This is a genomic window from Lacibacter sediminis (assembly GCF_014168535.1).
Classification (GTDB): Bacteria; Bacteroidota; Bacteroidia; order Chitinophagales; family Chitinophagaceae; genus Lacibacter; species Lacibacter sediminis.
The window spans coordinates 980,418-1,903,163 of the sequence record NZ_CP060007.1; the positions used below are offsets into that span (position 1 = coordinate 980,418).

The window sequence follows — 922,746 nt, forward strand, 5'->3', positions numbered from 1 at the left end:
CAACTTGTTTTTATTGATCAAAAGAAATGGCGATGTCTTGCTTCCGTAATTTATTGTGCCCCATGCTTTGTTGAGTTCATTTGCATAGTAGGGTTCTTCCTGCGGTGAACGTTCCTCTGGCTTTGAGAATAAATTGATTATTCCAAAAAGTAACGACTTTCCGTGTCTTACAACATTCACATCATGCTTATAGTTAACAATACAAGAATCAATATCATTGTCAATTTTCAACCTGCTTTCATAGGTGGTTTTCTCCGTACTCTTTGATGGCAGGATGAGTCCCAATCTGTTGTATTTCTCGGATGTTGTTATGACCGTATCATACAAAACAGTTAGCCGAGTGTCAAATAAAAATGAAACAGCAGAATCCCAAAATCTTAATTTAATAATATCTGAGCGAAATGAACGCATCATATCTTCTCCCAGAAATATCGTTCTGTCGTATTGAGCTGCTGTTGTAAGTATCAGATGAAGGAAGAATAGTAAAAAAAGGAAGTGTTTCATGTCGATTATTTTCGAATATGAACCTACGCATATTCGGGCAGGAGCGCAATAGCAATAATTACTGATGGCTTGAAATGTTTTGCAAATAATCCCGAGCTTGAATTTTAAAAACGGACTTTTTTTACCTATCCGGAACTCCGGCTTTTATTTTTGCAAGAATTAATTATCGAATAGAAAATGTAGTGAACGAACACCCTCATTTTTATATATTCTCTAACGTATACGGGTACTGTATTTGCGGCTTTTCAGGAAACTATATCTATGCAATCAAAACTTTACTCATTTTCTTTTATCGCTCTTCTCTTTCTTACACTCAGCTCCTGTAAAAAATGGTTGCCCGAAAACCGTATTGAAGGTTCGTGGCGTTTAACCGAAGTAGAAAAGCGACGGGCTTTTGGTAATGAAAACATCAATTCGGGTTACGAATCCGGAGTGTTCCGGTTCAATGAGAACGGCACAGCTTCTTATACCGATGCAACCGACACCATGCAAGGCAACTGGCAGATGCGTACACAAAACGGCCCCGGTTATTATGATAGTGATGGCAACTGGCAAACCGATAGCAGACAGGTGCTGATCATTAAACTGTACGACTTCAACAGTAACCGTGTGATCGATTGGTATTTCGCTCATTTCGATTTCCGCTCTTCCGGTCGCAGGTTATTTGCCTTTATTGAAAGCCCGAGTTATAACTACCGTTATTGTTTCAGTAAGCAGTGAGGAAGAAAATACTTACGGATTTATTGTTGGGAAGGCGATAAACAAAAGTGAGGAGGAAAAAGGATATTCTTCCTCTAATGCTTGCAACTAATTATTTTCAAGCTGCTTTATCATGTCTATATTAAAGCTGTATTGTTCTTCAACTGGAATTTGTTTGCGAGAGTTTTTGTCAATATTTTTTCCTTCTTTGGTCCATAAAAATGGATAAAAATTATAAACTTTATTTCCGTCAAGTGTTGAAACATCTTCCTGCCAATTCTTCCATCTAAGCCCTTCGTAATATTTATTTAAATCATGATTAAAACAGAAAAGAAGAAATTCGGTATATGTTAGTTCCAATGGTTTCCAGTTTAAATTATCTGGCGACAAATAGTAAACCTTCCCCAGATCTTTCCCCAATTCACCACCATTAATTGCAAAAAAACCACCAACAGCATCATCGGCAATTAACAGAAATGATGGGGCTTCCCCATATTCATTAAAAGTTTTTCCTTTATTCCAGTCGGGAAGTGTTCGGTCTAACTTGGAATTGCCTGAGCCGAGAATACGTATCCAGCCATTATCTATTAATAAGCCGCCAGTAGAATATATGATTGCTCCCATAGGAGAGCGAGTGGTTATTTGCGTCTTGTATAATGCGTCCTTTGCTTTTGCTGAATCACAAGTGAGTATTTCAACTTTATTTTTTGCTGAGCTAATCCACTCTGAAACCAAAGTCCAGCCTGGCTCTGTTTTATTGATTAATTCATCAACATTTTTCATTTTATTTTGACCATTACCAGTTAATATTGAAAGAGACAAAATGAATATTAAAAAGAAGAATCTCATGTTTTCTTGGGAATATAATAGTTTAATGAAGAAAAAAATTTTTCACCTCACCACCTCAAATCCCTCAAACTTCTGCAACTCTTTATCTTCAACCGTAACAGAAGTAACCTTACTCTTTGGTGAGCCCATCCAGCACCATTCAATAAAATCGGCTAACTGATCTTCGGTGCCGGTGGCAACGACTGCCACATCACCATCAGGGGTATTGCGTACAGTGCCGGTAAGTAACAGTTGTTGTGCTTTCTCAAGTGTGTACCTGCGAAACCAAACGCCCTGCACTTTTCCTCTAACGGTTATGGCGACAGTTTTTTGCATCAGGTAATATCGGCTACGGTTTTGCTCTCGAGGATCTTAAGATTTGCATCACGCACTTTTATCATCATATCGTGAAGTCCGCAATGTTTTTCGTCGCAGTTTTTACAGCGTTCGTAAAAGTGGAGGCTAACGCAGGAGAGGGGAGCAATCGGTCCATCCAACAAACGGATCACTCTTGCCAGTGTGATCTGCGATGGTTTCAGTTTGAAATAATAGCCACCACCTTTTCCTTTCTTGCTTTCAAGAATACCATCTTTCCGCATCAGTAAAAGAATATTCTCCAAAAACTTCAAGGGTATCTTTTTCTTTTTGGCAATATCCGCTATCAGAAGCGGCTCGTTATTTTTTTGCTGTGCCATATAGCTCAGCGCCTGGAATGCATATTGGGTTTTTTTCGACAGCATTTGTAAGAAATTAAAATTTCAGTGGGAAAAGTTCAATTCTCCACTTGCAAAGTAGAATATTTTTATTGGAAACGAAAATGAGCGCTGACAGCGCCGTGAATTTGTTAAATAAATGGGAATGCCCGGGGTGATTTTGCTTTTGGTACAATATTGGAAAATGTAGCTGTAAACAGATGTTATGAAGAGCAAAATTTTATCCATTATTATAGCAGTTATTGGGTTCACAAGTGCTTCGTATGCACAAAAAGCCAATACCATTTTTGGTGGTAACGTTATTGTTGGCGCACCGCTTGGCGATTTCCGAAACAATTACAAAAGTGTATTTGGTATTGAGGGGTTTGGCGGTTTTGGATTGGGACAGAAAGCTTTTATCACAGGTACTATCGGTTTTCAATCGTATGCACCCGACCCGAGCAGTTATGATGGTGTTTACTATGGCAAGATTACGATGATACCATTAAAAGCAGGTGTTCGCTTTTACCCCGTAAATAATTTCTTTCTTACGGGTAATGCAGGAATAGGGTTAGTACGTGATGAAACAATAGAGGCAAGGGAAAGCCGCTTTGCGTATGATGTTGGCGCCGGGTTAAATTTTTCGATCTTTAATGCCAGCGTTCATTACGATGCAATTAAAAGAGTGAACGCTCCAGGTTCATCAAATGCAGTGTTACTGAAGCTTGGTATTGCTATACGTTAAATGATTTTGTGCTCGTAAGCATATTTAATTAACCCGATCACCGAATTGGTTTTCGTTTTGCGGAAGATGTTTTTCCTGTGTGTTTCAACTGTACGTTCGCTCAGGAATAACTCTTCCGCAATTTTTTTATTGCTGTATTCCTTTTCAATAAGCCGTACAATTTCAATTTCACGGTTGGTGAGTTTGTTCTCGTCGCTCACTTGTTTTCGTTCACTTGCCTTTAGCATTTCCTGCAATACCTCATCACTAAAATAGATACCGCCTTCTGCAATTTTATTCAGGGCATTTATAAATTCTGTTTGACCAATGTTTTTCAACAGGTAACCGCTGATATCACTTTCTTCGATCATCTGGTTTACCAAACTGCCTTCGCCGTTCATGGATAATGCAATGATCCTGATAGCAGGGAATTCTTTTTTCACCTGCTTCGCCAGTTCAACACCTGTTAATACCGGCATCATTACATCTGTAAGCAGAATATCAATCTGCTGTTTTTTTAATAAAGGCAAAATGGTTTCAGGATGATTCGATTCAATAACGATCTCAAATTGGTTATAGCCTTTTAGCAGGGAATGCAACCCGTCGATAACGATCTGGTGATCGTCAACAATCGCAATTTTGTAATGAGGTAAGGGCATACAATGGTGGGTTGAACCGAAGATATTAAAAAAATGTCGCTCAAATTGTATGATATGCATCATGCAACAGGAAGATGAATAGCAACTAACGTTCCTTTGCCGGGGGCTGTATCAAAATCGATACTTCCGTTGAGATAGTCGATCCTTGCTTTCATATTCTTTAAACCAATGCCGCTTTCTTCATCCAGTTGTTGCAGATCGAATCCCTTTCCGTTATCTTCAATGGTAGCGCTGATGCCATCTTTGTCTTTAATGATGGCAATATCTAAATGTGATGCACCGGAATGTTTAATTACATTGTTCACACACTCCTGCAGCACACGGTACAAAACGATCTCCACATCTTCGTTCAACCTTTCCTGTAAACCTTCAACATGCAGGTTTACTTTAATCACTTTCTGATCGATCTTATCAAGAAACTCAGCAACAGCTTTACCCAATCCTGATTTCAGTAACATGTTCGGCATCATCTGGTGACTCACCGTTCTTACTTCTTTACAACTTTCATCAACCAAACCAATGATGCGTTCAAACGAAAGTTTCTGATCAGCGTTACTGAACTGTATCTCGTTCTCAAAAGCAGACAAATTCATTTTGGCAGCACTCATCATTTGCCCTACACCATCATGGAGGTCTTTGGCAATACGCTGCCGTTCTTTTTCTTCGGCTTTCATTACAGCGCTGGCCGCCAGTTGCTGTTGCTCAAAAACTGTTTGTTGCAGTTTCGCTTTTTGTTTTAATTGATTGCGGTTGTAGAATAACCAGGCTAATGCCAAGCCGAATAACAGTGCCAACGAAATGCCGGTGATGAGGTAGTTTTTCCTTGTAAGATTAAATTGTTGCTCCTGTATGACCTTTTCCTTTTTCTCTGTTTCGTATTTTGTTTTCATTTCAGCCAATGCTTCTTCAGATGCATGAGTGTAAATACTATCCTTAAGGTCATTCATTTTTTTGTACAGCTCACTGGCAGCAGCATAGTTGCCTGCTTTTTCATGATTCAGTGCAATGGCTTTGTAGATCATGGGAAATTTTGCCTGCAGGTTTTTCTCCTGCGCAATACGCAACGCTTCGTTACCTGTACGTAAACCTTCTGTTGTATTGTTCATAAGTGCATACAACTCTGACAGCACAGCAAGGTCTGATACAATAAAAAAAGCATCACCTGTTTTTTCACGAATGGGTTTTGCTTTTAAGAAACAATCAAGAGCTTCACGGTATTTACGTTCAGCCGTATAAGCAGTACCCATAATATTCCAGCCATTTGCTTCGGCTTCAATGTTCTTTTGTTGCTGTGCAATACGGATGCCTTGCTTTACAAATTTGTAAACCGAATCGTATTGTTTAAGTGCACCATAGCAGGATGCAAGATTATTATAGCTCACCGCAAAGCGAACCGGTAGTTTAATTTCTTCAGCAAGATCAATGGAAGAACGAAAATGCTCGATTGCTTCTTTGAATTGATTCAGCTCCATATAGGCCCAGCCGATATTGTGTAATGATTTTACCATTACAACTTTCTCGTTTCCCTTCTCTGCTTTTTTAAGTGCCATATAAAATTGCTCCATGGCTTCTTTCTGCCGGTTCATACGCATGAGCGCAAGACCAGCAGCGGAATAGTACTGCGATTGCAAAGAATCGGTTCCTTGTACTTTGTTAAGCAGACGAATATTTTTTGATGAAAGCAGCAGACCTGAATCAGGTTTCGACATGCTCATGTAATAATACACTTTGTTTACTTCAGCCCGTAACTGCATTGTTTCGTTGTGTTGTTTGCCGGCTAGTTTCACCAATTCGTCAGTCACTTTTGCTGACGAGTCGGGGTTGCGCATCCTGAATTCATTGGAGAGCAGGAGCAGCAGATCCATTTTACGGTCAATATCTTTTTCGCTGCTGATGAGTTTACGCAGGCTGTCGGTCTTTGGCGATTGTGCATACGAAGCAGTGCAGCCGTATGTTGCTAAGAAGAATAACAAATATGTAATGAATGGTCTCATTTTACAGCGTGCTGTTGAGTGGGTACATGAATTGCTACCAATGTTCCGTTGCCTAGTGAACTGTCAATGTCAACGGTGCCTTTTAAGAATTGAATACGGCTCCGGATATTTGAAAGACCCATGCCATCCTCTTTTTGCTGCAGATCGTTTGAAAAACCTTTGCCGTTATCTTCAATGGTTACACTGATGCCATCGTTATCATGAATGAGTGATATGTCGAGTGTGCTTGCTTCTGCATGTTTAATACAGTTGTTGATGCATTCCTGTATTACACGAAATAAAATGGTCTCAGTTGTTGTGTTCAACCGTTCGGTAAAACCTTCACTGTAGAAACTAACCTGCAGTTCTTTGTTGCTGATCTTGGCGGTTAACTCTTCAACAGCATCGGGCAAACCTTTGTTGAGCAGGGCAGCGGGCATCATGCTATGGCTCACCGCTCTTACTTCTTTACAACTGTCATCTACCAGCTGAATAATATTCACCAATGATCTACTTTGATCGCTATCCTCAATTTTTGCTGTATTGTAAAACGAAGAAAGGTTCATACGTGCAGCACTCATCATTTGTCCCACACCATCGTGCAGGTCTTTGGCAATGCGGGTGCGTTCTTTTTCTTCAGCTTCCAGTATTGATTGCGCAGCAAGTTCCTGTTGCTTTAAAATTTCTGTTTGCAGTTTTACCTGTTGTTTCCAACGGTAACGGTTGTAAAGTAAAAAACTGATGACAGCTGTAAAAGCAACAAAGCAAAGGATCAGGAATATTTGTGTGTTTTGTTTTTTGATCGTGAATTGCTGAACCTGTATCTGCTGTTCTTTTTTATTGGTTTCATATAAGGTACTTAGTTCCTCGATCTGTCTTGTTTTCTGTGCAGTGAATAATGAATCTTTAAGTTGTGTGTGCCAGGTGTAATAGTCCAATGCTTTTTTGTAGTCACCGTTTACATTGGCAATGCGGCTTAGTTCTGCATAGTTATTTGAAAGCAGTTCTTTGTATTGCATTTTCTCAGCTACTTTATTACTTTCTTCAAGATAATATGCTGCACGTTCGTACTTGCTCCATGCGCCATACATAATACCAAGGTCGGAGTAGCTTAATGTAATTGCAAAAGTATCCTTCAGTTTTTGCCTTATGCCGAGTGCCTGAAGGTTAAAATCTTCTGCTTCTGTGAACTTACTTTGAAGACCATATACACCGGCAAGAAAACTCAATGACCATGCCCGGCCGGCTTCGTCTTTTAAGAGCGTAGACATTTGCAGCGATGCCCGGTAACGACGGATAGCTTCATCATAATTTCCCTGGTATTCATACACAACACCACTTTCATTCATGATCATTTGCATACCACTTGAATCGTTAAGTGAACGGAATAAATCATATGCCCGATCGTAGAAAACAGAAGCCCGCTTTAAATCTCTTGTTTTGCGATAGAGTTTCGCAATATCATTTATAACGTAACCAAGTTCCTTCTGTTTGTTTCTGCGTTCTAAAATTCCTGCAGCAAGAAAATAATAGGATGCAGATTTTTCATAGTCACCTTTAAAATAATTAGCCATCCCGAGATAACGGGTTAACTCAGCGTAGGAAACAGAATCTTTGAGTTTGGATGCAACAAGTAAACCTTCTTCGCCAACCTTGATCGTTTCGTTAAAACTGATCAGACTTAGTTTGCCGGTGAGCAGCATATAAGCTTTCAATCTTACTTTGTCATTGGTTGTTTTGCCAATAGTAGCACGCAAGCTGTCAATTGTTGTGTCTTGTGCAAACACAGCCAATTGAAGAAAAACAAATAGTAATGTGGGTAATGCAGTTTTGGGTTTGGGCCACATGGTGCTTACAAGTTAAGCACTTCTTTCATTCCGAAGAAACCGGTTTTATCTTTTAAAAATTCGGCTGCGAGTACGGCACCCAATGCAAAGCCGGTGCGGTTATGTGCCGTGTGTATGATCTCAATATCATCAATGGCAGAACTGTATTTTACATGATGCGTGCCGGGCGCAGGATCGATCCGTTCACTAATGATCGACAGATCGCCGGGATGTGCAGAAACTTCGTTCACCCATTTTTCTTTACGGCCCAACTGCTCAAGCACTTGCTCGGCCAATGAAATGGCAGTGCCGCTTGGTGCATCTTTTTTTGCGGTGTGGTGGATCTCCTTGAGTGTTACTTCGTAATTACTTTGCGGTGCCATCAATTGCGCCAGACGCTTATTCACTTCAAAGAAAATGTTTACACCCACGCTGAAGTTGCTCGCAACAATTAATCCTGTGCGTGCCGCTTCGGCAATGGCTTTTGCTTCATCCAGTTTTTCTAACCAACCGGTAGAACCACAAACTACAGGCACAGCTTGTTGCAAACAGAAAGTTACATTCTTAAAGGCAGTATGCGGACTTGTAAACTCGATCACCACATCTGCTTTCTTTATATTTTCAGGAGTAAGATCGTGCAGGTTATCTGCATCAATGATCAATACAGCTTCGTGGCCACGTTCTTTTGCAATTTCATGGATGGCTTTTCCCATTTTCCCATAACCGATCAGCGCTATGTTCATCTAAATAGTTGGTTTGATTTTTTATAACGATGACCGTTGTGGAAACAATCATCTTGCTGAATTATTCTTTCCAAAGGTAAAGACTAATCCAACTGACGCCTGTTTGGTTACAGGATTTATAGTAGGGTTCACCCGCATCGACAGATCATCTGATACTTCAAACGCTTTCAAATGACCATCAACTGTAGCATCCACCACATTCAATCCCCACAAAAGAATAAAGATCAATACAGAATAATCAACATACTGTCTTACACCAATACGGTATTGCCGCACTGATTCGGCATCAACAGGTTGAAATTTTGGCTTAATGAGATAGTCGTTCGATGCAATGGTATCAACCTTATAACGGTAGGCATCTCTTGCATCAATATATTCTTTGCGGTTGTAAATAAAGAAACCTGCTGCAGTGCCTAATGCACCATACACAATGGGAATCTTCCAGTATTTTTTATTGTAGGCTTGTCCCCAGCCCGGAATAATTGCAGAACGGATGGTTGCTTTGCGTGGCGAGTGTTCTGCTTTCTTTTTGATTGTGTCAACAGCCGGGTTTTTTATGGTATCTGTTTGCACAGAAGCCACAACCGGTTTAACTGCAGCAGTATCCTGTGCATTAACAGCGTGCAGTAAACCAAACGAGATGAGTATAAGAAAAAATAAATGCCTCATGTGTTATTCAACATCGGTGCCCAGCGTTTTCAGTATCTGGTTGAATTGTTCAAGCGAATAATATTCGATCAAGATACTGCCATTGCCTTTTTTGCTATGGTTCACTTTTACTTTAGTACCGAATTGCGATGCTAAGTTATCTTCAATTCGCTGAAAGGCCTGCGGCAAACTGCCCTTTACAGCAGTTTTAACAGGTGCCGATTTATATAATTGACGAACCAATGCTTCGGTTTGTCGAACGGATAATTCTTTTTGTTTTACCTGGTGATAAACATATAACTGCTTATCAATTGTATCTACATTGATCAATGCTCTTGCATGCCCCATGCTCAACGCACCTGTGCGAACAGCCAGTTGAATATCCGGCGGCAGTTTCAATAAACGGATATAGTTGGTAACAGTGGTACGGTCTTTCCCCATACGTTCTGCCACTTGCTCCTGCGTGTAATCCAGTTCTTCCATCAGTCGTTTGTAGCTGAGTGCGATCTCTACTGCATTCAGGTTTTCACGTTGCAGGTTTTCGAGCAATGCCAGTTCCAGCAATTCCTGGTCATTTGCCTGGCGGATGTAAGCCGGGATATCTTTTAACCCTGCAATTTTGGAAGCACGCCATCTGCGTTCACCCGAAATAAGACGGTATTTACCCGCACTTGTTTTTGATACGGTGATAGGCTGAATGATGTCGTGCATTTTGATGCTGTCGGCCAGTTCCTTCAGCGCCTGCTCGTCGAAATCACGACGGGGCTGTTTGGGGTTAACATCAATATCGCTGATGGGAATGCGAAGCATGCTTGTAACAGCCTCAGTTACAGCTGGTTTCAGCTGGCCGGCTGTGGTTTTCAGATCTTCATCAATACTTTGCAGCAGGGAACGGATTCCCTTTCCTAACGCATCTTTTTTTCCGGGGGTAGACATAATATCGTGTTGTTACAGTCTGCGAAGTACCTGAAAAAAAACCAAAAAACAAGAATGGGAGTAAAGGGTGTCAATAGCAACTGGCAGAGCAGCGAAGAGTATTATTAAATAAATTAATCGCCACCTCCACATCCGCTACTGCAACTCGATCCGCAACTGGAGCTTCCGCTGTCTCCGCTATCGCTGGCATCACTAAAATCGCCACCAGCACCTCCACCGCCAAAATCACCGCCATTGAAATCCGAAAAGTGAGGATCGTCGAAATAACTAAAGAGTGGGGCTTCATCCCCATAACTTGAATTGCCACCGTTACTGTAAACGATAGTTGATTGACGTTGATAAGCTTTTTTAGCTGCGTTTAGCTGAGCATCACTGAACTTTGGCAAGTCCCATATTGCTGCAGGTGCGTCAAAACCAAATTCGGTACGGTAGAGTAGTAATGTTTTGATGTATTGTTCAGCATACGCCTCCGTTTGATCATCAAATGGGATAAGTTCAGGATGATGATCGAAATTGTATTGAATCACTTCATCGCAAAACTGACGATAGGGTTTTGTGAAAAGCAAATGCTCATGCCAAACAATGTCTATAATCTTGGAGGGAGTTACTTGAAAATTGCTGATAATACCTAAGTAAACAAATTTTTTGTATTCATGGATTGCATGCAGAGCAAAATTGGTATTCCAGTTATGCTTTCTTTTTATTTTATCAGCAAATGCTTTTGTGGAAGCGTCTTCTCCGCCAAATAATTCTGTTATCTTATTCCAAACATTCGGAGGAACAATATGGTTAAAATGATAAGAATCCAATTGTGACCATAATTTTTTTTTGTCGATTTCAGGCATTATCAAAGAATTAGTATGTAATTATTTAAGTAAACTATACCCCAACCAGGTTGCAGCTAAACCCAGCAACAAACTTCCAATCGCATAGAAGAAAAACATCCCGATACGTTGCTGCTGCAACATGACCAGACTTTCGAGTGAGAAAGCAGAAAAAGTTGTAAACCCACCACATATTCCTGCTGCAAGAAACAATCGCCAGTTGGTTGCAAAGTTTTCGCTTCTTAAAGCATAGGCAAACACAAGACCGATAATAAAACTGCCAATAATGTTCACCAGAAAAGTTGCAAGCGGGAATGTTGCATGTTTAAACCAAACTGCAAATGCATAACGCAACATGCTGCCTGCCGCACCACCAAGACCAACGAGGAGAATATTTTTCAGCATAAGGAAGAAGTTAGTAGATAGAATACAGAATTTAGAATAAAACAGATAATGGGTTTGTTTTTTCTTCTATCTTCTCTATTCTGAATTCTTTACAGGTTCCCGGTAAACGTATAGTTGAAATCAACCTGCCATAAACCATTACGCTTGATCACCTTCACCGGCATTTGTTTCTTTTTGTAAGAGTTGGAATAGTTTACGATCACGACAGTGTCGCTTACATTATCAACTGAATGAATAATGATGGATGAGCCTTTATAACCTTCCTTATCTTTCTTGCTCATTTCATCTTTGTATTTTTTTTCGATGAGATCGAGCTCATATAAATTCAAACTGTCTTTGATCATCAGTTGTCTTGCCCAATCGTAATCACCATCCAGTGAGCTGCGGATAAATTCACGGGCTGTATCCAATGCTTCAGTTGGGCGTTCACGTTCCTGCTGGCAGGAAACGATGGTTACAATAACAGCGAATAAAAAAAGAATTCTCTTCATGTGCCCAAATGTACAAAAGGGATTGATTTGAGGAACAGTTTTAACAAGGACATAGATTCACAGATGACACTGATGCGGCAGTTAGTACAGATTTTCTTGGCCAATCTGCGAAAATCTTTTCAATCCGTGTTATCTATGACTACATAAAAAAAATCCCGTCTCATTGCTGAAACGGGATGCGGTTGTACTACTACGCTTATTCAGGGTTGTTAAAATGATCAATTCTAATAAATAAGCTTCGTAGCACTTGTATATGCTGCGGTGTAAGTACGCTCTTTTAACGACGGTGGTAGCTGTTTGGCTGCTCCTGGTCGATCTTATGATCTTTGTCGTAAGCCCTGATGATGGCTTTCACCAAACGGTGACGAACCACATCTTCTTCATCGAGCTCAATATGACTGATCCCATCGATGTTCTTTAAAATGCGGATACCTTTTTCCAAACCACTGCGTTGGTTCTTTGGCAGATCCACCTGCGTCATATCACCTGTAATGATGGCCTTTGCATTGGCACCAATACGTGTGAGGAACATTTTCAACTGAAGGTCAGTTGTATTCTGTGCCTCATCCAAAATGATGAACGCATTATCCAACGTACGGCCACGCATATAAGCCAGTGGTGCAATTTCAATTACACGTGTACTCATATAGTAACCAAGTTTATCCGCAGGGATCATATCGTCCAATGCATCATATAACGGACGCAGATATGGATCGATCTTTTCTTTGAGATCACCGGGAAGGAAACCAAGACTTTCACCAGCTTCAACAGCAGGACGTGTGAGAATGATCTTCTTTACCAGCTTGTTCTTTAATGCACGTACTGCAAGTGCAACAGCAGTATAGGTTTTACCTGTACCTGCAGGGCCAATGGCGAATACGATATCATTTTTGTCAATTGCACCCACCATCCGTTTCTGGTTTTGTGTGCGTGCACGAACAGTTTTACCATTGGGACCAAAAACAAGAACTTCGCTTGGGTTTCGTTCCACAAAGGCATCAACTGTTTCCTGGTCGTCGCCGCCGAGGATCTGTTCAAGATAATTTTCGCTGAGCTGTCCGTTACGTTCTAAGTATGCAATGAGGAGATCAATTTTTTCTTTTGCCTGATCTACCTGTTCGGGGCTGCCACTTAATTTGATTTGTGTGCCACGTGATAAAATTTTTAAGAGTGGAAACTTTTTCTTGAGGATGTCTAATTTACCGTTGTTAACGCCAAAAAATTCAATCGGGTTAACGGTTTCGAGGTTAATGATCGTTTCAGTCAAAGTTTTTTCAGTTTAGCGGCCGGTACCGGAATTAGTGTACTACGTTGCGCAGGCGTAGTAAAGATTTCAGCACCAAACCATGTTCACAATAAGTATCATTTGGGCAACGATACTTCTAACCCTTCCATCTGTTACCAATATTAATCATTGAAAACAGATTTTCATAAAGGTACTTATTCACAGGATGTGGAAACGTTAACAGTTGATGAAAACTATTTTTCGATAAGTAAGATGAAGCGTTGCTGCAACTCCACAGATCTTTTTTTCGTAAGTAATCAGTGGCCGAAACACAAGCAGAATAGAAAAAAACCGATCGCTTTCTGTTTACGGTACTATTTATGTTCTTATAATTTTGATTAATAGGTACTACGGGTTTTATTGAGTAAATTCAGTGATTAGCAACGTATGAAATTAATGCCAGCCATAGTAATCACAGTATCTGTACTTGTTATACTCACAGGTTGCCGAGGCTGTATGAATCAAAAGGGAGCACCGGCTCCATTGGCTGTAACAGATAGTGTAAAGGTTGAACTTCCTTCATCGGTATTTAATATTCCTGTAAAATATGAATTGAAAAATTTTGAGCTATGGATCAACCAGGTGATCAAAGGAAAGTTTCTTGAAACAGTGATCAATCCGTTGAACGATGAACGAGATGAAGCAAAGCTGATCATGACGAAAACAGGAACGATCCAGATAAGTTCAAATGGAAAAGAACTCATTTGCATTGTTCCGCTCAGGTTAGAAGCGGTGTTGCTGAAAAGCAGGATGGGGAAGGGCCTTACCAAGTCAGCCGACACAATGGTGACCGTAGTTAATATTCAGTTATCCACTCCTGTTGCACTTGATAAAAACTGGAATCTTGTTACAAACTTTACGATCGATAAATTAAAATGGATCAAAGAACCGGTGTTCCAGGTTGGACCATTCAAAAAAAATCTGAAGAAAAAAATCAATGATTGGTTGAAAGAAAATGAAGGCACACTCACTAACATCATTGACAGGGAAATTAACAAAACGGTATCAATGGAATCTGCCTTATCAAAAGTGTGGATGGATTTACAAAAGCCCATTATCATCCGGAAAAAATTGCCGAATGTGTGGATCAATTTTGTGTGCACATCAATTGAAGGAAGAATATTACTCAGCCCTTCTACCATTACCTGTCAAACAAGGGTGCTGGCAACAACAAAGATGATCACTGATACAACATTGTTGCCGGCAAGAAATCCATTTCCTGCATACAGACTATTAAAGGAAACTGAAACTGCATCGGATATTCATTTGTATGCGTTTACATCTTTCGAAGAAATTAACGAAGAACTAAACAGCCAGTTGAAAGGGAAAACATTTAATGCAGAAGGTTATTCGCTCAATATTAAATCGGTCAATGCCTATGCATCTGAAGCTGGTATTTCAGTTGAGATTGAAACAAGCAAGGATATTAAAGGGAAGCTGGTTGCCAGTGGAAAACTGGAGTTTGATTCAGAGGAACAGGCATTGGTGATCAGGAATTTTGATTATGCTGTAAGCAGCAACAATACACTTGTAAATGCAGGCGATATGTTGCTGCATCAACAATTGAAAGATACCATTGCTTCTAAACTCGTACTGGAAATGCGAAATTTAATTGACACAGTACCGCAATTAGTGGAGAATGCAATTGCAAAAGGAAAATCCAGCGATAAAATTGACCTGGAATTTGATCATCTTGAAATTCACCGTTGCGAAATTTCAATGGGCGCAACAGGTATACATTTTATTATTCATGCAGAAGCAACTGCAGGAATAAGATTGAAAAAATTAAAGCCGGGTAAACGCCTGCGTATCAGAAAAGCACAAAAGGAAAAATAGAAGTTTCATAACGCAAAATCTCTCTTCCGATCCCTTATTTTTACAGTCTATGGCTGTGTATTTCTCTTCATTGAATTCAGGCAGTAATGCCAATTGCTATTACGTTAGTAATGGAGACGCCGCCATTTTGGTTGATGCCGGGTTATCATGCAGGGAAACAGAAAAACGCATGAAACGTCTTGGGCTGGAGATGGAACAGGTGAAAGCGATTTTTATTTCGCATGAACACAGCGATCATATCAACGGTCTTGAAGTATTGAGCCGCAAACACAAACTCCCTGTTTATATTTCACAGAAAACATTCGCCAACAGCAATCTTTCAATTGATCCATCCCTCGTTCGATATTTCAGAAAAGATGAAACCGTTGAGGTTGATCAGCTACAGATCAAATGTTTCAGCAAATCGCATGATGCCGCCGACCCATTCAGTTTTATGATCAGCTCGCAGAATATTAATGTGGCAGTGATCACCGATATTGGTTACGCCTGCAAACAGGTGCTGCATTATTTTCAGCAAAGTCATGTGGTGTTTCTTGAAAGTAATTACTGTGAAACGATGTTGGCCAATGGCGATTATCCTTATCATCTCAAACGCCGTATCAGCAGCGATGAAGGTCATCTTTCCAATACACAGGCACTTGAGTTGTTTTTGCAATACAGAACGCCGCAGTTGAGCCATCTCATACTTTCGCATCTCTCAAAAAATAATAACACACCCGAAACAGTGAATGCGTTGTTTCAGCCGCATGCGGGTAACACCAAGGTAATTGTGGCATCACGTTACGAAGAATCAGCATTATTTTCTATTGACGCTGTTCCTGTTGCCGTAAGACGCTCACTTATGTCAACAAAAAAGAAACCCAGTAACGAATTACAATTGTCTTTATTCTGACAGTCGGTGAGATTTTCTGAATTCTTTACTTCAATTGCCGTTTGGAAAAATAATATCTTCCATTACCAAAATCATCTTTATGTACCAGATCATGTGGCCCGGAAAATCAAACTGGCCGTTGTGGCAACGGTTACTGTTTCGTTTTTTCTTTGTCTATTTTGTATTGTATGTAAGTCCGTGGCAATGGCTTGAAATAATTCCGGGTGTAAACTATGTAACGGATTATTATTCGAAGTTTATGGATTGGCTGGTGAATGCCGCTAATAAAAACCTGTTTCATGTTTATAAAAGTCTTGTGCCGTTAAATGGCAGTGGCGATACTTCATGGGCATTTATTCAGCTTCGTTTGTTTTTATTGATCGCAGCTATATTAGTGATTATTTGGTCGTTGCTCGACAGTAAACGCAAACAGCATAACCGTCTTGCTTACTGGTTCAGGATCATGCTGCGGTATTTTATCATCATCAATTGTTTTGGTTATGGTTTTGCAAAAGTGTTTTTATCGCAGATGCCTTTTCCCAATAACAGTTTAATGGCTACATCACTGGGCGATCTGCTGCCCATGCGTTTATCATGGGCTTTTATGGGCGCATCACCAACCTATGAATTCTTTTCAGGATTAATGGAAGTGATCGCAGGTGTTCTCTTACTCTTCCGACGAACAGCCACTTTTGGAACCTTACTGGCCGCAGGTGTTTTTGCCAATGTATTTGTGATGAATCTTGGTTACGACATACCTGTAAAATTATTCTCGGCGCATTTAATGATTGCATGTCTTGTGTTGTTATCATTTGAATACAGACGTGTTTTAAACTTTCTTGTTTCAAACCGATATGCAGAGCAAGGCAATCTCTATTACATCCGCTATCCAAAAAAGTGGATGCGTATTGCAACTGTTACTGCAAAGCTGTTGTTTATAGTTTTCTTTGTGATACTGGGTGGTTATGAATCTTATCAATCGTTTGTACAAAGAAGTAAAACTCCTGAATCAAAACCAATCCGATCCGGTTTGTATGATGTAACCGTATTTGTAAAAAATGGCGATACCATTCCGCCGTTGTTGTACGATACAATTCGCTGGAGAGATATTGTGTTTGAGAAAAGCGGTGCAGGTAGTGTAGGCACCACTGATACATTGTTCTGGCAGCGGTACAGGCGTGGTTACTTCCGCAGCAAAGTTGATACAGTAAAAAAAGAAATTGAGTTCAGTAAAAATAACCCTGCTTTTGAAACCTTTAAGCTCTTTACCTTGCAGTATGAAATACCGGATAGCAACAGGATCATTTTAAAAGGTAAAATCAGGAACGATTCTGTTTACACAGTGTTGCAACGAAGCAAGCGGCATTTTCAGTTAGCAGAAAAACAGTTTCATTGGTTAAGTGAATACAACAGGTAAATAAGTTCAACTTTGTACATCAACATTCATACACATCATACCAAACCTGTTGAAGGAATCATCAGTATTGGTAACCTGTACAAGGATTTTGATTCTATTGAAACTAATAGTTTTTATTCTGTTGGATTACATCCGTGGTATCTGATTAATGAAACTTGGGAAGAACAATTCGAAGTTGTAAACGAAAAATGCCTTTTGCAAAATGTAGTGGCAATTGGTGAAGCAGGGTTGGATAAAGTAACTGAAACTGGTTTTGAATTGCAACAAACTGTTTTTTCAAAACATATTCAACTGGCCAATGAAGTACAAAAGCCGTTAATCGTACATTGTGTACGTGCACATGCTGAAGTGATTGGTTTGTTGAAGCAAACTCCTGTGCATGTCCCGGTCATTTTTCATGGATTTAATAAGAGCAAAGAACTGGCACAGCAACTGATCGCCTTGGGTTATTATCTTTCTTTTGGCAAAGGATTGGAGAAACAGGGGTTACAGGAAGTAATGGGCGCTTTACCTCGTGCAAAGATCTTTCTCGAAACAGATAACAGCACCGCATCCATCGAAGAAATTTATGCTCATGCAGCTGCCGCTTTTCAAATTGACGAAGAATCGCTTAGTTTGCAGCTCCAAAAAAATGCAGCAACTGTTTTTGGCGCTGCTCTTACAAGAATATGATGAATGATATCTCCTGGCTTTCACGCACCAGTTTGTTAATAGGTGAAGAAACCGTTCGTGCATTTACACAAAAACATGTCATGATCGTGGGTATGGGCGGCGTTGGCTCCTTTGCTGCCGAATTCATTGCACGCAGCGGCATTGGTAAAATGACGATCATTGATGGCGATGTGGTGGATCCTACTAACCGCAATCGTCAGTTACCTGCATTGGCAACCAATCATGGTGAATCAAAAGCATTGATCATGGCCGAACGATTAAAAGCCATCAACCCTGAATTGGAGTTGAACGTGGTGAAGGAATTTGTAAACCCGGAAACAGTGTTGCAGCAGTTTGCTTTTAAACCGGATTACCTTATTGATGCGATTGACAGTATTACCCCCAAGATCACCTTTATCCGCATGGCATATGAAAGTGGTTTGCCCCTGGTAAGCAGTATGGGCGCAGGTGCAAAACTTGATGCCACACAATTGAAAGTGGTTGATATTTCTAAAACGTATAACTGTCCCTTTGCACAACAGATACGGAAAAATTTAAAAGGTCATGGTATTCGCAGGGGTGTGAAAGTTGTTTTCTCACCCGAACAACCCATCAAAGAAAGTTTGATGTTGACTGATGGAAGGAATTATAAGAAATCGGCTTATGGTACGATCTCTTATTTACCTGCTGTGTTTGGTGCAGTAACAGCTTCGGTAGTGATAAGGGATTTGATGAAGGAGATAACAACTAAATCTTAGCTACTACAAACATTTTGTTGGCATTGCTGCAATGTTTTGAAACGAGTTTGAGTTGGACATCTTTCAAACGACCCGTCAGGTTTTTGAACCATACAATAGTAGAACTGACCAAACTTTACACATACACATCCTATAGAAGCAGGAGCCGGAGCAGCGGGTGCAGAAGCAGTTCGAGCAGATGATGCAGAACGTGATGCTGTTCTTTTTAATGCTTTTTTCTTTTTAGGAGCGGCTTTCTTTTTACTGATCTTTTTGGGCTTTGCCATTTTTTACAATTTAGAATTTTCGAAGAAAAATAAAGTTTAGAGCTTCAGGATCTTCAAATACAGAAGCAATATTATAAACCAGAGGTTTTTTACCACCAAACCGATTATCGCTCAATTGTAAAATATTGGTGATATTGAACTGATTGAGGTCAGAGATATCAGTAGTGTCGATAGTTTGAAATAGAACATTGAATTTTGTTTTAGAATCATCAAATGGATCAAAAATATCCCCACTCTTAAACTCACTTGATTTTCTATCGTATACCCAGCCTATATGCCCAGCTTTCTTTTTTGAATAGAACTTTGCCTTTTTATAAAAGGCCAACTCGCCAGGCCCAAACTTTCCAATTAATGCAGGACCAAGGCCAATACATTTATCCATTCCCTGGAAAATTGCGGGGATGAAAATTGCTTCCCTCGAATCAGTGCCTTCTGTTGTAATAATAAAAAGTTTGTATTTTTTATCAATTAAAGGGAGATCAAGACGTTGCTTGGTACTGTTCTGATTAATAATCGTTTTTTCTGCTATACCGTCACGACTAATAAAATTTTCATACAGGTCTGCAATAAATATTTTGCCACCGGTAATCTTATGAGCGGTGTCTTCTTTTACTAAATGAAGAATGTTTGCTACATAGTCTTTAGTAATACTTGTTTCATTAAATGCAACCTGTGTTGGTTTACATCCAACTATTGTCAACAGTAATATTGCAAATAAAATATTTCTCACCATTTAATGTTTTGCAGGTTATTGTATGATCCGCCAATAAAGAAGCGTGTATAATCTTTATTCGGGTGGAACGGATAATTGCCTTTCAAATGAATCCAGTCTTGCACGCCCCAAAAACGACCTTTACGATCGATCATGGAACCGGCGAAGCCCACATCAAAACTTGTATAAGGCCCTGTGCCGATCTTTAACTGGTAGACTGATGTGTTGTAATTATTGGGTGTTTCTTTTTTCTTCTGAACGGAATCGCCATATAATGGAACGCTGATGCCAATGATATTCGCCAGTTCATAAAGCAATGGTTTGTAACCTGTGTATTGATCATAGCCAAATTCAACACGATTAAAACGTAACGGATGATGAACAAACATGGTACCACCTCCGGTCCAGTAACGATCGAATCCATCAGACAAGCCTAACAGATTAAACGGAACAGCATCATTGTTATAAGTAACACTTACATCGCCAATAGTTGCAGTGGCCGCACCAAACACCTGGTGCCGACGGTGATTGTTCAACAAATAATTAGTGCTTAAGAAAAGTGCATAACGTTGGTTGGTGATGAGATTATAAAAATCACCATTGTGTAATGTGCGTAATTGCTTCACATATTGCATGGGTTTGTCAAAACCATATCCAATGGAAAAAGTATTCGTGAAATCGATCTGGTAGTCGCCCACTAAAGGATTAAGACTTGCTCCTACAGTTTTTGTGTAGATACTTAATGATGGTCCGTAGTGGATCATATAATGTTGATCATAGGTGCCCATGATGCTCATGGAACCGTAGATACGCAGACCGGGAAATTTTTGTTGCTTACTGCGGTAGAGCCAGATATTACAGCCAACATTCCCATACACATCTGTCACCCATTTTGATTGGCTGATAACATTGCTTGTTACTACAAGAACAAGCACACATGCAAGCAGATAGTTAAGGTTCTTTCTTAAAGGCATGAGGTGTAGGTTGCAGTGATTAATACACACAAGTAAAAACATTTTCTGGAAAAATGAAAGGGTTAAAACACGCAAGTTTTACACAGTTATTTTACTTGTAAATAAGTTAATCGTAGAATTACGGGGCGATTTCTAAATGAGTGTACGCTGAAATCAATTGAATAAATCTCAGAGGAAAGGTTGTATTTATTTAACCATCGTGTTTTCTTACTTTCACAGCATGCAAAGGAAAAAAGCAGATGTAGATGTGGTGCGGGATGTGTTACAACAAATGGTTTTGGCACGACCTGATTCAACATTTATCAAAAGTCTCGCCTTTCAATACGAGGAACGTGGCGGACTGAGCAAAAAACAACTGGAAGGCTTGTTACAAAAAGCAATGAAGGTTGCTGAAATACCTGAACATAAATTAGCCACACTCGAAGCCATCATTTTAAAGAAGCCAACCCGTGAACGGGCAGCAGCATCGGCACCAACAGCTTTTTTTACGAAGGACGAAGCGATAGGAGCGATCATTAATGCCATTCTTGAAAAATATCCTCAACATAAGCAAGTGTTGTTCCTCAAAGCTAAATATGAGAACAACGAAATTTTATCTCCGGCTGAGATCACCGATCTGAAACGCCTGGAAAAAGTACTGAAGAAATAACTGCTATTGCTGCAATACATAAACCGAGCAGGTAACAGCAGGTGTTACGTTTGTAATTGTTTGCTCTTCCCATAGTTTGATGTAGGGCAGCAACCGGTCGATAAATGGTTTTGCCATCAGCCGTTGTGGTGTTGAAAGTAGAATGGTTGTTCCTTTTTCCAAAAATGAAATGATAACGTTGAATAAAGTTTCGAAAGCCTTTGGTTCATAATTAATATCGCTCAACAGCAAAACATCAACCGATAGATCATTGGGAAGATGATTCCAATCGATCATCATTGCTTTGCTGTTTTCCAGTTTGTTTTCTTGAATTGATTCCTGCATGAACTCTACTGCTTCAGGAACATAATCGCTGCAAGTAACTTTTGTTGCATGCTGTGCCGCAAGAAGCGAAGGCAAACCCAAGCCTGCAGCTAATTCAAGTACTGTTTTGTTTTGCAACCAATGAGGTTGAGTTGCGATGAATTCGCAAAGAGCATAGGCCGATGGCCAAACCTGTGCCCAATAGGGTGCAGGCGTTGATGGATCTGTTTGAAGTTGTTTGGTGAATGCCTGCTGAAGTGCCGATGAGTCTGGTACAAACGCATTGAACCGGTAATCACCAAAATGAAATGTTTTAAGAGATGGTTGCAATTCCATTGCGGCAAAGTAACGGCAACATTTATTCCCAGATCACTTTTCCTTTTTCCAGAAACCAATGCGGATAAAACTGCTGATGAATTTTTTCTACCTGATTTCGTTTCACTTTCAACGTTGGTGTAAGTAATCCGTTTTCAATGGTCCAGTTTTCTTTCATCACAACTGCTTTTTCCAAATACTCATATTTTTCTAAAGAAGGATTAATAGCAGCCAGTGATGCCAGTAAACTTTCCTCCACATCTTCTTTTGTTTTCTGTTTGCCAATATCTGATAACGTGATCAATGCAATAGGCTGCGGAATACCCATGCCCACCACACAGCATTGTTCAATATCGGCATTGGCCAACAGTTTTGTTTCAATGGGTGATGGAGAAATGTATTTTCCTTTATCTGTTTTGAACTGGTCTTTTAATCGTCCGGTTACAAACAAATAACCATCGTGATCATATTCGCAGATGTCGCCTGTTTTTAAATAACCATCTTCATCAAACAATTCAGCAGTGAGTTCTGGTTCTTTGTAATAGCCTTTGGTATTGCTTACGCTTTTCACCCTTAACTCGCCTTCTTCTGTAATCTTTACCTGCAGTCCTTTAAATGGTTTTCCCACTGACCCATGCCTGTAATCGTATGGCCGTTCGAAATGTGCATACACACAATCTTCACTCATGCCCAGTGCCTGTGTAATTTTTACATCAAGTCTCGCAAACCATTTGAGCAGGTCAACAGAAATAGGAGCGGAGGCACTGTAAATATGCGTAGCTCTAGACAGACCTAATTTCTGTTTGATGCTTTTCTTTACAATGCCGCTGATGATTGGAATTGATAAAAGCAGGTTGAGTTTTTTCTGTGGAATTTTTTTAAGAATGCCTTCCCTGAATTTCCCCCAGAGTCTTGGCACGGCAAAGAAAATATGCGGCTGCACTTCAGCTACATTCTTTGCAAATGTTTCAACCGATTCAGCAAATGAAATGACACATACATTATAGATCGAATTCATTTCAATAGCTATCCGTTCGGCAATATGACTGAGAGGCAGGTATGATAGTAAAGCTCTGTGTTTTTCTAAACGAAGTTCTTCAATAGCTGCATGCATCACCCTGTTGAAATTACCTGCAGTGTGCATCACACCCTTTGGCCGGCCGGTTGTGCCCGATGTATAAATGATCGTCATCAATTCATCTTCGTGCCATTGATGTGTGTGTTGAAGTGGTTGATGTTCCTCTATTAATTCACTCCAGTTGTAACGTTCATTTCGTTCGTATGCATCAAAACCAATACGGATCAGTTCAGGTGGTATGCCATGTTCCTGCGACTTAAAATCATCCAGTTTACCAATGAAAACTGCTTTTGCATCGCTGTGTTCAAGAATCGGTTGAATGGACGATGCTGTTAATGTCGGATAGATGGGGATGGAAATACAGCCGGCCATCATGATCGCTATGTCCGCCATCATCCAATGCGCACAGTTCTTCGAAAGAATGGCAATATGTGATCCCTTTGGAAGTTGGAGTGAATGCAATGCTGCAGCAATACGCCTGCTTTCATCAGCTGCCTGTTGCCATGTCCAGGTTGTCCATTCGCCACGAAAAGGTTGACGCAAAAAAATATCGTTGGGATGGTTTTCTACGTTTAGCAGAAACTGTTGCAGGGGTGTGGATATGGTCATGACAATCGTTTTGAGTAATCTAATCTACTGAAAATTATTCAGCAGTAACAGAACGATGTATATTAAACCTGTTGACTTGCGTCAGTTATCTTACGCAAAGTTCGCAGAGAAAAGAAGACGCAAAGGAGGGCCGTTTTATTGTTTGAGAAAACGCAGCTGTTGCTGTTCGCCTTTGCTGTTGCTTGCCTGTAATACGTACTGACCGGATGGTAAACTTTGAAGGTTTAATTGCACTTGATTGGTGCCTGCTGATAACTGTTCTTGTCGAACAGTATAACGTTTGCCGCTGATATCCGTAACTGTAAGTTGTAACCTGTCTGTTTCTGCTGATGAAATACTAAGCACAGCTGTTGAACGTACAAGAGATGGTAACAACGCATTCAATGCAAATCCTTTGCTGCCGTTGAGTACAGCAACTATGAACGAGTTAACAGAAGTATTGGCGGGAGTAGTAAGTTTAATGCGGTAATAATTGGTTCCTTCACGTCGTTGCAGATCGGTATAATCAAAAGGTTCAGCACAACGGATCTGGTCGGCAGTAAAACTATGCAGTACGCTGAAGGTTTTATTATCAGCAGAATGCTGTACTTCAAATGCTGCAAAATCTGATGTGCAGGGGGCCAGCCAACGCAACACATTGTACTGGTTTGTTTTTTGTGCCTGGAAAAATTTCAGTTCGATGGGGAAAGTAAGAAACGGATCATTCGCCTGCGAAAAGCCGGTGAAAGCTGTAAAAAAGAATACGATGGCGGTGATGGATGTTTTCATGCTTCTCAATTTACGAGATAAAGATAGGCAGGGATTCTCGGGAAAGAAAGTCATGTTAATGACATTAATAATTTTAAACCCACCCCTTTAAACAGTTTCCTGTGTAACATTCTGCTGCCCCTCCCGAGAGGGGATAAACAGTTTGAACGATGCACTAAGGTGATTTAAATTTTACTTTTTGGCATTCACCATTCTACCACCTCGCCACAATCTTAAAATTGATCAGCCTTGGCGTTAAACGATTGGGAATAGAAAAGATGGTGTTGCTGAAATCTTTAATGAGCAAATAGGAAATGGTATTGGGGCGGTCGATCACATTAAAGATCTCGAGACTTGCCCAGATATTATTGAACTCACGGAAAGGATTGCGGCTGCGGCGTTTGCTTTTTTCGCCATCGAGCAACAATGCACTGAAACCAAAATCAACACGGATGTATGGATCGATCGTTAACGCATTTCTGTACTTGGCGCTATTGGGAATATTGTAAGGAAGATTGGTGCCGTACAAAAAGTTCATGGAGAATTTGAAGTTCTTATTGGTGGAAAGATAATCCTGGTAGAACATACCAACGCTGAGGAAGCGGTCAGTTGGTCTTCTGATCCAGCCGCCTTGCACTAAGGTGCTGTCGATTGGTTTATTCAGCGAATCGAGTTTATAATTATACCACTGATCATTATCTAAATTTTCACGTGTACGCATGATACCAATGCTTACCCAGCTTTCTGCATCTTTCACCAGCTCGCCAAACAAGCGTGCTTCAATACCTGTTGCATATGCTTTGGCACTGTTGCTGCCGAAATAACGGATACGCACATTGTCTACATCATACGGCACAATATCAGTCATGTGTTTATAGTAGGCTTCAGCTTGTAATTTAAACGGACGGTTGCCCCATCCTTTAAAATTATAATCGATACCTGCCACTACCTGCCAACTCTTTTGTGCTTTTACTGATTCATTTACGGTACCATCATAACGACGTAACTCTCTATAAAATGGTGGTTGATGATAGGCACCTGCAGCAGCACGAAACACAATATCTTTTTTACCAAGAGGCTGCATCGCAAATTGCACACGTGGTTGAATCAATACTTCATTATTGAGTGTATTGTAATTGTAACGAACACCCACCTGCAAGGTCATGTTCAATGAATCATTCAGAATAATATTATCCTGCACATAACCTGACGTGCGGTAGAAAACAAGATCAGCTTTTGACTTAATAACTTTTGTTAACTGCAATTGATCAGGATTGAACGGCAACGTATAACCGGCGCTGTCCGTCAATTCCCATTCGTTCAACTTATCAGAAATACTTTGGCGTTCGAGACTGTGTCCCCATTGAATGAAATGTTTGTCTTTCGACAGGCTACCTTTGTGCGTAGCATTTTGTGTGGAGATGTTTAAACGGTTGCGTGCAAAATTCTGGAATACACCCGCCCCCAATGGATTTACTATTAAACCAAAGGTTGTGCGACTGCGATCGAAGTCACGCTCACCAAATAAGTAGGCACCTTGTATGTCAAATGATTCTTCTTCTTTGTTATTGAAATGACTAAGCATCCATTTCAACTTCAGATTCTTTCTTGGTTGATAGGTGGTTGCTATACCAGCCATGGCTGTACTGTAACGGTCACGCTCAGCACCAGCGAAATAAATATCCAACCCAAGATTTGCTGTAAAGAAAGGAGAGAACACAGAAGCTGTCTGGCTGCTAAATTCAGGATTTAGTTTGAATTGCGTGCGTGAGTAATTGCCCATTGCTTCAAACAACCATTTGGTATTTGGTTGCCACGTAATATATCCCTGCACATCATTGCTCGAAGGAACATAATTACCTTTTGTCTGCTGACTGCTCAACAGGTTTTGATTGCTGCGGTTTCTTGCACCAACAACAAAACTTACTTTTTCATTTCTTGTTGCTCCCTCAAAATTTAAACCTTGTTCCAGCAATGAAACATAAGCAGAACCGCCAAACTTCTTTGGTTGTTTGTATTGAATATCGAGCACACTGCTCATCTTATCACCATACTTCGATTGAAAGCCACCATTGTAAAACGTAAGGTTGCGTACCATCTCAGCATTGATAAAACTTAATCCTTCCTGTTGACCTTGACGAACAAGGTAAGGTCGGTACACTTCAAAGTCATTTACATAGATCAGGTTCTCGTCATAGTTTCCGCCACGCACGGAGTATTGCGACGAAAGTTCGTTGTTGGAGTTGGTAAATATTTTGATCAGTCCTTCTACACCACCAACAGCCGATGGAAGCAGCAAAGCATTTTTTGGATTGAGGCGCATCGCCGACGCTTCGGTACGTATGCGGTTGTCGGTAACTGTTACTTCCTGCAGTTCTTTGCCACCACGTTCAAGACGGAGAACAATGCGTTCCTGTTCATCATCATTTAAAAAGAAATTCCGTTGCTCATCACGGTAGGAAGTATAACTGAAAACAAGGGCAAATGCCTTGCCTGCAGGTACTTTAATGCTGAAATAGCCGGAATCGTTGGTGGTTACACCGTTGCTGCGACCAAGAATGATCACCGATACCTTCGCAAGCGGGTTTTCATTTTCGTCCAATACCTTACCGGTAACTGTTGCCGATTTCTTTTGGGCGTAGGAAACAGAGGTTGCAAGGAGGAGCAGGAACAGGAAGCAGGTTTTGGTTGCCTTCATGGAAGATAAAACTAAGCCTTTCTGCTAAAACGCAAAGCGAAGCAAGTTATTTTTTCAGGAAGAGGTCTTCGTTAGAAATTGTTACCGTATTGCCGTTAACCTTGCAGGAAACAATCTGGTTCATACAATAGACTTTCTGTCCATTCTTAATTCCCGTTTCCTGAGGTTCTCTAAGGTCGGTAATGTTGTAGGTTATATTGGTTGATGGAATGAAAACCTTATAGTCGAAGCCGGATGGAAGCAATGCATCATTACTGAAATAAGCATAGCGGATGGTATCGCCGCTTTGACGTAAACCAACAATAGAAGAATCAAAACTGTTTGAACTGATGAGATTGTTGAAGTTGCTTCCCTTTTCGTAACGGCTGATGCTGAAACCATGGATCTCAGCTTTTGTGTAGGAAACAAAATTGAGATGCAGGCCGGAAGAGTTGCCACAAGGATAGCTGCAACTGCCGAGCAGCAGCGATAGGAAAAGTATAAATGACAGCGGTTTCATAGAAGGTTGACCTTTTGATCGATCAAAGCGTTGCATTAAAACCAGAATGCCGGGAAGACTGAAAGGCTGTAAACCTTTCAGTCTTCCCGGCATTCATTATATCTTCTTCAACAAGGAAATCATTTCAGTTGGGTTAGGTGCTTTAAACACTGTGTTACCGGCAACCAACACATTTGCACCTGCGTCGACAATACTTTTTGCGTTAGCCAGCGTAACGCCACCATCAATTTCAATCTCCACCTTCAATCCTTTTTCATCGATCATGTTGCGGAGTTCTTTGATCTTGTTAAGGGTTTGCGGAATAAATGCCTGTCCGCCAAAACCCGGATTCACACTCATCAAACAAACCATATCTATATCAGCCAATACATCTTTCAATAATGACACAGGTGTGTGCGGATTCAATGCAATGCCGGCTTTCATGCCCAGACCTTTGATCTGTTGAATATTTCGGTGCAGATGTGTACATGCTTCGTAATGCACGGTGAGAATATCGGCACCGGCTTTTTGAAAAGCTTCTGCATATTTTTCCGGTTCTTCAATCATCAAGTGCACATCACACACTTTTGTGGTGGCTTTGCGGAAAAATTCAATGATCATTGGTCCAAAGCTGATGTTGGGTACAAAACGGCCATCCATTACATCGAGGTGATACCAATCGGCTTCACTGGCATTGAGCATATCACAATCGGCCTGGAGATTAATATAATTGGCGCTTAATAAAGAAGGAGCTACAATCGGCATAGAAAAGTTTATGGTTTGTTTTTATTAGTTTATAGTTGTTTGTATTCTACTCATCACTCATTATTAATCATTCATCAGCCATCATTTTACGACTCCCAATCTCTTCAACGCATCTTTTGCTTCAGCAATACTTTGATCGAGTGCGAGGGAACGTTTATAATTATCTATGGCTTCAGTTGTGCGGTTGAGTTTCTCTTCTGCCTTCGCCATCCAGAAATAACCATCTGCAAATTTGTTACTCACATTGGTGCTTTGCGCAAATACTTTATGTGCATCTTCAAATTTTTGCTGATCATAATAGATCAATCCTTTTTCAATGTAAGCATCCAAGTAAGTATAATCTTCACGGATGATCTGGTTGTAAACAGTCAATGCCTTTGGTGCTTGTTTGATCTTATTATAGTAAGCCGCTTTCACAAAAAGAATATCACTACGGAATTGTACAGCAGTTGCATCTTTCAATAAGGCATCACACAAAATTTCTGCTTTTTTATTTCCGGTTTCTGCATAAAGCGAGGCAAGTCGTAACTCGGCTTCGGTAAATAAACCTGCTGCTGCAATTGATTGCTCGTAAGATGCAATGGCATTGGCCGTATCGCCTTTACGCTCCAACGCATCGGCTTTCATAAAAAGATAAGCCGGGTTGTTGGGTTGTTTTTGCAAAAGCGTTTCAACCTGCGCCAATGCTTTATCGTATTGGTTATTTTGTACTAACTGTTCTACAAATTGTTCACGGATACTGTCGACCTGTGGTTCCTGTTGCAGCTTATTTTCAAGTTCAGCAATTTTGGAATTGGCAGGAGGATTATTGGTAGCGTCCTGTCCGTTTTCGGCAGGTTTATCGTTGGTACAGGCGAACAGGCAAAGGCTGGTAAATCCAGTCATCAAAAAGGCTTTCAACTGCATGGCGCAAAGCTAAATTATTTTGCTGTGCTGGTTCTTACATTTTCCTGACATTTGCGGGCATTCCAAAATCTACATTTGCACCAAATCAGCTTTATGAATAAGTCCGCTCTGTTGCTTGCTTTACCTCTTATTGTGGTTGTTATGCTGTCGTTTAATGCTGTGAATAAGGAAACTGAAAAGAAAACAGCAACCAGCAATGATACCATATTGTATCCCGACGAAAAGCATTTTAAAAATATTCAACAGCTCACTTTTGGTGGCGATAATGCGGAAGCATATTTCAGTTTCGATGGCAAATGGCTCATCTTCCAAAAAACGTATGCAAAAGAAGGTATTCCCTGCGACCAGATGTATATCGCAAAAATTCCAACAAAAGCGGGCGAAAAATTTACACCTAAACTGGTGAGCACCGGCAAAGGAAGAACAACCTGCGGTGCTTTTATGAAAGATGGCAAACACGTTATTTATGCATCTACTCATTTGGGCAGCAGCGATTGCCCACCAATTCCTGACCGTAGTAAATACGGCAATAAATACATCTGGCCTTTGTACGACAGCTATGATATTTTCATGGCCGATCTGAATGGAAAAATTGTAAAGCAGTTAACAAACAGTAAGGGGTATGATGCAGAAGCAACGCTTTCACCGGATGGAAAGAAAATGTTGTACACCAGTACCAAAGATGGTGATATAGATATGTATGTGATGGACTTGAAAACGGGTAAAGAAATAAAAGTCACTAATTTGTTGGGTTATGATGGTGGTGGATGGTTTAGCCCTGATGGGAAAAAACTCATCTGGCGTGCAAGCCGTCCGAAAACAGAAGCAGAGATCAAAGAATACAAGGAATTATTAGCACAGGGATTAGTAGCACCTACCAATATGGAAGTATGGGTGGCAAATGCTGATGGCACAAATGCTAAACAGGTTTCTTCATTTGGACAAGCCAACTGGGCACCTGCATACATGCCCGATAACAAACGCATCATCTTTGCCAGCAATCATGAATACAAGCGTGGCTTTCCGTTCAATTTATATACCATGAATGAAGATGGAAGTAATCTCACCAAGATCAGCAGAGATAAAGGCTTTGATGCATTCCCCATGTTTAGTCCTGATGGAAAGAAGATTGTTTTCTGCAGCAACCGCAACAACAGCGGCACAAGAGATACCAATATATTTATTGCTGATTGGGAGGAATGAGGAAGGTGAGTGGTGAGTAGTGAATTGTGAGTAGTATGTCCGTCTGACGCCTTTCTGACGAATAAAAGAAATTACAACATCACTCACCGTTCAATCTTATTTTTTATCTCAGGCCTTTGTTTATACTGATACATATTTGGTGTTGACGGAAATTTCTTTATTTCCGGTTTGCCGGGATAATAAGGATTTGGTATTTGCAAACCAGGTGTTTCAGTTTTTAACCTGTTCGGCATGTTCGATGTAATTGAACTGTCTGGCACCAGTACAGGCATATTATCTTGCGGCAACGCATAAACAGTTCCCTTCTCAGTTTTGCCAATGATCCTGTTTTGAAATAATAATTGTTGTTGAATGATGGGTCTGCTTGAATCGCTCACAAAAACTTTTGGAGATTGTGCAAGCAATGATTGTATGCTGCAAAAAGCAACAACGGTAAAAAATAATTTCTTCATAGCAGGTGTTTGATAGTCCAAGATACTTCGTTTCTGCAAAAAAACAGTTTTTGAATAATCCCTTTCTGCACCTTACTTTGTGGCGGAATTTCACATTAAATCATCTTAAATTTCCAAATCATTATGTATACCGGATTGCTTCACTTGCACAATGTCCTCCGCTGGGTAATTCTTATCCTGTTGATCATTGCCTTGTTCCAGGCTTTTACTAAAAAAGGCGGCTTACAAAAAACAAGTTTGTTCCTGCTCATTGCTGCACACATTACGTTGTTGCTGGGCTTATTTCAATATTTCAACAATGAAGCAGTTGGCTTTCACATGATCGAACGACTGGGCGGTTTCGGAAATGTAATGAAAGACAGTTTCGCCCGTTTCTGGGTGGTTGAACATATTTCTGCTATGATCCTCGCAATTGTGATGATCACCATGGCAAGAGGCAGAGCAAAAAAACAAAACTATGGTGCCGCTTCCTGGATGTATGTGGTAGCGCTTATCTTAATTCTTGCGGCAGTACCATGGCCTTTCCGTGAAGGAATTGCAAGGCCGTGGTTCCCCGGCATGTAACTTATAAAATAGAAGGCCTCCAAACGGAGGCCTTTTTTATTTCTTCTTGTCTTCCCTGTAAAATATTTTCGTTACTATTTTCCACCCGTCCTTTGTTTTCAATAAACTCATCATATCATGATAGTAAAACGTTGGATACTCGATTGTCAATTTGGCTGTGGCAGCATTACCAAATACTTCAATACGATCGATGCTTGTTTTGCGATCTTGCTTTACGCCACCGTTGCGCATGCGGGCTGCAAAATCTTTTAGTGATACATTCATTACTGTATCGTTTTGCATATAGCGCAAATGACCTTCCGGTAGAAATGCTTTACTATACATCACACTATCACGATTGGTTCCGCCAATGAGATAGTAGTTACAAACAGTTTCAATGTCTTTGATGGTTTGTGCGTCGGCCTGTGCTCGCACTAATGAATGCATAAAGAAAATGCCGATGATGAGAAGGATTGGTTTCATATTTTTTTGTTTGGCGAAAAATAGAAAGATCAATTGCAATCGATTCGTTAAAAATCAATGAAAGGAAAAAGACGGGAGGTGAAAGGCACAAGGAACAAGAAACAAGGCACAAGGAAAAAGGCACAAGTGCCGGAGTAATTATAAACAAAAAACTACAAACTAACTTAACAAAGCCGCCGCCGCTTTTTTCATTTCATCCTGTGTACCCACACTGATGCGTAACCACTTGGTGCCTTCTTCAAAAGTGCGTGCACCAACAATGCCTTTCGCTTCAAGCATTGCTTTCACATCTTTTCCAAAATTGCTGGTATCGAAATAAATAAAACTTGTTTCTGATGGTATATATGGAATGCCTGCTTTATCCAATGCTTTGCAGAAGATAGAACGGGCCAATGCATTTTCTTTTTTACAAAAGTCGATGAACGTTTTGTCTTTTAATGCAGCTAATGCTCCGGCTAATGAAACGGCACTTGCACCTGCATTCGCCCACGGCTGCAATTCATTGAGTTGTTTGATGGTAGTTGGATGTGCCAATGCATAACCAACACGTGCACCTGCCATACCGTATATCTTCGAAAAAGTTTTTGCAATAACAAGATTAGGATAATCATTCACCAGGTGTGCCATGCTGGGCTCGCTGCTGAATTCAGTATATGCTTCATCTAATAAAATAATTGCTTTGGGTGCAATGTCTTTAATAAATGCTTCAAGCTCTTTTGCCGGCAATACCGTGCCTGTTGGATTGTTTGGATTGCAGATATAAACAAGTTTTGTTTGATCGTTCATTGCTTCTTTCATCCGCTGCAGATCGGTCATTTTTTTATCGGTGAGCGGAACGAGTTTTATATCAAGACCTGTTTTACGTGCAGCAGGCATCCATAAACGGAACGTAGGGTCGGGTGCAACAGCATTTCCTTTTTTCAATGCGGCCCATACCGCCACAAGCCCCAGCAGTTCAGATGAACCGGCGCCCATTACAATATGTTCTTTTGTGTGCCCTGTTAAAGCAGCAATTTCTTCTCTCAGTTTTGTGGTAACATCCCATGGATAGCGATTGCTGCCATTCACAGCTTCCATCATTTGTTTGCGGGCCATGGGTGATGGACCGTGAGGATTTTCGTTTGAACTTAGTTTGATGATCTTGTCAACATCGGGGAGCTGTGCAAATTTTTCTGCTTCGGCGGCAAAAAGATCCCTGCTTAATGTAAATGCGGCAAGGGTAAGAGCGGTTTGCTTCAGTAGATCACGACGTTGCATAGCTGTTAATTTTGTTCCTGTAAGTTACTGTAAAAAGACGTTGTATAAAAGGCAATTCTGTTAACGCTTTCCGAGTTCGATCACTTCACAATCTTTCATATTATTTCCATCGATCACAAAACGGATCAGTGTGCGTACTTTATGCCAGCCTTGTTTACCTGCTGCGCCGGGGTTCATGTGCAGGCAATTCATCTTATCATCATACATCACTTTTAAAATATGTGAATGTCCGCTGATGAAAAGATTTGGTTGATGCAGTTGCAATTCCTTTCTCGTTTCGGGATTGTATTTTGGCGGAGCACCACCAATATGCCGCATCATCACTTTCACATCTTCGCAATGGAAAACCAGTTGCTCGGGGTAAACGGATCGAACATCTTGTCCATCAATATTACCATAAACGCCTTTTACAGTCAGGCCGCTCAAAGCAGACAGACGCTTAGCTAATTCAATAGTTCCAAAATCACCCGCATGCCATATTTCATCACAGTTTGAAAAATGATCAAACACGGGGTCATCTAAAAATCCATGTGTGTCGGAGATAAGTCCTATTCGTGTCAAACCAATTTGTTTAGAGATAAGAAGTTCGTTGTCCTGTTGCAAGATCGATCACATCAAAACGGCGTGAGCAGTTGAATGAACCAACATCGCTGTCACTGTTGATGAGAATGGCGCCCATCAATATCACATACTTGCAATTATATTTGGTTGCTGCCACCAATTCGTTAATGCGTTTATCAATGGCTTCATAGATCACTTCTGTTGCTTCTTTTAATGGAATGGAGGCTGTAGCAATTCTGTTTCGCTCTTTCAGTAGGATCTGTTCAATCGTATTCATCTGGTAATCGAGCTCAGTTATTTTTCCATCTTCGATCGTGTTCGTTAAAAGTTTATTCAACGCTCCTTTTGCTGCGCCGCAACAACCTGAATGGTTATGCTGACCAATACGATGTATTTCGCCCACCGCACCATTTTTTGAAATACCAATATGCGGACCATAATAGACAATAACTGCTCCCTCATCGGGTACATGACTTGCAAAAGCGCCCATACCAGTTAAACCGGTGAACGGATAACCATCAAGTCCACCCATTTTAAAAGGACCAAGAAATTCATGTGCCCTTGCCGGGTATTGAATACTGTTCACATCATCACTGCAAATACTATCGGCCAACATGATCTGCGCAGGTTCCAGATCCAGTTTGGCTTCTACAAAATCGATAAGCCTGTTAACGCTGTCGATAGTAGTAATGGCAGTGGGGTAGTGTTGCCGTACGATAGCAAGTTTTTCTCTCTTCTTCATGAGGTTCTGTTAAGCGGTGATTGATTGATTGTTTTTATTGCGGAATGCAATAAAAAGGGAAGATAAATCTATTTGTAAATTTTTCAAACAAGCGTTGAAGTGCCGTTCGTAAGCCGCACAGATTACTTAGCTTTGAATATGCCATTTTTCAGAAACTTCACTTACTGGATCGATAAACGGAAGTGGAAGTACATTTTTCTGCTTGCCACACTGGAGCTTTCAAGAAGCTGACATACGCTATTTTCTATTCAAGAAATAAGCAAACGCATTTTCAAATTTTCAAATCAACTCATTTTCAAATTTAATCATGGCTCACTATTACACATTGGGAAAGATCCCGCATAAACGTCATACACAGTTCCGCAAGCCCGATGGTGGTTTGTACAGCGAACAATTATTTTCAACCGAAGGATTCAGTGATGATTATTCGTTGCTGTATCATTGTCATCCTCCAACACAGATCATTAAGACAGAACCGCAGATAGATGTATCGCCCATTATTGCAGAAGAAAAAATGTTGCAGCACCGTTGTTTTGAAGGCTTTAATCTTAAACCCGGCGGTGAATTTTTAGAAAGCCGTGTACCTGTTTTGGTGAATAACGATTGTCATATTGTATTGGCCGCACCAACAAGTGGTACAAGCGGTTACTTCTACAAGAATACTGATGCTGATGAAATGATCTTTGTACACGAGGGAAGTGGCACAGTGAAAACGCAATACGGTGAATTGCCATTTGGTTATGGTGATTATATCATTTTGCCTAGGGGAACGATCTACCAGATAGAGTTCAATGATGATAAAAACAGGTTGTTCATTGTTGAATCGTTTACACCACTCCGTTACCCTAAACGTTACATGAGTAAGTACGGTCAGTTGATGGAGCATGCGCCTTATTGCGAACGGGATATCCGCAAGCCACAGGATCTGAAAACATATGATGAACATGGCGATTTTCTCATAAGGGCAAAGAAGAAGGGAATGTTATACGGTTTGCATTACGGTACACATCCGTTTGATGTGGTGGGTTGGGATGGTTGCTGCTATCCGTATATTTTTTCCATTCATGATTTTGAACCCATCACCGGTCGGGTACATCAGCCACCACCTGTGCATCAAACATTTGAAACGAATGCCTTTGTGGTTTGTTCGTTTGTGCCGAGGTTGTACGATTATCATCCCAACGCTATTCCAGCGCCCTATAATCACAGTAATATTGATAGCGATGAAGTGATCTATTATGTTGATGGTGATTTTATGAGTCGTAAGAATGTAACAAGAGGAATGATCACCTTGCATCCTGCAGGTATTCCTCATGGACCACACCCAGGTGCAGTTGAAAAAAGTATTGGTGCAAAAGAAACGAAGGAGTTAGCGGTGATGGTTGATACATTTCGTCCGCTGATGTTAACCAAACAGGCATTGGACATTGAAAATGGAAATTATGTAATGAGCTGGGCTGAATAGATGAGAGATCAGAAGAAAGAAAAGAGTTTGAAGAAAGCTCTTTTCTTTTTTTATGTCCGATATTTTACTCCCTCACCTTTATTTCAAACTTCGCAGGTATCACAAATACATTGGTAAAATGAGTTTTTACTTTTTTCTGATAGCTCAAAGCTTCAGTTTGTGTTAAAAAATTTCCAAACCGTATTTTATAATAGGGGCTTTGATACATCAGGAAGGTTTTCTGCTGCGGGTATTTTGTGAGCAGCAATGATTTTGCATTTAGAGCTTCAGTCCTATCGGTGGTATTCAGTACCTGAAGTTGGTAACCATTCACCATTTTTTTGGTAACCGTTTTTTCTTTTGGCGGCGCTGAAGTAGTTGTCTTTGGTCCTGTGCAGGCCGCAAGGACAACAGGAAGTAAGATGGTATAAATGATTTTTTTGATCTGCATTACGTCGGGATATACTGAACAGGCAAAAGACGAGCCAGAATCATATTTGCCGCTTTATTTTAGTGAATCGGCAATATATAACGGCGGACAATTTGAAAACATGGCGAAAAAAAGTTGCAGATAAAAAACATTTTTTTACTTTTGTTAACCATTTGGTTAAAAATATGGCAAAGCGGATAAAAGATCAAAGTACGGAAGAAGTGATTCTGCAGGCAGCACGGAATGTGTTTATTAAGAAAGGCATGTATGGGGCACGTATGCAGGATATTGCCGATGAAGCAGGTATTAACAAAGCATTGCTCCATTATTATTTTGACAGCAAGGATAAACTGTTTGAAAAGATCTTTATGGAAGCGGCCAATCATTTATTCCCGAAAGTAAATGAGGTGTTGAACTCAGACGCCGGCCTGTTTGAAAAGATCGAAAAGTTTTGTGATGAATATATTACCGTAGTGATTGAAAACCCTTACCTGCCCTTGTTTGTAATGAATGAAGTGAACCAGGATCCGGTGTATTTTATGAAGAAAGTGTGGGGGGCAAAAAATAAACCTGACCCGTCAAAATTCCTTTTGCAGATTGAAGCTGAGGTGAAAAAAGGAACCATCAAACCCATCAGCCCACTACAGCTAATGATGAACCTGCTTTCGATGACGATTTTTCCGTTTGTGGCCAAACCCATCTTCCAGATGAATTTGGGACTTGATGAATTTCAGTTCCGGCATGCAATGGAGCAAAGGAAGAAGGAGATTCCGAAGTTTATCATTGATTCGATTCGGAAATAATTTTTTTTGAACAGAAATTAACTACTTGGTTAATTAAATTGAATATTATGAAGAAACTGCTTTTTTTGTTTCTTGTCTTATCTAAGCTGTCGTTTGCACAAACGGTCACGCTGGAGCAAGTTCAGGCCAAGGCAAGGCAACAATACCCACTTCTCAAACAAAAAGACCTCATTCGCCAAACGAAGGATATAACTATTGAAAACCTCAACAAAGGTTTTTTGCCGCAGCTTACTGTAAGCGGACAAGCTACTTACCAGTCGGAAGTAACAACGGTGAAGATTCCTCTGCCGGGTGTATCGATTGATCCATTGAGTAAGGATCAATATAAAATTGTGGCGGACATCAACCAGATGATCTACGATGGTGGTATGCTCAAGCAGCAACGAAGTATTCAGCAACTGAATGCTGATGTGGAAGAACAGAGAGTTGAAGTGGAACTGTATAAACTGGAAGAACGCATCAGTCAAATATACCTCAGCGTTCTTTACATCGATGAGCAGTTGAAGCAAACGCAACTGATCCGTGATGATCTGTCAACCGGCATGAAAAAAATGGAAGCCCAGGTTGCAAATGGTGTTGCATTCAAATCAAACCTCAACTTACTAAAAGCAGAACTACTCAAAGTTGATCAACGTGTAATTGAACTCACAGCAACAAAAACAGGCTTGCTTGATGTGTTGAGTTTATTTACCGGAGAGACTTATACAGCAAGCATGGTGTTTACAAAGCCGGTTATCAATACAGCAAATGATCAAACCATTCTTCGTCCTGAACTGAACCTGTTTCAAAAGCAACAACAATTGCTCGGCGGACAAAGCAATATGATCAAAGCAAAGAATCTTCCCAAGACCAGTTTCTTTTTTCAAGGTGGTTACGGAAGACCAGGTTTGAATTTTCTCGAAAACAAATTTGCTACTTATTATGTAACCGGTATCCGTTTTAACTGGGCTTTTGGTGGATTATATACTTCAAAAAAAGAAAGAGAGTTGATCGGCATCAATCAACAGATCGTTGCTGTGCAGAAAGATGTATTTCTGCTCAACACCAATACGCAATTGAAACAGCAGCAGGCGGAGATCGATAAGATCAATCAACTGATCGCAAAAGATAGCGAGATCGTAGAGCTGCGGTTAAAAGTAAAAGATGCAGCAAAAGCACAATTGGAAAATGGTGTGATCACCGCCAACGATTATTTACGTGAAGTAAATGCAGAAGATCAGGCACGACAAACACTCATTGTACACCAATTACAATTAATACAGGCACAAATCAATTATCAAGCCACCAAGGGAAAATAAAGGACTATGCGTAACATTTTTATAAGTATGCTGGCAACTGTTTTTATAACAGCCTGCAGTAGTAATGGAAACAAATTTGATGCGTCGGGAACATTTGAAGCAACCGAAGTCATCGTATCATCTGAATTAAGCGGAAAGATATTGTCGCTTACCGTGAACGAAGGCGATACTGTTTCGGCGAGTCGTGTGGTAGGAACTGTGGATGCAGAAGGTATTGAATTGCAAAAAGAGCAAGTGGAAGCCAGCATCAGTTCATTAAATGATAAAACTGCAGATGTTGGTCCGCAAGTGGCCCTGTTGCAGAATCAATTGGCTGTTCAGCAATCACAACTCAACAACCTGTTGCATGAAAAACAACGTATTGAAAATCTGATCAAACAAGATGCAGCAACGGGAAAGCAACTGGATGATATCAATGCACAGATCGATGTTGTGCGAAAGCAGATGGGTGTTACACAACAACAGATCAATGTGCAGCGTAACAATACATCCACACAAAACAAAAGTATCCTTAGCGAATCAAAACCTCTGCAGAAAAGAGTAGAACAGTTGAATGATCAGTTGAAACGTGCTGATATTGTAAATCCCATTAATGGAACTGTGCTGACCAAGTATGCAGAAGCAGGTGAGTTAACATCAACCGGTAAAGCTTTGTATAAAATTGCCGATCTGGGTGCAATGAAGTTGAGGGCTTATGTAACAGGCGATCAACTGTCGCAAATAAAATTAGGGCAGCAGGTGAAAGTATTGGTTGATGATGGAAAAGATAAGTACAAAGAACTTGTTGGAACCATCAGCTGGATATCTGATAAAGCAGAGTTCACACCCAAAACAATTCAAACAAAGGAAGAGCGGGCCAATCTTGTGTATGCGGTTAAGATCAACGTGAAGAATGATGGTTATCTCAAGATCGGTATGTATGGTGAAGTGGTATTCAAATAAGGAACATGCAGTCAGTATCGGTACAACATATTATTAAGACCTACGGCGATAAAAAGCAAAAGACCACTGCCTTAAATGATCTTTCATTTGATGTGGCTAAGGGTGAGTTGTTTGGTATCATTGGCCCGGATGGAGCAGGTAAAACTTCACTCTTCCGTATTCTTACAACACTCTTACTTGCTGATAGCGGAACGGCAACTGTTGAAGGTTTGGATGTGGTGAAGGATTACAAAGCGATCAGAAAACAGGTCGGTTATATGCCGGGTCGTTTTTCATTGTACCAGGATCTTTCCGTAAAAGAGAATCTTGATTTTTTTGCAACTATTTTCAATACCTCTGTTGAAGAGAACTACGATCTCATCAAAGATATTTATTCGCAGATAGAACCATTCAAAGATCGCAAGGCAGGAAAACTTTCAGGTGGTATGAAGCAAAAGCTGGCGTTGAGTTGTGCACTCATTCATCGGCCAACTGTTTTGTTTTTAGATGAACCAACTACCGGTGTTGATGCTGTATCAAGAAAAGAATTTTGGGAAATGCTGAAACGCCTGAAAGAGCAAGGCATCACTATACTTGTTTCAACGCCTTATATGGATGAAGCGAGTATGTGCGACAGGGTAGCATTGGTACAATCAGGTTCTATTCTCAGCATTGATACACCGCAACAGATCGTTGCCTCATTCGGCCGATCCATGTTTGCAGTACGTGCCAAGAACATGTTGCATCTATTGAATGATTTGAAAACATTTGATGCAGTTGCCAATGCTTATCCCTCAGGCATCTATCATCATGTGGTGATGAAAAATGGTGGAGGAGCTGATCTGTTGCATCAATTTCTTTCAAGCAAGCGACACGCAGAACTGGAAATTGTGCAAGGCAAACCAACGATTGAAGATTGTTTCATGCAACTGATGCGTAATTAATATGGCAAACGATAAAATCATAACAGCACAGGAACTCAGTAAACGCTTCGGACATTTTACTGCAGTAGATGCCATTACGTTTGATGTGCACAAAGGAGAAATCTTCGGTTTTCTTGGTGCGAACGGTGCAGGTAAAACAACAGCCATGCGTATGTTATGTGGTTTATCAAAACCAACAGGGGGTAAAGCAACTGTTGCAGGCTTTGATGTGTACACGCAGAATGAGCAGATCAAAAAGAATATTGGTTATATGAGCCAGAAGTTTTCGTTGTATGAAGACTTAACTGTGAATGAGAACATGCAGTTGTATGGTGGTATTTATGGAAAGAGCAATGCATTCATTAAAGAGAAAACAGCTTTTATTCTTGATCACTTGCACCTGGAGAAAGAAGCAAACAAACTGGTTGGCGCATTGCCCCTCGGCTGGAAACAGAAGCTGGCATTTTCAGTCGCCATTTTTCATGAACCGGAAATTGTTTTTTTAGATGAACCAACGGGTGGAGTTGATCCTGTTACCCGTCGTGAATTCTGGAATATGATTTACCAGGCAGCAGATAATGGCATCACCATTTTTGTAACAACGCACTACATGGATGAAGCAGAATACTGTAACCGTGTAAGTATTATGGTTGATGGAAAAATTGAAGCATTGGATACGCCGGCAGTGTTGAAAAAAATATATCATTCAGATTCAATGGACGATGTGTTTCTGAAGTTGGCAAGAAAAGCAGTAAGGGCAGGCGATTGATTAAAAAGCAAAACATGAAACAATTCTTCGCATTTGTAAAAAAGGAATTCTTCCATATCTGGCGGGATAAACGTACCATGTTTATCCTGTTGGGAATGCCGGTGGTACAGATCGTCATCTTTGGTTTTGCATTAACGAATGAAGTAAAGAATTCAAAGATCGCTGTGCTTGATCAGTCGAAAGATGCTGCAACAGCATCGCTCATCAGCGAATTAAATTCAAGCCGTTATTTTGATGTTGAACGCAATCTAATTTCTGCAGATGAAATTGAACCCGCATTTCGCAGTGGTAAGATCAAGTTGGCAGTTATACTTCCTAATCAGTTTGGTGAAGATTTGCAGCATGTAAACAACGCAACAATTCAATTAATAGCTGATGCATCTGATCCTAATGTTGCCAATACGTTAACGAATTATGCAGCAGCAGTTGTAATGGACTACCAAAACCGTATCACCAATAATCAAAAACTGCCTTATACCATCAATGTAGAGACAAGAATGCTGTATAACCCACAGTTGAAAGGAGCGTATAACTTTGTGCCGGGTGTTATGGCAATGGTGTTGTTACTTGTTTGTACAATGATGACGGCTATTACGATTGTGCGTGAAAAAGAAATGGGTACCATGGAGATCATGCTGGTATCTCCAATGAAACCACAATTGGTGGTATTTGCAAAAGCTGTTCCCTACTTATTATTATCAACCATCAATATTGCCAGTATTCTTTTATTAAGTGTGTATGTGCTGGAGGTGCCCATTAATGGAAGTCTTGCATTACTGGTTGCAGAAAGTATACTGTTTACATTGGTGTCATTATCGCTTGGCTTGTTAATTTCTTCCGGAGCAGAGTCACAACAAACAGCTATGTTTATTTCGTTGGTTGCTCTGTTTTTACCCACCGTTATGTTGAGTGGATTTATGTTTCCCATTGAAAATATGCCATTCCCGTTGCGTACTGTTTCAAACATTGTTCCTGCGAAATGGTATTACATCATAGTAAAATCAGTAATGATCAAAGGAGTTGGAATAACAGCTGTGTGGAAAGAAACGCTGATCCTTACAGGAATGATGCTGTTCTTTTTAGTGCTCGCAATAAAACGTTTTAAAATCAGGTTGCAATGAGGACACTTCGGTTTTTATTACAAAAGGAGTTCAGGCAGATCTTTCGGGATCCTGCTATCCTGCGTATAATTTTTATCATGCCGGTTATTCAATTGATGATTCTTCCATGGGCAGCAGATTACGAGATCAAGAATGTTAAATTATCGGTTACAGATCTTGATCATTCATCATATTCCCGTCAACTCATTTCAAAGATTATCGCATCTGGTTATTTTCAACTCACCCATTATTCGGGTTCGTTTGAAGAATCATTTGAAGAAATAGAAAAAGACAATGCTGACATTGTCTTAGAAATACCGGCTTCATTTGAAAAACAACTGGTGAAGGAAAGTGAAGCAAAACTGTTTATTGCAAGTAATGCCATCAATGGAGTGAAGGGGAGTCTCGGCAATGCATACCTACGCAGCATTCTGCAGGACTTCAATCGTGAAGTTCGATTGGAATGGATACAGATGCCAAGGCCTAGTACGCAAACACAAATAGAAGTCACTTCATCGAATTGGTTCAATCCATTGATGAACTACAAATTCTTTATGGTGCCTGGTATATTGGTCTTGCTCTTAACCATGGTAGGAGCAAACCTTACCGCAATCAATATTGTAAAAGAAAAAGAAATCGGTACCATTGAACAGATGAATGTAACACCGGTTAAAAAGGTTCATTTCATTTTAGGAAAACTGATTCCATTTTGGATATTGGGGATGATCGTATTGACGCTGGGCTTATTGATCTCCCGTTTATTATATGGCATTATTCCGCTCGGTGGATTCTTTACCATTTATGTTTTTGCCGCCATTTATTTATTAGCTGTACTTGGACTTGGTTTATTGATCTCAACTTATTCATCAACTCAGCAACAGGCCATGCTTATTTCTTTTTTCCTGATGATGATCTTTGTTTTGTTAGGAGGTCTTTATACTTCTATCGACAGTATGCCTGAGTGGGCGCAATGGATCACCAGGTTCAACCCGGTATCTTATTTTATTGATGTAATGCGGATGGTTGTATTAAAAGGAAGCGGATTGTCTGATATAAAAAATCATTTACTTATCATGACGGGTTTTGCTGTTGTTTTAAATAGTTGGGCAATTTTCAACTATCGTAAACGTAACTGATATTAATTTCTGTTAAAGAAAAACAATCCGAGGTTAAGCGAAATAGTTTGTAGGTTTTTTACATCGTTATACCTGAAGGCCGTGTAGTCATAACGCAAACTAAGATCAACGCCACCGAGTGAGTATTTGTTAAACGAAATACGTGTGCCTATTTCAGGTGCTATCGTAAAACGAAAACCGCTTTTTTCGTCCACCAAAGTACCAAACCATTCTTCATAATTGATAAGGCTGCCACCCGCTGCTATACCTGCATAAGGCTGAAACACTGATCCTTCTTTTATGTTGCTATAACTCCCTTTCAGCATTAATGGTATTATTTGCAGTGAATGCGATTTTACTGCTGATATATACGTTTCTGAAAAAGAATAAGTCTGACGGTCTTTCTTTTGATAGAGATCGCTGTAGCCACTGGCAAATCCCAGTGAAAAATTATTGTTGATGAAGTAACTGTAATCGGCAGAAAATCCTCTTGGAGAAATGTTATCAACAAAACCACGTACACTTCCAATTGGTACATGAGTAGAATGCTGAATGCTGATCTTCGATAAGCCTTGTTGTGCTGTGGCAACTGCACCAAAGCTGACGGTTATTAATAGTATGATTACTTGTTTCATCTGCTAATATTTTGTTCGTTCAATTAATTTCTTTTGATATAAGGTGCGATTTCAAACAAACCTTTCACGATCAAAGGCACAGCTTGTGAATTAAATATTTCTTCACCACGAATGGTGCCGCTCCATAATATCTGCAGCGAATTGCCACTCGTATTTTTTAGATCGATAATATCAATTGCCCATGCTGATTCAGTTGTATTATAAAAAACAAATTGAGTTGGAGCCCAACCAAAGCCGGGATAGCCCCAGAACGTTGGATCCCAGTAGCCATAATATGGATCCCACCAGCCATTAAAGGCCGCAACATTCGTGTAACTGTTATCTATCCGTGCAATACTGATACCCAGGTCTGGATTGTTATTTTTACCTGTCAGCGTGTAACCCCGAGACTGCATTGTTGCTTTCACCTCATTGATCATAGACTGTGCAAGCGCATTTGTTTCATAGTTATTGCTCCCTTGCCTGTTACTGATAAGGATAATAGAATCGGGGATGGTGACACTTGAAAAATTGTAAAAGTTAATGCCGTTATTACCACTGCTGATATAAACCCAGCTTTCTTCAACAGTCAGGTTCTTTATTGGATTTTTCTTACATGAGGCCAGCAAGAAAAGGGTCAGTAACGGTAAAAATGCAATGCTCAATCGTTTCATATCCTTTTAATTTATACTGGTATAAACAAAAAAGAGGCCAGTTGAGTTATCAATTAGCTGTTAAGAATCATTTAAGGCTTGGTTTCAGGTTAGCTGCTTTTTTGTCATTATTTGTTTAAATTAGAGCAAACAAAAGCGCTTGCGTTATGATTAAAATCTCTGATCTCAAAGAAGGTGATCTCGTAATGGTAGATTTCGAAGGCACACTCATGGAAGGAGAGGTGCTTGAAGTAAACAACGGTCAAAAACTGGCAAAGGTGCTCACCAACGGCCAAAACGAATTCTGGTACGCCGGGGACGTTTTGAAACCAATACCCCTCAGTGATGCCGCTCTCAAAAAAATTAATTTTTCACGTGAAGACCAGCCCGACGGTTCGGTTAAGTACATGAAAGGAGCATTCAGGGTTCATTTAGACAGGCCCGATGATTTTAGTAACATAAGCTTCTGGTATAGGGAAGATAAACGTCATGTAAATCAATCAATTGCATTACATGAGTTGCAGAACTATTATCTTAATATGACTAAGGTACATCTTACCGCTGCTGCGATTTAAAAAGCAGAAAATTCTATATTTGGCCTCGGCCCGGAATTTTTTTTTTGAAAATGCCCGCCGGGGCTGATTTTTTTGTATTCTTTTCCAGAAATCCTCCTATCTTTGCGACCCCAAAAAGTATGGCGAAACAAGCACTTATTAAACAGGACGGCAAAATTTTAGAAGCATTGAGCAATGCTATGTTTCGGGTGCAGCTTGAAAACGGGCATGAAATTTTGGCCACTATCTCAGGAAAAATGAGGATGCATTACATCCGTATTCTCCCTGGAGATAAAGTTGGGGTTGAAATGAGTCCTTACGATTTGAGCAGGGGCCGTATTATTTTCAGGTATAAGTAAGCTTAGGCTTATTAATATAAATAAAGTAAACAATAGCTCGCAGCGAACAGCTTGCAGCACAAAGCTTAAGAAAATGAAAGTAAGAGCATCCATTAAGAAGCGTAGCGCCGACTGCAAGATCGTTCGCAGAAAAGGTAAGCTTTATGTGATCAACAAAAAGAATCCTCGCTTTAAGCAGCGTCAGGGATAATCTGTTGCTGATTCAAAACAAACAAGAACAAAAAAAGTAAAATAAGTTATGGCTCGTATTGCCGGTGTTGATTTACCAAAAAACAAAAGAGGAGAAATTGGCCTTACCTATATCTATGGTATTGGTCCTTCTACTGCTAAATACATCCTTGAGAAATCAGGTATTGATGTAAATAAAAAAGTGAACCAATGGAACGATGACGAATTGAATTCAATTCGTAACGTTATTACCAACGAGTTCAAAGTAGAAGGTCAGTTGCGTAGTGAAGTGCAAATGAGCATCAAGCGTTTGCTTGATATTGCTTGCTACCGTGGCTTACGTCACCGTAAAGGATTACCGGTTCGTGGACAGCGTACGAAAACAAACAGTCGCACACGTAAAGGTAAACGTAAGACAGTTGCAGGTAAGAAGAAAGCAGCTAAGAAATAAGCTTAACGGCACAAGAAACAAGGTACAAGTCTTAAGCTTGTACCTTATGTTTTGGAACTTGGGCCTTAAACGATATACACCAGTTCTTACAGGTTAACAGCAGATATCACGGTGTAGATGGAGCGTTGATCTGGTCCCGAATAAATTCGGGATAATTTTTAAACAAATAGATTACCTCGGTTTTCAATTATGGCAAAAGCACAACAGGTGAGCGCTAAGGCAGCCGCCAAAAAAAGAGTTGTAAAGATTGATTCGCATGGTGACGCACATATCAGTGCGACTTTCAACAACATCATCATCAGCTTAACAAACAAACAAGGACAAGTTATTTCCTGGAGCAGCGCCGGTAAAATGGGCTTTAAAGGTTCTAAGAAAAACACTCCTTATGCTGCACAGGTAGCATCTGCAGAAGCTGCAAAAGTAGCTTTCGATGCTGGTGTTAAGCGTGTTGACGTATATGTAAAAGGACCCGGTTCTGGTCGTGAAAGCGCTATCCGTGCTTTATCACAATCAGGTATTGAAGTAGCAATGATCAAAGACGTTACTCCTTTACCACACAACGGTTGTCGTCCTCCTAAAAAGAGAAGAGTTTAATTGACTGGTGCGTTCTGCGCATCTGTCCAGACATATTTGAATCGCCAAGATTCATTCATTTTATTAAAAGGGTGGCTGATTAATTTTTAACGCTTTTACGGATCAGTTCACCGGTTTCTAAAAAGCGTAAATGAATAAAAACTATGGCACGTTACACTGGTCCCAAGACCAAGATCTCCCGTATTTTCGGTGAGCCAATTCTCGGCAATGGCAAATGGTTGGGTAAAAACAGCAACCCTCCCGGCCAACACGGCGCACAACGTAAACGTAAAACTTTAGGTGAATACGCTTTACAGCTGCGTGAAAAACAAAAAGCTAAGTACACTTATGGTGTATTAGAGAAGCAATTCCGTAAAACATTTGAAGAAGCTGCACGCTTGAAAGGTGTAACTGGTGAAAATCTGATCCGCCTCCTTGAAGCACGTTTGGATAACACGATCTATCGTTTAGGTATTGCTCCAAGCCGCCCTGCTGCACGCCAGTTGGTGAGCCACAAGCACGTTACTGTAAATGGTTATGTTGTGAATGTTCCTTCTTACCAACTGAAACCAGGTGATATCATTAGCTTGAAAGATAAGAGCAAGGATAACGCCTCTGTAACAGGCCCGGCAAAAGGAAAGAATCCTAAGTTTAACTGGATCGATTACAACGAAGCTGAAATGAAGGGTACATTCATTGCCTACCCTGAGCGTGAAAGTGTTCCTGAGAATATCAAGGAACAACTGATCGTGGAATTGTACAGCAAGTAATAAGTCTTGAGCCATTAGCTTTTAGCCGATAGCTCAATGCAATTACCGAACGTACAAGAGTGCGACGCAACAGCAGATTAATCAAGGCTTAACAGCCGATTACAAAATGTAAAACAGAAACTTCAATATGGCTATTTTGAATTTCGTAAAACCCGACAAAATTGTTCTTCAGAAAGCAAGTGATTTTGAAGCACAGTTTGAATTTCGTCCGCTTGAACCCGGTTATGGTGTTACAATTGGTAACGCATTACGCCGTGTATTGCTGAATTCATTGGAAGGTTACGCTATTACCGGTATTAAAATAGAAGGTGCCGACCACGAATTTGCTACTGTAAAAGGTATCAGCGAAGACGTTGTGGAAATCATCCTCAATTTGAAACAGGTTCGTTTTAAAAAGAAAGTTGATCATGACATTGCTCATGAGAAAGTTACTTTGAGCCTGAAAAACAAAACAGAATTTACTGCTGCAAATATTGGTGAAGCTACTCAGAGCTTTGAAGTAATGAACCCTGAGTTGCTCATCTGCACAATGGATCCAAGTGCAAAGCTTGATATTGAAATCAACATTGCAAAGGGCCGTGGTTATGTTCCTGCAGAGGATAACAAACCGAAAGATGCTCCGTTTGGTTACATTGCTACTGATTCGATCTTTACGCCAATTAAAAACGTAAAGTATCTGATTGAAAATACACGTGTGGAACAACGTACTGATTTCGAAAAATTAGTTATGGACGTTGTTACTGACGGTACTATTCATCCGGAAGAAGCAGTAAAACAAGCAAGCCGTATTCTTATTCAGCACCTGATGATCATTACTGATGAGAACATCACATTTGATAATAAGGAAGAGAAGAAAGAAGATGTGGTTGATGAGCAAATGCTGCAACTGCGTAAAGTATTGAAGACTCCATTGGAAGATCTCGATCTTTCAGTACGTGCCTTCAACTGCCTGAAAGCTGCGAAGATCAACTCATTGAGTGAGTTGGTTCAGTACGAACAGGAAGATTTGATGAAGTTCCGCAACTTCGGCCAGAAATCTTTGGCTGAAATTGAGCAGGTGTTAGGCGAAAGAGGCTTACACTTCGGTATGGATCTTCACAAAATGGGATTAGATAACATCGATTAATATTTTTACTCAGCTGCAGTATTGCAGCTGAGTATTTTTTTAAACTTAGTCTTGTAATTCCTGACACGGTACAAGACTCTAAAATTCAAATGTCATGCGTCACGGAGACAAAATCAAAAATTTGGGACGTACCGCTTCTCACAGAAAAGCGTTACTGACCAACCTCGCAATTGAGCTGATTCAGCACAAGCGTATTGTTACAACCTTAACTAAGGCGAAGGCTTTACGTACCTGGATCGAGCCATTGATCACTAAGGCAAAAGATAACTCAACTCACAGCCGTCGTGTTGTGTTCAGCTACCTGCAAAACAAAGAAGCAGTAACTGAACTGTTCAGCACGGTTGCTGAAAAAGTTGCAAGTCGCCCGGGTGGTTACACACGTGTACTGAAATTGGGCATTCGTGTAGGTGATAATGCAGAAAAAGCCATGATTGAACTGGTTGATTTCAACGAGATCTACGGTAAAGGAAAAGGCGAAGCTGCTGCTCCTGCTAAGAAAACCCGTCGTGCCGGTGGTGCGAAGAAGAAGGCTGATGCTGCAGCGGAAGCTGTTGCGCCTGCTGCTGAAGAAAAAACAGAAGAAAAATCAGCTGAGTAAATTAAATGTTGAAAATTTTCTGATACAGAGGCAGGCCATTTGGTTCTGCCTCTTTTATTTTGCACTTAATTATGACACAACCACATAAGCCAACAGGAACTCAAACCGCTATCTTGATGTTGGAAGATGGCAATGTATTTTACGGTAAAGCATTTGGTAAGATTGGTACTACTACCGGTGAGATCTGTTTCAACACAGGAATGACGGGTTATCAGGAAGTATTTACTGATCCAAGTTACTCCGGCCAGATCATTATTATGAACAATGTGCATACCGGTAACTACGGCACATTTGAAAAAGATGTAGAAAGCAGTAGTGTAAAAATTAAAGGTCTTATTGGCCGAAACCTAGAGGATCGTTTCTCAAGGTATTCTGCTGACAAATCCCTGCAGCAATATCTTGAAGAACAGAACATTGTTTCTATTGAAGATATTGACACAAGAGCAATTGTAACGCATGTACGTACAAAAGGTGCCATGAACTGCATTATCTCTTCTGAAATATTAGATGAAGCAAAACTGAAAGAAGAGTTAGCAAAAGTTCCGTCAATGGAGGGCCTTGAACTTGCGAGCACCGTAAGCACAACTAAAGCTTATAATATGGGTGATGAAAAATCGCCGATCCGTATTGCTGTGATGGACTTTGGTACAAAACTCAACATTCTGCAATGCATGGTTGATCGTGGAGCTTACCTGAAAGTATTCCCTGCAAAAACAAAGATCGAAGAGTTGAAAGCATTTAACCCTGCAGGTTACTTTATATCAAATGGTCCGGGCGATCCTGCAAGTATGGATTATGCAATTGAAACAGTGAAGGCCATCATCAATGAGAAGAAGCCAACCTTTGGTATTTGTCTCGGCCATCAGTTATTGGCTTTGGCAAATGATATTTCTACATTCAAAATGCATCACGGTCATCGTGGATTAAATCACCCGGTGAAAAACCTGGTAACAGGTTTGTGTGAGATCACGACGCAGAACCATGGTTTTGGTGTTGATCCGGAAGCGGTGCGTAAAGCAGCGAATGTTGAGATCACACATGTGAACCTGAATGATGAATCGATTGAAGGTATTCGATTGAAAGATCGTCCTGCATTCTCTGTGCAATATCATCCGGAAAGCACACCTGGTCCGCACGACAGCCGCTACCTGTTTGATGATTTCATCAACATGATCAAAAGCAGTTTAAATTAATACCAAGCCCCGATTCAACATCGGGGCTTTTTTATTTTATATTTATGCCATGAAGAAGATCGCCATCATTAATGGACCTAATCTCAATCTGCTCGGTAAACGTGAGCCTGGTGTGTATGGCAACCAATCGTTTGATGAATATTTCGAAGAACTGAAAGCGAAATTTCCTGCAGTTGAATTTCATTACTACCAAAGCAATGTAGAAGGCGAGTTGATCAATGAATTGCAGCGTGTTGGTTTTTCCTACGATGGTATCGTCATGAATCCCGGGGGTTACACGCATACTTCTGTTGCCATTGGTGATGCCATTGCTGCTATTACAACACCTGTTGTTGAAGTGCATATTTCAAATGTACATGCACGGGAAGAGTTTCGTAAACTATCTCATGTAAGTGCAAAAGCAGCAGGCAGTATTATTGGTTTGGGGTTGAAGGGGTATGAGTTGGCGATCACATGGCTATTAAAGGAGAGTAATAGTTAACGAGGAGTAAATTGGCATGAAAAAAATTGTAATTGACGCACTAGTAACAATTTTTATTTGTGCAGGGTTGTTTTTTTTACTTCAGTTCTTTGCTGAAAAGACTGGTTTGTTTCTTCCATTGAATACCAGGCATATTTATCAATTACTACAGGCGTTCATTATTCTTTTTTGTCTTTATGCTTTTTTCTACAAAAGACTTTGGAATTCCGGATTATTTCGAAGCCCATTAAAAATTTCACTTTTTCTTTTTTCAATTGTCACTCTGCTTTTTATTATCTATCACTCTCTTTCCTTAAATAAAAGTATTCTTGCATACTATAGATATTTTTCTTCTGATAATTTTATATCATGGAAGGGCAGGATGTACGAGCGGGATAGTTTATTAGGTTACAGGATGCGTCCGGATAATTTCAGTTCTCTTGTTTACGATCTGAAGCAACCTGTTCCTGTTAAAACTGACAGTAATGGTTTTAGAGTTGCACACACCAGAGAACAATTTAGTGATGTAAATAAACCTGTTGATCTCTTATTTCTCGGTTGCTCATTTACCTTTGGATCTGCATGTAAAGCTGAAGAAACATTTCCATACATAGTTGCCCGGGAATCGGGAATGAATTATATCAATGCTGCTGTTGGGGGCTATGGCTTGGCACAGATGCTGATACAGGCAAACCAACTTCTTCCAAAATATAAACCTCGTTACATAATTATTCAACGGAGTCCATGGCTCATTGAGCGATCGCTTATAGAATTTGCTCCAAGCAGGGGCGGTTACTTACTTCCTACACCTTACTTTATTGAAAAGGAAAATGAATTTGCTATTGATCCGCCGGTTTATCAATCACCGATAAATGAATTATTACCTGAGGAAGATCGAAAAATATATAAGGGTAATTTTTTGCGTTATTATTTCAAGAAGGGGATCAGTTATTTTGGGAACCAACAAATACAAATCATCAAAACAAGAATGAGAAATATTCTTGGACATAAAAAAAGACCTACACCTAAGCGACATGAAGCTGAACTGTTTGCATATTCAGAAATTATAAAACTGGCCAGAGCGCATGATGTAGAGGTGATTTTGTTACATCTGAATAATGGACCGATCACATTTAAAGGGAAACTTCCTGTTGGTAATTATTCATATCGTATTGCAAATGCCGATTCTGCTCTGCGCCAAAGAATGAGTAGCAGTGATGAGCAGGAATATGTAAGATTGTTTGGGCATTGGGGAATGAGAGGGAATGATTCAGTTTTTATCGATGGGCACCCCAATCCACTTGCTCATAAGTTGATTGCAACTTCAATTCTTATGCAGCTCCCCGGGAAATAGGTTCACCTGGAATTTATTTTCTCTTTATTCTTGATTGTCTCTTTTTGCACAGTGACAAGAATACTACTGTCTTTTAAGATTGGCAAATTACTTCCGAATGATTTATTAAGTACGATGCGAAATGTATTGACAGGCGAAACAGAATCATATAGTTTCGCATAGTCTTTATCTGGAAAATAGAAGGCATTAAAGTTCTCAAAGTTGTAACCGGCTTTTTCCGATTCGCTGCTGCGGTAACCATGATCCCCGGCTACGATGATAATAGTATTCTTTTTATTGTTTGTCTGTATATATGCGACTAACTCCCTGATAACATTTCCTGCATAAACAAGCTGACTATAATATGCATCGGCGTCATCTTCTTTACGTTTTATAATTGTTTGTTCAGGGGCTTTTACATTTCCTGTACTATCGAATGTGTAAGGGTCATGTGGTATCATGAAATGGCCGTAAATAAATTTCTGCTTCCCTGAGGTTGAACAACTTTGTTTTATTAAATCTATTGTTGTATCCAAATAAGCTTTCTTCTCATTGTTGCGATTTGAGATGATCTTAAATTGTCTTTCTTTTATAAAATCGACATCGATCCGGTTGTAATTCCAAAAGACATCACGGTAAATCCTTCCGGGTAATGTTTTAAAACTATAATGATACTTTTTAAAACTTGAAAAATATGAATTGCCAGGCCAGTCTTTGTTATCAAAAGAGATAGGCTGGTAGCTATTAATAGAATATCCTTCCTGTTTTAGAATTCGGAATAATGAATTGTTTAGTATTGATGCTGAACCCCAGAAATAAGCTTTCCCGTCGTTCATTACAGGAGCAATCCATGGTGGGAGGTACTCCATATTAAAGGTTGTGCTTAATGAATGAATGGTCCAATTATAATTTGCTTTTCCCTTCGGGATCACATAAAACCCTTTTTGCTTTAAAAATGTATCCAGTTGGTAATTATTCCGGCCAAAATTTTGTAAAATACTTTTTGATGAAGCCATTGCATCAAACAACAGAAAATAGATGTCTGGCTTTAAAGAATCAGGAAGAGCTTTTGTTGGCTGATAATCGTTGTATGCATTAAAGCGAAAATCAATAAGGTTGTCAACACTTTTATCCAGTTGGTAACGTTTTACGCTGTTAGGTATTTCGGAGAGAAGCAAAACGATGAACAGTAGATTCAGGAAAAGAAACAATTCTGTAAAAGGCTTTTTTCTTTTTTTTAATACAATCAATGCAATCAGGAATAAACTAAAGAATGCAGGAATCACGAAAGTGAATTTTACAAAAAAACTTTGCGGAAACAACTGCTTTAAACTGTCGTGCAGATAGCCGAATACGAGGCAATATAAGCTAATGATAAAAGTAAATACGGATGCCTTTGTAAAATCACGAAGTAGTTTATAAAAAAGCAGAAGACAAGTAAATATGCATACAAGAATAACTGCCAGGTTCGATAAAATAAACTTGATAGAAAGAAACCCAAACAGCTCATTATAACCACTGTATATAAAAAATAAAGGCAGCAGCAAAAGGAAAAGAGGTTGCTTACCAAGAAATAGTTTTGCTTTTTGAAAGAGTTTTTGCATGCTTATTCCTTTTCTCCGGGTAATGTATAGGGAATGAAAATACTGCTATCTTTTAAAAGTGGAAGCTTTGTTTCAAAAAAGTTATTCAACACTACTCTGAAACTGTTAACAGGACTAATAGTTGGATAAAGATCTTTGTAATTCCTGTCAGGAAAATAGAATGCTGAGAAATTGTCGTAGATCATATAGCCTTTCTTCCCGTATATATTCCTGAAGCCGTGATCTCCTTCAATTATAATGACTGTGTTTGGCTTGTTTGTTTGCTTAATATGCGTTACAAGTTGCTGAATTATTTTATTGGCAAATTTAACTTGCTCAATAAAAGCTGCCGGTTGCTCCTCTTCTTTGTATGTGATTGTTTTTTCTACCGGTTTTAAATTGCCTGAACTATCATAGATGTAGGGATCGTGTGGCAATTGATAGTGCGCATAAACAAACTGCGGTTTCGGTTTATTCATTGCGCAGGAGTTTTTTATCAGCAATGTTGTTTGCAAAAGATCATTTCTATGATCATTGTTTCTTTTTTCGTAGGAGGCGAAGTCTTGTTTTTTGATGAATTTTGTTTTTAGTTGGGAAAAATTCCACCCAAGATCACGGTAAACTCTTCCTGGTAATGTTTGATAGAAATAGTTCATGTACAGCATGTCGGGAAAAAACAGATCTCCATTCCAGTCCTTATTTACAAATGAAACAGGTTGATATTGTTTGGTGTCGTAACCTGACTCCTTTAAGTAACGTAGTATTGAATTGTTAAGAAGTGAGGCAGATGCTTTAAAATACATCTTAGTTTCATCCTGGTATAGATCTACGGGTGGAGTGTAATCCATATTAAGCGAACTGCTTACAGATAATACCGTGAGGTTATAATTACTTTTTGAGCGAGGAACAACGTAAAAATTCTCATTCTGCAGGAAGCTGTCTAAAGTATTGTTATTGAAATTCCACGCTTCCTGCATTGCTGCTGTAGAAGGTAATGCATCAAATACGAGAAAATAGATATCTGGTTTTGTTGTGTCAGGCTGTTTGATATTTTTCTCAGCTTGATAATAAGCACTGAAGCGATTGTCAAGCAAGTGCTCATTCTTCTTGTAGGCAAGAAAATTAGTTATGCTGTTAAACAACTCATATCCAATGAACAAAGACAGCAAGATATTAATGAATAAGAAAAGCCGCTTAAATGTACTATTACTTTTCTTGATAAATAGCCATATGGCAATGAGTAGAGTAAAAATCAGCGGCAGAATAATTTTATAGCTGCTGAAAAAATTGACACCCACTATTTTCTTTAAAGAGTCATGCAGAAAGCCATAGGATAAAAGAAACAGTAATATCCAGAAAGAGAAGATGGCCGCTTTTCTTTTATTTTTTAGTAACCAATAACTTAATAAATAAAGTAGTGCCGTTGTAAGCAAAGTGATTACCAGATTCAGCAAAACAAATTGAAGAGGAAAGAAGCTAAAAAAAGCGTTATAGCCATGAAAAATAAAGAATAGTGGCAAAAGTAAAAGGAAATATGTTTTCTCCTGAAGGAGTGCATTCAGCTTTTCTTTCATGGTGGTTATGAAGAGAGTTACTTTTTCCTGTAAACATACATTGTGCGTTCGCTTCCCTGCGCATTCATTTTCTTTTCTAATTCAAACAACTTTGCAAATGCTTCTTCGAATGTTTCCTCATCATAGTTGTTGAATATATCTTTCCGCCACTGTAACATCACCGCAACTTTCGGATCACTTTTCGGCACAAATTCAATAATGAGCACTTTACAAACAGAAGCAAGAAAAGCAGCCAGTTGTTCAAATGTAATATTCTTCGCAATGGCTAAGTGATGGATCAATGCCAGAGCCATACATACGTCAACTTTTGTGCGGCTAAAGAAGGCCGGACGTTCTTCATTCATCCAACCCATTGAAGGCGAAGGATAGGTGAGGTCAATTACTGAAGGATAGATATTTGTCCGCTTTTCTTCTTTAATGCGCTTATAAAATCTGTTGATGCAATCACTGTCAAAATCGGTTGAGATCACCATCGCTTCATTTTTACACAGCAAAGAGAATTCACCTTCATTTGCACCGAGGTCAAGAACTGAGCTGTACTCTATACTTCCCAAAATCGAACTTACAAGCTTCTTCTTCTCCAAAAAGTAAGACTCGCTCAATATTGTTTCCGAATAATAATTGTTCCAGGTCGTAGATTGTGAAGGCAGCAACAGATTGCTGATGCAGCTGTGCAGGTTTTCTAATATCTGCTCAATGTTTTTCTTTGTGATCTTTCTGGTCGTTTGCTTTTGTTCGGTTGATTGTTTCCCGGCCATCTTTGCCTGCAAATGCACATGCAGGTAAACCGAAGCATTCAGTTTTGTTTTGAATGGAAGTAGTTTTGATGTTACTGCAGCAGGCACACCATCGGGATAGCTGAGTATGAGTTTATGCACTTCCATCCCTGTGTAAACAGCTATCAGCAATGGATTCAAAAAGCATTCGCAAAACTGCCGGTATGCGATCCAAGATTCACCTTCTATGTATGTTTCAAACGAAAGTGTATCGATCAACTTATACTTGCCGTCAACCAATTGAATATTACTTGGCGTCGCATCTTTCAGGATCATGCCTTTATGTAAAGCTTGCCTGCAGATATTGAGCGTAGTTAATGCAGCATCTTTCAACTGTTCAAAACTCCATTCCCATGCATACGAAAGAAACGGGAGTTGTTGTGGCTGTAATGTTTTATACCAATCTGATCTTCCTGTATGGTTTTCGGAAAGATCAGTAAAAGGGAGTAGTAATTTTTTTTTGAGAAGATCATCTGCAAGACCACTCTTCATCAAAAGATCATAGTCCTGACTGTAATTATCGGAAACGAAGCGATAGATCGTTCCATCCTTTTCATAAATAAAACCGGAAGGATCACGAAAAGAAGCAGGATGATGATTAATCAGTTGACTCATTCTTTTCCTCTTCTGTTTTGGGTGGTGTTTTTACAAAGAAGCTTTTGATCCAGTTCCAGCCACTCTTGAAATAAAAGATCACACCCAACACAGCAGCTATAATTACCTGTATCAGGTAACTGCCGCTTCCCGGATCGAGGTATAACAATTGCATCATAAATAGCGGAGATTGGTTTTTGGAGTTAACGCCAGCAACGTTTCATACATCAGATGAATAGTGTTTTCAATATCACTCTTGTGCAGCATTTCAACTGTTGTATGCATATAACGTAACGGAATGCTGATGAGTACTGAAGGGCATCCATCATTCGCATAAGCAAATGAATCAGTATCGGTACCTGTGCTGCGGCTTAATGAACGCCATTGCACCGGGATTTTTTTCTTATCAGCAACATCAGTAACAAAGTCGAGCAGTTTATTGTGAATAGCTGGTCCGGTTGCCAATGAAGGTCCTTTGCTGCAACTGATATCACCTTCAACGATCTTACTGATCATAGGAGTTGTAGTATCATGTGTTACATCAGTTACAATGGCAATATCCGGTTTAATACGGCGAGCGATCATTTCAGCTCCACGCAAACCAATTTCTTCCTGCACAGCATTTACAATGTACAAACCATAAGGAAGTTTCTTTTTATTTTCTTTCAGCAAACGTGCGACTTCAGCGATCATAAAACCACCAATGCGGTTGTCAAATGCACGGGCTATGTAATAATCATGTGCCAGCTCATCAAAACCTTCTTCATAAGTAACTACGCAACCTACTTTTACACCAAGGGCCTCAACCTCTTTTCTGTTACGTGCTCCGCAATCGAGCCAAAGATTATCGACACGTGGTTGTGGTTCTTTTGCTTCAGGATTACCAAGGCGGGTATGAATGGCAGGCCATCCAAACACAGCTTTTACAATTCCCTTTTTTCCATGGATCAGCACACGCTTGGCTGGGGCGATCTGGTGATCAACGCCACCATTACGCTTCAGATAGATTAAACCTTCAGGTGTGATATAATTCACAAACCAACTGATCTCATCTGCATGCGCTTCTATCACTACTTTGAATGAATGTTCAGGGTTAAGCACTCCAACAACGGTACCATATGAATCACTGAAATGTGTATCGATATATGGTTTCAGATATTCTAACCATACTTTCTGTCCGCTGGTTTCAAAACCAACAGGCGAATGCGTATTATGATAGTTCTTCAAAAACTCAAGAGACGTGTTTGTAAGAATTGATTTTTTCTTTGCTGCTTTTGCCATCGTTTTAGTGCTTTCAGCAAATGTACGGGTTCGCTTCTTTTAAAAAGCGGGGCATCAGCACTTTTTACCAACGGGTAAAGCAGGTTGTTTAGAACAGCAGGAATAAGCTTAGCAGGGAAGAAAGAATCAATAGCCCATCAACCCAACCAAGATAAAAGTAATCGCTGTTTTGTCTTTTTGAAATACGCAGCAGGTAAACGGCAACAACACCTGGTATTAACTGGAGCAAATGAAGATAAGTTTCGAAGCGAATGGCTAAGAATACAACCGAGAACGAGTACAGAATAACATTGATAAGAAAGAAAACCTGGAACTGCTGTTCATTCATGATATTGGCCGGCGTATGAACGCCCATTTCAAAATCTCTGAGGCGGTCTCGGTAATCGAAGATCATGGTAGCAAGCGCCACCAATAAAAGCCGGCTGACAAAAAGAAATACTTCGTTTACGTCGGGTTCCACTTCAAAAAAAGCAAGCGGCAATACAACAGTTGCATAGGCCCAAACAAAGCCAATAAAATAACTTTTGATAAAGGTGAGTATCGATGGAAGCTTGATAGGTTTTTTCAATAACAAAGGAGCTGTATATGCCGCATTGAAAAGAATAGCCAATATGATATGTGTATTGATGCTTCGGATCTTCCACCAAAACCAAAGCGTTGCAAGAAGTGATAAAATATTTAAGATTACCGTCGCATTCTTTGCTTCCCGAAACCATTGAAGTTGTTCCGATGAGGTGCTCTTTGTAGCTGCAAAACTGAAATGAAGGTTATAACTGAGAAGGGTTGCAAAAAATACAAATGCTATAAGCGTTAGGGGGTATTCAAAAAGAGAATAGAATAACTTGGTTTGCACGCAAAGCGTAGCGGCACTTACAGCAATAACAATATGGTAAAAAAGAAGGAACCTTATAAAACGTGGCATTACAACCGGTGCTTAAAAAGGCAGTGTGATAACTTCCGATTCAACAGGCTGGCTTCTGTTACCTGCTTTGTCCCTTACTGTGAAACGGAATTTTACAACATGTGGATTTGATGGACAATCATTACCGGACAAAAGTGCATATCCAACCGCACTGATATTGGAATACCGAACACGTACGTTTACTTTTTGGTTAGGTTCACCCGGGAATTCCGGCATTTTATAATCATCGTCCAGAAGACTGTTGCCGGGACAGGCTGGAGTGCCTGCATCTATTTTGTCAATAATGATGCTATCCTGCACGTCCCCTTCTTTATCTGTAACAGTTAAATTTAGTTCAACAAATTTTCCTGAATTGCCAAAGGCATCAACGAGATCTCCCACTTTTACAGACTTTATTTCAACCTGCGGCTCTGTTGTAAATTTCGACTTTTTGCAGCCAGCTAATACAGCGGCTAATACAAAAAGAAATAATAGTTTTGCTTTCATTCGGAAATGTTCTTATTTCAAATTTAAGCATTAATACCCCACTAAAAAATTGATTCCTTCTTTTGTTAACAATCTTTTTGAGTTAAGCAGGACTTCGTTCAACGAAGTGGTGCAGCAGTCGTTTCAATTTCAGTACTGCAATAACTCTGTTTACCGATCTTTTTGTGAGGCTTTGCATATTGCACCCCCGGGAGTATCAGGAATTGAGACCGTTCCCTTTCTGCCCATTAGTTTTTTTAAAACACACCGGATCAAAAGCACAGAGTTCACTCCGGAAACATTATTTGAAAGCAGTGGCACATCTCAAACCATCCAAAGCAAGCATTATGTAAAAAGCCTTGCTTTGTATGAAGAAGCTTTTACAAGGGGTTTTTTGCAGCAATATGATTTGCCGGAGAACTATTGTTTTCTTGGTCTCTTGCCATCTTACCTTGAGCGTGGCCATTCATCGCTGGTGTACATGGTGCAAAAACTGATTGAGAAAAGTAACCATCCTATGAATGGTTTTTACCTCAATAATTTTCAGGAGCTGTATAACAGATTACAGCTGCTGGAAAAAGAAGGTCAGCCAACTATTCTCATTGGTGTTACATTCGGGTTGCTCGATTTTGCTGAGCAATACCAGTTACCATTGATGAATACCATCATCATGGAAACGGGTGGCATGAAAGGAAGGAGGGAAGAGATGACAAGAGAACAGGTGCATCTTCAGCTAAAAAAAAGTTTTTCGGCTGAAACAATTCATTCTGAATATGGGATGACGGAATTACTCAGCCAGGCTTATTCAAAAGGTAATGGCATTTTTCATTGCCCGCCCTGGATGAAAGTTTTGGTGAGGGATGAAGATGATCCTTTGCACATCAGCACAACAGGGAAAGGCGCCATTAATATTATTGATCTGGCGAATGTGTATTCAGTCAGTTTTATTGCAACCGACGATGTGGGCGAAGTATTTGAAGATGGCAGCTTTCGTATATTGGGCCGAATGGATAACAGCGATATCAGGGGGTGCAGCTTGCTCGCATTGTAGATAAAACCCCAAAAGAAAAACCCAAGTCCAATATAAAAACCATAAGATTCAAGACTCATCACTCATCTTTCATTACTCATCATTATGCTCTCCGATAAATTACAAATGTTTCAGAACCGACTTACGAAAGTGTACAAACACCGCAGTAAGCAAGCAAAGAGGATGGGCATCAGCTGCTACCGTTTATATGATAAAGATTTGCCGGAGTTTCCGGTGAGTATTGATGTGTATGATACAAGAGTTTGTGTGAGTGAATACAAAGCCAAGCATAATCTTACGGAAGAAGAGCATCTCGATTGGTTGGAGGGAACAGTGGATATAATTGCAGATGTGTTACAGATGGATGAAGAACTTATCTACACCAAAGAACGTCGCAGGAAAAGTAATCGCCAGGCTCAGTACCAAAAGACGGCTGAAGAAAAAGAGTTTTTTGAAGTGCAGGAAAATGGATTGAAATTCTTAGTGAACCTTTCTGATTATTTAGATACAGGTTTATTTCTCGATCATCGTACAACACGTAAGATGGTAATGGAAGAAGCAAAAGATAAAAAGGTATTGAACCTGTTTGCATATACCGGTTCATTCAGTGTATATGCTGCTGCCGGTGGGGCAGAAGAAGTAGTAACCGTTGATCTGTCGAACACCTATATCGATTGGGCGAAGAAGAATTTCGAAGCAAATTTTTTTATTGATCATAAGAAATACAAGTTTGTTGTGGCAGATGTGAAGCAATACCTTGAGACGCTTACACCTAATACCTTTGATATCGTAGTGATGGACCCGCCCACTTTCAGCAACAGTAAAAAGATGAAAGACTTCCTCGATATTCAGCTCGATCATGTGGAACTCATCAATCAAACATTAAAGGCAATGAAACCGGGTGCTGTTTTATACTTCAGCAATAATGCACGGAAATTTGAACTGCATGAAAGTGAAATACAGGCTTCCGTTATAAAAGACATCACAAAAGCAACCACTCCATTCGATTTTGAAGGCAAACTGCAACGTTGGTGTTGGCGAATGATACGGTAATCGTATTTACACTAGTAGTTTTACTTATGCTGTATAGGGATAAAACATCCACGCATGATTGGATTTGAAATGGAATAGACGTAATTTTTCAGTCTGTTATTCCTCAAAATCCAGTACTATGAAACCAACTCTTCTCCTGCTACGGGATCATCCCCGTTTAAAAAAGGTTCTCGCATTCGCATTTGTTGCTCTTATATTGCTTATTGGCATTGCTGCAAATTATGCAATAGAATCGGGCGTGTTGCAATCAGTACAGGAACATTCTGCACAAAGCGATTCCGTCATCAAGCATCAGCAGTATCAGCAAGTCGTTGAAAAAACGATGTTTCTCATTACACAAAGTGACCACAACCTGGAAGATTATGTGCAAACAGGCGATCTTCATAAGAAAGAAGCTTTTTCAAAAAACAGTATTACAATAGAAAAAAACCTTGGGGAAGTAAAAAGCACATACGGAGGTTATATTCCTAAATATTTAGTAAACATTTTTGTACATAAAGCTGCCAACCGCATTCAATTAAACCGTGATATAATTTCTGTTTACGATACAGAAGGTCAGGCAAAAGCACTTGAAATGGTGAATAGTGTTGCCTACAGATCATCCTTTAAGGAAATTACGTTTGGGGAACAGGAACTGATCAGTGCATTGGGAATAAAGATCGAACAGCTTAATAAGAAGATCACGATTGAAAAAGCAGAAATGCTTAGCCTTGACCGTAAGTGGAATATCGTTTCGCTCATTTTTATGTCGCTGATTGCCTTGCTGGTTGTTTATAAAATGATTGAAACAAATCGCCTGAACAATACACTGTCAATTGCAATTCAAAAAGGGCAGCAGGCGCAAATGGTGAAAGATCAGTTTATTTCAAACGTAACACATGAGTTACGTACACCATTGAACTCTATTATTGGTTATACAAATCTTTTGTTGAAGAAAGAGCATGCTCCTGAAACAAAGCAATGGATTCAGTCGATGAAGATTTCAGGTAACCTGTTGATGGAAGTGATCAATGATGTGCTCGATTATTCTAAACTCGAATCCGGGCATTTCCAGTTTTCGAATGAAGCATTTGATGTAAAGCAAGTGATCAGTAATCTCAATAACGTATTGCAAAACCGTGCAGAAGCAAAAAATATTTCACTGCATATTCAGATGGATGAACAATTACCTGAGTATGTTTCAGGCGATGCAAAAAAGCTGATGCAGATACTGGTGAATCTTACAGGTAACTCTATCAAGTTTACCGAGCAGGGTTCAGTTTCTGTTGCAGCAAAAATGGTAAAGCAATCGGGCGAAAAGGCGTGGATCCAATTCACAGTTGAAGATACCGGTATCGGTATTGAAAAGGACAAGCTGCCGTATGTATTTGAACGGTTTTACCAGATTGAAAGCAAAACAGCGAAAAAATATTACGGAACAGGGTTGGGGCTTCCCATTGTAAAGCAACTGGTAGAAATGCAGGGTGGTGAAATTGAAGTATTTTCTACACCGGGAGAAGGCACTCAATTTGTTTTGTTGATGCCTTTCACAATTGCAACAGCAATAGAAAAGGAAATTGAAACAGAGTTGATCATTAATAAAGAAAAACTAATTCAGAAACGTATTTTAATTGTTGATGATAATGAGATGAACCGTGATCTGATGGGTTATCTTCTTGCAGAACATCAATTCTTATTCGATAAGGCAGATAGCGGTATAGCCGCTCTTCAGCTATTGAAGCAAAAGAACTACGATTTTATTTTGATGGATATCCAGATGCCCGGCCTAAGCGGTATTGATACCACTAAAAAGATCAGGGCTGAGTTGCATATGCAAACGCCCATTATTGGGCTGAGCGCATTTTGTCAAAGCCTTGAACAGCAGAATGCGATCAACGCAGGTATGAATGCTTATCTCACCAAACCTGTTGATGAACGCAAGTTGTTGGAATTACTCAATCACTACAGCGATTGGGATACAGAACCTGCTACTCCTCAACATTCACAATTGAAGCTTGTGAATATCGATTATCTGCATCGCTTAACGGGTGGTAACAAAGAAAATATCCAGGATCTGTTGAACAAGGCATTTGATTTTTTACCAAATGAAGTTGAGAAACTGAAAGAGTCATTTGCAGCTGAAGATCCCGCCATGTTGAAAGCAACGGCGCATAATATGAAATCAACCTTACGCATACTGGGAGTAGCTGAAGAGCTTTCAGGCAAAGTGATACTGATTGAGAAAGCAGATATTTCGCAGTACAAAGAAAAAGAGCAAACAAAAAATCTTATTGCTGAGCTTGATAGTTCTGTACAGGTAGTGTTACAGGAACTGAGAGAATATCTCGCAGCAGCTGCTTAATGTTTTAAAGGTGCGTAACCCGCATGTATTACCAGGTGGCTCACCCGCTTTATATGTTCATTTGTAGTTCTTCGCTTATCTTGCAATCAAATACGATTGCAATGAATAAAATTGTTTCCAATGCCGATGAAGCAATAAAAGATATTCCCGATGGAGCAACCCTTATGCTCGGTGGTTTTGGTTTGTGCGGCATTCCCGAAAACTGTATTTCCGCTTTAGTAAAAAAAGGAACAAAGAATCTTACATGCATCTCCAACAATGCAGGTGTGGATGATTTTGGCATTGGGTTAATGCTCAAGCAAAAGCAGGTGAAGAAAATGATCTCTTCCTATGTTGGCGAGAATGCAGAATTTGAACGCCAATTGTTAAGCGGCGAATTGGAAGTTGAACTCATACCACAAGGAACATTGGCTACCCGTTGTATGGCTGCCGGTTATGGTATGCCTGCAATTTATACACCTGCCGGTGTAGGAACAGAAGTAGCAGAAGGAAAAGAAGTCCGCAATTTCAACGGGAAAGATTATTTACTTGAATATGCATTTGATGCAGACTATGCCATTGTAAAAGCCTGGAAAGGCGATACAATGGGGAATTTGATTTTCAAGGATACTGCAAGAAATTTCAATCCACTCATGGCAATGGCAGGTAAAATAACCATCGCAGAAGTGGAAGAATTGGTTGAACCGGGGGAATTAAATGCAAACGAAATTCATACACCGGGGATTTATGTTCATCGCATTTTCAAAGGAGCGAATTATGAAAAGCGGATTGAACAGAAGACAGTAAGAAAGCGAATTTGAGAATGTTGCAATTTGAAAATGAAGTTTACTTTTTTCAAGTTGCATAAATAATCAGTCTATCTCATTTTCAAATTTTAAATCAACTAATTTTCAAATTATGGCTCTTTCGAAAGAACAAATAGCACAACGCATCGCCAAAGAATTAAAAGATGGGTACTATGTCAACCTCGGCATTGGTATTCCAACCTTGGTGGCGAATTATATTCCTGCAGGTATTCATGTGGAACTGCAAAGCGAAAATGGATTATTGGGCATGGGGCCTTTTCCATTTGAAGGTGAAGAAGATCCTGATCTCATCAATGCCGGTAAACAAACCATCACCACATTACCCGGCTCGGCATTCTTTGATAGTGCTATGAGTTTTGGAATGATCCGTGCAGGAAAAGTTGATCTTACTGTGCTTGGTGCAATGGAGGTAAGTGAACAAGGTGATATTGCTAATTGGAAAATTCCCGGCAAGATGGTGAAAGGAATGGGTGGTGCAATGGATCTGGTTGCCAGCGCAAAAAATATTATTGTAGCTATGATGCACACCAATCCGAAAGGTGAGAGTAAACTGTTGCCGCAATGTGCACTACCGTTAACAGGTTTAAAGTGTGTAAAGAAAATTGTATCCGACCTGGCTGTGCTTGATGTTACTGCTGATGGATTTAAATTACTGGAACGAGCACCCGGTATATCTGTAGAAGAAATTGTTTCAAAGACAGCAGGTAAACTAATCGTAGAAGGTGAAATACCTGAGATGGTATTCTGAAAATAAAAATCGACATAAAAAGAAAACCCACGTTACGCCAACGTGGATTCTCTTTTTGTGTTTGCACTTAAACCAATTCAGCTTCCAGTTCCAGTTCATCTTTTGGTAATGGTTTCATACAGAAGAACCAATCCTTGCAATACACATCTTTCTCTTTACCGGCCATGCGTTCTGATGCAACACCACAACTGTTTGCCGGCGGAACAATCACATCTTCACCCGGAATCCAATCGGCAGGAAGTGCTACGGCATGCTTATCGGCTGTTTGCAATCCTATCAATACACGTTTCAATTCTTTAAAGTTGCGACCTAATGAAAGTGGATAATAGATGATCGCCCTGATGATGCCCTTCGGATCAATAAAGAATACGGCTCTTACAGCTTTGGTAGAACTTTCTCCCGGTTGTATCATGCCATACATTTTTGCAATTTCCATTGTAATATCTTCTATCAACGGAAATTTCACTTCTACATCTTTCCATCCTCGAAATTCAATTTTATCCTTAATTGTACGCAACCATGCAATATGACTGTACAACCCATCCACACTCAATCCCACCAATTTGGTATTGAGTTTTGCAAACTCGGGTTCCATTTTCGCAAAGGTCATAAATTCAGATGTGCATACTGGCGTAAAATCAGCCGGATGACTGAACAAAACGATCCATTTGCCTTGATAGTCGTTGGGAAAATGAATATTGCCTTGCGTGGTTACTGCTGTGAAAGATGGAGCAGGATCGCCGATGCGTGGCATACTTATTTTGTTTTGGAGATCTATTTCGTTGAACATAAGGAATAGTTTTAATTGAAGAAACGGTTAACAGTTAAAGGTACTGGTAAGCAAGGCCGGTTTCCAGTGAGCGGAGTCATGCATATATGTGATTGTGGGAAGGAAATTCAGCTGTAAGGGGTGCTAATTTGTAGCAAGTGTTGAGTGGTTGGTTCAGTTGACAAGTGAAAATAGAGGAACTGATTTTGACGATTTGTATTTTTTATCGGTACTCTTAAAAGTTTGGCAAGGTTTTTATCCTTCATTGAGCAACACAGCAATTATAATTGCTGCATCTGTTTGTACAGGCGCATGAATAATCTCCGGTAAATGTATGTTGATGCATTTTCGTCAGATGGATTATTTATGTAGTTACGCTTGTATGCCTGAAAAAAGCATCTGCATTATTCATTTAGTAAAAAAGAATGTTATGAAACTGAATTATCTGGTTGCAGTCGTCTGCACCGCATTGTTATTGACATCTTGTGTAAGTAGTAAAAAATTTAAAAAGTCGCAAGCCGATTATGCGCAACTGCAAACCCGTTATGTTACATTGGAAGGAACGCTTGCTGATTGCAATAATCAAAAAGCAGGACTGGAACGGGAAAAAGCTGATCTCAACAAACGCATTACCGATCTTAATAAAGAGATCGAAAACATCAAGCAGAATTATACACAGGCTGTAATGCAATTGGAAAACCTTTCAGTGATCTCCAAACAACAAGCCGAAAGCATCAAACAGTCATTACAGAACATTGGTGCAAAGGATGCGTACATTCAAACATTGCAACAACAGATGGCGTATAAAGATTCATTGAATATGGTATTGGTGATGAACCTCAAAGGAGCCATTGGAAATATTGAAGATGAAGACATCAATATTAAAGTGGATAAAGGTGTAGTGTACATCGATATCTCTGATAAACTGTTGTTCAAGAGCGGCAGCTATACAATCACCGATCGTGCAAAAGAAGTATTAGGCAAAGTTGCCTTGGTATTGAAGAATCAGCCAGACATTGAATTTATGGTAGAAGGGCATACCGATAATGTTCCTTTCCGTGGTAATGCTATGTTGGTTGACAACTGGGATTTAAGTGTGAAACGTGCTACTACCGTTGTGCGTTTGTTGCAGAAAGAATATGGATTGGACCCAGCGAAAATGGCAGCAGCAGGTCGTAGTGAATACCATCCATTGGGTTCAAACGATACGAATGAAGGGAAAGCAGTGAACAGGAGAACAAGAATAGTGATCCTTCCTGAATTGGATCAGTTCTTTAAATTATTAGAGCCACAGAAATAAAAATGTATTTTGTAGAAAGCAATAAGCCCTGCCGAGAAATCAGCAGGGCTTTCTTGTAAATTATCAGGAACGATTATTTCGTTGTATAAATTTTTACAAAGCCATCTGTTTCGCTGCTGGCAATAAATAAACTTTTACCATTTGGGCTTTTATCGGCTGATACAAATAAAACACCTTCAGGTCCAACACCTGTGTTGAGCCATTGACTGAATACTGGTTTAGTTGGGTTTGTAATGTCGTAGATCATTACAGCATTGGCTCTTTCCAAACCAACAAACAACAGGCTCTTGTTTCCAACACGACCTGTGGTAATGCCTTCCGGTTCACAACCTTTATCATCACTACGGCCATCAGGATATTTGCCAAGTTCATTTGCTTTCAGATCGATCTGGTTTTTGCTATCATAAACTAATTGACCAGTTAAACCATTCCAGATACTGAATGAACGTGCACCATAAGAATACAGTTCATCATAATCACCATCGCCATCTGTATCTCCCAATGTAGTTGTGATATTTAAACGACCAAGTTGTGGATTTGTTTTTAACGCTGCAGCATCAGGAAATGCAAGTGCATCCAATAGAATAGGTGGTAAATTAGGTTCGTTGATGCGTCTTATTTCTGAAAAGCCTGCATATTCTCTGGCATCTCCTTCATTGGCAGAGTAAATAAACGGAACACCATTGTGACTGTTTACAGCAATCGCATCGGGTAAAAACATTCCCTTTACCGGCCAGCTTCCGAAAATTATACCACCATCTCTGTCACTTGGGTCAATTGTATTCATCGGGTTGTTGTAATCTTTAAACCCTAATGGAAAAATATCCGTAATGGTTTTTGTAATGAGATCAATTTTAGCAATACCATTGTTCTCCTGCAATGTAACCCATGCAGTTTGGCTGTTGCTCGCAACAGCGATGTACTCAGGTTCTACATCCTGTTCAAAACTTGCATTCTTGCCAAACAAACGAAACCCTTTTGTTTTTAATTCTGCTGCTCTTGAAGCAAAGTTGCTGAAGTCAAGAGTAGTAACAGCGTAGTTATTGTTCACATCAATAATAGAAACTGTACCAAGCGGATCAATGGTGTAAGCTTCATTTGGTTCACCTTCATTTGCTGTAAGAATAAAATTTCCATCGGGTGTAAAGGTGATCATATCCGGTAGCGAGCCAACTGTTATAACTGCAATGGCGTCATGAGTTGTTGTATTAAACACAACCACTTTCCCATTATTTGTTTTAGGAACTGCTTCAATTGCTGCAGCAAGTTTGCCGTTGCTTACACTCACACTATTTACCAATCCGCCATATACTGCAATGTTGATGTTACCAATTATAGTTGGTGATGCAGGATTACTAAGATCAACAACCTCAATCCGGTTATTGCCGGCGCTGTTATTTACCACAAATAATTTTTTTGTGTCGGCATCGTAGGTGCTGATCTCTGCAGCACCAAGTCCGCCACCAATGGCAAGACTGCCTATTTCTGAAAAGCTGGTTGACTCCTGGCGTGCGGCAAAGCCAGTATTCTGTTTCGAATTTTCCTGTTCTGTACTGAGTTTTGTACAGGCATTCAGTAATACAATGCTGCTGATGAGTAAAAGGGATTTTCTCATTGTGTAAGTTTATTAGTTGAGCGGCAATGGTAGAGGTGGATTGTTAAGGGAATATGACGGGAAGGTTATGAAAAGATGAAGGAAGCGTTTTAAAATCAGCTGATAATTTGTAAGTGCTCGCTTGCAAAACATAGTTTTTCCTGCTATTTTACTTTTCCAAAAACACCTGCTTATGCAAATCATCGTAAGTATTCAAAACCGCATTTATGAAATTCGGGGTGAACGTGTCATGCTTGACTTTGACCTTGCTGCTCTTTACGAAGTTCCAACCAAAGTGCTTAATCAGGCTGTAAAACGGAATGTCAAACGATTTCCCGCTGATTTTATGTTTCGCTTGACTGCTGCTGAATGGAAGACTATCCGGTCACAAATTGTGACTCCATCGGAAAGTGACGGAGTTTTGAGGTCACAAATTGTGACCGCATCCCAGAGTAAACGAAATACTACGGTTGCACCCTATGCTTTCACCGAACAAGGTGTTGCCATGCTAAGCGGCATCCTCAACAGCGATAAAGCTATTCAAATGAACATTGCCATTATGAGGGCATTTGTAGAAATCAGGAAAATATTACTGAAAGAAAATGACTTGAAAGAGCAGATGAAAGAAATCAAGGATCGAATAGGTGAACATGATGTTCAGCTCAATCAGATATATGATGCGATGGAAAATTTATTGGATGAGAAAGCTGCTGAACGGAAATGGGATGAAAGGGAAAGGATTGGCTTCAAGAGAAAATAGATAGTGATGAAATACTTTTTGCTCAACGGCTGCCGGATTGCAGCGGCACCGCAGCGTAGCGCAGGTACAGCGAAAAGTCAGACGCTTTGGTCTGACCGAGACCGCAAGCGTCTCGGCAGAGACTGGGTAAAATCAAGGATCAAAAGCCCACAGCCCGAACTCCCAAGTACAAATTCCCAGTCTCCAATTCCCCAAAGTTTCAGGCCCCCCAGCGTCCCGACCCAGCTACAAACTTCCCCACATCCATTCCCCAAACAGGCAATTTTTCCGCTTTTCGAACATTATCTATACTTTTTCGTATAGATTAATCTGTACTTTTGTGTATAGATAGTAATTGTTCAAGATTTTAGATAAACAGATTAAACAAAGCGAATCATGAGTGAGATGCTCAATACACTGGAGCAAACGGCCCTGAGTGAGTACAAATATGGTTGGGTAACCGACATTGAAGCCGACGAGGCGCCTCCCGGACTTAGTGAAGACATTGTGCGTTTCATCAGCGCCAAAAAGAAAGAGCCCGAATGGATGCTGGAATGGCGACTCAAAGCCTACCGTCATTGGTTAAAAATGACCGAGCCGGAGTGGGCCAATGTGAAGTACCCCAAGGTAGATTACAACTCCATTAAATACTATAGTGCCCCCAAACAGAAGAAAACCCTCAACAGCCTCGACGAAGTAGATCCTGAATTAAGGGCTACGTTTGAGAAACTGGGTATTTCTTTGGATGAGCAAAAGCGTTTGAGCAATGTGGCGGTGGATGCCGTGATCGATTCGGTTTCTATTGCGACGACATTTAAAAAAGAATTGGCTGAGCTCGGTATTATTTTCTGCAGCATGAGCGAAGCGGTTCAGGAACATCCGGAGCTGATCAAAAAATGGTTGGGTTCGGTGGTGCCGATGACCGATAATTATTTTTCTGCATTAAATAGTGCGGTGTTTAGCGATGGTAGTTTCTGCTACATTCCAAAAGGTGTAAAAAGCCCGATGGAGTTGAGTACTTACTTCCGAATCAACGCAGAAAACACCGGTCAATTTGAACGTACACTCATTGTTGCCGAAGAAGGCAGCTATGTAAGTTATCTCGAAGGTTGTACTGCTCCTATGCGTGATGAAAATCAATTGCACGCTGCGGTAGTGGAAATTGTTGCACTCGATAATGCAGAAGTTAAATATTCAACTGTACAAAACTGGTACCCCGGTGATAAAGATGGCAAGGGTGGTATCTACAACTTCGTAACCAAGCGTGGTATTTGTGCAGGTGTTAATTCAAAGATCAGCTGGACGCAGGTTGAAACCGGTTCTGCAGTTACATGGAAATATCCTTCTGTAATTTTAAAAGGCGATAACAGCCAGGGTGAATTTTATTCTGTTGCTGTTACCAACAATCATCAGCAGGCCGATACCGGTACCAAGATGATGCACATTGGTAAGAACACAAGAAGCCGAATTGTATCGAAAGGTATTTCTGCGGGCTTTAGTCAAAACTCTTATCGTGGTTTGGTGCAGGTTGGTAAAAATGCCACCAATGCAAGAAACTTTTCACAGTGTGATAGTTTGTTACTCGGTGACAAATGTGGTGCACACACCTTCCCATACATTGAAGTAAAGAACAGCACCGCACAGGTAGAGCATGAAGCCACTACTTCTAAAATTGGTGAAGACCAGATATTCTATTGCAACCAACGTGGTCTCGATACGGAAACGGCCGTTGCATTGATCATTAATGGTTTTGCTAAAGAAGTCATGAATCAATTACCAATGGAGTTTGCTGTGGAAGCACAGAAACTGTTGGCGATTTCATTAGAAGGAAGTGTAGGATAAACAAAATTTCAAATTCACAATTTTCAAAGTATATGTTATCAATCAAAAATTTACAGGCAAGGATTGAAGAGAAGGAAATCTTAAAAGGCATCAACCTCGATATTAAAGCAGGCGAAGTGCATGCGATCATGGGACCAAACGGAAGTGGTAAGTCTACATTGGCTTCTGTATTAGCTGGTCGTTCTGATTATGAAGTAACTGCCGGGAGTGTTGATTTCTTAGGTAAAGATCTGTTAGAGCTTTCTCCTGAAGATCGTGCACGTGAAGGTGTGTTTCTTGCGTTTCAATACCCGATTGAAATTCCTGGTGTAAGCACTACCAACTTTGTAAAGACAGCAGTGAATGAGATCCGCAAGTATCGTGGTGAAGAACCAATGGATGCAGTGGCTTTTTTGAAGTTGATGAAAGAAAGAATGAAGCTCGTGAATATTGATCAGGCTTTGTTAAGCCGTTCATTGAACGAAGGTTTCAGTGGTGGTGAAAAGAAACGTAATGAAATTTTTCAGATGGCGATGCTTGAACCAAAGCTGGCTATTCTGGATGAAACAGATAGTGGTTTGGATATTGACGCCCTGCGTATTGTAGCAGAAGGTGTAAACAAACTTAAATCAAAAGACAACGCTACATTGGTGATTACGCACTATCAGCGTTTGCTCGATTATATTGTTCCTGATTATGTACACATCCTCTATAAAGGACGCATCGTAAAAACAGGTGGTAAAGAATTGGCAGTCGAACTGGAAGAAAAAGGATACGATTTCATTAAAGAAGAATTGGGAGAAGAAGTAGAAGCGTAAACCCCCAACCCCTAAAGGGGAGTTCAGTAGCACTCTGATTAATAATGAAGTGTTTCTTGAACAAGGAATATGCGATGAAGAGTTACTACAATTGATAACTTATAAAATAAAGCCCGGCCTCCCTCTCTTTTAGGAGAGGGAACGAGGGTGAGGTCAAGATGTCAGAATTAAAAAGTTTAATACAGGATAAGCTCAGCAAAGAATCATTCAGCGGCAATGGTTCGTTAAAAGCATTGAGTCAAAGAGGATTGGAGCTCTTTAACGAGCAGGGTATCCCTACAGTAAAGCATGAGGAGTGGAAGTACACACGCATCAGTGCAGTGCTCAATAAAGATTTCTCTTATGCAGAAGGCGCTACGGCAATCACTGCAAAAGATGTGGATGAGTTTCGTTTGCCGGGCTATGAAGATGCGAATGAGTTGGTTTTTGTGAACGGGATTTATCACGCTGAACTTTCGAACATCCGTTCATCAGTTGATGAGTTGGTGATTATTCCCTTGAGCGAAGCAGTAAAAGGAGAATACAAATCGATCGTTGACAGCAATCTTGGTCACAGTGCCAACTACCATAAAGATGGTATCAACGCATTGAACAATGCATTTGCATATCAAGGTTTGTTTATTTCTGTAAAGAAAAATAAATCAGTAGAACATCCACTGTATTGCTATTATATCAACGATGCAAGAACAGAGAATGTGTTGTCGCAACCACGCACATTGATTCATGTGGCGGTGAATGCAGAAGTAAAGATCGTGGAGGAAGAAGTAACCATCGGCACAAGCGATTCTTTTATCAACAAGATATCTGAGATCGTTGTGGAAGAAAATGCACAGGTGCATTTATATAAAATTCAGAACGAAGACAGCCACAGCAGTTGTGTAAAAACAACGCATGTGCGCCAGGTAGGAGTGAGCAAGGTGAATTCGGTAACCATTACACTCAATGGTGGTGTTATCCGTAACAACCTCAACTTTATTTTAGAAGCGCCGGGTTGCGAAAGCAATATGTACGGTTTGTATTGTGTGAAGGGCGATACGCATGTTGATAATCACACCATCGTTGATAATAAGATGCCAAACAGTTTAAGTAATGAACTGTATAAAGGCATTATTGATGAAAATGCAACAGCCGTATTTAATGGTAAGATTTTTGTTCGTCAGGATGCACAAAAGACAAACGCCTATCAAAGCAATAAAAATATTTTATTGAGTGATACTGCAACAGTGAATACCAAACCACAGCTCGAGATTTTTGCTGATGATGTAAAATGTTCACATGGTTGTACCATTGGCCGTCTTGATGAAGATGCTTTGTTTTATTTGCAGGCAAGAGGTATTGGTGATAAGGCTGCAAAAGCTTTACTGCTCCATGCATTTGCCATTGAAATATTAGAGAAGATTGAACTGGAGCCGATCCGTCAATATGTTGATCAGATCATTTCTGAGCGTTTGGATTTTGAAATATAATTATCAGCGGTGACCCACCCAAATTAGAAATATATGTCAACAACAGCTTTACATATAGCATTTGATGTAGACCAGGTAAGAAGGCATTTCCCGATTTTGAATCGTGAAGTAAAGGGAAAGCCTTTGGTTTATTTTGATAATGCAGCTACTACACAGAAACCTGTGGAAGTGATTGATGCGTTAACAAGCTACTATCAATATTTTAATGCAAATATTCACCGCGGTATTCATTCGTTAGCTGAAGAAGCAACCGCTGCTTACGAAGCCACAAGAGATACGGTGCAGCAATTCATCAATGCCAAGCAGCGTGAAGAAATTATTTTCACACGTGGTGTTACCGAAAGCATCAACCTCGTTGCCTATACTTGGGCACGCACCAATCTCAAGGCAGGTGATGAGATCATCATCAGCGGCATGGAGCACCACAGCAATATTGTTCCCTGGCAATTGATCACTGAAATGACCGGTGCAACGTTGAAAGTAATTCCGGTTGATGATAACGGTGAATTGTTAATGGATGAATTTCACAAACTGCTGACTGAAAAAGTGAAGCTGGTTTCTGTGGTACATGCGTCCAATTCATTAGGGACCATCAACCCGGTAAAAGAAATCATTGATGCTGCCCATAAGGTTGGAGCCATCGTCATGCTCGATGGCGCACAATCAACTGTTCACTTAGATATCGATGTACAGGAACTCGATTGCGATTTTTTTGCCATCAGTTCACACAAAGTATATGGTCCCACAGGTATTGGTGTGTTGTATGGTAAAAGAGCTTTGCTCGAAGCCATGCCCCCGTTCATGGGTGGTGGAGAAATGATCAAGGATGTAACATTTGAAAAAACAACCTGGAACGAATTGCCTTACAAATTCGAAGCAGGTACACCCAATATTGCAGATACTGTTGCTTTAAAAGCAGCGATTGATTTTGTACAACGTATCGGCAAGAAACAGATCCGTATGCACGAAGAACAGCTTCTGCAATATGCAACAGAAGAATTACAAAGTATCAACGGTATACGTTTGATTGGTACAGCAAAACAGAAAGTGAGTGTTGCATCATTTGTGGTGGAAGGCGTTCATCCGCAGGACTTAGGTATTCTTTTGGATAATCAAGGTGTAGCTGTGCGTACAGGTCATCATTGTACACAACCTTTGATGAACCGTTTTGATATTCCCGGTACAACAAGAGCAAGTTTTGCGATGTACAATACCAAAGATGAAATTGATGTGATGATTGCGGGCTTACATAAAGCAATTAAGTTATTAAGATGAGCGAAGTAAAATCGATAGCAGAAATAGAAGAAGAGATTGTTGAGGATTTCTCCCTCTTCGATACATGGGATGAAAAGTATGAATACATCATCGACATGGGAAAGAAACTGAAGCCTTTGGAAGACGAACATAAGAAAGATGAGAATAAGATCAAGGGTTGTCAGAGCACAGTATGGATGGTGAGCGAATTGAAAGATGGCAAAGTGTTCTACCGTGCAGAAAGCGATGCAGTAATTGTGAAAGGTTTGGTGAGCATGCTCATTCGTGTATTGAGCGGACATGCACCAAGCGAGATCATTAACGCAAAGCTCGATTTTATTGATAAGATCGGTATGAAACAACACCTGGCACAAACCAGAAGCAATGGTTTGCTGAGCATGGTGAAACAAATGAAATTGGATGCAACAGTTTATTTAGCACAACAAGCAACTAAAAACTGATGAGTTTAAATAAAGACGATATCAAAGAAAGGATCATCGAGAAACTGCAAACGGTATTTGATCCGGAGTTGCCGGTGAATATCTATGATCTTGGATTGATCTATAAGATTGATGTGAATGATAAGGGGTATGCAAATATCACGATGACATTAACAGCGCCGAGTTGTCCGGCAGCACAATCATTACCCGTGGAAGTAGATCAAAAGACAAGAGAAGTAGAAGGTGTGACAGATGCAAATGTGATGATAACCTGGACACCCAAGTGGGAAAAGAGTATGATGAGCGAAGTGGCAGCATTAGAATTAGGATTTATGTAATGATTTGCTCCAGCCTTCAGGCAGGAGAATAAAATAATAGATTATGGCAATGATTTCTTTAGATAGTTTAATGGGCAACCAAGGTCCCAGCTATCCCGAACAAATAGCAGCACCTTACCGGAAAGAGTTGGTAGATGCAGGTTTTGAACAAATGATGAGCGTGGAAGATGTGGAGAACGTATTGAGCGGTAATCCTGGCAAAACAATATTGGTTGTATTGAACAGTGTATGCGGTTGTAGCGCAAGAGTTAGTAGACCGGGTGCATTGCTCAGCTTCTTTAATCATGTAGTGCCCGATGTAAAAGCAACACTGTTTGCAGGTATGGAAAAGGAAGCGGTTGTACATTTCCGTGAGAAATATCTCAGCGGTGTTACACCTTCCTCACCCAATGTACTGTTGTTGAAAGATGGTAAGGTATTGTTGCATTTACAGCGTCACCAGATCGAAACAACTGATGCAGGCACTATCGCTGATTCATTGATCACTGCTTACAATGAGCATTGTACAAAACAAACGACAGATGAAGAGCGTGAAGAGTTGAGAACTTATTTCAAAAATTTATACCAGGTAGATCCATTAGCAACACAAGCCTAAAACGATTGTATGAAAATTACTTCATCAGAAGAGTACGGTATCAGAATCCTCATCCGCATTGCATCGGCTAATCCCGTTGAAGGGTTGAGTATTCCCCAGTTGAGTGAAGCTGAAAAACTCACCGAGCCGCATGTCGCTAAGATCTGTCGCACCTTGCGTATGGAAGGTTTTATCAACAGCACACCCGGTTACAAAGGTGGTTATGTGTTGGCGAAACCTGCAGAGCTGATCATCATCAACGATGTGCTGAAAGCATTGGGTGGAACATTGTTCGATCAACAGTTTTGTGAAGCACATACAGGTCTTGGTCGCTTGTGTACCAACTCGGTTGATTGCAGTACCCGTTCATTATGGAAAATGATCCAGTACACACTCGATAATCTCCTGAATAAATTAACGCTGAAAGATCTGATGGTGAATGAAAAGGAAGTAGAGCTGAAGCTGGAAGCGATATTGCAGAGGAATGTTGAAGAATTAATGAAGTAAGAGTAGTTGAGGACTTATGAAAATGTTCTTCAAAATCTTTGTGGTAATTATTTTTATTGGTTGTAATTCAAAGCCAAAATCAAGATTTGAATTTTTAAAAGGAGTTTCTACTACTGTTAATAAGATGTGTCCTATACAGGTTGATAGTATTATGAGGCTTGAGAATACTCTCGCTTTACCTCCCTCAACTTTTCGATATAATTTTACTCTAAAGTACGACACTGTAAAATATGATATTCGTGAATTTGAAAAGTCATTACGTATGACGACTTTAAATATGGCTAAAACTAATCCTGACGGGAAAATGTTTAGAGATATGAATGCAACTCTCGAATATAATTTTAGCGATACCTTAGGTAACTATTTGTTTAGGATGGTATTTAAACCAGAAGAGTATAAATAGACTGGAGAGTTCTTATATCTTCCAATCCACTATCTCATTCACCCATTCTTTCTTCTCCGGCGCAGTGATCTTAATATAGTTATCGGTATAACCTTCCATCATGCCGTTCTTGCTATGTCCTTCAAACAATACCGGTCTTGTTTCTCCTGCATGTTGCTGGGTGAAGTATTGCATCTTCATGTAAGAAAGATTGCGGAGTGTTTTATTACGTTCATAACGTACGGTCATCGGCACAACAGGCCCAAGCGTTAAGGCATGTGTGTTGTCACGTTCAGAATAAGTGAATACATGCAGGTAAGAGATATCGAGTGCATGTAAGAAGTCGAATGTTTCCTGAAAGAGTTCATCCGTTTCGCCGGGGAAACCAACGATCACATCTACACCAATACAGCAATACGGCATCAGTTCTTTAATGAGTGCCACACGTTCAGCATACAATTCACGTTTGTAGCGGCGACGCATCATACCCAACACCGCATTACTTCCACTCTGTAAGGGAATATGAAAATGCGGCATAAACTTTTTACTTCTGCTTACAAATTCAATGATCTCATTGGTGAGCAGGTTTGGCTCAATCGAAGAGATGCGGTAACGTTCGATACCTTCCACTTCATCTAACTGCTGAATGAGATCAAAGAAATTTTCTTCACGGTTATAAATTGAAGGCGAACCATTACCATCGGCACCTTTACCAAAATCACCAAGGTTCACACCCGTCAACACAATTTCTTTACTGCCACCTGCTGCAATTTCTTTTGCATTGGCAATCACATTCGCCACATTATCACTTCTGCTTTTACCACGTGCCTGCGGAATGGTGCAGAACGAACAGGTATAATCGCAACCGTCCTGTACTTTTAAAAATGTACGTGTACGGTCGTTGATGGAATAGGATGCATTGAAACCACTCACTTCTTCAATTTCGCAACTGCTGATCTTTGCACTATCGCCTTTCGCCAGTTCACGGATGTGCGAAGCAATGTTGAATTTTTCTGCAGCACCCAACACCAGATCAACACCGGGTATCTCTGCAATTTCTTTTGGTTTCAATTGAGCATAGCAACCGGTGATCACCACTAAACTTTCCGGTGACTTGCGTTGGATGCGACGCACCAGCTGCCTGCATTCTTTATCGGCATTATCAGTAACAGAACAGGTATTGATCACATACACATCGGCCAGGTCTTCAAACTCTTTCTTCTCAAAACCTTCATTCTCCAGCTGTCGGCTGAGTGTGGAAGTTTCGGAGTAGTTGAGTTTACAACCGAGTGTGTGAAATGCGACTGATTTTGCTGCTGCCATAAAGGGCAGCAAAGGTAAGAAAGAACGGAGAAAGACGAGTAAAGAAGAGTGTGGATAGATTTATATGGTTGCCAACCTTTTAAAGGTTGGCAACCATTGGCCAACCCCTTATTTTTGCCCCCTTCTTTTCTATGGACAACCGCAATACCAAAACATATTTACTCTTTCAGCCGAAACATCTGTTTACTAAACGACCGATGCTGGAAATCAGGCAACTGATCAAGACGCCGTCCGGAGTTACTCCTGGTGAACAACCGCTGAACCGTGCACAGCTAAAAGTTTTCTTTCCCAACTTAACCGATGAAGGAATGAAAACTTTGCTGAGTTTTTCAAAATGGGAATGGCAGAAAACAGAAGCTGATATTGTCGGTCAATCGCAATACATCAAAGATGAGAGAGAACGATCGATGATGCAGAAAAAAGCGATGACACGTAAACTGCAATCAATGATGAGTGCAGTGCGGCAATTGCAGGGTGTTGAGTTTTATCATCCCGCAGCACAAACGGTGAAATGTGTTTTTTATTCATACCCAGTCGAACTCGCTTTTCATGCAACAGCAGAAGAGGATCGCTATCATCTTGAAGTATATGTGGTGAAAGGAAAAGAACGCATGCCGTTGACTGAATTCAAACGTTATCATTTTTTAGTAGAAACAGAATCCTGTTATTATCAACTCACTTCAAAAAGTCATGATGCCATTGAATGGTTACAGCAACAGGATGCAACAACGTGGACGACGAATGATCCTGCTGCATTTGAACAGGTACTCAATAAACTAAGAGAGTGGGAATTGAAAGTGGATGCATCGGTGATTGCAAAAGGTGAAGAGCTGATTGCAGAACCGCAGCCGCAAGTAATGCTAAGCGAACTCAATAATACATTCTTAAAACTCGAACCACGTTTTGTGTATGACGGTTACGTGGTGGATGGTCCGTTTGAAGAAATAACAAAACAACAATCGGCTGATAAAGTTATTTCGATTGTTCGTCATAAACAGAAAGAAGAAGAGTTGGTGGAGTTTCTTCGTTCGCTGCATGAAAAGTTTGCGAATCAAAGCAATGGATTTTTCTATCTCAATTTTGCCGAGGCGCAAAAGAAAGGTTGGTTTCTGAAAGTATATCACAAGTTGCTTGAGATGAATATCGATTTGCTCGGTATTGATCTGATGAAGCATTTCCGTTACTCGCCGCATATTGCAGAAACAGTCATCAGTAAACAGGAAGTGGAAGGCAACTGGATCGTTGTTTCAATGACGGTGCAGTTTGGAAAAGAAGCCATACCATTAAACTACCTGCAGAAAAGTTTAATGAACGGACAGAAAGCCGTGATGTTGAAAGACGGAAGTTTGGGTGTGTTGGGTGAAGAATGGTTGAAGCAATACGGCATGATGATCCGCCATGGTAAAGTGCGCAAAGTAGAATTGCTGGTACCGAAGTGGTTACTGATGAGTGAAGCAACAGGTGAAACAAATGCGGACGCATCCATTAAAACAGACATCAGTGCAACCTGGTACAGTAAATGGAAACAATGGGAAAAGCAGGAAGATGCATTGTATGCATTGCCCAAAGGATTAACCGTTGAACAATTACGACCGTATCAGCAAAAAGGGTATGAGTGGTTACGTTTGTTATCGGAGATCGGTGGCAGCGGTTGCCTTGCTGATGATATGGGTTTGGGTAAAACATTACAAACGATCACATTTCTCTTACATAAAATTGAAGAGCAACCAACCGATCAGCATCTGGTTGTTGCTCCTGCAAGTTTGTTATACAATTGGCAAAAGGAATTGGAAAAATTTGCGCCCGATGTAAAGGCTGTTGTGTTTCATGGTGCAGGAAGAGATGAAGAAGAATTGAAAGATGAAAGTAACCGCATCATTATTACCAGCTATGGAACGTTGCGGCAGGATGTTGAACTGCTGCAAACCATTCCGTGGAATACAGTGGTGGTGGATGAAAGTCAGAATATCAAAAATCCATCTGCACAAATAACAAAAGCAACCTGGCAACTTGTTGCAAAAACAAAAATTGCATTGAGTGGTACGCCAGTGATGAATGGTACTGGCGATCTTTTCAGCCAGATGCATTTTCTGTTGCCGGGCTTATTGGGCAGTAATGAATTTTTCAGAAGAGAATATGCAATACCAATCGAACAAAAAGGCGATGCTGAAAAAGCAGCTGCTTTGCAGAAACTGATTCGTCCGTTTGTATTGCGCCGTACAAAAGAACAGGCAGCGCCCGATCTGCCTGCAAAAACAGAATCGATCCTTTGGTGCGAAATGGAAGCCGATCAGCGTGCTGCATATGAAAGCATCAAGGAAAATGTACGTGGCAATATCTTAATGGACATCAGCGAAAATGGATTGAACAAAGGCAAAATGAGTGTGCTGGCAGGATTAACAAAACTGCGGCAGATCTGCAACAGTTGCGAACTGGTGAATGATGAAGATGTGTTTGCGTACGACAGTATTAAAACCAAAGTGCTCATTGATGAATTGAAGACGATCATTCCGCAACACCGTGCATTGGTGTTCAGTCAATTTACTTCTATGCTCGATTTGCTGGAACGTGATCTGCAGAAAGAAGGCATCAAATACATTCGCTTAGATGGACAAACGAAAATTTCCGAACGGCAGGAATTGGTTTCAGAATTTCAAAACGATGAAAGTGATGTGGCTGTGTTCCTGTTGAGTTTGAAAGCAGGTAATGCCGGTCTTACATTAACCGCTGCAGATTATGTATTCCTCTTTGATCCATGGTGGAATACAGCGGTAGAAAACCAGGCGATTGATCGTACACATCGTATCGGTCAGCAATCGCAGGTGTTTGCTTATCGTATGATCTGTAAAGACAGTATTGAAGAAAAGATCATGAAGATGGCAGCAGGTAAAAAGAAATTAGCCGAAGATCTGATAACAGCTGAAGAAGGGTTTGTAAAAAGTTTAACGCTGGATGATATAAAGTATTTGTTGGAGTAATTGTCTGAACCATGATTGATAGGATTTTTAGGATGCTGAAGATTTCTATTTGAATTCTTTTTTTAATCTTGTCAATCAATGTAATCTGGATCATACATTTTGCAAAGCAGTTGATCAGGGCGTTATCCCCTCCCGGGAGGGGTTGGGGTGGGTTTCATCAAAAAACAATATTATTGTACAGCAAATACAAAAATGAAAAAATCACTTCCTTATCTCTTCCTCATCATATTACTGCTGGCAGCAGTCATGATCCGTCGTTGCAACAACACAGACAATGCAAGCGACAATCAAAAAACAAAAAACCGCACAGAAGATACCAAACGTGAAGAGGCGAAAACGGATAATCAGAAATCAAATCTTGATGTGTTTCGTGATCCGTCATCAGAGTTCTATTTCACGAAGCATGCCCGCTGTCGCATGAAATGTCGCCACATCACACAGGAAGAAGTAAAAGAAATTGTGCGGAAAGCAGAAGTGAATTACAAGAAGAGTGAATTGGATGCGGCGCAAGGTCCTAAGTATGCGTTGGAAGGAATTACATCAAGAGATAATCAACATGTACGTATCATTGTTGCACCGAAGCAGCGGCATTTGACAATTGTAACAGTGATCGATCTGGAAGAAGAATGGGATTGCCCGAGTTGTAAGTAATGAGCTGTCATCCCGACGAAGGAGGGATCTGACGATCATTGTACATAGTCAAACAGATGTCTCCTTCGTCGACATGACAGATTCTGAATATGAAATTATTACTCAAACCACTACAAGTCATCTACGTCATTTACGCCATCATCCTTTTTTTGGTCATGATGGTGATTGTAATACCATTTGTACTCATTGCATCTTTGTTTGGAAAGATCAAAGGCGGTAATGCCGTGATGCGTATTGTACATTGGTGGGCAGATGTATGGTTGTTCATGATTGGCATCTTTCATATCCGCATCGTTGAAGAAGAAATAAAACAACATCAGCCCTACATTTTTGTAAGCAATCATAACTCGTACATGGATATACCGCAGATGCTGAAAGCCATTCGCAGTCCATTGCGCATTTTAGGAAAAGCAGAAACAGGCAAGATACCGCTCTTCGGAATTATTTATAATGCAGCAGTTGTGACTGTATTACGTGGAAGTGCGCAGAACAGGGCAAAAAGTGTAAAGACATTGAAGAGTGTGTTGAGCCATGAGATATCGATCTATATTGCTCCTGAAGGAACATTTAATATGACGGACAAACCATTGATCGATTTTTATGATGGTGCTTTTCGACTGGCAATTGAGACGGAAACACCCATTAAGCCGATGTTGTTTTTAGATTCAGTTGATCGTTTACACTGGAGCAGCGTTTTTTCATTGACACCGGGTAAATTAAGAACTGTTTACCTGGAAGAAATTTCCCCTGAAGGTTATAGTCCATTTGAGGTAGATCAACTGAAGCAAAAAGTTTATGATTTAATGGAAGCCAAACTGAAAGAATATAAAGCGAGTTGGATAGCGAGTGGTGAATAGGGAATAGTGAGTAGGCCATTCAGCACTTCGATAATTTTACAGTTACATTCAGGCATACTCTTTAAATTGCATATTCACTATTCACTATTGACCATTCACCCGTGTACGCCGAAATTATCATACCACTTGCTCTTCCAAAAAATTATACCTGGAGCATTCCTGAGCGTTTGCAGGAACAGGTGCGTGTGGGCGTTAGAGTGGAAGTGGAGCTGCGGAAGAAACGATATGCCGGTGTCATCAAAACTATTCATAACAATAAGCCTGCAGCGTTTGATCCGAAATATATTTTGAATGTGCTCGATGTAGAACCCATCATTCATGAAGAACAGTTGAAGTTGTGGCAATGGATTGCAGATTACTATTTATGTACCGAAGGTGAAGTGATGGCCGCAGCTTTACCTGCGCATTTTAAACTCAGCAGTGAGACCATTCTTGTTTATAATGATGAGATCGGTGAAGATTTTTCTACTCTTGATCATGATGAATACTTAGTGGCAGAAGCTTTGCTTATTCGAAAAGAATTGAAGTTGCCCGAAGTGCAATTGATACTTGATACATCGCATGTATATCCCGTGGTGAAACGGTTGATCGAAAAGCGGGTTTGTTTTGTGTGGGAATCGTTGAAGGAAACTTACTCGGCTAAGAAAGAAACATTCGTCTTACTCAATCCGCAATACGATAATGAAGAGCAGTTGAGTGAATTGCTCAACAACTGGAGCCGTGCACCCAAACAAATGGAATTGTTATTAAGCTATCTGCACCTTATGAAAACGGAAGGTGAAGTGAGTAAAACTGCCTTGTTGAAAAAAAGCAGTGCAAGTGATGCGCAATTGAAAGGATTGGTCGAAAAGAATATTTTATTTTTGGAAAAACGTGCTGTTGATCGTTTGCAGAACCTGCCGAGAAATGTATCAATCGATTTCGAATTAACCACTGCACAGCAAGCAGCATTGGATGAAATACGCACATCTTTTGAAGCAAAACATGTTTGTCTGCTTCATGGTGTAACCGGCAGTGGTAAAACATTACTCTACATTAAACTCATTGAAGAGTATATCAAAAAAGGAAAGCAGGTATTGTACCTGTTGCCTGAGATCGCATTGACTGCACAGATCATTCGTCGATTGCAAAAACATTTCGGTGGCTATATTGGAATCTATCACAGCAAGTTTAACCAGAACGAACGCATTGAAATCTGGAACAAGATCAAGAGCGGTGAAATGAAAGTGGTGTTGGGTGCAAGAAGTTCTTTGTTTCTTCCCTTTGCAGATTTGGGTTTAGTTGTTTGTGACGAAGAGCACGACAGCAGTTACAAACAACAGCAACCTGCTCCACGTTACAACTCACGTGACGCTGCCGTTTATTATGCAACGGTGTTTGGTGCCAAAGTATTACTGGGCAGCGGTACACCTTCCATTGAAACTTATTACAACACGCAAACAGAAAAATACAGCTTAGTTGAATTGAATGAGCGTTACGGAGAAGGTGAATTACCTGTCATCGAATTGATCGATACCAAACCACTCTTCAAACAAACGAAAGAAAAAGTGATGATTGCACCGGTGCTGCAAAAAGCCATCGAAGAATCATTGCAACAAAATAAACAAGTCATACTTTTTCAAAACAGGAGAGGCTACACTCCTCACCAGGTTTGTAAAGCCTGCGGCTGGATTCCGCATTGCCGTTATTGCGATGTGAGTTTAACCTTTCATAAATTCAAAAACAAACTACAATGTCATTACTGCGGAACGGTGTATCCAACTGCGGTTACATGCGAAGCCTGCGGCAGTCATGATTTTATGCAGTTGAATTTCGGCACAGAGAAAGTGGAAGAACAATTGCAGGAACTGATTCCGCATGCAAAGATTGCACGGATGGATTATGATACGGTGAGTGGCAAAACAGCACATGATCAGTTGATCCAGAATTTCGAACAGCATCGCATTGATGTATTGGTAGGCACACAAATGGTGGTGAAGGGTTTGGATTTTGAACATGTGAATCTTGTGGGCATACTTGATGCAGACAGTTTATTAAGCTTCGCTGATTTTCGTGTAAACGAACGTGGCTTTCAGTTGATGGAGCAGGTGAGTGGTCGTGCCGGGCGCAAAGATGCACATGGCAAAGTGTTGATACAGGTAGCCAACACGAATCACCCGGTGTTGAAGTTTGTAAAGGCGCATGATTACAAATCGTTTTATGCAGAAGAGATACAAGGCAGGCGACAGTTTTTTTATCCGCCGTTTTCACGCATCATTCAACTGACATTTAAGCATAAGCAAAAAGAAGTGGTGGAAGCTGCTGCACAACTGGTGGCAGAAAATATGAAACCACTGTTTGCAAATTATATGGTTGGTCCTGCAGAGCCGGTGGTGAACCGCATCCGCAATCAATACATCATGGAGCTGATTTTTAAATTGCCGAAGGATGCACAGCTGATGCATCAATGCAAAGAAATGATCTTAGCACAGGAAGTTCATTTGCATAACCATCCGGGCTTTAAAAGTGTGGTGGTGATACCGGATGTAGATAAGATATGATAGCTGATTATTTCTGAGCAGTATTCAAATAATCAATTGGGTTCAAATAAAACATCTTCTTCCATCCCTGAATTGAATTATCCTTTCGCCATGGCAATGGAATAATTGAACGAATGGTATAATGCAGATGCGGCGCCTTACCAGCAGCATTACCCGTTGTTCCAACAGTGCCAATTACTTCTCTGCGATTTGTCCATGCAAATGTGGATGTTTTGATCTCTCTCAGATGAGCATAGTAATGCAATCTCCATTTTGGACCAAGTATCAATACAACGTTTCCACCTTTTTTAATTTTACCTGTATAAAGCACTAATCCTCCCGTTGAAGAAACGACATCTGTTCCTTCTTTCGAAAATATATCTACGCCTTTATGTGTCACTGAAGTTCCCCATGGATAAGCCCAGAATGATTGTTGATGATAGCTTTGTCTCGTGGATCCTTTAACTGGTGAGATAAAGTGTTGTGGCAGCAGAAATCCCAATGCAATGAGGAGAAGTAGGCCAACTGCAAGTCGTTTAAAATATTTCATGTGTTCACAAAACGGCCCTAGCTGGAAGATATTTTTTTGACACACTTATTTTACAATGCTTTTGCATTTAGCAATTCGGAATTGCCGCAAAAAGCAAATCCCCCCGTTTTAGCGGAGGGACGTGCAGGAATTTTGTTCCATCAATTCGGTAAATGTGTCTCTTGTTTACGTTTTTAATAGGGTTGATGGATCATCGGTTTTAAGGATACGAATTCATTTTAGTTTTCAAAGGATTTAAATTTCTGTCAGTTCTTAATAGAGTACGGATTTTTTCTATTGGTATTGGATTATTAATTTCTGATGTAAATCTCTGAATAGTTTTTTATAGTTGCCCGGGTACATTTGACCGATTTTTTTGCGGAAAATCTCATCGTGGTTTTACGACATATTATTTTTATTAATCAAGCCTCCACCAGCTAACAGCAATAAAAAATCCCTCTTACAAAGAGGGATCTGAAAATCGTATTCGTTCTGTATAGCTTAGTAACGTCGGCCACCGCCTCCGCCACCACTATAACCACCGCCACCGCCGCCATAGCCTCCGCCACCACCTGGACGTCCGCCACCATAACCACCACCGCCGCCTGGTCTGCCACCACCATAGCCGCCTCCACCTCTGTTTCCACCACCGCCACCTGGGCGATCTTCTGCCTGCTTCACCACTAATGGTTTTCTGCTGCGTCCGAGTGTAATATCATTGAGCAATTCAATTGCATCTTTACCATCTTGTTCTTCCTGCATGGTTACAAAACCAAAGCCACGGCTTTTTCCGGTTTCACGATCGATCGAAACTTTAGCTGAAACCACTTTGCCAAACTTTTCGAAAATTTCTTCCAATTCGGCATCGTCTACATCATAGGGTAAGCCGGCTACAAATAAATTCATTGTTTTAATTTTTGTAAAGCTAATTAATACTGTTGATTCCGTCCTCAAGATAGTCAGTTTAAGTCATATTTCAGCCTGTTTCGCTTGATTTAGGTCATGGCATTGTCGATTTTCAGCGTTCATTTCCGGATTCATAACGAACAATTCATATCAACAGAAAAAGCCAATTCGGAATTTACGATACAACTGTCCTTACTTAGTTCTTTGCAGTTATTGAGCGTGGATAATTATGCTATAAAAAAGAAGCGCAGTTGTTGATGCTGCGCTTCCTGCTTATTTTTTATTTTGCTTGCGTTACCGCAACGTCTTTCTTCTTTTTCAATGCTTCAATTTCTGATTTCAATTGATCGATCTGCTTTTGCTGTTCAACAATTGAAGCAACCAATACCGGAATTAAGCTTGTTTCATTAATGCTTGCAATACTTGCATTTTTATAGTTGTTCTTACCCTGCATGTATGACACTCGCTTTTCTTTTACCAGTTCAGGAAACACTGCCTGGATATTGTCTGATAAGAAACCGTACTGTTTGCCGGTTTGCAGGTTGAGGAACTTGTACTGTTTCGTGTTGTATTCAAAACTGATTGGTTTAAGTTGCGACAGTCTTTCAACCGGGTTACTGATGCTTGCAACATTCAGTTTTGTTTGCTCGTCGTTAATAGTTTGAGCGATTGTATTTGTTGAAATAAAAAAACTTACTGTAATGAATGCGATATATTTAATAGAAGTGAACATGAGAATATTAATTAAATGATTTGTAATACGATCTTTGTGCAATATCCGGGAGGATAGTACATCAGATCATGAAACGATAGAACGGGATAATTATGCCTGTTCGGGCGGGGGAGTTGGGTTCTTAATATTCACCTCTTCTATAAAGGCAGAGTTGGAGAATGCTGTTTTATTTTTTCGTCCGTTTGTATCTAAGACGATATTATTCATTAAAATGGAGTAGGACTGAAATTTTTCCTTCGATTCAGGATCGGTCTTTTCTTCTTTTTGTTCTTGCTCCGGATTGATGGAAACTTCAAAATCAGCGTATAAATCAGTGAATGGAAGTATAACCGAAACGCTATTTAAGGCAAACAGAAGAATAAAAAATATGGAAAGAAAATACTTCATCAATCGTTCACAATTTTCAATGTGCAAATGTAAAGAAAAGCACGGTTTAATGTTTAATTAATATGAACGAATTTAGAAAGTTTAATAAAATTTAACGGTTGTTTTGATAGCAACAATCTATGCGATCATTTCATTGTAATAGTAAACACTTAGTCCTTCTTTTTCTTCTTTCGCAGCCTTCAGCATGGCCCTTGCAACAGTGGCTCCACGAATTGCCTTGTATTTTGAAGGGATTAAAAATGAAAAGATATTGAACAGTGTGGTGAGCACAGTCTCACCTGTGCGTTCGTTCAATTTTCTTCCTGCTAAAAATGATGGCCGGAACACATGAAAACTTTTGAATTTGTAGCCGGCGATCATTTCTTCCACTTCGCCCTTTAACCTGGAATAAAAAATGCGTGAACGGGCATCGGCACCAATAGCCGATACAAGTAGAAACTGTTTGAACCCGGCTTCCTTGCCAAAACGTGCAGCATTAACCGGAATATCAAAATCAATGGATCGGTACAACAATTTATTGCCTTTCACATTTGCATTGGTGGTGCCAATACAGGAAAAAATACAATCGCCTGTACCAAGATTTTTTCTATACATCTCATAATCCGAAAAGTCGGTGATAAAGACCTCAAGCTTGGGATGTTGAATTGGAATTGGTTTACGCACCAATACTCTCACTGTTGAAAAAGCATCGTCAGCAAGTAGCTGTTCTACCAGTGATGAGCCAATTAATCCGGTGGCTCCTAATACAACTGCTGTTTGTCCGTTCATAAATTCTTTATTTTGCACCTAGATGCAAATTCACGAAAATCTTTCACTCCGGCAATACAATACATTTGGGATTGATGTAAAAGCAAAACACTTTGCCGATTTCTCCTCAGCTGCACAGTTACAGGAAATACTGGCTTACATGCATCAGCTTTCACCACGAATCAATAAACTGATACTTGGCGGTGGCAGCAATATTCTTTTTACAGCCGACGTAAATGCATTGGTACTGAAGAATGAAGTTTCCGGGATCAATGTTATAAAGCAGGACGATGAATTTGTATATGTGCAGGTGGGGGCCGGAGTTAACTGGCACAGCTTTGTGCAGCATTGCGTGCAACAGGGTTGGGGAGGCGTTGAGAATTTAAGTTTGATACCGGGCAATGCAGGTGCAAGTCCGATGCAGAATATTGGCGCTTATGGTGTAGAGATCAAAGATGTGTTTGAAGAACTGGAAGCCTATCATCTGCACGACAAAACCATCGTCAAATTTTCTGCAGTTGATTGTGCGTTTGGCTATCGTGAAAGTGTGTTCAAACGGAAGTACAAAGATCAGTTTGTCATTATCTCGGTTACCTATAAGCTCAGAAAGAATCCATTGTTCAATACCAGTTATGGAGCTATTAACCAGGAACTGGAAAAGATGGGTGTGAAGGAATTAAGTATTGCAGCCATTTCACAGGCAGTGATCAATATCCGTTCATCGAAGTTGCCTGATCCGAAAGTGATTGGTAATGCAGGAAGTTTTTTTAAGAATCCATCTATCAGTAAAGAACAATACGATCAGTTGAAGAATGAGTTCCCGTCATTGATAGCTTTTACAAATCCTGATGGAACAATGAAACTTGCTGCAGGTTGGTTAATTGAACAATGTGGCTGGAAGGGATATCGCAAGGGCGATGCGGGCTGTCATGCAAAGCAGGCATTGGTATTGGTGAATTATGGTGCTGCAACCGGCAAAGAAATTTATGATCTGAGTGAAGAGATCATGCAGAGCGTGAAGCAGAAATTTGGCGTGGAGTTGGAGAGAGAAGTGAATATTTTTTAAAGCTGTAAGCTGCCAGACACTAGCTGCAAGTAAATACAACAACACGCAAAGCTTGAAGCTTGCAGCGAATAGCTAGCAGCTTTCTTAGCTAACCACCCAACTCATCACCAACTCTTTCATAAAACGGTAATGCACAGTTAACGGCAACGGATCATATTTTTGAAAACTGCAAATGAGTTTTCCTTCTTCGTCATTGCCTTCAATGTTTTCAATACGCATATGCTCACGAAAATCAACACCACCATCGCCAAACCATTTAAACATCGATTCTTTGGTGCTCCACAGCAAAGTAGCTAATTGCAGAAGTTGGGCAGCGCTCATCTGCTCATCAAGAAACATCTTTTCCTGCAGCGTTAAAAATTTATGACTGATGCGTAAAATCTTATCGCTTGGCTGCTCAATATCAACACCCACCCGTTGTTTACTGCTAACGATGGCTGCGGCATAATTGCCACAATGCGAAATAGAGAAATGGTACTTCTCATCGGGCAGGAATGGTTTACGTGTATCGGCAATTAAGATTTCTTCGAGTGGAAAATCTTCAAATAATGTTGGCAGCAGGTAGCGGCCGGCCAGGTGTTGTAACCGTTTGTGCGGATGTGATACATCCCTTTTCAATGGCACCTTTGCAAGGAAAAAATCTTCAGGTTCTTTAATAAGCCAAAGACCTGCTTTTGTATTGCTGTTGATAGTATGTTGATAAACGAGCGGCAAATTAAGATTTAAGATTTTAGATTGCAGGTTTCAGAGTTATACTTTCGCACAAAGCTAAAGAGAACAAAATGATTTTAAGTGATAGGCGTATTTTAGAAGAAATAGATAAAGGAACGATTAAAGTTGAACCATACGATCGTGAGTGTTTGGGCAGTAACAGCTACGATGTACATCTCGGAGGTACATTGGCTATTTACAAAGATCATATGATCGATGCCAAAAAGCATAACGAGATCGAATACATCGAAATTCCTGACGAGGGCTTTGTGTTATATCCGCACATTTTTTATTTAGGTGTAACATTGGAATACACCGAAACACATGCGCATGTTCCTTTCCTTGAAGGTAAATCATCAACCGGTCGATTAGGTATCGACATACATGCAACTGCCGGTAAAGGTGATGTTGGTTTTTGTGGTAACTGGACATTGGAGATTTCTGTAAAGCAACCTGTAAAGATTTACAAAGGCATGCCCATTGGTCAATTGATTTATTTCCCAGTGGATGGAGAGATTGAAGTGAAATACAATCAAAAGAAAAATGCGAAGTACAGCGGTCAGCACAACAAGCCGGTGGAAAGTATGATGTGGAAGAATAAGTTTTGATAAAAGTTATCAGTAAATAAGTAAAAAGTTGATAGGGAATACTTATCAACTTTTTACTTATTATACTTTTTCCTGTACGCAATCAACCAACCCGTTACCTCACCATAACTTTCGATTCCTTTTCGCTGGCGGTTTTGTTTGAGATAATAATCATATAAAAAATCGGTCCAGTCGCTGACGAACGTACGATGATCCTCAACATATTTCCGGTATGTTTTCAAGTCTCTTTTAACGCCCTCGTGCAATTTCGTACCAAACTCTTTTGCAGCTGTTGAATCAACTGCTCTTAAGTTTCCCCATGCATACATGAACATATCGAGATAAGAGGAGTATTGCATGAGTGTATCGCTTGAATGGGTAGCTGCCAGAAAGCCTACAAAGTTTGCTTCGCTTTCACTGGCATAACCGATCTGGTGCGCCATTTCATGACAGGTAACATATGGTTGTAAAAAATTCGGAATGGCTGTGTTTACCTGTCCCTCGCCGGTAAATGGATTATAATATCCCTGGAAGCCGATGTAGTTACCAACTCTCCCAAACATGGAAGGTTTTAAGGAAGAATAACGGTAACGCATATAAGGAAACTGCTGTTCCAGTTGACTGTAGCCATCCCTTGCCGATTGAAACATACGTTCACGACTCATGATGGTATCTTTTTTCTTCAGGCAGATCTCTTTTCGGTTATTGAGTTCCGTAAGCAGGAACATATTCAGCCCGATCAATTGCTCTTTTGCAAACTTCGCATTCTTTAAACCAAGCTGATGTTCTATGCCTTTGCGGTAATAGTTTAATCCCCAGAACAGGTAGAAATAAACATAAACGGCAAGCAGAATGATGCCGGCTGTAAGCAGGGGTGTGAGTTTTTTTCGCCAGCTATCGGTTTTGTGAAACAATCGAACGACAAACTTGCCGATTTGCCAAAGCACACTAATGGTGACAATTGAGTAAATAATATCGCCGAGGCTGAAAGGAAACCAGCCAAAGATCAACCGGAGCGTAGAAGCCAGTTTTGGGTAAAAAGCGGTGGCATAGTTCTTCTCGATCCATTCATGATTGCCTGAAATGAAAAAGATAACTAGGGCAAAGATGGACAATGTGCTGATGATTGCAATGCGTATGAGTCGTCCGTAGGTCATTCGGCTCAAATTTACGGGCAAAAGCGAATAATCAATAGCAATAGACAATGGGCAGTAGTGGACAGACAATTACCGGTACGGAGGAGAAATTGAAATTGGGAATTTGGATTTTAGGTTTTGAATATTGATTATTGTCAATGGTCTGTTGCCCCGAAGGCTTTGCAAATCAGCGGACTAATTGCACTTAAGCTTAGCTTTGCAGTTCCGATTACTGTAAATCAACGGCGGAGCAGGAACAAAGGGCGGGAAACCGCAGCCCGACAAGGGAAGGAACGCTGCCGCTCCTGAAAATAAACCTGCTTTTCCTTTTGGCTTGAAACTGTATTTCGGTTACCTTTGCAAACTCTTTAAAATAGGGGTGATATGGCAAGCCGCCGGGAATACGAAATAGCATTTGTGGGTTTAAAGCCCGGCATTCATCAATTTGATTATGAAATTGATGACAGGTTCTTTGAAGAATTCGAAAAACAGGACTTTAAAAACTGTAAGGCAAACGTAAAGCTGCAACTCGAAAAGAATACCGGCTTTATGTTGCTGAAGTTTGAGGTGGTTGGTACCGTTGGCGTTCTTTGCGACCGTTGTGGTAACGATCTTCCTTTAGAACTGTGGGACGAATTTGAGATGCTGGTAAAAATGACCGATGAGCCGGAGAAAATGAATGATGAAGAAGAAAGTCCGGATGTGTTTTACATATCCCGAACTGAAAGTCATCTTCATGTGAAGAGCTGGATCTACGAGTTCATTGTACTGAGCATCCCCATGCAAAAGATGTGCAGGGAAAGTGAAATGGGCGGACCGCATTGCAACAAAGAAGTGCTTGCACGCCTGGCTCAACTGAACCCGCAAACAAACGAAAACAAATCAATCTGGAAAGGATTGGATAAATTCAGAAACGACTAAAATTTAAAGATATGCCGAATCCAAAGCGCAGACATTCACAGCAACGCAGCGCAAAGCGTCGTACACACTACACAGCAGTGACTGTTACTTTAACAAAGGATAGCACAACGGGTGAAATTCATCCACGTCACCGTGCACACGTGAGTGAAGGTAAGCTGTACTACAAAGGAAAATTAGTAGCTGAGAAAGCTCCTTTAAAAGCGTAAGCTTTTTATAATTAACTTACCTGCATGGTCATAGGTATTGACATGATGGGTGGCGACTACGCCCCTCAGCAGCCGCTGTTGGGCGTAGATTTGTTTTTAGCCGATGCTGCCCCCGGAATAGAATTGCTTCTGCTTGGTGATGAAACCATCATGCGCAGGCATTTTGTTACTGTACCTCCAACTATTTCGTTTGTGCACACGACTGAAGTGGTGGATATGCACGAACCTCCAACCAAAGCTTTAAGGGATAAGCCCAACTCATCCATGAACAAAGGATTGCAGTTGCTGGCCGAAGGAAAAATAGATGCCTTCATCAGTGCAGGCAACACCGGTGCGATGATGGTGGGTGTGTTTTATACAATTCGAGCTATTGAAGGTGTACAGCGGCCAACCATTTCAACTGTTATTCCAAAAGTGGAAGGTGGTTATGGGTTGATCCTCGATGTAGGTATGCAGGCCGATTGTAAACCGGAGAACCTTTTGCAGAATGCCATCCTCGGCAGTATCTATGCACAAAATATTCTTGAGATCGAGAATCCGGCTGTGGCGTTGATTAATATTGGTGAGGAAGAAGGAAAAGGCAACTTGTTGGCACAGGCTGCTTATCCATTATTGAAAGAAAGTAAACTCATCAACTTTATTGGCAATATTGAAGGCCGTGAAGTATTGACTGGCAGGGCAGATGTGATGGTGTGTGATGGATTTACCGGTAATGTTATTCTGAAGTTGGGTGAATCGATCTTTGATATTGCGAAATCACGCAGTCTTGATGAGGACGATTACTTCAAGCGCTTCAATTTTGAAACCTACGGTGGCACACCCATTCTTGGTATTGATAAACCGGTGATCGTTGGTCACGGTATTTCAACATCAAAAGCATTTTTGAATATGATCCATCTTGCCAGCAAGATGATCGAAACTAAACTGCTGGAGAAAATGAAGGCCAAGTTTGTGAGTGAAGAAGAAGTAGAGTAAAACAGCGATGGGATGAACAAACTGTTTAAACAGAATTGTTTATTTCAGGGAAAATAAAAACATTTTGTTTGAAAAGTTGGGAGCGAATTCTAATTCTCCTATTTTTGCACTCCCAAAAAAACGGAAACGTTTTGAGATTCCGTAGCTCAGTTGGTAGAGCACGACACTTTTAATGTTGGGGTCCTGGGTTCGAGTCCCAGCGGGATCACAGAAACAAAAGCCTCCACACGGAGGCTTTTCTGTTTATATTACTTTTGCAAATAAATCAACAGGCATGGATTTTCAGAATAAGGTTGTTGTTATCACAGGCGGAAGCGATGGCATTGGTAAAGCATTAGTTCAACTTTTTTTAAGCAAAGGTGCAAAGGTTGCTACCTGTGGCAGAAATGCTGACAGGTTGTATTCATTACAACAGGAGTTTGCAGGCAGAGCCTTGCATACGTTTGTAGCCGATGTGAGCAATGAAGACGATTGCACCCGGTTTATTGAAACAACGGTGAAAGCATTTGGAGGTATTGATGTACTCATCAATAATGCCGGCTTATCCATGCGTGCATTAATTATTGAATCGGAAACAAGTGCCTATAAACGATTGATGGATGTAAATTTCTGGGGCACTGTTTATACAACCAAAGCTGCACTTCCTTACATTATTCAACGCAAAGGAACAGTAGCAGGTATTTCATCCATCGTTGGTAACAGGGGCATACCGGGCCGCAGTGCTTATTCAGCCTCAAAATTTGCGATGCAGGGTTGGCTTGAAGCGTTACGTGTAGAAATGTTTGATCATGGCGTCAATGTATTGTGGGTGTCGCCGGGCTTTATTGCTACAAATATCCGTTCAGTTGCACTGAATGGTGAAGGCAACCCAATTGGTGAAACGCCAATGGACGAATCAAAATTGATGAGTGCCGAAGAATGTGCACAGCATATTTTTAATGCCATCGCAAAACGCAAGCGTTCAGTAGTGCTTACTGTAACAGGTAAAGCAACAGTGTGGATGGGTAAACTGTTACCACGTGTTGCTGATAAGTATATCCATAAGTTTTTCTTTAAAGATGGAAAGCTCATTAAATAATACAACCGCTCTTTAACAGCGCTTGTTTCTTCCACTGATTATTCTTTATCTTTCGTTCCAATTTTTCTACGCATCAATGGCTTTACTAACCCTCACATCAGACATCGGAGAACAGGATTACCTGGCCGGGGCAGTGAAAGCTGTGTTGTTACGTCAAAACCCATCGTTCCAATTAATAGATATCACGCACCAGCTATCACCGTTTAATGATCCGCAGGCGGCGTATATTATCCGCAATGCAACCAAACAATTTCCGGCAGGCACCTTTCACATCATTCTTGTAAATCTTTTTCAATACAAGCCCGATCATTTATTGCTGGTGAAACATAATGAGCAGTATTATCTGTTGGCCGATAACGGTCTTATCACCATGATATTGGAAGAAACACCGCAAGAGTTGGTGGCGTTGCCGATGGATAAATCCATTGCTCGTAATACCATTGCCTGTGCAGATGTATTTGCAAAGGCGATTGATGAGCTTGCAAATGGTAAATCGTTGAAAGAGCTGGGCGATGCTTCTATTTCGATACAGGTACGCAACCCGTTACGACCAATTACCACCAGCCAATACATCGAAGGACAGATCATTTCCATTGATCATTTTGAAAATGTGATCGTGAATATTACGCATGAAGAATTTGAAGCGCAACGCAAAGGCCGCCGCTTTAAAATTGTATTTAAACGTGATGAAATGATCGACCGCATCAGCGAAACTTATGCTGATGTGAATGAAGGGGAGAAGCTGGCGTTGTTCAATGCGGGAGGTTATCTTGAAATTGCGATCAACAAAGGCAATGCCGCAGGTTTATTCGGCCTGCAGGGGTTTTCGGAAAAGAGCACCAGCCAGTACACACAAAGCCGTTTATTTTACCAGACAGTGAGGGTTTATTTTGAATAAATACTACCCGTCAAATTATCCTGTTAAAAGAAAGTTGAAATACTTGTTTATACCCTCATCTCCTTATTTTTGCCTGCCTCCCGTTAGGGTGGGCTATTTCTAAACCAAAGCTTCATATGAATTTTCAAAAGCTCAACAACATTACAGGCTGGATCATTGGTCTTGTATCCTGCGCTGTGTACGTGTTAACGATGGAACCAACCGGTAGTTTGTGGGACACAGGCGAATTTATTTCCTGTGCTTACAAATTAGGCATCCCTCACCCTCCGGGCGCACCTTTGTTTATTATGCTGGGTCGTTTGTTTACGCTCTTTACACCCGGCGATGCCGCTATTGGTGTAAACCTGCTGTCAGCATTATCAAGTGGTTTCACCATCATGTTCCTGTTCTGGACCATCACACACTTTGGTCGCAGATTGGTACAAAAAGATAATGAAGAATTACAGGGCAACCAGTTGTTTACAGTAATGGCTGCAGGTGTTATTGGTGGATTAGCCTACACATTCAGCGATTCATTCTGGTACAGTGCTGTTGAAGGCGAAGTATATGCGTTGTCATCTTTCTTTACAGCGGTTGTATTCTGGATGATCCTGAAATGGGAACATGAAGATGCAAAAGCAGGTGACGATGACCGTAAGCGTACGTTTGCTGAACGCTGGATCGTACTCATTTTCTTCATCATGGGTTTGAGTATCGGTGTTCACTTGTTGAACCTTCTTACACTTCCTGCTATTGTGATGGTGTATTATTTCCGCAGGTATAAACCAACATGGACAGGTGGTATCGTTGCCTTCCTGATTGGTTGTGCTATCACAGGTGTTGTACAAAAAGCGGTGATCCAGTGGAGTATTTCAAGTGCGGGCTGGTTCGATCGTTTGTTTGTGAATAGCTTTGGTTTGCCTTTCTTCTCCGGATTTATTTTCTTCTTTGTATTAATAGCAGTGCTCATCTGGTTCGGTTTGCGTTATGCAAAACAAAATCAATGGCGCTTCTTGCGTTTAGGTTTGTGGAGCTTTGCATTTATGCTCATTGGTTTTTCTACTTATGTTACAACCATGATCCGTGCAAATGCAAATCCCGGCATTGATATGAATGATGTAAACAACCCGATGGCTTTGGTTAGTTACCTGAGCCGTGAGCAATATGGTGATGTGCCATTATTGAAGGGACAGAAGTTTACAGCAGAAGCAGAAGAGTATGCTGATGAAGGCGATTCTTACCAACGTGTGGGCGATCGTTATGAAGTAACCGGACAAAAAAGAAAACCTGTTTACCCTGCAGATCAAACAATGATGTTCCCCCGTGTATGGGATGCAAGTAACGACCAGGGACATGCTGATTACTATGCACAGTTCCTCGGTATTGGTAAATACCAGGATCGCCAAACGGGAAAAATTTCTTACGAACGTGATCCTGATATGGCCGATAACTTTAAATTCTTCTTCGGTTACCAGGTAAACATTATGTATTTCCGCTATTTCATGTGGAATTTTGCAGGAAAGCAAAATGATGTACAGGGTTTAGGTGAGCGCAGAAATGGTAACTGGATAACAGGTATTTCAATGGCAGATGATTCAAGATTGGGTAATCAGAAACTGATGCCTGATAGTTTGAAGAATAGTCCCGCTCATAATAAGTATTATTTACTGCCACTTATACTCGGGATTTTTGGATTGGTATTTCAGTTTACACGGAAAAGCAAAGATGGATTGATTGTAGGCTTGTTATTTTTCTTTACAGGTCTAGCGATTGTCTTGTACCTCAATCAGGCAGGTCCTCAGCCACGTGAGCGTGATTATGCTTATGTTGGAAGCTTCTATGCATTTGCTATTTGGATCGGTCTTTCAGTTATTGGGTTTGTTGATACAGTAAAAAGAGATAAGCAAACATTGCTTACAATGTTAGGCTCTGGAGCTGCATTAACCTTAATCACAATGTTGATTAGTAGCTTATCAGGGTCTGTTTCAGGTGCATTTTCATCTGCAGTCATTTCAACTGCGCTTTTTGCAGGTGTTGCAGCTTTGATTTATTTCTTATTAAAAGCAATTTCTTCGAATGGCAATAATGAGAAAGTAGTTTCAATTGGTGCTGCCGTTATTTGTGCGGCTGTTCCAATACTCATGGCTTCTCAAAACTGGGATGATCATGACCGTAGCAAAAAAACAATTGCACCAGATCTTGCTACCAACTATCTCGAAAGCTGTGCGCCAAATGCTATCCTGTTTACGGTTGGTGATAACGATACCTATCCTTTATGGTATGCACAGGAAGTAAAAGGTGTTCGTCCTGATATTCGTGTGATCAACACAAGCTTACTTGGCACCGATTGGTATATCAACCAGCTTCGTTACAAAGTAAACAACAGTGATCCGATAGATGTGATCTGGAGCGAAGAACAGATTGCCGGTGAAAAACGTAATGTGGCTTATCATATTCCTCTTTCACAAACAGATACTGCATACTATGATCTTTACACGATGATGAAAGACCAGGTGGGTAGTGATGCGGATAATAAAATGTATCGTTCGCAAGGTGGTGAAATGCTCAACTATTTCTACAGTCAGCGTTTTAAAGTGCCGGTTGATGGAAATGTTGTTCGCCAGAACGGAACTGTTACTGCAAAAGACAGCGTGCTGAATGAACTTCGTTTCCAGGTAGGTAAAAGTTACCTGTTTAAAAACGATGCAGCTATTCTCAACATCATTGCTGCTAATAACTGGAAGCGTCCGATCTATTTCACACAACCCTATCAATTAGGTTTTGATGATTACCTTCGCCAGGATGGTTTAACATATCGTCTTGTTCCTGTTGCCAACGCAAGAGGTACAGCCAATATGGATTGGATGTTTGATAAGATCATGAACAAATTCAAATATGGCGGTGCAGATAAGAATGAGGTTTATTTTGATGAAGAGAACCGCAGGCACATGGTGAACATCCGCAATGCACATACCATGCTTGCAATGAACCTGATTGCAGCAGGCCGTAAAGAAGATGCAAAGAAAGTGTTGCAACGTGCCGATCAGATGATCAAAGACAAGAATGTGCCATATGCGCTTGCATCACGTTATGGCAATGATCATAATGAAAAGAGTTTCTACTTTGCGATGACTGCTTTCCAGGCAGGCGATATTGAACTCGGCAAACGTATCATGGAAAGTGTGAAGAAAGATTTGCAGCAGCAGATGGCATTTTACGAATCGTATGTAGGTGCTGAAGGCACATCGCCTTCAGAATATGAATACCAGGTAGCTAAACAACTGGTGGATGGAATTGATAATGCACTGAAACAATATGTGCAGGGAATAAAGCCGGGCTCTGATACATTGCAGAGCAAGGAAGTTCCGCAGATAATTAATAACAAGACAGATACACCGAAATAAAAAAATAAACCCCGGCTAATTGCCGGGGTTTGTCTTTTGTCTCTCTTTTACTGGCTCTGGTAAATTTTTATTCTTCCTGTATTCTTTCTCCACACTTTGCACCACCGATACAACATACTTCACAACTTTTGTGCTTTGCTTGTCGATCTGTTTGTCTAACGAACGATACATTCCCGTTGAATTAATTGAAACACGTTGAAACGTTGGAAGATCGCTGATGTCGCTACTTAATCCCGGTTGTAAACTTGTTTTTGCACTGGGGATATGTATCCAGCCAACAGGTACGGGAAATCCTGTAGCAATTAAAGTGGCAGCTGTGCCAAGCCCCACCACACTTATGGCAGTGCCAATCAAATTTTCTTTACGGCCAATAAATTTCACCCGCACAACTTTAATGTTGCAGTTGCTGGTTGTTGCGCCGGTATTAAGCGCCAGTTTAAACGGATGATCTTCGGTGTTATATACCTCGGTGAACTTTTTCATCTTTTGCAGCAAAGCCTGTTTGTATTCGTATTGCTGAACAATGCTCAGATCAAGTTCAAGATGCAGCGTGTCGAACGTGGCTGCAGGTTTCAACAGCAATTTTGGCTGGCTGCAGGAGCTGGTTAGTAACAAAATGAGACAGAAAAAGATGACAAAACTGGTAAGCCTTTGCATGAATCATGTGTTTTCAGACGGTAAAATAAGAAAACAGCGGAAAAACTGTCAAGAACTTTTCAGGTTCAGTTTTTGTTATCTTTTTGTCTTCCCTCCCCGCATGAAAAACAGTATTGGATTTTGAAGTAAATTGTATAGTTATGATTGGACACTTTTTTTCGAAATATGATCCATCTGAAAACAGTAAGTCGAAGTTTGAACAGTTGCTTGATCTGTTCACACAATTGCTTACTTATACCAGTGGTGATGTAACTGAAGCAATGGATTGGTTGAATCAGCTCGACCGCAAATTCCAACTCACGAATGATGAGTATGGCATGGGTGATTTTATTGAGGAACTGAAAGAAAAAGGTTATCTCGATGAAAATCCTGTAACCGGTCAGTTTAACATCACCTCAAAAACGGAACAGACCATTCGCAAACAATCGCTTGAAGAAATATTCGGTAAGCTCAAGAAAACCAAACAGGGCAATCATCAAACATTTAAACCGGGTATGGGTGATGAGATCAATCCTGAAACAAGACCATTCCAGTTTGGTGATACGTTGGAACAGATCGATTTTACCAATTCCATCCGTAATGCGCAAATCAATCATGGCATCGATAGTTTTATGATGCGTGAAGATGATCTGGAGATACGTGAAACCGATTTCAAAACACAAACATCCACGGTGTTGATGATCGATATTTCACACTCCATGATCTTGTATGGTGAAGACCGTATTACACCTGCAAAGAAAGTGGCGATGGCATTGAGTGAACTCATTCAAACAAAATACCCGAAGGATACGTTAGATATTGTGGTGTTTGGTAATGATGCATGGACGATTGAGGTAAAAGATCTTCCGTACTTACAAGTTGGTCCTTATCACACCAATACTGTTGCAGGTTTGGAACTGGCGATGGAAATTTTGCGCAGAAGAAAAAATCCCAACAAGCAGATCTTCATGATCACAGATGGTAAACCCACTTGTTTGAAGATCGGTAAGAAATATTACAAGAACAGTTTTGGCTTAGATCGGAAAGTGGTGAACCGTTGTATCAATCTTGCAGCGCAATGTAAAAAACTCAAGATACCCATCACTACGTTTATGATTGCGACCGATCCTTATCTGCAACGCTTTGTGCAGGAGTTTACCGAAACCAATCATGGTAAAGCGTTCTTTGCATCATTAGATAAATTGGGTGCGTTTATTTTTAAGGATTTTGAAAGCGGCAAGAGAAAGACAGTGTATTAAAATCAGCAAATCATTCTAAAATAGTATAACAAATCATGGTTCAGACTTTAGGCGAATTAAAGAAAAGTGGCTATCAATCGAAAAGCATCAAAGAAGAAGTACGTCAAAACTTAATTTCAAAGCTTCAGCAAAACGAAAATGTATTTCACGGCATATTGGGCTATGAAGATTCAGTGATTCCTGATGTGGAGCGTGCGTTATTATCACGTCACAACATTTTGTTTCTTGGTTTACGTGGACAAGCGAAAACAAGAATGGCACGTTTAATGACTGAGCTACTCGATGAACATATCCCGGTTGTTGCAGGCAGTGAAGTAAATGATGATCCCTTCAATCCTATTTCACATTATGCAAAAGAATTGATTGCAGAAAAGGGAGATGCTACACCAATTGAGTGGATTCATCGTTCACAACGTTATGGTGAAAAACTGGCAACACCTGATGTAAGTGTGGCCGATCTTATTGGCGATATTGATCCAATCAAAGCAGCCAATCTGAAATTAAGTTTCGCTGATGAACGTGTGATCCACTACGGCATCATTCCCCGCAGTAACCGTTCAGTGTTTGTGATCAATGAAATTCCTGATCTGCAGGCACGCATCCAGGTATCATTGTTCAATATTTTAGAAGAAGGTGATGTACAGATACGTGGTTTCAAATTGCGTCTGCCGCTTGATATATTATTTGTGTTTACAGCAAATCCGGAAGATTATACCAACCGTGGTTCAATTGTAACGCCGTTGAAAGATCGTATCGAAAGCCAGATACTTACGCACTATCCCAAAACAATTGAAACGGCGTTGGCTATTACTGAACAGGAAGCAGCTGTGCATCCGGAACAGGCAAAGAAAGTGGACATCAGCGATCTGATGAAACGTATCATTGAACAGGTAGCGTTTGAAGCAAGAGGAAGCGAGTATGTTGACAAGAAGAGCGGCGTAAGCGCAAGGCTTACCATTTCTGCCTATGAAAATGCGGTGAGTACGGCTGAGTTGCGTGCAATTCAGAATAAAGAAAAAAATACACAAGTGTGGATGAGTGATCTCATTGGTGTTATTCCATCTATCACCGGGAAAATTGAATTGGTATACGAAGGTGAGCAGGAAGGTCCATATCAGGTAGCATTTCATTTATTGGACAAAGCAATCCGTACACAGTTTCTTCAATACTTTCCTAACCCTGAACAACTGAAGAAACGTAAACAGGAGGCGACAACAGACAATCCATATAAATCCATCAGTAATTGGTTCGATAAAGGAAACCAGTTAACGTTGTTGATGAATACGAAAGATGAAGAAAAGATCCAACAGTTGTATAGTGTTGATGGTTTGTATCCATTGGTAAAAAAATATTTCAAAGGTGCCAATGAAAAGCAAACAGCATTATTGATGGAGTTTGTTTTGCATGGGTTGTCAGCTTATTCTGTCATCAGTAAAAAAGTAGTGGAAGGAAAAATTGAATTCAGTGATCTGATGGGCAGCATCATCAACCTTAATACAAACAGGGGAGATGAGGAAGAAGATTTTGATGGTGAAGATTTTAATTAATGCTCCAAAAGAACATGATACGGGGAAGTTGAGTATTGCTCAACTTCCCCGTATTTATTCAATCATTTAAAACTTATACCCTGCACTTATACCGCCGAACATAACCCAACCGCCGCCTTCACCTAAGCCAATAAGCGGCGAAAGAATAACCCTTCCTGTAAATCCCTTTTTAGAAGGCTGAAATCTATACCCAACGCTTGGTACAAGTATTGATCCGCTCCCCTCAATAAAATCATCGCTTGAAGTAAAACTGGCATATGTGTATCCTAACCCAACTTCAAAATAACTTGGTGCTTTACCTGCAAGATAATTCAATCCAACCGGCACAGTTATAAGGCCCCCACCACTTCCACCAAAAAAACCAAGGCCTGCACGCATACCAAAGCCCTTATCACTTTTTAAAAATCGAACATCATAATTGGCTGAAAATAATAAGCCGTTGCCTCCAAGTTCTCCATAAACACTCTGTGCACGTTTTGGAGCATCATTCTCGTTTTGCGCAAAGACCGAGCTTTGTAAGCATAAGCAGCAACACAGGAAGATAAAGAAGAGTTTCATAATACTTGATTTTGGTTTTAAAATTAGTAATTCTAAATATAGCTTCGACAATATCTTACCTTTTTTTCGAATTTACAATAGCCCACTTTAGCAAATGCTGAATAGCCCGGCAATTGAAAAATCAAACATGTGTGAATAATTTTCATTCGTTTCGGATGTAGCTTAATGGTTAGCCTTTTTTATTATTCAGAGAAAACAACCGGTTTACATAGCAGCCGTATCCTGGTTAAGTACAATCCGTAAACTTTCGTAGAGATCGGGGTATTGTGTTTTTAATTCAATTGGTTTTTCAAAGAACAATTCTACTGATGTTGCCCAGAATTCATTTTTATTCCGCAATGCATTTTCATCGAACAGACGTTTACCACTTGTTTTTTCTGCATTCAATACATCGTCATCAATGCGATCGTAATGTTCATAATCTTCTTTGAACGTATTGCTTCGTTTGGGATTGCGGAATAAATACTGTACCTGTAAGGCATGCGCCATTTCATGCAAACCAACATTTTTTCCGTCAGTTGGGTTTTGATAATCCTGCAGGAAATGTTTCCAGGAAAGTGAAATTGAATGCCCCTGTACATTGCCAACCAGTATACGGAAAGGATCATAGGCAAAGTACTCTTCCGGATGGATAATGATATTTGAGAAATGCGGAAGCAGAAAATCTTTTAACCCAAATGTGATCTGTACAGCTGATGCAGATATAAGGATCGGCATTTCTTTATATCCCTTTGGTGAGCAGATGTAAAAATCTTTACTGCGAATAAATTCCTGCACACGCTCAACAAAAACAGGCTGTTTATCAGCATTTAGTTTTTGATAGTACGGATTATATTTTTTGCATACTGTATGCACTTCATCATCACTAAATTTCAATTCATCTCCTTTGTAGATAAGATAACGCACTGCAGGTTCTGGTTCATTTCCTTCATCAGTCTCAAACGTTGCTGCATCAGCAGGATTGTTTTGCTCTTTGATCAGCTGGCGTATTAAACGGTAAATATTAAATGCAATAATGCCGAATACAACGATCATCACAATTGAGAACCCTGAATCCTGCGAACCGTCATCTTCTTTAACTGCGGCAGGGGTATTGATATACTGTAATACATTGTAAACCGAATCAACATAGTATTGTTGTTCCACACTGCCTTTTAATGAATCGGGCAATTGACTGTATTCTTCCAGCGAATAAACGGTGAAAGCGGAATCTTTATAGTGTAATATGATTGGTACGGAATCCCTGGGCATAATTAATTATTCGTCAGTTAACAGATCTGGTGAATCTTCGAGTAATGCAATGTTAACATCAGTACCTGCAATACCCTCTACTGATCCTCTTATATGTGCTGCATTCAACAATACTTTCTCTAATTGCTTTTCCCGTTGTTTCCATAATTTTTCCATTGCATCACGTTCCTTTTGAATAGAAATTTTCATACTCATAAAACCTTCACGAATGGCTTTCCATTGTTCGGCGAACTCATTTCCTGTAAGGTAATCGTACAGCATGTGCATTTTTTCACCTTTGTTTTCCTGTCCCGTTGTAGCCTGCGCAATACGAACAATGCTATCTCTCAATACATGCGTTAACGCTTTTACTTCAGCAAAGCTGCACACCCACACGCCATCTTTTTCGCCAAACCGGTCCAGCCCTTTCGGCATGGCCTGCGTAACTATGACAGCAATATCGGCCGCCTGGCTGCGCATATCAGCTTTTAATTTTTCGATCCATTGCTCGGAAAAATCTTTGGTGCGTTTACTTTCAAAAATGATCTTGCCACATTCCTGCCCGAATTTATTGCGAACCAACAACATACAATCGGCACCTTTTACGCCTTTGCCTACTTCTTCAATAGAATCGTAAGGAAACGACTGACGTAACAGATCTTCCAGCAGCAACTCCTGCGCCTCGCCTTGCATCTGCATAGAGCCTTGTTCCGATTTCCGTTTCATTTCATCTACCAGCTTTTTTTGTGCTTCCAGTTTTTCTTCCAGCTCTTTATTCTTCAGTAAGTATTCGGTTTCTTTCAATGAAATTTTTTCTGCTTCTTCTTTTCGTATTACTTCAGAGAGTTTATTGCGTTCTTCCAGCAACATTTTTTGCAGTTGCAGATCAAGTTCCTGTTCTTTCGAAAGCAGCGCCTGTTCTTTTTTCAGAAACTCAATTTCTTTTTCACGGGCCAGCTTTAATTTCTCCTGACTCTCTTTGTTATTCTCTTCCAGTAAACGAAGTTTATTTTCAAAATCGCTTACAATGTTTTTGCGTAAGGATTCTTCTGTTTCTTTTTGTGTTCTCTTTTTTTCTTCAAGCAATTGGGCATCAAATTTTTGCTGTTGCTGTTTTTGCCATTCGCTCATTTTTGCACGCAGTTCTTTCTGCACTTCTTCACGGATGCTGTCGGTTGGTTCAAATTCGTGACCACAATTCGGGCATTTTATTTCGGTTGACATACTTTCTCTTCTTTTTTGCAAGTTTACGTTATCGGCTCAATGATTTTATCAATGTAAAGTCTTTTTGTGTGGTGAGCAGGTACATGCCTGCATCAGCAACAGTTTTTAAAACAAGAAATAAAACACTCGCAGTTATGCCAAGAAACGATGGAACCAATATCATCAGGTGCATTGGAACGATGCGCAGGTAAGGTGTAAAAAACATCTTGCCCACATTTACTTTCTCCAGTTGCAAGCTGTTTCGTTTGCGGATAAACTGTATAGTGCTTTCAATAACAAATATACCGGCTGTGATCAATAAGAGTTTACCATTTACTCCACTGTGTTTGCCAACGAGGAGAAAAATTGCATAAACAAAATGAAAAAAGCCATAATGAAGGAGAAAGAACCAGGCAGCACAACCCATGCTGCCTTTCGTAACCGGTTGGCTGTTCAGTGACATGCTTGTGCTGTCAGGATTTTTGACTGACATCAGATCAAAAAAATTAAACAAGCCTATCAATACACTTTGGAGCCAATAGATCCAGATAATGGTATTAAACTCTCCCGGCTGTTGCTGGTAATAATAGATAAGATAGCCATTCATCAGTAGAAGAAACCAAAAGCCTGGGTCTTTGACAATGCGTTGTAACAAGTTGATGATTTTCTTCTAAATTACTCATCTCCCGTTAGAAAGAAAATAGGAATATCCCTTATTTTACCGAAGCATAAATCGTAACTTTACAGCCGTCAGGAATAATTTCTTACAGATTGGCTAAAAGCATACTTATTTTCTTTAACCCATGCAGTCTACAGCAGATTCCAAACTATTTCAAACACTTTTTGATCACGCCAGCATTGGGATCATAGTTGTCAACTCTTCAGCTGAAATTATTACCATCAATAAGTTTGCCCTGCAACAGTTTGGTTATGATGAAGGGGATGATGTATTGGGTAAAAAAATCGAATTGTTCATTCCCTCCCGTTTTCATCATCGCCATGAAAGTCATCGGAACGGATATATGCATGATCCAAAGAGCAGACCGATGGGCATCGGGCTGGATTTGTATGCCGTGAAAAAAGACGGCTCAGAGTTTCCAGTGGAGATCAGCCTTGGTAACTACCATGTTGATGAAAATAAGTTTGTAGTGGCTTTTGTGAATGATATTACACTGCGGAAACAGGCAGAACAGGCATTGGTAAAGTTGAATGAAGAACTGGAGAAAAAAGTGGAGGACAGGACTGTTACCTTGCGGGAAACAGTTGAAAAGCTGAATGAACAGATTCAGGAAACCGAGGAGAAGGACAGGGAGCTGATGGCTGCCCTCAGTAAAGAAAAGGAATTAGGTGAATTGAAATCGAGGTTTGTTTCAGTAGCATCACATGAGTTTCGTACACCGCTGAGTACAGTACTATCATCAGTTTATCTTCTGCAGAAGTACACAAATACAGATGAGCAACCCAAACGGGAAAAACATATTCAACGTATTATTTCATCTGTTAATCTGCTTACAGATATCCTCAACGACTTCCTGAATGTGGGAAAGATCGAAGAAGGAAAAATACAGGCACGTTTCAGCATATTTGATATTGAGAAGAACACAACAGAAACGATAGCCGAAATGCAGAATATTTGTAAGAAAGGGCAGCAGATCGGATACAAGCATGAAGGTGATACGCAGGTTGAACTTGATCCCGGTATGTTTAAACATATCAGCTTAAATTTATTGTCGAATGCCATCAAGTTCTCGCCGGAAAACTCGGTGATTCAACTCAATACAAAAGTGTCTGAAAATGAAATTGAGTTCAGGATAAAAGACAGTGGTATTGGCATTTCAAAAGAAGACCAAGAACATTTGTTCGAACGTTTTTTCAGGGCTGCCAATGCGATCAATATACAAGGAACGGGGTTGGGCCTGCACATTGTGTCGAAATACGCTGAGTTGATGAATGGACACATTTCCTGCAAAAGTGAAACCGATAACGGAACCGAATTTACCGTTACCTTTCAAAAACAACACTAACTTCATACTATATCAAGTTTAACCTTTAATAAAAGTGATCAGATGAAAAAAATTCTGCTAATAGAAGATAATGATGATATACGGGAGAATACTGCCGAGATTCTGGAACTGGCCAACTACAAAGTTGTAACCGCTGCCAACGGTAAACTCGGTATTGAAACAGCATTGGCTGAACAACCCGACCTGATCGTTTGTGATATTATGATGCCTGTTCTTGATGGGTATGGTGTGTTACACACGTTGCATAAGAACGAAACGGTAAAAAATATTCCTTTTATTTTTCTAACGGCCAAGACAGAACGAAGCGATCTGCGTCGTGGTATGGAACTTGGTGCCGATGACTACATCACCAAACCATTCAGTGGAACAGAATTGCTCAATGCCATTGAAGGACGGTTGAAAAAAGCTGATCTGTTAAAAGAAGAATATACATCGGGGCTCGATGGTGTAAACAAACTCCTTGCAGCTACCGGATCAAAAGATGCGCTGGAATCACTTACCGCCGACAGGGATATCAATAAATACAAAAAGAAGCAGACAGTTTATAATGAAGGCAATCGTGCCGCACGTTTGTTTTACATCGTAAAGGGGAAAGTAAAAACGTTTAAAACAAATGATGACGGCAAGGAACTGGTAGTAGGGTTATATAACGAGGGCGACTTTTTAGGTTATGTAGCATTACTCGAAGGTGGTTCTTACAAAGAAACTGCTGAAGCAATGGAAGACAGTGAGCTGGCTATTATACCCAAGGCAGATTTTGATGAACTGATGCACAGCAACAGCCAGGTGTCAGAAAAGTTTATTCAATTGCTGGCAAGAAATGTAGCTGAGAAAGAAGATCATTTACTAGGACTTGCCTACAACTCATTACGCAAAAAAGTTGCTGATGCTTTGATCAGTCTTCAGAAAAAATACCAAACAGGCGAGGGACATTTTTCTATTAACATCAGTCGTGAGAACCTTGCGAGTATTGCAGGCACTGCAACCGAATCACTCATCCGTACGCTGGGCGATTTCCGTTCAGAAAAATTAATTGAGATCAAGGAAGGAAATATTGTGATCCTCAACGAGAAAAAATTAGAAAACCTGATCAATTAAGATTCAGGATTGGTATAAAACGAAACAGCATCTGTTTGCATAATGCAGCAGATGCTGTTTTTGTTTTTTGTTGCCTGCTATAAACTTTCAGTAAGGTAAAGATTGAAATCTGATTTCAGTTTGTTGAACTGGCGTTCGACAATTTCCATATCCTTATGCATCTTCTTTAATCTCTTTTGCAATTCTTTGATGGTGTTTGCATCTTCAGGCATTTCTTTTGTGAGCATGTTATCCAGCTCATGAATATCCTGGCGCAACATATTCACGGTATCATCTTCGGCAATGAACTTGCTCTGGAAATATTCTGCACGTTCCAGGAACTGTTCATCCGTATCATGTTGAAGCACCTGCGAAAGGCGGGTCTTTAAATGATTGTTTTCCTGCTGTATAAATTGCAGGTATCGTTTCCACGTATCACTTTCGTGCCGGAACTGGGTAAATTTTTTATTATGCGTCATAACGATTGTGATCATTGTATTTCAAAGTGAACAATAGAGTTACACTGTTTAGCAAAGCTAATTTTTGCCGCTGCCGTTGTAAATAACTGCTATCAATAGCCCTGCTGATACTAATCATACGGTTCAGCATTAGTGACAAGGTATTGCTGCAGCTGGTTCGCTTGCCATTACCGGGCTTATGAACGGAATGCCAAGGTTCATGCCACGCAGTATTAACAATACAGCCATCATGGTCATTAAATAAGGAACAACTCTTTTAATACGTCCACGTATTGAAAAAGAAAAACTGCTCCCTGCTATGCTTAACAATAACATTAACGGAATAGTACCGGCACCAAAGGCACTCATGAACAAGACGCTCTGCTGCACTTCACGAAAATTTAACGCTGCTGCAAGCGCCACATACACCATGCCGCAGGGAAGTAATCCATTGATCATACCCAGCAACACGTATGCTTCTTTCCGATCGGTACGCAGCGTTTTGATCATGAGTTGTTGTACTGCTGTATGCAACTTCAACGTCCATTTTGGTTGCCAGGCTTTTTTCAAAAAATAATAATTGATGATGAACACAAGAATAACAGCTCCGTTGATAATAGATAACCATTGCTGGAAACCTGCCATGTATAAACCACGACCAGCAAGACCAAATAATAAACCAAACAATGTATAGGTAACAATGCGGCCGGCGTTATACATTAACGCTGCAACACGTTGTTGCCACAACGGTAAATGCTGCACAGGCAGTGCTAATGCCAGCGGTCCGCACATGCCAACGCAGTGCAGGCTGCTGAACGCACCCAGGATCAAACCGCCTGTAATTGCTTCTGTTATCATTTTAATGTTATGCGTTGTTCATTATAGTAATTCAACTCACCTGCTTTCCATGAAACCTTTAATAAATAGTTTGCAGGCAACATGTTTTTACTGCTGATCACCTGCCTGCCATTTTCATCAACCGCCAGTTCAAGTCTGTGATCCTTCTTGTCATCAGAAGAGCAATAGAGCCAAATGTTGCCGCTGATTGTTTTGCCTTTCATCTCTGTTGGCAGTTGAATAATAAGCTCATTATTCAATTGTGTTGCCTGCACAGCGGTACTGAGATTGTTTGCACGGTTCGTGCCATCGATCACCTGTTGATAAGCCAGTTCATCTTTATAATATTCTTTGGTCACCAACTGGAAATCTGTTTTCATGCTTTTGTAAACCATTACAAACATGAACACAACAAATGCCGAAAACGCCAGTGTGATCTTATGTCCCCAATTCAGTGTCATTGCATTTAATTTAGTTGTTTGAATAAAGTGGCCCGAGAAAACTTGTTTTTACAACCACGATCCGTTTATCTCCCTGGTATAATCCAACGTTCAATACTGTTTTCCGTTGCTGAATACGTTTCTTCGGAATAGTAATAAAGAATGATCCTGAACCTTGTCCTTCTTTTTGAACATTGATATTCTTACCTACTACCTGCACATTGCCATCACCATCTTCTAATTTCACAGTAAGCGGAATATCATTCATTGTTTTATTTACCACCTTAATGTTGTACAGGTTTGAAACACTGTCTTGTCCTTTTTCCTGGTACAGTAAACCCGGTGTACGCATCACAGTTGCCTTCACATCTTTTTGCGACAGCAATAATGTGGTGAGCAAAATGAGTAACACAGCCAGCAAGCCTGTGTACATTTTCATACGACGTGTGTAATGCAGTTTTTCATGATTGGCAATGCCGTTCTCACTTGCATAACGGATCAATCCTTTTTTAAAACCTACACTTTCCATCATATGATCGCAGGCATCAATACAGGCTGTGCAACCCACACATTCCATTTGGGTACCATTGCGGATATCAATACCTGTAGGACAAACCTTCACACATTGAAAACAATCGATACAATCACCAGCCGTACGTTCTTCTTTCTTATCGATCTTTTTCCGTTCTTCGCCACGTTTGTAATCATATGCTACTACCATTGAGTTTTTATCGAGCAATACACCTTGTAATCGTCCGTAAGGACAAACAACTGTGCAGGCCTGCTCACGGAAAAATGCATACACTGCATAAAACACCGATGAAAAAACCAAGAGCGCTGCAATGGTGCCAACGTTAGCAGCAGGCTGCTTGATCATGGCCCACAATTCCTCAACACCAATGATATAAGCAAGAAATAAATTAGCAATAATGAACGCCAGCAAATAAAACACAACGTGTTTAATTGTTTTGCGAACGATCTTTTCGGTTGTCCACGGACCTGCAGCCATTAACTTTTGCTTGGCTGCACTGCCTTCAATTGCATATTCCAGTTTGCGGAAGAGCATTTCCATGAAGATGGTTTGTGGACAGATCCAGCCACAGAACAAACGACCGAACGCAGATGTAAACAAAACAATGAACACAATGAAGGTGATCATGATGATACCGAAGATGAAAAAATCCTGTGGCCAGAAAACTTTTCCAAACAGAATAAATTTCGCCTGCGGAATATTGAACATGAACAATGGCCGTCCGTTCATTTGAATAAACGGAAGTGTTACAAACAGCAGGAAGAAAAAGAAACTTACATAAGTACGTATGTTATAGAATTTCCCCTTTGGTTTTTGCGCAAAGATCCATTTCCGTTTTCCCTGTGCATCTATTGTTGCAAGCGTATCACGGAACGATTCTTTGTTTGATTGTGTTTGTATGTTACCGTCTGTGTTCATTTATGTATTCCTCAGTTGCTGACTACGTCTTTTTTTGCAGTTGCTGAATCCTGTGCAGGAGCCGCATTTTCTTTGTACAGGTCGCCTTGTTTGTCTTTTGCGTTTGGTGGATTAGTGCCATGTAATGATTTAATAAAACTTGCCAGTTGTGCAATTTGCACAGGCGAATAATCATCCTGCCAGCTCTTCATTCCTTTTTCAGGCCGGCCGTATTTAATGGTTTTGAAAATATCTTTTATACTGCCACCATTCAACCAGTAATCATCAGTTAAGTTTGGTCCAACAATACCTTCCCCGGATTTACCATGACAGGCTGCACACATTTGTACAAAATTATTTTTACCAGCATCGATGGCAGCTTTATCGGTAATGAGTGTAACCGTGTTCTCATCAATATTATTTGCTGCTTTTGCGAGGTAAGCTGCTTTCTCTTCTTCAGCATGTTTCATGGCAATTTCAAATTCCTGTTTGCTGAGAGGAGCTGTTTCAGCAATATGATAACGCCAGATGTAGATCCCTGCAACAATAATGGTTAAATAAAAACCATAGATCCACCACGGTGGCATTCGATTATCAAGCTCACGGATGCCATCATAATCATGACCTAGATCAATATCAGCTTCCTGTTCCATTGGTTTAAAGCTGTTGAGCTTATCCCACCATACTTTAAAAGACGAAGGTTTTGCAGCAGCTGTTTCTTCGACAACAGCAAGTGTCACTTTTTCTTTAGCAAGAAAACTTTTTACAAATAATCCCATCACAATAATTACCAGGAACTCTACTGCAATTACTGTTGAGAGTAGCCAGAAGGTGGTAGCTGATAAACCGCCAATAGAAGTGGGGCCTGCAGGAGCAGCAGCTTCTGCTGTTTCCTGAGCCGATGCCATCATTGGTAAAAGAAATAATGCAATAGCTGTGATCGTTTGTGCGGCATTATTTTTTTTCTTCTGTTTATCGAAATGAAGACGGGCTGTTCCCAACACAACATTTGCCAGCAGTGCGATCACCAGTAACAAAACAAAGATGATGGCCAGCATAGTAAGTGCAAGTGGGTTGTCCCAAATGGAGGGAGCAGGAGCACCGGATGTTGTTTGAGCTGTAGCTACAGTGCCGGCGATTAACAGCGGCAGCATAATCAACAGCTTCCGTAAAAATGGTTGCAGATAATTTGATCTGTATGTGAACATGGCTTTAAGTTTATTATTTAGTCTAATGGAATACGGCTGCATTCATTCATTTCTTTTTTACTTGCACGCAGTACATAAATGAACACGGCACAGAAGAAAATGAAGAAGATGAGAAAAGAAGTCAATCCGTAAAAACTTACATTGCTGATCTTTTCGAGATAGTTGATAAATTTCATATTACTGTCTTTACGTGATTGAATTAATTTGCTGATGCTGTTTCTGTTTTTTTCTCAGCTTTAATGTCTTTACCTAATCGTTGCAGATAAGCGATCAGTGCCACGATCTCTTTGTTTGCAGGCGTTTCGATCTTATCCATTTTTAAACTGATGCGGATGCTGTTGGCCTGTGTCATCAGATCTTTATTGGCCTGTTGATCGTAACCTTTTGCATAAGGCACACCCAATGTTTGCATGGCTCTTATCTTGGCGGGTGTTGAAGCTGTGTCAAGATTATTATCTAACAACCAACCATAACGTGGCATAATAGAACCCGGCGACATGAGTGATGGCTCCATCATATGATTGTAATGCCAGCTGTCGGGATATTTTCCGCCGACACGGGCAAGATCAGGTCCTGTACGTTTACTTCCCCATTGGAATGGATGATCGTACACAAACTCACCTGCTTTTGAATATTCGCCATAACGGGCTACTTCATCACGGAACGGACGGATCATTTGTGAGTGACAGGTATAACAACCTTCACGTATATAAATATCCCGACCTTGTAATTCCAATGCAGTGTAAGGCTTTACACTCGTAATAGTTGGTACGTTTGATTTAATGAGGAAAGTGGGTACAATTTCAAGAATACCACCAATAGCAACCACGATCAAACTGAAGACTAATAATGTAGCTGGTCTTCTTTCGATCCAGCGATGCCAATGTTCTTTTACATGCGATTCAGGTTTGAGCAATGGTGCAGCTTCTGCTTCTTCATTTGCAATGAACGTACCTTGCTTCGCAGTTTTAATTAAGTTGTACACCATCATGAACGCACCAATGAGGTAAAGTGTTCCACCTACACTACGTGTAATGTACATGGGGATGATGTTGGTAACAGTTTCTAAGAACTGGAATTTCAATTGACCTGATTCTGTAAACGTCTTCCACATTTCTGCCTGTGCAAAGCCGGCCCAGTATAAAGGCACTGCATAAATAACAATACCAATGGTGCCTAACCAGAAATGGTTGTTGGCTAATTTTTTTGAATAAAGACTGGTGCCCCACATTTTTGGTATAAGCCAGTACAACATACCAAAGGCCATAAAACCATTCCAGCCTAAACCACCAATGTGTACGTGTCCAACGATCCAGTCAGTAAAGTGCGCAATAGCGTTTACACTTTTTAAACTCAGCATTGGTCCTTCGAATGTGGCCATACCATAACAGGTAACAGCAACAACAAAGAATTTCAACACGGGCTCTTCACGCACTTTATCCCAGGCACCACGCAGTGTAAACAAACCATTGAGCATACCGCCCCAGCTTGGTGCAATCAACATAACGCTAAACACAACACCTAATGATTGCGCCCAATCTGGCAGGGCGGTATACAGCAAATGGTGAGGGCCTGCCCATATATAAATAAAGATGAGCGCCCAGAAGTGGATGATGGATAAACGATACGAGTAAACGGGTCTGTTAGCAGCTTTTGGTAAGAAGTAATACATCAAACCCAGAATGGGTGTAGTTAAAAAGAACGCTACAGCGTTGTGGCCATACCACCATTGTACCAAAGCATCCTGTACACCTGCATACCAGCTGTAACTTTTAAAAAGTGAAACAGGAATTTCGAATGAGTTTACAATGTGCAGCATTGCAACAGTGATCCAGGTTGCGATGTAGAACCAGATAGCTACATATAAATGACTTTCTCTTCTTTTGAAAATTGTACCGAACATATTTACGCCAAACACAACCCAAACCAATGTGATCATGATATCAACAGGCCATTCAAGCTCTGCATATTCTTTACCTGTTGTGTAACCAAGGAATAAGGTAATGGCAGCAACAACAATAATGGATTGCCATCCCCAGAAATGGATCCAGCTTAATTTATCGCTGAACATTCTTGCTTTACACAAGCGTTGAAGCGAATAATAAATACCGGTAAACATACAGTTACCAACGAAGGCAAAGATGACAGCGTTGGTATGAATGGGACGAAGACGGCCAAACGTAGTGCCTGCATAATCGAGCGATGCTGCAGGATAATAGATCTGGATGGCAGCCCATAAACCTGCAAGCATACCTACCAGTCCCCAGATGGCCGTTGCATTGGCGAAGTACTTTACGATCTTATTGTCGTAGTAAAATTTTTCTAGTTGCATAATGTCAGTTTATCGATGGTTTTGAGTTGTTCGTTGTTTGCGTTGGCTTGGATTCAGTTGTTGCCGGGCCATTGTTATCGAATAAAATGCGCATCGGCGGCGAAGTTTCATCGTCGTACTGCCCGCTTTTAACGCTCCACAAAAAAGCGCAGAGAAAAAGGGCTGCTACCGATATACTGGCGATGAGTAATAAAAAGATGACACTCATATGTTCTTATTTCGGGTGTAAAACTATTTTTAGTGCAGGGGACAAGGACTGACTATGATCAGACAAATGATTGACTCTGATCAAATCAGCTATGATCGTAATCAGTTTTTTTCTAATTCAGCCTCAGAAATCGGGCATACAGTGAAGAAGCACCAAACGTTAGGAGGATAATGCTGATGGAACTTGAGGGCATGAGAATGGCTGCGACGAGTGGAGATAAAATTCCCTGCAAGGCAAAGGTCAGCCCGATAATATTATAAACGATCGATAGCACGAAACTGGCGATCACCACCTGTTTGTTGGCTTTGGTAAATAGCAGGTACGATGAAAGACGGCTCAAACGATCGGCTTCAAGAATGCCATCACTTGCGGGAGTAAAATTGTTGGTGCTTTCAGTAACAGCAATACCTGCGTCACTCTGTTTTAAGGCACCGGCATCGTTCAATCCATCGCCGATCATAATTACTTTCTGGCCTTTCTCTTGCAGTTGCTTAATATAATTGAGCTTGTCGTGTGGTTGCTGGTTGAAGAATAATTTCACATCCATTCCAAGCTCCTGCTGTAGTTTCAATCGTTCGCTCTCATTATCACCTGAAAGGATGGAAATGCGGTATTGTTTCCGCAGCTCACCGATCTGTTGAAAGATGGAAGGCCGGTAATGATTACGTATACAAAAATGACCGAATAAAATGCCATCAACTGAAACATACACGGAGCTGCCGTTGAACACCGTTACTTCTTCACCGGTAACAAATTCTGCAGAGCCAAGTGTAATGATGCGATGGTTAACGATACCACTGATGCCACGGCCGGTGGTTTCACTAAACTGTCTTACTTCATACGTTTCGTTGGTACGTAATTCTTTTGCCAACAACTTGCTCAACGGGTGTGTACTTTGTGCAGCCACTGCGGCAACACTTCCTGCAATTTCATCATTGAAAGGTTCACCTGTATAAGCGATTTCCTGTTCTTCTGTTGTGGTGAGTGTGCCTGTTTTATCGAACACCAAATGTATTGCCTTTGCCATTTCTTCAATGGTTTGTGCATTGCGCAGGTAGAGTTTGTTTTTGCTGAGTATGCGTAATACATTTCCATTGGTGAAACTGTTGCTGAGTAACAATGCACAAGGACATGCAACAATTAAGATAGTGGTTACTACATTCCATGCTTTGCCTCCATCGTAAAAACTCCAGTACAATGCACCAATTGCAGCTAATGCGAACACGATCCAGGTGAAATAACGGCTGAGTCCGTCAACGAATGAGATCTTCTCAGGTTTTGCCTTTTCGCCATTATTCCACAAACGGGTAAGATAACTTTGGGAGACTTCTTTCATCACCAGCATTTCAATATTGCCGCCGGTTTGTTTACCGCCTGCATACAGTAATTCACCCATTTCTTTTAACACAGGTAACGATTCGCCTGTAACAAAACTGTAATCAATAAATGCTTTGCCTTTGGTGAGTAAACCATCAACCGGAATTAATTCTTCATTGTGGAGGAGAATGGTATCACCTGCTTTAATATCGGGCAAAGCTGTGGGGATTTCTTTTTTATCTTTTAAAACAGTAACCGCAATCGGGAAGTAAGAAGTGTAATCACGTTCGAACGATAATTGCTGATAGGTTTTTTCCTGCAAAACACGACCAACGAGCATAAAAAATACAATACCACTCATTGAATCGAAATAACCACCACCTGTATTGCTCAACACTTCATATAAACTTCTGCCGAAAGTCATAATGATAGCAAGAGCAATCGGCGCATCGATGTTGAGATATTTATGCTTTAAACTTCCCCAAGCACTTTGATAAAATGGGAGAGAGCTGTAAAGAAAAACAGGGATCGCTAAAATGAGATTGAAATACCTGAAAAGCGACTGCATACTTTTTTCTGCTTCCTCTAAACCCAGGTATTCAGGAAAACTCATGAGCATAATGTTAGCAAAACAAAAACCTGCCACACCCAATTGATAAATGAGGCTGCGCTGAATTCTTGGCTTTGCCTGCTGCAGATTCTGCAGGCTGATATAAGGTTCGTAACCGATACTGGTGAGTAGTTCTGCAACGCTGCGTAAAGATGTGCTGCGGTGATCAAAAACGATCGCTACTTCTTTCCTCGTAAAATTTACACGGGAAGAAATAACGGCTGCGTTCAGCCGGTGCAGGTTTTCCAATAGCCACAAACAGGAGCTGCAGTGGATCTGTGGTAAATAAAAAGTAATATGCGTTTGCTCAGTATTGCGGAAAGAGATGAGTTGCTGTTCGATTTTCTCATCATCTAAAAAAGAGAACTTGTCTTTACGAACGCTGATGCGTTGGCTGGTGCCGGGGTTTTGATTTAACTCATAATAATCGCAGAGATCACTCTGGTTGAGCACCTGGTACACGGTTTTACAACCCTGGCAACAAAAATTTTTGTCGGCGAGTTGAATTGTTTCATTGATGCATTCTTCACCACAATGATAGCATTTCACTGTTGGCTTTACAGACATGTTCATAACAGGCTGCAAATTAAAACGGGGCAGTTGGCTGCTTTCTGACCAATATCAGAAAATAAACTGATCATCCTCATCCACAAAAAAGCCCTGCCACAAATCAATTGCGACAGGGCCCGGGTTACAATCCCACCATCGGTGAGACTATTTTACAGCGATATGTTTGCCCGCTGCGAGCTTTTTGGCTTCCTCTCTTTTTGGAAGCATGAGTTTCAACACACCTTCTTCATATTTAGCTTCAATTTTTTCTTTGTTCACCTCTTCTGGTAAAGTAAAGCTGCGGCTGAAAGAAGAATAATTGTATTCTTTGCGAGTGTACTGATGTTCTTTTTCCTCTCTGTTTTCTTCCCTTTCACAGCTAATGGTGAGCATATTGCCTTCCACATCAATGTTGAAGTCTTCTTTTTTCATACCGGGTACAGCTAAAGAAACTTTGTATTCTTCTTTAGTTTCAACAATGTTTACTGCAGGCATGGTCATTGTGTTGCCTGAGAATGCACCTCCATTATCAAACCATTCGTTCCATGGTTTGAAGAAATCATTAAATACTGTAGGCAGCATACCGGGTTTTGAAATTGCTCTTGTTGACATATACACCTCCTTGTTTTATGATGAGTGAATAATTTTAACTTGCTTAAAGATAGCTTTCTGAGTAGCGGATTTCAAGGACCTGCGTCAAACGCAGCAGTGAGAGTTGTCAGTGAAAAATGAGTTTTATTTATTCGTTTTAACAGGGATAAAATAAACTCAGTAATTCACTTTTGGCAGAAATGATTTCGTATTATACTTTTTGAAGTGGTAACGATTATCATAAACAAATGATCTCTGCAAATAAACAGATCCTGATCTTTTTCTGCCAAACGCTGCTCACTCAGTAATTATTTGCTTCGATAAAAGAAGCACAATTTTTATGCTACTTTTTATGCTTCATCCATTCTGCCACTTTTTCTTCGGCTTTTTCCACACCAATTTTTGTGAGTACAGCGGCCAATTGCGACAATGTATTGGCTAAGGATGAATCGCCATTCTGTTGTTCTTTTTCGAAGATGTGTGCAAACACCTGGCCCGCAACATTTTTTGGTTTCATACTATCTTTCACATCCAGCCAATCGTAACGGATAGCTTTTTCCAATTCCGTTTTTCGTTGCTCCAGTTTTTTTTGCCGGGCTTTTAATTGCTTTATGGATCTGATCTTATTCATCATCGTCGTCTTCATCATCAGTAAATAGTTGCCGCAGTAAAGCATTCATTATAGGCAGTTGCAGAATACGTTCTCTCAACACCCAAACCACTGCACCAAGCAACAGGTAAATACCTCCCACAATTAAAAATCCCAACCATAGTTCACCGGTGAGTCGTGAAAAAACAAATGCCAAAGCAGTACTGGCAAAAAACAGAAAAGTGATAAAGAACATTGCTACAACAACAGACGCAATCACAGTTGCTGCAAGTTTTGAACTTTTTTCTGCTGTATTCAATTTCACCGCATCCATGCGGTTATTGATGTACTCTTTTACGTGTTCGGCCAGGTCTTCTGCTTTGGCAAATGTATCTTCCATGCTCCGCTGTTTCGGGGTTATGCAAATTCTTCCATTCCTTCTTTCACAGCTTCAGTTTTGCCCCTGATGTTTACTTTCAGGTTGCCCATTTTTTCTTTTACAGTGTCTGTGAGTTTTTTTCCACTGTCAGTAATTTTTTTGCGTGTGTTTTCACCTTTGTCAGGTGCAAACAAAACTCCTAATACGCCTCCGGCAACTAAACCTGCTCCGGCTGCAATAGCGATTTTAGCTAAAGTGTTCATGTGAAAAATTTATAGGTGAACAATAATTGATCTAACGTTTCTAAGGTAGTATTTCCACAAAGCCATTACAATGATGGCCATCATGGTTTACAATGAGAGTGGGCTATTCTTTTTCGTAGCGACCTGTTTTTTCTGAAAGTATAATTCGGTAGATCACTGGCTTCACACTTCCATGTGAACCATGCAAACGTTCAGGTTGTAATTCAGGCGGATGTGCAGTTGTGCTCACTTTTAGTTTGAGCATTTTGTCTACAAATAATTTCATGGCATCGTAGCGTTCACGCTCACCAATTATTTCCTGGTAAGTGCCTTGAGTGATCACACTCTTCCAGTTTTTATTGTTCTGCACTTCATCCACTTCAAAACAAACAGAAGGGTTGCTCCGCATCATGCGGATCTTCAACCCTTCAACTGAATGTGCGATTACAGACCTGCCGTCATAGATATAATTAACCGGCACCACATAAATTTTCCCGTGGTAGCTGCACCCAATGCGGCCAAGATTGCATTGGTAAAGCAGGTCTTCAATTTCAGATGTACTTAATGAACCAAGCATGGCAAACCCATTAACGGCGCATCAAATGTAGTTGAAGAGTTCAGGAAGAACGATGATGCTTGTCAGCACTTGTTTTGATGCTGCTCACATCTAACGGATAAAGCCGGGCAGTTCTTCAAAAGCAGCAGCCTCTTTTTCAGGAAGTAATAGATCCTTTACAGCAAGGATCAACGATTTATAAGCGGTGTACAATTCCCGGTTGTAATTAATGATGGTGGATATCTCCGTTTCATTCAGGTGATCGATGGTGCCTTGTTTGTACAGATGACTTAGCTCCTCGGTATAACCTTTGATGATCTCACGATATAGTGCAATCAGTGAATCAGCATTTGACTGCGCCTGTTCTTTTGCAGTAAGTAACTTGCCGATGGTTGTAATGAAATGATCGGTGCGTTTGCGGCTTTCTTCGTAATAAGCAAACTTTTTATCGTTCGATGAGTTTTTGAGAAGAACTGCATCATGCCAGGCATCTTTCAAACTTTTGGCTGCATACATGCCATTACGTACAGAAGAGATGAGCAGTTGAAACCTTGCAGCTTCTTCAGGCTGCAGATGATTTGATTGCATCTTTACATAAAACGAAAGTATATCGCCATGCAGGTGTTTAATGAACTCGTATTTTTCTTCCGGTGTTTTCTTGTAAAACTCATTGCCATTCTTTTGTTCAGGCTTCAGTTCAAAAATATGTTTGCAATAGGCAAGAATGAGTTGCAGAAAATGATCCGTTTCTTTTTGCATGGCCTGCAGTGCCAGTTCGGTTTCTGCTGGTTTTATTTTGTGGATGAATAATGTTTCATCGCTGTTTTGTGTAAACCTGGCAGATAAGAATTTCCCGAACGGATTAAGAAATGGGTAGAAGAGAACAATGCTGATGATGTTCACCAGTGTTTGAAACACCACCAGTGCCAGTACTTGATTTTTTACGCCAAGCGTTTCATGAATAAAAAAGGTAAGAGGTTGGAGAAAGAATACAAGCAACAGGGAAATGATCATGTTCATTAAAAAGTTTCCCAACGCCACCTGCTTTTTTGCAGGGATCCCTTTTGCTGAAGCAAGTAACAGTTTAATCGTTGTGCCAACTTCGGCGCCGAGTACAATTGCCATCGCAGGTTCAAGATCAATGGCATGGGCGTGCAATGCAGCAAGCACCAGTGCAATAGTTGCTGAGCTTGCCTGTATAAGCGCAGTAATTATAATGCCGATCAATAAAAATAATAGTACCGGGTATTCATTAAAGCGACTCAGATCGGTTTGTTGCACCATGGCTTCAACAGCCGTCTTCATAAAATTCAATCCCACAAACAAAAAACTAAAACCAAAAAAGAATTTACTCAGTTGAAACCATTTGCTGTGTTTGTTGAGCAGTATCATTAAAATACCCGCAATTCCTGTTACAGGTAATGCAAAACTTTCGATGTTAAATTCAAAACCAATGGTAGCAACGATCCAGCTTGTGAAAGTTGTACCGATATTGCTACCCAACATCATGGCCAGGCCGTTTTGCATTTGAATAATACCACTACCTACAAATGCCAGCAACATCAGGTTTACAATACTACTGCTTTGCAATAATGCAGTAACAACAGCACCTGCACCTATTGCTTTTAATTTGTGCTGTGTATGTTTTCGCAGAAATAATTTAAACGGCCGGCCTGCCAGTTGCTGCAAGGCTTCTTCCAGCATATTCATTCCTAAAAGAAATATGGCAACTCCTGCAAGTATCTTCCAGATATCGAATGATCCTTCCATGAACAATCAAGGTAATAAATATTAACTGTAAAAAAAGCCGGGCACGAAGCCCGGCAAGCACAACTTGGTTCGAAAGTCATTCAGCTCATCACCGTATTCAGGTACTGTAGAATTTCATGGGCAGGAACCACACCGCTTTTTCGCCAGATGACCTGGCCATCTTTAAAGATGATAAGAGTTGGTACTGCCTGTACACTGTAGCGATGAGTAAAACCCGGATTCTTGTCGATATCCATTTTCAAAACCGTCACACGGTCGCCCGCAGCTTCTTTTACCTGCTGCAGCACCGGCGTCATTAATTTGCATGGTCCGCACCATTCTGCAAAAAAATCAACAACCACCGGCTTACTTCCGTATATATGTGACTCGAAGTTGCTCATAGAACCAAAGCTACTTTTTTATACCAGTGATTACTATGAGAACAGTCAACAATGCAGTTGATGTTCATCAGCAACCTTGCCTGCAGGCATCAGTAGTTTTAAATAACGTTTTCACATTTTAACGATCTGCCATGCTTGGACAATTGAACGAACAACAAATGAACAACCTGCTTGGAAGTCAGGTTGTGGGGCGACTTGCCTGTACTGATTCAACGCAGCCATATCTTGTTCCCGTTACGTATGCGTTTGACGGCAACTTTATTTATGGACAAACAAATGAAGGTATGAAGTTGAACTTGCTGCGCAACAATCCCAATGTTTGTTTTGAGGTTGATACAATGACCAACATGGCTAACTGGCAAAGTGTGATCATACGTGGAAGGTTTGAAGAATTAAAAGACACAGAAGCTGAAAATGCCCGTGCTATTTTGAAGAACCGTGTGTTTCCTATGATGACAAGTGCCACAATTGATGGCGAACAACACGAAGTGGAAACAAAACTCGACGACAGCAACCGTTTGAAGCCTGTGATGTACCGTATTTTGATTGAAGAAAAAACAGGGAGGTTTGAAAAAAGATAAATAGTAATTTGGCATGCATGTCGCCAGGCAAACAATTTCCCGTTTCAGCAGCTTACAGTACACATAACCAGGTACAGTTGGTTAGAGGTGGGCGTGATTTTTTTACCATTCTCTTCCGCTTATTGGAGCAGGCCGAACACAGTGTTCATTTACAGATCTATATTTTTGAAGATGATGAAACCGGTACTGAAGTAGCGGCGGCATTAATGAAGGCTGCACAACGTGGCGTGAAAGTATATTTGTTGCTCGATGGATATGCATCGCAACATTTACCGGATGAGTTTATTACGCAGTTAAAAGCAAGCGGTGTTCAATTCCGTTGGTTTGAACCGGTTTTCAGAAGCCGGTATTTTTATTTTGGGCGGAGGATGCATCATAAAATTGTTGTGATCGATGCATTGCATAGTTTGGTAGGTGGTGTAAATATTTCAAACCGGTATAATGATATGCCCGATCAACCGGCCTGGCTCGATTGGGCATTATACAGCAAAGGCGAAGTAAGTGCCGAGCTCTACAATCTTTGCGTGGAGGTATGGAATAAATCGGGCTGGGGTAAAAAGAAAAATCAACTTCTTAAAACAGAAGCATCACTTCACTTGCATGGAGAAGAATGTTTGGTGAGAGTACGTCGTAATGATTGGGTACGGCGTAAGAATCAGATCAGCCGCAGTTATATCGAAATGTTTCGGAAAGCAAATTCGCACATCAGCATCATGTCGAGTTATTTTTTACCAGGTCGTGCTTTTCGCAGGAACATGACCTTTGCTGCAAAACGTGGAATCAAAATTAAGGTGATCGCTGCAGGCATCAGTGACATATCGATGGTGAAACATGCTGAGCGTTATCTCTACCGCTGGATGTTTAAAAACGGAATTGAGCTGTACGAGTATCAACCCAATGTATTGCACGGCAAACTGAGTACTTACGATGGGAAATTTGTAACCGTTGGTTCTTACAATGTAAACAACATCAGTGCCTATGCCAGTATAGAGTTGAATATTGATATTCAAAACAACCGTTTTGTTGAAGATGTGGAACGAACATTGGAAAAGATCATGCAAAACGATTGCATCCGTATAACGGAAAAAGAATTTGAGCGCCACAACACATTCATCAAACGAATATGGCAGCGGCTTTGTTACGAAATCATCAGGCTTATCTTTTTCCTCTTTACCTTTTATTTTAAACAAAGGGATTAATCGCCCCGCATTCGCCTGAGAAGGATCTTTATTTCTTCTTTGTTCCAGCCGGTGAAGCGCCCACGCTGCACCACTAGTTTATTTTCGTTGGGATATTGCAGAAAATAATGGAACACAAATTTTTCTTTTGGATTATGCCAGCCCAGTATTTGTCCAAAACGAAGATCATTAAATACCAAGGTGTCACCCCATTTTTCTAACGTGTAGAATTGCTGCGAAAAGCGAACAAGTTTTTGCATATCCTCAAATTGATCAACCGGATTCAATAAAGAATCGTTACGTGGGAAGAAATTAAAATCCATTCCGGGTTTTTTGTCAAAGACAGAACGATAGCCGATATAGTAGCCACTGTCGTTACCTGCAACCACATACCAAAGCCAGTTATTAAGTGGCGTTGGTGTAGTGAAATAACGTTGATGGGGAATATTCTGTGCAACCATTATTTGTTTTACTTCCCGATCGATACTGAATTTGTTGTAGCTGCAATAAGTGAGATACAGAAAGGGAATGAAAATGCCGATCCTCCACCACAACGTACGAAGCGGGTGAAAACGATCCAGGATCAGCAGTGCAACAAATGCGATACCCGGCCATATAGAAAAGAAAATATCGGCCACATACAATGTATTAAATGAAAACCGGTGATCGTTGAAAGGAATCAACCAGCCAATACCGTAATTATTAAATGCGTCAAGAAACAGGTGCATCAATACTTCCACCAAAAAAAATAATGTCCACTTTTTAAACGAGATGTCATGCGGTCGGTGAACTCTTTCAGCAACCATTGCCATTATCGGGACAATCAGTACTGCAAACAAAAGTGAATGTGTAAAGCCACGATGTGCCAACAGATCATCGGCAGTACCCATCCAGAAGGAAGCAACAAAATCAATATCAGGAATACTTTGCGCCAGTGCACCCCAAAGCATTGCTTTTTTACCAAAACCTTTTTCAAAAAATGCTTCACCAATGCAGGCGCCCAGTGCAATGTGTGTAATTGAATCCATACTGCTGATTATGGAGTGAAAGTAAACTGAATGTTGGTAATTTCAAGTTCAAGCCACTTAAAATCTCCATCTTTCAATTTCCATGTTACATTATTCTTCACCGGTATGCGGATGCCATTAATGGTTTTGTGATCAATGCAAGTAACCTGCCATTTTTCGAGTGAAGAACGTTTGTTGTTGATATAATAACGGTCGGCTTCAAATTTTTCAAGATCGCCATTTGCGTTGAAATAGAAAATTCCTGATGCAGTTGTGCCGCCGTAGCTCATGGTTGCTTTTGCAGTTTTATCATCAATGGCTTCCCATTTTATATACTCACTGATTGCTGCTGCAGGAAACCAAGAGGTCTCAGCAAGGTAGCGTAGCAACGTTCCCTGGTCTGTTTGCGGACCTTTGCTGTCAGCAATAGTAAAAAGTCCGTAGGCTTTAATGAGCATGTTTCCCTTTCCTTGTTCATACTTGTCTTTTCCGTTAATGAATAAAAAGTCGGAAGGGCTGATCTTTGTTTTCCATGAAAAGGAGGGGGGATCAGTTGTAAAATATTGTTCTGCTTCAAATGGTATCCATTTCCCATCGGGTTTGTTTTTCATTTCGCCGCGTTGTTGGAGGTAAACACGTTGAATTGCCGGACGGTTAATGACACCGCTTGCCTGTAACCATTTTTGAACTGCGGTTGGCAATAGCCGAACCTGTTCATTTATAATTGTACTTGTTGATTTATTGATCGGTTGCGTAATCATCCGCTGTACTTCTTTTTTATACATGCGGTTGAATTGCCATTCGCCCAATGCAGGCACAGCAACCAGCAGGATAATGAAGTTGGCTGCTGTTCCCATCTTCGCATCTTTCCAGTACCAAATAATGAGTAATTGCGAAATCACCACCGCCGCAAGAGCAAACAGCGGCCAGTTTTCTTTTTTCAGCAAGTAATAAACAGCAGCGGCTGTAAACAGCATTGCTGCAAAAAGCCATAATACACCAGTTGGTTTAGAAATATATTTTGTTAGTGCAGGCAGTTTGCTGAAACCAAATCCATTGGCAAACCCCATCAGGTGAATAAGACCATGTACAAACAGGAGGAAAGAAAAAAGATATTTCATGCAGATGCTGTTTTTTTCTTTCTCTTTTTTATTTCTTCTTTTATCTTTTCAGGCATTTCTCTGCAACTGCAATATTTTGCATGTTCAATATGCCAGGCAATACGTTCTTCTAATGTTGCATTCACAGGCATGGCGTGTTGTAAATGCCACTCTTTATTCAGTTTCATATACAAATGAGTTTAACATCCGCCTTTATAAAGCGGATGTTTCGTTTTCGGAAAATTTACCGGAAGTGATGCCTGTTATTGCACCTGTTTTTTGGGCGTGCTTTTGATGCCAAACATAGCATACAACGGACACCAGCTTACAAAACTCGTTAATACAAACACCGCAGCAACTGCAAGTGCTACAATTCCCCATGTACCTGTGATGATGTTTTGAAACCAAAGCAGAGCAAGTACACCTGCTATGCAAAGCCTGATGATGCGATCTGCATTGCCTAAATTCTTTTTCATATATTTTATTTAATGTTGATTGATGTAAGAAACAGAGCACAAGGTTTAAAAACAATCCGGTTTCCTGAATGATATTGAAAGCCGCAGCAAATGATGTTCATCATAAAAAAGAGAGGGGCCGATTGACATCGGCCCCGAAACAATCACCAACCAAATTGCTATCTATCTGTGTGCGATAAATACGGGTAACTTATGTTCTGCGATCACATCTTTCACAAGGCTTTTGCGAATGAGCTGTGAAATGGCAGAACGTCCAAATGCACCGGATACCACTAAAGCACTTTCACGATTATTGATCCAGGTGCTGAAATACTTCTCAGGACTCATATCCAGCTTCATCAATGTGAGATCGCTGAAATGTCTTGATACGAGTTCTTCAATATTTACCTGTTGTGGGAATTCATTCTTCCCGTCTTCATGGATGTACACCAGTAAAGTGGGTTGTTTTGTTAATTCAGGAAACAGGTAAGCGAATTGTTTGATGGCATATACTGATGATTCGCTGCCATCGTAACAAAGAATGTTTGTTTTTGGAAAATTATACTTCTCCGGCACAACTACAACCGGGCACTCTGATCTGTGTAATATGTCCTGTAAATATTCATTCAATTTTCCACCAAGATTTTCATAAAACACTTCACTGCCTATCACCAATACATCAGCAAATCTTGTTTCGGCTTTCAGTTCAGGTAATGCAAAATCGTACAGGTCTTCATGCACACGGTATTCCATGCCGTTTCTACGACAAAGTGTTTCAAACTTTGTCATGTTCTCCTTCATCACTTCCGTATTACGTTCTTCTACTAAAGGAACAAACATAGGACCGCTCATGCCATCGGCATAGCTCCATAGGTTGGCGGCCTGTGCTTGTGGCAAAAAGGCGCCGGTTACTAAAGCAGGTTCCAACTCATTCAGTTCACGGGCAAATTGGAAAGCTCCGTTTGAAAAATGAGTTCCGTCGAATGCCAGCAGAATCTTTTTCATGATGAATGATTTTGAAGGTTAAAGATCAATTAGAAGCGCTCTATAAAGAATGACTCGCAATAGCCGGGGGGCTGATTCGGATCATAAATGTTTTTTTTTTAATATTTCAACAGGTCTTTTGCGCATGGCCTGTTCAATTTCGCCTTTGTTGAGCCGCTTTTCCGGCGGGATGTAGTTCATGCCTAAAAACCGATACATCTCTTCTTCCGTTTCTCCGGCCAGCCACTCATCCTGCTCATTAAAAATGCCGTATTCGTTTATTTTGAAACCACGTTCTTTTGCAATGCTGCGGAGTTTAATGTTATGTTCTTTTGAACCGGTGAAATATAGCATGGCAGCTCCGAATTCATGATCGCTTACAATGCGCACATCCACCTGCACCTGTTGCTCTTTTAATACAATGCTTGCTTTGGTTCGCCCTGCTGCTATTACCTTATCAACACCCTGCATATTAGTGAGTTTGGTAATGATCTTTTTCCTGTCTTTTTCATTGGCTGTAATGATCAGGTCAATATCACCAATCGTTTCCTTTTTTCTCCTCAAACTGCCTGCCAGTTCTGCACGCTTTACACCAGGAAATGTTTTCACCAATGACAGTAGTTTATTTCCAATCTTTTCTGCTTCAGCAAGTGCCAGTCGTTTTTTGTTTTCTTTTTCCAGTTTCAAAGCCTGCATCATGTTACTGATCTTCGTAGGCCCAAACCCTTTCAGCTTGCTCAACCGGTTATGTTGCAAAGCATCAACCAAATCCTGTTTTGAGTTTATATGCAGTTGTTTGTGCAAAGTTCGTAAGGTTGCCGGACCAAAACCAGTGATATTCATCAGCTCCAATAATTCAAATGGTACTTTCTGTTTGAGTTGTTCATAGGCTTTTATCTTGCCTGTGCGGAGATATTCAATAATTTTCATGGCAATGCTTTCACCAATGCCGCCCAGCGCATCCAACGCTTTCACATCTTTATACATCGAAATATCTTCATTCATATTGAACAGAATCTTTGCTGCATTTTCATAAGCAATGCTGCGAAAACGTTCAGTTGGTCCCAGGTAACTGTAACAATCAGCCATGCTGTGAAAGATGTTTGAAAGTCTGGTATTATTTGCCGGATGTTTCATGTGCTGTACAAAGGACCGCCATCTTCGTTTAGTCTTATATGAGTAGCATCAAAGATTGGCGTGATGATTGTCATATGTTTTCATGTTGAATTGAAATAGCTTACATCTCTAAAATCAAACGATATGAACGCAAACATTGCACCTGAAATACGTGAAGTAATGGGAGCACTGCATTACAGGCCTTCCGTTTCAATCATTCTTCCGTTTGAACCGAAAATGAATTTAAAGACTGAGTTGATGTATTCATTGAAGATTGCGGTGAAAAAAGTGGAAGATGAGTTGCTGGCAGAATATCCGGGTGAAATGTCGTCGCTGGTAATGGCTAAGCTCAATGCGCTTATTAAAAATCTTAATTTCAATACGTACAAGAAAAGTATTGCGTTGTATGTATCGCCTGTATTTGAAAAAGTGTTGTACCTGGATGTGCCGGTTGAAGAAAAGATCATTATTGATGAATCATTCGAGATCAGGGATCTTGTTTACAGCAAAAAGGAATTGCATAAATATCTTGTTCTGCTGCTTAGCGGAAGAGAAAGCAGGATGTACTTAGGTAACAGTGGTGATCTTGTGCGGATAATTTCTGACAGACCGGAGCAAATTGATGCTTATGTAAATGAAGCGCCCGAAAGGGTTGCTAATTTCTCCGACGTATCAGACCGAAAGGAAATAATGATGAAGAAATTTCTTTATCACATCGATCATTCACTCGATATTGTTTTGAATGCCTATCATCTTCCTTTGTTTGTAATGGGTACTGACAGAATACTGGGGCATTTCAAACAAATTACCCGGCATGAAAAAGCTATTGTACAGATCATACATGGTAATTATGAAGAGAGTTCACTTGTGGAGTTGAAAGAATTATTGCAGCCTTACATTGATGATTGGAAAAAAGTAAAAGAAAAGGACCTGCTTAACCAGATAGAAGAGGCCGCTGGAAAAAAGAAGCTGGCAGTGGGTATGACAGCTGTATGGCGTGATGCCTCACATAAAAAAGGGCAGTTGCTGGTGGTAGAAAAGAATTATATGTTCCCTGCACAACATAGTTCTTCGGCCGATGTAATTGAAAAACTTGAAGAACCTTATAACCGTTTCTCTTACATTAAAGATGCAGTGGATGATGTAATCGAACGTGTGCTGGATAACGGAGGAGATGTGGAGTTTGTGGATGAAGGGTTGCTGCAGCCTTATGAGCATATTGTGCTGATCAATTTTTACTGATGAACATTATTGTACATCGAAAGTTTAGGTGGAAGCAGATGCCGTTATTATTATGGTTTCTGCTTCCATTTTTCCTTTTTGGGCAAACCGCAAAGGAAATTGTACAAAAGGCCGATGCCAAGATGAGAGGCAATACTTCAATTGTGGAGATTACTATAAAAACAGTACGTCCATCCTGGAGCAGAAGTATGGATGTAAAGGCATGGACAAAGGGAGCAGATTATTCACTGATCCTTGTACAGTCGCCGGCAAAAGATAAAGGCATTGTTTTTCTGAAACGGAAAAAAGAAGTGTGGAACTGGATGCCTTCGCTGGAACGCATCATTAAACTTCCACCTTCTATGATGAGCCAAAGTTGGATGGGCACAGATTTTACCAACGATGACCTGGTAAAAGAATCTTCTGTATTAAAGGATTATGATCATTCACTTGTTGGTGATACAGTGATTGGCAGCCGCAATTGTTATATTATTCAAATGATACCTAAAGCAGAAGCAGCTGTGGTATGGGGAAAGCTGATCGTATGTATTGATAAAACGGATTTCATCGAACTGCATACACGCTTTTATGATGAAGATGGTGTACTCATCAACAGTATGAATGGCTACGATATAAAAATGATGGACGGAAGGTTGATACCTACAAGGTTTGAAATGATTCCTGCAGATAAGCGAAACCATAAAACCGAAATGATCTATCGTTCTGTGCAATACGATCGACCTATAAACGATGGATTTTTTACAATTGAAAAAATGAAAGCCCTTCGTTAATGCAAGCTGTTAAATTAGTTGAACATGACATGGTTGTTAAAACTGGCATGGAAGAATATGTGGCGAAACAGAAGCCGCACCCTGATTACAATGGCTTCTGTTTTGTTTGCTGTTGTTTTATCTGTATTAGCAAGCAGTTTAAAGGAAGGGATATTTGACAACCTGGTAAAGAATGTCGTGAGTTTCTATACAGGCTATCTGCAGGTGCACAAAGCAGGTTATTGGGATGAACAGATACTTGATAATAGTTTTGAAGCTTCATCATCAACTCAAGAAAAAATTTTCAGGAATAACAATGTAAAAGGAGTTGCAGCAAGGCTGGAGTCGTTCGCATTGGCTTCATCGAACGATATTACAAAAGGTTGTCTTGTTGTTGGTATCGACCCCGAAAATGAAGATCGTATTACTGCACTAAAACAAAAATTAATAGGGGGTGATTATTTATCTGCAAATGACCGGTCGGTACTTATAGCCGAAGGATTGTCCAATCGGTTACAGTTACATCTGCACGATACAATTGTATTGATTGGTCAAGGGTATCATGGTGCAACAGCTGCAGGTAAATTTTCCGTTAAAGGCATTTTGAAATTCGGTTCGCCTGATCTTAATGATAAAGCGTTGTTTATGTCGCTGGCAACAGCGCAGGATTTTTACAGTGCAGAGGGTATGGTAACATCGTATGTGCTTTCGCTGTACAATACAAAAGCATTACAGTTAACAGCAACATCTATCCGTTCAAACTTAGATAAGGAATTTGAAGTGATGACATGGGAAGAAATGATTCCCGATATCAAGCAGCATATCCAAACCGATTCAAACAATATGAAGTATGTGTTGGGGGTACTGTATATGCTTATTTGTTTTGGAGTGTTCAGCACCTTGCTGATGATGATGGTGGAACGAAAGTATGAAATGGGTATGCTGGTGGCAATTGGAATGCGAAAAGAAAAGATGATGTTACTGTTGCTGATTGAATCGCTGCTAACTGTGTTGGCCGGTTGTGTACTTGGTTTGCTGTCGAGTATACCTGTTGTCTACATGCTCAACAAACATCCTATCCGCATGGGTGGAGAAGCAGCAAAAGCATACGAACGGTTTGGATTCGAGGCCATCTTTCCCACATCTACCGATGCATCTATTTTTATCAGCCAGGGTTTCATCGTATTGATCATCGGTTCGGTGTTATCATTATATCCGTTGTATAAAGTAATGCGGCTGAATCCGGTTACAGCAATGAAACGATAAATTGTTGCTTATGATTTTTGTAATGGCATGGAGGAATATCTGGCGTAATAAAATGCGCAGCCTGGTAATTATGTTTTCAATTGCCACCGGGCTTTTTGCGGGTATTGCCGTACTGGCTTTATACAAAGGAATGATGAAGAGCAGGGTGCGTACAGTTATTTATTCCGAAGTAGCACATCTTCAACTGCACGACAGTGATTTTAAAAAGGACTACGATCCATCTTATACTATTCGTAATGGTAATGCAGTTGTAAACAGTATCCGTCAGTTGCCTGAAGTGAAACTTGCTGCAATACGAACTGTAACCAATGGGATGCTTGCAACTGCTACCGGTAGTGCGGGTGTAATCATTAACGGTATTGTGCCCGAACAGGAGTATGAACTTTCGCAGTTGCGGAAAAAAATAGTTGACGGTAAATTATTCGATGAAAAAAAGAAGAACCAGGTAATGATTGGTAAGAAGCTGGCGAAGAAAATGAAACTGAAAACAGGATCGAAGCTGGTGTTAACATTTACAGATACTTCCGGTGCAATTGTGTCTTCTGCTTTTCGGGTGGCAGCTATTTATCAAAGTGAAAATGCACCACTGGATGAACGGAATGTGTATGTGCAGATGAGCGATTTAAATGAATTGTTACTGAATGAACAATCGTTTCATGAAATAGCTGTACTGCTTACGAAAGATGAAGATGTAAAACATGTACAGTTGTTATTGCAACAACTGTTTCCGTCGCTACAGGTAGAATCCTGGAAAGAAATTTCACCTGAAACAGATCTGATGGTTGATACAGTTGATCTGTATTCTTATATCATCATGGTTATTATCATGATTGCGCTGGCCTTTGGCATTATAAATACCATGCTTATGGCAATACTTGAACGTACACGGGAAATAGGCATGATGATCGCTCTCGGTACAAACCGGATGAAAGTTTTTTTACTTGTGATGCTTGAAACACTCATGCTCACATTTGCCGGCACACCTATAGGTGTATTCATCGGATGGATCGTGATGAGCTATTATAATAAAAACGGTCTTGATTTTTCGGGGATGGGCGAAGAGATGATGAGCAGTTTTGGATTCAGTACAATAATCTACCCTGAGTTTCCTGCAGAAAAACTAGCAGGTGTAATGTTGATTGTGATGGGTACGGCTCTTATATCCTGTTTATTTCCTGCCATAAAAGCATTAAAACTGCAACCCGTTGAAGCATTAAGACGATAAACTATTCAACATGAACAATACAGTCATCGATGTGCATAACATCAGCAGGGTATACAATCCTGAAACCATACCTGTGTATGCTGTGAATAATGTGCATCTGCACCTTGAGCGTGGCGAGTTTACAGCATTGGTTGGTCCGTCGGGTTCCGGTAAAACAACATTACTTAACATGATTGGTGGATTGGATAAACCCGACCAGGGAAATATCATGATCAATGGTGTGGATATAACCAGGCTTTCTGCAAGACAACTGATTGAGTTTCGTTTGCAGAATATTGGTTTCGTTTTTCAATCGTATAATTTAATTCCGGTATTAACGGCAAAAGAAAATGTTGAATTTATTATGCTGTTGCAGGGAGTGAAGAAAAAAGAACGGGATGAGCGGGTGAAACAATTGTTCAAACAGATTTCGATGGATGAGAAACTGGATGTGCGACCTGCGCAATTATCCGGCGGGCAACAACAACGGGTAGCTGTTGCAAGAGCTTTGGCATCAAAACCACAATTTATTTTAGCTGATGAACCAACTGCAAACCTTGATTCAAAGTCGGCAGCTAACCTCCTCGATATTATGGCAGACCTGAATATAAAAGAAAATATCACCTTTCTTTTTTCTACACATGATCAACGTGTCATCAGCAGAGCAAGAAGGGTGATCACATTGGTTGATGGCAAGATCGCCTCCGATACCGCTGCTGTTGATATTACTCAACCTCATACTTTAGAAACAGCATAGATGAAAAACTTTCTGTTGATAGGACTGATTCTGTTTCGCCAGCTTACGTTGGCGCAGGATAGCAGTGAATCAAAAGAAAAATGGGAAGTGAATGGCTACCTCAAAAATATGGAGAACCTTACGTTCGATCATTTGAACAGGCAGGTTACATCAGGCAATTTGCTGCACAACCGCATCAATATAAAATGGATGCCCTCATCAACGTTTACGGCTGTGGCACAAATACGCAACCGTTTATTTTGGGGCGAAGAAATAAAAGTTACACCATCTTTTTCGTCGCTGTTGAAAAATGAAAATGAAAAAATGAATCTGCAGGTGCAATGGATCAACTCACCGTCTGTTGTTCTGCATACAAATACGGAGCGATTGTATGTTGATTACCGGACGGAAAAATGGAATGCAAGAGTTGGGCGGCAGCGAATCAATTGGGGCGTATCAACTACCTGGAATCCAAACGATGTATTCAACTCTTATAATTTTCTTGATTTTGATTATGAAGAACGGGCAGGGGTTGATGCTGCCAAACTGCAGTACCGGTTCAATGATTTCGGAAATATCGAACTTGCTTATGCAGCTACCGGTGATAACAAAGCTGATATTGCTGCTGCCCGTTTCTCATTCAACAAATGGAATTATGATTTTCATGTTGTAACAGGTTGGGTAAATAGACAGGCTTCAACAGGCGCAGCATGGGCAGGCAGTATTAAAGAGAGTGGTATAAAAGGAGAGCTTCAATATTACTTCAACAGTAAATATGCAGATGATCGGTTGAATGTTGTGCTGGAATGGAATCATATGTTTAAGAAAGGCTGGTATGCAAATTTCAGCTCGCTTTACAACAGCGGGGGTATTGATACGGTGGTGAATAACTTTGGCACTATTAATCTGAAATTGTCGCCGCAAAACCTGATGCCCACTAAATGGAATTTAATTGCAACTGCATCAAAAGAAATTACTCCGTTATTATCAGCTAATATGAGTGTGCTCTTTACACCCGGCACCAACCTGCTCATTCTGCTCCCTTCTCTACGGTATAATCTTGCAACCAATCTCGATGTGGATCTTGTTGGGCAGAGTTTCTTTTCTGAACTCAATAGCTCATTTCGTGCAGTGAGTACACGAGCCTTTTTACGAATGAAGTGGAGTTTTTAAAGTTTTAGTTCAGAATTTATTTCATGAAGTACAGATATTGAAAAGGCCGGTAATAGTTTCAAAAGTTAAATTGAAAATACTGCCGGCCTTTATTTACGCAGAATTGTTCCCGTAAGACTATTTCTGACGCAGGATATTATTTTTTACCATCTCGTTAATGATCAGTTTTCCATACTCATGTCCTAAACTTTCTGAGTTAGCAGGGTCAAATGATTTTGTTTGTACAGAATAGATCAGGGATTGTGTACTCATATCATACATATTACTTTCCCAGAAATACTCAGTGTCAGTAACATAGTATCCTTGTTCATAGATCCGGTAATTGAGTGTGCCATAATATCCCCAGAAGCGATTGTAATACATACCATAGGGCGAATAGTAAAGGCGTCCGGGTACATAGTTGCGTTCTTTTTGTTTATCGAGCAGCACAATAGTGATCACTGCATCAACAGCACTTGCTTTTAATTTGTTAACCGCTTCGGTCTCGGTCATATTACTGAAAGCCTTTGGTCCGTATTCGCTTAATGAACCTACCGCATTGTAGCCTTTGTCTTTTAAATCGCCTACCAGGTGTGCCTCCATTTTCTCCTGCAGACTTCTGTCTGTATCACGGATCAATCCGAGTACAAGTATTTTACTGTATTGTTTTGCTTCAACGTTTTGCGCCTTCCAGCTGCTCGTAATTTTTGTAGAGGTACATCCTGTGAGCAAAATAACAAGAAGTACTGCCAGCCATTTTATCTTTTTCATAATTACCTGTTTTATTGTTTACAGATAATAATAGCAGGTGGTGAAAAAGAGATCAGTAAACAACAATTCGTAGTGCTTCTGTTTTTACCGGAGCTGATTCTTTCGGAATATAAATATGCAGAAGACCTTCTTTATACGAAGCCGATGCCAATTCGGGGTTTACATTCTCAGGTAAAAGTATATGCCTGTCGAAACAATCATAATTGAACTCGTGCAAATGAAAGTTTTCAGTAATACAATCAACACTGCTTTTTACAAACAACGCAATAGATAAAACATGATCTTTCACTGCAATTAAAAAATTCTCCCGTTTTACGCCGGGTATGGCTACCTCAATTGTAAAACTTTCCGTTCTGTCACGCACATTCACTAATGGCTGTACAACGGTTCCTTCCCGGTGTAACTTCAGTTCTTCAGCCAAACGTTCAAGTTCAGGTAAAGGAGTATACTCTCCGGGATAGATGTAGTGTACGCTGCTTTTTGAAGAATAATGTTCCATAACTAAGATTTACAGGTTTGGTAATCGATTTTTTTCGCACCATCTTGTTTTCATAACGCAGGGAAAAGTTTCTTCAACAAGGGAGAGGTTATTGATTAATTTCTGGAATACTTACGTTGTTCAATAGAATTCTTCTTTTTGATGCAGGTTGTTGATATAGGTTTTCACGTCGTCATCCGTTACCTGTTTAAAATCGTCGTAAAAAGCACCTACGCCATAGAACTCTTCTGCTATCAGTAAACAAATGAATTCATCTGCTTCTTTTGCTAGTTTTTTATACGCTTCTGCAGAAGTAACCGGAACGGCTATAATTATTTTTTCGGGCTCTTCTTTACGTATCACCTTCACAGTGGCAAGCATGGTGTTACCTGTGGCAATACCATCGTCCACAATAATGACTGTTTTGCCTTTCAATGGAAGAACAGGGCGGTCGCCCATAAATTTCTGCTGCATGTCTTTTAATTTTTCCTGTACACGCTTTACTTCCTTTTGAATATATACTTCTGTTACATCATCATGTGGTATTATAAAGTAATCTGTAAGACTGGCAGCACCAATGGCATATTCTCTATTGATGGGATGGCCGATCTTTTTCGTGAGCACCAGTTGCATGGGGAAATTTAATTCACTGGCAACTGTATATGCAACAGGCACACCACCTCTTGGAACGGCAAGTACTACGCATGGGTCTATCACATACTTCTTCAGTTTGAATGCTAACTGCAAACCCGCATCAATTCTGTCTTTGAATGTCATGGTTCTTTCATTTAACTGTTTATGCATTCACAGGCTGCAGATATTTCTGAAACCATTTTGCTGCAAGCTTTTCTACAATTTCCATTTTACCTTCTTCTTCAAACAAATGCGTGGCGCCTTCTACAATATCGAGGCGTTTAACACAAGTAAGCTGTTCGAATGCCTGGCGGTTCAGCTCTAGTACAACAACATCCTCTCCACCTACAAGAAGTAAAGTAGGGGCAGTTACTTTATGTAATTCATCATTTGCCAGATCTGGCCTGCCACCTCTCGATACCACTGCTGCTATTTCAGGTAAGTGTGCTGCAGCCTGCAATGCAGAGGCAGCACCTGTACTTGCACCAAAATAGCCAATGCTGCAACCCAATGCAGCCGGATGTTTTTCCAGCCATTTTGTAACGTTATACAGGCGCTGTGTAAGCAGGCGTATATCGAAACGGTTTTGGTAACGCCTGTCTTCTTCAATGGTAAGTAAATCGAACAGCAAGGTTCCGAAATTCTGTTCGTGCAGGTAGGCAGCCACCCTACGGTTACGTGGGCTGTGACGGCTGCTTCCGCTGCCATGTGAAAAAATGACAATGCCCTCTGCATTTAACGGAACAATCAACTCGCCCTGCAGCACAACGGTGCCAAGTGGTATATCTGTTTCACTGTTAAACCGGAAATTCATCATTGCTTTGTTTTTCTTATGGTATAAGAATCGGCGCTTTTGCTCTGATGTTGATTTCGTACTCAGCCAATTGAGTTAAGCGGTCATCAATTTGTTTTTCATGCACTTCAGCTTCGTGGAAAAACGCAGCAGCTTTTTCCATACCCAATACATTGGCAAAGGCAGCCGCAGTTCCATATGCACTGATTTTGAAATGATTGATCATCTGTATGCTGGCAAGCAAACAGGCGTCTGTTACTTCTGTATCAGTACACATCACCAGCGTTTCATTTGTGTCATCAATATATGCTTTCATAATGCGGTTTGTCAGGCTCAATGAAATAAGCCGTTCTGCATTTACAAACTCTTCGAGGTTAGCAAGGTGTAACCCAATATCATCCCGGTACTTTTGCAAAACCGTTTTCAGTTTAACCGAACCGGCCTTATTGATCCATTGCGGTAACGCATTATTCAACTGAACTTCGGCACTTGAAAATTTGCTTGCTTCATAGTCAAGCAGGTTGTGTAGTGTTGTAATACTTGTAAGTTCCTGTTTCATAACATACTATTTTGGTTATCGAATGTATTGTTTTACAAAGGCGTTTCCTATGATGCCTGTCATACATCTGCTGCTTGTAACTCATTGGTTTTTGTATAGAATTGAACTTCATTTGGAATGAAGATTGCAGTTATGTGTAACAGGAAACTATATAGCAGCTGCAGCAAAAACCGTACTGCTGTTTTGCTCACATAAAACATATGTCATGAAACTGTTTTTATTTCTGCTCACAGCATTTGTGGCTCTTACAGCTATCGTGTGCGGTGCATTACTTATGAGTTATCCCGATGGTTCGCTGTTCAGTATGTCAACCTTGTTGCTCAAGGGCACACCGTTCAGTAATTTCTTTGTGCCGGGTTTTATCCTTTGCATTGTAGTAGGCGGCACAAATCTCGTAGCTGTTTTTCTTAATATGCAAACGCATCCGCAACGTTACAATTGGAGTATTGGCGGTGCTGTTATGCTTATTGGTTGGGTGGTTGTGCAAATGCTGCTCATTTCGGTGTTGCATTGGTTACAGTTTGTATATCTCGGTATTGGCGGCATGATGCTGTTGCTGAGCTGGCAACTGAAAGGGAAATGGGCGGTGTGAAAAATTCATGCATCCAGTCGTCAATTCTTCTTCTCCAACTCCTTCTTCTGCTTCTCCAATCTCCTGAAATAACCCCTGAACAGGAAATTACTTTTCAACGCCTCCATATTTTGGTTAAATCCATCGGTTCCTTTTTCAATATTCTGCAAGCTGTTGTTCAGCTTTTGTACCAGCAACGAATCTCTGAGTAAACTATGGATGGTGCCGGTGCCATTGTTCACATCGTTTTTAACAGAAAGGGTAAATGCATGCAAATCGGTTGCCAGTGAATCGGCATTACTGCCCACCAGTTTTATTTTTTCAATGGCTTCATTCAAGTTGTAAGCAATGGCTGTATCGGTAATGATTTTTCCCAACGATCCTTTTCCTTGTTTTACATCTGCAATAATAGTTTGCAGATCTTTCACCATCAGATCGGCTTTTACCGTTGCTGAACGAATGTTGTTGACTGATGCAAGAATGTTTTTCGGCAACGTTTGGTTATCGAGTACCTGCCACAAGACTTTACTGTTGTTGATGCGTTGCACGGTAGTTTTCAGATCTTCTGAAATGACAGCTACGTTCTGGTTGGTGCGGTTCAAAAGCTCCAGCATCTCATCGGTGCTTATGATTTTTTTTGTGCGTAATATATCGCCACTTACGGCAAAGGCTGATCCGTCTTTCGAAGGTGTGATCTGCAGTAATTTATTTCCCATCAATCCATCGGTTGATATACTCACAAGGTCATTCGCCCGTATAAATTGTTTCATCTCTTCTTCAATTAACATGGTTACTTCAATGGATGTATCATTGATGATGGCTACTTTTTTAACTGTACCTACCTGTATGCCTGCATAACGGATATTGTTGCCGGGTGTTAAACCCTGCACATGTTCAAACCTTGCCTTCAATACATAGTTTTTGCTGAAGAGATTACTGTCTTTGCCGATCATATACAAACCCAGGATAAGCAAGAACAACCCGGCAAACATGAAAATGCCCAGTTTGATGTTATTTATTGTTTGCTTTGCCATTGTTCAAAAAAATGTTTTACTTGTGGATCATTATTTTGTTCCAGTTCCCGATAAGTTCCTTGTACATAACATTTGCCATCAATCAACATTACTATGCGGTCGGCTGTCATGCGGATGCAATTCATGTCGTGCGAAATAATGATAGCCGATGTATTATATTTCTCGCCCATCTCCAGCATCAATTCGCTTATTTCTTTGGCAGTGATGGGATCAAGTCCTGTTGTAGGTTCATCGTACAACATGATCTCCGGATCAAGAATCAACGTTCTTGCCAGTGCAATGCGTTTACGCATACCACCCGAAAGTTCCGAGGGCATCATATCAACAGTATGTGCAAGACCAACATTGGTTAATACATCCATTACTTTATCATTTGTTTCAGCTGCTGTTAGTTTGATCCAATGTCTTCGTAACGGGAACTCCAGATTTTCACGTACCGTCATTGAATCATACAATGCATTGCTTTGAAACAGGAAGCCCACTTTTGCACGCAGCACATCCAGTTCTTTGCTGTTGAGTGAAATCACATCGTCATTCAATACGGTTATTTCACCTGCATCCTGTTCCAGCAAACCAATAATACATTTAATAAGTACCGATTTTCCGGAACCGGATTTACCCAGCACCACTACGTTTTCACCTTTGTACACTTCCAGGTTAAAATCTTTTAATACTTCATTGCTGCCAAATGATTTATACAAATGCCTCACGGAAATAACCGGATCATGATTTTCTTTCGTTGAAACATCCTGTTGTATCGTTTGCTCCTGTAACATTGTTTCTTCAGTTTAAACCAAACAGATCGGTGATTTGCACAGCCAGCAGATCAATGATAAATACCGCTACTGAGCTTACCACCACTGCCGAGTTAGCAGCCCGTCCTACACCTTCGGTTCCTTTTTGTGCATGATAACCTTTGTAGCAACCGATCATGCCAATGGCAAATCCAAAAAAGTACGATTTAATAAAAGCAGGCATCACATCACTGAAAGCCAATCCATCAAACACCATTTTAAAAAACAATTGAAAACTGGTGACGCCTTTAATGTTTACACCAATGTAAGAACCGTATAATGCAATGGCATCACCTGCAATAACAAGTAATGGTAACATGAAGGTTGATGCAAGCACTCTTGTAACAACTAAATATTTGTAAGGATTGGTGCCGCTTACTTCCATCGCATCTATTTGTTCAGTTACTTTCATGCTGCCCAGCTCGGCACCAATGCTACTGCCGATCTTGCCTGCAAAAATCAATGCAGTAATAACAGGTCCGATTTCTCTCACAATTGCAATACCCACCATTTCCGGCAGTTCTGTTGCAACGCCATAATCGAGCAGGGCAGGACGAAGTTGCATGGTAAGTACAAGCCCCATAATAAAACCTGTAAGACCAACAAGTGGAAATGATTTGTACCCGATCATGTAACACTGGCGAACAAATTCACTGAATTCGAAACGGGCTTGCATAGTTTGCCCGATAAACCGAAAGGAAAAGCGGCCAAGCAGACCGGTTTCGACGAGTATTTTTTTGATGCTGGCAAACATGACTGATTGAAATCAATACCAAATGTTGATAATAATCAGTTGCTGCGAAATGAAGACAGTCAGCCTTACCTGTGATGCATATCAGAAGTAAAGCTGATTTAGAACGATCACTAGATAGAAAGAATTTTATTCCGTGCTATTAAACAACTACCCATTACACCGGCTTTTTCACCAAGCTTTGAAAGTTTTAATTGTGTATCGCTATTCACCAGGCTCAAGGAATATTTATTTAAAGCACTTCGGATGGGTAAGCGGAGATAATCGCCTGTTTCAGATAACGTACCACCAAGAATCAGTAACTCAGGATTAAAGATGTTTATGAGCATGGCTAAACCTCGTCCGATTTTTTCACCAATATCGGCCAGCAGTTCAATGCTCAGCATATCTTCATGGTTTGCTGCGTGAATGATATCAAGTAATGTAATATCATCGATCTGTTTATTTTTACGTAACGCATTTGAAGTAGAACCTTGTGCAATCTTTTCTTTGAAGTTGCGTATCAATGAAGCGCCCGATGCTTCTGTTTCGAGGCAACCTTTTTTCCCGCAATAGCAAATGATCTGGTTATCAAAAAAAGGGATGTGTCCAAACTCACCACTAAAGCCCGACTTACCGTAATACACTTTTCCATCAATTAAAATACCAAGACCAATACCGTAATCCATATTTACAAACAGTACATTTTTTTCATTGTGTACTTCCCCGCAACAAAATTCACCATAGGCCATTGCTTTGGAATCATTTTCAAGAAATGTTTGTATGCCGATCTCCCGTTGAATAATAATGGAGAGCGGTTCCTCCTGGAAATGAAAGTAACTGTAGCTGTAACCGGTAGTATTGCTGATGCGGCCTGAAAGGTTAATACCAATACTCAGCACCTTTGTTTCATCAACCGGTAAATCTGCAATGAATCCTTTTATTATTTCAAGCAGTTGATTTAGCGATTCCTGTGTATTCTCTAATTTATACGGAACCTTCTCCGTCATAGTTACCAATTGCTTCTTAAAATCGAGCAAGCCCAAATTGATATAATACCGTTTCACATCAACCCCAACAAAAAAACAGGCGTCAGATACTAGTCCATACATGCTGGCCCTTCGTCCGCCGGTTGAATCAACTTTACCATAATCTTTCACCAGCCCATCTTCAATTAATTCGTTCACCAGGCTGGTGGTTTTGGGCACGCTGATATTTAGTTCCCTGCTTAATTCGGTGATAGTAGTATTGCCGCCCTGATCGAGAAAGTTGATCAACGAGCGTTTGAGTGCTTTGTTTTTATATGCAACCCCTGAGGCATTTTCATCGCTGAAAACCTCAAAAATCTGATGCTGTTCCGCCATTCAAGTAGTTTATTTCAAAAAAGTGTAAGCTAATGTAGGAGCTTTTAAAGAGATAGGGCTGGAAATTTCTTAGTAAATAAAAAAATTAATTAAGTTTGCGCTAATAAGTAAATAAATTTCCTAAATTCGGTTTTCAAACAACTAAATCCTTACAAACTAAGGACGAACTATGCAACCAAAACCAGCTGCCATACTTCCATTAGCCACTGCTTATTATTCCTACTTATACAGGAAAGAGCTTGTGTCGAATATTCTACCTTTTTGGCAAAACCACAGTAAAGACGAAGTGAATGGTGGCTTCTTCACCTGTCTCGATCGTGCAGGAAATGTGTACGACACGGATAAGTTTATGTGGCTGCAGGGACGAGAAGTGTGGTGTTTCAGCTATATGTACCGGCATGTTGAGCAAAAAGAGGAATGGCTGGATATGGCATTGCACGGTGCCCGTTTTATGCAGCAGCACGGCAGAGATGAACAGGGTAATTGGTATTTTTCAACCACGGCCGATGGCAAACCGTTGGTGCAGCCATACAATATTTTCAGTGATTGTTTTGCAACGATGGCCTTTGCTGCGTTAGATAAAATCAATCCCAATGATGAATGGAAGAAAATTGCCGTTGATACGTTTGAAAATATCATTCGTCGACGAAACAACTGGAAAGGGCATTACAGCAAAGCTTATCCCGGCACAAGACCATTGAAAAATTTCAGCTTGCCGATGATTCTTTGCAATCTTTCATTAGAGCTTGAACATATTCTTGGCAGTGATCGGGTAAATGAATTTGTTCCGGAAGTGATTCATGAGGTAATGGAAGTATTTTATCAGCCGGAGCACGGATTGATTTTGGAAAATGTAAATCCCGATGGCAGTTTCAATGACAGCTTTGAAGGTCGTTTACTCAACCCGGGCCATGCTATTGAATCCACCTGGTTCATTATGGATCTTGCCAAACGCATGAACGATCCTGTATTGATCGATAAAGCGGTTACTATTTTATTAAACACACTTGAATACGGATGGGATAAAGAATACGAAGGCATTTTTTATTTCATGGACATAAAAGGTGCACCACCTCAACAACTAGAATGGGATCAGAAATTATGGTGGGTGCATGTGGAGGCGTTGGTGGCTCTTGCAAAAGCTTATGCGTTAACAGGCAATGAACGATGTGCCGCATGGTTCGAAAAAGTACACGATTACACGTGGAAACATTTCAGAGATGATGAGTACGGTGAATGGTTTGGTTATTTAAACCGGAGAGGAGAAGTGTTGTTATCCTTAAAAGGAGGAAAGTGGAAAGGATGTTTTCATATTCCACGGGCACTCTATCAGGTAGCTGCCACTTTCGAAGCCATATAAAAAGTGTACGTAACGATTGCCAATAATTGCTGATGAAGTTTTCATACATATATCATTGTTTTCTTTTTGTAGTCCTGTTTATCAGCAGCTGTACATCTGATGTACAAAAAACATACAGCACAGATGTGTTAGTTGTGGGTGGTGGTACTGCAGGTACTGCTGCCGGGATACAAAGTGCAAGACTTGGCGTGCAAACAATTATCGCAGAAGAAACAAACTGGCTGGGCGGTATGATCTCTTCCGCCGGTGTTTCTGCATTTGATGGTAACCACAATATGCCATCCGGTATATGGGCAGAGTTCCGAGAAAAAATTTACCAGGTATATGGCGGACCAAAAGCGGTTGAAACAGGCTGGGTGAGTAATACCTTGTTTGAACCGCATGTAGCTGACAGCATTTTTAAACAAATGACTGCAGCAGAAAAGGAACTTACTGTCATGCATCAATTACGTTTTGTAAAAGCACTCACCAACGGAACAACTATTACCGGAGCGGAATTTATCAATACAAAAACAGAAGAGTCCATTACCATTCATGCAAAACAAATCATTGATGCAACTGAGTTAGGTGATGTGATGGCAAGTGCAAATGTACCTTTCGATATGGGAATGGAAGCAGACAGTACAACCGGTGAGAATATTGGAGTTCCTGCAACCAATGATATTATTCAGGATATTACCTACACAGCTCTTCTGAAAGATTATGGTGTCGGCGCAGATTGTACATTGGTAAAACCGGCGAATTATAATCCGATGGAATTTGATGGTTGCTGTAATGAGTTTTGCAGTGATTCAACCAAACTCGCATCAAATGTTACAGCGGCTCAACTGCTCGATTATGGGAAATTACCGAATGGTAAATACATGATTAACTGGCCGGGTAAAGGAAATGATATTTATCTCAATCTTATTCCACTTACATACGAGCAACGTCAACAGGAAATAAAAAAGGCAAAAGAAAAAACAATCCGCTTTGTTTATTTTCTGCAAACACAATTTGGATTTAAGCATCTCGATTTTGCAGCAAATGAATTTCCAACTGCTGATCAACTTCCATTAATTCCTTATCATCGTGAAGGCAGACGATTGCAAGGTGTGGTACGTTTTAAAGTGCAGCATATTGCAGAACCTTTTAAACAGAGCCAGGCATTATACCGTACAGGTATTTCTGTTGGCGATTATCCAATTGATCATCATCACCGGGAAAATACAAATGCACCACAGCATTTAAATTTTTATCCTGTTCCATCATACAATATTCCATTGGGGGCACTCATTCCCAAGCAGCATAACGGTTTAATCGTTGCAGAAAAAGGAATCAGCGTCAGTAACATTGTAAATGGTACCACCCGTTTGCAACCTGTTGTATTATTGACGGGGCAGGCGGCAGGTGCATTGGCGGCAGTAAGTGTGCAACAAAACAAACAGCCAAGAGAAATTTCTGTGCGAACTGTACAGGAAGTATTGCTGAAAGCAAATGCTTACATCATGCCTTACTTTGATGTACGTTCAGATCATAAACATTTCGATGCAGTGCAACGCATTGGTGCCACCGGCATTTTAAAAGGGAAAGGCGAGCCATATAAGTGGGCCAACCGTACCTGGTTTTATCCTGACTCAATCATTGCATCTGCAACATTTACGAATGACTATAAAGAATTTGTTGGGATGAATCTTACATCCTCAACTGTAACGATTGCAGATGCTGTAACAACACTTACTGAAACTGCCAAACAGTATCCTGTACTTCAGAAAAACAACAAATGGAATTTTTTAAACAGGAGTGAATTACAAAGACAGATTTCTGACGAGTGGGCAAACTGGGGATTTGCAAATTTTGATCCGCAACGAAGTATTACACGCCTTGAACTGGCTGTGTTGCTCGATACTGTCATCAATCCATTTCAATTAAAAGAAGTTGACCACGAGGGTCATTATAAATGATAGACAATCATCACTAACAAACTAAAACTTGATTATGAAAAAGCGAATGCTAATGCTGTTGATGATTCTTTCTTCGGTTCTGTATGTTTCAGCACAGGAATTAAAAGTAACAGGTACTGTTACGAATGCTGCTACTGGTGCGGGCGCCGAGGGGGTTTCAGTTACAGTAAAAGGAAGCAAACGAGGTACAGTTACCGGATCGAACGGTGATTTTTCGATTACTGCAAACAAAGGAGATGCATTGGTTTTCTCCGGAATTGGTTTTGTTGCAAAAGAAGTAACAGTGGATGATGCAACAATGAGTGTATCACTCGAAGCGGCTGCCGGCAACTTAGGAGAAGTTGTGGTGGTTGGTTATGGCACGCAACGCCGTTCAAACATTACCAGTGCTGTTGCAACTGTGAAAGGTGATCAGTTGATCAAGCGTCCTATTGCTTCTACATCAATGGCATTACAAGGTTTTGCTCCGGGTGTTGTTATACAGCAAGGTTCGGGTCAGCCTGGTGCTGACGGAGGTGCTATCAATATTCGTGGTATTGGATCTATTACCGGCAGTAGTAGTCCATTGATTATTGTTGACGGTGTGGAGGGAGTTAGTCTGAATGATGTTGATCCGAATATCATTGAAAATGTATCGATTTTAAAAGATGCCGCTTCTACTGCTGTTTATGGTGTGCGTGGAACAAACGGTGTAATACTGATCAAAACAAAAAGAGGACAATCAGGTAAAACCTCTATTTCATACAACGGCTTTGTAAGCCAGCAAACGCCTACTAATTTTCCGAATCTGTTATCAAGTGTTGATCATATGATTTTGGAAAATGAATACAGTACAAATGCAGGCGGTCCGGTCATTCATAACGACGCAAAAATTAATACTTATCGTACAACTTCTGCCGATAATATGAATGTGTTCAATACCGATTGGAAGGACCTTATTTTTCAGAATAGTGGTTTAATGCAAAATCATAACATCATCATCAACGGTGGTTCAGATAAAGCAAGTTTCCTGGTATCTGGTACTTATTTAAATCAACAAGGGTTGGTTGTAAACAACAGCTTTAAAAAATATGATCTTCGGATGAACGGTGATATTAATCTTACCAAGAAGATCAAATTTACTACCGATCTGTTTTATACAAAGTCAACTAGTGTGCAACCTGGGGGTATGTCGCCCAATGAAATTATTCAGCGTGGCATATCTATGGCAAGATTATGGCCAGGAAAATTTGATAATGAAAAATATGGTGATGCAGGCCAATCAAACAGAATCAATCCTGTCGGCGCAGCTGAATCTTCAGGCTTTAACCATGCAGAAACGCCAACGTTATCTGTACGATTTGGTTTGAGTGCAGAAGTGTTTAGAAACTTTGTGATTGATGCATCGTATAATGCCAGAACTTCTAATACAGAAGCATATGTTGCAAGAGGATCTTATGATGTGTACAATCCAAACCCTGCTACAAATACTTATTTGCTGGCACAGGTTATTGGCGATTCAGCTCTTAATTATACCAACAGACGTAACATCACAAACCAATACAATATTTCAGGAACCTATTCTTACAATCTGAAACAAGATCATCAGTTCAAATTGCAGGGAGGTTTCCAGGCATTGGATAATCGGGTAACTGCGGTTACTGCCGGCCGTCAGGGTTTGCCTGATCCCAACCGTCCTTATTTAAATCTTGCGTCACCAACGCAGCAAACATCTGGCGGGTCTGCAACTGATTATTCACTGGTTGGTTTCTTTGGCAGATTTAATTATAATTATGCTCAGAAGTATCTCTTAGAAGTAACAGGCCGTTATGATGGTTCATCAAGGTTTAGCCAGATATTAAATAAACAGTGGGGCTTCTTCCCGGGTGTATCTGCAGGTTGGGTTATTTCGAGAGAGAACTTTATGCAGGACGTATCTTTTATTGATTTTGCAAAACTTCGTGTATCATATGGCGAAACTGGTAACCAGGAGGTTGGCGAAAACTATCCGTTTGTATCAACTATTAACGCAGGAACGGCCTATTATTTTAATAATGTGTTGACAGGCGGATCTTCATTGGGTAATATTCCTAATGAAGCTATTTCCTGGGAAACTTCCAAACAAAGTAACATTGGTATAGATCTTACTGTATTAAAAAACAGGTTGAATGTTACGTTTGATATTTATCAAAAGAAAGTGGAAGATAACCTGATTGACTTCCCGATTTCACTTGCGCAGGGTTATACGAGTTCATCCACCATTCCACGAAATGCAGCATCTTTTGTAAATAATGGATGGGAGTTTTCAGCAACCTATCGTGACAAGATCGGTAAGTTCAATTACAGTATTACAGGTAATCTGTCAGATGTAAGAACAAAAACACTCGATACAAAAGGCCGTGATATTGTCAGTGGAAATCAATTAACACGGGAAGGTTATCCGCTGTTCTCCTACTTTGTTTTTTTAACTGATGGCCTGTATCAGCAGGGAGATAATTTTACCGTTCCTTCAAACAGCACAAGAACAACAGGTGCGGGTGACATCAAGTTTGTTGATGTAAACAAAGATGGCATCATTAACGCAAGTGACCGGGTGTTGATCGGTAACAACTTTCCACGTTACGATTATAGTTTAAATCTGAATGCAGATTACAAAGGGTTTGATCTCAATATTTTCCTCTTTGGTGTTGGTAAAAGAGATAACTACATTTCAGGTGTAGCAGTGCAACCGTTTAATGCAGGCAACTGGTTTGCTTCAGGGCTTGAATCTGCTTTAGACAGATGGACACCTACTAACACCGATGCAAAATATCCACGTTTGTACAGTGGTGGTAACGGAAACTATGTGTCGAGTGATTACTGGTTACGTAACGGTGCATTTATGAGGGTAAAGCATATTACACTCGGTTATACATTAGCAAGAAATATTTCCGAGAAATTACGCATTCAGCAATTACGTGTTTATGTAAATACGGTGAATCCGTTCACATTCTCGAATTACGAACCTGGTTTCGATCCTGAAGTAAGTAATACCAATGGTTCTTTTTATCCAATTATGCGTACAACAACAGTTGGTATAAACCTGAAATTCTAATTCTGAAAAAAATATTTATATGAAACATATTAAGATAAACAGAGTTGCCCTGCTTTTATTTTTTGCAGTTGCTCTTGGTTCCTGCAAAAAGTATCTCGACAGGAATCCGCTCTCAGCCAATTCACAGGCAGATTTTTATAACGATGCTGCACAGGTGCAACAGGCACTTACAGGTGTTTATAATGCTATTGGTGCACGCTCTATTAGCCCGGGATATTCCAACCCCACCAGCTATTACTCGAAACTTGATCTCTTTACTGAGATTGGGATGGAGCGTGGGCTTTCCGGTACAATTGCTTCGGGAGCGTATGATGCAACCAATGGTACGGTAGCTGAATTATGGGGTGGTTTTTTCCAGGTGATACAAAGAGCCAATAACCTGTTACTGTATATGACAAAAGCAGAATCAGTTATGGATCCTGCTGAATACAAAAGAGTAATTGCAGAAGCGAAAGTATTACGTGCAATGGCTTACTGGCACCTTATTTCGTTATATGGAGATGTTCCTTTCTTTACAAAGCCGCCATCAAATCAGCAGGAATTATTTGAGTTTACAAGAACAGATAAGAAAGTGATTATCGATTTTCTTCTTAAAGATCTTGAGTCTGCTGCAAATGATCTCGATTGGAACCCAGCACAGGCTGGCAGAGTTAGTAAAGGTGTAGCAAAAGGCATCGGTGCACGACTGGCGATGTTAGATAAAAATTATACATATGCTGCAGCCATTACCGATGATATTATTGCAAATGGTGGTTATGGATTGAATCCTGTGTTTCAAAACCTGTTTCGCAAAGCCGGGCAAACCGCAAATGTTAATAAGGAGATCATGTTTTATTATCCATATGGAGATGCTGATGCCGGTTCATTTAACTACTTAAACCTTGTGCAGGGTTCTCGTAATAATGGCGGACAATCAAGTCATTTCCCCACGCAGTTCCTTGTTGATTTGTTTGAGTGCAGAGATGGAAAGAATATTGCAGAATCACCATTATACAATCCTGCAAAACCAAATGCAAACAGAGATCCACGTATGGCACAAACAGTGATTGTTCCCGGCGATACAGTAGTGGTCCAGGGTTTTACCAGTATTATTTTTGATTTCTACAGCCGCTATATCACCCGTTACAATCCTACTACGCAAGTGGTGGATTTCCCAACAATTGTTAACCAGGACAGCGCTAATATTTTTGGCCCACGTGTAAATGGTTTGGGAAATTTATGGCGGAAGTATTGCCAGGATCGGGATATCAATGGAACTGCCGGAAACTTTTACAAAGTTGGTTGGGTGTATATGCGCTTTGCAGAAATATTATTGATCAATGCAGAAGCACATCTTGAAAAAGGATCTCCTGCAATAACGGTGGCTACCTCTGTTAACAGAGTAAGAGCAAGAGCAGGTATGCCGAATATTGCGCCTGATGTGTTAGCAGATGCAAATAAATTAAAACAACTGGTACGCAGAGAAAAAACAGTGGAGCTGGCAAATGAAGGCTTGCATCTTGCTGATATGCGCAGATGGGATAATGGTGCTTATGCAGCCAAAGTGATGCCACTGCAAATGTATGGTGAGTCGAACTCGCCGGTGAAATTCACCGCAGGTGTTGGTTTGGAATTTATTAATCCTGCACCAGTTCCAACATTTGATCCTGTATATCTTGTACCTATCGCATGGCCTAATGGTGATGCAACACGTCTGAAAAGAGAATTACGTGTGTTCAGAACTCCACAACATTTATTATGCCCGATACCTTTGGGAGAAAGAGATAAAGTGCCGGCATTAACACAGAATGCCGATTGGTAGTCAGTTTTAGTTTAGGGTTGGGCGCTGCTGCAGAGCAGCGCCCTTTTTTATAACTTGATTTTTTTCGTAACAGTAAAATCCTGTTCATGCTACAACGAAACGAAAGCCTGGATGCACTTCGTGGCTTTGCCATATTAACGATGGTGTTAAGTGGTGCAATTGCATACGGGAATGTATTGCCTGCATGGATGTTTCATGCACAGGTGCCACCACCGCTGCATAAGTTCGATCCATCTATTCCCGGTATTACATGGGTTGATCTTGTATTTCCTTTTTTTCTGTTTAGTATGGGGGCAGCTATTCCGTTGTCATTAAAAAAATACATTGAACAAGAGAAAGGTTTCTTGCCTGTTTTGTGGATGGCATTCAAACGTTTTTTATTACTTACATTCTTTGCATTATTTACGCAGCACATGAAAGCGTGGGTGATTGCTGAGCAGCCAACTGCTGCTGAACATTTGTTATCGATGTTGGCATTTGTGTTATTGTTTTTCCAATTCTATGAAAATAAAAATGAGAGGCTGAAAAAAGTTTTTCTGATTGTAAGAATGATTGCATTTGCTATTGCAATCATTCTTCTGTGGAAATTGCCTTTCTGGAGTGGAAAAGGGTTTGATTTTTATAAAAGTGATATCATTATTTTAGTATTGGCAAACATGGCCTTATTCGGAACGATCATTTATTACGTTACGGCTGATAAGCCATTGTTACGGATCGGTATGCTTCCTTTTTTAATGGCGGTGTTTCTTGCTGCAAAAGAACCTTCACACAGTTGGGCAAAGGAACTATTTGAATTTTCTGCAATTGGTAATTGGAAGTTTGACTGGCTGTACAAATTCTATTTTTTGAAATACCTGTTTATAATTGTACCCGGAACCTTTGCAGGAGAAATGCTGCTTGCTAAAATGAAACAGAATGGTGAGAGCAAAAATGGGGAAACGGATAGATCCTCCGAAAATGTATTGGCTCTTCTTAGTCTAGTATTATTGTTAATGAATTTGTATGGATTGTATATCAGGCTCCTTTTACTAAATGTAATTGCTACTGCTTCGTTTTGCATGATGGCGTTTTATCTTTTGCGAAGTGTAGCAGGCACGAATTTCTATAAACAATTAGTACAGGCCGGTACCTATTTATTATTCCTGGGTTTGTTTTTTGAAGCATATGAAGGCGGCATTAAAAAAGATCCCTCCACCTACAGTTACTATTTTGTAACAAGTGGTTTGGCTTTTTTTGGCTTGATCATTTTTTCCGTGATGTCAAAACGAAGATTCTTTTCTGGAATCGCTACTTATTTTTCTTTGAATGGAAAGAATCCGATGGTGGCTTATGTTGCTGGAAATCTACTGCTGTTACCTTTATTGCAGCTAACTCACACAAAGCAATACTGGGACGCTATGAATCAGAATTTCTTTATGGGATTGATGAAGGGAGTGTTGTTTACAGCTGTCGTATCGATTATTACCATCTTCTTTGTAAAACGGAAATGGTTCTGGAAAACGTAACCACATCTAATCATTCACTACTAATTCAAGTACACCACCATTCATCAACTGCTGATGTGTAATAGATCGAACCGGCAGTTCTTTACCATTCAGCTTTACCTGTCCAATACCACTTGCCTTATTTTTTTTCTCCCGGGTTACGTTGATCTGTAATTCTTTTTTATTGGGCAATTGAATCGTTGCTTTGTTGATAAGCGGATAGCCAAACACATACTCGCCGCTTGCAGGGTTCATTGGATACATACCAAGACTTGTCCAGATATACCATGCGCTCATCTGTCCGCAATCATCATTGCCAATCAAGCCATCAGGTCCGGTTTTGTACATACTGTCTGCCACAATTTTGATCCATTTTGCTGCTTTCGTTGGCTGGCCCAGTGCTGTATACATGTAAATAATATGATGACTCGGTTCGTTGCCATGTGCATACTGACCGATCAAACCTGTAACATCAGCTGAAGTATTCTCTCCATGTAATTCAGATGGAGCAGTAAACAGCTGATCAAGTTTTGCAATGAGTTTTTCTTTTCCACCAAACAGATCTGCAAATCCATTTAGATCATGTGGTACAAAAAAACTATGCTGCCAGGCGGTTCCTTCAATATACTGTCCTTCAAAACCATGTTCGCTTAGGAGCGGATCGAATGGTTCAATAAATTTTCCTTTACTATCCTTGCTGCGCATGAATCCTGTTTGTGCATCAAAGAGTTTTTTATAACTCAGTGCACGTTTCATAAACAGATTATGATCATTTGTTTTGCCGAGCTTCTTGGCTACCTGCGCAATACACCAGTCATCAAACGCATATTCTAATGTAATGGTTACACTCCAGCCATGTTTATCCTGTGGTAGATAACCGTATTTAATATAGTCAGGCGTTCCTCGTTGATTTTGAAAAGCACTCTTGCGCATGGCTTCGTATGCAAGATTGTAATCAAATCCTTTGATGTCTTTTAAAATTGCATCTGCAATAATAGGTACACTGTGATAGCCGGTCATAGTGTTTGCTTCCCATGTACTCAGATCCCACACAGGTAACAGTCCATTATCTTCATACAATTGCAACATACTGTTGATCATATCGGGCAGGCGCTCCTGTTGTGTAACCGTGAACAACGGATTCAGTGCACGGAATACATCCCATTGTGAGAAAACGGTGTACTTTTTTTTCCCTTTTGTGAATTTGAGTTGTTTGTTATCGTGTGTTTGATAAGCACCGTCTGCATCACTATGTATCACCGGCGCCATGCAGGTACGGTAAAGCGATGAATAAAATTTTGTTGCCAGTTCTTGATCATCGGTATTGATGCGGATCTTCTGTAATTCTTTTTCCCATAATTCATCAGCTGATTTACTTACTGCGTCAAATGTTTGCGTGCCTACTTTTGTTACTTCAACCAATGCTTTTTCTGTGCTTACTGAGCTGATGGATACTTTTACCAGCAACGGTTCATTGGTTGCAAACTGCAATGCCAGTTTCACCAATCTGCCTTCAGCTATTTGATTATTTCTGATTGAATCATCAATAAATAAATGATGTTTGATAGGCGAGGAGAAGGTAGCGGCGAAATAAACTTTTTGTCCTTTGGCCCATCCCGTGCTGTAACGATAGCCTGCTATGGTAGAATCATTCAACAGTTGCAGCATGCCTGCTGTACTTGCATCCCAATTGATACGGAAGCCCATGTCGAACCGCAACCAACCTTCTTTATTTGGAAATGTGTAACGGTGAAAACCGGTACGTTCTGTTGCGGTTAATTCAGCATTGATACCATTATCTAATTGTATACGGTAATAACCGGGCTTTGCTGTTTCGTTTGAGTGCGAAAACGGAAGTTTTATTTTTTCAGATCGGATGGTGTTTGTATCGGTTAACGGCAGTACAGAAATATCGCACCAGTCGCCAATGCCGGTTCCACTTAAATGTGTATGGCTAAACCCTGCAATTGTTTTACTGCTGTAATGATAACCGGCACACCAATCCCACCCTTCATCTCCGTTATCCGGACTCAGTTGCACCATGCCAAATGGAACTGTTGCACCGGGATATACATGCCCATGCCCACCGGTACCAAGAAACGGATCTACAAAAGATGTTAATTGTTGGGAAGTTTGATTACATGATAAACCAAGCAACGCTATTGCAACTGATACGTATCTCATTCAGCAGTATTGAAAAAGTTATAGTAAAGGCTTAGTGTGTGAACCGTTATTTGATATACGGATATTGTTGCTGAAACCAGCCAGCCTGATCTTTTATTCCTTCATAAAAGAAGAAGCATTCGCCTTTAAACCCATTGTTACGATTTGTCTGGATCATTTGATTCAACAGCGAAACAGAAGTTACATAATTACCCACCTTTAATAATACACCTGGATAAAATGCAACTGCAGGATTTTTATAATATCCTTTCTGTTGTGCAATGGTTGCATTGTACGCAGGTATATCGTAGCGGTAACATTGTGGCAGAATCGCATCAACCCATCCACTGTCAACCCATGTTGGCCAATCCTGCAAGTATTCATCTCTGCCCCACGGAAAAGGACTGGGCGACATCGTCAACATTACATTTGGTTTTACGGCTTTCACTTCATTACGAAGTTTTTTCATGAATGCATTTAATTTCTTTGCTCTCCAATCAAGCCAAAATGCATCTCTGTAATTCGTGGGCGGATCAAATCCATTTTCTGTTTTAAACATGTTTACCGTGTAAGCATCGTAACCTCCGGTTGATGGAAGAGCAGGCAAACGATCATCACCCTGCACACCATCGATTTCATAATTCGTCACCACTTCTTTAAACAGGCTGATCATAAAGTTTTGTACTTCCGGATCAAATGCATTTAACCAATCGAAACCATTCTTCACTAATAACTTTCCATCAATATCACGACCGGCCCAGTTTGGTTTTGCGGCAATGATATCGCCGCCATTTGCAGAATAGGAAGAAGAGAAGCCGTATTCAAACCATGCATGCACTTTAATACCTTCCAGTTTTGCCTCTTCAATCATTTCCTTTAATGGATCTCTACCCGCAAACCGTTCCATAATAGGTTTGCCGATGAGGTTGTTCATGACAGCGCTTGGATAAATGGTGCGTCCATTATTATAGGTAACAATAAAGATGTTGTTAATGCCCGCTTTCTTGCAATTCTGAACAGTTAGTTTTATGTTGTCTCTTGAATCCAATGCCGTACTTGCTACATTGGTTACCCAAACACCACGCAACGCATTTGGATCCCACACCGGAGGCTGGGGATTAACCGGTGTACCCGGATTGGTTGGAGTATTCCCGCTTGTTCCTTTTTTTGAACAGGCATTAACGAATGTCAATAGCAATACACACAAAATGACGTGAACAGGAAACCGCAATCGCAACAAAACCGCAAGCATGAAAAATTATTTTAGATTTATTTATCGAACTTAATTAAAAAATATTATAAATTCACAAAAAGTTATTAAAAAAATTTAATTAAGCCTGTTTTCTGATAGGGCTTTCCTAAACCAACCGATTGTGCCGCAACAAACGACCAAGCAACGCCACCCCGCCACCTGGATTCCAAGTACCTGGTTTGCAATGGGATTACCATTTGTGGCACTGGCTACGGCTACATCTATCATGTATAAGAATATGGGTGTTTCAGATGGTACGATTGCTTTCTGGACTTCACTTATCATGTTGCCATGGACGATCAAGCCACTTTGGGGACCTTTCCTGGAGATGTTTAAAACGAAAAAGTTTTTCGTCTATACTACACAAATCATCACAGGTGCACTATTTGGCTTAGCAGCACTGTCGTTACATTCCGATTATTTTTTCAGCATATCCATCACTGTTTTTTTCATTATTGCCATTAGCGGATCTACACATGATACCGCTGCTGACGGTGTTTATTTAAATGAGCTTACACGCAAAGTGCAGGCACAGTTTGTTGGTTGGCAGGGTGCGTTTTATAATATTGCCAAAGTTTTCTCCGGTGGATTATTGGTTTATCTCGCAGGTGAATTAGAAAAATCAAATGGCGTTGTAAACGCATGGACAGTTGTATTGCTGATGTATGGAGTTGTGATGATCCTGTTAGGTATATATAATAAAGCGATGTTGCCACAGGGAGGCAAGTCAGCCGAAGTACATTCTGTAAAGGAAGGGTTTGCTACGTTGAAAGATGTGATCATTACTTTTTTTCAAAAGAAAAATATCTGGTACAGCTTATGTTTTATTGTGCTGTATCGTTTTGCAGAAGGACAGGCGATTAAGATTACGCCGTTATTTTTTAAAGCTGCACGTGCAGATGGAGGTTTAGGTTTATCAACTTCACAAGTGGGTGTATTATATGGTGTGTTTGGTGCCATTGCATTTGTTTTAGGATCCATTGCGGCAGGTTATTTTGTTTCGAATAAAGGATTGACACGTCGCACACTGCTTATACTCTGTGCTTTTTTCAATATTCCATTTGCGGCTTATGCCTACCTAGCAATCACTGTACCGGTGAATGTGTACATTATTGGCTCGGCAGTAGCAATTGAATATTTTGGATACGGGTTTGGTTTTGTTGGGTTGATTTTATTCATCATGCAACAGATCGCTCCGGGAAAATATAAAATGGCGCATTATGCATTTGGCAGTGGCTTAATGAGTCTTGGCTTTTTATTGCCATCGATGGTGAGCGGTTATGTTAGTGACTGGTTGGGCTATAAAGAATTTTTTATCTGGGTGTTGATCTCTACTATACCGGCTTTTCTTGTTACGTGGCTTGTGCCGTTACAACAGTTTGAAGAAGCGAAAACCGATACTGAACAATTGACAACATAATTAAAAAATGATGTACATGCGAAGTATATGGCTGCTTTTATTTGTTGTAAGTTTTCATTTTTTGAAAGCACAGGCATCTTATGATTCGTCTTTCCGATTTTATTACTATGATCAGAAGCTGAGCATGTTTGAACAGATGCCGACACCCAAAAAAGCAATTGTTTGGCTGGGCGATAGTATTACTGATGGCGGCGAATGGAGCGAATTATTTCCTGAGTATAATACAATGAACCGTGGCATCAGTTCCGATAATACGTTTGGTGTATTGAACAGATTGTATGAAGTGGTAAAGCGAAAACCTCGCAGAATATTTATCCTTATAGGTATTAACGATATTGCCAGAAGTATTCCCGATGAAGTCATTCTTCGTAACTACCGGAAGATGATTGACACGATGCAACTGCAATCGCCTGCCACCAAAATATATGTGCAGAGTTTATTGCCAACCAATAACAACTTCACACAATTTAAAAATCATCAGAACAAAACAGAACATGTGTTGAATGTGAATGAAGGATTGAAAAAGCTTTGTGCTGAAAAGAAAATCACTTACATCAATCTGTATGATGCATTTTTAAATGCTGATGGTAAACTCAATGAAAAATATACCAATGATGGATTGCATTTAACGGGTGACGGATATCGTCATTGGAAAAAATTATTGATCAACGGAAATTATCTCAACTAAAATGCTACTGACAGGAACATTTATCGACGAAATCAGCCATGATATCCCACATCAGAATTGGGGTGCTGCTGAATGGGAAAAGGACTTTCTGCATATGAAAGCTGCGGGTATCGATACCGTCATTCTTATTCGCAGCGGCTACCGTCGTTTTCTCACCTATCCATCAACTTATCTCATACAAAAGCATGGTTGCTTTACACCACCGGTTGATCTTGTGGAATTGTATTTATCGTTAGCAGATAAATACAACATGCAGTTCTATTTTGGTTTGTATGATAGCGGCATTTATTGGGATACTGGTGACCTCACTCATGAAATAGATGATAACAAATTTGTGATTGAGGAAGTATGGAAAAAGTATGGTCATCATCCTTCGTTTAAGGGATGGTATTTAAGTATGGAGATCAGCCGGAAAACAAAAGGGGCAACAGAAGCATTCCGCACATTGGGTTTGCAATGTAAGCAGGTGAGTGGTGGATTACCTACGTTTATTTCTCCGTGGATCGATGGTAAGAAAGCCGTGATGGCTGCAAACAGTTCCATTACCAAAGAAGATGCTGTTTCATTACAGGAACATGAAACAGAATGGAATGAAATTTTTGAAGGGATCAAAGGCGCTGTTGATGCTGTTGCTTTTCAGGATGGTCATATTGATTACAGTGAGTTGGAAGATTTCTTTCGCATCAATAAAAAATTAGCAGATAAGCATGGGATGCAATGCTGGACCAATGCTGAAACATTCGACCGTGATATGCCTATCAAATTTTTACCTATCAAATTTGAAAAACTGAAATTAAAATTAGATGCGGCCAGACGAGCAGGATATGATAAAGCCATTACGTTTGAGTTTTCGCATTTCATGAGTCCGCAGTCAGCGTATATCCAGGCGCATCATTTATACAATCGTTATTTAGAATACAAGTCAACTTTTTAATTCTCTTTCGGTAGGTCCGTTACTGTAAACTACGGGTGACCAACTTGTTATTATCAAATAAAAGACAAATGAAACAGATTACTTTTTTACTTTTTACTTTTTGTTTTCTTACAGCATGCGCACAAAAGGAAGCAGAAGAACCAATACGTGGTACATGGATCACCAATGTTGCCAGCCAGGCGTTGTCATCAAGAGAAAAAGTAAAAGAAACCGTAGCACTTTGCAAAGAAAATGGGCTCAACAATATTTTCATTGTTGTTTGGAACAGAGGTATGACCATGTATCCCAGTAATGTGGTGAATGAATACATCGGTATAAAACAGGATCCAAAGTTTAACGGTCGTGATCCAATCAAAGAAATGATTGAAGAAGGACATAAAGCAGGATTGAAAGTTCATGCCTGGTTTGAATTTGGATTTTCTTATTCGTATAAAGATAGCACTGCATTGTGGTTACAGAAATATCCGCAATGGGCGGGGAGAGATAGTAAAGGAAATCTGCTTCAAAAAAACGGGTTCTATTGGTGGAGCGCCATCAATCCCGATGTACAACAGTTTATGCGAAAACTTGTGGCGGAGTTTGTAAAAAACTATGATGTGGATGGTATACAGGGAGATGATCGTATGCCTGCTATGCCGGGTGAAGGTGGATATGATGCAGCTACGTTGAAACTATATGCAGCGCAGCACAATGGCGCAGCACCACCTGCAGATGCGAAAGAAGAAAAGTGGCTGCAATGGAAAGCTGATCAGTTGAGTTTGTTTGGAAAAACATTGTATGAGGATGTAAAGAAGATAAAACCAAACTGTTTGGTTACATGGGCTCCCAGTATTTATCCATGGAGCAAAGAACAATATTTACAGGACTGGCCCAAGTGGCTGAAAGAAGGTTATGCCGATTATATTATTCCACAACTATACCGTTACAAGCTCGATGCATATGAAAATGTATTGAAAGAATTAGATACACAGGTTCCTGCCGAATTAAAACACAGGGTTTTTCCGGGCATACTTACTTCTTTGGGTTATGGTTATCAATCAACACGTGAGTTAACTGATCAAATGATTGAACTAAACCGCAAACATGGTTACAATGGGGAAGTGTTTTTTTACTTCGAGACATTGAACCGATTGAAAGGATCATTTTATTCAAACAAAAAATAATTGAAGATGATGCGTTTGAAAACAATTGGATTATTGCTGCTAACAGCTTTAATGTTCTCCTGCTCAAAAAAATCAAACCCGGGTGGTAATGCAGGCGGGCCGGTAAATCCACCTGTTGTTGTTCCTGTTACACCTTTAATTAGCTTGCCACAGGGTTGGAAAATATCAACAACGCTTGCAGCAAATTTTCCAACAGGCATTCAGGTATTTACATTCGACAGTTTATACAGCGGAAAAAAAGTAAAAGCGTTTTGTGTGGCGTATGATAGTAAGAATACACAATTCGAATTCAAGCCTGTTTTATCGGCTACTGCAAAAAAGCCGAGTGAATTTTATGCACAGGAAACAGGTATTGTATATGCCTGTATCAATGGAGGATTTTTTGGCGGCAATCAATCCTTCAGTATAGTGAAATATAATAACACTGTTTCATCAGCCAACATTAAAGTATTGAACAGAACATATAACGGAACATCCACTCCCTATTATCCAACACGTGCTGCGTTTGGTGTTACAAACACAGGTGTACCATCTGTTGCATGGGTGTATAGTATTGGAACGGGTAATAATAATATTTACAGTTATCCAACTGTAAGTCCAAATGCAGAAGGGGCAGCGCCACAACCGGTACCGGATGAAAATTTTCCTGTAGGCGGAAGTGCTTGGAACACCGTTAGTGCAATTGGTGGTTCACCTATGTTGCTGAAGGCGGGTAATGTAACAATCACTGATGTGCAGGAACTCATCAGTATCAACAATACAACATCACGACCACGCTCAGCTATTGGTTACAATGCAAACAGCATTGTGCTGTTGCTTGCAATTGAAGGTGATAATACAGCAGGTGGTTATACCGGTTTAAATCTGAATGAGCTGGCAAATCTGCTGAAAGATCTCAGTTGCACAGATGCAGTAAATTTGGATGGTGGTGGTTCCACTTCATTGGTGATCGGCAATCAACTGACGGTAAGACCCGGTGATGGAACTGAACGTGCCGTTGTAAGTGCTGTATTGATCAAGCGCAAATAAAATGAAGCTGATTGTTTTTGTATTGAGTTTATATTGTTGCCAATTCGTTTCTGCGCAAATGGCAGAGACACGTTTTTTCTTTGCTTCAAAGCAATGTCGTGATTCTGTCTCATGGCAATTGCAACAGCAGGTTGAACGAACAGTACAACTTCCCTTAAACAATGACACGTATGATAACTGGATGGGCGCTTTCTGGGCAATGGAATTAATGTTATACAAGCCTGCAGTTTATACATCCAGCATTCCAAAACAGATTGAACAATTACCAACACTTGGTCCTGGATTTCAACGATCTTTTTTTGAAATGCTGTACACGCTTTATCCGGGCGAGTTTAATGAAGATGTAAAACGTATCTGGCAAAAGCTACGATCAGATAAAGTGAAAGCAATGGCGTTGGAATACCTCGCATTGTCGAATGTGTTGATTGATGTGAAAGCGGATGATGCATTTACAAAGTCGGCTTATTTTTCTCCTTATACTTATGTGAGAAGTAAATCATCGCTAACACTTCCTGCGAAGAATTTATTTCTGGATACATCTTTTCTAAAAGGACAAACTGTGTTGTGCAGCTTTCAATCAACCGATCGAAACAAACCCGGTTATCTGATGATCCACACAGCAGATGGTAAATGGCTCACTGACGATAAAGGAAATGAACTTCGTTTTCCGCAGTTGGCACGTGCTATTAACAATCTTCCTTTTTATTTAACCAATGGTAATACACCACAAGGGTTGTACCGTATCAACGGATTTGATACTTCGGATAATAACTGGATAGGCCCTACCACCAACCTTCAAATGTGTTTGCCGTTTGAAAAAGCAAAGATTCCTTTTTTTGAAAAGGACACAGCTTATCAAACGGTCTACGAGAATCTATTAGGTGTATCGTTGAATCAATACAAATCGTTGTGGGAAAGTTTCACAGCAGGTAAGCTTGGGCGCACTGAAATTATTGCACATGGTACGACCATTGATCCTGTGTATTACAGGCAACAAACTTATTTTCCCAACACACCATCTATGGGTTGTTTGTGCAGCCCTGAACAGTGGAATGAAAACGGAGAACGCATCTACAGTTCACAAGCCGAATGGATAAATCTTGTGATGCAGTTAAAGCAACTGCCTCAATACTTAATTGTTGCTGAGGTAAATGATCTTTGAACTTAATCTTCTTTATGCAACTGGATCAAATAATCAAACAGATTTGTTTCAGTACCAATGCCTAATTTTTTCCGTAACCGGTAGCGGCTGATCTCCACACCACGCACCGAGATATTCATCAGCTGTGCAATTTCTTTGGTGCTTAAATTCATACGCAGGTAAGCACAAAGTTTTATTTCGTTATTGGTAATGTTGGGGTGTGTTTCTTTTAAGCTTACAATAAAATCGCTGTGTACTTTGTCGAAGTGTTTGGTGAAGTTTTCCCACTCTTTATCCATGTTGTCATCCTCACCTAACGACTTCATCATCTTTTTCAATTCACTGATGGCTTGTGGATTATCTGATACTTTCATCACATGCGCCAGCTCTGCTTTGATCTTTGTAAGCAGTTCTCCTTTTTTTACAAGGTGCATAGCCGAAGAAGCCAGTTCCGAATTTTTAAAGTTGATCTCTACTTCCAGTTTTTCATTACGAAGTGTTACCAGTTCGCTTTCAGTTTTACTTCGTTCGAGGTCGTAGATATATTGCAAACGTTTTTGTTCTTCATCATGTTTGGCTTGCTGTTCTTCAAATTTCTTTTGCTGCCATTTAAATAATGCATAAATACCTGTGCCAAACAATAACAGGTAAAACAGATAAGCCCATGTTGTTTGATACCAGGGCGGCAGCATTTTAAATGCATACACTGCTGCTGCCGACTCGTTACCCAGGTTATTGCGCACTTTTACTTCAAAACTGTAATTGCCTGCTGGCAGATTTGTGTATTCTTTTTCCGTACGCTTGCTCCATTCGCTCCAGTTATTGTCAAAACCATTCAGCCTGTAACTGTATTCAAGATTTGATTGTAAACCAAACAATGGTGATGCGAAATCGAATCGGATCGTTTTCCAACTGTTACCAATACTATGTACATCAGCTTTCTCCTGCAACTGTTTTTCATTTACTGCTTTAAAGTAACCTCCAAATAAAAGACTGTCGGTTTTGTTGATAATTCTCACGGCACGTATCTGAACCTGCAGGTTGGGCGAAGTTTGCTTATACTTACTGTAATTGATATGATAAAATCCTTTTTCACCACCAAGAAAAATGTTCTGTTCATTTACTGCGTATAAAAATTCAAACCCACTCAGCATTTTTGTGTTCAGTTCGGGCAAATAAATGACAGCAGGTTCTTTCCCTGAAAAATCAATTACACCCAACGTTTTTTCGTGAATGAACCAGACATTTCCCGAGGCATCTTCTTTTAGATAACGTACACTTTGATTGCCAATGATCTTTTGATAAAAAGAAGAGGGCAGGAACTTTTTTGATTTTTGATCAAACACATACACACCTTTTTCAGTTGCAACAACTACCTCATTTTTCACTTTGTAAACATGATTATTCAAAATAGAAGGCAGACCATGTTGATTAGTGTAAGTAGTTACGGTAAATTTTCCATCTGCTGATTCAACAACCTCGTACACGCCATGGTAAGGATGCGAAATCCAGATATGATCATTCTCATCGATGGTTACAAATCTTGACGATTCTACAAAGGCAGGCACTGCACCTGCAGGAGTAAACTGATTATTGTTGTAATTAAAGAATTGAAGATTCTTATACGTGCCGGACACAATTTTCTGCGCAGGAAAAGTAGAAGAAAGCGGAACAAAATTCCAGAATCCTGCATCGGATGAAAAAGGTACTGCGGTATTATCCCTGATGAGAAATGCCCCTTCATGATGACCGAGCAAAAGTTGATTATTGATCTCTGCCAGTCCCCAGGTTTGACCTTTGGTATTATTTACGGGTTGAAAATATCCTTTGCTGAAACTGAGATCGCTCATTTGTTGCAGTCCAACACTAAATAATCCATTTGATGTGCCTGTGTAAAGCCTGTTGTTATAAATAATGGCAGTATAGCCGGAGCCATCCTGCCCAAAAGGAGTAATGTGTTTAATGGCACTGTTGTATGCAATGAAATCAACACCATTATCAAGTCCCAGCCAGAGATTGCGTTGGTTGTCGAGAAAAATGCTCAGTACATTGTTGTTCTGCAACCCTTCGTTCTTCGAAAAGGTTTGAATAATATTTCCTTTCAGATCAATGATGTAAACGCCGCTGTTGTTTGTTGCCAATGCCATCCACTCCTTATTAATAGGAGTAGTTGAATAAATACGCTCACTTTGAAACAAATTATTATTCGGTGAAATGAGCTTTGAAAGCGAATTACCTGTAAAATGGAAGATGCCGTTCTTAAGCGTGGTGATCAAGATACTGTCTTTACCTCCAGGCAGAATGCCTGTAACGGGATCGTTCGGAAGCTGGCCACCCGTTACAGGTATTTTTGACATGACGTTATTTTCAAATTGAAGCAATCCATTTACAAAATCGTGTGCAAAGAGCCGGTTGTTACAAACACCCATATACGACCATTCGGAGACAGCCCGGAACGTGGCTACGGCCTGATTGCTGAACTTAAAAATTTTGGTGGAAGTACGGAAGAACACATCCTTTCTGTATGCCACGATATCCCACACATCGCCAAAGGACTGGTCCTTTGCCGGAATAAACTCGGTCAGCGGATAATAGATCAGCCGGCCATTTGATGCAGGTGCGAAATATCCCAGCTCGTCTTGCCCACCCACATATATTTTATTATCACTTCCAATTTCCACCGACCTAACGATAGTGCGATTGGGAAGCGGATAAAGTGTCCAGTACCTGCCATCGAAACTTAGTAAACCTTCATTGTTGGCAATATAGATAATGCCATTCTTATCCTGTTTAATATCCCAGTTCTGCAGCCCGGCAGCATACGATTGTTTGGAGTAATTGATGACATCAGGCAGGCCAATTGTGTTTTGGCCAATGCATGTTAAAGGAAAAAGTAGGAAGAGCAGCAATTTCTTCATCAGCAGGCATCGTAATTGAAAAGTGAATGTAGGAAATTTTTTATGATGTAGTATTGATGTAGTACAAATCTATTGTAAATCAATCTATTGAATTTATTGATGTAGTAATGATGAGGCACTATATTTCTTTGCTGTAGAGGTTAGCAATAATTTTATCCTGTTGATTTCCCCTTTTGATTAATTAATAACTAAAACGATTGCTTTATGAAATGTAAGTACACAATTCTGTGTCTTGTAGTTTTCCTCGGCATTTTTCTCCAGCAGTCTTTCGCACAGAGTTTATCTGTAACCGGAAGCGTAAAAAACAAAGAAACGGGTGAAGCCCTTGTGGGTGCAACCGTTCAGGTAGAGGGCACAACCACTTCTACTTTAACCGATGCTGCTGGACGTTTCACCATCTCAGCGTCACGTGGTGCAGTATTACTGGTATCTTATACCGGTCTTGCCGATTTCCGTTACACCGTAACCGGTTCGGGTGCAGCTGACATTCAGTTAGAAGAAGGTTCTGCTGCTAACCTTGGTGAGGTGGTGGTGGTAGGTTACGGTACCCAGCGGGTTACAAAAGTATCCGGCGCCATTTCAACCGTTAAGGCCGCTGATATTGACAAACTGAAACCGGTACGTACCGAAGAAGCATTACAAGGCCGTGCATCAGGTGTAAATGTAATTCAGGGTGGTTCACCCGGTTCAAGACCTACAGTTCTCATCCGTGGAATTCCGTCATTCTCAGGTACGGATCCTATTGTTGTAATTGACGGTGTGCCGCAAACTTTAACTGATTTCAATGCCATTAATCCGGCTGATATCGAATCAGTAAGTGTATTAAAAGATGCTTCTGCCACGGCTATTTATGGTGTAAAAGGTGGAAATGGAGTTATTGTGGTTACAACAAAATCAGGTCGTAAAAACAAAAAGGCCGATATAACAATTAGCGCCAACTATGGTGTTCAGGAAGTAGCCAATACAATTGGTGTGTTGAATGCTGCCGAGTACGGTGCTATTATTAATGAAGGTAGTGTTACAGCAGGTGGCAATCCTATCTTCCCAAATCTTTCATTATTGGGTGCAGGTACAAATTGGCAAAACGAGATATTTAAAAATGCCACGTTTCAAACACATAGTATCTCTGCACGTGGTGGTAGCGATAAAATGACTTATTTCTTATCAGCTGGTTTTCTAAACCAGGGTGGTATTGTTGGGGGTAATGAAAAGTCAAGGTTTAACCGGGGCAACTTTACTGCTAACCTTTCATTTGATATTACTTCAAAACTGAAATTCATTTTAAATACCACTGGAGTTCTGCTTGATGGAAGAGGTATACAGGAGAACTCTTTTAATAGTGTACTCGGCAGTGCTTTGAATTTTGATCCTACTGTTCCGGTATTAAACAATGTACCAAATACTGTGGGTAAGTACGGTTTCAGCAATCTTTTGTTATCTGAAATATTCAATCCGCTTACAAAGCTTGACAATACTTTTAATAAGAATGTAGGTAATAAGCTTTACGGAAAGTTTGAAATGCAGTACACTGTGATTAAGGGACTCATACTTAACAGTCGCTTTGGTTACACAAAGTATGACGGTAATGCAAAGAGCTTTACACCACTTGTGTTTTATGGCCCGTTGAATGTTGAGAACAGTATGAATGCTGATGGCTCACAGGTAACCGGCCGTTTCAATAGTGTATCGCACGAAAAAACCAGCAACTTTAATTACACCTGGGAAACATTCGGTAATTACAATTTTAATATAGGTAGCGATCATAATTTTGAAACTGTATTAGGTTTCTCTCTCGCAAAAACTTCAGGTAATGCTGCAGGCGCAAGCCGCCAGGATGTGCCATTTAACTCATGGGAATTTGCTGACTTTACAGCGGCAACAGGTAATAACACAGCCACAAACAGTAATGCCGTTAACGGATATTATTACCAGTATTTCCGCAGGAACCTTTCTTATTTCACACGGATTAATTACGATTATCAAAATAAATATTTAGCATCTTTTACAGGACGTAGAGATGGTTCGTATGCTTTTGGTATCGATAATAAATTTGCCAACTTCCTGTCAGGTTCTTTGGGTTGGGTTGTATCAAATGAAGACTTCTTTAAATCTTCTTTTATCGATTATTTGAAACTCAGAGGAAGTTATGGCTCAGTTGGTAATGAAAATGTAAGTCCTCAGTTTGTTGGTATTGTAACAGGTGGCCCGAGCTACGGACCAACTGCAAACAGCAATGGATATACTTTTGGAGATGTGTTTTACCCAGGTTCAACAGTGGGTTCTGCAGCCAACAATGCATTACGTTGGGAAAAACAGTTGCAGATGAATGTTGGTTTTGATATCACATTCTTCAAAAAGAAATTCAATCTCTCTGCTGATTATTTTGAGAAGAAAGTTGATGGTTTATTGTTTACTCCATCTGCTTCATTATATCTTGGTACTGTTCCTATTCCTACAGCCAATATCGGTTCTACTTCAAGTAAAGGCTTAGATATTACGCTTGGTTATAACGAAACAATTGGTAAAGATTTTCGTCTTACTACGTCACTCACTTTCACTACTTCAAAAAATGAAGTAACTGCTACAAACAGTGATGGTACAGCTAAAATTGTTGGCGGTGGTTATTTTAACGGACAGTCGCAAACGGTAACAGTGTTTGAAAAAGGATATACGCCCGGTTATTTCTATGGTTACAAAACAAATGGTTTGTTTCAAACCTTTGATGAAATTACCAAGGCACCTACACAAGCTGGAGCACAACCTGGTGACATCCGTTTTGTGGATGTAAATGGTGATGGAGCAATTACAGCAGCAGATCAAACAAAGATCGGCGATCCTTTCCCTGATTTCACCATGGGTTGGAATCTTGGATTTGAATATAAAAATTTCGACTTCAATATGTTTACATATGCCTCTGTTGGTAATGATGTATACAAGGCATTTGAACGTAACGCTAACTTTTCAAATAAATCAAGAGAAGTGTTAGGTCGTTGGACAGGCGCAGGCACAACCAATGATGCACGCACACCACGTTATTCGTTTACCGATGCAAACAGCAACATTCGTGTATCTGAAAGATACGTGGAAGATGGATCATTTGTAAAAATCAAAAACCTTCAATTGGGTTACACATTCCCTGAACAAATGACGAAGAAAGTATTCAGCCGTCTTCGTTTGTATGTACAGGTGCGTAATGCATTCACCTTTACCAAGTACACCGGTTTCGATCCTGAGATCGCAGGTGGAATTCTTGATACTGGTGTAGATCGTGGTGCTTATCCACAAGCAAGAACCTATTCGTTTGGTCTTGATATCAAATTATAATCTTCAATTAAAAAAAAGTAACAATGAAGAAGATCACAATTCATATAGCAAGTTTGTTTCTCTTGATGCTGATGCTTGCCTCCTGCAAAAAGTGGGTTGATTATAATCCACGTGAGGATTTCAGAATTACAGAACTTGATTACCTGAAATCGGAATCAGACTACCGCACCATGGTGGTGAGTGTTTACACACCGCTGCAATGGATAAACCAGGTAGTACCTATCGGCGATATTGCATCAGATAATGCAGTAAGCGGTGGTGAAAACGCATCAGACGTCTTGGCATTGCAACAGATCGACGATTATACACACACATCAGTTAACTCTGCGCTTGAAGAGATTTGGAAGTCTGCGTACGAAGGTGTTAATCGGGCCAATTACATGACACAATACAAAGACAAAAACCTTGCTGGCAACACTGTTGACTTTGCAGGGAAAGAAGCGTTGTATGGTGAAGTATATTTTATTCGTGCTTATTATTATTTCACGTTGGTGAAAATGTTTGGCGATGTGCCTTTATTTGTTGATAAGCGTTTAAGCCTTAGCGATAGCCGGTCATTACAACGTACGGCAAAAGCAGATGTGTATAAGCAAATTGAAAAAGATCTTACAGCAGCAGCTGCAGTATTACCTGCAGTTCAACAGCAAAAAGGTCGTATTACAAAATATGCAGCACAGGCATTGCTTGGTAAAGTGCTGATCTATCAAGGCAAGTTTGATGCGGCTGCTCCTGTATTGGAAAGCATCATTACATCAAATGCTTTTTCACTGGTAACAAATTTCGCATCGATGTATTTGTCAAGTGGTGAAAACGGACCTGAGTCAGTGTTTGAAATTCAATATTCAAACACATCACCGTATTACAATTGGGGTGGTTACAACAGAGGTCAGGGTAACTATGCCGTTCAACAATGCGGAGTGCGTGGATTGAATGGAACAAACGCCATGCCTTATGCTGCCGGCTGGAGTACAAATCTTCCAACACAAAATCTGGCGAATGCTTATGCAGCAGGCGATCAACGTAAAGCTGTAACAATACTGGATATAGAAGCCTATAAAAATGCAAATCCTTCTTTTAATATTACTTACCAGGTAGCACCATACAAGAATACCGGTTTGTACAATCAGAAGTATTTACCACGTAAAGGCGAAACAAGTGGTCAGTTGGAATTAAACTACACAAATAATTTCCGTATCATCCGTTATGCAGAAGTATTGTTGCTGGCAGCTGAAGCGTTCAATCGCTCTTCAACCCCCAATGATACCAAAGCACAAACTTATCTCAACCTTGTTCGTCAGCGTGCATTTAACGATAACCTGCACAATATCACATCAACCGGTACTGCATTGCGCCAGGCTATCTGGGATGAACGCAGATTGGAGTTAGGTATGGAAGGCGATCGCTTCTTTGATCTTGTTCGCACAGGACAGGCTGCATCAAAGATCACCGGGTTTGTTGCAAATAAACATGAAGTGTTTCCAATTCCACAAACAGAAGTGCTCATTTCAGGATTAACCCAAAACAACGGTTATTAATTCCCACACATTAAAAACTGAAAATTATGCGTACAATAAAAAATATAATTCAGTTTGCGGTTTTACTGCTCGTTGTTACGGGTTGTAAGCCGGAATTGAATGATGATATATCATTTCTTAACAGTGCTGCTACAGCAGGAAAGCTGTCGGCACTGTTTGAAATTACACAGGACAATACCGGTAATGTAACCATTACACCCAACGGTGAAGGTGCCGTTTCGTTTGATGTATATTATGGCGATGCTACTACTGCACCAGCTAAAGTACAGGCGGGAAAAAACACCACACATAAATATGCGGAAGGTGTGTACAACGTAAAAATAGTAGGTTACAATATCACGGGTAAAGCAACAGAGGCAACACAGCAACTTACTGTTTCGTTCCGTGCACCGGAAAACTTAGAAGTTACAGCTGACGTGGATGTTGCGAATAACTTTAAAGTGAATGTTACTGCAAAAGCACTTTACGAAACAATGTTCCGTGTTTATTTTGGTGATGTGCCAAATGAAGTGCCAGTTTCGTTTATGGAAGGTGAAACCATCAGCCATACCTATGCAGCGGTTGGTACTTATACAGTAAGAGTTGTTGCTTTGAGTGGTGGTGCAGCAACAACACAGTTTACAAAAACGATTACAATTGTTGATCCGGTATTACTGCCATTAACATTTGAATCTTCAACATTGCAATACAACTTCATCAATTTTGGTGGTGGTAATGTTACCATCATCGACAACCCTAATAAGACCGGTATTAATACAACCAATAAAGTTGGTCGTATGGTGAAGAGTGCACCGGAAGTATGGGGTGGTAGTGTTATTACCCTTGGTGCGCCTATTGATTTTTCTGCGAACAAAGTATTCCGCATGAAAGTATATTCACCAAGAGTGGGTGCTAAAGTATTGTTGAAAGTGGAGAACGCAACAAATGGAGGCGTCTTTTTTGAAAAAGAAACAGCAACTACTGTAGCCAATGCATGGGAAGACCTTGTGTTTGATTACAACGCAATCAATACCGCCAATTCTTATCAAAAAATTGTACTCATATTTGATTTAGGAACTGTGGGTGATGGTTCGGCTAATTTTACATTTCTGTTTGATGATATCCGTTTAACAAATCAGATTCCTACAGTACCATTAACACTGCCTGTAACGTTTGATAATGCTGCTTTAAATTATGCCGTAACAGATTTTGGCGGTGCAGTAACTGTAAATGATGTTGATCCTGCAAATGCAGCTAATAAAGTAAAGAAGACTACCAAGCCAACCGGAGCTGCATCATGGGCCGGAACAACGATTGGTGCATACTTTACTTCAAAGATTCCTTTTACAGCAACTGAAACACAAATGAGCATCAGAGTTTATTCTCCTGCTGCGGGTTTGCGTGTAAGGTTAAAAGTAGAAGATCATACGAATAATACAAGATCAGTTGAAACAGAAGCAATGACGACGGCGGCCGACACCTGGGAAACCTTGGTGTTTGATTTTGCTAATCAATCTGCAGGTACTGCAGCTATGAATCTTTCTTACAATTACGATATGGCGAGTGTGTTCTTTAATTTTAATGTAGATGGAGATGGCAAAGTGTTTTATTGGGATGATGTGCAGTTCCTTCCTACAAACGTAACGCCTAATTATGTTGCATTGCCGCTCGATTTCCAGTCAACTACATTCGGGTACAATATCATTGATTTTGCAGGTGGAAATCTTACTGTAATCAATAATCCGTTTGTGAACGCCGGTAACCCAAGTTCTAAAGTTGCAAGAATGATTAAGAACGCCGGCGAAGTATATGCAGGCAGTTTGATCGGTTTGGTAAACCCGATTAATTTTTCTGTAAAGAAGACGTTTAAAATGAAAGTGTATTCGCCCAGAATTGGTGCCGATGTTCTGTTAAAGGTTGAAGGACCCGGAGGAGCAGCATTCGAAATAAGAAAGCTTACAACAGTTGCAAATGCGTGGGAGGAAATGACATTTGATTTTAGTGCAATTGATGCAGGCCGGTCATATCAAAGCATCGTTTTGATATTTGATCTGGGTATAATGGGTGATGGTTCAGCAAACTATACCTTTTACGTTGATGACATTTCGCTTAACTAATTTCATAAATCATACATCATGATAAAGAAAATAAAATCATTCGCACTTGTTTTCCTTGCAGCTGTTGCTTTCCTGGCTGGTTGCGAAAAAAAGGAATACAGCTTTGGCGATTTTAAAACGCCATCAGATCTTACACTAACCGCTGTAGTTGCAGGTGTAGATGCAAGCAATCCTAACGGAAACGGCACAGGCGCTGTTGCCATTACGGCAACTGCCAAAAATGCAATCAGTTATAAAGTTGATTTTGGCGATGGCAAATCACAGATTGTTCCATCGGGCATCATCAATTATAAATACACAAACCCAGGTACTGATGAATATGTGATCACAGTAAATGCAATTGGCACAGGTGGTGTGGTTTCAACGATCAGTAAGAAAGTGACTGTGTTCGTTGCATTTGAAATTCCTGCAACCATTTTACAGAATATGACAGGAGGAACTTCTAAAATTTGGGTTTCAGATAAAGAAGCACCCGGTCATTTTGGTGTAGGGCCTAATGATCAATTTTCACCAATCTGGTATGAAGCAGGACCAAATTCAAGAGATGCCTGTTCATATGATGATGAGATCACTTTTACAAAAGATGCGAATAATAATATCCTGATGACCATTGATAACAAAGGACAGTCATTTTCTATTGGTGCATCAACGGCGTTTTATGGGTTTGGTGGTGGTGATGCTTGTCTTGGCGTAACAGCAGCCGGTACAAAAAAATTAGCATTCATGGATGCAACTTCTGCATCAACACCGTCTAATTCAACAAGAATACAGTTTGATGTGCCTGGTAATGGACTGATCATTTTTGGTACCGGCGCAACAACGTATGAGATATTATCTCTTACAGCAACAACTATGCACTTGCGCAATATTGGAATTGATGGTAATGCGTGGTATCAGAAATTAAAAGTGAAATCATAATATATGATACGAATGAGTTTGCTAGTGTTGTTATCTGTGCTGTCTTTTTTCGCATGTTCGAAAAAAGGCAGCCCGGGTAACGCCGATGTGGCGCCAACCAATCTTACGCTTAATGCAGTGGTAAGTACTGATAACAGCGGTAATGTTGAGTTTACAGCCACAGCTACGAATGCGGCTACATATGAATATGGATACGGCAACGGTGTGTTTGCATTGGTGCCAACTGGTAAAGTAACATACAAGTATGCTGCATCAGGAACCTACAGCGTAACCGTTACTGCAAAAAGTGCAAGTGGTAAAACAGCATCTAAAACAATACAGGTTACTGTTGCAGTTGGCTTGTCATTGATTTTTAGTGATGAGTTTGAGGTAAATGGTGCACCTGATCCTGCGAAGTGGGGTTATGATATTGGCACAGGATCGAACGGTTGGGGTAATAATGAACAACAGTATTACACCAACAGGAGCGATAATGTAATTGTGCAGAACGGTGTTTTAAAAATTACTTTGAAGAAAGAAAATTTTAATGGCAGTGCGTATACATCAACACGTATGCTCACAGCAAATAAATTTTCTTTCAAGTATGGTATTGTGGAAGCACGTGCCAAACTTCCCGCGGGTGGGGGCACATGGCCCGCCATCTGGATGTTGGGTGCTAATATTAATACTGCCGGTTGGCCTGCTTGTGGTGAGATCGATATTATGGAGCATAAGGGAAATGATCTCAACCGCATTTTTGGAACATTGCATTATCCCGGCCGGTCAGGAGGAAGTGCCGATGGCAGTTCACGAATTATCAGTAACGCATCCACTGAGTTTCACATTTATAAAGTGGAATGGACAGCTGCGGCGATTAAAATTTATGTAGACGATGTATTGTTCCATACGGTTGCCAATTCAACAGCTATTCCATTCAATCATAATTTTTTCATTATCATGAATGTGGCTATGGGAGGCTCTTTTGGCGGTGCCGTTGATCCAAATTTCAACAGCGCTGCAATGGAGGTCGATTATATTCGGGTTTATCAATAATGATCATATGGCAGAAGAGGAACAGAGCGTATTCCTCATAATCAATAGCGAAAGTGGATCATGTTTTTTTATTGAATTAAATGTCTTTCACTTTTCTTCTCTTTATCCTTACACATTAATAAGTTATTATGAAAACATACATAGTACGCTTGGCTGCAATGTTGATGTTTATCGGTTCAACAACAACATCTTGCGGGCAAAAGAAACAGAAATTGGTTTGGGCTGATGAGTTTAATACAAACGGGTTGCCAGATACTGCAAAGTGGAGTTACGATCTTGGCCGAGGCTGCCCGAATAACTGCGGATGGGGTAATAACGAACTTCAGTATTACACAGCAAATCGAAAAGAGAATGCACGAGTGGAAAATGGCAAACTCATTATTGAAGCACATAAAGAAAAATTTCAAGATGCAAATTATACCTCAGCACGCCTGGTATCAAGAAACAAAGGCGATTGGAAGTACGGACGTATTGAAGTGAAAGCAAAACTACCAGCTGGCCGTGGAATGTGGCCTGCAATCTGGATGCTTCCTACAAAATGGGAATATGGTGGCTGGCCGCATAGCGGTGAAATTGATATCATGGAGAATGTTGGTTATTGGCCCGATTCATTATTTGCCACCGTGCATACCGGGGCTTATAATCACGGACAAGGAACACAAGTGGGTAAAGCAATTTCCGTAAAAGATCTTTCCTCCTCATTTCATATTTATTCAATTGAATGGATGGCCGATAAAATTATTTTTATGCTCGATGGAAAAGAATATCATCGGTTCAATAATAAAAATTCAGGCAGTGAGGTGTGGCCATTCGATAAACAATTTCATTTGCTGCTGAATGTGGCAGTTGGTGGTAACTGGGGCGGCAAATTTGGTGTTGATGACAGCATCTTTTCCCAACGCATGGAAATAGATTACGTTCGGGTATATCAATAAAAGTAAACGATAGTTTTAACTCTTAATCAACACAAGATCATGAAACGTGTTGCACTCTTACTCTGCTTTTCGTTCAGCACAGCAGTTTTATTTGCACAGGTAACGAATGAAGTAAAAATGAATCGTTTTCTCGATTCACTGATACGCTTAATGACAATCGACGAAAAGATCGGGCAAATGAATCAATACAGCAGCGATTTTGCTGCGACCGGTCCAATTACACAAGATGGAGATAAGCAAACGCAGGTAAGGAAAGGAATGATCGGTTCTTACCTCAACGTTACAGGTGCAGAACGTACACGTTCGTTGCAGGAAATTGCGATGCAGTCACGTTTAAAAATTCCGTTATTGTTTGGACAGGATGTGATTCATGGTTACAGAACAATTTTTCCGTTACCATTAGCTGAAGCTGCAAGTTGGGATATGGAAGCAATTGAACGCAGTGCACGCATTGCAGCTATTGAAGCAAGTGCAGCAGGTATTCACTGGACGTTTGCGCCAATGGTTGATATTGGTCGTGACCCCCGTTGGGGCCGTGTAATGGAAGGTGCAGGTGAAGATCCTTTTTTAGGTTCGCTCATTGCGAAAGCAAGAGTAAATGGTTTCCAGGGAAAAGGTTTTGGAAATACAGATGCGGTGTTGGCTTGTGTGAAACATTTTGCAGCTTATGGCGCAGCAGTTGGCGGTCGTGATTATAATTCAGTTGATATGAGCCCACGTATGTTGTATGAAACTTATCTGCCGCCATTTAAAGCAGCGGCCGATGCAGGTGCAGCAACATTCATGAATTCATTTAACGATCTCAATGGTATACCGGCAACGGGTAACCGTTTTTTACAACGTGATATTTTAAAAGGTCAATGGAAATTCAAAGGTTTTGTGGTGAGCGATTGGGGAAGTATTGGGGAAATGGTGAATCATGGCTATGCAAAAGATAATTATGAAGCAGCTATGCTGGCAGCAAATGCCGGTAGCGATATGGATATGGAAAGCCGTGCCTACATTCAGCATCTTGCACGCTTAGTGAAAGAAGGAAAAGTGAAGATGACTGTGATTGATGAAGCTGTAAGGCGCATTCTTCGTAAAAAATATGAACTGGGCTTATTTGCTGATCCATACAAGTTCAGCAATATCCAAAGAGAGAAACAGCAATGGAACAATCCGCAACATCTTGTTGCAGCAAAAGAAATTGCAGCAAAGAGTATTGTGCTGCTGAAAAATGATCCCCTCCCGGGAGGGGCAGGGGTGGGTACATTACCTCTTTCAAAACAAACAAAAAAGATAGCACTTGTTGGTCCGTTGGTAAAAGCAATAAAAGAACATCTTGGCTTCTGGAGTTACGATTGGGATGATGATTCTGCACGTGTGCCGAGTCTTTATCAATCTGTTCAAAATAAAATTGGCAGCAACACACAGTTGCTTTATGCAAAAGGTTGTGAGTTGACAGATAGCAGTCGTGCAGGTTTTGCAGCAGCAATAGATGCAGCCAGTCAATCAGATGTGGTAGTGATCTATGTGGGTGAAACAAGAAATATGAGCGGTGAAGCAAAGAGCCGTAGCAATATTCATTTGCCAGGTGTGCAGGAAGAATTAATAAAGGCCGTTGCGGCAACAGGCAAGCCAGTAGTTGTATTAGTTGCAGCCGGTCGTCCATTGGTGTTTAACTGGACAGCAGAACATGTGTCTGCTATTCTTTACACCTGGTGGTTAGGTACAAAAGGTGCTGATGCAATTGCTGATGTATTGTTTGGTGATTATAATCCTTCCGGTAAATTACCAATGACGTTTCCACGCAGCGAAGGACAAATTCCGATCTACTATAATCATTATAACACCGGCAGGCCTGCAAAAACAGAAACCGATTTCAACTATGTATCAGCCTATACTGATCTGCGCAATAGTCCTCAGTATCCGTTTGGTTTTGGATTGAGTTATACAAGATTTCAGTACAGCGATATTCAATTGAATAAATCATCTCTTAAGCCTGGCGAAACATTAACAGCAACTGTTACAGTTACCAATAATGGTAATTATGATGGGGAAGAAGTAGTGCAATTGTATATCCGTGACATCACAGGGTCTGTCGTTCGTCCGGTAAAAGAGTTGAAAGGATTTAAAAAAATTAAGGTCGGTAGGGGAGAGAGTAAACAAGTACAGTTTACACTTACAGCTAATGATCTGCGATTCTATAACGACAAGCTGCAATACATTTATGAACCGGGAGATTTTACGTTGTTCATTGGCGGTAACAGTCGTGATGTAAAGGAAGCAAAATTTGAGTTGAAAAAATGAGTTGAGCAATCGTTATTATAGCAGCAAAACAAAACCCTTTCAATCTTGAAAGGGTTTATTGTTTTTAGCGTTTTGCTAAGTCGGCTTTTTTAAAGATGGATCTTACTGCGGCCTCAATTTCTTTTGAACTGATATTACGGTTGTTCACCTCATCGGTAGCCCAACCCTGCCATACTGTTTTACCACTGGCTGCATCGATCATGTTCACCGTTATTGTTCCTTCCTTAATAGTTCGTTCGCTACGGTCGTAGCCAATAAACTGAGAAGGATAGTTTACAATAAAGTAACGTCTGTAATACGGGCTATAGAATGTTCTGTAGAAAGGCTGCGAATAAACCGGGTCGTTATTTTGTACAGTAGAACGTTCTACCAACAGATCATAACTCAATAAAATATCGGGACGACGTTTTGTTTCGCTCCATCCAGCTTTTGTTAATTCTTTACTTACTGCTGCACGGATATTTGTTTCTGCAATGTCGTTATTCTTGTTACGGTCATTACGTCCGGCACCATCTTGGTCAACCCATGCAAACGTTTTGTAATTGGAAAAATTAAAAGCCTGATCTTTTTCAATATGTGCTGCCGGGCCGCAACCTGCCAGTAAGAGTAATAAAGCCGGTAAAAACATCCATCTGCTCAAACGCTTTTTCATAGTACCTCCATTGTTTTAATAGTATGTTCAATTAACGTACCACAGACGGTCGCAGATGTTTGAGGTTTATTAAAGCATTGTGAAAACACAGAGAGATTGTTATGTTTTTTAACAATTTGAAGAATTGATAAGTTCATTTGAAAGCAAGTATAGCTTCATTAAGATGTATTTTTTATTTCCGTTGGTGTAAAGTCATTCTGCCCATAATCTTTTCCATGATCTTTATCTTAGCCCATCTTGGTGCGGTTCGTAACGAATACACCAATAGTTTTGATAAAGCTCCCGGCACTACATGGTTGCTTCGCCCAAGAGCTTTGAGAATGGGTGCAGCAATTTGCTGTGGTTGTAACGACATGTACATTTGCATGTTTGCCCGTTTACCAAATCCACTTTCAACCGGGCCGGGTGCTGCTGACAAAACATCAACACCTGATGGTTTTAGTTCAACAGCCAACCCCTCAGCCAATGTCTGGATATATGCTTTGGTTGCAGCGTAATGTGCAGCATAGGGTACCCCTTGAAATGCAACAATAGAGCTAAGCAAGATAATGCCTCCACGTTTGCGCTGTACAAACTGTTGGCTGTAATGATGTGTTAATGCCAGCACTGCTTCACAATTAATCCGAAGCATATTGATCTCTTTATGTAACGATGCATCAATGAATAAGCCTGATGTGCCGTAACCTGCTGATGCAACTAACAAGCCAATTGAAAGTTGCTGTGTTTCCCGAATAAGTGTATCAATTCCATCTGCAGTTGAAATATCAGCAGCAATAATTTTTACTTCTGCTCTATGGCGTTGTTCCAGTTCTTTTTTTACAAGAAATAGCTGTTCTTTATTTCTTGCGTTTAATACAAGATGAATACCAGCTGCTGCCAGTTCTTCTGCAATGGCCAAACCAATACCGGATGATGCGCCTGTAACAAGTGCCCATGTGCCGTATTGCGCTTTGATTCTTCTTTGTTCGTTTAATGAAAGCATTTCTCTGTCATTTTTGTTCGTGATAAATAATCGATACAAAAATGAATAGTCGGCTTTTCGAAAACGATAACAAATGTTTAGATTTCTATTTCTGCTTTTTCAATCGACTGAGATGTACAGGTGTAACACCAAGGTAAGATGCGATCATGTGTTGAGGTACCCGGTTATGAATATCGGGAAATATGTCGGTAATGGAATCGTAACGTTCTTTAGCAGTGCGGGCGTAGAGATTTTTAATACGGTCATCCTGGTACACAAAATAAAATTCAGCAATGAGCCGGCCAAGTTTATTGCCTTCTTTCAAATTTTGGTAACCCCATTCAACAGCAGTGCGTTGCAGTATGGTTACTTCGGTTTCTTCAACAGCTTGTATACTGTAAAATGATGATTGTTTTAACAGGAAACACGAATAGTCAGCAATGAACTGATTTTCCAGTCCAAAATGCAGGGTATGATCAATGCCGTCGTTATCAGTAATAATTACACGAACGATGCCTTTGTTGATGAAGAATATTTCATTTGGAATTGCTCCTGGTCTGCTCAGCAGCTCCTGCCTGCTGAATGTTTTGGTAAAAGTGCGGCAAAGAAAATCATCCAGCTCAGTATCGCTGATATTGATCATTTGCCTGATGACATTGCTGATTTGCTGCATGTTTTGTGAAGCTGCCTGGCATTTCATAGCCGCACTTCATTCGTAAATTAACCAATTATCCGTTTGTCTTTCGCTACAAATTTTGCAAAGCCAAGTAAGGCGGCCATTACCATGATGTTGCGGAATACATTCAACATTTCCAGTTCCTGTTCACGGGCTGCATCAGCCATCATCATTGCGGCGGAAAGGTTATGCCCCGATGCTCTTGGCAAATGCACAATCAACGCCATCAACAAAACATACAATGCCATTAGCGAGTAAGCCAGTTTATCGTATTTGCCAATAAGGGCACTAAGGATAAAAGCAATGATACATGCCAACGTGAAATAATTCCAGAAATAAGGGAATGGTAAATAATCGGGCACGAATGATGCGCCCACATCAGGCTTTCCCAAATGCAAACCAACATAGAGCAGAAAGCTTAGCGGAAATAACCAGCGGCCAATGGATAAAACTTTTTCCATGTGTTTTGTTTAATTAGTTGGGAATGGAATCAACGAACGTATTTCAACAGTTCCGTAAGGGTATTTCAACATGGGACAGTTTTTACTCCACGCCTGCACTTCTTCATCGCTTTCAGCTTTGCAAAGCAGGTAACCCGTAACTAATATATTGTTGCCTCCTTTATCTGGCCCGTTACTGATGCCTTCGTTTGAAACGATCGTACCATTGTAAGCAATGGGTTGTGTGGCAATTAATTTTCCCTGTTTCGCAATGTTACCGATCCATACTTGCCATGCGGGCATATCTTCGGTCATGTCCTGTGCAGTAGTGATGTAATCGTTATTGCCACTTACGTTGCGGAATAAAAGCAGATACTCTTTCATTGTTTATTTTTTTGGTGATGAACAATGAAACAAAATAAATACAGGGTAAGTCCGCCACCATTGACAAATGTCAATGTTTCAGAGTTTGGCTTTTAACCGGCTGAACGTTTCCTGTGTTATGCCGAGATAGGAAGCAATGAGTTTGCTTGATAAACGTGTCATTAGTTGCGGGCGGTAATCCATTAACCATTTTATACGTTCCAATGCTGAAAGTGATACAAACGTATTGATACGATAAACCGAATTTGCGTACGACGCTTCAAGAATTTGTTTATACACTTTATCAAATTGTGGTATTGTTTCCATCAGTTGTTGAAAACCCTCCCTGTCAATTGCACAGAGTTCACAATGTTCAACTGCACGTATGTTTTCATTGGCAGGCTGTTGACTTCCAAAACTTATAAGATCGCTGCACCAGTTGTTTTCGGTTACAAGATCTCTCGTTGTTTCGTTAGCTTCCTGGTCATACACAAACACTTGCAGGCAGCCTTTACTGAGAAAATAAACATAGCGGCAAACATCGCCCTGTCGCAACAAAAGCTCATTTCGTTTTACTGAAATGCTTTTGAAATGAGCGAGCACTTCATCCAAATGATCAACATCATTTCCCAAACGGCTGACAATATGTTCCTTTAATTTTAAAACCATAGAACAGGAATTTTCAAATTTATAGGGAAGCAGATCATTGAAATATTAATTTTTTAATTAAGACAGGATCCTGTTATTAAGTTCATTATACTTCTGGCTTATGCCTGTTGCCAGTGAATAATTTACTACCCTTTTACATTGATGGATTGTCTTGTTGAAGAAAGAGGATTAAAAGTTGAAATATTCTTATGCCTTTGATGGTCGCCTCACCAACCAATATTACATCCTGTAGCGAATTGTTTATGCTTTCATTTTAGCTGTTTGGAATGGAGATGCAACCAGGCGTGTTTCTTTGGCAATATACCAACAGTGGCTGTAGATCGAAGAATGTATCGTGCCATTAGCTTTTGGAATGAATAGATGATCCGGCAGTAAAACACGAGTGTTTATTTCTGCTTCACCGTCTTCATTTGTATCACATCAACCAAAAAAGCAAAGGCCATGGAGAAATAAATGTAGCCCTTGGGTATTTTAAACTGCAGCCCTTCAGCAATAAGCGATACGCCGATCATCATCAGAAAGCAAAGTGCAAGTATTTTAAACGAAGGGTGTTTATGAATAAAATTACTGATAGGTTTTGATGCCACAAGCATGATCAACACAGTGACCACAACAGCTGTATACATGATCCATAATTCGTTTACCATACCAACTGCTGTAATAATGGAGTCAATCGAAAAAACAAGATCAAGTAAGATCACTTCACCCAGCAGTTGGCCAAAGCTGGCCTTTACCGGCATACGTGGCGTTTCTTCTGCCGCAATTTCACTCTTATGATAAATTTCTTTTGTGCTTTTGTACAAAAGAAATAAGCCACCAATAATAAGTATGAGTGATTTACCGGAGAACCCGATATCGAATAAAGTAAATAACGTTTGGTCAAGTTTCAGGATCCAGGAAAGTAAAGCCAATAGCACTAGCCGCATGATCATGGCCAGACCAATTCCCCAGAAGCGGAGTTTGTTCCGTTGGTTTTCGGGTAGCTTATCGGCGAGTATAGAAATGAAAATAATATTATCAATTCCAAGAATTACTTCCAGTGCAATAAGCGAAACAAGTGCGATAATAACTTCGGACATGTAACTGATGAATTAATGTTTTAAGATAAGTTTTTTATGCTTGTGGTTACTTCCTTATAAAGTTTATTGTTGTGTTCAACTATTTCATCACCGGCTTACTTCCTCAACGCCTCTCTCACTTTCGGAGCGATCTTCGTTCCAAAGATCTCAATCGATTTCATCAATGATGCATGCGATGGCCCGCCTACATCCATGTGCGCAGAGAAACGGGTGAGGCCAAACAGTTCCTGCATCTGTAAAATTTTATCAATGGCTTCGTTTGCATCGCCAACGATCAATGCACCATCTTTACCTCTTCCAAAATCAAATTGATTGCGTTGGTAAGCAGGCCATCCACGGCTGCTGCCAACACGGATCATTTGTGCAGCGTATAATGGGTAATATTCATCAGCTACCTGTTTGCTGTTTTCACCAAATAAACAATGCATGTGAACACCCACTTCAAACTTAGTCATATCATGTTCAAAATGCTGATACACTTTTTTATAATAGTCGAACAACGGTTGAAACTGCACCGGGCTTCCTCCAATAATAGCAAAGATCACCGGCAAGCCGGCTTTACCTGCACGCAACACAGATTCAGGTGTGCCGCCAACAGCCACCCAAATATTAAGATGATCATTCACTGCACGTGGCAGTATTTCCTGGTTGTTTAATGCAGCACGGTATTTTCCTTTCCAGGTAAGAGGGTTTTGATGATTTATTTTTTGAAGCAAGTCTAACTTTTCTTCGAACAAGCCATCATAATCGCTCAGGTTATAACCATACAACGGAAACGATTCAATAAAACTGCCACGGCCGGCAACGATCTCCGCACGGCCATTACTCAACTGATCGATGGTGGCAAACTGCTGATAAACTCTCACCGGATCGGCCGAACTTAAAACTGTTACTGCACTGCCGAGTTTGATGTTTTTTGTAACAGTAGCGGCAGCAGCTAAAATAATTTCAGGTGTTGATACTGCATAATCAGGACGGTGATGCTCGCCAATGCCATAGAAATCGAGACCCACTTCATCCATCAGTTTGATCTCTTCAATTAATTCACGCAGCCGTTCTCCGGCAGGTAAAGGTTTGCCGGTTGCATCGTAATGATTATCGCCAAACATGCCCACGCCTAATTCCATAGAAGTTTATTTTGTTTGCAAAGATAAGCGAGGAATGAAGAGTAGTGCAGGTATGGTGATTGATCGGTTGTTTGCCAATCCCGGAATATTAAGCTCTGCAATTTCGGCTTATTAATTCGGGATAGAAACTTCCAGCGTGCAACCTTTACCAGGCGCAGAGGCAAGTTGCATTTTACCTGAATAAAAATTAACACGACTGTTGATGTTTTTTAATCCAATGCCGTTGCCTTGCTGCTGAATATCAAAGCCAACCCCGTTATCACGTATAAAGAGAATAAGATTGTCGTCCTGTTGTTGCAGACGTATTGTTACCTCGGTTGCCTTTGCATATTTAAGAATATTGTTGAGTTGTTCCTGCACAATACGGTAGAGCATCAGTTCTTTATTTTTATCTACCTGCAATGCATTGTAGTCTTGATCAACAAACAGTTGCACCATTAACTTGTTTGGCTCCTGTACACTTTCCACAAGATCTTCCAGTGCTTCTTTTAATCCATCATGACCAAGTGATGGCGCAACAAGCGTGTGCGACAGTTTGCGGATATCCTGCATCGCTTCTTCAAGATGCAGGTAACTCCGTTCAATGATCTCTTCGTTAAATGTTTTTTCTGTTTTGGCAACACCCAGGTAGAGTTTCACTACACTTAATAACTGGTTGATATTATCGTGCAGCTCAAGCCCCAGTTCATTACGTTCTTTCTCCTGTGCAAGAATCGTTATTTCAGTAATAAGTTTTTGTTGGGAAAGTTCTTTTTCCATCAACTCTTTTTCCATTTGTTTCTGCTCAGTGATATCAACCATAATACCACTCAGCCTTGCTGCTTTGCCATCTTCCATGATCACCGCTACAATATCACGCAACCACAGAATGCGCCCATCTGCAGCGATCATCCTGTATTCAAACTGGTGCGATTTTCCTTCTGCCGTTGATTGTGCACAATAATTAACTGCCCATGTGCGGTCTTCTTCAAAAATATGTTCGGCCCAAAAACCAGGTTCCTTGATCCATCTTTCAACAGGATAACCCAGCATACGTTCTGCCTGCTCACTTACAAATGTAAATACAAGGGTTTGTGCATCGGCTTCCCACACAATACCATCCACACTGTTCATGAGTGTATAATAACGTTCCTGCGATTGTTTGAATTTATATTCAACCAATTGCCTCCGTTGCTCTTCTGCAATGCGTTTCTCATCTAATCTTTTTGTTTCAGATCGGTTGATGATATAAGCCGTTACCCACACCAGTACACCAAACATAAAAATTACGGCACATACAAACAGTGCTACCCACACGACAACTGAAAAACGTTCTCTGAGTACACCGGTTAAAACATAGTAACCAAGAATAGTGGGAATGATCACTAATGCAGGTAACAATAAACGGGCAGCTTTACCACCTGCATGCATGTTGGTTATTTCAGCAACAAATCCACGCCTGCTTTTCGCTAACAGAAGTGCCATTGAAAAGAGCATGAAACAAATGCCTCCATGAAAAGCCATGGGTGTAAACGAAGTGATCAGGTAATTTGAACTGAGATGATAGGTATAACCGATGACAGAAAGAACACCCAGACCGTTAACAGGTAAGGCAAACCATTGCGATGCAACGATGTGTCCGCTAAGCAACAACAGAAGAGAAATACCTGCGAGTAAAAAACCGGCTGCTGCATGTGGCACCATGGCATTGGCCGTTCCATTGTATAATGTTGTTTGTACCTGTTCGGTAAAAAGTAAACGATCGATGCCTGCATCATACAAGCCACTAACAGCAAGTATGCGTAACACTGCAATCAGTATGACTAATAATGCAAGGATTTTTGCAATAAGAAGTTTATAGCCTTTTTGCTGAGAAAGCAGTAGCGAAGAACCACAAAAAATAAATGCAATAGCAGTCATCGGGTTCATGGCAGGCATTTCAGGTAAGATACGTTTCAGGAAAACAATATCCTGCTGCCAGCCCAACAGCACCAATACAGCGATCGCAATCACAACGATCGCAGAAGTTCTTGTCAGGTAAAATGAAATACGGTTCAAAGGATGGATGTAAGTTTTTTTGGATAAAAGGACAAGCAATATTAACAGATTTGAATGATTTCAGTCGGGGATTTTTTTGCAAATCAAATAATTACTCTGCTTCGACCTTGTAAATACCTTCATCTCTTGCAATGCCGCAAATCCTTCAGAATCGGGGTTCACACAATTTCTTTTTCTTTGCACTTATGCATCCCTCGCAACTTCAAATAAAAGATTATACATACGAGTTACCCGATGAGCGAATTGCCCGTTACCCGTTGGCCGAACGTGACCTCAGTAAGCTCCTCATTTACAAAGAAGGCAACATCAGCGAAGATGTGTACCGAAATCTTCCTGAACATTTACCAGCTGATTGCATGTTGGTGTTCAACAATACCAAAGTAATTGAAGCACGTATTCTTTTTCATAAATCAACCGGCAGCATTATTGAAATCTTTTGTTTAGAACCTGCGGCAGGTGTTGAACTTACGCAAGCGATGATGAGCCAGGGATCGGTTTGTTGGACTTGTTTGGTTGGTGGTGCAGGCAAATGGAAACAGCAGTTTTTAGAAAAACAACTCAGCACGCCAAAAGGCGACGTGTTGTTGAAAGCAGAAAAACGAAAGCAGGAACAAGGCAGTTTTGAAATTGAATTCAGCTGGGATAATGATCATTTCACTTTTGCTGAACTCTTGCATTTTGCAGGCGTATTGCCATTGCCGCCTTACCTGCAACGACAAACCGAAGCAGCTGATTATGACCGTTATCAAACCGTTTATGCAAGGCAGGAGGGTAGTGTAGCAGCACCAACAGCTGGTTTACATTTTACTCCTTTATTGTTACAGCAGTTACAGGAGCGGGGCATCAAAACGCAGTTTGTTACACTGCATGTGGGTGCCGGTACGTTTCAACCGGTGAAGAGTGAAACCATGGAGCAACACAATATGCACCGTGAATGGATCGAAATAACAACCGATACGATTGAAGATCTGTTGAAACAATTACCTAACAACATCATTGCGGTTGGCACTACTTCATTGCGCAGTATTGAAAGTTTGTACTGGATGGGAGTAAAAGCCATCATCAACCCCAATGCAGGCATCGAGGAACTGGAAGTGCAGCAGTGGGATGCATATGATCTGCCAAATCAAAAAACTTCTGCCAAAGAAGCCCTGCAGGCATTACTCGATTGGATGAAGCGAAACCAACTCAACCAACTAATCTGCCATACACAAGTATTAATAGCACCAGGTTACAAAGCACGCATTGCTTCGGCCATCATCACCAATTTTCATCAACCCAATTCTACCTTGTTATTATTGGTAGCTGCTTTAATTGGTAACGACTGGAAGAAGGTTTATGATCATGCAATGGCCAATAACTTCCGCTTTTTAAGTTATGGCGATGGGAGTTTGTTGTGGGTGAGGGAGAGTAGTGTTTAGCCGATAGTATTAAGCCGGTAGCGGTTAGGTAATAAGATTTCTGACTAACTACTTAGTACTGCCGGATATCGGCTTCTTCGTTTACTAACGTCTAATAGCTTGCCGTTCGTAGCTTTCTCCGATTTTTCTTGCTCATATGTATCCTTCTATTACCTTTGATTTCAGTTCGGGAAAACCAATCAACCAAATTGGTTCGTATCCTCACTTAAATATTATTTGTGGGAAAGCACACATCAAAAGTAACAGCGGCCGGCTTGTTAATTGCGTTAGGCATTATTTATGGCGACATCGGAACTTCTCCCCTGTACGTTTACAATGCTATCATTGGTAACCGGGTAATTTCAGAAACACTCATTGTTGGTACGTTGTCCTGTATTATCTGGACGCTGACGTTGCAAACTACCATTAAGTATGTGATCATGATCCTGCGGGCCGATAACCGTGGGGAAGGTGGCACTTTTGCTTTGTACGCTTTGGTGCGGCGCAGGCGCAAATGGTTGGTAATCCCGGCTATGATCGGTGGTGCGTCGTTGCTGGCAGATGGTATCATTACGCCGCCCATTTCTATTACATCTGCTATCGAGGGTTTGAAAGTGTTGCCCCAAATGCGTGATATGCCTGTGAATACAGTGGTAACTATTGTATTGATCATTTTATCGCTGTTCTTTTTTATGCAGCAGTTTGGTACTGGTTCAATTGGCAAACTGTTTGGTCCGGTAATGACGGTTTGGTTTACCATGCTTGCTATACTTGGAGCTGTTCACGTGTTTGATGATCTCGCCATTTTCAAAGCATTGAATCCATACTATGCATACGATTTCCTGGCCACCTATCCGGAAGGTTTCTGGTTATTGGGTGCGGTGTTTCTCTGTACCACAGGTGCAGAAGCTTTGTACAGCGATCTTGGTCATTGCGGAAAAGAGAACATCCGTATTTCATGGATCTATGTAAAAATTTGTTTGCTCATTAACTATTTCGGACAAGGTGCATCTCTTCTTGCAAACTATAACGGTAAGCTCATTGATAGTACGTTCAAAGCTGAATCCGGCATTCATGCATTTTATGATCTCATGCCGCATTGGTTCATTATAATTGGAGTTGCCATCGCAACTTCGGCCGCTATTATTGCCAGCCAGGCTATGATCTCCGGCGCATTTACCCTCATTAGTGAAGCCATGCGTTTGAACCTGTGGCCACGTTTGAAAATCGTTTATCCAAGTGAAGAGAGAGGACAGTTGTTCATTCCGGGCATGAATCTGTTTATGTTCCTCGGTTGTACGTTCGTAGTGTTGTATTTCCAGGAATCTTCGAAAATGGAAGCAGCCTATGGATTGGCGATTATTGTTACCATGATCATGACCACCATGTTGTTTGCTAACTTCCTCGTGTTACACCGTATCAAACCAATCTACATCTGGATATTCCTGGTAGGTTATCTTACTATAGAATTTGCTTACCTGGTAGCATTGATGGATAAATTTTTACATGGCGGTTACATTACACTCATCATCGGGTTGGTGATGTTTATAGTGATGTATGTTTGGTACCGTGCACGTAAAATCAAAAACCGTTACGTGGAGTTTGTGCGGTTAGATCATTATCTGCCGATGCTGCAGGAATTAAGTAATGATATGACGGTAACCAAACATGCAACCCATCTTGTTTACCTCACAAGTGCAAACAATCCCAAAGAGATCGAGCATAAGATCATTTATTCTATCCTTAACCGTAAACCAAAACGTGCCGATATTTATTGGTTTGTGCATGTGGATACATTGGATGATCCCTATACCTGCGAGTATGAAGTAAGCACCATTATCCCCAATGAGGTGATAAGGGTTGAATTCCGTTTAGGTTTCCGTATGCAGCCACGTATTAACCTCATGTTCCGTAAAGTGGTGGAAGACATGGTGAGCAATAAAGAAGTGAACATTACCAGCCGTTACGAAAGTCTGCAACGTAATAACGTTGTGGGCGATTTTCAGTTTGTGGTGATGGAAAAATTCCTGAGTCAGGATAATGAGTTGCCATTCTTTGAACGGATCATTATGCGTTTCTACTTTATGGTGAAGAAACTTGGACTGAGCGAAGAGAAAGGCTTTGGCCTCGATCAAAGCAATGTTGCGGTTGAGAAATTCCCATTGATCGTGGCGCCTATCAGTAGTCTTAAACTCAAGCGTATCTACAACGAAGAGGACGAAGAATAGCCGGTAGTTTGTAATTGATAGTTTGTAGTTATTTTAATTCGGTTTTTCTGAGTAATTTGATTGAGACTCCGACTGATAACAACAAACTATAAACTAATTATTTGTCTCCAACCATTCTCTATATTATTATCGGTTATGTCCTGTTGATGGTGATCGCTTATTTCATCCAGGAAAAATTTATTTTCAAGCCGGAGAAGCTGGCTGCCGATTTTGAATTCAAATACGATGCACCTTTCAAAGAAGTAAGTTTTAATCCTGAGCCTGGTGTTACCATTAGTGGTATTCATTTCAATGTAAAAAAACCGCACGGACTCATCATCTATTTTCATGGCAACACCCGCAGCATTAAAGGCTGGGGTAAATATGCACGTGATTTTTTTCGGTTTGGGTATGATGTGTTGCTGGTTGATTATCGTGGATTCGGAAAAAGTATTGGTAAGCGTAGTGAAGCAGCCATGTTGCGTGATATGCAGTTTGTGTATGATCAGTTGTGCCTGCAGTTTCCTGAAGATCATATTTTGGTTTATGGACGAAGCATGGGCAGTGGTTTTGCAAGTAAGCTTGCAGCAGATAATCATCCACGTTATTTAATTCTTGATGCACCTTATTACAGCTTCCGAAAAGTAGTGGAACGCTTTCTTCCTTTTTTGCCGATACGTTTAGTATTGCGGTTTCATTTACGAACCGATAAGTGGATCAAAGAAGTGAAATGCCACACCTACATAATACATGGAACGAAAGACTGGCTCATTCCAATTCGGCACAGTGAACGATTACAAGCTATTAATCCACGTCGTATCACCTTGATCCGTATTCATGGTGGTGGCCATAATAATCTGCCAACTTACCCGGAGTATCATAATTTTATCCGTGATATATTGAAAGTATAAGTATGCAGTTGAAAACAAAACGAAGATTAAAGAATACACTGAAGATAATCGTTGCGCTTTACCTGGTGGGTGGCGTTGCATTGTGGTACCTGCAGGAAACGATCTTCTTTCATCCAAAAAAAATACGTGCAGGTGAGCCTTTTCGTTATAAAGGACCACACGAAGAAGTGAATATTCCAGTTGATGCGTCATCCGTACTCAACTTTGTAAAATTCTTTCCGGCAGATACTGCATCCACAAAAGGAATTGTGTTGTACTTCCATGGCAACAGGGAGAATATTAACCGCTATGCAGCAGCTTCAGTTTATTTCACCAAACATGGTTATGAAGTTTGGATGCCGGACTATCCGGGCTTTGGAAAAACAACAGGCAAGTTCAACGAAGAACGATTGTATGATGATGCACATGCCATTTATAAACTGGCGACCAAACGATTTTCCGCTGATTCAATGATCATCTATGGCCGATCATTAGGTACAGGTGTTGCAACTGAACTGGCAAGTAATCAACCTTGCAAAAGATTGATCCTTGAAACACCTTACTATAGTTTGAGGGAGTTAGCAGGCGCACATTTCCCAATGTACCCTGTAGGTTTTCTTGTACGGTATCAATTTCCATTGTACGAATATTTACAAACAGTGATGGTTCCGGTTACAGTTTTTCATGGTACTAAAGATGCGGTGATACCTTACAAACACAGCAGCCGTTTAAAACCTCTGATGAAAAAAGGGGATGAGTTTATTACCATTGAAAAAGGCGGTCATAATAACCTCGCAAGCTATGATCTGTTTCAGCAAAAACTGGATAGTTTGCTGAGATGATTTTCCCGTCTCTGATTTCGTGCACAGCAACCTGTTTCATTTCATCAATCTCTTTAACCGTCATGTCGAGGAACGAGACATCTCCACGACGAAAGACGGTTTCAAACAAATATTACAGATAAAAGTTTAGGCTAATAATTCATTGCAAGGTGCCCGATTGTTTAGAGATGTCTCGTTCCTCGACATGACGAATCGGTCTGAATGATTATTTGCAGCAACTAAAATATTCTGGAGTAAAGGACGGGGCTGTCTTATTTACCTGCAGTTACCAGCATTTCAAAGTGAATGGTAATGATATCATCGATCTTGATGATGTTGAAGGGAGTCCGTGGGTGGATATCATAATCGCTCATAAGAATATCTTTACTGGCAGTGAGTTTGTAAAGATTGTCTTTGGTGCGTAAGAACTTTACCTGCATCAATTGTGGTTTGCTGATGCCGGCAATATGCATAACGGTGTTCACATTATAACTGTACACTTTGCCGGGCTGCATTTCTTTTTCGTTATGCAGTGGCTGTGCATTCAACAGGTCAACAGTAATAAAAGGGAACTCTTCGGCTTTTAAAGCTTTGTGCATATCCCTGTTCATCACATTATTTCTGCAGCTCAGTAATTTTGTTTTGATGCGGAGCTTAGCATTTTTGAACTGAATAAGCCTTGTTGATGGATTGATCTCGCCTTCGAGAATAGCAGGTTGAAACTTGTCTTTGCAATCGCATTTGAAGGTATTTACATTAGTGGAACCGAGGAGGTAGAGTTGGCTTTTTTCATCAATATGATACGCCAGTCTGATGGGAGTAAGCTTATCAGCAGAAAGCATGAAGAGAGATAATATGAATAACAGACGTAACATGATTGGTAAAATGAACAAAGCCCCGTTTGTTCAACAGGGCTTTGTTAGTTTGTGCAATTAGAATCCTACCACTGCTTCAACAACCACTCCTTTGAAGTTGCCTCCGTTCAGTATATTTCCTGTTGCATATCCTTTATAGTTCTGATTAACATATTCGCCTTTCAGAAGTACATTTTTAGTTAAGAACCAGCCTGCACCAAATGCTACACGATCAACAGTTTGTTCAGTAGTTGCATTTACCAGTTCACCTTTCACCTGGTTGTAACGTACACCAAGGAACACATTTTCTTTTGCACCAATTCTGTAAATACCATCTACTGCGAACTGGTTTACTTTACGTTTTGGAGTACCTGCTACTTTTTCATTGATAGTGCGGCCCTGTGCATTTTCGAATGTGCCGAAGAACTCAAAACCGTAAGCTCTTACCAACGCATTGAATTGTAATGCAGTGATCTGATTGGTAAAGTTTGGACTGATACGGCCTGATGTAAAGTTGTCTTTTGCAGTTGCATTTGCAGCTTCCATTGCAAACCAATAGTTGCTACCGGTACGGTCGCCTGCATACAATGTGCTGCGGCCAGAGCTGCTGTTGTGGAATACTGAACCTGCTACTCTTAATCTTAAGTTTTCATCAAACTTTTTATCATAAGCAAGTTTTGCAATGAGTGATGGGTTGCGTTTGTAGGTTTCAGTAGTGCTGCCTGGTTCCAATGGAGCCTGTACACCACCATTGATCAATCCGTTAGATGCACTTAAAACACCGGTAATATCACCTTTACGTAAGATCACTTCAGCACCAACTTCTGTTGCAAAAGCATCCATGATATAGTTTTCAATAAAGGGATTGTAAAGTGTTTGTCCACCATCAGAACGACGGAAGTGTTGATCACCATAGTTTAATTGATAGTGACCGATTTTGAGAGTTACTACTTTCATGATATCCTCCCAAACTTTTCCTTTGAATGGAACTTTATCAAATTGAATGTAACCACCTTTTACCCAAGCTTCGTTGTGGTGACGTGCAGAAAGATAAGTAACGAGGTTCAAAGCGATACCATCTGCCAGTTGCACATCAATGTTCAAGTTGGCTTGTGCCAAGTTGAAACCGGATTTTAAACGGGGGTATAATAGAGGGCTTCCTGCGGTGTTAGAATGTTTTAAACCCTGGAACTGTTGTGTAAAACCTGCACCGATACGAACTTTTAAACCATCAAAAGAAGTAGCGCTGTCTTTTGGAGATTCAAATACATTGATACCACTTTGATCATAAGGACGCCAGTTTTGAATTTTTGCCTGCTGACCTTGCATTGCTAAAGGTGACAGAAGAAGTGCGATTGCAGCACATTTTCTCAGACAGTTTGTAAGGAAAGGTTTCATATTTGTTTGTTTAATTGTTATTGTAATAAAATTGTTTGATTATGCTTTTTTGAGAATTACATCATAAGTAAGTGTTACTTCATCGCCAACTTTCATAGCGCCCAGCATAAAGCTTGGAGGTTTAATACCGTGGTTGCTCATGAGTATTTTGCGTGTACCTTTTACTTCAAGATCTCCACCAGGTAATGTTTTAATGCGCAGTGTGAGATCAGTTGGTTTGGTAACACCGCCTAATGTTAAGTTGCCGGTGATATTCATGATAGTTTCTGCACCACTTTGCTGCACACTTAACACTTTTGTAAATACATAAGTGATCTCTGGATATTTGTCAGCTTTTAATGTACTGTGAGTACGGCCATCCATCAGATCAGACTCTTTTGTACTTTTCAATGATGTTGTTTTTACTTTTACGGATGCAGCATTGATCTTTTCAAGACTTGTGCTGTTTAGACCAAAGTCGCCGGTTACAACAACGTTCGTTGCTTTTGAACTCCAGTCGTGAACATTAGATGTACCGTTTATGGTTAATTGAAAAGATTTGGTGCTGAATTTGCTTTGCGCACTTACTGTTCCTGCCAGCAGCAGTGTGGTGAGAAACAGGAGGATTGATTGGCGTATCATGATTTGTTGTTTAATTGTTTCGTGTTCAAATTGACTCCACAAATATTGCACGGGTACGCTAGCCCCAGAATGATCTAATGCAGGGTTTTGAGTGACTTGTGTCACAAGTTCAAGTGACGGGGGTCAGGCAGGGAAGGATGAAATGGCTGAAAGGCTTTGCAGCAAAGGGTTTCAGCCATCAGGGTTTAAAATGCTTTAAAGCAGAAAAGCCTGTAGAACATCTTCTACAGGCTTTTTTTTGATGAGAAATGAATTATTGTTCTTTTAACTGAACTGTTTGTTTGCTTACAGTTAATTGATAAGAAGCACCCACTTTCAACGCAAGATTTTCTTTGTCATGACTTACAGGGAAACCAAAACAAACAGGATACTTGTATTCATTGATTAGTTCATGAATAATGTTGTATACTTTTTTCCCGAATGGCCGTTCTGTATCCTGCATGTCCGTAAAGCCACCGATTATCAATCCTGCAAGATCATTCAGTTTGCCGCTGCGTTTTAACTGATGCAGCATACGATCAATATTGTAATGTTGTTCACCTATATCTTCTATGAACAGAATTTTTCCTTTGGTTTGATAATCGCTTTTGGTTCCGATAAGATGAGTGATCAAGGCCAGGTTACCACCTACAAGTTCAGCAGTTGCTTTTCCAGTTTGATTAAGACGATGTGTTTTGCAACTGTAGTTTGCTTTCTTACCTCCTAATGCTGCTTTGATTGATTGCACATATTTGTTTTTATAACCACCATCGTTAAACGCAGATGCCATGGATGAATGCAGTGTGGCAATTTTAAAATTACGGTTGATGTGTGCATGAAAGATGGTGATGTCACTAAAGCCAATGATCCACTTTGGATTTTTTTTGAATGCAGTAAAATCCAATTGATCAATAATGCGGCCAACACCATAACCACCACGTCCGCAAAGAATAGCTTTTACTTCAGGCGCATCAAGCATGGCCTGAAATTCATTCAAACGTTCTTCATCTGTTCCGCTGAAATAGGTTTTTGATTTGCTGCCGAGCGTTTTGCCCACCAGTACTTCATACCCCCATTGTTGTAACACGGTGATACAGGTTTGTGCTTTTTCAAGCTTCATATATCCTGCAGGGCAGGTAATGGCAATGGTATCGCCTTTTTTTAAATAGGAAGGAGTCTTCATCGTATTTCAGTTAAAGTGCTGCCGTTTGTTGTTACCTGCAATTTATGTTTCATGCCGCATTTCAATGCATAATTATTTTTCTGATGACCAACAGGAAAATCAAAACAAACAGGATACGTGCAATCAGGAATTTTTTCCATCACAATTTCATACAGGTTTTTACCAAATTCTTCAGCTGCGTCTTCACTTGCCTTGATCTTAAAACCACCGATGATCAATCCGGCTAAATGATCAAGCTTATCACTACGTTTTAAATTCCAGAACATACGATCAATGCTGTAGAGATATTCGCCGGTATCTTCTACAAACAAAATTTTATTCGTTGTGCGGAGATCACTTTTACTGCCCGCAAGTGATTCAAGCGTTTTTAAATTGCCCCCAACCAATGTTCCTGTTGCTTCACCCAACCGGTTCTTTTCATTGGCAGGAGCTGTGTATTTCATCTGCACTCCTTTTAATGCATCACGGATGGAAAGAATGGTTTCGATCTGTATCGGTTCTGCTTTGCTCCAGTCATCAGGAAAACTGTTGCACATTTTTGAATGAATGGAGGCAATACCAAAGTTGCGGTTGAGATGGCTATGCAGTACAGTAATATCGCTGAAGCCGATCATCCATTTGGGGTGCGCTTTCATTTTTGAGAAATCGAGCTGATCGATAATACGAACAAATCCATAGCCACCTCTTGCACAAAGAATGGCTTTTACCTTCGGGTCATCAATGAGTTGCTGAAAATCTGCCCGGCGTTCTTCATCAGTTCCGCCAAATGTGAAATCACGTTTACCAATGCTGCTGCCGATCTTTACGTTGAAGCCCCAGCTTTCAATTTGCTGAATGGCCGGTTGTATTTCCTTCTCCGTAATATAGCCAGCCGGTGAAGTAATACCAATTGTATCGCCGTCCTTTAAATAAGGAGGATGATAAGGTTCAGCCAGCCACTGTTCATCTGTACCGGCATGCAGTCCATCTGTCAGCAAAAGACCTGCTGGTAACATAGATTGTAAGAAATGCTTTCGCTTCATACGTTCAAATTATTTAAAAAAAGCCATATAGCGTTTTGTTAAGTCTTGCGTGTCTCATTTTTAATGGCATCTTTGCACGAGGTATTGCTTAAGTTATGCGGAAACTATTTTACTCATTCCTGTTTTTTGTTCTTTTCTGGATACTGTATTTTTCTCTTTGCAGATTGATCTTTATCCTGTTCTTCATGTCAAAAGTGCAGGAAGCTGGTACGGCCGATGTACTGAAATCATTCCTGTTTGGTTTGCCGATGGATATTGCAACCACGGCTTATATTGCCACACTGCCAATGCTTGCATGGGCTGTTTTGTTTCTTGCAGGGAAAGTGCCGGCCCGTTCAAACATTTACCGCTTGTACATGATCATCATGATCGTTTTGATCGGGTTTCTCACCATTGTTGATGTAAATACCTACCGTGAGTGGGGAACAAAATTAAACTACCGTGCTTTCCATGTTTTTTTTACTAAACCATCACTTGCATTAGCCAGTTCAATGATTCCGCCGGTTTTCATTTCGTTCATCATCGGTGTAATTCTGATCGTTATCGGTTTGCTTTTTTATTTCCGCTCAAAACCTGTTGTGCATATTCAGGAATATCCGCACATGATCAAACGTATTGTTATTGTGCTGGCCACCTTTGTTCTGTATGTGGTTGCTCTGCGGGGTGGAATTTCTACATCACCTTTGTCAATTTCATCAGCCTATTATTCAAACAATCAATCACTCAATCATGCTGCCGTTAATACGGAGTGGAATTTAGTGCGTGATATTATCGATCATCGATCGGCTCCTTTCAATCCTTATCTGTTTATGGATATGAAAGAAGCAAATGCAGTTTGTGATAGTTTGCTTGCAGCACCTGATTCAACAGTTTTGTTTTTGGATACCAGTAAACCAAACGTTGTGTTGGTTATTCTCGAAAGTTTTACTGCCGATCTGATGGCATCTCTCAATGGCGAAAAAAACGTAACCCCTTTTCTGGACAGTCTTGCAGCAAAAAGTTTATTGTTTACGGATATCTATTCATCCGGGTCACGGACTGATATTGGTTTCTTAACCATTCACAGCGGATTTCCTTCGCAGGCCATCAGCAGTTTGTTGACGATACCTGAAAAGGCGAAGAAAGTGCCATCGATTTCTTCGTCTTTGTTTCAAAATGGATATCATACTTCTTTTTATTACGGAGGCGAATCTGACTTCTTTAATTTCCGCTCGTTTATTTTGAATAAAGATTACAAAAGGCTTGTTGATATTCGTGATTTTGAGAAAAAAGATATTAACTCAAAATGGGGGGCGCATGATGGTGTAGTGTTGAACAGGGTACTTGCTGATTTGAAAAACGAACCGCAACCATTCTTTTCAACTGTATTAACATTAAGCAATCATGAACCGTTTGAAATACCGGTGAAAGCCCGGTTTCCGGGTAACGATCTTGCTGATAAATTTAAAAGTACAGCCCATTACACCGATCAGAGTTTGAAAGAGTTCTTTACAGCAGCGGCTAAAGAAGAATGGTATAAGAACACCTTGTTTGTATTGGTTGCAGATCATGGTCATCGGTTACCGGCAAAAAAACATGAGATCTATATGCCAAGGCGTTCGCAGATACCTCTCTTGTTTGCCGGTGAAGTATTGAAAGATGAGTATAAAGGAAAGCGTATAAATGTGTTGGGTTCACAAGGTGATCTGCCTGCTACGTTGCTTGCTCAAATGGGATTAGATCATAAAGCATTTTACTGGAGCAAGAATTTGATGAACCCCAACATAAGGCAGTTTGCTTTTAATTCGTTTGACAATGGTTTTCTCTGGATAGAAAAAGATGGCCAGGTTGCGTTTGATAACAATAACCGGAAAGTGATCAATGCTGCGGCTGCGCCGGCATCAGAAAAGTTAATGGTTAGAAGAGGTCAGGCTGTTTTACAGAAAGTATACCAGGAGTTTATCACTTATTAATTAAGCTGTCACAGTTGACAGAAAGGGTTTAAATTCATAGGGTAAAAAATATACTATGCGTTTATTGCTTGTATTCATTGCCTTCCTGTTTGCCGGATTAACTTCTGCACAAACTCCGGTTTTCCAAACAAAACAATACAATTTTGCCGAAGGGAAAGTGCTTCCTTATCGCATTCTTTATCCTGAGAATTATGATAAAACAAAAAAGTATCCGCTTGTTTTGTTTCTGCATGGGGCAGGAGAAAGAGGCGATGATAATCAAAAGCAATTAGTGCATGGTTCAAAATTGTTTCTTGAAGCTGAGAACCGAAAAAAGTTTCCGGCAATTGTCATCTTCCCGCAATGCCCTCTCAATTCTTTTTGGGCATCAATAAAAGTAGATACAACCGTACGGCCCCGTGTACTTTCATTTGATTATACAGGAGAAGCTAATTGGCCGTTGACTGCTGCCAATGAATTAGTGCAAAAAGTGACAAGTGAAGAAGCTGTTGATCTGAAACGCATTTATGTAGCAGGATTGTCGATGGGTGGTATGGGCACGTTTGAAGCTGTTTATCGTTATCCGAAATTATATGCTGCTGCATTACCTATTTGTGGTGGTGCCGATTTGAAAAGCTACAGTAACTGGACAGGCAAAACTCCTTTCTGGATATTTCATGGCGATGCCGATCCTGTAGTGAACGTAAAGCTGTCGAGAGATGCAAATGAAAAACTGAAGTCGATCAAAGCAAAAGTGAAATACACTGAATATCCCGGCGTAAATCATAACAGTTGGGACAGCGCTTTTGCCGAAACTGATTTTTTAAAGTGGATGTTTCAGCAGAAAAAGAAAAAATAGCAGTGCCAGACTTTTCAGATGCCAGCCCAACGGCTGGCATCTGCATTTTACGGGTTTGGGTAATGGAGGCGTTTATGGTACTTTTGCAATCCCCTGCTGCGTAGGGTTGCTATCTGTACAAGAGTGCGACGCAACAGGCGATGAACAGAAATTCTAAAGACGATTACAAAATGAGTTTACCAAAACGATATTTAATTACAAGTGCGCTTCCTTACGCCAATGGGTTGAAACATGTTGGTCATTTGGCCGGTGCTTATATTCCGGCAGATATTTATGCCCGTTACCTGCGTGCGCAGAAAAGAGATGTTGTGTTTGTATGTGGTAGTGATGAACATGGAACCGCTATCCCCATTCAGGCAACAAAAGAAGGCACAACGCCAAGAGCCATTATTGACAAGTATCATGAAGCGATGAAACAGGATTTTGAAGACCTGAACATGAGCTTTGATATTTATCACCGCACCAGCGAACCGATTCATCATGAAACAGCACAGGAGTTTTTTACTTATCTGCACGAACGTGGTGAACTGGAAACAAAAGAAACTGAACAGTATTTTGATGAAGAGGCAAAGACGTTCTTAGCTGATCGTTATATTAAAGGTACATGCCCCAACTGCGGCAGCGACCGTGCATTTGGTGATCAGTGTGAAAACTGCGGACGCACATTAAGTCCTGATGAGTTGATCAACCCGGTGAGCACACTCAGCGGTAAAGCGCCCATCAAAAAGAAAACATCGCATTGGTATTTGCCATTGGGTAAGCACGAAGAATTTTTGCGTGAATGGATATTGAAAGAACACAAGGATGATTGGCGTGCAACGGTAGTGGGACAATGTAAAAGCTGGATAGAAGGTGGTTTGCAATCACGTGCAGTAACAAGAGATCTTGATTGGGGAATTAAAGTTCCTTTGAAAGATGCGGAAGGAAAAGTATTGTATGTGTGGTTTGATGCACCAATTGGTTATGTAAGTGCAACCAAACAATGGGCACTTGATAACAACAAAGATTGGGAACCGTATTGGTACAGTGAGGATACAAAGCTTGTGCACTTCATTGGGAAAGATAACATCGTTTTCCATTGCATCATATTCCCGATCATGCTGAAGCTGCATGGAAACATTTTGCCAACCAATGTTCCTGCCAACGAGTTTTTAAATCTTGAAGGCGATAAAATGAGTACCAGCCGCAACTGGAAGCTCGACATGCGTGATTACATCAATGACTTTGTGAAAAAAGAAAATGGTGGTGGTCAAGCAGTTGATATGCTCCGTTATTACTTAACGCAGATCGCTCCTGAAACAAAAGACAGCGAATTTATGTGGAAGGGTTTCCAGGATGCAGTGAACAGCGAGCTGGGAAATATCTTCGGCAATTTTGTGAATCGTACATGGGTGTTGATGCATAAACTATGTGGCAGCAAAGTACCGAAGCTGCATGAAGATGTGTTGACAGACGATGACAAATGGATCATAACGGAAATCGAAAATGCAAAAGCGAAAGTTGAAAATCTTTTAGAAGAATATAAGTTCCGTGAAGCACTGTTTGAAGTAATTGATCTCAGCCGCAAGGGCAATCAGTACATGCAGAAAAAGGAACCATGGATCGTTGCAAAGAAACTCGCCGGCGATCCCGAAGCACAAAAAAGTATTGACAACACGATGCACTTGTGTTTGCAGTTGAGTGCAAACCTTGCGATCCTCATCAATCCATTCTTACCAAACACAGCGAAGAAAATGTTGGGTATGATGAAGGTGGTGGAGAAAATGCTCGATTGGGAAAATGCAGGCAAACTAAAATTGTTGAGTGTAGGTTATGCCATGCGTGCACCTGAACTGCTGTTCAGAAAAATTGAAGATGACGAAATTAAGTATCAAGTAGAAAAATTAAAGTCTGGACTGGTGAAACCCGAAACAACAACTGTAAAAGTGGAAGAAACAAAATCTGAAACCGTCAATCTGAAATCGGAGATCCAGTTCGATGATTTCGCTAAGATCGATCTTAAAGTAGGAACGATTATTACTGCTGAGAAAGTAGAGAAAGCAGATAAGTTGTTGAAGCTGTCAGTTGATCTCGGTTTTGAAACAAGAACTATCGTGAGTGGTATTGCGTTGCATTTTGCACCCGAAGATATTGTTGGAAAGCAGGTAGTAGTGGTTGCGAACCTTGCCCCACGTAAAATGCGTGGTATTGAAAGCAACGGCATGATCTTAATGGCAGAAGATAAAGAAGGGAAGCTGCATTTTGTAAAGCCTGAAGCAGCGATCAATCCTGGAGCCGGCGTAAGTTAATCTTGCTTAATTCAAAAAAAAGTGACATTATTGTTGCTGGAATGTAAATGAACGTTGAACAATTAGTACCATAATGTGTTCTTCAAATTGAACGCAACATTGTTTGTTGAATCATTTTCAGTTTTTTGTTAAACAACTATATTTTTTGTTCACTACTGCAACATATAATGAAACAGATCTGGTAGCCCGTTTGAATAACGGCGATCAGCAGGCGATGTCTGAACTCTATGATCGTTTTTCGGGTGCCATCCTTGGTGTCATCATGAAAATCATCACAGATCAGGCTACGGCTGAAGATGTCTTGCAGGAAGCCATGCTTAAAATATGGAACAACATCGGCAGTTTCGATACATCCAAGGGAAGATTGTTTACCTGGATGATCAACATTGCACGGAACCAGGCTATCGACAAAACACGGTCGAAAAACTTTAAGAACAGTTCGCAAAACTCTTCTTTAGAAGATTCCGTATATGTTAGCGAAACCGTTCCTTCAGCAGGAGCAAGTGTTGATACAATGGATGTTCAAAACTGGCTATTACATCTGCCCGAAGAAAACCGACAGTTAATGCGATTAGCTTATTTCATGGGTTACACCCAGGAAGAGATAAGCAAAGAATTAAATATGCCGTTGGGGACAGTCAAAACCAAAATCAGGAATAGTTTAATTGTATTACGTAAAAAACTAAATGTAACCTGACGTGGATTTAAGTTGTATCATACAATCCGGTGACCTGGAACTTTATGTTCTTGGTATGCTTCCTCCCGAAGAGGCGAGCAAAGTGGAAACACTTGCCCAATTGTTCCCCGAAATTCAGCAAGAACTGGATGCCATTGCTTCAACATTTGAAGCAGGCGCTATGCAAATGGCCGTTACCCCATCTTCTTCTGTTAAAGACAAATTAATGGCTTCGCTTCCTGCAAAATCAGGAGTTGTTGCCACACCTGAAGCAAACGGTTCACCCGCCAAAGTGGTGGAGATGAAACCTGTTGCTGAACAACGTTCTTCTTTCAGCAAATTGGCTATCGCAGCTTCATGGGGTTTGTTCCTGTTGGCTGGTGCTTTTGCAATTTACCTGTACAATGGTAACCAGCAATTGAAAACCGATGTGGCAACGTTGCAACAAAATGCAACCACCTCTGAACAACAGGTTGCTGAACTCAATAAAAAAGTTTCTTCTTACGAATTATACCGCCAGTTAAAATCAGATCCTTCGTTGACTTCTGTTGCATTAGCTTCTGTGAAGCCTGACGTAAAACAGCAAGCAGAAGTGTTCTGGAATAAAACTACCGGTGAGTTATTCATTGATCCTTCTTCGTTACCGCCTGCACCAAAAGGTAAGCAGTACCAACTCTGGTTCCTCATTGATGGACAACCAACAGATGCGGGTATGATCAGTTTAACCGATGTGGCTTCTATTCAAAAAATGAAGCAGGCAAAGCCCGGAGCTCAAATGTTCGCCATTACACTTGAAGACGAAGGTGGTAAACCTACTCCTGACCTGAATGCATTGGTTGTGGCCGGCAAAGTGAGCTGATCTTTCTCTGCAAAAATTTAGCTGTTAATTTCATTTCAAGTCTTTTGTGAAATAGCTTTTAATGCTATCTTCGATGTAAATAGTTAGTTATGCAACTATTTTTTAAAAGCTTGAAATATGAAAAGAACAATTAAGAAAGTTGCTGTATTAGGTAGCGGCGTTATGGGTTCACGTATTGCCTGTCATTTTGCAGGAGTTGGTTTACAAACAATTTTATTGGATATGGTGCCGAAGGGTTTTGAAGAAAGCACCAAACCTGCTGAACGAAATAAATTAGTGAATGATGCATTGGCTGCGGCTATCAAAAGCAATCCATCGCCTGTCTATACCAAGGACGTCATCAAAAAAATTACTACGGGCAACTTCACCGATAACATGAAAGATATTGCTTCCTGCGATTGGGTGATAGAAGTTGTAGTGGAGCGTCTTGATATCAAACAACTCATTTTTGAACAGGTAGAAAAATTCCGAAAGCCTGGAACATTGATCACTTCCAATACTTCCGGTATTCCCATCAGTATGATGGCGGAAGGAAGAAGCGATGATTTCAAAAAACATTTCTGCGGTACCCATTTTTTTAATCCGCCACGCTATCTGCGTTTACTGGAAATTATTCCAACAAAATATACTGATCAGTCGGTAGTTGATTTCTTAATGAACTACGGTGATCTCTATCTGGGTAAAACAACTGTGTTATGTAAAGACACACCTGCATTCATCGCTAATCGTGTTGGTGTATTTGGGATGATGGCCATCATGAATGCAATGGAGAAAATGAAGTTGACCATTGATGAGATTGAAGCATTGACAGGTCCGATCATTGGCCGACCAAAATCTGCCACCTTCCGCACAGGTGATGTAGTTGGTTTGGATACATTGGTGAAAGTAGCGAAAGGAGTTGCAGAGAATTGTCCCGATGATGAAGCAAAAGAAATTTTTGCCATTCCTTCCTGGTTAAATAAAATGATTGAAAACAACTGGCTGGGTGATAAAGCCGGTCAGGGTTTCTTTAAGAAAAATAAAAGTGCCGGTGGTGAGAAAGAAATTCTCACACTCAACCTGCAGACCATGGAATATGGTCCACGTGTAAAACCAAAGTTTGCAAGTGTTGAAGCTGCAAAACCCATCGACGATCTCAAAACAAGATTGAAGATGTTGTTTAACAGTACCGATAAAGCCGGTGAGTTCTATAAACAGTTTCATTATAGTTTGTTCTCGTATATCTCACATCGTATTCCGGAGATCAGCGATGAAGTCTATCGTGTTGATGATGCAATGATGGCCGGTTTTGGCTGGGAAATCGGTGCATTTGAAAGCTGGGATGTATTGGGCGTTGCCAAAACAGTTGATGCCATGAAAGCTGCCGGTTATAAAGTAGCTGCGTGGGTGGATGAAATGATTGCAAGTGGTGCAACCAGTTTCTATAAAGTAGAAAATAACAAACGAGTTTGCTACGATCCTGCAAGTAAAACGTACAAAGTAATTCCGGGCGGCGATGCATTTATTGTGATGAAGAATTTCGAGAACCAGACTATTTGGAAAAATGCAGCCTGCAGAACTTATCATTTAGGTGATGATGTGTTGGGATTAGAGTGGAGTACAAAAATGGGCAGCATTGGCGGTGAAGTGCTGGAAGGTATTCAAAAAACAATTGCACTAGCAGAAGAGAAATATAAAGGAGTAGTGATTGCGAATGATGCAGCACAGTTCAGTGCAGGAGCCAATGTGGGTATGATCTTTATGCTCGCCATTGAACAGGAGTACGACGAACTTGATATGGCCATCCGTATGTTCCAGAATACGATGATGCGTGCACGCTATTCATCAATACCTGTTGTTGTTGCTCCACACGGTTTAACATTGGGTGGTGCATGCGAATTGAGTTTGCACAGTGATAAAGTTTGTGCAGCAGCAGAAACTTATATTGGACTTGTTGAACTTGGTGTTGGGTTGATTCCCGGTGGCGGTGGCACCAAAGAATTTGTATTACGTGCAGCCGATGAGATGCATGAAGATGAACCGGAAACCATCACGCTCAAAAACCGTTTCTTGTCAATAGCTACAGCAAAAGTTGCCACATCAGCAAAAGAGGGGTTTGAGATGGGTGTATTCCGCAAAGGACTGGACGAAGTAGTAATGAACCAAGGTCGCCGTATCAGCGAAGCAAAAAAATCCGTCATCGAATTATTCGATAGTGGTTATGTAGCTCCTGTACAACGCAGCGATGTAAAAGTCTTAGGTCGTTCTGCTCTTGGTGCATTGCTTGCCGGTATCAACGGAATGAAAACAGCAGGTTATGCAACAGAACATGATTCTGTTGTTGCAAAAAAACTGGCGTATGTGATGTGCGGTGGTGACTTAAGTGAACCCACATTGGTTACCGAACAATACTTACTCGATCTGGAAAGAGAAGCTTTCTTATCACTTTGTGGTGAAAAGAAATCGTTGGAAAGAATACAGAGTGTGTTGAAGGGTGGTAAGCCGGTGAGGAATTAAATAATTATTCATTCGAAATAGAAAGCGTTGGTTAATTTTAATCAACGCTTTTTTTATGCAATACAAGGTCGCTGTTTTTATTTTCAACGAAGTAGAGGTATTGGATTTTGCTGGTCCGTTTGAAGTTTTTAGTGTCGCTGGTTTGCGAACACTGCCAGAAGCGCCGTTTGATGTGTTTACTGTTGCACAGTTTGAAACCATTCAAGCAAGAAATCATTTAACCATTAAGCCAAAGTATACATTAGCAACAGCACCTAACGCTGATATCATTCTCATTCCCGGTGGTGGTGGTCGCCATGCAGACGGAACTCCGTTCGGCAGCAGAAGAGAAATGAACAACCCGATTGTACTCAACTGGGTAAAAGAACAGGCTGCACATGCGAAGTTGGTCTTGAGTGTTTGTACCGGATCACTCATTTTGGGTAAAGCCGGGTTGCTTGACGGATTGGAAGCAACTACTCATTTCAAAGCGATTGATGGATTAAAAGAAATTTCCGATCAGATTCATGTAAAAGAAAATGTACGGTTTGTTGATAACGGAACAGTTATTACTTCAGCTGGGATCTCTGCAGGTCTCGATATGAGTTTGTATACGGTTGGTAAGTTGTTTGGTAAAGAAACAGCAGACGAAACAGCGAAGTATATGCAGTATGATTACTGGAAGGGATAAGTTTATTAATAATGATTGACTATAAGTTCATTTGAAAATACAGAATATGAAACACCTTGTTATTATTGTAATTCCATTATTGTTTCAGCAGCAACTTTTCTCGCAACAAGATTATTCGGGAGTTTATGGAGAAAAAATTCCTTTATCTAAAGAGATGAGGGAAGTATACAAAGAACTAAGCCCTGATAAAGATGATTTTGGTTATGATGCCAAACTTATTCTTAAAAAAGTAAGTGGTAATAAGTATAAGTTCTGGCTCTACGTATGTAAAGGATTTCCAAGTTATAATAGCGGGCAGATTGATGGGTTTATTGAATTTAATAGCATGAAATCTAAATTCAGGCTAGTTGATGATATTGTCGGTAGTTGTAAGCTCGATTTCAGTGTCAATGGTAAGACTATTTTGATTGATCATGATTATGAAAATGGTTATTGCGGATTTGGTGCAAATGTGACAGCACAAGGTGTTTATCCTTTAAAGCGAAAACAGGTCAGAACAGAGGATATTGAAGAGACTTTTCAATACGACGTCGAAGAGGTTACAATTGCGAAGGCAAAAGCATACATCTACAAAAATCAAAATGATATGAATCCGTCTATGCAATACTTTGTAAAGGGTGATCGAATTCTTTTATTAAAGGATGAAATAAATCGTGTCTACACAGAATTTATTTCGGCGTCAGGGAAATTTGTATTTGGATGGGTGAATAAAACTGATTTAAAGAATTAAAATGGCGCTCGCTCAACTTATACAATCTTCTAATCAACTTATCATTCATTCCCATTTTTATATTTATGGAGATGCAGCGACTGAGACATTAGCCAAACAGATCGGCAATGATATTGCACAGCATTGGAATGAACCGCAGGCAAACATTCTTTATAAACACGATTGGTATAAATTGATTTTCGAAGTTAAAGCTGTATATGAACCACAACTGAAACCGGAAGATGTTTGGTATAATACCGATCCCAAGTTATTCTTTTTCCGCATTGAAGAGTATTCACCATTGGATATCTCGTTTGTGGATGGCATTGGCAGCAACACCGGTTTTTTTAAACTCGCCAACCTGTTACAAACATCAACAACTGCTGCACATGAGTATGGGCATATGATCGGTCTCCATCATCCCAAAGATTTGGACATTCGTGGTGCAGGAACGCCGGGCATCATGTATCCACGTGGTACGTTGTGCGATCCACATTTTCAATACGATGCTTCTGCAATGGCGGGACAAAAAGGCGGTACGCTGGATCCTAAACATCGCAAAGTATTAACAGAGGATATTCAACAACTCAAGCTCCACAAACTGGATTATGATGAAGCCGGTTTCGCCGTTCTTGGAGATTTTACAAGTATTTATCATGCACGTTACCTGCCAAAAGAATAATCAGTTACATTTAATCTTCATTTTATCATCACAAACAAATCTATGAGCGTATTACAGGTTCAGGATCTCAAAAAAACTTACGGAAAAATACAGGCACTGAAAGGTGTATCATTCGAAATACCGCAAGGTGCTGTGTTTGGTATTCTCGGCCCGAACGGAAGTGGTAAAACAACCATGCTCAGCATTATCCTCGATGTGCTGAATGCAGACAGTGGTACTTACTCCTGGTTTGGCGAACCCGCTTCACCCGATTTGCGCAAGCGCATCGGTTCTTTATTGGAGACACCCAACTTTTATCATTATCTCTCCGCTGTAAATAATTTAAAGATCACGAACAGCATCAGTGGCCGTGGCGATGCAGCAGCAATTGATGCTGTATTGCAGAAAGTAAAATTGTATGAACGTCGCAACAGTAAGTTCAGCAGTTTCAGTTTGGGTATGAAACAACGGTTAGCCATAGCTGCAGCATTACTCGGTGATCCGCAGATATTGGTACTGGATGAACCAACAAACGGGCTTGATCCTGTTGGTATCATGGAAATACGTGAACTGATCATTGAACTCAGCAAAAAAGGACATACGATTATCATGGCGAGTCACCTGCTCGATGAAGTGGAAAAAGTTTGTACACATGTGGCGATTTTGAAATTGGGAACATTGGTTACTTCAGGATCGGTTGAAGACGTTTTGGTAGATGAAGATGTAGTTGAAATTGGAGCTGCAGATATGGTGCAATTGCAAAATGTACTCAGCAATTATCCCGGCAAAACAACAGTAACCATCAATGCGCAAACCATACAATTGCATTTTCCAAAAGGTACTGCCAGTGCAGAAGAGGTGAATCGTTATTGTTTTAATCATGGTATTGCGTTGCAATATCTCTCCATCAAGAAAAAGAGGTTGGAAGAGAGATTCTTTGAACTTACTAACAACTAACCTTATCAATTCAAATTTATATGCTTCACTTATTACGAACAGAGTGGCTGAAACTCAAAAATTATCCCGGCTTTTGGTGGATCATGGGTATAACAGTGTTGTCTTATCCCAGTATCAACTTCATGTTTTACAACATTTACAAGCAAAATACAGCCAATTCAAAAACTGCAGCACAAATGCTGAAGATGCTGATCGGCAATCCATTTGAATTTCCTGAAGTATTCCGAACGACAGCTTTTGCATCTTCATTGTTTGTAATAATTCCGGCTATTCTGGTGATCATGCTTATCACCAACGAGTATACCTACAAAACAAACCGGCAAAATGTAATTGATGGCTGGAGCAGGAATGAGTTTCTGGTTGCCAAGTTTTTAAATGTCGTGATCATTTCATTGATCGTAATTGCCCTTTATGTGATCGTTACACTCTCTATAGGATTTAGTACAACTGGTTCCGATGTAAAAGATAAATTTCAACTGGTTCATTATATTGGACTCTTTAGTTTACAGACATTTGCTCAATTATCGTTTGCTTTTTTGTTGGGTCTTCTTATTAAGCGAGCTTTCATTGCCTTAGGCGCATTCATCTTTTATAAAATCATTGTTGAAAATATTGGCGCTGAATTACTGAACAGATATGTGCATGCCGATACCGGTCGTTTTTTGCCGACTGAATCTTCTGATCTGTTAACACCTGTGCCAGCGTTTCTGGGAAGGCTCGACCCAAAAGTATATGATCATGCCCTAAGCCTCATCAATCAGCAAGTGTTTGTTACAATCGGATATGTGTTAATTTTCTGGGCATTGGTTTTCTGGATCTATAAAAAGCGTGACCTTTGATAACGATGAAAAAACTTACGATCATACTTTTTGCGTTAGTGATTTGTAGAGCATCGCTTTCTGCACAAAATATAAATACCGTTATTAAAACGGAAGCGTTGAAAATGGCGAAGGCACTTTCTGCAATGGATATGGAATCTTATGCTGCATTTATGTATCCCACATTGGTAAGTGATAAAGCTTCAAAGGAAAAAATAAAGCAGGGCATTGATTCGGTTAATAAATACCGTGAGCAGTTTGGCCTGAAAGTAAAACAGATATTGATCGGTAATCCATCTGCCGTGCAAACACACAAAGGCATTATGCAATGCACATTGCCGCAAACAACAACTGTTGAAGCAATGATGGGAACACTCAGTCTTGAAACAACATTGATCGGTTTGTCAGACAACGGAACCAAATGGTATTTTGTTGATGCAATGCTGTACAGGCAAAAAGAATCAAAAGAAAAATTACCTGAGCTGAGCCCCGCTATTGTTATCCCGCCCATGAAACCACCTGTGATGACAGGTGCGGATGGCAAGAAAATAAATTAAGCGATCAATTCATTCAATGCAGCATCAAGTGAGGGATACAGAAATTGAAAACCACTGTTCCTGATCTTTGCTGCACTCACTGTTGCACTTTTCAATACTTCAATACTCATTTCGCCAAGCACTACTTTCAATGCAAAAGATGGAACCGGCATTGTAATAAATGCTCGGCCTTTCATTTTTGTTGCAAGCGCCAGTGTAAGATCTTTATTTGAAACAGGATTTGGTGACACCGCATTGAACGCACCGTTTAACTGATCATTCTCCAGTGCATATTCATACATGCGCACAAGATCATTGATGTGTATCCAGCTCACTATTTGTTTGCCACTTCCGAGCACCGCAGCTAAACCAAAACGAAGTGGTTTTTTAAATTCAACTAATGCTCCGCCATCATTACTCAACACAATTCCTGTGCGGAGTTTTACCAAACGTTTACCAAGTTTTGTAACAGGTTCAATACTTTGTTCCCATTCTTCGCAGGTAATGCCTAGGAAATCCTGGTAAGCAGGATCGGTTTCTGCAAAAGCATTTTTTTTATCAGGACCATACCAACCAATGCCCGATGCACTTACCACCGCCTTTACTTTGTTGGGAATTTCATTTAATGCTTTTACAATTAGGGCGCTGCCATCTACCCGACTTTTCCTGATCTCTTCTTTTCGTTTATTTGTCCAGCGTTTATCTGCCACACCAGCACCTGCCAGGTGAATAATGTAATCTGTTTCTGCAATGGCTTTCTCATCAATGGTTCCGTTTTCAGGGTTCCATTGCCGATAACTGACAAGCGGCTGATTACTGTTTTTTGCGGAACGGCTAAGAATAATAATGGCATGACCTTTGGCCGATAAATAGTGCGTAAGCGCCTTGCCGATTAAACCTGTTCCTCCTGTGATACAAATTGTTGCCATGAAAAGTTTATTGTTTTTTGTTAATCGTATGTAATATAATTTTTAACGGCATCTTTATACGAAATGTTCGCTTTCAACGTAATTTTAAAGAAGTAATCAATGAGAGATATGAAGATCTTAAAAACGATAGTACCAGCCATAATACTTTTGCTTGCTGTTTTTTCTGCAAAGGCACAACGCATTTATTACTCTGAGCCCGACCGTGATGATCTGCGTCAGCTCAAGTTTGAAGTTATGGGTAAATATGGCAGCAATTATCTTGTGTATAAGAGCATACGCAGCCGCCACTTTATTGCTGTTTACGATGCAGAGATGAAACAGAAGGATAAAATAGAGCTTGATTTTATTCCCGACAGGGCTATTAATGTTGATGTTTTCTCGAATCCTGAACATTCAATGGTCATCTATCAATACCAAAAGAAAAATGTTGTTTACTGCATGGGTGTGCAAATTGATGGTAACGGGAAAAAAATCGGCGAACCTCTTGAACTGGATACAACACAACTGAGCATTTTCAGCGATAATAAAATTTACAGTACCATCATGAGTGATGATAAACAAAAACTCATGGTGTTTAAAATGAAGAACAGGCAACGTGATGATTTCAGCATTCAAACAGTTTTGCTTAGCCATAACCTGATGCCGTTACGTAAATCATCGTTCAACTACCACCTTGAAAATTCAAGAGAAGCCATTGCAGATTTTTATCTTGACAACGATGGCAATTTCCTTTTCAGTCATGTAACACGCCCTGCATCGAGAGATTATATCAATGAAGCCAAGCTGGTGGTGTTGCCTGTGTATGCCGATTCGATCAAATCATTTAAACTCACATTGGATAAAGTGTTGCTTGATGAACTAAGAATTAAGGTTGATAATCTCAATGGCCGTTATATCCTTACTTCGCTCTACTCTAAATCAAAACGGGGTAATATTGACGGGTTGTTTACAGCTATTATTAACAAAGATCTTACGGGAACTGATATTGAAAAAACAATTGAGTTTGATGATGAGTTTCGTGCGTTGGCGAAGGGAGATAATTCAGCAAAATTGGCCTTTAATGATTATTTCCTGAAACATCTTGTTGTGAAAAAAGATGGAGGGTTACTGATCACAGGTGAAAATACGTATGGTAACTCAAGAGGCGGCGGCTTTAACCGTTGGGATAATCCATGGATGTGGGGCAACAGTTTTTATCCGGGAAATTATTGGGGCTGGAACCCTTATAACAACTGGGGCTGGGGTGGTTATGGTGGCTGGAACTCTCCTTATGGGTTTAACAACAGTCAGCAAACAAGATATTATGCTGATAACATCATGGTGATCTCGCTCGATAAAGATGCCAATATGCAATGGAACAATGTGATCGCAAAAGCGCAGTTTGATGATAACACAGACAATATGATCAGCTACCAGTTGATGAACAGCGGTGCTGAATTGTTGTTCCTGTATAATGAGTGGAGCAGACGTTCGCCTTTGCTGAATGCACAATCACTCGATCCTAACGGAAGAGTAAACAAAGAACCGCCATTAAAAAGTCTTGATAAAGGATATGAATTTATGATCCGCTTTGGCAAGCAAGTGAGTGCAAGGGAAATGATCGTTCCTTGTTTGTATCGCAACTCATTCAGCTTTGCACGTATCGAATTTTAGCCTTGTAAATTTTTATATTGTAAATACCGGGACCATGTTCCGGTATTTTTTTTGGTGAAGTGAATTTCTTTCGGAATGTTTGTGCCGCAAATCAATTAGCACTGTGATTCGTTTTTTCTCCGGCAATAATCCGCTGAATGTTATTATTCTGTTTTTCTTAGGGCTTCTTATTAAGTTGCCTTACTTCATTACGCCGGTTATCCCAAAACCGGAAGTAACGGATGGCTTCCTCTATATTGAATTACTGAAGACATTACAGCAAAGCGGTGCAGTTTTTCCTGTGCTTTACAGCATTCTTGCATTTGTGCTGTTGTTTACACAGGCAATTACTTTTAATGGCCTGGTGAACGATCAGAAACTGTTTTCAACACCCAATTACCTTCTGGCTCTATCTTATCTCGTAATTACCAGTGTGGTTCCTGAGTGGAATGTATTATCACCGGCACTCATCATTAACACAATTCTTGTGTGGGCATGGCCACGCATGGTGGGCTTGTATAATCATCAAAAACCTAAAACTGTCTTGTTTAATATCGGGTTTGGGTTTGGTCTTTGTTCTTTCTTTTATTTTCCTTCAGCCTACTTATTGCTCTTGCTGATTGTGGCGCTCATTCTTTTCCGCCCGTTTTATTTAACCGAGTGGTTGATCGCTATCCTTGGCATTCTTACTCCGTTTTACTTTTTACTCGTTTACTTTTTTGTGTGGGATAAATGGGCAATGGTGAAAGGAGTAGTTCCAGCTCAATACCTGCGTTTGCCCGATGTATCGTTTAACTGGGAGTTTTGGGTGAAGTTTTCACTCGTGGTGTTCCCGTTGATCGTGGGCTTGCTGATGAGCCGTACTTATTCAACCCGCCTGCTGGTTCAAACCCGCAAGAGTTGGAATTTCATGATCTTTTACCTCATTATTTCGCTGTTCATTCCATTTGTGAATAGTTTTCAGGGACTTACCCATTGGGTGCTGGCAGTAGTGCCCATCAGTCTTTTTCATGCGGCTTTTTATTTCTATCCTAAAAAGAAAACCTTCCCTGAACTTATTTTCTGGCTTAGCCTTATCTGGATCGTGGCAAATTATGCGATCCTGAACAGCTAAATCGGCCTCAATCCTTACCTTTGCGTTTTCCCTATATAATATGAAATTTGGTATCGTTGTATTCCCCGGCAGTAATTGCGACAGAGACATGCAGGACTCCCTGCAAAATGATATGAACCAGGAAGTGGTGATGCTCTGGCATAAAGACAAAGACCTCAGCATGTTTTCAACCGACGACTGTATTGTATTGCCCGGCGGATTTTCCTACGGCGATTACCTGCGTTGCGGCGCTATTGCCCGTTTCAGCCCCATGATGGAAAGTGTGATCGCTTTTGCCAATAAAGGTGGTAAGGTGCTGGGTGTTTGTAATGGTTTCCAGATCTTGTGCGAAAGCCACCTGCTCCCCGGTGCTTTGTTGCGCAATGCCAATCAAAAATTCATTTGTAAGAATATTTACCTCGATGGAATAGGCGGTACAGCTCTAAAAATTCCGATCGCTCATGGTGAGGGCCGCTATTTTGCTGATGAAAAAACTTTGGATGAATTGGAAGCCAACGGCCAGGTGATCTACCGTTATTGCGATGAAAACGGACTTATTACACCTGAAGCCAATCCAAATGGAGCCATCCGCAATATTGCCGGTATTTCCAATAAAGAAGGCAATGTCTTCGGTATGATGCCTCACCCTGAACGTGCTACAAGCACTATTTTAGGCAATACCGATGGGCGTAAAATACTCAATGCTTTGTTAATCAATGCTGCTGTTGCAATCTGATAGAGCCAGTTGAATCGTAAATGATTTGATAAAGTTTTTATTTGTGACAAAGCTGACATTTCCGTAAACGATTTGGGGTCATCTTTGTAATAGAAACAGAAAGTACAAATCCATGGAAAAATTTATTACAACTATTGGTTTATTGTTCATTTCAGTTGCCTTGTTTGCACAAAGCGGCAGCAAGGTGAAATGGGACTATACGGTAAAGAAACTTGCTGATAAGAAATACGAGGTGCGTATGGTGGCGAATATTCAGCCGGGCTGGCATTTATACAGTCAAACGCAAGGCGCTGATGCTATTGCATTGCCAACCACGATTACATTCGCTAAAAATCCACTCCTGGTGGTGAGTGGCAAACCGAAAGAAGTTGGTAAAGTAACCGATGCTTTTGATAAAGCCACACAATCCCGTTCACGCTTTTATTCCAACAAAGTGGAATTTGTACAGGTTGTTACAGTGAAATCAAATGTAAAAACTTCGCTTACAGGTGATGTAGAATTTATGGTGTGTGATGATAAGCAATGCCTTCCTCCCGATAAATCAAAATTCAGCGTCAAGTTAGAAGGATAAAAAAATTGATCCCGCTTTCTACAAAGCGGGATTTTTAAACTCTGTTTATCATGAGGTTATTTCTACGCTCTGCTTTTGTTATAATCAGCTCCCTTTTTTTCAGCAATATTTCAAGCGCACAGGATTCAAGCTTTGTGCAGTGGGAGGTGAGCAGTAAAAAAATAAGTAGTACTGAATACGAATTAGTATTTAAGGGCAAGCTGAAGCCGGGTAAATTTTTATACCTGTTTGCAAAAGATGCTGAAGGACTCGATCCAATTATTGTAAAGTTTACTGATAGCGCTATTTTGAATGATGGCTCGATGCAAATTCAGCAAGGCAGCAGTTCTTATGCTGATCCCATTTTTGATAACAAGAACGTGCTTATAGCAAAACAGGATGTTTCTCTTTTACAAAAAATAAAGATCAATGGCACTGTTCCTGCTCAATTAAAAGGAACACTGATTTATGCAACAGGTGCTGCTGAAGAATTTTTGCCTGCACAGGAATTTGTATTTGATGTAAAGCTGGAGGGTGGTGTAGCGCAAACAGCACGTATCAAGATCAACTCTATTGATTTGAATAATACCGCAAGTGATTGTGGTGATGAAGGAACCGAAGGGAAAAGTTTATGGGGCATTTTTCTATTGGGATTAATTGGAGGTTTCATCGCCTTACTTACACCTTGTGTGTTTCCGTTAATACCATTAACTGTTTCGTTCTTTACGAAACGTAGTGGAAGCAGGGCAAAGGGCATTCGTAATGCATTGCTGTATGGCTTCTTTATTTTCATCATCTACATTTTATTAAGTCTGCCGTTTCATTTGCTCGATCAAACTGATCCGGAGATACTCAATAATATTTCAACCAACGTTTGGCTCAACATTATCTTCTTCGTCATTTTTGTAGTGTTTGCTATTTCCTTCTTTGGTTATTTTGAAATCACACTGCCAGGCAATTTTGCCAACACTGCCGATTCAAAAGCAAGTGTGGGCAGCACATTAGGGATATTCTTCATGGCATTAACGCTGGCTATTGTTTCATTCTCTTGCACCGGTCCAATTCTTGGTTCATTACTGGCAGGTGCATTAACAAAAGATGGTGGTGCTATTCAGTTAAGTTTCGGCATGGGTGGTTTTGGTTTGGGTTTGGCATTGCCATTTGCTTTGTTTGCGATGTTTCCTAACTGGCTGCAGTCATTGCCAAAGAGTGGTGGCTGGTTAAACACCGTGAAAGTGGTGCTGGGCTTTTTAGAACTGGCCATGGCAGTGAAATTCCTGAGCAATGCTGATCTGGTGAAACAATGGCACCTGTTACCACGTGAAGTGTTCATTGGTATTTGGGTGATCATTGGTGTGTTGCTGGTGATGTATTTGTTAGGACTTATCCGCTTTCCGCATGATGATAAGAAGATCAAGATCGGCGGCATTCGCTGGACCTTCATTGCGTTGTTTGCAGCCGCAACGATCTATTTAATACCCGGCATTACCAATACGAAATGGGCCAACCTGAAATTGATCAGTGGGTTTCCTCCGCCATTGTGCTACAGTGTGTATTCGCATCCGGTGAATTGTGAAACTTCATTAGAACCATTGCGTGATTATGAAGAAGCATTGGCCTTGGCCAGACAGCAGAATAAACCTTTGCTTATCGACTTTACAGGTTGGGCATGTGTAAACTGCCGCAGGATGGAAGAAAATGTATGGACCAATCCTGATGTGCTGGAACTGATGCAGAATAAGTTTGTGGTTGTGTCATTGTATGTTGATGAACGTAAAGTGTTGCCTGCTGCTCAACAGCAAACTTTCACTACAAAAACCGGAGTGAAGAAAGAAATTGTAACTGTAGGTGATAAATGGGCAACTTTTCAGAGCGAAAATTTCAACGCCGTTGCTCAGCCCCAATATGCAATTATCGGGCTGGATGAAACAGCTCTCACAAGAACAAAAGCTTATACGCCAAGCGCAGCTGAGTTTAAGTTATGGCTTGAGTGTGGGTTGGATGCTTTTGCGAAAAAAGCGAAATAGTTTTCCGAACGATGAAAGGATTGCGTCGCAACAGTCGTCGCTAAGAAAATATACAGCTGGTACAAAAATAAAAACCCTCCGCTAAACGGAGGGTTTCCTGGTTTTGTCAGGTTCTCTTACAGGAAATGATTTTTACAGAGCGATTTGCTTTTCTGTCATCATCTTACGCATGTTGATGAGCCCGTAACGCATACGACCTAAGGCAGTGTTGATGCTGCAGTTAGTGAGCGATGCAATTTCTTTAAAGCTCAGATCAGCGTAATGACGCAGAATGATCACTTCACGTTGTTCTTCAGGTAACAGATCCAGCATCCTGCGGATGCGGTCATAACTCTGGTTTTTCATCATCTTTTCTTCAGCATTTTCACTGCTGAAATTCAGTACTTCGAAAATATCGTGATTATCACTTGTCTTAATTGTTGGTGTACGCTTAACCCTGCGGAAATGATCTACACAAAGGTTGTGTGCAATACGCATGGCCCATGGAAGAAATTTTCCTTCTTCCGTATAACGGTTGCCACGTATGGTATCAATTACTTTGATGAACATATCCTGGAAAAGATCTTCGGCCAGGTATTTGTCCTTCACAAGTAAGAATATGGAAGTGTAGAGCTTGTCTTTATGACGCAGCACTAATGTTTCCATGGCCTCGCCTTCACCATCTTTAAAGAGGTGAACGAGTTGTTGATCGGTAAATTGTTGATACAGATGCATACACTTCTACGGTTGATGGTTTTCAAAAAAGGGATTCAGCTAATAAGCAAAACTGAAATTGTTGTGTAGAAGTTTGATGCTATAGGCAGAAGAAATTTGGGTTTCTGATTTGAATATTGAATTTCAGAATAAAAATAACAGAAATAGTTCAACTTTCCAACATTCAGAATTATTTAACGTATTACCCCGCAGCGTTCTAATAGTATTTTTCCCACATTGTAGTTAAAGGCAGGACAAGAGGTCTTTAGGTTTTTGTAGAAACATTCCCGGCTACCTGCACAACTTTCCTATATCTTTCTTCTTACGATTTGTTTATCAGCTAAATTTGTTTTTCTATGGCTACAGCGGTAAAAAAGAAGCAGATCGATCTTTCGGCTCCCTTAAAGAAAGATGATATTTATATAAAAGGCGCAAGGGTTCACAATCTCAGGAATGTTTCAGTAAAGATCCCACGTAATAAATTAATTGTGGTAACGGGAGTATCGGGCAGTGGCAAATCGTCACTAACCATTGATACACTTTATGCCGAAGGTCAACGCCGGTATGCTGAAAGTTTAAGTGCTTATGCCCGGCAGTTCCTCAACCGGATGAACAAACCTGATGTGGATTATATCAAAGGATTGTGTCCCGCCATTGCCATTGAACAAAAAGTGATCACCCGCACACCGAGAAGTACGGTGGGTAGCATGACGGAGATATATGATTATCTGCGGTTGCTGTTTGCCAGAGCCGGTAAAACTATTTCGCCGGTTAGTGGTAGAGAAGTAAAGAAAGATGATGTGGCCGATGTGGTAAAAGCTATTCAAAATTGTAAAGAAGGAGCGAAGATTTTATTGCTGGTTAAATTTCCGATGCATGCCAAACGCAGCATCAAAGAAGAATTGAACATTCTCTTGCAAAAAGGCTTTACGAGAATTTATAAGAAAAATGAAACCGGCAAAGCAAAAGCGGAAACAGGTGAAACACTTTCCATAGAAGATCTGCTGGAGCAAACGGAGAAAGATTTGAATGCACAGTTTGTGACCACAAAGTCAAAGACTGTTATTTATGTATTGGTCGATCGTTTAGTTGCAAAAGAGTTTGATGAAGATGAAGTGCATCGTATTGGTGATAGCGCAAACACAGCTTTTTTTGAAGGTGAAGGAGAAGTATATGTTGAGATAGATGGAAAAGAGTTGCTGCATTTTTCAAACAGGTTTGAATTAGATGGGATCAAGTTTGAAGAACCTGTACCTAATTTATTCTCCTTCAACAATCCTTATGGTGCTTGCCCTGTGTGTGAAGGGTTCAGCCAGGTGCTGGGTATTGATGAAGACCTGGTGATACCGGATAAAAGCTTAAGTGTGTACGAAGGTGCCGTTGCTCCCTGGAAAGGAGAAAAACTGGGTTGGTGGAGAGAACAGTTCATTAAAGCAACTGCAAAAACAGGATTTCCTGTTCATAAGCCAATCATCGATCTAACAAAGCAGCAATACGATCAACTGTGGAAAGGTGTTGGTACGGCTTTGGGCATTGATGATTTCTTTAAAGAAGTAGAACAGAACTTATACAAGGTACAATACCGTGTGTTATTGAGTCGCTATCGTGGGCGTACACAATGTACTGATTGTGGAGGCTATCGTTTGCGCAAAGAAGCATTGTACATTAAAGTGGGAGACAAACATATTGGTGAGTTGTGTGAAATGCCAACGAAAGAATTAAAAGTTTGGTTTGATGAATTGAAGTTGAGCGAGTATGATCAAAGCGTTGCAAAACGTATACTCATTGAGATCAATAACCGCATACAAACTTTGTTGCAGGTTGGGCTCGGTTATCTTACATTAAATCGTTTGGCGAATAGTTTAAGCGGTGGAGAAAGTCAACGTATTCAATTGACTCGATCTTTGGGTAGTAATCTCACAGATTCGTTATACATTCTGGATGAGCCTTCTATTGGTTTGCATCCCAGAGATACTGCCAATCTGATTACCGTATTGAAGGAATTACGCAACCTTGGTAATACTGTTGTGGTAGTTGAGCATGATGAGATGATAATGCGAGAAGCAGATCATATTATTGATATGGGGCCATTTGCAAGTCACTTAGGTGGCGAAGTAATTGCTGAAGGCGATTATGATGCTGTCGTCAGCAATAAAAAAAGCTTGACGGGAAAATATCTGAGCGGTGCAATGGAGATTCAGGATTTTGGCAAGCCTCGCAAATGGAACAGAAGTATTAAAGTGGAAGGTGCACGGCAACACAATCTCAAAAATATTACTGTTGAATTTCCATTGAATGTCTTGTGCGTAGTAAGTGGTGTGAGCGGTAGTGGTAAAACAACTTTGGTAAAAAACATTCTCTATCCTGCATTAAGTAAACTGAAAGGAGAATTTGGCGACAGACCCGGTATGCACAAACAACTGAGTGGTGATATTGATTCTATTGCACAAATTGAAATGGTTGATCAGAACCCAATTGGTAAAAGCAGTCGTAGTAATCCTGTTACATACATTAAAGCATACGATGAAATAAGAGATCTGTATTCAAATCAACCATTGAGTAAGATCCGAGGATTTCAGCCAAAACATTTTTCGTTTAATGTTGATGGTGGAAGATGCGATGCCTGCAAAGGTGAAGGTGAGCAGGTAGTTGAAATGCAGTTCCTTGCTGATGTGCATTTAACATGCGAAGTGTGTGGCGGCAAACGTTTTAAAGAAGAAGTACTTGATGTGAAGTATAACGATAAAAATATTTACGATGTGCTGGAGATGAGTGTGGATGAAGCCATTGACTTCTTTCGTGCAGAAAAAGATCTTGTACGCAAGTTAATGCCGTTGAGCGATGTTGGCTTAGGTTACGTAAAGCTGGGACAAAGTAGTGATACATTGAGTGGCGGTGAAGCACAACGTGTAAAACTTGCTTCTTTTTTAGGCCGTGGTAACAGTCAGGGAAATATTCTTTTCATCTTTGATGAGCCAACAACCGGTTTGCATTTTCATGATATCAATAAACTACTGAAGAGTTTTCATGCATTGATCGAGAAAGGACATTCTGTTCTGGTGATTGAACACAATACCGATGTGATCAAACGTGCAGATTGGGTAATTGATCTTGGTCCTGAAGCAGGCGATGGTGGCGGCGAAGTAGTGTACACCGGTTTGCCATCAGGAATGAGCAAAGCAAAAAACAGCAGAACCTCAAAGTATATTGTTTAGTAAATAATCACTGTTTGATCCTGTCTTGTTCCTTTTGTGTCAGTAAGAACAACCCTGTAGGTTCCTTTTGCAAGGTGGCTGATATTCATTTCAAGATTACCTGATGAGGTTTTTTCAAAATGAAATTGTTCAGTGCGGATTGCATTTGAATTGTATAGTGTAACTGTAACAGCTCCGAGCAATTGGGTTGGGTCTATCTGCAAACTCAATCGTGAAGAAACAGGGTTGGGATATATCGTAAACCCTTTTGCTGAATGATCTTCAATCTTTTCAGTATTCGAGTAGAATAATTCTCCGTTATTGCCTTCTGCTTTTACACGATAATATGAAATGCCGAGGGTTAAAAAGCTATCTGTTTCGTAATAAGTATTCACCTGCAGCTGGGATATTGCAGCAGGTTGTTTTCTAATAGTTTTCCAACTACGGTTGTCGGTACTTTTCTCTAACGTATAAGATGCTATCTGGCTCTCATCACTAACAGTCCAGTTGAATTTTGCCTGTTTCTGATTGTTTGTTTTTGCGATGAATGATTGAAATTTTACCGGCAGAATACTTAGGGAGAATCCGGCTGGCGATGCGCCTGAATGTGTGTCGGAATAAGCCGGGCCAACGATTGTTCCATCGGTGTTTCCCTTGTACTTCGACACGCCATTTATTTTTATTACTTCGGAAGGGCCTGAACCCGAAATAGAACCGCCGATATAGACAATGACTTTTGCCGCATTGCCCAATTCAAGCTTGCCACCCGAATTAAAATCAAGTGTTCCATAAATTTTAATAACAATATCAGGTAATGTGTTATAGATATTTGTCTTTACTGAAATTGTTACACCGGCGGGAATAATGACTGTATCGCCACTTTGAGGAATCCCGGAAGGTGACCAGTTACCGGCAACATTCCATCCCTGACCGCTATTGCTAATGGCTGTTTTAGTGGTTGCATTTACCCGAAGAAGGCATGCAAAAAACATGAAGATTATGAAAATGGATTTCATAAGGATGTGGATTTGATGAGTCAAAATTAAGGGTAAGCACTTATTTAAACAATAGGATATACCCTGCTTTTTAAATAAGGGTAATAGTGCTTTTGAATCAGTAGAAATACGTTTTTTTAGGCTGTTGTTTAAATTGTATTAAATAAAAAGCCCAACTGTTCAAACAGTTGGGCTATACTTATTAGCAAGGAAACTAATCGGTTTACCGAAGTCGGTCCATACTTTTAATGAGCTTTTCGTCTTTACGAATACCCAGCCACGCCAGAATAAAAAAGATCGGTATTACGAAGCTGATTACAGAAGTGAGTGTGAAACTACCCTGTACATAGGTTTTGGTTTGCTGAAAATAAACCGCCAGCGCCACGAGTTGCAATACAATTCCCAGCAGGCTTAGTCGTATTTGAAGCTTACGGTTTTTATACAGGAAAATAGTGATCAGGGCCAGTAAGCCAACTGCTACACTCAGGATCATTAACAGGAAATGAGAACTGCCGGTTAACTCTTCAAAAAGGTTATTGTCTTTATTGCCGCTGTAAAATGAAAGCTTCAGCGTGGCAAACGATGCTGCCGCCGCCAATAATAACCAAATTGTTTGTATTCGTTGTATCATAGCAACTGTTTCAATGGTTTAAATTAACCCAATTCAGGATATAACGGGAATTGTTCCATAAAAGCATTTACTTCTTTGCGGATGCCGGCAAGAATTGCTTCATCATCTGCATTCATCAAACTACGGTCAATTACATCAACTACAAAATCCATATGCTCTTCTTTCATACCACGTGATGTAATAGCAGCCACACCTGTGCGGATGCCGCTTGTTACAAACGCACTCTTATCATCGAAAGGAACCATGTTCTTATTGGTGGTGATCTCAGCTTTACCTAATACAGCCTCCGCCTTTTTACCGCTGATGTTTTTGTTACGCAGATCGATCAACATTAAATGATTATCTGTGCCGTTTGAGATCAATTGGTATTCTCTTTTTACAAACGATGCTGCCATAGCTTGTGCATTTACCTGCACTTGCTTTGCATATACAGTAAAGTCATCGCTTAAAATTTCACCAAAAGCAACTGCTTTTGCTGCAATTACATGTTCTAATGGTCCGCCTTGCTGACCAGGGAATACAGCCATATCAAGCAGGTTACTCATCATGCGCACATTACCTTTCACATCCTTCAATCCAAATGGATTTTCAAAATCTTTGTGCATGAGGATGATACCACCACGTGGGCCACGTAATGTTTTATGAGTAGTAGAAGTTACAAAGTGACAATGTTCAAACGGAGAACTCAATAATCCTTTGGCAATTAAACCTGCAGGGTGTGCCATATCGCACAGTACAAATGCACCAACCTCATCGGCTACCTTGCGAATGCGTGCATAATCCCAATCACGGCTGTAAGCACTGGCGCCGCAATAAATTAATTTTGGTTTGAGCGTGCGTGCTTTTTCTTCCAGTGTTTCATAATCAATCAAACCTGTTTCTTTCACCACACCATAAGAATGTGCTTCGTATAATTTACCGCTGTAGTTAACTGGTGAACCATGGGTAAGGTGTCCGCCCATGCTCAGATCAAGACCCAATGTAATATCGCCGGGTTTCAAAATAGCGCTTGTAACAGCAGCATTTGCCTGTGCGCCACTATGCGGCTGCACGTTAGCATATTCGCAATTGAAAATTTCTTTTAAACGATCGATGGCTAATTGTTCTGTTTGATCAACAATTTCGCAACCGCCATAGTAACGGCGGCCAGGGTAACCTTCTGCATATTTATTGGTGAGCACGCTGCCCATTGCCTGCATTACCTGTAAAGAGGTAAAGTTTTCAGAGGCAATAAGTTCGATACCGTGGCGCTGACGTTGTAATTCCTGGTTGATGAGATTGAAGATGGTTGTGTCCCTTTGCATGAGTCGTTTTGTTCGTTTTATTGAAGGATTGCTGCTACATGAACAGAACGTAGAAGCGAGCGTGGCAACAAATGCTGCAAAAAGTTACAGTTGCCGGTAACATAACACTCAACTAGTTCTGTTTGGCGGGGCAAAAATAAGCCCGTAGCAGTTGTATAAAGAACTTTGCCGATGTTTTTTATGAACAGAATTTAAAGATGTGCTGTGATCGATTAATTCAAAATGTGCTACTTTAGCCGCTTCGATTTGAGACCAGGCTTACGATAGTTTGCTTTCTCCAATGAGAAAAGCGGGCTTACTTGGCAAATGAGACAATAGAAACGAACAAATGAAAGCAATCATTCCGGTGGCAGGTGCAGGTACTAAGCTGCGGCCACATACATATACGCAACCCAAAGCGCTCATACCCATTGCAGGCAAAACCGTTTTGAGCATTATTGTGGAGCAATTACAAGACGCTGGGGTAAGCGAATTCATATTTATTACAGGCTACTTGGGGGAAAAGATCCAGGATTATGTAAAAGAAACTTTTCCAACTATCAGCAGCACATTTGTAAACCAAAGCGAAAGACAAGGGCTTGGCCATGCTATTTTGCTTACAAAAGACGTGGTGCAGAATGATGAAGTGATCATTGTGCTGGGAGATACGATCTGTGAGTATAACATTAAAGAAGTGTTGCAAACCAATGCTTCAATGCTGGCAATAAAAAAAGTAGATGATCCCCGCAACTTTGGTGTGGCAGAAGTTGATGAAGAAGGTAAGATCATGAAAGTGGTTGAGAAACCACAGATACCAAAAAGTAATATGGCGCTTGTTGGTATTTATAAGATCAGCAATTCAGCTATGATGTATGATTGCCTGGAAGTAAACTTTCGTGATGGAGTAAAGAACAGAGATGAATACAGCTTAACCGATGCATTGCAATGCATGATCGAAAAAGGAGAGCCTTTTCAATCGTTCAGAGTGTTGAACTGGTTCGATTGCGGACATAAAGATTCATTGCTTGAATCAAACGCCACGTTGCTGAAGAAATTCGGCACTTCTATTTCACCCGATCATCGTTTTGAGAATGTGATTTTGGTAGAACCCGTGAGCATTGGTAAAAACTGTGAAGTGCGTAATTCGATTATTGGTCCCAATGTTTCTGTTGGAGATAATACAACCATTAACTATTCCATCATCAAAGAATCGATCATTGGTTCTTATGCAGACTTGTTTGATATTGTATTGGAAGAAAGCCTCATTGGCAGCGATACAGAAGTGAAAGGCGAAACAAGAAGTTTAAATATTGGTGATAATACAGAGATCGATCTGGGATAAAATGCACTTAGCTGATTAGCTAATTGGCAAATTTGCTGATTATGTTTTCCAACCGCATCACACAACTCTTCAACATAGAAAAGCCCATCATCCAGGCAGGAATGATCTGGGCAAGCGGCTGGCGTTTAGCCAGTGCCGTAAGTAATGCCGGTGGCTTGGGTATTATTGGCAGCGGCAGCATGTATCCTGATGTATTGCGTGAACATATTCAAAAATGCAAAGCAGCAACTGCCAAACCTTTTGCTGTAAATGTGCCTTTGCTTTATCCTGATATTGATCAACTCATCAGCATTATTATCGAAGAGGGTGTGAAGATCGTTTTTACCAGTGCAGGTAATCCCAAAACCTGGACGGCAATTTTAAAAGAAAAAGGTATCACGGTTGTTCATGTGGTAAGCAGCAGCAAGTTTGCATTAAAAGCACAGGAGGCAGGATGTGATGCAGTGGTAGCTGAAGGTTTTGAAGCAGGTGGGCATAACGGGCGTGAAGAAACAACAAGCATGGTATTGATACCTGCCGTAAAAAAAGCTGTGCATATTCCGGTAATTGCAGCAGGCGGGATTGCAACAGGCAGACAAATGCTTGCGACAATGGTGCTTGGAGCAGAAGCAGTGCAGATCGGCAGCCGTTTTGTAGCGAGTGAAGAAGCAAGCAGTCATCTCAATTTTAAACAAGCTGTTATTAATAGTAGTGAAGGTGATACCGTTCTTACATTGAAACAACTGGCACCAGTTCGACTCATCAAAAATGATTTTTACAACCAAGTGCAGGAAGCTGAGCAAAGAGGTGCATCAAAAGAAGAACTCATTCAATTGCTTGGCCGTGCAAGGGCAAAGCGAGGCATGTTCGAAGGCAACCTTGATGAAGGTGAACTGGAGATAGGACAGGTGAGTGCTTTACTTGATGATATTTTACCCGCCGCCACAATTACCGAAAACATCTGGATGGAATTCAATAAAGCCCTGGCCAATCCACTTGGTTCAGCTTAATCGGTTTTTATCCTGTCGGTTTTTTCCTTCAATTCTTTCATTAGTTTTTCCTGAAGTTCCAGTTGCTGCTCCATTAATTCCCGGGGTTGAGTCAAGAGCAATTCCTCTTCCTGCGGAAAATCAGGGATATTCGGAACATCGGGTATCATTGGCAATGGGCCAAATTCAACCATAGCATCGGTGTTTGTGAAATTTGATGACCAGGTTTGTTGTAGCAGCATGTCCTTTTTTGCCCAAAAAAAGCAACCGCCAAGGAATAGCACAATTGCAAACCTTCTAAAGTTAGAGTGATGATAAGGCATAATAAATAATTTTGGCTAATTTACGATTGAATTCGTAGATTTGAAACGGAAGAAAGATTTTCAGAACAATTTAACAGGCTCAATTGTCATAAAATTGATAAAAGTAATGTTATAAGTTCTGTAACTTTAAACTCTTATCATCGTAAAACTATTGTTATGAAGAAACTACTCCTCGCATCGATCCTCATGACAGGCGTTTCAATTAGTGCACAAGCATCTGCAGATAAAGGAAATGAAACCGGCTCTGTACAAGGCGTTGTTATCGATGCCGAAACAAAAAAACCTGTTGCGAATGCTTCGTTTACTGCTTCAATTCGTAAAGCTTCTTTCCAGAAAGAAGTTACTACCGATGCAAACGGTAAATTTAATTTAAGTAATGTGCCTGTCGGTGAGCATACCATAGTAATCGATAAGGTTGGCTATCGTGCAACTAAAAAGGAGGCAATTCTTGTGAAGGAAGGATTGCTGTTGAAAATTGAATTTGAAGTGATACCGGCAGAAGAAGAAATACATCAGCCGTTTATGGCACCCATTACCATTCATTCTTTTTAAGTTTAAATAAAAAATCCCCCGATGTTTATCGGGGGATTTTTATTTCCGGTCGTTCCTGATTTTATTAAGCTTTGCGGAAAGCCCATTTGGCCATTTCTTTCAGTGTTACTTTCTTTCCATACAACAAGATTCCTGTGCGATAAATTTTTGCACTGAGCCATGTTGTGAATAAAAAGCCGAGTATGAGCGAACCCATTGATATAGCCAATTGCCACCAGGGAACTCCAAACGGTATACGTGCCATCATTACAATCGGTGATGTAAATGGAATAATGCTTCCCCAAACTGCTAATGAACCTGAAGGATTCTGAATGGCATTTACCATGATGAAGATGCCCAACACAATTGGCAACGTAATTGGTAACATTAATGATTGTGCTTCCTGCGGATCTTCATTCACCACACTGCCAACTGCAGCAAACAGTGAAGCATAGAATAAGTAACCAAATAAGAAGAAGAAAATAAAACAAGGAATAATTAATGCCCAGTTAGCACTTAATACCGTTGTTTTTGCTTCCAGTATTTTTAATGCCATTGTATTATTCTGCGCCATGGATGGCATCGACTCATTCATCTGTTTTGCCTGCTCTAACACTTCAGGTGAAATAAACAAACTGCTAAGCGATGAAAGCACAAAAACAAGGATGATCCATAGGAATAACTGTGTTAAGCCAACGGCAGCAATACCAATGATCTTTCCAAGCATAAGTTGAAATGGTTTTACACTGCTCACCATTACTTCTGCAATACGGTTTGTTTTCTCTTCCATTACGCCACGCATAACAGCCGTGCCGTAAATAAACAATACAATATAAATGATGAAGCCGCTTGCATAGCCTATGGCCAATGCCAGCATCTTGTTATCTTCTTTTATCTCTTCGCCTTTTACCTGGTATGAACGATAGTTGAGTGATGATGCACTTTCGCTTTGCTGTTTAATAGAATCGAGGATGCTGCGTGTTACGCCACGCTCCATCAACATCCTGTTCTCATTTATTTTCTGTAGCTGATTCTTGATAGCCTCATCCGTTGCAAGACCTAATTGTTTTTCTGTATACAAACGAACAGAATCGGCTTTTTGCGGAGTTGATGAATAAACGATCAACAAGCCTTCATAGCCTTTGTCCTGGTAATTGTTTTTTGTAACAGCATCAGGATAGCCAAACGAAACGGCTGAGCCATCTTTAAAGTTATTCTTGTAAATGCCGCTTTGATCATCCACAGCTATTTTACGTTGTTCAGTACTGTTTGCACCAATGAAAGCGCCACCGAAGATGAGTGCAAACATCAGCAAAGGAAACAGGAAAGTAGAGAGCAGGAAGGTTTTGTTGCGTACCCTTGTAATGTACTCCCGTTTTATAATGATCCAGATCTTATTCATATACTAATATATTAAGCAGTAACAGTTTCAAATTGTCTTGCAGTTGGTGTGCCTTCAATCAGCCTGATGAAAATTTCATTCAGTGAAGGAAGTATTTCATGATAAGCCACGATCATGCTTTGCTGGTTGATGAAGTGCAGCAAAATGTCGTTCGATTGATAACCTTCATTGATCTTGAGTGTAAGATCAGTCCCATTCTGCTTTACAATACTGAAGGAAGGATGTTGCAGTGTTGCAGGTAAACGATCAACTTCGGCTGTGAAAATATGCTGCTTGAATTGCTGTTTGATTTCTTTTACACTTCCATCAAGGATCTTTTGTCCTTTATTCACCAATACAATATGATCGCAGATCTCTTCCACCTGTTCCATACGATGTGTACTGAAGATGATTGTTGTTCCTTTTTTTGCAAGGTTGAATATCTCATCTTTTATCAGGTTGCTGTTCACCGGATCTAAACCACTGAATGGTTCATCAAGGATCACCAGTTTTGGTTCGTGCAAAACCGTGGTAACAAACTGCAGTTTTTGTCCCATCCCTTTTGAGAGATCTTCCACCTTTTTGTTCCACCAGCTTTGCATTTCAAACTTCTCAAACCATTCTTTTACGTTTGCAAACGCATCCTGTTTACTCATTCCTTTCAGTTGTGCAAGGTACATGGCTTGTTCGCCTACTTTCATTTTTTTATACAGGCCTCTTTCTTCAGGCATGTAACCAATATTGATCACATCATTAACTGGGTCGAACTTTTTCCCGTTGAGTAAGATGTTGCCTGCATCAGGATAAAATATTCCCGTGATCATGCGAATGAGCGTTGTTTTACCGGCACCGTTAGGGCCGAGCAAACCAAAAATTGATCCTTGACTGATGGTGAAGCTGATATCGTCCACCGCCTTTTGAGAAGAAAAGTATTTCTTCAGGTTTTGAACTTCTAAGATGGTACTCATATTGCAGTATTAGAGTGCAGGTTGCACAATTTGTTACAAGGTAGGGTAGAAAAAATTGCAGAAACCTTTTAATCTGATGATTGGTTACTCTGCAAGGCAATCATATTGGCAATGCGCTCTCCATCCATTGCCGCACTCACAATGCCGCCTGCATAACCGGCTCCTTCGCCACAAGGATAAAGTCCCTTGATTTGCGGATGTTGCAACGTTTCATTGTCTCTCGGAATGCGAACAGGTGAAGATGTTCTTGACTCAGTTGCCACCACCACAGCTTCGTTGGTAAAATAGCCACGCATTTTCTGACCGAAAGCTTTAAAACCAAGCCGAAGATCATCAAACACAAATGGAGGAAGAACCTGACGAAGATCAGTACTATTCAACCCGGGTAAATAAGAACAATCGGGGAGTGAAGCAGATGTTTTCTTATCAAACATATCGGCCATTCGTTGAGCAGGTGCCACAAACTTTCCGCCGCCGGCAACAAATGCCTTTTGCTCAATGGCCTGCTGAAATTTCATCAACAACAACGGATCGTCCTCACTTATTTGGATTTTGTTTTTTGTATTTTGGACTTTGAAAAATTCAACAGCATCTTTCACTTCAATTGTTACAACCATACCGCTATTGGCAAAGGCGTTATTTCGTTTTGATGGGCTCCAGCCATTTACTACTAATTCGCCGGGTGATGTGGCTGCCGGTGCAATAATACCACCGGGGCACATGCAAAAACTGAATACACCTTTTCCCTGCACCTGCTCAACCAAACTGTAAGAGGCTGGCGGAAGAAATTCATCACGAACAGGGCAACGGTACTGAATAGAGTCGATTAATGATTGCGGGTGTTCAACACGCACACCCAACGCAAAAGGTTTTGCTTCAATTAAAATATTGTTTTGATGCAGTAGTTCAAAAATATCCCTGGCACTATGTCCTGTTGCAAGGATTACAGCATCAGCATGTATTGTTGAATTGTGATTAATTTCAACGCCTTTTAGCATATCCCTGTCGAGACTAAAATTTGTCAGTTTGGTTTCAAAATGAATTTCACCTCCACAACTCAAAATAAATTCCCTCATAGCGGTGATGATATGCGGTAGTTTATTCGTGCCAATATGTGGGTGACTTTGGTAAAGAATTTTTTCTTCGGCACCAAAGCGCACAAACAGTTGAAGAATGCGATCAATACTTCCACGTTTGCTGCTGCGTGTGTAAAGCTTTCCATCGCTGTAAGTACCTGCACCGCCTTCGCCAAAGCAATAATTACTTTCGGGATTTACTTCGCCTTGCTTATTTAATGCAGCAAGATCTCTTCTTCTTGCTCTCACATCTTTTCCTCGTTCAATTACAATCGGTTTAATACCCAATTCAATTAAACGTAATGCGGCAAATAAACCTGCAGGTCCGGCTCCAACAACAATTACCTGTTTGCTTGATTTATGTACATCCTTGAAATTAAATTCAAAGACATCTCTTTGCTGCACCGGTTCATTGATAAAAGTTTTGACAGTAAGATTTACCCAGGCTTGTTTGCTTCTTGCGTCAATCGATTGCTTGAGAATATGAAATCCATTTACGGAAGCCAATTGAACGTTTGCAGAAACTGCAATTTGTTCTTTTATAGACGAACTGTCAGCAGCTTGTGAAGGCAGTAAACGAAGCGAAATTTGTTGTTGCATGTGTGTCAGGCAGTTAACCTAAAAACAATAATTGCGGCAAAGATAGTTGTATTTATAAAGCATATAATATTATGCATTTCATCAAGAAAAAACATTTTTTTTGTGGCTTTAAAAACAGTTATCTTTCATTAGTTACAGCAAGTACATGAGAAAGCTTACAACCCTCTATTGTCTTATCATTATATTGTTTATTTCTTACTCCTGCAACCCGGTTTACAGGGCATCTTCTGTTCAGTATAAAGATTACCAGGTACAGAATGAGCGCAAAGACGCATCGGTACAAAATTTTCTTCAACCTTATGCTGATAGTGTGAACAGCAGCATGAATCTGGTGATCGGTCAATTAGCTGTTGATCTTGACAAGCGTCAACCGGAAGGAACACTCGGTAATTTTATGGCCGATGCGATGAAAGCAATGGCTGAAAAATATTACAAAACAACAGTTGATGGTGCTTTTATCAATTACGGAGGCATGCGTTTAACTGGTATGAAAGCAGGTGCAATTACAAGAGGCAAGATTTTTGAATTGATGCCGTTTGATAATATTATTATCCTGCAAAAATTAAAAGGAACAGTATTGCAGGAATTTCTTGATCATATTATAGGAAGAGGTGCCTGGCCTGTGGCTGGTATTACGATGCAAATGAAAGATAAAAAAGCAGTAAATGTGATGGTTGGAGGAAAACCACTCGATCCAAATATGATCTATACAATAGCTAATTCAGATTATGTGGCAAATGGTGGCGATAATTGTGAAATGCTCAAGGTTATTCCACAGATCAATAATGGTTCACTTTTAAGAGATGGTTTGATTGATTATGTTCAATCGTTAACACAAAAAGGACAACCCGTTACTGCCACTATCCAAAACAGAGTTACGAATGCTCAGTAGAAGAAAATTTATACAGCAAACATCGTTTACCACAGCGGCCTTGTTGGCGGGCAAATTTGCAGGTGCAGAAGAAGTAACAACGCAACGCCTGGTTATTCTTCATACAAATGATGTACACAGCAGGCTCGATCCTTTTCCTATGGATGGCAGCCGCAACCAGGGACTTGGTGGTGTCGCTGCAAGGGCAAACCTTATTAATGAGATACGTGCAAAGGAAGAACATGTACTGTTGCTTGATGCCGGTGACATTTTCCAAGGAACACCTTATTTTAATTTGTACAAAGGTGAGCCAGAAATAATAGCGATGCAGAAGATGGGTTACGATGCCTGCACAATGGGTAATCATGACTTTGATGCAGGGCTCGAGAATTTTGCATTGCAGCTTCAGCATGCAACATTTCCTGTATTATTATGCAACTACGATTTTACAGCAACGCCCATGGAAAATAAATCACTACCTTATAAAATATTTAAGAAAGGAAAATTGAAAATCGGCGTTACCGGTGTGGGAATTGAAATGAAAGGATTGGTACCGGATAACTTAATAGGAAACACCAAGTATCTCGATCCTGTGTATAAGTTAAATGAAACAGCTTCGATGCTAAAGCGTGAAAAAGATTGTGACATGGTGATCTGTTTGTCGCATTTGGGATACCAGTACCGTGAAAATGCAAATAAGATCTGTGATATGATTCTTGCAAAAGAAACAGAACATGTTGATCTGATCATTGGTGGTCATACACATACGTTCTTAAGTGAACCTGTGTTAGTAAAGAATAAAAAAGCAGAAGATGTTTTGGTGAACCAGGTAGGTTGGGGAGGTATTCAGTTAGGCCGATTGGATTATGAATTTTTTAAATATAAAAAGAAAAATATGACAGCAGCAAAATCATTATCAATAGGTAAAAAAACAGGTGAATAAAAAATTTTTTTTTCCACAAAAAGTGTTGATATTCGCCTTCCCCCTTAAGTTTTTTCATAATACTTTCATTATGAAAAATTGCCAAAGAGAATAAACAGGAACATTATTAACTCATTATATAAACTGCTTTTGGAACAATGACGAAAACGGCTGATCAAGTTTGGAAAAGTTGTTTAACCATTATTAAGGATATAGTAGAGTGGCAACATTTCAAAACATGGTTTGAACCAATCAAACCGGTTGAATTAAAAAATAAGATCCTTACCATCCAGGTGCCCAGCCAGTTCTTTTTTGAATACCTGGAAGAGCATTATGTAACGTTACTTGCCAAAACATTGAAACGTGAATTAGGTAAAGATGCTAATCTTGAATATCGCATCATGATGGATAGTGGTAATAATAATAACCAACCCATCACAATGGATGTTCCCGGTCATGGTTATAAAACATATACAAATAACGAAATGGATTTTCCGCTTGTGATAAGTAACCCCGTCAAGAACCCGTTTGTAATACCGGGCTTGAAAAAGGTGCAGATTGATCCGCAGCTGAATCCAAACTATACGTTCGATTCTTTTATTGAAGGCGATTGTAACCGTGTTGCACGCAGAGCCGGTAAAACAGTTGCTGATAAACCCGGCGCTACTTCATTTAATCCATTGGTGATCTATGGTGGTGTAGGTTTGGGTAAAACTCACCTTGCACAAGCTGTAGGTAACGAAGTGAAACGTCAGCACCCAAATAAAGTGGTGTTGTATGTAAGCTCTGAGAAATTCATCAACCAGTTTGTTGATCACAGCCGTAACAATGCCATCAACGATTTCATCCATTTTTATCAGTTGGTTGATGTGTTGATCATTGATGATGTGCAGTTCTTCAACCGTGCTGAAAAATCACAGGATGCTTTCTTTGCTATTTTCAATCATCTTCATCAAAGTGGTAAGCAGTTGATCTTGTCATCAGACAAACCACCAAAAGACCTTGAAGGTGTTCAGGAACGTTTACTTAGCCGCTTCCGTTGGGGACTAAGTGCCGATCTTCAGATGCCCGATTACGAAACACGTATCGAGATACTGGAGAAGAAGATGAAGAACGATGGCTTGGAAATGCATAAAGATGTGGTAAAGTATATCGCTTATAACATTAATACCAATATTCGTGAGCTTGAAGGTGCCCTTATTTCATTATTGGCACAATCCTCGCTGAATAAAAAGGAGATCGATCTTGATCTTGCTAAAAAAGTGCTGAAAAACTTCGTTAAAACATCATCTAAAGAAATAACAATCGATGCCATTCAGAAAATGGTGTGCGATTACTTTGATGTGCCTTACGAAAAACTGTTACAGAAAACACGTAAACGTGAAATTGTACAGGCCCGTCAGATCACAATGTACCTGGCAAAGACATTTACAAAGAATTCTCTCAAGACCATCGGCGAGCATTTTGGAGGAAGAGACCACACAACGGTTATACACTCCTGCCAAACTGTAAAAGACCTGATGGATACGGACAGCATGTTTAAAGAAAGTGTACTGGAATTGCAGCAGAAAGTTCAGTTGGCTGCGATGTAATAAAACCCAAAACCTAACACAACTCATTTGATCCCGGATTTCTTTAAGAATCCGGGATTTCTTTTGGCACTTTAACAGAGGACAACTATTTTTGCAACCCCTTAGGGGAGTTCATCCTCGATGAACACGGCGGGAGGTAGTTCAGCCCGGTAGAATACCTGGTTTGGGACCAGGGGGTCGCAGGTTCGAATCCTGTCCTCCCGACTACTTAAAAAGGCAATCAAAAAATTGATTGCCTTTTTTATTCATTCGATTCGTGGATCTTTTGTGGGAGAAGCCTGTATGAGTTAATAATAATTGATCAATAGCTCATTTTGATTTATCATCATCTTCAGATCTGTTCGTTTGTTTATTTTTCTGGTATTCAGTTGGTGTCATCCCGAACTGCTTCAGAAAGATCCTTCCAAAGTTTGTTTGCGATCCAAAGCCTACCATATCAGATACCTCATAGATCTTATACTCACCACTGGAAAGTAACTCGGCGGCTTTTTTTAACCGGGTAATATTAATCAGTTCGTTTGGTGTAAGATCAGTCACAGATTTGATCTTGCGGAACAAGCTGGTGCGGCCCATATTCATGAGCTTCGCAAGTTTGTCAACATCCAGTGCATGATCTTCAATGTTTGCTTGAATAAGATGATTGAGTTTTTCGAAGAAAAGTTCATCTGATTTATTATGTGCAACAGATTTAAGATGTGCAAACGGAGTATTTACAAAATAGTCTTTTAACTTCTTCCGGTTGTTGAGTAAGCTTGCAACATGCGCCTGCAGATATTCCGTTTCAAACGGCTTTTCAATATAAGCATCAGCTCCAAGGCTCAGTCCTTCTATTTTTGCCTGAAGTGTATTTTTTGCAGTAAGTAAAATAACAGGGATGTGGCTGTATTCAAAATTTGATTTGATCTCTCTGCATAATTCAAATCCATCCATCACAGGCATCATTACATCACTGATCACTAGTTGAACTGCTTCCGTTGAAAGAAGTTTTAACGCCTGTAAACCATCAGTTGTTTTCAGCACTTCATAATGTTCATGTAGTTCTTCAGCAATTACTTCCAGTAGCTCTTTGTTATCTTCCACTAAAAGAATTCTTGGTTTCATTGTTATTGATTTGGTGATTGATTTATAAACTATTTACGCTGAAGTTTGTGAAGTGGTTATTTCATTATTGAGCGGTAAAGTGAGTGAAAAACAATTCATATTATCTGTTTGTGAATCCAGGATAAGTGAACCTCCATGCAGCTGTGTGAGCGACAGAGCCAAAGCTAAACCTATTCCTGAGCCTGTCTGCGCTTCTGTTTCACTGATGCGGTAAAAAGGTTCAAATATTTTTTCCTTTAGTTCAACAGGAATTAAATAACCATCGTTTTTAACACGGATAGTGAATGATTGTTCATCCTTATAGAAAGGGAGTAATTCGATCATCACTTTTTTGTCTGCAAATTTGATAGCATTACTAATAAGATTGTTGATGATCTTATTAAAAGCATCCACATCAATATTCGCAAACAATGCTTCTGCGGGTATGTCAGTTGAAAATGAAAGACCATACTCTTCTGCCAGATCAGAAAAGTCGTTACAGGCATCTTCAACCAGCTGTGTAACATTTGTGTGTACAAATGAGAGATGGAATTTATCTATTTCTGTTTGTCTGAAATCCAATAATTGATTAGTGAGTTCGATCAACCGGTTGGTATTTCGATTCATTATTTTCAGGCTACGTTCCAACTCAGGTAGAGCTTCAGCTTTTCTTGTAATTCTTGAAAGCGGTACTTTAATAAGTGTAAGCGGTGTTTTAATTTCATGTGCCACGTTGGTGAAGAAATCGATTTTAGCATCCAGCAATTCTTTATTCTTCACCAATCTCATCTCCAGCATTTCTCTTTCCTTCGCCACTTCCAGCTTTTCAAATTTCTGTTTATTCTTTTCTTCCATCCGTTGATGATAATAACGAATGATGAAATAAATCAATAGCAGGAGAAGAAGGGAATAAATAAGGTAGGCATATGTGCTCAGCCACCAAGGTGGTAAAATGCGGATGATCAGTTTTTTTTCGTTTGGGCTTGCAATGCCGTAACTGTTCATTGCCCGTAATCTGAAATGATAAGTTCCGGCAGGCAGTTCTGCAAAATCAACTCTACGGTTTTTTTTCAGGTTCACCCAGTTGTTCGAGAGTTCTTCCATTTGGTAAGCATACTGAATAGTTTCAGTTGCCGTATACCCAAGCGCTGCAAAATCAATACTGAATGTTGATTGATCATGTGTAAGTACGATCGTATCTGTATATGTGATAGATGCTTTCAATGGAGAACCTTTCTTGCCAATACCAGTTTCTTGATTTGCAATTTCAAAATGAGTGATGTAAACAGGAGGGGCGAAGGCTGATTGCCTGAATTCTTTTGGGTGAAAACTGATAAGCCCCTTTGTGCTGCCAAAGTACATACGCCCATCCGCATCTTTAAATGCAGAGCTGTAGTTAAACTGATCAGTGATCAATCCATTCGCTGTGGTGAAAACATCTACTTTCCCTGTTGTTGGAATAAAACGTACTAGTCCTTTGGTGGTGCTGATCCAAAATTCACCACTGCTTGATTCCAAAATGGAAAACATGAAATTGCTGGGAAATCCATTTGCTGTTCCATAGCGTGTGAAGTTCTTGGTTTGCTCATTCCATTTGCATAATCCTTCTTCTGTTGTAAACCACAGGTTATTGCGGCTGTCTTTGAAAACAGAATTTACACGGTCGCTGCTTAAACTGGTTAAATCGTTTTCATTGTGCAAAATAGTTCCGCCTTTACCGGTCGCAGGATTGTAAAAGTGAATACCTCGTCCGAATGTTGTTGCCCAGATAGTTCCTTTATCATCTTTTACTATCCCGGTGTACCAATCCCATTCAGGAAAACCTTCCAGCCGGGCCAATCGATCGTTTTTTCGATCGTATCTGTAAATACCAAGTGTTGTTCCTATTAAAATATTGTCGTGATCGATGGCATTAATACAATAAATAAAGTTGCTTGACAAAACGCTGCCGGCACCAACCTGGAAATGTTTGAAAACCTTTCCCGTTCGGATATCCATTACATCTAACCCATGTTCAAACGTACCGATCCAAACTTCGTTTCGGGATACTTCCAGTCCATGTAAATTAAAAAAGGAAAGACTTCCAGGCTTCCCTGTTGCTTCATAAGGTGTAAACATTCCTGTGACCGGATTGTATTTGTTAAGCCCTGCATCTTCAGTACCTATCCAGAAACTGCCATCACTATCTTTTTTTATTTCTCTTACAACATTGCCACTGAGTGAATTTTCATTCTTTGCAGGAATGAATTTTGTAAAAGGCGTAACCTGTTTCGGAAAATAATTGATACCGCCAAAATAAGTGCCCACCCAAACACCTCCTTCATTATCTGCGCACATTGTTTCAACTGCATTATCAGAAAGTGAGAAGGGGTTGCTGTAGTTTTTTTCTAACTGTATGCCTTTACCCGTTTGCAGATTGTAAACAAAAATGCCTGATGCAGTACCCAGCCAGAATTCATTCGGTGAAACCTGGAGAATCCGTTTTACATAAAAATTTGTTTCCCGTTTTAAAGTAAGTGGCAGGTCAACGTACGTTTCTTTTACCGGATCAATTAATTTAACATCTGCATTGTTCGTGCCTGCTAATAGTTGTCCGGTATTGGTTTGCACAATGGTTTCAATGTATTTGTATTTTGTATCGTCGGTATTTTTAAACAGAGGAATGCTGGTGAATGTACGGTTGGCGGCCTGATATTTTTTCAGTTCTCCGTTTGCAGTGCCTACCCATACATTTCCGTCAGATGTTGGGCAAACAGCACTTGCAATAAAGAAAGTTGGATGATCAAAATAATCAAGTGTGTTATTTTTCAATGAATATTTGCAAACAGCAAAACCTGATATGAACCATAAGTTACCCTTCGTATCACCGGTAAGTTTAAATATGCTGTGTTCTTTCGTTGAAGGTAAAAGCCTGAACTCTTCTGTTTTATCAATGTATTCATACAAACCTTTGTCGGTACCTACATACATCGTTCCCTGTTTATCCTCGTATAGTGATTGAATAAAGTTGTTACCAATGCTGTTACTGTCAGAAAAATCTTTTCTGAATGTTTTAAACGAATAACCATCGAAACGGTTTAAACCATCTTTTGTTCCAAACCACATAAAGCCTCTCTTATCCTGCATTGCACAGATCACACTGTTGTGCGAAAGTCCGTTCTCAACCTGGTAACGTCTGAAATAATACGACTGTCCAAATAGCGAACAATGAAGCATTAACAGCATGCTCAAAACACATATGGCTCTTGAAAAACGCAATTGTTTGGTTTGTTGAATGTTAGAAAAATATCAATCGAACACCTGGGTGCTTTTGTAAAAATTGGTACTTTTTGTTGAAATATCGGAATTTTTAGTCGAACTGAATAAATTAATATTTGTCAAATTTACACTTATTAATTCTTAACGACTAAAACGACTTGCTATGACCTCTACTAATCTCTCTTTTATTTCAACCTGATGTTCTGAACTGTCTGTATTATTTTCTTACTGAAAAGTTTGCAAGGATGACATTTTCTGAAACAGCTTCTTTTCATTGAAATATTACTTCGTTCACAACTTCCCGCAACAATCTGTATGCTGCACAAAAAAAATGTGAAGCAAATGGGTTAATGCCTACCTGTGTTTAATCATAAAGCGTATAAACTGCTTATTAACCAAAACGTACACGATTCATTTATTTTTTAATTAAACAAGTATTGATTGCTTATGAAAGAATTAGTAACCATTAAAGCCGGCAAAAGAGCCATCGCTTTATTAGGATTGTTGCTCTGCCTTTCTGTTACGCTCTTTGCGCAGGATAATGACATTACTGTAAAAGGTAATATAAAGTCAGATTCTGCGGTGCTGCAAGGTGTAACTGTTCAGTTAAAGACTGATACCAAGAGAGCTACACAAACAGATGAGAAAGGAAATTTCTCTATTCGTGTTCCTGCAAAAGGAACCCTTGTTATTTCAAGTGTTGGTTTTGAAACGCAGGAGATAGCAGTGAATGGCCGCAGTATAATTGATGTGGTGCTCAAAAATGCAAGCGGAAGTCTCGGTGATGTTGTCGTAATTGGGTTTGGTGGTACCAGGAAGAAAGAAAGTATGGTAAGCTCTATCACCACGGTTGATGTAAAAACATTAAAAGGGCCAACTGGTAACCTTACTAATGCCATTGCCGGCCGAATACCGGGTGTGATCTCTTTTCAACGAAGTGGTGAACCTGGTCTTGGTACTGATAACTCTGCATTTTATATCAGGGGGCTGTCAACATTTGGTACAGGTAAACAGGATCCGCTTATTTTAATTGATGGTGTTGAGTCGTCACCAACAGATCTTGCACGTTTGCAGCCCGATGATATCTCTGATTTCTCTGTATTAAAAGATGCGGCCGCAGCTTCAGTATACGGAGCACGTGGTGCAAACGGGGTAGTATTGGTGAACACACGCACAGGTAAAGAAGGTGTTGCAAGGTTTTCGTTTCGTGCTGAGAATCGTGTGTCGTCCAACACAAAGAATTTCAACATGGCTGATAATATTACATACATGCAGTTGGCAAACGAAGCAGCGCTTACACGTTCGCCACTTGCTGTTCAACCATATTCACAAAACAAAATTGAACATACAAAAGCCGGAGACGATCCTTATCTCTATCCCAACAATAACTGGATCGATCAGCTGATCAAAAAATATACGGTTAACCAGAGTTACAACCTCAACGTCAGCGGTGGAACCAACAGAACACGTTACTATGTTGCCGGTACTTATAATCAGGATAACGGCTTGTTGAAACTTGATCCTATTAATAATTTCAACAGTAACATTAAACTGAAGAATTATTCGATTCGTTCAAACGTTAACCTCAATCTTTCCGCAAATACAGAGTTGATCATTCGCATGTATGGCCAGTTTGATGATTATAACGGGCCAATTGGTGGAGGTTCTGCTACATTCAACAATGCGCTCTGGTCAAACCAGGTCATGTTTCCTGCTGTTTATCCGCAGTCGAAACTGCCTTACATCACGCACCCATTATTTGGCTCTGCAAGAACAGTTGATGCAAACGGATTGACTTCTACTTTATATGTAAATCCATATGCACAAATGGTGCGTGGCTATTCAGTTTATAAAACATCGAACCTTCAGCCGCAGGTTGAGTTGAAACAGGATCTTGGTTTTGTAACACCGGGATTGAGTTTTCGTACCATGGGTTATTTGAGAAGATATTCTTTTTATTCTGTTGACAGAAGTTATAATCCTTTCTATTATTCGGCGATTGTTGATCCAACAACACAAGACTATAATCTTACTGTGTTAAATGATGGTAGTGCAACTTCTATCGGAACTGTTGGTACAGAATACTTAGGCTATGCAGAAGGTAATAAAGTAGTCGACTCACGTTTTTGGTTGGAAGGATCTGTTACCTATAACCGTACATTCAAAAAACATACTGTTGGCGGTAATGTGATTGCAGTGATCTCGAATTATGAAACCGGTAATGCAGGAAGTGTTACTGCATCGTTGCCGCAACGTAACCAAACACTTTCAGGACGTTTTACTTATGGTTTTGATAACCGTTACCTTGCTGAGTTCAACTTTGGTTATAACGGTTCTGAACGTTTTGCAAAAAATAATCGTTTTGGTTTCTTCCCGTCAGCAGGTGTTGCTTACCGCATTTCAAACGAGAAGTTTTTTAACCCGCTGAAAAAGGTTATTACTGATCTTAAATTCCGTGCTACGTATGGGTTGGTGGGTAATGATCAGATCGGTAATATCAATGATCGTTTCTTCTACTTGTCAAATGTAAATCTGAATGATGGTGGCTTTGGTGCATCATTTGGTCGTAATGATGGTGCAGGAACTTATGGCCGTCCCGGTGTTTCTATTTCAAGATATGCAAACGAAGGTATCACATGGGAGCAATCACGTTCCATGAACCTTGGTATGGACATGAAGTTGTTTTATGATCTCACACTTACTGTTGATGTATACAAGCAATGGCGTTCACAGATATTACAAGCGAAGTCTACTGTTGAATCTGCTGCAGGGTTCTCTGCTATTCCTTCTTCTAACTATGGTAAAGCAGAAACACAGGGTATTGACGTTGCATTGAACTATCAACGTTCGTTGAATAAAAATATGTGGATCAATGTAAGGGGTACGTTCACTTATGCAACAAGCAAAGTAAAAGTAACTGATGAAATTGTTTTCCCTGCTAACATTGCTTACCTCTCAAGAGCAAACCATTCCATCAGTCAAACATGGGGATTAATTGCTGAGCGTTTATTCATCGATCAGAAAGAGGTAGCCAACTCACCTGTACAATATGGTGATATTGGTTTGCTGGCAGGTGATATCAAATACAAAGATGTAAATGGTGACGGAGTGATCAATAATGATGACATGGTCCCTATCGGTTTCCCGCAACAACCTGAGATCATTTATGGCTTTGGTGCATCGTTTGGTTATAAGCGCTTCGATTTTAGTTTTTATTTCCAGGGTGCGGCACGCAGTTCATTCTTCATTAACCCATGGAACATTCAACCTTTCTATTTGAATGGTGGTTATCAAAATAACCTGTTGAAAGTAATTGCCGATAATCATTGGTCAGAAGATAATCAGAATCCATACGCATTCTGGCCACGCCTCAGCACATGGAGAGTGAATTCAAATAATCAAACCTCTACATGGTGGCTACGTAATGGTGCTTTCTTACGCCTGAAAAGCGTAGATATGGGTTATACATTACCTGATTTCAAAGCTTTGAAATTAAAAGGCACACGTGTTTATTTCTCTGCAACCAATCTCTTTATCCTCAGCGGCTTTAAGCTGTGGGATGTGGAAATGGGCGGCAATGGATTAAACTATCCCATTCAATCTGTTTACAGCATGGGTGTGCAGCTGAACTTTTAATTTAAAACATTCAACAGTTTTTAAACATGAATACAAGAATCAAATATAAAGTTGCAAACAAAAGCCTGCTTTTTGCAGCAGTGCTCTTTGTGTTTACAACTACGCTAAATTCCTGCCGCAAGTATCTTGATGTGGTACCGGATAATATTTCTACTATCGACAATGCATTTAAACTGCGTGTTGAAGCAGAGAAATTTTTGTTCACCTGTTATTCTTACCTGCCAAAGAATGGTGATGGCTGGTACAATGCGGCAATGGCATCAGCTGATGAGATTTGGTTACCGCAAGATGATCAAACACATTGGCATGCTGCTTTCCGTATTGCACAGGGTCAACAAAATGTTGCTGATCCCTATTTTAATGAATGGGCAGGCTGGAGAAAAGGAGGTACCGGCAATACACGTTTTGATCATCAGAAAATATGGAACGGTATCCGCAACTGCAATATCTTTTTAGAGAACATGGCAGATATGACGAAAGTGCCTGATATCAATCCTGCAGAACGTTCACGCTGGATCGGTGAAGTATTGTTTTTGAAAGCCTATTATCACTATTACATGTTACGCATGTATGGTCCTATTCCGCTCATCAAAGAAAATGTTGCTGTGGAAGCAGATCCTGCAAGCTCTTATGTAAAACGTGCGCCGGTTGATGAATGTGTAGAGACAATTGCATCATGGCTCGACAGTTCAATTACATTATTACCGGAGCGTATTCAAAATGAAAATACGGAGTTGGGAAGAATTACACAGCCTATTGCATTAGCCGTAAAAGCGAAATTATTGGTAATGGCTGCAAGCCCGCTGTTTAATGGCAATCCTGATTTTGCAAACTTTAAAGACAAAGATGGTGTGGCGTTGTTCAACCCAACTGTTGATCCGGACAAATGGGAAGCAGCAAGAGATGCAGCGAAAGAAGCAATTGATGCAGCAGAAGCAAATGGGTTTACGCTTTACTATTACAAGAATGATATTCATAATCTGAATACAGCAACAAAAACACAATTAAATATTCGCAATGCTGTAACTGAAAGATGGGGTTCTGAAACAGTATGGGGTAATGCTCAAATGTATTTTCCGAATGAAGCATTGTGCATGCCGCCAATGACAAGAGGAAGCAATACAAACCGCTTTCAACTGCAAGGTGTGTGGGCACCGCCAATCAAAATTGCGAAGATGTTTTACACTTCTAATGGTGTACCTATAGAAGAAGATAAAACATTCAACTTTACAAACTATGATCAGTTGCGCACAGCTACAGCTGCAGAGAAATATTATATAGAGCCAGGGTTTGTAACTGCACGCCTGAACTTCGACAGAGAACCACGCTTCTATGCCAACTTAGGTTTTGATGGTGGAATCTGGTATATGAAAGACGGAAATGCAACAGGTAGTGATAATGGAACTTACTATGTAAAAGCAAAGAATGTAGAAAGTGCAGGCTTTGGTCATTTTACCAACTGGAGTGAAACAGGTTATTTCGTTAAGAAACTCGTTAGCTGGCAATCTACAACTGCAGGTACTGCAGCGCCGGTATGGCGTTCATATCCCTGGCCTGAAGTTCGACTTGCTGATTTATATCTTCTTTATGCTGAAGCAGAAAATGAAGTAAACCCTGCATCGGCCACAGCAATTTTATATGTTGATAAAATAAGGGAACGTGCCGGATTAAAAGGTGTTGTTGAATCATGGACAAACTTCTCCAGTACACCTGGTAAATATGCTACACAAGCAGGCTTGCGTTCAATCATTCATCGTGAACGTACACTTGAATTGATGTTTGAAGGGCAACGTTTCTGGGATCTGCGTCGTTGGAAAGAAGCGCCGGATGAGTTGAACAAAGACATTACCGGCTGGAGCGTACAGGGTAAAACAGACGGTACTTACTACAAAGAGAAATTTATTTTCAGTCAACGTTTTGTTGCACCACGTGATTATTTCTGGCCCATCGGCAATTATGATACACGTCGCAATCCTTACCTGGTAGAAAATCCGGGTTGGTAATCTGATTCTAAAAATTCTCAAAAATTTTACAATGAAACTGATTAAACTAATAGTTCCCTCTTTGCTTCTTACAACATTCATCGTTGCATCGTGCAGCAAAGAATTGGAAACACACACACCAATAAGTAACGACCCCACTGTGCCGGCACAGATCACTGATGTGACTGTTTTGAACGGCAGTGGCAAGGCAACCATCTCGTATAAGTTGCCAAACGATCCGAACCTGCTTTATGTGAAAGCTGTTTATACCATCACTACCGGAAAGCAATACGAGACAAAAGCATCGTATTACAACAATTCATTGGTGGTGGAGGGATTTGCAGATACACTGGAACATGAAGTGAAATTATATTCTGTCAGCCGTTCAGAAAAACAGTCGCCTGCTGTTACGGTAAAAATAAAGCCACTCACTGCACCTATCTGGGATGTATACCGCAGTATAAAAATTGAAGATGCATTTGGTGGCTATAATCTTACAGGCGTAAATGCATCGAAGGCAAACATCTCAATTATTGTTACAAAACCAAACGTATTTAACGAATATGAAATCGATAACAATAAAAGTGTGTACACAAATATAGACAGCATACTGTCGAAAATTCGTGGACTCGATACAGGTAATTACCGTTTTGGATTTTTGGTAATAGACAGATGGGGGAATAAAACTGATACAATGTACAAAGTTGTAAAACCGATTTTTGAAACCCAACTCGACCCAACTAAATTCTCCAGCCTTGTATTACCCGGCGATGCACCGCAGGTTACCAATGGAGCTGCGCTGCAATATGCGTGGGATGGAAGACTTGGCTGGCCGTATACAAGTTTCACCAACCAGGTTCCCGGTGGAAGTGGTCCGCACATGATCACGTTTAATACAGGCGCACTGGCAAAACTCAGCCGTATATGGATCAGACCTTTCCCTGAGGGAACACGCTATTATTATCTCACCACCATGAAGCGTTTTGAAATCTACGGTTCAGATAATCCAAACTTAAATGGAGCATTGGATAATACCTGGAAATTGTTGGGAAGCTATACAGTGAAGAAACCTTCAGGCTTACCTTATGGTACAGATGATGCCAATGATCAAACGACAGCAGCTGCTGGATTTAGTTGGGAAATTGATCTGTCTGCACCGAAAGTAAAATACATCCGTATCCGCTGTCTTGAAAATTTTGCAGGTGGTACGGCGCAAAGTATTAATGAACTGAAAGTGTATGGAGATCCCCGATAATAACTAAAGTTAATGTTTGATCAATTCCATTGCTGCTTCAGAAAACAGATGCAGTTGCGGATAAAACTTAAACAAATGAAAAAAAATACGAGTAAACTTTCGTTGATCATCATGCTGATGTTTGTATTGGCAGCCTGCTCTAAGTGGGATGATTACAAAAAATATACCGAGGCAGGTGAAACGATCTATAGTGGGAAAATAGATTCAGTAAAAACTTATCCCGGCAATCAACGTATAAAAATTACTGGCTTGTTGCCTGCTGATCCAAAGATCGCAAAAGCTAAGATCAGCTGGAATGATGGCAAAGATTCCATTATCTATGCAATTACAAAAGGACCGGGCATTGATACCTTTAGTAAAATTGTACCTGTGCCTGAAGGCATTTACAATTTCACCATTCAAACATTTGATGCTGTTGGAAACAGTTCAATGAAAGTAAATGCATCCGGTACTGCTTACGGACCTAAGTATGAAAGTGGTTTGACCAACAGAGCCGTAAACCGTGCAGAGTTAATGACAACCGGAAAAGCTGAATTGGCGTGGGATAATTTGGATGCAGCTTCAGGTGCATTGGGTACATGGGTTCGTTACACAAAAGTGGGTGATGTTGTTGATTCGGTTTTTGTTCCGCTTACGCAAAGCCTTACTTCGCTGGATAATTTCAAACCCGGAACATCTGTAAGACTTCGTACACTATATCTGCCGAAGCCAAATTGCATTGATACATTCAGCAGTGCTTTGCAAACTGTTGGTGTAATGTATGATGTTACGGCACAGTATATTTTAAATGCAGGTATCAACTTTGCCAATTCCGATGGCGGAACAGGCAGATGGCAAACACCTGCACAATGGATCACTACTCCTGATGTAAGAAATGGCGGTGGCGATGTTGGTGGTTTAGACAATGGAGGTTGGTTGCCATCGAAAGCGCTTTCTCTTGAAGCATGGTGGGGCATGCCGGAAATACCAAACGGTAAAATATATCAAAGCTTTACGTTGCCTGCCGGTAAATACACATTGGTAATGACAGCAGGCGATTGCTCCGATGGTGGTACAAAATACATCACGGTTGCAGCAGGCACTGTATTACCCGATATAAATAATGTGCAAACCAGTTCAATTGTGTTCAAGAACATTACTAAGTGGGCTGATAACAAACTCAACTTCACCCTTGCAAATGCTACGCAGGTAGCAATGGGTTTACAAGCTGGTATGAAAGCGGAAGGAAACTTTATGAAAGTGTTTAAGGTACGTTTATACCTTACGCCATAAATCATTTGCTCAGATGTTTGCGAATGGATCATCCATCGCAGCAACATGCATCAGAACAATAAATTTTGTTTAGGGGCATATTTAAAACAAAGGCTCCCTGTATCAACAAGGGGCCTTGTTTTTTAAGACATTTTATAGAATTTGGTTGAAGTTTGAATGAGAATTTGATCAGCTTCATTTGCAATTCCTGTAATCAAAGAAAATTATGATGAAGATGAAATTTAGTGCATTAGTAGTGGTCATGTTTGTAATGAACTACAATGTTTGTGCGCAGAAGAAGATTCCGGTGACGAGTGATTCAGTTCCGTTCAATCCAATTATTCGTGACAAGTTTACGGCCGATCCTGCGGCATTGGTGCATAATGATACGGTTTATCTGTACACAGGTCGGGATGAAGCTCCAAAAGGACAGGCACGTTATGTCATGAACGAATGGCTTTGTTATTCTTCCACTGATATGCTCAACTGGAGAGAGCATCCTTCTCCATTGAATGTAAAAGATTTCTCCTGGGCTAAAGCTGATGCCTGGGCATCGCAGGTAATTCATCGCAACGGAAAATTTTATTGGTATGTAGCAGTTGAACATAAAACCATCGGCGGTAAAGCCATTGGTATTGCAGTATCAGATAAACCAACCGGCCCGTTTACAGATGCATTGGGCAAAGCAATTGTAACAAACGATATGACCAAAGCAACCGGTATATCGTGGGATGATATTGATCCATCAGTGATCATTGATAATGATGGGCAAGCGTACTTATTCTGGGGCAACACCAAATGTTATTATGCCAAACTAAAAGAAAATATGATCGAGTTGGATGGGCCGATCCAGGTTGTAGAAGGATTAGAGAAATTTACAGAAGCACCATGGATACACAAACGTAAGGATTGGTATTATCTTTCATATGCTTACCAGTTTCCGGAGAAGATTGCTTATGCCATGAGTAAAAATATTAACGGTCCCTGGCAATACAAAGGCATTTTAAATGAAGTGGCAGGTAACAGTAACACCAATCATCAGGCAATAATTGAATTTAAAGGCAAATGGTATTTTATTTATCACAATGGTGTGTTGGCCGATCATGGTGGTTTTCACCGTTCGGTTTGTATTGATCGTTTGTATTACAACAAAGACGGAACGATGAAACGGATTGTTATGACGAGTGAAGGGTTGTTGAAAAAATAAATATATCCAATCGTATTGTTTGTTTGACGTTGATATTTCGGGTGATCGCTTGATGATGGGCAAAAGATTTATTCCTTAAGTATTTTGCAGTTAATTTTCCTGAATGAATAAAAAGCTAGTTGGTTTTGTGTTTTTTGCTGCAGTGCAGTTTTGTTTTGAGGCAACTGCACAATCAATAATATGTACCATCGATCTGAAACGAAAAGCACAAACCATTGAAAATATTGGTGCTTCCGGTGCATGGTATTCTGAAGTCGTTGGAAAAAATTGGTCTGCAGAAAAGAAAGAGCGAATGGCGGAGTTGCTCTTCAGCAAATCGTTTGATTCATCAGGTAATCCGTTAGGCATAGGGCTTTCAGCGTGGCGTTTCAATATTGGTGGCGGAACATTTGAACAGGGCGACAGCAGCGGAATCCGTAATCAACTTCGCAGAGTCGAATCTTTTCTTTCGCCTGATGGCAGTTACGATTGGAATAAACAGCAGGGTTATGTGTGGTTCACCAAAAAAGCAGCAGAGTATGGTGTGAAAGATCTCATTGCTTTTTCTAATACAGCACCGGTTCAATTCAATAAAAACGGATTAGGATTTAAAACATCGAAAGATTTTGTTACCAACTTAAGAGATGATAAGTACAGCGACTATGCCGGTTTCTTAGCAACAGTACTCAGGCATTTTGATGAAGAAGGAATTCATTTTAATTATATCAGTCCTGTCAATGAACCACAGTGGGATTGGTCGGCGAAATTTGGCAATATGAACCAGGAAGGTTCGCCCTGGCATGACAAAGACATTTATAAAATTGCAGTAACACTCGACAGTGCATTAGCCGCACATCAACTCAAAACAAAAATACTTGTTACAGAAGCCGGGGATCTTACTTACTTATACGGCCGTAATAATTATGCATCGAAACAGCTTCAACAGTTTTATGCAAAAGACAGTAAGTTTTACCTCGGTCATCTGCAGCATCTGCACAAAGCAATAGAAGGACATAGCTATTTTACCGATATGGGCGATAGCATGATCATTAATGTGCGAAAGCGATTGAATGATACTGCATCTAAATACAATGTTCCGTTCTGGCAATCGGAGTACAGTATGCTGGGCGATGGTTACAAAGAAGGATCGAAGGAACGTAGATCAACCATGGATTGTGCATTGTTCCTCGCAAAGATCATTCATCACGATTTTACGGTAGCCAATGCAACTGCCTGGCATTTCTGGAATGCATGGGAACCCGGCCGTGCGGATATGGAAACACGTTACAATTTGATTGCACTGCGAAATGTTGCTGATCCAAGCAAAGCAGATTATACTGTTACAAAAAATTTGTGGGCACTTGGGCATTACAGTCGGTTTGTTCAGCCTGGTATGCAGCGTATCATCACAGAACGAAATGATGGATTGAGTTTGGAGGAGCAGGCGCAAGGTGTGATGCTTTCTGCATTTGCAGACGAAAAAAAAATAACTGTGGTGATCATCAACTATACTTCTTCAGCAACAACAATTGGGTTAAAAATTCCCGGCATAAAAAAAATAAAACAACTGAAACGATATACTACATCTGCTGAAAAGGGCGAGGACATGAAAGCTTCTTTAATCGAATCAATCAATAAAGTTGATTTGCTTCCCCGCTCACTGACAACACTGGTCATTGATCTTTAGTGATCAACAGAAATCGAAGTTTTTTCACTGCTTACACAGGTTCATTAACTACAGTATCGGCCGCTTTTTCCGCCTGGTGGGAAAATAATCCATCAAATCAGTAAAACCTTCCATTGAACGCCCCGACGGGCTGTTATACCTTGAACTTCGGATAAAACGGATGATTTTGCCATTTTTGAAACCAACCTGTTGGTATAAAAACTGATTGCAGCCAGCTATGTTTATACAGAAGTATTTCGAGGAATTTAAACTCAACGATGTTCGCCAAACGAAGGGCAGAACTATTACCGAAACGGATATTGTGATCCATGCCGGACAATCAGGCGATTTTTTCCCCCATCATATGGACGAAGAATGGTGCAAGAGCCAGCCGTTTAAGAAACGCATTGCACATGGTACGCTCATCTTCACCGTGGCCATTGGTCTCACCGCAGATTTTGTGAACGAAGTAAGCATGACCTATGGTTATGAGCGCCTCCGTTTTATCAAACCGGTATTTATAAACGATACGATTAAAGTAACAGTAACCATTAAAGATTTGAAAGATCATAAGAAACCTGAATACGGTTTAGTCACTGAATTGGTGGAATGTTTCAATCAGCAAAACGAATTGGTGATGCTGTGCGAACATATTCTCATGGTTAAAAAAGCAAACAGTTAAGCATGCAAAAGATTGTATTGAATGGTATAACGTGGGGGCATAGCCGTGGAATTACACCGTTGCTTGCTGTTTCGCAACGTTATTCTGAATTACATCCTGATGTGGAGATACGTTGGAAGAAAAGAACCTTACAGGAGTTTGCAGATTTTCCCATTGAAGAACTCACCAAGGAATATGATCTGCTCATCATCGATCATCCATGGGTAGGTTGTGCGGATGCAACAAGATGTGTGTTGCCATTGAATGAATATTTATCGGCCGACTATTTAAGAGATCAGCAAACGAACTCAGTTGGTCTTTCGCATATCAGCTATAACTATAACAACAATCAATGGGCATTGGCCATTGATGCAGCTACACCTGCTGCCAGCTATCGTAAAGATCTGTTGAGTGATGTACCACAGACATGGGATGATGTGATCACATTAGCGAAGCAAGGTAAAGTTGCCGTGCCTGCTATCCCAATAGATATACTTATGAACTTCTATACTTTTTGTATTGCGAATGGTGCAGAACCTTTTCAAAACGAAGATGAAGTGATTGATGAAGTAACCGGCATCAAGGCGATAGAAACAATGAAAGAATTGTATAGTGTAGTTGATAAAAAGATGTTCAGCCGCAACCCGATTGCTGTGGCTGAGTTAATGACCACAACTGACGATTATCTCTATTGTCCGTTTGCATACGGTTATTCTAATTATGCACGCAAAGGCTACGCAGAACATTTATTGCATTATACAGATGTGGTTTCTTTCAACGGAAAAAGATTAAGAACAACGATTGGCGGAACAGGTATTTCTGTTTCTGCTTTCAGTAAACATAAAGAAGTGGCGGTTGATTTTGCAGCGATGGTAACATCGGGCGAATGTCAAAGCACCATGTATGTGCAACACGGCGGTCAACCGGGCCATCGCAGTGCATGGACGGATACTGCAGCCAATCATTTAACCAATTACTTTTTTACGCAGGTGCTGCCTGTTATGGATAATGGATATATGCGTCCACGTTACAATGGCTACCTGCATTTCCAGGATCATGCAGGCGATCCGTTACAGGATTGTTTGGAATATGATGGTGATCCTTCAAAAGCATTACAGGAAATGAATAAACTATATCAGCAAAGTCTTTCAAAACAAACAGCCGTTACAGCATGAGTGCATTGCCATTAAACGGAGTTGTGGTGCTGGAGTTCAGTCAGTATCTATCAGGCCCATCGGCTGCTTTGCGTTTGGCCGATCTTGGTGCAAGAGTCATTAAGATCGAACGTCCGAACACAGGAGATGCTGGTCGGAAATTGGCGATTAAAGATTTGTGGGTTGATGATAATTCGTTGTTGTTTCATACTATCAACCGCAACAAAGAAAGTTTTACTGCTGATCTGAAGAATCCTGAAGATATTTCGATCATCAAAAAACTCATTGCAAAAAGCGATGTGTTGATCCATAATTTTCGTCCTGATGTAATGGGTAAGAATGGACTTGATTACAAAACCGTGCAACAGATAAATCCTCGATTGATCTACGCAGAAATTTCAGGTTATGGCAAGAATGGTCCATGGAAAAATAAACCAGGCCAGGATCTATTACTACAATCAATAACAGGCCTGGCTTACACAACAGGCAACGGCACAAACGGTCCCGTACCATTCGGAATTTCTATTGCTGATATTCTTGCGGGATCACAATTGGTGCAAGGGATTTTAGGTGGATTGATCCGTCGTTCAAAAACAGGTAAAGGTGCCTTGATTGAAGTGAGCCTGATGGAATCGTTACTCGATTTTCAATTTGAATTACTCACCACTTATTTTGCCAACAATGAACAACCACTGCGCAGCAAAGTTGCAAACGGTCAACCGTTGCTAAGTGCACCTTACGGTATTTATCAAACAAAAGACAGTTACATCGCTTTGGCGATGATGGATATACATGTGCTTGCCGACACGATTCATTGTGGTGCCTTGAAACATTTTCCGAAAGAAAATGCTTTTGCATTACGTGACGAAATAAAGACAGTGTTGGTGGAGCATTTGCAAACAGAAACAACTGCATATTGGTTGGCTGCGTTACAGGAAGCCGGGCTGTGGGCAATGGAAGTGTTGAACTGGGATGAGATGACCGATCATCCTGGATACAATGCGTTGGAGATGGAACAAACCATACATGCAGGTGGTAAAACAATTGTTACCACAAGATGCCCGATTCGCATTAACGGACAACGGTTGACTGCTGATAAAGCAGCACCACAGTTGGGTGAACAGAATGAGAAGATCAGGAAAGAGTTGGAAGTTATAAGTTAAGTGTTATGTGTTACGGGTGAATTTATGAAATGATATTCACCATTGATCATTGACCATTCACAATTAAACAATGAAACTTTTAGAAGACGTATTAGTGATCGATTTCAGCCAGTTTTTGTCGGGGCCTTCAGCGGCTTTGCGATTGGCAGATATGGGTGCACAAGTGATCAAGATCGAGCGACCGGGCGTCGGTGATATTTGTCGTGAGCTGTATGTGAGCGATGTGATGATCGAAGGTGAATCAACTATTTTTCATGCCATCAACCGTAACAAACAAAGCTACGCTGCCGATTTAAAAGATCCGAATGACCTGGGAAAAGTAAAGCAACTCATTGCCAAAGCCGATGTGGTGATGCACAATTTTCGTCCCGGCGTCATGGAGCGTATTGGTTTGGATTATGCATCGGTGAAAAAAATAAAACCCGATGTGGTATATGCAGAGATCAGTGGTTATGGTGTGGAAGGTCCGTGGAAAGATTTACCGGGGCAGGATCTATTGTTGCAATCTGTTTCAGGTTTAACCTGGCTCAGCAATAATATCGACGAAAGTCCAACACCAATGGGTGTGGCCGTGGTGGATATCATGGCAGGCACACACATTGCGCAGGGAATATTAGCAGCATTATATCAAAAAGGAACAACAGGCGAAGGCGCATTGGTGCAGGTGAGTATGCTGGAAAGTATCCTGGATTTTCAGTTTGAAGTATTGACCTGTTATTACAATGATGGCCGGCAGTTACCTGTACGTGGAGCAGTGAATAGTGCGCATGCTTATATTGCGGCGCCTTATGGTATTTATAAAACAAATGATGATTACATTGCATTAGCAATGACCAATATTCCAACTTTGGCAACACTGCTGGAATGTGAACCATTGAAAGAGTTTGTTAACAGTAATGATTGGTTCGCAAAACGGGATGAAATAAAATCGATACTGGCTGGCCATTTAACAACAAGACCATCTGCTGAATGGCTCGGTATTTTAGAGAAAGCAGATATATGGTGTGCAGCGGTAATGGATTACGATCGGTTGGTGAAACAGGAAGGTTACCGTTCGTTAGAAATGGAAGTAACGGTGAAGACGAGCAACGGCATTTCAGTAACCACCACACGTTGTCCTATTAAAGTTGATGGAGAAATATTAGCAGCAGGCAAGGGCGCTCCATTGTTGGGTGAGCATAACAAAGAAATTGACTATCGATTCGGCATAACAGAACAATTGCAGACCGTTACTAAATGATCATTTGAAAAGAATGAGGCTTGCTGATACACATGTACATATTTGGGATTTTAACCGTGCAGAATATGCATGGTTAGAAGGCAACACATCTATACTCAACCGCACATACAGCATTGAAGAACTGGAATCTGAACGAAATATAAGCGGCGTAAAAAAAGGTATTCTTGTACAGGCCGCCAATAATTTTGAAGATACTGACTGGATGTTGCATGTAGCAGTAAACACTGATTGGATCGCCGGTATTGTTGGTTGGTTACCGTTGATCAATCCGGATGCAACATTAAAAGCATTACAAAAGAAATACGGGAAAGAAAATTATTTCAAAGGCGTTCGTCATTTGATACACGATGAACCTGACCCGGAATGGTTACTGCAACCTGAAGTGATCAACAGTCTGCAGATATTGGCCGATCATAATATTCCTTACGATGTCGTGGGAGTTTTGCCTGCACATATTGAAACTGCTTTGAAGGTAGCAGCAAAAGTTCCTGAGTTAAGAATGGTGTTCGATCATCTCAATCAACCACCTATTGCAACAAAAGCGAAGTTTGGAAAGTGGGGTGAGCTGATGAAAGAAGCAGCACAGCATAAAAATTTTTATGCAAAAATTTCCGGACTTGGATTAACTGCACAAAAAGGTGATCAATGGACCGCCGATGATATTAAGCCCTATGTTGGCTTTGCAATTGAACAGTTTGGAACCGACCGCTGTTTCATGGGAGGCGATTGGCCCGTTTCATTATTGGCCGGTTCTTACAGCAACACCTGGAAAAACTTCAAAGAAGTCATTCACGATTTGGTTGATGATAACACAGCGGATAGAATATTTTATTCCAACGCTGCAAACTTTTATTCCTTTTAACCCATCTGCATAAGAATATGGAAGTAATTAACGGAGTTTTATTTCATGCTGTCGGCGCTTCAAGCGCATCGCTCTGTTATACACCACAGCGAAAAGTAAAAGGATGGAGCTGGCAAACCTATTGGCTGGCGCAGGCCGCTGTGTGTTGGTTATTGTTGCCATTAATTGTTGCCTATATTACCATTCCTGAAATCGCTACCGTACTAAAAGAAGCGCCTGCTTCGGCTATGCAACGTTCATTCCTGTTGGGCATCGCTTACGGTGTTGGCGGAACTGCATTTGGTATTGCCATTCGTTATGTTGGTTTTTCATTAACGTATGCTATTTCAGTTGGTATCAGTTGTGTACTCGGTACATTATTACCGCCATTGGTTGCCGGCACATTAGGAACTATTCTTTCAGGAACAGGTGCCGGTTATTTGATCAGTGGAGTAACCATGGGAGCAATAGGTATTGCTGTATGTGGCTTGGCTGGTCGCAGTAAAGAAAAAGATATTGAAAGGCAATCAAAAACTGAATCTGCTTTCTCGTTGGCGAAAGGATTACCGCTTTGTTTACTCGCAGGTGTGCTATCTGCATTGTATGGGTTTTCTTTGAATCAAGGTCAACCAATAGCTGATGTGGCAGCGAAATATGGTGCGGGCAATTTTCAAGGAAATATCATCTATATTTTTTCGAATTCAGGTGCATTTATCAGTACCTTATTATACTGTTTGTATTTGCATCGAAAAGAAAAAACATTTGCTGAGTACAGATCAACAGGTGAGAGTGGATTGGGAATGAATTATCTTATGTCGATCTTAACCGGCTTCTTATGGTACGGACAGTTTTTCTTTTATGGACTTGGTCATGTACGTATGGGCAAATACGAGTTCAGCAGTTGGGCCATTCATATGATCTTGCTGGTGTTGTTAAGTGCAGTAACAGGGTTGATGCTGAAAGAATGGAAAAACAGCAGTGGCAAAACGATTCGTTTACTGGCCGTTGCTATTGTTATACTCATCACTGCTGTTCTATTATTAACACAGGGAAACAAGCTGGGAGCAGTTGAATAAAAATTCAGATGTTGAAATGACGAATCATCAAAGAGATATCGCTTCTGCACAATTACCAATTTATATTATTGGTGCAGGCGGTATTGTAAATACGGCACACTTGCCGGCGTATATGCTGGGTGGTTTTTATGTGCGGGGTATTTGTGATATCGATCCGGATAAAGCACAAGCAACAGCAGAACGTTTTGCTATTAAAGAAGTGTTTGCAAGTCCTGAAGAATTATTGAAACAATTACCGGCAAATGCGATCATTGATATTGCAGTGCCCGGTCCTGCATTGATTCCTTTATTAGAACAAATGCCGGATGGCTCTGCTGTATTATTACAAAAACCAATGGGTGAAGATCTCGATGCAGCAAAGAAAATTTTATCGATCTGCAAAGAGAAGAAGTTAAATGCTGCCGTTAATTTTCAATTGCGTTATGCGCCTTACATTCTTGAAATGAAACGGATGATGGCGGAAGGTTCACTTGGCGAGATCAATGATATTGAAGTAAATGTAAATGTGTACACGCCCTGGCATTTGTGGGATTTCTTAATGGCATCACCAAGAGTAGAAATTCTGTATCACAGTATTCACTATATCGATCTGGTACGTCATATACTCGGTAATCCAAAATCGGTTTATGCCAAATCAACCAAACATCCATCCATGCCGGCATTGGCATCGGTACGCAGCAACATCATCATGGATTATGGCGATATGACAAGAGCAAACATTCTCACCAATCATTGTCATAACTACGGTACACCCAAACAACAATCTTATATCAAGTTCGAAGGAACAAAAGGTGCGGTGTTGATCAACTTTGGTGCACTCATCAATTATCCACGAGGCGAAGCAGATAATTTTGAATATGTGTTTTTAGAAGAAGGCAAAGAACCACAATGGCAGGAAAAGAAAATTGAAGGTAGTTGGTTCCCGCATGCATTCATTGGAAGCATGGAGCAATTAATGCTATCAGTAGCAGGTATAATAGAAAAGCCTGATAATACAGTGGAAGATTGTATTCATACAATGGCATGCATGGAAGCTGCTTATGTGAGTTGTGAAAAGGGAGGAGTGAAGCCCGATGAACTTTTTAATTTTTAAGAACGAATTGTAATGAAGAAACTTTCAGTGATCATACTTGCATCTTTATTTTTTGTTCAATATTTAGGCGCACAGCAATTGGCATTTCCCGGTGCTGAAGGTTTTGGAAAATATGCAACAGGTGGAAGAGGGGGGAAAGTAATTGCTGTTACAAATCTCAATGATAGCGGCGAAGGAAGTTTTCGCTGGGCATTGGAACAATTTCCAGGCGAACCATTGACAGTGATCTTTCGTGTATCAGGCATCATCGAACTGCAATCAAAAATTCAGATCAAGCGTTCTAATCTTACTATTGCCGGACAAACAGCTACCGGCGATGGCATTTGTTTAAAAAATCAATCACTCATTTTAAATGGAGCTTCTTCAAAAGGCAATCATGGAAATATCATTATACGTTATATCCGTTCACGCCCCGGTGGTACATTGAAAACGGGATTGTATGGTTTTGATATGGAGAACTGTCATGATGTAATTGTTGATCATTGCAGTTTCAGTTGGGCAAATGAAGAATGTGCAGCCATGTATGATACAAAAAACACAACGGTGCAATGGTGTATTGTAAGCGAAGGTTTGTACGAAGCTGGCCATATGAAAGGACATCGTTCTTATGGTGGTGTGTGGGGTGGACAATATGCATCTTATCATCACAACTTAATTGCGCATCTCAACAACCGTGCAATCCGTTTCAATGGTGCACGTGCACATGATACGTTTGCATTGATCGACTATCGAAACAATATTATTTACAACTGGGGCAATGCGAATGCTGCTTATGGTGGCGAAGTAAATATTACAGGTGGCGTTTCACAAGTGAATATTGTCAACAATTATTACAAGCCAGGTCCTGCTGCACCAGCTGAATTGAAATTTGTACATGCTTCTTATCAAAAAGAAAACAGCAAAGGAACAGGTCAGTGGTTTGTAGATGGTAATATCATGGAAGGCGATAAAGCCTTAACCAAAAAGAATAAGAACGGCGTTGATCTGAAAGAAGCTGGTTATCCTTCAGGTGCTATTTCAGATAAAGCATTTCCTGTTTCTGTTGCATTGCCTGTTGAAACAGCAAAAGAATCTTATGAGAAAGTGTTGAAATATGCAGGCGCTATTTTTCCCAAACGTGATGCAACAGATGAGCGTGTGGTGAATGAAACAAGAACAGGCACAGCGGTTGGCAAAGGATCTTTTGGAAAGCCGGGTATTATTGATAACGTATTTGCAGTGGGCGGTTGGGCCGAATATAAATCTATTCCTGCGCCTGCTGATACAGATAATGATGGTATGCCCGATGCTTGGGAAACAAAGAAGGGCTTGAATCCGAATGATGCAAGCGATGGGAACAAAAAAGATGCAAGCGGTTTTACGATGCTGGAAATATATTTAAATGAATTAGTGGAAGTGAAATAATATGAAGCAGATTTTTTTCGTCATATCATTAGTAGTTTGTTCAGTGCTTTCGGCGCAGGTGAAGATCGAGAACAAACAACCTTCTCCCCGAACCACATTTGCAGAACAGCGATTAAAAGCAACGATCAATCTACTAAAACTGAACACGACAAAACACAGCATCATTCTTATTAAACAGGCAGGTGGTAAGAAAGAAGGATTTACCATTGAAACAAAAAATAATCGAACTGTAATTACCGGTAATGATGAGTCCGGAATTTTGTATGGTTGCTTGGCATTTTCTGATCAGTTAAAAGCTACAAAGAAATTTCCTGCTACATTTTCATTGACTGATGCACCTGAAATGGTCTTGCGTGGTGCATGTATTGGTGTACAGAAACCTTACTATCTACCCGGCAGAAATGTATACGAGTATCCTTATTCTCCTGAAACCTTTCCCTGGTTCTACGATAAAAAATTATGGATACAGTATCTCGATTCAATGGTAACAAACCGGATGAATTCGTTGTATCTCTGGAACGGTCATCCGTTTGCTTCATTGGTGAAGCTGAAAGATTATCCTTATGCAGTAGAGGTAGATGATGCAACCTTTAAAAAGAATGAAGAGATCTATCGTTTCTTAACAACCGAAGCCGATAAGCGTGGTATCTGGGTGATACAAATGTTTTATAATATCATCGTCTCCAAACCATTTGCTGAATACCACAAGATCAAAACACAGGAACGTGAGCGTCCTATTATTCCTTTGATCGCTGATTATACACAGAAATCCATTGCAGCCTTTGTTGAAAAATATCCCAATGTTGGGTTGATGGTTTGTCTGGGTGAAGCGATGGAAGGAGTTGGCAATGATGATATTGAATGGTTCACGAAAACGATCATTCCCGGTGTGAAAGATGGGTTGAAAGCATTGAATAAAACGGAAGAGCCGCCAATTGTTTTAAGAGCGCATGATACCGATGCACCCGGAGTAATGCGGGCTGCGTTACCGCTCTATAAAAATTTATATACCGAAGCAAAGTTCAACGGCGAAGCATTGACCTATGCACGACCAAGAGGAACATGGGCGGAATTACATCAAACATTAAGTAAGCTCGGCAGTGTGCAAATCGAGAACGTACACATTCTTGCCAACCTTGAACCTTTCCGTTATGGCTCACCTGATTTTATCCAGCAGAGTGTAATTGGTATGCACGAAGTAATGGGTGGTAACGGTTTGCATCTCTATCCGCAAGCTTCTTACTGGGACTGGCCTTACAGTGCGGATAGTGTAAAAGGAAAACGTTTGTTGCAAATTGAACGTGACTGGATCTGGTACAGTGCATGGAGCCGTTATGCATGGAAAGCAAAACGGAACCGTGAAGACGAGATCGTTTACTGGAGCAAGCAACTTGCATCGAAGTTTGGTTGTAGTGAAGCTGATGGAAGAAGAATACTAACTGCATATGAAGAGAGCGGTGAGATCGCTCCGAAATTATTACGTCGTTTTGGAATAACCGATGGCAACAGGCAAACATTAACGTTGGGTATGTTAATGACACAACTCATCAATCCGTTCCGCTACGGTTTATTCACCTTGTTATATGATGCCGAAGCACCGGAAGGTGAAATGATCGTTGATTATGCCGATAAAGAAAATAAAGGCATCAGACACATTGGTGAAACACCACCGCAGGTAGCAAGAGAAGTTGTTGTACACGGTAACAAGGCTGTCACATCTATCATGGAAATTTCAAGAAGAGTGACAAAAAACAAAGAAGAATTCAACCGTATTGTAAACGATATGTATTGCTATAAAGCAATGGCCGATCATTTTAGCAGTAAAGTGCAGGCAGCAGTGCAGTTGCTTAAATACAAATACAGCGGCAACATTGCTGATCTTGAACTTGCGGTGCCTATGCTGGAAAAAAGTGTAAATGATTATAAAGAGCTGGCAGCATTCACAGCAGATACTTATCTCTATGCGAATAGTATGCAAACACAGCAACGAAAAATTCCGATGCGTGGTGTGAATGCCACATTTAAGCATTGGGTAGAAATGGTGCCGGTGTTTGAAACTGAACTGAAAACGTTTAAATACAAAATTGATTCGCTGAAAAACAGATCAAACATCAAAACGCAGGAACGTAAATCATTTTTACAGGTTGATGCAAAATTGAATCATGTTCCGGTGATTTTGAATGAAGGCGTACAGATATTCAGCGATACAAGTCTACGTATCAAGCAACTCGCTCCTGAATTGAAGGGTGTAAAAGCGGTCCAGCTTTCATTTTGGCAACAGTTAAGAGAACCTACAGAGATCAATTTCTTCACAGACAAACCGGTGAAAGTATTAGTAGGCTATTTTAAAACACAACGTGCGGCATTTACTACCGATACAGTTTTTGCAAAAGCTCCGGAGCTGGAAACTAATGCCAGTGCCGATGACTATGGCCAGGCAGAAATTAAAATTTCGAACGCCATTGCAATTGAAGGAATGCCACCTGTGAATATTCATACCTATACTTTCAAAGCAGGAGCACATACACTCAAATTGCCTAAAGGTGTTTGTTTAGTATTAGGATTTGTTGATGGCACACAGATTATTCCTGTGTACGATGCCATGTTGATGAGTGATGCAAAGAATAAAAATTTAGATTGGCTATTCGATTAAGATCAAGCAGAATTAAACGATGAAAAAAACGATTCTCATACTTGCAGTTTCATTTATTTGCTTTGCAGCAACAGCACAACGTTTTTACGATGTTACCAAATACGGCGCAAAGAACGACAGCAGCAAAATTGCAACAAAGTCGATTGCCAATGCCATTGCCGCTGCATCAAAAGCTGGTGGCGGTACAGTGTATTTTCCAGCAGGGAAATATTTAACCGGGCCTATTCATCTCAAAAGCAATATCACCATCTTTATTGATGCAGGCGCCGAGCTTCATTTCTCTGACAATTTTGACGATTATCTTCCAATGGTACAAAGCCGGTACGAAGGTGTGGATGTGATGAGTTTTTCGCCGCTGTTCTATGCATATAAAGCAGAGAATATTTCTATCATCGGTCGTGGGTTGATCAATGGGAATGGGAAGAAGTGGTGGAATTATGCATTGACGTTTTATAAAAACCAAACTGAACGGAATAAGTATCAACTCTTGTTCGATAGTTTGAATAAGGATATCCTGTTGCCCGATGATCCAACACAAATGAAACGTGGATTTCTGCGTCCGCCATTTATACAGCCATTATATTGCAAGAATGTGTTGATCGAAGGAATCACCATCACCAATTCTCCTTTCTGGACAGTAACGCCTGAGTTCTGCGAAAATGTAACCATCAAAGGGGTAACGATCAACAACCCTCCTTCACCAAATACAGATGGCATCAATCCATCGAGTTGCAGGTATGTGCATATTTCCGATTGCCATATCAGTGTGGGTGATGATTGTATCACTATCAAATCAGGAAAAGATATTCCCGGAAGAGCAAAAGCAACACCGGCAGAAAATTATACGATTACGAACTGTACAATGTTAAGTGGACATGGAGGTGTAGTGATCGGTAGTGAAATGAGTGGTGATGTAAAGAAGATCACCATTAGTAATTGTGTGTTTGATGGAACAGACAGGGGCATACGTATTAAAACAGCAAGAGGTAGAGGTGGAGTAGTGGAAGATATTCGTGTAGATAATATCATCATGAAGAATATCAAAGCACAGGCGATCGTACTGGATATGGAGTATTCAAAAGTACCACCCGAACCGGTGAGTGAACGTACGCCGCAGTTCCGCAATATCCGTTTCAGCAATATCACCGCTTACACCAAACAGGCAATGTACATAAACGGACTGGATGAAATGCCTGTAAGTGAGATCAGCTTAAATGATGTGGTGTTTGAAGCTGAAACAGGAATTACTATCCGCAATGGAAAAGATATTGAACTTCACAATGTACGGGTGAATGTAAAGACAGGACCTTCTTTATTAGTTGAGAAGACAGAACGATTGGTCGTTGATGGGTTTGTTTCTGCTAAACCATTGACCACTGCTCCGCTCATTCGTTTCACAAATGTGCAGGATGTGTTGTTGCAAAACAACTGGCCTTTCGCTGGAACAAAAACATTTGTTGAAATAAAAGGAGCGAATACGAAAAATATCATTTTTAAGAACAATGTATTAGGCGAAGCAACGGCGATCGTTGCTGATGATGTAAATAAAGAAGAGGTGAAACAGTGATGAATAGAATTGTTGCAGTACAAGTGTGCGACGCAACAGAAGCTAAATAGAAATCAAGAAGATGGCTTACAAAAAAATATACTTGGCTCTTGCAATAACATTCTGTTGTTTGCAGATGTTGCAGGCACAGGATTTAAAACTCTGGTATAACAAACCTGCTGTTAAATGGACAGAAGCATTACCACTTGGTAATGGCCGAATTGGTGCGATGTTGTTTGGCGGCATTGAGAACGATCGCATTCAGTTCAACGAAGAAACTTTATGGACAGGTGAGCCGAGAGAATATAGTCGTCCTGGTGCGTATAAATATTTAGACAGCATTCGCCAGTTATTATTTCAAGGCAAACAAAAAGAAGCCGAAGCATTAGCGGAAAAAGAGTTCATGGGTTTGAAAAGTTATGATGGTGAAAAAGCAGGTTGGATAACAAAAGTAACGACCGATAAAAAATATGCTGCAGTAGATTTTGATGACAGCAAATGGGCAACGATGACGGTGCCGAGTTGGGATGGTTGGGAAACTGTTGGACATGAAGGGTTGGATGGTGCCGTGTGGCTGCGAAAAGATTTTGTTTTGCCCAATGATTGGAAAGAAGAGGATATGGTTTTTGATTTCAATCGTATTCGTGATTGGGATTATACGTATGTGAACGGACAGTTAGTGGGAAGTCAGCAAAATACAGAAGGAAGAAAATATACTGTTGCAAAAAATATTCTGCACAAAGGAAAAAATACAATTGCCATTTTGGTGCTCAACTTTTCTGATAAGGGCGGCATTTATGGTTATAAGGATACGGTAAAACATATTGGCGTTTATCCGGTAAATAATGATGCAGCAGCAATCTCCTTAAAGGGTCAATGGAAATATTTTGTTGCGAGTGATAATCCGCCGCCGGTTGGTGCCTACCAGGCATCGTACCAGCCGTTTGGCGATTTGAATTTGAAATTCAGTAATACAAGTAGTGCAACCAATTACAGAAGAGAACTGGATATTGCCAATGCAATTGCCGCAACTTCGTATCGAGCAAACGGTATAAATTATACAAGAGAGTATTTTGTAAGTCAGCCCAGCCAGGCAATTGTTATTCACCTCACCGCTTCTCAAAAGTCGAGTATTAGTTTTACAGCTGAGTTAAGCAGTCCGCACAAAAACTATACTGTTACAAAAGTCAATAATGATCTTGTGTTGTCGGTTAAAGTAAGAACAGGGGCATTGCGTGGCGAAAGTTATTTGCGTGTTATTGCAAAAGCAGGGACGGTTAAAATTGAGAATGGACAGCTGATTGTAGCAAATGCTGACGAAGCAACCATTTACTTAACAGCAGGAACCAATTATAAAAATTATAAAGACATTACTGCAGACCCCAAATTGCCTTGTGTAAATGCATTAGCATCTGTTACAGGAAAAACCTATCAGCAGATCAAAGCAGCACATACTGCTGAATACAAAAAATGGTTCAATACATTTTCAATTGTAATGGGTGATAATAAGAAAGCTTCATTATCAACCGATGAACGTTTAAACAATTTTTCGAATGGCAATGATCCATCTTTTGCTGCATTATATGTGCAGTATGGAAGATATTTATTGATCTCATCTTCACGTCCGGGTACAAGACCTGCTAACCTGCAAGGTATCTGGAACGATTTAACGAATCCACCATGGGGAAGTAAGTACACAACGAATATCAATGCTGAGATGAATTACTGGCCTGCAGAGTTGTTGAATTTATCAGCAATGCACGAGCCTTTGTTTGATATGATCAGTGAATTGGCGAAAACAGGAAAACAAACAGCGAAAGATCATTACAATGCACCGGGTTGGGTATTGCATCACAACACCGATTTGTGGAGAGGTACTGCGCCAATCAATGCAGCCAATCATGGTATATGGCAAACAGGCGGTGCATGGTTGTGTCAGCATTTGTGGGAACGTTATTTGTTTACGCAGGATAAAAACTTTTTACGGAACAGAGCATATCCTGTAATGAAAGAAGCAGCCTTGTTCTTTAACACTGTTCTTGTGAAAGATCCGGTAACAGGTTATCTCATCAGTACACCATCCAACTCACCGGAGCAAGGTGGTTTGGTAGCCGGACCAACAATGGATCACCAGATCATTCGTGCATTGTTGCAACATGTAATCGAAGCGAGTGAAATTTTAAATGTAGATGTTGCATTACGAAATACATTAAAAGAAAAATACAAACAGATCGCTCCGAACATGATCGGTAAACATGGCCAGTTGCAGGAGTGGATGCAGGACAAAGATGATCCAAACAACAAGCATCGTCATATTTCGCATTTGTGGGGCATGTATCCGGGTAGTGAAATTAATTATGATGAATCACCTGCCATGATGAATGCAGCAAAACAATCCTTACTCTTCCGTGGCGATGAAGCAACTGGCTGGAGTCTTGGCTGGAAGATCAATTGCTGGGCACGCTTCAAAGATGGAGAACATGCATTCACGATGGTGAAAATGTTGTTGAGTCCGGTGAAAGGCGGCGCAGGAAGTTATCCGAATTTATTTGATGCACATCCGCCATTCCAGATCGATGGAAACTTTGGTGGTGCTGCCGGTATTGGTGAAATGCTGGTACAAAGTCATACGAAGTATGTTGATCTGTTACCTGCTTTGCCTGCTGCTTTTGCTGATGGAGAAGTGAAAGGTATTTGTGTGAGAGGTGGTTTTGTGATGGATATGAAATGGAATGCAGGTAAGTTGGTGAAACTGGCAGTTCGATCAAAAACAGGAAATGATCTGCTTCTTCGATATAACGGGAAAGTTGTTACAGTAAAAACAAAAGCAAATACAGTTTATAATTTTGATGCGGCGCTTAAACAATTGTAAAAGCATTTTTTTTCTACGCAAAGACGCAAAGGCACAAAGTATAATGCATAAGATTCTTTGCGCCGTTGCTCCTTTGCGCCTTTGCGTGAAATTCTTCGTGTTGCTTTGTGTTTTTGTGTCTCTGTGGTTCACTGTATTTTCTCAACGTCGGGATATTTCATTAAATGATAACTGGCACACTATTGCAACCAACAACGACCAGGTACTTCCTTCCAATACTTATCAATCTGCAATCACAAATAATTGGAAGAAAGTAAACATTCCACACAACTGGGATCAGTACGAAGGTTACAGAAGATTATTGCATGGTAACCGACATGGCGACTCCTGGTATCGTAAAACATTTCAGAGCACACAATCAAAAACAAGTAAACGTTTCTTTTTGTTTTTTGAAGGAGTGGGATCGTACGCCACCGTTTATCTCAACAATAAAAAAGTAGGCGAGCATAATGGGGGACGAACAACTTTTACCATTGATGTAACCGATGTGATTAAAACAGATGGCAGCACCAATCAATTGGCAGTAAGGGCTCATCATCCTTCCAATATAAAAGATCAGCCCTGGGTTTGCGGCGGATGTAGTGATGAACGTGGTTTCTCGGAAGGTTCACAACCAATGGGAATTTTTCGTCCCGTGCATTTGATGGTTACAAATGATGTGCGTATTGAACCGTTTGGTGTGCATGCATGGGCAGATATGTCAGCGAAAGAAATAAAACTGAATATTGCAACCACTCTTAAGAACTATTCACAGCAAAATAGAAATGTCATTATTGAACATAGATTAGTTGATAAGAACGGAAAAGAAATAAATAAGGTTGTTGAACAAAGTATACATGTAGAAAAGGGAACTGCTGTTGAACGTAAATCCGACATCAGAAATCCGACATCAGCCATCAACCTCTGGTCAGTTGAAAATCCATATCTATATAAAATCATTACTACAGTTAAGGAGAATAATGCTGTTCTCGATAAAACCGAAACAGAATTTGGTTTCCGCACCATCAACTGGAAAAATCCAACCAATCAATTTTTCTTAAACGGCAAACCTGCTTTCATTAATGGCATTGCTGAGTATGAACATTTGCTCGGACAAAGTCATGCATTCAGCAAAGAACAAATTATTTCAAGGATGAAATGGTTGCAGTCAGCAGGCTTCAATGCATTTCGTGACGGCCATCAACCGCATAATTTATTGTACGGACAGTTATGTGATGAGAAAGGCATTCTCTGGTGGACACAATTATCAGCGCATGTATGGTATGATTCACCTGAGTTCAGAAAGAATTTCAAACAACTGTTGAAAGAGTGGGTGATCGAGCGGCGCAACAGTCCTTCGGTTGTGTTATGGGGTTTGCAGAATGAAAGTAAACTGCCGGAAGATTTTGCTAAAGAATGTACAGAACTGATCCGTTCACTTGATCCAACTGCATCAACCCAACGTTTGGTTACAACATGTAATGGTGGCAGCGGTACCGATTGGGATGTGCCGCAAAACTGGACGGGCACTTATGGTGGTAATCCTGATACTTATGATGAAGATGTAAAGAAACAAGTGTTGATTGGTGAATACGGTGCATGGCGAACGATTGATTTACATACTGAAGGTAGTTTTGTGCAGAATGGAATATTAAGTGAAGACCGTATGGTGCAGTTGATGGAGCAGAAAGTTCGTTTAGCTGAATCGGTGAGAGACATCAGTGCGGGGCAATTCTTTTGGTTGCTCACATCGCATGATAATCCCGGTCGTGTACAAGGAGGTGAAGGTTTGCGTGAACTGGATCGTATTGGTCCGGTGAATTATAAAGGCTTGCTCACGCCATGGGAAGAACCGACAGATGCGTATTATATGTTCCGTAGCAACTATGCTGACAAGAACAAGGAGCCAATGGTTTACATTGTTTCGCATACATGGCCCAACCGCTGGATGAAACCCGGCATCAAGGACAGCATTTATGTGTACAGCAATTGCGACGAAGTAGAATTGTTTAATGATATAAATGGGTCATCGTTAGGTAAACAAAAGAAGAATGGTATCGGCACACATTTTCAATGGGACAAGGTGAACATTCAATACAATGTGTTCTATGCAATTGGTTATGTAAATGGGAAAGCAGTTGCAAAAGATGTGATCGTATTGAATCATTTACCTGCATCACCGAATTTTAAACAGCTGTATGCAAATGCAAAACCTGTAACGAAGCCAGCAACAGGTTATAACTTTCTCTATCGTATTAATTGTGGAGGATCGGAGTATAAAGATGAAAACGGTAATATATGGCTTGCTGATAAAGGTTTTGCCAAATCATGGACGAAAGATTTCCCTGGAGTGTCCAACAACTTTGCAAGTCAACGAAGAACATTTAGCCCGATAAAAGGAACCAATGATTGGAAATTATTCCAGGATTTTCGTTACGGAAAAGACAAACTCAGTTATGAATTTGCATTACCTGATGGTGAATATTTAGTTGAACTCTATTTTATAGAACCATGGTTGGGAATTGGCGGCGGGATCAACGCCACTGCTATGCGTTTGTTTGATATATCGATCAATGATAAAATTGTATTGAACGATCTTGATATTTGGAAAGAAGCAGGTAAAAATGCAGCTTTAAAGAAAACAGTGAAAGCAAAGATCAGCGGTGGAAAGATGGTTATTTCGTTTCCGGAAAGTAAATCAGGACAGGCTGTTATTTCGGCTATTGCCATTGCTTCTCTTAATAAAGGCATCACACGAAAATCAACTTCATCTTTCGTTAGTGGTCTTTCCTGCGAAAATTGTAAAGAACAAAGCTGGCTGGACATCGGCGATAAACAATTTGCAAGTGGAGCTATTCAGTTTAATTCACTTCCTTCTAATTTATATGGTGCTGACTGGATTCAACTCAATACTGCACAAAACCAAACAATAACATTTGTGCCAACAATGGAGTTAGATGTTTTTCTTGCAGTAAAAAAGTCAGCAGCCCAACCTCCCGCAGGCGAGTTGACCAAAACTGAATTGATCACAGATGAAGGAGGCGGTACTGTTTACAATGTTTACCGTAAGCGTTATGCAAAAAATGAGAAAGTAAGTTTGTCGATTGATCAGAATGCTGTGCTTGCTTTTCTGCCCGTGAATAAAATGCAACCGGCTTATGATCTGAAACCTATTACTCCATATCGCACAAATGTTGCGATCATTAGTGAAGGTGTGGCAAAGGATTCGGTGAATGGAAGATTATGTACGGTCATCAAGTCAAATGCAGCAACAACGATCCAATGGCCGGTACAAACAGGTGTGGGTGATATTTATTCCATCACCATGAAATATTATTATCCGAAAGAACAAACGGTGAAAGGCAGATTACAATTGTTTGATGCAGGTGGCAACAGGATGATGGATGAAGCTGTTCAGTTTACATTTACACGTGAGGGGAAATGGAACCAGTTTACGGTGAATACGGGATCGCAGATCAATGCGGGGAATTATGTAGTGAAACTAGTAGCAGAGAACGGAACTGAACTGGCCATTTCAGGAATTGAGATACAATAATTGTCAATGGTGAATTGTGAATGGTCAATGTTAAACGATAGATAATAATGAAACGTTGCTTGTTGATAATGCTGATGTCTTGTATGAGCTTTTTAGTAAATGCTCAGCAAATAACTGTTGCCAATCTTCGCTGTGAGAGTCGCAGCAATCCTTTGGGTGTAGATGCAACACAACCAAAACTCAGCTGGCAGTTACAATCAAAGGAACAGAACGTATTACAAACGGCTTATCGCATTTTGGTAGCTGATGATGAAGCATTGCTGAAAAAAAACATTGGTAATGTGTGGGATTCAAAACAAATCAAATCATCTGCATCAATACAAGTCGCTTACTCAGGTAAAGCTTTGCAATCTGCAAAAAAATATTTCTGGAAAGTACAGGTATGGGATAATAAGGGCAATGTATCAGCATTGAGTGCTACAGCATTTTGGCAAATGGGTTTGTTACAAATGAAAGACTGGAGCAATGCGAATTGGATCGGCTATGAAGAGATCAACGATACTGCCATCATTGCGCCGCATGTGCACCAGAGTGGAAAGAAAGCATGGGGACCAAGAAAAGATATTCTGCCAATTCTCCGCAAAGAATTTGCAGTTGCAAAAAAGATCAAACAGGCAACGGTGTTTATTTGCGGTCTCGGTCATTTTGAATTAAGCATCAACGGCAAAAAGATCGGCGATCATTTTCTTGCTCCCGGCTGGACGAATTACAGCAAGCATGCACAGTACGTAACATTTGATGTAACAGAAAATCTGCAACAGGGAAAGAATGCTATTGGTGTAATGCTCGGCAATGGGTTTTATTATATTCCTTCTGAACGTTATCGTAAAATGACGGGTGCTTATGGTTATCCAAAACTGATTGCAAAAACATTGATTGAATTTACTGATGGAACAACACAACAGATCATCAGTGATGAAAGCTGGAAGGCAGATAAGTCTCCCATCATCTACTCAAGTATATTCGGTGGTGAAGATTATGATGCGAATCTGTTTCAACAGGGATGGAACCAAGCCGGCTTTAATGATGCAGGTTGGAAACATGTCACCATCACAAAGGGTCCTGCCTTACTTGAGTCGCAAATGAATGAACCAGTGAAAGTGATGCAGCAACTGCAAACACAAACCAAGCGAGAATTAAAAGCAGGTGTTACGTTGTATGATCTTGGACAAAATTTTTCTGGCGTTCCATCCATTACTGTAAAAGGTAATAAAGGTGATACGGTGAAATTGATTTGTGGCGAACTGATCAACGAAGATGGAACAGCTAATCAAAAAGCAACCGGCAGTCCTTCTTTCTTCACCTATATTTTAAAAGGTGATGCTGAAGAAAGTTGGCATCCTTTGTTTACTTATACCGGCTTTCGCTATGTGGAAGTGCATTGCAAGCCGAAAGAAAATAATCAAGCGTTACCGCAGGTGGTAAAGCTCGAAGGTTTGCATATCCGCAATGCGGCTGCCACCGTTGGTTCGTTCAGTTGTTCAAATGATTTGTTTAATCGTACGCATACATTAATTGATTGGGCTATTAAAAGTAACATGGTGAGTGTGTTTACTGATTGTCCGCACAGGGAGAAGCTTGGCTGGCTGGAAGAAACACATTTGGTTGGAGCTTCAGTTCATTATAATTACGATATAGCTGCGTTGAATAAGAAAGTGATCAGGGATATGAAGAATGCACAATATGCAAACGGAAAAATTCCGGAGATCGCTCCTGAGTTTACAGTGTTTACGCCGCCGTTTGACGAATCGCCTGAGTGGGGTAGTGCATCGATCATTTATCCCTGGTATAACTATCAATGGTATGGCGATAAAGAAACTTTGCTGCAATCATATGATATGATGAAGGCCTATGTGCTCTATCTGAAAAGCAAAGCGAATAATAATATCTTGTCGCATGGGTTGGGCGACTGGTTTGATATCGGGCCGAATAAATCCGGCTTTGCACAAATGACAAAGATGGGCATAACCGGAACTGCTACTTTTTATTATGATCTCAACATCATGATCAAAGTAGCAACGATGTTGAAGAAGAATGATGATGTAAAATTCTATCAGCAATTGGCAGCCGATGTTAAGACTGCTTTCAACAAAACATTTTTTGATCCAATCAAAATGCAATACGATTCTTCCAGTCAAACCGCCAATGCAATGGCCTTGTATATGGGATTGGTGGAAGAGAAAAACAGAGCAGCGGTGGTTGATGCGTTGATCCGTGAAATCAAAAGCAGGAACAATGCTTTAACAGCTGGGGATATTGGTTACCGTTATGTATTGAAAGCATTGGAGCAGGCCGGAAGAAGTGATGTGATCTTTGATATGAACTATCGTGATGATGTGCCGGGTTATGGCTATCAACTCAAACATGGAGCTACTGCTTTAACAGAAAGCTGGCAGGCATATGAATCAGTATCAAACAATCATTTTATGCTAGGGCATTTAATGGAATGGTTTTATGCCGGTCTTGCAGGTATCAAGCAAACAGAAAATTCTGTAGCGTATAAAGAAATTATGATCAAGCCGGAAGTAGTGGGGGATGTAACAAATGCAAAAGCAAGTTTTGAATCACCGTATGGTTTAATTAAAACTGAGTGGACAAAAACAACTTCATCATTTAACTTGCAGGTGGAAATTCCTGCTAATAGTACAGCAGTTGTGTATGTGCCTGCAAACCCGGGGCAAACTGTATTGCTGAATGGAAAGAAAGCAACAGCAGTTTATGCTGATGGAAGAGCCGTTGTGAAGATTGGTTCAGGTAATTATCAATTTAGTGTAGTAAATAACGAATAAAAGATTTTATGAAAGCATTAGTGTGTCAGCAACCGGGTTCGTTTGAATATTTAGAAAAAGAATCACCCGCAATTCAACCCGGTCGTGCTATTTTAAAAGTAAAACGTATCGGCATTTGCGGAACTGATCTGCATGCCTTTGAAGGAACACAACCTTTCTTTGCTTATCCACGTGTACTCGGTCATGAGCTGGGTTGTGAAATTGTACAGCTAGATGCAGATGCAGGTTTTGAAGTAGGCGAACGTGTAACACTCATTCCATATTTCAATTGTGGTGAATGTATTGCCTGCAGAAATGCATTGCCCAACTGTTGCGCTGCCATTAATGTATTTGGTGTGCATGTAGATGGTGGCATGATGGAATTTATTTCTGTTCCAACATCTGCATTGCTTCATGGCGGCGATATGAGTTTCGATGAACTGGCCTTGGTTGAACCATTGGCAATTGGTGCGCATGGTATTCGTCGTGCAGGAGTACGTTCAGGAGAATTTGTGTTGGTGATTGGTGCAGGGCCAATTGGTTTGGGTATTATGGAGTTTGGTCGCATTGCAGGTGGACAGGTGATTGCGATGGATGTAAATGATACACGTTTGAATTTCTGTCAGGATAAACTGAAAGTGCAGCATACCATCAATCCGTTGAATGAAGATGTGATGCAGCGTTTAAAAGAAATTACCAATGGCGATATGCCAACGGTAGTGATTGATGCAACAGGCAATCAAAAGGCGATCAACAGTGCATTTCTCTACATGGCGCATGGCGCAAGATATGTGCTCGTTGGTTTGCAGAAAGGTGAGTTGATCGTCAGTCATCCTGAATTTCACAAGCGGGAAGCGACATTGATGAGCAGCCGTAATGCCACGCAGGAAGATTTTGATCATGTGATGATGTGCATGCGCAACAAGCTGGTTGATCCGGCCACTTATATTACACATCGTGTACAGTTTGATGAAGTGAAAGACAAGTTCAAAAGCTGGCTCGATCCGAAGAATGGTGTGATCAAAGCGATGGTGGAACTGTAATTTTGCCGCAATTATTCAAAGAACAACAACAATTATGCAATACAGAACATTAGGCAAAACAGGATTCAATATTTCAGCGATCAGTCTTGGTACATGGCAGGTAGGTGGTAAATGGGGCAGCGCATTTGATGAGATAAATGCAGATGCTATTTTAAATACAGCCGTAGATAACGGTGTCAACTTTATTGATACAGCCGATGTGTACAGTGATGGCGAAAGCGAAAAAGCTATTGGACGTTTTCTCAAAACAAGAAAAGAAAAATTATTCGTCGCTACAAAATGCGGACGACAAATTCAGCCGCATGTGAACAAAGGCTACACGCCTGCTGTGTTGAGAAAATATGTGGAGGATAGTTTGAAACGTTTGCAGGTTGAAACCATTGATTTGATTCAGCTGCATTGTCCGCCAACAGCGGTATATTATCGTCCGGAAATTTTCGGGTTGTTTGATGACTTGAAAAAGGAAGGAAAGATTCAGCATCTTGGAGTAAGCGTAGAGAAAGTGGAAGAAGCATTAAAGGCGATTGAGTTTGATAATGTAACAACTGTGCAAATCATCTTCAATATGTTCCGTCAGCGCCCAGCTGAATTATTTTTTGAACAGGCGAAGAAGAAAAATATTGGTGTCATCGTACGTGTGCCGTTGGCAAGTGGCTTGTTAACCGGTCATTACACAGAGCAAACTGTTTTTGAAAGTGGCGATCATCGTCAATTCAATCGAAATGGTGAATCATTTGACAAAGGCGAAACATTTTCCGGTATTGATTATGCAACGGGTTTGCAGGCGGTAGAAGAATTGAAACAAATCGTTCCTGTTGGTAAAAATTTAGCAGCACTGGCGTTGAAATGGATACTCGATTTTGATGCGGTCAGCACAGTTATTCCCGGCGCTTCAAAACCGGAGCAGGTAACACGTAACCTGGAAGCATTGAATGAAGGATCACTGAGCAAAGAACAAATCCAACAAGTGCAAGCGGTGTATGAAAAGTATATCAAAGCATCGGTGCATCATTTGTGGTAAATTTTTTAACCACGAAGACGCAAAGGCAGAAAGATGCACAAAGAAACTTACCGCCTTCCCGTCTTCCCGGCAGAAAACAAAATGAAGTTGATTAAAAATATATTACTCGTTGTTGCTTTGTTGCTGAGTTTAATTTCATCAGCACAGGTTCGTTCAATTGTTGATTTCAACAACGGCTGGAAATTCTTTTTAGGTAACGATAGTCTTGCAAGCAATGCAAACTATAACGATTCCAAATGGAGAAGCTTAAACTTACCACATGACTGGAGTATTGAAAGCAATTTTTCTTCTTCCTTTCCTGCAACCAATCAAGGTGGAGCATTGCCTGGTGGTACTGGCTGGTATCGTAAAACATTTACTGTTCCTCTCTCATTCAAAAACAGAATTACAAGAATTGAGTTTGATGGTGTTTATAAAAACAGTGAAGTATGGATCAACGGTCATTATCTAGGCAAGCGGCCTTACGGTTATATTAATTTCTCATACGACCTCACGCCGCATTTAAACTACGGCAAGCCGAATGTGATTGCAGTGAAAGTGGATAACAGTCTCCAACCCGATTCTAGATGGTACAGTGGCAGCGGTATTTACCGGGATTTGAAATTGGTGTCAACAAATAATATAGCTCTTGCAGAAGCTGGCGTCTTCATCACAACACCCGTCATCAATAAAAACAAAGCAACTGTTTCTGTTAAATACAACGTATCAAATACAGGTAATCAAAAAGAAATCGTAAAGCTCTACACCGATGTGTATGATGCAACAGGAAAGAAGGTTGCTACATCAAAACATATTGTGCTTCGTTCAATACCAGTTGGTGGATATTCCTATGCTGATGAATTGCAAATCAACACACCGCTACTTTGGTCAACAGCAAAACCATATTTGTACAAAGCCGTTACAAGAATTGAACGTAATGGTCAATTGATTGACGAGGTAAAAACAACCTTCGGTATCCGTTCATTCCACTTCGATGCAGCCAATGGTTTCTTCCTCAACAATCAACCCTTGAAAATCCAAGGTGTTTGTATGCATCACGATCTCGGTGCATTAGGTGCGGCTTATAATCATGCAGCAGCAAAACGCCAATTGAAAATATTGAAAGAGATGGGCGTGAATGCTATCCGTTTCTCACATAATCCACCCGCAGCAGCGCTTCTTGATCTCTGCGATGAAATGGGTTTTCTGGTACAGGTAGAAGCATTCGACATGTGGAAGAAAAAGAAAAACAAATTTGATTACAATCTTTACTTCGATGAATGGCACGAACGTGATGTACAGGCAATGGTGCTGCGAGATCGTAATCATCCTTCTGTTTTTATGTGGAGCATTGGTAACGAAATACGGGAACAGTTTGACAGCACCGGTACAACCATTGCCAAACGTTTGGTTGATCTTATCAAAGCAATCGACACAACTCGACCTGTTACCTGTGCACTCACAGAAAATTTTCCGGAGAAAAATTTCATCTGGAAATCGGGCGCATTAGATGTGCTGGGCTTTAACTATAAGTTGTACGATTATGCAGAGTTGCCGAATCGTTTTCCCGGTCAATCATTTGTAGCAACAGAAACAGCATCTGCATTATCATCAAGAGGCTCATATGATATGCCGAGCGACAGTAATCGTCTCTGGCCACCCGATGGTAAAACGCCAACTGTAAAAGGTAATGCAGACATGAGCGTATCCGCTTATGATCATGTGTATGCTTATTGGGGATCTTCCCACGAAGCTGCATTGCTTGCAGTGAACAAATACAAGTTCATGTCGGGCATGTTTGTGTGGAGCGGGTTCGATTTTATTGGTGAACCGGTTCCTTATGCATGGCCTGCACGCAGTTCTTATTATGGAATTGTTGATCTGGCAGGTTTTCCGAAAGATGTTTACTATCTCTATCAAAGTGAATGGACAACAAAACCGGTGCTTTATCTTTTTCCGCATTGGAATCACAATAATGGCGATACGGTTGATGTGTGGTCATATTACAACAATGCCGATGAAGTGGAATTATTCCTCAACGGTAAATCGTTAGGCAGCAAATCGAAACCAAACGATGTCTTACATGTTAAGTGGCGTGTACCTTACCAACCGGGCGTAATAAAAGCGATATCAAAAAAGAACGGGAAAGCGATACTTACTAAAGAGATCAGAACATCAGGCACACCTGCAAAAATTCAACTCGTTGCAGACAGAACGAAAATCAAAGCCAATGGAACTGATCTGTCATTCATTACTGTAAAACTGTTAGATAAAGACGGAAATCCTGTTCCAGATGCCGACCAACTTATTGAATTCTCTGTCACGGGCCCTGGCTTTTTAGCCGGTACAGATAACGGCTTTCCGGCCGACAGCACCTCTCTCAAAAACCACAAAAGAAAAACCTGGAAAGGAATGGCATTGGCGATTATACAATCGCAGCAAAAAAAGGGAAATATTACAGTTACTGCAAAATCAGCCGGATTAGGAATGTCTGTTATTTCATTGAAAAGCGAGTAATAACAGGAGCATATGGGTTACGGGAACGATTGCGTAGTTTTTGGGTGAATAGTAAAATGTTCCATCTTAATAGCAAAACCTTACATTTTTAAGGCTGACAGCAAATGTACCTTTAGTTCGTGAATGACATGATTGGATCTGGTCCGAAAAACATTCACCTAAAACGATTAAATGCTGTAGAATGAAAAGATATTTGCTTGCATATAATTCTTGTGTTTCAAACAAACTGATCAGTAGCGTTTCTTCATCGCTCCGGTTGTTTTCTGCATGCAAAGCCCTTCATTTATTTATTGCTTTTTTATCCGTGGCAGTTGTTCATGCGCAGGCAAACAAAACTGCTGACTCTGCCTATTTAAAAGTGATCACAGAACGTTCAGCAAAGATCGTCAATACACTTTCAATCAAAGATTCTGCACAATACAAACGTGTAGTAAGTCTACTTGCACAACAGTATAACAGTATTAATAATATACACGAAGAAACTAAACTCGCTTTAGCAGCAATCAAACAGCAATCGATCACCGCTCAGGAATCTGCTCTTCAGGTACAAAAGCAAGAAGAAAAAAAAGTGGCGCAGCTTCAGCAACTGCACAACTCTTTTCTTGCCGGGTTACAAAAGGTTATTTCTGAAGAGCAGATTGAGCTGGTGAAAAATGGAATGACTTACAATGTGCTGAATGTGACGTATACTGCGTATCTCGACATGATCCCCACCCTAAAAGAAGACCAGAAAAAGAAAATCTATGAATGGCTGATAGAAGCAAGAGAGCTTGCAATGGACGGCGAATCATCAGATAAAAAGCACGCCATCTTCGGAAAGTATAAAGGCCGCATCAACAACTATCTGTCTGCTGCCGGTTACGATCTTACCAAAGAAAGAGAAGAGTGGCAAAAACGATTGAAAGCAAAAAAAGAGTCTTCTAAATAAACAACTACTGATCATTATCATTCAACCCCAAAAGCAAAATGCCATATAACATGAAGTATTTGCGACAACCAAAACTGCTGTTACTCACTGTCTTCTCATTTTTGACAGTTACCCTGTTTGCACAGGAAGTTACGATTACAGGTACAGTAACAAATAAAGAAAACGGCCAACCACTCGAAGGTGTATCTGTTCGTGTTAAAAACTCAACTACAGGTACAACCACGAACAATCTTGGTAAGTTTACAATTAAAGCTCCGTCTTCAGAATCTATTCTTACGTTTTCGTATGTTGGGTTTGGTATTTTTGAGCGTAAAGCCGGTGCAACAGGAGCAATAACAATTGATCTGGAAAGGAAAGAAGACCGCATGGAAGAAGTGGTTGTTATTGGTTATGGAACTAAAAAGAGAGTAAATGTACAAGGATCTGTTGCCACCATTAAAGCAGCAGACATTGAAGATTTGCCGGTAGCAAACATTCAATCGGCATTGATCAATCGTTTACCGGGTGTAGGGGTAAACTTCAGTTCTGGTAAACCCGGTTCTACAACAACACTTAACATTCGTAACTCTACCACATTCCCCGGAGCGCCTACTGGTGTTACCAACCAGCCATTAATAGTAATTGATGGTATTATTGCCAATCCAACACAATGGGCACAGGCGCCAAATGCAGATTGGATGGAGAATATTGATGCCAGCCAGATCGAAGACATTACCTTTTTGAAGGACGCCTCAGCTGCTATTTACGGTGCTGCAGGTGCAAAAGGTGTTGTATTGATCACTACTAAAAAGGGTAAGGCAGGTAAACCAAAAATTTCGTACTCTGGTTATTTTGGTGTGTCAACAGAAGCAGTAAAAACAAAAACACTTACTGCTTATGAACATGCACAATTTCTCAATGATGGTTTTGAATTAAACGCAAGACCATTAACTGAGCGTTTTTCACAAGCTGATCTCGACTCATTAAAAGGTATTCCTGACAGATCATGGTACGACTATTTCTGGAAAAATGGTAAAGTGCAGCGCCATACAATTAACGTATCGGGCGGTACAGATAAAGTAACCTTATTTGCTGGTGGTAGTTATTATAATGAAACGGGCAATTTTGGTATTACACAAAATAATAAATACAGTTTCCGTACCGGTATGAACGCCACAATTGTGGATGGTCTCAGTGCACAGGTAAACTTTGCTTCAGACTTTAACAGGGAAAGAAGTAATAACTGGAAAAATGCAAGCTCTGAAACAGATGACGCAACTATACGTGCAATGTATCTTACACCTAAATGGATACCTGTTGAGATCAACGGCCTGCCGGTAGGTTTTGGCGGTAATGCAGCACCGAATAACCAAACAGGTAATCCCTGGAGTATGTTGGGTGTGCACAATGCAGGTACTTACAGAGATGCAAAATCACAAGGCCTTTCTGTAAACGCATCGTTAGAATGGAAGCCGAAGTTTGTTAAAGGGCTTTCTGCAAGAGTACAATACGGAAATAACAATCGTACAAATAATGCATTAGGATATTATCCAACTTATTTGGTTTACCTCTTTCAACCAAGAGGGCAAAACGGTTTGCTCCTGTCTGATCAACTTGCTGCTACACCAACAAGAAGAGTTACCAGCCAGTCAGATCAGATCGAAGAGGGTATCACAACTTCTAAAAACTACCAGTTTATTACACAACTTGCTTATGGTCGCAAATTTGGCGAACATGATGTAGATGTGATGGTAGCATTCGATCAGGGTGAAGCAGAAAGTAAAAACTACCTGTTATCAAAAACAGGTCAGATCGTTGCAGGTGTTGATGAATTCTGGGCGTTCAGTAACGATCCTTCAACTTTAGGAAGTATTCAGGATGCCTTGCGTAACCCTCAATTCTTTAAAAGCTCAAAGCGTTCTTATCTCAGCAGGGCTAACTATTCATTTAAGAACAGATATTTCTTTGAATTCATTGGCCGTGCCGATGCGTCTGTAAACTTTTTACCAACACGGAGATGGGGCTTTTTCCCAACTGTAGGTCTTGGCTGGAAGATCAGTGATGAAAACTTTTTCAGAGATGTAATGTTTGTGAACTCGTTAAAGCTCCGTGCCAACCTTGGTATAGTGGGTGAAGACAGGGTAGGTAACCGTCTTTGGGAATCAAGGTTTACGCAAACAACCGGCGTGGTAATTGGCAATTCAGTTACTGGCGGTTTAGATCCAAACGTTTATCCTAACCCGGACATCACATGGGAAAAAGCAAGGTCTCTCAACGTAGGTATTGATGCAACTGTGTGGGATAACAAAATCAATTTCACTGCTGATTTTTATCACCGTTATAATTACGATGGTTTTGATACGTATTCAACAAACGTATTTCCTCCAACAGCAGGTATTCCTCCTCCTGTTGTAAACTATGGTCAGGCAATAAGCTGGGGTTCTGAATTCTCTGTTGGCTACCGCACAAGATTTGGTAAAGACTGGGGCTTTAATGCAGATGTAAACTTTGGTTGGAGCAACAGTCAGTTGTTACAGTCATTCTATAACGAAGCTTTGCTCGGAACTTATGGACCTGATCAGATTGGTATTGCGATAGGCAGAGATCCACGCAGATACAATGGTACCAACACAGGCTACATCGCAAAAGGAATTTTGCGTACACAGGCAGATGTGGATGCTATATTATCAAAAAATCCAAACTACTTAATTGGTGGTGCTAAACCACAGGTTGGTTTCATGGATTTTGAAGATATCAATGGTGATGGACAAATCAATGATCTTGACATCACAACCATGTACGACAAAACAAGTCCTGCTGCTTCATTTGGTATTACGTTAGGAGCAACTTACAAAGAGTTTAAACTGCAAATGAATATGAACCTGCGTATTGGTGGTAAAGTAGCGTATGACAGTGAAGCAAGAAAAGTACCTACTACAACACAAAATGCGCCTGCTTTCTGGGCCAACCATTGGACACCAACTAATCCCAACGGAAAATATCCGAGGGCAGATGCTCCGCTTGCAAGAGAGAACTCTACTTTCTGGCTTGTTGATGGTACACAAAGCCGTATTAACAATGCTGTGTTATCATATCAAATGCCAAAGAGAATTGCAGCTAAACTTAGAATTCCGGATTTAAGAGTTATGGTTACAGGTACAAACCTGTTTACTCTCATCAATCCGTTTAAATATAAAGATCCATACACTTCAAATTTTGCAAACTATCCTACACTCAGAACTATTTCATTGGGTGTTAACGCAAGTTTATAATGTTGAATCTTAAAACAACAAAACGAAAAAACATGAAGCAGATAAAATATACAGGTTCTTTTATACTGGCAGCCATCTTACTGCTGTCAGCTACCTTGTCGTCTTGTAAGAAAGATTCGGAGTTTTTTGATATTGAAGATCCACAGGGTATTGATTCAAGAATTTGGAATGATCCGGGAGCAATTGGATTGTATTTAAACAGGGCATATGGTCTTATTATTCCGCAATGGCCTGCACCGGGAACAGCACCGGGAAATATTCATATTACCTCCGATGAAATGAATGGTGGCAATACAGCATTCTTATATGGTACATTACTGGAAAATAACGTAACTGATATAGGTACTGCAAGTAATAACGTTACAGCAAACCGTTACTTCGATGCAAGGAGATGTAATCTTGCACTGGAAGGAATTGATACCAGCTCTACATTGACTCCTGACGTAAAAAAAGTATTAAAAGGTCAGTTCTTTTTCCTCCGTGCATTTGTTTACTTCCGTATGGTAAATCTTTATGGTGGTGTTCCGCTGGTACTAAACGTACAGCAACTCTCTAATGACGGCGTACCCGCTGTGCCACGTTCAAAAACAAGTGAGTGTATTGCGGCAATTGTAAAAGATCTGGATTCTGCTGCTGCAAATTTGCCAGCCAGTTGGCCAACTGCTGAAGCTGGTCGTGTAACTAGAGGTGCAGCTGCAGCAATGAAGGGTAAAGTATTGATGTATTGGGCAAGCCCGCAATTTAACCCAACCAATATTATGAGCCGTTGGGAAGATGCTTATCTTGCTAATAAAGCAGCGTATGAGCAATGTGTTGCAGATGGCTACATCCTTATTCCAAGATATTCAGATATCTTCTTAACTGAAGATCATAAAGAAGTATTGATCGTTAGAAAATATACTACCACAAGAGATTGGGGTACTAACATTGAAGCTATTACAAGACCTATCTCAGAAGCACCGGGCGCAAGCGGGTCATTCCAGCCAACATGGAATCTTGTTCAATCTTATCCAATGAGTAATGGATTACCAACTTCTCATGCATCATCAGGTTATAATGCCGTTCAGTTTTGGCAAAGCCGTGATCCGAGATTTGATGCAACCATTGCATACAATGGAGTATTATGGGCTTTAAGTGGAAAGACAACACGCCGTCAATGGCAATATAATAGTGTAATTGATGAAACAGCAGGTTCAATTGTTACAGGTTTTTATAACAGACGCTATTGCAACACTACACTTACACCTACGCAGGCGGCTTACGCCTCAGGTACTGGTGGTGGCAACGGAATGGATTGGATAGAAATGCGTTTTGCTGAAGTTGTATTGAACCTGGCCGAATGTGCGAATGAAACAGGTCGTTTAGCAGAAGCAAAAACTTATACAAGACAAACAAGACAAAGAGCGGGTATTGTTGCAGGTGCTTTTGATTACGGATTAGATGTTGCAACAGATATCGCATCGATGCGCACGCTTATTTTAAATGAGCGCCAGGTTGAGTTTGCCATGGAAGGTAAACGCTACCACGATTTAAGAAGAACAAGAAACCTGCATCTTTTATCTAACAGGCTCTCTTATAAACTTGCAGTAAAACTTCCGTATGTAGCAGGTCCGCTTCCTTCAGGGGGTCCTGTTGCCGGCAGAACATATATTGATGTGCCGAATGCGCTAGGCCAAAGACCAAGAGATACCATCAATATCAATAACCTTGCGTCTTACACAGCCGTGTTTACAACTCCGGGAACTGTTGCTACTATTGAAGGCTCAAATGTTGTAAGTGTTCCGAGTAAATATTATTTCTATCCATTGCCTAATTTTTTCACCCAAAATTTCTTTATTGAGCAAACAATTGGTTGGGTAAATGGCACATTCGATCCTTTGCAATAGTTCTTAACTCAAAATTATTATGACAATGAAAAAATATTTAACAGGAGTTCTTGCAGCAGGTTTGTTATTGACGGCATGCGAGAAGAAGGTAGACCCGGTTGATACATTTTATGTAACGGTTGATTATAAACAAACATCTCCCAAAGACATAACAGGAAACATTGAATTAAATCCCAAAGACAGTATTTATCTGAACTTTACTATTTCGTCTCCTACCGATATGTCTTATATCGAAATACAACGAAATGGTGTTCGGATAGATACATTTCAGTTACAGAATTTAGCAAACAAAAAGAGTTTTTCTGCCATCAAAGGTTATATGGTAGATAGCTCTGCAGGGGATTATGTTTACAGAGTGCTGGCAAGAAATAACAAGGCTGTATTTATGGGCGATGGCGGAAAACAACTGAAAGTAACAGTAAAACCGGATTTTGATTTTTGGTCATACCGCATCCTGCAGGTTCCTGATTCTGTAAGCAAAACCAATAACTGCTATTATTCATCGGTTGATGGCAAACTTTACAGTTATACAACCGGTGCGGCAGCTTCTGCATCTATTGATTTTGGTTACTATTGGGATACAACAGGAAGAGGTACCACAGCAACAGGTGATGATTTAAAACATTGCATTTATGCATTAAGTGCACCACAAAATCAACTTGATTATTACGACATTTCTTCATGGACAAAAAATGCAACTGTCTTAAAGAAAATGCCCACTTCTGTTAATTTTATAACAGGCTTAAGGTCGGCAGGTGCTATTAATACACTGATCAAAAATAATATGACTTCAGGTACTTCATCTAAGATAACATTGGTGAGTACAGCCGGAGGAAGTAATGTTATCGGGTTCCGCACAGTATCGGGTAAATTCGGAGCAATATCCATACGTTATGTAAATGGAGATTCTCCAAATAAAACAACATATATTGAAGTGGATGTAAAAGTGCAGAAATAATTTTTGTATAACACAAATAAGAAAAGAGAAAGTGTTATCACTTTCTCTTTTCATTAGAGCAAGATTGAGTGTAAGAAATCGTCATAAAAGATATAAATCAGAATCATGAATTTACTTCGTAAAAGAATTTGCACAGTTGCAGTTTGGTTAGCAGCAGCAGGAAGTGCATTTGCACAATATCCTGATATTCCAAAAGATGTTCAGCAGGCATCTGATTCATTAATGCGTGCTGCCAACAAACATTCCGATTCTGCATGGCAGGTTGCATGGCCAATTATTCAGAAAGAAGCAAAAGAAGGCCGGCCTTATATTCCATGGGCTTCACGTGTGGATGAATTACCACAATCAGACATACTTGCATTTCCAGGTGCAGAAGGTGGTGGCCGGTTCAGCTTTGGTGGCCGGGGTGGTAAAGTATATGTTGTTACAAATTTAAATGATGATGGTCCCGGCAGTTTACGTTGGGCTTGTGAACAAGGCGGTGCAAGAACGGTTGTGTTTAATGTTGCGGGCATCATTCGTTTGAAAACACCATTGATGATCCGTGCGCCTTATATCACTATTGCAGGACAAACAGCTCCCGGTGATGGTGTATGTATTGCAGGTGAAAGTGTTTGGATCAACACACATGATGTGATCATTCGTTATATGCGTTTCCGCAGAGGTGAAACATGGGTTGGCAGAAGAGATGATGCAATTGGTGGTAATCCCATAGGAAATATCATCATCGATCACGTTAGTGCAACATGGGGTTTGGATGAGAACATGAGTATGTATCGTCACATGTACAACGACAGTACAGGAAAAATTGAAGATAAATTCGGTACAGTAAATATTACGATTCAGAATTCTATTTTTGGAGAAGCTCTTGATACATGGAACCATGCATTTGGCAGCACCTTAGGTGGTGAGAATTGCACCTTCATGCGTAACCTTTGGGCCAACAATGCAGGCCGTAATCCTTCCGTTGGTTGGAATGGTATTTTCAACTTCGCTAACAATGTTATTTTTAATTGGGTACATAGAAGTATTGATGGTGGAGATTACAGAGCACAATATAATATCATCAACAATTATTTTAAACCAGGTCCTGCTACCCCAAAGAATAATGTAGGTCATCGTATTTTAAAACCTGAAAGCGGAAGAAGCAAACTCAAAGACAAATTTTATGGTCGTGCATATGTGCATGGCAATATCATGGAAGGTTATCCTGCAATTACCAAAGACAACTGGAATGGTGGTGTGCAGGTAGAAGAAGAAGGCGATGCAGGTGAATATCTTGCAAGTATCAAATGGCCCAAACCTTTACCAATGGCACCAATCACGATCTTATCTGCCGAAGAAGCAAAAGTATATGTGCTTACAAACGCAGGTGCAACATTACCAAAGCGTGATGCAGTTGATGCAAGAATTGTAAAACAGGTTACAACCGGAAAAATTGAAATTGCTCCGAATGTAAAATTGCCTGAATCTCAGTTCAAGCATCGTCGGATGCCGATTGATTCTTACAAGATCGGTATCATCACAGATCCTTCACAGGTAGGTGGTTATCCTGAATACAAAGGAACGCCTTATCTCGATAGTGATAATGATGGCATACCTGATGCATATGAAGCAAAGAACGGGTTGAATGCGAAAGATGCTTCTGATGCAGGTAAAATTGCAAAGAATGGCTACAGTAATATTGAAAATTACCTGAACAGTGTGGTGAATGTGAAAAATGTAAAACCAACGCCAGCGGTGAAAAAATAATCAACACCGGTTATAGAGTTCTGTTTTGTATCTTTTAGTAAGCAAAAGGCCGACAGTAACTTTAGCGTGTATTTAAAATCAACCGGCAAACAGTGAATAAAAAAATCGCATACAGGGTTCTGATTCTATTCAGCTTATTTATACAACAGGCTTTACTTGCGCAAAAGCAGGTAAAGCCTGTTCCTCCTTTATATAGTGAGAAAGGTAAGTTGATGTACACTGCGGATGCGCAGGGGAATCGTATTCCTGATTTTTCATACTGTGGTTACAAAGCTTCTGAACAACCAATCCCGAATATTGATGTGAAAGTTGTTGTGCCTGTGAAAGCAGGCGATGCAACGCTGCGTATTCAGTCGGCGTTGGATTATGTAGCTTCATTGCCTGCAGATGCAAACGGATTTCGTGGTGCGGTGTTATTGCAGAAAGGAACATACGAAGTGTTTGGACAGTTACGTATTACAGCATCAGGTGTGGTGTTGCGTGGCAGTGGCACCAATGCAACAACGATTATCGGCGCAGGAACAGGACGTTTAGCACTGATTAAAATTGTTGGGAAGAATACAATTTCCAAAGAACTCACCGGCTTAAAGATCACCGATGCATATGTGCCGGTAAATGCAATGAGTTTTCATGTAGATCAATCGATCAACATAAAAGATCATTCCAATAAAATTATTATCCGTCGTCCATCAACAGCCAACTGGATAACTCTATTAGGCACTGATCATTTTGGTGGTGGTATTACAGCATTGGGTTGGAAGCCCGGTGAACGGGATCTGTTTATCGATCGTACGATTACAAAGATCGAAGGCAATACTGTTTACATTGATGCGCCAATTACAACTGCATTGGATACTACGTATGGTGGAGCTACTATGTATTTTTATAATAATGGTGGTCGTGTTGCCAACTGCGGAGTTGAAAACATAAAACTCATTTCCACTTTCGACAAAACAAACCTCAAAGACGAAGATCATCGCTGGAATGCCATCAATATTGAGAATGCAGAAGACTGCTGGGTACGTCAAATTACATTTCAGCATTTTGCAGGCAGTGCAGTAAGTGTATTAGAAACATCGAAACGTATTACTATTGAAGATTGTATTTCATTAGCTCCCGTTTCTGAAATTGGTGGACAACGTCGGTATACATTTCTAACTACTGGTCAGCAAACGTTATTTCAACGTTGTTATGCAGAGAACGGTTATCATGATTTTGCTGTAGGATTTTGTGCACCTGGCCCCAATGCATTTGTACAATGCGAATCAATCCTGGCTTATAGCTTCAGCGGAACAATTGACAGTTGGGCAAGCGGTGTTTTGTTTGATGTGGTGACTGTTGATGGCAATGCATTACGTTTTGGTAACCGTTGGCAGGATGCTAACGGTGCAGGCTGGACGGCGGCCAACAGTTTATTCTGGAATTGTAGTGCAGCACGTATCGATTGTTACAAACCACCAACTGCACAAAACTGGGCATTTGGCAGCTGGAGCCAGTTTGCAGGCGATGGTTACTGGAACGAATCAAACAATACTATCACACCAAGAAGTTTATACTATGCACAGTTGCGTGAGCGACTCAATAAAAATATTGATCAACAGGCACAGATCATGGATGTGCCAACAGAAGCAAGCAGCAGTCCTTCGGTTGAAGTGGCGCAGGAATTAACGAAGGAAGCATCAAAGCCAAGATTGCAACTAAAAGAATTTATTGCACAGGCATCTGTTCGAAATAAAATTCCTGTTGATGCAGGAAGCAGAAAGACAATCGATCAGATAGGCATTAAAAAAATAAGCACTCCAACACTCGGCCCGTCATTGCAAATTAAAAACGGCGTTTTGGTAAGAGGAGATGAATTACTTACAGGCAAACGTTCAAATGTTCAATGGTGGAGTGGTGGTGTGCAGGACAGAGATATTCAACAATCGAAATGGCATATCACACGGTTTGTTCCCGGACGATCAGGCAAAGGTTTAACGGATGATCTTAACGAAGTTGTGGATGAAATGAAAACTTCAAACACTATTGCTATTGAACACAACTATGGTTTATGGTACGACAGAAGAAGAGATGATCATCAACGTGTTCGCAGGATGGATGGAGAAGTATGGCCACCGTTTTATGAACTGCCTTATGCAAGAAGTGGTAAAGAAACTGCATGGGATGGTTTGAGTAAATATGATCTCACAAAATTCAATCTCTTTTACTGGAGTCGCTTGAAACAGTTTGCTGATCTGGCTGATCAGAATGGATTATTACTCGTTCATCAAAATTATTTTCAACATAACATTATTGAAGCCGGTGCACACTATGCCGATTTCCCGTGGCGTACAGCAAATAATATCAACGCCACTGGCTTTGTTGAGCCCGTGAATTACGCAGGTGATAAACGCATTTTCTACGCCGAACAGTTTTATGATCTTTCAAATCCTGTTCGCAGAGAGTTGCATAAGAAATATATCCGTCAGTGTTTAAACAATTTCAACGATAACAACGGGGTGATACAATTGATTGGTGAAGAATTTACAGGTCCAACACATTTTGTAAAGTTCTGGCTCGATGTTATTCGTGAATGGGAAAAAGAAACGGGCAAGCATCCGATCATTGGATTGAGTGTAACGAAAGATGTGCAGGATTCTATTCTGGCAATACCTGCATATGCAGCCGTTGTTGATCTCATCGACATCCGTTACTGGCATTACCAGGCTGACGGTACAACGTATGCACCAAAGGGTGGAGAGAATCTTGCTCCACGTCAACATGCCCGTTTGTTGAAACCAAAGAAAACAAGTTTCGAACAGGTGTATCGTGCAGTAAAAGAGTATCGATCAAAATATCCAACGAAGGCCGTTGTTTACAGCGGAGATAATTATCCGGAGTTTGGGATAGCGGCATTCATTGCTGGTGGAAGTTTACCTGTATTGCCTGAAAATATTGACGCATCAATAATAAAAGCAGCAGTTGGCATGAAGCCTGTTGCTTCCGCCAATGCCAATGAATATGTATTGAGCAATGGCAAGAACAGTATTATTTATAACACAGGTACAAGAAAATTCGAAAGACGATAATTAATGAAGAACAGATTAACGATATTATTTGCTTTACTGTCATTGTTTGCAAATGCACAAATGCAGCAATTGAAAGTATCCGCCAACAAGCGATTCTTTCAAACTGCAGATGGAAAACCATTTTTCTGGATCGGTGATACGGGCTGGTTGTTATTTGTAAAATGCAGTCGTGAAGATGCTATCCATTATCTCGAAACAAGAAAGCAGCAAGGCTTTAACGTAGTGCAGGTAATGGTGCTGCATGATATGAACAATACGAAGAATGTGTATGGTGATTACGCCTTGATCAATGAAGATGCATCAAAACCAAATGTTACGTCGGGGAATAATTTCGCAGATACTGCAGCTTACGATTATTGGGATCATGTTGATTTTGTGGTGAATGAAGCGGCAAAGCGGGGTATCTATATGGCAATGGTTCCTGTGTGGGGCAGCAATGTAAAAGGCGGAAAAGTTAATGCACAACAAGGTGAAGCTTATGCAAAGTTTTTGGCAACACGTTATAGAAACAGAACAAACATAATCTGGCTCAATGGTGGTGATGTAAAAGGAACAGAAGGAATGGATGTGTGGAAAGTGATTGGCCCGACCTTGAAGAAATATGATCCAAAGCATTTGGTTACTTATCATCCTCGTGGAAGAACATCTTCAAGCGATTGGTTTCACAATGAAGCATGGTTAGATTTTAATATGTTTCAAAGCGGACATAAAGATTATGCACAGGATACCAGCAGTAATGAAACAAATCACTACGGCGAAGACAACTGGAAGTTTGTTGATGTAGATTATAAATTGAAACCGGTGAAGCCGACTTTTGATGCGGAACCTTCTTACGAAAATATTCCGCATGGCTTGCATGATAGTTTGCAACCACGCTGGACAGATGCTGATCTGCGTCGTTACGCCTACTGGAGTGTGTTTGCGGGTGGTGCTGGTTTTACGTATGGTGAAAATTCAACCATGCAGTTTAACAAAATGGGCGACTGGACAGCTAATTATGGTGTAAGAATGAATTGGAGAGAAGCGTTACAGTCACCCGGTGCAACACAAATGATTCATTTGAAAAAACTCATGTTGAGCAAAACCTATTTTGACCGTGTGCCTGCACAGGAGCTGGTGGTTGATAGTGGCGAACGTTACAACCGTGTTGCTGCAACAAGAGGAAGTAACTATGCAATGCTCTATGTGTACAATGGAAGAGATTTTAAAATTGATGTATCGAAGTTGAAGTTCGTGCCGTCGAAAGCAAATTGGTTTAATCCTGCAACCGGCAAACAACAACCGGTGAAAGGGTACAAGAAAGGTATCAGCAGTTTTGATCCGCCTGGTGAACAGAAAGATGGAAATGATTGGGTATTGATCCTTGAAAAATTGTAAGCATGCGTTTGAAGTCAGTTATCATTTATTGCTCATTACTCATCTTTCTTGCTTCCTGTTCAAGTAAAGCATACCTGTTCACTTCCTTTCACGAGCCGGCGAATGAAGGTTTGCGGATGTTGTACAGTTATGATGGCAGAAACTGGAACGATTTGGATACAGTTCTTTTACAACCGAAAGTGGGCAACCAGAAAGTGATGCGTGACCCATCCATGGTGCAGGGTCCTGATGGAACTTTTCATTTGGTTTGGACGAGTAGCTGGCGTGGTGATCTTGGTTTTGGGTATGCTTCATCAAATGATCTTTTCAACTGGAGTGAACAACAGTTTGTTCCTGTTATGAAGCATGAACGAACTACCGTGAATACATGGGCGCCTGAATTGTTTTATGATGATGAGCAAAAGCAGTACATCATTATCTGGGCAAGTTGCATACCGGGTAGATTTGAACGTGGTATTGAAGAAGATAGTAACAATCATCGCATGTATGTAACCACAACACCTGATTTTAGAACGTTCAGTGATACGAAATTATTTATCGATCCAAAATTCAGTGTTATTGATGCAGTGATCGTTAAACGGAAGAAAGATGATTATGTGCTGGTGTTGAAAGATAATACACGACCGGAGCGAAATATTAAAGTTGCGTTTGGCAACTCCCCGCTTGGTCCATGGAAGAATATTTCAAAACCCTTCTCTGATAATTTTACAGAAGGGCCAGCTATTGTAAAACTAAAAGATGAATGGTTGATCTATTTTGATTCGTATCGGAAGAAAATTTATGAAGCAGTTGCAACAAAGGATTTTATCAGTTTCCAAAATGTAACTACGACAGTAAGAGTGCCGGAAGGGCATAAGCATGGAACAATTGTTCCGGTGAAGAAAAAAGTCGTAAAGAAGTTATTAAAGAATAAGCAGTGAACATGAAATTGATTGTAAAGAATATTTTGATTAGTAGTGTTATTTTCTTCACCACTTTAGGTGATGGGGGCTTGATTGCTCAAGACACTGTTCGCTACACAGGTACAACTTTGTCGAACGTTGATTACCATCATGGACAATTATCGCCGGCCGTTGGTGTGCACAATATTCAAACCATGCGTGCCAACCGTGCAGATACAGGTGCTACATCATGGACCTACAATCATGCGCCCATGCTGGCTTACTGGAACAATACATTTTATCTTGAATATTTAAGTGATCCGGTTGGCGAACATATTCCTCCGGGACAAACATTGTTACAAAGTTCGAAAGATGGTTACAACTGGAGCTATCCCGTTGTGATTTTTCCTCCTTATAAAATACCGGATGGATTTGTCAAACAAGGCAAAACAGATACGGCGAAGAACAGCTATGCAGTAATGCATCAACGTTTTGGTTTTTATACATCCAAATCAAAGCGATTATTTGCATTGGCATTTTACGGTATTGCTTTGGGACAAAAGGATGATCCGAACGATGGGAATGGCGTTGGCCGTGTGATCAGGGAAATAAAAGCTGATGGTACATTCGGTCCTATTCATTTTCTGCGCTATAATCATTCCTTCAGCGAAAAGAATACAAACTACCCCTTTTATAAATCATCAAAAGACAAAGGCTTTGTTGCAGCATGCGATGAAATTCTGAACACACCATTGTTAATGATGCAAACAGTTGAAGAAGGCGATCGTAACGACCCATTGATCCCTCTACAAAAAGATTTTAAAGCATTCAACTATTATCATCTGACAAATGGCAATGTAGTGGGGCTTTGGAAGTCCGCATTAACAAGTATTTCTAAAGATGAAGGGAAAACTTGGCAATACAATCCGACAAGGGCACCGGGCTTTGTCAACTCCAATGCGAAGATCTGGGGACAAAGAACAAGCGATGGGAAGTATGCAACAGTGTACAACCCTTCTGAATTTCGCTGGCCTTTGGCTGTTAGTGTAAGTGATGATGGATTGAAGTATAAAAACCTACTGCTGGTAAATGGCGAGATCACATCCATGCGTTACGGTGGTGCTTATAAAAGTTATGGCCCGCAGTATGTACGTGGTATACAGGAAATGGATGGTAAACCTGCCGATAATAATATGTGGGTTACCTATAGCATGAACAAAGAAGATATGTGGGTGAGCCGTGTTCCTGTTCCAGTAAAAAATAAAGTAACAACGCATGTAAATGATGTATTCAATAACATGGCTGCAGGCAAAGAATTAAATGAATGGAATATTTACAGCCCACTCTGGTGCAGAGTGAATGTGGAAACAGTGAACAATCAAAAAGTAATAGCCTTGCACGACAGCGATCCATTCGATTATGCAAAAGCCGAACGCATTTTTCCTGAATCGAAGAACTTAGTAGTTGAGTTTATAGTATCGGCACAACAAACAAATACTGGAAATCTTGAAATTGAATTGCTCGATAAAAAAGGAACAGCTACGCTTCGTATAATACTCGATTCAACCGGAAGTATCTTAACCAAGCAAGGTTATCGGAATAAGAGCATTGGTAAGTATAATGCCGGCGAACAACTCCATATCAAAATTGAACTGAACACAACAACCCGTTTCTATACTGTAACGATCAATAATGGTAAACCGAATCTCAATCTGTTTTTTCAGCCGGTTGAATCGGTAGAACGTTTGTTGTTCCGTACAGGTGTTACACGTCGCTTTCCTGATGCTGATACACCCACCGACCAGGATTATGATTTGCCGGGTGCAAATTCAAGATCGAAGGAAGCGGTTTATTTTATTCATTCAGTTAAAACAAAATCTTTATAAATATTATGTCAATTAAAACAAACAGTACGCTCGGCATTATCATTGGCAACCGTGATTTCTTTCCTGATAAATTAGTAGCCGAAGCAAGAACTGAAATACTCGACCTGTTTAAGCAGTTAAATATCACACCGGTTTTATTAAGCGATGCTGATACAAAACTTGGTGGTGTAGAAACATTTGCAGAAGCACAAAAATGTGCGGTGCTGTTTAGAAAACATGCTGATACAATCGATGGCATCCTGGTAGTGCTGCCAAATTTCGGCGATGAAAAAGGAGTTGCAGAAACCATCAAGCTTTCCAGGTTGAATGTGCCGGTATTAATACAAGGCTATCCGGATGATTTGGGAAAGATGGATGTGGTGAACCGCCGTGATGCCTGGTGCGGAAAGATATCCGTGTGTAACAACTTATATCAATACGGAATAAAATATTCGCTTACAACAAAACATGTGGTAAGCCCCAAAGACGAATCGTTTATCACTGATCTGAAAAATTTTACAGCTACCTGCCGTGTGGTAAATGGTTTGCGCAAAGTTCGTATTGGCGCTGTAGGTGCAAGACCCACTGCTTTTAATACTGTTCGTTACAGCGAAAAATTATTACAACGAAATGGTATTTCAGTTACGACTGTTGATCTTTCTGAAATTTTGGGGAATGCCAATAAATTAACAGCTGATGATAAATCAGTAAAAGAAAAACTGGAGAAAATTCATGCATATACCAATACAGGCTTAACACCTCCGGATAAGTTAGTGCAGATAGCAAAGCTCGATGTGGTGCTGGCTGATTTTATGGAAGAGAATAGCCTGGATGCTACAGCTATTCAATGCTGGACATCTATTCAGAAAAATTATGGCTGCAATGTTTGTACAAGTATGAGTATGATGAGTGAAAACCTGTTGCCCTCTGCCTGCGAGGTGGATGTAACAGGAACACTCAGCATGTATGCCATGCAATTGGCAAGTGGTTCGCCTTCTGCATTGGTTGACTGGAATAATAACTATGCTGATGACGATAGTAAATGTGTTTTGTTTCATTGTGGTAACTGGGCTAAATCATTTTTGCCCGATATCATGATCAGTACAGCACCGATCTTAGGTACAAGTGTGGGCACTGAAAACACGTATGGAGCATTGGATGGCCGTACACCTGCTATGCCCTTAACCTATGGCCGTATCAGCACAGATGATTGTAATGGCGTTATCAAAGCATATGTTGGCGAAGGCGAATTAACAAACGATGCATTGAATACATTCGGCAACCGTGCTGTGGCGCAGATCAACAACCTGCAAGGCTTAATGAATTATGTATGCCGCAATGGTTTTGAACATCATGTGGTTATGAATGCCAGTAAGACAGCAGGTATTTTAAAAGAATCGTTTGAAAATTATTTAGGTTGGGAAACCTATAATCATGCATAGGATTTATGTATCTACACAATACCAATGATATAAAAAAAGGAAAGCAGTTTATTCTTGTTTCTTTGTTTTCTATGATTTCTATTATATCTATAGGACAAAGTAAGGCTTTCAATAGACTATGGGTAGGGGAGTTTGATAATTATGTCAAGATAGATACTAATGCTGTTTGGGTTAATTTTTCCTATAGTTATGAAGGGAAAAAGTATTATCATACCAGAGGCTATAATTATAAAATGAGTAATGATACTTTGAGAATTTTTGAAGGAGGCGTTTCTAATAATGCAACTTATGAGTACTTAATTAGGGAATGGTCTGATGAGAAACTCATTCTTAAAGTGCTAAACCAAAACTTTCGATTGTTAGCATCTGAGGATAGTATAGGCAGAACTTTGTATTTCACGTCACAAAGCCGAATTTTTACAGATACAATTCGCCTTGAAAAGCTATTATTTTCTACTACAAATTGTTATGGGAGTTGCCCTGCAATGACTTTTCAAATTGATAATACAGGCTTGTTGAAATTTAAGGGTGAGGTGGGGGCAGTTAAGCAAGGATATTATCAAGCTAAATTATCAAAAGAGGTATTGAATGAGCTACTGTTAACATTAGGCATATCCGACTTGGATAAAATAGTGGATCATGGTCAGTTCAATATTGATGCCTCTACTCATACTATTGAAATTCATTATAATAATAAAGTAATGTATATCAAAACGGCGTTTGAGCCATTAGTTTTGGAAAAACTCTTGAGTTATTTATTAGCATTGCCCGCAAGGGTTGATCTAATTGAAGCGGGCTCGTTTGAGTTTAATTTTTCTAAATGAATTAGATATGACAACTGAAGACTTGAAAATTAAATCGATCAACTACAGGAAAAATATCCTGAAGTATATCGTCGGCGCAAATGCTGGCCACACCGGGGGCAGCTTATCCTGCACTGATATTTTGAATGTGCTGTACAATCATGTATTGAATGTATCCCCACAAAATTTCTCATCCCCTGATCGGGATCGTTATGTGCAGAGTAAAGGTCATTGTGTGGAAGCATTGTTTGTGGTGTTGGCTGATAAAGGATTTTTTCCGGAAGAAGACCTCAACACATTGTGCAAATACAAATCGCACTATATCGGTCATCCGACTAAAAAAGTAAAAGGTGTTGAACAGAACACAGGCGCTTTGGGACATGGCTTACCAATTTGTGTAGGGACAGCCATTGCTGCTAAACTGGATGAAAAAGATTTTCGTGTGTTTACCTTAATGGGTGATGGCGAATTACCCGAAGGCAGTAATTGGGAAGCAGCATTAAGTGCATCGCATTACAAGCTCGATAATTTATGCGCCATTGTCGATAAGAACAGTTTACAGATCACGGCGCCAACTGCCGATGTGATGAATACTGATCCACTGGATAAAAAATGGGAAGCATTTGGTTGGGCCGTAAAAGAAGTAAACGGAAATGATATTGATGAACTGAAAGCTGCATTTGCTGCATTGCCTTTCGAAAAAGGAAAGCCTTCGGTCATTATTGCACACACTACAAAAGGCAAAGGTGTCAGCTTTATGGAAAATGAATTGAAGTGGCACCATGGTGTGCCAAATAAAGAGCAATATCAACAAGCGATCAACGAATTAGATAAAAGTCTAACAGAAGTCACAGCTTAATATCTGTGAAATCTGAAATAGAGAGAAAAAATACAACATGGCTGAACAAATTATTATACCGGCAGGAGGAGATAAACCAAACCAGGATGTTTTTTCTGAAACATTGCAGCGGTTGGCTGCAACAGATAAAAATATTATTGCTGTAACAAGCGATTCAAGAGGTTCGGGTAAACTTGTGCCGTTTGGAAAAAGTTTTCCAAAACAAATTGTAGAAGTAGGTATTGCTGAACAAAATCTTGTAGGTGTTGCAGCCGGGCTAGCTTCATGCGATAAAAAAGTATTTGCAGTGTCACCTGCCTGTTTTTTAACAGCACGTGCATTGGAGCAGATCAAGAATGATATCTGTTACAGTGATAATTCTGCAACCGTGGTGGGTATCAGTGCAGGTGTAAGTTATGGAGCATTGGGAAGTACGCATCATAGTCTGCATGATTTTGCGGTGTTGCGTGCCATCAACAATATTATCATTGTTGCACCAGCAGATAATTTCGAAACAGTAAAAGCAACTGAGCTGGCTGCAGAAAGCAAGCATCCTGTTTACCTGCGTTTCGGCAAGCGTGTAATGCCTTCTTTGAAAGAAGATAACAGTGATGGTTTTGAATTTGGTAAAGGACGTGTAATAACAGAAGGAAGTGATGTCGCCATTATTGCCAATGGTGAAACCGTTTATCCTGCTGTAAAAGCAGCGGAGAAATTAAAAGCAAATGGCATTGCCGCAACCGTGGTAAGCATGCATACCATTAAACCATTGGATACTGAGTTGTTGATGAAACTGGCTGCAACGTGTAAAGCAATTGTTACCGTGGAAGAGCATAGTGTGTATGGTGGATTGGGTGAAGCCTGTGCTTCATACCTGTTGCAACATGGTTATGCAAAACCATTTAAGATCATGGGTATACCGGATGAGTACACAATTACGGGTCCGCAACTGGATATATTCAAACATTATGGAATAAGTGAAGAAGGAATTGCGGATGAAGTAACGAAGTTGTTGAGATGATCTTTGAGCAGAACTTACAAGAGTCAAGATTGTAAGCGTCTTGACTCTTGTAGGTTCTGTAATTCTATTGAACAAAAACGTTCCGTGTTAATCCGTGAAATCTGTGCGACAAACAATGACGAAGAATAAATACATATTAGCAATTGACCAGGGAACAAGTTCAACCAAATCATTAATTTTTGATGAGAAGGGGCAGGCTGTTGCTAAAGGTTCAGAAAATTTGCATACACATTATCTTGACAATGGATTTGTAGAACAGGAACCCGAAATGATCTATCAGAATGTGTTAGCATCTGTAAAAAAATGTTTGGAGCAGTTTGCAGAAAAAGGATTTGATCAAAAAGATATTGCTGGCATTGGTATCTCCAATCAACGGGAAACTTTTGTAGTATGGGATAAAGACGGAAGACCCTTGTACAATGCAGTGGTGTGGCAATGCAAACGTTCTGTTCAAATTTGCGAAGACCTAAAACAAAAAAACTTATCACAAACAGTCAATGAAAAAACGGGGTTAGTGATCGATCCTTATTTTTCTGCAACAAAATTGATCTGGCTATTTCAAAATAATGCTGTTGTGAAAGAAGCCATTCAAAAAGGCGAAGCTTATTTTGGAACGGTTGATACCTGGTTGTTGTATAGATTCACCAACGGAAAACAATACGCTACAGATTATACGAATGCATCCAGGACATTATTATTTAACCTGCACACATTGCAGTGGGATGAGGAGCTGATAAATGAATTTGCATTAACAGGCATTAATCTTCCTGAAATAAAATCATCGTCTGCATTATTTGGCGAAACAGCGCTGGCTGGTTTATTTGAAAGCAATATTCCTGTTACTGCATTGATCGGCGATTCACATGCAGCAGCATTTGGTGAAGGTTGTTTTGAAAAAGGCACAGCCAAGGCAACACTTGGAACGGGTTGCAGTATTTTAATGAACATTGGCGACAAACCTGTGCAATCAAAAAACGGAATGGTTACAACTGTTTGCTGGAGTGCCGATAAAAGAATTGATTATGCATTTGAAGGAGTGATTGTGAGTTGCGGTGCTACGATTGAATGGCTGAAGAATGAAATGAATTTATTTACTGACAGTAAGGAAACGGAGGCAATGGCCAATGCAGTGGTTGATAATGGTGGAGTGTATCTTGTTCCTGCATTCAGCGGATTAGGATCGCCACATTGGGATATGGATCGCAGGGCATCGATTACAGGGATGAGTTTTGGCACAACGAAGAATCATGTGGTGAGGGCTGCGCTCGAGTCAATTCCTTACCAGATCAAAGATGTAATTGTGGCGATGGAAAAAGATGCCGATATTTCATTGAAGGAACTTAATGCTGATGGCGGCATTACATCCAATGCATTTGTCATTCAGTTTTTAACTGATCTGTTGAACAAAAACGTTGCAACCATTGGTATGCCGGATGTGTCTGCATTAGGTGCAGCTTATCTTGCAGGGTTACAGGCTGGAGTCTATGAAAGTATCGAAGCGTTGAAAAAATTAAATGCAGATAAAAAGAATCATTTGCCACAGGCTGATCTTTCAGAAGTGAATGAAGGATATTCAGGCTGGCAAAATGCAATTAACAAATAATGAAGAAGGGTATAAAATATATTGTATTTCTCTGTGTCCTTTGTGTCTCTGTGGTTCAGTCTTCGTTTGGGCAACAGAAAGCATTTGTGTTGAAACAGGAGCAATTCAAACACTACGTTGATTACTTCAACAGAATGGAAGAACCGAATATTGAACAGGCTATTCCCAATGCACAGAGTTGGGAGTGGATGAAGAAGAATATTCCGTTGTTTGAATGTCCGCAACAGAATTTTGAAGAGATCTTTTATTATCGTTGGTGGACTTTACGTAAGCATATCAAAAAAACCGAAAAAGGATTTGTGTTTACGGAGTTTTTAGTGCAACGCAGTTATGCTGATAAATACAATCTCATCTCCAGTGGGCTTGGTCATCATATTTATGAATCAAGATGGCTCCACGACAAAACTTACATGGATAACAACCTGCATGTATGGTATCGGGGTAATGATGGCAAACCATTGAAGCGGTTGCGTTTTTACAGCAGCTGGAATATTGATGCGATCTATAACCGTTACCTTGTAAATGCGGATAAGCAATTTTTGCTGAACATGCTTCCTGATCTGAAAGAAGATTATGCAGCATGGGAACAAGAAAAGAAAGCAGCCAATGGTTTGTTCTGGCAGTTTGATGTACGTGATGCCATGGAGGAAACGATCAGTGGAAGCAGAACAGAAAAAAATCCACGGCCTTCAATCAACGGGTATATGTTCGGTAATGCAAAAGCTTTGTCTGCAATTGCGCAATTAAATGGCGATCAAAGCACGGCGCAATTATACAATCGCAAAGCAGATTCTATTAAACAACTTTCACAACAACTGCTCTGGCATCCACAGCACCAGTTCTTCGAAGTAAAAAAAGAGAAAGGTGATACACTGTCGAATGTAAAAGAAGAGATCGGTTTTATTCCCTGGTATTTTAATATGCCTGATAATGCATACAATGTTGCATGGAGAAGTTTGATGGATACAAAAACATTTTGTGCACCATTCGGAATTACAACTGCAGATCGCAGTCATCCTGAATTTCGTACACATGGATGTTGCAAATGTGAGTGGGATGGTGCGGTGTGGCCTTTTGCCACTGCACAAACATTAACGGGCATGGCCAACCTGCTGAATAACTACAAACAGGATTATGTGGCCGACAGTAATTACTTCAGCTTGCTGAATACGTATGTTGAATCACAATACTATCGTGGTCGCCCCTACATTGGTGAATACCTTGATGAGAAGACGGGGTTTTGGTTAAAAGGCGATGAAGAACGCAGCCGTTATTACAATCACTCTACATTCAATGATCTCATCATCAGTGGACTGGTTGGTTTACGACCGAGAGCAGATAATACAATTGAAGTAAACCCCTTGCTTCCTGAAAATAAATGGAACTGGTTCTGCCTCGACAATGTATTGTATCATGGTAATATCTTGACTATCATTTGGGACAAAGACGGTTTAAAATACAAAAAAGGAAAAGGTTTGAGTGTGTGGGTGAATGGAAAGAAAGTGGCTTCATCGTTGAAGCTGGAAAAAATTACAGGTAAAATGTGAATGGTCAATGGTCAATTGTGAATTATATACAAGCAACTTTACAAGAAGCAAGATGTTTAAATACATTCTTGTTTTTGCGTTTTTCATTCACCATTCACTATTCAGCATTCACCTCTCTGCGCAAACAACAGAAAAACTTTATCTCTCCGGAACCGGCAGCGATCAAACTGTGCAATGGGATTTCTTTTGCACAGGTGGTATGAATGCAAATAAGTGGACAAAGATTGCTGTGCCGAGTTGCTGGGAGTTACAAGGCTTTGGTAAATACGATTATGGTTTTGCAAAAGACAGTGTTCGTGGAAAAGAAAAAGGCTTGTACAAACATCGTTTCAGTGTTCCAACCAATTGGAAAGGTAAAGTAATCAACATTGTGTTTGAAGGAGTAATGACTGACGCAGAAGTAAAAGTAAACGGCAAAGTTGCAGGTGCTGTTCATCAGGGTGCTTTTTATGCATTCAAATATGATATCAGCAAACTACTCAACTACGGAAAAGAAAATTTTCTTGAAGTAACAGTTGCTAAACATTCAACAAATCAATCAGTGAATGAAGCAGAACGTAAAGCAGACTTCTGGATCTTTGGTGGGATATTTAGACCAGTGTGGCTGGAAGTTTTGCCTGCTGTGCATATTGAAGATGTTCGTATTAAAGCTGACGCCAATGGAAATTTTACGGCTATTATTACTGGCCCATCACCTGATGATGCGAAAAGGGCAACTGTAAAAATTTTCGATCCAAATGGTGTTTTTTTTGGAAATGCATATCCAGCGGATGTTGCGGCGGATAAGAATATTTTTTTAGTATTGGGAAAATTTCAACAGCCAAAATTATGGACTCCTGAAACTCCTTATTTATACAAGGCTGTTTTTACAATTTATAAAAAAGGCAAGCCATTTCATGTAGTTGAAAAAAAATTCGGTTTCCGCACAGTTGAAGTAAAGCAGCGTGATGGTATTTATGTGAACGGTGTAAAAGTAAAAATGAAAGGCGTGAATCGTCATGCATTTCGTCCGGAGACAGGAAGAACCACGAGTAAACAAATAAGTATTGAAGATGTGTTGCTCATGAAAGAAATGAATATGAATGCAGTACGGATGAGTCATTATCCGCCTGACGATCATTTTCTCGATGTATGTGATTCAATTGGTTTGTTTGTGATGGATGAACTCGCAGGATGGCATGGTCATTACGATGAGCGAACTGGTAAGAAATTAGTAAAAGAAATGATCGATCATGATGTGAACCATCCTTCCATCATCATTTGGGCAAATGGCAATGAAGGCGGCCACAATTTGGATCTCGATAAATACTTTTCGGAGTTTGATATTCAAAAGCGTCCTGTTGTGCATCCCTGGCAATTGTTTGGCGGTTTTGATACACAGCATTACCGGGAATACAATTACGGCATCGGCAATTATGAAAATGGGAAAGAGATCGTTTTGCCAACAGAATTTTTACACGGACAATTTGATGGTGGTCATGGTGCAGGCATTGAAGATTATTGGGAGAAGATGTGGCACAACCCGTTAAGTGCAGGAGGTTTTTTGTGGGACTTTGCTGACAATGCAGTTGTACGAAAAGATAAGAATGATTCACTTGATACAGATAAGCATCGTGCAGCAGATGGTATCGTTGGTCCGCATCATGAAAAGGAAGCAAGCTTTTATACCATTAAGGAAGTGTGGAGCCCGGTGTATTTTGAACGCAGAGAAATTGCCGAAGGTTTTGATGGTAAACTGAATATTGAAAACCGTTATCATTATACCAATACAAAAGATTGCAGCTTCAGTTGGAAATTGAAACGTTTTGACATAACAACTTCAAAAGAAACAGAAGGCAAAGCATCTGCACCCGATATACAACCGGTTGCAAAAGGATTTGTGCAAATTCCCTTACCGGCCGACTGGAAAAATTATGATGTGTTGTATGTAACGGTGAAAGACCGTACTCAAAAAGAATTGTTTACCTGGAGTTTCCCCATCAGCAGTCCGGCAACAACAGGTGCAAGAATGATTGTGAAAGAAGGTAACAACATCATCAATACTTCGGAAGCAGATTCATTGCTGACAGTAACGGTGAAAGATATTATAGTTGTGCTGAATAAGAAAAATGGTTTACTTGTTTCAGTGAAGAATGCAAAAGGAGAATTACCTTTTAATAACGGTCCTGTGTTGCAGGAAGGCATCAACAATTTCAAAGGATTCAAACAATACAAAGAAGGAAATAACGTCATCATTGAATCAAGTTTGAATCAAAAAGAAAGTTACAACACGCTCAAATGGACGATTTATCCTTCAGGTTGGGTGCAGTTGCAGGTGAATTATTTTCCTGCGGCTTATTTTACCAACTTCGCCGGCATCAACTTTTCATTCCCGGAAAAAGAAATACAATCGGTAACTTATATGGGCGATGGGCCATACCGTGTCTGGAAAAACCGGTTGAAAGGAAACCAGTTTGGTGTGTGGAGTAAAACATACAACAATACCGAAACAGGTGAGGCGCCTTGGATCTATCCTGAGTTTAAAGGTTATCATTCCAATTTCTATGGCGGGTACTTCTTTACCAAAACAAATCGCTTCACCGTTGTAACAGAGAATGAGGGTTTGTTCCTTCGTTTGTTTACACCAGCGTGGAAAACCGATCAGTGGCATAATTATGAACCACTGTTTCCTTCAGGAGATATTTCTTTTATGCAAGGAATCAGCAGCATTGGCAGTAAAACACAACGCAACGAAACAACGGGCCCGATGGGTAGCAAGAATATATTCTACGATTACGAGAAAGATCCTGCGAGGGCGCTGCACATCAATTTATACTTTAACTTCTCTGCACAATAACAATGAAAAAAATAGTAACGATACTTGTTCTGCTCCTTTCTGTTCAACAAATTTCTGCACAGGTAACCGTGCAGAATCTTCGTTGTGAAATGCGGGTAAATCCACTTGGCATCGAAGCGAAGCAACCACGCCTCAGTTGGCAGTTGCAAAGCATTCTTCGGAATGTAGTGCAAACAAGTTACCAGGTCATCGTTAGCAGCAGTGTACAAAACCTGCAACAGAATAAAGGCGATGTATGGAAATCGGCTGTGATAAACAGAAATCAAAGCTTGCATGTGCAATACAATGGTGCAGCATTACAACCGGGCAAAAAATATTTCTGGAAAGTAATTGTGCAAACCAATAAAGGTGCAGCGCAAACAAATCAAACTGCATTCTTCTCAATCGGACTTGCTAAAGAACAGTGGAAAGCAAAATGGATTGGTTATGATCAGGCATCTGCATGGGATAGTGTTACGCAATGGAGCAGGTTAAGTGCAAGATACCTGCGCAAAGAATTTGCAGGCAAACCAGCGGTGAAACGGGCAACAGCTTATATCTCCGGTTTAGGAATGTATGAGTTGTATATTAATGGAACAAAGATCGGCGACCAGGTGCTGGCACCTAATCCAACTGACTATCGCAAAACTTATTTCTACAATACACATGATGTAACGGCACAGATCAAAGCAGGTAGTAACGCTATTGCTGCAGTGCTGGGTAACGGACGTTTCTTTACTATGCGTCAGAATTACAAAACACAAAAGCATAACACATTCGGTTTCCCAAAATTATTGTTACAGTTAGAAATCGAATACACAGATGGAACAACAAAAACAGTAGTAAGTGATGAAAGCTGGAAATTAAATGTAGATGGCCCTATCCGTACCAATAACGAATATGATGGTGAAGAATACGATGCAACAAAAGAATTCAATGGCTGGACGAAAGCTGGCTTTAACGACAGCAAATGGATGCAACCCGAATTAGTGGAAGCGCCTCCAGGAAAACTGGTGGCACAAACCAACGAGCCGATGAAAGTGATGCAGACCGTCAAACCCATCTCTATCAAAAAAACAGCAAGCGGAAAGTATATCCTTGATATGGGGCAGAATTTTGCAGGATGGATCAAACTGCAAAATATCAACGGAAAGAAAGGCAATAAAGTCACACTTCGTTTTGCAGAAAGTTTGCAACCTGATGGAGAAGTGTTTGTCAAAAACCTAAGAGATGCAAAGGTAACGAACATTTATACATTAAAAGGAACAGGTAACGAAAGCTGGCAACCATCTTTTGTATATAACGGTTTTCGTTATGTGGAAGTATCAGCTTTTCCTGGTACACCAACGCTCAACCAGTTTGAAGGAAAGCTGGTGTATGATGGCATTGAAACAACAGGATCGTTTCAAACATCAAACGACGTGTTGAATAGTATTTATAAAAATGCATGGTGGGGCATTGCTTCAAATTATAAAGGCATGCCGGTTGATTGTCCGCAACGCAACGAACGTCAGCCATGGTTAGGTGATCGAACAGTTGGATCACAAGGCGAGAGTTATATGTTCAACAATGCAAGCCTCTATGCAAAGTGGATGCAGGATATTGAAGATAGTCAGACAGATGAAGGAAGTATTCCTGATGTGGCACCTGCATTCTGGAACTACTACAGTGATGATGTGACTTGGCCTGCCGCTTATTTCTTCATCACGAATAATCTGTACAACCAGTTTGGTGATGTGACGCCTATTCAAAAACATTATCCATCCATGAAGAAATGGATGATGTATATGAAGAGTAAGTACATGAAGAATTATATTGTTACACGTGATAAATATGGCGATTGGTGTGTGCCGCCTGAGAGTCTGAATCTGATTCATGCAAAGGACAGCAACCGTTTAACGGATGGCAAATTGATTGCAACGGCTTATTATTACAAGTTGCTTTCGTATGTGCAACGGTTTGCCAACATCACAAATAATAAAGAAGATGCGAAGTATTATGGTTTATTGAGCGACAGTATCCGCACTGCATTTCAGCAGGAGTTTTACAATCCAAAACTGAAACAATACAGCAACAATACAGTTACTGCAAATCTGCTGCCGTTGTATTTTGGTATTTGCCCTGATTCATTACGCACAGCGGTGTTTGAAAAGATCCGCATTAAAGTGCATGTGGAAAATCACGGACATATCAGTACGGGTCTCATTGGTTCGCAATGGATCATGCGTGGATTAACAGAGTATGGTTATCCTGATCTGGCGTACATCATGGCTTCCAACAAAACCTATCCCAGCTGGGGTTATATGGCCGAGAATGGTGCAACTACTATTTGGGAATTATGGAATGGTAATACCGCTGATCCCGGTATGAACAGTCAGAATCATGTGATGTTGTTGGGCGACCTGCTTACCTGGTTCTATGAAAATCTTGCTGGCATTCGTACAAATAAAACAGATGTTGCTTTTAAGAAGATCATCATGAAACCAACATTGCCTGCGGGTTTGGATTTTGTAAAAGCATCGTACAACAGTTTTCATGGATTGATCAAAAGCGAATGGAACAATTCAACTGATAAATTCGAATGGAAGATCAGCATACCTGCCAATACATCAGCCACTGTTTATATTCCTGCCAACAGCATAGAAGAAATTTCAGAAGGAGGAACAGCGATTGCAAATAACAAAGACATCAAATTCGTAAAAGAAGATGATGGGTCTGTTATTCTCGAAGTGCCTTCGGGCAATTATACATTTGTTCGTAATAAGAAATGGAGAAAAGGAATTGTAAAAGATGAATTTATTTTCGACCGTGCATCGTTTCCTGAAAGTCATGCTGCTACGATTGCAGAAACAGCAGAAGGATTGATTGCTTCATGGTTTGGCGGTACAAAGGAAGGCAACAAAGATGTGTGTATCTGGACAAGTCATTTCAAAAATGGCCAATGGACTGCTCCGGCAAAAGTTGCTGATGGTGTAATGAATGATACATTGCGTTATTCAACCTATAATCCTGTTTTGTTTTATGCACCCAATGGTGAGTTGTTATTGTTCTATAAAATAGGACCCAACGTTGCTGGCTGGACAGGTTGGTTGATACGCAGCAAAGACAACGGACACACATGGAGTAAACGGGAAGCATTACCGGAAGGATTTTTAGGGCCGATCAAAAATAAACCTGAGTTTATCAATGGGGTATTGCTTTGCCCAAGCAGCACAGAAAAAACCGGGTGGAAAGCGCATATCGAATTCACAACAGATTTCGGTAAAACATGGACGAAGACTGAGGCCATCAACGATCCGAAAATTTTACAAGCCATTCAGCCAAGTATTTTGAAATATGCAGATGGTCGTTTGCAGATTCTTTGTCGCAGCCGTAACACAACACTCAACGAAAGCTGGAGCAGTGATGGCGGTAAAACATGGAGCGAAATGAAAGCATCTGCATTGCCAAATAATAATTCAGGAACAGATGCAGTAACATTAAAAGATGGAAGACAGTTGCTGGTGTACAATCATAATTTGCCAAACGCATCATGGGTGAATGGCAAAGGTCCACGTACGCCATTGAATGTTGCCATCAGCAAGGATGGAAAAGTGTGGAGTGCAGCATTGGTGCTGGAAGATTCACCCATCAGTCAGTATTCTTATCCATCTGTTATACAAACAAAAGACGGATTAGTACATATTGTTTACACATGGAGAAGAGAAAAGATCAAACATGTTGTGGTTGATCCGAACAAACTGGAGTTAAAAGAAATTGTAAACAAGCAATGGCCTGGTGTGAAAGAGACAGTTGGGAAAACAACGGATGATTGAGGAATGAGTGATGAGTAATGAATGATGATTAGGGTTACTGTAAGTTGAAGAGTGCGACGCAACCGCAAATGATAGTAGCAATGCAGACGGCTACATAAAATATTATTCCAGACGATGCACAATTTGCCATTTATTGATCTTGCGGTGATTGCCGTGTACATGCTTGCCATGATCGGGATCGGCATGTATTTTTCACGCAAGAATAAAAACAGCGACCAGTTTACAAAAGCATCGGGAAAAATTCCGGGTTGGGCCATTGGTCTTTCTATCTACGCAACATTCTTAAGCAGCAATACATTCTTAGGTGTGCCGGGCAAAGCATTCGGCAGTAACTGGAATGCATTTGTGTTCAGCATCTCCATGCCGTTAGCTGCATGGATCGCATCCAAATATTTTGTTCCATTCTACCGCAATACCGGTGAAATATCTGCTTACACACATTTGGAAAAACGTTTCGGGCCGTGGGCAAGAACATACGCAGTGATCTGTTTCTTGTTGACACAGTTTGCACGCATGGGTTCCATCTTTTTTGGTATTGCATTAAGTCTGCAGGCACTCACCGGTTTCAGTATGCAATCGATCATGATCGTCATGGGCATTTGTATCATTATCTATACAGTGCTCGGTGGTATTGAAGCGGTGATCTGGACAGAAGTGGCACAAGGCATCATTAAAACATTGGGTGCATTACTCATTTTATTTTTAGTGGTGAAAGAAATTCCTGGTGGTTTTGCTACGATAATTGATGTAGCAACCACTGATCATAAAACAAGCCTCGGCAGTTTCTCCCCCAATTTTACTGAATCAACTTTTTGGGTGGTGTTGTTTTATGGCTTCTTTATCAACCTGAATAATTTCGGGATGGATCAGAATTACATTCAACGTTATCATACAGCACAATCATCAAAGCAGGCGAGCAAATCAGTTTGGCTTTGTGTGTGGATCTATGTGCCGGCTTCTTTTTTATTCTTTGTGATCGGCACGGCATTGTATGCATTTTATCAAACGCAAGCGGGATTGATCGATCCGGTAAAGTTACAGGTAGCTGCAGAGCGGTTAGGTGCTGCCGTTACTTCACCCGAAGTAAAAGAACTGGCTGCTTCATTAACGGCTGCAGATTATGGTGATAAAGTGTTACCGTTTTTTATGGTGAATAATATACCAACAGGTTTGGTTGGTTTGATCGTATCTGCTTTGTTATCTGCCGCCATGAGCACCATCAGCAGCAATATGAATGCATCGGCAACAGTATTCACAGTCGATATTTATCAGAAATATATTAAACCGGATATCACAGATAAACGCAAACTGTATCTGTTGCATGTATCAACCATTGCATTTGGTGTAGTTGGTTTGTGTACGGGTTTGGCAATGATCGGTTCAAAAAGTCTGCTCGATATCTGGTGGGAGCTGAGCGGCATTTTTGCAGGAGGCATGCTCGGTTTGTTTTTGCTGGGGCTTATCAGTCGCCAGGCAAAAAATGCTGCAGCAATAACGGCCGTTATCATTGGTATTATCGTTATCTTATGGATGACGTTCTCCGGCAGACTTGATGAGAACTACGCTTTCCTGCGAAATCCATTGCATAAGAACATGATCATTGTGGTGGGAACGTTGAGTATTTTCCTTACAGGTTTGCTCGTTACTAAACTACGGCCTTCGAAACAGTAAAATTGTACAGCAGAATAGTTAAATGCAACATTTTATAAGGAGTTGAATGATTGCACATTTATGCACTCAAAAATTGGTTGTTATGCCTGATAAAAAGTTTGTTCCGGTTATGATCACTCCCTACAACCTCAAAGCCGAGGTCGACCTGGATGTGGTAAGTACATTGATCGAATTTTATTTAGCTGCCGGTGTAAAGGGCTTCTTTGCCAACTGTCTTAGCAGCGAAATGTTCAGCATTACGGAAGATGAGCGCTTGAACTTAACATCGCACATTGTAAAACAGGTAAGAGGTCGTGTACCTGTTGTTGCAACGGGATCGTTTGGGTATACCATTGCAGACAAATCTCAATTCATCAAGAAGATATATGATACAGGTATTGACGCTGCTATTATGATCACAGGTCATTTTGCAAAAGAAGAAGATAGTGATGATGTGTTGCTGCGCAATTTCGAACAGATGTTCCAGGCAACAGGAAATATTCCGTTGGGAATGTATGAATGTCCTGCACCTTACAAACGCATCATCAGTCCTGCTGTATTTAAACAATTACTTTCAGCTAATCGTTTGATCTATCATAAGGATACTTCTATCACACATGAAAATGTGCAGGCCAAGCTTGATGTGTTAAAAGATACACCGAATAATATGGAGTTCTATGATGCACATACACCCAATGCTGCATTCAGTTTGCAAGCAGATGCAAAAGGTATGTCATCGATCTCCGGTAATTTTTATCCCGAAGTGATGGTGTGGATGGTGAACAATGCAACCAACCCTGACAAACAGGAAGAAGTAAAATGGTTGCAGGAAGAGTTAACAAATGTTGATCCGCTTATTCATATTGCATATCCCATGAGTGCAAAATATTTTTTGCAGAAACGTGGATTGCCTGTGCGTACCATCAGCCGTGCCGTTGCTAATAAATTAACACCCGATCAACGCAATACACTTGATGATATTCATAATCGTTTTGAACATTGGTGTGAACGTTTAGGAATTCAGAAAGTAGATGTGCCATCAATTGCCGGTTCTGGTTTTAATGAAGAATCTGTGTTTTAATTAATCATGTATGTCTGTTCCTGTTTTTAAAATAATGTTTCCGGGTAAATTGGTAGTTGGTAACGGCACTCTGCCTCAATTGGCTGATGATGTTCTGGAAATGAAACCATCGAAAATATTCATTGCAACGATTGCCCCTTTACAGAAAACAATTGATGCATTTATAGCTCCCTTTAAAGAGAAATCCATTGAAGTGTTGATAGATACTTCCATTGTTGCCGAACCATCCTTCAGTGATTTTGAGACGTTGATGAAAAAGGTTACACCATTTAATCCGGATGTGGTGATAGGTATTGGTGGCGGCAGTGTATTGGATATTTCAAAACTTGTTGCAGCACAGTTAGGCAATAAACAACAGCTAAGAGATTATGTCGGTATCGGTTTGTTGAAGGGAAGAAAAAAGAAACTCATTTGTGTACCTGCAACATCAGGCACAGGCAGTGAAGTGTCACCCAATGCAATTTTGGTGGATGATACAGATAATCAGAAGAAAGGTATTATCAGTCCCTACCTCGTTCCTGATATTGTGTATGTTGATCCGCTGCTGACTGTTTCTGTTCCACCAGCAATTACGGCTGCAACAGGGATGGATGCACTCACACACTGTCTTGAAGCGTACACAAATAAATTTGCACAGCCGTTTATTGATCTGTTTGCATACGAAGGCATGCGTCTCATTGCAGCAAATATTGTTACTGCAGTAAAAGACGGCAGCAATATTGAAGCAAGAGAAAAAGTTGCAACGGGCAGTTTGTACGGCGGTTTTTGTCTCGGTCCTGTGAATACAGCAGGCGTGCATGCATTATCGTATCCGTTGGGAAGTATGTATCATTTGGCACATGGCTTATCGAATGCTGTGTTATTGCCTTATGTGATGGAGTATAATATTGTGGCTTCAGCAGATCGTTATGCTCATGTTGCAGTTGCATTGGGCTGCAAAAGAGAAGATGATGTATGGACTACAGCCAAAGCCGGTGTTGAGAAAATAAAAGAATTGAATAAAGCCTGCGGCATTCCAACTACATTAAGAGAAGTGGGTGTCAAAGAAGAAACCATTCCGCAAATGGCGAGTGAAGCAATGAAGATCCAACGATTGCTGAAAAATAATCCAAGAGAAATTACAGAACAGGATGCGGTGAGCATTTTTAAATCGGCGTTTTAATGAAGAAGAATAAAAAATTTAGTGGAGTAATTGTGCCGGCAGTAACACCGCTCACCAAAGCGTTGCAGATTGATGATGCAGCTGTTGGGAAATTATTTGATCAGTTTTATAAACATAACATCTCTCCGTTTATACTCGGTACAACAGGGGAGTCGGCTTCGTTGCCTGCTGATGTAAAAGAACAATATGTAAAATCAGCAGCGAAACATAAAAAGGCAGGCACAGTATTATACGCCGGTATTTCATCGAATGTAGTAGCTGAATCAATTGAATTTGCAGCGTTCTGTGCCGATCATGCGGTAGATGCAGTGGCAGCAACATTGCCATCGTACTATGCGTTGACAGAAACGCAGATGAAAAACTATTTTGAAACATTGGCTGATGCGTCACCGTTACCGGTGATCATTTATAATATTCCTGCAACCACGCACATGAGTATTCCGTTGCAGTTGATCGATGAGTTGAGTCATCACCCGAATATTATTGCAACAAAAGATTCAGAACGCAGTGATGAGCGATTAGTACAATCATTGGCTTTATGGAAAGACCGTGAAGACTTTGGTCATTTTCTTGGCTGGGCTGCAAAATCAGCAGACGCATTGACTGGCGGCAGCGATGGTTTAATTCCCAGTACAGGAAACTTAATGCCGGATATCTATGATGAAATGTTGAAAGCTGTTGAAGCAGGTGATCATGCAAAAGCGTACGACATGCAGAAACTGAGTGATGTCTACGGCAATCTTTACCAAAGTGGAAAAACATTAGGCGAAAGTTTATGGGCATTAAAAGCATTGATGCAGCAGAAAGGTTTGTGTGAAGATGTAGTGATGCCGCCGTTACACTCACTGAGTGAAGAAGAGAAACAAAGATTAATTCAATCGTACGAAGAAATAAAAAGATAAGTAATTATGAGTTCGTTACCTGTTTTAGCCATTACAATGGGCGATCCTGCCAGCATCGGGCCCGAGATTGCAGTAAAAGCATTGTTGCAAAAAGAGATCCATTCCATCTGCAAACCAGTACTGGTTGGAGATGCAGCAGTGTTTCAACAGATCATTGATTTATTAAAGCTGAATGCAAAAGTGAATGCCATTTCAAAAGTTGCTGATGCAAAATTTGAATTGGGAACGATCGATGTGTATGATCTTGGTATTACAGACATCAATAAACTGGAGTTTGGAAAGATCAACGCCATGTGTGGCGAAGCATCATTCCAGGCAGTGAAAAAGGCGATTGAACTTGCACTAGCAAAAGAAGTAGATGGAACAGTAACAGGCCCCATCAACAAAAAATCGATCAACGAAGCCGGTCATCATTATGCCGGTCATACAGAAATTTATGCGCATTATACCGGCACAAAGAAATATGCAATGTTGTTGGTAGAGGATCATATCAATGTGATTCATGTCAGCACACATGTATCATTACGACAAGCATGCGATTTGGTGAAGAAAGAACGCATTGTACAAGTGATTGAATTGATCGTTGACGGATTAAAACGTTTAGGCAAAACAAATTTGAAAATAGGAGTGGCAGGATTAAATCCGCATGCTGGCGACAGTGGTTTGTTTGGAACGGAGGATGATGAAGAAATTTTGCCGGCAGTACTCGAAGCAAAACGATTGGGTTATGATGTAGAAGGTCCTGTACCTCCTGATACCATGTTTGCAAAAGCAGCGACAGGTGCGTATGGTGGAGTAGTGGCCATGTACCACGACCAGGGACATATTCCGTTCAAACTTGCAGGTTTTAAATGGAATGCAGAAAAGCAACAGATGGATAGTGTGAAAGGCGTGAACATCACCTTGGGCTTGCCGATCATCCGTACATCGGTTGATCATGGTACTGCATTTGAAATTGCAGGAAAAGGAATTGCCAGTGCAGATGCAATGGTCTTGGCAATTGAAAGTGCGGTGCAGTTGAGTAAACACAAATAATGAATGATGAGTAATGAGTGGCCCACTCATCACTCATCACTGATCACTCATCATATGATTGCAGTAATAGCCGATGATTTTACAGGAGCAGCCGAATTAGCCGGGATCAGTCTGCGTTATGGATTGAATGTAGAATTGTATACAGGCGACGTTGCATCAACAAATGCGGATGTATTGATTGTTTCAACCGATAGCCGCTCTTTGAATAAGGCAGATGCATTAAAAAGAACTGAAGCAGCTCTTAAATCTGTGCTTCAATTGAATCCTTCTTTCATTTACAAGAAGATCGATTCGGTGCTGCGTGGTTATGTTGTCGATGAATTGAAATTGCAAATGCAGTTGATGCATAAATCAAATGCATTTATTCTACCTGCTAATCCATCATTGGGAAGAACCATCAGCAATGGCAACTATTATGTACAGGGAAAGCTCATCAGTGAAACAGGGTTTGCAGCTGATCCTGAATTTCCCATCAGCCATTCATCGGTGCAAGTGATACTAAATGATGATGAAGTGCAAGTGCTGAAACATACAGATGCATTGCCATCCAACGGAATGGTTGTTGGTGAAGCAGAAAATGAAACAGATGTACGAGTATGGGCAGAGAACCTGGATGAAAGGTTTGTGTTAGCTGGTGCAGGTGATTTTTACACTGCATTGCTGAACAAACAATTCAAACAGACAAATCAAAAGCAACATGAGTTGCAACTTCCGTTCCTGTATGTATGCGGTACGTCTTATGATCAATCGGTGAACTATATCAAACAGGTTGATGAAAACAACAAAACTGTTTTATATATCACAAAGCAGATGATTGAAAACGGAGCTAATGATGAAGCGTGGTTACAGCAATGCAAAAATGTACTGCAGCAAAAACAGAAAGCTATTATTGCTTTTAACAGTGAGGCAATACCGGCTGATGCATCAGCTTCTGATTTACGCAACATCATGGCAAGTGCAGTAAAAGCGGTGATTGAGCAAAATAGTATCCGTGAACTGTTTATCGAAGGTGGATCAACAGCAACTGCCATTTTGCAGGAGCTTGGGGTCAATCATCTTTCGCCGGTAAATGAATTAGCAAGAGGCGTGGTGCGAATGAAAGCAGGAGAACTTTTTATAACAGTTAAGCCCGGCAGTTACGAGCTCAGCAAAGAAATAAAACAACTGTTTGCGTAGTAATAAAACAAACAATCTGTGTTCATCAGTGAAATCTGTGAGCACCCACAACGATTCGCCATGGACCATTTACATTTTATAGATTACTTCATCATCCTTGTTGTGCTGGGCGTTACCTTATATCTCGGCTTCCGTTTTGCAAACCGTCAAAACACAACCGAGAAATTTTTTCTTTCAAAAGGAAATTTTCCATCATGGGCATTAGGTTTGTCGTTGCTTTCTACACTCATCAGCAGTGTCACATTTCTTGGTTATCCTGCTCAAGGTTATGCCAGCAACTGGATATTATTGGTGCAGGGCTTAATGGTGCCGATCGTTTTGTTAGGAACCATCTGGTTTATCGTTCCACTCTTCCGCAAAGTAATTGGCTTAAGTACGTACGAATATTTTGAAAAGCGTTTTGGCAGCTTTGCCCGTTATTATAGTTCTTCTTCTTTTATCATTCGCCAGTTTGCAGGCATGGGCACTGTGCTGTTTTTAATTGCAGTGGCCATTCATGAAATAACCAGCATCAGCCCCTTTCTTATTCTTGCAGTTGTTGGGTTTGTATTGGTGATGGTGAATTTAAAGGGAGGAATGCAGGCCGTTATCTGGCTCGATGTGTTCCAGGGCTTCATGTTATTTGCAAGTGGTATCATTTGTTTGGTGGTGATTTTATTATCCATCAAAGGTGGTATTCCCGAAGCAATAAAAGTAGCCACTGAAAATAACCGCACTGGTTTCGGACCTTATGATTTTAAATTTACAGAACTCACATTGGTGGTGATGATCATCAACGGATCATTCTATGCCATTCAGAAATACGGAACAGATCAAACAGTTGTGCAACGTTATCTCACAGCAAAAACAGATAAATCTGCTGAGAAAGCATCGCTGCTTGGTATCAGTTTAACCGTTCCCATCTGGACCATCTTTATGTTCATCGGCACAGCACTGTTTGTTTTTTATAAACAAAATCCATTACCCGATGGCATGAAAGCCGAAGCTGTGTTCCCGCATTTTATTATGACGCAGTTGCCAACAGGTGTTATTGGATTTATCGTTGCAGCGTTGATCTCTGCTGCAATCTGTAGTCTCAGTGCCGATCTCAATTCATTGGCTGCTGTTGGTATGGAAGATTATTATAAAAAATTTCGCCCCGGTAAAACGGACAAACAATATCTCTACACCAGTAAAGCCTTTGTTGTGTTTTCTGGTTTGTTGTCTATCGCCATCGGTGCGTTTTATTTGTTGGCAGGTAACGAAGGTGTGCTTGGTGTCATCTTCACCATCTATGCAATCTTCTCAGGTGGCATCGTTGGTATTTTTTTATTGGGGTTGTTTAGTGCAAGAGCTAATCGACAAGGTGTTAACATCGGCATCATCACCTGTATTTTGTTTACGGCATGGGCGTTCTTAACAAGTACACCCGTTGGTATAAAGAATCCCAAACTCTTACTCGATTTAGGTAATTTTAATTTCACACATCACAAACTCATGCTTGGTGTTTACAGTCATCTCGTCGTGATTGTGGTGGGTTATATCGCCAGTTTATTTTTTCCAAAACCTGTGTTACAACCAAACTTATTGTACAGCAGTTGGAAAGCAAACAGGCATCAATAAAAAACGAATTATGATACGAGCTTCAGTTTTTCATAGCATCCAGGTTGCGTCGCACTCTTGTACGGCATCTCGAATTGCATCTTTTTTTGCACGCAAAGTCGCAAAGAAAATAAGAACGCAAAGTTTTTCCTTTGCTCCTTTGCAGCTTTGCGTGAAACCCTTTCTTCTTCTCTGTGTCTTCCTGTCTCTGTGGTTCAACTCTTCAGCACAGCTCAACACCGATAACCAATACGCCAAACCGTTAAAGGAAGTACTGAACGATGTGCAAAAGAAATACGGTGTTATCGTCAAGTTTGTAGATAGCATGGTGAAGAATAAAATGGTGACGTATGCAGAATGGAAATATCGTCCCGATGTGGAAGTGACACTGGATAATATTCTGAAGCCGCTTGAACTAAAAGTGAAAAAAGAAAAAGACAAGCAATATAAGTTGAGTGTGTATGAATATTACCGCTGGCCGGTAGAAGAAGGTTGGGCAGAAATGGATCGCATTGCTGCACAATACAAAACAGTAGAAGAATGGGAAAAGCGAAAAGCAGAATTAAAACCTTGTTTAAAAGAAGCATTGCAGTTAGATCATCTTCCTGCATCACCAAACAGTAAACCAATCATTACAGCAAAGCGCATCTTCGATGGTTATACAGTTGAAAATATGGCGATCGAAATTCTACCCGGTGTATGGATCAACGGATCGTTATACAAACCATTAAAGTACAAAGGAAAAATTCCTGTCATCTTAAACCCGGATGGGCATTGGGAAAAACAACGTTATCGTGCCGATTGCCAGTATCGTTGTGCGGCAATGGCAAAAATGGGAGCTATGGCGTTCAGTTACGACCTGTTTGCATGGGGCGAATCCTTATTGCAATTTAAGATCGAAGATCATCGCCGGAGTTTAGCGATGACTATCCAAGCATTGGGCGCTATCCGCATTCTTGATTATTTATTGGCACAGAAAGATGCAGATACAAATCGTGTAGCTATCACTGGCGGCTCAGGCGGCGGCAGTCACACTGTGCTGATGACTGCATTGGATGATCGTATTAAAGTTTCTGCACCGGTTGTTTCATTATCTTCTTATTTCTATGGCGGTTGTCCTTGCGAAAGCGGTATGGATGTTCATGCATGTGGCGGCAGAACGAACAATGTAGAAATTGCAGCGATGGCAGCACCACGTCCGCAGTTGGTTGTAAGTGATGGCGGCGACTGGACAGATAAAATGCCCGAACATGATTTTCCTTATCTGCAAAAGATGTATAGCTGGTATAACAAGAAAGAAAATGTGGTGAATGTGCATTTGCCAAATGATAAACATGATTTCGGTATTACCAAGCGTACACCACTGTATGAGTTCATGGCAAAGCATCTTGGTTTGAATCTCAAAACCATTCAGGATGCCAACGGTAAAATTGATGAGTCAAAAATTACCATTGAGCCGGAGAAAAGTTTATTTGTGTTTGGCGATAACGGAGAAAAACTCCCTGCTCATGCAGTGAAAGGTTTCGAAAATTTAGAAAGAGTATTTGCAAATGAAATAGAAAAAGCAAAAACCAATCAGCGCTACAAAATAGGTTTGATCGATCTGATGTTATTGAAGCGTCAGAAACTTGGTGCCATCACTTTAACTGCACAACTCAAAGCCGATGGTGTGGAAGTGGACATGGGCGGATTGGGTAATCGTCCAACATTCGATAATCAATTATTGATCGATAGTGTTCGCAATCAATTCATACAAACAGCCAAAGAAAATAAAGTAGAGATCTTTTGTTTGGCTATGACGGGTTATTATGCTCAATCCTTTTGCGGCCGTGCAGAATATGTCCGCAGTATTGAAGACTGTATTAAGACCATGCAGCTCATGAATGTAAAGCATGCCTTTCTTCCATTGGGTGTACAGTGCGATATGAAAAAGAATCCTGCTGTTCGTGATTCTGTGATTGCAAGATTGAAAGTTGCAGGTAAACTTGCCGAGCAGGCAGGTGTGGTGATCGGCATTGAAACATCACTCACAGCAAAAGAAGAAGTGGAGTTGCTGAAACAGATTGGCTCACCGGCGATTAAAATTTATTTCAACTTTTCTAATCCTTTAAAAGAAGGAAGAGACCTCATCAGCGAAATAAAAATACTCGGCAAAGACCGCATCAGCATGATCCATGCTACCAACAAGGACAGTGTGTGGTTGGAAAATGATCCACAAATCGACATGTACAAAGTAAAAAAGACATTGGATGAAATTGGCTGGAGTGGATGGTTGGTGATTGAACGCAGTCGTGATGCAAAGAAACCTTCTGATACCAAATTTAATTACGGAGCGAATACAGCTTATTTGAAGAAGGTGTTTCAGAATCAGTAAGGAGCTTCTTCAGGGTTGCGACGATTATCCCAAATAGAAAGAATGATAATTGTATCCTTTGTTTCTTCGTAAAACAATAAATAATCACGTACCAATTTTACACGGACATTCTTTACATCTGTTTTGCGACCAATATGCGGATGTGCACTAATCAGTTGAATAGCTTTTTTGATAAGCTCGTTTAGTTTTTTGCTGTAGACAGTTGACTGGTTATGATTTTTCCAGTAAAGGAGAATTTCTTTACGTTCGTTATGTGCGTTTTCAGTCCAGACTATTCGCTTAACCATTCGTCTGATTCTTTGTCGGATTGCTCATTGTCAACAACACGGCCATCTTTTGCCTGTTGTTTCGCTTCCTCAATCGACTTTTTCTGAGCAGAGCTGGTTTTGTAAACAGTTTCCGGTTCCTGTAATTCAAACAGATTCGAGACTTCGGCCAGCAAAGCAGGGTCTTCAATTTCCCGAAGCTTATCAATGAGTTTATCTTTTAAAGAAGGAATGGGCATAACCTGTTTTTATAAAGTTACAATTTGTTGTGAACGAATTCGACCAGTAATGCCTCAAAACAGGAAAATCGTCCATCATTATAGCAAATACGCACATTTTTAAGGGCGGCAAACAAGGCTACATTTATCAACCTAAATGCCTGCTTTTGAGGCAGGTTCTGTAGCTTCAAGCTGAATAAAATGATGAAACGATTGCTGTCTTGCCAAATGCTTGTTTTTATCCTGTTTGCTCAACTGAGCATGGCAGCAGATGTTTATGTTTCCCCCACAGGTTCTGATTTCAATAATGGTTCAAAAGAAAAGCCTTTTGCCACACTCAACAGGGCTTTGCGTAAGGCAAGAGACTTGCGCCGATTGAATGATGCTTCTGTAAAAGAAGGCATTCATATTATTTTACGTGGCGGCAATTACCAGGTTTTAGAAACCATTGTTATAAAACCGGAAGATAACGGCACCCGTGAAAGCTCCACGTTTATTGAAGCTGCGCCAGATGAAAAACCTGTTTTAAGCGGCGGTGTGCAAATCAACAATTGGAAAAAAGTAACAACTGTTGTCTCTGGCTTGCAAAAAAATAGTCAGTCAAACATATGGGTAGCCGATGTGCCAATGGTGAACGGAAATGTTTTCAATTTTCGCCAATTGTGGGTGAATGATATGAAAGCAGTGAGAGCAAAATCATCCAACGGAGATGCGATGCTCCGCATTTTAAACTGGAACAAGGCAGAAGCTGCATGTGTGATACCAACTTTGCCCTTTAGCAATTTAGATAAGACAAGCGGATTGGAATTGTTTATTCATCAATGGTGGGAGATTGCCAACCTGCGTGTAAAGAAAGTGCAGGTAATGGGCGATAGTACAAAATTGTTTTTTCATCAACCGGAAAGTAAAATACAAAACGAACATCCATGGCCTGCTCCATGGATCAGTAAAGAAACCGGCAACTCCGCATTTTATTTAACCAATGCCATTCAATTTTTAGATGAGCCCGGTGAATGGTATTTGGATGCAGCCAACAAGAAAATTTATTACTGGCCACGAAGCAATGAAAATTTGGCAGCAGCAAAAGTGATTGCGCCATTTACCGAAACATTGATCAGTATGGAAGGAACGATTGATAACCCGGTTAAAAATCTGGTGATTGAAGGCATTTCTTTTCAGCATACCGGTTGGTTACGCCCATCTCGGCAAGGCCATGTGCCGCATCAGATAGGTTTGTTTATGACCGAGGCATATAAATTAAAACCTGCAGGTACAAAAGCAAAACCCGGTTTGGATAACCAGGCATGGGTTGGCAGACAAACTGCTGCTGTCGAAATGAGTTATGCTGTGAGAACAAGAGTTAAGAATTGTTCTTTTCTTCATTTAGCTGCAACAGGCATTGATTTGAAAAAAGGCGTGCAGGATAATATGACCAAGAATAATTTGTTTAGTGATATCGGCGGCACAGCAATATTGGCTGGTAATTATGGAGATGAAGGAAGAGAAATACATATGCCTTTTCATCCGAAAGACGAAAGAGAAAAGTGTGATGTGATTTTTATTGAAAATAATTTCATTACCAACGCCACGAATGAAGATTGGGGCACAGTTGGTATTGGCTGTGGTTTTGTCAGCCGAACAAGTATTCGTCATAATGAAATTGAAAACGTATCGTATAGTGGTATTAGTTTAGGCTGGGGTTGGAGTGCAGAAGAGAACATGATGAAGGGTAACAGGATCGTAGCCAACAAAATTCATCACTTTGGTAAATGGAATTATGATTGCGCCGGTATTTACACATTAAGTGCACAGCCCGGTTCTATCATTGAAGACAATTACATCGACAGTATTTATAAATCTCCGATTGCGCATTTGCCGTCGCATTGGTTTTATATTTACAATGATGAAGGTTCTTCCCATTTTTCCGTAAAAAACAACTGGACACCTTCACAAAAGTATTTACAGAATGCCAACGGCCCCGGCAATGTGTGGAGCAACAATGGTCCGCAGGTGCATGACAGTGTAAAACAAAATGCGGGGTTAGAAAAACGATTTCAATATTTAACAGCGAATAAAACTCCAAAGTCCGGTGTAATTAACGAAGAACACAGTGAAGTGATTGAACTTGTAGTGAAAGAAGGACAAGCATTGGATGTAGCAAAACTCAAACAGGTGCTTGCACAGAATAATATGGATAGCAACGCCATCTATCAATGGCAGAATCATTATGTGATCTTCGATAAAGTGCAGGACATTGGCGTCATGCAAGGACGTTTGCAAAATCGTTTCCCTGAAACAGAAGTGCGTGTATACCACGACATGTTTTATGAATACAGCAAGAAGAAACATTGTACCGATAAAACAGTAGCAAAGGAATGGGATCATATTCTGCTCACAGCCAATCTTGTTGCAGATGAAAAATTGCAGAAAGAATATCTTGCCTATCACGCCACTCAGTTTGAAAAATGGCCGGAGATAGCGAAAGGTTTTTGTAATGCAGATTTTCAACAATTGTTACTGTTCAGGAATGGAAGACAGTTGGTATTGGTGATCAGTATTCCAAAAGGGGAGAGCCTGGATAAACTCAACCCAAGAACAACAGCAAACAATCCACGGGTGGATGATTGGAATAAGATCATGAAAAAATACCAGGAAGGCATAAAAGGAACAAAGCCGGGAGAAACATGGGTGTTTCTCAAGCCAATGAATAATGAGTAATGAATGATGAATACAACCCTGACGGCGGTTGCAAACCCCGTCAGCGGTTTTGTTGAATTATATAAATAGAAAGAAACATGTTGACTATTGGAATTTTAGGTGTTGGTGAAGGTCGAAGTACCATGAGTGCAGCGTTGCAAAGTAAAAAGCTGCGACTCAAAACCATTTGCGACCGTAACGAAGAGTTGTGCAAACAACGTTGCAAAGAATTTGATTTCGACAACTATACAACCAATTATGAAGATCTGCTCAACGATACAGAGATCGATATCATTGCCATTTACACACCCGATCATTTACATGCCGATCATATCAAACAGGCATTGCTGCATGGTAAACATGTGGTGTGTACCAAGCCGTTTATTGATGACTTGAGCAGAGCAAAAGAATTATTGGATATTCAACAGCAAACAGGTAAGAAAGTATTTGTGGGACAAAGCTCACGCTTCTTCGAACCATACAAACGCCAGCGTAAAGATTTTGAAGCTGGCGAAATCGGCGAACTCATTACCATCGAAAGTCATTACAATGCTGATCATCGTTGGTTTCTCGAAAAGAAATGGGCATTGGAAGATTCATTCAAATGGTTGTATGGGGGTTTAAGTCATCCTGTTGATTTCATCCGTTGGTATTTACCCAATATTGAAGAAGTGATGGGCTATGGTATGATCAGTGCAAATGGAAAATCCGCTGGTTTGAAAAATGAAGATACGATGCACTTCATCTTCAAATCAGCTGATGGAAGAATTGCAAGAGTGAGCGGCACCTATACAAGTCCAACACAACCAACAAAACGTGACAGCGGCATGAGCTGTGTATTACGTGGCACAGAAGGGGCAAGCCAGGCCGATTATCATGAATTGCGTTATGCTATTACCGATAAAACAGGTGAAGAAAAAATTATTCATTGGGGCGATGCAAAGTTGAAATACTTTTTCCGATTTGAAGGACAAAGTCATCATGCAGGTGAATACCAGAATTATCTTGAATACTTTGTTGATTCAATAGAACAAGATTTTACTGCCTATCCAAATATGAAAGAAGGAATCGGCACAGTGGCATTGTTACAGGCAATGGATAAAAGTTTACAAATAGGGGTACCGGTGAAGATGAAAGAAATATATGCTATTTATGGCTTAACTGATTTATTTAACTAAGCTGATGAACGAAATCTATAATAAACTCACAACGCTTGATTTTGCCATCGTCGCAATTTATTTGATTGCGTTGCTGGTGATTGGTTATGTTGCCAGTTTCCGAAACAAGAAAAAAGATGAAACACTTTTTCTTGCAGGTAATTCGCTCAACTGGTATAACATTGGTTTCAACATGTGGGGAACAAATGTGGGGCCATCATCTTTACTCGCATTTGCAAGCATTGGATTTTCTGCAGGAATTGTAGGTGGAAACTTTGAATGGTATGCCTTTGTTTTTTTACTGTTACTCGCCATGGTATTTGCGCCAAGATACATTGCAAGCAAGGTTAGCACCATGCCCGAGTTCATGGGCAAACGTTATGGAAAAAGTTCGCAGGACATTTTAGCAGGCTATGCACTCATAAAAATTCTGATCAGTTGGTTGAGCCTTGGTTTATTCAGTGGCGGAATTTTGGTGCGACAGATCTTAGGTATACCCATGTGGCAATCAACAATAGTGCTGGTTGCTTTCTCTGGGTTGTTCACTTACATGGGAGGTTTAAAAGCAATTGCAAAAGTGAATGTATTCCAGATGATCTTGTTGATCATTGTTTCACTAGCATTAACATTTATCGGTTTGCAAAAGCTTGGAGGCATCACTGCCTTAGTCGCTAAAACACCCAGCCATTTCTGGAATTTAATACATCCTGCATCCGATCCGGGTTATCCATGGCATGCATTGTTGCTGGGTTATCCTGTATCGGCAGTTGCATTTTTTTGTACTGATCAAAGCATGGTGCAAAGTGTGTTAGGTGCAAAAAATTTAAAGCAGGGACAATTGGGTGTAAACTTTATTGGTTGGTTGAAAGTATTGGCATTGCCGATGTTTATCCTGCCGGGTATTTTGTGTTTTGCATTATACCCCGATCTCACCGATGATAAATTAGCATACATGACAATGGTGACGAATTTGTTTCCATCGGGTTTAAATGGTTTGGTTATTTGTGTGTTGATCGCTGTATTGGTCGCAACCATTGGTTCATCGTTAAATGCGTTGAGTACAGTTTTTACAAAAGATATTTATGTAAACAATATCAATCCGCAGGCAACAGTGAAACAACAGATCAATGTTGGACGCTATACCGTTATTGCAGGTTGCGTGCTGGCCGTATTAATGGCCATTGCGTTTGATAACATCAAAGGCAAAACCTTGTTTGATATTTTTCAATCGATCTTAGGTTACCTCGCACCGCCATTAGCAGTTACATTTTTGTTGAGTGTATTCTGGAAACGAACCACAAAACTGGCGGTGAACCTGATTTTATCAGTTGGCTCTGCATTCAGTTTGTTTGTAGGTATGCTTAATTTATGGATCATACCTCCAGATGCTGCAACAGGAGCAAACACCTGGTGGCCGCATTACTTTCTCATTTCGTTTTACATTTTTGCGATCTTGTTTGCAGCGGCTATCATCATTTCCTTACTCGATAAAAATAAAGTAACAGCAGCCATCGAGACAGCACCTATTCCAAAAACAAGTAAACAGGTAAAAATTCTTTTCGCATTATTAGGACTTGTTATACTAGCCCTCTACATCATTTTTAACGGACATTAAATACACATATGGAACTAAAAAAAGGAAGTTTAAAAAGTACGATTGCTGTATCGCTTACAAATTATCTCGATGCCGGCGCAATTGTAGCAGGTGCAAGCGGGTTAACGCTTTGGCAAAACTACCTTGGGCTTAACGAAGGGCATCTCGGTTGGCTGAATGCAATCAGCGCTAATGCCTTTGGTGCGGCTATCGGCGCAATTTTCGGAGGTTTCCTGGCCGACAAATACGGACGAAAAACCATTTACACTTACAATATGCTTGTGTATATGCTGGGGATTGCCATCATCATGTTCACGGTTAATTTTCCCATGCTGTTGATTGGTTTCCTGGTCACAGGGATTTCAGTGGGAGTGGGTGTTCCTGCCTCATGGACGTATATTTCAGAAAATTCAGAAGTGGGTAACCGTGGAAAGAATATGGGTATTTCACAGTTCGCTTGGGGAGTGGGTCCAATGATCATTTTAATTTTAGGAATGCTCCTTGCCCCTGGCAATGCAGATGCTTCGTCTGGTGTTTTATTTGGGTATGTACAAAAAATTGCTGCGGTATTTATTGGTAACGATGCAGGCGTTGATGCAATCAATGTATTTAGCAGCCGTATTATTTTTGGGTCTTTGTTTGTTGTGGCGTTAATCGCATGGACTTTGCAGCGCAAGCTCAATGAATCGAAAGATTGGGAAGAAGCACAAAAAATACAAACCAAGGAAAAACAACCAAGCGTTTTCGCATCGTTTGGTACTCTTTTTACCAACAAGGTAAATGTTCTGACCATGCTTTTTCTCGCAGGGATTTACATTAGCTGGAATATGGTGGCTTCAGTGATGGGGTTCTTTCAGCAACATATTTATGAAACTGCAGGCGGACTTTCCAATGGCGAGGCCAATATGATTACAGCAGTACAATGGATCGTGATTATTGCGGTAACGTATTTTGGTTTTGCCATGTTGGTTGATAAAGTCAATCAACGCTGGCTTTATGTTTTCGGAACATCAATAGGAATTATAGCCTGGGGCATACTTATTTTTATAGGAATAAAAAATCATGTAGCACTTTGGACGTTTACCATTCTTTGGGGCATACATGCTGGCATCAGTGTGCAGGCATTTTATGCGCTCTGGGCTTCGGAACTTTTTCCTGCTAAATACCGGGCAGCTGCGCAGGGTATAATGTTCTTTGCGGTTAGAAGCATTGCAGCGGTATGGGGATTTGGGTTTGTTAATATTTATGGCGAAAACGGAGAAGGATTTTATACCGCAGCGTATATTATGATCGGGCTGCTCATTGTGGCACTCATCATTGGAACAATCTGGACACCAAAAACCCAAGGCAAATCATTACAACAAATAACGAAAGAAAGATATGGGGAAGATATTTAGGTAGTGAATGCTGCGCTGAATAGCGCAAGCAAGTAACACGAAGTAGATTACAGCGAAGCAATTAACGTGAAGCGAATGAACAACTCTTTTTTACAGCATACTTCTTCTGCAGCAACCTGGATATGGTATCCCGGCGATTTTGAAATTGTACTGGCCAACAAAATGCAAAACCGTCGTACCGAACGTGGTACTTTCTTTCCGGTATTCTGGAAAATCGACAATCATTATGTGTTGATGGATTTTCATAAAGTGTTTGATGTGCCTGAACAGGAGACAGTAGACATATACGTAGAAGGTGAATACAATGTAAAGCTTGATGGGAAAGCATTTGAAGGTAGTCCGAAGCAGATTACAGTTCCTGCAGGTAAACATAAGATCAACATAAAAGTATTTAATCAGGCCAACGTGCCTGCCGTATATGTAAAAGGAAAAACAATTGTATCGGATGCTACATGGCTGGTAACATTTGAAGACAAGGAATGGATCGATGAAACAGGAAAAGCATCCGACATCTCTGCCACCAAATGGCTCAATGCAGGCAGCTCGAATTTTAATTCACCCACACAGTTGCCTTCTCAGTTTGCATTGCCTGTAAAAGAACAAACAGCAGTATCGACTGAAAAAGGAGAAAACTCCATGCTGGTTGATTTTGGAAAAGAAACATTTGGTTTCATCAAACTGCACGGATTAAAAGGCAAAGGCAATCTTTCTGTTTATTATGGTGAATCAAAGGAAGAAGCATTGTCAACCGAACATTGCGAAACATTGGATAGAGTAAAAGTAAACAGTACAGAAAAGAAAGATCAAACGATGGAACTGTCGAAAGCTTATCGTTTTGTAAATGTGCAATACGATGAAGCTGTAACACTCGATTCAGTTTCGATGCTGTATGAATATGCAGATGTAAAAGAACAGGGGAGTTTTACCTGTAACGATGAAGAGATCAACCGCATCTATGACGTAGCAAAATATACATTTGAATTAAACACAAGAGAATTTTTCATTGATGGCATTAAACGTGATCGCTGGATATGGAGTGGTGATGCTTACCAGAGCTATCTCATGAATTATTATCTGTACTTCGATAGCGAAACAGTAAAACGTACAACGTATGCATTGCGGGGTAAAGATCCGGTAACTGGTCACATCAACACCATTATGGATTATACCTTTTTCTGGTTCCTCGGCATTTATGATTATTATCTCTACACTGGTGATAAGCATTTTATTGCACAGAATTACGATCGCATGAAAACGCTGATGGACTATGTGTTGGCAAGAAGAAACAAAGATGGTTTAATGGAATGGATGTCCGGTGACTGGATCTTTATTGACTGGGCTGCTGGTCTCAGCAAAAAAGGTGAAGTGAGTTTTGAACAGTTACTGTTTGCACGCAGTCTTGAAACAATGGCTCTTTGTGCAAACATTGTTGATGATAAAGATGCAGCAACACAATACAACACACTGGCTGCTGATATACGCAAAAAACTTTTCGACATTTACTGGAACGATCAGAAGCAGGCGTTGGTGCACAGCCGTATTGATGGAAAGCAAACAGACAACGTTACACGTTACGCCAATATGTTTTCCATCTTCTTTGATTATTTCAATCAGCAGCAAAAAGAGGCCGTGAAGAAATCTGTATTGTTAAATGACCAGATTCAAAAAATCACCACACCCTACATGCGTTTCTATGAACTGGAAGCATTGTGTGCAATGGATGAACAATCCTATGTGCTAAAAGAAATGAAAGATTACTGGGGTGGCATGTTGAAACGGGGTGCAACGTCTTTCTGGGAAGAGTATAATCCAACTAAAACCGGAACAGAACATTATGAGATGTATGGCAGAGAGTTTGGAAAAAGTTTATGTCATGCATGGGGAGCAAGTCCTTTGTACCTTTTAGGTAAATATTACCTTGGGGTAAAACCAACAGCACCCGGATATGCAACGTACAGCGTTGAACCAAATCTTGGTGGCTTGCAATGGATGCAGGGTAAAGTGCCCACGCCGAATGGAAATATTGAGTTGCATGTAACCAAAGAACAAGTGAAGATAAAAGCAGCAGCCGGCGCAGGAACAGTTGTATTGAAAAGTAAAACTCAACCTACAGGTAATAATATTTCAACAGTTGCAAAAGAAAACGGTGTGTATGAAATTGCTGTGAACCCGGGATCAGAATATGTTATCAATTATAAAGCAGAGTAAAATGAAACGTGTAAGTGCATTTTTAATTGGAGCTGTTGCGTTTTTCAATCAGGCAAACGCACAAACAAGTCTTGTAAACACACAAGGCAGCAGCTATGCAAAACTCACCGGAGTCGGCATCAGTGATGTTAGCTGGACAAAAGGTTTCTGGGCCGAACGTTTTGCAGTTTGTCGTGATGCCATGTTGCCACAACTGTGGCAAACCTATACCAGTAAGGATATCTGTTATTCATTTCAGAATTTCAGAGTGGCTGCAGGTTTAGATACAGGTCGCTTTCGTGGCCCATCGTTTCATGATGGTGATTTTTACAAGACACTGGAAGCGGTAGCAGCAATGTATGCATCAACCAAAGACCCGAAATTAGAAAAGTGGATGGATGAAGCGATTGCTGTAATCGGCAAAGCACAGAAAGACGACGGCTATATTTATACCAAGAACATCATCGAACAAAAGAAAACAGGTAAAGACAAAATGTTTGATGATCAATTGAGTTTTGAAGCATACAATTTCGGTCACTTAATGACTGCGGCCTGTGTGCATTACCGTGCAACAGGCAAAACAACATTATTGAATATCGCAAAGAAAGCTGCCGACTTCCTGATCGGTTTTTATAAAGCAGCAACACCGGAACTGGCACGTAATGCCATTTGCCCTTCACACTATATGGGGTTGACAGAACTCTATCGCACAACAAACGATAAAAAATATTTGGATCTTGTTATTCATCTTATCAACATCCGTGGTACGGTTGAAGGAACAGATGATAACAGCGACCGTGCACCTTTTCGTGAAATGAATAAAGTGGTTGGTCATGCAGTGCGTGCCAACTATTTGTTTGCAGGTGTTGCTGATGTATATGCAGAAACAGGCGATGCAACCTTGATGAATACCTTAAATAAAATGTGGAGCAATGTCATCAATACAAAAATGTATATCACAGGCGGTTGCGGCGCCTTGTATGATGGAGTGAGTGTGGATGGTACAGCGTACAAACCTGATACGGTGCAGAAAGTGCATCAATCATACGGAAGAGATTATCAGTTGCCGAACTTCAGTGCACATAACGAAACCTGTGCGAACATTGGTAATGTGTTGTGGAACTGGCGCATGTTTTTGTTAACCGGCGAAACCAAGTATGCAGATATTGTAGAACTCACTTTGTACAACAGCGTGTTGAGTGGAGTAAGTATGGATGGTTCAAAATACTTCTATACAAATCCGCTTGCAGCAACTGCTGATTATCCTTATCATCTGCGTTGGGAAGGTGGACGTATTCCTTATATCAGCAAATCAAATTGTTGTCCGCCGAATGTGGTGCGTACGATAGCAGAAGTAAATAATTATATGTACAGTGTTGGCGAGAAGGGTTTGTACGTAAACATGTACGGAGGAAATGTATTGGCAACAGCGTTGCACGATGGAACAAAAATAAAACTGGAACAGACCACGAATTATCCATGGAGTGGAGCCGTTGCAATGAATGTAAAAGAACTGTCGAAGAAAAATACAAAACTGTTCCTGCGTATTCCGGGTTGGTGTAAGAATTATATCCTGAAACAAAATGGAAAGTTGGTTACTTCAAAAGCTGTGAATGGGTTTGTTGAAGTATCGATCAATGCAAATGATAAAATGGAACTGAACATGGATATGCCTGCGACATTGATTGAAAGCAATCCAATGGTGGAAGAAACAAGAAACCAGGTAACGGTGAAGCGTGGGCCTGTTGTGTATTGCCTTGAGTCAAGTGATCTGCCTCAACAAAAAGTATTTGATGTGGTCATTCCTGCAAACATTAAACTGCAACCCGTAGCAATGAAAATTGTTGACGGCAATGTGATGGCATTAACAGGTGAAGCAAGATTGCTTGATCAGAATCAATGGAACAACACATTATATAAAGAAGTGAATACAAAACTCAAACCGGTCACCATTAAACTCATTCCTTATTATGCATGGGCCAACCGTGGTAAATCGGATATGACAGTTTGGTTGCCGCTGATGAGATAGAGCCCCCTAAATCCCCCGAAGGGGGACTTATTAAAATCTTGAGTAAATGGAGAATAATAAAAATATCGGAGGCTTACAAAGCCCCTCCTTTGGAGGGGTTGGGGAGGCTATTACAGCAACATATTATATCGAAACACCGTATGCACCGGAAAAGGCCGCAGCGGTATTGGCAGGTGAGCAATCATCAGGCACATTTGTAGCAGTGCCCGGTGAAACAGAAGAATTGAAACAACGTTTTGCTGCAAGAGTGGAATCGGTTGAAGTATTGGAAACAGTGAATGAACCAGCGATTCCCGGTGCAACAAGTAAAGATGGAAAGTATCATCGTGCCATTGTGAAAGTATCCTGGAGCATTGAAAATTTTGGAACGAATCTTCCGGTGATGGTTTCAACCTTACAGGGAAATCTTTATGAGATCACACAATTCACCGGTTTAAAGTTGATGGATATTGAATTGCCTGCATCGTTCAGCGATCAATTCAAAGGGCCTGCATTTGGTATTGAAGGTTGCAGACAGTTAACAGGTGTGCAAGGTCGTCCTTTGATTGGCACCATCATCAAACCATCTATTGGTTTAACACCTGATCAAACTGCTGCAATGGTGAAAACATTGGCTGAAGCAGGAATTGATTTTGTAAAAGATGATGAATTGCTTTCGTCTTCAGGCAACTCCAGTTTCAATGATCGTGTGGATGCAGTGATGAAAGTGATCAATGCACATGCAGATAAAACGGGCAAGAAAGTGATGTATGCATTCAACATCAGTGGAGAGGTAGATGAAATGCTGCAACGTTATGAAAAGATCGTCAACAGTGGTGGCACCTGTGCCATGATCAGTATTAACAGTGTTGGATTGGCAGGTGCAAAAAGAATCATGGATCAACGACAGCTCGCCATTCATGCACATCGTAATGGTTGGGGTATGATGACAAGACATCCGTTGCTGGGTATCGATTACAAAGCCTATCAAAAAGTATGGCGATTGGCAGGTGCCGATCAAATGCATGTAAATGGCATACAAAATAAATTCTGGGAGAGTGATGATAGTGTTGTGGCGTCAATTGAAGCTTGCTTAACAAAGATGTTTGATCATAAGACCGTGTTGCCGGTTGTGTCGTCTGGGCAGTGGGGCGGACAGGCATTTGAAACATACCGCAGAACAAAAACAGTTGATCTGTTGTACATGGCAGGTGGCGGTATTATGGCACATCCCATGGGAGCAGCAGCAGGTGTGGTTGCATTGCAACAGGCATGGAAAGCAGCAGTTGATGGATTGACATTGGAAGAAGCAGCGAAGCAGTATAAAGAGTTTGCAGCAGCAGTTGAAAAATTTGGAAAGAAATAGTTGAACAAACCCCGTCAGCGGTTGAAAACCCTGACGGCGGTTGTTGATATAAGTTGAAGTGAATAAGAAACAAAACATATTACTCGCATTTTACGGTGATGATTTCACAGGCAGTACTGATGCACTTGAGTTTATTACAAGAGCCGGTGCAAAAGCTGTGTTGTTTATTGAACCGCCCACTGCGGAACAACTGCAACAGTTTCCGGATATTGATGTGATTGGTGTGGCTGGTAAAACAAGATCATTATCACCTGCACAAATGAAAGAGATATTAATTCCTGCATTTGAACAGTTGAAAGCAAGTGGCGCAAAGCAGGTTCATTATAAAGTGTGTTCAACGTTTGATTCATCGCCAGCTGTTGGCAGTATTGGTAAAGCCATTGATTGTGGAGCTGAGGTTTTTCAAAACAAACTGATTCCGGTGATTGGCGGTATGCCTGCATTGGGCAGGTACTGTTTGTTCGGCAATTTGTTTGCACGAATGGGTATTGGCAGTAGCGGAAAAATTTACCGGCTGGATCGTCATCCATCCATGAGTAAACATCCTGTTACACCTGCCGATGAAAGTGATCTGCGTTTGCATATTGGTAAACAAACGACAAAGAAGATCGGATTAATTGATATCACACAACTAGAACAACCTGTTGAACAATGGAATGAAGGGCTGATTGATGAAGAAGTGGTATTGGTTGATACCATGTATGAATCGCAGTTGATCAAGATCGGTGAGTGGATGGATGGATTGGAAGAAGACAAAACATTGTTCAGCGTAGGAGGTTCAGGTGTGGAAGCAGCATTGGGCAATTACTGGAATGAAAAGAAAATACTGAAGCCTGTCACAGAATGGAAACAGCCGGGCAAAGCAGAATCCTTATTGGTGATTTCAGGAAGTTGTTCGCCTGTTACAGCCTCACAGATCGAATGGGCGAAAGAAAATGATTTTGCAGAATTGGTGCTTGATGCAATGCGAATAGTGAATGAAGATGCTGTTGATACTGTAATCGGTGATCATGTTGCAACGTTGCTGCAGCAGAAGAAGAAAGTAATTGTTCATACGGGCGCAAAAAAAACGGAAAATCTTTCTTCTGAAAAATTAGGAACAGCGTTGGGCAGCATTGCAAAACAAGCAGTGATGAAATCGAATGTAAAACGTGTGGTGATTGCCGGTGGTGATACAAGCAGTTATGCTGCAAGAGCGATGGAGATTGATGCGGTGGAAATGATTGCTCCGCTGGTGAGTGGTGCGCCGTTGTGTAAAGCTTATTCAACAAATGAAAAAGTAAACGGACTGGAAGTGAACTTTAAAGGTGGACAGGTGGGGGCTGATGATTATTTTGGACTTTTTTGAATAGTTAGTATTTCACGCAAAGCTGCAAAGGAGCAAAGACGCAACGAAAACTTTGCGTCTTATGATCTTGGCGCCTTTGCGTGAAAAAGAAGAATAGAATTCAGAACCATGAAGAGTGCGACGCAACAGAAGATAAATAGTAGTAATGAAGCTGGTAACAAAAAATAAAACGTAATTAAATTATATGGCACAGAAAACATTAGGATTGATTCACACATCGGCAACATTAGTGCCCGTGTTTGCAGAATTGTGCAAGAAGTATTTGCCAAATGTAAAAGTATTCAACATTGTAGATGACAGTTTGATCAAGAATACCATTGCACGAGGAGCGTTGACACCCGATACATCACGCAGAGTGGTGAACTACGCAGGCTCAGCACAGGAAGCCGGTGCCGATTATATTTTATTTACCTGTTCATCGATTGGCCCCGCAGTGGAAGCAGCCGCTGCATTAACACAGGTGCCTGTGTTACGTGTTGATCAGCCAATGGCTGACAAAGCAGTACAGTTAGGAAAACGTATTGGTGTGGTAGCAACCTTGTCAACCACATTAAATCCAACAAGTGATTTAGTGAGAAGAAGAGCCGCCATTGCTGGGAAAGAAATTGAATTGAAGTCTGTTTTATGCGAAGGTGCATTTGAAGCGTTGATGAGTGGCGATGCCGCAACGCATGATAAAAAAGTAGGCGATGCATTAAAACAATTGGCCAATGAAGTGGATGTGATTTTGTTGGCGCAGGCAAGTATGGCAAGAGTGGTGGATACATTAACTGAAGCAGAAAAGAAAGTGCCGATATTGGCGAGCCCGCCGGTTGCAATGGAATATTTAGCATCGATCTTATAAGAACGCTGATTGTTTGTCATGAAGAAACCGAATAAACTTTTTTTGATTCTTAGCGCTGTTGCTGCAGTAGTACTGCTGGCAGGGATTGTGATGCAGAATGCTTCGTTATACAAACCCTTTGCCATTGCGACGGCTGTTTGTTTTGCAATTGGGTTGGGTTCGGTACCATCGCTAAAAGGTTATCAGTATACCGCATGGATCATTGCAGCAGTTGTTGCAGGAATGGTTTTTCCGGAAGCATTTAAAAATTGGGGCGGCGTTAATCTGCGTGATAAAACATTGATCCTTGTCATTATTCAACTGGTGATGTTTGGCATGGGCACACATATGAGTCTGAAAGATTTCAGCGGACTTGCATCAACAGGTAAAGGCGTATTGGTTGGTTTGTTTTGTCATTTCTCCATTATGCCATTGATGGGTTTATTACTTACAAAAGTATTTCAGTTTGAACCGGAGATAGCTGCAGGTATCATTCTCATTGGGAGTTGTAGCAGTGGTTTGGCAAGTAATGTAATGGTGTATTTAGCAAAAGCAAATTTGGTATTGAGTGTAATTGTAACAGCGATGGCTACATTGGTTGCTCCGTTGCTTACACCTTTATTAATGAAAACATTGGCAGGTACATTGATCGAAATAAAATTTATTGACATGATGATGGAGATCATCAAGATTGTGTTGGTGCCGATTGGTGCAGCATTGTTGCATGATTTTTTGAAACGGGCATCAGCAACGCAAAAGAAAAAAGTAAACATTATTGCAATCATTGCTGCAATATGGATCGCTGTGATCGTTTTGTTTTTGCAAAAAGTTATTACTGATCATGGGTTGATGCAAAGCATGAATCTCTCGGGCTTCTTTGCAGGAGCGATCATTGCCGGTTTAGTTTATCACTGGCTATCGCTGAAGTTTCCAAAGCTTGACAGTATGATGCCGTTGATCTCGATGTTTGGTATTATTTATTTTACAACAGTAACAACAGCGGCAGGCAGAGAGAACCTGATGAAAGTGGGAGTGCTGTTATTCATTGCATCGGTAATACATAATGCAGCAGGTTATTTCTTTGGTTACTGGCTCAGCCGTTTGTTTGGGATGGATAAAAATTCAAGTCGCACCATTGCGTTTGAAGTGGGATTGCAGAATGGTGGCATGGCGAGTGGCATTGCCGGAAGTATGGGTAAATTGGGAACGGTTGGTTTAGCTGCAGCCGTGTTTAGTCCGTGGATGAACATCAGTGGAAGTTTATTGGCGAATTATTGGAGAAGAAGACCTGTTGAGGAACCACAAAAACAAGAAGACAAAAATTAAAATCAAGCGATAATGAAAAAGATACTTGCTTTAATGCTGCTGGTTATTGCATTCAATGCAAATGCGCAGATTGAATATGCCAAACAAATGGCAGCAACAATCATGAAGCAATACAAAGATTCAATGGTAGTGAAAAAATATGCAAGCCACCTGGAGCAGGATAAATTACCGGAAGGTAATCGACCCGCCAACTGGAACTATGAAATTGGTGTAGTACTGATCGGCTTTGAACGTTTATGGAAGATGACCAACGATCAAACCTATATTGACTATACAAAACATATCGTTGATCATTTTATTACTGCCGATGGAAAGATACGCACCTATGTGATGGATGAATACAACAGTGATAATATTCCTCCCGGCAGACAGTTGTTGCGTTTGCATCAATTGTATAAAGACGATAAATATAAAATTGCTGCACAAACATTGCGTGACCAGATCAGTATTCAGCCACGTAACAAAGCCGGTGGTTTTTGGCATAAGTTGAAATATCCTTCGCAGATGTGGCTCGATGGTTTGTATATGATCGAACCATTCTACGCAGAGTATGCAGTTGTCAACAAACAATCGCAGGATTTCAATGATATCATCAACCAGTTTGTCTGGATGGAAAAATACAGTCGTGATTCAAAGACAGGTTTACTGTATCATGGTTGGGATGAAAGTAAACTGCAAGGCTGGGCGAATAAGCAAACCGGTGTATCGGCTGAATTCTGGAGCCGCAGCATGGGCTGGTATATGATGGCATTGGTAGATGTGCTTGATTTTATTCCAACAACTCATCCAAGAAGAAAAGAACTGATCACTATTTTAAATCGGCTATCATCTGCTATTGTAAAATTCCAGGATGCAAAGAGTGGCGTGTGGTGGCAGGTAACCGATAAAGCAAACAAGGAAAAGAATTATTTCGAATCATCCGGCACAGCCATGTTTGTGTTTGCTTTGGCAAAAGCTCTGCGATTGAATTATATACCTGCAACTTTCAATGCGCCGTTACAAAAAGCTTATAAAGGAATGATCAAAGAATTTGTAACAACAGATGCAAAAGGGCAGTATCATTTTATACAGGCGGTGGCCGGTGCAGGTTTGGGTGGCATCCCATATCGTGATGGTACCTATGAATATTACGTGAACGAACCGAGGAGAGATGATGATCTGAAAGCTATCGGGCCATTCTTACAAGCATGTATTGAAATGGAGTTGTTGAAAAAGAAAAAGTAAAATGAGTATGAAGAAGAATAGAACCACAAAGACACAGAGGCACAGAGGAACACGAAGAAAATTCTTTGTGCTTCTTAGTGTGCTCAGCGTCTTTGTGGTTCAAACAAAAGCACAGTTGGTTGATAAAACACCGGCTGCAGTTCCTGTAGAGCCATCGGTATACAACCGTGAACCGTATGAAGATCCTTATGTGAGCGGCATCAATCGTGATCAATCAAGAGTAACAGCTTATTCGTTTGCAACTGTTGCAGATGCTTTGACTGGCGACAGAAATAAAAGCGGACGCTATATTTCATTAAACGGTGATTGGGATTTTTCATTTGCGCTAAAACCCGGTGATGAACCCAAAGAATTTTACAAGAGCAAAGTAAGCGGGTGGAAAAAGATCAGCGTTCCTTCCAGTTGGGAAATGCAGGGATATGATAAACCCATTTACAAAAGTGCAGTGTATCCGTTCCGTCCTGTAAATCCTCCGCATGTACCGAAAGATTATAACGGAGTTGGTTGTTATCAAAAAACATTCACTGTTCCTGCTAACTGGAAAGGCATGAATATCACGCTGCATTTTGGCGGCGTAAGTTCTGCCTATAAATTATGGATCAACGGAAAGTTTGCCGGTTATGCAGAAGATAGTTTTCTGCCAAGTGAATTTAATATCACACCGTATTTACAGGATGGAGAGAATGTAATTTCTGTTTGGGTGATCCGTTGGAGTGATGGCAGTTTCCTCGAAGACCAGGATCAATGGCGCATGAGTGGTATTCATCGTGAAGTGTATTTGCAGGCAGAACCTTCGTTGCGGATAGCTGATTTCTTTTATCAAACAAAACTCGATAAAGAGTATAAAAATGCGTTGCTGAGCATTCGTCCGAGAATTGAGAATTTAACCGGTAAGGATATGCCGGGCTATGTGTTGAAGGCGCAAATATATGATGCAAACAATCAACCTGTATTGCAGCAATCACTTTCGAAAAAAACAGACGAGATCATTAATGAAATTCATCCACGTTTGGATCGGGTGAAATTTGGTCTGATGGAAACAACCATCAGCAATCCAAAAAAATGGAGTCCTGAAGAACCGAATTTATATAAGCTGGTGTTGACATTGGAAGACAGTACAGGTAAAGTGCTGGAAGTAAAAACATGCAAGCTTGGTTTTCGTTCTATTGAATTCAGAAAGGCTGATAGTAAATTACTCATCAATGGTAGGTTGACTTATCTGTATGGTGTCAATCGTCCCGATCATCATCCCACAAGAGGGAAGGCATTAACAAGAGAAGATATTCTGCAGGATATTAAGACCATCAAGCAATTCAATTTTAATTGCGTTCGTCTCAGTCATTATCCAAGCGATCCTTATCTGTTAGACTTGTGTGATGAGTTTGGTATCGTGGTGATTGATGAAGCAAATTTAGAAACGCATGGTTTGGGTGGAAAGCTGAGTCATGATGCAGCATGGGCCGGTGCTTATGTGGAGCGAATCAGTCGCATGGCTTTGCGTGATAAGAACCATCCCAGCATCATCATGTGGAGTTTGGGTAACGAAGCAGGTAGTGGCCCCAATCATGCTGCGATGGCCGCATGGATCAAAGATTTTGATATGACAAGACCATTGCATTACGAACCTGCAATGGGCAGTCCGAAAGAAGAAGGATATATCGATCCGAGTGATAGTCGTTATTTAAAAAGCAATGATCATTCACATCGTATTCAGAATCCTCTTGATCAATATTATGTAGATGTCATCAGCAGAATGTATCCATCTGATTACACAGCGCCGCTACTCGTCAATCAAAACAACGGCGATCATCGTCCTATTTTCTTTTGTGAGTATGCACATGCCATGGGCAACAGCGCAGGTAATTTAAAAGAGTTTTGGGATCAGTGGCGCAGCATACCACGAGTGATCGGTGGTGCCATCTGGGAATTTAAAGACCAGGGCTTGCTGAAAAAAGATTCAGCAGGTGTGGAGTTCTATGCATACGGTGGTGATTATGGTGAAGAGTATTTCGACAACTTCACCATCAAAGGCGTTGTAAATGCAGATGGAAAACCAAAGGGTGCGATGTATGAATGCAAGCGACTCTTTCAACCAATCCAGTGTGAATGGGCTGATTCAATAAAAGGCATCATTCGTATCATTAACAGAAGTGAAGTAAAGAATGTAAATGCATACACAGCTTATATTGTTGTGAAAGAAGATGGAAAGATCATTTCCAATCAACAGATCGGTGGTATTGATGTAGCGCCTGCAACAACAGTTGAATTTCCTGTTTCAAAATGGTTGCCGAAAACTAAGGCCGCTTCCGAATATCATGTGGAGTTGAAGTTTGTCTTGCAGAAATCGGAATCATGGGTGCCGGTTGGGTTTGAGGTAGCAAGTAATCAATTGGTATTAAAACCTGCTTCGGTTTTAGCAAGTCGTTTTACTCCGATTCCATATACAGAAACAGGCGAAGGATATACCATCAAACAATTTGACTATTCCATTTTCATCAGCAAGAAAACAGGCGCATTGGAGTCATACAAGCTGAAGGGAAAACAGCAAATTGCTGCACCTCTATTGCCGCATTTTACAAGACCACAAACTGATAATGACAAGCGTGGATTCAAGACTCACCGGGTATTGAAAGCGTGGTATGAGAATAAACCAGTGCTGAAGCATATTACTTTCACGCAAGACAAAGACAGAGTATTTGTTGCAAGTTTTTATTCAATTGCCAAGGATAGCGCTCATGCCCGAATCATCTATCAAATAAATAGAGAAGGTGTTGTTAGGATAAGCTATACTTTGAATGCTGCAATCAAGCCTGGCCTGCCGAATATTCCAAAGATTGGTATTCAGATGGGCATCAACAGAAGCTATGATCAAATCGAATGGTTCGGTCGTGGCCCGTTTGAAAATTATATTGATAAAAACTACGGAGCCGATGTTGGGATCTACAGTTTGCCCATCAATGATTTTATGGAGAACTATGTAGTGCCACAGGAAAACGGTAACCGCACCGATGTACGCTGGATGTATCTGCACAATCAACAATCAAAAGATGGGTTGTTAGTTGTAGCTGATAGTTTACTCAGCATGAGTGCATGGCCTTACACCGAAGAGAATATTCAGAATGCAAAGCATACCAACAAATTGAAAGATGCAGGCTTCATCACACTAAATATTGATCTCATTCAAATGGGAGTGGGTGGCAACGACAGTTGGAGCGAAGTGGCAGCGCCATTAGAACAATACCAGATTAAACCCAAAGCTTATTACGAATACAGTTTTTATTTAGTTCCGTTTAATTCAAAAAAGAAATCAGCAGGTGAAAGAGCAAAAGAAATTAAATAAGGAAGGCACAAGGAAACAAGGTGACAATGCACAAGGAAAAACAAACTTCTTCTTTGCGCTTTTTATAATCCGAAGCTTTAGCGTAGGATTACTTAGTGTCTTTGTGGCAAATGCACAAGTGCCGCAGGAAGTAATGCAGAAAGTATATGAAGAACTGAAAACTCCATTTAAATACGGTCTCGTTGTTACACCTGATAACGATACAAAGAAAATTGATTGCCCGTCTGTGTTTCGAAAAGGCAAGTATTGGTACATGACTTATATCCAGTTCGATGGTCGTGGTTATGAAACATGGATCGCAAAAAGCAAAGACTTATTAGAATGGAAAACATTGGGTAAGATCATGAGTTTTTCTGATACGACTGATTGGGATAATAATCAGAAAGCTGGTTATATCGCTTTGCAGAATACAAAATGGGCAGGTAATTACAAACTGGAGAAATTTCAGAACAAATACTGGATGAGTTATATCGGCGGAAAGGACAGAGGTTATGAATCAGGACCGTTGGCCATTGGTATCGCCAACACAACAAAGGATCCTACCAAACCGCATGAATGGAATAGGTCGCCGCAACCTGTTCTGGGTTCAACTGATAAAGATGTGCGTTGGTGGGAAAACCGCAAGCTATATAAGAGCACCATCATCCGTGATAAAAACAAAACACTCGGCAGCGAATTCATCATGTACTACAATGCCAATGGCGACAGCAGCGGCAACAAACCCAAATGGCGTTGGTTCGAGCGTATTGGTATGGCGGTGAGTGATGATATGGTCAACTGGAAACGTTACAATGCCGATCCGGTGATGGAACATGGTGTTGGTATTACCGGCGATGCAGTCATTCAAAAGATCAATGATGTGTGGGTGATGTTTTACTTTGGTGCATTCTGGGAGAGCAGGCCAAAAGAAACCTTCAACCGATTTGCCTGCAGTTACGATTTAGTGAACTGGACGGATTGGAAAGGAGATGATCTCATTAAGTCATCAGAACCTTATGATGCCAAATATGCGCACAAGAGTTTTGTGGTGAAATGGAAGGGAGTCGTTTATCATTTCTATTGCGCCGTTGATAACAAAGATCATCGTGGAATTGCGGTGGCCACTTCGATTGACAAAGGAAAGAGTAAATTGCAGTTTTAAATAGGCAATATGTTTTACTTTTTCAAATTGGAAATGGCATTAAAAGACGAGAATGATTCAAAAATTTATGCGTTCATAAATGTATCTCATATTCCAACAGAGAAATTGGTTGAAATCTTTAAGATTGACTTGGCTAAAGACCCGAAGATATTAGATGGATATTTTTTAAAGTCATCGTATTATAAGAAGCATAAAAAGTATATCGAAAAGGAAATAGGTCAGATAAATTTAAATTTGTTTGAATATTGCTTACGACAGTATTGTTCTGACAATAAAAAATCAATAAGAAAGCTTTATAAATTAAAAACGATGGAATAATTATCCATTTGATGTTTGCGAATGCGCTGTATAAATAAATATTTTTTGATCTTGGGCTTGATTGCTTTCGTTGCTGTCGATGTAGCGGCGCAATCAAAAAATCAGTTGAATACAATTGAACAGAATTTTCTCAATCCACCACAATCAGCCAAGCCCTGGGTATTCTGGTACTGGATGCATGCTGCGGTTTCTAAAGAAGGCATCACTGCCGATCTTGAAGCAATGAAAGAAGTGGGCATTGGTGGTGCTTATCTCATGCCAATCAAGGATACCGTTTCAAAAATTCCATTTCAGGCAACAGCAAGACAATTGTCTCCCGAATGGTGGAAGCTTGTAACGTTTGCCATGCAGGAAGCTAAACGTTTGGATCTACAGTTAGGCATGCATGTGAGTGATGGCTTTGCGTTGGCAGGTGGCCCGTGGATCACCCCTGAGATGAGTATGCAAAAACTGGTTTGGACGAAAACCTATGTTGCAGCAGGTTCAAATGAAAAGATCAATTTATCACAACCTGAAGGCAAGGAAAATTATTATAAAGACATTGCAGTGTATGCTTACCCAGCTGTAAGCAATGCTGCATTTTCCGAAGTAGTATTAGTGCCATCTGTTATTACAAGCAATGGCACAAGAGCATCTTTTCTTTCATTTGAAAGCAGCGGTAATCAAAGTTTTAAAAGCGACAGCAGTTGCTGGATACAGTATAAATATCCAAAACCGTTTACCTGTCGTTCGGTGCGCATTAAAACAGGCGGCAATTCTTACCAGGCACATCGTTTATCCGTTTACGTAAGTGATGATGGCGATGAGTTTAAAAAAGTGCACCAACTGCAGGCGCCACGTCATGGCTGGCAGGATGCTGATGAAGATGTAACACATACTATTCCTGAAACAACAGCTCAATATTTCCGATTTGTATATGAAAAGCAGGGAAGCGAACCTGGTTCAGAAGATCTTGATGCGGCTAAATGGAAACCATCGTTGAAAGTGATGGGAATTTATTTGAGTGATGAACCGGTGATAAATCAATATGAATCGAAGAATGGTTCTGTATGGCGTGTTAGTTCTGCAACAACAAAAGAGGAAGTGCCTGTTGGTTCCGCTGTTCAACTGAAGAACATCGTCAACTTAACAGGCAAGATGGATGCAGATGGTAATCTTAACTGGAAAGCACCTGCGGGTAATTGGGTGATCGTTCGTATTGGTCATACATCAACCGGTCATACAAATTATACAGGAGGTGCAGGTTTAGGTTTGGAAGTTGATAAATTCAATGCAAAAGCAGTGAAGCTGCAATTCGATAACTGGTTTGGAAAAGCATTTGCACAAGATCCTGCGCTGGCGAAACAAGTATTGAAAGTGTTTCATGTGGATAGTTGGGAGTGTGGCAGTCAGAACTGGGGAGCAAACTTTGCTACAGAGTTTAAGAAACGAAGAGGATACGATCTGACGCCTTACTTATTAGTGATGGCAGGCATACCAATAGTAAGCGCAGATAAGTCAGAAAAAGTATTGCATGATGTACGTACCACGATTGCTGAGTTGGTGAATGATGTGTTTTACTCCACGTTGAAAAAAGAAGCGCATGCATTGGGTTGCAGTGTAAGTGCAGAAGCGATTGCACCAACGATGGTGAGTGATGGTTTGATGCATTATAAACACAGTGATCTGCCGATGGGTGAATTTTGGTTAAACAGTCCTACACACGATAAACCAAATGATATGCGTGATGCCATAAGCGGTGCACATATCTACGGTAAGAAAATTATCCAGTCCGAATCGTTTACAACTGTGCGGATGGATTGGACCGAACATCCCGGCAGTTTAAAAGTAGTGGGCGACCGCAATTTTGCATTAGGCATTAATAAAATGGTGATGCATGTATTTGCACATAATCCATTTCTTGATCGCAAACCCGGAGTAACACTTGATGGTGTGGGTTTGTATTATCAACGTGATCAGACATGGTTCAAACAAAGCAAAGCATGGATCGAATACATTACAAGATGCCAATCGCTTTTGCAAATGGGCGATCCTGTTGTGGATGTGGCTGTGTTTACGGGAGAAGAAGTGCCGAGACGATCGATCTTACCTGATCGTTTGGTTAGCACATTACCCGGCATTTTCGGAAAAGAAAAAGTTGAAGCAGAGAAAAGAAGATTGGAGAATAAAGGTCAACCGTTAAGACAAATACCAGATGGTGTCAATCATTCAGCAAACATGGCCGATCCGGAAGATTGGATCGATCCTTTGAATGGATATACCTACGATTCATTTAATCCTGATGCATTGATGATGATGCAGGTGAAGAATGGAAGAGTAGTTCTACCGGGTGGAGCAAGCTATGGCGTGTTGGTGATACCGGGAAAAATGTTGATGAATCCAAACCCGACAATGAGTGCTGCTGTACAAAAGAAATTACAACAACTTGCTAAAGCCGGTGCAAAGATGGTGATCGATCAGCAATGGATAAAGTTGTTTGGCAATAAAAAGAATATTGTTGCTGCGCCGTATATGGACAGTACGTTTGAGAAATTGGGGGTGAAGAGAGATGTGGAAATATTGAAAGGACGTAATTCAATTGCGTGGACGCATCGGAGAACTGCGGAAGATGATATCTATTTTTTTTCGAACCAGACTTCTAAAGAAGTTATAGTTGAAACAGCAGTTAATCAAATGAATAAACAACCTTATCTATTTGATCCAAAACATGGAGCCTCATTCGAATTCCGATATGGTGAAATGAAAAATGACAGAACAAAATTGTTGCTGAAGTTGCCTCCGCATGGATCGACTTTTATTGTTTTTCAGAAAACAGATAAAAGAGTTTTGCTAAATAATGCGTTGCCCTGTGGAGTTTATCAATCAGACACATTGAAGACCGGGTGGCAAATTCAATTTGATAAAAAATACGTTGGCCTGGAAGCAAAAGTCAAAATCGATTCTTTAAAAAGCTGGACCAGTTTTGCAGATACATCGATAAAATATTATTCAGGGACTGCCATCTATTCTAATACATTTCAATGGGACAGAAATCAGGAGAATAGTTATGTAAATCTCCTAATCGATTCATTGTACAATTTGGCAACTGTAAAAGTAAATGGTATTGATTGTGGTACTATCTGGACATATCCCTATTCGGTTCAAATTTCAAAAGCACTTAAACAAGGAACAAATACAATTGAAATTGAAGTTACGAATACATGGCATAACCGTTTGATTGCCGATGATCTTGTCTCGCCTGAAAAACGAGTAACGTGGACGACAGCTCCGTTTCGTTTAAAAGGGAAACCTTTGCAACCGGCAGGAATTGTTGGCAACATTCAATTACAATATTGATGCGAAATTTTATTTTCTTCCTCTCTTTTTTAACTGTGGTTTCGCTCAAAGCCCAGCAACGGAACTATAATGTTGTTTGGACTTCGCAAAGCAATAATGCATCCGAATCAATGCCTTGCGGTGGCGGCGATATCGGCATGAATGTGTGGGTAGAGAAAGGCGAGTTATTTATCTATGTTGCACGTAGCGGCAACTTCGATGAGAACAATGCGTTGATGAAGAGCGGAAGAATCCGGGTGAAACTATTTCCGAATCCGTTAACCGGTAAAAACTTTAAACAACAGCTTCATCTCGATAAAGGTTATGTAAGTATTGAGGCACGAGATAATGGTGTTACCACAACTATAAAAATATGGGCCGATGTTTTTAAGCCTGTAGCTCATATTGATATCAGCAGTAAACAAATCATCATTGTTGAAGCTTCGTACGAAAGCTGGCGTTATCGTGATCGTGTAATAACTACACGTGAAAATTGGGGTAACTCATGGAAATGGGGAGCACCTAAAAATAATGTATACAAAAAAGATGCGATCGTCTTTGACCGCAACAATGTTTTGTTTTTTCATCACAACAGTAGTGAAACTATTTTTGATGCGGTGGTGAAGCAGCAGGGAATGGAATCGGTGAAAGAGCAGTTGTATAATCCAATCAAAAAACTGGCATTTGGTGGTTCGCTCAGCGGAAAGAATTTTATTCCTGTTGGAACTGATACAGGTTCGTATGCCCAAACAGATTTCAAAGCATGGACATTAAAAAGTAAATCGGCCGCAAAGTATCATGCATTACAACTTGTTTTACACAATGCACAGGTCGCCAACATTGATACATGGAAGCAAACACTTGATTCGCTGCAGCAAAATGTAAAAGCAGATAAAACTGCTTTTCAAAAATCGCAGCAATGGTGGAAACAATTCTGGAGCAGAAGTTTTATTGATGTTGATCCGGCAAAAAAAGAGCAACGTTCGTGGGAAGTTGGCCGCAACTATCAACTCTTTCGTTACATGCTGGCATGCAATGCAAAAGGAACGTGGCCCACAAAATTTAACGGGGGATTGTTAACAGTTGACCCCATCTATACCGATACCATCAACAAAGGATTGACGCCTGATTACCGCAACTGGGGAGGTGGCTTGCATACTGCACAAAATCAACGCCTGGTTTATTTTTCCATGATCAAGAGTGGTGATTGGGATCTGCTGCAACCGCAACTTGATTTTTATTTACGTCTTCAAAAAAATGCTGAGTTAAGAAGTAAAGTGTATTGGAATCATGCAGGTGCTTGTTTTACTGAACAGATGGAAAATTTTGGTCTTCCCAACTTTGCTGAGTATGGCACCAAGCGTCCTGATTATTTTGATAAAGGTGTAGAGTACAATGCATGGCTCGAATACGAATGGGATACAGTGTTTGAATTTTGCTTGATGATGTTACAGGAAGCTGAATACACAGGCAAAGATATGAGCGCTAAAATTACGTTCATCATCAGTTGTCTGCAATTCTTCGATGAGCATTATCAATGGCTCGCCAAACAAAGAGGAGCGAAGACATTAGATGGAAGCGGGAAATTGGTTCTATTCCCCGGTAGTGCTGCAGAAACATTTAAGATGACGAACAATTCGGTAACAACAGTTGCGGCATTGCAAACCATCATCAAACAATTGCTTTCGGCAAAAACTTCAAACCTAACTGCAGAGCAAAAACAATATGTTGAATCATTATTGAAACGTGTTCCCCCTCTCAGCTATCAACAATTCAACGGTTACACAACCATTGCTCCAGCGAAAACATGGGAGCGTATCAACAATACAGAATCACCACAGTTATACCCGGTGTTTCCTTGGGGAATATTTGGCGTTGGCAAACCCGGATTAGATACTGCTATCAACACCTGGAACTATGATACTTCCGTTATTAAATTTCGCAGTCATATTGGTTGGAAACAGGATAATATCTGGGCTGCACGATTAGGCTTGACCGAAGAAGCATGGCGATTAACTTCACTGAAACTGCAAAACAGCGAACGCCGTTTCCCTGCTTTCTGGGGACCAGGTTTCGACTGGGTGCCCGATCATAATTGGGGCGGCAGTGGTATGATTGGTTTGCAGGAAATGTTGTTGCAGACAGATGATCAACGCATTCTTTTGTTTCCCGCATGGCCGAAAGAAAAAGATGTACATTTTAAATTGCATGCACCAGCTAATACAACTGTTGAAGCAGAATTGAAGGATGGTAAATTGGTAAAGTTGATTGTATTGCCGGAAGAACGTAAGAAAGATGTAGAGGTTTTATTGAATTAGAATCTTTGAGTCCTCCGTGTATACTCTGCGTTCTTTGTGAAACAACTGGTAGCACAAAGAACACAAAGTTTTTCACAAAGAAAGTTTATCCTCTGCGTCTTCGTGCCTCCGTGGTTCAATCTCACCAATCATCACTTCTGAAACTCGACAGAGGAAACCCTTCTGTACTAAACAGATCACCCACACAAAAATCTTTAAACGCATAACGTACCGCAACCGGGTCTTTTACATCCGGTGCAGAAACAACAATCGTTCCTCCACTAATCAATGCTTTTGCCGGGCGGAAAATTTTATTGGCACCTGCAACTTCAAACAACGATAATGTTTTACCATACGCAGTTAAACCATTTGGTGCACCGCTGAATTTAATAGTCACTATATTGCCGCTAACGGTCATTGATTCAAACGCCGGACTTTCATAACCAAATCCTTTCAGTCCATAGGCTTTTGCCAATGCCATATAGGCTAATCGTTTGCTGCCTGTTGGCTTATCCATTGGGTGTATACTGAACTCTTCACCAATATCCATCAACACTGCCATGCCGCTGTTAGGAGTTTTTGCCAACGCCTTTCGTTGTGCATCACGTAAGTAAGCAGAATTATTATTTACCACATTCACTGCTGCATAGTTATTATAATTATAAGGAGCAATCTGGCAATAGTAAAAAGGAAAGTCGCCTTGTCCACTCTCGTCACGAATTTGTTTTACAAAAGCAGGAAATAACGTTTCGTATTGTTTTGGACGATCGTTGTTACTTTCTCCCTGGTACCAAAGACAACCTTTGATTGCATAACCAAGAAAAGGTTTCAGCATGCCGTTGTATAGAACTGTTGGCGTACGATTATTCAATCGGGCTGTATCAGTTGGCGATGGCACTTTTAATTCAGGAAATTGTTTCAATGTTTCTGCATCCATAAATGCTTCAACAGGTGAACCGCCATAGCTGATGTTGACCAAGCCAATGGGCACTTTTAGTTTTTCGTGCAGCATCTTTCCAAAATAGTAAGCCGTTGCACTGAAGTTGTTTACCGCTTCAGGTTCTGCCAATTTCCATGGCGAAGCTTTTGTTGTATCCTGTGCTGTACGCTGTACGGAACGTGGTACAGTATATAAACGTATCTGATCATTTGCTGAATTGAAAACAGCATCATTCGCTCCAAGAATAGGTTGATCTCGGAAACCCTTCATGGGCATTTCCATATTTGATTGTCCGCTGCAAAGCCATACTTCACCGATCAATACATTTTTCAACGTAACAGGAGTACCATCGCTGATGGTAATGATGTAAGGTCCGCCGGCTGCAGGCGTTTTCACTTTTAATTTCCATTTACCGTTTGCATCTGCTTTTGCAGAATATTTCGCTTTGTTCCAGGAAGTAGTCACTTGTATGTTACTTCCTGCGGTTGCCCATCCCCAGATGGCTGCATCGCTTTGCTGCTGCAACACCATGTTGTCACTAAAGAAATAGGGAAGTTTAATAGCGGCGCCAACGAATGATTGCTGAAGTAGCAGCACTGCAAAAATGAGGGCAAAACGCAAGAGATTCTTTATCATGGCAAATAATAAATTAGTCTAACGAATGTACAGTTTTCAGTTCTTTGCCCATCATGTACTTACATGATTACAGTTAGCTTTATAAACGGTTGATGCGGGAAATTTCTTTTTAGTAATTTTCAGCTTAGATTTACGATTGCACATGAAGGAGATCAAGGAAAATAAGGAAGGTTCGTATAAGAATATCTGGTATGGTCTTGGCCGCCAGAGGATTGAAATACCCAAAACCATTTTAAAGTCGAGGGTGATGGGTAATTCCTTGCTCAAACATTTACATGTTTGCTCCATTGGCTATTATCCAAAAGCAAAAGATCATTACACCTATAGGAAAAAGGGGTTGCCTGAAAACTTCCTTTTTTATTGCGTAGATGGACATGGCTTTTTCCAGATCGGGAAACAGCGACATGAAGTGGGGCCAAATGAATTTTTTATTCTTCCGCAGAATGTTGAGCATTCGTATGGAAGCAGCGCAGATCATCCATGGACCATTTACTGGATCCATTTTGGAGGAGATTCATTGCCGCAGTTTAACGAAGTACAAGAAGTGCAGAAACATTTCAAACCGGTGTATGTAAAAAACAATGGCGATATTCTTCCCATCTTCACCAAAATTTATAAAACACTTGAGTTAGGTTACAGTATCGATAACCTGTTGTTTGCAAATATGTGCTTATCACATTTTCTAACCTTGTTTGTTTACAATTCAAGACACTATGCAGGTACAAATACCGATAAGATCGATTGTGTAGACAGTGCCATCCTCTTCATGCAGGAGCATATCAACAATAATATTTCGCTCAACGATCTGAGTAAGCAGTACAATTACTCAGTATCGAGATTCTCAAACCTGTTCAAACAAAAAACCGGGTATGCGCCAATCGATTATTTTTTGCAGATGAAAATGCAGAAGGCTTGTCAGCAATTGGATTTCAGTGATCGTTCCATCAAGGATATTGCCTTCAGTATGGGTTTTGATGATCCGTATTATTTCTCGAAGCGTTTTCGTACCATCATTGGAATGTCGCCAAAGAAATATCGTACAAGAAGAATTGATGAAGCGAAAGCAGATATGCAGTAAGGTATATTTTATCCCATCACCATTTCTTTTGCTGTAACCAACGATGAGTCAGTTGGTTTCTCGCCACTTAGCATTTTTGCAACGGTTTCAATCTGCTCTTCCTTATTCAGCAAACGGATCTTTGTTTTGATCACTGATTTTTCTTCCTGCTTATAAACAAAATAATGAGCAGTTGCCTTGGCAGCAATTTGCGGCAGATGTGTAATGGTGATCACTTGCTGACGATCAGCTAACTCTTTTAACAGGATGCCTACCTGTTTGGCTGCTTCACCACTAATACCTGTATCAATTTCATCAAACAACATGGTTGATAAAGAAATTTTCTCTGCAACCAGTGATTTAATACAAAGCATTAACCGGCTTAACTCACCTCCACTTGCCACTTTACTGATCGGTTCAAAGCGGTTACTCTTATTCGCATCAAACAAAAAGTTGATGCTGTCTGTTCCGTATTGATAAAGCGAAGTTGTTGTAAGTTCAACTTTCAGTCTTGCATTGGGCATACCCACACGACTGAGCAATTCATTAACCTGGCGTGTAAACGGTTCAATATATTTTTTGCGCTGCTCATGAATAACAGCAGCTTCTTTGTTTAACTGTTGCTGCTGTGCAGCAGCTTCTTTTTCTCTTATAGCAATACTGTTACCAAGATCAGCAACTGATTGTTGTTGCTGTTGCAATTGTTCAAGTAATGCCAAAAGTTCATTGGTAGAATGCAAGCCATGTTTTTTCTGAAGCTTATAGCCAAGTTCAAGACGCTCATTCAATTGCTGCATTCTCGCTTCATCAACACTAATACTGTTCTGCAAATGATCGAGTTCAGATGCAATATCGCTCAGCTCAATTTGTGCTGATTGCAAACGATCGCTGATAGCTGAAAGATCAGCATGCATATCCTTATACTGCTGCAAGCGTTGCAATACAATTTTCAACTGCTGCACAACCGGTGTTTCACCTTCTTTTAAAAACTGTACCGATTCTGAAAGAACGGTTGCAATATTTTCTGCATTACTCAAGAGCTTCAACTCCTGATCCGCATCTTCCAGTTCATTTTCTTTGAACGATGCCTGTTCTAATTCATCTAATAAAAATTGACGATAGTCCTGTTCTTTCTGTTGCTGCTGTTGCTGTTCTTTCAGCTGTTGCAATTCACGCTGCAGTTTTGCATAGCGTACATATTGTTGACGATATTGCTCCACACGTGTGGTATTGCTTGCCAACGCATCCAATACTTCACGTTGAAAATCTTCTTCACCCAGTTCCAATGTATCAAACTGAAGATGAAGATCAACAAGTGCAGAGGTTAATGCTTTTAGTTGAGTTAAATTAACCGGTGTATCGTTAATAAATGCTCTTGATTTTCCGTTTGGTGAAATTTCCCGGCGCAGAATCAGTTCATCTTCTTCATCAATTTCGTTTTGCTGCAACCAATCTTTGATATGTTGGTTCGATAGTCCGAAAAAAGCCTCCACCACGCATTTCTTATCAGCAGTTCGCAATGCACTGCTGTCGGCACGGTTTCCCAACACTAATCCCAATGCGCCTAAAAGAATGGATTTACCGGCACCTGTTTCACCTGTAATAATATTCAGTCCCTGTTGAAATTCAACAGTCAATTGATCAATTATAGCAAAATTTTGTATGGAGAGTTTCATCAGCATATACGGTTTCAAAACTAAATGAATTAATGCAAACAAGGATGACCTGTTTATAGCTACAAAAACAACCGGGAATTGGATAAAAAATCAAGATAAAAGCGACAGGAGAGATCATCGATTTGCTTCACTTTTCCGGAAAACGAACCGGAACGGGTTGTTTTGATTTGAAATCAAAAAAATGAACAACCGTTTGCGCAGAGTTTTCAACCGTTTGCGCAGAATTTGTACAGTTGGGAGGTTTGGAGAGACAGGATCACAACTCTAAATTTGGTAACAACAAAGAATTAATAAAAACATCATAAATATTTTTTCAGAAAACGTTTGTGATGCAGTAGAAAAGAAAAACGATTAACGACGATTGCTTTTTTTCAGACGAATTAATACTAGATCCATTTCCTGTAATTAACAGCTATCCTTAAACACCTTGTATAGTTTATTGGCAACTGAAAAGAGAGTGTGCATTGAAGCTTGCCTGATTTTTCGAAAACTAACATAATATGATCTTTTGCATGATGAATGTAAAAAGATGGATTGAATGAGATAAATGGGATGATTGCCTGCAACACAGGTGATCATTCAACGGATATTAAACCTAACTAACTGTTTAATTATGAATAAGCGAGTGATTCTGGCTGCAAATGCCGGGAAGTGTATCCTTACTGTCCTTACTTTCCTTACTTCATTGGGCGCAATAGCCCAAACCGATACAGCTTCTGCGCCAAAAGATTCGATTGTAGTGGTTGTTACCAACGGAGTAAAACTACAGCACGAAGTAAATCATATACCTCTTACATATATTCACAAGCAACCCGTTCTTTCGCTGCAGCAAATGCTTAAAGGCAACGCAGCAGGGGTATATGTACAGGAGCCAAGCGGCGAACCGGGTACAGAACAGAACATTTTTGTACGTGGTATTTCATCACCACTTTTAAGTAAGCGTGAATTATTTGATCAGCAGGCTGCTGTATATCTCAATGGTATTCCACTTGTACAGGATAATCCATTTGCGTATGAAATTCAGAAGTATGATTTCAACCGCATTGGTCCTGCTACCAATTTGCTTGCAGCTATTAATTTAGATAATATTGAATCGATCGAAGTAATTAAAGATCCTGTTGTGCTTGCAAAGCTGGGGCCTGTAGCAACGAATGGTGCTATCTGGATCACAACTAAGAATGCACATTCCGGTTACAGGGAAATTTCGATCAACAGTTATTATGGTTTTGCACAAACTCCTTCGGTTACACCTGTAAACGCAGCATACGAAAATAATTTCCGTAAACCATTTTACGATCGCTTTGGCACACTGGTCGACAGACTTAATTATCCTCCTTACCTGCGTGATTCAACCAATGTGGATTATTACGGCCCTGCAAACTGGATCGATAACTATTATAAAAATACACCGCTGTACAATGTTGATCTGAGTTTAACCGGCGGATCGGAAAGAGCCAACTTCCGTTTCTTTGGCGGGGCTACAAAAAATGCATCAAGTGCCGATGAAACAGCCATCAACCGCTACACCGGTTCATTCTTCATCAATGCAGCACCTATCAAGTGGTTAATGGTTTCCAGTATGATCACTTATAACCGTATGGAACGTACACGTAACCGCAACATCCGTGATCGTTTGGCTGAGCAACGTTATAATCCTGATCTTACAAATCCACTTACACCCAATAAAAATCTTTACAGTTCTTACCTGAATGAATTTAACAAGGCCATTGACGAGAATATTTCAAATGTTATACAGGGATACTTTGCTTTATCGGCCAACCTTAACAAATTCAGTTATAACGGACGTATCGCATTCGATTATAATGAAGGTATCCGTGATGCATTCTGGCCAACTACATTGTTAGAGAAGAACAATTTTGTATCGAATTATTTCGGATACAATCAACGTGTGGTGATCAGCAACACGGTTTCGTATAAACTAAACGTGAATAAGAGACAGAAGTTATTGCTTGAGGCCGGACAAAATTTTATGGCCGATACCTATAAGTATGATTATGCATATGCGTACAATGGTCCTAACGATTTTGTAAAAATCAACGTTGTGAATGGCGACCCTAATGCGGCGGATTATCTATTGCCCACATCTTTCAGGGTTAATTATTTCCCGGGTAAAATGCGTTCGGCACTGGCATCTTTTTCAGGTAATGCTACCTATTCATTTAACGATGTGTTGAAGCTGCATGCGGTTGTAAGCAGAGATGGTTCATCGAACATGCAACCCGATAACCGCTGGACCACTAATTTCTCAGGAGGTGCAGAATGGGATATCAAAAAACAATTTGACACAAAACTGAAACGTATCAACGCATTTACTGTAACTGGATCATGGGCACGTTTGGGTAGATTGTTGAGCGACGACAGGTTTAATGCAGGTGCACAATATCGTGTAGATATGGGTTGGGGTAATGAACCTACGCTTGGTTCTTATGTGGGTATGCCCGGTATATCAAGGCCGTATACGAGTGGATGGATCGGTTATGGTATTCCCTGGGCTTACAGCGATCAGTTGAATATTGGTTTCCGTTTAGCAACACTCAACAGGCGTTTAAAATTTGCACTTGATATTTATAACAGAGAAGATAAGGAAATGCTGTTACCTGTTCCTGTGCCTGTTGAATGGGGTTATACCAGTGCTTACAAAAACGGTATGCATGTTCGCAACAATGGAGTTGATCTTACAGTAGCTGCTGATCTTTTGCCTGCTGAATCAAATACGGTAAGATGGAATTTTGCACTCAACCTTAACTACAACAATAATAAACTCATTGCATTGCCCGGTGGCTTACAGGAAGTGATCATTGGGAATAATAAACTGGAAGTAGGTAAACGTATTGATGCATTCTGGGTATTGTTAAACAACAGGGTTGGTTCAGCTTATCCACCATCAGGATTGGCAACAAACTACAGAGGCGTTCCTTTCAAAGCAGGCGATCCACGTTGGGTTGATGTTACAAACGATGATACCATCAATGATGAAGACAAAGTATTAAAGGGTAATTATATTCCGAAAGTAAGTGGTGGCTTCAGTAATTCCATCGGGTTTAAATCGTTTACACTTGATGCACAGTTTTATTTTGCAATTGGTCGCAAAGTATTAAACCAGTATGCATCATCACGTCTCAACTTTATCAATGTTGAAGCAAGCAACAACATCAACTCAGTAAAAGAAATTACGTTCTGGGAAAAGAAAATGGATCTGTCATCTTATCCCATGTATAATCCGTGGAGTGCAGTTGTTCCTTACCGTCTTGAACAGGATATGTTCCTTGATGATGCATCATTCTTAAAACTCCGTTCACTTTCGCTCAGCTATAATTTAAAAACAGGTAAAAAGAAAACATTCACAAGCTGTGTGTTTTATGTTACCGGAACAAACCTGTTAACCATCACGCCATTCAAAGGCGATGATCCCGAACTCGTAAACTATAACGGCATTTATACAGGCTATGGATTGCCGCTGTCACGCACATTCATTACAGGTGTAAGAGTGGGTTTATAACAAAACAGAAATCATTCAAAATAATCAGGAAACATGAAGATTATGTCAGTAACAACAAACAAGGTGATGGGCATTGGAAAAAAACTGGTGCTTGCAGCAGGGTTGGTGCTTTTCATGGGAGCTTGTAATAAACAACTGGACATTCAATCGTCCCGCCAGGCAGATGAAAAAGGACATTGGGATTCTTATGAAGATGCAAGAAGCGGTCTCATTGGTTTGTATGGATTGCTGCGTGCAGCAGTTGCAGATAATAATGCACATTGGATGTGGGGCGAATTAAGAAACGGCGATTTTCAATCAGTGTATCGTCCCGATCTGAAAGCAGTTATTGAAGGAAACCTCAACGCTTCTTTCCCAACAATAGAAGCTGTTACAAACTGGCGTCGTTTTTATGCAGTGATCAATGCAAGCAATTTGTTTATTGAACGTGTGGCTGGTTGTAAAGCAGATCAACGTTATACTGAATCGTATTATAAGCTTGATGTTGCACAGGCAAGAGCTATCCGTGCATTCACTTATTTCTATATGGCAAGGATCTGGGGCGATGTTCCGCTCATCATCAATACAAAAGAAGGAAGCTTTGATGAACTGCCACGCACAAGCCAGGCTACGGTTCTTTCTTTTGCTGAACAGGAGCTGATAGCTGTTGCGCCTAATCTTCCTTTCCTGTATTCAGGTATTGATCCCGCACAGATATTTCCTAATAATTATTACGGCTATAATTCTTCACAATGGTTAAATGCACCCATAACAAGATTGGCAGCTTATGCAATGCTTGCACATATTGCTGCATGGCAGGGTCGTTATATTGATGTGGCTGTTTATACTGAGTATGTGGTAAACAACGCAACAAAAAGTAATCTTTCACTGGTTACAACTATCAATCTTGTAACAACATTATTTAACAGTGGTGTAAATAATAACTATAACCAGCTTGTTGGTTTCAGCTTTAACCGTAACATGGGCGAAACAACTTCAGAAGGCCACATTGAGCAACTCACATTGGCAACGACAACGCTTTATCCCATGTCGAAGCAGTTGCCTGAAATATATGTTTCAAAAGATTCTATTGCTGCAGCATTTCCAAGGAGCAACGGTGGTACCGATCAGCGTTTTGGTGTTGATCCTGCTTCTGTGCAGCAAACAATTTATACCAATTACTTTGAAAACTATAGTGCAGCAGTTCCTGTGTTCAAGAAGATAAGAGTGGTGGATGGCAATGTGGGTAACGCAGGACAGTTTGCAGTATTCAATTCATCCATTGTATTTACACGCCTCGAAGAAATAAAATTACTGCGTGCAGAAGCATTGGCTGTATTAGGACAAACAGATGCTTCGTACCAGGAATTAAATGGTATCAGAAGTATAAGAGGACTTGCTTCCATTTCTCCGGGGCCATCAAGAGATCTGTTAACAGAAGTATTTGCAGAAAGAAGAAGAGAGTTAATGGGCGAAGGATGGAGATGGTACGACCTGGTGAGGTTTAACAGGTTAAGACGCACAAACCCCGCTTTTAATGAATTGATCGACAAGGGTGGTATTTACTGGCCAATAGCACAGGAAGTGTTGAACAGAAATTCGAAGATAACACAAAACAGTTATTGGCAATAAGCAGGTTGTTTAAGTAAAAAAAACTTTTTCAATAAAAGTAAAATCGCACAGAATGAGTTTTATCAAAAAAAATTATTTGTTGATCGCAGCAGGTGTGTTGATCGTAATAGCGTTAACAAGCTGCAGCAAGACCGACAAAACCTATTACGATTATAACAACACGGCGGGCACTTTCAAAGGCACAACGTATGAATACCTTACTGCACAAACAGGTTTGTATGATTCGCTTCTGTTTGTTGCAAACCGTTTAACCGGTTTATCTAATGCATTAAAGACAGGCAACATTACTTTGTTTGCTGCCAATAACAGAAGTTTTGAACTGGCATTGTTCAATATTAACCAGGCACGTAAAGATTCTATTCCTGCAATGGCACAGGTATCGCTGGCAACAATTGATTCTGCTTTGCTTGATACGTTTGTTTGCCGTTACATCATCCCCGGTTTACAACACACTGACAGTTTAAAAGGATTTACAGATGGCAAGCTGTATGCATCGTATCGTTATGATTACAACATGCAGTTGCAATATGTAGCTACCAATGCATCGGGTTATTTGGGCGGTGGTCCCAAGGCTATTACATTCAGCGATCCACGTAATTCCATCTTCACACGTAACTGGGTAAGAGTAAATACCATCACTGTTGATATTAAAACATCAAACGGTATGCTGCACCTGTTACCCGCAGGACACGACTTTGGTTTCGGAAACGATTTTATTAAACGGGTGAATAAACGATAAGGATTATCAATCTCTCATTTTCTATAAAAGAAGATAACGATGAATAAGAGCATTAAAAATTTAGTACATAGCCGCCGTTATTACCTGGTTGCAGTTGTAGTTGTGCTGGCAGTGAGTGCCTGCAAAAAATACCTGCCGAAAGAACGGGAAACGGTTGGTGCCGATTCGCAATACACCATTGATACTTACCAACCGGTTTTAGGACGCACTACATTCTTTACTGATAATTTTTACCAGGGCAGTACAACTTATCCATCAGATTTTAAGATCGTGAACCCACGCAGAAGAAACGGCGATCCTGCACCTGAACTCACCGATATTTTTCCGGTGATGGTTTGGAAACAGGCGTACGATGGCACTGAAAAATCAATTGCTGAAATTGAAGCAAAACGTGAAAAGCAATATCGTCCGTTATTTGAGATAGGACCACACTCAGGTGCATTCACCATGTGGACTGAAGCAAAGTCAGCTTTTATCAGATCACAACCCGATTCAGGTTATTTGTTTGATGTGGAGTTGTCGAATTCTGGTGGTCGCAGATTCTATCGCAACCTGAAACTGATGCCGTTGAAAGAACGTCCGTATGAGCCATCGAACTACAATGCATCAACCGGTCAGCCAACAACAAATGGTATATATGCTTCAGCAATTATAAATATAAAAGGAGCTAATACAAATCGCTATCTCTCTTACAACGATATTGATGTATACATACGTAAAGTGGTAAAAGTTGGCGTGCCTGCAACCAATACATTAACCTTCCGTTTCCTTGATACGCTGTATAATCCAATTAACCCGGCGAAATTCACTGAAACAGATTGGAACAACCTGGTACATGGTTTTGAAAAAGTAATGACAGCAACAGGTGTTACTTATAAAATGGCATATCCGATCCCTGCGGTTGAAATACCTACTCGCTTTACATCATCTGACGGGCGTCGTGCCAGAGTCCGCTTCGGTTATTCACGCCTTGGTTATAATGGTGCAAGAGAAGATGCATTGCTTGGTCTCGACTTTGCCATTTATGAACCCGGTGATTGGGAAATCGTGTTTGCATTCAAAAATGATAATCCAAAATTCACCAACGATTAACACAGGCACACATGTTTAGTATAAACACACAAAAATTAATGGCTATGAAATTGTTACCCTGTATCGGGATATTGGCACTTGCACTTCTTTTTGCTGTGAATGCCAAGGCGCAAAACAAGATAACAGTAAAAGGTGTTGTAAAAGATAATGCACAGCAAACAGCTATGCAGGGTGTAACGGTATCTACAGCCAAACCTTCTAAAACCATTGCAACAACTGATGCAAACGGTGCATTTACTGTAACCGTTGATGCCGGAACTGAACTTGTGTTTACACACTCAGGCTATGCGGCTATCCGTAAAACATTTCTTTCAAGTAACTCATCAGTAACAATATCGCTTTCGGTTAAGGACAATACCATGCAGGAAGTAGTGGTGCAGGGTTTCAGACAAAAAACAAAAGAAACAGCAACCGGATCAAGTACAGTTGTAAGTGGTAAAGCATTGCAGGATGTTCCTGTATCGAACGTGGTGGAACTGTTGCAGGGTAAAGTGGCAGGGTTGAACGTACAGAATAACTCCGGTTCTCCCGGTGGTATGGGCACGATTAATTTACGTGGTATATCAAGTATCAACATCAGCAGCGATGGTTTCTTAACACCAACATCTCCTTTGTTTGTGATCGATGGTGTGCCTGTTGATGTAAATACAAATTATGAATATGGATTTCAAAGCGGTGGTGCCGGTATTAATCCGTTGGCATTAATACCACCTGAAGATATTGAACAGATGGAAGTCTTGCGTGATGCAGCAGCAACATCGGTGTATGGTGCAAGGGCCGCTTATGGTGTGATCATTGTTACCACAAGAAGAGGCAAATCAAAAGTGCCCATTGTACAATATTCATCTAACTTCTTTGTAAAAGCTCCTCCACGTTTACGTGAAGTGCTCGGCGGTAAAGAAGAACGGTTGTTCCGTATTCGCACCATTCTTGATTATGACACCTCTGCTGCTGCAGCACAGGCGCTGATTAATCAAACCCCGTTTTTATCCGATAGCCTGAATCCTTTTTTCAATAACTCAACAAACTGGCAGGATTATTTTTTTCGCACAACCTACAATCAACAGCATAATGTAAGCATTCGTGGTGGTGATGACAGGTTCAATTATAAAACCAACCTCAACTATTACCAGGAAAATGGTATTGTACAGAACACCGGCTTTAAACGCTATTCGCTTAGTATGAATGCACAGTATGCACCTACCAACCAATTGCGGATGCTTGTGAGTCTTTCAAGTTCTCTTGGGCAAAAACAAAATGGTAGTGGTGTAGGTTTAATACAAACAGGTGTGGCAAGTGGCGGATCTTCTTCTTCGTTACTGCCTTCTCCGTCTTTGTTCTCTGAAAATAACAGCGCCCTTGCAGCCGCAAGAGTAACCAACAATAACAAGACAGCGAATATTTCTTCAAGCCTCGATCTTTCATATGAGCCATTAAAAGGATTACGTATCGGCAATCTGCTCAGTTACAATTTTAACTCGGGTACAGCCGATCGGTTTACACCTTCATTTCTCAGCAACGGCTCTTCAGAATCGTATAGCTATAACGACAGAACCTACACGTTATACAACCGTTCTATTATCAATTTCACAAAGACATTATACAACCTGCATAATTTTAATGCGTTTGTGTTTAACGAGATCAATTCTTACGGTTATCGTGCAAACGCTGTTCGTTTAGACCGTACTGCAAATGATCAGATTACGGGTCCCATCGGTTATGGATGGGGAAGTTCTCGTGGCGGCACATTGAATAATATCAGGGAAACAAGACAACATGGTTATGGCGGCTCTGTTTCATACAACTTCGACCGTAAATATGTAATTGATTTCAATATCCGTTTTGATGGATTATCAACTACCGGTTCAAAACAACCTTATTCACAAAATCCTTCTGTAAGTGCAAGATGGAATTTTAACCGTGAAAAATGGTTGGAGAAAATTACCTGGTTAAGCTATGGATCTGCGAGAGCATCATGGGGCCGTAATATTAAACCCACCGGAACTATATTCGATACATATGGTCGTTACATTGTTGGGTTGCCTTACAATAATAATCCAACCGTGACCATTGATTATGCAACGGTGCCAAATGAAAACTTCCTTCCTGAAACACAAACTTCAACAAATGCAGGTATTGAATTAGGTCTTTTTAATAACGCATTACAACTGACATATGAAACCTATTACAGGAGTATTGATAACCAGATCATGAAAATTAAACTGGCCAACACCAGTGGTTTTGCAGAATTGCAAACAAATGCTGTTAGTCTTGTGAACTATGGTATGGAATGGTCGGCAACGGTACGTATGTTTAAACAAAGCAAACCGTTCCAATGGACGCTGTCTGTAAACGGAGCATTTAACCGTGAAATACTCACAAAGCTTCCTGATAATCTTCGCCAATTAAGACAAGAAGTAAAGGATAACGGCAGCGATGTTCCGGTAATTTACAGGATAGGACGTAATGCGATATCAAACCTCATTTATCATACCCAGGGTGTTTATGCAAGTACATCGGATGTACCTGTGAATATGGCAACGGGCAGACGTCAACAGTTGGGCTCAGGTACAGGTTATTATTTCCAGGGTGGCGATCCACGTTGGACCGATGTGAATGGTGATTACATCATTGATGAAAAAGATCTGTTACCAATAGGTAATCCTATACCAAAAGTGAACGGAGGTATTCTTTCACAAATGCAGTTTAAAAACTTCCAGCTAAACATTAATGCATCATACACTTTGTTTCGTGATCTGTTGAATGCTTCATTGTCGAAGACCATGCAAAATTTTGGTAACCCCGCATCAGTTGGGTCCAACGGCCAACCTATACAGCCAGGTGCATTGGTACCTATTGATCAATACAATTACTGGAAGCCATCCGGTTCAGATAAAGGAAGCGGCACTGTAAATGCGCAATATCCAAATCCATTCGATTTCAGACGAGCAGGTGTAATGCAACCGTTCCGCAGCAACCAGACGTTGTTCCTTGAAGATGGTTCGTACTGGAAAATCAACAACATCGTGTTGGCATATAACATGGATAGGAAATTCATCAGCCGTTTTAAGATGACTTCATGCAGGCTTACGCTGACCGCTAACAATGTATTTACATTTTCAAATTACAGCGGCCCCGATCCTGAATTGGTTACACAGTTGGGAAGAGATAACTCTGGAGGGTATCCCAATGCAAGGAGCTATGCGGTTGGTTTAAATGTTCAGTTTTAATTGTAAAAGAAAAAACAAAAGTCAGATGAAACGTATTATCAGCATACTTGCAATTACCACAGTACTTCTGTTTGGCAGTGGTTGCAAAAAATATTTAAGTCTCGATCCGCCGAATGCGCTGTCGGGTAATAATTTCTGGAAAACAAAAACCGACCTGGAGAACTATACCAATGGCATGTATGAATTGCTGCGCAAATCGGTTGCAAGGCTTGATATGAAAGCAGATGCCAGTTCATTCAACTTTCCCTTCTTTGCTTTCTCCGGCGATTTGAGAGGTGGTATGGCAAAAGAAAATACGGAGATCGGTTGGGGACGTACTTATGTTGCCAACTTATCAAACAATAATATTAAAGCACTTTTTGTTGACGCACAAAGTGGTGGTAACAACTGGTACCGCATTTTTAATATGATCCGTTTTTCGCAATGGGATAATTTTTACAAAGTAATTGCGGCAGCTAACATTGCTGTTGATCGTGTTGATGGCGTACCTGATCCTTCATTAACTGAAGCAGAAAAAAAGCAATATAAAGCAGAAGCCATCTTTATCCGCAACATGGCTTATTTCCTGATGGTTCGCCAGTGGGGTGATGTTGCCTATTATACCGATGCTTATCATAGTGCTCCTTTGAAACGTATGCCAATGGTAGAGGTATTAAAAAATTGCCGTGAAGATATGATGGCGGTGAAAGATGATCTGCCATGGACTTATAAAGATCCTGTGTTTGTTGCTGTGCGTGGAATGAGGGGATCGGCCCTTGCATTATTAATGCACATCAACATGTGGCTTGCTGCTTTCGATACAGGGAATGAGAAAGGATATTATGAAGCGGTAGATAAATTAGGTGATGAGTTATATAACGACAACGAAGGTGCGTATGCGTTGTTGCCATTAGAACGTAATGGTGAGATTTTTAAAGGCCGTTCAAAAGAAGGTTTGTTTGAAGTGCCGCAGAATGCAAACTATGGCGAATCATTCGGTTGGTCTTACTACTATGATCTTGTTTACTACAATCGTCTTGCTCCTGATCCCACACATCCATACATCAGTTACGATACAAAATTTATGGAAACAATTTACCCCGTAGGACAGGCTGATAAAAGAACGGATTACTGGTTTGATGTATCAACCATGTATAGTGGTAACAGAAGTTTTAAAATGCTGAAGTTTTTTGTAAACCGTGATCCTAACTCCGTTGATGGTACTTCGTTTGATGCAAGCCAGATCATTTTCCGCTATACTGATGCGATCTTATTACATGCCGAAGCATTGGCCAATCTTGGTAACGATGCAAAAGCAAAAGAGAAAGTAAATATTGTGCGTGATAGGGCTGCTGCAGCTCCTTTAACAAGTACGGGTGCCGAATTAAAAACAGATATTTTTTATGAGCGTTGCAGGGAATTGTTGGGTGAAGGTCATTACTGGTTTGATGTGGTAAGAACAAAACGCATCATCGATCCGGCATACAAGTTCGGTTACCACTGCACAGTAGAGCAATTTAAAGCAGGGGCATGGACATGGCCTATTCATCAATCAGCATTGGTGAATAATCCGGGCATGACATTAAATACTTACTGGCAATAACAAACAAAAAACAAAGCAGATGAACAATATGAATCGTTCCATCATCATCGCTGTTCTCATAACAACCATTTTAGTTGGTTGTCAAAAAAAAGATTACTTCACCGATACAGGGAAGCACACACCCAATTACCAGGGTACTGTACTTGATTATTTAAAATCAAAACCGCAAATGTGGGATTCGCTGTTGAAAGTGATCCGTATTGCAGGTATGGAAGATGTTTTCAAAAATGAAAAGATCACCTTCTTTGCACCAGCCGATTCCTGTATTACACTTACAATCCGTGTGTTAAATCTGTACCTGGATAGTAAAGGAAAGCCACGTGTAACAAGGCTCGATCAAATTAAACCCGAGGTATGGAAAAAACAATTGAGTCGTTATCTGTTTAAAGATGCCCGTTCAATGAACGATTATCCGCAGCTCGATCCGGATAATTTATCAGCTTATCCCGGACAGATCTACAGTTCATATCTCGGCGATATCATGAACATTGGTGTGATCTATAATGATGCAGGTGGTGTAAAGTACGCAGGTTACAGACAGTTGATCATTTCATACATCCCGTCTGTTTCAGCACCAAGAGATTTTAACAGTTGGTTCCCCGCAATTGTAGCATCGGTGAATGTTGCACCCACAAACGGCTATGTGCATGTGTTGAATTATCAATATCACTTTTTCGGTTTTGGGGTAGGCCAGTTTGTTGAAGATGTAATTGACAAAGGCATTATTTACTGAATATAAAAATCTGACCGTTTTTCATGATAAAGCAAACGATTAAAAATTTTTCAGCAATGACAAGAAGGAGCAGACATATAACCTTTGGAGCAATCAGTTGTTTTTTGGTAGCTGTACTTTTAGGTTCATGCACAAAGCAGAAGGTAGAACCTGTAGATATTTATCCCGATCCTCCTGCTGTATTGGTAAAATTCCTTGAAGGCGGTCCTTATCCTGCTATTGGCAGTGAAGGTTCTGTTGTGAAGTTTAATGTAAGTGGTTTGAAAGGAAAGGAAGGACAGTTTAAGTTTTTTGTTCACCTTACTGAAGCCGAAATATTATCAGTTGAAGAAAACGCCATTACAGTGAAAGTTCCTTTAGGAGCAAGCACCGGTGCAGCAAACGTGCTTATTAACGGACAGTATTATTTCGGGCCAACGTTTACAATCAAAGGAAAGCTTTCTATTGATGCTTCATTTAATACAGATGCGTATGTTTCAAATGGTGAGATCAATGGCATCTTCCTGCGTTCTGATAATACGTCTTATTTTCTCTACGGTCGTTTCAGCAATTACCAGAACAGTGCTACTGCAGCCAATCCAATTACAAACATGGCAATTGTAGATCTCAACTGTGCGTACAAAGCTGTAGCAGATCAAATGAAGGTTGGTAAAACCGGTGTTTCAGGAAGTTTAACCAGTGTTATTCAGCAGTCCAGTGGTCAATACCTGCTTGCAGGTGCATTTGGCAGTTACGATACTACAAACGGTATCAATAATATTACCCGTTTAACTTCAGCAGGTGTGTTAGAAACACAGGTCGTTGATATCATTAATCCGGACCCGGTTAATTTTCCTAATGACGGGAAGGCAACAGTTCCATCATTAAACGGAGGAACAACCGGCGGTATTACAAAAATGTTTTTCAATTCAACAACCGGTGATATTACGTTAGTAGGAAATTTCTTAAGCCATGTGAGTACGTTTTATGAACGATCAACAAAGACAGGTCCTTTTGTTGATCTGGTGAAAGTGCGTCAGCTTATTCGCATGAAATCTACCGGTGCTTTTGATTCATCGTTCAATTTCAACTATGCAACCAAAGAAGGTTATGAAGGTGGCAATGGTTTTATTTATGATGCAGTGCAACTGAACGATGGTAAGATCATTGTAGTTGGAAACTTTACAACGTATAACGGAATAACCACAAACTATATCACACGTATTAATCCAGCCAACGGTTTAGTAGATGCGACGTTTAATCAAGGTGGGGTTGGAGCTGATGGCCCCATCAACAAGGTGAGATATAATGCAACGACCAATAAACTTTTACTTGTTGGTGATTTCAAGAAATATAACGGACAGGATGCCAACGGTGTTGTAATGATCAATCCCGATGGGTCAATCGACGCAACCTTCCGTTTTGGAAAAGCAACGGGCGGTATCACATCGTTTGCAGCACAATTAAACAATGGAAAAATTCTTGTAGCCGGCAGTTTTAGCCATTACAACTACAATTACATCACTACACCAGATAAGTCTGTTGTGCGTCCTGGATTTATGGTGCTTGAAAGTAACGGGGCATTGGCGCCCGGTTATAACAACACAGGTTTGTTCAGAGGCACCATTAATGATCTCGTACAAATTGTAATTAACGGAACACCTGGTGTAATTCTCGTTGGTGATTTCGACAGGTTCGATGGTAAAACAGTTGCAGATATTGTAAAAATCCGCATGGAAAACTAACAGGTTACTAAACAAATTAATTGATAAGATTATGATACGTCTGAAATATCTAAAAACTTTGTTCCTTGTTGCGGCGGTAGGGTTTATTGCAGCAAGCTGTAATAAATCATTTCCAAATCCATTGGAAGCAAATGCAGGCACCGGAAATTCTGCAACTGTTATCAATCCAAAAACATTGGTAATAGTTGTTGATGGTGCAGTAGGTACGCAGGTGCAGGTGTCGAACCCACCCGTGCTGAACAGCCTTGTAGATTATTCCATCTTTTCATGGGATGCTTTAAGCGATTATGACAATGTGAATGTTACGAATACATTAGGTTGGTCAAACTTATTTACAGGCGTAAAAGTGAATAAGCACAATGTTACCGGTGCAGATTTCGGTGGCAATCGTTTTGCAGATTATCCTTCTTTGTTTACACGCCTCAAACAGCAAAGGCCCGGTATGAGAACAACTGCGTTCTTCTCATCAAACAATATTGCTGCTGAGCTTGCTGCTGATGCAACAAAAACAGAATCGTTCAATGAAAATGATGCAGCGGTAAAAGAAGCCGTGAAAGCTGAATTGACTTCACAAAACCCAGGCCTGGTGCTGGCACAATTTCATGATGTTGATAAAGCAGGTGCAGCTTCATCTTACACAGTTGGTTCAACAGGTTATAAAAATGCGATCCTTCAAACTGATGCATACATTGGTGAAATATTAACTGCATTAAGAAGTCGCCCTTCCTTCAAAACAGAAAACTGGATGGTGATCATTACTTCAAACAAAGGAAGCAATACAATTTATAATCCGGCAGGTTCATGGTCGGCATTTGAAGATACACGACACAATACATTTTTCTTTTGTTTTAATCCACGGTTTAACAGCAAGTCTTTAACAAGGCCGGGTGCGCTTATTCCATATACAGGAACTGCTCCGCTTTACTCTGGTGCAGTTGCGCAAAACCGCAGAGCAAAAGTGTTGGGTGGCGGAACTGCGTTTGATATTGGATCAACCGGTGAGATGACAGTTTCGTGTAAAGTAAAAATTCCTGTTGGCAATTATTATTATCCACCTATTTTATCGAAGCGTGCTTCTTTTACAGGTGGCGTTGTTGGTTGGGTATTTTTTCTTGAGGCGAATTACTGGATGGTCAACTTCGGTCAAACAAGTTTAGGAAACCGCCAGATACGTGGGCATGTAATTGCCGATGGCCAGTGGCACACGCTTACTGTTGTTATAAGAAATGAAGGAGCTGCAAGGAATGTGTACACATATACCGATGGTGTTCTTTATAACACAGGTATTTCTGCTGCAACAAGAGATATTACCAGTTATGGAAATCTGAACAGCCCTCAACCACTTACTGTTGGTAATCTTCCTCCCGACAATGTAACAGGGCTCGCCAATTATTCACTTACTGATATCAAATACTTTAATGTGGCATTGCCCGATAGTTACATTGCTAATACCTATTGCACAACAAGCATCGAACCATCTAACCAGTATTACAATAACCTGGTTGGTTTCTGGCCGGGCTTTCCTGTTATAAATGATAATGGTGTATTTAAAATGCGTGATTTAAGTCCATTCGGTCGTGACTTCACACTTGAATCTTATTCGCCCGGAAGCTTTAATGATCTTAATGCAAATGTTTGCCCACCTGTTAGTGAACCTGTTTACAAAACAGTTCCTAATTCGGTAGATGTGACGGTGCAGATCTATGCATGGTTTGGTATTACTGTTCCTGCTTCATGGGGATTAGATGGTAAAAACTGGATACCTACCTACAGTGATGTAAGTGGAGGTTGATCAATAAAGAATGAATAATAAACTAGTTACAATAAAACGAATAAACATGAATTCTGTTATTCTTGTTAAACGCTTATCGGTTTGCCTGCTGCTGCTTTCAGTGGCAGTAACTGCATGCAGAAAAAAATATGCATACGATTTTGAAGATGGTACGCCGGGCAATGGTGCAAATGGAAGCAGTATTACCATTGATACGAGTATTAAAAATGTTGATGCAAGCAAGTATGCACAGGCAAGAGTATTCCCTGGTTTGGTTTGTGCATCGGAGCCAAGAACTAAGGTTGATCTTGCAATGAATTTAAGCTACAACCAGGTGCAGGATGAGTTGCGCATTTCTGTTCCGCCAAGTCCGCAATTCGGTACAGGTCTTTATGCTGCTCCTGGTGAGTTGGTGATCATTGATGTTCCGCAGAATGAATATTCACTCTCTGTACAAATAGGTGCATGGACAGATAATCTTTCTGTTATTCAAAATGCACCACGTGATCCCGTGATCTATTCACGTAGCCAGTTGAATCCCGGCAGAAACTATTTAAGGAATTTATATGGAGGTCATATTTATATTTTCGCCGGACGTTCAATAGCAACTCCGGTAAACCTTTCTTTCACAAATGTTGTGAAGTCACCTGATTTCGTATTGGGTGTTACGGATAAAACAGCATGGCAAGCAGAAATTCGTTCATCATGCGTACCATGGCTTGAATTAAGAAGCGCCAACATGATCTTTGTTGTGCCACGTCAATATTGTATCGACCGTCCTTTTGCTGATATTCAAAAAGCAATGCAGGATTGGGATGATATTGTAAATTTCGATTACTACCAATGGGAGGGATTAAGTGCAAACCCGGCAGAGGCTATTGATAAAGCTCCACTTCTTCCATGGCGGGTAGTGATGGATATTAAACCTGTTGTTGGTTATGGTCACTCAGGTTTTCCAATCGTAGTGCAAAATGATTACAGTTGGTTTGATGGTTTTGGAAATGTAAGTGCCATCAATGGCGGAGGTAACTGGGGGGTGTTTCACGAAGTGGGGCATAACAACCAACAAGGAACTTACTGGAGCTGGAGCACATTAGGTGAAACAACCTGTAACTTTTTTGCATTTAAAGTTGCAAATCGTTTGAGTGCTGTCACCCCATCATCATGGCCTCCCAAACATCCTGCATTGGCAACAGCAATACCCGCTGCTATCACATGGGCGTCTTCTGCAGTTGGTACAAGAAATTTTGATGGTACTGATGCTGCTATTAATGATCCGTTTGCACGGTTAACACCATTTGTTCAGATCATGAGTAAGATTCCTGCTGACTGGGGGTATCCCGGTCAGCAGGATGGATGGAGTTTTATTACAGAGCTATACAAGAAAGCAAGACGTTCAAACAGGATATCATTAACCGATCAGAACAAACGTGATTTTGTATATGAAACATTGTGTGAGTTTACTCGCAGAGATATGCGTGCTTTCTTCAGAGCGTGGGGTATTACTGTAAGTACGATTTCATTAAACAAAATGGGAGCGCTTTATCCATTGTCGTTCCAGGAAATATGGAAGTATAATCCATTAACAAAAACCGGTGGCGATACACAAGCTGATCCGAGAAGCGTTTGGTTGCCAATAGCAAGTTCCTGGTCAACAAGCGAAGGGACAAACGGAACAATTGGTAATGCGTTTGATGGTTCGTTTACTACGTATTGGCATAGCAATTATGGAACGGGTACAGGTCCAACAGCACCAACCCATACAATTACGGTTGATATGGCTACACCGACAACTATTAAAGGATTTTCTGCTGCACTAAGACAAAGCGGAACAGGTACGGCAACACGTGTTAAAAATATACGTGTACAGGTAAGCGATGATAACATCAACTGGACTCCTGTTGTTTTTGTAACTGGCGCAAGCACAATCACAGGAGCATTCACTTTAGTGAACATGCAGGGATTGCAAAGTTTTAATCTCACCAATAATATTACAGCAAGGTATTTTAGATATGTTATTTCCGCTGCTGCAGATAACGATCCTTCAGGAAATAACTCAGCACTTTCGGAAATAAACATTGTAAGACCTTGATTTTTTATTCGGATAAATGAATAATATGAAAAAGAACAAACTGCATATTGGTTTCTTACTTTCTTCAGTGGGAATTATGATCATACTGTTTGCATCCTGTAAACGTTATGTTGATCCGCCTCCTTATTTTGAAGAGCCTGGTGATACAACAAAACCGGCATCAAGAAAAGTTCTGCTTATAGGTATTGATGGGGCAGCAGCAGCTGAATACAAAAAAATGAGCTTGCCTATCCTGCAAAGCATGCTGGCAAAAAGTAAGTTTACATGGGAAGGTGTTTCCGATGAAGTAAGTACAGATGCTGCTTCGTGGAAAACACTCATGAGTGGTGTTTCTTATTCAAGACATAAAATAAAAGACAGCACGTTCATCTATACACAAAGTATTAATGATCCACAGCATTCATCTGCTCCAAATTTCCCATCAATCTTCTCTTATATTTTGTCATCGCCAAGAAATGATATGCGTACAGTAGTTATATCACCATGGCGTACAATGGTTGAAAAGTTGGTTCCAGAAGTGCTTGATCCGGTAGTTGCTGCAGATGATCTTGCTGTAAAAGATTCTGCACTCAAACGTATCAAAACAGGTAACCCTGATTTTATGGTAGTGAATTTTAATTCAGTAGCCATTGCAGGTAAGGCAGGTGCATTCCTCGCCGATAATGCAGGTTATAAAGACGCAGCACTAAGGATCGATGCATATATCGGTGAACTGTTAACAGCACTTAAAGCCCGTCCGGGATACGATAAAAATGAAGAGTGGCTGGTAATTGTTACAAGCACACATGGCGGTGTTGGTAATAGTTACGGAGGACCAACTGCAAGTGAAGTAAACAGCTTTTCTGTATTCTATCACGAAAAGTTTAAACCATTAGAATTTGTGCGTTCAGGTTTTTCAGGGGTTGCAATGAAAGGAACAGGAACTTCTGTAATTCGTGCAAGCATACCTGATGATGCCGGTTTGTACAATCCGGGTTTGGGGCAGCAAACAATCTCAGTTAAAATGAAGTCTCCCACAAAAACACAATACCCGCATTTCTTTTCAAAAATGGAAAGGTTTGCGAGTACTACAGGTTGGTCATTGTTTACCAACTCAAGCGGCATTTGGTGTTTAAGTGTAAGAGGAGCAGGTGAGTCACGTATTCAGGGAACAACGCCTGTTGTATTTGATGATAAATGGCATACCGTTACATTTAAGTTTATGGATAGTGCCAGTAAACGTTGGGCAGTACGGTATACAGATGGTTTGCGTATCGATCATACAGATATCACGGCCCGTGGAACTGTCACCAGCCCTTCGCCCCTTACGATGGGATGGGGAACAGATCCCGGTATGGGTGCTGTAACTGTAAGCTTTGCTGATTGTATGATCTTTAATACAGCTCTTTCCGATGCTGAAGTTGCATCATTGCAATGTTCAAAAGATATTACACAACATCCCCGGTACGCAAATCTTATTGGTTATTGGCCTTGTGGTGATGGATTTGGTGGTCGGTTTTTAAATAAAGCACCGGGTGCTGTTAATAAGGACTTTATTTTGCAAGGATCATTTACATGGGATAATTATGCTGAAGTGCCATGTAGCATAACTCCTTTCCAACCCACAGCAGGGAAAGCTGCGTTGTTTATGAAATCTGTTGATGTTACAGTAACCAGTTTGTATTGGTTAAAGATGAATATTCTGCCGGTATGGGGTTTAGAAGGAAGTAAGTGGCTTGAGAGTTATGAACAAGAGTTTGTAAAACTGTAAGCGACCTGATAAAAAATTATTGCAAGGCCTTTCGTAAGAAAGGTAGCAAAACAAAAAAGCAGCAATGAAACTCATTGCTGCTTTTACTTATTTTAATAAATCAATTATGGTTCAACTGAATCATTCAAGTCAGCATCTACGAGAATGCGACCGCAGTTTTCACACACAATGATCTTTTTGTGTTGTTTAATTTCACTCTGGCGTTGCGGAGGAATGGTATTGAAACAACCACCACAGCTTTCACGCTCAATAGGCACTACTGATAAACCATTACGGTAGCTGTTACGGATACGGTCGAAGCTGGCAATCAAACGGTCTTCAACCGCTTCTCTTGCACCATTTACCAAAGAGCGTAATTGGTCTTCTTCTTTTTGTGTATCGGCAACAATCTTATCCAATTCACCTTTCTTGTGTTCAAGATTCTTTTCTTTTACTGCGATTGCCTTCTTAGCTTTTTCAAGCACTTCACTCTTTTCGATCAACTCTTCATTTGCATCTCTGATGTGCTTTTCAGAAAGTTTGATCTCAAGCCCCTGCATCTCAATTTCTTTATTGATGGCTTCAAACTCACGATTATTCTTTACGTTCTCACTTTGCTTTTCGTATTTAACGAGCAAAGCCTGCGATTCAAGGATCGCATCTTTTTTGCTCTGTATAAATTCCTGGATACCGTTGATCTCTTCTTCAATGCGGTTCTTACGTGCATTCAAACCTTCAATTTCATCTTCAAGGTCTTTTACTTCCATTGGTAATTCACCTTTCAGGATCTGGATCTCATCCAGTTTGCTTTCGATCTTTTGCACACGAATGAGTGCCTTCAGTTTTTCTTCTACAGAATACTCTTTTGTAGTAGCCATATTTGTGTTTGAAGTTTTTTGTTTTTGGTACCGGCGGTAAGGCCTTGCTCATCTTTGGTTGTGTCACTCACTTGTACGTTCCTATTTCTATTCAACTGAAATACTCGACAGGATTCGTTTTCACACCAGTTTTGAGGACGGCAAAGGTAGGGAATTTCCCGCTCAAATGATCGGCCAGTAAATCGATTGTAAACTGTTCGCTTTCCCAATGCCCGATGTCAGCCAGCAGGAGCTTGCTTTCGGCATCAAAAAACTCGTGGTATTTCACATCACCGGTTACAAAAGCATGAGCCCCGGCGGCAAGTGCTGTTTTAGTCAAAAAGCTTCCGGCACCACCGCAAAGCGCCACTTTATGAATGGCGTGAGCAGGAGGAAGAGTATGCCTGATCACACTTATTTGAAATTGATTTTTAAGTAGTTGGAGGAAATCAGTCGGTGTCATGCTGTTGGGCAATTCACCTATTAGACCTGATCCGGCAGAAGTCCATTCATTCGAAAGCTGAATAATATCATAAGCAGGTTCTTCATATGGGTGATGTTTCAGCATCGACGAAACAATATTCTTCTCCAGCCAAGCCGGGAAGATCACTTCTATCTTCAATTCTTCTTCCTCATGTCGCTTGCCGGGTTCGCCCACAAATGGAGTTGTTCCGGGTGCCCCTTTAAAGGTTCCTTTTCCTAGAGCGTTAAAGCTGCATTCGCTGTAATCACCAATATGTCCGCCACCTGCTTCAAAAATGGCAGTGCGAACGATCTCGGCATGCGAAACAGGTACAAAGCTGAAGAGTTTGCGAAGCAAAGCAGTTTTTGGTTGAAGTATTTTACAGTTCACCAGGCCTAAGCGCTCAGCCATCTTTGCATTAACACCAGCAATAACGTTGTCAAGGTTGGTGTGTATGGCATAAACAGCAATATCATATTTAATGGAGGCGATCACTGCCCGTTCCACATATGTTTTGCCGTTGATCTTTTTTAATCCGCTGAACACAATGGGGTGATGTGCCACCACCATGTTAAGTCCTTTATCCTTTGCTTCGATGATCACTTCTTCGGTTGCATCAAGACTTACCAATATGCCCGTGCATTCCCATGCAGGTGAACCGGTAATAAGTCCTGCATTATCATAGCCTTCCTGTAAGGAAGGCGGGGCCAGTGTTTCCAGAAAACGAACGATATCTCCAATTTGCATACAGTAAAAATAAGATAATTCGGTACTGGGCGTTTAAGTAGAAAGTTAAGCGGTTGAAAACCCGATGGTTGGGTTTTGCGTACTTATACTGTTGACAAATCATCAAAACAAGTTGTATTTTTAATCTCCGTTAACTCGAAATCTATGAAGCAGTTATTGATTCTTTCTTTCAGCTTATTCCTGTTTGTTGGTTGTAAAAAGGCCATAAAACGTACCCAGGAACAAATCGCCGAAACATTAATTGTAAAAGCAATGACCGATGGTCGTTGGACAGTAACCGTATATACTGACGGTACAACCGATTTTAAACCGGAATTTGACGGTTATGAATTTCAGTTTAAAACCGACCGCACAGTCGATGCAATTAAAAATATGGCGACAGAATCAACAGGTAAATGGAATGAGGATCGGGTGAATATTACGATCTCTGCTGATTACCCTGACGCAGCAACCGCAACTTTACAACGCTTAGATGGCATTTGGAAAATGAAAGACAGTAACTGGACCTGGGTGAAAGCCGAACAAATGATCAATGGTAAGCTTGTAAAACTGGAATTGACGAAGAAATGAAATACTTAATTATAAAGAAAAGCGCTTCTATATTAGAAGCGCTTTTTGTTTGTGGGTTATGTATTGCTATCATTACTTCATTTGCTTCTTAATCATCTCAGTAAAAACCAGCGCCGCTTTTTTTCGATAGCTATCCTTTGGCCAGGTAATAGATGCCTGGCTGATAATATTCAAACCTTTAATAGGAATTGTTTTCAACGTCTGTCTTCCTTTGGCAGCAGCAACTGTCATGATCGTGCAAAAATTTCCTGTCTCCACTAATTGCAGTAATGTATTAATATCATTTAACTCCATTTTTATATTCGGCTTCACCTTATTTTTCGCAAGCTCTTCATTTAAAAAATGACGTGTATGAAAACCTTTTGCCGGAAGTACCAACGGAATATCTTTCAGGTCTTTGATGGATACCGATTTCTTATCAGCGATCGGGTTCGATGGATGCACCACCAATGTTAAAGGCGATTCATACAAGCGTTGCGAAATAAACATCTCGTTATCCTGCAACTCCAAAAACGAAAGAAGGAAATCAACTCTTGTCGATTTGAGTTTATCCAACAAGTCTTCTGATGTGCCGAATTCAACGATGATCTTCACATCGGGATATTGTGCCGAAAACTGGATAAGCACAGGAGTCAACAGCGCCGATAAACCATAGGTAACTCCAATCCGGAGCTCGCCGGTTTTAATTCCTTTTAAATCGTTGATTACAAAACGGCCACTTTCCGAATCGGCAAGGGTTTGCCTCGCATACGGTAAAAACAGGCTGCCAGCTTCTGTAATGCGCACCCTTTTCCCGATCCGGTCGAACAGCGGCATACCCAATTCGTCTTCCAACTGCTTGATTTGCTGACTCAATGTGCTCTGGCTGATGAACAAAGCATGTGCTGCCTCGGTAAAATTGAGCAGTTCTGCCGAACGGATAAAATAACGTAGTTGACGAAGCTCCATAATGATCGATCGGTTTTACCGATTGAAGTGATAGAAAAATACAGTTATACAAATTTAGGATTTAAAAATACATTTGGGCTGCTATAAGCGATCTATTCCAACGTATTGCTGTATTGATCGCAATTTTCATCCTTCTAACACAAAAGAATATGAGTCATACGCCAACAACTTTGTTCGATAAGGTTTGGGATTCCCATGTTGTACGCAGCATTCCGGATGGTCCTGATGTATTTTTTATTGATCGTCATTTTATTCATGAAGTAACAAGTCCTGTTGCATTCTTAGGTCTCGAAAATCGTGGACTGAAAGTGATGTTCTCTGAAAAAACATTTGCAACTGCCGATCACAACACGCCAACCATCAACCAGCATTTACCAGTGAAGGATCCGCTTTCTGCGAATCAATTGAAGGCATTGGAAACAAATTCAGCGAAGTATGGTATTTCGCATTGGGGGTTGGGTAATCCAAAGAATGGTATTGTGCATGTAGTAGGTCCTGAGAATGGAATCACACTCCCGGGTATGACGATTGTGTGTGGTGATTCGCATACCTCAACTCATGGTGCGTTCGGGGCAATTGCATTTGGTATTGGTACTTCAGAAGTTGAAATGGTTTTATCTTCTCAATGTATCATGCAGCCAAAGCCAAAGAAAATGCGCATCACCATCAACGGTAAATTAGGCAAAGGCGTTGTGCCGAAAGATGTGCCGTTGTTTATCTTATCGCAGATTTCTGCAAGTGGTGCAACCGGTTATTTCATTGAGTTTGCAGGTGAAGTGTTTGAGAATATGAGTATGGAAGGTCGTATGACGGTTTGTAACCTGTCGATTGAAATGGGCGCACGTGGTGGTATGGTTGCTCCAGATGAAACAACGTTCAATTATTTAAAAGGAAGAGACCTTACACCAAAAGGAGAAGCATGGGATAAAGGATTGGCTTATTGGAAAACATTAAAGACTGATGCGGATGCAAAGTTTGATTTGGAATTGAATTTCACGGCAGATCAAATTGAACCACAAATTACATACGGTACAAATCCTGGTTTGGGTACAGGTATCACACACAATATTCCTCTTGCTGCAGATGTAAAAGATGGCGAAGCTTCTTATAAAAAATCATTGGCTTACATGGGCTTTGCCGAAAATGAAAAGATCGTTGGCAAGCCGGTTGATTATGTGTTCTTGGGAAGTTGCACCAACGGACGTATTGAAGATTTCAGAGCGTTTGCAAGTATTGTAAAAGGAAGAAAGAAAGCTGATAACGTTACAGCATGGTTGGTGCCCGGTTCGCATATCGTGGAGCAACAGATCAAAGAAGAAGGAATACTTGATATTTTAACTGAAGCAGGTTTTCAGTTACGTCAGCCCGGCTGTTCTGCTTGCTTGGCAATGAATGACGATAAAATCCCTGCAGGTAAATATGCTGTAAGTACAAGTAACAGAAATTTCGAAGGTCGTCAAGGGCCCGGTGCAAGAACAATGTTAGCGAGTCCGTTAGTAGCTGCTGCTGCTGCTGTTACCGGCGTAGTAACTGATCCGAGAGAACTCATGAATTGAAGGAGTAAATCTGAAATCAAAAATCTAAAATCAGAAATTAAAAATGGCTTACGATAAATTTACAGTCCTCACCAGCACAGCGGTTCCAATGCCGATTGAGAATGTGGACACCGATCAAATTATTCCTGCACGTTTCTTAAAAGCAACAAAGCGTGAAGGTTTTGGTGATAATCTTTTCCGTGACTGGCGTTATAACGGTGACGATACCCCGAAACAGGATTTCGTATTGAACAATCCTATCTACTCCGGTAAAATTTTAGTGGGTGGTAAAAACTTTGGTAGCGGAAGCAGTCGTGAACATGCTGCCTGGGCTATTTACGATTACGGTTTCCGTTGCGTAATATCCAGCTTCTTTGCAGATATCTTCAAAGGAAATGCATTGAACATCGGCATCTTACCTGTAACGGTAAGCCCTGAGTTTTTAGATAAAATTTTCAAAGCAATAGAAGCAGATCCAAAAGCTGAACTGGAAGTAAATCTTCCTGCGCAAACGGTGACAATTGTTGCCACAGGTGAAAAAGAATCATTTGATATTAACGGTTATAAAAAACATAACATGATCAATGGCTTTGATGATATCGATTACCTGCAATCAATGAAGGAAGAGATCAAAAATTTTGCATCAAAGAGTTTATACTAAGCACCCAAAACTAACATGCCCCAAGCCAAGCGTTACATTGAAATAATGGATACCACACTGCGTGATGGTGAACAAACCAGTGGTGTATCCTTTTCTGCATCGGAGAAATTAACGATCGCACAACTGTTGTTAACGGAAGTGAAAGTAGATCGTATTGAAATAGCCTCTGCCCGTGTGTCTGAAGGAGAATTTGATGCGGTGAAAAAAATTACGAAGTGGGCGAAGGCAAACAATTTGTTGCACAAAGTTGAAGTGCTCACGTTTGTTGATGGAACGGTATCTGTTGATTGGATGATCAAAGCCGGTGCTAAAGTCGCAAATCTGTTAACCAAAGGTTCACTCAATCACTTGACACATCAGCTCAAGAAAAAACCTGAGCAACATTTTGCAGAAATTGCAGAGGTGATCAAGCTCGCAAAAAAGAAAGGCATTGAAAGCAATGTGTATCTGGAAGATTGGAGCAATGGTATGCGTCATTCAAAAGAATACGTTTTTCAATACCTTGATTTTATTGTGAAGCAACCGGTGAAGCGTGTGATGTTGCCTGATACACTCGGCATCTTAACACCATCGGAGGTGTTTGATTTTGTTTCTGAAATTGTACAGCGTTATCCTAAAATACATTTCGATTTTCATGGTCATAATGATTATGATCTTGGTACAGCCAATGTGCTGGAAGCGATGAAAGCAGGTGCACATGGTTTGCATCTTACAGTAAATGGTATGGGCGAACGTGCAGGTAATGCACCATTAGCCAGTGCAATTGCAGTGATGCATGATTTTATGCCTGATATCAAATCATCAGTGGTTGAAAAATCATTGTACGGTGTAAGCAAGTTGGTAGAAACATTTTCAGGTGTTCGTATTCCATCAAATAAGCCTGTTGTGGGAGAGAATGTGTTTACACAAACGGCAGGCATTCATGCAGACGGTGATAAAAAGAATAAACTTTATTTCAGTGATCTGATGCCGGAACGTTTCGGTCGCCAGCGTAAATATGCATTGGGCAAAACAAGTGGCAAGGCAAATATTGAAAATAATCTTGCACAGTTAGGTATTCAATTAGATGATGAAGATCTGAAGAAAGTAACACAGCGTATTATTGAGTTGGGCGATAAGAAAGAAGTGGTAACACCAGCCGATCTTCCTTACATCCTTTCAGATGTACTCGACAGTAATTCCATCCAGGATAAAGTACGGGTGGAAAATTATGTGCTTACTCATTCAAAAAATCTTCGTCCTTCAGTTACACTTCATCTGAACATTGATGGAGAAACATTTGAAGAAAATGCGCAGGGAGATGGGCAATATGATGCGTTCATGAATGCGTTGAAGAAAATTTACAAACAAAAGAAAAGAGAATTGCCGCAGTTAACTGATTATGCTGTGCGTATTCCTCCCGGTGGTAAAAGTGATGCATTGTGCGAAACGATCATTACCTGGAGCCAGAACAATAAAGAATTTAAAACGAGAGGTCTTGATAGTGATCAAACAGTTTCGGCTATTAAGGCAACGCAGAAAATGTTGAACATCATAGTGAGTGGTCAATAGTAAGTGTTGAGTGAACAACTGTCTTACGGATGGAAATCACACAACTCAAAAAGCAACAAACAAAACAAATTCAATCATAACAAGAATGGCAACAAAACACATTTTAATTGTTCCCGGTGATGGTATCGGACAGGAAGTAACAGCAGTAGGTAAAAAAGTATTGGATAAGATCGCTGCAAAGTTCGGCCACACATTTACATACGATGAAGCATTGATTGGTCATGTGGCCATAGAAGCAACAGGTGTGCCTTTACCTGATGAGTCGTTAGAAAAAATGCGTAATTCAGATGCAGTATTTTTTGGTGCTGTCGGTCATCCGAAATACGATAACGACCCTTCTGCAAAAGTTCGTCCTGAGCAAGGTTTGCTGAAGATGCGGAAGGAACTTGGGTTGTATGCCAATCTTCGTCCCATTAAATTGTTTGATGAGTTGTTAGGTGCATCAAGCATTAAACCGGAGATTTTAAAAGGTGCTGATATTTTATTCTTCCGTGAGTTGACAGGTGATATTTACTTTGGCGAAAAAGGACGTAAGAACAATGGTGATACAGCTTACGATATTGCTGAGTACAGCCGTTACGAAGTAGAGCGTATTGCACGCAAAGCATTTGAAGCGGCACGCACTCGTAAAAAGAAATTATGTTCTGTTGATAAAGCCAATGTAATTGAAACATCAAGATTGTGGAGAGAAGTGGTGCAGAAAGTGGCATTGGAATATCCTGATGTGGAAGTGGAACACCAGTTTGTTGATGCAACGGCCATGTTGTTGATCAAAGATCCACGCCGTTTTGATGTAGTGGTAACAGCCAACCTGTTTGGTGATATCCTTACCGATGAAGCTTCGCAAATTGCCGGTTCAATGGGTATGTTGGCAAGCGCTTCAATTGGTGATGGTACAGGTGTATATGAACCTATTCACGGTTCGGCACACGATATTACAGGTAAAGGTATAGCCAATCCATTAGCTTCTGTTCTGTCTGCAGCTTTATTGCTCGATATTTCTTTCGGCATGAAGGAAGAATCAGAGGCAGTAATCAGTGCGGTTGATAAAGTTTTGAAAGATGGTTTCCGCTCAAGAGATATTGCCGATGCTACAACGCCGGCCGATAAAATTCTTGGAACGGATGCAATGGGCGAGCAGGTCCTGCTACATATATAAACGTAAACTGAACACTAAAAAAGGGAAGCATTTTTACAATGCTTCCCTTTTTGTTTAACAAATTTGCAAAGTGGTTGTTATTCATAAGAATTTAAAACAAGAAATAAATATGACTATTCAAATTGGACAAAAAGCCCCTGATTTTTCGCTCTTCGATACCGAAAGGAAGAAAGTAAGTCTCGCCGATTTTAAAGGAAAGAATGTGCTGATCCTGTTTTACCCACAGGCATTCTCCAGCACTTGCACCGCTGAACTTTGTACCGTAAGGGACGATATTGCCCGTTACAATAATGCAAATGCCGAGGTGTTAGGCATTTCAGTTGACTCTGTGTTCACCCTGAAAAGATATAAAGAGGAGCAGGGCTATAACTTTCCGTTGCTCAGCGATTTCAATAAAGAAGTATCAGCAGCGTATGATTCTTTATATGAGAATTGGATTCTGGAAATGAAGGGCGTTTCAAAAAGGAGTGCTTTTATTGTTGACAAGGAAGGAATCATTCAATATGTTGAATTAGTGGAAACGAAAGACGGCGTGCCCGATTTCGAGGCCATTAATAAAAAACTTGAATCACTCAACTGATTCATTTTCTGTAGAATAAGAGGGCAAATCGGCTAAGGGTTTGCCCTTTCTTTTTTAAGAAATGTGAGAAAAAGCTTGTAAATTGCAGATAATAAAACTAAGTTTGTTTCGTTGAAACGGATTTTTACCATATTCGCCTGTATCCTTTTGATAACCACAGCAACCGCCCAGACGGACAGAACACCCGCTGGAAACGCTGAAAATGTGGTTAAGGTTGTTCGTTTCTATCCCAACCCCGCTTCTTCCTTTATCAATTTTGAATTTAAAGAAACCCGTCTTGCAGATTTTTCATTCAAGGTATTCAACTTTATTGGCAAGAAAGTTTTAGAGATCAATAACCTCACTCCACGTACAGTTGTAAACCTCAACGATTATTTCCGTGGCGTATATATCTTCCAGTTAACCGACCGCAGCGGTAAAGTTGTAGAGAGCGGTAAGTTCCAGGTGGTGAAATAATTTCTCTTATTTCTTGAAGTATAAAGTTAGGCTCTCAGATGAGTCTTTTTTATGCACTTTACTTACCCTTACTAGTCAACAAAATGCCTCAAAGTAAAAAACTCCATCAACATTGTAGCCGATAGAGTTCGTATCTTGTACTTCTTACTTCGTAATTTAAAACACCTGCACGATCAAAAACTTCAGGTAATGCGTATTCTCCCAACCCCAAATGATCGGGTGATCTGAACTCTGCGTTTGAAAAGTAACTTGTCTTAATTGTCTTCGTGCATCCTTTGCCGCCATTTGAATGATCTCTAAAAACAGGTCGGGCTGCACAAGATTGGTGCATGATGAAGTAACAAGAAATCCTCCCGGCTTTACCAGCTTCATACCACGAAGATTAATTTCTTTATAACCCGTGATCGCCTTTTGAATAGTTGCCCTTGATTTGGTGAAGGATGGTGGATCTAGCATCACCACATCATATTGTTTTCCCTCCTTCACCCATGTTTTCAACACATCAAATGCATTCACGCATTCAAATTTGCATTTATCAGCAACGCCGTTCAACTCTGCGTTTTTATTACACATAGCAATAGCATTTTCCGATATGTCAAGCCCAAGCACGCTTTTAGCTCCATATTTCGCTGCATGAATTTCAAATGTTCCTGTATATGTGAATGCGCCTAAAACCTCTGCATCTTTTACAATGTGCTCAATGTGTCGGCGGTTATCCTGTTGATCAAGGAAGTAACCTGTCTTTTGTCCATTAGCAATATCAACATGAAACTTTAATCCGTTTTCGTTGATGATGATATTGGTGTCGAACGGTTCACTTAAGAAACCTTTCTTCTGTTCCATGCCTTCCAGTTCACGGATAGGAACATCGTTACGTTCGTAAATTCCTTTTGGGTGAAAGATATGGTTGATCGCTTTTACAATCGCATCCTTCCACATATCAATACCCAACGCCAATGTTTGTATTACAAAATAATCGTTGAACTTATCAATGATCAGTTGCGGTAAACCATCTGCTTCACCAAAGATCAACCGACAGTTCTCGGTATATCCCATTTGCTGGCGTTGCTTCCATGCTTCGCTCAGTTTGCGTAAAAAGAAATCATCATTTACCTCTTCATTCTTTTTTCTGGTTAGGATACGAACAAGTATCTGCGACTTTGGATTGATATACCCTCTGCCTAAAAACTTGTCGTCATGTGTATGCACATCTACAATCGCACCGGCTTCTGCATTTCCATCAACCCGGTTTACCTCATTTGCAAAAACCCAGGGATGCCCGTTGGCTACACGTTGAGAGATCTTTCTGTTAAGCGTCACTTTTGTCATAGCCGGCAAAGGTATTTTTAAAATATGAGTTTCGTGCAACGAAATCAATTGTGCGTGGGTCAATCAAAAAAAAGCACTTATGAAACCTTATCATCTTTTATTAGTCTGTGCTCTGTTATTGATTGCAGCATGTAGTAAACTCTATCCACCTGAAGGAAATTTCAAAGCCAAATTGCTTGCATCGTTCTGTGCCTTTCATATTGTGCAGATCGAAGATGCTGACGGGAAAGGACGTGGTATGGATTGGACCGATCCTTCAGGTAAGGAGTATAAAAATGTATTTACCGTAAAGAATCATTGCGATTTTGGAAAAACGGGGATAAAGGTGGGCGATACATTCAAGGCAGTAATTATAGATAAGCCGGTTGAAACAAACTGTGCTGTATGTATGGGTTTTATGGAAACACCGCCTTTTCAATGGAACATAAGAGTAGTAGAATAAATTTTTCTGTTTTATGTTTAGGTAAGGCATCCGGAAACGGGTGCTTTTTGATTTACGTGGCTCGTTTAGGGATGAAATAAGTTGGTTTGCTTGGATTATTGAAAGCCAGGTAAATGCATGTCGGGCTATTGTATTAATCATTATTTTTAGTACCTATGAAAAAAATATTTACGGTTGTTTTCTTGGTATTTACACACAGCGTTTTGGCTCAAACAAAGACCTTACCCGGATATTATATTAATCTCTCTTCCGACACTGTCACTTGCCAGATTTCCTTTAAAGACTGGGCAATAAATCCAACGGAAATAAAAATTATTGACGGGAAGAGAACGATTACTTTGGGTCTTAGAGACATGCTGGGATTTGGTGTATCAGGCAAAACACACTATGTGAGGAAAACTGTTACCTATCATCTTAATCCGCTTTCAGGTTTACTTATTCCTGAACAGTTTTCAGACAGTGTAATTACAAAGGAGGTGATGTTAAAAATAGTTAGAAGGGGTAAATTCCAATTATATGAACTGGTGCTTCCTGAACGAGACTATTTTTTTATTGAAAACAAGAACAAAGAAATTGCAGAGCTTATATACAGAGTAAGAAAGTCAGATGTGGAATTAATAGAAGATGAGCAATTTAAGCAACAGTTGTACCGGTATCTTGTGGAGGAGGGTTTAGCAGATAGTTACATTTGGGAAAATAATAAAATAACCTATAGTGCAGAAAAGATTGGAAAGATTGTAAACTATATCAACGGTGCAAATTCATCCAACCAAATCCAGTACGAGACTGTTAAACCCGGATTATCGATAGAGCTAAAAACCGGAGCTTACATTAATTTCTTTCCAACACAATTACAAGACCCAAGAGCTACAATGGTGAAGCTTCCAGCTTCAATATCTCCATCCTTAGGACTTGATTTGATTTTTGCGTTGCCCGGTAAATTTCAAAGAGCAGGCCTAGGCTTAGGTGTAAGTTATAACCATATTAAAGTAAACTTCACTCAAAAAGACTCTTTTTTAACTACGGTTAGCCCAGCATATTATTTTACTACCAAATACAATTACACTTATTCCTCAAGCATACCCACGCTTTTTACAAACTTCTTCGGTTTTTTTGTTTTCAACCCAACTAAAAAAGTTAAGTTTTTTATGACAGCTGGTCTTTCTTATCACTTTACTTTAAAAAAGCAGAATGGAGTAGATGAGTCTTACCAATCTAAAGAAGAAGGCGTTCAAAACGGGAACATTCCTTTTATTCGGTATCAGGAATCGAAGAGAGAGCGGGTCGACATTGTAAATGGCTGGTTTAATTTTAATACAGGTTTGGGGTGTTCGTTCGGCCGACACAAATTGAATTTCACTTATGTCATTCCCAGTGAAGTCACTGCCCGAACAAATCAAAATAACAATTTTACAATCGGAAATGCTGGCCTTTTTTATCATTTCGAGATTCTGAAAAACCGATAAAGACTTTTCTATGTTTTCGGGTTAGTAAATGGTATTTCTAACAGGGCTGTAAGTACAATTCGGTTACTTCCACAAATAATCAGGACAATTTGTCCCAATTCAGCCATTGGCAATATTCTTGACCAGCTTACCTTTGCCGACAATTTTACCTTTTATGGAAGAAAAGACGAACGAAATGACAGAACAAAACGCAGCTGAACTGAACAATACTGCTTTCAGCGAAAATATTAATACGGATGAAAACATTGCAGGTGTGAACCACCTCAATGAGCAAATTGCTGAAGAAACAGAACTGGAAAAGTTGAAAGAAGCTGTGGAAGAAGAGAAGAAAAAATATCTCTACCTCATGGCCGAATTCGACAATTTCCGTCGCCGAACAGCAAAAGAGAGAGTGGAGCAAATGCAAACAGCCGGGAAGGAAGTAATTGTTTCCATGCTGGAAGTACTTGATGATACAGATCGTGCAGAAGCTGAACTGGCGAAAAATGGTGGTGTGGATGAAGGTGTGAAGCTGGTGTTTCATAAACTCCGCTCAACTTTACAAAACCGTGGTCTGAAGGCTATGGAAACAAAAGGACAGGATTTTGATGCCGATAAGCACGAAGCCATTACGGAAATTCCTGCACCCGAAGGGATGAAAGGGAAAGTGATCGATGAAATTGAAAAAGGATATTTACTTAACGATAAGATCATCCGCTTTGCAAAAGTGGTGGTAGGAAAATAAGCCACCAGCCGCAAGCCACTCGCTGCAAGCTGGTTTGCGTTTTACTAAAAGCTTGCAGCTAAAAGCTAGTAGCTATATATGTCAACAAAAAGAGATTTTTACGAAATACTGGGGGTAAGCAAATCTGCTTCAGCGGACGAGATCAAAAAGGCGTACCGCAAAGTTGCGATGCAATATCACCCCGACCGTAATCCCGGAAACAAAGAAGCCGAAGAGAAGTTTAAAGAAGCGGCCGAGGCTTACGAAATTTTAAGTGATGCTGAGAAGAAGTCACAATACGATCGTTACGGACATGCGGGCGTAAGTGGTAATGGCCGTGGTGGATTTGGTGGCGGTCAGAACATGAACATGGATGATATCTTCAGTCAGTTTGGAGATATTTTCGGTGATGATGTATTTGGTAGTTTCTTCGGCGGAGGCCAACGCAGAGGCGGTGGTGGCGGAAGAGCCAGAGGAGTGAGAGGAAGCAATCTTCGTGTTCGTATCAAATTGAATTATGAAGAGATCGCAAAAGGTGCCAGCAAAACGATCAAAGTAAAAAAATACGTTAGCTGTAATACCTGCGGCGGAACCGGTGCAAAAGATAAAAGCAGCATGCAAACCTGCGGTACCTGCGGTGGCAGCGGCCAGGTAAGACGTGTACAAAATACCTTCCTCGGGCAAATGCAGACGGTTACAACCTGTCCAACCTGTAATGGTGAAGGTTCAACCATTGCGCACAAGTGTACTTCTTGTAAAGGTGAAGGCCGGGTATATGGCGAAGAAAATATTACCATTGATATACCGGCAGGTGTACAGGAAGGCATGCAGCTGAATGTGAGTGGTAAGGGAAATATGGGCGAACGTGGTGGTGCTCCGGGTGATTTGATCGTGTTGATCGAAGAAGAAGCACATGCTCATTTGCACCGTGATGGTTTGAATGTGGCGTATGACCTGCACATCTCATTCCCTGATGCTGTGTTTGGTATACAGGCCGAAGTGCCAACCATTGATGGTCGGGCAAAAATAAAAATACCGCCTGGTACGCAAAGTGGTAAAGTGTTTCGTTTAAAAGGTAAAGGTTTCCCTGCTGTGCAGAGCTATGAAAAAGGTGATCAACTTATTTATGTAAATGTTTGGACGCCTCAGCATCTCACATCAGAAGAAAAAGCCATGTTGGAGAAATTACAACAAGGGCAAAACTTTCAACCCAAACCGGAAAAAGGGGAAAAGGGTTTCTTTGAACGGGTGAGGGAAATGTTTAGCTAAATCAGAAAGTGGAATATAGTTAGAGGCGAGTGGTGAAACTGCTCGCCTTTTTTGTGGGCGAACGACAAAGGGTGGGCACTCGCAGCATAAAGCTTACACACCCTTCAACACCATTCCTTATTTTTACGGCTTCCCAAATGCTTAGCAAACATGAGTAATAACCTGATCTATTCCATTCCGGCACGGTTTCGTCGTATTGAAAATCTGCACATCCTTTTCTGGCTTATTAAAGATGCATGTTGGGCACTGAACCTTCACATACCGGCGCTGATCATGATCGTTCCAACCATGTTGGCGGCATTGATTATTACCTGGCAAACAAGAAAGATATTCTCTGAACTGGTGCATAACCTGGCGGTGGTATTCTGGATCACAGCCAACTGTACCTGGATGATCGGTGAGTTTTATGGTTGGGACGAAGGGAAGTTCGGGCTTCGCAATATGTCGTTGATCCCATTCAGCATCGGCTTATTAATTCTTTTCGTGTATTACTTGCTGTATTTCGTAAACCGAAAATTCAGAGAAAAAGTAATTGTTCAAACCGAAGAAGCATTAAAGGAAGAGCTGAGCCATCAAACAGAACGAAAAACAGCCTGAATCTGCTTCGGAAGGTTACCGCTCAATAGTTATCTTTGCGCACCTTAGCAAACCGTTTATGTTGAGTGATGAAATCTTCAGGATGCTGAACTTTCAACTTTCAACTTTCAATTTTAAACTTTACTATGTATCGTTCTCATACCTGTGGCGAATTAAGAAGTAATCATGTTGGTAACTCTGTAACCCTGGCCGGCTGGGTGCAAACCGTTCGTAAGTTTGGCAGCATCACATTTGTTGACTTGCGTGACCGTTACGGCATCACGCAGTTGTTGTTTGGCGAAGAACTGAATAAAGTACTGGATGAAAATCCACTTGGCCGTGAGTTTGTATTGCAGGCAACCGGCACCGTTAGTGAGCGTAGTAACAAGAACCCGAACATTGCCACCGGCGATATTGAAATTCTCATTACTGAATTTAAGGTCCTGAATAAATCAGCCGTTCCTCCTTTTACTATCCAGGACGATACAGATGGTGGCGATGATCTGCGTATGAAATATCGTTTCCTTGATCTGCGTCGTAATGCAGTGAAACGGAATATTGAATTACGTTATGCGGTGAACCGTGCTGCAAGAAACTATTTGCATGGTAATGGTTTCATGGATATTGAAACACCATTCCTGATTAAATCTACTCCTGAAGGTGCAAGAGATTTTGTGGTGCCGAGCCGTATGAACCCCGGACAGTTTTATGCGTTACCACAAAGCCCGCAAACATTTAAGCAATTGTTGATGGTGAGCGGATACGATCGTTACTACCAGGTGGTGAAATGTTTTCGTGATGAGGATCTGCGTGCCGATCGTCAACCGGAATTTACACAGATCGATTGTGAAATGGCATTTGTAGAACAGGAAGATATTCTGAACATGTTTGAAGGGATGATCAAGTCGATCTTTAAAGATGTAAAGAACATCGACTACACCGAAGTTGTTGAGCGTATGACTTGGGAAGAAGCCATGTGGCAATACGGTAACGACAAGCCGGATATTCGTTTCGACATGAAGGTTTGCAATATCAAGTTCCCGGCACATACGTTCCCAACTAAACAGAGCCAATCGGTATTAATTGATGGCGCAGATTTTAAAGTGTTTGATGAAGCAGAAACGGTAGTTGCTATAGCAGTGCCTGGCTGCAGTGAATATACACGTAAGCAAACAGATGAATTAACGGAGTGGGTGAAACGTCCGCAAATTGGTATGAAGGGTTTGGTATTCATCAAATGCAATGCAGACGGAACATACAAAAGCAGTGTCGATAAATTTTACAGCGAAGAGAAATTAAAAGCCATTGCTGAAGCAAGCAATGCAAAAGCAGGTGACTTGATTCTCATACTTGCAGGAGCAGAAGAACGTACACGTAAAGCCATCAGCGATCTGCGTATGTACATGGCTGATAAGCTTGGCTTGCGTAAAGCTGATGATTTTAAATTATTGTGGGTGCTCGACTTTCCATTGTTTGAATTTGCATTGGAAGATCAGGATGGAGGCGGAGCCGGCCGTTGGGTAGCAAGGCATCATCCGTTTACTAGTCCAAAACCAGCACATATTGATATCATGATCAATAACAGTCCAAAGGTGGATGATCTTGATAAATACCTTGAGCATCCATATGCCGGCATCAAAGCCAATGCATATGATATGGTGTTGAACGGAAATGAAATTGGTGGTGGCTCTATCCGTATCTACCAACGTGAGCTGCAGGAAAAAATGTTTGCAGCATTGGGTATGGATGCAGAAGAACAGCAACACAAATTCGGTTTCTTATTGGGTGCGTTTGAATATGGTGCGCCGCCGCATGGTGGTATTGCGTTTGGGTTCGATCGTTTATGTGCAATCCTCGGCGGCAGCGAAAGCATCCGTGACTTTATCGCCTTCCCGAAAAACAATTCAGGAAGAGATGTGATGCTCGATGCGCCAAGTGAAATTGCTGCAAAGCAGTTTGATGAGTTGCAGATAAAATTGGATTTGAAATAGGATTGCAGATGTTAAAAGGCAAATGGAAAGCATTATTGATATTGAATTATGTAAATGCAGCATTCTGGTTGATAATGCTTCTTGTTGTTATATTGAAGCTTTATCAAGCTAATCAAGGCGGAGCGGAAGTGAAATCAAATATTGTAACAGTTGAGGCTGGCGGGGTGATTTTCTTGCTCTTTAATATTCTTTATATCTATGTTTTAAAAACGTACTTCCCTTTTCGTAAATTGACTGGGGCGATCAAAGTTATATATGTTTTAGGATTGGTGTTTGTTGGATTTGTAGCTCTGCTTTTTCTCATTACCCTTGTATTTACTTCTTTTGGTTTTTACTTAGGTAAAGGAGCCTCTAATTCCAATGGTACTGCTTTAATTTTGTGTTTAGTTGTTTTTTCAATTGTCAGTTTATTAATTTTCATCTGGCAAATTCAACTCATGAATGTGCTGAAAAGGAATCAGGAAAATAAATTGAATTCAATCTTAAATTCTATTGGTGTTGAAGAAAGCAATCCCAAAGAGTAACATGAGGCTATTATATAATATTTTATCTTTTTTCCTTTTGATAATTGGGATTTTGGCAGTGATATCGGTATTGTTGTCAATTTTAATAGCTTTGGCTAATCCTGAATTATTGATTGAGACTTTTATTCTTTTAACAGTCGTATTATACACGTTTGCAAGCTTTCTATTTCTACAAAAGGGCATTAAGGCTAACCAAACTTTTAAAGTGTCGTTTCGTGATTTTATAAGGGTTAATGCATTTGGGTCTATTATATACGTAGGGTATAATCTATGGAAGATGTATCAGATTTGGTTTGACCAATCAGGAGTCAAAAAAATGGCAAAAGACATAGCTGGCTTGCAACCATCAGGCTCTATGTTGTCTGAAACTTATATTCTTACCTTACTTAAAGCTGGGTTCTTATTTAGTCTCTTTTACATGCTTGCTCTTGTGGTGCATATTGTCATCACATTAATCCTAGTAAAAAAACATTCAAACTTATTTGTGAAAAATACAGAGAAGTAAGAGCTTAGAAAAGCTCGTTAGCAATACTTCCGCTTCTTCTTCGTTTCTTTATACAAACGAAACCTATGCGCATTCTTCTACTTAGTTTGGTTGCTGCCATCACTCTCTTTTCCTGTAAGAAAAAGGATAAAGATGCCAATGGCGCACAAACATTGCTCAACGTGAAATACGGAACAGATGCAAAGCAGGCAATGGATGTTTACCTGCCTTCGGGCAGAAGCACCACTGCAACTCCTGTACTGATTCTTATTCATGGAGGTGGCTGGACGGAAGGCAGTCGTGCCGACCTTAATGCTTATGTTGATACACTGAAACGCCGTGTTCCGCAATACGCCATCTTCAACATCAGCTATCGGTTGGCAGCAAATGGACAGAATCTTTTTCCTACTCAAGAGGAGGATGTAAAAGCGGCAGTAGAATTTATTTACAGCAAACGGGAAGAGTACAGAATAACTGATCGGTTTGGAGTCATCGGCGCAAGTGCCGGCGCACATCTTGCTTTGCTGCATGCATACAAATACTCAGCCCCGGTGAAAATGAAAGCTGTTGTTTCGTTTTTCGGTCCAACAGAATTGGTGCAGATGTATAACAATCCGCCTAATCCATTGGTGCCGGTGTTGCTCGCTTCAGTTACCGGTGCTACCCCAACTTCTAACCTTACTCTTTACCAGCAATCATCGCCATTCAATTTTGTTGTGAGCAGCAGTTCCCCAACATTGTTGCTGCACGGCAGCAACGATATTGTTGTTGCGCCTTCGCAATCAGAAATATTGAAAGACAAGTTGAATACAGTTAGCGTGCCCAATCAATATGTATTATATCCCGGAGGCGGTCATGGCGATTGGAGCCCATTGATTTACTTCGATGCTTTCAATAAAATCGATGCTTTTTTAAAACTTTATCACCCATAAAAGGGTGTTGCCATTTCTCATATCTGCTGTCTTAAATTTCCATAATTACTATAACTTGCCTGCATGCAGGCTCCATTGGCAGAACGGTTACGTCCAAAACAATTGACCGACCTTGTTGGTCAGCAACACCTCACGGGGCAAGGCGGTATTCTGCAAAAAGCAATTGCCAGCGGCAACATTCCCAGTATGATCTTGTGGGGCCCTCCGGGTGTTGGGAAGACAACTATTGCCAATATCATTGCACATAACGTAAGTGCTACGTATTACCAGTTAAGTGCCATCAGCAGTGGTGTAAAAGATGTGCGTGAAGTAATTGAGCAGGCGAAACAGGAAACAAAAGCCATTTTATTTATTGATGAGATCCATCGTTTCAATAAAGGTCAACAGGATGCATTGTTAGGTGCTGTTGAAAAAGGAATTATCACATTGATTGGTGCTACCACAGAAAATCCATCGTTCGAAGTGAATAGCGCCTTGCTCAGCCGTTGCCAGGTATTTGTATTGAAAGCATTGGATGAACATGATCTTGTTCAGTTGCTACAGAAAGCAATTACAGATGATGTTGTGTTGAAAGAAAAGAAGATCGAATTAAAAGAAACGGAAGCATTGATTCGGTTAAGTGGTGGTGATGCAAGGAAATTATTAAACCTGTTAGAAATTGTTACTGACAGTTCTGGTAATGAAATGCTGATTACAGATGAGTCGGTGTTACAAACTGTTCAGCAAAAAATGGCGTTGTACGATAAAAGCGGTGAGCAGCATTATGATATTATCTCTGCATTTATCAAATCCATTCGAGGCAGCGATCCCAATGCGGCTGTGTATTGGTTGGCAAGAATGATCGAAGGTGGAGAAGATGTAAAATTCATTGCACGTCGTTTATTAATACTTGCAAGTGAAGATATCGGTAATGCAAATCCCAATGCATTGTTACTCGCCAATGCTACGTTTGATGCGGTGAATAAGATCGGTTATCCTGAGTCGCAACTTATTTTATCGCAATGTGTCATTTATCTCGCTTCGAGTGCAAAAAGTAATACGGCTACTGTTGCCATAGGCAATGCGATGGCTGCTGTTAAACAATTTGGCGATTTGTCTGTTCCTCTGCATATCCGTAATGCGCCAACAAAGCTGATGAAGAATATGGACTACGGTAAAGGGTATCAGTATTCACACAGCTATGAAAACAATTTTTCATCACAGGAATATTTACCCGAGAAAATTGTTGGAACAAAATTTTATGAACCCGGTAAAAATATAAGAGAGGAGGAGCTGCGGAGATTTCTGAAACAGCTCTGGAAAGAAAAGTATAATTATTAATCAATCAACTTTATGAAGCAAGTTTCTTTGTTCGTTTTTGTTTGCCTGTTCCTGTTACAAGGAATCAATGCCCAAACCACTATTCAGCGTGATCCTGAAATTGAAAAGATGGTCACTGCTATTTCGCCTGATTCACTCAAAGCTTACATTCTGAAAATGGTGAGTTTCGGTACTCGCCATACCATGAGTACGGTTACTGATCCCAAACAAGGCATTGGTGCAGCACGTGAATGGGTGGTAGCAAAGTTTAAAGAGTTTGCCAAGCAATCAAATGGACGAATGACGGCCTTTGTTGATACAACAACTTTACAGCCCGACGGCAGACGCATCAGCAAACCGGTGAACCTTGGCAACGCTATGGCGATTTTGAAGGGAACCAATACTGCTGATCAACGCATCTTCGTTATCAGCGGTCATTTAGATAGTCGTGTTACAGATGTAATGAATACAACCAGCGAAGCACCCGGTGCAAATGATGACGCAAGTGGTGTGGCTGCAGTGCTTGAGTGTGCACGCATCATGAGTAAGTATGAGTTTTCTGCTACGATCATTTTTGTTGCTGTAAGTGGTGAAGAACAAGGCTTGTTAGGTGCGAATTTTATGGCAGGGAAAGCAAAAGATCAAAACTGGATCATAGAAGCGGTGTTGAACAATGATATTATGGGTTCAAACAACAGCAGTGAAACAAATATCATCAACAATACAAAAGTGCGTGTGTTCAGCGAAGGATTGCCTGCGTATGAATTAGATAAAGCTGCAGCAAACATCCGCAATCTTGGTTTGGAGAATGATGGAAAGTCAAGACAGTTGGCACGTTATGTAAAAGAAATCGGCGAGCGTTATGTAGATAATTTAGAAGTGGTGATGGTGTATCGTAACGATCGATTTTTACGTGGTGGTGATCACACACCGTTTATTCAAAAAGGATTTGCGGCAGTACGGATTACTGAGATGAATGAAAACTTCAATCATCAACACCAGGATTTACGCACGGACAAAGGAGTACAGTTTGGTGACTTACCCGAGTTTATGGATTTCGTTTATCTGGCAAAGAATACGGGAATCAATCTTGCATCATTAGCGAATCTTGCAAAAGCACCAGCAATGCCATTAGAAGTAAAGATTGAAACAAGAAGTTTAACCAATTATTCGCTCATCAGTTGGAAACAGCCTGCAGTGGGAAAAGTGAAGGGCTATTATGTGTTGCTGCGTGAAACAACAAGTGCTGTTTGGCAAAAGAAAATTTTTACAACTGAAACTAATGTGAAATTACCTTACTCAAAAGACAATTATTTTTTCGCAGTGCAATCCGTTAACGAAAACGGTAATGAAAGTTTGCCTGTAGTACCAACACCCGGACGATGATGAAACTAAATTGGAACTTGAAGAAATTTGAAGCATTAACGCCATACGAGTTATACAACATCATGTGGTTGCGTAATGAAGTATTTGTAGTAGAACAAAACTGCGTGTACCAGGATGCTGATTATAAAGATCAGAAAGGCTGGCATTTGATGGGCGTTGATGAAGAGGATAGGCTAATGGCCTATGTTCGATTGTTGCCGGTTGGTGTTTCTTATGAAAATGAACCTTCAATAGGCAGAGTAGTTACAAGCCCTGCTGCAAGAGGTACAGGAGTTGGCAGAGAGTTGATGCAGATTGCTATTCAGCAGTGCAAAGAGCTATTTGGAAATACAGATATCAAAATTGGAGCACAGTTTTACCTGTTTAAGTTTTATTCATCACTCGGTTTTGAGCAAACAAGTGAGATTTATCTGGAAGATAATATTGAGCATATAGAAATGATTCGGAATTGTGAAAAGGAATAGGTAATTTTACTTAACACCACAAGTAAAACTGCTTAAAAGCCTATGTCAGTAAGGGTTTCCACCGATAATGAGAAAGAAAAAATTTTGAACTTCAGAATTAGTTCTCTAATATTGCCTTGTCGTATCCAATACAAGAAAAACCAAACATCCGATTCTATGAAACTACGTACATTGTACATTTCCCTGTACGCATTACTGCTTATGCTAAGCAGCATTCAAGAACTGAATGCACAGATTGGATTATCTTCTGCAAATTCCCGTTTTGAAATTGGTTTAGATTTAGGCCCGATGAGTTTTCTTGGTGACCTTGGTGGTAACCGTGGAAGAGGAGGCTATGGCCCTAAAGACAACAATCTTCCTGTAACGAATGCGATCATTGGTATTTCTGCTTCTTATTATCCTGCAGAGTGGATTGGGTTCCGTTTGTCAGGTAACTATGGTAAAATGGAAGGTGATGATCGCCTGGTAAAACAAAAGCAACCGGCTGATACATGGGAAGGTTCAAGAAAATACAGGAACCTTACATTCCGCTCACCTTTATACGAAGCTTACGCCGCACTTGAAATTTATCCTACAGCATTTATCAGCTTAAAGAACGGATCAGGGTTACCACGTTTCCGTCCATATGGTATCGTTGGCTTCGGTGTGTTTAAATTTAAGCCACAGGGCTTGTATAAAGATCCTGCAGGTAATGAATCATGGATCGATCTGAAACCACTCCGTTTAGAAGGACAAGGAATGGTTGAAACAGGAATTCCTGAATACAGTCTAGTGAATTATGCTATTCCAATGGGCGTAGGCATCAAATATGATATTACTGAACGTGTAACATTTGCAGTTGAACTTATCCATCGCAAAACAGGTAGTGATTATATTGATGATGTAAGTAATAAATTTATTGATCCGGCCTTGTTCGATCAATACTTGACACCAACACAGGCAACGTATGCTAAATACCTGGCCAATCCAAGTTCATTTTATCCGAATTCAAATCCGGCTTATACTCCTTACCGCACCGGTAAGAAAAGAGGTAACCCATTAAAAAATGATTCTTATTTCTCCAGTACATTCAGACTTACGTGGAAGATCGGCGATGTTTATGCCGACTGGTTCCGAAATAAGAACTCAATGAAATGTCCGCAATACTTTTAGCGAATTATTTTTATCCATACCCATACCCAAATCCCTAAAAAATGAAAACTGAAATCCCCAAAACAAAAGCAAGAGCGCTATCTAACAATCCCGAGCTGACTATTTGGTTACTTCGTGTAGGATTAGTTACACTCTATGTAGTACTCTACATCTTTAAGAAAAAACTCTATCTATAACTTCTTAAGCAAAGTATGCAATAAACGTTAGTCCGTACCCTTCTCATAATGTTCCAATCCTGTGAAAATCCAGTGAGAACCAGCGACCGATATTTATTTCACCATGCTTTGCTTATTCTTTTAATTACATCAACTATCAATATGTAAACTCTTTGAACAAAGTATGCAATAAACGTTAATCCGTACCCCTTTTCTCAATTTTATCTAATCTTGAGAAAAAGAAAAAGAGAACCAGATCGATATTTATTTCACCATGCTTTGTTCATTTTTTTTCCAGTGTAAACCAAGACAATTTCCAATGATTTGGCAAAGTATGTAATAAACGTTAGTCCGAAACCCTTTCTCAAGTTTCCAATCCTGTGAAAATCTAAAGAGAGAACCCTGGACGGATATTTATTTCATCATGCTTTGCTTTGTTTCTCTTGGTCCGTACTCTATCCTGTTGCCCCCCATTGGTTCGGGGGGCTTTTTTTTACCTATAATTCAACCTTTAAAAATCTTGCGGTGTGACTTGCTTTACAGTTGAGTAATTCTTCGGGTGTTCCTTCAAACAAAATTTCACCACCACCATCACCACCTTCGGGTCCTAAATCAATTATATGATCAGCAACTTTTATTACATCCATATTGTGCTCAATTACTAATACTGTATTGCCTCTATCGGTTAATTTATTCAATACATCAAGCAAGTGTTGAATATCCTGGAAGTGTAAACCTGTAGTTGGCTCATCGAGAATATAAAATGTTTTGCCGGTATCTTTCTTTGCAAGTTCGGTTGATAGTTTTACACGTTGCGCTTCTCCACCACTTAACGTAACAGCACTTTGGCCGAGTGTGATGTAACCAAGTCCAACATCTTCCAATACTTTTATTTTGCGATAGAGGTATGGAACAGGTTGAAAGAATTCAACTGCTTCTTCAACTGTCATATCCAACACATCAGCAATTGATTTTCCTTTGTAACGGATTTCAAGTGTTTCACGATTGTAACGTTTGCCATTACATTTTTCACAATGCACATATACATCAGGTAAGAAATTCATTTCAATTACACGCATACCACCGCCTTCACATACGTCGCATCTTCCTGTTTTTACATTAAAAGAAAAACGACCTGCATTATAACCCCTGATCTTTGCTTCAGGCACTGCAGAAAATAATGTTCTGATCTCAGTAAAGAAACCGCAATAGGTGGCGGGATTACTTCTTGGTGTTCGTCCAATAGGCGACTGATCAATTTCAATCACCTTATCAATATGTTCCAATCCTTTAATGCTTTTGTAAGGCATTGGATTTGCTTTTGACTCATAGCAATATTTGCTGAGAATAGGATAGAGTGTTTCGTTGATGAGTGTACTCTTGCCACTGCCACTAACACCCGTAACAACAATCAGTTTGCCCAATGGAAATTTCGCACTCACGTTGTTGAGATTGTTACCACTTGCTCCTTTTAATTCGATGTGTTTGCCATTGCCTTTTCTTCGTTCTGTTGGAACGGCAATTGATTTGATCCCGTTTAAATATTTGGCAGTATCACTTTTTGATTCGAGCACATCTTTTGGTGATCCGGCAGATACAATTGTTCCACCATGTTTACCAGCTTGCGGACCAACATCAATCAAATGATCAGCCGCAAGCATGATGTCTTTATCATGTTCAACTACCAACACGCTGTTACCAACGTCACGAAGATTTTTTAATGCTTCGATCAACCGATGATTATCACGTTGATGCAAACCAATACTCGGTTCATCTAAAATATAAGTGATGCCCTGCAGTTGAGATCCGATCTGCGTTGCCAAACGTATACGCTGACTTTCGCCACCGCTTAGCGTTCTGCTCGAACGATTTAATGTTAGATAAGTTAAACCAACATTCAATAAAAACTGTAATCGTTCCCTGATCTCCTTCAACACATCTTTGGCGATTGCTGCCTGTTTATTACTGATGCGTAATTCCAGTCCGTCAAACCAGGCAGCAAGATTATCAAGATTGAGTTCACTTAACTCAGCAATATTGCGGTCTTCAATTTTAAACCAGAGACTTTCTTTTTTCAATCTGGCGCCATTGCAGCTGCCACATGTTTGTAATGTCATGAATTGTGTCACCCATTCACGCAAACCTTCTGTGCTTTGTGCAGAAACAAACCAACGCTTCAACATGGGGATGATGCCTTCGTAACTGCCAGTGTATTCATGCGGAACCGTTTCATCACTTGCATCAACTTCCAATGTTGCACTGATATTTTTATCACCGAATAATAACAGGTCCAGTTGCTCTTTTGGAAGATTCTTTACCGGCACATCTAATTTAATCTTATACTTTTTTGCAAAAGCGATCACTTGTTGAAACACACTCGCATCTCTTTCTTCACCCAGTGGAGCAATGCCACCTTCTTTTACAGTTAGTGTTTGATCAGGAAGTACTAACTCCATATCAATTGTGTAAACATTACCCAATCCTTTGCAGGTTGGGCATGCGCCATAAGGAGAGTTAAATGAGAATGCATTGGGTGATGGTTCTTCATAACTCAGCCCTGTATCCTCACACATCAATTGTTTTGAATAAGAAACAACGCCAGTCTTTTCTGTTTCAATGAACATCAGGTCTTTTCCGATCTTCAATGTTTGTTGTACACTTTGGCTGATGCGTACACGAAAATCGTCACTCACTTTTAAACGATCAACCACTACTTCAATATCGTGGATCTTATAACGATCGACCTGCATCTTTGGAGTAATATCCTGTATCTCACCATCAACCCTCACTTTTACATAACCTTTTTTACGGATGTCTTCAAATAATTCACGATAATGTCCTTTACGTCCACGAACCAACGGAGCAAGTAAAGAAACTTTCTGTCCATCAAAGCGATTAAAAATATTCTCTACAATTTCTTCTTCGCTCCACTTCACCATTTTCTTACCCGTGTTATACGAATAGGCATCACTTGCTCTTGCATAAAGAAGGCGAAGGAAATCATACACTTCAGTAATGGTGCCTACAGTTGAGCGTGGATTTTTATTAGTGGTCTTTTGTTCAATGGAAATAACAGGAGAGAGGCCCGTGATCTTATCAACATCAGGCCGCTCCATATCACCCACAAACTGCCGTGCATAAGCGCCAAATGTTTCCATGTAGCGGCGTTGGCCTTCGGCATAAATGGTATCGAATGCCAGCGATGATTTCCCACTTCCGCTGATACCGGTGATCACTACCAGTTTATTTTTAGGAATACTTACATCAATATTCTTGAGGTTGTGTACCCGTGCTCCCGATACTTCGATCTGATCATTAGTTGAGTCGCTCATAATTTTTCTCCTGCCGGTCGTTTACGACCGGACAGCGAATTTACCGTGAAATCCTTTACTAAAGTTATTAGGTTTTAGAATTGTCCTCCAATGGTTTTCAGAAGATTAGATGTTTAAACAAGCTAGGGACTTGAAGTAAGATACTTCAACGTAAATCGGTTAAGCCAATATTAATTAATTGTTATGTGGAAAACTAGGCTGTTTCGATATTTTGATTTGGCTCGCTTCATGCTAACTTAAACTTCAATTACGATCTGCCAATTATCAAAGCAAAAAACTTACACTATGGGTATAGCCGTTTACAACGCCGTTCCAATGATTCTTCACGACGGTCAGAGAGAACATCGCTTCACCTTAAAATTAAGCCCCGCCACCGAGAGCTTCCGCCTTGAAAGTGGAATGATCAAGCGCAGCATCTTCATTGGCAAACGCATGTTCAACCGTTTGTTCCAGTTTGTAAGAAACGAATATGGTTACACATTGGGACGCATTCAGTATGATGATGATCAAATGAAAAAAGGATCGGCAATTACGGAACAGCGTGACCAATTCAGGTTTACCATCAATGAACAGGATGGTATTGAAGTAATGCTGGAAAATGAAGCCGTACCACTAAAAAAGGTGTCAGCTACTATTCCGCTCCGTTACGAAAATGAGACAGAGAAAAAAGCGCACCTGCGTGCACTTATCCCGTCAGTACTTGCAGCATTGATTCTTACACGTGAAATACAACCGGCACTTTAACAACTGTTAGCCAAAGAAATTTTGCAGTTTGCAGTTTTTGCCGCTAACTTTGCAGCAGTTCTTTTAACACTGGTATTAAAATACCGGTTCGCTTATCAAGAAAGGCAGAGGGTAATGGCCCAATGAAGCCTTGGCAACCTCTCTCAATTGTTTTACAGTTGAAAGGAAGGTGCCAATTCCATCCTGAAAAGGGTAGATAAGTCAGATTTCAAGCTTAACAATGTTCAATTACATAGCAAAAGCTCATCTGATATTATCGGATGAGCTTTTTTGTTTTGAACAGGTTTGTTCTTACAACTGCTCTCCGTAAAATGTTTCTTAGATAGGTAAAAAAGAAAGGAGAAAAACAAAAAGCAGATGAAACAAACAAATGTTATTAAAAGCATTGACAAAACTTTTGCAAATGAGAATTTGCATAAATCAGTAAAGCCAACTACTTTTGTTAGCCATACATACTTCATGTACAACAGCAACAACAATACAAACATTTCTTTAACTGCAGCCATGCAGTGTTGTTGTATTTGTTGTATGCCGTAAGGCATACATATCTTTTCCGACCCTGCCTGTCAGGGAGGTACCACACACTTCTTCTTTTTTACTTAATTCTTCAATCATTAAATCTTAATTATGAGCAACACTCTTCGTTTTGAAACATTGCAATTGCATGCCGGTCAACAAATTGATCCAACAACAAAAGCACGTGCAGTGCCTATCTATCAAACAACTTCTTATGGTTTTGACAACAGCGAACACGCTGCTGATCTGTTTGGCTTAAGAGCATTTGGCAATATCTATACCCGTATCATGAACCCTACCACCGATGTGTTTGAACAACGCATTGCTGCACTTGAAGGTGGTGTAGCAGCATTGGCAGTTGGTAGCGGACAGGCTTCACAGTTTCTTGCACTCAATAATATTTTACAGGCAGGCGATAATTTTGTAACCACTACTTATTTATATGGTGGCACTTACAATCAGTTTAAGGTTGCATTCAAACGTTTAGGTATTGAAGCACGTTTTGCTGATGGTGATGATGCAGAAAGTTTTGTAAAGCATATTGATAAAAATACAAAAGCGATCTACCTGGAAACCATTGGTAATCCACGTCTGAATATTCCTGATTTCAAAAAATTTGCTGACTTAGCAAAAGAATATGATTTGCCATTGATCGTTGATAACACATTTGGTGCAGGTGGTTATTTATTCCGCCCCATTGAACATGGTGCCAACATTGTGGTTGAAAGTGCAACAAAATGGATCGGCGGACATGGTACTACTATCGGCGGTGTTATTGTTGACGGCGGTAACTACAATTGGGGCAACGGTAAGTTTCCTCAGTTTACTGAACCAAGTGAAGGCTATCATGGTTTAAAATTCTGGGATGTGTTTGGCGAAGGCAATCCACTTGGGTTACCAAACATCGCATTCATCATTCGTGCAAGAGTGGAAGGTTTGCGTGATTTTGGTTCTGCACAAAGCCCATTCAATTCATTTTTATTGTTGCAAGGGTTGGAGACATTGTCGCTTAGAGTACAAAGACATGTTGATAATGCACAGAAATTAGCAGAATGGCTGGAGCAACATCCATCTGTTGAATATGTATTATATCCAGGTTTGAAAAGTAATCCATATCATGAGCTGGCAAAAAAATATCTCACCAATGGATATGGTGGTGTATTACAGGTAGCGATTAAAGGTGGGAAAGAAAATGCTGCGAAGTTTATCAATTCATTGAAGCTGATCAGTCACTTAGCAAATGTGGGAGATGCAAAAACATTAGCGATTCATCCTGCAAGCACAACCCACGAGCAGTTAAGCGAAGCAGAACAAATTGCAAGTGGTGTTGCACCTAATCTCGTTCGTTTAAGCGTGGGTATTGAACATATTGATGATATTAAAGCAGACTTGGAACAGGCTTTTCAAAAAGTATTTGAAAAAGAATTGGTAGGATAGTTTTTTGTGACCAACGCAGGTGCTTCTGTGTGCCTGCGTTGTGTCATTCACTTATACGCTTTGCTCTTTTTTCAGCTGAATGACATACAGAACGATGCAGTGAGTGACACAACAACAGCTGATCCAATATTCAAAAAGATGATAAAATAGAAATGTCGACACAAATTTTTACATACAATAAACCATTCAGACTTGAGTCGGGAGCATTGCTCAATCAATATCATTTGGCCTATACAACGTTGGGTCAATTGAATGAAGCAAAAGACAATGCGGTATGGATCTTTCATGCATTAACTGCCAACAGCGATCCGTCAGAATGGTGGAGTGGATTAGTTGGTGAAGGAAAGTTGTTTGATCCTGCAAAGCATTTTATTGTATGTGTGAACATGCCCGGCAGTGCTTATGGCAGTATTGGTCCGTTGGATATTAATCCGTTAACAGATGAGCCATACTATCACGATTTTCCCTGGTTTACTACAAGGGATATGATCCGTGCATATGATCCGTTGCGCAAGTTTTTAGGTATTGAAAAAATATACATTGGTATTGGTGGCAGCATGGGCGGGCAACAATTATTGGAGTGGGCCATTGAAGAACCGCAGTTGTTCGAACATATTATTCCCATTGCAACCAATGCGTATCATTCAGCATGGGGCATTGCATTCAATGCATCACAACGTTTGGCCATTGAGGCAGATTCAACCTGGAAAAATAAAGCAGAAGATGCAGGTACTGAAGGTTTGAAAGCTGCCAGAAGTATTGCATTGCTTTCATATCGTCATTATGATGCATACGGCATCAGTCAAATCGAAGAAAGCAATGATGTGTTGGAATCATTTAAAAGTGAATCATACCAACGTTACCAGGGCGATAAATTAGTAAAGCGCTATAATGCGTTCAGTTATTATTTTCTCAGCAAAGGAATGGACTCACACAATGTTGGTCGGAGCCGCATTTCTATTGAAGGAGCGTTAAAAGAAATTACTGCAAGAACATTGGTGATCGGTATCAGTAATGATGTCTTGTTCCCGGTTAGTGAGCAACAGTTCCTGGCGAATACGATCAGCGGCGCAAGTTTTAAAAGTATTGAATCGTTTTATGGACATGATGGTTTCCTGTTGGAATACGATCAGATCAGCAAAGCCATCAATCAATTTTTACAGCAAACACAAAAAACAGATTTAAAGAAACAATTAATCAAATAATATGTCATCAGATAAACAATTGGTCATCGGACTGTTTGGATTTGGGGTAGTAGGAGAAGGTTTGTACAAAGTATTACAGCAAACACCATCATTGAATGCACGCATTAAAAAAGTGTGTATCAAGAATCCGAATAAAAAACGCAATGCTCCCGACGAGCTATTTACAACAGATAGAGATGTATTACTCAACGATCCTGAAATTAATGTGATCGTAGAAGTGATCAACGAAAGTGAACCGGCTTTTTACATTGTATCAACTGCATTAAAGAGTGGAAAAGAAGTGGTGAGTGCCAGCAAGAAAATGATCGCTGAGCATTTACCTGAGTTATTAAAACTGCAAACTGAAACGGGTATCTCATTTTTATATGAAGCTTCGGCATGTGCATCGATTCCTGTTATCCGAAACCTGGAAGAGTATTATGATAATGATCTTTTGCATGGCATTCGTGGTATTGTAAACGGTAGCACCAATTATATCCTCACAAAAATGTTTGAAGAGAAACTCGATTTCAAACAAGCGTTGTTACAGGCACAGCAATTAGGTTTTGCAGAAGCTGATCCAACTTTGGATGTGGATGGCTGGGATGCAGTTAATAAATGGGTGATCCTGTTGTTGCATGCATACGGTATTGTTTCTCATCCGGATGATGTATTGTTCACCGGTATTCAAAATATTCAAGGTTCTGATGCGTCTGTTGGCCGTGAGAAAAATTTAGAGATTCGTTTGGTGGGACAGGCAAAGAAATTACAGAATGGTAAAGTCGCAGCCTTTGTATTACCGCAGTTTGTAAAGCATGATGATCATTTGAGTTTTGTAAAGAACGAATACAATGGAGCAGTAGTAGAAAGCTCTTTTTCTGATAAACAATTCTTCTATGGAAAAGGTGCAGGTTCGTTCCCAACTGCATCTGCGGTGTTGAGCGATATCTCTGCCTTGCGTTACGATTATAAATACGAGTATAAGAAACTGTATTACCATCAGCCAAACGAACTTACCAACGATTACTATCTGAAAGTATACCTCAGTTTCGATGATTGGAATTATATTCCTAAAGATAAGTTTGAGTGGATCGAAGAATGGCATGCTGAAAGCGATCGTAAATATTTAGTCGGCGTGTTGCATGCAACAGAATTAAAAGAAAATAACTGGTGGAGAGAAAACGGTACATCACTCATTCTTTCTCCCGAACCGATCATTGAAGATGTTGAGGTTCGTAAGTTGAAAAAAAAGAGTCTTGAATTAGCAGGCTTAAACTTTAATTGATCATGAGTTTACAACAACAAATAACTGAACTGGAAAGTCTGCTGAAGGATAAAAATCCTGCACCAGCTTTGCAGTTGTTAAGCGAACGTTTTGAAGGCAATATCGTTTTTTCAACCAGCTTTGGTTTGGAAGATCAAGCCATCAGTCATTTGATCTTTTCCGAAAAATTGCCCATTGATGTGTTTACGCTTGACACCGGTCGTATGTTCACAGAAACATACAGCACCTGGCGCTCAACATTGGAAGCCTACAATCAACCAATTCATGCCTATTATCCCAATGCAGAAAAATTGCAGTCTTTTGTAACGGAAAAAGGGCCGAATTCTTTTTACGAATCAACTGATAACAGAAAAGAATGTTGCGGTATTCGTAAAGTGGAACCATTGAAGCGTGCATTAAAGGGCAAACAGCTTTGGATAACAGGTTTAAGGGCCGAACAAAGCCCTGATCGTCAATCAACCTCTCAACTTGAGTGGGACGAAGGCAACCAGATCATCAAGTTTCATCCAATACTTCATTGGACATGGGATGAGTTGAATCTCTTCATCCGTGAAAATCATGTTCCCTACAATTCTTTACACGATAAAGGCTTTGTAAGCATTGGTTGCGCTCCCTGTACAAGAGCCATCCGCCCCGGCGAAGATTTCCGTGCCGGCCGCTGGTGGTGGGAGGATAAAAGCAACAAGGAATGCGGGTTGCACGTACATACAGATGTAAGCCAAACGTCAAATTCCTGATTTACGCAAATGTTTGCGTAATTATAAACAACTGTTAGGCGTTTTGCGCCTTATATTTGCAATCATATAACCCTACTCAGTAGGTAGGATAATAAGCAGATCATGAGTCAATATCATTTAAATTATTTAGAGCAATTGGAAGCGGAGAGCATTCAGATCTTCCGTGAGGTGGCGGCACAGTTTGAAAAACCGGCCCTTTTATTCAGCGGTGGAAAAGATTCTATCGTGATGGTTCATTTGGCAAAGAAGGCGTTTGCTCCCGGCAAGATTCCTTTCCCTTTAGTGCATATTGATACGGGACATAATTTCCCTGAAGCGTTGGAGTTCCGTGATTGGTTAGCGAGCCAGGTTGGCGCTACATTGGTAGTGCGTAAAGTGGAAGATACCATTAAGCAACGCAGCTTAACTGAGCCAAAAGGAAAATTCCCCAGCCGTAACTGGTTACAAACTTATACGTTGCTCGATACCATTGAAGAGTTTGCATTTGATGCATGTATTGGTGGCGCCCGCAGAGATGAAGAAAAGGCCCGTGCAAAAGAGCGCATTTTTTCTGTGCGTGATGAGTTTGGTCAATGGAACCCCAAACTGCAACGTCCTGAATTGTGGAATATCTACAACGGTCGTATTCACAAAGGTGAAAACGTTCGTGTATTCCCGATCAGTAACTGGACAGAGTTAGATATCTGGAATTATATCCGCAGTGAAAAGATTGATCTGCCTTCTATTTATTTCGCACACGACCGTGAAGTGATTGAACATGAAGGACAATTGGTAGCGATGAGTGAGCATGTGCAAACAACTGCTGAAGATAAGATCATCACCAAGCGTGTGCGTTATCGTACTGTTGGTGATATGACCTGTACGGCAGCTGTTGAATCAACTGCTTCAAACTTAGATGAAGTAATTGAAGAGATCATTGCAACACGCATCAGCGAACGTGGTGAAACACGTATCGATGATAAGGTTACCGAAGCTGCAATGGAAGACAGGAAAAAGAATGGATATTTCTAAAAGCGAGAGGTGAGTAGGAAGTGGCAAGTATCTATTCACCATTGACCATACACAATTTTTGATTTAAACTTTTTTAAGATAACATGGACTTATTACGTTTTATAACCGCAGGTAGTGTAGATGATGGCAAAAGCACATTGATCGGTCGTTTGCTGTACGACAGCAAAAACATTCTCATCGATCAACTGGAAGCGTTGGAAAAATCAACCAAGAACCGCACAGATGGTTCAGTTGATCTGGCGTTGTTGACAGATGGTCTGCGTGCAGAAAGAGAACAAGGTATCACTATTGATGTGGCCTACCGTTATTTCACAACACCAAAGCGTAAGTTCATTATTGCTGATGCTCCGGGACATGTGCAATACACAAGAAACATGATCACGGGTGCAAGTAATGCCAACCTCATTATCATTTTGGTTGATGCAAGACAAGGTGTGGTTGAACAAACACGTCGTCATTCCATCATTGCTTCGTTGCTGAAGATCAAACATGTGGTGGTAGCGATCAACAAAATGGATCTGGTTGAATATTCGCAGGATGTGTACAACAACATTGTTATTGATTATGCCGATGTAGCACAGCAATTAGGATTGAAAGATGTCACTTATATTCCAATCAGTGCATTGAATGGCGATAACATCGTAGATAAATCGGAAACAATTACATGGTACGATGGTAAACCATTACTTGAGTTTCTTGAAGCCGTTGAAATTGATAACGACATCAATTTAACTGATCCACGTTTCCAGGTGCAGTTAGTGATTCGTCCGCAAACAGAAGAACTCCATGATTACCGTGGCTATGCCGGCCAGGTAACAAGTGGTATTTACAAAGTGGGCGATAAAGTAACTGTATTGCCTGCCGGTATTGAAACAACCATCAGTACGTTGGAAGTAGGTGGCAAATCAGTTGATGAAGTATTTGCACCGCAGAGCGTAACCATTCAATTGGCAGATGATATTGATATCAGCCGTGGCGATTCAATTGTAAAATCAGACAATCAACCACAAGTAAGCAATGAGCTTGAAGTGATCCTTTGCTGGATGGATGACAAGCCATTGATCCCCGGTAACAAGTATTACCTGCAGCATGGCAGCCGTTTGGTACGTTCTGTTGTAAAGCAGGTAGAATATAAATTGGATGTAAACAGTTTGCAGCAGCAACCCGTTGAAGGAAATGTGAAATTGAACGAAGTGGTAAAAGCTGTGATCAAAACGGCTTCACCGGTTGTGTTTGATTCTTACGGTAAGCTTAGTGAAAACGGAAACGCCGTCCTGATCGATGAAACAAGCAACAGCACTGTGGCGGCAGTTTTAATACAATAAAAAACCGAAAGGTTTTTTTATGATCAAAAACTCTACTCGCAGAGTAGAATAATAAAACAAAGAAACGACATGTCAAACCAACTTCATACAACAAGCGGCAAAGTGATCATTGCAGGAGCAGGTCCCGGAGATGCAGATCTCATTACCGTGAAACTGCAGCAACGTCTGGCAGAAGCAGATGTAATTATTGTTGATCGACTGGTAAATCCAGAGATCACTGATTTGTATGCACGGCCTGATGCGTTGGTATTGATGACCGGTAAGCAAGGTTATCATGACGGATCTGTTGCGCAGGAAGATATTAATAAGTTGTTGGTTGGTCATGCAAGGAATGGTAAGACAGTTTTGCGTTTGAAAGGTGGTGATGTGGCTTTCTTCAGCAATGTGCTGGATGAGTTACAAAGTCTACAGGAAGCGGAAATTCCGTTTGAAATTATTCCCGGCATCACGGCTGCTTCAGGTGCATCGGCTTATGCAGGTATTCCGTTAACAGCAAGAGGTTATGCCAAAGCGGTTCAGTTCATCACATTTAATCCTTGTAGTTTTTACAGCCGTGATCAATGGAAAGCATGGGCAACATCAACCGATACATTGGTGTTTTATATGGCTGCACGTAACCTCGAAGGTTTAACGGAGTTGCTGTTGCGTCATTCTAAAAAACCAAACACGCCGCTTGCGGTTATTGAGCAGGCCACAACAGAATTTCAACAAGTCCATATAACAACAGTTAGCAATTGCGCCATCGATTTTGCTGATAAGAAGTTCAGTTCACCTTCACTGGTCATTATTGGAGATGTGGTGAAGTTGCATGAACAATTCAATTGGTACGAGGCCAGCAAAGCTGGTTCTGTTTTTCACGAATTAGTGACTGTTAAATAAAGTATTCTATGATTGGCGATTTACGATTAAAGAAATTACACGAGTTTTTTGAAGGTTATTCCAAAGAAGAATTGATTTGGGTGAATGGTTATTTGTCAGGCCTTGTAAGCAATGGCAAGGTGAATGGGAATGCTGATACAAATGGCCAGGATCATAAAGCAGTGTCAACAAAAAAGATCACACTTGCTTTTGGCACTGAAACAGGCAATTCAAAAAAACTGGCTACACAACTTGCTGCAGCCGGTAAGAAACATGGTGTAATTGTAAAGCTTACTGATCTCAGCCAATACCGTGTTGCTGATCTTCCAAAAGAAGAATTCTTTTTTGTGGTGATCAGTACACAGGGCGAAGGTGAACCACCAATACCCGCCAAAAAGTTTTACGATTATATTCATGAAAATGAATTGTCGCTTCCAAATTTAAAATTCAGTGTGTTGGCATTGGGCGACACGTCTTACCCGATGTTTTGCAAAACAGGTGAAGATGTTGATGCACGCTTTAAAGCATTTGGCGCAAAAGAAGTAGTGCCTATTCAGAAATGTGATGTGGATTATGAAGAAGATGCACAAGCATGGTTCAATAAAGTATTACAGGTTGTAGAAAATCAAACCGCAGTTGCTACAGCTGTTGTTGAACCTGCGGCTGCTGTTAAAAAACCAACAGGAAAAAAACATTACCACGGTACTATTCTGACGAATATTAATTTAAACGATCGTGGTTCAAGAAAAGCAACCTATCATATTGAAATCGGAACGGATGAACCGATTGCATATGAACCAGGCGATACAATTGGCATTGTTCCAAATAACAGAGCCGATGTAGTAGATCGTATTTTATCACTCACAGGTATTGCTGCTGATAAAGTGATTGTAACCGCAAAATCAGAAGGAACAGTAAAAGAATTGTTGTTGCATAATCTGAATATCTGTTACCTGTTGACATCAACAATCAAAAAATACGCAACGCTTACTCAACAGGAAATTCCTGATACAAGAATGGATCTTGTTGATCTCTTGCGTATTTATCCTGTAAAAGATGCAGCTCAGTTTGAAGATGTGGTGAAAATATTAATGCCGATTGCACCACGTTTGTATTCGGTGTCTTCTTCACCAGCAGCGCATGGTGAAAATGAAATTCATATCACGGTAGCGAAGAATGCATTTTTATCACAGGATGAACAACGTTGGGGTTTGTGCAGCGAGTTTCTCGGTGATTTGCCGGTAGGTTCGCCAATTACATTCTATGTGCACAAGGATAAAAATTTCAAATTACCTGCTGCTGATAAAGATGTGATCATGATCGGCCCCGGTACTGGTGTAGCTCCTTTCCGATCGTTCCTTGCAGAAAGGGATGCAACCGGAGCAAACGGAAGAAACTGGTTCTTCTTTGGTGAGCAACATTTCACAACTGATTTTCTCTACCAAACAGAAATGCAGAATTATGTGGAGACAGGTGTGTTGACGAATATCAGTCTTGCTTTTTCAAGAGATCAGCAGGAGAAAGTATATGTGCAGCATCGCATCAAAGAAAAGGCTGCTGAGTTTTTTCAATGGATCGATGGTGGTGCCTCTGTTTACATCAGCGGTACAAAAGATCCGATGAGTAAAGATGTGGAGAAAACATTGTTGCAAGTGATCCAGGATCACGGAAAGAAAACAAGTGAAGAGGCACACCAATACCTGGAGCAATTGAAGAAAGAAGGAAGGTATGAAAAGGATGTATATTGATGATGATTAACGAACGGAACGCACAAGTGAGTGACACAACGATGTGGCCATGAAAAACAAAAGCTGACAACAAAATAATAATCGTATTAAGTTATACACTGAAATGGCGGATCAAGTAAAAAATAAAGAGAAGGTAGCATTGTCACCAGTTGAACGGATCAAAACTGCAAGTGAAGGTTTGAGAGGAACGTTGAAAGAAAGTTTAACGAACCAACTCACAGGGGCATTGTATGAAGATGATCAATCGCTCATCAAGTTTCATGGCATGTACCAACAGGATGATCGTGACAGGAGAGAAGAGCGGACTGCAAAAAAACTGGAATGGTTGTTTTCGTATATGATCCGTTTGCGTTTGCCCGGCGGTTTTTTATCACCTGAACAATGGGTGGCGCTGCATGAAGTGGCAGGTGAACATTCAACAGGAACGATCAAAATCACTACTCGTCAAACAGTGCAGTTGCATGGTATTTTAAAATCGCATATCAAACCAACTATTTCTGATTTCAATATTGCAAAGCTCGATTCTATTGCAGCTTGCGGTGATGTGAACCGTAACGTTACCTGCAGTGCACATCCGAACGAATCAGCAATTCATGAAGAGGTATTTGCTTTTGCTGATAAGATCAGTGTAATGGCATTGCCAAAAACAAGATCGTATTACGAAATATGGCTTGATGAAGAAAAGCTGGTGGAGAAAACAGAAGACGATCCATTATACCAGGATCGTTACTTGCCACGTAAGTTCAAGATCGGTATTGCTATTCCGCCAAATAATGATGTGGATGTGTTAACGAATGATGTTGGTCTTATTGCTGTGATAGAAAATAATAAACTCATTGGTTTCAATATTGCTGCAGGTGGTGGTTTAAGTTCAACACATGGTAACCCGAACACCTATGCTCGTTTGGCAACGGTATTGGGTTTTGTAACTGTTGAGCAAACATTGAAAGCAGTGTACGAAATGATCACGATTCAACGTGACTATGGAAATAGAAGTGATCGTAAGTTGGCCCGTTTGAAATATACCATCGATCGTTTAACGGTTGAAGGATTAAAAGAAGAATTGGAAAAACGTTGTGGCTTTGAACTGGGTGAAATAAAACCTTACAGCTTTACTTCACGTAAAGATCATTATGGTTGGAAAAAGAATCACCAGGGCAAATGGTATTTCACCTTGTTTGTAGAAAATGGTCGTGTGCTGGATGACGAACAGGTGGCAATGAAAACAGCTTTGCTTGAAATTGCAAAAACAGGAAAAGCAAATTTCCGTTTCACAGGTAACCAGAATGTGATCATTTCAGATGTGTTGGAAGCAGATAAACCAGCCATTGAAAAATTGTTGAAAGAATTTAAACTGGATGAACATACTGCTAATGCAGGAGCACTTCGTAAGAATGCAATGGCTTGTGTAGCTTTTAATACTTGTCCGTTGGCGCTAGCAGAAGCACAACGTTATTTACCAACGCTCATTGATAAGATCGAGCCACTGCTTTCCAAGCATGGCTTGCAGGATGATGAAATTATTCTGCGGATGACCGGTTGCCCTAATGGTTGCGGACGTTCACCCGCTGCAGAGATCGGGTTTGTGGGAACAGCTTATGGTCAGTACAATTTGCATATTGGCGGTGACAGGGAAGGAGAGCGCTTGAATACAAAATATAAAGACAGTTTGAACGAAGAAGAAATACTAACGACACTTGATGAGTTGTTTGAAGTATATTCAAAAGAACGCAACAGCGGCGAAACGTTTGGCGATTTTTCACAACGTAAATGGATACTGAATTAATCGCTTGAACAAATTGCTTACGATAGGATTAGTTGCGCTTTCAGCAAGAGCTTACACGCAAACGCCACCTGCTGAGTTGTGGGTGGGTGCAAATGTTACCGTTGCTTTTCAAAATCAGTGGCAATGGCATAATGATGCGGGCTACAGAACAAACGGTGTAAATCTTATTCCGCATCAATATCTTTATCGTACCGGTATCCGGAAAATATTTTCAACGAAATGGCATGCTGCGGCTGGTGCGGCTTTTTTTTCAACAAGGATATCGTATAACAAAGCCGATCATGAATTTGGAAATGAATACAGGGCATGGCAGGAAGTAAATCACCAGTATGAATGGAAAAATGGTTTCAGTCTCCAGAATCGGTTCAGAGCTGAAGAACGTTTTTTTGAAGAGGTAAGTACGAGGGATGCCTATAAAGCATTAAGATTGCGTTACCGTGTCGGTCTTACAAAACGGTTTGCAGAAAAATGGACGGTTCAGGTGGCAGATGAGTACATGCGCCAGTTACAGCAGAAGCAATTTTTATATAATCAAAACAGAACCTTGGTTTCGTTGGGGCATGATTTAAAAAAACACGTACAATTGCAGGCCGTTTATATCTGGCAGCAACGCCCGACAGGATCACAACATATTTTGGCACTCTTATTTCAAAAAACAATCACAGCAGATGGAAACAAGAACTGATGCAGATAAAAAGAACAGGCTCTATCCTGTTTTCCTGAAGCTGGAGGAATTGCGTATCCTGCTTGTTGGGGCTGGGAATGTAGGTTTAGAGAAACTGCATTCGTTGCTTGCAAATTCACCGGAAGCAAGCATTACGATCGTAGCTCCAATTGTAAAAGATGAAGTAAGGAAATTAGTATTTAAGCATCCGGCATCAGTTATCGTTCAACGTGAATTTGAAGCGGCTGATCTTGAAAATAAAGACATTGTTATTCTTGCAACAGATAATCGAAAACTGCATGAAGAAGTAAGAGTATTGGCAAAAGAAAAAGGTCTGTTAGTGAACGTTGCTGATACACCTGACCTATGCGATTTTTATTTAGGCAGCATTGTGCAAAAAGGAAATTTGAAGGTAGCCATATCCACAAACGGTAAATCACCAACGGTTGCCAAGCGGATTAAGGAAGTATTAAATGACGCATTGCCTGGTGAACTGGATGAGGTGATCGAGAATCTCCATCATGTAAGAAATAAGTTAAATGGCAATTTTGAATACAAGGTTAAGAAGCTGAATTCTATAACCAAAGTGCTGGTTGAAAAAGATCGTATCGGCACCGAGCGTCAGTGGAAAAAAATAGCCACTTATTCATTGATCGCCTTTGCGTTTATGTTGATCGGTCATTTTATTTTCTCCTACATTCCCTTCGGGCAAATTGCAACTGACACTGTTGCCTGGTACAAGACACTTGATAAGAATTTCCATTGGCTGGTGCTGGCAGGTTTCCTTGCACAGTTGGTTGATGGTGCATTGGGTATGGGTTATGGTGTTACGAGTGCAACGGTATTATTATCTGCGGGTGTTAGTCCGGCAACAATCAGCGGAGCTGTGCACACAGCAGAAGTATTTTCAAGTGCAGCATCAGGCTACAGTCACTACAAGTTTGGGAACGTAAATAAAAAATTATTTAAAGCCCTGGTAATACCGGGTGTCATCGGTGCAATCCTCGGTGCTATTTTGCTTACATGGCTGGGAAATGCAGATGCTGTCTGGTTAAGAGCTGTTCTTGCCTGCTATACCATGTTTCTTGGTATCAAGTTTTTGATCAATGCATTTCGTGAACAGCGTCAACAAAAAAAATTTAAACACTATAGCGCACTCGCAGGTGCCGGTGGTTTTCTCGATTCATTTGGCGGCGGAGGCTGGGGTCCTTTGGTAACTACTACACTCATCAATAAAGGACGTAGCCCGAAGTATGTTATTGGTTCTGTAAGTTTGACTGAATTCTTTGTTACACTTGCAAGTGCCTTTACGTTTTTTACATTATTGGGCGTAAGCCATTGGCAGGTAATTGCAGCATTATTGATCGGCGGTTTTGTTGCAGCTCCCATTGCGGCAAAGCTTACCGGTAAAATGCCAAAGAAAACGGCTTATATTCTTTTAGGTATCCTTGTTATTATCTGGAGTCTCCGGATTTTGGTAAAAGCCTTTTAGGCTTTTTTTTAAAATAAAAGTCTATCTTTTTGGTAGATTAATATTACCCTACTAAATTTGTAGGGTAAATGAAACAAATCAATCATCTCCACATTCATATGATCATGCGATTCGCATCTGCTACACGATGTTGTATGTGTACCTGTTGATCATTTGCTCCTCCATATAACTATTCATTCTTTTCGCCATACAGGCGATATAACTCTTTATTTCTAAAAACTAATCATGATGGGAAAGCGTTTTCTTTTTGTTTTATTGCTAACTGCACTGACGCAGGTTTCATTTGGTCAAACTGCATTAAAAGGAATTATAAAAGATGGTAAAGGACAGCCGGTGGAGGCTGCCAGTATTAAAGTAAAAGGAACAGTGATCAATGCTGTTGCTGATGGCAAAGGACAGTTTAGTATTCCTGCGCCAAAAGAATTGCCTTTTACGTTGCTTATTTCCTCAGCCGGGTATTACCCAAGCGAAGTTGAGATCACAGAGCTAAAGGAAGCTGAATTAAATATTGTTTTAATTGACAACAATCAATTGTCGGAGGTAGTGATTACTTCACGCCGTCGTATTGAGACAGCACAGAATGTTCCGATTGCTATTTCTGTAGTAGGTGGTGCACAAATTGAAAATGCAGGTGCATTTAACGTTAACCGCTTGAAAGAACTCATACCAAGTGTGCAGCTTTACACATCCAATCCACGTAACACTGGTATCAATATCCGTGGTCTTGGATCACCATTTGGTCTTACCAATGATGGTCTTGATCCTGGTGTTGGTTTTTATGTTGACGGTGTATATTTTGCAAGACCTGCAGCAGCAACACTTGATTTTATTGACATCGAGCAGATCGAAGTATTGCGTGGTCCACAGGGAACATTATTTGGAAAAAACACCACTTCCGGTGCATTCAACATCACAACACGTAAACCAAGTTTTAATCCCGGTGCAAATTTTGAAGTGAGCTATGGTAACTATGGTTATATACAAGCTAAAAGTTCTATTACAGGTGCATTAAGTAAAAAAATTGCAGGACGTCTTTCTTTCTCCGGTACGCAACGTAATGGATTAATTGAAAATGTACGCACAGGAAAGTACACGAACGATATTAATAACCTCGGTTTGCGTGGTCAATTATTATTCAAACCTTCAGTCAACACTTCCATCACAGTTGCGGGTGATTTATCCCGTCAGCGTCCTGATGGTTATGCGCAAGTAGTAGCAGGTGTGGTACAAACAAAGCGTGCAGCTTACCGTCAGTTCAATGCAATCATTGCTGATCTTAATTATACACTGCCAAGCACGAATGCGTTCGATCGTAAAATCGATCATGATGTTCCCTGGAATTCAGGTAACGATTTAGGCGGTGCATCATTGAATATTGAACAGAAATTAGGCCCCGGTACGCTTACTGCAACTACTGCATGGCGTTACTGGAATTGGGATCCCTCCAATGACAGAGACTTTACAGGTTTGCAGGCATTGGCGAAATCTCAAAACCCGGCCAAGCATCAAAACTGGTCGCAGGAAATTCGTTATGCAGGTCAGTTATCTTCACGCTTGAGTGGTGTTGTTGGTTTGTTTTATATTGATCAGGAAGTGAAGATCAATGGTACAGAAGAATCAGGAAAAGATCAATGGCGTTTTTCACAAAGCTCAACAAGTAATCTCTGGCAAACTCCCGGACTTTTTGAAGGTTTTGGAATTTATACAAAGGCTTCTATCAAATCGAAAAGTGCAGCAGCGTTCGCCAATATTGATTGGGAAGTTGCAGAAGGTTTTCACATTTTGCCGGGTTTACGTTATAACTACGATAAGAAAGATGTTGTTTACAATCGTGTAGCAGCAGGTGGACTTGATACTGCGAGCTATAATGGTACAACTGCTCAAAAAACAACCTTACAAGGATTTAAGAACGGCGTTTATACAAGTCAATCGTATGTTGCGAATGCCGATGAGAATAATCTCACCTATCAGCTTACATTATCTTACAGAGCGAATAAATATATCAATGCGTTTGCAACTTATTCAACGAGCTTTAAACCTGTTGGTGTTAACGTTGCTGGTTTACCAACGGTTAATGGTCAGGCAGCAACTGATCTGGCAGTAATAAAGCCAGAGGATGTAAGACATTATGAAGTGGGTGTGAAGACAAATCCAACTGACAATTTTATTTTCAATCTGATATACCATAACACCAACATTAAAAACTATCAAACGAATGTTCAATCGGCTGAGTTAGGTGTTAACCGTGGCTATATTGCCAATGCAGAAGAAGTAAATGTAAAAGGTGTTGAGGTTGATGCGAATTATAAAGTCAATAACCATTTCTTATTCTATGGAGCGTTGGCTTATACAGATGCAAAGTATGTGAAGTTTACAAATGCACCGCTTCCATTGGAAGAAACAGGGTTGACAGAAAATGGCGTGCAGAAAGCATTCAAAGATATTTCCGGCGGCGTGCTTCCCGGTATTTCAAAGTGGTCGGGATCATTAGGTGGTGAGTTTAGTACTGCATCAGCTTTCTTAAATAAACCGGCAAAATTCTTTATTGCATTGGAAAGCTTTTATCGCTCATCGTTTTCTTCAAGCCCGTCTCCATCGGCTTATTTGAATATTGATGGTTATACGCTGGTGAATGGAAGAGTAGGCTTTCGTGCAACGAATACCGGTTTTTCAGCTTTTATCTGGGGTAGAAATATTTTCAATAAAAACTATTACGAACAACTCTTGCCTGCAGGTGGTAATGCAGGACATTATGCAGGTGTTTTGGGAGATCAGGCTACATATGGTGTAACATTACGTTACTCACTTTAATAAAACCAAAAGCAAATGAAAAGAAAATACTTTCCATTACTGCTGATGTTGTTGAGTTCACACTCAATTATGGCTCAATCAAAAACTACAACTGATGTGAGGCAGATATGGACAGGTTATTTTAATCAAACACGTTTAACTGATAAATGGGGTTTGTGGGCTGATGTACATCTGCGTACAAAGGACAACTATTTTAATAATTTGTCACAAGGCATTGTTCGTTTGGGTTTAACCTATTATTTAAACGATGATGCAAAGCTGACAGCAGGGTACGCTTATATCAATCATTTTCCAGCTGAAAATCATAAGAACATTTCTCAGCCTGAACACAGGCCTTGGCAACAGATTCAATGGCATACAAAATATCCGAAATTAAAATTGATGCAGTGGTTCCGGTTAGAAGAACGTTACCGCAGGAAAATTAAGAATAATGATGAGCTGGCAGACGGGTATAATTTCAACTTCAGACTTCGATATAATATTCTGTCCCAATTCCCGCTCAGTAAAAAACGGTTTCAACCAAATACCTTTTCATTTGTGTTAAGCAATGAAGTGTTTGTAAATTTTGGAAAGCAGATTGTATATAATGTGTATGATCAAAATAGGTTTTTTGCAGGCTTTCATTATCATGTAAACAAACACGATAACCTTCAGTTTGGCTACATGAATATATATCAGCAACTGGCAGCAGGCAATCAATACAGAAGTACGCATGCAGCACGGGTCTTTTATTTCCACAATCTTGATTTAAGAAAAAGCACACAACACTGATATTTTTGAATGCTTCCATTCGTTCGTAAGAAAATGGTAAAACCGTTGCGTAGAATGCGATCTTTCTGATGTCTCAAAAAGGTTTCCCCGTAACTTCGCAGCTCATTCAGACGAACAATAAAGATATGAGTAAGTATCATCCACAAACGGACGCCATCCGGTTACAAATGAACCGTACCAACGAGAAGGAACACAGCACGCCTTTGTTTTTAACCAGCAGTTTTGTGTACGATAGTGCAGAGGATATGGCGGCTGCTTTTTCAAATGACAGCCTTGATGTAAATATCTATTCCCGTTTTTCAAATCCAACGGTTGACGAATTTATTGATAAGATAGCGGCGCTTGAAGGTGCGGAAGCTGGTATTGCAACAGGCACCGGTATGGCTGCAGTGTTTTCAACCTTCATGACATTCTTAAGTAAAGGTGATCATATCATTTCTGCATCCGCTGTGTTTGGTTCAACACATACGATCCTTACAAAGTATTTACCGAAATGGGGTTTTGAATCGAGTTACTTTGATATGAATGCACCGGAAACAATTGAAGCGTTGATCAAACCCAACACAAAGTTGTTGTATGTTGAAACGCCATCAAATCCCGGGCTTGATATTATCGATCTTGAATATGTAGCAGCAATTTGTAAAAAGCATAATATACTTTTCATTGTAGATAACTGCTTTGCAACACCAGCAGTTCAGCAACCTCTTAAGTTTGGTGCTGATCTTGTATTGCATTCGGCGACGAAATTTATTGATGGACAAGGAAGAGTGTTAGGCGGGGTAGTGGTTGGACGTAAAGAGCTGGTGCATGAAATGTATTTATTTGTACGTAATACTGGTCCTTCTCTCAGTCCATTTAATGCATGGGTGTTAACAAAGAGCCTGGAAACACTTTATATCCGTATGGATAAACATGCAGACAATGCATTAAAGCTTGCTCAACGCCTGGAAGGAAATCCAAAACTAAATTCCGTGAAGTATCCATTTCTTCCATCGCATCCACAATACGACATTGCAAAGAAGCAAATGAGCAATGGTGGTGGTATTGTTACGTTTGAATTGAAGGGTGGTATTGAAAGTGGTCGTAAGTTTTTGAATGCATTGGAAATGTTATCGATGACGAATAATCTTGGTGACAGCAGAAGCATTGCTTCTCATCCTGCATCAACCACGCATTCTAAATTATCAGTTGACGAAAAGAAGGCAGTTGGTATAACAGACGGTTTGGTGCGCATTTCAGTTGGCCTTGAATATATTGATGATATCATTGCAGATATTGAACAGGCATTGGAAAAATGCTGATGAAATAAATTCAAACGAAGAGAGCCACGCAATGCGTGGCTCTCTTCGTTTATGGATGCTTAAAGTAATTGGATATAACTTAAAATAAAAAGCCCCGCCACCTAAAGGACGGGACCGTTATTACCTGATAAAACCAAAACACTCTTTAGCGTGTGGGCATTGTTTCGTTACTGCCTTTTACTTTCTTCAGTAACAGAATATAACCGCAGCACTCTTTATTCTTTTTATTTACCTGCACCGGTTTGATCATGTGCCATTCACTGATCTTTGGCATATAACCATAGCTGATGATATTGCCATCCAGTTCAGGTTTTAATTTTTTGTAGAAGACTTGTTTCTCGTCGTAATCGTACATACGCACTTCCTGGATCTTGCTGCTGGGGTCGCCAATAAAAACAATATGATACCAGGCACCTTGTGTCATGGGAACAATTACCGGCATTTCAAATTCACTTTCCATGGTCATGCTGGCTTCTTTCAAAACCATAAACCCACTCTGTTCAAATGATTTCTTTAAACTATCGACTTGTAAACTGATTGATTGATTGCTGCAACTCCGTTGACGGATAACATCCTGTGCGGAAGCGAATGTGCACAGTAGCGCAAATATGCAGATGAAAAAATAGTTTTTCATACTAGTACGGATTATTAGGGTTTTAATGCTGTTTTTCAGCAGGATTTGGTACGATTTACAGTACAAGATACTGCATATAATATGATATTGTAGCCTTTTCAATGCTATGTTTTACTACTACGTAGTTCCCCTTATGTTGATTTATGATTTTTACCTGCTGAATATACCAATAATTGTGCCCCGATAAACCTTACGACCCCTTGTAGGTATAAAAAGAATTGGCCTGGGCGGTGCAGGTCAGAACAAGATCGTTGATACACACATGTGCCGGCAGGGTAGCTGCATAAAAAATTACATCAGCTACATCTTTTGCCGAGAGGGGAGTATAGCCTGCGTACACCGCAGCAGCCTTGTCTTCATCGCCCTTAAAACGAACCATCGAGAACTCAGTTTCTGCTGCTCCCGGGTGAATAGCAGTTACTTTGATCTTATGCTGCAGCAGATCGATCCGCATGCCTTTACTGATACTGTCGACCGCTGCTTTGCTGGCGCAATACACATTGCCGTTTTCATACGCTTCTTTACCTGCTGTTGAGCCAAGATTGATCACATGACCTCCATTTCGTTTGATCATGTACGGTAGTACCGCACGGCTCACATACAACAGCCCTTTCAGATTTGTGTCGATCATGATCTCCCAATCTTCCATATCGGCTACATCAAAATGATCCCGACCCAAGGCAAGCCCTGCATTGTTCACTAATACATCAATGCCTTGCCACTCTTCCGGCAAGCTGTTGATGGCAACAAACACTTCATCTTTCTGCTGCACATCAAATGGCAACAGGAAAATATTTACCCCATATTGTTCTTCTAACTGTGTTTTGATTTCCTGCAAGCGATCGAGCCTGCGACCATTTAAAATGATATTCCAGTTGTTGGCTGCAAATACTTCTGCACAGGCTTTTCCAAAACCTGAAGTGGCACCGGTAATAAAAACAAGCTTACTCATGCCGTGAATGTACAGAGAAACTGAATTGAGCGAACGGAGTGCGATTGATTTTTTAAAGCTTAATATCTTCGATCGTACGGTTCTGCCGACTGCGTTCGGCACCAAAAGCCATGAGATGACTTTCAACCGATACTTCAATGGAGGAACTTAACAAATCTTTATTCTGTTGATACACGGCCTGCACCCAATCTTTCACCAGGCGATGATCGCCACCGCCATGTGCATCAGTCTTCAGGCTCCAGGAGGTTTGCTTACGGGTTTTAAAATCAGTGAGTACAAAACTTTCCATATCGCCGATGATGTCACCCTTCGATCCCATGATGCGTGTCTTTCTTCCTTCATACGATACATGTGCTTCCATCGAAAAAGCAGCAGTGGTGCCGTTTTCAAACAACATATTTACAGTAAGATGATCGGGCTGATCATTATCCATTCGGTACACGCATCGACCATAGTCACTTGTTTTTAATTGCTCCAGAATAAACGAGCCCTGTTCATCCTCGTCCTCGGGCAAATCAAATACATATGTGCGCTTCCGATCACGGTAATAAATTTGTAATGCAGAGTATGCACAACTGTCTTCCACTTTACAACCATCCGTACAACGTTCGGTACTTCCTTCAGGTGCATTGGCATTTTTAAACCAGCGAAGATTACCAAAGCAATGCACATCATGCACAGGACTATTCACTAACCAACGAATAATATCTGTATCGTGTGATGATTTAGCAAGAATGATGGGAGCAGCCATTTTGCTGTTGCGCCATTTACCACGCACATACGAGTGACTCATATGCACATGCTCAATAGGTTCCATGTGTTGAACGCTGATGATCTCGCCAATCAATCCTGCATCGATCACTTCTTTTAATTCACGGAAATAAGGTGAGTAACGCAACACATGGCAAACACCCACAATGCGACCCGTCTCTTTTGCTCTTTTCAGGATCAATCTGCATTCTTCTTCACTAGGAGCAATTGGTTTTTCGAGCAATATATCATAACCTGCATCTAATGCTGCAAGACAAGGCGCTGTATGCAACTGATCAGGTGTGGCAATGATCACTGCATCTGCAAACTTCTCTTTAATGAAAACATCTTTCCAGTCTTTATAACAATGCTCGGGTATTATTTTATGTTTGCGTGCAGTACGTTTTCTACGTTCAGCATTATTGTCTGCAACGGCAACAATTTGTAATTCATCCGGATTTTCAGAAGCATAGTCGGCATAGATGGTACCACGATGACCGGCGCCAATAAGAATGGCCGTTACAGGCTTTTCAATTTTCTTGTGCTGCGGATTATAAAATACATCATCGTGCAAACCGAGCAAACCTGCTACCTCTTTCCAACCAAGTGTGGCAATGTTGGTAAGCGATTCAACATGACGTAGAAATTTGCGTGAAGCAATAAACTGGCGTAACGACATAGTTTAACAATTCTTCTTTAATGATTTATTCCTTTCTCACAACAACAGTTCATCTATTACGGCAGGCTAAAGTTAGAACAAGAATTTTTTATTCAGTCAATACAATTACAATATCCATCACATTTGTTTGCGTGGCTCCGGTTTTTAATAAACCATTCACTTTTTCAAAAAAAGGATAAGCATCATTATCATTGATCGCATCTTTGATCGATAGTTGTTGGTCATCTGCATCCTCTCGTAACGCATCATCTGCAAAAGCACCTGCTGCATCTGTAGGGCCATCAGTGCCATCGGTTCCGGCTGCAAGCAAGCTAATGTTGGGTTTGTTGTTCAATTGCTGTAGCGCACATAAGGCAAGATGTTGGTTTCGACCTCCTTTACCATTGCCGGTAACAGTAACAGTAGTTTCGCCACCAAAAAGAAAACAGGCAGGTTTTTTTGAATGATACTGTGTTGCTTTCTGCATAATGGCTGTTGCTGCATCTGCTGTTTCACCTGTTAACAGTTCTTCCTGTACAATAACTGTGTAACCCAGTTCTTCTGCTTTTTGTTTTGCAGCAGTAATGGCTGTTTTATTACTGCCGATGATCGTATTCGTTACTTGACCTGTTAGTTTATCGCCGGGTTTGATGGTATCTGCAAGTTTCCCCTTCAATCCTTTTTGCAGGTAGTGTAAAACGGAAGTTGGTAATTGCTGTTGCAGTTGATAGTTGTTGATGATGTGCATGGCATCAGCAAAGGTTGTTGCATCAGCACATGTTGGTCCGCTGGCAATATCCTGTAACTGATCGCCCGGTACATCTGAAATAATGAGTGTGAACCAATGCGCTTGTGGCGCATGTCGTAATAGTTGTCCGCCTTTTATTTGTGAGAGATGACGACGAACGCAATTCATTTCATCAATGGATGCGCCACTCTTCAATAACAGATCAAATGTTTGTTGTAATTCTTTTAAGCTGATGCCCGCTGGCGTATCGGCCCAAAGCGAAGAAGCACCACCACTGATCAAACAAATGATCACATCATCTGCTTTTGTTTGCTGGAGTAAGTTGATGGTTTGTTCAACAGCATCCACACTTTTTTCATCAGGTAACGGGTGTGCCGCTTCAATACAATTGATTTTTTCAAGAGGTAATGCATGCTCATACTTGGTTGTAACAATGCCTGCTTTGATCTGATCACCAAGAATTGATTCAACTGTTTGAGCCATGGCGGCGGCAGCTTTACCTGCCCCGATCACATAAAGATTTGTTGTTGCTAACGAAATTGATTGATTGCCGATTTGCAAAATATTTTTTTTCAGTTGCAGATGTTGTGGCAGCAATGCAGTCGGTTGAACCGCTGCTACGGCTGAACGATAAATAGCTTCTGAATGAATTCTTTTTTGCATGACTTGTATTGATAGATAAACTTACGTAATGATGTTGGAAGCGGACAAATGAAACCCCGATGCTCCCTTTGTTTATCAGGGGGCATCGGGGCAAATATTAACAACTATCATGCTTAGATATATGCTGCCTAGAGTTTTATTCCCCATTCATTAAGCATGGGTCTGCCTAACAGTGCATTTGCTTCTGCATCGTTTTTGAATTTTTCTTTTTTCGGATTCCATTTTAAGGGGCGTTTCAGTTGGTAAGCAATGTTAGCAATATTGCATACGGAGGCTGTACGATGCCCGATTTCAACATCACAGATTGGTTTTACACGAGTGCGCATGGCATTCAAAAAATCTTTGTAATGATTTTCACTTTTGTATACATGCTTTTGCGCATCACCAATGATTTGATTTTTTAATGATGCAGGTGTGGTTTCAAGTTTGCCACGTCCAATTCGCAGTTCACCTTCAGTGCCGGTAAACAACAACGCATTGTTCCATTCCCATTTTTCATGCGTCATGATAACACCGTTTTTATACTTAAACGTTAGAACCGGATGGTCAGCATCAGGAGCAAAAATTTCCACAGGGCCGCTGTTATCCATATCCAAAGCCCATTGAGCAATATCAAACATATGTGCACCAAAATCTGTTACCATGCCGCCACCAAATTCTTTGTAAAGTCTCCAGTTGGGATAAACATCTTTTGTAACGGGTGGAGCCAGCTCCGCATTAAAGGGTTTATATTCATTTGGACCAAGCCATTTCTGCCAATCTAAACCGGCAGGAGTAACTTCTTCCGGTAAATTATAAGCAACCGGCGGAGCACCAATATTTACTTTAATACTTTTTATTTCACCGATGTAACCGTTGCGGATCAATTCAACCGCCTGCCTGAATTCAGGCCATGAGCGTTGCATACTGCCTGTTTGAAAAATGCAATTGTGTTTGCGTGTAGCATTCACCATTGCTCTGCCTTCCTTTACTGTAAGTGACAATGGTTTTTCGCAGTAGATATCTTTTCCTGCTTCAGCGGCCTTTACAGCCATGGCAGCATGCCAATGATCAGGTGTGGCAATAACAACAGCATCAATATCTTTTCGGGAAAGCAATTCTCTGTAATCAGTATAAACTCCAATATCGTTCAGGTTCCCCGTTTGCTTATACTTCTCCTGGTTAGCTTTTACTGTTTTCAGCATCAGGTCGGTTTTGTCTTTATACACTTCACTCAATGCCAGTATTCTGATCTCGTTTGTTGCTAAAAAGTAGTTACTGAGGATACGTCCTTGTTTTCCGCAGCCAATAAAACCAAGTGAGATCATATCGCTTGGGGCGATGTATTTAGATCCATCGGGACGGTTACCACCTAATACATAGCGGGGTACAATGATAAACCCTGCAAGAGCGGTTGCTGAGTTTTTAATGAAATCCCTGCGGCTGTTGCTTGATGGGTTTTTGTTTTTCTTATCGATCATTGGTTGTAGATTTTTATTGGTAAGACAATCTGTATGCTTAATACGCAGCTGAAAATACGAAGAATCGGTTAACTGGAATTACATCAATTTTTGCTATAAATTATGCTTTTACTGGTACTAAGCCCCGACACAATCGGGGTTGATTTAAACGGTAGCAATTGATCTTGCGCACAATTGCGCCAGTTGTGTCTGTCAATTATTTTATCAGCTGTGTCAGCGGTAGTTGTCTGAAATTCTGAAACTGAAGGTTGCTTTATTATTATTCAGAAAGAAAGTAGCATTATCGCTGATTATAACAGTTTTTCGTTCTACTGATTCCGAAAGCAAAAAAGTCAAGATCACTGTTCTCGTTTTCGCTTTCATTTTAGTTAGATTAATTATTGGATTGCCATCAAGCACAAATCTATTTCGTGTTTTTTTATATCCATATGCTTTTAGTAGAGGCTGCATCCTTAGCAATTCATTTTTTGTTACTGCTACAGAAATATCAACAATAGTTTGGAAAAGCTTTTGTTCAGTTTCTTTCCCAATATAATCATGCATATATCTTTTTTGAGTTATTCCTTGTTCAAGATCAGCGGCACTGTACCCCCAACTTTGATAATCCTTTTTTGAATGATTCTGAAGAATTGGGATGAACTTCAATAATTTTTTTTCGTTGGTCAAGTTTTCATAAACATTAATATAATCAATGTTTAATTCGGGTGAAGAGTAGGGTCTGTTATAAAGTGAATCCCTTGTATAGAGTTGAAGATGCTGTAGTAGAGTGCTTGTTTCTTGCCATTTAAAACTATGATGGACTAATAAACAGGCGCCAATTCTGGTTGTAAAAAATCCTTTACCGGGTAACAAATGAACAAATGACTCTTTGCCTAATAAAAGTACTTCTATACCCGTAGAATCTGTAAACACTTTAATAAAAGCAAATGAGTCACAAAGAAACCTGTTACTTACTATTTGGCTTAATGATATACTGTCAATAGAAATATCAACATGATTAAGTTGAAATACAGGTTTTTCCTGGGACGTACCTGAAATGCCAAGCGTAATGATAAAAAGAAAAATGAAGAGAATCTTTTTCATATTGGAGGTATATGCTTAATCCTTGTTTCTTGCACGTTCATAATATGGTGTGTAACATTAAAGAATTTACGTGCCGTGCATTTTCAAATATTTATTCTTGCTTTTCTTTTAATCTGAGCACCAAACCAAATGCCAACCAAAAGCGCCGGTATAAATCCAAATATGGTCACCCAAAATAATGGCTTAAAAATATAATCTTCAAAAGGATCGTCATTTGTGCCAATATTGTCGAGCCCTTCCTGAAAGAAACCAGTCCAGCCGGCAAAAAAAGCTGTTGTCAATAAAACAGCCATACCACTTAAAAAACCAACAAGTATAAAATTTCTTTTTTTAATTAGTATTTGTGTTCCTGCAATTTGTCCATACAGGTGCCCGCAAATGAGCATAATTGCAGCACCTATAAAAATGTTGAGTTTGTAGTCAATAGTTGTAAACCAGAAAAATGCTTTGATAAACTCTTTGTCTGATGAAATGAGACCAGTCATAATAAGTTGTGCAATAATAAGCCCTATTATAACTGATAATAATCCTTGCCTGCTACCAATTTTTTTTGCTTCTGTTACTGTCATTTGTCGTTGAACTATCAACTGGTTCGGTTAAAAGTTTAGTGGTTCTCTATCGTATTAACACCACCGTTCCCTTCTTGCTGATCGTTCTTCCCAAATAATCAGTACCGCTCACCATCCAAACATAAGCGCCGGGATCTTGTTGTATACTTTTGAAAGTTCCATCCCAACCTTCATTGGTTTTGGTAGTAGCAAAAATTTCCTGTCCCCAACGGTTAAACACACGGAAGTAATGGAATTGTGCAATACCAACAGGATAGGGCGTTAATACATCATTGAGGTTATTGCCATCAGGAGTAAAACCGGTAGGCACTAATATGTCGGGTGAAATTTTAAAGATGCGGATATTGATGGTATCAAAAGCAAAACAACCTTCCGGTGTTTCAGTGCGCATGATGTAACTGAAGTTTTCTCTTGATGCATCAAACACAGCCACAGGATTAGGAATAAACTCATCTGTTAAATAATCAGGCGGTATCCATTGATAAATTGTTCCGCCACTTCCATTCAACTGCAATGGCTGACCAACAACAACGGCTGTATCATTTCCTGCGAAAGCAGGAACAGGTGGCACCACTCTTACCTGCACCGTATCAAACACAGGTTTGGGGCAACCTAAACTTGAAGTACCTCTGACAATATAATTCGTAGTTGTTAGCGGAAAGGCTGTGGTCACTGCACTCGTTGGTGAACCCAATGTTGCAGCAGGTGACCATAACCAATTCTCCGCATCACCAACGGCGGTGAGTGTTAATGTGTCATCATAACAAATCGCATCATCCGGTCCTGCATTTACCAAGGGATAAGGAACAGTGTTAACAGTTACCGTTCGTGTTTGGTTACACTTGCCAATGGTTGATACAACGGTGAACACAGTTGAAGGAGCAGTTGGTATAGCCACCGCATCACGCACATTCGGATCAATAAATAAATTTGACGGACTCCATGCATACTGTAAACCATCGGTACTTGGTTTCAATACAACTGTATCGCCACGACAAATGGTTGTATCATTTGGTGCACGCAGTGTTACAAAATCAACCACATTTACCAGCACTGAATCTGTATTAAAACAACCGGGCGCCAGTGTAAGTGTTACATAATATTTTGTCGGCACATCAGGACTCACCAATGGATTGGCAATGGTTTGATTGTTGATGTTGTAAGCAGGCGACCATTGAAATGTTCCTTGTCCGAATGCATTTAACTGCAAGGTATCAATCGAACAAATGAGTGTATCGTTTGTGAGTTGCAATGTTGGTTTGTCGGTAATATTGATCGGTTTCGTGATCGTATCTAAACAACCTTTAGTGCTTCCTGCTATGAGTTGCACATTATATGTTCCGTTTAGCGGATACGTGTATTGTGGATTTCGCAACCTTGATGTATCAGCTGTGGTTGCAGGATTTCCGAAATTCCATTTCCAGGAATTAGGTGAACCATAAACAGAGGTAGTATTATCGTTAAACTGTATCGGTACATTTTTACAGCCGTCGTATAAATTAAAATCAGGGAAGAAACCGGGAAATACGTAAATATCAGAATAAGAAGTATCGGTACAAACTTCATTACGGTTTACAATGAGCATTACTTTATATACGCCGGTATCAGCATACGTGAATGTGGGAACGCTTTGTGTTGATGTGTCGTTTGTTGATCCTGTTACACCAAAATCCCAAAACCAGTTTCGTATTTCGGTGCTGGGTGTAAGGTTTTGAAATGTTTGTGTAAAACCATCGCAGGTGCGGTTTTCCAATGGCAGTTCTGCATCAGCAAAGTCACAATCAGAAATACGGATGGTAAAATCTTTACGGTGTGTTGAAATGGGTACGCCTCTGCGCCATTCGGTAATACACACATTCACCACAAAGAAGGATGCACCACTTGGATTTACAACACCTGTTGGCGCAACGCCTGATATAACGCCTGTTACAGGATGAATAGTAACACCAGAACCGAGTGGTGATGCCCCGCTGTAACCACCGGTATAACCAACCGAATTATAAGGAGGGGGCAGTGGTTTACGATTGGTTGAATTAGGGAGACCATCAGTATCGTATGCTTCACAAAAACTATAGCTTAATGAATCGCCACGATCAGGATCAGTTGCACTGAAGGGTAATACAAAACGTTTGTTACGACAAACCAGTGCGGTATCTTTTGTATCGAATACCGGACTTGAATTTGTTTCACTACCTAATTGTGCAGTGCCGGGAATGTTGGCAACATATGTAGAACCGGTAGCAGCGCCACTTACATTCGATAAGCCATTAATACGGCAACAGGTTTCAAATGCAATGGTATAGCCCTGTGCAGTGTTGGGCAGTTCTATTGTTGTGGTAAATAATCCCACTTCGTAACAAACTGGCGGTGCATTAATGATACAGGAAAACGGACTTTGCAGACTGAGTGTTCTGAAATCAGTACGGTTGACAGAAATACTGTCAAGATAAGCTGTGTTACTGCCCCTGTTAAAAACACCTAATGTAACAACCGAAGGCAGTGGCGCAATTTGAGCACCACCCGTATTATTTAAAGGGTTGCAATCACGAAACAAACGCAGGGTAACACGGAAAATGCTGCCCCCATTTGGGCCGGGGCCAACATAAGCATAATACATTTCGCCTCCGGAAATATGACCGGCATAAGTGTCCTGCAAAAACAATAGGGTGAGTACAATCAGTATAATTCGTTTCATGTAGTAGTAGTGGTTACAGTAGTTAAGTCGTTTACTGTTGTACAAAATTCTCCAATGGTAAGGTTCAGTTCTGTTGTTGCTTCCAGCATGCCCATGTGTGCAATGCCGGGAATAAGTTTTGCCATGGACACTGTTGGCAAAGCTGTTTGTGCCAATGCATCGGCCGGGCTCACAGCTTTATCTTCTTCGCCAATAAAAAATAAAACAGGTACTGTTGTGTTCTGCAGTACATGAGAACGATTTGGCCGGTTGATCATTGCTGTATAATAAGCTATTAACGCTTCGGAAGTAAATTGATTGCCTTGTGCGATCAGTTCATCAACCTGATCTTTGTGTTCTTTAGTAAACCGTTGTGAAAATAAATTAGGAATGGTGGTTTTCATAAACTCTGCTGCACTGTGTTCTTTAATAAAGCTGATTGATTTTTGCCGTGCGGCTTTTTTCTCTTCACTATCAGCATATGCTGTTGAATGAATTAATCCAAATGCAGTTAAATGTTCTGGATACAGTTCAGCAAAAGCCAGTGTTACATAACCGCCCATTGAATGACCAAGCATGATGCATTGATCGATCTTTTCTGCATCCATCATTTGCTTGATCATCGCAGCCATTGATTCCATTGACAATTCACCTGTGCCAATTGCTGATTGTCCGGTGCCGGGCAGATCGGGGATGAATAAACGATAATCGTTTTGAAGGTAATCAACCTGGTATTTCCAGATGCGGCTGTCTTCGCCAAACCCATGAATCAATATGATTGATTGGTTGCCTTTTCCAGTAATGAAATAAGATAGCGAATGATTGCCCCCCAGCTTCTTTTGTAGCATGCGGGTAAATTACAAAAAATAACAGGCTGGCAAAACCGTTGTGTAACAATTGGCCGAATTTTACCAGATGTTTTACATCTTTTTCTTTTGTTTACCTGTAATGGTTTGGTAGATAGCAAACAGGATGAGGATGCCGGTCAATATCAGTGCAAGTTTGCTGAGCAGATCGCCATAACGAACAAAGAATGTTTGTTGGTTGTTGACGGGGATATGCATTTTGGTTGAAGCGGCTACCCACCAAGGTTGTGGTTGAAAAATTTCACCCATTGGATCAATAAAACAACTGATGCCCGTGTTGGCACTACGTAATACCCATTTTCTTGTTTCGATGGCACGCAGTTTTCCATATAACATATGATGTTTGTAGCCGGGGGTGTTGCCCCACCATCCATCGTTTGTGATCACGGCAATAATATTAGCACCGCTACGAACATACCTGCTCATGTATTCACCATAAATACTTTCGTAACAGATAGCAGGGGCAATTGTATAACCATTGGTTGTGTTGATGGGTGTACGCTCTTCCTGTTTGGCATAACCACCTGCTGTGCCACCAAATTCTTCAAACACGGGTGCAAGAAATTTGAGAAAGCCCGGCAATGTTTCTACACCTGGTACCAGCATTGATTTATGATAGAATTGTTTTGGACCTGTGCTGTCGAATAAAACACTGCCGTTATACACTTCGTAAAAATTTGAAGTGCCATCAATTGGTCTTGCATCGTTTGAAATACGTTCACTGAATACACGATAACTTTCAATGCCTGTAAATAAATTGATTTTAGGATGACGTTTTAAAAATGCAAACAACGGATTCAAAAAGAAATTCTGTTGCAGCGATGTTTCATCAAAACCGTTCGGTGCATACAAAGCTGTTTCGGGCCATACCAATAAAGTTGTATTACTGTCGATCTGCTGTTCACTCAAACGGATGAGTTGTTGCAGTTGTGCTTCAAACGTTCCCGTTGATAATTTTTCGTAAGGATCAATATTGGGTTGAACGATGACGATGTTGGAAGATGTTTGATTTGTGATGACTGATGTTGGATGTGAAGCGCTTCGATTGCTGTTGATGAGAAGCGATAAAATGATCGGTAATGCAAGTAATGCTGAAATAAGCAGGAGTGATGACATTCGTATTTCGTACTTCTTACCTCGTACTTCATGACTCATATCCCGCACTCCAAATAGCAATCTAAACAACAACACATTCACCAACAACACCCACAATGTTCCGCCGCTTGTGCCTGTGTATTCATACCATTGGATCCAGTTGGTTCTTCCGGCAAATACATTGCCCAATGTAAGCCATGGCCAGCTGAGTCCCCAATCCTGTAAGTGTAAATATTCAAAACTCATCCAGAACAAAACGAATGATGTATAGCCAATGAGTGAACCAAAACGTTTGTTCATAAAACGAAAGCCCATCAACGGAATGCACATCAATAAACTGTTTACGATAATGGCCAGCCATGCGCCCAGCATATCTGCATTCCAGATCCACCAGGTGGTGCTGATGTTCCAGGTAAAAAGTGCGAGGTACATCAACCCGAAAAACTTAATGCCTGAATAGTTTTTTTGTTCGATGATGAATAAAGGAATGAATGCAATGAAGATGGCAACAGTAATGTTGACCATGGGCCATGCAAGAAAGAACAATAAACCTGACAGGAGCGAAAGCAGAATGGGTTGGAACTTTTTCAAGTAACTGATTTTTGTAAAAATAGGAATGCCCAACAAGATTGTCGGGCATTCTTTCATTAAGAATTCAATTCTTTTGTATTTGTTAACTGGGTCTGACGACCATGGGCCGTACCGACCAGTCTTATCTTGAGTAGTTCGGGCTTTCTTTTGTAATGATCACATCATGCGCATGGCTTTCTTTCATACCGGCATTACTGATCTTGATGAATTGTGCACCTTGCAGATCTTTAATCGTTTTAGCACCGCAGTAACCCATCCCTGCACGAAGTCCGCCGGTGAACTGATGAACGATCTCAGCAACATTTCCTTTGAAGGGAACACGGCCTTCAATTCCTTCAGGTACTAATTTCTTGATACCATCTTCCACATCCTGGAAATAACGGTCGCCACTACCTTGCTGCATGGCACCGATCGAACCCATACCACGGTATTGTTTGAACTTTCTTCCTTCGTAGATAATGGTTTCACCAGGGCTTTCTTCAGTTCCTGCAAATACACTACCCATCATCACTGTTGATGCGCCGGCTGCCAATGCTTTTACCAGGTCGCCTGTATAACGGATACCACCATCTGCAATAACAGGAATGCCTTTTGTTTTCAATGCAAACGCAGCTTCCATAATCGCTGTCAATTGAGGAACACCTGTACCTGCAACAATACGTGTAGTACAGATAGAACCCGGGCCGATACCAATTTTCACTGCATCTGCACCAGCATCAGCTAATGCTTTTGCACCGGCACCGGTTCCTGCATTACCTGCAATGACTTGTAATTTTTTAAAATTCTTTTTCAGATTTTTCAATGCATCGATCACGCCTTTGCTGTGGCCATGCGCACTGTCGAGTGTTACAATATCAACACCCACATGTTGTAATGCAGCTGCACGATCGAGCATATCGCCTGTTATACCAAGTGCGGCACCAACTAGTAAACGACCATAAGAATCTTTTACTGCATTGGGGTGACTTTGCACCTGCAACATATCACGGTAAGTAATAAGACCTGCAAGTGTGCCGTCTTTCTTTACAACCGGGAGCTTTTCAATTTTATGATGACTGAGGATAGTTTGTGCTTTTTTGAGATCGGTTCCTTCAGGTGCAGTGATGAGGTTGGTTGAAGTCATTACTTCACTCACTTTTTTCTTGGTGTTTGTTTCGAACCTGAGATCACGGTTGGTGAGGATGCCCACCAGTTTGTTTTTCATGTCAACAATAGGAATACCACCGATCTTATTTTCTTTCATCAGCTTCAACGCATCAGCCAGGGTAGCATCAATATGTAAAGTGATAGGGTCGATGATGAGCCCGCTTTCACTACGTTTTACTTTGCGCACCTGTGCAGCTTGTTCTTCAATACTCATATTTTTATGCAGGATACCGATACCGCCTTCACGTGCCAGTGCAATGGCCAAGCCTGCTTCTGTAACCGTATCCATTGCTGCTGACAGCATGGGGATGTTAAGCCTTAATGATTTTGTGAGTTGACTGCTGATATTGGTTTCTCTCGGGAGAACCTGTGAATAGGCCGGCATGAGTAAAACATCATCAAATGTGTAACCTTCGCCGAAAAATTTGTTGAGAACCGCTTTGCTGAGAGGGGAATTATTTCTTGTTGCCATGTGCAAAGATAAGGGAGCGGATATATTGCTTCCAAATCGGGAAAAGATCAGCTCAATTTATAGATTTTTCCGGGCAGACTTTTTACCAATCCGTTCATCTCCATCATTAATAAAGCAGCAGATACCGAACTGCTGTTGATATTGCTTTGCAGGTTGATCTCATCAATATGCATCTGTTCCTTTACTTGTAATAATTGTGCAATGATCTTTTCATCGGCAGTAAGATCAACAAAGAGTTGTTTTTGTATTATTTTTTTCTTGTTCTTTTCTTCCCAGCCCATTTCTTTTATAACATCTTCACCGTTACGTATCAGTATGGCCTTATTACTTTGAATTAAATAATTGCATCCTTCGCTTTTACTGTCAGTTGTTTTGCCGGGTACAGCAAATACATCCCGATTATAACTGTAAGCAAGATTAGCGGTGATCATACTGCCGCCTTTTATTCCTGTTTCAATTACAATGGTAGCATCGCACATACCTGCTACTATTCTGTTTCGTTCAGGGAAATTATGACGATCGGGTTTGGTATCTTTTCTGAATTCGGTTAAGATGCCACCGCCTTCAGCAATCATTTCTTTGGCAAGTGCTGTGTGTTGCGACGGATAAATTTTATCTAAGCCATGTGCCAATACTGCAACTGTCGGCAATTGTTGTTTTAAACTTTGTTTATGTGCAATGGCATCAATGCCATAAGCAAGTCCGCTTACAACCAATGGCTGATGCGGCGCCAGTGATGCAAGAATTTTTTCCGTCATCATTTTTCCATAATCTGAATTGCTGCGTGTGCCGATGATGGAAATAATTTTTGATGTATTCAGGTTGGCATTACCCCGGTAAAATAAAAGAGTAGGAGGATCGTAACAATGCAATAAACGTTTTGGATAATCATCAGAAGTTAAGAATAGCGGTTTGATCTTGTACTTTTCAATAAACTTTATTTCATCTTCCTGTTCGTTGAACGCATCGAACTTCTTGATGCTACTGGCACGCACTTCGCCAATGCCTTCAATTTTTTCTAAGGTTGATTTCTTTGCTTTGAAAATAGCTTCAGCTGTGCCGAATTCTTCAGCCAGTATTTTTGCCTGTACATCGCCGATGTTTGGCACTTGTGTTAATGCAAGTTGGTAGAGCAGATCGGTGTTCATCTTATTTCTAAGATAACACAAAAATTATTTTGCGATCACCTTCAATTCCGTTCTCCTGTTTTTTGCACGGCCATCCTCGCTTTTGTTATCAGCCAATGGTTTTGTTTCACCAAATCCCTTGCTCGATAACCGATCGGGGGTAACGCCTTTGTACAGGAAATAATTGATCACCGCTTTTGCACGGTTGTTCGAGAGAGTCAGGTTGTCGGCAGGTTTACCCACATTATCGGTGTGGCCTTCGATCTCGATCTTTAACGTTGGATTTTCTTTCATCAGTTGCACCACTTTATCCAGCTCGATCATCGATTCCGGTTTTACGTCTGCTTTATTTACGTCAAAGAAAATATTCTTCAATACAATACTTGCATTTACTTCAATCGGTGTAAGTGGAATATCGATGGTATAAGTTGTATCGGTGCTTGATGCTTTCAGGAAAAAGTTTTCAGAGTAAAACAGATAACCTTTACGATTCACATTAAATGCATAGTCATTACCAACTGGTAAGGTGATAAGATAATTTCCTGTTTCATCTGTCTGCACTTTGCTGATGGTTTGTGCAGTAGAGAAATTGATCAACTCAACTGCTGATGGCAAACCTTGTTTTGTTTTTGCATCAAACACGTTTCCTTTTACCCATAATGTTTTGAACGGGCGCACATGATCGGGCATTTCAAAACTATAAATATCCAAACCTCCTCTGCTGTCGGCGCCATCGCTGGCGTAGTAAGCAGTTTTACCATCGCTGGTGATTACAAGTGAACCTTCTTCATCAATTGTATTGACGGGATAGCCAAGATTGATGGGCTTGCCCCAACTGCCATCCGCTTGTTTGCGACTCATAAACAAATCGGCTTCGCCATAACCGGGATGACCTTTTGATTTGAAGTAAAGTGTTTGATTGTCGGGATGAATAAACGGGCAACCTTCATCTGCACTGGTATTAATAACAGCACCAAGATTGCGTGCCGATCCCCATTGACCATTTGGTTGTAAGGTGCTGAAATAAATATCACTGCCACCTAAACCTGATGGATCACTCGCCGTAAAATACAAGGTGCGTTTATCCGGAGAAAGTGATGGTTGTGTTTCCCAATATTCAGTATTGATGGCACGACCAAGATTTATTTTTGGTCCCCAACCTGTTTTGTTGAGGTTCGACATGTAAAGATCAAAATTTCCTTCACCCTCATTGCCATAGTTGGCAGCAAAGAATAACAACTTGCCATCAATGGAAATATTCTGTGCGCCTTCGTTCGATTCTGTATTTAATTCACCGGGCAAAGCTGTTGCATTACCCCATGTTCCATTCTTACGTTCACTCACATAAAAATCTTCGTTCAAATGCGAACCACCTGTTTTTACTCTGCGGGTGAAGATGATCGTATTGGCATCAAGTGTTAACGATGGTAAATATTCTGATAAATTGGAGTTGATACTGTCGCCCATGTTTTGTGGCTTGAACACATAACTGCCGGCAGGGAATTGTTTTTTATAATTTACGGCGAACTCATAACAGCCTTTGCGGTATTGAGCCGATCTAGCAATACGTTCGTTGAGATTTGGTTTCTGTAAATAAACATTGATTGATGAAAGTGCTTCTTCAAATTCACCATTGCCTGCTAATGCAATAGAGTAGGGTAGCAAGAAATTGCTGAAATAAACCGAATCAAGATTTTTTCCGATGCGATATGTTTCAACAGATTGTTTGTATTTCTTTTGTTCGGAGAAGATGCCTGCTTTACTTAAATAGGCGTCAACAAATTTTGCATCAGTTTTAATGCATTCATCAAGCAGTTCGATTGCTTTTGGATAATTTCTGTATCGGGCTTCGTTTAAAGCCTCTGCATATTTATAACCAAGTTTTACTTCTACTTTTTGTGGATTGTACCATTGAGCCGAAACAACGGTATTGACGAGAAGGAGCGTAAAACAGATCAAAAGTTTTTTCACGTAATTGAATTTGAAGTTCAATATACAAACGAATTGCGTAAGCAACCGGTTGCACGCTGGTAAAATAGTCTTAAAGCCCCCGATTAGGGTACGTTGATGTATTTATGCAACTGAAGACTCAGTTCCCACTGTGGATTTGCTTTGATGTAGTCGATGATAAGCGGGGTCATTTGTGCAGCTTTGTCCCACTCAGGCTGTAAAAAAAGTTTGCATGTTGGTGAAACCAATGCCGCATATTCTTCTGCCCATGCAAAATCACTTTTGTTGAAGATTACAACCTTTAACTCGTTTGCATGTGGCACCACTTCAATCAATGGTGCTTTGAATTTCTTTGGCGATAAGCAGATCCAATCCCATTCACCACTCAACGGATGCGAACCAGATGTTTCAATATTGGTTTCGAAACCTGCTGCATGAATTGCTTTTGTGAGTTCTGTCAAATCATGCATCAGCGGTTCACCGCCCGTTATTACAACAATTGGTTTATTGCTTATTGTATGTTGCTTATTGCCTGTTTCGAAATCAAGTTTTTTGACTATTTCACTAATTCCAAACTTCGGATGTTTCTCTGCATCCCAACTTTCTTTCACATCACACCAAACACAACCTACATCACATCCGCCGAGGCGAATGAAATAGGCAGCACGACCTTGATGGTATCCTTCACCTTGTAGGGTGTAGAACGATTCCATTACAGGCAATACCTGTTGTGTTGTTTCAATTACTGTTTCAGTCATGAAATGCAAAGATAACGAAGGCTTATTGCTTCTTCATGTAAGCATTGTAGGTATTCATCAGCAAGCCTGCAATGGTCATGGGTCCAACACCACCGGGTACCGGTGTAATAGCACTGCTTTTTGGCGCCACTTCATCAAACTTTACATCGCCTTTCAACGCAAATCCGCTTTTCTTTGATGCATCTGCTACACGTGTAATACCTACGTCAACAATAACAGCACCTTCTTTCACCATATCGGCAGTTAAAAATTCCGCCTGACCCAATGCAGCTACAATAATGTCGCCTTGCAAACAGATTTCTTTGAGATTCGTCGTAGCGGAATGACAAATTGTAACAGTACAATTGCCGGGGTAAGCTTTACGGCTTAATAAAATGCTCATAGGTGTTCCAACAATATGACTACGGCCGATCACCACGGCATGTTTCCCTTTTGTTTCAACTTTGAAATGTTCCAGCAATAAAAGAATACCGTAAGGAGTGGCAGGAATAAAAGTTGGTGTTCCGCTCACCATATTGCCCACACTCACCGGGTGAAAACCATCCACATCTTTAGAAGGATCAATTGCGTTGATCACTTTATCATCACTGATATGCTTTGGCACTGGCAATTGCACAAGAATACCATCCACATCTGCATTGTTATTCAACTCTTCAATTTCACGCAACAGTTCCTCTTCGCTGATGGTGGAAGGGAAACGTTTTAAGGTTGATTCAAACCCGATCTCGGCACAGGTTTTCACTTTTGAAGCCACATAGGTTTCACTGGCACCATCGGTACCAACCAATATGGCTGCCAAATGGGGCGAACGTTTTCCCTGTTCCTGTAATGCTGAAGTTTTTTTCTTGAGATCTTCCTTAATGGCCTGGGCTGCCAATTTGCCGTCGAGTAGTTGCATGCCGCAAAAATAACGCAGCAGGCGATTGTTTGTGGCGCATTACAAAAAATTAAATCAAGAGGCTTTTATCCGAGCCTATAAAACACTATTTTTCTGATTCAAAACCTGCTGCTTGAGAACATCTATACTTCCTCTTCTACTACTGATTTGTGCCTATGTGTCTGCTCAAACGGTGCGGCAACCGTTGGTCAGCAGTTATCCCGGTTTAGGTGCTTACAGCAAGAATGCCGCTGATGCATTTTCATTCATGGTTAACCCGGCAGCATTAGCCAATCTGCAACAAACGGGGGCTGGCGTTTATAGTGAACGGCGTTTTCTGCTGAATGCCTTAAGTCAATATACAGCTGTTGCGGGTTTTCAAACCAACTCCGGAACATTTGGTTTGCAGGCGGATTATTTTGGATACTCAAATTATAATGAAACGCAGATCGGGCTAGGTTACGCAAGATCATTGGGAACGAAAATAGATGTTGGGGCTAAATTCAATTATTACAATTTGCGCATTCCAGCTTATACATCTGTTTCCACTTTTCATTTTGAAGCAGGTGTACTGATGCATTTGAGTGAGAAACTGCATGCTGGTTTTAGTGTATTCAATCCTGTTGGTGGCGAATTGAATAAGGCGGCTAATGAAAAGATAGCTTCTGTTTATCGTGGTGGTTTGGGATACGAAGTAAGTGATCGTTTCTTCATCAGTGCCGAATTGATCAAGGAAGAAAATAAAAATGCGGGGGTGAATGCGGTATTTCAATATGAACTGGTAAAGCAGTTGTTGATCCGTGCAGGAATCAATACAGTCAATACGCAGCCATTTCTTGGGGTTGGTTTAAAGTTTGGCGCATTCAGAGTTGATGTAGCAACAGCTTATCATCCGCAGTTAGGTATTTCTCCTGCGGTAATGATCTTATTCAATGGTAAAAAAAAAGAAGATAAAAGCGAGTGAGAAAGGGAATTATCATACTCGTCTTATGTTTTTGTTGTGCAAAAGGCATAGCACAGGAAACACAAACCACCGAACAGCAGATCGAAAATATTACCGAAGTAAATGAATCGGAAACAGAAGATGATTCTTATTTGCAAACGCTTCGTCATTATCAACGGAATAAACTAAATCTTAATAGTGCTTCCGAAACGGAATTAAAAGAGTTTACTTTTTTATCGCCTTTACAAATAGCTAATTTTCTCAGCTACCGGCGCCTGTTTGGAAAGTTCATCAGCATTTATGAATTGCAGTCAATACCAACATGGGACAATGAATTAATTCAAAAAATATTACCGTTTGTAATGGTTGGCCCCGCAATATCGATGAGAGAAGATGTTGGCCGAAGGTTGCGTGATGGGGAACATACAATTCTTTCAAGGATTACCTATGTGTTAGAAGAATCAAAAGGATTCAAACGAAGAAGAGATACTTCCGCAACAAGTTTTTATCCCGGCAGCCGTGAACGTTTTTTGTTGCGTTACAAATATGTGTACAGGAATCTGTTGCAGTATGGAATTACTGCTGAAAAAGATCCCGGCGAGCAATGGTTCAAAGGTGCGCAGCGAAATGGGTTTGATTATTATTCGGCGCATTTCTTTGTTCGCAATGTGGGCATCATAAAAAACCTTGCCATTGGAGATTATACCGTGAATATGGGTCAGGGATTAATTCAATGGCAATCGCTGGCATTCAAAAAAAATGTTGATGTGATCAATACAAAGCGACAGGCTTCCATTCTTCGTCCGTTTAATTCAACCAATGAATATTTCTTTAATCGTGGCGCGGCCATCACGTTAGAAAAAAATCGGTTTCAGGTAACGGGCTTTGCATCATTTCGAAAGGTGAGTGGCAATCTTACTGTCGATACATTGAATGCAGAAGATTATTTTTCTTCACTCGTTACTTCAGGCTTGCATCGCACACCAAATGAACAGGCTGATAAGAATGCTGTGCAAATGAATTCTTTTGGTGGAAATGTCAGCTATAACGATGGCAATCTGCACATCGGTGCCAATGCTGTGTATTTTCAATTTAATAAACCACTGCAACGAGATGATCAGCCTTACAACAATTTTGCCTTTAACGGAAAACAACTCACCAACATGAGTGTTGACTGGAGTTACACCTGGCGCAACATGCATTGGTATGGTGAATTGGCCAATCATAACAGAAGTAATTATGGAATGATGAGTGGCTTGCTCATCAGTGCCGATCCCAAAGTTGACCTCTCTTTTGTCTATCGGGATATTCAGAAAGGCTATCAATCAATATTTGGAAATGCATTCACCGAAGGCACTTTCCCAACCAATGAAAAAGGATTGTTTACAGGCGCATCCATCAAACCAAATGCAAAATGGAAGCTGGATGCTTATATGGATTTCTACCGCTTCCCTTATTTGCGTTTTCGCATTGATGCTCCTTCAAACGGGCAGGATTATCTTGTACAGTTAACCCATCGCCCAAACAAACAAATTGAAATTTATACCCGTTTCCGCCAGGAAAGCAAGGCGCTGAATTATACTGATGATGGTGAATTAGTAACAGCTTTGGTTGAACCGGTGATCCGAAGAAACTGGAGAACCCAAATCCAGTATAAAGTAAGTCCGTCTGTAACACTACGCCAACGGCTTGATGTTATGTGGTATGATGTGGGCGGCCCGTTGGAAAGCCGTGGTTTTCTTGCCTTTTTTGATGTGTTTTATAAACCTCAGATTAAACCTTTATCTGCCAATATACGGTTGCAGTACTTTGAAACCGATGATTTCAACAGCCGTATTTATGCATATGAGAATGATGTTCTTTACGGATTTTCCATTCCCCCATTTGCAGACAAGGGCTACCGCTATTACCTGAATGTGAATTACGACCTGTCAAAGAAGCTGACATTTTGGGTTCGCTGGGCACAATTTATTTACAGAAACAGGATGGTGATTGGCTCCGGCCTTGATGAAATTGCTGGCAATCAGCGAAGCGAAGTAAAGGTGCAGATTTTATGGAGGTTATGATTTTTATCTTGCCAAAGCAACCATCCGGAATATAGACTTGTCAAAGCATTAATATGCCTTTAATAAAAATTAACAATTTTTTGTTAGTTTAAAAGAAGCCTTATATTTGAAACGTCTTTTTAACTAAATCAATCAACATGAGAAAATTTGTAACAGTCTTAGTCCTGCTGTTAAGTTGTGGGCTGACCTTTGCCCAACAAAGGAGTGTAACTGGAAAAGTTACTTCTGAAGACGGTTCTCCACTTGCTGGAGCTACTGTCTCTGCGAAAGGTGGAAATGCTTCCACTACTACAGATGTAAGCGGTCGTTTTACCCTTTCTGTCGGTCCTAAAGTCAAAACTTTAATTTTCAGTTACGTAGGCTTAGCTACTACTGAAGTTGACATTGAGGGAGGGGAAGTGAATGTCTCCTTAAAAAACCAAAGTGCCGAGATCAGTGAAGTAATTGTTACGGGTGTTGCCGGCGCAACATCAAAAAAGAAGATGACAGTATCTGTAACCAAAGTAGGTGCAGAACAATTGCAAACTGTGCCTGCATCTTCTGCAGCCAATGCATTGGCTGGTAAAGTGGCGGGTTTAAAAACCTCATCAGTAAATGGTAACCCTGGACAGGGTGCTGATTTGTTATTAAGAGGTGATAATAACCTGGGTACGAGTTCGGCTCCGCTCATTCTTGTAGATGGAGTAATCTTATCGGGTAGCTTGGCCGACATTAATATTGACGACGTTGAATCAATGGAAGTGGTAAAGGGTGCTGCCGCAGCTGCAGCATATGGTTCCAGAGCTGGTAATGGTGTAATATCTGTTATTACGAAAAGAGGTAAAGGACTTGGCCTTAATAAGCCGGTTATTACTGTTAGAAATGAACTAGGTATGCAGGATCTGTCCCACTACCTGAAAACATCTGAGTCTCATTATTATAGGTTAGCAACTGATTGGCAAACAGCTCAGGGAAAATATACCAAGTATGCCGGTGTTACATATCCTGCTAATTACATTGGTGCAGGTTTCGATCCAGGAATCAGCGGTTCAAGAGGTATTGATGCTGATGGTTACATGGATAATCCATTTGGTGTTTATCGCAACCCTCAGGCTGAATTCTTCAGAACCGGGGTTAATTTGGTGAATTTTATTTCAGTAGCAAATCGTACAGAAAAGAACAACGTCTATCTTTCTTTTGAAAATAATAAACAGGAAGGTGTTGTTAAACTGACTGACGGTTATGAAAGACAAAACTTCCGGTTTAATATCGATCAGAACATTACTCCGTGGTTACGTTTCAGTGCATCTAACCTGTTTATCAACAGATCTTCAAGTACTGCAGGAGCAGCAAGTGGTTTGTTTTATAATATTGCCCGTATGGAAAAGGATGTTAATCTGGGTGCTCCAAACCCAGACGGACAGCCTTACTACTTACGCATCAATAACTTTAATGCGGAAGTAACAAATCCTTTATATCCTCTGTACAAGCAAAAAAACAGCTCAAAATCACGCAGATGGGTGGCTAATTATAATGTCAACATTCGTTTTACACCATGGGCTGATTTGGATGTAATCCAAACAATGGAGACTGAGAATTTCAGATCTTCAAGTATCAATCCTCAGGATACCTGGACAAGATCTGGCGGTACGGCTGCAACCATGGGTATGTCTTATACACAGGGTAGCATGTCTCAATCTACGAGCGAATCCAGAGTGAACAATACGCAAATCAATCTTAACCTCGCACATAAATTTGGCAACTTCTCTACCAGAGGTAAATTGTCTTATCTATACGAAAACAGAAATTACGAAAGCAATTTCATTAGTGCTTCTCAGTTCAGAATTTCCGGGATAGAAAATTTCGAAAACTTTTCAAGCATCAACGATGCGTCATCTTATGTTGAAAGCGAAAAAGCCCAAAACTATTTTGCAATCTTAGGCATGGATTGGAAAGACAAGATCCTTTTTGATGGTATGTTCCGTTACGATGGTTCTTCATTATTTGGTTCTGAAGCACGTTGGAATCCTTATTACAGAGCATCTGCTGGTTATCGTATCTCTGAAGATTTCAAAATCAAAGGAATTGACGAATTGAAAGTAAGAGTTGCGTACGGTACTGCTGGTATCCGTCCTGGTTTTGATTGGCAGTATGAAGTTTACAACCTTTCAAACGGTAATGCTGTAGCAAGCCAAAAAGGTAACAATTTGCTGAAGCCTTCAACAACTGAGGAAAAGGAAATTGGATTAAACGTTGATTTCTTAAAGAAATTCAGCTTAGAGGTAACTTATGCTGAGTCTGTAACAAGAGATCAGTTCCTGAATGTTCCTTTAATTCCTTTCCTGAATGATGGTTTTAACAGTCAATGGCAAAATGCCGGTACAGTAAAATCTAATACACTTGAGTTAACATTTGGAGCGAACTGGATAAAGAAGAAAGACTTCTCTTGGAAATCAACCGTTGTATTCTCAAGGGTGAAACAAAGAATTACAGAATTGCCAATTGCTCCATATTTAGCGAGTGGTCAGGATTTCAATGGTGATCAGAATATCTTCTACGTTAAAGGAGGAGAAGTATATGGTGCAATCTATGGATACAGAATGGTACGTACATTAGAAGAAATGGCTACTCAGCTCCCGGCTGGTAAAACAATTTCTGACTACGTTATAAACAGTGAAGGATATGTAATTCCAAAAGGAACTGAAGGAACAACTTCTGAATTACCGATTAAGAGATTGAATGCTGATGGCTCTTTGTGGTATGGTAAAATTGGAAATGGTAACCCTGATTTCGTTGCCGGTATTACTAATACATTAACTTACAAAGGTTTTCAGTTGTACATTTTGTTAGATTGGAAGCAAGGTGGTGACATTTACAATGGTAAGGAACAACGCTTAGTGTTTAACTACATCAGTCAAAAACAGGATATGACGAATGTGCCTGCCGGTCAAAAGAAAGCCGCTGCATACTGGGGTACTGGTATGTATGATGCTAACAACGCAAATGCATATTGGGTTGAAGATGGCACTTATTTAAAGGTTCGTGAAATTGCGTTAGGTTATTCTGTACCTACTAAAGCATTAAGTGGAATTTTTAATGGCTTTGTTAAGGGAATCAATGCGAAGGTAATTGGCCGCAACCTGTTAACTTTTTCTAAGTATTCAGGTTACGATCCTGAAGTTGGTACGATCAGATTTCCTGTTGATGGAATCAGCGCCAACCCGATTTATCGTAATATAGCATTTTCACTTCAGTTTAATTTTTAATAACATAAACGTTTTTATATGAAAAAGATTAACAGATACCTATTTTTTACAGCCTTGCTGACTGTAGGTCTGGCAGGATGTAAAAAAGATTTGTTGGATGTTCCCAATGGAAACGATCCTGACTTTTTGAAAGTATACGCAAAAGGAGAGGATGTTGAAAATGTTGCAGCAGGTCTTTTTAACGCAGTGTTTCATGGTGAACATGATTTTACCGGTGTGCAAATGATGATGGCTGTAGCAGCAGACCATGCTACATGTTCATGGGGTAATGCAGGGATGAGAGATATGTCATGGGAGCCACGTAACAATGGTTGGAATAATTCACCCAGCTATGGTAATGGTGCGGTATTAAAGGCGACTTATGATAAGATGTACTCAGCTATTTCAACTGCCAGCAAAGTAATAAAAGCAATCGATAACGGAGTTGATATTGGTGAAAACGGTGCTAATAATGCAAGGGCTATTGCTGCTGCACGTTTTGTTCAAGGGTTGGCTTACGGCAATTTGGCTTTGTTGTTCGATAAAGCCCATGTTGTTGATGAAGCGACATCTGTTGAAGGCGTTCTTGAAACGGCAATTACTTACAAACAAGTTGCAACAGCAGCGCTTGGATATCTTGACAAAGCAATTACAGAAGCCAATGCAAATTTCACAATACCTGCAAGTTGGTTTGGTACGCCAGCGGATATTTCAAGTGCAGATTTTAAGAAGATGTGTAACACCGCTGCCGCACGTATTCTTGCTTATCTTCCAAGGAATAAGACAGAATTAGCTGCTGTGGATTGGGCAAAAGTGAAGTCTTATGCAGACAATGGTATTACAGCAGATTGGAAAATTGTAATGGATGGCACAAGCACATGGTATTTTGAGGCTGGTGATTATCTTACATACCCAGGTTGGGGTCGTACGGATATGTATGTTGTAAACATGATGGATCCTACACAACCAAAACATTGGGACGATTCACCAACGTTCCCTCATCCGCCGGCATCAACCAACCCGGTTGACCAACGCTTGAATACAGATTTTGAATTTCTTGCTTCAAATGATTTTCTTGCTGCAAGGGGTTACTACCATTTCTCTAACTATAGAAATAAGCGTTACGACGCTATTTATGTAGCAGCGATTGGCGAGAAAGCAGAAGTAATGAAAGCTGAAAATGATCTCCTCAAGGCTGAAGCCCGTGCTTATTCAGGTGATTTAGCTGGTGCTGCTGCAATCATTAATGCAGGAACACGTGTTACAAGAGGTGGCATGGCTCCTGTAGCTGCAGTACTTGCTGATATTGTAAAGGCTATTCATCATGAAAGACATGTAGAGCTTTATACAACCGGTATGGGTATTCAGTTCTTCGAAATGCGCAAGTTGAATCTTCTTCAAAAAGGTACTCCTTTGCATTTCCCTATTCCTGCGAAGATATTGGAGCTATTCCGCTTATCACCTCCATTCTATACGTTTGGAACTGAGGCTAAAGCTGATGGTATTGGTACGTCAAATGCAGGTTGGAGATAAAAGAAATATTCAATCAGTTAATGAAATACAAGGGCCACCTCAAAAGAGGTGGCCTTTTTCATTAATATTGCACCTCAATCTGTTAATTTTAGCACTCTAATATTCTTCTATATTATGCCATCATTAGAAAACCGTCAGTTCATCGAAATCGAAAAGCCTATTAAGGACTTGGTTGATGAGCTAAAGGAATTGCGCCATAAGGCAGAAAAAAATCCGAAGATCGACTACTCGGCAACCATTCAGCAACTTGAGCAAAGCATCCTTGATAAACGTAATGAAATCACCCAGCATTTAACAAGCTGGCAAAAAGTGCAACTGAGCCGTCATCCCGACAGACCATATACATTAAAGTACATCGATAAGATGTGTACGAATTTCGTGGAGTTATATGGCGACCGTGGTGTGAAAGATGATAAAGCAATGGTTGGCGGTTTTGCTCAATTGGAAGGGGAAACGGTCATGGTCATTGGTCAACAGAAAGGGATCAACACCAAAATGCGTCAGCTCAGAAACTTTGGTATGGCCAACCCCGAAGGTTATCGCAAAGCATTACGATTAATGAAACTGGCGGAAAAATTCAATAAACCTGTTATTACATTAATTGATACGCCAGGTGCATTCCCCGGTCTTGAGGCTGAAGAGCGTGGACAAGGCGAAGCTATTGCCCGAAATATTTATGAAATGATCCGTTTGAAAGTGCCGGTCATTTGTGTGGTGATAGGCGAAGGTGCAAGCGGCGGGGCATTAGGTATTGGCGTGGGTGATAAAGTATTGATGCTTGAAAATACATGGTACACGGTGATATCTCCTGAAAGTTGCAGTTCCATATTATGGCGCAGCTGGGACAAGAAAGAAGTAGCTGCTGAGCAATTGAAGCTTACTCCTGAACACATGTATAAATTTGGCATTGTGGATGGCATTGTGCCTGAACCCGCAGGCGGTGCTCATTGGGATTACGATGCTGCAGCACAAATGCTGAAAAAAGAGCTGATCCCGATTTTGCAGGAGTTGAAAACTAGAGCTCCTGAAGACCGCATCAACCAACGTATAGAGCGCTACAGCAAAATGGGCTTTTGGGATGAGCTGTAAACATAACATTGGACTTAAACATAACTATTAATATTTCTTTTAATCAACTATGAGCTTCAGAGATCAACTGCGTGGAACCGGTGTGGCATTAGTTACTCCATTTAAAGACAACATGGAGATCGATTATCCAGCCCTTGAACGTGTTATTGATTTTGTGGTCGATAACGATGTAGAATATGTTATTACTCTTGGAACAACAGGCGAAACGCCAACGCTGAGTAAAGAAGAAAAGATCGAACTGATCCTTTTTACTTACGAGAAAGTAGCTGATCGTGTTCCTGTTGTAGTAGGCATTGGAGGTAACAACACATTGTCGTTGATCAAAGATCTCGAAACGTTTCCCTTACAGAGGGCGGCAGCAGTTTTAAGTGCTAGTCCGTATTACAATAAACCATCGCAGGAAGGTATTTATCAGCATTACAAAGCATTGGCAGAAGTATCACCCAAGCCGATCATTTTGTACAATGTACCTGGTCGTACCGGTAGAAACATGACTGCTGCAACAACTTTGCGGTTGGCACATGATTTCAAAAATATCATTGGTATTAAAGAAGCAAGTGGCGATATGGCGCAGTCGATGCAAATACTCAAAGATAAACCTGCCGATTTCTTAGTAGTAAGTGGGGATGATAATTTAGCGATGCCACAGATAGCATGCGGAATGGATGGTGTTATCAGCGTTGCTGCAAACTGTCTGCCGAAACAATTCAGTGAAATGGTGAGGCTGTCATTAAAAGGAAATTTTGCAGCAGCAAAATTGCTGAACGATCAGATGCTTGAAGCTTATGATCTTTTGTTTGCTGAAAATAACCCTGCCGGTGTTAAAGCATTCATGACTGAATTGAATTTGCTCGAAAACAATCTGCGGTTACCTGTTGTTCCATTAAGTGAAGGTTTGCATGCATCAGTTAAAAACTACCTGCAACGTTTGGGCTAAGAAAACCTTCTTCTTATAACAATATGTACAACTATTGCTGCCGGTTTATTCTTTTATTGGTAACAGGTTTCTGTTGCTGCAGTTCATCCATTGCGCAGTTTACTGTTAAGTTTGAAATTGTTAATCAGCCAATAGCTCACAAAGCAGATACACTTTTTGTTGCAGGTAACTTTAACGGATGGAACCCCGGTTTGCCATCGTTTCAATTTTTTAAATCAGCCAACGGCAATTTAGTTTCTGAGATCAAAGCCGTATCAAAAGGCTTGCTTGAATACAAGATCACAAGAGGGAGCTGGGCAAAAGTAGAATGCGCAGCAAGTGGAGCATCTATTAATAATCGTGTTGCAAAGATCAATTCCGATACAACATTAGCAATTCAGATAGAAGCATGGGCTGATGATATGCCCGGCCGTCCACCAGTTTCAACCCGCACCAAAAATGTGTTTGTGATGGACACGGCGTTTTTCATTCCTCAATTAAACAGAAAAAGAAGAGTGTGGGTTTATTTGCCTGCAGATTATGCGTTCAATAAAAAGGAATATCCTGTTTTGTATATGCACGATGGTCAGAATCTTTTTGATGCACTTACTGCTTCATTTGGAGAATGGGGAGTAGATGAAATGATGGACTCTGCAAGGCCAAGAAATCAATGTATTATTGTTGGTATCGATCACGGTGACAGTAAGCGGCTTACAGAGTATAATCCTTACTCATCAAGGTTTGGAGATGGTGAAGGCGATGCCTATGTCGATTTTCTTGCACAAACATTAAAGCCTTATGTCGACAAACGTTTTCGTACAAAACCTGAATCCGCAAACACATCAATCGCCGGCAGCTCTATGGGAGGACTGATCTCTTTTTATGCTGTATTGAAATATCCTGATGTATTTGGAAGGGCAGGTGTTTTTTCACCGGCATTCTGGATTGCTCCTGAAGTAATAACAAAAGTTGAAGAAGCATCTTCCATCAAGTCGCCTTTTTACTTTGTTTGTGGAGAACTGGAAGGAGAACAGATGACAAAAGACATGCAGCTTGTTTATCAACAAGTAAAAAAGAAAGGATCAACAAAATCAGTGTACCGGGTTGTTGCAAACGGGCAACATAATGAGCGTTTCTGGCAAAAAGAATTACCTGCCTTTTACGAATGGCTCAGTAATCAAACCAGATAAGTAACACCTTCTGTTGCCAGTTCAGTATTCGGGAAAACCTCTCTTGCTTCTGTTCCAAATTGCTCGATCACTTCAAATTTTGCGGAGAAATGCCCGATCAATAATCTTCCAACATTTGCTTTTAATGCAATGGTAGCTGCCTGCTTACTGGTAGAATGAAAACGCTCGGTTGCTTTTTCAGTTAATGCAGCGGGGTAGGTGCTTTCATGATAGACCAGGTCAGCATGCTGAACAATTGGCACAAGAGCTTCATCATAAATTGTGTCGGCACAAAATGCATAACTTTTTGCTTTTACATTTTCATCTGTCAGCAGTTCGTTTTTGATGAATGCGCCATCGCCGGCAACATAATCTTCTCCTGCCTGAAGGCTTGCAAAAGCAGATGTAGGAATATCATAAAAAGATGTTTTCTCAATGTTGATCTTTCTGGGTTGTCGTTTTTCACGCACCAGAAAGCCCCAGCATTCAATGCGGTGTTGCGTTGGAAAACATTCCACCGTGTAACTTTTTGACTCAAGCAGCAATCCTGCTTTTTCAATCGGGTGAAATGTAAAAGTGAATGGTAATGATGTGTTTGAAATGCGGAACTGTAAATTAATTACCTCAATTAACTCTGGTGGACCATATACATGCAATGGTTGAATGCGGCCGAGTAAAGCAAAGCTGTTTAGCAAACCAATTAAACCAAAGTAATGATCTCCATGAAGGTGAGAAATAAAAATATGGTTGATACGGCTGCGTTTGATGCGGTAGTTGAGGATCTGAATCTGACTTCCTTCTCCACAATCAAACATCAGCAGATCATCGGCAGTAGTAATAATTTGAGCGGTAGGGTGTCTGCCAAACGCAGGTATAGCAGAGTTATTTCCAAGTATGGTTACAGCCAGCATGAAGGCAATTGGTTTTAGTTGTTGGTGATGTTTTGTTTAAAGTAGGTTCTTTATTCGTCTTCAAAAAGTTCACGTTCAATTTCTTCCATTTGCACAATATCCCATGCTTCGCTTTCTGTTGGTGTATAATTCAGCAGATCAAGAATTTCCACTTTGTCGAGAAATTCTTCCAGTTCAGGTTTCATTTCACAAATAACAAAGGATAATTCCAGGTCATAGAATTCCTGTTGACTATTTAAAATAATTTGAGCCACCTGTTCGTCAATATTTGTCACCTGGCTCAGGTTAAGGATCACATTTTTGACTTCCTTTTCACGGCAGGAAAGCAACAATTGGCTGATTTCGGCTGTCATATTTTCCGAAAGTGTGGTTTCCATGGGTGTCAGCACATGAAATTTTTCCTTGGTATCAATTTTGACATTCATAGTATTATTAACAGATAGTGTGTAACTTATAGTAAACTTCAGTCAAAATTATTCGTTATAATTGTAAAAACCGAATATCCATCTATGGATCATAATTTTTCAACACAAGTAAAAGAAATCATTTCGTTCAGCAGGGAAGAAGCGTTGAGGCTTGGAAATGATTTTATCGGAACTGAACATCTCGTATTAGGGATGATCAGGGAAGGAGAAAACACTGCCATTAAAGTATTAAAAAATCTGCATGTTGATCTTTACGAGCTGCGAAAGGAAATTGAATTGGCAGTAAAAGACAAAACCGGAAAGAATATTGCCAATATCAACAGCTTGCCGTTAACGAAACAGGCAGAAAAGGTAATACGTGTAACTGTGCTTGAAGCAAAAGCACTCAAAAGTCCGCAGGTGGAAACAGAGCACCTGATGTTATCAATATTAAAAAACAAAGAGAATATCGCCACTCAGATTTTAAACCAGTTTGAAATTGATTACGATATTTTCAGAAATGAATTAGGTATGGTAAAATCAAACGAACCCCGTGCCGAGTATGATGATCCCGGCGAAGAAGACTTTGATGATGAAAAATCGAAGTACTCACAATCACGTTCCAAACAACAGGCTGGTGCAAAAAGTAAAACACCCGTGCTTGATAATTTCGGAAGAGATATTACACGATTAGCTGAGAATGGATCATTAGATCCGATTGTTGGCCGTGAAAATGAAATTGAACGTGTATCACAGATCCTTTCACGGAGGAAAAAGAACAATCCAATCTTAATTGGTGAACCAGGTGTTGGTAAAACAGCCATTGTTGAAGGTCTTGCACTTCGTATTGTTCAACGAAAGGTTTCACGTGTGTTGTATGATAAACGTGTTGTTTCGCTTGATCTTGCGGCATTGGTTGCGGGTACAAAATATCGTGGACAGTTCGAAGAACGTATGAAGGCGATCATGAATGAATTAGAGAAGAACAGAGATGTGATTCTTTTCATTGATGAGATTCATACAATTGTTGGTGCTGGTGGTGCAAGTGGCTCACTGGATGCGTCTAACATCTTTAAACCTGCATTATCAAGAGGTGAATTACAATGTATTGGTGCATCTACATTAGATGAATACAGAATGTACATCGAAAAAGATGGTGCGTTAGATCGTCGATTCCAAAAAGTAATTATTGATCCGCCAAGTATTGACGAAACAATTCAGATCCTTCATAACATCAAGTCGAAATATGAAGAGTTTCATAATGTAGCTTATAACGACGAAGCCATTAACGCTTGTGTGAAGCTGAGTGATCGTTATATGACCGATCGTTTATTACCAGACAAAGCAATTGATGTATTAGATGAAGTTGGTGCAAGAGTGCATTTGAAAAACATCAATGTGCCGCAGGAAATTCTTGACCTGGAGAAGAAGATCGAAGACATCAAACAAGAGAAGAATAAAGTAGTGAAGAGCCAGCGTTTTGAAGAAGCTGCATCTCTTCGTGATACTGAAAAGCGTTTGGGTGAAGAATTAGAGAAAGCAAAAGCGAAGTGGGAAGAAGAAAGTAAGCATAAGCGTTACCCAATTGATGAAGAAGCAATTGCTGAAGTCGTGAGTATGATGACAGGTATTCCCGTGAAGCGTATGGTACAGGCTGAGACTGATAAGCTCCGTCGTATGGCAGATGATCTGCAAGGTGCAGTAATTGGCCAGGATGAGGCAATCAGCAAAGTAGTGAAAGCGATCCAGCGTAACAGGGTAGGCTTGAAAGATCCAAAGAAACCAATCGGTACATTTATCTTCCTAGGTCCCACTGGTGTTGGCAAAACTGAGTTAGCCCGTGCTTTAGCCCGTTATATGTTTGACAGTGACGATGCACTTATTCGTATTGATATGAGTGAGTACATGGAAAAATTCACTGTTAGCCGTTTAATTGGTGCACCTCCCGGATATGTTGGTTATGAAGAAGGCGGTCAGTTGACAGAACGTGTACGCCGTAAACCTTATTCAGTTGTGCTATTGGATGAAATTGAAAAAGCACACCCGGATATTTATAATATTCTTTTGCAGGTGTTGGATGATGGTCAATTAACTGATGGATTAGGTCGAAAAGTTGATTTCAAGAATACACTCATCATCATGACTTCGAATATTGGTGTACGCCAGTTGAAAGATTTTGGTGAAGGTGTAGGCTTTGCTACTGCAACACGTATGCAGAATGCGGAAGAGAATAATAAAGCAGTAATTGAAAAAGCACTGAAGAAAACCTTCTCTCCTGAATTCCTGAACAGGATCGATGATGTGATGATCTTTAATTCGCTTACAAGAGATCATATCTTCCGCATCATAGATATCCTGATGAAAGGTGTAAGTGCAAGATTGAAAAATCTCGGATTTGCGCTCGAACTTACAGCAGAAGCAAAAGAATTCATCTCTGATAAAGGATATGATGCGCAGTTTGGCGCAAGGCCATTACATCGTGCCATTCAGAAATATCTTGAGGATCCATTGGCCGAGGAGATATTGAATATGAATATTAAGGATGGTGATGTGTTGATCGCTGATCTGGATAAGGAGAATCAAAAAATAAAATTCTCTTTTAAGGAGAAATCAAAAAAATCAGCAAAATCATCAGAGGCTTAAAAAACAGCGTACTGAATATTTTAAACCCCGCTCTTGCAGCGGGGTTTTTAATTAGTTTTGTCCCGTGGAAAAAAGCAAAAAAATTACGATAGCCATTGATGGATGGTCGAGTTGTGGTAAAAGCACATTGGCAAAGCAATTGTCGAAAGAGTTGGGTTATATATATATTGATAGTGGGGCAATGTATCGTGCAATTACACTTTATTTCCTGCGCAATCATATCGACTGGACAAATGAGCCGGAAGTAGATGAGGCGTTGTCCAATATTACCCTCGAGTTCAGGTCAAACAATAAAACAGGTGATTCAGAGATTTACCTCAATGAGGAAAATGTAGAGTATGTGATCCGTGATCTGGTTGTAGCTGAAAAGGTGAGTGAAGTTGCAGCAATAAAAGCCGTTCGTTCATTTGCTGTGGCCCAACAGCAGAAAATGGGGGCAGAAAAAGGTATCATCATGGATGGCAGGGATATCGGTACCACTGTTTTCCCGAACGCTGAACTCAAGATTTTTATGACAGCTGATAATGCCATCAGGGTTGAGCGACGTTTTAAAGAGCTTTACGAGAAGAACCCCAACATCACAATTGAAGAAGTAAAGGCGAATCTGGAGATGAGAGATTACATCGATTCTCACCGGGAAGTCAGCCCGCTGCAAAAAGCTTCAGATGCTGTGGTAATTGATAATTCGGATCTGACACAAACTCAGCAGCTGCAAATAGCGCTTAAGTATGTAAGGATGAAGCAGTAACAGATTGTATCCCAAAAAGTATTTTCAATTTTTTTTTGAAAAAGCTTTGCATTTTCAAAACCTACGTATATCTTCGCTCTATCATTAATCCTTCTATCCGAAGAACTCCCCTTAAATCCGTTCATCCGAACAATCCAATTTTTCTCTTTTAGAACTTAATTTCTGGTTATACTGTCCATCTTCCTGTGATGAGCTATGTCGTTTTACGACACAGTAATCACTATATCCTCCATTGAATTGCTTTTTCAAAAGGTGTCCTTTGAACCGCCAATCTATTTTTTTACCTCTAAACCTTTTTTATGAAAAAGTTTTTACTCTCTTCGGCTTTAATTATGTTAGTTATGGGTGCATTTGCCCAAACAACAACATGCCCCACTGATGCTAAACGAAATAACGGTAATGGCAATTCAAGATGCGATCCGTATGGTGGAGTAGGGGGAACTCTTATAGTTTCATTCCCTAGTGCGCCAAATGCCAATTTGCAGCTCTACCAAATCATTAACAGCCAAACCGGGACAACGTCTACAATAATTGAAGCATCAAAAATTGGCGCATTGAAACCAAATGGTGTTTACGAAATTGAATGGTGTTTTGAAACTGATAATGCAGGCGCATTAACTCAAGGCGGTATTCAATATCAATTTTATATTGATGTGGCTCCATTCGGAGAATGGAATGGTGAACAACTTACACTTTGCACTCAGTCAACTCTTCCTGTAACTCTTGCAAACTTCAATGCAGTTCAACGCAGCAGCAAAGTATCGCTTACATGGGAAACTTTATTTGAATTGAATAACGATGGTTTTGAAATTGAGCGTCGCATCGGTAGTGGTGCTTATCAAAAAATTGCTTTCGTTGATTCAAAAGCTCCGGGTGGCAATGGTGATGCATTCACTTACAGCTTTGAAGATGCAACAAGTCTCCCTAAAGGTGTAACATACTATCGTCTTCGTCAGGTTGATTTTGACGGTCGTGCTACTTACAGCGAAATCAAAGCAGTAAGAACTGGTAATGGTGCAATTGTTCTCTCAGTATATCCTAATCCAAGTCGTGGAACAACTAATGTTGCCCTCCCTTCAGGTGTTGGAACATATGATGTATCACTTGATGACTTTACCGGAAAATCAGTTCAACGTTTCAGCGGTCTTACTACAAGTAATCTCCAGTTGAATAATCTGAAACCAGGTATGTACATGCTGCGTGTAAGCATCCGTGCAACTGGCGAAACGATCACAGAAAGAATTGCGGTGCAATAAAATACGGGACAGGAAAAACCAGATAAGATCAAGACAAATGAAAGCCTCACGCAAGTGAGGCTTTCTGTTTTTTGTTCAAAAAAAATAACAGCGTTCGCTTGCATATATAAATAATCAACTCTACTTTTATGTTCTAATCTATTCTCCATCCTACGAACACCCAACTTCTTTATCTCCAATTTTCAGTACGAATTTTATTTAATTGCTAACTCCAAGCTTCCTTTGAATTATCTGATTCTTGTCAGATAAGTTTCTATTCACCTATATCCCATTGATCAACTTTTTCAACAGGTGTCCTAGTGAAACCCCTCTGATTTTTTAACCTCAAAAACCTTTGTATGAAAAAGTTTTTACAAATTCTGGCTCTTTTAGTTTCAATTCAATTTACCAACAAGGTAACCGCTCAATGTACTGTTACAAATGTTGTTATTGACAATCTAACCTATTCACCAGGTGTTGGCGGAACAAACATAACAATGGATGTTACGTTTACAGCCACAACAAACGGTGGTAATAAGCTGGTTTTCTTTCATGTCTGGAAAGAACTCCAGTATCCTCAGGCCCAAATGCATCCATCTCCTTTTAATTGCACTGGTAATCAAGCCGCCGCTCCGGCTCCTGTTAGAATAAGCGGCGGGAATACTGAAGTCGATGTGCTTGACGATGCATTCCTGAATTATGGATTCAACATTAATGCTGTTTCATCTACAGATTTCTCAACTGCAGGTATTATTACCAGTTACACTGATTATGACAATACGGTAATATTAGATTTTGCTGGTTCTACAATTAAGAAAACAAATATTAACAGTAACAATGACCAAATATCTATTAATAACCTGAGCTTTTTTATTCCTGACTATGACTACCAGGTTGAACCTTTCATTCAGGTACGGGCTTTTAACTGGTCTACAAACGGAACAGGAGGAAAACCTCAATGTTGGGGATGTGGACAAACCTTCACAATCGGCGACCCAATCATTTCAGGATCCATTTCCTGCGCACAACCGGGTGGGGCTACACAGCCGAAGTATAATTTATTTATTGACAGTAAGTACGATGATCCTAACGTTGCCGGGATTCAAACAATTTCAGGTAATTATAGCTTGTATGTGGATGTCAATACAAATGGTATGTTGGAAGAGGGCACCGATTTATTAGTTAAGAGTTCTACTAATTTTACTACTTCATTGGAGGATCCCAACACTCCAGAGACAGAAATTCCATTTGGTTTTAATAGCAGATTTGCCGGAATTGATCTTTCATTTGATTATGTGTTTTCTAACGGAGATCTTAACTCATCAAAGCCAGTATTGGTAAAAGTTGTTGTTACCACTACAGGCTATTTGGGTGCTGGTACTGGCGGAAATTTATCTAACAATTGCGGTGTACTTCCTGTTTCCTTTAAATCATTCAATGCAACACAACGCAGTGGTAAGGCATTCCTGACATGGGAAACTGACCAGGAAAATAATAATGATGGATTTGAAGTTGAAAGACGTTCTGCCGGAAACAGTCAATACCAAAAAATTGGATTTGTAGATTCAAAAGCTCCAGGTGGAACAGGCAGTGCATTTTCATACAGTTTTGATGATAATCAAGCATTGGCAAAAGGGGTAACCTACTATCGTTTGCGTCAGGTTGATCTGGATGGTCGTGCTACTTACAGTGAAGTAAAAGCTGTGCGTACAGGAAATGGTGGATTGCTTACCATTTCTATCTATCCAAATCCAAACCGTGGTACTGCTAATGTAACCATTCCGGAAACTTCAGGTAAAATGGATGTATCATTAGATGATTACACAGGCAAATCAGTTCAACGTTGGAGTGGTATTAGTGTTCGCAATCTTCAATTGAATAACATGCGACCTGGTATTTATATGCTTCGTATAAATTTCCGTGAAACAGGTGAAACTATAACTGAGCGGATTATTGTTCAATAAAATTTCTTTGGACAGGAAAAACCAGATAAAACCGAAGAGAAGAGGCCTCCGAAAGGAGGCCTCTTTATTTTATATAACTGTATGATCACAATCATCCTGTAATTAGTTTATTCAAATGCACGTCATTGTTTTCATCTATCAGCTGTAATACCTTTCTGTAAAATTAACTACATGGAATATTCATTTGTATCTGATGCTGCTCTCTAATCTTCAGCCAGCTCAAAAATGATCGGCATCAACTGGCAGGAGCCGGGCTGAAAATTGTTCATTTTTCAATTTGTATTTTATGAAAAAGTATTTACTCCTGTTATCAGTAGGGATATTTCTTTCAACTTATAACATTCTTCTCGCACAATGCAATGTCACAAACGTAATTGTAAGTAATATTCGAACTTCTCCATCCGGCAACGACAGTTTGTTGTATACGATCGATCTTCAATTTAATGCTACGGTAAATGGCGGCAACAAAGACGTATGGCTTCATATGTGGCGGGAGACTGATTATCCGGCAACAACAATGCAACGATATAATTGCAACGGCCAGCAAAGCACAGCACCTGCACCTTCTACATTTACAGATGCCAATAACAACCTTGATGTATTAGATAAAGCATTTCTCACTTTTGGGTTTGATGATAACGCAATCAGCACAAACGTTCCGGCAACAACAGGTATTTTTACCAATTACCATTATGATGCTGCAGTTACCCCTAACTACCTTGGTGCAACTATTTATAAAATTGCACATAATACCGATCCTAATGTAGACCATGTTTATATTCAGGACCTGTCATTTAAAGTCAGCAACACTGCGCTTGATTTTTTACAGGTTCGGGCATTTAGTTGGTCAACTGTAGGCGATCAACGTCCGCAATGTTGGGGATGTGGTGAAACATTTGTGGTAGGCGACCCTGTTGTATCAGGTTCTGTTAACTGCACATCAACAAGAACATATAATTTAAATATTCAAAGCAAATTTGATGATGTAACTGTTCCCGGTATTGAAACTATTTCAGGCTACTATCGTTTGTATATTGATGTAGACAGAAGTGGGGCAATTAATGAGGGTATTGATATTCTTGCGCAAACAACTACAAACTTCAATACAGGGGTTTTGCCAGGTACAGTTTTGCCGGGATTCAAAAGTGCTTATGTGGGTTCAGTATTATCATTCAACAACTATACATTTCAGAATGGCGACACTAACTCAAATAAGCCGTTGATTGCATTGGTAAACATTACCACTCCCGGTTATCTTGGAGCTGGTGTAACAGGCATTATGAACAACCCATGTACAGTTTTACCTGTTGAAATGTTGAGTTTTAAAGCTCAGCGTGTATTTAATAATGTGAACCTCTCTTGGGAATCTGCACAGGAATTTAATTTCAGTGGATTTGATGTGCAACGAAAAGTTGGGAAAGCTGCATATACAAGTATTGGATTTGTAACAGCCAAAGCAAATGACGGCGGTGGCACCGCTTATTATTTCACTGATGCAGATCTTACTTCAGGAACAAATGTGTTGTACCGCTTGCGGATTGTCGATAAAGATGGTGGATACACTTACAGTGATATCAGAGCTATTCGCAATAATGCTCAGAAAATTGATGTGTCTGTTTATCCTAATCCCAGCAATGGATTCTTTGCAATTGCTGTTCCTGAAGACGCAGGTTTGTATGACGTAATACTAACTGATGTAACCGGAAGGACTTTGAAATCACTGAACGGCTTGCGTAACCAGTCATTACAAATGAATAATCTCAATCCGGGAATATATATTCTAAAGATATGGTTCCGTGAAACAGGCGAAACTATTACAGAAAGAATAGTTGTAAAATAAGTAGTGACGGGGATTGATAACAGCAGCGGGGCTCTCAGAGCCCCGCTTTTTATTTGTAAGATTCTTTTAGTTGTTGAAATGCATCGGCTGCATTGCATGTTACAGCAAGTTTATCCATCACTGCTTCTACCAATGAATCGGGGCAAGAAGCTCCGCTGCTGATGAGAATTTTAACCGGTCGTTTTGCAGGAAAAAAATCTTTCGTAATATATTCTTTCTTGTCATGAAAATTGAAATGCATGATCTCAGTTGAAGAAAGAATCTTGTCTGTACTGTTAATAAAATAGGTGGGGAGTTTTTCTTCACACAACTCAACAAGATGAGTAGTGTTTGAACTGTTATATCCACCAACAATCACCGCAATATCGGCGTCTGTTTCGAGTAATCCTGTTATAGCTGTTTGATTGTCATTGGTAGCATAACAAAGTGTATCTCTTGTATCAGCAAAACGTTCACTTATGTTTTGTGCATTTAAATTGTAATGCTTCATCACAAGAGCTTTCAGATATTCAGCAATGGCTTGTGTATCACTGGCGAGTTGTGTTGTTTGATTTACGACACCAAACCGTTCAAGGTCTTTTGTAATATCAAACCCATTTGAATAAAGTCCTTTAAACTCTTCATAGAACTGTTCAGCTGGTTTTTCACCAGTGATATATTTTCCCAGCTCAATGGTTTCTTTCATGTCATTCACGATCACAGTAGGTGTGTGTGAACTTGCATGCGAAAACGTGGCTCTTGTTTCTTCGTGTTTTGGCTTACCGTGTACAACAATTGAATAACCTTTTCCAGCAATCTGTTCGCTTCGGTTCCATACTTTTTCTACGAAAGGGCAAGTTGTATTATATTTTTCTGTTGCAATACCTTTTGCGTTTAACATCTCTTCAATATCGAGCGTTGTTCCAAAAGCAGGAATGATCACAACATCATCACTCCTGATCTCATCAAATGGAATTAATTGCTTACCGTAAGTATCCTGCAGGAACTGTACACCACGTTCAATAAGTGTCGCATTCACCTGTGGATTGTGGATCATCTCACTCAACAAAAAAATACGTTTGCCTTTGTTTTCTTCAATTGTTTTAAACGCAATCTCAATTGCATTTTCCACGCCATAACAAAAACCGAAATGGCGTGCAAGGTAAAACTGAACCGGTCCCAGATCAAGAAGGGTAGGCGAGAAATCTTTTTTCAGCTTGTCTTGCTCTTTTCGTTTTGCCTTAATGCCTGAGATGAGTTGGCTACGGTAGATATTTGGTACTTCAAACTTTTTCATGTCGTTTTATAACAAGTGCAAAGGTACATGGTTTACCAGTGGGCGAGAGTATTTTGCCCAAGGTTTGATTTTCTATTGCTTACTACAGGCTGTTTGCTGATTGGTTCGTATCATTGAGGCGAATTATAACTACTATGTCCACTGAATTCAGGCCCGCAGCTTGGGTAAGCTCCACGAATATTTATGAAGTGAATCTTCGTCAGTACACGGCTGAAGGTACTTTTCTTGCATTTTCAAAACATCTAACGAGATTAAAAGATATGGGTGTTGAAGTGATCTGGTTCATGCCGGTAACACCAATATCCGTCCATAACAGGAAGGGTACGCTTGGCAGCTACTATGCATGTTCCAGTTACATTGATACAAACCCGGAATTTGGAACGGTCGATGAATTTAAAGCATTAGTGAAATCGATCCATGCATTGGGCATGAAGGTGATCATTGATTGGGTGGCCAACCATACCGGATGGGATCATGAATGGACGATTTCGCATCCGAGGTTTTACACGCAGGATCATGAAGGCAACTTTAAACCACCCGTTGAAAACTGGGAAGATGTCATCCATCTCAATTTTTATAATGCTGCATTACGCAGAGCGATGATCGATGCGATGAAGTTTTGGGTGAATGATTGTGGTATTGATGGCTTCCGTTGCGATATGGCCATGCTGGTACCCGTTGATTTTTGGAAAGAAGCAAGAACTGAATTAGATCAAATCCGTCCTCTTTTCTGGCTGGGCGAATTCGATCAATGGAATGATGAGGCATATGCATATGTATTCGACATCAGCTACACCTGGCATTGGATGCATATATCTGAAGAATTTTACAAGAACCATCGCCGGATGGTTGAATTGGATAAAGCACTCACAGGTTACAAGCAGAAACAACCATCGCATCACTTACATTCTTTCTTCACGAGTAATCATGATGAGAATAGCTGGAATGGCTCTGAATATGAAAAGTATGGTGCAATGGCATTGCCCCTGGCTGTTTTCAGTTGTACGTGGACTGGTGTTCCGTTATTATACAGCGGACAGGAGTTGCCAAATAATAAACGACTGGCATTTTTTGATAAGGATGAGATTGAATGGACGGAACAACCGGTGTTGCATACATTCTATCGAAAGTTACTTGGTCTGCGCAAAGACTATCCATCTTTATTAGGTCATGATGAACATAATATTATTTGGCGAATAGCTACAGATCATCCCGATGAAGTGTTTTGCTTTGTTAGAAAAAACAAAGAACAGGAATTATTAGTGTTGCTGAACTTCTCAGAGAAACCTGTTAATCTCATTTTACATGATCTGCGGGTGAGAGGTGAATTCAGTGATATTTTTTCAACTGATAAAAAAGATGCAGCAGATACATTTACTCTTGAGCCCTGGGGATATAAAGTAATGATCAAATAAAAAAAATCCCTCGTTTAAAACGAGGGATTTTTTTTATGAGTTATCTGCGTTTTTTATTATGGCTCATTACGCAGATCGTTAATTGCATATTGGTAAACTCCTTCATAGCCGGGATATATACCTTCAATGATGATGCTGTTACCTGCATTATCAATTGCTTTCTTAAGATCATCTACAGATTTTACAGCTTTGCCGCCTGCACGAACAATAATAAATCCTTTTTTGATCGTTGTTTGTTCTGCAATTAAACCATCACTTAAGGCCTGTACAACCACACCACCTTCAACGCCGTACTCTTTTGCTTTCTTAGCATCGAGTGTAGTTAACTCAGCACCCAGGCGATCGATCGCAGATGTTTTAACGATCTCAGTATTGCCGCTGCTGTTTTTTAATGTGAGTACAGCTGTTCCTTCTTTACCATTTCTCAGGTAAGTAACATTTATTTTCTGACCTGGACGATAGCTGGCAACAGTACCGGTTAATTCATACCAGGTAGCAACAGTTTTGTTATCGAGTTTAATGATCTTATCACCTTTCTTTAAACCGGCATCTTCAGCGGCACTGTTACTCATTACTTCACCTACAACAACACCATCGCCTTCTTTAATTTGTGAGTCAGTATTTTCATCAGCATTTGCTTCCGGACGAATGCCAAGAAATGCACGTTGTACAGTTCCGAACTTAATTAAGTCATCAACAACTTTCTTCACAATGTTTACAGGAATTGCATAAGAATAACCTGCGTATGTTCCGGTGGGTGAAGCGATTGCTGCGTTAATACCAATCAGCTGCCCGCTCGTATTTACCAATGCGCCACCACTGTTACCTTGGTTTACGGCAGCATCTGTTTGAATAAAGCTTTCAACCACATTTGCATTACGTCCTGCTTTACGTTGATTGATACCAAGGAAACGATACTTGGCACTAACAATACCCGCAGTAACAGTAGTTTCCAATGTTAAAGGATAACCAACTGCTAATACCCACTGACCAAGCTTCACTTCATCAGAATTTCCATAGAGTAAGTAAGGGAAACCACTGCCTTCAATTTTTACAACAGCCAGATCAGTATTTGCATCTGTTGCAACTACTTTTGCTTTGTATTGTTTTTTGTTATGGAGTGTAACAGTTACTTCATCGGCACCATCAACTACGTGATTGTTGGTAACGATATATCCATCTGCAGAAATAAACACACCACTACCACTTGCCATTTGCGGACGATTGCTTTGAGGACCTCCGAAGAAATCATCAAAAAATTCATCACCGAAAATATCTCCAAACGGACTGCGGCGTTTTTGTTGATTATTGGTTTGTGTTGGATTTGTTTTTGTTTTGATATGCACTACTCCCGCAACAGTAGAGTTCGCTGCCGCTTCAAAATCAACCGGACCAGGTGTACCACCTCCATCAAACAAACCTGCGTAGTTAACAGGTAACTGACCTTGACTTTGGGCCACAGAATTAGTCCGTGTGAGTTTTGCATAGAGGAAAACACTTGAGAGAGCTGTAACGGCACTCACAAGTACGGTTACCAGAATGTGTTTTGCTTTCATGTTTATATTTCTTTTTTTATTTTGATTATCAAAGGATGTGCCTTTCGGTTTGTAAAATAACAAAGCTGACATCATTTCAGAACTACCACGAAGCCACATTTAACAAACAGTTATGAAGACCTTCGTAGTTATGCTAAAGTTACAGATTTCTTGTCTTTGAGCTGTAGTAGAAACGTCAAACCTGCTGTCATTTAACGTTACGTTCTGTCATTTGGTATTCATGCAAGCGAGAAGCATGGCACAAAAAAATCCCGTTGGAAAACCAACGGGATGTGGAATAAGCAATTGGTTTATGTTATGGGAAAATGCCAAGCTCAACATAGCTGGTAGCTACTTTGTTGATGGCAACCACATAAGCCGCAGTACGCATATCAGGAATTGAAGGATTTTGTTTCCAGCAATCCATCACTTCGTTTACAGCTGTGATCATGGTTTCTTCCAATCCACTATAAACAAGATCCACTTCATCGGGACCATGTGTGATAATATCTCTGTGTTCTTTCTTTACTTTCTTGCCACTCAGGAATTCCATCTGGCCAAGAATATTGGTGTTCAGATTTTCGGTGAAACGTTTTTCCAAACGGCCATAACGAACATGGCTCAGGTTTTTCAACCATTCGAAATAAGATACCGTTACACCACCGGCATTCAGGAACATATCAGGAACAACCAATACACCTTTTGCTGCAAATACTTCATCAGCATCCGGCGTAAGAGGTCCGTTGGCAGCTTCGCCAATGATCTTTGCTTTAATGCGTGGAGCATTGTCGCCATTAATGACGTTTTCCAAAGCCGCAGGAATTAAAATATCGCAATCAAGCTCTAAAGCATCAGTTGTATTGGTAATAGTTGTAGCGCCCGGGAAATTCACGATCGATCCGGTCTTCTTTCTGAATTCAATCAACTCATCTTCATGCAAACCTTCAGGATTAAACACAGCACCATCATGCTCTGAAATAGCGATGATCTTTGCACCATTCTCTCTGAAAAATTTAGCGGTGTGATAGCCCACGTTTCCGATACCTTGTACAACTACACGCTTGCCTTCAACACCTGTGGTTAAGCCAAGCTTGCTCATCACTTCAGGCATGTTGCATACTTCACGGATACCGTAAAAAACACCGAGACCTGTTGCTTCACGACGGCCTCTTACACCCCCTTGTGTAATTGGCTTACCTGTTACACAACCTGCGGCATCAATTTCGCCGGGGCGAAGAGACGCGTATGTATCAACGATCCAGGCCATTTCACGTTCGCCTGTACCATAGTCAGGAGCAGGTACATCAATACCGGGGCCAATAAAGTTTTTCTTTACAAGCTCTGATGTATAACGACGTGTGATCTTTTCAAGTTCATAAGCAGTGTGGTTGCGGGGGTTGATCTTGATGCCACCTTTAGCACCACCGAACGGAACATTTACAATGGCACACTTATAGGTCATCAATGATGCAAGAGCCATTACCTCATCCTGGTTTACTTCTTCACTGAAACGGATACCACCTTTGCAAGGTGATTTGTGCTGCGAGTGTTGCACACGGTAAGCTTCAATTACTTCAATGCTTCCATCGTCCATTTTAACGGGGAAACGCATTTGGTAAACACTGTTACATTGTTTGATCTGTTCAAGGATACCCTTATCCCATTTTGTAAAAGCGGCAGCTTTATCAAAGCTCTGTTCTACTGCACCGAAGAAACTGTAATTCGTAGTTGACATACAATCGTTTTTTTAATTTAATATATAGCAAGCGTTAATCTTTCTGTTGTTTTTCCAGTTTGCTGAGTTTCCTGTCGATACGGAATACATAGCCAATTAGACCAAATAAGATGATGAGACAAACCACCACCACTACATAAATTTTTCCATTGCTGCGCATGGCATCAGCCATTTCTGCCTGCTCTGTTTGGGCAGCTGCAGAAAATGAGATCAACAGGAGGTTGAGGGTGAGAAGAACAATAGTTGCGAGAACTTTTTTCATTACAAAAGTGATTTATCGGCCAATAACCGGGTTCTGATTTTGAGTGTAGTGATCCAGACAGCTAACAATGTCCAACCAATAACCGCAGGGTAGAATACAATTCGTAAGCGGCTATCAATATCATTAAAGTTGAGTGCAGGATTGCCGCTGTCACTACCCGGTGCACCGGGGTGTAAACTGCCCACTAATCTTGGAATGATCCAGATAGTAGGGAAGAGCATAACAAATGCAAAGACATTATATACTGCCGTTACTCTTGCTTTCTTATCCATGTCAGTAAAACTTCCACGCAAAACAAAATAGGCGCAGTAAATGAGAATGGCGATGCCTGCTCCTAACAACTTTGGTTCTTTGAGAATATTACTGAGCGATTGCCCCTGATCTGTAACCCAGGTATAATTTGCCCAAACTGCACCTGTTGCATAGCCCAGCAAACCAAGGAACGTACCCGTGCCTGCAAACGCCGATGCGTAAATGTCGTGCTTGTATTGTTGCTTACTGAGATACTTAATGCTGTACACAAGACTCACCCCAAACAGTATCATCATCGCAAACCACATACTTACATGAAAGTAGAGGTTGCGAATTGATTCATTTAAAATAAAAAGACGGGGTACATCCATCAAGAAACCACCAACAATGGTGTAAACGAGTAAAATAACTGACGCTATCTTCCACCAGGATTTATGCATATAATCAGCTTTACAAAACAAACACAAACATTTGTTCTGCTTGTTTAAAGTGCGGCAAAGTTAGTGGTTGAATATTAATCTTTCCATAAAAAGGGAAACAAAATCATGCAAAGCGCCAGCACCAGCACGTCGAGTCCGCCCAACAAGAAAACCATTTGAAAAACAGCACCTTCTTTAAAAATTTCACCAAAAGCCGACTTGGAAATACGGATAAGCAATAATAACTGAGGGATAATAACCGGGAATCCCATGATGACCATGATCGCTGCATTTTGATTAGCCCTTGAAGCAATTGCGGCCATCAACGTAAACACAAGGCTCATGCTGATGCCACCAAGGATGGTGATACCAATAAATTCGCCGGCATGTAAAAAAGGGCCACCGAGGAAAAAACTGAATGTGATGAGGCTGAGTAAACTCATTACCAACATCAATAAGATATTATACAACAGCTTTGCAAGAATAAATTCCTGTGCACTGGTAAGGGTATAATAATAAAGCATACGGCCACGACTTTCCTGCAGAAAGCTTTTAGCCACGGCATTAATGCTGATGAACAACATGTTTACCCAAAATAAAGCGTTCCAGGTGCTTCCATCGGGTTCGTTGATGGCCAGGAATAACACATACACCGTACAGGCGATATATAATACAATGCCATAAAAAGTGTACTGCTGTCTTATTTCAAGCAACAGATCTTTTTTAAAGAGTGCAATTATTTTTTTTGAAGAAGCCAATATGAAAGAGATGATTTGTGATTGAATGGTTGTTAACTGCTTTTAAGATGATAACAATGTCTGCACCTGGGCTCGTACTTATCTTTTTCACCGAGTACGACTTGTCCGCCCTCGCTTGAGGTGCGGTAAGAGTAATTGGCAATATTTCCACACACTACACAGATCGCATGCAGCTTGGTTATGTAATCAGCCACAGCAAGTAAGTTGGGCATTTGCCCGAAAGGCTGTGCTTTATAATCCATGTCAAGGCCTGCAACAATAACACGGGCACCACGTAAAGCCAGTTGCTCGCATACATTGGTAATTTCAGGATCAAAGAACTGAGCCTCATCAATGCCAATTACTTCCACATCCTGCGACAGTAACAATATTTTTTGTGAATTATCGATAGGGGTTGATTGAATGGCGTTCTCATCATGCGATACAATTTTTACATCATCATAACGGACATCAACAGCCGGTTTAAATATCTCCACCTTTAGATTGGCAATGCGTGCCCGCTTTAAACGCCGTATAAGTTCTTCTGTTTTTCCACTGAACATGGAGCCACAGATCACTTCAATCCAGCCTCTCCGGTCGCCTTTTATATTCGGTTCAATAAACATTATCAATATTTTATGCCAAACTGTTTGTAACTTAACGGCAAATTTCCAATACCGCCAAAAGTAAGCACTATTCATGGAACGAATTGCTTCTCTTATTGAACAATTACAACAGGCTCTTCAAAGAAACGCCGACGCAGCACAATTGCTGATCCTTACCAATATGCTTCGTGCAGAATTGGAACTGCAATCTCAACAAAAACAAGAAACAATAGGTAGTAACCGTGTATCGGTAGTATTACCTGCTTCAAGAGTAACGTTGCCGGCGCAAGCAGCACCCGAAACTGTTACTGCAACAAGACTTGTTCCGCCATCAGTGGTTAAAGTTGAAGAGAAGCCTGCAGAAAAAATTCTTGAAGTATTACAGATCGATGAAAGTGAAGTAGAAGCCGAATTGGAAGAGATACGTCAGAAAGCTGAGTTTGCAAAAAAAGTAGAAGCGCAGCAACACCAGCATAAGCCGGTTTTATTGTTTGATGAAGAACCGGAAATACCTACACTTATTCATCAGCCGAATTATCAAGAGCCGAAGAAGCCGGCACCTATTTCAAAAGAGGTGAACGAGATGAACAACGGCAAACAATTATCTCTCAACGAGCAACTGGGCGAACATAAAACTGAAGTAGGACATAAACTGAATGAAGGGTCTTCTATTAAAGATCTGAAAAAAGCGATTGGCATCAATGACCGGTTTGTATTTATCAATGAATTATTCCGTGGCGATGAAGTGATGTACGAACGAAGTATCAAGACCATCAATAATTTCTCCATCTATCCCGAAGCACAATACTGGATGGAGCGTGAATTGAAAATTAAATTAGGTTGGGATAATGATCGTCCTGCCACGCAGGAATTTTATGCATTGGTGAAAAGACGTTTCTCCTGAAGCCAACTGAGTATGGCTGCGGTTGCCCCCGCATTTTCTTTTACATAATTTTCTGCAATTGTTCCTGCTGCTGATATATTCATTTGCAGCATAACTTCTTTTAATTCCCTTGAATTGTTAACCGTAAAACTTCCACCCAGTTTTTTTAAGTCTACACTTTCTTTGAACTTTTCAAAATTAGGTCCGGTTATCACAGGCTTGCCATAAACGGCTGCTTCCAAAATATTATGATGACCGCTTTTATTGAAACCTCCTCCTACATGACAAACCGATGCGTATTTGTAGAGGCGGGAGAGATAGCCGATGTTATCAATGATAAGAGTGCGGTAAGTTTTGAGTGGTGAGAGGTTACTTGAAAACTCCGAAAAGGTAATTGCTTTAGGGAACAAATTTTTTAAGCGATTGATATTTTCTGCTTTGATCTCATGCGGCGCAATAATGAGTTTGTGTTGATTGCCTGCCTGCATCCATTCAGCAAGAATGGTTTCGTCTTCAGCCCAGGTGCTGCCTGCCACCATTACAGCATCAGTTCCACAAAATATATCAGCCGGCTCAACCGGTTTCCAATGTTCAGCTGCAGTGATCACCCGATCGAATCTTGTGTCGCCAGCCACAGTTGTTTTGTCGCCCAAGCCAATGCGATCTAATAATTCTTTTGAAGCTGCATTTTGTACAAACAGATGTGAAAACTGATGCAGCATATTGCGGTTAAATCCGCCCCACCATTGAAAGAACGGTTGCGACGAACGAAAAATGCCCGACACTAAAATGGTTTCGATCTTCCTGTTATTTAACTCAGCAAGATAATAATGCCAGAACTCATACTTCACGAAAATCGCCAGCTTCGGCTGAACAATATCGATGAAAGCAGCAGCATTTTCCCTTGAATCAAACGGCAGGTACATCACATGATCTGCTCCCATATAATTCTTCCTTACTTCATAACCCGAAGGAGAGAAGAATGTCAACAGGAGTTTGGAATTGGGATATTGGGATTTGATCCCTTCAATAATTGGCCGACCTTGTTCAAATTCTCCAAGGGAAGCACAATGCATCCAGATAACAGGTTGCCCCGGTTCAGTTTTCCAATTTGCAGCTAATTTCTGCTGCCAGTTTTTACGCCCGTCCACCCATTTTCTGGCTTTGCCGTTCCAATTGGCTGCCAGTTTAATTCCTGTTTTGTAGGCGACCCGAAATATGTTGTAAAAGAAGATCATGCGCCACAAATCTAAGAGGAAAGGAATTGGTGAGAAAAACTTAACTCTTTACACCTGTGTTTCAGAGGCTAAACGCCTTTTTTGCCGTACTTTCGCCCCCGTTTAAACAAGCTTATTTATGCGACCTATACAGATGGTTGACCTAAAGCAGCAATACCTTGCAATTAAGCAGGAAGTAGACGCTGCAGTTTTAGATGTTCTCGACAGTTCAGCCTTTATTAATGGCAAACCCGTGCAGGATCTGGCCGGTGATTTAAGCCAATATCTCGGTTCAAAACATACGATTCCATGTGCGAACGGAACCGATGCTTTGCAGATTGCCATGATGGCATTGAACCTGCAACCTGGTGACGAAGTGATTACAGCTTCGTTTACTTACATTGCCACTGTAGAAGTGGTGGCATTGCTTCGTTTGAAACCGGTCTTTGTGGAAGTTGATCCAAAGACTTTCTGTATTGATCCGGAAGCGATCCGTAAAGCAATAACTCCAAAAACAAAAGCGATTGTTCCGGTTCACTTGTATGGTCATGCCGCCAATATGGATGAGATCATGAAAATCGCTGCAGAACATAATCTGTATGTGATCGAGGATAATGCGCAGGCCATTGGTGCTGATTATATTTATGCCGATGGATCGAAAAAGAAAACAGGTTCAATTGGTACAATCGGCTGCACTTCATTCTTCCCATCAAAGAATTTAGGTTGTTATGGTGATGGCGGTGCGATGTTTACTAACGATGATGCGTTGGCTGATCAATTAAAGATGGTAGCGAACCACGGACAAAAAGTGCGTTACTATCATGAAGTGGTTGGTTGCAATTCACGCCTGGATACTGTACAAGCTGCAGTATTAAAAATCAAACTGAAAAAACTCGATGAATATATAGCAGCACGTCGTAAGGCTGCAGATTATTATGATGCTGCATTTGCAGGTCATAAAAACATCACAACTCCTTATCGTGCCCCGTACAGCAACCATGTGTTTCATCAATACACATTAATACTGGATGGATTTGATAATGTTGCAGAAGTAAGAAATGGGTTGAATGCTTATTTGGCTGAGCAGAAAATTCCGTCGATGATTTATTATCCGGTGCCTGCTCATCGTCAGCAAATGTTTGCATCATTCGGTGGTGCAGATTTTAATTTGCCAATTACTGATTGGTTAACTGATCGTGTAATTTCTTTACCGATGCATACGGAATTGGAAGAAGAGCAATTGCAGTTGATCACAAGCAAATTGTTGGAATATCTTAATACAAAATCATAAACAGAAATTAACAAATGAAAATCGCAGTAGTAGGAACAGGTTATGTTGGATTAGTAACGGGAACTTGTTTTGCAGAAACAGGCAACCAGGTTATATGTGTTGATATTGACAAAAGCAAAGTTGATAAGTTATCGAACGGGCAAATCACTATTTACGAACCCGGTTTGGAGAAAATATTTCTCCGTAACCTGAAGGAAGGTCGTTTGCATTTCACAACCAACCTTGCAGAAGGTGTAAAAGATGCAGCCATTGTATTTCTTGCGTTGCCAACTCCTCCCGGTGAAGATGGTAGTGCCGATCTGAAATACATTTTAGGTGTGGCTGATGATCTTGGAAAAATTCTCACCGATTATAAAGTGATTGTTGATAAGAGTACCGTGCCGGTTGGTACTGCTGATAAAGTGCAGGCAGCTATTGCAAAGAATTTCAAAGGTGCATTTGCAGTAGTAAGTAATCCTGAGTTTTTGCGTGAAGGTGTGGCAGTTGAAGATTTCATGAAACCCGATCGTGTTGTTGTTGGAACAAGTGATGAACGTGCAAAAAAAGTAATGACAGAGTTGTATGCTCCGTTTGTACGCAGTGGCAACCCGGTAATTTTTATGGATGAGAAAAGTGCTGAGCTTACCAAGTATGCAGCTAACTCATTCCTTGCAGTGAAGATTTCGTTCATGAATGAAATTGCACGCTTATGCGAACGTCTTGGTGCAGATGTGGATATGGTGCGGAAAGGTATTGGTAGTGATGAACGTATTGGAAAGCGCTTTTTGTTTCCGGGTATTGGTTATGGAGGAAGCTGTTTCCCTAAAGACGTACAGGCCTTGGTGAAATCGTCAAGCGAAGTGCAATATGATTTTGAAATATTGAATGCTGTGATGAAAGTGAACGAAGAACAGAAATTGTTCCTCATGCCAAAGATCAACTCGTATTTCAATAATGATTTGAAAGGAAAACGTTTTGCATTGTGGGGATTGGCATTTAAACCTAACACAGATGATATTCGTGAAGCACCGGCCTTATACATGATCGATGCGTTAACAGAAGCAGGTGCAACTGTGCATGCATATGATCCTGAGGCTATGCCCAATGTGAAACAAGTAGTTGGTGATAAAATCGATTTTGCACAAAACCAGTACGATGCATTGGAAAATGCAGATGCATTGATCATTGCAACTGAGTGGAGCGAATTCCGCACACCTGAGTTTGAAAAGATTTCTTCTATGCTGAAGAACAAAGTGATTTTCGACGGACGTAACGTATATGACAGAGAACAAATGAAACAACTTGGGTTCTTCTACGAAAGCGTAGGAAGAGAGGCCGTAAAGTAATTCAAATTAACGAATAGCATAATAACAACATAATGGATCGCAAACGAATTTTAATTACAGGTGCTGCAGGTTTTCTCGGTTCGCATTTATGCGACCGTGCAATTAAAGAAGGTTATCATGTAATTGCAATGGATAACCTTATTACCGGTGACTTGAAAAATATTGAACACTTGTTCAAGCTGGAGCAATTTGAGTTCTATCATCATGATATCACCAAGTTCATTCACATACCCGGCAAGCTGGATTATATCCTGCACTTTGCATCACCGGCAAGCCCGATCGATTATTTAAAAATTCCGATTCAGACTTTGAAAGTTGGTGCGCATGGTACGCACAACTGTTTAGGTTTAGCCAAAGCAAAAGGTGCACGCATTCTTGTTGCTTCAACTTCTGAAGTGTATGGCGATCCATTGGTGCATCCACAAACAGAAGAATACTGGGGAAATGTAAATCCTGTTGGTCCACGTGGCGTGTACGATGAAGCAAAACGTTTCATGGAAAGTATTACGATGGCGTATAACCGTTTTCATGGTGTTGAGACAAGGATCATCCGCATCTTTAATACCTACGGTCCACGTATGCGACTCAATGATGGCCGTGCGTTACCTGCGTTTATTGGTCAGGCTTTACGTGGTGAAGATTTAACGGTGTTTGGAGACGGCAGTCAGACAAGAAGTTTTTGTTATGTAGATGATTTGGTGGAAGGCATTTATCGTTTGCTCATGAGTGATTATGATATGCCGGTGAATATTGGTAACCCAACAGAAATTACGTTGAAGGAATTTGCAGAAGAAGTAATTAAACTGACAGGTACTACACAAAAAATTGTTTACAAAGATTTGCCTGTAGACGATCCGAAGCAACGTAAGCCGGATATTACAAAAGCAAAAGCATTGCTTGGTTGGGAACCAAAAGTAAGTCGTGCAGAAGGATTGAAGATTACCTACGAATATTTCAAAAATCTTCCGCAGGAAGAGTGGAGCAAATTGCCGAAAGAGTTTGTCAGCATGAAATGATGAGTAATGAGTAATCAGTGATGAGTTTAAATCTGAAATCAACAATCATTCATGTATCAATCATTAATTAATAAAGAAAAGAAAGTTGCAGTCGTTGGGTTAGGCTATGTGGGATTGCCATTAGCATTGGAATTGGCTGCGCATATGCAGGTGATCGGCTTCGACATCAACAAGAAGCGTATTGACATGATGCAGCGGAACGAAGATCCCAGCAAGGAAGTTGAGGCTGATCGTTTTGCAGGGAAGGATATTGTATTTACAGATGATATCAATGTATTGAAAGAAGCATCTTTCTTTATTGTGACTGTGCCAACGCCGGTTGATGATCATAAAGTTCCGGATCTGACACCGTTGGAAAAAGCAAGTGAGACTGTAGGTAAAGTGTTGAAGAAAGGTGATTATGTGATTTACGAAAGCACAACCTATCCCGGCTGTACAGAGGAAGATTGTATGCCGATTCTTGAACAGTTCTCCGGGTTAAAAGGAAAAGTTGATTTTAAGATTGGTTATTCACCTGAACGAATTAATCCGGGAGATAAACATCATACATTAAGCAACACCATCAAAATTGTTTCCGGTTGCGATGATGAATCGTTAAAGGAAATTGCTGCGGTTTATGAAAGTGTGGTGAAGGTTGGTGTACACCGTGCACCAAACATTAAAGTAGCAGAAGCAGGAAAAATCATTGAAAACGCACAACGTGATCTGAACATCTCATTGATGAACGAACTGTCGATCATCTTCGATCGTATCGGCATCAACACATTTGATGTAGTGGAAGCCGCAGGAACGAAATGGAATTTTCATAAATACACGCCGGGTTTGGTGGGAGGACATTGCATTGGCGTTGATCCATACTATTTAACCTACAAAGCACAGCAACTTGGTTATAATTCAAAAGTAATTGCAAGCGGTCGTTTTGTAAACGATGAAATGCCTCGCTATGTAGCAAAGAAAATTATTCAGCACATTATTAAACATGCGCCAAATCCTGCTACTGCAAAAGTGTTGGTGCTGGGTGCAACGTTTAAAGAGAATGTAGCCGACATCCGTAATTCGAAAGTAGCGGATATGGTAAAAGAATTACTGGAATACAATGTTGCGGTTGACTTTGTTGATCCGCATGCTGATGCAACTGAAGTACATCATGAATATGGATTAACCCTTGCTGAAACTATCGGCAATGGGTATGATGCAATTGTATTGGCAGTAGCACATCATCCGTACACAGCATTTACAGAAGACTACTTGTTGTCTATTGCTAATGAGCAAGCTATGTTTGCTGATCTCAAAGGCATCTACCGTAATAAAATTTCGAAACTCAAATACTGGAGTTTATAATGAGCACATTCGACAAAACAATATTGGTAACGGGCGGAGCCGGCTTTATCGGCAGTCATGTAATTCGCCTGTTTGTAAATAAATATCCCAATTACAAAATTGTAAATGGCGATGCATTGACCTACGCAGGCAACCTGGAGAATCTGAAAGATGTACAGGATAAACCAAACTATGCATTTGCGAAAATTGATATTACAGATGAAGCAGGTGTTGAACAGCTCTTCAATCAGTATCATTTTGATGCAGTGATTCACCTGGCAGCGGAAAGTCATGTTGACCGCAGCATTCTTGATCCATTGGCATTTGTAAAAACAAATGTATTGGGTACTGCTATATTACTGAATGCATGTCGCAAGCATTGGGCTGGTAATCATGAAGGCAAATTGTTCTATCATGTATCAACTGATGAAGTATATGGTTCCTTAGGCGAAACAGGCTTCTTTACTGAAGAAACCCCTTATGATCCGCATTCTCCTTACTCAGCATCGAAAGCTGCGTCTGATCATTTTGTAATGGCGTATCATGATACGTATGGTCTGCCGGTGGTGATGAGCAACTGCAGTAACAACTATGGATCACATCATTTCCCGGAAAAATTAATTCCGTTAATGATCAACAATATCAAAAACAACAAACCGCTCCCGGTTTATGGTAAAGGCGAGAATGTGCGTGATTGGTTGTTTGTAGAAGATCATGCAAGAGCGATCGATACAATTTTCCATAACGGAAAACTTGGAGCAAGCTATAATGTGGGCGGCTTCAACGAATGGAAAAATATTGATCTCGTTCACTTGCTTTGCAGCATCATGGATAAAAAACTTGGTCGGGCAGCAGGTGAAAGCGCAAAGCTCATCACTTATGTAAAAGATCGTGCTGGTCATGATTTGCGTTATGCCATTGATGCAACCAAACTCAATAAGGAATTAGGCTGGAGTCCTTCTTTACAATTTGAAGAAGGATTGGAGAAAACCGTTGACTGGTATTTGAGTAATGAAGAATGGATCAATCACGTAACAAGCGGCGATTACCAGAAGTACTATGATGCGCAATATGAAAAAAGGTGAGTAGTTTAAATCTGAAATCGTAAATCATAAATCTGAAATTTTTCAATGGCTTTTTTACAAACAGGTTTCCCTGGCTTGGTAGTGTTCGAACCAATCGTATTTGGCGATGAGCGGGGTTATTTCTTTGAATCATACAATCAGCAATCTTTTGAAAACGAAGGGTTGTATTACAATTGGGTACAGGACAATCAATCCAGCTCTACTTACGGTGTTATTCGTGGCTTGCATTTTCAAAAAGGCGAACATGCACAAGCTAAACTGGTGCGTTGTTTAAGCGGAAAAATTTTAGACGTGGTAGTCGACCTGCGTAAAGATTCACCCACTTTTAAAAAAGTTTATGCTGTAGAATTGAATGCAGAGAAAAAGAATGCATTGTTAGTGCCCCGTGGTTTTGCACATGGTTTTTCCGTGTTAAGCGAAACAGCTGAAGTATTATACAAGTGCGATAATTTCTACAATAAACAAAGCGAAGGTGGCTTGTTATATAATGATCCTTCGTTAAAAATTGATTGGAAAATTGAAGCTGGTAAAGAGATTGTTTCAGGAAAAGATTTGATCAATTCAACAATGAGCGAATTACAGGAAGATAGTTTTTTTTAACTTTCACATATGGAGAAGCCGGTTATACTTGTTACAGGTAGCAATGGTCAGCTCGGAAAAGAGTTGAAACAAATTGCTGATAACTATTCTCAATTCAATTTCGTATTTGCTTCACGGGAAGATCTAAAGCTTCATCATTTTGGTTTAGTAGAAAATTTCTTTATTGCTGCGAAACCACAGTATTGCATTAACTGTGCTGCTTATACTGCTGTTGATAAAGCAGAGAATGAACAGGATATGGCCATGTTGGTAAACGGCGAAGCTGTTGGCAATCTGGCAGCCATTTGCAAAAAATATCAAACCAAACTCATTCATATCTCAACCGATTATGTGTTTGATGGCGAGAGTGAAACGCCTTACAAAGAAGACGATAAAACTGGCCCTATCAATACCTACGGCAAATCAAAACTTTTAGGTGAGCAATTGTGTATGAAAGAAGATGCAGATGCCATTATTATTCGCACTTCATGGGTGTATTCATCGTTTGGTCACAACTTTGTGAAAACGATGATGCGTTTGATGAATGAACGCAATGAATTGAATGTGGTGAGTGATCAAATTGGTTCTCCAACCTATGCTGCTGACCTGGCAAAAACAATTCTGCATATTATTTCTTCCGGTAAATGGGAGGCTGGTATTTATCATTACAGCAATGAAGGGAAGATCAGTTGGTTTGAATTTGCGCAAGCGATTAAAGAAATAACCGGCAGCAAAGCAGTCGTGCATCCAATTGAAACAGCACAATATCCAACGCCTGCACGCCGCCCCCATTATTCTTTGCTTAATAAAGAAAAGATTAAAACAACCTATGCAGTAGCAGTTCCTGAATGGAAGGAAAGTTTGCAGAAATGCATAACTCTATTGCGGGAAACCAAATAACTCAGCTCAGAAAAGGCAATAAAATCAAAAATCCTCTACATTTTGGAGGGTTTTTGTTGGCCTACCTGGATTCCCCGTCTGAACGAATTCATTCGGGCAGGGAACCAAGACAAACAGAATCAAACCTATTTATTGCAATAAAAAAGCTGAAACAAAAATGTTTCAGCTTTTTTTGTTGGCCTACCTGGATTCGAACCAAGACAAACAGAACCAAAATCTGTCGTACTACCATTATACTATAGGCCAATCTCCCTTTCGGGGTTGCAAAAATAAGGCGATGTACAAGATCAACCAAAAAATTTATCAAATTGGTCAACTCTTGTCTTCCCGGTCTTTCAGTTCTTTGATCTTATCGAGTGCTCCAGCCACCACATCACACATAATGGTGTAAAGGGCACCTTGCTTCGGATTGGCATAAATATATTCCAATGCTTCATTTTCATTCGCAATTTTCATCACCGGAATGGTCTTGTTTACCTTGCGGATACCTTCTTCAAGCAAATCCATAATTTCTTCTGCTGTGCGGCCACGCAGGTTTTTATCACATCGAATGATGATCTCGTCAAAATATTTACCGCTGATCTCACCCAGTTCACGGATATCTTCATCTCTTCTGTCGCCAGTACCGCTGATCACGCCCACTTTGTGTTTATAGTCGAGTTTGCTTACAAACTCGCAAAGCAATTGAAGCCCGTGTGGGTTATGTGCAAAGTCGGCAAGGAACGTGTAATTTTTAAAATGAAAGAAATTCAAACGGCCAGGCGTTAAACTCTCGCCGGGAATAAACGTGAGTAATCCCTGGCGTATATCATCGATACTGATATCACGATAGAGATAAGTGGCAAGTACAGCCGGTAAACAGTTGGCGATATTATGCACTGCTTTTCCTTCGTAAGTAAGTGGAATATCTTTCGCTGCCATCACACGAATTTTCCAGGTGCCTTTCATAATACTGATGAAACCATTTTCATACACCGTTGCTAAACCACCACCAGCGCAATGTTCTTTCATGCGTGGATTGTTCTCATCCATGCTGAACAATGCAACATTACATTTAAGATCATCTTTCATTTTATACACAAGGTCATCTTCTGCATTGAGAATGGCATAGCCATGCGGGAAAACAGTTTCAGGAACAACAGCTTTTACTTTCGCCATTTGTTCAACAGTGTTGATGCCGCCAAGACCAATATGATCAGCTGCAACATTTGTAACAATTGCCACATCGCAATTCTGAAATGCAAGACCTGATTTTAAAATACCGCCTCTTGCACATTCCAATACAGCAAAATCAACCGTCGGGTCTTTTAATACAAAGGTTGATGAGACAGGTCCGGTGCAATCGCCTTTCATCATTAAATGATTCTGGATATAAACACCATCGCTGGTGGTATAACCAACTTTCTTACCTGCACTCTTTGCAATATGTGCAGTTAATCGTGTTGTTGTTGTCTTACCGTTTGTTCCGGTAATGGCGATGATGGGGATACGGCCTACGCTTCCTTTCGGAAACAACATATCAATTACAGGTTCTGCCACGTTGCGGGGCAAACCTTCTGCAGGATCAATATGCATACGGAAACCCGGTGCAGCATTTACTTCAAGTATTGCGCCGCCATTTTCATTTACAGGAGTGCGCAAATCGGTTGCCATAATATCGATACCACAAATATCAAGACCAATGATCTTACTGATGCGTTCGCACATAAACACATTTGCAGGATGTACTTCATCTGTTACATCCGTTGACGTACCACCCGTAGAAAGATTTGCTGTTGTTTTTAGTAATACCAATTCACCTTTTGGCGGAACAGTTTCTAAGCTGTAACCTTTTTCTTCCAGCATTTTCATGGTGCTGCCGTCAACAGTTATTTGTGTCAATACTTTTTCATGACCATAACCACGACGTGGATCTTTATTCGTTTCATCCATCAGCCATTGAATAGTATGTTCACCATCACCAATTACACTCGCAGGTGTACGCAAAGCCGCACAAATAAATTTATGGTTGATGACGAGAATACGAAAGTCAAAACCGGTGATGAACCGTTCAACAATTACACTTCTGCTGTAAGCCTTTGCTGCTTCAAATGCTTTTAATGCCTGTTCTTTATTGGTAATGTTGGTGGTGTTTCCTTTACCGTGATTGCCATCAATAGGTTTGATCACTAACGGATAACCAAATTTTTCAATGGCTTCATCCAAACCAATTTCTGTGCGAATCACAGTTCCCCGTGGTACTGGAATTTCAGCAGCTTCAAGTAATAGTTTTGTTTCTTCTTTATCACATGCAATATCAACGGCAATATTTGATGTGGTTGATGCAATAGTTGCCCGGATGCGTTTTTGATGCACACCATAACCCAACTGTACTAAACTTTGTTTATTCAATCGGATGTAAGGAATATTTCGTTTTGCTGCTTCATCAACAATACATCCGGTAGAAGGGCCAAGTCTTGTATCTTCTCTGATCTCTCTCAGTTTTTGAATATCTTCTTCGAGGTTATATTCTTCTCCTGTAACCAAAGCCTCTGCAATACGCACTGCAGCTTTTGCAGCATATACACCTGCATCTTCTTCCAGGTAAGTAAACACAACATAGTACACGCCTTCTTTTTCGTTGGCACCACGTGTTCTTCCAAATCCTGTATCCATACCTGCCAATGTTTGCAGTTCTAGTGCGACATGCTCTATCACATGGCCCATCCATGTGCCTTCATCAACCCGTTGAAAAAAACCGCCTGGCTTGCCAACACTGCAACGATGTTCATACATACTGGGGAATAATTTTTCCAATCGCTCACGAAAACCGGGAATGTGATTGGTGGGTCGTTGTTCCAGTTCTTCGAGGTCGAGTTTCATTTGTATAAGTTTGGTACGGCGCACACTCCAATAGTTAGGACCACGAAGAATTTTAATTTCAAGAACTTTCATAAATAAGACGGTTGATGTTGTTTCCGAATATATCAAAATTTATCCGATGCTGTTGATAAAAGCATGGCAACGCAGGAAATATTTTCCCCTTAATTTTGTTTGCAACTAAAAATCACAATCATTGCAGTATCCAAAAGGAAAGCTGATCGCTATCGGCGGTGCAGAAGATAAAGGAACCGATCTTGAAGCGGGAGAAATAAACCGCAATAATCTTAATTTTTTCGAGCTGGGTATTCTCAGGCGGGTAGTGGAAGAAGCCGGCGGCATCGATGCCCGTATTGAAGTAATTACAACTGCTTCAACCATTCCTTACGAGGTAGGGGATAACTACATGAATGCATTTGGAAAAATCGGTTGCACAAATATTGGTGTGTTGCATATCCGTAACCGCCAGGATACGGCCAATCCCGAATTTCTTGAACGAATTAAAACATGTAATGCAGTAATGTTTTCAGGAGGTAATCAAATGCGATTGAGTGTAACAGATGGCGGAACTGATTTTTTAGCCATTTTGAAAAAACGTTACCAGGAAGAAACCGGCTTTGTTGTGGCTGGCACCTCTGCAGGTGCAATGGCTATGAGTAAGACAATGATCTATGAAGGCAACGCAGCACGTGCTTATTTGAAAGGTGAAGTGAAAATGACAACAGGTTTAGGATTTATTGATAATGTGATTATCGATAGTCATTTCGAAAAGCGTGGGCGTTTTGTTCGTTTAACACAAGCTGTGGCAACAAACCCATCCTGCATTGGCATTGGCTTGGGCGAAGATACAGGTATGCTTATTACAGAAGGAAATAAGATGGAAGCAATCGGAAGCGGACTCGTGATCATTATTGACGGGCATGAAATGATGCATTCCAATATTGCTGATATTCCCGATGGTAATCCGATCAGTATCGAAAATCTGCGGGTGCATTTTTGTGAAAAAGGCAATGGCTACATGGTAAAAGAACGTAAGTTTCTAATGGAGGCGAAAGATGGCGCATTGATCAAAAAACAAGTACACGTAGAATAAATTAAATTGCTTTTTAAAATCATCGATTCAATCAGCCAAATGAAAAAAATAATTCTGTTCGCTCTTCCCATTTTTATGCTCATGGCATTCACCCGGCAAGATAAAGTCAAAGTCATCTTCTTTGGTGATTCGATAACCCAGGCTGGTGTTAACCCCGGCGGATATGTAAAGCGTATCGACAGTATGGCACGTGTACAGGGAAAAATGAATTATGATTTTATTGGAGCAGGGATTGGCGGTAATAAAATTTACGATCTCTACTTACGGATGGAAGATGATGTGTTATCGAAAAATCCAAATGTAGTGGTGTTGTATATTGGCGTGAACGATGTATGGCACAAAGCCTCTTCCGGTACCGGAACCGATGCAGATAAATTTGCAAAATTTTACCAGGCAGTGATCAATAAGATCAAAGCAAAAAATGCGAAGATCATTTTGTGTACACCTGCTGTAATAGGTGAGAAGACGGATGGCAGCAATCAGCAGGATGGTGATCTTACAGAATACAGTAAGATCATTCGTGGTCTTGCACAAAAGAATGAATTGCCATTGGTTGATCTGCGGAAAGCATTTATTGATTACAACAATAAGAACAACAAAGAGAATAAAGATCGTGGCATTTTAACTACTGATCGTGTTCATCTAAACGCAATTGGCAACCAATTGGTCGCCGATGAAATGTGGAAAGCTATTCAGGCGCTTTAAACAGCAGATACCAAATAATAATTTTTCTTTCCTTTCTGTACAAGCAGGTATTTTTCATGAAGCAGTAAAGAAGCATCAATCTTCATATCAATTGCTTCTACTTTTTTACGGTTGATACTTACACCGCCGCCTTGTACTGTTTTACGTGCTTCACCTTTACTGGGAAAGATGGTTGTTTCTGCTAAGAAAGAAACAACATCAATACCTTCCTGAAGTTTATCTGCAGCAAAATCAAACTTCACCACACCTTCCATTCCTTCGAGATCTTCAACACTCAAACTTTCGGCTGATGCTGTTTGATTGGCGAATAGTTTTTCTGTAGTGGCAACTGCTTCCTTCAATGCTTCTTCACCATGCACAAAATTTGTTACTTCTTCTGCCAGTCTTTTTTGGAGAATACGCTTGCCCGGATCGGCTGTATGTGCAGCGATCAAACCATCTACTTCTTCTTTATCCAGGAAGGTGAAAATTTTGATCCAGCCTTCAGCATCTGCATCACTTGCGTTTAACCAGAACTGGTAGAATTGGTAAGGCGTTGTTTTGGTTGCATCTAACCACACATTCCCCTGTTCAGTTTTGCCAAACTTAGTGCCATCAGCTTTCTTGATCAGCGGACAAGTGAAAGCAAATGCTTCGCCATTTACCTTACGACGTATGAGTTCGGTGCCTGTAGTTATATTTCCCCACTGGTCGCTGCCGCCCATTTGCAGTTTGCAGTTTTTATTTTCGTAGAGCCAGTAATAATCATAACCCTGCATCATCTGGTAAGCAAACTCTGTATAGCTTAGCCCAACCTCACTTTCAATACGTTTCTTAACGCTGTCCTTTGCCATCATGTAGTTGATGGTGATATGTTTACCCGTATCCCGCAAAAAATCGATGAAAGAAATATTTTTGAACCAATCGTAGTTATTGGCCATTTCAGCAGCATTTGCTTTGGAAGTATCAAAGTCAAGAAATTTCTCCAATTGTGCCTTTACGCCTGCTATGTTTCTGTTTAACGTTGCTTCATCAAGCAGGTTGCGTTCCTGGCTTTTGCCGCTTGGATCACCAATCATACCTGTAGCGCCACCCACCAAAGCAATGGGTTTGTGACCAGCCTTTTGGAAATGAACCAGCAGCAAGATCGGCACCAGGCTCCCGATATGCAGACTGTCTGCAGTAGGGTCGAAGCCAATATAAGCCGTGGTCATCTCTTTTTTCAGTTGTTCCTCTGTACCTGGCATGATATCTTGGATCATCCCTCTCCATCTTAATTCTTCGATCAAATGCATGATTGTAAGCGCTATTTTCGGCAAAAGTAGGGCAGCGGAGGCCATTTTACTAAAATTGGAGCAATAAACACTGAAAATCAGCGTTTCGAGAAGCTGGTACTTTCTTAAACAGAGTTTGCTTTCGGCAATAGAATGTTTACTTTTGTCAATGCCTTGAGCAGCTTTCGAGAGAGAGTATGTCTCTTTAATAAGAAACTAATTGTTTATCTGAAAACTGACCGGATGATAACCCGATTAACCCTGATCCTATCTGTTACCCTGTTGATGTGTGTGCGTGCATCCACACAGATCCGTATTTATTCCAACGAATTTTTAAATATAGGTGCTGGCTCCCGTGCTTTTGGAATGGGAGGCGCACAAGTGGCATCTGTAAGTGATGCTACTGCCGGTTATTGGAATCCTGCAGGGTTAACAGCTGTAAAAAATGATCCTTCTTTGTCATTAATGCATGCTGAATATTTTGCCGGTATTGGTAAATACGATTTTGGTGCATTGGCAATTCCCGTTGCAAATAACAAGCGCACGATCGGCCTCTCTTTCTTGCGTTTTGCTGTTGATGATATTCCGAATACACTTTATTTGATCGAGCCTGATGGCAGCGTGAACTATGCCAATCTTCGTTCTTTTTCTTCAGCCGATTATGCTGTGATCTTATCTGTTGCTCAGAAAATTAAAGAAACGGAAAATAAATCCATAAGTGTGGGTGTAAATGCAAAAGTGATCCATCGTAAAGTGGGAAGTTTTGCAACTGCCTGGGGTTTTGGTTTAGATGTTGGTTTTCAAATGAAAGGAAAGAATTGGTCAGTAGGTGCCGCTGCAAGAGATATTACCACCACATTCAATGCATGGTCGTTTACTTTTACTGAGAGAGAGAAAGAAGTATTGTTTCTCACCAATAATGAAATACCTGTTAAGTCAACTGAGTTAACAGCACCTCGCCTGGTGATTGGCGGTGCTTATGATTTTCGTTTCAGAAAAAATCTCTCCTTGAAAGCGGAAGTAAATCTTGATCTCACTTTTGATGGTCAAAGAAATACGGTGATCAGCTCTGATGTGATCAATGCAGATCCAAGAATTGGAGCTGAGTTAAATATCAAAAATGTATTCTTCCTGCGTGGAGGAATTTTTAATTTTCAGAAAACACTCGCTGACGGTGATACACTTAACCAAAAGAAAGTGTGGATCTATCAACCAGGTGCAGGGGCAGGGTTCAAACTTGGTAATTCTTTTTACGTAGATTATGCATTTACAAATCTGGCCAACCAGTCAAATCCGTTATATACACATATCGTATCTCTACGTCTCGACCTTATGAAGCCTAAAAACCAAAAGAAAAAATAACTAGCAATGAAACGCTTTTTACTCTCCGTTACCATATTGTTCTGTGCCATCACAGGAGTAACCGCTCAATCATACATGAATGAGTGGATCGATTTTAATAAAACCTATTACAAATTTAAAGTAGGTGCAACCGGCGTTTACCGCATTTCGCAGGCGCAATTGAGTACAATGGGTATTGCCAATGCTGATGCTTCGCACTTTCAATTGTGGCGAAATGGTCAGCAAGTTCCTGTTTATACGTCTGTTGCAAACGGCACATTACCTTCAAATGGTTTTATTGAATTTTGGGGACAAGTGAATGATGGTAAATGGGAGAAGCGCATGTATCTCGATCCTGGTTATCAGATCAACGATAACTGGAGTTTATTTACAGACACATCTTCTTATTTCCTTACAGTAAATCCGACTGCTGCACAGAACAAGCGCTTTGTAGAAACAACAAATGATCTTTCATCTGGTTTGCCGGCTGAGCCTTACTTCACGCACAAAGCATCACTTTATTATCGTAATGTGATTAACCAAGGTTTTGCTGCCGTAGTTGGCAGTTATGTTTATTCTTCCTCTTTTGATAGAGGTGAAGGGTTTACAAGTGGAGAATTCAGAGCTGCTAATCCCTTGATTTCTTCTCAAACAAATTTGTATGTTGCTCCTTCTGGTCCCAATGCAAAACTGAAATTTTCAGCAGTTGGCCGGGCGTTGAACGTACGCACAGTTCAGGCTTATATAAATGGAACATTGGTAGCTGATCGTGAAATGAATTATTTTAATTCAATTATTGACGAAAATGCGAACAATATTCCTCTTTCACTAATCTCTGGCAATACAGCAAGTGTTGAGTTTCGTGTAAATGTTTTAGATCCTGCAGCGTTGGCGACAGATAGAATTGTGGTTGGCATGTATGAACTAAGTTATCCAAGACAATTCAATTTTGGAGGTCAGGCAAATTTCGAGTTTGAGTTACCGGCAAGTGCAACCGGTAATAACCTGGTTATTGATAATTTTAATTTTGGTGGCTCTGTTGCTCCTGTTTTGTATGATGTAACAAATGGCCATCGTATAACGGCAAGTATTGTTTCGCCAACACAAGTAAGAGTAGTGCTGCCTGCGTCTGCTGCAGATCGTAAACTTATTCTTGTAAGCCAGGATGGTGGAAATATTCGTTCAGTGTCCAATTTCACTGCACGCAACTTCACCAACTATGCATTAGCTGCTAACCAGGGTAACTATATCATCATTTCTAATCCTCGTTTATATGCAGATGCAAGTGGTATCAATCAGGTAGAGCAATATCGTTTATACCGTAGCAGCACATCGGGTGGAGGTTACAATGCAAAAATCTATGATGTTCAGGATATTCTTGATCAGTTTGGTTATGGTGTTAAAAATAACGGGTATGCGCTCAAAAATTTCCTTCGCTTTGCGTATGCAGGGTTTGCTGAGAGGCCATCATATTGTTTCATTATTGGTAAGGGTGTTGTATATACGAATTATCGCACATCTGAATCGACCCCAACTATCGACCAACTGAATTTGGTTCCAACCTTTGGTAACCCGGCTTCAGATATGTCCCTTACTTCCGCAGAAGGAAGCATTGTGCCCAAAATTCCCGTAGGACGTTTAACTGTTATAAATGGCAATGAAGTAAAGGCATATCTCGACAAAGTAAAGACATATGAAGGTTCTTACAACACCAGTTCATGCGTTATTAATGATGAATTATGGAAAAAAAATGTAATTCATGTGTCTGGTGCTAATGATTACCTGGGCGAGCAAATTCGTTTTTATCTCAATCAATATGGCAACGTGTTAAAAGACACCTCTTTTGGTGCAAGCGTTTATTCTTTACAAAAAACCGGCGTGGCGGCGATTCAAACAATAGCCAGCGCAAATATTACCAGACTGTTTGAAGAAGGCTTTTCTCTTCTTACCTATTTTGGGCATTCTTCTCCATCTACACTTGAGTACAATTTATCTGATCCTACAAGCTATCCCTCCATTGGTAAGTATCCTATTTTGTTGGTAAATGGATGCCAGGCAGGTAATATGTTTTTATCGGATGCTTCAAGGCTTACAGGTAACTTAATCATTACTGAAAAATGGGTGTTAACGCCTAACAGAGGCTCGGTTGCATTTATTGCATCAACGCACTTAGGTATTGTGAACTATCTGCATATCTACACAGAGGAGTTTTATAACCAGTTAGCGAAAACAGATGGATATGGAGAGTCAATCGGCAGAATAATGGCAAACGTGAACGATACATTGTCACGCATTTATTCTTTTAATGACTTTTATGTGCGTATGCATATGGAGGAAATTACTTTACATGGCGATCCGGCAATTCGTTTTTTCAGTCATCAAAAAGCCGATTATGCCACTGAGGCTTCAATGGTAAAAATGGCACCTGAATTTATTTCAATTGCAGATACATCTTTCAATGCCAATATTAAGATTGTAAATATTGGCAAAGCAACGGAAGATTCAGTGCGTATCAGAGTCACAAGGATTTTTCCCGATGGTACAACCGCAATTCCATTCGATAAAAAAATCAAGCGGGTGCCCTATGCTGATTCTATACTTCTGAAACTACCCATAGATCCTGTGAGGGATAAAGGAGCTAACAAATTGAAAGTTGAAATTGATCCGGATAACCAGATAGACGAATCTTGTGAAACTAATAATACAGTTACAAAGGAATTTTTCATCTTTGAAGATGAGGTGAGGCCGGTTTACCCTTATAACTATTCAATCATAAACAAGCAAAACATCACCTATTATGCATCAACCGCTAACCCACTTGGTACTTCCAGGAAATATTATTTTGAAATAGACAGTACACAAAAGTTTAATTCAGGATTACGGAAAGCCGATTCAGTTACATCCGTTGGTGGTTCAATATCATTTAAGCCAACAGGTATCAATTTTACTGACAGTACGGTTTACTACTGGCGTGTTGGAATGAAGCCCGATGCAAATTCAGGTATTCTTTGGAACGATTTCAGTTTCGTTTACATATCTGGTTCTGAAACCGGATTTAATCAATCGCATTATTTCCAGCATAAGCAAAACAACTATAAATACATGGTGCTTGATTCATCAAGTCGTTTAATGAACTTCGATTCAACAATAAGGCGAATACAGGTACGAACAGGTATTTTCCCATACTTTGATGCCGGAGGTCTTGATGTTGCAGTAGATTTTACAAATATTGAGCGCTACGGTTGCCGTTACGGATCGTTCCAGTTTTATGTATTTGATGGCAAAACGCTTGAGCCGTTAAAAAATACATTTGGCGGCCAGCCAGGTTTATATAATAGCTTAACAACCTGCGGTGAGGCCCCACGTATTTTCTTTGAGTATTCTTACACACAACAGGCATCAAGAATTCATGCAATGAATTTCCTGAATAATGTTGTGAAAGACGGAGACTATGTAGTTATTACAAACCTCGGTGCTGCCACAGGGGCACTCGTTGATACTGCTGTACTTAAAGCCGACCAGGCAATACTAGGTAGCGGGAATTCCCTTTACCATACGTTGAAAAATTTGGGCTTTACCCAAATTGACAATTTTACGAGTCATTTGCCAATGATCTTCAGTTACAGAAAAAACACACCTTCTTTTATACCACAACAGAAATTTGGATTAACGAACGAACAAGTTGTTGATATAGTTGAAGCACCCGGTTATTATACAAATGGTGCAATTGAATCTCCTTGGTTTGGCCCTGCTAAAACATGGAAGGATTTAAAGTGGAGTGGCTATCCACTCGAAGCAACACCCGGAGATACTACAAGCCTTGATATAATAGGCCGCACAAGCACCGGTATAGAAGTGCTGATGGCCACCATCACTGAAGCAAGGGATACCAGTCTTTCTTTTGTTAACCCGGCTGCGTTTCCATATTTGAAGCTGCGTTTAAATAACAGGGATATTAATAAAGTAACGCCTTATCAATTAAGCAAGTGGAAGTTGTATGCCGATTATGTTCCAGAGGGAGCTATTGCACCAAACATCAAGTTTAATTTAAAAGATACGTTTGAGTTGGGAGAAAGAGTTGATTTTGCAATTGCATTCAGAAATGTTAGCGAAACCGCATTTGACAGTCTTAAACTGAAACTTGTAATTACCAAGCAAAATAATGTACCGGTTGTTATTGATCTTCCAAGGAAAAAACCGCTGATAGCCGGGGACTCAATTATTGTATCTTACCAGTTCGACAGCAAAGATTATCCGGGCAATAACACACTTTACCTGATGGTAAATCCGGACGAAGACCAGGCTGAACAATTCCTGTTCAACAATTTTATCTACAAGAATTTTTATGTTAAACCTGATAATTACAAACCATGGCTTGATGTAACGTTTGATGGAACACATATTCTCAACAGAGATATTGTTTCGGCTAAGCCGCACATTTTCGTACAGCTAAAAGACGATAGTCGTTTCCTTGCTCTTGACGATACCACCGGTATGAAAATTAAAATTCAGTATCCGAAGGTGAATGGTGTTCCCGGGCCTTTGGTTGAATACAAACCACAATCTGACAGCGTGAAATTTACGCCGGCTAATCTTGCCACAGGTAATAACGCATCAACAATTGACCTGTATCCGAAGTTTTTACAGGATGGCGAATATGAGTTAATTGTAACCGGTAACGACAGGAGCGGTAATAATGCAGGTGAATTAGAATACAAAGTGACCTTCCAGGTAATCAACAAGCCGATGATTTCGAACCTGCTTAATTATCCAAACCCGTTCACTACTTCAACTGCTTTTGTTTTTTATATAACAGGGTATGAAGTGCCGCAGAATATGCGTATTCAAATCATGACGATAACCGGTAAAGTAGTAAGGGAAATAACAAAAGCAGAACTTGGCCCGTTAAGAGTGGGACGAAACATCACCGAATTTAAATGGGATGGTACAGATCAATTCGGAAATAAACTGGCAAATGGTATTTATCTCTATCGTGTTATCACAAATCACAACGGAAAAGCATTAGACAAGTATAAAGCTCAAGGCGATAATACCGACGAATACTTTAATAAAGGATATGGTAAAATGTACCTGATGCGATAGTTAAATTTTAAATTAAGAAACACCCGGCAATGTATATTGCCGGGTGTTTTATATTTGGTGATGAAGCTGGCGAAATTAATGGAACATACGTATGGCTGGGTTTTATTGTCGCTGTATTTTATTTTACATGGATGGCAGTATTACAGCAGGTTATTGAGTTTTTCAGAGGTATTCGCAGCCTTTCTGATAATTTTACTTAGCGCTTGCGCTGTTTGGTTTCTTTCTCTCATACTATCGAAATTGCCTGAAAAACGATCTCTCCTTACTACGTTCACTTGTTTGCTTTTATTTTTTACAAACCCTTTAATAACTACTTTCTCAGCCAGACGTTTCCTGCCGGGCGTTAATGAACAAATCGTGTTTATTGTTTTTGCTGTTCTTCTTTTATGGTTCCTATTGAGGTTTGTAAAAGACAGTATTCGCCCTTTAAATAAGCTTGTAAATATTTTTCTGTCAATGCTCGTGGCAGTTGCATTTTTTCAGGTACTTTACAACTTATTTTCAGACAAGAAAGTAAATGATTCTTCCGCAAAAAAATTTTACGAACATATAGAGTTAAAAGATCGAAGATCAGTTTACCTGATTATATTGGATGAGTATGCGGGAAAAGAAACCCTGGCTTCAGATTTTGGATATGATAACAATCGGTTTATTCAGTTTCTAAAAAACCGAAAATTCCATGTAGCAGACTCTGCCATCAGTAACTATAGCTACACGTTGCTTTCGGTGCCTTCATTGTTAAGTGGCAGTTATATTGGTGCAAAAACAGGTATATCTCTTTCCGGTGTTGCACAAAATAAGGAAGCAATGCTGATGCTGTATGAAAATAACATTGTTCATTATTTTTCTAAAGCAGGGTATAACATAAAAAACTATTCCCCTTTTGCAATAAACATAGCGTCCAATTATTATCATCATCAATTTTTGCCAACCGGTAAATTTCTGCTTTTATACCCATCGTTAATTGATGACCTGGCAGGGAAATTACCAGAATTTTTTGTTTCAAAATTTGCAGGAAAAAAACGCTTAACTTCTTTTTATGCAAAGAAGGCTGATGAATTTAAGCCAATGCTGGTAAATGTGTTGAAAGACACTGAAAACAATACAGCGCCTATGTTTACTTATTTGCATATTATGTTGCCGCATTTTCCTTATATGCGGGATAGTGTTGGTGGGATTAATATAAATTTCTTATTCAAAAAAGCTGCAACAGAAACAGATAAAAAGAATGCCTACCTGCAACAGTTGGCTTATACAAACAGTGTAATAACAGAGTTCATAGATTTGCTTTTAGTAAAAACAAAAGGTGAAGCTGTAATCGTACTCATGAGTGATCATGGGTATAAATCGGGTGGTGTGCGGCGTGTGGAAAACCGTTTCAATACAATCAACGCAGTTTATTATCCCGGAACGCCTGATCTTAAACGATACAACGGTATGTCAAACGTAAATCAATTCCGAAGTATTCTATCACACATGTCCGGTACAGACCTGCCTTGGGAGGTTGATTCCTTAAGTTTGAAATAATGGCTGGAACATGTTGAGATTATTAGAAGCTTTATTAAACTTTGATGGAATATTTTCAACTATAGAACGACGTAAACAAAAAACGGCAACTGCATTATATAAACAACAAACGTACATGTCTCGTGCTGCTACATTACTAATCGGCTATTTTTCAAAAGGGATAAGATATTCAGTATTTATAACCTTGCCGCTGTTTTTTATTCTGGATGCGCTTAATCAATTTCCGGGATGGATACCTTCCCGGTCGGCTTTTGAAGTGTTTCTTTTAATTTTTGCAGCCTTACTGCTGGTCTACAAACTCGTGAGGTTTGTTTTTTCTCCCGAAAAATCACAAATTGTTTTAGTATGGGTGGTTGTTATTTACCTTTTTTTCAAAACAATAAAAGATTGGCTGGTAGTGAAAGCAGCCATGAAGTTATTTACTTCTTACAGTATGTATCTTACTTTATTGTTTGTGCTCACAGTTCTGCTTTTGGTTGGCTTGCGGAAAATGAAAACGGCGGCGGCATCCAAACTCACAGGTTATTTAAGCTTTGTTTTTTTGGTTGTTTGTTTATTTGAACTTTCTCAATTACTGTTCACCATTACAAATAAGCGTGCAACTCCTTTTAAAACTGCAGAAATAAAATTCACTGATCTTGCCGATACAACATACCCCGATGTGTATGTATTGCAACTTGATGAGTATGCAGGATTGCATACATTAGGTAAAATATTTAGAGCCAGTAACCAAAAGTTTGTTGATGATCTTGCAGCAAGGAGATTTCATGTGGTTAAAAGCCCTAACAGTAATTATAATGGCACAGCATTTTCTGTTCTTTCTTTATTAAACATGGGTTACATTGAAGGATTGAACAGAGATGAAATTGCATCGGCTGTTGCGTACAATAAAAGCGTAGCTGCAATAAATAAAAATCTCCTGATGCCTTTTTTTCGTGAAAATGGTTATAGGATTTCAAATCATAGCTTTTTTGATATTGACAAAACAGAGTCGCTCGATTATCTTTTTTTGCCAATTAAAAAGCGTTTAATGCTCGACAAAACTTTTGGGAGTGTGCTAACCAATGATCTGTTGTGTTCCATTAATTCTAACTCCTTTCATTTTTTAATTAATGACTTCCCTGCGAAAATTGATAACTATAACCAGGAGGTAATAAAGCGGTCGCATGAAACTATTCAAACAACGAAAGGCCGGGTATTTATGTTCGCTCATTTAATGATGCCGCATGCGCCTTATCTGCGTGACAGCAGCGGTAATTTAAAAAATATCGGAGAAGCCTATCGGGAGTCGAATAAAGGATTAAACAGCGCATCTTATCTCCAATACAGCAACTATAGCAATACTGTTGTCTTAGAAATGATTGATTTAATTAAAGCCCGTAGGCCCAACTCTGTTATTGTTTTGTTGAGCGATCATGGGCTTCGAAATATAAAAAATGCCAACAGTAAGTATCATGAGTTCAATAATTTCGTTGCCATTTATTCGCCACAGCAAACGCAATATCAGATTCCCGACTCTTTATGCACCGTAAACGTGTTCAGGTATATTTTAAACAGTCATTTTGGGCAGAATTTCCCTTTGCTTGAAAACAAAATGGTAAATGTTAATATAACTAAAGCTGATGAAGCTGCACGTTACTAATTAGGTTTAAATTTTCTCCACAGGGCTGTAAGCACGGAGTTTAGTGCAATGGCAGTTAAGATAAATATAAAAGGGAAAATTGCCAAAGTAAACCTGTAATGCCATTCGTTGTAAGTTAGTGCCGTAAGGTTCGCCAATAAAAAAATCGACGAAAGAAAAAGTATAGATATTGCTTTCTGTCTTCTGATCAAAACCAGACCCGCCAGCGCAAGAACGTAAAAGCAGTAATATAAAGTTAGCACGCCGTTGTTAATGCTAGAATAATATGACCGTGTGAGTGTAAAAAAGGAAACAAACTTTTTTGCATAAAGACTTATGAAATACGGGACTCCATGCTGTTGAAATAAGAAAACATAGGCTTCGTTGAGTGTGCTTTTTTCATTACCGGTAAAGCCGGGAACATTATAGTCAGGTTTATCAACAATTATACTTCCTGCTGCAATAGGTTTAATATAGCCTTTGTTTTCAACAGGCACATTAAAAAGAACTACAAACAGGATTAATAGCAAAATTAATGCTGTCAGTAATGCTTTTGAACCTTTCATTATTTTACTCTCATAAAGATAGTAGCAGAAAAAAGCAATGGTCAGGAAAATTCCTGGCGGACGGGTAAATAGCTGAACAGTCAAGAGAAATATCCAAAACAGCAACTGTGGATTGGTCTTGTTTTTCTTAAGTGTATAATAAAGGGTAATGCAAATAAGCGTTACAAAAAAGTTGTCGCTGAAAAGAGTGAGGGTCCAGTATTGTACAGGATAGCTGAATAAGAAAATTAAACCGCCGATAAATGACATCTTGTTGTTTGGTATAATAAGGTCGGTAGATTTATTTATGCATATTGCTGCAATAATATTTAAGAGCGCCTGTGCAATAACAACTGCAATTGTTCCACCAACTGCCATGAAAGGAGTGATAAAAACGATATAACTGCTGTAAAAAAAATGATGGTGAAAACTATATGCAATATCGCCGTTTACTAATTTCTGAGAAGCCAGAATATATTTTTCGGCTTCGTTGCCGGTAATAATACCCGAGTTTCGATAAATAAGGTAAAGAAAAAAGCCGTAAGCTATTCCAATGAAAATGTAAGCTATTCTTTTTGTTTGGGTATTGCTGCTCATTCCTGTTGCTTTAAAAGTGAAGCCTTTCTCAAGCGTGGGATAAAAAGAACAAGGATATATAAGATGAAAACAATGCTTGAAAAAAGTAATGCTGTTTTTATGCGGATCGGGTTAAAGAAAATGCGTACATCGTTCTCTCCTTTTTCAAGCGGTATGCCAATGAAATTAATGCCGGCTTGCAGAACGGGATATGTTTGCCCATTTATTTTGTAATACCAATGTGGGTAGTAGTTCTGAAGCAAAACGATATAGCAGGCACTATCAGCAATAAGTTTCAGGTGCAGTTCCCCGGTTTTGTACGAAACAATATTTTCTTGTGTGAGAGCCTTTATCTTCTTCGGTTTTTTTACTTGTATTGAATCTGAAATATAAACAAACGGCATATCGGTAATGCGAAGCGTTGTGTCTTTTGCAGCCTGCAGATAATAACTGTAATTGTTAATGAGCTTTACCGGGTAGAGATCTGCTTTGGCTGAACCCGGTTGTTTGCTGTAAAAACTCCACACACCAATTAATCTTACTTCATTTAACGGTAATGTGTCATTATAGCGAACGGGTTGTAAAGAAGGAGTGGGGATGCCGGGAGGAGATTTTTTTAAAATAGCAGAAACTGTTGAAACAGACACTCTCCCAACACCTGTAAATGGAAGATTTAAGAGCGTGGCAAGAATAATATCCGTTGCTGCAATCAGGAAAATCCTTTTCATTTGATTTTTTCTGAGTGCATTTAATAGTAATAAAAGAAGCGTGATTTGTATTATGCTCTGGATAAGTAACGCATCATAAATACTCACCGCATCAAGCATCTCTTTAATTACATCACGGTTAAAAAAAATGCCTTGTGCTGTTGAAATATATTGTAAAGCGCTTTCTTTACCCATAAGCAAATTGATAAAGCCATATAAGAAAAGAAAAGAAAGAACAGCAATTACCGAAACGATAACTGTTTTTAGTTTTTTTTGATAATAGTCTTTCTCTTCAAGAAGACTATTAAAAAATATTACCGCAGCAGAAGTAAAACAAAGTATAGCGAATATTCTGAACTCAGCATTTACTCTCACATGGCCAAGCAAGGGTATAAACTTCGAAGTAAATAATTTAATCAAGCCGCCAAGAGACAGCAATAAAAAGAAACTGCCGGCAACAAGAAAGAAAACCTGTTTTTTTGATTTTTTATTGAAGAGTGATGCTATAAAAAGTACGAATAAAATCAGGCCAAAATAAATGTTTCTGAATGCAGGGTCGCTACGAAAAAAAATATCGTCACCGGTTGTAGCAAATGGAAGCAATCCGCTGATCCAGCTTTTAAGATCTGTATTTTGATTTAAACTTAAAGATAAATCAACAGCCTGGTTTCGGTCGAAATAGGGAATAATATCGGCGTAACCAATAATTAAACCTGCAGAAAGTAATAACAGGCAGCCGGCAAACAACAAATTAAGTTTTACTGATTTTAATAATTCCTTGAGCCCATGTTGCTTGAAGTCGGTAAGAAGTTTTGAAATAATGTAAGCTGCAAAAAAGTAAATAGCGCCAATGCTGATACCTGGATGAGAGGAGGATAATAGCAGGTAAAAAAATAACGACGATAGTAATAGCCATTTTAATGATCGCTCACTGTGTAATTTTTCTAACGACCACAAACAAAATGGTAAATAAGCAGCACCGCTTAACCAGTTTATATGTTGCAGATGTCCTACAATGTAGCCGTTGCACATATAAGATATTGCCGCAATTAATCGTATGTATTTATTTTTTGCGAAACACCCGCTCAGATAGTACATGCCAATTCCACTCAACAGAAGATAAAGCAGAACTTCTATAGTTAAAGTGTATGGATTATAACCGGAGGTGGCAGCAATGAGCCATGTGAGCGGGCTCCAGTACGAAGCACTCATATCGCCGTAAAATGGCAAACCAAAAGAGATGTAAGGATTCCATAGAGGAAGCTGATTGCTGTGTATTGCCTCGCCCATTATAAATTTTGGAGCAAGGTATCCGGTGAACATATCATTCTTTAGAGCAAACAGAAAGCTATTTAATGGCAAATATGCTAAAACAAAGACAACAAGTATGCCCAGGAGATAAAACTTATTTGATGATGTTGATTCTTTCAAATTCACATTGGTTAAAACTTGTAATTCAGGTTACATGCTGATTTTCATAAACACTAAAATAGCTACTTTCGTAGCAACAACGTTGTGGGCATCATTCATCTGTTGTAAAAATCAACATGACGGATGCAGTTGAAATAAAAAATGAAAATACGCAGTCTTAATCTATGGAGCAAAACTTTGATCAATTTGCCAAAGACTACAGAAGTACGCATACAAAAAGTATAAAGGCAGTTGCAGGAGCTGACAGTTTTTATTTTGCCCAACATAAAGTAAAGGAGCTTGCACGCTTTGAAAAAAACAACTCCCAGATTTTTTTGGATTTGGGCTGTGGTGATGGAGCAATCGAATCATATATCGCAGCACAATTCCCAACTTTTTCTGTTACGGGTATTGATATATCAAACGAAAGCATTGTTGTTGCGAATAAAAAGGAAATATCTGGATGCAGGTTTTTATGGTTCGATGGAGTAAGCATTCCATTTCCTGAAAACACTTTTCATGTCGTATTTATAGCGGGTGTTTTGCATCATGTGCCATTGAGTCAAAGGCAAAATTTAGTGAATGAAATTGCCCGTGTACTTCAACCAGGTGGACGATTGTATTTGTTTGAACACAACCCGTATAACCCACTAACGAGATATCTTGTAAATACCTGTGTATTTGATGAAGGTGTACATCTGCTTAAAGCAAAAGAGTCCAGAACATTGTTAAGAAAAGCAGGGCTGAAAATTCTTGACAAAAGATATGTGATTTTTTTCCCGAGAGGACGCTTCTTTAAGTGGCTGCACAAAACTGAATCAATGCTTGCACACGTTCCTTTGGGTGGCCAGTATTATTTTAGAGCAATAAAAGAGTTGCCTAATCAACATTGATCATTTCATCAATAATATACAATGGTCTTCGTTTGCTTTCTCTGAATAAACTGGCAATATATTCACCCATCAATCCAATGACTAAGAGTTGGATGCCTCCCATAAACGTTACCACTGTCATTAATGAAGCCCAGCCGGGAACTGTTTTGCCTTGGAAATAACTAATGATGGTCATGGTAAGCAATCCAAAAGAAATAAGTGAAACAATTGTTCCGATGAGCAACGAAATACGCAGGGGTTTAAAGCTGAATGATGTGGTTCCTCTCAATGCTAATTTCATCATGGCGGCAAAGCCATACTTGCTTGCTCCGTGCAAACGGGAAGGTGCATCAAAAGGGATGGTCACTTTTTTAAATCCCACCCAACTGAAAATACCTCTCAGGAACAGGTCTCGTTCTTCAAATTTGCGGATGGCAATCAACACTTTTCGGTTAAACCCTCTGAAATCAGAAACGTTTTCTTCAATCGGTATATCAGATAAAAAATTAATGAACCGGTAAAATATACGGGTGAAAACTTTCTTGAAAAAACCAAGGTCTTTCGTTTTCATTCTCTTGGTAAGAACAATGTCATACCCTTTTTCTAACTGTTCAAGAATAACAGGCAAGCAGGAGGGGGGATGTTGCAAATCACCATCCATTGTAATAATATAATTGCCATTTGCATAGTCCATACCTGCCATCAAAGCATGTTGATGACCAAAATTCCGGGAGAAAGAAATGCATTTTACCCGATCATCACGTAAGGCTAATTGCTGTATCTCAGTAAATGTGGTATCACTACTTCCGTCATCAATGAAAAGCAGTTCAAAATCTTCCGGAACATATTTTTTCACTTCATAGAAAAGCGGAAGAATATTTTCAGCTTCGTTTAGTACAGGTATAAGAATGGAGACTTGCGGCATTCGCAAACAATAGTTTTGGTTTAAGTGTGGTTAAAGAGCAAGTAGTATGCCCTGTTTTGTTATCACAATAATAACATAAGAAGAAGCATCATCGTGCTTTTCGTATGATTGTTTTTTGGTATTGGTCATTTTAGCTCTTTGCATGAAGCTGGGCATTTCGCAGAACATATTTGCCAATAATATCGAATTCGAGGTTTACAGTTGCGCCCTCTTTTACTGCCTGCATATTGGTGTGTTCATAGGTGTAGGGAATAATAGCCACACTGAAATGATCTTTGGCCACATTAAACACAGTAAGGCTGATGCCATTTACAGCAATAGAACCCTTTTCTACGAGTAATCCTGCGAATTCTGTAGGAAATTGAAACGTATATTCCCAACTGCCATCAAGTTCTTTTAATTTGATGCAAGTGCCTGTTGTGTCAACATGTCCTTGCACCATATGGCCATCTAAACGGGCATTCATCAAAAGACAGCGTTCAATATTAATTGTATGACCCTTTTCCCAGTTTCCAAGGTTGGTCTTATCTAAAGTTTCAGCGATTGCAGTAACCCTGTGCATCCCATCTTTTACTTCTTCAACGGTGAGACAAACCCCGTTGTGAGCTACACTTTGATCTACTTTCAACTCCTGCGAAACAGGGGAATTTATCCAGAAGCTTTTATTTGTTCCGGATGTTTCAATAGCGGTAATATTGCCTGTTGCTTCAATAATTCCTGTAAACATGGCTGCAAATTAGAAGGTTTTTTATGCTCTGCAATGGTTGAAATTATAAATTGGACCTGATCGAAAAGGTCGATGATCAAAACCAAGTTGTTTTTGCAGAAAGTTTGCAAGAAAAATTACTTTGAATTGCATGAATAATTCTGGATTCCCTTATCTTCGCGCCTCAAATTCCTTAAAGGAGGTATCAAATTATGCTGATTATCGATTCAAAAGATTGCGAAAACATTGACAAGGCACTGAAAAAGTACAAGAAGAAGTTCGAAAAGAGCAAAGTATTACTTCAGTTGCGTGAGCGCCAGTCTTACACAAAACCATCTGTACGTCGTAGAGGTGATGTGTTAAAAGCAATCTATAAGCAACAGATCGCAAGCGGTAAGATAGAATTGTAAGATTCTTCTTTCGCCAGACATAGCTAATAGTCGTAAGGTTTCATAACTTTACGGCTATTCGTATTTATGCCTGTCAACGATCATCCATATATCCTTTCTTTCCTGGAGTATCTCAAATTTGAGAAGCGCTATTCTCCCCATACCATCCGTTCTTACCAGGATGATCTTGCATTTTTCTTTGATTTTCTTTCTGTAACATTTGGCGAGGTTGAATTAAAAGACATCAAATCCACTTTTATACGGAGCTGGTTAGCGAAGCAAAAAGAAGAAGGGGCATCTGCAAAAACACTCAACAGAAGGATTTCTTCCTTACGTTCCTTTTTTAAATACCAATTAAGGCAGGAGCAAATAGCTGTTTCTCCGATGACGACGATTGTAACGCCCAAACAAAGCAAACGGTTACCGGTTTTTGTTGAGCAGAAGGATACAGAGGTGCTATTTCAACATGTAGAATTTCCGGACAATTGGGAGGGGCTTATGAACAGGATGATCATGGAGTTGCTTTATTGTTCTGGTATGAGGTTGAGCGAACTTATTTCGTTGAAACATACCCAGGTTGACACCGCAAAAGGTCAGCTGAAAATATTAGGAAAAGGTAATAAGGAGCGAATTGTTCCATTATCTGATGAGATGAAAATGCACATAAACGACTATCTCAAACAAAAGAAAGAGCAATTCGCAGGCGAAATTGTATTTGAGTATTTATTGGTAAATGAAAAGGGTAAAAAACTTTATCCCAAATATGTTCAGGCAGTTGTTAAAAGTTACCTGTCGCTTATAACCACTATTGAAAAAAAGAGCCCACACGTATTGAGGCACACATTTGCCACTCATTTGATGAACAACGGTGCAGAATTGAATGCAGTAAAGGAACTGCTTGGTCATAGCAGCTTAGCGGCAACACAGATCTACACGCACAATACCATCGAAAAGCTGAAGGATATTCATAAGAAAGCGCATCCTAAAGCATAGTTTCTTCTTCAGTTCTTTAGAGGCTGATTTATTTTTTTTAAAATGACGGGGACGATAGCTTCCGCTAAAAATCGAAACCCATCATTACTGGGGTGGCAATCATCGACGTAATCAAGTCTTTTCTGATCTAGATCTGTAAGGTTAACATTATCGGGGAGCGAATCAAGCCTTTTTTCCATGTAATAATAAGTTTTTGCGAGGAAGGGATAAACTTTGGATTTATCGTTCCCATAGTAGGTTGAGTCATTGGATTTATAAAATCGAACAGGCTGCAGAAAATTCAGGTACTGAATCTTCTTTACCCTGCAAAAATCGTAAAGGTCTTTGCACACAAAAAAATGCTGACTTGCATAGGATTGTAATCGGGTGTCAGTAAGATCATCGGTATTTTCAAATGGGTATTCTGTTGCCCCTGTTTTTTTTAAAGAAAAAAACAACGCATTGCGGAGGTGCGAATAATAGCCACTGAAAATATTACCGAATGAATAATTTTTCTTGAAGTTTTCGACCATTTTAAAAGGAGGTGAAACCATACCACTTACATAAAACATGGGTTGGGGGGCAAATCGTTCATTTAAGTCGTGGTGTGTAACCCTGAAACTTTCAATGTCATTATACCCGTGTAGTCCAATTACCATATCCGGGTTATAAAATTGTAAAAATTTTTGAAAGGCAATGAACTCCTGTTCTGTTACAAAACTGGCAATAGCACCATTAAGAACCGTGATTTTCCGGTTTTTCAAGCTATCCTGAAGTAATTTTTCGAGATAGCTTTTTCTGATAGAACTGCTTTTAAAATCCCCTTCTTTTGAAACAGTGCTTCCTAAACCATTAGCAACACTGCCTCCTAAAAGTAATATACGGTACTCGTTATTTGCTTTGTTTAAAGGAATGGTACTGTCAATTTCAAAACCATTTGTATATGCTCCGTGCGGTTCCTGTTCAAAGTAAATATAAGGGGCATCTTTATGCCCTTTTTTGGGCTGATAATTTTTATGCAATCTCCATAAAACAATTCCTGAAAAGATATTCAGAAGAGATAAAACGATAAAGAATGACAAACTAATAAATACGAATTTTTTAAGCATTTGTATTAAGGTTAAACTAATTAATTCAGGTTTGTTTTGCCTCTGGGTCAATGATAAATCTTTTTGCTGTGAGTAGTGAAAGTTATGGGAAAATTTGAAGAAATATTTTGATAAGTCGACCTCCTGGTGTAACTTGTTAGCACTGGAAATACCTGTACCCAAAATCAGAAAAACCAGTTCTTTCACATTTATTATTCACTAGCTAAAATTTGGAATGCTATGACCGTTAAGATCCAAACCGTACGTTTTGACGCAGATGCGAAATTAATTGAGTACGTAAAACAGAGAGTAGAGAAACTTTACAACTTTCACGACAGGATCACGAAAGTTGATGTGTTTTTGAAACTCGACAATGTGGTACACAACATCAAAGACAAAGTAGCTGAGATTAAAGTACACGTACCGAGGCAGCACTTATTCGTAAAACAAACATCCAAATCATTTGAGCAGAGTTTTGATGAAGCATTGGATTCACTCATCACCCAACTAAAACGAAAAAAAGAAAAGCAATACGATTTGTAAACACACTTTAAATCCCCCGAAATATCGGGGGATTTTTTTTTGCCCAAGACCTATTGATATTTTCTTTAGATTTTTTTTTACAAAAATTTTTCGATTTCGTGTTTTCCGTTACCTTTGCCTTCCCAAAAAAGGGGGTGTAACATTGTGTACATCAAAAAGTTCTTTACTGTATTGGCTTTTAGCTAATGACTCAGGAGTTGCTTTCTGCAATTCTGCAGGGTTTAAATTTTAGCAAAAGTTGTAATTGCCACTTTAGCTCAGTTGGTAGAGCAGCTGATTTGTAATCAGCAGGTCGTTGGTTCGAGTCCGACAAGTGGCTCAGAAATGAGTTCTGGTTTTTAAATTATGGGCAGATGGCCGAGCGGTTAAAGGCGACAGACTGTAAATCTGTTCTCTCACGAGTACGTAGGTTCGAACCCTACTCTGCCCACTTTATCCACCGAAGTTTTAATAAAGGTGGAAGTTCTTTATATAGTATGTAAAACTTTAGCGGGAGTAGCTCATTTGGTAGAGCGATAGCCTTCCAAGCTATAGGTGGCCAGTTCGAGCCTGGTCTCCCGCTCAGAAAGAAAGTTCTTTTACCGGTTGAAGTGAGAAAATCTCATTGATACTCTGCCAGCCGTTGTAGCTCAGTGGTAGAGCACTTCCTTGGTAGGGAAGAGGTCGTGAGTTCGATTCTCACTAACGGCTCAGACTGTTTAAAACATGGCTTTAAACTGGTGAGCAAGGAAAAAAAGATGAAGTGTGCGACGCAACAAAAGATCAAGCGAGTTTTGTTGCCGATAACATAAAATAGTTAGTTTAACAGTTTTGTAAACACAATTTAAAAACAAATAAGATGTCTAAAGAGACCTTTAAGCGGGAAAAACCGCACGTAAATATTGGTACTATTGGTCACGTAGACCATGGTAAAACCACTTTAACGGCGGCTATTACAACTATCCTTTCTAAAACAGGAATGGGTAACGTTGCAAAAAAATACGATGAAATTGATGGTGCTCCAGAAGAAAAAGAGCGTGGTATCACTATTAATACTGCACACGTAGAATATCAAACAGCTAACCGCCACTACGCACACGTAGATTGTCCAGGTCACGCTGATTATGTAAAGAACATGATCACTGGTGCTGCACAAATGGACGGAGCTATTTTGGTAGTAGCTGCAACTGATGGTCCTATGCCGCAAACAAGGGAACATATCTTATTGGCTCGCCAGGTAGGTGTACCTAGCATGGTTGTGTTTATGAATAAGGTTGATCTGGTAGAAGATGCTGAGTTATTGGAACTGGTTGAAATGGAAATTCGTGAATTGTTGACTAAGAATGGTTTCGACGGAGATAACACTCCAATCATTCAAGGTTCAGCAACTGGTGCTTTGGCTGAAGAACCACAATGGGTTGCTAAAGTTGAAGAGTTAATGGCAGCGGTTGATAGCTTTATTCCTTTACCTCCAAGACCAATTGATCAACCATTCCTGATGAGTGTTGAGGACGTATTCTCAATCACTGGTCGTGGTACTGTTGCTACAGGTCGTATTGAGCGTGGTATTGTGAAAGTAGGTGAAGCAGTTGAAATTGTTGGTTTAATGGAATCTCCTTTAAGCTCTACAGTAACTGGTGTTGAAATGTTTAAAAAACTTCTTGATCAAGGTCAGGCTGGTGATAACGCAGGGTTACTCCTCCGTGGTATTGAGAAAAAAGATATCCGTCGTGGTATGGTTATCTGCGCTCCAAAAACAATCACTCCTCACACTGAGTTCAAAGGTGAAGTTTACGTATTGAGTAAGGAAGAAGGTGGACGTCACACTCCGTTCTTCCAAAAATACCGTCCTCAGTTCTACTTCCGTACAACTGACGTAACTGGTGAAGTTGAATTACCGGCAGGTACTGAAATGGTTATGCCTGGTGATAATACTAGCCTTACTGTAAAACTGATCCAGCCAATTGCGATGGAGAAAGGTTTGAAGTTTGCGATCCGTGAAGGTGGTCGTACAGTAGGTGCCGGTCAGGTAACTGAAATCTTAAAATAAGCTAAGGCAAGGCTTTTAGCTTACGCAAATGTTTTACATTTGCAATACATAAAACTAAAAGCTGTCCACCTCTTGGCGGATAGCTTTTAGCTTTCTACGGGCATGGTGCAACGGTAGCATACGGGTCTCCAAAACCTTTGATCTGGGTTCGAATCCTAGTGCCCGTGCTGATTAATCTGAAATTAAATCAGAACGAAACAATGAACAAAGTATCCGCTTATTTCAGAGACTCTTACAGAGAACTCCTCGAAAAAGTAACTTGGCCAACCTGGCAACAGCTTCAGCAATCGACTATGATTGTGCTGATTGCTACACTCATCATTACTGCTATCGTGTGGCTAATGGATCTGGGAATTGCCAGCGGTCTTCAAGCCTTTTATTCATTCTTCAAAAAGTAACATATGTCTGAAACTGCCAATGTGGAAACCAGTAAGTGGTATGTGCTTCGTGTCGTAAGCGGCAAAGAGAAGAAGGTGAAGGAATATCTTGATAAAGAAATTTCACGCAACGGTTGGGACAATATCGTTAAGCAGGTATTTCTTCCGGTTGAAAAAGTGTACAAAGTAGCCAATGGTAAGAAGGTTGTGCGTGAGCGTAACTTCTATCCTGGTTATGTAATGATTGAAGTTGAAAACGGAAAGATGGGGGATGATATTCGTGAAACCATCGCTAATACCAGCAACGTTATTCACTTTCTTGGTAAAGAAAATCCAATTGCTTTACGTAAAGCAGAAGTAAATAAAATGCTTGGCAAGGTGGATGAAATGGCTGATGCAAGTGGTATGACGATGAGCGAGCCGTTTATTGTGGGCGAAACGATCAAGATCATTGATGGACCATTCAACGACTTTAATGGCGTAATTGAAGAAGTAAATGACGAGAAGAAGAAACTGAAAGTAGCAGTAAAAGTATTCGGTCGTGCTACACCGGTTGAATTGAATTATATGCAGGTTGAAAAGCTTTCATAAGCTTACTTAATGATAAAAGAAAGTCCCCATCTCAAATGAGTGGGGACTTTTTATTTCTTGTAACATCAGCTTATGATTGTGCTTCGTCAGTAGTTGGCGTTTCAACTACTGGTGTTGCTTCAGCTAAAGGAAGTTCGGCCTGAACAGGAGCTGGTGCCGGAGCTTCAGCAGGAGCTGGTGCTGCTTTTGGCTTAGGAGTTGCTTTTTTCTTTGGAGCAGCTTTCTTCGCTACTTTATTAGGCGCTGCTTTTTTTGGAGCCGGCTTCTTTGCAGCTGGTTTTTTAGCAGCAACTTTTTTCTTGGCTGGAGCTTTTTTAGCAACCTTTTTCTTAGCAGCTTTTTTCACCACTTTCTTGATGGCTTTTTTCGCAGCTTTTTTAACGGCTTTCTTAGCAGCCTTCTTTTTAGGGGCAGCTTTCTTAGCCTTTTTTGCTACTTTTTTCTTTGGAGCAGCTTTCTTCGCTACTTTCTTTTTTGCCACCTTTTTTACTGGTTTCTTGGCAGCCTTGGCAGCTTTCTTTTTTGCTTTTGCCATGTGATTGATTTTTAAAGTTGTTTTTGGAGTTTTTTAGAATTGAGTTGAAAAATTAAATCAAATTATGCAGTCAGTAAAAAATAAAATCTCTTTTTTTTAAATGAGTAGATGAAGCATGCATTGAAAAAAGATAAAAACAAAACTGAAACAGTCGTTTTTGATTGGTATTTCGGAACACAAAATACTTGCTGAAAACCTTTGCCGGTAAGGAAATGAGCCTTACCTTTGCCATCCCAAAAAGTTCTTTATAGGAATTTATTTGTTTGGGAGTTGTTCACAAAAGTGAGTGACGCTATCACCAAAAAAACTTTTACAATGGCAAAAGAAATCACAGGATTTGTGAAGCTACAGGTAAAAGGCGGACAGGCAAACCCTGCGCCTCCTGTAGGTCCGGCCCTCGGTTCAAAGGGTCTTAACATCATGGAGTTCTGCAAGCAGTTCAATGCAAGAACTCAAGACAAAATGGGTAAAGTAGTACCTGTTTTGATCACTGTTTACTCCGACAAGTCTTTCGACTTCGTTATCAAAACTGCACCAGCATCTGTTCAATTATTGGAAGCAGCAAAACTTCAGAAAGGTTCTAAAGAACCTAACCGTGCAAAGGTTGGTAAAGTAACATGGGCACAGGTTGAAGAAATTGCTAAAGACAAAATGCCTGACCTCAACTGCTTTACACTGAATAGTGCTATGAGCATGGTTGCAGGAACAGCCCGCAGTCTTGGCCTTACTGTTGATGGTAAAGCTCCCTGGGAAAATTAATTATTCACCTCAAATTTTTGAAACATGTCTTTGACTAAGAAAAGAAAAGTAGCAGAAGCCAAGGTGGATAATAACAAAATTTATTCCCTGAAAGAAGCTTCTACACTCGTAAAAGAAATTAACTGTACCAAGTTCGATAGCTCTGTTGATGTTCACGTTCGCTTAGGTGTTGATCCTAAGAAAGCTGACCAGGCTATTCGTGGTACTGTAACCTTACCACACGGTACAGGTAAAACAAAAAGAGTTCTCGTTCTCTGTACTCCTGATAAAGAAGCCGATGCAAAAGCTGCGGGTGCTGATTTTGTTGGTTTAGATGAATTTATTGCTAAGATCGAAGGTGGCTGGACTGATGTTGACGTTATCGTTGCAACTCCTGCTGTAATGCCTAAGATCGGTAAGTTAGGTAAAGTGTTAGGTCCACGTAACCTGATGCCAAACCCTAAAACAGGAACAGTAACAAATGACGTTGCTGCTGCAGTAAATGAAGTAAAAGGTGGTAAGATCGCATTCAAGGTTGATAAAGCAGGTATCGTTCATGCTTCTGTTGGACGTATCAGTTTTGCTCCTGAGAAAATTGCAGAAAATATCACTGAGTTCTTAAATGCAATTGTAAAGGCAAAACCTTCTACTGCAAAAGGAACTTACCTGAAGAGCATTTACATGGCAAGCACCATGAGTCCTGGTGTTTCTGTTGACACTAAATCATTCATGAACTAATCCTTTCAGGGTTATAAAAACTAAAATCATGACAAAAGAACAAAAGAATGAAGTGATTGAAGTGCTGAAAGGCAAGTTCAGTCAATACAATAACTTCTACATTACAAATACTGAGTCTTTGAGTGTAGAGCAGGTTGGTAAATTGCGCCGTGCATGTTTCGACAAGAATGTTGAAATGAAGGTTGCAAAAAACACCCTTATTAAAAAAGCATTGGAATCAATTGATGCAGAACGTTACACAGGTGTATTTGATGCACTGAATAATGTAACAGCTCTGTTGTTCTCTGAAAATCCAAAAGAACCGGCTTTGATCATCAGCTCATTCCGCAAAGCAAACAATGGTGAAAAACCAGAGTTGAAAGCTGCTTTCATTAATGGCGATATTTACAGTGGCGATAATCAATTGAAAGCGTTGACGCAGATCAAGACAAAGAACGAGCTTATCGGCGAAGTTATTGGCTTGCTGCAGTCGCCTGCAAAGCGTGTTATTGCTGCCTTGCTGCATAACGCTGAAACAAAAGGACAAACAGCTGCTGAAGCTGCTCCTGCAGAGTAATTCGATGTAAGAGAAGATTGTAACAAATCTTCATCAAACATAAAAAAAGCCCAGGCCTGAGGGTATTAATTAAAGGCAAATTTTTTTAAACCGCCGTCGGAGCAAACTAATAGCAGTGAAGACGGTAAAAATTAAAACAAAATGGCAGACATTAAAGTATTAGCTGAATCATTAGTAAGCTTAACAGTTAAAGAAGTACAGGAATTAGCAGACGTTCTGAAAGCAGAATACGGTATTGAACCAGCTGCTGCTGCAGTTGTAGTTGCTGCAGGTGGTGGCGAAGGTGCTGCTGCTGTAGAAGAAAAAACTTCATTCAATGTAATCTTGAAGAGCGGTGGTGCTTCTAAATTGAACGTTGTTAAGATCGTTAAAGACTTAACTGGTCTTGGTCTTAAAGAAGCAAAAGACCTCGTTGATGGCGCCCCTAAGCCAGTTAAAGAGGGTGTATCTAAAGCAGAAGCTGATGAAATTGCAGCTAAACTGAAAGATGCAGGTGCTGATGTTGAGATTGCTTAATGCATTCTTTATAGAATTTTTGAACCCTGGCTATCATGCCGGGGTTTTTTGTGCGCAACGTTTTACAGGCGGTAATTGTCTAGTGGTTATTAGATTTAAATTGCGTTTGTAAGTAAAAATCTGTTAGTTGAAAAAACACTTATCATTTATCGTTAGTAAATATCTCGCTGTTGTTATTCTATTAATAGCAAGTGCAGGCAATACACAGGCACAGTGTACCACGCTTGGCCAAACGCCTGCAACTGCATTTCCTGTTTGCGGTACCAGCGTTTTTTCACAAGCCAATGTACCCAGTTGCCAAAACAGGCAAATAATTGTTCCCGGGTGTGGTTCAGAAAATACTTATTATGATGTAAACCCATTTTGGTACAGGTTTACTTGTTTTACATCAGGAACACTTGGATTTTTAATTGATCCAATAAGTGCTAATGATGATTACGACTGGCAGATATGGGATATAACAGGAATTGATCCTTCAACTGTTTATAATAACACATCAGCAGCAATTGCAGCAAACTGGTCAGGACTAAAAGGACAAACAGGAACCAATGCAGGAGCAGCGAAGTTGTTTGAGTGCGGATCATTCAACAATAATAATCCTCCCAAATTCAGCAAACTACCAAACCTTGTTGCAGGTCATACTTACATTCTGATGATCAGCAATTTTTCTAACTCACAACAGGGATATAAATTATCATTTGGCGGAGGTACCGCAGTTATTACTGATCCTAAAGCTCCATTGATGCAGGAAGTAAGAACGAATTGTGGTGGCGATGAATTGAGATTAAAATTGAATAAGAAAATGAAATGCGCAAGCATTGCCGCAAATGGAAGTGACGTTCTTACGTTTCCCGGAAATATTACAGCAACCAACATGCGACCGATTGGCTGTAACAGCAGTTTTGAAACAGATTCTGTTGTGATCACGTTGTCACAACCTTTACCTCCCGGCAGTTATTCATTGCAACTTAAGAATGGCACTGATGGAAATACAATTCTTGATTTGTGCGACCGTGCTATTCCAACTACAGATGCAGTAAACTTTACTGTGCTTCCATTACAGCCAACGCCATTCGATAGCATTGTACCATTGGCCTGTTCGCCAAACAGCGTTCGTTTTGTATTTAAGAAATTGATCCGTTGTAATTCAATTGAACCTTCGGGATCTGATTTCGCAATTAATGGAACTTATCCTGTTGCAATAACGGGTGCACGTGGTAACTGCAATACGAATGGTTTAACATCAGACATCATTGTTACTTTTTCACAACCATTGCAACAGGTAGGTACGTTTACCATCAACTTAAAACAAGGTCTTGATGGTAATACAATTCTTGATGAATGTAATCAGCAAACACCTCCTTCACAATTAGTATTTACAGTGAAGGATACGGTGAATGCAGATTTCACATTCAATATCAGTTATGGTTGTAATGCAGATACTGTTAATTACATACATCCTGGTGGAAACGGTATCAATAGTTGGTTATGGAATTTCGGAAGTAATGGGACAGGTACAGATCAATCGGAAGAAGTGATCTATAATTCATTTGGAAGCAAATCCACAACACTGATTGTGTCAAATGGTTTTTGTTCTGATACTACAACACAAATGATAAGACTAAATAATTTCCTGAAAGCTGATTTTATTGTCAATCCTTTTCTTTGTCCGGATAGTTTATTATTTGTTCAACCGACACCAACAACAGAAAGGCCATTAACTTTCTTGTGGGAGTTTGGTGATGGAGCAACAAGCACCGATTCAATTCCTGCTCCACATTTATATTCGTCATCAACAAGCGAAACAAAGTACACGGTTGCATATACTGTAACAAATGATCTTGGATGTGCCGACAGGATCGAAAAAACTGTAACACAATTAAGCACCTGCCGTATTGATGTACCCTCTGCATTTACACCTAATGGCGATGGACTGAATGATTTCTTTGGACCGTTGAATGCATTAGTAGCAGAAAATTTTCTTTTTAGAGTTTACAACCGTTGGGGTGGGCTGGTTTATGAATCAAAAGACTGGACCAAACCCTGGGACGGAACAATAAAGGGTGCTCAACAACCGGCTGCAAATTATGTGTGGACACTTAGTTATCGTGACCTCGTTACCGGTAGAGATGTGAACAGGAAAGGGAGTTTTATATTGATTAGGTAGAAAAGGCATGGCTAAAGCCATAATAAAGACTATCTAAAGCCACTTAAAGGCGCTCAAGCTGCGAGTTAAACCTGTGCCGTTAACGTCCACTTTAAACTTTTTCTGCCAACTTTTCCCAATCCTGACAAAACGGGGACAAAAGAGGGCAATCAAATTTTGTTCCAACACACAATATCACTAACTTTGCCTCCCTAAATTTAGGCTGAATAGCAAGTTGGCGCCCAATTACAGTCATAAATAACTGAAAATCAATTTACTTGTCTTTGCATAAAGACGGTGAGCTATTCGTGTGCACAAACTTAAAAACCGGTAAGAACATATGTCTTCATCAAGAGTTGCAGCAAACAAGAGAATTAATTTCGGAAAAGTAAAACACCTTGCAGAGATTCCAGACCTGTTAGGTATCCAGATTCAATCTTTTAAAGAGTATTTTCAGTTAGAAACTACTCCTGACAAACGTAACATTGAAGGGTTATTCCGTGTATTCAAGGAAAACTTTCCTATCACTGATACACGTAACATTTTCGTTCTGGAGTTTCTCGATTACTTTATTGATCCACCCCGTTACTCTATCGACGAGTGTATGGAGCGTGGATTAACATATGCGGTTCCACTCAAAGCCAAACTCCGTTTGAGCTGTAATGATGAGGAACACGTAGATTTCCAAACCATCGTTCAGGATGTGTTCTTAGGAAACATTCCTTACATGACTCCCCGTGGTACATTCGTGATCAATGGTGCTGAGCGTGTAGTGGTATCTCAATTACACCGTTCACCCGGTGTATTCTTCGGTCAATCAATTCACCCCAACGGAACTAAGATTTACTCTGCAAGGGTAATTCCTTTCAAAGGTGCGTGGATGGAGTTTGCAACAGACATCAACAATGTGATGTATGCTTACATCGATCGTAAGAAAAAATTCCCTGTAACAACACTCTTACGTTCTATCGGCTTCGAAACAGATAAGGATATCCTTGAACTGTTTGGTATGGCTGATGAAGTAAAAGCAGATAAGAAAGCTTTGGAGAAATACGAAGGCAAGCGTTTAGCTGCTCGAGTACTCCGTAGCTGGGTTGAAGATTTCGTAGATGAGGATACAGGTGAAGTAGTGAGCATCGAGCGTAACGAAGTGGTATTGGAACGTGATTCAATTCTTGATGCTGAAGCGATCGAAATGATCAGCGAAATGGAAGTGAAGAGCGTATTCGTACAGAAAGAAGAAGTGAGTGGTGACTTCGCTATCATCTACAACACATTAAATAAAGATACTTCTAACAGTGAGTTGGAAGCTGTACAGCATATCTATCGCCAATTGCGTGGTGCTGATGCGCCTGATAACGAAACTGCACGTGGTATTATTGATAAATTATTCTTTAGTGATAAGCGTTATGATCTCGGTGAAGTTGGTCGTTACAAGATCAACCGTAAACTTGGATTGAACTTCCCTATTGAGAAAAAGGTATTAACCAAAGATGATATCATCTCTATCATTAAATACCTGGTGAAGTTAACCAACGCTAAAGCTGAGATCGATGATATTGATCACCTCAGTAACCGTCGTGTGCGTACAGTGGGTGAGCAATTATATGCTCAGTTCGGTGTAGGTCTTGCACGTATGGCCCGTACCATTCGTGAAAGAATGAATGTACGTGACAACGAGGTATTTACTCCGGTTGATTTGATCAATGCAAGAACACTTTCTTCTGTGATCAACTCATTCTTTGGTACATCACAGTTATCACAGTTCTTAGATCAAACAAACCCTCTGAGTGAGATCACGCACAAGCGTCGTATCTCCGCACTCGGACCCGGTGGTTTGAGTCGTGAAAGAGCTGGTTTCGAGGTGCGTGACGTTCACTACTCACACTATGGTCGTCTTTGTACAATTGAAACGCCTGAAGGTCCAAACATTGGTTTGATCTCTACACTTTGTGTACACGCTACTGTAAATGATATGGGCTTTATTGAAACGCCTTATCGTAAAGTAGAAAATGGTAAAGCTGATGTAAAACATCTTACTTACCTGAGTGCAGAAGAAGAAGATACAGCGAAGATCGCACAGGTGAATATCGCTATTGACGATAAAGGAAACATTACTGAAGATAAAGTTCGCTCACGTGAAAGTGGTGACTTCCCGATTCTTGAAAGAGCAGAGGTGGAATACATGGACGTTGCGCCAAACCAGATCGTTGGTTTGAGTGCGTCATTGATTCCGTTCCTTGAGCATGATGATGCCAACCGTGCATTGATGGGATCGAACATGCAACGTCAGGCGGTTCCGCTTGTACGTCCGCAGGCTCCAATCGTTGGTACTGGTTTGGAAGCAATGGCAGCTCGTGACAGCCGTATTCAGTTGAATGCTGAAGGAAAGGGTGTTGTTGAGTATGTTGATGCAAATGAAATTCATGTTCGTTACGATAGAAATGAAGAACAACGTTTGGTAAGCTTTGAAGAAGATCTGAAGATCTACAAACTCACCAAGTTCATCAAAACAAACCAAAGTACCTGTATTAACCTGAAGCCTGCTGTTAAGAAAGGCCAGGCAGTAAAAGAAGGTGACTTCTTAACTGAAGGTTATGCAGTGAAAGATGGTGAATTAGCATTGGGTCGTAACCTGAAAGTGGCGTTCATGCCTTGGAAAGGTTACAACTTCGAGGATGCCATCGTAATCAACGAGAAAGTTGTGAAAGAAGATCTCTTCACATCTGTACACGTTGAAGAATACGAATTGGAAGTGCGTGATACGAAATTGGGTGAAGAAGAATTAACGCCGGATATTCCAAACGTAAGTGAGGAAGCAACAAAAGACCTGGATCAAAACGGTATCATCCGTATTGGTGCAGCAATTAAAGAAGGCGATATCCTCATTGGTAAAATCACTCCTAAAGGCGAAAGCGATCCAACTCCTGAAGAGAAGTTGTTACGTGCCATCTTTGGTGATAAAGCCGGTGATGCAAAAGATGCTTCATTGAAAGCTCCAAGTGGAACTGAAGGTGTGGTAATTGATAAGAAACTTTTCCAACGTGCCAAGAAAGATAAGAATGGTAAGATCCGTGAAAAAGCATTGTTAGAAAAAGTTGAGAAGATCCACGAGAAGAATACAACTGACTTGTTAGATGTATTGCTGAGCAAATTGTTATCTCTGTTGCAAACAAAAACTTCAGCAGGTGTTAATAACAACTTTGGTGAATCATTAATTGGTAAAGGTGCTAAGTTCAATCAGAAGAACCTTGCAACAATTGACTACGCAAACGTTAACCCGTTAGGCTGGACAGGTGATGCAACAACTGATGAGTGGATCAACCAACTGTTACACAACTACAACATCAAGTATAACGAAGAACTCGGCCGTTACAAGCGTGAGAAATTCAACATCTCTATTGGTGATGAATTACCAGCTGGTGTATTGAAGCTTGCTAAAGTTTACTTAGCTGTTAAGCGTAAACTAAAAGTGGGTGATAAGATGGCGGGTCGTCACGGTAACAAAGGTATCGTTGCCAAAATCGTTCGCCAGGAAGATATGCCGTTCCTCGAAGACGGAACTCCTGTTGATATTGTATTGAACCCATTGGGTGTACCTAGTCGTATGAACCTCGGACAGATCTATGAAACTGTTCTTGGCTGGGCTGGTGAAAAACTCGGTGTGAAGTTCGCAACACCAATCTTTGATGGTGCTACAGTAGAAGAAATTGCAGGACATATTGCTGATGCAGGTTTACCATTGTTTGGTCATACATTCCTTTATGATGGTGAAACAGGTGAGCGCTTCCACCAGAAGGCTACAGTTGGTATCATTTACATGATCAAACTGCACCACATGGTTGATGATAAGATGCACGCCCGTTCAATCGGACCATACAGTTTAATTACTCAACAACCGTTGGGTGGTAAGGCACAGTTCGGTGGTCAGCGTTTCGGTGAAATGGAGGTGTGGGCATTGGAAGCATACGGTGCTTCTAACATCCTGCAGGAATTACTTACACTCAAATCTGATGACATCATGGGTCGTGCAAAAACCTATGAAGCCATTGTAAAAGGTGATAACATTCCTCGCCCGGGTATTCCTGAATCATTCAATGTATTGGTTCATGAATTAAGAGGCTTGGGCTTAGACCTTAAGTTTGAAGAATAATTCTGTTACCGGTTGCCAGTAAAATGGTTACCGGTTTCCTGTTTAACCGGTGAACAATTGAAGTACATAGCCGGGATGTAGCAAATCGTACTTCATAAATCTAAAATCGAAAATTAAAATATGGCATTCAGAAAAGACAACCGTCAGAGGCCTACGTTTTCAAAGATCACCATTGGTCTGGCTTCTCCTGATACAATCCTGGAGCGTAGCTTTGGTGAAGTATTAAAGCCGGAAACAATCAACTATCGTACTTATAAACCTGAACGTGATGGTTTGTTTTGCGAAAGAATTTTCGGACCAGTAAAAGATTTCGAATGTGCCTGCGGTAAGTACAAGCGTATCCGTTATAAGGGTATTGTGTGCGACCGTTGTGGTGTTGAAGTAACAGAAAAGAAAGTGCGTCGTGAGCGTATGGGTCACATCAAATTGGTGGTGCCTGTTGTACACATCTGGTATTTCAAATCATTACCTAACAAAATCGGTTACCTGTTAGGTGTAAGCTCTAAGAAATTAGAGACCATTGTATACTACGAGCGCTATGTGGTTATTCAACCCGGCGTAAAAGAAAATATGGCGATGGGCGATCTTCTTACTGAAGAAGAGTACCTCGATCTGTTAGATACATTACCAAAAGATAACCAGTACCTGCCTGATGAAGATCCTCAGAAATTCATTGCAAAGATGGGTGCTGAAGCTGTGCATGATATGTTGCAGCGTATTGATCTCGATCAATTGAGCTACGACTTACGTAATGCTGCTGCAACTGAAACTTCACAACAACGTAAAGCAGATGCGTTAAAGCGTTTGAGCGTTGTAGAAGCTTTCCGTGATGCAAACCTCCGCATTACAAACCGTCCTGAATGGATGGTTATGCAATACATCCCGGTTATTCCACCGGAACTTCGTCCGCTTGTTCCTTTGGATGGTGGTCGTTTTGCATCATCAGATCTGAATGATCTTTATCGTCGTGTAATTATCCGTAATAATCGTTTGAAAAGATTATTGGAGATCAAAGCTCCTGAAGTAATCCTTCGTAACGAGAAACGTATGTTGCAGGAAGCGATCGATTCATTATTTGATAACTCAAGAAAATCAAATGCTGTAAAGGCCGAAGGCGGTCGTGCATTGAAATCATTGAGTGATGTATTGAAAGGTAAACAAGGTCGTTTCCGTCAGAACTTGCTTGGTAAACGTGTTGACTATTCCGGTCGTTCGGTTATCGTGGTAGGTCCTGAAATGAAATTGCATGAGTGCGGTCTTCCAAAAGATATGGCTGCTGAATTGTTTAAACCATTCATCATCCGTAAGCTGATTGAAAGAGGTATCGTTAAAACAGTGAAGTCTGCACGTAAACTCGTAGATAAGAAAGAAGCCATTGTTTGGGATATTCTTGAAAATATATTGAAAGGTCACCCGATCATGTTGAACCGTGCCCCCACGCTTCACCGTTTGTCGATTCAGGCCTTCCAACCTAAATTGATTGAAGGTAAAGCCATTCAACTTCACCCGCTCGTGTGTTCTGCGTTCAACGCCGATTTCGATGGTGATCAGATGGCGGTACACGTTCCGTTGAGCAATGCTGCTGTATTGGAAGCTCAGTTATTGATGCTTGCATCACACAACATCCTTAACCCGCAGAACGGTCAGCCAATTACTCTTCCTTCTCAGGACATGGTACTTGGATTGTACTATATTTCTAAAGGCAAGAAAACAACTGATACTGAAATCGTAAAAGGTCAGGGCAAAGCATTCTATTCTGCAGAAGAGGTAATCATTGCTTACAACGAGAAGCAGGTTGATCTTCATGCATGGATTAAAGTAAAAGCCAACGTACGTGATGCAGAAACAGGCCAGTTAACAAATAAGTTAATTGAAACAACTGTTGGTCGTGTGATCTTTAACCAGTTTGTACCAAAAGAAGTTGGTTTCGTAAACGCTTTATTAACGAAGAAGAACCTTCGTGAAATCATTGGCGATATTATTGAAATCACCAACGTTCCAAAAACGGCTAAGTTCCTTGATGATATCAAGACACTTGGTTTCCGTACAGCCTTCCAGGGTGGTTTGTCGTTCAACATTAACGATCTCATCATTCCTGAAGTGAAAGAACAATTGGTCGATAATGCACAAGGTGAAGTAAACGAAGTTTGGGATAGCTATAACATGGGTCTTATCACCAACAATGAACGTTACAACCAGATCATCGATATCTGGAGTCGTGTTGATACCCGTGTAACTGAAACGTTGATTCGTGAAATGGCTGCTGATAAGCAAGGTTTCAACTCTGTGTACATGATGCTTGATTCAGGTGCCCGTGGTAGTAAGCAGCAGGTAAAACAGCTCGCCGGTATCAGGGGTCTGATGGCCAAGCCCCGTAAGAGTGGTTCTACAGGAAGCGAGATCATCGAGAATCCTGTATTGAGCAACTTTAAAGATGGCTTGAGTGTATTGGATTACTTTATCTCTACGCATGGTGCCCGTAAAGGTCTTGCAGATACTGCCTTGAAAACAGCAGATGCCGGTTACTTAACCCGTCGTTTGGTTGACGTTGCGCAGGATGTTGTTATTAAAGATGAAGATTGCGGAACATTGCGTGGTATTGCAACAAGTGCATTGAAAGATAACGAAGATATTATTGAACCATTGAGCGATCGTATTGAAGGACGTACATCATTACACGATGTGTATGATCCGATTTCAGACGAACTCATTGTTGCCGCTGGCCAGGAAATTTCTCCTGCTATTGCGAAGAAGATCGAAGACAGAGGTATTGAAACTGTTGATATCCGTTCAGTACTTACCTGCGAAAGCAAGCGTGGTGTGTGTGTGAAGTGTTATGGTAAAAACCTGGCTACAGGTGTGGTTGCACAAAAAGGTGATGCTGTAGGTATCATCGCTGCGCAATCAATTGGTGAGCCTGGTACACAGCTTACACTGCGTACCTTCCACGTGGGTGGTGTTGCGGGCTCTGCATCAGTAGAATCTACATTGCCGGCTAAGTTTGACGGAACGATCCAGTTCGATGGTTTACGTACTGTAACAACTACTAATAACGAAGGTGAGAAAGTACAGCTGGTAATCGGTCGTACCGGTGAGGTGCGTATCATGGATGTGAAGAATGATCGTTTATTGATCACCAACAACGTTCCTTACGGTTCAACATTGGCGGTGAAAGATGGTCAGCAAGTGAAGAAAGGTGATGTGCTTTGTACATGGGATCCGTTCAACAACGTAGTAGTTGCTGAAATTGCCGGTACAATTAAGTTTGAAAACATTCTTGATGGTATCACATTCCGTGAAGAAGCCGATGAACAAACAGGACACCGTGAGAAAGTGGTTATCGAAACAAAAGATAAAACAAAGATCCCTGCATTGCTGGTTGAAGGCAAAGAGATCAAGTCTTACAACTTGCCTGTTGGTTCACACATTGTGATCGAAGAAGGCGAAGAGGTAATTGCCGGTCAGGTGTTGGTGAAAATCCCACGTGTACTTGGTAAGCTTCGTGATATCACCGGTGGTCTTCCACGTGTAACTGAATTGTTTGAAGCTCGTAACCCAGGTAACCCTGCTATCGTTTCTGAAATTGACGGTGTGGTAACCTTTGGTAATATCAAGCGTGGTAACCGTGAGATCATTGTAACAAGTAAGGATGATGTTGTGAAGAAGTACTTAGTACCTCTTACTCGCCAGATCCTTGCACAGGAAGGTGATTTCATTAAAGCCGGTGTTCCGTTAAGCGATGGACAAATTGCTCCTGCAGATATCCTCACTATCAAAGGTCCGTTTGCTGTACAAGAGTATGTGGTGAATGAAATCCAGGAAGTTTACCGTTTACAAGGTGTAAGAATTAATGATAAGCATATTGAAACCATCGTTCGTCAAATGATGAAGAAAGTTGAGATCATTGATGCAGGTGATACCAAGTTCCTTGAAGAGGATCTGGTTGATCGCTTTGAGTTCAATGAAGAAAACGATCGCATCTTCGATAAGAAAGTGGTTACTGAACCTGGCGACAGTCATAAGTTCCGCCCTGGCCAGATCGTTACACTCCGTGAGTTCCGTGAAGAGAACAGCGTACTCCGCCGTGCTGATAAGAAGCTGGTGGAAGTAAGAGATGCTCATCCTGCAACTGCACAACCGGTATTGCTTGGTATTACCAAAGCATCATTGGGTGTACAAAGCTGGATCTCTGCTGCATCGTTCCAGGAAACAACAAAAGTGTTGAGTACAGCTGCAATTGAAGGTAAAACTGATGATTTATTAGGCTTGAAAGAGAACGTAATCACAGGTCACCCGATCCCTGCAGGTACAGGCTTACGTGAATTCGAAAACATGATCGTAGGTAGCAAGGAAGAATATGAATTGCTCCTTACAACCAAAGAAGCAATGAGCTTCGATGAAGAAGAATAAGCAATAGCTGAATGATAAAATCAAAGTCTCTCCGCCTTGGTGGAGAGACTTTTTTTATTGATGTCTGTTCACCTGCAAGGTGACTGAACTTCATATTAAGTACGAAGTAAGAAGTACGAGGTGCGAAAGGGAAATATGCGGTAAGAAGTACTTCAAGGACACTGTGATTAGTTGATTTGTTTACTTGGATTTTGTTTTTTGGATTTTCTTGCTCTTTTAGCCTTCGCTTGTTAACGCTTTCTTAAAAAGCATTTCGTTTTTTTACACTCACCTGAAATCCTTTACTTTGCCCACCTGATTATGAAAAGTATACAAAGCATTTTATTGTGGATAGTGGCAGCTGCAGTAGCTGTACTTTATGTGTTGCATTTCAGCGGTAAAAAACCAAAGGAAACAACGGGTGGTGTAGTTAAGAAAGACAGTGCTGACGCAAAGGAGCAACATATCAGGGTTGCATATATCGATCTTGATACCATTCAGAAATATTACGAGTTTTTCAAATTGAAGAACGATGATATTGAGCGTGAAAAATCTCGTTACGATAACCAGATACAAAGTGAGTTAAACAAACTTGAACGTGACCGTATCGAGTTCCTGAAAAAAGGACAGGCCATTACACAAGTGGAAGCTGAGAAGTTTCAACAGGAGTATCAGACACGCTATCAGCAAATCGGTCAGCGTCAGCAAACATTGCAAGGACAGCATCTCGAGAACCAGGCAAAAGCAATTGACGATATTCAGAAACGTATCAACGAATACCTCAAAGAATACAACCAAACAGGGAAGTATCACTTTATCTTCTCCACCCAGGAAGGTAATCCCACGCTTTATTACAAAGACACTGCTTTCAACATTACCAACGAAGTAGTGAAGGGTTTAAACGAAAAGTACAAGCAATCCAAGAAGCAATAGCGGTTTCAAATTAATCCTTATCTTCCGTTTCATTTATTTATTTTGAAACGAAACCATTGCTATGACTTCAACTCAGCAGGAATTTAAACCGTCTTTAAGTTTATTGGATGCAACAATGGTTGTTGCAGGTTCAATGATCGGCTCGGGTATTTTCATAGTTAGTGCCGATATTACACGTAATGTAGGCAGTGCAGGATGGTTATTGGTAGTATGGCTTGTTACCGGTTTTATGACCTTAACTGCAGCACTCAGTTATGGCGAGTTGAGTGCCATGTTTCCAAAAGCAGGTGGGCAGTATGTTTACCTCAAAGAAGCATTTAATAAACTTGCCGGCTTTCTCTACGGATGGAGTTTCTTTACTGTTATTCAAACCGCAACTATTGCGGCAGTAGGTGTTGCTTTCTCTAAATTCACCGGTTATTTTATTCCTGCATTAGATATTAATGATGAGAATATTCTATTCCAGGTGGGTCTGTTTAAATTGTACCCGGCACAAATTGTTTCAATACTCGTCATCGCATTACTCACCTATATCAACACAAGAGGTATTAATGGAGGGAAGGCTATACAAACCGTATTTACGATCACAAAACTTCTGTCACTATTTGGCTTGATCGTCTTCGGATTAATGATGGCTGCAAAAGCAGATGTATGGAATGCCAACTGGAGCAATGCATGGGAAATGAATAAATTATCTGAAGGTGGAATGATTGCTGGTGTTGCAGGCAGTGCAGTGTTAGGTGCAATTGCGGCATCAATGGTTGGTTCAATTTTCAGCAGCGATGCATGGAACAACGTTACATTCATTGCAGGCGAAATAAAAAATCCAAAACGAAATATTGGTTTAAGTCTTTTCCTGGGAACATTGATCGTTACTCTCATTTATGTTGCGGCAAATGTGATGTACATCAGCGTGCTGCCGATGAATGAAATAGCTTTTGCAAAGCAAGACAGGGTAGCTGTAGCGGCTGCGAATGAAATTTTTGGCAACGTGGGCACCTATGTTATTGCAGCTATGATCATGATCTCAACATTCGGTTGTATCAATGGATTGGTATTGGCAGGTGCAAGGGTTTATTATACTATGGCGCAGGATGGATTGTTTTTTAAACAGGCAGGCACCTTAAATAAAAATGCAGTACCACAATGGGCATTATGGGCACAATGTGTGTGGGCTTCATTACTTTGTTTAAGCGGACAGTATGGCGATTTGCTTGATATGATCTCATTCGTTGTGGTATTGTTTTATGTGCTTACCATTATCGGTATATTTGTATTACGTGCAAAACGTCCCGATATCGAACGTCCGTATAAAGCATTTGCTTACCCGGTATTGCCAATCATTTATATTATACTTGGATTGACGTTTTGTTTCTTCTTAATTACCATGAAGCCTCTGTATGCCGGTATTGGATTTGGAATTGTTTTATTAGGCATACCTGTTTATTATATTGCAGTCGCAAATCAAAAGAAGTAGATTTTACTATGAGCGTTTCGAAGTTTGATCAATTGTTTCAACAGTTCTCGCAACTAAAAGCAGGTGTGATTGGTGATGTAATGCTTGATACGTATATGTGGGGACATGTAGAACGTATTTCACCTGAAGCGCCTGTTCCAATTGTTGCATTAGATAAAACAGAATACCGTGTTGGTGGTGCATCAAATGTTGCATTGAACATTGCTTCGTTAGGTGCTTCTGTTTCTATTCTTAGTGTAATTGGTAATGATGATGATGGTAAACAGTTACGTCAACTACTGGAACATCAACAGATCAAAACAGATTTTTTACTTGGCAGCGATAAGCGTGCAACCACAAGTAAAACAAGGATCATCAGCCGTAATCAGCAAATGATGCGCCTTGATAAAGAAATTGCAACCGATCTTGGTTATGAAGATGAAAACAGGTTGATTCTTGCGCTTCAAACATTCATTGCACAGGAAAAACCGGATGTGATCATTTTTGAAGATTACAACAAGGGCGTGTTAACAGAACACGTCATTCAGAAAGCAATTGCTCTTTGCAAACACCATGGCATTATTACAACCGTTGATCCAAAACGTAAAAACTTCTTTTCTTATAAGTCAGTTGATGTTTTCAAACCAAATCTGAAAGAAGTAAAAGATGCATTGAATCTGTTGGTTGATGTTGTGAATGAAGAGTCTCTTCGTCATATTCATGCAGAGTTAAAATCTCAATTGCAACATCATATTTCATTTATCACTCTTTCTGAAAAGGGAGTGTTTTATCAAAACGAAGAAAATGCTGCTGTTATTCCATCTCATCTTCGCAGTATTGCAGATGTTAGCGGAGCAGGCGATACAGTGATTGCGGTTGCATCACTTGTGTATGCGGCCACAAAAGATGTTGAGCTGATGGCAGAAGTAGCAAATATTGCAGGTGGATTGGTTTGTGAAGAAGTAGGTACTGCTGCGATTAACCGTGAGCGTTTGATACAGGAGTGTAAATTATTATTGAGTTAAGCATGGGTGATTTTTCAATTGCGATACATGGTGGAGCAGGAACGATCCTTAAAAAAGATCTGACACCTGAACTGGAAGCTGCTTATACAAAAGGTCTTGCAGATGCTGTTGCAAGCGGATACGAAGTGTTATCAAAAGGTGGCAATGCAATTGATGCAGTTACCGCCGCTGTTATTTCCCTCGAAGATTGTATTTTATTTAATGCAGGCAAAGGTTCTGTGTTTACAAAAACAGGTGGACATGAAATGGATGCAGCCATCATGAATGGTATTTCATTGGAAGCAGGTGCAGTTGCCGGTGTTAGTAGTGTAAAGAATCCTGTGCTTCTGGCAAAAACGATCATGGAAAAAAGTGAACATGTGATGCTGAGTGGTGACGGTGCATTGCAGTTCGCAAAGCAACAGCAGTTGCAACTGGAAGCGGAGGATTATTTCTTTTCGCAATTTCGTTACGATCAATGGCAATTGGTAAAGAACGAAAACAGTGCAGCACTTGATCATAATATTCAACTCGAGAAAAAATTCGGAACAGTAGGAGCTGTGGCTTGTGATGCAAATGGAAATCTTGCTGCAGCAACAAGTACCGGCGGCATGACGAATAAAAATTTCAACCGCATTGGCGATACGCCGGTGATTGGATCTGGTACATACGCCAACAATCAAACGTGTGCTATATCCTGTACAGGTCATGGCGAATTATTTCTGCGTGCCGTTGCAGCTTATGATGTCAGTTGCCTGATGGAATACAAAGGCATGAACCTTCAGCAAGCAATGGAAATTGTTACCCTCGATAAATTGGTTAAGATCAATGGCGAAGGTGGTATGATCGGCGTCGATGGGAATGCAAACACTGCTATGATCTTTAACAGCGAAGGCATGTACCGTGCCATGCAACACAGCAGGGGCGAAAAACAGATCGCTATCTACAAGTAAAAACTCTCTCTTATCTTTGAGGCTATGCAAACATATGTTGTAATTGTGGCCGGCGGTGCCGGTAAACGAATGGGTTCTGTCCTTCCTAAACAATTTCTACTCTTAAAGAATAAGCCTGTCTTATACTATACCATCGATGCTTTTCTGAAAGCATTGCCTGATTGTAAAGTGATCGTGGTATTGCCGGAAGAACATTTGGAGTTGGGCAAAGAGATCATCGATGGTTTTTTTGATGCGCAACGCATACAACTTACTGTTGGTGGCGAAACACGTTTTCATTCTGTGCAAAATGGGTTAAAGCTGATCGAAGAAGAGTCGATTATTTTTGTACATGATGGAGTGCGTTGCCTGGTAAGTGAAGAATTGATTCAACGTTGTTATGCTGCTGCGTCGGAAACAGGTAGTGCTATTCCTGCAGTTGAATGTCGTGACAGTGTGCGGATGATCACTGAAGAAGGAAATGATCCTGTTGACAGAAGTAAACTACGATTGGTGCAAACACCGCAAACTTTTCATAGTAAAATATTACTTCCTGCCTTTGCTATCGATTACAAAGCATGGTTTACCGATGAGGCAAATGTTGTGGAAGCTTTTGGTTTGAAAGTAACACTTGTACAAGGAGAAGAAACGAATATTAAAATCACGAACCCGATCGACTTGGTGATAGCAGAGAATATACTGGAAGCGTAAAATGTTTTAAGGCTGCTTGTTTAAGTCAATCTCGACTATCGCTGATTGACTGTACCGTCCTTCGACTCCCGCCTATTGCGGGACAGGTTCGCTCAGGACTCATTATTCATCATTCATCACTCATTCCTTCAACCACTTCAATAATTTCGGTAAGCGGTTCATGCGCAACGCAGGATATCGTTCTTCTATAGCGCCATAGCTGCTATAGAAAAATGCCAGATTGCGGATATCACTTCCTTCAAAATCAAGTATTGTATTTGTGCCGGCATGAGTTGCTATAAAACGGTCGATGAGATAATGCGAAGCGCCTAATGTTTTTCCATTTGGGTGATTGCCGACAAGGATATAATACCAGCGATTGTGAGAATGAAGAAATACGGCAGATGCAAGCAGTTGGTTAGTGTTATTATAAATACCCAACGTTTCTGCAAGCTGTTTGTTCTTAGCTAAATCAAACAAGCTTTTAAACCGATCCAGTTGTTCATCACTGATTGCTGAAACACGTTGCATCGTTTCTTTTGCCAGTGCAATAATGTCTTCTACGGGAATATTTTGTTTTGCAACCAAACCGCTTTGTTCTGCTTTCCTGATGTTTCGTTTCAGGTTGGTTCGGTATTGCTCTGCTATTTCAGTGTAAGGGTTATTTAATGGAAGTATAAAGTTCAGCCGTTCCGTTAACTGAAAGCCTTCGACAGGAAAAAGGTTGTTGTGATTAAGGTAAATGTCAATGTAACGTAAACGCTTCGGTATTTTTTTCAGGAATGCTTCTGTTACTACGGCATTGATTTGATTTTTTGAAAAGATGCCGAGGCTTGCACAGAAATAAGGTTGAAAAAGATAATGAATGCCGTATTTCTTATTCCATGTAAGCGGCATGATGGTTTCATAGTCATTCAACACTAAAGCATCCCAATGATCAGCCATTGTATCAAGATACCAGGAGTAAGCATAGATCAAACCATTTTCTGCGTGTTGCACACAGTTATCCCATTTTTGCTTATCAATTTCAGCGTGTGATATGTACTTGATCTGTGGCATCAGTAGGGCATGCGGCGGTCGATCTTTTTCAAACTGAAGTTTTGAATATCGATTGTGAATGAAATGTTCTTGAGGAAACGTTTTTCGGTTATTGTTGACAGGAAATAATCTTTATAAGGTTTGCTGTACAGCAACGGCGCATAAATATTAACCGTGTTCTTCAGTAACGACAGTTGTAACCCTGCATTGTATAATACTTTGCTTCCTTCTGCATTGGCTTTCCATGCATCAGCGTAAGTACCAATATCCATGTACAGTTTCAGTGGAACACGAAAGGGAAGTATATTCAGAATATTGATCTGATCAGGAATGTCTGTTGAAAAATTAAGTGCCATCAGCCAATCATCTGTCTTGCCGATTTTATTCGCCAACAGATCAGTACGCACTTTAAAGCCACCATCACGCATCATCATTTGCTGACTGGCGAAGCCCTCAAATTCATTACGTCCTGCAAAGTAATTGCTGTACGTATAATCTTCATAGCCTTTTGGCGCCGACAAATTCAAATGATAGGGATCTGTACCAAACTGTTTGCTGATGGTTCGTTCACCGAGATAAATAAATTTACCTGCAAACACCCGGATGTCTGCACCAAGTTTTTCATTGTAGTTAAAGTAGTAATTACCGGTAAATGCCAATCGCACAAAGTCTTTTGCCTGCTCAGCCATTAACTCACCACGATAGGGATAAAGAACTCTTTTGTCCTGTATCACAAAACGAAGCTGGTTCAAATAGCGGCTGGCACTTATCGTTGAAATTTTTGTAAAACGATCTCCATTTGGGAACGTATCGCTTTTGAAGCGAAGATCATCCTCATCCAGTAAAAAAGTTTTCCATTGGATAAAACGTTCTCTTGTGCTTCTGGGGTTCTTTTCAGCAAATACGAATTTAAGAGTGGGCGATAGTTTCCTGAAACCGGTAATGTATTTCTGATTCGCTGTATCAACAAAATCATTTGTGTTAAACTTCAATACATTTACTGCAAGTGTAATTCGTTGAAAAGTTTTTGCCGGATATATGGTATAGCTCATTCGTGCAAAACCATTCAGCTGTTTACTCTTGGTAGCGTACATAGGCGCTACAATAAACTGGAACTTTGTTGGCGGAAATGTATAGTTCGTTAAAGCAGCTCCGATCATGAATCCATCATACATATTAATTCCTGCAACAGGCGTAATGATCAGTGCATTTGTTGTGTTGGTATTATTTGCTGCAAGCAATGAAAGGCGAAGTTTCTTTTTTTCGGGTGGTTGCAAAGAACTTTCCTGGTGTAGTAATGCAAAAACAGAATCAAGATTTTTTCCACTGCTTTGTTCAAGCACAGCTTTCAGATCAGAAGGATAAGGGTGCTTAAATTTCCATTGCTGAAAATATTGCTGCATTGCTTTACTGAGTGCTTCCTTGCCCAGTTCGTTTTCCAATAACTGCATGAACTGTGCACCTTTCTCATAAGCGATCAATGAATAATTAGCTTCAGTCAAACTATCTGCTGTTGTACTTAATGGCTGTGCAAGATGTAAGCGTTCAAACGTTTCAAGGAACATTGCTTCATCTGCTTTTAACTGAACAGTTTTTTTCTTTTTAGCGATTGGCTTATAACGACTCAACTCTTTTTCAAACCACTTATCATAGTAACTGTTGACGCCTTCATCAAACCAGGGATAAACCTGTTCGTTATTGGCGATCATTCCCTGGAACCAGTTATGCCCAACTTCGTGTTCAATAACACTTTCCAGTGCTTTTTCATTTGCCATTGGAGAAATGGAGGTAATACATGGATATTCCATGCCTCCTTGAAAGCCCATCTTTGCTTCTACAGCAGCAACTGTGTTGTAAGGATATTCGCCAATCGTATTACTTCTGAAACGAACCGCATCTTTTATCATTCGTGTACTGTTCTTCCAAACAGATTTACTTTCTGCTGAAAAGGCAGTGAACACATCAACAACCCGGTTATTGTTTAACTGAATGGTGTCATAACGAACAAGATATTTTTTATCAGCAAACCATGCAAAATCGTGAATATTGGTTTGTGTATAGAAAAGTGTTTTTGTTTCCTCTTTATTTGCAATAACCGGTAGAGGCTTGGTTGTTTTTTTTGTTGTCGGCGCAGGCTTTTTTGTTTTAATGATTTTTTGGGGCTCATCAACCTTTGCTTTGTCTTTCAGCCATTGCAATTCTTCAATGGTTTGCAAGTTGCCTGTGCTGAGTACCACATAACTCTTCGGCACTGTGATCTTTACTTCATAATTGCCAAAATCGCTATAAAATTCTCCCTGGTCTAAGTAAGGCATCGGGTGCCAGCCATAACGGTCATACACAGCCGGTTTCGGATACCATTGCGTTACCTGGTAACTTTTGCCAATGTGCCCGCCTCTGGAAAAATTCTTCGGCAACTTTACATGAAAGGGAGTTGTGAGTTCAATGGATGCGCCCGGTGCCAATGGTTGTGGCAATACCACTTTAATGATATCGATATGCTGGGGATGATCTTCTGTTTTTGCAAGCACGGAGTTTACACGAAAATCGAGACGGTTGATATAGCCACGGTCTTCACTATTGGAGAAATAAAAATCTGTACGACCGTTTTCGAGCAATTGGTCACTGAAAGCCGTTCTGTCTGTGCGATACGCATTGGGCCATAAATGAAACCAGATGAACCTTAATGTATCAGGCGAGTTATTGATGTATTCAATTTTTGCAAAACCGTCTAAATTATGTTCTGCATCGTTGAGCGTAACATCAAGTTTAAAATTAACCTGCTGCTGCCAGTATGTTTGCTGGGCATGCAGAGAATGGGTGACGATTAGCAGCAGGAGGGAAAGGATATATTTCACTCAATGGGTTTTCTCAAAAATAACATCTTCTTTCCGTTACACCTATAGTTTGCTCCGCTGTTTTAAAAGTTCAAAGTAAGCATCAAGATTTTTACCGCTCACTTCTTCCAGCACCTGCTTGAAATCTTCGGGATAGGGGTGGCGGAATTTCCACTTATCGTAATAGGTATGAATGGCCTTTTCAAACACTTCGCTCCCAAGTCCCTGTTCAAGCAAATATGCCCAGATGGCGGTTTTCAGATAAACGACCATGCCATATTCATCTTTGGTCTTGAATTTTTCAGAAGCTGTTTCTATTGCTTCGTTCATTGGTAATTCATTCAATGCATTGTAAACAATACCAAGAAATTCTGAAGGACCACGCTGTTTCAATTCAGCTGGCAAAGAGTTGCCAAATACAGAATTACTCCTGTATTTTTCTGCTTCGTAACGGAACTGGAAGAACGTATTCAATCCTTCATCCATCCACGCATGTAAGCGTTCATTGCTGCCGAGTATTCCATAAAACCAGTTATGCCCCACTTCATGTGTGATCACTGCATCAAGTGTTTCTTTATCTGCAGATGGACTTGTAATGAGCGTTACCATCGGGTATTCCATTCCTCCACTCGATACATTGCCTGGTCCTTCAACTGCATTTACTGTCGGGTAGGGATACTCGCCGATCCATTTTGAATAGTTACGCACAGCATCTTCTACATGATCAACACTATTGCTCCATTGCGTATTTGCATTATTAGTGAAGAATGTAAATGCATCAACTATTTTACCGGAAGCAAGCGCAAGCGTATCGTATTGCACAATAAAATCATTATCGGTAAACCAAGCAAAGTCATGTACGTTTTCAGCTTTGTATTGAAGCGTTTTTGTTGGAGTAGATGTATTCACAGTATAACGCTCAAAATCTTTCGTACGTGTTTTGTTTACTTTGCCTGCTGCTTTCAGCTTCTGTAATTCATCTTCAGTTTGTAATGAGCCTGTTGCTGCTACAATGTAGTTGGATGGCACCGTGATATTTACGTTAAAAGAACCAAACTCGCTGTAATATTCACCCATATTCAAATAAGGCATAGGATGCCATCCTTTCCGATCGTATACAGCAGGCTTTGGATACCACTGACAAACGGCAAACGCATCATCAATAAAACCACTTCTTGAAAAGTAAGTCGGGAACTTTACATAGAATGGAGTTGTGATGTTGATTTTGTTACCCGGAAGCAATGGTTGTGGAAGAATCAGCTTAACGATGTCAATATTTTCTTTATCTGCTTCTACTTTTATCGATTGGTCATTGATCTTGAAATTAAGACTATCGATATATCCTTTATCTGCTTTTTTAAACTTGCTTAACCCTGCTTTGTCGCCTTCTTTGTATTGGTTATACAAGGCTGTGCTGTTGTTCTTGTAAGCATTTGGCCAAAGGTGAAACCAGATATAGGTAAGTGTATCAGGAGAGTGGTTGATATATTCCAACTGCTCAAACCCGTTAATAGATTTATCAGCAACATTCAGTTTAACATCAATAGTGTAATGTACTTCCTGTTGCCAGTAATTCTGCTGTGCAGATGCATTTATAGATGTGAGTGTAAGAATAAGAATGGCAAGTCTTTTCATCTGTTATAAATTAGAGTTGACGGTTTATATTTCTTATCTGCCTTTGCCTAAAAAGATCAGGCGAATAGTATGAATGATGATCTTTATGTCAAGCGCAAGCGAAATATTTTCAATATAGATGAGATCATATTTACTGCGTTCGATCATCTGTTCTACATTCTCCGCATAACCAAATTTCACCATGCCCCATGAAGTGATGCCGGGCTTTACTTTTAACAGATATCGATAATAAGGAGCACTTGCAACTATCTGGTCAATATAGAATCTGCGTTCAGGTCTTGGCCCAACCAAACTCATTTCTCCCTTGAGAATATTCCAGAACTGGGGCAATTCATCTAACCGCCATTTACGCATTACTTTACCCCAGGATGTAATGCGTTGATCAGTTTCTGATGATAGTGCCGGCCCGTTTGGTTCTGCACCAACGATCATGGAACGGAATTTATGAATATAAAAAGGCTTGCCTTTTAAACCGATTCTTTCTTGTGAATAAAACACGGGCCCTTTTGATGACAGTTTTACTTTAATGGCTACAAACAGTAAGAGTGGCGATAACAATATCAGCGAAAGTAGAGACGCAATGATATCCATTAAACGTTTAATGTTTTGCTGCCACTCACTCATCATGCCGGTGTGCAGATCAATGAGCATTGCACCAAATACATTGCTGGTACGAACTGAACCGGAGAGAATGTCAATGGTATTTGGCAAGAGTTTAATACTTACATCATGTTCACTCAAAATGCTAAGCGATTCTTCGAGCAATTGCCGTTCTGATTCTTCAGTAGCAATGATCACCTGTTCAATCCTGTGATTCCTGATCACATTTGGCAGATCTGACAGCTTTCCCAATGCAGGTAAATATTTGCTGAGGCCATTTGAGCTGATGTCGCCGGGGTAAAGGAATCCTGAAAAATGAAAGCCTTGTGTTTCGCTGCTTTCTTTAATGTCTTTGTAAAGTTTGATGGCGCTTTGCTTTGCACCAATGATAAGCGTGTTGATCTTTACATTTCCTGCCAGAAACTGTTGTTTGATATTGGTAAGAATGATCCAACGAAGCAACCAGGTAGAACTGAATTGCAGACCAAAAAGCAAGATCGATTCTTTGTAATAAAACGTATATGAAATAATACGATCATCGAGCAACAATGCAAAGAAGAGGATCACGCACCCAAGCAGACAGCAAAAAAAAGTAGTGGTGAGTTCCTGTAATCTTGATTTGCTGTATAAATTTTTGTACGTGCCAAATAGGTGATACAATACCAGCCAGAATACCGGGACAAGCAATATGCCCGCAAAAAAACGACTGTCAAATACCTGATCAAATAATGTGGATGCTTCGCCAAGTATCACCCGCCGTAACAGGTAAAACAATCCCCACGCAAACGTTGCAGAAAGCCAATCGGCAGCAACATACCAGCCAATATGTATCCGTGGTGTTTGGTTCATGAATTATACAGCAGTAGTACGCTGAATTTTTTGAAGTATCTGGTGTGCAACATCCATTGCTCTTAATCCATCCACTTCACTTACAGGTATAGGGTTATCATATAAGATGGCATCTCTGAAATGTTCAAGTTCCATTTTTATGGCATTCACTTCTTTCACAACCGGGTTAGAAATAGCGATTGTTTTCTTTCCATGGTTTGTTTCAATATCAAATGTAAATGCTTCTTTGTCGTCAGGATTTTTCATGCGGATGATCTCTGATTTCTTTTCAAGAAAATCGATACCGATATAAGCATCACGTTGAAACAAGCGGATCTTCCGCATCTTCTTCATGCTGATGCGGCTGCTGGTGAGGTTAGCCACACAACCATTATCAAATTCAATACGAACGTTGGCAATATCGGGAGTGTCAGTCATCACGGCAACACCATTGGCATATACATTCTTTACATCGCTTTTCACAAGGCTCATGATAATATCAATGTCGTGGATCATCAAATCTAGGATTACACTTACTTCTGTTCCTCTCGGGTTAAATTGTGAAAGACGATGCACTTCAATAAACATCGGGTTTAATTTCAGATCTTTCACAGCGAGGAAAGCAGGATTAAACCTTTCCACATGACCTACCTGTAATTTAATATTCGCCTCACGCACCAGTTTAACCAGTTCATTCGCTTCATCCATAGTATTGCACATGGGCTTTTCCACAAACACATGCTTGCCTTTCCGTACGGCCAGCTGGCAAAGTTCAAAATGGTAATTGGTAGGGGCAACAATATCGGCTGCATCGCAGAGCGACATCAGCTCTTCAGGATCGGTATAACGTTGAAGCTGGTATTTCTCAGCCACGGCCTTTGCAGCTTTGTCGTTGGGGTCGTAAAACCCAACCAGTTCAACACCTTCAATTTCTTTCCAGTTGTTGAGATGAAATTTTCCGAGATGACCTGTGCCAAAAACAGCAATTTTGAGCATGTAATTCAATTAAGTAGGGGCAAATATAAACTATGGTTGTTATGGGGTTACCTGGTATTGTTCTTTTCGTAAAAAAAGATGAAAAACATTTTTTACGAAATATTCAAAACCCCTATCTTTGCCGTCCCGAAAAATGAATGATAATTGATTCTTGATCAGGCATTCATGCATAGGGTAGTTGGATCGGTAGTTCAGTTGGTTAGAATGCCGCCCTGTCACGGCGGAGGTCGCGGGTTCGAGTCCCGTCCGGTCCGCTTCTAAAAGACCAAAATTGCGCAAAAGCGAGCAGGGATGCGAATCTCAGAAAATAAATGCTCACCAAAACGCACAGACTCACTAAAAAGCTCACCAGAATATGGTGAGCTTTTTTTGCGCCCTGCCTGATCGAAAGTATCAACTAAGATTATTCCGATCACAGGCAACCATCAGCCCCTCACCAGATTGCTCATCGCTTCTCTATTCTGCCGCAAGGCTCAACGTGCATACTCAGGAAATTTGTAAAACAATTTGAGTATGAATAAGACAAAGATTTCACAACAAGCCAAGCCTCAGTTTCTGGTATATCCAAAACGGAAAAAACTGTCCGATAAAGAGGCGGTCATCTATCTGCGCATCAGCTATCAATTTGTAATGATTGATAAAAGCACCGGCATCCAAATTCCGTTTGATTTATGGGATAGCCAAACCCACAGCATCAGCAACAGCCCCGTACATCAAAACCTGTTAACGGAAACCCTCGATGAAATGAAGCAAAAGTTGATGGGGGCTTATTATTTACTCACCAGTAACAGTGCAGAGCCAACCCTTCGGGAAATGGTTGATTTTGCGTTTGCAGAAGAAGGAAAGAAAACCTATTCATTGTTTGGTGTTTTCAGCAATGTGTTGTTGAAGATGGAAAAACACAATAAGCTCGATAGTCAAAAATCAAATATCCTGAAACATTATACCTGCATGAAGCATTTAAAAGCTTTTGTGAAACAACAGTTGAATGTAAACGATATCGCCTTCAACCGGATCAACCGCAATTTCATTGACGACTTTGAGCAATTTCTGAAAAGCGAATGTAAGAACAGTCATAACTCGGCAATGAAGCTGTTGCAGATCTTTAAAAAGATCTATCGTATTGCAGTTGATAACAGATGGACTTCGCAAAATGCTTTTGCAGGAAAGCGACTTACCTATAAGGATGTGGACATACAAGTATTAACGAAGCAGGAAATTGAATTGATGAAAGAATATCGACCGGCAAAAGCATATCTTGAAAAAACAAGACAGCTGTTTTTGTTTTGTGTATTTACCGGCGTTGCATCCATCGATTTACAAAACTTAAAACGCCGACACATTGAGTATAATCCGGTAAGCGATCAGTATCTGATTCGCAAGAAAAGGCAAAAAACCAACGTGGAATTTTTACTGCCGTTGTTTCCTCCGGCAAAACAACAATTAGATGAATGGTTGCCAGGCTGGGAAAGCGCCGATCCGGAAATTCTCCTTGCTCCCAGTATCTCCAATCAGAAATTCAATATCTATTTAAAAGAACTGATCGCATTGCTGGGTATCAATAAGAAAATTTCATCGCACTGCGGTCGTCACTCGTTTGCTACGACCCTTGCCTTGGAAAACGGAGTGCCATTGGAAAGTGTTTCCAAAATGCTGGGGCATAGTAAGATTTCTCAAACACAGAAATATGCGAAAGTTACCGCCATTAAAATTGAACGGGAAACAAGGGATTTATTTAACTTACTAAAAAACTAACGTATGGATTTTGAAATTTTCTGTAAAGAGTTTGACGAGAAACTTATGGCTTTTACAAAGCGGCTTGACGTAAACTATATCGTTGGAACCTCCACAGTATTTGACGAGGTTACTAATGCCAAATCACAAGTTGATGCATTGTTAGAATATAATGCTTATAATAAAATCCAGATAAAAGAAGTCATCATTCTAAATGATATAAATAAAAATGATACACAGAAAAAGGAAAACGATGATATGAGCCAAAAGCTTAAGGAATTACTCCACTATCTTGATACCGAGGTAGAGAAGTTTGCAAAAGAAGGTGCATTTGGATATGTTATGAATAGTCAGTTTAAAGATATAATTCGATTTGTAGATCTTAAAAAGGAAGAAATGAATTATGACTCATGGCTAAAACTTAACAGTACAAAAAATAATGACAATTATTTTCTTGTAGAACTTGAGGACGATTGGTATAACTACAAAACTACTTCTATTGATTTGTTACCACTGTGTAATGAACTAATAGATACGAATTTTAAATTCAGAAAGCATTTACTTCAATTTTTAAAGAATGGAATCGTCAATATATTCTCGACCTATTTATTTCTGCCTGAAGTAAAACTTCTCCCAAAAATCGGATATACATGTACATCTACCGATGTCTGCGAATTCATACTTGCAATCACTGAATCCAGTTACTTTGAAGAAAACAAAGAGCTTAAACCAATATTAACAGAAATGTTCAACATTACGGATAAGCAATACACGGACGCTAGAAGAGAAATCAACGGGAAAAGGAAAAGTCGAGGTCAGTTCCTGGCAAAAATGCTTGATTCTTTTAATAAGAAGCCCAAAGGGAAATCAAATTGAAAAGTTATTGCAGTTTTCAAAACGAAACACCCGCTTTTAAAAGCGGGTGTTTTGTTTTGACAGAGCTTGAACCTATTCTACTTTCATTTTTTAACCTAAAAAGCTAAAAATGAATAAGAAGCAATTACCCGATGGGTTAAATGAAGAAATCAAAAAATTAGTTCAACAATTGCTGGAGAAAAATCACCGACCTGCTTCAGAAATTGTGATGGATGACGTCGACCTCCGCAACATGCTGAAAATCTCACGTCGCACCGCCCTCAACTACCGCCAGCAATGGGGATTGAAGTTCTACAAAATTGAAAACAAGATTTTCTACTTTTTAAGTGATGTTATTGACTTCATTAAATCCGACAAACCCAAGAATGACCAAGCATAATAAAGTATGTCGTCTCTGCGGTGAAGAACTTGATATTACACATGGCAACCGCCGCTACCACGAAGACTGTGCCTACGAGGCCAAAAAACAGCGTTCAATTGATCAATACGCCGGGCGTAGTCTGCAGTTGGATCCTTACTGGCGCAATGAAAAAATTTTAAAAGATCTGTATTGCAGTTATGGGGAGCAGCATGAAATTGATCCAACTGTACTTAAAGAAATGGGCTTTGATTTCAATATCTGCAAAACAAAGCGGCAGGTAAACGGACTCAATCAGGTCTTTATGCATCAATACGGATTTTCAATTCTACAAAACAAAAAAATCATTTTATGGAAACTCTGACATCTATGCCCGACTTTGATCAGCTATACCAAAGTCTTTATCCCGCAACTACATTGCATGTGGTTTCTTCAACTGTTCCTGCAACTACCGCTCCTGGTTCAACCGTTAAGGGGGGACTTACTGGCACTGAAATTATTCTGGGCATCGCTTGTGTTTTGGTCGTTGGCTTCGGTTGTTATTATATTTATAAGTTGCATGAGCAAGAACGTTCGAAGCAAATCTTCTAATTCAATTAAAGTAAGAGTATAAGCGATAAGTTGACCTCAACGTGCGGTGACTTATTTACGAGTTCAGTATATTAGTGCAATGAGTACTGAAATCACGTCCAACATTATTGGGCAACTGCAACAAGATGCCCAATTTCCCGAATGGTGGAAATGCGCTCCCGTTAACATTCCTTTTTTCGAAAATAAGAAATTGACTATTACCTACGTGGGCTTTGAACCTGATCAGGATCGTTCATTTATTGCCGATGCCGACCAGGCCATTGCCAACTTTCTGCAGCTTACAGCTACAAACCGCAAAGCAATTACAGCGCTGGCCTATAAAAATTGTACCGACTTTTTAGAAGCTGTTGAATACGATGAAGAAGATCAACCATTCAAACAATTAAACGACCCACACGAGATCTGGAATTTCATTTACCCCAATGAAGTATTTGTATCAAGAAGAACCAAGAGAGACCAAGACATGTATGTTCAAATTGACTGCGAATGTGAATGGGAGCAGGAGCATGGACTTCAACTGGTATTTCGACAAGGCAAAAAAATAACCCGTATCAGCAGCATCGATGGGCATGTAACAGAAGCAGACGCCTACGACAAACCGGATGAAGAAGATGAATTGTTGTCAAAATTTCACGAGTCCGGCTTTTGATGCAATCCCCAATAACGATTTCTTTCCTTTGGCCTTGGGTCTGGTGTAACCGACCCCGGGAGTAAGAGTTTAGAAATTCCGAGGTCCACTGCGTGAGACTCCGGGCATACAAAATAGATAAAACGATGAAATCATTGCGACGCAAAGAAGCTGCTATGAAATAATGCAGGTGGTATCCAAATTCTTACGTTTTCCAGTAATATTCTCACGGATAAGAAGTCTAATATTGCAAAAGTCGCTATAAAAATTACGAAATTGAGAAAAAATATTACGATTTTGTTTTTTTGTATTACAGTTTGACTTAATTTTGGTACGGGAAAGATGAAAATTATAACACATGTACACAGAAATACTAAAAATAATAGAAGGCGGGTTAAATAAGGACTTTAAGAAGGTATATAGTTATGCTAGGCTGCTGATTGATAAATTAATACGAGATGGAGATGAGAAGACTGCAAAATTAGTTGAGAGGCTTATTGAAAGGGAGAAACCTCGAACTACAGTAACAATGGATGAGCTTTTGACAACACCAGTTGACCAAGAAAGTAGAATGAGTATTGTAGATGTAGAATTGCCTCGTCAGGACAACACTCCGGTTATATTGCAAAAATTAACGCAAGCAAAAATTAATGACTTTATTAATTCTGTAAAACATCAGGGCAAATTAAAGGCTCATGGAATCGAAGCATCAAATACCTTGCTTTTATATGGACCTCCGGGCTGCGGAAAGTCAACTGTTGCAAAATATATTTCTGAAAAAACAGGTCTCCCATTAGTCATTGCAAGATTTGATGCCATCGTTTCGTCTCTTTTAGGGAATACCGCCAAAAATATCAGAAAGATTTTTGACTTTGCTGATAGTCGACCGTGCATTCTTTTTTTGGATGAATTTGATGCTATTGCAAAAGCAAGGGATGATCAATATGAATTAGGGGAACTAAAAAGAGTAATCAATAGTTTACTTCAAAATATAGATGCTTACTCCCAAGATAATATTTTGATAGCGGCTACTAATCATCCTGAACTACTCGACAAGGCTATTTGGCGAAGATTCAATACAGTGATTGAAATTGGATTGCCACATAAAGAAGAGATTAAAGGCTTGCTTTATACGTATACGGAACAGTTTAATAGCAATTTGTTTGAAGATAAAAAGAAGCTTGAAAGGATTGTAAAACTTCTTGAAGGCAAATCGCCATCTGACATAAAGACCATTCTTAATAATGCAATGACACAAGCAATTATAAGAGGTGACGAGAATTTGTCGTACGAAGATATCCTGATTGACATCTATGAGTTTGATCATCATGGTGCGGTGAGCATGGACAAAATGATTGAATTTTTGAATGAGCAAGGAGTAGCGCAAACAATGATTGCGGAAAAAATGGATGTGTCCATCAGGCAGGTAAGGAATTATTTATTAAAAGAAAATCAAAACGAAGAAAATGGCTGACAAGAATTTACCAATCAAGTTTTTTGAAAAACGCCAAAAAGATGAGCAAGCAACTGAAGGTTCTGGTGGTGGGAAGTTGCCCGAATGGGTGATTCAGGATCGAGTAGTGATTCGTGAAAGATCAACCTATTACAGGAGTGTATTGGCTAGTGTATCTGCTTCACTTATTAAAAAAGTAGAGGAAGACAATTTTCTTCCCAGTGTGATACGGCTAAAACTGAACGACGATGCGATTGCAAAATCTTACAGAAAAGATATTGCAAAGTTATTTAACGTTGATGGCAAACTGAATTTGATAGGTTTTAGTAGTAAAGATGAGTTGTTGGTAAAGGTTGATAATGCAGATGATTTGAGATACATGAGTGAGAATTTTAATGCCGTTGAAAAGGAATACTATAGTCCTTCTGTCGCAATTGGGATTTCTGCGATTGAAGATTTAACTCCCTATGCTCCAGACGTGGATGTTGATTTGAACCAAGCGGAAGTATTAAAAGTCAAACTTTTTAACTATCATGATCATGACTTAAATAGTGTGCTGACTAGAGCATTTGAAAATTATTGCAAAGAAAATAGTATTGATTTTCAACAAACAGTTTATTCAGCCGACTTAAATATTTATAGTGTAACAAATAGCACGAAAGATAATCTGGAAGAGTTAATCGAATTTGATGGGGTACAGAGTATTAGTGAAATGCCAACGTTCAGTTTGAGTTTAGATGAACTACAAGAAGACAATAATTTGCCAGTTAAAAAGCCTGAGGCTGATAAGGAATATCCGATTGTAGGAGTATTAGATACAGGCATTGCTAAAATTCCTCATTTGGCACCATGGATTGTGAAGGAATCTCATACGAATTATGTCGAAGATGATATTAATCGTTCACATGGGACTTTCGTTGCAGGTGTGTTAGTATACGGTGACGAACTCGAAGGAAAAAATTATACCGGATTTGGGGAGTGTAAATTATTTGAGGCCATTATCTACCCGGACGAAACTAAACAAAAGATTTACGAGCATGAACTAATACAACAAATACGTGAAGCCATAAGTACATATGATCATATAAAGATTTGGAATTTATCATTAGGAACAAAAACAGAAGCCGACATGCATAAGTTTTCAGATTTCGCACAAACGCTAGATGAGATACAGGAACAGCACAATGTATTAGTTTGTAAGTCGGCAGGTAACTGCGGAAACTTTTTACGTAATGCGCCAAGAGGCCGTATTACCTGCTCAGCTGATTCTGTAAGAAGTATTGTTGTAGGATCAATCGCTCATGAAAAAATTGATACTGATTTGGCTGAAAAACACTATCCTTCGCCTTTCACAAGAGTTGGCCCTGGACCTTCACACTTAATAAAACCTGATGTTGTGCATTTTGGAGGTAACGCCGGTATGAATGCAAGAAATGAATTGGTCAAGAATTGTATTAAATCGTTTTCTACAGATGGTAGTATTGCCCACAATGTAGGTACCAGTTTTTCTACGCCAAGAGTATCTGCGATAGCAGCGGGACTTAACCATATGATTAGCGAGGCGTTTAATCCTTTACTGTTAAAAGCATTAGTCATTCATTCATCAAAGTATCCATCTGAAATGGCACTAGATATTTCAGAGAAGATACGGATGGCTGGATTTGGGTTACCAGCTAATGTTAAGGATATATTGTTTAACGATCCAAATGAGATCACATTGATTTTACAAGATACGTTGGAGAAAGGAAGTTTTGTGAACATCATGGATTTTCCTTACCCACAAAGTATGGTTGATGAAGAAGGTTATTTTTACGGAGAAGTAACAATAACATTGGCGACTTCTCCAATTCTGGATGCATCACAAGGTGCTGAATATTGCCAGAGTAACATGGATGTTTATTTTGGTAGTTATGATGAAAAGGTGGATAGAGACATAACGCTACCTCATATCAAAAACCCGATTAAACCAGAAGGCAATAAAAATTTATTGGATGAAGGCATTTACAGTAAAAGGGCAGTTAAGAATATCGATAATAAGTTTACCAAAGAGAGAGTGTTACTGGCTTATGGACGAAAGTATCAACCGGTTAAGAAATGGGTTGTAAGTTTTGATGAATTGACAGATACAAACAGGGAGAATTTTTTAAAAGCTCCGAAGCAGTGGTATCTAAAACTGCAAGGGGTGTATCGAGATTTTACAGAAGCAATGTGCGAAAAACAAAATATTACACCTAAGCAGGAATTTTGTCTTATCGTGACAATACGTGATACAAAGAAAAAGGGGAATATTTATAATGAGGTTACTCAGTTGTTAGATACGTACAGCTTCATACACAAGAATATTAAAATTAAGGAACAGGTTAAAATTAAGCTTGGTAATTAATTCATGAACGCTGCAATTGAGAAAATAAAGTTCTTTTATAGAAGGCGAAAGCCCTAAGAGATGCGACCCTCCTAAGGCTTTCTGGAAATGAGTTTGAAAGTTGCTCCTTTCCGTTGTTCTAATATCGTGCTGCTAAGGTAGGTTTTGTTTATTTAATTAACAATACCTGCGATACAGTGATCTTGCCGGCTATCATTACAGCCAGATACTTCCCTTCTATTAAGCTTTCCGGCTAGAATGCCTACTACTCCGCAAAATATTGTGGGCAATTATTTTTTTAACCCAATAAAGCAAAAACAATGGGTAAGAATCAACATGTAACCAAACACCCAGGAGGTGGATGGCAAGTAAAAGGCGCCGGTAATGACAAAGCAACAAAAGTTACCGAAACGCAAAAGCAAGCAATTGATGCGGCTAAAGGAATAGCCAAGCATCAACAATCGGAAGTTGTTATTCACGGTACGGATGGAAGAATCAGGGATAAAGATTCCTACGGCAACGATCCTGTACCACCGAAAGACACAAAGAATTAATTCACCTTAGAAAACTTACAAAATGAGTAACGTAGTAGAAAAAGAAGATGATAAGAAAGATCTTGTGATCATTGTAAACGCTGAAGAAAAAGTGTGGACTGACAAATCAATTTCATTTGAACAACTTGCGGAAATAGCATATGGTAGTTATGAAGACAACGAAGCTATTACCTATTCAATTACCTACAAAAGAGGAATGGGCAACAAGCCGGAAGGGTCCCTTATAAAAGGTCAATCAGTTCAAGTAAAAGATAAAATGATATTCAATGTCACAAGAACTAATAGGTCGTAGTCCCGCACTCAAAAAATTGCAGGATGAAGGTTATGGAATTCAGGAAAAAGGTGGGCTAGTAATAGTCCACCAAATTCCATACGTTAACAATAAAAAGGAAGTGTGCTCTGGAACATTAGTCAGCGAATTGACTTTGGCATCAGCCAAGGTCGTAGGAGTACCCAGCACGCATGTTATTTATTTCATTGGAGAATATCCATGTGATGTGAACGGGCAACCACTAACAGCTTTACGACATAGTAGCAGTAAACAAACATTAGGCAATGGAATAGTAGTGGATCATTCCTTCTCAAATAAACCAGGAAGGAATTATCTGGATTATTATGAGAAAATAACGACTTATTGCAATTTAATTTCCAGCCCTGCTAAGGCAATTGATCCGAATGTTACGGAAAAGAATTTCATGGTTTTTTCCGATGCAACCAGCGACAGTGTTTTTCATTATACTGACACTAATGCTAGCAGAGCAAACATCCTTTCAATTACGGAAAAATTGGAAGGGCAAAAGATTGCTATTATTGGAGTTGGAGGTACAGGGTCATACATATTTGACTTTGTTGCAAAAACGCCCGTGCAAGAAATACATTTATTTGATGCAGACACTTTTTACGTGCATAATGCATTCAGAGCTCCGGGAGCGGCGAGTGATGAAGATCTTAACAAGCAATTGAAGAAAGTTGAATATCTCAAAAGCAGATATTCAGTATTACACAAAAATATCGTTGCACACCCTTTTCATATTTCAGACGAAACAATAAAAGAGCTTTCAGGAATGAGCTATGTGTTTATTGCAGTAGATAAAGGTGATATTAAAAATATTATTATCAAATCCTTGTTAAGCGAAGGCATCACTTTTATTGATGTTGGGATGGGTATAAACGTAGTAAACAATTCATTGATGGGTATGCTAAGGGTAACCACCGGAAGCCCTACTAAAAATGATCATCTAAGTGAAAGAATTTCTTTTGCTGATGACAGGGATGACGAATATGCCACGAATATCCAAATTGCCGAGCTTAATGCTTTAAATGCCGCACTCGCAGTAATTAAATGGAAAAAGTTGTGTGGTTTTTACAATGACTTGGAAGGTGAATATCATACAACTTACAGTATTAATGTATCCCAAATGGTAAACGATGAAGTTACACTATAAGTTTGTTGAATTGATGCCGCCTTCGTTAGAGGACGGTATCATTTATATATCAATGGAGTTTGGAACCGCAATTCATCGATGCGTTTGCGGATGTGGTAGTAGAGTTGTGACACCTATTTCGCCTACCGGTTGGCAACTAACATATGATGGAGAAAGCATCACTCTCGACCCTTCCATAGGAAATTGGAGTTTTGAGTGTAAGTCACATTACTGGATAAGGAAAAGTGTTGTCGAATATGTCGTGGAGTGGTCTATATCCGAACACGAACCCAAAAAGAAGAACTGGAAAAAAGGAATCAAGAATTTAATAAAACGAAAAAAGAAACAAAAAAAGTAATAAGCAGAAGCCTTTCCTTCGCAGAAACGTCTCCCACAGGGAACGTTTCGTTATGCAGCGTTGAAGTGTACTTACGCCATTTCTTTTTCGGGAGGCGTAGCTGCAAAAGAAGGCAGGCCGCTGTAATTTCCTGGAACCCGGTTCAACAAAGTTGTTGAAGTATCCGTTATAATTTAAAATGATAAAGGGATGAAAAAAGTCTGTTTCTTTTTACTGCTGCTCGTTGCAGCGTTTGTTCAGGTACAGGGGCAAAGCCAAAAAGCAACTGTTTATCTGTTACGACCTGACGGTCCGGACAAGTATGTACCGTATTACACCTATATTGATCAAACCCTTTTATGCAAGTTGGGTAGAGGGAAGTATTCAGTTCATGAAGTAGACCCGGGTGAACATAAATTTCATGCACAATACAAAGGCAATGTGAAATCAACACCCGAAACAGAACTCATCGTCAATCTGGAAGCCGGAAAAACCTATTATATCGCTATCAACATTGTAACAAAGGCTTTTGGGAAAGGCAGTTTTTATTGTACACAACTGAGTGAAGCGGAAGGGGTGAAATGGGCCGAAGCTTTTGTACTTGATAAAAAATGCTTGTAACCTTTCTGGCGCAATTGTTCCACCACAGTGGATCGCTTGATGCCAACTGATTCAGCCCCGATTGTATCGAGGAATTTGGAAAACAAAATTTCCTTCCTTCGCAGAAACGTCTCCCGCAGGGGACGTTTCGTTATACAGCGTTGAAGTGTTATTACGCCACGTCTCTTTAAGGAGAAGTGGATATGAAATCAATATGCCGGCAGTCATTACGTTGCGCTGGTGATGACAGCAGCTGTTACAGCGGCCTGTGTTGCAGCTGCCGCAGCAGCAGCCGGTTCGTTTGCAACGCCTGCCATACTAATAAAGTTGTAACCCCATCCTTTCAGTTCGTTTACCCATACCAGTGAGCCATCTTTTACACGTAAGCAAAACAAGATACCGGAGGAGGCTACAAAGAGTTTATCGCCTTCCGCAGAAATTTGTCCGTAGTTATAGCCATTGCTGTTGGCATGGTATTCTTTCAGTTTAATTTCCCAAACAATTGCGCCATCTTTTTTATTGACAGCAGCTACTCTTCCTTTCGACAGAATGTACAGATGATTGACAGGCTTCATGTTTTTTTTGATAAAAATAGGAAATGCGGGTGAAGAGAGGTAAAGGAGGAAGACTTGCCTGAGAAAGAAGAAACGTCCTGTAAAAATAATATTCCGGAATAGTCGGAAATTATTTGAAAAGTTACGGAATAGGATAGCATTCGTTTTACATGTTTCTCTTTTTTTCCGGAATATTCCGGAAAACAGCTATGTGAATTCTATGAATATAATAGCGTCGTATCAATCGTTACATTCTATTGTAATATAATCCGGATTATTTCGAAAATTTTTCAGTTCACTTGAAGTGACGTTTAGCCGATCAGGGGAGTTATCCAATGTAAATCCAAGGTGCCATTATATGAAATCTGATTTGTACAAGAAAGATTGTAGTATTGATCCGATTATTGGAGAGAAGATTAATAAAGTTCACTTTGATCGAATAGTCCTAACAATGAATCATCTGCTGCTTTCGATAATCTGCCCGGTCCTGAACCATTCGCAGACGAGATTGTAGAAAATTTAGGATCAGGGTTGGAAAGGTTTCAAGCGATTATTACGGGATTGACTGGCAAAGGCTGAATGTGTTCATTGAATACAGCAGTTTTTTTCTTTGTAGGTTCATTCAGTTTCACAATTGAAATAATCTGTCGTCTTCGGTTGTTCGTAGCTACCAATTTGTTCTACTGTTTTTGATGCTCCTTCTCACACATTAGCTATACCTATCGTTTCTCCATGGATAAGCCGTATTGGAATAACCTCTTTGTTCCCAGAAACCCAATTTATTTTCTTTAAGAAACTCTATTCTGTTGATCCATTTAGCTCCTTTCCATGCATATAGTTGTGGCGTAATCATGCGTGCCGGACCACCATGTTCTTTTGGCAATGGATTTCCTTCTACAGTATGAGCAATCAGTACATCGGGTTTCAATGCTTCTTCCAACGAAACATTCACACTGTAGTCGTCATAACTATAGCACATGATATGGGTTGCTGTTTCTTTGGGTTGTGCCATGGCTGCGAGGTCAATAAATCTTACTCCATTCCAAATCATATTCAGTTTTGACCAGGTGGTAACGCAATGGAAATCGGAAGTGTCCTGCGATTGTGGTAAGGCAAGAAATTCTTCCCATGTGAGGTTTAAGGGGTTCTCAACTTCTCCATCCACAATAAGTCTCCAGTCGTTTAATGAAACAGCAGGTTGGAGGCCAAGATCCAACACCGGCCATTTGTGCGTAATCGTTTGTCCTATTGGTAAAACAGGCATCCCATGTCGGTTGATACTGCCGGTGCCCAAAGGTTTGTCATCAGCAACTGAAGGGGTCGATTGAATTTTTGTTTCAAACCTTGCTTTCAGTTTCATTCTGGCTTCAACAATCCGGTTTCGTTTTTCAGATTCGTGCATGTTGCGTATTTATTTTATAAAAGTAACGAATAACTTTCTCCATCATTGCCACTGTATATTCTGGTTCCGGGAAAATTCTTTTTCATGATTGTGAGGATTACTGGTTTTATGTTGGGTGTAACCGATTCCTTATTCTTCTATACCTTTTGTTACAGCTGCCCGCTTTAATTTTGTATCGATGGCGATGGATGATAATGTTTCGAATAATTGTTGCACAGTTTCCGGTGGCGCCATCGATTTAAACTGTCTGCGTTTTCCATTGTAATAAACGATCAGTGTTTTAATGGAGCCATCGCAGCAATCTACATCCGGAAATTTTAAAGAATCCAGTTGAGCGGCTTTTAATTGGAGGATGATCTCATTAAACAGTGCGGGACTCAGCCTGCCTTTAAATTGTCCACTGTAACGCTCATCAACCTGGCTTTTTGTTTTGAACATCTCCCGGCGCACAATTATTTTTCTGTTGCGCTTAATTATTAAACTTATCTGAGGGCAGGAGCCATTGCAACGGCTTGCGTGATAAACAAGTTTTGTAAATTTAAAGTTTTCCTTCTTTTGCGCATCAACTGAATAGGATAAGCTGATGCAGCAAATAGTAAACATCAGGAGATTCATCTTTTTCATAATCGGAGTTAGTTTTCATTTTTTATGATGCAGACTTTGCAAACAGCAATTCGTTTGCTCATTACCACGATCGTGCAGAAGGCTTTAATGGATTGAAAATCCTGCTGATGGCAGCTCTGAATATACGCTAAACAACAAATTTATTTCGCTGCTGATTGTCAATGCACGAGAGGCGAACTGTGTTAAACAATCAGACAAATCATATATCTTGAATAGAAGAAGGGGCCTTGGCCCCTTCAGATCGTAAACCTGACTTAACGAAACTGCCTGCCTATTTTTTATCGAATTTGTATATAAGTTGCAATTGTAATCCTGTTGTCATGTTGTGACGACTCTCTCGTCTAACAGGAAGTGTTCTAAAATTTTCGCTTTCTGCATTTGTAAACTCGTTATCAAACCAAACAGATGGCTCAAGAACTAATCTGGAGCTAAGCCGTATTTGTGCACCAGCTACTACCACTCCTCCAAAGCCAACATCTTCAAACCGGTCATCTGTATCGCTTATGACATCATTGTCGTTTCCATCTGTGAGTTTCGATGTAGTCAAAAAAGACAATTGCGGACCAATTTTGCCGACAAAGGATACTTTTGATTTTGGGGCGGCAACGTAAGAAAACAAAACCGGCACTTTAACGTAATTGATTTTTTGATTTCTTTCTACTCCGTTTGTGCGATACTTCTGACCTTGCCAGGAGTAGAGTACATCAAGTTCCAACCCTGTCCCTTGTGCAAATTGATAGGCAATGCCGATTCCAACTCGTGGTTTAAACGTTGCTTGTTTGTCAAGAGTGGGATCTGAGTCATCAATGTTTCTGACAAAACTAAATTGAGGTGCAGCGCTGATGTTCATAGAAAAGCCTTGCGCATATGCTACTGACGACACCGAAAAGATGACGGCTGAAAAAAAGGCTACAAATACTTTACTCATTTTACTTTGATTTTTTTGGTTAATTAATAATGATTCCGATCGTTTTTGCTGTTGTGCAATTTTGTGTTCTCGACTGATTGCCATTTTCTGTTTTTATTGGTTAAGCATTACATTTTTACGGTACTGTATGAAATTTGTTTGTAACGCAAAATTTTACTTTCTGCTGGTATTAGAGTTGATTCATAAATTCAATCTTCTTGACTTTTTAACTTATGGCTTGGGGTTACAGTTGTGGGTCAGTTCTCTATTACTTAAAAAATATTCTTACACAGTTTTGGGCAACTAATAGCTAAGTACTAATAGATACTATTCGCAGTAAAAAGGATAATTCTGATATTTTATTCGATTGGCAAGAGGTAGAAATTTGTTCAGGCCGGACATAAGGATCGAAAAAAATTGACTATTTCTCTATAAATGATTTAGCAGTATTCCGTCGGCCGGGACGTTTTGCTATTCGGCATTTACGTGTTATTACGCCACTTCCCTTCAGGCATCATTTTCATCCGGCTTTACTTGAATCTTATTTTTCACTCGTATTTGTTTGATTTATGCAACAGGTTATTGCTTTATAAAATTTATGATCTGCAAGTAAATTACTTCGTTATTGCAGGGTAGGACTTGACTCTTATAATCCCACTATACATACCGGTATACGATTTTTCGAACTACTACTACCTGGATTTGCAGGTACGCAAAAATGAACGAAACAATCAAACTATATGAATGCAATATGCAATCTTATACTTCAAGTGATTTTGATCTTTGTAGAAACAGAACAGATTTCTTAAATCGTTCTTTCGTTTTGAAGAATCTGTTGACATTATGCGAAGGCAGAAATTTTATTTCACTTAACAATTTGAAGTATGAACATGCATCAAACTGGCACAATTACGAGAGGACAGTTTCTTCGGTTTGCGGGCATCATAACAGCAGGGCTTACGTTTGCTCCCCGGGAAATTTTTGCACAGGAAAGTCCGGTTACAACCATTATTGCTGCAGCAGCGAAAGACCCGGTAATTGTACAACTGCTAAGGGGTAATATACATTTGCTGGAGGGCTCCGGTGGTAACATTGCCGTTTTTGACGGACCGGAAGGAAAGCTGATGGTGGACGCAGGCATTTCAGTATCGCAAAAGAAAATTATGGCATCACTTTCCAAGATCAGTACAAAGCCAACAAAGTACCTTATTAATACGCATTGGCATTTTGATCATGCCGATGGTAATGAATGGGTACATAATACAGGGGCAACTATTATTGCTCATGCGAACACAAAAAAGAACCTGTCTAAAACAATTACTGTAAAAGATTGGAATTATACATTTAAGCCACACACAAAAGCCGGATTACCTACAGTTGTTTTTCAAAAAGAGCATACACTAAAGTTTAATGGATCAGCTATACAACTGAGGTATTACCCACCAGCCCATACAGACAGTGACATCTCTGTCTATTTTCCTTCCGCAGATGTATTGCATGTTGGTGATACCTGGTGGAATGCTCATTATCCATTTATCGATCACGACAGTGGCGGCAATCTTGATGGCATGATCAATGCGTGTACCCAGAACCTTGCCATGAGTACCGATAAAACGTTAATTATACCAGGGCACGGTGCTGTTGGCAATCGTACCGATCTGTTAGAATACCGTGATATGCTTGTTTCGGTAAAGGAACATGTTTCAAAATTAAAAAAATCGGGTATGTCGTTGAACGCAACAATTGATGCGAAGCCAACGAAGGTATTCGACAGCAAGTTTGGAAATTTTGTTTTAAATGGCGCTTTTTTTACAAAGCTCGTTTATGCCGATGTTTAGGTTGCGTGCACTCATCCTTTCAATGAAAATAGAAGTGAATCAACCTGAATCGAATTGAGAGTTAGATAAGGTTTGTAAAGATGAAATTGATTTCTCATGGAATTATGCAAGAGTGTATTTACTTGTGTAAGCATGCAGGATTTTAGAAAGGAGCTACAATAAAGTAATTTCTAACGTATACAAAAATAAATCAGTGAAGAAGAAAATCAGTTTCACTGTGCCAACAACAGTATTTGCTTGTTCACGATTTTAGTTTTTCGCATTATGGTATTTGGCGAGCAGGTAATGCGTAGGCTTTACAAAAAGCTAAAAACATAATCCCTATAAATAATAGTGCCGGAGGCAATATGATTCCTGTTACGACTTTCGTGGCTAGGGCCAACGGAAATACTATGTCATTAAATAACCTTTTTATGAAAAAGAATTATCAACGAACACGCAAGCAATTATTTATTCTAACTCTTTTACTTATGAACCTTACATCAAACATAATGGCCCAACCTTCAGCAAAGGAGGTTCGTGGTGCTGCGCCAGTGGTACCAGTTAAAAATGAGCCTCTTCCCAAACTGTTTGTTTACCCGCCGCTTGCAGGTCCGCTGAAACTTGGGCAGGTGGTGATTCAGTACCGGGCAGACAATGTTCATTTTGTGCCGGTGTATGGTGTGGGTGCATTAGATGTATCGCCTCGAGTTGGACATGTTCATGTAACGGTTGATAACGCAGCATGGCATTGGGCCGATGCCAGCGGCGAACCGATTATTCTTAATGGCTTTCTGCCTGGCAAGCATACCGTATTGATTGAGTTGGCTGACCCGACACATAAAATAATTGATAGCAAAGAAGTAAGCTTTATTATTCCCGATGTTAAAAAGGGTTGATACTTCTACTACTAAAATAGCCGGCAACCATGATTGATGCATAACAACTTGGCTTCGTACCGCTACTGTTTCCATGCGATCGCTTCTAAAGGAAGGGGCAGCGTTTATTATTTCGACTGCAAAGACATGATCATTTAAGTAAAACAATCTTCTATTATGCGTAAAATAATCTTCATCACAGGAACAAGCACAGGCTTTGGCAGACTAATGACAATCACTTTGGCAAAAGCAGGACATACCGTTGTAGCGGGTATGCGTGGTACAACTGAAAAGAATATGATGGTTGCTAAAGAGCTGGCCGAACTGCCCAATGTTGATGTGGTAGAAATAGATGTCGTGAGCGATGAGTCAGTAACGAAGGCGTTTGAAAAAACTCTTTCAAAACATGGCCGGATAGATGTATTGGTAAACAATGCAGCCTTGAGTGGATTTGGTTTGTTAGAAGCATATAGTCTTGATCGGATACGACAACTATTTGAAGTTAATTTTTACGGCGTTATCCGTACGTACCAGGCAGTGTTGCCTGCTATGCGCAAGGCAAAGAGCGGTTTAATTATCAACATCACATCCGGTGCAAGCGGACATACGCTGCCATTCATGATTCCCTACCTCGCTTCAAAGTTCTGTGTTGAAAGCATAACAGAAGGAATACAAGAGGAGCTGGCTCAATTTGGAATTGAAAATGTGAGCATTCAACCCGGCGTGTATCCTACTGAAATGAATACAGGTGTTAAGTCGGGTGTGCTGTCAGACAAACCGGAAATCACTGCGGCATACGAACCCAAGGCAACCGAAATGTTTGAAGCGTTGGGTGCCGGGTTATTCGGCAAAATGGCTGAATTCAAAATGGATCCCCAGGTGATTGCCGATGGCGTCTTGGCACTCATTGAGATGAAAGATGGCACCCGTCCGCTACGCTATCCGCTGGACGCAATTGCTGAAGGTACAGACCGTGAATTTATTGAGGCAAGGGCGGAAATAAAATCGAGATGGCTATCAAAATATAACGCATAAAACTTTCATCATGCAAAACGAACAATCAACTACGGACGAACTAATTGGAAACTTTCTTCAACGACTGAGTAATTACGATGCAGAGGGTGTGGCTGCGCTTTTCGATGAGCAGATTGATTGGTATGTACCGGGAGATACTTCATTGCCATGGGTAGGACAGCGTAGCCAGCGTGCCGAGGTTGCAGACTATTTTAATACCATGTGGCCTCATTTTGAAAAAGGCAAGAGCATCGTAACGCTGAATCATGTGCTGGTATCAGGAACGGAGGTGGTTTTAATTGCGCATTTTCAACATACTGTTGTGAGCACTGGTAAGACATTCCAAACGCCGGCTGCTTTCCACCTGACCATTTCGAATGCTAAAATCAGCAGGCTGCATCTATATGAAGATACGTTGACTGTGAGCCGTGCATTTTTTTAGTAAACTAAGTTCTCCTTTACAAGCATTCATCATTAAAAAAAAATACAATGAACAGTAAAACAACTTACCGCTTTGCAACAATCAACGGCGTCGAAATTTTCTACCGGGAAGCTGGCCCAGCTGATGCACCCGTACTCTTATTATTACACGGGTATCCCACTTCGTCGCATATGTACCGCAACCTGATAAATGATTTATCAGATAAGTATCATCTGATCGCTCCCGACTATCCGGGCTATGGCCGAAGTGAGCAACCTCTCATGAAGGATTTTGCTTACACCTTTGAAAATTTCGCAGCTATTGTTGAAGGGTTACTGGATCATTTGAAGATTCACAAATTCAGTGTTTACCTGATGGATTATGGTGCGCCTGTTGGTTGGACGATTGCATCCAAATATCCAGACCGAATTGATACAATTATTGTTCAGAATGGTTGCTGCTATGAAGAAGGCCTTGAAGCTTTCTGGGATCCCATTAAGGCACTTTGGAAAGACAGGAACGACCAAGAGGCGATTGCAAAATGCCGCACATTTCACAGCCCTGAAGGATTGAAATGGCAATACACGCATAGTGTGCCTGATGAAAGTGTAGTGAGTCCTGATAACTGGGAAATCGACCTACGGCATTTGCTTCGTGCGGAAAATGATGACATACAGATTGGATTGTTTTATGATTACCAAAACAATGTAAAGCAATACCCCAAGTGGCAACAGTACCTGCGTACAAGTAATCCGGAAATGCTGATTGTTTATGGCAAAGACGATTATATTTTCCCTGGCGTAGGTGCTGAAGCGTTCAAGAAAGATGTGAAGAATCTGGAGTTTCATTTGTATCCAACGGGTCACTTTGCTTTAGAAAGTTTTGGCGATGAAATCGGAGCAACGATCAGAAGTTTTTTAGACAGAAAGGTTGGCAAGGATAAAAAGATGGCATCGGGAATTGCAAAGTCGTAAGAGAAATCAAAGTTGAGGTTGAATGGCGAAAAGCCCCGATTTGGTTGCACAACATCGTGCGGCCTCAAGGGGTTTTTTACTATTCTTTGGATTTTAAAATAAGCAACATGGAAAAGAATTTCTTTCGTGTGATTTATCTTGGAGGTCCTACAGCGATATTGGAAATAGGCGGGCTTCGTTTTATGACGGATCCAACACTTGATCCTGCCGGCAGCGTTTATCATGTTCCAAATCTTACTGTTGAAAAAACGAAAGGCCCTGCAACGATAGATATTGGTAGAATTGATATTGTATTGTTAAGCCACGATCAGCACTTTGATAATTTTGATCATGCCGGCAGGTTATTGGTAAAAAAAGTATCTAAAACGTATACAACTGTTAGCGGTGCTTCAAGACTTAAAGGAACCAGTGCAGGTCTTGCTCCCTGGCAAAGTGAAGCTATTATAACACCTGATGGTACAGAAATTACAATTACAGCTACGCCTGCCAGACATGGCCCTGCAGGGATAGAGAAAATTCAAGGGGAAGTAATAGGGTTTCTATTGTCAGTAAAAGCTGCAATGGCAATTGAAATTTATATTACAGGAGATACTACTTATTATGAAGGTGTGGCAGAGGTTGCTAAAAGATACAATCCAGATTACGTATTCTTATTTGCTGGCGGGGCACAAACCAGAGGGCCTTTTTTCGTTACAATGGGAACTAACGACGCAATGGATATGGCATCCACTTTTCCAGATGCAACCATTATTCCCTTGCATTACGAAGGATGGAAACATTACACTCAAAGTGTAAAAGATATCCAAACTTCTTACAGGGTTTTAGGAATTGATCAGCGGTTAAAAATATTGGAGGCAGGTAAAACAATAAGTCTGGAAGCAACAGGTAAAAATCAATAATTGGTTAGTTTTCTATTCTATTGATGATTAAAAAAAATAAAACTTAAATCATGGAGCAAAAACATCCATTGCCGCCATTCACACTGGAATCGGCGAAGCAAAAAATTCAACTGGCAGAAGATGCATGGAACAGCAGGGATCCGGTAAGGGTTGCTCAAGGTTACACTGTAAACAGTGAGTGGCGAAACCGGAATGTGTTTTTAAATGGCCGGGAAGCGATCGTGGCCTTTCTTACCGAAAAGTGGGGAAAGGAACTGGACTATAAACTTGTGAAAGAATACTGGGCTCATACAGATAACAGGATAGCTGTACGCTTTGAGTATGAATATCGTACTGCTGAAGGTGAATGGTTCAGGGCCTACGGTAATGAAAATTGGGAATATGATGAAAATGGTTTGATGCAAAGGCGTTTTGCAAGCATCAATGATTTAGCAATCAAAGAATCTGAAAGAAGACTTTAATCAGTTACTATGAAAAAAGTCCATCCAAAAAAATCTCCTGTAAATTCAGCAAGTGAGCTGGAAAATAATTTTGCTGAAACTTCTCCGCAAAAGATTGTTATCACTGACGAATGTGGAGATGCTTTATGGGATGCGGTTCTTCAACCGGATAAACATAATCTACCGTCAAAAGACGATCAGCAAAATAATCAACAGGTTGAGGACTTGAATAAGTTGAATCATGGTTGCTAAGTGAAAGTTGAGCCTATGATTTTGCAAATCAATAAGCTGTCTGATATAAAAATATTCGATGAAATTAATTTTTTATTATGGCTAAAAATTATGGAGAACTGGCGTTCTCACCAGAGGTAAAGGAGTTGCAGGAAAAGCTGGGAAGCAGAACGAATTATGCAAGGATGGAAAGAGATACCTATGTAGATGGGTTAACGGAAAATGAAATCGATTTTATTGCAGAACGGGACAGCTTTTATATGGCAACCATTGGTACAAACAATTACCCTTACATTCAGCATAGGGGTGGGCCTAAAGGATTTTTAAAAGTGCTGGACTCGAAGAGAATCGGGTTTATCGATTTCAGGGGTAACATGCAATATATTTCGATTGGTAATATTGCAACCAATCATAACGTAGCTCTGATAATGGTGGATTATCCTACGAGGGCAAGACTAAAAATTTACGCCAAAGCAACTATTATTGAACTAAAAGATGATCGAGAACTATACAAATTGCTTGACCTGGATGAATATAAATTCAGGCCTGAAAGGATGATGGTATTTGAAGTTGAAGCTTATGACTGGAACTGTCCACAGCATATAACAGCACGCTATACTTTAGAGGACATTGATGAGTTTTTAAAAGCTCAGCTGGAACATATCAAGCAATTGAAAGAAGAGGTAAAAAATCTGCAGGCTAAAATAAAGGAATTGGCAAGATAATCTCCGATATGTAAAGCTGAGTTGATTGGTGGAAAAAAATGTATGAAATACGGTATTTGCTGAATGATTTGCTGCCGTGGTTTTAATCAGTATCGATTTTAGTTTGGTATGCTGAATGCCAGAAGATGTAATCAGAAAAATAGCTCCTCAGAATAAGTAATTTTTATCAAGAAATATGAATTTGAATATCAATGGGTGATCATTGGACGTGTGCGATTTTGAATTGCAAATCATTCTACCTATATAAATTGATCTTTATGATGCAATCACTATGGCTTTTTGGTACACATCTTTCTATTCTGGCAGATGAAACACAAACATCGTCTTTGTATGATCTTATTGAAGGAACATTTGCTCCCGGTGTGGAAACACCATTGCATTCACATTCAAAGTATTCAGAATTGATTTTTGTAACCAAAGGCGAGTTTACTATTTATACAAATCAGGAAACGGTTATTTTGAAACCGGGTAAAAGTTTTTTTATTCCACAAGGAACACCTCATATGGTTTCCGCTTCCAGTGAAGAACCGTCAACTGCATTGACAATAGCATCGCCGAGCGGTTTTGCCAAGGTCATTCGTCTCTTTGGCAAAGTTGATCCTGGCAAAGACGTTCTGGATCTAAAATTGGTTGAAGAGTTCAATCAAAAGACAATAGAATTAGGTGACGAGATTTTGGGAGCTCCCGGCACACGACCAGCTATTGAGAGTTAAGAAGCAACATTCTGAATGCCAGAATATGTAATCAGAAAATATCTCTTTAGGATAGTTAATTTTTATCAAAAATCATGAATTAGAATATCAAAGGATGATCATTGGAAGTATGCAATTTTGAATTGCAAATCTTTCTAACTATCTAAATTGATTTTTATGACGCAATCACTATGACTTTTTGGTAAACATCTTTCTATTCCGGCGGATGAAATACAAACTTCCTCTTTGTGGGATCTTATTGAAGGGGCATTTGCTCCCGGTGTGGAGATAGCAGTGCATTCACATTCAGAATATTCAGAATGGATTTTTGTAACCAAAGGCGAGTTTACCATTTGTACAAATAGGGAAACAGTTATTTTGAGACCGGCTAAAAGTTTTTTTATTTCAAAAGGAACGCCTCATATGGTTTCCGATTCCAGTGCAGAACCGTCAACGGCATTGACTATAGCAAAGCCGAGTGGTTTGCCAAGTCATTGATTCATCATTCAAATTTTAAAATTTAAAAAAATGGAAAAGCATCCAAAAATGGGATTAGGTGCATTGCTTCGCCCAGAAGATAGCATCCTTGTACTTATTGATCACCAACCGTTCCAGTACACAAACCTGAACAGCCATGAACCTGCAATGATTATCAATAATGTTACAGGGCTTGCTAAAGCAGCAAAAGTATTCAATGTGCCAACAGTTTTAACCACAGTTATTGAAGAACGTGGAGGTTACATTATTAAACAGTTACAGGATTTATTTCCTGGGCAAAAGCCAATCAACCGAACATTCATCAACACATGGCAAGACCCAAACGTGACTGATGTTGTAAATAAAAGTGGCCGTAAACAACTGATCATTGCTGGCTTATGGACAGAGGTTTGTGTAGCTATGCCTGCAATACAAGCTCTTGGCGAAGGCTACAATGTATTTGTTGTTACAGATGCATGCGGTTCTGTGTCACCTGAAGCACACGATATGGCAGTATGCAGAATGGTTCAAGCGGGGGTAGTGCCAATTAATTGGTTGGCAGTAGCTTCAGAATGGCAACGTGATTGGGCCCGTACTGAAACAGCAGGAAATTTGGCAGGCGTACTTATGGAAAATGGCGGAGCAAGCGGCGTTGCTTTGACTTGGGAGTTACAGCTTCTTGCTACAGCATAAGCAAATTATTTTTTTTTGGAAAACCGAAAGCAGCATTTTGAATCATACCAAAATGCTGTTTTCGGTTAAATCTATTTAATAGTTAATTACTCATGAATAAAGAATCAACAGAAAACAACCTAATCCGCAGTAGCTACACTCTTTCAATTTCAATTCCACTTGCCGAAAACTCAAAATCCGCAAGGTTGGCACATCAGATATTGGAAGAAGATATTAATAGCAGAGGTGGTTTACCCGGCCGGTAAATTCAACTTGTTTGGTATGATGACAAAGGCGATACTTCGCGGGTAGCAAACCTTTAGACACAACTTTTCGATAAAGAGAAAGTGGATTTAATGGACTGAACCCCGTGTAGTACAGGTGCAGTTTCAAAACATCACTAACAATCAAGTTGACACTTTCCGTGGCAGTAGTGTACAGCTTGTTGTTTCACCCTTGCATTTATTTCATGTGATTTTATTTTTCCCTATTCAACTATAAATCAGTAGCCACTATCGTCAATTATCTCAATACTAAAACATCAACTAAAAAAAATAATTATGCAAAACGAATTAGCACAATTGCTGGAAGAAAATTTAAAGCAGGTATGGAGCGAACGGGATGAAGTTCGTAGAATGAAAGCTATTAAAAACGTTTACACTAACGCCAGTATTTTATACCATGTAGGGCATAAAGCAGAGGGGTTGGATGCTATCAATAAAAGTGTTACTGCTGTATTAAGCAGTATGCCTCCAAACTTTGTATTTACCAAACTAAAGCCTATCATCATTAACAACAGTATAGGACGATTAATTTGGGGGGTTGGTCCAGAAGGGCAGGCTCCCTTGTCAACTGGAATGGACATTGCCCATTTTGAAAACGGGAAAATAAAGTCTTTGTACGTCTTTCTTGATAGTGAATAGAAACGGAATCATGAAAACGAAAACAAGTTTTTCAGCAAAAGGCAAAGGGCTGACATTGGCGATATGACCATTTATCGAATATTGCCTATTAGGTATGCCGATAAAGTAGGCTCGTTTCTATTTCTTGACCATATCGCACCAAAAATCCACTCCTTTGTAAACAAAGGCTAATGGTATTTATGCCTGTATTACCTGTTAAAATAACGGCTCGCAACAAGTGAAATTATCATTAGTCGTTAAAGCAGGCTATTCTTTTGGTTGCAGATAACTACAACGCCCCTTGAATCAGTGATTTTGTTGCACAGCTACTTTGTAAGCATAAGAAATTGCCTGGTGGGTAAGGGCCAATACCGGATAAAATATTTATCTGTTTTGGATTGTCTAAAATTATTCTGTACTTATTTGATCTCATACGTTTGGTGATAAATTACAAAAAAGGATGTCGGAATATGGCATCCTTTTTCTTATGACAAACTCTCTCAGATCGAAAATTTCACTTGTTCTTCTCCGTGTTATCACACAGGTAGCTTTGAATATTGCCTCCGATATTTAAAGAGTGCCATCGTCAACTGACGAAATATCACGACTTCCCATCCAGTGAATTTTATTTAAATGGCTATGAAACAATAAGTTAAGATGTGGCACTTGTTTTGAAAATTAATAGCCATGCCATCTAAAAAAAAGATCATTGAATCCAAATCGGCATGAGTCACAATTTCTTAAATAACTATTTCATCATACTAAATTCTTAGAAAATGCAAACGCTACCAACCAAAACAACCGATGGCTTAGAAGTTCCTTTCGTAAATAAAAAGAGCTTAGTGCTCGATGGATATAAAGCAATCGAGACGCATACCTGTTATCAGTCGATAGCTGGAACTTTATTTTTAGAAGAAAATGTTTTGCTTTTTGTAACGGAAGGTGCCATCAATATTCGGCATGGTAACGAGAGTTATGTTGTTGGCACAAATGAGATGGCTTTTCTTAAAAAGGATATTTTAATTGAATACGAAAGTTCTAATGGTCAATTATATGATCAACCAAAAATTGAATTTATCGTGGTAACATTAAAATATGATTTGGTAAAAGAGTTTATTAAGATGGCAGAGATATCCGTTATACCAAAAAGCGAAGCGCCGTGTGTAACTGTAAATTCTGCCGGACAGCAACTATCAAAATACATTGATTCCCTGCAGCTTTTTTTTATACAGCCTGAATTAATTGGGTGTAGTTTAGTGAAAATTAAATTATTTGAGCTTTTATTTTACCTGGCTGGTATTGGTAATCAAATACTGGAGCAGTTGGTTGATTTAAGAGAACATTATAGGAGTAATATTACAAGTACTGTTGAAGAAAATATTATGAATTCACTTTCGCTAAATCAGCTGGCAGTTTTAGCGGGAAGAAGTTTATCGAGTTTCCGAAGAGATTTTCTGGCGATTTATAACATGCCCCCATCTCAATGGATAAGAAAAAAAAGATTGGAAAAGGCGCAGGAACTTTTGTCAAGTACCAATATGACTGTAACTGATATTTGTTACACATTGGGATTTGAAAGCGTAGCCCATTTTTCAAGACTTTTCAAATCACATTTTGGTCATCCACCCTCCGAATTCAGAATGAATAGTCTTGTTGCATAGCTGACCTTAAGCGATGGGCACAAGTAGAATGAATTGGGGGATTTTCAACTTTCTACAGGATTTGTAACTAAACTTTGGAGGTCAATTTCACCTGCGTTTAACCGGAATGTTCTTTTCTGATACCCAGTCGTTTCATTCTTGAATGAAGTGTACTTGGAGGAATGCCTAATAATTCGGCTGCTCCACCTTCGCCTGAAATTTTTCCTTTTACATATTTTAAGACTTTTAAAATGTAGTCACGCTCAATTTCATCAATAGTTTTAACAGGAATATCATCCATGCTTTTAGTACCCGTCAGATTTTTTAGCGATGTGGGAAGATGTATCTCTTTAATTGTACCATTGTTTGCAAGCAGTACACTTCTCTCAATAAAATGCTCAAGTTCCCGGATGTTACCCGGCCAGTTATATTGGGTTAGTTCCTGCAAAGCTTTATTGCTGATTGAAAATATTTTCTTGCCAGCCTTTTTTGAAAAGCGTTTCACAAAGTGCTGGGCCAGCGCAGGGATATCCTCTTTGCGATCTCTCAATGGGGACAAGCTGATGGGGAAAATATTCAGCCTGTAATATAAGTCGCTTCTGAATTTACCTTCTTCCATATACTTTTCAAGATCACGGTTTGTTGCTGCTATAATTCTTACATCTACCTTAATGGTCATTTTTCCTCCCACCCGTTCTATCTCTTTTTCCTGCAGTACCCTTAGCAGTTTGACTTGCAGTTCCAATGGCATTTCGCCAATTTCATCCAGAAATAATGTGCCGTTGTGTGCCAACTCGAACTTTCCAATCCTGCGTTCTGTGGCACCTGTAAAGCTGCCTCGTTCATGACCAAAGAGTTCGCTTTCGATTAAGTTAGCAGGAATTGCAGCGCAATTAACTTTTACCATCAATTTACTTTTTCGAGGTGAGGCATTATGGATGGCTCTCGCTATTAGTTCTTTTCCAGTACCAGTTTCACCAAGTACCAAAACAGTACTATCTGACGATGCAACTTGTTGAACCAGTCGAAATATTTTCTTCATTTCGTCACTTTCGCCAATCAACTCGGAAAAATTCTGTGATGTCTCTATTTCTTCACGCAAATAAGTTTTTTCTTCTTCCAATAGCTGTTTATACTGTTTAATTTCTACCAGTTGGTTTAAAACTTTTTCAGCGGCAATGAGGTTTGAAACGGTGATGGCTATTTGCGACAGAATACTGTTGAAGAGTTTTTCAGTACTACCAAGGGGCTCATTATTTGTATCAAAGAGTATTACCCCAATATCTGTATTGTCCAGACGAATAGGTGCACCCGTAATTTTCCGGACATTTCTCTCTTCCATCATTTTCATATAAGCGGGTGTAGGGGGTTGAACAAAACGTTCTTCTATATTGAAAAGAATAGGACGTCCTTCGGACAGAATTTTCTTCAAAATGCCATCGTTTACACGATTGTTTGTGCGAATCGTGGTTTCAAGACTCGGATCTTTTGATAGATTAGCAGGGCTAGAGTCAGGATCAAACAAGAAAGGGTAGTAGGTTAGTTTGTCCTCACTTAAAGCATAAAGCATATAATGTCCCCTGGTGTTCAGGATTTCTTTTAATTGCCGGGTTATAATCCTGCCAAGTACAGCTTTGTCTTGGGAGGAAGCCATTGCGTTGCTAAAATCCAGTAATCTTGATTTTTCTTCTTCTCGGGTTTGTATTTCTTCAATGGCGACTATGTTAGCAATAGCTATTGCAAGCTGTGCAGAAATGCCCTTTAGCAATTGGTTATTGATCTGGCCCGGTTGTATCACTAAGAGCCCAACATCTTTGTACGCAACCTTTAGCCGGAAGCCCATTACTTTTTTTGCACCCGCTGCTTTCCAGAAAGATGCGGCCGGAAAATAGAATTGGTTTTCCCGTATTATTTCATCGATATCAAATACAGCTTCTTCAGATTGCAACACGGCTCCAATAAAAGCACCTTTGACCGGAATCCGATTGCCTAGCATCGTTTTCCACCCATCGTCTGTTGGATCATCCGCATTTGAGTCGTGCATAAAATGGCTGTAAGTTTCTCCATCACTATTGGGAGTGGTAAGGATGTATTCATTGATGTGAAAAATGTTTTTCAAATACTGTTTAATGATTAGTCTTAAACCGTTTTTATCTCTAACAGTGGCAATATCGTTGCAAAAGGAAAGAAGCAAGGATTTTTCTTGACCCGCTTTTTTAATATTTTCATTGCCAAGTATATTTGAGATGGCGACCGACAGTTGAGCGCAAATACCTTTGAGTAAAATACTTTTTGGATTAATAGAGGGGTTGGTGTCAATATGTAAAACTGCCATACCAATATTTTTTCCTCCTGCCTTTAATGCTGCACATAATACTTGTTGAAGGCCTACTTTTTTCCAAAAATGAACAAATGCAGGCATTCCGGGTATCTCCGTAATTTCGTTCACATTAAATATAACCGGGTCTTCTGAATTTATAACTTTATTAAATAGAAGGTCAGTAACTTCATATTTTTCAGAAGTTACCTCTTTAAAATCAGCATCATGTGTAATACGGTCTTCGAGATCCAGCATAAAGGCACTGTATGTTGCACCGTCTTCGTTTATTTTGGCAATCGCAAATTCTGCAATTGAAAATATTTTTTTTACTCTTTCATTTACTATTTGTAACAAATCGTTCCTGGTATTGAGAATAGCAATTTCTTCGCTTAAAGAAACTAGCATTGTTTTTTCTTCCTCTCTTTTTGCAATTTCATCATTTGCTATAATATGAGAAATAGCTATGGAAACCTGGGCACATACTCCTTTAAATAAGTTGCTGTTAATCTTTTGGCTTGATTTGTAATCATGAAGTAAGATAAAACAGCCAAGATTATTTGCGCCTACCCGTATCGGATTCCCTACAACTTCCTTGACGTCCATTTTTTTCCAGAACTCTACATAAGCAGGCGCTTCATCCATCCGGGCAAGTTCATCAACTTGAAGTGTTACAGGATCATCAGCACTAATGATCACATTAAAGACTCCATCTGAAATGCTATAATTCAGAGATATCGCTTCTTTGAAATCATTACCTTCTTTAAGTTCATCGTGTACATCTACCACAAAAGGACTATGAGTAATGCCATTGGAATTTATGAGCGTAATCCCAAACCCTCTAATAGGGAACAGGTCAATTAATTTGTCATTAAGCAACCTCAATAATTCGTTTTTATTTCTTACCGCTGCTATTCTGCTTGTGAGGGAAATTAAAGTTGATTTTTCTTCCTCCCTTTTTGCAATTTCTTCATTGGCAATAATATTGGCTGTTGCAGCGGATATTTGAAAGGATAATCTATGCAGTAAATCGAGATCTTCTGGCTTAAAGGAATCAGTTTTTTCTGATAATAATATAAACAATCCCTTTAATTCATTGCCTTCAATCAATTTAACAACCACAAATTCTTTTACTCCTGAATTATGCAAAAAATCAATTTTCTCAATACCCAGTGGTAACAATGTAGCTACGTCATATAATTGCGGGTAATTGATTTCTTTAACCGAGTCGTCAGCAACAGGATACTCCAGATCAAGGAAAGTTTTATATTGGGGATCATCGGATCGGGTATTTTCTGTATAAATATATGGCCTGCAGGTTCTGGTATTCTTGTTATAGCGTAGGATGAAACTGTCATCAAAGAGTATATGCTTTTTTAACTTGTTGATGATGATATCTAACATGTCCTGCTTTCCTCTTATGCGTACGATCTCCTCACTCAGTGAAAGCAAAATCAGACTTTGGTTATCGTTTTTTTTCATTTACTTGCCCGGTTTAGATGATCCAGCTTTTCCTGATATATTAAAAAACGTTTCTACAAATAAATAGCAGGGCAGTTTATTAATAAGCTTTTTGCGGGACAGAATTAATGATTTGTATAGTGTCGAAACGTTACTACAATTATTTACGAAGAAATGTATTTGCTGAATAGTAAGTTAAGTTGAAATATCCAAATATCAGGGAAATTTAGGCTAGGGAGGTTTATTTGGGGTCCCAAAAGCCAGTAGCTGAAAAGGTTAAAAACAGGTTGCTTCGAAATTTTTTGTATTACTAAAAGTAACCTCATTTATTGAGCGGGCATACGTTAAATTACCTGTGGAGTATTTTGAGGAATAAACTTGCAAATCGTAATTTTTGAAATCCGCATCTATTAATCTTCTTCTTTTTTTATACCCAGCCTTGCCATTTTTGATTCCAAAGTTGTAGGCGGAATACCTAATAATTGAGCGGCTCCGCCTTCTCCTCTTATACGGCCGCCTGATTTTTTTAATATCGATTTTATGTATTCCTTTTCTGTATTGGTTTGAATTCTTTTAATATCACTTAGGCTCTGAGCATCATCAATGCTGTTGCGTTTTTGAATAGGCGAGCCAGAACTGCCTAAAGGTTTTTGAAGTTCCAGTTCTGAAAAGCCATTATTGAGAAGTACTGACTGCTCAATTAAATTTTCAAGTTCCCGTATATTGCCCGGCCAGTTATGTTCCATCAATGCAATCAACATTTCATCGGAAATACCATTATATCCTTTTTTCATTTTTTTACAAAACCTTTCTGCAAAATAAACAGCCAATTGGGGTATATCTGATTTGCGTTCTCTTAATGGTGGAAGCGTTAATGGGAATACATTCAGCCGATAAAATAGATCCATTCTAAAACGGGCTCCGGCCACTTCTTTTTCCAGTACTCTGTTTGTTGCAGCTATTACCCGTACGTCCAATTTTATTGGCTCTTTTCCTCCAATACGTTCTATTTCTTTTTCCTGCAGAACCCTTAATAATTTTGTTTGCATATCCAGAGGCAATTCGCCAATTTCATCCAAAAAAATAGTACCGCCATTGGCTTGCTCAAACTTACCTGTTCTCTTTTCGAAAGCTCCAGTAAATGCTCCCTTTTCATATCCGAATAATTCTGATTCAATAAGTGCAGGAGAAAGCACTGCACAATTAATTTTTACAAACGGCTTTGCTGATTTGCCTGAAAGCTGATGGATACAGGATGCGATACGCTCTTTGCCAGTACCTGTTTCTCCCTGTATCAACACTGAAGTGTCGAAGGGTGCAACCTGTTTCAACAGGTCAAGTATCGATACTAATGCGGGGTGGTTGCCTACGATGCCTTCAAAACTATGAATACCTGCTTGAGTTGTTGGTGGAGTATTTTTTTGTAATAAAGAGACGTATTCACAGGTATTGATTAAATAGTTATGTAAACGACCAAGCAATCTAATATGCGCTGCATTATAAGCGTCTTTCTTACGGCTATAAAAGGAAAAGATACATGTTTCATTATTCAAATCAGTAAATGGGATAAACAAGTTGGCATGCAGTTTAAATGTATGCGCCAGTAAATTTTTGAAAGGATTTTCTTTGCGTACTTTAATAAAATCTTCCCCATTGTACAATGCGGGCTTTTTGCCAATAATTGCAGACTCTTGTATTTTTTTTAAACCTGCCATATTTATTCCAGTGAGCTTCAGCAGCTCTGGAATACCAATTGCCTGATATTGCTCGGCACCCTGTCTCACAAAGCCAATACCCTCATAAGGTATTTCACCATTCGTTATTTTGCCAGTTGTCAGGTAATCGAATGGGATATGAGTTTGTAAAACGTTAACAATTTTAAATAGTTTTTCTTCTGCTGTTATAGCTTCGTAGTGAATTGTTTCCAATGTACGAGTTAATGACTGTTCCCGCAGCAATGCAGATTCAAGGCTGTTTTCACAGCGATATCGGGCAATATCCAACGCAACAAATACATCCTTTTCCCGAAAAGGTTTTACTAAAAAGCCATAGGGTTGTGTGGCATTGGCGGCTTCTAAAATACTTTGGGTAGAATAGGCCGAGATGTAAATGAAAGCAATGTTCTCTTCTCTTAACTTATGCGCAAGATCAATACCTGTTAATTTTCCTTCAAGGTTGATATCAAGCAATACCAAATCGGGCTTATATTGGTTTATTAATAGAATAGCTTCTTCAACGCTAGCAGCAGTACCTGGCACAGTATAGCCAGCTTTTTCTGCGATCATCGTTAAATCCTCTGCCACAATAAACTCATCTTCAACAATTACAATTCTTTTATTCATTCTTAAGTGTACTTGGGTTATGAATAGATACCTGGATAATTACGGGTATATATCTAAAATGATTTATACTGCCTCTATGGTAATTTTTGAGGATTTACTTCTCATTAGTATGGTTTCTTTGGATTCCCCAAATGCAACTTGTATTACCACTCCATTATTATTTTCAATTTTAAAACTACCGCCTATTTGTTTGCTCAATCCCTGCATCAGCCGCAGTCCAAAAGATGCTTTTTTTGTTAAATCATAATTCTTCTGGTCGAATCCCGCACCGTTATCACTTATTGTTAATAAAAAACTATGATCATCTTTTGAATGAGTAAGAGAGATATTAACTATGCCTGATAAACCACCAGGAAAGGCATATTTAAAAATATTGGAAATTGCTTCATTCAATATTAATCCCAACGGTACCGCTTGGGCTACATCCATCTGGTAGTCAGTGATATTTAAATTAAATACAATCCCAGATGCACCACTAAAGCCGTTTCTTATATGCTCTACTAATTCACTTGTATACTCTTTGATATTGATATAAGCAGTTTCATCTGCATTGTATAATTTTTGATGAATCAATGATATTGCCTGCATACGTTCCTGGCTCTCACGGATTGCTGTTACTGCGTCATTGCTTTCCACGTAATTGGATTGCGTGTTGAGCAGGCTTATCATTATCTGGAGATTATTCTTTACCCGGTGGTGTACTTCTTTCAGCAACCATTCTTTCTCCGTCAGTAAATGTTCTAATACTTCATTTTTGTGGGAAATTGTCTGGTTGGTTAATTGCTTTAGCCTGAATTGCCTGTATAGCAATCCGAGAATAATAGCGAGTAATAAAATATCTGCAATCGCTACATTTTTTGAAAAGGTAGCTTGCTTGAGACTTCCCTGTTGAATCAGTTTTTCCTTTTGTAAAAGTTGTATGTCCTTTTCTTTCTCTTTGGTTTCAAATACAACCCTCATTTTTTCAGCCTGCTTAATTCTTTCTGAATTAAACATAGAATCGTCGATTGCGGTGTATTGCTGAAAGTTCTGGAGTGCAGAAAGATAATTACCGGTAGCAGAATCAGCCTTGAATTGCATCCGTTTGATATTTCGCAAAAGGTTTGTAGAATAAGAACTTTTATCATCGAAGGAATCAATTTGTAAAGATCTTGCAAGAAATTCTTTGGCGATTGCATATTTTTTTTGCTCGACGTAAAATTTTCCGATCTTATAATACGCCGCAGGGCCACTAATAGATTCAACAGAAAAAATTACCTTTTTTGTGTGTCTCTGCGCTAAAACATCAAGCGATATCATCTGGAGGTAATATTTTTCAGCAATATCATATTTACGAAGTGCAAAATAACAATCAGCCTTGGCTCCCGCCATCGTCTCTTTATCACCAAGCCTGACTGGTGGCTTCTCATTTTCAAAATTCAGCAGTAATTTTAACGCTTCCCCGGGCCGTTGTAATTGAAGGAGCTGTTCCGTTATTTTCGCATAAGTATTGTATTTAAAAGCATAATCTATATTATCTTTTGCTGAGATAAAATATTTCATACTGTTTTCGTGCTGACCAAGGGATGCATAAATCTCTCCCATATAGTAGTACACCATTGACATATCATTTGGGTTGGTACCAGTTGCTTTAATGTTTTTTATTGTTTCCAAGGCATAAAATAATGCATCATTCAGGTCGCCATCCAACTGAGAAATGTTTGACATTAACAAATAAAATTTATAGACTCTCTTTTTTTGTGCTGCCTTTAGCAAGCTGATGGCACTGGTAAGTAAATTTTTTGCACTATCATACCTGCCTTTTGATTTAAAGACTCCGGCAATGTCGTACATGACTTCAGCTGTTTCTGAAGTGTCATTCAAATCTTTGTAAAGTTGCAGCGCTTTTCCAAAGGTGTTAAATACGTAAGCGTACGTACTGTCTGTAACAGGGAGATGAATTGCTAAATCATACCACCACCTTGCTTCACTTCTTTTGTCGCCGTTTTTTTGATGATATCTTATAACCTTCAGAAATGATTCTTTGCCTTCGTTGAATTCTCCGGCAGAAAAGTAGTATTTTCCTAAAGCAATGAGAGACTCCTGCTTCCAGTGCAGGTTTTGAATAATTTCTGACAATGATAATGCGGCTAGCAAATACTTGTAGGCACTATCTAGATTGCTTTTTTTTTCCCCAGGTAGAAACAGAAAGTTTTCACCCAAAACAAGTAAAAGCCTTGCCTGCTGATCTTTGGGAACAAGTGACAAAAAAGTCTTTGCCTGTGTAACATTACCTTTCTTAGCGTTAATCTTACATTGTAAAAAACATGCCTCCTGATACCCGGATTTGTACTGTAGTGTTTTGCTTAACTTTAGTGCCTGCTTTGAAAAATAAATAATACTGTCATCGGATCCACGGCGCCAGTAATAACTGCAAATCCTTATCAATAATTTTACTTTAGTGGAATCCTCTTTGGCTGACCTTAGTTGTTTAAGTAATAAGGTGTTTGATGTGTCTTTATACTTCATCACTCCTAGCCCGAGGTTAGTAAGCTCCTGAGACCGGCCTTCTATTGATGAAAATAAAAATGCCAACAGCAGAATAATTTTATTCATTACTCTAGACATTGATGTTGAATAAATATACCTACAATTAATTTAAGCCGGATAGAATGTTTGGTTTTCTATGTTCCGATCCAGTAAAATTTTATCCATACCATTGAGATGAAAGCCATTGTCTTCAAACCCAAACTAATGGTTTTATAGATTAATATGTGATCAAACGAATAAAAGCTTTGATTTTTAATTTTCGAATCATCCGGTCGTTCAATGTGTAACTGTGAATCCCATTAAGCGTTGATTAAAGTGCCCTTGCATTCCAATATAAAATCTGGATTATTTTGCGTATCAATTGCTGATACATTAGTATGACGCATGCTTTTATTCAATTCACTCCTCATAAAGTAATAAATAAGGATTTGCGTATGTATTGTACTATGTTCTCCGTTTTGTATCCTGCAACAGTAGTGTCTTCCAAGAACACTATTTCACCGCCACAAAATCTCATTGCGTCTCCCAGACTGGCAGTAATTTCTACTTCACCGTTCAGTGGAATAATGAATTGTCTTGCCGGTGCATTGTGAAAGGCCCAATCGTAGTTTACTTTATTTTCCCAAAACATGAGAGTCTTGGTTTCAAACCATATAGAGATGGAACCCATAAAACGGTTATCAATCAGCGGTGAATGTACCATTTCGAAACGGCTGTCACTATTTTCATAAACATGTATTCTGGTGTAGTGCATAACCTTTAGTGTACATATCAAAATTAATTTCACCAACCGCGGCGCATTGATGTGCTGACTGTAATAATTTTGTTTTTACAAGTTCAACATTAATTACCGGCTCACTTCGATTTTTGTCATTACTGCAATGTGTTATTAAAACACCAGTGGCCCAAAAATTATTCGCTATTACACCAAAAATCAATAAGTCACTTCCTGTCTTTGATTTGAGCCGATAAAATTCAATCAGGGTAACATCTTGTGGCAACAGGAGTATTTTTTGTTGTACCCATAAAATATTGTTACCCGAAAAAACAAAATCTTCAGTAAAGCCACGTTCATGCAACCCAATAATCGCCGCCCTTTTGTTTATATAAACTTTCATCAAAAAACCATTTAACTGAAACTGTAGTATTCAATTTGAGATCAATACGTTTTTCGAGAAGCTAGAATTTTCTTACAATTATTACTCCTAGCATTATTAATGTTATTCCTAAAAGCCGCCATAAGTTGAAAGAATGTTGCTCAGCCACTAAAATTTTAAAATGGTCTAATAAAACAGCAACAACTACCTGACCTGCTACCACAAGGCCAAATGTTAATGCCATTCCTATGCGTGGTAAGGCGAGCATAGTAGCTGTAATAAAAATAGCTCCAGTTATACCTCCGCCAAGCAGCGAGAATATGGAAGCTGATTTCACTCCAGCCCATGTTATTGTTTCTTTTGTAAACTGGAGATAGATAGCCACAGATATTGCGCCTACAATAAATGAAAACATAGAAGCATATATGGGGCTTTCGATTGATTTACCCAGCCTTGCATTTAAGCCGGCCTGGAAAGGGAGTAGGGCGCCACATATAAAAACAATAATAAGCCATGCGAATTTCATAATCAGTATTTTAGTTTTATTAGTTAATTAAAATATCGAATGACTATTAAAAAAATATTCTCTTTAACTTTTTATGTAATCTCCTAGAATTAGTGGACTCGTGTTTTCTCCATTTGTTCTATCCATGAACAATCCTAAACAATCTTCTGCCACTTCAATTACAAAGTCATTCGAGAGTGTTTTGCCGGTTCTTTTAAAAGACGAATAATGTTTTTACTGCTAACCTTCTGGTAATTTTCGTAAAACGTCAAATTCAGGTGATAGTTTCCGTCATTTCCATTGTAAGTAAGCAAGCATCTGCAGTCTATATACTCATCAGTCCATTAATGGCTATTTTTTCAACATAAGGCATATCCATAGTCACTTTTAAATAAGCACTGCAGATTCTTCAAAATCCATAGGTTAGTCAATTTTTTATTTTTATCCACTTTCATAAATAAAATCAGTTGGTAATTGTTTTGTAAAACTGATAATTTAGATAATAGTGTCTTTGCCTTTGCCATTAATACATTTTGACTATTAGATTCATTGCTCAATTGCAAGAATCCGTGAATTATAGCTTCAAGAAAAATGGACTTTATTGAATAAAAGAAATAATAGTCTGCCTGCACTTTTGTAGAGTTCCCAGTTATCCACTTCATTGCCTACGCACTTAAGTATTTTTCAAGAAAAGGCAATTGAAAATAATTGCCACGTATTGGTATTTATTCAAGTTTAAATATTTTAAGATGAGACATAGTGTACTTAACTTATTATTACTTAAGGTTCTTATGCTTGCTTGTGTTTGCCTATACGCACAAAAAGGACAGAAAGCCACTCTTCTTCGCATTTACGAAGACAATGATTTTTTAAATATAAGAGGTAAGGGCACAGATAGAGCATACAGTGGTGGCACGAGGTTGGATTTATTTTATCGTCAAAATCGAAAACCCTTTTTATTTCCTGCATTTCTAGAGTCAAAAAAAGACAGTACAATATTTTTTGGGCAGTGGGGTTTAATGCAAACAATTTTCACACCCGATAATATAAGTGACGCTGATTTTCAGCCTAATGATTATTTCTACTCCGGCGCATTGTTTGTCATTCATTCTCTATACTCCTTCAATCCATTGCGCCAATATAGTTTCCAGCTGGAATTGCAGCTTGGTATAAGGGGGCCGGCGGCATTTGGTAAACAAGCACAAACTTTTATGCACAGACTGATAGGTTACACTATCCCCATGGGTTGGGATAATCAATTGCCAAATATGCCTGTCATAAATGCCAGTCTCTTTTTTGAAAAACAAATAGCATCTTCATCTAAATACTTTGAATTAATTGCGGGTGTTAAGTTGCATATGGGGACGCTTCGTAACGGAATAACCGTATCTCACCAATTCAGATGGGGACTTATGAATTCCTATTTCAGCGGTTATATAAGCCAGTTTTCTGGATCGCTGTTTAATAAAAATCAAAAGGGAAATAAGATACAGGCCTATGTTGTTGTTAAACCCGAACTGCAATTTGTTTTCAGCAACGCTTTATTAGAAGATTGCTTTTTCGGTAAAACAACAACTAGGCAGGTTGATAGTCGTAGATTGGACATGTTAACCGGAATAAATAGTCACACGCCGAGTGATATTCGTAATATGGTTTACGCCATAAATTATGGTGTTGTGCTTTCTTCCGGAAAATGTGCCCTATCATTTGTTCAAAATACGTCATCAGAAATGCGTAAGGGAACTTATAGTCATGAGGTAGGAAATATTTCCTTGTATTTCCATCTGTAATACAACATTACTATATATTTTTCAGAATTAGCGATTTGCCGATAATGCAACAGCAGAAATTTTTTTATGGTTCATTGAACTTAAAAATCAACATGTTTGATCTGTATATGAAAACAAATAGCAGCATTTGTATATAGTTTTGATGCTGTAGGTAGTGGAGAGATTAATAAGTCTTTTTAGCCTGGATTTTTTACAAAAATTTCAAATCGAAGAGATATAGTCTGGCAGATCATTGGTGTGATCCAGTGGCAAATAAATTATATATCTATTTGGCAAGTAGCAGTTGGTTTTGGGTTAACCAGGCGATTGTTTCCACAGTCGCCTCTCCTTTACAGTTAATGTCTAGTTGTTAGATACGTAGCTATAACCATTGAAAAAACTGGAACTATTACCTATCAATTAACTTTTGTAAAAGATGAAAAAAAGAAAAACGTTTTGAGCACCTGGACCTGAGTGACAGGCTTGTCAGCGTTATGATGCCTTGTGCAACCGACCAAGGGAATTAAAACATATAAATCCCGATGTGAATTACGTGATACGCCGGGCTGAAAAAAAGTCCTGCTAAAATTAGCTTTATCTATATAAAGCTCTGGCAGTGTTAATAACGGGGATATTTATCTCGTTGCAATGTGATAGGTTGTGCAGAAAAATGTAGATTTCTATGCTGGCATTTTAGGCCAGAGGATGTCAAAAAAAAGATTCTGATTTTTAATATGCCTCATGTGTTGGATATATAATGTTTACATTCGATTTGGCTTTCACCCGAAGCCTTGCAAATCCGGGTTACCTCGAAATGACTTTTACTAAATATCATTTTACATTAAATATAATTTCGTTCACCAGGTTTATCTCTTCCTGGCTGATGGTATGCCCCATATTGTTATAGATATTTAGTGTAACATCGGCGTTCATGTCTTTTAAAATAACCGACGTTGATTGAACTCTTTCAACAGGTACATGAGGATCGGGATTGCTTGTGCAAATAAAAACAGGCGTGTTGTTAAAATCACCGGAGTAGTTGTCCGTATAAATTTTATCGCCTATCAATCCACCGGTAAATGCGACTACACCAGCATATTTTGTTGCATTCCTGCTAACATATTCAAGCGTCAAACAGGCGCCCTGCGAAAAGCCCAAAAAGAAAATATTTTCCTTGCCAATGCCATTTGCTATGAGCTCAATTACCGTATCGTTTAAAACCTGTAGGGCAGAACTGAGCCAAGGTTCATTTTGGGCAGGCACAGCCAGGAAGGACTGGGGATACCAACTGTGGTTTGTTGCCTGTGGTGCCAACAGCGCAAAATCTTTTACATCCAGATGAGTGGATAGTGATAGGATATCTTCAGCAGAGCCGCCTCGACCATGAATCATGATCAACGCTTTTTCTGCCTCACTGATTTTTTTGCCAGATGTTATGATTTTTTTCTGATGCATTGTATTTAGTTAATCCAGTTTAGGTAAAGTTGCTTCAATTTTTTCACGGTAAGCTTCATACTGTGCAGGTAGTTGTAAACTGGTACCCAATTCAGCAACGGTTTCGTCTGTTGCGAAGCCCGGGTTTTCTGTGGCCAGCTCAAACAACACACCACCGGGTTCACGGAAATACAAAGAGAAGAAATAATCTCTGTTTATTTTTTGTGTAATGTTCAATCCTCTTTGCAAGATTTTTTCACGGTATTCCATTAATACATCCTCGTCCTTTACTCGGAAAGCCACATGGTGGTTGGTGCCTGCTGCATGATTGCCTCTTGCAAGCTTGGGTGCTTCTACCAGTATTACAATGGCAGCATGTTCAATAGCATCTGTAGTGTACCTGTAACTGTTCCCTTCCTGTTTTGAAAATGCGTAACCAAAAACACCAGTTAAAATTTCAGCAGTTGTCGTAATGTTCTTCACGGTTAACACAATACTGTGAAATCCACGGGTTGCATGTGAAGCTTTTACTTCAGCGGTTTCCCAGGGCTTTCTGTTGTCGGCAGATTTTGATTCAATGAAATTTATTTTCAATCCATCCGGATCTTCAAATGGTAACATCTTTTCGCCAAAGCTTGATGTGATATTGCCATGGGGGACATCAAATTTATTAAAACGTTCTATCCAAAAATCAAGGCTCCCTTGAGGAACTGAATAGCCGATTGCTGTTGCCATTCCTGAACCTGCAGTACCTCTTCCTATACCTTCCCAAGGGAAGAATGTGAGTATTGATCCCGGTGTGCCCACTTCGTCACCAAAGTAAAAATGGTAGGTATTGGGATCATCAAAGTTTACCGTCTTTTTTACCATTCTTAAACCAAGTACGTTAGTGTAGAATTCAACATTACGTTTTGCGCTATCGGTAATGGCTGTTATATGGTGCAGCCCCAATATTTTATTATTCATATTCTTATTGCTTAAGCATGCAAATTTTGGACATTTGAAAACCTATTCATTGTTACACAACAAGAAAAGCCAAGCCTAACAAAGGGCACTTTTCAGATGGTTCATTTTTAAATTTGACTATTGTTTGATCAATTGGACTTCGGCAACGATGCGTACTTCTTCGCTTACCAGTACGCCACCGGTTTCCAATGCTGCATTCCAAGTGAGTCCCCAGTCTTTACGATTAATTTTCCCTTTAATGCTGAAAGCAGCCTTGATATTACCCCATGGATCTTTCATTAATCCTGCAGATTCAACTTCTAATGTTACCTGTTTGGTAACACCATGCATTGTTAGGTCACCTTTGAGTTCAAAATTATCTTCATCAACTTTTGTAAATGAAGTGGCTCGAAACTCCAATGTTGGGAATTTTTCCACATCAAAAAAATCGGCACTTAAAAGATGTTTATCACGCTCGGCACTACCGGTACTAACAGAGTTTGCCTCTCCTGAAAAACTGATGACTGCATTTGCAAAATCATCACCATCGGTTTCAACAGTGGCTGTGTACTTATCTATTTTGCCGGAAACATTGGTGAACATCATGTGCTTTACTTTAAAGCCAATTTCTGTGTGTGTTGGGTCGATTACCCATTTTGTTTTCTGTGCCATGTTGAATGATTTTATTTTTTATAAGATTAGATCATTATTTTTTTTTATGGCTGTATGAATTATTCCAAATGATGGATATTTTATTTATTTTTTGACAGGACAGAATGTATTCACTGCTGCTTACATTGACAAAACAAGAGGTCACTATTGTATTTGATGGCGTGAACGACTACGAAATCAAAGAAACAGCTTAGCCGGTAAACATTGTTTCTTTTAGTAAATGGGAATAATTCATGCTGTGAACGCCTGCCATTTCTTTGATATTTTGCGTTTCATTTTAGTGTTGAATTTGTTATTCAGTATTAGATTGAAATGCATGAGTTCTATCAAAAGCAGCATCCTATATTTTGAACATAGGTAAAGGATTTAAGGGATGCCTGAATATGTTCCGGGAAATTTTCTTTAACAGAAATAAATGAAATCCAAGGTTGGGCAGTTTTTTTCTATTTTCTTTAATTTTTACTTTGTCTGCGCCGTAAGTGAAGAAACCTAGTGATACATCAATCCAATCTGCCTTTCTAAAAGTCTCAACGGTAGTATTATATACACCTTGATACTTACTTGTTTTGTGATGCCAGTTTATCATCAGAACGATTTCAACTATCCAATCCTGTCGGCCTGTTTCAGTCAGGTAATTATATGCCTGGTCGATGGATGGATTCAGATAATCAATTGTATGATCGGTCCAGATACCGATATCATGAAATACGGCAGCAAGCGCATATTTTTCTTCATGTTCTTTTTCGCTATCAATCAAAACACAGTTACAAAAAACACGGTAGACATGGTTTTTATATTTGTCGTAGTCAGCACCAATAACAGGTTTATATTGTTCCATTAATGCTTCAATCGTATTATTTGAAAACTCCATTGTTCAGTAGTTTGATCTTGTTGAAATACAGGGCTCCGATTTATTTAATAAACAAAAACATTCCATAATCAATCTATGGAATGCTTTTGTTTTAAAGAGGTGAATTAAAATTTATTCCAGATGATTATTTTAATGCTCCTTTTGCAGCGATATCAATTACATCAACAACAGCTTTGGGTTGAGACATAAAAACGACGTGGCTTGCTTTTATTTCTGTAACTTTTGCCCCCATCCGTTTTGCCATAAAACGTTCACCATCGGGTGGGATAGTTTGATCTTCTGTTGCTACGATATACCAGGTTGGCTTGTTTTTCCATGCAGGATTGCTGACTGATGCCCCGAACACAGAAGCTGAAACGGGAATCTGTGAATCTGCCATGAAATCTGCTTTCTCTTTAGGTATATCGGCACAAAAACCCGAATGGTATTTACTCCTGTCGTACCATATAAAGCCAGCAGCATCAGGAGGTAAAAATCCTGAGTTAGGTGCAGGAGGTCCGGATTGCAACAGTTGTAAAAGTGTTTCGTTTGCATCAGGTGCGAATGCAGCTATGTACACAAGTCCTGCTACGTTAGGATGGTTTCCTGCTTCAGTAATAATTGCACCACCATAAGAATGTCCGACTAGTATCGCAGGGCCATTTTGCCTGTCGAGCACCCTTTTGGTTGCAGCAGCATCATCAGCAAGAGATGTATTTGGGTTACCTACCACACTAACTTTATAACCCTGCTTTGTAAGAATCTTATAAACGGCTTCCCAACCTGATCCATCGGCAAATGCGCCATGTACGAGTACAATATTTTTAACCTTTGTTTGAGCCGTTGTTGTGTTGGCACACAACATAAGAATGGATATCAGTATGCCAATACCCACTGAATAAATTTTTTGTTTCATTGTATTTTTTTTTGTTTATAAGTAAAATTAGAGATGGAGTTAGAGCGAATCAATTGCTGTATAAAGCAAGTTGTTGTATATATAGAATGGATACAGAAACTATCTATAAATCGGTTTAATAAAATAAAAGAGGTCGATATAGTTTACAAGTCTCTTTTATTATTTTCATTTTTTTCAGTGAGTATTTATCCAATTCAAAATAAAGTCAGCATCTTCTTTCCAGGTCGGCAATCCTAATACAAAATGGTTGCGGCCTTTGAATAATTTGTAATCTAAGACTGAACCATTCTTTTTATAAGCATTAAAGTTGCGCTTGTTGAGATGTGCTGGTGTTATGTGATCAGCATCTCCTGCTATAAAAAGTAGTGGAACATGAGGTTTTTTGTAGTCTACTTTTGCTGCACTGGTTAGAGCGCCTCTGGCAACTGTTTTGGATTCAGGTATTGTATATTTTTCATAAGCTTCTCTTTGCTCATCCAGGCGCATACCATTTACAAATGCGTATTGCCAGTCTTTGAAAGACATCATGTAGGTTTTTTCGAGTGATGTAAGAATGCCCAGCGATTTCCAGCCAGCTTTCAAGAAGGAAAATTCGTAAGGAAGCACACCAAGTGGAGGAATAGAATGAATAGCAACACCTGCTGCGGCAAGATCTCTGTTAACCATGATTTGGGTTAACATGCCGCCATAGGAATGTCCAATCACTATCGGCTTCTCGGGTAGCGAGTTAATAATATTGACATAGTGATCTACCAATTCTTTTAATTTTAAAAGAGCCAGTTTTTTATCCTTATGCGGATGTCGAGCACGTAGTTCTTCAACAGACCCTTCTTTGTGTGGCCATGCGGGTGCAAGCGTTTTATAACCCTTACTTTCGAAGTAAACCCTCCATTCGTCCCAGCAGCTATTACTAACAAATGCGCCCGTAATAAATACGATAGTTTTTGAGTTAATTGTTTGCATGATTGTTTTTTTATTTTTTTACAGTTGTATGATTTATAAAATCTGATATATATTTTACGGAGAGGTCTACATATTGATGCTGAGGTCCATGACCTGCATCGGGTAACATGATGATCTGCAGGTTGCGCATTTTGCGGGTAAGCGGGTACCAGTTCTCAACCGGACATACACAATCATGATCTCCAGACAGACAGAGTAACGGTGTTGAAAGTTTGCCTAGTTTTTCTCTTGCATTCATAGTGTCCTTTGCATAATCGGCTATACCCATGAAGTAGCGTGCAAATTTTTCAACCGGTACGGGAATGTCTTTATCATTCACTCTCTGTGCAATACGGTCATGCGAAAGCTTCGCAGCTTCCCGGCTAATAGCAGATGCAGGTTCAAAAAACAGTATAATTTCATCAGCCAAATCATTGACAGGTTTGGCAGATGTTTTCAAGAAGATTTCTTCTGGTGGATTTGGATTTTGTCCAGGCGGGTTTGTACCAATAAGAATAGTATGGGTAATCATTTGCGGATACCGTACAGAAAATGTTTGTGCAACAGTGCCGCCATAAGACCAGCCACCTATAATGAATTTGTCAAGCTTTAAGAAATCAGCAAGATCTTTCACATCTTCAGCCACCTCAGCAATAACTGTTGGTAATTCTCCTGATGATAGACCGATGCCGCTGTAATCAAAAATGATCACACGAAATTCTTTGGCTAATTGATCAAGAAAAGCAGGATCCCATGAGTCCAACACACCACGAAAGCGGTTGCAAAAAATCATTGGATCGCCATGGCCAATGGACCGGTATGCTATTTTTTTTCCAGCAACTGTTGCATACTCAGTTGGTGCAGCTAACGAACTGGGGGGTATTCTTTTATCGGGAGATTCTTTCACAACAGTGTCTTTTATTTCTGGTGTTGAATTACAATTAAGTAGTAAGGCAGACATAGCAGATGCAAGGAGTATTGCTTTTGCAGTGTTAAAAATTATTTTCATGTTGCGCATTTTATTTTTTTATTTATTCATAATTCTGGTGATAAAACTTCAATATTCTTGTGTAAAATTAATTTCAGCGTTTTCCATAGGCAATGTATGTATGCTGTGAACATGTATATAAATCAGCCTGAGGTTTATTGTTTTTCCTTTTTTTAATTGGTTGCATATTTAAATTGCAGTAAATTAATTGGGGCTGCTTATGCTTTTATATTTTTGTTTTGATTGCGTTTGACAGGTTGGGTTTATTTAAAAGACATGTAACCGGCATGACATTGGGTATGGTTAGTATTGTTTCAAAAAAGGAAATCACTTTTATTGATGTCCAAGTTCCTTACTGATGTTCAATTCAAAATCAACATTCTCCTGCAAGCCACGTTTAAAAAGATTTGTAAGTCTTGTTTGTGTTTCAGGCCATGTAATTGCTTCAAAAAAAATATTCTGTGTTTCGTTGAAGTCTTCGGCTTTTGCTAAACCTACCCTTTTATAGATTGTTCTTTTTGCTGCTGCAATTGCTTTTTTTTCAAAGCTGGCCACACGTTTCGCAAAGCGATCAACAAATTCATCTAACTCAGCATCCGGAATAGAGCGGTTGATCCAACCATATCTTTCGGCTGTGTCTGCATCAAAATCTTCTGCTCCAATAATAACTTCTAAAGCACGGGCTCTACCAATCAGATAAGGTAACCGTTCCAATCCACCGCCACCCGGAATAAGGCCACATCCAACTTCTATCTGTGATAGTTTAGTTTTTTCTTTGCTGGCAAACCGGATATCCAATGCCTGTAAAAATTCGCTACCTACGCCACGTGCACGGCCACGTAATAATCCTATTGTGAGAAACGGGGCCAGTTCAAATCTTCTTGCTACATCCGGCCATGGTGCAAGCCCAAGTGAACCGGGTTCTAAACTAAATTCTCCGGAACGGATCAGATCTATATGAGCCATAAAAAAATCAGGATTTGCACTATCAAATACTACAACCTTTAATTCCTCATCGTTTTCCAACTGCGTTATTAATGCGGTCAGCTCTTCTGCTATTTCCGGATCGAATAGATTCAGCGGCGGATTATCGATGGTTACTTTCAAGTAAGCAGGAGATTGTTTTGAAGTTTTAAGTTTCATGTTTTTAAATAGAGTTAAATTTTATTTTTTGTTTCTTTTTAGAAAGCTGGTAATATGTTACGAAACAAGTTCGGGGTATTAGCGATCTACTCCATACCCGATTTTAGGGATAACAATTATTTGTATCGTTCGAAATTTCCTGTTTAAAACAAATAAATTCTTTCGTGAGAAGCATAGTTAATGATCGGCTGAAATTACCAGCATAGGTGTTTTTATTGTCGTAAGATCGGTTTGAATATTTTCCTAAGATTATTTAAATGATATGTAAAACTACTGTTGTATAAAGGCGAAAGCAATGCACTAAAAGGGGATGCTGTTGTATATTTACTAAATCATTTATAAAAGTCAGTTACTGCAAAAACTGGCAGAAAAGTTTAAATGAATTGTACAAAGAATTTCATTATATGGACATTGACACATTCTAAATTCATGGCTACTTTCGCTTTAAGATTATGCTACACAATAATCAATTTAAAGAGAAAATAGTATTACATGATTTTACAAAATGGAGTTATAGCCCCGGATTTTAAACTGTATGCGACACCAGATCAAAAGTTGCAGTTAAGTGAGTTAAGAGGTAAGCGAGTAATTCTTGCATTTTATCCTGCTGACTGGAGCCCTGTATGCGGAGACCAGATGGCCCTTTATAATGAGATGCTTAAATACTTTCATAAATACAATGCAGAAATAATCGGCATTTCAGTTGATAGCAAATGGTGTCACTTAGCTTTTGAAGAGAGCCGCAATCTTCATTTTCCACTTCTGTCTGATTTTGAGCCAAAGGGATTGGTTGCAAAAATGTATGGTGCATATAACGATGATGAGGGTCAGAGCCGAAGAGCTCTGTTTGTAATAGACGAAGCAGGAGTTATCCAGTGGAGTTATCTTTCACCTGAGGGCATCAATCCAGGTGCTGACGGTATTTTGGATGCGTTGGAAAAAATGAGTAATGTAAATAGTTAACATTTATCTATGACAAATTTATGGCGTACTGTATCAGAAAATGATCAAATCACCGGCAATCCGGCATCTTCAATCACTTTAGTTGAGTATGGTGATTACCAATGCCCGCATTGTGCACATGCGCATCCTCTTGTTAAAAGGTTACTGGCTGAAAGAGGAACCGTATTCCTTTTTGTCTTCAGAAATTTCCCATTACAGAAAATTCACCCAGCTGCTTTTATGGCTGCCGCTGCCGCTGAAGCCGCAGGAAGACAAGGGAGTTTTTGGGCAATGCATGATTTTATTTTTGAGAATCAGAAAAAGCTAATGGTAAAAAAACTTCCTGAGTTTGCGGCCGCACTTGAACTGAATATGGAACAGTTTCTTCTAGATCTTGAAAGTGACGATATTAAAAATAAAATAGAATCAGATTTTGAAAGTGGCATTCGCAGTGGAGTAAATGCAACTCCCACTTTTTATATCAATGGCGAAAAACTGACTTATGACACTACTTATGAATCTTTGTTGAAAGCCATTGATCTACACTAGTAAAATTCATTTACATAATATGCAAGCTGTATCTGGTAAATTTCCAACATGAGTTGTGTTTGTTCCAGATGAGATCCCGCTAATCTTCCTTCTTAATTCATTATTTTATATTGCCGGCAACATATACTTTGGAAAGTATCTGTCGTTATGCGGCAAGTATATCTAATTAATTTTTTCAAAATTATTAGATTAGTTTTCTGCGGGCTGTGAAGTAGTTTCATCCTTTTAATTTAAGCAGAAAGTAGTTCGGTTTTTGCAACCCGTTGCACTTTATTTCATATCTGTTTTTCGTTTGTTTACCAGATATTGATTAGTGAATTGTAGATCCTGGTCTTGTATGAGATCGTTTCACTAACTAACCTTGTTCTACCTAGGAATTAAACTGATTGTAACTGTGGAAACAACCAGCACTATCCGAAACGAAATTTTTAATTTATTGCTTATTAAAGCCAATTGCGCTATTTTGAATGTTTGAATTGTAATCAGCTCCTTGTTTTTTATCTCCAAAAATTTGAATGTTGAAGTAGTATTTGCTGATGTTGTTGCCTTCAATTCACTTACAATTGTCAATTGTTTCTCGAAAAGAAAATAGTCTGTTGATTATTCACGACCAATGGGCGAATAAGTAAGAGCGACGTGCATTTTATTTTTTCAGGTTTGCGTGAAAAATATCTCCCAATTAAGTTTATTCATTTTGATAAAGGACGGATGACGATATATACAATCATTGTCTTTGTTTAACAATTGTACCTGCTTCGTGTATAAAATACTTTTGTATTGAAGGGTTGATAGTAAGAATGTATTTGAGGGTTAGAGAATAAGAAATTGATATGTTTTGTTTGAAGATAGAAAATCGTATTGATTTCATTTTCGAAACGAAAACTACTAATACGATAGTTATATGAAACATTATGCTACTTCTACTTGGTATGGATCAGGAAAAGATGGTAATGGCCAGGTTACAACAGAAAGTTATGTATTGGACCGGACTGAGTTCACTTTTGACAGCCGTTTTGCTGATGGGAAGGGTACCAACCCTGAAGAACTACTTGCTGCTGCACATGCCTGCTGCTTTAATATGAAACTCAGTTTTGTCTTAGGGGAGGCTGGTTTTGTTCCTGCAACACTTGAAACAACCTGCCATGTAAATTTCGAGAATGGCTTTATCAATGGGTCTCATTTATCGATAAAAGCAAATGTGCCAGGAATAAACCAACAAGATTTTGATGCTTGTATAAAAGAAGCAACTGAATGCAGTCCATTAGGCAGAGCTTTAAAAATAAAAATCACGATCGATACTTTTTTAAAAAATTAGAAGCAGTTAAACTAAAAATTAAATAAATGAAAAATATATTATTACCGGTTTTCATTGCAGCAATTATCATCAGCTGCAGTAGCCGCACATCAAGCAACCCAACAAATTCTAATCAAGTAAAAGAAACAATTATGAAAAATGGTGAAACATCAGTTGATTATGCTGCTGATATGGCAATCGAAGCTCAAACAAAAGATTTTTTAAAAATGCTGAATACCGGCGGAGGCAAGCCAATGGAAACATTAAGTGCAACTGAAGCCCGTGGCGTTTTGGAAGGAGCTCAAAAATCCGTAAAAGTTGATATTTCGGGTGTTGAAGTATCAAATAGAACAATTACAGAAAACGGGCTTACTGTTAACCTAATCATTGTAAGACCATCTGGGTCTTTGGGTGTATTACCAGCTTTCATGTTCTTTCATGGTGGGGGATGGGTGATTGGTGACTATCCAACACATGAACGTTTTATCAGAGACCTGGTAATCAATTCAGGTGCTGTTGGTATTTATGTTGATTATTCACGTTCTCCAGAAGCAAAATATCCTGTTGCAGTTAACGAAGCGTATACAGCAACCAAATGGGTTGCCGAGAATGGTGCACAAATTAATGTAGATGGAAAACGTTTGGCAGTAGTTGGAAACAGTGCAGGCGGCAATATCGCAGCAGCCACAACTTTAATGGCAAAAGATAAACAAGGCCCTGAAATTAAATTCCAGGTTTTATTCTGGCCTGTGACAAATGCTGATTTTGAAACAACATCTTATAACCAATATGCAAATGACAGGTTTCTTACAAAGAGTATGATGAAATGGTTCTGGGATAATTACATTCCTGATGTAGAAGATCGAAACCAGGTTTATGCATCACCATTGAAAGCTTCACTCAGCCAAATGAAGGGGTTGCCGCCTGCACTGGTTCAAACAGCTGAGAATGATGTATTACGTGATGAAGGCGAAGCCTATGCCCGCAACCTGAATGAGGCTGGTGTGGCTGTAACGTTGGTAAGGTATCAAGGTATGATACATGATTATGGGTTGCTGAATCCATTAGCTCATATACCTGAGGTACAGTCTGCACTGAGGCAAGCTGCAAATGAATTAAAAGCCCACTTATATAAATAATAAAACAATCTACTAAAATTTAAAAATCGAAAATTATGAAACAAGTATTCAAATCATCTTTAATCATGTTCTTTGCATTAATACTGATCGTAAAAGTTCATGCACAAAAACCTTCGCCCGAATTACTAACTCCATCAAATCATGTATTGGTTATGATTGATCATGAAAGCCAGATGGCATTTCCGGTTACCAATATTCCCATTGAATCATTGAGAAATAATGTTGCACTTATCAGCGGAGGCTCAAAAATTTTCAAAGTGCCTACCATTGTAACAACAGTTGCAGAAAAAAGTTTTAGCGGCCCCGTATTTCCCGAAGTGCTGGAATATTATCCCAAGGCAACATCGGGATATATTGACAGAACAACCATGAATGCATGGGAAGATGCAAATGCTTACAAAGCAATAACCGGAAAGAATAAAAGAAAAATTGTAATTGCCGGCTTATGGACAAGCGTTTGCATTGTAGGGCCTGTATTATCTGCTATCGCAGATGGATATGAAGTGTATGTAATTACAGATGCCTGCGGAGATGTAAGTAATGAATCACATGAAATGGCTATAACAAGGATGATGCAAAAGGGTGCAAAAATGATGACCTCCACTCAATATGTGTTGGAGCTTCAACGTGACTGGGCAAGAGCTGACACTTATACTGCAGTTACTGATCTGTTTGTAAGATGGGGAGGTGCGTATGGTATTGGTATTCAATACAGCCGTGAAGTAATAAAGCATTAATACGAAAATATAATTAAGGGTGGAGTTGTGATAGTTGCTCCACCCTTGTTTAGTTTATTTTGAGAAGATCATTTCTTTTTCTATACCGAGTTTTTTCATTTTCGAATTGAGTGTTGATACGTTTATGTTTAGCAGTTCCGCAGCGCCGCCGCGTCCCGAAATTTTTCCACCACACTTCTTCAAAGCAGCGATAATATTATCAAATTCATTCTCTATCATCGATTTTATTGGTTTCTCAATAGTTGCAGCTTGTGTTTTGTTATGACGGGGTATTGATATTTGGTTTATAACAGTTCCTTCAGTAAGAAGGATGCTTCTTTCAATCAGGTGTTCAAGTTCACGAATATTGCCTGGCCAGTCGTAATCCATCAATTCAGCCATCACCTTTTCAGAAATGGCCGTTATTTTCTTTCCGTTTTTAAGTGAAAATAAATTTATAAAATGATTTGCCAATAAGGGTATATCTTCTTTGCGGTCCCGCAATGCAGGAAGTGTGAGCGGGAATGCATTGAGGCGATAGTAGAGATCGATACGGAATCTGCCCGCCGCTACTTCTTTCTCCAGGTCCCTGTTTGTAGCTGCAATAATTCTAGCATTTATTTTTATTGTCGTGTTACCGCCAATGCGCTCAATTTCTTTTTCCTGTAAAACACGAAGCAATTTTACCTGCATATTAAAAGGCATCTCACCGATTTCATCAAGAAAAATTGTTCCGTCGGCTGCTTTTTCAAATTTGCCCATCCTTTTTTCGGTTGCACCAGTAAAGGCACCACGTTCATGGCCGAAGAGTTCAGATTCTATTAATGTATCAGGTAATGCCGCACAATTGACTTTCACAAATGGTTTTGATTTTCTTGGAGAAAGTTCATGAATCCTGTCAGCAATTCTTTCTTTACCCGTACCGCTTTCTCCAAGAATTAGTACAGAGGTTTCAAGCGGGGCGACAATCCGGAGATGTTCCAGTACTTTTTTCAATTCAATATTATTTCCAATGATGCCCTCATGATATTCGATGCTTGATTTGTAGGTCGGCGTGTTCAGTACGGCCGATTCAAGACTATGCTCATGTAAATAACGAGCAATATCTAATGTTACCAGTACGTCTCTTTCACGAAAAGGTTTAACCAGGAATCCATAAGGTCGGGTTGCTTTTGCAGCATTCAGAATATCCGTGTTTGAATTGGCGGAAAGGTAAACAAAAGGAATATTTTTTTTTCTTAGGATTTTAGCAAGATCTATACCGGTCAGTTTCCCTTTGAGATGTATATCCAGCAAAACAATATTTGGACTTTCTTTCTCAACTATTTCAATTGCTTCCGGTACGGAACGTGCAATACTGCAAACATGATACCCTGCTCTCTCAAGGATCATCTGCAAATTATTTGCTTCTATGAATTGATCTTCTACTATAAGTATCTTTTCTTTCATAAATAGGCGTCGTTTGATTAATCCGTGATGAATATTTCATTCTCCTTTGTTGCATCAATTGTAAATAGGATGCTTATTTTACAGCCTCGGCTGCTTATGATAGTAAAGCTGCCACCAATATCTTCTGCAAGGCCTTTCATTAATCTAAGTCCCAGGGAAGGGGTTCTATTCGTATCAAAACCTGTTGGGAGGCCAATCCCATTATCGGTTACAGCAAGTTCTATTTTATTTTCAGGCAAATTTACTATCGAGATTGTTATTATATTATTATTTGAAAGAGGGAAGGCGTACTTTATCGCATTGGTGATTGCTTCATTCAAAATTAAACAAAGCGGAATTGCCTGTGATACATCCAATTCCAGTGGTTCCAGTTCCAGGTTAAACCGGATGTGCTCTCTAATATTAAAACTTTCAGAAAGGTAATTGACTAACTCGGGGAGATAAACAGACATGTCAATTTTAGTTACATCTTCTGATTGATATAGTTTTTGATGCATCAGCGACATGGAGAATACCCTATGCTGGCTGTCACGTATTGCCAGTAAGGCATCGTTTTCAAGATAGGCAGATTGAGACTCCAAAAGGCTCATTACTGTATGTAAGTTATTTTTCACACGATGGTGTACTTCTTTAAGAAGCCACTCTTTTTCATTAACTAATTTACGCAGTTCATTATTTTTAGTATTAATGTCCTTTTGCTGTAATTCCAAACGTATATTGGTCATTTGTTTCACCCTGTAGCGGTTATAAATCAATAACAGTATTAAAAAAAACAAACCGGCACCTGCAATAAACATGTTGCGGTTTGTTTTTGACTGATTTTTTAAAAGCTGAATATTCTGCGCCTGGAATTTCAGTGCCTGGTCTTTTTTTTCTGATTCATACTTGATCTGTAGTTCCTGGATATTCCTTACTTTGTTTTGCTCATAATCAATATCATTAAGTGCTTTGTGCTTCATCAGATGATCAATAGCTGAAAGATAGTTGCCGCCTGCAGAATCTACCTTGTACATCAGAAATTGTAGGTGCGAAAACCAATTTGTTGGATATTCAGACGGCTTTGCATTTGATGCTTTATCCAGATACGGTTTAGCCTGAATATATTTACCTGATTCTACATATAATTGCCCCAATGATTTATAGTCGTTCATTCGTATCGAGCCGTCATTTAATTTCCGGTTAATTAATATTTTGTAATATATCTCTGCAGAATCATAAAGTTTTAAACTTGTGTAACAATTAGCAAGTGAATATTCGTATATTTTCCAATCGTGATTATGTTGAGGCGGAAATTCCCTTTTGGTTTTGTGCAAGAATAAAAGGGCATCATTACCCCTATTCATTTTTAACAATATGGAACTGGCATATTCTGCCAGTTCAAGTTGAACAGAGCTGGAATTTTTGTTGTAATACAGCATTGACTTACTTAAATAATCGACAGCCTTTTGAAACATACCGATATATCTGTAGATATATCCAAGATTTCTATAAACCGGTCCTGCATATGTAGAATCTCCCGTTTTTTCCAAACTCTTCAAGGCTTCAAGTGCATAGTACAAAGCCTTATTGTAGTCATGGTTGAAATAGGTTTGAATTATCGACATACGGTGATAGTTATAATGTTGATTTTTAAGCCCCAATTTTTGGCATAATTCCAGAAGTTTCAAAAATTCAGCATCCGCCAATTGGTAATTTCCTTGTCGGAAATAGATAGTAGCAAGCTGGCGCATTGCCCTTGCTTCTCTCAGTTCATTTTTAGTATTACGAACCTGTACCAATGTGCTACGAACATGAATCAACGTGCTGTCCAATATAACTTTCCAGCTTTCATCAACATTAGATTCTATCAATATTTCAGCCATCAAAAGCATGGCTTCATTGTAACCATCCATAAATTTAAGATGGGAACTTAGTTGCTTTGCTTGCGAGGCATAAGTCATTGCTTTATCTAAATCCTTTTCTTCTTCGCCCGGTAAATAAAGGTAACAGGCACTTAAATCTAACATTATTTCTATCTGTGGTATTCCAGGTTGGCTTTGGTGCAACTTGATCAGAAGTTCCTTTTCATCGCCTGGCATTGGCACTCTGTCGCCGGGTAGTATGTGTTGCGAAAAACAGTATACATGAAGAAGTAGTATTGCTGCGATGCCAAGTATTGACTTTTTCATTAGTTATTGATTGTCTTATCCACTAAATGTGCCATCGCCAAAAATCAGCTACGTCTAATCGTGCAAAGAAGAGTCATGAACTAATGTACAATATATAACCAGCCTTTTTTTACAGGAGCAGGGTTTTCACAACAACTGTGCTAATTTGTACAATTAATACGGACACGTAGTTCAACTTAGCCGTTCTTTTAATAAGCGACCAGTCTTTGCGGTAGTTGTTGTCTGTCCAAACAAAAGCAATTCTCATTTTTGGGAATGGCTCTGTCTGCATATAAATGGGGGTTTGTTAGAATTTTCGTTTGTTGTTTTTCCATTTCTTGTAGAGGCCCTGCCTTGAATTTGTATTTAATAAATCCTGTTGTCATTTGCAGGAAGTCGCTCTAAAATTACCACTAACTCTAAAGCATTTTTGATTTGTGAAGTAGGGAATTATCTATCGAAAACAAGATTGTGATTTTACATCCAGCCTTGCCTTCTATTGTGAAACTGCCACCAATATCTTCTGTAAGTCCTTTCATAAGCTTTATCCCCAGCGAGCTGGTGGTTTCGACGTCAAAATCTTCAGGCAATCCAATTCCATTGTCAGAAACTGTAAGGCTCACATTTTTATTTGACAAAGAACTCATTGAGATGGTAATATCATTATTGTCGGGTCGTTTAAATGCATACTTAATAGCATTGGTTATAGCTTCATTCAATATTAAGCCCAAGGGAACCGCCAGCGATACTTCTAATTCCAGAGGTTCTATCTGTAAATGAAAACGGATGCGCTCTTTGATATTGAAACTTTCAGAAAGATAATTTATCAGTTCAGGGAGATAAACTGACATATTAATTGCGGAAAGGTTTTCTGACTGATAAAGTTTCTGATGCAGCAGAGCCATCGAATGTACCCTATGCTGGCAATCCTGGATAGCAGCAAGTGCTTCATCTTTAAGGAATACAGATTGCGATTCCAGCAGGCTTAAAACCGTATGCAGATTGTTTTTTACACGGTGATGAATTTCTTTTCTCAGCCATTCTTTTTCTTCCAACAGATTTTCTTTTTCAGAAAGAAGATCTTGCAATGACTTGTTTTTTTTGCTGATAACCTGTTGCTGTGCCTTTAGTTTTTTAACCTGCTTTATAATAATGAAGGCAAGAAAGATCAATATTAAAAATGAGAACGTAATGATAACAGCATATATAACAATCTTTTTTTTATTTGACTCAACAATAGAAAGTTTTTCAGCATCTATTAGTGGCATGACTGAATTTAATTTGACCATGCGTTGCCTGGCGCCGTAAAGTTGCGCATCAACTGAAGCTTTCTGAATAAAGAGTGATGCATTTTCAATATCCCCGAGTTTATATAATAGGGTGGCAAGATTGAAAATTGCAGAATTTTCTTTTGTTGATGTTTCAATATCAGCAATGGCAGCTTTGCACAATAATTTAATTATGGTATCCGGGTTATCTTTTCGAGTAAATATGTCGGCGTACGTTGATGTAACTAATGCTATTTCATGCGGGGAAAGAGAGGGGTTATCTATGATTTTCTTAAAATGAACAGCTGCTTTATCGTCATTACCTAGCCGGATTTCTTTTAACCCACTGTAGTAACTGTATCCAAAAGAATTTACGGGGAGCAAATTAAGGGAAGAATCAATATAACGGCCTGCTTCAATATTGTACCGGGGAGAAAATACATTGTCATTACTGTAATCAGCAATATCATAATAACATCTTGCCATCAAAATATAATATTCGGCTTTCTGGGCAACGTTTAAATATTCCAATTTTACTCTAGATAAAGAATCTAAAACCTCTTTGAACATTCCTGACGAAAGCAGGACAAAACTAAGTTTCATTTTAGCAAATGAAGTGCGGACGGGATCATTTAGCTCATAAGATAATTCATGCAATTTACTTGCACTCATAAAGGCAGAGTCAAAATTGAAAAAGGAATACTCATCGTATAATTTCAGATAGAATTCATAAAGATCAGTTTTGTTCTTTCCCGTGTAACCATGGTAAAGTTCATATATCCTTGTTAATTTTTCATCATCGTACTTTTCTGACAAGATTATTTTACGTTTTAATGTATCCAGCCATTCACTACTGGTTTTTTGACTATAAACCTGCGAGTAAAATGTCAGCAATAAAACACTAACAAGGTAAAACTTCATAATCTGGTTGGTAACGATGAACTGTTTTTTAGAGAAAATCATTTATTTGTCACAGCAGCTTCATAATTAACGGGGATATACATATTGCTGCCATCTGAATTCCTGAGTACCTTACAATAGATGTCAATACAAGCCCCTGATCTGAAAAGTACTGCAATGCTTTTTATCTGCTCATCATTAGGAACCTGGAAGAAATTCCGGATATTTTTGATTTTGTATTTCCACTTGTTTTTTCCTGCTGGAATTGTTTTTGCTTCAGGCTCTCTCGATCCCCATTTAAATTTTACATACTGCCAGTCATCTTTATTTTTCGATTTGTTTGTAATTACCCCAAGATGCACAAATACATCGCCTGGATAGTTCAAAAGATCTTTGTTGCCTTCTGATGCATCACAAATTATTTCCACATCACTGTTGTCTGAGAATGATTCAGGATTCCATTTGAGTAAAACAGGACTGTTACATGCGCTTATCGTCATTGAAAATATTGCGACCCTAAAAAGCAGTGAAGTGAGCTGTAGTGTATTCATATAAAAAGGTTGGTTTCAAATAATGTTGTATGCTTTATTTATTTAGCTATTTAGCGGAGTTCGTAAACATTTTTTCTTTTTTTATACCCAGTTTTTTTATTTTGGAATTCAAGGTAGATACTGGCACGCCTAGTACTTCTGCGGCTCCATTTTTTCCAAATATTCTACCCTCGCATTGCTTTAAAACCTCCAGTATATATTCACGTTCATTTTCTTGAATTGTTTTTGTATAAAGATTATCTTCCTTGTTTTTAATTTTACTTTGTTCCAGTACCGGAAGATGGATTTCTTTAATGACGTCGACTTCAGTTACTAAGACCGTTCTTTCTATCAAGTGTTCCAACTCTCTAACATTGCCGGGCCAACTGTATCCCATCAGTTCTTTCATTACTTTTTTTGACAGACTTCGTATTTTTTTTCCTGCAATTCGTGAATACTTAGCAACAAAATACTCAGCCAATGCTGGGATGTCTTCCTTCCTGTTTCGTAAAGCAGGCAGAGTTATGGGGAACACATTTAACCTGTAAAACAGATCGGTTCTGAAATTTCCCTCATCAACCTCTTTTTGTAAATTGCGGTTGGTGGCAGTTATGATCCTTACATCAATCTTGATCGTTGTTTTTCCGCCAATTCTTTCAATCTCTTTTTCCTGCAGCGCTCTAAGAAGTTTAACTTGTATTTCCGGAGACAGTTCGCCTATTTCATCTAAAAATAGCGTACTGTGATTTGCCAGTTCAAATTTGCCAATTCGTCTGTCTGTTGCTCCCGTAAAGCTTCCACGTTCGTGGCCAAATAATTCACTTTCGATAAGATTTGGCGGAAGTGCAGCGCAATTTACTTTTACCATTAACCTATCTTTTCGTGGTGAGGCATTATGAATGGCACGGGCAATTAATTCTTTTCCTGTGCCGGTTTCGCCTAATATCAAAACCGTACTATTGGCAAATGAAACTTGCGATATAAGATGAAATACTTTCTGTATTGCGGGTCCAGAGCCTATTATTTCACTATAGTTATAGGCTGATTCAATTTGTTGTTGTAAGTAGATATTTTCTTCTTCCAACTGGCTTTTGTAATGATTGATCTCTTCCAATTGCGCTGCGATCTTTTCATTGGCTAAAACATTAGACAATGCAGCTGATAATTGATAACCGATTCCCTGGATAAGGTTCAATTGATATTCCTGGAAATAGTTTTCTGTTTCGGAGTGTAAGAAAAAAGCACCAATGTCATCTTTACCATCTTTTAATGTAACGCATACCATTTCATTAATGCCTGTTTTGTGCAGGAAGAAAGCCCAGCTTGGTGCAGCCGGATGTTTAAGCACTTCCCGGTATTTCAAAATAATCGGTTGCCCTGCATCCAGGATAGCATCGCATATGCCATCTGCAATGGGATATGTTCCGATTGAATTGGGAAGACATTCTTCATGGCTCGTTCTTCGCTCTTCCATATCCAGCACAAAAGCACTGTAAGTTTTATCTTTTTTATTTAAAATGATAATGGAAGCATCGTTGTAATTAAAGAGTTTTTTCAACTGCTTTGTTATGATGCCAAGCAGGTCTGCTCGGCTTCTAATGGAAGCGATGTCATTACTTAATAGTAGTAAAATTTCTTTTTCTTCCTGCCGCCGCTGAATATCTTCATTGGCAATGATATTGGCCAGGGCGATGGATATTTGCGAGCACACTGCTTTAAAAACATTCTGATTGACCGTATCAAAACAATTTGCTTTTTCAGGCTGAATCCAGAGAATTCCGATAGCGTCATTTCCAATTCTTAACGTTGTTCCAACTATCTCCCGGATACCCAGTGAATTAAAAAACTTGATGTGGCCAGGCACGACTTTACGTTTCATGATCTCGTCAACATCGAAAACTACCGGCTCATCTGATTTTAATACCACATCATAGAGCCCTTCTTCAAATTTGAAACTGTTGAATAAAGTTTCAAGGTATTCTCGTTTTTTATCATAAGGGGTGTCTTCCTGGTCGTATAGATATGAACCATACGTAAGTTTATTTTCATGCAGGGCTACTATTGTATAATCTTGTATTGAAAATAGTTTCTTAAGCTTTTGGTTAATAATTTTCGCCAGGTCTTCATGGCCACGTACAAGGGCCATGTCATTACTTATTGACAACAATAATGACTTTTCAGATTCTCTCCGTTCTATTTCTTCATTTGAAAGCAATTTGGCAACTGCAATAGATATCTGATAAGATACTCTTTGCATGATGTGCAGGTCGCTTTGTGTAAATGATTTTATTTGTTCACTCAGTAAAACAAAAAGACCAATTAAATCGTTTCCATCTACAAGTTTTATTATTGCCAATTCCTTTATACCTGTATCCCTCATAAACGAAACTGCGCTGTTTCCGCTCTTAATCAGTTTGTCCATATCAATTACAACCGGCGTATGTGGATTTGAAAGATTATTGTCACTAAGCGGGTATTCAGTAAGTATTATCTGTTTGAATAATGGATTTTCCTGGCGCTTTTTGGCTACATGGTAAGAATAAATATTGTAAGCGTTCCTTGCCTTATTATAGACAGTAACAGCACAGTCGTCAAAATTAATATTAGCTTTTAATGTGGTGGAAAGAACATGGCTGAGATCTTCTTTGTTACGGATGGAAGCAATTTTATTGCTGAGCAATAGCAATATTTCATTTTCTGTTTCATTTTTTTTGATGGCTTCGTAAGCCAAAATATTTATTATTAGAATGGAGATGTGGTCAGCTATTTGTGATATTAATTGTTTGTGGTGATCTGTGAATGAATTCTTTTTTTCTGACCAAAAAGTGAGTATCCCTAAAAGATCACCCCCATGATATAATGGAGTGGAAAGCGTTTCAGCCAAACCCGTTGCTTTTGAAATCTTCATATAGCCGGGAGGATTCGGTAATTTATTCACCTTATCAATATCAAATACAAGTGGTTCTTTTGAGTTTAATATCGTATCAATAAAGCCATCGTGAATCGGAAAGTGTGAACTTAATATGTTTTCATAATCGGGGTGACTGTTACGTTTTTTGCCTCCAACTCTCACTATTGGGTTTAATGTTTCATTCTTCGCATCAAGGCAACAGATAAAAATATCATCTGTATTAAATAGCATTTTCAATTTAGGATGAATGATTTTAAGTATATCTTTTTTATCCTTTACAGATGCTATGTCGTTGTTTAAAGAAAGTAGAATATCCTTTTCTGTAATTGCATTTTCCAAATTTATCCGATCCTTTTTTTTGTTTGAAGGATCAGTTACACTTGCCGATTTAGGTGAAGGTTTCTTATTAACAGAACGATTTGGCATGAATTAAAGGTAAAATAAAAAACTAGTGAAATTCCATTACCATTTTCGATAATTAGCGAAATATCGACAGTAAATTTTGCGTACTACTTTCTTATTAAACTGATTTATAACGACTTGCAAAGCGGCATGCAAATTGGCTAATAAGTCTTGTGCTGATAGACTATTTATAACTCAATAACTAATTGATATGAAACAATCATCGCAATGCAACTTCCTTACTCATTCAGGTTTTCTTGAAGAAGCCATAACAGAAAAAAATAGTTCTATTTCAAATTATATGTTTGAAATGCATGACCTGGCAAGTTTGGAACAAAATTGCCAGATTGAGAATGACGTTCCAACTCAGCTACGACACTTTGGGATCATTTGGATTAAAAACGGGTCGGGGTCAATCAAAGTTGATCTGGAGAAGTATACTATAAATAATAATATGCTTGTCTGTCTTTCACCTGGGCAATTGTTATTGTTTAGTAATTGCTACAATCTTGATGGATATTTTATGTCATTTTCATCAGAGTTTTTGCTAATGGCGGAGGGCCAGACAACCGGTTCATTTATCGACATACTTTTCGAAAGAAGAAATTTGCCGTTAATCAATCCGGATGAGGAAATGCAAAGTGAAATGGAAGTTGTTGTAAATATGATGAACAAAGAATTCCGAAATTACGGTTTACTACGATTACAAATTCTAAAAGGGTTGTTGAAGATATTCATTGTTTACCTTTCTTCGAAAGTAGAATTGAAAGAACAAGAAAAGTTGTGTGACCGGGATTCTGAAATGGTTCGAAAGTTTTTAACATTGGTAAAAAAACATTTCCTAACTAAGAAAATGGTTGCTGATTATGCAGATGAGCTTTCTGTTTCACCAAACTATCTGAACCGTATCGTTAAAAAAATATCCGGTTTTACAGCAAGCTATCACATTCAGCAATGTATTGTAATGGAAGCAAAACGTCAAGCTATTTATTCTACCCTCAGCATGAAGGAGGTTGCCTATTTTCTAGGCTTCAATGATTATGCTCATTTTAGTAAGTTTTTCAAAAATAATTCAGGAATGAATTTCACCTGCTTTAAAAACCAAGTTAATCAAAGAGCTTAGAAGTTTTGTAATTATATTTTCTGATTCAAAATATGTTAATATTCTTTGTGTTCATATCATTAGTACTAATGCTTGAGATCTAATTACACAGAAAGAATCAGCAATGGAATTTGAACTTGTTGGCATTGAACAGGGTACTGTATCTCATGCCAACCAACTCTTGCCAAGGCGTTGAATGATGCTTATGTTGAATCTTCTGTCCAAAAGGCAATCGAAAAAAAAGCTCCCTTTTTGATTGCATCCTCTGAAATGATATGTACAATCTTTTCACTCATTTCTCAATTGTGTATATAAGAATCTGAATTTATTTTTACAGTAACGGGGAAAGCTTAAAATTTTTACGCTGCCTAATGTCTGAGCTTTCTTAATCTCTTAATTTTTATTTAACTTCTATGTAAAATGAAAAAATTGGTATTAATATTTTTTTATTCCTGTATCATTTCAAAAGTAAATTTTGCTCAAGGTGCTAAGGCAGATATTATCATAGTAAATGGCAGGATAGCTACATTGGATGCTAATAATTCCTTTGCGGAGGCTTTGGCAATATACGGTAACAAAATATTGTCGATTGGAGCCAATCATGAAATATTGAAATTGAAAAATAAGCAAACGAAAATTATTGATGCAGGCGGAAAAACGGTTATACCCGGATTGTTTGATAGCCATTTACACGTGATACGAGGCGGCAGGTTTTATAACTCAGAGTTGAGATGGGATGGGGTAAGAACTTTGAAACGGGCACTTGACATGTTGAGGGAACAGGCCAAGCGAACACCGGAAGGTCAATGGGTTAGAATAGTTGGAGGCTGGAATGAATATCAGTTTGAAGAAAAAAGGTTGCCTACACTTGCAGAAATAAATGAGGCTTCCGGTAATGTGCCCGTTTTTATTTTATATCTGTATGGCAAAGCCTGGTTGAATAAAGTTGGATTACAACGATTAAATATCAATGCAAAATCAGCTAATCCTGTGGGAGGTTTAATCGAAAAGGACAATGAGGGAAATCCAACCGGTTTGCTTGTTGCAGAGCCCAATGCGTTTATTCTTTATTCTACACTGGCTAAACTTCCCGAATTAACAAATGAGGAAAAAATGAACTCCACTTTGCAGTATATGACGGAGCTAAACCGATTGGGAGTAACCGCAGTTATGGATGCAGGTGGTGGATTTCAGAATTTTCCTGATGATTATGCAATAACTGATTCACTCAACAAGCTTGGGAAAATAACAGTACGGCTGCCGTATTTTTTATTTGCACAAAAAAGGGGAACAGAGTTAAATGATTATAACAAATGGATGGGTATGGTAGATATTGACCACCACCAAAGAAATGGAATTAATGAAGTTGATTATTATGTACAAGGTGGTGGTGAAAATCTTGTTGCTGATGCTGCGGACTTTGAAAATTTTCTATTTCCCAGGCCTGAATTGCCGACAAGTATGGAAGCTAATTTGAAACCGGTTATACAATTGCTGGTGAAGAACCGGTGGCCATTCAGATTGCATGCTACTTATAATGAAAGTATCAGTCGTGATCTTAACGTGATAGAGCAGGTTAACAAGGAAACGCCTTTAAATGGCCTGGTATGGTTCTTTGATCATGCGGAAACAATAAGCGAAGAAAACATGCAACGCATCAAAGCATTGGGTGGAGGTATTGCTATACAACATCGTATGGCATACCAAGGGGAAGGGTTTATACATCGTTATGGAAAGCAGGCAGCACTTGCTGCTCCACCGGTTAAACGAATGCTTGAAATTGGATTACCTGTTGGGCTGGGTACTGACGGTACCAGGGTAGCAAGCTATAATCCATGGGTGTCTTTATACTGGATTACCACAGGTAAAACAATTGGCGGCACAACTGTTTTGGCAAAGGAGAATATACTTGACAGGATAGCTGCATTAAGACTGATCACTACTGGGGGGTATTCACTTATTAAGGAAAATAACAAAGGAAGTATTCAAAAAGGCTTTTATGCTGATATAGCAATATTGGACAGAGATTACTTCACTGTTTCAGAAAATGAGATTCAATTCATAACATCTAAGCTCACAATAGTGGATGGACAGATTGTATATGCAGATGATGAATACAGATCATTTCTACCCAAGCAGGAGCCTGTTATACCCGCATGGAGCCCCGTAAGATATTTTGGGGGATATCAGTATAAATAATTAACCAATGAAAGTAATCATCAGGAGGTTGACAACTATTTATCCTACTTCAAATTTATTTCATTTGTCAATGCTACTGTTAAGGATTGCTGTTTCCATTGAACTGATAGTTGCTCACGGTTTGAAAAAACTGGGAATCGGTGTAGCAATGGTGGAGCAGATTCCTAATCCTTTGCAACTCCCGGAAATTTTTAATCAAGGTTTTGCCTTAGCATCCAATTTGATTTTTCCTGTTTTTGTGATCCTTGGGCTTTTTACCAGGGTGGCAATATTACCCATACTGGCAGTTACACTTACCGGATATTTTGTTTTGCATTGGCATGATGCGCTATTGGTTAAAGATGTACCATTCATGTATAGTGTTGTTTATTTATTAATACTTGCATTAGGACCAGGTAAATATTCAATTGATTATATTCTTAATAAAAAATTATCATTATGAAATGGACTTGGATTATCCTAGCCTTAATCTCCGGCGCATTTTTGCCCATCCAGGCAGGATTAAATACAAAACTTGGTAAGTCGCTTGAAAGCCCTGTCCATGCATCACTTATTTCCTTTACTATTGGAGCATTTGCTGTTCTTTTATATGCCATCATATTTAAACAACATATATCCTGGGCCGGATTAAGAGCTGCTCCTGCGTACACATGGCTTGGTGGAGTAATGGGAGCATTTTATGTAACTGCTATCATTCTTGCATTTCCACGGATTGGGCCTGCATTAACATTTGGTTTGGTCGTAGCAGGGCAAATGATTATTTCTGTAATGCTCGATCACTTTAATGTATTGGTTGCTCACCAGCATAATCTAAATCTTCAGAGGATACTTGGGATCGTCTTAATAGTTGCAGGAGTAGCTATTGTTAGAAAATTTTAGATCATGAGAACTCTTGTTTGTTTATTTCTGTTATTAGCTTGTTATGTAAAAATCTTTGCGCAAACGATACCTCCTTTTAACAGCATTCGGTTTAGTGAAGATTACAGTTTTTTAAAAAATGATAGTTTAAAAAATTGGTATGAAAAATTAAAATACAACCAGCTTTCAAAAAAAGGAAGGGCATTTATAAGTATTGGTGGTGAAATAAGATACCAGTTTTTTCGCTTTCACCATGAGGATTGGGGCGATGCACCTGACGATAATAATGGATTTATTCTTACTCGGTATCTTGGTCATGCTGATTTCCATGCAGGGAAATCTTTTCGAACATTTGTGCAATTGCAAAGCAGTCTTGCCAATGATAGAATTTCACCCAGTCCGGTAGATGAAAATCTTTTGGATCTCCATCAGGCATTTTTTGATATATCCATACCAATTAACAAAGCAAATAAAATCGTCGTAAGGTTGGGCCGCCAGGAAATGGCATATGGTTCGCAAAGGCTTGTTGCGTTAAGAGATGGACCAAATAACCGTCAATCTTTTGACGCAGGTAAACTGATTTATTCAGGAGAAAGACTGAAAACTGATGTGTTCTACGCTCATTTTGTAAAATCAAAACCGGCAATATTCGATGATGGATTTAATAAGGATACTAAGTTCTGGGGCTCTTATACAGTGATCAACCATCTTTCATATATTCAAAATATTGATTTATATTATTTGGGTATTTGGAAAGCATCAGCTTTTTTTGATGATGGAGAAGCAAAAGAATTACGACATTCAATTGGAAGCAGGATATGGAACAATATCAAAGGGTTCCGTTACGATATAGAAGGCTTATATCAATTTGGGAAATTTGGGGGTAAGCAAATCAATGCCTGGACGGTTTCAATAAATAGCGGTATCAAATTCAATGAATTAAAACTGAAACCTGAACTGGGTATAAAAGCGGAATTAATTAGTGGGGATAGATTTTATGACGATAAAAAACTGCAGACATTTAATCCTCTTTTTCCAAGAGGAAATTATTTTGGACTTGCTGCCCTCATAGGTCCGTCTAATCTTCTTGATCTGCATCCATCTGTTTCACTTGAGATAACAAAAAAGTTGTTGCTTAATGCAGACTATGATGCGTTTTGGCGATTCAGTGAAAATGATGGTATTTATTCACCCAATGTATCGCTTACATATTCAGGAAAAAATATTCCGGACAAATTGATAGGCCAACAGTATTCAACTGACATTGTTTATACAGCAAATAATTTTCTGTATTTCAGAGTTGAATTTACTTGGTTTAATGCAGGTTCTTTTCTTAAAGCAGCTGGAACCGGTAAGGACATTATATTTACGGCTTTTACAACTCAGCTTAAATTTTAATGGGATTCAGAAAAAACCATCGTACATCAATATTTAGTTATTGATACAGTGAAATATACAACAGATATGATGGTTTAGCAATTGCCGGCAACGAATAATTTTATCAAATTTGTTATGTAATCATGATCTCGAAAAATACCAGAATTATTCAAATATAAATGGATTTATTATGGAAGTTTATTTCACAGTGAAAGATGCAGTTTTTGATTTACATAAAAAAGGGGTTATTCATGATTTTCAAATTAATGCCAGGGAGATTGTTGAGGAAGCTAACCTTACAGTTGTTGAAATGAAACTGTTGAAATACAGATTGATGAGGTTGTATGCGATGCTATTTACAGTCAATTGGTTTTTGAGAATCTTATGGAGATCAACGTCCTGCCAGAGTAGGAAGTAGACAGTGTTACAAACACCGAGAATTCAAGTTTAAAATTGACTGGTTCGGGGTTTACTTAATCCGCCTAAAGGTTTTGTGGTTGTGAAACTTCATTCCAGTGATAGTTTTACCAGCGCGTTTATGCAAACTAATACTATAACAAAGGATAAATTTCATGAGACTTATCAGCTGGCTCGATATTGCGGGTGTAGACACTCTTTACTATTTCCTGTATTTCGAACTGTAACACAGCAAAACATTTAATTTTTATTTGTTCGGACGGGGGCAATAACAGATAACCCATCTATCGGATAAATCTCTTCGTTCAATGAACTTAAAAGTCAACATATTTGATCTGTAAATGAAAAAGAGCATAAAGATTAGTATATAGTTTTGGTTCTTGAGGAATTTAAAAAGTTTGTAAGTCTGGTAGTCAGGATTTTTATAGTTATTAGATATATAAGAAAAACATTCTGTAAGATCATTGGAATGATGCAGAGGAAAGAGATTCATACATTTATTTGGCAGGTATCAGTTGGTTTGGGTTAAACCAGGCGATTGTTTCCACTATCGCCTCTCTTTTACAGTTAATGTGTAGTTGTTAGACACGTAGTTACAACCATTTTGAAAACTGAAACTATTCTATATCAATTAACTTTTACAAAAGATGAAAAAAATAGAAAAACGTTATGATCAAATGGGCCTAAGTGACAGGCTTGTAAGCGTTATGATGATATATCTTGACGGGCTTGGCCCGAAGAAAACGACAAAAATGAAAAAATATCTTGACGAACAAGTGGGTGTAATCGTTGATCATTATATCATGCTTTTAAAAAAGAAAAACGCTAAGACTTCTATTCCCAGTATTTCAGTTAGGAAAGTTGCAAAATATTTCCCGGCAACAGCTCAGAACAACGAAACTGACATGATTACTGGCACCGAAAAAGATGTACCTATAAATTCAACAGAAAAAGAATTGATTGAGGAATTATAATCAATTTTAAATAAACGGTATCTTATCATAAGGCCGTAGACTGATTTTTACTGTTTATAGTTATTTGGCTTTTGAGAACCTTATGAAGATCAACATCCTGCTAGTGTTGGAAGTAAACGGTCTTACAAATACCAATAACTCAGGGTTTTGTTCCCAACAGATAAACTTCAAGTTTAAAATTGACCGGTTCGGGGTTTGCTTAGTCTGCATACAGGTTTTGTGGTTGTGAAACCTTTATTCCAGTAATAGTTTAACTAAAGTATTTATAAAAACTAATACTATAACAATGGGAAATTTTTCAAGAGTCTTATCTGCTGCCCCATATTGTTGGTGTAGACACTTTTTGATATTTCCCATATTTTATCAATTTCAGGTGACATTGTTTTTATGAAATCGCAGTCGTGATAAATGCTGTTGTTATTCAAATCTAAATAGATCTTTTATGAAAATTTATTACACAGTGAAAGATGCAGTTTGCGATTTACATGAGAAAGGCTTTACTCATGATTTTCAAATTTCAGGTAACGATTTATTGTGGGTGCAGCAGCAATGTTTTGTTCGTACAGGAGACTTTTCTATCAAGGAATACCACCAGTTCAGAGATCGTTCAGAAAAAGGAGCCGGTATAATTGTATTTGGTGTGGTTGCACTCTACCATAATGTAAAAGGTATTTTGATCAGGCACTATTCAACTAAAAGTTTTAAAACTCCACCAGTACTGCTGAAAAAAATGAATGACTTGATTAACCGTTAACCGGAAGTTGTAAAAACAAGACACATATTAGAATAGAGGAGTATCCTACAACTAAAGCTGCATTTTTATGAAAATGAATATTGGAATTAATGATGAACATCTAAGGTCGGTTGCAACTGAACTGAATATTTTGCTAGCTGACGAAGTTCTTTTGTATATACAAACCAGGAACTATCACTGGAATGTAGAGGGCTCCAACTTTAATGAAATGCACCTGTTTTTTGAAAAGCAATTTACTGAACTGGATGATATAATGGACGGTGTAGCAGAGCGTATCAGAATGATTGGCCACTATACAGAGGCCCGTTTAAGTGATTATCTTAAACTCACTCATTTAGTTGAACAGCCATACTCGAATGATCAGATGCTACAACTGAGAAATTTACTTGAGTCGCAAGAAGCCGTTGTGAGGAATCTGCGTAGGTTAATCATTCTATTTAGTGATGAATATAAGGATGCAGGTAGCAGTGATTTTGTGACCCAATTATTGGGCAGGCATGAAAAAATGGCCTGGATGATAAGGGCTTATTTTGATTAGATTGACAGTTGGGGTATTAAACTAATATTTATAAAGATGAAAAAAGCAAAACGGTACGATCGAAAAAGTCTTAAAAAGAGGCTGTCCTGTATTATGATGATTCACCTGGATGGGCTTGGCCCTAAGCAGAAGGAGAAAATGAAGAAATATCTTGATGATAAAATAAGTGCAGTAGTGGATCACTATGTGAGCATTTTGAAAAAGAAAAACTTGAAAATGTCTGATTTAGCTGTATCTCTTCAGCAAGTTGAAAAGCTTTGTCCGGAAACAAATCAAGTTAAAATTTCTGAGAATACAATAACAGATATAGTCCTAAATGAGGTTACCGAGGCGCCAGTCACGCAACAGTAAATAATGTTAAAAGATAAAATATCATATCATAAGGCTGCAGATAAGTTTCTCAGAGACTATTATGAGAATAATGCAGATACCAATGTGTTTTCCGGATACCGTTTTATAAGCCGTTTGGCCAACGAAGCAAAAATTATCGCCAAATCAATTCCGTTAAAGGAGATGGATTATCAAAACGCAATTGTTGCAACCTGGTTCAGGTATGCTGGTGTTACCAATATCGGTGTTGCGTGCAGTGGTGCAATGAATGGATTGCTAAATGATTATTTTAATGAGGTTGACTATCCGATTAATGAAAGGGAAATTGTTGAAAAAACGATACTTGGAGTGGTTGACATGAAAACTTCTGAAACACGGATTGAGGAGGTTGTATCCGATGCTGTTAACAGCCAATTGTCTTTTGAGAACCTTATGGAGATTATCATCCTCTTAAAGGAGGAAGTAAACAGGCTTACAAACACCAATAACTCAGAGTTGTATTATTCCAGATATTTCTATTCTCTTTTTGTAAAGACTGATTATTATACAAACTATGCTGTTGAAACTTATACCGCAAATAAAAAGAGAAATTTTCAGCAAATTGAAAAGCGCATCTGGAAACTGGAAGAGAAAGAAAAGGCGGAGGAGAAGATCAGTAATGGTAAAGTAACACTGTCAAATAAAGAAACTGAAGATCTTTTTAGAATTGCTTTCAGAAATTATAATCAGCTGGTATCTGTAGCAGATTCTAAGGCCGGATTACTCATCAATGTAAATTCAATTATTATCTCTGTTATGCTGGCGTTTGTGATTGGACGAATTGAACGATATATTTTCTTATTATGGCCGACTGTATTACTCCTGACAGTTTGTACAGTGACTATTCTACTTTCAATCTTAGCCAGCAGGCCGCAAATGAACAGTTTCGTAGAAAATGAAGAATCACACACCTATCAAAAATTTTTCTTCGGAAGCTTTGACCTGATAGACCCCCGCTTCCGTTTTGCTAATTGGGAACAATACTATGGCCAGCTGACTGATTTGTTTAATAACTCAAGGGATCAAGTATTTGTAGAGATTTATAAGGAATCGTTTAACGTGAGAAAAGTGCTGTCAAAGAAGTTCAGCTACCTGTCGAAAGCATATTGGGTTTTTATCATTGGATTGCTGTTGTCTATTAGTGCCTTTGTATTGTCTATACGTGGTCAATCATTTGCATTGTGAAAATGCTGACTTTGAGATGTGATTCAAAAAGTATTGTATGAGACAGGCAAAATTGTGTCGGACTGCTATTGAGTTTCTGATCGATGCATCAACGGATTCTACCACACATAGCCGGAGACTTTTTAATCGATGGATGAACCTTTTACGTCTGTTATTAAATAATACTAACCTAGGATGGCTTTTTTTTAAATGCAATATTTTATTTGTATGAGAAACATCACATTATTCATTTGCATGTTTATGTTTTCAGGACTTGTTGTATCCTGCAAGAGCGTCTTAAAGGAAAAGTTACCTGTCGAAAATTCATCAACATACGATCTGAATAATCCCTTAGCTATTAAACTGCCAATCGAGTTAGATGAGATATCTGGCATCGTTTACAGTCCAATGGATACGGCCATTTTTGCTGTAACAGATGAGGATGGAGTGTTGTATAAAATTGGGTTAGCAAATAAGTCAATCATCCAAAGCTGGCGATTTGATAAAAAAAGGGACTATGAAGAGCTTATGTTTCAAGATGGTATTTTTTATGTACTTGTTAGCAATGGTGATATTGAATCAATAAGAGTTAGTGATGGGAATGCTATTGAATTGGAAAAGTCGGAGTTCCCTGATACAGGAAATAGTAAAAATGAATTTGAAGCAATGTACTACGACGATGGCTTGGAGATGCTCATCCTTTTATGTAAGGATTGCGATGGAAAGAAGTCGATTGCGGCGTGGGGGTATAGTATTTATGACCGGGATTATGTTCCTTTTCCCTTTGAACTTGACCTAGATAGTGTTGCCCAAAAACTTGGGATTGACAAAATAAATCTGAAACCTTCGGGTGCTGCAGTCAATCCTGTAACGAATGAAGTCTACATTTTGGCGTCAATAAATAAGCTAATCATTATTACCGATAGGTCAGGTAAATTTATTGATCTTATTGAACTTGATCCTGCAATTTATGAACAGCCAGAGGGAATTACATTTGATAATCAAGGAAACTTATACATCTCTAATGAAAAGGGCAGAGGCAATCATGCAACAATTTTACAATTTTTATTGAAGTCAAAAGTGAGGTGATAAACAATGTTTCTTTTTTGACTTTCGTTTATTCAAACATTGGTAAACAATCGATAGGATAGATTAATTGTACTACATCATTACTTTGTTTCATAAACTGGTTTTTTGTTAAGATGGAGTTTGCGAATAGTTGCCAATTCCTTTGACTCATTCTTGATCATACCACAAATATGTTTTCAATAGTTTGAGAATTAAACGCTGTTATGAAAAATTCTTTTTTCTTTTTATTATTCTTGCCAGCATTGCTGCTCTGTTCATGTGCGAGTTTGAAGCCACAGTATAGCTCCGATGCGAAGGGATGGAATTCAGATAGTGCAGTAACAGATAAGCCGATTATACATACAATGTATTTGATCGGGGATGCTGGTAACAGTTCTCCTGATGAACCTGCGCCGGTTTTAAGCTATTTGAGAAAGCAACTTGAAAATGAAGGTGCCAACAGTTCAGTGGTTTTTTTGGGTGATAATATTTATGAGTACGGAATGCCCCCTGTTACAGATTCTTCAAAGATGGTGCTGTCAAAATACCGTATCAACTTACAATTGGAAACACTTGATCATTTTAAAGGTCAACCTGTTTTCATACCCGGTAACCACGATTGGCGTGGCTGGGGTCTAAAGGGATTGAAACGACAGGAAAACTATATCGAAAAATATTTAAATACACGGCGTGGTAAAACGAATAAGGACGAATGGGAGAACTACTTTATCCCCGATGATGGTTGTTCCGGGGTTAGCGTCGTTGAGCTGGATGGCGATGTGGTACTACTGGTTATAGACTCTGAGTGGTGGTTGCGGGAGTGGGATAATGAACCTGGTATGAACGACGGTTGCGAGGTAAAAAACAGGGCAGCATTCAGATTTAGTTTTGAAAACATGCTGCGCAAATACCGCAACAAAAATGTTGTGGTGGCCATGCATCATCCCATTTATACCTATGGGGCTCATGGGGGTCATTTTACAGCACGGCAACATTTGTTTCCGCTTACCGATCTCAATAAAAAATTAGTTATACCATTACCTGTTATTGGAACATTGTCGGTACTTTACCGAAGCACCATTGGATCCACGCAAGATGTCGCTAACAATAAGTATAAAGAATTAAAGGCAGCGGTTTTGCAATCCGCCAAAAAGAATGGACATTTTATTTTTGCATCCGGTCATGAGCATAGCTTACAATTTATAGAGAGTGATGGCCAAAGTTTTGTCGTGAGTGGAAGCGGTTCAAAAAGCGGTCCTGTGCTGTTGGGTAAAGGATCACAATTTGCATCAGGCGGCAGGGGTTTCAGTACCATTACGTTTTACGAAGGTGGCGAAGTACAAGTTCGCTTTTGGGAAGTAAATAATGATGGTACAAATGCTAGCTTGGTATTTCAAAAAAAATTAAAAGAAAATCCGGTGCACACGGAGGCAATACCCGACTCTGCAGTTGTGAAGTACAAGATGTTGGAAGATACAGTGTACAAAAAAATCATTCAGAAAAAGGTTGAGAACGTTAAGGGGTTTCACAAATTGATGTTGGGTGTGCATCACCGTGAGTTGTATCAACCAACCTATCCATTTCCTGTGTTCGATTTGAATACTTTCAGTGGAGGAGTAGTGCCCACGAAGTTGGGAGGTGGAAATCAAACCAACTCTTTGCGGTTGCGTGATGCAACAGGTAAGGAATATGTATTGAGGGCGATGGATAAAGACGTCAGCCGTTTTTTGCCTTATCCCTTCAATAAGATTACTGCTGCAAAGTTTCTGGTAGAAGATAATTTTTTTTCTACTCACCCTTTTGCACCATTGGCTATTCCGGGATTGGCTGATGCCATCAATGTATATCATACAAATCCTAAGTTGTATTATGTGCCGGTACAACCTGCATTGGGTACATATAACAGCGTGTTTGGAAATGCCATAAGCCTAGTTGAGGAACGTCCGGCTGGTAAGAATTGGAAGTCAGACGGTCAATCATTTGGTCATCCTGAAAAAATCATCAATACATCTGAGTTACTTGAAAAATTATTGGATAACAATAAACACAAAGTAGATGCCCGCTGGTTCTTACGAACCCGTATGTTGGATTTTTTAGTGGGGGATTGGGATCGTCATGATGATCAATGGACCTGGGCAGTTTTCGATCAAAATGATGGCACCAAATTATACCGTCCTATTCCAAGAGATAGAGACCAGGCATTTTCAAAGTATGATGGGCTTGTTGTCCGGCTGGCAAGATTTACAGTGCCTTTCATGCGGCAGTTACAAGTATATGATGCCCATATTTACAATTATAAATGGAATACCTGGAGTGCACGCCTGGTGGATCGTAGTTTTTTAACAGAGCTTGATTGGTCGCAATGGGAGGAGCAGGTGAATTATATTCAAAAACATCTTACCGATAGTGTTATAACTGCGGCATTCAATATGTGGCCAGACAAGGTGAAGGAATTATCTGCAGATCATCTTATCGCATCTATTAAAACAAGACGTAACGATTTGATGACGATTGCCAAAGCACATTATAAGTTCATCAACAAAAGTGTAGACGTGGTAGGCACTGAGGAGCGAGAACGTTTTGTTGTAGAACGGCTTGATGATTTGCATACCAAGGTTAGCAGTTTTGAAATTTCTAAAAGTGGTGAAATAAAACATCTGAACTACCAACGTGTCTTTAAGAATAATGTTACTGATGTAATTAACATCTATGGCAATGGCGATGATGATGAATTTATCGTAACGGGTAATGTAAAAAAAAGCATAAAAGTGCGGCTGATAGGAGGCATGGGGAAAGATGTGTTTATTGACAGCTCTTTTGGATCCGGCGGCGGAAAAAAAACGTGGCTGTATGACGACCTTACCATGAATACAGTTAAAGGCGGCAACTTTACCAAAGACAAACGAACCAGTCTTTACAAGTTCAACATTTATGATCGCAGAAGTTTCGCATCTGAGTATAATATCTTAAGTCCATTACCTCTACTTGGTGCTAACCCGGATGATGGCTTGCTGATTGGTGCAGGTTTCAACGCAATACGGCATGGTTTCAAAAAAGAACCCTATGCATCACAGCATCGCATTGGTGTCAGCTTTGCTTTTGCAACAAAGGCATTTAAACTAAACTATACAGGTGATTTTATCAGTGCATTTCGAAAGCTCGATTTTTATCTCGACGCACATTATAAAGGGCCTTCGTTTTCATTCAACTATGCAGGCCTTGGCAATAACAGTAAGCGGCCAATTGATGATCCCAGCTACTACCGTGTGAGGCAAAGCGAACTTTTTGTATATCCCGCTATTAAAAAAAGAATTGGTGTAAAAAGTTTTATTGCTTTGGGGCCATTTTTTTCAACATCGAAAATTCAGCAAACGGAAGGGCGTTATATCACCAGCGGGACTACAGATTTGCCGGTTGATATTTTTGACAATAAATATTATGGGGGCGGTAAGTTTTTATTCAATTTCAGCAGTGTTGATAATAGTATCAACCCTCATTTGGGTATAAAATTTTACAGCAGCTTTATTTACACCAACAATCTTCGTAATAAAAAAGAATTCAGCACCTGTCTGACAAGTTTTACTTTTTATAAGCTGATTGAAAAGAAAGAAAATATTGTAGTTGCGTCACAGATTGGTTTAGGTATAAATATTGGCGATGGTTTTGAGTTCTTTCAAATGCCTACTATAGGCGGTAATCAAGGGCTAAGAGGTTTTCGTACGGAACGGTTTTATGGGAAAAGCAGCTATTGGCACAGCACTGATTTACGTATTCGATTTGGAAGCAATTACAATAAAACGCTGCCTTTTACGATCGGCATGTTTGGTAGTTTCGATTATGGCCGGGTGTGGTTAAATGATGAATTAGCTGAATCGAATAGGTGGCACTACAACTATGGCGGTGGCTTTTGGCTGGCACCTGTAGATTTGCTGATATTCTCACTGGGTGCATTTGTACCCGGCGGCAATACGAACGAAAAGCGATTGATCATACTGCGGATGGGTTTTGGATTTTAGGTTGGGGTATGTCCGCATTGTTAAAGCGTTATAGTTGTGTAGTTAGTTACACTCTGAGATGTAATTACGTTTATTGTAACGTAGAATGGTATCCAAGAAGGAGCTGCTATAATTGATTGTAACTCCATTCAATAAAACAGCAGTAAAACCTTCTGTTATCGACCAGGACAAACAAGGGATAGAAAAGTAACTTTCACTTCATTTAACTATTGTACCAGTAAAACGTTTAACAAATTGGCCATGAAGAGGAAAAAAAATCTACAAGGCTCATAAGCTCCAATTCCATTGTGTAATAAGCTTTTAAAGGTGCCGATTTGACAAAACAGTGTTACTGTTTTTGAAGTCTTAAAATTGTATTGCTAAAATCGCAACACTGTTTTTTAGCATAAATACAGTAATTTCAAATTAGTCAGAAGATCATATTATCTCGAATAGCATTTATTCCAGTGCTATTCAGGATTACAAGGAAATACACGATGATTCAACAAATTTTAAAGACGGAGGTCAATTATATTTGTTTCTTTCTTCGGGTGGTGGCCGGAGTTATCATTTTCCCTTATGGTATGCAAAAATTACTGGGTTGGTTTAATGATTTTGGTGGAGGTGTTGGGATAAAGGCATCGTTGGCTCAGCTTAAAAAGAAGAAAGTGCCTCTATTCCTGGCATGGATGGTTATACTCGGTCAATCTTTAGGAAGTATTGCATTGATTACCGGATTTGCAGGAAGAATAGCGGCCGTCGGAAATTTTATCATATTCACGGGAGCGCTTATTAACCATTTACCAGATGGATGGGTGCTGAACTGGACAGGTAGAAAGAGAGGGGAAGGAATTGAATATTTTGTGCTGTTGCTTTCAATGCTTTTAATCATTATCATTAATGGAAGCGGTGCAGTTTCAATAGATCTTTATCTGCAGAAAAGTTATAAATAAATTCGTCCACTTGATTTCTATACTATACTTCAGCTATTGGTTGAGTATAGCAAGGGCACTTTGCGTAACAAGCAGAGATCGACTCCAAAATAAAAGGACAACGGCTTTGCTACACTTCAAATTGCAAGGGGTGCGCATGGAAAATTAAGAGTACCTGACAGCAATGTATGCACTGATAAATTATAAACATTATGCCTGATAGGGAACAGTTGCAAAATCGAATTCTCTTTTCATTAAGTAATGAAATTGCCCGCATAAGGGGTAAGGATGATATGTTGCATTTGATAAGAACTACATTAAAACAATATGTTGATTTTGACGATAGTTTCATTATGAGGTATAATCAAACCTCAAAAACTTGTCGTTCTTATATATTTCATGTTGAAAATGGTCGCTCAGCAAACCCGGCTTTTGACAGCCAGCTTGATATCGAATATCCCGTAGAAGACGATCGTATAACGGATAACGATATGCCTGAAGTACAAGATGTAGAGTTACTCTTGTCGGCTGGTCATAAACAGCTTTCATTTATACAGAGCACGGGTATCAAAGAGTTTGTAACTTTTAAATTGGTTGAAGGAAATTCGTTGATTGGTTTGTTTGTTTTATTGTCGGAGAAAAAAAACAGCCTTACGAAGGATAGTCTTGATTTACTTAGAAAAATATCCTATCCAATTTCAATTGCAACGGCAAACATTATTGCTAATGAGGAAATAACCAAACGAGAAGAAGAGAAAAACCTATTACTTTCTTTGAGCCACGAGATTGCTGCATTAAAAAACCGGCAGGATTTATTTCATGTGGTGAATGGGAAAATAAAAAAGTTGTTTTCGGTACAGGAGTTTGGATTTTCAAAAATTGACGAAGGTGGTGAAACCTTTAGTGCTTTGGTGATGGATATGGGAGAGGAAATCAGAAGTCATTCCGACTATGATAAAACCATTGCTACCCATTTTAGTGTTGCAGATCCATTGTTTACAGAAGTTATAAATGCAGAAGATCCCGTGCTATATGAAGTAGATGAACTGGCTAAGCAGCCAGATCTGCCGGCCTATGTATATTTTTGGAAGAGCTTAGGGATACAAAAGGTTTTGATTGCAGCACTAAGGGTTGGCGGAGCTCCTGTTGGTACGGCCATTTTTATACTCAAAAAGGATGCTGTTATTAACACAAAAAATCTACTCTTGAAAGGCGTTTGTTCACAATTGGCGGTTGCGGTATCTAACATTTTGGCAAATGAAAAAATTCAGAAACGGGATGAGGAAAAAACGATACTCCTGTCATTAAGTAATGAGTTTGCTGCACTAAAAAACAGGGAAGATTTATCAAAAGTTGTCAATGCAAGAATAAAGGTACTGTTTTCATTAGAGGAATTTGGTATTGCACAAATTGATGAAAGTGGTGAAACCTATAGCGCTTTCACGTTGGAGTTTAATGAGAGGTCTAAACAAATCCAAGATTTTGCATCCGTCATATCAGCGAGGTACAGTGTTCATGATCCGATTTGTTCACAGATTTTGCAATCAGAAGAACCACTTTTGTTTGACGTTGAAGAAATTTTTAATCAGCCAGACATGCCTGCATATGTGGGTTTTTGGAAGAAGTCGGGATTCAGATTTTACTTAACCATGCGGCTCCGGGTAGGCGGCAAAAATATCGGATATATTGTTTTTCACCTTCCCTATAAAGAAGCAGTAGACCCTAAAAGTATCTTGCTAAGAGGTATTTGTGCACAGTTGGCTGTTGCTGTTTCAAATATTCTGGCTAATGAAAAAATATTGGCACGAGAGGATGAAAAGGCAAGATTACTCGAGTTTAGTAATGCCATGGCTTCTGCAAGAGATAAACAAACGCTGGCGAAAATCTTAAAAACACAGTTGAAAGATTTGTTTGGAATAGAAGACTATGTTATACACGCCCTGAGTAAAGATAAAAAGACCCATCGTCCTGTTTTGTTTGATCAGGAGGCTGACTTTGCACAACATCCCGATTTTCAAAAATTAATTTATATTGATACTGACGTTAATGATGGCGTGTTTAATAAAATACTTGCAAGTGATGACATGGTTGCCTTTAATGTAGAAGAATGGTTTAATTCCCCCACACCGCCAGCTTATTCAGATGCTGCAAAAGCAATCGACTTGAAACGAATGGCGGGTATTCCCATTAAACTTGGTCGTGAAAATATTGCCGTTATGAATTTCCGAAAAGATGGGATCAGTCCCTTTACTTTTCAACGGCCTTTGTTCAAAAGTATTTGCTCACAGTTAGCCATTTCAATATCCAATATCATGGCTAATGATGAAATCAATGGGCGAGAAGCTGAAAAGTCTTTACTGTTAGAGTTTAGCAATGCCATTGCATCTGTACGGGATAAGTATGTTTTTGCTAAAGTATTAAAGCAGCAACTAATGAAGCTGTTTTTGATAGAAGATTATGTTATTAATATTTTGAGCGAAGACGGTCAAGAAGTTATTCGATTTATGTATGACATTGAAAATGAAATTTTCCAAAAACAGGAGTTTCTTAAACTTTTAGATAATCCTATCAATGTTAATGATGGCGTATTCAATAAAATACTGGAATCAGATGTGCCGGTTACGTTTAAAGTAGAAGAATGGGCCACTTGGAAAAATCCACCGGTTTATCTTCAAGCAGCAATTGCCACCGGTTTGAGAAACCTTACAGGAATGCGACTCCAATTAGGTGAAAAAAATATTGCATTCATCAGTTTTAAACATGATGATTTTGGATTGCCTCCCTCACAACTTCCTTTTTTAAAAAGTATTTGTTCACAAATCACCATTGCCGTCTCCAATATTATCGCCAATGAAAAAGTGAACGAGCAATTAGTCGAAATCAGGCAATACAAAGAACAACTTGAAGAGGAAAAGATATACCTGAAAGAAGAGATTGAAACGGCTCATAACTATTCTGAAATCATTGGCGAAAGTCCCGGAATAAAAAAAGTATTCCGAATGGTAACACAGGTCGCAGCATCTGATAGCACCGTTCTACTATTGGGAGAGACAGGTACAGGAAAGGAACTGATTGCACGGGCAATACACAATTCATCGCCAAGAAAAGATAAGTTAATGATTAAAATTAATTGTGCTGCATTGCCCGCTAATTTAATTGAAAGTGAATTATTTGGGCATGAAAGAGGGAGTTTTACAGGCGCTTTTGAAAGACGGATCGGGAAATTTGAATTGGCTAATAACGGGACTTTATTCCTGGATGAAATTGGAGAAATGCCGCTTGAGTTACAGGTAAAATTATTAAGGGCTCTCCAGGAAAAAGAAATCGAGCGCATAGGAGGAAAAACTACTATAAAAACTGACGTACGTATCATTGCCGCCACTAATCGTGATCTTGAAAAATTAATGGAGGAGGGTAAATTCAGACTAGATCTGTATTACCGTTTAAATATATTCCCTATTCAATTGCCACCGCTAAGAGAGAGGCGTGAAGATATTCCGCAACTTGCTTCACATTTTGTATTACGGTTTTGTAAAAAGGCAGGAAAAAATATAACGAGCTTAAGTAACAAAGCTCTTGAACAACTACAACAGTATGATTGGCCTGGTAATATACGGGAGCTGGAACATTTAATTGAACGAAGCGTGCTACTTGCAACAGGCGACTCAATTAAAGCATTAGACCTTCCAAACCCAAAAACAAGGATGGTAACTAAAGTGGAATCTGAAAGTTTTAAGATCCAGACAATTTTCGACAATGAAAAGGAATACATTTTGAAAATACTAAAATATACAGACGGCAGAATAACAGGAGAAGGTGGTGCCGCTCAACTACTAGGCATACCACCGAGTACTTTAAATTCCCGTATTAAAAAGTTGGGTATCCGTAAAGAACATCATGGATAGAAAAAGTTAAATGAAAATTATGCAATTATGTCTTAGTAGTTGTGGCGTTTGAAGCTTGTGAGCTTTAGCAGTGAGGACACTATTTTTTAATAAGATAATTTACAGCTTCAACTTTATGTCCAAAAGATTCAACCTCTTGTTGTTTGCAGTGGCGTGTCCTAATCTTCTCCGGTAAACATATTTCATATTCTGAATTCTGATGTAAAAAAAGAAGGATTTTTTAGGCAAATGATACTGATATTTTGAATACAATTTTGGGCAAAATATAATTATCATGAAAAAGTCATTAGCTCAAGAATTGGTTTTAGTTACAGGGGGATCAGGTTTTGTTGGCACTCATATTATAGCTAAGCTACTGCAACAGGGTTTTACAGTAAGGACTACTTTACGCTCAATAAACAAAAAGCAACAAGTCATAGATGCATTAAGAAGGGCAGATATTACTTCTGTGGAAAAACTTTCTTTTTTTGAAGCTGAACTGGAAAGAGATGATAACTGGAACGAAGCGGTGAAAAATTGCAGTTATGTATTACATGTAGCTTCTCCGTTTCTGCTTAAGGAGCCTAAAGACGAAAACGAACTAATTATACCTGCCCGTGATGGCGTATTGCGGGTATTGAGAGCATCCCGTAATGCAGGTGTTAAAAGGGTGGTGCTTACTTCTACCTTTGGTGCTATTGGCTATAGTATTGATCCTAAAAATCATGTTTTTACGGAGGCTGACTGGACCGACCCAAGTGCTCCGCTTGCGGCTTATATCAAATCAAAAACAATAGCTGAAAAAGCAGCCTGGGATTTTATAGCAGCGGAAGGTGGTTCTTTAGAACTTACCGTAATAAATCCTGTTGGAATTTTTGGACCGGCGTTGGGTAATGACTACTCTGTTTCCATTGAATTGATCAAAAATCTCATTGAGGGAAACATGAATAAAAGTTATACTGAATTTTCTTTTGGTGTTGTAGATGTACGGGATGTTGCTGAAATCCATATAAAAGCTATGAAGAATCCGGCAGCCAAAGGTGAGCGATTTCTCTTGGCAGCAGATGGTGCAATGACGTTTTATGATGTTGCCGAGCTAATAAAGAAAGAACGAAAAGAACGATCACTAAAAATTGAAAATCTGAATTCAATTGATAAGGCTGATTATATTCAACTTTCTAATTCAAAAGCAAAAGTATTGTTAGACTGGCAACCAATAAGCAAAGAAGAAGCTATTTTGGCAAGTGTTGATTCATTGTTTGCTTAATTACCGATTTAGTTAGATAAATATTCTGACATGCCGGAATATTTAATTGGTGTGTCTTTAAAATAATGTCTGCGTCCATAATAGCAAAATTGAAAAGGGTTTCAATTTCATTTATTGAAACCCTTTTCCAGTTCTATATCTTGCGAGATTCTATTGCCGTTTTTTGGCAACAAACTCTGAATCAGCGTTACATTAATAATCTATGTTCAGACGGTGGATGCCCAAATTGAGATTTAAACAATCTTGAAAAATGTGCGTTACTCTCAAACCCCAATGTATAACAGATGTCTGTAATTTTCATATTTGTGTTTAAAAGAAACTCGCTCGATTTTTTTAATCTTCGTTCCCGTATCCACTTTGAAGGTGGCATATTATACACCGAAACAAAATCTCTTCGGAAACTGGAGAGACTTCTCCCGGCTAATCGAGCCAGCTGATTTATTGAAAGTGGATTCATAAAATTATTTTCTACAACAACTGTAATATCAGGCCGCATCTCATTTCTCAAGTTCAGGAAAAGGTCTAATAAACCACGGTCCGAATTTTTTAAACTATGTAGTAATTCTAAAAGTTTAAACTTAACCATTGTGTCGTCTACTTTTGTTTCATCTTCCAGGTATGCAGTCAATGATTTTGTAAATGTTGCAAAATTCGGTTGCATGGTGGTAACATATATATTCTCTTCAGATGTTTTGGAGCCATTTGTTAACTGTGTTATTGTAGAAAATTCCTTCACCAAGTCGTATCCCATTGAAAAGATGATAAACTCAGTCTGAAGCTGTTCTGTGTCACTATAGTTTGTTCGATATTCTATAAGTGTACTTTTCTTAAGAAATGCTATTTGATTTTTCTCTACAATAAACTCGGATTCACCGTAACTTAGATTTACAGTGCCATTCATGGTTACTAAAAGCCTGTTGTCGTCGGAGTAAACAGCATCCTTGTAATAGTGTCTGCAATTAAAGTATTCTATTGCTGTTGAATTATTGAAGGTTAATGCTTTTCTCTTTATTGGTTGAAGGTCGGGAACTACGTTGTACGAGTCGTTAGTATTGTATGCCATGGTAACTAGTTACTTTTTTTGATTAAATGGTTTTATCCAAGTTCACTGCAGTTAGTAATTCAAATGATTACAGCGAAATCAAACTTTCGTAGCCAATAATTTCAAAGGAGGTGCCAAAGATTAGTATATTGAAAGACAATTGGTTGTGTTCAAATGTCATTTTAACTGCTAGCGATATTTCGCTAATTAGCAGGTCTTTAGTGTAATATCGAAACAAAACATGTCGTATTTGAGAGATTTTTTGTTGAAAACCTATCAGTCATTTTTGCATGTAAAAAAGGGATACCAGCAGAGGTACCCCTGAATTTATTTTGTAAAAAAAGATAAAGCATCAAGACTGGTTGCTGAAATGAGCTCTTAACAGCCAGGCCATTTTTCATCTTTCTCAATCAACTACATTACAAAATCACTACTGCCGGCATCATTGTATTTATCAGCAAAGATTAGAATAAGTCTGCGAAGATTATTAATGATTGTTTCGTGGCCGCCGAGTAAATATTTCAATTGATCGTTTTGCGAATTGGCATACGGCTGTTCAATTAAACTGGTAAGTCGCAGGAAATCTTCAAGCCCTGCTTCAGCATGGAAGCCGATAGTACGGATTCTTTCGGCTATATCATCTATTTTATAGATCGCATTAATTTGTTAGTCATAAACTGACGCATTTCATAAAAGTTAGTAGCTTGAATATCCCAGTAATAGTTTCTTGTTTTTGTATGTAATATAAATTCATCTGCCAACAACTTATCAAGTTCGATACTGACTAATTGCAATTGGGTTTCCCGGATACTAAGATTAGGTTTCATGCCATTTGTTTATGTTATTCTGTACTTAGGTATTTTAATTGATCATGCAGATTGGGATTAATTAAAAGGTAGCATCATCTGAATTGAGCGGCTTTCCCAAGTCGTCTTTTTATTTTGATTGTAAGAGTCGCAACGTATTATCAGGTAAGTATACATGGAACAGGATGATTCAGTATTTATAAATTAGCCTTCACTGAAATGAATTTGAGTCAAATAATCAATAAAGTTGAATTCAAACCGTAACTAACTTTTTATAAAATGGTCCAATTTTACATCGCTTATTGATGTTTTTTTTCGAAGTGTGGTAAAGTTGCGTGCCTTCATTTTCGCTCGTCCCCAGTTGTGTTGCCGTTGGATATTGAAGGTATAAGTTAGTAGAACATATCAGTATACGATTAGTGTGCAAGCTGAATGTCTTTTTCTCTCCGCAATTACACAGATAAATTAAACAATCATACTGCCATAAAGAAATTTTCGGCAAGCCTGTGAACTGCTGATTATAGCTCGTTTTGATAAACATAAATCGAAGCAATCAAATAATTTAAAAAATATGAAGTACATCAACCAGGAACCACTTTTAACAGAATTTATGTTGGGCGACGTGCACCTAAACAACCGTATTGTAATGGCTTCAATGACAAGGGGCCGATCTGACAATCCTGAGCTTGCCCCAACAAAACTCCATGCTAAGTATTATGCGCAAAGAGCTTCTGCAGGACTTATTTTAACTGAAAGTGTTTGGGTAAGTGAACGTGCCATTGGGTCTATTAATCTGCCGGGTATTTATTCGAAGACGCAAATTGAGGGTTGGAAAGGAGTAACTGATGCAGTTCATGAAAATGGAGGAAAAATCTTTATGCAAATAGTACACAGTGGTGCTGTTTCACATCCCGATTTTTTTAATGGCGCATTACCATTAGGGCCTTCTTCCATCAACCCACAAGAAAAGTGTTACACACCTTCGGGATTTAAGGATACGCTTACTCCCCGGGCATATACCATCCCTGAAATTAAATTGACCATTGAAGAATTTAAACGGGCAGCTGTAAATGCGAAGGAAGCAGGGTTTGACGGTATTGAATTACATGCTCAGTTATTTACATTAATACCACAGTTCTTAAGCGAAGCTACCAATCAGCGAACTGATCAATATGGAGGTTCTATTGAAAATCGATCACGCCTGCTTTTCGAGATATTAGATGCTCTGTTGGAAGTGTTCAACAGTACACAGCTTGCTATTAAATTCACACCTGCGGCTTTTAATCATGGCATCATTCGTCCGGATGTTAATACGATTCCGACTTACAACTATCTGCTGAAAAAACTGAATGACTATAAGCTTGGTTATATTCAATTGGTACGTCCTTCTGTGGAACTCACGAATACTCCGATAGCAGTTTTACAGGATGACTTTTTCGGCTACTTCAGAAATATTTATACCGGTAACATTATGGCTAATATGGGTTTTGACTGGAATTCCGGGAATGCCATACTCAGAGATAACAAAGCAGACCTGGTTTCGTTTGCCCGCCCTTTTATTGCCAACCCAGATCTGGTAAGACGATTTGCTGAAGGAATTACGTTGGCAGAAGCCAGCCATGAAACTTTTTATACGGGAGGCGAGAAAGGATATGCCGATTATCCGTCAGCAACAAACATTATTCCTGTGTGAATTTAATAGTCAATAAAGTTGAATTAAGCAACAAATAGAAAAATGGTTTTAGTGATCATCTTTACATCATTAGAAAATTAAGAAGAACTAAACAGTAATAATGCAGATATACGTAAGGCTACTGCCTTGCTTATTGGTTTTGCATTTGGCAAAGCAGAAATATTTCACCAAAAAACAAATAGTATGAAACAGTATGTAATTCTTTTGAGCGCCATATATGCAATAGGTTGCTCTGAAAATAATCAATCAACTACTCATCAACAAAACGAAACAGAAATGAAAAGTGAACTAACAGTAGCGGATTATGCTACCGATCCTCATCTTGACAGTAAAACGAAAGCGTTTTTAACTGTATTAAATACAAGTGGAGGCAAACCCCTAGAAGCTTTAACTCCCTTGGAGGCAAGGCAGGTTTTAGTTGGTGCACAGGCTTCCGTAAAAGTGGATCTTTCAGGAATTGATGAATCTGAAAAAACAATTACGGCTGGTGGGCACACAATTAAATTAAATATTGTTCGTCCTGCGGGTGTGAAAGGTAAGCTGCCTGTTTTCATTTTTATTCACGGTGGCGGATGGGTCTTGGGTGATTACCCCACACATAAACGAATGGTCCGTGACTTGGTTTTGCTGACTGGATATTCTGGTGTATTTGTAAATTATACACCAACGCCTGACGCAAAATATCCAACGCAGGTTAATGAAATTTATGCTGCTACGAAATGGGTTGCAGAGCATGGCGATGAAATTAATGTTGATGGTAAAAATCTTGCGATGGTAGGAAATAGTGTAGGTGGAAACATGAGTACTGTTACTACAATCAAAGCAAAGGAAAATAATGGTCCAAAAATAAAGGTACAAATCTTGATGTGGCCAATCGTGGATTCAGATTTTGAAACAGAATCGTATCAGAAATTTGGCAAGGACCGTTTTCTTACTACCTCTTTAATGAAGTGGATGTATGATATGTATACTACAGACTCAAATCAACGAAAGGAAATTTATGCATCGCCTCTTCGTGCAACGGTTGAACAATTAAAGGGTTTGCCTCCTGCCTTGATCCAGGTTGCAGAGAATGATGTATTACGATATGAAGGAGAAGCATACGGACGAAAACTGGATGAGGCAGGTGTTCCAGTTACGGTGGTTCGTTACAATGGAACTATACATGATTTTGGATTGCTGAATGGTCTGGCTGATTTGCCTGCGACAAAATCTGCTTTTTTTCAGGCCGCTGCAGAAATGAAACGTTACATGCAATAGGATCAGTATTGCATTCTTTAACAAAACAGCTTCAACGTTTTTTTTGCTGCATTAGGTGCTCTTTACATCTGCTAACTTTTTTAAAGAATGTATTGAGTGTCACTTATCAGCTCTAACCAATTGTTTTCATCGTTTAAAATAATACCAGGCAGACCTATGTCTTCTGCTTCTTCGTCAATCAACAGATTGCCGGTAGTTATGAAATGATGCTGACATTAATGTAGCCTTTCAATTGTTTTCTGAATAACAACGTCATTAACAACTCAATATTATGAAACAAAAAGTATGGTTTATCACAGGAGCTTCCAAAGGATTCGGTTTAGCAATCGCCAAGGCAGCACTTGCAAACGGAGATAAAGTAGTTGCAACAGTAAGAAAGAATAAAGAAGCACTCGCCGATAGTTTGAACGAGAAAGACAGATTATTGGTGGTGCAGTTAGATGTAACGAGGGAGCATGAAGTTAAAGCCGGTGTTGAAAAATCGATAGCCACGTTTGGTGCAATTGATGTGCTGGTTAACAATGCCGGATATGGATTACTGGCTGCAGCCGAAGAGGCTTCTGATGAAGAAGTAAAACAACAATATGACACGAATGTATTTGGACTGCTCAATGTTACACGTTCGGTTTTGCCTCACATGCGCAGACAAGGTTCCGGTCATATTATCAATGTCTCTTCTCTATTTGGTTATAGCGTTCCTTACCCCGGTTTCGGCATTTACGGTTCCACCAAGTTTGCGGTAGAAGGTATATCCGAAGGGCTTGCACTCGAAGTAAAGCCATGGGGTATTCATGTTACATCGGTTGCGCCAGGTTTGTTCAGTACAAAGTTTGCTTCCAACGAATCGTATCAGACTTCCCGGATAATCCTTGACAGTTACAATGATACCGTAGGTAGTGCAAGAAAATTCATGAAACAGTTGGATGGTAATCAGCCCGGTGATCCTTCCAAACTGGCCATGGTTTTAATTGAATTAACGAACACCAAAAATCCGCCACTTCATTTGCCAATAGGCAAAGATGCTGTAGCAGCCTTCCGAACAAAAATGGCTTCAATGCAAAAAGAAGTTGATGAATGGGATGATGTTTCGAGTAGTACAGATCATCATATCATGAATTAGATATCGATTCCACAGGTCGATAATTTATTGATTGGTGACAATTCGTAAAATTCGGAAGATCTATCCAGTTGAAACAAACATCAATTATGCAAAGTATTTTTAGAACAGAAGATCAGTTTCCTGAGGAATACAAATTAGCCCGAATAGACCAGCGTGTTTATTTGCTCAACGGTGAATGTATTGAATGGGAGGGGCCTTACACAACAATCTATTCGCCGGTATGTATTCCAGGCCCCGATGGACTAAATCGTAAAATATTAGGAAGTGTACCCAGGACATCGGGTAAACAGTCGCTTGAAGCACTAGATGCTGCTGTGGCTGCGTATAATAATGGATTAGGTGAGTGGCCTTCCATGAGCGTGGAAGGGCGTATAAAATGCATGGAGCATTTTGTTTACCTGATGTTGCAGCAACGGAACATCGTTATAAAACTGCTCATGTGGGAGATAGCAAAAACATTAGCCGACGCAACAAAGGAATTTGACCGAACGATTGAATATATAAATGCTACAATCGATGCATTGAAAGATACAGACCGTGAATCATCCCGGTTTCGGCAGGAAGAAGGAATCATTGCTCAAATCAGGCGAACTCCACTTGGCGTGGTGCTTAGTATGGGACCTTTTAATTATCCCCTCAACGAAATATTCACAACACTTATTCCGGCATTAATAATGGGTAATACCGTCTTATTCAAGATGCCGAAACATGGAGTGTTGCTGTATTACCCATTGTTGAACGCTTTTAAGGATGCTTTTCCTAAAGGTGTTGTGAATACACTTTATGGGAATGGTGCTGAAATCATAACACCCATTATGGAAACCGGAAAGGTGAATGTGTTGGCGTTTATCGGATCAAGTAAAGTTGCGAATGGGCTTAAAAAACTTCATCCTAAAGTAAATCGGTTAAGAGCCGTGTTGAGTCTTGATGCAAAGAATGCTGCAGTTATCACAAAGCATGCTGACATAGAAATTGCAGTTAGTGAATGTATTTTAGGTGCTCTTTCATTTAATGGACAACGATGCACTGCGTTGAAGCTGTTATTTGTGCACCGTGAAGTAGCAGATGAATTTGTAGAAAAACTAAGTAAGGCAATTGAAGCATTACCTGTAGGCTTGCCATGGGAAAAAGATGTTCGTATTACGCCCTTACCTGAACCTTCAAAACCCGGTTATCTAAGGGAATGTATTGTGGATGCAATTTCGAAAGGTGCCCGTATTGTGAATGAAAAAGGTGGCTTGGCAGAAGAATCGCTTGTTATGCCAACATTGGTTTATCCGGTAAATGAGCAAATGCGTCTTTATCATGAGGAGCAGTTTGGTCCGGTTGTTCCGGTAGTGATATTTGATACAATCGACGAACCTGTTAACTACCAGGAGAATGCTTCTCATGGTATGCAGGTTAGTATATTCAGCAATGATGCCGGTGAAGTTGCGACATTGATTGACTCCTTTGTAAACCTTGTAAGTCGTGTGAACATTAATTGCCAGGCACAACGTGGACCTGATATCTTTCCCTTCACCGGCAGGAAAGATAGTGCAGAGGGAACGCTTTCTGTTTATGATGCATTGCGTTCATTCTCTATCCGCTCCCTTGTTGCAGCTAAATCAACTGAAACAAATAAGAATATACTCAATACAATCGTACATGAGCATAAGTCATGTTTTCTAAGTACAGATTATATTTTCTAGTGGCGACAAAAATGAAGCAACTGAAACGATCAAAATTCTGTTTTCTAAAGATTTAATTTCAATAATTAGTTAGCACAGCCCGATAGTCCAATCTATGAGACTTCGTTGATGCAGATCAATTTCATGATGATAGTTTATATGATTTCTCTGCCTAAATGTTTTAAACAGGTAAACGTCATTTTGACCGAATCATTTTAATTATACCTGTTCAGGTTACTACTTATTACTTCTGCTGTAATAAGGCTTAAAAAAAGAAAAATTCCGGAGTGGATTAAATTATCAACAAAGTTGAATTACAGTGAAAACTATAAATGACTTATGACGTGGATCTTTACATCAGGGAAAATGGTAATAGCAACAACACTTATATATTTCGTATGATACCAATGAATCTAAATAAGTTGATTCAAATCGAAACTTTTGAGTAACGCCAACATAGGTAGGGTAGATTCTGAATTGCTGCATAAATCTGAAGTGTTAACAGTAGCTCAAGAAGTTCAGAATATGATACCCGAAGTAATACAATGTTTAACTCACTGCAATCAAAGAAACAAATAGAGAATCAATCGAATGATCAAATCATGAATGCTGTTAAACATGATATAAGTTTTCTTCAATTTCTGCCGGTAAGTCTCTTTGGCGGTATTCTCGGTTTGACAGGATTGAGTTTTTCGTGGAGATTGGCATCAGCTAAGTGGGGACTTAATCCGTTGACCGGGGCAGCGTTTGGTGCGATTGTGATTTTATTATTTCTATTGTTATTGGTAACCTATATAAATAAATGGATACGGTTCCCGCAATCTGTAAAAGCAGAATTCAAGGACTTTGTATCAGTTGCTTTTTTTGCGACTTTCATAGTAAGTCTGCTGTTGATACCCGGAATTTTGTTGACCTATCATGAAGGCGTTGCTACTGTAATCTGGTTGGCTGGTGTAGTATTTATCATCATATTTAACTTGTATTTATTACAGCAATGGTTGAAGCGACCCTTACCTAGTGGAAATATATTGACGCCATTGCTGCTGCCGGTAATTGGATTGCTCGATGTACCCATTGTTGGTAGTCTTTTGCAATGGCCTGCAGCAAGGGAGATAAGCCTGTTTTGTTTTGCTGCCGGATGTTCGTTATTCATTATTCTTTATCCTGTTATCATGGCCAGATTACTGTTTGTATCGGCACTGCCTGAGACATTACAACCAACGTTACTTTTCCTGGTATTACCTTATCCAATTTTGTACTTAGATTATATCGGCTTTTCCGGATCGAACGATATTCTTTCTTCCGTTCTTTATTATTCCGGCATTTTTCTCTTGCTGATATTTGGGAGCAAAATATTGTTTCTCCCAAAAAGTTGTCCGTTCAGAGTAGGTTGGTGGGCAGTAAGTTTTCCATTGACCGCTATTACCATTTCCGCCTTCAGATATTCGGAATACCATCAGCAGCTAATCAGCCAGGTAATTCCTGTATTGTTGTTGGCACTTTCAACTTGTACAATTATCTATTTGATGTTTCAAACCACTTATCGTATCCTGACAAAACAATTATTTATAAACGATCCAACAAAAGCAGATACCGCTAAAATTTCAGAACCAAATCATTAATTATTTATCATAAAAACAGAAAACAATGAAACAAACAATCATCGCATCACTGTCTTTATTCATGTTAATTGCAGGTAAGCAAGCAGCGGCACAGCAACCTTCCGCAGACTTATTGACACCAACAAACCATTCGCTTGTTGTGATCGATATGCAGAGCCAGATGCTCTTCCCACTTAAAAGCGGCGGTATTAATGAATTCAGGGATAACGCAGCAATAGTAGCAGGTGCATCGAAAATATTCAATATACCTACAGTAGTTACAACAGTTGCATCCAAATCATTTAGTGGCCCTGTATTTCCCGAAGTTGCACAGTTCTATCCAGCTGGCGGGTATATTGAAAGAACAACGATGAATGCCTGGGAAGATGTAAATGCTTATAAAGCAATTACAGGTAATGGTAAGAAGAAAATTGTATTTGCCGGACTATGGACAAGTGTGTGTATCGTTGACCCGGCTTTGTCAGCGAGGGCTGTAGGCTATGACGTTTACGTTATTACTGATGCTTGCGGTGACGTTAGTAAGGAAGCGCATGATATGGCTATCAACCGTATGATGCAGGCTGGTGTAAAAACGATGACATCCATACAGTATCTGTTGGAATTACAGCGTGATTGGGCGAGAAGTAAAACCTACAAAGCCGTAACAGAACTTGTTGAAAAATATGGCGGCGCCTATGGAATCGGTATCCAGTATGCAAAGGATATGTTACCTCATTAAGTTGAAAAGAATTATTAAAATTTAGAAGCAGGTATAAACTCCCATAAAAAAGTATGCTCATGAAATTGTATTGCTCTTTTTTACTTCTCTTACTCAACATTGCTTTACAGGCCCAGACGAAGGCAGATATCATTATAGTTGGAGGTAAAATATCGACGTTTGATGATAACAAAAGTCAGGTACAAAGTATTGCTATTACAGGAAATAAGATAGTGATGGCAGGAACCAATGTGCAAGTAATGAAATTGAAGGGGAGGAATACAAAAATAATTTATGCTAACGGAAGACGAGTTATTCCCGGTTTATTTGACAGTCATTTGCATGTAATTCGTGGGGGTAGATTTTATAATACTGAGCTAAGATGGGATGGTGTAAAAACATTAAAACGGGCACTGGAGATGTTGAAGGAGCAGGCTCAGCGAACACCTGAAGGAAAGTGGGTTCGGGTTGTTGGCGGTTGGAACGAATATCAATTTGAAGAAAAGCGATTACCAACTTTAGAAGAGATCAACGAAGCGACAGGTAAGGTGCCCGTTTTTATTTTGTATCTCTATGGAAAAGCATGGTTGAATAAAGCAGGTTTAGAGAGATTGATGATCAATACAGATTCACCCAATCCGCCGGGAGGGTTGATTGAAAAAGATAGTAATGGTAATCCAACGGGGTTATTGCTTGCAGAACCCAATGCTTTTATTCTTTATTCTACATTGGCAAAATTGCCAGAGTTGACGACGGCAGAAAAAATAAATTCTACACTGCAGTATATGTCAGAGTTAAACCGGCTTGGTGTAACAGCCGCCATGGATGCAGGTGGAGGTTTTCAGAATTTTCCAGATGATTATACAATAACTGATTCCTTGCACAAATTGGGTAAGATCACTCTTCGACTGCCGTATTTTCTATTTGCGCAAAAAAAAGGTACGGAGTTGCAGGATTATTCAACATGGATTAACATGGTTGATATTGATCAGCAGGGAACGAATGATATTAATCAGATTAACTATCATGTTGAAGGCGGAGGTGAAAATATTGTTGCTGATGCGGCAGATTTTGAAAATTTTTTATATCCCCGACCGGAGTTGCCTGCAACAATGGAAGCGAACCTTAAGCCTGTCATTCAATTACTGGTTAAGAACCGGTGGCCATTTCGTATTCATGCAACGTATAATGAAAGCATCACCAGAGATTTGAATGTGATTGAAGAAGTAAACAGAGAAACACCGTTAGATGGTTTGATTTGGTTTATTGATCATGCAGAGACAATCAGTGAAGAAAATATGATGCGAATCAAAAAGTTGGGTGGTGGTATTTCTGTTCAGCATCGTATGGCTTACCAAGGCGAAAGTTTTATACATCGTTATGGTAAGAAAGCGGCATTGGCTGCACCACCGGTAAAACGTATGCTGGAAATAGGATTACCGGTTGCATTAGGAACCGATGGAACCAGGGTTGCCAGTTATAATCCATGGGTTGCATTACACTGGATTACGACAGGAAAGACAATTGGGGGAACACAGATAATGGCATATGAACATTTACTTGACAGATCAACGGCTTTAAGCTTACTGACTTCGGGTGGATATAAGCTCATTAAAGAAAATGAAAACAATGGGAAACTTCAAAAAGGTTATTATGCTGACATTGTTATTCTTGATAAAGACTATTTCAGTATTGCAGATGAACAAATTCCTTACATCCAATCGGTGCTGACTGTTGTTGATGGAAAAATTGTCTATGCTTCACATGAATATCAATCATTGGCACCGGCAAGGCTGCCTGTAATTCCTTTATGGAGTCCGGTAAAATATTACGGAGGGTATCAGTCTAAATAGATTTATGCGATCTCTTCTTTATCATATCACAGCAATTTATCCTGCAGCTGAAAGCTTTCATCTCGTCATGTTTTTTTGCAGGATTATTATCACTATCGAATTTGTTGTTGTGCATGGACTTAAGAAAATTGGAATAGGTGTGGCAAATGCTGAAGTAATACCAAACCCGTTGCATTGGCCTGTATTTGTTAATGACTACTTTATTCTCTTTGCCAGTCTTGTTGCACCTGTTTTTATTATCATTGGGCTATATACCCGACTTGCAATTATGCCGGTATTGGCTGTAACACTCACAGGGTATTTCATTGTTCATTGGAATGATTCTTTACTAATAAAGGATGTTCCATTTATCTACAGCATGATTTACCTGTTGATTTTAGTACTTGGCCCCGGGAAATATTCCGCTGATTATTTCATTCATAAAAAACAAGCAGTATGAAACTTATCTGGTATTTCGTTGCATTGGTTTCTGGCGCATTTCTTCCAATACAGGCGGGTTTAAATTCTAAACTCGGTAAATCAATTGAAAACCCTGTGTATGCGTCGATGATCTCATTTGCAATTGGCTTCTTTTCCCTGCTGGCCTTTATTCTGTTAACAAAACAATCAGTAACGTGGGCCGGTGTAAAATCGGTTCCTGTTTATGTTTGGGCAAGTGGGGTGCTTGGGGCGTTTTATGTAACGGCCGTCATTCTTACATATCCGCAAATTGGTCCTGCATTAACGTTTGGACTTGTGGTGGCAGGACAAATGATTATTTCTGTTTTAATGGATCACTTTCATATTCTGGTGCATATAAAGCACAGCATCAACATCTACCGGCTTATTGGTGTTGCATTCATTGTGGCGGGAGTTATCATTATCCGAAAGTTTTGAGATGAAATATTTGATTTTTATATTGAATCTATTCCTGGTAAAGTTGCTTTTGTGTCAGCAGGTTCCATTACGTAATCTTCGTTACGATGAAGATTATTCGGTGCTTAAAACTGATACTGTAAGAGGTTGGTACAATTCTGTAAAATTTATACCACTCAGTTCTTCCCGTAACAGTTTTTTATCTTTTGGAGGAGAATACCGTTACCAGTTACAATATTTTAAAAATGAAAATTGGGGCGATATACCTAAGGAAGAGTATATGGCTGTTTATAACCGATTATTAATTCATAGTGATCTTCATATCGGAAAGCATTTTCGATTATTCGGACAGTTGGTAAGTACAAGTACCTCAGGTCGTGTAGAGCCTGCCCGTTCAGTGGATGAAAACTGGCTGGATGTACACCAGGTTTTTTTGGATGTTAATTTGTTGAACAGACAAAAAGATAAGCTTGTGATCCGGGCAGGCAGGCAGGAACTTCTGTATGGATCACAAAGGTTAATCTCCGTACGTGAAGGACCAAACAATCGTTTAAGCTTTGATGCGCTGAAGTTGTTTTACAAGCGACATAATTTTGAGGCAGACGCTTTTTATAGCAAACCGGTAAGAGTATGTGTGAATGTGTTTGATGACCCTGTTAATCAGAATGAACAGCTATGGTCGTCCTATCTTGTTTTCAAGGATGTTCCACTTATTCAGCATGTGGATGTTTATTATATCGGTTATCAGAATACAAAAAAATCATATAATAATATTGCGGCAACAGAAACAAGACATTCAGTTGGAACAAGATTGTGGAAATGGACCGGCGCATTTCGTTATGATGTTGAGACTTTATATCAGTTTGGAATGATGGGCGATGTAGTTATTAATGCGTATACGGTATCGGCAAATCTGCAATATCATTTCCGGAAGTTAAAATTGAAGCCAGTTGCGGGTTTAAAGACAGAGTTGATTAGTGGCGATGTTTTGGCAGGTGATAACCGAATTAATACTTTCAATCCGTTATTTCCGAGAGGAGCATATTTTGGACTAGTTGCCTTAATTGGGCCTGTTAATCTTATCGATATTCATCCTTCCATTGAAATTGAATTATGCAAGGGGCTGTTGTTTATAGCTGATTATGATTTGTTCTGGCGCTATAGTCAGGCAGATGGTATATACGGACCAAATGCCGAATTGATTTACCCTGCAGGCTCCGGTAAATACATTGGCGATCAGCTTGGACTAAGTTTCGATATCGTTCCAAGTCAACATGTTTCCATTTCACCGGAATTCACTTTTTTTAGAGCAGGTAAGTATTTGAAAGATGTAAGTCCCGGTAAGAATATCATTTTTTCAGCAATCACCCTTCAATTTAAATACTAAATCTATTATTATGTCAGTAACAATTGGTATAAGAGAAGAAAACGCAGCTTCGGTTGCAGCAGATCTGTCAAAAATACTTGCAGATGAATTTGTGCTGTACACAAAAACACGCAATGCACATTGGAACGTAACTGGCGATGATTTTTATGCCAAACATAAATTTTTTGAAGATCAGTACGAAATGCTGGATGAAATAATGGATGAAGTTGCAGAGCGAATCCGTTCGATTAATCACTTTGCGCCTGCTACATTAAGGAGTTATTTACAGCTGACACATCTTACTGAATTATCAAGAGAGAAAAATGACAGTCATGGATACATCAAAGAATTATTGGCTGATCATGATAGTATCATTATGAATTTGAGAATTAAGATCAACTTGTTTGCTGCGGAATATCTTGATCTGGGTTCCAGTGATTTTATTACTGGCCTTATGGAAAAGCACGAAAAAATGGCTTGGATGCTCAGGGCTCACTTGTTATAGCCGTTCCAAACGACGAGCGAACCGTGTATCTCGATTGCGTTAAGCTTTGTGTTTGATACCGCCGCTATCGAATGAAAAAAAATACTATGGAAGGATTTAATAAAAAGTAGGAATTATTAATTGATAAACTAGTTTTATGCATTATACCAGAATCTATGCAGACGCCGCCGGTGAAACCCATTTTGAAGATGTGGAAATTCCGTTAACTGATAACGGTGATATTGGTTTTCTTTCAGACAAACAGAATGTATCAACAATGCAGTTCAGAGAAAACAAAGCAGATTATAACTGGAATTTTCATGCAGCTCCGGCAAAGCAATTTATTATTTTGCTGGATGGCGCAATTGAAATAACAACCAGCCTTGGTGAAAACAGAATTTTTTACGCAGGGGAAATATTGTTGGTAGAAGATGTAACCGGCAAAGGGCATAAAACAAAAAACCTGATCAATACCAAACGTAAATCAATTTTTATACAGATATGAACCAATTGATAACAGGGTTGCATCATGTAACAGCAATGGCATCGGATGCTCAGAAAAATGTAGATTTCTATGCGGGACTTTTAGGTCTCAGGATGGTTAAAAAAACAATCAATTTTGATGCACCCGATATATATCATTTATATTACGGTAATGAAGATGGAAGTCCGGGTACGATCATGACATTTTTCCCATTCCCTGGATTAGTCAAAGGAAGAAAAGGAAAGGGGCAGCTGACTGTAACTTCATTTTCAATTCCGGAAAATTCACTTGAATATTGGATGAACCGGTTCAAAAAATTCAACGTTCCATTTGAAGATCCGCAAGAGCGATTTGAGAATGAAAGTTTTATTTACTTTGAAGATGGCGATGGATTGGGTATTGAATTAGTGGCAAACAAAACAGATGAACGGAAAGGGTTTACCTATGGTCAAATTCCCGCCGAACATGCTGTGAAAGGTTTTTACAGTGTTTCGTTAGCAGAAGAAGGTTATGAAAAGACGGCAGGTTTACTAACAGAGCAAATGGATCACAAACTGGTTGCTGAAAAAGGAAACCGCTTTCGTTTTTCTGCCAGTGGAAAGCCTGGTGATTTGGTTGATGTGATTTGCTCCCCAGATTCGTTGCGAGGTTTAGGAGGAAGTGGCACGGTGCATCATGTTGCATTTGCAACAGCAACCGACGAAAGTCAATTAACCTTCAGAGAAAAAGTAAACGGACTCGGAGTTGTAAATACAACACCTGTTTTGGACAGACAATATTTTCATTCAATTTACTTCAGAGAACCCGGAGGTGTTTTGTTTGAAGTGGCAACCAATCCGCCGGGTTTTGCCATTGATGAGCCGAAAGAACATCTTGGTGAATCATTGAAGTTGCCGCCATGGGAAGAGCCGAATCGAGATGTGATTGAAAAATTACTGACACCTGTGGAGGTTGATATTGAAAAATTCAGAGACTGATGCATACATATCATATTATTGAAAAAGGCAGACCGTTACACGAAGCAAATAAAGCGTTGATACTTCTCCATGGCAGGGGAAGTACTGCCGATGATATACTAACTCTTTCAAATGAGTTTTGCGACGATACATTTTATATTGCCGCATCACAGGCTACAGGCAATACCTGGTATCCTTACAGTTTCCTTGTAGATGAGTCACAAAACGAACCGTGGCTTTCCTCCGCAGTAGAAGTGGTGAAAAGATTAATCGATGAAACAAGCCAACACATACCTGTTCATCAAATTTATTTGATGGGATTTTCACAAGGTGCATGTCTCACATTAGAAGTTGCTGCCAGGTATGCACAACAGTATGCAGGTGTTGTTGCTTTTACGGGGGGGCTTATCGGCAAACAGCTGGCGCCTGAAAAATACAAGGGTGATTTCAGAAAAGCGAAAGTCTATATTGGTAACAGTGATATCGATCCGCATGTGCCTGTTATACGTTCAAAAGAATCAAAAAAAATAATGGAAAGTCTTGGAGCTGATGTTACATTGGATGTATTTCCGGGAATGGCACATACCGTCTCAGTGAAAGAAATAAACCGGGTGAAGGAACTCATGTTCTAATAGAGGAATAATAAAAGCTAAAAAGATGGGAAATAATGTGGTCATAAATAATCTGCAAAACCTGCAATTCGAAATTGATCTCGGAGATGAAAAAGCCTATCTGGAATAACGTTGGCACCAGAGAGATCTGGTATTAATGCATACGGTTGTACGGGAAAAATTTGAAGGTAAAAGATTAGCTGGCTTGCTGACTAAAACGGGACTCGAATTTGCGATAACCGAAGGTTTGAAAGTTGTCTTTTACTGCCCCTTCGTCAGCTCGTATATAAAAAGACATCCAGAGTATGAAGAATTAGTAAGTACGAGCGGCGTTAAAAATGAATAGAATGGCATTATTTTATCAATAATATTTGGTTTGCTTGATGATCATGTCGTTCAACCATCCAGATGATTTCCTGCTTTTTCTGCTGCTTTTAACAGCAAATGTTTTTTTGAAATGGATCTATAGGTAAAAGACGGTTATGGTTTTCGAATGCATCATGGGTCAGTTAACGAAAAGTGGATGGATAGACTTTCAAACTGGCTGTTTTAATTTTTTATTATCTATAAATGAATATATCTATATTTGAAACAGTAATGCACAGACGAGATAGCCAAGGGTGCGAAAGAAATGCGTGAAAAAGTTGGTGAGTCATTTAGTGATTCGATATTTTGGAAGCTTATAACAATTTGATTATTATAAAGTTATAGCATATGATTTCGGAGCCGTCCGGTCCGCAAAACGCCACTCAGATTTGAGTGGCGTTTTTGTTTTGATACGGTTTGATGGGCCACGGATGGACACAAATGGACACAGATAAATAAGCCACGAACTACACGGATTTTCACTAATAATCTTCTATCCTTTCCCTTTAATAACAGCACCATGCCATATTAATTGGCCAATCCGTCGACCCGGGGTCTGATATAACCGCTCTCGGGGAGTTAGCATACTAGAGTCCCGAGTTCCACTGCGAGAGACCCGTGTGGACCAATTTTGCAGGGTCATCTCTCAGGGTTTTTTGTAATTGGATACTGGAGTAATGTCTTTATTCGGCCTTAGGCCGGTGTTATTCAACCTCTGGAATCAGAACATAAAAAAATATAAATCCCAAGCTCGACTCCACAAGATCATTATGAAAACAGAAAACTATTTCCCTTTTTTTTCTCAACAACGTCTCCCACTAATATATCATGATGATTTACATGAAGCCGATAGAGACGTTACTGAGAACTGAGGTAGAATTAAGTTGCATATATGCATAGTTAATGACCGTTTGCAGGCGAAACATGATCGATCTTCCAGACCTCGCCGGCGAGACTAACCACATATACATTGTTGCCGATGAACTCCATGGAGGTGGGTTGGTTAAGGCCACTTGCAATTACGCCAAAGCTGCCATCTGCTTTGAGCTTAAGGAGTGCGCCGGTATTTGGCAAGGCAGGTGCTCCTTCCCAGGGACCATCCCAAATGCCCTGTGCGAGAGTATAGAGTGTGTTTCCACCACCAAATTCCACGTCAACAAATAACCCAACATTTAATCCTGCGCCAGAAGCAATTTCTGTTGCGGTGAGCGGCTTTGGTGAGAGGGACATAAGTTTGGCATTCTCAGGCAGATGAGGAATGGGACCGGCTTTGGTGAAGTAGATCTTGTTGCCTCTCTGGGCCAGCCCGGTGGGCACAATATTTCCGAAGGCGATCATTTCAGTGATACCGCCGTTGAGGCTTACATAAAGTATGCGGTTATGGTGCCCATCAGTGACAATGAAACCGTCGTGGTAGGTTTCGAATGCGTACTGCCAGCCTGTGGGCACAAAGAAGTCTGATAACGGGGGATGGGCAACGGACCATTCGCCGATATCGGCTATGATGGTATGGCTATCCGGGCCGTCTACCCGGTAGATGCCTGCAATGTCTTCACCACCAAGATCCTTTGCAACACCGGTAACCAACGCATATGCAGTCCCGCTGCGGAAGACGACATCAATCACTCCACCACCCAGGAAGAACGGGTCTGGGTTTCGCTTTGGTAATCCAGTGGTAAAGAGCGTCATGGCGCCTGTCTTTGGATCTATACGCCAGATGCTGCCGGCAAGCGGTGCGGTAACGTACAAGGCCCCGTCAGTGCCAACGGTACTTCCCTGCAGCTCCTCAAGTCCAGTAACGAGCGGCTCCGGCACACCCGGTTGCATTGACTTTACTTTTGCCACAGAATGATCAACAACGGTATCTTCCGCATTATCCGGAAGAGTTCCTTTTTTGCAGGAAGAAGCGATCATTAGAAGAATTAATCCTGCGACTGCTAATGCATTGGCTGTTCTTTTCATAAAAAATAAATTAATGGTTAAAGAATAAAAATGCCTTGGGCACGAGCGTGAGGAAGTCAGAGGTTGACTATAAAACTAATAGCAAGTTTTAAAAACATCAATACCTATAAATTGGTAGTTCCGCAGGTAATGGAGATGCTTTAACCGACCTCCGTAGTGAAAATTGAAATCCCGTTGCTCATTGCGAGGGAAAGGGGCGTACCGAAGGGCGTGGCGAATTTTCTATAAATGTACCTGCAAGCAAGTCACACATATCTTTTTGCATATAACGCAAATTGTACCTGTGTTGCCAACGGAAAAGGGTGTTTACCACGTTGACAATTAGAAAGCCTGTTTCTATTTTGCCGTTACGTGTCGGCTAACATCGAAATATTCTTTTTATAGAAATCACAATGACGATTCGGAAACAAAAAGCCACATTCTCTAATCGTTGATAAGGAATGCTAACCTTGATGCCGTGAAATACAATATCTAAATGGAAATCCTGAACGCTGTTTCTGCTGCCCTTGAATATGAACGTACCTGCGTTGAAGAAAAGTAATTAGTTGCTCCGGCCTGTATTTTTTCGATCAACTCTTAAATCAACAGGTAATGAATTTTTTACAGGGTGTCAATCAAGTCACAAGAAGATTGAGCATACTGCTGCTCATTGTAGTACTGGTATCAGTTGCATTAGTACTTTATTATTTTAAGTATGTACCCGATAACCGGGAAAGGCTGCAAAAACAAGGATTCCTGATATTGAAACAACATGAAGATGGGCTGCGGCAATCGTTGCAGGATATGACGAACCATTTCTCCAATCAGAATAAGATTAAAAGAAATTGGATCAGCGAACAGGTCAAAAGCAAATTGCCATTACCCGATAATGAAAATGTGGATAATCCGTTCAGCTATGAAATCAGGTATGTAATAAAAAATGGATCTGCACTTCGAAAAGATAGCACAGCCTCTTCACCCATTATACGGTTTCACACAAATGAGCAAACGAAAATAGAATTTGAATTCCGCAGTGATTCCAATCTGATCATATTTGCTATTCCTTTCAATCATTTATTTGAAAAAGTAATTGATCCTGACAGACTTGATTTTTTTCACTCCTATCTTGTTGTTTCCGGTGGAAGAGCAGAGAGCTCATCCGGTAAGAATAAGCAAGTACTTTATCAAAGTACGAGAATATCTACCGCCGGGCTATTACCAACAGACAGCATTGGTAATGCTACTACACAACTGTTGTTTTCTAAAATAGCTGATGTTACAATTGATGGTAATCCTTACAAAGCATTTCTGCTGCCGTTCAAGCTGCAGGAGCAGCAACTTACTCTTACAGGTTTATTACCAGCATCTGAGTATCATCAAAAGCTGCAACGGATTCCTTTTGTGCTCATAAGCAGCCTGCTCTTCATTTTTATTTTTATCCTGATCAGTCTTCCTTATTTGAAAGTTTTTTTTATCAGCCAGGGTGATCGTATCGGTATTACTGATATGACATTGATTGGTCTGAGTCTTTTTGCAGGCACTGCTATTTTGATGATTATTTTTCAACAGGGAATTCGCCACACGGGGGTACGTTTTCGTACCACACATGAATTAAGAAATTTGGGTCAAAAAATTGACAGTAGTTTTCGAGAAGAAATCAGTCGTGCCTATAAAGAATTAAAATTCCTTGACTCTTCACTTCTTCGAGACAATAATGACTCTGCTTATAATAATATGACTGTAAGGGAAAAAAAGGGTAAGGGTGACTATCATTTAAAAGGTCTTGACAAAAATTTATACCTGAATTATGTAATCATGCATTGGTCAGATACTGCCGGCCAACAGGTTTTCAAGAGATCTTTACTGGATAACAATTATAATTTTATAAATCTCAGTCACCGGCAATATTTTAAAGACGTGATCAATCATCATTTGTTCTCTTTTCGTGGTGAAGAGGTTGATTCGTTTTCACTGCAACCGGTGTACAGCATTACAACCAATCAATTTGAAGTAAATCTGGCGATCCCAAGTCGTCATCCGAAATACAGCGTAAAAATGGCTGCCTTGTCACTTTACATGTACAGTGTAATGAATACGATTTTACCCAGGGGTTATGGATTCCATATCATCAACAACGACGGACTGATCCTCTTTCAGTCGGACGGAGATGTTACGTTGCGTGAAAATTTTCTTGACAAGCTGGAAGATCATGGAAACATCCGTGGTACTATTCAAAACAGGTTAAGCCGATTTATTCCCGATCAATACATCAATGATAAACAGTATCATTTATATATCCTGCCGGTGCAGCAATTGCCTTATTATTTGATTGTCTATCGCTGTAATGATTACGATGTAGCTTCTGTAATGCATGTGAGTGCATTTGTGTTGTTTTTTGTAATTGTCTTATATCTACTGTTGTTGCTGTATTGCTTTATTGCCTGGGAAAGCATCGGCAATTCAACCCGGCTGCATCAACGCATCCATCAATACGATTGGATAAAACCTTCAGAAAAATTTGTTGGTTTTTATTTAAGCGCCAATGTTTTTCTTGTTGTATACATTTCGTTTGCCACTGTGTTTACATTACTGTTTGCAAAAAGAGATTCTTCCGCCTGGATCATCGGATTGATGGCTCCGCTATTTGTCGTCTGGACCTTATGCCGTTTTTATCTTCTCAGCAAGAACGGAAAGAGTCTGCAGCAGGGAAAGATAACCACAAACCTTCCTGGCTTGCTGCATCCGGTTAATGTAACAGCGTTGGTTCTGCTATTGCTGATAACATTGGCGTACTTCCAGGTAGAGCAGAAAGAATCGATGAGGCGTTGTGTCATTGTATTTGAGGTGCTCAGTTTCATTCCACTGCTATTTACACGATTGAAAAAAAACAGTCGCATATACGTTTCGAAAAGTACTTCACACGCACAGCCTGTTTATGCTGCAAATATTTTTCGGTTACGTAAGAGGATTTTTCATGTTAAAATGATTTATTGCTATAGTCTTTTTTGGTTCCTGGCAGTTATGGCTGTTTCTGTTTTTCCGGTTTTTTGTTTTATTCGATATGCTCAGGACGCAGAGATTGGGCAACAGATAAAAACTGACCAGCTATCACTTGCGGCTAAAACAGAAAAACGGCTTTCAACATTTGGCTGGCTGGATAAAATTGTGACAGGGCGAAACTTACAAAGCGATACAACTGCGTTCAAATTGCGTGTAGACAGCGCCATCAACTCGCTTTTATTCAGTAAAGGCATTTACGGTGGAGATTCGGTCGTATTAACAGATTCGGTTATTAAACGAAATGATACTCTACCATACCAATCGGTCTTTTATGAGAAAATGACCAGGAATTTTAACTGGGGGTACAGATCGTTGAGTACAATATTACCTGATGAGGATACAGCATTCGATCAACAATGGTTTAGAAACGATCTTTCGGAGTCAAACAGCCGGCAAATGATACTGTACAGTTCCCTGAAACCGGAAAACCTTAATCAGGGAATATTAGCTAACCGGAGTGCGATACGGATTAAAACATCCCGGCCAACTTTCATGAAGTATTACCATATGAATGGCCTGTTGCCTGAAGGGTTGATCTGGCTTAGCGGTATTTTTTGCCTGGTATTTTTTTATCGGCTCATCACAGCGATCACAAAACGTTTATTCCCGCAATGGGACATTAGTATTCCTCAGGCCAGGCAGGAGGTTGATTGTGCGCAAACAAACGTTGACGATCTCATTTGCCAAACACTTAAGAAAAACTGGGGCGAGGTGTACACAGGTATTAGTGAGGTGCTGAAAAAACAACACCTGGAGAATAACGAAAGTTATCAACTGCTTAGAAAAAAATGGGAAGAAGAATATCATGATGAACACGTGACAGAAAGAACGGCTGCGAAAAAGGAATTTATGATCCTGTTTAATCAGTATCATTTATCAGTACTATATAAAAAGTTATGGGATGGCTGTACTGATAATGAAAAGTTTTTTCTGTTTGATTTGAGCAGGGATGGATTTATCAACCCGAAGGATGTTCAATTGGTTCACCAACTATTATTCAAAGGACTACTGGTAAAGAGCGATCTTGGAACAGGCGGATTAAAAATGATCAGCGTCAGTTTTCGAAATTTTATCCTCGAAAAAAATGGAGATGCGGAAATTTCAAAACTGAAATCTGAATTTCATCAGCAGGGAACGTGGAGTAAGGTTCGCACGCCGGTACTCATTACCATCGCTGTTGTTTGCATATTTTTATTTATTACCCAGGAAGATCTGATGCAGCGCATAGCGGCATTGATTCCAACATTGACTGCACTATTTGGATTAGGAGGACTTCTGTTAGGATCAAGATCAGCGGCAGGCAATGCGAAATGAATGTATGGTTGATTATACGAATGGGCTGGTTTTTGCCAGCCCATTTGTAAATGATAGCCATCTGTTTCCAGGAACATTTGACACAATTATTTTCTGAATTTCTCAGGATAGTAGGAAAAGTTGACCATAAAATATTGCTGTAAAGCATTCTTGTTTTTAGTTATTGTAATAACCTAAACTTCGTCGGAATTTTTTAGTTTATGATTTGATATAAATTGGAAAGAAGTTATCCTAATAAGTTATCGTCAATCCAGCACCTAACCCCATATCACTATCATAATGTGTAGAAAGAGAAATATATTTCGTTAAGATATACCGTAGCCCCGCCATATACTCCTTATCGCTGTTCGCCATAAAATTGAAACGCAGCCTGCTGCTAACCGGGATGTCTTCTCTGCCTAATTGTACACGCAGTTTTCCTTCAGTGTCTATCCTCGCATCTGCTCTTACCATCATGGGCAACGTGTATTGGAAACCGAAGCAAACAACTCCACGCTTATCTTTTGTATTCAATTGCCCGAAAAGATTTTTCTCGACTTCGCCGTGTTTACGATAGCGCCAGTCGAAACCAACATAAGGCATCAGCCATTGGTTTCGACCAATCAAACGACCGATGTGTAATTCATTTTCAAATCCTTTTTCGGAAGTTAACCCGAGTCGCCATTCGTTTTGTATCATCCAGCGTGTGTTGGAGTACATGATCTCGCCGTCGCTGCCGGTACTTTCTAAGCCAACCTGTGCCGAGAAATACATTCTACGATCATCATGATAAACTTTCCGCAACGCTTTCTTCGGATCAGGTAATTGCGGATTAGGAGGTGTGTTTTCATAAGTAAAGATGCGACCCATTCCACTCATCATGTGATATAGAATATGACAATGAAAATACCAGTCGCCATATTTTTCTGAAGCATGAAATTCGATGGTGTCGGTTTCCATTGGCATAATATCAAGTACAGTTTTCAATGGGGAATAGTCACCTTGACCGTTTAGTGTGCGGAAAAAATGCCCATGTAAATGCATGGGGTGGCGCATCATTGAATTGTTGGTTAAAATAATCCGGATGTTCTCACCATGCTTGATGAGTATTTTATCTGACTCAGAAATTGTTTTATTATCCATCGTCCACACATACCTTGTCATATTGCCGGTAAGTTCAAACTTCAATTCACGGAAGGGCACATCTGGTAAGGTTGTTTTCTTCGGTGCCTTCAACATGGCATAATTAAGTGTAACGATTGATTTGTTGCTGTCAACAATTTCAGGATACATCACCGTATTCATATCCATCTGTTGCAAACTCATGTTCATATCCATGTCATTCATACTTCCATCCATATTCATCATGTCATTCATCATCTTCATGCCTTCAAAATATTTTAAACGGGGCATGGCACCTGCTGCATGCTTTGATCCGCTGCCTAGCCAGAGTGATGTGCTCCTGGTGCGGTCTTCTGATGTTGACAATAATTCATAACTGCCGTCTTCGGGTATTGTAACGATTACATCATACGTTTCGGAAACACCCACAATAAAGCGATCTACTTCCACCGGCTCAACTTCTGCGCCGTCATTTGCAACAACACTCATTTTTCCGCCTGCAAACTGTACCCAGAAATAAGTTGATGAACTCCCGTTGATGATACGCAACCGAACTTTATCACCAGCTTTATACTGTTTTTTCTCTTCCGTTACATTTCCATTTGTGAAGAGTGCATCGTAATATACATCGCTCACATCCATAGCCAGCATGCGTTTCCATTCGTTCGTGATCTTTACGCCGAGTCTTTTTTCCTTCAACGCCTGCAGGTAATCCTGTGTTGCTTTCTTTTTAATGGCATACCAATCGGTAGCATAGTGCAACGAACGTTCTACCTGGTTGGGATTTTCATTTGTCCAATCGCTGAGCAGCACCACTTCTTCAGCTATAGCTTGTTTTTCTTTTTCATGAATAACAATTGCACCATACATGCCGCTTTGTTCCTGCAGCATAGTATGTGAATGATACCAATAGGTGCCATGTTGTACAATGGGAAAACGAAAAATATGTGTGCTGTGGTCTTTAATTGGTGCTGTTGTTAAGTACGGTACACCATCCTGTTCGTTCGGCAAGATCAAACCATGCCAGTGAATAGATGTTTCCATATGCATCTTGTTGTGCACATGAATTTCAGCCGTATCACCTTCTGTAAAATAAAGCGTTGGTGCCGGGATGGTTCCGTTAATGGCAACAGCTTTCGCTTTCTTGCCTGTGTAGTTAACAATTGTATCGGTTACATACAAGTGATAAACAATCTTGTTGCCGTGTCTTGTCATAAACGGCTCTTTTGCAGTTGTTGCTTTTTGCATGCCATGTTGTGCACTTGTTTGCATAACGAATAAGATAGCGGCAAAAAGACTGTAGATCGGTTTCATGTTGCTTATTGTTTAATCGTTTCTTTTACGTTTCCACAGGTAAGCATTTTGTTTCCATAGTATGGATTTTTGATAGCTTTATCAGCACTTAACCAGTACGATTTTTTCATAGGACAGTAATCAACATAAATTTCTTTATCTGACATTGAGGTTGCTTTTGCCACACTGATCATATTGTTCGACAGAGAAGAAAATAGCTCCCGTTGTTTGCTAAGATCATTTGTTGCGTTAATGGCAGCAGCATCGGTCAACAGCTTTTGCCGGAATGGTTCAAACACTTTTAATTCAGCAGCAGTAGCCGAGGAATTATCTACAGCTGCTACAGCTGTTTTAAATTCAGCGGCTGCAGAAGAAACTGTAGTACTGTTGCCGGCAACAAGCTCGTTTTTTATTTTGTAGTAAGCATTCAATACAGCATTAAGCGATTTGCTTTGTGCCGATGTTGCTGTTGTAAATAAAACTGCAAGAACAAAAAATAGAGATTTCATAATCATACAATTGTTGTGAAAGAAAGAAGTATAGCCGGTATGTTTACCAGCTATACTGTTTACTGTTGCACAGGCTCAGCTTTATAGCCTGCTTCTGTTACTGCTTTAACGACGTCGCTGGTAGTTATAGCTTCATCTGTTTCAATACGAAGGATCTTGTCAGGATTCGTAATGTCTACCTCCCAATTATCCTTGCCTGCTACCTGATCAAGAAAAGGAGTTGCTTTTGCAATGCAACCTGAGCACTTAATGTTTGTTTTGAATGTTAATGCGTCCATCTTTCAAAAGTTTAATCGTTCAATCATATTGCCGGCTTAGTGCCGGTTTGTTTACGATGTAAAATTAGAAAGAGGAGGAGGGCTGCCCGTTACATAATAAGGAGGGGGATGTATATAATTTCGGGACGGAACCGAATACGGGCTTAGTCCGTGATCTTATCGAGAGGTTTGCGTTTGTTTTCTTTCAGTTGTTTGAAATGTGACGGCGTTAAGCCTGTTACTTTTTTAAACTGTTGCGAAAGATGTTGTGTGCTGCTGTAACCCATTTCAAAGGCAATTTCGCTGAGATTCTTTTCGTCGTACATCAGCAGTTCTTTTACTTTTTCAATGCGTTGGAGAATGGCATACTTCTCAATGGTAATACCTTCTACCGATGAAAACAGGCTGCTGAGGTAATGGTAATCCATGCCGATCTTTTCTTCCAGCATGGCCGATAGTTTCAGGTTAAATTCATCGGCATCCTTGCCATGTATGAGCGATACAATAACCGTCTTAATGCGATCTACGATTTTCGCTTTCTTATCGTCCAGTAACTCAAAACCTTGCTGCTGCAGCATTGTCCGCAGTTTTTCCAGTTGCATTGCATCAGGCTCTTCATTCAGCTCCACCTGGCCCAATTGAATATTTTTGTAGGAAAGCTGCAACTCATCAAATTGCTGCCTTACCACCATAACACAACGGTCGCACACCATGTTTTTTATATGCAGAATTGCTGACATTTCATTACAAATATAATCACAGAATGGGAACATACCAGCATCCGCCCTGCCAAGCAGAACAACAGATTATATACATTTTACAGCAAATCATATAACAGTACCCGCTGTTGTGTTTTTTTACTTTGTTGTACCAAATCAAAATGCTATGCAACAAACAGTTTTTATCAAAGGGATGGTTTGCAACCGCTGCATTACCACCGTTACTCAGGAACTGCAACAACTGGGTATTGAACTGGATGAAGTAAACCTGGGCGAAGTAAAAATTGCGGTACATGCCCCCTTTACTGATTATGATGGGCTGAATAAAAAGCTGGCTCCGCTTGGGTTTAGTGTTTTGGAAAACAAGCGCAGCAAACTCGTAAAAGAGGTGAAGCAAATTGCAGCAGAAGTCTACTCGGGCGAGTTTGATTTTCCGCATCATTTTCGTTTTTCTGATCTGCTGGCGCAGAGATTGGAGAAAGAATATGACTTCATCAGTCAGCAATTCTCAGCTGAGGAAGGAACGACCATTGAGAAATTCGTCATTGATTACCGTATTGAAAAAATAAAGGAAATGCTGGTGTACACTTCGCTCACACTGGCTGATATTTCTTTTCAGCTGGGGTTCAGCAGCGTAGCACATTTGTCCCGTCAGTTTAAACAGCAAACAGGATTAAATCCATCTCATTTTAAAACAATGAGGCACAGCCGTGGCTAAGCATTCTGCGCATGTGGAATTATATACATCCCGGTACTAATAGTATAACAGCAAACGGGAGAACGCAAATTAACTTTGTACAAAGAAATTTTATGAAACAGGAAACGCTCCATAAGAAATCAGCTTCTACAAAAACAAAAAGCACAACACTCGTGAAAGAAACATTCCCCGTGCTTGAAATGACTTGCGCAGCATGTGCGGTTAGTGTTGAGTCAATGCTGAAGTCAGTTGAAGGCGTTAAAGATGCAGGTGTAAATTTTGCCAACCAGGATGCATGGGTTGAATATGATCCTGCCGTTGCAACGCCTGAACAATTCCAGGAAACCATCCGTTCAATTGGTTACGACATCATTATTGAGAAAGAAAATCAAGAAGAGATAAAAGAAGCTGCACAGCAAAAACATTATGAAGCAGTAAAGCAGCGTACGATCTGGTCTTCCATTTTATCACTGCCTATTGTTATTATCGGCATGTTCTTTATGGATATGCCGTATGGCAATTATATTATGATGGCGCTTGCCACACCGGTTGTATTTTACTTTGGTCGTAGCTTTTTTGTGAATGCCTGGAAACAGGCAAGTCATGGAAAAGCGAACATGGATACATTGGTTGCATTGAGTACCGGGATTGCCTGGCTCTTTAGTGCGTTTAATACCTTCTTCCCCGAGTTCTGGCATGCACGTGGTTTGCATGCACATGTTTATTTTGAAGCAGCAGCAGTAGTGATTGCATTTATATCGTTGGGAAAAATGCTGGAGGAAAAAGCAAAGTCAAATACATCATCTGCCATTAAAAAATTAATGGGCCTTCAGCCAAAAACAGTTACGCTGATGCTGGAAGATGGACATACACAGGAATTACCTGTGAGCCAGGTGAAAAAGAATTTTGTTTTATTGGTAAAGCCGGGTGAAAAAATTCCGGTTGATGGTGAAGTTACAGGCGGCGAATCTTTTGTAGATGAGAGTATGATCACCGGTGAACCTATACCCGTTGAAAAGAATACCGGGGATAAAGTATTTGCAGGTACCATTAACCAGAAGGGAAGCTTCCGCTTTCGTGCAGAAAAAGTTGGGGCTGAAACCTTGCTCTCACAAATTATTAAAATGGTGCAGGAAGCGCAGGGCAGCAAGGCACCCGTACAAAAACTCGTAGATAAAATTGCAGGCATCTTTGTGCCGATCGTCATTGGCATTTCTATTCTCACGTTTATTGCCTGGATGTTGTTTGGTGGCGAAAATGCATTTACACATGCGCTGTTAACAGCTGTAACAGTATTGGTGATTGCTTGTCCTTGTGCACTCGGCTTAGCTACACCCACAGCTATTATGGTTGGTGTTGGTAAAGGTGCTGAGCATAACATTCTTATTAAAGATGCAGAAAGCCTTGAGCTTGCACACAAAGTGGATGCAATCATCCTCGATAAAACAGGTACTATCACAGAAGGTAAACCGGAAGTAAGTGATGTGCTGTTTGATCAAAGCGCCAGCATAGGAAAATTAAAATCGATTTTATTAGCAATCGAAATGCAATCGGAACATCCGCTTGCTGAAGCGGTAGTACGTTTCCTCCAAAAAGAAAAAACAGCTCCCGTTTCGCTTGAACAAATTGATAGTATTACTGGTAAAGGCGTTGCTGCACGTTATGATGGTAAGCAATATTTTGTGGGTAATGCCAGGTTGCTGCAGGAAAAAGCAATTAAAATAGCCGAGCAGTTTGTAAAACGTACCAACGAACTGCAGGAACAGGCAAAAACTGTTGTAGCGTTTGCTGAAAATGACAAAGTAGTGGCTGTGATTGCTATTGCTGACAAGATCAAGGCAAGTTCAAAAACCGCAATTGAAACATTGCAGAAAAAGGGAATTGAAGTGTATATGCTTACCGGGGATAATAAACAAACGGCGGCAGCTATTGCCAAAGAAGTTGGATTAAAAGAATATAAAGCAGAAGTAATGCCTGCAGATAAAGCAGCTTTTGTGCAACTGTTACAGCAACAGGGAAAAGTGGTGGCAATGGTTGGTGATGGTATAAACGACAGTCATGCGTTGGCACAGGCCGATGTAAGTATTGCAATGGGTAAAGGAAGCGATATTGCAATGGATGTAGCAAAGATGACATTGATCACTTCTGATCTTAACAGTATTCCAAAGGCATTAAATCTATCGAGAAAAACAGTGAACACCATCAAACAGAATTTATTCTGGGCATTTATTTATAACCTCATTGGTATTCCTATTGCAGCGGGTGTATTGTATCCCGTCAACGGTTTCTTGCTTGATCCAATGATTGCAGGTGCTGCAATGGCATTGAGTAGTGTAAGTGTTGTGAGTAACAGTCTCCGTTTAAAGTATTCATCGTTGTCGTAAGGCAAAATAGAACTCTTTCTAATAATCAAACAGCGCTGTATTATTCCCAGGCTGTCAAACAGAAGCTTTAATTCTGAAAAAACCAAATGAGAAAAATGAAAGCTGTATTATTCAAATCAAAAGATATTCCTCTTGCAGTTTCTGAGGTGGCAAAGCCAACTCCCGGAAAAAACGAAGTGCTGATTCAATTACATTATGCTGCTTTGAATCATCGTGACATATGGATATGGAAAGAAAAAGTGCTTGACCAGGAGCTGATCCCCGGTTCTGACGGTAGTGGAGTTGTCGTTGCAGTTGGTGAAGAAGTCGATACTACGCTCATTGGAAAAGAGGTAGTGATCAATCCCAGTATGTATTGGGGTGACGACAGCCGTTTCGCCGGTGAATCTTACGAGATATTGGGGAATCCCTCCAACGGAACATTTGCAGAGTATATAAAAATTGATGAATCGTTTGTGCATGAAAAGCCTGCTCATTTATCGTTAAAAGAAGCTGCTGCACTTCCCCTGGCTGCACTTACTGCTTACCGTGCATTGTTTACAAAAGCAAAAATTACGGCTAATGATACTGTTTTAGTTACCGGTATTGGCGGAGGAGCTGCTTTGTTTTTATTACAAATGGCCATTGCAGCTGGCGCTTCGGTGTATGTAACGTCTTCATCCGAAAAAAAGATAAACCAGGCAATTCAATTAGGCGCAACCGGCGGCTTTAACTATAAAGATCCGGAGTGGACGCTCAAAGTAAAAAACACGATCGGTTCCTTTGATGTTATAGTTGACAGTGCGGGCGGCGACGGCTTTGCATTACTTACGGAGATTGCAGGCCAAGCTGCAAGAATTGTTCTGTTTGGGAGAACAGCAGGCGACATTAATCATCTTAAGCCATCCGTAATTTTTAATAAGCAGTTGTCGATAACGGGAACCATGATGGGCACCCATGAAGAATTTAAAGCAATGCTTAGCTATTATTCTGAACATAATTTAAAACCGGTGGTCGATAAAGCGTTCCAGCTTAATGAAATAAATGATGCTGCGGCTTACATGAAATCCGGAGAACATTTTGGCAAGATCATCTTTTCAATAATCTCATTTCAAAATAAAGCGTAAGTAGTATGAAAGGTTAAAGAATATGGCAAGTTGATAGGTTTTGTGATTTTTAATTTAGCCCTGCAGAATGCGGGGCTTTTTTATTAATCGGTTTAATTATATACAATATCCTGCCTATAGTGCAACGAAAACACTTCTTTGCCATTGTAGCTTTGAATTGTGATTATGGTTGAAGGGAAAAGGAAGAACTTAAGCCAGTTTATTTTTTTCGTTAACAGCCGGTGCAACATTTGTACAGCAAAACAGCAGTTGTGTAGCCCGGCGAAGAAAGGTAAACAGCGATTTTGAACAGTAGCAGTAAACCGCTTGCCTTCTGTTTTGGTGACTATTTTAAAATCTTGGTAAACACCAAGAACCAAGTGCGGTACCAATTCGATTTTTGTATTCTGATAAAAAATAAACCTGTGAAATACGCCATAAAACTTTTTGACAGTAAAATAAATCAATAAAAATATGGAACTGATAACATTCAAAACAAACATCAGTAACGAAAGAGCTTTACAACGTGTGGCTCCTTTGCTAAACAACGCAGTTGGCTCCTCTAACTGGCAATTGGATGTGTCGGGGGCTGAAAACAAACTGATGGTCTATTCGCCCGGCAGTATTAATGAAATGCAAGTGATTGATGCGGTTCATAAAGCAGGTTTTTATGCCGTTAACATCGAAGATTTCTATGCCATTTTTTAATATTACCCATTTCAAAAACAACTGCTATGTATATTTTAATAATGATATTTCTAATCGTTGTCAGCTCATTCTCCGGGGCAGTTTTTTTAACCGGCTCTGCAACAAGCAATTGGTTAAAGAAACACGAATTGAAAGCGATTCGTTCAAACCAGGCTCCGGCTTCATTGCCAAAGAGAGGGGTGTACTCGGTGTCAACTGAAGAATATTACTTGTTTCATTAATCACTTTTCATAAAAAATATTGATCATTAAACCTTGTCTCATGTATCTCAAATTCAGTTTCATTATTGCCGTATTTTATTTCACGATTGCTACGGGCTGTCGTAAGCAAGCAGAACTCCTTCCGGTAGTTCCATCAATTGTTGACAGCTCCTCGTATCTTCAACTTACGTTCAACGGCATGCAGCCAAACCTGGGAACGATGTATGCAATACTCAGCATTACAAAGGAAAATGGAGATTCAGTGTTTACCAACAGGAAAGTGGCCATTACGCAATCAAATCAACAATACATCAGTGAAAAGATAAAACTGGGAAAGAACAGTTATAAATTAGCTAAGCTTGTTGTTGTTAAATCGTCTGATACCGCAAAATTTGCAACACCGCAACTACAATCGGCAAAAGCCGGATTGGTAAATGTAGCACTGCCGCTTCCCGTAAATATTACTTCAGCAGGCGTTCATGCTGTTCAGCTTTCTGTTTTGCCTGTTTCGTTGTCTGAAGACCCTTCATCGTTTGGGTATACCACTGCTGACTTTGGATTTGAAGCATACTTTACTCTTCAGGCACATTTACAAATGAAAGTTGGAGATGTCGGTTACGATAGTTTACCCGGTTTATTAAAACTGGAAGCTGTTAAGTTAAACGGAGATCGCTGGTTGAGAGAGATTGAATTAAGAAAAGGGATTACCCTTGTGCAAGTTCCGCAGGAGTATGATAACTATACATTCACAATCACCAAATGGAATACAAGTATTCAAAAACAATATAACCGGGCAGAGTTAAACAACAACATGCTTGTTTCATTAGCAGGTACCCGTTCTGCCAAGCGCCTGGTTGAAGAATCTGTTTTCATTGAAAACTCAGGAGCACTAACAGCCGACAGCAGATCTGAATATTTCTATAATCAAAACGGCAAACTAAAAATCATCCGTTATTATCAAAGGTCCCTGCAGTTTTCCGGATTGCCGCTTACGTTTGTGTATAACTTTCAGTATTCGCAACCCAATGCGTGGGATACGGTTTATCGTTACGATGCCAATCAACAGCTTACAGGCTTTACGGCTATGGAAAGAACTAATAACGGACACATCCATTCAATGTTTAATAAAAGTTATGATCAACATACCGGTGCTGCAGTCAGTTACAGTGTAGTAAACGGGAATAAGGAAATTACGGTTGATTATCTTTTCAGCAATAACAATAGCATGCGGTATAATATAAAGTTTGAACATGGTAATAAAGTTGAAGACCGTGGACAATCTTCGATTGGTGGTGCTGAGTCAGGTACTTATTCATATGATGCATTTATCAATCCATATCATCAACTCGGTTATGATGATATGTATTTTACCAATGCTTCAAAAAATAATTTAATGTCGATGTCAAAGGGCTATGCAGGCGGTTTCCCTACCGTTATTCCTTATCGATATGAATATGTATATGATGAGGATGGTTATCCGAAAGAATCATTCGTCAGTTATAAAGGTTATTCATCGCAACAGCATTTATACAGGATCAAAAAAGTTTTCCGTTACCAGTAGGTTTTAGGTTCAGAGCTGATACGTTTTATCAGTAATAGAAGGGATTGTTTTCAATCCCTTTTTTTATTTATGGAAATGATATACATCATTGCTGCCATAGTATAATAACGAGGCTTTACTGCACATGTAATTTTGTTTTCAAATAATCGAAAAAATAAAAACATATTTTATGCAAGTCAATTTTTTGAAATCAATTAGTATGGCGTTGGTTATTGCAATTGCAGCAATAGCCTGTTCATCAAAAGCATCAGGCGATAAGCAAGCGAAAAATGCTGCCGCAACTATGACAGCTTTACCAGTAGATGTAAAGATTGTAGCAGCTTCAAATATTGAACAAAGCGAAGTAGTTGCGGGTTCAATTGTTGCAAATCGTGTGGTGGATATTACCGGTGAGTTGCCAAAAAAAATCAGCATCGTATTTTTTAGAGATGGAAGCTTTGTAGAGGCAGGGCAGGCTTTATACAAATTACAGGATAGTGATATTAAAGCACGCATACGGCAGCTCGATGCAGAGATGAACCTTGCCATAGTTAATGAAAAGCGATTGAGCGAACTGTTAAGAACGGAAAGTGTACGCAGGGAAGAGTATGATATTGCATTGGCACGTTTGCAATCGTTGCAGGCGCAAAAAGAATTACTTGAAGTTGAGTTGTCTAAAACAGTGATCAAAGCCCCGTTTTCAGGGCTTATCGGTATCAGTAAAGTATTTACCGGATCATTTGTAACACCGGGTGTACCATTAGTAAGTCTGGTGGAGCAACAGGTAATGAAAATCCAATTCAGTGTTTCTGAAAAATATATTTCTGTTGTTAGGCCGGGTAGTAAAATCTATTTCACTACAGAATTAAATAGTCAAGTGGCCACCGCTGTTGTTGTTTCAACAGATGCATCACTTGATGTTCAATCAAGGAATATCATTGTACAGGCACAATTCTCAAATGCCGGTAACAAATATAAGCCGGGTATGTCTGCACGGGTATCCTTCAATACATCAACTAAAAACGAAAAAAGTATTATGCTTCCAACTGAAGCATTGATTCTAGGTGGTGATGGTTACAGTGTATTTGTTGTTAGGAATGGAGTTGCAAAACTTACTCCCGTAGTAATTGGTAACAGAAACGAGAGTGAAGCAGTTATTAAGTCCGGTCTTCAATCGGGCGATAGTGTCATGATCTCAAATACACTTCGTGCTGCTGATGGAGCTCCTGTTTCAGTTGTATCATACAAATAATCACCTATAAAAAAAGTATATGAGTTTACCATCATTAAGTATTAAGAAGCCGGTGCTGGCTGCAGTGTTTTCTGCATTGATTGTAATTGCAGGGTTAGTTGGCTGGCGCTACCTGGGTGTGCGTGAGTTTCCCATGACAGAGCCTCCTGTTATTTCAATCGTTACATTTTATCCCGGTGCAAGCCCCGATGTAATTGCTTCAAAGATCACCAAGCCAATGGAAGAATCCATTGCAGAAGCAAATGGAGTGCGCACCATCTCAAGTGAATCAAGAGAACAGGTAAGTGTGATTTCGGTTGAGTTTAACCGTGATGTTGACCTTGAAGATGCATTGAATGATGTGCGTGATAAAGTAGCGAAGTCAAAAAATCAATTACCGGCTGATGTTGATCCACCAATTGTGGAGAAAGCTACATCACCAGATAATCTCGTTGCATTTCTGGAAGTAGAAAGCGATACAAAAGATATCAAAGAAGTAAGTCACCTTGCATCAACAGTCATTAAAGACCGTATGCAATCCATCCCCGGTATTCAACGGGTAGCAATTGTAGGTGAACATAAATATGCAATGCGTTTGCGCTTTGATCCTGTTAAGCTGGCGGCTTTTCAGCTTACACCTGAAGATATTCGAGTGGCATTGCAGCGTGAAAATATTGATCTTCCGTCAGGCCGGATAGAAGGCAACAGCAATGAGTTAAGTGTACGCACACTTGGCCGCTTAACAAAACCTGAAGAATTTAATGAGATGATCATTAAACAATCAACCGGCTCTGTTATAAAGTTGAAAGATGTTGGTTATGCTGAGTTAGGCGAAATGAACGAACGCAATGCAATCATCAATGAAACAGGCGGCAGTAATGTTGTGGGTGTTGGCGTTGCCATACAAATTCAACGTGGAGCCAATGCTATTGAAGTGGTTGATGAATTTTACAAACGACTGGATCAGCTGCGGAGTGAGATTTCAAAAGAATATCGCCTGATCGTTGGATTTGATTTTACACGCCCTGTTCGTGAATCAATCAAAGAAGTGGAAGAAACACTTTTCATTGCATTCGGACTTGTTGTGATCATCATCTTCCTGTTTCTGCGTGATTGGCGATCAACCATTATTCCTGTTGTAGCTATACCAGTTTCGATTCTGTCTGCTTTCTTTATCATGTACATCGCAGGTTTTTCGATTAACGTATTAACCTTATTAGGTCTTGTATTGGCGATTGGGTTGGTGGTTGATGATGCTATTGTAGTGTTGGAAAATATTTATAAAAAAGTAGAAGAGGGCATGAGTCCTGTGCAGGCTGCTTTTGCCGGAAGTAAAGAAATTTATTTCGCTGTGATCTCAACTACTATTACACTGGCGGCAGTATTTATGCCCATCATTTTCATGGGTGGCATCAGCGGACAACTGTTCAAAGAATTTGCTATTGTGGTTTCAGGATCTGTATTGGTATCGGCATTTGTGGCACTAACATTATCGCCCATGCTCAGTGCATATCTTTTAAAGAAAACAACAAAACCAAATTGGCTGTATCGCACAACAGAACCTTTCTTTATTAAATTAAATAATGGTTATGGCAGTTTGTTGCGCAGGTTCATGAAGGTTCGTTGGATGGCATGGGTATTCTTAGTTGCTACATCAGCTATCATCTATTTTGTTGGGAAGAAACTGCCATCTGAGCTTGCCCCGGTTGAAGACAGAAGCAATATGAGTTTAATTGCTATTGCACCCGAAGGTGTTTCATTTGAAAAAATGAAACAGAACATGATGGAAGTAGGAAAGTTTGTGAACGATTCTACAGATGGGTTATACCAGACTTATTCAATGGTTGCCATTTCATTTATTCCTGCACCAGCACCAACAAGTTTTGCAGTGCAGTCAATTTATCTCAAAGATCCTAAAGAACGGAAAACATCTATTCAGCAGCTGTATAATAAATATGGAATGGCATCAGGTAATTTCAGAAACATTCTGTTGTTTCCCTATTTACCACCAACGATTGGAACACGTTATGGTGGCGGTATGCCGGTACAGTTTGTATTACAGGCGGCTGATCTCGAAAGCATCAATGCGGTATTACCAAAATTCCTGAATGCAGCAAGACAAAGTTCAAAGCTGATGTTTGTGGATGCAGATTTGAAAATGAATAAACCTGAACTCAAGATAAATATCGACAGAAGCAAAGCTGCATTGATGGGCGTTTCAATACAGGAAGTTGCAAGAGCATTACAACTGTCATTTTCGGGTCAGCGTTATGGATATTTTTTACGCAACGAACGGCAATATGAAGTAATAGGGCAGGTTGAACGTGCAAACCGAAACGACATCAGTGATCTGCGTTCCATTTATGTACGTTCAGCAAATGGCAAAATGATTTCACTGGATAATCTTGTAAGCATTGATGAAGGAATCAGCCCTGCTGCAATTTACCGTTACGATCAATATACTTCGGCAACAGTTTCTGCCGGATTGGCTCCGGGTGTAAGTCTTGCAGACGGTATTGCAGAAATGGAACGCATTAAAAAAGAAGTGTTGGGTGAGAATTTCAAAACATCACTTGCCGGACAGTCGAGAGATTTCGAAGAAAGCCAGGGTAATATCAACTTCACACTCATACTTGCTTTGTTACTGATCTATATGATTCTTGCGGCGCAGTTTGAAAGTCTGCGTGATCCATTGATCATTATGCTTACCGTGCCAATGGCTGTAACAGGCGCTTTGTTAAGCTTGCATTGGTTTGGTCAGAGTCTGAATGTATTCAGCCAGATCGGTATCATTACGTTGGTTGGGTTGATCACAAAGAATGGCATTCTGATTGTTGAGTTTGCAAATCATTTAAAAGATTCCGGTTTGTCAAAACTTGAAGCAGCGATACAGGCAGCCGAGCAACGCTTCCGCCCAATCCTCATGACTTCATTGGCGATGATTTTTGGTGCCTTGCCTATTGCTATGACGCATAACAGCCGGCAGTCGCTCGGAATTGTGATTGCAGGTGGTCTCATATTCGCTGGCATCCTTACACTTTTCATTATACCAGCCGTGTATTCATACTTGTCATCCGGAAAGCGTAAAAAAGAAGTAGAAGAAATTATTGAAATCAAAGAGTCTTGATTTATCCAATCACATTAAACAGGTTGTTATGAAAAATTATTTAATCAAAGCAGTTGTGCTGCTCCTGAGTGTAGCATCAACTCAAATAACACAGGCACAATCCACCGAAATGAGCCTGAAGGATGTTTTGCAGGTGGTATCTGTTGGAAACCGTCAACTTCAAATACGTGCCCTGGAACTGAAACGTGCCGATGAACTGGTGAAAGAGGCTAAGAGCTATCTGCTTCCATCAGTACAATTCAACAGCAGTTACCTGGTATTTGCTGAACGGCCTGTGATTTATCTGCGTGATGAAACAGCCACGCCGAAAGCAAATGATATAAAGTATGGCGGCCGTCTTGCCTTCGACGCAAATGTAACAGCTGTCTATGCAATCACAAACCCTGTAGCAAAAAGTGAACTAAAATCAGCCGTTCTTCAGAAACAAATGGATGTACAAAGCAAACGTGCCTACGAAGAGCAACTTGCAATGGAAGTATCGCAGCTGTATTATACCGTTTTGTTTTATGAAAAACAGAAAAAAGTGCTCATGCAAAGTCTTTGGCGTAATGAACAGGCATTAACAGATGCAAAGAACTTATTTCTGCAAGGGAAAAATCTGAAGACAGATACGCTCAGTCATTTCATCTCAGTACAAAATATTCGTTTGGCCATATCATCACTCGATAACCAGGTGCAGATCGCATTTCTGCAGCTAAAACAATTGATGGGTATTGAAAGCACGATGGATATTTCCCTTTCAGATACACTTTCAGTTGAGGCTGATGCAGCAGCTTTTGAAATTGCAGCTTCGTTAGTAGACATTGCCCGGCAAAACAGAACTGATATTTCAATGTCAAAATTGGGAATAGAACAACGCAAAATTCAATTGCAGAAAACAAAAGCAATGTACAAACCGCAACTGCTCACCTTTGCGCAGTACCAGGTTCAATCGCAGGCAGATGACTTTGGTTTTCGTTACTACGGTTTGCCCAGAACATCGTTTGCCGGTTTGCGGTTAAGCATACCTCTTTATTCCGGAAATCGGTTAAAGTATCAATCAACAGCAGTATCTGTTTCTGTTAAACAGCAGGAATTAGCACTTGCTGATCTGGATACAAAGGTTCAAACAAAACTTACAGCTTTGTCATTACGATTGCAGGATGAGAAAAGTCAATGGGCAATTCAAAAACAAAATGTTGAAGCAGCGCTGATCAATTATAAAATGAGCAATGAACGTTACCGTTCTGGCCTCAGTAACAGGCTTGAACTGAACGATGCCGAACTGGCTCTTACAAAGGCAAAACTCGAAGAATCACGTCTTCAGTATTCTATTCAGTTACTTTTTGTCGATTTGAAAAAAGAAATGGGTGTTTTAAAATTAATAAACGAATAATTGAATTATGGAAAAAATAGTGAAAGCCGAATGGCAATCTGGTGAAAAACTGGTAGTGGCCAGGTTAAGCGGAATTGTAAATCTCGAAGATATTCAGAACTGGAAAAATTCATTGTATAATGTTCTGAATCTTTTACCCGACAACAGTTCATTTAAGATGCTGGTTGATCTTCATGGATTTGAAGCAGAAAATATGGAAACCCATAAGGAGTACAGAACAATTATTCCATTACTGCTGGCAGATTACAACTACCGTATCGGATACCTTGATATGTTTCCTGAAGCAAGTGTTGAATTAAAACAAACAAGAGGAATCAACTGTATTGCTATGGCAAATGTTCATCATAATGCAGACAAGATGCTTGACTATCAAACCCGCTTTGGGAATGAGCATGAACATTACTTTACTGAATCGGATGCTGCTCTTGCATGGATAAAAAATATGAGACAGCACACTCATGATTGAGGTATGAATAAATAAGCCCGTTTAATTTACTTAATAAACAAGCCTTCCAAATGTGGAAGGCTTGTTTATTAACATAGGTTAGAATCTCATTATATCCATGTGCTGTTATCACGCTCAAATTATATACAAACACTTGCTTTTAATATAACAACATCCCTTTCGCATGAATTTATTTTCGTACTCAAATAAATTATTATGCAAACAACATTAAACCTTTCATCTATGAAGTATGAAAAAAGATGGACAGCGCTGGCATTATTATGCACTGCGCAATTCATGGTGATCATGGATACATCCATCATTGGCGTGGCATTGCCTGCCATTAAAACTGAATTAGGCTACACGCAAAGTGGTCTGCAATGGATTTTTAATGCCTATGTGATCCTGTTCGGAGGTATCTTATTATTAGGCGGTCGTCTTTCCGATTTATTCGGAGCTCGTAAAATTTTTATGTGGGGCTTTGGCATTCTTGCAGCAGCTTCTTTCGGTGCCGGTGCCGCATGGTCACCTGAAATATTAAATACAAGTCGAGCTGTTCAGGGATTAGGCTCTGCATTGATTGCACCAGCAGCTATGACGTTGTTAATGACAACCTTTACTGATCCAAAAGAACTGGGCAAGGCATTTGGTTTTTGGGGAGCATCTGCCGCAGCTGGTGGTTCAGCAGGCGTGTTTCTTGGTGGCGTTATAACAGAATGGCTCGATTGGCGGTGGGTATTTTATATCAACATTCCCATTGCACTCATTGTTCTTGCTTTCAGCAAACAATATCTTGTTGCGGGACGCAAAGCAATTGGGAAAGTAGATTGGGCAGGTGCTATTCTTGCAACCGTTTCATTAATTCTGTTTGTCTATGCAATTGTTACTGCAGAATCAGCCGGATGGTTTTCACTGCAAACAATTGGTTTGCTGGCAGCAGCTGTTCTTTTGTTTGTTGTGTTCATCAGCACGCAAAAGAAAAAGCAAGATCCATTACTTCCGTTGCAGATATTTAAAGTACCGAATCTCACAGCAGGAAATCTTGTAATGGGGTTGATGGCTGCTGCATGGATTCCGCTTTGGTTCTTTTTGAATCTTTACTTACAGCAAATACTTCGCTTAAATGCATTCAACAGTGGCCTGGCCTTGTTACCGATGACAGTTGTGATCATGATTGTAATGGTAGGATTGACAGGTAAACTGGTTGCTAAATTTGGATTTAAACGAAATCTTGTTGCCGGTTTAATTTCATTGACTGCTTCATTAATTCTTTTTGCGTTTGTACCAACAAACGGAACCTACTTGTTGAACGTGTTACCTGCTTCTTTGTTAGGTGCGTTAGGTATGTCACTCGCATATATTCCCGGCACGATGGCTTCAATGTCGGGCGCTAAACCTGAAGAAACAGGTCTTGCATCCGGTATAGTAAATACAAGTTATCAAATTGGTTCGGCCATTGGCTTAGCGATTATTGCAGTGATTGCGGCTGCTGTTACAAAATCAGCAGCTGCTGCAGGTGTAACAGAAGCTGAAGCATTGAACAATGGTTTTCAAACAGCATTCATCAGTGCAGCTGTAGTAAGTGCAGTGAGCGTGTTAATTGCTGTGATAAAAATTAAACAGGGGAAATAAGGATCTCATCATTTTTGTGCGAATAGTTTACGAGGCTGTTTTTTTAAACAGCCTCTTTTTTTCGGATAATTTTGATTCTCACCACGAATAATAAGTTCATTTTTGCAGAAAAAAGATGTGCAGGAATCAGACATGAAACAGAAAACCCATTTTGGATTATTATATTTAACGCATGAATACTGATTTACTGCTTTCCAATTTCAGACAATACATCCAGCTTACCGGTGATGAGGAGCGGGAGATACTGCATTACGTTAGTGAACGATCTTTTAAAAGAGGCGATTATGTCAATGCAGAAGGAGAGGTTAACCGGTTTACCAATTTCATTGTGGATGGCAGTGCCAGAGTTTATTTTATTGATGCAGACGGATACGAACATGTAGTACAACTGGGCATCAGCCAGTGGTGGGTGGGCGATTTTCCAAGCTTTATTACACAAACGCCTGCAACAATGTTTACAGAAGCACTGGAGAAAACAACAACGCTATCTTTTTCGTATGATGATTTACAGATGCTGTATGATAAGGTGCCGAAGATGGAACGCTTTTTTCGTTTATTGATCCAACGAGCTTACGCTTCCTTCCACAAACGCACATTGCAGGCGTTGAGTATGGATGCCGAACAGCGTTATCGTGCTTTTGCAGCAGCTTATCCTGAAATGGACCAGCAGATTTCTGCCAAACACATTGCTTCTTATATTGGCATTTCGCCGGAATTTCTGAGTACGATCAAAAAACGAATTGTTCTCAAACAAAAGGAACAACGAAAAAATATTAATTGATCTCCTTTCGTAAAAAGATTCCGGTATTCACATATACTTTTGTGTCTTTTCCATATTCATCAAAATTCATTCCTGCGCCAATCTGTGTTCCTTTGATGGTTACGCCAAGTCGTACACGCTGGTAACTTCGGTTGTGTTGGTATGGACCATAATTACTCATAACCTGTAACCTCACATATAGTTTGGTGTGTTCTTTTACAGGAGGCTGAAATTCAAGCATACTCATGAGTTCCACAGATCCATTTTTCATGATATCAACTCTTGGCACTGTAACCCATAAGCCATTTTTAAAAACCGCAGCGTACTGGATACCAGCCGCTATCCGAACATTTGTAGCATTACTGTAAAAGATACCTGTAAGAAGTGTAAGTGACCGGTTGAGTTTTGATGTTATATATGCCTGGTTCATAACTTCAGCAGCTTTTTTTACTTTATTCGATTGATAAAAACTGCTGACGTTAGCAATATGCATTATCCCAAACGGCGATTTGTCTGAAATTTTTTTAGCAATCAGGTGCTGATAAAACAGGTAGTCATTTCCTGCTAAGCCTTCTATAATCAAAGGTTGTGTATTGGCTGTTTTTACAGCGAGCATCACAGAAATAGAGAGTAAAATTATTTTCATAATAAAGTTGAAAAGCTTTTTTAATTATTCTGACGGTATGAACTTCCCGAATAAAAGCCAGACAAAGGGTCTGTTCATAACAGCATCGAAACTTTACAGTGCAAAAATGATTTGTACCCGAACCAGAAAAAATAAACTGGTTTAAGAAAACTGTTTTCTTTTTCTGAAAAAAATTTGAATGATCTCAAAAACTTAAACCAGTTTATTTTTCCAAGGAACATGCACCAGCATTTTTGCAATCAAAAAAATATAGTTATGAGAATTCTTCAAACAATCACTCACACGAATGATCATGTAAGCGGACTGTTGTTACGTCTTACATTGGGCATTGTTATTTTGCCACACGGTTTACAGTTATTGCTGGGCTGGTTTGGTGGTTATGGTTTCAACGGCAGCATGCAATATTTTACAGGTGTTGCAGGTCTTCCCTGGCTTGTGGCATTCACTGTAATCATGCTGCAATCTGTTGGAGCAGTATTGTTGCTTACAGGTACCGGAACAAGGTTAATGGCAATTGCGTATGTCATCATGTTTATCGGAATGATTGTGACGGCACATTCCGATTATGGGTTCTTTATGAACTGGGATGGGAACCAGAAAGGAGAAGGGTATGAATATCATCTGCTGGTGATTGGATTGGCGTTGCTTTTAGTGATTAATGGTGCGGGAAAATTTTCCTTTGACTATTTTGCATCAAAATCAAGGGTGCAACAACCTGTACAAAACATAAAATTATGATCAAGGGATTGTATGAAACACATGTTTATGTAAAAGACCTGGCAACCTCCATTCAATTTTATCAGCAACTGCCCGGCTTGGCGCCATGTCATTACGATGAAGAAAGAAAGATCGCTTTCTTTTGGGTGGGTGCTCCGCAAAAATTTATGCTGGGACTTTGGGAAATGCCCGAAGCAGAACGAAGTTCGAGGCATTTTGCATTTGAATGTGATAAGAACTGGATCTTGCATGAATCAGTATCCTTCCTTCATTCACTAAATATCCGTTGTTATAATTTTTTAAAGGATGGCATTGCCAGGCCGATGGTGTTTTGCTGGATGCCTGCAGTTGCGATTTATTTTGATGATCCGGATGGTAATGTCCTGGAGTTTATCAGTATACTTGAAGGAAGAGCAAAGCCCGAATCGGGAGTAGTGTCTTACGATGAATGGTTGACGATCAGCAAAGAAGATTGATTTCAGTTGTTCATGAAATTTTATACAAAACAGTTGTAAAAGTGTAAACAAATCATCTGCGATGCTGAATAGATTTGTTTAAAAAAGTGAAACAGCATTATTTCTGGAAGACTGCCTGTATCATCAGGGAAACAACACAGTCAGTAACAGTCATCTTTGACACACAGGGTGATGTGTTTTCTTTTAAAGCCGGACAGTTTGTAAATCTTACACTTTCCATCAATGGAGAAAGCGTTACCCGTTCCTATAGCCTCAGCAGTGCTCCCGAGCATGATGCACATCCTGCCATTACAGTGAAAGCAGTACAAGCCGGGATAATGAGTAATTATATACTCACTCATGCAGAAGAAATACAAGAGTGGGAGATTGATGGGCCTCATGGTTTTTTTCATGTAACAACTGAAACAGAAAACTGCAAATGGGTGGTATTGATTGGCGGAGGAAGCGGCATTACGCCGTTGTATTCAATTTTAAAACAGCTGCTGCTAACATCTTCCACAAACATTTTGCTGGTTGATTCCAACAAGAATGAGGGAGATGTAATTTTTGCAAATGCACTGGCTTATATGCAGCAAGTTTTTTCTGACCGGCTGAAGATCGTACAGGTTTTTACAGGGTCTGCTGAAACTCCTACTGCAAGGTGGAGTGAAATTATTCAGGGCAGGCTCAGCCGCATTCGCTTAAAGAAAATCATCAGGCAAAACCTGGGTGATGAATACCTAAACGCTCAGTATTTTGTTTGTGGCCCTGATGGTTTGTTACAACTTGCAACAGAGGTGATCAGTGGCCTTGAAATTCCGCAACATCAGTTTTATCAGGAATACTTTCAGCCAAAGGCAGAAGAAATCACTGTAAGTCTGCCACAAGAAATGCAGGAAGTATTGATTCATCACAGGGAGCAATCGAATCTACTGGAAGTGGAACCGGGGAAAACGATTCTTGAAACAGCGTTACAGGATCATGTACGGGTTCCCTATTCCTGCAAAAACGGAACCTGTGGCATTTGTGTTGCGAAACTGTTAGATGGTGATGTGTACATGCGTCAGAATTATGTGTTACCAAACGACCGGGTAAATGAAGGTTATATTCTGCTGTGCCAAAGTCATCCGCTCAACAACAATGTTACAGTTGAAACAACAGGGTTCGTCTGAAAATTTCATACAAACTGATGGTTATTGTATAAGAAGATCGCAGGCAGGCGTATTTAATTTTACATCTCAATATTAAAAAAAATACTATGACACCAGAAACAAAAACAAATGCGACAGGCAGAGCATATTGCCTGTTTGATAACATTGCGATTAATGGTCTTTCTAAGCTGGAAGAATACAAAGAGAAAGTTTTTCCGGTAGTAACTTCATTCGGCGGTAAATATCTTGTAGCCAGTAACCGTATAAGAGTAGTGGAGGGAACTTGGCAGCCAAGTCATTTGGTGATGATTGAATTCCCGAGTTATGAAGAAGCTAATCGTTGGTATGATTCGGAAGAGTACAGGGAATTGAAAAACTTAAGGCATTCTTCCGGCAGGTTTGATGGAATTATTGTAGAAGGTCTTTAAGTTCATCACTGGATCGATATTTACGACAGTAGAATGTTTATTCGCAATAAAAAACAGCAACAATATGAAGCAGTATACATTTATCATTAACGGTATGGGTGGAGATCATTGTGTAAATGTGATCAAAACTATTCTCTCAAAACAGCAGGGCGTTACAATTCACGAAGTAGAGCAGGGCAAGGCAACAATTAGTATAGATGAATCTTTAAATTCAAATGAGAACGTAATTGCGGCTATCGAAAAAATGGGTTATAAAGTAGTGAGATGATATTTGTTTTACAGTTACCATTACTTGGTCTATAACGGCAATAACGAAAATAATTAAACGGTTTAAAACAGACCCGCAACGAAGGGCGACTTAGTATTAAGTCGCCCTTCGTTATTTACATCTATGTAGAATCGTAATTGCCCGTTGTAAATAATATAAAACCACATGGCTTATATGTAACAACCTTGCTCAAAGGTGAAATTAGTTTTGTCTTCTAAATTAATCAGAAGATGAAACTGAAACATATCTTACTATTGGTTTTGCTTGCAGCAATTTGGGGAAGTTCCTATTTGTTTTTACGATTGGCTGCGCCGGCAATGGGCATCTCTCTTACAATGGCCTCAAGAATTATATTGGGAGCAATTGTGATGATCGCAGTTTTTTCCTACACAAAAAAACTTCCCGATTACAAGCTTTTTTGGAAACAGTACATCGTACTTGGGGTGCTGAATATATTACTGCCTTTTGGATTTATAACTTATTCCATTACGAACCTTAACGCTTCAATTGGTGCTATACTCAATGCAACAACACCTTTGTTTACAATCATCGTATCATCTATCTGGCTAAAAGAACAACTGAATTATAAAAAGATTATCGGTATTGTAGTTGGATTGCTTGGGCTTACCATTTTAGTGGGATGGATGCCATTAGATCTTACTCGTGGAGTTATGTTATCGATCGTTTTGTCATTAAGCGCTTCTCTGTCGTATGCAGTAGGTGCTGTGTACACCAGGAAATATCTCAAACATACCGAACCGTTAAAAACAGCTACCGGAATGATGAGTGCTGCAGCGGTTCTTGTAATGCCACTGCTTTTTTCTTCGCCTGCTACAACATTTCCGGGAGTTGAAATTGCAGCTGCTGTTTTTGTTTTGGGAGTATTCTGTACAGCACTTGGTTACTCGATCTACTTCAAATTACTAAGTAATGTAGGTGCAACAAATGCTTCTGTTGTAACCATGTTGGTGCCTGTTTTTAGTTTGCTGTGGGGGCTTTTGTTTCTGCATGAACCAGTAACGCCGGCCATTATACTAGGGTTATTGTTCATTCTTGGCAGCCTTAAGATGATTCTTATACCTAAACATAAATAATTCAATTACAACAATTCAATAAAACAAACAAAATGACACGCATTTTCACATCAATCGTTCTGCTTGTAACATTACTGGTTGCAGGCTGTTCACCCATTAAGGAGTTTTCAAGAGTTCCGGAGTATGCAGGAATAACACCTGAAAGGACTAAAACTACAATGCCCGATTCAAAAAAGAAAACGATTCTCTTGCTGGCATATAACAAGGGGACAGAAATTTTTGATTTGATGGCACCTTTTAATTTGTTCAATCTTACTGAACAGGCTAATGTTTATATCGTTGCTCCTGAAAAAGGACCAATTGCAGTAATGCAGGGCTTTTTTACTTTGCCACATTATACATTCCGGGAAATTGATTCACTAAAGATTCAGCCCTCCGTAATTGTAATTCCCAATTTTTCTGCAATGGGTAAAACCCAGCAGGATCCGGTTGTAGTTAATTGGATCAAGAGTAAGTATACAGATACAACTATTTTTCTGTCAGTTTGCGCCGGATCATTTACAGCAGCTGCAACAGGCCTGTATGATGGAAAAGCATTGACAACACATGCATCCGACATTCAATTGAATATGAAATTATTTTCTGCACCTGCCTGGACAACGGCAGTAACCTATACAAAAGCAGGAAATCTTTACAGTACAGCCGGAGTTTCAAATGCAACAGAGGGAGGTCTTGCAGTGATCCGTGATGTATTTGGTGAGCAAACAATGCAACGGGTTATGAAGCAGGTATATTATCCACACGCAACACTCCGTACAAAACATGAAAGCATTGCCATTGATGGACGTAACAAAAAACATATACTTAGTAAAGTGCTGTTTAAAAAAGATGACAAAGTTGCTGTGCTTTTACAAGAAGGGGTAGATGAGTTTAAATTAGCTGCAATACTTGATGCATATCACCGGACATTTCCAGCCACACTTCATACTTATGCTGTTAATCCCGATGGTGTTATATCCAGGTTTGGCTTGAGAATAATGCCATCTGCTCATATTCAGCAATTACATAAGTCAGATGAGCTGCATATTCTTTCGAAGGATGCTCTTTCAGAAAAAGAAAAAAAGGCTGTAGGTAAGTTGCCTGTGGTAGAATATAGCCCGCAAAGCACCCGCTACATTTATGATGAATGTCTCGATCGTATTGGAAAGAAGCTTGGCAGCAAAATGCATATAGTAACAAAACGTTTGCTCGACTATAATTGAAAACTCCTGACAATGTAAGAGAGACCCAATTTGTATTGACTATTTAATGCCTGATGATTTTAATCTGTACCCTTTTTATTAATTGACTGAACATGCTTAGAGGTATTCTATTCATATCATTTCTTTTCATGGATTTATCTGTTGCTGCACAAAGAGTTTTTGACAGGCGCTATTACAATCTGCAGGGAAAAGTAGAGCCCATTTCAATAGAGCGGCCTTTGTTGCAATTCCAGGTTCGTTTTTCGGCAGTTGCTTTAATGAACAATCGATCGCCTATCTATTATCGATTAAGGTTGGTGTTGCCTTTGAAGAGGAAACAGAGCGTCAGGAAAGTTGTGGTAAATGGCGATAGTTTATATCAGACAACTTTTATTGCTCCTCCGAAAACAACACAGAAGCGAAGCCTTGTCAACAGATTGTGGGTTTATAAAAATTCCTTTTATTTATTAAAACAACAACTATCGATTCATTATTCTCAATCGCTGGTAAGAGGGAAGATTGAAATTCGCAGGATGCCGGTAATCCCAAGAAAAGCGTATAAGTTAACGGAGAAAAACCCCGGATATCTGAGCAATTAAAAAAGGATGTTGGCAAATCTTCAGCAAGTTTCGGGTTTGATGATGCCAAACTTCTGTCGACATTTACAGTACGAAATTGCAGCAATATGACAGAGCAACAACAAGTGACATATAAACGGATTGCAGAAGCAATTGAATACATCAAGTCAAATTTCAAGGAGCAACCGAATCTTGATGAAGTTGCGAAGAAGGTGCATCTGAGTCCGTTCCATTTTCAACGTCTGTTCAGCGAGTGGGCTGGTACAAGTCCGAAGAAGTTTTTACAGTATACAACGCTGGAATATGCCAAGTCGCTTTTAAAAGAGAACCAGGCAACATTGTTTGATGCGGCATACGAAACAGGTCTTTCAGGTACAGGAAGGTTGCATGATCTGTTCATAAATATCGAAGGGATGACGCCTGCCGAATATAAAAATGGCGGGAAAAATCTTACTATCAACTACAGTTTTGCAGAAAGCCCGTTCGGTAACATCGTAGTAGCATCAACACAGAAAGGGATTTGTTACATGGCATTTGCGGATGATGAACATCTTGCATTTGATGCGCTGCTGAATCATTTCCCAAACGCAAGGTTCAGGCAAATGGTTGATTTTATTCAGCAAAATGCACTTCATATTTTCACACAGGATTGGACAAAACTTCATCAAATAAAATTGCATTTAAAAGGAACCGATTTTCAATTGAAAGTATGGCAAACACTTTTGAGAGTTCCAATGGGGAAGCTTACAACATATGGCGCAATTGCTGATAAAATTGAAAACCCGAACGCTTCAAGGGCAGTAGGTACTGCCATCGGCAGTAATCCGGTTGCATTTTTAATTCCCTGTCATCGTGTTATTCAATCTTCCGGATTAACAGGCGGGTATATGTGGGGTGCTACGAGAAAAACCGCCATCATTGGCTGGGAAGGAGCAAAAACAAATCATCAACATTAATTGCGCAAGTTTCGGGTTTTCTGGTTTTCGCAGATCATGAAACTTTGCGTTGCATAAAAACAAAAAACAAAAAATGAAAACCTTTATTTTAATACACGGCTCATGGCATAGCTCCTGGAACTGGCATAAAGTAATTCCCATTTTAGAAGGACTGGGGCATAAAGTGTATGCAATTGATTTACCGGGTATGGGTAGAGACAAAACGCCGATCAGCCAGGTGAAGCTTCACTCAACTGTACAAGGCGTTTGCGATTTAATAGACAGTATTGAAGGAAAAGTAATTCTCGTTGGTCATAGTAAAAACGGAATCGTTATTTCGCAGGCTGCAGAATATCGTCCTGAGAAAATTGAAAAATTGATTTATCTGGCAGCGTATTTAATTCCAAATGGAAAAACACAGGCAGAGTATTCTGCATTAGATATTAATGGTGTTTTGAAACCATATGTCACCAGGTATCCGGAGTTGAATGCACATACATTGCAAACAGAAATTTATAAAGAAGGTCTTTACCATGATTGTGATGATTCTATTACAGAGCTGGCCAAGCTGTTGTTAAGTCATGAACCTGTAGAGTCAGGAATTACACCGTTGCAATTAACTGATGAAAATTTTGGATCTGTACGCAGATTTTATATTGAATGTACAGACGACCGGGCTGTTACGCCATTTATTCAACAGAAAATGTACAATGAAACTGTTTGCGTAAAAGTTTATCAGATGCATACAAGCCATTCGCCATTCTTTAGTAAGCCAAAGGAGCTTTGCGATATTTTCTTAGAAATAGCATCCCTTTAGTGTTGGAACTAACGAAATGAAGTAGTGGTCGCCAATTTGCTAACGAAGAGTTACTGTTTAGGGTTTTAGAAGCTAAAGTAACAATGGGTTATGACAGAGGGTTAGGTTGATACTGTTTTCTGGTGTAACAGGTGGCTAAGTTAAATTTAAGAGTTATAATAAGGCTAAATCTTCCTTCAGATGGTTCACTCTAATGCTTCTTTTCTTAACAGGAATTGAGTATGGTTACAAAGACTGAAGGCCTTTGCAATATATAAGATCATTATTGCGCAAAAAGCTAGCAGGGATACGAATCACAGGAAATGGATGCTCACCAAAACGCAGCAACTCACTAAAATGCTCACCACTTATTGGTGAGTTTTTTTGCGCCCAACCTGAAGAAAATTTTCATGTCACGTCGCTTTAAAAGTCATGTTGTGATCAAGTATCTCAATCCTTCATCTGTGCGGTTAAAATAAGTCAACGTCTGCATTCCCCGGGTTTATTTTTCTCCCCACCCACCCTCCGCCAATAGTTTGTGCTTTATATTAAGTAACGATCATCTTTATCAATGCCATATATGAAAGTTATTCAATGTATTTCGCATAGGATACTGCTTTTGGGAAGCCGGGCTTTTCAGAAAGCAGACAATCAAAATTCTTTTCTGTCAATCTCTGCAAACTTCAAAAAAAGAGATCTGCAATCTTCTCGTATCTCTGGTCATAAACACAAATCATATGTTCAAAGTGTAACGGATCTATTTATGAAGAAACTGTCAACAGCTTTTAACGATTTGCCATGACGCTGAAACACCTTGCCAATGAACTGAATCTGTCTTTCTCAACGGTGTCGAAAGCATTGCGTGACAGTCATGAGATCAGTGAAGGCACAAAAAAGATCGTACTCGCCAAGGCAAAGGAATTGAATTACCAGGTGAATCCTTTTGCAAGTGGATTGAGAAAGCAAAAGAGCAGAACCATTGCGGTTATTATTCCTGAAGTTGTAAATGATTTTTTTGGCCCTGTTATAAACGGTATTGAATCGATAGCGCAGGAAAAAGGATACCATGTATTAATATATCTCACACATGAAGATGTGAAAAGGGAAGTGGCCATTGCAAAAATGATTCAAAACGGCCGGGTTGATGGAGTGATGATTTCTTTATCATCAAAAACGAATGACACAGCTCATCTTGAAGAATTGAACGACAAAGAAATTCCGCTTGTTTTCTTCGACAGGATTGCTGAACATATCAATGTCCCGAAAGTTATTACAGATGACTACGCCAGCGGCGCCTTAGCCACGCAACATTTGATCGATAATGGATGTAAGCGAATTGCCTTTCTCACCATATCTCAATCTCTTTCCATCAGCAATAAGCGCATGAGTGGATACATGGAATCACTACGAAAAAATAATGTAGAAACTGATACCGGTATGGTATTGAATTGTGATGGAAATGATCATACCGATTATCAGCTCATTAAAGAGCTGTTGCAGCGGAATGACAGGCCCGATGGGATTTTTGCATCCATTGAAAGCCTTGCCATTGCAACCTATGAGGTTTGTGAAGAATTAAACCTAAAGATTCCGCAAGATGTGAAAGTGATTTGTTTTTCGAATTTAAAAACAGCAAAACTGTTGAATCCATCCATGACAACAATTACACAGCCTGCATTTGAAATAGGAAGGGAGGCGGCCGATATATTATTTAAACTGGTAGAGAAAAAAGGACATCATTTTCTCCAGGAGAGAACGGTTATTAATTCGAAACTGGTAGAACGGAATTCGACAAAACAAAACTATAGCAGCAAATAAAAGTTGCAGCACACCTGTATTTCTAAGGGAGATTTTTTCTCCAATTCTTTAAATCAATCCATTGATTTAACAGAACAAAACTTCTATTGTTTCAACTTATTTTTTTAGAATTTTCACCAATGAATTTACACTGCTGTATGCGAAAACGTTGTAGTTAATAAATGTCTTCATCTCCGTTGTTGTTCCTTTTCTTTTTCTCAATTTAACATCCTCAAACGACCAGTCTTAACGAAACTAAAACGATTGTTATGCTTAAAAAGAAAATTACGTTTTCTCTTTTTTTGTGTTTTTGCAGCATTCTCGCATTTGCACAAACGAAAACAGTAACAGGAAAAATCACATCAGCAGATAACACTCCGTTATCGGGTGCAACCGTAATGCTGAAAAATTCAACAACAAGTACTACCACAGGCAACAAAGGAACATTTTCAATTAGTGTCCCTGCAAATTCTTCCGGTATACTTGTGATTACTTATGTTGGGTTCGAATCAAGAGAATTCGAAATCGGAGAGTTAACCACTCTCGACGTTAAATTAACAGAAACGTCAACAGGATTGAATGAAGTAGTTGTTGTAGGCTATGGTACACAAAAGAAAAGTGATATCATCAGCTCTGTTGCTTCTATTAAACCGGAGAAAGCAACACGTAACGCCACATTGGATGTGGGCGAAATGTTGCGTGGTAAAGCAGCGGGTGTAATGATCACCACCAGCGATGCGGGGCCGAATGGTTCATCCAATATTCTTATCCGTGGCAGAAGTTCAATTTCCGGTGGCACAGCACCTATTGTTATTGCAGATGGTGTTCGCATCGGTTCTATTAATGATCTTAATCCAAACGACATTGCCGGCATTGAAATTTTAAAAGATGCGGCTGCGCAAGCCATTTATGGTGCAAGGGCTTCCAACGGTGTAATTCTGATTACAACCAAAAGAGGCAAAACCGGTAAGCTCAGCGTTAACTACAATGGCTATTACGGAACACAAACTGCAAAAAGAAATTTCGATGTGTACAATGGTCAGGAGTTTGCTCAGTTGAAACGTGAAGCAGACAGAGCTGTTAATAGAAATATCATGCGCTCTGATGCGCTTATTTTCAGTGCAGATGAATTGGCAGCAATTTCAGAGAACCGCTCAATCGATTGGTCGGGTGAAATTTTAAAACCTGCCTCTATTCAAAATCATGATCTTAGTTTTTCGGCCGGTAATGAAAAAACAAAAATTTATGTTGGTGGCAACTACCAACACATGACGGGGATTGTACCAACAACAAATACAAATAAAGGAACTGTAAGAGTAAACATTGATCAGGTGTTAACAAGCTGGTTGAAAGCAGGTGTAAATACTTCATTTCAGAATTCAGTTTCAAGTGACCCTGGTGTTTCAGGAATTGTTCGGCAAATTGTTACTGCTTCTCCGCTTGGCAATATTTATAATGCTGATGGATCGTACAATGTACGCCCCGGCGGTAACCAGGAAAGTTTCAATCCATTATTGAATTTAAAAGAAACACAAAACAGAGTAACAAATCGCAATGACATCATTAATATCTTTTTTGATGTTAGTCCGATCAAAGGCTTTAACTACCGGCTCAATACAAGCAGACGTTCATGGAATTTCAAAGAGTTGAATTATAATACTAAGCTGTCTGAAAGTGGTGTTGCAAATGGTTTTGCCAATGGAAGTATCTTTTTCCAGGAAAATGTAGAGTGGCTGGTTGAAAACATTCTTAGTTATAATACAAGAATCAGAAGTCACAACTTTAATTTCACTTTGGTTGGAACAGCTTCGGAACAGGATTATTACAGTTTCAGAAATTCTGCTTCAAAAATACCAAACGATATTCTGGGTATTTACGGACTTGAAGCTGCTATGATCAATGTGCCTGATATTGCCGGTAACAAGCGCAGGTTGTTGACGGGAGTAAGCAGAATCATCTATGACTATGCATCAAAATATTCTGCACAAATAACATACACAGGTAACGGATCTTCTGTTTTTGGTACAGAAAATAAGTGGGGATTTTTTCCAGCTGTAGCTGTAGGCTGGAATATTCACAGAGAGAAATTCATGTCTAATTTCAAACATCTTTCTAATCTTAAGCTAAGAGCCAGTTATGGCAGCGCAGGTAACGAAGCTAATGGACCATACGGAAGTTTGAGTCTTGCAAATCAAGTGGATTATTTATTTGGTGTGGACAGAATTTCCGGCTACACACCAGGCAGTACATTATCGAATCCTATGTTGAAATGGGAAACATCTACCACACTTAATTTTGCACTTGATTTTGGCCTCTTCGGCAATCGTCTTTCCGGTACAGTGGAATACTATAATAAAAGAACAACTGACTTGTTAGTGAACCGTCAGTTAAATGCTTCTATCGGTTATACTTCACAACCATACAATATTGGTGAAATCGAAAATAAAGGGCTTGAGCTTCAAATTGACGCCATAGCTGTTGATAAGAAAGATTTAAAAGTACAGGCGGGTCTCATCTTTTCAAAGAATAAAAATTCAATCATCCGTTTATATGGCGATTTGAATGGTGATGGAAGAGAAGATGATGATGTTGGTAACAATTGGTTCATCGGTCAGCCAATTTCAATTTTCCGTCAACCAAAATATCTTGGTGTATGGCAGGCGCTGGAAGTATATCCCGGTTCAACATTTAATTCTGCAACCGGCAAATGGGAAATAAATGGTGTGCAGGCTCCGGTAGCATTAGATAAAAACGGTTTGCCGATTGTAGATCCTTTTACAGGAAGAACACCGGTGCCGGGCTCTGTTAAAATTGAAGATAAAAACGGCGACGGAAAAATAAATGCAGATGATAACTATATCACTTCGCAAAATCCTGATTGGATGGGCTCGTTTAATTTAAGTGCCATCTACAAAGGCTTTGATATCTCTGTTGATATTTATACTGTACAGGGCATCATTCGTAACAACCAATTCCTGTATGACTATACAGCAGGCGGCGATTTAAGAGGTAACAGGAATGGTATCAAGGTTGACTACTGGACACCTGAAAATCCTTCTAATACTTATCCGCAACCAAACGCAGGTACTTCGCCTCCGGGAATGACCAATCTTGGATTACAGGATGCTTCTTATTGGAGACTGCAGAATGTAACGCTTGGATATACATTTTCTCCAAAGGTAGTTTCAAGGTTGAAATTAAATTCTCTGCGCTTTTATGCAACAGGTCAAAATCTTTTAACCATTACAGATTACCAGGCGTATAGTCCTGAACAGGATCTCTATGCTTATCCAATGACGAGAAATTTCATATTCGGTTTAAAGCTTGGTTTATAAGCATGATGATCCCTGGAATTATCACATGATAATAGCAATTAATTTCTATCCAAAAAAAGAACAAATGAATAAGTTATATAAAATCATATTCGGGGCTTTGGGAATCATACTTCTCAATTCTTCCTGCAAAAAGTGGCTTACAGAAGAAAATTTCACACAGATAAGTTCTGATGTAATTTATAAAGATGAAGCCGGTTTAACCGTAGGCTTGGGAGCACTGTACAATCTACAGCGTACCTACGAAAGAGTGAGCGATGCAAACGGATTAACACAAAATAATTTGTGGGTTTATTGTGCAGATGATTTAGGATGTACAAGAACGTTTAACGACGCACAGATCTATAAAGCCAACATGACCCCAACAAATTTCCCGACAGGTAAATGGAATTCGGGTTACCAGTTGATCGACAGGGCGAGTGCAATTATTTCGAAAGCTCCGTCTATTACTTTTTCATCAGCAGCAAATAAAAACAAACTGATAGCTGAAGCAAAAGTGATCAGGGCGATGACCTATTTCAAACTCTGGCAATTGTATGATAATATTCTTATCGATACGATTCCAACAGATGTTACTAATGCGTTTGATGAAGTTACTTATGCACCTGCCGCAAAAGCTGATGTGTTGAATCTTATTAATGCTGATCTCGATTATGCTATTGCTAATTTACCTTATACTGCAAAACCCGGTCAGGTGAGCCAGGGCTTAGCCCGTCACCTGCGTGCACAGGTAGCATCATGGCAAAGCGATTGGACTACCATGGCTGCTCAGTGTGATGCGATCATTAATAACGGTGGTTACAGTTTGCAGGCAATTGATAAAGTGTTTGGTGCAGATGTAAATCATAAAGAATCGATCTATACATTTCAATACGACGAAATAACAGGAGGGACAGATGCGCTTTCAGGCGGAAGTCAACATATTCTGTCAGCTGTGTTTACTGCACGCTATTATGAAATGCCCGGTGGTCATATGATTGAAGATAATAATTGGGGTGGTAATTCATTTGCATGGACAACTCCCAATAATTATTTGAAAAGCTTAATGAGTTGGGATCCTGCAACAGGTCTTTCGCCTGATAAACGTTTCTCCACTTATTTCTATCCTGATACTGTAATTGGTAATAAACCAACATCGCCTTACTATGGATTGAAGTTGCCCAAGTCTTCTTATCCTGATAATTACAGACAGTATCATTGGAGTATTAAGAAGTACCAGGATTTTTCAAAGCCTGATGGAAGAGCAGGAAGTTTTAAAGATGTAATTGTTTACCGCTTAGCTGAAACACTTTTAATGGGAGCTGAAGCGCATTGGAGAAAGTCTGGCAACCCGGCCGATCCAACTGCATTGCTTTACATTAACAGAGTGAGAACAAGAGCAGGTATGCCTGGTTTTACTTCAATAGATCAGAAAACAATTTTAGAAGAGTCAGCACGTGAGTTAGCGTTTGAAGGAGGCCGTTGGTTTCTCTTAAAGAGAATGGGTGTGCTGATATCACAGGTAAATCAATATCATACATTCGGCAGTGCTAAAACAAATGAAGCTGTGTTTCCAATGCAATCACATATGGTTCGCTGGCCAATTCCACAAAGTCAGATCGATCTCATGGCACCGAATTTTCCGCAGAACCCCAACTATTAAGCTGTTCTTATTAAAAGCAGGACTGTAGAAATGTACAGTCCTGCTTTTATCATTCTTTTTATGTATTGCAATTAACCAGGAATGAAACGTTTCTTTTTATATTTTTTATCTCTTTTATTCTCGTCGTTTGTTTCAGCACAAACAACTGTACCACTTTACAAAAATAAAAATGCATCCATTGAAAGCCGGATCGAAGATTTGTTGAAACGCATGACAATTGAAGAAAAAATTCTTCAAATGAATCAATGGACGTATGGAAAGAATGCAAATGCCAATAACATTGAAGCAAGCATGAAAGCTGTGCGGCCGGAAATCGGTTCACTCATTTATCGAAGCATCAATCCTGTTTATAAAAATCAGATCCAGCGCAAAGCGATGGAGCAATCAAGGCTTGGCATTCCGATTCTCATGGGCTTTGATGTGATCCACGGCTATCGTACTATTTTTCCGATTCCACTTGCGCAGGCCTGTTCATGGAATACTGATCTGGTGAAAGATGCCTGTTCTGTTGCTGCAAAAGAATCGAAACTCTCCGGCGTTGACTGGACGTTTTCTCCAATGGTTGATGTGGCTCGTGATGCACGTTGGGGCAGAGTTGCAGAAGGCTATGGAGAAGATCCTTATGCGAATGCCATGTTTGCTGTTGCATCGATTAAAGGTTATCAGGGAAATAAATTATCAGATCCATATTCTATTGCTGCATGTATTAAACATTATATCGGTTACAGTTTATCTGAAGGTGGTCGTGATTATCGCTATGCAGATGTATCGGCACAAACGATGTGGGAAACATTTATGCCGCCTTACGAAGCAGGTGTAAAAGCAGGTGCTGCCACATTGATGAGTTCGTTTAATGATATCAGTGGTATACCTGCATCTGCAAATCCATATACATTAACGGAGATATTAAAGAAGCGTTGGAAACACGATGGCTTTGTAGTATCTGATTGGGGTTCGGTTGAAAATTTAATTCCGCAAGGATTTGCAAAAGATAAAAAAGAAGCGGCCTGGTTGAGTTTCATGTCGGGAGTAGAGATGGACATGGTTGATAATATTTATGTTGAACATTTACCACAACTCGTAAAGGAGAAAAAAATTCCGATGAGTAAGATCGATGAGGCGGTGCGTAGAATTCTTCGTATCAAATTCCGATTGGGATTATTTGAACAACCCTATGTTGTGGAGCTTCCTGAAAACGAACGTTACTATCAACCTGAAAGCATGCATATTGCAGAACAGCTTGCTGCAGAGTCGATGGTGTTGCTGAAAAATAATAAGCAAACACTTCCGGTAAATAAATCAGTCAAAAGGATTGCACTGATCGGGCCAATGGTAAAAGATAGCATTAACATCATGGGTTCATGGGAAGGACAAGGTGTACCCGAAGCAGTTGAAACTATATATGAAGGTTTTGAAAAAGAATTTAACGGCAAAGCAAGTTTGCATTATGCAAAAGGTTGTGCGTTTGAAGGATCAGATGAAAGTGGATTTGAAGAGGCCGTGAATACAGCCATGCAATCAGATGTAATCATTGTTTGCATCGGCGAAATGAAAAAGTGGAGCGGCGAAAATGCATCACGTTCAACTATTGCATTGCCCGTCATCCAGGAACGTTTGGTGAGTGCATTAAAGAAAACAGGAAAGCCCATCGTTCTTATTCTATCCAATGGCCGTCCGTTAGAGTTGGGAAATTTAGAAAACTTATCGGATGCTATTTTAGAAATATGGCAACCGGGTATTGCAGGTGGTAGTGCCGTTGCAGGAATGGTTTCCGGCCGGTTAAATCCTTCCGGTAAATTGGCGATCACGTTTCCATTAACAACAGGACAAATCCCAACATATTACAACATGCGTCAGTCGGCTCGTCCTAAACTCGGCGGCTACCAGGATATTCCTACTGAACCAAAGTATGTATTTGGTTATGGATTGAGTTATACAAGTTTCACTTATGGTGATGTGAAGTTATCTGCGACACGCTTTTCAAAAAATCAAAAAATAACAGCATCGGTTGAAGTAACAAACAGCGGAGCCATGGATGGAAAGGAAACGCTGTTGTGGTTTATAGCAGATCCTGTTGCATCCATCACAAGACCCATGAAGGAGTTGAAATTCTTTGAAAAGAAAGAATTGAAAACTGGCGAGCGGAAAATATTCACGTTTGAAATTGATCCTATGCGTGATTTGAGTTTTCCTGATGCAAATGGAATGAGGCGATTGGAAAGTGGCGATTATTATCTCATCGTCAATGGTCAAAAAATAAAGTTTGAACTGATTGATTAAACATTGAAATCACAAACACATTAAAACAAGTCAAATGAGAAGCAGAGAAATACCGGTTATTGTTGATCGATTATTCGAGGCTATTGAAAAACTGATACCTGAATACATGGAGAACCCTGCAGACAATTGTATTTCCAATGGCAATGTTGCTGCATGCATCATTGATGAAAACGGACATACACACGGTAAAATGTTTGGTACAGATAAACCAAGATTACGTCAGTCGTATAAAGTGGCATGGACAAAAGCCAGCCAGGTTTGGCTTACCGGAATAAAAACCGGTGAGTACGAAAAGAAAGTATTTAATAAAGAAGTAGGCGAAAACGCAAATGGAATAGAAGCACCCGATTTAATTGGATGGGAAGGTGGTCAGCCTTTGGAATTAAAAAACGGTGTAAAATTTTCAGTAGGCTTTAGTGGCTTCAGAGGTACCACCGATCTTGAAATTATGGTAAAGGCATTGGCTACAGTTGACGAAGTTTAATGATCAAACAACTTATCAAAATAATTATTGGATGAGATACCTGGCAAATGAACAGCGGTACACGAAGATGGAATACCGCCGATGCGGAAACAGCGGATTGAAATTGCCTGCTGTTTCATTGGGGCTTTGGCACAACTTCGGTCATATCGATCAATTGGAAAATGCACGTAACATATTGCGTGTTGCATTTGATAACGGTATCACACATTTTGATCTTGCAAATAATTATGGTCCGCCTCCGGGATCAGCAGAAGAAAATTTCGGTAAGATCTTTAAAGATGATTTTACTTCTTATCGTGATGAACTCATTATTTCAAGCAAGGCAGGCTGGGGTATGTGGCCCGGTCCTTATGGCGATTGGGGTTCGAAAAAATATTTAACTGCAAGTCTTGATCAAAGTTTAAAACGCATGGGGCTTGATTATGTTGATATATTTTATCATCATCGTCCCGATCCGGAAACGCCGTTAGAAGAAACGATGGGTACACTTGATCTGATGGTGCGACAAGGGAAGGCGTTGTATGTCGGCATCTCAAGTTATCAACCTGAAGAAGCAGCAAAAGCCATTTCAATTTTAAAAGAATTGGGAACACCCTGTTTAATTCATCAGCCAAAATATTCAATGTTCGATCGTTGGGTGGAAGATGGTTTGCTGGATGTGTTGGAGCAGAATGCAGTAGGCTGCATTCCGTTTTCGCCATTGGCACAAGGTTTACTTTCAAACAAGTATTTGAAAGGTATTCCTGATGGTTCACGGGCAGCAAGTCATCGTGGCAATGGCGCCATTGATGAAGACCATGTATCTGATGAGAAGATCAATAAAGTGCGTGCATTGAATGTGCTGGCAGAAGAGCGTGGACAGAACCTTGCACAAATGGCACTCGCATGGATATTGAAAGATAAACGCATCAGCTCTGTTTTAATTGGTGTAAGCAAACCTGAACAGGTATTGGATTCATTGAAGTGTCTTGATAATTATTCGTTCACCGATGAAGAGTTACTGCGCATCAATAATATTTTAAACTAACAGATGAACATGCGTAATCAAAAACCTATAGCAATATTTCTCTTCTGTTTGTCTTTTCTCATAAATCTGCATGCGCAGATTCCCGGATCCAGGATCGGGATGTTTGATGTGTTTACTGATGTTGGTTCACCCATAATTGCAGGAAGCGCAAGTTATCATGAACCTTCACAAACATATCGTCTTACAGGTTCGGGTTCAAACATCTGGTTTGGAAGAGATAGCTTTTCGTTTGTAAGCAAAAAAGTGAATGGTGATTTCATTCTGCAAACACAGGTAAAGTTTATTGGCGAAGGACATGAGCTGCACCGTAAAGCAGGATTGATGATCAGAAGTTCACTGGCTACAAATTCTCCTGTCATCGCATGCACTGTTCATGGTGATGGACTCACTTCTTTTCAATACCGCACAACTGCAGACGGAACGATGAAAGAAATCAAGATGACGATCAAATCGCCGGATGTATTACAACTGGAGAAAAAGGGAACTACTTATACGATGTCGGTTGCACGTTTTGGTGAAGTATATCAGGTGCAGCAATTAGACAGTATCGATCTTGGAACGGATGTGTTGGCTGGTCTGTTCATCTGTTCGCACAGTAATTTGTTTTCGGAAGAGGTACTGTTTAGTAATACTAGAATGTTTCATACAGCACCAGATAGTTTGGTGCAATACAGAACTTATCTCGGAAGCTTATTAGAAATAATGGATGTTACAACAGGTCATCGGGAAATAGTTGCAAGCGCTGCAGGTTCATGGCAGGCGCCTAACTGGACACCCGATGGAAAAACACTTATCTACAATGCAAGTGGCAAACTGTACAACTTCGATTTAGCGACAAAACAATCAACCTTGCTGAATACTGATTTTGCTGTGAAGAATAACAATGATCATGTTTTGACATTCGATGGTAAACAGATCGGTATCAGTCATCATGCAGCTGAAGCAAAAGGTCAATCGGTTGTTTACACTGTTCCTGTTACAGGTGGTGTGCCCAAACGAATCACAACCAAAAGTCCCTCTTATTTTCATGGATGGTCGCCCGACAATCAATTTTTATTATACACAGGCGAACGCAATGGTGATTTTGATATTTATAAAATTTCAAAAGATGGGGGGAAAGAAATTCAACTAACAAAAACAAAAGGGTTGGATGATGGTTCAGAATACTCACCTGACGGAAAGTTTATTTATTTCAATTCTGCACGCACGGGAAAAATGCAGATCTGGCGGATGGATGCTGACGGGAAAAATCAAACACAGTTAACGTTTGATGAAATGAATAATTGGTTTCCGCATGTTTCACCCGATAACAAATGGCTGGTGTTTATTTCATTCTCCAAAGATGTACCTGCAGAGAAACATCCTTTTTATGAGCGTGTGTATTTGCGTTTAATGCCGGTAGAAGGTGGCGAAACGAAAGTGATTTCATACTTGTACGGCGGACAAGGAACAATGAATGTTCCAAGTTGGTCGCCCGATAGCAAGAAGATCGCATTTATAAGCAACGGAACATTCAATCAATAATCTGAAAAAATAAAACATGCATACATCTTTTATAAAATCAACAAATACAAAAAGTGTGAGACTGTTCAGCATTGTAATGGTCTTATGCTTGAGCACTGTTGTTACAACAACTATGGCACAGAAAAAGAAAAACGACGTGCCGGTTATATCTGCATTGAATGCTTATTCATTCAGCGATCTGTTGTCTGCAAAGGATACACGTGATAAACAACAGGTCTATTCATTATTCAATCTGCTTGATTGGTGTGCTGTGAAGAAAATTAAAGCACTTGATCCAACAGCTTATTTCTTTCCTACGTATCCGGAAGTACCATCTGATGAATACCTGAAAAAATTTAAAGACAGGGCAAAGGAGTTAGACATTGTGATCAGTGGAACAGGTATACGCAACGATTTTGCTTCACCTGATCCAAAAGTACGTGCAGCAGGGGTGGAGCTGGCGAAAAAATGGATCGTTGCTGCTTCTAAAATGGGAGCACCGGTGCTGCGTGTGTTTTCCGGCGAAATTCCAAAGGGCTACGAAAATAAATGGAATGAAGTAGCAGGATGGATGATCGAGTGCTACAAAGAATGTGTGGTTTATGGCGAAAAGTATGGAGTAAAGATCGGCATACAGAATCATGGCGATATGCTGCAAACAGCAGAGCAATGTATTTATGTGTTGAAGGGAGTCAATTCAAAATGGGCAGGTATTATTGTTGATGTTGGCAATTTCAAAACAGAAGATCCATACAAAGATATTGCTGCAGTTGTTCCCTATGCAGTTAACTGGCAGGTGAAAGAAAGTGTGTTTGGTATTGGAAGCAAAGTCCCTACCGATTACAAGCGTCTTGTGCAAATCATTAAAGATGGTGGTTATAAAGGCTACCTGCCTGTTGAAACATTGTTGGTACGTGGTACACCGTACGATCCATTTGCATTAGTACCTGCCATGATTAATGATCTGAACAAAGCTATTAGCGAAGTATATAAATAATCTGCAACGATTTAACTCAATTCATTTGTAATGAAAACAAAGATCAGGTTTCCATTTTCCGGAATAATTGTATTGCTGTTTGTCAGTTCAACACTATCAGCACAAAACACTAATAAAGCTAATTATGCATTTGAGCAAAATAAGCGACTCGGTCGTGGTGTAAATATTATTGGCTACGATCCTTTATGGAAAGATTCTTCCAAGGCCAGGATGAAAGCAAAGCATTTTAAACTCATTAAAGAAGCAGGGTTTAACAATGTGCGTATTGTGATTGCTCCGTTTAAATTCTCCATGGGTGATTCCGCATATACGATCAAACCAGATTTTTTTGTCACGCTTGATTGGGCTATTAAAGAAGCATTGAAAAATAAGTTGATGGCGATTGTTGATTTTCATGAACACAATGCCATTGCAAAAGACCCAATGGGCAATATGCCGAAGATATTGGCGATGTGGAAACAGATCGCTGAGCATTGTAAGGGATATTCCAATGATGTGATGTTTGAATTATGCAATGAGCCGAACATGAAACCGGAAACATGGAATACGATTCAAAGTGAAGCGTATAAAGTTGTGCGTAAATCAAATCCTAACAGAACGATCATCATTGGCACCATCAATGGCAACCAGATCAAATTTTTACCTGATTTGAAATTACTGGAAGAAGACCGAAACATCATTGTGGCAATTCATTATTACAGTCCCATACAGTTTACGCACCAGGGTGCGCCATGGTCGGTACGGAATAAAGACCTGAGCGGAATTGAATGGACGCAAAGCAAAGCGCAGGAAGATTCTGTGAAAGCAGATTTTGATTTTGCTCAGCAATGGTCAATGAAAAATAAGCGGCCATTAACACTCGGCGAATTTGGGGCGTATGAAAAAGCAGATATGGCTTCACGTATCAAGTGGACAAATTATATCGCAAGACAAGCGGAAGCAAGAAACTGGAGCTGGAGTTACTGGCAATTCGATTCTGATTTTATTCTGTATGATATGAGTAAAGATGATTGGGTGGAATCAATCAAACAGGCATTAATACCGGCTAAGAAATAATACAATGTGATGGTACGAAACGGTCGTGTGATACGTGCAGGAATTATTGGCTCCGGCTTTGCGGCGAAGTTTCATTTCGAAGCAGTCAAAAGGGTGTACTCTGCGAATGTAGTGGTAGCAGGCGCTTATTCTACAAACAAGGATAGGTTAAATGCGTTTACGCAACCAAGGGAAATAAAAAGTTATGAAAGCCTGGAAGCATTGATCGCAGCATCAGATGTGCTTCATATATGTACGCCGCCATCAACACATGAAGAAATGTTGATACAGGTGTTGAAACAAGATAAGCATGTAATAGTAGAGAAACCTTTCACCGGTTATTTTGGCGATGGAACTGCAGCATTCAACGGCGATACTTTTTCACGTAAAGAAGGATTAGCCTTCGCTTTGAAAAGTATTGAACGGATATTATCGGCAGAGAAAGAAAGCAAAGGTTCGATCATGTATGCGGAGAACTGGGTGTATGCGCCGGCTATTCAAAAAGAACGTGAGCTCATTGAAAAAACCGATGCACAGATTTTATGGATACAGGCACAGCAATCGCATTCAGGTTCACATTCGTTGGATTATGGACAGTGGCGTCTTTCAGGCGGTGGCTCTCTAATGGGCAAGGGCAGTCATCCATTAACTGCGGCTATTTATTTAAAACAGGTGGAAGGACTTTCAAGAAATAAAAAATCGATTCGCCCAAAAACAGTTTCGGCAAGAACACATGCTGTTACACGGATGCCGGGTTATAAAAACGAAAGTCATCTGAGAGATACGTACAAGGATGTAGAAGATTATGCAACAGTTCATGTGGTATTTGAAGATGGCAGCGTTGCAGATATTGTTGCAAGTGAATTATTACATGGAGGTGTGAAGAATTATGTAGAAGTGCATGCAAACAACCACCGGACTATTTGCAATATCGCACCCAACAATGCGATGCAAACGTATAATCCTTTGGAAGAAAATTTCAGTGATGTGTATGTAGTGGAGAAAACGGGCACGAAACAAGGTTGGTCATTTATTTCACCCGATGAAGCATGGTTCAACGGGTATCAGCATGAGATGGAAGCGTTTTATCGTACAGCAGCAGTTGGTGAAGCCATCGAAAGTAACAGTCAATTGGCAGCAGATGTCATTGCAACGATTTATGCGGCCTATGTTTCTGCAGAAAGTCGGGGTGAAGAAGTAGCGATACCAATTATTAATTCGTAAACATGGGTTTAATCATATCAGCAAATCAAACTCCGGTTAAAAAATACAGATGGATCATTCTGTCGTTGGTTTTTTTGCGACGACGATTAATTATCTCGACCGGCAAGTGATCAGCTTGTTGAAAGATGATTACCTGGAACCATTGTTTGGCTGGACGGAAACTGATTACGCCAACATTGTAATTGCCTTTCAGATTACCTATGCATTAGGTATGATCGGATCTGGATTTATCATTGATCGTATTGGTACAAAATTCGGCTATGCATTAGCGTTGATCATTTGGAGTTTAGCAGCTATTGGTCATGCCTTTGCTGTATCTACCGGAGGATTTATGGCAGCAAGAGCTGTATTAGGTTTTAGTGAAGCAGGAAATTTTCCTGCAGCCATTAAGACAGTAGCAGAATGGTTTCCGAAAAAAGAGCGGGCATTGGCAGCAGGGATATTTAATTCGGGAACCAATATTGGTGCAATCATCGCTCCGTTATCTGTACCGCTCATAGCAGGTACATTAGGTTGGGAGTGGGCATTTATCATTACAGGTGCGATCGGTCTTATCTGGTTACTTTTTTGGTGGCTGTTTTACGATAGTCCGCAGAAGCATAAAAAAATATCAACCGAAGAATACAATTACATCCACAGTGATGATATCGAAGATGAACAATTTGAAGATGCTCCGGCAAAAGTTAAATGGTTGAAGCTGCTTGGCTATCGACAAACATGGGCCTTTGCATTGTTGAAGTTTTTTACTGATCCTGTATGGTGGTTTATGCTTTTCTGGCTGCCTTCATTTTTAAATAAACAATACGGTATGACGAAACTTGCACTCGCATTTCCCATAGCTGTTGTGTATACCATTGCCATGTTTGGAAGTATTGCAGGTGGATGGCTATCCGGTTATTTCATCCATCGTGGCTGGCCATTATACAAAGCCCGCAGAACGGCCTTACTCATTTTTGCTTTATGTGCATTGCCTATGCTCGCAGCACAATGGCTGGGTACGTTTCATTATTGGTATGCAGTATTGATCATCGGTTTAGCTGCATCTGCACACCAGGCATGGTCGGCAAATATTTTTACAACGGTGTCTGATATGTTTCCAAAGAAAGCTGTTGCATCGGTAGTAGGTATCGGTGGAATGATTGGTGCAATAGGCGGTATTCTTATTGCCAGAACAGCCGGCTTGTTATTGGATCATTACAAGGTGTTAGGCAAAATTGAAACGGGCTATTACATCATGTTTATTATTTGTGCATTCGCTTATATCATCGCATGGTCGCTATTTAGTTTGCTTGTACCAAAGATGCCAAAGGTGAAAATTTAATTAATAATCATTATGAATGTTGCATACACACATCGATCATTAAACAGCGGCAGTATAAGATTCAGTCTATTCTTATTACTGTTTCTTTCGTTTGATGCAACTGCACAGAACAACAGTACGCAACGGGAAGGTTTAAAATCTGTGTTCAGCAATTATCAAGGAAAGCCATGGAATAATCAGCTGCAACAAATTCCCGGAAGAGTGCAGTGTGAGTTTTACGATTTAGGTGGAGAAGGGATTGCCTACCATGATAAGGATACAATGAATAACGGCAGCGGAAACTTAAATCCTGCAAACGGCACGTTCCTCAATGAATTCAGAATGAAAGAAGCGGTTGATATTTCCTATACCAAAGCAAGGGATATTGATAACAGTCCCTATAATCTTGTTGAACCTTTAATAGGAGAGTTGTATGCAGGTTGGACAAAGCCCGGTGAGTGGATCAATTACAGCATCAACGTAACTGAATCAGGAACCTATACAATCGGCATCATGTATACTGCAAGTGGTGATGGAAGTATCTCGTTACTGATTGATGGAAAAGAAAAGATTGCTGAAGTAGTTATTCCTTCAACAAGAAACGACAGGGAAACAATTGCATGGCGACAATGGCATCATTGGAACAGGATCGATCAATTGGCAACCATTCAACTGAAAAAAGGTGTTCATGTGCTTACACTTAAAACATTAACGAATGGCAATATGAACTACGACTATCTCGATTTCAAACTGAGTCAGTAAATGATTTTTTAATAAAAATTAATCGTATAAAGTATGTATATAAAAAGAGTAATAGTGAGTTTGTTGTTAACCATCATTTCCTGTGCCGCTTCATCTCAGGCAAAATGGGAATCACTTTTTAACGGGAAAGATTTTACCGGATGGAGAAAGCTGAATGGCACAGCAGAGTACAGTATAAAGGATGGAACTATTATCGGCACTTCTAAATCGAAAACTCCGAATACATTTTTAGCAACCGAAAAGCTGTATGATGATTTTATTTTGGAGCTGGAATATAAGGTGGAAGATGGCTTAAACTCCGGTATTCAATTCCGGAGTGCCAGCAACAGTTCGTTTAAGAATGGTCGGGTACACGGTTATCAATTTGAAATCGATCCGTCAGCAAGAGCATGGAGCGGCGGTATTTATGATGAAGCAAGAAGAGGATGGTTGTATACGATGGAAAAAAATCCGGCTGCTAAAACTGCATATAAAAACAACGGATGGAATCATGTGCGTATTGAAGCAATTGGAAACACCGTTCGTACATGGCTGAATGGAATCGCATGTGCAAGTATACTCGATGATCTGGTTGATGCAAGATCAGGCTTCATTGCGTTGCAGGTGCATGAAATTTATAAGCCGGAAGATGAAGGCAAAACCATTCAATGGAAAAATATCCGCATCTGCACAACTGATTTAGCGAAAGTGCGTAACCCGATCAATAATAAAATAGTTCAAGTGAATTGTAATGATAATACCATCTCTCCGGCAGAAGCGAAAGAAGGCTGGATACTTTTATTTGATGGCAAAACAACCAATGGGTGGAGAGGCGCTAAACTCACCAGCTTTCCTGAGAAAGGTTGGGTGATTGAAAACGGTTTATTGAAAGTGGTAAGCTCCAACGGAGCAGAATCAACAAATGGCGGCGATATTGTTACAATCAATAAGTATAAAAACTTTGAATTAACAGTCGACTTTAAAATCACCACCGGTGCTAACAGCGGCATCAAATACTTTGTTGATACAGACCTTAACAAAGGCGAAGGTTCTTCCATTGGTTGTGAGTTTCAGATACTGGATGATCAGGTACATTCCGATGCAAAGCTTGGTGTAGCAGGTAACCGCATGTTGGGATCATTGTATGATCTTATTCCTGCACCATCAGATAAATTCTTTCGTAAGTCTGATTTTAATACTGCCCGTATTATTGTGAAAGGCAACAAGGTTACTCATTATCTCAACGATAAAATAACAGTGGAGTATGAACGTGGTACACAACTGTGGAAAGCATTGGTGGCTTACAGCAAGTATGCAAAGTATCCGGGCTTTGGAGAATTAGAAGAAGGACATATTCTGTTGCAGGATCATGGAAACGAAGTGCAATTCAAAAATATCAAGATCAAAATACTATAAACGAATGCTACTGATATTTCTCAGTAACAGATTTATTTCATCATCAACTAAATAACAATCATGACAAACCAGTTTCAAAAAGTTGCAACATCCGTTCGGAATGTGTTTTGCAGAATACTGCCATTGCTGTTCGTTGCAATGATTCTTTTATCCTGCAAAAAGAAATCAAGTGGACCAGCGCCTGTAGTAGTTACTCCACCAGTTGTAACGCCAATACCCCCGATCAATACAAATTCAACTACAGCCAAAGAGATCATTGAAGACATGGCTGCTGGTTTTAACCTTGGGAATACGTTTGAAAACGGGATCAATTCATCATCGCCTGCAACGAATAAACAAATTATCGACTTGTATTACAGTGCCGGTATGCGGCATGTACGTATCCCTATTACCTGGGTGCAGGGATTCAGCAGTAATCTTGCTGATGCGAATGGAAATGTGAACGTTTCGCATCCACGACTTCTTGAATTGAAGGAGATCGTTGATTATGCGTTGGCAAAAAAAATGTATGTTGTCATCAATACACATCATGAACATTGGTTGAAAGATAACTATGATGGCTCTGCCGCATTCGATACAAAATTTGCAACCTTATGGAACGGCATTGCAACTTTTTTTAAAGACTATCCAAAGCAATTGTTGTTTGAAGTACTTAACGAACCGGAAGGAGCAATGGGTCAATGGAGTGGCACCGGTTATCCATTGCCAACAAACGCACAGGCAATTGACTATACAAGAAAAATAAATAAAGTAGGTTATGATGCCATTCGTGCAACAGGTGGCAACAATATAACCCGTCTCGTTATGGTTTCACCAAACGGACAAGGTAACCAGGGTATGATTGAAGAAGTGTATCCAACAAAAGCAAGTTTGCCGGGAGCTGGTAACGATGCATACCTTGCTATACAAGTGCATACGTATGATCCATGGGCATTCTGCGGACAAACAGGTAGCAATGCAGCATGGCCCGGAAGCGCAAGTATTGAAAATGCAATTAAGAAAGTAGGTGTTCATTCAAAACTGATTGATGTGCCCATTAACTACGGTGAGTTTGGAGTTGGACGCCAATCAAATACTGGTGAACGGAATACAGATCTCGTTCGTGGATATTATAAACTGTTTAGAGTTACCTGCAAGGCAGAAAAAATGTCGTTCACTCCATGGGACGACAGAGGTTGGTTTGGACTTATTTACAAAAGCGGAACAGACTATTTGTTTTCAAACAATATCGTGCCATCAATGATGCAATAAGAAATCATTTGTTCATCCGAACCCTGATTTGAAAAGCCATACAGGGATTTTTTACAGTGAGCTGATAAATGTCTGCTGTAGAAAATCCCTCTTTTTGTAATTGAGGAATTAAATGTGTTTGAATGGCGTCATAGGGTCTGATAGCTGCACCTCGTGGAAACGAATTGCCGTCGTGTGAAAGCAATACTTTATGGAGTACATTTTTTGATTTGAATTCTTTCAGGATACGCACATAATTGCCGATGGTTGATTCTTTCACACCATCCAATGATATCCAGGCACCACTTGCTGCAGTTTCAATAAGAAAATTCATATCGGTTGAAAGATTGGCATGTGCCCATATCCATGCACTTGGGTGCAACTGATATTTCTTTAACAACTCCAGTTGTTTTTTTGCTGCTGCAATATTGTTACCTGTATGCACCTGCAATGTTAGTCCTGTTGCTTTGTGCGTAAGCAAACCAGCAGCAAACAGTTTGATGTCAATGGCCGATGGTTCTCCATCATCAAACGCAAGTTTAATAAAGCCGGGTTTTATTGTTGTACTGTCAATTCCATTTTTGAATTCATTGATCCAGATGTTAGCAATTTCTTCTTCACTCATGCTAAATGCAAAGGCCGGAACATACTTGTCATTTGCTGCGCCATAGAAACCTGTATTGGTAATGATGTTGATGCCACTTAATAGTGAGAGGGTTTGCAGCTTTTTTACATCTCTTCCGAAGTATGCTCCTGTACAATCAAAAATAGATTGTACTCCCTGCAATTTTATTTTTTTAAGATAAGGTAATACCTGGTTAAAAAGTGCAGCGCTGTCATAACCGGCTACCGCAGCAGGTGCTGCTCCAAAATTCGAAAAAAGATGTTCGTGTGTAAGTGCAACGCCGAGTTTACTGCTGTGGATTTTTCCTGTTGCCGAGTACACATAACCGGTTTTCTTTTGAAGAGGATTAAACGAGCTTAGCAAAAGAAAAAAGAAAGATATGATCAATGCTGCTCTCATTTGCGTTGAAGTTTTAATTTTTCTGAATACAGTTCAAAGGTTTACTCATCACGTAAAACCTTGATGTCTTTGATTAACTGCTCAATTTCTAATTGAAGTGTACCATTGTAAATACCTCTGATGCGTTTGGTCTTGTCAATAAGTAGTACATGTTCTGTATGAAGAAACTCAGAACTGTCTTTGGTAAAGCCAAGGTCTTCTTCTGCAAAGTAAGATCGCCTTGCCAGATTGTATATCTCAGCTTTGTTTCCGGTAAGTAAATGCCAGTTTGATGAAGTGATCTTATTCTGTTCAGCAAATTCTTTTAGTCTATTTACACTGTCGATCCACGGAGTCACACTGTAAGAAAGAATAACAAGGTTATTATCAGTGGCATATTCTTTTTCTACCATCTTCATGTGTTTGGTCATCACCGGGCAAATGCTGGCGCAGCGTGTAAAGATGAAATTGGCCACATGAATTTTTTCATCAACTGTTTGCTCTGTTATGTTGTTCCCTAATTGATTGGTAAACGAGAAGCTGTCAATGGTATGTGGAATTGTTTTCGTCACATCTTCACCTGCAGCTAAAAACACAGGTGTAAAATCAGGACTGTTGTAATAGGGGAGCTGTTCTTTGGGTTGTTTTGGTGAGCAAGCCAAAGAGCAAACGATCAATACGTATAAACTAATTTTTAAAAATACTGTCTGATACATTCATGCAATTTTTTGTACCCAGTAATCCATATCGTCTTCCTTGCTTAATAATATAATTGGCTTTTATCTTTCCGTTATCGTACCACCATCGTTGACTTCCTTCTTCATACCCTTTAAGATAATTCATTTCTTTCACCAGCAATCCATCGCTCGACCATTCACGGCAAGTGCCTTCGTATTCATCATTTGCAAAAATATAATGCGTTTGTTTGTTTCCATTGGGCCACCATGTTTCGAGCACGCCGGTTTTTTTACCGTTTTCAAAACTTCGTTGTTCGTATAATTTTCGGTCGGGGTAATACTTTACCCAACGGCCATGTTCTTTTCCATTCAGGTAAGAAGCGCTTGCAGCGGTGTCTGTAGTTGAGGGGTATAGCGAAAAGATCACTCCGCTGAATAGTTGATCATTAAAATAAATGATGCCGTTCTTATTTGAGATGCGGGCATCATTCATATTCAGAACAAGGCTGGAAGTAGTTTTTGCTTCTTTCTTCTCCGGCTTTGAGCAACCAAACAAAATCATGATCAGGCAAAGTAAGTTGATCTTACTGTGTAACTGTGCCAGGCGTTCCATAATATCCACTACCATTTATATAAGGATCTGTATTGGTGATGTGATAATGATAAATGCCATTCGGATAATCAGCTGTTGCATGGGTATGTCCGTGATAAGCATCCAGCATTGCATTTGTTACAGCTGCGCCATTTTCTTCGGGGCCATATACCGGAAATCCATCAAGCAAGAAACCCATTAACGAAGATTTAGTTGCCTTTACAGTAGTAAGGTAAAGTGGTTCTACATGATAATGATAGCGACCGGTTGCAGTCGGGTGTCCCCAATATTGATCAAAACTCATCACTTCGTTGGTAAGTGGCTGGGCCGGACCTGCATACTGATTGTATAGAGGAATGCCATTTACCGCAACTCCCATTGCACCCAATGGTGTGGCAGCATGTGTTGATGCCACAGTTGGATTAAGCGGAATTTTGAACGTATAGTTTTGTGTAATAATTGAATTTGGATTTTTTGTAAATGTGTTGCCGCCAAAAGTAGTGCCGCTGAATGTTTCGTACAACGCATTGCCGTTGGGGTAATACACACTTTTATGATCGGGGTTGCCATTTGTTTTAATGGTGATGAATGTGCCATCGGATGTAATACTTGTTGCACCATATATTTTTAAATAAACTGCGGGTACGGTGTTGGTATTACCACTGCCATTATCAGTGTTGTTATCTTTTTTACAGGAGAGGTTAATGATGGAAGTGATTGATAGAAAGAGCAATGAAAGGAAAGACATTTGTTTCATACAGATCTGTTTGGGCTTTTCGACTTACAACTTGTGAAGTAGTTTAACCCACACCAGAATGAATGTACTTATTTGCGTCTTTTTTGCCGAAAATAATAACGACAAGGTTGTCGTAAAATAGTTTGTATGTTTTGCTGATGTTGATACTTTTGAGGACGGTTTCAGCCGTAAAACCGGTGCTTTTCAGCCAAGTCGTTTAATATCTCTATTTTTAAACCGTTAATGCCTGCTGATTCACTTTTATTGATTGCTGTGCAGGTTGTTTGAATGATAATGATTGAACTGCTGGATGAAATTCTTTGACGAAATAGAATTAATGGAGCGATTGCAACAAGGCGATCAACAGGCCTTTCTTGCTTTGTATGATCGTTATCATTCACTGGTGTACAATTGGGTACTTAAGCTGGTGAAAGTGCCTGAATTAGCCGAAGATATTGTGCAGGAAGTCTTCATTAAGATCTGGCAAATCAGGGAACGCATTAATCCTCAACAATCATTTCCCGCCTTTTTATATAAGATAAGCCGCAACAAAGCCTTTGCGCTATTGAAGAAAATTGCCACCGATGATACGCTGCGCAGCACTGTTATGGCTGAGCTTGGCAGTAATGCAGAATCTGCCGAAAACCGTTTACTCTGGCAACAGTACCAGACCTTGCTGAACCATGCAGTGGAGCAATTACCTGTTCAGCGAAAGAAAGTGTTTAAACTATGCCGGCAGGAAGGTATGAGTTACGAGGAAGTGGCGGCAGAACTGGGCATTTCCCGAAATACGGTTAAGGAACACATGGTGATGGCGATGAAGAACATCCGGGAGTATTTTTCGCAACACGGGGATATGTCGTTACTCTTTCTATTCCTGCTGACACAGAAGCCCTGAAAAATTTTTATTTTTCTTTTTTTTAACCCACCCTTTTTTTTAATTCAACGATATATACTAGGAAGCGAGCTGCTTTTTTGCCATTATGAATAAAGAAACCGGATATTACCAACGTTTAATTAAACGCTATATCGATAACAACTGCACTCCGCAGGAAGCAACTGAGTTATTCGATTATTTGCAGCAATCTTCTTCTAATCGTGTGCTGTTACAGGAAATGAAAGACCTGTACAATGCCGGAGCAGGCGATATCCAAACAATTACAAAAGCAGAGTGGAGTCAACGTGTTCGCAACGAGTTACTGCAGCATATTCAAACAGAAACAACCGTTATTCCTCTCTATAAACGCTGGTTACCGCAGGTTGCTGCCGCAGCGATCATTCTTATTGGTGCCACCATTTTCTTTCAATATTTCAATAAGTCTTCTGCAACGAATGATACAGTTGCTGTAAAACCTATTACTACTGCTCCTGCAAAGGAAGTGTTGCCGGGAACCGATAAAGCCATTCTTACATTGGCCGATGGTACAGTGATTGTGCTCGACAGTGCAAAAACAGGCAGTATTGCCGCACAAGGCGGTACTGTGTTGAAAAATAAAAACGGATTAATCGTGTATGATGCTTCAAGTAATGCAGCATCAACAGGCGAAATTGCTTTCAATACTATTTCAACACCCAAAGGTGGTCAGTACCAGGTGGTGCTGCCCGATGGAAGTAAAGCATGGCTCAACGCTGCTTCTTCACTTCGTTTCCCAACTGCATTCACTGGCTCAACACGTACTGTTGAATTAACCGGTGAAGGTTATTTTGAAATTGCGAAGAATGAAAAAATGCCGTTTCATGTAAAAGCAAATAACGTAGATGTAGAAGTGTTAGGCACACACTTTAATATCATGGCTTATGGAAACGAAGCTGCCACACGCACAACATTATTAGAAGGATCTGTGAAACTAAACAGCGGTTCATCTTCCGGTTATTTAAAACCGGGACAGCAGGCTGATGTCAATTCAACAGGAGTCATGAAAGTTGGACCCGGCAATGTTGATGAAGCAGTTGCGTGGAAAAACGGAAATTTCTATTTCGACAATACAAGTTTAACCACCATCATGCGCCAGTTTGAACGTTGGTATAATATTGATGTGAATTATGAAGGTGTAGAGAAGAAGCGTTTTTTTTCTGTTGAAATGTCGAGGAATATGAGTTTGTCGCAGGTATTGAAATTGCTGGATGCAGCAGATATACAATTCAAAATTGACCAAAATAGATTATCAGTTATTTACTAACTGCAACTCAGTATAAAAACGGGAGTGGATACATAAAAAAACCAGGAGCGGTGCAACGCCCCTGGAGAATATGCCTAGGTATTCATTCTCAATCGACCAGGATTGCTTAACAAAACCTAAACCTTACAAAAGTATGCAAAACTTTGTATGTAGTAATGCCATGCCCAGATCATGGGTCATTCCGCCAAAACTACTTCTGATTATGAAGCTGACGATTGTATTTATGATTGCTGTTGCGTTGCAGGTGAGTGCCACCGGCTATGGACAGAAGATCAACATTTCAGAACAGAATGTGCCGTTGGAGAAAATCTTCAAGCTCATTAAAAAGCAAAGCGGCTACGGTTTTTTCTATGAGAATGTACTCATTGAAAAGGCCGGGAAAGTATCCGTTAATCTTAAAAATGCAAGCATCACACAAGTGCTTGATTCCTGTTTAGCAGGTCAGGGACTTACTTACGAAATTGTTGATCGTACCATTGCAATTAAACGCAAAGACGGCAACAGTGCTCCAATACCCATACCAATTCCTCAAATAGATATTACAGGTATAGTAAAAGATGCCGAGAACAATCCAATTGTGGGAGTATCTGTTACAGTTATTGGCGAAAACGTTGGAACTGCAACAAGTGCTACCGGAAGTTTCAGCATACAGGTTGCAAAAGGAGCGGTACTGCGTTTCAGTTTTGTGGGTTACGAAACAAGAGAAATAACAGTAAAAGATGCGAACGTTATTAATGTAACCTTGAAACTTCTTCCTGCATCATTGAATGATGTGGTAATAGTTGGTTACGGATCGCAACGCAAAGCGTCGGTAACGGGTGCAGTAACAACAGTAAGTGGAAGAGAAATTCTGCGTTCACCAACTTCAAACGTAACAAACAGTTTGATTGGAAGGCTTACCGGTTTATCTGCTGTGCAACGCAGCGGTCAGCCCGGTAACAATGAAGCCCTCATCAATATTCGTGGTTCTGCAACTTACAATAACAATGCAGCGATAGTTGTGGTCGATGGAGTTGAGCGTGCAGGGTTTGGCGATATTGATCCAAACGAAATTGAAACAGTTACTGTGTTAAAAGATGCTGCATCAACAGCAGTGTTTGGTATTAAAGGTGCAAATGGTGTAATTGTTATTACAACAAAATCAGGCAGAGAAGGTAAACCACGTATCTCTTACAGTGGTAATGTGAGTTTTCAAACATACACAGGTATTCCAAAAGCAATGAGTGCATATGATAACGCATTATTGATCAATGAAGCCAATCGTAATGATGGGTTAACTGAAACGTGGACACAGGATGAACTGCAGAAATTCAAAGATGGTTCTGATCCATTGGGCTATCCTGATGTGAACTGGTTTGATTATTTAACAAGAAAAGTATTTCCGCAAACACAACACAACTTAAGTATCAGCGGTGGTACTAAAGTGATCAAGTATTTTGCATCGATTGGTTATTTGTTTGAAGATGGTATCTTCAAAAAATTCGAATCGCCATTTGGATTTAAAACCACACCTTCTTACAGCCGTTATAATTTCAGAACCAATGTTGACTTTACATTGAGTAAAGATCTGCAGATCGGTGTTCGATTAGGAGGCAAGCTCGGTAGCCGTTACCAACCGGCTGGTTTACGTTCAGGTTCCGGTTCTTTTTCGTATGATAATATTGAAGCGATGATCTCAAGGATTTTACAAACACCTTCGTTCGCCTATCCTGTGATGTTGCCTGATGGACGTATTGCACAAAATCCAAATGTTGGTACAAATATCTGGAATCCTTATGCGGTAATTACACGTTGGGGAACCCGTGAAGATGACAGTAATACATTGGAAAGTACATTTAACTTAAATTATAAACTGGATGCTGTAACCAAGGGCTTGAGTTTTAAAACAGTATTTGGTTATGATTCTTATTTCTCCAGTAATGTAAGAAGAAACGCAGTGTGGGCAGCTTATGTCATTAATCGTCAAACGAAAGAAGTTACATTGTCGCCCGACAGACCACGTGATGAACCATTGAGTGGTTTGATTTCTTCGTATGATGGTTTGATCAGTTCGAACTTACAAACCGGATTTAATTACGACCGCACATTTGGTGAACATGCATTTACCGGGTTGCTGTTAGCTACACGTCAATTGATCAATCAACAGGGTTCAGGTTTGAATGCACCGCCAAGAGCATCACAAGGTTTAGTGGGAAGAATTACCTATAACCTCAGCAAAAAATATTTTGTTGAATTCAATGCAGCATATAACGGATCGGAACAATTTGCAAAAGGAAAGCAGTATGGTTTCTTCCCTGCTGTATCTGCAGGCTGGACATTAAGCAAAGAAAATTTCATGCAGAATGTTTTGTGGGTAACGAATTTGAAAATACGTGGATCGTATGGTATTGTGGGTAACGATAAATTGAATACACGCTTTCTGTTTTTAGATAATTTCTCACAGATTTCCGGTGGCCTATCAACCGATCCCGTTTATTCAAGACCGGGTACAGGTGTGCAGTTTGGTTTGCCAACATCATTGGTGAATTACCAGGTAGTGGTACCTACTTCTTTTGGCAATCCTGATGTTACCTGGGAAAAAGGTACAAAGCGAAATATTGGTCTTGAAGCAAGTTTGTTTAATTCATCATTGTCAATTGTTGTAGATCTGTTTGATGAAAACAGGGTTGATATCTTAACCAATCGTTCTTCCGGCCTTCAAACATACGGGCAAACTTATCCTGCGTTGAATATCGGTCGTGTATATAACAAAGGCTATGAAGTGGAAGTAGACTATCGTAGAAACACACGCAACATCAGTTGGGGCATATCTGCACAAATCTCTTATGCACGTAATAAAATTATCAGCCGAGATGAGCCGCCGGGTCGTCCTGATTATTTGAAACAGGAAGGTAAACCTGTTGGTCAGTTCTTTGGGTTTCTCTCCGATGGTTTTTATTCATCGCTTGATGATATTGCTAACTCTCCCACCAACACATTGGGCAAACCCATACCGGGCGATCTGAAATATAAAGATTATAACAACGATGGGAAAATTGATGCAGATGATGTGGTGCCAATTGGTTATTCACGAACGCCTGAATACATCTATAGTTTTTCTCCGTCGATCAGTTATAAAGGCGTTTCCTTAAGCATTTTATTTCAAGGTGTTGCCAATGTAAGTTCTGATGTGATCTTATCTGAACAGAATAATGGTCAGCAGATGTATGAATTTCAAAAAGGCAGATGGACAGCAGATAAAGCAGCAGAAGCTACATGGCCTGCATTGCACTCAAGGGGAAATGCATACATCAGCTATCGATTGAACGATTTTATTTTACAGGATGCATCGTATTTAAAGATCAGGAACATCGAGTTGTCATGGAACCTGCCAAAGAGTTGGTTGAGTGCTATGAAGATCGAAGGGTTGCGAATATACGTGACAGGACAGAATCTATTTACATGGACGAAGTATAAAATGTATTTAGATCCTGAGAATATCAATCTGTCGAATACTGATTTTTCCAAACAGTCAATTTACCCCACATCGAGGATTTACAACTTCGGGGTTAATCTTCAACTTTAAAATGAGTTCAAATGAAAGCTGCTATATATATATCATTGAACGTGTTGTTCCTGTTTTGCTTTGCTTCCTGCACCAAGAACTTTCTTGACAGAGCTCCAAGCGTAAACCTTTCAGAAGAAAAGATATTTGCCGATCCTGTATTGGCATCACAATATTCTGATAATGCCTACAATCATTTAATTGACGAGTATGCACGTTTTAATGCACACCGTGGTATTACCGGCCAGGCTGCAGATGAAGCGGTATCCGGCAACAACGAAATATCCATCCGTACATTAACAAACGGTACTTATCATGATCATTACGAAAGAGGCGGAGCATCCTTAAATGATATTGGTGATGTTTGGTCGAGAGCTTATGCAGGTATTCGTGTAACAAATACCATGTTGGCAAAGATGGATAATGTTCCATGGACAGTAAATCAATCGCCTGACAGAATTAAAGGAGAAATGTATTTCATCCGTGCATTTCTATATTTTGAATTGATCAAGCGATTTGGTGGTGTGATCATTGTAGACAAAGTATATGGTCCGAATGAGGATATTGATTTGCCAAGAAATACGTACACAGAATGTGTGAATTTTATTTTAGCTGATCTTGAGAAAGCCGAACCATTATTGCCGGATGATTATCCGCAATCAAATTATGGCCGTGCAACAAATGGTGCTGCAAAAGCACTCAGGTCCCGTTTATTATTATTTGCTGCGAGCCGTTTGAATAATGAAACAAATGATTTAACGAAGTGGGCTGCCGCAGCTGCTGCTGCTAAATCATTGATTGATTTGAACCGTTATTCATTGCAGGCAACGTATACAGATATTCTCAACGTAACAACATCTCCTGAATACATCATGATCAAGATCAGGGGACCAAGAACAATCGATGGGTTTCTGTTAGACTTTGCCATGTCGCCCGGTTCCGGTGGTGCACAGGGCCAACTGAACCCAACACAAAATCATGTTGATCTCTACGAAATGAAACCAACAGGTTTGCTTCCAGCTGATCCTGCATCAGGTTACGATCCGCAAAATCCATATGCAAACCGTGATCCCCGTTTTTATGCCAATATCTTATACAATGATGCACCATGGCAGGGTAGAAGAATACAAATGTGGAGTGGAGGCAGAGATTATCTTACTGGTAATGTTACGTACACAGCTACCCGTTATTACAGCAGAAAATTGTGGCCAGAGCCATACATCAGAAACGTAGCAGGAACAGCCGTACTTAATTATATTCATTTCCGTTATGCAGAAATTTTATTGAATTATGCGGAAGCGCAAAATGAAGCAGTAGGTCCGGATGCATCGGTATATGATGCCATTAACCAGATACGTGCAAGAACAAGTGTGGCCATGCCGCCATTACCTGCAGGTTTAACACAGGCGCAGATGCGTCAACGTATCCGTAACGAACGTGCAGTGGAACTGGCGTTTGAAGATTTCCGTTGGTACGACATTATGCGTTGGAAGGCCGGGCCTGAAATTGTTGCACAACCCATGTATGGGATGAATGTAGTGCGTAACAGCAACGGCACATTTACTTATAACAAAGAGTTGTTACCTGCCAACATGCAAAAGGTGTACTTAGATTATATGCATCGTTATCCCATTCCACGGAACGAGATATTCAAGAGTAAAGGCATCTTATTGCAAAACACGGGATGGTAATATTTTGCTGTAAACCAAATCAACTTCTACAAATGAAATCATATTACGTTCTCTATACAATTTTCTGTTTTGTTCTGTTGGGAACAAACAGTTATGCACAAGTGCCTGGCACACAAATAAAAGCAAGGGGTGTACTGCTTGATCAAAATAACAAACCTGTTCCCGGTGTTTCTATTCTGGTTCAGGAAAAAACATCAGGTATCGAATCAGCAACAGACGGTTCGTTTACAATTGAATGTTCCAGTAATGATATTCTGATTTTTCAAAAGCCTGGCTTTAATACCATTTCACGACTTGCAATGGATATTACAGGTGTCAATATTTCAATGACGCCGAGTTTGATTGAAGCTACTGATAAAGATGATGTGTTTATTCCCTTTGGTATTCGCAAGAAGAGAGCCGTTACAGGTTCCATCAGCAATATTAAAGGCGACGAGTTGCCCCAGTTGCCGCTTTCAACATTGAACAATGTATTGTCAGGTCGCATTCCCGGTTTATATGTAAAGCAAACCGGTACAAGACCAGGTAGTGATGATGCGACGTTTTTAATCAGAGGTCGATCTTCCTACAACAGCAGTCAAACCCCATTGGTATTGGTTGATGGTGTGGAGCGTGATTTTGTAAATATGGATCTCAAAGAAATTGAAGGTATCAGTATTTTAAAAGATGCTGCATCATTAGCATGGTATGGAATGGCAGGAGCAAATGGAGTTATTTATGTAACAACAAAAAGAGGAAGTGCCTCTTCAACAAAAGTTTCGTTTGATGTGCAGGGTGGTGTGCAAACACCACAGGATATGACGAGCCCATTGGATTCTTATACCTACGGAACATTGTATAATCAGGCATTAGCAAATGATGGCAATACGCCACGATACAGCCAGGCCGATCTGGATGGTTACAAAGCAGGCACCGATTTATATCGTTACCCCAATAACAATTTTGTAAAAGATTTTATTAAACCTGCTGCGCCGGTACAACGTTATGTTGCAACCATTAGTGGTGGTAATGCCTTTGCACGTTATTTCACCTTGCTTAGTTTTTACAACCAAGATGGTTTGTATAAAGGAGCGGATAACAGTCAGTACAGCGGCAATACAAATTACAAGCGTTATAACTTCAGAACCAATCTCGATATCCATATCAATAAATCACTCGATGTGCAAATGGATGTTGGCGGACGTGTAGAAAATCTTCGCTATCCGAACTCAGGTAATGCAACATTCCTGTCAACAATTTTCGGCACACCACCTAATGCGTTTCCTGTTTACAATGCCGATGGCACATACGGTGGGAGTGCATTGTTTCGTAACAATCCAAAAGCAATGTTATCGGAGAATGGAAATTATACCGATCTCTACCGTACGTTATTGGCTACACTCAACGTAAAACATAAACTTGATTTTATTACAAAAGGATTGTCAGCGAATGCATTTTACACCTATGATATAACAGGTTTGTTTCAATCAGGATTTACACAATCGTACGAGGTGTATGAAGTGTCGTCGTCAGGTACCGCAACACGTTTTGGTAATGCAGCACCTTTGAATTACAGATCAACAACCTTTAGTGGTAACCTGCGTAATAATGAATTCTGGGGCGGGCTCGATTACGACCGCACATTCGGTAACAATAGTTTTAAAGCATCTTCAAGATTTCAAAGTTTTGTAAGTGCACAACCGGGTAGACTCGATAATACCCGACTCAATTTTGCTAACAGACTTTCATATAATTTTAAGCAACGCTACTTTGCTGATGTGGTTGCTTCGTATTCCGGTTCGCAAAGTTTTGCACCCGGTAAACAATATGGCTGGTTCCCCGCAGCATCTGCCGGTTGGATTATTTCAGAAGAAAAATTCTTACAGTCTGTTAAGTTCCTCGATTATTTTAAACTCAGGGGTTCTATCGGTTTAACCGGTAATGATGCACTTAATGAGCGTCGCTATGCTTACAGAGACTATTTTTCAAGAGGTGGTACACAATATGTATTCGGAACCGGATACAATGCAGTATCGAATACAACACAGGTTAGTTTGGGAAATACTGATCTTACATGGGAGAAATTTCAGAAGATGAGTGTTGGGTTCGACAGCAGGTTATTCAATCAGTCGTTGAATGTAACATTCGAATATTTTTATGAAAAGAGTACAGATCTTCTTACTGATGCATTGTTGCCGAATATTCTCGGCCAGGACCTTGTACGTGTAAACGAAGGTTCTGCACAGTATAAAGGATATGAAGGTTCTCTTGCTTATCACAAATCATTTGGCAAAGTGCATTTGTCAGTGAATGCGAATTACACACATGTAACCAATAAGGTGTTAGCTATTAATGAAGAAGCAGGTTTGCCTGCTTATCAAAAACAACTCGGAAGTATCATTGGTGGTGTTATTCAGGGAGGTGGGCTTGTACGTTCGATGTTGATTGCAGAAGGTATTTTTCAAACAGAGCAGGAAATTGCAGCAGCACCAGTACAAAAACTCGCCGGTAGTGTAAAGCCGGGTGATATCCGTTACAAAGATGTGAATGGAGATGGTGTAATTGATAATCTTGATTTTGTAATGACAGATTATTCAGATATACCTGATACCTATTATGGTTTTGGGGCACAGTTAAGAGCAGGTGGTTTTGATCTGGCACTTCAATTCCAAGGTGTGATGGGTCGCACGATACAGATCAACGATCTCATTAATTCCGGAAGTGTGAACACAGGTTTCATCAATCAATTTGGTGTAGATGCATGGACCGAAACAAATAAATCAACAGCCATTTATCCACGCTTAACGATTGTGGACAGAGGGAATAATACAGCCAACTCTACTTTTTGGTTACGCTCCGGCGATTACCTGCGTTTGAAAACTGCAGAGCTTGGTTATACACTGAATCCGCAATTGTTGAAACGTATGAAATTAACCAACTGCCGGTTTTATGTAACAGGATTTAACATCTTCACCTTTAGTAAAGTGAATGATCTGCCGATAGATCCTGAAATTCCTACATCAGGTTACGGCTCAAACTATCCTTACATCAAAACATTTGCAGCAGGGGTAACTGTTAATTTTTAATCATGCCTAATAAGTTGTCAATTATGAATAAATATATTTTCCAATTCGGTCTCATCATCCTCCTTGCTTTCTCGGCAGGTTGTAAAAAGAATGTTTTACAGGATGGAAGTACAACAGAAGGGAACATTACCGAAGAGCAGGTGTGGGGTAATGATAGTTATGCCAGAGGATTTTTGAATAATGCCTATTTCAATGTGCCTTCAGGTTTTGATCTGGATGGCGATGGTGCTATGCTGGCTTCAGCCAGTGATGAAGCTGTAAACTCCAATGCAAATTCATCGATCAATATTATTAATAACGGAACCTGGAGCTCACTGCGTACGTTCGATAATGTTTACAGCAGTATGTATGATGGTTTGCGAAAAGTAAATCTGTTTCTCGTAAAAGTTCCTACTGCAGTGATTATTCCTACAGCTGAGTTAACAACAATGACCAATGCTGATACAGGATTTGTTGCGCAGATAAAACGTTTACAAGGTGAAGCATATTTTCTCCGTGCAATGTTTCATTTTGAATTGGTAAAGCGTTACGGTGCTGTTACATTGGCTACAAGAGTATTTGAACGTACAGAAGATCTCAACTTACCAAAGAATACGTTCGAAGAATGTGTGGCACAAGTGGTAAAAGATTGCGATTCTGCTATTGCATTACTTCCCACCTGGACCCAATCGTGGAGTGCTGCCAATCGGGGAAGAGCAACAAAAACTGCGGCATTAGCTTTGCGATCAAGAATGTTATTGTATGCTGCAAGTCCGTTGTATAACACAACGAATGATGTAAGCAAATGGCAACTGGCAGCGAATACAGCAAAGGCCTTGATTGATTCAAATAAACACCAACTTATTTCTCCTTATACCAACATCTTTAATTTTGGTGCAGCAGCTTATAACAATGAAGTGATTTTTGCAACACAGGCATCCAACAGAAATGATATTGAGATCAATAATGCGCCTATCAGTTATGATGGTGCAAGAGGCCGCACAAATCCTATTCAGGAATTTGTAGATGCGTTTGAAATGACGAATGGCAAAACAATCACTGATCCTACTTCAGGATATAATCCTAACAACCCCTACAATGCACGTGATCCACGTCTTGCATTGACTGTTAATTACAACACACGTGTATTTAAAGGTCGTGCTGTAGAAACATTTGTTGGTGGTAACGATGGGTTGAACAGAAATACCAACGCCACACGTACCGGTTATTATATGCGTAAATTTTTAAGCGAAGCAGTCACATGGAATCAGGCATCGAATACCAGTGCAAGACGCCCCTGGGTTTTGTTTCGCTATGCAGAAGTATTGCTCAACTATGCAGAAGCACTCAACGAAGCACAGGGACCGGTTGCTGATGTGTATACAAATGTAAATCGTGTTCGTGCACGTTCAGGTGTGGCCATGCCTGCATTGCCTGCCGGTTTAACGAAAGATCAGATGCGCCTACGTATCCAAAACGAACGCAGAATTGAATTGTGTTTTGAAGGTCACCGTTTCTTTGATGTACGTCGTTGGAAATTGGGCGAAGCCTTATTAAATACACCTGTAACAGGTATGCGTATTACAAAAGATGCGAATAACGTATTGCAATACGAACGTTTCCAGGTAGAGAACAGAGTATTTCTTGCAAGGAATTATCTCTATCCATTTTCACAAAACGATATTAACCGCCAACCGGCATTGATTCAAAACACAGGCTACTAAAATCTATTTCAATGAAACGAATTATTTATGCAATCGTAGTATTGCTGCTGGTATCGTCATGCAAAAAAGGAAGTAAGCCCGGAGGTACAACTGTGCCGGTTATTCCTGCATCGGATACCAGTTTACAGAAAATGCTGCCGTTTAAGTTTGGAGGCGCAGTAAACATCAATCTGCTCCGTACAAATACAAAGTATGCTGATGTTGCAAAGCATGAGTATAACAGTATCACTGCAGAAAATGCCATGAAGTTTGGCGCATTGCATCCGCAGGAGAATACATATAACTGGACCGATGCTGATTACCTCGTAAATTTTGCACAAACAAATGGTGCAAAGAGAGTGCATGGTCATACGCTCATCTGGCATCAATCGTTACCATCATGGGTTACAAATTACTCCGGTGATTCTGCAGCGTTTGAAAACATCATGAAGACACATATTCAAACAGTGGTAACTCGTTTCAAAGGAAAAGTTACTTCCTGGGATGTGGTGAACGAAGCATTTGAAGATAGCGGCGTATTGCGTAACAGCATCTGGCGACAAAAATTAGGTGATGATTATATTGCCCGTTGTTTCCAGTATGCCAATCAAGCCGATCCTGATGCGATCCTTTTTTATAATGATTATGGGCATGAATACAGTTCAGCAAAACGTACTGCCATTACAAATATGATCACCGATTTTAAGAATCGTGGAATACCAATTCATGGAACAGGCATGCAGTTTCATATGACGGTAACGCAAAGCGATGCTAACATAAGTACTGCAATCAATGCTGCTGCAGCTACAGGATTAAAAGTCCATATCGCAGAACTTGATATAAGGTTGAATAATGACAAAGTACAGGGTTTAACATTTACAACGGCCATGGCAACACAACAGGCTGCCAAGTATGGTTATGTTGTAAAAACATTTAACGCAATACCTGCAGCTCAAAAATATGGTATCACTACCTGGAATGTAGGCGATGCTGATTCGTGGGTTCCGGGATGGTTAGGTGCTCCTGATTGGCCATTACCATTTGATGCGGTATATAAGCGTAAGCCTGCTTATTACTCCATTATCAACGCAGTAAAATAAGAACAAGTAATTAACAGCGATAACAGTATTTATTATGAAAGGAAAGAACAGGATTGCAAATTTATTTCTGACAGCAATTGTTTTGTGCTCTTTTTTAGTTAAGGGGTTGAGCCAAAACAATATGCTGCAGAATATTTATGGGCGAACGCATCTCAGCTTAAATGGGCGATGGAATTATATCATTGATCCTTATGAAATGGGTTATTACGATTACCGCCACACACCTTTTGACCAATCGGCAACAGGCAAAGGCGGTTTTTATGATGACCGCCAACAGAAAGATAAAGGTGAGCTGATTGAATACGATTTTACTTTATCGCCCAACATGAAAGTACCCGGCGATTGGAATTCTCAATCTGATAAGTTGGAATTTTATGAAGGCACAATCTGGCTTCGTCAAAAATTTAAAGCAGACCCAAAAGCAAATAAAAAATATTTTCTCTACTTCGGCGCAGTAAACTATGAAGCACATGTGTACCTCAACGGAAAGAAGTTAGGTATTCATAAAGGTGGGTTTACTCCATTTCAATTTGATGTTACAGGCAAACTCACAAAGGGAGAAAACTTTGTGGTAGTAAAAGCAGACAATACCCGTCACCAGGATGAAATACCAACCGTTAATACTGATTGGTGGAACTATGGTGGTATAACCCGTGATGTATTGCTGGCAGAAGTGCCCACTACTTATATTGCTGATTATAAAATTCAACTGGCAAAAGGAAATTTAAACCGTATTGAAGGATTTGTACAGCTTGCCGGAGTTGAAACGTCTCAAACAGTAACCATCAGTATTCCTGAAGCAGGCATCAGGCAATCTGTTGTTACTGATGCAAAAGGAAGAGCAGTGGTAACCATTCCTGTTAAGAAATTAAATTACTGGACACCGGAAAGCCCAAAACTATATACGGTTGAAATTGCGGGGGCCGTTGATAAAATAACAGATCGTATTGGTTTCCGCACAATCGAAACAAAAGGACAGGACATTTTATTGAATGGCAAATCTGTTTTCCTGCGTGGCATTTCATTGCATGATGAAAATCCATTGATCCCCGGTCGCTTAAGAGGACAAGGCGATATGCGTATGATGTTGCAGTGGGCAAAAGAACTCAATTGTAATTATGTGCGGCTTGCACATTATCCGCATAGCGAAGAAATGGTACGTCTTGCAGATGAAATGGGTTTGATGGTATGGGCCGAAGTGCCTGTGTACTGGACCATCTCATGGGAAAACCCTGCAACCTTTGCGAATGCACAACAGCAGTTGAGTGATCTCATCATTCGTGACAAAAACCGTTCAAGTGTTATCATTTGGTCGGTAGGAAACGAGACACCATTAAGCGATCCACGTAATTTATTTATGGGCAAGCTGGTATCAACTGCACGTTCGTTGGATGATACAAGATTAGTGGCAGCTGCATTGGAAATTCATCGCAATGGAAGTAATGTGGTAGTGGAAGATCCATTGGGTGATAAGCTTGATCTTGTAAGCTTCAACGAATATGCTGGTTGGTATTGGAGTAACACAAAAGATATGTTGAATTATAAATTCGATATTAAGTATAACAAACCTGTTGTGATCACCGAGTTTGGTGCAGATGCATTGGGTGGTTATCATGCAGATGATGAAACAAGATGGAGCGAAGAGTACCAGGAGCTGTTATACAAAAATCAATTCACAATGCTGACTGCAATCAGCGGTCTTCGTGGAATGACGCCGTGGATATTAACCGACTTCCGCTCTCCCCGCCGGCAGCACCCTTACTTTCAGGATTACTGGAACCGTAAAGGATTGATTTCAGAAACAGGGAAAAAGAAAAAAGCATTCCATATTTTAAAAGCATTTTATGATGACATGCAGAATAAATACAAGTAAACTGATTCTTGTAGCAGTGTGTTTGCTGTTACAGCTATCCACCAAACTGATCGCACAGGCTTCTGCTGAGTATACATTGAAAGTAGAATCGATGGTGGCGAACAGTGAAAAGAAAGTCTATGGTCAGTGGAAATGGTATCCAACAAGATCCATACAAACACTTAACAGCTTTCAACCAAAGGCCAATGTGAAGCTCAATCAATATGGTGCACGTACTGATATGAAGTTGAAGGCAACCGGTTTTTTCAGAGCAGAAAAAGTGAAAGGACGGTGGTGGATCGTTGATCCAACCGGACATCCCATGATCAACATTGCGTTGAATAATGTCGCCACTGCTGCATCAGACAGCAGCAGAGAATTGATGATGAAACAGTTTGGCAGTAAAGAAAAATGGGCAGCTGCAACAAAGCAACAAATGATCGATCTTGGCTATAATGCATTGGGAGCATGGTCCGATAATGAATCGTTTCAAAAGCTAAGTGATCAGCAACAAAAGCCTTTTTCTTATACCATCATCAAGGGATTTATGAGTGATTATGGACGTAAGAAAGGGCAGACCTATCAATTGCCCGGTCATACCGGTTATCCTGATAATACCATTTTTGTATTTGATCCTGAGTTTGAAGCTTTTTGTGATGAGTATGCAAAACAATTGGCAGCGAACAAGAATGATAAAAATCTCTTTGGTTATTTCTCTGATAATGAAATGCCGTTTCAGCGTTTATCATTGGATCGTTACCTCGCCAAGAAAGATTCAACTGATCATGGTTGTGTAGCAGCAAAAAAATGGTTACAGGAAAAAGGTCTTACAATTGCACAGATCACTGATAAAGAGCGTCATGAATTTTTAGGTGTAATGGCTGATCGTTATTATTCCATTGTTTCAAAAGCAATTAAGAAATACGATCCCAATCATCTTTATCTCGGCAGCCGTTTTCACTCTTACGAAAAGAAAGTGGCTGAAGTGTTTCAGGCAGCAGGAAAATATGTGGATGTTATTGCGGTGAACTATTACCGTGAGTGGACGCCTTTGCAGGAAGATGTAGTGAATTGGGAAAAATGGAGCGGCAGGCCTTTTATCATTACAGAATGGTACACAAAAGGGGAGGACAGTGGTATGCCCAACTATTCCGGTGCAGGCTGGATTGTTCGTACGCAAAAAGATCGTGGACTGTTTTATCAGAATTTCACATTGGCTTTATTGGAATCAAAAAACTGCGTGGGATTTCATTGGTTCAAGTACCAGGATAATGATCCTTCTAATTTAAAGACTGATCCATCGAACAGAGATGCGAATAAAGGAATTGTAACACTTGGTTATTCGTTGTACAGCGATCTTACCGAGAAAATGAAAGAGTTAAATACAAACGTCTATCAGCTGATTGATTTTTTTGATCAACGTAATCAATAATAAGATTCCAGGTTGTACCGTACGAACGAAAGGATAAACCTGACAGTAAAGCGATCGGATACACAATAAAAAGGGTTTCAGCAATGGAGCCCTTTTGTCTTACACAGATTCCTTTTGTCCTCAATTGGCTTTCATACTTCAATATCATTTTTTTGCAAATCAACATTTGTAGTTTTGTTCTGCAAGTGAAATGATGTGTAGTAAATGGGTGATGTTTCACTGAGGGGGAAGTTTTTAAGGCATTGATATAGGTATGTAATTGGATGTTAACAGTTTTCAATTTGAAGTTTAAATCCTGACGAGGTTACAACCAATACAAAAGGGTTTTAGCAATAGAGCCCTTTTTTTGTTTCTTTTAATAGTTAGTACCCTAGACGTTATTGAACCACGAATTGGCAAGAATTTGCACTAAAAATGAATGTATTAGCCACACCCGCCGACTCTTATCTAAATACTCGATTTGCTGTGGCGTGTTGCTGTTAAAAGTGTTTTAATGGCCGACCAGTGCACATCAACCGGCAGCATTTATATTAATACAATCGGCATTTTAACTCTTGGGTTGCCCTTACAAAAATAAATTTCCTATCGCTTGGGGTAAAACAGCACGGTTGTTAGTCTACTATCAAAGTTTTCAAAAGCATTTCGCTTGCTTACTACTATTTTTTGCCAGCGCTCGTGGCAAAAGAAAAGTAGACAGTTGTTGTATACGTCTTGAACACCCAAAAAGATGATAGAAAAAGTAATAATACCCAGTAAAGTAGAACACAGCTTTTTATTTCTAATAGATTGCTCAACAAATTCAATTGACAATAAAAAAATAAGACAATGAGGAAAACAGCAGTATTACTCGTGTTGCTATTGTCGGGCTTTTTTGCCGATGCTCAAATACAGAACCCTGTAAAATGGAGTTACACGTTAAAAAAAGTAAATGCCACTACGTACGAAGTGCATATTACGGCAACGATTGAAAAAGGCTGGCATCTCTATTCACAAACAACACCTGAAGGCGGACCGATACCAACAACCATTAATTTTTCAAAGAACCCTTTGGTAACATTGGTGGGTACTGCGAAAGAAGAAGGTAAGCTGGAGCAACGCCATGAAAAATTGTTTGGAGTGGATGTAAAACAGTTTTCCAACACGGTAAAATTTGTGCAAGCCATTAAAGTAAAAGCGAAAGTAAAAACAGCGGTAACAGGTATCGTTGAGTTTATGGTGTGTAATGATTCGCAGTGTTTGCCACCGACAAGTAATAAATTTTCATTGCCCATTCAATAGTAAATAATGAAGAGAAGAACGATTGCAATGCTGTATCTGTTGCTTGGTTTCCTGGCAACAGCACAGTATGTGCGTGCAGAAGATTCAACGGCTGTAGCCATTGGTTACAGCAAACAACGCATCAGTGATAAAGAAGTATTGCTATCGCTGCATATCAACATCAAGCCTGGTGTTAAGTTTTTTGCTTTGCAGAAAAAGGAAGAAGATGTGTTGTTCTCAACAGTAACCTTCGATTCATCTGCAAACAACTATTTATCCGGTACGGTTACAGAAAAAGGAACAAAGAAAACAGAGCTCGATGCAAGCACACAGGCACAGGTGGAATATTTTTCTGATTCTGTTGTGTGGGAACAAAAGATCAATGCAAATGAAGCCGATAGTTTTTTGGTAAAAGGAACCATCAATTACTTGTTTGCAAAAGGCGATGAGTATATTCCCGGAGAGCAGGCTTTTAAGTTTTTCATCAAGCCTGAACAAACTATATCAAACAACAGTACAGATGGTAACAGTGCTGTTGCTAACAGATCATTACTCTGGATTTTCTTAGCTGCCTTTGGTGGCGGACTATTGGCATTGCTTACACCTTGCGTGTATTCCATGATACCCGTTACCGTTAGCTTCTTTACCAAACGCAGTAAAACAAAAGCCGAAGGTATCCGCAATGCTTTGTATTATGCAGGATCCATTGTAGTGATCTTTACATTGCTTGGCTTTTTGGTCACCTTGATCTTTGGCCCTGCGGCATTAAATAATCTCGCCACCAACTGGATTGCCAATCTTGTATTCTTTGCACTCTTCTTAGTATTTGGATTTTCCTTTCTTGGTGCATTTGAAATCACCTTACCATCAAGCTGGACAAACAAGAGTGATGCTAAAGCAAGTACCGGAAGTTTTCTCGGCATTTTCTTTATGGCGTTGACATTAGTGCTGGTATCATTCTCCTGCACCGGCCCCATCATTGGTAATTTGTTAGTGCTTGCATCAAAAGGAAGTTATTTTGGTCCGCTGGTGGGTATGCTCGGCTTTTCTACTGCACTGGCATTACCGTTTGCATTGTTTGCTTTCTTTCCAAGTAAGTTGAATGTACTAGGCAAAGCCGGTGGTTGGTTGAATGCAGTGAAAGTAACACTCGGCTTTTTAGAACTTGCTCTTGCATTAAAGTTTTTATCGAATGCCGACCTGGTAAAAGGATGGCGCATATTAGACAGAGAAGTGTTCATTACGTTGTGGATCGTCATCTTTGTTTTATTGGGTGTTTATCTTTTAGGTAAACTGAAATTTCATCATGATGATGAACTGCCGAAGAATGATTTTGGTTTGCCCTACCTCACTGTAACAAGATTAATGTTTGCGATCACTGCCTTTGCATTTGCAGTATATATGATACCAGGTTTGTTTGGTGCGCCATTGAAAAGCATCAGTGCATTTGTGCCACCGATGGGGACACAGGATTTTGTAATGGGAGCAGGTATGCATACAAGTGCATCTTCATCAAACAGCGCAGCAAATGAACAACCTCATCCATCGAAGTACTACGAGCAAATGAAAATGTATGAACCGGAAGTGGTGACCAAGTACGGTATGATTACTTACTTTGATTATGATGAAGCCTTGGCTGTTGCACGCAAACTGAAGAAACCGTTGATGCTCGACTTCACAGGTATCAACTGTGTGAACTGCCGCAAGATGGAAGGGCAGGTGTGGAGCGATGCAGAAGTGATGAAGAAACTGAAAGAAGATTTTGTCATTGTATCACTCTATGTGGATGTGCAGAATGTAGATCTGCAGGAAAGTGAACAGTACTTCTCCAAAGCATTGAACAAACAGGTGGAAACGCTGGGCGATAAAAATGCTGATCTGCAGGTAACGCAATACGGTGCCAACTCACAACCGTATTACTTCTTCCTCGATGCAAATGAAAAAAGGATCGTACCTGATGGTTATGGTTACGATCCGGATATTGAAAAATTCAAACAGTTGCTGGATACAGTAAAAGCAAAACATAAAGCAACGCTTTAATTAAAAGTATAAATGATGGAAAAAGAATTAACGATGAAGAGGACAGTTACTGACTGTGGCTGCTTTGATACAGTTTCGTCAATACCGGATCAACTGGAAAAAAAGTTCAGGCATTTATGGGGCTTGGTGGGTAACACACCCATGCTGGAGATCGCTTACAAATACAAAGATGAGTGCCGTAAGATCTATGTGAAATGTGAGAACTATAATCTCACCGGAAGTATTAAAGACCGTATGGCGTTGTATATTTTACAACAGGCCTACCGCCAGAATAAAATAAAGCCAGGCGACACCATTGTGGAAGCCACCAGTGGTAACACCGGTATTGCTTTCAGTGCCATTGGTAAAGCATTAGGTCATGAAGTAAAGATCATTATGCCCAACTGGTTGAGTAAAGAACGTATTGATATCATCAAAAGTCTGGGTGCCGATGTACTGCTCATCAGCAAAGAAGAAGGTGGATTTTTGGGCAGTATTGCATTAAGTGAAAAGATGGCGGCAGCAGACAACACTATTTTCCTTCCGAAGCAGTTTGAGAATCTGTACAATGCCGAAGCGCATGAAAAAACAACCGCCAAAGAGATCTGGATGCAGTTGCAATCAGTAGACCTTACACCGGATGCATTTATTGCCGGAGTTGGTACTGGAGGAACTGTGATGGGGATGGGACAATATCTCCGTAAACGCAATCCTGCTATTAAAATACATCCGTTAGAACCTGCTGAATCACCAACGCTTACCACCGGCTATAAAGTTGGTTCGCATCGTATTCAAGGCATCTCCGATGAATTTATTCCGGCCATTGTAAAACTTGATCAGCTCGATCAAGTAGTAAAAGCTTCTGATGGTGATTCGATCATCATGGCACAAAAACTTGCGAAGCAATTAGGATTGGCAGTGGGTATTTCTTCCGGTGCAAATTTCTTAGGTGCTATTCAACTGCAGAATGAAATGGGTGCTGATAAAGTTGTAGTCACCGTGTTCAGCGACAGTAATAAAAAATACCTGAGTACCGATCTGATGAAGGAACAACCCATGCGAAAAGAATATTTATCGCAGGAAGTGGAACTCATCGACTATAAAGCGATTGATCGTTTATGATTTTGGTTTAATTGATAAGTTTTCTCATGTTGATTTTTCCCGGAGGAAGGTTTCTACTTTCCTCCCGGTTATCAGCAAAGATTATACGCCAAAGGATAAGATCATTTTTACGATTATTCTTTTCTGCCGGTATCATAGCCATAATTATTTTGGCTAATTTTAGTTTTAAGAAGATACCAGTTTGGAAACCAGAACTATTTTATGGGGAAAAATTGCAGCAGGCGATAAAGAGGCTTATGCCGATTTGTTTCGTGATTTTTACAGGCGATTATACAACTATGGAAAAAAGTTTACAACCGATGAATCGCTTATAGAAGACGCTGCACAGGAAACCCTGCTTATCATCTGGCAAAAAAGAGAAAGCATTCCAGTAATTACATACCCTGAAACTTATTCTTACAGCATCTTCCGTAACACTTTATTTACCCGCTTAAAAACGCAGCAGCGGTACGGTGCTGAAAACACTGTTGCTGAGGAACCCGAGTTTGGTATTGATCATATCATCATTAGCCGGGAAACCGATACGCTTACGACTCAAAAAATTCAGAAGGCCCTAGCGGCTCTCACCTCAAGGCAGCGGGAAGCTATTTTCTTACGATTTTACGAGGGCCTGCCTTATGAAGAAGTAGCAAGCACTTTAGGCATTACAACCAAAGCCACCTATAAAATTGTAGCCCGTGCCCTCGATGAACTGAGGCAGCAGTTGAATATGCCTAACGGTCTTTTAATTGGACTGCTTACAAGGCTCTTAGGGTAAATTTTATTTTTTTTCTTTTCCGTGGGGTAAAAACAATATCCCTACATACTAATTTATAAGCCAGGAAAAACAATGGAACAATACAAGCACTTTTCAGAAGAAGATTTTGTGAATGATCCGAGATTCCAGGAATGGATTTTTCGTCCTGACAAGGAGAACCAGGATTGGTGGCAACATGTAGTAGCTGCCTATCCTGACATAGCCATAAAGATAGAGGGCGCAAGGAAAATTCTGTTGAGTATTTCTTTCAAAGAAGAGTTTCCATCGAGTGAAAAAGTGGAGCAGGCATTGGCTGATGTGCTGCTTAAGATAAACGAACCGGTGCAGCATGCAAAAGTAGTGGGTATAAGGCCAATTTATAAATGGCTTTCCGCAGCCGCATCCTTGTTGCTTATCATAAGCGTTACCTATTTACTGATCAACCGTAAGAATGAAAATTCAGATACAGCAGGGCAGGTAACAAAAATTGTTAAGGATCAGATTGTGCCAGGTGGTGACAAAGCTGTTTTAACGCTTGCCGATGGTACAGTTGTAGTGCTGGATAGTGCTGGTAATAAAACAGTAGCAAACCAGGGCGATGTAACGGTGATTAATATTGATGGCAAGCTATCATACATGGAAGGAACTGCCGATGGGAACAATGAACTTTTATACAACACCATTTCTACACCCAAGGGCGGCCAATACCAACTGTTATTGGCAGATGGAAGTAAAATTTGGTTAAATGCTGCATCCTCACTTCGTTTTCCAACGGCGTTTAACGGTCATACAAGGGAAGTTGAGCTTACAGGTGAAGGTTATTTCGAAGTAGCACATAACCCCAAGCAGCCATTTCATGTAAAAGTAAACGATATGGAAGTGGCAGTACTTGGCACACATTTCAATATTAACAGCTATAGCGATGAGCCTTTAATAAAAACAACACTTACAGAAGGCAAAGTGCAGGTAACGAAAGGAACCAATCATGTATTTCTGAATCCCGGACAACAGGCTGTAGTTACAAAAGCTAACCGCAGCGATCAGATACAGATACAGTACAATATTGATGTAGAAGAAATACTGGCATGGAAAAACGGAATCTTCAGTTATAATAACAGAGATATTAAAGAGATTATGCGGCAGGTGGCAAGGTGGTACGATGTGGAGGTTGCGTATGAAGCTGATTTGAACGAAACGTTTACTGGAGGATTGCCCCGCTCGAAAAGCATTACTGATCTGTTGAAAATTATTGAAGCAACAACAAAAGTAAAATTCGAAATAAATGGGAAAAAAGTAACTGTAAAATAAAAAAAGCCGGTCGTGCGGCAACACTTCCGGCGGTGTGAGCATCCAATAAAGTCTGAAATTTTATTATTCACTCAACAAATCAAAGGTATGCAATTATCTGCTCTTTGTAAGGCAGAAAGACTGCCTCTGCGTAGTCTTTTATGCCCTCTTTTTACAACCAAAACCATTTTGGTCATGAAACTATCTGCTGTTTTTCTGTTCATTTGTTTTATGCAGGTAAGTGCTGCCGGCTTTGGGCAGCAGATCAGCATTTCAGGAACAAACATTTCCCTGAAGAAAGTGATTGGCGAAATCAAAAAGCAAAGCGGCTACAGTTTTTTCTATTCTGAGGGTGATATGAAAAAGGCAAAGCCTGTTTCTATTGATGCAAAGAAAGTTGAACTGCGTCAACTGTTGGTTCAGATCTTTGAAGACCAGCCGCTCACCTATGATATTATTGACAAAGTAATTGTTATCAAAGAAAAAGATGAGCCAGCCGAAACGCCATTACCTGTGCAGTTGGCAGAAGTAAGAGGTAAAGTTGTAAACGAACAAAACGAAGGAGTAGAAGCGGTAACCGTAACGGTAAAAGGAACGGTTAACGCAACAGCAACAGATAAAGCGGGACAGTTTGTGTTAAAAAATGTTGAGGAGAACAGCATCTTGGTGTTCAGTGGTGTGAATGTTGAAAGTAAAGAGTTAGCCGTTAATCGCCGGGAAAACCTTGGCATGATCAGGCTGAGCACAAAGTTTAAAGAGAACGATGAAATCACCATCACAGTCAATACAGGGTATCAATCTATTTCAAAAGAAAGAAGTACCGGCGCATTTGCAAAGCCTGATCTTGAAATTGCACGCAACCGTTCAACCAGTATGAACATTCTTCAACGGCTGGATGGACTAGTGCCCGGTTTAACCCTTAACAATGCACCCGGATCAGAGGGGGTATTGATCAGAGGATTGAGTTCAATCAATGCTACAAAAGCGCCATTGTATGTAGTGGATGGTATACCGATGGGGGATATCTCTTCCATCAATCCACAGGATGTGGCTGACATCACTGTATTGAAAGATGCAACCGCTGCATCCATCTGGGGTGCGAAAGCATCGAACGGTGTTGTTGTGATCGTTACAAAAAAAGGTGGTGTAGGCGAGCGCTTAAAAATAAACTACGATGGTTTTGTGAATTTCCAGGGAAGACCTGATGTAAATTATTTTCCCGTATTAAACAGTCAGCAATTTATACAGGCAGCAAAAGATGTGTTTGATCCTGTTTCATATCCCTGGAATACTGTTTCAGGTTATACCAATACCGGTTCGGTAGGGGTACCTCCTCATGAAATGATTTTGTATAATCAAAACAGGGGCATTATTTCTGCTGCTCAAGCAAATGCCAGTCTTGACAGTCTTGCTGCAATCAATAATACACAACAGATCAGTGATCTATGGTATCGCAATGCATCCTTAATGAACCATACTGTTTCATTAACTGCAGGGAGTAAGATCCATTCCATTTACGCATCATTGGCATACACCAATACGCTATCCAACCGTCCCGGTGATAAGAACAATAGTTATAAAGCAAACATCCGGCAAGACTTTAATCTCGGCAAGCATGTACAGTTATACCTGATTACTGATTTAAGCAATACAGTAACAGAGGCCAAACGAAATATTAATGTTAATAATCGCTTCTATCCTTACCAGCTGTTTCGTGATGGTAATGGAAACAACTTATCAATGCCCTACATGACCTATCTCAGCGATTCAACACGAATTGCTTACGAGAGCCGCAGCAGGATAAGTCTTGATTACAATCCCTTAAATGAATTTGATTATGGTTATACCAAAAGTGATGCGTTACTGAACCGGATCATTTCGGGTTTAACAATTAAACTGGTTAAGGGATTACGTTACGAAGCTGTTGTTGGTTACATTAAAGGCACCAACCGCACATCAGCCTTCGACAGCGATAAAAGTTATTTGGTACGCAGTGAGCTTGTACAGTTTACTGTTGCAGCAAACCCATCAGTAACACCAACGTATTATCTGCCCACTGTTGGTGGCAGGTATAGTGTAACCAATGTATCACAACGCAACTGGACAGTCCGTAATCAATTGGTTTACGATAATAACTGGAATAACAGAAAGCATCAAATCATAGCCTTAGCCGGACAGGAAGCACAGGAACAATTTAACATGAGCAACAGAAGTATTGTAAGAGGTTATAACGAATTGCTCCAAACCTATGCCGCTATCGATTATTTCACTCTTGGTTCAACAGGTGTGGCTACCCCGGTAATGGCAAACAATTCAGGAAGAAGTATTTTAGCCAATGATGCATTTCAACAAACAGAATCACAAATTCGCTTTACTTCTTATTACGCAAATGCAGGTTACACTTACAACAGAAAGTATTCCATAAACATCAGTTCAAGAATTGATAAAAGTAATTTATTTGGCATTGATAAGTCGGCGCAGAACAAACCGGTTTGGAGTGTGGGTACAAAATGGAATCTGATCGATGAGAAATTTATGTCTTCAGTAAAGTGGCTCAACAATCTTGCATTGCGTTTAACTTATGGTATTACAGGTAACGCACCCATACCCGGGCAGGCATCTTCGTTCGATATTCTTTCGGCTGCATCCAGTACATTTTTGCTCAACGGTGTGGGCCTGCGTATCAGTGCTCCCGGCAATACAAAGCTTACCTGGGAAAGTACAAAGACATGGAACGTAGGATTCGACTTTAGTATTTTAAAACACCGTTTGAATGGTGCCGTTGATCTGTACAGTAAGAAAACAGAAAATCTTATAGGCAACCTTGTGGTAAATGCATTTACCGGTTACAGTGCCATCACCGGCAACTTCGGTGATATGCTGAACAGAGGTGTTGAAATAAGTCTGAACTCAGTGAACATTGAAAAGCGAAATTTCAGATGGCAAACAATTGTAACAGCAGCATATAATAAAAACAAGATCACCAATCTTATTTCCGCATCGCCAATTACCACAGGTCAATTAAAAGTGCAACAACGGTTTCTCACCGGTCACTCTGCATTTGCAGTATTCTCTTATCAATATGCAGGTCTTGATACACTCGGCGATCCCCTGATTTATCTGAATGATAAAACAAGTACAAAAGCAAGAAATGCCGCATTGGCTGACGATATCGCATTTTCGGGAACTTACCAGCCTTTGTGGAGTGGTGGTGTATCAAATATGTTTACGTACAAAGGCTTCAGTCTCGGTATCAATATGATCTACAATCTTGGCCATGTCATGCGCAGAGATGTAAACCAGTATTTTGCGGGAAGGCTGGTATTGAATAATGCATTTGGTAATAACTCCGGGTTTTCAGGCACTAATTTCGACATGACATCAGAGTTTATGAACCGATGGAAGCAACGTGGAGATGAAGCTGCAACACTCATTCCTTCGTTTGTAAGTAACGGAAGTGTTTCATCCACACGTAGAGACATTACCTATTACACCCGTGGCAACATTAACGTTGTAAGTGCATCTTATATCAAGCTCCGTGATATTACTCTTTCGTACAGTTTACCCAAACAGCTGATCAGTCATATTAAAACTGATAACATCAGTTTCAGGTTACAGGTGTCGAACCTGATGTTATGGAAAGCAAATAAATATGGTATCGATCCTGAATTCCAGGAGGCATTTTTCGGAACCAGGAACATGCGTGTAAACCAGGGAACAATTACCGTTGGTGCTCATGTAACTTTTTAAAAATTCAAAAGCCAATTACAATGCAACATCTTTCACGATATAAAAAACTGTTTCTTGCTGTTTTGATCATGGCAGCAACAACCGCATGCAAAAAAAGTTTCCTGGAGATCGTGCCGAAAGGTAATCTCATTGCAGAGAAAACAAATGATTACAGTCTGTTACTCAATAATCTTGATCTGCTGAATGTAAGCACAGATGCGCAGGTAGTAATGGGCGACGAAATAGCTGCTATCGAATCTTATTTTACGGGAGCAGCAATCAGAACGCAACGCTTGTATCGTTGGGATGATGTAATTTATGAGCCCGACCAGGATGCAACAGAAATGGTTGTGCCCCTGCGGAATATTTATACCTATAACAAAATCATCAATGAAGTAATGAATTCCGTTGATGGAACCGAACAGCAAAAGAAGGCATTAAGAGCAGAAGCATTGGCCGGCCGTGCATGGACCTATTTTTTGCTGATCAACTATTACGGTAAGCCTTATTCAACTTCATCTGCTAACGACCCGGGTTTCCCTATTGTTACAAAAGCAGATGTAACGGAGACAAACTTTACCAGAGCATCGGTAAAAGAAGTGTATGATTTTATTGTGAGTGATCTCACTGCAGCTATTTCCGATCTTCCGACAGGTGTTACACATCGTTTGCGAATGTCGAAAGGCGCAGCCGAAGCCATACTTGGTAAGGTGTATGTGTTTATGGGTAAATACAATGAAGCATTAACTCAATTCAATGCTTCATTTACAAGTCTCAGTACTTCTGTTATACCTGTTGCATTGTACGATTATAATGTAACGTTTGCAACCGGCGGTTCGTTTTTGCCAATCGGTTTATTTGGTCCTGCATATCCTACAGTTCCGAATAACCAGGAAAATATTTATGGCAAACAGTTTATCAACAATTGGAGTTTTGGTAATTCTGAAATTGTTGCTACACAACAAACGCTTGCTTTATTTACAGCATCAGATCGTCGCAGGAATTTCTTTGTGGGTAATCCATATCCAAGCGGCGCTGCTTATCCAAACGGTATGCTGAGACGGAGAGGGCCTGCCGGCGTACAAATCGGATTTGTATTGCCTGAGCTGTTCTTGTTAAGAGCAGAATGTAAAGCAAGATTAAATGATCTTGCTGGTGCAAAAGCAGATGTGGAAGCACTCCGTATAAAAAGAATGACAGCTGCAGATGCACCAGTTTCTGCGGCAACAGCAGCAGATCAGAATTTATTGATCAGGTTTATTCTTGATGAACGTATCCGTGAATTTGCAGTGCAGGGTTTTCGCTGGTTTGATATGCGGAGACTATCGGTGGATCCGCAATTCAGCTCAACAGTTGGTACTATACATACTATTTATAACGCTGCTGGTGCAGTTGTGTCAACACATACATTAAAACCGGAACGCCTTGTATTTCGCTTTCCAGAGAAAGTGATCAACCAAAACCCCGGCATGCAGAACAATCAATAAAAAATAAAAAATTAATTCATGAAAAAGCATTTCATCATGTATGTGCTTTTGCTGACAGCTATTGCAGTAAAGGCCCAGGAAAAATTTGTCATTAAAGGAACATTACGGGGAGTTAAAGAACCTTCAAGAGTTGTATTACAATACCACAATGGCAATGAAATGATTTTAGATTCGGTTGCAGTGAAGAAAGGAAGATTTGAACTGAAAGGCGACGTGAGGCACCCGGTAAAAGCAATTATTACATTAAAGTTTCTCAAAGACGATGTATTGCCAATGACGATTGAAAGGTATATTAATGCCGACAAGCAGGATTTTTTTCTTGATAAGGGAACGATAGCTGTGACAGGTACCAATGATATAAAAACTGCAATCATCAATGGTGGGGCCACACAAAAAGATTACAGGCAATTATTGTCCCGGTTAAAGCCGTTGGAGGATGAGATGCGTCCTGTTAGTGAAAACGTAAGAAAGTTACTAAAAGAAAAAAAGGATTCTGCAGCAAAAGAGTTTTATCCAAAACTCAGAGGCATAAGAACTGAAATGAATAAAACAGAAGATGCCTTCATTGCAGAATATCCGGATTCGTACGTGAGTTTTGATCTCGTAAAAAGAAAAGCAAGTATTATTGAACCCAAAACGTTTGAGCCTTTCTTTAACACGTTGAGTGAACGGATCCGCAGCAGCGAAGAAGGAAAGGAACTGGCAAACAAACTCGCCATTGCAAAGAATACTGCAATTGGACAAACTGCATTGGACTTCACACAAGCTGATACAAAGAACGTTCCTGTTTCACTTTCGTCGCTGCGGGGAAAATATGTGCTGATTGATTTTTGGGCAAGCTGGTGCGGTCCTTGCCGTGCAGAAAATCCGAATGTGGTAAAAGCATATAGCAAGTTCAAAGATAAAAATTTTGAAATACTCGCTGTGTCACTTGATCATAAAAAAGATCTATGGTTGAAAGCAATTGAAAAGGATGGTCTTCCCTGGATTCATGTAAGTGATCTGAAGGGATGGAATAATGAAGTGGCACATGCATACGGTGTAACGGCAGTACCGCAAAACTGGCTGATTGATCCCAACGGAGTGGTTATCGCTAAAAATCTGCGTGGAGATCAATTGGAAAAAGCTCTGGAACAGTTAATAAAATAGAAAATCACTTCAATCAAAAATATTGCTGGACAAAGACGGTGCGATGATTCCTCGTATCAGGCCCGGCAAAAACCGGATCAAAAAATAATGGAACTATTCGGGTTCTAAACAAGTGATAAAATGAAATTTATGAAACGTTTTTTACTGATTGTATTCCTGCAGTTTTCTTTTCTTCTGGTGATGGCCGCAGAGGGAATCAATTTCCAGGAAGGAAGTTGGAAAACAGTTCTGGCAAAAGCCAAGGCCGAAAACAAACTGGTTTTTATTGATGTATACACAAGTTGGTGCGGTCCCTGCAAAAAAATGGTAGCTGATGTGTTTCCACAAACCAAGGTGAGTGAGTTCTTTAATAAGTCTTTTGTAAACTACAAAATTGACGCAGAGAAAGGTGAAGGAATCATGATTGCTAAACGTTTTGCAGTGAAAGCATATCCAACCTACCTGTTTGTCAACGGTGATGGTGAATTGGTGTATCGCTTTGGTGGTTATAATGAAGCTGCTCCTTTTCTTGCGCACGCAGCAAATGCGCTCAAAGAAAAAGACGATCCAAATCCGATTGCAAAATGGAACCAGGAATATGAATCCGGTAAACGAGATATAACATTTTTAATAGCTTATCTGAAGAAGCGTGCTTTACTGAAATTGCCATCAGCAGAAATTGCGGATGAATTGATAAGCCGGGTGTTACCCGGGGATATTGGGTACTCGGAATTTTTAAATTCAGTTTTCTTTTACGATGCAAATATTGAATACGCACCGGGGGGGAAGCTGTTTGCGTATGTGGTATCCAATCATCAGCTTCTTGATTCTATTAGCGGAAAAGCAAAAGGATATTCATTGCGATTGATGCAACAGGGTATTCGTAATTATTTCTTTAAACATATTATTCCTGATTACAGGGAAGACTTTCTGCCGGTTATTTGTGATGCCGGTAAAAAGATCTCGCAGCTATTACAGGAAAAAGACACAGCAGCAACGGAACGGAGGTGGGCTTTGGATTATTACAACAAAACAGGCGATACAATAAAATTGTTTCCTGCTGCAGTTGATTATGTTGTTAGTGGCTTATACAAAATGGATACCGTTGCAATGAAAGCAGCTGACGAAGCAGATTATAAAAAGTTCAGAGAACCTTACATCAATGGTACAGCAGATTCAACAAAATCAGAAAACTGGGAATTACTGAACAGAGTTAACAGAAGCCGCCGTATGATTACATTTTCCTATCAGTTACGGGATGCAGCTGAAGCGGTTTACATGAACAGCAATAATCAAAATCATTTAGCATTGGCGTTACGTTGGGCAGAGCAGGCACAGCGATTTTTTCCTCACTTTTCAAATCTGTCTGTTTATGCAGCATTACTTTATAAAACAGGGAAAAAAGAGCAAGGCATTGCTCGCATGAAGCAGGCCGCATCGGATAGTATTCTCGATACAAACAATGAAGTAAAAAAGCTGATTCTTGAAAATGTAGAAAAAATGAAAGGAGGCGGCATGCCTCCTAAAACCTGGCGGCTATAAATTTTCGATCGAGGTTGACCGGATTGATTTTAACATTGATTTGTTCAACGAGCAAATTCAGGCTAATGCATACAGGTGGTCAGAGGTTTTTTTATTAAGTACGTAAAACAACATTGTTTGCAGCTTTCGACATAACAATTAAAAATTAAAGGCAGCATAATGGTACACAAAAGGGGAGGACAGTGGTATGCCCAACTATTCCGGTGCAGGCTGGATCGTTCGTACACAAAAAGATCGTGGACTGTTTTATCAGAATTTCACCTTGGCTTTATTAGAATCAAAAAACTGCGTGGGCTTTCATTGGTTCAAATACCAGGATAATGATCCTTCTAATTTAAAGACTGATCCATCTGACAGAGATGCGAATAACGGAATTGTAACACTTGGTTATTCGCTGTACAGCGATCTTACCGAGAAAATGAAAGAGTTAAATACAAATGTGTATCAGCTGATTGTTTTTTTTGATCAACGTAATAAATAAAGCTGTTTCAAAATTAAAAGACCCCGAAATACTTCGGGGTCTTTTAATTTTCATAAGGGTTATGATTGTGCTGCTACTGTATCACTATTTTTTACTGCTGCGTTGTTGGCAGTGTTAAAACTAATCCGCTTGTTTAATCAGCTTCGTTGTTATTTTCTTTTCACCCTGTATCACTTCCATCACATACATGCCAGGGAAGTAGCTGTTTCCAATTTGTATGGTTTGCCCTGCTTTTATATTTCTGATCAGTTCTACTTCTTTGCCGTTCATGCTAAGAACCCGTACATTGATTGGCATTTTTTCATCCATGCTTTCAATCCTGATCATGAAATAGGAAGTGCTCGGGTTGGGGTATGTTTTGATATTGAATTTTACTGCCGGCAGTAATTCAATCTGCTCAACATTGTTGCTGATTCTTGGTGCTGTAACAGAACAAATTCCTCCACCTGAAACAGATGCTTCGCCTCCATTCAATTTTTGCTGGATGGTTGCAGTTCCATTCCAATTACTCGAATACCAAATGCCACCAGCTTTTCGATAAAGTGTAATCGCTACTTTCTGATCACATCCATTCTGGTAAATAACCATTTCAAATGTTGAGCCGCCTTCGATCTGAACAAGACTAAGATCAGTCATCTGCTCGTAGAGATTGGCCTTTGCACTGAATGTAGCAGTTGCAGTTGGTGAGCTTACATTCAGCGAGGAAATAGCACTGGTTGCAATAATATATGTATGCAGTTCTGTATCTAACATTCCATCGGGTTTATAATAACTGCGTACTAAGACATTGGCTTTTCCCTTTGGATTTGTTCCCGATTTAGTATAAGTGATGTCGGCCTGGAAATCTGTATTCAGTCCGGACTTGCCTCTCACATAACCGGAAGAACTGATGTTTTCTATTCTGCCACCACCTACCATGTAGCCTCCAGGTATCGGTTTAGAAACCGTAACAATTGTTTGTGCTGATGATAAGTTCGGATTATTTATATACGCACCTGAAATACCAACTGCTATCTGGAAGTTTTGTGCATTGTTCGAACCAATGTTAAAGTTCACAATTGCACTTGCAGTTCCAACAGATCCATCATTGATATCGATCAATCCTACAGGAAGATTTTGTGCACCGTTGATTGGCGTTAATGTTGTACCGTTCACGAGATAGAAAGTAACTTTTGCACCTCTCATATCACCTCTTGGTGCACTGTTATCTCTGATAGTAGTAGACAATGTAACTGAAGCAGTAGTAGAGTTTGGTCCGGAAGTCCATGCGAACAATGTACCTGTATAGAAACCTACAAAGTCATTGTAAGGACTTGCATTGCGTTGCAATACTGTTATAGATTTCGCTTCCGAACTTCCTTCGTAATTATTATTTGTACTTGTAAATGTTGCAGTAACTGAATATGGATTTACTGCAGGAAGATTCGAAACCTGTGGTGCCATTGTTGCCTGCACAATACCTTCTGAATCACCGGGGATTGGTACTACGGCAACAGGTGATCCATATGCTACACCTCCAATAGAGAATTGTACAGTTCCTGTTAAAGCACCCGCCGTATTTGCCGGTTTTATTTTTGCAGTCATTGTTAACGGATCCATATAACGAACCGTTGCAGCACTTGTGATCAGGGTAGTTGTTGATCCTGCCTTATTGATTTTTGCATTTGTAACTGCAGTGCTGTTCAATAGTGTATAGTTGCCTGCATCATTTCCGGAAATAGTAATACCTGTTACAGAAACCTCCCATGTGCCGGCATTAAAGTCGGCAAAGTTAGCTGCACTGAATGATGCTGATACATCATCTCCACCAACTTTATCTGTAGAGAGCGTAACGTTAGCCACTGTGTTTCCATCATATACTTTATCAATACCTGAAGCTGAAACTGTAACATCTTTTGGCGTGATCACTGCGTCATTGCTTGTATTAACTGAAGTAACTGAAAGAACATAATTGGCAGCAGCAGTTCCTGCTAATTCAAGACCGGAAACATTTATCACATGGGTTGTGCTTACATTTTTCGAATCAAAATTGGCACTTGTGTGAGTGATGTTAAAGACATCATTATTTATTCTGTCATCAGATAACTTCACATTTGCAGTTGTGTTTAAAGGATCGGTTGTTACACTTGCATTTGTGTTACCATCATATACTTTAGAAGAACCTGTTGTGGCTGTTACTACCAGTGTTCTTTTTTCTATTTGCAGATTGCCGTTATTAACGGTAACGCTATAGTTTGGATTTGAACCCAGGTCAATAGCAATCGGGTAACTGCCTGCTGATGAAAACTTCTCAGCAGCAGTAGAAAGGGTGTAGTTCAATGCATCGCCATTGATGGTACCACTAACAGTTGCATCAAGAGCAGGGTTGTCTTCGCCATAGATTTTTGTTTTATCATTTGCAGCAATGGTTACTGTGATTGGGTTAACTGTAAGAATAACTGTATTGGTTGAAGCAGTACCACAACTGTTCGTAATAACACATTTGTATTGGTAACCACTCATTGAAACTGTTAATGAACTGATATCAAGTTGTGCAGAATTAAATCCTGTGTAGATACTTCCCGGATTATTTTCAGAAGCAGTGATGTTCACAAAACCACTTCCTGTATTGATTTGCCATTGATAAGCGATAGCTGTACCTGCTCCTTCAAATGAAAAACGTGCAGTGTCGCCATAGCTTTTCTCTCTGTCAACCGGCTGTGTTGTAACAGTAGGTACAGCACAGGTTAATTCATATGCACCAGTTATAATACGTGGCTGTGTTGGAGTGAACTGGTTGTTGAATCCTTGTTGAGACGAAGCTGCAACAGTTCCGCCGCTTGCACTCACACCTGAAATTGAATACACATTTCCACCGGGAACAGTAACGGTTGCCGGATAAGAGAAATAGATTTCTTTATTGGTAGCCACTGGTGCTATGAAATCTGTTGCTGCATTCAAAGGGACACTAAGTGTAGTGGGGTTGGTATAAAATTTATAATCCACATTTACAGAAATTGCACCTGCGGGTAAACCGCTTGTTGTAAATGTAACATTGCTGATCGGTTGTTCCCTGATTACAATTTTATCAAGAAATGGAGCATCAGCAGTTGTTGCACGCATTTCAATTGTGTTAACACCTTGCACCAATGCCAGTGGAATTGTTTTTATTTTAGGTGAACCGCCTTCAAAACACCAGTTGCCTGATGCTTCAAATGAATAAATAACATAAGCGCCTCCATTTACGGAGATTCTTAAATTACGTGCCACTTTAGAGATATAAGAAATATCAACGTCGTATGTTTTGGCTTCAGCAACTAAAATGTTATTGTAACGTATGCCGTTAGCAGTACCTAACGCCGGGCTGGCTAATGCACCATTCGATGCTGTGTTACAGGTAACAATAGATGTGCTTCCAACAATTTCAGCCAATTCTGCTTCAAGGTTAACATCTGTAAGAGGAGCTTTCTCCAATTTAATTTTATCAATGAAAGGAGAATTGGGAAGCGGAGAGCCTGCACCCCATGGTTTAATATCAATTGTGTTGATACCACGATTCAGATTTACGATCACTTCATGAATAGCAGGAGAACCCAATGTTGGATTTGAAGCATCAATGAAACACCAGTTTCCGGAAGAGACTGTTATTTGTCGGCCCATAGTGACGCCATTTACAATTACTTTAAAGCTTCTGCTGTCTTTACTCATGTAAGAAACTTTCAGTTTGTAGGCACCTGGAGTAGCCGCAATTATATTCTGAAATCTTACTCCATTGGCTGCAGCTGTGCTCATATTTACCTGGATGCCGTTAGAGGAGTTTACACAGTTTTGCTGAGTTACTGTACCAAGGAACGTAGCAGTTTCTGCCTCAAACTCTAAATTTTCATTTAGCAGTAACACATCAGGATCTGTTGTTGATGGTGTTTTTCCTTTTGTTGCCACAGCAAGTCGATCAACATGTACATTGCCACCGGCAACAGCAATTTTAACGGTGTGCTCTCCGGCAGAAAGGAAGTAACTGAAACTTCTGTCTTCCGTTCCATAACTGTAATAAAATTTCTTCCAATACCATTCATACACTGAACTTCCCAGACGATCCCATTTACGATAAGGCTCATCATCAACAGCGATCCATAAACTGTTCTCGCCTGCATTGATAGCTTTGATCTTTGCCCAAAGTTCATATTCATCTGCTTTGGCAACATTGATTGTAAATGTGATCTGGTTGTCAGTGCCAGTTGGTGGTTGAGGTGAAGTGATGTTCGTTCCACTCTTCAAATAAGCACCACCGCCTGTATTGGTTGATGTTTCAAGATTCCAGTTGGAACCTCGTGTTGCATTTTCTGCTTCGTAGAAAGTAAGAACATCTGTTACATCCAAACCAAACTTCACATCGGAAGGAGTACAGAAACCTTGATCTTTTTTAAGTGCTTCCAGATTTTCAAGTCCATTGGTAATCACAATCTGATCAAGTTTGATATTGCTGTTCGGGAATTCAATTGTTAAACGGTGCATGCCCGTTCCCAGGTCATAAATTCTTGGTATCTGGAACCATGTAAAAGCAGAACTTGTAAATGGTGATATCTGCTCCGGTGCAGCACCATCCATTCCCATTTTTATTGCTCCTGTTCCGGTGGATGCAGAACGTATATAAACCCGGTAAGAGCCTGCCACTGAAGTTTCAAATTCAAAATGTATTTGTTTAGCAAGTGTTGTTGCACCTGCAAGATTTGCATCGCCTTTCAGGTATAAACCATTTGAAGCGTTTGCATCAGTCAAAACTGTCCATTGATTGCCAATATATTTTCCGCACTCTGCTTCAAAAGCAGTTGTGTTTATAATTGGAGAAACATAAGATTGATCTAATCCGTCAAGATTATTGGGACATGTATATGTTGTCTTGGATATGGATGGGGCTGAAATATGATTTTTATATAAAGTGCCAATATTTGTAAGAGCACCGCTTGCATCAAAATAATTGGCAGATGATGTTGGTACCTGAGCAATACTGCTGTTTGGTTGAAAGTAAGCATACCGCTCTACATAACTGAGTGTATCAAGAAATGGTAATGCTAAAGTGAGAAAGCCTTCCTGTGTTGGATTTGGTCGATTTGGATTTGCATTGAACTCCGTAATCCAGATAGGTAACTTATAAATATTGTAAACGCTTTGCAGATAAGTTTTGAAACGGTTAAAAATTTCCTGAGGAGTAGCGTTAGGGGTGCTTGCAGGATTACTTCCCCAATCGTACCAGTGTACGGCTACAAAATCAAAACGCACATCTTTTGCTTTTGCAATTGTAGCAAAATCTTTTAACCAGCCAGTAGGACCGTTTTCACGTGGTGCTGGTGTTCCTAACCGCACACCAAGGCTCATCAGGTTTTCATAATAAGCAACTGCTACTGCAGGCTGACAAAGATTATTGAATTGACCTGATTGATCTTCACAATTATCAGATTCATTAAAACCTAATACCTGGGTTGTTTTTTTCTTTGCAATGATTTGACTCAAGGCAGACGGGAATGTTCCGCTTGCACCCCATGCCATTGGAACATATTCAGTATTTGGATATGGATTACCATTTAAATTCCAATTGTAATACCAGCCGGCATCAAGGTCATAATAAAAACCGGTTCCTTTCTTTGTAACCCAGTTCCATGGTACTACTCTTATAAAACTTACATTACCCTGTAGCGCCACGTCAAGCGTATTCACAGTAAGATCTGACTCAGATGCAATATAGACTCTGCTTTTTCCTGTACCATTATCATTTACAGCCAACGTAGCCATAAAACCTCTTTTTAATTTGAATGAACGGATGTTGTTATTCATTCCATTAGGTACAGTTGAGCCGCTGTAAATAATATCTTCACTTACATCAGCAGACGAACCTTGCAAATTTGAATTGCTGTAAATCTTTGCAGGAGCAAATGCGTTAGAAAGAGGTCGCACCACCGAACCGCTTTGATAATATTGATTAATACGGAAGTTATTATCCAAAGTGCCGGCAACATCATTTATAAAGATGTTACCTGTTCTTGCCAACAGATTTTTCGGATTATCCTGCTTTAGGTAAACCCATGATGCAGCATCCAGAAAGTTTAATGAAAGCGATGCTGACATTGTTCCCTGCTGCAGATAAACGGTGCTTTCATTATTTAATGATAAAACGCCTTGTGTTACTGAACCGTTTGTTACAGTAATAGTAGAGCTTACCAAAGTGAGCCCAAGTTGGGCGCAACCAAAAAATATATTACCACTGGCAGCTACACTGGCAGATGAAATATAAAGATTGAAATTGATTGTGACACCAGGCTCTAATGTATTAGCATCGGGATGAGGATCGGTGACAAGATCCTGTGCAGAAGGACAGATCTGATACAAATACGGGCTTGAAGCATTGCAGGATTGTCCTGAATTATCTTCGGTTGCCATTCGCCAGTTGTTTTCATTAAAGAAATCATTGTCTGTTTCACCGGTCCAGTATAAATAACTTGTTGATGGATCACAGGGATTTCCACCTTGTTGTGCAGAAGTGGAAAGTGAAACAAAGCATAATAAAATGATTGAAAATAGCAATGCCTGAAAACGGCTAGTGAATTTAAACATGGCAAGTTTAGTTTTGATTTTTTCTGTTAATCCAAAACTATTTTCTTACGAGTATAAACATGGGGACAATCAACTCATTAAAGGGGTCGTTTTGTCTTAATTTAAACTACCGGAATATGAAATAAAAAATTGCCTTCTTTGTAAACAGACACTACTATTGTTAATTGATTGTTGAAGGCCCTGAGCTGTTATGTTTCATCTTATTGCATTAACTATTGCAGTTTACTCAACAGAATTTTATTGCCTTGACACATTACTACCCCTTTCTTGAGATTAGAGTTTCCGCAAGCCAATTGATATAGCTCTACATTTATCGATATCATAAGTTTTTCTGATGAAAATTATTCTCCTGCTGATTGCTCATTTGTTTTTGATTGCCAGTTACAAGTCAGGTTAATTAACTGAACAAACAATTTCCGTTCAATATAAGCTGGTTTGGTTTGATGGGCTTAATACTGATGGAGTGCAGGATTCAGTTAAGTGGAAATTTGATCAAGCGTTGTAAAAAATAATACCCAATCATCTTTCAAATAACTATAAAATGATAATAGAGCAACCTGCTTCAAAAAGAAAGCTTAAACTGGTTGAAATAAACGGTGATTTAATCATCATTGGTGGCGGACTTTCAGGCGCCTGTGCAGCTATAACAGCAGCCAGAGTTGGATTAAGTGTAGTGTTAGTGCAGGACAGACCTGTGTTAGGAGGTAATTCTTCCAGCGAAGTCAGGCTGTGGGTTTTGGGTGCAACATCACATATGGGTAACAATAACAGGTGGGCAAGAGAGGGTGGTCTGATTGACGAGATTTTGCTGGAGAATGCCTATCGAAATCCTGAAGGGAATTCGCTGATTTATGATACCATTCTGCTGGAGAAAGTAACGAATGAAAAAAATATTACACTTCTTTTAAATACCGCAGTTTATGATCTTGAAAAAAAAGAGGATGATACGATAAAATCTGTTCGAGCTTTCTGCAGCCAGAATTCAACTGAATATATTTTGTCTGCTCCATTATTTTGTGATGCATCAGGCGATGGAATTGTTGGGTTCTTAGCAGGTGCAGCATTCAGGATGGGTGCAGAATCGAAAGATGAATTTGGTGAAGGGTTTGCACCTCAAAAAGAATATGGAGAATTATTAGGTCATTCGCTTTACTTCTACAGTAAAGATACAGGTAAGCCTGTAAAATATATTCCGCCTGCTTTTGCATTAGATGATATCACAAAAATTCCCCGATACAAAAGTTTTAATTCCAGCAATTATGGATGTCGCTTGTGGTGGATTGAATATGGTGGAAGATTGGATACCATACATGACACAGAAACCATCAAATGGGAATTATGGAAAGTGGTGTATGCTGTATGGAATCATATAAAAAATTCGGGGCAATTTCCAGAAGCTGAAAATCTGACATTAGAGTGGGTTGGAACAATTCCGGGAAAAAGGGAAAGCCGCCGCTTTGAGGGTGATTATATGATAAAACAGCAGGATGTGATTGAACAAACATTTTTTCATGATGCTGTTGCATTTGGCGGGTGGAGTGTTGACCTGCATCCATCTGATGGCGTATTCAGTGAATTACCTGGTTGTAACCAGTGGCATTCCAAAGGAGTTTATGGAATTCCATATCGTTGTTATTACAGCAAAAATATTGCAAACCTGTTTTTTGCAGGTCGCATTATCAGTGCTACGCATGTGGCATTTGGTTCTACAAGAGTAATGGCTACCTGTGCACATGGCGGACAGGCGGTAGCTGTTGCAGCGTCGCTTTGTAAAAGATATAATCAATCACCCAGTGAAATCGGCAAACATCATATACAGGAACTACAGTTTGAATTATTGAAAACCGGTCATCATATACCTGGTTTGGCTTTAAAGGATTACATAGATCTGGTACAAAAAGCAGTGTCCATTAATGCATCATCTACTTTTCAGTTGAATGAAATTCCTGTATCAGATCACTGGCAAACGATTACTGATTCAGTGGCTCAAATGCTTCCCGTGGATCAGCAACAAATGCCTTCTATAACATTTTATGCAAGAACAAAGCAAGCAACTAACCTGAAAATTGAACTGCGAAAAACCAGCAAGTCATTTAATCACACGCCCGATGTAACGCTCGAAAAAATAGAAGTTGAAATTACTCCAGGGGTGGAAAATTATACGATCGCATTCAAATCTTTCATTAATGAAGCATGTTATGCATTTGTTTGTTTTATGAAAAATGAACAGGTGGAATTATGTTTCAGCGATAAACGAATCACCGGTTTGCTTTCTGTTTTCAATGCTATTAATCCTGCTGTCTCCAATTATGGGAAACAGGAACCGGCTGAAAATATTGGCGTGGATGCATTTGAGTTTTGGTGTCCTAAACGCAGACCTGCCGGAAAGAACATCGCTATGAAAATTGAGCCTGCATTAAAATCCTTCTCCCCGGAAAATTTACGTAATGGTTTACAAAGACCGGTAGCATCTACTAATGCATGGGTAGCGGCGGTTGACGATTTAAATCCAACCATAACCATCGAATGGAACGAAGCGGTTGCAATTAAAAAAGTCGAACTGTTTTTTGATACAGATTATGATCATCCGTTAGAATCTGTACTGTTGGCCAATCCCGAAACAACCATGGCTTTTTGTGTTGATCAGGTAAAGTTGTTGAATGATAAAGACGAAACAATTGCCAGCATTACAGGAAATTATTTAAGCCGCCGGATTATTGAATTTGCAGAAGCAGTTACAACCAGCCGATTGAATTTAGTATTGTCAAACAGCAATAAAGAAGCACTGGTTTCTCTATTTGAAATAAGGTGTTACTAAACCTCACATCTTTATAAATTATTTTAACGATTAAACTTGCCTTTTCATGAACCTGCTTTTAAAAACAATACCATTACTTTTTTTATTTCAATGCTTAATTCTATCCGGCTACAGCCAAACTATTTCTTTAAATGGCGACTGGACCTTTAGTATTGATCCAATGCAAAGAGGAGAAGCATCTCGTTGGCATGAACCTTGGAAAATTAAAGAAGGCGATACATCATTGTTGGTAGCAGGTTTCGACCAGGTGGCAGTTCCACATAACTGGAGTTTAGATCCACGCTATAATATTATTGGTAAAGCCTGGTACAGAAAAGCTTTTAAACTTTCTGCTCCCATAGCTGATAAAGAAGTAAGGTTGCATTTTGAAGCTGTATTTAATAAGGCAAGAATATTTATTAATGGATCATTGGCAGGTTACCACGAAGGCGGATACACGCCATTCACTATTACCATCACTAAATATGTCAAGCCTTCAGAAATAAATTTTATCAGTGTAGAAGTTGATAATAGCTGGGATGAATTTACAATTCCGGGCGCAAGAGTTTCTGATAATAGTAATGCACAGGTATTTCCCTGGTATGAGTTTGGAGGGATCACAAGGGATGTGAGTTTGTTAATCAGTAACAAGGTTTATGTCTCCAATCAGAAAATTGAATCCACGCCTGATTTAAATACCGGCAAAGCATCTGTAAAAATCTTCACCTGGGTGGAGAACAAATACAATGAAGACAAAACAGTAACCTTAAACTATGCAATTAAGAATAGAACTACGGGTAAAATTTTACCAAACAACAACCGACAGGAAGTTTTCATAAAGGCATATACCAGGCAATTGGTTGAAATGAATCTGTCGCTTAACAAAGAGGAAGTGTTACTGTGGGATTGTGATAATCCGAATCTGTATGATGTGCATACGTCTTTAGTACAAAGCGGAACAAACATCAATGACTATGAAACTTATTTTGGTATAAGAACATTTACCGTTAAAGGCACGCAGTTACTGTTAAACGGAAAGCCAATACGAATGGCTGGTGCAAACAGGCAATCAGATCATCCTGTGTATGGTTCAACTGAGCCTGATACCATTGCTCAACTGGATATGATGCTGATGCGAAAAGGCCAAATGATTTTTTCCAGATTAAGTCACACACCACTCAGCAGGCATTTTTATAAATGGGCTGATGAACATGGCTATTTGATTATTGCTGAAATTACGAACTGGCAATTGTCTCCTGTGCAAATGACCAGTCAGCGAATTAAAGATGCGTTTGAAGCACAAATGAAGGAAATGGTGGAAAATTTCTGGAACAGTCCTTCGATTGTGGCGTACAGCACCGGCAATGAATATGCAAGCTGGACAACCGAAGGAGATGAGTGGACAAGGTATCAAATGGAAAAGTTTCGGGAATTAGATACCACCAGATTAATGACATTTGTTGCAATCGGTACAGCAGCAAGTGTTACTAACTTAAACCTTGCACATAATTCTTTTCGCTACTGCGATTTTTTGAATTTTAATAATTACAGCAATGCAGATGGCTTAACAAAAAATCTTGAAAACATACATAATAGGTTTCCTGATAAACCCATCTTCATCAGTGAAACCGGTGTACGGTCTGACCAGGTGAAAAGTGAGGAAGAACGAATCAAACATTTGGAAGGGGTCATCAATGTGGTAAAGACACATCCTTATGCCGTGGGTTTTGCATACTGGACATTTAATGACTACTTAAGCAGATATACCAGCACCAATAAAAGTGGTTACAGACCATGGGGTATTGTAGATGAGAACAGAAAGCCCAAAGATTTATACAAAGCTTTCCAGTCAAAACTTTCCCCTGTTTTAGTGACTACTTCAAAAGATAACGTTTTGATAAAAGGAGTAAATGATTTTCCGTCTTATACATTGACCAATCATGTATTGAAAATAATGGTAGCGGATAAAGTTATTTCCACGCATGAACTACCTGTTATTGAGCCGGGAAATACCATCGAAATAAAAGTAAGTAAGCTGCAGGCAAAATCAAGAATGGTCATAGAAAATAAAGGAGGAATCGTTATTTATGATTCTTTGCTGCAGTAAATATTTTTTTACTATCACTACTAAATAAAAGAAGCCATGAAATTAAAAGGAATGCGTTGGTGGATTGTTGTACTGTTGTTTCTGGCGGCTGTTTTGAACTATATCGATCGACAAACTTTGTCAGCACTGGCACCAACCATACAGAAAGATCTCTTTATGGGTGACCAGCAATATGCGAATGTGATCAATATATTTTTGATAGCTTACACCATCGCTTATCTAATTTCAGGTCGTATTGCTGATAAAATTGGCACCCGTGCAAGCTTATTAATTTTTGTAGCCTGGTGGTCTTTAGCCAACATGCTTACAGCAGCGGCCAGAGGTGTAACATCATTGGCGGTTTACAGATTTGCATTAGGTTTAGGTGAAGCAGGTATTTGGCCGGCAGCTTCAAAGGCCGTGTCTGAATGGTTTCCCGCAAAAGAACGTGCTTTAGCAATTGGCATCTACACCATGGGCGCTACAATTGGTGCCACCATGGCTCCTTACATTGTAATTCCATTGGCTACTCATACGTATACCGAAACAATGCCGGCTGTTGCAAACTGGTTAGGCAATGGAACCGGTTGGAAACTGGCATTTATTTTAACAGGTTTAGCAGGGTTGGTATGGCTTGTTCCGTGGATGATGGTTTATCGTCGTCCTGAAAAAAGTAAACTTATCACTACTTCCGAATTACAAATGTTGCAGACATCTTCCTCAACAGAAGATGCATTCGAATCAGAAAAGAACAATGCCTGGTCGTGGAAACAAGTGCTGTTATTTCGTGGTACCTGGTTATTGTTAATTGGCAGATTAATTACAGATCCGGTTTGGTATTTCTATCAATTTTGGTTTCCGAAATATTTAAGTGCAGATAGAAATGTTACTCAGGAACAATTAAAAATTACCTGGATTATTTATGCTGCTGCCGGTGTAGGTAGTTTATTGGGAGGTGTGTTGTCCGGCAGAATAATAAAAAAAGGAGCAACACCTGTTGCCAGTCGCATGTGGGTGATGTTGGGTTGTGCATTGTTAATGCCTTTGTCACCATTCATTGCATCGGCAACGGGTTTAAATATTTCTTTGATGCTAACTGTTTGCACAGTACTGGCTTCATTGGCATGGTTGATTAATATCAGTTCACTGGTGGTTGATGTGGTACCTAAACATTCATTGGGTACAGTATTTAGCGTGGTGGCAGCAGGTAGTACTTTGGGTGGTATTATGATGAATATGATTGTCGCTTCCATGGTTACCGGGCCATCCACAAAAACTGCCGGTTTTCTGGATCGTGCATTTCATGCAATACTTGATCCTGTGTTGAACATGGTGCAGGGGAATGGGTTCGGTCAATGGTTTTTGATCATGGCTTTTCTGCATCCGATCGGATGGCTCGTTCTTAAGTTTGGAGGAATACATCGTCTTTCACCAGTTAAGAAATAATTGATTTTGGGCAATAACTAATAATTTATAAAACTGCGTAACATGTCAAAGTTGTTTTTTATTTCAGTGATGAGTAGTTTTCTTGCTATTCAATCATTTTCCCAAACCCGTTTGCCGGGCATGTTCAGTGATAACATGGTATTGCAGCAGCAGGAGTTGGCATCTGTTTGGGGAATTGACAAACCAGGTGCAAAAATTTCGGTACGTGGCAGTTGGGGCAACAATGCAACTGCAACAACCGATGCCAATGGTCATTGGAAATTAAAGTTACAAACGCCTGCAGCCGGTGGTCCATATACTTTGGTGATCAAAGGAAGTAAAGAAATTAGTTTAAAAAATGTATTGATCGGTGAAGTGTGGTTTTGCTCCGGGCAATCGAACATGGAGATGCCGGTAAAAGGTTACAACAACCAACCAGTGATTGGCAGCAATGAAACTATACTCAACTCTGCGAACGACAACATCCGTTTTCTGAATACGCCCCGTTCTTCAAGCATCACTCCTTTGTACGATGTGAAAGGGGAGTGGAAAGTTGCCGGTCCTGCTACAACTGGAAATTTTAGTGCAACGGCATATTATTTTGCAAAGAAAATTCAGTCAGTATTAGGAGTGCCAGTTGGCATTATTCAATCGGCATGGGGTGCTTCAACGATTGAAAGCTGGATGGATAAAGAAAGCTTATCAGCATTTAAAAATAAAATGATCCCTGCAACGCTTCCGGATTCTTTTCCTAACAGAACTCCGACAATTTTGTACAACAGCATGCTGCATCCATACGTTGGCTACACTTTAAAAGGTGTGTTGTGGTACCAGGGAGAAGCAAACCGTGAAAATGCAAATGAATATCATGCCTTGTTTACTTCCATGATCAACTCATGGCGAACGCAATGGCAGCAAGGAGATTTTCCATTTTACTTTGTACAGATCGCTCCATTTGAACCGGGAAAAATAAATGCAGCTTTTTTGCGTGAAGCACAACTGCAAACTATGTTATCAGTAAAAAATACGGCGATGGCAGTTACCATGGACATCGGTGAGCGAACAGTGATCCATCCTGCACAAAAAGAACAGGTGGGAAATCGTTTGGCCTATTGGGCACTGGCAAAAGATTACAATATAAAAGGCATTGCTTTCAGCGGCCCTGTCTATAAACAACTGGAGAAGACAACTAACGGCAGACTGATGCTTACGTTTGATTACTGCGAACAAGGGTTATCAAGTTTTGGTAAACCTCTTACCGATTTTGAGATAGCAGGTGAAGACAAAATATTTTATCCAGCGCAGGCAATGATACGTAATGACAAGAGCGGCGTTCTTGTTGTTTGGAACGATGCAGTTAAAAATCCTGTGAGTGTTCGATATGCATTTAAAAATTGGGCAGAAGGCAGTTTATTTAATACACAAGGTTTGCCTGCTTCTTCTTTCAGAACAGATAATTGGTGATGATTTTCCTCTTTCGAATATTTATTTGAATAGAATACCCCCTTTTTTTGGATGTAAGGTTTCGGCTTTTTTGAACTGTTACGTTTAGCTTTAGACAGTTAACAGGTGTGAGTTTGTAAGGATATTTCCTTCCATGTTCCTGCTGTATAATATGCGATTCGTTTAATCATCAGTTCAATGAAAATCAAAAAAATATTCCTCTTAATAGTTCTTGTTTGCTTAGGTTTTTCTTTAAAAGCAACAAATTATTATATCAACTCAGCAATTGGTAATGATGCAAATAAAGGCACCAGCTCAACGAATTCCTGGAAAACCGTATCGCCGGTAAAGTTGATTCAATTAACCCCCGGCGATTCTATTCTTTTTGCAACAGGGCAAAAATTCACAGGCATGTTGGTGCTTATCAATGTAAAAGGTAGTGCGCAACATTCTGTTGTAGTTAGCAGTTATCCGTTTAAAGGAAATAAAGCCAAACCTGTTTTAGATGCTGGTGAAGAATTAAATGCATTGCTGATTCAGAATTCTTCGTTCATACAGGTAAGCGGAATTGAATTCACGGGTATAATGTCGTATCAAAAAAATGCAACAGCCAACAAAACTGAAATGCGTTGCGGTATTCTTGTTGAAGTAACAAGAGATGAACTATTTGAAAACATAAAGTTGAATGATGTTGTTGTGCATGATGTATATTACAACCCCAAGGGCTTCATACGTTCAGCTGCTGAAATAAAAACGGCTAACGGTACTCAAAGTTATGGTTGGGGAATACGTGTCATCAATAATACAAAGGCAGGGCGATTAACGAATATGAAGGTTTTAAAGTCTGAAGTATTTAATGTGAGTCATACGGGCATAAAAGCTACCGGCAGCGTTAACAGCATTCAAAAATTGGAAATTGCTGATTGCAAGGTGCATCAAACAGGTGGGCCAGGTATGCAATTTTCAGGTGTAACAGATGGGCATATTCATCATAACAAGATTGATCATTCAGGTTCAACGGCTGATAGCAGAAACTGGGGCCGGGGCAGTGGTTTGTGGACATGGAGTTGCAGTAACATTGTGATTGAACACAATCGCTTTGAAAATGCAAATGGCCCCGGAGATTCTGCAGGTGTACATATTGATTACAATTGCAGTGATATAGTAATACAGTATAACGTAAGTGCAAATAATGCCGGTGGCTTTTGTGAAATACTGGGCAACAACTACAATTGTGCTTACCGCTACAACATCAGCATTAACGATGGTTTCAGAATAAAAGGAACGAATGGTGCTTTCCAGGAAGGAAAAATTTTCTGGCTAAGCGGTTACCAGGGAGATCAAAAGAAAAATGCAGGTCCGTACAACAGCTATTTCTACAACAACACGATTTATGTTGCTGCCAATATTACTCCGAAAGTAGCTGTGAGCAGCAGTGCTGATGGAGTGTTGATTGCTAATAACATTTTTTATTTTGAAACAGCCGCTCAAACTGTGGCTGGTGATCAGAAGAAAAAAGAAGTTGATGTTGATGGAGTGCCCAATGTTCTATTTGTGAGTAATCTTTTTCTCCGTGCAGATAACTGGCCAACTGACATTCCACTGCAGGATTCAATGCCAATCATTGGAGATCCTTTGTTTAAAAACAAAGGAGGAGTATCGATCAAAGATTATTTGCCCGCCAATAAAGATCTGATTGTGAACAAGGGTATAACTGTTCAACCAATTCCAAAAGATACTATTGGACTTCGCATTGGTTTAAACGTAACACACGACATATTGGGGAACAAGATCAAAGGAAAACCTGATATGGGTGCTATTGAATCAAGTGAACAATAAACTTAAATCAACAACAGTGAATAGTAAACGAATTCAAAAAACCGGGGCATGGACAGCTGGTCTGCTTCTTCTTGCAATTCCATTTGCATTTACAAAAAAGAAAGTTGAAAGAACCACTAAAGACGACCGACCTAATGTCATCATCATTCTTACTGATGACATGGGTTATGCTGATGTAGGTTTCAACGGTTGTAAAGATATTCCTACACCAAATATCGATCGTATAGCAAAAAACGGAGTTGTATTTACCAACGGTTATGTTAGTTATGCGGTTTGTGCGCCCAGTCGTGCAGGTCTGATCACCGGTCGCTACCAGGATCGTTTTGGTTACAGCCGTAATCCGTTGTATAAACCTTTTGATCCAACTGTTGGTCTTCCTCTTACTGAGCAAACATTGCCGGAGTTGTTGCAGCAAAACGGTTACAATACAATGGGCATTGGTAAATGGCATTTAGGTGTGCATGAAAAATTCCGTCCATGGAATCGAGGCTTCAATGAGTTTTTTGGTTTTCTTGGAGGCGGGCATCGTTATTTTCCTGAAGATTACACAATCGTAAACCAGGACAGTGCAAAAAACGAAGGAGAAAGTTATCGTACCAAACTCATCCGTAAACAAACAGTGGTAGAGGAAAAAGAATATTTAACCGATGCGCTATCAAGAGAAGCTGTTTCATTTATTGAACGAAACAAGCAGCAACCATTCTTTCTTTACCTCGCTTACAATGCACCACATGCACCGTTACAGGCAACTCCAAAATATTTGAGCCGCTTTGATCACATCAAAAATCCAAAGCGAAAAACCTATGCAGCAATGGTGAGTGCGGTTGACGATGGTGTGGGTACTGTGTTAGATAAACTGCAACAACTTCATCTTACAGAAAATACAATCGTTGTTTTTCTTTCAGATAATGGCGGGCCAGAGAGTGATAATGGCAGTGATAATGGCCCGTTGCGTGCCGGGAAGGGTTCGCTTTTTGAAGGTGGGATAAGAGTGCCCTTTGCGATACAATGGCCAAGCCAGATCAAAGCAAATACCAAATACGAGCAGCCGGTTATTTCGTTAGACATTTTTGCAACAATTGTCGCCAACATCGGAAAAATATCTACGCCAAAGAACGAGTTAGATGGTGCAAATCTGTTGCCGTATCTCAAGGGAACAAAACAAGGGTCACCACATGAATATTTATTTTGGCGACATTTTGATCAAAAGAATTATGCGGTACTTCATCAGTCTGGGTTTAAACAAGTGATCCTGAAAGATTCAAGTTTCAATCTGTATAATCTGAAAGCAGACATCGAAGAGAAAGTTACCATTGATGATAAAAAAATGATGAGCGTCTTTCAACAGCAACGAAAAAAATGGGAAGCCAACACTATCCCGCCAATTTTCTATGGGCTGAACCAGGAGGAGCTGTACGAACGTGAAAAGAAGCAGCATCAAAAAAAAGAGTAATATAAATGAACAAAGTTTGTAGTTTGGGATATAACTGCATCCATTATCCTTTATGAGTTAATGAACTATAGTTAAGTGCCAGCTTAAATCCGGCTTGCACGTAAAAATCTCGTTTAAGAAAACAGCCATTTGTAACCTGATAAATAGCACAATCGTATGATTACAAAACAAAAAAGTGAGAATATTGAAAAAAATAATCAGCGGATAAATATAAAACTTGCCGTAATTTATTTTCTGTTGGTGCTTCTGTTTATTTCGTTGCTGCTGTTTTTATAGTAGTTCTGTAGCAAGCTTTTAAAATACCTTCAACTAACGTGGAATTCATCTAAATTGTAAGTTCGTGTAACGATTAATTTAGAAACGCTTTGCCTTCGTCCATAAAAAAATATGCTTGCTTTCTTCTTTTCATTGCTGTAACATTTGCCGGTTACACGCAACAGGCCAGTTCCTTTGTGAGTATATCAGATGAATTGGTGAATAATGAAGTTACTTCCATCATCCAGGATAAAAATGGGTTCATCTGGCTTGGTACAAGAGGTGGATTGCAACGCTTTGATGGCTATGAAATGAAGTTGCTGAAGAATGACTTCGGAAAGGGCAATAATTTGCTTAGTCAGTCAATTGAAGTATTGCAGAGTGGCAAGCAGAATAATATCTGGATCGGCACAAAGTCAGGCGGACTGAGTGGATATGATCTAAAGACCGGCAAAATCTCCAACTATCCAAATAAAAACCCTAACAGCACAGGCTTTAATGCCGATTATATTCTTTCCATATTAGATACTGATAGCGAAAAATTATTGATCGGCACCTGGAAAGGTTTTCAATACCTCAATAAGAAAACAGGTGAATTTAAAATTCTCAATAGTTTTTGGAAGACATTCGATATACAACCGGATGGTAATGCAGGTTACTGGCTGGCTACAAACAGCGGATTGAAGCATATTAATCAGAATCTCGTCAATGACACTTCTTACAACTTCGGCATTAGCGGCATCAACATAACCTCCATTGTAAATGATAAAGCCAATAACTGCCTGTGGCTCGGCACATGGAACGAAGGCTTGCTGCAATTTAATCTCACAACAAAAGCGTTTAAGAATTACCGTCATCAAAAAAACGATGCCGCTTCTTTAAGTTCAAATAACACCTATCGTATTTTACTTGATTCAAAAGGTGCTTTATGGATTGGAACATGGGGCGGAGGATTAAATCGCTTCGACCGCAAAACAGAAACCTTTGAAAAAATACCTTTAAATATTCCGGGTATCTATACAAACGATAACCAGATCATCTTAACCATACAGGAAGATCCTTCGGGTTTGTTATGGATCGGAACTGACGGTACTGGTGTTTTTAAATTTGATCTGAAACAGAAAAAGTTTTCAAACATTGGTTACGAAAATAAAATGAGTTCGTTGTCAGGAAGTACACATGTACTTTCTGTTTATGTAGATCCTTTCAATAAACTCTGGCTTGGAACAAAAGGCGGCGGTATTCAGTACTCAACCAATTGGAAAGTATTCACTGAAATTAATCTTGATGATACCGAAATAAATAATCCAACGGGTTTACCCTATGAAAGCCGTTCATTCCTTCAGGAGGGCGATTATTTATGGGTGAGCACAAATAAAGGATTGATCCGAATTTTAAATACAGGTCAAAAGGCAGGAGCGTATGATGTTTTTGTACCCAAGCCGAAAGATCCAACTTCCATCAGCGGAAGAAAGACTACACAAATCGTAAAAGATTCTTCCGGCAGAATATGGATCGGCACACAGGAAAGCGGACTAAGCTATATTTCTGGATTTGATAAAAGCAAGAAACCGTTATTTAAAAATTACCTGCCTGCGTATGGCGTAAAAGGTGCATTACAAAACGAACGGGTAAGTTGCTTATTGGTTGATTCGAAAAAAAGGTTGTGGATAGGAACTTACAAAGGACTTCATCTCTATCAGCCATCCTCCGATAATTTCCGGGTATTTACTCAAACCGATGAAAACAAAAATTCCCTCAGTAACAATACCATTCTTTGTTTAGCCGAAGATAAGTTTGGCAACATCTGGGCAGGTACGCAATATGGCTTGAACAAAATTGCTGGTTTTGATGGCGGTACATTAAATGTAATAAGTTATACAACGAAAGAAGGTTTGCCAAGCGATTATATTCATGCAATTGTTCCTGATAAAAAAGGAAATATTTGGGCTAGTACGAACAAGGGCATTGTACGATTTAATCAATCAAGTAAATCCTTTGCCGTTTTTGATAAGCGTGATGGAGTGCAGTCAATTGTTTTTTCTGAAAACGCCTTCTGTAAAGATGCAAGTGGCCGTTTTTTCTTTGGCGGATTAGAAGGGCTGACTTATTTTTTCCCGGACAGTATCAAGATCAACGAGTTTTATCCGCCGATCTACTTTACCAATTTAACGGTGAATAATGTTCCTTATGAATTTGGTACAGGCAAAACAGACAGCTCTATTCTGAATAAGCCGTTTTACAAAACAGAAACGATAACGCTCAACCACAAGGAAAATATCTTCTCCATTGAATTTGCTGCGTTGGATTATCATGCACCTGATAAGAATGAATACATGTATAAGCTGGAAGGGTTTAATGAAGATTGGGTGTATGCAGGCAATAATCGGTTGGTTTCATTTACGAATCTGAAAGCGGGTACTTATCAATTAAAAGTAAAAGCAACAAACAGCGATAAAACATGGAACCCAACCCCACACGAATTAACCATAAAGATTTTGCCTCCACCATGGAGAACATGGTGGGCCTACAGCATCTATGTAGCTGTCTTTATTTTTCTTCTTTGGTTAACACGTTATCTCGGGTTGCGACAGGTTGCATTAAAGAATCAATTAACACTCAGCAAACTTGAAAGGCAGCAGGAAAATAAATTAGCTGATTTTAAAGAGCGCTTGTTTACAAATATTTCGCATGAGTTCCGCACACCACTAACGCTGATACTTGGACCATTGGATGATCTGCTGCAACGGAAAAAGTTTGAGACGCAAGTTGAGAAGAGTCTTCGACTTATTCAAAAACAATCGAAGCGGATGTTGCGCATGGTCAATCAATTGCTGGACTTTCAGAAAGCTGAAGCCGGCAGTTTGAAACTTTCATTGCAACCTGGGGAGATCGTTTCTTTTTGCAATGACATTTATATTCTTTTTAATGATGAAGCAAATAGAAGAAATATAGAGTATACTTTTCATTCACAGGAAAAATATCTTTCGTTTACGTTCGATCACAATAAACTGGAGATCATCGTTTTTAATATTTTGTCGAATGCATTTAAGTTTACACCTAATGGGGGACGCATCACTTTCAACGTAAAGAAAAATGCAGATCAGTCTTGTGAGATAAGTATCCGGGATACAGGACGTGGCATTCCTGCAAATGAAATTGACCGGATATTTGATCGCTTTTACAGAGGAAGGGCAGAAGATGCTACGACTATCTCCGGTACAGGAATCGGGCTTTCGTTTGTAAAAGAATTAACCGAACTGCATGGAGGAAAGATCGTTGCTGAAAGTGATGGCACACATGGCAGTTTGTTTACTGTAACTTTACCTCCGTCAAACGTTGCTGAATCTTTACTGAATATTCCTGCGGAGCCTTTGAATCATACCAGCCAAAACATTGATACAAATTTAAATTCAGTTATTATGCCTGAAGAAAATGATCAGATCAGTCAGGAACAGGATCTTCCGATTATATTGGTGGTGGAAGATGAATCTGATATGCTGCAGTACATCTACGAGATATTAGCTCCGTCGTTTAAAGTGGTTACAGCAACAAACGGCAGGGAGGGTATTGAAAAAGCATTTGAAACCATTCCCGATTTGATTGTAAGTGATGTAATGATGCCGGAAGTAGATGGTATTGAATTATGCAGGAAGTTGAAGTCTGATAAAGACACATCGCATATTCCGATAATTCTTCTCACCGCTTTATCGGATATGGCGCACCATGTGCAGGGAATTCGTGAAGGAGCCGATGTGTATTTACCTAAGCCATTTAACTCGCAACTCTTGCTGGTACATATTCATAACCTGATCAACTCAAGAAATACGTTGAAGGAGTTTTATGCCAAGCGGATCTTTCTTGGTACCGGCAATTTTGAAATAAAAACTTTTGAAGAAGAGTTTTTGGTAAGGCTGATGAAGCTGGTGGAAGACAATATTTCGAACAGTAATTTTAATAACGATGATCTTGCCGGCCTCATGTTTATGAGCAGATCAACTTTTTACCGGAAACTAAAAGCTGTAACAGGCATGTCGGGTAATGAATTCATCCGGACTGCCCGACTCAATTATGCAGCAAAGCTCTTGGAAAGTGGAAACTACTCCGTAACGGAAGCTGCTTATGAAGCAGGGTTCAACGATATCAAGTATTTCAGGAAACGTTTCCAGGAGCAATTTGCCGTGTCTCCATCAGAATACAAGAAATAGAATTTCAGTAATTAGCATCATTTTACGCAGTATGTAGTTTTATAAATGCTACATCAGCACCCCTTTTTTGAAAGAAAAGGTTAGATTGCTTGCGATAATTTAGCTATCACTTAGAGGTAAGCCAGCCTCGAAATAAAGTATATGAAGAAAATGATCAAACGATTCTTACTTGCACTGGTTGTATTGTCAATCAGCGTTGCTGTAGAAAGCCAAACAACCAAAAACAAAAAGCCAAACATCATTTTAATTTATACCGATGATCTGGGTTATGGTGATGTAAGTGCTTACGGCACATCAGCTATTCAAACACCGAATATTGACCGGTTGGCAAAGAATGGTGTGCGTTTCACCAATGCGCATGCAACATCTGCTACCTGCACACCTTCACGCTTTTCATTGCTTACGGGAAAGTATGCTTGGCGCAAAGAAGGAACAGGTATTGCGCCTGGCGATGCATCGTTGATCATTCCTGTTACTACAACAACATTGCCCGGCATGTTGCAAAAAGCAGGATACAACACAGCAGTAGTTGGCAAATGGCATCTTGGTCTTGGTGATGCAAAAGGTCTTGACTGGAATGAGAAGATAAAACCCGGCCCTGCAGAGATTGGATTTAATTATTCATTCTTAATTCCTGCAACAGGTGATCGTGTTCCTTGTGTATTTGTAGAGAATCAACAAGTGGTGAATCTTGATAAAAATGATCCGATTAAAGTTAGCTACACAGGACCAATTGATCCAAATGCGCCAACAGGAAAGAAGAATCCGGAGCTGTTGAAAATGCATCCTTCTCACGGTCATGATATGACGATCGTAAATGGCATCAGCCGTATTGGTTATATGACCGGTGGTACATCAGCTCTCTGGAAAGATGAAGACTTTGCAAACATCCTTTTGCAAAAAGCAACTGCTTATATTACTCAACAAAAAACAAATCCGTTCTTTTTATATTTCTCCACGCATGATATCCATGTGCCACGTATAGCACATGAACGATTTGTTGGCAAAAGCGGAATGGGACCCAGAGGTGATGTGTTGCTGCAATTAGACTGGACGGTTGGGCAACTTGAAGAAGTGCTGAAGAAGAATGGTCTGCTGGAAAATACACTCATCATTTTTACAAGTGATAACGGACAGGTAATTGATGATGGGTATAAAGATGATGCTGTTGAAAAACTAGGTAATCATAAACCCAATGGTATTTATCGTGGTGGTAAATACAGCGCATTTGAAGCCGGCACAAGAGTGCCTTTTATCGTAAGCTGGAAGGGAACAATAAAACCGGGCAAAGTAAATAATGCGTTATTCAGCCAGGTTGATTTGTATGCAAGCTTAGCAAAACTTGCAGGCGTTAAAGTAGAAGAAGGGCAGGCGCCGGATAGTAAAAACTATTTGCCGGTTTTACTCAATCAAACAAATAAGCCCCGTGAATATTTAGTTGAGCAATCAATCAACTCAACACTATCGTTATTGGTTGGCAACTGGAAATATATTGAACCTTCCAAAGGCCCGAAGATCAATAAGGATACAAATACCGAGTTAGGTAATTCACCCGAGCCGCAATTATTTAATTTGACAAATGATCCCAGTGAGACAAAAAATGTAGCTGCGGCATATTCTGAAAAAGTGAAAGAGATGCAAGCCTTACTTGTAAAAATTAAACAAGGCAGTCATTAAAAATATTGATTTCGACCCCTTTCTCGAATTTATTATCATGCAAACTTCATTGAAATATCTGCTTGTTGCTTTTTGTAGTGTAGTATCAGTAATCACTACAGAAGCGCAAACGAACAAGAACAAACCCAACATCATTGTGATACTTGCAGATGATCTGGGTTGGAAAGATCTTTCATGTTACGGAAGTACATTTTATGAAACGCCCAATCTTGATGCATTGGCAACAAAAGGAATAAAGTTTACCAATAATTATACAACCAGTCCTGTTTGCAGCCCTACACGTTCAAGCATGATGACCGGAAAAAATCCGATCAACACGAAAGTTACAGACTGGATCAAAGGACGACAGGAAAATGGGAAAGCAAAACCATTTGAGAAATTAATTACACCAGCTACTGCTTTTGAGTTATCACTCAGCGAAAATACAATGGCAGAACATGCTATGAAAAATGGCTATCAAACATTCTTTGCAGGTAAATGGCATTTGGGTGAAGAAGAAAAATACTGGCCTTTGAGTCAAGGGTTTCAAACGAATCTTGGTGGTTGGAGTAAAGGTGGACCTTATGGAAAGATTAATGACAGCACCGGTGGCTATTTCACTCCTTACAGCAATCCTACATTGCCCGATGGCCCGGCAGGTGAATATGTAACTGACAGATTGGCCAACGAGTGCATCAGTTTTATTCAAAAGGAAAAGCAATCGCCTTTTTTCCTGATGTATTCTTTATATGCGGTTCACAATCCTTTACAAGCTCCGCAGGCTTTGATCAGAAAGTATAAAGAAAAGCAGCAACGACTTGGTTATACTGACAAGGACCGCTTCGTTAAAAATGAAGCATGGATGAAGTATGAGAACGATTGGAAACTACGATTAGTACAAGATCATGCAGTATATGCTGCTATGATTGAAAACATGGATTGGAATATTGGCCGTATCATTCAATCATTAAAAGAAAAGGGATTGCTCGAAAATACCTTGATCATTTTCACATCAGATAATGGCGGATTGAGTACAGCCGAAGGAAGTCCTACAACAAATACTCCATTGAGAGCAGGTAAGGGTTGGTTGTATGAAGGAGGAATAAGAGTGCCGATGGTGATGTATTGGAAGGATAAACTGCAGCAGGGTACTGTTTCAGATATACCTGTTACCACATCTGATATTTTTTCTACTGTTGTAACAGCCATGAACAAAAACTATAAAAAAGAACCTGCTGTTGAAGGTGAAAATATTTTAAAACTTTTATCAAATCGCAGCAAATCAACAGACAGAGCATTGTACTGGTATTATCCGCATTACAGTAACCAGGGTGGTAAACCGGGTGCGGCCATCAGAAAAGGAAACTATAAGTTGATCTATCATTACGAAGATGAAAGTATCGAACTGTATGATATTTCAGTTGATATAGGTGAGAAGAAAAATCTGGCTGCTCAAAATGTTCAGGTAGCAAAACAATTGAAGAATCAACTGGACAAATGGCTTGCATCCAATAAGGCCGGCGGCTTTACGCCGAATCCAGGCTATAAGCAATAATCTAAAAAATAAACATATAATGAGCCATCGACTAATGTATAGAAGCTCACTTCTATTGATAAGTATTCTATTCCTGTATAATTCTCTTTCAGCACAAAGCTCATTGAGAAAACGGCTTTCGTTTAATGAAGGATGGCTGTTTAATAAAACAACAGATTCTGCAGCATCTCAAATTCAATACAAAGATTCAGATTGGAGAAAATTATCGTTACCACACGACTGGGCTATTGAAGGACCATTCAAACCGGAGTATAATCCACGTACTGGTGGACTTCCCATTTTTGATAAAGCATGGTATCGTAAGCATTTCAAAATAGATGCATCAGCAAAAGGAAAAATTGTTACACTGGAGTTTGATGGCATCATGTACAATTCATCTGTTTATGTTAATGGACAGAAAGTATATGAACGACCTTATGGTTACAGCAGTTTTGAAATTGACATTACCTCCTACATTAAATATGGAGGCGAAAATGTGATCGCTGTAAAAGTAAATCCGCAGGAGCTGTCAGCAAGGTGGTACACCGGTGCCGGCATTTACAGAAATGTATGGTTGGAAGTGAAGAATGCGGTACATGTAAAGCATTGGGGAAATCATATTACCACACCAGTTGTTGCAAAGGATAAAGCAAGGGTGAAGGTGGAAACAACTATTTCAAGTAAGCAAAAAAATAATGCGGGGAATTATCAAATGAAGACAAGCATTATAGATGCAAATGGATCAGAAGTTGCAACTACGATGAGCAAGTTTAATTTCACTGCAAACGAAGCAAAAATTATTCAGGAACTGGAAGTAAAGAATCCCAAGTTGTGGGATTTGAAAACACCACATCTCTACAAAACAATTTCAACGATTTATAAAAATAATAGTCCAGTTGATGTCTATGTTGAAAATTTCGGCATACGTACCATTAAGTATTCAAGAGAAGGATTCTTTTTGAATGGCAAACGGGTAAAATTGCAGGGTGTTTGTTTGCATAATGATCTGGGTGCGTTGGGAGCAGCAGTTAATTACAGAGGAACAGAGCGTCAGTTGCAGATCATGAAAGAGATGGGTGTGAATGCGATACGTACATCACATAACCCTGCATCGCCTGAGCAATTGGATCTATGTGATAAGATGGGACTTTTAGTACAGGAAGAAGCGTTTGATTGCTGGGAAATGCCGAAAGTAGAAAATGATTACAGTAAATATTGGGCTCAATGGCATGAACAGGATTTGCGTGATATGATTCGTCGTGATAGGAACAGACCCTCCATTATTATGTGGAGTATCGGTAACGAAATAAGGGAGCAAAACAAAGAAGATGGTTATCTCATAGCAAGAGAACTTGCAAAAATTTGTAAAGAAGAAGATCCCAACAGACCAACAACAGCAGGCTTCAACAATTTTACTGCAGCAATTAAAAATGGCCTTGCTGCTGAAATAGATTTAGTGGGTGCCAACTACAAACCGGCAGACTACGCTTCAACGATGAAAGAGTATAAAGACTGGATCGTTTACGGATCAGAAACAGCATCCTGTGTGTCATCAAGAGGTGTGTATCATTTACCACTGGAAAAGTATGATAAGCATCCATCGTTGCAGGTAAGCAGTTACGATAATCAAAGTCCAAACTGGGCTTATCCTCCCGATGTTGAATTTCATTTCCAGGATTCTTTGCCCAATATTATGGGTGAGTTTGTTTGGACAGGTTTTGATTATTTAGGTGAGCCAACGCCTTACGGGGGAAAAGATAATCTTACACATGGCAACTGGGATGTTGATTGGCCATCGAGAAGTTCTTATTTCGGCGCAGTAGATCTGGCTGGCTTCCCGAAAGATCGTTTTTATTTATACCAAAGCCGGTGGACTACTGAACCAATGGTTCATCTGTTACCACACTGGAACTGGGAAGGAAGCGGCATCAAAGAAATACCTGTGTATTGCTACACTAATTGCGATGAAGCAGAATTATTTGTAAATGGTAAATCATACGGAAGGAAAAAAATGGGGGTAGATAAAACAAGGATTCCAGTTTCCTTTTTTGCATGGAAAAACAGACCCAAGTATTTCGATTCTCCTTATCGTCTAAACTGGAATGTGCCCTATGAAAAAGGCGAAATAAAAGTAGTTGCCTACAAAGATGGAAAGCAAGCGGCTGTAAAAACAATCAACACAGCGAAGAATCCAAGCCAAATCAAATTAGTGCCTGATCGGAAAGTGATCAGTGCTGATGGAGAAGATCTGTCGTTTATAACTGTGAAAATTGAAGATGAGAATGGGAACTTCTGTGCACTTGCCGATAATAAAGTTGATTTTAAAATATCAGGGCCGGCAACGATAGCCGCAGTTGATAATGGCAACGCCGCATCTACTGAGCCATTTCAGGCTAATTACAGAAAAGTATTTAACGGGTTGTGTTTGCTGGTAATTAAGAGTAAAAAAGGTACAGGAGGAGAAGTGAAAATTGAAGCTTCCTCACCCGGTTTAAAAACATCACTCATTACTGTTGTTACGAAATGAAAGGGGCATTAACTGTCGATTATATTTGTTAATTGAAAAAATACCGGATTAAGAAATTAAAAATCGCTCCGGTTGTACGACCTTAGTGCTTATTCGTGGAAAAAACAATCGATATGCCGTTGTCATTTTTATTGAGGAGTTGTACAATTTATTTTTATTCAAGTTTGCCATTAGCGCTAATACTGCTTTTGGGTTCCTGTAATAATTCAACCGATTCAGCACAGAATCAAAAGCAGGATTCAGCTCATTCATGCATGGCTGTTCCAACAAGGTTCGGTTCAGATACTTCATCAGCTATTGGATTTAATGGCGATACAAGTACTTCAGGCATGGTTTATATACCTGGTGGTACATTTGAAATGGGAGCAGATAATGAACAGGCATCCGAAGATGAATATCCAAAGCACAAAGTAACGATTGATGCATTTTACATGGATGTTACAGAAGTAACCAATGCACAGTTTCAAAAATTTGTTGATGCAACAGGTTACGTTACTACTGCAGAACGGAAACCCGATTGGGAAGAATTAAAAAAGACGGTGCCGCCCGGAACAGAAAAACCAGCTGATAGTTTATTGGTAGCAGCATCATTGGTGTTTAAGCCGAGTAATGGTCCGGTTGATCTTAATAATTATTCTCAATGGTGGAGTTGGGTAGCGGGTGCTGATTGGAAACATCCCGAAGGACCTAACAGCAATATTAAAGGCAAAGAAAATTTTCCGGTCGTACATGTGAGCTGGGATGATGCTATCGCTTACTGCAAATGGGCAGGTAAACGCTTGCCAACAGAAGCAGAGTGGGAGTTTGCTGCAAGAGGAGGGTTGAACAATAATATTTATCCATGGGGGAATGAACATGTAAATATCGGAGCGCCGAAGACAAACAGTTGGGAAGGGAAGTTCCCTTACTTAAATGAACAACGTGATGGATTTATGAAATACGCTCCGGTAAAAACATATACCTGTAACAGGTATGGTTTGTTTGATATGGCAGGAAATGTTTGGGAGTGGTGCAGCGATTGGTACGATCATAATTATTACAAATCAGTAGCAAACAATACAGTTGCAAATCCAAAGGGTCCGCAAAAAAGTTTCGATCCGCAAGATCCCTATACACCAAAAAGAGTTTTACGTGGCGGAAGTTTTCTTTGTAACGACAGTTATTGCAGTGGTTACCGTGTGGCAAGAAGAATGAAAAGCAGTCCTGATACCGGACTTGAGCATACAGGGTTCAGATGCGTGAAGGATGCAACTGCTAAATAAAAATTGCTGTTACTGTATTTTTTACAGCGTCTTACGAATTATAATAGTTCTAAACCTAAACGGTTCTCAATAGTTATTTCATGAGTTTAAAAACGAAGTGTCAACGTGCATTTATCTTTTTGATACTTGTAATCGCTTGCTGTAATTCCACTGCGCAAATATTACAACCGGCCACTACGCCAAACTCTGCACAAAAAGAATTGATCAAACGGGGTTATGGTATGTTCATTCATTTTGGAGTCAATACATTTACCGATCTGGAATGGTCGGATGGTACTACGCCTGCAAGTGCATACAATCCAACTAACCTCGATCCTGATCAATGGGTCCGTACTGCAAAGGAAGCAGGCTTTCGTTATGTATTGCTGATTACAAAACATCACGACGGTTTTTGTTTATGGGACAGTAAGTACACTGATTATGATGTAGCTTCTTCACCGGTTAAAACAGATGTAGTGAAAGCGGTTGCAGATGCCTGCAAAAAATACGGGCTGCAGTTTGCTATATATTATTCTCTTTGGGACAGACATGAACCTTCGTTTAACGATACCAATCCGCAGAAGTATATTGATTATATGCTCAATCAATTAAAAGAATTGTTCACCAACTATGGTTCTGTTTGTGAGTTGTGGCTTGATGGTGGCTGGAAAAGAAATCCCGGTGATTGGGGCATCGACCAGGTGTATAAATTGGTGAAACAGTATAACCCCAAGTGTGCTGTAAGCGTTAATCATACCATCGTAAATGAAGAAGGCAAACGGAAATTCACATTGCCTTCATTAATGACGGAAGACAATAAATATTTCTTTCATTACTTCCCGAGTGATTTCAGATTGTGGGATCCCAAGATCATTACCAAATTTGATAAAAAACAATACCTGCATCAAGGCAAATCTTATTACTTGCCTTATGAACACACGATTTGCCTCAGCAGTCGCTGGAATTGGTTTCAAAAATCAGTACAGCTTCCGGTAAGAGAGCTGGATGAGTTACAGGAATTATTTTACTGGTGTACCGATAATGATAATTCACTGGTGATAAATGTACCGCCGGATAAAACAGGTAGGATAAGAGAGTACGAGGCGCTTGCTGTAATTGAATTAGGAAAGCGATTAGGATTGTCGGCCAATAAACCATTACCAAAAAATGGAAAATTTATTTCGTTTCTGAAACCGGTTACTGCAAGCAGTGAGTTTGTTGACAAAGACATTACATACAGCGCATCATTGGCAAACGATGGAAGCCTTGACAGCCGTTGGCTTGCCGCAGATACCTTAGCTGAATTAACAATTGAGCTAAATCCTGCTGAAGCATTTAATAAGATCAGCATATTTGAATACCAGGATACCAAAAACTTGCCCGATGGATTTTCACAAATAAGAACAGGAAGAATAAAAGAGTATAGCATTGATATATTACAGAATGGGCAATGGCAAACGATCTACTTAGGTACAGAGCCGATGGGTGATTGCAAAGTCATCATGCTGCCACGCAATTACAAAACAACCACGTTGCGATTGAAAATACTAAAGGCAACGGCGGCCCCTTCTTTATATGAGTTATCGGTGATCAAACTATAGTAAACAATAGGAACTGGTTTATATCTTTCTTGAGGTTTATGGTTCTACTTACATCTTGTTTTCAATTACTCCGTTTATGCAGCATTCGTAAACAGTTAAACAAATTCAGCGTAATTGCGAACTATTATTCGTTATAAGTCTGATAAGAGTAATTAGCACCTCTTTTTTGAATTGTATGGCACCACACAACTAAAGGTGATAGTTTAAGTTAGTATGTCGAAATAATTCATGAAATGATTTAGCTCATGAATATAATTATCACTAAAACTAACGATACCATGCTGCTAAATTTACTTGCGAAAAAAAAACCGTCGTATTTTTTCAAAGCTGCAATTTTTCTTTTGCTGAGTATTATTGTTTCAAATGTACTCGTAGCCCAAACAGGCTTTGTAGATCCGCAAACACCGGCACAGGCCAAACCTGTTGTAACGAATTTACCAGCTCCGTGGAGTTTAACATTCAGTGATGAATTTAATGACAATACAATTGATCAAACAAAGTGGACCATCCAGGAAAGCTTAACATCAAGATCACCTCGTCCGGGGTTAGGAATTTACAGTTGGTTTTGGAAACCTGATAATGCGTTTGAAGAAAATGGAAACTTAGTGTTGAGGGTTGATAAAGTTGGTCCCTACAGGATGCATTGCGGTTCTGTTAATTCAAATAATAAATACGAAACCAAATATGGTTATTATGAGTGCAGAGTAAAAATTGCGCAGGCAAGCAAAGGAACCCATACTGCATTTTGGTTCCAAGGCGATAACCAGGGAAATGTGGATGGCACTGCCAATGATGGTGCAGAGATTGATGTGTTTGAATCGGCCTGGATGGAAGATTATACAAAAGCAGTGATGCATATAGATGGATATACTGCAGGAATAACGCAAGCAAATACGAAACAATATACTACACCGGGCTTGCATGTTGGCTATCACACATTTGGTATGTTATGGACGCCCACTTATATCAATATTTATTATGATGGTGTTTTTAAAGTTTCATATACAGGCGACAAATGGAAAGTAAATGCAGATGAATATCTCTGGTTGTCTGATGGTGCAAGTTTTGGATTTAATGGAGATAATTTTCTTGTAGAACCATTAGGGGAGTTAACCAGAGCTTACTTTGATTATGTGCGTGTCTGGCAGTTGAATGACTACGAGTGTTTTGCCGGCGCAAAAGAAATGGAAGCAATTCCATTTACATCTACAGGTGCTTCAGCAAGTATAACTAATAACAGCGGTGCATCGGGCGGTCAAGTTCTTAGGTTAGCAGCAGACGGAGCAGGAGATGAATTGATCCTTGGGTCAGTGTGCCATGCACAAGCCGGCTATTACTCATATGATCTGAAAGCATTTAAGTTTACAGGCTTTGGTAAATATAAAATGGCAATCGAACTGTCGCCCGGGCAGTGGCAAACCTTTGATCAGGAAGTGGATCTTTACGCTGCAACATCAAGCAGTGCTACCACAAATTTTGGTTCTGTTTATTTGTCTGCAGGAAGTTACCGGATCAAACTGATCTGTACAGGAAAGAATGCAGCATCTTCCGGTTATATAGGCTCGTTCGATGTATTAACCTTGCAGGCAGGAAAACCGGATATCAGCTGTTACATTTCTCCAACTGCTACAGCAGTTTGGACTGCTGAAGCAGAAAGTGGACAATACACAGGTGCAGCAGCGTTAGAAGTATGCACTACCGCTTCTAACGGACAGTATATAAATCTCAATCCAAGTTCAGTCACCAGTAAGCGATTAACATTTACAAATGTAATGGTGCCAGCTGCAGGCAACTATATTTTAAAAGTGGATTATGTTTCAAACGGTGCCCGTAATGCGAGGGTAGAGGTAAATGGAGAATCATTAGGAAGCATTCAGTTCCCTTCTTCGGGTATGTGGTGCTTCCAGGGAGGTTCGCCGGGCAGTTTTAATCTGTTAGTCCGTCTTAAAGAAGGAACAAATACAATTGCAGTTGCAAGTACGGGAACAGTTTTGCCACTCTTCGATAAGTTTACTATTCTCACTACTGCGGTTGATACCGATGGAGATGAAGTGCCGGATGCGTGTGATGCTGATGATGATAATGATGGTGTTCCGGATACTGCTGATGTTTGTCCCTTAACTGCAAATGCTGATCAAACAGATACAGATCATGATGGTGCGGGAGATGCTTGTGATGCTGATGATGATAATGATGGTGTTTTAGATGGGGCAGATAATTGTCCGTTGATTTCAAATGCTGATCAACTCGATACAGATAGTGATGGTATGGGAAATACTTGTGATGCAGATGACGATAACGACGGCGTTTTAGATGGTGTAGATAACTGCCCGTTGATTGCAAATGCAGATCAGACAGATACAGATGCTGACGGTACCGGAAATGCTTGTGATGCAGATGATGATAACGATACAATTTTAGATGAAGCTGACAATTGCCCTTTAGTTGCTAATGTCGATCAGTTTGATACAGATAGTGATGGTATGGGAAATGTTTGTGATAGCGATGATGATAATGACGGCGTTTTAGATGCAGTAGATAATTGTCCTTTGATAGCAAACACAGACCAAAATGATACTGATAATGATGGTATAGGTAATAGTTGTGATCCTGTATTCAATATGAGTGGCTTCGTAAACAGCATGATTACATCAATAACTGATGTTGAGATTAAAAAAGGTATTCAAACAGCTTTGAACGCTTCATTATTAAATTCATTAATGAATTGTACAAATGGCAATATCAATGCCAGCATCAATGAGTTGAATGCATTTATCAATAAAGTGGAGGCGCTAAGAGGAAGTATGCTGACTGCTGAATATGCAGATGGTCTGATTGCTGCAACAAAATATGCAATCCAGTCAATTACCAACGGACAGAGTGATTGCAGGATAGCAACAGTAGCTATGCGTCAAAATATAGACGCTCAATTGATTCTGGAACAGCCAAAAGATCAATTTGCATTCTATCCAAATCCTTTAGTGAATGGCGCTACGCTTAATTTGTCAATACCAAAAAATCCGGTTGGTACAAACCAGGTATTACAGATTACTGAAATTGGCAGTGGAAGAATTATCTATAGTAAATTATTTTCTGGTGAAGCACAACGTTTCAGCTTAACGAATCCTTTAGCTGCGGGTACATATGTAATTCGCCTGACAGGAAATACATTTACTGCGCCTTTGAAATTGGTTGTAATAAAGTAATTAAATATCACATGAAGAATCATTGCGCACATGTGATGGTCATCATTCAGTAAATAGTAAACGATGCGAAGAGCATTTCATGTACATGAAATGTTCTTCGCATTTTATCAGTGTAGCAAACCCGGTGCAGAATATGTGCAGTAAATTATAAATTCATTCATAACTATGAAGATGAAATTGTGGAGCTTTATGATGTTGTAATGATATTACTGAAAGATAATATCGAATCTGTAAACGGAAAATATAAATCAACTCAGTTAGAAACAAAAGTGCCGATGCTATATAAAAATACTGTATGCAATAAACCAACAATTACAGTCAAAACGATGGGACATGGATAGTTGTATCATTTCGTTATTATGTATTTGATTCTTATTTCATTTTCTCCTAAACAATATCTGTTGTTTTTTGTTTAATTACTTCAGCAGTACGATCATATCAGGTTTATATTTATGTGAAATAAAGCTCATCTGTTTCAAAAGCTACCTGGTAACCCCAATGAACTGATTACACCTCTTTTTTGATGCGCTAACCCACCCGGCATACAAAATATTGTTGCGTACTTAGATGTGTAATTCTAAATCAAACTAAAACTGAAACGATGCTTGTGCTAAAAAGGAATTTACCCTCTCACATTGGCTTATTCTGCTTCTTGCTTTTAATGAGCCTTCAGTCATTTTCACAAACAATTACTGTTAGCGGTACAGTTATTAATGCAGGTGATAATACGCCTGTAGTAGGTGTGTCAGTTGTACAACAAGGTTCTGATAAAGGAACCACAACCAACCAAAAAGGTTTTTTCAGCTTAGGTGTATCGGGTAGTAAACCTGTACTATTGTTCAGCAGTGTAGGTTTTCAAACTTATACACTTACATGGGATGGCACTTCGGCCATTACCATAAAACTTGAACCGGAAGTTGCTGCATTGCAGGATGTAGTAGTAGTGGGTTATGGTACTCAAAAAAAGATCAATCAAACAGGCGCCACACAAACATTGAAATTAGATGATGCCGTAAATCAACCCGTTACCAATTCATCGCAATTGATGTATGGTAAGTTTTCAGGTGTGCAACTCACGCAGGGCAATGGCTTACCGGGGGCAGATGGTTCTACCATTACCATTCGTGGTGTAGGCACATTTGGTTCTGTTACACCATTGGTGGTGATCGACAATATACAATACAGCGGATTGGAAGTGTTCAATAATTTAGCACCTTCCGATATCGAAACTATCTCTGTATTGAAAGATGCATCGGCGAGTGCAATTTATGGTGCAAGAGGTGCAAACGGAGTAATCGTAGTTACAACAAAAAAAGGAAAGAGCGGCGCTATGAGCGTTATCTATAATAGCTACACCGGTTTTCAGGAAATAACCGTTGTTCCGAAGTATCTGAATGCTGTGCAATATGCTACACTGAAAAACGAAAAAGATATTAATGCAAATACTTCTCCAAATCCAACACCGATACGTTACACGCAGGCAAATATCCAGGCCATCATTGATGGTTCCAATCCAGATCAATATGCAAATACCAACTGGGCGAATGAAATTTTAAGAAGAGCGCCTATTCAAAATCATTACCTGGCTTTTTCTGGTGGTAATGATAAAACTACTTACAGAGTTTCTCTTGGTTACCTGAACCAGGAAGCGATTGTAAGAGGTAAATTCAAAAACGAACGTTTCAATCTAAGTTTAAATATTAATTCAAATGTAAAAAGCTGGTTGACTATTTCCAATGTTACCAATATGTACTGGACACGCTTCAAGGGGCCTTCAGGTGGAGCAGACGCCATTACTGGTGAAACAGGAATCATTAATCAGTTTCAACGTTCGGCGCCAACAATTCCGGCTTATTATTCCAATGGAGCGTACGGTATTGTTGATGGTTCTTATCTATATACCAATTTCAGTTTTCCTTCAACCAATCCTTTGCAAAGAGGAGTGCTGGGCGATTACAGCAGTGATGATATTAATATTGCGGAGCGTTTTGGCGTAAAAGTAGATTTCAATAAACATCTGTCATTTGAAACCAGTGGAAGTGTGAATATGAGTTTTGGAAACACGTCTAACTTTAGTCCTACGAATTCTACATACGATTGGGCAGGCAATCTTGTAGGACAAACAGCAGTGAATACGTTAAACAACGGTACAAGTTTTAATTACCGTTTGTTGAACGAAAACATTTTACGTTATGGTAAAAAATTCGGCGACAGACATGATCTTTCTGTTTTGCTTGGTCATTCGGTTATCTATAATAGGAACGATGGTTTTTCCGGTTCGTTACAGTCGTTTCCAACAAATGCTTTACAGGAGTTTGATGCAGGAGGTGTACTCAATCCCAACGTAGCCGGTAGTGCTTCTGAAGAATCGGTACAGTCATTCTTTTCACGGATCAATTATATTTATGATGGTAAGTACCTGCTGGAATTCAATGTGAGAAGAGATGGTTCTTCTAAATTTGGCCCCAATAATCGATATGCTAATTTTCCTTCAGCTTCAGCAGGATGGAGAATCAGCGACGAAAAATTCATGCGTAAAGTAGGTTGGATTTCAGATTTAAAATTAAGAGCGAGCTGGGGTATAACCGGAAATGACAATATTGGAAATTATATTTTTGACCAGACTTACAATGCAGGGTTGGATTACTTCTTAGGCACCAATACAATTGTGAGTGCAGTAGCTGTTACCCGATTAGCAAATTCTACAATTCGTTGGGAAAAAGTAGAGCAGTATGATATTGGTTTGGATGCAGGCTTTTTCCGCAACCGTTTATCCGTTACGGCAGATTATTTCAAGCGAATGAGTTCAGATGTGCTGTACGGTAACTTCCCGGTTCCCGCATCAATTGGTGTTACCAGTCTGGCAGCTCAAAACTCAGCCAGCATGCTTAACAGCGGAGTAGAACTGGCGGTTAATTACAGAGGAAATTTTAAAGGTCTCAATTACAGTGTTGGTGCTAGCATGAGCAAATTCGCAGATAACCAAGTTACAGGATTAGGCGACAGGGGTTTAGAAACGATCAACAATGAAAGTATCATACGTATTGGTGTTCCCTTCAATGCTTATTTTGGCTATAAAACACTGGGTATTTTTCAAACAGCAGCAGAAGTAGCTGCGGCACCTAAGCAGTTTGGCAGTAACCTTACAGCACCTGGCGATATTCGATATGCTGATCTGTCTGGTCCCGAAGGGAAGCCCGATGGTGTTATTAATGCAATGGACAGAACTGTCATAGGAAATCCTTATCCAAGTATGATCTATAATTTCAACACCAGTTTATCCTATAAAGGTTTTGACTTTAATGTTGTGTTTGAAGGCTTAAATGGATTGGACCGTATACTCAACGACAATGGACAAACGCCAATGGAAGGCGATCGGAATAATGCTTTATCATATTGGACTGGTCGCTGGACTCCACAGAACCCTTCTGCCAAACTACCCCGTTTAGGTGGTGTGAACAATTCAGTGATTTCCGATTTCTACGTCGAGGATGTATCGTACCTCCGTATGCGCAACCTGGAAATAGGGTATACGTTACCGTTACGTTTGTCTGAGAAAGCAGGTATGTCGAAACTGCGGATTTATGTAGGCGGACAAAACTTATTGACCTTTACCAAGCTGGAAAATTTTGATCCGGAAAGGGCAAGAGGTGGTAACACAGATCAGTTGGCACCCTTATATAAAGTGTACACCATAGGCTTAAACGTTAAATTTTAATTGTAATGAAAAAGATAATCACAATCATAATAATTCTTGCTCTAACCGGTTGTTCCAAAGATTTTTTAGACAGACGTTCTCTCGTACAATTAGGTGAGGCAAGCTTCTGGAAAAACGAGCAAGAAGCCCGTTTAGGTATAAATGGTATTTATGATGTATTGCAGGACCGTGTTTTATACAGCGGCACCCTCAATGCAACAGGAGGAGCGAGTTTTCACATGTATGATTGTTTCGGCGACAATGCTTTTAATAGTTACAAGTTTGAAGGTCCGGGCAATTTTATGGAGTCGAATATTGATCAGTCAAATCTTCTGTTCAGTAATTTGTGGAATTCCCTGTACAAGGGAATTGGGCGTGCGAATGCGGCGCTTGAGAATCTGGAAAAAATTCCTGCAGCTAATATTTCTGATGCCAGTAAAAAATCACTTATCGGACAGGCGAAGTTTCTGAGAGGTTTGTTTTATTCGCAACTCGCCATTTATTTTCAGGACGCTCCTTTAATTTTAAAAGTTCAAAAATTAGAAGAGGCTTACGTACCAAAGAATACTTATGTAGAACTTTCTGCCCAGGTTGTAAAAGATCTCACAGAAGCAGTTGATCTGCTTCCTGCTTCTCATCCTGCATCAGACTATGGATATGCGACTAAAGGAGCAGCTTTGGGTTTGTTAGCACGTTTTCATCTGTATAATAAAAATTACCAGGGAGTTTTGGATGCTACAACACCAATGTTAACATTAGGCTATTCGCTCAATACTAGTTATGCTCAACTGTTTACTGAGCAGGGTGAATTTTCGAAAGAAGTAGTTTTTTCGATTCGCTTTAATCAAGATGTGTCTAATAACGGAGAATTATTTTCGGCTTCATTCGCAGCTTTACCTAAGGTTAACTACCAGCCCATGAAAAATTTGGTGGAAGATTATTATTGTACAGATGGCAAACCCATTACTACGTCACCTTTATACAATCCAGCTACGCCACAAACAAGAAAAGTAAACCGTGATCCTCGTTTAACAGCATCGGTTTATTTTAATCAAGATACATTTTTAACCGATCTCAGTCGGAGATTTACGGGCAATACAGCAACCACTTATGGCCTTAGAAAATATCTTCGCAGAACATCAGTATCCGCAACTGGTATTGGAATATTTTCACCGGGAGGCCAGGATTTTTATGCGATCCGTTATGCTGATATATTATTAATGCGTGCAGAAGCGATGATTGAATTGAATCAATTGTCAACTGCTTATCCATTGATCAATCAGGTTCGTGCAAGAGTGACTATGCCTTCTGTTGAATCTGCAGAAGGTGCCGGTTTAAGCCAGGATGCGTTGCGGACTGTGTTACGTCATGAAAGAAGAGTAGAACTGGCATTTGAAGGATTGCGTTATTTCGATCTGAAACGTTGGGGTACATTAGAACAGGCTTACCAGAGAGCAAGAGCAGATGCTGTACCTGCATACAATCCTACTTATATGCCCGGTGGCAAGTCGGAAGTCTTTGCGATCCCATTAACAGAGTTGAATGCAAATAATAAACTTGTACAAAATCCGCTTTGGAAATAATGATGTAAATGAACAGCTGTAATATTGATTCGAGGTTATCCGGTCTGCAAACAAATGATCCGCTCAAACCTGAGCGGATCATTTGTTTTATCATTCGCTGGTGTTATGGTTGCATGATTGAAAAATAGTTACTGTAGCGGTTATCATGTTGCACACAGGCTTTCGTTTTGTAGATTAAAAGTAATACAGTGATTTCTTCAGATCTTTTGTTGCTTCAGTTGTTTATTCAATATTTGTAAATCGAAACACAAATGAGTATGGCTATTCAATTGAAACAAATCATGTTGTTCCTTTTTCTTTAAATGCTTTGGGTGATAAACCCGTTTTACTTTTAAATACGGTGGAAAAATATGCGGCAGTGGAAAAACCGGTTTTGTAAGCTACTTCAGCAATAGATAGCCCTTCGTGCTGTAGATAATACTTGGCTTTTTGAATACGTGTGTTTAATACATACTCATTGATAGTGGTATCCATCAACGATTTTATTTTTCTGTGCAACTGTATTTTCGAAAGATTCAGTTCTTTGCTGATGTCATCAACAGAGAGATTTTCATTGGATATATTTCGTTCAACAATCGAAATAAAATCTGCAACCAAACGACGGTCTGTTACATTTCCACCACTCTTTATTCCCACAGGTATTTCGCTACTGTAATGGCTCTTAAGTTTCTGCCGGTTTGTAAGAAGACTGCTGATCGTTTTTTCCAATATCGAAAAATTGAAAGGCTTGGCCACATAAGCATCTGCAGCAATTTCAAGACCTGTCATTTGTTGTTGTGCCGATGTCTTGGCGGTTAATAGTATTACCGGTATATGAGAAGTACGGATGTCTTTTTTTAATTCTTCGGTTAAAGTAAAACCATCTTTTACAGGCATCATAACATCGGAAATAACGAGATCGGGCATTTGGTCAAATACGGTCTGCAGTCCTTTGGCACCATTTTCTGCTTCATATATATAATAAGATTCTGAAAGCTTTTGCCTGAGAAATTTTCTCATTTCCGGGTTGTCTTCAATAATTACAATAGAACCCAGTTTTTCTTTTTTATCCTGTTCATTGCCCGGTAAAAAAACTTCTTCCGAATAAAGATCCGACATAAATATTTCTTCTTCCTCACTGCTGAACTTTTGTATTTCGTTCGCCAACGATAATTCTGTTTCTGTGAAATGATCTTTCCCCAGCGGAAGCCTTACTGTAAAAATGCTGCCTTTATTTTTTTGACTACTTACCGTTATACTTCCATGATGCAGTGTTATCAGTTCTTTAGTTAGTGGCAAACCAAGCCCCGATCCTTTATGACTGCCATAGTCTCCCTGGTAAAAAATGTCGAACACCTGGTTCATTTCTTCAGGCAACATTCCTCTTCCATTATCTTCTACTTTAATGATGGCATTTGATGCAACAGGATCTTTTTCCAGCGACACAGTAATGAAACCACCCTCTGATGTAAACTTGAACGCATTGGAAAGAAGGTTAAATAATATTTTATCGAGCATTCCCTGGTCGCCCCAAATAAATAAAGCTCTTTCACGGGTGATGAGTCTGCAATCAATATTACGTTTATCAGCAAGCGGTTGAAAAGTTTGAACAATTTCGTTTACAAAAAGCACGAGATCGGTCTCGGTGGCTTTTACCTGCATTTTATTAAACTCGATCTTTCTGAAATCGATCAACTGGTTCACGAGTCGCAGGAGACGTTGTGTATTTTTTTGAATAAGCTGTAGTGGTTGTTTGGTTGATGGGGGGAGTTTTGAAAAATCAAGCAGTTCTTCAACCGGGCCAAGTATAAGACTGAGCGGCGTGCGGAATTCATGAGAAATATTAGTGAAAAAATTAAGTCTGGCTTCGTGTGCAGCTTCTGCTTTCGCCGACATTTCAATTAACTGTTCACTTTTCTTTTGCACCTCATCATTCTTTTGCGCAAGTTGTTTGTTGATGCGTCGGTTCAATTGACGTGAATAAAAAAGAAGACCGGCAAAACAGAATGTCAATGCAAGTGTAATTCCAAGCACATATAACAGGTTGCGTTGTGTTTGATAAGTCTGCTGCTGCTTATCCATAACCGCTTGCTGCTGCTCAATATCTTTTTGCTGCTCTAATATTTTATCTGCCTGCAAAGATGTCATCCGAACATTTCCGCTGTCAACCACCAGAGTTTGCAACACAGTTTCTTTAGGCACGGGCCGGTTGTTCAGTATACTCACTGCATTGCGGATCGATTCTGCACCACCGGTTGGATATAATACAGAAGCTGTAATGATATTGTTGCTCACATATTCCATTCCTGCACCCTTCCCGGGAAGTGCATCAACACCAATTATTTTTACCGGGGGCAAGCGCTTTTCTTTGAAAACTTCGTAAGCGCCAAGCGCCATTACATCGTTGTGTGCAAACACCAGCCTTGGGTTTGCAGCACTGTCAATCACTTTCAACAATGCTTCTTTGGCGGTTGGCTTTACCCAGTCGCCATTGATTTTTTTTATGATTCTTATATTTTTATACGGAGCCAAAGCATCGGCAAAACCTTTGCGGCGTTCAATGGCAGGCGATGAAGCAGGTAATCCACCAATTTCAACAATGTTTCCTGACTCGCCAAGTAACGAGGCAGCATAGTTGCCGGCTATTTTACCAATCTCATAATTATCGGCACCAATATAATTGTTGTAAAGCTGTGACGCAATCTTGCGATCAACCACAATAACGGGGATGCCTTTATTATAAACTTCTTCTACAATAGGTGTAAGCGGTACGGCTTCGTTGGGCGAAATAATCAGAAGGTCAATGTTTTCCTTCAGTAATTCTTTTACCTGTTTTATTTGCAGTGCACTATTGTCATTGGCCTGCTTGTATAACAATCTGAAATCGGGATTAAAGGCCAGTTCCCTGCGCATTTCTCCAATCATGGCTTTACGCCAGTTATCTGCATCGCCACATTGCGAAAAACCAATCAGGTATTTTTTCTCCTTCTCCATTTTACAGGACATCGTACAGGAAACCAACAGGAAAAAAAACATTCCGTTGACCCATATTCTGGAGAATAGGATAACCCTTGAGATAATGGCAAAGCAGTTCATTATTTAAAAGTAGGATTATTGATATTATTTTAGAAGAGTTGGTTGTAAAATTAAAAGCCGGCAGATGAACTATTTTAAAAAATGCTCATTAATAGATTGATTATCATTAGAATTTAAATATTTGATCGCTTGATATAAAATTGAAACAATATGATGAAAAACTGAAACATTTTTCCTGCATCTCGAGCCTAAGTTGTGTCAAATTGCTTTTGCCATATGAATCAGAAACTCATTTTTTGGAGCATAGTTGTTGCTCTTGGTGGTTTGCTCTTTGGGATGGATGTTGCCGTTATCTCCGGGGCTGAACAGGAAATTCAAAGACTTTGGAATCTAAGCGACGTAGTACACGGCCAAGCCATTGCTTCTGCACTTTATGGTACCATTATCGGTGCACTTTTCGGAGGAATCCCGGCTGAAAAATTTGGAAGGAAAAAGGTATTGATCTGGATTGGCCTGCTCTTCCTGGTGTCGGCAATTGGGTCCGCAGTTGCTGCGGATGTTGTATCGTTCATGGCATTCCGGTTTTTAGGTGGCTTGGGTGTTGGGGCATCTTCAGTAGTGGCACCTATGTTTATTTCAGAAATCGCACCTGCAAAAAACCGGGGGAAATTGGTTGCCACTTTTCAATTCAATATTGTATTCGGCATTTTGCTGGCTTATTTCTCTAATTACTTTTTAAGTAATATAGGCGAAGATGCATGGCGATGGATGCTGGGTGTGTTGGCAATTCCGGCATTACTATTTGTTGCTCTCATGTTTTTTGTACCCGAAAGTCCACGTTGGTTAATGGTGCATAGAAACGACTATGCCAAGGCACGTGAAATTTTACAAGTGTCCGATCCTGAAGGTGTGGATGAAGCCATTAAAGCAATTCATCAATCAATAGACGAAGAAAAACAACAGGCAACACTTGCCACGTTCTTTACAAAACGTTTTACAAAACCAATTATACTTGCTTTTCTTATTGCCTTCTTTAACCAGATGAGCGGCATTAATGCCATCATCTATTTTGCTCCAAGGGTTTTCGAAATGGCGGGCATAGGTAAAAGCGCTGCTTTTTTACAAAGTGCTGGTATAGGCTTAGCCAATCTTGTGTTTACCATGCTTGGTTTGTATCTCATTGATCGCATTGGCCGCAAAAAATTAATGCTCATTGGTTCCATCGGGTATATTATTTCGCTGGGTGCAGTAGCCGCAGCTTTTTACTTTCAATGGTTAGGTGGAGTAGTTGTACCTGTTTTGCTTTTCGTTTTTATTGCTGCACATGCTATTGGGCAGGGTGCTGTAATATGGGTCTTTATTTCAGAAATTTTTCCCAACCAGGTAAGATCTTATGGCCAGTCGCTCGGCAGCTCCACCCATTGGGTAATGGCCGCTATTGTAACAAGTGTGTTCCCGTTGTTTGCCAACAATCCTGCAATTGGTCCTGTAAAAATCTTTTTCTTTTTTATGCTGATGATGCTGTTGCAATTGCTTTGGGTATTATTTAAAATGCCCGAGACCAAGGGTGTTCCTTTAGAACAATTAGAAGCACAACTGCTGAACAAGCCGTTACAAAAAGAGAAGGCTGTAACTGAAAAACCGGCAACGTTGCCAGGTAAAAACTTAATCTCTCACAAATAAATGCTTGCTGTTATGCCTCAAACTTCCTCTTCCAATGCTTACAATGTTGTTTGCTTTGGTGAAATACTCTGGGATATTTTACCCGATAAAGCTGTACCCGGTGGCGCTCCCATGAATGTTGCTTATCACTTACACAGGTTGGGCGAAAGACCAGCCTTGCTCACCCGTACAGGTATTGATGAACGGGGTAAGGAACTACTTACTATGATGGAAAGCATGAACATCGATACAACATTGATACAACTCGATTATGAATTGCCAACCGGTATTGTTCATGCAACTCCAAATGAACAGGGAGAAATGAGTTATGAAATTGTAGCGCCTGCAGCATGGGATCATATTCAATACGATCATGATGTTGAGTCAGTGGTAAAAAATGCCGAATACTTTGTGTTTGGAAGTTTGGCCACCCGCAACAAACAATCAAAAGAAACTTTATACAAACTGTTAGAGATAGCACGTACCAAAGTTCTTGATATTAATCTGCGTCAACCATTCTTCACACGGGAAATTGTAGAGGAGTTACTCAGCAAATGTGATGTAGTAAAAATGAATATCTCTGAGCTTGAACTTATCACCGGTTGGTTTGCTGAATATAAAAGTATTGAAGATCGCATACAGCTGATACAGGACAAGTTCAACATCCGTTCAATCATTATTACAATGGGTGCAGATGGAGCTGTTGTAAACTTTCGGGGAAGTTACCACAGGCATAACGGTTATAAAGTACAGGTGGCCGATACCATTGGCAGTGGCGACAGCTTCCTTGCTGCCTTTTTAGCAAGTGTATTACAAAATAAATCGCCAGAAGAAGCACTCACGTTTGCCAGTGGCCTTGGTGCATTAGTGGCATCAAAAACAGGCGGCTGGCCTGCTTACAATATCTCAGATATCTATTCACTTATTAACAATACACAAATCATCCACTAACAATAAATCGACTGCTATGCAAAATTTTTCACTTTTAAAATTAACGATTATGAGAAAGTTGTTTTTTCTATTGCCATTTTTTCTATCTGCCATTTGCTCGTTTGCGCAGGTGAAAACAATTACGGGCATTGTTACTGCTAAAGCAGATAAAGCCCCACTTTCGGGTGTTTCGGTACAGTCAAAAAATGCAACAACTGTTACCGATGCTTCAGGAAAATTTTCTATCACTGCATCTGCAGGTGATGACATAACATTTAGTTATGTTGGAATGAAACCCGTAACCATTAAATTAAGTACCGGAGACGCAACACTGGCTGTTGAAATGGAACCGGCAGTAAAAGAAGGTGATGTAATTGTTATTACAGGTTATACCTCCCAACGTAAAAAAGATGTAACAGGAGCTGTAGCGGTGGTTGATTTATCAGCCGTTAAAAACAATTCTTCCGGTAACCCAATGCAGGCGCTGCAAGGCCGTGTAGCAGGTTTGTATATTGAACGAGGAAGCGGTTCACCAAATGGAAGCAACGCAAAAATTTTAATTCGTGGCGCAAATACATTGGGTAACACCGATCCATTATATATCATTGATGGTGTGCCTACTACCAGGCCCGAAGTATTTCAGAATATAGATCCAGCCACTATCGCTTCCATGCAGGTATTGAAAGATGCATCTGCTGCATCTATTTATGGTTCACGTGCCTCCAATGGTGTTATCATCATTACAACAAAAAATGGTGGCAACACAGAAGGGAAAGTAAACTTTCAGTTTAATACAAGTGCAGCAGCACAGTCAGAAAAATCTGTGCGTTTTAAAATGTTAAACGCAGTTGATAGGGGTAGGGCTTTGTGGCAGGCTTCAGTAAACGATGGCGTAAAACCTGAAGATGCTTATGGAGAGATTTACAATTTTGACTGGAATAATAATTTGAGTAACCCGGTTTTAAATTCTGTTACTGTAAAACCTTTTGTTGGCGGTGATCCTAATACACCGGCTGGCAATACCGATTGGCAGGATGTAATGTATAAAACGGGCCTTGCTATAAGTAATAGTCTTACAGCATCTGTAGGCAACCGTAATTCATCTGTTGAATTTAATTTCGGACATTACAAAAATACCGGCATGTTACGGTATACAGGTTATGAGCGCTTAAACGGCAGCATCAATGCTATTACCAAGGCATACAATCAACGGCTCATCGTAGGAGTGAATCTGCGTGTTGCAAATTCAAATGAAACACTTACTTCAAGAGATATTGGTGGTGCTCTAACAACTGCATTGGCCGTTTTCCAGGCACCAACAATTCCTGTTTACCAAAAAGATGGGGTAACGTTCGCCGGTGCATCCGGCGGTGGTTACTCCGACAGGAACAATCCCTTGCACATGCAGTATCTGTCGAGGTGGGATAACGCCAACCGCTTAACAGCATTTGGAAATGTGTTTGTTGAAATACAACCTATCAAAAATCTCGTGTTCAGAACCAGTGTTGGTACCGATTATGCTACATATTTAAGCAAAGTCATTTTGCCAACGTTTACTGAAGGTGCTTTTAACCGAACAACTAACAGCGTCACCTTCGATCAAAATAAATTAGTAAGCACTACACTTTCCAATACGCTTCGTTACAACTGGGATATAAACAGGAAGCATAATCTTAAGTTCTTAGCGGGTACAGAATACATCAAAACAGATCTTAACTTTCAAAATACACGCAAGGAAGGCTTTGCTGTGCAAACGGAAGAATATTTTACCATTAGTGCAGGCACAGGAAACTCCAGCGTTTTTGGTGGCTCAACAGGTAACAGGTTGTTCTCTTTATTTGGCCGTGTTGATTATAATTTTTCCGATAAATATTTAGCGGCTTTAACAATTCGTCGTGATGGCTCTTCACGTTTTGGTGAAGACAATCGTTATGGTCTTTTCCCTGCTGCTTCTTTTGGATGGAGAATTGACAGAGAAGGCTTCATGGAAAATAACACGCTGTTCTCTGAGTTAAAATTACGCTTAGGTGTTGGCCGTGTTGGTAACCAGCAAATCGGGGATATCAGTCGTTTCGGAATATTTGAAGCAAGATACGGAACAGCGTTATCGCAATTGGTTGGCGGCTTTTGGGAACAGTATATGAATATCGGAACAGCTTATTCATTAACCGGTGCAAACACAGGTACACTTCCATCCGGCTTTGTACAAACACAGGCTGCTAATACAGGGTTAAAGTGGGAGACTACAGATGAGTTGAATGCAGGATTAGATTTTGCGTTTCTTAAAAACAAAATTTTCGGTTCGTTCGATTATTTTTCGAGAAACACAACAGGCATATTAATTACACCACCGGTAGCTTCAGCTTTAGGCGAAGGTCAGTCGAAGCCCGTAAATGGTGCATCTAAAACTAATAAAGGCTGGGAGTTTGTTATCGGCTACCGTGCACAAAAAACCGGAGATTTCAATTACAACGTACAACTCAACTTTGCACATTTCAGAGATAAAATAACAGAGCTGCCCGAAGTTGTTCGCCCGGCATATGCAGGTAATCTGGTGAGTACAATTATTGGTCATTCACAGTTTGATATTTTCGGCTATAAAACCAATGGTCTCTTTCAATCACAGGCAGAAGTGAATGCAGCACCTACACAAATTGGTGCCGGTCCCGGAAGAATACGATATGTAGATATTAATAAAGACAATGTAATTAACGATCTCGACAGAACATGGATTGGAACAACTCTGCCCGATCTTGAATATGGTGTTAGAATTGATGCCAATTATAAAAAATTCGATTTCTCCGTTTTTGGTTCCGGTGTTGCAGGCAGGTCTGGATTTGATGTGTATACACTGTTTAATAATCTCATGCGTAGTAGAGAAAATGTTGGAGCCGGTGTTTTTAATGGCTGGACTCCACAAAACACAAATACAAATGTTCCGGCGCTTACTTTAAAGGATAACAATAACGAAACACGTACATCCGATTATTTTATGGTAAGTACTTCCTTTTTTAAAGTGAGAAACATACAGGTAGGGTACAGTGTAAAACCAAAATCTGTTTTTTCAGGTCTGCGTTTTTACCTGATGGCCGAAAATGTTTTCTGGTTGAAAAGCAAAAAGTATTTAAGTCCTGATCCGGAACGTATCGACTTTAATCCAATACCTATTCCAAAAACATACACGTTTGGTATTAACGCCTCTTTTTAACAACTAAAGACAAAAGAAAATGAAACATAAATTTTTAATTGGTTTAGCAGCTATACTCTTATTCGGTGCCTGCAAAAAACAATTGGATTATACGCCAACAGGTGTATTGTCTTCAACCGATCTTACAACAGCAGAAGCTGCTGAAGGCCTGGTAACAGCAGCGTATGCTGCCATTGGCAACGGCGATATGATCGGACCTATTTACAGTAATTGGGTTTATGGAAGTGTACGATCAGATGATGCTTATAAAGGCGGTGGTGGTACCGGTGATGTTGGTGAAATTGACGCACTTGAACATTACAACCTTGTTACACCATCAATGGGTGCATTTGTATCACGTACATGGCAGAACTTGTTTAAATCAATTTCAAGAGCCAATGCAGCAATGAGGGCAGTTAATGCACTTCCGGATGCTTCGTTTCCTCAAAAGAAAACAAGATTGGCCGAGCTGAAATTTTTAAGAGGACACAGCTACTTTACAATGAAACTATTGTACAAGAACATTCCGATTTTCGATGAAACTGCAACGGAGGCCGACATCCTGAAAACAAAAAACGATTTAAGCAATGAAGACTCGTGGAATAAAATTGCCGCCGATTTTCAATATGCAATCGATAATCTTCCTCCAACGCAAACACAAATTGCAAGGGCTAATAAACATGCAGCCCAGGCATACCTTGCAAAGTTGCGTTTGTTCCAGGCATATGTACAGAATGCAACACACCAGGTAACTTCTATCAATACAACAAGATTGCAGGAAGTAGTAAGCTTAACAGAAGCAGTTATTACATCGGGCAAGTATAGTTTAAGTGCTGATATTGCTGATAATTTTTTACCCGAAACCGAAAACGGACCTGAATCAGTTTTTGCAATTCAGTTTACGATCAATGATGGTACCACTTCAGGCAGGCTTAATTATGAAGATGGATTAAATTATCCGCATGGTGCTCCGCAATATGGTTGCTGTGGTTTTCATGCAGGAAGCCAGAATCTTGTAAATGCACATACAACTGATGTAAATGGATTGCCTAACTTTTCAACCTTTAACAACAGCAATGCTGATTTAAGTACTGCGTCTGTAGATGTTCGTTTAGATCACACCGTTGGTATTGACGGGCACGTGTATAAATATGATAATACAAAACCGTTCAGCAATAGTTGGGTTCGTGATCCCGGTGTCTATGGAAATTTTCATACCATGCGTAATCAGCAATTGGCGAGCAGCTCTTCTTATTTCAAAAACGGCCCGTTCATGGGTGTTGCAAAAAACTACGACATCATCCGGTATGATGATGTGTTGCTGATGCAGGCTGAAGCGTATATTGAATTGGGACAACCGGATAAAGCCTTACCGATTATCAACAGCATCCGTAACCGGGCAGCAGCAAGTACCGGCCGTTTGAAAAAAGCAAATGGGATGTTTGCATCGATCTACAATGTGAAACCATATCCTGCAATTGGCTGGACACAGGCTTATGCACGCCAGGCTTTACAATGGGAACGTCGTTTGGAATTTGCTACTGAAGGGCATCGCTTTTTTGATTTGGTAAGATGGGGTATTGCAGCGCAGGTATTAAATCAATACATCGCAGTGGAAAAAACAAGACGGCCGTTTTTAGCAACAGCGTTGTTTACAGCCGGACGTGATGAATATTTACCTATACCACAATCGGAGATTACATTTACCAATGGGTTGTATAAACAGAACCCGGGTTATAATTAATGAATGGTTACAACTCCCGGTTGGTACAACATAATAATAATGCGGTGCCAACCGGGAATAGTATAAAAAAGCAGCATCATGCAAAGATTATTATGGTTTATAGTGTTTATTGTTGCGTTGAATACAGTTTGTGCACAGCAAAAAATTCCGCCTTTCCGCATGGCACTTTCAGATGGCAACCTGTTTCATGCAAGTAGCCTGCCGATGGGTAAACCTGTTATTGTTATTTATTTCTCACCGGAATGCGATCATTGCCAGGTTTTGATGAAAGAATGGTTTAAACGTTCAGGAGATTTCAGGAAAGCGTCGGTTGCGATGATCACTTTTTTACCTCTTGCCAATGTTGCTTTATTTGAAAAAGAATTTAAAACAAAACAGCACTCCAATATTATTACAGGTACCGAAGGCACAGGTTTTTTTGTGAGGAATTATTATAAAGTTATGGATATGCCTTTTGTTGCTTTGCACGATAAGAATGGAAACTTAGTGAGTACTTACTCAAAAGATATTCCTTTGAATACATTGGCAGCTAAATTGCGCCAACTTAAATAAAATAATAACGGTACGTTTCAACTGGTCGCACTTACGAACTAAAGATAAAATCATTGTAAATTCCATTCGGCTAAAGTCAAATTAAAAATATACTGATGAAAAAGAATATTTTCCTGCTATGCTTCTGTTTCTATCTGCTTCCTGCAAAAAGCCAACATAAAGTAGCAGAGCCACATCGTCCCCAATTTCATTTTTCACCAAAGGAAAAATGGATGAACGATCCCAACGGCATGGTTTACCACAAAGGCGTTTATCATTTGTTTTATCAGTACTATCCTGAGAGCACAGTATGGGGCCCTATGCACTGGGGGCATGCAACCAGTAAGGATATGTTACAATGGGAGCACCAACCTGTTGCATTATATCCCGACAGTTTAGGTTATATTTTTTCGGGAAGTGCAGTTATTGACGTGAATAATACGGCAGGTTTTGGTAAGGCTGCGATGGTTGCCATCTTTACTCATCACAACCCGAAAGGTGAAGAGGCAAAACGAAACGATTTTCAAAATCAAAGCATTGCCTATTCGCTGGATGATGGTAAAACATGGACGAAATATGCAGGCAATCCTGTAATAAAAAACCCCGGTATTGTTGATTTTCGTGATCCTAAAGTGATGTGGTTTGAAAAAGAAAACAAGTGGGTGATGACTTTGGCAACAAAAGACAGAATTACTTTTTATTCTTCACCTGATCTTAAAAACTGGCGCAAAGAAAGTGAGTTTGGTGAAACATTGGGTGCACATGGCGGCGTATGGGAATGTCCTGATTTATTTCCGCTGACGTTAAATGGCAAAAAAGTTTGGGTATTGTTAATAAGCATTAATCCCGGCGGTCCAAATGGCGGCTCAGCCACACAATATTTTACAGGTGATTTCGATGGAAAAACGTTTACGCCTTTTGAAACAGAAACAAAGTGGATGGACTATGGCACCGATAACTATGCCGGCGTTACCTTTTCAAATACAGGAAACAGAAGAATATTAATGGGCTGGATGAGCAACTGGCAATACGCACAGGTGGTGCCGACCAAAAACTGGCGTAGTGCTATGACCATTCCACGAGAACTTAATTTGAAAGAAGTAAATAAGAAAATTTTTCTTGCATCAAAACCAGTGAAAGAATTTGATAAGATGCTTGTAAAATCAACGTCGGCATCAAACATCAACATAAAGAACAGTTATAATCTAACTTCAAAACTGGGTGCTGCAAGTAGTCTTTTTCAAGTCTGTTTAAATGATATTACGGCAAATGATTTTTCCATTGTATTATCAAATAATAAAGGTGAAGAACTGTTGATTGGTTATGACAAAGCCGCCAATCAATACTTTATTGACCGAAGTAAGTCGGGTATTATTGATTTTGAACCAGGTTTTGCAAAGAAGCATGTTGCACCCAGAATATCAACCAATAAAAACATCAGCTTAAAAATAATAGCAGATGTTTCGTCAGTTGAATTGCTGGCAGATGATGGATTAACAGTGATGACAGATGTTTTTTTTCCTGCTGTACCTTTTACTTCTATTAGCATCCGTTCCGTTAAGGGAGTGCTAGTGAAGAACATTCAATACACACAGTTGAGATCAACAGTGAAATAGCAAGTGTAAGCCCATAATTAATGCCGAGGTTATAAAAACATACAAAAAAGAAGAAGTAAACCTGAATTGAGCTGTTTATCTGCAGAATCTGCAGGCCTCAGTTTTGCATTGTATATTTGCTGCTCAATTATTTTAATATGGATCAGCAGCAAAATGCAAACCCCAATCAGCTAAACATTGAGATCACAGAAGAAGTAGCGGAAGGTTCTTATGCCAATCTCGCCATCATTACACACAGTCATGCAGAATTTGTGATCGACTTTGTAAACGTAATGCCCGGCACGCCCAAGAGCAAAGTAAAATCAAGGATCATTTTTACACCGCAACATGCCAAGCGTTTTATGAAAGCGCTTACTGAAAATATCCAACGTTTTGAAGCTGCAAACGGATCAATCCGTGACTTGGAGGAAATGCAGATACCGTTGAGTTTTGGTGGGCCAACTGCACAAGCGTAAAATGAATGATGAGTAATGAGTAGTAAAATGGAGCAAGTGTTTTCTTACCCGCATTTATTTTCATTCACCAAGAATGTTTTCCTTTCAATGGGTTGCAGCGAAGCAGATGCAACTATTGCAACAACTGTATTGCTATCCGCCGATTTGCGTGGTATTGATTCACATGGTGTGGCACGTTTAAGTGGCTATGTGCGTTTGTGGGAAGCAAAACGGATCAATGCAACTCCCAACATTAAAGTGATTCATGAAACACCTTCAACTGCTGTAGTGGATGGTGATAGTGGTTTGGGTTTGGTGGTTGCGCCGTTTGCCATGAAAGTGGCTATTGAAAAAGCAACCAATGTCGGCAGCGGATGGGTGAGTGTACAAAACAGTAATCATTTTGGTATTGCAGGTTATCATGCAATGATGGCCTTGCAACACGATATGATCGGCATGGCCATGACCAATGCTTCTGCTTTAGTAGCACCAACGTTTTCAACGGAACGTATGTTGGGCACAAACCCTATTGCAGTTGCAGTACCATCGGGTAACGAACCTCCTTTTGTTGCAGACATGGCTACCACAACCGCAGCCAATGGTAAACTTGAAATTTTGCAACGCAAAAATCTCGAAGCACCACTCGGTTGGATCCAGGATGCAGAAGGTGAAGCAACAACTGACGCACATGCTTTGAAAAATAAAGGAGCACTGTTGCCTTTGGGTAGTGATAAAGAACACGGCAGTCATAAAGGTTATGCCTTGGGAAGTATCGTTGATATTTTCTCCGCAGTGTTGAGTGGAGCGAATTATGGTCCATGGGTGCCGCCATTTCCGGCTTATGTACCCATGCCGGAAAACCAACCGGGTAAAGGTTTGGGTCATTTTCTCGGGGCGATGCGTATTGATGCATTTCGCAAAGCCGACGATTTCAAGAAAGATATGGACAACTGGATCCGGCGTTTCCGTTCTGCTAAAACAATCGAAGGATACGACCAGGTGCTCATTCCCGGTGATCCCGAACGTTTGTTTGAAGCACAACGAATGAAAGACGGTATTCCTTTATTGGAAACCGTTGCAGAAGATTTAGTAAAAGTTGGACAGAAATTCAATCTCTCTCTTTAATTTCGCAGCCCCGTGCAAACAATGTTTACACGGTTGGCGGTTTAAATGCCTGCACATTGAAAAGAGGTTGTTGCACTTCGGCTGTTAAAGATCATTTCAACTTTAATAAGACGGTGGGGGGATGATGAAGCAATTCGTCGGGGAGGTGATGTAGGAAAATGAGTTATGAATGATGAGTATGCCCGTCTGACGGATAGTTAGGAGAAAAGCTGAATAGAGAAAAAGACGTACAAGAGTGCGACGCAACAAAGAAAAATAGCAGTGCTATAGCTGGTAACATAAATAGTTTAGAACTTAAAACATAAAATAAACCTACGGTAATGAAAGTGATGAAGTTTGGCGGTACCTCAGTGGGAAAGCCTGAAAGAATGCACGATGTAGCAACTCTGATTACTCGTGATGAAGAAGAAAAGATTGTGGTATTAAGTGCGTTGAGCGGCACAACCAATTCGTTGGTTGAAATTGGTGCGGCAATGGCAAACGGCGACAGAGCTGCTGCCAAACAGGTAATTGATAAACTGGACGCACACTATCAAACTTTCATCAGCAATTTGCTTTCAACACCTGCAGCACAGGAAAAATGCCGTGCAATTATTGCCGAGCATTTTGAATTCCTGAATATCATTCTCAAAATTTCCTTTAACGAAGCATTGAATAAAGATATTCTTGCACAAGGTGAATTGATGAGCACAAAAATGTTCAGCTGTTACCTTGAAGAAAAAGGAATTAATCACATGCTGTTGCCAGCATTGGATTTCATGACCATTGACAGTTATGAAGAACCGCAGATCGGCAGTATTAAAGTAAAGTTGAGTCAGTTGCTCAATCAGAACAAAGACAAAAAGATCTTTATTACACAAGGATACATCAGTCGCAATGCAAGAGGCGAAGTGGATAATTTAAAACGTGGCGGCAGTGATTACAGTGCTTCATTGATCGGTGCTGCGATCAACGCATCGGTTTGTGAGATATGGACCGATATTGATGGTATGCACAACAACGATCCACGGATTGTAAAGAAAACAGTTGCGATTGAGCAGTTGAGTTTTGATGAAGCGGCAGAGTTGGCTTATTTCGGTGCGAAAATTTTGCATCCTGCATCCATCTGGCCTGCGCAGCATTACAAGATTCCTGTGAAGTTGTTAAATACCATGCAGCCTGATGCAAAGGGAACACTCATTACAGAAGAAGCAGGAAGCGTTGGTGTAAAAGCAGTTGCAGCGAAAGATGGCATTACTGCCATTAAGATCAAGAGCAGCCGCATGTTGCTGGCGTATGGTTTCTTACGCAAAGTGTTTGAAGTGTTTGAAAAATACCGTACTTCCATTGATATGATCACTACTTCTGAAGTAGCTGTTTCATTAACTATCGACAACAGCACACACCTCGATGAAATCATCCGTGAACTGGAGCCATTCGGAACAGTTGAGTTAGATAAAGACCAGGCCATTGTAAGTATTGTAGGTAATGAAATTGGCAAGACAGAACATATTCTTGCTAAACTTTTCGAAAGCATTGCAGATATACCTGTTCGTATGGTAAGTTATGGTGGCAGTCCGCACAACGTTTCGCTGCTGGTGCCCGCAGCATACAAAACACGAACCCTGCAGATATTGAATAAAGGAATCTTTGGATTGGATTAACAGAATATTAGTTATTCAATTATTTTCTTTTATGCCCGTAATTGTATTTTGAGCCAATATGCAATTACGGGCTTTTTTGTTTTTATTCTTTTTGAGTTTTGCTTTTTCTACGGTTGCGCAAAATTTTACGGGCGTGTGGGAAGGAAGTTTTTATCTGCGTGGTAAAAAGAAGAACAAAATAAATGTGCGGATTGAAATAACGCAAAAAGGGGATAGGTTACATGGAGTTGTGACTACACGTGGATTTCAAAAAAACACAGCTTATGGATGCGATTATATTGTCTCCGGCTGGGTTGAAGGCAATGCATTGGTTCTTGGAGTGAACAATGTACAACGTGGTGTTGCTACGACGAAGGCCGATTGCGGTTCGTTCAAAAGAGTTGAATTATATCCTCCTGAAAATGATTCGGTAAGTATGGCGAAAGGTCGTTGGTTTTGGATTGATAATAGCAAAGAGCAGTTTGTTGTTCAAAAAACAGGATCAGAAATTTCAGAAGTGGTCAGGGAGGAAATGAACAACATCGATCGAAGGCCCGATCCTTCCCGTTATATAAAATTAGAAAATGAGTATCTGCCTTATGAAGTGACCAACAAAAATTTAGGCACCTATTCAGTTGAAAGTAAGGAGATAATTTTAGTGGTTAGTTCATTGGAAGAAAAAGCGAGAGCAACCATGACAGTAACACTGAATGACAGGACTGTTTTCGATAATTTATACTTATCAAAAAATGTTTTAATAATACGTTTGAAAGACATATCCAAGATCAATAATATTGATTTTATTAATAATTCTGATACACGATTCAAGCTTGATGTAAAGATTTCCATGCAGCAGGGAAATGATAAGAAAGAATGGATTGTTTCGATAATGCCCGGGGGCACTGCGTACCTCCTTTTAAATCGAAAAGATTAATAACAAAGTATAACTTCTTTTTCGCCCGTAATTGTATCTTGAGCAAGTATGCAGTTACGGACTTTTTTATTTTTGGTCGCTACAGTGCTTTCGTCAACATTACTTGGACAAAACCTTGCAGGTGTATGGGAAGGAAGTTTTTTATTGAACGCAAGCAAGAAACAAAAGATGAGTGTGCGTGTGGAGTTGATGGAAACCGATGGTGAGTACATCGGTATTGTTTCGTCCCGTGGGTTTGATAAGAATACTGCTTTTGGTTGCGATTATCTTGTAGGTGGACGCATGTATGATGGTAAAATAAGCCTCACCAGGAAACAGGTAATGCGAGGTGTTGCGATGTCGAAAACTGATTGCGCTTTTTTTGAAGAGCTGTATTTAACTGTTACAAAAAACAATACAGCTACGCAGTTAACCGGACGATGGTATTGGAGAGGTGATGCGTTCGATTCTTTTACAGCTGTTAAAACTGACTCGGTTATATCTGAATTTACAAAAGATGAGATCGGTGATTATATACAGGAGCTTTACAAAGAGTTTGAAGAACGGAATATTCTGCTGAAGCCGGAAAACAGACTTTATCAAAAAGTCAGCGAACTGGAAGTAGACGGCTCTGATATTCTTCTTGAGTTTAGTTCTGTTGATAAAGGCAAGCCCGATTCGATCAGTGTTTTGTTTAACGGTGATTTGATCGCAAACGATCATGATCTTTCAAAACGGCCATTGCGGGTAAGATTAAAGGAATTATCTCCCGGAGTTAATGATATTATCGTCATCAGTCAATCGATTGCACAAAATAAGCTGAAGATACGTTTGCTGCTGAAGCAGGGCGAAATCACCAATGAATATATGCTTGAGCCCGGTTATATCCGTAATTCGCTATTGTTATTGAAACGAAAAGAGAACTGAACGAGCGCTTGTTTTTCTACTATATTTGCTGCCTCTAATCGTAGCCAGCATGCCGAACAATTCTAAAGTTTCTTTCGAGAATACAGCTAATGCATTTGAATATAAGAACGATCAGCAACTGAAAAAAGCACATTTCCTTTTTTCATCAATGGGTTATCAATGGCTGGTTGATATTGGCACAAGAATTACTCCGTGGATCATAAAGGCCGGCCTGCCGGTAAAGGGGCTTATCCGAAGCACATTATTCGAACAATTTATTGGAGGGGAAACATTACAGGAAACTGCGAAAGTTGCCGACAGACTGGAAGAGTTTCATGTGCAGGTGATCCTTGATTATGGCGTGGAAGGCGGCGATTATGGTGAAGATGAAAAAGATCATGCCTGCGAAGAGTTTATTAAAGTAATTGACTACGCTGCCACACAGGCGAATATTCCTTTTATGAGTGTGAAAGTAACCGGCGTTGCACGGTTTGCATTGCTTGAAAAAATGGACGACCTGATGAGCAAGGATACGGGTACACTCATCCGTCGTTACGAACATGCACTGGAGCGACTGACTGTTGATGAACGTGGCGAATGGCAAAGAGTGTGTAACCGCATGGAACGTATCTGTTCCGCTGCTTCAATGAAGAAAGTGGGTGTGTTGATCGATGCAGAAGAAACCTGGATTCAGGATCCTGTTGATGCACTAACCATGCTCATGATGGATCAGTACAATAAAACAACTGCTGTTGTTTACAACACAGCACAACTCTACCGTCACGACCGTTACCAGTTTGTGCATGATTGTTACGAAGCTGCTGAGAAACGGGGGTTCATTCTCGGTATCAAGATCGTTCGTGGTGCTTATATGGAAAAAGAACGGAAACGTGCAACGGAGATGAACTATCCTTCACCGATTCAACCCGATAAAGAAACCTGTGATACAGATTACAATCGTGCCGTTGAATTTTGTATTCAGCATGTTGATCGTATTGCTGTTATTGTAGCTACACATAACGAATACAGCAACCAGCTTGCTGCCGAATTATTACACAGCAAAGGCTTGCCGCATAATCATCCGCATGTGCATTTCAGCCAGCTGTATGGTATGAGCGATCATATTACGTTTAACCTGGCGAAAGAAGGTTATTCGGTAAGCAAGTATCTGCCCTTCGGTCCAATTGACGATGTGGTGCCTTATCTTATGCGCCGTGCACAGGAAAACAGTTCTGTCAGCGGTCAAACCGGAAGGGAACTTCTGTTGATCAAAAAGGAACTGGCAAGAAGGGGCGTGAAATAACTCTCAGTAAACTTTGTCTGTACACAATCAATCCACAGCGTTCTTCTTGCGCCTTGTAACTTGAGCCTTTTCTTTACCTTGCACCCATGCAACAATACCTTTCTTTACTGCAGCATATATTGGATAACGGGGTGGAGAAAACCGACCGCACAGGCACGGGTACCAAGAGCGTATTTGGTTACCAGATGCGTTTTGATTTGAGCAAAGGATTTCCGTTGGTGACGACGAAGAAAGTACACATGCGCAGCATTATTCATGAACTGCTTTGGTTCCTGAAAGGTGAAACGAATATTGCTTATCTCAAAGAAAACAACGTCAGTATCTGGGACGAATGGGCGAATGAAAACGGTGAGCTTGGTCCGGTGTACGGGAAGCAGTGGCGCAGTTGGGAAGGAGCAGATGGAGTAGTGATCGACCAGGTGAAAGATTTGATCGCACAGATCAAAAAAAATCCTGATAGCCGTCGCCTCATCATCAGCGCATGGAATGTTGCTGATTTGCCAAAGATGGCCTTGATGCCATGCCATACTATTTTTCAATTCTATGTTGCTGAAGGAAAATTAAGTTGCCAGCTATACCAACGCAGTGCCGATGTGTTCTTAGGTGTTCCATTTAATATCGCATCGTATGCATTATTGACGATGATGATCGCACAGGTATGCGATCTTGAGCCCGGTGATTTTGTACACACGTTTGGTGATGTGCATATTTACAGCAATCATATGGAGCAGGTGAATCTGCAATTAAGCCGCACGCCATTCACATTACCAACAATGAAGTTGAATCCGGATGTGAAAGATATCTTCGAATTTAAGTTCGAAGATTTTACACTGGAGAATTACCAGAGTCATCCGGCTATTAAAGCACCTGTAGCTGTGTGAATAATGAAGAATGAAAAATGAGGAATGAAGAATGAAGAAGTGATGCTGGCTGCAGAATAATGCTAAACCAAAAACACCGCATATGGAAAGCAATAACAAGTTTGATCTGGAAGACAGGCTGGTTGATTTTGCCTGTATGTGTCTGGATGTTTGTGAACTTCTTCCTTCAACAAAAGCCGGTCAGAACCTGGAATATCAATTATCTAAAAGCGGAACGGCTCCCGCACTCATTTATGGAGAAGCGCAAGCTGCTGAATCAAGAGCTGATTTTCTGCATAAAATGAGAATGTGTTTAAAGGAAATAAAAGAGTCCCGTATTAACCTGAAGATTATCAGACGAAAACCTGTTGTAGTTGATACAAAAGTTGAAAAAGCTTTCAATGAGAATAACGAACTGATGGCTATCTTTCTGAAAAGTGTTGAGACAGCGCAGAATAATGACGAACGCAGAAAGAAGCAATAACGCCGGCACTTTTTCATTTCTAATTATTAATTTTTTATTTTTCATTCATGTTGATCTCTCTCATCGTTGCTGCATCTTCCAACAACGCCATCGGTCGTAACAACGAACTGCTCTGGCATTTGCCGATCGATCTGAAATTTTTCAAAAACACAACCTGGGCATTGCCCGTGATCATGGGCCGAAAGACCTTTGAATCGGTTGGCAGCAAGCCATTAACAGGACGTACCAATATTATTATTTCACGGCAGAAAGGATTGACCTCGCAATATGAAAATGTGTGGTTTACAACTTCGCTTGATGAGGCAATTGAACAGGCAAAAAAACTGGAGACAAAAGAGATCATGATCGCCGGTGGTGCGCAGATCTATGAACAGGCATTACCAATTGCCAATCGTATTTACTTAACAAGGGTGCATGTTCATTTGGAAGCAGATGCTTTCTTTCCGGAATTTCCAGTTGATGAATGGAATCTTACAAAGAGTAACGATTTTGAGGCAGATGAAAAACATGCTTATTCATTTTCTATTCAGCAATGGGACAGGAAATAATGAGTGATGAATAATGAATGATGAGTGTATTCTCCCAACTCCTAATTCCAAATAACTAATTCCTGTTTTTTATCCATGTATACAGCATTTCAGCTTGGATTAAAATATCTCAACTATTATTTCACTGCTGCCAATGGTAAAGGCCATGGTATTCATTCTCCTTTTGTGTTTGATCTGGTAATAAAAGTGTTGAATGATAAAATGAAGTATGCGGCTTACAAAGAAGTTGAACTGCAACGTAGTTTCTTGTTGGGAAATGAAACGATCATTACCGTTGAGGATTTTGGTGCCGGTTCAACCAAAGGGTTAACGAAGCAAAGGGTGGTGCAGCAGATAGCTGCTACATCATTGAAGCCAAAGAAGTATGCTCAACTCTTGTATAGGTTAGTGAATTATTTTCAGCCACTACAAATACTGGAACTTGGCACTTCATTGGGTATAACCACTGCATATCTTGCCAAAGCAAACCCAACTGCAACTGTTACAACCATGGAAGGCTCAGATGCTGTTGCACAAATAGCAAGGCAACAGTTTGATGAATTAAAGTTGAAGAATATCAACATCGTTACGGGTAACTTTGATGAAACCTTGCAACAGGTGATCGATCAAACAGCACAGCCTTTCAACTTTGTGTTTATTGATGGCAACCATCGTAAAGAACCAACACTTCGTTATTTTGAACAATTACTTGCAAAGACAGATCATGCCACGGTATTTGTGTTTGATGATATTCACTGGAGCAAAGAGATGGAAGAAGCATGGGAGATGATTAAACAGCATCTGTCAGTTACCTTAACGATCGATCTGTTTTTTATTGGGCTTGTTTTTTTAAGGAAGGAACAGAAAGAGAAAGAACATTTTATTATCAGGTTTTAAAACCATCATGAATGGCAGTAAGTATATCCGGACAATGGAAGGGTTATTTTTGGTATGGCAAGGAGTATGGTGAGTTAGAAGGTGAATCGGTTGAATTCATGATGTTTCTAAATGAACAGAATGGAGAAATAAATGGCAAATGTTTTGAAATGGGAGGGGTCGGCGTTGCAGAGGGCGCAGACCTTGCAGTGATTAATGGCTTTGTTAAAGACCGGCAAATTAGTTTCATTAAGAAATATAACCATGCAACTTTTTTTGATGAAGACGGAAATGCACAAATAGATGCATTGAAACCTTCACAGGAAATACATTACGAAGGTGAATTTGAAGTAAGTGAATATCAATTTACGGGAACATGGGAAATAGTTGAACGCTCGGAAATTTATGGCGACTGTTTTGTCGAATACATATGCACAGGTACTTGGATGATGAAAAAGGAAAATGACATTTAAACATGAATCTGCCGGCCTCCTTGATGACTTCGCTTAGTAAGATCAATAGTTTTGATCGGGATGCTTTTGTGCAGGTGCATGAAAGCGGGGAGCAGGTTGTGTCGGTTCGTTTAAATCCGTTGAAGCCGTCAATTGTGAATGGTGAATGGTCAATATACAATCAGCAGTCAGCAACTCATCACTTATCATTCATCACTCATCAGCCTGTTCCCTGGTCATCATCTGGCTATTATCTCGGCGAACGACCTTCCTTTACACTTGATCCGTTATTACATGCCGGTGCCTATTATGTGCAGGAAGCAAGCAGTATGTTTTTAGAGCAGGCATTGAAACAATCAGTTGAGCTTGATCAGCCATTGCTGGTATTGGATCTGTGTGCCGCACCCGGCGGAAAATCAACCTTACTGCAATCTGTTATCAGCAAAGAAAGTTTACTGGTAAGTAATGAAGTAATTCAAACAAGAGTAAATATTCTCAAAGAAAATATTATCAAGTGGGGAGCAGGAAATGTGGTGGTTACGAATAATGATCCCACAGCTTTTTCAAAGCTGCACGGTTTGTTTGATGTAGTTGTAATTGATGCACCATGCAGCGGCAGTGGTTTATTTCGTCGTGATGCGGAAGCCATCAAGGAATGGAGTGAAGATAATGTACAGCTTTGCAGTCAGCGGCAACAACGCATATTAGCAGATGCATGGAATTGTTTGAAAGAAGATGGCGTGTTGATTTATTCCACCTGTTCTTATTCATCAGAAGAAGACGAAGAGATACTGGATTGGATCACATCAAACTACAAAGTGGAAAGTAAAAAATTGAAAGTTGAAGAGAAGTGGAACATTGATGAGGTGCAATCAACAGCAGGTGCTTACGGTTATCGTTTCTGGCCGTATAAAGTGAAAGGCGAAGGTTTCTTTATTGCTGCATTCAAAAAGAAAGAACCAGCAGATCAACTTCGTATCAAAATAAAGACAACACAACTGCCTTCAAAGCAGGAAGCAACTATTGCAGCAAATTGGTTGAAGCATACGGATGGTTTAACTTTTATCAAACAAGGACAAAATATTGCAACCATACCAACGCAATGGAACGAAACCATTCAATATCTTATGCAGGAATTGAAAGTGCGTTATGCAGGAGTGGAGATGGGGACCATTGCAAAGAATGATCTGCTTCCGGAACATGCATTGGCATTAAGTACCATGATCAGCGATTCAGTTATTAGAGTTGAACTCACCAAAGAGCAGGCACTTGATTATCTGCGTAAAAATGAAATTACAATAGAGATTCCGCACAAAGGTTGGGCATTAGCAACATACAATGAGCATCCGCTTGGCTGGATGAAATTACTCGGCAACCGCATTAATAACTATTATCCCAAAGAGTGGCGCATTTTAATGAGATGAAGTAAAGACCAAAGACGATGGACGATAGACCATTACTGGTTATTGACTATTCATCATTCATTACTCATCACTCATCATTTGAATTTTGTATTGAACAACAGTTTAAATCCCGTCCATATAAGAATAGCAGCTGTACTGTAGAATAATACTTTAATACCACTGCTGTTTGGTTGGTAGATCATGAGCAATGTTGCACAGATCATCAACAAGCCAAGAATAAATACAAATGCAAGCCGGTTGAAATTTTGTCGCAATGCTTTATTGGTAAAACTATCTTCCCTGAAATTGATCTCATGTTTCAATACACCTGTGCGCAGGTTATTGACGATCTCTTTAATATCGGTAGGCAGACGGTCAACGATGTAGAGATAGTCCTCTGCTGAGTTGATCACTTTATTAACGATCGTATCAAAACTGAATTTCTCCCTGATCTTTTCTTTTGCAAATGGTTCGATCATATTAATGAGCGAAATATCTGCTTCCAATGCTTCTGCAAATTTTTGAATCGTGCCCAGCGCCTTTAGCAGCATGTATAAGTTAGTAGGCACTTTCAATCCATGACGTAAGATCACTTTAAATGTATCGGCCAGCAAGTTGGAGATATCTACTTTTTCATAAGGGATATAACTGTATTTCTGAATGAGTTCTCCCACTTCAAACTCAAGATCAGTATGGTCTTTATAAAAATTGATATTCAGCAATGCCAGCAATGCTTTGGTAATGCGGTGCGTATCCTGCCGTGCAAACCCAAGCATAAAGTTGATGAGTGCCTGTATCTGTGCAGGTTTTAAACTCGCCGTCATACCATGATCGAGCAGTACAACCTGGTTGTTTTCTCTGATAAGTAAATTACCTGCATGCGGATCGGCATGAAAGAACCCATGCTTCAGGATCATTTTTAAAATGATCTGTGTGCCGTTGATCGCAATTTGTTTTATATCGTATCCCTTTTCCAGTAATTCATCTTTTGCATCAGGTTCAATACCTGTTACAAACTCCATCACGAGTATTTTCTGTGTGCTGTACTGGCTGTATACTTTTGGTATGTAACAATAGTCATCATATTTAAACATTTCAGAGAAGCGCATCATATTCGATGCTTCATTGGCAAAGTCAAGTTCTTTCTTCATGATATTACCAAAGTCTTCCACAAATTCAATCACATTGAAACTGGCTAATTCAGGATATGATTTCACTACCTGTTCAGCCAGTAATTTCATCAACACAAGATCAATGGAAATTTTTTGTTTGATATGCGGCCGTTGCACTTTAACCGCAACCATATCACCGTTGCGGAGTTTGCCTCTGTACACCTGCGCAATAGATGCAGAGGCAATGGGGTTGTGATCGAGTTGTTCAAACACTTCGTGAATAGGATCGCCCAATTCTTCTTCCATGATGCGCCATGCATGTGCCGTATCAAATGGCTTGGCTGAAGTTTGCAGTTTCTTTAATTCATTTCTTAACTGTTCACTTACAAGATCAGGACGGTCGGCAATGATCTGTCCAAACTTTACAAACGTTGGCCCAAGGTCTTCGATCATTAAGCGTAAACGTTCTGCACGTGTAGTAAGGTTATTGCCTTTCGGATCAAATACTTTTCTTAAAAAACGGTTATTGTTGATCCAGTTGCGAATACCATGTTTGCAAATGATCAATAAGATGCTGATAAGCCTGATGCTGTTCCTGAATAAACGATTGACCCGGAATATCCACATACAATGTTTTTTAACCAGTGAAAAATGGGTAAGGGATAATTAACAGTTGGTAAAATACAAAAGGAGTCGGTAACCGACTCCCTTTATTTGCATCCGATACCAATTTAAGAGACCAGTTGCTCCTTTATATGATTACCGGTTAGCCTCGTTGCCTGCAATATTTCAAGCACACGTTTCCTGGTATCTTCTTTCAGACCTGCAATTTCATGTTTGAATACTTCTTTCAGTTCTTCAATATCAGAACTGCTGTTTCTTACTTTGTACAATCGCTCTTTCAGATCATCAAATTTTTCACTGATCATGTTACGGATGGAGCTTCCACTTTCAGGGGCCATCAGCATACCAACTGCTGCACCTGCCGCTACGCAGGCAATAATGAACTTCATACTCATAATGCTGTGTTTTAAAAGGTGAATAATAGAGTATGGTTTTCAAGAACCTTGCCAGAAATGGTACCGGGCAGGAGCTGTAGTGTAAAAGGCAGAAGATACAAGGCACAAGTAAGAAGATACAAGGAACAAGGTGCAAGGCATAAGCATTAACGCAACTATAAACTATTTACGACCGAAGTCAGCAGGATTTTCGCCCCAGGCTTCCGTTTCCCATTTTAATATTTTATTGCGGTAGTTGTTTTCCTGCAACCAGTTTTCTGCACGATGGATCAGATTAAAGATGTGTTGTGTTTTGGCTGATTGTTCAAGATTGGTTTTGCATTTTTTTGCTTTCACCCAACCAATGGCATTGCGGCTATCACTGTAAATGGGCATGCTGTGCATGTTGTGTTTCTTGCAATAACCTAGTGCATGTACGATGGCTAGAAATTCACCAATGTTATTGGTGCCGTTTGCCAACGGTCCCATGTGGAAGATGCGTGTATTAGTTTTGTAAAGTATACCCTGGTATTCCATGTCTTTCTGCACACTGTTCCATGCGGCATCAACGATAATACTTTCGTGAATGGGCGTGCCAACAGCAGAAAGATCTTTTGTGCTTTCTGTTTTTTCTTTTTTGTAGATATGCCTGGCAAAATGTTCTTTGTAAGCCTGTTCAGCTTCTTCCTTTGAAGTAAATGATTTGTACGCTGCGCCCGTAAATCCTTCTACCTGCTGCTTACAATCGTTCCAATTGGTATAAATGCCGGGTTCTTTCCCTTTCCACACCACGTAATATTTGGGTTTAATATTGCTCATGTGGATGCAATGTTAGCAAAAGAAACGTTAAGCTTTTCTTTGGTATGGTTCTTTCGCAGAATTATGCATCTTTGCAACGTAAACGATATTCCCATGAAGAGAGCCTTTTTGTTTTTCAGTTTGTTTTTTTCTGTTCTTGTTGCTGCTGCACAAACCACACCGTTGCAGGTGCAGTTAGATAATCAGGGCAAACCGTACCTCGTACACAGTATTGGTCCCAAAGAGAATTTTTACAGTATTGGCCGCATTTACAATATCAGCCCACGGGTGTTTGCTCCCTATAACGGACTTGAGTTGACTTCTGCGTTGAGTATTGGTCAGCAAATACGTATTCCGTTGAATGAAGTGAATTTCTGGCAAACAGGCACACGCAAAGAAAATGAAACTGTTGTTCCGGTTTATCACACAGCAAAAGCAGGCGAAACAGTGGCAAAGCTTGGCCAGTTGTTTGGAACTGATAATGCTTCCATCAAATCATGGAATAATATTGAATCGGTGAGCGCTGGCAACAAGGTGATCGTTGGTTTTTTGAAAGTTGATAAAACATTATCACCTCTTGCTGCGAAGGGAATGAATGTGCGCAGTGAACCGAATGTGGTGAAGCAACAACCGAAACCAGAAGAACCTAAGAAACAGGATGTGGTGGTGAAAAAGGAAGAGCCGAAGCAGGAGGTTGTGGTAAAGAAAGAAGAACCAAAACCAGAAGTGAAGAAAGAAGAGCCAAAGATGGAAGTATCACCGGCAAGCTATGGTGGCAATGGATTTTTTAAAGATGAATTCAACCGTCAGTCGAATAACGGCCGTCGTACAGATCGTAACAACGGTCCCGGTTCTGTATTTAAAAGTACAAGTGGGTGGAGCGATGGGAAATATTATGTGTTGATGGACAATGTTGAAAAAGGAACCATCATTATGGTGCGTAACCCTGCTAATGGAAAAGCGGTTTATGCCAAAGTGTTAGGCAGTGTTGAAGAAACAAGTCCCGGCAGTGGGTTGTTGTTCAGATTAAGCAATTCTGCTGCTGCACAGCTTGGTATCAGTACGGAGAAATTTAATGCAGAGTTGGTGTGGGGAAAGTAAAGACAAATACGAAGTTAGAAGTTGAAAGTACGAAGTAGGAAGCCACGTTACTGATGATAGCCAAAGTACAAATAGCTGTAGTTTCCATTTTCTTTTTATCTTTTTCATCTGCATTTTCTCAATCAACAAGTAGAAGTGCAAATGTACCTGTGTTCGACGGTGCTAAAACGGATATAGATACATACCGAAAAGGATTCCTGAAAATCTTGCCTTCTCCATCAGGGTATGTAAATGATTTTGAAAATTTATTTTCCGAAAATGAAGAAAGCATTCTCGATAGTTTAATTGCTGCTTTCGAAGCCGCTACAACTATTGAAATTGCATTGGTTACACTTGATTCATCGGCAACTGCAAGAGATAATTTTGACGACCTTACGTTACAAATTGCTAATCGATGGGGCGTTGGGAAAAAGGCTGAAAACAACGGTATTCTGATTGGAATAAGTAAAGGCCATCGAAGAATTAGAATTCAGAATGGATATGGAATCGAAAAAATATTAAGCGATGAAGAAACTAAAAAAATAATTGAGGAGTATTTTATTCCTGAGTTCAAGGCTTCTAATTTCTATCAAGGAACATTGAAAGGATTAAATGAAATGATGCGGGTACTTAAGGACAAAATAAGTATGCAGAATCTTAAGTGAGGCCACTCTTTTCCTTTTTTCCCTTTTTCAAACTCTTAACTTCCGCTCCTGTATCCTCTCAAAAAATCTTCCACCAGCATTTTCTTTTTTCCTTCGAGTTGTAATTCCAACACCTGGATATAGCCATTGCTGCACGCAAACTTTAAATAAGTTTTGCCATCGGTTTCAAAAGCTCCGGTTTCTTGCGGTGGATTGGTTGTTACTTGTTTCTTCGACCGGTAGATCTTCATCATCTTTCCATTGAACATGGTAAACGCACCGGGGAAAGGAGAGAGGCCACGAATAAGGTTATGTACTTCTTCAACCGTTTTACTGAAATCTATTTTGCAGGTATCGGTGAAAATTTTTGGCGCATGCTTTAATGGTGAATCGTGAATGGTGAGTGGTGAAGGAGAGTTTAAAGTTGCGGAGTCGTCCATTGACCATTGACCATTGACCATTGACTCTTGCGTTTTCTCCTCCAACGTTCCGCTCACCAATTCTTCAACTGTTTTTACCAGCAACTGTGCACCAATTTCTTTCATACGGTCATGTACTTCACCTGCAGTTTCATCTTCACCAATAGGAAATGATTCCTGCAGCAGGATATCACCCGTATCAATTTCATGTTTCAATTTAAAGGTGGTCACACCGGTTTCTTTTTCACCGTTGATCACGGCCCAGTTAATAGGAGCGGCACCACGGTACTGCGGCAATAAACTCCCATGTACATTCACTGTGCCCATCTTCGGCATATTCCAAACAACTTCCGGCAACATACGAAATGCAACAACGATCTGCAGATCGGCACGCAAGGCAATTAACTCTTTTAAAAAAACAGGATTCTTTAATTTCTCCGGTTGCAACACAAACAGGTTATGTTCTGTTGCATATTTCTTCACTGCACTTTCTGTCAACTTCATACCACGGCCAGCCGGTTTATCGGGTGCTGTAATAACACCAACCACATTGTAACCTGCTTTTACCAATGCATCGAGTGATGCAACTGCAAACTCAGGTGTACCCATAAAAATAATGCGTGGAGATTCTTTCTCTGTCATGCCGCAAAAGTAAGAGAAAGATAGCTGCTGGCCATTAGCTGCTAGCTGCAAGCAAAGGCAACAGGTTTATGAATAGTAAACTATAAAGACTTGAGGAACTGAATTTAATTTTTAACTGATGAACAAAAGATACGGCTAGTAGCCAGAGGCTATCAGCTAGCGGCTTCTTCCTCTTCATCCATTTCAATTACCTTATCTTCCTGATTGATCTTAGTGAGGTTGTTACGCTGGAGAATTTCTTTAGCAAGGTTAAGATAGTTCACGGCTCCTTTGCTTTCGCTATCGTATAGAATCACCGGTTTGCCAAAGCTTGGCGCTTCGCTCAAACGGGTATTGCGGTGAATGATCGAATCAAATACAATTCCTTCAAAGTGGCGACGTACTTCACTCACTACCTGGTTACACAAACGCAGGCGACCATCGTACATCGTCATCAAAATACCTTCGATCACCAATTGTGGATTCAATCGGCTTTGAACGATCTTGATGGTGTTGAGTAATTTACCCAAACCTTCCAATGCAAAGAATTCAGTCTGCACCGGCACTACTACTGCATCAGCAGCAGTTAATGCGTTTACGGTAATTAAACCAAGAGAAGGCGAACAGTCAATGATGATGAAATCGTATTCATCTTTTAACGGCTGCAGTAATTGTTTCATCACTGATTCACGGTTGGGCTGGTTGATCATTTCAATTTCAGCACCAACAAGGTCAATATGTGATGGAATAAGATCAAGATTGGGGATTTCACTTTTCAGCACCACATCTTTTGCGTTGGCACCGTTTACAAAACAATCGTACAGGCTTTGCTGCACATTATGTAAGTCGAAACCAACACCGGTTGTGCTGTTCGCCTGCGGGTCAGCATCAACCAACAATGTTTTGTATTCGAGTACGGCAAAACTTGCAGCAAGATTAATTGCTGTTGTGGTTTTTCCCACACCACCTTTCTGATTCGCTATTCCAATTATTCGACCCATATATTCAACTCTCAGTTTTCAATTTCAAATGTTGATGCTTTCACCAATTGCTGGCAGTTTCAAGTCAAGTCCGTTCCGTTGAAAATGTGCCTTCACTTTATCTTCATCAATTACAATGTACGGAAAGGTATTATAATGCACGCCTATCACGGTGTGGCAGCTGATCATATGTGCTGCTCTTGCGGCATCTTCATAACCCATGGTGAAATTATCGCCGATAGGTAATATGCAAAATGCTAATGCAGCGCTTTGCGGTACCAATTGCATATCGAGTGTAAGAGCCGTATCACCACTGTAATAAAAATTCTTTTCACAACTCACGATAAATCCCATCGGATTACCGCCATAAGATCCATCGGGCAGTGAAGAGGAATGTTGTGCCGCAGTGCATTTCACCGTTCCAAACTCGAATGCTTTTTTTCCACCCGTATTCATGGGATGGATGTTTTCAACGCCCTGCTTTTGCAGCCACAAATAAATTTCCCAGTTACAGATCACCAAAGCACCGGTGCGTTTAGCAATGGCAACACAATCCGCTATGTGGTCTGCATGGCCATGACTCACCAGTATATAATCGGCTTCAATGGTATTTACATCAACATTCGCTGCCAACTCGTTGGGCGAAATAAACGGATCGAAAAGTAATTTCTTTCCTTTTACGTCTATGCTAAAACAGGAATGGCCGTAATATGTAAACGTCATCTCGGTAAAACGGGTTTGATCAAACTGAAAAACAAAAACTTGTGTGGGAAAACACAGTCAATGCCATCCTGACAAAAATAAGGGTTCAGGCTAATATTCGGGAACAATACTTATCCCCCGATGTTATACTGAAACTTACCTAACTGTTTGAAATTTAACAGGCGGGTGTTTGATTTATTTCTCAATTTTGAAACTTATGCGACGTTTAGCCGGTTCATGGATCTTCCTGATCATTTTTTTGTTGATTGATATTTATGTGTTCCAGGCACTGCGTGCAGTAGCCGATACATGGGCGCCCCGCACACGTTTGATTGTGTTTGGCGTTTACTGGGGTATCAGTATTCTTTCATTTGCGTTAATGCTGAGTATTACTTTTACCAACTATGAAACCTGGCACAAACTCCTGCGTACTTATGCCTTTGCCGTGGTGATCGGATTGTTTTTAGCTAAGCTCCTGGCCAGTGCTTTCTTTCTGGTGGATGATGTGCGTCGTGTGGTACAATGGGCAGGTAGTTTTATTTTCCCGAGCTGGAACCCAAAGACAGCCGGCACCGGGACAGGTATTACACGTTCCATGTTTTTAAGCTGGGCAGGGTTGGCAGTTGGTGGTGGATTATTCACATCGCTCATTTATGGGTTTGGTAATAAATATAAATACAATCTGCAAAAAATTGCCTTGAGCTTTTCACATCTGCCAAATGCATTCAGGGGTTTCAAGATCATTCATGTGAGTGATATACATAGCGGAAGTTTTACCGATAAAGAAGCAGTGCGCAAGGGAATTGAAAAGATCAATGAGCAACAGGCTGATGTAGTGTTATTTACAGGTGATCTTGTGAACTACAGCGCAGATGAGATGAAGGAATACATGGATGTTTTCTCTGAACTGAAAGCAAAGCATGGTGTATATGCAACATTGGGTAACCATGATTATGGGTTCCCTACTGGTGCAACAAGAGAAGAAGTACGTGCAAAACAATTAGCCAATGCAAAAGGAGTGGTGAATGTGCACAAACAATTGGGCTGGAAAACACTCAGCAACGAGCATGTGGTATTGGAAAAAGATGGGGAACAGATAGCCATCCTTGGCGTTGACAACACAAGTGCAAAAGCCAACTTTCCTTCTTTTGGCAAGTTGAATGAAACACATGCGGCCGCAAAGGATATCCCGTTTAAAATACTCATGAGCCACGATCCTTCGCATTGGAATGCAGAAGTAACATCAGAGTTTAAAGATATTGCCCTTACATTGGCGGGCCACACACATGGTATGCAGTTTGGCGTGGAAATCCCCGGTTTCCGCTGGAGCCCCGTGAAATATGTGTATAAGCAATGGGCCGGTTTGTATGAAGAAGCTCAGCAGAAACTCTACGTTAACCGGGGCTTTGGTTTCATAGGGTATCCTGGCAGGGTGGGTATTTTGCCGGAGATCACATTGATAGAGCTTAGCTGATTTTTTAGCTCCATTAAACTATATTGCAGCAGGTTGGTCTATGGTTTGCAACCAACCGCCCTATCCCTTTATGCTGAAACCGCTTATTCTGTTTCTGACGATCTGTTCTAGTTGGTTTTCTGTAAATGCGCAGGAAACAAAAACTGATTCTACCTCGATCAATGTCGACTCTCTTGAACGGGAGATCGATGCATTTCTCGATCTCTATGATTCGCTGAAAGCCCCACGTAGTTATTTGCTTTTATCACTCGGTGTGGGCAATACGCAATTCAGCGTGCGTAACGTAGCGTTGAATGCGCAGCAATCAGTAGCCAATCTCAGCATTACCCCAACGATCGGGTATTATCATAAAAGCGGCTTTGGCATTACATACAATAATTACTTACTTGTAGAAAAGGGTAAAACAGAATTGCTGCAACATGCAGTTACAGGTTCTTACGATTACCTGAAAGGTGAACATGCTTCGTTCGGTATATCCTACACGAGATTTTTCGGGAAGAAAGAATTTGTGAATGCATCATCGCCTTACGATAATGATGTGCTGGCTTATGTACAGTTCGGTAAAAATAAATTGCAAGGTGGAGCCATGCTTGGTTTTTCGGGTGGCCGTTACCGTGAAACATTGCAATACCTCGATTCGCAGCAGATAAGGATGCCATTAACAAACCAACTGGTAACACAATACTATTATGTAAGTGATACATCTGATGTACTCATCAGGGATCTGTCCTTTATTCCTTATGTGCGTTATAACCTCGTGCTTGATGGCATTGGGAAGAAAGATTACTTTAATCTTCAGCCAACATTAATGGTCATTGGCTCACGAAGTAATGTAACCATTGATTCAAAAGGAAGTATTCGTCAGCGGCGCTTACTCGACCGTAGCCGTAATTATTCAGAAACATACTCTCAGAAAAGTGCATTCCAGTTTCAATCGGTAGGGTTACAGTTAGATGCTACCTGGTATATCGGTAAATTCTTTCTGAACCCGCAAGTGTATTTTGATTATTACCTGTTAAGTGGTGAAAATAAATGGAGCGCCTTGTATAGTGTACAAACAGGGTTTATGTTTTAAAAAAGTTTGGCACGGTTCTTCTTAACATATTTTTACAGCGTTAAAAAAATGATTGGCACTTAATTAGCCGTTATTAGAACAACTAAAATCAAATCGAATGAAAAAGTCTCTTGTTATCCTTCTTGTCGCAATTACCGCATCAGCAACTTCGTTTGCACAGTTCCGTATTGGCCCAAAGCTTGGTGCTAATATTGGTAAGATCGAGGGTAAAGGATTTGATGAACAATACAAACTCGGTTATCATCTTGGTGCATTTGCTGAAATTCCATTGGGAAAGAAATTTGCGTTGCAACCGGAGGTGTTATGGAACCAGATCAATTCTGATACAGTTTCTGGTTTCAAAGCTATTTATACTGAGTTAGGTAATCAGGATTTAAAAAATCCTCAATTGAATTATCTAAGTATTCCATTGTTGCTCACCTACAAGCCAGCGAAAGTATTGTCACTGCAGGCAGGCCCGCAGTTTGGCATTTTGTTGAATAAGGATAAAACAATAATTCAGAATGGTGGCGAAGCTTTCAAGAATGGAGATTTCTCCTTATTGCTTGGTGCACAGTTGAACATTCTGCGTATAAGAGTATATGGCCGTTATGCCATCGGGTTAAATAACATCAATGATATTGATGATCAGGAAAAATGGAAAACAACCGGTTTCCAGGTAGGTATTGGTCTGGCTCTTTAAAACTTACATTCACTATAAAGCAAAGGTTCTCCGGATTCCGGAGAGCCTTTTTTGTTTGCGGCCATCCATCAACTTTTTATCTTCTTAACAGGGTTGTTTCATTCAATCTTTTATATTTACGCACTTAAAACTAAATCTATGCAACGCAAAGGATCACACCTGTTCTTTCTTTCCTTCCTGTTATTTGTTTTTTCTGCAACTACTGCACAGCAGCTAACGGACAAAATTCCGTTTGATGCAAAAGTGAAAACCGGTAAACTCGAAAACGGGCTTACATATTTTATTCGTCCCAATCAGAAACCTGAAAAAAGGGTGGAGCTGCGTTTAGTGGTGAATGCAGGTGCAATTAATGAAGATGAAGATCAGTTGGGGCTTGCTCACATGACCGAGCACATGGCCTTCAACGGCACAAAGAATTTCAAGAAGAATGATATCGTTTCTTATTTACAGGAAATTGGTGTTGGCTTTGGGAACGATCTCAATGCCTATACCAGTTTTGATGAAACAGTGTACATTCTCCCTATACCAATTGATAAACCCGGCAATCTTGAAAAAGGTTTTCAGATCATTGAAGACTGGGCACACAATGTATCGAACCTGAATGACGATATTGATGGCGAACGTGCAGTTATTCTTGAAGAAAGCCGTTTAGGTAAAGGTGCCGAAGAACGTATGTTCCGAAAAATACTACCTGCATTGTTTGCAGGTTCTTTGTATGCCGATCGTTTGCCGATTGGTAAAGACAGCATCATCAAAAACTTTAAGTATGATGCCATCCGTCGTTTTTATAAAGACTGGTATCGTCCTGATCTCATGGCGGTAGTTGTAGTTGGTGATATTACTGTTGAGAAAGCAGAAGAACTCATCCGTAAACATTTTGCAGGTATAAAAAATCCAGCAACTCCCCGTGAACGCAAGTATGCTGAAGTAAAACCATATGCATCAAACGAAGTAATGATCCTTGCAGATAAAGAAGCTTCATCAAGCGAAGTTGCCATCAACTATCCTGTGTTTAAGTATGAAGCAATGAATACGGTTGCTGATTACCGTAACAGCATCATCCGCAGTTTATTTCTGCGCATGTTCAATCAACGTTTACAGGAGTTAACACAAAAAGAAAATCCGCCCTTCAACTTCGGTGGTGGTGGTTTTGGTTCTTATGCACGTGGCTATGATGCATTTTCTGTATATGCAGGTGTTGGTACGGGCGATGTAAAGAAAGCAACACAGGCTTTGCTGGAAGAAGTGGAGCGTGTAAAACGTTTTGGTTTTACAGCAACAGAACTGGAACGTAGTAAGAAAACAACACTCAGTAATTACGAACGTACTTATAACAACAGAGATAAAACAGAAAGCGCCAATTATGTTGATGAGTATGTGAACTACTTTTTGAAAAAAGATCCTACCCCGGGTATTGAATACGAATTTGAGAAAGTAAAAGAATTATTGCCCGGCATTACAATTGAAGAAGTAAATGCATTGGTGAATAAATACATCAAAGGAGTTGACAACCGTTTCACCTACATCACACAGCCCGAGCCCAAAGCGGGAGAGAAGTTGCCAACTGAAGAAGAAATACTCGCCTTTTTTCCTGCTGTAGAAAAAGCAGATGTAAAACCTTATGAAGATAAAGCAGTGGCTTCTTCATTGGTAGAAAACAAACCTAAAGCAGGAAAAGTAGCCGCAACTAAAAAAGATGCAAAGCTTGGTACAACTGAATTAACATTGAGCAATGGCATTAAAGTAACACTGAAATCAACTGATTTTAAAGCTGACCAGATCTTGATGTCATCCGTTCGTCCAGGTGGAAAAAATAATTATAGTGCTGCTGATAAGTATAACGCAGAATATGCCGTAGCTGTAGTACAGGCAATGGGTGTTGGTGCGTTTTCACCTGTTGATCTCCGTAAAGTAATGGCCGGGAAAACAGTGCAGGTGAATCCTTATATCAACTCATCGAGTGAAGGCGTACGGGGAAGTTCTACCGTAAAAGATATTGAAACATTGTTTCAGCTTACATGGTTAACGTTTACCAGTCCACGCATGGATACATCGTTGTTTAAATCGTATGTTCAACGCAACAAATCGCAATATGCAATGATGGGTGCAAATCCGCAGTTCGCATTTATTGACACGTTTTATAGTGTGTTGTATAATAATGATCCGCTTGCTCCCATTGCATTGCCAAAGTCTGAAAACTTTTCAAAGATCGATCTGAAACGTGCTGCTGAAATTTATAAAGAACGCTTCAGCGATGCAGGCAGCATGGAGTTTGTATTTGTGGGGAGCTTTAAAGAAGAAGAGATCATTCCATTGATCGAACAATATATTGGCAGTTTGCCAACTACTTCTAAGAAGTTTGCAGCAGTGGATAATAAAGTGCGTCCGGTAAAAGGAAAGAAAGAAATCATGGTGAAGAAAGGGAAAGATGAGCGTAGTCTTATTCTGCAACTTCATTCAGGTGAAGTGCCTTACAGCCAGGATCTGGAGTTGAAAGCTGAGGCTGCGACAGAAGTGCTCAACATCCGTATAATTGAAGAATTGCGTGAAAAGATCGGTGGTATTTATGGTGGGGGTATTTTTGGTTCCTTGGAAAGCGAGCCGTATGATAACTACACATTTGCTGTACAGTTGCCTTGCGGTCCTGAGAAGGCAGATACACTACTCAAAGCAATAAATAAAGAGATAAAAGAAATTGCAACAAAAGGTCCGTCACAGAAAAATCTGGATAAAGTAAAACAGCAATGGCGTGAGCAGCATAAGATCGATCTCAAAGAAAACGAAGATTGGCTCAGCGCAATTACTGAAAGTAAATTCCCAGGTAATAACATTGACTATTTTGTGAACTATGAAAAGTATGTTGATAAACTTACGGCGAAAGATGTGCAGATGGCTGCAGCTAAATTATTGAATGGGCCGAACGTATTCACTGCTATCCAAATGCCGGAGAATTATGTAGCAGGCGAAGAAAAGAAAACAGGCGAGCGTGATAACAATGTGATCCAGACCATTGAAATTGATAAGCCGGAGATCAAAATTGAATTGTTTGACAATGGTGAAATTGATGGCGACAGTATAACGGTTTATTTCAACAGCTATCCTGTACTCAGCAAAAAACAATTGACCGATAAAGTAACTGTGCTGAATGTAAAGGCATTAAAAGGCAGAAAGAACAATTTGGTGATGTTTGCAGAGAACCTTGGTAAAACCCCGCCTAATACAGCTTTAATGCGTATTACAGCAGGCGGCAAGGTTTATAATGTTACTGTAGAGAGTGATAAGAAGAAGAATGGAACGATTGTGTTTAAGTGGAAGGAATGATGAGTGATCAATGATGAGTGATCAGTAATGAATGATGAGTAGTGAGCGTGTTTATACCCTCCCTGGAGAGCTTGCTCCGCTTTACGGAGGGTAGCAACATGTAAAACTTATAGCGTGACTGAAAGGGGTGGGTAAATAAAGAGAGCCGATGCATTTTGCATCGGCTCTCTTTATTTAAAATCGCATCTCAACTCAGAACTATTTAAATCACCTCCACATTCCGTTCAACAAACGCTGTAAGCTCAGCACCTTTCAACAATCCCTGTGCAAGCAATGCAAGATCAAATACCTGCTTGGCAATAGTGGTTTGTTGTGCTTCATCTGCACTCAACAGTTTGTTGATGAGTTTGTGATTGGCATTGATTGATACATTATACGTATCAGGCATGTTGCCATAAAAGCCCATCATACCGCCACCACCAAGCTTACTCATATCTTTCATGCGGCGCATCCATTCTTCCATGGTAATGGTTACGGGCATTGCTTCAGCAGGCAAACTTTCCAACTCCACTTTCATGTGTGCATTGTTGATGGCTTTCTCAAACACAGCTTTCACTTTGTTGCGTTCTTCTTCAGAAAGCTGGTGTTGTGGTGCATCTTCTTTTACAATGAGTTTATCCGGCACATCTGCATCAACACGCTTCATACTTGTTTTGTCCAGCTTCATTTCCAGGTGCTGAATAAAGTGCGTATCAATTGGTGAGTTCATCAACAACACATCATAATTCTTTTTCTGTGCAGCCTGCACAAAACTATGTTGGTGCTCAGCATCTATGGTGTAGAGATAAACAAGTTTGCCTTCTTTATCGGTCTGGAAATCTTTTACTTTAGCAGCGTATTCTTCTAATGTATAATGCTCATTGTTGGTGTTGGTGAGTAACAAAAAGTCTTTTGCTTTTTCATAAAACTTCTCATCAGAGATAGCACCGTACTTCACAAACAAACCTATGTCGTTCCATTTCGCTTCATAACCTTTGCGGTCTTTCTTAAAGAGTTCGCTTAACTTATCAGCCACTTTACGACTGATATAGCTGTTGATCTTCTTTACATTGCTGTCGGCCTGCAGGAAAGAACGGCTTACGTTCAATGGAATATCCGGCGAATCAATAACACCGTGCAGCAACAATAAAAATTCTGGAACAATATCTTTTACTTCATCGGTAATAAATACCTGGCGACTGAACAATTTGATCTTGTTTTTCTGTACTTCAAAATCATTTTTCAGTTTAGGGAAATACAATACACCCGTAAGATTAAATGGATAATCAACATTCAAATGGATCCAGAATAATGGTTCTTCACTGAAGGGATATAATTCACGATAGAAATCGAGATAGTCTTCATCTTTCAGATCACTTGGCGCTTTGGTCCAGATAGGTGCGGTGTTGTTGATGATATTATCAACAGTAACAGATTTATATTTTGTTTTGCCTTCTTCATCTTTTCCATCTTCAACGCTTTCTTCTTTTGTGCCAAACTGTACAGGCACAGGTAAGAATTTTGCATACTTATCGAGAATGCTGCTAATACGGTGTTCTTCTAAAAACTCTTCTGATTCACTGTTGATATAAAGAATAATATCGGTACCACGTTCTGTACGGTTACCATCTGTAATTTCAAACTCAGTGCTTCCGTCACATTCCCAACGGGCAGGAGCTGCTCCATCCTGGTAAGAAAGCGTTTGTATCTCTACTTTCTCAGCCACCATAAATGCCGAATAAAAACCCAACCCAAAGCGACCGATAATTTCATTGGCATCTTTCGCTTCTTTGAATTTCTCCATGAACTCTGTAGCGCCGGAGAAAGCCACCTGGTTAATGTATTTCTTGATCTCATCCGCCGTCATACCAATGCCATTATCAGAAATGGTAAGGGTTTTTGCCGCAGGGTCAACTGACACACTTACTTTCAACTCGCCTGTTTCTTTGCTGTAATGACCGAGGGTTGCCAAACGCTTCATTTTTTGCGTTGCATCAACGGCATTACTCACTAATTCACGCAGGAAGATCTCATGATCGGAGTACAAAAACTTTTTAATAATGGGGAAGATATTCTCCGTGTTAATGGAAATGGTTCCTTTTTCCTGTATCATACTGGTTTGTTTTTTAGCTATATGTTTCGAATGAAACTCCTTGCTCAATTGCTGTTCCAATTGCAGTTTATTTGCCACATTGACAGCAAATTAGGCTCATCATAACTCCGGGAAATCATTTCTGGCACTGACTTTGAACCTATTGATACGTAAAAAGGATTATTATGAAAAAGATGATTGTATTAGTTCTGTTGATTGGGGGATTCATGTTTGCTCAAAAAGCAGATGCACAAATCAACATCAATTTAGGATTACAGCCCGCATGGGGGCCTGCCGGCTACCAGCATGTCGATTATTATTACCTGCCGGATATTGAGACGTACTATTATGTGCCAAGCAAACAATTCATATACCTGAATAATGGTAAATGGATCTATTCCGCAGGATTGCCATCCCGTTACCGTACTTACAATCTTTACAATGGCTATAAGGTAGTGGTAAATGAGCCAAAGCCTTATTTACGTCATGCTGCTTACAAAGTAAAATATGCCAAGTACAAGGGTGCAAGTGGAAAGCAAAAAGCTATTAAGTACAGCAATGGCAATAACGGTGGATCAAAAAAAGCAGTGCTGGTAAAAGGAAATAACGGCGGTAAATCAAAAGGGGAAAATAAGAACTTATAGTTTTACAGGTGGTCAGAAGTGGTGGTTTAAAAGCCCTGCGCATTTGCGGAGGGCTTTTTTAATAAGGCTGTTGTAAGTTTGAATGATCATTAATGCTTCTACATGAACAGTACTGAAACTGGAAAATGGATCATTCTTGCAGGTTTACTTATAGTAGTGATCGGCATTATCATTTATTTCTTTCATGATAAGTTGGGGTGGATAGGCCGCCTGCCGGGTGATATCCGTATTGAGCGGGAGAACTTCCGCTTCTATTTTCCTTTTACAACCATGTTATTGCTGAGTACAGTGGTGAGTTTATTGATCCGCTTCATCAAACGATTTCTCCTATGAATTCTTCATTGAAAAACATACTGCTGCAATGTGGTTTTGATGATGTACAAATGCAAACCGTAGCAGGTGGCGACATTAACCGTGCTTACAAAATATTTACAGGAAACACATCTTTTTTTCTCAAAGTAAATGATGCAGCTGCTTATCCATTGATGTTTCAACGGGAGGCAGACGGACTTGAAGCGCTTAAGAAATACAGTCATTGTATAATACCAAACGTAGTAAAAACCGGTGTTGCAGATGATCAGCAATACCTGTTGCTCCAATGGATCGAACGTGCTGCACCAGCAAAAGATTACTATTCTTCATTGGGAAAATCGCTTGCTGAAATGCATTTGCAGCCACAAACACAATGTGGTTGGCAGGTAGATAATTACATGGGCAGCTTGCCGCAGCATAATATGTTTACAGATGATTGGTGCAGTTTTTATGCAATGCATCGTATTGCTCCATTGGTAAAAGTATTGACAGACGCCGGACGGTTTGGTAGCAAACAGCAACAGCAGGCAGAGCGTTTATATAGGAAGCTTTCTCAATATTTTCCCAATGAAAAACCCGCTTTTCTCCATGGCGACCTCTGGGGAGGCAACCATTTTCCCAATGAAAACGGGCTTCCTGTGTTAATTGACCCTGCTGTTTACTGTGGTCACAGAGAGATGGATATTGGAATGACGGCTTTGTTTGGTGGATTCGATCATAGTTTTTATGAAGCTTACCAGTATCACTATCCGCTTGAAAGTGGCTGGCAGCAAAGGTTACAGCTCACACAGCTTTATCCTGTATTGGTACATGCTGTATTGTTTGGTGGTCATTATACGGCACAGGCATCATCTATTTTAGAGCTGTTTGCTGCTTAAAAAACAACATTTAAAAATTGCGATTTCCCCAATGAAAATGCATCTTATTCACATTGTGTACATCATGTGTGTATAATCCTTGTTGGGTAATAGAATTTATCCTAAATTCATTCCGTTAACAATTACTATTATCCATTTTAAATTCTAAAACTTAAAACAAATGGCAACAAAAAAAGCAAAAAAAGCCGCTCCTAAGAAAGCCGCTAAGAAAGCTGTAAAGAAGGCTGCACCTAAGAAAGCTGCAAAAAAAGCTGCTCCTAAAAAAGCTGTAAAAAAGGCCGCTCCTAAGAAAGCTGCTAAGAAAGCTGCTCCTAAAAAAGCTGCAAAGAAAAAATCGGCTCGTAAGCCTAATGCGGCGTTCATGAAAGCGCTTACTCCAAGTGCTGATCTCGGTGCTGTAATTGGTGCAAAACCAGTTCCACGTACAGAAGCAGTTAAGAAAATCTGGGTTTATATTAAAGCCAATAAATTACAGGACAGCAAAAACAAACGCATGATCAATGCTGATGCAAAACTGAAAGCTGTATTTGGCGGTAAAGCACAGGTATCAATGTTTGATATGGCAAAACATTTGTCAAATCATTTGAAATAAACTACTTGCCAGCAAGTAAAAGAGGGCGTTGTAAAACGCCCTCTTTTTATTTTATATAACCTGAAAGATTATTGCTTCAGTGAAGTGCCGCATCCATGAAGTACTCTCGGTTTTTCATCGTTCTTTAGTTTGAGTGTTAAATGCACGGTGTAAGCAGAGCTGTCACCCGACATATCGTTGATGCAAACTTTATTCATGATCTGCAATTCAAGTTTCCCCATCTCTGTTTCTGCTTTATAAAGTTTTGTGGCAGCATCGATGTTAACAGCTTTCACCGGTGGAGTAGTGAGTTCAACACCGTCAGGCGTGGTATAACGAATGAATTTTTCTTCGTCCATTTCAATACTCCAGAATGGTTCATTTCCCGTAGCAATAAAATCGATACCTGCGGCTGCTTTTTGTTTCCATCGTTCAGGAATGTTGATGTTCATTTTGATCGTTGTATCTGCCGGAACAATCGTATCTGTAGCAGGTTCTTCAGCCTGTTGATCTGATTTTTGCTTCTGTTCGCAGCTGATCGCCATTGTAAATAATAAGATGAGAAGAAGATTGCGCATGCTGTTTTATTAAGTACAGAAAGGTACAGCAAAAAATAATTTAGGTAGCGAAAGTTTGTGCAATGGTTTCGTCATTTTCAAACTGCTTTCTCCTTTACTTTGCAGCCATGATCGAATGGTGGATCTATCTTCTTGTTTGCATAGGTGCGTTGTTTGCCGGCTTTATTGACGCTGTTGTTGGTGGCGGTGGTTTGGTACAAGTGCCGTTGTTAATGATTCTGTTCCCCGAGCTGTCGCATGTGCAGGTGATAGCCAGCAATCGCTTTGCGTCACTTGCTGGAACGAGCGTTGCCGCTTTTCAATACATCAAAATGATTGGTGTTGACACCGGTGTGGTGATAGCAACAGGCATAACTGCAGCCATATCATCATTCAGCGGAACGTTTGTTATGGAATTAATAAGGCCCGAAGTATTTAAGCCACTGTTGCTTTGTATCATTATTGTGCTGGCTGTTTACACATTCATCAAAAAAGATTTTGGACATATTCATGCTGTGAAATACAGCGGTCATAAATTCCTGATAGTTTGTGCCTTTATTGGTGCTGTCATAGGATTTTACAATGGTTTCATTGGACCGGGAACAGGCAGCCTCTTAGTATTTGCGTTTGTTAGTGTTGCCGGTTTAAATTTCCTGCATGCATCAGCTTCTTCTAAAATTATAAATGCAATTGCAGATGTTGCTTCACTGATAGGTTTCTTAATGAATGGCGCAGTGGTATTTAAAATTGCTTTGCCTATGATGGTATTTAACATGCTTGGCGCATACATTGGCAGTAAGGCGGCCATATTAAAAGGCAATGTATTTATCCATTATGTATTTCTGTTGGTGATAAGCATCCTTATTATACGTTTGGGGAGAGATGTACTGCTCTCCTGGAATAATTAAACAAAAGCCCCGACTAATATCAGGGCTTCTACAGGAAAGCTATCAGGAGTTCTTACAGGCCAGCTGTGATTTATATTGTTAATCAGCTTTCGCTTTTGATTTGGCAATTTTTATTTCATTTAGTTTTTCTATGGAGCTGGTGTTGAATGGATATTTCTCCAATGCCAGGCGGTAATACTTTTCTGCATTCACCATATCGCCCGTAATAAAGTAAAACTCGCCAAATGAATCATAAGGGTTGCAACCTGTGGGATATAGTTCTACATACTTTTCAAAATGCTGTTTAGCAGTAGCATTATCTTTCTTCACCTGCAGATACATATAGCCAAGTATGTTATGAATGGGAGCTACATCGGGAAACTTCTTGTGATATTCCTGTGCAGCAGCAAACTGCTCTTCAGGCGTAGGTCGTGTAATTGTATAGAAGAAGCCAATAAAACTTCCATCAGGAAACATATTGTACAGATCGGCCCATAGCTTTTGATTGTCGGCCTGTTTGTTTTCGGGTGTTACCAGTTTTACAAACAGTTGCTCACCTTCTGTTTTGTTTTTTGCGCTGGCGAAAGCACGTTCAACATATTTTTTCTTTGTTTCACCATTGCTCAGGTTTGCCATTAATGTCAATACAACTGTAAAGTCAGGATCAAGTTCAAGGGCCCGTTCAAACTGCTGATAAGCCTGTGCAAATTCAATGTTCATCATGTGGGCTGCGCCCTTGCCTGCAATTTCTCTGGCTTCTTTTGATGAAGTGGTCCAGCTCATGGTTTTTTTCTGTGCAATAATGCCTTGAGTCATGAACAGAAGAAACAACAGCAGCGATGCCCAGGTTGGGAGTAATCGTTTCATACAACAATGTTTTTTGGTTTTGGAATACGATGTCTGGGGTATGAAGTAAAAAGCAGTCTGGAAGAGCCGGAGATATGGTTCAATGAGATAATAAGAGAAGGTACAAATATTTATAAGAGATAAAACTGACAGTTATCAGGAGTGTTTTTTTTATGCTGTATAATTACCTTACTTATATATCATTACAATGCTGCACAAGGAATGTTTTTTTATAGCGAAACAGTATATTTGAAAAACCCAACCGGTTTTATCTAATTTAATTTTGTTTATGGAACCTGAACTTGTTATAAAACCCAATCGCTTCATTTTTTTAATCATGGCTTTTATTGCCTTAGCTATGTCGACCGTGTTTGCTGTATTTGCAGTAATACCGGATCTGTTTAGTGATGATGGTGCGTTTAGTTCTGAGGAACAATTGTCCATCATTGAAATCATCATCTTTGGTTTCTTTTGCATGGTGGGATTGTTTCTTTGTTTTGTTTGGATGAAGATGTTCATAAAGGATACTGCAGCAATCGCTATTTATAAAAACGGGTTTGAAGCTAACACAAATGGCATCAGTACAGGATTTATTGCCTGGACAGATATTGAAATGCTGGAAGAAGTACTGGTAAGTTCAAACAGCGGCAGTGGCACAAGAAAAGAAGCTGCATTGGCTGTTTATTTAAAAGATCCCGCAATTTATACGCAACGTCTTCCTTTGTTTTTTCAATGGGCCACTAAACTTGCAGGTAAAAGCGGCCGGTACAGTCATACAAATAAATATGGAGTAACAGAAAATACGCCGCCGATATTTCTGCCATTCGCTGCTTTTGGTACACAGTACGAAGAAGCGAAGAAATTAATGTATGCCGGGGTAAAACAAAAGACAGGTTGAGCATAAAAAAAACTTCCGGTTTTATGAGCCGGAAGTGTTTTTCATTACAAGATGAATCAATTATTCTTTTGGGAAATCAGCACCCTCACTTACGGCAGCCCACGTTTCAAAATCACGTTTCAACTCTTCCACTTTCAGTCGTGCTCCTTTTAATGCAGCAGCGCCCAGTAATAAACGCAATGGCGGATGTTCAGTTTCTGTTACATCGATCATTGCTTTTGCTGCACGCACAGGATCGCCCGGTTGATTACCACTATAGCCACGTATATCACCTGCGTTCTTACCGGCAGTAGAAGCATAGTCATCAATTTTTACAGTGGTATCTTTTGCTGAACGACCTGCCCAATCGGTACGGAAACCACTTGGCGCAATAATGGTTACTTTAATTCCCAATGGAGCCACTTCTTTGTACAAGGCTTCACTTAAACCATCCACTGCATATTTTGTTGCGTTGTAAAACCCAACACCGGGGAACGAACGCAAACCGCCAATAGAAGAGATGTTGAGGATATGGCCGCTTTTCTGTTTACGCATATGCGGTAATACTTCCTGCGTCATCTTCGCCAAACCAAATACATTGATCTCGAACATGCGACGCACTTCTGCTTCTTCACTTTCTTCAACAGCTGCAAAATAACCAATGCCTGCATTGTTCACCAATACATCGATCTGCTTGAATTTTTCCAATGTAGTTGCAACAGCAGCTTTGATCTGTTCAGGAACAGTTACATCCAGTTTTACTGCGATCGAAGTATCTGGATAAGCCGAAACAATATCCTGTACATCTTCTGTTTTACGGGCGGCCACTGCCACACGATAACCCTGTGCCAACGCCTCTGTAGCCAGTGCCCTTCCAAAACCGGTGGAGCAACCGGTTATAAGCCAAACTTTTTTCATTGCTTTTTTAGTTTAAAATGATCGAACAAGTGTAACTGTTTTATCACAACTTGTTTTTTCTAGAATTAATTACAAATACCATCTGTTGTACAAAAACCATCAGCCGCAGCTATTTCCACCAATGGCTTCTCTTCTTCCCAAACGGTATCCAATACCTGTGTAAATACGGCAGCCGGTTGTGCACCTGATACTGCATATTTATTATTGAATACAAAAAACGGAACACCCTGTACTCCGATCTGTTGTGCCCGGTATTGATCTTCCCGTACTTCATCAACATATAAATCACTTTCCAGCATATTTCGGATTTCATCTGCAGGTATACCAAGGCTTGTTCCGGTTTCAATCAATACATCTGTATCAGCAATATCTTTCCCTGCCGTATAATACGCTGCAAACAATTTTTCTTTTGCTTCATTTTGAACGCCGTATTTTTTTGCGAGGTGGAGCAAACGATGTGGGGCAAGTGTATTATTGATCACCGCAATATCAAAATTGTATTCTAATCCAACTTCCTTTGCCATGTTCGACATGTATTGGCCCATCTCTTTTGCTTTTTCAACTGAAACGCCTTTCCGTTTCGCAAGATATTGATGCACTGATTCGCCGGGAGTTGTTTTCATCTCAGGATCCAATTGAAAACTCTTCCACACAACTTCCACGTTCTCTTTATCAGGAAACAGTTCAAGCGCCTGTTCAAACTTCCGTTTGCCGATATAGCAAAACGGGCACACCAGATCCGACCATATTTCTACTTTCATCGGTTATAATTTAGAGGCGCAAGTTACGGGCAGATCAATTGGCAAAAAGTCATAACGCTGTCAGTTTGCAATAACAGGCTGGTAGCAGTGATCAGGGGGCATCAACGACTCTCTTCCCAAATGGAAGTAATGAAATTTCCAATAGTTTAAAATGTTGCCGCCCCCACGGAATGCCAATGATTGTGATATACAGGAATGCGCCCATGATAAGATGCGTAAGCGCCACTTCAATACCACCAAAAATGATCCAGATAATATTAGCCAATACCGAGAGGCAACCTGACTGCGAAGAATCGCTCACTACTTTTTTCCCAAAGGGCCATAATACCAAGCCTGCCAGTTTAAAACATTGCAATCCGAAGGGAATACCAATAATGGTGAGACACAAGATAATGCCGCCGAAAAAATAACCAAGTGCTGCAAAGAAGCCGCCAAAGATGAGCCAGATAAGGTTGCCAAGAAAGTTCATGTGATGAGGTTGTTATTGCTCCTAACATACAATATATTTTGGAAAGTTATTCAACATACACATAGGAGTTGTACAGAAAGTGATGATAGATGGTTGTAATGCAGAAGCTCAATTTTTTGAGGGGGTGGATTTTATTGTCAGCCCGAACGTTATGAATGAAGTAATAAAGTAGCCCCGGATAACGACGGATACCGCTTGCTGATGTAGTATTGATGTAGTATAATCAGATGCTTTCGAAAATCGGTTTGGTAATATTGAAACAGAATTCATTTATCTCAAAACAATTACCAAAAACGATTGCACATGTTAAAAAAATGCACAACAGCTTGTCTGTTCACGGCACTGGTTGCCCTTAGTTTTCTGTTCAATATAACCGCAAATGCCCAATGCCCTACGCTTGTTTGGGCCGATGAGTTTAACGGCACAACATTAGATGGCGCTAAATGGACTGCCGAAAACGGTGGTGGCGGATGGGGCAATGGCGAATTACAGTATTACAAAGCAGCAAATGCAACAGTAGGTAGCGGTACCTTAAAGATCACTGCAAAAAAAGAAAGGGTACAAGCCAATAACTACACATCGGCACGTATCAAAACTTATCTCAAAGGCGATTGGACATACGGCCGTTTTGAAGCCCGTATCAAGTTGCCAAAAGGTGCCGGGCTATGGCCTGCATTCTGGATGATGCCTACCGACAGTTACTATGGCACATGGCCACGCAGTGGTGAAATTGACATCAGTGAATTGGTAGGTGCAAAACCAAATAATTCGTTTGGTACATTACACTACGGCACATCATCAACCGATCATCAGTATAAAGGCGCTAACTTTTTTTTAAACTCAGGTACGTTTGCAGATGCCTTTCATACGTTTGCTGTAGAGTGGCAGGCAGGTGTTATTAAATGGTATGTAGACGATAATCTTTACAGCACACTTACTTCTGCTGATATTGCTCCCTACGCATGGCCCTTTGATAAACGTTTTTATATCATTCTTAATCTTGCAGTAGGAGGTACACTGGGTGGTACAGTTGATACAAAGATCTTTCCCGTAGCTATGGAAGTGGATTATGTGCGTGTGTATGCAGGTAACACCCCAACCATTTCAGGTAAGCGGGTTGTGCTTAACCAGGCACAAGGCGAAACATACAGTATAGCAAATGCTCCTGCGGGAAGTAATTATAACTGGAGTGTTCCACCGGGTGCAACAATTGCTTCGGGACAAGGCACCAATTCCATTACTGTAAACTGGGCCAATACAAGTTCATCAGGTAATGTAAATTGTGCAGTAAGTTCTTCCTGTGGCACTTCTAACCTTGCAATGAATGTATATGTTGAACCGGCTTATAATTATGCATTCTCTTTTGTAAATTTTGATGCATCAGGTCAGGCTACTTATTCACGTAGTGATGGCACATACAGCGTGGTGGCCAACCCATCAGCAAGTGGGATTAATACATCGGCGCTCAGCGGTAAATATATCCGAAACAGCACAGTACAATACGATTATATACAGTACAACACAACGGCTATTACAAACGCAGCTGATTATAAAAATAAAGTAAAGAAATTTTATCTCGATGTCTACACTGCCGCACCAGTTGGCACACCTGTACTGATTCAACTCGAAGGAAGCACTGCTTCTGCTACAAATTACCCGACGGGAAGAAACAGCAGGTATGTTGCTTACACCACAAAACAAAACCAATGGGAGCGATTGATTTTTACATTCCTTGATGCACCCGATGCTGCTGCATCTGATGCAGGTGTAACCCGCATGTTGTTAATGTTTAATTCCAATTCATTTACAGGAAGTACCTATTATATCGATAATCTTGATAGTTATTCAGTTGGTGCCGCTGCCCGTATAGGTGAAGCATCTGTTACTGCTTTGCCTGTTTCAAATTTAATGCAGACGCAGATTTATCCTAACCCGACAGGAAATGAATTGCGTATTCAACACATAAAAGCAAATACATCGGTATCCATTTTAAATCTGATGGGTCAGTCGATGGGCGTATATAAATTTAAAGAAGCAGGTAATGCAGTCATCGATATTTCATCATTGGTCAGTGGACAATACCTTGTGAAGTTTACAAGTAATGATGAAACAAAAACATTGAAAATCATAAAACAATAATCGTGCATCTGAAATGAAGTAAGCCGGTTCACGGATATCTTCATAAAATAATACCGCCGGATTTCCGGCGGTATTATTATCTTTTGCTTAGGTATGCTCTATTATTTTCTATTATTCATCTTTAAAAAACGTTTCTCCCTTAATAAGCCAGGAATAACCAAACGCTAACAAGGCGATCGTCTCCAATACATACGTTGGTTTTAAATGTTTCAATGCCTGGTACCAACTATCAATAAGACCAATCAATGCAATGGCGACGATACATACAACGATCGTCCAGCCACAGGTTTTATAAATGTAATTGCGGATCAGTTTCTGTCCGTGTATATCTCCTTCCTGGCTCGATTTTACAAAGAGTACAAGTGAAAAATAAGCAAAAGTGGAGAACAGTAACACAGCACCGCCATAATGCATGGCATTCGAAAAAGTATTTGATTGTTGTGTAATACGGCTGCATTCGTCAAGTGTGTACTTGCCAAAATTGGTAGGAAACATCGCAACGATCACGGCAAAGGTGCCGCCCAGTTTAGACGCAATCATATCCCTTTTATCGTAACCATTGTATGTAAATAAAAACAATGCTACGGCACACAATATGCCAACAAACAGATTACCCATATCAGTATAATAAAAATGACTGATGCTCGGAGGAAACTTACAACCCTTTTCAAAAAGGAAATAACCAACAAGCAGTACAAATGGTAAAGCCATGCCGGAAATACCTACTGCTTTGCGCAGCGTTAGAAAAGAAATAACATACTTGTCGTTTGGATTCGATTCAGTCATATGATGGTTTTAAAGCGATAAGATAGTAATTTTTTGAAATATGAAAAAAGGGTAACCTCTATGAAATTTCAGAAAGGATGCAGGACTGAATGCTTCTCTTTTTGTTCACACGTTTATGTGATTGTTTGGCCTCATTGCATTCTGCATTTTTGCAATTGTATTGTTATTTGTATTGAACCTTATCATCATGAAAAGAAGTTACATTTTTCTGTGCCTCGTTATTTTTATTGGCCTGATATTTACCTCCTGCCGGAAAGAAGGCTTTCAAACTATTACCAAAGAGTTGAATGTACATGACTTCAGCAAACTGGAAATTGCCGGTGAATTTGATATTCGTGTAACACAGGGAGCCAACTATAGTGTTCGCATTACAGGCAGGGAGCGAGACCTGGCTGATCTTGAAATCAAGGTATTTGATCATCTCTTGTTAATGGACTACCCGCATTTTGATCTGCGCAGACAGAAAGCAATCATTACCATTACCATGCCTTCTTTACAGGATATGGTTTTTGCCGGTGTGAGCAATATTACAGTAGAAGGGTTTACCGAAACCGTTCCTGTACGGGTAGAAACAAGTGGGGAAAGTAAACTGCATTTAAAAATGAATGCGCCCTTATTTCAACTGCTTGCTTCAAGCCTGTCAGAAATAACGCTCGACGGTATTGCAGGCGAACTAAAAGCAGAAACTGCCGGCGCTGCCATTATTGACACATACGCAACACCGGTAGTAAAAGCAACAGCAGTAGCCGCCAGTCAATCCACCATTAAAGTGTTTGCATTGCAATGGATAAGTGCCACTGCAGCAGGCAAGAGCCGCATTTATTATAAAGGAAACCCGCAGCAGGAAAACCTTGTGATCAGTGGTGATGCACGTATTATAGAAGAATAAATTCTGAGTAGCAAAAGTCAGGATCGTTTTTCTGATTACTGTACACGATAAGTTGGGATAAAGATCATTTTTAAACCTCGTTAAATAAAGTGATTATGCAAAAAGTCATGTATTCATTTCTGTTGATCATTGTTCTGCAGGCCTGTAATTCAGTACCGAAAATTGCAGTTAGTGATTCTTCCCTGCACACTGCTGAAGGATTAACTGTAAAAGGCCGCAATGGTTTTTTTATTAAACAAAAACTTTCATTTGGTGAATACAGAACAACGGCTGTAAATCGTTCCTGGACAAAGGGAAGCAGCTGGGGTTTTCGTGTTCCTGTACCAAACGATTGGGTGGAGCGGTTGAATATTGATTTTGTACGTCGAAAACAAACCGTGCGCTTCAGTCTTGTTGATCAAGCAGGTCATCAATCGGAAGTAACGGCATTTTCGAAAGTACGTTGGCACGATTTATCGATTGGAAACAACCCCAATAGCATTGTAAATATCATTGGTGATATTATGCAGATAGGTGATGGCGGTGTTAATACGTACGCTGTACGCATCATCCCTGCAAAAAATGCAGTACCATGGGAAATGATCATTGACAATAACGCTGCTCAACGAAATGCAAAAACGTACACGGGATTACTGGCTAAAAGCAAAACGGAATATTATATAGTGGCGCCTGTTTATAAACTTCTGAATAAACAGGGTAACGCAGTAAATCTTCCGTTTGGCGGCTCAGTTGGTTTTGAATTCAGGAATCAAGAGGGACAAACAGTTGCAGCTGTATCACTGATGGAAAGAGGTACTGTTTATTTTGGCCAGGTATCAGCTGAAGAAAAATTTTTATTAGCAAATGCTGCTGCTGCTTTGCTTTTGCAGCAACAGCTGGATTAAGGCTTGTGATCAGTTTAATAATAAGGGATGAACATACATTGAAGCGCATTATTGATCAACTCTCCCTGTTCATGATATAAACAAGATGCGGAAAGTTGCTGATATTATTTTTCTGCAACATGCGCCTGCGGTGCGTCTTCACTGTTTCAATACTGATGAAGAGTTGGCGGGCTACCTGTTTTGAGGTAAGACCTTCCGCAATAAGCCTTGCAATTTCTTTTTCACGTTCAGTAAGATCAAGCTTTGGATAGATACGTGCTGTTTGTCGTTTAATGAATTTATGAAAGGCCATTTGCACCGCCACCAGCAACTGTGTATCGTTATAAGGTTTTATTAAGTACATCACAGGGTCGGCCGCAAAAGCCTGTTGTAAAGTTTTGCTGTCGCTGTAAGCAGTTAAGAAAATGATCTCTGCATCAAACTCTTCTTTTAACTGTAATGCAAGTTCAGGTCCTTTTACATCGCCTTTGATGTTGATATCGCACAATACAACAGCGGGCAGTGTATCTGCTTTGCGACAAATGAGCAATGCCTCTGCTGCTGATTTGGCAATGCCCGTTACATCATATTCTTCTTCAGCCAGGAGTTCTGCAATTCCATTGGCAATGATCAATTCATCTTCTACAATTAAAATACTGTTATTCGTCATCATTCTGCTTTCATTTGTATCGTGTATCGGGTGCCCGGCTTGTTTGTCACCTGCATCGATGCGTCAAGTTGGTTCACTAGTATACCTACGAGTTTTAAACCAAAACCGCTTTCTGCTTCATCATTATTTTTTAAACCAATACCGTTATCGGCAACGCTGAGTTGCAAGTCATCACCTGTTTGCGCAAGCTGTATATAAAGCTTTGGATCAGTTGTTTGTTTGAATGCGTGTTTACAGGCATTCGTCACCAATTCATTTACAATAAGACCGATAGACACTGCACGGTCAATATTCATCGATGGGTTTGGTAGTTGCACAGTTGTTTCCACCGCAAATGCAGGCAAACCAAAACTACCGGCCAACGAAGAAGTGAGTTGGTTCAGGTAATCCTGCATATTAACTGCCGCCAGTTCGTTATCAACATATAATTTCTGATGGATCATGGCCATCGCATCAACCCTTGTTTTGCCTTCCTGCAATGCAGTTTTTGCATGTTCATCTTCCACCCGGTTCGATTGCAGACTCATTAAGCTCGATACCACCTGCAGGTTATTCTTTACACGGTGATGTAGTTCACGGATAAGCGACTGGATATAAATATTCTTCTCCTGTGCATCGGCATACAATGTTTCCAATTCCGTTTTTTGCAACGTAATCGTGCGTTGCTCCCGATCGTAACTGCGGCGGAATAACCAGATCACCAACGCTGTAAAAAACAATGTATAAAGAAGTGAGGTTGCATAATCGGCAATACGCTGTGCATTGGTGCTGTAGGGTATGATCCAGTCAGGATTATAATATTCAAGAACCAGGAGGCTGATGATCGATACTGCATAAATAATGCATAACAGTAACTGCATGCCCGGCGGCGAAATTAACAGCAGTGCGGTGAGGATCATGACCATTAAATAAATGGTGGGACCAAGCGATGCGCCATTATAAAAAAACAAAGGAGCCAGTACAAAAATTGTTGCCAGTATAAACCCAACCAGTAAAGTCTGGTTAAACAGTTTCCTGAAACGTGAAAGGTAAAAGGTGAGCAGTGTAAGTGAAGCACCCGTTATACCCAGGATGATAGTGGTGGGGTGTAAACCAAGGATAGAATTAAAGATGGTGCCTTGTGCCGAAAAAACAGTGAGTACAAAGCTGGTGAGGTTAAAGATCCTGTGCTCAAATGAAAATGCTTTTTCAGTGCCTGCAATGGTATAATAGAGCTTACGTAACATGGCAGTGTAGGGAACGTATGTGAATTTGGTTGATTTAGTTTAACTCCTGTATCGATGAAATTAAAAAGAAAACGATTGGCCGCAAGTATTTGTTTTATTTGTATGTATCTTGATATGGATTGGGTTTAAACAGCACAATATTTCTGTGATCAGGATCGATGTCAAAGGTCAAAGAATTTAATTAAAATGTGCATAGTGTTATGTTGTTTTGTTCTTCTTTGCATGAAACGTCCCTAAGAAACAAGTTCTTATAATTTCACAAATCCTTTCCTTAACGCTTCCAAACAAAGTCCTACACGGCTTTGTACTTTAAATTTTTGGAATAGCGATTCCCTGTAGCCATCTATTGTTCGTTCAGCCAGAGTCATTTCTGCAGCTATTTGTTTATAGGTAAGTTCGCTGCAAACGTAGCTTAAAAAAATCTTCTCTTTTTCCGTCATTACTATTGATGGCGTTTCAGATGAGGTCATCAGTAAACGTCTGAAATTTATATTAGAGGCATCTGCATTGTAATAGCCTTTCGTTACCACTTCTTTCAAGGCCTTCTCCAGCTCTGTAGGGTGTGTGTCTTTCAAGAGAAATGCACAGCAACCTGCTTTAAACATTTCTATGATGGCTGTATCTGTATCATTCATAGAAAGTGCTACAAGTTTCATGGCCGGATATTTATCATTCAGCCACTTGCTGGTAGCAATACCATCGAGCACCGGCATGTTTACATCAACCAGCATCAGGTCTGGTGGCGTCGGCAGGTTGCTGATTTTATTTTTTAAACTTTCGCCATTTAACGCTTCAACAACCACTTCGTAGTTGCCGAAGCTTTCAAGCATCAATTGTAATGATTTTAAAAAAAGCTGGTGATCATCCACTAAGCCAATTGTTGTTTTCATAGCTCTTTTTTTTGTAGAGGGAAATAAATATGCACGTTTGTTCCATTGCCGGGCGATGATTGGATGTTAATAATTCCACCCAGCAAATGAATACGGTGCTGCATATTGGTAAGCCCCATATTCCGTTTTACAGTTGCTGTATCAAACCCTCTGCCATCATCTGTTATTTGTATCGTGTAACCTTCCTCTTCTTTTTGCACCCGTATTAAAATAGAAGCAGGACTTGCATGTTTTACCGCATTTTGTACAGCCTCCTGTACAATCCGGAAAAGGATGATCTGTTCATCACTTCGTAATAAAAGCGGCACCTGTTCTTCATAGCTTGCTTTGATCACTTCACCCGCATTAATGCGGTCAATGACAGTTTGAATATTTTCAGAAAAACTAAAACGTTCGAGCCACTCTTTATCCAGTGATTTTGCAAGGGTACGTATCTCATTGATGGCCTGTCCCAATGTAGCATTTGCTGTGAGCAGTGTATCAGGTGGATTTTTCAGTTCCCGTTCGGTTAAGCCAATAAGCATTCGTGAGGTACTGAGCAGCTGGCCCACATTGTCGTGCAGTTCTTTACCGATTTGCTGAAAGGTTTGTTCCTGCACTTCAATACGTGATTGAAGAAGTTGTTGTTCAAGTTCTTTTTCCATGGTTAGTTTATCTCTTATAAATTGATTACGGCGCTTCCGGTGAATGACAATAAATGAAACCATAAAAGTAATTACAAGCAAAAGTAGCACCGTGCCTATAATAACAATTTCTAAGATTTTAATGGTTTCAGATGGCATATCAGCGCAATAAGAAAAAAGGAGTAAAGAAAAATATTAAGACCACGGCTCAACAGACGCCATACCTGTAAATTTAGTGTGCTTTTGGTATACGCCAGATAATCAAATGCGGTGAAATAAAAAAAGAACCCGGCATAAAAAAACAAAAGGGCCGTACATACCCAAAACATAGGCGTGCGGATAATATTCAGTTCAGTATCCACTTCAAGCAGTTGTTTAAAATAACGGTAACAGAAATAGATTATGGCTACGGTTGCAATACGGTAAGAAATGGTATGAAATCTGTTTGTGCCTTCTATAAAAAAAATATTCACTGCTGCAACAACCAGAAATACCGGTATGGCAATGAGGGCTGCTTTCTTTAGCGCAGGCTCTTTAAAGCTTCGGTAAAAGATGTAAAAATAAAAGCAGAACTCAAACACAGTAAAACCATTGTAAAGCTGGTTGCTGATGTTCTGTATGTTCATCCAGTTAAACGCAACGGCTGTTTCAAGAACAAGCGTTAAAAAAAGATAGGGCACAAAGAGCCGGAACCAGGCAGGTTGTATACGCATGATAAAAACAAGCCCCGCTAAAGTTGCTGCAGCAATGATATAGAGATCAAACATATTGTTCAGTTACATTCCTCCGTTACATTCTGGTGGGCAAAGACGGGCATTGTCTAAGCCTTCTTCAGGATCAAATAAGGGAGCCATGGTTATAGCTGCATCTTCATGCAATTGATCTTCATCGACTGTTCCGTTTTTTTTCGTTAACACAAGGATAGGTGTGTCCATTTGATGGTAGTCGCTTGCAGGTTTTGTTCTTGGTTCCGGTTGATAACGATGAGAAGCATCATGCATACCAAAGTAAATCCTTATGCCATATGCTTTTAAATCAGCTCCCGGCGACAAATCAACATAGTTCTCTCTTAGAAACTGTATGATTTCTCCTAGTGAATACCATGCGCTTCTTGTGTCTTTGGTTTTGTCATGAGGTTCAATCTTAGTGCTTCCCTTTCTTTTTTTTCCCGTATGACGATTATAGGTTGCCATTAAGTCTTCTATATCTTCTTTTGAAATTGATTTTGCTCCGGCAAATGCTTCCTGAGCTAATTTTTCTTTTGAAACAATTTTAATTGGCATAACTGTAAATTTGGTGAAGAATATTCAAAATAGGCAAAACAAGCCGAAACATCAAACGGGAATTTTCCCGTAGCCCACACCGTTACTTCCCCCTTGTGTTATTGTAGTTGAAATAAGAAGTTTGCAGCATAAACACCACATTGTAAAGCCAAGGCCGTTGCTGACTTATGAAAATCAAGTACCGGGTTGCAGAGCAGAATCTCTATCTGATGCTATTGATACATAACACCGGTATCTGTCTGAGAACTGCAACTGTTGGTACGGTTGAATCATTTAAACCAAAACGCTGCATTGTTATGAATTTCCTTCACGAAAAAGATATGGGTTGATAAAACTCCATTACCACAATTATTTACTTAAAGAAATATAACTGAAAGGTTGGTAAAGACACGACCCAAATCGATAGTGTATGTGAAAGTGTTTAAAAGCAAAAACCCGGGATGCCGAAAACGGGATTATAGAGTAGGCGGCTCAACTCCATTTTATGAAAAAGAATATTTTGGTATCGGCATTGATGATTTGTTGCTTATATACCTTTTCTCAATCAACCGATTCGGTAGTAAAACAACATACTACAGACATACAGGAGATTAAGAAAACAACAGATGTTTTAAAGAAAAATATTGATACTGTTGGAAAGGCTGTTGCGCAATTAGATAAAAAATTTTCGACAACAGTTACTGATTGTGCTAATTGCGAAATTGGTTTTATGCAATGGGTTTTAATTTTTTCTCCTGTATTGATTTTTATGATTGTATTGCTGGCTATACGAAAAAAAATGAAAGACTTCGACTTGAAGGAAGCGTTGTCTGAAACTGAATTGCCTAAGAAAATAATTCCTAATCCTGAGTACACTGCAGAGAAAATAAAATCATTGGCAGAAAACCCTATAGCTGCCGGTCTTTTAACAACGCTCCTTCCTGCCACTCTCGAAGTAACAGCTTCCGATGAGCCAACAAAAAGCAGCAGCAGGTACATCGCTTTTATAACAAGTTCATTAACATGGGTATTGGCATTGTGCTTAACGTGTTTTTTTATCTATCAATATATAAAAAGTAATGAGGCTCCAACATTGACTGGCCTTTCTTCAGTACTGTTGGCGTTAGGTATAGGTGTGGTGCCATATGCATTCAATAAAGTAAGCAAAGCTTTAGAGTAACATATAAACCGGGAAGCCGAAAACGGGAATAAAGAGTAGGCATTAAATTAAAATTATGAGCACAATTACCATCAAAGGGAATTTCTCAGGTAATGTCAACAATTTTGTCATACTAGACGTATTCCGCCCAAATTCCCTGCAGAATCATTATGATTTCAGAAAAACATTTGAAAGAGATTTTGAGGAAACTCTTACAGATCTTTTACCCGGTCTTACTTACAATATTGACTTTACAGGGTTTACCACAGCTAATTTCGAAATAACGATTTCGGGTGATTTTGACAATCCTAACCCTATAGAAGACTCAGTTAGCAAAGCATTCAGTCCTGGCTATGCCATTCAAACCACCTAAAAATTAAGAAATGAAAAAATATATTATAATATTTATTTTGTCGATAGCATGCATTCATGGCTATAGCCAATTTACAGACGCAGAGGGAAAAAAGGTTAGCGCAATTGTCAATTCTCAAAAAACGGCAAACAGTAAGGATATACTTAGTACTTTTTTCAGGGCAAGTATAGATGACTTGCTAGGCGATGATCGAAAGTTTTCCCTTAATTCCACTTTTTTTGGATTAGACTCAGTTTTTAGAAAAAAGGGAAAAGAAATATCTTACAGCAAGGAAAGAAGACTCAGACAAACGTCTTTCAATATAGGGCTTGAAGGTGATAGTCTTAGTTCAATTACCAAAATATCCGGTGGCTTTACGTTTACAATAATGAACAAGAAAGATATTACACTAAAAAAAATCAAAAGTGTTGACAAGAACGCCTTAGTTAAAAGTGCATTTATATTAGCAGATATTAAAACGGAAATCCTTGCATATATAGCAAAGAAATATCCAGCAAAATTTAATGATGTAGACACACTAAAAGACATTAACCTTTCATGGACAAATGCAAGCGCAAACAATGATTTTTCGAGCTTACACCCACTGATAGTTGAAGCGCTGCTTAGTCCCGGCCTGGCTGCATCTGCTGTTAAGAGCGATGCAAGCCTGGGTATTAGCGAAGATGATGTAGAATTAACTGTAATATCACTATTGAAAGGCAAAAACACGGCAAGAGATTTATATGATGCCATTGGTGAAAAATATTCCCGAAAGCCACTGTGGACTTTTTCGCCTACAGTTGTTTATGACAGAAACAACAGGCAAGGTGAGTATTTTTTTGCTTCTGAATTCACAGTTGGAATTGGCAAAGATTTAAGCAAAAAACCTTGGGAGATTGAAGTAAAATCAGCTTTTAAAATAACCAACGATACAGCTACGAAAAAAGTGAATTACGATAGCAAACCATTCTCAATAAGTCTGGGCGCAAACAAGGTTTTAATCGAAAATGAAACTAAAGAACCTAAAATGGAGTTTAAATTCTTCACCCAGTATGATTATCAATTCGGCAAAGTCCAGGTTGGAGAAAAACCTGGCATTTTCTCTTTAAATACAACTCTAAGGATTAATATTTTTAAATCATTATGGCTACCTCTAACTGTTAAATACGATGTAGAAAATGGCAATTTTCTTGGGTTCCTTGCGGTTACAGCAAACCTTGGTAATTAATTTTTCTTTCTCCCGCCCCGGGGTCTGTCCTTAGCCGACCTCGGGGATTTTTTTATCCGTTTGTGTTTTCAACAATCCTTCAATCAAACTCACCGCTCACTGTTCTCATACTTGATCTCGTCCTAATCTTTTATTAATTCCTTGTACATATCGCCTTGCGCATAAATATGATCGACCAGTTGGTTGTTGCATTTATAAATAAACAGCAAACGTTCAAGATGTGTTTTGCAGTTGGGGTGGTTAAACAGGTACTTGCAATCATCTGCATTGCAGCAATCTTCATGTGCACAGGAATGGAAATCGGGACAATGACCGTTGCTGTCGTCTTATGAGTGGTGGTTGGTGTTCAGTCATGTGTTTTTGATGTTTAGGTTGGTGCTCTGTAATTCTGAATCTCGGGGTCGGTTACACCAGACCCCTGGCCGACGGAAAGAACAATTTTCCTCATTGTCCGGTCTTTGTCCGGTCGAAGTCAGCCTTTTGTCCTGTTCGTTTTGCTGGGTTTGTTATACTCCTGGTCTACTTTACAGACACAATCATTCATCTCAACTAAATCACCATGACTGCTTTTTTTCGCAAGCGAACTGCTCGTGTTCGCACAGTTTTTTATCAATGTGTTTTTGCTGTTCTTTTTTTGTTTCCATTGTCGGTGGCTGCCCAGTACAAATTAAAGGCTACACCGGTCAATCAAAAAACCTTGCCTTCGCTGGAGAAAGTGTTTAAAAAGTATCACCTCTTTACAATCAATGCACCTGAACTTATGCGCAACTCCAAAGCGCAGGGGAGAGCTTCTTTTAAATTTGATCTGGAGCTTACCGGTCTTCAATCGCTTTCACTCTCGTTAACAGAGCAGGATATATTAAGTGAATCGTACAGTATGATTGTTGCCGGCCCCAACGGTAAAAAAGAAACCGTCCGGCCCGATATTAAAACCTATACAGGATGGGTGGCCAACGAAGAAGGTTCAATAGTGGCACTTACCATTTCCGATAAAACCATCTTTGGACATATCAAAGGGAAAACCACCGACTATTTTATTGAGCCCTTGCGGTATTATAATAAAAAAGCAGCGGCCAACAGTTTTGTTGTGTATGAAACAAAAGATGTAGTGCCCTCTTCCGCCTCGCTGTGTGGCGCAACGGAGGTTGCCGAAAAGCAAATAGCTGCAGCCGAAACATCAGCAACTACACTTGGTTCAGCAACGGGTACCTGTAAAATCATCGAAATGGCGGTTGCTACGGATGCGACCATTTTTGAAAAATACGGGTCGGCTGAGTTGGTTGAAGAGCACAATATCAGTATTATGAATACGATGGTGCTGTTGTACAGTAATGCCCAGATTGGCAGTTCGTATTTACAGTTCAGAATAAAACGAAATTACGTTTCCACTTCAGCAGCAACAGATCCTTATTTATTACCGACCAATCCAACCGGTTCAGAAGATCTGCTGCAAATGTTTAGACTATGGGGGAGCGCCGGTGGATTTGGCATTGGCTTCAATTTTGATTTAGGTCAGCTCTGGACCATGAAAAATATTATACCTGATAATGGGGGAGTTGTTGGCCTCGCTTTTGTTGGCGCAGTTTGTTCCAGTGCAAAATACCAGGTAAACAGAGATTTATTTTCGCAAACGGGCTTACAGGCAGGGGTACTTGCCGCCCACGAAACGGGTCATAACCTGAGTGCACAACACGATGCCTCCGGAGCCCCGTATATCATGGCCCCTAGTTTAGCAGACCCACCAAATACAGTTTTTAGTTCTGCAAGTATTCTGAGTATGACAAATTACTTGAACAGTTCCTTGGCAGCATGTATTAGTGGCTGCAACACTGAGCCACCAACAGCAGGTTTTAATTTGCCTAAGTTTAGTTGCAGTAATACCTTCAACTTAAACAGTGCAAGTGTTGGATCTGTTAATGGAGTTTTTTGGGAAACGCCTGGCGGCAACCCTGCAACTTCAAATGCACAGTCGCTGACGGTACAGTATGCAACACCAGGTTTAAAAACCATTGCATTAACGGCTTATAATAATAATGTAACGAGTACGGTTGTTAAGCAAGTATTTATTAATTCGGGCTTACCGAATGGATGTCGAACAATAACGGGAACAGGACCTGCACCGGGTGCATTTGCAAATTTTAAATTAAACGATCTGGAACATGTTTTTGGAGGCACATATGGAAGTGTTTATAGAAATAATACCTGCACCGAGGTTGTTTCTTTAACACCCGGTGAAACATATACTTACAAAGGAACAGTAGGGTTGCCTTTCATCAATGTAAGCAGCACGCTGCAGGTGTTTATTGATTACAATGCAGACGGTGATTTTTTGGATGAAAACGAAGCTGTTCACACGTCACCCGAGTGTATCATGGGCGAGTATAGCTTTTCGTTTACTGTGCCTTCAAATGTAACCGTATCAGACAATCCTGTTCGAATGCGTGTAGTTGGCTTAGGTTGCGGAGCAACGCTGGGAAATGGATGTAATGTTGCTCCAAATTCAATGGTAGTAGATTTTGGTGTGCTTTTTTTACCAGCCGAGAAATTTTACTATGTTGACCGTGACCGTGATGGTTATGGTAATCCCAATTCAAAAGCATGGTTGCGCAGTGAAACAGCTCCTCCGGGTTATTCAACAACAGGAGACGATTGTAATGATGATTTTCCCTGGCTTAATCCGGCTACTGTTTGGGTAAAAGATGCTGACAATGACTTCTATTACACCGGAGATCCAATTGTACAATGTACATCACCTGGTGCAGGTTATACCTATATTATGCGAAATCCAGGTGATTGTGATGATACCAAAAAAGAAATCAATCCTCTCACTGTTTGGGTGAAAGATGAAGATGGCGATCATCATTATACCGGCGCTCCGGTCACACAATGTGAAAAGCCCGGTGACGGATATGTAATTCAAACAATTGAACTCATAGCAGGCGATTGTAACGATGCTGATCATACAGTTTTCGAAAACCAAACCTATTATAAAGATGAAGATGGGGATGGTTTCGGCAATATCGCAAAACCAATTGCTGTATGTTCATCCACAGCGCCCGCAGGTTATGTAACCAATAGTGGAGATTGTAACGACAGTAATCCGGCTATCAGTCCTGCAGCAGTAGAAGTATGTGGTAACCAAATTGATGATAATTGTGATGGTGTTATTGATGAGGTTGCGTGTTATACCTGTACAAACGCAAATGGATTAACTGTTACTGATGTTACAGCCAACAGTGTACGTTTAAGCTGGAGCGCAATTGCTAATCCGGAGCAATGGCAACTGCAATACAAAGCAATCGGTAAGGGCAGCAGTAAATGGATGGATATTTTCTTAACCGGAAATATTCGTTCAGTAACCATACCCAATCTTGTGTCTAATCAAAATTACCAATGGCAAATAAGGGCGAAGTGTGGAAAATCGTGGACAGCCTATCTTGCCGGATCAAATTTCAGAACAAGTGCAACAACTGCAAACCGATCTGCTGATGATTTGTTTACAGGAAATGCAAATGCAGCAATGCAGTTGTATCCAAATCCGTCAAACGGAAACTTTACGTTGAACTTACAACTTGAGCAGGCAATAACAAGTACAGCAAACATCAGCATCAGAGATATTGCGGGTAAGCTGTTATTTACAGAAAAGGTAAATGTTGTAAACGGACTTGTATGTAAGAATATTCAATTGCCGGGATATGCAACAGCTGGTATGTACTTTATTGAAGTGTCGGCAAATGGTAAATGGTTTAAAACAAAGTTGATTGTAACAAAATAATACAGCGACACATATTGATCGTGTTATGTCGTGACGTTGTTTTTTAACAGGTAAGTAATCAGGAGTCTGTGGTATTCAAAACAGATTCCTGATTACTTTTTTTGTTGTTGAAATTTCTGGTACTGAAAATTTTAGTTCGCTTTGTGCCTTTTTGGCAAGGATGAACATCATCGTTCACTTCGCTACAGTGTCCCGACCGTGTGCTTTCTTCATCTGCGTTTTTTTGTGTTCATATGCCGCAATTCCTTTACTTTTTTGTGGTTGTAAATACGGTGTTTTCACGCCTGTTTATACAAACAATATGTTGTAAACTAGTAATACAAAACCTAAACTCATGGCTATTACTGCACAACAAAAACAAAAGATACTCCGGGTAGTAAATGTATTTGAAACCGGAAGTATTGCAGGCAATTATGCTGCCATTACATTGTTGAAAGATGGTCCTCCGGGAGCCGACGGCAGCCCGATGAAGCAAATTACGTATGGCCGCAGCCAGACAACAGAGTTCGGCAATTTAAAAATGCTGATTCAACAGTACATTGATGCGAATGGATCGTTTGCTGATGCATTAAAACCTTATGTAAGTAAGATCGGGAAGAAGCCAAGTCTTTGTACTGATGCTCTTCTTTTACAAACGTTGAAAACAGCAGGTAAAACAGATCCTGTCATGAAAAAGGCACAGGACGATTTTTTTGAACAATTGTATTACCAGCCGGCGCTTAACTGGTTTACGGGTATGAAGTTTACCACGGCGTTAAGTATGTTGGTTATTTATGACAGTTTTATTCACAGCGGTACAGTGCCTTCCTGGTTACGTGAGCGTTTTGCAGAAGCTGTACCTAAAAACGGTGGTGATGAAAAAAACTGGATCAAACAATATGTACATGCAAGACATAACTGGCTGGCAAATCATTCACGGGCCATCCTGCGCAAAACTATTTACCGCACACAGTGTTTCAAAACCAATATTGCAAAAGATAACTGGGATCTGTTGCAGGTTATACATGCGAATGGTATAGCTGTAAGCTGAAAAGTATAAGCTGGAGATGCAACTGTTGTTTCACTTTTTCTTAAGCTGTATTTCATTCCTTTGTTTGCGGAGCATATTTTCTTTTGAGTTGCAAGGAAAGCCGGAGGCAAGAAAACGATTGCTGCATAAAAAAGCAGATTCCTTTTACGGAATCTGCTGTAAAAAAATAGTTGAGGCATTAAACGTTAACCCAGGTCTTTTAACCACTTCACCAATTCATCTTTGGCTTTGCCGGTTTTCTTTTGAATTCTTCCCCACAATTCATCGTCTTTTCCTTCTTCGTAAGTAAGATCATCATCGGTTAACTCGGCATATTGCTGTTTGAGTTTGCCTTTCCACTCATTCCATTGTCCTTTTACTTCTAATTTGTCCATACGATCATGTTTAGGTGTTATAAATTGTGTACCCGCTTATACTGTAGGAAAACTGTGCCAGAAAAGCTGCAGCGTGCAAGCTACTTGCTTCCGGCTGCTGGCTGCAAGCTTGTTTACGTTAAGTATGATTGTTGTTAAATGGTTGGCATGTAAACCATAATGCAGTTTCCTTATCCTAAGTTCTTCCCGTCTTTGCGTCTTCGTGGCATCACTTGCATCTTTCGGCAAAAGCAGATATAATGAATAATAAAACCTTTACAAACGGTTAAACCACAGCATCCTCAACCACAGGCGTTTAGTAAAACTGATCGTCTGCAATAACTGCTGTTTCTTTAACATTTCATCACTGGCCTCATATTTGAAACAGTAGAAGTATAAAACATACATTATGGCACAATCAGAAGAAATAAAAAAGAAAAAAACAGATGAAGAAACATCTGCTATAAAACCCGATCCTGAAACACTTCACAAAACAGATCCGCAGGATAATATGAAGGGACCTATCTCTTCGCTTGTGAATGGTGTAAAAGAAGTGGTGGAAGAAAATGATAAGGAATCAAAAGAAGAAGCAACGAGGAAGAGAGATGAGCATATGTAAATAGTAGAATTTGTAAGTTGTAAGTTCCGGGTTCTAAGTTTTAAGTATGCCATACCTGGCAGTCACTTCCTTTCTTGAAGGAAAGAGCAAGAGGTATGGCATACTTGAACCTGTTTATAATCTCCTGATCCAGATATTACGGTATTGTGTTTTACAGCTATGATCCTGTAAAGAAATTACATCTTCACCATGTGCAGAGGTATAAGTGTGTAAGCCGATATAGTTTGTAAGGCCATTGATGGTCACATTATTTTGAACCAACACTCCGTTGTGCAGCACGGTGATTCTTGCAGGTGCATCTAATTCGCCGGTTGTTTTAAAACGGGGTGCTGTGTAAATAACATCGTAGGTATTCCATTCTGCCGGGTTACGCATGGCGTTTACCAGCGGTGCATGATCTTTATAAATACTTCCTGCCTGCCCGTTACGGTATGTTCTGTTGCCATACGAATCGAGTACCTGCAACTCATAACGGTTTTGGAAAAATACACCACTGTTACCACGGTCTTGCCCGCCGTATTCAATACTGTCGGGTGCACTCCATTCAATATGCAACTGGCAATCACCGAATAAAAGTTTGGTTTCAATACCACCAGTACCGGGTACTACTTCAAAGTAATCGTTGTTTACGATTTTCCATCGGGGTGCTTTTGTTTTGTCCCGCTGGCTAACCCATTGATCTAAATTTTTACCATCAAATAAAACGATCGCATCGGATGGAGCTTCTCCTGCTTTTTTGCCGGGTGTGATTATTTTTACTTCAGGGTTCCATATTTCTGTCATCTCAGCCTTCATCGGCATGGGTGATACTTCCGGTGCTGTATTCACAAATTTTTTCTGTGCGCTGGAGGTAGATGCAGAAAAAAGAAAGATGCTGAACAGACCAACGATGATGTTAGTAGATTTCATTTGTAAGAATTAAGCAATGTTTGTAAATAAAAAAGGCAGCTGATTGCCGCCTTTAAATTTATAGAAATATGCAGGAACAGGAAAAACTATTCTTTTCCATCGTTCTTTATAAAGTCCGCAATTACATAAATGTTATCGGAAATAGATTTTGTATCGAGGCGCCCTCCTTTTTGTACATTTAAAGAAGGGTCGGGAATGGATGCAACTTTGTTTCCCTGTTTATCAAAGTATTCTTTTGTATTGGTTGTAAAGTCAATTTTTTCTTTCGGCGTGCCGTTCTCGTACCAGCTCATCGCTTTGCCGCTTGGTTCATTATTGAAAAAAGTGGCTTCTAACTTCTTCTGCCCATTTTGATACCAGGCAATATATTTTCCGTTGACCGTGTTTACATCTTTCATTGTTGCTTTCATTAGTATCTCACCACTGCTGTAGAATTGAGTGAGTTCAAATAAATTTCCGGTTCCCTGCATTTCTAAAAACGGAATGCCTTTAGAGTCAACATACTTTACTGTCTTATTTCCATCTGTCACTTTTATTTCAATGGCCGGCTTGCCATTTTCATGGAAATATTTGGGATCAACACTGCTGCTCATTTCACCATTTTCAAAAAGAGCTTCGAATTTCAGCTTTCCGTTTTCGTACCAGCCTGTGCATTTGCCGTTCATTTTCCCATTTGCCCAGCTTGTTTCTTTTCTTTTTTTACCGGACTCGTAGTAATGATAAAAAACACCGGTTGCAACACCATCTGCATACGTACCTACATTGGCAACTTTTCCATTTGTATGATACTTGGTCCACTTGCCTTCAAGTTTTCCGTATACATAGTTGTATTCATATTGCAATTCGCCTGTATTGTAATAACCCATTGAGCGGCCATTCAACGCATTGTCAACGTAGTTTTCTTCACCTGACAGTTTGCCATCCTGGTAATAGTACTGATATTTCCCTTTATGTACCAAAGGAAATGCAAGCGTAGCTTCTCCACTCATCTGTAAGCGACCGTTTTTATAGTAATCGTTAACCACCCAACTGTTATCGTCTTTCTTAGAAATAGTGCGATAATACATTGCATCTGCTTCCGGTGACGGGAACCAGTCTTTATCATAAAATACTTTTCTTGCCTGTACTTCTTTTCGTTTGATTTGCCCTGCAAGTTTGTATGCTTTCTTTACATCGAGTGTGTATGAGGTATGCGTGTAAATCACCTGCTGGTTATCATCAAGAAAAAAGATCACCGGTGCTTTTGTGGTGTACATGGCCTTCATCAGCTCCTGTGATTTGTCGAATAGCACTTCAACATTTTTCCAGCGGCTTGCTTTTGAGAATACTTCACTTGAAGTAAGACTTCGGTCAACATTCACCGCCACTATTTTTACGTTTGATGCTGTGCCGAGTGTGCTGTAATTATTATCAAGCTCAGTAATGAGTTTCACGCAAGCTGCACACCATGACTCGGAATAAGTAAGTACAATAATGGGATTATCAAAATCAGAAATAGAAGCAGTGCTTACACTATTGCCTGTTTTATTCACCAATACAGCTTTGGGTAACCCGGCTGTTGATTGTGCCTGTAATAATGTAATTGAAAAAACAAAAAGAATTGTGGGTACAAGTTTTCGGTACAACATGGGTATTTGATTTGAGCTTGGCAATGATACAAAAAAATCTGCCTCAACACTAACTGAATGGTAGTTGGAGGAATGTTTAAATGTTTAATTAAGTATCGTGCAAAAATACCGACATCGGTTGTTTCAGGCAATACCTAAAAAGGAGTAAAAAGAGTCACAAAGCATGGTTAGCAACCCTTAAAAAGATTACACATTTACAATTAAAACGGGTATCTCCAGTTCATGTCTTACTGCTTCAATTGTTTCTCCAAATACATAATCTTTTAATCCTTTATGCCTGTGTGCACCCATGATCAACAGATCCGCTTTATTTTCTTTCACCAGTCGCACAATTTCGCTGGTGCGTTTGTTGTAACCTAACGAAGCAGTAACGCTGTATCCTTGCTGCTGCAATGTGTTTGCATATAATTCAAGACGCTGGCGATCATTACGGGTCTCTTCATCATCTGTTGCTTCACCCAGCAAACGGGCAGGTGCCGTTTCTACCACATGTACTAAAAAATATTGCGCATCTTTTCTTCCCTGGTGTAATGCATAGGCAATGAGTTTTTCATCGTTCTCAGAAAAATCAAGTGCAACTGCAATTCGGTTTACTTCAGGCACACTCAGATTATTGAGTGAAGGAACAGGGCTGTGCAGTTTTGCACTATCTCTTCGTTTTTGTTTTTTAATAAGCGGAAGGAAGGTCATGGTGAGAAACAACCAAACAAAACCTAATGCGATAACTGGGATTGCTATTTTCCAGAAACCTATGCCGGGCTCATTATAAACTGCTGAAATTTCCTGCACTACCAAACGCACATTCAGGAACACAAGAATGGCTGCAATACACCAGGCAGCAATTTTTACCCATAGTTTAATGGCAAACTCACCCATGGTTTGTTTATCACTCACAAAATGAATCAGCGGTATAACGGCAAAGCCTAACTGCAAACTCAATACCACCTGGCTGAACACCAGCAGCGCATCTACTTTTTCTTCACCATAAATAAGAATAACTGCCACTGCAGGTATGATGGCAATTAAACGTGTAAGCAACCTGCGCAACAAAGGATTGATACGGATATGCAGGTAACCTTCCATTACAATTTGCCCCGCCAATGTGCCGGTGATGGTGCTGCTTTGCCCGGCAGCAATTAATGCTACAGCAAACAGAATCGGTGCCAGTTTTGTTCCAAGTAAGGGAGATAATAACGTGTATGCATCTTCAATTTTTGCAACTTCTGTATTACCTGTTTTGAAAAAGACAGAAGCTGCCAGAATAAGAATGGCTGCGTTTACAAAAAAAGCGGCGTTGAGTGCAATGGTACTGTCGATAAAATTAAACTTCAATGCACGCCGTATGCTGGCTTTATCATCACCTATCTTTCTTGTTTGCACCAAGGCTGAATGCAGGTATAAGTTGTGTGGCATAACAGTAGCACCAATGATACCTACTGCAATGTACAATGCCTGGTTATTAAGTGCCGTGGGTATAAATCCTTTTGCCACTTCAGGTAATGAAGGTTTTGCAAGAATAATTTCAATTAAAAAAGAACTGCCAATGATCACCACCAACGCAATGATAAATGCTTCCAGTTTACGGATACCATAGTTCTGCAACCACAACAACAGCAATGTATCGAACACGGTAATACCAACACCATAGATCAACGGCAAACCTGTTAACAGATATATACCTAAGGCCATGCCCAACACTTCTGCAAGATCACATGCAGCAATGGCAATTTCAGCCAGCACATACAAACAAAAATTTACGAGTGGGGGATAGGTCTCCCTGTTTGCCTGTGCAAGATCTCTTCTGCGAACAATACCCAACCTTGCACTTAAGCTTTGTAACAATAAGGCCATGAGATTGCTCATGAGCAGCACCCAAATAAGTTGGTAGCCAAACTTTGCACCACCCTGCAGATCAGTTGCCCAGTTACCCGGATCCATATAACCAACACTCACCAGGTAAGCAGGCCCTGCGTAGGCAAGGATCCTGCGCCAGCCTTTCACCGGTTTAGTGGTATCAACCGATGCATTTACTTCGCTTAATGATGTTTCGGTATGCTGCAGTTTCATGTGTTAATTCTTATTTGATTTTAGCCACATAGTATATTCACAAAAATTATCATCGCTATTAGGTTTAACTTATCTGGATAATTTTTATGAATATTTCATGGTATCATCTGTTTTATTTGTTCAGTCCTTATTTATTGCAGCTGTACAAAAATGTTTTTTGCCAGTTGTTCACTTAAATTAATGACCGGTTGATTCCTGATTTTTATTTCTACGGAGCCATCAAATGCATGGCGTTGTTTTATTTCGAGTTTGGTGCCGATGCCGATATTTTTTTGACGAAGTAATTCCAGTAAGCTGCTGCTTTGATCGCCCACACCTGTTACAACTGCCGGTTGTGATTCAGCTAATTGTTGCAGGCTGATATTATTAGTGCTGGTCATGCGGCCTTTACTGTCGGGGATGGGATCGCCATGCGGATCGGCCTTTGGGTAACCAAGAAACGCATCGAGTCGTTCAATCAACTCAGGACTGCTTACATGCTCCAGTTCTTCGGCAATATCATGCACGGCATCCCAGTTGAAATGAAGTTTTTCAACCAGAAAAAATTCCCAAAGCCTGTGTTTACGGATGATGTTGAGCGCAAGCTTTTTCCCTTCGGGTGTAAGTGTAACACCATAATAAGGTGCGTAGTGCAGCAGTTTCTTTTCACTCAGGCGTTTCAGCATATCAGTTACGGAAGCCGGTTTTGTTTGCAGTTCTGCTGCCAGTTCATTGGTGGTTACATTGGCATCAGATTGTTGCAGACGCCAGATGGCTTTGATATAGTTTTCCTCGGCTGTCGAAAAATTCATTGGCTATGAAATTAAAATTTAGACGAAACTAAAATATTTTCTTGATACAGGTGAAAATAATTTCGGATGTAAGATTTAGGAATTGGGAATTAGGATTTTGTAATTTGGATATTGCTCCAAGTACCTTGTCTCTTCTTCCTTGGAATTTGGGATTTGAGTTTTGGATTTTTCTCGTTCCGTGTGTCTTGTGCCTTGTTCCTTGTTGCAAAACCACTATTTTTAGATACATAACAACTGATATGAAGTATTCTTTATTCGCCTGCCTGTTTTTCCTGTTTGTATTAACGGCATGCAAAAGCAAGAAGCCTAAAGAAATAAAGGACGAAGATCTTACGGCATCTGATTTTATTCTGCTGGCGAAAGAAATGAGTTATCCCATTTTAGTGAACGACAGTTTGCTGAATGCAAAAGAGAAAGATTCGGTTCTCATCAACCAGACGACCTTCAAAACCTTCATACCTGATACGGTTTATACTAAACTTTATCCCAAAACAAAAAATCTCAAACTATACCTGGTTGGTAAGTCTGTTGATGGAGAAAAAGGAAATTATGTGTTGGTGAAATCAGCCATTGGAAAAGAACGTGGGGCACAGTTACTTTACTTCAACAATAAATCGCAATACCTCGGCTCGTTGGATATTGGTGCACTCATGCCGAAAGGTAAGGCCACCAGTTACTGTAAGATCGATAGCAGGCATTACATCACATTCATCCAGGAACGCAAAACACCTACCGGTGAATTATGGACGAATGAAACGATTTACTTCATGGACGAAACAGGCAAGTTCATTATTGCGATGACCAACAGCACAGAAGATCTGAGTGATCTTATCATGGGTAATCCTATCGACAGTTTAGCACGCAAACAAAAATATTCGGCTGATTATACAACGGATAAAAAGAATCTTGTTTCTATTCGTGATGGTGCTACTGATAAAACATTTGAATTCTTTATTCATTTCAGCAAACAGAATGGTGATTGTGTGGGCGAAGTAAAAGGTACAGGCGAATGGGTGAGCAAAACAAAAGGCGTGTTTCGTGATGGCAGCAGCGATTGTGCGATCACGTTTGATTTCACAACATCATCCGTACGCATCTCTGAACAAAACTGCGGACTCTATCGTGATATCACTTGTTTCTTTGAAGGAAGTTATCCGAAGAAGAAAGAGGCGGTGAAGAAGAAAAAGAAATAGTTAGTAGTTATTAGTGGAGTGGCGAGTGAGCAGAGTGGTTATCCCCTCCGTGGAGGGGTAGCGGAGTGTAGCACATAAACAATGATCGATAGGGGTGGGTAAATGAAACGTACAATTATTCCATACACGCCACAAGCATTAGAGTATGCAAAGCACCTCCGGCAAAACATGACGTACACGGAAGTGAAATTGTGGATGGAATTAAGAAACGGAAGTATGATGGGTTATGATTTTGACAGACAAAAACCCATGCTGAATTATATTGTTGACTTTTTTTGTAAAGACTTAATGCTGGCGATTGAAGTGGATGGAATAACTCATGAAGATGAAAAAGTATTATTGAAAGATCCGATACGCCAGGATGAAATAGAAATGTATGGAGTTTCATTTCTTCGGTTTAATGCATTGGATATTGTTCATGACATTAAAAACGTAGTTAGAACTCTTGAGAATTGGATCTTTGAGTTTGAAGAAAGGAATGGGGTTAATGAAATGGTTAAACAGAAACGATTTTTTTTGGAGAATCCTAAAAACAGAAAGCGTGATAACCCACCCCAACCCCTCCCGGGAGGGGATAACCCGGCGGTTGAATGATGGTCAACAATTGTTCTTTCGTTTCATCAGCAAGCAATGATCAGCAAAATTAAAAAAGCTGGGAAATGAATAATGCATGGTCAGTAGTCGGTTGTCTCTCTTTATGCTCAGAGTTGTTTTACTTATTGCTTATTTTCTATTACCAATTGATTATTTAAATTCAACATATGCAGCATCGTCAGTTGATCAGTTCCGGTTCTCCCTGGGAAGATGTGGTGGGTTATTCGAGAGCAGTGCGTGTGGGTAATGTAGTGGAAGTAGCAGGCACAACCGCCATGGATGGAGATAAGTTGGTAGGCCTGGGAAGTGTTTACCTCCAAACGAAATACATTTTTCAAAAAATAGAAAAAGCATTGACTGAAGCCGGTGCTTCGCTCAAAGACGTGGTGCGCACCCGCATGTTTATTACCGATATTTCCAAGTGGGAAGAAGCGGGCAAAGCACATGGTGAAGTGTTTGCAGCCATAAAACCGGCTTCTACGATGGTAGAAGTGTCTGCTTTGATCGATGAACGCCTGCTGATTGAAATAGAAGTAACCGCCGTGATACCAACCGTTTGATGTTAATAACCCCGTTCGGCAAAAAAGGCCGTTTTGGATTTTTCCCGTTATATTGCGCACCCTAAAGCAAACGAATAACTGTATTATGACGTTTAATCATTTCAAGGTTCCTTATGCCACCGAAAATGCTTACACAAAGAAAGTGGCTTACTTCTCAATGGAATTTGCGGTACATCAGCCTTTAAAAATTTATAGTGGTGGTTTGGGATTTCTTGCAGGTTCGCATATGCGCAGTGCATACGAACTGAAGCAGAATCTTGTTGGTATCGGTATCCTGTGGAAGTATGGTTATTACGACCAGGCACGTAACCAGGACCAAACCCTGCAGGTGCAATGGAACGAAAAGATCTATAATTTTTTAGAAGATACGGGCATCAAGTTCCAGATCAATATTCATGAACATCCTGTTTGGGTGAAAGCATGGTACCTGAATCCTGAAACATTCAAGAGTGCACCGATGTTTTTGTTGAGTACTGATCTTCCTGAAAATGATTATGTGTCTCAAACAATCTGTCACCGTTTGTATGATGCAAACGTTGCAACTAAAGTTGCCCAGTTTATTTTGTTGGGTGTTGGTGGTGCAAAGTTGATTGATGAATTAGGATTTAAACCTGATGTTTATCATTTGAATGAAGCACATGCAATATCATCTGCGTTTTATCTCTACAATAAATTCGGATCTGCTGAAGAAGTGAAAAAGCGTTTGGTATTTACAACGCACACTCCTGAAGAAGCAGGTAACGAAAAACATGATATTTATCTCTGTGAGAAAATGAGCTATTTCTGCGGCATACCGTTGAATGAAGTGCGTAAGCTCACGGGTATTTATGACGATCAATTCAATCATTCACTTGCAGCATTACGTTTTGCACGCCATTCAAATGGTGTGAGCGCATTGCATGGTGAAGTAAGTCGTAAGATGTGGAGCCATTACGAAGGTATTGCGCCGATCACCCATGTAACCAATGCACAAAACTGGCGTTACTGGGCCGATAAGCAATTGTATTTTTCCATGGACGAAGGCAATGAGGAACGCTTCGATGACCGTAAGACTTATTTAAAGCGTCGTGCATTTGACCTGGTAGCTGATCAGACAGGAAAATTATTTGACCCCAATGTATTGACGATCGTATGGGCACGTCGTTTTGCAGGTTACAAACGTGCGGAATTGATTACACGTGATCTTGATCGTTTCAATGCATTGCTCAGCAATAAAAAATACCCGGTACAGATCATCTGGGCTGGTAAACCTTACCCGGTTGATTATCCTGCTATCAGCGATTTTAATAATCTTGTTCACCTGAGTAAGAATTATAAAAATGTGGCTGTGTGCACGGGTTATGAACTTGCATTGAGCAAGCGGTTGAAACAGGCTGCTGATGTTTGGTTAAACAACCCACGTGTGCCACGTGAAGCGAGTGGAACAAGTGGAATGACGGCTGCTATGAATGGTGCCGTTAACTTCAGCACATTTGATGGATGGATCTGCGAGTTTGCCAATCATGGTAACAACAGTTTCATTGTGCCGCCGGTTGATTATACAGCGATGCATGTACAGGAGCAGGATCAATACGATCTTGATCAGATGTATGAAATTCTTGAGCGCCAGATATTACCATTGTACTACGATAATTTCCCGGTGTGGCGCCAGATCACACACAATGGTATGCGTGATGTACGTTTCCAGTTCGACAGTAACCGTATGGCACATGAGTACTACGAGTTGATGTACAACAAAAAGTGAGTTATTAATCCTGATGATACGAAGCCCTGGCGATGAGCCGGGGTTTTTGTTTTGGGTGCAATAAGTTCATAGTTGATAGTTCATGGTTCATAGTTCTGAGTTATTTAGTTTTAAGTTGTCCGATGCCAATTGTCAATTGCCTTTTTCACTGACCATTCACAATTCACCATTGACTTTCTTAACTTCAAACTATGAACACTTACACGAAAACATTTGAATTGCGCTGGGCCGATGTGGATGCTAACCAACATGTGATGCATTCAAAATATTATGAGTTGGGTGCGCATACACGTATGAGTTTTTTTATTCAGCATGGGTGCACGTTGGATGTGATGAATGAATTAAAAATCGGGCCTATTCTCTTTCGGGAGGAATGTATTTTCAGAAGAGAGATCAATGCAGGTGATATTGTAACGGTAGATCTGTTGCTTACGAAATGCAAACGTGACGGATCGAGATGGAGTGCAAAGCATGAGCTGAAAAAAGCCGATGGAACATTGGCAGCAGTTCTATATGCTGATCTTGCATGGATTGATACGAACCTACGTAAACTTACATCGCCAGCTATTGCTGTTACCATTGTTGAACAAATGCCAAAGGCGGATGATTTTGTTTATACTGACTAATTGCGGTTAGATTGCTTCGTTACTCGCAATGACGCCAAAAGATTACGTAATTACGAGCCTTGTTGTTTGGCGAAGCAATCTAATCTGGCAATAATGGTTAGTCTGCTTCGTTTGTCGAAGGTTAACAAATCATAAATCCTACTTCCTGAATCAAACATCTTAATCAACATACTCACTCAACTCCAGCCAACGGAATTCTTTTTCATCCAACAAATTTGTTACTTCACCAATACGATTGCTGAGTTGTTGTAATTCATCAAAAGGAAGATTGCCGCTGTTTAGTTTTGCTGTGATGGTTTCTTTTTCTGCTGATAATTGTTCGATCTCTTTTTGTAATAATTCAAACTCACGTTTTTCTTTAAAGCTGAAGCGTTTTTTTTCTGTAACCGGTATTTCAACTTCATTTTTCGTTGAAGCTACGGATGACGGGTCTATCTTCGTTTCTTTAACTATCGACTCTTTATTATCGGCTTCCAACTTCTCTTTATCTTTTTGCCACAAACGCAATTGTGCATAGTTGCCGGGGAAATCGGTGATAACGCCATCGCCTTCAAACACGAATAAATGATCAACTAATCTGTCCATGAAATAACGGTCATGGCTTACGATGAGTAAACAGCCTGGATATTCTGAAAGGAAATTTTCGAGCACAGCCAATGTCGGAAGATCAAGATCATTCGTAGGTTCATCCAATATCAAAAAATTCGGATTGCGGAAGAGGATCGATAGCAAATGCAATCTTCTTTTTTCACCACCACTCAATTTTGAAATATAGGTGTACTGCTTATCCGGATCAAACAAGAACAATTGAAGGAACTGTGCAGCACTTAACGAACCGCCACTCGCTAATGGAAAATTCTCAGCAATATTTTTCACATATTCAATTACACGCAGGTCTTCTTTTATTGCTAATCCTGTTTGGGAATAGTTGCCAAAAATGATGGTGTCGCCCACGTTTACCTTTCCACTATCGGCTTGTTGAATGCCTTGTATAATATCAATAAAGGTTGATTTGCCTGCACCGTTTTTTCCCACCACACCCACACGTTCGCCTTTCTTAAATGTGTAATCAAAACCCTTTAAGATTTGTTTATCGCCAAAACTCTTGTACACTTTTTTCATCTCCACCACTTTGCCACCGAGCCTGTTCATTTTCATACTCAACTGCACCTGCTGATCTTCGATGCGTTGTTTGGCTTTGGCTTCTACTTCGTAAAAATTATCCTGTCGTGATTTGCTTTTGGTGGTACGGGCCTTTGGTTGCTTGCGCATCCATTCCAGTTCTTTGCGATAGGTATTTTTTGCTTTATCAATACTCGCCAGATCGCTTTCAATGCGTGCTGTTTTCTTTTCTAAATAATTCTGGTAATCGCCTTTGTATTCAACCAATGTGCTTCCATCAAGTTCCCAAACCTCATTACAAACGGCATCAAGAAAATAACGGTCATGCGTTACGAGCAGCAGCGTAATATTTTCTTTGCTGAGATAATGTTCCAGCCATTCCACCATTTCCACATCAAGGTGGTTGGTGGGCTCATCCATAATGAGCAATACATGCTTGTGATCAAAGCCAATATCAATCAATGTTCTTGCAAGTGCTACACGTTTACGCTGACCGCCTGATAATGTTCCTACCGATTGCTGCAAATGATGGATGTTCAACTTGCCAAGGATCTGTTTCACTTTTGCATCAAAATCCCACGCACCGAGTTCATCCATTTTTTCAATCGCCGCACCCAGTTTGTCGCTGTCATTCTCTTCGCTTAAGGCTTCGAATTCTTTAATGGCATTGATCACCGGGTGGTTGTGCTGAAAAATATTATCAAGGATGGTTTTTCTTTGATCAAAAGCAGGTTCCTGTTCAAACAAAGCAATGTCCACATCTTTGTTGATCCAGCATTTACCATCATCGGCGGTTTCTTTACCCGCCAGTATTTTTAATAAGGTTGATTTGCCCGAACCATTCCTGGCTACCAACGCAATTTTATCACCCTCTTCAATGTGAAATGTAATATTCGAAAACAGGGGAATAATACCGTAACTCTTCGTTAAACCTTCTACAGAAACGTAATGCATGGCGCAAAGATAACTGTATGAAGGCAGAAGGAGAAAGGAACAAGGTACAAGAAGAAAAACCCAAAAGGCAAGGTTCAAGGCACAGGTAATAAAAAAAAGTTGCTTCCTTTTCAGGAAACAACTTTCTTATAGATAGAATGAAAAAGCTAACTTATTTTTTTGGCATTACTACTGCATCCAATACATGCACAACACCGTTACCGGCTGTGAGATCAGCAGCAGTTACGTTTGCGCCATCGATCATTACTTTACCATCTTTAATGCTTACAGTTAATTCAGCACCGTTTACTGTTTTTAATTTTTGACCATCAGTAAGATCAGCAGCTTTCAAAGCACCAGCTACAACATGGTAAGTTAAGATACCTGTAAGATCAGCTTTGTTTTCAGGCTTCAATAAATTGTCAACTGTACCTGCAGGCAATGCAGCAAATGCAGCATTTGTTGGTGCAAATACGGTGAAAGGACCAGCACCACTTAATGTTTCAACTAAACCTGCGGCTGTAACAGCAGCAACTAACGTTGAATGATCAGGTGAACCAACAGCAATAGCCACAACTGTTGCAGGGGCTGCAGGAGCCGTTGTGTCTGCAGTTGTTTCTGTAGCAACTGTATCTTTTGTTGCTTCAGCTGTTTTGCCACTGCCACAAGCAGTCATTACTAATGCAATCGATGCGGTTGTCATCAAAGAGAAAAATGTCTTCTTCATAAAAATTTTTTGTTTGGAAAGAGAACAGATTGTTGAAATAATAGTTCAGCCGTTCATCACAATAAATTATTATGTGAAGCGAATTGTCTGTCTAAGGAAGTGATCGTTCAACAAAGCTCAGCGCCCCATCAGATAAATGAGGAGACAAAGTAAAATGGTGAGCAGGAAAACAAACAATCCATTGAACTTACTCCAGTTTTCTTTTTTTCTTTTCTGTTCAAGGGTAACATCAATATAATGTAAAAGCTGTGGTTGATCCTTTGCAAGTTTGCGGAGTTGATCAGCAACAAGCTTTGTTTCTTTATAAGGGAAGTGCCTGGTTGTGTTCAGCAAGCTGTGAATGATTGCCTCTTGCACTTCGGTTTCTTTTTGTGAAAGCAATTCGTCGATGGTTACATTATTGATGAGTGCAAGAATACGATCGACCATGCCGCCATAACTCATCCGATAAATATCCATGGCTGCGATCTGTTTGTTAAGCTCCAGGCTTTTGATAAGAATAGTGGGAGCGGTGACCATTTCTTCCCCAATTTTATGGCCTTCTGCTTTTCGCAGCCAGCGCTCCTGCAGGTAGCGTTCTTTTTTACCGGGGTTCATCAGTACTTCATAAGCCTCTTTAATTTCATTGAAGCGGGTCAATGCGTACGGATCATCGTTGTTCTTATCGGGATGATAGATCATCACCAGCTTACGGTAGGCCTGTTTAATTTCAGGAACCGTAGCGGTGGAAGGCACATCGAGTATTGCGTAATAATCTTTCAGAGCCGCAAAACTAAGGCGACATCCGACAAGAAATGCAGAATGAGAAAAATGTTATTTTTAACACCTGAATGAAGCATTGCTACCTCTTTCTGTTACTGTTTGTTCCGTCCCTGCTTGCCGCCGGAGACTCAGCTACTCTTGTTGCTGCGAAGCAAAAAAAGTTGCGGGGTTATCGTCAATTATTTTACAGACTGGTAACGCTGCACCCAAAGCTAAATTCACCCCTGGAAAAAGAATTGTTGAAGCATTACTTGCTGGGCAGCGGTGAAACATTTGTTGTTTCCGAGGCTGATTTTAAACGCCTGCAGCAGACAGTTCCATTGTACATAACCAATCAGGATTGTAAGCCGCTTGAAACGAACCATCCCGGCTATTGTGGACAATATGTGAACCTGCATGAGGATAAGTATTTCGGTTGGGGAGTGGGTAACCTTACAGTTATTTATCAAACAACTGATCAAACAATTGTTTCATTTGTTGACTACTATGATTTTGATAAGAAGAAGAAAGGAAAACGAAGAGTTCGGAATGAATTTGTTACCCGTGTATTCAGCTTTTTAACACCAGCTTCTTCACGTTCATTTGTTGTAACCTATAATGCAGACGCATATTTTGTGAAGCCTTAGCTGATGCGCTTACTCTTCGGAATTTCAAGAATCAAATCTTTGCCGTAACAGGATGCGGGTGTTTGATAACCTGTTTTAAAATCTCCGTTCATTATTTTTTGGGTGATGAGTAAACAACCCCATGCTGTTACACTGTAACCATCGGCGCATTGCAACACACTTATTTTTTCTTCGCCTTTTGCATTCCACACTTTACCCCAAATGGTTGTTGATGCGTTTGCCCGTTGTTCATCTGATGGTCCGGCAGGACGTTCATTGATCTTTTGCTGAATAATCCTGCGTATGAATTTTGTACGTAGTAACCAGTTGAACAGGAACTGAAATTTAAGTAAACGATAAACAGTTGGTTTCATTCCTGTGTACACTTCCATGTTAGCAATGCCTGTGCTGTGATGGGCTGTCGAAATATCACCCCATGGTAAAGTCATCACAAATAAATGCTTTCCATTCACGTCAAGCCACATGCCTTTATGCCCCAATGGTTTTCTTACCAGTTTTCCGTTCTCTCTTGCAGTGCCACCTTCGCCTAACCGACTTGCCATTGTTGTAGCCGTGCCATGACTTACCTGTCCGCCTTTCGGAATAAATGCTAATTGTAAGTGTGTAGCATCAGGTAGTTGTTCTTTCAAATGCAATGCCGTGCAATCGGTAGGAATTACATCGAAGCCTGCACCTGGCATCAACATCACATTGGCCTGCTTTGCTGCTGCATCATATTTTTTAATGAGTTCAAAAACAGAAATGTCGCCGTTGATGTCGATGTAATGTGTATGCGTTGCAATACAGGCTTCCACCATTTGTTTGCCCGTGTTGACAAAAGGGCCTGCCGCATGTATTACTAACTGCACATCCAGCAATTGCTGTTGCAATTCATTTGCATCGTCCAATGAAAATATGCGGTAAGTAAGTTGTAAACGTTCAGCTAATGAGCGGATGGTTGTTTCATTCCTTCCTGCAAGAACAGGAGTGAGGTTATAGTCTTTTGCATAACGGGCTATCAGCTCACCGGTATAACCATTCGCTCCGTAAAGCAGCACTTTGTCTTTTTGCATTGTGCGGAATTAGAATTCGATCAAAGCAATAATTTCTTCAAGGTATTGCTGATCTGTTTCATCGAATGTATTCAAATCGGTACTGTCAACATCAAAAACAGCCAGTACTTTGTTGTTGCGGATAACGGGCACAACAATTTCAGATCTGCTCAAACTGCTGCAGGCAATATGACCCGGAAATTTTTCTACATCCGGAACGATCAATGTTTTTGCTTCAATCCATGATGTGCCGCATACACCTTTGCCTTTGCGGATGCGGGTGCAGGCAACAGGTCCCTGGAATGGTCCGAGCACCAACTCTTCGCTTTTCTCAGAAAATGCTTTGGCTGAGCTGGGCTTCACCAAGTAAAATCCCACCCATAGCCAGCCGAATTGTTCTTTCAGGGCAGCGCATACATTGGCAAGATTAGCCGTAAGATCAGGCTCGCCTTCGAGCAAACCTTTGATCTGTGGAAGAAGTTGCTGGTACTGTTCTTCTTTTGTGCCTTGTATGATGAGTAGGTCTTCTGCCATGGGACTTATTTTTACAAAGGTAGGAGAATGGGTAATAGGCAATTGTTAATGGAGATTGGGAGTTTGATAGGCAAAAGTCAACAAGCAAAGCACAAATAAGAACCTTCTGCACTATCAAATGCATATTGCCAATTGCTTATTGCCCTTTACCCTTTGGCTTTTATTTCGTCACAACTACCTGTATTATTTTCTCAATTTTTTCGGCACTGATCTTTACCTGGTATTTACCAGCTGTTAATGTACTGGTATTAAAGCGGATAAGCTGCTTACCGGTTGATTGAAAAGCATCCACAAGTTTCAGCAATTCTTTTCCATTATTATCAAGAACGCTTAGTGTTACCTGCATTCGTTTAGGTAACGTATAACTGATGATGGTGAAAGAAGTTGCAGGATTTGGTTCTGCCTGCAGTACAAATTCCGGTGTAGCTGGCTGCGATGGTTGGATTGGTTTTTCAGCTACCGGTTTTGTAACAGGCTCCGGTTTTACAACAACAGGATTGGCAACAGGTTCTGTTGGTGTAACAGTCACCTGCGTTATCGGGATAAATGATGCTTTCACAACATTGCCGGGCTCACTTTCATTATGAAAACGATCTAAAGCGGTAACAACATAATAATATTCGGCAGGGATGAGATTACTGTCAGTATAGGTAGTTGTTTCTGCATTGGCCGTAATCAATTGGATGGCATCTGCATCATTCAGGTTAATGGCTGCACTGTTAAAGCGGTAAACTACAAATTGCCTCACCCTGTTCAATTCATTTGTTGTGGCAGCAGCTGTACTCCAGTTAAGTTGCACATGGTTATTACGAATGGTTGCTGTAATTGTTTTTACAGGTTGAGGGGCTTCGCTGTCACGCCAGGGCATGGTTGGAAGTAAAGCCGGAGTTGCGTACAAGTATTCTGTAAGCGAATCTCTGAACTTTAATGGATTGCTGCTGAAATACTGTGAGCGGAAAAAAGTACTGCCGTGAATATTGCTGTAGGTTCTGTTCAGGCGGATCTGTTTATTGATCTGCGAAGCATTATACCAGTTTGGATCACGATCTGCATCGGCATTTAATTTATACAAAGCGTGACCAACATACACATGTCTTCCATACGCATTGTTATTCCACCATGGAACCAGTACAGAGTAGCTGGCAGTGTTGAAACCTGTACTCCAGTAAATTTGTGGTGTTACATAATCTACCCATCCCTGCTGCAGCCACTTTTTTGTATCAGCATACACATCACTGTAACTCTGCAAGCCGGTAGTTGCTGAACCTGCCGCATCACTGCGTTGATTCTGCCAGATACCAAACGGTGATACACCAAACTTCACCCACGGCTTTATTGCCTTAATACTGTCATAACTACGTTGAATAAAGATGTTGATATTATCTCTCCGCCAATCATTCTTATTACTAAATCCTCTTGGATAAGAAGCAAATGTTGCATCATCATTAAAACGTGAACTGGTGCCACCTGCACCGGGATAAGGATAGAAATAATCATCGTAATGAATGCCGTCAACATCATAACGACGAAGTACATCCATCACCACAGAAAGAACATAATCACGCACTTCCGGAATGCCGGGATTAAGGATACGCAAACTACCTTGCGCCAGCAACCAATTGGGATGTTGGTTCGCAACATGCGAAGCTGCATAGCTGCCAATGCTGTTGTAATTATTTACTGCACGATAAGGATTGAACCATGCATGTATTTCAATCCCACGCTTGCGGCATTCATCGATCATAAATTGTAATGGATCAAAACCCGCCGCAGGTGCAATGCCCTGCGTTCCTGTAACAGATGCGCTCCATGGTTCAATGGAACTTCGATAAACCGCATCACACTCATTACGCACCTGGAAATAAATAGCATTGATGCCTGATTGCTGTTGCAGATCCAACATTTTGATCACCGAATCTTTCACCTCCTGCACTGTTCTTGTTGCTGTGCTTGGCCAGTCGAGATTTAAAAACGTAGATAACCATGCAGAACGTAACTCTCTTTTAGGCGGAGTTTGTGAATTGGCAGTTAAACTAAAAATAAAAAAGCTGAGAAAGCAAATGATCAGTCGATTCATAAGATGTTGATAGGTGTGCAAAATAGGAATTTTTGAAGATGGTCGTTTCGTCAGAAAAAACAATTAAGAACAAATTAGTGATTACAATATTGCTTGTTAGCAAAAAGGAAGCCAATGGCTTCCTTTTGCAAATATGGGGCATAAGAAATTATGTTATGCTAAATGTTTTTTGAAAAATTCGATTGTTCGTTGCCATGCAAGTTTTGCAGCTGCTTCGTTGTAACGTGTGGGAGCTGTATCATTATGGAATGCATGGTTCACATCCGGGTACATGTAGAGTTCATACGTAACCTTGTTGTCTTTTAATGCCTGTTCGTAAGCGGGTGCTCCTGCATTTACTCGCTCATCAAGCGATGCGTAATGCAACTGTACCGCTGCTTTTATTTTTGGTACATCTGCAACTGCAGCCTGGCGACCATAAAATGCAACCGCCGCTTTCAATTCCGGAACATTCACCGCTAATGTATTTGCCATACCGCCTCCCCAGCAAAAACCAACACATCCGAATTTGCCGTTGCTGTCTTTTCTTGTTTTGAGATAATTGAAGATATTGATGAAGTTGGTTTGTGTTTCAGCTTGATTGAGTTTGGTGAAGAGCGTTCTTGCTTCATCTTCATTTGCAGGTGTGCCGCCCAATGGTGCCAATGCATTTGGTGCAATGGCCAGGAAACCTGCTGTTGCTGCACGGCGTGCAACATCTTCAATATGCGCATTTAATCCACGGTTTTCGTGTATCACTACAACTGTTCCATACTTCGCTTCTTTTTTCGGGCGTGCAACATATGCTTTCATTTCACCTGTTACGCCGGGATAAGTGATGTACTCTGTAAACAGTTCGTCATCGGGGGTCACGGCTGCTTTTGCATAATTCCCTTCAAGGAATGGAAGAATAGCAACTGCTGCTGCTGTGCTGCCGGTTAATATTGCCAGACGCTTCATGAAGTCTTTGCGTGGAAGTGGCTTGTGTGTGTACTCGTCGTATAGATTAATAATTTGCTGATCCATCTGCATGTTGATTTTTAGTTGCATAAGTTACAATCTTTTAAGAGGAATTGTTCTGCCGCTTGTGGAATTATGTTTCTTCAACTGGCAGGAGTTAGTAAATATGGTCGCAATTGACCCTTCAGTTTGTCGTAACAGCACAGGCCTGATTTCTTTTGTGTGGGTTAGTTTTGTTTCTGTTGCAAAGAGTATTTGTTATTTTAACGCTAAACAATCATCAATCAATATGAAACCAAAAACAATCAACATTCTCTATTGGGTATTTACAATTTTATTCGGCGCACTGATGATCTTTTCATCCGTTGGCGGCATTGGCCCAAATGAAAAAACAATCCAGATATTTCATGAGTTCCTGGGTTATCCCATTTATTTTATTCAATTTATCAGCTGGGCAAAGATCATTGGGGTTATTGCTCTTCTCCTTCCACTTAACCGAACAATAAAAGAGTGGGCGTATGCCGGATTGTTTTTTGATTTAGCGGCAGCTGTTTTTTCAGGTATTGCTGCAAGTGGAAAATTTGATCCGCAAATGCTGGGCATGTTAATGTGGATTGTTCCGGGAGTACTTTCTTATTATTTCTGGAAGAAGAAGATGGCAATTTGATGATTTCAATACATCATTTTTCATCAAAGCATGTTGCGAAAATCAACATGCTTTTTTTATAAAAGTTCCATTGGAAATCCCCCCGTTTTCTTTTTATCTTTCTGTATAAACTATTTGCTGTATGAGAAATCTTCTTTTTTTTGCCGCTATTTGTTCCGTCATGTTTCTTTATGCTGAAAATGCCAAGTCGGGTACAGGCTTTATGATAAAACAGAACGCATTGCATAAGCAGGATTCGTTGCCAAAATCGGTAGCCGAAAAATTAGTACAGGAGCAACTTGATGCTTATAACGCACGTAATATTGACGCCTTTCTAGCCCCTTACAGTGATAGCGTTGAATTATATGAATATCCTGTCAAGCTTATCGGGAAGGGGAAAGTACAAATGCGGGAGATGTACACTGGTCTTTTCAAGGAAGTTACAAATCTGCATTGTGAGCTGGTTAATCGTATGGTGTTGGGTAATACCGTAATCGATTATGAAAGTGTTATTGGTTTTGAAGCTCAGCCTGTGAAAGCAATTGCCATCTACACCATAGAAGGGAATAAGATCAGTAAAGTACGCTTCATCCAGTAATTAATACACTTCGGCAGAAAAAATAGGGTAAACTGTAACCTTTAAAATAGCTTTATCGTACACGTAAAAAACGTTTACATGAAGCAGTTATTTATCCTTTGCCTGTTTTGTTCATTTATTGTAATGGCAGGCAATGCACAACAAAAGAAAACCAAGGTATTGTTGCTGGGTAGCTTTCATTTTGATAACCCCGGGTTAGATGTGGCAAAGTTTGAAAACGCAAATATCTTATCAGCCGGGCGACAGGCGGAAGTATTGGAAGTAGTGGAAAAGATCAAACAATTCAGACCTGATAAGATTTTTATTGAAATGCCTGTAGAGCGGCAGCAGAAACTCGACAGCAGCTTTAATAAATACAAAGCAGGTGAACTTAAACTCAGCGCTTCTGAGACACATCAGATTGCTTACCGTGTTGCCAAAGAATTAAATCATCCCGGTTTGTATGCGGTTGATTATACCGAAGCAAATTTTCCCTTTGACAGCTTAATGAAGTCGGCAACTGCAGCAAAGCAATTTGAGTTTTTGGGAATGGTCCAACAGACGATCGGTGCTATTGAAAAAGAGTTTAACGAATCTTTGAAAACAAAAACGGTGAAAGAAATTCTGTTACAGCATAATTCACCTGAGTATATGAAGACGGCAGTAGGTGTTTATTACGAATTTCTTATCGCTGGTGAGAAAGGGAATCATGTTGGTTCTTATTTAACAAGTGAGTGGTGGCGAAGAAATATGGTTATCTATGAGAATATACTGAAACGTTTAGATGGTAAAGAAGAACGCATATTGATACTATTCGGATCGGGCCATACTTCTTTATTACATGAAATGATGAAGTACAATCAAAAAATGGAATTGGTGCCGCTGGCAGATGTGTTGAAGTAAAATAAAAACGTCCCGCTCATTGAGCGGGACATTTGTTTATTGCCAATTATCTATTTGCCAATCGACTTATGCTTCTTCTTCTGCATAACTGCTCACCGGCTCACAAGTACAAATGAGGTTACGATCACCATATGTATTGTTGATGCGGCTTACGCTTGGCCAGAATTTATTCAGCGTTACATAATAAAGAGGGAACGCAGCTTGTTGTCTGGTATAAGCATGATTCCATTCATCAGCAGTAACCACATGTTGAGTGTGTGGAGCATTCTTTAATGGGTTATCAGCTTTATCTGCCTTTCCTTCTTCCACATCACGGATCTCCTGGCGGATGCTCAACATCGCATCACAAAAACGATCAAGCTCTGCTTTGTCTTCGCTTTCTGTTGGTTCGATCATGATCGTGCCCGGTACAGGGAAACTCATTGTTGGCGCATGGAAACCATAATCCATCAAACGTTTTGCGACGTCTTCTGCTTCAATACCTGCTGTGTTTTTAAACGGACGCAGATCAACAATAAACTCATGAGCACAAGTGCCATTCTCATCGGTATAAAGAATATCAAAATCTTTATCAAGTCTTGCCTTCATGTAGTTGGCATTGAGGATGGCATATTCTGTTGCACGTTTTACACCATCTGCACCCAGCAAACGGATATAGGCATAACTGATGAGCAGGATGGAAGCAGAACCATAAGGCGCCGCACTCACTGCACCATTTGTATTTTGTTTCACATGACCAGGCAGGTAAGGAGCGAGATGTGCTTTCACACAAATGGGTCCCATGCCGGGGCCACCACCACCGTGAGGAATGGCGAATGTTTTGTGAAGGTTGAGATGACAAACATCTGCACCAATTAATCCGGGTGATGTTAAACCAACCTGTGCATTCATGTTTGCACCGTCCATATATACTTGTCCGCCATGTTGGTGAACGATCTCGCAAATTTCTTTTACCGTTTCTTCAAAGATGCCGTAGGTGCTTGGGTAAGTGATCATCACACCGGCAAGATTTGCACTGTGCTGTTCGGCTTTTGCTTTAAAGTCGGCTACATCAATGTAACCGTTCTCCAATGCTTTTACTACCACTACTTTCATGCCCGCCATTACCGCACTTGCAGGATTTGTTCCGTGTGCAGAAATTGGTATGAGAATGATCTTGCGATGTGCATCACCGTTAGCTAAATGGAAATTACGGATGGCCAATAAACCGGCATATTCACCTTGTGCGCCACTGTTAGGCTGCAGGCTGCAAGCGTCAAAACCAGTGATCACATTTAAGTATTGTGCCAATTCATCAATGATCTGCTGGTAACCTTTTGTTTGATCAGCCGGCGCAAACGGATGGATCTTGCTCCAATGTGCCCAGCTCAAAGGCATCATCTGTGTTGCAGCATTCAATTTCATGGTGCAGCTGCCAAGAGAGATCATCGAAGTATTCAACGAAAGATCTTTGTTCTCCAATTGCTTCATGTAACGCATCATCTGGCTTTCGCTGTTATGCGTATTAAAGTTTGGATGTGTTAAGAACGAACTTGTTCTTGCCAATACAACAGGGATATGTTGCAGCACAACTTCTTCTTCAACTGCAAAATGTACAGGATCAACATCATTTACAAAACAGTTGATGAGATCATACAGATCTTCAAGGTTCGTTGTTTCATCAAGCGAAATGGCAATGGTTTGTCCATCAACATAACGCAGATTGATCTCTTGTTTTTCTGCTTTTGCTTTTACCGCTGGAAGGTCTTTTACTTTTACCGCAATAGTATCGAAGAAGAAATTGCTTACTAATTCAAAACCTCTTTCTTTCAAACCATCAGCAACAGTTTGTGCCAGCAATGCTACACGTGTTGCAATATTGATCAATCCCTGCGGACCATGATACACTGCATACATTGCTGCCATGTTTGCCAGCAAAGCCTGCGCCGTACAAATATTTGAAGTTGCTTTTTCACGTTTGATGTGTTGCTCTCTCGTTTGCAAGGCCATACGTAATGCACGGTTATTTTGTGCATCAATACTCACGCCGATGATACGGCCGGGGATAGAACGTTTAAATTCATCTTTGCAAGTAAAGAAGGCTGCATGTGGTCCGCCATAACCAAGCGGAACACCAAAACGTTGAGCCGAACCAAAGGCAACGTCTGCACCCAATTCACCCGGAGGAGTTAAAAGAGTTAACGCTAACAGATCAGTTGCCATTGCCACAAAACCACCCACAGCTTGCACCTGCTGAATAAATTGGCGGTAATCTTCTACTGAACCCAGGTTGTTGGGGTATTGCACTAACGCTCCAAAATATGTTTTGTCAATGTCTGCAGTTTTATAATCGCCAAACACGATCTCGATGCCCATGGGTGTACCACGGGTGATCAACAGATCTTTTGTTTGCGGAAATACTTCGTTATCTACAAAAAACTTTGGCGCATTAATAACATCAGTGCGGTTTACATGGTGGAACAACATGTTCATTGCTTCTGCTGCTGCAGTTGCTTCATCAAGTAAAGAAGCGTTGGCAATAGGCAAACCTGTAAGATCGCTCACCATTGTCTGGAAGTTCAATAAACTTTCCAAACGACCTTGTGAAATTTCAGCCTGGTAAGGTGTGTATTGTGTGTACCAGCCTGGATTTTCGAATACATTACGAAGAATCACAGAAGGAGTGATGGTGTCGTAATATCCCTGGCCGATATAATTTTTAAATAGTTTGTTGTTGAGTGAAATGTCCTTGAGATGTTTCAACAGGTCGGCTTCGCTCATTGCATCCGGAATAGCCAGTTTTTCATGGTTGCGGATAGAGGCAGGTACTGTTTTACTGATGAGTTCTTCCATGCTGCCCACTCCAACAGTTTTCAGGAGACTGGCTTCTGCACCTGTGGTTCCAATGTGGCGACGGGAAAATTCGTTTTGTTGCGCTTCAAAAAGGTTCATGTGATGTCGTACGTTTATTCTGATCTGTTAATGGAAAAGTAACTGCGGGGCAGCTTTCTTTAATCTCATGCTTTTTTCAAAAATTAAAGACGTGCAAAGTTACGGGCAGAAACAATTCAAATAAACGCATGTTAGCAGTTGGGGAAAGTCTGTGAAATCGGTTGCGCAGGCGAGGAAATCAGCATGTATTTGCCTTGCAAAAACAGAATAGTGAAATTGTTAAACAAAAATGAAGCAAAATAGATTTCACTTCATTTTTGTTTAAGACCGAGATTGTTTTTTTGTTTAGATCTTCTTGTTTTTAAACAATTCATCCAGTTGTTCAAAGCAAATTGTAATGCCTTGTTCAAAGCCCATGTCAACAATTGTCTGAAGTGCTGCTTCGGTAGGATAGATCATTTTAAACTCAACCCTGGTGCCGCCGGGTATTTCGGTAAAGGAATTGTTGCCGGCTGAAACGGGAAGCTCAGGATTTATTTTTCCATTTTCATCACAAAAGGCGTCTTCAATTTCAAAGTTTTTATGATGATTGATGGTAATATAGTTCATACGTGCCCAATGCCGCTGATCTTCAGGCCCCACCATGGCATATAGCCAAAAACCACCCGGTCTGAAATCCTGCGATTTTGTTTCGGCACGCCATGGTGCCGGTCCCCACCATTGGTCAAGCAATTGGCTTTCTGTAAATGCCCGCCATACATCGGCAAGGGGTGCCTCGAATTCCCGTACCAATACAACCGATTTTTCCTTGAAATCTTTTGTAATGTTTGTTTTATTCGTGCTCATTTTTTCGTTGTTTTTATGGTTGATAATACTTTGTCAAGTTGATTTAATCTTGTATCCCACATCTGGCGGAAGGGTTCAATAAAGTCGGCTACTTCTTTCATTTTTTTTGCATTGAAATGATAATAGATTTCTCTTCCCGTTTGTTCCTGCTTTACCAGTTGACATTCGGTAAGAATGCGCAAATGTTTAGAAATGGCCTGCCGGCTGGTATCAAATTGCTCTGCCAGTGCATTAGGCGTCATGGCCTGCGTGGCAATCAATACAATAATTGCACGTCTCGTTGGGTCGGCAATAGCCTGGAATACGTCTCTTCTCATTTTTATAAAGCGGATTTATGAAACCGTTCGGTTGCAAATATACATGCAACCATTTGGTTTCGCAAATTTTTTCTTCATTTTTTATTGATACAGAGATGTAGGGATTAGTTTCTGCCCTCTGCGGCTCAAATAGCTTGCCGCTTTCAGCTATCGTTTACATTTGCACTATGTCCGATGAGTTATTATATAATTGGGAAAAAAAGGCTGCCGAACATCAAAAGCAATATGGACAGTTTCTGAAACGTGCAAATAAGAACAAGGTGTTGAAACAATTGCCAGATCTGCATGAAGAAGCTTTTGAAAAAGTTGATTGTCTGCAATGTGCCAATTGCTGTAAAAACTATTCTCCAAGATTTAAGACACCTGATATTAAGCGCATCAGTAAACATCTGCGGATGAAGGAGAGTGATTTTATTGACAAGTACCTTTATCTCGATAATGAAGGCGATTATGTGGTGAAATCGAAGCCATGTCCTTTTCTTGGTGCTGATAATTATTGCGGCATTTATGATGTGCGTCCATCCGATTGCGAAAGATTTCCTTACACCGATGAAGATGTAATTCTGAAGCGGCCCCAGCTTACTCTTAAGAACAGCACATTTTGCCCGATCACTTATTTTGTTTTGGAGAAATTATTGCAGGAGAAATAATCAGTAAGCTGTTAATTTTCTTTGAGCGCCTTGTAATTCTTTCGTTTAAAGAAATTAATCTTTACTTTCATTCCACTTAAAACTTGCGAATGAAAAATATGAAACAAATTATCCTGTTGCTTTTAGTTGCTGTAACGTTTAACGCATGCACAAAAGCATTTTATATTGATGGCAAAAAAGCACAGGCGGTGAAAATTACAGACATGGGTGAAATGTATTCTACATATAATTTATCAACTGCTGAGAAGACAGAAATAAGCCGGCAGTTAAATGAAAAATCGCTTCTGGATGGCATTATCAGATATACAAAAGAAAATACCTGGCCCGATGCTGTCAATACACTGGATGACCGGTTAGCCAATCGCAAAACAATGGAGCGTTATAATTTTTATAAAGTGGCTTCTTTCGGAAACAAAACCATTGTGAGTGTGCCTTCTGAAAAAAATCAACACATGCCGGCTGCCTATATTCCGCAAGGACCGATGTATATTATTTTTTCAAGTTCTGTTGTGGCGAGTAAATAAACAGCTAAAATATTCTTTGTAGTAAGGCTCAGTCATGAGCCTTTTTTATTTGGAAAGATTAAACAAAAAAATATCCCCACCTGGAAAGGAGGGGATATGGCTAATCAGTTACCATTAACCATTAAACCTTATCATCACACAAATAGACTGAATATTTTTTTTGAGAGTTGCATGGCTTTGTCATAATTCAGCAAGGAGAGGCAAAAACCGGCGTAATTGATTTTTTTAAGGCATAAAAAAACCTCTTCCGGTAAAGGAAGAGGCGCTAATCAGTTACCATTAACCATTAAACCTTATCATCAATGGCAAAATAGAATATTTTTTTGAATTATTGTTGAAACGTTAAATTATTTCCAGCTCGGTTTAAAATTTTTAGCATAGTCATCGAAGCTCACCCGGCCATACTTATTTTCAGCAAAATACTTCGCTACCATCTCCATCTCTTTTACTTCTAACATACCTGAAATAGGCTGAGGATCATCGTTTAGCGAAGGAATAATGACAGTTGTGGGATAGGCCAACTCGCCATTTGTAAGCGTAATAGCTATCTCATTGGTTTTATAAGACGGGTTAAACTTATAGGTATTACCTTTCCATTTTACTTCCGATTTGGTTTCGGCATTAAGTTTTACCGTGTAAAAATTTGTGTTGAGGTATTTAATCAGGTCCTGGCTAGTGTAGGTTTTGCGATCCATCACCTTGCACCAGCCACACCAGTCGGTATAAAGATCAATGAGAATAGGACGGGGTTCGGTTTTCATTTTAAGTTCAGCTTCTTCCAGTGAGATCCAGTTCATTTTTTCTTTTGCATTCTTTTGCTGAAATGAACTGATACTGATGAACAGAAAGAAGAGGGCGGAGTAAAAACAAAACTTTTGCATAGTATTTTTGTTACTGTTACAAACTTAAACGCTTTCACGTGCATAAAATTGTTATTTCTGTTACCGGCGCCAGTGGATCAATCTATGCGAAACTCTTATTGCAGAAGCTTCTGGCAGCCAAAGACCAATGGCAGGAAGTGGCAGTTGTTATGACGGAGAACGCCAAAGAAGTGTGGAGAACCGAGTTGCAGGATGAAGCATATAAAGATCTTCCGTTCAAAACTTATTCTACAACTGATTTTCATGCACCATTTGCATCCGGCTCTGGTCAGTTCAATACTATGATCATTATTCCCTGCAGTATGGGCACACTTGGCCGCATTGCCACAGGTGTATCAAACGATTTGATTACACGTGCTGCTGATGTGGTGTTGAAAGAACGGAGAAAACTAATTTGTGTGGTGCGTGACACACCATATAATCTGATTCACATCCGTAATATGGAAACAGTTACGCTGGCCGGTGGAATTATTTGTCCCGCCACGCCAAGTTTTTACAGTGTGCCCAAGACAATTGAAGAAGTTGCCGCAACAGTTGTTGATCGTGTGCTTGATTTAGCAGGCATTGATGTGAAAACTTTTCGTTGGGGGAAATGAGAAATGAATGATCAATGATGAATGCAATAACTCATCACTCATCCCCACACTATTTACTTGGTCGTTAACTCTTCATACACCGCAGTCAAGGAACGTTGAATACCATCGCCGATCCATTCTGTAACTCCTGGTATTGATTTATTCTTCAAAAAATCTTCTTTACTCGTGCCTGCTTTGATCTCTGATTCGCCAAACGCAATCAGCTTTTCAAAATAATTCTGCATGGCTTTTATATCATCCATCTTTCCATAAACTTCAAAGCCTTGTGATGCATGGCCGTAGACAAAAGTTGTTTTTTTATTGAATTTCTTTGTTGTTTGCTTCAGCACTTTTATCCAGTTTCTCACAGAAGCACCTGCTGTACGATCAATAAACGGATAACGACGGTTGTTGATAAGATCACCCATGTGCACAATATCTGCATGTTCAAAATGGATCAACGCATCACCGTCTGTATGTGCGGCTCCAAAGTAATGCAACGTGATCTTTTCATTGCCGATCTTCTGACTCCATGTTTTTCCAAATATCTGATCAGGATAAAGTTGCTTATCTTCTGTCTTCGCTTGTTTAGCTACACGTTCCTGGTTGGTTTTTGAATTTTCATGTGCCAGCACATGTTCTACAATTCCTTTGAACGAAATATTGCCACTGCTGTGATCGCCGTGGTGATGTGTATTGATGAGTAGTTTGAACGGTTTCTCCGAACGTTTCTTCAATTCATCAATGAGATGTTTACTCTGGTCGGGGAATTGGGTATCAACCACCACGATGCCTTCTTTGCTCAGGTAAAACAAAATAGTACCACCACGTTCAGTAAAGACGCCTATATCATCAGTAAGCATTTTAATATTCCATGCTTCCTGTTGAAATAATTGTGCAATTAATGATTGTTGAAATGCAAGTGCGCCAACAGTAAGTGACGATGCCTTGAGAAATGATTTGCGGTTCATACAGCTTTGTTTGTTACTGTAAAATAAACAATCTGCTGTTTTGTTTACAACCTACGTAAATATTCTGCACTAAAATGGATGAATGGTAAACTCAATACTCAAGTTTGCGAAGCGTGGGTGCTTTAAACCAGGTGATGGTTACAACTATGAGCGTCATGCAACCACCAAAGATCACAGAAGGAACAGTTCCCATGATAGAAGCAGCAGTACCACTCTCAAATTGCCCAAGCTCATTACTGCTGTTAATAAAAATGGAACTCACACTGCTTACACGGCCACGCATTTCGTCCGGAACAAATAACTGCAGCACAGTGCCACGTATGATCACACTCACGCCATCAAACAAACCACTGACGAACAGTGCTGCAAAACTCAACCAGAAATTTTGCGACAAGGCAAATATCAAAATACAAATACCGAAACCGCCAACAACATAAAAGAGTTTTTGCCCTTGTTTGTTCTTCATCGGTTTCCAGGTTAGGGCGGCAATGGCAATAAAGTTACCGAGATAAGTTGCTGCAGTTAACCAGCCTAATCCTTCGGGTCCAACATGTAAAATATCTTTTGCAAACACAGGCAGAAGCGCTGTAACACCACCAAACAGAACTGCAAACATGTCCAACGTCATTGAGCCAAGCAATGCTTTTTGTGTAAGAATAAAATTGATCCCTTCTTTTACACTTTCCCATGTGCGAGTGTTGCCCGGTTTAAACAGCACAGGTTTTCGTTTTACATTCTGCATGCAAAACACTGCAATAAGTACAAGCGATGAGACTGCAATAAACGCCACTGTTACATTGGTATAACCCATCAACAAACCGGCAACGCCCGGACCAATGACTGCGGCAAGTAACCATGCCATGCTATTGATGGAAGTTGCTCTTACTAATTGTGTGGGATACACCAGTTGTGAAAGAAAGGCACTGAATGCCGGACTGCTGAACGCTCTCACGGCACCTGTGGCTGCAACCAATCCATAAATACTCCACTGAACAACTGAAGTTGAATTTGACTGGATGAAATAATCGGATGTGATAAAAAGCAAACCGAGCATGATCGCAAAGTACAAGAGCATGCAAATACTGATGAGCCGTTGTTTATTACTTCTATCGATCTTTACTCCTGCAGGTAGTGCCAGTAAAATGGCAGGGATCACTTCCGATAAACCAAGTACGCCCAATGAAAGTTTACTGCCTGTTACTTCATACAATTTCCAGCCAAGTAAAACCGGCGTCATACGCAAACCCGCCAGGAAAATCAAACGTGCAGTAACATACCATGCGAATTCCTTATTGAGTAAAAAGGGTTGTTTGGCGGCTTGGTTCATGGCAGTGTAAGATAATGTTGCCCCTGTTCGTATTCTTTATCCAACGCATCAATGATCACCTGCAGATGTGCTTTGTTGCCGAGAAAATCGGCATTGCTTGCATCTACAAATAACGTTTTTACATTATGCTGTTTAATATACTGTGTATAGGTTTCCTGTATGCTGAACAGATAATCATCAGCGATCTGTTGTTCATAACTGCGGTTACGTTTGCGGATGTTTTGCTGCAAACGGGAGACAGGTGAATGCAAATAAATGAGTATCTCCGGTTGAATCAGTTGCTGATGAATAATATCAAACAGACTTTGATATAACCTGAATTCATCGGCCGGTAAATTCACTTTTGCAAACAACAAACATTTTGTAAACAGATAATCGGAGATGGTGATGGAGTTAAACATGTCCTGCGTATGCAGCAGGTCTTTCAGCTGTTTATAACGTTCTGCCATAAAGAACAGTTCCAACGGAAAAGCAAACTGTTTCGGATTCTCGTAAAACTTTGGAAGAAATGGATTGTCTGCAAATTCTTCCAGTATTAAACGAGCGTTGTAATGTTTACTCAGCAAATGTGCCAGCGTTGTTTTACCGGCACCTATATTCCCTTCTATTGTTACAAAATGATACTTCATCCGTCGGCAAATTAAAACATGCAGGCAAATCGTGGAATGAACTTATACAGTTTGTGGAAAAGTCCTCAATCAAGCTTTGTTACAGCCAGTTGATCGGCACATTCTTTCAGGAGTGTGGTAATGGTTTTTTTATAAACCGGGTGCACTTTGCGGGGTGAAAGTTCAGCAAGAGGAATCAATACAAAGCGTCTGTCCTGAATAGCAGGATGGGGAAGTGTTACAATGGCTGAATGATAGATCAGCTCATCATAAAACAAAATGTCAAGATCGATGGTGCGTGGTCCATACTTTTCGGTACGGATACGACCAAGTTCCTGCTCGATCTGCAATAAGGTTTTCATCAACTCGTCCGCAGACAGGGGTGTTTGCAGTACAATGACTTTATTTAAAAAAGCTGCCTGTTTTGTTTGTCCCCATGCCGCCGTTTCATAGATCGATGATTCGTTGGCGATGCTGCCACAACGTTCTTCCATCAGCCGGATGGCTTTGTTCAGAAATTGTTTGCGTTGTCCCTGGTTACTGCCCAATAAAATAAAAACCTTGTGTAGCGACATGCTGTAAAAATAGGGACGAAAAAGTTTTTCAGCCAACGGCATAAACAAATAGCTTTGCGCCATGAGTCAACCTTACAGCCAGTGGAAGGCAATGCTGGCTATTTCCAAGGCAAGTTTCCGGGCCATATTCCGCAGCCCCTCGGCTGTGATCTTCAGTTTTGCTTTTCCGCTCATTTTTATTTTGGTGTTTGGTTTTATTGGCGGAGGAAGTCCAACTGTTCGTATCGGTTTTACAAAAGGCACCGATACTTCACGGAACAATGCGGTATATCAGCAACTTTTGAAATACAAAACCATTCGTGTAATTGAAAAAACAGAAGATGAGTTAAGAAGTGATTTGTCGAAAGGAAGGATCACAGCTATTCTTGATATGAAGCCAAACGGCACTGATACGTTCCCGTTATACAGTATCAGCATTCAAACATCTACTGCAAGTGTTGATCGATTAGCAATTCTTCAATCAACATTAAAAGATATTATTGTAGACCTTGATCGCAGAAAAGCACCCAATGCACCAACCTATGCAAGCATTGATCTGCCTCCACCAATGCCGGGACGCATATATAAAACAATCGATTTTATTTTGCCCGGTCAGTTAGGATTTTCCTTGTTGAGTGCAGGTGTATTTGGTGTGGCATTTTTGTTTTTCAATCTGCGTCAGCAATTGGTATTGAAACGTTTTTTTGCAACACCCATCAAGCGTGGTTATATTTTGTTTGGTGAAGGCATCAGCCGTGTATTGTTTCAATTGATCACTGCTGTGGTGATTCTGTTGATCGGACGATTTGTATTTGGTTTCACCCTTGTTCATGGCTTTGTTACATTTATTGAATTGTTGTTGCTGAGTTTGGTTGGTTTGATCGTGTTCATGGGCTTTGGTTTTATTGTTAGCGGATTGGCAAAGAACGAAAGTACCATACCGCCATTCGCTAACATGTTCACCTTACCGCAGTTTTTATTAGCCGGAACATTCTTTTCAATCGATACATTTCCAAAATGGCTGCAGCCTATTTGTAAAATATTACCGTTAACACATCTCAATGATGCCATGCGAAACATTGCTTTTGAAGGAAGTCATTTGGTTGATTGCGGGAAGCAACTCGGAATACTTGGTTTGTGGGGTGTGGTATTGTATGCGATTGCGATAAAAGTTTTCAAATGGGAATAAAGCAAGATGTCTGATTTGGGAAAAACTCTTAATCCTCAACTTTCAACCCTTAACTTTTTCTTATGCGTTTAGTAAAAATGTTTTTGTTTGTGCTGCTGGGTTTGTTTGCTGTCATTACGATCATCGGGTTATTTATTCCATCGAGCGTAAAAATTTCACGTGGTATTATTGTTAGTGCCGACAGCAGCAAAGTGTACAAAGAATTAAGTGATGTAAAGAACTGGAACAAATGGTTGCCGTGGATCACAGCTGATAGTGGTGCAATTGTTCAACTCTCCCCGGTTACCAATGAACCAGGCTCTTACTTCCGCTGGAAAGGAATGAAGATCAACAGTGCAGGAACCATCACGCTTCAATCCATCAATCAAAATGAAATATTGTTATTGCATGAATTGAAGGATATGAATAAAGCAGAAGGTGGGTTTCGTATCCGCAGTACCGGTGCAAACAATAATGTAACTGAAGTGCTTTGGTATATGGAGTATAAATTGAAGTGGTATCCCTGGGAACGTTTCTTCGGCATTTTTACCGATCGAATCATTGGCTCTGCGTTCGACAAAGGACTGGAGCAATTCAAAACTTATATTGAACAGGCCGATGTAAACAGTAATGCATCAGCATCCATCACCATGGAAAACTGATCTTCCCCATTGTAACAGATGGTATTCCTTTTAACTCTTTGCTGAATTGCACATTGCCTCCTGCAATACATTCATTGGCAAGAATGGCAAACAGTACTGCTTCTTTTGCATCGGGATTTATACCAAGCTCACTCGTTAAATGAACAGGCACATTTGGTAAAAGTTGTTTGATCTGCTCCATCAACAACGGATTGTGCATACCGCCACCGCTTGCATATAAATGGAAGCTACTGCTTTGCGGCATTGTCTTTATGATGGCTTCAGCAATGGTTTGTGCGGAGAATGCGTTCAATGTTGCCATTGTATCATACACGTTCAAATCAGTTGTGCCCGATCTTTCTTTCGCAGTTTGTAAATAGTGCAGGTTAAACAATTCAGGTCCGGTGGTTTTAGGAAATGATTGCTGAAAGAAGGAGTGATCTTTTAATGCGTTCAGTAATGCTTCATTGATCGTTCCTTTTTTTGCGACTGCTGCATCCTCATCAAAATATTTTCCCAGGAAATGTTGCTGCATCAATGCATCCATTAAGGTGTTGCCTGTTCCGGTATCAGTACTGAAAATTTTATTCGCATCCATTGAGCCGGGTAGAAATGTAAAGTTGGCAATACCGCCCATGTTGAGCATAATGCGGTCTTCACCCTTCTTTGAAAAAATAAAATAATCGCCGTAAACAGCAAGTGGTGCGCCTTCGCCACCTGCCGCAATATGTTTCTGCCGGAAATCACTGATGGTGATAATGCCTGTTTCAACAGCCATGTGATCACCATCGCCAATTTGCAATGTTGCATTACTGAATTTATTTTGTTGATGCAAAGCCTTTGGGGCATGATAAACTGTTTGCCCATGGCTTGCGATGAGATCAACATCTTCTTTTTTGATAATATTCTTTTGCAAAAAAGTATTGATCATCGCTGCCTGTTGTTGTGCAACCCATGGATTGAGCAAACACAATTTTTCAAAGTCAACTTCTTTTTTAGAAAATACAGATTTGATCTCTGCTTTAAAATCAGGATCATAAGCAATGGTTTCAAACGCAGTTAATTCAATTGCTGTATCATGTCCTTCACCTGAGATTGTGCAATAAGCAATATCTAAACCGTCAACCGAAGTGCCGCTCATTAAGCCAATAATGCGGCGTTGCTTCTTTTGAGCTATGCTCATTAATTGTTGCATATTCCTGTTCATGGAATAAATATAAGAAATGCCCGAATTTGCACCTCAATTGATTTTTTGTGCCGTTTTGTGCCGTTCATATAGAATAAGGGTGCATTTTTTTGCGGGTTTTAAAAATATTTGTACTTTTCCTTTCTCTTATTACTAACGATCAACAGCCAAACCAACATGCTTAAACAGGAACGACAAGCCTTTATTGTACACCAGGTGAACCTGCACAACCGTGTGTTGTCATCTGATCTGAGTACACAGATCAATGTATCAGAAGATACCATCCGTCGTGATTTGCAGGAACTGGCGGATAAAGGAAAGATCATTAAAGTGCATGGTGGCGCTTTATCAAGATCATTCAGCAGCTCCATTAATTCTTCCAGTGTTTACAGTATTGATGCAAAGAAAACGATCGCACAAAAAGCAGCATCATTGATCAAGGATGGCATGTTTGTGATGAGCACCGGTGGTACAACCATTATTGAAATGGCCAAAGCATTGCCGGATAATTTGCGTGCAACATTTATTACAGGAAGTCTCCCCGCTGCATTGGAATATATACATCATCCAAACATTGAAGTGATTTTTATTGGGGATAAGCTTTCAAAGAGTTCACAAATTTCTATTGGTGCAGAAGCAATTCTTAAGATCAGACAATTTAAAGTTGATCTGTGTTTTCTCGGTATCAATGCGCTTGATCTTGAACATGGGTTAACGGATAATGATTACGATGTAGTACAGGTGAAGAAAGCTATGCGTGAATCAGCTTCTAAAGTAGTAGCACTCTCTATCTCTGAAAAAATAAATACCGTACAGAATATCCAGGTATGCAAAGCAAATGAACTGGATATGCTGGTAACCGAATTATCACCTGATAGCAACATCTTCGACCCTTACAAAGAAGCCGGCATCAGCATTCTCTAATGCTGCAAATTGATTATTCAAACTAAAAACTGCAAAATGAAAAGAAACGTAAAAAAGCAAAAAGGAAGATGGGAGCGATTGCCCCTTCTTCTTATCATGTTGGTGCTCTGCTCTATGCTGCAGGCACAGGTAACTATTTCCGGTAAGGTAACCGGTTCGGGTAATGCAGCAGCTGCCAATGTATCGGTGGTGGTGCGTAATACAAATTTTGGTACATCAACCGATGCAACCGGAGCATATAGTTTTTCTGCTACTCTGAAACCGGGTAAGTATGTATTGGAGTTCTCAGGTGTTGGATATAAAACGGCAACAAAAAATATATCCATTGAAAGTGGCACAAACAGTTATACAAGCGATGTTGAGTTAGAGGATGACGTACTAGGACTCGATGAAGTTGTTGTAACAGGTACAGGCGTTGCCACAAAGAAAAAACAATTGGGTAATGCTATTGCAACAGTATCGGGCAGAGAGTTAACAAGAGGTGGTGCAACATCTATTGATATGGGTTTGCAGGGAAAAGTTGCAGGTGCGCAGGTTACACAAAACAGTGGTAACCCTGCCGGTGGTATTACTGTTCGCTTACGTGGACCAAGTACCATTGTTGGTTCTTCTGATCCTTTATATATTGTTGATGGTGTCATTGTCAATAACGATTCCCGTCAGTTGATTGATCTTGGTGGTTATGCACAAAACAGGTTGGTTGATATAAACCCTGCTGATATTGATCGCATTGAAATTATTAAAGGCGCAGCAGCGGCTGCTATCTATGGATCAAGAGCAAATAATGGTGTAGTGCAAATCTTTACCAAGAAAGGTCGTGAAGGAAAACCCCAATTCAGTTTCTCTACACAGTTGCGCAGCAGTTCACTCCGTAAAAAAATGGAGTACAACCAGGTGCCTTTCAGGTTTACCAATTTTACAGCAAGCGACCTTACAACGGTTCCTGTACAGCGTTATGATTTCCAAGATAAAATTTTTCAGAACGCTATTGGTACAGAGAATGTATTGTCTGTTTCGGGAGGCACTGTTAATACAAAATATTATGCGTCGGTTTCAAACCTTTATAACGAAGGCATTGTACGCAATACCAATTTTATGCGGAATGGTTTTCGTTTAAACCTTCAGCAAAAGCTGAATAAAACAATGACGCTTAATTTCAATACTGCTTATACATACAGCACAAGTAAAGAAATTCCTAATGGAGGTATCAATGAAGCGTATGGTGCATTAACCGGTTTTATTTTTGGTAACAACTATGTTAATCCTGATAAAGATCCTGCAACAGGTATTTATCCATCAGTAAATGCAACAGCTATTGTTGCACGTACGAATCCATTGGAAGCAATTGAGCGTTTCGATTTCCGTCAAAAGACAAGCCGTATTGTATCAAGCGCACAGTTAACCATTAAACCCGTTGCAGGTTTGAATATTGAGTTTACATCGGGTATTGATAATTACACACAAACGGCAACAGCTTATATTCCTCCACGTAATACAACGCCTTCTTATAATGGTGGTTTTATCCGTCGTGCAGATGCTACTGTCATTCAGTTGAATAATGATCTTACAGCAACGTATCAAAAAGAAATTGCAAAAGAACTGCAGTCAACAACATCATTAGGTGGAACATTGCAATACGACCGGACATTAACATTCTCAGCAAATGCAACACAGTTAGGTGCATTTGGTCAAACTATTAACAATGGAACCATTGCTGCGGGTGAGTTCAGAGGTGAACGTGTCATCATGGGGGCTTTCCTTCAACAAACATTTGGCTTTAAAAACAGATACTTTGTTACAGGTGCAGCACGTGTTGATGCTTCATCTGTATATGGCATTGATAACCGTTGGCAGTTCTTCCCGAAAGTTAGTGGAACATATATTGTATCAAATGAAAAATTCTGGAGCGATGGTCTTGCAAAAGCAGTAAGTAGTTTGAAGCTGCGTGCTGCATATGGCCAGAGCGGTAATTTAACTGCAATTGGTCAGTACGATCGCTTTACGAATTTCTCTCCTGTAGTTTATGGAGGACAGGCGGGTTATATCGCTCCATCAACATTGGGCAACTTTACAGTAAAGCCCGAGCGCCAGACAGAAGTTGAAGTTGGTTTTGATCTGGGTTTGTTGAATGATGCCATCAGCGTTGAATTCAGCTATTTCAATAAGGATGTGAAAGATCTTATTCTCAACCGAACACTTGCACCAACAACTGGTTACAATAATCGTTTTGTAAACATTGGTACAATGACGAACAAAGGTTTTGAATTCCTTGTGCGTGCAGTTATTCTTAATAAAAACAAGTTGCGCTGGGTATCAAGCTTATCATATCTGAACAATAAGAACGTAGTGAATGGTGTAGAAGGTAATGGCGTGTTGCCATTTGCCGGTGGTTTTGGACAGGTTGCAGCTGTGAATGGTTATCCGTTAGGTGCGTACTACAGTACATTCTTTGCACGTAACCCTGATGGAAGTTTGCTGCGTGATTTGAATGGATTGCCACAACGTGAAAGGGGAACACAATTAGCCAATGGTAATTATACAGTTCAACGTGGTTCAAACGGTCAGCCAACAGGAACATTATTGAGCAAGGTAATTGGCCAGCCAAATCCTAAACACGTCATTTCTAAAATTGATGAACTCGATTTCGGCAAATTCAATTTCCGCATGCAGTGGGATGCCATGTTGGGTTATGATGTATTCAACTTTACTAAGCGTGTAGGTGATCGTGATTTTTATGGCGGGTTAAAAGGGTACGAACCTGAATTGCGTGGTGAAGTACCTAAAGGAACAAGTGCTGCTCTTTTCAGCATATTTGAAAACTGGATCGAAGATGGATCATTTGTAAAACTCCGTGAAGTATCAGTAGCGTATAACATGAAGCCGAAGTTTTTAAAAGGAAACAGTATGCGTTTAAGTGTTATTGGACGTAACCTGTTCTCATTTGATAAGTACAGCGGATGGGATCCTGAAGTAAACGCAGCAGGACAGGATAATGCAGTGCGTGGTTTCGATTTTGTGGAAGTGCCGATTCCAAGAATGATCATGTTCGCTGTAAACGTTAATTTCTAATTGAAAAAATTTAATGATATGAAAAAGATATTCGTCTGTTCTTTATCTCTCATTGCAATTGTGTTCAGCAGTTGTAAGATGGATATTGTAAATCCGAATGGTCCTACCGATGCACAGGTGGTTTCTACACGTGAAGGATTGATCACTTACAGTATTGGTATGAAACAAAACTATGCTGCTTCTGCATTTGAATCGCTGGCAATAACAACCGGCGGTACAACTCGTGAAGTAAAAGGTATAGCCACATTTACCACAGTGCTGGAAATTGAAGCAGGTGGTTCTGCATTGCCAACATTTAATGCGGCTGTGTTGGGTGTTTGGTTACGTATGAATCGTGTAATGGGTATGGCCGATGATATTATTGCAAATGCGCCAACTGTTCTTGCAACAGATAATGCGATGCGTTCAGGAGTGGTGGCACATGCACATTTATTTAAAGCAATGGCGATAGGTAGTTTGGCAACAGCGTTTGAGCAAGTGCCCATTGCTACCAACAAAGCAGGTGGTGTAACATTTGTTACCCGTCAGAATGGACTATTAAAAGCAATTGAGTTGCTGGAGCAGGCGGCTGCATTAATTGCTGCAACCGCACCCTCAGGCGAGTTTAATACAAGAGTTACAGGTGCAAATTTCAGCTTGTTGAATTGCATTAACGCTTACCTGGCAAGGTATAATTTGATGGCAGGTCGTTATGCACAAGCAATTGCTGCTTCCAATCTTGTTCCGTTAAGTTCAGCTTCGCAGTTTGCTTACGATGGCGCTCAAACTGTAAACCCGATTTTTACTCAATTGCGGGTAACAAATAGTTATTCGCCCCGTGACAATTTTGGTTTACCTGCAGGTATGTTCGATCCTGCTGATGGCCGCATTGCATTTTACTTCCAGGGAGCACAAGTAACAAGTGGTCCTGATGTGTTGCGTACCATTCGTGGTTTTGCGCAAACGAACAGCAGTCCTATCCCTGTTTATTTACCCGATGAAATGCGGTTGATCAAAGCTGAAGCTATCCTCCGTTCCGGCGGCACAGTAGCAGATGCAATTACAGAGATCAATGCCGTGCGTCAGCAATCAAGCGGTGATGTTTTCGGTGTTCATGCTAACCTTCCGGCATATTCAGGTTCAACTACAGTAAATGATCTGTTGACAGAGGTTTACCGGCAGCGTTGTGCTGAGTTGTATTTAAGTGGTTTGCGGTTGGAGGACAGTCGACGTTTTGGTCGCACTGCTCCACCAGCGAATGTTAACCCCGTTCCTGTAACATTTGAACGCACCAGGAATTTTTATCCTTATCCTGATCAGGAAAGATTAAATAATCCAAACACACCCGCAGATCCTGCAATCTAAATATTTTATCAGTAGTTATGTTTTAAGTGTAACAGCCCCGTTTTCCAACGGGGCTTCTTTTTGTAAAAATTTTTAACAAGGGAGCAACGAATTGAGAAATAGCTTTGTCAACCCTTTACAAAACCTGAATGATCGATCAGCGGCAACTAATAAAAGACTGTTTGCGTGGCAATGCCATGGCTCAAAAGCAACTCTATGATGCGTTTGCTGAGATCATGCTGGGTATATGTTACCGTTACACCAAATCGCTGGCTGATGCAGAGGATGTGTTGCAGGAAGGGTTTGTAAAAGTGTTTCGCAACCTGCACACTTACCGCAGCGAGGGTGAATTGGGAGGCTGGATACGCACTATTATGGTGAACACAGCCTTAAATTATTTGAAGAAGAAAAAGGAATACCAATATGATATGTCGTTCCTTAGTGAACCCCTTCATCCTGTGAGTAATGATAACCCTGAAGTACTGTTGCGCACCAAACAACTGGCAGAACTGATCAGGCAATTACCAACCGGTTATCAAACGATCTTTAACCTGCATGCGGTTGAAGGATTTACGCATGTTGAAATCGGGAAGATGCTCGGCATCAGCGAAGGCACCAGTCGAAGCCAGTATATGCGTGCAAGAAACCTGTTGATCACCTGGATTGAAAAATATAATTCCGAACCCCAAAAGCAAGTGTATGGCGGATCATCAATTTGAACAAAAGGTAAGCCAGCAGCTGGCCGACTTCAAACTGAAGCCGAATGCAGAGGTGTGGCAGCAAGTGCAACTACAATTGGAAGAAGATAGAAAACGAAGAAGATGGTTTTTCTATTTGCCGATTGCTGCTTTATTAATTGGAGGATTACTCTATGCCGTATGGCCGGTTGAAGAAACAGTGAAAGCAGATACTGTTGCGCAGGCAACTACAAATAATAGAACAACAACAACTGCAGAAAATAATACAAACGAATCATCCTTAACCAAAGCCGGATCATCAAAAACCTTAACTGAAGCAACAGCTTCTGAAAAAGAAGTAGAAGAAAACAAGTTGCAGGCACAAACAAAAACATCTGCCTCGGCTCAGCAAAACAGTGTTGTAACAAAGCAGGTTGCTCAAAAAATAAAAACAGTAAATAGACAATCTGTTGCAGGAACGACTGAAAAGCAAACAAGTAAAGATGAAGTTGTTGTTTCTGATAAAGTGTCTGTGCAAAAAGAAACAGCTGCAGATCAAACGATTGTTACTGTTGAATCAAAACAGCCGGAACAGAAGACCGACAGTGTGGTTGTAGATCAATCTGCCGCTATTAAAACAGACGCAGCTCAACCAATTGTATCAACAACTGCAGATGATACAATCGCAGTTGCACCTGCAGTACCCACACCAACAATTACAAAGAGGAAATGGCAGTTGGGCTTGCATGTAAGTTCTGGTTTATCTGATATCAGGGGGAGCCTGTTCCCGGGATCAGGATTTAAATCCTTCTCATCTTCCGATGCGTTGTATTACTCAGGAGGTAACAATGCCGGGCAAGGCGGGCCTACCCGTATTATACGTTATGAATATGCGGTTACGCCTTCCATTCACTTTGGGGCCGGCGTACTGTTTCGTAAGCCGCTTAAAAAACGGCATGCATTCGTAACAGGGCTACAATATCAATACAGCAGCTATTCTGTTACACAACGCCAGCGAATCGATTCGTTTATGACGCTAACGAATATGTTCAGCAATATATCAACGAAAGAAAAATCAGTACAGTTTCGCATGCATGCAGTGAATGTGCCGCTTGAGCTGGAGTTTAAAATTGCTGATATTAAAAAGGGCAGATTGTTATTTAGTGCCGGTATTCATAATTGGTTTGTGGTTTCCTCAACACAAACAGATACATTGTCTGCATTTCGTTATGCAGCAAGTACTGATCGTAGTATCGGGTATGGCGGAATTGCAAATGCAAAAGAAACAAAAGCAACCACTTATCAACCACAATTATACTTGTCGCCGTCATTTGAATGGCATGGTAAAAAAACAAACTCACAATTAGGTTTATATCTCGATTATGGATTGAGACCTGCTTATAAAAGCACAGTAAAAGACTATTGGTGGCAAACAGGCATTCGCTACCGCATCTTTTTCAATCGCTGAAAATATATAACAGCAACGCAACGGTTTTGAAACCGGCAGTGTCAACTTACTAAACAAACTGCTGTGATATGAAACAAATTAATTTCAGAACCTTTGCGTTGCTGCTCATAACTGTTTCTTTCTTACAAAGCTGTCTTAAAGACAAATGCACGCAAACCTATACGCTCTATCGTCCGGTTTATAAAACCAAGCAGGAGGTATGGAGCGAAATAAAAAGCAAGCCGGCGAGAGCAATCGTGAATCCGGGCAAAATCTCACTTTTCGGCAGCACTGTTTTTCTCAATGAAATTGATAAAGGCATACATGTGATCGATAACAGTAATCCATCACAACCAAAGAACATCAGCTTTATTGAAGTGCCGGGTAATATTGATCTTGCAGTTAAAGGCAACATGTTATACGCTGATCTTTTCAACGATCTTATAACAATCGATATCAGTAATCCGCAACAGGTGAACGTGTTGAGTATAAAAGAAAAAGTGTTTCCGCACCGTGCATTCGCCAATGGTTTTTCAGCTGATACAAATTTGGTGATCGTTGACTGGCTTAGGAAAGATACAACGGTAACAGTAAGTTGCGGTAACGGGCAAGGGCAGGGGCTTTTTCTGTGGGATAGAGGTTTTCTTGCTGTTGCGCAAAACTTTTCTTCATCAGGCGCAAGTGCGGCTACGAAAGGTATCAATGGTTCAATGGCGAGATTTGCATTGAGGAATGATTATCTCTATACTGTTTCAAACAGTGATCTGAAAGTATTTGGTTTACAGAATGCAGATCAGCCCCAGCAATTAAATACTATACCTGTAGGTTGGGGAATTGAAACCATTTATCCGTTCAAAGAAGAATTATTTATCGGTTCGAACAATGGTATGTTCATCTTTAGTTTACAGAATCCTGCAGCACCTCAAAAAACTGGAAGCTTTCAGCATGCATTTGCATGCGATCCTGTGATTGCTGATGATACACATGCTTATGTAACGTTGCGCAGCGGAACTACTTGCAGAGGTGCAGTTGCAAATCAACTCGATGTAATTGATATTGCAAATCTGCAGGCGCCTACCTTACTTAAAACATATCAGCTTACGAATCCGCATGGCTTATCTAAAGATGGGAATCTTTTGTTTGTGTGCGATGGTAAAGATGGCTTACGTGTGTACAACGCGGCAAATCCCACCAACTTAAGCCTGGTAAAACATATTAAAGGATTTGAAGCTTATGATGTAATTGCCTGGAACGGTAATGCATTGGTTGTTACTAAAACAGCGTTGTTGCAATTTGATTACAGCAATCAGACAAATATCAGTCAGCGCAGCAGCATTGCTATTCAACGGTAATTGTATGAGAAATACTCTTTTTATTCTTTTTATTTTGATGGTAAGCTCCTTGTTTGCTCAGGAGAAAATAAAACCTGCTGCTGAGAAGGCTGTAAAATTTCAGACGATCATACAGGGAGGATTGCTGGCCGGAAGTTCAACAGAATCGTTTGCATTGCAAACGATCAATGGCTATCGTTTTGGTAACTGGTTTGCAGGTGTTGGTGCAGGTCTTGATTTTTATATGCAGCGTGGTGTGCCTTTGTTTGCAGATCTGCGATATCATTTCTCCAATCAACGCAGATCGTTTTTCATATATACAGATGCAGGTGCACATATTCCCTGGATAAAAAACAAAGAACAACGAAATATTATTTCGCAGAGTACAGGATTGTATACCGATGCAGGTGTAGGATTTCGTCTGGCAACAAAAAAGGGTGATGGGTTTTTGTTTAGTGCCGGTTATTCTTACAAGCATGTACCTGAAAAACAGCAGGGCTTCAGTTGGCAATCGTGGCCGCAGCCGAACGGAGAAACAATTCTGAATTATAACTATCGTTTCAACCGGGTAGCGGTGAAATTTGGATTGATGTTTTAAACAATTCGTTCATCAATTATTGAATATGCAACCGGGATACACCTGTCAAAGAAGAGGCTTTTGCCTCTTTCTTTTTTTAAGGGGACTGAATGAATTTTAAGTTGCGCTGAATACCTGCAAACTTTGTTCGCTTAAGCGGAGAATTTTTAAAGACTTGTTTGAACGTTTCTTCACTCATTTCTTCCCATTCTTTCTTGCTGAGATTTAAGATTTCAGGAATGGGAGTAAAGCCTGTTTCGTTTGTCGGTTTGCTGAAACGATTCCATGGACAAACATCCTGGCAAACATCACAACCAAACATCCAGTTGTTGAATTTGCCTTTCATACTTTCATCGATGAAAGCATCTTTTAATTCAATGGTGAAGTAGGAAATGCATTTACTGCCATCAATCACTTTATCGGGAAGGATAGCATCTGTGGGACAATTGTCAATGCATTTTGTACAACTGCCGCAATAATCTTTTGCAAAAGGGGAATCATATTCAAGTTCAAGATCGCAGATGAGTGTGGCAAGAAAAAAGAACGAGCCGCTTTGTTTGCTGATAAGATTTCCATTCTTGCCGATCCATCCCAAACCACTTCGTTGTGCCCAGCTACGTTCAAGCACCGGTGCGCTATCAACAAAACCTCTGCCGTTTACTTCACCGATCTTTGCATTGATGAGTGATAATAGTTCTTTGAGCTTGGCTCGGATCACTTCATGGTAATCATTTCCAAATGCATACTTCGAAATCTTCGGTGTGTTTTCTTTTTGAGTTGTTGATGGGAAATAATTCATCATTAAGGTAATCACACTTTTAGCACCGGGTACCAGCAGTGTGGGATCAACCCGCATGTCGAAATGATTTTCCATATACTGCATATTGCCATGCAGTCCCTTGTTCAACCAGGCTTCTAATTTTTTTGCATCATCATTAAGCCTTTGTGCTTTGGCAATACCACAGTAGCTAAAGCCAAGCGATGCGGCTGTTTGTTTAATAAAAGCAGTATGGGCCGATTTATTGAGCAAAGACATATTCAATGGTGTAAAAATATACTATATGCTTCATTAAACCGTTTAAGGCGTTGAACGTCCAAGCATCCACAATAACCAATTATGAAACCTGTTCACTTTCTGCTATCTGTACTTGCTTTTATAGGTGGCCTCCAAGCCTGTAAGAAAAACAATCCACCCGTTGATGAACCCACCGGTCCCACAACCATGTACTTTCCCGGAAGTTCAACCTGGGAAACTGCCGATCCGGCATTATATAACTGGAATACTTCCTCCCTCAGTGATTTGTATAGTTTCCTTGAAACAAAAAATACAAAAGGCTTTATTATTTTAAAGAACGGACGGGTTGTTGTCGAAAAATATTTCGGCAGTTTTACAGTTGACAGTCCCTGGTATTGGGCATCAGCTGGTAAAACCCTCAGCGCTTTTTTAGTAGGCATTGCACAACAGGAGGGTTTGGTAAATATCAATAATCCTTCACGCCAATATTTAGGCGCCGGTTGGTCGAGCATGACGCAGGCTCAGGAAAATGCCGTTACTGTAAAACATCATCTAAGCATGTCAACCGGTGTAGAAGACGATCTGAGTGGTACAGATTGCACCGCACCTGCATGTTTTACTTACAGAACAACACCGGGAACAAGATGGAATTATAACAATGCGGCGTATTATAAGGTGATTGATGTGGTTGAAAAGGCTACAGGTAAAACCTATAATGCATTTACGCAGGAAAAGGTATATAGCAAAATCGGGATGACGGGTGTGTGGTTGCCTGGAGTGGGAGGAAACGGAAAGATTCATTACAGCACAGTGCGAAGCATGGCAAGGTTTGGTTTGTTATTACTGAACAAAGGCAATTGGAATGGGACGGCTGTATTAAACGATCAAACATATTTCAATGAAATGATCAACACATCGCAAAGCATGAATCAATCTTACGGTTATCTTACCTGGTTGAATGGTAAGAGCACGCATATGTTACCGGCTACTCAACTAATGTTTAACGGAAGCATTACTCCCAATGCACCTGTTGATATGTATGCTGCCTTGGGAAAGAATGATCAGAAAATATATGTAGTGCCTTCGCAGAATGTGGTGGTTATACGTATGGGCGATGCTTCAGGCTTATCGCTGTTTGCAATATCGAATTTTGATAATGAGTTGTGGGGTAAGCTAAAAATATTGATGAAGTATTAGATGCTATTTTTCTTCTTCTACGTGTAGCCTGTGCATAATACGGTGAATGGCCGGTGCAAGTATAAGGCCGATGTTGGTAATAAAAACTACACCGCTGAACAGCGCATAAAATGAGGCAAACAATTTTCCATCGGCTTGGGTGATAGTATCAACAGGTCCCATGCCACTCAGGATCATGGATGCATTTAACAGCGCATCTAACCAACCCATTCCGGTTGTATAATGATAACCAGCTACACCAATCAGTAAGCTGATGAGCAAAACAACGAGAGCGAATAAAACGCTACGACCAATTCGTTTGTAATAAGTTTGTTTTGATGCAAGCGGTTGCTTCTTGTGTTCATACATGGGAAAAGTTTTCGCACTCAATTTAGAAAGAACAATACTTATTTGCAAGCGCTTGTTATCTGCGCATCAACCGCCGCTTTCAATTGATCATACAGCTCACGTTTCAACCCATCTCTTTCTTTTTTTGCAAGAAGAATACAACTGTAGCCACGGCAATAGTCGATCCATACAAACGGACTGTTTTGTGATACACAGTTCACCACTTTACCATCAGTAGTTTCACGCCATGTGCCGAGACCATAACTGAATCCATTCATAAAAGGCGGTGTGTATTTATTCAAAGCAGTGCCGGTTTGCAGTTTCATGAGTTCAGCAATCGATGCTTCAGTTAAGATCTGTTTGCCGTTGAACATGCCTTTGTTCAATAACATGCTTAAGAAATTTGTGTATTCAACCGCAGATGATTTGGCGCCATCAAACGGGCTGATCGCAGATGTATAATTGCTGAAGCTGGTGATCCGCATGTTCAGCGGACGAAATAATTTTTCCTGTACAAGCCTGTCGAATTTTTTCTTTGTCACCACTTCCAATACACGCCCTGCAATGGACGGCCCGATCTGATCATACTGAAACCAAATGCCCGGGTTATTGGCAATTGCTCTTTTCTCCGCATAATAATTCACTTCTTCTTCTAAAGACGAAAAACTTCTACGTTGAAATAATTTCCCTGCACCTTGTTTGTCGGTTTCAATGCCTGTTGTATGACTGAGGCAATGACGGATTGTAATATATCCTTTCATCCATTTAGGAAATATGGGCAGGTATTTTCCAACATTATCATCGAGCGATATTTTTCCTTCCTGCACCATGATCATCACCATTGCTGCTGTAAGCCATTGGCTGCTTTCGCCAATAGGTGCCTGTATGTTTGGCCTGAAGTCGCCAAGCATTTTCTGATACAACACTTTGCCATCTTTGTAAATAATGAGTGCCTGATCATCACCCAACTGTTTCTGGTTGTTGAGCATGATCTGTTCTACTTCTGTAAAACTTTGGGCGGTGGAGGTACTCAGTAAAAAGGCGCTGAAAAGAAAAAGCAGCATCGATTTCATAGACGAAATTTTATGCTGCTAAAGATAGCTGTAAACCTGTTTCGGAAAACAGGTTCGTGGAATATTAACGTGTCTTTACCCCGGAATTTTTGCAGGATCCATGTACATCACTTCCCATTGATGACCATCCGGGTCAGCAAATGAATCGTAATACATCCATGTATGATCGGCCGACTCACGGTAACGGCTACCACCATTTGCCAAGGCTGCCTGTACAATTTCATCCACCTTCTCTTTGCTTTCCACTTCTATTGCCAATAATACCTCCGTAGTGGAACCGTCGGCAATAGACCGGTTGGTGAATGTGGAGAAAAATTCATGCGTAATAAGCATCGAATACATAACGCCATCGTTCAGGATAAGACATAACGCTTTATCATCGCTGAACTGTTCATTAAAGCTGAACCCTAATTTGGTCCAGAAAGATTTTGTTACTGCAAGATCTTTCACCGGCAGGTTTATATAGATCGATTTGATTGTTGTCATTGCTTTAGTTTTTTGATTCAGCTAATGTTTTAATTGCTTCTATTGCTTTTGGCCAGGTATTTTCAAAGTAATCTTTAAAATCAGGAGTAATATCCATATTCACTTCAAGCTTTGTTGCGCCATTATTTTCTGTAAGCGTATAACTTTCTGTACAACCTTGCCATATTTTTACTTTTTCACTTGTGGTATCTTCCACACCATCTTTCATTTCTCCGAGGTGTGTAAACGACATGTATTCATTTGGCTTGTTGGCTGCTATTTTACTTACCATGCCGCTGCCTTTACCATCGGTAAATAAAACTTTACTGCCTTCTTTCCAATCGGTTTCCACGGTGGAGCCTTCGCTGAACACAGCTGTCCATGTTTCGTATTTTTCTTTTGCCCATAAACTATCCCATACTTTTTCTTTTGGGGCATTGATGTCTACTGAGAAATGAAGTCGTTCCATAAAAATTGTTTTAAAAGGTTTAACCAATTAACTGCACCGATTCAGTTATGATTCGTTGCAGTTCTTTTTTATTTGCTTTTACAGCTTTCATGTCGGGCAGGTATAGCATGCGTCGGTCTTTATAATCGCCTTCAAGCAATGCCGATTTAATTTTTACAATTGTAGGATGATGGAAAATCAAATGCACGTGTTTTGTTGCACGGTGATTAAATGTTACAATATCAGCCGATGTATAATAACTGGGTGCATTCCATTTGATCCGTTCACGAATGTTCTTGTCGCTGTCTTTAATGATCTTACGAACTGCATCGATTTCGGCTTTCAACGGATGCTCCAGTTTATTCATCCAGTCGTTCACCAGTTCTTTGTCTGTTGGTTTAAGTTTCTTTGTAGCCATGGAGCTGTTATTTTTCGAGATTAACTTTCATGTTGCTGAGATTTTTTTCCATGTCTTTGCCAAGGACCATATCCATGAACAGGTTCATGAAATTCATAGGATAAGGTGATTTGCCGGTGAAAGTGCTGGTCACTTTTGTTTGATTGTCGGCAACTGACGTAAATGTATTTATAGCATAATTCGTGCCTTCAAATGGTTTTTTAAAACGCAATTCCACTTTCATGCTTTCACCCTCTTTCAGTTCAATGATCTCCTGTTCGCCAACGCCCACGTTTTTATCATTGCTTACCCAAGAAGATTGTGCGCCTACTGTTCCATCGGTACCGGTATATTGAATGTTGATGTTCGGGTCTTTCATCACCCATACACTGTAATGCTCCTGGTTTTTGATGAGTTTCACATAATCAAAAACCTGTTGTTTAGGCTTGTTGACCACAATTTCTTTTGATAACGAAAATTCCTTATCGATAAATAAAGCAAAAACAAGGACAATAACAATGATGCCCAGAATTGCAAGAAGGATATTTTTTAAAATTTTCATGTGTGTTGTTTTTAGATATGGTTAATGGTTAAAAGTCTTTATTAGTGAAGTTCGTTGCAATGAAAGCCTTTTTCACGTACCAATTGCTTCACTGTTTCTGGTTGAACATTTAAACCTTCAAGCCGCAATACTTTATCGCAATCATGCATGTCAATAGTAATGCGACAATCAGGAAAAAATTGCTCAAGCAATCGGATAAGATATTCCTTTGCGCTTACGTCATCTACATTTGTTTTAAACAGTTCGATCATGTAGGTTCTCTTTTTTTACAAGTTTGCAGCGATATCTTTTATCTGCCGCAAATGCCGTTGTGTATGATACAAAACAAAATGCAGGATTTCAAACTTGCTGATATCACCAAACGCAGGGTGGTTGATCAGTTCATCCAGATCGTCTTCATACATCCGTTCACGAATTAGCTGAATTGATACCTGCAGGTCTTTCAACAACAGTTCAGGTTCATAAATATCTCTTGTAGGTACAATGAAATCAGGCGAATGATATTTGGTTTGGAAATCAAGAAACATTTTCCTGAGTTCCGCCACCCGTTCACTTGGGTTGCGGTCAACAGGTTTCCCCTTAAGCGCCAGTGCTTTTGCTACTGAATTATTCGAAAGCCTGATATGGTCTGCAACCTGTGCAATGCTCCACTTATCTGTTTCCGGCTTTTGATTAAACCACCGTTCGTCAACTGATTGGAGTAATTGTACCAGTGTGTCCGAAACCTGTTCAATATTATTGATGAGCGATGCTATTTGTATAGTGCCTGTTGTCATGTGCATGATTCTTGCACAAACCTAAAAACAGTTTATTTTACATGAAGGGTGTAAATGCGGCTTTATATGGGGTTGATTGCGACAAATGCATTCCTTACATTTGACTTCTCTTAACTAAACGATCTGCTATTTTAAAACAACCGGTAAATGAAACACATTTCAATTTTAGTTCCGCTGGGACACACCAGTTTGCCAAACATTGACGGCACACACCAGATATTAAACGAAGTAAATAATATTCGGCAAGCAATGGGAGAGGAACCATTGTTCAAAATTCAATTGGTTGGCTTAGAAAAAAATATCGAGCAACGTAATGGTCTCTACACTATTCAGCCCGATGTGTTGATCTCGGAAGTGAAACAGACCAACATCATCATTATCCCTGCTATGCATGGTGATCTGCCAAAGGCAATGGAAAGTAACGCTGCCTTTCTGCCATGGATGGTTGAGCAATATCAGCAAGGTGCAGAAATCGTCAGCTTTTGTATTGGTGCATTCTTTTTAGCAGCAACAGGTTTGCTGAAGGGAAAGAAATGTGCTACACATTGGATCGCTGCAAATGATTTCCGCAGAATGTTTCCCGATGTAGAACTGGTTGATGACCGTATCATGACAGAAGAAGATGGTTTGTATACCAGCGGTGGTGCTTATTCATTTTTAAACCTGCTGGCTTACATCATTGAAAAACATGCGGGCCGTGAAATTGCCGTTCGTATTGCCAAAACATTTATGATCGATATTGATCGTGAAAGTCAAAGCCCTTTCATCATCTTCAACGGACAAAAAGCACATGATGACGAATCGATCAAAAAAGCACAGGAATATATTGAACGTAATTACCAGGATCGTATAACGGTTGATCATTTAGCCGATATGCTGGCACTTGGCCGACGTAACCTTGAACGCCGTTTCAAAAAAGCAACAGCCAATACAGTTGTTGAATACATTCAGCGTGTAAAAATTGAAGCAGCAAAAAAACAATTGGAAAGCGGACGTAGGAATGTAAACGAAGTGATGTATGATACTGGTTACTCAGATGAGAAAGCATTCCGTACCGTATTCCGCAAGATCACGGGCTTATCGCCATTGGCTTATCGAAATAAGTATAATAAGGAGATGGTGGCGGTGTAGAAATTATTTTTAAACACGTAAAATTCAGCAAGATGCTTTCTGCAAAACCTGCAACAATTGAAGATTACATCGCAGCATTTCCTGCTCCTACACAAAAAATATTAAAGGAAGTTCATAGCTGTATAAAGAAAGCGGCCCCACAGGCAGAAGAAACAATTGGCTATGGCATTCCAACGTATAAACTCAATGGAAACCTCGTTCATTTCGGAGGTTACAAGCAGCATGTTGGTTTTTATCCTGCACCTGCCGGTATAAAAGCATTTGAAAAAGAATTGTCGGTGTACAAAAGTTCAAAAGGTGCGGTACAGTTTCCACTTAGTGAACCAATGCCTTTAACACTCATTACAAAAATTGTAAAGTTCAGGGTAAAGCAGAACCTTGAAAAGCCGGCAAAGAAGAAGTAACTGCAACGTCAAATTCCTGCAATATTTTATTTATGATTCTGTATCTGCCTCACAGAGGTGGAAGAAATTTTCTTTACTAAACATATTAAGATTTATTGGTATGGAAATTGCAAGTAATAAAATGGTTATGTATTTGAGTGCTGTAATGAATACACGTATTGTTTGTGTTGATCCGTTAACCTTCATCAAAATCCATTACATTGATCATATTCGTAGTTAAAACGAAAGGCGGGCAATAAGGAACAGAAGTGATTTGATTTTCGGTCTCTTAAGTAAAATGTGAGTATTCCCCGTTTTCCAGCGGGGAATTTTGTTTAAAAATTCTTGTTCAGAACTATGGTAAACGACAAAACATATACAGCTATACCGAAACGATTTATATGGGCTGTTGATATGCTTGAATTACAACCCTGTCACCGGGTGTTGGAAATTGGATGTGGTGTTGGCTTGATGGCAGAAGTTATCAGTAATAAACTGGAAGATGGGAAACTTGTTGCCATGGATAAGTCTTCGTTCATGATTGAAAAAGCAAAGCTGAGAAACAAACCCTTTATTGCAGCCGGAACTGCCGCATTCCTGACGGCAGATTTTTTGAAGGCTGATCTGCAACGTTCAACGTTTGATACGATCACTGCCTTTAATCTTAATTTCTTCCGGAAAGATCCTGCTAAAGTTTTGCAACGGGTAAAACAGTTTTTAAAACCCGGCGGAAAGCTGTTTATCTTTTTCCAGAATCCGTATGAAATAACCATCAGTGCTGCTGATCTGATTGCTGAAAAATTATCGGCTCATGGATTTACAGTAGTTGGTACTACACTGAAAGAGCTTTCTCCAACATCAGCTATTTGTGTTGTGGCAGTACCGGAAGTTTAATACAATCTTAGTTCGATAATATTTTAAACTCTACCCTTCGGTTAAGCTGTCTTCCTTCATCTGTATCATTTGTTGCAACAGGAACCGTTTCGCCATAACCTTTAAAGCTCACACGTTCAGGTGCAATACCTTTTGATAAGATGTATTGCATCACCGAGTTTGCACGGTTATGACTGAGTTTGATATTGTATTCATCAGAACCTTTGGCATCTGTATGCGCTCCCAATTCAATACTAATGGCCGGATTATCATTCAACATCTTCACCACACGATTTAACTCAATAAATGATACCGGGCGAAGATCCCACTTATCAAAATCAAAGAACACATTATTCAACCGAACGATCTGCCCGATCTCGATCGGAACAAGATACAGGTCTTTATGAATTTCTTTATAACCTGCACGTATCAACGAATCAAGATTCAGGTTTTCTGATTGAGCAAAGAAGTGGTCGGCTGAAGCACGAATCAAATAATTTTTATCATAAGGTAATACGATCTGGAATGCACCATCGCCGGGACTCGATAAACCATTGCCGGCAATTACACCGTCGGGTAATGTTTCATATACCAGACTTGCACTCAAAGGTTGCTTTGTTTTTGCATTGTACACGTTGCCACTTACCAATACAACCGGATCAGGCTTTTCTATCTCCAAAAGTTTTACACGCACAATATCACTTTTGCCTAATGATTGAAAACTACTGGTGAGATAAGCATATTCCCCACCTGCATCTAATGTAAAGAACGCATCAAAGTCGGCAGTATTAATTGGTTCACCCAAATTTACTGGATCACTCCACTTTAACCAGGTATCATCTAAGCGTTTTGCTTTCCAGATATCCTGATCGCCAATGCCACCGGGTCTGTCACTACTGAAATAAAGTGTAACGCCATCCGATGCGAGATAAGGCGTCATTTGATTATAACCGGGAAGATTGATTTTCTTGCCAACACTTTTTGGTTCACTCCAAGTACCATCTGTTTGCAGAAAGCATGCATAAATTTTGTTGATGCGGCTTTTACTTTCTTCACTCATATACAGTAACAACACCTGGCCATCACTCGACATGCTGGCGCCCGATTGAAATCCACGATCATACTTGTGATAGTTTTTTATTTTCAGCATATTTGGTTTACTCCATCGCCCATCTTTCTGCACTTCGCTCATGCTTACACCATTGCCATAATAGTCACCATCAACAAATGCATTGCGCAGAAGAATCCTGTTTTTATCAGGCGATATCCAATACACAGCATTGTAATGTGCGGTGTTAAATGGTGGCCCTAAATGAATAGCATCTGTCCATTTTCCCGTTGCCGTATCACGGATCGAATACCAGATATCCTGTGAGTTGCGCACTTCATGTGCATGCACGTTATCAGGATGGCTTTCGCAAATAAAAAATAAAAGATTTCCATCGGCAGAGATGGTTGGACGTAGTTCGGGTAATTCAGAATTTACACGAAAGCCGAGGTTCTCAATTTTAATGATGGTTGTTTCCGTGATGATCTTTTCTTTCTGTTCAACCATTTTGCCAACAGTATCAGCAAATGGCTGACCAAAACCAACAGTAATAAAAATGAAACAAAGAAGAGCGGATACAGATCGTTTCACGGGTAAGGGATTTGCTGCTAAACTACAGCAAAGGCTTCAGGTAAAGAATAGTAGAATAACGATGCAGCTATCGTAGATTATGAATTTTGTGGAGAGGAAATAGTGTTTGTTGAAGCAATGTATTGCTGTAGAAGATGTTTTATGAATTAGATGTCAGTCGCTACGTTAATTATTACTGGAATGGTTCAGCAGTAACATGCCGGGTATATTCTTAGTCGAAATGCTATCAGCTCATATTATATATCGATTATCTATGTTGATATAGGAGCTAAAAGCTCGCTGCTATACACAGAAATAGTTACCGGTTTAAAGCAAACTTTAATGTATTTAGTTTACTTTTAGTTCAGACTACTATTTTTCTCCTCAACTCCCTGAAAATAACTGTTTCTTTTTTCTGATACTCCCTGGAAATGATTTCTTCTGTAATCAGAAAACAGCGAACAATGAAACGTTTCTACCTTCTTGTTATATTTTTAGATTGTTTCTTCTTTGGACAGGGGCAGATAAACTTTATCACAACTGTTTTTTATAATTCTTCAAATAATACTATCACTGTTCAGGTTGGATTAAGAAGAGAAAATCCCCAAAACTGTGCAGGTGTAATTGCAATAGCAGAAATTGATTTTGAAATGCAATGGTCTGCAGATGTTCGCTTACAAAGTTCCCAATTTATTCCCTCTGGTGGTAAGTTGGATATTTTTACAGACAACCTGTCGGGTAGCAATGCCGATAACGGCCATCCTAATCCTTATCCCGGCACTAACGGTTCAAGACCATCTACGATAGACGGAGAAACTTATCAAACATTTGATTTCCATCGCTCAACTAATTTATGTGCCAACACAATCCAGATAGAATGCGGACAAATTGTACCTCTCTTTTCTGCCACATTTGAACTGACAACGCCGGCTAATGCAAATCAATATAGCTTTACGTATGATAATGTAACCCCGGCAAATAACAGCAATTATATTGTTGAATTCAATAATGGTACTGCTTCGCCTTCAAATAATAAAAAAGAAATTCTCTTTGTTACAGACAAAACCAAAAGCATATCTGATCTCTCAGGTAATAACTGTAATTCAGACGGGACAATAAAAAATACAAGTACAACTTCATTGGTTGGAAATCCTGCTTACACTAACACTTACGGTGCTATCTTACCCGCTGCCATCAATTTGTTTGACGTGAAAAGGCATGGCACGCAAACAATTTTAAGCTGGTCTACCTCGGCGGAAGAACTGAATAAGGGCTTTGAAATTCAACGGAAAATAAACAGTCAATTTGAAACAATAGGGTTTATTGACAGTAAAGCAACGCAAGGTTTTAGTAGCCAGATACTGAATTATACGTTTACTGATGACGAACAATACCCAGCCAAAACAGTTTATTACCGGTTGAAACTAATTGGTTTCAATGGACAGGAAGTATATAGTGAAGTAAGAGTAATGAGGAACGCAGGTAAACTGCAAACGCTGATTTATCCAAATCCATCTGCAGGGAACCTGCAGATCGTATTGCCTCAGAATACAGGAGCAAATACGATTGAACTGACAGACTATAGCGGAAAAAGAATTCGTGTTTGGGAAAAATACAATGCTCCGGTGCTGAACATCGGTAACCTGCCAAAAGGGTTCTTCACTTTTACTATCACAAATCTCCAGACTTCAGAGCGGACGGTTGAAAAAATAATTGTTCAATAATTCATTTTAGAATTAAATAAAAGCGGGGTTTCGTTTCTGAAATCTCTTACATCTCCTGCAAATACTTCCGTACAAAACGAATAGCCATTGAGCCTTCGCCCACCGCCGCAGAGATGCCTGTCATTGCACCAAACCTTACATCACCTGAAGCAAAAATACCCGGCACGCTTGTTTCAGAAAGAAACGGCTCACGATCCAGTTTCCATATTGATGCAAATGATTTGTCTTTCATTAATTCACTGCCGCTGAGAATAAATCCTTTTTCATCCTTTAATACAAGATCATTTAACCAGCCGGTGCCCGGTCTTGTTCCAATATAAACGAATAATGCCTTTGCAGGAACTGTTTTTTCTTCACCTGTAACAGCATCTTTCAATGTTATGGTTTCTAGAATGGTTGAACCCGAACAGGCTATAACTTCCGTATGCGGTAACACATGTATGTTAGACGTGTTGCTGATATTTTCTACGAGATAGTTTGCAGCAACTTCCGATAATTTATCTTTCCGGATAAGGATGTTAACATCTTTTGCAAATTTGCTCATATACATCGCTGCCTGGCAAGCTGAATTGCCACCACCAATAATATAAATGCTTTCATTGCGACAAGCTTGTGCTTCAACAGCAGCAGCACCATAATACACACCTGCACCTGTAAACGAATCCATACCTTCCACTTCTAATTTTTTATAAGCAACACCTGTGGCAATCACAATTGCTTTACTATGTATTTCTGATCCGTCTGCTAATTCAGTGATCTTGTAACCATCTTTAATACTGATGCTTCTTACTTCCTGCGGTGTGAGAATTTCTGTTCCAAAACGTAGTGTTTGTGTAATAGCTCTTCGGCTTAATTCAGCTCCTGATAAACCGCTTGGGAAACCGAGATAATTTTCAATACGTGCACTGCTGCTTGCCTGTCCACCTGGATTACTTCGTTCGATCAATAATGTTTTTAATCCTTCGCATGAACCGTACACTGATGCTGCAAGTCCGGCAGGCCCTGCACCAATGATCAACACATCATACATTTCTTTGGATGCTTTTTGCTGCAAGCCAACACGCTCAGCAAGTACAGGTAAAGTGGGATTGATGATAAAAGAACCGTCTTTTAAGATCACTAACGGAAGATCTGATTTCGATGCATTGGCACTGGTTAAATATTTTTCTGCTTCGTCATCACTTTCCACATCCATCCAAATGTAAGGAACAAGATTGCCTGAAAGAAATTCTTTGAGTTGGTGACTCTTGGGCGACCATTGAAAGCCGATGATCCTCGTTGCTTCATGATCGGGTTTATACAAAGCCTGCCATTCATCTAACAGATCATTCACCACTGGGAATAGTTTTTCTTCTGCAGGATGCCATGGTTTTAATAAATAATAATCAAGCTTAACAGTATTGATGGCTTTGATCGCTGCTTCAATATCGGAGTAAGCAGTGAGCAGTATTTTTTTTGCTTCAGGAAAAATTTCATTTGCCAGTTCAAGAAAGGCAACGCCTTCCATCTCAGGCATACGCTGATCGGAGATGAATAGGGCAACTACTTCATTTTTGAGCTTTAATTCTTTTATAAGCTCCAACGCTTCTGTTGCCGATTCCGTTGCCACTACTTTATAATCATCTCGGTATTGATTACGTATATCACGTTGAATGGCACGAAGCACCTGTACATCGTCATCTATTAAAATGATATAAGGAAGTTTCATTTTTGGGTTTATTTATTACACTTGTTAATGCGATACAATTTGTTGGTTTAATGGAATGCAAACGGTGAATACCGTCCGTCCTGGAGTTGATTCAACTTTTATTTCTGCATTATGCCGCTTGATGATCCTGTTTACTATGTCGAGACCAATACCGGTTCCTTCTCCCACTTTTTTGGTGGTGAAGAACGGATCAAAAATGCGGGAAATAATTTCTTTCGGGATACCACTTCCATTGTCAATAACAGCAACCGTTACATCTTTTTGTGTACATCTTGTTTCAATTGTAAGCGTACCATTTTGATCGAGTGCAGAAATAGCGTTGTCAATTAAGTTGGTCCATACCTGGTTGAGTTCGCCAACATACGCAGGCACCACAGGCATATCGGTACAAAATTTTTTCACTACTTCGATATTCTTTTTTCGCAGTTTAAAACCAAGTAGAGTTAATGTATTTTCAATATCAGTATGAATATTGGTTGGTTGCAAATCATTGGTACGATCCATGTGCACATGACTTTTGATCGAAGCAACCAGTGTGGAGATACGTTCCGATGCATCACCAAGGTCCTTGATCATTTTTTGTGAGCTGATCAGGTTTTCGAGCCATGGAATTACCCGTGTGAATGCTTCTGCGCCTGCATCGTCACGGATCTGTTCCAGGTCATTTATTGTAAAACCAAATTCAGCAAAGGTCTCAGCTGCTTCCCGTTGTTTAACGCCATTGCTCTCTAGCCAATCTTCTATATCGTCCTGCAGTTGCATGCTTTGAAGTGCACTGTGTTTTTTATTTTCAACAGGAGTGCTTTCTTTTTTTTCAACGATCGCATGTATGTGTTGAATATGCTCAGCCGTCATTTTGCAATCGAGTAATTGCTTTGTGAGTAGATAATTTCTGCTTACACGTTTTGTTAACTCATCTGCTATGCCACTGATGGCAGCTGCGGGATTATTCAATTCATGTGCAATGCCTGCTGCGAGATTACCGAGCGCATCAATCTTTTCATGTTGCAGTTGCGTAGTGGCAAATATTTTTGCACGTTCAGTCATGTAGCCAATAAGACGCTGAATAAGATCCGGGTTGAGTACTTCCAATTCATGAAAATGATCTTTGTGCAAACGCAACATTTTTACTTCGCCTAAGGCATAGGAATAGCCGGGGATCGTTTTCATTCTGGAATAGGGTAAAAGTCCGCCTACGCCACCAGCCACATTATTGTTTTCAAAAGTGAAATAATACACCTGCCTTCCGTTGACGTACATATAGAAAGTCACTTTGCCTTGCAATGCGATCCACATTACATCTGCCGGTTCGCCATACTTGGCGATAATATCTCCATCCTTGTATTCAAAATAGTCTGAGCGGTCAATGATCCATTGGAGATGTTCATCGGGCAGATCACTAAAAGCGATAACATTTTTAAGGTCTTCAATCTTTACCGGAGGCATGGTGAGTTGGTTTTAAATGAAGATGGTGATCGGGAAAGTAGTTACTTAAATATACAACAGTATTTTACAAACACAAACGCCACTGCATTGGCAGTGACGTTTGTGAATCTTTTCATTTTCTTATTTAGTGTAAATAGCTTTTGTGGTTGAACAGCCACGTGCAAATAAACTACCTCATCACATTATCCACCAATCCTTTCAACTCTTTATACTTTTCATGTCGTCCTTTGTTCTTTAAATTGTACACAAACAAAAACGCACAATACTTTTTATCATTATCGATCCATGGAAAAGAACCAAACAAACCGGGGCTGCTTACTGCAACTCCACGTTTTGAAACAGGCATGGCATCTTTCTTTTCACTCACTGCCAATGGTGCATCCATGATCCATTCACCAAAACCATAGCCCCAGTTGCCTGCTTCTTCAGGGCTGTAAGCCATTTCTACATCACGACCTAAACGGTTCTTCTGCATTTCATTTACCAATGCTTTACTGATGATACGCTTGCCATTAAACTCACCTTCGTTCATCAGCATGATCAAAAAGTTCATGTAATCTTCTGCTGTGCTAAACGCACCACCCGCCGCAAGGGGTACGCCGCTCTTTCCAAAATCAGTATTCTTCATTTCAAGCGGATCAGCAATGCGTTCTTTAAATGCGGTTTCAAAATCTTTCTCACTTACTTTTTCAATTATGCCTGCAACAATTTGCAACCCTGTATTGCTGTAATGAAAATATTTTCCCGGTGTGCCTTCCATCGGTAACATAGCTATTTGTTCAAGGGATTCAAACATGCTCTTTACATTCTTCATGCCATTGAGCATATCACGGAGTCCGCCACTTTTAATACCTGTTGTATGATTCAAACATTGCCATACTTTAATACCACCTTTACCATACTTCGTCATTACGGGCAAAAATTTTCCAACGGAGTCGGTTAGCCGAACTTTGTTTTCATCAATGTAGGTCATCAGCAAAGCAGCAGTAAACCATTTGCTGCTGCTGGCAATACGTTCACGGGTGGTGCTGGTATAATCCTGCAACACTTCTTCCACATCCTTGCCCTGCACTTTTGCTTTGATCTTTCCACGGTTCTGCTGGGCCTTCGTTAAATTGTTAAAGTTCTGCGTGTAAGCAAATTTTCCATCCTTATAGATCATTAATACAGCACGGCCGCCGAGGTCGGTAAGATTCTTATTTACCCACTCATCTACCTTACTAAAATCCTGTTGGGCAAAACCCAACTGAAAGAATAACAGGAAAACAAGGCTGGCACTGACTTTGGGGCGGATATTCAAACGGTTAAGTGACATTCTTTCTGAATTTTTTAATTGGATTGTGTTTTGAGACTAATGTTTAAACTATTCGAAATATGAATTTAGGAAACTTCACTATAAAAGCAGCTGAAGCTGTGCAGCAGGCACAGCAACTGGCATTTAATGCGCAGAATACAAATATTGAGACTGAACATATCCTGAAAGCGTTGCTTGATCAGCAGGATAGTCCTGTTGAATATCTATTGAAGAAAAACAACGTTACGGTAAATCTTGTTGAATCAAAGCTAAATGAGGCCATTAACCGTTTGCCAAAAACAAGTGGCGAACCTGCGCAGTCAATTGGCCGTGAAGCCAATAATGTGGTGTTGCGTGCAGGTGCATCACTTAAAAGTTTTGGTGATGAGTTTGTAACGCCGGAGCATTTACTGTTAGCAATTGTACAAGGCAATGATTCAACAGCAAAACTGTTGAAAGATGCAGGCTTAACAGAAAAAGGACTGATCACCGCTATTAAAGATCTACGTAAAGGTGATACAGTAAAAAGTCAAACACAGGAAACACAATTCAATGCATTGAACAAGTATGCAAAGAACTTAATTGAAATGGCGAGACAAGGTAAACTTGATCCTGTGATCGGTCGTGATGAAGAGATACGCCGCACTTTACACATCTTAACACGCAGGAGTAAAAACAATCCAATACTTGTGGGTGAGCCTGGTGTTGGTAAAACTGCAATCGCAGAAGGATTGGCGATGCGCATTGTGAATGGTGATGTGCCGGAAAATTTGAAATCGAAAATCATTTATGCATTGGATATGGGACAACTCATTGCCGGTGCAAAATATAAAGGTGAGTTTGAAGAACGTTTGAAAAGTGTGGTGAAAGAAGTAACAACCAGTGATGGTGAAATTATTTTGTTCATTGATGAAATTCATACGCTTGTTGGTGCAGGCGGCGGCGAGGGTGCAATGGATGCAGCCAATATCCTGAAGCCTGCACTGGCAAGAGGTGAGTTGCGTGCTATTGGTGCAACCACCCTGAATGAATATCAGAAATTCTTTGAAAAAGACAAAGCACTTGAACGTCGTTTCCAGAAAGTGATGATCGATGAACCAAGTATGGAAGATGCAGTTTCGATCTTACGTGGTTTGAAAGATCGCTATGAAACACATCATCATGTGCGTATTAAAGACGAAGCAATCATTGCAGCAGTTGAATTAAGTGTACGTTATATCACCGATCGCTTTTTACCTGATAAAGCAATTGATCTGATCGATGAAAGTGCAGCCAAGCTTCGTTTGGAAATGAACAGCATGCCCGAAGAGCTGGATAAGCTTGAAAGGCAGATCCGTCAATTGGAAATTGAACGTGAAGCCATCAAACGTGAAAGCGATGAATTTAAATTGAAAGAACTCAATACCGAGATCGCCAATCTTTCTGTTGACAGAGATACCCTCAAGGCAAAATGGAAAACAGAAAAAGAGTTGGTGGAAAAAGTGCAGAATGCAAAAGCAGAAATTGAAAACCTGAAGTTGCAGGCTGAACGTGCAGAACGTGAAGGTAATTATGGATTGGTAGCTGAAATCCGTTATGGAAAAATTAAAGAACAGGAAACGCAAATTGCAGTATTAACGCAACAGATTGAAACAAGCGGGGAAAAACGGCTGTTGAAAGAAGAAGTGGACGCAGAAGATATTGCTGAGAATATTGCGAAGATGACTGGCATTCCTGTGGCAAAGATGTTACAGAGTGAGCGTGAAAAATTATTACATCTGGAAGATGAATTGCACAACCGTGTAATTGGTCAGGATGAAGCAATAACTGCTGTTGCAGATGCCATCCGCAGAAGCAGGGCGGGGTTGAGCGATCCAAAGAAACCAATCGGTTCGTTTATTTTTCTCGGAACAACAGGTGTGGGTAAAACCGAACTGGCGAAAGCGCTGGCAGAATACCTGTTTGATGATGAAGGAATGATGACAAGGATCGACATGAGTGAGTACCAGGAAAAGCATACGGTTTCAAGATTGGTGGGAGCGCCTCCGGGCTATGTGGGTTATGATGAAGGTGGTCAATTGACCGAGGCTGTTCGCCGTAAACCTTACAGTGTGGTGTTGCTGGATGAGATCGAAAAAGCCCATCCGGATGTCTGGAATGTGCTGCTGCAGGTGTTGGATGATGGCCGACTCACCGATAATAAAGGCAGGGTGGTGAACTTTAAGAACACTATCATCATCATGACGAGCAATATTGGTAGCCATTTAATTAGTGAGGCGTATGAAGGCGTAAGTACTGAAAATGAGATAGATAAGGCTGCGGAGCGGGCAAAACTGGAAGTTATGACGTTGCTTAGACAAACCATTCGGCCCGAATTCTTGAATCGTGTGGACGAAATCATTATGTTTGCACCATTACTTCGAAAGGAAATCAAATCCATTATTCGCATTCAGCTGAACAATCTCAAGCAACTTGTTGCCCAAAGCGGAATACAGCTGGAATTTTCTGACTACACCCTTGAATTCCTTGCCGAACATGGTTTCGATCCCCAGTTTGGTGCAAGACCCTTAAAGCGATTGATCCAGAAAGAGATCGTAAATGGGCTAAGCCGAAAGATTTTATCAGGCGATATCGAAAAAAGCCGCAAAGTTCTTGTGGATGTGTTTGATGGCGTAGTTGTTTTCAGAAATGAAAACGACGAGACTCCTTCAACAAAGGAAAAGAACAAGGCAGCAACTACCTGAGATTAACAGTTGATAGGTTTTGAATTATTAAATAAAAAAGGACAAAGGTTATGGCACACAAAGCAGTAGAAATAGAAATTATCCCACCAAAAGATATATGGGTCGGCAATAAACAGGCACCGGTTAAATTAGTGATGTATGGCGATTATGAAAGTGAAGCCTGTGCAAAAGCAAACGAAGTAGTTAACCAGTTAATGGGCAAATACGAAGATAAATTACAGTTTAATTTTCGTCATTTTCCGTTGACACGTATTCATCAACGTGCACAAAAGGCCGCAGAAGCTTCAATTGGTGCAGCACAGGAAGGTGAAGGCAAGTTCTGGGATATGCATAATATCCTTTTTGCTCACCGTCGTCAGCTAGGTACCATCAGTTTGAAAGGATATGCAAAAGAAGCAGGTGTAACTGATAAGAACTTCCTGACAAAGCTGGTTGATTCAGTTTATGGCTGGAGCGTTCGTGCAGATTTGCTTGAAGGCGCAGACAAAGGTATCAGAGATGTGCCGTTCTTCTATATTAATGGTGAAGTGTACAATGGCCCGGTGAATGTAAGTGCATTCAGCAAAGTCATTGATCTGCTGGCAACCGCTAAAAAGCCTGCCGCAAAAGCAGCAACTAAAAAAAGAGCGTAAAAAGAGCATGATGCTCGTATACAGGCAATGAAGAAATTCATTGCCTTTTTTTGTGCCTGATAACCATACGTTCATATCCAGGTTGCGCAATCGATTGAAAAGCAGAAACCACAGGTCGGTATGGGATTAAAAATAACGTAGTTTTAAAACGCAAAAATCAACCAGCAACGATTACCAGCCGCCAAATGAATTTGTTTGTCAATAAAAAAAGAAACATTGTTATTGCAATAGTAGTAGCCATTGGATTGGTGACTACATTTTTCATGCAGCAACCCTCAAACAAAATTGATTTCAGTGCCGATGTTAAACCAATCCTCAACAAGAAATGTATTTCCTGTCATGGTGGTGTGAAAAAACAGGGAGGCTTCAGTTTTTTATTTCGTGAAGAAGCTCTTGCTGTTACTGAAAGCGGAAAGCCAGCCATCATTCCGGGTGATCCTGATGGCAGCGAAATGATCCGCAGACTTACATTAAATGATCCGGAAGAACGGATGCCTTACAAACATGATCCGCTGAGTAAGGAAGAAATTTCTATTTTAAAAAGATGGATCAAACAAGGTGCAAAATGGGGAGAGCATTGGGCTTATCTTCCTGTGGAAGAACCAACAGTGCCAACAGGCAAACGTCGTTTCTTTGGTTTGCTGAAACCGGAAAAACCGGTGTGGGTTAAAAATGAGATCGATTATTTTATCAACGAAAAATTAGTAAAGGAAAAAATACAAGCTTCGGTTGAAGCAGATAAAGCAACCTTATTACGCCGTGTGAGTTTAGATATTACCGGTCTTCCTCCTTCCACATCATTAGCGCAACAGTTTTTAAACGATACATCTTCGAATGCTTATGAACGGTTAGTTGACAGCTTACTTGCTTCATCACATTATGGAGAACGATGGACAGCTTTGTGGATGGACATGGCACGTTATGCTGATACAAAAGGTTACGAACGTGACGCACATCGCTCTATATGGCGTTACAGGGATTGGTTAATTCAATCGTTTAATCAAGATAAGCCTTACAACGATTTTTTAATTGAACAGGTAGCAGGTGATCTGTTGCCAAACCCAACCGATGCACAATACATTGCAACAGCATTTCATCGCAACACCATGACAAATGATGAAGGTGGTACTGACAATGAAGAGTATCGCACTGCTGCAGTGATGGATCGTGTAAGTACTACCTGGGAAACATTAATGGGTACAACCTTTGCGTGTGTGCAATGTCATAGTCATCCATATGATCCATTCAGGCACGAAGAGTATTATAAATTTCTTGCCTTCTTCAACAACACAAGAGATGAAGATACTTATGAAGATTTTCCTGTGTTGCGTGAATACAAAAATGTTGACAGTTTAAAATTTGAAAAATTAAAAGTTTGGTTGCAGCAAAATGTTTCGAAAGAGAAATATGCAGAGATAGTACGTTTTATTAAAACAGGTCAGCCTGTTATTAATTCTGTAGTAACAGATGCATTTACCAACAGTGCCCTTGCTGATACAAAATGGCTTTCATTAAGAAACAATGGAACTTGTCGTATAAAAAAAGTTGACCTGACTAACAGGAACACGCTGATGTTTCGTTATTCAACAGGTATGGAAGCTGGAAAGTGGAGTATTCATCTCGATAGTATTGGCGGGCCATTGCTTACGACCATTTCACTCAAAACAACAAAGGGTTGGGAAATAGCAAGTGTTCCCATTCCCGTTGCAAGCGGAGTGCATGATCTGTGGTTCAGCTATAAAAATCCAAACCTTAAAAAGCCCGAAGAGAACGGAGCAAATTTTAGTTGGTTTTATTTCACGCAATCTTTTCCCGGTAATGATAAGCCCGGTTACGATTCAGCACAACAATATTATTTTGATCTTGTACGATCCAATCAATACACTGGCACTCCGATCATGGTTGAAAATACAAATGATCTGTTTCGCACAACCAATGTGTTTGAACGGGGTAACTGGATGGTAAAGAGTGATGAAGTGAAACCCGGTGTGCCAGCTACATTAAATCCCATGCCAGCCAATGCTCCTGCAAATCGTTTAGGGCTTGCGATGTGGTTGACCGATAAAAAAAATCCATTGGTATCAAGAACCATTGTTAACCGCATTTGGGAGCAATTGTTTGGTCATGGTCTTGCAGAAACATTGGAAGATCTCGGTACGCAAGGTATAGCACCAACGCACCAGGAATTGCTTGATTGGCTTTCGTATAAATTAATGACTGACTATAACTGGAGTTTGAAAAAACTGATCAAAGAAATTGTACTATCTGCAACGTACAGACAAAGTTCAGTTGTATCAAAAGAATTGCAGGAGAAAGATCCGGCGAACAGGTTGTATGCACGTGGGCCCCGTGTACGTTTATCAGCTGAGCAATTAAGAGACCAGGCATTGGCCGTAAGTGGATTGTTGAGCAGAGACATGTATGGCCGGAGTGTGATGCCTTATCAACCAGTGGGTATCTGGCTTACACCTTACAATGGTGATAAATGGAAAATGAGTGAAGGCGGCGATCAATACCGCCGAACCATTTATACTTACTGGAAACGAAGTGCACCTTATCCATTTATGATGATGTTTGATGGTGCTGCACGTAATGTATGTGTGGCAAGACGCATCAACACCAATACACCTTTACAGGCATTGGCAACATTGAACGATTCTTCTTATCTCAACATGGCACGCAATCTTGCTTACAACATCAAAAAAGAAGAGGCAACCAGTGTAGCACAACAAATAAGTAAGGGCTATGAACATATGATGTATAAAGCCATCAGCAAAGAAAAACTCAATGCACTTACAACGTTGTACACACAATCAGTAAATGTGTTTAAAGAGGATAAACTGAAAGCATGCGAAGTAATTGGTATGGATAGTAAACATAATACACCTGAAACAGCAGCGTTGGTTGTTGTGATGAATGCCATGCTGAATCTTGATGAATGGATAACAAAAAATTAAGTACATGACCAGGAACGAACTACATAATCAAAGACTGGCAAACGAAGCAAAGGAGAAACAGTTGCAGCAGTTTACCCGTCGGCATTTTTTAAAAGAAAGTGCCATGGGCTTTGGTGCATTGGCATTGGGTTCGTTGATCACCGGTTGTGGAACTGGATCAGGCAATGCTTCATCGCAATTATTTGATCCGGCACATCCATTAGCACCACGCATGCCTTTCTTTCCAGGCAAAGCAAAATCTGTTATCTATCTGCACATGGCAGGTGCACCATCGCAACTGGAATTATTTGATTATAAACCTGAGCTTGCAAAACTCAATGGACAGGATTGTCCGCCATCTTTATTGGAAGGAAAGAAGTTTGCATTTATTCGTGGTGTGCCTAAAATGTTAGGACCGCAAGCCAACTTTAAACAACATGGGCAAAGTGGTTTATGGGTAAGTGATTACCTGCCGCATTTTTCTTCAATTGTTGATGATGTATCTATTATAAAATCTGTCACCACTGATCAATTTAATCATGCACCTGCACAGTTGTTAATGCATACAGGTAGTGCACGTTTAGGACGACCAAGCATGGGTTCATGGGTTACTTATGGGTTAGGTACAGAAAATCAAAATTTACCGGGCTTTGTTGTGTTGACATCGGGTGGTAATAATCCTGATGCAGGTAAGAGTGTGTGGGGTAGCGGTTTTCTGCCAAGTGTTTATCAAGGCGTGCAATGCCGCAGCGAAGGTGATCCGGTTTTGTTTATCAACGATCCCGAAGGTATGGGTCGTGATCTTCGCAAAGCATCCATTGATGCGATTAATAAAGTGAACCAGGAACAGTATAAAGAATTCAATGATCCTGAAACCTTGTCACGCATTTCACAATACGAGATGGCGTACAAGATGCAGATATCTGTACCGGAAGTAATGAACATAAATGATGAGCCTGCCTACATTCATGAGATGTATGGCACACAACCGGGCAAAGCAAGTTTTGCGAATAATGTTTTGCTTGCACGTAAGCTGGTTGAAAAAGGTGTACGTTTTGTACAGTTGTTTGATTGGGGTTGGGATACACATGGTACGAGTGCCGATGGTGCAATTGATATTGGCCTGATCAATAAATGCAGAGAAGTTGATAAATCAATGACCGCTCTTATTCTTGATTTGAAACAACGTGGATTGTTAGAAGAAACTTTAGTTGTTTGGGGTGGTGAGTTTGGTCGTACGCCTATGCAGGAAAATCGTGATGGAAAAGAAATGCCGTTTAAAGGAAGAGATCATCATGCAGAAGCATTTACGATGTGGATGGCCGGTGGAGGTATCAAAGGCGGAACTACTTATGGTGAAACAGATGAGATTGGATACAGTATTGCCAAAGGAAAAGTTGAAGCATTCGATTTGCAGGCAACCATTCTTAATCAACTCGGGTTTGATCATGAAAAGTTCACGTATGAATTTCAGGGACGACCGTTCCGTTTAACTGATGTAGCAGGAAAAGTAATTACAGATATTATTGCATAATTCATTTTCAAGAAAATACAAATGAAACAAAACCGCCGCACATTTATGAAAGCTACTGCATCAGCAACTGCAGCAACCATGCTTTCCCCGTTTGCAACATTGGCTTCAGCAGAACAACCTGTGTTTCCAAAAAATGATCAATTTAAATTGCTGATGATGCAAACCAGTTGGGGATTTAAAGGTAATATCGATGCTTTTTGTGCGGCTGCAAAAAAAGAAGGGTATGATGGTATTGAAGTGTGGTGGCCTGCTGATGATGTAAAAGCACAAACAGAACTGTTTGATGCGTTGAAAAAACACGGACTGCAGGTTGGTTTTCTTTGTGGCGGTTCGCAAACAAATCACCAGGAGCATTTCGATACGTTTAAAAAAAATCTTGATGCTGCTACTGCCAACAAAATTCAGAAACCTGTTTACATCAATTGTCATTCAGGACGGGATTATTTTACTTACGAGCAGAATAAATTGTTTATCGATCAAACAACAAAACGTTCAAAAGAAACCGGTGTACCTATCTATCATGAAACACATCGTGGACGAATGTTGTTTGCTGCGCATATTACAAGACAGTTCATCGAAAAGAATCCTGAGTTACGTTTAACATTGGACATATCGCATTGGTGCAACGTGCATGAAACATTATTGACCGATCAAAAAGAAACTGTTGATATTGCATTAGAGCGTGTAGATCATATTCATTCAAGAGTTGGTCACCCGGAAGGCCCGCAGGTAAGTGATCCACGTGCACCGGAGTGGGAGAGAGCATTGAGTGCACATATAGCCTGGTGGGATAAAGTAATTGAACGTAAGAAGAAAAAAGGTGAACTAATGACGATCTTAACAGAATTTGGTCCGCCTGATTATTTACAAACATTGCCTTATACAAGACAGCCGGTAGCAGATCAATGGGCAATCAATGTGCACATGATGCAGCTACTGCGTAAACGATACCAGTAAAAAGGTACAAGGAGGAAAATCCAAAAAACAAAATCCAAAAAACAAGCAAAGGCACAAGGTTCAAGGTACATGGTTCAAGGAATAAAATACAAAAACCAAGGCACAAGGATCAAGACAAGTACACGCATAACTTAAAACTTAAGAACTTAGAACTTTTATTCATTACTCATCACTGATTACTCATCATTCATCACTCATGTTGTTATCTGTTTCTGATTTTATCGGTCGTTTTCATCCTGTGTTCGTGCATTTGCCAATCGGTATTTTGTTGCTGGCTTGTCTTTTTCAATGGTTGATGATCAAAGACCGGTTTGCGGTTTTGCAACCTGCCATTCCTGTAACATTGTTTTGGGGAATGATCAGTGCCATTGCATCCTGCATCAGCGGCTACTTACTTTCAACAACGGGTGATTATGATGCACAGTTGGTGGGCAGACATCAATGGTTGGGTATTAGTGTTGCAGTTGTTTCACTTATCCTGTATGTATTGCACAAACGGTCTGTCAGCGGAAGAACAGCAAGAATTGTTTCGCTTGTATTGTTTTTGCTTATCACTATTACAGGGCATTTAGGAGGTTCGTTAACTCATGGTTCAACTTATTTAACCGAAGGTTTGAATGCAGATGCTGCTGATAAAAAAGGAGCTGCAATTCCACCTATTCCAAATATTCAGGAAGCAGTTGTGTACAACGATATGGTGAAACCCTTACTTGAAGCAAGGTGTTATAGTTGTCATGGCCCGAATAAGAAAAAAGGCAAACTTCGTTTAGACACAGAAGAGTTTATTTTGAAAGGTGGGGAGAGCGGCAAAACAATCATTGCAGGTGATGCTGAAGCAAGTGATCTCATCGAACGTTTATTGTTGCCACAGGACAATGACGATCATATGCCACCAAAAGAAAAACCACAACTAACGCAACAGGAAATTGCATTGCTGCATTGGTGGGTGAGTAATGGCGCACATTTTTCAAAGAAGGTGAAAGATCTGCAACAAACAGAAAAAATAAAACCGGTATTGCTTGCGCTGCAAAAAGGAGATGTTCCTGAAGCCGAAAGTAAACTATCGGATGTGCCCGAAACAGAAGTGTCGAAAGCAGATGAAGCAGTGATCAAAAAATTACAGGCAGCTGGTGTAATTGTTACTCCAGTAGCACAGAATAGTAATTATCTCTCCGTCAATTTTGTAACGGCTGTTTCAACGGCAGATAGTGTGATGAAACTTTTTGGTTTGTTGAAAAAACAACTGTTGTGGTTAAAACTCAATAACCCAACTGTTAATGATCATGCGATTGAATTTATTAAGGACTGCAAAGCCATCACCCGGCTACAACTAAGCAATACTGCAATAACTGATAAAGCAATGGCCACAATAAAATTGCTTCCCCAATTGCAATCGTTGAGTCTTGTTGGTACGAAAGTAACAGCAGAAGCAGTGCTGCAATTGCAATCGTTGAAAATGCTGAAATATATTTATCTGTTCCAGACGAATGTAAGCCGCAACAACTGGGCTGCATTACAAAAAGCATTTCCTTCAACAACGCTCGATTCAGGTAATTACGTTGTGCCACTCTTAGCAACAGACACAATAAAAGTAACAGCCCCGGTAAAGCCACAATAACAACTTAGCGGAAATTGTCAACCGGTGAATGGGTTGTCTTTTCTTCGAAAGAAGAAAAAGTACATCTTTGCAGCTCAATCATCAACTATGGCTTCCGGAAAAAACGCTGCAATTGGTTTCATCTTTATCACCTTGTTGATCGATGTGATTGGCTTTGGAATTATTATTCCCGTAATGCCCAATCTTATTGAGGAGTTAGCCCATGTAAATGTTAGCGAAGCGTCAAAAATCGGAGGCGTGTTACTTGCTGTTTTTGCCATTACGCAGTTTGTATTTTCGCCATTGGTAGGCAACCTGAGCGATAAGTATGGCCGTCGTCCCATTTTATTGGCATCGCTTTTTGCATTTGCACTTGACTATGTGTTGTTATCCTTCGCACCAAATCTTGGATGGTTATTTGTCGGCCGTATCATTGCCGGCATCACCGGTGCAAGTTTCACCACTGCGTCTGCCTACATTGCCGATATCAGCACAGCAGAAGACAGGGCGAAAAATTTCGGAATGATAGGGGCAGCCTTTGGTTTGGGATTTGTGATTGGACCAATGATCGGTGGATTGCTGGGCGGACTTGGCACACGAGTTCCCTTTATGGTTGCCGCCGGTTTGTGTTTCCTCAACTTTCTCTACGGTTATTTTATTCTTCCTGAATCATTAAAACCTGAATTGCGTCGTCCGTTTGAGTGGAAGAGAGCAATCCCTGGTGTAAGCATCATCAACCTGAAAAGGTATCCTGCTATACTCGGTCTGATTGTTTCATTAGTGCTGGTGTATCTTGGCGGGCATGCGGTACAATCGAACTGGAGTTTCTTTACGATTGAACGTTTTAAATGGACACCCGGCATGATCGGTATTTCATTAACCGTGGTAGGTGTGTTGGTGGGCGGAGTACAGGCCGGATTAACAAGGATCGTAAATCCAAGATTGGGGAATGAAAAAAGTGTTTATATCGGTCTGGCTTTTTATGCGCTGGGTATGTTGTTGTTTGCATTTGCAACTCAAAGCTGGATGATGTTTGTCTTTCTGGTTCCTTATTGCCTCGGTGGTATTTGCGGCCCGGCATTACAATCGATCATGGTGGGGCATGTGCCTGCTAATGAACAGGGAGAGTTACAGGGATCTCTTTCAGGGCTCATGAGTCTAACCACAATCGTTGGGCCTTTACTCATGACCAATACATTTGCTTACTTCACAAGTAAATCGGCGCCCGTTTATTTCCCGGGCTCATCATTCCTGTTAGGAGCTATCCTCATTATTGCAAGTGCGTTCATTGCTTATTATTCGCTGCATGTAAAACCGGCACGGGCAGCTGCTGCAAGTTGATCAGCTCTTCTTTTTCCTGAAATAATGATCATCCAACGAAAGTGGTCCGCCTCCTTCTGCAAAAAAGAAAATGAGCAGTGCTAAAATTACCAGCGAAAGGCCTAATTCAGATTGACCGCTAAATACGCCTTGTTTGGCGTTTACAAAAAATATCGCTCCGATAAGGATTGGTACCTGCATCAAAACCGCCCATCGGGTAAATAATCCGACAACGATCAATGCACCTCCCAGCAGATGCAGCCATGGGATGGCCGTACTTAACCATCCTTGCGAAGAGAGATTGCTTTTCAGCAAAATATCCTGCAGCAAAATATTATTACTGATGAATGAAATGCCTTTTAAAATAAGGCTGAAACCCAGTGCAACACGCAGTATCACCAACCACTTGGGGTGATGGGTGATGCTCCATTGCTGAAGTTGATGTAACATACCCATAACAAAAGATTGAATGAAAGAACTAAAAATCAACATTTAAAAGTTACGCAATTAAAGGCACGATGCCAAGAAGAAAGAGCAGCACAGAGCAGGTTGGCTTTAATACCTTCAAACGGAGGGTTTTTTAGAAATCCACAATCTAAAATCGGCCATCTGAAATTAACACTGTCCCCTTATCTTTGCCACTCTAAAAAATTACGACGTGGCCACTAAATTCACGAAAGAAACTTATCTCTACTGGTATGAGTTAATGCTGCTCCTTCGCCGTTTCGAAGAAAAAGCCGGACAATTATATGGTATGCAAAAGATCCGTGGTTTCTGCCATCTCTACATTGGCCAGGAAGCCATTGCCGCAGGTTGTATGACAGCTACCAAGGGAGAAGATAAAATGATCACTGCCTACCGTGATCATGGTTTAGCCATTGCAAAGGGTGTTAGTGCAAAAAGCTGTATGGCTGAATTGTACGGAAAAGCTACCGGTTGTTCGAAAGGTAAAGGTGGTAGTATGCACTTCTTTGGAGTAGATGTTGGTTTCTACGGCGGTCATGGTATTGTGGGTGCGCAGATCGGTACAGGTGCAGGTTTGGCTTTTGCTGAAAAATATAAAGGAACGGATGCCGTTTGTCTTACGTTCTTTGGAGATGGTGCTGCCCGCCAGGGTATGCTCCACGAAACATTCAACCTTGCCATGTTGTGGAAATTGCCCGTGATTTTCATCTGCGAAAACAATAACTACGCAATGGGTACATCTGTATCACGTACAAGTAATGTAGTTGATATTTATAAATTGGCAGATGCGTACGAAATGCCTGCTGATAGTGTTGATGGGATGGATCCTGAAGCGGTGCATGAAGCAGTAGCCCGTGCGGTGAAACGTGGAAGAACAGGTGAAGGTCCAACTTTACTCGAGATCAAAACCTATCGTTACAAAGGTCACTCAATGAGTGATCCGCAGAAATACCGTTCTAAGGATGAGGTTGAAGAATACAAGCAACGTGATCCGATTGAAACTTCTAAAAAGAAATTGCTGGAAGTATTTGGTGTAAGTGAAGCAGAAATTGAAGTGATCAACGAACGTGTACGTTTGGAAGTTGAAGAGTGTGTAAGGTTCTCAGAAGAAAGCCCATATCCTGATGCAGATGAATTGCTGAAAGATGTGTATGTTGATCAAAACTATCCGTTCATTGTTGACTAATGAAGCGTGATTGATAATAGTGAACGTTTATAACAAGAATCCATATTAAAATGTCTGAAACAAAAAAAACAACAGCACAGGAACTTAACGAAGTGCAAGCCATCAAACAAGCGAAAGATTTCTGGGGTCGTTTCTCAAAGCCCATTACCTATATCGGTGGATTGGTGATCTTGCTTGCAGGCGGTTACCTGGTGTATAAGAATTTCTTTATTGGTCCGAAAGAAACAAAGGGCAATGAAGCAATCAGCCGTGCACAACAATACTTTGCACAGGACTCATTAGATCTGGCATTGAATGGTGATGGTTCGGCAGCAGGTTTTCTGAAAATCGCTAAAACTTACAGCGGTACAAAAGCAGCAAATCTTGCTCATTACTATGCAGGTGCTATTTATCTCCGCAAAGAAGATTATAACAATGCCATCAAACAGCTTGAAGATTTTTCAACAGATGCTACACAGGTACAAAGTGCAGCATGGCGCATGCTGGGCGATGCTTACATGAGCACCGATAAAAAAGAGAAAGGCGCTTCTTACTACGAGAAGGCAGGTACACTTAATGATAAAGATGAGTATACTTCGTCTGAAAATCTCTACCGTGCAGCAATGGCTTATGAAGTGGCAGGTAAAAAAGAAAAAGCAACAGAGCTGTTAAAAGCATTGAAAGAAAAATATCCAAAGTCAACTGCAGCAGGGCAAGCTGAAAAATATCTTGCACGACTTGGTGTAGTTGGTAATGAATAAACAGCTTAACCAATCATATTATGGCAGAGGTTAGCAATAGCAACTTATACCAATTAACTGCAGGCACTCACGATTTTTCGGGTGCCTGTGTTGTATTAGTACGTACCGAGTGGAATGCAGCGGTGATCGATGAACTCGAAAAAGGTTGCAGAAAAATACTCGACGAATTTGGTGTGAATGAAGTACTGACTGTAACAGTACCCGGTGCTGTGGAAATTGGGTTTGCAGTAAAGGCTTACTGGGAAAGTAAATCGAGGCATATCAAAACAAGACCGCATGCATTTATTACACTTGGTTGTATTGTGCGTGGTGATACGCCTCATTTTGACTATGTATGCAAAGCAGTTACAGATTCTGTAACACAACTGAATCTTACATTAGATGTGCCGGTGATCTTTGGTGTGCTTACTGTTGAAAATCAACAGCAGGCCATAGATCGCATTGGTGGTTCGCATGGTCACAAAGGTGAAGAGGCAGCTATCACAGCATTAAAAATGATCTTGCTCAATACTTCATTAAAAAAATAAGCGCTCAACACATCGTTGACTTATGACTGTACAACTGTTTATACCTTGTTTTGTTGATCAGCTTTATCCTGAAACCGCTTTTAACATGGTGAAGGTGCTGGAGAAGTTTGGTTGTAATGTAAAGTACAATGCAAATCAAACCTGTTGCGGCCAGCCCGCCTTTAATGCAGGTTTCCAGAATGAGTGTAAAGATGTAGCAACAAAATTCATTAAAGATTTTTCCGGGAGTGAATACATTGTGGCACCAAGTGCTTCCTGCGCCGGCTTTGTACGAAATTATTACGGCAAGATTTTCGACAACTCATCGATGCACAACGAGGTGAGAGATCTGGGTAAACGACTTTACGAATTCAGCGAGTTCCTGACGGATGTATTGAAGGTGGATAACGTTGGCGCAAAGCTGGAAGGCAAAGCAACCTATCATGATAGTTGTGCAGCGTTACGAGAATGTAAGATCAAAGAAGGTCCACGTAAACTTTTGCAGAATGTCCAAGGATTAGAAATTGTTGAAATGAATGATGTGGAGACCTGTTGTGGTTTTGGCGGCACCTTTGCGGTGAAGTTTGAACCCATCTCCATTGCAATGGCCGATCAAAAAGTAAATAACGCTCTTGCAACAGGAGCACAATACATGATCTCTACCGATATCAGTTGTTTGATGCACCTCGAAGGTTACATCAAACAAAAAGGGCACAATCTCCGAACATTACACCTTGCTGATGTGTTAGCAAATGGGTGGTAGGAGTGAAAAATGTGAAATGATAAATGAAAAATAAAAAATGAAGAAGTGGCCAACCTTTTTCATTTCTCATTATTAATTTTTAATTCTTGATTTACATGGCTCATTGGTTAATTAAATCAGAACCTTTCAAATACAGCTGGGATCAGTTTGTAAAAGACAAACAAACATTCTGGGATGGTGTGCGCAATTATGCAGCCCGCAACAATCTCCGTGATATGAAGAAAGGAGACGAAGTGTTTTTTTATCACAGCAACGAAGGTTTGGAAATTGTGGGCATTGCAAAAGTGGTGAAGGAAGCTTACCAGGATCCCACGACTGATGAGGATGCATGGGTGGTGGTTGATTTTAAACCGGTACGTAAACTGAAAAAGCCGGTAACACTTGCACAGATGAAAAATGATAAGCGTTTAGCAAATATGGATTTGTTGCGTATGGGACGTTTGAGTGTTGGTAAGGTAACAGATGCAGAGTGGGATGTGGTGCTGGAGTTAGCAGGGGAGTGAGCTAAGAGTTGAAGAAGTAAAATGAGTTTAAAGAGTTGACGCAGTCAGCTCTTTTTTATTTTGGGGGAGTTTGCTCGTTCAACTTTTTTTCCTTCTTCCACTCTTAGAAACTTTTAACAAATTCCTTCGGTTACATTTTACAGTTAGTGGTATCAATCTTTACTATGAATGATACATCAGCAGTTGAATGATTTGCACGCCGGCAAATGAATTCAGCAAGTACTTCGCTGCTCCTGCATCCTGCTTCTCATTTAAAAACAATCAAAAACATTTCAAAATGAAAAAGATCATTTTGGCTGTCATTTTACTGGCAGCCGCTGGCGGAGCTGTATACTTATTTACGCAACGCAACCGAAACATTGAGCCTCTCTCTGAAACTTCTTACAAGGAAACAATCGTCGGCGATTGGAAAATTGATTCTATTGCCGCAAACGATTCGAATAACCTTGGCGTGCTCATCATGGCACTCGATACAAACCTCACCAGTTATACGTTCAGCTTTTCAAAAGATGGTGCTGTTACGCAATCATTGAACGACAGCATCATGCCTGTAAAAAGAAGTTATCAATGGAACGACAGTGCGAATATTATTTTAAGTGAAGGTGATTCTGCAAGTGATCAACAGTACATGAAGATACTTGCGTTGACAAAGGAGCAATTAAGTTTAATGAGTGCCGACAGTGCAGTGATCTACTTCAGGAAAAAGAAATAAATGATCAAGACCGGCTGATGATTTTTCATCAGCCGGTTTATGTATTTAAAACTATTCTGCATCTGAAATAAAAAAACTGTTATGAAACAACTACTCTTTGCAGGAATTGCATTCCTGCTCCTGGCAATCTCTTGCAATCAAGCGAGTGAAAAGGAATCGCTGCAAACTGCAACTATTGCTGATGTGAAATTGGAGGCACCTGTATCAGATACTGCTGCTTTAGCATTCGAACAATCACCAGCAATTCCGGGTGAAGAAAAACAGGAAGAGCCAAAGAAACAATCTCCAAAAACGTCGCAGTCGCCGGAAAGCAAACCCGACTGGAATAAAAAGATCATTAAAACAGCAGCGTTAAATGTGGAGGTGAAAGATTATGCAAAGTTTAATCAGCTGGTTCATTCATCCGCCAGCCGTTTCGGTGGTTACATAGCTGATGAGCTGCAATCGGAAACGGAATACAAGATCGAAAATACGATTGTGATGAAAGTGCCGGTCGATCAATTTCAATCAGCTGTTGATTTTCTTACAAGTGGTGATGGAAAGATCAATGAAAAGAAAATCTCTTCGGAAGATGTAACAACACAATTTGTTGATACAAAATCAAGACTGGAAGCAAAGAAGCAGGTACGGTTACGTTATCTCGATCTGTTGAAGCAGGCAAAGAATATGGAAGAGATATTGCAGGTGCAATCCGAGATCAACGATATACAGGAAGAAATAGAAAGTGCTGCAGGCCGCATCAACTATTTATCGAATGCTTCGGCCATGAGTACCATCAATCTTACCTACTACCAGGTGATCAATGCTTCAGCAAAGGATACAGATACCGTAAGTTTTTGGGAGAAAACGAAGTACGCTTTTCTTAGCGGATGGCATGGCTTGGTGGAAGTGTTGATCGGTTTACTGAATATCTGGCCACTGGCATTGATCGCTGCTATTGTTGTTTGGACAATTAAGCGTTCGGTCTTTAAAAAAGTAAAATCGCCGCAAGCATGATTCGAAGCGAACATTTGATTGCACCCTTACTCAGATGTTCGCTTTAACTATTTTCATAAACTCTTCTCTCGGGATCATACGGGCGCCCAAACTTTCAAGATGTGGCGTGTAGATCTGGCAATCGATCAATACAACGCCTTCTTTTTGTAATTGCTGAACAAAAGAGATGAATGCATACTTACTTGCATTCGGCACTTTGCTGAACATGCTTTCACCAAAAAAGATATTTCCAAGACGAACGCCATACAAGCCACCAACCAATTCATTGTTCTGCCACACTTCTGTACTAACGGCTTTGCCTAACTGATGCAAGTGAGTGTAAGCCTGTTCAATTTCTGTGGTGATCCATGTGCCTTCTTTCAGCTTTCGTGTTTGTGCACAGAGATGAATAACATCGGCAAATGCTTTGTTGATGGTAACAGTAAATGCTTTACGCTTAAATAACTGTTGCATGCTTTTACTGATGTACAATTCATCGGGAAATAAAACACAACGGGGATCGGGGCACCACCAGAGAGGTGGTTCGTCGTCGTTATACCAGGGAAATATACCGCTGCGGTAAGCCAGTAACAAACGTTCAGTGCTTAAATCGCCACCAATAGCAAGTAAACCATCAGCAGCTGCTTTTTCAACAGGGGGGAACCAAAGTTTTTCAGTTAAAACCGTAAGTGGCATGTGTAAAATAAAGGTATCGGAATGTAAACAGCAAATCAGGCAATCACTTCAACAGTGGCGCCAATGCCACGCTCAGTAATTGCATCGCATAATGGTTTCAGATCGTCGTATGATCCATTCTTTACAGCGTATTTCCCTTTGCTGTGAATGAGCCAGGCACATTGCTCTGCCTGTTCAGGCGCATGATCGCAAATGTCAATTAATGTTTCAATCACCCATTCGAACGTATTCACCTCATCATTCCACATAATGAGATGACAGGGCTCTTCCAGATCAGTAAGAACATCTGTTTCAATTAGCTCTTTTGTATGTGTGGATAAGTTCGGCATCAGGTGCAAAATTAACCATAGAAAAGAAAAAAACAATTTCTTCATTTTAATAAAGCAACTTATATGGCACATTACTTGTCAATGTTGAGTCTAACAAGCGGAAAATCAAATGAAATTCAGACTACTGCCTAAAAAGAAAGCCGAAGAGTCAGCCGAACAGGGGCAGGCTATTGTGCTTTCTATCAACAGCAATAACCGTGGACTGGATTTTCTGGCTGAACTGTTCCAAAAGATACGGCCAGCTGACGTAAATGATAAAGAAGCTGCGGAATTAAAATTCAAAGCGTTTTTATTTCAACTGCAGGAAGATCGCTCATTACTTTTTTCATTAAGGAAAGCGCTGCTTTCTCAATTTGCTAATAGCGACCTTACCACCGCACTTACTGAAAGTGGGTTGCTCAGTTCAAGAGGGTTTATCCAGGAACTTGGTTCAAAGCTCAAGCACAAAATTATTCCGGCTTTACTGGAGCCTACAGATTTTCTTTTTGTGATCGAACGGCTTTTTTACAAAAAGAATGATTACGTATGGATCGAAAAGATCGATAGTGAATTATGGAAATTATTTTTTCAACGTATCGGCATTGAAGTAAATCTCAATGAGCCTGCGTTGAATAATCAGTTACTGCAATCCATGCAAACACTATCGTACAGGTTGGCGATGATGGGGCTGGAGAAAGAAATTACACGACTGCATGATGAGCGGGACGATGCAGTATTCCCTTTTCTTGAACAGAGCCGTTTGGTGAACATGCTACTTGAGAAAAAGAAAAATACACATAGCATGCATGATGAGAAAATTATTGCAGCAGGTATTTTTGAAGCGCTGCATAATTGTTTGCAGAGTGTGCGATTTATTAAAGAGCAACGTAAGAATGTTGGTACAAGTTTAGCAGAAACATTCCTGCTCACACGTATGGAGCAGCATGTAGAACGCATTCTTCTGATACTTGATGCAGTTGATAACGATAAACGTTTCGATATTGAGCGCTTTATCACTTATTTTATGACGGTAGTACGTAATCAAAACAGGAAAAACAGTTTAAGTGAATTCCTGTCCCAGAATGTTGGATTATTAGCATACCAGATATCAGAACATGGAGGAAGAAGAGGAGAAACGTTCATCACCAAAACAAGAAAAGAATTCAATCTTCTTTTTCTCAGTGCAATGGGCGGAGGGTTCATCATTTCATTTATTGCTGTTTTCAAAAATTTGTTGGGCAAAGTAACACTTGCTCCTTTTTGGCAAGGAGTGGCCTACAGTACAAATTACAGTATCGGATTTTTATTGATACAATCAACAGGTTCAACACTGGCTACAAAACAACCCGCCTTTACGGCATCTGCTGTTGCAAGTTCGCTCGACAGTTCAAAGTTGAAAGGAAGACCGGATCTTGATAATCTTGCTGTAACCGTATCGCAGGTATCAAGAAGTCAGTTGGCATCTTTCGCAGGTAACCTGCTTGTTGTTTTTCCAATGACCTATTTACTGGCGATATTGTTTTTTAAACTCACCGGTTCAAAGATCGCTGCAGGTGAAGAAGCATTGGCATTGCTGCAGGCACAGCATCCTTTTCAAACACTGGCATTGTTATTTGCATGCTTTACCGGGTTCTTTTTATTCCTGAGTGGACTGATCGCAGGGTGGGTTGAAAATTATGTGGTGTATGCACAACTGCCGCAGCGAATAAGGCTGCATCCTGTATTACATCATTCACTTGGCAAAAAACAATTGAACTGGCTGGTGAACCTTGTGGAAAATAAACTGGGTTCGATTGCGGGTAGTGTATCGCTGGGTTTTTTCCTGGGTATGGCAGCGTTTATCGGAAAGATATTTGGCATTCCGTTCGACATAAGACATATTACGATTTCGGCCGGCAATACAGCAATTGGTTTTTTTGGTTTAGAAGGGCCGGTTGATTATCGTTACATGGCTACTATCCTGCTCGGCGTAAGCTTAATTGGTTTCCTCAACTTTTTTGTAAGCTTTGGTTTTGCATTTTTTGTAGCGGTAAAGTCCAGAGGCATTCAACTTAGAGACTATCCTGAGTTTCTTGGTATATTATGGCGTTATTTCCGTAAAAGACCGGTGGATTTTATTATACCGACCAAAAAATAAGATGGAAGCATTCAAAATGAAAAAAGGTTCACATTGTGAACCTTTTCTGTGGGAGCACACGGGCTCGAACCGCGGACCCTCTGCTTGTAAGGCAGACTAAATATTGTTTTCGATTTTTATGAAATTTTATTATTTATTGGTAATCATTCTTTAACGAATTTTATTTTTATTGTATTCAATCGACTTTTATCGTTTTTTATTAGATTTGTTTAAACCATGTTTAAACCAGAGATCAAATGAATACGTCTGTAAAGGTTGTTTTATACACTTCAAAGAAGCTATCTAACGGGGAGCATCCGGTAATGTTAAGGGTAACAAAGGACAGGAAATCGAAATACTTATCTACAGGCTTTAAATGCAGCCCTGATCTTTGGGATGCAAAGACAAACCTTCCAAAAAAGAAACACCCCCTTTATATTCAGGCTAAAGTGCTGATAGCTAAAAAAACTGTTCAAGCCGAAAAGCTCATATTGGATTTGGAAGCCGATGATAAGAGCCTTTCAGTCCATGAGATTAAAGGGAAGCTAAGGAAGGAGAAAGTAAACAACCCCCTGCTATTTCTATATTTTGATAAAGTGATCGAACGCTTCAAGCAAAGCGGCCAAATAAAGAATGGTGAAATCTATAAGGACACAAAAAGAAATTTAAGCCAGTTTGTAAACGCAAAACAACTCCACTTTTCAGATATAGACATTGAATTTCTAAACAAGTTTGAAGAATATTTGAAGTCTAATAATAAAGGCGCAAATACCATCTATATCTATTTACGAACCCTGAGAGCCCTTTTAAATAAAGCCATAAAAGAAGAAGTCAGCAGCGATAAATACTACCCCTTCAAAAAATTCAGTTTGGCGAAGTATGCGAATATTAAAACTGAAAAAAGAGCAATTACAAAAGACGAGATAAAAAAAATTGCTGATCTGGATATTACGAAGCATCCTCATTTAATAGATGCTAAGAATATTTTTATGTTCAGCTACTATTGCAGGGGAATTAATTTTATTGATCTTGTTCTATTGAAGTGGAAAGACGTAAAATCAGGCAGATTACTTTATACAAGGAAGAAAACAAAAGAACTATTCAATATTGAAATATTAAAGCCTGTAACTGAAATTTTAGACTATTACAAGCCCTTTACTTTTAGAAACAATGAAAGCTACATTTTTCCAATTTTGAATGAAAACTACAACACTCCAACGATGTTGTATAATCGAAAGGAAAAAATGATAAGGAAGATTAATAAAGACTTGAAAGAGATTGCCGCTAAATGCGAAATTGAAAGCGAATTAACCACTTATGTTGCAAGGCACAGCTACGCAACTATTTTAAAGAAAAGTGGCATATCAACATCCGTTATTAGTGAAGCGATGGGGCACGATAGCGAAAAGACTACCAAAATCTATTTGGAGAGCTTTGAAAACAATATTTTGGATGAAGCAAGTAAAGTACTTTTATAGCTTTATAAGTCTTCATTAATTAAACTAACATAGTACGGTAGCCGCAAAATCTTCATTTGCGGCTTTTTTTATGCCCTGCTTTGCCTGTAAACAGAAGTAAAATAAAACACTAATTTACCCGCCGGCGGCTATAACAATGCCGATATAAACCTTAAATTAGCAACCTAACTCAAAACACTACATGGCATTAAGCTGGAACGAGATAAAAGAAAGAGCCTTAATTTTTTCAAAAGAATGAGCAGATACAACAAACGAAGAAGCAGTTGTAAAACCGTTTTTGGTTGAATTTTTCAATGTATTTAGTAAGTAAATGAAATTAAAAAATGAAAATCAAGAAAATAAACCATATTAAGGAGTACAAATCATTTCTTGATTTTAAATGGTCGGAATTCTGTCTTGATAGTGCAGGAGGAGAAAAATCATTTTGCCCATATAATGTAGTATTTGGTGAAAATGGTAGTGGCAAAAGTTCAATTTGTGAAATTCTAAAAGACATTTCGCAACATACCCCATTTAATAGTAGTTGTGATAAACCAAATTCTATTCAAATAAAAATTGATAGCAACTTACACAATTATACTTCAAATGCCTGGGACAATTCCCTGCCCAAAAATTCAATTTTGTTTTTTGACCAAACTTTTATTGATGAAAATGTTCATACTAACGGTGAACGTAGCAATGAAAAAAATAGACATAGCCAAAATGCTGGAAAATTGCTAATTGACCTTGATGCAGAAGCAAACAGAAAAAAGCAAGAGGAAAAAGACACGGCAAAAGCATTAAAGGATTTTGAAGACGAAAACACTATAAAATTAAATTACCAATTTTTACCGGCCGATCTTCAAATTTACACCACGCTAAAAGATAAAAGCGAAAAAGAATTAATTGATTTAAAAGATGCAAACAATGCTAAACACAAAAGCACATCTGATGATATTGAACAACTAAAATTAAGAAGAAATCAAACAGCAAATGTTTCTTCATTCAATCCGCCAGAAGATATTTTACTTACTAAAGAGCTTCTTCCAATTTCAGAATTTCAAGAAATATTTACACGTAAAATTGAAGATAGTTCAGCAAAGCTTGCAAGTGAAAATTTAATTAAACATATTTCTGATCACAAAGCATTTATTGAAACGGGGCTTCAAATCAAAGAAAATTCAGAGAATAAAGATAGTTGTCCATTTTGTTTACAATCTCTGAAATCACAAGAAGAAATTATAAAATCCTATTCGGCTTATTTTAATCAAACGTACAAGGAACAAAAAGCCAAATACATAGAAGATATTGAGTCAATTAAAGATAATCTAAACGATTTAAAAAAGGAAGCCATTCAACTTCCAATCAAAATAGCAAACTCCTATAAAATTTTATCAGAATTTTGGTCAAATTATAATGTTGGTAAATTCTCGGCAGAAAATTCTCATGAAGGAGGAACTACAGAAGGATTTATAGAGCTCTATTCGCTTGAAGAAAAGCTAAATCACGTTTTGAATTATCCAAAAGCTATTGATGATTTGCTGATTGCGTTAGAAAATTTAAAAACAATAGACATTAAAACGTATGATTTTAATAAAGACTACTATGCAGTCTTCTCTCATTTAAGCGAGGTTAAAATTGCTTTAGTGGCAATTATGCAATCATTAAAGAAATATACAGGAAGAATAATTGAGTTTAAGGCTAAGTATTCCGAAGTTGCAACTATCAATCAAGAAATTGTACAAAAGGAGCCTGAACTCCTAAAACTTACAGATCTCAAAAATTATTTTGATAAAAATTACCATTCTTTAATTAAGGAATGGTATAGACTAAAAGATGAAAAAGAAACATTAAGGGTAGCCTCTTTTGCAGCAAAGGATGATTTAAAAGCATATATACTTACCCAGGCCCCGACATTAATTTTATCTAAAATGATGTCGTTTCTAAATAGGTTTAATCTTTCATTTACATTAGAACCAAATCGGGTTGCAGGTTCAACTTCCGAAGTGCCTTTTTCTTTTAAAATACTTGATTTAAAAGGAAGTGAAAGAAATATCAAAACAGGGTTATCCGAGGGCGAAAGACAGTTAATTTCATTAGCATTCTTTTTCGCAATTAACGAAAATGCAGCAGATAAAAGAAATAAAATCTTGGTATTCGATGATCCTATCACAAGCCTTGACGCTTCCAATTTAAAGATTCTTTCAGATGTGATTTTTGAACACGTAAATGTATACTCTCAAGTTTTTGTTTTTACACATCATCCATTGTTTTACAAATACTTAATAAAAAAAGAAAATCCAAATCCAAATAAATTTGGTATCCTAAAAAACACAATTGCTTTTAAAGGCTCTCTAATATATGTCGACACTGAATTTGACTTACTCGCCCAATTGAAAGGAAGTCATCAATCATTAATTGCAAAGGCATCTTTGGGAACTCTGAGCCTTGAGGAAGCTGCTGTAACCTATGGTCATCTGTTACGATTATCAGTTGAGCGTTTTATAAAGAACGAGTTATTAATGTGGAACAAAGAAGATAGTTTCTCAACTATTACAGGAGGACTTAAAGACGCAAAAAGCAAAATAAAATTACTTGCAGATGCCGACCTTGATACTATTGAAAAAGTTTTCAAATACTGTAACTATGCAAACTTTCTACACGCAGACAAAGAAGCATCCTCGGCGTTGAATGAATTATTGCAGCACATAGAAAAATACTTAGTGGTTGTTGATGCGGTTAGAAATCCAGTTCCGTCGGTAGCTACGACACCACCATAGCCACTACTTTTTTAAATGTCTTCAAAGCCGAATACGAACGTTTATAATGCGAAAATTTGCAAATTAAATAAAATGTAAAGCCTGAGCTATGCAAACACAATTTCAATTTTTAACAGACTTAGCAAGACAATATCAAGTTTATTCGGACAAACCGAAACAACTTTTCAATGCAATAAATAATCTTTCAAAAGATGCTGTCGAAGATATTTATAAAGAGTATGGCGATCCTGAAAGAGATTTTAAGCCGGTTAACTTATTGCGTTCGGAAATTGCAAGAAAGCGATTGCAGGGGCAAACAATAAATGAAGAACTTGTAGAGGAAATAAAAGAAAAGATCAGAACAAAAGATACTAAGTATTTCAGCCATCAAAAGCCGGCTTTCTTAAAGCAGCTTGAAGATTATGAATTATTCAAAAGAGATTTATTTACCAACTGGAAGAACCCTTGGAGTGTTTTTCATGCATTCTTTTATCGAAATCAAGTAAGAGAAACGGTTGAAAGCTATTTGGAACAAATAGGAGAAAACTTACTAATCGAACTTGAATTAAAGGATTATACTTTCCATTCGGTAGGATTTCAAGGTGCAACAAATTTCGGTAGTTCATGGTGTTGGCTTGCGCTTTATCCAGTTACGAAAGAATCTCACATGGACAGCTATCAGTTTTTCGTTCGGTTTAGCTTGTATCCTGTAGCCGGACGGATGGCAGGTCATGCTTTGAAAGGAGCAGAACCAGAGGATTTAAAAGATGCCCCTACCTATAAAGACGTACTAGCTAATTTGATGAGTTTAAAAGCAGGTATTATTAAGTTGAATAACTCACTTAGAAACTATTTCAAATTTGCACCCGGCAGTCAGGCATCCGAATGGGAAAAGTTTTACAGAGAAAAAGTTATTGCGATAGATTTTGATTTTAAAGATCTCAACAATTTTGAATCAAGAGCCCAAATGAATGAGTCGATTGGGCTTGCAAGCAATGACAAATCAAATAAAACATGGAACCTGTGGCAATTTAGAAAAGCTAACATTGGCGACGTTGTATTTGCTTCAAAAGGTGTAAATACTTGCCTGGGAATTGGCATAATTGAAGGAGATTATTACTACGACACATCAACAGACAGCTTCAGTCATAAAAGGGCGGTTAGATGGATTACAAATAAAGTCTATCAATACAAATCCAATACATTAAAAAAATATAAGAATTTATTCCGCCCCGATACATTTAGCCCAACTGTAGTATACGAATTTATTTTAGGCGAATTTGTAAGACTATACCCAGAGCTGGTAAGTGTATTTGAAGCTAACAATATAAAAATAAATACTAATTTAATCGAGAGTGCCCCAATCGAAGAAGCAGAAAGCGAGTATGAAGTAGCCACAGATGAAAATGAACCATTAAACTTTTGGTGGCTTAATGCAAACCCTGACATTTGGAAAATCAGCGATCATGTTGAAGGGCAAAGACAAACCTATACTACTCACAATCAAAAGGGAAACAAAAGAAGGGTTTATAAATACTTTACTACGGCCAAACCAGGGGATTTAATTATTGGATATGAAAGTACTCCCACGAAGCAAATCAAGGCTATTTATGAAGTAACAAAAGGGATTCATAACACACCCAACGGTGAAGAAATAGAATTTGAATTAATTGAAAAATTAGAATTGCCCGTCCATTGGAATGAGCTGAAAAATAATCCAACACTTCAAGAGTGTGAAGTTTTCATAAACAATCAAGGAAGCTTATTTAAGTTAACAGAGGATGAATATGATATTATCAGGGAAATCATAGATGAAAAAAATATTGCTACCGAAAAACTACAAAGTAGTGGCCTAAAAAAATACAGGTTTAGTGAGGATGCAGATAAACCATTCATTAGTGAAAATGATTTCAAAAGAACAGTTGACTTACTAAAGAGAAAGAAGAATATTATTTTGCAGGGTCCTCCCGGTGTTGGCAAGACTTTCATTGCCCGAAAATTGGCGTATGAAATAATGCAGGAAGTAAAAGATGCAAATATTGAGATGGTGCAATTTCATCAATCATACAGCTATGAAGATTTTATACAAGGACTTAGGCCAACAAAAAAGGGAAGCTTTGATTTAAAGGAGGGAGTTTTTTACCTATTCTGTACACGGGCTTTGGCTCATCCCGACCGGCCTTTCTTTTTTATCATTGACGAAATTAACAGAGGTAATCTAAGTAAGATATTTGGAGAATTAATGATGTTAATAGAATCAGACAAAAGGCATGAAAAATATGCCCTGAAATTAACATACGCTGAAAACGAAAAAGATCGTTTCTATGTGCCTGAAAATCTTTACATCATTGGCACAATGAATACAGCAGATCGTTCCTTGGCAATAGTTGACTATGCCTTGAGAAGAAGATTTGCCTTTATAACATTGCAGCCTGACTATGGCGATAATTTCCGTTCATTCTTAAAAGGAAAAGGGATAACCGCTCCGATGGTTGAACATATTTGTTCATCAATTGCAAAACTAAATGATCGTATAAAAGAAGACATTAACCTTGGCGAAGGTTTCCAAATAGGGCACAGCTACTTTTGTAATTATTCTACAAATGAAGATGAAGGCCATTGGTGGAGTGATATTATAAATTATGAGTTAAAGCCACTTTTGGAAGAAATTTGGTTCGATGAATCAGCAAAGGTTACAGATGTTTTAAAACAACTATCAAGGTAAGCAATGCAGATACCGATAGAAAATATTTACTATCTCCTTTGCTACGCTTGGAATAAGCTGGATGAAAAAGACCGGGTGGCAGTTTCAATAGATGATAAGACGGAGTTGCTTGATTTATTTGCAAAGGTTCTTATTAATGCAAGCAAAATGCTTTTGAAAAGAGGCATTGACAAAAACTATATTGACCATACGGAGGAAATAGCAGGAGTAAAAGGTAAAATCCAAATAAGCCAAACACTAAAATCTAATTTACTTTCAAAGCAAAGAACGATTTGCACATTTGACGATTTTTCAGCAAATATCATTTCAAACCGAATTTTAGTTTCTACTATTCATCGACTAATAAGAACAAAGGAACTTGACAAAGCTTTAAAAGATGAGTTAGTTAGTTTGCAACGGATGTTTTCCGGTATAGATCAAATTGAAATATCTATTTCACTCTTTAAGCAAATCAGACTAAATCGAAATAACCGCTTTTATGGCTTTGTAATGAATGTTTGCCAAATTATTTACGAAAGTACATTCCCGTCCGAGGAGCAAGGAAAGTATAAGTTTTCAGACTTTACAAGGGATGATAAAAAGATGAATCAACTCTTTGAATCGTTTATAAGAAATTTCTACAAAATTGAACAGGCAAAATATTCTACTGTAAAAAAGGAAACAATTGATTGGAGCTTTACAAATACGGATGAGGAAAGCCAAGGTTATTTGCCAAAGATGGAAACTGATATAACATTAGAGAATGATCTTGAAAAAATTATAATTGATGCAAAGTTTTATCGGGAAACAATGACATTGAACTATGATAAAGAAAGGATCAAATCTGCAAACTTATATCAGCTATTCAGTTACTTACTAAATCAGGAAGACGGTACGGCAAAAAATCAGCAAGCAAAAGGAATTTTACTTTATCCAACTATTGAAACTGACTACAATTTGAATTTTCAATATAAACAGCATGAAATTCAAATCAGAACGATAAACTTAAATTCAAATTGGAAAAACATAGCCAACCGGTTAAAGGAAATTGCCGGAATAGAAAATAATACTATTAAAGCATAAATGTAATTACATGAAACAAAAGACAACATTTTTTCAAGTGTTTGAAAAGAAACGTAATGAAATTCAAAATATAATGCTTGAAAAGTACCGGGAAACAATTGAACAGGCAAGAGATGAATCGAAGCTTGAAATTCATTCGAAGGAATTAAATGAACTTTACAATGCACACAGGCAGCAACTATACAAACTCGGCAAAAACAGTAGATTTCTCATAGAAATAGACGACTCGTTAAAGGCAAATAAAAATGAAACATTTGAAAACCTTTTCAATGCAAATATTTTACAAATTTCTAAAAAAGAAGGAGATGGTGTTATAATTGATCTTGCTCAATTGGATGCTATAAGTAAAGCTATATCAGAGATTCGAAGATTAACAAATGAATACCTGACAGAGGATAAAAAGGAAAATGTATCAAAGCAAATAGAATTGCAATGGAAAGGCGGTGAGCTTGAACTTGTTCACCTTGTCTATTCATTGTTTCATGCAAAACTTTTAACGAATGGTAAAAATCAAATCACGCATCTTGTAGAGCAAGTTGCAGAGGCGTTTAATCATAAGTTGGGTAAAAACTGGCAAATAAATTTATCCGAAAGCATAAATGATCGAAAGGCTGATTATCAACCAAAAGTAATTGAGAAAATAGTAAAGGCATATACTGATTACTCCAATAAGCAAATAGAAATAAATGAAAAAAAAGATGCCTAAGTAGCGCCTAAGTAAGGCAGTTACACTTTCGTTTCTTTATTGATTTGCCATAAATAAAATATTATTTATGGCACAAAACATCATTGTTCAATTCACAGAGTTTGAATTTAGGGAGCTTCTTAAAAATTGCATAGCTGAAGGCATTAAGGAGAACACCCAGGCGGCTCAAGAAACGTCAAACAAACTCTTTAGTGTTAGAGAAGCTGCAATATTTTTAAATCTTGCACCTCAAACCTTGTACGGCTTTACTTCAAACCGTACGATCCCTTTTATCAAAAAAGGGAAGAAACTTTATTTTAAACAGTCTGATTTGGAATTATGGCTTACCGATGGGAAGAAAGAATCGGTAGCAGAGATCGCTAAATCATTTGACGTTAAAATAAAAGGAGGTAAGCAATGACCAATACGCTTACCTCCAACGAGAATTTAAGTCATAGCAAATCTACAGAAATTTCATTTTTTAAAACGTTTTTCGTTCCTCCAAAAGAGAGGATTACAATAGAACGACTTTTTGAATTAATTAAGACAGGAGGCGATTTTAAGGAGAATATTCAAAAAATTAGACTGGAATCAAATAAAGAACTTCGAAATGGGAGAAAAAAATTACTTCCAGCTGTAACGGTATCTGGGTTATTCGAAAACGAAAGAAAAGCAAGCAACTTAGGTACTCATTCGGGGTTTCTGCAAATAGATTTTGATGAAGTTTCAGATCCATTTTCGGCCATTGAGTTATTAAAGAAAGATACCTATTGCTATGCTTGTTTTTTGAGCCCAAGCGGAAATGGAGTAAAACTTATTGTTAAAATAGCAAATCAAAAAAATCAGCATACAACTTGTTTTCGACAGCTAGAAAACTATTATAAAACTACTTACAATTTTACGGTAGACAAATCTTGTAAGGATGTAAGTCGACTTATGTTTCTAAGCTGGGATGAGAATATTTTTGTTAATGAAAATTCGGCAGTTTGGGAAATACTAATCGCTGACAACAAGAATAAATTTTCCTCTTTGTTAGAGAGTTTCCAGAAACGGGAAAATTTCGTGTCTGGTAATAGAAATAATTTTGTTTTTAAATTATCCTTAGAGTGCTATAAAGCAAATATTAAAATGCATGAAGTTGTACAACTTGTTTCCGAAAAGTTTGCTACCGATGGCTTCACCGTTGACGAAATTGAACGCACGGTAGCCAGCGCATACAAAAGTAAAGAATCAGTAGTAAAAGAATCAAAGGGAGAAGATCAACATACTTCATATTCATTGTTAAAACGTGCAGAAAATTATTTAGAAAGGAAGTATCAAATCAGACTAAATGAAGTAAGCGGAAGGATTGAATACAATGAAAAATCAAAAAACGATCGCTTTAGAGAGCTTAATGAAAACAACATCTATAGAGAGTTACAACATCAGGGGATCTCTCTTTCATTAAATAAAATAACTTCTCTACTGCTTTCCGATTTTGTACCGCTATACAACCCTTTTCTAAATTATTTTGAAAATCTCAAACCTTATGACAGCAAAGTTGATCCCGACTACATAGACAAAATATGTAGTTACTTGCCTGTAAATGATATGGAAAGATTTAGACTACATTTTAGGAAGATGCTTGTTCGTTGTATTGCTTGTGCTTTAGAGCCGACGGTGTTTAATAAACAGGTATTCGTTTTTGTTGGAGAAGGACAAAATACTGGAAAGTCTACATTCTGCCGTTGGCTATGTCCAGATGATTTGGGGGAATACTTAACTGAATATGTCAACACTGATAAAGACGGGTTGATTGTTTTAGCTACAAACTTTCTGATAAACATGGACGAACTAGCAACTTTATCAAAAGCAGAAATTAATTCACTCAAGAGTTTTATAAGTAAAGACAAAATAAATATTCGACTTCCCTTTGCAAAACGAAGCAGCGTGCATCCCCGACGGGCAAATTTTATAGGATCTACCAACAATGACGAATTTCTTACAGATGAAACTGGAAGCGTTCGGTGGCTTTGCTTTGAGTTAACTGGAAAATTAAATTTTAATTATAAAAAAGACATAAAGATTGATGACATCTGGCGGCAAGCATATTCACTTTATAAAGACGATTTTGAATATCAACTAACTGCCGATGAGATTAAAGAGAATGAAAAGGTGAATAATAGGTATTTGGTTAGCAGCCAGGAAGTACAATTAATTCAAAAGCATTTTCTCCCTGCCAATCGTGAAAATGGGGAATTTTATGATGCCACTGATATTTTGAATTTCATAGTTGGGAAATACTCACATATTAAGTCAAATACACGGAGTATTGGAAAAGCAATGAAAAGCTTAGGATTTGCCAGATCGACAAAATATGATTCTGAAAAAAGATTCAGCAATTACGGCTATTTTGTAGAATTGATTTCTATGCAAAATTAATTACTCTTTTTACTCGTCTTTACAGGACGTCCGTATAAGCCTCTTTTCATCGAGTAATTCTTTTTATTTGGAATTACTCGATGTTACTCTAAAAATGATATATAGTCGAGTAATGAAGTAATTAGAGTAAGCTAAACTTTGAAATCTTGAAAATATGGAAATAAATTTTTAATTTTAGATACTAAAATTAACGGGAGAAAAAATCAGGTCCTGTTATATTGCTGCTGAAGATATTTCAGTATAATTTTTAACGCAGCGTTCTTGAAATGTTCCGGCGTATATTTTTCAAGTATATCATCATTATTTAAAGTTACTTCACGTATAAAGTCAGCCACAACCCACCTAGGCGCATCTCTACGAAGGAAATGCACAAAGCCTGTTCTGAAATCTTTCTCAGCCCTTTTCAAGATTTGGTGCGCAATAAACTTGTATAAACTATGATTAATTGTTTTCCTTTTTTCATTACTAATAGCTGCTATTTGTAATTTCGATTCTTGCATGTTATGAAAACCTTTCTTCTTTAAAATTCCGGTAATGCCAAAGAATGTATCAGGAATAAATTTGGTTAAGTCTCCTTTAAAAAAAAGTTGAAAACAAAAATCGTTTATGAGTATGGAGTAAGGTCTCTTTTCCCAATGGCAATATATTGCGTTATCATTTGTTCCTGTGGTTTCAAAAAAAGCTATTCTTATAGGCAAACTTGTAACCAAATCCTCATTGTCTTGCAATTTTTTTAATAGTGCATCCTCACTCAAATCTAATGTGAGGTTAAGTATTTCTCTTAATACTTCTTGATGTTCAAAATCCATTCTGAACTCTCCAAATCCAGTAATTGCCGCTCGCCATGCTAAAGAGTAGACGAATACCCTTAATAAAAGGTTTTCCGATATTTCATAAACTTGATACTCAAGCCCCTGATCTAATTTGATTTTCCTTAGTTTACTAAAAATCTTGTCCGCTACAGCCGTTTCCAGAGTTGAAAGCTTCTTTTCACATTCAGAACATAGTATATTGTCTTTAGTATAAGGGTTTTCTTGTTCACGTATTTCTTCCTCAGTTAACTCTCTTCCTTTTACCTCTTTTATATGATCTGGTAAAATTTCACTTCCGAAATAGGAGCTTGCAAAAGATGCAGTCGATAATTCAAATGAAATCTCATTTTCCCGCCTCTTTGAGCCTGCATTATTTATGGCATCCTTTATAAGAAAAAACGAGAATATATGGGAACCGGTTTGGTTTGCCTCTCGTTGTTGACACAGCTTGCATAAAGGCTTACTCATAATAGGAGCTTTAAGAAGGAATGTTTAAACCATGTTTAAACCAGTAAAATAAGAAAGGGCTCCAGTTTTAGCTGAAACCCTTGTCTGTATTGAGTGGGAGCACACGGGCTCGAACCGCGGACCCTCTGCTTGTAAGGCAGATGCTCTGAACCAACTGAGCTATGCTCCCGTTTGGGGAGTGCAAAGATAAGGGTCGGAGTTTTTCTAAAAAATTTTTTTTAGAAAATATTTTTGAGCCGAAAACAGGCTGTGAAACAACAAAAAAACTCATTCAAGACGAATGAGTTTTTTTGCTTGAAGAAGATCATCAATTCACATCTTTTCCTTCTTTCAGTTTATTGATCATCGTCTGCACATTATTTTTATTAGGCTGGTCAGGTGCTAATGGCAAAGCCAGGTTTGCATATTTCAATGCATTTTTATAATCAGCATTTGCAGAATAACCACGCACAAGTCCCATTAACGTTGTAAACTGGTTCGGGTTCTTATCATGATTTTGTTTGAATACGTCCAATGCTTCTTTTACTTTTTTCAATTGCAGTAATTGCCGGCCATATTGATGCAGATCCTGCATGTTACCGAACGTCATTGCCTGTTTCATTACGGCAGCGGCGTCATTTGCACGACCAAACTTTTCCAATAGTTGCGCTTTTACTGCCCATGCGCCAAATACACGATCACCACCAAAGCCACGGGAAGTTGCAGAATCGGCCCAAAGCAATGCTTCTTCTAAATTGGTGTTGCGTTGCAAACACCAGCTTGCGGCCTGGTTCCAGCTTTGCCAGATGAACCCTTTCTCGGTACGTAATTCTCTGCGAAATGAAGCGATCTGCTCTTTCACATAATCGGTTTCAATACGAAAAGGGAACATGAGTTTTTCCCACTGCAACGCCACGGTAGCACCGGCTTCACTTTCATTCAGGAATTCGTACTTCAGCCATTCAACTGATTTATCTGATGCAACCGCTTTTAAAGGAACACGAAGGGCATCTTCTTTCGCATTGTAATAATAATGTCCCCATGAAGTGGAGTTGTTCGATAAGATCAAGGTTGATCCATTTGGATCATACGCAAGAAACAAACCATAACGACCGGCTTTAACCGGTTTGCCTTCCACCGTCACATCAGTGCTGAATTCAATGGTTGTATTTTCATTGGCACCTGCACGCCATGGAGCAGATTTGCTGCTGCCAAAACCGGGATCAGTAAAACCAACGGGAACAAGTTCGCCCCACACTTTCCCTTCACGTCCTTTCACAGCCGGACGATCATAATGAATGGTTACATCAGTTAAGCCGATACGTTCACTCACCGATGCTTTTTTATTGCCGCCACTCGGTGCAACAGTCAACGGAATTTGTGCAAACGAAGAAAGGAAGAGAGTGCTGCTGAATAACAGTAAACAGAATTTTTTCATGAATGATAAGTTTTAGTGTATGTAATCTAATGAACACTGAAAGTTTACTTCAGTTGATTGTGATTAATGAAGACAGCAATGGATAGACGGAGTATTTTTTTGTTTGAATGATTCAGAAACGGCTGTTTATTACCATTATTTGAAGTAACGGTAATAACTGAAATAGAAAGTTATGCTATTTCGGGAGCTAGTTACGTTTTTCAATCGATCGGTCTTGATAACCCCAGTGCTCGTTTTCCTGAAGGTCTTTACCATGATAGTGCCCATAACGGAGAATACTGTATGTAAGTGTCAGCACAAGTAAAGGGGAAAGGAAAAACATGATCATGGTTACGTTCGGCAGGATGTTCAGTTGCAGCATCACTACATATGCAAGCAGATAAACAGTGGCAAGTATAGCTAATATGTAAGGGCGCTTCAACATGTTTGTTTATTTAATTGAACATAACCTTCATGCAGGTTTTGTTGAAACCTGTTTATATCGCATCAATAATTGTTCCAGTTGGCCGGGAATATCTTTTTGCATTAATCCGCCATGATAACAGATCAACTGATCAATTTCCAGTTGCTTTAGTTTTTCTACAGACCGCAATGCGTCATCTAGATCCAATGTAAACTGCGGGTTAGCAATTTCTAATATTCCGTTTTCAATGACTACTGCATCCGCCGCAATCAACGTTTTACTTTGCCTGATGTAGATGGAAATGTGGCCAGGCATATGTCCGGGAGTGTGTATGACCTCAATACCCCTGAGCCAATCAACTTCACGATTAAATGCTAAAAAATGATCAACAGGAAGAGTTTGCATGCCTTTGAGCAATTCAATAAACTGCAAAGCGCCCGTTTTATATTCTTCAGGAATTGAATCCAGCATCTGTTCTGCCTGTATCAATCGTAACGATTTTTGTTTGCCGCTTATAAACGGAGCCTCAATAGCTGAACTGTAAATCTGTAATGCAGGATGATTTTTTTTCAACTCGGCTGCGGCTCCCATATGGTCAATGTCATGATGTGTAATGATCATACCGGTCAGTTGATGGACAGAAAGCTGATGATTTGATAAAGCTTTCTCCAGCAATGGTAAAAAGCCGGCATAGCCGCAATCAACCAACAATACGTGCTGCTCATTTTGCAGTACAACCGGGTATAAAAAATTTGTTTCTCCGTTGAATGGAAATGCTATTTCGAGAATGTGGCACTGCATCAATACAAGTTCTTTTCTGTAAACTGTAAAGTTCATATTTTTTTATAAAATTTAATTGGATGCGGGTTAATCTGTAGACAGAAATTCAGCGAATCGAACGTTACCAATGAATTCTTGCTGTATTTTTTTGCGATCGGGCAACATCGACTAAATAAATCCTATATATACAGAATTGTGAAACAGATGAAATAATCATTCATAAATTTTCTGTAGTTCACGTAATACAATTTTAATTTATGCTTGTCGCATATAATAGATTGTACTACATGTTGCAATTGCATATTTCTGTATTTTCATCGTGATGATCTCTCAAAGTTCCACTGAATTTGAACTCTTACCTTTTTTTGAACTCACCCCTGATCTTGTTTGCATTGCAGGGAAAGATGGTTATTTCCGTAAGATCAATCAATCGGTCATTGATAAGCTTGGATATACCAAGGAAGAATTGTTTTCAAGACTTATCAGCAGTTTTATACACCCCGATGATAGAGAACAAACACAGCTTACACGGGTAAAGATGATCGAAGGGCAGCCGCTTGTTAATTTTCAGAACAGGTATATTCATAAAAACGGCAGTATTATCTGGCTTGAATGGACATCCATTTATTTTGCTGATAAAGAATTGGTTTTTGCCATTGCCAAAGATGTAACACGACGTAAAGAAACGGAACTGCAAATTGAAGAAAAATATATTCGCTTTAAAGGCTTAGCAAATCATTTCAAAGGTAGTATTGAACGTGACCGGAAATATCTTTCCGTTGAGCTGCACGAAGAGCTTGCGCAATTGCTGGCCGTGTTAAAAATTGATATTGACTGGATCAAAGCAAAGCAGGCAGATTTGCCGGAAGATGTTTCGAACAGACTTGAACATGCCGGCATTATTACTGAACTCCTGATCAAAACCATTCAGCGTATTTCGTTTACCATCAGCCCCGGTATGTTGAATGATCTTGGATTGGTTGAAACATTGCGATGGCATTGCAATGAGTTTAGTCTTGTTGCTTCAATCGACTGCAGGTTGCAGGGAAATTGTAACGATGCTTTGCTGAGTAAAGAAATGCAGCTTGATCTGTTCCGCATTTGCCAGGAAGCATTGCATAACATACTTTATCATGCTGAAGCTACTGTTGCCTCGCTGACTATAACAGAAACGGACACTGAACTTTCTTTTATTATTACGGATAACGGAAAAGGATTTGATGTTACAGCCGTGCAGCAAAGCAATGGCTTAACTGTAATGAAAGAACGGGCTGCTTCTATTAATGCTGAAGTTACCGTAACAAGTAAACCCGGAAGCGGAACAGAAGTAAGTGTGAAGCTGAAGAAATAACAGCTTATTTCTTTTTGTATTTCGCTGAAAGATCTTTGATGCGGATGTTTCTGAAATCAATTGGTTGACCTTCGCTTTGCAAAGCAATAAAACCACTGCTCAATAATTTTCCATCCTGTTTTATTTTGGGATCATAACGGGCAACAACGCCACCTCCAATTTGTGGTTTTGAATATTGCAATACCGTATCGCCATTGATGATATGAGTGATCAAAGAATCGCCCAACACAATCAATTCTGCACTTACCCATTGCTCGCCATCATAGGTTTTTGAAGAAGAGTTGATGCAATGCGAAGGAACAATTGTGCCCTTCTGCACCACCTCAGTTCCGGGTGAACACATATTACCTGTTGATCTTGGTTTGCCATCACTTAATCCACCGAGGAATTGCATTTCAACTGAGATAGGCCAGTCCTGTTCTTTCGGCATGCTGCGTGGATCTTGCGAATGAAACATGACACCGCTGTTGCGTAACGTATAAGAGGGTGCTGTTTTGAACCATTCGCCCACAAAACGGTATTCGAGTTTGAGATGATAGTAAGAGTAGGGCGTTTTGTAATAAAGATGACCAAACTGTTCATTGAAATTGCTGTACTGATCATAACGCACTTTGATCATATCTTCTTCCACACGAAAAGTGTTGCCGAAGTTAACACCCACATCATGATGATGGATCTTAACGGTCCAGTCGTTCATGTCTTTGCCGTTGAAGAGTGGCTTCCATTCGTCAGCTGCCTGTGTTTTCTTTGATGAGTTACAACCGAAAAGAATGACAGTTACAAGTATTGCAAGAAATGAGTACTGGCGCATGAGTTTGGAAATAGTTGAATTCGAAATTAAAGCTATTTAACTAAAGCGATGGAATGTAAACAAACGATTGAGCAAAAATGGTTACTGTGATAGTCGTTGGTCAGGCGACCAAACGACGGATTTTATTGATAAGAACAACAAGGGTGAGATTTGCTTTGTTTATGTAAATACCACCGTAATGTTAGCTGCCATATCCGGGGATTACACTCAGTCTCAATTTTTCGACAATCCAATTTTCGGCTTTTTTTATTGGTCGGATGTAACCAAAATAACACCATAAGCCAGGAATAACTCCGCCAACTCCAGCGAATAAAAATCTTTCGGGAATTGTAGGCGACCTAAATATGCCATTGATTGTCATTTTGTCTATAAAGATGCTGGCTGGTATGAACGTAAAAACAAATATTGAGAAAAAAAGAATTGTGAAGTAGCGAGGTTTAACAACAATATTTATTGTTAGAGGTTTCTCAGAAATATAATAACCTTCAAGAGTTGGATATTGTTCCAATGTAAATCCATCAAGTCCATAAGTATTGCGTATAACGATAAAACCACTTTCAGAAGTTTGTGCAATAAATTTATCGGTTCTTAGGCCACCGAACTGCTGTTCAGTATCAAGATTGTTCATCTCTTCAAAGACTTGGCTTTTTGACAAGTCAGTTGAATAGTATTTATCAATTGTAAAAGGTGATTGCATTGAGAACGAGTTAATTGGCGGCTCAGCAAATATATGATATTAGAGGTGGCACCTCTATAATCTTAGAATTGAAAATCAATATTTAGTGTTGAGTTTTTGTGCATTTCTGACGGCAGCAGGTTGTTTTTATTATAATCCAATTTGTGTTGATTCAATCGTCCTTTCATCCTAATCAAACATGCACTATCTCCCAAACGTAGATTTCTTCCATGCGCTCATCATACGTATTCCTTTTTCTTCATCCACATACATAATGTTTATGGTAAATTCTTTATCGCCAAATGGGCGGCTGTACATAAACAATCGTATAACCATGTTGTTTGGCAAACCAATACTGATACGGAATTTTTGAAACAGCAAACCAGCAATCAATTCTTCAGACGAAGATGTGTCAATCGTGCCATTTGGAATCTGCTCCTTGAATGTTTCATAAAGCACTACATTCACACTATGAAAATATGCTGGGTAATCAGGATCAGAAATTGAATCGTACGGCTGTTGATTTGCTTCGAAATAATTTAAGTCATCATACTTTACAACAAACAGCGTTGTGGCGTTGTTTTCAATTTTTTCGCCGTATGTTTTCTCAATTGCAGCGGCACCTTTCTCTTCTAACTTATTCCATTCTTCGTTTGACACAGCTTTCGTTCCTTCCGGAATTATGATTTTCCACTTCAGTGGTTTAAAGAAATATTCTTTACCTGGCTCTGCCTGAGCATACAAACTGCAGGTAATACAAACTACAGCTATTGTCAGCAATATGTTTTTGATCATTTAAGGGAATCTGTTTTTACTTCTTAAAACTCTTACTCACCACCAACTCTTTACTTCCTCCTGCATAACTATAAAATCCTTCACCACTCTTTATACCCAGCTTACCTGCGGTGACCATATTTACCAATAACGGGCAAGGGGCATACTTGGGATTCCCGAATCCATCCTGCAGTACTCGCAAAATAGCAAGACAAACATCCAACCCAATAAAATCAGCTAACTGCAATGGTCCCATCGGGTGAGCCATACCTAATTTCATAACGGTATCAATTTCCTCCACGCCGGCAACGCCTTCATGCAAACTGCAAATAGCTTCGTTGATCATGGGCATTAAAATACGGTTGGCAATAAAACCCGGATAGTCGTTTACTACACAAGGCACTTTGCCAAGTTGTTTACTCAACTCTACGATCGTATCTGTTACTTCTTTCTTCGTTGCATAGCCATTAATGATCTCTACCAGTTTCATCACCGGTACAGGATTCATAAAATGCATACCGATCACCATGCCCGGTCGTTTGGTTACCGCAGCAATTTTTGTAATGGAAATAGACGAAGTGTTTGTCGCAAGAATACATCCTGCCGGAGCGGCTTTATCGATCTCTTCAAAAATATCAAGCTTCAGCTCTACATTTTCTGTTGCTGCTTCAACAATCAGTTCAGCATTGGTTACACCTTTCAGCAGATCATGTGTTGTGCTGATATTTTTTAACGTGCTTTGTTTTTGATCTTCGGTAAGCGTGCCTTTTGCGATCTGTCGATCGAGGTTTTTGCCGATGCTCTCCAACGCCTTTGTTAACTGGCCGGGGTTTACATCAATCAATGTTACGCTAAAACCTGTTTGGGCAAATACATGTGCAATTCCATTTCCCATGGTTCCTGCACCAACGACAGCAATCTGTTTCATTTCTATGCTTTTTTATTGGGCACAATATAGGAAAAGACCATTGTTGAATGCATGACTTGAATTAGAAAAAATGCTGATGGAAGACAAACGCAAGTCGCTACGAAGGCGCAAAGACTCAAAGGAACACAAAGGAAAAAGAAGAATTAAAGAAAGAAGATTTGTACTCTCAAAAACACAAACAGAATAAAGAATCAGATGCGGAATGATCTTCTTGGTGCATCTTTATGCCTTCGTGTCCTCATGGCAAAACCTAATTTTTCTTCTTGAAGTCTCCCCGTTTCCATGCCTGTATAAATTCGTTCCAGGCAACCGGATTAAAGATGTTCTGCGGACGGAATTGTCCGTTATAATATTGCGTTTGTGCGTAATTGTTCAGCACAGATCTCGAGTTTTCATTTCCGTCTCTCGGTAAGGATTGCTGCAATATTCTTGATTGTGCGGTTCGGGTATTTTGCCGGGCTACTTCAATTTTATCGGCGGGTACATCAGCAGCCAAAAATTCCCGTTCAAACTGTTCACGCCTCGGTCTTGCTTTAATGATGGTGGCAGGAAGATAAACCGTATCAACTACCATCAATTGAATTATGCTGAACGAATTGCCTTCAATGTTTGATGGGATCACCACTTCTTTCGGTTTGAAACCTACATACGTGAAGTCGATAATATCGCCCTTCAACACCACAATACTGAACACACCTTGTTCATTGGTGAACGTACCACGGTTCTGGTTGCGGAGTTTCACCGTAACACCGGGAAGTCCACGAAGGCTGTCGGCAGTCATCACCACACCATATAATTGTACAATGGAATCTTTAAAGGACTCGAACTGAGCTTTTACAGCAATAGGGGCAAGCAAACCAAGCAGCAGCGAAAGGAGTAGAAATTTCTTCATCTGCCTCAAAAATAAGTGGAAAACATGATTTGCCTCACCAATCGGAAGCGATCTATGGTTAATTTTGCAGTCTGATCAGCTTTTTTAACAAATACTACAAACATGACAAAGGAACAAGTGCTGCAGGCATTGAGTAACGTACAGGAACCAGATCTGGGTAAAGACCTCGTTACGCTGAATATGATTAAAGACATTGAAATTGATGGTAATAAAGTCTCTTTTACGATCGTATTAACCACTCCTGCCTGCCCCATGAAGGATATGATGGGCCGTGCAGCTACCAATGCGATTGAATTGCTGGTGAATAAAGACGCTGTGGTGATTGTGAACTTTACATCAAACACAAGCAGCAACCGGAAAGATCCAAGATCAGTATTACCGAACGTAAAAAATATTATTGCGGTTGTGAGTGGTAAAGGTGGTGTAGGTAAGAGTACCGTGAGTGCCAACCTCGCCATTGCATTAGCACAGAGTGGTGCAAAAGTGGGTTTGATGGATGCTGATATTTACGGGCCAAGTGTACCGATGATGTTTGGTGTAAGAGGGGAACGTCCGAAAATGACAGAAGTGAATGGCAAAGGAATGATTGTACCAATGGAGAAATATGGGATCAAATTCATGAGCATTGGTTTGTTGGTGAATGAGAAAGATGCGATCGTTTGGCGTGGACCAATGGCCAGCAGTGCTATTCGCCAGTTTGTAACTGATGTGTTGTGGGAAGATCTGGATTACTTAGTGATCGATATGCCTCCGGGCACAGGTGATATTCATTTAACATTGGTGCAAACAGTTCCTGTAACAGGTGCAATTGTTGTAACAACTCCGCAGGATATTGCATTGGCTGATGCAAAGAAAGCAGTGGCAATGTTTGGACAGGCGCAAATAAAAGTGCCCATTATTGGTTTGGTGGAAAACATGGCTTACTTTACTCCGGCTGAATTACCCAATAACAAGTATTACATTTTTGGGAAAGATGGTGGCAAACGTTTGGCCGATGAATTTGAATTGACCTTTTTGGGACAAATTCCATTGGTACAAAGTATTCGTGAAGGCGGCGATTATGGTAAACCAATTATGGCAAGTGATGATGCAATTACAAAAAAGGCATTTGAAGAATTTACTGATGCAGCAGTACGAAGTATTTCCATGCGTAATGCAGAAATACCTGCAACCCAAACGCTTGAAATTGTGTCTTAAAGCTATATTGTTTTGATTTTTATGATGGCGGGCCGTAGGTCCGCCATTTTTTTTGGCACGATAATTTTATAGATAAACGTGGTTATTCATTATTCATCATCTGCAAAAAAACAATTGTATGGAACTTATTGCAACGCTTTTAATTGGTGCTTTGGCCGGTTGGCTGGGTGCCTTTATTTTTAAAGGGGGCGGACTTGGTTTGCTCGGCAACATTGTAGTTGGTATCCTCGGAAGTTTTGTAGGGTATTGGTTGCTGGGAAAACTGGGTATTAGCTTTGGAACAGGGTTGGTAGGTGCAATTTTAACAGGAGCACTTGGCGCCATTGTTATTTTAGCAATCATTAACCTGTTGTTTAACCGAAAATGAACATGAACTTGTGATAGAAAGCGGCGGACGAAGAGTCCGCCGTTATTTTTTTGTAACCTTAATGTTGGCGTCTGTCTTTTTTTGCAGAATCTTACCTTTGACGCATGTATAACCTTAGTCATTTTAAAGAACCTGATGAACAGGTTGTTGTAGAATTTATGAAACAGCATCCCTTTGCGATGCTCATTGGTAATGCTGATGGACGTTCGGTTGCAACGCAGGTGCCATTAATGATTGAAGAACGGGAAGGTAAATTGTATTTGCTCGGACATGTAACAAGAAAACAGGATCATCATCTTGTGTTTGAAAAAAATGCAGAAGCGTTGGTGATCTTTACAGGGGCACATGCATATGTAAGTGCAACCTGGTACGAAAATCCGCAAAATGTAAGTACCTGGAACTACAGCAGTGTGCATGCCCGTGGACAACTTCGGTTTTTAGATGAACAGGGATTGGCTGATGCCTTGCGGAAACTTTCGCTGCATTACGAGCATAACAACGTGCACTCTGCAACAACATTCGATAATTTGCCTGAAGACTACACTGCACGTTTAATGAAAGCCATTGTTGGGTTTGAAATTGAAGTGACTTCGCTGGAGCATGTGTTTAAACTGAGCCAGAACAGGGATGAGAAAAGTTATCATCACATCATTGATCATTTGAAAGCTGAAGGCGGTGAAGCTGCTGAAGTGGCGAAGGTGATGGAAGAACGAAAAGATAAAGTGTTTAAAAAATGAGAGTATTCATCTTTACACTGTTCATTTTATTAATTGGTTCATGTACAACGAAGCTGATGCAGAATAATGTTACTAAAATTGAAGGGTTCGATAAACAAGGTCACCGTGGCTGCAGAGGTTTGATGCCGGAGAATACCATTCCTGCTATGCTGCATGCTCTGGATTTAAATGTAACAACGCTTGAGCTTGATGTGGTGATCACAAAAGATAAGCAGGTTGTTGTTTCACATGAGCCATTTTTTAATCATGATATTACCACTAAACCTAATGGTGAAGCGGTTACTGCGGCAGAAGAAAAAGGATTGAATATTTTTCAGATGAATTATGAGCAGGTGAAAACTTATGATGTGGGATTAAAACCTCATCCACGTTTTCCGCAACAGAAAAAAATTGCTGCTGCAAAACCTTTACTTCGTGAATTGTTTGATAGTGTGGCTGCTTATATGCAATCGCACAATCGGCCGCAACCATATTTCAACATCGAAACAAAATGTTTACCTGTTGGAGATGGTATCTATCATCCCAAGCCCGATGAGTTTGTGGAATTGCTGATGGCGGTAATTAAAGAAAAGAAACTGGAAGAACGGGTGATCATTCAGTCATTTGATTTCAGAACATTGCAGTACCTGCATCAGCATTATCCTCAAATGAAAACAGCCATGTTGATTGAAGATGATGATAAACGTAGAATTGAAAAGCAAGTTGAAGCTTTGGGCTTTCAGCCAACGATCTACAGTCCGCATTATTCATTGGTAAATGCTGAGTTGATCAGTTATTGCCGTCCAAAAAAGATCAAACTCATTCCGTGGACAGTGAATACGAAAGAAGAAATTGAACAATTAAAGAAGATGGGTGTTGATGGCATCATCAGCGATTACCCGAATTTATTTTAAAACTCCGTCAGACCAACAAATAATATGCAGTTTCAACCAACCCTTGCGTTTGCTCAACAGCTCGATGAACAGGATCCGTTAAAAGCATTCCGACAGCAATTTATTATTCCATCAGCTAACGAAGTTGAGAAAGTTTATTTTCTCGGCAATTCGCTTGGGTTGCAACCAAAGCGTACAAAAGATAAACTGCAAACCATTCTTGATGATTGGGGAAAGCTGGGCGTAGAGTCGTTCTTTCATGCTGAGCAACCATGGATGGATTATCATGACAGGTTAGTTGGGCCGCTAAGTAAGATCGTTGGCTGTTTGCCGCACGAAGTAACGGTCATGAACAACCTTAGTGTGAACCTGCATTTGATGTTGGTGAGTTTTTATCGTCCGCAAGGCAAGCGGACTAAAATTTTATGCGAAGCAAAAGCATTCCCCAGCGATCAGTACATGATGGAGACGCATGTAAGGCATCACGGATTTGATCCTGCAGATGCGATCATTGAAGTAAAACCAAGAGAAGGCGAGCATACCATCCGCAATGA

Annotated in this window: 759 protein-coding genes, 10 tRNA genes and 1 riboswitch (2 of these 770 running past the window's edge); of the genes, 505 read left to right on the plus strand and 264 right to left on the minus strand. The window is 39.9% G+C overall.

Annotation, left to right across the window (positions count from 1 at the left end; translation table 11 throughout):
* On the minus strand, window positions 1-504 hold the 5' portion of the coding sequence (locus H4075_RS04340) for a hypothetical protein (RefSeq protein WP_182804500.1). The gene continues 270 nt to the left of window position 1, outside the view; only the first 504 of its 774 coding nucleotides appear in the window; its start codon is at window positions 502-504; its stop codon lies off the left edge, out of view.
* 261 nt (window positions 505-765) lie between these two features.
* Here H4075_RS04340 and H4075_RS04345 point away from each other — a divergent pair, with 261 nt between their 5' ends.
* Complete coding sequence (locus H4075_RS04345; RefSeq protein ID WP_182804502.1) at window positions 766-1,224, plus strand: hypothetical protein; 459 nt, start codon at window positions 766-768, stop codon at window positions 1,222-1,224.
* 87 nt (window positions 1,225-1,311) lie between these two features.
* On the opposite strand, the gene H4075_RS04350 is transcribed toward H4075_RS04345, so the two are convergent.
* The 3 genes from H4075_RS04350 to H4075_RS04360 are packed head-to-tail and all read right to left on the minus strand — an operon-like array spanning window position 1,312 to window position 2,771.
* Window positions 1,312-2,052, minus strand: coding sequence for a DUF2625 domain-containing protein (locus tag H4075_RS04350; protein WP_220494848.1), 741 nt, complete (start codon window positions 2,050-2,052; stop codon window positions 1,312-1,314).
* 42 nt (window positions 2,053-2,094) lie between these two features.
* The gene (locus H4075_RS04355; RefSeq protein ID WP_182804504.1) at window positions 2,095-2,367 is read right to left on the minus strand and encodes an acylphosphatase; all 273 of its coding nucleotides are present in this window, start codon (window positions 2,365-2,367) and stop codon (window positions 2,095-2,097) included.
* Window positions 2,367-2,771 carry an RrF2 family transcriptional regulator gene (locus H4075_RS04360; RefSeq protein ID WP_182804506.1) on the minus strand — a complete coding sequence of 135 codons (405 nt, stop codon included), beginning with the start codon at window positions 2,769-2,771 and terminating at the stop codon, window positions 2,367-2,369. The genes H4075_RS04355 and H4075_RS04360 overlap by 1 nt, the downstream gene beginning before the upstream one ends.
* A 178-nt stretch (window positions 2,772-2,949) precedes the next feature.
* Between H4075_RS04360 and H4075_RS04365 the strand changes: the two genes are divergently transcribed.
* Window positions 2,950-3,468 (plus strand): outer membrane beta-barrel protein, encoded by a 519-nt coding sequence (locus H4075_RS04365; protein WP_182804507.1) that lies wholly within the window; start codon window positions 2,950-2,952, stop codon window positions 3,466-3,468.
* Here H4075_RS04365 and H4075_RS04370 read toward each other — a convergent pair.
* The 10 genes from H4075_RS04370 to H4075_RS04415 form a co-directional block, all read right to left on the minus strand.
* On the minus strand, window positions 3,465-4,106 hold the full coding sequence (locus tag H4075_RS04370; protein ID WP_182804509.1) for a response regulator: 642 nt from the start codon (window positions 4,104-4,106) through the stop codon (window positions 3,465-3,467). The genes H4075_RS04365 and H4075_RS04370 overlap by 4 nt on opposite strands.
* Window positions 4,107-4,165: 59 nt before the next feature.
* On the minus strand, window positions 4,166-6,100 hold the full coding sequence (locus H4075_RS04375) for a tetratricopeptide repeat-containing sensor histidine kinase (RefSeq protein WP_182804510.1): 1,935 nt from the start codon (window positions 6,098-6,100) through the stop codon (window positions 4,166-4,168).
* Window positions 6,097-7,926, minus strand: coding sequence for a tetratricopeptide repeat-containing sensor histidine kinase (locus tag H4075_RS04380; RefSeq protein WP_182804512.1), 1,830 nt, complete (start codon window positions 7,924-7,926; stop codon window positions 6,097-6,099). The genes H4075_RS04375 and H4075_RS04380 overlap by 4 nt, the downstream gene beginning before the upstream one ends.
* A 5-nt stretch (window positions 7,927-7,931) precedes the next feature.
* Window positions 7,932-8,648, minus strand: coding sequence for a 4-hydroxy-tetrahydrodipicolinate reductase (dapB, locus tag H4075_RS04385; RefSeq protein WP_182804514.1), 717 nt, complete (start codon window positions 8,646-8,648; stop codon window positions 7,932-7,934).
* Window positions 8,649-8,696: 48 nt separating this feature from the next.
* Window positions 8,697-9,317 carry a DUF5683 domain-containing protein gene (locus tag H4075_RS04390; protein WP_182804516.1) on the minus strand — a complete coding sequence of 207 codons (621 nt, stop codon included), beginning with the start codon at window positions 9,315-9,317 and terminating at the stop codon, window positions 8,697-8,699.
* Between the two features lie 3 nt (window positions 9,318-9,320).
* On the minus strand, window positions 9,321-10,232 hold the full coding sequence (locus H4075_RS04395) for a ParB/RepB/Spo0J family partition protein (protein ID WP_182804518.1): 912 nt from the start codon (window positions 10,230-10,232) through the stop codon (window positions 9,321-9,323).
* A gap of 113 nt (window positions 10,233-10,345) precedes the next feature.
* Window positions 10,346-11,077 (minus strand): glycine-rich domain-containing protein, encoded by a 732-nt coding sequence (locus tag H4075_RS04400; protein ID WP_182804520.1) that lies wholly within the window; start codon window positions 11,075-11,077, stop codon window positions 10,346-10,348.
* Between the two features lie 21 nt (window positions 11,078-11,098).
* Entirely contained in the window at window positions 11,099-11,461 is a 363-nt protein-coding gene (gene crcB / locus H4075_RS04405) for a fluoride efflux transporter CrcB (RefSeq protein ID WP_182804522.1), read from the minus strand.
* 89 nt (window positions 11,462-11,550) lie between these two features.
* Complete coding sequence (locus H4075_RS04410; RefSeq protein ID WP_182804524.1) at window positions 11,551-11,952, minus strand: DUF4878 domain-containing protein; 402 nt, start codon at window positions 11,950-11,952, stop codon at window positions 11,551-11,553.
* 277 nt (window positions 11,953-12,229) lie between these two features.
* A complete protein-coding gene (locus H4075_RS04415) occupies window positions 12,230-13,219 on the minus strand; it encodes a PhoH family protein (protein WP_182804526.1) in 990 nt (329 codons plus the stop codon).
* A 474-nt stretch (window positions 13,220-13,693) separates the two neighbouring features.
* Here H4075_RS04415 and H4075_RS04420 point away from each other — a divergent pair, with 474 nt between their 5' ends.
* The 5 genes from H4075_RS04420 to H4075_RS04440 all read left to right on the plus strand — a co-directional run bounded on the left by H4075_RS04420 (window position 13,694) and on the right by H4075_RS04440 (window position 18,770).
* Entirely contained in the window at window positions 13,694-15,073 is a 1,380-nt protein-coding gene (locus tag H4075_RS04420; RefSeq protein WP_182804527.1) for a DUF4403 family protein, read from the plus strand.
* Window positions 15,074-15,122: 49 nt separating this feature from the next.
* Window positions 15,123-15,965: an MBL fold metallo-hydrolase gene (locus H4075_RS04425; protein WP_182804529.1), complete on the plus strand. Its 843-nt coding sequence runs from the start codon at window positions 15,123-15,125 to the stop codon at window positions 15,963-15,965.
* Between the two features lie 79 nt (window positions 15,966-16,044).
* Window positions 16,045-17,361, plus strand: a complete 1,317-nt coding sequence (locus H4075_RS04430) for a hypothetical protein (protein ID WP_182804531.1) — start codon at window positions 16,045-16,047, stop codon at window positions 17,359-17,361.
* 12 nt (window positions 17,362-17,373) lie between these two features.
* Window positions 17,374-18,033 carry a TatD family hydrolase gene (locus H4075_RS04435; RefSeq protein WP_182804533.1) on the plus strand — a complete coding sequence of 220 codons (660 nt, stop codon included), beginning with the start codon at window positions 17,374-17,376 and terminating at the stop codon, window positions 18,031-18,033.
* Entirely contained in the window at window positions 18,030-18,770 is a 741-nt protein-coding gene (locus H4075_RS04440; protein ID WP_220494850.1) for a tRNA threonylcarbamoyladenosine dehydratase, read from the plus strand. The genes H4075_RS04435 and H4075_RS04440 overlap by 4 nt, the downstream gene beginning before the upstream one ends.
* Here the strand turns inward: H4075_RS04440 and H4075_RS04445 are convergent.
* The 3 genes from H4075_RS04445 to H4075_RS04455 are packed head-to-tail and all read right to left on the minus strand — an operon-like array spanning window position 18,767 to window position 20,722.
* Window positions 18,767-19,036, minus strand: coding sequence for a hypothetical protein (locus H4075_RS04445; RefSeq protein WP_182804535.1), 270 nt, complete (start codon window positions 19,034-19,036; stop codon window positions 18,767-18,769). The two genes, H4075_RS04440 and H4075_RS04445, sit on opposite strands and share 4 nt — an antisense overlap.
* Before the next feature lie 10 nt (window positions 19,037-19,046).
* Window positions 19,047-19,769 (minus strand): hypothetical protein, encoded by a 723-nt coding sequence (locus H4075_RS04450; protein WP_182804537.1) that lies wholly within the window; start codon window positions 19,767-19,769, stop codon window positions 19,047-19,049.
* A complete protein-coding gene (locus H4075_RS04455) occupies window positions 19,763-20,722 on the minus strand; it encodes a hypothetical protein (RefSeq protein ID WP_182804539.1) in 960 nt (319 codons plus the stop codon). Before H4075_RS04455 ends, H4075_RS04450 begins: the two co-directional genes overlap by 7 nt.
* 220 nt (window positions 20,723-20,942) lie before the next feature.
* Here H4075_RS04455 and H4075_RS04460 point away from each other — a divergent pair, with 220 nt between their 5' ends.
* Window positions 20,943-21,371, plus strand: a complete 429-nt coding sequence (locus H4075_RS04460; RefSeq protein ID WP_182804541.1) for a hypothetical protein — start codon at window positions 20,943-20,945, stop codon at window positions 21,369-21,371.
* A 3-nt stretch (window positions 21,372-21,374) separates the two neighbouring features.
* Here H4075_RS04460 and H4075_RS04465 read toward each other — a convergent pair whose 3' ends face one another.
* From H4075_RS04465 to H4075_RS04495, 7 genes are all read right to left on the minus strand, one after another.
* Window positions 21,375-22,010: a class I SAM-dependent methyltransferase gene (locus H4075_RS04465; RefSeq protein ID WP_182804543.1), complete on the minus strand. Its 636-nt coding sequence runs from the start codon at window positions 22,008-22,010 to the stop codon at window positions 21,375-21,377.
* A gap of 22 nt (window positions 22,011-22,032) precedes the next feature.
* The gene (locus tag H4075_RS04470; RefSeq protein WP_182804545.1) at window positions 22,033-23,676 is read right to left on the minus strand and encodes an AMP-binding protein; all 1,644 of its coding nucleotides are present in this window, start codon (window positions 23,674-23,676) and stop codon (window positions 22,033-22,035) included.
* A 135-nt stretch (window positions 23,677-23,811) separates the two neighbouring features.
* A complete protein-coding gene (locus H4075_RS04475) occupies window positions 23,812-24,444 on the minus strand; it encodes a T9SS type A sorting domain-containing protein (RefSeq protein WP_182804547.1) in 633 nt (210 codons plus the stop codon).
* Window positions 24,445-24,637: 193 nt separating this feature from the next.
* Window positions 24,638-27,121 carry a TonB-dependent receptor gene (locus tag H4075_RS04480; protein ID WP_182804549.1) on the minus strand — a complete coding sequence of 828 codons (2,484 nt, stop codon included), beginning with the start codon at window positions 27,119-27,121 and terminating at the stop codon, window positions 24,638-24,640.
* Between the two features lie 46 nt (window positions 27,122-27,167).
* Window positions 27,168-27,620: a hypothetical protein gene (locus tag H4075_RS04485; RefSeq protein ID WP_182804551.1), complete on the minus strand. Its 453-nt coding sequence runs from the start codon at window positions 27,618-27,620 to the stop codon at window positions 27,168-27,170.
* 96 nt (window positions 27,621-27,716) lie between these two features.
* Window positions 27,717-28,364, minus strand: a complete 648-nt coding sequence (rpe, locus tag H4075_RS04490; RefSeq protein WP_182804553.1) for a ribulose-phosphate 3-epimerase — start codon at window positions 28,362-28,364, stop codon at window positions 27,717-27,719.
* A gap of 81 nt (window positions 28,365-28,445) precedes the next feature.
* A complete protein-coding gene (locus H4075_RS04495; RefSeq protein ID WP_182804555.1) occupies window positions 28,446-29,249 on the minus strand; it encodes a tetratricopeptide repeat protein in 804 nt (267 codons plus the stop codon).
* Between the two features lie 114 nt (window positions 29,250-29,363).
* Here H4075_RS04495 and H4075_RS04500 point away from each other — a divergent pair, with 114 nt between their 5' ends.
* Complete coding sequence (locus H4075_RS04500; RefSeq protein ID WP_182804556.1) at window positions 29,364-30,473, plus strand: TolB family protein; 1,110 nt, start codon at window positions 29,364-29,366, stop codon at window positions 30,471-30,473.
* 83 nt (window positions 30,474-30,556) lie between these two features.
* Here the strand turns inward: H4075_RS04500 and H4075_RS04505 are convergent, their stop codons facing one another.
* Window positions 30,557-30,925 carry a hypothetical protein gene (locus H4075_RS04505; RefSeq protein ID WP_182804558.1) on the minus strand — a complete coding sequence of 123 codons (369 nt, stop codon included), beginning with the start codon at window positions 30,923-30,925 and terminating at the stop codon, window positions 30,557-30,559.
* Window positions 30,926-31,048: 123 nt separating this feature from the next.
* Here H4075_RS04505 and H4075_RS04510 point away from each other — a divergent pair, with 123 nt between their 5' ends.
* Window positions 31,049-31,489, plus strand: a complete 441-nt coding sequence (locus H4075_RS04510; RefSeq protein ID WP_182804560.1) for an LTA synthase family protein — start codon at window positions 31,049-31,051, stop codon at window positions 31,487-31,489.
* A 36-nt stretch (window positions 31,490-31,525) separates the two neighbouring features.
* Here the strand turns inward: H4075_RS04510 and H4075_RS04515 are convergent, their stop codons facing one another.
* From H4075_RS04515 to H4075_RS04530, 4 genes are all read right to left on the minus strand, one after another.
* Window positions 31,526-31,951 carry a nuclear transport factor 2 family protein gene (locus tag H4075_RS04515; protein WP_182804562.1) on the minus strand — a complete coding sequence of 142 codons (426 nt, stop codon included), beginning with the start codon at window positions 31,949-31,951 and terminating at the stop codon, window positions 31,526-31,528.
* A 159-nt stretch (window positions 31,952-32,110) separates the two neighbouring features.
* Window positions 32,111-33,208, minus strand: coding sequence for a pyridoxal phosphate-dependent aminotransferase (locus H4075_RS04520; protein WP_182804564.1), 1,098 nt, complete (start codon window positions 33,206-33,208; stop codon window positions 32,111-32,113).
* A gap of 60 nt (window positions 33,209-33,268) precedes the next feature.
* Window positions 33,269-33,769, minus strand: a complete 501-nt coding sequence (locus H4075_RS04525) for a metallophosphoesterase family protein (RefSeq protein ID WP_182804565.1) — start codon at window positions 33,767-33,769, stop codon at window positions 33,269-33,271.
* A 10-nt stretch (window positions 33,770-33,779) separates the two neighbouring features.
* Entirely contained in the window at window positions 33,780-34,511 is a 732-nt protein-coding gene (locus H4075_RS04530; protein ID WP_182804567.1) for a hypothetical protein, read from the minus strand.
* A 307-nt stretch (window positions 34,512-34,818) separates the two neighbouring features.
* Here H4075_RS04530 and H4075_RS04535 point away from each other — a divergent pair, with 307 nt between their 5' ends.
* The gene (locus H4075_RS04535) at window positions 34,819-35,976 is read left to right on the plus strand and encodes a homogentisate 1,2-dioxygenase (RefSeq protein WP_182804569.1); all 1,158 of its coding nucleotides are present in this window, start codon (window positions 34,819-34,821) and stop codon (window positions 35,974-35,976) included.
* 64 nt (window positions 35,977-36,040) lie between these two features.
* Here the strand turns inward: H4075_RS04535 and H4075_RS04540 are convergent, their stop codons facing one another.
* Window positions 36,041-36,406: an SPOR domain-containing protein gene (locus H4075_RS04540; protein WP_182804571.1), complete on the minus strand. Its 366-nt coding sequence runs from the start codon at window positions 36,404-36,406 to the stop codon at window positions 36,041-36,043.
* 164 nt (window positions 36,407-36,570) lie between these two features.
* Here H4075_RS04540 and H4075_RS04545 point away from each other — a divergent pair, with 164 nt between their 5' ends.
* The 7 genes from H4075_RS04545 to H4075_RS04575 are packed head-to-tail and all read left to right on the plus strand — an operon-like array spanning window position 36,571 to window position 43,335.
* On the plus strand, window positions 36,571-37,188 hold the full coding sequence (locus tag H4075_RS04545; RefSeq protein WP_182804573.1) for a TetR/AcrR family transcriptional regulator: 618 nt from the start codon (window positions 36,571-36,573) through the stop codon (window positions 37,186-37,188).
* Between the two features lie 47 nt (window positions 37,189-37,235).
* Window positions 37,236-38,486 (plus strand): TolC family protein, encoded by a 1,251-nt coding sequence (locus H4075_RS04550; protein ID WP_182804575.1) that lies wholly within the window; start codon window positions 37,236-37,238, stop codon window positions 38,484-38,486.
* A gap of 6 nt (window positions 38,487-38,492) precedes the next feature.
* On the plus strand, window positions 38,493-39,428 hold the full coding sequence (locus H4075_RS04555; RefSeq protein WP_182804576.1) for an HlyD family secretion protein: 936 nt from the start codon (window positions 38,493-38,495) through the stop codon (window positions 39,426-39,428).
* 5 nt (window positions 39,429-39,433) lie between these two features.
* Window positions 39,434-40,351 (plus strand): ABC transporter ATP-binding protein, encoded by a 918-nt coding sequence (locus H4075_RS04560; protein ID WP_182804578.1) that lies wholly within the window; start codon window positions 39,434-39,436, stop codon window positions 40,349-40,351.
* Window position 40,352: 1 nt separating this feature from the next.
* Window positions 40,353-41,099, plus strand: coding sequence for an ABC transporter ATP-binding protein (locus tag H4075_RS04565; protein ID WP_182804580.1), 747 nt, complete (start codon window positions 40,353-40,355; stop codon window positions 41,097-41,099).
* Window positions 41,100-41,113: 14 nt separating this feature from the next.
* Window positions 41,114-42,220: an ABC transporter permease gene (locus H4075_RS04570; protein ID WP_182804582.1), complete on the plus strand. Its 1,107-nt coding sequence runs from the start codon at window positions 41,114-41,116 to the stop codon at window positions 42,218-42,220.
* Window positions 42,217-43,335, plus strand: a complete 1,119-nt coding sequence (locus H4075_RS04575) for an ABC transporter permease (protein WP_182804584.1) — start codon at window positions 42,217-42,219, stop codon at window positions 43,333-43,335. The genes H4075_RS04570 and H4075_RS04575 overlap by 4 nt, the downstream gene beginning before the upstream one ends.
* A gap of 2 nt (window positions 43,336-43,337) precedes the next feature.
* Here H4075_RS04575 and H4075_RS04580 read toward each other — a convergent pair whose 3' ends face one another.
* Complete coding sequence (locus H4075_RS04580; protein ID WP_182804586.1) at window positions 43,338-43,949, minus strand: outer membrane beta-barrel protein; 612 nt, start codon at window positions 43,947-43,949, stop codon at window positions 43,338-43,340.
* Between the two features lie 23 nt (window positions 43,950-43,972).
* On the minus strand, window positions 43,973-44,602 hold the full coding sequence (locus H4075_RS04585) for a DUF4136 domain-containing protein (RefSeq protein ID WP_182804588.1): 630 nt from the start codon (window positions 44,600-44,602) through the stop codon (window positions 43,973-43,975).
* A gap of 146 nt (window positions 44,603-44,748) precedes the next feature.
* Here H4075_RS04585 and H4075_RS04590 point away from each other — a divergent pair, with 146 nt between their 5' ends.
* From H4075_RS04590 to H4075_RS04640, 11 genes are all read left to right on the plus strand, one after another.
* Complete coding sequence (locus tag H4075_RS04590) at window positions 44,749-45,156, plus strand: hypothetical protein (protein ID WP_182804590.1); 408 nt, start codon at window positions 44,749-44,751, stop codon at window positions 45,154-45,156.
* Window positions 45,157-45,275: 119 nt separating this feature from the next.
* Window positions 45,276-45,494: a translation initiation factor IF-1 gene (gene infA, locus H4075_RS04595; RefSeq protein ID WP_129130093.1), complete on the plus strand. Its 219-nt coding sequence runs from the start codon at window positions 45,276-45,278 to the stop codon at window positions 45,492-45,494.
* 73 nt (window positions 45,495-45,567) lie between these two features.
* On the plus strand, window positions 45,568-45,684 hold the full coding sequence (gene ykgO / locus H4075_RS04600) for a type B 50S ribosomal protein L36 (protein WP_038084689.1): 117 nt from the start codon (window positions 45,568-45,570) through the stop codon (window positions 45,682-45,684).
* A 48-nt stretch (window positions 45,685-45,732) separates the two neighbouring features.
* Complete coding sequence (gene rpsM / locus H4075_RS04605; RefSeq protein ID WP_182804591.1) at window positions 45,733-46,113, plus strand: 30S ribosomal protein S13; 381 nt, start codon at window positions 45,733-45,735, stop codon at window positions 46,111-46,113.
* A gap of 189 nt (window positions 46,114-46,302) precedes the next feature.
* Window positions 46,303-46,707, plus strand: coding sequence for a 30S ribosomal protein S11 (gene rpsK / locus H4075_RS04610; protein ID WP_182804593.1), 405 nt, complete (start codon window positions 46,303-46,305; stop codon window positions 46,705-46,707).
* A gap of 143 nt (window positions 46,708-46,850) precedes the next feature.
* Window positions 46,851-47,456, plus strand: a complete 606-nt coding sequence (rpsD, locus tag H4075_RS04615; RefSeq protein ID WP_182804595.1) for a 30S ribosomal protein S4 — start codon at window positions 46,851-46,853, stop codon at window positions 47,454-47,456.
* A gap of 127 nt (window positions 47,457-47,583) precedes the next feature.
* Window positions 47,584-48,582, plus strand: coding sequence for a DNA-directed RNA polymerase subunit alpha (locus tag H4075_RS04620; protein ID WP_182804597.1), 999 nt, complete (start codon window positions 47,584-47,586; stop codon window positions 48,580-48,582).
* Window positions 48,583-48,676: 94 nt separating this feature from the next.
* On the plus strand, window positions 48,677-49,180 hold the full coding sequence (gene rplQ / locus H4075_RS04625) for a 50S ribosomal protein L17 (RefSeq protein WP_182804599.1): 504 nt from the start codon (window positions 48,677-48,679) through the stop codon (window positions 49,178-49,180).
* Window positions 49,181-49,251: 71 nt separating this feature from the next.
* Window positions 49,252-50,373 carry a glutamine-hydrolyzing carbamoyl-phosphate synthase small subunit gene (carA, locus tag H4075_RS04630; protein ID WP_182804601.1) on the plus strand — a complete coding sequence of 374 codons (1,122 nt, stop codon included), beginning with the start codon at window positions 49,252-49,254 and terminating at the stop codon, window positions 50,371-50,373.
* A 49-nt stretch (window positions 50,374-50,422) separates the two neighbouring features.
* Window positions 50,423-50,854, plus strand: coding sequence for a type II 3-dehydroquinate dehydratase (gene aroQ / locus H4075_RS04635; RefSeq protein ID WP_182804603.1), 432 nt, complete (start codon window positions 50,423-50,425; stop codon window positions 50,852-50,854).
* A gap of 16 nt (window positions 50,855-50,870) precedes the next feature.
* A complete protein-coding gene (locus H4075_RS04640) occupies window positions 50,871-52,187 on the plus strand; it encodes an SGNH/GDSL hydrolase family protein (RefSeq protein ID WP_182804605.1) in 1,317 nt (438 codons plus the stop codon).
* A gap of 2 nt (window positions 52,188-52,189) precedes the next feature.
* On the opposite strand, the gene H4075_RS04645 is transcribed toward H4075_RS04640, so the two are convergent.
* The 7 genes from H4075_RS04645 to H4075_RS04675 form a co-directional block, all read right to left on the minus strand.
* On the minus strand, window positions 52,190-53,770 hold the full coding sequence (locus tag H4075_RS04645; protein WP_182804607.1) for a sulfatase-like hydrolase/transferase: 1,581 nt from the start codon (window positions 53,768-53,770) through the stop codon (window positions 52,190-52,192).
* Between the two features lie 2 nt (window positions 53,771-53,772).
* Window positions 53,773-54,909 (minus strand): alkaline phosphatase family protein, encoded by a 1,137-nt coding sequence (locus tag H4075_RS04650; protein WP_182804609.1) that lies wholly within the window; start codon window positions 54,907-54,909, stop codon window positions 53,773-53,775.
* A 431-nt stretch (window positions 54,910-55,340) separates the two neighbouring features.
* Window positions 55,341-56,714, minus strand: a complete 1,374-nt coding sequence (locus H4075_RS04655) for an SAM-dependent methyltransferase (RefSeq protein WP_182804610.1) — start codon at window positions 56,712-56,714, stop codon at window positions 55,341-55,343.
* Complete coding sequence (locus H4075_RS04660) at window positions 56,698-56,871, minus strand: hypothetical protein (RefSeq protein WP_182804612.1); 174 nt, start codon at window positions 56,869-56,871, stop codon at window positions 56,698-56,700. Before H4075_RS04660 ends, H4075_RS04655 begins: the two co-directional genes overlap by 17 nt.
* A complete protein-coding gene (locus H4075_RS04665) occupies window positions 56,868-57,974 on the minus strand; it encodes a M20/M25/M40 family metallo-hydrolase (RefSeq protein ID WP_182804614.1) in 1,107 nt (368 codons plus the stop codon). Before H4075_RS04665 ends, H4075_RS04660 begins: the two co-directional genes overlap by 4 nt.
* Window positions 57,975-58,062: 88 nt before the next feature.
* Window positions 58,063-58,896: a UbiA prenyltransferase family protein gene (locus tag H4075_RS04670; protein WP_182804616.1), complete on the minus strand. Its 834-nt coding sequence runs from the start codon at window positions 58,894-58,896 to the stop codon at window positions 58,063-58,065.
* Window positions 58,897-58,908: 12 nt separating this feature from the next.
* Entirely contained in the window at window positions 58,909-59,382 is a 474-nt protein-coding gene (locus H4075_RS04675; protein ID WP_182804618.1) for a hypothetical protein, read from the minus strand.
* A 49-nt stretch (window positions 59,383-59,431) separates the two neighbouring features.
* Between H4075_RS04675 and H4075_RS04680 the strand changes: the two genes are divergently transcribed.
* The 5 genes from H4075_RS04680 to H4075_RS04700 all read left to right on the plus strand — a co-directional run bounded on the left by H4075_RS04680 (window position 59,432) and on the right by H4075_RS04700 (window position 65,339).
* Complete coding sequence (locus H4075_RS04680; RefSeq protein ID WP_255460330.1) at window positions 59,432-60,412, plus strand: long-chain-fatty-acid--protein ligase; 981 nt, start codon at window positions 59,432-59,434, stop codon at window positions 60,410-60,412.
* Window positions 60,413-60,517: 105 nt separating this feature from the next.
* Entirely contained in the window at window positions 60,518-61,444 is a 927-nt protein-coding gene (locus H4075_RS04685) for a class I SAM-dependent methyltransferase (protein ID WP_255460331.1), read from the plus strand.
* A gap of 118 nt (window positions 61,445-61,562) precedes the next feature.
* Window positions 61,563-63,785: an ATP-binding protein gene (locus tag H4075_RS04690; RefSeq protein WP_182804622.1), complete on the plus strand. Its 2,223-nt coding sequence runs from the start codon at window positions 61,563-61,565 to the stop codon at window positions 63,783-63,785.
* A 101-nt stretch (window positions 63,786-63,886) separates the two neighbouring features.
* Window positions 63,887-64,585 carry a CoA transferase subunit A gene (locus tag H4075_RS04695; protein ID WP_182804624.1) on the plus strand — a complete coding sequence of 233 codons (699 nt, stop codon included), beginning with the start codon at window positions 63,887-63,889 and terminating at the stop codon, window positions 64,583-64,585.
* Window positions 64,586-64,682: 97 nt separating this feature from the next.
* Window positions 64,683-65,339 carry a CoA transferase subunit B gene (locus tag H4075_RS04700; protein WP_182804626.1) on the plus strand — a complete coding sequence of 219 codons (657 nt, stop codon included), beginning with the start codon at window positions 64,683-64,685 and terminating at the stop codon, window positions 65,337-65,339.
* A 67-nt stretch (window positions 65,340-65,406) separates the two neighbouring features.
* Here the strand turns inward: H4075_RS04700 and H4075_RS04705 are convergent, their stop codons facing one another.
* Window positions 65,407-66,129: a peroxiredoxin gene (locus H4075_RS04705; protein ID WP_220494852.1), complete on the minus strand. Its 723-nt coding sequence runs from the start codon at window positions 66,127-66,129 to the stop codon at window positions 65,407-65,409.
* A gap of 409 nt (window positions 66,130-66,538) precedes the next feature.
* On the opposite strand from H4075_RS04705, the gene H4075_RS04710 reads away from it, so the two are divergent.
* Window positions 66,539-67,408: an OmpA family protein gene (locus H4075_RS04710; protein WP_182804628.1), complete on the plus strand. Its 870-nt coding sequence runs from the start codon at window positions 66,539-66,541 to the stop codon at window positions 67,406-67,408.
* 73 nt (window positions 67,409-67,481) lie between these two features.
* Here H4075_RS04710 and H4075_RS04715 read toward each other — a convergent pair whose 3' ends face one another.
* Window positions 67,482-69,023, minus strand: a complete 1,542-nt coding sequence (locus H4075_RS04715; protein ID WP_182804630.1) for a choice-of-anchor I family protein — start codon at window positions 69,021-69,023, stop codon at window positions 67,482-67,484.
* Between the two features lie 172 nt (window positions 69,024-69,195).
* Between H4075_RS04715 and H4075_RS04720 the strand changes: the two genes are divergently transcribed.
* From H4075_RS04720 to H4075_RS04765, 10 genes are all read left to right on the plus strand, one after another.
* Entirely contained in the window at window positions 69,196-69,762 is a 567-nt protein-coding gene (locus H4075_RS04720; protein WP_182804632.1) for an ORF6N domain-containing protein, read from the plus strand.
* Window positions 69,763-70,137: 375 nt separating this feature from the next.
* Window positions 70,138-71,583, plus strand: coding sequence for a Fe-S cluster assembly protein SufB (sufB, locus tag H4075_RS04725; protein ID WP_182804633.1), 1,446 nt, complete (start codon window positions 70,138-70,140; stop codon window positions 71,581-71,583).
* A gap of 32 nt (window positions 71,584-71,615) precedes the next feature.
* Entirely contained in the window at window positions 71,616-72,380 is a 765-nt protein-coding gene (sufC, locus tag H4075_RS04730; RefSeq protein ID WP_182804635.1) for a Fe-S cluster assembly ATPase SufC, read from the plus strand.
* 158 nt (window positions 72,381-72,538) lie between these two features.
* Entirely contained in the window at window positions 72,539-73,846 is a 1,308-nt protein-coding gene (sufD, locus tag H4075_RS04735) for a Fe-S cluster assembly protein SufD (RefSeq protein WP_182804637.1), read from the plus strand.
* Window positions 73,847-73,879: 33 nt separating this feature from the next.
* Window positions 73,880-75,121: a cysteine desulfurase gene (locus H4075_RS04740; RefSeq protein ID WP_182804639.1), complete on the plus strand. Its 1,242-nt coding sequence runs from the start codon at window positions 73,880-73,882 to the stop codon at window positions 75,119-75,121.
* Complete coding sequence (locus H4075_RS04745; protein WP_182804641.1) at window positions 75,118-75,561, plus strand: SufE family protein; 444 nt, start codon at window positions 75,118-75,120, stop codon at window positions 75,559-75,561. Before H4075_RS04740 ends, H4075_RS04745 begins: the two co-directional genes overlap by 4 nt.
* Window positions 75,561-75,878 (plus strand): DUF59 domain-containing protein, encoded by a 318-nt coding sequence (locus tag H4075_RS04750; RefSeq protein ID WP_182804642.1) that lies wholly within the window; start codon window positions 75,561-75,563, stop codon window positions 75,876-75,878. Before H4075_RS04745 ends, H4075_RS04750 begins: the two co-directional genes overlap by 1 nt.
* A 43-nt stretch (window positions 75,879-75,921) precedes the next feature.
* Entirely contained in the window at window positions 75,922-76,473 is a 552-nt protein-coding gene (locus tag H4075_RS04755; RefSeq protein ID WP_182804644.1) for a BrxA/BrxB family bacilliredoxin, read from the plus strand.
* 9 nt (window positions 76,474-76,482) lie between these two features.
* Complete coding sequence (locus tag H4075_RS04760; protein ID WP_182804646.1) at window positions 76,483-76,959, plus strand: RrF2 family transcriptional regulator; 477 nt, start codon at window positions 76,483-76,485, stop codon at window positions 76,957-76,959.
* A gap of 16 nt (window positions 76,960-76,975) precedes the next feature.
* Window positions 76,976-77,362, plus strand: coding sequence for a hypothetical protein (locus H4075_RS04765; protein WP_182804648.1), 387 nt, complete (start codon window positions 76,976-76,978; stop codon window positions 77,360-77,362).
* 12 nt (window positions 77,363-77,374) lie between these two features.
* On the opposite strand, the gene mtaB is transcribed toward H4075_RS04765, so the two are convergent.
* On the minus strand, window positions 77,375-78,664 hold the full coding sequence (gene mtaB, locus H4075_RS04770) for a tRNA (N(6)-L-threonylcarbamoyladenosine(37)-C(2))-methylthiotransferase MtaB (protein ID WP_182804650.1): 1,290 nt from the start codon (window positions 78,662-78,664) through the stop codon (window positions 77,375-77,377).
* A gap of 197 nt (window positions 78,665-78,861) precedes the next feature.
* On the opposite strand from mtaB, the gene H4075_RS04775 reads away from it, so the two are divergent.
* The 4 genes from H4075_RS04775 (at window position 78,862) to priA (ending at window position 85,690) form a co-directional block, all read left to right on the plus strand.
* The gene (locus tag H4075_RS04775; protein WP_182804652.1) at window positions 78,862-81,642 is read left to right on the plus strand and encodes a DEAD/DEAH box helicase; all 2,781 of its coding nucleotides are present in this window, start codon (window positions 78,862-78,864) and stop codon (window positions 81,640-81,642) included.
* Window positions 81,643-81,834: 192 nt separating this feature from the next.
* On the plus strand, window positions 81,835-82,293 hold the full coding sequence (locus tag H4075_RS04780) for a DUF4258 domain-containing protein (RefSeq protein WP_182804653.1): 459 nt from the start codon (window positions 81,835-81,837) through the stop codon (window positions 82,291-82,293).
* Window positions 82,294-82,382: 89 nt separating this feature from the next.
* Window positions 82,383-83,150, plus strand: a complete 768-nt coding sequence (locus tag H4075_RS04785) for a lysophospholipid acyltransferase family protein (protein WP_182804655.1) — start codon at window positions 82,383-82,385, stop codon at window positions 83,148-83,150.
* Window positions 83,151-83,251: 101 nt separating this feature from the next.
* On the plus strand, window positions 83,252-85,690 hold the full coding sequence (priA, locus tag H4075_RS04790; protein ID WP_255460332.1) for a replication restart helicase PriA: 2,439 nt from the start codon (window positions 83,252-83,254) through the stop codon (window positions 85,688-85,690).
* A 7-nt stretch (window positions 85,691-85,697) separates the two neighbouring features.
* Here priA and H4075_RS04795 read toward each other — a convergent pair whose 3' ends face one another.
* The 5 genes from H4075_RS04795 to H4075_RS04815 all read right to left on the minus strand — a co-directional run bounded on the left by H4075_RS04795 (window position 85,698) and on the right by H4075_RS04815 (window position 88,992).
* Window positions 85,698-86,219 carry a M23 family metallopeptidase gene (locus H4075_RS04795; protein ID WP_182804657.1) on the minus strand — a complete coding sequence of 174 codons (522 nt, stop codon included), beginning with the start codon at window positions 86,217-86,219 and terminating at the stop codon, window positions 85,698-85,700.
* 480 nt (window positions 86,220-86,699) lie between these two features.
* The gene (locus H4075_RS04800) at window positions 86,700-87,104 is read right to left on the minus strand and encodes an RNA recognition motif domain-containing protein (RefSeq protein WP_182804659.1); all 405 of its coding nucleotides are present in this window, start codon (window positions 87,102-87,104) and stop codon (window positions 86,700-86,702) included.
* Between the two features lie 280 nt (window positions 87,105-87,384).
* A complete protein-coding gene (locus H4075_RS04805; protein ID WP_182804661.1) occupies window positions 87,385-87,837 on the minus strand; it encodes a tail fiber domain-containing protein in 453 nt (150 codons plus the stop codon).
* Window positions 87,838-87,927: 90 nt separating this feature from the next.
* Window positions 87,928-88,224 (minus strand): hypothetical protein, encoded by a 297-nt coding sequence (locus H4075_RS04810; RefSeq protein ID WP_182804663.1) that lies wholly within the window; start codon window positions 88,222-88,224, stop codon window positions 87,928-87,930.
* 117 nt (window positions 88,225-88,341) lie between these two features.
* Window positions 88,342-88,992, minus strand: a complete 651-nt coding sequence (locus tag H4075_RS04815; protein ID WP_182804665.1) for an NAD(P)H-binding protein — start codon at window positions 88,990-88,992, stop codon at window positions 88,342-88,344.
* A 22-nt stretch (window positions 88,993-89,014) separates the two neighbouring features.
* On the opposite strand from H4075_RS04815, the gene murB reads away from it, so the two are divergent.
* Window positions 89,015-90,037 (plus strand): UDP-N-acetylmuramate dehydrogenase, encoded by a 1,023-nt coding sequence (murB, locus tag H4075_RS04820; RefSeq protein ID WP_182804666.1) that lies wholly within the window; start codon window positions 89,015-89,017, stop codon window positions 90,035-90,037.
* Between the two features lie 84 nt (window positions 90,038-90,121).
* Here the strand turns inward: murB and H4075_RS04825 are convergent, their stop codons facing one another.
* On the minus strand, window positions 90,122-90,751 hold the full coding sequence (locus H4075_RS04825) for a 4'-phosphopantetheinyl transferase family protein (protein WP_182804668.1): 630 nt from the start codon (window positions 90,749-90,751) through the stop codon (window positions 90,122-90,124).
* 68 nt (window positions 90,752-90,819) lie between these two features.
* Here H4075_RS04825 and dcd point away from each other — a divergent pair, with 68 nt between their 5' ends.
* Window positions 90,820-91,356, plus strand: a complete 537-nt coding sequence (gene dcd, locus H4075_RS04830) for a dCTP deaminase (RefSeq protein ID WP_182804670.1) — start codon at window positions 90,820-90,822, stop codon at window positions 91,354-91,356.
* Between the two features lie 53 nt (window positions 91,357-91,409).
* On the opposite strand, the gene H4075_RS04835 is transcribed toward dcd, so the two are convergent.
* Complete coding sequence (locus H4075_RS04835; RefSeq protein WP_182804671.1) at window positions 91,410-92,492, minus strand: DUF3810 domain-containing protein; 1,083 nt, start codon at window positions 92,490-92,492, stop codon at window positions 91,410-91,412.
* 363 nt (window positions 92,493-92,855) lie between these two features.
* Between H4075_RS04835 and H4075_RS04840 the strand changes: the two genes are divergently transcribed.
* The 7 genes from H4075_RS04840 to H4075_RS04870 all read left to right on the plus strand — a co-directional run bounded on the left by H4075_RS04840 (window position 92,856) and on the right by H4075_RS04870 (window position 99,932).
* Window positions 92,856-93,392, plus strand: coding sequence for a YceD family protein (locus H4075_RS04840; RefSeq protein ID WP_182804673.1), 537 nt, complete (start codon window positions 92,856-92,858; stop codon window positions 93,390-93,392).
* Window positions 93,393-93,403: 11 nt separating this feature from the next.
* Window positions 93,404-93,598 carry a 50S ribosomal protein L32 gene (gene rpmF, locus H4075_RS04845; protein WP_182804675.1) on the plus strand — a complete coding sequence of 65 codons (195 nt, stop codon included), beginning with the start codon at window positions 93,404-93,406 and terminating at the stop codon, window positions 93,596-93,598.
* 24 nt (window positions 93,599-93,622) lie between these two features.
* A complete protein-coding gene (gene plsX, locus H4075_RS04850; RefSeq protein ID WP_182804677.1) occupies window positions 93,623-94,573 on the plus strand; it encodes a phosphate acyltransferase PlsX in 951 nt (316 codons plus the stop codon).
* 135 nt (window positions 94,574-94,708) lie between these two features.
* Window positions 94,709-94,781: transfer RNA gene (locus tag H4075_RS04855), tRNA-Lys, on the plus strand.
* 66 nt (window positions 94,782-94,847) lie between these two features.
* Window positions 94,848-95,651 (plus strand): SDR family oxidoreductase, encoded by an 804-nt coding sequence (locus H4075_RS04860; RefSeq protein WP_182804679.1) that lies wholly within the window; start codon window positions 94,848-94,850, stop codon window positions 95,649-95,651.
* Window positions 95,652-95,727: 76 nt separating this feature from the next.
* Window positions 95,728-96,549 carry an SAM hydrolase/SAM-dependent halogenase family protein gene (locus H4075_RS04865; protein ID WP_182804681.1) on the plus strand — a complete coding sequence of 274 codons (822 nt, stop codon included), beginning with the start codon at window positions 95,728-95,730 and terminating at the stop codon, window positions 96,547-96,549.
* Between the two features lie 116 nt (window positions 96,550-96,665).
* Window positions 96,666-99,932 (plus strand): DUF2723 domain-containing protein, encoded by a 3,267-nt coding sequence (locus H4075_RS04870; RefSeq protein ID WP_182804683.1) that lies wholly within the window; start codon window positions 96,666-96,668, stop codon window positions 99,930-99,932.
* A 15-nt stretch (window positions 99,933-99,947) separates the two neighbouring features.
* On the opposite strand, the gene H4075_RS04875 is transcribed toward H4075_RS04870, so the two are convergent.
* On the minus strand, window positions 99,948-100,589 hold the full coding sequence (locus tag H4075_RS04875; protein WP_182804685.1) for a hypothetical protein: 642 nt from the start codon (window positions 100,587-100,589) through the stop codon (window positions 99,948-99,950).
* Window positions 100,590-100,729: 140 nt separating this feature from the next.
* Here H4075_RS04875 and H4075_RS04880 point away from each other — a divergent pair, with 140 nt between their 5' ends.
* Window positions 100,730-101,827: a vWA domain-containing protein gene (locus H4075_RS04880; protein WP_182804687.1), complete on the plus strand. Its 1,098-nt coding sequence runs from the start codon at window positions 100,730-100,732 to the stop codon at window positions 101,825-101,827.
* Between the two features lie 35 nt (window positions 101,828-101,862).
* Window positions 101,863-103,374, plus strand: coding sequence for a magnesium chelatase (locus H4075_RS04885; protein WP_182804688.1), 1,512 nt, complete (start codon window positions 101,863-101,865; stop codon window positions 103,372-103,374).
* A gap of 66 nt (window positions 103,375-103,440) precedes the next feature.
* Here H4075_RS04885 and H4075_RS04890 read toward each other — a convergent pair whose 3' ends face one another.
* The 4 genes from H4075_RS04890 to H4075_RS04905 form a co-directional block, all read right to left on the minus strand.
* Window positions 103,441-103,932 carry a hypothetical protein gene (locus H4075_RS04890; protein ID WP_182804690.1) on the minus strand — a complete coding sequence of 164 codons (492 nt, stop codon included), beginning with the start codon at window positions 103,930-103,932 and terminating at the stop codon, window positions 103,441-103,443.
* Window positions 103,933-104,136: 204 nt separating this feature from the next.
* Complete coding sequence (locus H4075_RS04895; protein ID WP_182804692.1) at window positions 104,137-105,183, minus strand: zinc-dependent peptidase; 1,047 nt, start codon at window positions 105,181-105,183, stop codon at window positions 104,137-104,139.
* A 6-nt stretch (window positions 105,184-105,189) separates the two neighbouring features.
* Window positions 105,190-106,386 carry a DUF2130 domain-containing protein gene (locus H4075_RS04900; RefSeq protein WP_182804694.1) on the minus strand — a complete coding sequence of 399 codons (1,197 nt, stop codon included), beginning with the start codon at window positions 106,384-106,386 and terminating at the stop codon, window positions 105,190-105,192.
* Window positions 106,387-106,414: 28 nt separating this feature from the next.
* Entirely contained in the window at window positions 106,415-107,020 is a 606-nt protein-coding gene (locus tag H4075_RS04905; RefSeq protein ID WP_182804695.1) for a DUF6498-containing protein, read from the minus strand.
* Between the two features lie 148 nt (window positions 107,021-107,168).
* Here H4075_RS04905 and H4075_RS04910 point away from each other — a divergent pair, with 148 nt between their 5' ends.
* Window positions 107,169-108,389 (plus strand): PAS domain-containing sensor histidine kinase, encoded by a 1,221-nt coding sequence (locus H4075_RS04910; RefSeq protein WP_182804697.1) that lies wholly within the window; start codon window positions 107,169-107,171, stop codon window positions 108,387-108,389.
* Between the two features lie 42 nt (window positions 108,390-108,431).
* On the plus strand, window positions 108,432-109,487 hold the full coding sequence (locus tag H4075_RS04915) for a response regulator (protein WP_182804699.1): 1,056 nt from the start codon (window positions 108,432-108,434) through the stop codon (window positions 109,485-109,487).
* A 77-nt stretch (window positions 109,488-109,564) separates the two neighbouring features.
* Here the strand turns inward: H4075_RS04915 and H4075_RS04920 are convergent, their stop codons facing one another.
* The 16 genes from H4075_RS04920 to trxA all read right to left on the minus strand — a co-directional run bounded on the left by H4075_RS04920 (window position 109,565) and on the right by trxA (window position 123,361).
* On the minus strand, window positions 109,565-109,960 hold the full coding sequence (locus H4075_RS04920) for a hypothetical protein (protein WP_182804701.1): 396 nt from the start codon (window positions 109,958-109,960) through the stop codon (window positions 109,565-109,567).
* Window positions 109,961-110,074: 114 nt separating this feature from the next.
* Window positions 110,075-110,782, minus strand: coding sequence for a sulfite exporter TauE/SafE family protein (locus H4075_RS04925; RefSeq protein WP_182804703.1), 708 nt, complete (start codon window positions 110,780-110,782; stop codon window positions 110,075-110,077).
* Complete coding sequence (locus H4075_RS04930; RefSeq protein ID WP_182804704.1) at window positions 110,779-111,222, minus strand: FixH family protein; 444 nt, start codon at window positions 111,220-111,222, stop codon at window positions 110,779-110,781. The genes H4075_RS04925 and H4075_RS04930 overlap by 4 nt, the downstream gene beginning before the upstream one ends.
* Window positions 111,223-111,232: 10 nt before the next feature.
* Entirely contained in the window at window positions 111,233-112,651 is a 1,419-nt protein-coding gene (ccoG, locus tag H4075_RS04935; RefSeq protein ID WP_182804706.1) for a cytochrome c oxidase accessory protein CcoG, read from the minus strand.
* 11 nt (window positions 112,652-112,662) lie between these two features.
* On the minus strand, window positions 112,663-113,838 hold the full coding sequence (locus tag H4075_RS04940) for a cbb3-type cytochrome c oxidase N-terminal domain-containing protein (protein ID WP_182804708.1): 1,176 nt from the start codon (window positions 113,836-113,838) through the stop codon (window positions 112,663-112,665).
* A 17-nt stretch (window positions 113,839-113,855) separates the two neighbouring features.
* Window positions 113,856-114,014, minus strand: a complete 159-nt coding sequence (locus tag H4075_RS04945) for a CcoQ/FixQ family Cbb3-type cytochrome c oxidase assembly chaperone (RefSeq protein WP_182804710.1) — start codon at window positions 114,012-114,014, stop codon at window positions 113,856-113,858.
* A 23-nt stretch (window positions 114,015-114,037) separates the two neighbouring features.
* Window positions 114,038-116,170 (minus strand): cytochrome-c oxidase, cbb3-type subunit I, encoded by a 2,133-nt coding sequence (ccoN, locus tag H4075_RS04950; protein ID WP_182804712.1) that lies wholly within the window; start codon window positions 116,168-116,170, stop codon window positions 114,038-114,040.
* Window positions 116,171-116,174: 4 nt separating this feature from the next.
* Window positions 116,175-116,378 (minus strand): cbb3-type cytochrome oxidase assembly protein CcoS, encoded by a 204-nt coding sequence (ccoS, locus tag H4075_RS04955; protein ID WP_182804714.1) that lies wholly within the window; start codon window positions 116,376-116,378, stop codon window positions 116,175-116,177.
* 112 nt (window positions 116,379-116,490) lie between these two features.
* Window positions 116,491-118,878, minus strand: coding sequence for a heavy metal translocating P-type ATPase (locus tag H4075_RS04960; protein ID WP_182804716.1), 2,388 nt, complete (start codon window positions 118,876-118,878; stop codon window positions 116,491-116,493).
* A gap of 141 nt (window positions 118,879-119,019) precedes the next feature.
* Window positions 119,020-119,466 carry an Hsp20/alpha crystallin family protein gene (locus H4075_RS04965; protein WP_182804718.1) on the minus strand — a complete coding sequence of 149 codons (447 nt, stop codon included), beginning with the start codon at window positions 119,464-119,466 and terminating at the stop codon, window positions 119,020-119,022.
* Window positions 119,467-119,788: 322 nt separating this feature from the next.
* A complete protein-coding gene (locus H4075_RS04970) occupies window positions 119,789-120,094 on the minus strand; it encodes a hypothetical protein (RefSeq protein ID WP_182804720.1) in 306 nt (101 codons plus the stop codon).
* Window positions 120,069-120,434: a phage holin family protein gene (locus H4075_RS04975; RefSeq protein WP_182804722.1), complete on the minus strand. Its 366-nt coding sequence runs from the start codon at window positions 120,432-120,434 to the stop codon at window positions 120,069-120,071. Before H4075_RS04975 ends, H4075_RS04970 begins: the two co-directional genes overlap by 26 nt.
* A gap of 17 nt (window positions 120,435-120,451) precedes the next feature.
* Complete coding sequence (locus tag H4075_RS04980) at window positions 120,452-120,676, minus strand: YtxH domain-containing protein (RefSeq protein ID WP_182804723.1); 225 nt, start codon at window positions 120,674-120,676, stop codon at window positions 120,452-120,454.
* 103 nt (window positions 120,677-120,779) lie between these two features.
* Entirely contained in the window at window positions 120,780-121,232 is a 453-nt protein-coding gene (locus H4075_RS04985) for a pyridoxamine 5'-phosphate oxidase family protein (protein ID WP_182804725.1), read from the minus strand.
* A 90-nt stretch (window positions 121,233-121,322) separates the two neighbouring features.
* The gene (locus H4075_RS04990; RefSeq protein ID WP_182804727.1) at window positions 121,323-122,981 is read right to left on the minus strand and encodes a Na/Pi cotransporter family protein; all 1,659 of its coding nucleotides are present in this window, start codon (window positions 122,979-122,981) and stop codon (window positions 121,323-121,325) included.
* Window positions 122,982-123,061: 80 nt separating this feature from the next.
* The gene (trxA, locus tag H4075_RS04995; protein WP_182804728.1) at window positions 123,062-123,361 is read right to left on the minus strand and encodes a thioredoxin; all 300 of its coding nucleotides are present in this window, start codon (window positions 123,359-123,361) and stop codon (window positions 123,062-123,064) included.
* Window positions 123,362-123,492: 131 nt separating this feature from the next.
* Here trxA and H4075_RS05000 point away from each other — a divergent pair, with 131 nt between their 5' ends.
* Together H4075_RS05000 and H4075_RS05005 are read left to right on the plus strand one after the other, a co-directional pair.
* Complete coding sequence (locus tag H4075_RS05000; protein ID WP_182804730.1) at window positions 123,493-123,942, plus strand: pyridoxamine 5'-phosphate oxidase family protein; 450 nt, start codon at window positions 123,493-123,495, stop codon at window positions 123,940-123,942.
* A gap of 17 nt (window positions 123,943-123,959) precedes the next feature.
* Window positions 123,960-125,141, plus strand: a complete 1,182-nt coding sequence (locus H4075_RS05005; RefSeq protein ID WP_182804732.1) for a phospholipase D-like domain-containing protein — start codon at window positions 123,960-123,962, stop codon at window positions 125,139-125,141.
* Here H4075_RS05005 and H4075_RS05010 read toward each other — a convergent pair.
* The 6 genes from H4075_RS05010 to H4075_RS05035 all read right to left on the minus strand — a co-directional run bounded on the left by H4075_RS05010 (window position 125,138) and on the right by H4075_RS05035 (window position 129,803).
* The gene (locus H4075_RS05010) at window positions 125,138-126,148 is read right to left on the minus strand and encodes a metal-dependent hydrolase (protein WP_182804734.1); all 1,011 of its coding nucleotides are present in this window, start codon (window positions 126,146-126,148) and stop codon (window positions 125,138-125,140) included. The two genes, H4075_RS05005 and H4075_RS05010, sit on opposite strands and share 4 nt — an antisense overlap.
* An 8-nt stretch (window positions 126,149-126,156) precedes the next feature.
* Complete coding sequence (locus H4075_RS05015; protein WP_182804736.1) at window positions 126,157-127,248, minus strand: DUF6544 family protein; 1,092 nt, start codon at window positions 127,246-127,248, stop codon at window positions 126,157-126,159.
* Window positions 127,245-127,415, minus strand: coding sequence for a hypothetical protein (locus tag H4075_RS05020; protein WP_182804738.1), 171 nt, complete (start codon window positions 127,413-127,415; stop codon window positions 127,245-127,247). The genes H4075_RS05015 and H4075_RS05020 overlap by 4 nt, the downstream gene beginning before the upstream one ends.
* Window positions 127,416-127,490: 75 nt before the next feature.
* On the minus strand, window positions 127,491-127,703 hold the full coding sequence (locus H4075_RS05025; RefSeq protein ID WP_182804739.1) for a YgaP family membrane protein: 213 nt from the start codon (window positions 127,701-127,703) through the stop codon (window positions 127,491-127,493).
* Between the two features lie 162 nt (window positions 127,704-127,865).
* Complete coding sequence (locus H4075_RS05030) at window positions 127,866-128,687, minus strand: universal stress protein (protein WP_182804741.1); 822 nt, start codon at window positions 128,685-128,687, stop codon at window positions 127,866-127,868.
* A gap of 81 nt (window positions 128,688-128,768) precedes the next feature.
* Window positions 128,769-129,803 carry a type-X family DNA polymerase gene (locus H4075_RS05035; protein ID WP_182804743.1) on the minus strand — a complete coding sequence of 345 codons (1,035 nt, stop codon included), beginning with the start codon at window positions 129,801-129,803 and terminating at the stop codon, window positions 128,769-128,771.
* Window positions 129,804-129,926: 123 nt separating this feature from the next.
* On the opposite strand from H4075_RS05035, the gene H4075_RS05040 reads away from it, so the two are divergent.
* From H4075_RS05040 to H4075_RS05065, 6 genes are read left to right on the plus strand one after another with little or no spacing between them, the layout of a single operon-like run.
* Window positions 129,927-131,024, plus strand: coding sequence for a baeRF3 domain-containing protein (locus H4075_RS05040; protein WP_182804745.1), 1,098 nt, complete (start codon window positions 129,927-129,929; stop codon window positions 131,022-131,024).
* On the plus strand, window positions 131,024-131,794 hold the full coding sequence (locus H4075_RS05045; RefSeq protein ID WP_255460333.1) for an outer membrane lipoprotein-sorting protein: 771 nt from the start codon (window positions 131,024-131,026) through the stop codon (window positions 131,792-131,794). The genes H4075_RS05040 and H4075_RS05045 overlap by 1 nt, the downstream gene beginning before the upstream one ends.
* A gap of 24 nt (window positions 131,795-131,818) precedes the next feature.
* Window positions 131,819-133,039 (plus strand): ABC transporter permease, encoded by a 1,221-nt coding sequence (locus H4075_RS05050; protein ID WP_182804747.1) that lies wholly within the window; start codon window positions 131,819-131,821, stop codon window positions 133,037-133,039.
* Between the two features lie 10 nt (window positions 133,040-133,049).
* Window positions 133,050-134,264: an ABC transporter permease gene (locus tag H4075_RS05055; protein WP_182804749.1), complete on the plus strand. Its 1,215-nt coding sequence runs from the start codon at window positions 133,050-133,052 to the stop codon at window positions 134,262-134,264.
* Between the two features lie 10 nt (window positions 134,265-134,274).
* Window positions 134,275-135,000, plus strand: coding sequence for an ABC transporter ATP-binding protein (locus H4075_RS05060; RefSeq protein WP_182804750.1), 726 nt, complete (start codon window positions 134,275-134,277; stop codon window positions 134,998-135,000).
* Entirely contained in the window at window positions 135,001-136,152 is a 1,152-nt protein-coding gene (locus H4075_RS05065; protein ID WP_182804752.1) for a hypothetical protein, read from the plus strand.
* 117 nt (window positions 136,153-136,269) lie between these two features.
* Here H4075_RS05065 and H4075_RS05070 read toward each other — a convergent pair whose 3' ends face one another.
* The 5 genes from H4075_RS05070 to H4075_RS05090 all read right to left on the minus strand — a co-directional run bounded on the left by H4075_RS05070 (window position 136,270) and on the right by H4075_RS05090 (window position 139,365).
* On the minus strand, window positions 136,270-136,902 hold the full coding sequence (locus tag H4075_RS05070; protein ID WP_182804753.1) for a hypothetical protein: 633 nt from the start codon (window positions 136,900-136,902) through the stop codon (window positions 136,270-136,272).
* 52 nt (window positions 136,903-136,954) lie between these two features.
* A complete protein-coding gene (locus tag H4075_RS05075) occupies window positions 136,955-137,401 on the minus strand; it encodes an Hsp20/alpha crystallin family protein (protein ID WP_182804755.1) in 447 nt (148 codons plus the stop codon).
* A 120-nt stretch (window positions 137,402-137,521) separates the two neighbouring features.
* A complete protein-coding gene (locus H4075_RS05080) occupies window positions 137,522-138,184 on the minus strand; it encodes a phosphoribosyltransferase (protein ID WP_255460336.1) in 663 nt (220 codons plus the stop codon).
* Entirely contained in the window at window positions 138,177-138,830 is a 654-nt protein-coding gene (locus tag H4075_RS05085) for a dienelactone hydrolase family protein (RefSeq protein ID WP_255460337.1), read from the minus strand. Before H4075_RS05085 ends, H4075_RS05080 begins: the two co-directional genes overlap by 8 nt.
* 13 nt (window positions 138,831-138,843) lie before the next feature.
* Entirely contained in the window at window positions 138,844-139,365 is a 522-nt protein-coding gene (locus H4075_RS05090) for a YciE/YciF ferroxidase family protein (protein ID WP_182804757.1), read from the minus strand.
* A 205-nt stretch (window positions 139,366-139,570) separates the two neighbouring features.
* Between H4075_RS05090 and H4075_RS05095 the strand changes: the two genes are divergently transcribed.
* Complete coding sequence (locus H4075_RS05095) at window positions 139,571-139,957, plus strand: hypothetical protein (RefSeq protein WP_182804759.1); 387 nt, start codon at window positions 139,571-139,573, stop codon at window positions 139,955-139,957.
* A gap of 20 nt (window positions 139,958-139,977) precedes the next feature.
* On the opposite strand, the gene H4075_RS05100 is transcribed toward H4075_RS05095, so the two are convergent.
* The 4 genes from H4075_RS05100 to H4075_RS05115 form a co-directional block, all read right to left on the minus strand.
* The gene (locus H4075_RS05100) at window positions 139,978-140,970 is read right to left on the minus strand and encodes an MlaD family protein (RefSeq protein ID WP_182804761.1); all 993 of its coding nucleotides are present in this window, start codon (window positions 140,968-140,970) and stop codon (window positions 139,978-139,980) included.
* Complete coding sequence (locus tag H4075_RS05105) at window positions 140,952-141,746, minus strand: ABC transporter ATP-binding protein (RefSeq protein WP_182804763.1); 795 nt, start codon at window positions 141,744-141,746, stop codon at window positions 140,952-140,954. Before H4075_RS05105 ends, H4075_RS05100 begins: the two co-directional genes overlap by 19 nt.
* A 7-nt stretch (window positions 141,747-141,753) precedes the next feature.
* The gene (locus H4075_RS05110; RefSeq protein ID WP_255460343.1) at window positions 141,754-142,440 is read right to left on the minus strand and encodes an MlaE family ABC transporter permease; all 687 of its coding nucleotides are present in this window, start codon (window positions 142,438-142,440) and stop codon (window positions 141,754-141,756) included.
* A gap of 188 nt (window positions 142,441-142,628) precedes the next feature.
* Window positions 142,629-143,858, minus strand: coding sequence for an ROK family transcriptional regulator (locus H4075_RS05115; RefSeq protein ID WP_182804767.1), 1,230 nt, complete (start codon window positions 143,856-143,858; stop codon window positions 142,629-142,631).
* A gap of 169 nt (window positions 143,859-144,027) precedes the next feature.
* On the opposite strand from H4075_RS05115, the gene H4075_RS05120 reads away from it, so the two are divergent.
* The 5 genes from H4075_RS05120 to H4075_RS05140 all read left to right on the plus strand — a co-directional run bounded on the left by H4075_RS05120 (window position 144,028) and on the right by H4075_RS05140 (window position 153,540).
* Complete coding sequence (locus H4075_RS05120) at window positions 144,028-145,218, plus strand: AGE family epimerase/isomerase (protein ID WP_182804769.1); 1,191 nt, start codon at window positions 144,028-144,030, stop codon at window positions 145,216-145,218.
* A 32-nt stretch (window positions 145,219-145,250) separates the two neighbouring features.
* Window positions 145,251-147,161 carry an FAD-dependent oxidoreductase gene (locus H4075_RS05125; RefSeq protein WP_220494854.1) on the plus strand — a complete coding sequence of 637 codons (1,911 nt, stop codon included), beginning with the start codon at window positions 145,251-145,253 and terminating at the stop codon, window positions 147,159-147,161.
* A gap of 34 nt (window positions 147,162-147,195) precedes the next feature.
* The gene (locus H4075_RS05130; RefSeq protein WP_182804771.1) at window positions 147,196-150,234 is read left to right on the plus strand and encodes a SusC/RagA family TonB-linked outer membrane protein; all 3,039 of its coding nucleotides are present in this window, start codon (window positions 147,196-147,198) and stop codon (window positions 150,232-150,234) included.
* Window positions 150,235-150,253: 19 nt separating this feature from the next.
* A complete protein-coding gene (locus H4075_RS05135; protein ID WP_182804773.1) occupies window positions 150,254-152,035 on the plus strand; it encodes a RagB/SusD family nutrient uptake outer membrane protein in 1,782 nt (593 codons plus the stop codon).
* Window positions 152,036-152,121: 86 nt separating this feature from the next.
* A complete protein-coding gene (locus H4075_RS05140; protein ID WP_182804775.1) occupies window positions 152,122-153,540 on the plus strand; it encodes a DUF5009 domain-containing protein in 1,419 nt (472 codons plus the stop codon).
* 6 nt (window positions 153,541-153,546) lie between these two features.
* On the opposite strand, the gene H4075_RS05145 is transcribed toward H4075_RS05140, so the two are convergent.
* Both H4075_RS05145 and H4075_RS05150 read right to left on the minus strand, forming a co-directional pair.
* On the minus strand, window positions 153,547-155,703 hold the full coding sequence (locus tag H4075_RS05145; RefSeq protein ID WP_182804777.1) for a GH92 family glycosyl hydrolase: 2,157 nt from the start codon (window positions 155,701-155,703) through the stop codon (window positions 153,547-153,549).
* Between the two features lie 46 nt (window positions 155,704-155,749).
* Complete coding sequence (locus H4075_RS05150; protein WP_182804779.1) at window positions 155,750-156,934, minus strand: glycoside hydrolase family 10 protein; 1,185 nt, start codon at window positions 156,932-156,934, stop codon at window positions 155,750-155,752.
* 121 nt (window positions 156,935-157,055) lie between these two features.
* Between H4075_RS05150 and H4075_RS05155 the strand changes: the two genes are divergently transcribed.
* The 6 genes from H4075_RS05155 to H4075_RS05180 all read left to right on the plus strand — a co-directional run bounded on the left by H4075_RS05155 (window position 157,056) and on the right by H4075_RS05180 (window position 163,330).
* The gene (locus H4075_RS05155) at window positions 157,056-158,354 is read left to right on the plus strand and encodes an MFS transporter (protein WP_220494856.1); all 1,299 of its coding nucleotides are present in this window, start codon (window positions 157,056-157,058) and stop codon (window positions 158,352-158,354) included.
* Between the two features lie 16 nt (window positions 158,355-158,370).
* Window positions 158,371-159,042 carry a GDSL-type esterase/lipase family protein gene (locus H4075_RS05160; RefSeq protein ID WP_182804781.1) on the plus strand — a complete coding sequence of 224 codons (672 nt, stop codon included), beginning with the start codon at window positions 158,371-158,373 and terminating at the stop codon, window positions 159,040-159,042.
* Window position 159,043: 1 nt separating this feature from the next.
* Window positions 159,044-159,976 (plus strand): DUF4434 domain-containing protein, encoded by a 933-nt coding sequence (locus H4075_RS05165; protein WP_182804783.1) that lies wholly within the window; start codon window positions 159,044-159,046, stop codon window positions 159,974-159,976.
* 68 nt (window positions 159,977-160,044) lie between these two features.
* Window positions 160,045-161,139, plus strand: coding sequence for a glycoside hydrolase family 10 protein (locus H4075_RS05170; protein WP_182804785.1), 1,095 nt, complete (start codon window positions 160,045-160,047; stop codon window positions 161,137-161,139).
* 6 nt (window positions 161,140-161,145) lie between these two features.
* Window positions 161,146-162,168: a phosphodiester glycosidase family protein gene (locus tag H4075_RS05175; protein ID WP_182804787.1), complete on the plus strand. Its 1,023-nt coding sequence runs from the start codon at window positions 161,146-161,148 to the stop codon at window positions 162,166-162,168.
* 58 nt (window positions 162,169-162,226) lie between these two features.
* The gene (locus tag H4075_RS05180; protein ID WP_182804788.1) at window positions 162,227-163,330 is read left to right on the plus strand and encodes a hypothetical protein; all 1,104 of its coding nucleotides are present in this window, start codon (window positions 162,227-162,229) and stop codon (window positions 163,328-163,330) included.
* 2 nt (window positions 163,331-163,332) lie between these two features.
* Here the strand turns inward: H4075_RS05180 and H4075_RS05185 are convergent, their stop codons facing one another.
* Window positions 163,333-166,227 (minus strand): ligand-binding sensor domain-containing protein, encoded by a 2,895-nt coding sequence (locus tag H4075_RS05185; RefSeq protein ID WP_182804790.1) that lies wholly within the window; start codon window positions 166,225-166,227, stop codon window positions 163,333-163,335.
* Window positions 166,228-166,431: 204 nt separating this feature from the next.
* Here H4075_RS05185 and H4075_RS05190 point away from each other — a divergent pair, with 204 nt between their 5' ends.
* The 7 genes from H4075_RS05190 to H4075_RS05220 all read left to right on the plus strand — a co-directional run bounded on the left by H4075_RS05190 (window position 166,432) and on the right by H4075_RS05220 (window position 178,359).
* Entirely contained in the window at window positions 166,432-169,551 is a 3,120-nt protein-coding gene (locus tag H4075_RS05190; RefSeq protein WP_182804792.1) for a SusC/RagA family TonB-linked outer membrane protein, read from the plus strand.
* A 23-nt stretch (window positions 169,552-169,574) separates the two neighbouring features.
* Complete coding sequence (locus H4075_RS05195; protein WP_182804794.1) at window positions 169,575-171,086, plus strand: RagB/SusD family nutrient uptake outer membrane protein; 1,512 nt, start codon at window positions 169,575-169,577, stop codon at window positions 171,084-171,086.
* A gap of 26 nt (window positions 171,087-171,112) precedes the next feature.
* Window positions 171,113-173,182, plus strand: a complete 2,070-nt coding sequence (locus tag H4075_RS05200) for a PKD domain-containing protein (protein ID WP_182804796.1) — start codon at window positions 171,113-171,115, stop codon at window positions 173,180-173,182.
* Window positions 173,183-173,200: 18 nt separating this feature from the next.
* Window positions 173,201-174,100 (plus strand): PKD domain-containing protein, encoded by a 900-nt coding sequence (locus tag H4075_RS05205; protein ID WP_182804798.1) that lies wholly within the window; start codon window positions 173,201-173,203, stop codon window positions 174,098-174,100.
* 3 nt (window positions 174,101-174,103) lie between these two features.
* Window positions 174,104-175,132 carry a family 16 glycosylhydrolase gene (locus H4075_RS05210; RefSeq protein ID WP_182804800.1) on the plus strand — a complete coding sequence of 343 codons (1,029 nt, stop codon included), beginning with the start codon at window positions 174,104-174,106 and terminating at the stop codon, window positions 175,130-175,132.
* Window positions 175,133-175,260: 128 nt separating this feature from the next.
* A complete protein-coding gene (locus H4075_RS05215; RefSeq protein WP_182804802.1) occupies window positions 175,261-176,067 on the plus strand; it encodes a glycoside hydrolase family 16 protein in 807 nt (268 codons plus the stop codon).
* 39 nt (window positions 176,068-176,106) lie between these two features.
* Window positions 176,107-178,359, plus strand: a complete 2,253-nt coding sequence (locus H4075_RS05220; protein ID WP_182804804.1) for a glycoside hydrolase family 3 N-terminal domain-containing protein — start codon at window positions 176,107-176,109, stop codon at window positions 178,357-178,359.
* A 64-nt stretch (window positions 178,360-178,423) separates the two neighbouring features.
* On the opposite strand, the gene H4075_RS05225 is transcribed toward H4075_RS05220, so the two are convergent.
* The 9 genes from H4075_RS05225 to H4075_RS05265 all read right to left on the minus strand — a co-directional run bounded on the left by H4075_RS05225 (window position 178,424) and on the right by H4075_RS05265 (window position 186,363).
* Window positions 178,424-179,011 carry a DUF4136 domain-containing protein gene (locus H4075_RS05225; protein WP_182804806.1) on the minus strand — a complete coding sequence of 196 codons (588 nt, stop codon included), beginning with the start codon at window positions 179,009-179,011 and terminating at the stop codon, window positions 178,424-178,426.
* Between the two features lie 172 nt (window positions 179,012-179,183).
* A complete protein-coding gene (locus tag H4075_RS05230; protein ID WP_182804808.1) occupies window positions 179,184-179,993 on the minus strand; it encodes an SDR family NAD(P)-dependent oxidoreductase in 810 nt (269 codons plus the stop codon).
* An 85-nt stretch (window positions 179,994-180,078) separates the two neighbouring features.
* Window positions 180,079-180,645: a Crp/Fnr family transcriptional regulator gene (locus tag H4075_RS05235; protein ID WP_182804810.1), complete on the minus strand. Its 567-nt coding sequence runs from the start codon at window positions 180,643-180,645 to the stop codon at window positions 180,079-180,081.
* 47 nt (window positions 180,646-180,692) lie between these two features.
* On the minus strand, window positions 180,693-181,109 hold the full coding sequence (locus tag H4075_RS05240; RefSeq protein WP_182804812.1) for a hypothetical protein: 417 nt from the start codon (window positions 181,107-181,109) through the stop codon (window positions 180,693-180,695).
* A 9-nt stretch (window positions 181,110-181,118) separates the two neighbouring features.
* Entirely contained in the window at window positions 181,119-181,472 is a 354-nt protein-coding gene (locus H4075_RS05245; protein ID WP_182804814.1) for a YciI family protein, read from the minus strand.
* A gap of 78 nt (window positions 181,473-181,550) precedes the next feature.
* Window positions 181,551-182,120 carry a Crp/Fnr family transcriptional regulator gene (locus tag H4075_RS05250; protein ID WP_182804816.1) on the minus strand — a complete coding sequence of 190 codons (570 nt, stop codon included), beginning with the start codon at window positions 182,118-182,120 and terminating at the stop codon, window positions 181,551-181,553.
* Window positions 182,121-182,506: 386 nt separating this feature from the next.
* Window positions 182,507-183,199 carry a TerC family protein gene (locus tag H4075_RS05255; RefSeq protein WP_182804818.1) on the minus strand — a complete coding sequence of 231 codons (693 nt, stop codon included), beginning with the start codon at window positions 183,197-183,199 and terminating at the stop codon, window positions 182,507-182,509.
* 95 nt (window positions 183,200-183,294) lie between these two features.
* Window positions 183,295-184,326: an LLM class flavin-dependent oxidoreductase gene (locus H4075_RS05260; RefSeq protein ID WP_182804819.1), complete on the minus strand. Its 1,032-nt coding sequence runs from the start codon at window positions 184,324-184,326 to the stop codon at window positions 183,295-183,297.
* A 111-nt stretch (window positions 184,327-184,437) separates the two neighbouring features.
* Window positions 184,438-186,363 carry a PAS domain-containing sensor histidine kinase gene (locus tag H4075_RS05265; RefSeq protein WP_182804821.1) on the minus strand — a complete coding sequence of 642 codons (1,926 nt, stop codon included), beginning with the start codon at window positions 186,361-186,363 and terminating at the stop codon, window positions 184,438-184,440.
* A gap of 185 nt (window positions 186,364-186,548) precedes the next feature.
* Between H4075_RS05265 and H4075_RS05270 the strand changes: the two genes are divergently transcribed.
* The 4 genes from H4075_RS05270 (at window position 186,549) to H4075_RS05285 (ending at window position 191,702) form a co-directional block, all read left to right on the plus strand.
* Window positions 186,549-187,784 (plus strand): S-adenosylmethionine:tRNA ribosyltransferase-isomerase, encoded by a 1,236-nt coding sequence (locus H4075_RS05270; protein ID WP_182804823.1) that lies wholly within the window; start codon window positions 186,549-186,551, stop codon window positions 187,782-187,784.
* A 218-nt stretch (window positions 187,785-188,002) separates the two neighbouring features.
* Window positions 188,003-189,991 carry a KUP/HAK/KT family potassium transporter gene (locus H4075_RS05275; protein WP_182804825.1) on the plus strand — a complete coding sequence of 663 codons (1,989 nt, stop codon included), beginning with the start codon at window positions 188,003-188,005 and terminating at the stop codon, window positions 189,989-189,991.
* A 101-nt stretch (window positions 189,992-190,092) separates the two neighbouring features.
* Window positions 190,093-190,881, plus strand: a complete 789-nt coding sequence (locus H4075_RS05280; RefSeq protein ID WP_255460344.1) for an alpha/beta hydrolase — start codon at window positions 190,093-190,095, stop codon at window positions 190,879-190,881.
* A gap of 2 nt (window positions 190,882-190,883) precedes the next feature.
* Window positions 190,884-191,702 (plus strand): alpha/beta hydrolase, encoded by an 819-nt coding sequence (locus H4075_RS05285; protein ID WP_182804827.1) that lies wholly within the window; start codon window positions 190,884-190,886, stop codon window positions 191,700-191,702.
* 251 nt (window positions 191,703-191,953) lie between these two features.
* On the opposite strand, the gene H4075_RS05290 is transcribed toward H4075_RS05285, so the two are convergent.
* The 5 genes from H4075_RS05290 to H4075_RS05310 all read right to left on the minus strand — a co-directional run bounded on the left by H4075_RS05290 (window position 191,954) and on the right by H4075_RS05310 (window position 196,738).
* Window positions 191,954-192,556 (minus strand): YceI family protein, encoded by a 603-nt coding sequence (locus tag H4075_RS05290; protein ID WP_182804829.1) that lies wholly within the window; start codon window positions 192,554-192,556, stop codon window positions 191,954-191,956.
* A 57-nt stretch (window positions 192,557-192,613) separates the two neighbouring features.
* Entirely contained in the window at window positions 192,614-193,933 is a 1,320-nt protein-coding gene (locus H4075_RS05295; RefSeq protein WP_182804831.1) for a hypothetical protein, read from the minus strand.
* 39 nt (window positions 193,934-193,972) lie between these two features.
* Window positions 193,973-194,554 carry a YceI family protein gene (locus H4075_RS05300; RefSeq protein ID WP_182804833.1) on the minus strand — a complete coding sequence of 194 codons (582 nt, stop codon included), beginning with the start codon at window positions 194,552-194,554 and terminating at the stop codon, window positions 193,973-193,975.
* Window positions 194,555-194,807: 253 nt separating this feature from the next.
* Window positions 194,808-195,716, minus strand: coding sequence for a S66 peptidase family protein (locus H4075_RS05305; RefSeq protein WP_182804835.1), 909 nt, complete (start codon window positions 195,714-195,716; stop codon window positions 194,808-194,810).
* Window positions 195,713-196,738, minus strand: coding sequence for a S66 peptidase family protein (locus H4075_RS05310; protein ID WP_182804837.1), 1,026 nt, complete (start codon window positions 196,736-196,738; stop codon window positions 195,713-195,715). Before H4075_RS05310 ends, H4075_RS05305 begins: the two co-directional genes overlap by 4 nt.
* 185 nt (window positions 196,739-196,923) lie before the next feature.
* Here H4075_RS05310 and H4075_RS05315 point away from each other — a divergent pair, with 185 nt between their 5' ends.
* The 12 genes from H4075_RS05315 to H4075_RS05370 all read left to right on the plus strand — a co-directional run bounded on the left by H4075_RS05315 (window position 196,924) and on the right by H4075_RS05370 (window position 210,219).
* Window positions 196,924-198,690: an LTA synthase family protein gene (locus H4075_RS05315; RefSeq protein WP_182804839.1), complete on the plus strand. Its 1,767-nt coding sequence runs from the start codon at window positions 196,924-196,926 to the stop codon at window positions 198,688-198,690.
* Between the two features lie 55 nt (window positions 198,691-198,745).
* The gene (locus tag H4075_RS05320; protein WP_182804841.1) at window positions 198,746-199,528 is read left to right on the plus strand and encodes a carboxylesterase family protein; all 783 of its coding nucleotides are present in this window, start codon (window positions 198,746-198,748) and stop codon (window positions 199,526-199,528) included.
* A 170-nt stretch (window positions 199,529-199,698) separates the two neighbouring features.
* Window positions 199,699-201,816 carry a methionine--tRNA ligase gene (gene metG, locus H4075_RS05325; RefSeq protein ID WP_182804843.1) on the plus strand — a complete coding sequence of 706 codons (2,118 nt, stop codon included), beginning with the start codon at window positions 199,699-199,701 and terminating at the stop codon, window positions 201,814-201,816.
* A 145-nt stretch (window positions 201,817-201,961) separates the two neighbouring features.
* A complete protein-coding gene (locus H4075_RS05330; RefSeq protein WP_182804845.1) occupies window positions 201,962-202,513 on the plus strand; it encodes an RNA polymerase sigma factor in 552 nt (183 codons plus the stop codon).
* A 1-nt stretch (window position 202,514) separates the two neighbouring features.
* Complete coding sequence (locus tag H4075_RS05335; RefSeq protein ID WP_182804847.1) at window positions 202,515-203,351, plus strand: anti-sigma factor; 837 nt, start codon at window positions 202,515-202,517, stop codon at window positions 203,349-203,351.
* A 117-nt stretch (window positions 203,352-203,468) separates the two neighbouring features.
* Window positions 203,469-205,847 carry a 3-hydroxyacyl-CoA dehydrogenase/enoyl-CoA hydratase family protein gene (locus H4075_RS05340; protein WP_182804848.1) on the plus strand — a complete coding sequence of 793 codons (2,379 nt, stop codon included), beginning with the start codon at window positions 203,469-203,471 and terminating at the stop codon, window positions 205,845-205,847.
* Between the two features lie 55 nt (window positions 205,848-205,902).
* Window positions 205,903-206,517, plus strand: a complete 615-nt coding sequence (locus tag H4075_RS05345; RefSeq protein WP_182804850.1) for a DJ-1/PfpI family protein — start codon at window positions 205,903-205,905, stop codon at window positions 206,515-206,517.
* A gap of 46 nt (window positions 206,518-206,563) precedes the next feature.
* On the plus strand, window positions 206,564-207,247 hold the full coding sequence (locus H4075_RS05350) for a hypothetical protein (protein WP_182804852.1): 684 nt from the start codon (window positions 206,564-206,566) through the stop codon (window positions 207,245-207,247).
* Between the two features lies 1 nt (window position 207,248).
* Window positions 207,249-207,908 (plus strand): peptidase M10, encoded by a 660-nt coding sequence (locus tag H4075_RS05355; protein ID WP_182804854.1) that lies wholly within the window; start codon window positions 207,249-207,251, stop codon window positions 207,906-207,908.
* Between the two features lie 42 nt (window positions 207,909-207,950).
* Complete coding sequence (locus tag H4075_RS05360; protein ID WP_182804855.1) at window positions 207,951-208,844, plus strand: ABC transporter ATP-binding protein; 894 nt, start codon at window positions 207,951-207,953, stop codon at window positions 208,842-208,844.
* Window positions 208,845-208,864: 20 nt separating this feature from the next.
* Window positions 208,865-209,683, plus strand: a complete 819-nt coding sequence (locus H4075_RS05365; RefSeq protein WP_182804856.1) for an ABC transporter permease — start codon at window positions 208,865-208,867, stop codon at window positions 209,681-209,683.
* A 5-nt stretch (window positions 209,684-209,688) separates the two neighbouring features.
* Window positions 209,689-210,219: a hypothetical protein gene (locus H4075_RS05370; protein WP_182804858.1), complete on the plus strand. Its 531-nt coding sequence runs from the start codon at window positions 209,689-209,691 to the stop codon at window positions 210,217-210,219.
* Here the strand turns inward: H4075_RS05370 and H4075_RS05375 are convergent.
* The gene (locus H4075_RS05375) at window positions 210,216-211,127 is read right to left on the minus strand and encodes a TIGR01777 family oxidoreductase (protein WP_182804859.1); all 912 of its coding nucleotides are present in this window, start codon (window positions 211,125-211,127) and stop codon (window positions 210,216-210,218) included. The genes H4075_RS05370 and H4075_RS05375 overlap by 4 nt on opposite strands.
* Window positions 211,128-211,235: 108 nt before the next feature.
* Here H4075_RS05375 and H4075_RS05380 point away from each other — a divergent pair, with 108 nt between their 5' ends.
* From H4075_RS05380 to H4075_RS05400, 5 genes are all read left to right on the plus strand, one after another.
* Complete coding sequence (locus tag H4075_RS05380; protein WP_182804861.1) at window positions 211,236-212,780, plus strand: hypothetical protein; 1,545 nt, start codon at window positions 211,236-211,238, stop codon at window positions 212,778-212,780.
* A 103-nt stretch (window positions 212,781-212,883) separates the two neighbouring features.
* Window positions 212,884-213,873 (plus strand): hypothetical protein, encoded by a 990-nt coding sequence (locus H4075_RS05385; RefSeq protein WP_182804863.1) that lies wholly within the window; start codon window positions 212,884-212,886, stop codon window positions 213,871-213,873.
* Between the two features lie 40 nt (window positions 213,874-213,913).
* Window positions 213,914-214,588, plus strand: coding sequence for a phosphoribosylformylglycinamidine synthase subunit PurQ (purQ, locus tag H4075_RS05390; RefSeq protein ID WP_182804865.1), 675 nt, complete (start codon window positions 213,914-213,916; stop codon window positions 214,586-214,588).
* Between the two features lie 112 nt (window positions 214,589-214,700).
* Window positions 214,701-215,159: a protein-disulfide reductase DsbD domain-containing protein gene (locus H4075_RS05395; protein WP_182804867.1), complete on the plus strand. Its 459-nt coding sequence runs from the start codon at window positions 214,701-214,703 to the stop codon at window positions 215,157-215,159.
* Window positions 215,160-215,209: 50 nt separating this feature from the next.
* Entirely contained in the window at window positions 215,210-217,165 is a 1,956-nt protein-coding gene (locus H4075_RS05400; protein WP_182804869.1) for a protein-disulfide reductase DsbD family protein, read from the plus strand.
* Window positions 217,166-217,297: 132 nt separating this feature from the next.
* Here H4075_RS05400 and H4075_RS05405 read toward each other — a convergent pair whose 3' ends face one another.
* Entirely contained in the window at window positions 217,298-217,879 is a 582-nt protein-coding gene (locus tag H4075_RS05405) for an RNA polymerase sigma factor (protein WP_182804871.1), read from the minus strand.
* Between the two features lie 335 nt (window positions 217,880-218,214).
* On the opposite strand from H4075_RS05405, the gene uvrA (H4075_RS05410) reads away from it, so the two are divergent.
* The gene (uvrA, locus tag H4075_RS05410) at window positions 218,215-221,073 is read left to right on the plus strand and encodes an excinuclease ABC subunit UvrA (protein ID WP_182804873.1); all 2,859 of its coding nucleotides are present in this window, start codon (window positions 218,215-218,217) and stop codon (window positions 221,071-221,073) included.
* On the opposite strand, the gene H4075_RS05415 is transcribed toward uvrA (H4075_RS05410), so the two are convergent.
* The 3 genes from H4075_RS05415 to H4075_RS05425 all read right to left on the minus strand — a co-directional run bounded on the left by H4075_RS05415 (window position 221,070) and on the right by H4075_RS05425 (window position 223,982).
* Window positions 221,070-222,068: a T9SS type A sorting domain-containing protein gene (locus H4075_RS05415; protein WP_182804875.1), complete on the minus strand. Its 999-nt coding sequence runs from the start codon at window positions 222,066-222,068 to the stop codon at window positions 221,070-221,072. The genes uvrA (H4075_RS05410) and H4075_RS05415 overlap by 4 nt on opposite strands.
* A gap of 202 nt (window positions 222,069-222,270) precedes the next feature.
* Window positions 222,271-222,678, minus strand: coding sequence for a DUF4293 domain-containing protein (locus tag H4075_RS05420; RefSeq protein WP_182804876.1), 408 nt, complete (start codon window positions 222,676-222,678; stop codon window positions 222,271-222,273).
* 23 nt (window positions 222,679-222,701) lie between these two features.
* Window positions 222,702-223,982 (minus strand): serine hydroxymethyltransferase, encoded by a 1,281-nt coding sequence (locus tag H4075_RS05425; protein WP_182804878.1) that lies wholly within the window; start codon window positions 223,980-223,982, stop codon window positions 222,702-222,704.
* A 328-nt stretch (window positions 223,983-224,310) separates the two neighbouring features.
* Between H4075_RS05425 and H4075_RS05430 the strand changes: the two genes are divergently transcribed.
* Window positions 224,311-225,303, plus strand: a complete 993-nt coding sequence (locus H4075_RS05430) for a sugar phosphate nucleotidyltransferase (protein WP_182804880.1) — start codon at window positions 224,311-224,313, stop codon at window positions 225,301-225,303.
* 41 nt (window positions 225,304-225,344) lie between these two features.
* Complete coding sequence (locus H4075_RS05435) at window positions 225,345-226,292, plus strand: NAD(P)H-dependent flavin oxidoreductase (protein ID WP_182804881.1); 948 nt, start codon at window positions 225,345-225,347, stop codon at window positions 226,290-226,292.
* Here the strand turns inward: H4075_RS05435 and H4075_RS05440 are convergent.
* Entirely contained in the window at window positions 226,289-226,513 is a 225-nt protein-coding gene (locus H4075_RS05440) for a hypothetical protein (RefSeq protein WP_182804883.1), read from the minus strand. The two genes, H4075_RS05435 and H4075_RS05440, sit on opposite strands and share 4 nt — an antisense overlap.
* Before the next feature lie 237 nt (window positions 226,514-226,750).
* On the opposite strand from H4075_RS05440, the gene H4075_RS05445 reads away from it, so the two are divergent.
* Window positions 226,751-227,146 (plus strand): carboxypeptidase-like regulatory domain-containing protein, encoded by a 396-nt coding sequence (locus H4075_RS05445; RefSeq protein WP_182804885.1) that lies wholly within the window; start codon window positions 226,751-226,753, stop codon window positions 227,144-227,146.
* Window positions 227,147-227,210: 64 nt separating this feature from the next.
* On the opposite strand, the gene H4075_RS05450 is transcribed toward H4075_RS05445, so the two are convergent.
* The 3 genes from H4075_RS05450 to H4075_RS05460 all read right to left on the minus strand — a co-directional run bounded on the left by H4075_RS05450 (window position 227,211) and on the right by H4075_RS05460 (window position 231,150).
* Window positions 227,211-228,527, minus strand: a complete 1,317-nt coding sequence (locus H4075_RS05450) for an ABC transporter permease (RefSeq protein WP_182804886.1) — start codon at window positions 228,525-228,527, stop codon at window positions 227,211-227,213.
* 11 nt (window positions 228,528-228,538) lie between these two features.
* The gene (locus H4075_RS05455) at window positions 228,539-229,474 is read right to left on the minus strand and encodes an ABC transporter ATP-binding protein (RefSeq protein ID WP_182804888.1); all 936 of its coding nucleotides are present in this window, start codon (window positions 229,472-229,474) and stop codon (window positions 228,539-228,541) included.
* Window positions 229,475-229,542: 68 nt separating this feature from the next.
* Window positions 229,543-231,150, minus strand: a complete 1,608-nt coding sequence (locus tag H4075_RS05460) for an NAD(P)/FAD-dependent oxidoreductase (RefSeq protein WP_182804889.1) — start codon at window positions 231,148-231,150, stop codon at window positions 229,543-229,545.
* A 145-nt stretch (window positions 231,151-231,295) separates the two neighbouring features.
* Between H4075_RS05460 and H4075_RS05465 the strand changes: the two genes are divergently transcribed.
* From H4075_RS05465 to H4075_RS05480, 4 genes are all read left to right on the plus strand, one after another.
* The gene (locus tag H4075_RS05465; RefSeq protein WP_182804891.1) at window positions 231,296-232,042 is read left to right on the plus strand and encodes a 5'-nucleotidase C-terminal domain-containing protein; all 747 of its coding nucleotides are present in this window, start codon (window positions 231,296-231,298) and stop codon (window positions 232,040-232,042) included.
* Window positions 232,032-232,964 carry a bifunctional metallophosphatase/5'-nucleotidase gene (locus H4075_RS05470; protein ID WP_182804893.1) on the plus strand — a complete coding sequence of 311 codons (933 nt, stop codon included), beginning with the start codon at window positions 232,032-232,034 and terminating at the stop codon, window positions 232,962-232,964. The genes H4075_RS05465 and H4075_RS05470 overlap by 11 nt, the downstream gene beginning before the upstream one ends.
* A gap of 137 nt (window positions 232,965-233,101) precedes the next feature.
* Window positions 233,102-234,535 (plus strand): chromosomal replication initiator protein DnaA, encoded by a 1,434-nt coding sequence (gene dnaA / locus H4075_RS05475; RefSeq protein ID WP_182804895.1) that lies wholly within the window; start codon window positions 233,102-233,104, stop codon window positions 234,533-234,535.
* Between the two features lie 130 nt (window positions 234,536-234,665).
* Window positions 234,666-234,739: transfer RNA gene (locus H4075_RS05480), tRNA-Pro, on the plus strand.
* A 105-nt stretch (window positions 234,740-234,844) separates the two neighbouring features.
* On the opposite strand, the gene H4075_RS05485 is transcribed toward H4075_RS05480, so the two are convergent.
* Both H4075_RS05485 and H4075_RS05490 read right to left on the minus strand, forming a co-directional pair.
* Window positions 234,845-235,636: a response regulator transcription factor gene (locus tag H4075_RS05485; RefSeq protein WP_182804897.1), complete on the minus strand. Its 792-nt coding sequence runs from the start codon at window positions 235,634-235,636 to the stop codon at window positions 234,845-234,847.
* Between the two features lie 33 nt (window positions 235,637-235,669).
* On the minus strand, window positions 235,670-238,840 hold the full coding sequence (locus tag H4075_RS05490) for a ligand-binding sensor domain-containing protein (protein WP_182804899.1): 3,171 nt from the start codon (window positions 238,838-238,840) through the stop codon (window positions 235,670-235,672).
* A gap of 480 nt (window positions 238,841-239,320) precedes the next feature.
* Here H4075_RS05490 and H4075_RS05495 point away from each other — a divergent pair, with 480 nt between their 5' ends.
* The 47 genes from H4075_RS05495 to H4075_RS21650 all read left to right on the plus strand — a co-directional run bounded on the left by H4075_RS05495 (window position 239,321) and on the right by H4075_RS21650 (window position 317,226).
* Window positions 239,321-242,509: a SusC/RagA family TonB-linked outer membrane protein gene (locus H4075_RS05495; protein ID WP_182804901.1), complete on the plus strand. Its 3,189-nt coding sequence runs from the start codon at window positions 239,321-239,323 to the stop codon at window positions 242,507-242,509.
* A gap of 26 nt (window positions 242,510-242,535) precedes the next feature.
* A complete protein-coding gene (locus H4075_RS05500; protein WP_182804903.1) occupies window positions 242,536-244,512 on the plus strand; it encodes a RagB/SusD family nutrient uptake outer membrane protein in 1,977 nt (658 codons plus the stop codon).
* Window positions 244,513-244,543: 31 nt separating this feature from the next.
* The gene (locus H4075_RS05505; protein ID WP_182804905.1) at window positions 244,544-245,746 is read left to right on the plus strand and encodes a DUF4959 domain-containing protein; all 1,203 of its coding nucleotides are present in this window, start codon (window positions 244,544-244,546) and stop codon (window positions 245,744-245,746) included.
* Between the two features lie 75 nt (window positions 245,747-245,821).
* Window positions 245,822-247,018, plus strand: a complete 1,197-nt coding sequence (locus H4075_RS05510; protein ID WP_182804907.1) for a DUF4998 domain-containing protein — start codon at window positions 245,822-245,824, stop codon at window positions 247,016-247,018.
* A gap of 205 nt (window positions 247,019-247,223) precedes the next feature.
* Entirely contained in the window at window positions 247,224-248,204 is a 981-nt protein-coding gene (locus H4075_RS05515; RefSeq protein ID WP_220494858.1) for a glycoside hydrolase family 43 protein, read from the plus strand.
* A gap of 103 nt (window positions 248,205-248,307) precedes the next feature.
* Complete coding sequence (locus H4075_RS05520; protein ID WP_182804909.1) at window positions 248,308-249,870, plus strand: glycoside hydrolase; 1,563 nt, start codon at window positions 248,308-248,310, stop codon at window positions 249,868-249,870.
* A 217-nt stretch (window positions 249,871-250,087) separates the two neighbouring features.
* Window positions 250,088-250,531, plus strand: coding sequence for a MaoC family dehydratase (locus tag H4075_RS05525; RefSeq protein WP_182804911.1), 444 nt, complete (start codon window positions 250,088-250,090; stop codon window positions 250,529-250,531).
* 2 nt (window positions 250,532-250,533) lie between these two features.
* Window positions 250,534-251,685 carry an extracellular solute-binding protein gene (locus tag H4075_RS05530; RefSeq protein WP_182804913.1) on the plus strand — a complete coding sequence of 384 codons (1,152 nt, stop codon included), beginning with the start codon at window positions 250,534-250,536 and terminating at the stop codon, window positions 251,683-251,685.
* Window positions 251,682-252,827, plus strand: a complete 1,146-nt coding sequence (locus tag H4075_RS05535; protein ID WP_182804915.1) for a CaiB/BaiF CoA transferase family protein — start codon at window positions 251,682-251,684, stop codon at window positions 252,825-252,827. Before H4075_RS05530 ends, H4075_RS05535 begins: the two co-directional genes overlap by 4 nt.
* 70 nt (window positions 252,828-252,897) lie before the next feature.
* Complete coding sequence (locus H4075_RS05540; RefSeq protein WP_182804917.1) at window positions 252,898-254,067, plus strand: CaiB/BaiF CoA transferase family protein; 1,170 nt, start codon at window positions 252,898-252,900, stop codon at window positions 254,065-254,067.
* Window positions 254,068-254,080: 13 nt separating this feature from the next.
* Entirely contained in the window at window positions 254,081-254,929 is an 849-nt protein-coding gene (locus H4075_RS05545) for an amidohydrolase family protein (protein WP_182806580.1), read from the plus strand.
* A gap of 17 nt (window positions 254,930-254,946) precedes the next feature.
* Window positions 254,947-255,984 carry an L-rhamnose/proton symporter RhaT gene (locus tag H4075_RS05550; protein ID WP_182804919.1) on the plus strand — a complete coding sequence of 346 codons (1,038 nt, stop codon included), beginning with the start codon at window positions 254,947-254,949 and terminating at the stop codon, window positions 255,982-255,984.
* 16 nt (window positions 255,985-256,000) lie between these two features.
* Window positions 256,001-257,077, plus strand: coding sequence for a Gfo/Idh/MocA family protein (locus tag H4075_RS05555; RefSeq protein ID WP_182804921.1), 1,077 nt, complete (start codon window positions 256,001-256,003; stop codon window positions 257,075-257,077).
* Between the two features lie 12 nt (window positions 257,078-257,089).
* Window positions 257,090-258,481 carry a pectate lyase gene (locus H4075_RS05560; protein ID WP_182804922.1) on the plus strand — a complete coding sequence of 464 codons (1,392 nt, stop codon included), beginning with the start codon at window positions 257,090-257,092 and terminating at the stop codon, window positions 258,479-258,481.
* Window position 258,482: 1 nt separating this feature from the next.
* Complete coding sequence (locus tag H4075_RS05565) at window positions 258,483-261,134, plus strand: alpha-d-galacturonidase (RefSeq protein ID WP_182804924.1); 2,652 nt, start codon at window positions 258,483-258,485, stop codon at window positions 261,132-261,134.
* A 19-nt stretch (window positions 261,135-261,153) separates the two neighbouring features.
* Window positions 261,154-262,701 carry a glycoside hydrolase family 28 protein gene (locus H4075_RS05570; protein ID WP_182804926.1) on the plus strand — a complete coding sequence of 516 codons (1,548 nt, stop codon included), beginning with the start codon at window positions 261,154-261,156 and terminating at the stop codon, window positions 262,699-262,701.
* A gap of 82 nt (window positions 262,702-262,783) precedes the next feature.
* Window positions 262,784-265,552 carry a glycoside hydrolase family 95 protein gene (locus tag H4075_RS05575; protein ID WP_255460349.1) on the plus strand — a complete coding sequence of 923 codons (2,769 nt, stop codon included), beginning with the start codon at window positions 262,784-262,786 and terminating at the stop codon, window positions 265,550-265,552.
* 43 nt (window positions 265,553-265,595) lie between these two features.
* On the plus strand, window positions 265,596-269,087 hold the full coding sequence (locus tag H4075_RS05580; protein WP_182804929.1) for a malectin domain-containing carbohydrate-binding protein: 3,492 nt from the start codon (window positions 265,596-265,598) through the stop codon (window positions 269,085-269,087).
* Window positions 269,088-269,170: 83 nt separating this feature from the next.
* A complete protein-coding gene (locus tag H4075_RS05585) occupies window positions 269,171-271,876 on the plus strand; it encodes a family 78 glycoside hydrolase catalytic domain (protein ID WP_255460350.1) in 2,706 nt (901 codons plus the stop codon).
* A gap of 8 nt (window positions 271,877-271,884) precedes the next feature.
* Complete coding sequence (locus tag H4075_RS05590; RefSeq protein WP_182804933.1) at window positions 271,885-272,898, plus strand: zinc-binding alcohol dehydrogenase family protein; 1,014 nt, start codon at window positions 271,885-271,887, stop codon at window positions 272,896-272,898.
* A 34-nt stretch (window positions 272,899-272,932) separates the two neighbouring features.
* Entirely contained in the window at window positions 272,933-273,919 is a 987-nt protein-coding gene (locus tag H4075_RS05595) for an aldo/keto reductase (RefSeq protein ID WP_182804935.1), read from the plus strand.
* 81 nt (window positions 273,920-274,000) lie between these two features.
* Window positions 274,001-276,415, plus strand: coding sequence for a sugar-binding domain-containing protein (locus tag H4075_RS05600; RefSeq protein ID WP_182804937.1), 2,415 nt, complete (start codon window positions 274,001-274,003; stop codon window positions 276,413-276,415).
* A gap of 181 nt (window positions 276,416-276,596) precedes the next feature.
* Complete coding sequence (locus H4075_RS05605) at window positions 276,597-277,343, plus strand: DUF3826 domain-containing protein (RefSeq protein ID WP_182804939.1); 747 nt, start codon at window positions 276,597-276,599, stop codon at window positions 277,341-277,343.
* A 50-nt stretch (window positions 277,344-277,393) separates the two neighbouring features.
* A complete protein-coding gene (locus H4075_RS05610) occupies window positions 277,394-280,594 on the plus strand; it encodes a SusC/RagA family TonB-linked outer membrane protein (RefSeq protein WP_182804940.1) in 3,201 nt (1,066 codons plus the stop codon).
* A 32-nt stretch (window positions 280,595-280,626) separates the two neighbouring features.
* Window positions 280,627-282,480 carry a RagB/SusD family nutrient uptake outer membrane protein gene (locus H4075_RS05615; protein ID WP_182804942.1) on the plus strand — a complete coding sequence of 618 codons (1,854 nt, stop codon included), beginning with the start codon at window positions 280,627-280,629 and terminating at the stop codon, window positions 282,478-282,480.
* 25 nt (window positions 282,481-282,505) lie between these two features.
* A complete protein-coding gene (locus H4075_RS05620) occupies window positions 282,506-283,438 on the plus strand; it encodes a hypothetical protein (RefSeq protein ID WP_182804944.1) in 933 nt (310 codons plus the stop codon).
* A 105-nt stretch (window positions 283,439-283,543) separates the two neighbouring features.
* Entirely contained in the window at window positions 283,544-285,190 is a 1,647-nt protein-coding gene (locus tag H4075_RS05625; protein WP_182804946.1) for a pectate lyase family protein, read from the plus strand.
* A gap of 92 nt (window positions 285,191-285,282) precedes the next feature.
* Window positions 285,283-288,258 (plus strand): DUF6298 domain-containing protein, encoded by a 2,976-nt coding sequence (locus H4075_RS05630; protein ID WP_182804947.1) that lies wholly within the window; start codon window positions 285,283-285,285, stop codon window positions 288,256-288,258.
* A gap of 3 nt (window positions 288,259-288,261) precedes the next feature.
* Window positions 288,262-289,635 (plus strand): glycoside hydrolase family 140 protein, encoded by a 1,374-nt coding sequence (locus tag H4075_RS05635; protein ID WP_182804949.1) that lies wholly within the window; start codon window positions 288,262-288,264, stop codon window positions 289,633-289,635.
* Between the two features lie 2 nt (window positions 289,636-289,637).
* Window positions 289,638-290,555: a glycoside hydrolase family 43 protein gene (locus tag H4075_RS05640; RefSeq protein ID WP_182804951.1), complete on the plus strand. Its 918-nt coding sequence runs from the start codon at window positions 289,638-289,640 to the stop codon at window positions 290,553-290,555.
* Between the two features lie 2 nt (window positions 290,556-290,557).
* A complete protein-coding gene (locus H4075_RS05645; RefSeq protein WP_182804953.1) occupies window positions 290,558-292,402 on the plus strand; it encodes an exo-alpha-sialidase in 1,845 nt (614 codons plus the stop codon).
* 5 nt (window positions 292,403-292,407) lie between these two features.
* Window positions 292,408-293,823: an L-fucose/L-arabinose isomerase family protein gene (locus H4075_RS05650; RefSeq protein ID WP_182804955.1), complete on the plus strand. Its 1,416-nt coding sequence runs from the start codon at window positions 292,408-292,410 to the stop codon at window positions 293,821-293,823.
* A 5-nt stretch (window positions 293,824-293,828) separates the two neighbouring features.
* Window positions 293,829-294,647: a DUF6438 domain-containing protein gene (locus H4075_RS05655; protein WP_182804957.1), complete on the plus strand. Its 819-nt coding sequence runs from the start codon at window positions 293,829-293,831 to the stop codon at window positions 294,645-294,647.
* A gap of 7 nt (window positions 294,648-294,654) precedes the next feature.
* Window positions 294,655-295,485, plus strand: a complete 831-nt coding sequence (locus tag H4075_RS05660) for a transketolase (RefSeq protein ID WP_182804959.1) — start codon at window positions 294,655-294,657, stop codon at window positions 295,483-295,485.
* A 37-nt stretch (window positions 295,486-295,522) separates the two neighbouring features.
* Complete coding sequence (locus H4075_RS05665; protein WP_182804961.1) at window positions 295,523-296,485, plus strand: transketolase family protein; 963 nt, start codon at window positions 295,523-295,525, stop codon at window positions 296,483-296,485.
* A 115-nt stretch (window positions 296,486-296,600) separates the two neighbouring features.
* A complete protein-coding gene (locus H4075_RS05670) occupies window positions 296,601-298,088 on the plus strand; it encodes an FGGY family carbohydrate kinase (RefSeq protein WP_182804963.1) in 1,488 nt (495 codons plus the stop codon).
* Window positions 298,088-299,635 carry an MGH1-like glycoside hydrolase domain-containing protein gene (locus tag H4075_RS05675; RefSeq protein WP_255460357.1) on the plus strand — a complete coding sequence of 516 codons (1,548 nt, stop codon included), beginning with the start codon at window positions 298,088-298,090 and terminating at the stop codon, window positions 299,633-299,635. Before H4075_RS05670 ends, H4075_RS05675 begins: the two co-directional genes overlap by 1 nt.
* A 52-nt stretch (window positions 299,636-299,687) precedes the next feature.
* Complete coding sequence (locus tag H4075_RS05680) at window positions 299,688-302,471, plus strand: glycoside hydrolase family 2 protein (RefSeq protein WP_182804965.1); 2,784 nt, start codon at window positions 299,688-299,690, stop codon at window positions 302,469-302,471.
* Between the two features lie 2 nt (window positions 302,472-302,473).
* Entirely contained in the window at window positions 302,474-306,265 is a 3,792-nt protein-coding gene (locus H4075_RS05685) for a family 78 glycoside hydrolase catalytic domain (RefSeq protein WP_182804967.1), read from the plus strand.
* A gap of 114 nt (window positions 306,266-306,379) precedes the next feature.
* Window positions 306,380-307,936 carry a sodium:solute symporter gene (locus tag H4075_RS05690; RefSeq protein WP_182804969.1) on the plus strand — a complete coding sequence of 519 codons (1,557 nt, stop codon included), beginning with the start codon at window positions 306,380-306,382 and terminating at the stop codon, window positions 307,934-307,936.
* A gap of 82 nt (window positions 307,937-308,018) precedes the next feature.
* On the plus strand, window positions 308,019-308,996 hold the full coding sequence (locus H4075_RS05695; protein ID WP_182804971.1) for a dihydrodipicolinate synthase family protein: 978 nt from the start codon (window positions 308,019-308,021) through the stop codon (window positions 308,994-308,996).
* A gap of 10 nt (window positions 308,997-309,006) precedes the next feature.
* On the plus strand, window positions 309,007-310,158 hold the full coding sequence (locus tag H4075_RS05700; RefSeq protein ID WP_182804972.1) for an iron-containing alcohol dehydrogenase: 1,152 nt from the start codon (window positions 309,007-309,009) through the stop codon (window positions 310,156-310,158).
* On the plus strand, window positions 310,158-311,060 hold the full coding sequence (locus H4075_RS05705) for a dihydrodipicolinate synthase family protein (RefSeq protein ID WP_182804974.1): 903 nt from the start codon (window positions 310,158-310,160) through the stop codon (window positions 311,058-311,060). Before H4075_RS05700 ends, H4075_RS05705 begins: the two co-directional genes overlap by 1 nt.
* 6 nt (window positions 311,061-311,066) lie before the next feature.
* The gene (pdxA, locus tag H4075_RS05710; protein WP_182804976.1) at window positions 311,067-312,095 is read left to right on the plus strand and encodes a 4-hydroxythreonine-4-phosphate dehydrogenase PdxA; all 1,029 of its coding nucleotides are present in this window, start codon (window positions 311,067-311,069) and stop codon (window positions 312,093-312,095) included.
* A gap of 3 nt (window positions 312,096-312,098) precedes the next feature.
* A complete protein-coding gene (locus H4075_RS05715; RefSeq protein WP_182804978.1) occupies window positions 312,099-313,271 on the plus strand; it encodes a four-carbon acid sugar kinase family protein in 1,173 nt (390 codons plus the stop codon).
* Between the two features lie 60 nt (window positions 313,272-313,331).
* The gene (locus H4075_RS05720; RefSeq protein WP_182804980.1) at window positions 313,332-314,873 is read left to right on the plus strand and encodes a sodium:solute symporter; all 1,542 of its coding nucleotides are present in this window, start codon (window positions 313,332-313,334) and stop codon (window positions 314,871-314,873) included.
* A gap of 10 nt (window positions 314,874-314,883) precedes the next feature.
* Entirely contained in the window at window positions 314,884-317,226 is a 2,343-nt protein-coding gene (locus H4075_RS21650; RefSeq protein ID WP_255460359.1) for a sugar phosphate isomerase/epimerase family protein, read from the plus strand.
* Here the strand turns inward: H4075_RS21650 and H4075_RS05730 are convergent.
* On the minus strand, window positions 317,220-317,513 hold the full coding sequence (locus H4075_RS05730) for a type II toxin-antitoxin system RelE/ParE family toxin (protein WP_182804982.1): 294 nt from the start codon (window positions 317,511-317,513) through the stop codon (window positions 317,220-317,222). The genes H4075_RS21650 and H4075_RS05730 overlap by 7 nt on opposite strands.
* The gene (locus H4075_RS05735; RefSeq protein WP_182804984.1) at window positions 317,498-317,731 is read right to left on the minus strand and encodes a hypothetical protein; all 234 of its coding nucleotides are present in this window, start codon (window positions 317,729-317,731) and stop codon (window positions 317,498-317,500) included. The genes H4075_RS05730 and H4075_RS05735 overlap by 16 nt, the downstream gene beginning before the upstream one ends.
* A gap of 180 nt (window positions 317,732-317,911) precedes the next feature.
* On the opposite strand from H4075_RS05735, the gene H4075_RS05740 reads away from it, so the two are divergent.
* The 15 genes from H4075_RS05740 (at window position 317,912) to H4075_RS05810 (ending at window position 345,269) form a co-directional block, all read left to right on the plus strand.
* Complete coding sequence (locus tag H4075_RS05740; RefSeq protein WP_255460360.1) at window positions 317,912-320,428, plus strand: L-rhamnose mutarotase; 2,517 nt, start codon at window positions 317,912-317,914, stop codon at window positions 320,426-320,428.
* A gap of 77 nt (window positions 320,429-320,505) precedes the next feature.
* Window positions 320,506-321,585, plus strand: a complete 1,080-nt coding sequence (locus H4075_RS05745; protein ID WP_182804986.1) for a Gfo/Idh/MocA family protein — start codon at window positions 320,506-320,508, stop codon at window positions 321,583-321,585.
* Between the two features lie 4 nt (window positions 321,586-321,589).
* Window positions 321,590-323,179, plus strand: a complete 1,590-nt coding sequence (locus H4075_RS05750) for a sodium:solute symporter family transporter (RefSeq protein ID WP_182804987.1) — start codon at window positions 321,590-321,592, stop codon at window positions 323,177-323,179.
* Between the two features lie 8 nt (window positions 323,180-323,187).
* On the plus strand, window positions 323,188-324,555 hold the full coding sequence (locus tag H4075_RS05755; RefSeq protein ID WP_182804989.1) for an MFS transporter: 1,368 nt from the start codon (window positions 323,188-323,190) through the stop codon (window positions 324,553-324,555).
* A gap of 75 nt (window positions 324,556-324,630) precedes the next feature.
* Entirely contained in the window at window positions 324,631-326,763 is a 2,133-nt protein-coding gene (locus H4075_RS05760; protein ID WP_182804991.1) for an alpha-L-rhamnosidase-related protein, read from the plus strand.
* Between the two features lies 1 nt (window position 326,764).
* Window positions 326,765-328,771: an aceric acid hydrolase gene (locus H4075_RS05765; protein WP_182804993.1), complete on the plus strand. Its 2,007-nt coding sequence runs from the start codon at window positions 326,765-326,767 to the stop codon at window positions 328,769-328,771.
* Between the two features lie 46 nt (window positions 328,772-328,817).
* A complete protein-coding gene (locus H4075_RS05770) occupies window positions 328,818-330,116 on the plus strand; it encodes a ribulose-bisphosphate carboxylase large subunit family protein (RefSeq protein WP_182804995.1) in 1,299 nt (432 codons plus the stop codon).
* A 58-nt stretch (window positions 330,117-330,174) separates the two neighbouring features.
* Window positions 330,175-331,464 carry a four-carbon acid sugar kinase family protein gene (locus H4075_RS05775; protein ID WP_182804997.1) on the plus strand — a complete coding sequence of 430 codons (1,290 nt, stop codon included), beginning with the start codon at window positions 330,175-330,177 and terminating at the stop codon, window positions 331,462-331,464.
* 184 nt (window positions 331,465-331,648) lie between these two features.
* Window positions 331,649-332,308, plus strand: coding sequence for an aspartate/glutamate racemase family protein (locus tag H4075_RS05780; protein WP_182804998.1), 660 nt, complete (start codon window positions 331,649-331,651; stop codon window positions 332,306-332,308).
* Window positions 332,309-332,326: 18 nt separating this feature from the next.
* The gene (locus H4075_RS05785; RefSeq protein WP_182805000.1) at window positions 332,327-333,613 is read left to right on the plus strand and encodes a bile acid:sodium symporter family protein; all 1,287 of its coding nucleotides are present in this window, start codon (window positions 332,327-332,329) and stop codon (window positions 333,611-333,613) included.
* Between the two features lie 12 nt (window positions 333,614-333,625).
* Entirely contained in the window at window positions 333,626-334,837 is a 1,212-nt protein-coding gene (locus tag H4075_RS05790) for a glycoside hydrolase family 88/105 protein (RefSeq protein WP_182805002.1), read from the plus strand.
* A gap of 7 nt (window positions 334,838-334,844) precedes the next feature.
* Entirely contained in the window at window positions 334,845-338,177 is a 3,333-nt protein-coding gene (locus H4075_RS05795; RefSeq protein ID WP_182805004.1) for a glycoside hydrolase family 2 TIM barrel-domain containing protein, read from the plus strand.
* Window positions 338,152-339,318 (plus strand): glycoside hydrolase family protein, encoded by a 1,167-nt coding sequence (locus H4075_RS05800; RefSeq protein WP_255460362.1) that lies wholly within the window; start codon window positions 338,152-338,154, stop codon window positions 339,316-339,318. The genes H4075_RS05795 and H4075_RS05800 overlap by 26 nt, the downstream gene beginning before the upstream one ends.
* Window positions 339,319-339,687: 369 nt before the next feature.
* Window positions 339,688-342,972: a glycosyl hydrolase gene (locus H4075_RS05805; RefSeq protein ID WP_255460363.1), complete on the plus strand. Its 3,285-nt coding sequence runs from the start codon at window positions 339,688-339,690 to the stop codon at window positions 342,970-342,972.
* Window positions 342,972-345,269 (plus strand): DUF5703 domain-containing protein, encoded by a 2,298-nt coding sequence (locus H4075_RS05810; protein ID WP_182805008.1) that lies wholly within the window; start codon window positions 342,972-342,974, stop codon window positions 345,267-345,269. The genes H4075_RS05805 and H4075_RS05810 overlap by 1 nt, the downstream gene beginning before the upstream one ends.
* Window positions 345,270-345,390: 121 nt before the next feature.
* On the opposite strand, the gene H4075_RS05815 is transcribed toward H4075_RS05810, so the two are convergent.
* On the minus strand, window positions 345,391-346,824 hold the full coding sequence (locus H4075_RS05815) for a sialate O-acetylesterase (protein WP_182805010.1): 1,434 nt from the start codon (window positions 346,822-346,824) through the stop codon (window positions 345,391-345,393).
* A gap of 142 nt (window positions 346,825-346,966) precedes the next feature.
* Between H4075_RS05815 and H4075_RS05820 the strand changes: the two genes are divergently transcribed.
* Window positions 346,967-347,902 carry an AraC family transcriptional regulator gene (locus H4075_RS05820; RefSeq protein WP_182805012.1) on the plus strand — a complete coding sequence of 312 codons (936 nt, stop codon included), beginning with the start codon at window positions 346,967-346,969 and terminating at the stop codon, window positions 347,900-347,902.
* Window positions 347,903-347,910: 8 nt separating this feature from the next.
* Here the strand turns inward: H4075_RS05820 and recN are convergent, their stop codons facing one another.
* Window positions 347,911-349,557, minus strand: coding sequence for a DNA repair protein RecN (recN, locus tag H4075_RS05825; RefSeq protein WP_255460364.1), 1,647 nt, complete (start codon window positions 349,555-349,557; stop codon window positions 347,911-347,913).
* Window positions 349,558-350,170: 613 nt separating this feature from the next.
* On the opposite strand from recN, the gene H4075_RS05830 reads away from it, so the two are divergent.
* The 11 genes from H4075_RS05830 to H4075_RS05880 are packed head-to-tail and all read left to right on the plus strand — an operon-like array spanning window position 350,171 to window position 369,401.
* The gene (locus H4075_RS05830) at window positions 350,171-353,077 is read left to right on the plus strand and encodes a SusC/RagA family TonB-linked outer membrane protein (protein ID WP_182805014.1); all 2,907 of its coding nucleotides are present in this window, start codon (window positions 350,171-350,173) and stop codon (window positions 353,075-353,077) included.
* A gap of 42 nt (window positions 353,078-353,119) precedes the next feature.
* Window positions 353,120-354,688 (plus strand): RagB/SusD family nutrient uptake outer membrane protein, encoded by a 1,569-nt coding sequence (locus H4075_RS05835; protein WP_182805016.1) that lies wholly within the window; start codon window positions 353,120-353,122, stop codon window positions 354,686-354,688.
* Between the two features lie 52 nt (window positions 354,689-354,740).
* Window positions 354,741-355,427, plus strand: coding sequence for a fasciclin domain-containing protein (locus tag H4075_RS05840; RefSeq protein ID WP_182805018.1), 687 nt, complete (start codon window positions 354,741-354,743; stop codon window positions 355,425-355,427).
* 39 nt (window positions 355,428-355,466) lie between these two features.
* Window positions 355,467-356,519, plus strand: a complete 1,053-nt coding sequence (locus H4075_RS05845; protein ID WP_182805019.1) for a DUF5007 domain-containing protein — start codon at window positions 355,467-355,469, stop codon at window positions 356,517-356,519.
* A gap of 44 nt (window positions 356,520-356,563) precedes the next feature.
* Complete coding sequence (locus tag H4075_RS05850; protein ID WP_182805021.1) at window positions 356,564-359,749, plus strand: SusC/RagA family TonB-linked outer membrane protein; 3,186 nt, start codon at window positions 356,564-356,566, stop codon at window positions 359,747-359,749.
* 25 nt (window positions 359,750-359,774) lie between these two features.
* The gene (locus H4075_RS05855) at window positions 359,775-361,331 is read left to right on the plus strand and encodes a RagB/SusD family nutrient uptake outer membrane protein (RefSeq protein WP_220494860.1); all 1,557 of its coding nucleotides are present in this window, start codon (window positions 359,775-359,777) and stop codon (window positions 361,329-361,331) included.
* Window positions 361,332-361,350: 19 nt separating this feature from the next.
* On the plus strand, window positions 361,351-362,064 hold the full coding sequence (locus H4075_RS05860) for a hypothetical protein (protein ID WP_182805023.1): 714 nt from the start codon (window positions 361,351-361,353) through the stop codon (window positions 362,062-362,064).
* A 56-nt stretch (window positions 362,065-362,120) separates the two neighbouring features.
* Entirely contained in the window at window positions 362,121-363,788 is a 1,668-nt protein-coding gene (locus H4075_RS05865; protein WP_182805025.1) for a DUF5008 domain-containing protein, read from the plus strand.
* 31 nt (window positions 363,789-363,819) lie between these two features.
* Window positions 363,820-365,580 carry a DUF4983 domain-containing protein gene (locus tag H4075_RS05870; RefSeq protein ID WP_182805027.1) on the plus strand — a complete coding sequence of 587 codons (1,761 nt, stop codon included), beginning with the start codon at window positions 363,820-363,822 and terminating at the stop codon, window positions 365,578-365,580.
* Window positions 365,581-365,626: 46 nt separating this feature from the next.
* Window positions 365,627-367,651, plus strand: coding sequence for a M60 family metallopeptidase (locus tag H4075_RS05875; RefSeq protein ID WP_182805029.1), 2,025 nt, complete (start codon window positions 365,627-365,629; stop codon window positions 367,649-367,651).
* Window positions 367,652-367,676: 25 nt separating this feature from the next.
* Window positions 367,677-369,401 (plus strand): alkaline phosphatase family protein, encoded by a 1,725-nt coding sequence (locus H4075_RS05880; protein ID WP_182805030.1) that lies wholly within the window; start codon window positions 367,677-367,679, stop codon window positions 369,399-369,401.
* Between the two features lie 104 nt (window positions 369,402-369,505).
* Here the strand turns inward: H4075_RS05880 and H4075_RS05885 are convergent, their stop codons facing one another.
* Both H4075_RS05885 and H4075_RS05890 read right to left on the minus strand, forming a co-directional pair.
* Entirely contained in the window at window positions 369,506-370,258 is a 753-nt protein-coding gene (locus tag H4075_RS05885) for a zinc ribbon domain-containing protein (protein WP_182805032.1), read from the minus strand.
* A 91-nt stretch (window positions 370,259-370,349) separates the two neighbouring features.
* Window positions 370,350-371,447: a Nif3-like dinuclear metal center hexameric protein gene (locus H4075_RS05890; RefSeq protein WP_182805035.1), complete on the minus strand. Its 1,098-nt coding sequence runs from the start codon at window positions 371,445-371,447 to the stop codon at window positions 370,350-370,352.
* 144 nt (window positions 371,448-371,591) lie between these two features.
* On the opposite strand from H4075_RS05890, the gene H4075_RS05895 reads away from it, so the two are divergent.
* Complete coding sequence (locus H4075_RS05895) at window positions 371,592-372,017, plus strand: hypothetical protein (RefSeq protein ID WP_182805037.1); 426 nt, start codon at window positions 371,592-371,594, stop codon at window positions 372,015-372,017.
* A 72-nt stretch (window positions 372,018-372,089) separates the two neighbouring features.
* On the opposite strand, the gene H4075_RS05900 is transcribed toward H4075_RS05895, so the two are convergent.
* Complete coding sequence (locus H4075_RS05900) at window positions 372,090-372,965, minus strand: LysR substrate-binding domain-containing protein (protein ID WP_182805039.1); 876 nt, start codon at window positions 372,963-372,965, stop codon at window positions 372,090-372,092.
* Between the two features lie 149 nt (window positions 372,966-373,114).
* Here H4075_RS05900 and leuC point away from each other — a divergent pair, with 149 nt between their 5' ends.
* The 6 genes from leuC to H4075_RS05930 all read left to right on the plus strand — a co-directional run bounded on the left by leuC (window position 373,115) and on the right by H4075_RS05930 (window position 378,907).
* The gene (gene leuC, locus H4075_RS05905; RefSeq protein ID WP_182805041.1) at window positions 373,115-374,521 is read left to right on the plus strand and encodes a 3-isopropylmalate dehydratase large subunit; all 1,407 of its coding nucleotides are present in this window, start codon (window positions 373,115-373,117) and stop codon (window positions 374,519-374,521) included.
* Window positions 374,522-374,564: 43 nt separating this feature from the next.
* The gene (leuD, locus tag H4075_RS05910; protein ID WP_182805042.1) at window positions 374,565-375,161 is read left to right on the plus strand and encodes a 3-isopropylmalate dehydratase small subunit; all 597 of its coding nucleotides are present in this window, start codon (window positions 374,565-374,567) and stop codon (window positions 375,159-375,161) included.
* A gap of 15 nt (window positions 375,162-375,176) precedes the next feature.
* Window positions 375,177-376,712: an alpha-isopropylmalate synthase regulatory domain-containing protein gene (locus tag H4075_RS05915; protein ID WP_220494862.1), complete on the plus strand. Its 1,536-nt coding sequence runs from the start codon at window positions 375,177-375,179 to the stop codon at window positions 376,710-376,712.
* 85 nt (window positions 376,713-376,797) lie between these two features.
* Window positions 376,798-377,871 carry a 3-isopropylmalate dehydrogenase gene (leuB, locus tag H4075_RS05920; protein ID WP_182805044.1) on the plus strand — a complete coding sequence of 358 codons (1,074 nt, stop codon included), beginning with the start codon at window positions 376,798-376,800 and terminating at the stop codon, window positions 377,869-377,871.
* Window positions 377,872-377,980: 109 nt separating this feature from the next.
* Window positions 377,981-378,451 carry a redoxin domain-containing protein gene (locus H4075_RS05925; RefSeq protein WP_182805046.1) on the plus strand — a complete coding sequence of 157 codons (471 nt, stop codon included), beginning with the start codon at window positions 377,981-377,983 and terminating at the stop codon, window positions 378,449-378,451.
* Window positions 378,452-378,655: 204 nt separating this feature from the next.
* The gene (locus H4075_RS05930; protein WP_182805048.1) at window positions 378,656-378,907 is read left to right on the plus strand and encodes a T9SS type A sorting domain-containing protein; all 252 of its coding nucleotides are present in this window, start codon (window positions 378,656-378,658) and stop codon (window positions 378,905-378,907) included.
* Between the two features lie 156 nt (window positions 378,908-379,063).
* On the opposite strand, the gene H4075_RS05935 is transcribed toward H4075_RS05930, so the two are convergent.
* The gene (locus tag H4075_RS05935; RefSeq protein ID WP_182805050.1) at window positions 379,064-380,236 is read right to left on the minus strand and encodes a class I SAM-dependent rRNA methyltransferase; all 1,173 of its coding nucleotides are present in this window, start codon (window positions 380,234-380,236) and stop codon (window positions 379,064-379,066) included.
* A 79-nt stretch (window positions 380,237-380,315) separates the two neighbouring features.
* Between H4075_RS05935 and H4075_RS05940 the strand changes: the two genes are divergently transcribed.
* From H4075_RS05940 to H4075_RS06000, 13 genes are all read left to right on the plus strand, one after another.
* The gene (locus H4075_RS05940) at window positions 380,316-380,678 is read left to right on the plus strand and encodes a hypothetical protein (protein WP_182805052.1); all 363 of its coding nucleotides are present in this window, start codon (window positions 380,316-380,318) and stop codon (window positions 380,676-380,678) included.
* A gap of 155 nt (window positions 380,679-380,833) precedes the next feature.
* Window positions 380,834-382,144: a hypothetical protein gene (locus H4075_RS05945; RefSeq protein ID WP_182805054.1), complete on the plus strand. Its 1,311-nt coding sequence runs from the start codon at window positions 380,834-380,836 to the stop codon at window positions 382,142-382,144.
* Window positions 382,145-382,298: 154 nt separating this feature from the next.
* On the plus strand, window positions 382,299-382,868 hold the full coding sequence (locus tag H4075_RS05950) for a nucleotide exchange factor GrpE (RefSeq protein WP_182805056.1): 570 nt from the start codon (window positions 382,299-382,301) through the stop codon (window positions 382,866-382,868).
* Window positions 382,869-382,946: 78 nt separating this feature from the next.
* Window positions 382,947-384,116, plus strand: a complete 1,170-nt coding sequence (gene dnaJ / locus H4075_RS05955) for a molecular chaperone DnaJ (protein ID WP_182805058.1) — start codon at window positions 382,947-382,949, stop codon at window positions 384,114-384,116.
* Between the two features lie 150 nt (window positions 384,117-384,266).
* Window positions 384,267-384,713, plus strand: coding sequence for a hypothetical protein (locus tag H4075_RS05960; RefSeq protein WP_182805060.1), 447 nt, complete (start codon window positions 384,267-384,269; stop codon window positions 384,711-384,713).
* A 125-nt stretch (window positions 384,714-384,838) separates the two neighbouring features.
* Window positions 384,839-386,683: an aspartate--tRNA ligase gene (aspS, locus tag H4075_RS05965; RefSeq protein WP_182805062.1), complete on the plus strand. Its 1,845-nt coding sequence runs from the start codon at window positions 384,839-384,841 to the stop codon at window positions 386,681-386,683.
* Window positions 386,684-386,691: 8 nt separating this feature from the next.
* On the plus strand, window positions 386,692-387,207 hold the full coding sequence (locus H4075_RS05970; RefSeq protein ID WP_182805064.1) for a hypothetical protein: 516 nt from the start codon (window positions 386,692-386,694) through the stop codon (window positions 387,205-387,207).
* 277 nt (window positions 387,208-387,484) lie between these two features.
* Window positions 387,485-387,712, plus strand: coding sequence for a hypothetical protein (locus H4075_RS05975; RefSeq protein WP_182805066.1), 228 nt, complete (start codon window positions 387,485-387,487; stop codon window positions 387,710-387,712).
* Window positions 387,713-387,777: 65 nt separating this feature from the next.
* Entirely contained in the window at window positions 387,778-388,623 is an 846-nt protein-coding gene (locus H4075_RS05980; RefSeq protein ID WP_182805068.1) for an alpha/beta hydrolase, read from the plus strand.
* Between the two features lie 63 nt (window positions 388,624-388,686).
* Window positions 388,687-389,943, plus strand: coding sequence for a replication-associated recombination protein A (locus H4075_RS05985; protein ID WP_182805070.1), 1,257 nt, complete (start codon window positions 388,687-388,689; stop codon window positions 389,941-389,943).
* A 12-nt stretch (window positions 389,944-389,955) separates the two neighbouring features.
* A complete protein-coding gene (locus H4075_RS05990; protein ID WP_182805072.1) occupies window positions 389,956-391,308 on the plus strand; it encodes a M28 family metallopeptidase in 1,353 nt (450 codons plus the stop codon).
* Complete coding sequence (locus H4075_RS05995; protein WP_220494864.1) at window positions 391,305-391,772, plus strand: GNAT family N-acetyltransferase; 468 nt, start codon at window positions 391,305-391,307, stop codon at window positions 391,770-391,772. The genes H4075_RS05990 and H4075_RS05995 overlap by 4 nt, the downstream gene beginning before the upstream one ends.
* Window positions 391,773-391,928: 156 nt before the next feature.
* Window positions 391,929-392,924 (plus strand): hypothetical protein, encoded by a 996-nt coding sequence (locus H4075_RS06000; RefSeq protein ID WP_182805074.1) that lies wholly within the window; start codon window positions 391,929-391,931, stop codon window positions 392,922-392,924.
* A gap of 652 nt (window positions 392,925-393,576) precedes the next feature.
* Here the strand turns inward: H4075_RS06000 and uvrA (H4075_RS06005) are convergent.
* Window positions 393,577-396,411, minus strand: a complete 2,835-nt coding sequence (uvrA, locus tag H4075_RS06005) for an excinuclease ABC subunit UvrA (RefSeq protein WP_182805076.1) — start codon at window positions 396,409-396,411, stop codon at window positions 393,577-393,579.
* A gap of 285 nt (window positions 396,412-396,696) precedes the next feature.
* On the opposite strand from uvrA (H4075_RS06005), the gene H4075_RS06010 reads away from it, so the two are divergent.
* From H4075_RS06010 to H4075_RS06080, 15 genes are all read left to right on the plus strand, one after another.
* Window positions 396,697-397,155, plus strand: a complete 459-nt coding sequence (locus H4075_RS06010; RefSeq protein WP_182805078.1) for a hypothetical protein — start codon at window positions 396,697-396,699, stop codon at window positions 397,153-397,155.
* An 89-nt stretch (window positions 397,156-397,244) separates the two neighbouring features.
* Window positions 397,245-397,358, plus strand: a riboswitch (SAM riboswitch).
* A 424-nt stretch (window positions 397,359-397,782) separates the two neighbouring features.
* Entirely contained in the window at window positions 397,783-399,108 is a 1,326-nt protein-coding gene (locus tag H4075_RS06015; protein ID WP_182805079.1) for an O-acetylhomoserine aminocarboxypropyltransferase/cysteine synthase family protein, read from the plus strand.
* A 152-nt stretch (window positions 399,109-399,260) separates the two neighbouring features.
* Window positions 399,261-400,313: a homoserine O-acetyltransferase family protein gene (locus H4075_RS06020; RefSeq protein ID WP_182805081.1), complete on the plus strand. Its 1,053-nt coding sequence runs from the start codon at window positions 399,261-399,263 to the stop codon at window positions 400,311-400,313.
* 1 nt (window position 400,314) lies between these two features.
* Window positions 400,315-401,577, plus strand: a complete 1,263-nt coding sequence (locus tag H4075_RS06025; RefSeq protein WP_182805083.1) for a homoserine dehydrogenase — start codon at window positions 400,315-400,317, stop codon at window positions 401,575-401,577.
* Between the two features lie 2 nt (window positions 401,578-401,579).
* The gene (locus H4075_RS06030) at window positions 401,580-402,314 is read left to right on the plus strand and encodes a phosphoadenylyl-sulfate reductase (RefSeq protein WP_182805084.1); all 735 of its coding nucleotides are present in this window, start codon (window positions 401,580-401,582) and stop codon (window positions 402,312-402,314) included.
* Between the two features lie 102 nt (window positions 402,315-402,416).
* On the plus strand, window positions 402,417-403,325 hold the full coding sequence (gene cysD / locus H4075_RS06035) for a sulfate adenylyltransferase subunit CysD (RefSeq protein ID WP_182805086.1): 909 nt from the start codon (window positions 402,417-402,419) through the stop codon (window positions 403,323-403,325).
* Between the two features lie 83 nt (window positions 403,326-403,408).
* The gene (locus H4075_RS06040; protein ID WP_182805088.1) at window positions 403,409-404,650 is read left to right on the plus strand and encodes a sulfate adenylyltransferase subunit 1; all 1,242 of its coding nucleotides are present in this window, start codon (window positions 403,409-403,411) and stop codon (window positions 404,648-404,650) included.
* 69 nt (window positions 404,651-404,719) lie between these two features.
* Window positions 404,720-405,529 carry a uroporphyrinogen-III C-methyltransferase gene (cobA, locus tag H4075_RS06045; RefSeq protein WP_182805090.1) on the plus strand — a complete coding sequence of 270 codons (810 nt, stop codon included), beginning with the start codon at window positions 404,720-404,722 and terminating at the stop codon, window positions 405,527-405,529.
* A gap of 8 nt (window positions 405,530-405,537) precedes the next feature.
* The gene (locus tag H4075_RS06050) at window positions 405,538-407,256 is read left to right on the plus strand and encodes a diflavin oxidoreductase (protein ID WP_182805092.1); all 1,719 of its coding nucleotides are present in this window, start codon (window positions 405,538-405,540) and stop codon (window positions 407,254-407,256) included.
* 103 nt (window positions 407,257-407,359) lie between these two features.
* Window positions 407,360-409,042 carry an assimilatory sulfite reductase (NADPH) hemoprotein subunit gene (cysI, locus tag H4075_RS06055; protein ID WP_182805094.1) on the plus strand — a complete coding sequence of 561 codons (1,683 nt, stop codon included), beginning with the start codon at window positions 407,360-407,362 and terminating at the stop codon, window positions 409,040-409,042.
* A gap of 4 nt (window positions 409,043-409,046) precedes the next feature.
* Window positions 409,047-409,727 (plus strand): DUF2490 domain-containing protein, encoded by a 681-nt coding sequence (locus H4075_RS06060; RefSeq protein ID WP_182805096.1) that lies wholly within the window; start codon window positions 409,047-409,049, stop codon window positions 409,725-409,727.
* Window positions 409,711-411,198, plus strand: a complete 1,488-nt coding sequence (locus H4075_RS06065; RefSeq protein WP_182805097.1) for a TSUP family transporter — start codon at window positions 409,711-409,713, stop codon at window positions 411,196-411,198. The genes H4075_RS06060 and H4075_RS06065 overlap by 17 nt, the downstream gene beginning before the upstream one ends.
* A gap of 225 nt (window positions 411,199-411,423) precedes the next feature.
* Window positions 411,424-414,009 (plus strand): TonB-dependent receptor, encoded by a 2,586-nt coding sequence (locus H4075_RS06070; RefSeq protein WP_255460371.1) that lies wholly within the window; start codon window positions 411,424-411,426, stop codon window positions 414,007-414,009.
* Between the two features lie 15 nt (window positions 414,010-414,024).
* Window positions 414,025-414,780, plus strand: coding sequence for a DUF2490 domain-containing protein (locus H4075_RS06075; protein ID WP_182805099.1), 756 nt, complete (start codon window positions 414,025-414,027; stop codon window positions 414,778-414,780).
* A gap of 125 nt (window positions 414,781-414,905) precedes the next feature.
* The gene (locus H4075_RS06080) at window positions 414,906-416,081 is read left to right on the plus strand and encodes an O-succinylhomoserine sulfhydrylase (protein ID WP_182805101.1); all 1,176 of its coding nucleotides are present in this window, start codon (window positions 414,906-414,908) and stop codon (window positions 416,079-416,081) included.
* A gap of 145 nt (window positions 416,082-416,226) precedes the next feature.
* On the opposite strand, the gene H4075_RS06085 is transcribed toward H4075_RS06080, so the two are convergent.
* The 15 genes from H4075_RS06085 to H4075_RS06155 all read right to left on the minus strand — a co-directional run bounded on the left by H4075_RS06085 (window position 416,227) and on the right by H4075_RS06155 (window position 435,175).
* On the minus strand, window positions 416,227-416,715 hold the full coding sequence (locus H4075_RS06085; RefSeq protein ID WP_182805103.1) for a hypothetical protein: 489 nt from the start codon (window positions 416,713-416,715) through the stop codon (window positions 416,227-416,229).
* A gap of 190 nt (window positions 416,716-416,905) precedes the next feature.
* A complete protein-coding gene (locus tag H4075_RS06090) occupies window positions 416,906-417,667 on the minus strand; it encodes an SDR family NAD(P)-dependent oxidoreductase (RefSeq protein ID WP_182805104.1) in 762 nt (253 codons plus the stop codon).
* 52 nt (window positions 417,668-417,719) lie between these two features.
* Window positions 417,720-419,096: a Gfo/Idh/MocA family protein gene (locus H4075_RS06095; RefSeq protein WP_182805106.1), complete on the minus strand. Its 1,377-nt coding sequence runs from the start codon at window positions 419,094-419,096 to the stop codon at window positions 417,720-417,722.
* A gap of 88 nt (window positions 419,097-419,184) precedes the next feature.
* On the minus strand, window positions 419,185-420,486 hold the full coding sequence (locus H4075_RS06100) for a glycerate kinase type-2 family protein (RefSeq protein WP_182805108.1): 1,302 nt from the start codon (window positions 420,484-420,486) through the stop codon (window positions 419,185-419,187).
* Window positions 420,487-420,614: 128 nt separating this feature from the next.
* A complete protein-coding gene (locus tag H4075_RS06105; protein ID WP_182805110.1) occupies window positions 420,615-421,946 on the minus strand; it encodes a Gfo/Idh/MocA family protein in 1,332 nt (443 codons plus the stop codon).
* Window positions 421,947-422,159: 213 nt separating this feature from the next.
* Window positions 422,160-423,029 carry a hypothetical protein gene (locus H4075_RS06110; RefSeq protein ID WP_182805111.1) on the minus strand — a complete coding sequence of 290 codons (870 nt, stop codon included), beginning with the start codon at window positions 423,027-423,029 and terminating at the stop codon, window positions 422,160-422,162.
* Window positions 423,030-423,112: 83 nt separating this feature from the next.
* Window positions 423,113-423,598, minus strand: coding sequence for a hypothetical protein (locus H4075_RS06115; protein WP_182805113.1), 486 nt, complete (start codon window positions 423,596-423,598; stop codon window positions 423,113-423,115).
* Between the two features lie 46 nt (window positions 423,599-423,644).
* Window positions 423,645-426,293 (minus strand): PKD domain-containing protein, encoded by a 2,649-nt coding sequence (locus H4075_RS06120; RefSeq protein ID WP_182805114.1) that lies wholly within the window; start codon window positions 426,291-426,293, stop codon window positions 423,645-423,647.
* A complete protein-coding gene (locus H4075_RS06125; RefSeq protein ID WP_182805116.1) occupies window positions 426,290-427,120 on the minus strand; it encodes an alpha/beta fold hydrolase in 831 nt (276 codons plus the stop codon). The genes H4075_RS06120 and H4075_RS06125 overlap by 4 nt, the downstream gene beginning before the upstream one ends.
* Window positions 427,121-427,192: 72 nt before the next feature.
* Window positions 427,193-428,824, minus strand: coding sequence for an apolipoprotein N-acyltransferase (gene lnt / locus H4075_RS06130; protein ID WP_182805118.1), 1,632 nt, complete (start codon window positions 428,822-428,824; stop codon window positions 427,193-427,195).
* Window positions 428,825-428,945: 121 nt separating this feature from the next.
* Window positions 428,946-430,442 carry an IMP dehydrogenase gene (guaB, locus tag H4075_RS06135; RefSeq protein ID WP_182805120.1) on the minus strand — a complete coding sequence of 499 codons (1,497 nt, stop codon included), beginning with the start codon at window positions 430,440-430,442 and terminating at the stop codon, window positions 428,946-428,948.
* A 47-nt stretch (window positions 430,443-430,489) separates the two neighbouring features.
* The gene (gene dprA, locus H4075_RS06140) at window positions 430,490-431,590 is read right to left on the minus strand and encodes a DNA-processing protein DprA (protein WP_182805122.1); all 1,101 of its coding nucleotides are present in this window, start codon (window positions 431,588-431,590) and stop codon (window positions 430,490-430,492) included.
* A gap of 24 nt (window positions 431,591-431,614) precedes the next feature.
* On the minus strand, window positions 431,615-433,540 hold the full coding sequence (locus tag H4075_RS06145; protein WP_182805124.1) for an OmpA family protein: 1,926 nt from the start codon (window positions 433,538-433,540) through the stop codon (window positions 431,615-431,617).
* Between the two features lie 83 nt (window positions 433,541-433,623).
* The gene (locus tag H4075_RS06150) at window positions 433,624-434,277 is read right to left on the minus strand and encodes a 7-carboxy-7-deazaguanine synthase QueE (RefSeq protein WP_255460374.1); all 654 of its coding nucleotides are present in this window, start codon (window positions 434,275-434,277) and stop codon (window positions 433,624-433,626) included.
* A gap of 22 nt (window positions 434,278-434,299) precedes the next feature.
* Window positions 434,300-435,175, minus strand: coding sequence for a bifunctional 5,10-methylenetetrahydrofolate dehydrogenase/5,10-methenyltetrahydrofolate cyclohydrolase (locus H4075_RS06155; RefSeq protein WP_182805126.1), 876 nt, complete (start codon window positions 435,173-435,175; stop codon window positions 434,300-434,302).
* A gap of 112 nt (window positions 435,176-435,287) precedes the next feature.
* Between H4075_RS06155 and H4075_RS06160 the strand changes: the two genes are divergently transcribed.
* From H4075_RS06160 to H4075_RS06190, 7 genes are all read left to right on the plus strand, one after another.
* A complete protein-coding gene (locus H4075_RS06160; RefSeq protein ID WP_182805128.1) occupies window positions 435,288-436,118 on the plus strand; it encodes a PorV/PorQ family protein in 831 nt (276 codons plus the stop codon).
* Window positions 436,115-438,163, plus strand: coding sequence for a ComEA family DNA-binding protein (locus H4075_RS06165; protein ID WP_182805130.1), 2,049 nt, complete (start codon window positions 436,115-436,117; stop codon window positions 438,161-438,163). The genes H4075_RS06160 and H4075_RS06165 overlap by 4 nt, the downstream gene beginning before the upstream one ends.
* 137 nt (window positions 438,164-438,300) lie before the next feature.
* Window positions 438,301-441,408 carry a SusC/RagA family TonB-linked outer membrane protein gene (locus tag H4075_RS06170; RefSeq protein ID WP_182805132.1) on the plus strand — a complete coding sequence of 1,036 codons (3,108 nt, stop codon included), beginning with the start codon at window positions 438,301-438,303 and terminating at the stop codon, window positions 441,406-441,408.
* A gap of 18 nt (window positions 441,409-441,426) precedes the next feature.
* Window positions 441,427-442,920, plus strand: coding sequence for a RagB/SusD family nutrient uptake outer membrane protein (locus H4075_RS06175; RefSeq protein ID WP_182805133.1), 1,494 nt, complete (start codon window positions 441,427-441,429; stop codon window positions 442,918-442,920).
* A 114-nt stretch (window positions 442,921-443,034) separates the two neighbouring features.
* Complete coding sequence (locus H4075_RS06180; RefSeq protein ID WP_182805135.1) at window positions 443,035-444,009, plus strand: acetyl-CoA carboxylase carboxyltransferase subunit alpha; 975 nt, start codon at window positions 443,035-443,037, stop codon at window positions 444,007-444,009.
* A gap of 49 nt (window positions 444,010-444,058) precedes the next feature.
* The gene (dapA, locus tag H4075_RS06185) at window positions 444,059-444,946 is read left to right on the plus strand and encodes a 4-hydroxy-tetrahydrodipicolinate synthase (RefSeq protein WP_182805137.1); all 888 of its coding nucleotides are present in this window, start codon (window positions 444,059-444,061) and stop codon (window positions 444,944-444,946) included.
* Between the two features lie 23 nt (window positions 444,947-444,969).
* Entirely contained in the window at window positions 444,970-446,115 is a 1,146-nt protein-coding gene (locus tag H4075_RS06190; RefSeq protein WP_182805139.1) for an alpha/beta hydrolase, read from the plus strand.
* Here the strand turns inward: H4075_RS06190 and H4075_RS06195 are convergent.
* Together H4075_RS06195 and H4075_RS06200 are read right to left on the minus strand one after the other, a co-directional pair.
* A complete protein-coding gene (locus H4075_RS06195) occupies window positions 446,103-447,005 on the minus strand; it encodes a ribonuclease Z (protein ID WP_182805141.1) in 903 nt (300 codons plus the stop codon). The genes H4075_RS06190 and H4075_RS06195 overlap by 13 nt on opposite strands.
* Window positions 447,006-447,055: 50 nt before the next feature.
* Complete coding sequence (locus tag H4075_RS06200; protein ID WP_182805143.1) at window positions 447,056-447,430, minus strand: STAS domain-containing protein; 375 nt, start codon at window positions 447,428-447,430, stop codon at window positions 447,056-447,058.
* Between the two features lie 84 nt (window positions 447,431-447,514).
* On the opposite strand from H4075_RS06200, the gene H4075_RS06205 reads away from it, so the two are divergent.
* The 5 genes from H4075_RS06205 to H4075_RS06225 all read left to right on the plus strand — a co-directional run bounded on the left by H4075_RS06205 (window position 447,515) and on the right by H4075_RS06225 (window position 455,839).
* The gene (locus tag H4075_RS06205) at window positions 447,515-450,052 is read left to right on the plus strand and encodes an ATP-dependent Clp protease ATP-binding subunit (RefSeq protein ID WP_182805145.1); all 2,538 of its coding nucleotides are present in this window, start codon (window positions 447,515-447,517) and stop codon (window positions 450,050-450,052) included.
* A gap of 64 nt (window positions 450,053-450,116) precedes the next feature.
* Window positions 450,117-450,800, plus strand: a complete 684-nt coding sequence (gene cmk / locus H4075_RS06210) for a (d)CMP kinase (protein WP_182805147.1) — start codon at window positions 450,117-450,119, stop codon at window positions 450,798-450,800.
* Between the two features lie 299 nt (window positions 450,801-451,099).
* Window positions 451,100-452,056 (plus strand): T9SS type A sorting domain-containing protein, encoded by a 957-nt coding sequence (locus H4075_RS06215; RefSeq protein ID WP_182805149.1) that lies wholly within the window; start codon window positions 451,100-451,102, stop codon window positions 452,054-452,056.
* A gap of 338 nt (window positions 452,057-452,394) precedes the next feature.
* Window positions 452,395-453,999 carry a T9SS type A sorting domain-containing protein gene (locus tag H4075_RS06220; protein WP_182805151.1) on the plus strand — a complete coding sequence of 535 codons (1,605 nt, stop codon included), beginning with the start codon at window positions 452,395-452,397 and terminating at the stop codon, window positions 453,997-453,999.
* Between the two features lie 286 nt (window positions 454,000-454,285).
* A complete protein-coding gene (locus H4075_RS06225) occupies window positions 454,286-455,839 on the plus strand; it encodes a T9SS type A sorting domain-containing protein (RefSeq protein WP_182805153.1) in 1,554 nt (517 codons plus the stop codon).
* Between the two features lie 49 nt (window positions 455,840-455,888).
* Here H4075_RS06225 and H4075_RS06230 read toward each other — a convergent pair whose 3' ends face one another.
* Window positions 455,889-457,115 carry a 4-hydroxy-3-methylbut-2-enyl diphosphate reductase gene (locus H4075_RS06230; RefSeq protein ID WP_182805155.1) on the minus strand — a complete coding sequence of 409 codons (1,227 nt, stop codon included), beginning with the start codon at window positions 457,113-457,115 and terminating at the stop codon, window positions 455,889-455,891.
* A 134-nt stretch (window positions 457,116-457,249) separates the two neighbouring features.
* Between H4075_RS06230 and H4075_RS06235 the strand changes: the two genes are divergently transcribed.
* A complete protein-coding gene (locus H4075_RS06235) occupies window positions 457,250-458,530 on the plus strand; it encodes an alpha-amylase family glycosyl hydrolase (protein WP_182805156.1) in 1,281 nt (426 codons plus the stop codon).
* A 56-nt stretch (window positions 458,531-458,586) separates the two neighbouring features.
* Here the strand turns inward: H4075_RS06235 and H4075_RS06240 are convergent, their stop codons facing one another.
* The 6 genes from H4075_RS06240 to H4075_RS06265 form a co-directional block, all read right to left on the minus strand.
* Entirely contained in the window at window positions 458,587-460,086 is a 1,500-nt protein-coding gene (locus tag H4075_RS06240; protein WP_182805158.1) for a trypsin-like peptidase domain-containing protein, read from the minus strand.
* 295 nt (window positions 460,087-460,381) lie between these two features.
* The gene (locus H4075_RS06245) at window positions 460,382-461,800 is read right to left on the minus strand and encodes a Glu/Leu/Phe/Val family dehydrogenase (protein WP_182805160.1); all 1,419 of its coding nucleotides are present in this window, start codon (window positions 461,798-461,800) and stop codon (window positions 460,382-460,384) included.
* A gap of 34 nt (window positions 461,801-461,834) precedes the next feature.
* Window positions 461,835-462,062 (minus strand): CcmD family protein, encoded by a 228-nt coding sequence (locus H4075_RS06250; RefSeq protein WP_182805161.1) that lies wholly within the window; start codon window positions 462,060-462,062, stop codon window positions 461,835-461,837.
* Window positions 462,062-462,754 (minus strand): cytochrome c biogenesis protein CcsA, encoded by a 693-nt coding sequence (gene ccsA / locus H4075_RS06255; RefSeq protein ID WP_182805163.1) that lies wholly within the window; start codon window positions 462,752-462,754, stop codon window positions 462,062-462,064. Before ccsA ends, H4075_RS06250 begins: the two co-directional genes overlap by 1 nt.
* 74 nt (window positions 462,755-462,828) lie before the next feature.
* On the minus strand, window positions 462,829-463,491 hold the full coding sequence (locus H4075_RS06260; protein ID WP_182805165.1) for a heme exporter protein CcmB: 663 nt from the start codon (window positions 463,489-463,491) through the stop codon (window positions 462,829-462,831).
* Between the two features lie 32 nt (window positions 463,492-463,523).
* Window positions 463,524-464,096: a thymidine kinase gene (locus H4075_RS06265; RefSeq protein ID WP_182805167.1), complete on the minus strand. Its 573-nt coding sequence runs from the start codon at window positions 464,094-464,096 to the stop codon at window positions 463,524-463,526.
* Between the two features lie 73 nt (window positions 464,097-464,169).
* Here H4075_RS06265 and H4075_RS06270 point away from each other — a divergent pair, with 73 nt between their 5' ends.
* A complete protein-coding gene (locus H4075_RS06270; RefSeq protein ID WP_182805168.1) occupies window positions 464,170-464,979 on the plus strand; it encodes a hypothetical protein in 810 nt (269 codons plus the stop codon).
* On the opposite strand, the gene H4075_RS06275 is transcribed toward H4075_RS06270, so the two are convergent.
* Window positions 464,949-466,196 carry a 3-deoxy-D-manno-octulosonic acid transferase gene (locus H4075_RS06275; RefSeq protein ID WP_182805170.1) on the minus strand — a complete coding sequence of 416 codons (1,248 nt, stop codon included), beginning with the start codon at window positions 466,194-466,196 and terminating at the stop codon, window positions 464,949-464,951. The genes H4075_RS06270 and H4075_RS06275 overlap by 31 nt on opposite strands.
* A gap of 118 nt (window positions 466,197-466,314) precedes the next feature.
* Between H4075_RS06275 and H4075_RS06280 the strand changes: the two genes are divergently transcribed.
* From H4075_RS06280 to rfbD, 7 genes are read left to right on the plus strand one after another with little or no spacing between them, the layout of a single operon-like run.
* Window positions 466,315-467,466 carry a DegT/DnrJ/EryC1/StrS family aminotransferase gene (locus H4075_RS06280; protein ID WP_182805172.1) on the plus strand — a complete coding sequence of 384 codons (1,152 nt, stop codon included), beginning with the start codon at window positions 466,315-466,317 and terminating at the stop codon, window positions 467,464-467,466.
* 14 nt (window positions 467,467-467,480) lie between these two features.
* Window positions 467,481-468,791, plus strand: coding sequence for a UDP-glucose dehydrogenase family protein (locus H4075_RS06285; protein WP_182805174.1), 1,311 nt, complete (start codon window positions 467,481-467,483; stop codon window positions 468,789-468,791).
* 32 nt (window positions 468,792-468,823) lie between these two features.
* Complete coding sequence (locus tag H4075_RS06290; protein WP_182805176.1) at window positions 468,824-469,807, plus strand: UDP-glucuronic acid decarboxylase family protein; 984 nt, start codon at window positions 468,824-468,826, stop codon at window positions 469,805-469,807.
* A gap of 51 nt (window positions 469,808-469,858) precedes the next feature.
* A complete protein-coding gene (locus H4075_RS06295; RefSeq protein WP_182805178.1) occupies window positions 469,859-471,148 on the plus strand; it encodes a nucleotide sugar dehydrogenase in 1,290 nt (429 codons plus the stop codon).
* Entirely contained in the window at window positions 471,148-472,212 is a 1,065-nt protein-coding gene (gene rfbB / locus H4075_RS06300) for a dTDP-glucose 4,6-dehydratase (RefSeq protein WP_182805179.1), read from the plus strand. The genes H4075_RS06295 and rfbB overlap by 1 nt, the downstream gene beginning before the upstream one ends.
* Window positions 472,213-472,257: 45 nt before the next feature.
* Complete coding sequence (gene rfbC / locus H4075_RS06305; RefSeq protein WP_182805181.1) at window positions 472,258-472,812, plus strand: dTDP-4-dehydrorhamnose 3,5-epimerase; 555 nt, start codon at window positions 472,258-472,260, stop codon at window positions 472,810-472,812.
* Between the two features lie 9 nt (window positions 472,813-472,821).
* Window positions 472,822-473,691 (plus strand): dTDP-4-dehydrorhamnose reductase, encoded by an 870-nt coding sequence (gene rfbD, locus H4075_RS06310; RefSeq protein ID WP_182805183.1) that lies wholly within the window; start codon window positions 472,822-472,824, stop codon window positions 473,689-473,691.
* Window positions 473,692-473,866: 175 nt separating this feature from the next.
* Here the strand turns inward: rfbD and H4075_RS06315 are convergent.
* Window positions 473,867-473,937, minus strand: a tRNA-Gln gene (locus H4075_RS06315).
* A 66-nt stretch (window positions 473,938-474,003) separates the two neighbouring features.
* Complete coding sequence (gene cphA, locus H4075_RS06320; protein ID WP_182805184.1) at window positions 474,004-476,625, minus strand: cyanophycin synthetase; 2,622 nt, start codon at window positions 476,623-476,625, stop codon at window positions 474,004-474,006.
* Window positions 476,626-476,746: 121 nt separating this feature from the next.
* Between cphA and H4075_RS06325 the strand changes: the two genes are divergently transcribed.
* Window positions 476,747-477,643: a cyanophycinase gene (locus tag H4075_RS06325; protein WP_182805186.1), complete on the plus strand. Its 897-nt coding sequence runs from the start codon at window positions 476,747-476,749 to the stop codon at window positions 477,641-477,643.
* A 39-nt stretch (window positions 477,644-477,682) separates the two neighbouring features.
* Complete coding sequence (locus H4075_RS06330; RefSeq protein WP_182805188.1) at window positions 477,683-478,348, plus strand: SGNH/GDSL hydrolase family protein; 666 nt, start codon at window positions 477,683-477,685, stop codon at window positions 478,346-478,348.
* On the opposite strand, the gene tyrS is transcribed toward H4075_RS06330, so the two are convergent.
* Complete coding sequence (gene tyrS / locus H4075_RS06335) at window positions 478,345-479,622, minus strand: tyrosine--tRNA ligase (RefSeq protein ID WP_182805190.1); 1,278 nt, start codon at window positions 479,620-479,622, stop codon at window positions 478,345-478,347. The two genes, H4075_RS06330 and tyrS, sit on opposite strands and share 4 nt — an antisense overlap.
* 222 nt (window positions 479,623-479,844) lie before the next feature.
* On the opposite strand from tyrS, the gene H4075_RS06340 reads away from it, so the two are divergent.
* The 4 genes from H4075_RS06340 (at window position 479,845) to H4075_RS06355 (ending at window position 489,214) form a co-directional block, all read left to right on the plus strand.
* Entirely contained in the window at window positions 479,845-480,963 is a 1,119-nt protein-coding gene (locus tag H4075_RS06340) for a putative type IX sorting system protein PorV2 (RefSeq protein ID WP_182805192.1), read from the plus strand.
* A 6-nt stretch (window positions 480,964-480,969) separates the two neighbouring features.
* The gene (gene porU2, locus H4075_RS06345; protein ID WP_182805194.1) at window positions 480,970-486,045 is read left to right on the plus strand and encodes a putative type IX secretion system sortase PorU2; all 5,076 of its coding nucleotides are present in this window, start codon (window positions 480,970-480,972) and stop codon (window positions 486,043-486,045) included.
* Between the two features lie 456 nt (window positions 486,046-486,501).
* A complete protein-coding gene (locus H4075_RS06350; RefSeq protein ID WP_182805196.1) occupies window positions 486,502-487,572 on the plus strand; it encodes a sulfatase-like hydrolase/transferase in 1,071 nt (356 codons plus the stop codon).
* Between the two features lie 115 nt (window positions 487,573-487,687).
* Entirely contained in the window at window positions 487,688-489,214 is a 1,527-nt protein-coding gene (locus H4075_RS06355) for a sulfatase-like hydrolase/transferase (RefSeq protein WP_182805198.1), read from the plus strand.
* Here the strand turns inward: H4075_RS06355 and H4075_RS06360 are convergent.
* Together H4075_RS06360 and H4075_RS06365 are read right to left on the minus strand one after the other, a co-directional pair.
* Window positions 489,211-490,335 (minus strand): glycosyltransferase family 39 protein, encoded by a 1,125-nt coding sequence (locus H4075_RS06360; protein WP_182805200.1) that lies wholly within the window; start codon window positions 490,333-490,335, stop codon window positions 489,211-489,213. The two genes, H4075_RS06355 and H4075_RS06360, sit on opposite strands and share 4 nt — an antisense overlap.
* Window positions 490,332-492,311 (minus strand): YfhO family protein, encoded by a 1,980-nt coding sequence (locus H4075_RS06365; protein ID WP_220494866.1) that lies wholly within the window; start codon window positions 492,309-492,311, stop codon window positions 490,332-490,334. Before H4075_RS06365 ends, H4075_RS06360 begins: the two co-directional genes overlap by 4 nt.
* Before the next feature lie 305 nt (window positions 492,312-492,616).
* Here H4075_RS06365 and H4075_RS06370 point away from each other — a divergent pair, with 305 nt between their 5' ends.
* A complete protein-coding gene (locus H4075_RS06370; protein ID WP_182805204.1) occupies window positions 492,617-493,324 on the plus strand; it encodes a class I SAM-dependent methyltransferase in 708 nt (235 codons plus the stop codon).
* Here the strand turns inward: H4075_RS06370 and H4075_RS06375 are convergent.
* Entirely contained in the window at window positions 493,311-494,228 is a 918-nt protein-coding gene (locus tag H4075_RS06375) for a glycosyltransferase family 2 protein (RefSeq protein WP_182805206.1), read from the minus strand. The genes H4075_RS06370 and H4075_RS06375 overlap by 14 nt on opposite strands.
* 130 nt (window positions 494,229-494,358) lie before the next feature.
* Window positions 494,359-494,955: a riboflavin synthase gene (locus H4075_RS06380; protein ID WP_182805208.1), complete on the minus strand. Its 597-nt coding sequence runs from the start codon at window positions 494,953-494,955 to the stop codon at window positions 494,359-494,361.
* Window positions 494,956-495,146: 191 nt separating this feature from the next.
* Here H4075_RS06380 and rpsU point away from each other — a divergent pair, with 191 nt between their 5' ends.
* Window positions 495,147-495,344: a 30S ribosomal protein S21 gene (gene rpsU / locus H4075_RS06385; protein ID WP_182805210.1), complete on the plus strand. Its 198-nt coding sequence runs from the start codon at window positions 495,147-495,149 to the stop codon at window positions 495,342-495,344.
* Between the two features lie 66 nt (window positions 495,345-495,410).
* The gene (locus H4075_RS06390; RefSeq protein WP_182805212.1) at window positions 495,411-496,316 is read left to right on the plus strand and encodes a tyrosine-type recombinase/integrase; all 906 of its coding nucleotides are present in this window, start codon (window positions 495,411-495,413) and stop codon (window positions 496,314-496,316) included.
* An 8-nt stretch (window positions 496,317-496,324) separates the two neighbouring features.
* On the opposite strand, the gene H4075_RS06395 is transcribed toward H4075_RS06390, so the two are convergent.
* Window positions 496,325-497,404 (minus strand): SGNH/GDSL hydrolase family protein, encoded by a 1,080-nt coding sequence (locus tag H4075_RS06395; RefSeq protein WP_182805213.1) that lies wholly within the window; start codon window positions 497,402-497,404, stop codon window positions 496,325-496,327.
* 219 nt (window positions 497,405-497,623) lie between these two features.
* Here H4075_RS06395 and H4075_RS06400 point away from each other — a divergent pair, with 219 nt between their 5' ends.
* The 9 genes from H4075_RS06400 (at window position 497,624) to nusG (ending at window position 500,923) form a co-directional block, all read left to right on the plus strand.
* Window positions 497,624-497,926 (plus strand): HPF/RaiA family ribosome-associated protein, encoded by a 303-nt coding sequence (locus H4075_RS06400; protein WP_182805215.1) that lies wholly within the window; start codon window positions 497,624-497,626, stop codon window positions 497,924-497,926.
* A 246-nt stretch (window positions 497,927-498,172) separates the two neighbouring features.
* Window positions 498,173-498,245 (plus strand) — tRNA-Thr (locus H4075_RS06405).
* Window positions 498,246-498,273: 28 nt separating this feature from the next.
* Window positions 498,274-498,356 (plus strand) — tRNA-Tyr (locus tag H4075_RS06410).
* A gap of 59 nt (window positions 498,357-498,415) precedes the next feature.
* A tRNA-Gly gene (locus H4075_RS06415) sits at window positions 498,416-498,488 on the plus strand.
* 56 nt (window positions 498,489-498,544) lie between these two features.
* Window positions 498,545-498,616: transfer RNA gene (locus tag H4075_RS06420), tRNA-Thr, on the plus strand.
* A gap of 148 nt (window positions 498,617-498,764) precedes the next feature.
* Window positions 498,765-499,955, plus strand: coding sequence for an elongation factor Tu (gene tuf, locus H4075_RS06425; protein ID WP_182805217.1), 1,191 nt, complete (start codon window positions 498,765-498,767; stop codon window positions 499,953-499,955).
* Window positions 499,956-500,051: 96 nt separating this feature from the next.
* Window positions 500,052-500,122, plus strand: a tRNA-Trp gene (locus H4075_RS06430).
* A gap of 33 nt (window positions 500,123-500,155) precedes the next feature.
* Window positions 500,156-500,353 (plus strand): preprotein translocase subunit SecE, encoded by a 198-nt coding sequence (secE, locus tag H4075_RS06435; protein ID WP_182805219.1) that lies wholly within the window; start codon window positions 500,156-500,158, stop codon window positions 500,351-500,353.
* 3 nt (window positions 500,354-500,356) lie between these two features.
* A complete protein-coding gene (gene nusG / locus H4075_RS06440; protein WP_182805220.1) occupies window positions 500,357-500,923 on the plus strand; it encodes a transcription termination/antitermination protein NusG in 567 nt (188 codons plus the stop codon).
* 70 nt (window positions 500,924-500,993) lie between these two features.
* Here nusG and H4075_RS06445 read toward each other — a convergent pair whose 3' ends face one another.
* Window positions 500,994-501,458 carry a hypothetical protein gene (locus H4075_RS06445; RefSeq protein WP_182805222.1) on the minus strand — a complete coding sequence of 155 codons (465 nt, stop codon included), beginning with the start codon at window positions 501,456-501,458 and terminating at the stop codon, window positions 500,994-500,996.
* Window positions 501,459-501,773: 315 nt separating this feature from the next.
* On the opposite strand from H4075_RS06445, the gene rplK reads away from it, so the two are divergent.
* The 12 genes from rplK (at window position 501,774) to H4075_RS06505 (ending at window position 519,730) form a co-directional block, all read left to right on the plus strand.
* Window positions 501,774-502,217 (plus strand): 50S ribosomal protein L11, encoded by a 444-nt coding sequence (gene rplK, locus H4075_RS06450; protein WP_182805224.1) that lies wholly within the window; start codon window positions 501,774-501,776, stop codon window positions 502,215-502,217.
* 24 nt (window positions 502,218-502,241) lie between these two features.
* On the plus strand, window positions 502,242-502,934 hold the full coding sequence (gene rplA / locus H4075_RS06455) for a 50S ribosomal protein L1 (protein WP_182805226.1): 693 nt from the start codon (window positions 502,242-502,244) through the stop codon (window positions 502,932-502,934).
* A 28-nt stretch (window positions 502,935-502,962) separates the two neighbouring features.
* Window positions 502,963-503,490, plus strand: a complete 528-nt coding sequence (rplJ, locus tag H4075_RS06460) for a 50S ribosomal protein L10 (protein WP_182805227.1) — start codon at window positions 502,963-502,965, stop codon at window positions 503,488-503,490.
* Between the two features lie 141 nt (window positions 503,491-503,631).
* Complete coding sequence (rplL, locus tag H4075_RS06465) at window positions 503,632-504,006, plus strand: 50S ribosomal protein L7/L12 (protein ID WP_182805229.1); 375 nt, start codon at window positions 503,632-503,634, stop codon at window positions 504,004-504,006.
* A 127-nt stretch (window positions 504,007-504,133) separates the two neighbouring features.
* A complete protein-coding gene (locus H4075_RS06470; protein ID WP_182805231.1) occupies window positions 504,134-506,173 on the plus strand; it encodes a T9SS type B sorting domain-containing protein in 2,040 nt (679 codons plus the stop codon).
* A gap of 319 nt (window positions 506,174-506,492) precedes the next feature.
* The gene (rpoB, locus tag H4075_RS06475) at window positions 506,493-510,305 is read left to right on the plus strand and encodes a DNA-directed RNA polymerase subunit beta (protein WP_182805233.1); all 3,813 of its coding nucleotides are present in this window, start codon (window positions 506,493-506,495) and stop codon (window positions 510,303-510,305) included.
* Between the two features lie 120 nt (window positions 510,306-510,425).
* A complete protein-coding gene (rpoC, locus tag H4075_RS06480) occupies window positions 510,426-514,715 on the plus strand; it encodes a DNA-directed RNA polymerase subunit beta' (protein WP_182805235.1) in 4,290 nt (1,429 codons plus the stop codon).
* Between the two features lie 300 nt (window positions 514,716-515,015).
* A complete protein-coding gene (locus tag H4075_RS06485; RefSeq protein WP_182805237.1) occupies window positions 515,016-515,627 on the plus strand; it encodes an OmpH family outer membrane protein in 612 nt (203 codons plus the stop codon).
* Window positions 515,628-515,688: 61 nt separating this feature from the next.
* A complete protein-coding gene (locus tag H4075_RS06490; RefSeq protein WP_182805239.1) occupies window positions 515,689-517,104 on the plus strand; it encodes an APC family permease in 1,416 nt (471 codons plus the stop codon).
* 8 nt (window positions 517,105-517,112) lie between these two features.
* Window positions 517,113-518,108, plus strand: coding sequence for a bifunctional heptose 7-phosphate kinase/heptose 1-phosphate adenyltransferase (locus tag H4075_RS06495; RefSeq protein ID WP_182805241.1), 996 nt, complete (start codon window positions 517,113-517,115; stop codon window positions 518,106-518,108).
* A 2-nt stretch (window positions 518,109-518,110) separates the two neighbouring features.
* Window positions 518,111-519,040, plus strand: a complete 930-nt coding sequence (locus H4075_RS06500) for an isoaspartyl peptidase/L-asparaginase family protein (protein ID WP_182805243.1) — start codon at window positions 518,111-518,113, stop codon at window positions 519,038-519,040.
* A 24-nt stretch (window positions 519,041-519,064) separates the two neighbouring features.
* Complete coding sequence (locus tag H4075_RS06505) at window positions 519,065-519,730, plus strand: 2-C-methyl-D-erythritol 4-phosphate cytidylyltransferase (protein ID WP_182805245.1); 666 nt, start codon at window positions 519,065-519,067, stop codon at window positions 519,728-519,730.
* A gap of 120 nt (window positions 519,731-519,850) precedes the next feature.
* Here H4075_RS06505 and H4075_RS06510 read toward each other — a convergent pair whose 3' ends face one another.
* From H4075_RS06510 to H4075_RS06530, 5 genes are read right to left on the minus strand one after another with little or no spacing between them, the layout of a single operon-like run.
* A complete protein-coding gene (locus H4075_RS06510; protein WP_182805247.1) occupies window positions 519,851-520,768 on the minus strand; it encodes a GNAT family N-acetyltransferase in 918 nt (305 codons plus the stop codon).
* Window positions 520,768-523,605 (minus strand): M1 family metallopeptidase, encoded by a 2,838-nt coding sequence (locus H4075_RS06515; RefSeq protein ID WP_182805249.1) that lies wholly within the window; start codon window positions 523,603-523,605, stop codon window positions 520,768-520,770. The genes H4075_RS06510 and H4075_RS06515 overlap by 1 nt, the downstream gene beginning before the upstream one ends.
* 42 nt (window positions 523,606-523,647) lie before the next feature.
* Window positions 523,648-525,219 carry a M1 family metallopeptidase gene (locus H4075_RS06520; protein ID WP_182805251.1) on the minus strand — a complete coding sequence of 524 codons (1,572 nt, stop codon included), beginning with the start codon at window positions 525,217-525,219 and terminating at the stop codon, window positions 523,648-523,650.
* Window positions 525,220-525,252: 33 nt separating this feature from the next.
* Window positions 525,253-526,668, minus strand: a complete 1,416-nt coding sequence (locus tag H4075_RS06525; RefSeq protein ID WP_182805252.1) for a sugar transferase — start codon at window positions 526,666-526,668, stop codon at window positions 525,253-525,255.
* Window positions 526,669-526,671: 3 nt separating this feature from the next.
* Window positions 526,672-527,643, minus strand: coding sequence for a Gfo/Idh/MocA family oxidoreductase (locus tag H4075_RS06530; RefSeq protein WP_182805254.1), 972 nt, complete (start codon window positions 527,641-527,643; stop codon window positions 526,672-526,674).
* A 180-nt stretch (window positions 527,644-527,823) separates the two neighbouring features.
* On the opposite strand from H4075_RS06530, the gene H4075_RS06535 reads away from it, so the two are divergent.
* From H4075_RS06535 to H4075_RS06595, 14 genes are all read left to right on the plus strand, one after another.
* A tRNA-Asp gene (locus tag H4075_RS06535) sits at window positions 527,824-527,897 on the plus strand.
* A gap of 259 nt (window positions 527,898-528,156) precedes the next feature.
* A complete protein-coding gene (locus H4075_RS06540; RefSeq protein WP_182805255.1) occupies window positions 528,157-529,398 on the plus strand; it encodes a site-specific integrase in 1,242 nt (413 codons plus the stop codon).
* A 3-nt stretch (window positions 529,399-529,401) separates the two neighbouring features.
* Complete coding sequence (locus H4075_RS06545; RefSeq protein WP_182805257.1) at window positions 529,402-530,253, plus strand: hypothetical protein; 852 nt, start codon at window positions 529,402-529,404, stop codon at window positions 530,251-530,253.
* Window positions 530,254-530,362: 109 nt separating this feature from the next.
* On the plus strand, window positions 530,363-530,632 hold the full coding sequence (locus H4075_RS06550) for a helix-turn-helix domain-containing protein (protein WP_182805258.1): 270 nt from the start codon (window positions 530,363-530,365) through the stop codon (window positions 530,630-530,632).
* Entirely contained in the window at window positions 530,619-530,975 is a 357-nt protein-coding gene (locus tag H4075_RS06555; RefSeq protein WP_182805260.1) for a hypothetical protein, read from the plus strand. The genes H4075_RS06550 and H4075_RS06555 overlap by 14 nt, the downstream gene beginning before the upstream one ends.
* Complete coding sequence (locus tag H4075_RS06560; protein ID WP_182805262.1) at window positions 530,963-531,202, plus strand: hypothetical protein; 240 nt, start codon at window positions 530,963-530,965, stop codon at window positions 531,200-531,202. The genes H4075_RS06555 and H4075_RS06560 overlap by 13 nt, the downstream gene beginning before the upstream one ends.
* A gap of 79 nt (window positions 531,203-531,281) precedes the next feature.
* Complete coding sequence (locus tag H4075_RS06565; RefSeq protein ID WP_182805264.1) at window positions 531,282-531,851, plus strand: DUF6985 domain-containing protein; 570 nt, start codon at window positions 531,282-531,284, stop codon at window positions 531,849-531,851.
* Between the two features lie 337 nt (window positions 531,852-532,188).
* On the plus strand, window positions 532,189-533,304 hold the full coding sequence (locus tag H4075_RS06570; protein ID WP_182805266.1) for an AAA family ATPase: 1,116 nt from the start codon (window positions 532,189-532,191) through the stop codon (window positions 533,302-533,304).
* Complete coding sequence (locus H4075_RS06575) at window positions 533,297-535,666, plus strand: S8 family peptidase (protein ID WP_182805268.1); 2,370 nt, start codon at window positions 533,297-533,299, stop codon at window positions 535,664-535,666. The genes H4075_RS06570 and H4075_RS06575 overlap by 8 nt, the downstream gene beginning before the upstream one ends.
* Window positions 535,667-535,965: 299 nt before the next feature.
* The gene (locus H4075_RS06580) at window positions 535,966-536,199 is read left to right on the plus strand and encodes a DUF2188 domain-containing protein (protein WP_182805270.1); all 234 of its coding nucleotides are present in this window, start codon (window positions 535,966-535,968) and stop codon (window positions 536,197-536,199) included.
* A gap of 22 nt (window positions 536,200-536,221) precedes the next feature.
* On the plus strand, window positions 536,222-536,491 hold the full coding sequence (locus H4075_RS06585; protein WP_182805272.1) for a multiubiquitin domain-containing protein: 270 nt from the start codon (window positions 536,222-536,224) through the stop codon (window positions 536,489-536,491).
* Complete coding sequence (locus H4075_RS06590; protein ID WP_182805274.1) at window positions 536,466-537,644, plus strand: ThiF family adenylyltransferase; 1,179 nt, start codon at window positions 536,466-536,468, stop codon at window positions 537,642-537,644. The genes H4075_RS06585 and H4075_RS06590 overlap by 26 nt, the downstream gene beginning before the upstream one ends.
* A 52-nt stretch (window positions 537,645-537,696) precedes the next feature.
* On the plus strand, window positions 537,697-537,981 hold the full coding sequence (locus H4075_RS21800; RefSeq protein ID WP_407657660.1) for a DUF6527 family protein: 285 nt from the start codon (window positions 537,697-537,699) through the stop codon (window positions 537,979-537,981).
* Between the two features lie 189 nt (window positions 537,982-538,170).
* On the plus strand, window positions 538,171-538,581 hold the full coding sequence (locus H4075_RS06595) for a DUF2846 domain-containing protein (RefSeq protein ID WP_182805276.1): 411 nt from the start codon (window positions 538,171-538,173) through the stop codon (window positions 538,579-538,581).
* Window positions 538,582-538,787: 206 nt separating this feature from the next.
* On the opposite strand, the gene H4075_RS06600 is transcribed toward H4075_RS06595, so the two are convergent.
* The 4 genes from H4075_RS06600 to H4075_RS06615 all read right to left on the minus strand — a co-directional run bounded on the left by H4075_RS06600 (window position 538,788) and on the right by H4075_RS06615 (window position 542,152).
* The gene (locus tag H4075_RS06600; protein ID WP_182805278.1) at window positions 538,788-539,135 is read right to left on the minus strand and encodes an outer membrane protein assembly factor BamB family protein; all 348 of its coding nucleotides are present in this window, start codon (window positions 539,133-539,135) and stop codon (window positions 538,788-538,790) included.
* A 688-nt stretch (window positions 539,136-539,823) separates the two neighbouring features.
* Window positions 539,824-540,516 carry a sulfite oxidase-like oxidoreductase gene (locus H4075_RS06605; RefSeq protein ID WP_182805280.1) on the minus strand — a complete coding sequence of 231 codons (693 nt, stop codon included), beginning with the start codon at window positions 540,514-540,516 and terminating at the stop codon, window positions 539,824-539,826.
* A 129-nt stretch (window positions 540,517-540,645) separates the two neighbouring features.
* Window positions 540,646-541,140, minus strand: a complete 495-nt coding sequence (locus H4075_RS06610; protein WP_182805282.1) for a DUF6438 domain-containing protein — start codon at window positions 541,138-541,140, stop codon at window positions 540,646-540,648.
* A gap of 271 nt (window positions 541,141-541,411) precedes the next feature.
* Window positions 541,412-542,152 carry an outer membrane beta-barrel protein gene (locus tag H4075_RS06615; protein WP_182805283.1) on the minus strand — a complete coding sequence of 247 codons (741 nt, stop codon included), beginning with the start codon at window positions 542,150-542,152 and terminating at the stop codon, window positions 541,412-541,414.
* Window positions 542,153-542,931: 779 nt separating this feature from the next.
* On the opposite strand from H4075_RS06615, the gene H4075_RS06620 reads away from it, so the two are divergent.
* The 14 genes from H4075_RS06620 (at window position 542,932) to H4075_RS06685 (ending at window position 553,850) form a co-directional block, all read left to right on the plus strand.
* The gene (locus tag H4075_RS06620; protein ID WP_255460375.1) at window positions 542,932-543,885 is read left to right on the plus strand and encodes an MBL fold metallo-hydrolase; all 954 of its coding nucleotides are present in this window, start codon (window positions 542,932-542,934) and stop codon (window positions 543,883-543,885) included.
* Window positions 543,886-544,298: 413 nt separating this feature from the next.
* Window positions 544,299-544,763, plus strand: coding sequence for a DUF6130 family protein (locus tag H4075_RS06625; protein WP_220494870.1), 465 nt, complete (start codon window positions 544,299-544,301; stop codon window positions 544,761-544,763).
* A 156-nt stretch (window positions 544,764-544,919) separates the two neighbouring features.
* Window positions 544,920-545,777, plus strand: a complete 858-nt coding sequence (locus H4075_RS06630; RefSeq protein ID WP_182805285.1) for an SDR family oxidoreductase — start codon at window positions 544,920-544,922, stop codon at window positions 545,775-545,777.
* 10 nt (window positions 545,778-545,787) lie between these two features.
* Window positions 545,788-546,198 carry a nuclear transport factor 2 family protein gene (locus H4075_RS06635; RefSeq protein WP_182805287.1) on the plus strand — a complete coding sequence of 137 codons (411 nt, stop codon included), beginning with the start codon at window positions 545,788-545,790 and terminating at the stop codon, window positions 546,196-546,198.
* A 47-nt stretch (window positions 546,199-546,245) separates the two neighbouring features.
* Window positions 546,246-547,151: an alpha/beta fold hydrolase gene (locus tag H4075_RS06640; protein ID WP_182805288.1), complete on the plus strand. Its 906-nt coding sequence runs from the start codon at window positions 546,246-546,248 to the stop codon at window positions 547,149-547,151.
* Window positions 547,152-547,258: 107 nt separating this feature from the next.
* Window positions 547,259-548,050 (plus strand): MBL fold metallo-hydrolase, encoded by a 792-nt coding sequence (locus H4075_RS06645; RefSeq protein WP_182805290.1) that lies wholly within the window; start codon window positions 547,259-547,261, stop codon window positions 548,048-548,050.
* A gap of 50 nt (window positions 548,051-548,100) precedes the next feature.
* A complete protein-coding gene (locus tag H4075_RS06650) occupies window positions 548,101-548,511 on the plus strand; it encodes a nuclear transport factor 2 family protein (RefSeq protein ID WP_182805292.1) in 411 nt (136 codons plus the stop codon).
* A gap of 9 nt (window positions 548,512-548,520) precedes the next feature.
* Complete coding sequence (locus tag H4075_RS06655) at window positions 548,521-548,742, plus strand: hypothetical protein (RefSeq protein WP_182805294.1); 222 nt, start codon at window positions 548,521-548,523, stop codon at window positions 548,740-548,742.
* A 77-nt stretch (window positions 548,743-548,819) separates the two neighbouring features.
* A complete protein-coding gene (locus H4075_RS06660; RefSeq protein ID WP_182805296.1) occupies window positions 548,820-549,446 on the plus strand; it encodes a pyridoxamine 5'-phosphate oxidase family protein in 627 nt (208 codons plus the stop codon).
* A 257-nt stretch (window positions 549,447-549,703) separates the two neighbouring features.
* Entirely contained in the window at window positions 549,704-550,159 is a 456-nt protein-coding gene (locus H4075_RS06665) for a cupin domain-containing protein (protein WP_182805297.1), read from the plus strand.
* A 225-nt stretch (window positions 550,160-550,384) separates the two neighbouring features.
* Window positions 550,385-550,636, plus strand: coding sequence for a cupin domain-containing protein (locus tag H4075_RS06670; RefSeq protein ID WP_182805299.1), 252 nt, complete (start codon window positions 550,385-550,387; stop codon window positions 550,634-550,636).
* Window positions 550,637-550,666: 30 nt separating this feature from the next.
* Window positions 550,667-551,308 carry a hydrolase gene (locus H4075_RS06675; protein ID WP_182805301.1) on the plus strand — a complete coding sequence of 214 codons (642 nt, stop codon included), beginning with the start codon at window positions 550,667-550,669 and terminating at the stop codon, window positions 551,306-551,308.
* 539 nt (window positions 551,309-551,847) lie between these two features.
* Window positions 551,848-552,210, plus strand: a complete 363-nt coding sequence (locus H4075_RS06680; RefSeq protein ID WP_182805303.1) for a nuclear transport factor 2 family protein — start codon at window positions 551,848-551,850, stop codon at window positions 552,208-552,210.
* A gap of 755 nt (window positions 552,211-552,965) precedes the next feature.
* A complete protein-coding gene (locus H4075_RS06685; RefSeq protein WP_182805305.1) occupies window positions 552,966-553,850 on the plus strand; it encodes a helix-turn-helix domain-containing protein in 885 nt (294 codons plus the stop codon).
* Window positions 553,851-553,947: 97 nt separating this feature from the next.
* Here H4075_RS06685 and H4075_RS21655 read toward each other — a convergent pair whose 3' ends face one another.
* The 6 genes from H4075_RS21655 to H4075_RS06715 all read right to left on the minus strand — a co-directional run bounded on the left by H4075_RS21655 (window position 553,948) and on the right by H4075_RS06715 (window position 564,101).
* Window positions 553,948-557,628: a sigma-54-dependent Fis family transcriptional regulator gene (locus tag H4075_RS21655; protein ID WP_255460377.1), complete on the minus strand. Its 3,681-nt coding sequence runs from the start codon at window positions 557,626-557,628 to the stop codon at window positions 553,948-553,950.
* Window positions 557,629-558,017: 389 nt separating this feature from the next.
* Window positions 558,018-559,949 carry a sigma 54-interacting transcriptional regulator gene (locus tag H4075_RS06695; RefSeq protein WP_182805307.1) on the minus strand — a complete coding sequence of 644 codons (1,932 nt, stop codon included), beginning with the start codon at window positions 559,947-559,949 and terminating at the stop codon, window positions 558,018-558,020.
* A 63-nt stretch (window positions 559,950-560,012) separates the two neighbouring features.
* A complete protein-coding gene (locus H4075_RS06700; RefSeq protein ID WP_182805309.1) occupies window positions 560,013-562,544 on the minus strand; it encodes a histidine kinase dimerization/phosphoacceptor domain -containing protein in 2,532 nt (843 codons plus the stop codon).
* Between the two features lie 340 nt (window positions 562,545-562,884).
* The gene (locus tag H4075_RS06705) at window positions 562,885-563,232 is read right to left on the minus strand and encodes a cupin domain-containing protein (RefSeq protein WP_182805311.1); all 348 of its coding nucleotides are present in this window, start codon (window positions 563,230-563,232) and stop codon (window positions 562,885-562,887) included.
* On the minus strand, window positions 563,204-563,596 hold the full coding sequence (locus H4075_RS06710; RefSeq protein WP_182805313.1) for a hypothetical protein: 393 nt from the start codon (window positions 563,594-563,596) through the stop codon (window positions 563,204-563,206). The genes H4075_RS06705 and H4075_RS06710 overlap by 29 nt, the downstream gene beginning before the upstream one ends.
* 61 nt (window positions 563,597-563,657) lie before the next feature.
* The gene (locus tag H4075_RS06715) at window positions 563,658-564,101 is read right to left on the minus strand and encodes a DMT family transporter (RefSeq protein ID WP_182805315.1); all 444 of its coding nucleotides are present in this window, start codon (window positions 564,099-564,101) and stop codon (window positions 563,658-563,660) included.
* Window positions 564,102-564,829: 728 nt separating this feature from the next.
* Here H4075_RS06715 and H4075_RS06720 point away from each other — a divergent pair.
* Window positions 564,830-565,870 (plus strand): lipid A deacylase LpxR family protein, encoded by a 1,041-nt coding sequence (locus H4075_RS06720; protein WP_182805317.1) that lies wholly within the window; start codon window positions 564,830-564,832, stop codon window positions 565,868-565,870.
* 810 nt (window positions 565,871-566,680) lie between these two features.
* Here H4075_RS06720 and H4075_RS06725 read toward each other — a convergent pair.
* The 8 genes from H4075_RS06725 to H4075_RS06760 all read right to left on the minus strand — a co-directional run bounded on the left by H4075_RS06725 (window position 566,681) and on the right by H4075_RS06760 (window position 573,739).
* Window positions 566,681-567,304 carry an alpha/beta hydrolase gene (locus H4075_RS06725; protein WP_182805318.1) on the minus strand — a complete coding sequence of 208 codons (624 nt, stop codon included), beginning with the start codon at window positions 567,302-567,304 and terminating at the stop codon, window positions 566,681-566,683.
* Window positions 567,305-567,313: 9 nt separating this feature from the next.
* Window positions 567,314-568,249: a ring-cleaving dioxygenase gene (locus tag H4075_RS06730; protein WP_182805320.1), complete on the minus strand. Its 936-nt coding sequence runs from the start codon at window positions 568,247-568,249 to the stop codon at window positions 567,314-567,316.
* 117 nt (window positions 568,250-568,366) lie between these two features.
* Window positions 568,367-568,900 carry a YceI family protein gene (locus H4075_RS06735; protein ID WP_182805322.1) on the minus strand — a complete coding sequence of 178 codons (534 nt, stop codon included), beginning with the start codon at window positions 568,898-568,900 and terminating at the stop codon, window positions 568,367-568,369.
* Window positions 568,901-569,240: 340 nt separating this feature from the next.
* Entirely contained in the window at window positions 569,241-569,771 is a 531-nt protein-coding gene (locus H4075_RS06740; protein ID WP_182805324.1) for a hypothetical protein, read from the minus strand.
* Between the two features lie 124 nt (window positions 569,772-569,895).
* Entirely contained in the window at window positions 569,896-570,666 is a 771-nt protein-coding gene (locus H4075_RS06745) for an alpha/beta fold hydrolase (protein ID WP_182805326.1), read from the minus strand.
* 174 nt (window positions 570,667-570,840) lie between these two features.
* Entirely contained in the window at window positions 570,841-571,629 is a 789-nt protein-coding gene (locus H4075_RS06750; RefSeq protein ID WP_182805328.1) for an alpha/beta hydrolase, read from the minus strand.
* A gap of 10 nt (window positions 571,630-571,639) precedes the next feature.
* Window positions 571,640-572,617, minus strand: a complete 978-nt coding sequence (locus H4075_RS06755) for an alpha/beta fold hydrolase (protein ID WP_220494872.1) — start codon at window positions 572,615-572,617, stop codon at window positions 571,640-571,642.
* Window positions 572,618-572,929: 312 nt separating this feature from the next.
* A complete protein-coding gene (locus tag H4075_RS06760; RefSeq protein ID WP_182805329.1) occupies window positions 572,930-573,739 on the minus strand; it encodes an enoyl-CoA hydratase/isomerase family protein in 810 nt (269 codons plus the stop codon).
* A 492-nt stretch (window positions 573,740-574,231) separates the two neighbouring features.
* Between H4075_RS06760 and H4075_RS06765 the strand changes: the two genes are divergently transcribed.
* The 5 genes from H4075_RS06765 to H4075_RS06785 all read left to right on the plus strand — a co-directional run bounded on the left by H4075_RS06765 (window position 574,232) and on the right by H4075_RS06785 (window position 578,400).
* Window positions 574,232-574,702, plus strand: a complete 471-nt coding sequence (locus H4075_RS06765; protein ID WP_182805331.1) for a redoxin domain-containing protein — start codon at window positions 574,232-574,234, stop codon at window positions 574,700-574,702.
* Between the two features lie 9 nt (window positions 574,703-574,711).
* Entirely contained in the window at window positions 574,712-575,230 is a 519-nt protein-coding gene (locus H4075_RS06770) for a DsbA family protein (RefSeq protein ID WP_182805333.1), read from the plus strand.
* A 901-nt stretch (window positions 575,231-576,131) separates the two neighbouring features.
* The gene (locus tag H4075_RS06775) at window positions 576,132-576,545 is read left to right on the plus strand and encodes an OsmC family peroxiredoxin (RefSeq protein WP_182805335.1); all 414 of its coding nucleotides are present in this window, start codon (window positions 576,132-576,134) and stop codon (window positions 576,543-576,545) included.
* Window positions 576,546-576,571: 26 nt separating this feature from the next.
* On the plus strand, window positions 576,572-577,663 hold the full coding sequence (locus H4075_RS06780; RefSeq protein WP_182805337.1) for an alpha/beta hydrolase: 1,092 nt from the start codon (window positions 576,572-576,574) through the stop codon (window positions 577,661-577,663).
* A 35-nt stretch (window positions 577,664-577,698) separates the two neighbouring features.
* Window positions 577,699-578,400: a hydrolase gene (locus H4075_RS06785; protein WP_182805339.1), complete on the plus strand. Its 702-nt coding sequence runs from the start codon at window positions 577,699-577,701 to the stop codon at window positions 578,398-578,400.
* 54 nt (window positions 578,401-578,454) lie between these two features.
* On the opposite strand, the gene H4075_RS06790 is transcribed toward H4075_RS06785, so the two are convergent.
* The 5 genes from H4075_RS06790 to H4075_RS06810 form a co-directional block, all read right to left on the minus strand.
* On the minus strand, window positions 578,455-579,828 hold the full coding sequence (locus tag H4075_RS06790) for a sigma-54-dependent transcriptional regulator (RefSeq protein WP_182805341.1): 1,374 nt from the start codon (window positions 579,826-579,828) through the stop codon (window positions 578,455-578,457).
* Window positions 579,829-579,845: 17 nt separating this feature from the next.
* The gene (locus tag H4075_RS06795; protein WP_182805343.1) at window positions 579,846-581,996 is read right to left on the minus strand and encodes a tetratricopeptide repeat-containing sensor histidine kinase; all 2,151 of its coding nucleotides are present in this window, start codon (window positions 581,994-581,996) and stop codon (window positions 579,846-579,848) included.
* Window positions 581,997-582,394: 398 nt separating this feature from the next.
* Window positions 582,395-584,164 carry a sensor histidine kinase gene (locus H4075_RS06800; protein WP_182805345.1) on the minus strand — a complete coding sequence of 590 codons (1,770 nt, stop codon included), beginning with the start codon at window positions 584,162-584,164 and terminating at the stop codon, window positions 582,395-582,397.
* A gap of 38 nt (window positions 584,165-584,202) precedes the next feature.
* Window positions 584,203-584,694: a hypothetical protein gene (locus H4075_RS06805; protein WP_182805346.1), complete on the minus strand. Its 492-nt coding sequence runs from the start codon at window positions 584,692-584,694 to the stop codon at window positions 584,203-584,205.
* Between the two features lie 46 nt (window positions 584,695-584,740).
* Window positions 584,741-588,010, minus strand: coding sequence for a sigma-54-dependent Fis family transcriptional regulator (locus tag H4075_RS06810; RefSeq protein WP_182805348.1), 3,270 nt, complete (start codon window positions 588,008-588,010; stop codon window positions 584,741-584,743).
* Between the two features lie 187 nt (window positions 588,011-588,197).
* On the opposite strand from H4075_RS06810, the gene H4075_RS06815 reads away from it, so the two are divergent.
* From H4075_RS06815 to H4075_RS06885, 15 genes are all read left to right on the plus strand, one after another.
* A complete protein-coding gene (locus tag H4075_RS06815; protein ID WP_182805350.1) occupies window positions 588,198-589,109 on the plus strand; it encodes a helix-turn-helix domain-containing protein in 912 nt (303 codons plus the stop codon).
* 399 nt (window positions 589,110-589,508) lie between these two features.
* Window positions 589,509-591,287, plus strand: coding sequence for an amidohydrolase (locus H4075_RS06820; RefSeq protein ID WP_182805352.1), 1,779 nt, complete (start codon window positions 589,509-589,511; stop codon window positions 591,285-591,287).
* 7 nt (window positions 591,288-591,294) lie between these two features.
* Window positions 591,295-591,729, plus strand: a complete 435-nt coding sequence (locus tag H4075_RS06825; protein ID WP_182805354.1) for a DoxX family protein — start codon at window positions 591,295-591,297, stop codon at window positions 591,727-591,729.
* On the plus strand, window positions 591,726-592,166 hold the full coding sequence (locus H4075_RS06830) for a DMT family transporter (RefSeq protein WP_182805355.1): 441 nt from the start codon (window positions 591,726-591,728) through the stop codon (window positions 592,164-592,166). Before H4075_RS06825 ends, H4075_RS06830 begins: the two co-directional genes overlap by 4 nt.
* A 3-nt stretch (window positions 592,167-592,169) precedes the next feature.
* On the plus strand, window positions 592,170-593,543 hold the full coding sequence (locus H4075_RS06835; RefSeq protein WP_182805357.1) for an alginate export family protein: 1,374 nt from the start codon (window positions 592,170-592,172) through the stop codon (window positions 593,541-593,543).
* Window positions 593,544-594,586: 1,043 nt separating this feature from the next.
* Window positions 594,587-594,913, plus strand: a complete 327-nt coding sequence (locus H4075_RS06840) for a hypothetical protein (protein ID WP_182805359.1) — start codon at window positions 594,587-594,589, stop codon at window positions 594,911-594,913.
* 442 nt (window positions 594,914-595,355) lie between these two features.
* Window positions 595,356-595,667, plus strand: coding sequence for a hypothetical protein (locus H4075_RS06845; protein ID WP_182805360.1), 312 nt, complete (start codon window positions 595,356-595,358; stop codon window positions 595,665-595,667).
* Window positions 595,668-595,734: 67 nt separating this feature from the next.
* Window positions 595,735-596,205 (plus strand): Dps family protein, encoded by a 471-nt coding sequence (locus H4075_RS06850; RefSeq protein ID WP_182805362.1) that lies wholly within the window; start codon window positions 595,735-595,737, stop codon window positions 596,203-596,205.
* Window positions 596,206-596,241: 36 nt separating this feature from the next.
* The gene (locus H4075_RS06855) at window positions 596,242-596,556 is read left to right on the plus strand and encodes a hypothetical protein (protein ID WP_182805364.1); all 315 of its coding nucleotides are present in this window, start codon (window positions 596,242-596,244) and stop codon (window positions 596,554-596,556) included.
* Window positions 596,557-596,559: 3 nt separating this feature from the next.
* Window positions 596,560-597,759 carry a Pycsar system effector family protein gene (locus H4075_RS06860; RefSeq protein ID WP_182805366.1) on the plus strand — a complete coding sequence of 400 codons (1,200 nt, stop codon included), beginning with the start codon at window positions 596,560-596,562 and terminating at the stop codon, window positions 597,757-597,759.
* A 207-nt stretch (window positions 597,760-597,966) separates the two neighbouring features.
* On the plus strand, window positions 597,967-598,827 hold the full coding sequence (locus H4075_RS06865; protein ID WP_182805368.1) for an SdiA-regulated domain-containing protein: 861 nt from the start codon (window positions 597,967-597,969) through the stop codon (window positions 598,825-598,827).
* 203 nt (window positions 598,828-599,030) lie between these two features.
* Window positions 599,031-602,822, plus strand: coding sequence for a metallophosphoesterase (locus H4075_RS06870; protein ID WP_182805370.1), 3,792 nt, complete (start codon window positions 599,031-599,033; stop codon window positions 602,820-602,822).
* Window positions 602,823-603,298: 476 nt separating this feature from the next.
* The gene (locus H4075_RS06875; RefSeq protein ID WP_182805372.1) at window positions 603,299-603,754 is read left to right on the plus strand and encodes a DoxX family protein; all 456 of its coding nucleotides are present in this window, start codon (window positions 603,299-603,301) and stop codon (window positions 603,752-603,754) included.
* A 191-nt stretch (window positions 603,755-603,945) separates the two neighbouring features.
* Window positions 603,946-607,638 carry a sigma-54-dependent Fis family transcriptional regulator gene (locus H4075_RS06880; RefSeq protein WP_182805374.1) on the plus strand — a complete coding sequence of 1,231 codons (3,693 nt, stop codon included), beginning with the start codon at window positions 603,946-603,948 and terminating at the stop codon, window positions 607,636-607,638.
* A 274-nt stretch (window positions 607,639-607,912) separates the two neighbouring features.
* Window positions 607,913-608,884 carry an SDR family oxidoreductase gene (locus tag H4075_RS06885; RefSeq protein WP_182805376.1) on the plus strand — a complete coding sequence of 324 codons (972 nt, stop codon included), beginning with the start codon at window positions 607,913-607,915 and terminating at the stop codon, window positions 608,882-608,884.
* 187 nt (window positions 608,885-609,071) lie between these two features.
* On the opposite strand, the gene H4075_RS06890 is transcribed toward H4075_RS06885, so the two are convergent.
* Both H4075_RS06890 and H4075_RS21595 read right to left on the minus strand, forming a co-directional pair.
* Window positions 609,072-609,947: a helix-turn-helix domain-containing protein gene (locus H4075_RS06890; protein WP_182805378.1), complete on the minus strand. Its 876-nt coding sequence runs from the start codon at window positions 609,945-609,947 to the stop codon at window positions 609,072-609,074.
* Window positions 609,948-610,567: 620 nt separating this feature from the next.
* Window positions 610,568-610,753, minus strand: coding sequence for a hypothetical protein (locus tag H4075_RS21595; RefSeq protein WP_220494873.1), 186 nt, complete (start codon window positions 610,751-610,753; stop codon window positions 610,568-610,570).
* Window positions 610,754-611,303: 550 nt separating this feature from the next.
* On the opposite strand from H4075_RS21595, the gene H4075_RS06900 reads away from it, so the two are divergent.
* The 15 genes from H4075_RS06900 (at window position 611,304) to H4075_RS21805 (ending at window position 625,749) form a co-directional block, all read left to right on the plus strand.
* Window positions 611,304-612,425, plus strand: coding sequence for an alkene reductase (locus tag H4075_RS06900; protein WP_182805380.1), 1,122 nt, complete (start codon window positions 611,304-611,306; stop codon window positions 612,423-612,425).
* A 183-nt stretch (window positions 612,426-612,608) separates the two neighbouring features.
* Window positions 612,609-613,685 carry an alpha/beta hydrolase gene (locus tag H4075_RS06905; protein ID WP_255460379.1) on the plus strand — a complete coding sequence of 359 codons (1,077 nt, stop codon included), beginning with the start codon at window positions 612,609-612,611 and terminating at the stop codon, window positions 613,683-613,685.
* A 271-nt stretch (window positions 613,686-613,956) separates the two neighbouring features.
* Window positions 613,957-614,805, plus strand: a complete 849-nt coding sequence (locus H4075_RS06910) for an oxidoreductase (RefSeq protein WP_182805382.1) — start codon at window positions 613,957-613,959, stop codon at window positions 614,803-614,805.
* An 86-nt stretch (window positions 614,806-614,891) separates the two neighbouring features.
* Window positions 614,892-616,496, plus strand: a complete 1,605-nt coding sequence (locus tag H4075_RS06915) for an NADP-dependent glyceraldehyde-3-phosphate dehydrogenase (RefSeq protein ID WP_182805384.1) — start codon at window positions 614,892-614,894, stop codon at window positions 616,494-616,496.
* Window positions 616,497-617,077: 581 nt separating this feature from the next.
* Window positions 617,078-618,097, plus strand: a complete 1,020-nt coding sequence (locus H4075_RS06920) for an SLAC1 anion channel family protein (protein WP_182805385.1) — start codon at window positions 617,078-617,080, stop codon at window positions 618,095-618,097.
* Between the two features lie 25 nt (window positions 618,098-618,122).
* Window positions 618,123-618,815, plus strand: a complete 693-nt coding sequence (locus tag H4075_RS06925) for a hydrolase (RefSeq protein ID WP_182805387.1) — start codon at window positions 618,123-618,125, stop codon at window positions 618,813-618,815.
* A 59-nt stretch (window positions 618,816-618,874) separates the two neighbouring features.
* Window positions 618,875-620,647, plus strand: coding sequence for an amidohydrolase (locus tag H4075_RS06930; protein WP_182805389.1), 1,773 nt, complete (start codon window positions 618,875-618,877; stop codon window positions 620,645-620,647).
* A gap of 4 nt (window positions 620,648-620,651) precedes the next feature.
* Window positions 620,652-621,086, plus strand: a complete 435-nt coding sequence (locus tag H4075_RS06935; RefSeq protein WP_182805391.1) for a DoxX family protein — start codon at window positions 620,652-620,654, stop codon at window positions 621,084-621,086.
* Window positions 621,083-621,523, plus strand: coding sequence for a DMT family transporter (locus H4075_RS06940; RefSeq protein ID WP_182805393.1), 441 nt, complete (start codon window positions 621,083-621,085; stop codon window positions 621,521-621,523). Before H4075_RS06935 ends, H4075_RS06940 begins: the two co-directional genes overlap by 4 nt.
* Window position 621,524: 1 nt before the next feature.
* Complete coding sequence (locus H4075_RS06945) at window positions 621,525-622,889, plus strand: alginate export family protein (RefSeq protein ID WP_182805395.1); 1,365 nt, start codon at window positions 621,525-621,527, stop codon at window positions 622,887-622,889.
* A gap of 10 nt (window positions 622,890-622,899) precedes the next feature.
* Window positions 622,900-623,373: a Dps family protein gene (locus H4075_RS06950; RefSeq protein ID WP_182805397.1), complete on the plus strand. Its 474-nt coding sequence runs from the start codon at window positions 622,900-622,902 to the stop codon at window positions 623,371-623,373.
* A 136-nt stretch (window positions 623,374-623,509) separates the two neighbouring features.
* Window positions 623,510-623,857, plus strand: coding sequence for a cupin domain-containing protein (locus tag H4075_RS06955; protein ID WP_182805399.1), 348 nt, complete (start codon window positions 623,510-623,512; stop codon window positions 623,855-623,857).
* Window positions 623,854-624,813: a ring-cleaving dioxygenase gene (locus tag H4075_RS06960; protein WP_182805400.1), complete on the plus strand. Its 960-nt coding sequence runs from the start codon at window positions 623,854-623,856 to the stop codon at window positions 624,811-624,813. Before H4075_RS06955 ends, H4075_RS06960 begins: the two co-directional genes overlap by 4 nt.
* Window positions 624,813-625,424 (plus strand): alpha/beta hydrolase, encoded by a 612-nt coding sequence (locus tag H4075_RS06965; protein WP_182805402.1) that lies wholly within the window; start codon window positions 624,813-624,815, stop codon window positions 625,422-625,424. Before H4075_RS06960 ends, H4075_RS06965 begins: the two co-directional genes overlap by 1 nt.
* Before the next feature lie 127 nt (window positions 625,425-625,551).
* Entirely contained in the window at window positions 625,552-625,749 is a 198-nt protein-coding gene (locus H4075_RS21805; RefSeq protein ID WP_407657661.1) for a GNAT family N-acetyltransferase, read from the plus strand.
* Window positions 625,750-626,669: 920 nt separating this feature from the next.
* Here the strand turns inward: H4075_RS21805 and H4075_RS06975 are convergent.
* On the minus strand, window positions 626,670-627,731 hold the full coding sequence (locus tag H4075_RS06975) for a hypothetical protein (RefSeq protein WP_182805406.1): 1,062 nt from the start codon (window positions 627,729-627,731) through the stop codon (window positions 626,670-626,672).
* 591 nt (window positions 627,732-628,322) lie between these two features.
* Here H4075_RS06975 and H4075_RS06980 point away from each other — a divergent pair.
* Entirely contained in the window at window positions 628,323-632,084 is a 3,762-nt protein-coding gene (locus H4075_RS06980) for a cache domain-containing protein (RefSeq protein WP_182805408.1), read from the plus strand.
* 231 nt (window positions 632,085-632,315) lie between these two features.
* Here H4075_RS06980 and H4075_RS06985 read toward each other — a convergent pair whose 3' ends face one another.
* The 4 genes from H4075_RS06985 to H4075_RS07000 form a co-directional block, all read right to left on the minus strand.
* Window positions 632,316-634,499, minus strand: coding sequence for a multicopper oxidase domain-containing protein (locus H4075_RS06985; protein WP_255460380.1), 2,184 nt, complete (start codon window positions 634,497-634,499; stop codon window positions 632,316-632,318).
* 5 nt (window positions 634,500-634,504) lie between these two features.
* Window positions 634,505-634,987 carry a DUF3347 domain-containing protein gene (locus H4075_RS06990; RefSeq protein WP_182805410.1) on the minus strand — a complete coding sequence of 161 codons (483 nt, stop codon included), beginning with the start codon at window positions 634,985-634,987 and terminating at the stop codon, window positions 634,505-634,507.
* 59 nt (window positions 634,988-635,046) lie between these two features.
* Window positions 635,047-635,265, minus strand: coding sequence for a heavy-metal-associated domain-containing protein (locus H4075_RS06995; protein ID WP_182805412.1), 219 nt, complete (start codon window positions 635,263-635,265; stop codon window positions 635,047-635,049).
* A gap of 143 nt (window positions 635,266-635,408) precedes the next feature.
* Window positions 635,409-635,984: a helix-turn-helix domain-containing protein gene (locus H4075_RS07000; RefSeq protein WP_255460381.1), complete on the minus strand. Its 576-nt coding sequence runs from the start codon at window positions 635,982-635,984 to the stop codon at window positions 635,409-635,411.
* Window positions 635,985-636,129: 145 nt separating this feature from the next.
* On the opposite strand from H4075_RS07000, the gene H4075_RS07005 reads away from it, so the two are divergent.
* The 11 genes from H4075_RS07005 to H4075_RS07055 all read left to right on the plus strand — a co-directional run bounded on the left by H4075_RS07005 (window position 636,130) and on the right by H4075_RS07055 (window position 651,168).
* On the plus strand, window positions 636,130-636,681 hold the full coding sequence (locus H4075_RS07005; RefSeq protein ID WP_182805414.1) for an AraC family transcriptional regulator: 552 nt from the start codon (window positions 636,130-636,132) through the stop codon (window positions 636,679-636,681).
* A 92-nt stretch (window positions 636,682-636,773) separates the two neighbouring features.
* Entirely contained in the window at window positions 636,774-639,044 is a 2,271-nt protein-coding gene (locus H4075_RS07010; protein ID WP_182805416.1) for a heavy metal translocating P-type ATPase, read from the plus strand.
* A gap of 95 nt (window positions 639,045-639,139) precedes the next feature.
* Entirely contained in the window at window positions 639,140-640,150 is a 1,011-nt protein-coding gene (locus H4075_RS07015; RefSeq protein WP_182805418.1) for a zinc-binding dehydrogenase, read from the plus strand.
* 453 nt (window positions 640,151-640,603) lie between these two features.
* The gene (locus H4075_RS07020; RefSeq protein WP_182805419.1) at window positions 640,604-640,837 is read left to right on the plus strand and encodes a copper chaperone; all 234 of its coding nucleotides are present in this window, start codon (window positions 640,604-640,606) and stop codon (window positions 640,835-640,837) included.
* Window positions 640,838-641,098: 261 nt separating this feature from the next.
* Window positions 641,099-642,598 carry a hypothetical protein gene (locus H4075_RS07025; RefSeq protein ID WP_182805421.1) on the plus strand — a complete coding sequence of 500 codons (1,500 nt, stop codon included), beginning with the start codon at window positions 641,099-641,101 and terminating at the stop codon, window positions 642,596-642,598.
* Window positions 642,599-642,797: 199 nt separating this feature from the next.
* Window positions 642,798-643,829, plus strand: a complete 1,032-nt coding sequence (locus H4075_RS07030) for an efflux RND transporter periplasmic adaptor subunit (RefSeq protein WP_182805423.1) — start codon at window positions 642,798-642,800, stop codon at window positions 643,827-643,829.
* A gap of 19 nt (window positions 643,830-643,848) precedes the next feature.
* Window positions 643,849-646,935 carry an efflux RND transporter permease subunit gene (locus H4075_RS07035; protein WP_182805425.1) on the plus strand — a complete coding sequence of 1,029 codons (3,087 nt, stop codon included), beginning with the start codon at window positions 643,849-643,851 and terminating at the stop codon, window positions 646,933-646,935.
* Window positions 646,936-646,963: 28 nt separating this feature from the next.
* The gene (locus H4075_RS07040) at window positions 646,964-648,310 is read left to right on the plus strand and encodes a TolC family protein (RefSeq protein ID WP_182805427.1); all 1,347 of its coding nucleotides are present in this window, start codon (window positions 646,964-646,966) and stop codon (window positions 648,308-648,310) included.
* Between the two features lie 7 nt (window positions 648,311-648,317).
* Window positions 648,318-648,776: a hypothetical protein gene (locus tag H4075_RS07045; protein WP_182805429.1), complete on the plus strand. Its 459-nt coding sequence runs from the start codon at window positions 648,318-648,320 to the stop codon at window positions 648,774-648,776.
* A 195-nt stretch (window positions 648,777-648,971) separates the two neighbouring features.
* Window positions 648,972-650,387: an MFS transporter gene (locus H4075_RS07050; protein ID WP_220494876.1), complete on the plus strand. Its 1,416-nt coding sequence runs from the start codon at window positions 648,972-648,974 to the stop codon at window positions 650,385-650,387.
* Window positions 650,388-650,559: 172 nt separating this feature from the next.
* The gene (locus H4075_RS07055) at window positions 650,560-651,168 is read left to right on the plus strand and encodes a Crp/Fnr family transcriptional regulator (protein WP_182805430.1); all 609 of its coding nucleotides are present in this window, start codon (window positions 650,560-650,562) and stop codon (window positions 651,166-651,168) included.
* Here the strand turns inward: H4075_RS07055 and H4075_RS07060 are convergent.
* On the minus strand, window positions 651,161-651,793 hold the full coding sequence (locus H4075_RS07060; protein ID WP_182805432.1) for a hypothetical protein: 633 nt from the start codon (window positions 651,791-651,793) through the stop codon (window positions 651,161-651,163). The two genes, H4075_RS07055 and H4075_RS07060, sit on opposite strands and share 8 nt — an antisense overlap.
* A gap of 255 nt (window positions 651,794-652,048) precedes the next feature.
* On the opposite strand from H4075_RS07060, the gene H4075_RS07065 reads away from it, so the two are divergent.
* The 24 genes from H4075_RS07065 (at window position 652,049) to H4075_RS07180 (ending at window position 679,425) form a co-directional block, all read left to right on the plus strand.
* A complete protein-coding gene (locus tag H4075_RS07065; RefSeq protein WP_182805434.1) occupies window positions 652,049-652,531 on the plus strand; it encodes a DoxX family protein in 483 nt (160 codons plus the stop codon).
* Entirely contained in the window at window positions 652,528-652,986 is a 459-nt protein-coding gene (locus H4075_RS07070; RefSeq protein ID WP_182805436.1) for a VOC family protein, read from the plus strand. The genes H4075_RS07065 and H4075_RS07070 overlap by 4 nt, the downstream gene beginning before the upstream one ends.
* Before the next feature lie 86 nt (window positions 652,987-653,072).
* Entirely contained in the window at window positions 653,073-654,137 is a 1,065-nt protein-coding gene (locus H4075_RS07075) for a flavin reductase family protein (protein ID WP_182805437.1), read from the plus strand.
* An 86-nt stretch (window positions 654,138-654,223) separates the two neighbouring features.
* Window positions 654,224-654,544, plus strand: a complete 321-nt coding sequence (locus H4075_RS07080; RefSeq protein ID WP_182805439.1) for a DUF1330 domain-containing protein — start codon at window positions 654,224-654,226, stop codon at window positions 654,542-654,544.
* A gap of 64 nt (window positions 654,545-654,608) precedes the next feature.
* Window positions 654,609-654,812 (plus strand): heavy-metal-associated domain-containing protein, encoded by a 204-nt coding sequence (locus H4075_RS07085; protein WP_182805441.1) that lies wholly within the window; start codon window positions 654,609-654,611, stop codon window positions 654,810-654,812.
* A 230-nt stretch (window positions 654,813-655,042) separates the two neighbouring features.
* A complete protein-coding gene (locus H4075_RS07090; protein ID WP_182805443.1) occupies window positions 655,043-655,906 on the plus strand; it encodes a DMT family transporter in 864 nt (287 codons plus the stop codon).
* Between the two features lie 32 nt (window positions 655,907-655,938).
* On the plus strand, window positions 655,939-657,108 hold the full coding sequence (locus H4075_RS07095; RefSeq protein ID WP_182805445.1) for a DJ-1/PfpI family protein: 1,170 nt from the start codon (window positions 655,939-655,941) through the stop codon (window positions 657,106-657,108).
* 128 nt (window positions 657,109-657,236) lie between these two features.
* The gene (locus H4075_RS07100; protein ID WP_182805447.1) at window positions 657,237-657,686 is read left to right on the plus strand and encodes a hypothetical protein; all 450 of its coding nucleotides are present in this window, start codon (window positions 657,237-657,239) and stop codon (window positions 657,684-657,686) included.
* Between the two features lie 86 nt (window positions 657,687-657,772).
* Entirely contained in the window at window positions 657,773-658,621 is an 849-nt protein-coding gene (locus H4075_RS07105; RefSeq protein ID WP_182805449.1) for a bifunctional helix-turn-helix domain-containing protein/methylated-DNA--[protein]-cysteine S-methyltransferase, read from the plus strand.
* Window positions 658,622-658,694: 73 nt separating this feature from the next.
* Window positions 658,695-659,417 carry an alpha/beta fold hydrolase gene (locus H4075_RS07110; RefSeq protein WP_182805451.1) on the plus strand — a complete coding sequence of 241 codons (723 nt, stop codon included), beginning with the start codon at window positions 658,695-658,697 and terminating at the stop codon, window positions 659,415-659,417.
* 777 nt (window positions 659,418-660,194) lie between these two features.
* A complete protein-coding gene (locus H4075_RS07115) occupies window positions 660,195-661,214 on the plus strand; it encodes a LacI family DNA-binding transcriptional regulator (protein WP_182805453.1) in 1,020 nt (339 codons plus the stop codon).
* Window positions 661,215-661,462: 248 nt separating this feature from the next.
* On the plus strand, window positions 661,463-664,528 hold the full coding sequence (locus H4075_RS07120; protein ID WP_182805455.1) for a SusC/RagA family TonB-linked outer membrane protein: 3,066 nt from the start codon (window positions 661,463-661,465) through the stop codon (window positions 664,526-664,528).
* Between the two features lie 64 nt (window positions 664,529-664,592).
* Window positions 664,593-666,167 carry a RagB/SusD family nutrient uptake outer membrane protein gene (locus H4075_RS07125; protein WP_182805457.1) on the plus strand — a complete coding sequence of 525 codons (1,575 nt, stop codon included), beginning with the start codon at window positions 664,593-664,595 and terminating at the stop codon, window positions 666,165-666,167.
* An 81-nt stretch (window positions 666,168-666,248) separates the two neighbouring features.
* On the plus strand, window positions 666,249-668,447 hold the full coding sequence (locus tag H4075_RS07130) for a glycoside hydrolase family 3 N-terminal domain-containing protein (protein ID WP_182805459.1): 2,199 nt from the start codon (window positions 666,249-666,251) through the stop codon (window positions 668,445-668,447).
* A 34-nt stretch (window positions 668,448-668,481) separates the two neighbouring features.
* Complete coding sequence (locus H4075_RS07135; protein ID WP_182805461.1) at window positions 668,482-668,931, plus strand: GlcG/HbpS family heme-binding protein; 450 nt, start codon at window positions 668,482-668,484, stop codon at window positions 668,929-668,931.
* Window positions 668,932-668,962: 31 nt separating this feature from the next.
* Complete coding sequence (mgrA, locus tag H4075_RS07140; RefSeq protein WP_182805463.1) at window positions 668,963-669,958, plus strand: L-glyceraldehyde 3-phosphate reductase; 996 nt, start codon at window positions 668,963-668,965, stop codon at window positions 669,956-669,958.
* A gap of 9 nt (window positions 669,959-669,967) precedes the next feature.
* Complete coding sequence (locus H4075_RS07145; protein WP_182805465.1) at window positions 669,968-671,482, plus strand: TolB family protein; 1,515 nt, start codon at window positions 669,968-669,970, stop codon at window positions 671,480-671,482.
* A 16-nt stretch (window positions 671,483-671,498) separates the two neighbouring features.
* On the plus strand, window positions 671,499-672,458 hold the full coding sequence (locus tag H4075_RS07150) for a sugar phosphate isomerase/epimerase family protein (protein WP_182805467.1): 960 nt from the start codon (window positions 671,499-671,501) through the stop codon (window positions 672,456-672,458).
* Window positions 672,459-672,488: 30 nt separating this feature from the next.
* Window positions 672,489-673,514, plus strand: a complete 1,026-nt coding sequence (locus H4075_RS07155; protein ID WP_182805469.1) for a glycoside hydrolase family 5 protein — start codon at window positions 672,489-672,491, stop codon at window positions 673,512-673,514.
* Window positions 673,515-673,523: 9 nt separating this feature from the next.
* Window positions 673,524-674,717, plus strand: coding sequence for a Gfo/Idh/MocA family protein (locus tag H4075_RS07160; protein WP_182806599.1), 1,194 nt, complete (start codon window positions 673,524-673,526; stop codon window positions 674,715-674,717).
* A gap of 49 nt (window positions 674,718-674,766) precedes the next feature.
* On the plus strand, window positions 674,767-676,038 hold the full coding sequence (locus H4075_RS07165; protein WP_255460382.1) for an MFS transporter: 1,272 nt from the start codon (window positions 674,767-674,769) through the stop codon (window positions 676,036-676,038).
* Between the two features lie 12 nt (window positions 676,039-676,050).
* Complete coding sequence (locus tag H4075_RS07170) at window positions 676,051-676,779, plus strand: carbohydrate-binding protein (protein WP_182805471.1); 729 nt, start codon at window positions 676,051-676,053, stop codon at window positions 676,777-676,779.
* Between the two features lie 33 nt (window positions 676,780-676,812).
* A complete protein-coding gene (locus H4075_RS07175; RefSeq protein ID WP_220494878.1) occupies window positions 676,813-678,174 on the plus strand; it encodes a 3-keto-disaccharide hydrolase in 1,362 nt (453 codons plus the stop codon).
* Between the two features lie 60 nt (window positions 678,175-678,234).
* The gene (locus H4075_RS07180; RefSeq protein ID WP_220494880.1) at window positions 678,235-679,425 is read left to right on the plus strand and encodes a glycoside hydrolase family 5 protein; all 1,191 of its coding nucleotides are present in this window, start codon (window positions 678,235-678,237) and stop codon (window positions 679,423-679,425) included.
* 4 nt (window positions 679,426-679,429) lie between these two features.
* On the opposite strand, the gene H4075_RS07185 is transcribed toward H4075_RS07180, so the two are convergent.
* The 4 genes from H4075_RS07185 to H4075_RS07200 are packed head-to-tail and all read right to left on the minus strand — an operon-like array spanning window position 679,430 to window position 682,433.
* A complete protein-coding gene (locus H4075_RS07185) occupies window positions 679,430-680,428 on the minus strand; it encodes a phosphotriesterase family protein (RefSeq protein WP_182805473.1) in 999 nt (332 codons plus the stop codon).
* 41 nt (window positions 680,429-680,469) lie between these two features.
* Window positions 680,470-681,123 (minus strand): SCO family protein, encoded by a 654-nt coding sequence (locus H4075_RS07190; RefSeq protein ID WP_182805475.1) that lies wholly within the window; start codon window positions 681,121-681,123, stop codon window positions 680,470-680,472.
* Window positions 681,095-681,697, minus strand: coding sequence for a toxin-antitoxin system YwqK family antitoxin (locus H4075_RS07195; protein ID WP_182805477.1), 603 nt, complete (start codon window positions 681,695-681,697; stop codon window positions 681,095-681,097). Before H4075_RS07195 ends, H4075_RS07190 begins: the two co-directional genes overlap by 29 nt.
* Window positions 681,669-682,433: a YHYH protein gene (locus H4075_RS07200; protein WP_182805479.1), complete on the minus strand. Its 765-nt coding sequence runs from the start codon at window positions 682,431-682,433 to the stop codon at window positions 681,669-681,671. The genes H4075_RS07195 and H4075_RS07200 overlap by 29 nt, the downstream gene beginning before the upstream one ends.
* Before the next feature lie 289 nt (window positions 682,434-682,722).
* On the opposite strand from H4075_RS07200, the gene H4075_RS07205 reads away from it, so the two are divergent.
* The 19 genes from H4075_RS07205 (at window position 682,723) to H4075_RS07295 (ending at window position 713,746) form a co-directional block, all read left to right on the plus strand.
* A complete protein-coding gene (locus H4075_RS07205; RefSeq protein WP_182805481.1) occupies window positions 682,723-683,310 on the plus strand; it encodes an RNA polymerase sigma factor in 588 nt (195 codons plus the stop codon).
* Window positions 683,311-683,395: 85 nt separating this feature from the next.
* Window positions 683,396-684,592: a FecR family protein gene (locus H4075_RS07210; protein ID WP_182805483.1), complete on the plus strand. Its 1,197-nt coding sequence runs from the start codon at window positions 683,396-683,398 to the stop codon at window positions 684,590-684,592.
* Window positions 684,593-684,794: 202 nt separating this feature from the next.
* Window positions 684,795-688,157 (plus strand): TonB-dependent receptor, encoded by a 3,363-nt coding sequence (locus H4075_RS07215; protein WP_182805485.1) that lies wholly within the window; start codon window positions 684,795-684,797, stop codon window positions 688,155-688,157.
* An 11-nt stretch (window positions 688,158-688,168) separates the two neighbouring features.
* Window positions 688,169-689,827: a RagB/SusD family nutrient uptake outer membrane protein gene (locus tag H4075_RS07220; protein WP_182805487.1), complete on the plus strand. Its 1,659-nt coding sequence runs from the start codon at window positions 688,169-688,171 to the stop codon at window positions 689,825-689,827.
* Window positions 689,828-689,859: 32 nt separating this feature from the next.
* Window positions 689,860-692,892 carry a SusC/RagA family TonB-linked outer membrane protein gene (locus H4075_RS07225; RefSeq protein WP_182805489.1) on the plus strand — a complete coding sequence of 1,011 codons (3,033 nt, stop codon included), beginning with the start codon at window positions 689,860-689,862 and terminating at the stop codon, window positions 692,890-692,892.
* Window positions 692,893-692,915: 23 nt separating this feature from the next.
* A complete protein-coding gene (locus tag H4075_RS07230) occupies window positions 692,916-694,595 on the plus strand; it encodes a RagB/SusD family nutrient uptake outer membrane protein (RefSeq protein ID WP_182805491.1) in 1,680 nt (559 codons plus the stop codon).
* An 11-nt stretch (window positions 694,596-694,606) separates the two neighbouring features.
* Window positions 694,607-695,674 carry an endo-1,4-beta-xylanase gene (locus tag H4075_RS07235; RefSeq protein WP_182805493.1) on the plus strand — a complete coding sequence of 356 codons (1,068 nt, stop codon included), beginning with the start codon at window positions 694,607-694,609 and terminating at the stop codon, window positions 695,672-695,674.
* 121 nt (window positions 695,675-695,795) lie between these two features.
* The gene (locus H4075_RS07240) at window positions 695,796-697,547 is read left to right on the plus strand and encodes a glycoside hydrolase family 2 protein (RefSeq protein WP_220494882.1); all 1,752 of its coding nucleotides are present in this window, start codon (window positions 695,796-695,798) and stop codon (window positions 697,545-697,547) included.
* The gene (locus H4075_RS07245; RefSeq protein WP_182805496.1) at window positions 697,519-698,958 is read left to right on the plus strand and encodes an agarase; all 1,440 of its coding nucleotides are present in this window, start codon (window positions 697,519-697,521) and stop codon (window positions 698,956-698,958) included. The genes H4075_RS07240 and H4075_RS07245 overlap by 29 nt, the downstream gene beginning before the upstream one ends.
* A gap of 825 nt (window positions 698,959-699,783) precedes the next feature.
* Window positions 699,784-700,236, plus strand: a complete 453-nt coding sequence (locus H4075_RS07250) for a protein-disulfide reductase DsbD domain-containing protein (RefSeq protein WP_182805498.1) — start codon at window positions 699,784-699,786, stop codon at window positions 700,234-700,236.
* A gap of 6 nt (window positions 700,237-700,242) precedes the next feature.
* Entirely contained in the window at window positions 700,243-702,255 is a 2,013-nt protein-coding gene (locus tag H4075_RS07255; protein ID WP_182805500.1) for a protein-disulfide reductase DsbD family protein, read from the plus strand.
* 33 nt (window positions 702,256-702,288) lie between these two features.
* On the plus strand, window positions 702,289-703,356 hold the full coding sequence (locus H4075_RS07260) for a PLP-dependent cysteine synthase family protein (protein ID WP_182805502.1): 1,068 nt from the start codon (window positions 702,289-702,291) through the stop codon (window positions 703,354-703,356).
* A 181-nt stretch (window positions 703,357-703,537) separates the two neighbouring features.
* On the plus strand, window positions 703,538-704,113 hold the full coding sequence (locus H4075_RS07265; RefSeq protein WP_182805504.1) for an RNA polymerase sigma factor: 576 nt from the start codon (window positions 703,538-703,540) through the stop codon (window positions 704,111-704,113).
* Between the two features lie 72 nt (window positions 704,114-704,185).
* Window positions 704,186-705,400 carry a FecR family protein gene (locus H4075_RS07270; RefSeq protein WP_182805506.1) on the plus strand — a complete coding sequence of 405 codons (1,215 nt, stop codon included), beginning with the start codon at window positions 704,186-704,188 and terminating at the stop codon, window positions 705,398-705,400.
* A 174-nt stretch (window positions 705,401-705,574) separates the two neighbouring features.
* Entirely contained in the window at window positions 705,575-709,129 is a 3,555-nt protein-coding gene (locus H4075_RS07275; protein WP_182805508.1) for a SusC/RagA family TonB-linked outer membrane protein, read from the plus strand.
* A gap of 20 nt (window positions 709,130-709,149) precedes the next feature.
* Window positions 709,150-710,595 carry a RagB/SusD family nutrient uptake outer membrane protein gene (locus tag H4075_RS07280; protein WP_182805510.1) on the plus strand — a complete coding sequence of 482 codons (1,446 nt, stop codon included), beginning with the start codon at window positions 709,150-709,152 and terminating at the stop codon, window positions 710,593-710,595.
* 18 nt (window positions 710,596-710,613) lie between these two features.
* The gene (locus tag H4075_RS07285; protein WP_182805512.1) at window positions 710,614-711,744 is read left to right on the plus strand and encodes a TlpA disulfide reductase family protein; all 1,131 of its coding nucleotides are present in this window, start codon (window positions 710,614-710,616) and stop codon (window positions 711,742-711,744) included.
* A gap of 129 nt (window positions 711,745-711,873) precedes the next feature.
* The gene (locus tag H4075_RS07290; protein ID WP_182805513.1) at window positions 711,874-713,265 is read left to right on the plus strand and encodes a thioredoxin family protein; all 1,392 of its coding nucleotides are present in this window, start codon (window positions 711,874-711,876) and stop codon (window positions 713,263-713,265) included.
* Window positions 713,266-713,452: 187 nt separating this feature from the next.
* Window positions 713,453-713,746 (plus strand): hypothetical protein, encoded by a 294-nt coding sequence (locus H4075_RS07295; RefSeq protein WP_182805515.1) that lies wholly within the window; start codon window positions 713,453-713,455, stop codon window positions 713,744-713,746.
* Between the two features lie 120 nt (window positions 713,747-713,866).
* Here H4075_RS07295 and H4075_RS07300 read toward each other — a convergent pair whose 3' ends face one another.
* A complete protein-coding gene (locus tag H4075_RS07300; RefSeq protein WP_182805517.1) occupies window positions 713,867-720,334 on the minus strand; it encodes a glycosyl hydrolase in 6,468 nt (2,155 codons plus the stop codon).
* Between the two features lie 541 nt (window positions 720,335-720,875).
* Here H4075_RS07300 and H4075_RS07305 point away from each other — a divergent pair.
* From H4075_RS07305 to H4075_RS07375, 15 genes are all read left to right on the plus strand, one after another.
* The gene (locus H4075_RS07305; RefSeq protein WP_182805519.1) at window positions 720,876-723,152 is read left to right on the plus strand and encodes an FAD-dependent oxidoreductase; all 2,277 of its coding nucleotides are present in this window, start codon (window positions 720,876-720,878) and stop codon (window positions 723,150-723,152) included.
* 46 nt (window positions 723,153-723,198) lie between these two features.
* Entirely contained in the window at window positions 723,199-725,238 is a 2,040-nt protein-coding gene (locus H4075_RS07310) for a glycoside hydrolase family 2 protein (RefSeq protein WP_182805521.1), read from the plus strand.
* 36 nt (window positions 725,239-725,274) lie between these two features.
* Window positions 725,275-726,663 (plus strand): MFS transporter, encoded by a 1,389-nt coding sequence (locus H4075_RS07315; protein ID WP_182805523.1) that lies wholly within the window; start codon window positions 725,275-725,277, stop codon window positions 726,661-726,663.
* Window positions 726,664-726,705: 42 nt separating this feature from the next.
* Complete coding sequence (locus tag H4075_RS07320) at window positions 726,706-728,106, plus strand: sialate O-acetylesterase (RefSeq protein ID WP_220494884.1); 1,401 nt, start codon at window positions 726,706-726,708, stop codon at window positions 728,104-728,106.
* A gap of 177 nt (window positions 728,107-728,283) precedes the next feature.
* Entirely contained in the window at window positions 728,284-729,924 is a 1,641-nt protein-coding gene (locus H4075_RS07325) for a right-handed parallel beta-helix repeat-containing protein (RefSeq protein WP_182805525.1), read from the plus strand.
* A 16-nt stretch (window positions 729,925-729,940) separates the two neighbouring features.
* On the plus strand, window positions 729,941-731,377 hold the full coding sequence (locus H4075_RS07330) for a sulfatase-like hydrolase/transferase (protein WP_220494886.1): 1,437 nt from the start codon (window positions 729,941-729,943) through the stop codon (window positions 731,375-731,377).
* A gap of 365 nt (window positions 731,378-731,742) precedes the next feature.
* Window positions 731,743-735,840 (plus strand): hybrid sensor histidine kinase/response regulator transcription factor, encoded by a 4,098-nt coding sequence (locus tag H4075_RS07335; RefSeq protein ID WP_182805527.1) that lies wholly within the window; start codon window positions 731,743-731,745, stop codon window positions 735,838-735,840.
* Window positions 735,841-735,981: 141 nt separating this feature from the next.
* A complete protein-coding gene (locus H4075_RS07340) occupies window positions 735,982-737,517 on the plus strand; it encodes a sulfatase family protein (protein WP_182805529.1) in 1,536 nt (511 codons plus the stop codon).
* A gap of 37 nt (window positions 737,518-737,554) precedes the next feature.
* A complete protein-coding gene (locus H4075_RS07345; protein ID WP_182805531.1) occupies window positions 737,555-739,051 on the plus strand; it encodes a sulfatase in 1,497 nt (498 codons plus the stop codon).
* Window positions 739,052-739,070: 19 nt separating this feature from the next.
* Window positions 739,071-741,557 carry a beta-galactosidase GalB gene (galB, locus tag H4075_RS07350; protein ID WP_220494888.1) on the plus strand — a complete coding sequence of 829 codons (2,487 nt, stop codon included), beginning with the start codon at window positions 739,071-739,073 and terminating at the stop codon, window positions 741,555-741,557.
* 254 nt (window positions 741,558-741,811) lie between these two features.
* Entirely contained in the window at window positions 741,812-742,819 is a 1,008-nt protein-coding gene (locus H4075_RS07355) for a formylglycine-generating enzyme family protein (RefSeq protein ID WP_255460384.1), read from the plus strand.
* Between the two features lie 80 nt (window positions 742,820-742,899).
* Window positions 742,900-744,399, plus strand: a complete 1,500-nt coding sequence (locus H4075_RS07360; RefSeq protein WP_182805535.1) for an alpha-L-fucosidase — start codon at window positions 742,900-742,902, stop codon at window positions 744,397-744,399.
* A gap of 278 nt (window positions 744,400-744,677) precedes the next feature.
* Window positions 744,678-747,605 carry a thrombospondin type 3 repeat-containing protein gene (locus tag H4075_RS07365; RefSeq protein WP_182805537.1) on the plus strand — a complete coding sequence of 976 codons (2,928 nt, stop codon included), beginning with the start codon at window positions 744,678-744,680 and terminating at the stop codon, window positions 747,603-747,605.
* A 661-nt stretch (window positions 747,606-748,266) separates the two neighbouring features.
* Window positions 748,267-751,323, plus strand: coding sequence for a SusC/RagA family TonB-linked outer membrane protein (locus tag H4075_RS07370; RefSeq protein ID WP_182805538.1), 3,057 nt, complete (start codon window positions 748,267-748,269; stop codon window positions 751,321-751,323).
* Window positions 751,324-751,328: 5 nt separating this feature from the next.
* Entirely contained in the window at window positions 751,329-752,885 is a 1,557-nt protein-coding gene (locus H4075_RS07375; protein WP_182805540.1) for a RagB/SusD family nutrient uptake outer membrane protein, read from the plus strand.
* Window positions 752,886-753,164: 279 nt separating this feature from the next.
* Here the strand turns inward: H4075_RS07375 and H4075_RS07380 are convergent, their stop codons facing one another.
* On the minus strand, window positions 753,165-755,858 hold the full coding sequence (locus tag H4075_RS07380; RefSeq protein ID WP_255460386.1) for a hybrid sensor histidine kinase/response regulator transcription factor: 2,694 nt from the start codon (window positions 755,856-755,858) through the stop codon (window positions 753,165-753,167).
* A 318-nt stretch (window positions 755,859-756,176) separates the two neighbouring features.
* Here H4075_RS07380 and H4075_RS07385 point away from each other — a divergent pair, with 318 nt between their 5' ends.
* From H4075_RS07385 to H4075_RS07470, 18 genes are all read left to right on the plus strand, one after another.
* The gene (locus H4075_RS07385; RefSeq protein ID WP_182805544.1) at window positions 756,177-757,583 is read left to right on the plus strand and encodes a sugar porter family MFS transporter; all 1,407 of its coding nucleotides are present in this window, start codon (window positions 756,177-756,179) and stop codon (window positions 757,581-757,583) included.
* A gap of 12 nt (window positions 757,584-757,595) precedes the next feature.
* A complete protein-coding gene (locus tag H4075_RS07390) occupies window positions 757,596-758,513 on the plus strand; it encodes a carbohydrate kinase family protein (protein ID WP_182805546.1) in 918 nt (305 codons plus the stop codon).
* A gap of 49 nt (window positions 758,514-758,562) precedes the next feature.
* Window positions 758,563-761,700, plus strand: a complete 3,138-nt coding sequence (locus H4075_RS07395) for a SusC/RagA family TonB-linked outer membrane protein (RefSeq protein WP_182805548.1) — start codon at window positions 758,563-758,565, stop codon at window positions 761,698-761,700.
* 19 nt (window positions 761,701-761,719) lie between these two features.
* Window positions 761,720-763,423: a RagB/SusD family nutrient uptake outer membrane protein gene (locus tag H4075_RS07400; RefSeq protein ID WP_182805549.1), complete on the plus strand. Its 1,704-nt coding sequence runs from the start codon at window positions 761,720-761,722 to the stop codon at window positions 763,421-763,423.
* A 78-nt stretch (window positions 763,424-763,501) separates the two neighbouring features.
* A complete protein-coding gene (locus H4075_RS07405; RefSeq protein ID WP_182805551.1) occupies window positions 763,502-763,975 on the plus strand; it encodes a thioredoxin domain-containing protein in 474 nt (157 codons plus the stop codon).
* A gap of 95 nt (window positions 763,976-764,070) precedes the next feature.
* On the plus strand, window positions 764,071-765,570 hold the full coding sequence (locus H4075_RS07410; protein ID WP_182805552.1) for a glycoside hydrolase family 32 protein: 1,500 nt from the start codon (window positions 764,071-764,073) through the stop codon (window positions 765,568-765,570).
* A gap of 137 nt (window positions 765,571-765,707) precedes the next feature.
* Entirely contained in the window at window positions 765,708-766,025 is a 318-nt protein-coding gene (locus H4075_RS07415) for a DUF3467 domain-containing protein (RefSeq protein WP_182805554.1), read from the plus strand.
* 15 nt (window positions 766,026-766,040) lie between these two features.
* Window positions 766,041-767,129 (plus strand): Ldh family oxidoreductase, encoded by a 1,089-nt coding sequence (locus H4075_RS07420; protein ID WP_255460388.1) that lies wholly within the window; start codon window positions 766,041-766,043, stop codon window positions 767,127-767,129.
* Window positions 767,130-767,449: 320 nt separating this feature from the next.
* A complete protein-coding gene (locus H4075_RS07425) occupies window positions 767,450-768,772 on the plus strand; it encodes an aspartate kinase (RefSeq protein ID WP_182805556.1) in 1,323 nt (440 codons plus the stop codon).
* A 58-nt stretch (window positions 768,773-768,830) separates the two neighbouring features.
* Complete coding sequence (locus H4075_RS07430; RefSeq protein ID WP_182805557.1) at window positions 768,831-769,685, plus strand: hypothetical protein; 855 nt, start codon at window positions 768,831-768,833, stop codon at window positions 769,683-769,685.
* Window positions 769,686-769,733: 48 nt separating this feature from the next.
* Window positions 769,734-770,591 (plus strand): hypothetical protein, encoded by an 858-nt coding sequence (locus H4075_RS07435; RefSeq protein WP_182805559.1) that lies wholly within the window; start codon window positions 769,734-769,736, stop codon window positions 770,589-770,591.
* 49 nt (window positions 770,592-770,640) lie between these two features.
* On the plus strand, window positions 770,641-771,873 hold the full coding sequence (locus tag H4075_RS07440; RefSeq protein WP_220494891.1) for a proline dehydrogenase family protein: 1,233 nt from the start codon (window positions 770,641-770,643) through the stop codon (window positions 771,871-771,873).
* Window positions 771,874-771,959: 86 nt separating this feature from the next.
* On the plus strand, window positions 771,960-772,754 hold the full coding sequence (locus H4075_RS07445) for a thymidylate synthase (protein WP_182805561.1): 795 nt from the start codon (window positions 771,960-771,962) through the stop codon (window positions 772,752-772,754).
* A gap of 82 nt (window positions 772,755-772,836) precedes the next feature.
* Entirely contained in the window at window positions 772,837-773,217 is a 381-nt protein-coding gene (locus H4075_RS07450; RefSeq protein WP_182805562.1) for a four helix bundle protein, read from the plus strand.
* Window positions 773,218-773,264: 47 nt separating this feature from the next.
* Complete coding sequence (locus H4075_RS07455) at window positions 773,265-773,765, plus strand: dihydrofolate reductase (protein WP_182805564.1); 501 nt, start codon at window positions 773,265-773,267, stop codon at window positions 773,763-773,765.
* A gap of 75 nt (window positions 773,766-773,840) precedes the next feature.
* Window positions 773,841-774,641: an O-methyltransferase gene (locus tag H4075_RS07460; RefSeq protein ID WP_182805565.1), complete on the plus strand. Its 801-nt coding sequence runs from the start codon at window positions 773,841-773,843 to the stop codon at window positions 774,639-774,641.
* Window positions 774,642-774,652: 11 nt separating this feature from the next.
* The gene (locus H4075_RS07465; protein ID WP_182805567.1) at window positions 774,653-775,093 is read left to right on the plus strand and encodes a hypothetical protein; all 441 of its coding nucleotides are present in this window, start codon (window positions 774,653-774,655) and stop codon (window positions 775,091-775,093) included.
* A gap of 2 nt (window positions 775,094-775,095) precedes the next feature.
* Window positions 775,096-776,496: a methyltransferase RsmF C-terminal domain-like protein gene (locus H4075_RS07470; RefSeq protein WP_182805569.1), complete on the plus strand. Its 1,401-nt coding sequence runs from the start codon at window positions 775,096-775,098 to the stop codon at window positions 776,494-776,496.
* Between the two features lie 74 nt (window positions 776,497-776,570).
* Here H4075_RS07470 and H4075_RS07475 read toward each other — a convergent pair whose 3' ends face one another.
* The 3 genes from H4075_RS07475 to H4075_RS07485 form a co-directional block, all read right to left on the minus strand.
* Entirely contained in the window at window positions 776,571-778,214 is a 1,644-nt protein-coding gene (locus H4075_RS07475; RefSeq protein ID WP_182805571.1) for an ABC1 kinase family protein, read from the minus strand.
* A 104-nt stretch (window positions 778,215-778,318) separates the two neighbouring features.
* Window positions 778,319-778,606 (minus strand): YtxH domain-containing protein, encoded by a 288-nt coding sequence (locus H4075_RS07480; protein ID WP_182805573.1) that lies wholly within the window; start codon window positions 778,604-778,606, stop codon window positions 778,319-778,321.
* A gap of 162 nt (window positions 778,607-778,768) precedes the next feature.
* Window positions 778,769-779,404 carry a ribonuclease H1 domain-containing protein gene (locus H4075_RS07485; protein ID WP_182805575.1) on the minus strand — a complete coding sequence of 212 codons (636 nt, stop codon included), beginning with the start codon at window positions 779,402-779,404 and terminating at the stop codon, window positions 778,769-778,771.
* Between the two features lie 93 nt (window positions 779,405-779,497).
* Here H4075_RS07485 and H4075_RS07490 point away from each other — a divergent pair, with 93 nt between their 5' ends.
* Window positions 779,498-780,484 (plus strand): LysM peptidoglycan-binding domain-containing protein, encoded by a 987-nt coding sequence (locus tag H4075_RS07490; protein WP_182805576.1) that lies wholly within the window; start codon window positions 779,498-779,500, stop codon window positions 780,482-780,484.
* A gap of 53 nt (window positions 780,485-780,537) precedes the next feature.
* Window positions 780,538-781,128 carry a TPM domain-containing protein gene (locus H4075_RS07495; RefSeq protein WP_182805578.1) on the plus strand — a complete coding sequence of 197 codons (591 nt, stop codon included), beginning with the start codon at window positions 780,538-780,540 and terminating at the stop codon, window positions 781,126-781,128.
* Window positions 781,129-781,163: 35 nt separating this feature from the next.
* Here the strand turns inward: H4075_RS07495 and H4075_RS07500 are convergent, their stop codons facing one another.
* From H4075_RS07500 to H4075_RS07510, 3 genes are all read right to left on the minus strand, one after another.
* Window positions 781,164-782,168, minus strand: a complete 1,005-nt coding sequence (locus H4075_RS07500) for a methionyl-tRNA formyltransferase (protein WP_255460390.1) — start codon at window positions 782,166-782,168, stop codon at window positions 781,164-781,166.
* Between the two features lie 152 nt (window positions 782,169-782,320).
* Entirely contained in the window at window positions 782,321-783,148 is an 828-nt protein-coding gene (locus H4075_RS07505; protein ID WP_182805580.1) for a ParA family protein, read from the minus strand.
* A gap of 24 nt (window positions 783,149-783,172) precedes the next feature.
* Window positions 783,173-783,850, minus strand: coding sequence for a metal-dependent hydrolase (locus H4075_RS07510; protein ID WP_182805582.1), 678 nt, complete (start codon window positions 783,848-783,850; stop codon window positions 783,173-783,175).
* Window positions 783,851-784,046: 196 nt separating this feature from the next.
* Between H4075_RS07510 and H4075_RS07515 the strand changes: the two genes are divergently transcribed.
* From H4075_RS07515 to H4075_RS07530, 4 genes are all read left to right on the plus strand, one after another.
* The gene (locus tag H4075_RS07515; protein WP_182805584.1) at window positions 784,047-785,303 is read left to right on the plus strand and encodes a metallophosphoesterase; all 1,257 of its coding nucleotides are present in this window, start codon (window positions 784,047-784,049) and stop codon (window positions 785,301-785,303) included.
* Between the two features lie 70 nt (window positions 785,304-785,373).
* Window positions 785,374-786,378: a hypothetical protein gene (locus H4075_RS07520; protein ID WP_182805585.1), complete on the plus strand. Its 1,005-nt coding sequence runs from the start codon at window positions 785,374-785,376 to the stop codon at window positions 786,376-786,378.
* 97 nt (window positions 786,379-786,475) lie between these two features.
* Entirely contained in the window at window positions 786,476-787,060 is a 585-nt protein-coding gene (locus tag H4075_RS07525; RefSeq protein ID WP_182805587.1) for a porin family protein, read from the plus strand.
* Between the two features lie 138 nt (window positions 787,061-787,198).
* Window positions 787,199-790,381, plus strand: a complete 3,183-nt coding sequence (locus H4075_RS07530; RefSeq protein WP_182805589.1) for a M16 family metallopeptidase — start codon at window positions 787,199-787,201, stop codon at window positions 790,379-790,381.
* 202 nt (window positions 790,382-790,583) lie between these two features.
* On the opposite strand, the gene htpG is transcribed toward H4075_RS07530, so the two are convergent.
* A complete protein-coding gene (gene htpG / locus H4075_RS07535) occupies window positions 790,584-792,473 on the minus strand; it encodes a molecular chaperone HtpG (RefSeq protein ID WP_220494892.1) in 1,890 nt (629 codons plus the stop codon).
* Window positions 792,474-792,637: 164 nt separating this feature from the next.
* On the opposite strand from htpG, the gene H4075_RS07540 reads away from it, so the two are divergent.
* From H4075_RS07540 to H4075_RS07555, 4 genes are all read left to right on the plus strand, one after another.
* The gene (locus tag H4075_RS07540) at window positions 792,638-793,096 is read left to right on the plus strand and encodes a hypothetical protein (RefSeq protein ID WP_182805591.1); all 459 of its coding nucleotides are present in this window, start codon (window positions 792,638-792,640) and stop codon (window positions 793,094-793,096) included.
* A 102-nt stretch (window positions 793,097-793,198) separates the two neighbouring features.
* Entirely contained in the window at window positions 793,199-793,429 is a 231-nt protein-coding gene (locus H4075_RS07545) for a DUF2905 domain-containing protein (protein ID WP_182805593.1), read from the plus strand.
* Entirely contained in the window at window positions 793,426-794,286 is an 861-nt protein-coding gene (locus H4075_RS07550; protein WP_182805595.1) for a fructosamine kinase family protein, read from the plus strand. Before H4075_RS07545 ends, H4075_RS07550 begins: the two co-directional genes overlap by 4 nt.
* 160 nt (window positions 794,287-794,446) lie before the next feature.
* Window positions 794,447-794,878, plus strand: a complete 432-nt coding sequence (locus H4075_RS07555; RefSeq protein ID WP_182805597.1) for an SWIB/MDM2 domain-containing protein — start codon at window positions 794,447-794,449, stop codon at window positions 794,876-794,878.
* Between the two features lie 68 nt (window positions 794,879-794,946).
* Here H4075_RS07555 and H4075_RS07560 read toward each other — a convergent pair whose 3' ends face one another.
* On the minus strand, window positions 794,947-795,435 hold the full coding sequence (locus H4075_RS07560) for a COG3650 family protein (RefSeq protein WP_182805599.1): 489 nt from the start codon (window positions 795,433-795,435) through the stop codon (window positions 794,947-794,949).
* A 62-nt stretch (window positions 795,436-795,497) separates the two neighbouring features.
* Between H4075_RS07560 and H4075_RS07565 the strand changes: the two genes are divergently transcribed.
* Entirely contained in the window at window positions 795,498-796,322 is an 825-nt protein-coding gene (locus H4075_RS07565) for a sulfite exporter TauE/SafE family protein (RefSeq protein WP_220494893.1), read from the plus strand.
* 78 nt (window positions 796,323-796,400) lie between these two features.
* Here the strand turns inward: H4075_RS07565 and H4075_RS07570 are convergent, their stop codons facing one another.
* Complete coding sequence (locus H4075_RS07570; protein ID WP_182805601.1) at window positions 796,401-797,168, minus strand: tetratricopeptide repeat protein; 768 nt, start codon at window positions 797,166-797,168, stop codon at window positions 796,401-796,403.
* 268 nt (window positions 797,169-797,436) lie between these two features.
* On the opposite strand from H4075_RS07570, the gene H4075_RS07575 reads away from it, so the two are divergent.
* Complete coding sequence (locus H4075_RS07575; RefSeq protein WP_182805603.1) at window positions 797,437-798,045, plus strand: STM3941 family protein; 609 nt, start codon at window positions 797,437-797,439, stop codon at window positions 798,043-798,045.
* 60 nt (window positions 798,046-798,105) lie between these two features.
* Here H4075_RS07575 and H4075_RS07580 read toward each other — a convergent pair whose 3' ends face one another.
* From H4075_RS07580 to H4075_RS07590, 3 genes are all read right to left on the minus strand, one after another.
* On the minus strand, window positions 798,106-798,942 hold the full coding sequence (locus tag H4075_RS07580) for an oxidoreductase (protein ID WP_182805605.1): 837 nt from the start codon (window positions 798,940-798,942) through the stop codon (window positions 798,106-798,108).
* 65 nt (window positions 798,943-799,007) lie between these two features.
* On the minus strand, window positions 799,008-799,703 hold the full coding sequence (locus H4075_RS07585) for a DsbA family oxidoreductase (protein WP_182805607.1): 696 nt from the start codon (window positions 799,701-799,703) through the stop codon (window positions 799,008-799,010).
* A gap of 91 nt (window positions 799,704-799,794) precedes the next feature.
* Window positions 799,795-800,172: a YccF domain-containing protein gene (locus H4075_RS07590; protein ID WP_182805609.1), complete on the minus strand. Its 378-nt coding sequence runs from the start codon at window positions 800,170-800,172 to the stop codon at window positions 799,795-799,797.
* Window positions 800,173-800,475: 303 nt separating this feature from the next.
* On the opposite strand from H4075_RS07590, the gene H4075_RS07595 reads away from it, so the two are divergent.
* The gene (locus tag H4075_RS07595) at window positions 800,476-802,311 is read left to right on the plus strand and encodes a family 16 glycosylhydrolase (RefSeq protein ID WP_182805611.1); all 1,836 of its coding nucleotides are present in this window, start codon (window positions 800,476-800,478) and stop codon (window positions 802,309-802,311) included.
* A 111-nt stretch (window positions 802,312-802,422) separates the two neighbouring features.
* On the opposite strand, the gene H4075_RS07600 is transcribed toward H4075_RS07595, so the two are convergent.
* Window positions 802,423-803,097, minus strand: a complete 675-nt coding sequence (locus H4075_RS07600) for a hypothetical protein (protein ID WP_182805613.1) — start codon at window positions 803,095-803,097, stop codon at window positions 802,423-802,425.
* Window positions 803,098-803,284: 187 nt separating this feature from the next.
* Between H4075_RS07600 and H4075_RS07605 the strand changes: the two genes are divergently transcribed.
* Both H4075_RS07605 and H4075_RS07610 read left to right on the plus strand, forming a co-directional pair.
* Complete coding sequence (locus H4075_RS07605) at window positions 803,285-803,986, plus strand: head GIN domain-containing protein (protein WP_182805615.1); 702 nt, start codon at window positions 803,285-803,287, stop codon at window positions 803,984-803,986.
* Between the two features lie 95 nt (window positions 803,987-804,081).
* Complete coding sequence (locus H4075_RS07610; protein ID WP_182805616.1) at window positions 804,082-804,870, plus strand: hypothetical protein; 789 nt, start codon at window positions 804,082-804,084, stop codon at window positions 804,868-804,870.
* 55 nt (window positions 804,871-804,925) lie between these two features.
* Here the strand turns inward: H4075_RS07610 and H4075_RS07615 are convergent, their stop codons facing one another.
* The 6 genes from H4075_RS07615 to H4075_RS07640 all read right to left on the minus strand — a co-directional run bounded on the left by H4075_RS07615 (window position 804,926) and on the right by H4075_RS07640 (window position 809,541).
* The gene (locus H4075_RS07615) at window positions 804,926-805,522 is read right to left on the minus strand and encodes a response regulator transcription factor (RefSeq protein ID WP_182805618.1); all 597 of its coding nucleotides are present in this window, start codon (window positions 805,520-805,522) and stop codon (window positions 804,926-804,928) included.
* Window positions 805,519-806,745, minus strand: a complete 1,227-nt coding sequence (locus tag H4075_RS07620; protein ID WP_182805619.1) for a sensor histidine kinase — start codon at window positions 806,743-806,745, stop codon at window positions 805,519-805,521. The genes H4075_RS07615 and H4075_RS07620 overlap by 4 nt, the downstream gene beginning before the upstream one ends.
* 248 nt (window positions 806,746-806,993) lie before the next feature.
* The gene (locus tag H4075_RS07625; RefSeq protein WP_182805621.1) at window positions 806,994-807,635 is read right to left on the minus strand and encodes a response regulator transcription factor; all 642 of its coding nucleotides are present in this window, start codon (window positions 807,633-807,635) and stop codon (window positions 806,994-806,996) included.
* Window positions 807,632-808,342: a sensor histidine kinase gene (locus H4075_RS07630; RefSeq protein ID WP_182805622.1), complete on the minus strand. Its 711-nt coding sequence runs from the start codon at window positions 808,340-808,342 to the stop codon at window positions 807,632-807,634. Before H4075_RS07630 ends, H4075_RS07625 begins: the two co-directional genes overlap by 4 nt.
* Window positions 808,343-808,389: 47 nt before the next feature.
* Window positions 808,390-809,025 carry a hypothetical protein gene (locus tag H4075_RS07635; RefSeq protein ID WP_182805624.1) on the minus strand — a complete coding sequence of 212 codons (636 nt, stop codon included), beginning with the start codon at window positions 809,023-809,025 and terminating at the stop codon, window positions 808,390-808,392.
* A 9-nt stretch (window positions 809,026-809,034) separates the two neighbouring features.
* On the minus strand, window positions 809,035-809,541 hold the full coding sequence (locus H4075_RS07640; protein WP_182805626.1) for a hypothetical protein: 507 nt from the start codon (window positions 809,539-809,541) through the stop codon (window positions 809,035-809,037).
* Window positions 809,542-810,025: 484 nt separating this feature from the next.
* Here H4075_RS07640 and H4075_RS07645 point away from each other — a divergent pair, with 484 nt between their 5' ends.
* The 5 genes from H4075_RS07645 to H4075_RS07665 all read left to right on the plus strand — a co-directional run bounded on the left by H4075_RS07645 (window position 810,026) and on the right by H4075_RS07665 (window position 817,064).
* On the plus strand, window positions 810,026-810,700 hold the full coding sequence (locus H4075_RS07645; RefSeq protein WP_182805628.1) for a hypothetical protein: 675 nt from the start codon (window positions 810,026-810,028) through the stop codon (window positions 810,698-810,700).
* Between the two features lie 55 nt (window positions 810,701-810,755).
* On the plus strand, window positions 810,756-811,052 hold the full coding sequence (locus H4075_RS07650; RefSeq protein WP_182805630.1) for a hypothetical protein: 297 nt from the start codon (window positions 810,756-810,758) through the stop codon (window positions 811,050-811,052).
* A 10-nt stretch (window positions 811,053-811,062) separates the two neighbouring features.
* A complete protein-coding gene (locus tag H4075_RS07655; protein WP_182805632.1) occupies window positions 811,063-812,259 on the plus strand; it encodes a hypothetical protein in 1,197 nt (398 codons plus the stop codon).
* 559 nt (window positions 812,260-812,818) lie between these two features.
* The gene (locus tag H4075_RS07660; protein ID WP_182805634.1) at window positions 812,819-816,034 is read left to right on the plus strand and encodes a M12 family metallo-peptidase; all 3,216 of its coding nucleotides are present in this window, start codon (window positions 812,819-812,821) and stop codon (window positions 816,032-816,034) included.
* A gap of 334 nt (window positions 816,035-816,368) precedes the next feature.
* Window positions 816,369-817,064 (plus strand): chitosanase, encoded by a 696-nt coding sequence (locus tag H4075_RS07665; protein WP_182805636.1) that lies wholly within the window; start codon window positions 816,369-816,371, stop codon window positions 817,062-817,064.
* 185 nt (window positions 817,065-817,249) lie between these two features.
* Here the strand turns inward: H4075_RS07665 and H4075_RS07670 are convergent, their stop codons facing one another.
* Window positions 817,250-817,438 (minus strand): CsbD family protein, encoded by a 189-nt coding sequence (locus H4075_RS07670; RefSeq protein WP_182805638.1) that lies wholly within the window; start codon window positions 817,436-817,438, stop codon window positions 817,250-817,252.
* A gap of 388 nt (window positions 817,439-817,826) precedes the next feature.
* Between H4075_RS07670 and H4075_RS07675 the strand changes: the two genes are divergently transcribed.
* Window positions 817,827-818,036 (plus strand): hypothetical protein, encoded by a 210-nt coding sequence (locus H4075_RS07675; RefSeq protein WP_182805640.1) that lies wholly within the window; start codon window positions 817,827-817,829, stop codon window positions 818,034-818,036.
* A gap of 114 nt (window positions 818,037-818,150) precedes the next feature.
* On the opposite strand, the gene H4075_RS07680 is transcribed toward H4075_RS07675, so the two are convergent.
* The 4 genes from H4075_RS07680 to H4075_RS07695 all read right to left on the minus strand — a co-directional run bounded on the left by H4075_RS07680 (window position 818,151) and on the right by H4075_RS07695 (window position 823,431).
* The gene (locus H4075_RS07680) at window positions 818,151-818,945 is read right to left on the minus strand and encodes a 3-keto-disaccharide hydrolase (RefSeq protein WP_182805642.1); all 795 of its coding nucleotides are present in this window, start codon (window positions 818,943-818,945) and stop codon (window positions 818,151-818,153) included.
* Window positions 818,946-819,031: 86 nt separating this feature from the next.
* A complete protein-coding gene (locus H4075_RS07685; protein ID WP_182805644.1) occupies window positions 819,032-820,573 on the minus strand; it encodes a redoxin domain-containing protein in 1,542 nt (513 codons plus the stop codon).
* A gap of 186 nt (window positions 820,574-820,759) precedes the next feature.
* On the minus strand, window positions 820,760-822,640 hold the full coding sequence (locus H4075_RS07690; protein WP_182805646.1) for an Nramp family divalent metal transporter: 1,881 nt from the start codon (window positions 822,638-822,640) through the stop codon (window positions 820,760-820,762).
* Between the two features lie 131 nt (window positions 822,641-822,771).
* Window positions 822,772-823,431 carry a metal-dependent transcriptional regulator gene (locus tag H4075_RS07695; RefSeq protein WP_182805647.1) on the minus strand — a complete coding sequence of 220 codons (660 nt, stop codon included), beginning with the start codon at window positions 823,429-823,431 and terminating at the stop codon, window positions 822,772-822,774.
* A 239-nt stretch (window positions 823,432-823,670) separates the two neighbouring features.
* On the opposite strand from H4075_RS07695, the gene H4075_RS07700 reads away from it, so the two are divergent.
* From H4075_RS07700 to H4075_RS07720, 5 genes are all read left to right on the plus strand, one after another.
* A complete protein-coding gene (locus H4075_RS07700; RefSeq protein WP_182805649.1) occupies window positions 823,671-824,624 on the plus strand; it encodes a hypothetical protein in 954 nt (317 codons plus the stop codon).
* Window positions 824,625-824,726: 102 nt separating this feature from the next.
* Window positions 824,727-825,218: an endonuclease domain-containing protein gene (locus H4075_RS07705; RefSeq protein ID WP_182805651.1), complete on the plus strand. Its 492-nt coding sequence runs from the start codon at window positions 824,727-824,729 to the stop codon at window positions 825,216-825,218.
* Between the two features lie 167 nt (window positions 825,219-825,385).
* Window positions 825,386-825,778, plus strand: coding sequence for a RidA family protein (locus tag H4075_RS07710; protein WP_182805653.1), 393 nt, complete (start codon window positions 825,386-825,388; stop codon window positions 825,776-825,778).
* 85 nt (window positions 825,779-825,863) lie between these two features.
* Window positions 825,864-827,522: an alpha-glucan family phosphorylase gene (gene glgP, locus H4075_RS07715; protein ID WP_182805655.1), complete on the plus strand. Its 1,659-nt coding sequence runs from the start codon at window positions 825,864-825,866 to the stop codon at window positions 827,520-827,522.
* A gap of 191 nt (window positions 827,523-827,713) precedes the next feature.
* Window positions 827,714-828,148 carry an acyl-CoA thioesterase gene (locus tag H4075_RS07720; protein ID WP_182805657.1) on the plus strand — a complete coding sequence of 145 codons (435 nt, stop codon included), beginning with the start codon at window positions 827,714-827,716 and terminating at the stop codon, window positions 828,146-828,148.
* 159 nt (window positions 828,149-828,307) lie between these two features.
* Here H4075_RS07720 and H4075_RS07725 read toward each other — a convergent pair whose 3' ends face one another.
* The 3 genes from H4075_RS07725 to H4075_RS07735 all read right to left on the minus strand — a co-directional run bounded on the left by H4075_RS07725 (window position 828,308) and on the right by H4075_RS07735 (window position 831,692).
* The gene (locus H4075_RS07725; RefSeq protein ID WP_182805659.1) at window positions 828,308-830,224 is read right to left on the minus strand and encodes an ABC-F family ATP-binding cassette domain-containing protein; all 1,917 of its coding nucleotides are present in this window, start codon (window positions 830,222-830,224) and stop codon (window positions 828,308-828,310) included.
* A gap of 151 nt (window positions 830,225-830,375) precedes the next feature.
* Entirely contained in the window at window positions 830,376-830,930 is a 555-nt protein-coding gene (locus H4075_RS07730; protein WP_182805661.1) for a fasciclin domain-containing protein, read from the minus strand.
* Window positions 830,931-831,047: 117 nt separating this feature from the next.
* Window positions 831,048-831,692 carry a J domain-containing protein gene (locus tag H4075_RS07735; protein WP_182806610.1) on the minus strand — a complete coding sequence of 215 codons (645 nt, stop codon included), beginning with the start codon at window positions 831,690-831,692 and terminating at the stop codon, window positions 831,048-831,050.
* A 68-nt stretch (window positions 831,693-831,760) separates the two neighbouring features.
* Between H4075_RS07735 and H4075_RS07740 the strand changes: the two genes are divergently transcribed.
* A complete protein-coding gene (locus H4075_RS07740) occupies window positions 831,761-832,318 on the plus strand; it encodes a hypothetical protein (RefSeq protein ID WP_182805662.1) in 558 nt (185 codons plus the stop codon).
* Here H4075_RS07740 and H4075_RS07745 read toward each other — a convergent pair.
* The 4 genes from H4075_RS07745 to H4075_RS07760 form a co-directional block, all read right to left on the minus strand.
* On the minus strand, window positions 832,315-833,370 hold the full coding sequence (locus tag H4075_RS07745; RefSeq protein WP_182805664.1) for a saccharopine dehydrogenase family protein: 1,056 nt from the start codon (window positions 833,368-833,370) through the stop codon (window positions 832,315-832,317). The two genes, H4075_RS07740 and H4075_RS07745, sit on opposite strands and share 4 nt — an antisense overlap.
* Before the next feature lie 9 nt (window positions 833,371-833,379).
* Window positions 833,380-833,883 carry a GAF domain-containing protein gene (locus tag H4075_RS07750; RefSeq protein WP_182805666.1) on the minus strand — a complete coding sequence of 168 codons (504 nt, stop codon included), beginning with the start codon at window positions 833,881-833,883 and terminating at the stop codon, window positions 833,380-833,382.
* 160 nt (window positions 833,884-834,043) lie between these two features.
* Entirely contained in the window at window positions 834,044-835,960 is a 1,917-nt protein-coding gene (locus H4075_RS07755; protein WP_182805668.1) for a family 10 glycosylhydrolase, read from the minus strand.
* Between the two features lie 153 nt (window positions 835,961-836,113).
* On the minus strand, window positions 836,114-836,989 hold the full coding sequence (locus tag H4075_RS07760) for a dienelactone hydrolase family protein (RefSeq protein ID WP_255460392.1): 876 nt from the start codon (window positions 836,987-836,989) through the stop codon (window positions 836,114-836,116).
* A 199-nt stretch (window positions 836,990-837,188) separates the two neighbouring features.
* Between H4075_RS07760 and H4075_RS07765 the strand changes: the two genes are divergently transcribed.
* The 3 genes from H4075_RS07765 to H4075_RS07775 all read left to right on the plus strand — a co-directional run bounded on the left by H4075_RS07765 (window position 837,189) and on the right by H4075_RS07775 (window position 839,025).
* On the plus strand, window positions 837,189-837,566 hold the full coding sequence (locus tag H4075_RS07765) for a DoxX family protein (protein ID WP_182805670.1): 378 nt from the start codon (window positions 837,189-837,191) through the stop codon (window positions 837,564-837,566).
* Window positions 837,567-837,687: 121 nt separating this feature from the next.
* Window positions 837,688-838,143, plus strand: a complete 456-nt coding sequence (locus tag H4075_RS07770; RefSeq protein WP_182805672.1) for a nuclear transport factor 2 family protein — start codon at window positions 837,688-837,690, stop codon at window positions 838,141-838,143.
* A gap of 78 nt (window positions 838,144-838,221) precedes the next feature.
* Window positions 838,222-839,025: a DUF5694 domain-containing protein gene (locus H4075_RS07775; RefSeq protein WP_182805674.1), complete on the plus strand. Its 804-nt coding sequence runs from the start codon at window positions 838,222-838,224 to the stop codon at window positions 839,023-839,025.
* A 66-nt stretch (window positions 839,026-839,091) separates the two neighbouring features.
* Here the strand turns inward: H4075_RS07775 and gcvP are convergent, their stop codons facing one another.
* The 3 genes from gcvP to H4075_RS07790 form a co-directional block, all read right to left on the minus strand.
* On the minus strand, window positions 839,092-841,956 hold the full coding sequence (gene gcvP, locus H4075_RS07780; RefSeq protein WP_182805676.1) for an aminomethyl-transferring glycine dehydrogenase: 2,865 nt from the start codon (window positions 841,954-841,956) through the stop codon (window positions 839,092-839,094).
* Window positions 841,957-842,241: 285 nt separating this feature from the next.
* Window positions 842,242-842,742 (minus strand): SRPBCC family protein, encoded by a 501-nt coding sequence (locus H4075_RS07785; RefSeq protein ID WP_182805678.1) that lies wholly within the window; start codon window positions 842,740-842,742, stop codon window positions 842,242-842,244.
* The gene (locus tag H4075_RS07790; RefSeq protein ID WP_182805679.1) at window positions 842,739-843,059 is read right to left on the minus strand and encodes an ArsR/SmtB family transcription factor; all 321 of its coding nucleotides are present in this window, start codon (window positions 843,057-843,059) and stop codon (window positions 842,739-842,741) included. Before H4075_RS07790 ends, H4075_RS07785 begins: the two co-directional genes overlap by 4 nt.
* A gap of 167 nt (window positions 843,060-843,226) precedes the next feature.
* On the opposite strand from H4075_RS07790, the gene H4075_RS07795 reads away from it, so the two are divergent.
* Together H4075_RS07795 and H4075_RS07800 are read left to right on the plus strand one after the other, a co-directional pair.
* Window positions 843,227-843,709 (plus strand): YkgJ family cysteine cluster protein, encoded by a 483-nt coding sequence (locus H4075_RS07795; protein ID WP_182805681.1) that lies wholly within the window; start codon window positions 843,227-843,229, stop codon window positions 843,707-843,709.
* 98 nt (window positions 843,710-843,807) lie between these two features.
* A complete protein-coding gene (locus H4075_RS07800; RefSeq protein ID WP_182805682.1) occupies window positions 843,808-844,233 on the plus strand; it encodes a hypothetical protein in 426 nt (141 codons plus the stop codon).
* 347 nt (window positions 844,234-844,580) lie between these two features.
* Here the strand turns inward: H4075_RS07800 and H4075_RS07805 are convergent, their stop codons facing one another.
* Window positions 844,581-845,114 carry a thioredoxin family protein gene (locus H4075_RS07805; RefSeq protein WP_182805683.1) on the minus strand — a complete coding sequence of 178 codons (534 nt, stop codon included), beginning with the start codon at window positions 845,112-845,114 and terminating at the stop codon, window positions 844,581-844,583.
* A gap of 38 nt (window positions 845,115-845,152) precedes the next feature.
* On the opposite strand from H4075_RS07805, the gene H4075_RS07810 reads away from it, so the two are divergent.
* Complete coding sequence (locus H4075_RS07810) at window positions 845,153-845,710, plus strand: UbiX family flavin prenyltransferase (RefSeq protein ID WP_182805684.1); 558 nt, start codon at window positions 845,153-845,155, stop codon at window positions 845,708-845,710.
* Between the two features lie 53 nt (window positions 845,711-845,763).
* Here H4075_RS07810 and H4075_RS07815 read toward each other — a convergent pair whose 3' ends face one another.
* The 4 genes from H4075_RS07815 to folK all read right to left on the minus strand — a co-directional run bounded on the left by H4075_RS07815 (window position 845,764) and on the right by folK (window position 849,233).
* A complete protein-coding gene (locus H4075_RS07815) occupies window positions 845,764-846,660 on the minus strand; it encodes an MBL fold metallo-hydrolase (RefSeq protein ID WP_182805686.1) in 897 nt (298 codons plus the stop codon).
* A gap of 91 nt (window positions 846,661-846,751) precedes the next feature.
* Entirely contained in the window at window positions 846,752-847,987 is a 1,236-nt protein-coding gene (locus H4075_RS07820; RefSeq protein ID WP_182805688.1) for an MFS transporter, read from the minus strand.
* Window positions 847,984-848,616, minus strand: a complete 633-nt coding sequence (locus H4075_RS07825; RefSeq protein WP_182805690.1) for a deoxynucleoside kinase — start codon at window positions 848,614-848,616, stop codon at window positions 847,984-847,986. The genes H4075_RS07820 and H4075_RS07825 overlap by 4 nt, the downstream gene beginning before the upstream one ends.
* Window positions 848,617-848,681: 65 nt before the next feature.
* Window positions 848,682-849,233 carry a 2-amino-4-hydroxy-6-hydroxymethyldihydropteridine diphosphokinase gene (folK, locus tag H4075_RS07830; RefSeq protein ID WP_255460394.1) on the minus strand — a complete coding sequence of 184 codons (552 nt, stop codon included), beginning with the start codon at window positions 849,231-849,233 and terminating at the stop codon, window positions 848,682-848,684.
* Between folK and H4075_RS07835 the strand changes: the two genes are divergently transcribed.
* Together H4075_RS07835 and H4075_RS07840 are read left to right on the plus strand one after the other, a co-directional pair.
* A complete protein-coding gene (locus tag H4075_RS07835; protein ID WP_182805692.1) occupies window positions 849,232-850,338 on the plus strand; it encodes an ABC transporter permease in 1,107 nt (368 codons plus the stop codon). The two genes, folK and H4075_RS07835, sit on opposite strands and share 2 nt — an antisense overlap.
* A gap of 62 nt (window positions 850,339-850,400) precedes the next feature.
* The gene (locus H4075_RS07840; protein WP_182805694.1) at window positions 850,401-850,979 is read left to right on the plus strand and encodes an SRPBCC family protein; all 579 of its coding nucleotides are present in this window, start codon (window positions 850,401-850,403) and stop codon (window positions 850,977-850,979) included.
* On the opposite strand, the gene H4075_RS07845 is transcribed toward H4075_RS07840, so the two are convergent.
* A complete protein-coding gene (locus H4075_RS07845) occupies window positions 850,963-852,165 on the minus strand; it encodes an anhydro-N-acetylmuramic acid kinase (RefSeq protein WP_182805696.1) in 1,203 nt (400 codons plus the stop codon). The two genes, H4075_RS07840 and H4075_RS07845, sit on opposite strands and share 17 nt — an antisense overlap.
* Before the next feature lie 156 nt (window positions 852,166-852,321).
* Here H4075_RS07845 and H4075_RS07850 point away from each other — a divergent pair, with 156 nt between their 5' ends.
* The 7 genes from H4075_RS07850 (at window position 852,322) to H4075_RS07880 (ending at window position 861,513) form a co-directional block, all read left to right on the plus strand.
* Complete coding sequence (locus H4075_RS07850; RefSeq protein WP_182805697.1) at window positions 852,322-853,068, plus strand: DeoR/GlpR family DNA-binding transcription regulator; 747 nt, start codon at window positions 852,322-852,324, stop codon at window positions 853,066-853,068.
* Between the two features lie 36 nt (window positions 853,069-853,104).
* On the plus strand, window positions 853,105-856,137 hold the full coding sequence (locus tag H4075_RS07855) for a SusC/RagA family TonB-linked outer membrane protein (RefSeq protein WP_182805699.1): 3,033 nt from the start codon (window positions 853,105-853,107) through the stop codon (window positions 856,135-856,137).
* Between the two features lie 18 nt (window positions 856,138-856,155).
* Complete coding sequence (locus H4075_RS07860) at window positions 856,156-857,481, plus strand: RagB/SusD family nutrient uptake outer membrane protein (protein ID WP_182805700.1); 1,326 nt, start codon at window positions 856,156-856,158, stop codon at window positions 857,479-857,481.
* A 128-nt stretch (window positions 857,482-857,609) separates the two neighbouring features.
* Window positions 857,610-858,179: an RNA polymerase sigma factor gene (locus H4075_RS07865; RefSeq protein ID WP_255460396.1), complete on the plus strand. Its 570-nt coding sequence runs from the start codon at window positions 857,610-857,612 to the stop codon at window positions 858,177-858,179.
* Window positions 858,160-859,605 carry an outer membrane beta-barrel protein gene (locus H4075_RS07870; RefSeq protein ID WP_182805702.1) on the plus strand — a complete coding sequence of 482 codons (1,446 nt, stop codon included), beginning with the start codon at window positions 858,160-858,162 and terminating at the stop codon, window positions 859,603-859,605. The genes H4075_RS07865 and H4075_RS07870 overlap by 20 nt, the downstream gene beginning before the upstream one ends.
* Before the next feature lie 68 nt (window positions 859,606-859,673).
* Window positions 859,674-860,936 (plus strand): LVIVD repeat-containing protein, encoded by a 1,263-nt coding sequence (locus H4075_RS07875; RefSeq protein WP_182805704.1) that lies wholly within the window; start codon window positions 859,674-859,676, stop codon window positions 860,934-860,936.
* Window positions 860,937-860,940: 4 nt separating this feature from the next.
* Complete coding sequence (locus H4075_RS07880; RefSeq protein WP_182805705.1) at window positions 860,941-861,513, plus strand: hypothetical protein; 573 nt, start codon at window positions 860,941-860,943, stop codon at window positions 861,511-861,513.
* Between the two features lie 76 nt (window positions 861,514-861,589).
* Here H4075_RS07880 and queG read toward each other — a convergent pair whose 3' ends face one another.
* Entirely contained in the window at window positions 861,590-862,528 is a 939-nt protein-coding gene (gene queG / locus H4075_RS07885; protein ID WP_182805707.1) for a tRNA epoxyqueuosine(34) reductase QueG, read from the minus strand.
* 81 nt (window positions 862,529-862,609) lie between these two features.
* On the opposite strand from queG, the gene H4075_RS07890 reads away from it, so the two are divergent.
* Entirely contained in the window at window positions 862,610-863,704 is a 1,095-nt protein-coding gene (locus H4075_RS07890) for a serine hydrolase domain-containing protein (RefSeq protein WP_182805709.1), read from the plus strand.
* 3 nt (window positions 863,705-863,707) lie between these two features.
* Here H4075_RS07890 and H4075_RS07895 read toward each other — a convergent pair whose 3' ends face one another.
* The 8 genes from H4075_RS07895 to H4075_RS07930 all read right to left on the minus strand — a co-directional run bounded on the left by H4075_RS07895 (window position 863,708) and on the right by H4075_RS07930 (window position 867,752).
* Window positions 863,708-864,052 (minus strand): hypothetical protein, encoded by a 345-nt coding sequence (locus tag H4075_RS07895; RefSeq protein ID WP_182805711.1) that lies wholly within the window; start codon window positions 864,050-864,052, stop codon window positions 863,708-863,710.
* Window positions 864,053-864,090: 38 nt separating this feature from the next.
* Window positions 864,091-865,104 carry a serine hydrolase domain-containing protein gene (locus H4075_RS07900; RefSeq protein WP_182805712.1) on the minus strand — a complete coding sequence of 338 codons (1,014 nt, stop codon included), beginning with the start codon at window positions 865,102-865,104 and terminating at the stop codon, window positions 864,091-864,093.
* 75 nt (window positions 865,105-865,179) lie between these two features.
* Complete coding sequence (locus H4075_RS07905) at window positions 865,180-865,590, minus strand: VOC family protein (protein ID WP_182805713.1); 411 nt, start codon at window positions 865,588-865,590, stop codon at window positions 865,180-865,182.
* Between the two features lie 4 nt (window positions 865,591-865,594).
* Window positions 865,595-866,038: an SRPBCC family protein gene (locus tag H4075_RS07910; RefSeq protein ID WP_182805714.1), complete on the minus strand. Its 444-nt coding sequence runs from the start codon at window positions 866,036-866,038 to the stop codon at window positions 865,595-865,597.
* 19 nt (window positions 866,039-866,057) lie between these two features.
* The gene (locus tag H4075_RS07915) at window positions 866,058-866,435 is read right to left on the minus strand and encodes a DUF1801 domain-containing protein (protein WP_182805715.1); all 378 of its coding nucleotides are present in this window, start codon (window positions 866,433-866,435) and stop codon (window positions 866,058-866,060) included.
* Window positions 866,436-866,442: 7 nt separating this feature from the next.
* A complete protein-coding gene (locus H4075_RS07920) occupies window positions 866,443-866,976 on the minus strand; it encodes an SRPBCC family protein (RefSeq protein ID WP_182805717.1) in 534 nt (177 codons plus the stop codon).
* A 41-nt stretch (window positions 866,977-867,017) separates the two neighbouring features.
* Window positions 867,018-867,227 (minus strand): DUF896 domain-containing protein, encoded by a 210-nt coding sequence (locus H4075_RS07925; protein WP_182805719.1) that lies wholly within the window; start codon window positions 867,225-867,227, stop codon window positions 867,018-867,020.
* 15 nt (window positions 867,228-867,242) lie between these two features.
* Window positions 867,243-867,752, minus strand: coding sequence for a DinB family protein (locus H4075_RS07930; protein ID WP_182805721.1), 510 nt, complete (start codon window positions 867,750-867,752; stop codon window positions 867,243-867,245).
* A gap of 147 nt (window positions 867,753-867,899) precedes the next feature.
* Between H4075_RS07930 and H4075_RS07935 the strand changes: the two genes are divergently transcribed.
* The 3 genes from H4075_RS07935 to H4075_RS07945 all read left to right on the plus strand — a co-directional run bounded on the left by H4075_RS07935 (window position 867,900) and on the right by H4075_RS07945 (window position 870,160).
* On the plus strand, window positions 867,900-868,883 hold the full coding sequence (locus H4075_RS07935) for a GlxA family transcriptional regulator (RefSeq protein WP_182805723.1): 984 nt from the start codon (window positions 867,900-867,902) through the stop codon (window positions 868,881-868,883).
* 32 nt (window positions 868,884-868,915) lie between these two features.
* Window positions 868,916-869,287, plus strand: a complete 372-nt coding sequence (locus tag H4075_RS07940; protein ID WP_182805725.1) for an iron chaperone — start codon at window positions 868,916-868,918, stop codon at window positions 869,285-869,287.
* Between the two features lie 336 nt (window positions 869,288-869,623).
* Window positions 869,624-870,160 carry a class I SAM-dependent methyltransferase gene (locus H4075_RS07945; protein WP_182805727.1) on the plus strand — a complete coding sequence of 179 codons (537 nt, stop codon included), beginning with the start codon at window positions 869,624-869,626 and terminating at the stop codon, window positions 870,158-870,160.
* A 7-nt stretch (window positions 870,161-870,167) separates the two neighbouring features.
* On the opposite strand, the gene H4075_RS07950 is transcribed toward H4075_RS07945, so the two are convergent.
* A complete protein-coding gene (locus H4075_RS07950) occupies window positions 870,168-871,778 on the minus strand; it encodes an OmpA family protein (protein WP_182805729.1) in 1,611 nt (536 codons plus the stop codon).
* Window positions 871,779-872,221: 443 nt separating this feature from the next.
* Between H4075_RS07950 and H4075_RS07955 the strand changes: the two genes are divergently transcribed.
* Window positions 872,222-873,481 (plus strand): T9SS type A sorting domain-containing protein, encoded by a 1,260-nt coding sequence (locus H4075_RS07955; protein WP_182805731.1) that lies wholly within the window; start codon window positions 872,222-872,224, stop codon window positions 873,479-873,481.
* 46 nt (window positions 873,482-873,527) lie between these two features.
* Here the strand turns inward: H4075_RS07955 and H4075_RS07960 are convergent, their stop codons facing one another.
* The 3 genes from H4075_RS07960 to H4075_RS07970 all read right to left on the minus strand — a co-directional run bounded on the left by H4075_RS07960 (window position 873,528) and on the right by H4075_RS07970 (window position 877,950).
* Complete coding sequence (locus tag H4075_RS07960; RefSeq protein WP_182805733.1) at window positions 873,528-875,189, minus strand: FAD-dependent oxidoreductase; 1,662 nt, start codon at window positions 875,187-875,189, stop codon at window positions 873,528-873,530.
* A gap of 24 nt (window positions 875,190-875,213) precedes the next feature.
* Window positions 875,214-876,635, minus strand: a complete 1,422-nt coding sequence (locus tag H4075_RS07965) for an ATP-binding protein (RefSeq protein WP_182805735.1) — start codon at window positions 876,633-876,635, stop codon at window positions 875,214-875,216.
* A gap of 169 nt (window positions 876,636-876,804) precedes the next feature.
* Window positions 876,805-877,950: a serine hydrolase domain-containing protein gene (locus tag H4075_RS07970; protein WP_220494897.1), complete on the minus strand. Its 1,146-nt coding sequence runs from the start codon at window positions 877,948-877,950 to the stop codon at window positions 876,805-876,807.
* Between the two features lie 59 nt (window positions 877,951-878,009).
* Here H4075_RS07970 and clpB point away from each other — a divergent pair, with 59 nt between their 5' ends.
* The 7 genes from clpB to H4075_RS08005 all read left to right on the plus strand — a co-directional run bounded on the left by clpB (window position 878,010) and on the right by H4075_RS08005 (window position 889,649).
* Window positions 878,010-880,652: an ATP-dependent chaperone ClpB gene (clpB, locus tag H4075_RS07975; RefSeq protein ID WP_182805737.1), complete on the plus strand. Its 2,643-nt coding sequence runs from the start codon at window positions 878,010-878,012 to the stop codon at window positions 880,650-880,652.
* A gap of 50 nt (window positions 880,653-880,702) precedes the next feature.
* A complete protein-coding gene (locus H4075_RS07980; protein WP_182805739.1) occupies window positions 880,703-881,284 on the plus strand; it encodes a DsbA family protein in 582 nt (193 codons plus the stop codon).
* 185 nt (window positions 881,285-881,469) lie between these two features.
* Window positions 881,470-884,241, plus strand: a complete 2,772-nt coding sequence (locus H4075_RS07985) for a DUF1553 domain-containing protein (RefSeq protein ID WP_182805741.1) — start codon at window positions 881,470-881,472, stop codon at window positions 884,239-884,241.
* 4 nt (window positions 884,242-884,245) lie between these two features.
* The gene (locus tag H4075_RS07990; protein WP_182805743.1) at window positions 884,246-885,754 is read left to right on the plus strand and encodes a DUF1501 domain-containing protein; all 1,509 of its coding nucleotides are present in this window, start codon (window positions 884,246-884,248) and stop codon (window positions 885,752-885,754) included.
* Between the two features lie 21 nt (window positions 885,755-885,775).
* A complete protein-coding gene (locus H4075_RS07995; protein WP_182805745.1) occupies window positions 885,776-886,711 on the plus strand; it encodes a sugar phosphate isomerase/epimerase family protein in 936 nt (311 codons plus the stop codon).
* A gap of 196 nt (window positions 886,712-886,907) precedes the next feature.
* A complete protein-coding gene (locus H4075_RS08000) occupies window positions 886,908-888,329 on the plus strand; it encodes a c-type cytochrome domain-containing protein (protein WP_182805747.1) in 1,422 nt (473 codons plus the stop codon).
* 87 nt (window positions 888,330-888,416) lie between these two features.
* Complete coding sequence (locus H4075_RS08005; RefSeq protein ID WP_182805749.1) at window positions 888,417-889,649, plus strand: TCR/Tet family MFS transporter; 1,233 nt, start codon at window positions 888,417-888,419, stop codon at window positions 889,647-889,649.
* On the opposite strand, the gene H4075_RS08010 is transcribed toward H4075_RS08005, so the two are convergent.
* Window positions 889,650-890,084: a DoxX family protein gene (locus tag H4075_RS08010; protein ID WP_182805751.1), complete on the minus strand. Its 435-nt coding sequence runs from the start codon at window positions 890,082-890,084 to the stop codon at window positions 889,650-889,652.
* A gap of 202 nt (window positions 890,085-890,286) precedes the next feature.
* On the opposite strand from H4075_RS08010, the gene pdhA reads away from it, so the two are divergent.
* The 7 genes from pdhA (at window position 890,287) to H4075_RS08045 (ending at window position 895,499) form a co-directional block, all read left to right on the plus strand.
* Window positions 890,287-891,279 carry a pyruvate dehydrogenase (acetyl-transferring) E1 component subunit alpha gene (gene pdhA / locus H4075_RS08015; RefSeq protein WP_182805752.1) on the plus strand — a complete coding sequence of 331 codons (993 nt, stop codon included), beginning with the start codon at window positions 890,287-890,289 and terminating at the stop codon, window positions 891,277-891,279.
* Window positions 891,280-891,329: 50 nt separating this feature from the next.
* Window positions 891,330-892,019: a tetratricopeptide repeat protein gene (locus H4075_RS08020; RefSeq protein ID WP_182805754.1), complete on the plus strand. Its 690-nt coding sequence runs from the start codon at window positions 891,330-891,332 to the stop codon at window positions 892,017-892,019.
* Between the two features lie 20 nt (window positions 892,020-892,039).
* The gene (ribH, locus tag H4075_RS08025; RefSeq protein ID WP_182805756.1) at window positions 892,040-892,546 is read left to right on the plus strand and encodes a 6,7-dimethyl-8-ribityllumazine synthase; all 507 of its coding nucleotides are present in this window, start codon (window positions 892,040-892,042) and stop codon (window positions 892,544-892,546) included.
* Window positions 892,547-892,568: 22 nt separating this feature from the next.
* Window positions 892,569-893,288 carry a (Fe-S)-binding protein gene (locus H4075_RS08030; protein WP_182805758.1) on the plus strand — a complete coding sequence of 240 codons (720 nt, stop codon included), beginning with the start codon at window positions 892,569-892,571 and terminating at the stop codon, window positions 893,286-893,288.
* Between the two features lie 95 nt (window positions 893,289-893,383).
* Window positions 893,384-893,791, plus strand: a complete 408-nt coding sequence (locus H4075_RS08035; RefSeq protein WP_182805760.1) for an EVE domain-containing protein — start codon at window positions 893,384-893,386, stop codon at window positions 893,789-893,791.
* A gap of 277 nt (window positions 893,792-894,068) precedes the next feature.
* Window positions 894,069-894,503, plus strand: coding sequence for a hypothetical protein (locus H4075_RS08040; RefSeq protein ID WP_182805762.1), 435 nt, complete (start codon window positions 894,069-894,071; stop codon window positions 894,501-894,503).
* Between the two features lie 81 nt (window positions 894,504-894,584).
* Entirely contained in the window at window positions 894,585-895,499 is a 915-nt protein-coding gene (locus H4075_RS08045; RefSeq protein ID WP_182805764.1) for a DUF4349 domain-containing protein, read from the plus strand.
* A gap of 30 nt (window positions 895,500-895,529) precedes the next feature.
* On the opposite strand, the gene aat is transcribed toward H4075_RS08045, so the two are convergent.
* Window positions 895,530-896,174 carry a leucyl/phenylalanyl-tRNA--protein transferase gene (gene aat / locus H4075_RS08050; protein WP_182805766.1) on the minus strand — a complete coding sequence of 215 codons (645 nt, stop codon included), beginning with the start codon at window positions 896,172-896,174 and terminating at the stop codon, window positions 895,530-895,532.
* Window positions 896,175-896,209: 35 nt separating this feature from the next.
* A complete protein-coding gene (locus H4075_RS08055) occupies window positions 896,210-896,503 on the minus strand; it encodes an ATP-dependent Clp protease adaptor ClpS (RefSeq protein WP_182805768.1) in 294 nt (97 codons plus the stop codon).
* A gap of 109 nt (window positions 896,504-896,612) precedes the next feature.
* Between H4075_RS08055 and H4075_RS08060 the strand changes: the two genes are divergently transcribed.
* The 8 genes from H4075_RS08060 to H4075_RS08095 all read left to right on the plus strand — a co-directional run bounded on the left by H4075_RS08060 (window position 896,613) and on the right by H4075_RS08095 (window position 909,707).
* Complete coding sequence (locus H4075_RS08060; RefSeq protein WP_182805770.1) at window positions 896,613-898,619, plus strand: hypothetical protein; 2,007 nt, start codon at window positions 896,613-896,615, stop codon at window positions 898,617-898,619.
* Window positions 898,620-898,855: 236 nt separating this feature from the next.
* On the plus strand, window positions 898,856-900,076 hold the full coding sequence (locus H4075_RS08065; RefSeq protein WP_182805771.1) for a site-specific integrase: 1,221 nt from the start codon (window positions 898,856-898,858) through the stop codon (window positions 900,074-900,076).
* Between the two features lie 323 nt (window positions 900,077-900,399).
* Window positions 900,400-902,835, plus strand: coding sequence for an AAA family ATPase (locus tag H4075_RS08070; RefSeq protein ID WP_182805773.1), 2,436 nt, complete (start codon window positions 900,400-900,402; stop codon window positions 902,833-902,835).
* Window positions 902,836-902,923: 88 nt separating this feature from the next.
* Complete coding sequence (locus H4075_RS21600; RefSeq protein ID WP_220494899.1) at window positions 902,924-905,539, plus strand: AAA family ATPase; 2,616 nt, start codon at window positions 902,924-902,926, stop codon at window positions 905,537-905,539.
* A 3-nt stretch (window positions 905,540-905,542) separates the two neighbouring features.
* Window positions 905,543-906,601, plus strand: a complete 1,059-nt coding sequence (gene mcrC / locus H4075_RS08080; RefSeq protein ID WP_182805775.1) for a 5-methylcytosine-specific restriction endonuclease system specificity protein McrC — start codon at window positions 905,543-905,545, stop codon at window positions 906,599-906,601.
* 10 nt (window positions 906,602-906,611) lie between these two features.
* Window positions 906,612-907,307, plus strand: coding sequence for an RteC domain-containing protein (locus H4075_RS08085; protein ID WP_182805777.1), 696 nt, complete (start codon window positions 906,612-906,614; stop codon window positions 907,305-907,307).
* A gap of 67 nt (window positions 907,308-907,374) precedes the next feature.
* A complete protein-coding gene (locus H4075_RS08090; protein WP_182805779.1) occupies window positions 907,375-907,707 on the plus strand; it encodes a helix-turn-helix domain-containing protein in 333 nt (110 codons plus the stop codon).
* On the plus strand, window positions 907,704-909,707 hold the full coding sequence (locus H4075_RS08095) for a VapE domain-containing protein (RefSeq protein ID WP_182805780.1): 2,004 nt from the start codon (window positions 907,704-907,706) through the stop codon (window positions 909,705-909,707). The genes H4075_RS08090 and H4075_RS08095 overlap by 4 nt, the downstream gene beginning before the upstream one ends.
* 203 nt (window positions 909,708-909,910) lie before the next feature.
* Here the strand turns inward: H4075_RS08095 and H4075_RS08100 are convergent, their stop codons facing one another.
* From H4075_RS08100 to H4075_RS08120, 5 genes are all read right to left on the minus strand, one after another.
* Window positions 909,911-910,987, minus strand: a complete 1,077-nt coding sequence (locus tag H4075_RS08100; RefSeq protein WP_182805782.1) for a hypothetical protein — start codon at window positions 910,985-910,987, stop codon at window positions 909,911-909,913.
* A gap of 94 nt (window positions 910,988-911,081) precedes the next feature.
* Window positions 911,082-911,156: transfer RNA gene (locus H4075_RS08105), tRNA-Val, on the minus strand.
* A gap of 138 nt (window positions 911,157-911,294) precedes the next feature.
* Window positions 911,295-912,404, minus strand: a complete 1,110-nt coding sequence (locus tag H4075_RS08110; protein ID WP_182805784.1) for a DUF2911 domain-containing protein — start codon at window positions 912,402-912,404, stop codon at window positions 911,295-911,297.
* 187 nt (window positions 912,405-912,591) lie between these two features.
* Window positions 912,592-912,828 (minus strand): hypothetical protein, encoded by a 237-nt coding sequence (locus H4075_RS08115; protein WP_182805786.1) that lies wholly within the window; start codon window positions 912,826-912,828, stop codon window positions 912,592-912,594.
* A 27-nt stretch (window positions 912,829-912,855) separates the two neighbouring features.
* A complete protein-coding gene (locus H4075_RS08120; protein WP_220494900.1) occupies window positions 912,856-913,644 on the minus strand; it encodes an MBL fold metallo-hydrolase in 789 nt (262 codons plus the stop codon).
* 265 nt (window positions 913,645-913,909) lie between these two features.
* On the opposite strand from H4075_RS08120, the gene H4075_RS08125 reads away from it, so the two are divergent.
* A complete protein-coding gene (locus H4075_RS08125) occupies window positions 913,910-914,938 on the plus strand; it encodes a sensor histidine kinase (protein WP_255460449.1) in 1,029 nt (342 codons plus the stop codon).
* A gap of 4 nt (window positions 914,939-914,942) precedes the next feature.
* Here the strand turns inward: H4075_RS08125 and H4075_RS08130 are convergent, their stop codons facing one another.
* The 5 genes from H4075_RS08130 to H4075_RS08150 all read right to left on the minus strand — a co-directional run bounded on the left by H4075_RS08130 (window position 914,943) and on the right by H4075_RS08150 (window position 919,019).
* Window positions 914,943-915,749, minus strand: coding sequence for a 3-keto-disaccharide hydrolase (locus tag H4075_RS08130; protein WP_182805789.1), 807 nt, complete (start codon window positions 915,747-915,749; stop codon window positions 914,943-914,945).
* 181 nt (window positions 915,750-915,930) lie between these two features.
* Window positions 915,931-916,446, minus strand: a complete 516-nt coding sequence (locus H4075_RS08135) for a hypothetical protein (protein ID WP_182805791.1) — start codon at window positions 916,444-916,446, stop codon at window positions 915,931-915,933.
* Between the two features lie 183 nt (window positions 916,447-916,629).
* Window positions 916,630-917,220, minus strand: coding sequence for a hypothetical protein (locus tag H4075_RS08140; protein WP_182805793.1), 591 nt, complete (start codon window positions 917,218-917,220; stop codon window positions 916,630-916,632).
* Between the two features lie 16 nt (window positions 917,221-917,236).
* Entirely contained in the window at window positions 917,237-918,127 is an 891-nt protein-coding gene (locus H4075_RS08145) for a 3-hydroxyacyl-CoA dehydrogenase family protein (RefSeq protein ID WP_182805795.1), read from the minus strand.
* 250 nt (window positions 918,128-918,377) lie between these two features.
* Window positions 918,378-919,019, minus strand: coding sequence for a carboxypeptidase-like regulatory domain-containing protein (locus H4075_RS08150; RefSeq protein ID WP_182805797.1), 642 nt, complete (start codon window positions 919,017-919,019; stop codon window positions 918,378-918,380).
* A gap of 102 nt (window positions 919,020-919,121) precedes the next feature.
* On the opposite strand from H4075_RS08150, the gene H4075_RS08155 reads away from it, so the two are divergent.
* The 5 genes from H4075_RS08155 to kynU form a co-directional block, all read left to right on the plus strand.
* Entirely contained in the window at window positions 919,122-920,216 is a 1,095-nt protein-coding gene (locus H4075_RS08155; protein WP_182805799.1) for an Mrp/NBP35 family ATP-binding protein, read from the plus strand.
* Window positions 920,217-920,334: 118 nt separating this feature from the next.
* Complete coding sequence (locus tag H4075_RS08160; RefSeq protein ID WP_182805801.1) at window positions 920,335-920,583, plus strand: GlsB/YeaQ/YmgE family stress response membrane protein; 249 nt, start codon at window positions 920,335-920,337, stop codon at window positions 920,581-920,583.
* A 104-nt stretch (window positions 920,584-920,687) separates the two neighbouring features.
* The gene (locus tag H4075_RS08165; protein ID WP_182805803.1) at window positions 920,688-921,320 is read left to right on the plus strand and encodes an FMN-binding negative transcriptional regulator; all 633 of its coding nucleotides are present in this window, start codon (window positions 920,688-920,690) and stop codon (window positions 921,318-921,320) included.
* The gene (locus tag H4075_RS08170; protein ID WP_182805805.1) at window positions 921,317-922,213 is read left to right on the plus strand and encodes a glycerophosphodiester phosphodiesterase; all 897 of its coding nucleotides are present in this window, start codon (window positions 921,317-921,319) and stop codon (window positions 922,211-922,213) included. Before H4075_RS08165 ends, H4075_RS08170 begins: the two co-directional genes overlap by 4 nt.
* 24 nt (window positions 922,214-922,237) lie before the next feature.
* Window positions 922,238-922,746, plus strand: partial view of a kynureninase gene (kynU, locus tag H4075_RS08175; protein WP_182805807.1) — the beginning only. Its footprint extends 769 nt past the window's final position; the window shows 509 of its 1,278 coding nt (coding positions 1-509); the start codon lies at window positions 922,238-922,240; its stop codon lies beyond the right edge, outside the window.

Coding starts and splice junctions, on each gene's coding strand:
- H4075_RS06685 (WP_182805305.1), top strand. CDS start 552,966: ATGCAAACGCTACCAACCAAAACAACCGATGGCTTAGAAGTTCCTTTC.
- H4075_RS04480 (WP_182804549.1), bottom strand. CDS start 27,121: ATGAAGGCAACCAAAACCTGCTTCCTGTTCCTGCTCCTCCTTGCAACC.
- H4075_RS07320 (WP_220494884.1), top strand. CDS start 726,706: ATGTCAAAGTTGTTTTTTATTTCAGTGATGAGTAGTTTTCTTGCTATT.
- H4075_RS04355 (WP_182804504.1), bottom strand. CDS start 2,367: ATGCAAAAAACTGTCGCCATAACCGTTAGAGGAAAAGTGCAGGGCGTT.
- H4075_RS06675 (WP_182805301.1), top strand. CDS start 550,667: ATGGAAAAGCATCCAAAAATGGGATTAGGTGCATTGCTTCGCCCAGAA.
- H4075_RS05135 (WP_182804773.1), top strand. CDS start 150,254: ATGAAACATATTAAGATAAACAGAGTTGCCCTGCTTTTATTTTTTGCA.
- H4075_RS05535 (WP_182804915.1), top strand. CDS start 251,682: ATGAGTGCATTGCCATTAAACGGAGTTGTGGTGCTGGAGTTCAGTCAG.
- H4075_RS07520 (WP_182805585.1), top strand. CDS start 785,374: ATGCTGAAACCGCTTATTCTGTTTCTGACGATCTGTTCTAGTTGGTTT.
- H4075_RS08095 (WP_182805780.1), top strand. CDS start 907,704: ATGACCAATACGCTTACCTCCAACGAGAATTTAAGTCATAGCAAATCT.
- H4075_RS04925 (WP_182804703.1), bottom strand. CDS start 110,782: ATGATAACAGAAGCAATTACAGGCGGTTTGATCCTGGGTGCGTTCAGC.
- H4075_RS07940 (WP_182805725.1), top strand. CDS start 868,916: ATGCTTTCTGCAAAACCTGCAACAATTGAAGATTACATCGCAGCATTT.
- H4075_RS04755 (WP_182804644.1), top strand. CDS start 75,922: ATGGCAATGATTTCTTTAGATAGTTTAATGGGCAACCAAGGTCCCAGC.
- H4075_RS06645 (WP_182805290.1), top strand. CDS start 547,259: ATGGAAAAGAATTTCTTTCGTGTGATTTATCTTGGAGGTCCTACAGCG.
- H4075_RS07030 (WP_182805423.1), top strand. CDS start 642,798: ATGGCGTTGGTTATTGCAATTGCAGCAATAGCCTGTTCATCAAAAGCA.
- H4075_RS05565 (WP_182804924.1), top strand. CDS start 258,483: ATGAAGCAGATTTTTTTCGTCATATCATTAGTAGTTTGTTCAGTGCTT.
- H4075_RS05435 (WP_182804881.1), top strand. CDS start 225,345: ATGTTTTCCAACCGCATCACACAACTCTTCAACATAGAAAAGCCCATC.
- H4075_RS07100 (WP_182805447.1), top strand. CDS start 657,237: ATGGATTTATCTGTTGCTGCACAAAGAGTTTTTGACAGGCGCTATTAC.
- H4075_RS06245 (WP_182805160.1), bottom strand. CDS start 461,800: ATGTCAACTACGAATTACAGTTTCTTCGGTGCAGTAGAACAGAGCTTT.
- H4075_RS06540 (WP_182805255.1), top strand. CDS start 528,157: ATGAATAAGACAAAGATTTCACAACAAGCCAAGCCTCAGTTTCTGGTA.
- H4075_RS05525 (WP_182804911.1), top strand. CDS start 250,088: ATGTTTATACAGAAGTATTTCGAGGAATTTAAACTCAACGATGTTCGC.
- H4075_RS07695 (WP_182805647.1), bottom strand. CDS start 823,431: ATGAATTTTTCGACAGCCGAGGAAAACTATATCAAAGCCATCTGGCGT.
- H4075_RS04520 (WP_182804564.1), bottom strand. CDS start 33,208: ATGCAACGTCGTGATCTACTGAAGCAAACCGCTCTTACCCTTGCCGCA.
- H4075_RS07705 (WP_182805651.1), top strand. CDS start 824,727: ATGAAACGTACAATTATTCCATACACGCCACAAGCATTAGAGTATGCA.
- H4075_RS04965 (WP_182804718.1), bottom strand. CDS start 119,466: ATGTCAACAAGAGCAATTTCAAAACCCGGTATGCTGCCTACAGTATTT.
- H4075_RS04370 (WP_182804509.1), bottom strand. CDS start 4,106: ATGCCCTTACCTCATTACAAAATTGCGATTGTTGACGATCACCAGATC.
- H4075_RS07690 (WP_182805646.1), bottom strand. CDS start 822,640: ATGAAACTGCAGCATACCGAAACATCATTAAGCGAAGTAAATGCATCG.
- rpmF (WP_182804675.1), top strand. CDS start 93,404: ATGCCGAATCCAAAGCGCAGACATTCACAGCAACGCAGCGCAAAGCGT.
- H4075_RS04440 (WP_220494850.1), top strand. CDS start 18,030: ATGATGAATGATATCTCCTGGCTTTCACGCACCAGTTTGTTAATAGGT.
- H4075_RS08170 (WP_182805805.1), top strand. CDS start 921,317: ATGAGAGTATTCATCTTTACACTGTTCATTTTATTAATTGGTTCATGT.
- H4075_RS05345 (WP_182804850.1), top strand. CDS start 205,903: ATGCAATACAAGGTCGCTGTTTTTATTTTCAACGAAGTAGAGGTATTG.
- H4075_RS05715 (WP_182804978.1), top strand. CDS start 312,099: ATGATGAGTAATGAGTGGCCCACTCATCACTCATCACTGATCACTCAT.
- H4075_RS06960 (WP_182805400.1), top strand. CDS start 623,854: ATGAACCAATTGATAACAGGGTTGCATCATGTAACAGCAATGGCATCG.
- H4075_RS05615 (WP_182804942.1), top strand. CDS start 280,627: ATGAAGCAGATAAAATATACAGGTTCTTTTATACTGGCAGCCATCTTA.
- H4075_RS06805 (WP_182805346.1), bottom strand. CDS start 584,694: ATGAATACACTACAGCTCACTTCACTGCTTTTTAGGGTCGCAATATTT.
- H4075_RS07105 (WP_182805449.1), top strand. CDS start 657,773: ATGACAGAGCAACAACAAGTGACATATAAACGGATTGCAGAAGCAATT.
- H4075_RS07170 (WP_182805471.1), top strand. CDS start 676,051: ATGAATGTTGCATACACACATCGATCATTAAACAGCGGCAGTATAAGA.
- H4075_RS05895 (WP_182805037.1), top strand. CDS start 371,592: ATGAAGCAGTTATTGATTCTTTCTTTCAGCTTATTCCTGTTTGTTGGT.
- H4075_RS04785 (WP_182804655.1), top strand. CDS start 82,383: ATGAAATTATTACTCAAACCACTACAAGTCATCTACGTCATTTACGCC.
- H4075_RS04765 (WP_182804648.1), top strand. CDS start 76,976: ATGAAAATGTTCTTCAAAATCTTTGTGGTAATTATTTTTATTGGTTGT.
- H4075_RS04920 (WP_182804701.1), bottom strand. CDS start 109,960: ATGATCACAATCGTTATGACGCATAATAAAAAATTTACCCAGTTCCGG.
- H4075_RS07750 (WP_182805666.1), bottom strand. CDS start 833,883: ATGGCAGAAGACCTACTCATCATACAAGGCACAAAAGAAGAACAGTAC.
- H4075_RS05720 (WP_182804980.1), top strand. CDS start 313,332: ATGGACCATTTACATTTTATAGATTACTTCATCATCCTTGTTGTGCTG.
- H4075_RS05985 (WP_182805070.1), top strand. CDS start 388,687: ATGCAGGCTCCATTGGCAGAACGGTTACGTCCAAAACAATTGACCGAC.
- H4075_RS06020 (WP_182805081.1), top strand. CDS start 399,261: ATGTCGACACAAATTTTTACATACAATAAACCATTCAGACTTGAGTCG.
- H4075_RS05130 (WP_182804771.1), top strand. CDS start 147,196: ATGAAAAAGCGAATGCTAATGCTGTTGATGATTCTTTCTTCGGTTCTG.
- H4075_RS06850 (WP_182805362.1), top strand. CDS start 595,735: ATGAAAATGAATATTGGAATTAATGATGAACATCTAAGGTCGGTTGCA.
- H4075_RS07600 (WP_182805613.1), bottom strand. CDS start 803,097: ATGACTGAATCGAATCCAAACGACAAGTATGTTATTTCTTTTCTAACG.
- H4075_RS05975 (WP_182805066.1), top strand. CDS start 387,485: ATGTATCAGATTTGGTTTGACCAATCAGGAGTCAAAAAAATGGCAAAA.
- H4075_RS05025 (WP_182804739.1), bottom strand. CDS start 127,703: ATGAAAAAGAATTTAGGCAATGCAGATCGCATCATCAGGCTTTGCATA.
- H4075_RS07085 (WP_182805441.1), top strand. CDS start 654,609: ATGAAGCAGTATACATTTATCATTAACGGTATGGGTGGAGATCATTGT.
- H4075_RS06350 (WP_182805196.1), top strand. CDS start 486,502: ATGCTCGTGGCAGTTGCATTTTTTCAGGTACTTTACAACTTATTTTCA.
- H4075_RS04990 (WP_182804727.1), bottom strand. CDS start 122,981: ATGGAAGGATCATTCGATATCTGGAAGATACTTGCAGGAGTTGCCATA.
- H4075_RS06630 (WP_182805285.1), top strand. CDS start 544,920: ATGCGTAAAATAATCTTCATCACAGGAACAAGCACAGGCTTTGGCAGA.
- H4075_RS04715 (WP_182804630.1), bottom strand. CDS start 69,023: ATGAGAAAATCCCTTTTACTCATCAGCAGCATTGTATTACTGAATGCC.
- H4075_RS05470 (WP_182804893.1), top strand. CDS start 232,032: ATGCTCAGTAGAAGAAAATTTATACAGCAAACATCGTTTACCACAGCG.
- H4075_RS04450 (WP_182804537.1), bottom strand. CDS start 19,769: ATGGTGAGAAATATTTTATTTGCAATATTACTGTTGACAATAGTTGGA.
- H4075_RS06860 (WP_182805366.1), top strand. CDS start 596,560: ATGTTAAAAGATAAAATATCATATCATAAGGCTGCAGATAAGTTTCTC.
- H4075_RS06770 (WP_182805333.1), top strand. CDS start 574,712: ATGACAAATTTATGGCGTACTGTATCAGAAAATGATCAAATCACCGGC.
- H4075_RS07815 (WP_182805686.1), bottom strand. CDS start 846,660: ATGAACCGCAAATCATTTCTCAAGGCATCGTCACTTACTGTTGGCGCA.
- H4075_RS05290 (WP_182804829.1), bottom strand. CDS start 192,556: ATGTTACGTCTGTTATTCATATTATCTCTCTTCATGCTTTCTGCTGAT.
- H4075_RS05970 (WP_182805064.1), top strand. CDS start 386,692: ATGTTAAAAGGCAAATGGAAAGCATTATTGATATTGAATTATGTAAAT.
- H4075_RS04475 (WP_182804547.1), bottom strand. CDS start 24,444: ATGAAAACATCCATCACCGCCATCGTATTCTTTTTTACAGCTTTCACC.
- H4075_RS04940 (WP_182804708.1), bottom strand. CDS start 113,838: ATGTTCACATACAGATCAAATTATCTGCAACCATTTTTACGGAAGCTG.
- H4075_RS07425 (WP_182805556.1), top strand. CDS start 767,450: ATGAAAGTGATGAAGTTTGGCGGTACCTCAGTGGGAAAGCCTGAAAGA.
- H4075_RS06355 (WP_182805198.1), top strand. CDS start 487,688: ATGTCTCGTGCTGCTACATTACTAATCGGCTATTTTTCAAAAGGGATA.
- htpG (WP_220494892.1), bottom strand. CDS start 792,473: ATGATACAGGAAAAAGGAACCATTTCCATTAACACGGAGAATATCTTC.
- H4075_RS04750 (WP_182804642.1), top strand. CDS start 75,561: ATGAGTTTAAATAAAGACGATATCAAAGAAAGGATCATCGAGAAACTG.
- H4075_RS07955 (WP_182805731.1), top strand. CDS start 872,222: ATGAAACGTTTCTACCTTCTTGTTATATTTTTAGATTGTTTCTTCTTT.
- H4075_RS05205 (WP_182804798.1), top strand. CDS start 173,201: ATGATAAAGAAAATAAAATCATTCGCACTTGTTTTCCTTGCAGCTGTT.
- porU2 (WP_182805194.1), top strand. CDS start 480,970: ATGAAACGCTTTTTACTCTCCGTTACCATATTGTTCTGTGCCATCACA.
- H4075_RS06575 (WP_182805268.1), top strand. CDS start 533,297: ATGGCTGACAAGAATTTACCAATCAAGTTTTTTGAAAAACGCCAAAAA.
- ykgO (WP_038084689.1), top strand. CDS start 45,568: ATGAAAGTAAGAGCATCCATTAAGAAGCGTAGCGCCGACTGCAAGATC.
- H4075_RS07365 (WP_182805537.1), top strand. CDS start 744,678: ATGCTGCTAAATTTACTTGCGAAAAAAAAACCGTCGTATTTTTTCAAA.
- H4075_RS07010 (WP_182805416.1), top strand. CDS start 636,774: ATGAAACAGGAAACGCTCCATAAGAAATCAGCTTCTACAAAAACAAAA.
- H4075_RS07165 (WP_255460382.1), top strand. CDS start 674,767: ATGGATCATTCTGTCGTTGGTTTTTTTGCGACGACGATTAATTATCTC.
- H4075_RS07630 (WP_182805622.1), bottom strand. CDS start 808,342: ATGGTTTCATTTATTGTCATTCACCGGAAGCGCCGTAATCAATTTATA.
- H4075_RS07870 (WP_182805702.1), top strand. CDS start 858,160: ATGGCGGATCATCAATTTGAACAAAAGGTAAGCCAGCAGCTGGCCGAC.
- H4075_RS07745 (WP_182805664.1), bottom strand. CDS start 833,370: ATGCAAAAAGACAAAGTGCTGCTTTACGGAGCGAATGGTTATACCGGT.
- H4075_RS05360 (WP_182804855.1), top strand. CDS start 207,951: ATGAGCGTATTACAGGTTCAGGATCTCAAAAAAACTTACGGAAAAATA.
- H4075_RS06745 (WP_182805326.1), bottom strand. CDS start 570,666: ATGAAACAAAAAATTTATTCAGTGGGTATTGGCATACTGATATCCATT.
- H4075_RS04875 (WP_182804685.1), bottom strand. CDS start 100,589: ATGCAAAGGCTTACCAGTTTTGTCATCTTTTTCTGTCTCATTTTGTTA.
- H4075_RS04375 (WP_182804510.1), bottom strand. CDS start 6,100: ATGAGACCATTCATTACATATTTGTTATTCTTCTTAGCAACATACGGC.
- H4075_RS06205 (WP_182805145.1), top strand. CDS start 447,515: ATGGATCATAATTTTTCAACACAAGTAAAAGAAATCATTTCGTTCAGC.
- H4075_RS07790 (WP_182805679.1), bottom strand. CDS start 843,059: ATGAGAAGAGACGTATTCCAGGCTATTGCCGACCCAACGAGACGTGCA.
- H4075_RS04860 (WP_182804679.1), top strand. CDS start 94,848: ATGGATTTTCAGAATAAGGTTGTTGTTATCACAGGCGGAAGCGATGGC.
- H4075_RS04685 (WP_255460331.1), top strand. CDS start 60,518: ATGTTTCAGAACCGACTTACGAAAGTGTACAAACACCGCAGTAAGCAA.
- H4075_RS05855 (WP_220494860.1), top strand. CDS start 359,775: ATGAAACGTATTATCAGCATACTTGCAATTACCACAGTACTTCTGTTT.
- H4075_RS05515 (WP_220494858.1), top strand. CDS start 247,224: ATGATGAAGATGAAATTTAGTGCATTAGTAGTGGTCATGTTTGTAATG.
- H4075_RS06030 (WP_182805084.1), top strand. CDS start 401,580: ATGAGTTTACAACAACAAATAACTGAACTGGAAAGTCTGCTGAAGGAT.
- H4075_RS06190 (WP_182805139.1), top strand. CDS start 444,970: ATGTACAACTATTGCTGCCGGTTTATTCTTTTATTGGTAACAGGTTTC.
- H4075_RS06110 (WP_182805111.1), bottom strand. CDS start 423,029: ATGAAAAAGATTCTCTTCATTTTTCTTTTTATCATTACGCTTGGCATT.
- H4075_RS04720 (WP_182804632.1), top strand. CDS start 69,196: ATGCAAATCATCGTAAGTATTCAAAACCGCATTTATGAAATTCGGGGT.
- H4075_RS06990 (WP_182805410.1), bottom strand. CDS start 634,987: ATGAAATCTCTATTTTTTGTTCTTGCAGTTTTATTTACAACAGCAACA.
- mcrC (WP_182805775.1), top strand. CDS start 905,543: ATGCAGATACCGATAGAAAATATTTACTATCTCCTTTGCTACGCTTGG.
- H4075_RS04780 (WP_182804653.1), top strand. CDS start 81,835: ATGAAAAAATCACTTCCTTATCTCTTCCTCATCATATTACTGCTGGCA.
- H4075_RS04485 (WP_182804551.1), bottom strand. CDS start 27,620: ATGAAACCGCTGTCATTTATACTTTTCCTATCGCTGCTGCTCGGCAGT.
- H4075_RS06985 (WP_255460380.1), bottom strand. CDS start 634,499: ATGAAACCGATCTACAGTCTTTTTGCCGCTATCTTATTCGTTATGCAA.
- H4075_RS06500 (WP_182805243.1), top strand. CDS start 518,111: ATGGGTGATTTTTCAATTGCGATACATGGTGGAGCAGGAACGATCCTT.
- H4075_RS06730 (WP_182805320.1), bottom strand. CDS start 568,249: ATGAATAATAAAATATTGGGGCTGCACCATATAACAGCCATTACCGAT.
- H4075_RS06125 (WP_182805116.1), bottom strand. CDS start 427,120: ATGCTACAAAAGAAGCTGGGGGGCAATCATTCGCTATCTTATTTCATT.
- H4075_RS05755 (WP_182804989.1), top strand. CDS start 323,188: ATGGAACTAAAAAAAGGAAGTTTAAAAAGTACGATTGCTGTATCGCTT.
- H4075_RS06715 (WP_182805315.1), bottom strand. CDS start 564,101: ATGAAATTCGCATGGCTTATTATTGTTTTTATATGTGGCGCCCTACTC.
- H4075_RS07760 (WP_255460392.1), bottom strand. CDS start 836,989: ATGCAACTAAAAATCAACATGCAGATGGATCAGCAAATTATTAATCTA.
- H4075_RS04430 (WP_182804531.1), top strand. CDS start 16,045: ATGTACCAGATCATGTGGCCCGGAAAATCAAACTGGCCGTTGTGGCAA.
- H4075_RS07445 (WP_182805561.1), top strand. CDS start 771,960: ATGCAACAATACCTTTCTTTACTGCAGCATATATTGGATAACGGGGTG.
- tuf (WP_182805217.1), top strand. CDS start 498,765: ATGTCTAAAGAGACCTTTAAGCGGGAAAAACCGCACGTAAATATTGGT.
- H4075_RS04810 (WP_182804663.1), bottom strand. CDS start 88,224: ATGAAGTATTTTCTTTCCATATTTTTTATTCTTCTGTTTGCCTTAAAT.
- H4075_RS07860 (WP_182805700.1), top strand. CDS start 856,156: ATGAAAAAGATATTCGTCTGTTCTTTATCTCTCATTGCAATTGTGTTC.
- H4075_RS04800 (WP_182804659.1), bottom strand. CDS start 87,104: ATGAATTTATTTGTAGCCGGCTTACCCTATGATGTAGACGATGCCGAA.
- H4075_RS07305 (WP_182805519.1), top strand. CDS start 720,876: ATGATAATAGAGCAACCTGCTTCAAAAAGAAAGCTTAAACTGGTTGAA.
- H4075_RS05395 (WP_182804867.1), top strand. CDS start 214,701: ATGGAAAAATTTATTACAACTATTGGTTTATTGTTCATTTCAGTTGCC.
- recN (WP_255460364.1), bottom strand. CDS start 349,557: ATGAAACTCTCCATACAAAATTTTGCTATAATTGATCAATTGACTGTT.
- infA (WP_129130093.1), top strand. CDS start 45,276: ATGGCGAAACAAGCACTTATTAAACAGGACGGCAAAATTTTAGAAGCA.
- H4075_RS07800 (WP_182805682.1), top strand. CDS start 843,808: ATGAAACAAATTATCCTGTTGCTTTTAGTTGCTGTAACGTTTAACGCA.
- H4075_RS06220 (WP_182805151.1), top strand. CDS start 452,395: ATGAAAAAGTTTTTACAAATTCTGGCTCTTTTAGTTTCAATTCAATTT.
- H4075_RS05055 (WP_182804749.1), top strand. CDS start 133,050: ATGATTTTTGTAATGGCATGGAGGAATATCTGGCGTAATAAAATGCGC.
- H4075_RS06890 (WP_182805378.1), bottom strand. CDS start 609,947: ATGGCATACAATACTAACGACTCGTACAACGTAGTTCCCGACCTTCAA.
- H4075_RS07585 (WP_182805607.1), bottom strand. CDS start 799,703: ATGAAAGTAGAAATATGGTCGGATCTGGTGTGCCCGTTTTGCTATATC.
- H4075_RS05300 (WP_182804833.1), bottom strand. CDS start 194,554: ATGATACGCCAATCAATCCTCCTGTTTCTCACCACACTGCTGCTGGCA.
- ccsA (WP_182805163.1), bottom strand. CDS start 462,754: ATGCATAAATCCTGGTGGAAGATAGCGTCAGTTATTTTACTCGTTTAC.
- H4075_RS07770 (WP_182805672.1), top strand. CDS start 837,688: ATGAGAAATCTTCTTTTTTTTGCCGCTATTTGTTCCGTCATGTTTCTT.
- H4075_RS06885 (WP_182805376.1), top strand. CDS start 607,913: ATGAAAAAGTCATTAGCTCAAGAATTGGTTTTAGTTACAGGGGGATCA.
- H4075_RS05935 (WP_182805050.1), bottom strand. CDS start 380,236: ATGACAAAAGTGACGCTTAACAGAAAGATCTCTCAACGTGTAGCCAAC.
- H4075_RS04740 (WP_182804639.1), top strand. CDS start 73,880: ATGTCAACAACAGCTTTACATATAGCATTTGATGTAGACCAGGTAAGA.
- H4075_RS08135 (WP_182805791.1), bottom strand. CDS start 916,446: ATGCAATCACCTTTTACAATTGATAAATACTATTCAACTGACTTGTCA.
- H4075_RS05605 (WP_182804939.1), top strand. CDS start 276,597: ATGAAAAGATATTTGCTTGCATATAATTCTTGTGTTTCAAACAAACTG.
- H4075_RS04815 (WP_182804665.1), bottom strand. CDS start 88,992: ATGAACGGACAAACAGCAGTTGTATTAGGAGCCACCGGATTAATTGGC.
- H4075_RS04530 (WP_182804567.1), bottom strand. CDS start 34,511: ATGAAGAAGAGAGAAAAACTTGCTATCGTACGGCAACACTACCCCACT.
- H4075_RS05445 (WP_182804885.1), top strand. CDS start 226,751: ATGAAGAAACTACTCCTCGCATCGATCCTCATGACAGGCGTTTCAATT.
- H4075_RS06295 (WP_182805178.1), top strand. CDS start 469,859: ATGTATCAATCATTAATTAATAAAGAAAAGAAAGTTGCAGTCGTTGGG.
- H4075_RS05195 (WP_182804794.1), top strand. CDS start 169,575: ATGAAGAAGATCACAATTCATATAGCAAGTTTGTTTCTCTTGATGCTG.
- purQ (WP_182804865.1), top strand. CDS start 213,914: ATGAAATTTGGTATCGTTGTATTCCCCGGCAGTAATTGCGACAGAGAC.
- H4075_RS07200 (WP_182805479.1), bottom strand. CDS start 682,433: ATGAAACAAATGTCTTTCCTTTCATTGCTCTTTCTATCAATCACTTCC.
- H4075_RS05060 (WP_182804750.1), top strand. CDS start 134,275: ATGAACAATACAGTCATCGATGTGCATAACATCAGCAGGGTATACAAT.
- H4075_RS08130 (WP_182805789.1), bottom strand. CDS start 915,749: ATGCGCCAGTACTCATTTCTTGCAATACTTGTAACTGTCATTCTTTTC.
- H4075_RS07210 (WP_182805483.1), top strand. CDS start 683,396: ATGAATAAAGAAACCGGATATTACCAACGTTTAATTAAACGCTATATC.
- H4075_RS07040 (WP_182805427.1), top strand. CDS start 646,964: ATGAAAAATTATTTAATCAAAGCAGTTGTGCTGCTCCTGAGTGTAGCA.
- H4075_RS08020 (WP_182805754.1), top strand. CDS start 891,330: ATGTCTGAAACAAAAAAAACAACAGCACAGGAACTTAACGAAGTGCAA.
- H4075_RS05200 (WP_182804796.1), top strand. CDS start 171,113: ATGCGTACAATAAAAAATATAATTCAGTTTGCGGTTTTACTGCTCGTT.
- H4075_RS05080 (WP_255460336.1), bottom strand. CDS start 138,184: ATGCATAAACAGTTAAATGAAAGAACCATGACATTCAAAGACAGAATT.
- H4075_RS06705 (WP_182805311.1), bottom strand. CDS start 563,232: ATGCACTACACCAGAATACATGTTTATGAAAATAGTGACAGCCGTTTC.
- H4075_RS05980 (WP_182805068.1), top strand. CDS start 387,778: ATGCGCATTCTTCTACTTAGTTTGGTTGCTGCCATCACTCTCTTTTCC.
- H4075_RS06735 (WP_182805322.1), bottom strand. CDS start 568,900: ATGGCACAGAAAACAAAATGGGTAATCGACCCAACACACACAGAAATT.
- H4075_RS05530 (WP_182804913.1), top strand. CDS start 250,534: ATGCAAAAGATTGTATTGAATGGTATAACGTGGGGGCATAGCCGTGGA.
- H4075_RS06975 (WP_182805406.1), bottom strand. CDS start 627,731: ATGAAAAGAACAGCCAATGCATTAGCAGTCGCAGGATTAATTCTTCTA.
- H4075_RS06170 (WP_182805132.1), top strand. CDS start 438,301: ATGAGAAAATTTGTAACAGTCTTAGTCCTGCTGTTAAGTTGTGGGCTG.
- H4075_RS05450 (WP_182804886.1), bottom strand. CDS start 228,527: ATGAATAAGATCTGGATCATTATAAAACGGGAGTACATTACAAGGGTA.
- H4075_RS07965 (WP_182805735.1), bottom strand. CDS start 876,635: ATGCCTCCGGTAAAGATTGAAGACCTTAAAAATGTTATCGCTTTTAGT.
- H4075_RS04395 (WP_182804518.1), bottom strand. CDS start 10,232: ATGTCTACCCCCGGAAAAAAAGATGCGTTAGGAAAGGGAATCCGTTCC.
- H4075_RS07575 (WP_182805603.1), top strand. CDS start 797,437: ATGGAACCTGAACTTGTTATAAAACCCAATCGCTTCATTTTTTTAATC.
- H4075_RS06940 (WP_182805393.1), top strand. CDS start 621,083: ATGAAACTTATCTGGTATTTCGTTGCATTGGTTTCTGGCGCATTTCTT.
- H4075_RS04915 (WP_182804699.1), top strand. CDS start 108,432: ATGAAAAAAATTCTGCTAATAGAAGATAATGATGATATACGGGAGAAT.
- H4075_RS07990 (WP_182805743.1), top strand. CDS start 884,246: ATGACCAGGAACGAACTACATAATCAAAGACTGGCAAACGAAGCAAAG.
- H4075_RS05880 (WP_182805030.1), top strand. CDS start 367,677: ATGAAAAAGAACAAACTGCATATTGGTTTCTTACTTTCTTCAGTGGGA.
- H4075_RS07185 (WP_182805473.1), bottom strand. CDS start 680,428: ATGAGAGCAGCATTGATCATATCTTTCTTTTTTCTTTTGCTAAGCTCG.
- H4075_RS06750 (WP_182805328.1), bottom strand. CDS start 571,629: ATGCAAACAATTAACTCAAAAACTATCGTATTTATTACGGGCGCATTT.
- H4075_RS06280 (WP_182805172.1), top strand. CDS start 466,315: ATGCGACCTATACAGATGGTTGACCTAAAGCAGCAATACCTTGCAATT.
- H4075_RS07340 (WP_182805529.1), top strand. CDS start 735,982: ATGAAGAAAATGATCAAACGATTCTTACTTGCACTGGTTGTATTGTCA.
- H4075_RS06635 (WP_182805287.1), top strand. CDS start 545,788: ATGCAAAACGAACAATCAACTACGGACGAACTAATTGGAAACTTTCTT.
- H4075_RS05375 (WP_182804859.1), bottom strand. CDS start 211,127: ATGGCAACAATTTGTATCACAGGAGGAACAGGTTTAATCGGCAAGGCG.
- H4075_RS04690 (WP_182804622.1), top strand. CDS start 61,563: ATGAAACCAACTCTTCTCCTGCTACGGGATCATCCCCGTTTAAAAAAG.
- H4075_RS06680 (WP_182805303.1), top strand. CDS start 551,848: ATGCAAAACGAATTAGCACAATTGCTGGAAGAAAATTTAAAGCAGGTA.
- H4075_RS04500 (WP_182804556.1), top strand. CDS start 29,364: ATGAATAAGTCCGCTCTGTTGCTTGCTTTACCTCTTATTGTGGTTGTT.
- H4075_RS06720 (WP_182805317.1), top strand. CDS start 564,830: ATGAGACATAGTGTACTTAACTTATTATTACTTAAGGTTCTTATGCTT.
- secE (WP_182805219.1), top strand. CDS start 500,156: ATGAACAAAGTATCCGCTTATTTCAGAGACTCTTACAGAGAACTCCTC.
- H4075_RS05415 (WP_182804875.1), bottom strand. CDS start 222,068: ATGAAATCCATTTTCATAATCTTCATGTTTTTTGCATGCCTTCTTCGG.
- H4075_RS06010 (WP_182805078.1), top strand. CDS start 396,697: ATGGGTATAGCCGTTTACAACGCCGTTCCAATGATTCTTCACGACGGT.
- H4075_RS06490 (WP_182805239.1), top strand. CDS start 515,689: ATGACTTCAACTCAGCAGGAATTTAAACCGTCTTTAAGTTTATTGGAT.
- H4075_RS05010 (WP_182804734.1), bottom strand. CDS start 126,148: ATGGATTCAATTACACACATTGCACTGGGCGCCTGCATTGGTGAAGCA.
- dapA (WP_182805137.1), top strand. CDS start 444,059: ATGAGCTTCAGAGATCAACTGCGTGGAACCGGTGTGGCATTAGTTACT.
- H4075_RS07595 (WP_182805611.1), top strand. CDS start 800,476: ATGTTAAAAAAATGCACAACAGCTTGTCTGTTCACGGCACTGGTTGCC.
- H4075_RS07915 (WP_182805715.1), bottom strand. CDS start 866,435: ATGGCTACAAAGAAACTTAAACCAACAGACAAAGAACTGGTGAACGAC.
- H4075_RS05180 (WP_182804788.1), top strand. CDS start 162,227: ATGGCAGAGACACGTTTTTTCTTTGCTTCAAAGCAATGTCGTGATTCT.
- H4075_RS04380 (WP_182804512.1), bottom strand. CDS start 7,926: ATGTGGCCCAAACCCAAAACTGCATTACCCACATTACTATTTGTTTTT.
- H4075_RS05355 (WP_182804854.1), top strand. CDS start 207,249: ATGGCGCTCGCTCAACTTATACAATCTTCTAATCAACTTATCATTCAT.
- H4075_RS06365 (WP_220494866.1), bottom strand. CDS start 492,311: ATGGGCGAGGCAATACACAGCAATCAGCTTCCTCTATGGAATCCTTAC.
- clpB (WP_182805737.1), top strand. CDS start 878,010: ATGAATTTAGGAAACTTCACTATAAAAGCAGCTGAAGCTGTGCAGCAG.
- H4075_RS06995 (WP_182805412.1), bottom strand. CDS start 635,265: ATGGACGCATTAACATTCAAAACAAACATTAAGTGCTCAGGTTGCATT.
- H4075_RS04980 (WP_182804723.1), bottom strand. CDS start 120,676: ATGAACACTTTAGCTAAAATCGCTATTGCAGCCGGAGCAGGTTTAGTT.
- H4075_RS07740 (WP_182805662.1), top strand. CDS start 831,761: ATGAAGCATTGCTACCTCTTTCTGTTACTGTTTGTTCCGTCCCTGCTT.
- H4075_RS06505 (WP_182805245.1), top strand. CDS start 519,065: ATGCAAACATATGTTGTAATTGTGGCCGGCGGTGCCGGTAAACGAATG.
- H4075_RS05485 (WP_182804897.1), bottom strand. CDS start 235,636: ATGAAACCAAGAATTCTTTTAGTGGAAGATAACAAAGAGCTACTGGAA.
- H4075_RS05625 (WP_182804946.1), top strand. CDS start 283,544: ATGAATTTACTTCGTAAAAGAATTTGCACAGTTGCAGTTTGGTTAGCA.
- H4075_RS05030 (WP_182804741.1), bottom strand. CDS start 128,687: ATGAAAAAGATTCTGCTGGCATTCGACGGAACTCATTTTTCAAACGGA.
- H4075_RS08120 (WP_220494900.1), bottom strand. CDS start 913,644: ATGAACTTTACAGTTTACAGAAAAGAACTTGTATTGATGCAGTGCCAC.
- H4075_RS06625 (WP_220494870.1), top strand. CDS start 544,299: ATGAAAAAGAATTATCAACGAACACGCAAGCAATTATTTATTCTAACT.
- rpe (WP_182804553.1), bottom strand. CDS start 28,364: ATGCCGATTGTAGCTCCTTCTTTATTAAGCGCCAATTATATTAATCTC.
- H4075_RS07130 (WP_182805459.1), top strand. CDS start 666,249: ATGAAACGTTTCTTTTTATATTTTTTATCTCTTTTATTCTCGTCGTTT.
- H4075_RS05245 (WP_182804814.1), bottom strand. CDS start 181,472: ATGAAAGAGTATCTGCTTTTATTCCGCAACGTAAGTGGCAATAACGAT.
- H4075_RS06025 (WP_182805083.1), top strand. CDS start 400,315: ATGTCATCAGATAAACAATTGGTCATCGGACTGTTTGGATTTGGGGTA.
- H4075_RS07465 (WP_182805567.1), top strand. CDS start 774,653: ATGGCAGTAAGTATATCCGGACAATGGAAGGGTTATTTTTGGTATGGC.
- H4075_RS07710 (WP_182805653.1), top strand. CDS start 825,386: ATGCAGCATCGTCAGTTGATCAGTTCCGGTTCTCCCTGGGAAGATGTG.
- H4075_RS05860 (WP_182805023.1), top strand. CDS start 361,351: ATGAACAATATGAATCGTTCCATCATCATCGCTGTTCTCATAACAACC.
- carA (WP_182804601.1), top strand. CDS start 49,252: ATGACACAACCACATAAGCCAACAGGAACTCAAACCGCTATCTTGATG.
- H4075_RS05925 (WP_182805046.1), top strand. CDS start 377,981: ATGACTATTCAAATTGGACAAAAAGCCCCTGATTTTTCGCTCTTCGAT.
- H4075_RS04510 (WP_182804560.1), top strand. CDS start 31,049: ATGTATACCGGATTGCTTCACTTGCACAATGTCCTCCGCTGGGTAATT.
- H4075_RS05145 (WP_182804777.1), bottom strand. CDS start 155,703: ATGAGATACGTATCAGTTGCAATAGCGTTGCTTGGTTTATCATGTAAT.
- H4075_RS05885 (WP_182805032.1), bottom strand. CDS start 370,258: ATGGCTACTACAAAAGAGTATTCTGTAGAAGAAAAACTGAAGGCACTC.
- H4075_RS06085 (WP_182805103.1), bottom strand. CDS start 416,715: ATGAAAAACTATTTTTTCATCTGCATATTTGCGCTACTGTGCACATTC.
- H4075_RS06115 (WP_182805113.1), bottom strand. CDS start 423,598: ATGACAGTAACAGAAGCAAAAAAAATTGGTAGCAGGCAAGGATTATTA.
- H4075_RS04535 (WP_182804569.1), top strand. CDS start 34,819: ATGGCTCACTATTACACATTGGGAAAGATCCCGCATAAACGTCATACA.
- H4075_RS07620 (WP_182805619.1), bottom strand. CDS start 806,745: ATGTTACGTAAGCTCTATTATACCATTGCAGGCACTGAAAAAGCATTT.
- H4075_RS05210 (WP_182804800.1), top strand. CDS start 174,104: ATGATACGAATGAGTTTGCTAGTGTTGTTATCTGTGCTGTCTTTTTTC.
- ccoS (WP_182804714.1), bottom strand. CDS start 116,378: ATGAGTGTCATCTTTTTATTACTCATCGCCAGTATATCGGTAGCAGCC.
- H4075_RS06105 (WP_182805110.1), bottom strand. CDS start 421,946: ATGATCGATAAGAAAAACAAAAACCCATCAAGCAACAGCCGCAGGGAT.
- H4075_RS07240 (WP_220494882.1), top strand. CDS start 695,796: ATGCTGCAGAATATTTATGGGCGAACGCATCTCAGCTTAAATGGGCGA.
- H4075_RS07150 (WP_182805467.1), top strand. CDS start 671,499: ATGCATACATCTTTTATAAAATCAACAAATACAAAAAGTGTGAGACTG.
- H4075_RS07970 (WP_220494897.1), bottom strand. CDS start 877,950: ATGTCACTTAACCGTTTGAATATCCGCCCCAAAGTCAGTGCCAGCCTT.
- H4075_RS04455 (WP_182804539.1), bottom strand. CDS start 20,722: ATGCCTTTAAGAAAGAACCTTAACTATCTGCTTGCATGTGTGCTTGTT.
- H4075_RS05175 (WP_182804787.1), top strand. CDS start 161,146: ATGATGCGTTTGAAAACAATTGGATTATTGCTGCTAACAGCTTTAATG.
- H4075_RS06080 (WP_182805101.1), top strand. CDS start 414,906: ATGAGTAAGTATCATCCACAAACGGACGCCATCCGGTTACAAATGAAC.
- galB (WP_220494888.1), top strand. CDS start 739,071: ATGAGCCATCGACTAATGTATAGAAGCTCACTTCTATTGATAAGTATT.
- H4075_RS06560 (WP_182805262.1), top strand. CDS start 530,963: ATGGAAACTCTGACATCTATGCCCGACTTTGATCAGCTATACCAAAGT.
- H4075_RS07920 (WP_182805717.1), bottom strand. CDS start 866,976: ATGAAAATTTTAAAAAATATCCTTCTTGCAATTCTGGGCATCATTGTT.
- H4075_RS08065 (WP_182805771.1), top strand. CDS start 898,856: ATGAATACGTCTGTAAAGGTTGTTTTATACACTTCAAAGAAGCTATCT.
- H4075_RS04885 (WP_182804688.1), top strand. CDS start 101,863: ATGGTTCAGACTTTAGGCGAATTAAAGAAAAGTGGCTATCAATCGAAA.
- dcd (WP_182804670.1), top strand. CDS start 90,820: ATGATTTTAAGTGATAGGCGTATTTTAGAAGAAATAGATAAAGGAACG.
- H4075_RS06180 (WP_182805135.1), top strand. CDS start 443,035: ATGCCATCATTAGAAAACCGTCAGTTCATCGAAATCGAAAAGCCTATT.
- H4075_RS04570 (WP_182804582.1), top strand. CDS start 41,114: ATGAAACAATTCTTCGCATTTGTAAAAAAGGAATTCTTCCATATCTGG.
- H4075_RS08010 (WP_182805751.1), bottom strand. CDS start 890,084: ATGGGTATGTTACATCAACTTCAGCAATGGAGCATCACCCATCACCCC.
- H4075_RS05070 (WP_182804753.1), bottom strand. CDS start 136,902: ATGAAAAAGATAAAATGGCTGGCAGTACTTCTTGTTATTTTGCTCACA.
- H4075_RS07565 (WP_220494893.1), top strand. CDS start 795,498: ATGGTTTCGTCATTTTCAAACTGCTTTCTCCTTTACTTTGCAGCCATG.
- H4075_RS07925 (WP_182805719.1), bottom strand. CDS start 867,227: ATGATCGAACTGTTTAAAACAAATGTAGATGACGTAAGCGCAAAGGAA.
- H4075_RS04660 (WP_182804612.1), bottom strand. CDS start 56,871: ATGATGCAATTGTTATACCTCGATCCGGGAAGCGGCAGTTACCTGATA.
- H4075_RS07960 (WP_182805733.1), bottom strand. CDS start 875,189: ATGAAACTTCCTTATATCATTTTAATAGATGACGATGTACAGGTGCTT.
- H4075_RS06945 (WP_182805395.1), top strand. CDS start 621,525: ATGAAATATTTGATTTTTATATTGAATCTATTCCTGGTAAAGTTGCTT.
- H4075_RS07540 (WP_182805591.1), top strand. CDS start 792,638: ATGAAAAAGATGATTGTATTAGTTCTGTTGATTGGGGGATTCATGTTT.
- H4075_RS04420 (WP_182804527.1), top strand. CDS start 13,694: ATGAATCAAAAGGGAGCACCGGCTCCATTGGCTGTAACAGATAGTGTA.
- H4075_RS06270 (WP_182805168.1), top strand. CDS start 464,170: ATGGAACGAATTGCTTCTCTTATTGAACAATTACAACAGGCTCTTCAA.
- H4075_RS07045 (WP_182805429.1), top strand. CDS start 648,318: ATGGAAAAAATAGTGAAAGCCGAATGGCAATCTGGTGAAAAACTGGTA.
- H4075_RS05785 (WP_182805000.1), top strand. CDS start 332,327: ATGAAGAAACCGAATAAACTTTTTTTGATTCTTAGCGCTGTTGCTGCA.
- H4075_RS06250 (WP_182805161.1), bottom strand. CDS start 462,062: ATGAAAAAAGTTCTCGCAACTATTGTTCTTCTCACCCTCAACCTCCTG.
- H4075_RS07020 (WP_182805419.1), top strand. CDS start 640,604: ATGGAACTGATAACATTCAAAACAAACATCAGTAACGAAAGAGCTTTA.
- H4075_RS04575 (WP_182804584.1), top strand. CDS start 42,217: ATGAGGACACTTCGGTTTTTATTACAAAAGGAGTTCAGGCAGATCTTT.
- glgP (WP_182805655.1), top strand. CDS start 825,864: ATGACGTTTAATCATTTCAAGGTTCCTTATGCCACCGAAAATGCTTAC.
- H4075_RS08115 (WP_182805786.1), bottom strand. CDS start 912,828: ATGTTGAAGCGCCCTTACATATTAGCTATACTTGCCACTGTTTATCTG.
- H4075_RS05640 (WP_182804951.1), top strand. CDS start 289,638: ATGCGTTTGAAGTCAGTTATCATTTATTGCTCATTACTCATCTTTCTT.
- H4075_RS05680 (WP_182804965.1), top strand. CDS start 299,688: ATGTTTAAATACATTCTTGTTTTTGCGTTTTTCATTCACCATTCACTA.
- H4075_RS04555 (WP_182804576.1), top strand. CDS start 38,493: ATGCGTAACATTTTTATAAGTATGCTGGCAACTGTTTTTATAACAGCC.
- H4075_RS05110 (WP_255460343.1), bottom strand. CDS start 142,440: ATGCAAGCCCGTTTCGAATTCAGTGAATTTGTTCGCCAGTGTTACATG.
- H4075_RS07820 (WP_182805688.1), bottom strand. CDS start 847,987: ATGAACCAAGCCGCCAAACAACCCTTTTTACTCAATAAGGAATTCGCA.
- H4075_RS04560 (WP_182804578.1), top strand. CDS start 39,434: ATGCAGTCAGTATCGGTACAACATATTATTAAGACCTACGGCGATAAA.
- H4075_RS06395 (WP_182805213.1), bottom strand. CDS start 497,404: ATGCTTAAAAAATTCGTATTTATTAGTTTGTCATTCTTTATCGTTTTA.
- H4075_RS05115 (WP_182804767.1), bottom strand. CDS start 143,858: ATGGCGGAACAGCATCAGATTTTTGAGGTTTTCAGCGATGAAAATGCC.
- sufD (WP_182804637.1), top strand. CDS start 72,539: ATGTCAGAATTAAAAAGTTTAATACAGGATAAGCTCAGCAAAGAATCA.
- H4075_RS04580 (WP_182804586.1), bottom strand. CDS start 43,949: ATGAAACAAGTAATCATACTATTAATAACCGTCAGCTTTGGTGCAGTT.
- H4075_RS05665 (WP_182804961.1), top strand. CDS start 295,523: ATGGCTGAACAAATTATTATACCGGCAGGAGGAGATAAACCAAACCAG.
- H4075_RS05555 (WP_182804921.1), top strand. CDS start 256,001: ATGACGAATCATCAAAGAGATATCGCTTCTGCACAATTACCAATTTAT.
- H4075_RS21655 (WP_255460377.1), bottom strand. CDS start 557,628: ATGAAAAAAAACGATAACCAAAGTCTGATTTTGCTTTCACTGAGTGAG.
- H4075_RS06100 (WP_182805108.1), bottom strand. CDS start 420,486: ATGCAAAAAAGAATTCATTCAGAAGCTATTTATCGTTCAGCCGTAGCA.
- H4075_RS06880 (WP_182805374.1), top strand. CDS start 603,946: ATGCCTGATAGGGAACAGTTGCAAAATCGAATTCTCTTTTCATTAAGT.
- H4075_RS05795 (WP_182805004.1), top strand. CDS start 334,845: ATGAAGAAGAATAGAACCACAAAGACACAGAGGCACAGAGGAACACGA.
- H4075_RS04470 (WP_182804545.1), bottom strand. CDS start 23,676: ATGACCATATCCACACCCCTGCAACAGTTTCTGCTAAACGTAGAAAAC.
- H4075_RS07250 (WP_182805498.1), top strand. CDS start 699,784: ATGAGGAAAACAGCAGTATTACTCGTGTTGCTATTGTCGGGCTTTTTT.
- H4075_RS08160 (WP_182805801.1), top strand. CDS start 920,335: ATGGAACTTATTGCAACGCTTTTAATTGGTGCTTTGGCCGGTTGGCTG.
- H4075_RS07420 (WP_255460388.1), top strand. CDS start 766,041: ATGAGTAGTAAAATGGAGCAAGTGTTTTCTTACCCGCATTTATTTTCA.
- sufB (WP_182804633.1), top strand. CDS start 70,138: ATGAGTGAGATGCTCAATACACTGGAGCAAACGGCCCTGAGTGAGTAC.
- sufC (WP_182804635.1), top strand. CDS start 71,616: ATGTTATCAATCAAAAATTTACAGGCAAGGATTGAAGAGAAGGAAATC.
- H4075_RS05125 (WP_220494854.1), top strand. CDS start 145,251: ATGAAGTTTTCATACATATATCATTGTTTTCTTTTTGTAGTCCTGTTT.
- H4075_RS05705 (WP_182804974.1), top strand. CDS start 310,158: ATGAAGAAGAATAAAAAATTTAGTGGAGTAATTGTGCCGGCAGTAACA.
- H4075_RS05590 (WP_182804933.1), top strand. CDS start 271,885: ATGAAAGCATTAGTGTGTCAGCAACCGGGTTCGTTTGAATATTTAGAA.
- leuB (WP_182805044.1), top strand. CDS start 376,798: ATGGCAACAAAACACATTTTAATTGTTCCCGGTGATGGTATCGGACAG.
- H4075_RS06155 (WP_182805126.1), bottom strand. CDS start 435,175: ATGCAACTACTCGACGGCAAATTGGCAGCCCAGGCCATTAAGGAAGAT.
- H4075_RS06285 (WP_182805174.1), top strand. CDS start 467,481: ATGAAAATCGCAGTAGTAGGAACAGGTTATGTTGGATTAGTAACGGGA.
- H4075_RS07245 (WP_182805496.1), top strand. CDS start 697,519: ATGATGACATGCAGAATAAATACAAGTAAACTGATTCTTGTAGCAGTG.
- H4075_RS05810 (WP_182805008.1), top strand. CDS start 342,972: ATGCGAAATTTTATTTTCTTCCTCTCTTTTTTAACTGTGGTTTCGCTC.
- H4075_RS07650 (WP_182805630.1), top strand. CDS start 810,756: ATGAGCACAATTACCATCAAAGGGAATTTCTCAGGTAATGTCAACAAT.
- H4075_RS07590 (WP_182805609.1), bottom strand. CDS start 800,172: ATGAACTTTCTTGGCAACCTTATCTGGCTCATCTTTGGCGGCTTCTTT.
- H4075_RS07315 (WP_182805523.1), top strand. CDS start 725,275: ATGAAATTAAAAGGAATGCGTTGGTGGATTGTTGTACTGTTGTTTCTG.
- H4075_RS05465 (WP_182804891.1), top strand. CDS start 231,296: ATGAGAAAGCTTACAACCCTCTATTGTCTTATCATTATATTGTTTATT.
- leuD (WP_182805042.1), top strand. CDS start 374,565: ATGGCTTACGATAAATTTACAGTCCTCACCAGCACAGCGGTTCCAATG.
- H4075_RS07215 (WP_182805485.1), top strand. CDS start 684,795: ATGAAGCTGACGATTGTATTTATGATTGCTGTTGCGTTGCAGGTGAGT.
- H4075_RS06000 (WP_182805074.1), top strand. CDS start 391,929: ATGAAACTACGTACATTGTACATTTCCCTGTACGCATTACTGCTTATG.
- H4075_RS08155 (WP_182805799.1), top strand. CDS start 919,122: ATGACAAAGGAACAAGTGCTGCAGGCATTGAGTAACGTACAGGAACCA.
- H4075_RS05645 (WP_182804953.1), top strand. CDS start 290,558: ATGAAATTGATTGTAAAGAATATTTTGATTAGTAGTGTTATTTTCTTC.
- H4075_RS08030 (WP_182805758.1), top strand. CDS start 892,569: ATGACTGTACAACTGTTTATACCTTGTTTTGTTGATCAGCTTTATCCT.
- H4075_RS05960 (WP_182805060.1), top strand. CDS start 384,267: ATGAGTAATAACCTGATCTATTCCATTCCGGCACGGTTTCGTCGTATT.
- H4075_RS07490 (WP_182805576.1), top strand. CDS start 779,498: ATGAAGAGAGCCTTTTTGTTTTTCAGTTTGTTTTTTTCTGTTCTTGTT.
- H4075_RS07260 (WP_182805502.1), top strand. CDS start 702,289: ATGAAGAGGACAGTTACTGACTGTGGCTGCTTTGATACAGTTTCGTCA.
- rplK (WP_182805224.1), top strand. CDS start 501,774: ATGGCAAAAGAAATCACAGGATTTGTGAAGCTACAGGTAAAAGGCGGA.
- H4075_RS04590 (WP_182804590.1), top strand. CDS start 44,749: ATGATTAAAATCTCTGATCTCAAAGAAGGTGATCTCGTAATGGTAGAT.
- H4075_RS04540 (WP_182804571.1), bottom strand. CDS start 36,406: ATGCAGATCAAAAAAATCATTTATACCATCTTACTTCCTGTTGTCCTT.
- H4075_RS06640 (WP_182805288.1), top strand. CDS start 546,246: ATGAACAGTAAAACAACTTACCGCTTTGCAACAATCAACGGCGTCGAA.
- H4075_RS05650 (WP_182804955.1), top strand. CDS start 292,408: ATGTCAATTAAAACAAACAGTACGCTCGGCATTATCATTGGCAACCGT.
- H4075_RS06445 (WP_182805222.1), bottom strand. CDS start 501,458: ATGGCAAAAGCAAAAAAGAAAGCTGCCAAGGCTGCCAAGAAACCAGTA.
- H4075_RS07995 (WP_182805745.1), top strand. CDS start 885,776: ATGAAACAAAACCGCCGCACATTTATGAAAGCTACTGCATCAGCAACT.
- H4075_RS05165 (WP_182804783.1), top strand. CDS start 159,044: ATGCTACTGACAGGAACATTTATCGACGAAATCAGCCATGATATCCCA.
- H4075_RS04945 (WP_182804710.1), bottom strand. CDS start 114,014: ATGAAATTTATCAACTATCTCGAAAAGATCAGCAATGTAAGTTTTTAC.
- H4075_RS05790 (WP_182805002.1), top strand. CDS start 333,626: ATGAAAAAGATACTTGCTTTAATGCTGCTGGTTATTGCATTCAATGCA.
- H4075_RS07095 (WP_182805445.1), top strand. CDS start 655,939: ATGACACGCATTTTCACATCAATCGTTCTGCTTGTAACATTACTGGTT.
- H4075_RS05050 (WP_182804747.1), top strand. CDS start 131,819: ATGACATGGTTGTTAAAACTGGCATGGAAGAATATGTGGCGAAACAGA.
- H4075_RS06855 (WP_182805364.1), top strand. CDS start 596,242: ATGAAAAAAGCAAAACGGTACGATCGAAAAAGTCTTAAAAAGAGGCTG.
- H4075_RS05620 (WP_182804944.1), top strand. CDS start 282,506: ATGAAAAAATATTTAACAGGAGTTCTTGCAGCAGGTTTGTTATTGACG.
- H4075_RS05580 (WP_182804929.1), top strand. CDS start 265,596: ATGCATAAGATTCTTTGCGCCGTTGCTCCTTTGCGCCTTTGCGTGAAA.
- H4075_RS04345 (WP_182804502.1), top strand. CDS start 766: ATGCAATCAAAACTTTACTCATTTTCTTTTATCGCTCTTCTCTTTCTT.
- H4075_RS04775 (WP_182804652.1), top strand. CDS start 78,862: ATGCTGGAAATCAGGCAACTGATCAAGACGCCGTCCGGAGTTACTCCT.
- H4075_RS05560 (WP_182804922.1), top strand. CDS start 257,090: ATGAAGAAACTTTCAGTGATCATACTTGCATCTTTATTTTTTGTTCAA.
- ccoN (WP_182804712.1), bottom strand. CDS start 116,170: ATGCAACTAGAAAAATTTTACTACGACAATAAGATCGTAAAGTACTTC.
- H4075_RS06935 (WP_182805391.1), top strand. CDS start 620,652: ATGCGATCTCTTCTTTATCATATCACAGCAATTTATCCTGCAGCTGAA.
- H4075_RS07455 (WP_182805564.1), top strand. CDS start 773,265: ATGTTGATCTCTCTCATCGTTGCTGCATCTTCCAACAACGCCATCGGT.
- crcB (WP_182804522.1), bottom strand. CDS start 11,461: ATGCTGAAAAATATTCTCCTCGTTGGTCTTGGTGGTGCGGCAGGCAGC.
- H4075_RS07145 (WP_182805465.1), top strand. CDS start 669,968: ATGCGTAATCAAAAACCTATAGCAATATTTCTCTTCTGTTTGTCTTTT.
- H4075_RS08060 (WP_182805770.1), top strand. CDS start 896,613: ATGAAATTCAGACTACTGCCTAAAAAGAAAGCCGAAGAGTCAGCCGAA.
- H4075_RS05685 (WP_182804967.1), top strand. CDS start 302,474: ATGAAAAAAATAGTAACGATACTTGTTCTGCTCCTTTCTGTTCAACAA.
- H4075_RS06235 (WP_182805156.1), top strand. CDS start 457,250: ATGTCCACTGAATTCAGGCCCGCAGCTTGGGTAAGCTCCACGAATATT.
- H4075_RS04620 (WP_182804597.1), top strand. CDS start 47,584: ATGGCTATTTTGAATTTCGTAAAACCCGACAAAATTGTTCTTCAGAAA.
- guaB (WP_182805120.1), bottom strand. CDS start 430,442: ATGGCAACAAGAAATAATTCCCCTCTCAGCAAAGCGGTTCTCAACAAA.
- H4075_RS07205 (WP_182805481.1), top strand. CDS start 682,723: ATGAAATTCTTTGACGAAATAGAATTAATGGAGCGATTGCAACAAGGC.
- H4075_RS06810 (WP_182805348.1), bottom strand. CDS start 588,010: ATGCCAAATCGTTCTGTTAATAAGAAACCTTCACCTAAATCGGCAAGT.
- H4075_RS05635 (WP_182804949.1), top strand. CDS start 288,262: ATGAAGAACAGATTAACGATATTATTTGCTTTACTGTCATTGTTTGCA.
- H4075_RS06765 (WP_182805331.1), top strand. CDS start 574,232: ATGATTTTACAAAATGGAGTTATAGCCCCGGATTTTAAACTGTATGCG.
- H4075_RS07895 (WP_182805711.1), bottom strand. CDS start 864,052: ATGTATGAACACAAGAAGCAACCGCTTGCATCAAAACAAACTTATTAC.
- mtaB (WP_182804650.1), bottom strand. CDS start 78,664: ATGGCAGCAGCAAAATCAGTCGCATTTCACACACTCGGTTGTAAACTC.
- H4075_RS06905 (WP_255460379.1), top strand. CDS start 612,609: ATGAAACAGTATGTAATTCTTTTGAGCGCCATATATGCAATAGGTTGC.
- H4075_RS07025 (WP_182805421.1), top strand. CDS start 641,099: ATGTATCTCAAATTCAGTTTCATTATTGCCGTATTTTATTTCACGATT.
- H4075_RS06740 (WP_182805324.1), bottom strand. CDS start 569,771: ATGGAGTTTTCAAATAATACGATTGAAGCATTAATGGAACAATATAAA.
- dprA (WP_182805122.1), bottom strand. CDS start 431,590: ATGAACACCGATCTGCTCTACCAACTTGCATTAACACAAGTGCCAAAC.
- H4075_RS05230 (WP_182804808.1), bottom strand. CDS start 179,993: ATGCTTTCATTAAACGAACAAAGAAGAATCAAAGCGCAATACGGCACA.
- H4075_RS05455 (WP_182804888.1), bottom strand. CDS start 229,474: ATGAGTACCATCTTAGAAGTTCAAAACCTGAAGAAATACTTTTCTTCT.
- H4075_RS04795 (WP_182804657.1), bottom strand. CDS start 86,219: ATGAAATATTTTAAACGACTTGCAGTTGGCCTACTTCTCCTCATTGCA.
- H4075_RS07615 (WP_182805618.1), bottom strand. CDS start 805,522: ATGATGACGAATAACAGTATTTTAATTGTAGAAGATGAATTGATCATT.
- H4075_RS05105 (WP_182804763.1), bottom strand. CDS start 141,746: ATGTTACAGGAGCAAACGATACAACAGGATGTTTCAACGAAAGAAAAT.
- H4075_RS06695 (WP_182805307.1), bottom strand. CDS start 559,949: ATGAATAAAAGAATTGTAATTGTTGAAGATGAGTTTATTGTGGCAGAG.
- H4075_RS04445 (WP_182804535.1), bottom strand. CDS start 19,036: ATGGCAAAGCCCAAAAAGATCAGTAAAAAGAAAGCCGCTCCTAAAAAG.
- H4075_RS04665 (WP_182804614.1), bottom strand. CDS start 57,974: ATGGCAAAAGCAGCAAAGAAAAAATCAATTCTTACAAACACGTCTCTT.
- H4075_RS07645 (WP_182805628.1), top strand. CDS start 810,026: ATGAAAAAGAATATTTTGGTATCGGCATTGATGATTTGTTGCTTATAT.
- cysD (WP_182805086.1), top strand. CDS start 402,417: ATGAGTCAATATCATTTAAATTATTTAGAGCAATTGGAAGCGGAGAGC.
- H4075_RS05015 (WP_182804736.1), bottom strand. CDS start 127,248: ATGAAATATCTTTTTTCTTTCCTCCTGTTTGTACATGGTCTTATTCAC.
- H4075_RS05700 (WP_182804972.1), top strand. CDS start 309,007: ATGTCTGTTCCTGTTTTTAAAATAATGTTTCCGGGTAAATTGGTAGTT.
- H4075_RS04910 (WP_182804697.1), top strand. CDS start 107,169: ATGCAGTCTACAGCAGATTCCAAACTATTTCAAACACTTTTTGATCAC.
- rpsM (WP_182804591.1), top strand. CDS start 45,733: ATGGCTCGTATTGCCGGTGTTGATTTACCAAAAAACAAAAGAGGAGAA.
- H4075_RS05520 (WP_182804909.1), top strand. CDS start 248,308: ATGAATAAAAAGCTAGTTGGTTTTGTGTTTTTTGCTGCAGTGCAGTTT.
- H4075_RS07475 (WP_182805571.1), bottom strand. CDS start 778,214: ATGTGGATATTCCGGGTCAATCGTTTATTCAGGAACAGCATCAGGCTT.
- H4075_RS07160 (WP_182806599.1), top strand. CDS start 673,524: ATGGTACGAAACGGTCGTGTGATACGTGCAGGAATTATTGGCTCCGGC.
- H4075_RS07655 (WP_182805632.1), top strand. CDS start 811,063: ATGAAAAAATATATTATAATATTTATTTTGTCGATAGCATGCATTCAT.
- H4075_RS08055 (WP_182805768.1), bottom strand. CDS start 896,503: ATGCCGAACTTATCCACACATACAAAAGAGCTAATTGAAACAGATGTT.
- H4075_RS05045 (WP_255460333.1), top strand. CDS start 131,024: ATGAACATTATTGTACATCGAAAGTTTAGGTGGAAGCAGATGCCGTTA.
- H4075_RS06950 (WP_182805397.1), top strand. CDS start 622,900: ATGTCAGTAACAATTGGTATAAGAGAAGAAAACGCAGCTTCGGTTGCA.
- H4075_RS08090 (WP_182805779.1), top strand. CDS start 907,375: ATGGCACAAAACATCATTGTTCAATTCACAGAGTTTGAATTTAGGGAG.
- H4075_RS05100 (WP_182804761.1), bottom strand. CDS start 140,970: ATGGCAAAGCAAACAATAAATAACATCAAACTGGGCATTTTCATGTTT.
- H4075_RS06755 (WP_220494872.1), bottom strand. CDS start 572,617: ATGAAAATAATTTTTAACACTGCAAAAGCAATACTCCTTGCATCTGCT.
- H4075_RS05780 (WP_182804998.1), top strand. CDS start 331,649: ATGGCACAGAAAACATTAGGATTGATTCACACATCGGCAACATTAGTG.
- H4075_RS06050 (WP_182805092.1), top strand. CDS start 405,538: ATGATTGGCGATTTACGATTAAAGAAATTACACGAGTTTTTTGAAGGT.
- H4075_RS07415 (WP_182805554.1), top strand. CDS start 765,708: ATGGATCAGCAGCAAAATGCAAACCCCAATCAGCTAAACATTGAGATC.
- H4075_RS05065 (WP_182804752.1), top strand. CDS start 135,001: ATGAAAAACTTTCTGTTGATAGGACTGATTCTGTTTCGCCAGCTTACG.
- H4075_RS05430 (WP_182804880.1), top strand. CDS start 224,311: ATGAAAGCAATCATTCCGGTGGCAGGTGCAGGTACTAAGCTGCGGCCA.
- H4075_RS04705 (WP_220494852.1), bottom strand. CDS start 66,129: ATGTTCAACGAAATAGATCTCCAAAACAAAATAAGTATGCCACGCATC.
- H4075_RS07115 (WP_182805453.1), top strand. CDS start 660,195: ATGACGCTGAAACACCTTGCCAATGAACTGAATCTGTCTTTCTCAACG.
- H4075_RS07395 (WP_182805548.1), top strand. CDS start 758,563: ATGAGAAAGTTGTTTTTTCTATTGCCATTTTTTCTATCTGCCATTTGC.
- H4075_RS05005 (WP_182804732.1), top strand. CDS start 123,960: ATGTCGCCAGGCAAACAATTTCCCGTTTCAGCAGCTTACAGTACACAT.
- H4075_RS06360 (WP_182805200.1), bottom strand. CDS start 490,335: ATGAGCAGCAATACCCAAACAAAAAGAATAGCTTACATTTTCATTGGA.
- H4075_RS05505 (WP_182804905.1), top strand. CDS start 244,544: ATGAAACTGATTAAACTAATAGTTCCCTCTTTGCTTCTTACAACATTC.
- H4075_RS06070 (WP_255460371.1), top strand. CDS start 411,424: ATGATGGGAAAGCGTTTTCTTTTTGTTTTATTGCTAACTGCACTGACG.
- H4075_RS06380 (WP_182805208.1), bottom strand. CDS start 494,955: ATGTTTACAGGAATTATTGAAGCAACAGGCAATATTACCGCTATTGAA.
- H4075_RS07120 (WP_182805455.1), top strand. CDS start 661,463: ATGCTTAAAAAGAAAATTACGTTTTCTCTTTTTTTGTGTTTTTGCAGC.
- H4075_RS05770 (WP_182804995.1), top strand. CDS start 328,818: ATGGAGAATAATAAAAATATCGGAGGCTTACAAAGCCCCTCCTTTGGA.
- H4075_RS06200 (WP_182805143.1), bottom strand. CDS start 447,430: ATGAATGTCAAAATTGATACCAAGGAAAAATTTCATGTGCTGACACCC.
- H4075_RS07230 (WP_182805491.1), top strand. CDS start 692,916: ATGAATAAATATATTTTCCAATTCGGTCTCATCATCCTCCTTGCTTTC.
- H4075_RS05890 (WP_182805035.1), bottom strand. CDS start 371,447: ATGCAAATTGGAGATATCGTTCGTTTTCTGGAAACACTGGCCCCGCCT.
- H4075_RS07835 (WP_182805692.1), top strand. CDS start 849,232: ATGAGTCAACCTTACAGCCAGTGGAAGGCAATGCTGGCTATTTCCAAG.
- H4075_RS06530 (WP_182805254.1), bottom strand. CDS start 527,643: ATGCTCAAAATTGCTGTTTTTGGCACAGGTCATCTCGGAAAATTTCAT.
- H4075_RS06815 (WP_182805350.1), top strand. CDS start 588,198: ATGAAACAATCATCGCAATGCAACTTCCTTACTCATTCAGGTTTTCTT.
- H4075_RS07280 (WP_182805510.1), top strand. CDS start 709,150: ATGCAACATCTTTCACGATATAAAAAACTGTTTCTTGCTGTTTTGATC.
- rplL (WP_182805229.1), top strand. CDS start 503,632: ATGGCAGACATTAAAGTATTAGCTGAATCATTAGTAAGCTTAACAGTT.
- H4075_RS07840 (WP_182805694.1), top strand. CDS start 850,401: ATGCGTTTAGTAAAAATGTTTTTGTTTGTGCTGCTGGGTTTGTTTGCT.
- aroQ (WP_182804603.1), top strand. CDS start 50,423: ATGAAGAAGATCGCCATCATTAATGGACCTAATCTCAATCTGCTCGGT.
- H4075_RS06375 (WP_182805206.1), bottom strand. CDS start 494,228: ATGCCGCAAGTCTCCATTCTTATACCTGTACTAAACGAAGCTGAAAAT.
- H4075_RS04390 (WP_182804516.1), bottom strand. CDS start 9,317: ATGAGGCATTTATTTTTTCTTATACTCATCTCGTTTGGTTTACTGCAC.
- H4075_RS07390 (WP_182805546.1), top strand. CDS start 757,596: ATGCCTCAAACTTCCTCTTCCAATGCTTACAATGTTGTTTGCTTTGGT.
- queG (WP_182805707.1), bottom strand. CDS start 862,528: ATGTCTTTGCTCAATAAATCGGCCCATACTGCTTTTATTAAACAAACA.
- H4075_RS07470 (WP_182805569.1), top strand. CDS start 775,096: ATGAATCTGCCGGCCTCCTTGATGACTTCGCTTAGTAAGATCAATAGT.
- H4075_RS07510 (WP_182805582.1), bottom strand. CDS start 783,850: ATGACGTTTACATATTACGGCCATTCCTGTTTTAGCATAGACGTAAAA.
- H4075_RS04640 (WP_182804605.1), top strand. CDS start 50,871: ATGAAAAAAATTGTAATTGACGCACTAGTAACAATTTTTATTTGTGCA.
- H4075_RS07665 (WP_182805636.1), top strand. CDS start 816,369: ATGGCTATTACTGCACAACAAAAACAAAAGATACTCCGGGTAGTAAAT.
- H4075_RS06605 (WP_182805280.1), bottom strand. CDS start 540,516: ATGCACGAATCTGAAAAACGAAACCGGATTGTTGAAGCCAGAATGAAA.
- rfbD (WP_182805183.1), top strand. CDS start 472,822: ATGGAGAAGCCGGTTATACTTGTTACAGGTAGCAATGGTCAGCTCGGA.
- H4075_RS04495 (WP_182804555.1), bottom strand. CDS start 29,249: ATGACTGGATTTACCAGCCTTTGCCTGTTCGCCTGTACCAACGATAAA.
- H4075_RS04400 (WP_182804520.1), bottom strand. CDS start 11,077: ATGCCTGAAATCGACAAAAAAAAATTATGGTCACAATTGGATTCTTAT.
- H4075_RS05440 (WP_182804883.1), bottom strand. CDS start 226,513: ATGCTGCTACAACAAACCTGGTCATCAAATTTCACAAACACCGATGCT.
- cysI (WP_182805094.1), top strand. CDS start 407,360: ATGGCGGATCAAGTAAAAAATAAAGAGAAGGTAGCATTGTCACCAGTT.
- H4075_RS04970 (WP_182804720.1), bottom strand. CDS start 120,094: ATGATGAAGACGACGATGATGAATAAGATCAGATCCATAAAGCAATTA.
- H4075_RS07700 (WP_182805649.1), top strand. CDS start 823,671: ATGAAGTATTCTTTATTCGCCTGCCTGTTTTTCCTGTTTGTATTAACG.
- H4075_RS04645 (WP_182804607.1), bottom strand. CDS start 53,770: ATGCAAAAACTCTTTCAAAAAGCAAAACTATTTCTTGGTAAGCAACCT.
- H4075_RS05945 (WP_182805054.1), top strand. CDS start 380,834: ATGAAAAAAATATTTACGGTTGTTTTCTTGGTATTTACACACAGCGTT.
- H4075_RS04760 (WP_182804646.1), top strand. CDS start 76,483: ATGAAAATTACTTCATCAGAAGAGTACGGTATCAGAATCCTCATCCGC.
- H4075_RS05840 (WP_182805018.1), top strand. CDS start 354,741: ATGAGTTTTATCAAAAAAAATTATTTGTTGATCGCAGCAGGTGTGTTG.
- H4075_RS06610 (WP_182805282.1), bottom strand. CDS start 541,140: ATGAAAAAGATGAATCTCCTGATGTTTACTATTTGCTGCATCAGCTTA.
- H4075_RS06980 (WP_182805408.1), top strand. CDS start 628,323: ATGAATTTTTTACAGGGTGTCAATCAAGTCACAAGAAGATTGAGCATA.
- H4075_RS06120 (WP_182805114.1), bottom strand. CDS start 426,293: ATGAAACGAATTATACTGATTGTACTCACCCTATTGTTTTTGCAGGAC.
- H4075_RS05170 (WP_182804785.1), top strand. CDS start 160,045: ATGAAACAGATTACTTTTTTACTTTTTACTTTTTGTTTTCTTACAGCA.
- rpoC (WP_182805235.1), top strand. CDS start 510,426: ATGGCATTCAGAAAAGACAACCGTCAGAGGCCTACGTTTTCAAAGATC.
- H4075_RS07515 (WP_182805584.1), top strand. CDS start 784,047: ATGCGACGTTTAGCCGGTTCATGGATCTTCCTGATCATTTTTTTGTTG.
- H4075_RS07570 (WP_182805601.1), bottom strand. CDS start 797,168: ATGAAACGATTACTCCCAACCTGGGCATCGCTGCTGTTGTTTCTTCTG.
- H4075_RS05730 (WP_182804982.1), bottom strand. CDS start 317,513: ATGGTTAAGCGAATAGTCTGGACTGAAAACGCACATAACGAACGTAAA.
- H4075_RS06965 (WP_182805402.1), top strand. CDS start 624,813: ATGCATACATATCATATTATTGAAAAAGGCAGACCGTTACACGAAGCA.
- H4075_RS05600 (WP_182804937.1), top strand. CDS start 274,001: ATGAAGTTGATTAAAAATATATTACTCGTTGTTGCTTTGTTGCTGAGT.
- H4075_RS05815 (WP_182805010.1), bottom strand. CDS start 346,824: ATGATAAAGAATCTCTTGCGTTTTGCCCTCATTTTTGCAGTGCTGCTA.
- H4075_RS04465 (WP_182804543.1), bottom strand. CDS start 22,010: ATGGAATTGCAACCATCTCTTAAAACATTTCATTTTGGTGATTACCGG.
- H4075_RS04410 (WP_182804524.1), bottom strand. CDS start 11,952: ATGAAGAGAATTCTTTTTTTATTCGCTGTTATTGTAACCATCGTTTCC.
- H4075_RS05085 (WP_255460337.1), bottom strand. CDS start 138,830: ATGATGAATTTCCGGTTTAACAGTGAAACAGATATACCACTTGGCACC.
- H4075_RS05120 (WP_182804769.1), top strand. CDS start 144,028: ATGCAACCAAAACCAGCTGCCATACTTCCATTAGCCACTGCTTATTAT.
- H4075_RS07680 (WP_182805642.1), bottom strand. CDS start 818,945: ATGAAATCTACTAACATCATCGTTGGTCTGTTCAGCATCTTTCTTTTT.
- H4075_RS07070 (WP_182805436.1), top strand. CDS start 652,528: ATGATCAAGGGATTGTATGAAACACATGTTTATGTAAAAGACCTGGCA.
- H4075_RS07675 (WP_182805640.1), top strand. CDS start 817,827: ATGGCACAATCAGAAGAAATAAAAAAGAAAAAAACAGATGAAGAAACA.
- H4075_RS05075 (WP_182804755.1), bottom strand. CDS start 137,401: ATGGAACATTATTCTTCAAAAAGCAGCGTACACTACATCTATCCCGGA.
- H4075_RS07625 (WP_182805621.1), bottom strand. CDS start 807,635: ATGAAAACAACAATTGGCTTAGTGGATGATCACCAGCTTTTTTTAAAA.
- H4075_RS07275 (WP_182805508.1), top strand. CDS start 705,575: ATGAAACTATCTGCTGTTTTTCTGTTCATTTGTTTTATGCAGGTAAGT.
- H4075_RS06655 (WP_182805294.1), top strand. CDS start 548,521: ATGAAAAAAGTCCATCCAAAAAAATCTCCTGTAAATTCAGCAAGTGAG.
- H4075_RS04865 (WP_182804681.1), top strand. CDS start 95,728: ATGGCTTTACTAACCCTCACATCAGACATCGGAGAACAGGATTACCTG.
- dnaA (WP_182804895.1), top strand. CDS start 233,102: ATGACGAAAACGGCTGATCAAGTTTGGAAAAGTTGTTTAACCATTATT.
- H4075_RS05865 (WP_182805025.1), top strand. CDS start 362,121: ATGACAAGAAGGAGCAGACATATAACCTTTGGAGCAATCAGTTGTTTT.
- rfbB (WP_182805179.1), top strand. CDS start 471,148: ATGAGCACATTCGACAAAACAATATTGGTAACGGGCGGAGCCGGCTTT.
- rpoB (WP_182805233.1), top strand. CDS start 506,493: ATGTCTTCATCAAGAGTTGCAGCAAACAAGAGAATTAATTTCGGAAAA.
- tyrS (WP_182805190.1), bottom strand. CDS start 479,622: ATGCATTTGATCGAAGAATTAAGATGGAGAGGGATGATCCAAGATATC.
- H4075_RS05150 (WP_182804779.1), bottom strand. CDS start 156,934: ATGCTTGCGGTTTTGTTGCGATTGCGGTTTCCTGTTCACGTCATTTTG.
- H4075_RS04350 (WP_220494848.1), bottom strand. CDS start 2,052: ATGAGATTCTTCTTTTTAATATTCATTTTGTCTCTTTCAATATTAACT.
- H4075_RS04365 (WP_182804507.1), top strand. CDS start 2,950: ATGAAGAGCAAAATTTTATCCATTATTATAGCAGTTATTGGGTTCACA.
- H4075_RS05830 (WP_182805014.1), top strand. CDS start 350,171: ATGAATAAGCGAGTGATTCTGGCTGCAAATGCCGGGAAGTGTATCCTT.
- H4075_RS05255 (WP_182804818.1), bottom strand. CDS start 183,199: ATGTCCGAAGTTATTATCGCACTTGTTTCGCTTATTGCACTGGAAGTA.
- trxA (WP_182804728.1), bottom strand. CDS start 123,361: ATGAGCAACTTCGAGTCACATATATACGGAAGTAAGCCGGTGGTTGTT.
- rplQ (WP_182804599.1), top strand. CDS start 48,677: ATGCGTCACGGAGACAAAATCAAAAATTTGGGACGTACCGCTTCTCAC.
- dapB (WP_182804514.1), bottom strand. CDS start 8,648: ATGAACATAGCGCTGATCGGTTATGGGAAAATGGGAAAAGCCATCCAT.
- H4075_RS07135 (WP_182805461.1), top strand. CDS start 668,482: ATGAGAAGCAGAGAAATACCGGTTATTGTTGATCGATTATTCGAGGCT.
- H4075_RS05400 (WP_182804869.1), top strand. CDS start 215,210: ATGAGGTTATTTCTACGCTCTGCTTTTGTTATAATCAGCTCCCTTTTT.
- H4075_RS05215 (WP_182804802.1), top strand. CDS start 175,261: ATGAAAACATACATAGTACGCTTGGCTGCAATGTTGATGTTTATCGGT.
- H4075_RS06195 (WP_182805141.1), bottom strand. CDS start 447,005: ATGCTGGCTGTAACCATACTTGGAAATAACTCTGCTATACCTGCGTTT.
- H4075_RS07000 (WP_255460381.1), bottom strand. CDS start 635,984: ATGTCAGCAATTCTGCATATAAAAAACATGGTGTGCGACCGTTGTGTT.
- H4075_RS06915 (WP_182805384.1), top strand. CDS start 614,892: ATGCAAAGTATTTTTAGAACAGAAGATCAGTTTCCTGAGGAATACAAA.
- H4075_RS05190 (WP_182804792.1), top strand. CDS start 166,432: ATGAAATGTAAGTACACAATTCTGTGTCTTGTAGTTTTCCTCGGCATT.
- murB (WP_182804666.1), top strand. CDS start 89,015: ATGCAAATTCACGAAAATCTTTCACTCCGGCAATACAATACATTTGGG.
- H4075_RS06075 (WP_182805099.1), top strand. CDS start 414,025: ATGAAAAGAAAATACTTTCCATTACTGCTGATGTTGTTGAGTTCACAC.
- H4075_RS04835 (WP_182804671.1), bottom strand. CDS start 92,492: ATGACCTACGGACGACTCATACGCATTGCAATCATCAGCACATTGTCC.
- cobA (WP_182805090.1), top strand. CDS start 404,720: ATGTCAAACCAACTTCATACAACAAGCGGCAAAGTGATCATTGCAGGA.
- H4075_RS06875 (WP_182805372.1), top strand. CDS start 603,299: ATGATTCAACAAATTTTAAAGACGGAGGTCAATTATATTTGTTTCTTT.
- H4075_RS07375 (WP_182805540.1), top strand. CDS start 751,329: ATGAAAAAGATAATCACAATCATAATAATTCTTGCTCTAACCGGTTGT.
- H4075_RS06710 (WP_182805313.1), bottom strand. CDS start 563,596: ATGAAAGTTTATATAAACAAAAGGGCGGCGATTATTGGGTTGCATGAA.
- ribH (WP_182805756.1), top strand. CDS start 892,040: ATGGCAGAGGTTAGCAATAGCAACTTATACCAATTAACTGCAGGCACT.
- H4075_RS06240 (WP_182805158.1), bottom strand. CDS start 460,086: ATGAAAGCAAAACACATTCTGGTAACCGTACTTGTGAGTGCCGTTACA.
- H4075_RS06545 (WP_182805257.1), top strand. CDS start 529,402: ATGGATTTTGAAATTTTCTGTAAAGAGTTTGACGAGAAACTTATGGCT.
- H4075_RS07050 (WP_220494876.1), top strand. CDS start 648,972: ATGCAAACAACATTAAACCTTTCATCTATGAAGTATGAAAAAAGATGG.
- H4075_RS07685 (WP_182805644.1), bottom strand. CDS start 820,573: ATGTTGTACCGAAAACTTGTACCCACAATTCTTTTTGTTTTTTCAATT.
- H4075_RS07880 (WP_182805705.1), top strand. CDS start 860,941: ATGAGAAATACTCTTTTTATTCTTTTTATTTTGATGGTAAGCTCCTTG.
- H4075_RS05850 (WP_182805021.1), top strand. CDS start 356,564: ATGAAATTGTTACCCTGTATCGGGATATTGGCACTTGCACTTCTTTTT.
- H4075_RS06930 (WP_182805389.1), top strand. CDS start 618,875: ATGAAATTGTATTGCTCTTTTTTACTTCTCTTACTCAACATTGCTTTA.
- rpsD (WP_182804595.1), top strand. CDS start 46,851: ATGGCACGTTACACTGGTCCCAAGACCAAGATCTCCCGTATTTTCGGT.
- H4075_RS06580 (WP_182805270.1), top strand. CDS start 535,966: ATGGGTAAGAATCAACATGTAACCAAACACCCAGGAGGTGGATGGCAA.
- H4075_RS05460 (WP_182804889.1), bottom strand. CDS start 231,150: ATGCAACAACAAATTTCGCTTCGTTTACTGCCTTCACAAGCTGCTGAC.
- H4075_RS04745 (WP_182804641.1), top strand. CDS start 75,118: ATGAGCGAAGTAAAATCGATAGCAGAAATAGAAGAAGAGATTGTTGAG.
- H4075_RS07460 (WP_182805565.1), top strand. CDS start 773,841: ATGTATACAGCATTTCAGCTTGGATTAAAATATCTCAACTATTATTTC.
- H4075_RS04700 (WP_182804626.1), top strand. CDS start 64,683: ATGGCTCTTTCGAAAGAACAAATAGCACAACGCATCGCCAAAGAATTA.
- H4075_RS06955 (WP_182805399.1), top strand. CDS start 623,510: ATGCATTATACCAGAATCTATGCAGACGCCGCCGGTGAAACCCATTTT.
- H4075_RS04695 (WP_182804624.1), top strand. CDS start 63,887: ATGAATAAAATTGTTTCCAATGCCGATGAAGCAATAAAAGATATTCCC.
- H4075_RS04515 (WP_182804562.1), bottom strand. CDS start 31,951: ATGAAACCAATCCTTCTCATCATCGGCATTTTCTTTATGCATTCATTA.
- H4075_RS07290 (WP_182805513.1), top strand. CDS start 711,874: ATGAAACGTTTTTTACTGATTGTATTCCTGCAGTTTTCTTTTCTTCTG.
- H4075_RS07560 (WP_182805599.1), bottom strand. CDS start 795,435: ATGCGCAATCTTCTTCTCATCTTATTATTTACAATGGCGATCAGCTGC.
- H4075_RS05035 (WP_182804743.1), bottom strand. CDS start 129,803: ATGAAACATCCGGCAAATAATACCAGACTTTCAAACATCTTTCACAGC.
- H4075_RS05305 (WP_182804835.1), bottom strand. CDS start 195,716: ATGAAGACTCCTTCCTATTTAAAAAAAGGCGATACCATTGCCATTACC.
- H4075_RS21595 (WP_220494873.1), bottom strand. CDS start 610,753: ATGAAACCTAATCTTAGTATCCGGGAAACCCAATTGCAATTAGTCAGT.
- H4075_RS06600 (WP_182805278.1), bottom strand. CDS start 539,135: ATGAAGCCTGTCAATCATCTGTACATTCTGTCGAAAGGAAGAGTAGCT.
- H4075_RS07235 (WP_182805493.1), top strand. CDS start 694,607: ATGAAACGAATTATTTATGCAATCGTAGTATTGCTGCTGGTATCGTCA.
- H4075_RS04805 (WP_182804661.1), bottom strand. CDS start 87,837: ATGTTCACTTCTATTAAATATATCGCATTCATTACAGTAAGTTTTTTT.
- H4075_RS05340 (WP_182804848.1), top strand. CDS start 203,469: ATGAAAAGAACAATTAAGAAAGTTGCTGTATTAGGTAGCGGCGTTATG.
- H4075_RS06095 (WP_182805106.1), bottom strand. CDS start 419,096: ATGTCGTTACGCCAGTTTATTGCTTCACGCAAATTTCTACGTCATGTT.
- H4075_RS05610 (WP_182804940.1), top strand. CDS start 277,394: ATGAAGTATTTGCGACAACCAAAACTGCTGTTACTCACTGTCTTCTCA.
- H4075_RS07985 (WP_182805741.1), top strand. CDS start 881,470: ATGAATTTGTTTGTCAATAAAAAAAGAAACATTGTTATTGCAATAGTA.
- H4075_RS05820 (WP_182805012.1), top strand. CDS start 346,967: ATGAAGGAGATCAAGGAAAATAAGGAAGGTTCGTATAAGAATATCTGG.
- H4075_RS04675 (WP_182804618.1), bottom strand. CDS start 59,382: ATGAAAGCAAAACTATTATTTCTTTTTGTATTAGCCGCTGTATTAGCT.
- H4075_RS21650 (WP_255460359.1), top strand. CDS start 314,884: ATGATACGAGCTTCAGTTTTTCATAGCATCCAGGTTGCGTCGCACTCT.
- H4075_RS07660 (WP_182805634.1), top strand. CDS start 812,819: ATGACTGCTTTTTTTCGCAAGCGAACTGCTCGTGTTCGCACAGTTTTT.
- H4075_RS07285 (WP_182805512.1), top strand. CDS start 710,614: ATGAAAAAGCATTTCATCATGTATGTGCTTTTGCTGACAGCTATTGCA.
- H4075_RS06800 (WP_182805345.1), bottom strand. CDS start 584,164: ATGAAGTTTTACCTTGTTAGTGTTTTATTGCTGACATTTTACTCGCAG.
- H4075_RS07300 (WP_182805517.1), bottom strand. CDS start 720,334: ATGTTTAAATTCACTAGCCGTTTTCAGGCATTGCTATTTTCAATCATT.
- H4075_RS04890 (WP_182804690.1), bottom strand. CDS start 103,932: ATGAAACTCTTCTTTATCTTCCTGTGTTGCTGCTTATGCTTACAAAGC.
- H4075_RS06215 (WP_182805149.1), top strand. CDS start 451,100: ATGAAAAAGTTTTTACTCTCTTCGGCTTTAATTATGTTAGTTATGGGT.
- H4075_RS07430 (WP_182805557.1), top strand. CDS start 768,831: ATGCAATTACGGGCTTTTTTGTTTTTATTCTTTTTGAGTTTTGCTTTT.
- H4075_RS06275 (WP_182805170.1), bottom strand. CDS start 466,196: ATGATCTTCTTTTACAACATATTTCGGGTCGCCTACAAAACAGGAATT.
- H4075_RS05295 (WP_182804831.1), bottom strand. CDS start 193,933: ATGAAACCTTTCCTTACAAACTGTCTGAGAAAATGTGCTGCAATCGCA.
- H4075_RS07765 (WP_182805670.1), top strand. CDS start 837,189: ATGAAACCAAAAACAATCAACATTCTCTATTGGGTATTTACAATTTTA.
- H4075_RS07225 (WP_182805489.1), top strand. CDS start 689,860: ATGAAATCATATTACGTTCTCTATACAATTTTCTGTTTTGTTCTGTTG.
- H4075_RS08070 (WP_182805773.1), top strand. CDS start 900,400: ATGAAAATCAAGAAAATAAACCATATTAAGGAGTACAAATCATTTCTT.
- H4075_RS07065 (WP_182805434.1), top strand. CDS start 652,049: ATGAGAATTCTTCAAACAATCACTCACACGAATGATCATGTAAGCGGA.
- H4075_RS07370 (WP_182805538.1), top strand. CDS start 748,267: ATGAGCCTTCAGTCATTTTCACAAACAATTACTGTTAGCGGTACAGTT.
- H4075_RS06175 (WP_182805133.1), top strand. CDS start 441,427: ATGAAAAAGATTAACAGATACCTATTTTTTACAGCCTTGCTGACTGTA.
- H4075_RS05760 (WP_182804991.1), top strand. CDS start 324,631: ATGAACAACTCTTTTTTACAGCATACTTCTTCTGCAGCAACCTGGATA.
- H4075_RS07805 (WP_182805683.1), bottom strand. CDS start 845,114: ATGCAAAAGTTTTGTTTTTACTCCGCCCTCTTCTTTCTGTTCATCAGT.
- H4075_RS06550 (WP_182805258.1), top strand. CDS start 530,363: ATGAATAAGAAGCAATTACCCGATGGGTTAAATGAAGAAATCAAAAAA.
- H4075_RS05000 (WP_182804730.1), top strand. CDS start 123,493: ATGCTTGGACAATTGAACGAACAACAAATGAACAACCTGCTTGGAAGT.
- H4075_RS05550 (WP_182804919.1), top strand. CDS start 254,947: ATGGAAGTAATTAACGGAGTTTTATTTCATGCTGTCGGCGCTTCAAGC.
- H4075_RS06390 (WP_182805212.1), top strand. CDS start 495,411: ATGCCTGTCAACGATCATCCATATATCCTTTCTTTCCTGGAGTATCTC.
- H4075_RS05090 (WP_182804757.1), bottom strand. CDS start 139,365: ATGAAACAGGAACTTACAAGTATTACAACACTACACAACCTGCTTGAC.
- H4075_RS07220 (WP_182805487.1), top strand. CDS start 688,169: ATGAAAGCTGCTATATATATATCATTGAACGTGTTGTTCCTGTTTTGC.
- H4075_RS04930 (WP_182804704.1), bottom strand. CDS start 111,222: ATGACACTGAATTGGGGACATAAGATCACACTGGCGTTTTCGGCATTT.
- H4075_RS07755 (WP_182805668.1), bottom strand. CDS start 835,960: ATGAATCGACTGATCATTTGCTTTCTCAGCTTTTTTATTTTTAGTTTA.
- H4075_RS06400 (WP_182805215.1), top strand. CDS start 497,624: ATGACCGTTAAGATCCAAACCGTACGTTTTGACGCAGATGCGAAATTA.
- H4075_RS08040 (WP_182805762.1), top strand. CDS start 894,069: ATGAAAAAGATCATTTTGGCTGTCATTTTACTGGCAGCCGCTGGCGGA.
- H4075_RS07110 (WP_182805451.1), top strand. CDS start 658,695: ATGAAAACCTTTATTTTAATACACGGCTCATGGCATAGCTCCTGGAAC.
- H4075_RS05425 (WP_182804878.1), bottom strand. CDS start 223,982: ATGCAAAGGGACACAACCATCTTCAATCTCATCAACCAGGAATTACAA.
- H4075_RS21800 (WP_407657660.1), top strand. CDS start 537,697: ATGGAGTTTGGAACCGCAATTCATCGATGCGTTTGCGGATGTGGTAGT.
- ccoG (WP_182804706.1), bottom strand. CDS start 112,651: ATGAACACAGACGGTAACATACAAACACAATCAAACAAAGAATCGTTC.
- H4075_RS07555 (WP_182805597.1), top strand. CDS start 794,447: ATGGCAACAAAAAAAGCAAAAAAAGCCGCTCCTAAGAAAGCCGCTAAG.
- H4075_RS05315 (WP_182804839.1), top strand. CDS start 196,924: ATGTCAAAAGTGCAGGAAGCTGGTACGGCCGATGTACTGAAATCATTC.
- H4075_RS04840 (WP_182804673.1), top strand. CDS start 92,856: ATGGCAAGCCGCCGGGAATACGAAATAGCATTTGTGGGTTTAAAGCCC.
- H4075_RS07775 (WP_182805674.1), top strand. CDS start 838,222: ATGAAGCAGTTATTTATCCTTTGCCTGTTTTGTTCATTTATTGTAATG.
- H4075_RS05545 (WP_182806580.1), top strand. CDS start 254,081: ATGAGGCTTGCTGATACACATGTACATATTTGGGATTTTAACCGTGCA.
- H4075_RS06590 (WP_182805274.1), top strand. CDS start 536,466: ATGTCACAAGAACTAATAGGTCGTAGTCCCGCACTCAAAAAATTGCAG.
- H4075_RS07195 (WP_182805477.1), bottom strand. CDS start 681,697: ATGGAACGCCTGGCACAGTTACACAGTAAGATCAACTTACTTTGCCTG.
- H4075_RS05310 (WP_182804837.1), bottom strand. CDS start 196,738: ATGAAGCGAAAGCATTTCTTACAATCTATGTTACCAGCAGGTCTTTTG.
- H4075_RS05870 (WP_182805027.1), top strand. CDS start 363,820: ATGATACGTCTGAAATATCTAAAAACTTTGTTCCTTGTTGCGGCGGTA.
- H4075_RS05995 (WP_220494864.1), top strand. CDS start 391,305: ATGATGAAACTAAATTGGAACTTGAAGAAATTTGAAGCATTAACGCCA.
- H4075_RS04565 (WP_182804580.1), top strand. CDS start 40,353: ATGGCAAACGATAAAATCATAACAGCACAGGAACTCAGTAAACGCTTC.
- H4075_RS04550 (WP_182804575.1), top strand. CDS start 37,236: ATGAAGAAACTGCTTTTTTTGTTTCTTGTCTTATCTAAGCTGTCGTTT.
- H4075_RS07720 (WP_182805657.1), top strand. CDS start 827,714: ATGAACACTTACACGAAAACATTTGAATTGCGCTGGGCCGATGTGGAT.
- H4075_RS06900 (WP_182805380.1), top strand. CDS start 611,304: ATGAAGTACATCAACCAGGAACCACTTTTAACAGAATTTATGTTGGGC.
- H4075_RS06790 (WP_182805341.1), bottom strand. CDS start 579,828: ATGAAAGAAAAGATACTTATAGTAGAAGATCAATTCATAGAAGCAAAT.
- H4075_RS07505 (WP_182805580.1), bottom strand. CDS start 783,148: ATGGGTCGAATAATTGGAATAGCGAATCAGAAAGGTGGTGTGGGAAAA.
- H4075_RS06920 (WP_182805385.1), top strand. CDS start 617,078: ATGAATGCTGTTAAACATGATATAAGTTTTCTTCAATTTCTGCCGGTA.
- H4075_RS05040 (WP_182804745.1), top strand. CDS start 129,927: ATGAACGCAAACATTGCACCTGAAATACGTGAAGTAATGGGAGCACTG.
- H4075_RS07550 (WP_182805595.1), top strand. CDS start 793,426: ATGAATTCTTCATTGAAAAACATACTGCTGCAATGTGGTTTTGATGAT.
- H4075_RS05735 (WP_182804984.1), bottom strand. CDS start 317,731: ATGCCCATTCCTTCTTTAAAAGATAAACTCATTGATAAGCTTCGGGAA.
- H4075_RS08125 (WP_255460449.1), top strand. CDS start 913,910: ATGATCTCTCAAAGTTCCACTGAATTTGAACTCTTACCTTTTTTTGAA.
- H4075_RS07610 (WP_182805616.1), top strand. CDS start 804,082: ATGCAAAAAGTCATGTATTCATTTCTGTTGATCATTGTTCTGCAGGCC.
- H4075_RS05160 (WP_182804781.1), top strand. CDS start 158,371: ATGCGAAGTATATGGCTGCTTTTATTTGTTGTAAGTTTTCATTTTTTG.
- H4075_RS05220 (WP_182804804.1), top strand. CDS start 176,107: ATGAAACGTGTTGCACTCTTACTCTGCTTTTCGTTCAGCACAGCAGTT.
- H4075_RS07795 (WP_182805681.1), top strand. CDS start 843,227: ATGTCCGATGAGTTATTATATAATTGGGAAAAAAAGGCTGCCGAACAT.
- H4075_RS06780 (WP_182805337.1), top strand. CDS start 576,572: ATGAAAAATATATTATTACCGGTTTTCATTGCAGCAATTATCATCAGC.
- H4075_RS06650 (WP_182805292.1), top strand. CDS start 548,101: ATGGAGCAAAAACATCCATTGCCGCCATTCACACTGGAATCGGCGAAG.
- H4075_RS07905 (WP_182805713.1), bottom strand. CDS start 865,590: ATGACAACAATCAAATCGATCTATATAAACCTGCCGGTGAAAGATCTT.
- leuC (WP_182805041.1), top strand. CDS start 373,115: ATGAGTCATACGCCAACAACTTTGTTCGATAAGGTTTGGGATTCCCAT.
- H4075_RS07345 (WP_182805531.1), top strand. CDS start 737,555: ATGCAAACTTCATTGAAATATCTGCTTGTTGCTTTTTGTAGTGTAGTA.
- H4075_RS05675 (WP_255460357.1), top strand. CDS start 298,088: ATGAAGAAGGGTATAAAATATATTGTATTTCTCTGTGTCCTTTGTGTC.
- H4075_RS05260 (WP_182804819.1), bottom strand. CDS start 184,326: ATGGAATTAGGCGTGGGCATGTTTGGCGATAATCATTACGATGCAACC.
- H4075_RS06845 (WP_182805360.1), top strand. CDS start 595,356: ATGAAAATTTATTACACAGTGAAAGATGCAGTTTGCGATTTACATGAG.
- H4075_RS06330 (WP_182805188.1), top strand. CDS start 477,683: ATGAAAAAAATAATTCTGTTCGCTCTTCCCATTTTTATGCTCATGGCA.
- H4075_RS06015 (WP_182805079.1), top strand. CDS start 397,783: ATGAGCAACACTCTTCGTTTTGAAACATTGCAATTGCATGCCGGTCAA.
- H4075_RS07270 (WP_182805506.1), top strand. CDS start 704,186: ATGGAACAATACAAGCACTTTTCAGAAGAAGATTTTGTGAATGATCCG.
- H4075_RS05020 (WP_182804738.1), bottom strand. CDS start 127,415: ATGAAACTGAATAAAGAGTGGCATTTACAACACGCCATGCCTGTGAAT.
- H4075_RS06090 (WP_182805104.1), bottom strand. CDS start 417,667: ATGAGTAAGCTTGTTTTTATTACCGGTGCCACTTCAGGTTTTGGAAAA.
- H4075_RS08140 (WP_182805793.1), bottom strand. CDS start 917,220: ATGATCAAAAACATATTGCTGACAATAGCTGTAGTTTGTATTACCTGC.
- H4075_RS05900 (WP_182805039.1), bottom strand. CDS start 372,965: ATGGAGCTTCGTCAACTACGTTATTTTATCCGTTCGGCAGAACTGCTC.
- H4075_RS07255 (WP_182805500.1), top strand. CDS start 700,243: ATGAAGAGAAGAACGATTGCAATGCTGTATCTGTTGCTTGGTTTCCTG.
- H4075_RS08000 (WP_182805747.1), top strand. CDS start 886,908: ATGTTGTTATCTGTTTCTGATTTTATCGGTCGTTTTCATCCTGTGTTC.
- H4075_RS07495 (WP_182805578.1), top strand. CDS start 780,538: ATGATAGCCAAAGTACAAATAGCTGTAGTTTCCATTTTCTTTTTATCT.
- H4075_RS07900 (WP_182805712.1), bottom strand. CDS start 865,104: ATGAAATCGATGCTGCTTTTTCTTTTCAGCGCCTTTTTACTGAGTACC.
- H4075_RS06725 (WP_182805318.1), bottom strand. CDS start 567,304: ATGCATCAGAAAAAAATCATAACATCTGGCAAAAAAATCAGTGAGGCA.
- metG (WP_182804843.1), top strand. CDS start 199,699: ATGAGTTTACCAAAACGATATTTAATTACAAGTGCGCTTCCTTACGCC.
- H4075_RS07175 (WP_220494878.1), top strand. CDS start 676,813: ATGTATATAAAAAGAGTAATAGTGAGTTTGTTGTTAACCATCATTTCC.
- H4075_RS07435 (WP_182805559.1), top strand. CDS start 769,734: ATGCAGTTACGGACTTTTTTATTTTTGGTCGCTACAGTGCTTTCGTCA.
- H4075_RS05420 (WP_182804876.1), bottom strand. CDS start 222,678: ATGATACAACGAATACAAACAATTTGGTTATTATTGGCGGCGGCAGCA.
- pdxA (WP_182804976.1), top strand. CDS start 311,067: ATGAGTTCGTTACCTGTTTTAGCCATTACAATGGGCGATCCTGCCAGC.
- H4075_RS04360 (WP_182804506.1), bottom strand. CDS start 2,771: ATGCTGTCGAAAAAAACCCAATATGCATTCCAGGCGCTGAGCTATATG.
- H4075_RS06835 (WP_182805357.1), top strand. CDS start 592,170: ATGAGAACTCTTGTTTGTTTATTTCTGTTATTAGCTTGTTATGTAAAA.
- H4075_RS04670 (WP_182804616.1), bottom strand. CDS start 58,896: ATGCCACGTTTTATAAGGTTCCTTCTTTTTTACCATATTGTTATTGCT.
- H4075_RS07400 (WP_182805549.1), top strand. CDS start 761,720: ATGAAACATAAATTTTTAATTGGTTTAGCAGCTATACTCTTATTCGGT.
- H4075_RS05490 (WP_182804899.1), bottom strand. CDS start 238,840: ATGCTGTTAATGCTTCATTGTTCGCTATTTGGACAGTCGTATTATTTC.
- H4075_RS05950 (WP_182805056.1), top strand. CDS start 382,299: ATGGAAGAAAAGACGAACGAAATGACAGAACAAAACGCAGCTGAACTG.
- H4075_RS07485 (WP_182805575.1), bottom strand. CDS start 779,404: ATGAGCAATATTAAACCCAAATATTACGTGGTGTGGAAAGGGAAAGAA.
- H4075_RS06615 (WP_182805283.1), bottom strand. CDS start 542,152: ATGGCAATCAGTCGAGAACACAAAATTGCACAACAGCAAAAACGATCG.
- H4075_RS06555 (WP_182805260.1), top strand. CDS start 530,619: ATGACCAAGCATAATAAAGTATGTCGTCTCTGCGGTGAAGAACTTGAT.
- H4075_RS07015 (WP_182805418.1), top strand. CDS start 639,140: ATGAAAGCTGTATTATTCAAATCAAAAGATATTCCTCTTGCAGTTTCT.
- H4075_RS04425 (WP_182804529.1), top strand. CDS start 15,123: ATGGCTGTGTATTTCTCTTCATTGAATTCAGGCAGTAATGCCAATTGC.
- H4075_RS07855 (WP_182805699.1), top strand. CDS start 853,105: ATGAAAAGAAACGTAAAAAAGCAAAAAGGAAGATGGGAGCGATTGCCC.
- H4075_RS05670 (WP_182804963.1), top strand. CDS start 296,601: ATGACGAAGAATAAATACATATTAGCAATTGACCAGGGAACAAGTTCA.
- H4075_RS07090 (WP_182805443.1), top strand. CDS start 655,043: ATGAAACTGAAACATATCTTACTATTGGTTTTGCTTGCAGCAATTTGG.
- H4075_RS05570 (WP_182804926.1), top strand. CDS start 261,154: ATGAAAAAAACGATTCTCATACTTGCAGTTTCATTTATTTGCTTTGCA.
- H4075_RS07580 (WP_182805605.1), bottom strand. CDS start 798,942: ATGAAAAAAGTTTGGCTTATAACCGGTTGCTCCACCGGTTTTGGAAGG.
- H4075_RS07605 (WP_182805615.1), top strand. CDS start 803,285: ATGAAAAGAAGTTACATTTTTCTGTGCCTCGTTATTTTTATTGGCCTG.
- H4075_RS07530 (WP_182805589.1), top strand. CDS start 787,199: ATGCAACGCAAAGGATCACACCTGTTCTTTCTTTCCTTCCTGTTATTT.
- H4075_RS07910 (WP_182805714.1), bottom strand. CDS start 866,038: ATGGAACGACTTCATTTCTCAGTAGACATCAATGCCCCAAAAGAAAAA.
- H4075_RS04545 (WP_182804573.1), top strand. CDS start 36,571: ATGGCAAAGCGGATAAAAGATCAAAGTACGGAAGAAGTGATTCTGCAG.
- H4075_RS05235 (WP_182804810.1), bottom strand. CDS start 180,645: ATGCAGCAAATCAGCAATGTCATCAGGCAAATGATCAATATCAGCGAT.
- H4075_RS07295 (WP_182805515.1), top strand. CDS start 713,453: ATGCCCAACTATTCCGGTGCAGGCTGGATCGTTCGTACACAAAAAGAT.
- H4075_RS05380 (WP_182804861.1), top strand. CDS start 211,236: ATGAAGATCTTAAAAACGATAGTACCAGCCATAATACTTTTGCTTGCT.
- H4075_RS07125 (WP_182805457.1), top strand. CDS start 664,593: ATGAATAAGTTATATAAAATCATATTCGGGGCTTTGGGAATCATACTT.
- H4075_RS07405 (WP_182805551.1), top strand. CDS start 763,502: ATGCAAAGATTATTATGGTTTATAGTGTTTATTGTTGCGTTGAATACA.
- H4075_RS06065 (WP_182805097.1), top strand. CDS start 409,711: ATGGAAACAAGAACTGATGCAGATAAAAAGAACAGGCTCTATCCTGTT.
- H4075_RS05585 (WP_255460350.1), top strand. CDS start 269,171: ATGAGCTTTTTAGTAAATGCTCAGCAAATAACTGTTGCCAATCTTCGC.
- H4075_RS07180 (WP_220494880.1), top strand. CDS start 678,235: ATGACAAACCAGTTTCAAAAAGTTGCAACATCCGTTCGGAATGTGTTT.
- H4075_RS05250 (WP_182804816.1), bottom strand. CDS start 182,120: ATGGTTTTAAAATTAAAGGAACATATTGTCAGCCGTTTGGGAAATGAT.
- H4075_RS07525 (WP_182805587.1), top strand. CDS start 786,476: ATGAAAAAGTCTCTTGTTATCCTTCTTGTCGCAATTACCGCATCAGCA.
- H4075_RS05405 (WP_182804871.1), bottom strand. CDS start 217,879: ATGCATCTGTATCAACAATTTACCGATCAACAACTCGTTCACCTCTTT.
- H4075_RS06825 (WP_182805354.1), top strand. CDS start 591,295: ATGAAAGTAATCATCAGGAGGTTGACAACTATTTATCCTACTTCAAAT.
- H4075_RS07380 (WP_255460386.1), bottom strand. CDS start 755,858: ATGGAGAAGGAGAAAAAATACCTGATTGGTTTTTCGCAATGTGGCGAT.
- H4075_RS07410 (WP_182805552.1), top strand. CDS start 764,071: ATGAAAAAGAATATTTTCCTGCTATGCTTCTGTTTCTATCTGCTTCCT.
- H4075_RS06370 (WP_182805204.1), top strand. CDS start 492,617: ATGGAGCAAAACTTTGATCAATTTGCCAAAGACTACAGAAGTACGCAT.
- H4075_RS07360 (WP_182805535.1), top strand. CDS start 742,900: ATGAGTTTAAAAACGAAGTGTCAACGTGCATTTATCTTTTTGATACTT.
- H4075_RS07785 (WP_182805678.1), bottom strand. CDS start 842,742: ATGAGCACGAATAAAACAAACATTACAAAAGATTTCAAGGAAAAATCG.
- H4075_RS07865 (WP_255460396.1), top strand. CDS start 857,610: ATGATCGATCAGCGGCAACTAATAAAAGACTGTTTGCGTGGCAATGCC.
- H4075_RS06870 (WP_182805370.1), top strand. CDS start 599,031: ATGAAAAATTCTTTTTTCTTTTTATTATTCTTGCCAGCATTGCTGCTC.
- H4075_RS05270 (WP_182804823.1), top strand. CDS start 186,549: ATGCATCCCTCGCAACTTCAAATAAAAGATTATACATACGAGTTACCC.
- H4075_RS05540 (WP_182804917.1), top strand. CDS start 252,898: ATGAAACTTTTAGAAGACGTATTAGTGATCGATTTCAGCCAGTTTTTG.
- H4075_RS06565 (WP_182805264.1), top strand. CDS start 531,282: ATGAGTACTGAAATCACGTCCAACATTATTGGGCAACTGCAACAAGAT.
- H4075_RS05695 (WP_182804971.1), top strand. CDS start 308,019: ATGCCTGATAAAAAGTTTGTTCCGGTTATGATCACTCCCTACAACCTC.
- H4075_RS05285 (WP_182804827.1), top strand. CDS start 190,884: ATGCAGTTGAAAACAAAACGAAGATTAAAGAATACACTGAAGATAATC.
- H4075_RS07640 (WP_182805626.1), bottom strand. CDS start 809,541: ATGCCAATTAAAATTGTTTCAAAAGAAAAATTAGCTCAGGAAGCATTT.
- H4075_RS05845 (WP_182805019.1), top strand. CDS start 355,467: ATGAATAAGAGCATTAAAAATTTAGTACATAGCCGCCGTTATTACCTG.
- H4075_RS05745 (WP_182804986.1), top strand. CDS start 320,506: ATGTTGACTATTGGAATTTTAGGTGTTGGTGAAGGTCGAAGTACCATG.
- gcvP (WP_182805676.1), bottom strand. CDS start 841,956: ATGAACCTTTTTGAAGCGCAACAAAACGAATTTTCCCGTCGCCACATT.
- H4075_RS06340 (WP_182805192.1), top strand. CDS start 479,845: ATGATAACCCGATTAACCCTGATCCTATCTGTTACCCTGTTGATGTGT.
- H4075_RS04710 (WP_182804628.1), top strand. CDS start 66,539: ATGAAACTGAATTATCTGGTTGCAGTCGTCTGCACCGCATTGTTATTG.
- H4075_RS05835 (WP_182805016.1), top strand. CDS start 353,120: ATGTCAGTAACAACAAACAAGGTGATGGGCATTGGAAAAAAACTGGTG.
- H4075_RS07875 (WP_182805704.1), top strand. CDS start 859,674: ATGAAACAAATTAATTTCAGAACCTTTGCGTTGCTGCTCATAACTGTT.
- H4075_RS07890 (WP_182805709.1), top strand. CDS start 862,610: ATGAAACCTGTTCACTTTCTGCTATCTGTACTTGCTTTTATAGGTGGC.
- H4075_RS07545 (WP_182805593.1), top strand. CDS start 793,199: ATGAACAGTACTGAAACTGGAAAATGGATCATTCTTGCAGGTTTACTT.
- H4075_RS08150 (WP_182805797.1), bottom strand. CDS start 919,019: ATGAAGAAATTTCTACTCCTTTCGCTGCTGCTTGGTTTGCTTGCCCCT.
- H4075_RS07635 (WP_182805624.1), bottom strand. CDS start 809,025: ATGTTTGATCTCTATATCATTGCTGCAGCAACTTTAGCGGGGCTTGTT.
- H4075_RS06620 (WP_255460375.1), top strand. CDS start 542,932: ATGAACATGCATCAAACTGGCACAATTACGAGAGGACAGTTTCTTCGG.
- H4075_RS06225 (WP_182805153.1), top strand. CDS start 454,286: ATGAAAAAGTATTTACTCCTGTTATCAGTAGGGATATTTCTTTCAACT.
- H4075_RS07055 (WP_182805430.1), top strand. CDS start 650,560: ATGAATACTGATTTACTGCTTTCCAATTTCAGACAATACATCCAGCTT.
- mgrA (WP_182805463.1), top strand. CDS start 668,963: ATGAGATACCTGGCAAATGAACAGCGGTACACGAAGATGGAATACCGC.
- H4075_RS06485 (WP_182805237.1), top strand. CDS start 515,016: ATGAAAAGTATACAAAGCATTTTATTGTGGATAGTGGCAGCTGCAGTA.
- cphA (WP_182805184.1), bottom strand. CDS start 476,625: ATGAAAGTTCTTGAAATTAAAATTCTTCGTGGTCCTAACTATTGGAGT.
- H4075_RS05495 (WP_182804901.1), top strand. CDS start 239,321: ATGAAAGAATTAGTAACCATTAAAGCCGGCAAAAGAGCCATCGCTTTA.
- H4075_RS06865 (WP_182805368.1), top strand. CDS start 597,967: ATGAGAAACATCACATTATTCATTTGCATGTTTATGTTTTCAGGACTT.
- H4075_RS08100 (WP_182805782.1), bottom strand. CDS start 910,987: ATGAGTAAGCCTTTATGCAAGCTGTGTCAACAACGAGAGGCAAACCAA.
- rpsK (WP_182804593.1), top strand. CDS start 46,303: ATGGCAAAAGCACAACAGGTGAGCGCTAAGGCAGCCGCCAAAAAAAGA.
- H4075_RS07385 (WP_182805544.1), top strand. CDS start 756,177: ATGAATCAGAAACTCATTTTTTGGAGCATAGTTGTTGCTCTTGGTGGT.
- H4075_RS06760 (WP_182805329.1), bottom strand. CDS start 573,739: ATGAAACTTAAAACTTCAAAACAATCTCCTGCTTACTTGAAAGTAACC.
- H4075_RS05510 (WP_182804907.1), top strand. CDS start 245,822: ATGAAAAAAAATACGAGTAAACTTTCGTTGATCATCATGCTGATGTTT.
- H4075_RS08005 (WP_182805749.1), top strand. CDS start 888,417: ATGGCTTCCGGAAAAAACGCTGCAATTGGTTTCATCTTTATCACCTTG.
- H4075_RS06830 (WP_182805355.1), top strand. CDS start 591,726: ATGAAATGGACTTGGATTATCCTAGCCTTAATCTCCGGCGCATTTTTG.
- H4075_RS05140 (WP_182804775.1), top strand. CDS start 152,122: ATGCTACAACGAAACGAAAGCCTGGATGCACTTCGTGGCTTTGCCATA.
- aspS (WP_182805062.1), top strand. CDS start 384,839: ATGTATCGTTCTCATACCTGTGGCGAATTAAGAAGTAATCATGTTGGT.
- H4075_RS06910 (WP_182805382.1), top strand. CDS start 613,957: ATGAAACAAAAAGTATGGTTTATCACAGGAGCTTCCAAAGGATTCGGT.
- H4075_RS05500 (WP_182804903.1), top strand. CDS start 242,536: ATGAATACAAGAATCAAATATAAAGTTGCAAACAAAAGCCTGCTTTTT.
- H4075_RS06700 (WP_182805309.1), bottom strand. CDS start 562,544: ATGAATAAAATTATTCTGCTGTTGGCATTTTTATTTTCATCAATAGAA.
- H4075_RS08110 (WP_182805784.1), bottom strand. CDS start 912,404: ATGAAAAAATTCTGTTTACTGTTATTCAGCAGCACTCTCTTCCTTTCT.
- H4075_RS07845 (WP_182805696.1), bottom strand. CDS start 852,165: ATGAACAGGAATATGCAACAATTAATGAGCATAGCTCAAAAGAAGCAA.
- H4075_RS05185 (WP_182804790.1), bottom strand. CDS start 166,227: ATGAAGAAATTGCTGCTCTTCCTACTTTTTCCTTTAACATGCATTGGC.
- H4075_RS07945 (WP_182805727.1), top strand. CDS start 869,624: ATGGTAAACGACAAAACATATACAGCTATACCGAAACGATTTATATGG.
- H4075_RS05365 (WP_182804856.1), top strand. CDS start 208,865: ATGCTTCACTTATTACGAACAGAGTGGCTGAAACTCAAAAATTATCCC.
- H4075_RS04880 (WP_182804687.1), top strand. CDS start 100,730: ATGATTGGACACTTTTTTTCGAAATATGATCCATCTGAAAACAGTAAG.
- H4075_RS04870 (WP_182804683.1), top strand. CDS start 96,666: ATGAATTTTCAAAAGCTCAACAACATTACAGGCTGGATCATTGGTCTT.
- H4075_RS05350 (WP_182804852.1), top strand. CDS start 206,564: ATGAAACACCTTGTTATTATTGTAATTCCATTATTGTTTCAGCAGCAA.
- H4075_RS08165 (WP_182805803.1), top strand. CDS start 920,688: ATGTATAACCTTAGTCATTTTAAAGAACCTGATGAACAGGTTGTTGTA.
- H4075_RS05915 (WP_220494862.1), top strand. CDS start 375,177: ATGCCCCAAGCCAAGCGTTACATTGAAATAATGGATACCACACTGCGT.
- H4075_RS06660 (WP_182805296.1), top strand. CDS start 548,820: ATGGCTAAAAATTATGGAGAACTGGCGTTCTCACCAGAGGTAAAGGAG.
- H4075_RS06595 (WP_182805276.1), top strand. CDS start 538,171: ATGAAAAAAGTCTGTTTCTTTTTACTGCTGCTCGTTGCAGCGTTTGTT.
- H4075_RS06230 (WP_182805155.1), bottom strand. CDS start 457,115: ATGAAAAAGTTTGAAGTACCAAATATCTACCGTAGCCAACTCATCTCA.
- H4075_RS07005 (WP_182805414.1), top strand. CDS start 636,130: ATGCAACAAACAGTTTTTATCAAAGGGATGGTTTGCAACCGCTGCATT.
- H4075_RS05940 (WP_182805052.1), top strand. CDS start 380,316: ATGAAACCTTATCATCTTTTATTAGTCTGTGCTCTGTTATTGATTGCA.
- H4075_RS07670 (WP_182805638.1), bottom strand. CDS start 817,438: ATGGACAAATTAGAAGTAAAAGGACAATGGAATGAGTGGAAAGGCAAA.
- H4075_RS06840 (WP_182805359.1), top strand. CDS start 594,587: ATGAAAAAAATAGAAAAACGTTATGATCAAATGGGCCTAAGTGACAGG.
- H4075_RS07850 (WP_182805697.1), top strand. CDS start 852,322: ATGCTTAAACAGGAACGACAAGCCTTTATTGTACACCAGGTGAACCTG.
- H4075_RS05660 (WP_182804959.1), top strand. CDS start 294,655: ATGACAACTGAAGACTTGAAAATTAAATCGATCAACTACAGGAAAAAT.
- H4075_RS07450 (WP_182805562.1), top strand. CDS start 772,837: ATGGAAAGCAATAACAAGTTTGATCTGGAAGACAGGCTGGTTGATTTT.
- H4075_RS06570 (WP_182805266.1), top strand. CDS start 532,189: ATGTACACAGAAATACTAAAAATAATAGAAGGCGGGTTAAATAAGGAC.
- folK (WP_255460394.1), bottom strand. CDS start 849,233: ATGGCGCAAAGCTATTTGTTTATGCCGTTGGCTGAAAAACTTTTTCGT.
- H4075_RS05595 (WP_182804935.1), top strand. CDS start 272,933: ATGCAATACAGAACATTAGGCAAAACAGGATTCAATATTTCAGCGATC.
- H4075_RS07190 (WP_182805475.1), bottom strand. CDS start 681,123: ATGTATCAGACAGTATTTTTAAAAATTAGTTTATACGTATTGATCGTT.
- H4075_RS05690 (WP_182804969.1), top strand. CDS start 306,380: ATGCACAATTTGCCATTTATTGATCTTGCGGTGATTGCCGTGTACATG.
- H4075_RS07935 (WP_182805723.1), top strand. CDS start 867,900: ATGAAACACATTTCAATTTTAGTTCCGCTGGGACACACCAGTTTGCCA.
- H4075_RS04900 (WP_182804694.1), bottom strand. CDS start 106,386: ATGTCAACCGAAATAAAATGCCCGAATTGTGGTCACGAATTTGAACCA.
- rpsU (WP_182805210.1), top strand. CDS start 495,147: ATGCTGATTATCGATTCAAAAGATTGCGAAAACATTGACAAGGCACTG.
- H4075_RS07980 (WP_182805739.1), top strand. CDS start 880,703: ATGGCACACAAAGCAGTAGAAATAGAAATTATCCCACCAAAAGATATA.
- H4075_RS04985 (WP_182804725.1), bottom strand. CDS start 121,232: ATGCTTGGTTCATTAAGTACATCTGAAATTGAAGACCTGCTTTACCAA.
- H4075_RS08145 (WP_182805795.1), bottom strand. CDS start 918,127: ATGAAACAGATTGCTGTCGTTGGTGCAGGAACCATGGGAAATGGAATT.
- H4075_RS05655 (WP_182804957.1), top strand. CDS start 293,829: ATGTATCTACACAATACCAATGATATAAAAAAAGGAAAGCAGTTTATT.
- uvrA (WP_182805076.1), bottom strand. CDS start 396,411: ATGAGCGACTCAACTAATGATCAGATCGAAGTATCGGGAGCACGGGTA.
- H4075_RS06795 (WP_182805343.1), bottom strand. CDS start 581,996: ATGAAAAAGTCAATACTTGGCATCGCAGCAATACTACTTCTTCATGTA.
- H4075_RS07035 (WP_182805425.1), top strand. CDS start 643,849: ATGAGTTTACCATCATTAAGTATTAAGAAGCCGGTGCTGGCTGCAGTG.
- H4075_RS05225 (WP_182804806.1), bottom strand. CDS start 179,011: ATGAAAAAGCGTTTGAGCAGATGGATGTTTTTACCGGCTTTATTACTC.
- H4075_RS07325 (WP_182805525.1), top strand. CDS start 728,284: ATGAAAATCAAAAAAATATTCCTCTTAATAGTTCTTGTTTGCTTAGGT.
- H4075_RS05990 (WP_182805072.1), top strand. CDS start 389,956: ATGAAGCAAGTTTCTTTGTTCGTTTTTGTTTGCCTGTTCCTGTTACAA.
- H4075_RS06040 (WP_182805088.1), top strand. CDS start 403,409: ATGGACTTATTACGTTTTATAACCGCAGGTAGTGTAGATGATGGCAAA.
- H4075_RS06585 (WP_182805272.1), top strand. CDS start 536,222: ATGAGTAACGTAGTAGAAAAAGAAGATGATAAGAAAGATCTTGTGATC.
- H4075_RS07500 (WP_255460390.1), bottom strand. CDS start 782,168: ATGACAGAGAAAGAATCTCCACGCATTATTTTTATGGGTACACCTGAG.
- H4075_RS08045 (WP_182805764.1), top strand. CDS start 894,585: ATGAAACAACTACTCTTTGCAGGAATTGCATTCCTGCTCCTGGCAATC.
- H4075_RS08035 (WP_182805760.1), top strand. CDS start 893,384: ATGGCTCATTGGTTAATTAAATCAGAACCTTTCAAATACAGCTGGGAT.
- rfbC (WP_182805181.1), top strand. CDS start 472,258: ATGGCTTTTTTACAAACAGGTTTCCCTGGCTTGGTAGTGTTCGAACCA.
- H4075_RS08085 (WP_182805777.1), top strand. CDS start 906,612: ATGAAACAAAAGACAACATTTTTTCAAGTGTTTGAAAAGAAACGTAAT.
- dnaJ (WP_182805058.1), top strand. CDS start 382,947: ATGTCAACAAAAAGAGATTTTTACGAAATACTGGGGGTAAGCAAATCT.
- plsX (WP_182804677.1), top strand. CDS start 93,623: ATGGTCATAGGTATTGACATGATGGGTGGCGACTACGCCCCTCAGCAG.
- H4075_RS05095 (WP_182804759.1), top strand. CDS start 139,571: ATGAAACTGTTTTTATTTCTGCTCACAGCATTTGTGGCTCTTACAGCT.
- H4075_RS06520 (WP_182805251.1), bottom strand. CDS start 525,219: ATGAAAAGACTTGCCATTCTTATTCTTACACTCACATCTATAAATGCA.
- H4075_RS04975 (WP_182804722.1), bottom strand. CDS start 120,434: ATGGAAGATACATTTGCCAAAGCAGAAGACCTGGCCGAACACGTAAAA.
- H4075_RS07080 (WP_182805439.1), top strand. CDS start 654,224: ATGACACCAGAAACAAAAACAAATGCGACAGGCAGAGCATATTGCCTG.
- H4075_RS06265 (WP_182805167.1), bottom strand. CDS start 464,096: ATGTTTATTGAACCGAATATAAAAGGCGACCGGAGAGGCTGGATTGAA.
- H4075_RS07440 (WP_220494891.1), top strand. CDS start 770,641: ATGCCGAACAATTCTAAAGTTTCTTTCGAGAATACAGCTAATGCATTT.
- H4075_RS05740 (WP_255460360.1), top strand. CDS start 317,912: ATGATGAAACGATTGCTGTCTTGCCAAATGCTTGTTTTTATCCTGTTT.
- H4075_RS06290 (WP_182805176.1), top strand. CDS start 468,824: ATGGATCGCAAACGAATTTTAATTACAGGTGCTGCAGGTTTTCTCGGT.
- rplJ (WP_182805227.1), top strand. CDS start 502,963: ATGACAAAAGAACAAAAGAATGAAGTGATTGAAGTGCTGAAAGGCAAG.
- H4075_RS07060 (WP_182805432.1), bottom strand. CDS start 651,793: ATGAAAATAATTTTACTCTCTATTTCTGTGATGCTCGCTGTAAAAACA.
- H4075_RS05765 (WP_182804993.1), top strand. CDS start 326,765: ATGAAACGTGTAAGTGCATTTTTAATTGGAGCTGTTGCGTTTTTCAAT.
- H4075_RS07930 (WP_182805721.1), bottom strand. CDS start 867,752: ATGACAACAGGCACTATACAAATAGCATCGCTCATCAATAATATTGAA.
- H4075_RS05750 (WP_182804987.1), top strand. CDS start 321,590: ATGAACGAAATCTATAATAAACTCACAACGCTTGATTTTGCCATCGTC.
- H4075_RS07825 (WP_182805690.1), bottom strand. CDS start 848,616: ATGAAGTATCATTTTGTAACAATAGAAGGGAATATAGGTGCCGGTAAA.
- H4075_RS21600 (WP_220494899.1), top strand. CDS start 902,924: ATGCAAACACAATTTCAATTTTTAACAGACTTAGCAAGACAATATCAA.
- H4075_RS04960 (WP_182804716.1), bottom strand. CDS start 118,878: ATGAACATGTCTGTAAAGCCAACAGTGAAATGCTATCATTGTGGTGAA.
- H4075_RS05370 (WP_182804858.1), top strand. CDS start 209,689: ATGAAAAAACTTACGATCATACTTTTTGCGTTAGTGATTTGTAGAGCA.
- H4075_RS04895 (WP_182804692.1), bottom strand. CDS start 105,183: ATGCCCAGGGATTCCGTACCAATCATATTACACTATAAAGATTCCGCT.
- aat (WP_182805766.1), bottom strand. CDS start 896,174: ATGCCACTTACGGTTTTAACTGAAAAACTTTGGTTCCCCCCTGTTGAA.
- H4075_RS05875 (WP_182805029.1), top strand. CDS start 365,627: ATGAATTCTGTTATTCTTGTTAAACGCTTATCGGTTTGCCTGCTGCTG.
- H4075_RS06150 (WP_255460374.1), bottom strand. CDS start 434,277: ATGACTGAAACAGTAATTGAAACAACACAACAGGTATTGCCTGTAATG.
- H4075_RS06820 (WP_182805352.1), top strand. CDS start 589,509: ATGAAAAAATTGGTATTAATATTTTTTTATTCCTGTATCATTTCAAAA.
- H4075_RS06495 (WP_182805241.1), top strand. CDS start 517,113: ATGAGCGTTTCGAAGTTTGATCAATTGTTTCAACAGTTCTCGCAACTA.
- H4075_RS07725 (WP_182805659.1), bottom strand. CDS start 830,224: ATGCATTACGTTTCTGTAGAAGGTTTAACGAAGAGTTACGGTATTATT.
- H4075_RS06775 (WP_182805335.1), top strand. CDS start 576,132: ATGAAACATTATGCTACTTCTACTTGGTATGGATCAGGAAAAGATGGT.
- H4075_RS07730 (WP_182805661.1), bottom strand. CDS start 830,930: ATGAAGAAGACATTTTTCTCTTTGATGACAACCGCATCGATTGCATTA.
- H4075_RS07155 (WP_182805469.1), top strand. CDS start 672,489: ATGAAAACAAAGATCAGGTTTCCATTTTCCGGAATAATTGTATTGCTG.
- H4075_RS05240 (WP_182804812.1), bottom strand. CDS start 181,109: ATGGAAAAAGTTTTATCCATTGGCCGCTGGTTATTTCCGCTAAGCTTT.
- H4075_RS06925 (WP_182805387.1), top strand. CDS start 618,123: ATGAAACAAACAATCATCGCATCACTGTCTTTATTCATGTTAATTGCA.
- H4075_RS07310 (WP_182805521.1), top strand. CDS start 723,199: ATGAACCTGCTTTTAAAAACAATACCATTACTTTTTTTATTTCAATGC.
- rplA (WP_182805226.1), top strand. CDS start 502,242: ATGTCTTTGACTAAGAAAAGAAAAGTAGCAGAAGCCAAGGTGGATAAT.
- H4075_RS04505 (WP_182804558.1), bottom strand. CDS start 30,925: ATGAAGAAATTATTTTTTACCGTTGTTGCTTTTTGCAGCATACAATCA.
- H4075_RS07355 (WP_255460384.1), top strand. CDS start 741,812: ATGGCTGTTCCAACAAGGTTCGGTTCAGATACTTCATCAGCTATTGGA.
- H4075_RS06785 (WP_182805339.1), top strand. CDS start 577,699: ATGAAACAAGTATTCAAATCATCTTTAATCATGTTCTTTGCATTAATA.
- H4075_RS04655 (WP_182804610.1), bottom strand. CDS start 56,714: ATGAGTCAACTGATTAATCATCATCCTGCTTCTTTTCGTGATCCTTCC.
- H4075_RS07480 (WP_182805573.1), bottom strand. CDS start 778,606: ATGAGTATGAAGTTCATTATTGCCTGCGTAGCGGCAGGTGCAGCAGTT.
- H4075_RS04460 (WP_182804541.1), top strand. CDS start 20,943: ATGCAAAGGAAAAAAGCAGATGTAGATGTGGTGCGGGATGTGTTACAA.
- uvrA (WP_182804873.1), top strand. CDS start 218,215: ATGGCTACAGCGGTAAAAAAGAAGCAGATCGATCTTTCGGCTCCCTTA.
- H4075_RS06525 (WP_182805252.1), bottom strand. CDS start 526,668: ATGAACCAAACACCACGGATACATATTGGCTGGTATGTTGCTGCCGAT.
- nusG (WP_182805220.1), top strand. CDS start 500,357: ATGTCTGAAACTGCCAATGTGGAAACCAGTAAGTGGTATGTGCTTCGT.
- H4075_RS05320 (WP_182804841.1), top strand. CDS start 198,746: ATGCGTTTATTGCTTGTATTCATTGCCTTCCTGTTTGCCGGATTAACT.
- H4075_RS06510 (WP_182805247.1), bottom strand. CDS start 520,768: ATGCCACAGATCAAGTACATATCACACGCTGAAATTGATAAGCAAAAA.
- H4075_RS06665 (WP_182805297.1), top strand. CDS start 549,704: ATGATGCAATCACTATGGCTTTTTGGTACACATCTTTCTATTCTGGCA.
- H4075_RS04585 (WP_182804588.1), bottom strand. CDS start 44,602: ATGAAACGATTGAGCATTGCATTTTTACCGTTACTGACCCTTTTCTTG.